Annotated in this window: 768 protein-coding genes, 10 tRNA genes, 3 pseudogenes and 2 riboswitches (2 of these 783 running past the window's edge); of the genes and pseudogenes, 481 read left to right on the top strand and 300 right to left on the bottom strand. The window is 58.3% G+C overall.

Annotated features, from left to right (window positions below):
- From mraY to mutT, 13 genes are all read left to right on the top strand, one after another.
- On the top strand, positions 1–181 hold the 3' portion of the coding sequence (gene mraY, locus AU182_RS13860) for a phospho-N-acetylmuramoyl-pentapeptide-transferase (protein ID WP_066966399.1). 905 nt of this gene lie to the left of the window's left edge; only the last 181 of its 1086 coding nucleotides appear in the window; its start codon lies beyond the left edge, outside the window; it ends in the stop codon at positions 179–181.
- Between the two features lie 34 nt (positions 182–215).
- The gene (gene murD, locus AU182_RS13855) at positions 216–1619 is read left to right on the top strand and encodes a UDP-N-acetylmuramoyl-L-alanine--D-glutamate ligase (RefSeq protein WP_066966397.1); all 1404 of its coding nucleotides are present in this window, start codon (positions 216–218) and stop codon (positions 1617–1619) included.
- Positions 1616–2854 carry a putative lipid II flippase FtsW gene (ftsW, locus tag AU182_RS13850; RefSeq protein ID WP_066966394.1) on the top strand — a complete coding sequence of 413 codons (1239 nt, stop codon included), beginning with the start codon at positions 1616–1618 and terminating at the stop codon, positions 2852–2854. The genes murD and ftsW overlap by 4 nt, the downstream gene beginning before the upstream one ends.
- Positions 2854–3948 carry an undecaprenyldiphospho-muramoylpentapeptide beta-N-acetylglucosaminyltransferase gene (murG, locus tag AU182_RS13845; RefSeq protein WP_066966391.1) on the top strand — a complete coding sequence of 365 codons (1095 nt, stop codon included), beginning with the start codon at positions 2854–2856 and terminating at the stop codon, positions 3946–3948. Before ftsW ends, murG begins: the two co-directional genes overlap by 1 nt.
- Before the next feature lie 55 nt (positions 3949–4003).
- Positions 4004–5458: a UDP-N-acetylmuramate--L-alanine ligase gene (gene murC, locus AU182_RS13840; RefSeq protein WP_066968167.1), complete on the top strand. Its 1455-nt coding sequence runs from the start codon at positions 4004–4006 to the stop codon at positions 5456–5458.
- 36 nt (positions 5459–5494) lie between these two features.
- Positions 5495–6319, top strand: coding sequence for a cell division protein FtsQ/DivIB (locus AU182_RS13835; protein WP_227718274.1), 825 nt, complete (start codon positions 5495–5497; stop codon positions 6317–6319).
- A gap of 92 nt (positions 6320–6411) precedes the next feature.
- On the top strand, positions 6412–7647 hold the full coding sequence (gene ftsA, locus AU182_RS13830) for a cell division protein FtsA (RefSeq protein WP_066966386.1): 1236 nt from the start codon (positions 6412–6414) through the stop codon (positions 7645–7647).
- Positions 7648–7710: 63 nt separating this feature from the next.
- Positions 7711–8919, top strand: coding sequence for a cell division protein FtsZ (gene ftsZ / locus AU182_RS13825; protein WP_066966382.1), 1209 nt, complete (start codon positions 7711–7713; stop codon positions 8917–8919).
- Positions 8920–9405: 486 nt separating this feature from the next.
- On the top strand, positions 9406–10317 hold the full coding sequence (lpxC, locus tag AU182_RS13820; RefSeq protein ID WP_066966379.1) for a UDP-3-O-acyl-N-acetylglucosamine deacetylase: 912 nt from the start codon (positions 9406–9408) through the stop codon (positions 10315–10317).
- A gap of 240 nt (positions 10318–10557) precedes the next feature.
- Positions 10558–11496, top strand: a complete 939-nt coding sequence (locus tag AU182_RS13815) for a M23 family metallopeptidase (protein ID WP_066966376.1) — start codon at positions 10558–10560, stop codon at positions 11494–11496.
- Positions 11497–11668: 172 nt separating this feature from the next.
- Positions 11669–14416, top strand: coding sequence for a preprotein translocase subunit SecA (gene secA / locus AU182_RS13810; RefSeq protein WP_066966374.1), 2748 nt, complete (start codon positions 11669–11671; stop codon positions 14414–14416).
- Between the two features lie 94 nt (positions 14417–14510).
- Complete coding sequence (gene argJ, locus AU182_RS13805) at positions 14511–15707, top strand: bifunctional glutamate N-acetyltransferase/amino-acid acetyltransferase ArgJ (RefSeq protein ID WP_066966371.1); 1197 nt, start codon at positions 14511–14513, stop codon at positions 15705–15707.
- The gene (gene mutT, locus AU182_RS13800; protein ID WP_066966366.1) at positions 15707–16126 is read left to right on the top strand and encodes an 8-oxo-dGTP diphosphatase MutT; all 420 of its coding nucleotides are present in this window, start codon (positions 15707–15709) and stop codon (positions 16124–16126) included. The genes argJ and mutT overlap by 1 nt, the downstream gene beginning before the upstream one ends.
- A 357-nt stretch (positions 16127–16483) precedes the next feature.
- Here the strand turns inward: mutT and nagX are convergent, their stop codons facing one another.
- From nagX to AU182_RS13780, 4 genes are all read right to left on the bottom strand, one after another.
- Positions 16484–17581 carry a transmembrane glucosamine N-acetyltransferase NagX gene (gene nagX, locus AU182_RS13795; RefSeq protein WP_066966362.1) on the bottom strand — a complete coding sequence of 366 codons (1098 nt, stop codon included), beginning with the start codon at positions 17579–17581 and terminating at the stop codon, positions 16484–16486.
- 264 nt (positions 17582–17845) lie between these two features.
- Positions 17846–20977: a glycosyl hydrolase family 18 protein gene (locus tag AU182_RS13790; protein WP_066966359.1), complete on the bottom strand. Its 3132-nt coding sequence runs from the start codon at positions 20975–20977 to the stop codon at positions 17846–17848.
- 262 nt (positions 20978–21239) lie between these two features.
- Complete coding sequence (locus AU182_RS13785; RefSeq protein ID WP_066966356.1) at positions 21240–21698, bottom strand: hypothetical protein; 459 nt, start codon at positions 21696–21698, stop codon at positions 21240–21242.
- Positions 21699–21892: 194 nt separating this feature from the next.
- Positions 21893–23035 carry a fatty acid desaturase gene (locus tag AU182_RS13780; protein ID WP_066966353.1) on the bottom strand — a complete coding sequence of 381 codons (1143 nt, stop codon included), beginning with the start codon at positions 23033–23035 and terminating at the stop codon, positions 21893–21895.
- A gap of 599 nt (positions 23036–23634) precedes the next feature.
- Here AU182_RS13780 and AU182_RS13775 point away from each other — a divergent pair.
- Positions 23635–25734, top strand: a complete 2100-nt coding sequence (locus AU182_RS13775; RefSeq protein WP_082859522.1) for an ATP-binding protein — start codon at positions 23635–23637, stop codon at positions 25732–25734.
- Between the two features lie 76 nt (positions 25735–25810).
- Positions 25811–29308 carry an EAL domain-containing protein gene (locus tag AU182_RS13770; protein WP_066966350.1) on the top strand — a complete coding sequence of 1166 codons (3498 nt, stop codon included), beginning with the start codon at positions 25811–25813 and terminating at the stop codon, positions 29306–29308.
- 41 nt (positions 29309–29349) lie between these two features.
- Here the strand turns inward: AU182_RS13770 and AU182_RS13765 are convergent, their stop codons facing one another.
- The gene (locus AU182_RS13765) at positions 29350–30156 is read right to left on the bottom strand and encodes an inositol monophosphatase family protein (RefSeq protein WP_066966347.1); all 807 of its coding nucleotides are present in this window, start codon (positions 30154–30156) and stop codon (positions 29350–29352) included.
- A gap of 165 nt (positions 30157–30321) precedes the next feature.
- On the opposite strand from AU182_RS13765, the gene trmJ reads away from it, so the two are divergent.
- The 21 genes from trmJ to AU182_RS13660 all read left to right on the top strand — a co-directional run bounded on the left by trmJ (position 30322) and on the right by AU182_RS13660 (position 50281).
- Positions 30322–31134 carry a tRNA (cytosine(32)/uridine(32)-2'-O)-methyltransferase TrmJ gene (trmJ, locus tag AU182_RS13760; protein ID WP_227718273.1) on the top strand — a complete coding sequence of 271 codons (813 nt, stop codon included), beginning with the start codon at positions 30322–30324 and terminating at the stop codon, positions 31132–31134.
- A gap of 267 nt (positions 31135–31401) precedes the next feature.
- Positions 31402–31902, top strand: a complete 501-nt coding sequence (gene iscR / locus AU182_RS13755) for a Fe-S cluster assembly transcriptional regulator IscR (RefSeq protein WP_066966344.1) — start codon at positions 31402–31404, stop codon at positions 31900–31902.
- Positions 31903–32013: 111 nt separating this feature from the next.
- Positions 32014–33228, top strand: a complete 1215-nt coding sequence (locus AU182_RS13750) for an IscS subfamily cysteine desulfurase (protein WP_066966341.1) — start codon at positions 32014–32016, stop codon at positions 33226–33228.
- A gap of 100 nt (positions 33229–33328) precedes the next feature.
- Positions 33329–33733, top strand: coding sequence for a Fe-S cluster assembly scaffold IscU (gene iscU, locus AU182_RS13745; protein WP_066966339.1), 405 nt, complete (start codon positions 33329–33331; stop codon positions 33731–33733).
- A gap of 47 nt (positions 33734–33780) precedes the next feature.
- Positions 33781–34104, top strand: coding sequence for an iron-sulfur cluster assembly protein IscA (iscA, locus tag AU182_RS13740; protein ID WP_066966336.1), 324 nt, complete (start codon positions 33781–33783; stop codon positions 34102–34104).
- Between the two features lie 155 nt (positions 34105–34259).
- Positions 34260–34784 (top strand): co-chaperone HscB, encoded by a 525-nt coding sequence (gene hscB, locus AU182_RS13735; RefSeq protein WP_066966333.1) that lies wholly within the window; start codon positions 34260–34262, stop codon positions 34782–34784.
- Between the two features lie 39 nt (positions 34785–34823).
- Positions 34824–36704 (top strand): Fe-S protein assembly chaperone HscA, encoded by a 1881-nt coding sequence (gene hscA, locus AU182_RS13730; protein ID WP_066966330.1) that lies wholly within the window; start codon positions 34824–34826, stop codon positions 36702–36704.
- Between the two features lie 72 nt (positions 36705–36776).
- Positions 36777–37115, top strand: a complete 339-nt coding sequence (gene fdx, locus AU182_RS13725) for an ISC system 2Fe-2S type ferredoxin (protein ID WP_066966327.1) — start codon at positions 36777–36779, stop codon at positions 37113–37115.
- A 68-nt stretch (positions 37116–37183) separates the two neighbouring features.
- Positions 37184–37378, top strand: a complete 195-nt coding sequence (gene iscX / locus AU182_RS13720; RefSeq protein WP_066966323.1) for a Fe-S cluster assembly protein IscX — start codon at positions 37184–37186, stop codon at positions 37376–37378.
- 192 nt (positions 37379–37570) lie between these two features.
- Positions 37571–37996: a nucleoside-diphosphate kinase gene (gene ndk, locus AU182_RS13715; RefSeq protein WP_066968158.1), complete on the top strand. Its 426-nt coding sequence runs from the start codon at positions 37571–37573 to the stop codon at positions 37994–37996.
- A gap of 92 nt (positions 37997–38088) precedes the next feature.
- Positions 38089–39249 (top strand): 23S rRNA (adenine(2503)-C(2))-methyltransferase RlmN, encoded by a 1161-nt coding sequence (gene rlmN / locus AU182_RS13710; RefSeq protein WP_066966320.1) that lies wholly within the window; start codon positions 38089–38091, stop codon positions 39247–39249.
- 68 nt (positions 39250–39317) lie between these two features.
- Positions 39318–40103 carry a type IV pilus biogenesis/stability protein PilW gene (pilW, locus tag AU182_RS13705; RefSeq protein ID WP_082859447.1) on the top strand — a complete coding sequence of 262 codons (786 nt, stop codon included), beginning with the start codon at positions 39318–39320 and terminating at the stop codon, positions 40101–40103.
- Positions 40093–41124, top strand: coding sequence for a RodZ domain-containing protein (locus tag AU182_RS13700; RefSeq protein ID WP_066966314.1), 1032 nt, complete (start codon positions 40093–40095; stop codon positions 41122–41124). Before pilW ends, AU182_RS13700 begins: the two co-directional genes overlap by 11 nt.
- Before the next feature lie 170 nt (positions 41125–41294).
- On the top strand, positions 41295–42416 hold the full coding sequence (gene ispG / locus AU182_RS13695) for a flavodoxin-dependent (E)-4-hydroxy-3-methylbut-2-enyl-diphosphate synthase (protein ID WP_066968155.1): 1122 nt from the start codon (positions 41295–41297) through the stop codon (positions 42414–42416).
- Positions 42417–42475: 59 nt separating this feature from the next.
- The gene (gene hisS, locus AU182_RS13690) at positions 42476–43738 is read left to right on the top strand and encodes a histidine--tRNA ligase (protein ID WP_066966312.1); all 1263 of its coding nucleotides are present in this window, start codon (positions 42476–42478) and stop codon (positions 43736–43738) included.
- A gap of 80 nt (positions 43739–43818) precedes the next feature.
- Complete coding sequence (locus AU182_RS13685; protein ID WP_066966309.1) at positions 43819–44556, top strand: tetratricopeptide repeat protein; 738 nt, start codon at positions 43819–43821, stop codon at positions 44554–44556.
- Entirely contained in the window at positions 44553–45737 is a 1185-nt protein-coding gene (gene bamB / locus AU182_RS13680; RefSeq protein WP_066966306.1) for an outer membrane protein assembly factor BamB, read from the top strand. Before AU182_RS13685 ends, bamB begins: the two co-directional genes overlap by 4 nt.
- Before the next feature lie 127 nt (positions 45738–45864).
- Entirely contained in the window at positions 45865–47259 is a 1395-nt protein-coding gene (der, locus tag AU182_RS13675) for a ribosome biogenesis GTPase Der (RefSeq protein ID WP_066966304.1), read from the top strand.
- A gap of 228 nt (positions 47260–47487) precedes the next feature.
- Positions 47488–48945 carry an NAD-dependent succinate-semialdehyde dehydrogenase gene (locus AU182_RS13670; RefSeq protein WP_066966301.1) on the top strand — a complete coding sequence of 486 codons (1458 nt, stop codon included), beginning with the start codon at positions 47488–47490 and terminating at the stop codon, positions 48943–48945.
- Between the two features lie 116 nt (positions 48946–49061).
- Positions 49062–49784: a tRNA (N6-threonylcarbamoyladenosine(37)-N6)-methyltransferase TrmO gene (gene tsaA, locus AU182_RS13665; protein WP_066966298.1), complete on the top strand. Its 723-nt coding sequence runs from the start codon at positions 49062–49064 to the stop codon at positions 49782–49784.
- The gene (locus AU182_RS13660; RefSeq protein WP_066966295.1) at positions 49781–50281 is read left to right on the top strand and encodes a protein disulfide oxidoreductase; all 501 of its coding nucleotides are present in this window, start codon (positions 49781–49783) and stop codon (positions 50279–50281) included. Before tsaA ends, AU182_RS13660 begins: the two co-directional genes overlap by 4 nt.
- A 14-nt stretch (positions 50282–50295) precedes the next feature.
- Here the strand turns inward: AU182_RS13660 and yacG are convergent, their stop codons facing one another.
- The 7 genes from yacG to pilB all read right to left on the bottom strand — a co-directional run bounded on the left by yacG (position 50296) and on the right by pilB (position 55599).
- Positions 50296–50502 (bottom strand): DNA gyrase inhibitor YacG, encoded by a 207-nt coding sequence (gene yacG / locus AU182_RS13655; protein ID WP_066966291.1) that lies wholly within the window; start codon positions 50500–50502, stop codon positions 50296–50298.
- Between the two features lie 13 nt (positions 50503–50515).
- The gene (coaE, locus tag AU182_RS13650) at positions 50516–51127 is read right to left on the bottom strand and encodes a dephospho-CoA kinase (RefSeq protein WP_066966287.1); all 612 of its coding nucleotides are present in this window, start codon (positions 51125–51127) and stop codon (positions 50516–50518) included.
- 15 nt (positions 51128–51142) lie between these two features.
- Positions 51143–51439 (bottom strand): type II toxin-antitoxin system RelE/ParE family toxin, encoded by a 297-nt coding sequence (locus AU182_RS16930; RefSeq protein WP_082859446.1) that lies wholly within the window; start codon positions 51437–51439, stop codon positions 51143–51145.
- Positions 51439–51639 (bottom strand): addiction module protein, encoded by a 201-nt coding sequence (locus AU182_RS13645; RefSeq protein ID WP_066966284.1) that lies wholly within the window; start codon positions 51637–51639, stop codon positions 51439–51441. Before AU182_RS13645 ends, AU182_RS16930 begins: the two co-directional genes overlap by 1 nt.
- 96 nt (positions 51640–51735) lie before the next feature.
- Positions 51736–52620 (bottom strand): A24 family peptidase, encoded by an 885-nt coding sequence (locus tag AU182_RS13640; RefSeq protein ID WP_066966281.1) that lies wholly within the window; start codon positions 52618–52620, stop codon positions 51736–51738.
- Positions 52621–52637: 17 nt separating this feature from the next.
- Entirely contained in the window at positions 52638–53855 is a 1218-nt protein-coding gene (locus AU182_RS13635) for a type II secretion system F family protein (RefSeq protein ID WP_066966278.1), read from the bottom strand.
- Between the two features lie 34 nt (positions 53856–53889).
- The gene (gene pilB / locus AU182_RS13630) at positions 53890–55599 is read right to left on the bottom strand and encodes a type IV-A pilus assembly ATPase PilB (protein ID WP_066966276.1); all 1710 of its coding nucleotides are present in this window, start codon (positions 55597–55599) and stop codon (positions 53890–53892) included.
- A 510-nt stretch (positions 55600–56109) separates the two neighbouring features.
- Between pilB and AU182_RS13625 the strand changes: the two genes are divergently transcribed.
- From AU182_RS13625 to AU182_RS13595, 8 genes are all read left to right on the top strand, one after another.
- Positions 56110–56583, top strand: a complete 474-nt coding sequence (locus tag AU182_RS13625; protein ID WP_066966273.1) for a pilin — start codon at positions 56110–56112, stop codon at positions 56581–56583.
- Between the two features lie 23 nt (positions 56584–56606).
- Positions 56607–57671 (top strand): hypothetical protein, encoded by a 1065-nt coding sequence (locus tag AU182_RS13620; RefSeq protein WP_082859445.1) that lies wholly within the window; start codon positions 56607–56609, stop codon positions 57669–57671.
- A gap of 87 nt (positions 57672–57758) precedes the next feature.
- Positions 57759–58649, top strand: a complete 891-nt coding sequence (locus AU182_RS13615) for a hypothetical protein (RefSeq protein ID WP_066966270.1) — start codon at positions 57759–57761, stop codon at positions 58647–58649.
- A gap of 8 nt (positions 58650–58657) precedes the next feature.
- Positions 58658–60541: an AMP-binding protein gene (locus AU182_RS13610; protein ID WP_153039234.1), complete on the top strand. Its 1884-nt coding sequence runs from the start codon at positions 58658–58660 to the stop codon at positions 60539–60541.
- Positions 60531–61439, top strand: coding sequence for a sulfotransferase (locus AU182_RS13605; RefSeq protein ID WP_066966265.1), 909 nt, complete (start codon positions 60531–60533; stop codon positions 61437–61439). Before AU182_RS13610 ends, AU182_RS13605 begins: the two co-directional genes overlap by 11 nt.
- Positions 61439–62602, top strand: a complete 1164-nt coding sequence (locus AU182_RS16320) for an MBOAT family O-acyltransferase (protein WP_082859443.1) — start codon at positions 61439–61441, stop codon at positions 62600–62602. The genes AU182_RS13605 and AU182_RS16320 overlap by 1 nt, the downstream gene beginning before the upstream one ends.
- 986 nt (positions 62603–63588) lie before the next feature.
- Positions 63589–63828 carry a YdcH family protein gene (locus AU182_RS13600; protein ID WP_066966262.1) on the top strand — a complete coding sequence of 80 codons (240 nt, stop codon included), beginning with the start codon at positions 63589–63591 and terminating at the stop codon, positions 63826–63828.
- 228 nt (positions 63829–64056) lie between these two features.
- Positions 64057–64713, top strand: a complete 657-nt coding sequence (locus AU182_RS13595; RefSeq protein WP_066966259.1) for a peroxiredoxin-like family protein — start codon at positions 64057–64059, stop codon at positions 64711–64713.
- Positions 64714–64750: 37 nt separating this feature from the next.
- Here AU182_RS13595 and AU182_RS16575 read toward each other — a convergent pair whose 3' ends face one another.
- Positions 64751–64978 (bottom strand): hypothetical protein, encoded by a 228-nt coding sequence (locus AU182_RS16575; protein WP_193754350.1) that lies wholly within the window; start codon positions 64976–64978, stop codon positions 64751–64753.
- 54 nt (positions 64979–65032) lie between these two features.
- Between AU182_RS16575 and AU182_RS13585 the strand changes: the two genes are divergently transcribed.
- Both AU182_RS13585 and AU182_RS13580 read left to right on the top strand, forming a co-directional pair.
- Positions 65033–66055, top strand: a complete 1023-nt coding sequence (locus AU182_RS13585; protein WP_153039233.1) for a hypothetical protein — start codon at positions 65033–65035, stop codon at positions 66053–66055.
- Positions 66052–66402, top strand: coding sequence for a hypothetical protein (locus tag AU182_RS13580; protein ID WP_066966250.1), 351 nt, complete (start codon positions 66052–66054; stop codon positions 66400–66402). The genes AU182_RS13585 and AU182_RS13580 overlap by 4 nt, the downstream gene beginning before the upstream one ends.
- An 80-nt stretch (positions 66403–66482) precedes the next feature.
- On the opposite strand, the gene AU182_RS16570 is transcribed toward AU182_RS13580, so the two are convergent.
- Positions 66483–66710 (bottom strand): hypothetical protein, encoded by a 228-nt coding sequence (locus AU182_RS16570; RefSeq protein WP_193754349.1) that lies wholly within the window; start codon positions 66708–66710, stop codon positions 66483–66485.
- A gap of 54 nt (positions 66711–66764) precedes the next feature.
- Here AU182_RS16570 and AU182_RS13570 point away from each other — a divergent pair, with 54 nt between their 5' ends.
- On the top strand, positions 66765–67787 hold the full coding sequence (locus AU182_RS13570; RefSeq protein WP_153039232.1) for a hypothetical protein: 1023 nt from the start codon (positions 66765–66767) through the stop codon (positions 67785–67787).
- The gene (locus AU182_RS13565) at positions 67784–68131 is read left to right on the top strand and encodes a hypothetical protein (RefSeq protein ID WP_066966239.1); all 348 of its coding nucleotides are present in this window, start codon (positions 67784–67786) and stop codon (positions 68129–68131) included. The genes AU182_RS13570 and AU182_RS13565 overlap by 4 nt, the downstream gene beginning before the upstream one ends.
- A gap of 29 nt (positions 68132–68160) precedes the next feature.
- Here AU182_RS13565 and AU182_RS13560 read toward each other — a convergent pair whose 3' ends face one another.
- The 4 genes from AU182_RS13560 to can form a co-directional block, all read right to left on the bottom strand.
- Positions 68161–68922 carry a glycerophosphodiester phosphodiesterase gene (locus AU182_RS13560; protein WP_066966236.1) on the bottom strand — a complete coding sequence of 254 codons (762 nt, stop codon included), beginning with the start codon at positions 68920–68922 and terminating at the stop codon, positions 68161–68163.
- A 197-nt stretch (positions 68923–69119) separates the two neighbouring features.
- The gene (locus tag AU182_RS13555) at positions 69120–69647 is read right to left on the bottom strand and encodes a flavin reductase family protein (protein ID WP_082859441.1); all 528 of its coding nucleotides are present in this window, start codon (positions 69645–69647) and stop codon (positions 69120–69122) included.
- A gap of 81 nt (positions 69648–69728) precedes the next feature.
- Entirely contained in the window at positions 69729–71387 is a 1659-nt protein-coding gene (locus AU182_RS13550) for an FAD-dependent oxidoreductase (RefSeq protein ID WP_066966233.1), read from the bottom strand.
- A gap of 154 nt (positions 71388–71541) precedes the next feature.
- Positions 71542–72198: a carbonate dehydratase gene (can, locus tag AU182_RS13545; protein WP_066966230.1), complete on the bottom strand. Its 657-nt coding sequence runs from the start codon at positions 72196–72198 to the stop codon at positions 71542–71544.
- A 213-nt stretch (positions 72199–72411) separates the two neighbouring features.
- Here can and AU182_RS13540 point away from each other — a divergent pair, with 213 nt between their 5' ends.
- Positions 72412–72636, top strand: coding sequence for a hypothetical protein (locus AU182_RS13540; protein ID WP_066966226.1), 225 nt, complete (start codon positions 72412–72414; stop codon positions 72634–72636).
- Positions 72637–72718: 82 nt separating this feature from the next.
- Complete coding sequence (locus AU182_RS13535) at positions 72719–73231, top strand: N-acetyltransferase (protein ID WP_227718272.1); 513 nt, start codon at positions 72719–72721, stop codon at positions 73229–73231.
- A 31-nt stretch (positions 73232–73262) separates the two neighbouring features.
- Here AU182_RS13535 and AU182_RS13530 read toward each other — a convergent pair whose 3' ends face one another.
- The gene (locus tag AU182_RS13530; protein WP_066966223.1) at positions 73263–74108 is read right to left on the bottom strand and encodes an SPFH domain-containing protein; all 846 of its coding nucleotides are present in this window, start codon (positions 74106–74108) and stop codon (positions 73263–73265) included.
- Positions 74109–74159: 51 nt separating this feature from the next.
- Positions 74160–74621, bottom strand: a complete 462-nt coding sequence (locus tag AU182_RS13525; protein WP_066966219.1) for an NfeD family protein — start codon at positions 74619–74621, stop codon at positions 74160–74162.
- A 311-nt stretch (positions 74622–74932) separates the two neighbouring features.
- On the opposite strand from AU182_RS13525, the gene AU182_RS13520 reads away from it, so the two are divergent.
- From AU182_RS13520 to AU182_RS13500, 5 genes are all read left to right on the top strand, one after another.
- Complete coding sequence (locus tag AU182_RS13520; protein WP_227718271.1) at positions 74933–75655, top strand: hypothetical protein; 723 nt, start codon at positions 74933–74935, stop codon at positions 75653–75655.
- An 89-nt stretch (positions 75656–75744) separates the two neighbouring features.
- Complete coding sequence (locus AU182_RS13515) at positions 75745–76884, top strand: phospholipase A (protein WP_227718270.1); 1140 nt, start codon at positions 75745–75747, stop codon at positions 76882–76884.
- 20 nt (positions 76885–76904) lie between these two features.
- A complete protein-coding gene (locus AU182_RS13510) occupies positions 76905–77324 on the top strand; it encodes an NUDIX hydrolase (protein ID WP_066966214.1) in 420 nt (139 codons plus the stop codon).
- A gap of 139 nt (positions 77325–77463) precedes the next feature.
- The gene (locus tag AU182_RS13505) at positions 77464–79485 is read left to right on the top strand and encodes an aminotransferase class I/II-fold pyridoxal phosphate-dependent enzyme (protein ID WP_066966212.1); all 2022 of its coding nucleotides are present in this window, start codon (positions 77464–77466) and stop codon (positions 79483–79485) included.
- A gap of 39 nt (positions 79486–79524) precedes the next feature.
- Positions 79525–80265, top strand: a complete 741-nt coding sequence (locus AU182_RS13500; protein WP_066966209.1) for an SDR family NAD(P)-dependent oxidoreductase — start codon at positions 79525–79527, stop codon at positions 80263–80265.
- Positions 80266–80337: 72 nt separating this feature from the next.
- Here the strand turns inward: AU182_RS13500 and AU182_RS13495 are convergent, their stop codons facing one another.
- The 6 genes from AU182_RS13495 to AU182_RS13470 all read right to left on the bottom strand — a co-directional run bounded on the left by AU182_RS13495 (position 80338) and on the right by AU182_RS13470 (position 86985).
- Positions 80338–82098, bottom strand: coding sequence for an alkaline phosphatase family protein (locus AU182_RS13495; protein ID WP_066966207.1), 1761 nt, complete (start codon positions 82096–82098; stop codon positions 80338–80340).
- Positions 82099–82251: 153 nt separating this feature from the next.
- Entirely contained in the window at positions 82252–82953 is a 702-nt protein-coding gene (locus tag AU182_RS13490) for a UTRA domain-containing protein (protein WP_193754348.1), read from the bottom strand.
- Between the two features lie 104 nt (positions 82954–83057).
- The gene (gene phnX, locus AU182_RS13485) at positions 83058–83867 is read right to left on the bottom strand and encodes a phosphonoacetaldehyde hydrolase (RefSeq protein ID WP_066966204.1); all 810 of its coding nucleotides are present in this window, start codon (positions 83865–83867) and stop codon (positions 83058–83060) included.
- The gene (locus tag AU182_RS13480; RefSeq protein ID WP_082859438.1) at positions 83848–84489 is read right to left on the bottom strand and encodes an HD domain-containing protein; all 642 of its coding nucleotides are present in this window, start codon (positions 84487–84489) and stop codon (positions 83848–83850) included. The genes phnX and AU182_RS13480 overlap by 20 nt, the downstream gene beginning before the upstream one ends.
- Positions 84476–85669 (bottom strand): TIGR03364 family FAD-dependent oxidoreductase, encoded by a 1194-nt coding sequence (locus AU182_RS13475; RefSeq protein WP_066966202.1) that lies wholly within the window; start codon positions 85667–85669, stop codon positions 84476–84478. Before AU182_RS13475 ends, AU182_RS13480 begins: the two co-directional genes overlap by 14 nt.
- A 14-nt stretch (positions 85670–85683) precedes the next feature.
- Positions 85684–86985, bottom strand: a complete 1302-nt coding sequence (locus AU182_RS13470; RefSeq protein ID WP_066966199.1) for a DUF5690 family protein — start codon at positions 86983–86985, stop codon at positions 85684–85686.
- 298 nt (positions 86986–87283) lie between these two features.
- Here AU182_RS13470 and AU182_RS13465 point away from each other — a divergent pair, with 298 nt between their 5' ends.
- Entirely contained in the window at positions 87284–89887 is a 2604-nt protein-coding gene (locus tag AU182_RS13465) for a TonB-dependent receptor (RefSeq protein ID WP_066966196.1), read from the top strand.
- Between the two features lie 187 nt (positions 89888–90074).
- A complete protein-coding gene (locus AU182_RS13460; RefSeq protein ID WP_066966193.1) occupies positions 90075–90485 on the top strand; it encodes a hypothetical protein in 411 nt (136 codons plus the stop codon).
- A gap of 29 nt (positions 90486–90514) precedes the next feature.
- On the opposite strand, the gene AU182_RS13455 is transcribed toward AU182_RS13460, so the two are convergent.
- The 4 genes from AU182_RS13455 to leuS all read right to left on the bottom strand — a co-directional run bounded on the left by AU182_RS13455 (position 90515) and on the right by leuS (position 96753).
- Positions 90515–92173 carry an isovaleryl-CoA dehydrogenase gene (locus AU182_RS13455; RefSeq protein WP_066966190.1) on the bottom strand — a complete coding sequence of 553 codons (1659 nt, stop codon included), beginning with the start codon at positions 92171–92173 and terminating at the stop codon, positions 90515–90517.
- Between the two features lie 175 nt (positions 92174–92348).
- Positions 92349–93353: a DNA polymerase III subunit delta gene (gene holA, locus AU182_RS13450; protein WP_066966187.1), complete on the bottom strand. Its 1005-nt coding sequence runs from the start codon at positions 93351–93353 to the stop codon at positions 92349–92351.
- A 1-nt stretch (position 93354) separates the two neighbouring features.
- The gene (gene lptE / locus AU182_RS13445) at positions 93355–93873 is read right to left on the bottom strand and encodes an LPS assembly lipoprotein LptE (RefSeq protein ID WP_227718269.1); all 519 of its coding nucleotides are present in this window, start codon (positions 93871–93873) and stop codon (positions 93355–93357) included.
- 282 nt (positions 93874–94155) lie between these two features.
- Positions 94156–96753 carry a leucine--tRNA ligase gene (gene leuS, locus AU182_RS13440; protein ID WP_066966181.1) on the bottom strand — a complete coding sequence of 866 codons (2598 nt, stop codon included), beginning with the start codon at positions 96751–96753 and terminating at the stop codon, positions 94156–94158.
- A 102-nt stretch (positions 96754–96855) separates the two neighbouring features.
- Here leuS and AU182_RS13435 point away from each other — a divergent pair, with 102 nt between their 5' ends.
- The 3 genes from AU182_RS13435 (at position 96856) to AU182_RS13425 (ending at position 98845) form a co-directional block, all read left to right on the top strand.
- Positions 96856–97350 (top strand): hypothetical protein, encoded by a 495-nt coding sequence (locus tag AU182_RS13435; RefSeq protein ID WP_066966178.1) that lies wholly within the window; start codon positions 96856–96858, stop codon positions 97348–97350.
- Positions 97351–97416: 66 nt separating this feature from the next.
- Positions 97417–98199, top strand: a complete 783-nt coding sequence (locus AU182_RS13430) for a YdcF family protein (protein ID WP_066966175.1) — start codon at positions 97417–97419, stop codon at positions 98197–98199.
- A gap of 256 nt (positions 98200–98455) precedes the next feature.
- Positions 98456–98845 carry a hypothetical protein gene (locus AU182_RS13425; protein WP_066966172.1) on the top strand — a complete coding sequence of 130 codons (390 nt, stop codon included), beginning with the start codon at positions 98456–98458 and terminating at the stop codon, positions 98843–98845.
- A gap of 71 nt (positions 98846–98916) precedes the next feature.
- Here AU182_RS13425 and AU182_RS13420 read toward each other — a convergent pair whose 3' ends face one another.
- The 6 genes from AU182_RS13420 to miaB all read right to left on the bottom strand — a co-directional run bounded on the left by AU182_RS13420 (position 98917) and on the right by miaB (position 106167).
- Complete coding sequence (locus AU182_RS13420) at positions 98917–99849, bottom strand: TIGR01777 family oxidoreductase (protein WP_066966169.1); 933 nt, start codon at positions 99847–99849, stop codon at positions 98917–98919.
- Positions 99850–100160: 311 nt separating this feature from the next.
- Positions 100161–101726: an apolipoprotein N-acyltransferase gene (gene lnt / locus AU182_RS13415; RefSeq protein ID WP_066966164.1), complete on the bottom strand. Its 1566-nt coding sequence runs from the start codon at positions 101724–101726 to the stop codon at positions 100161–100163.
- Positions 101726–102622, bottom strand: coding sequence for an HlyC/CorC family transporter (locus AU182_RS13410; protein WP_227718268.1), 897 nt, complete (start codon positions 102620–102622; stop codon positions 101726–101728). Before AU182_RS13410 ends, lnt begins: the two co-directional genes overlap by 1 nt.
- 8 nt (positions 102623–102630) lie before the next feature.
- Positions 102631–103179 (bottom strand): rRNA maturation RNase YbeY, encoded by a 549-nt coding sequence (gene ybeY / locus AU182_RS13405; RefSeq protein ID WP_066966162.1) that lies wholly within the window; start codon positions 103177–103179, stop codon positions 102631–102633.
- A 10-nt stretch (positions 103180–103189) separates the two neighbouring features.
- Positions 103190–104272: a PhoH family protein gene (locus tag AU182_RS13400; RefSeq protein WP_066966159.1), complete on the bottom strand. Its 1083-nt coding sequence runs from the start codon at positions 104270–104272 to the stop codon at positions 103190–103192.
- Positions 104273–104787: 515 nt separating this feature from the next.
- Positions 104788–106167 carry a tRNA (N6-isopentenyl adenosine(37)-C2)-methylthiotransferase MiaB gene (gene miaB / locus AU182_RS13395; RefSeq protein ID WP_066966156.1) on the bottom strand — a complete coding sequence of 460 codons (1380 nt, stop codon included), beginning with the start codon at positions 106165–106167 and terminating at the stop codon, positions 104788–104790.
- Positions 106168–106404: 237 nt separating this feature from the next.
- On the opposite strand from miaB, the gene AU182_RS13390 reads away from it, so the two are divergent.
- Entirely contained in the window at positions 106405–106737 is a 333-nt protein-coding gene (locus AU182_RS13390; protein ID WP_066966153.1) for a DUF1820 family protein, read from the top strand.
- Between the two features lie 139 nt (positions 106738–106876).
- Here the strand turns inward: AU182_RS13390 and AU182_RS13385 are convergent, their stop codons facing one another.
- Both AU182_RS13385 and AU182_RS13380 read right to left on the bottom strand, forming a co-directional pair.
- The gene (locus tag AU182_RS13385; RefSeq protein ID WP_082859437.1) at positions 106877–107911 is read right to left on the bottom strand and encodes a collagenase; all 1035 of its coding nucleotides are present in this window, start codon (positions 107909–107911) and stop codon (positions 106877–106879) included.
- 85 nt (positions 107912–107996) lie between these two features.
- Entirely contained in the window at positions 107997–108986 is a 990-nt protein-coding gene (locus tag AU182_RS13380) for a collagenase (protein ID WP_066966148.1), read from the bottom strand.
- A gap of 434 nt (positions 108987–109420) precedes the next feature.
- Between AU182_RS13380 and AU182_RS13375 the strand changes: the two genes are divergently transcribed.
- The 4 genes from AU182_RS13375 to AU182_RS13360 all read left to right on the top strand — a co-directional run bounded on the left by AU182_RS13375 (position 109421) and on the right by AU182_RS13360 (position 113995).
- Complete coding sequence (locus AU182_RS13375; RefSeq protein ID WP_066966145.1) at positions 109421–110794, top strand: hypothetical protein; 1374 nt, start codon at positions 109421–109423, stop codon at positions 110792–110794.
- Positions 110794–111621, top strand: coding sequence for a hypothetical protein (locus AU182_RS13370; protein WP_066966142.1), 828 nt, complete (start codon positions 110794–110796; stop codon positions 111619–111621). Before AU182_RS13375 ends, AU182_RS13370 begins: the two co-directional genes overlap by 1 nt.
- A 137-nt stretch (positions 111622–111758) precedes the next feature.
- Entirely contained in the window at positions 111759–113213 is a 1455-nt protein-coding gene (locus tag AU182_RS13365; RefSeq protein WP_066966139.1) for a nodulation protein NfeD, read from the top strand.
- A gap of 20 nt (positions 113214–113233) precedes the next feature.
- The gene (locus AU182_RS13360; RefSeq protein WP_066966136.1) at positions 113234–113995 is read left to right on the top strand and encodes a slipin family protein; all 762 of its coding nucleotides are present in this window, start codon (positions 113234–113236) and stop codon (positions 113993–113995) included.
- Positions 113996–114387: 392 nt separating this feature from the next.
- On the opposite strand, the gene pgi is transcribed toward AU182_RS13360, so the two are convergent.
- The 3 genes from pgi to nhaC form a co-directional block, all read right to left on the bottom strand.
- Positions 114388–116001, bottom strand: coding sequence for a glucose-6-phosphate isomerase (pgi, locus tag AU182_RS13355; protein ID WP_066966133.1), 1614 nt, complete (start codon positions 115999–116001; stop codon positions 114388–114390).
- Positions 116002–116988: 987 nt separating this feature from the next.
- Entirely contained in the window at positions 116989–118041 is a 1053-nt protein-coding gene (locus AU182_RS13345) for a DUF3549 family protein (RefSeq protein ID WP_066966127.1), read from the bottom strand.
- An 8-nt stretch (positions 118042–118049) separates the two neighbouring features.
- The gene (gene nhaC, locus AU182_RS13340) at positions 118050–119564 is read right to left on the bottom strand and encodes a Na+/H+ antiporter NhaC (protein ID WP_082859435.1); all 1515 of its coding nucleotides are present in this window, start codon (positions 119562–119564) and stop codon (positions 118050–118052) included.
- Positions 119565–119903: 339 nt separating this feature from the next.
- Here nhaC and AU182_RS13335 point away from each other — a divergent pair, with 339 nt between their 5' ends.
- From AU182_RS13335 to AU182_RS13310, 6 genes are all read left to right on the top strand, one after another.
- The gene (locus AU182_RS13335; RefSeq protein WP_066966124.1) at positions 119904–121079 is read left to right on the top strand and encodes a 1-acyl-sn-glycerol-3-phosphate acyltransferase; all 1176 of its coding nucleotides are present in this window, start codon (positions 119904–119906) and stop codon (positions 121077–121079) included.
- Positions 121080–121209: 130 nt separating this feature from the next.
- The gene (dinG, locus tag AU182_RS13330; RefSeq protein ID WP_066966121.1) at positions 121210–123384 is read left to right on the top strand and encodes an ATP-dependent DNA helicase DinG; all 2175 of its coding nucleotides are present in this window, start codon (positions 121210–121212) and stop codon (positions 123382–123384) included.
- A gap of 29 nt (positions 123385–123413) precedes the next feature.
- Positions 123414–123740, top strand: a complete 327-nt coding sequence (locus tag AU182_RS13325; RefSeq protein ID WP_066966118.1) for a YqcC family protein — start codon at positions 123414–123416, stop codon at positions 123738–123740.
- A gap of 291 nt (positions 123741–124031) precedes the next feature.
- Positions 124032–124706: a RimK/LysX family protein gene (locus AU182_RS13320; protein WP_193754347.1), complete on the top strand. Its 675-nt coding sequence runs from the start codon at positions 124032–124034 to the stop codon at positions 124704–124706.
- A gap of 106 nt (positions 124707–124812) precedes the next feature.
- On the top strand, positions 124813–126345 hold the full coding sequence (locus AU182_RS13315; RefSeq protein WP_066966112.1) for an inactive transglutaminase family protein: 1533 nt from the start codon (positions 124813–124815) through the stop codon (positions 126343–126345).
- Positions 126345–127334 (top strand): alpha-L-glutamate ligase-like protein, encoded by a 990-nt coding sequence (locus AU182_RS13310; protein WP_066966108.1) that lies wholly within the window; start codon positions 126345–126347, stop codon positions 127332–127334. The genes AU182_RS13315 and AU182_RS13310 overlap by 1 nt, the downstream gene beginning before the upstream one ends.
- 103 nt (positions 127335–127437) lie before the next feature.
- On the opposite strand, the gene AU182_RS13305 is transcribed toward AU182_RS13310, so the two are convergent.
- From AU182_RS13305 to AU182_RS13290, 4 genes are all read right to left on the bottom strand, one after another.
- Positions 127438–130209, bottom strand: coding sequence for a valine--tRNA ligase (locus AU182_RS13305; RefSeq protein ID WP_066966105.1), 2772 nt, complete (start codon positions 130207–130209; stop codon positions 127438–127440).
- A gap of 134 nt (positions 130210–130343) precedes the next feature.
- The gene (locus tag AU182_RS13300) at positions 130344–131309 is read right to left on the bottom strand and encodes a hypothetical protein (protein ID WP_066966102.1); all 966 of its coding nucleotides are present in this window, start codon (positions 131307–131309) and stop codon (positions 130344–130346) included.
- 27 nt (positions 131310–131336) lie between these two features.
- Entirely contained in the window at positions 131337–131762 is a 426-nt protein-coding gene (locus AU182_RS13295; protein WP_066966099.1) for a DNA polymerase III subunit chi, read from the bottom strand.
- A gap of 344 nt (positions 131763–132106) precedes the next feature.
- Positions 132107–133576 carry a leucyl aminopeptidase gene (locus AU182_RS13290; RefSeq protein WP_066966096.1) on the bottom strand — a complete coding sequence of 490 codons (1470 nt, stop codon included), beginning with the start codon at positions 133574–133576 and terminating at the stop codon, positions 132107–132109.
- Between the two features lie 247 nt (positions 133577–133823).
- Here AU182_RS13290 and lptF point away from each other — a divergent pair, with 247 nt between their 5' ends.
- Together lptF and lptG are read left to right on the top strand one after the other, a co-directional pair.
- Positions 133824–134969 carry an LPS export ABC transporter permease LptF gene (lptF, locus tag AU182_RS13285; protein ID WP_066966093.1) on the top strand — a complete coding sequence of 382 codons (1146 nt, stop codon included), beginning with the start codon at positions 133824–133826 and terminating at the stop codon, positions 134967–134969.
- Positions 134956–136017 carry an LPS export ABC transporter permease LptG gene (lptG, locus tag AU182_RS13280; RefSeq protein ID WP_066968126.1) on the top strand — a complete coding sequence of 354 codons (1062 nt, stop codon included), beginning with the start codon at positions 134956–134958 and terminating at the stop codon, positions 136015–136017. The genes lptF and lptG overlap by 14 nt, the downstream gene beginning before the upstream one ends.
- Positions 136018–136056: 39 nt before the next feature.
- On the opposite strand, the gene AU182_RS13275 is transcribed toward lptG, so the two are convergent.
- Both AU182_RS13275 and AU182_RS13270 read right to left on the bottom strand, forming a co-directional pair.
- Positions 136057–136563, bottom strand: coding sequence for an RDD family protein (locus AU182_RS13275; RefSeq protein WP_066966090.1), 507 nt, complete (start codon positions 136561–136563; stop codon positions 136057–136059).
- A gap of 92 nt (positions 136564–136655) precedes the next feature.
- The gene (locus tag AU182_RS13270; RefSeq protein WP_227718267.1) at positions 136656–137156 is read right to left on the bottom strand and encodes a hypothetical protein; all 501 of its coding nucleotides are present in this window, start codon (positions 137154–137156) and stop codon (positions 136656–136658) included.
- Positions 137157–137705: 549 nt separating this feature from the next.
- Between AU182_RS13270 and AU182_RS13265 the strand changes: the two genes are divergently transcribed.
- From AU182_RS13265 to AU182_RS13225, 9 genes are all read left to right on the top strand, one after another.
- Positions 137706–140423: a family 20 glycosylhydrolase gene (locus tag AU182_RS13265; protein WP_066966087.1), complete on the top strand. Its 2718-nt coding sequence runs from the start codon at positions 137706–137708 to the stop codon at positions 140421–140423.
- 344 nt (positions 140424–140767) lie between these two features.
- Complete coding sequence (locus AU182_RS13260; RefSeq protein ID WP_082859434.1) at positions 140768–142396, top strand: GMC family oxidoreductase; 1629 nt, start codon at positions 140768–140770, stop codon at positions 142394–142396.
- Positions 142393–143211 (top strand): 23S rRNA (guanine(745)-N(1))-methyltransferase, encoded by an 819-nt coding sequence (gene rlmA, locus AU182_RS13255; protein ID WP_066966084.1) that lies wholly within the window; start codon positions 142393–142395, stop codon positions 143209–143211. The genes AU182_RS13260 and rlmA overlap by 4 nt, the downstream gene beginning before the upstream one ends.
- 30 nt (positions 143212–143241) lie before the next feature.
- A complete protein-coding gene (gene tadA, locus AU182_RS13250; protein WP_066966081.1) occupies positions 143242–143670 on the top strand; it encodes a tRNA adenosine(34) deaminase TadA in 429 nt (142 codons plus the stop codon).
- 74 nt (positions 143671–143744) lie between these two features.
- Positions 143745–144134: a potassium channel family protein gene (locus AU182_RS13245; protein WP_227718265.1), complete on the top strand. Its 390-nt coding sequence runs from the start codon at positions 143745–143747 to the stop codon at positions 144132–144134.
- A gap of 204 nt (positions 144135–144338) precedes the next feature.
- Positions 144339–145715 (top strand): hypothetical protein, encoded by a 1377-nt coding sequence (locus AU182_RS13240; RefSeq protein WP_193754346.1) that lies wholly within the window; start codon positions 144339–144341, stop codon positions 145713–145715.
- A 477-nt stretch (positions 145716–146192) separates the two neighbouring features.
- Positions 146193–146954: an OmpW family protein gene (locus AU182_RS13235; RefSeq protein ID WP_066966072.1), complete on the top strand. Its 762-nt coding sequence runs from the start codon at positions 146193–146195 to the stop codon at positions 146952–146954.
- Between the two features lie 130 nt (positions 146955–147084).
- On the top strand, positions 147085–148041 hold the full coding sequence (locus tag AU182_RS13230) for a DnaJ C-terminal domain-containing protein (RefSeq protein WP_066966069.1): 957 nt from the start codon (positions 147085–147087) through the stop codon (positions 148039–148041).
- Positions 148042–148064: 23 nt separating this feature from the next.
- Entirely contained in the window at positions 148065–148379 is a 315-nt protein-coding gene (locus AU182_RS13225; protein WP_066966066.1) for a chaperone modulator CbpM, read from the top strand.
- 37 nt (positions 148380–148416) lie between these two features.
- Here the strand turns inward: AU182_RS13225 and AU182_RS13220 are convergent, their stop codons facing one another.
- The gene (locus AU182_RS13220) at positions 148417–149400 is read right to left on the bottom strand and encodes a calcium/sodium antiporter (protein WP_066966063.1); all 984 of its coding nucleotides are present in this window, start codon (positions 149398–149400) and stop codon (positions 148417–148419) included.
- A 243-nt stretch (positions 149401–149643) separates the two neighbouring features.
- Between AU182_RS13220 and AU182_RS13215 the strand changes: the two genes are divergently transcribed.
- Positions 149644–150576 (top strand): DUF533 domain-containing protein, encoded by a 933-nt coding sequence (locus tag AU182_RS13215; RefSeq protein ID WP_066966061.1) that lies wholly within the window; start codon positions 149644–149646, stop codon positions 150574–150576.
- 25 nt (positions 150577–150601) lie between these two features.
- Here the strand turns inward: AU182_RS13215 and AU182_RS13210 are convergent, their stop codons facing one another.
- From AU182_RS13210 to recQ, 4 genes are all read right to left on the bottom strand, one after another.
- On the bottom strand, positions 150602–151969 hold the full coding sequence (locus tag AU182_RS13210) for a serine hydrolase (RefSeq protein ID WP_066966058.1): 1368 nt from the start codon (positions 151967–151969) through the stop codon (positions 150602–150604).
- 214 nt (positions 151970–152183) lie between these two features.
- Positions 152184–153680 (bottom strand): CoA-acylating methylmalonate-semialdehyde dehydrogenase, encoded by a 1497-nt coding sequence (locus AU182_RS13205; protein WP_066966055.1) that lies wholly within the window; start codon positions 153678–153680, stop codon positions 152184–152186.
- Between the two features lie 70 nt (positions 153681–153750).
- A complete protein-coding gene (locus tag AU182_RS13200; RefSeq protein ID WP_066966053.1) occupies positions 153751–155085 on the bottom strand; it encodes an aspartate aminotransferase family protein in 1335 nt (444 codons plus the stop codon).
- A 229-nt stretch (positions 155086–155314) separates the two neighbouring features.
- A complete protein-coding gene (gene recQ, locus AU182_RS13195) occupies positions 155315–157150 on the bottom strand; it encodes a DNA helicase RecQ (RefSeq protein ID WP_066966049.1) in 1836 nt (611 codons plus the stop codon).
- A 151-nt stretch (positions 157151–157301) separates the two neighbouring features.
- Between recQ and AU182_RS13190 the strand changes: the two genes are divergently transcribed.
- A complete protein-coding gene (locus AU182_RS13190; protein ID WP_153039229.1) occupies positions 157302–157754 on the top strand; it encodes a hypothetical protein in 453 nt (150 codons plus the stop codon).
- A gap of 82 nt (positions 157755–157836) precedes the next feature.
- Here AU182_RS13190 and AU182_RS13185 read toward each other — a convergent pair whose 3' ends face one another.
- Positions 157837–158622, bottom strand: coding sequence for a glutaminyl-peptide cyclotransferase (locus AU182_RS13185; protein ID WP_227718264.1), 786 nt, complete (start codon positions 158620–158622; stop codon positions 157837–157839).
- Between the two features lie 63 nt (positions 158623–158685).
- Between AU182_RS13185 and AU182_RS13180 the strand changes: the two genes are divergently transcribed.
- A complete protein-coding gene (locus tag AU182_RS13180) occupies positions 158686–159300 on the top strand; it encodes a DUF502 domain-containing protein (protein ID WP_066966038.1) in 615 nt (204 codons plus the stop codon).
- 52 nt (positions 159301–159352) lie between these two features.
- Here the strand turns inward: AU182_RS13180 and mnmC are convergent, their stop codons facing one another.
- The 4 genes from mnmC to AU182_RS13160 all read right to left on the bottom strand — a co-directional run bounded on the left by mnmC (position 159353) and on the right by AU182_RS13160 (position 163256).
- A complete protein-coding gene (gene mnmC, locus AU182_RS13175; RefSeq protein ID WP_066966037.1) occupies positions 159353–161446 on the bottom strand; it encodes a bifunctional tRNA (5-methylaminomethyl-2-thiouridine)(34)-methyltransferase MnmD/FAD-dependent 5-carboxymethylaminomethyl-2-thiouridine(34) oxidoreductase MnmC in 2094 nt (697 codons plus the stop codon).
- Between the two features lie 9 nt (positions 161447–161455).
- The gene (gene fldB / locus AU182_RS13170) at positions 161456–161977 is read right to left on the bottom strand and encodes a flavodoxin FldB (protein WP_066966034.1); all 522 of its coding nucleotides are present in this window, start codon (positions 161975–161977) and stop codon (positions 161456–161458) included.
- Between the two features lie 36 nt (positions 161978–162013).
- Positions 162014–162481 (bottom strand): tRNA (uridine(34)/cytosine(34)/5-carboxymethylaminomethyluridine(34)-2'-O)-methyltransferase TrmL, encoded by a 468-nt coding sequence (gene trmL, locus AU182_RS13165; protein WP_066966031.1) that lies wholly within the window; start codon positions 162479–162481, stop codon positions 162014–162016.
- A 244-nt stretch (positions 162482–162725) separates the two neighbouring features.
- Positions 162726–163256, bottom strand: coding sequence for a glycine cleavage system protein R (locus AU182_RS13160; RefSeq protein ID WP_066966029.1), 531 nt, complete (start codon positions 163254–163256; stop codon positions 162726–162728).
- 188 nt (positions 163257–163444) lie between these two features.
- On the opposite strand from AU182_RS13160, the gene AU182_RS13155 reads away from it, so the two are divergent.
- The 3 genes from AU182_RS13155 to AU182_RS13145 all read left to right on the top strand — a co-directional run bounded on the left by AU182_RS13155 (position 163445) and on the right by AU182_RS13145 (position 165206).
- The gene (locus AU182_RS13155; RefSeq protein ID WP_066966026.1) at positions 163445–164251 is read left to right on the top strand and encodes a class I SAM-dependent methyltransferase; all 807 of its coding nucleotides are present in this window, start codon (positions 163445–163447) and stop codon (positions 164249–164251) included.
- A gap of 74 nt (positions 164252–164325) precedes the next feature.
- Positions 164326–164556 carry a YheU family protein gene (locus AU182_RS13150; RefSeq protein WP_066966023.1) on the top strand — a complete coding sequence of 77 codons (231 nt, stop codon included), beginning with the start codon at positions 164326–164328 and terminating at the stop codon, positions 164554–164556.
- The gene (locus AU182_RS13145) at positions 164556–165206 is read left to right on the top strand and encodes an alpha/beta family hydrolase (protein ID WP_066966021.1); all 651 of its coding nucleotides are present in this window, start codon (positions 164556–164558) and stop codon (positions 165204–165206) included. The genes AU182_RS13150 and AU182_RS13145 overlap by 1 nt, the downstream gene beginning before the upstream one ends.
- On the opposite strand, the gene AU182_RS13140 is transcribed toward AU182_RS13145, so the two are convergent.
- Positions 165184–165468 (bottom strand): antibiotic biosynthesis monooxygenase, encoded by a 285-nt coding sequence (locus AU182_RS13140; RefSeq protein ID WP_066966018.1) that lies wholly within the window; start codon positions 165466–165468, stop codon positions 165184–165186. The genes AU182_RS13145 and AU182_RS13140 overlap by 23 nt on opposite strands.
- Before the next feature lie 183 nt (positions 165469–165651).
- Between AU182_RS13140 and tusA the strand changes: the two genes are divergently transcribed.
- The gene (gene tusA, locus AU182_RS13135; protein ID WP_066966015.1) at positions 165652–165882 is read left to right on the top strand and encodes a sulfurtransferase TusA; all 231 of its coding nucleotides are present in this window, start codon (positions 165652–165654) and stop codon (positions 165880–165882) included.
- A 174-nt stretch (positions 165883–166056) separates the two neighbouring features.
- On the opposite strand, the gene AU182_RS13130 is transcribed toward tusA, so the two are convergent.
- Positions 166057–166743 carry a hypothetical protein gene (locus AU182_RS13130; RefSeq protein WP_066966013.1) on the bottom strand — a complete coding sequence of 229 codons (687 nt, stop codon included), beginning with the start codon at positions 166741–166743 and terminating at the stop codon, positions 166057–166059.
- 620 nt (positions 166744–167363) lie between these two features.
- On the opposite strand from AU182_RS13130, the gene AU182_RS13125 reads away from it, so the two are divergent.
- Genes AU182_RS13125 through AU182_RS13105 form a run of 5 tightly spaced genes read left to right on the top strand, consistent with a single transcriptional unit; the run spans position 167364 to position 172154 of the window.
- Entirely contained in the window at positions 167364–167903 is a 540-nt protein-coding gene (locus tag AU182_RS13125; protein WP_227718263.1) for an elongation factor P hydroxylase, read from the top strand.
- Positions 167900–168826, top strand: a complete 927-nt coding sequence (locus tag AU182_RS13120) for a 5'-3' exonuclease H3TH domain-containing protein (RefSeq protein ID WP_066966007.1) — start codon at positions 167900–167902, stop codon at positions 168824–168826. The genes AU182_RS13125 and AU182_RS13120 overlap by 4 nt, the downstream gene beginning before the upstream one ends.
- Positions 168827–168863: 37 nt before the next feature.
- Positions 168864–169991 carry a 4-phosphoerythronate dehydrogenase gene (locus tag AU182_RS13115; RefSeq protein ID WP_227718262.1) on the top strand — a complete coding sequence of 376 codons (1128 nt, stop codon included), beginning with the start codon at positions 168864–168866 and terminating at the stop codon, positions 169989–169991.
- A complete protein-coding gene (locus AU182_RS13110) occupies positions 169988–171160 on the top strand; it encodes an ATP-NAD kinase family protein (RefSeq protein ID WP_066966002.1) in 1173 nt (390 codons plus the stop codon). The genes AU182_RS13115 and AU182_RS13110 overlap by 4 nt, the downstream gene beginning before the upstream one ends.
- Positions 171161–171203: 43 nt before the next feature.
- Positions 171204–172154, top strand: coding sequence for a class I SAM-dependent methyltransferase (locus AU182_RS13105; protein ID WP_082859432.1), 951 nt, complete (start codon positions 171204–171206; stop codon positions 172152–172154).
- Here the strand turns inward: AU182_RS13105 and AU182_RS13100 are convergent.
- Both AU182_RS13100 and AU182_RS13095 read right to left on the bottom strand, forming a co-directional pair.
- The gene (locus AU182_RS13100) at positions 172151–172546 is read right to left on the bottom strand and encodes a hypothetical protein (protein ID WP_066965999.1); all 396 of its coding nucleotides are present in this window, start codon (positions 172544–172546) and stop codon (positions 172151–172153) included. The two genes, AU182_RS13105 and AU182_RS13100, sit on opposite strands and share 4 nt — an antisense overlap.
- Positions 172547–172594: 48 nt before the next feature.
- Positions 172595–173809 carry a pyridoxal phosphate-dependent aminotransferase gene (locus AU182_RS13095; RefSeq protein ID WP_066965996.1) on the bottom strand — a complete coding sequence of 405 codons (1215 nt, stop codon included), beginning with the start codon at positions 173807–173809 and terminating at the stop codon, positions 172595–172597.
- A gap of 269 nt (positions 173810–174078) precedes the next feature.
- Between AU182_RS13095 and msrB the strand changes: the two genes are divergently transcribed.
- The 9 genes from msrB (at position 174079) to queF (ending at position 179018) form a co-directional block, all read left to right on the top strand.
- On the top strand, positions 174079–174516 hold the full coding sequence (gene msrB, locus AU182_RS13090; protein ID WP_066965994.1) for a peptide-methionine (R)-S-oxide reductase MsrB: 438 nt from the start codon (positions 174079–174081) through the stop codon (positions 174514–174516).
- 104 nt (positions 174517–174620) lie between these two features.
- A complete protein-coding gene (locus tag AU182_RS13085; RefSeq protein WP_066965991.1) occupies positions 174621–175538 on the top strand; it encodes a DUF1499 domain-containing protein in 918 nt (305 codons plus the stop codon).
- Positions 175539–175781: 243 nt separating this feature from the next.
- A tRNA-Glu gene (locus AU182_RS13080) sits at positions 175782–175857 on the top strand.
- A 2-nt stretch (positions 175858–175859) separates the two neighbouring features.
- A tRNA-Gly gene (locus AU182_RS13075) sits at positions 175860–175935 on the top strand.
- Positions 175936–175943: 8 nt separating this feature from the next.
- Positions 175944–176019: transfer RNA gene (locus tag AU182_RS13070), tRNA-Glu, on the top strand.
- A gap of 77 nt (positions 176020–176096) precedes the next feature.
- Positions 176097–176172: transfer RNA gene (locus AU182_RS13065), tRNA-Gly, on the top strand.
- A gap of 209 nt (positions 176173–176381) precedes the next feature.
- Positions 176382–177347, top strand: a complete 966-nt coding sequence (locus tag AU182_RS13060; RefSeq protein ID WP_066965988.1) for an ABC transporter ATP-binding protein — start codon at positions 176382–176384, stop codon at positions 177345–177347.
- Positions 177344–178117 (top strand): ABC transporter permease, encoded by a 774-nt coding sequence (locus AU182_RS13055; RefSeq protein WP_066965985.1) that lies wholly within the window; start codon positions 177344–177346, stop codon positions 178115–178117. Before AU182_RS13060 ends, AU182_RS13055 begins: the two co-directional genes overlap by 4 nt.
- Positions 178118–178184: 67 nt before the next feature.
- Positions 178185–179018 carry an NADPH-dependent 7-cyano-7-deazaguanine reductase QueF gene (gene queF / locus AU182_RS13050; protein WP_066965982.1) on the top strand — a complete coding sequence of 278 codons (834 nt, stop codon included), beginning with the start codon at positions 178185–178187 and terminating at the stop codon, positions 179016–179018.
- A 29-nt stretch (positions 179019–179047) separates the two neighbouring features.
- Here queF and AU182_RS13045 read toward each other — a convergent pair whose 3' ends face one another.
- Positions 179048–180442, bottom strand: a complete 1395-nt coding sequence (locus AU182_RS13045; protein ID WP_066965979.1) for an adenylate/guanylate cyclase domain-containing protein — start codon at positions 180440–180442, stop codon at positions 179048–179050.
- Positions 180443–180764: 322 nt separating this feature from the next.
- On the opposite strand from AU182_RS13045, the gene AU182_RS13040 reads away from it, so the two are divergent.
- From AU182_RS13040 to AU182_RS13030, 3 genes are all read left to right on the top strand, one after another.
- The gene (locus AU182_RS13040) at positions 180765–181325 is read left to right on the top strand and encodes a nitroreductase family protein (RefSeq protein ID WP_066965976.1); all 561 of its coding nucleotides are present in this window, start codon (positions 180765–180767) and stop codon (positions 181323–181325) included.
- Between the two features lie 120 nt (positions 181326–181445).
- Positions 181446–181533 (top strand) — tRNA-Ser (locus AU182_RS13035).
- Positions 181534–181644: 111 nt separating this feature from the next.
- Entirely contained in the window at positions 181645–183342 is a 1698-nt protein-coding gene (locus tag AU182_RS13030; protein ID WP_193754345.1) for a site-specific integrase, read from the top strand.
- Positions 183343–183525: 183 nt separating this feature from the next.
- Here AU182_RS13030 and AU182_RS13025 read toward each other — a convergent pair whose 3' ends face one another.
- Both AU182_RS13025 and AU182_RS16925 read right to left on the bottom strand, forming a co-directional pair.
- Positions 183526–184803: a Y-family DNA polymerase gene (locus tag AU182_RS13025; RefSeq protein WP_066965970.1), complete on the bottom strand. Its 1278-nt coding sequence runs from the start codon at positions 184801–184803 to the stop codon at positions 183526–183528.
- Positions 184800–185045, bottom strand: coding sequence for a LexA family protein (locus AU182_RS16925; protein WP_369802084.1), 246 nt, complete (start codon positions 185043–185045; stop codon positions 184800–184802). Before AU182_RS16925 ends, AU182_RS13025 begins: the two co-directional genes overlap by 4 nt.
- A gap of 522 nt (positions 185046–185567) precedes the next feature.
- Between AU182_RS16925 and AU182_RS13015 the strand changes: the two genes are divergently transcribed.
- Both AU182_RS13015 and AU182_RS16565 read left to right on the top strand, forming a co-directional pair.
- A complete protein-coding gene (locus AU182_RS13015) occupies positions 185568–186383 on the top strand; it encodes an endonuclease (protein ID WP_369802078.1) in 816 nt (271 codons plus the stop codon).
- A gap of 93 nt (positions 186384–186476) precedes the next feature.
- Positions 186477–188165, top strand: a complete 1689-nt coding sequence (locus tag AU182_RS16565; protein WP_153039228.1) for a hypothetical protein — start codon at positions 186477–186479, stop codon at positions 188163–188165.
- 209 nt (positions 188166–188374) lie between these two features.
- Here AU182_RS16565 and AU182_RS13005 read toward each other — a convergent pair whose 3' ends face one another.
- From AU182_RS13005 to AU182_RS12975, 6 genes are all read right to left on the bottom strand, one after another.
- Positions 188375–189244, bottom strand: coding sequence for an HNH endonuclease (locus AU182_RS13005; RefSeq protein WP_066965960.1), 870 nt, complete (start codon positions 189242–189244; stop codon positions 188375–188377).
- Positions 189245–189349: 105 nt separating this feature from the next.
- Positions 189350–189955, bottom strand: coding sequence for a BRO family protein (locus AU182_RS13000; protein WP_066965957.1), 606 nt, complete (start codon positions 189953–189955; stop codon positions 189350–189352).
- A gap of 95 nt (positions 189956–190050) precedes the next feature.
- Positions 190051–190845, bottom strand: coding sequence for a hypothetical protein (locus AU182_RS12995; RefSeq protein ID WP_066965954.1), 795 nt, complete (start codon positions 190843–190845; stop codon positions 190051–190053).
- A 14-nt stretch (positions 190846–190859) separates the two neighbouring features.
- The gene (locus tag AU182_RS12990; RefSeq protein ID WP_066965951.1) at positions 190860–191132 is read right to left on the bottom strand and encodes a hypothetical protein; all 273 of its coding nucleotides are present in this window, start codon (positions 191130–191132) and stop codon (positions 190860–190862) included.
- 1681 nt (positions 191133–192813) lie between these two features.
- Complete coding sequence (locus AU182_RS12980) at positions 192814–193494, bottom strand: hypothetical protein (RefSeq protein WP_066965945.1); 681 nt, start codon at positions 193492–193494, stop codon at positions 192814–192816.
- A 29-nt stretch (positions 193495–193523) separates the two neighbouring features.
- Positions 193524–194078 (bottom strand): recombinase family protein, encoded by a 555-nt coding sequence (locus tag AU182_RS12975; protein ID WP_066965941.1) that lies wholly within the window; start codon positions 194076–194078, stop codon positions 193524–193526.
- A gap of 1356 nt (positions 194079–195434) precedes the next feature.
- On the opposite strand from AU182_RS12975, the gene AU182_RS12965 reads away from it, so the two are divergent.
- Positions 195435–195908 (top strand): hypothetical protein, encoded by a 474-nt coding sequence (locus tag AU182_RS12965; protein WP_066965935.1) that lies wholly within the window; start codon positions 195435–195437, stop codon positions 195906–195908.
- A gap of 752 nt (positions 195909–196660) precedes the next feature.
- On the opposite strand, the gene AU182_RS12955 is transcribed toward AU182_RS12965, so the two are convergent.
- The 3 genes from AU182_RS12955 to AU182_RS12945 all read right to left on the bottom strand — a co-directional run bounded on the left by AU182_RS12955 (position 196661) and on the right by AU182_RS12945 (position 199550).
- The gene (locus AU182_RS12955; protein WP_227718261.1) at positions 196661–197221 is read right to left on the bottom strand and encodes a lactate utilization protein; all 561 of its coding nucleotides are present in this window, start codon (positions 197219–197221) and stop codon (positions 196661–196663) included.
- Between the two features lie 74 nt (positions 197222–197295).
- On the bottom strand, positions 197296–198747 hold the full coding sequence (locus AU182_RS12950) for a LutB/LldF family L-lactate oxidation iron-sulfur protein (protein ID WP_066965918.1): 1452 nt from the start codon (positions 198745–198747) through the stop codon (positions 197296–197298).
- Positions 198744–199550 (bottom strand): (Fe-S)-binding protein, encoded by an 807-nt coding sequence (locus AU182_RS12945; RefSeq protein ID WP_066965915.1) that lies wholly within the window; start codon positions 199548–199550, stop codon positions 198744–198746. Before AU182_RS12945 ends, AU182_RS12950 begins: the two co-directional genes overlap by 4 nt.
- 195 nt (positions 199551–199745) lie before the next feature.
- On the opposite strand from AU182_RS12945, the gene AU182_RS12940 reads away from it, so the two are divergent.
- The 7 genes from AU182_RS12940 to AU182_RS12910 all read left to right on the top strand — a co-directional run bounded on the left by AU182_RS12940 (position 199746) and on the right by AU182_RS12910 (position 213502).
- Complete coding sequence (locus AU182_RS12940) at positions 199746–200726, top strand: LysR family transcriptional regulator (RefSeq protein WP_082859430.1); 981 nt, start codon at positions 199746–199748, stop codon at positions 200724–200726.
- A gap of 370 nt (positions 200727–201096) precedes the next feature.
- Entirely contained in the window at positions 201097–202416 is a 1320-nt protein-coding gene (locus AU182_RS12935) for a sugar MFS transporter (protein ID WP_227718260.1), read from the top strand.
- Between the two features lie 40 nt (positions 202417–202456).
- Entirely contained in the window at positions 202457–203413 is a 957-nt protein-coding gene (locus tag AU182_RS12930; protein WP_066965909.1) for a carbohydrate kinase, read from the top strand.
- Positions 203414–203433: 20 nt separating this feature from the next.
- Positions 203434–204627 (top strand): AGE family epimerase/isomerase, encoded by a 1194-nt coding sequence (locus AU182_RS12925; protein ID WP_066965906.1) that lies wholly within the window; start codon positions 203434–203436, stop codon positions 204625–204627.
- Positions 204628–204688: 61 nt separating this feature from the next.
- A complete protein-coding gene (locus AU182_RS12920) occupies positions 204689–206968 on the top strand; it encodes a GH92 family glycosyl hydrolase (protein WP_227718259.1) in 2280 nt (759 codons plus the stop codon).
- Between the two features lie 346 nt (positions 206969–207314).
- Entirely contained in the window at positions 207315–209873 is a 2559-nt protein-coding gene (locus AU182_RS12915) for a hypothetical protein (RefSeq protein ID WP_227718258.1), read from the top strand.
- 236 nt (positions 209874–210109) lie between these two features.
- On the top strand, positions 210110–213502 hold the full coding sequence (locus tag AU182_RS12910; protein WP_066965903.1) for a glycoside hydrolase family 38 C-terminal domain-containing protein: 3393 nt from the start codon (positions 210110–210112) through the stop codon (positions 213500–213502).
- 94 nt (positions 213503–213596) lie between these two features.
- On the opposite strand, the gene AU182_RS12905 is transcribed toward AU182_RS12910, so the two are convergent.
- On the bottom strand, positions 213597–214574 hold the full coding sequence (locus AU182_RS12905; protein WP_153039226.1) for an aldose epimerase family protein: 978 nt from the start codon (positions 214572–214574) through the stop codon (positions 213597–213599).
- A 296-nt stretch (positions 214575–214870) separates the two neighbouring features.
- Between AU182_RS12905 and AU182_RS12900 the strand changes: the two genes are divergently transcribed.
- Positions 214871–217141, top strand: coding sequence for a fatty acid desaturase (locus AU182_RS12900; RefSeq protein ID WP_066965897.1), 2271 nt, complete (start codon positions 214871–214873; stop codon positions 217139–217141).
- A gap of 287 nt (positions 217142–217428) precedes the next feature.
- Here AU182_RS12900 and AU182_RS12895 read toward each other — a convergent pair whose 3' ends face one another.
- Positions 217429–218403, bottom strand: a complete 975-nt coding sequence (locus tag AU182_RS12895; RefSeq protein ID WP_066965895.1) for an alpha/beta hydrolase-fold protein — start codon at positions 218401–218403, stop codon at positions 217429–217431.
- 94 nt (positions 218404–218497) lie between these two features.
- A complete protein-coding gene (locus AU182_RS12890; protein WP_066965892.1) occupies positions 218498–219973 on the bottom strand; it encodes an FGGY-family carbohydrate kinase in 1476 nt (491 codons plus the stop codon).
- A gap of 428 nt (positions 219974–220401) precedes the next feature.
- Here AU182_RS12890 and AU182_RS12885 point away from each other — a divergent pair, with 428 nt between their 5' ends.
- The 3 genes from AU182_RS12885 to AU182_RS12875 all read left to right on the top strand — a co-directional run bounded on the left by AU182_RS12885 (position 220402) and on the right by AU182_RS12875 (position 224888).
- Complete coding sequence (locus AU182_RS12885; RefSeq protein WP_066965889.1) at positions 220402–222504, top strand: bifunctional rhamnulose-1-phosphate aldolase/short-chain dehydrogenase; 2103 nt, start codon at positions 220402–220404, stop codon at positions 222502–222504.
- A gap of 50 nt (positions 222505–222554) precedes the next feature.
- On the top strand, positions 222555–223847 hold the full coding sequence (rhaI, locus tag AU182_RS12880) for an L-rhamnose catabolism isomerase (protein WP_066965886.1): 1293 nt from the start codon (positions 222555–222557) through the stop codon (positions 223845–223847).
- A gap of 240 nt (positions 223848–224087) precedes the next feature.
- The gene (locus AU182_RS12875; RefSeq protein WP_066965884.1) at positions 224088–224888 is read left to right on the top strand and encodes a DeoR/GlpR family DNA-binding transcription regulator; all 801 of its coding nucleotides are present in this window, start codon (positions 224088–224090) and stop codon (positions 224886–224888) included.
- Between the two features lie 36 nt (positions 224889–224924).
- Here AU182_RS12875 and AU182_RS12870 read toward each other — a convergent pair whose 3' ends face one another.
- On the bottom strand, positions 224925–225827 hold the full coding sequence (locus tag AU182_RS12870) for a phytanoyl-CoA dioxygenase family protein (protein ID WP_066965882.1): 903 nt from the start codon (positions 225825–225827) through the stop codon (positions 224925–224927).
- Positions 225828–225953: 126 nt separating this feature from the next.
- Here AU182_RS12870 and AU182_RS12865 point away from each other — a divergent pair, with 126 nt between their 5' ends.
- From AU182_RS12865 to AU182_RS12790, 16 genes are all read left to right on the top strand, one after another.
- Positions 225954–226850, top strand: a complete 897-nt coding sequence (locus tag AU182_RS12865; protein WP_066965880.1) for an AraC family transcriptional regulator — start codon at positions 225954–225956, stop codon at positions 226848–226850.
- 191 nt (positions 226851–227041) lie between these two features.
- On the top strand, positions 227042–230758 hold the full coding sequence (locus AU182_RS12860; protein WP_227718257.1) for an Ig-like domain-containing protein: 3717 nt from the start codon (positions 227042–227044) through the stop codon (positions 230756–230758).
- Between the two features lie 437 nt (positions 230759–231195).
- The gene (locus AU182_RS12855; protein ID WP_066968105.1) at positions 231196–232914 is read left to right on the top strand and encodes a hypothetical protein; all 1719 of its coding nucleotides are present in this window, start codon (positions 231196–231198) and stop codon (positions 232912–232914) included.
- A 113-nt stretch (positions 232915–233027) separates the two neighbouring features.
- The gene (locus AU182_RS12850; RefSeq protein WP_066965875.1) at positions 233028–234515 is read left to right on the top strand and encodes an MFS transporter; all 1488 of its coding nucleotides are present in this window, start codon (positions 233028–233030) and stop codon (positions 234513–234515) included.
- A gap of 132 nt (positions 234516–234647) precedes the next feature.
- Positions 234648–236219, top strand: coding sequence for a hypothetical protein (locus AU182_RS12845; protein WP_066968102.1), 1572 nt, complete (start codon positions 234648–234650; stop codon positions 236217–236219).
- A gap of 361 nt (positions 236220–236580) precedes the next feature.
- Positions 236581–239652, top strand: coding sequence for a TonB-dependent receptor (locus AU182_RS12840; RefSeq protein ID WP_227718256.1), 3072 nt, complete (start codon positions 236581–236583; stop codon positions 239650–239652).
- Between the two features lie 83 nt (positions 239653–239735).
- On the top strand, positions 239736–242306 hold the full coding sequence (locus tag AU182_RS12835) for a hypothetical protein (protein ID WP_227718255.1): 2571 nt from the start codon (positions 239736–239738) through the stop codon (positions 242304–242306).
- On the top strand, positions 242303–243157 hold the full coding sequence (locus AU182_RS12830) for a sugar phosphate isomerase/epimerase (RefSeq protein WP_066965861.1): 855 nt from the start codon (positions 242303–242305) through the stop codon (positions 243155–243157). Before AU182_RS12835 ends, AU182_RS12830 begins: the two co-directional genes overlap by 4 nt.
- A gap of 301 nt (positions 243158–243458) precedes the next feature.
- Positions 243459–244226: a SapC family protein gene (locus AU182_RS12825; RefSeq protein WP_066965850.1), complete on the top strand. Its 768-nt coding sequence runs from the start codon at positions 243459–243461 to the stop codon at positions 244224–244226.
- A gap of 17 nt (positions 244227–244243) precedes the next feature.
- Complete coding sequence (locus AU182_RS12820; protein WP_193754343.1) at positions 244244–245266, top strand: cupin-like domain-containing protein; 1023 nt, start codon at positions 244244–244246, stop codon at positions 245264–245266.
- A 68-nt stretch (positions 245267–245334) separates the two neighbouring features.
- The gene (locus tag AU182_RS16795) at positions 245335–249063 is read left to right on the top strand and encodes an FG-GAP-like repeat-containing protein (RefSeq protein ID WP_227718254.1); all 3729 of its coding nucleotides are present in this window, start codon (positions 245335–245337) and stop codon (positions 249061–249063) included.
- Positions 249002–250810, top strand: coding sequence for a CRTAC1 family protein (locus AU182_RS12810; protein WP_227718253.1), 1809 nt, complete (start codon positions 249002–249004; stop codon positions 250808–250810). Before AU182_RS16795 ends, AU182_RS12810 begins: the two co-directional genes overlap by 62 nt.
- A 17-nt stretch (positions 250811–250827) precedes the next feature.
- Complete coding sequence (locus AU182_RS12805; RefSeq protein WP_066965841.1) at positions 250828–251769, top strand: nucleoside hydrolase; 942 nt, start codon at positions 250828–250830, stop codon at positions 251767–251769.
- A 75-nt stretch (positions 251770–251844) separates the two neighbouring features.
- Positions 251845–253254, top strand: coding sequence for a sulfatase (locus AU182_RS12800; protein WP_066965838.1), 1410 nt, complete (start codon positions 251845–251847; stop codon positions 253252–253254).
- Positions 253255–253406: 152 nt separating this feature from the next.
- A complete protein-coding gene (locus AU182_RS12795; RefSeq protein WP_153039224.1) occupies positions 253407–255047 on the top strand; it encodes a sulfatase/phosphatase domain-containing protein in 1641 nt (546 codons plus the stop codon).
- A gap of 59 nt (positions 255048–255106) precedes the next feature.
- Complete coding sequence (locus tag AU182_RS12790) at positions 255107–256606, top strand: hypothetical protein (protein WP_066965832.1); 1500 nt, start codon at positions 255107–255109, stop codon at positions 256604–256606.
- Between the two features lie 43 nt (positions 256607–256649).
- Here the strand turns inward: AU182_RS12790 and AU182_RS12785 are convergent, their stop codons facing one another.
- Positions 256650–257837, bottom strand: a complete 1188-nt coding sequence (locus AU182_RS12785) for an AGE family epimerase/isomerase (RefSeq protein WP_066965829.1) — start codon at positions 257835–257837, stop codon at positions 256650–256652.
- A gap of 235 nt (positions 257838–258072) precedes the next feature.
- Between AU182_RS12785 and AU182_RS12780 the strand changes: the two genes are divergently transcribed.
- The 3 genes from AU182_RS12780 (at position 258073) to AU182_RS12770 (ending at position 261588) form a co-directional block, all read left to right on the top strand.
- Entirely contained in the window at positions 258073–259131 is a 1059-nt protein-coding gene (locus AU182_RS12780) for an ROK family protein (protein WP_066965826.1), read from the top strand.
- A gap of 57 nt (positions 259132–259188) precedes the next feature.
- Positions 259189–260616 carry a sugar MFS transporter gene (locus AU182_RS12775; protein WP_066965823.1) on the top strand — a complete coding sequence of 476 codons (1428 nt, stop codon included), beginning with the start codon at positions 259189–259191 and terminating at the stop codon, positions 260614–260616.
- A 150-nt stretch (positions 260617–260766) separates the two neighbouring features.
- On the top strand, positions 260767–261588 hold the full coding sequence (locus AU182_RS12770) for a phytanoyl-CoA dioxygenase family protein (protein WP_066965821.1): 822 nt from the start codon (positions 260767–260769) through the stop codon (positions 261586–261588).
- 223 nt (positions 261589–261811) lie between these two features.
- Here the strand turns inward: AU182_RS12770 and AU182_RS12765 are convergent, their stop codons facing one another.
- The 5 genes from AU182_RS12765 to AU182_RS12745 all read right to left on the bottom strand — a co-directional run bounded on the left by AU182_RS12765 (position 261812) and on the right by AU182_RS12745 (position 274334).
- Positions 261812–262801: a glycoside hydrolase family 43 protein gene (locus tag AU182_RS12765; RefSeq protein ID WP_066965817.1), complete on the bottom strand. Its 990-nt coding sequence runs from the start codon at positions 262799–262801 to the stop codon at positions 261812–261814.
- Positions 262802–262805: 4 nt separating this feature from the next.
- Positions 262806–264257 carry a glycoside hydrolase family 125 protein gene (locus AU182_RS12760; RefSeq protein ID WP_227718252.1) on the bottom strand — a complete coding sequence of 484 codons (1452 nt, stop codon included), beginning with the start codon at positions 264255–264257 and terminating at the stop codon, positions 262806–262808.
- Positions 264258–264312: 55 nt separating this feature from the next.
- Entirely contained in the window at positions 264313–267753 is a 3441-nt protein-coding gene (locus AU182_RS12755) for a carbohydrate binding domain-containing protein (protein ID WP_193754342.1), read from the bottom strand.
- A 66-nt stretch (positions 267754–267819) separates the two neighbouring features.
- Positions 267820–272811, bottom strand: coding sequence for a fibronectin type III domain-containing protein (locus AU182_RS12750; RefSeq protein WP_227718251.1), 4992 nt, complete (start codon positions 272809–272811; stop codon positions 267820–267822).
- Between the two features lie 317 nt (positions 272812–273128).
- Positions 273129–274334 (bottom strand): AraC family transcriptional regulator, encoded by a 1206-nt coding sequence (locus AU182_RS12745; RefSeq protein WP_066968093.1) that lies wholly within the window; start codon positions 274332–274334, stop codon positions 273129–273131.
- 399 nt (positions 274335–274733) lie between these two features.
- Between AU182_RS12745 and AU182_RS12740 the strand changes: the two genes are divergently transcribed.
- On the top strand, positions 274734–275900 hold the full coding sequence (locus tag AU182_RS12740; protein ID WP_066965810.1) for a GGDEF domain-containing protein: 1167 nt from the start codon (positions 274734–274736) through the stop codon (positions 275898–275900).
- 67 nt (positions 275901–275967) lie between these two features.
- Here the strand turns inward: AU182_RS12740 and AU182_RS12735 are convergent, their stop codons facing one another.
- Positions 275968–276354 (bottom strand): DUF2750 domain-containing protein, encoded by a 387-nt coding sequence (locus AU182_RS12735; protein WP_066965807.1) that lies wholly within the window; start codon positions 276352–276354, stop codon positions 275968–275970.
- A gap of 235 nt (positions 276355–276589) precedes the next feature.
- On the opposite strand from AU182_RS12735, the gene AU182_RS12730 reads away from it, so the two are divergent.
- Together AU182_RS12730 and AU182_RS12725 are read left to right on the top strand one after the other, a co-directional pair.
- Complete coding sequence (locus tag AU182_RS12730; protein ID WP_066965804.1) at positions 276590–278431, top strand: sodium:proton antiporter; 1842 nt, start codon at positions 276590–276592, stop codon at positions 278429–278431.
- Between the two features lie 104 nt (positions 278432–278535).
- Positions 278536–279027, top strand: a complete 492-nt coding sequence (locus tag AU182_RS12725) for a BLUF domain-containing protein (protein ID WP_066965802.1) — start codon at positions 278536–278538, stop codon at positions 279025–279027.
- Between the two features lie 45 nt (positions 279028–279072).
- Here the strand turns inward: AU182_RS12725 and AU182_RS12720 are convergent, their stop codons facing one another.
- Positions 279073–279672: a class I SAM-dependent methyltransferase gene (locus AU182_RS12720; protein WP_066965798.1), complete on the bottom strand. Its 600-nt coding sequence runs from the start codon at positions 279670–279672 to the stop codon at positions 279073–279075.
- 73 nt (positions 279673–279745) lie between these two features.
- Positions 279746–280318 carry a heme-binding protein gene (locus AU182_RS12715; protein WP_082859428.1) on the bottom strand — a complete coding sequence of 191 codons (573 nt, stop codon included), beginning with the start codon at positions 280316–280318 and terminating at the stop codon, positions 279746–279748.
- A 329-nt stretch (positions 280319–280647) separates the two neighbouring features.
- Between AU182_RS12715 and AU182_RS12710 the strand changes: the two genes are divergently transcribed.
- The 3 genes from AU182_RS12710 (at position 280648) to AU182_RS12700 (ending at position 285858) form a co-directional block, all read left to right on the top strand.
- Positions 280648–283428 carry a TonB-dependent receptor gene (locus AU182_RS12710; RefSeq protein WP_066965792.1) on the top strand — a complete coding sequence of 927 codons (2781 nt, stop codon included), beginning with the start codon at positions 280648–280650 and terminating at the stop codon, positions 283426–283428.
- Between the two features lie 109 nt (positions 283429–283537).
- The gene (locus AU182_RS12705; protein ID WP_066965789.1) at positions 283538–285091 is read left to right on the top strand and encodes a tryptophan halogenase family protein; all 1554 of its coding nucleotides are present in this window, start codon (positions 283538–283540) and stop codon (positions 285089–285091) included.
- 14 nt (positions 285092–285105) lie between these two features.
- The gene (locus AU182_RS12700) at positions 285106–285858 is read left to right on the top strand and encodes a SapC family protein (protein ID WP_066965786.1); all 753 of its coding nucleotides are present in this window, start codon (positions 285106–285108) and stop codon (positions 285856–285858) included.
- 158 nt (positions 285859–286016) lie between these two features.
- Here AU182_RS12700 and AU182_RS12695 read toward each other — a convergent pair whose 3' ends face one another.
- Positions 286017–288413, bottom strand: a complete 2397-nt coding sequence (locus AU182_RS12695) for an alkaline phosphatase D family protein (RefSeq protein ID WP_066965783.1) — start codon at positions 288411–288413, stop codon at positions 286017–286019.
- A gap of 27 nt (positions 288414–288440) precedes the next feature.
- On the bottom strand, positions 288441–289415 hold the full coding sequence (locus AU182_RS12690; RefSeq protein ID WP_066965780.1) for a sugar kinase: 975 nt from the start codon (positions 289413–289415) through the stop codon (positions 288441–288443).
- Between the two features lie 469 nt (positions 289416–289884).
- On the opposite strand from AU182_RS12690, the gene AU182_RS12685 reads away from it, so the two are divergent.
- The 4 genes from AU182_RS12685 to AU182_RS12670 all read left to right on the top strand — a co-directional run bounded on the left by AU182_RS12685 (position 289885) and on the right by AU182_RS12670 (position 296491).
- On the top strand, positions 289885–293379 hold the full coding sequence (locus AU182_RS12685; protein WP_066965777.1) for a TonB-dependent receptor: 3495 nt from the start codon (positions 289885–289887) through the stop codon (positions 293377–293379).
- 81 nt (positions 293380–293460) lie between these two features.
- Positions 293461–293991, top strand: coding sequence for a gluconate 2-dehydrogenase subunit 3 family protein (locus AU182_RS16305; protein ID WP_082859425.1), 531 nt, complete (start codon positions 293461–293463; stop codon positions 293989–293991).
- A gap of 28 nt (positions 293992–294019) precedes the next feature.
- Complete coding sequence (locus AU182_RS12675; RefSeq protein WP_066965771.1) at positions 294020–295708, top strand: GMC oxidoreductase; 1689 nt, start codon at positions 294020–294022, stop codon at positions 295706–295708.
- 18 nt (positions 295709–295726) lie between these two features.
- On the top strand, positions 295727–296491 hold the full coding sequence (locus AU182_RS12670; protein WP_227718250.1) for a ThuA domain-containing protein: 765 nt from the start codon (positions 295727–295729) through the stop codon (positions 296489–296491).
- Between the two features lie 103 nt (positions 296492–296594).
- Here AU182_RS12670 and AU182_RS12665 read toward each other — a convergent pair whose 3' ends face one another.
- A complete protein-coding gene (locus AU182_RS12665) occupies positions 296595–300689 on the bottom strand; it encodes a carbohydrate-binding protein (RefSeq protein WP_066965765.1) in 4095 nt (1364 codons plus the stop codon).
- Positions 300690–301090: 401 nt separating this feature from the next.
- The gene (locus AU182_RS12660) at positions 301091–303526 is read right to left on the bottom strand and encodes an agarase (RefSeq protein WP_066965761.1); all 2436 of its coding nucleotides are present in this window, start codon (positions 303524–303526) and stop codon (positions 301091–301093) included.
- A 281-nt stretch (positions 303527–303807) separates the two neighbouring features.
- Here AU182_RS12660 and AU182_RS12655 point away from each other — a divergent pair, with 281 nt between their 5' ends.
- Genes AU182_RS12655 through eno form a run of 3 tightly spaced genes read left to right on the top strand, consistent with a single transcriptional unit; the run spans position 303808 to position 307606 of the window.
- The gene (locus AU182_RS12655; RefSeq protein ID WP_227718249.1) at positions 303808–305292 is read left to right on the top strand and encodes an aldehyde dehydrogenase; all 1485 of its coding nucleotides are present in this window, start codon (positions 303808–303810) and stop codon (positions 305290–305292) included.
- 2 nt (positions 305293–305294) lie between these two features.
- Positions 305295–306287 carry a phosphotransferase family protein gene (locus AU182_RS12650; protein ID WP_066965756.1) on the top strand — a complete coding sequence of 331 codons (993 nt, stop codon included), beginning with the start codon at positions 305295–305297 and terminating at the stop codon, positions 306285–306287.
- Complete coding sequence (eno, locus tag AU182_RS12645) at positions 306284–307606, top strand: phosphopyruvate hydratase (RefSeq protein WP_227718248.1); 1323 nt, start codon at positions 306284–306286, stop codon at positions 307604–307606. Before AU182_RS12650 ends, eno begins: the two co-directional genes overlap by 4 nt.
- A gap of 201 nt (positions 307607–307807) precedes the next feature.
- Here eno and AU182_RS12640 read toward each other — a convergent pair whose 3' ends face one another.
- Together AU182_RS12640 and AU182_RS12635 are read right to left on the bottom strand one after the other, a co-directional pair.
- Positions 307808–308887 carry an SMP-30/gluconolactonase/LRE family protein gene (locus tag AU182_RS12640; protein WP_066965753.1) on the bottom strand — a complete coding sequence of 360 codons (1080 nt, stop codon included), beginning with the start codon at positions 308885–308887 and terminating at the stop codon, positions 307808–307810.
- Positions 308888–309080: 193 nt separating this feature from the next.
- Positions 309081–310880, bottom strand: coding sequence for a carbohydrate-binding protein (locus tag AU182_RS12635; RefSeq protein WP_066965750.1), 1800 nt, complete (start codon positions 310878–310880; stop codon positions 309081–309083).
- Positions 310881–311096: 216 nt separating this feature from the next.
- Between AU182_RS12635 and AU182_RS12630 the strand changes: the two genes are divergently transcribed.
- From AU182_RS12630 to AU182_RS12620, 3 genes are all read left to right on the top strand, one after another.
- Entirely contained in the window at positions 311097–313484 is a 2388-nt protein-coding gene (locus AU182_RS12630) for a beta-galactosidase (protein ID WP_066965748.1), read from the top strand.
- Entirely contained in the window at positions 313484–317944 is a 4461-nt protein-coding gene (locus tag AU182_RS16780; protein WP_227718247.1) for an FG-GAP-like repeat-containing protein, read from the top strand. The genes AU182_RS12630 and AU182_RS16780 overlap by 1 nt, the downstream gene beginning before the upstream one ends.
- 154 nt (positions 317945–318098) lie before the next feature.
- Positions 318099–318992 carry an SMP-30/gluconolactonase/LRE family protein gene (locus AU182_RS12620; protein WP_193754341.1) on the top strand — a complete coding sequence of 298 codons (894 nt, stop codon included), beginning with the start codon at positions 318099–318101 and terminating at the stop codon, positions 318990–318992.
- A gap of 101 nt (positions 318993–319093) precedes the next feature.
- Here the strand turns inward: AU182_RS12620 and AU182_RS12615 are convergent, their stop codons facing one another.
- On the bottom strand, positions 319094–320536 hold the full coding sequence (locus tag AU182_RS12615; RefSeq protein WP_066965740.1) for a sulfatase: 1443 nt from the start codon (positions 320534–320536) through the stop codon (positions 319094–319096).
- Positions 320537–321104: 568 nt separating this feature from the next.
- Here AU182_RS12615 and AU182_RS12610 point away from each other — a divergent pair.
- Positions 321105–322064 carry a DUF4862 family protein gene (locus tag AU182_RS12610; protein WP_066965738.1) on the top strand — a complete coding sequence of 320 codons (960 nt, stop codon included), beginning with the start codon at positions 321105–321107 and terminating at the stop codon, positions 322062–322064.
- 225 nt (positions 322065–322289) lie between these two features.
- Here the strand turns inward: AU182_RS12610 and AU182_RS12605 are convergent, their stop codons facing one another.
- Positions 322290–322943: a 2-dehydro-3-deoxy-6-phosphogalactonate aldolase gene (locus AU182_RS12605; RefSeq protein ID WP_066965735.1), complete on the bottom strand. Its 654-nt coding sequence runs from the start codon at positions 322941–322943 to the stop codon at positions 322290–322292.
- A 219-nt stretch (positions 322944–323162) separates the two neighbouring features.
- Here AU182_RS12605 and AU182_RS12600 point away from each other — a divergent pair, with 219 nt between their 5' ends.
- From AU182_RS12600 to aldA, 8 genes are all read left to right on the top strand, one after another.
- On the top strand, positions 323163–324728 hold the full coding sequence (locus AU182_RS12600; RefSeq protein WP_066965732.1) for an MFS transporter: 1566 nt from the start codon (positions 323163–323165) through the stop codon (positions 324726–324728).
- A 42-nt stretch (positions 324729–324770) separates the two neighbouring features.
- The gene (locus AU182_RS12595; RefSeq protein ID WP_066965728.1) at positions 324771–325544 is read left to right on the top strand and encodes an SDR family NAD(P)-dependent oxidoreductase; all 774 of its coding nucleotides are present in this window, start codon (positions 324771–324773) and stop codon (positions 325542–325544) included.
- Between the two features lie 13 nt (positions 325545–325557).
- Positions 325558–326712, top strand: a complete 1155-nt coding sequence (locus AU182_RS12590) for a mandelate racemase/muconate lactonizing enzyme family protein (RefSeq protein WP_066965726.1) — start codon at positions 325558–325560, stop codon at positions 326710–326712.
- 50 nt (positions 326713–326762) lie between these two features.
- Positions 326763–329198, top strand: a complete 2436-nt coding sequence (locus AU182_RS12585; protein ID WP_153039222.1) for a beta-galactosidase — start codon at positions 326763–326765, stop codon at positions 329196–329198.
- 648 nt (positions 329199–329846) lie between these two features.
- Positions 329847–330986, top strand: a complete 1140-nt coding sequence (locus AU182_RS12580; RefSeq protein WP_227718246.1) for a mandelate racemase/muconate lactonizing enzyme family protein — start codon at positions 329847–329849, stop codon at positions 330984–330986.
- Positions 330987–330998: 12 nt separating this feature from the next.
- Positions 330999–332030 carry a zinc-binding dehydrogenase gene (locus tag AU182_RS12575; RefSeq protein ID WP_227718245.1) on the top strand — a complete coding sequence of 344 codons (1032 nt, stop codon included), beginning with the start codon at positions 330999–331001 and terminating at the stop codon, positions 332028–332030.
- Positions 332031–332073: 43 nt separating this feature from the next.
- Complete coding sequence (locus AU182_RS12570; RefSeq protein WP_066965722.1) at positions 332074–332838, top strand: SDR family NAD(P)-dependent oxidoreductase; 765 nt, start codon at positions 332074–332076, stop codon at positions 332836–332838.
- A 2-nt stretch (positions 332839–332840) separates the two neighbouring features.
- Complete coding sequence (gene aldA / locus AU182_RS12565) at positions 332841–334295, top strand: aldehyde dehydrogenase (RefSeq protein ID WP_066965721.1); 1455 nt, start codon at positions 332841–332843, stop codon at positions 334293–334295.
- Positions 334296–334452: 157 nt separating this feature from the next.
- Here aldA and AU182_RS12560 read toward each other — a convergent pair whose 3' ends face one another.
- Complete coding sequence (locus AU182_RS12560; protein WP_066965714.1) at positions 334453–335061, bottom strand: GntR family transcriptional regulator; 609 nt, start codon at positions 335059–335061, stop codon at positions 334453–334455.
- Between the two features lie 396 nt (positions 335062–335457).
- Between AU182_RS12560 and AU182_RS12550 the strand changes: the two genes are divergently transcribed.
- Positions 335458–336360, top strand: coding sequence for a 2-dehydro-3-deoxygalactonokinase (locus tag AU182_RS12550; protein ID WP_066965709.1), 903 nt, complete (start codon positions 335458–335460; stop codon positions 336358–336360).
- Positions 336361–336531: 171 nt separating this feature from the next.
- Positions 336532–337461, top strand: coding sequence for an SGNH/GDSL hydrolase family protein (locus AU182_RS12545; protein ID WP_066965705.1), 930 nt, complete (start codon positions 336532–336534; stop codon positions 337459–337461).
- 86 nt (positions 337462–337547) lie between these two features.
- Here AU182_RS12545 and AU182_RS12540 read toward each other — a convergent pair whose 3' ends face one another.
- The 3 genes from AU182_RS12540 to AU182_RS12530 all read right to left on the bottom strand — a co-directional run bounded on the left by AU182_RS12540 (position 337548) and on the right by AU182_RS12530 (position 340722).
- Positions 337548–339251: a thioredoxin domain-containing protein gene (locus AU182_RS12540; protein ID WP_082859423.1), complete on the bottom strand. Its 1704-nt coding sequence runs from the start codon at positions 339249–339251 to the stop codon at positions 337548–337550.
- Between the two features lie 126 nt (positions 339252–339377).
- The gene (locus tag AU182_RS12535) at positions 339378–339851 is read right to left on the bottom strand and encodes a YcxB family protein (protein ID WP_066965700.1); all 474 of its coding nucleotides are present in this window, start codon (positions 339849–339851) and stop codon (positions 339378–339380) included.
- 190 nt (positions 339852–340041) lie between these two features.
- The gene (locus tag AU182_RS12530) at positions 340042–340722 is read right to left on the bottom strand and encodes a zinc metallopeptidase (RefSeq protein ID WP_066965697.1); all 681 of its coding nucleotides are present in this window, start codon (positions 340720–340722) and stop codon (positions 340042–340044) included.
- A gap of 257 nt (positions 340723–340979) precedes the next feature.
- On the opposite strand from AU182_RS12530, the gene AU182_RS12525 reads away from it, so the two are divergent.
- Entirely contained in the window at positions 340980–342560 is a 1581-nt protein-coding gene (locus AU182_RS12525; RefSeq protein ID WP_066965688.1) for a BCCT family transporter, read from the top strand.
- A 45-nt stretch (positions 342561–342605) separates the two neighbouring features.
- Here AU182_RS12525 and AU182_RS12520 read toward each other — a convergent pair whose 3' ends face one another.
- From AU182_RS12520 to AU182_RS12500, 6 genes are all read right to left on the bottom strand, one after another.
- On the bottom strand, positions 342606–343169 hold the full coding sequence (locus AU182_RS12520; RefSeq protein ID WP_066965685.1) for an NlpC/P60 family protein: 564 nt from the start codon (positions 343167–343169) through the stop codon (positions 342606–342608).
- A 222-nt stretch (positions 343170–343391) separates the two neighbouring features.
- Complete coding sequence (locus AU182_RS16295; protein ID WP_082859422.1) at positions 343392–344048, bottom strand: cold shock domain-containing protein; 657 nt, start codon at positions 344046–344048, stop codon at positions 343392–343394.
- 150 nt (positions 344049–344198) lie between these two features.
- On the bottom strand, positions 344199–345479 hold the full coding sequence (locus AU182_RS12515) for a ribonucleotide-diphosphate reductase subunit beta (protein ID WP_066965682.1): 1281 nt from the start codon (positions 345477–345479) through the stop codon (positions 344199–344201).
- 213 nt (positions 345480–345692) lie between these two features.
- Positions 345693–348626, bottom strand: a complete 2934-nt coding sequence (locus tag AU182_RS12510; protein ID WP_066965680.1) for a ribonucleoside-diphosphate reductase subunit alpha — start codon at positions 348624–348626, stop codon at positions 345693–345695.
- Between the two features lie 958 nt (positions 348627–349584).
- Positions 349585–350499: an ornithine carbamoyltransferase gene (gene argF, locus AU182_RS12505; protein ID WP_066965677.1), complete on the bottom strand. Its 915-nt coding sequence runs from the start codon at positions 350497–350499 to the stop codon at positions 349585–349587.
- Positions 350500–350517: 18 nt separating this feature from the next.
- Positions 350518–351705 carry an acetylornithine transaminase gene (locus AU182_RS12500; RefSeq protein ID WP_227718244.1) on the bottom strand — a complete coding sequence of 396 codons (1188 nt, stop codon included), beginning with the start codon at positions 351703–351705 and terminating at the stop codon, positions 350518–350520.
- A gap of 286 nt (positions 351706–351991) precedes the next feature.
- Between AU182_RS12500 and grxD the strand changes: the two genes are divergently transcribed.
- Positions 351992–352336 carry a Grx4 family monothiol glutaredoxin gene (gene grxD, locus AU182_RS12495; protein WP_066965671.1) on the top strand — a complete coding sequence of 115 codons (345 nt, stop codon included), beginning with the start codon at positions 351992–351994 and terminating at the stop codon, positions 352334–352336.
- A 70-nt stretch (positions 352337–352406) separates the two neighbouring features.
- Here grxD and bfr read toward each other — a convergent pair whose 3' ends face one another.
- Positions 352407–352889 (bottom strand): bacterioferritin, encoded by a 483-nt coding sequence (gene bfr / locus AU182_RS12490; protein ID WP_066965668.1) that lies wholly within the window; start codon positions 352887–352889, stop codon positions 352407–352409.
- Between the two features lie 44 nt (positions 352890–352933).
- Here bfr and AU182_RS12485 point away from each other — a divergent pair, with 44 nt between their 5' ends.
- Positions 352934–353146, top strand: a complete 213-nt coding sequence (locus AU182_RS12485; protein ID WP_066965665.1) for a hypothetical protein — start codon at positions 352934–352936, stop codon at positions 353144–353146.
- Between the two features lie 124 nt (positions 353147–353270).
- Here the strand turns inward: AU182_RS12485 and AU182_RS12480 are convergent, their stop codons facing one another.
- Positions 353271–354605, bottom strand: a complete 1335-nt coding sequence (locus AU182_RS12480) for a DUF2254 domain-containing protein (RefSeq protein WP_066965662.1) — start codon at positions 354603–354605, stop codon at positions 353271–353273.
- Between the two features lie 218 nt (positions 354606–354823).
- Complete coding sequence (locus tag AU182_RS12475; RefSeq protein ID WP_066965659.1) at positions 354824–355036, bottom strand: bacterioferritin-associated ferredoxin; 213 nt, start codon at positions 355034–355036, stop codon at positions 354824–354826.
- A gap of 383 nt (positions 355037–355419) precedes the next feature.
- On the opposite strand from AU182_RS12475, the gene AU182_RS12470 reads away from it, so the two are divergent.
- The 8 genes from AU182_RS12470 to AU182_RS12435 all read left to right on the top strand — a co-directional run bounded on the left by AU182_RS12470 (position 355420) and on the right by AU182_RS12435 (position 363512).
- Positions 355420–356022, top strand: a complete 603-nt coding sequence (locus AU182_RS12470) for a peroxiredoxin (protein ID WP_066965656.1) — start codon at positions 355420–355422, stop codon at positions 356020–356022.
- Positions 356023–356458: 436 nt separating this feature from the next.
- Entirely contained in the window at positions 356459–357631 is a 1173-nt protein-coding gene (locus AU182_RS12465) for a serine hydrolase (RefSeq protein ID WP_066968077.1), read from the top strand.
- Between the two features lie 133 nt (positions 357632–357764).
- Positions 357765–359681, top strand: a complete 1917-nt coding sequence (htpG, locus tag AU182_RS12460) for a molecular chaperone HtpG (RefSeq protein ID WP_066965653.1) — start codon at positions 357765–357767, stop codon at positions 359679–359681.
- Positions 359682–359951: 270 nt separating this feature from the next.
- Complete coding sequence (locus AU182_RS12455) at positions 359952–361022, top strand: NAD(P)H-dependent glycerol-3-phosphate dehydrogenase (protein ID WP_066965651.1); 1071 nt, start codon at positions 359952–359954, stop codon at positions 361020–361022.
- The gene (locus AU182_RS12450) at positions 361019–361297 is read left to right on the top strand and encodes a DUF4389 domain-containing protein (RefSeq protein WP_066965648.1); all 279 of its coding nucleotides are present in this window, start codon (positions 361019–361021) and stop codon (positions 361295–361297) included. Before AU182_RS12455 ends, AU182_RS12450 begins: the two co-directional genes overlap by 4 nt.
- 69 nt (positions 361298–361366) lie before the next feature.
- Positions 361367–361966 carry a DUF4389 domain-containing protein gene (locus AU182_RS12445; protein ID WP_066965645.1) on the top strand — a complete coding sequence of 200 codons (600 nt, stop codon included), beginning with the start codon at positions 361367–361369 and terminating at the stop codon, positions 361964–361966.
- A gap of 46 nt (positions 361967–362012) precedes the next feature.
- Positions 362013–362471: a phosphohistidine phosphatase SixA gene (sixA, locus tag AU182_RS12440; RefSeq protein WP_082859420.1), complete on the top strand. Its 459-nt coding sequence runs from the start codon at positions 362013–362015 to the stop codon at positions 362469–362471.
- A gap of 156 nt (positions 362472–362627) precedes the next feature.
- Entirely contained in the window at positions 362628–363512 is an 885-nt protein-coding gene (locus AU182_RS12435) for an alpha/beta fold hydrolase (RefSeq protein ID WP_066965642.1), read from the top strand.
- On the opposite strand, the gene AU182_RS12430 is transcribed toward AU182_RS12435, so the two are convergent.
- Positions 363509–363865, bottom strand: a complete 357-nt coding sequence (locus tag AU182_RS12430; RefSeq protein WP_066965639.1) for a 5-carboxymethyl-2-hydroxymuconate Delta-isomerase — start codon at positions 363863–363865, stop codon at positions 363509–363511. The genes AU182_RS12435 and AU182_RS12430 overlap by 4 nt on opposite strands.
- Before the next feature lie 40 nt (positions 363866–363905).
- Complete coding sequence (gene folE, locus AU182_RS12425; RefSeq protein WP_066965636.1) at positions 363906–364445, bottom strand: GTP cyclohydrolase I FolE; 540 nt, start codon at positions 364443–364445, stop codon at positions 363906–363908.
- Between the two features lie 155 nt (positions 364446–364600).
- Between folE and prmB the strand changes: the two genes are divergently transcribed.
- Together prmB and aroC are read left to right on the top strand one after the other, a co-directional pair.
- Positions 364601–365533 carry a 50S ribosomal protein L3 N(5)-glutamine methyltransferase gene (gene prmB / locus AU182_RS12420; protein WP_153039221.1) on the top strand — a complete coding sequence of 311 codons (933 nt, stop codon included), beginning with the start codon at positions 364601–364603 and terminating at the stop codon, positions 365531–365533.
- Between the two features lie 61 nt (positions 365534–365594).
- Positions 365595–366695, top strand: coding sequence for a chorismate synthase (gene aroC / locus AU182_RS12415; RefSeq protein ID WP_066965633.1), 1101 nt, complete (start codon positions 365595–365597; stop codon positions 366693–366695).
- A gap of 103 nt (positions 366696–366798) precedes the next feature.
- Here aroC and AU182_RS12410 read toward each other — a convergent pair whose 3' ends face one another.
- Positions 366799–367536, bottom strand: coding sequence for a TIGR04219 family outer membrane beta-barrel protein (locus AU182_RS12410; protein ID WP_066965630.1), 738 nt, complete (start codon positions 367534–367536; stop codon positions 366799–366801).
- A gap of 146 nt (positions 367537–367682) precedes the next feature.
- Positions 367683–368561 carry a LysR family transcriptional regulator gene (locus AU182_RS12405; RefSeq protein ID WP_066965627.1) on the bottom strand — a complete coding sequence of 293 codons (879 nt, stop codon included), beginning with the start codon at positions 368559–368561 and terminating at the stop codon, positions 367683–367685.
- Positions 368562–368675: 114 nt separating this feature from the next.
- Between AU182_RS12405 and leuC the strand changes: the two genes are divergently transcribed.
- The 20 genes from leuC (at position 368676) to AU182_RS12305 (ending at position 394294) form a co-directional block, all read left to right on the top strand.
- On the top strand, positions 368676–370124 hold the full coding sequence (gene leuC / locus AU182_RS12400) for a 3-isopropylmalate dehydratase large subunit (protein WP_066965624.1): 1449 nt from the start codon (positions 368676–368678) through the stop codon (positions 370122–370124).
- The gene (gene leuD / locus AU182_RS12395; RefSeq protein WP_066965621.1) at positions 370124–370771 is read left to right on the top strand and encodes a 3-isopropylmalate dehydratase small subunit; all 648 of its coding nucleotides are present in this window, start codon (positions 370124–370126) and stop codon (positions 370769–370771) included. The genes leuC and leuD overlap by 1 nt, the downstream gene beginning before the upstream one ends.
- A 27-nt stretch (positions 370772–370798) precedes the next feature.
- Positions 370799–371872 carry a 3-isopropylmalate dehydrogenase gene (gene leuB / locus AU182_RS12390; RefSeq protein ID WP_066965619.1) on the top strand — a complete coding sequence of 358 codons (1074 nt, stop codon included), beginning with the start codon at positions 370799–370801 and terminating at the stop codon, positions 371870–371872.
- 100 nt (positions 371873–371972) lie between these two features.
- Positions 371973–373088, top strand: a complete 1116-nt coding sequence (asd, locus tag AU182_RS12385) for an aspartate-semialdehyde dehydrogenase (protein ID WP_066965616.1) — start codon at positions 371973–371975, stop codon at positions 373086–373088.
- Between the two features lie 152 nt (positions 373089–373240).
- Positions 373241–374245 (top strand): Asd/ArgC dimerization domain-containing protein, encoded by a 1005-nt coding sequence (locus AU182_RS12380; protein ID WP_066965613.1) that lies wholly within the window; start codon positions 373241–373243, stop codon positions 374243–374245.
- Between the two features lie 300 nt (positions 374246–374545).
- Complete coding sequence (locus AU182_RS12375) at positions 374546–377770, top strand: FimV/HubP family polar landmark protein (RefSeq protein ID WP_066965611.1); 3225 nt, start codon at positions 374546–374548, stop codon at positions 377768–377770.
- A 109-nt stretch (positions 377771–377879) separates the two neighbouring features.
- Positions 377880–378770, top strand: a complete 891-nt coding sequence (gene truA, locus AU182_RS12370; RefSeq protein ID WP_082859419.1) for a tRNA pseudouridine(38-40) synthase TruA — start codon at positions 377880–377882, stop codon at positions 378768–378770.
- A 191-nt stretch (positions 378771–378961) separates the two neighbouring features.
- Positions 378962–379615: a phosphoribosylanthranilate isomerase gene (locus AU182_RS12365; RefSeq protein WP_066965607.1), complete on the top strand. Its 654-nt coding sequence runs from the start codon at positions 378962–378964 to the stop codon at positions 379613–379615.
- Positions 379616–379618: 3 nt separating this feature from the next.
- Complete coding sequence (gene trpB / locus AU182_RS12360) at positions 379619–380839, top strand: tryptophan synthase subunit beta (RefSeq protein ID WP_066965605.1); 1221 nt, start codon at positions 379619–379621, stop codon at positions 380837–380839.
- A gap of 11 nt (positions 380840–380850) precedes the next feature.
- Complete coding sequence (trpA, locus tag AU182_RS12355) at positions 380851–381663, top strand: tryptophan synthase subunit alpha (RefSeq protein WP_066965602.1); 813 nt, start codon at positions 380851–380853, stop codon at positions 381661–381663.
- 189 nt (positions 381664–381852) lie between these two features.
- Positions 381853–382707: an acetyl-CoA carboxylase, carboxyltransferase subunit beta gene (gene accD, locus AU182_RS12350; RefSeq protein ID WP_066965600.1), complete on the top strand. Its 855-nt coding sequence runs from the start codon at positions 381853–381855 to the stop codon at positions 382705–382707.
- Between the two features lie 141 nt (positions 382708–382848).
- Complete coding sequence (gene folC, locus AU182_RS12345) at positions 382849–384120, top strand: bifunctional tetrahydrofolate synthase/dihydrofolate synthase (RefSeq protein ID WP_066965598.1); 1272 nt, start codon at positions 382849–382851, stop codon at positions 384118–384120.
- Positions 384101–384805 carry an SPOR domain-containing protein gene (locus AU182_RS12340; RefSeq protein ID WP_066965596.1) on the top strand — a complete coding sequence of 235 codons (705 nt, stop codon included), beginning with the start codon at positions 384101–384103 and terminating at the stop codon, positions 384803–384805. The genes folC and AU182_RS12340 overlap by 20 nt, the downstream gene beginning before the upstream one ends.
- A gap of 130 nt (positions 384806–384935) precedes the next feature.
- Positions 384936–385433 carry a CvpA family protein gene (locus tag AU182_RS12335; protein WP_066965593.1) on the top strand — a complete coding sequence of 166 codons (498 nt, stop codon included), beginning with the start codon at positions 384936–384938 and terminating at the stop codon, positions 385431–385433.
- 68 nt (positions 385434–385501) lie between these two features.
- Positions 385502–386986: an amidophosphoribosyltransferase gene (gene purF / locus AU182_RS12330; RefSeq protein ID WP_066965590.1), complete on the top strand. Its 1485-nt coding sequence runs from the start codon at positions 385502–385504 to the stop codon at positions 386984–386986.
- 604 nt (positions 386987–387590) lie between these two features.
- Entirely contained in the window at positions 387591–388775 is a 1185-nt protein-coding gene (locus tag AU182_RS12325) for an O-succinylhomoserine sulfhydrylase (protein WP_066965587.1), read from the top strand.
- Positions 388776–388879: 104 nt separating this feature from the next.
- Positions 388880–389791, top strand: coding sequence for a MoxR family ATPase (locus AU182_RS12320; protein ID WP_066965583.1), 912 nt, complete (start codon positions 388880–388882; stop codon positions 389789–389791).
- A gap of 7 nt (positions 389792–389798) precedes the next feature.
- Positions 389799–390833: a DUF58 domain-containing protein gene (locus tag AU182_RS12315; RefSeq protein WP_227718243.1), complete on the top strand. Its 1035-nt coding sequence runs from the start codon at positions 389799–389801 to the stop codon at positions 390831–390833.
- The gene (locus tag AU182_RS12310; protein ID WP_066965580.1) at positions 390830–392890 is read left to right on the top strand and encodes a DUF3488 and transglutaminase-like domain-containing protein; all 2061 of its coding nucleotides are present in this window, start codon (positions 390830–390832) and stop codon (positions 392888–392890) included. Before AU182_RS12315 ends, AU182_RS12310 begins: the two co-directional genes overlap by 4 nt.
- A 141-nt stretch (positions 392891–393031) precedes the next feature.
- A complete protein-coding gene (locus AU182_RS12305) occupies positions 393032–394294 on the top strand; it encodes an MFS transporter (RefSeq protein WP_066965578.1) in 1263 nt (420 codons plus the stop codon).
- A gap of 18 nt (positions 394295–394312) precedes the next feature.
- On the opposite strand, the gene AU182_RS12300 is transcribed toward AU182_RS12305, so the two are convergent.
- The 7 genes from AU182_RS12300 to arsC all read right to left on the bottom strand — a co-directional run bounded on the left by AU182_RS12300 (position 394313) and on the right by arsC (position 401844).
- Entirely contained in the window at positions 394313–396067 is a 1755-nt protein-coding gene (locus tag AU182_RS12300; RefSeq protein WP_082859418.1) for an alpha-amylase family glycosyl hydrolase, read from the bottom strand.
- Between the two features lie 66 nt (positions 396068–396133).
- On the bottom strand, positions 396134–397357 hold the full coding sequence (locus AU182_RS12295; RefSeq protein WP_066965572.1) for a glycosyl transferase: 1224 nt from the start codon (positions 397355–397357) through the stop codon (positions 396134–396136).
- Between the two features lie 25 nt (positions 397358–397382).
- A complete protein-coding gene (locus AU182_RS12290) occupies positions 397383–398261 on the bottom strand; it encodes a mannosyl-3-phosphoglycerate phosphatase (RefSeq protein ID WP_066965570.1) in 879 nt (292 codons plus the stop codon).
- Positions 398262–398616: 355 nt separating this feature from the next.
- Complete coding sequence (sppA, locus tag AU182_RS12285) at positions 398617–400485, bottom strand: signal peptide peptidase SppA (protein WP_066965568.1); 1869 nt, start codon at positions 400483–400485, stop codon at positions 398617–398619.
- Between the two features lie 33 nt (positions 400486–400518).
- A complete protein-coding gene (locus tag AU182_RS12280; protein ID WP_066965565.1) occupies positions 400519–400902 on the bottom strand; it encodes a DUF2069 domain-containing protein in 384 nt (127 codons plus the stop codon).
- Complete coding sequence (wrbA, locus tag AU182_RS12275; protein ID WP_066965563.1) at positions 400895–401500, bottom strand: NAD(P)H:quinone oxidoreductase; 606 nt, start codon at positions 401498–401500, stop codon at positions 400895–400897. The genes AU182_RS12280 and wrbA overlap by 8 nt, the downstream gene beginning before the upstream one ends.
- Positions 401500–401844 (bottom strand): arsenate reductase (glutaredoxin), encoded by a 345-nt coding sequence (gene arsC / locus AU182_RS12270; RefSeq protein ID WP_066965560.1) that lies wholly within the window; start codon positions 401842–401844, stop codon positions 401500–401502. Before arsC ends, wrbA begins: the two co-directional genes overlap by 1 nt.
- Positions 401845–402027: 183 nt before the next feature.
- Here arsC and AU182_RS12265 point away from each other — a divergent pair, with 183 nt between their 5' ends.
- From AU182_RS12265 to AU182_RS12210, 12 genes are all read left to right on the top strand, one after another.
- Positions 402028–403389 carry a YihY family inner membrane protein gene (locus tag AU182_RS12265; RefSeq protein ID WP_066965558.1) on the top strand — a complete coding sequence of 454 codons (1362 nt, stop codon included), beginning with the start codon at positions 402028–402030 and terminating at the stop codon, positions 403387–403389.
- Entirely contained in the window at positions 403349–403849 is a 501-nt protein-coding gene (locus AU182_RS12260) for a TlpA disulfide reductase family protein (RefSeq protein WP_066965555.1), read from the top strand. The genes AU182_RS12265 and AU182_RS12260 overlap by 41 nt, the downstream gene beginning before the upstream one ends.
- 208 nt (positions 403850–404057) lie before the next feature.
- Positions 404058–405431, top strand: coding sequence for an L-cystine transporter (locus AU182_RS12255; protein WP_066965552.1), 1374 nt, complete (start codon positions 404058–404060; stop codon positions 405429–405431).
- A 106-nt stretch (positions 405432–405537) separates the two neighbouring features.
- Positions 405538–405984, top strand: a complete 447-nt coding sequence (locus AU182_RS12250) for a hypothetical protein (RefSeq protein WP_066965549.1) — start codon at positions 405538–405540, stop codon at positions 405982–405984.
- Between the two features lie 25 nt (positions 405985–406009).
- Positions 406010–406600 carry an RNA polymerase sigma factor gene (locus AU182_RS12245; RefSeq protein WP_227718315.1) on the top strand — a complete coding sequence of 197 codons (591 nt, stop codon included), beginning with the start codon at positions 406010–406012 and terminating at the stop codon, positions 406598–406600.
- The gene (locus AU182_RS12240) at positions 406597–407022 is read left to right on the top strand and encodes a hypothetical protein (RefSeq protein WP_066965543.1); all 426 of its coding nucleotides are present in this window, start codon (positions 406597–406599) and stop codon (positions 407020–407022) included. The genes AU182_RS12245 and AU182_RS12240 overlap by 4 nt, the downstream gene beginning before the upstream one ends.
- Positions 407006–407275: a hypothetical protein gene (locus tag AU182_RS16680; RefSeq protein WP_193754340.1), complete on the top strand. Its 270-nt coding sequence runs from the start codon at positions 407006–407008 to the stop codon at positions 407273–407275. The genes AU182_RS12240 and AU182_RS16680 overlap by 17 nt, the downstream gene beginning before the upstream one ends.
- 19 nt (positions 407276–407294) lie before the next feature.
- Positions 407295–407783: a DUF3106 domain-containing protein gene (locus tag AU182_RS12230; protein WP_193754339.1), complete on the top strand. Its 489-nt coding sequence runs from the start codon at positions 407295–407297 to the stop codon at positions 407781–407783.
- 132 nt (positions 407784–407915) lie between these two features.
- On the top strand, positions 407916–408500 hold the full coding sequence (locus tag AU182_RS12225; RefSeq protein WP_066965536.1) for a glycine zipper 2TM domain-containing protein: 585 nt from the start codon (positions 407916–407918) through the stop codon (positions 408498–408500).
- Between the two features lie 36 nt (positions 408501–408536).
- Positions 408537–408896, top strand: a complete 360-nt coding sequence (locus AU182_RS12220; RefSeq protein ID WP_066965534.1) for a PepSY domain-containing protein — start codon at positions 408537–408539, stop codon at positions 408894–408896.
- 48 nt (positions 408897–408944) lie between these two features.
- Positions 408945–409622: a response regulator transcription factor gene (locus AU182_RS12215; protein ID WP_066965530.1), complete on the top strand. Its 678-nt coding sequence runs from the start codon at positions 408945–408947 to the stop codon at positions 409620–409622.
- A 4-nt stretch (positions 409623–409626) separates the two neighbouring features.
- Complete coding sequence (locus tag AU182_RS12210; protein WP_227718242.1) at positions 409627–411039, top strand: ATP-binding protein; 1413 nt, start codon at positions 409627–409629, stop codon at positions 411037–411039.
- A gap of 58 nt (positions 411040–411097) precedes the next feature.
- Here the strand turns inward: AU182_RS12210 and AU182_RS12205 are convergent, their stop codons facing one another.
- From AU182_RS12205 to AU182_RS12185, 5 genes are all read right to left on the bottom strand, one after another.
- On the bottom strand, positions 411098–412222 hold the full coding sequence (locus tag AU182_RS12205; protein ID WP_066965525.1) for an MJ1255/VC2487 family glycosyltransferase: 1125 nt from the start codon (positions 412220–412222) through the stop codon (positions 411098–411100).
- Positions 412223–412248: 26 nt separating this feature from the next.
- The gene (locus AU182_RS12200) at positions 412249–412776 is read right to left on the bottom strand and encodes a phosphatase PAP2 family protein (protein WP_066965524.1); all 528 of its coding nucleotides are present in this window, start codon (positions 412774–412776) and stop codon (positions 412249–412251) included.
- 115 nt (positions 412777–412891) lie between these two features.
- Positions 412892–413959, bottom strand: coding sequence for a trans-acting enoyl reductase family protein (locus tag AU182_RS12195; protein ID WP_066965522.1), 1068 nt, complete (start codon positions 413957–413959; stop codon positions 412892–412894).
- A gap of 81 nt (positions 413960–414040) precedes the next feature.
- Positions 414041–414265, bottom strand: coding sequence for a DUF1653 domain-containing protein (locus AU182_RS12190; RefSeq protein ID WP_066965519.1), 225 nt, complete (start codon positions 414263–414265; stop codon positions 414041–414043).
- A 64-nt stretch (positions 414266–414329) separates the two neighbouring features.
- Positions 414330–414650, bottom strand: coding sequence for a DUF3301 domain-containing protein (locus tag AU182_RS12185; RefSeq protein WP_066965517.1), 321 nt, complete (start codon positions 414648–414650; stop codon positions 414330–414332).
- 55 nt (positions 414651–414705) lie between these two features.
- On the opposite strand from AU182_RS12185, the gene AU182_RS12180 reads away from it, so the two are divergent.
- Positions 414706–415401: an SDR family oxidoreductase gene (locus AU182_RS12180; RefSeq protein WP_066965515.1), complete on the top strand. Its 696-nt coding sequence runs from the start codon at positions 414706–414708 to the stop codon at positions 415399–415401.
- Here the strand turns inward: AU182_RS12180 and AU182_RS12175 are convergent.
- The 3 genes from AU182_RS12175 to AU182_RS12165 all read right to left on the bottom strand — a co-directional run bounded on the left by AU182_RS12175 (position 415374) and on the right by AU182_RS12165 (position 417302).
- Positions 415374–415685 (bottom strand): GIY-YIG nuclease family protein, encoded by a 312-nt coding sequence (locus AU182_RS12175; RefSeq protein WP_066965513.1) that lies wholly within the window; start codon positions 415683–415685, stop codon positions 415374–415376. The two genes, AU182_RS12180 and AU182_RS12175, sit on opposite strands and share 28 nt — an antisense overlap.
- Before the next feature lie 15 nt (positions 415686–415700).
- On the bottom strand, positions 415701–416789 hold the full coding sequence (locus AU182_RS12170; RefSeq protein WP_066965510.1) for a PA0069 family radical SAM protein: 1089 nt from the start codon (positions 416787–416789) through the stop codon (positions 415701–415703).
- A 72-nt stretch (positions 416790–416861) separates the two neighbouring features.
- Positions 416862–417302 (bottom strand): hemerythrin domain-containing protein, encoded by a 441-nt coding sequence (locus AU182_RS12165; protein ID WP_066965508.1) that lies wholly within the window; start codon positions 417300–417302, stop codon positions 416862–416864.
- A gap of 219 nt (positions 417303–417521) precedes the next feature.
- On the opposite strand from AU182_RS12165, the gene AU182_RS12160 reads away from it, so the two are divergent.
- A complete protein-coding gene (locus AU182_RS12160) occupies positions 417522–419063 on the top strand; it encodes an FMN-binding glutamate synthase family protein (protein WP_066968064.1) in 1542 nt (513 codons plus the stop codon).
- Between the two features lie 45 nt (positions 419064–419108).
- A complete protein-coding gene (locus tag AU182_RS12155; RefSeq protein ID WP_066965506.1) occupies positions 419109–420353 on the top strand; it encodes a sodium:proton antiporter in 1245 nt (414 codons plus the stop codon).
- 211 nt (positions 420354–420564) lie between these two features.
- On the opposite strand, the gene AU182_RS12150 is transcribed toward AU182_RS12155, so the two are convergent.
- The gene (locus AU182_RS12150) at positions 420565–421428 is read right to left on the bottom strand and encodes a DUF2279 domain-containing protein (RefSeq protein WP_066965503.1); all 864 of its coding nucleotides are present in this window, start codon (positions 421426–421428) and stop codon (positions 420565–420567) included.
- Between the two features lie 410 nt (positions 421429–421838).
- On the opposite strand from AU182_RS12150, the gene AU182_RS12145 reads away from it, so the two are divergent.
- Positions 421839–422888 (top strand): phospholipase A, encoded by a 1050-nt coding sequence (locus tag AU182_RS12145; protein ID WP_066965501.1) that lies wholly within the window; start codon positions 421839–421841, stop codon positions 422886–422888.
- Between the two features lie 95 nt (positions 422889–422983).
- On the opposite strand, the gene tdh is transcribed toward AU182_RS12145, so the two are convergent.
- The 5 genes from tdh to AU182_RS12120 all read right to left on the bottom strand — a co-directional run bounded on the left by tdh (position 422984) and on the right by AU182_RS12120 (position 429209).
- Positions 422984–424009 carry an L-threonine 3-dehydrogenase gene (tdh, locus tag AU182_RS12140; protein WP_066965499.1) on the bottom strand — a complete coding sequence of 342 codons (1026 nt, stop codon included), beginning with the start codon at positions 424007–424009 and terminating at the stop codon, positions 422984–422986.
- 9 nt (positions 424010–424018) lie between these two features.
- On the bottom strand, positions 424019–425218 hold the full coding sequence (gene kbl / locus AU182_RS12135) for a glycine C-acetyltransferase (protein ID WP_066965497.1): 1200 nt from the start codon (positions 425216–425218) through the stop codon (positions 424019–424021).
- 263 nt (positions 425219–425481) lie between these two features.
- Positions 425482–425697 (bottom strand): hypothetical protein, encoded by a 216-nt coding sequence (locus tag AU182_RS12130; RefSeq protein WP_066965494.1) that lies wholly within the window; start codon positions 425695–425697, stop codon positions 425482–425484.
- Positions 425698–425759: 62 nt separating this feature from the next.
- A riboswitch (SAM-I-IV-variant riboswitch) is annotated at positions 425760–425914 on the bottom strand.
- Positions 425915–425979: 65 nt separating this feature from the next.
- A complete protein-coding gene (locus tag AU182_RS12125) occupies positions 425980–427410 on the bottom strand; it encodes an aldehyde dehydrogenase family protein (protein WP_066965491.1) in 1431 nt (476 codons plus the stop codon).
- Between the two features lie 149 nt (positions 427411–427559).
- Positions 427560–429209 (bottom strand): 5-guanidino-2-oxopentanoate decarboxylase, encoded by a 1650-nt coding sequence (locus AU182_RS12120; RefSeq protein WP_082859413.1) that lies wholly within the window; start codon positions 429207–429209, stop codon positions 427560–427562.
- Between the two features lie 239 nt (positions 429210–429448).
- Here AU182_RS12120 and pdxH point away from each other — a divergent pair, with 239 nt between their 5' ends.
- The 3 genes from pdxH to AU182_RS16760 all read left to right on the top strand — a co-directional run bounded on the left by pdxH (position 429449) and on the right by AU182_RS16760 (position 434048).
- On the top strand, positions 429449–430087 hold the full coding sequence (gene pdxH, locus AU182_RS12115) for a pyridoxamine 5'-phosphate oxidase (RefSeq protein WP_066965487.1): 639 nt from the start codon (positions 429449–429451) through the stop codon (positions 430085–430087).
- 567 nt (positions 430088–430654) lie between these two features.
- Positions 430655–432955: a TonB-dependent receptor gene (locus tag AU182_RS16870; protein WP_066965485.1), complete on the top strand. Its 2301-nt coding sequence runs from the start codon at positions 430655–430657 to the stop codon at positions 432953–432955.
- Between the two features lie 115 nt (positions 432956–433070).
- Positions 433071–434048 carry an NAD(P)H-quinone oxidoreductase gene (locus tag AU182_RS16760; RefSeq protein ID WP_082859412.1) on the top strand — a complete coding sequence of 326 codons (978 nt, stop codon included), beginning with the start codon at positions 433071–433073 and terminating at the stop codon, positions 434046–434048.
- Between the two features lie 235 nt (positions 434049–434283).
- Here AU182_RS16760 and AU182_RS12100 read toward each other — a convergent pair.
- The 3 genes and pseudogenes from AU182_RS12100 to xseA form a co-directional block, all read right to left on the bottom strand.
- A pseudogene (locus AU182_RS12100) lies at positions 434284–435954 on the bottom strand (transporter substrate-binding domain-containing protein); the annotation flags it as partial.
- A gap of 346 nt (positions 435955–436300) precedes the next feature.
- Complete coding sequence (locus AU182_RS12095; protein WP_066965470.1) at positions 436301–438559, bottom strand: transporter substrate-binding domain-containing protein; 2259 nt, start codon at positions 438557–438559, stop codon at positions 436301–436303.
- Between the two features lie 146 nt (positions 438560–438705).
- Complete coding sequence (gene xseA / locus AU182_RS12090; RefSeq protein WP_066968061.1) at positions 438706–440061, bottom strand: exodeoxyribonuclease VII large subunit; 1356 nt, start codon at positions 440059–440061, stop codon at positions 438706–438708.
- A gap of 160 nt (positions 440062–440221) precedes the next feature.
- Between xseA and guaB the strand changes: the two genes are divergently transcribed.
- Both guaB and guaA read left to right on the top strand, forming a co-directional pair.
- Positions 440222–441706 (top strand): IMP dehydrogenase, encoded by a 1485-nt coding sequence (gene guaB, locus AU182_RS12085; RefSeq protein WP_066965458.1) that lies wholly within the window; start codon positions 440222–440224, stop codon positions 441704–441706.
- 123 nt (positions 441707–441829) lie between these two features.
- A complete protein-coding gene (guaA, locus tag AU182_RS12080; protein WP_066965456.1) occupies positions 441830–443407 on the top strand; it encodes a glutamine-hydrolyzing GMP synthase in 1578 nt (525 codons plus the stop codon).
- Between the two features lie 24 nt (positions 443408–443431).
- Here guaA and AU182_RS12075 read toward each other — a convergent pair whose 3' ends face one another.
- Together AU182_RS12075 and AU182_RS12070 are read right to left on the bottom strand one after the other, a co-directional pair.
- Complete coding sequence (locus AU182_RS12075) at positions 443432–444520, bottom strand: hypothetical protein (protein ID WP_066965453.1); 1089 nt, start codon at positions 444518–444520, stop codon at positions 443432–443434.
- A complete protein-coding gene (locus AU182_RS12070; protein ID WP_153039220.1) occupies positions 444513–446096 on the bottom strand; it encodes an adenylate/guanylate cyclase domain-containing protein in 1584 nt (527 codons plus the stop codon). Before AU182_RS12070 ends, AU182_RS12075 begins: the two co-directional genes overlap by 8 nt.
- A 425-nt stretch (positions 446097–446521) precedes the next feature.
- On the opposite strand from AU182_RS12070, the gene AU182_RS12065 reads away from it, so the two are divergent.
- The 4 genes from AU182_RS12065 (at position 446522) to AU182_RS12050 (ending at position 450953) form a co-directional block, all read left to right on the top strand.
- Positions 446522–447340, top strand: a complete 819-nt coding sequence (locus AU182_RS12065; protein ID WP_066965450.1) for a hypothetical protein — start codon at positions 446522–446524, stop codon at positions 447338–447340.
- Between the two features lie 93 nt (positions 447341–447433).
- Complete coding sequence (locus AU182_RS12060) at positions 447434–448411, top strand: extracellular solute-binding protein (RefSeq protein ID WP_227718241.1); 978 nt, start codon at positions 447434–447436, stop codon at positions 448409–448411.
- On the top strand, positions 448408–449934 hold the full coding sequence (locus AU182_RS12055; RefSeq protein ID WP_066965444.1) for an iron ABC transporter permease: 1527 nt from the start codon (positions 448408–448410) through the stop codon (positions 449932–449934). The genes AU182_RS12060 and AU182_RS12055 overlap by 4 nt, the downstream gene beginning before the upstream one ends.
- Positions 449935–449942: 8 nt before the next feature.
- The gene (locus AU182_RS12050) at positions 449943–450953 is read left to right on the top strand and encodes an ABC transporter ATP-binding protein (RefSeq protein ID WP_066965441.1); all 1011 of its coding nucleotides are present in this window, start codon (positions 449943–449945) and stop codon (positions 450951–450953) included.
- Positions 450954–451568: 615 nt separating this feature from the next.
- Here AU182_RS12050 and AU182_RS12045 read toward each other — a convergent pair.
- From AU182_RS12045 to AU182_RS12010, 8 genes are all read right to left on the bottom strand, one after another.
- Positions 451569–452660, bottom strand: coding sequence for an OmpA family protein (locus tag AU182_RS12045; RefSeq protein ID WP_082859408.1), 1092 nt, complete (start codon positions 452658–452660; stop codon positions 451569–451571).
- A 317-nt stretch (positions 452661–452977) separates the two neighbouring features.
- Positions 452978–453748, bottom strand: a complete 771-nt coding sequence (locus AU182_RS12040; protein ID WP_082859407.1) for an RNA methyltransferase — start codon at positions 453746–453748, stop codon at positions 452978–452980.
- Positions 453741–454685, bottom strand: a complete 945-nt coding sequence (locus tag AU182_RS12035; RefSeq protein ID WP_082859406.1) for a Rossmann-like and DUF2520 domain-containing protein — start codon at positions 454683–454685, stop codon at positions 453741–453743. The genes AU182_RS12040 and AU182_RS12035 overlap by 8 nt, the downstream gene beginning before the upstream one ends.
- Complete coding sequence (locus tag AU182_RS12030) at positions 454686–455441, bottom strand: pyridoxine 5'-phosphate synthase (RefSeq protein ID WP_066965432.1); 756 nt, start codon at positions 455439–455441, stop codon at positions 454686–454688.
- Positions 455438–456031 (bottom strand): peptidylprolyl isomerase, encoded by a 594-nt coding sequence (locus AU182_RS12025; protein WP_227718313.1) that lies wholly within the window; start codon positions 456029–456031, stop codon positions 455438–455440. Before AU182_RS12025 ends, AU182_RS12030 begins: the two co-directional genes overlap by 4 nt.
- A gap of 174 nt (positions 456032–456205) precedes the next feature.
- A complete protein-coding gene (locus AU182_RS12020) occupies positions 456206–456889 on the bottom strand; it encodes a TIGR04211 family SH3 domain-containing protein (RefSeq protein ID WP_066965424.1) in 684 nt (227 codons plus the stop codon).
- Between the two features lie 80 nt (positions 456890–456969).
- Positions 456970–457269: a YciI family protein gene (locus AU182_RS12015; RefSeq protein WP_066965421.1), complete on the bottom strand. Its 300-nt coding sequence runs from the start codon at positions 457267–457269 to the stop codon at positions 456970–456972.
- Positions 457270–457334: 65 nt separating this feature from the next.
- Positions 457335–458087, bottom strand: coding sequence for a VC0807 family protein (locus AU182_RS12010; protein ID WP_066965418.1), 753 nt, complete (start codon positions 458085–458087; stop codon positions 457335–457337).
- A gap of 292 nt (positions 458088–458379) precedes the next feature.
- Between AU182_RS12010 and AU182_RS12005 the strand changes: the two genes are divergently transcribed.
- From AU182_RS12005 to rluB, 5 genes and pseudogenes are all read left to right on the top strand, one after another.
- A complete protein-coding gene (locus tag AU182_RS12005) occupies positions 458380–459309 on the top strand; it encodes a PHP domain-containing protein (protein WP_082859405.1) in 930 nt (309 codons plus the stop codon).
- 146 nt (positions 459310–459455) lie between these two features.
- A complete protein-coding gene (locus tag AU182_RS12000; protein WP_066965415.1) occupies positions 459456–460079 on the top strand; it encodes an L-threonylcarbamoyladenylate synthase in 624 nt (207 codons plus the stop codon).
- A gap of 114 nt (positions 460080–460193) precedes the next feature.
- Positions 460194–461117 (top strand): annotated as a pseudogene (locus AU182_RS11995) (ScpA family protein); the annotation flags it as partial.
- Between the two features lie 272 nt (positions 461118–461389).
- A complete protein-coding gene (scpB, locus tag AU182_RS16285; protein WP_082859404.1) occupies positions 461390–462391 on the top strand; it encodes an SMC-Scp complex subunit ScpB in 1002 nt (333 codons plus the stop codon).
- Positions 462388–463251: pseudogene (gene rluB / locus AU182_RS11985) on the top strand (23S rRNA pseudouridine(2605) synthase RluB); the annotation flags it as partial. The gene scpB and the pseudogene rluB, both read left to right, overlap by 4 nt.
- A 314-nt stretch (positions 463252–463565) precedes the next feature.
- Here rluB and AU182_RS11980 read toward each other — a convergent pair.
- From AU182_RS11980 to AU182_RS11970, 3 genes are all read right to left on the bottom strand, one after another.
- On the bottom strand, positions 463566–464273 hold the full coding sequence (locus AU182_RS11980) for an SRPBCC family protein (RefSeq protein WP_066965413.1): 708 nt from the start codon (positions 464271–464273) through the stop codon (positions 463566–463568).
- 171 nt (positions 464274–464444) lie between these two features.
- Complete coding sequence (locus AU182_RS11975) at positions 464445–465818, bottom strand: ATP-binding protein (protein WP_066965410.1); 1374 nt, start codon at positions 465816–465818, stop codon at positions 464445–464447.
- Between the two features lie 11 nt (positions 465819–465829).
- Positions 465830–466534 carry a response regulator transcription factor gene (locus AU182_RS11970; RefSeq protein ID WP_066965407.1) on the bottom strand — a complete coding sequence of 235 codons (705 nt, stop codon included), beginning with the start codon at positions 466532–466534 and terminating at the stop codon, positions 465830–465832.
- Between the two features lie 308 nt (positions 466535–466842).
- On the opposite strand from AU182_RS11970, the gene AU182_RS11965 reads away from it, so the two are divergent.
- The 3 genes from AU182_RS11965 (at position 466843) to AU182_RS11955 (ending at position 468517) form a co-directional block, all read left to right on the top strand.
- Entirely contained in the window at positions 466843–467340 is a 498-nt protein-coding gene (locus AU182_RS11965; RefSeq protein WP_066965404.1) for a Spy/CpxP family protein refolding chaperone, read from the top strand.
- A gap of 241 nt (positions 467341–467581) precedes the next feature.
- Positions 467582–468133, top strand: coding sequence for a flavodoxin (locus tag AU182_RS11960; RefSeq protein WP_066965401.1), 552 nt, complete (start codon positions 467582–467584; stop codon positions 468131–468133).
- A gap of 6 nt (positions 468134–468139) precedes the next feature.
- A complete protein-coding gene (locus AU182_RS11955; RefSeq protein WP_066965399.1) occupies positions 468140–468517 on the top strand; it encodes a hypothetical protein in 378 nt (125 codons plus the stop codon).
- Positions 468518–468600: 83 nt separating this feature from the next.
- On the opposite strand, the gene dapE is transcribed toward AU182_RS11955, so the two are convergent.
- The 7 genes from dapE to map all read right to left on the bottom strand — a co-directional run bounded on the left by dapE (position 468601) and on the right by map (position 477265).
- A complete protein-coding gene (gene dapE, locus AU182_RS11950; protein WP_066965396.1) occupies positions 468601–469731 on the bottom strand; it encodes a succinyl-diaminopimelate desuccinylase in 1131 nt (376 codons plus the stop codon).
- Between the two features lie 462 nt (positions 469732–470193).
- Entirely contained in the window at positions 470194–471225 is a 1032-nt protein-coding gene (gene dapD, locus AU182_RS11945) for a 2,3,4,5-tetrahydropyridine-2,6-dicarboxylate N-succinyltransferase (protein WP_066965393.1), read from the bottom strand.
- Positions 471226–471297: 72 nt separating this feature from the next.
- Positions 471298–471642, bottom strand: coding sequence for an ArsC family reductase (locus AU182_RS11940; protein ID WP_066965390.1), 345 nt, complete (start codon positions 471640–471642; stop codon positions 471298–471300).
- Between the two features lie 39 nt (positions 471643–471681).
- Entirely contained in the window at positions 471682–472350 is a 669-nt protein-coding gene (gene nth, locus AU182_RS11935; RefSeq protein WP_193754338.1) for an endonuclease III, read from the bottom strand.
- Positions 472351–472374: 24 nt separating this feature from the next.
- Positions 472375–473550, bottom strand: a complete 1176-nt coding sequence (gene dapC, locus AU182_RS11930; RefSeq protein WP_066965387.1) for a succinyldiaminopimelate transaminase — start codon at positions 473548–473550, stop codon at positions 472375–472377.
- Positions 473551–473590: 40 nt separating this feature from the next.
- A complete protein-coding gene (locus AU182_RS11925; RefSeq protein WP_082859401.1) occupies positions 473591–476326 on the bottom strand; it encodes a [protein-PII] uridylyltransferase in 2736 nt (911 codons plus the stop codon).
- A gap of 168 nt (positions 476327–476494) precedes the next feature.
- Complete coding sequence (map, locus tag AU182_RS11920) at positions 476495–477265, bottom strand: type I methionyl aminopeptidase (protein ID WP_066965381.1); 771 nt, start codon at positions 477263–477265, stop codon at positions 476495–476497.
- A 497-nt stretch (positions 477266–477762) separates the two neighbouring features.
- Here map and rpsB point away from each other — a divergent pair, with 497 nt between their 5' ends.
- The 15 genes from rpsB to rnhB all read left to right on the top strand — a co-directional run bounded on the left by rpsB (position 477763) and on the right by rnhB (position 493127).
- Positions 477763–478509, top strand: a complete 747-nt coding sequence (rpsB, locus tag AU182_RS11915; RefSeq protein ID WP_066965378.1) for a 30S ribosomal protein S2 — start codon at positions 477763–477765, stop codon at positions 478507–478509.
- Positions 478510–478642: 133 nt separating this feature from the next.
- On the top strand, positions 478643–479506 hold the full coding sequence (gene tsf, locus AU182_RS11910) for a translation elongation factor Ts (RefSeq protein ID WP_066965375.1): 864 nt from the start codon (positions 478643–478645) through the stop codon (positions 479504–479506).
- 290 nt (positions 479507–479796) lie between these two features.
- On the top strand, positions 479797–480534 hold the full coding sequence (gene pyrH / locus AU182_RS11905; protein ID WP_066965372.1) for a UMP kinase: 738 nt from the start codon (positions 479797–479799) through the stop codon (positions 480532–480534).
- Entirely contained in the window at positions 480531–481088 is a 558-nt protein-coding gene (gene frr / locus AU182_RS11900) for a ribosome recycling factor (protein ID WP_066965369.1), read from the top strand. The genes pyrH and frr overlap by 4 nt, the downstream gene beginning before the upstream one ends.
- The gene (gene uppS, locus AU182_RS11895) at positions 481088–481849 is read left to right on the top strand and encodes a polyprenyl diphosphate synthase (protein WP_066965366.1); all 762 of its coding nucleotides are present in this window, start codon (positions 481088–481090) and stop codon (positions 481847–481849) included. Before frr ends, uppS begins: the two co-directional genes overlap by 1 nt.
- A 76-nt stretch (positions 481850–481925) precedes the next feature.
- Positions 481926–482771: a phosphatidate cytidylyltransferase gene (locus AU182_RS11890; RefSeq protein WP_066965363.1), complete on the top strand. Its 846-nt coding sequence runs from the start codon at positions 481926–481928 to the stop codon at positions 482769–482771.
- A 113-nt stretch (positions 482772–482884) separates the two neighbouring features.
- Positions 482885–484117, top strand: coding sequence for a 1-deoxy-D-xylulose-5-phosphate reductoisomerase (ispC, locus tag AU182_RS11885; protein ID WP_066965361.1), 1233 nt, complete (start codon positions 482885–482887; stop codon positions 484115–484117).
- A gap of 9 nt (positions 484118–484126) precedes the next feature.
- Complete coding sequence (gene rseP, locus AU182_RS11880; protein WP_066965358.1) at positions 484127–485485, top strand: RIP metalloprotease RseP; 1359 nt, start codon at positions 484127–484129, stop codon at positions 485483–485485.
- 82 nt (positions 485486–485567) lie between these two features.
- Positions 485568–488138, top strand: a complete 2571-nt coding sequence (bamA, locus tag AU182_RS11875; protein ID WP_066965355.1) for an outer membrane protein assembly factor BamA — start codon at positions 485568–485570, stop codon at positions 488136–488138.
- Positions 488139–488199: 61 nt separating this feature from the next.
- Positions 488200–488715: an OmpH family outer membrane protein gene (locus AU182_RS11870; RefSeq protein ID WP_066965352.1), complete on the top strand. Its 516-nt coding sequence runs from the start codon at positions 488200–488202 to the stop codon at positions 488713–488715.
- Between the two features lie 30 nt (positions 488716–488745).
- Positions 488746–489843, top strand: a complete 1098-nt coding sequence (lpxD, locus tag AU182_RS11865) for a UDP-3-O-(3-hydroxymyristoyl)glucosamine N-acyltransferase (protein WP_066965348.1) — start codon at positions 488746–488748, stop codon at positions 489841–489843.
- A 99-nt stretch (positions 489844–489942) separates the two neighbouring features.
- Complete coding sequence (gene fabZ / locus AU182_RS11860) at positions 489943–490380, top strand: 3-hydroxyacyl-ACP dehydratase FabZ (protein WP_066965345.1); 438 nt, start codon at positions 489943–489945, stop codon at positions 490378–490380.
- 167 nt (positions 490381–490547) lie between these two features.
- Positions 490548–491327 carry an acyl-ACP--UDP-N-acetylglucosamine O-acyltransferase gene (lpxA, locus tag AU182_RS11855; RefSeq protein ID WP_066965342.1) on the top strand — a complete coding sequence of 260 codons (780 nt, stop codon included), beginning with the start codon at positions 490548–490550 and terminating at the stop codon, positions 491325–491327.
- A gap of 9 nt (positions 491328–491336) precedes the next feature.
- Positions 491337–492494, top strand: a complete 1158-nt coding sequence (gene lpxB / locus AU182_RS11850) for a lipid-A-disaccharide synthase (RefSeq protein ID WP_082859400.1) — start codon at positions 491337–491339, stop codon at positions 492492–492494.
- A gap of 18 nt (positions 492495–492512) precedes the next feature.
- The gene (gene rnhB / locus AU182_RS11845) at positions 492513–493127 is read left to right on the top strand and encodes a ribonuclease HII (protein ID WP_066965335.1); all 615 of its coding nucleotides are present in this window, start codon (positions 492513–492515) and stop codon (positions 493125–493127) included.
- 71 nt (positions 493128–493198) lie between these two features.
- Here the strand turns inward: rnhB and AU182_RS11840 are convergent, their stop codons facing one another.
- Together AU182_RS11840 and AU182_RS11835 are read right to left on the bottom strand one after the other, a co-directional pair.
- Entirely contained in the window at positions 493199–494470 is a 1272-nt protein-coding gene (locus tag AU182_RS11840; RefSeq protein WP_066965330.1) for an HlyC/CorC family transporter, read from the bottom strand.
- A 68-nt stretch (positions 494471–494538) separates the two neighbouring features.
- Complete coding sequence (locus AU182_RS11835; protein WP_066965325.1) at positions 494539–495342, bottom strand: inner membrane protein YpjD; 804 nt, start codon at positions 495340–495342, stop codon at positions 494539–494541.
- 153 nt (positions 495343–495495) lie between these two features.
- Between AU182_RS11835 and ffh the strand changes: the two genes are divergently transcribed.
- The 13 genes from ffh to AU182_RS11770 all read left to right on the top strand — a co-directional run bounded on the left by ffh (position 495496) and on the right by AU182_RS11770 (position 508320).
- Entirely contained in the window at positions 495496–496923 is a 1428-nt protein-coding gene (gene ffh, locus AU182_RS11830) for a signal recognition particle protein (protein ID WP_066965323.1), read from the top strand.
- Positions 496924–497148: 225 nt separating this feature from the next.
- On the top strand, positions 497149–497388 hold the full coding sequence (rpsP, locus tag AU182_RS11825) for a 30S ribosomal protein S16 (RefSeq protein WP_066965320.1): 240 nt from the start codon (positions 497149–497151) through the stop codon (positions 497386–497388).
- A gap of 39 nt (positions 497389–497427) precedes the next feature.
- Entirely contained in the window at positions 497428–497991 is a 564-nt protein-coding gene (gene rimM / locus AU182_RS11820; protein ID WP_082859399.1) for a ribosome maturation factor RimM, read from the top strand.
- Positions 497991–498776: a tRNA (guanosine(37)-N1)-methyltransferase TrmD gene (trmD, locus tag AU182_RS11815; protein WP_066965313.1), complete on the top strand. Its 786-nt coding sequence runs from the start codon at positions 497991–497993 to the stop codon at positions 498774–498776. Before rimM ends, trmD begins: the two co-directional genes overlap by 1 nt.
- A gap of 78 nt (positions 498777–498854) precedes the next feature.
- Entirely contained in the window at positions 498855–499205 is a 351-nt protein-coding gene (rplS, locus tag AU182_RS11810; RefSeq protein ID WP_066965310.1) for a 50S ribosomal protein L19, read from the top strand.
- A 93-nt stretch (positions 499206–499298) separates the two neighbouring features.
- Positions 499299–500201 (top strand): site-specific tyrosine recombinase XerD, encoded by a 903-nt coding sequence (xerD, locus tag AU182_RS11805; RefSeq protein ID WP_066965306.1) that lies wholly within the window; start codon positions 499299–499301, stop codon positions 500199–500201.
- A gap of 151 nt (positions 500202–500352) precedes the next feature.
- The gene (locus tag AU182_RS11800; protein ID WP_066965303.1) at positions 500353–501102 is read left to right on the top strand and encodes a DsbC family protein; all 750 of its coding nucleotides are present in this window, start codon (positions 500353–500355) and stop codon (positions 501100–501102) included.
- A 313-nt stretch (positions 501103–501415) separates the two neighbouring features.
- Complete coding sequence (locus tag AU182_RS11795) at positions 501416–502723, top strand: homoserine dehydrogenase (protein ID WP_066968046.1); 1308 nt, start codon at positions 501416–501418, stop codon at positions 502721–502723.
- Positions 502724–502866: 143 nt separating this feature from the next.
- Positions 502867–504258: a threonine synthase gene (gene thrC, locus AU182_RS11790; protein WP_066965300.1), complete on the top strand. Its 1392-nt coding sequence runs from the start codon at positions 502867–502869 to the stop codon at positions 504256–504258.
- 96 nt (positions 504259–504354) lie between these two features.
- The gene (gene recJ, locus AU182_RS11785; protein WP_066965297.1) at positions 504355–506085 is read left to right on the top strand and encodes a single-stranded-DNA-specific exonuclease RecJ; all 1731 of its coding nucleotides are present in this window, start codon (positions 504355–504357) and stop codon (positions 506083–506085) included.
- 84 nt (positions 506086–506169) lie between these two features.
- Positions 506170–507081, top strand: coding sequence for a DMT family transporter (locus tag AU182_RS11780; protein WP_066965294.1), 912 nt, complete (start codon positions 506170–506172; stop codon positions 507079–507081).
- 44 nt (positions 507082–507125) lie between these two features.
- Positions 507126–507752: a LysE family translocator gene (locus tag AU182_RS11775; protein ID WP_066965289.1), complete on the top strand. Its 627-nt coding sequence runs from the start codon at positions 507126–507128 to the stop codon at positions 507750–507752.
- 61 nt (positions 507753–507813) lie between these two features.
- Positions 507814–508320, top strand: a complete 507-nt coding sequence (locus AU182_RS11770; RefSeq protein WP_153039218.1) for a hypothetical protein — start codon at positions 507814–507816, stop codon at positions 508318–508320.
- 30 nt (positions 508321–508350) lie between these two features.
- Here AU182_RS11770 and AU182_RS11765 read toward each other — a convergent pair whose 3' ends face one another.
- A complete protein-coding gene (locus AU182_RS11765) occupies positions 508351–509478 on the bottom strand; it encodes a pectinesterase family protein (RefSeq protein WP_227718240.1) in 1128 nt (375 codons plus the stop codon).
- Positions 509479–509709: 231 nt separating this feature from the next.
- Between AU182_RS11765 and prfB the strand changes: the two genes are divergently transcribed.
- Positions 509710–510805, top strand: a protein-coding gene (gene prfB, locus AU182_RS11760; protein ID WP_153039217.1) for a peptide chain release factor 2 whose coding sequence is annotated in 2 segments (ribosomal slippage) — positions 509710–509781 and positions 509783–510805 — 1095 coding nt in all. Because the reading frame shifts where the segments join, the coding sequence is not laid out codon by codon here.
- Positions 510806–511053: 248 nt separating this feature from the next.
- Positions 511054–512547: a lysine--tRNA ligase gene (lysS, locus tag AU182_RS11755; protein WP_066965284.1), complete on the top strand. Its 1494-nt coding sequence runs from the start codon at positions 511054–511056 to the stop codon at positions 512545–512547.
- A 123-nt stretch (positions 512548–512670) separates the two neighbouring features.
- Here lysS and AU182_RS11750 read toward each other — a convergent pair whose 3' ends face one another.
- From AU182_RS11750 to AU182_RS11735, 4 genes are read right to left on the bottom strand one after another with little or no spacing between them, the layout of a single operon-like run.
- The gene (locus AU182_RS11750; protein WP_066965282.1) at positions 512671–513528 is read right to left on the bottom strand and encodes a PDZ domain-containing protein; all 858 of its coding nucleotides are present in this window, start codon (positions 513526–513528) and stop codon (positions 512671–512673) included.
- A gap of 36 nt (positions 513529–513564) precedes the next feature.
- On the bottom strand, positions 513565–514173 hold the full coding sequence (locus tag AU182_RS11745; protein WP_066965279.1) for a TPM domain-containing protein: 609 nt from the start codon (positions 514171–514173) through the stop codon (positions 513565–513567).
- Positions 514174–514212: 39 nt separating this feature from the next.
- Positions 514213–514968, bottom strand: coding sequence for a YgcG family protein (locus AU182_RS11740; RefSeq protein ID WP_082859396.1), 756 nt, complete (start codon positions 514966–514968; stop codon positions 514213–514215).
- Between the two features lie 15 nt (positions 514969–514983).
- Positions 514984–515613: a LemA family protein gene (locus tag AU182_RS11735; protein ID WP_082859395.1), complete on the bottom strand. Its 630-nt coding sequence runs from the start codon at positions 515611–515613 to the stop codon at positions 514984–514986.
- A 97-nt stretch (positions 515614–515710) separates the two neighbouring features.
- On the opposite strand from AU182_RS11735, the gene AU182_RS11730 reads away from it, so the two are divergent.
- The 5 genes from AU182_RS11730 to ung all read left to right on the top strand — a co-directional run bounded on the left by AU182_RS11730 (position 515711) and on the right by ung (position 519218).
- Entirely contained in the window at positions 515711–516247 is a 537-nt protein-coding gene (locus AU182_RS11730; RefSeq protein ID WP_066965276.1) for a YaeQ family protein, read from the top strand.
- An 87-nt stretch (positions 516248–516334) separates the two neighbouring features.
- Positions 516335–516817 (top strand): YajQ family cyclic di-GMP-binding protein, encoded by a 483-nt coding sequence (locus tag AU182_RS11725; protein WP_066965273.1) that lies wholly within the window; start codon positions 516335–516337, stop codon positions 516815–516817.
- Between the two features lie 153 nt (positions 516818–516970).
- On the top strand, positions 516971–517870 hold the full coding sequence (locus AU182_RS11720; protein WP_066965270.1) for a hypothetical protein: 900 nt from the start codon (positions 516971–516973) through the stop codon (positions 517868–517870).
- Positions 517871–517880: 10 nt separating this feature from the next.
- Entirely contained in the window at positions 517881–518483 is a 603-nt protein-coding gene (locus AU182_RS11715; protein ID WP_066965267.1) for a uracil-DNA glycosylase family protein, read from the top strand.
- A gap of 12 nt (positions 518484–518495) precedes the next feature.
- Positions 518496–519218: a uracil-DNA glycosylase gene (ung, locus tag AU182_RS11710; protein WP_066965264.1), complete on the top strand. Its 723-nt coding sequence runs from the start codon at positions 518496–518498 to the stop codon at positions 519216–519218.
- A 12-nt stretch (positions 519219–519230) separates the two neighbouring features.
- Here ung and AU182_RS11705 read toward each other — a convergent pair whose 3' ends face one another.
- A complete protein-coding gene (locus AU182_RS11705; RefSeq protein ID WP_082859394.1) occupies positions 519231–520280 on the bottom strand; it encodes a folate-binding protein YgfZ in 1050 nt (349 codons plus the stop codon).
- Positions 520281–520398: 118 nt separating this feature from the next.
- Between AU182_RS11705 and AU182_RS11700 the strand changes: the two genes are divergently transcribed.
- Positions 520399–520644 (top strand): succinate dehydrogenase assembly factor 2, encoded by a 246-nt coding sequence (locus tag AU182_RS11700; RefSeq protein WP_066965261.1) that lies wholly within the window; start codon positions 520399–520401, stop codon positions 520642–520644.
- On the top strand, positions 520619–521119 hold the full coding sequence (locus AU182_RS11695) for a protein YgfX (RefSeq protein WP_066965258.1): 501 nt from the start codon (positions 520619–520621) through the stop codon (positions 521117–521119). The genes AU182_RS11700 and AU182_RS11695 overlap by 26 nt, the downstream gene beginning before the upstream one ends.
- 28 nt (positions 521120–521147) lie before the next feature.
- Here the strand turns inward: AU182_RS11695 and nadB are convergent, their stop codons facing one another.
- Complete coding sequence (nadB, locus tag AU182_RS11690; RefSeq protein WP_227718239.1) at positions 521148–522839, bottom strand: L-aspartate oxidase; 1692 nt, start codon at positions 522837–522839, stop codon at positions 521148–521150.
- A gap of 155 nt (positions 522840–522994) precedes the next feature.
- Here nadB and rpoE point away from each other — a divergent pair, with 155 nt between their 5' ends.
- The 5 genes from rpoE (at position 522995) to ycjG (ending at position 527407) form a co-directional block, all read left to right on the top strand.
- Positions 522995–523609, top strand: coding sequence for an RNA polymerase sigma factor RpoE (gene rpoE, locus AU182_RS11685; protein WP_066965255.1), 615 nt, complete (start codon positions 522995–522997; stop codon positions 523607–523609).
- 265 nt (positions 523610–523874) lie between these two features.
- Positions 523875–524564, top strand: a complete 690-nt coding sequence (locus tag AU182_RS11680) for a sigma-E factor negative regulatory protein (RefSeq protein WP_082859393.1) — start codon at positions 523875–523877, stop codon at positions 524562–524564.
- A 94-nt stretch (positions 524565–524658) separates the two neighbouring features.
- Complete coding sequence (locus AU182_RS11675; protein WP_193754337.1) at positions 524659–525726, top strand: MucB/RseB C-terminal domain-containing protein; 1068 nt, start codon at positions 524659–524661, stop codon at positions 525724–525726.
- Positions 525727–525778: 52 nt separating this feature from the next.
- Positions 525779–526282, top strand: coding sequence for a SoxR reducing system RseC family protein (locus AU182_RS11670; RefSeq protein ID WP_066965248.1), 504 nt, complete (start codon positions 525779–525781; stop codon positions 526280–526282).
- 177 nt (positions 526283–526459) lie between these two features.
- Positions 526460–527407, top strand: a complete 948-nt coding sequence (ycjG, locus tag AU182_RS11665; RefSeq protein ID WP_066965245.1) for an L-Ala-D/L-Glu epimerase — start codon at positions 526460–526462, stop codon at positions 527405–527407.
- A 33-nt stretch (positions 527408–527440) separates the two neighbouring features.
- Here the strand turns inward: ycjG and mpaA are convergent, their stop codons facing one another.
- The gene (mpaA, locus tag AU182_RS11660) at positions 527441–528169 is read right to left on the bottom strand and encodes a murein tripeptide amidase MpaA (protein ID WP_066965242.1); all 729 of its coding nucleotides are present in this window, start codon (positions 528167–528169) and stop codon (positions 527441–527443) included.
- Positions 528170–528392: 223 nt separating this feature from the next.
- Between mpaA and AU182_RS11655 the strand changes: the two genes are divergently transcribed.
- From AU182_RS11655 to recO, 7 genes are all read left to right on the top strand, one after another.
- Entirely contained in the window at positions 528393–529808 is a 1416-nt protein-coding gene (locus AU182_RS11655; protein WP_066965239.1) for a DegQ family serine endoprotease, read from the top strand.
- A gap of 190 nt (positions 529809–529998) precedes the next feature.
- A complete protein-coding gene (gene lepA, locus AU182_RS11650; RefSeq protein ID WP_066965236.1) occupies positions 529999–531804 on the top strand; it encodes a translation elongation factor 4 in 1806 nt (601 codons plus the stop codon).
- An 88-nt stretch (positions 531805–531892) separates the two neighbouring features.
- Positions 531893–532669, top strand: coding sequence for a signal peptidase I (gene lepB / locus AU182_RS11645; protein ID WP_066965233.1), 777 nt, complete (start codon positions 531893–531895; stop codon positions 532667–532669).
- A 67-nt stretch (positions 532670–532736) separates the two neighbouring features.
- The gene (locus AU182_RS11640; RefSeq protein ID WP_066965230.1) at positions 532737–533183 is read left to right on the top strand and encodes a DUF4845 domain-containing protein; all 447 of its coding nucleotides are present in this window, start codon (positions 532737–532739) and stop codon (positions 533181–533183) included.
- A gap of 3 nt (positions 533184–533186) precedes the next feature.
- A complete protein-coding gene (gene rnc, locus AU182_RS11635) occupies positions 533187–533870 on the top strand; it encodes a ribonuclease III (protein WP_193754336.1) in 684 nt (227 codons plus the stop codon).
- Positions 533871–533960: 90 nt separating this feature from the next.
- Positions 533961–534872 (top strand): GTPase Era, encoded by a 912-nt coding sequence (gene era / locus AU182_RS11630; RefSeq protein ID WP_066965227.1) that lies wholly within the window; start codon positions 533961–533963, stop codon positions 534870–534872.
- Positions 534873–534889: 17 nt separating this feature from the next.
- The gene (recO, locus tag AU182_RS11625) at positions 534890–535654 is read left to right on the top strand and encodes a DNA repair protein RecO (RefSeq protein ID WP_227718238.1); all 765 of its coding nucleotides are present in this window, start codon (positions 534890–534892) and stop codon (positions 535652–535654) included.
- A gap of 23 nt (positions 535655–535677) precedes the next feature.
- Here the strand turns inward: recO and AU182_RS11620 are convergent, their stop codons facing one another.
- The gene (locus AU182_RS11620) at positions 535678–538572 is read right to left on the bottom strand and encodes a response regulator (protein WP_227718237.1); all 2895 of its coding nucleotides are present in this window, start codon (positions 538570–538572) and stop codon (positions 535678–535680) included.
- A gap of 173 nt (positions 538573–538745) precedes the next feature.
- Between AU182_RS11620 and cysM the strand changes: the two genes are divergently transcribed.
- The 5 genes from cysM to hemH all read left to right on the top strand — a co-directional run bounded on the left by cysM (position 538746) and on the right by hemH (position 544927).
- Positions 538746–539657 (top strand): cysteine synthase CysM, encoded by a 912-nt coding sequence (gene cysM / locus AU182_RS11615; RefSeq protein WP_304439097.1) that lies wholly within the window; start codon positions 538746–538748, stop codon positions 539655–539657.
- A gap of 58 nt (positions 539658–539715) precedes the next feature.
- Positions 539716–541968 carry a GTP diphosphokinase gene (gene relA, locus AU182_RS11610; protein WP_066965224.1) on the top strand — a complete coding sequence of 751 codons (2253 nt, stop codon included), beginning with the start codon at positions 539716–539718 and terminating at the stop codon, positions 541966–541968.
- 21 nt (positions 541969–541989) lie between these two features.
- Positions 541990–542805: a nucleoside triphosphate pyrophosphohydrolase gene (gene mazG / locus AU182_RS11605; protein ID WP_066968012.1), complete on the top strand. Its 816-nt coding sequence runs from the start codon at positions 541990–541992 to the stop codon at positions 542803–542805.
- Positions 542806–543033: 228 nt separating this feature from the next.
- The gene (gene adk, locus AU182_RS11600) at positions 543034–543687 is read left to right on the top strand and encodes an adenylate kinase (protein ID WP_066965221.1); all 654 of its coding nucleotides are present in this window, start codon (positions 543034–543036) and stop codon (positions 543685–543687) included.
- Positions 543688–543898: 211 nt separating this feature from the next.
- Positions 543899–544927 (top strand): ferrochelatase, encoded by a 1029-nt coding sequence (gene hemH / locus AU182_RS11595; RefSeq protein ID WP_066965218.1) that lies wholly within the window; start codon positions 543899–543901, stop codon positions 544925–544927.
- Between the two features lie 39 nt (positions 544928–544966).
- Here the strand turns inward: hemH and AU182_RS16560 are convergent, their stop codons facing one another.
- Positions 544967–545251, bottom strand: a complete 285-nt coding sequence (locus tag AU182_RS16560) for a hypothetical protein (RefSeq protein WP_153039216.1) — start codon at positions 545249–545251, stop codon at positions 544967–544969.
- Between the two features lie 35 nt (positions 545252–545286).
- On the opposite strand from AU182_RS16560, the gene AU182_RS16675 reads away from it, so the two are divergent.
- The 6 genes from AU182_RS16675 to AU182_RS11565 all read left to right on the top strand — a co-directional run bounded on the left by AU182_RS16675 (position 545287) and on the right by AU182_RS11565 (position 551160).
- Entirely contained in the window at positions 545287–546126 is an 840-nt protein-coding gene (locus AU182_RS16675; protein WP_066965213.1) for a hypothetical protein, read from the top strand.
- A gap of 199 nt (positions 546127–546325) precedes the next feature.
- Positions 546326–547051: a tRNA (adenosine(37)-N6)-threonylcarbamoyltransferase complex dimerization subunit type 1 TsaB gene (gene tsaB / locus AU182_RS11585; protein ID WP_066965210.1), complete on the top strand. Its 726-nt coding sequence runs from the start codon at positions 546326–546328 to the stop codon at positions 547049–547051.
- 76 nt (positions 547052–547127) lie between these two features.
- Positions 547128–547928, top strand: a complete 801-nt coding sequence (locus AU182_RS11580) for an undecaprenyl-diphosphate phosphatase (protein ID WP_066965208.1) — start codon at positions 547128–547130, stop codon at positions 547926–547928.
- Between the two features lie 82 nt (positions 547929–548010).
- Complete coding sequence (locus AU182_RS11575; protein ID WP_066965204.1) at positions 548011–548895, top strand: NAD(P)-dependent oxidoreductase; 885 nt, start codon at positions 548011–548013, stop codon at positions 548893–548895.
- 57 nt (positions 548896–548952) lie between these two features.
- The gene (locus tag AU182_RS11570) at positions 548953–550068 is read left to right on the top strand and encodes a DUF3524 domain-containing protein (protein ID WP_066965202.1); all 1116 of its coding nucleotides are present in this window, start codon (positions 548953–548955) and stop codon (positions 550066–550068) included.
- Between the two features lie 84 nt (positions 550069–550152).
- Positions 550153–551160 (top strand): tryptophan--tRNA ligase, encoded by a 1008-nt coding sequence (locus tag AU182_RS11565; protein ID WP_066965199.1) that lies wholly within the window; start codon positions 550153–550155, stop codon positions 551158–551160.
- Between the two features lie 48 nt (positions 551161–551208).
- On the opposite strand, the gene AU182_RS11560 is transcribed toward AU182_RS11565, so the two are convergent.
- The 5 genes from AU182_RS11560 to AU182_RS11540 form a co-directional block, all read right to left on the bottom strand.
- Positions 551209–552237: a mechanosensitive ion channel family protein gene (locus tag AU182_RS11560; protein WP_082859392.1), complete on the bottom strand. Its 1029-nt coding sequence runs from the start codon at positions 552235–552237 to the stop codon at positions 551209–551211.
- Between the two features lie 21 nt (positions 552238–552258).
- Entirely contained in the window at positions 552259–552714 is a 456-nt protein-coding gene (locus AU182_RS11555; RefSeq protein WP_066965193.1) for a hypothetical protein, read from the bottom strand.
- A 55-nt stretch (positions 552715–552769) separates the two neighbouring features.
- Positions 552770–553579, bottom strand: coding sequence for a triacylglycerol lipase (locus AU182_RS11550; RefSeq protein WP_227718236.1), 810 nt, complete (start codon positions 553577–553579; stop codon positions 552770–552772).
- A 45-nt stretch (positions 553580–553624) separates the two neighbouring features.
- Complete coding sequence (locus tag AU182_RS11545) at positions 553625–554077, bottom strand: hypothetical protein (RefSeq protein ID WP_227718235.1); 453 nt, start codon at positions 554075–554077, stop codon at positions 553625–553627.
- A 126-nt stretch (positions 554078–554203) separates the two neighbouring features.
- Entirely contained in the window at positions 554204–554746 is a 543-nt protein-coding gene (locus tag AU182_RS11540; RefSeq protein WP_066965190.1) for a PH domain-containing protein, read from the bottom strand.
- A 162-nt stretch (positions 554747–554908) separates the two neighbouring features.
- On the opposite strand from AU182_RS11540, the gene gndA reads away from it, so the two are divergent.
- Positions 554909–556429 (top strand): NADP-dependent phosphogluconate dehydrogenase, encoded by a 1521-nt coding sequence (gene gndA / locus AU182_RS11535; protein ID WP_066965187.1) that lies wholly within the window; start codon positions 554909–554911, stop codon positions 556427–556429.
- Between the two features lie 99 nt (positions 556430–556528).
- On the opposite strand, the gene rdgC is transcribed toward gndA, so the two are convergent.
- The 5 genes from rdgC to AU182_RS11510 form a co-directional block, all read right to left on the bottom strand.
- The gene (gene rdgC / locus AU182_RS11530) at positions 556529–557521 is read right to left on the bottom strand and encodes a recombination-associated protein RdgC (protein WP_066965185.1); all 993 of its coding nucleotides are present in this window, start codon (positions 557519–557521) and stop codon (positions 556529–556531) included.
- Positions 557522–557633: 112 nt separating this feature from the next.
- Positions 557634–558272, bottom strand: coding sequence for an HAD family hydrolase (locus AU182_RS11525; RefSeq protein ID WP_227718234.1), 639 nt, complete (start codon positions 558270–558272; stop codon positions 557634–557636).
- Positions 558273–558301: 29 nt separating this feature from the next.
- A complete protein-coding gene (ybaK, locus tag AU182_RS11520; protein ID WP_066965179.1) occupies positions 558302–558769 on the bottom strand; it encodes a Cys-tRNA(Pro) deacylase in 468 nt (155 codons plus the stop codon).
- A gap of 104 nt (positions 558770–558873) precedes the next feature.
- Positions 558874–560343 (bottom strand): aminoacyl-histidine dipeptidase, encoded by a 1470-nt coding sequence (locus AU182_RS11515; RefSeq protein ID WP_066965176.1) that lies wholly within the window; start codon positions 560341–560343, stop codon positions 558874–558876.
- 122 nt (positions 560344–560465) lie between these two features.
- Positions 560466–562463: a VacB/RNase II family 3'-5' exoribonuclease gene (locus AU182_RS11510; RefSeq protein ID WP_066965173.1), complete on the bottom strand. Its 1998-nt coding sequence runs from the start codon at positions 562461–562463 to the stop codon at positions 560466–560468.
- Between the two features lie 372 nt (positions 562464–562835).
- Between AU182_RS11510 and AU182_RS11505 the strand changes: the two genes are divergently transcribed.
- The 3 genes from AU182_RS11505 (at position 562836) to AU182_RS11495 (ending at position 568496) form a co-directional block, all read left to right on the top strand.
- On the top strand, positions 562836–563924 hold the full coding sequence (locus AU182_RS11505; RefSeq protein WP_066965171.1) for a Glu/Leu/Phe/Val dehydrogenase dimerization domain-containing protein: 1089 nt from the start codon (positions 562836–562838) through the stop codon (positions 563922–563924).
- 212 nt (positions 563925–564136) lie between these two features.
- The gene (locus tag AU182_RS11500) at positions 564137–566983 is read left to right on the top strand and encodes a pitrilysin family protein (RefSeq protein ID WP_066965167.1); all 2847 of its coding nucleotides are present in this window, start codon (positions 564137–564139) and stop codon (positions 566981–566983) included.
- A 190-nt stretch (positions 566984–567173) separates the two neighbouring features.
- Positions 567174–568496: an amidohydrolase family protein gene (locus tag AU182_RS11495; protein WP_066965164.1), complete on the top strand. Its 1323-nt coding sequence runs from the start codon at positions 567174–567176 to the stop codon at positions 568494–568496.
- Positions 568497–568755: 259 nt separating this feature from the next.
- Here the strand turns inward: AU182_RS11495 and AU182_RS11490 are convergent, their stop codons facing one another.
- Positions 568756–569478, bottom strand: a complete 723-nt coding sequence (locus AU182_RS11490) for an SIMPL domain-containing protein (protein WP_066965161.1) — start codon at positions 569476–569478, stop codon at positions 568756–568758.
- Positions 569479–569592: 114 nt separating this feature from the next.
- Positions 569593–570690 (bottom strand): hypothetical protein, encoded by a 1098-nt coding sequence (locus AU182_RS11485; protein WP_227718233.1) that lies wholly within the window; start codon positions 570688–570690, stop codon positions 569593–569595.
- 167 nt (positions 570691–570857) lie between these two features.
- Between AU182_RS11485 and AU182_RS11480 the strand changes: the two genes are divergently transcribed.
- The 16 genes from AU182_RS11480 to AU182_RS11405 all read left to right on the top strand — a co-directional run bounded on the left by AU182_RS11480 (position 570858) and on the right by AU182_RS11405 (position 591122).
- Positions 570858–571298, top strand: coding sequence for a VOC family protein (locus tag AU182_RS11480; RefSeq protein WP_066965154.1), 441 nt, complete (start codon positions 570858–570860; stop codon positions 571296–571298).
- Between the two features lie 32 nt (positions 571299–571330).
- Entirely contained in the window at positions 571331–572449 is a 1119-nt protein-coding gene (locus AU182_RS11475; RefSeq protein WP_066968004.1) for a hypothetical protein, read from the top strand.
- Between the two features lie 94 nt (positions 572450–572543).
- Positions 572544–573218: a GntR family transcriptional regulator gene (locus tag AU182_RS11470; protein ID WP_066965152.1), complete on the top strand. Its 675-nt coding sequence runs from the start codon at positions 572544–572546 to the stop codon at positions 573216–573218.
- Positions 573218–573526 carry a DUF6122 family protein gene (locus AU182_RS11465; RefSeq protein ID WP_066965150.1) on the top strand — a complete coding sequence of 103 codons (309 nt, stop codon included), beginning with the start codon at positions 573218–573220 and terminating at the stop codon, positions 573524–573526. The genes AU182_RS11470 and AU182_RS11465 overlap by 1 nt, the downstream gene beginning before the upstream one ends.
- Positions 573527–573708: 182 nt before the next feature.
- Complete coding sequence (locus AU182_RS11460; protein WP_066965147.1) at positions 573709–575121, top strand: Type 1 glutamine amidotransferase-like domain-containing protein; 1413 nt, start codon at positions 573709–573711, stop codon at positions 575119–575121.
- 746 nt (positions 575122–575867) lie between these two features.
- Positions 575868–578732 (top strand): TonB-dependent receptor domain-containing protein, encoded by a 2865-nt coding sequence (locus AU182_RS11455; protein WP_066965144.1) that lies wholly within the window; start codon positions 575868–575870, stop codon positions 578730–578732.
- An 81-nt stretch (positions 578733–578813) separates the two neighbouring features.
- A complete protein-coding gene (gene yfcC, locus AU182_RS11450) occupies positions 578814–580340 on the top strand; it encodes a putative basic amino acid antiporter YfcC (RefSeq protein WP_082859391.1) in 1527 nt (508 codons plus the stop codon).
- A gap of 17 nt (positions 580341–580357) precedes the next feature.
- A complete protein-coding gene (iadA, locus tag AU182_RS11445) occupies positions 580358–581530 on the top strand; it encodes a beta-aspartyl-peptidase (protein WP_066965140.1) in 1173 nt (390 codons plus the stop codon).
- Between the two features lie 12 nt (positions 581531–581542).
- Complete coding sequence (locus AU182_RS11440; protein WP_082859390.1) at positions 581543–581950, top strand: helix-turn-helix domain-containing protein; 408 nt, start codon at positions 581543–581545, stop codon at positions 581948–581950.
- The gene (locus tag AU182_RS11435) at positions 581947–583263 is read left to right on the top strand and encodes a cyanophycinase (RefSeq protein WP_193754334.1); all 1317 of its coding nucleotides are present in this window, start codon (positions 581947–581949) and stop codon (positions 583261–583263) included. Before AU182_RS11440 ends, AU182_RS11435 begins: the two co-directional genes overlap by 4 nt.
- A gap of 368 nt (positions 583264–583631) precedes the next feature.
- Positions 583632–584981, top strand: a complete 1350-nt coding sequence (locus AU182_RS11430; protein ID WP_066965133.1) for an aspartate aminotransferase family protein — start codon at positions 583632–583634, stop codon at positions 584979–584981.
- Between the two features lie 44 nt (positions 584982–585025).
- The gene (locus AU182_RS11425; RefSeq protein WP_066965130.1) at positions 585026–586411 is read left to right on the top strand and encodes a glutamine synthetase family protein; all 1386 of its coding nucleotides are present in this window, start codon (positions 585026–585028) and stop codon (positions 586409–586411) included.
- Between the two features lie 368 nt (positions 586412–586779).
- On the top strand, positions 586780–587562 hold the full coding sequence (locus AU182_RS11420; RefSeq protein WP_066965127.1) for an OmpW family protein: 783 nt from the start codon (positions 586780–586782) through the stop codon (positions 587560–587562).
- 253 nt (positions 587563–587815) lie between these two features.
- A complete protein-coding gene (locus tag AU182_RS11415) occupies positions 587816–589219 on the top strand; it encodes a glycosyltransferase family 4 protein (RefSeq protein ID WP_082859388.1) in 1404 nt (467 codons plus the stop codon).
- On the top strand, positions 589219–590004 hold the full coding sequence (locus AU182_RS11410) for a class I SAM-dependent methyltransferase (protein WP_082859387.1): 786 nt from the start codon (positions 589219–589221) through the stop codon (positions 590002–590004). The genes AU182_RS11415 and AU182_RS11410 overlap by 1 nt, the downstream gene beginning before the upstream one ends.
- A complete protein-coding gene (locus tag AU182_RS11405; protein ID WP_066965114.1) occupies positions 590001–591122 on the top strand; it encodes a prenyltransferase in 1122 nt (373 codons plus the stop codon). Before AU182_RS11410 ends, AU182_RS11405 begins: the two co-directional genes overlap by 4 nt.
- Here AU182_RS11405 and AU182_RS11400 read toward each other — a convergent pair.
- Positions 591048–591680, bottom strand: coding sequence for a class I SAM-dependent methyltransferase (locus tag AU182_RS11400; protein ID WP_066965111.1), 633 nt, complete (start codon positions 591678–591680; stop codon positions 591048–591050). The two genes, AU182_RS11405 and AU182_RS11400, sit on opposite strands and share 75 nt — an antisense overlap.
- A gap of 132 nt (positions 591681–591812) precedes the next feature.
- Here AU182_RS11400 and AU182_RS11395 point away from each other — a divergent pair, with 132 nt between their 5' ends.
- On the top strand, positions 591813–592535 hold the full coding sequence (locus AU182_RS11395) for a DapH/DapD/GlmU-related protein (protein WP_066965108.1): 723 nt from the start codon (positions 591813–591815) through the stop codon (positions 592533–592535).
- Between the two features lie 53 nt (positions 592536–592588).
- Complete coding sequence (locus tag AU182_RS11390) at positions 592589–593098, top strand: shikimate kinase (protein ID WP_066965106.1); 510 nt, start codon at positions 592589–592591, stop codon at positions 593096–593098.
- Positions 593099–593116: 18 nt separating this feature from the next.
- Here AU182_RS11390 and AU182_RS11385 read toward each other — a convergent pair whose 3' ends face one another.
- Entirely contained in the window at positions 593117–593587 is a 471-nt protein-coding gene (locus AU182_RS11385; RefSeq protein ID WP_020413378.1) for an Lrp/AsnC family transcriptional regulator, read from the bottom strand.
- Between the two features lie 273 nt (positions 593588–593860).
- Between AU182_RS11385 and AU182_RS11380 the strand changes: the two genes are divergently transcribed.
- Positions 593861–597424: an indolepyruvate ferredoxin oxidoreductase family protein gene (locus AU182_RS11380; protein WP_066965104.1), complete on the top strand. Its 3564-nt coding sequence runs from the start codon at positions 593861–593863 to the stop codon at positions 597422–597424.
- Positions 597425–597491: 67 nt separating this feature from the next.
- Here the strand turns inward: AU182_RS11380 and AU182_RS11375 are convergent, their stop codons facing one another.
- On the bottom strand, positions 597492–598784 hold the full coding sequence (locus tag AU182_RS11375) for an OprO/OprP family phosphate-selective porin (RefSeq protein ID WP_227718232.1): 1293 nt from the start codon (positions 598782–598784) through the stop codon (positions 597492–597494).
- Between the two features lie 68 nt (positions 598785–598852).
- Positions 598853–599689, bottom strand: a complete 837-nt coding sequence (locus tag AU182_RS11370; protein ID WP_227718231.1) for a TraB/GumN family protein — start codon at positions 599687–599689, stop codon at positions 598853–598855.
- A 344-nt stretch (positions 599690–600033) separates the two neighbouring features.
- Between AU182_RS11370 and AU182_RS11365 the strand changes: the two genes are divergently transcribed.
- Positions 600034–601230 carry a glycosyltransferase gene (locus AU182_RS11365; protein WP_193754333.1) on the top strand — a complete coding sequence of 399 codons (1197 nt, stop codon included), beginning with the start codon at positions 600034–600036 and terminating at the stop codon, positions 601228–601230.
- Here AU182_RS11365 and AU182_RS11360 read toward each other — a convergent pair.
- The 3 genes from AU182_RS11360 to AU182_RS11350 form a co-directional block, all read right to left on the bottom strand.
- Positions 601227–601823 (bottom strand): acyloxyacyl hydrolase, encoded by a 597-nt coding sequence (locus AU182_RS11360; protein WP_082859385.1) that lies wholly within the window; start codon positions 601821–601823, stop codon positions 601227–601229. The genes AU182_RS11365 and AU182_RS11360 overlap by 4 nt on opposite strands.
- 124 nt (positions 601824–601947) lie before the next feature.
- Positions 601948–603099 (bottom strand): RNA polymerase sigma factor RpoD/SigA, encoded by a 1152-nt coding sequence (locus tag AU182_RS11355; protein ID WP_066965083.1) that lies wholly within the window; start codon positions 603097–603099, stop codon positions 601948–601950.
- A gap of 340 nt (positions 603100–603439) precedes the next feature.
- A complete protein-coding gene (locus AU182_RS11350) occupies positions 603440–603916 on the bottom strand; it encodes a hypothetical protein (RefSeq protein WP_066965080.1) in 477 nt (158 codons plus the stop codon).
- Between the two features lie 178 nt (positions 603917–604094).
- Between AU182_RS11350 and AU182_RS11345 the strand changes: the two genes are divergently transcribed.
- A complete protein-coding gene (locus tag AU182_RS11345; RefSeq protein WP_066965077.1) occupies positions 604095–604433 on the top strand; it encodes a hypothetical protein in 339 nt (112 codons plus the stop codon).
- 145 nt (positions 604434–604578) lie between these two features.
- Here the strand turns inward: AU182_RS11345 and murQ are convergent, their stop codons facing one another.
- From murQ to AU182_RS11320, 5 genes are all read right to left on the bottom strand, one after another.
- Positions 604579–605502 (bottom strand): N-acetylmuramic acid 6-phosphate etherase, encoded by a 924-nt coding sequence (murQ, locus tag AU182_RS11340; RefSeq protein WP_066965074.1) that lies wholly within the window; start codon positions 605500–605502, stop codon positions 604579–604581.
- 204 nt (positions 605503–605706) lie between these two features.
- Complete coding sequence (locus tag AU182_RS11335; RefSeq protein WP_207003723.1) at positions 605707–606450, bottom strand: YciK family oxidoreductase; 744 nt, start codon at positions 606448–606450, stop codon at positions 605707–605709.
- A gap of 82 nt (positions 606451–606532) precedes the next feature.
- A complete protein-coding gene (locus AU182_RS11330; RefSeq protein ID WP_066965068.1) occupies positions 606533–607201 on the bottom strand; it encodes an HAD family hydrolase in 669 nt (222 codons plus the stop codon).
- An 18-nt stretch (positions 607202–607219) separates the two neighbouring features.
- Positions 607220–607924 carry a bifunctional 2-polyprenyl-6-hydroxyphenol methylase/3-demethylubiquinol 3-O-methyltransferase UbiG gene (gene ubiG, locus AU182_RS11325; RefSeq protein ID WP_066968001.1) on the bottom strand — a complete coding sequence of 235 codons (705 nt, stop codon included), beginning with the start codon at positions 607922–607924 and terminating at the stop codon, positions 607220–607222.
- 193 nt (positions 607925–608117) lie between these two features.
- A complete protein-coding gene (locus tag AU182_RS11320) occupies positions 608118–609485 on the bottom strand; it encodes a TRZ/ATZ family hydrolase (protein WP_066965066.1) in 1368 nt (455 codons plus the stop codon).
- Between the two features lie 245 nt (positions 609486–609730).
- Between AU182_RS11320 and gyrA the strand changes: the two genes are divergently transcribed.
- The 14 genes from gyrA (at position 609731) to AU182_RS11250 (ending at position 626920) form a co-directional block, all read left to right on the top strand.
- Positions 609731–612313, top strand: a complete 2583-nt coding sequence (gyrA, locus tag AU182_RS11315; RefSeq protein ID WP_066965063.1) for a DNA gyrase subunit A — start codon at positions 609731–609733, stop codon at positions 612311–612313.
- Between the two features lie 218 nt (positions 612314–612531).
- A complete protein-coding gene (serC, locus tag AU182_RS11310) occupies positions 612532–613611 on the top strand; it encodes a 3-phosphoserine/phosphohydroxythreonine transaminase (protein ID WP_066965060.1) in 1080 nt (359 codons plus the stop codon).
- A gap of 43 nt (positions 613612–613654) precedes the next feature.
- Entirely contained in the window at positions 613655–614758 is a 1104-nt protein-coding gene (gene pheA, locus AU182_RS11305) for a prephenate dehydratase (RefSeq protein WP_066965058.1), read from the top strand.
- Positions 614759–617032, top strand: a complete 2274-nt coding sequence (locus tag AU182_RS11300) for a bifunctional prephenate dehydrogenase/3-phosphoshikimate 1-carboxyvinyltransferase (protein WP_066965054.1) — start codon at positions 614759–614761, stop codon at positions 617030–617032. It begins immediately after the preceding gene.
- A 61-nt stretch (positions 617033–617093) separates the two neighbouring features.
- On the top strand, positions 617094–617780 hold the full coding sequence (gene cmk, locus AU182_RS11295) for a (d)CMP kinase (RefSeq protein WP_082859384.1): 687 nt from the start codon (positions 617094–617096) through the stop codon (positions 617778–617780).
- A 180-nt stretch (positions 617781–617960) separates the two neighbouring features.
- Complete coding sequence (gene rpsA, locus AU182_RS11290; RefSeq protein WP_066965049.1) at positions 617961–619640, top strand: 30S ribosomal protein S1; 1680 nt, start codon at positions 617961–617963, stop codon at positions 619638–619640.
- Between the two features lie 140 nt (positions 619641–619780).
- A complete protein-coding gene (ihfB, locus tag AU182_RS11285) occupies positions 619781–620089 on the top strand; it encodes an integration host factor subunit beta (protein ID WP_066965045.1) in 309 nt (102 codons plus the stop codon).
- A gap of 102 nt (positions 620090–620191) precedes the next feature.
- The gene (locus AU182_RS11280) at positions 620192–620500 is read left to right on the top strand and encodes a lipopolysaccharide assembly protein LapA domain-containing protein (RefSeq protein ID WP_227718230.1); all 309 of its coding nucleotides are present in this window, start codon (positions 620192–620194) and stop codon (positions 620498–620500) included.
- Position 620501: 1 nt separating this feature from the next.
- Positions 620502–621692: a lipopolysaccharide assembly protein LapB gene (lapB, locus tag AU182_RS11275; protein WP_066965041.1), complete on the top strand. Its 1191-nt coding sequence runs from the start codon at positions 620502–620504 to the stop codon at positions 621690–621692.
- Between the two features lie 53 nt (positions 621693–621745).
- Complete coding sequence (gene pyrF / locus AU182_RS11270; RefSeq protein ID WP_082859383.1) at positions 621746–622462, top strand: orotidine-5'-phosphate decarboxylase; 717 nt, start codon at positions 621746–621748, stop codon at positions 622460–622462.
- 161 nt (positions 622463–622623) lie between these two features.
- Positions 622624–622920 carry a helix-hairpin-helix domain-containing protein gene (locus AU182_RS11265; RefSeq protein WP_066965038.1) on the top strand — a complete coding sequence of 99 codons (297 nt, stop codon included), beginning with the start codon at positions 622624–622626 and terminating at the stop codon, positions 622918–622920.
- Positions 622921–623009: 89 nt separating this feature from the next.
- The gene (locus AU182_RS11260) at positions 623010–623951 is read left to right on the top strand and encodes an NAD-dependent epimerase/dehydratase family protein (RefSeq protein WP_066965034.1); all 942 of its coding nucleotides are present in this window, start codon (positions 623010–623012) and stop codon (positions 623949–623951) included.
- Complete coding sequence (locus AU182_RS11255) at positions 623952–624845, top strand: glycosyltransferase family 4 protein (protein WP_066965031.1); 894 nt, start codon at positions 623952–623954, stop codon at positions 624843–624845.
- 80 nt (positions 624846–624925) lie between these two features.
- Positions 624926–626920: a nucleoside-diphosphate sugar epimerase/dehydratase gene (locus AU182_RS11250; RefSeq protein WP_153039215.1), complete on the top strand. Its 1995-nt coding sequence runs from the start codon at positions 624926–624928 to the stop codon at positions 626918–626920.
- 150 nt (positions 626921–627070) lie between these two features.
- Here the strand turns inward: AU182_RS11250 and AU182_RS11245 are convergent.
- Positions 627071–627146: transfer RNA gene (locus AU182_RS11245), tRNA-Asn, on the bottom strand.
- A 99-nt stretch (positions 627147–627245) separates the two neighbouring features.
- A tRNA-Asn gene (locus AU182_RS11240) sits at positions 627246–627321 on the bottom strand.
- Between the two features lie 234 nt (positions 627322–627555).
- Here AU182_RS11240 and uvrB point away from each other — a divergent pair.
- Together uvrB and yegQ are read left to right on the top strand one after the other, a co-directional pair.
- Complete coding sequence (uvrB, locus tag AU182_RS11235) at positions 627556–629562, top strand: excinuclease ABC subunit UvrB (RefSeq protein ID WP_066965028.1); 2007 nt, start codon at positions 627556–627558, stop codon at positions 629560–629562.
- Between the two features lie 56 nt (positions 629563–629618).
- On the top strand, positions 629619–630905 hold the full coding sequence (gene yegQ / locus AU182_RS11230) for a tRNA 5-hydroxyuridine modification protein YegQ (RefSeq protein WP_066965025.1): 1287 nt from the start codon (positions 629619–629621) through the stop codon (positions 630903–630905).
- 35 nt (positions 630906–630940) lie between these two features.
- Here the strand turns inward: yegQ and AU182_RS11225 are convergent, their stop codons facing one another.
- From AU182_RS11225 to AU182_RS11205, 5 genes are all read right to left on the bottom strand, one after another.
- Positions 630941–631651, bottom strand: a complete 711-nt coding sequence (locus AU182_RS11225; protein ID WP_066965020.1) for a peptidase — start codon at positions 631649–631651, stop codon at positions 630941–630943.
- Positions 631652–631718: 67 nt separating this feature from the next.
- Positions 631719–632570: a transglutaminase family protein gene (locus AU182_RS11220; RefSeq protein WP_066965017.1), complete on the bottom strand. Its 852-nt coding sequence runs from the start codon at positions 632568–632570 to the stop codon at positions 631719–631721.
- On the bottom strand, positions 632567–633502 hold the full coding sequence (locus AU182_RS11215; RefSeq protein WP_066965014.1) for an alpha-E domain-containing protein: 936 nt from the start codon (positions 633500–633502) through the stop codon (positions 632567–632569). The genes AU182_RS11220 and AU182_RS11215 overlap by 4 nt, the downstream gene beginning before the upstream one ends.
- Complete coding sequence (locus AU182_RS11210) at positions 633496–634929, bottom strand: circularly permuted type 2 ATP-grasp protein (protein WP_066965011.1); 1434 nt, start codon at positions 634927–634929, stop codon at positions 633496–633498. Before AU182_RS11210 ends, AU182_RS11215 begins: the two co-directional genes overlap by 7 nt.
- Positions 634930–635165: 236 nt before the next feature.
- Complete coding sequence (locus AU182_RS11205) at positions 635166–636158, bottom strand: DMT family transporter (RefSeq protein ID WP_066965008.1); 993 nt, start codon at positions 636156–636158, stop codon at positions 635166–635168.
- Between the two features lie 443 nt (positions 636159–636601).
- Here AU182_RS11205 and AU182_RS11200 point away from each other — a divergent pair.
- From AU182_RS11200 to AU182_RS11150, 11 genes are all read left to right on the top strand, one after another.
- Positions 636602–636678, top strand: a tRNA-Val gene (locus tag AU182_RS11200).
- Between the two features lie 131 nt (positions 636679–636809).
- Positions 636810–638744 carry a threonine--tRNA ligase gene (thrS, locus tag AU182_RS11195; protein ID WP_066965005.1) on the top strand — a complete coding sequence of 645 codons (1935 nt, stop codon included), beginning with the start codon at positions 636810–636812 and terminating at the stop codon, positions 638742–638744.
- 55 nt (positions 638745–638799) lie between these two features.
- Positions 638800–639327: a translation initiation factor IF-3 gene (gene infC, locus AU182_RS11190; protein WP_066965001.1), complete on the top strand. Its 528-nt coding sequence runs from the start codon at positions 638800–638802 to the stop codon at positions 639325–639327.
- A gap of 144 nt (positions 639328–639471) precedes the next feature.
- The gene (gene rpmI / locus AU182_RS11185) at positions 639472–639666 is read left to right on the top strand and encodes a 50S ribosomal protein L35 (protein WP_010131383.1); all 195 of its coding nucleotides are present in this window, start codon (positions 639472–639474) and stop codon (positions 639664–639666) included.
- Positions 639667–639702: 36 nt separating this feature from the next.
- Positions 639703–640062, top strand: a complete 360-nt coding sequence (rplT, locus tag AU182_RS11180) for a 50S ribosomal protein L20 (protein WP_010131381.1) — start codon at positions 639703–639705, stop codon at positions 640060–640062.
- A 216-nt stretch (positions 640063–640278) separates the two neighbouring features.
- Complete coding sequence (gene pheS, locus AU182_RS11175; protein WP_066964998.1) at positions 640279–641292, top strand: phenylalanine--tRNA ligase subunit alpha; 1014 nt, start codon at positions 640279–640281, stop codon at positions 641290–641292.
- Positions 641293–641372: 80 nt separating this feature from the next.
- Positions 641373–643763, top strand: coding sequence for a phenylalanine--tRNA ligase subunit beta (gene pheT / locus AU182_RS11170; RefSeq protein ID WP_066964994.1), 2391 nt, complete (start codon positions 641373–641375; stop codon positions 643761–643763).
- A gap of 126 nt (positions 643764–643889) precedes the next feature.
- A complete protein-coding gene (gene ihfA, locus AU182_RS11165) occupies positions 643890–644195 on the top strand; it encodes an integration host factor subunit alpha (protein WP_043315900.1) in 306 nt (101 codons plus the stop codon).
- The gene (locus tag AU182_RS11160) at positions 644176–644541 is read left to right on the top strand and encodes a MerR family transcriptional regulator (RefSeq protein WP_066964991.1); all 366 of its coding nucleotides are present in this window, start codon (positions 644176–644178) and stop codon (positions 644539–644541) included. The genes ihfA and AU182_RS11160 overlap by 20 nt, the downstream gene beginning before the upstream one ends.
- A gap of 137 nt (positions 644542–644678) precedes the next feature.
- Positions 644679–644755, top strand: a tRNA-Pro gene (locus AU182_RS11155).
- A 597-nt stretch (positions 644756–645352) separates the two neighbouring features.
- Entirely contained in the window at positions 645353–647923 is a 2571-nt protein-coding gene (locus AU182_RS11150; protein ID WP_153039214.1) for a P-loop NTPase, read from the top strand.
- A gap of 615 nt (positions 647924–648538) precedes the next feature.
- On the opposite strand, the gene AU182_RS11145 is transcribed toward AU182_RS11150, so the two are convergent.
- Entirely contained in the window at positions 648539–649030 is a 492-nt protein-coding gene (locus AU182_RS11145) for a hotdog fold domain-containing protein (RefSeq protein ID WP_082859381.1), read from the bottom strand.
- A 256-nt stretch (positions 649031–649286) separates the two neighbouring features.
- On the opposite strand from AU182_RS11145, the gene AU182_RS11140 reads away from it, so the two are divergent.
- From AU182_RS11140 to AU182_RS11130, 3 genes are all read left to right on the top strand, one after another.
- A complete protein-coding gene (locus AU182_RS11140; protein WP_066964985.1) occupies positions 649287–650189 on the top strand; it encodes an alpha/beta hydrolase in 903 nt (300 codons plus the stop codon).
- Positions 650190–650204: 15 nt separating this feature from the next.
- The gene (kynU, locus tag AU182_RS11135) at positions 650205–651503 is read left to right on the top strand and encodes a kynureninase (protein ID WP_082859380.1); all 1299 of its coding nucleotides are present in this window, start codon (positions 650205–650207) and stop codon (positions 651501–651503) included.
- 66 nt (positions 651504–651569) lie between these two features.
- Complete coding sequence (locus AU182_RS11130) at positions 651570–651884, top strand: cupin domain-containing protein (RefSeq protein ID WP_066964977.1); 315 nt, start codon at positions 651570–651572, stop codon at positions 651882–651884.
- An 85-nt stretch (positions 651885–651969) separates the two neighbouring features.
- Here the strand turns inward: AU182_RS11130 and AU182_RS11125 are convergent, their stop codons facing one another.
- From AU182_RS11125 to AU182_RS11110, 4 genes are read right to left on the bottom strand one after another with little or no spacing between them, the layout of a single operon-like run.
- The gene (locus AU182_RS11125; protein WP_066964974.1) at positions 651970–652617 is read right to left on the bottom strand and encodes an SOS response-associated peptidase family protein; all 648 of its coding nucleotides are present in this window, start codon (positions 652615–652617) and stop codon (positions 651970–651972) included.
- Between the two features lie 21 nt (positions 652618–652638).
- On the bottom strand, positions 652639–653127 hold the full coding sequence (locus tag AU182_RS11120; RefSeq protein WP_066964971.1) for a GNAT family N-acetyltransferase: 489 nt from the start codon (positions 653125–653127) through the stop codon (positions 652639–652641).
- A 54-nt stretch (positions 653128–653181) separates the two neighbouring features.
- Entirely contained in the window at positions 653182–653964 is a 783-nt protein-coding gene (locus AU182_RS11115; protein ID WP_066964968.1) for a pseudouridine synthase, read from the bottom strand.
- A gap of 51 nt (positions 653965–654015) precedes the next feature.
- Positions 654016–654885 (bottom strand): LysR family transcriptional regulator, encoded by an 870-nt coding sequence (locus AU182_RS11110; RefSeq protein ID WP_066964965.1) that lies wholly within the window; start codon positions 654883–654885, stop codon positions 654016–654018.
- Positions 654886–654978: 93 nt separating this feature from the next.
- Here AU182_RS11110 and glyA point away from each other — a divergent pair, with 93 nt between their 5' ends.
- The 5 genes from glyA to gcvP are packed head-to-tail and all read left to right on the top strand — an operon-like array spanning position 654979 to position 662148.
- Positions 654979–656292 (top strand): serine hydroxymethyltransferase, encoded by a 1314-nt coding sequence (glyA, locus tag AU182_RS11105; protein ID WP_066964962.1) that lies wholly within the window; start codon positions 654979–654981, stop codon positions 656290–656292.
- A gap of 2 nt (positions 656293–656294) precedes the next feature.
- On the top strand, positions 656295–657695 hold the full coding sequence (locus AU182_RS11100; RefSeq protein WP_066964959.1) for an L-serine ammonia-lyase: 1401 nt from the start codon (positions 656295–656297) through the stop codon (positions 657693–657695).
- Positions 657696–657708: 13 nt separating this feature from the next.
- On the top strand, positions 657709–658824 hold the full coding sequence (gene gcvT / locus AU182_RS11095) for a glycine cleavage system aminomethyltransferase GcvT (RefSeq protein ID WP_066964956.1): 1116 nt from the start codon (positions 657709–657711) through the stop codon (positions 658822–658824).
- 30 nt (positions 658825–658854) lie between these two features.
- Positions 658855–659229, top strand: a complete 375-nt coding sequence (gene gcvH, locus AU182_RS11090) for a glycine cleavage system protein GcvH (protein ID WP_066964953.1) — start codon at positions 658855–658857, stop codon at positions 659227–659229.
- A 24-nt stretch (positions 659230–659253) separates the two neighbouring features.
- Positions 659254–662148: an aminomethyl-transferring glycine dehydrogenase gene (gene gcvP, locus AU182_RS11085; protein WP_066964950.1), complete on the top strand. Its 2895-nt coding sequence runs from the start codon at positions 659254–659256 to the stop codon at positions 662146–662148.
- A 57-nt stretch (positions 662149–662205) separates the two neighbouring features.
- Here the strand turns inward: gcvP and ppnN are convergent, their stop codons facing one another.
- Positions 662206–663579, bottom strand: a complete 1374-nt coding sequence (ppnN, locus tag AU182_RS11080) for a nucleotide 5'-monophosphate nucleosidase PpnN (protein ID WP_066964947.1) — start codon at positions 663577–663579, stop codon at positions 662206–662208.
- A 193-nt stretch (positions 663580–663772) separates the two neighbouring features.
- Positions 663773–664171, bottom strand: coding sequence for a YchJ family protein (locus AU182_RS11075; protein ID WP_066964944.1), 399 nt, complete (start codon positions 664169–664171; stop codon positions 663773–663775).
- A gap of 160 nt (positions 664172–664331) precedes the next feature.
- Here AU182_RS11075 and AU182_RS11070 point away from each other — a divergent pair, with 160 nt between their 5' ends.
- The 4 genes from AU182_RS11070 to AU182_RS11055 all read left to right on the top strand — a co-directional run bounded on the left by AU182_RS11070 (position 664332) and on the right by AU182_RS11055 (position 668077).
- A complete protein-coding gene (locus tag AU182_RS11070; protein ID WP_153039213.1) occupies positions 664332–664643 on the top strand; it encodes a hypothetical protein in 312 nt (103 codons plus the stop codon).
- A gap of 280 nt (positions 664644–664923) precedes the next feature.
- The gene (locus AU182_RS11065; protein ID WP_066964939.1) at positions 664924–666366 is read left to right on the top strand and encodes an amidohydrolase; all 1443 of its coding nucleotides are present in this window, start codon (positions 664924–664926) and stop codon (positions 666364–666366) included.
- Positions 666366–667652, top strand: a complete 1287-nt coding sequence (locus AU182_RS11060) for an amidohydrolase family protein (protein WP_066964936.1) — start codon at positions 666366–666368, stop codon at positions 667650–667652. The genes AU182_RS11065 and AU182_RS11060 overlap by 1 nt, the downstream gene beginning before the upstream one ends.
- Positions 667653–667684: 32 nt before the next feature.
- Positions 667685–668077, top strand: a complete 393-nt coding sequence (locus tag AU182_RS11055; RefSeq protein WP_227718229.1) for an MAPEG family protein — start codon at positions 667685–667687, stop codon at positions 668075–668077.
- Positions 668078–668213: 136 nt separating this feature from the next.
- Here AU182_RS11055 and AU182_RS11050 read toward each other — a convergent pair whose 3' ends face one another.
- Both AU182_RS11050 and AU182_RS11045 read right to left on the bottom strand, forming a co-directional pair.
- Positions 668214–668510, bottom strand: a complete 297-nt coding sequence (locus AU182_RS11050; protein ID WP_066964933.1) for a YebG family protein — start codon at positions 668508–668510, stop codon at positions 668214–668216.
- 137 nt (positions 668511–668647) lie between these two features.
- A complete protein-coding gene (locus AU182_RS11045) occupies positions 668648–669307 on the bottom strand; it encodes a DUF924 family protein (protein WP_066964931.1) in 660 nt (219 codons plus the stop codon).
- A gap of 344 nt (positions 669308–669651) precedes the next feature.
- Between AU182_RS11045 and AU182_RS11040 the strand changes: the two genes are divergently transcribed.
- Genes AU182_RS11040 through AU182_RS11030 form a run of 3 tightly spaced genes read left to right on the top strand, consistent with a single transcriptional unit; the run spans position 669652 to position 671449 of the window.
- Positions 669652–670476 (top strand): DUF6249 domain-containing protein, encoded by an 825-nt coding sequence (locus AU182_RS11040; RefSeq protein ID WP_227718228.1) that lies wholly within the window; start codon positions 669652–669654, stop codon positions 670474–670476.
- Positions 670477–670488: 12 nt separating this feature from the next.
- Positions 670489–671043, top strand: a complete 555-nt coding sequence (locus tag AU182_RS11035; protein WP_066964923.1) for a sigma-70 family RNA polymerase sigma factor — start codon at positions 670489–670491, stop codon at positions 671041–671043.
- 40 nt (positions 671044–671083) lie between these two features.
- Entirely contained in the window at positions 671084–671449 is a 366-nt protein-coding gene (locus tag AU182_RS11030) for a hypothetical protein (protein WP_153039212.1), read from the top strand.
- 150 nt (positions 671450–671599) lie between these two features.
- Here the strand turns inward: AU182_RS11030 and AU182_RS11025 are convergent, their stop codons facing one another.
- The gene (locus AU182_RS11025) at positions 671600–672097 is read right to left on the bottom strand and encodes an LEA type 2 family protein (protein ID WP_193754332.1); all 498 of its coding nucleotides are present in this window, start codon (positions 672095–672097) and stop codon (positions 671600–671602) included.
- 276 nt (positions 672098–672373) lie between these two features.
- On the opposite strand from AU182_RS11025, the gene AU182_RS11020 reads away from it, so the two are divergent.
- Positions 672374–673297, top strand: coding sequence for a 2OG-Fe(II) oxygenase (locus AU182_RS11020; RefSeq protein ID WP_193754331.1), 924 nt, complete (start codon positions 672374–672376; stop codon positions 673295–673297).
- A complete protein-coding gene (locus AU182_RS11015; RefSeq protein ID WP_082859377.1) occupies positions 673290–674288 on the top strand; it encodes a mechanosensitive ion channel family protein in 999 nt (332 codons plus the stop codon). The genes AU182_RS11020 and AU182_RS11015 overlap by 8 nt, the downstream gene beginning before the upstream one ends.
- Positions 674289–674302: 14 nt before the next feature.
- On the opposite strand, the gene maiA is transcribed toward AU182_RS11015, so the two are convergent.
- Positions 674303–674938: a maleylacetoacetate isomerase gene (gene maiA / locus AU182_RS11010; RefSeq protein WP_066964916.1), complete on the bottom strand. Its 636-nt coding sequence runs from the start codon at positions 674936–674938 to the stop codon at positions 674303–674305.
- Positions 674939–675278: 340 nt separating this feature from the next.
- Between maiA and AU182_RS11005 the strand changes: the two genes are divergently transcribed.
- The 5 genes from AU182_RS11005 to AU182_RS10985 all read left to right on the top strand — a co-directional run bounded on the left by AU182_RS11005 (position 675279) and on the right by AU182_RS10985 (position 681892).
- Positions 675279–675800 (top strand): MarR family winged helix-turn-helix transcriptional regulator, encoded by a 522-nt coding sequence (locus AU182_RS11005; RefSeq protein WP_082859376.1) that lies wholly within the window; start codon positions 675279–675281, stop codon positions 675798–675800.
- Between the two features lie 98 nt (positions 675801–675898).
- Positions 675899–677098 (top strand): amino acid aminotransferase, encoded by a 1200-nt coding sequence (locus tag AU182_RS11000; RefSeq protein WP_066964913.1) that lies wholly within the window; start codon positions 675899–675901, stop codon positions 677096–677098.
- Between the two features lie 180 nt (positions 677099–677278).
- The gene (locus AU182_RS10995; protein ID WP_066967978.1) at positions 677279–678649 is read left to right on the top strand and encodes a class II 3-deoxy-7-phosphoheptulonate synthase; all 1371 of its coding nucleotides are present in this window, start codon (positions 677279–677281) and stop codon (positions 678647–678649) included.
- Positions 678650–678695: 46 nt separating this feature from the next.
- Positions 678696–679376 carry a glutathione S-transferase family protein gene (locus tag AU182_RS10990; RefSeq protein ID WP_066964910.1) on the top strand — a complete coding sequence of 227 codons (681 nt, stop codon included), beginning with the start codon at positions 678696–678698 and terminating at the stop codon, positions 679374–679376.
- A 299-nt stretch (positions 679377–679675) separates the two neighbouring features.
- Entirely contained in the window at positions 679676–681892 is a 2217-nt protein-coding gene (locus AU182_RS10985) for a M3 family metallopeptidase (RefSeq protein WP_066964907.1), read from the top strand.
- A gap of 132 nt (positions 681893–682024) precedes the next feature.
- Here AU182_RS10985 and AU182_RS10980 read toward each other — a convergent pair whose 3' ends face one another.
- Positions 682025–683605: an amidohydrolase gene (locus tag AU182_RS10980; RefSeq protein WP_227718226.1), complete on the bottom strand. Its 1581-nt coding sequence runs from the start codon at positions 683603–683605 to the stop codon at positions 682025–682027.
- A 251-nt stretch (positions 683606–683856) separates the two neighbouring features.
- On the opposite strand from AU182_RS10980, the gene AU182_RS10975 reads away from it, so the two are divergent.
- The gene (locus tag AU182_RS10975) at positions 683857–684063 is read left to right on the top strand and encodes a DUF2905 domain-containing protein (protein WP_066967973.1); all 207 of its coding nucleotides are present in this window, start codon (positions 683857–683859) and stop codon (positions 684061–684063) included.
- A gap of 6 nt (positions 684064–684069) precedes the next feature.
- On the opposite strand, the gene AU182_RS10970 is transcribed toward AU182_RS10975, so the two are convergent.
- Positions 684070–684552, bottom strand: a complete 483-nt coding sequence (locus tag AU182_RS10970) for an Lrp/AsnC family transcriptional regulator (RefSeq protein ID WP_066964901.1) — start codon at positions 684550–684552, stop codon at positions 684070–684072.
- Positions 684553–684969: 417 nt separating this feature from the next.
- Between AU182_RS10970 and AU182_RS10965 the strand changes: the two genes are divergently transcribed.
- Positions 684970–688494: an indolepyruvate ferredoxin oxidoreductase family protein gene (locus AU182_RS10965; protein ID WP_066964898.1), complete on the top strand. Its 3525-nt coding sequence runs from the start codon at positions 684970–684972 to the stop codon at positions 688492–688494.
- Between the two features lie 96 nt (positions 688495–688590).
- Here the strand turns inward: AU182_RS10965 and AU182_RS10960 are convergent, their stop codons facing one another.
- Together AU182_RS10960 and AU182_RS10955 are read right to left on the bottom strand one after the other, a co-directional pair.
- Positions 688591–689307 (bottom strand): ChrR family anti-sigma-E factor, encoded by a 717-nt coding sequence (locus tag AU182_RS10960; RefSeq protein WP_066964895.1) that lies wholly within the window; start codon positions 689305–689307, stop codon positions 688591–688593.
- A gap of 6 nt (positions 689308–689313) precedes the next feature.
- Complete coding sequence (locus tag AU182_RS10955; protein ID WP_082859375.1) at positions 689314–689934, bottom strand: sigma-70 family RNA polymerase sigma factor; 621 nt, start codon at positions 689932–689934, stop codon at positions 689314–689316.
- A 247-nt stretch (positions 689935–690181) separates the two neighbouring features.
- On the opposite strand from AU182_RS10955, the gene AU182_RS10950 reads away from it, so the two are divergent.
- From AU182_RS10950 to AU182_RS10915, 8 genes are all read left to right on the top strand, one after another.
- Complete coding sequence (locus tag AU182_RS10950; protein ID WP_066964892.1) at positions 690182–690622, top strand: nuclear transport factor 2 family protein; 441 nt, start codon at positions 690182–690184, stop codon at positions 690620–690622.
- Between the two features lie 53 nt (positions 690623–690675).
- A complete protein-coding gene (locus tag AU182_RS10945; RefSeq protein ID WP_082859374.1) occupies positions 690676–691467 on the top strand; it encodes an SDR family oxidoreductase in 792 nt (263 codons plus the stop codon).
- Complete coding sequence (locus tag AU182_RS10940) at positions 691464–692744, top strand: NAD(P)/FAD-dependent oxidoreductase (RefSeq protein WP_066964889.1); 1281 nt, start codon at positions 691464–691466, stop codon at positions 692742–692744. The genes AU182_RS10945 and AU182_RS10940 overlap by 4 nt, the downstream gene beginning before the upstream one ends.
- Positions 692744–693502, top strand: a complete 759-nt coding sequence (locus tag AU182_RS10935) for a DUF1365 domain-containing protein (RefSeq protein WP_066964886.1) — start codon at positions 692744–692746, stop codon at positions 693500–693502. The genes AU182_RS10940 and AU182_RS10935 overlap by 1 nt, the downstream gene beginning before the upstream one ends.
- A 146-nt stretch (positions 693503–693648) precedes the next feature.
- Positions 693649–694965, top strand: coding sequence for a cyclopropane-fatty-acyl-phospholipid synthase family protein (locus AU182_RS10930; protein WP_066964883.1), 1317 nt, complete (start codon positions 693649–693651; stop codon positions 694963–694965).
- A 13-nt stretch (positions 694966–694978) separates the two neighbouring features.
- Positions 694979–695578, top strand: a complete 600-nt coding sequence (locus AU182_RS10925) for a DUF2878 domain-containing protein (protein WP_193754330.1) — start codon at positions 694979–694981, stop codon at positions 695576–695578.
- Positions 695579–695593: 15 nt separating this feature from the next.
- The gene (locus tag AU182_RS10920; RefSeq protein ID WP_066964878.1) at positions 695594–696340 is read left to right on the top strand and encodes a hypothetical protein; all 747 of its coding nucleotides are present in this window, start codon (positions 695594–695596) and stop codon (positions 696338–696340) included.
- 156 nt (positions 696341–696496) lie between these two features.
- Positions 696497–696892, top strand: a complete 396-nt coding sequence (locus AU182_RS10915) for a hypothetical protein (protein WP_066964875.1) — start codon at positions 696497–696499, stop codon at positions 696890–696892.
- A 171-nt stretch (positions 696893–697063) separates the two neighbouring features.
- Here the strand turns inward: AU182_RS10915 and AU182_RS10910 are convergent, their stop codons facing one another.
- Positions 697064–699802 (bottom strand): cytochrome c peroxidase, encoded by a 2739-nt coding sequence (locus tag AU182_RS10910; RefSeq protein ID WP_066964872.1) that lies wholly within the window; start codon positions 699800–699802, stop codon positions 697064–697066.
- Positions 699803–701009: 1207 nt separating this feature from the next.
- Here AU182_RS10910 and AU182_RS10905 point away from each other — a divergent pair.
- Complete coding sequence (locus AU182_RS10905) at positions 701010–701888, top strand: hypothetical protein (RefSeq protein ID WP_066964869.1); 879 nt, start codon at positions 701010–701012, stop codon at positions 701886–701888.
- A gap of 123 nt (positions 701889–702011) precedes the next feature.
- Here AU182_RS10905 and putA read toward each other — a convergent pair whose 3' ends face one another.
- The gene (gene putA / locus AU182_RS10900) at positions 702012–705173 is read right to left on the bottom strand and encodes a bifunctional proline dehydrogenase/L-glutamate gamma-semialdehyde dehydrogenase PutA (RefSeq protein ID WP_066964866.1); all 3162 of its coding nucleotides are present in this window, start codon (positions 705171–705173) and stop codon (positions 702012–702014) included.
- A 139-nt stretch (positions 705174–705312) separates the two neighbouring features.
- Here putA and AU182_RS10895 point away from each other — a divergent pair, with 139 nt between their 5' ends.
- The 5 genes from AU182_RS10895 (at position 705313) to AU182_RS10875 (ending at position 709276) form a co-directional block, all read left to right on the top strand.
- A complete protein-coding gene (locus AU182_RS10895) occupies positions 705313–705816 on the top strand; it encodes an Lrp/AsnC ligand binding domain-containing protein (protein WP_066964850.1) in 504 nt (167 codons plus the stop codon).
- A 48-nt stretch (positions 705817–705864) separates the two neighbouring features.
- Positions 705865–706854, top strand: a complete 990-nt coding sequence (locus AU182_RS10890) for a DMT family transporter (protein ID WP_227718225.1) — start codon at positions 705865–705867, stop codon at positions 706852–706854.
- A 53-nt stretch (positions 706855–706907) separates the two neighbouring features.
- A complete protein-coding gene (locus AU182_RS10885) occupies positions 706908–708065 on the top strand; it encodes an acyl-CoA dehydrogenase family protein (RefSeq protein ID WP_066964846.1) in 1158 nt (385 codons plus the stop codon).
- Between the two features lie 118 nt (positions 708066–708183).
- On the top strand, positions 708184–708930 hold the full coding sequence (locus tag AU182_RS10880) for an AzlC family ABC transporter permease (RefSeq protein ID WP_066967959.1): 747 nt from the start codon (positions 708184–708186) through the stop codon (positions 708928–708930).
- Positions 708923–709276 carry an AzlD domain-containing protein gene (locus AU182_RS10875; protein WP_066964843.1) on the top strand — a complete coding sequence of 118 codons (354 nt, stop codon included), beginning with the start codon at positions 708923–708925 and terminating at the stop codon, positions 709274–709276. The genes AU182_RS10880 and AU182_RS10875 overlap by 8 nt, the downstream gene beginning before the upstream one ends.
- On the opposite strand, the gene greB is transcribed toward AU182_RS10875, so the two are convergent.
- Entirely contained in the window at positions 709268–709780 is a 513-nt protein-coding gene (gene greB / locus AU182_RS10870) for a transcription elongation factor GreB (RefSeq protein WP_066964840.1), read from the bottom strand. The two genes, AU182_RS10875 and greB, sit on opposite strands and share 9 nt — an antisense overlap.
- Positions 709780–711759 carry a S9 family peptidase gene (locus AU182_RS10865; RefSeq protein WP_066964837.1) on the bottom strand — a complete coding sequence of 660 codons (1980 nt, stop codon included), beginning with the start codon at positions 711757–711759 and terminating at the stop codon, positions 709780–709782. The genes greB and AU182_RS10865 overlap by 1 nt, the downstream gene beginning before the upstream one ends.
- A 255-nt stretch (positions 711760–712014) precedes the next feature.
- Here AU182_RS10865 and AU182_RS10860 point away from each other — a divergent pair, with 255 nt between their 5' ends.
- Both AU182_RS10860 and AU182_RS10855 read left to right on the top strand, forming a co-directional pair.
- The gene (locus AU182_RS10860; RefSeq protein ID WP_082859371.1) at positions 712015–713511 is read left to right on the top strand and encodes a sodium:alanine symporter family protein; all 1497 of its coding nucleotides are present in this window, start codon (positions 712015–712017) and stop codon (positions 713509–713511) included.
- Positions 713512–713740: 229 nt separating this feature from the next.
- Positions 713741–716371 carry a hypothetical protein gene (locus tag AU182_RS10855; protein WP_066964834.1) on the top strand — a complete coding sequence of 877 codons (2631 nt, stop codon included), beginning with the start codon at positions 713741–713743 and terminating at the stop codon, positions 716369–716371.
- Positions 716372–716452: 81 nt separating this feature from the next.
- On the opposite strand, the gene yciH is transcribed toward AU182_RS10855, so the two are convergent.
- Positions 716453–716776 carry a stress response translation initiation inhibitor YciH gene (gene yciH / locus AU182_RS10850; RefSeq protein ID WP_066964831.1) on the bottom strand — a complete coding sequence of 108 codons (324 nt, stop codon included), beginning with the start codon at positions 716774–716776 and terminating at the stop codon, positions 716453–716455.
- A 190-nt stretch (positions 716777–716966) separates the two neighbouring features.
- On the opposite strand from yciH, the gene AU182_RS10845 reads away from it, so the two are divergent.
- From AU182_RS10845 to AU182_RS10810, 8 genes are all read left to right on the top strand, one after another.
- Positions 716967–717800, top strand: coding sequence for an ion transporter (locus AU182_RS10845; protein WP_066964829.1), 834 nt, complete (start codon positions 716967–716969; stop codon positions 717798–717800).
- 117 nt (positions 717801–717917) lie between these two features.
- Positions 717918–719063, top strand: a complete 1146-nt coding sequence (locus tag AU182_RS10840) for a serine hydrolase domain-containing protein (RefSeq protein WP_066964826.1) — start codon at positions 717918–717920, stop codon at positions 719061–719063.
- 16 nt (positions 719064–719079) lie between these two features.
- A complete protein-coding gene (locus AU182_RS10835) occupies positions 719080–719310 on the top strand; it encodes a SlyX family protein (protein ID WP_066964822.1) in 231 nt (76 codons plus the stop codon).
- Between the two features lie 697 nt (positions 719311–720007).
- Positions 720008–720658, top strand: a complete 651-nt coding sequence (locus AU182_RS10830; protein ID WP_066964819.1) for an OmpA family protein — start codon at positions 720008–720010, stop codon at positions 720656–720658.
- A gap of 185 nt (positions 720659–720843) precedes the next feature.
- Positions 720844–721254 carry a hypothetical protein gene (locus AU182_RS10825; protein WP_193754328.1) on the top strand — a complete coding sequence of 137 codons (411 nt, stop codon included), beginning with the start codon at positions 720844–720846 and terminating at the stop codon, positions 721252–721254.
- A 364-nt stretch (positions 721255–721618) separates the two neighbouring features.
- Positions 721619–722044, top strand: a complete 426-nt coding sequence (locus tag AU182_RS10820; RefSeq protein WP_066964814.1) for a hypothetical protein — start codon at positions 721619–721621, stop codon at positions 722042–722044.
- 105 nt (positions 722045–722149) lie between these two features.
- A complete protein-coding gene (locus tag AU182_RS10815; RefSeq protein ID WP_066964806.1) occupies positions 722150–722518 on the top strand; it encodes an STAS/SEC14 domain-containing protein in 369 nt (122 codons plus the stop codon).
- 35 nt (positions 722519–722553) lie between these two features.
- The gene (locus tag AU182_RS10810; protein WP_066964803.1) at positions 722554–723369 is read left to right on the top strand and encodes a class I SAM-dependent methyltransferase; all 816 of its coding nucleotides are present in this window, start codon (positions 722554–722556) and stop codon (positions 723367–723369) included.
- A gap of 41 nt (positions 723370–723410) precedes the next feature.
- On the opposite strand, the gene AU182_RS10805 is transcribed toward AU182_RS10810, so the two are convergent.
- The 4 genes from AU182_RS10805 to AU182_RS10790 all read right to left on the bottom strand — a co-directional run bounded on the left by AU182_RS10805 (position 723411) and on the right by AU182_RS10790 (position 729782).
- The gene (locus AU182_RS10805) at positions 723411–724796 is read right to left on the bottom strand and encodes an L-serine ammonia-lyase (protein WP_066964801.1); all 1386 of its coding nucleotides are present in this window, start codon (positions 724794–724796) and stop codon (positions 723411–723413) included.
- Between the two features lie 318 nt (positions 724797–725114).
- Positions 725115–726092, bottom strand: coding sequence for a tRNA 5-methoxyuridine(34)/uridine 5-oxyacetic acid(34) synthase CmoB (cmoB, locus tag AU182_RS10800; RefSeq protein ID WP_066964798.1), 978 nt, complete (start codon positions 726090–726092; stop codon positions 725115–725117).
- 13 nt (positions 726093–726105) lie between these two features.
- A complete protein-coding gene (gene cmoA, locus AU182_RS10795) occupies positions 726106–726846 on the bottom strand; it encodes a carboxy-S-adenosyl-L-methionine synthase CmoA (RefSeq protein ID WP_066964795.1) in 741 nt (246 codons plus the stop codon).
- A gap of 23 nt (positions 726847–726869) precedes the next feature.
- Complete coding sequence (locus tag AU182_RS10790; RefSeq protein WP_066964793.1) at positions 726870–729782, bottom strand: insulinase family protein; 2913 nt, start codon at positions 729780–729782, stop codon at positions 726870–726872.
- Positions 729783–730043: 261 nt separating this feature from the next.
- Here AU182_RS10790 and AU182_RS10785 point away from each other — a divergent pair, with 261 nt between their 5' ends.
- Both AU182_RS10785 and AU182_RS10780 read left to right on the top strand, forming a co-directional pair.
- Positions 730044–730748: a DUF599 domain-containing protein gene (locus tag AU182_RS10785; protein WP_082859507.1), complete on the top strand. Its 705-nt coding sequence runs from the start codon at positions 730044–730046 to the stop codon at positions 730746–730748.
- Positions 730749–730782: 34 nt separating this feature from the next.
- Entirely contained in the window at positions 730783–731565 is a 783-nt protein-coding gene (locus AU182_RS10780) for a methyltransferase (protein ID WP_066964788.1), read from the top strand.
- 6 nt (positions 731566–731571) lie between these two features.
- Here AU182_RS10780 and AU182_RS10775 read toward each other — a convergent pair whose 3' ends face one another.
- Entirely contained in the window at positions 731572–732102 is a 531-nt protein-coding gene (locus AU182_RS10775; protein WP_227718224.1) for a molecular chaperone DnaJ, read from the bottom strand.
- Between the two features lie 48 nt (positions 732103–732150).
- Entirely contained in the window at positions 732151–733416 is a 1266-nt protein-coding gene (locus tag AU182_RS10770) for a porin (RefSeq protein ID WP_082859370.1), read from the bottom strand.
- 284 nt (positions 733417–733700) lie between these two features.
- Between AU182_RS10770 and AU182_RS10765 the strand changes: the two genes are divergently transcribed.
- Both AU182_RS10765 and msrA read left to right on the top strand, forming a co-directional pair.
- On the top strand, positions 733701–734318 hold the full coding sequence (locus AU182_RS10765; protein WP_082859369.1) for a methyltransferase: 618 nt from the start codon (positions 733701–733703) through the stop codon (positions 734316–734318).
- A 32-nt stretch (positions 734319–734350) separates the two neighbouring features.
- A complete protein-coding gene (gene msrA, locus AU182_RS10760; RefSeq protein WP_066964779.1) occupies positions 734351–734980 on the top strand; it encodes a peptide-methionine (S)-S-oxide reductase MsrA in 630 nt (209 codons plus the stop codon).
- Positions 734981–735001: 21 nt separating this feature from the next.
- On the opposite strand, the gene AU182_RS10755 is transcribed toward msrA, so the two are convergent.
- From AU182_RS10755 to AU182_RS10740, 4 genes are all read right to left on the bottom strand, one after another.
- Positions 735002–735856 (bottom strand): sulfurtransferase, encoded by an 855-nt coding sequence (locus tag AU182_RS10755; protein ID WP_082859368.1) that lies wholly within the window; start codon positions 735854–735856, stop codon positions 735002–735004.
- 64 nt (positions 735857–735920) lie between these two features.
- Positions 735921–737633 carry an alpha/beta hydrolase gene (locus tag AU182_RS10750; protein WP_227718223.1) on the bottom strand — a complete coding sequence of 571 codons (1713 nt, stop codon included), beginning with the start codon at positions 737631–737633 and terminating at the stop codon, positions 735921–735923.
- A gap of 33 nt (positions 737634–737666) precedes the next feature.
- Positions 737667–738287 carry a trimeric intracellular cation channel family protein gene (locus tag AU182_RS10745; protein ID WP_066964771.1) on the bottom strand — a complete coding sequence of 207 codons (621 nt, stop codon included), beginning with the start codon at positions 738285–738287 and terminating at the stop codon, positions 737667–737669.
- Between the two features lie 82 nt (positions 738288–738369).
- The gene (locus AU182_RS10740) at positions 738370–739557 is read right to left on the bottom strand and encodes an acyl-CoA dehydrogenase (RefSeq protein ID WP_066964770.1); all 1188 of its coding nucleotides are present in this window, start codon (positions 739555–739557) and stop codon (positions 738370–738372) included.
- A gap of 216 nt (positions 739558–739773) precedes the next feature.
- Here AU182_RS10740 and AU182_RS10735 point away from each other — a divergent pair, with 216 nt between their 5' ends.
- The 3 genes from AU182_RS10735 to AU182_RS10730 all read left to right on the top strand — a co-directional run bounded on the left by AU182_RS10735 (position 739774) and on the right by AU182_RS10730 (position 741310).
- Positions 739774–740379 (top strand): efflux RND transporter permease subunit, encoded by a 606-nt coding sequence (locus AU182_RS10735; protein ID WP_153039211.1) that lies wholly within the window; start codon positions 739774–739776, stop codon positions 740377–740379.
- Positions 740380–740572: 193 nt separating this feature from the next.
- A complete protein-coding gene (locus AU182_RS16920; RefSeq protein ID WP_193754327.1) occupies positions 740573–740818 on the top strand; it encodes an Imm32 family immunity protein in 246 nt (81 codons plus the stop codon).
- Positions 740819–740836: 18 nt separating this feature from the next.
- Complete coding sequence (locus tag AU182_RS10730; protein ID WP_066964765.1) at positions 740837–741310, top strand: hypothetical protein; 474 nt, start codon at positions 740837–740839, stop codon at positions 741308–741310.
- A 58-nt stretch (positions 741311–741368) separates the two neighbouring features.
- Here AU182_RS10730 and AU182_RS10725 read toward each other — a convergent pair whose 3' ends face one another.
- The 4 genes from AU182_RS10725 to phhA form a co-directional block, all read right to left on the bottom strand.
- Entirely contained in the window at positions 741369–742538 is a 1170-nt protein-coding gene (locus tag AU182_RS10725; protein ID WP_066964763.1) for a cation:proton antiporter, read from the bottom strand.
- 117 nt (positions 742539–742655) lie between these two features.
- Complete coding sequence (locus tag AU182_RS10720; RefSeq protein ID WP_066964759.1) at positions 742656–744323, bottom strand: aminotransferase class V-fold PLP-dependent enzyme; 1668 nt, start codon at positions 744321–744323, stop codon at positions 742656–742658.
- Between the two features lie 70 nt (positions 744324–744393).
- Positions 744394–744864: an Lrp/AsnC family transcriptional regulator gene (locus tag AU182_RS10715; protein WP_066964756.1), complete on the bottom strand. Its 471-nt coding sequence runs from the start codon at positions 744862–744864 to the stop codon at positions 744394–744396.
- A gap of 294 nt (positions 744865–745158) precedes the next feature.
- Positions 745159–745959, bottom strand: coding sequence for a phenylalanine 4-monooxygenase (gene phhA / locus AU182_RS10710; protein WP_066964750.1), 801 nt, complete (start codon positions 745957–745959; stop codon positions 745159–745161).
- 218 nt (positions 745960–746177) lie between these two features.
- Here phhA and AU182_RS10705 point away from each other — a divergent pair, with 218 nt between their 5' ends.
- Positions 746178–747563, top strand: coding sequence for a TyrR/PhhR family helix-turn-helix DNA-binding protein (locus tag AU182_RS10705; RefSeq protein ID WP_066964748.1), 1386 nt, complete (start codon positions 746178–746180; stop codon positions 747561–747563).
- On the opposite strand, the gene AU182_RS10700 is transcribed toward AU182_RS10705, so the two are convergent.
- Positions 747560–747895: a DUF962 domain-containing protein gene (locus AU182_RS10700; RefSeq protein WP_066964745.1), complete on the bottom strand. Its 336-nt coding sequence runs from the start codon at positions 747893–747895 to the stop codon at positions 747560–747562. The two genes, AU182_RS10705 and AU182_RS10700, sit on opposite strands and share 4 nt — an antisense overlap.
- A 195-nt stretch (positions 747896–748090) precedes the next feature.
- Here AU182_RS10700 and AU182_RS10695 point away from each other — a divergent pair, with 195 nt between their 5' ends.
- The 4 genes from AU182_RS10695 (at position 748091) to AU182_RS10680 (ending at position 752522) form a co-directional block, all read left to right on the top strand.
- Positions 748091–749314, top strand: a complete 1224-nt coding sequence (locus AU182_RS10695; protein ID WP_066964742.1) for a CaiB/BaiF CoA-transferase family protein — start codon at positions 748091–748093, stop codon at positions 749312–749314.
- Positions 749315–749469: 155 nt separating this feature from the next.
- Positions 749470–751146: a carbon starvation protein A gene (locus AU182_RS10690; RefSeq protein WP_066964737.1), complete on the top strand. Its 1677-nt coding sequence runs from the start codon at positions 749470–749472 to the stop codon at positions 751144–751146.
- A 39-nt stretch (positions 751147–751185) separates the two neighbouring features.
- Positions 751186–751479, top strand: coding sequence for a cory-CC-star protein (locus AU182_RS10685; RefSeq protein WP_193754326.1), 294 nt, complete (start codon positions 751186–751188; stop codon positions 751477–751479).
- Positions 751479–752522: an ArsA family ATPase gene (locus tag AU182_RS10680; protein WP_082859366.1), complete on the top strand. Its 1044-nt coding sequence runs from the start codon at positions 751479–751481 to the stop codon at positions 752520–752522. The genes AU182_RS10685 and AU182_RS10680 overlap by 1 nt, the downstream gene beginning before the upstream one ends.
- Before the next feature lie 34 nt (positions 752523–752556).
- Here the strand turns inward: AU182_RS10680 and AU182_RS10675 are convergent, their stop codons facing one another.
- The 3 genes from AU182_RS10675 to AU182_RS10665 form a co-directional block, all read right to left on the bottom strand.
- Positions 752557–753747: a mechanosensitive ion channel family protein gene (locus tag AU182_RS10675; RefSeq protein WP_082859365.1), complete on the bottom strand. Its 1191-nt coding sequence runs from the start codon at positions 753745–753747 to the stop codon at positions 752557–752559.
- 165 nt (positions 753748–753912) lie between these two features.
- Positions 753913–754485: a DUF934 domain-containing protein gene (locus AU182_RS10670; RefSeq protein ID WP_082859364.1), complete on the bottom strand. Its 573-nt coding sequence runs from the start codon at positions 754483–754485 to the stop codon at positions 753913–753915.
- Complete coding sequence (locus AU182_RS10665; protein ID WP_066964735.1) at positions 754469–756133, bottom strand: nitrite/sulfite reductase; 1665 nt, start codon at positions 756131–756133, stop codon at positions 754469–754471. The genes AU182_RS10670 and AU182_RS10665 overlap by 17 nt, the downstream gene beginning before the upstream one ends.
- A 292-nt stretch (positions 756134–756425) precedes the next feature.
- Between AU182_RS10665 and AU182_RS16865 the strand changes: the two genes are divergently transcribed.
- On the top strand, positions 756426–756560 hold the full coding sequence (locus AU182_RS16865; RefSeq protein WP_255359349.1) for a hypothetical protein: 135 nt from the start codon (positions 756426–756428) through the stop codon (positions 756558–756560).
- Between the two features lie 73 nt (positions 756561–756633).
- Here the strand turns inward: AU182_RS16865 and AU182_RS10660 are convergent, their stop codons facing one another.
- Positions 756634–756846: a DUF2970 domain-containing protein gene (locus tag AU182_RS10660; protein WP_066967939.1), complete on the bottom strand. Its 213-nt coding sequence runs from the start codon at positions 756844–756846 to the stop codon at positions 756634–756636.
- Between the two features lie 114 nt (positions 756847–756960).
- Positions 756961–760668, bottom strand: a complete 3708-nt coding sequence (metH, locus tag AU182_RS10655; protein ID WP_066964722.1) for a methionine synthase — start codon at positions 760666–760668, stop codon at positions 756961–756963.
- A gap of 322 nt (positions 760669–760990) precedes the next feature.
- Between metH and AU182_RS10650 the strand changes: the two genes are divergently transcribed.
- Positions 760991–761668: a type 1 glutamine amidotransferase domain-containing protein gene (locus AU182_RS10650; protein WP_066964717.1), complete on the top strand. Its 678-nt coding sequence runs from the start codon at positions 760991–760993 to the stop codon at positions 761666–761668.
- 114 nt (positions 761669–761782) lie between these two features.
- On the top strand, positions 761783–762385 hold the full coding sequence (gene nfuA / locus AU182_RS10645) for a Fe-S biogenesis protein NfuA (RefSeq protein WP_066964704.1): 603 nt from the start codon (positions 761783–761785) through the stop codon (positions 762383–762385).
- A 52-nt stretch (positions 762386–762437) separates the two neighbouring features.
- Here the strand turns inward: nfuA and hrpB are convergent, their stop codons facing one another.
- Positions 762438–764996, bottom strand: coding sequence for an ATP-dependent helicase HrpB (gene hrpB, locus AU182_RS10640; RefSeq protein ID WP_066964702.1), 2559 nt, complete (start codon positions 764994–764996; stop codon positions 762438–762440).
- Between the two features lie 169 nt (positions 764997–765165).
- Here hrpB and tmpT point away from each other — a divergent pair, with 169 nt between their 5' ends.
- Both tmpT and AU182_RS10630 read left to right on the top strand, forming a co-directional pair.
- Positions 765166–765816, top strand: coding sequence for a thiopurine S-methyltransferase (gene tmpT / locus AU182_RS10635; protein ID WP_066964700.1), 651 nt, complete (start codon positions 765166–765168; stop codon positions 765814–765816).
- A 181-nt stretch (positions 765817–765997) separates the two neighbouring features.
- A complete protein-coding gene (locus AU182_RS10630) occupies positions 765998–767629 on the top strand; it encodes a sodium:solute symporter (protein ID WP_066964698.1) in 1632 nt (543 codons plus the stop codon).
- Positions 767630–767657: 28 nt separating this feature from the next.
- On the opposite strand, the gene AU182_RS10625 is transcribed toward AU182_RS10630, so the two are convergent.
- Entirely contained in the window at positions 767658–768044 is a 387-nt protein-coding gene (locus tag AU182_RS10625) for a DUF6632 domain-containing protein (protein ID WP_066967936.1), read from the bottom strand.
- Positions 768045–768167: 123 nt separating this feature from the next.
- Here AU182_RS10625 and AU182_RS10620 point away from each other — a divergent pair, with 123 nt between their 5' ends.
- The gene (locus AU182_RS10620; RefSeq protein WP_066964696.1) at positions 768168–768677 is read left to right on the top strand and encodes a nuclear transport factor 2 family protein; all 510 of its coding nucleotides are present in this window, start codon (positions 768168–768170) and stop codon (positions 768675–768677) included.
- A 16-nt stretch (positions 768678–768693) separates the two neighbouring features.
- Here the strand turns inward: AU182_RS10620 and AU182_RS10615 are convergent, their stop codons facing one another.
- From AU182_RS10615 to murI, 13 genes are all read right to left on the bottom strand, one after another.
- Positions 768694–769305 (bottom strand): hypothetical protein, encoded by a 612-nt coding sequence (locus AU182_RS10615; RefSeq protein WP_066964694.1) that lies wholly within the window; start codon positions 769303–769305, stop codon positions 768694–768696.
- A 12-nt stretch (positions 769306–769317) separates the two neighbouring features.
- A complete protein-coding gene (locus tag AU182_RS10610; protein ID WP_066964691.1) occupies positions 769318–769884 on the bottom strand; it encodes a hypothetical protein in 567 nt (188 codons plus the stop codon).
- A gap of 165 nt (positions 769885–770049) precedes the next feature.
- A complete protein-coding gene (locus tag AU182_RS10605; RefSeq protein WP_227718222.1) occupies positions 770050–770487 on the bottom strand; it encodes a DoxX-like family protein in 438 nt (145 codons plus the stop codon).
- Positions 770451–770924: a DUF2269 domain-containing protein gene (locus AU182_RS10600; RefSeq protein ID WP_066964685.1), complete on the bottom strand. Its 474-nt coding sequence runs from the start codon at positions 770922–770924 to the stop codon at positions 770451–770453. The genes AU182_RS10605 and AU182_RS10600 overlap by 37 nt, the downstream gene beginning before the upstream one ends.
- 203 nt (positions 770925–771127) lie before the next feature.
- Positions 771128–771331: a hypothetical protein gene (locus tag AU182_RS10595; RefSeq protein ID WP_066964682.1), complete on the bottom strand. Its 204-nt coding sequence runs from the start codon at positions 771329–771331 to the stop codon at positions 771128–771130.
- Positions 771332–771485: 154 nt separating this feature from the next.
- Positions 771486–773573 (bottom strand): PHB depolymerase family esterase, encoded by a 2088-nt coding sequence (locus AU182_RS10590; protein ID WP_227718221.1) that lies wholly within the window; start codon positions 773571–773573, stop codon positions 771486–771488.
- A 258-nt stretch (positions 773574–773831) separates the two neighbouring features.
- On the bottom strand, positions 773832–776249 hold the full coding sequence (locus AU182_RS10585) for a YbcC family protein (protein WP_066964679.1): 2418 nt from the start codon (positions 776247–776249) through the stop codon (positions 773832–773834).
- Positions 776249–777829: an NADH-quinone oxidoreductase subunit L gene (locus AU182_RS10580; protein ID WP_066964676.1), complete on the bottom strand. Its 1581-nt coding sequence runs from the start codon at positions 777827–777829 to the stop codon at positions 776249–776251. Before AU182_RS10580 ends, AU182_RS10585 begins: the two co-directional genes overlap by 1 nt.
- Positions 777830–778021: 192 nt before the next feature.
- Complete coding sequence (locus tag AU182_RS10575) at positions 778022–778909, bottom strand: LysR family transcriptional regulator (RefSeq protein ID WP_066964673.1); 888 nt, start codon at positions 778907–778909, stop codon at positions 778022–778024.
- Between the two features lie 132 nt (positions 778910–779041).
- Positions 779042–780115, bottom strand: a complete 1074-nt coding sequence (locus AU182_RS10570; RefSeq protein ID WP_066964670.1) for a 3-deoxy-7-phosphoheptulonate synthase — start codon at positions 780113–780115, stop codon at positions 779042–779044.
- A 278-nt stretch (positions 780116–780393) separates the two neighbouring features.
- The gene (locus AU182_RS10565; RefSeq protein WP_066964667.1) at positions 780394–783834 is read right to left on the bottom strand and encodes an exodeoxyribonuclease V subunit beta; all 3441 of its coding nucleotides are present in this window, start codon (positions 783832–783834) and stop codon (positions 780394–780396) included.
- Between the two features lie 4 nt (positions 783835–783838).
- Positions 783839–786541, bottom strand: a complete 2703-nt coding sequence (locus AU182_RS10560) for a PD-(D/E)XK nuclease family protein (protein WP_066964665.1) — start codon at positions 786539–786541, stop codon at positions 783839–783841.
- A 51-nt stretch (positions 786542–786592) separates the two neighbouring features.
- Entirely contained in the window at positions 786593–787429 is an 837-nt protein-coding gene (gene murI / locus AU182_RS10555) for a glutamate racemase (RefSeq protein WP_066964663.1), read from the bottom strand.
- Between the two features lie 83 nt (positions 787430–787512).
- On the opposite strand from murI, the gene rmuC reads away from it, so the two are divergent.
- The 3 genes from rmuC to AU182_RS10540 are packed head-to-tail and all read left to right on the top strand — an operon-like array spanning position 787513 to position 790310.
- Positions 787513–788901, top strand: a complete 1389-nt coding sequence (gene rmuC / locus AU182_RS10550) for a DNA recombination protein RmuC (protein ID WP_066964661.1) — start codon at positions 787513–787515, stop codon at positions 788899–788901.
- Between the two features lie 3 nt (positions 788902–788904).
- Positions 788905–789849 (top strand): AEC family transporter, encoded by a 945-nt coding sequence (locus AU182_RS10545; RefSeq protein ID WP_066964658.1) that lies wholly within the window; start codon positions 788905–788907, stop codon positions 789847–789849.
- Positions 789846–790310: a DUF2489 domain-containing protein gene (locus tag AU182_RS10540; RefSeq protein ID WP_066964655.1), complete on the top strand. Its 465-nt coding sequence runs from the start codon at positions 789846–789848 to the stop codon at positions 790308–790310. The genes AU182_RS10545 and AU182_RS10540 overlap by 4 nt, the downstream gene beginning before the upstream one ends.
- A 9-nt stretch (positions 790311–790319) precedes the next feature.
- Here AU182_RS10540 and trmA read toward each other — a convergent pair whose 3' ends face one another.
- Complete coding sequence (gene trmA / locus AU182_RS10535; protein ID WP_066964648.1) at positions 790320–791408, bottom strand: tRNA (uridine(54)-C5)-methyltransferase TrmA; 1089 nt, start codon at positions 791406–791408, stop codon at positions 790320–790322.
- Between the two features lie 70 nt (positions 791409–791478).
- Between trmA and AU182_RS10530 the strand changes: the two genes are divergently transcribed.
- The gene (locus AU182_RS10530; RefSeq protein WP_066964646.1) at positions 791479–791892 is read left to right on the top strand and encodes a secondary thiamine-phosphate synthase enzyme YjbQ; all 414 of its coding nucleotides are present in this window, start codon (positions 791479–791481) and stop codon (positions 791890–791892) included.
- A gap of 24 nt (positions 791893–791916) precedes the next feature.
- On the opposite strand, the gene AU182_RS10525 is transcribed toward AU182_RS10530, so the two are convergent.
- The 5 genes from AU182_RS10525 to AU182_RS10505 form a co-directional block, all read right to left on the bottom strand.
- Complete coding sequence (locus AU182_RS10525) at positions 791917–792252, bottom strand: TusE/DsrC/DsvC family sulfur relay protein (protein ID WP_066964644.1); 336 nt, start codon at positions 792250–792252, stop codon at positions 791917–791919.
- 18 nt (positions 792253–792270) lie between these two features.
- A complete protein-coding gene (tusB, locus tag AU182_RS10520) occupies positions 792271–792546 on the bottom strand; it encodes a sulfurtransferase complex subunit TusB (RefSeq protein ID WP_066964641.1) in 276 nt (91 codons plus the stop codon).
- Position 792547: 1 nt separating this feature from the next.
- Positions 792548–792913 carry a sulfurtransferase complex subunit TusC gene (gene tusC / locus AU182_RS10515; protein WP_066964639.1) on the bottom strand — a complete coding sequence of 122 codons (366 nt, stop codon included), beginning with the start codon at positions 792911–792913 and terminating at the stop codon, positions 792548–792550.
- A 4-nt stretch (positions 792914–792917) separates the two neighbouring features.
- Complete coding sequence (gene tusD / locus AU182_RS10510) at positions 792918–793310, bottom strand: sulfurtransferase complex subunit TusD (protein WP_066964635.1); 393 nt, start codon at positions 793308–793310, stop codon at positions 792918–792920.
- A 65-nt stretch (positions 793311–793375) separates the two neighbouring features.
- On the bottom strand, positions 793376–794062 hold the full coding sequence (locus AU182_RS10505) for a Bax inhibitor-1/YccA family protein (protein ID WP_066964633.1): 687 nt from the start codon (positions 794060–794062) through the stop codon (positions 793376–793378).
- Positions 794063–794194: 132 nt separating this feature from the next.
- On the opposite strand from AU182_RS10505, the gene AU182_RS10500 reads away from it, so the two are divergent.
- The gene (locus tag AU182_RS10500) at positions 794195–794725 is read left to right on the top strand and encodes a beta-lactamase hydrolase domain-containing protein (protein ID WP_082859361.1); all 531 of its coding nucleotides are present in this window, start codon (positions 794195–794197) and stop codon (positions 794723–794725) included.
- A gap of 17 nt (positions 794726–794742) precedes the next feature.
- On the opposite strand, the gene AU182_RS16275 is transcribed toward AU182_RS10500, so the two are convergent.
- The 6 genes from AU182_RS16275 to rne form a co-directional block, all read right to left on the bottom strand.
- Positions 794743–797292 carry an endonuclease/exonuclease/phosphatase family protein gene (locus AU182_RS16275; protein ID WP_082859360.1) on the bottom strand — a complete coding sequence of 850 codons (2550 nt, stop codon included), beginning with the start codon at positions 797290–797292 and terminating at the stop codon, positions 794743–794745.
- Between the two features lie 38 nt (positions 797293–797330).
- Positions 797331–798617: a glycosyltransferase gene (locus AU182_RS10490; protein ID WP_066964629.1), complete on the bottom strand. Its 1287-nt coding sequence runs from the start codon at positions 798615–798617 to the stop codon at positions 797331–797333.
- Positions 798614–800857, bottom strand: a complete 2244-nt coding sequence (locus tag AU182_RS10485) for a hypothetical protein (RefSeq protein ID WP_066964626.1) — start codon at positions 800855–800857, stop codon at positions 798614–798616. The genes AU182_RS10490 and AU182_RS10485 overlap by 4 nt, the downstream gene beginning before the upstream one ends.
- Positions 800857–801561: a TVP38/TMEM64 family protein gene (locus AU182_RS10480; RefSeq protein WP_066964623.1), complete on the bottom strand. Its 705-nt coding sequence runs from the start codon at positions 801559–801561 to the stop codon at positions 800857–800859. Before AU182_RS10480 ends, AU182_RS10485 begins: the two co-directional genes overlap by 1 nt.
- Before the next feature lie 441 nt (positions 801562–802002).
- Positions 802003–802090 (bottom strand) — tRNA-Ser (locus AU182_RS10475).
- Between the two features lie 125 nt (positions 802091–802215).
- Complete coding sequence (gene rne / locus AU182_RS10470; RefSeq protein ID WP_066964621.1) at positions 802216–805389, bottom strand: ribonuclease E; 3174 nt, start codon at positions 805387–805389, stop codon at positions 802216–802218.
- Between the two features lie 771 nt (positions 805390–806160).
- Between rne and rluC the strand changes: the two genes are divergently transcribed.
- Positions 806161–807186 carry a 23S rRNA pseudouridine(955/2504/2580) synthase RluC gene (rluC, locus tag AU182_RS10465; protein WP_227718312.1) on the top strand — a complete coding sequence of 342 codons (1026 nt, stop codon included), beginning with the start codon at positions 806161–806163 and terminating at the stop codon, positions 807184–807186.
- 47 nt (positions 807187–807233) lie between these two features.
- Complete coding sequence (locus AU182_RS10460; RefSeq protein WP_066964618.1) at positions 807234–807878, top strand: HAD-IA family hydrolase; 645 nt, start codon at positions 807234–807236, stop codon at positions 807876–807878.
- Between the two features lie 24 nt (positions 807879–807902).
- On the opposite strand, the gene AU182_RS10455 is transcribed toward AU182_RS10460, so the two are convergent.
- Positions 807903–808490, bottom strand: coding sequence for a nucleoside triphosphate pyrophosphatase (locus AU182_RS10455; protein ID WP_066964615.1), 588 nt, complete (start codon positions 808488–808490; stop codon positions 807903–807905).
- Between the two features lie 112 nt (positions 808491–808602).
- Here AU182_RS10455 and AU182_RS10450 point away from each other — a divergent pair, with 112 nt between their 5' ends.
- The 15 genes from AU182_RS10450 to AU182_RS10380 all read left to right on the top strand — a co-directional run bounded on the left by AU182_RS10450 (position 808603) and on the right by AU182_RS10380 (position 821280).
- On the top strand, positions 808603–809145 hold the full coding sequence (locus tag AU182_RS10450; protein ID WP_066964611.1) for a YceD family protein: 543 nt from the start codon (positions 808603–808605) through the stop codon (positions 809143–809145).
- A 79-nt stretch (positions 809146–809224) separates the two neighbouring features.
- Positions 809225–809416, top strand: a complete 192-nt coding sequence (gene rpmF, locus AU182_RS10445; protein WP_066964610.1) for a 50S ribosomal protein L32 — start codon at positions 809225–809227, stop codon at positions 809414–809416.
- 27 nt (positions 809417–809443) lie between these two features.
- A complete protein-coding gene (plsX, locus tag AU182_RS10440; protein ID WP_227718311.1) occupies positions 809444–810454 on the top strand; it encodes a phosphate acyltransferase PlsX in 1011 nt (336 codons plus the stop codon).
- Between the two features lie 85 nt (positions 810455–810539).
- Positions 810540–811484, top strand: a complete 945-nt coding sequence (fabD, locus tag AU182_RS10435) for an ACP S-malonyltransferase (protein ID WP_066964604.1) — start codon at positions 810540–810542, stop codon at positions 811482–811484.
- Between the two features lie 50 nt (positions 811485–811534).
- Positions 811535–812290 carry a 3-oxoacyl-ACP reductase FabG gene (fabG, locus tag AU182_RS10430; RefSeq protein WP_066964601.1) on the top strand — a complete coding sequence of 252 codons (756 nt, stop codon included), beginning with the start codon at positions 811535–811537 and terminating at the stop codon, positions 812288–812290.
- Positions 812291–812514: 224 nt separating this feature from the next.
- Positions 812515–812751 carry an acyl carrier protein gene (gene acpP / locus AU182_RS10425; protein WP_010130751.1) on the top strand — a complete coding sequence of 79 codons (237 nt, stop codon included), beginning with the start codon at positions 812515–812517 and terminating at the stop codon, positions 812749–812751.
- Between the two features lie 170 nt (positions 812752–812921).
- Positions 812922–814163, top strand: coding sequence for a beta-ketoacyl-ACP synthase II (gene fabF, locus AU182_RS10420; protein ID WP_082859505.1), 1242 nt, complete (start codon positions 812922–812924; stop codon positions 814161–814163).
- 498 nt (positions 814164–814661) lie between these two features.
- A complete protein-coding gene (locus AU182_RS16670; RefSeq protein ID WP_066964596.1) occupies positions 814662–815132 on the top strand; it encodes an aminotransferase class IV in 471 nt (156 codons plus the stop codon).
- 177 nt (positions 815133–815309) lie between these two features.
- A complete protein-coding gene (gene mltG, locus AU182_RS10410; protein WP_255359348.1) occupies positions 815310–816326 on the top strand; it encodes an endolytic transglycosylase MltG in 1017 nt (338 codons plus the stop codon).
- Between the two features lie 60 nt (positions 816327–816386).
- Positions 816387–817025 carry a dTMP kinase gene (gene tmk, locus AU182_RS10405; protein WP_066964590.1) on the top strand — a complete coding sequence of 213 codons (639 nt, stop codon included), beginning with the start codon at positions 816387–816389 and terminating at the stop codon, positions 817023–817025.
- Complete coding sequence (locus AU182_RS10400; protein WP_227718220.1) at positions 817022–818065, top strand: DNA polymerase III subunit delta'; 1044 nt, start codon at positions 817022–817024, stop codon at positions 818063–818065. Before tmk ends, AU182_RS10400 begins: the two co-directional genes overlap by 4 nt.
- A 175-nt stretch (positions 818066–818240) precedes the next feature.
- Positions 818241–818594, top strand: a complete 354-nt coding sequence (locus AU182_RS10395; RefSeq protein WP_066964578.1) for a PilZ domain-containing protein — start codon at positions 818241–818243, stop codon at positions 818592–818594.
- Positions 818595–818783: 189 nt separating this feature from the next.
- On the top strand, positions 818784–819560 hold the full coding sequence (locus AU182_RS10390; RefSeq protein ID WP_066964575.1) for a TatD family hydrolase: 777 nt from the start codon (positions 818784–818786) through the stop codon (positions 819558–819560).
- Positions 819561–819588: 28 nt separating this feature from the next.
- The gene (locus AU182_RS10385) at positions 819589–820221 is read left to right on the top strand and encodes a dUTP diphosphatase (protein ID WP_193754325.1); all 633 of its coding nucleotides are present in this window, start codon (positions 819589–819591) and stop codon (positions 820219–820221) included.
- 78 nt (positions 820222–820299) lie between these two features.
- Complete coding sequence (locus AU182_RS10380) at positions 820300–821280, top strand: malate dehydrogenase (RefSeq protein ID WP_066964573.1); 981 nt, start codon at positions 820300–820302, stop codon at positions 821278–821280.
- 188 nt (positions 821281–821468) lie between these two features.
- Here the strand turns inward: AU182_RS10380 and asnS are convergent, their stop codons facing one another.
- Entirely contained in the window at positions 821469–822869 is a 1401-nt protein-coding gene (gene asnS, locus AU182_RS10375; RefSeq protein WP_153039208.1) for an asparagine--tRNA ligase, read from the bottom strand.
- Positions 822870–823204: 335 nt separating this feature from the next.
- Here asnS and AU182_RS10370 point away from each other — a divergent pair, with 335 nt between their 5' ends.
- The 6 genes from AU182_RS10370 to AU182_RS10345 all read left to right on the top strand — a co-directional run bounded on the left by AU182_RS10370 (position 823205) and on the right by AU182_RS10345 (position 828962).
- On the top strand, positions 823205–823741 hold the full coding sequence (locus tag AU182_RS10370) for a DUF2244 domain-containing protein (protein WP_066964571.1): 537 nt from the start codon (positions 823205–823207) through the stop codon (positions 823739–823741).
- Between the two features lie 164 nt (positions 823742–823905).
- On the top strand, positions 823906–824382 hold the full coding sequence (gene bcp, locus AU182_RS10365) for a thioredoxin-dependent thiol peroxidase (protein ID WP_066964568.1): 477 nt from the start codon (positions 823906–823908) through the stop codon (positions 824380–824382).
- 475 nt (positions 824383–824857) lie between these two features.
- Entirely contained in the window at positions 824858–825304 is a 447-nt protein-coding gene (locus tag AU182_RS10360; protein ID WP_066964560.1) for a helix-turn-helix domain-containing protein, read from the top strand.
- A gap of 133 nt (positions 825305–825437) precedes the next feature.
- On the top strand, positions 825438–825770 hold the full coding sequence (yajC, locus tag AU182_RS10355) for a preprotein translocase subunit YajC (RefSeq protein ID WP_066964558.1): 333 nt from the start codon (positions 825438–825440) through the stop codon (positions 825768–825770).
- A 158-nt stretch (positions 825771–825928) separates the two neighbouring features.
- Positions 825929–826960, top strand: coding sequence for a D-cysteine desulfhydrase family protein (locus AU182_RS10350; protein WP_066964555.1), 1032 nt, complete (start codon positions 825929–825931; stop codon positions 826958–826960).
- A 340-nt stretch (positions 826961–827300) separates the two neighbouring features.
- Complete coding sequence (locus AU182_RS10345) at positions 827301–828962, top strand: sodium:alanine symporter family protein (RefSeq protein WP_066964553.1); 1662 nt, start codon at positions 827301–827303, stop codon at positions 828960–828962.
- A gap of 66 nt (positions 828963–829028) precedes the next feature.
- Here the strand turns inward: AU182_RS10345 and AU182_RS10340 are convergent, their stop codons facing one another.
- Complete coding sequence (locus tag AU182_RS10340; RefSeq protein ID WP_066964549.1) at positions 829029–830363, bottom strand: glutamine synthetase family protein; 1335 nt, start codon at positions 830361–830363, stop codon at positions 829029–829031.
- 276 nt (positions 830364–830639) lie between these two features.
- On the opposite strand from AU182_RS10340, the gene AU182_RS10335 reads away from it, so the two are divergent.
- The 5 genes from AU182_RS10335 (at position 830640) to cysB (ending at position 837440) form a co-directional block, all read left to right on the top strand.
- A complete protein-coding gene (locus tag AU182_RS10335; protein ID WP_066964548.1) occupies positions 830640–831947 on the top strand; it encodes an FAD-binding oxidoreductase in 1308 nt (435 codons plus the stop codon).
- 170 nt (positions 831948–832117) lie between these two features.
- Entirely contained in the window at positions 832118–834484 is a 2367-nt protein-coding gene (locus tag AU182_RS10330; protein ID WP_066964545.1) for a TonB-dependent receptor, read from the top strand.
- 120 nt (positions 834485–834604) lie between these two features.
- Complete coding sequence (locus AU182_RS10325; protein WP_066964543.1) at positions 834605–835285, top strand: TetR/AcrR family transcriptional regulator; 681 nt, start codon at positions 834605–834607, stop codon at positions 835283–835285.
- Positions 835286–835299: 14 nt separating this feature from the next.
- Positions 835300–836217: a 5'-nucleotidase gene (locus AU182_RS10320; protein WP_153039207.1), complete on the top strand. Its 918-nt coding sequence runs from the start codon at positions 835300–835302 to the stop codon at positions 836215–836217.
- Positions 836218–836465: 248 nt separating this feature from the next.
- Entirely contained in the window at positions 836466–837440 is a 975-nt protein-coding gene (gene cysB, locus AU182_RS10315) for an HTH-type transcriptional regulator CysB (RefSeq protein ID WP_066964533.1), read from the top strand.
- 91 nt (positions 837441–837531) lie between these two features.
- Here cysB and AU182_RS10310 read toward each other — a convergent pair whose 3' ends face one another.
- The 3 genes from AU182_RS10310 to AU182_RS10300 all read right to left on the bottom strand — a co-directional run bounded on the left by AU182_RS10310 (position 837532) and on the right by AU182_RS10300 (position 840346).
- Positions 837532–837810, bottom strand: coding sequence for a hypothetical protein (locus AU182_RS10310; protein WP_066964530.1), 279 nt, complete (start codon positions 837808–837810; stop codon positions 837532–837534).
- Between the two features lie 157 nt (positions 837811–837967).
- Positions 837968–839299 carry an aminodeoxychorismate synthase component I gene (pabB, locus tag AU182_RS10305; protein ID WP_227718219.1) on the bottom strand — a complete coding sequence of 444 codons (1332 nt, stop codon included), beginning with the start codon at positions 839297–839299 and terminating at the stop codon, positions 837968–837970.
- 183 nt (positions 839300–839482) lie between these two features.
- Entirely contained in the window at positions 839483–840346 is an 864-nt protein-coding gene (locus AU182_RS10300; RefSeq protein ID WP_227718218.1) for a pyruvate, water dikinase regulatory protein, read from the bottom strand.
- A 226-nt stretch (positions 840347–840572) separates the two neighbouring features.
- Here AU182_RS10300 and ppsA point away from each other — a divergent pair, with 226 nt between their 5' ends.
- From ppsA to AU182_RS10270, 6 genes are all read left to right on the top strand, one after another.
- Positions 840573–842936, top strand: a complete 2364-nt coding sequence (gene ppsA / locus AU182_RS10295) for a phosphoenolpyruvate synthase (protein ID WP_082859357.1) — start codon at positions 840573–840575, stop codon at positions 842934–842936.
- 560 nt (positions 842937–843496) lie between these two features.
- Positions 843497–844039, top strand: coding sequence for a L,D-transpeptidase (locus tag AU182_RS10290; protein ID WP_227718217.1), 543 nt, complete (start codon positions 843497–843499; stop codon positions 844037–844039).
- 210 nt (positions 844040–844249) lie between these two features.
- Complete coding sequence (gene rraA, locus AU182_RS10285; RefSeq protein WP_066964523.1) at positions 844250–844738, top strand: ribonuclease E activity regulator RraA; 489 nt, start codon at positions 844250–844252, stop codon at positions 844736–844738.
- Position 844739: 1 nt separating this feature from the next.
- Positions 844740–845582, top strand: coding sequence for an EamA family transporter (locus AU182_RS10280; protein ID WP_082859356.1), 843 nt, complete (start codon positions 844740–844742; stop codon positions 845580–845582).
- Positions 845583–845708: 126 nt separating this feature from the next.
- Positions 845709–847961, top strand: coding sequence for an acyl-CoA dehydrogenase (locus AU182_RS10275; protein ID WP_066964521.1), 2253 nt, complete (start codon positions 845709–845711; stop codon positions 847959–847961).
- Positions 847962–848071: 110 nt separating this feature from the next.
- On the top strand, positions 848072–850303 hold the full coding sequence (locus AU182_RS10270) for an acetyl-CoA hydrolase/transferase C-terminal domain-containing protein (RefSeq protein WP_066964519.1): 2232 nt from the start codon (positions 848072–848074) through the stop codon (positions 850301–850303).
- 13 nt (positions 850304–850316) lie between these two features.
- Here the strand turns inward: AU182_RS10270 and pta are convergent, their stop codons facing one another.
- The 3 genes from pta to AU182_RS10255 form a co-directional block, all read right to left on the bottom strand.
- Complete coding sequence (gene pta, locus AU182_RS10265) at positions 850317–852455, bottom strand: phosphate acetyltransferase (protein ID WP_066964512.1); 2139 nt, start codon at positions 852453–852455, stop codon at positions 850317–850319.
- 3 nt (positions 852456–852458) lie between these two features.
- Positions 852459–853694 carry an acetate kinase gene (locus tag AU182_RS10260; protein WP_066967903.1) on the bottom strand — a complete coding sequence of 412 codons (1236 nt, stop codon included), beginning with the start codon at positions 853692–853694 and terminating at the stop codon, positions 852459–852461.
- Between the two features lie 227 nt (positions 853695–853921).
- Entirely contained in the window at positions 853922–855520 is a 1599-nt protein-coding gene (locus AU182_RS10255; RefSeq protein ID WP_066964509.1) for an isocitrate lyase, read from the bottom strand.
- Between the two features lie 207 nt (positions 855521–855727).
- Between AU182_RS10255 and AU182_RS10250 the strand changes: the two genes are divergently transcribed.
- The 5 genes from AU182_RS10250 (at position 855728) to AU182_RS10230 (ending at position 862739) form a co-directional block, all read left to right on the top strand.
- Complete coding sequence (locus AU182_RS10250; protein ID WP_066964507.1) at positions 855728–856663, top strand: LysR family transcriptional regulator; 936 nt, start codon at positions 855728–855730, stop codon at positions 856661–856663.
- A 158-nt stretch (positions 856664–856821) separates the two neighbouring features.
- A complete protein-coding gene (locus tag AU182_RS10245; protein WP_066964505.1) occupies positions 856822–858996 on the top strand; it encodes a malate synthase G in 2175 nt (724 codons plus the stop codon).
- A 117-nt stretch (positions 858997–859113) separates the two neighbouring features.
- Entirely contained in the window at positions 859114–859434 is a 321-nt protein-coding gene (locus AU182_RS10240; RefSeq protein ID WP_066964503.1) for a heavy metal-binding domain-containing protein, read from the top strand.
- Positions 859435–859470: 36 nt separating this feature from the next.
- Complete coding sequence (locus tag AU182_RS10235; protein ID WP_066964500.1) at positions 859471–860403, top strand: formate dehydrogenase accessory sulfurtransferase FdhD; 933 nt, start codon at positions 859471–859473, stop codon at positions 860401–860403.
- A complete protein-coding gene (locus AU182_RS10230; RefSeq protein ID WP_066964497.1) occupies positions 860400–862739 on the top strand; it encodes an FdhF/YdeP family oxidoreductase in 2340 nt (779 codons plus the stop codon). Before AU182_RS10235 ends, AU182_RS10230 begins: the two co-directional genes overlap by 4 nt.
- A 35-nt stretch (positions 862740–862774) precedes the next feature.
- On the opposite strand, the gene AU182_RS10225 is transcribed toward AU182_RS10230, so the two are convergent.
- The 7 genes from AU182_RS10225 to AU182_RS10195 all read right to left on the bottom strand — a co-directional run bounded on the left by AU182_RS10225 (position 862775) and on the right by AU182_RS10195 (position 869220).
- A complete protein-coding gene (locus AU182_RS10225) occupies positions 862775–863290 on the bottom strand; it encodes a hypothetical protein (RefSeq protein ID WP_153039205.1) in 516 nt (171 codons plus the stop codon).
- Positions 863268–863729: a GNAT family N-acetyltransferase gene (locus AU182_RS10220; protein WP_066964493.1), complete on the bottom strand. Its 462-nt coding sequence runs from the start codon at positions 863727–863729 to the stop codon at positions 863268–863270. Before AU182_RS10220 ends, AU182_RS10225 begins: the two co-directional genes overlap by 23 nt.
- Before the next feature lie 18 nt (positions 863730–863747).
- Positions 863748–864956 (bottom strand): cupin domain-containing protein, encoded by a 1209-nt coding sequence (locus AU182_RS10215; RefSeq protein ID WP_066964491.1) that lies wholly within the window; start codon positions 864954–864956, stop codon positions 863748–863750.
- 37 nt (positions 864957–864993) lie between these two features.
- The gene (purB, locus tag AU182_RS10210) at positions 864994–866367 is read right to left on the bottom strand and encodes an adenylosuccinate lyase (protein WP_066964489.1); all 1374 of its coding nucleotides are present in this window, start codon (positions 866365–866367) and stop codon (positions 864994–864996) included.
- A gap of 68 nt (positions 866368–866435) precedes the next feature.
- Positions 866436–867071: a high frequency lysogenization protein HflD gene (gene hflD / locus AU182_RS10205; RefSeq protein ID WP_066964487.1), complete on the bottom strand. Its 636-nt coding sequence runs from the start codon at positions 867069–867071 to the stop codon at positions 866436–866438.
- Positions 867068–868285 carry a tRNA 2-thiouridine(34) synthase MnmA gene (gene mnmA / locus AU182_RS10200; protein WP_082859355.1) on the bottom strand — a complete coding sequence of 406 codons (1218 nt, stop codon included), beginning with the start codon at positions 868283–868285 and terminating at the stop codon, positions 867068–867070. Before mnmA ends, hflD begins: the two co-directional genes overlap by 4 nt.
- Before the next feature lie 272 nt (positions 868286–868557).
- A complete protein-coding gene (locus AU182_RS10195; protein ID WP_066964485.1) occupies positions 868558–869220 on the bottom strand; it encodes a pseudouridine synthase in 663 nt (220 codons plus the stop codon).
- A 219-nt stretch (positions 869221–869439) separates the two neighbouring features.
- Here AU182_RS10195 and icd point away from each other — a divergent pair, with 219 nt between their 5' ends.
- The gene (icd, locus tag AU182_RS10190; protein WP_066964484.1) at positions 869440–870690 is read left to right on the top strand and encodes an NADP-dependent isocitrate dehydrogenase; all 1251 of its coding nucleotides are present in this window, start codon (positions 869440–869442) and stop codon (positions 870688–870690) included.
- Positions 870691–870956: 266 nt separating this feature from the next.
- Here icd and cspD read toward each other — a convergent pair whose 3' ends face one another.
- Positions 870957–871259, bottom strand: coding sequence for a cold shock domain-containing protein CspD (gene cspD / locus AU182_RS16895; RefSeq protein ID WP_066964483.1), 303 nt, complete (start codon positions 871257–871259; stop codon positions 870957–870959).
- A 353-nt stretch (positions 871260–871612) separates the two neighbouring features.
- Here cspD and clpS point away from each other — a divergent pair, with 353 nt between their 5' ends.
- The gene (gene clpS / locus AU182_RS10180; protein WP_066964482.1) at positions 871613–872008 is read left to right on the top strand and encodes an ATP-dependent Clp protease adapter ClpS; all 396 of its coding nucleotides are present in this window, start codon (positions 871613–871615) and stop codon (positions 872006–872008) included.
- Positions 872009–872139: 131 nt separating this feature from the next.
- Complete coding sequence (gene clpA, locus AU182_RS10175; RefSeq protein ID WP_066964481.1) at positions 872140–874422, top strand: ATP-dependent Clp protease ATP-binding subunit ClpA; 2283 nt, start codon at positions 872140–872142, stop codon at positions 874420–874422.
- 124 nt (positions 874423–874546) lie between these two features.
- Here clpA and infA read toward each other — a convergent pair whose 3' ends face one another.
- The 4 genes from infA to trxB form a co-directional block, all read right to left on the bottom strand.
- On the bottom strand, positions 874547–874765 hold the full coding sequence (gene infA, locus AU182_RS10170) for a translation initiation factor IF-1 (RefSeq protein ID WP_010130378.1): 219 nt from the start codon (positions 874763–874765) through the stop codon (positions 874547–874549).
- Positions 874766–874952: 187 nt separating this feature from the next.
- The gene (locus AU182_RS10165) at positions 874953–875672 is read right to left on the bottom strand and encodes an arginyltransferase (protein WP_066964480.1); all 720 of its coding nucleotides are present in this window, start codon (positions 875670–875672) and stop codon (positions 874953–874955) included.
- Between the two features lie 225 nt (positions 875673–875897).
- Positions 875898–876632: a leucyl/phenylalanyl-tRNA--protein transferase gene (gene aat, locus AU182_RS10160; protein ID WP_066964479.1), complete on the bottom strand. Its 735-nt coding sequence runs from the start codon at positions 876630–876632 to the stop codon at positions 875898–875900.
- 89 nt (positions 876633–876721) lie between these two features.
- Positions 876722–877663 (bottom strand): thioredoxin-disulfide reductase, encoded by a 942-nt coding sequence (gene trxB, locus AU182_RS10155; protein ID WP_066964478.1) that lies wholly within the window; start codon positions 877661–877663, stop codon positions 876722–876724.
- Between the two features lie 507 nt (positions 877664–878170).
- Here trxB and AU182_RS10150 point away from each other — a divergent pair.
- The 7 genes from AU182_RS10150 (at position 878171) to AU182_RS10120 (ending at position 886103) form a co-directional block, all read left to right on the top strand.
- Positions 878171–880552, top strand: a complete 2382-nt coding sequence (locus AU182_RS10150; RefSeq protein WP_369802077.1) for a DNA translocase FtsK — start codon at positions 878171–878173, stop codon at positions 880550–880552.
- A gap of 104 nt (positions 880553–880656) precedes the next feature.
- Positions 880657–881274, top strand: a complete 618-nt coding sequence (lolA, locus tag AU182_RS10145; protein ID WP_066964476.1) for an outer membrane lipoprotein chaperone LolA — start codon at positions 880657–880659, stop codon at positions 881272–881274.
- Positions 881267–882631: a replication-associated recombination protein A gene (locus AU182_RS10140; protein ID WP_066964475.1), complete on the top strand. Its 1365-nt coding sequence runs from the start codon at positions 881267–881269 to the stop codon at positions 882629–882631. Before lolA ends, AU182_RS10140 begins: the two co-directional genes overlap by 8 nt.
- A 40-nt stretch (positions 882632–882671) precedes the next feature.
- Positions 882672–883046 carry a fluoride efflux transporter CrcB gene (gene crcB / locus AU182_RS10135; RefSeq protein WP_066964473.1) on the top strand — a complete coding sequence of 125 codons (375 nt, stop codon included), beginning with the start codon at positions 882672–882674 and terminating at the stop codon, positions 883044–883046.
- Positions 883047–883064: 18 nt separating this feature from the next.
- Positions 883065–884342 (top strand): serine--tRNA ligase, encoded by a 1278-nt coding sequence (serS, locus tag AU182_RS10130; RefSeq protein ID WP_066964461.1) that lies wholly within the window; start codon positions 883065–883067, stop codon positions 884340–884342.
- Between the two features lie 18 nt (positions 884343–884360).
- A complete protein-coding gene (gene cysG / locus AU182_RS10125) occupies positions 884361–885740 on the top strand; it encodes a siroheme synthase CysG (protein ID WP_066964459.1) in 1380 nt (459 codons plus the stop codon).
- A 99-nt stretch (positions 885741–885839) separates the two neighbouring features.
- Positions 885840–886103, top strand: coding sequence for a hypothetical protein (locus tag AU182_RS10120; protein ID WP_066964458.1), 264 nt, complete (start codon positions 885840–885842; stop codon positions 886101–886103).
- 164 nt (positions 886104–886267) lie between these two features.
- Here AU182_RS10120 and AU182_RS10115 read toward each other — a convergent pair whose 3' ends face one another.
- Complete coding sequence (locus AU182_RS10115; RefSeq protein ID WP_066964457.1) at positions 886268–886873, bottom strand: FMN-dependent NADH-azoreductase; 606 nt, start codon at positions 886871–886873, stop codon at positions 886268–886270.
- 288 nt (positions 886874–887161) lie between these two features.
- Positions 887162–889402 (bottom strand): penicillin acylase family protein, encoded by a 2241-nt coding sequence (locus tag AU182_RS10110; protein ID WP_227718215.1) that lies wholly within the window; start codon positions 889400–889402, stop codon positions 887162–887164.
- 449 nt (positions 889403–889851) lie between these two features.
- Between AU182_RS10110 and AU182_RS10105 the strand changes: the two genes are divergently transcribed.
- The 15 genes from AU182_RS10105 (at position 889852) to AU182_RS10035 (ending at position 906874) form a co-directional block, all read left to right on the top strand.
- On the top strand, positions 889852–892461 hold the full coding sequence (locus AU182_RS10105; protein ID WP_227718214.1) for a TonB-dependent receptor: 2610 nt from the start codon (positions 889852–889854) through the stop codon (positions 892459–892461).
- Positions 892462–892643: 182 nt separating this feature from the next.
- Complete coding sequence (gene egtB / locus AU182_RS10100; protein ID WP_082859354.1) at positions 892644–894056, top strand: ergothioneine biosynthesis protein EgtB; 1413 nt, start codon at positions 892644–892646, stop codon at positions 894054–894056.
- 5 nt (positions 894057–894061) lie between these two features.
- On the top strand, positions 894062–895048 hold the full coding sequence (gene egtD / locus AU182_RS10095) for an L-histidine N(alpha)-methyltransferase (protein WP_082859504.1): 987 nt from the start codon (positions 894062–894064) through the stop codon (positions 895046–895048).
- On the top strand, positions 895032–895547 hold the full coding sequence (locus AU182_RS10090) for a DUF411 domain-containing protein (protein WP_082859353.1): 516 nt from the start codon (positions 895032–895034) through the stop codon (positions 895545–895547). Before egtD ends, AU182_RS10090 begins: the two co-directional genes overlap by 17 nt.
- A gap of 83 nt (positions 895548–895630) precedes the next feature.
- A complete protein-coding gene (locus AU182_RS10085; RefSeq protein WP_193754324.1) occupies positions 895631–896605 on the top strand; it encodes a hydrolase in 975 nt (324 codons plus the stop codon).
- A 103-nt stretch (positions 896606–896708) separates the two neighbouring features.
- Positions 896709–896882, top strand: a riboswitch (cobalamin riboswitch).
- A 102-nt stretch (positions 896883–896984) separates the two neighbouring features.
- Positions 896985–898838: a TonB-dependent siderophore receptor gene (locus AU182_RS10080; protein ID WP_066964455.1), complete on the top strand. Its 1854-nt coding sequence runs from the start codon at positions 896985–896987 to the stop codon at positions 898836–898838.
- 36 nt (positions 898839–898874) lie between these two features.
- Positions 898875–899489 (top strand): cob(I)yrinic acid a,c-diamide adenosyltransferase, encoded by a 615-nt coding sequence (gene cobO, locus AU182_RS10075; protein WP_066964454.1) that lies wholly within the window; start codon positions 898875–898877, stop codon positions 899487–899489.
- Positions 899490–899504: 15 nt separating this feature from the next.
- Entirely contained in the window at positions 899505–900992 is a 1488-nt protein-coding gene (locus AU182_RS10070; RefSeq protein ID WP_066964451.1) for a cobyric acid synthase, read from the top strand.
- Positions 900989–902011, top strand: coding sequence for an iron ABC transporter permease (locus tag AU182_RS10065; RefSeq protein ID WP_066964448.1), 1023 nt, complete (start codon positions 900989–900991; stop codon positions 902009–902011). The genes AU182_RS10070 and AU182_RS10065 overlap by 4 nt, the downstream gene beginning before the upstream one ends.
- Positions 902011–902793, top strand: a complete 783-nt coding sequence (locus tag AU182_RS10060; RefSeq protein ID WP_082859351.1) for a heme ABC transporter ATP-binding protein — start codon at positions 902011–902013, stop codon at positions 902791–902793. Before AU182_RS10065 ends, AU182_RS10060 begins: the two co-directional genes overlap by 1 nt.
- Entirely contained in the window at positions 902786–903361 is a 576-nt protein-coding gene (cobU, locus tag AU182_RS10055) for a bifunctional adenosylcobinamide kinase/adenosylcobinamide-phosphate guanylyltransferase (protein ID WP_066964445.1), read from the top strand. Before AU182_RS10060 ends, cobU begins: the two co-directional genes overlap by 8 nt.
- A gap of 24 nt (positions 903362–903385) precedes the next feature.
- Complete coding sequence (gene cobT / locus AU182_RS10050; protein WP_066964442.1) at positions 903386–904426, top strand: nicotinate-nucleotide--dimethylbenzimidazole phosphoribosyltransferase; 1041 nt, start codon at positions 903386–903388, stop codon at positions 904424–904426.
- The gene (locus tag AU182_RS10045) at positions 904416–905021 is read left to right on the top strand and encodes a histidine phosphatase family protein (protein WP_066964439.1); all 606 of its coding nucleotides are present in this window, start codon (positions 904416–904418) and stop codon (positions 905019–905021) included. Before cobT ends, AU182_RS10045 begins: the two co-directional genes overlap by 11 nt.
- The gene (cobS, locus tag AU182_RS10040; RefSeq protein WP_227718213.1) at positions 905005–905844 is read left to right on the top strand and encodes an adenosylcobinamide-GDP ribazoletransferase; all 840 of its coding nucleotides are present in this window, start codon (positions 905005–905007) and stop codon (positions 905842–905844) included. The genes AU182_RS10045 and cobS overlap by 17 nt, the downstream gene beginning before the upstream one ends.
- 10 nt (positions 905845–905854) lie before the next feature.
- Positions 905855–906874 (top strand): cobalamin-binding protein, encoded by a 1020-nt coding sequence (locus AU182_RS10035; RefSeq protein WP_227718212.1) that lies wholly within the window; start codon positions 905855–905857, stop codon positions 906872–906874.
- Positions 906875–907068: 194 nt separating this feature from the next.
- Here the strand turns inward: AU182_RS10035 and hypE are convergent, their stop codons facing one another.
- The 12 genes from hypE to AU182_RS09975 form a co-directional block, all read right to left on the bottom strand.
- Entirely contained in the window at positions 907069–908145 is a 1077-nt protein-coding gene (hypE, locus tag AU182_RS10030) for a hydrogenase expression/formation protein HypE (protein WP_066964435.1), read from the bottom strand.
- Positions 908135–909268 (bottom strand): hydrogenase formation protein HypD, encoded by a 1134-nt coding sequence (gene hypD, locus AU182_RS10025; RefSeq protein ID WP_066964432.1) that lies wholly within the window; start codon positions 909266–909268, stop codon positions 908135–908137. The genes hypE and hypD overlap by 11 nt, the downstream gene beginning before the upstream one ends.
- A 13-nt stretch (positions 909269–909281) precedes the next feature.
- A complete protein-coding gene (locus tag AU182_RS10020) occupies positions 909282–909557 on the bottom strand; it encodes a HypC/HybG/HupF family hydrogenase formation chaperone (protein WP_066964429.1) in 276 nt (91 codons plus the stop codon).
- A 34-nt stretch (positions 909558–909591) separates the two neighbouring features.
- Positions 909592–911973: a carbamoyltransferase HypF gene (gene hypF / locus AU182_RS10015; RefSeq protein WP_066964427.1), complete on the bottom strand. Its 2382-nt coding sequence runs from the start codon at positions 911971–911973 to the stop codon at positions 909592–909594.
- Positions 911954–912235, bottom strand: coding sequence for a hydrogenase/urease maturation nickel metallochaperone HypA (locus AU182_RS10010; protein ID WP_066964424.1), 282 nt, complete (start codon positions 912233–912235; stop codon positions 911954–911956). The genes hypF and AU182_RS10010 overlap by 20 nt, the downstream gene beginning before the upstream one ends.
- Positions 912235–912702, bottom strand: coding sequence for a hydrogenase maturation protease (locus tag AU182_RS10005; RefSeq protein ID WP_066964421.1), 468 nt, complete (start codon positions 912700–912702; stop codon positions 912235–912237). Before AU182_RS10005 ends, AU182_RS10010 begins: the two co-directional genes overlap by 1 nt.
- The gene (locus tag AU182_RS10000) at positions 912699–914015 is read right to left on the bottom strand and encodes a Ni/Fe hydrogenase subunit alpha (RefSeq protein ID WP_066964418.1); all 1317 of its coding nucleotides are present in this window, start codon (positions 914013–914015) and stop codon (positions 912699–912701) included. The genes AU182_RS10005 and AU182_RS10000 overlap by 4 nt, the downstream gene beginning before the upstream one ends.
- Positions 914008–914865: an oxidoreductase gene (locus tag AU182_RS09995; protein ID WP_369802076.1), complete on the bottom strand. Its 858-nt coding sequence runs from the start codon at positions 914863–914865 to the stop codon at positions 914008–914010. Before AU182_RS09995 ends, AU182_RS10000 begins: the two co-directional genes overlap by 8 nt.
- Positions 914799–915608 (bottom strand): FAD/NAD(P)-binding protein, encoded by an 810-nt coding sequence (locus AU182_RS09990; RefSeq protein ID WP_066964415.1) that lies wholly within the window; start codon positions 915606–915608, stop codon positions 914799–914801. Before AU182_RS09990 ends, AU182_RS09995 begins: the two co-directional genes overlap by 67 nt.
- Positions 915605–916087: a cyclic nucleotide-binding domain-containing protein gene (locus AU182_RS09985; RefSeq protein WP_066964412.1), complete on the bottom strand. Its 483-nt coding sequence runs from the start codon at positions 916085–916087 to the stop codon at positions 915605–915607. Before AU182_RS09985 ends, AU182_RS09990 begins: the two co-directional genes overlap by 4 nt.
- Positions 916084–917211 (bottom strand): 4Fe-4S dicluster domain-containing protein, encoded by a 1128-nt coding sequence (locus tag AU182_RS09980; RefSeq protein WP_227718210.1) that lies wholly within the window; start codon positions 917209–917211, stop codon positions 916084–916086. Before AU182_RS09980 ends, AU182_RS09985 begins: the two co-directional genes overlap by 4 nt.
- Positions 917212–917353: 142 nt before the next feature.
- On the bottom strand, positions 917354–920041 hold the full coding sequence (locus AU182_RS09975) for an HAD-IC family P-type ATPase (RefSeq protein ID WP_227718209.1): 2688 nt from the start codon (positions 920039–920041) through the stop codon (positions 917354–917356).
- A gap of 207 nt (positions 920042–920248) precedes the next feature.
- On the opposite strand from AU182_RS09975, the gene AU182_RS09970 reads away from it, so the two are divergent.
- Together AU182_RS09970 and AU182_RS09965 are read left to right on the top strand one after the other, a co-directional pair.
- Positions 920249–920965 (top strand): ABC transporter ATP-binding protein, encoded by a 717-nt coding sequence (locus tag AU182_RS09970; protein ID WP_066964406.1) that lies wholly within the window; start codon positions 920249–920251, stop codon positions 920963–920965.
- Positions 920966–920971: 6 nt separating this feature from the next.
- On the top strand, positions 920972–922746 hold the 5' portion of the coding sequence (locus AU182_RS09965) for an ABC transporter permease (protein WP_227718208.1). Its footprint extends 622 nt past the window's final position; only the first 1775 of its 2397 coding nucleotides appear in the window; its start codon is at positions 920972–920974; its stop codon lies off the right edge, out of view.

Genomic DNA, 922746 nt, shown 5'->3' with positions numbered 1-922746 from the left:
GGTGTCGGTTATTTTGCAGGTGGCATCCTTCAAGTTGACCGGCAAGCGCATTTTTCGAATGGCGCCTCTGCACCATCATTTCGAATTGAAGGGCTGGCCAGAGCCGCGAGTGATCGTGCGTTTCTGGATTATTACCGTGGTTCTGGTGCTCGCCGGACTGGCGACCCTGAAGCTGCGCTGACGTGAAGATACTGACGGAAATTGAATAAGAACCAATGAACCTCATCGCAACCTCAGAGAAAAAAGTGGTGATCGGGCTGGGCGCTACCGGGCAATCGGTCGTGCGCTTCCTGCTGCGCCAGGGTTTCTCGCCGGTTGTGGTGGATAGCCGCGAAGCACCACCCGCACTGGAAGCGTTCCGTGCCCAGTACCCGGACGTGCCGGTTGAGTGTGGCCCGCTCAGCAAAGAAACCCTGCTGGCGGCCAGTGAGATTATCGCAAGCCCCGGAATCGGGGTGGCCGAGCCGGCCATCGCCGCGGCTGTGGCGGCGGGCATTCCCGTGATTGGCGATATCGAGTTGTTCGCGCGTGAGCTGGCCAAGGCTGACCCCGCGCCCAAATTGATCGCGATCACCGGCTCCAACGGCAAGAGCACCGTCACCACACTGATGGGTGAAATGGCGCGAGCGGCGGGTGTGGATGTGCGCGTGGGTGGCAACATTGGTGTGCCGGTGCTGGATCTTCTGGCCCCCGGTGAAGCGCTGCCGGAACTGTTTGTGCTGGAACTGTCCAGCTTTCAGTTGGAAACCACCTATTCCCTGCGCTCCGATGTCGCGACGATTCTGAATATGAGCGCCGACCATATGGATCGTTATCCGGACATGGCGGCCTATCACCGCGCCAAGCAGCGGGTGTATCGGCATGCGCAACAGTTTGTCATCAACCGCGCCGACCCGTTGACCCGTGGGCCTTTGTCGCGGGAAAGCCGTGAGTGGAGCTTTGGTCTGGACCGTCCGGACCTGCAGCAGTTTGGATTGATCGAGGAGGCCGGTGATCGCTGGCTGGCACAGGGCGCCAAAAAGCTGATGCCTGCGCGTGAGATGGGAATGGTGGGTAGCCACAACGTTGCCAACGCGCTGGCAGCTCTGGCGCTGGGTAATGCGGTGGGCTTGCCGATGGACGCGATGCTGGATGCATTGCGTCACTTCGCTGGTTTGACTCACCGTTGTGAGCGCGTGGCCGATTGCGCGGCTGTCACGTTCGTGAACGATTCCAAGGGCACTAATGTGGGGGCGACGCGCGCAGCCCTGGATGGGCTTGCCGATAGCAAATGCAAAATTGTCTTGATTGCCGGTGGCGACGGCAAGGGTGCGGACTTCTCTCCGCTGGTCGAGGCGGCGCATACCCTGCGCGGTCTGGTAACCATCGGTGTGGACGGCGTGAAAATCGCGCAGGTATTTGCAGGAAAAGTGCCCCTGCAAGCCGCTGAAACGATGGACCAGGCGGTGAGCAAAGCGGCCGAAATGGCGCAGCCAGGTGATTACGTACTGCTCTCTCCGGCCTGCGCCAGTTTCGATATGTACCGCAACTTTGAAGCGCGCGGCGAAGATTTTCGTCGTGCGGTGAATAACCTGGTGGATACCTCTGCGGTGACGCACGGCGCAGGAGGTGGTCAGTGAGCCGAAAAGAGCGCGTGGCCCTCGAGGTGGCGGCAAATGATCAGGCTGACGAGTTTGCCTGGGTGTTGCCATTCTGTGTTCTGGCCCTGGCGAGCATTGGTGTCGTGATGGTGGCCTCGGCTTCCATTGCATTCGCTGCCGATGTGTACGGTGATTCCTGGTACTTCCTGAAGCGGCATCTGGTGTTTCTCGCGGCCGGCGCGTTTGGGGCGTTCGTAGTGAGCAGAGTGTCTCTGGCGATCTGGTCCAACCTGTCCTGGACCCTGCTGTTTTTTGCGCTGGGTATGCTCCTGATCGTGCTGATTCCGGGTGTGGGGCGCGCGGTGAACGGCAGTATGCGCTGGATTGCGCTGGGACCGATTACGGTACAGCCGGCGGAGATCGCAAAGTTTTGCTGCCTGATTTTTTTCGCCAGCTTCCTGACTCGGCGACATGAAAAGCTGCGCCACTGGAGCAGTTTTATGGTGCCAATCTCGGTGCTCGGCATTGTGGCGGTACTGTTGTTGCTGGAGCCGGATTTTGGCTCTGTGGTGGTTATTTCGGGCACGGCACTGGCGATGGTGTTTCTCGCCGGCGCGCGCTTGCCGCACACATTTTTACTGGTGGGGCTCGCGGCCTGTGGGTTGGTATTGATGGCTCTGGTGAGTCCTTACCGATTGCAGCGTTTGACCACCTTCATGGATCCCTGGGGCGAGCAGTTTGCAGGCGGGTACCAGTTGACCCAGTCACTGATCGCTTTCGGCCGTGGCGAATGGTTTGGCGTGGGCCTGGGGAATAGTGTGCAGAAACTGTTTTATTTGCCGGAGGCGCATACGGATTTTGTATTTGCCATTCTGGCGGAAGAGTGGGGCATGCTGGGTGGGCTGGTTGTCATCGCCCTCTATGCGACCCTCACCTGGTCGTTGCTGCGCCTGGTGAGAAAGGCACTGGCGAAGCAGGCCTTTTTTGCCGCGCTGCTGACCTTCGGCATTGCGGTACTGCTTGCAGGGCAGGCCTTTGTAAATATGGGTGTGGCATCCGGACTGCTGCCCACCAAAGGGCTGACGCTGCCCTTTGTCAGCTCCGGGGGCTCCAGCCTGGTTGTGTGCTTCGCCCTATTCGGGCTGGCATGGCGTGCGCAGAAAGAACTGAGTAGCGAAGCGCCGGTCTCCGAGGGGAGCATTGCGCGTATCCGGCAGTTGCCGATTTTTAACCCACTGCAACTGGGCGACCGAAAAACCGGGGAGGCTGCGTAATGACGGAATCGAACAGCGCACCTTTTGTCGGTAAGAAATTTCTGGTGATGGCCGGCGGCACCGGTGGGCACGTGTTTCCTGCCCTCGCCGTGGCCCGTGCCCTGCAAGCCCAGGGTGGTTCGGTAGAGTGGCTCGGTACCATGCGCGGCATCGAGGCGCAGTTGATCCCCGCGGCGGAAATTCCGCTGCATTTCATCACGGTGGAAGGGATTCGTGGAAAAGGTGCCGGTGCATTGTTGAAAGCGCCCCTGCAAATCAGCAAGGCGATCTGGCAGGCGCGCCAGGTGGTAAAGGCGCTGCAGCCGGATGCGGTGTTGGGTTTTGGCGGATTCGCGACCGGACCCGGCGGTGTCGCAGCGCGGCTCGCGGGTATCCCGTTGATTATCCACGAGCAGAATGCTGTGGCAGGTACCACCAACCGCTTGCTGGCAAAAATCGCCAGCCGGGTACTGGAAGCTTTTCCAAGCGGCTTGCCGGCAGCAGTAGAGGTGGGTAACCCGGTGCGGCCGGAAATTGCCGCACTTCCAGCACCGGCAGAGCGTGTGGGTAAGCAGACCCCAGCCCGATTGCTCGTTTTGGGTGGCAGCCTCGGCGCGGTGGCGATCAATGAACTGGTGCCGCAAGCGCTGGCAAGGATATCGGCAGAAAAGCGTCCGCGGGTTATTCACCAGGCGGGGCAGCGGCATCTCGATCTGGCGCAAGAGGCTTATGAGCGCGTCGGCGTGGATGCAAGCGTGGTGCCGTTTATCGCCGATATGGCAGAAGCCTACGGGCAGGCGGATTTGGTGATTTGTCGCTCCGGTGCACTGACGGTATCGGAAATTGCTGCAGCGGGTGTGGGTGCCATTCTGGTGCCTTTCCCGTTTGCCATTGACGACCATCAGACGAAGAACGGTGAGTGGCTCGAAAGGGCCGGGGCAGCGCGCGTGATCCAGCAGGATGCGCTGGATGCCGGCGAACTGGCGGCCTTACTGGAGTCTCTGTTTGCCGCACCGGAAAAATTAATGGCCATGGCGGAAGCGGCACGCCGCGTCGCCCGGCCGGATGCGACCGATCAGGTATTGGCCGTATGTCGCGAAGAGATGGGGTGTTGATATGTCTCGCGAAGCGAACGAAGAAGTTGGAAATTCAGAAAACGTTGGACAAGACATGAACACAGGCGAAAGCCACTACCACGTGCCGATTATGCGCCGTACTCGCCGCATCCACTTTATTGGTGTGGGCGGTGCCGGCATGAGTGGTATCGCCGAGGTATTGCAGAATCAGGGCTACGAAGTTTCTGGGTCGGATCTGCGGGAGAGCAAGGTCACCGAACGACTGCGCAAGTTGGGTGTACAGATTCAGATTGGGCACACCGCAGACAATGTGCGCGATGTGGATGTTGTGGTGAACTCTTCGGCCATTTATGGCGATAACCCGGAGCTCGTGGCTGCGCGGGAAAATCGTATTCCGGTCGTGCGCCGCGCAGAAATGCTCGGCGAGTTGATGCGCTATCGCTACGGTATCGCGGTCGCCGGCACCCATGGCAAGACCACCACCACCAGCCTGATCGCCTCTATTTTTGCGGCCGCGGGCAAGGATCCGACATTCGTGATTGGAGGCCTGGTGAACAGTGCCGGCACAAACGCGGCGCTGGGTGAGAGTCGCTACCTGATTGCGGAAGCCGATGAAAGTGATGCGTCTTTCCTGCACCTGCAGCCGATGGTTACGGTGGTGACCAACATCGATGCGGACCATATGGAAACCTATGGTGGGGATTTCGAGAAGGTTAAGCAGATCTTTATCGATTTTATCCAGAATCTCCCGTTCTACGGTCTTGCCGTGGTCTGCGGGGATGATGCCAATGTGCAGGAAATTATCCCGCGGATGGCGCGCCCGGTGACGACCTACGGGTTCACCGAGGACAACGATTTTCGTATCAGCGATGTGAAGCAGGAGCCGTTGCGCAGCTGTTTCACCGTGCATCGCCCGGGCGGCGACGCGCTGGATGTGTGCGTCAATACACCGGGTATTCACAACGTGCTGAATGCGACTGCGGCGATTGCGGTGGCAACAGAAGAGGGTGTCAGTGACGAGGCCATTCGTGAAGGCTTGAACGGGTTTCAAGGGGTTGGTCGCCGTTTCCAGATTTACGGCGAGTATCCGGTGAGTGACAACGCCGAAGCAGAAAAAGTGATGCTGGTGGACGACTATGGCCACCACCCGCGGGAAGTGGCTGCCACCATAAAAACCGTGCGCGATGGCTGGCCAGAGCGCCGCCTGGTCATGGTGTACCAGCCCCATCGCTACACCCGTACCCGCGATCTGTTCGAAGATTTTGTACAGGTGTTATCGCAGGTCGACAAACTGGTTCTTCTGGATGTATATAGCGCCGGTGAAGCGGTGATTCCGGGTGCCGATGGCCGTACGCTCGCGCGCAGCACTCGCAATCGGGGACAGATAGATCCGATCTTCGTAGAAAGTGTGGATCAGGTGCCCCCGATTCTGGCGGATCTGCTGGAGCCCGGCGATATCGTGTTGACCCAGGGTGCCGGCAATGTGGGCGGGCTCGCGCAGCAATTATCGGAATGGCGACTGGGCGATCACGCGCGTTCCGCGGACTAGGTGACAAGCGGGAATACCGTGGCAAAAGCGAAAAACTTGGCGAGAGAAAAGGCCCAACCGAAGAAGGGCCGTGGCAAGCAGGCACCCCGCGGTGCGCGTGCACTGCCCAATGCCGATGCATCGACGGGACTGCGGCCCCTTCGATTGCTGCTGATGCTGGGTTTTCTGGTCATGGTGGGTGCGGGGCTTGGGTATAGCGCCCGTTGGTTATGGCAGCAGGCGCCCGCGGTGGAATTGAGCCGAGTGGATGCGCTGGAAAACGTGCGGGTCAAGGCGCCCTTCCGCGCTGTCACCGAGCGCGAGGTCGAAGACATCCTGTTGCCATATTTACGCAACGGATTCTTCTCGCTGGATATTGGCGAGTTGCGGGCGGCCCTGATGGCCAACCCCTGGATTGTAAATGCCGCGGTTAGCCGCCGCTGGCCCAACGGCGTTGAAGTGGTGGTGGAAGAGGCTGAGCCTCTCGCCATCTGGGGTGGCGATCAGCTGCTCATTGCCAGTGGCGACTTGCTGCCCCGGCCAGACAATTTGAAGGATTTGCGGTTGCCGGAGTTGGCCGGCGATGCGGAGCTGGTGGAGCGAATCATGGTGCAGTACCAGGCGCTGGCCGGGTTGCTGACCACAAAGGATATGGAAGTACGCCGTCTGTCGTTTGACGATTTGGCGGGGTGGCAACTCGAGCTGGTCAGCGGAATTCGCCTGCAGCTCGGTCACGACGAGCTGCTGGAGCGGGTGGGCCGCTTTCTCAGCTTGACGCGGGGCGTACTGGCGCCGCATCTGCAAAAAATTGTGGGGGTTGATACCCGCTATAACAATGCAGTTGCGGTGCAATGGAAAACGAAAGATAAAACAGAAAACTGACAACAAAATAGGCAGATAAAAAGCCGGGCCTGGCCCTGATCCGACATGTGCAATGTGGGTCGGCGCGAGAGTCCAGCGAGGTTGAAAATCCAATGACGCAAACAACAGAACCACGCATGATCGTTGGCCTGGATATTGGTACATCCAAGGTCGTCGCGATTGTCGGTGAGGTCACCGGAGATGGCGAGCTGAATATCGTCGGTATCGGTTCCCACCGCTCCACCGGTATGAAGCGGGGCGTGGTAGTAAATATTGAATCCACGGTGCAGTCGATCCAGCGCGCAGTCGAAGAGGCGGAGCTGATGGCTGGCTGTGAGATTCACTCTGTCTACGCCGGGATTGCCGGTAGCCATATCCGGAGCCTGAACTCCCACGGCATTGTTGCGATCAAGGACCGAGAGGTGACTCAACAAGACCTGGACCGGGTAATTGACGCTGCGCGCGCGGTGGCCATTCCTGCGGACCAGAAGATTCTGCATACGCTGCCGCAGGAGTACTTGATCGACAGCCAGGAGGGCGTAAAGGAGCCGCTGGGTATGTCCGGTGTGCGCCTGGAAGCCAAGGTGCACCTGGTAAGTGGCGCGGTCAATGCGGCGCAGAATATCGAGAAGTGTATTCGCCGTTGTGGCCTGGAAGTGGAAGACGTGATCCTCGAGCAGCTGGCATCGAGCTATGCCGTGCTGACCGACGATGAAAAAGAGCTCGGCGTGTGCATGGTGGACATCGGTGGCGGTACCACGGATATCGCCGTCTTTACCGGGGGCTCCATCCGGCACACCGGGGTCATCCCCATTGCGGGCGATCAGGTGACCAATGATATCGCCATGGCCCTGCGTACGCCGACGCCGCATGCGGAAGAGCTGAAAATCAAGTACGCCTGTGCACTGGCCAAGCTGGCGCGCGAAGGGGAAACCATCAAGGTTCCCAGTGTGGGTGACCGGCCGCCGCGGGATTTGTCACGCCAGGCTCTGGCGGAAGTGGTGGAACCCCGTTACGACGAATTGTTTACCCTGGTTCAGGCCGAGCTGCGTCGCAGTGGATTTGAAGACTTGTGTGCCGCGGGCATCGTACTCACCGGCGGTTCATCAAAGATGGAAGGGGCTGTGGAACTGGCGGAAGAGATCTTCCATATGCCGGTGCGTTTGGCAGTGCCTCAGGGAATTTCGGGGTTGACGGATATCGTCAGTAACCCGATTTATTCCACCGGCGTTGGTTTGCTGATGTACGCGATCAAGGTGGAAGACAATAAACGGGGTAATACTACGATTCAGCGCAGCGAGAACCAGTGGTGGGATAAGGTCAAACACTGGTTCAGAGGCAACCTCTGAAGCGGAAAATAATTACCGGGATCGATAATTAAATTTGGACATGAGCAAAAAAGGGGAACAGCAATGTTCGAACTCGTAGATAGCGTACAGGACAAGCCTGTCATCAAGGTGATCGGAGTGGGCGGCGGTGGCGGTAATGCCGTCAAGCACATGATCGCCAGCGAAGTCGGTGGTGTGGACTTCATTTGTGCGAATACCGATGCACAGGCTTTGAAGGATGTAGAAGCGCAGACCATTCTGCAGCTGGGTAATACCATCACCCGCGGCCTGGGTGCCGGAGCGAACCCCGATGTGGGCCGTCAGTCTGCACTGGAAGACCGCGAGCGCATTGCGGAAGTGCTGACCGGTGCGGATATGGTGTTTATTACCGCCGGTATGGGCGGTGGCACTGGCACCGGCGGAGCGCCGATTGTTGCGGAGATCGCCAAGGACCTGGGTATCCTCACGGTGGCCGTGGTGACCCGTCCGTTCATGATCGAAGGACGCAAGCGCACCACTGTTGCGGAAGAGGGTATTCTCGAACTGCGCGACAAGGTGGATTCACTGATCACCATCCCCAACGATCGCCTGCTGGAGGTGCTCGGTAACAAGATCACCATGAAGGCTGCGTACCGGGAAGCGGACAACGTGTTGCTGGGTGCGGTGCAGGGTATCGCCGATCTCATGATCCGTCCGGGCATCATGAATGTGGATTTCGCCGATGTGCGTACTGTTATGTCTGAAATGGGCATGGCGATGATGGGCTCCGGCGCTGCGGTTGGCGAAAACCGCGCCCGCGAAGCGGCTGAGAAAGCCGTTCGCAGTCCGTTGCTGGACAACGTCAACCTGCAAGGGGCGCGCGGTATCCTGGTGAATATCATCACGGGTAGTGAAGACGCAGGCTGCCAGGAACTGACCCTGGGTGAGTACTCCGAAGTGGGCCAGATTGTGCAGGAAATTGCCTCGGACGATGCCACTGTGGTGATTGGCACCGCGGTTGATGACAAGCTGGGCGACGAAATGCGCGTTACGGTAGTGGCTGCCGGTCTCGGTGAAGCCAGTGCCCAGGCTGCTCGTCCGACCAAGGTGGTGGATAACACGCGTCGGCCAGAGGCGCGTGAGGCCGCTCGTGCGGCAGCACCGGCCGAGACCGCGCGTGAACCGCAGGATGTGCGCGGCAGCCGTGTCGAAAGTGATCGCTCCAAGCCGCGGTCTATGCCGCCCCTGAACCCGGCGGATCAGGATATGGAATATCTGGATATTCCGGCGTTCTTGCGTCGCCAGGCAGACTGATCCCGTCCCACTCCCACCGGAGTGCGGGGCGGAACCCATCTGCTCATGTCCTTGCCCGGCGTTTGCCGGGCTTCCGCCCGCTCCGGTGCGCGAGTTGCTGGCACCGGTGAAGGGGCGCGATGTGCCCCTTGTCCGGATCCATTGGATCGGGAATTCAGAAAGTCGAGAGTAAGATCAGTCAACGGGAGCCTCGCCAGGCTACGGTGACTGTTTGGTCTTGGTGTCGCCGCTGGCGTGATGGCACCCACAGTGAGAGGGAAGTGCCGTCCAATCGCGCGCGAGTTACATTTCTGTGCACTGGTTTGGCATTGCAGTCTTCCCGCTGCGCTATGCTTTAAAGACTAAGCACTGGAAGTTCGGCCTGGACCACAAGTGTGATCAATTTGTGACCGATGCGTTACTTGTAGTTTTGGCGTATTTTTTCTGTTACTATCGCCGGCTCGCTGCGATTCGTGCGCAGCTCACCGATTGGGAACCAAGACATAGATGATCAAACAGCGCACTCTCAAAAATGCTATTCGAGCCACGGGTGTTGGCCTGCATACCGGTAAGAAGGTCGTTTTGACTCTGAAGCCGGCGCCGGTAAACAGTGGCATCGTGTTCCGTCGGGTCGATCTGGATCCGGTGGTTGAGATTGAAGCGCGTGCAGAAAACGTGGGCGACACTCTGCTCTCCACCACGCTGGTGAAGGGGGATGTGCGGATTGCCACGGTTGAGCACCTGCTGTCCGCCATGGCTGGGCTGGGCATCGACAATGCGATTGTCGAGCTGTCCGCCCAGGAAGTACCGATCATGGACGGTAGCGCCGGCCCGTTCGTATTTTTGATCCAGTCCGCAGGTATTCAGGAGCAATCTGCTGCCAAGAAATTCCTGCGTATCAAGAAGCCGGTTACCGTGGAAGAAGGCGATAAAGTGGCCAGCTTCCTGCCGTTCAACGGCTTCAAGGTGTCCTTCACCATCGACTTCGATCACCCGGTGTTCCAGGGGCGCAACCTCAGCTCCTCGGTAGATTTCTCCAGCACCTCTTTTGTGAAAGAGGTGAGCCGTGCACGTACGTTTGGTTTCATGCACGAGATTGAATATTTGCGCTCCAAAGGCCTGGTGCAGGGTGGCAGTGTGGATAACGCGATCGTTATCGACCAGTACCGAATCCTGAACGAGGGCGGTCTTCGCTACGAAGATGAGTTCGTCAAGCACAAGATTCTTGACGCCATCGGCGACCTGTATCTCCTGGGTACCAGCGTTATCGGTGAGTTCAAGGCGTTCAAGTCTGGCCACGCGCTGAACAACAAGTCCCTGCGCACCCTGATGGCTCAGGAGGACGCCTGGGAAATGGTGACCTTTGAGGATGAGCAGGAAGCGCCAATCTCTTACGTTAAGCCGATTTTGGCGGTGTAAAAGGCAGAAATGGAAAAGCCGGCACAGAATTTGCCGGCTTTTTTACGTGCCCCGATCGGGCGCGGTGATCTTTGAGGCAGCCTGACAGCACCCGATGCTGGACAGGGTGTCAGTGGCCAAGGGGATGGCCATGGGCAATGCAGGAAGCGACAGCCCTTTCACTGTTGGAGCACCGCAGCTCCTGAACAGGTGAAAAATTAATATAAAACAACAAATAGTCGCAATTCTTGCACGCCAGATATGAAAATTATTCTCGTTAATGAGCGTGGGGGTGTCTCCCGCAGCTTCAACTTTGGAGGGCTGAGCAAAGCATTGCTCGGTCTCTGCCTGTTGGGGTTGCCCGTGGGTGCCTTGTGGCTGGGTGCGAATCTCCCCGCGAAAGAATCCGACGTGTTTGACGCCCGTGCGGTCAAGGCCTGGAACAAAGCGCTGCGCAAGCAGCAGGAAGAGATCCAGGAGGCCGACCAGCAGGCCCGTGAACAGCTCACTGCACTCACCGTCAAGCTGGCGGAAATGCAGGCGCGCCTGACCCGTCTGGATGCGCTCGGTGAGCGCCTGACTACCATTGCCAAGCTCGACGAAGGTGAATTCCAGTTTGGCAGTGTCCCCGCCCTTGGAGGCCCGGAGGATCCGGGTATCAGTGGTGGCAGCGAGCTGCCGTATCAGCCCCCCGAATTCCTTGAGGTCATTGGCGCCCTGTCGGATCAGATTGAAGACCGGCAGATGCAGCTCTCGACACTCGACTCTCTTATGGCCCGGCGCCAGCTACAGGATGAGCAGTTTATCGCCGGGCGTCCGATCACCCGCGGCTGGATGTCGTCCCGCTACGGCTATCGCACCGATCCCTTCAGCGGGCGTCGCTCCTGGCACAAGGGGGTGGATTTCGCTGGCAAGAATGGCTCCGACGTCGTCTCGGTGGCCGCGGGCGTCGTGACCTGGGCGGAAGATCGCTACGGCTACGGTCAGCTGGTTGAAATCAATCACGGCAATGGCTACAAGACTCGCTACGGCCATAACAGCGAGCTCAAGGTCAAGGTCGGCGATATCGTGAAGAAGGGGCAGATCATTGCCCTGATGGGCTCCAGCGGCCGCTCCACCGGCCCCCACGTCCATTTTGAAGTGTACAAAAACAACCGCCCGGTAGACCCCGCCACCTATATCCGCCGCACCGGCAGATAACAACTATCCTCTATCATTGCGCGGCAGGACACTTGTAATCCTGTAGTGGCGCCCGCAACTTCAATCATGGTTGCGGCGCCTGGCGCCTTCCTGTTTACTTGCACCTTTTCCGCGCAGCGGCTCACAGCCCCGGGCCCGCGGGCACACTCAGCTTTAATGTGGTTTCTGAATAATGATTGGCAAACTGATAAAAACGGTCTTTGGCTCAAAAAATGACCGAGAACTCAAGCGTATGCGCAAGATGGTCACCAAGATCAACGCGCTGGAAGATGAGTACAAGGCGCTGGACGACACCGCGCTGAAAGCCAAAACCGATGAATTCAAGCAGCGCCTGGCCGACGGTGAGACCCTCGACCAGATTCTGCCGGAAGCCTTCGCCGCGGTGCGCGAGGCCAGTGACCGCACCCTTGGCATGCGCCATTTTGATGTACAGATGATCGGTGGTATGACCCTGCACGAGGGGCACATCGCGGAAATGCGCACCGGTGAGGGTAAAACCCTGGTGGCCACTTTGCCCGCGTACCTGAACGCGCTCGAGGGCAAGGGCGTGCACATCGTGACCGTGAACGACTATCTCGCCAGCCGAGACGCCAATTGGATGCGCCCGGTATACGAATTCCTGGGGCTGACCGTGGGCATCGTGGTATCCCAGCAGCACCCGGAAGACAAGAAAGCCGCCTATCAGGCCGACATCACCTACGGCACCAACAACGAATTTGGCTTCGACTATCTGCGCGACAATATGGTTCTGCGCAAGGAAGATCGCACCCAGCGCCCGCAGAATTTCGCCATTGTGGATGAGGTGGACTCGATCCTGATTGACGAGGCGCGTACCCCGCTGATTATTTCCGGTGCCGCGGAAGATTCCTCGCAGCTCTACATGGCGATGAACAAGCTGGTTCCCCAGCTGGAACGCGGTGAAGAGGGCGGCGAAGGCCATTACACGGTGGACGAGAAGACCCGTCAGGTGGAAATGACCGAAGACGGCCACCAGCTGATTGAAGACCTGCTAACGCGCGGGGGTCTGCTGAAGGAAGATGAATCCCTGTACGCGCCCGGCAACCTGGGCCTGCTGCACCATGTCAATGCGGCACTGCGTGCCCACGTACTGTTTAATAAAGATGTGGATTACATCGTGCAGAACGGTCAGGTGGTGCTGATCGACGAGCACACCGGACGCACCATGCCCGGCCGACGTCTCTCGGAAGGTCTGCACCAGGCGCTGGAAGCAAAAGAAAACGTACAGATCCAGAGCGAGAGCCAGACCCTGGCTTCTACCACCTTCCAGAACCTGTTCCGTTTCTATCCCAAGCTGGCCGGTATGACCGGTACCGCGGATACCGAAGCCTTTGAATTCCGCCAGATCTACGGTCTGGATGTGGTGGTCATTCCCACCAACAAAGAGAAGCAGCGGCAAGACCTGAACGACCTGGTGTACCTCACCAAGGAAGAAAAGCTCGAAGCGATCATCGAGGACATCAAATACTGCCGGGATAAAAAGGCGCCGATTCTGGTGGGTACGGCTTCCATCGAGACCTCGGAAGAGATGTCTCGCATGCTGCAGAAGGCCAAGATCCAGCACCAGGTGCTGAACGCCAAGTTCCACGAAAAAGAAGCCCAGATTATTGCCCAGGCCGGTCGCCCGGGCACCGTGACCATCGCCACCAACATGGCGGGCCGCGGTACGGATATCGTGCTGGGTGGTAACTGGGAAGCGGAAGTCGAAGAGCTGCAGCAGCGCGAGGGCCGTGAAGCGACGGCGGAGGAGATCGACAAGATCAAGGCGGAGTGGAAAGAGCGCCATGCCACGGTGATTGAGGCCGGTGGCCTGCATATCATCGGCACCGAGCGCCACGAGTCCCGCCGTATCGACAACCAGCTGCGCGGTCGTGCCGGCCGACAGGGTGACCCGGGCGTGACCCGTTTCTACCTGTCACTGGAAGACAACCTGATGCGCATCTTCGCCTCCGACCGGGTGAAGAACTTTATGCAGATGCTGGGTATGGAGCGCGGTGAAGCGATTGAACACCGCATGGTTTCCAATGCCATTGAGAAGGCCCAGCGCCGTGTGGAAGGTCGCAACTTCGATATCCGCAAACAGTTGCTGGAATACGATGATGTGGCCAATGACCAGCGCCAGGTGATCTACTCCCAGCGCAACGAGCTGCTGGAAGCCGAAAGCATTACCGATACCATCAACGCGATCCGCGAGGATGTGGTCAACGAGTTGATCTCGAGCCATGTGCCGCCGCAAAGCGTGGAAGAACAGTGGGATATCCCGGCCCTGGAGCAGCAGCTGGCGAGTGAGCTCGGTTTGCAGTTGCCTGTACAGCAGTGGCTGGACGAAGACCGTACCCTGCACGAAGAAAGCCTGCGCGAGAAAATCGTCGAGGCTGCGCAGCAGGGCTATCAAGACAAGCTCGCGCGTATTGCCGAAAGCACCGGCGATGAAAGCCTGATGCCGACGATCGAGCGTCAGGTGATGCTGCAGGTCCTCGACCAGCTGTGGAAAGAGCACCTGTCCAGCATGGATCACCTGCGTGCGGGTATTGGTTTGCGCGCCTATGCGAACAAAAACCCCAAGCAGGAATTCAAGCGGGAATCCTTCCACTTGTTCCAGAGTTTGCTGGATAACCTCAAGCACGAAGTGATTCGGGTACTGGCCCACGTGGAGCCGATGACCCGCGAGCAGATGGAGGAGATGGAGCAGCGCCGTCTGGAGGCACAGCGCCGCCAGCAGCTGGAGCTTCAGCATGCGCAGGCCTCTGCGATACCTGACGTGGAAGCGGCTGCTGAGCCGGCGGCACAGGAGCCGGCACGTCGCGGCCCACGGGTGGGACGCAATGATCCCTGCCCCTGTGGTTCCGGTAAGAAGTACAAGCAGTGCCACGGCAAGCTGACCTCATCGACGCCAAGCTGATCACGGCGTAATCCGCAAAAAGGCCCGCTCTTACCAGCGGGCCTTTTTATTTATAATGCGCGCTCATACTGACATTGCTCAAGGACGTAATTGCATGGCGCCGCCACTTCCCCCGATTCCCGGTATCCGTCTCTCTGCCGTACCTGCCAAAATTAAAAACTGGCAGCGCGACGATCTGCTATTGATCGAAATTGCCGAAGGCGCCAGCGTCTCGGCGACATTCACCCAGAACGCCTTTTGTGCGGCGCCGGTACTGGTTGCCAAAGAGCATATTCGCCTGGGGGATATCCGCGCCCTGTTGATCAATGCGGGCAATGCCAACGCCGCTACCGGTGAACGTGGCTTGAAAACCGCCGAGCAGAGCTGTGAGGGGGTCGCTGAGGTACTGGGTATCAAGGCGGAGCAGGTACTGCCATTTAGTACCGGAGTGATCGGCGAGCACTTGCCGGTACAAAAGATTCTCGACGCATTGCCGACTGCTGTGGATAACCTCAAGGCGGATGCCTGGGATAGCGCTGCCAAGGCCATTATGACCACAGATACCCGCCCCAAGACGGCCAGTCGCAGGGTGGAGGTCGCCGGAGAAACCATCACCATCGCCGGTATCGCCAAGGGTGCAGGCATGATTCAGCCAAACATGGCGACTATGCTCGCCTACGTGGCCACCGATGCACGTATTGCGCAGCCGTTGCTGGATGCGCTGGTAAAAGAGGCCGTTGGGGCATCGTTCAACCGGATCAGTGTCGATGGGGATACGTCCACCAATGACGCTTGCGTGCTGATTGCCAGTGGCGTCACCGGAGCCGAAGTCAAACGTGACAGCGAGGCCTATGCGCAGTTGAAAGCGGCCATCGTCGATGTGCATATCGAGCTGGCACAGGCCATCGTCAAAGATGGTGAGGGCGCGACCAAATTCGTGACGGTTCAGGTCAACAATGCGGCGAGTTCGGAAGAAGCGTTGCGCATGGCGTTTGAGATTGGCGAGTCGCCGCTGGTGAAAACCGCGATGTACGCCTCCGACCCGAACTGGGGCCGACTGGTAATGGCCATCGGCAACGCCGGTGCTGAGAATCTGGATACCAGCAAGATCGATGTGTTTCTCGACGATGTGCAGATTGTTGAGGCGGGTGGCCGCGCGGACAGCTACACCGAGGAAGCGGGGCAGAAAATTTTTGAGCAGCCGGAGTTCACTATTACGGTCGACTTGCAACGGGGTGACGCTAGCGAACACATCTGGACCTGCGATTTCTCCCACGAGTATGTGACCATCAATGCGGAATATCGCACCTGATGAGTGAGTCGGCAATCAAACATATTCACGTTGCGGTCGGTGTCATTCTCGGCGCCGATGGCCGAATCCTGTTGGCCAAGCGACCTGATCACTTGCACATGGGTGGCCGATGGGAGTTTCCGGGCGGCAAGGTCGAGGACGGTGAGTCCATTCAGCGAGCGATGACGCGCGAGTTGAAAGAAGAGCTCGATATTGAAGTGAAGGCCATGGAGCCGCTAATCGAAGTTCGCCATGATTATGGGGACAAGCAGGTTTTCCTGGACACCTGGTTCGTTACTCGGTTCAGCGGAAAAGAGCGCGGTGTCGAGGGGCAGGAGCTGGCCTGGGTTTCTGTTTCGGAGTTATCTGATTTCCACTTTCCTGATGCTAATCAACCAATTGTCGAGGCGATACAAAAGAGCGGCCTTCATGGTTCTTAAAAGTACGAGGTGCCACTAGTTGGGTTGCGGGCAGTAAAGCAGCGGGTATTCGTTTTCGAAACCGCTGTGAATACATCCATGTACGCTGCGTCGGCGACGTCCCTGTCGCCGACGCTTTCGAAAACGAATCCCCGCTACTTTACTTTCGCTTCGGCCTCTGCGCATTGTTCGTTCAACAATGTAGCCTATTCAAAAGCGAGAATTTCAAATCTAAGACAAAGTGCTGGGTGTGGGTTTTCAGGATCGTCGCAAACAGGATGTTTGCGCCGAAGCGCCCAGGGATGGGTTCACAGCGGTCCTGAAAACCCACACCCAGTGCTTTGTCGCCACCGAGCTGTCTAAGTGGGACCCCGAAACTCAGGGGCTAATAAAAATCCCACGCTTGAACAAGAATCGCAGTACCAACCACTGCAGTAAAATCACACCACAGGCAATCACCAAAATCCCTGCCGCTTCGGGCAAGGCTGAAGCAATACCACCAAACACACTCTTACTCGAATATGTCCAGTTCACCAGACTGGTACCGAGATAAACCAGAATCGCATTGCAACCAATTACCGAGAAAAAGTGGGTGAAGGCTTTCCAGTGCCATATATCCACAACCAGATAGAAAATACCCAGCAGAAGCAGGCAGCAACCGCAGGTGATCAGTACAAACGAACTGGTCCACAGTTCCTTGTTCACCGGGTAAATCCAGTGCCATAAAAATCCAACGAGCAGACAGGCCGCGGCTCCGATAAACAGCCCCTGGAGAATGGCCCCGTGATCACCCGCATTTTTGCTAAGCCAGCGGCCCGCGAAGACACCGAACAGTGCATTGGCAATCGCCGGAATGGTGGAGAGAACACCTTCCGGGTCGTAGGGGCGGTTTTGATAAGTGATGCCGGGCAGGAAGTGTTGATCCACCCAGGCGTTTACCGAGCCTTCCGGTGTGTAGTCGCCAGCAACCGCCTGCAGCAGCCAGTAACCCAAAAGAATACTCGCGGCGATCACATACTGTGTGCGAATGCCAAAGTGCCACACAATCATGGCTGCAAAGAACCAGGCGAATCCGATGCGGGCCAGAACACTGGCGTAGCGGATTTCACTGAGATCCGCCGGAATGCCCGTTCCCCAACCGTGGTTGTAAAGAACCCCCAGCAGAATCAGCAGTAAAAGCCGTTTTACTGCCTTGCGATACACCGGTGTCCGCTGGCTCATGGGCAGTCCCCGCAAAGACTTGCTGGCAAGCCCGAGGGTGACGCCGGAGAGAAAAATAAACAGCGGGAAGATCAGGTCGTAGTAGCTGAACCCATGCCATGGGGTGTGCTGCATCTGTCCATGACCGAATTGGAATATCGTCCACCCGGTAAGCGCAAACAGCGGCAGGAACAGGGCCTCGCCCCCGATGATCCAGAACATGTCGAAGCCCCGCAGGGCATCTACCGAGGCTAGTCGTTGTTTTTTATTGGTCATGATTGTTACTGCTAATCAATTTAGAGGGAGTAAGCCCAGCTTTCTGTAAGGGCCATGATAGGCCATCGGCAACGATGAAATCACGGCAGCCAGAAACGAAAAAAGCCCCGGCCGGAGCCGGGGCGAACATAGGAGCAAATCCTGTACAGGAGTTCCTATCGGTCACAACGCAGAGAGATCTTTTAAAACACTTTTCAAACAGTCCATCCTGTGAGAGTTGGCCGGCGCTGCGTCGCCGGCCGGGTAAATCCATTTAATGCTTGATCAAATCGAGCAGAGGAATTGCCAGCTGCCGTCCGCAGTGCCGGGTACCGATTGGGTCCACCATTTGGCTTCGAAGACACTGCCATCGTGGATGATTCGGTCACCGCCTGCGGCATGGTTGCTGCGCGGCCATTCTGGATAGGTCACGAGGCCAGAAGTACTGATGCTCAGGTCGGCACAGGTCTCGCTACCGCCGCCTGACGAGCTGCCACCAGAAGAACTGCCACCAGAAGAGCTACCGCCGCCGCTACTGAGTTGGACTACCGGAAGGTCCGGATATTCGAACGCCAGTGCATAGGTGGTGCCGTTGACGGTCGCGGTGTAGGCCTGCGGGCCGGATACCGGCAGGTAGTAGTTCAGGGTCATATCCCAGCTTTCACCGTCTGCCAAATCCTGCCAGGCCGGGAGGCTGAAGCGTACGCGGTGGAATTCGTTTTCCAGGCCGCCCACGTTGCCGCCGCCGGCATTGGCGCCGTCTTCAATCACTTCCAAACTGGCACCGCTCTGGTCGGTGATGATGTTGGACGTGGAGGTCGGCATGTCGAACTCGAACACGGTGCCGCCGGGCAATACACCACCGGTGTTGTTGGTGAGGTACAGCTTCGGATTCAGCGGGTAGTTCTGGTCGCCCAGTTTGAACTCGGTGACTTCGATGCTGATATCCAGTGCCTCACTAGGCACTACGCGGTCGGTGCGCAGGTGGCGATAGTCGCTGGCGTTGGCGAACTTGTCGTAAGCCAGGGTGGTGAGGGTGTCGCCCATGTAGTACTCGCCCTTGGCCGCATCCCAGTCGTAGTCGCCGGCCAGCTCCCAGAACATGATGCCGCCGACACCCTGGTCGATCACGTACTGCACCTTGGCGTCCATGGACTCTTCATCTTCGGTGGAGATGAATACGCTCTTCTGTGCGTTCCACAGCCAGGGCGCTTCGGAAACGCTGTCGTAGTTACGCACATAGGTGCCTACCAGTGCGTCGTCCGGGTCGTTGGCCGGGTCCAGGCCGTACTCGGTGATGTAGCTGCCGAGAATGCCATTTTCCAGGTTCTTGGCATGCCACATGGGGTTGGAGCCGGCGCCCATTTCGTTGCCGTTCTCGTCCAGGTCGTGCCACATGTTGTCGATGCCAATGGCGCCGTGTCCGCAGTCCGCTGCACCGCCGGTACCTTCCGGACATTCGGACTGGGAAGGCAGCGCTGCGGAGCCGCCGAGACCGTTGTCACCGCCGGATACGCCCTGCCAACCGCGGGTGTAGTAGGGGATGCCCACGTTGATACGGCCTGCGGGCATGGAGCCGCGGAAGTACTTCACCGCCCAGTCGATATTCAGGTAGCCGATGCCACCGTACTGGGAGGTGCTGTAGACGCTCGCAGCCGCCAGCTCCGGATCGTTGCCGTTGTCGAACAGCGCCGAGTTGTGGCCAACATATTCATTCCACGCGCCGTGCAGGTCGTAGGTCATGATGTTGACGTAATCCAGGTACTGGGTGATCTGCATGGTTTCCATACCGCGCAGCAGGTAGCCGGAAGAGGGGGAGGCGATGGTCAGCATGTAGTGGGTGCCGTCCTCCTGGCCCGCCTGGTCCAGCTTCTCGCGCAGTACCCGCATCAGCTCAACGTAGGATTCCATCAGCGAGCCGCGCAGTGGGTTGGCGATACCGAAGTCCATCGGATTGCCCGCGTCGTTCATGCTTGTGGGGTATTCGTAATCGATATCCACACCGTCGAAGCCGTACTGGCGAATGAAATCCACAGAGGAATTGGCGAAGGCCTCAATGCCCTGGTGGTTGATGCTGCCATCGGCATTGGTGGTCATGGTGTAGAAGCCACCATCGTTCACGCGATCGCCGTTCTCATTGAAGTGGCCACCGGTTTCGGCCCAGCCGCCCACGGAGACCAGGGTTTTCACTTCCGGGTGCTGCTCCTTGTACTTGGACAGCTGGTTGAAGTGGCCCTTGTAGGGGTAGTCCGGGTCGGTTTCCGCGCCGGCGATGCCGGGCCATTCCATGCCGGTGGCCGGGTTGCCGGGATCGTTGGTGTTGCCCACGGATACCGAATAATCGCTGGCTACATGGGCGAAGGCGTAGTTGATGTGGGTGATTTTGCCCCAGGGGATGTCTTTCACCAGGTAGCTGGGCTGGCCGTTGGCGCCGTTACGCCAGCTGGTGAAGTAACCGATGATACGGCGGGGATGATCCGCCCCCATGTCTTCGCGGCCCTCGGCATCGTAGATGTCGCAATAGTTGGGCGCGGTGCCGGGGGTGGTGTACAGGCCGTCCGGGCGACAGGGATGATCGCCGGTAGCAATCTGTTCATCCTGAACGGAAATCGCTGCTTCCGCGCTGGCTTCCAGGCCATCGTTGTCGGTGGCCACGGCGGAGAGGGTGTGGCTGCCCAAAGTGGCAGTCCAGTTGGCGCTATAGGGCGCGCTGGTGTCGGTACTGATCAGGTCGCCGTCCACATAGAAGGCGACCTGGCTGATGGTGCCGTCGCTGTCAGAGGCGCTGGCGGTAAGGGCCAGGATGTCGCCGGTGGTGTGGCTGGAGCCATTGGCGGGCGCGGTCAGGCTTACCTCTGGCGCCACTGGGCCAATCACCACGTCCTCTTCGACAGTGAACGAGACCGGCGCGGTGGTAGTACTGAGGCTGTCGTTATCGGTGATACGCGCGGTGAGGCTGGGTTGGCCGGGCACTGCGCTCCAGGTGGCCTCCCAGGGTGCCGTCGAGTCGGTGGCGACAAGCGCGCCGTCGACGAAAAATTCGACGGAAGTCACCTGGCCATCGGAATCGGTGGCGGAAACGCTGAAGACAACGCTGTCATTTTCGCTGAAAGTGGCCCCGGCGGTCGGTGCGCTAATCGAGCCCTGAGGCGGCGTCAGCGGCGGATTCACGTCGTCGCCACAGGCGCCGAGCGGTTTCCACTCCTGATACTGGCCGGAGTATTGTTCGGGGTTCTGGTTTTGGGTCCACCACTTGGCCTCGTAGGCGTTGTCGTTGTACTGGACCTGGTCCCCGCCGGAATAGGCGGGGCCCGCTTCCCAGACCGGGAGGGGGGTGCAGTCGACGGCGGCATAGCTGTGTCCTGCGGAGAGCATGGCAGCGGCCACCAGACCGAGCCTGAGCTTGTTGCTGATCATATAATGTTCACCTTGCGGCAGATTATTTTTATAGAAATACGACGCTAAACCTCGGCGCCGCTAAATGACATCGCTGTCAAAATAGCAACGGAAACTGTTTCAAGCAACACGGGAAATTTGGGAAAGAGTGATTTTGGTAGAAGGGTGCGCCAAATTCGTGCAATTTGACCTGGCTTTGCGAGCCCCGTCACAGCGCCCGCGTCACAGGATGACGCGGATTATGGGTGAAATGTGAAGAAAGCGGTGAAAGGCGACGGTCGCGTTACATATCCCAGAGGGAGTTTGTGGCCATGGACAGGGTAATACGCTCTTTGTCCTGAATGTGCTTGAGGTTTTCAAAGATCTCTTTCACCTCGGCGGACTCGATGGACCCGTAAACCGAGTGGTAAAGCTCGGAGAAGTAGCGATCCACCTCCTGCCCCAGCTTGTTGATCTCTTCGATACTCGGCTTGTCACTCAGGTACAGGTTCTTTACCAGATCGCCGGCGGACTCTTCGTTGGTGTACTGCAGCCAGGTCTGCATGACCTTCTGCTCCGCCACCGCACCGTAATTCTTGAGGTTGTTTGCCATCCGCAGCTCATGCTCGTACAGGTGCTTGAGCAACAGCTGGGTGCGGTTGTCCTGCGCATTTTCCAGTAGTTGCTGGTAGACACCGGCCATGTCCAGGTGGAATTTCTGGGCGTTTTTGAGAACTTCATGGGCCTGTTTGAACGTCTTCATCTCTGCGCCTTCTCTGTTGTTAACTCAATTATAGTTTTCTCAACGGGGCCGTCGGAGGGGAACTGGCAGGTTCCTTTAATGGTTATAGTGCATATCCGCGGGCGTTCAAGTCCTCCTTCTGGACGCCAACGCCGGTGCCTGGGTAACCCGGCAGATACAAAAAAGGCGATCCCGGGGGATCGCCTTGTGTATTTTCACGCCGTGGCTGGCGCCAGGTGGAACTGTTCCATCATGATTTGCAGGCGTTTACGCTGCATCTTCAGGCTGTATTCAAGCTCCTTCACCCGGGTGCGGATGGCGGCATTTTCCCAGGTGCTCAGCAGGCGCTCGCGCGCGTTCTCATAACGCTGTTGCTGCAATTCCTTCCACTCTGCGAGAGCGGCAGAGAAATCCTGGGACTCGCGCTCCAGCAGCTGCTTCCAGCTTTCCCGGTGCTTCGAGTGCTCGAGCTTTTGCTCCGCACGTTTGAACTGCATGGTCAGCATGGCCCGTTGGATACGGATTGCCGGCACTGTTTTCAGGTTGCGCGCCATACCCAGCCAGCTGGCAGTTTTAATCAGCCATTTGGTCGGATCCCAGTGATACCAGCGGATGCCGTTGCGGTAATCGGTCTGGAAGATATGGTGGTAGTTGTGGTAGCCCTCACCAAAGGTGAAGAACGCGAGCAGGTCGTTATCCCGCGCGGTATTTTCGTCGGTGTAAGGGCGGCGGCCCCAGATGTGGGCCAGTGAATTGATGAAGAACGTGGTGTGGTGGTTGACCACGATACGCAGCACTCCGGCCAGCAGTAACATACCGAGCACGTCACCCGTCAGCAGGCCGAGAACCAGCGGAACACCAACATTCATGGCGACGGTAATGGGCACGTAGTGGTTGTGCTGCCACATCACGATTTTGTCGCGCTGCAGGTCTTTGGCGTTGTCGAAGTCGACCTTTCCGCTGGGATAGTCACGCAGCATCCAGCCGATATGGGAAAACCAGAAACCGCGGTTGGCGGAGTAGGGGTCGTTGTCGTTGTCGTCGCAATGGCGGTGGTGGCGACGGTGACCGGAACACCAGATCAGGGCACTGTTCTGCAGCGCGGCGGCGCCAAACAGGGCAAAGAAAAGACGCAGAGACCAGTGGGCCTCATAGGTGCGGTGAGACCAGAGACGGTGGTAGCCAGCGGTAATGGAGAGGCCGCAGAAGGCGCCGAGAACCGCAAACGCCAGCCACTGGTACCAGTGGTAGCCAACCAGAACACCGTAGAGGGGGACGAGCACCAGAGCCACCAGGGCGGTACTGGCAAACAGAATGGTTGTCAGCCAGATTCGGGGGGCTTCGGGGACTGCTTTCATACTTACAACCTTGTTAGAGCCTTTCTAATTCATGTGGGCCCATTGGCGGACCCGGGTAGCGAGGTGCGCCGTCGCTGTTTGGCAGCGGTGGGTGCACGTCTTGGCTTGGCCAATGAGGATAGATGCTACCGCAGATGGGCGCTTTCGACATCCGCACAAAGGGACGAGAGCGCGCGATTTGAGAATGGTTAGTCAGTTTATCCGGTTTCGAGCGGCATAATGCGTTATTTTGGTGCAAGAGCGTGTTCGCGCGTTCGCCCTTGGGTCAAGCGCTGTCATTTTGTCGTCATAACGTCGCTATGGTTCCCTCGGAGGTGCGGAAACTTTTTGCGCCAGCGGTCTGCACTGATGAAACTTTGCGCGATTTGTGGATTTTAGACGATTTGTAGCGCGATTTTAAAAGTTGGCACACCGATTGCTATATCTACTGTGTAGGCCAATTGGCCTGCGCTCCGGGAATCCATCACGGGTTATGGCAATTGTAATAATGCGTGACTTCCCGTTTTCTCTCATCATCGCTATTTTGGGCCCCGCATTGCGGGGCCTTTTTTTATCCGCTGATAAGTGCTTCACTAGCCTTCGATGTTTCCCGAATGCTCATGGGGGCCGGCACCGCGCTGGCGCCCACGGCAGTAACGGCTCTGACGGCAAACAGTGACGGCAATAGCGTGTCGAATTCCGATCTTTCCCGACCCCAGGCGGTCCGCCTGAGCCTCGCCACCCCTGGCGAGCTGGATGGACTGCAGCCAACGCAGGCACTCACCCAGGTGCGCTACCTGCACAGCCTGCTATTGAGTGCCAATCGGGGCGTTTGGGAGTGGCACCCGGACAGTGGTGTCCAGCGTGCGACCGGCAATCTCTGGTTGCAGTTGCACCGGGACCCCGAAGCAGCCTTATCCGGCGTCTGGAGCGGTGATCTGGCCCTGGTTCACTCCGATGATCGCGATGGGCTTCTGGCGCTGCGTGCCCGGCTGTGCCAGCAGGGCACCTTTGTCGATACCACGATCCGTGCCTACGGCCGAGACGGACAGCCGGTCTGGCTGCGTTTGTGGGCACGCGCGTTTACTGCTCCCTCCGGCGCCCGTTTCTTCCTTGGTGGTTGCACCGATTACAGTGAGTCCCTCTCGTCCCGCTCTCTTTCCTATTTTTCGGGTGAGCGTTTTCACTATGCGCTGGATTCGGTGGGCGACGGCCTGTGGGAGTGGGATCTGCGCGTGGACGAAGTTGTTCTGGATGACGCCTGCTGGCGCATGCTGGGGTATTCCCGCGGCCAGAGTGAGTCGGATGCGCGCGCAGCGCTGGCGCGCTGGAAGACCCATATGGTCGAGGATGACTATCCCGATGTAAAACAGGCAATGGAAGACAACGTGCGCGAGCAACTGCCGCTGGATATCGAGTTTCGACTCAAGCACCGGGAGCGCGGGGTCGTTTGGGTGCGGTGCCGAGGCAATGTGCAACACAGCAGCGCCGGTCAGCCAATTCGGGTGCTGGGCACCTTGCAGGACATTACGGCGAGAAAAAAGAAACAGCTCAAGCTGGAAGAAGAACTGGGCAGGTTGCGGCAGGAGAGCCGGGACCGGGCGGATCTGATCTCCAGCCTCAGCCATGAGCTGCGCACGCCACTGAACGCCATTCTCGGCTACAGCCAGATGGTCGAGCTCGACCAGAGCCTGAATCCGGATCAGCGCCGGCGCCTGGCGGAAATTCGCAAAGCCGGGCAGCACCTGCTGCATCTCGTTGGCGACGTGCTGGACCTGGCCCGCATCGACAGTAATCGCTTGGCGCCGTCGATCGAGCCCGTGCAACCTGCAGCGCTGGTGGCCGACTGTCGCCAGTTACTGGAGCCCTTGGCCGAAACCCGCAAAGTGTCGCTCACCTTCGAGCCGCTGGGATGGGAGCATGCCTATGTGCTCGCGGATCCCATCCGCTTCAAGCAGGTGGTGCTGAATCTGGTGGGCAACGCGATCAAGTACAATCGCGAAAACGGACGTGTGGTGATCACCTTTTCCCCGCAGGCCGAGGGTTGGTTGCGCATGAGTGTGCTCGACACCGGCAGTGGCATCGCGGCCGGTCAGCAGGCGCATGTATTTGAGCCGTTTAACCGCCTGGGGGCAGAGCAGGGAAAAATTGAAGGTACCGGCGTTGGCCTTGCCATTGCCCGGCAGTTGACCGAAGCCATGGGTGGGCGCATCGGTTTCGACAGTGAAGAGGGGCAGGGCTCGGTATTCTGGGTTGAATTCATGATGAACGATGCCCCCTGTGAAGTGTTGCAGATGGCGGCCCGTCCCGATTACACCAGTGCGTTACCTGCCTGCCGCGTATTGTATGTCACGGCCAGGTCAGCCTGGGCGAGCCGGATGAAAGCGGTGCTGTCAGCGGCGCAACAGGTGGAGCTGCAGGTGGCAACTGATGCGATGAAAGCCATCTTTGGCGCCCGCACCGGCGCCGCCGATGTGATCGTCGTGGATGGCGAGTTGCCGGGAATATCCCTGCAGGAGTTCTCCGCGATTGTGCGCGGTGACAAGACAATCGCAGCTATACCCCTGATGGGGGTGGTTGATCAGTGCAGCGATTGCCTGGATGTCTGTGTGCCGACGAGCTACGACCTCCAGATACTGGCGGAAGGGTTGCGCTATTGCCTGTCCCTGAATGGTGAGCCTGGCAGCGGCGTTGCCACCGGGCCATCTTCCGTTCAGTGAATTCGAAGGGTGACTGAGGCAGCCTGAGTGCTCGGCTCTCAACAATAATAATTCCAGCCAAAAGGAAGTTTGGTCGATGTCCGTTCGCTTTCCTGGCGGGGTCAATCCGCCCCAGACAACTGTTGGGCTTGACGGTGCGCGAGCCAATCATTTTGCGGTGGCCTTACTGCTGCTCGTAGGCAACTTTTGCCTTGCCTATGTGTGCAAAAGGTTTCTCTCCACTGGCGATGGCATTGCCGCGATCTGGCTTGCCGATGCGCTCACCATCGCCGTGCTTTATCGTTTTCCCTACCGGGACTGGATGCTGCTGTTGCTCGCCGCTTTCGCTGGGTGCACAGCGGCTTCCTTAGCCAGTGGCCTTGAGTGGCATATCGCATTCCTGTACTCCGTGGCGGGCTTGGTCGAGTCATTGGCAGGGGCCGCACTACTGCGCTTTTTCTGTGCGGATGGCGATTTCTTTGGCAGCGTGTTGCGCTGGTTGCGGTTTCTTTTCTTCGGCGCTGTTTTGTCGACCCTGGCGGGCGCTGGTGTGGGCGCGACCATCGCAGCCCTGTTTCGCGGGCTGCCCTTCGGTGATGTTTTCCTGTTCTGGTTTTTGGCGGATACCGTCGGTATCAGTGTATTCCTGCCGTTTCTTCATTTGCTCAACTTCAGCACACGCTCGGACTGGCTTGCGCCGCGGCCGTTGGCCCGCTTGTGTTTAGTCTCCGTCGTTTCGCTGGCGTGTATCCTGGCCATCCTGTGCTTTGTGCCGTATCCGTTTGTCTTTGTTGCGCTGCCGCTGATCTGGGCAGCGTCCCGCCTGACATTGCCCCAGACCCTGTTTTTGGTGTTTACCGCAGTACTGGTGTTCCTGGTAGTGCTCATCAACGGCAGCAGTTGGTTGCCGGAACACCTGCAGGCGGTACGCAGCCCGCTGGGATTTTTGCCGCTGTATGCCGCTGTGATTCCGGCCTACGTGATGGCGGTGGCCTCGAGTGTCGAGCGCAAGCGCAGTCAGCGCATTATTGAAATGGAGAGCAGTTTCCGCGCGGCCATGAGTGCATCGCGCATTGGCATGCTGCTGGTGTCGCTGGATAACCGGATTATTCAGGCCAACCCGAGTTTTTGCCGGTTTATCGGTTACTCGGAAGCTGAACTGCGGGGTTTGGATATTCGCGAAGTCATTGCACCCGCAGAAGAGCAGGCCAATGGGCCGTTACCACAACACGGCACCGGGAACGATCGCCGGGACCCGCTGTTCAATTTCGAGCAGGGCTATATACAGGACGCCGAGTGGCGGTTTCTGTGCAAAAGCGGTGAGCGGGCGTGGGGGCACTGGTCGTGCAGTCTTGCCCGCGGAGCGAGTGATGAACCCCTGTATGCCGTGGTGCAGGTTGAGGACATCGACTGGAGAAAACGCAGTGAAGCGCAGCTGGCAAAAGCCGAGGAGCGCTGGAAGTTCTCCCTTACCGTAACCGGTCAGGTGGTGTATGACTGGGACCTCGCGACTGGAAACACCTTTTATTCCGACTGGTTGCGCAGCGGAGTTGGTATTGATGCGGAAAAGCTGGCCAGTCGGCAGGATTGGCTGGCGCGGGTGGTCGAGGAGGATCGCGACCAGCTGTTGCGCGCACAGTTGGCCCACTTCAGTGGCCAGGTAATGGATATCGAGTGTCAGTACCGGGTGCGTACGGATGCTGGTGATGAGCGCTGGATTCATGAATCGGCGCGTGTGATGGAGTGGTCTGAAGACGGGCGACCGGTGCGCCTGATCGGTATCTTGCGGGACATTACCGATAACAAGCGGATGGCGCGTTCGCTGGAAGAGGAAAAAGAGCACCTGCAGGTAACCCTGGACGCCATCGCGGATGCCGTGATCGCCACAGACAACCGCCGCCAGATCACGTTCATGAATCCGGTGGCCGAGCAGCTCACTGGCTGGACCCTCGGCGAGGTGCAAGGGCGTGATATCGACGATGTATTGCAGTTGTCCAACGGACGGGAAGGGCAACGGGTGCAGAGCCCGGTGAAGGAATGTCTGCACCATGTTATGCCGTTTGGCTCTGCGGAGAGTTCTGTGTTGCACGACCGTCACGGCAACAGCTACGACGTGAAGTGTTCCGCGTCGCCACTGCGCAGTACCAGCGGCCAGGTGCTCGGTGCCGTGTTGGTGTTTCAGGATGTAACGGAAACCCGCCGCCTGATTCGCCAGCTTCGCTACAAGGCCCACCACGACGATCTCACGCATTTGCCTAATCGTGAAGCCTTCCGGCGGGAATTGCTGGAGGCGGTTGCCTCGGTGCGCAACAGCGACCTGGTACACACCCTGGCTTACATGGATCTTGATCGCTTCAAAGTGATTAATGATAGCGCCGGCCACCAAGCGGGTGATGCGCTGCTGCGCAATGTGGCGCGCTTTCTGAAGGGCCAGTTGCGGGAGACCGATTGCGTGGCGCGGCTGGGCGGTGATGAATTCGGTATTTTGTTGCGCGACTGCAGCAAGGAACAGGGCCTTTTGCGCTGCGAACAGTTAGTGCGAAAAATTATTGCGCTGCGTTTTCCCTGGGCCGGACGGGTGTTCGATGTGGGCGCCAGTGTGGGCCTTACGGAAGTGCGCCGGGACAATAACCAGGTGGCTGATCTGATGAGTCAGGCCGATGTCGCCTGTTATTCTGCAAAGCATGCGGGGCGCGGCGTGGTCATGCTGTACGAGGCGGATAGCAGCGCGGCCGCCGATCAGCATCGCGAAATCCATATGGCCTCGCGCATTCGCGAGGCGCTCGATGAAAACCGACTGCAGCTTTTTGCGCAGCCGATCGCCGATGCTCAGGATCCAACACGGATCAGCCACCATGAGTTACTGGTGCGGATGGTGGACGTGGATGGCACACTGATTGCTCCCAGTGCATTTATTCCCGCTGCAGAGCGCTATGGTCTGATGTTGCAGATCGACCACTGGGTTATGCATGAATTTTTATGCAACAAGGCCAAGCTGGCGGCGGCCAGTGGCCTTAGTTTTGCCATGAACCTGTCTGCAGAGGCGATTGGTGACCGGGGTTTTCAGGAGAAGTTTGTTGCGTTGCTGGAGCAGGCGGAACTTCCCAGTGCACGTCTCGGAATAGAAATCACCGAAACGGCCATGATCAACCAAATGGAAAACGCCAGTGAATTTGTCACCGCCCTGCGAAGTATGGGGTGCAAGATAGCACTGGATGATTTTGGCAACGGCCTCAGTTCCTTCAATTACCTCAAGGCGTTTGCCATTGATTTCATCAAGATCGACGGGAGTTTTGTGCGGCAGGTGGAGTCGAATTTTGTCGACCTGATGATCGTGGAGTCGATTAACCAGGTCGCCCACCGATTGAATGCGCGTACCATTGCCGAATTTGTCGAAGATGTTGGCGCGGCCGACCGATTGCGGAAAATTGGTGTGGATCTGCTGCAGGGCTATCACATTGGCCGCCCAAAACCGCTGGATGAGGTGCTGGCCTCGGTTCCCGGCGGCGTTATTGCAAAGCTGCAAGCGCGCAGGGTCAGCAGTGGTAGCCAGGGAAAATTGGGCGCTATCGAAGAGGTCGAGACCGAAGTCTGAGCGGGCTTTTTGCGGCCCGCTCCGGATCGAGTGGTAGGGGCTTACTGCGGGATTTTCCCGAGATGCTTACCCACAACCTGCAGCAGGGGCTTGAAGGTTTTCGGCGTGGCACAGACCAGGTTGCCGGATTCCAGGTAGCCATTGCCACCGCGGAAGTCGCTGATTAGTCCGCCGGCCTCTTTTACCAGCAGGGATCCTGCGGCAATGTCCCAGCTGTTCAAATACATTTCCCAGAAACCGTCGAAGCGGCCCGCGGCCACATACGCCAGATCCAGTGCGGCGGCGCCGGGGCGACGGATGCCCGCGGTCTGGCCGGCCACTTCCTTCATCACCGCCAGGTAGGCATCGATATTCTCGAGGGGCTCGCCGTTGAAGGGGATGCCGGTGCCGATCAGAGCACCTTTCAGTCCCTGACGGCTGGATACGCGAATGCGGCGCCCGTTCAGGGCTGCACCGCGGCCACGGCTGGCGGTAAATTCTTCGCGCTTGATGGGGTCGAGGACTACGGCGTGCTCAATCTGGCCGCGGTAGCGGCAGGCGATGGAAATCGCGAAGTGGGGGCAGCCGTGGATAAAGTTGGTGGTGCCGTCCAGCGGATCGATGATCCACTCGTATTCCGGCTCAGCGCCTTCCTGCAGGCCGCTTTCTTCGGCCAGGATGCTGTGTTTGGGGAACGCCTTGCGCAGGTGATAGATGATCTCCTGCTCACTGGCTTTGTCCACTTCCGTCACGTAATCGTTGCGACTTTTTTCTTCAAACTTCATCAGGTCGCCGCGCTCCCAGGCGCGTTCGATCAGTTCACCGGCCTTGCGCGCCGCGCGCAGGGCAATATTCAGCATGGGTTCCATAGGAATTCCGCGATCAGTTGTGGATGTCGATGGTAAAAAGCGTTACCGGGCAGGCCGGCGGCGCGATTGTAGGGATTTCTGTGCAATTTTGCTACACTCCGCGCCCGTTTTGTAACAGGCCCTAGTGTAGCCACTCCTTGTAGTCACTCCGACCGGGTAAATCATATGGCGACTTCTCCTTCCGAAACCGCATCCAAATCGGCATCCCCGCACGCCCTTGCCGCTCTGGACAATATCCGAGTGGTGCTGGTGAATAGCGCGCACCCGGGCAATATCGGTGGCGCCGCGCGCGCCCTCAAGAACATGGGGCTGAGCCAGTTATACCTGGTGCAGCCGCGGGAATTCCCCGCCGCGAATGCGGTGTGGCGCGCCGCTGGAGCCGCCGAACTGCTGGACAGCGCGGTGGTTGTGGAAACCCTCGAAGAGGCCGTAGCGGATTGTGGACTGGTAGTCGCAACCAGCGCCCGGGAGCGCCGCATTCCCTGGCCACTGCTGACGCCGCGGGAGTGCGGCGCGCGCGCGGTGGCGGAAGCCCAGTCTCATCCTGTAGCGCTGGTGTTCGGGCGTGAAGACCGCGGCCTCACCAATGAAGAGCTGCAGGCGTGCAATTTCCACGTGCACATTCCCGCCAACCCGGAATACAGCTCTCTCAACCTCGCGACCGCGGTGCAGGTGCTGGTCTACGAGGCGCGGATGGCGGCACTGGAGGCGGAAAGAGGGGAGGCGCTGAGCTACTCCGATTGGGATAGACCGCCCGCCAAGGCCGGGGATATGGAACTCTACTACGAGCACCTGCAACTGGCACTGGGGGAGCTGGGTTTTATCGACCCGGACAATCCCCGTCAGACCATGACCCGTTTGCGTCGACTGTTCAGTCGCGTGCGTCCGGATGATATGGAGCTGGGTATCCTGCGCGGCATGCTGACCGCTATTCAGAATCACATCCATCGCGCCGGCGGCAAGGGGCGACCTGACTGATCGGTACGGTCACCGCGCATGCACGAGTCTCGTGTTCTCATGTGGGCGAGTGGAGCTGGAGAGCCGAGCTGGAGAACTGGAGAGTAGGGCGCCAAATACCCGAGTGTAATACTCGGCTATATACTTGACTGAAGTAGTTGGTTATTCCATACTCGCGCCCCGATTCAGTGGTGCTGATCGGGCTACAGAGCCCGCAGATCGGGCCCACGGGTAAGGGACTTTCCAAAAACGAGCCAAGAACCAGCCGGGAAAGAGCCAGGAGAAAGTATGCGTTTGACAACCAAAGGGCGGTACGCGGTCACAGCAATGCTGGACCTAGCGTTACACGCCGAGCGCGGACCGATCAGTCTGGCGGACATCTCCAAGCGTCAGGATATATCCCTGTCGTACCTTGAGCAGTTGTTTTCCCGATTGCGTCAGTCTGGCTTGGTGTCCAGCGTGCGCGGCCCCGGTGGTGGTTACCGTCTGGCTCGCACCACCGCAGAGATTTGCGTGGCTGAAATCATCGACGCCGTCAACGAGTCGGTGGACGCCACCAGCTGCGGTGGCAACAGCGACTGCTCCGCCGGTGAGCAGTGCCTTACCCACTACCTGTGGACAGACCTCAGTCATCAGATTCACGGCTTCCTCACGGGTATCAGCTTGGCCGATATGGTCACGCGCGCCGAGGTGCAGGAAGTGGCCCGTCGTCAGGACGGGCGCGGTGCGGCGGATGCCGCAGAGCAGGCGTTAGAGCAGAAAGTAGCGATTATTGGCGGCTTGCAGTAAGGTGCCGCCGGCCCGGTCAGGCAGGTGGGCCCGACCAATGAAACATTGAAACATTGTGCCCAATCAGCAGTATGGCGCCGGTAAGCAATCAGCGCGTGGAGAAAGAAGATTATGAAGCTTCCCATTTATCTGGATTATTCGGCCACCTGCCCGGTAGACCCGCGCGTCGCCAGTAAGATGGCGGAGCAGCTGACCATGGAGGGTAACTTCGGTAACCCTGCCTCTCGCTCCCATGTGTATGGCTGGAAAGCGGAAGAGGCCGTGGAAGACGCCCGTCGCCACGTGGCGGAGCTGATCAACGCTGACCCTCGCGAGATCGTTTGGACCAGCGGTGCCACCGAGTCTGACAACCTTGCCATTAAAGGTGCTGCGCACTTTTACCAGGGCCGTGGCAAGCACATCATTACCTCCAAGATTGAGCACAAAGCGGTACTCGATGCCTGCCGGCAGCTGGAGCGCGAAGGGTTCGAGGTGACCTACCTGAACCCGAAGGAAGACGGCATTGTCTATCCGGAGCAAGTGGCGGAAGCCATGCGCGAAGACACCATTCTGGTCAGCCTGATGCACGTGAACAACGAGATTGGCGTGATCAACGATATCGCGGCCATCGGTGAGCTGTGCCGCGAGCGCAAGATCATCTTTCACGTGGACGCCGCCCAGAGCCCCGGCAAGATCGATATCGACCTGGCGGAAATGAAAGTAGACCTGATGTCGTTCTCCGCCCACAAAATTTATGGCCCCAAAGGCATCGGCGCCCTGTATGTGCGCCGCAAGCCGCGTGTGCGCCTCGAAGCCCAGATGCACGGTGGCGGTCACGAGCGCGGCATGCGCTCCGGTACTCTGCCTACCCACCAGATTGTGGGCATGGGTGAAGCCTTCCGTATCGCCAAGGAAGAAATGGCGGAAGAAGCCAAGCGCCTGCTGGCCCTGCGCGATCGCTTCTGGAGCCAGATTTCCGATATGGAAGAAGTGCATATCAACGGTTCTGTTGAGCAGCGTGTACCCGGCAACCTGAATGTCAGCTTTGCGTTCGTGGAAGGCGAGAGCCTGATCATGTCGCTGAAAGACCTGGCAATTTCCTCTGGTTCCGCCTGTACCTCCGCGAGCCTCGAGCCCAGCTATGTGCTGCGTGCCCTGGGTGTGAATGACGAGCTTGCCCACAGCTCCCTGCGATTCAGTTTTGGCCGGTTTACCACGGAACAGGACGTGGATACTGCGGCCAAAGAAGTAAGGCAGGCGGTCGAAAAACTGCGTGAACTGTCTCCGCTCTGGGATATGTATAAGGATGGTGTAGACCTGAGCACCATCGAGTGGGCAGCGCATTAAAGCGACTGCGCGAGCCTCTGGCGGCCACCACCAGCCGCACGCTCGCAACGCTTTAATGAAGTTGAAGTGCGAATTTGAGAATATTTGAGAGGGTATAGTCATGGCCTATAGCGATAAAGTAATTGACCACTATGAACACCCGCGCAACGTTGGTCGCCTCGACGACAATGCGGACAACGTGGGTACCGGTATGGTCGGCGCGCCGGCCTGTGGCGACGTAATGCGCCTGCAGATCCAGGTAAATGAAAGCGGCATCATCGAAGATGCCAAGTTCAAAACCTACGGCTGTGGCTCTGCCATTGCATCGAGCTCCCTGCTGACCGAGTGGGTCAAAGGCAAGAGCCTGGACGAGGCCGCGCAGATCAAGAACACCGAAATCGCCGAAGAGCTGGCATTGCCGCCGGTGAAAATTCACTGCTCCGTGCTCGCGGAAGATGCGATCAAGGCCGCGGTGAAGAATATCCGCGAAAAGCGCGGTGAAACCTCTGAAGAAGCGGCAGGCTGAGTCCGCGGCTCGGCCCCAGTGATTATCGGTAAGGAGTAGCAACCGACATGGCAATTACCATGACCGAAGCAGCTCAGGCCCATGTCGCCAAGCAACTGGCGAGCCGGGGGAAGGGCATCGGTATTCGCGTCGGCGTAAAGACCGCCGGCTGCTCAGGTATGGCCTATGTCCTCGAATTTGTGGACGAGGCTGCGCCAGAAGATACTGTATTTGAAGGCGATGGCGTGAAGCTGGTGGTAGACCCCAAGAGTCTCGCCTACCTCGACGGCACCGAGCTGGATTTTGTGAAGGAAGGGCTGAACGAGGGCTTTGCCTTCAAAAATCCCAACGTGAAGAATGAGTGCGGCTGCGGCGAGAGCTTCCACGTTTAAACGTGAGCGATCAGGCAGCAGAAGGCCGGATGCCTGGTGCATGCCGGCCTTTTTGTTATCGGTTTTGTGATCGGTGCCGCTTTGTTTCCGGCCACTTGAGATGTCTTCCTGCGACGGAGCGCTCTCGTAGTACGCGACCTTTTTGGAACTGCACCATGGAACTGCAACAGAATTACTTTGAAATCTTCGGCTTGCCCGTGGCTTATGAAGTGGATCGGCAGGCGCTGTCAAAGCGATACCGCGAGCTGCAGCAGGAATTTCATCCGGACCGTTTCGCCGCAAAATCGGAACGGGAACAGATGCTGTCTATGCAGTATGCGGCGCAGATCAATGAAGCGAACAATACCCTGAAAGACCCGGTGGCCCGTGCGGCCTACCTGCTGCAGCTGGCCGGTGTTGAAATCAGCCCGGAGCAGACCACCGCCGACGGCGAATTTCTGATGCAGCAGATGTTGTTGCGCGAACGCCTGGAAGACGTGCGTGGCGCCGCCGATCCCGAGGTGGAGCTGGAGTCGCTGGAGCGTGAAGCGTCCCAGCTGTTTACCGCACAGGAATCTGCGTTTTCCGCTGCCCTGGATGCCGGTGCGCTGGAGGCCGCCAAAGGCGCGTTGCTGAAACTCCAGTTTCTCGCCAAGCTGCAGCGGCAGATTGAAGAGCTCGAAGAAGATTTGCTGGACTGAAGCGAATTTATTGTTGGACCAACATTTTCACAGAACGATATGGCATTACTGCAGATTTCCGAACCCGGCCAAACCCCTGAGCCCCACCAGCGCAAGCGCGCGGTGGGAATCGACCTCGGCACCACCAACTCGCTGGTAGCGACCGTACGCAGTGGCACAGCGGAATCGCTGCCCGCCGAAGACGGTCGGGTAATCCTGCCCTCTGCGGTGCGCTACACCGAAAGTGGCGTCGAGGTGGGTTACGGTGCGCGTGCGGCGGCCGGTGAGGACCCCTACAACACCCTGATTTCGGTCAAGCGATTCATGGGGCGCGGTCTGGCAGACATCAAGAGCTTCGGAGATCAGCTGCCGTACCACTTTGCCGAAGACGATGGCGGCATGCCGGCAATTGAAACCGTTGCCGGCGCGGTCAACCCGGTGCAGGTATCCGCGGAGATTCTCAAGGTACTGGCCAAGCGCGGTGCTGCGTCCCTCGGTGGGCCGCTGGATGGTGCGGTAATTACGGTGCCTGCCTATTTTGATGAGGCCCAGCGTCAGGCCACCAAAGATGCGGCAAGGCTCGCGGGCCTCAAAGTGTTGCGCCTACTCAACGAGCCCACCGCCGCGGCGGTGGCTTACGGTCTCGACAAGCCTGAAGAGGGCAACGACGCGACCGACAAAACCATCGCCGTTTACGACCTCGGTGGCGGTACCTTTGATATCTCCATTCTGCGCCTGTCCAAGGGCGTGTTCGAAGTGCTCTCCACCGGCGGCGACAGTGCCCTCGGTGGCGACGATTTCGACCGCGCCGTGGCCGAGTGGATCGCGCTGGAAGCGGGGCTGGGTACCGACCACGATGCGTCTACCCAGCGCAAGTTGCTGAATATTGCCTGCGCCGCCAAAGAGGCGTTGGCAAGCGAGGCAGCGGTAGCGGTCAATTACGGTAGCTGGTCGGCGGAACTGAGCCGCGACAAGCTTGCCGAGCTGCTGGATCCGCTGATTGCCAAAACCCTCCGCGCCTGCAAGCGTGCCCTGCGCGATGCGGACCTGTCCGCCGAAGATATTGCCGAAGTAGTGCTGGTAGGCGGCTCGACGCGCACCCTGCGCGTGCGCGAAACAGTGCGGGAATTTTTTGGTCGTGAACCCCATGCGGACATCGATCCGGATCAGGTGGTCGCCATTGGCGCGGCCCTGCAGGCGGATGTGCTGGTGGGTAACAAGTCCCGCGAAGACCTGCTGCTGCTGGATGTGATTCCCCTGTCGCTGGGCATCGAGACCATGGGTGGCCTCACCGAAAAACTGATCCATCGCAATACCACCATTCCGGTGGCCAAGGCACAGGAGTTCACCACCTTCAAGGACGGCCAGACGGCCATGGCCATTCACGTGGTGCAGGGCGAGCGGGAGCTGGTGCAGGACTGCCGCTCACTGGCGCGCTTCGAGCTGCGCGGCATTCCGCCGATGGTGGCTGGCGCGGCGCATATTCGCGTAACCTTCCAGGTGGATGCGGACGGCCTGCTGTCGGTGACTGCAATGGAGAAGAGCAGTGGTGTACAGGCAGAGATCACCGTCAAGCCGTCCTACGGACTGGGGGATGCCGACATCACCCGCATGCTGCAGGACTCCTATGCCAATGCCGAAGAGGACATCACCGCGCGCGCCCTGCGCGAGGCCCAGGTAGAGGCGGAGCGGACCCTGGAGGCCATGCTGGTGGCGCTGAACGAAGACGGCGCCGAGCTGCTGACGGAGGGCGAGCTGGGTGCGCTGGAGCGTGCAATGCAGGCACTGCGCCTGGCCCACAATGGCGGCACCCCGGAAGAAATTCGCAGCCGTATTGACGAGCTGAACACGCTGTCTGAGCCTTACGCCGCGCGCCGCATGGACAAGTCCATCAAACGCGCCATGCAAGGCCACAGCCTGGATGAATTCGACAAGCCCTGAGGGGCCATTCGACAAGCCCCGCGGGGCAATGCGACAAGCCCTGCGGGGCGCTTAAGACCGAGAGTTGAGAAGATGCCTAAGATAGTTTTCCTGCCCCACGAAGAATTGTGTCCGGAAGGCAAAGTGATCGAAGTGGAGCCGGGTGTCACCGTGTGCGATGCGGCACTGCAGCATGGCGTAGAGATCGAGCACGCCTGTGAGAAGTCCTGCGCCTGTACCACCTGCCATGTGATTGTGCGCGAGGGGTTCGATTCCCTCGGGGAACCGGACGAGCTGGAAGAAGACCTGCTGGACAAGGCCTGGGGCCTGGAGCCCGAATCGCGCCTGTCGTGCCAGGCGGTGGTAGACAAGGAAGACCTAGTGGTCGAGATTCCCAAGTACACCATCAACCAGGTTTCCGAGCGCCACTGAGCGGCCCCGGTTTTTCGGTACAACACCTATTCAGCGCCACCTAATCAGCACCCAGTGAGGGCAACAACATGAAGTGGACGGACATTCACGATATTGCCATTGAGCTCTGCGATCGCCATCCGGACGTGGACCCGCTGCAGGTCAATTTCGTCGACCTGCGCCAGTGGGTGATGGATCTGCCGGAGTTTGACGATGACCCGGATCGCTGCGGCGAGAAGATTCTGGAGGCCATTCAGGCGGCCTGGATCGAAGAGAACGAATAGTCGCATTCTCAGTGCGAACTTCACTAGTACAAACTTCACTCGACTATGCGTATAATCCGCGCTCCGCGACCTGCATTGGTTAATTAATCATCAGTTCGCCCGTTGAGAGAATTCAGGGAAGAGCAACTCCGGTTGCTCTTTTCGTATCTGAAAGAAACACAATTTTTTAAAACGTTAGCAATGGAGAAAACCATGGCCCTGGAACGCACCCTGTCCATCATCAAGCCGGACGCCGTAGCCAAGAATGTGATCGGCGAAATCGAGAGCCGCTTCGAGAAAGCCGGTCTGCGCATCGTTGCCATGAAAATGGTTCAGCTGTCTCAGGAAAAGGCTGAAGGCTTCTACGCCGAGCACAAAGAGCGTCCTTTCTTCAAGGATCTGGTTGAATTCATGACTTCCGGCCCGGTTGTTGTACAGGTTCTGGAAGGCGAAAACGCCATCCTGGCCAACCGCGACCTGATGGGCGCTACCAACCCGAAAGAAGCCGACGCCGGCACCATCCGCGCTGACTTTGCCGACAGCATCGACGCCAACGCGGTACACGGCTCTGACTCTGCCGCTTCCGCCGAGCGCGAAGTGAGCTATTTCTTCTCTGACGAAGAAATCTGCGCACGTTAATTGCTGCTGTCTCGCAATAGACGACGTGGGAGTCCGCCCGGCGGGCTCCTGCAGCGTAACCCCTATTCGCACCCCCGGTGCAAGGTGAACCTATGACCGACGTACAAACCGTACAGGCCGAAACCCATCAAGCGGAAAAAGTGAACCTGCTGGGCCTGTCTGTGGACAAGCTCGCGGACTTTTTTGCTGGTTTGGGCGAAAAGCGCTTCCGTGCGGTGCAGGTACTGAAGTGGATTCACCAGAACGGCGTGGACGATTTCGAGCAAATGACCAATGTCAGCAAGGCCATGCGTGCCAAGCTGGCGGAAATTGCCGAAGTGCGCGCCCCCAAGGTCCTCGAGCAGATGGACTCTGCCGATGGCACCCGCAAGTGGCTGATCGAAGTCGCCGGCGGCAATGTGATCGAGACCGTGTATATCCCCGATGGTGACCGCGGCACCCTGTGTGTGTCCTCCCAGGTGGGCTGCTCGCTGGATTGCAGCTTCTGCGCCACCGGCAAGCAGGGCTTTAACCGCGACCTGACCGCCGCCGAGATCATCGGCCAGGTGTGGATTGCGTGTAAGTCGTTCGGGCAGTTACAGCCCAACGGGCCGCGCAAGGTGACCAACGTGGTGATGATGGGCATGGGCGAGCCCCTGCTCAATTTCGACAACGTGGTCGATGCCATGAACCTGATGATGGAAGACAATGCCTACGGTATCTCCAAGCGTCGGGTAACCCTGAGTACTTCCGGTGTGGTGCCGGCACTGGATCGCCTGGCTGAGGTGACCGATGTGAGCCTGGCCATCTCCCTGCACGCGCCCAACGACGCGCTGCGCAACGAGCTGGTGCCGATTAACAAGAAGTACCCCATCGCCATGCTGCTCGACAGTGCCAAGCGCTATATCGAGAACATGCCGGATAATCATCGCAAGATGACCATCGAGTACACCATGATCCGGGAAGTGAACGACCGCCCGGAACACGCAGAACAGCTGGCCGAGCTGCTGCGCGATGTGCCGGTGAAGATAAATCTGATACCCTTCAATCCGTTTGACCTGTCCGACTATCAGCGGGTCAGCAATAACGCTTTGCGACGTTTTCAACAGATTTTGTTGGACAAAGGCTATACCGTAACCGTGCGTACCACCCGTGGGGATGATATCGCCGCGGCCTGTGGCCAGCTGGCCGGCCAGGTGAATGACCGCACACGCCGCTCCGAGCGCTATCGCAACGCCGAGCGCCCGGTGAGGATCGTCAGCCCCCAGGCTTAACTCTTGCACCGCCGAAGGGATCCGGCGTGCGCTGGTAGTACGCACCCGATAACTACAAGGTGAGGCTCGTGTTAGCAAAAATTTCCAATCCGGTAGCCATTGCCGGGTTACTCGTATCCCTGCTGCTTGCTGGCTGTGTGACCACTGGCCCCGGTGGCAAGCAGGTCGATCTCGACAAGGCCCGCGAAACCCATATTCAGCTTGGTTTGCGCTATCTGCAGAGCGGTGGCGACAACCGCGAGATGGCCCGTCACCATTTCCAGCAAGCCCTCGAACTTGGCAAGAAGGACCCGCGCGCGCACCACGGCCTCGCGCTCCTGTATCAGGCCGATGGCGAGCTGCCGGTGGCGGAGTCGCACTTTAAAAAGGCGCTGCGCTACGACCGCAATTTCTCCATGGCGCGGGTGAACTACGGCGTGTTCCTGTACCAGCAAGAGCGCTACGAAGACGCGAAAGAGCAGTTCCTGATTGCCTCGGAAGACCTGACCTACAACCGCCGTTCCTACGCCCTGGCCAACCTCGGCCGCGCGGAGTTGCGCTTGCACGAACTGGAAGGCGCCGAGCGCGCATTCAAGAAATCCCTGGCGCTGAGCAGAGACCTGCCGGTAGCACTGTTGGAGCTGGCTGAGCTGAAGTTTGAGCAGCAGGATTACGCGCAGGCGAAGCAGTATCTGGATCGCTACAGCGAGAAAAATCGCCAGGTCCCGCAATCCCTGTGGCTGGGGATTCGCATTGAAAAAATCTTCGGGAATCGGGACAAGGAAAGAAGTTACGCCCTGGCACTGAAAAACCTCTTTCCCTATTCAGCGGAAACGCTGAAGTACCAGCAGACGATGGCCGAAAATGAGCAGTAATACTTCGACCCCCGAACAGGCGCAAACCCCAGAGGCAGAGGTAGAGGCGCAGGCCGCGACCCTCGGCGAGCAGCTGCGCGCTGCCCGCGAGCAGGCCGGCCTGACCGCAGACGAGCTGGCGCGCCGCCTGTGTATGACCGCAGACAAACTTGAGGCACTGGAACAGGATGCGCTGGAGCGCTTCCCGGGCAGCACCTACGTGCGCGGTTATATCCGTAATATTTGCAAAGAGCTGGGCGCAGACGAGACGCCGGTGCTGGCGGCCTTCGCCAGACAGGCACCGGCGGAAGCGCCACGTGCGGCCGTGGTCCCCAAGGGTCCGGTGATGGGTGGCGACGCGGTGGCCGGCGGTGGTTCCGGTTTCGGTCCCTTGCTGCTGGTGGTCGCGATGGCCGCGGCCGGTGGTTACTGGTGGATGGGGCAGCAGGGCACATCAGCAGTGCCAGCGGAGGCCGATCTCGCGGCCGCCGCGCCATCCGATACGACGCCTGCGGGCCAGGATTTCGCGGTTGCCGCCGCGCCGAGTCCCGACGTAGAAATGGCCGAGGACTTTGCGCCGGAAACCGACGCCCAGCTGGCCGACTCCCTCGGTGATGACGCAGAGTCTGCAGGCCGGGAGCCCGAGCCAGCAGAGCAGGCGCAGCTGGTGCAAGCACCCCAGTCCGTTGAGGATGCTGTGCCGCAGCCAGCGGCGGTGGAGCCAGTACCGGCACCCGAGGAAGTACAGGTTTCCCAAGACGCACAGCTGGTTCAGGAAGTGCCGGCTGCAATCCCCGCACAAACCTCGGCAATCGCGCTGTCGTTCAGCGAGGAATCCTGGATAGAAGTGACCGATGCGGCAGGCAACAAGCTGCTGGCCACCCTGCAGCCGGCGGGCTCCGAGGTGGAGCTCAAGGGTGAGGCGCCGTTCAGCCTGATGCTGGGCAACGCTGCGGCCACCACCGTCCGCTATGCGGGCGAGGTAGTGGATAGCGCGCCCCTCGGTAACCGTCGCACCCGCAAGCTGACCGTGGGCGGCTAACCAGGCACCATGCCTTGGGTCGGGTACTGCTGAATCCCCGTGCATGTGCGCCTGCCGCACGCGCACGAGATTTCGGCGGTGCCCTGTAGCTTTGCGCCCAATCTATCTATAATCCCCCCCAATTTTTGGTCATCGTCTTTCTTGCTCAAAAGCCAATGCAGGTGCTGTTTATGCAATTCGAGTCACCCATAGTTCGCCGCGTATCGCGCCAGATCATGGTGGGCAATGTGCCAGTGGGTGGCGGCGCACCGATTTCGGTGCAGAGCATGACCAATACCGAGACCTGCGATGTGGCCGCCACCGTGGGGCAGATCCAGCGGCTGGAAAGCGCCGGTGCGGACATCGTGCGCGTATCGGTCCCCTCGATGGAGGCGGCCGAGGCCTTCGGTGAGATCAAGAAGCAGGTGAACGTACCGTTGGTGGCGGACATCCACTTTGACTACCGCATCGCCCTGCGTGTGGCCGACCTGGGTGTCGATTGCCTGCGCATCAACCCGGGCAATATTGGCCGTGAGAAGCGCATTCGCGCGGTGGTCGACAAGGCGCGGGACCTGAATATCCCGATCCGCATTGGGGTCAACGCCGGCTCCCTGGAAAAAGACCTGCAGAAAAAATACGGTGAGCCCACCCCGGATGCGCTGGTGGAGTCCGCTCTGCGCCATGTGGATATTCTCGACAGCCTGAACTTTCAGGACTTCAAGGTGAGCGTAAAGGCCTCGGACATCTTTATGGCCACCGCCGCCTACCGCAAGCTGGCCAGCCAGATTGAGCAGCCGCTGCACCTAGGGATTACCGAGGCGGGCGGCCTGCGCGCCGGTACCGTGAAATCGGCGATTGGTCTCGGTGCGCTGCTGCTGGACGGCATCGGTGACACCCTGCGGGTATCCCTCGCCGCCGACCCGGTGGAAGAAGTAAAAGTCGGCTGGGACCTGCTGAAGAGCCTGCGCCTGCGTACCAAGGGCATCAACTTTATTGCCTGTCCCAGCTGCTCTCGCCAGAACTTCGACGTGGTGAAAACCATGAACGAACTGGAAACCCGCTTGGAAGACATCACCACGCCGCTGGATGTGGCGGTGATCGGTTGTATCGTCAACGGCCCGGGTGAGGCGAAAGAGGCGGATATCGGTCTCGCCGGCGGCACCCCGAGCCACGCCATTTATGTGGATGGCAAGCCAGACCGCAAGTTCACCAATGACCACCTGGTGGATGACCTGGAAAAACTGATTCGCGAAAAGGCCGCGGCCAAGGCGGCGCAGGAAGCCAGCATCATCGCCAAAGAAACCATCGATTGAGTCGACCCCGGTGGGTGGACAAAGCCCATTCACCAATAATCAGACGTTAAGGACTTCCGTTGAAACAACTTCGCGCCATCCGCGGCATGAACGACCTGCTGCCCACCCAGTCCCCGGTGTGGCAATACGTGGAAAGCACCCTCAGCGAACTCTTCGCCCGTTACGGGTACAGTGAAATCCGCACGCCACTGCTGGAGGCCACACAGCTGTTTGCCCGCGCCGTAGGCGAGGCAACGGATATCGTCGAAAAGGAAATGTACACCTTCGACGATAAGAGCGGTGACAGCGTCACCCTGCGTCCGGAAGGCACCGCCGGCACGGTGCGCGCAGCGGTTCAGAACAACCTGCTGATCCAGCCCCAGCGCCTGTGGTATTTCGGCCCCATGTTCCGCTACGAGCGCCCACAGAAGGGGCGTCTGCGCCAGTTCCACCAGTTTGGTGTCGAGGTGTTCGGCATTGAAGGGCCGGATATCGACGCCGAAATCCTGATGATGACCGCGCGCCTGTGGAAGCAGCTGGGGGTATCCGAGCATGTTTCCCTGCAGTTGAACTCCCTGGGCAACAGCGATAGCCGCGCCGCGTTCCGCGAAGCGCTGGTGGAATACCTGTCTGCACGCAAGGACCAGCTCGACGAAGACAGCCAGCGCCGCCTGGAGCGCAACCCGCTGCGTATTCTCGACAGTAAAAATGCCCAGACTCAGGAACTGCTGGCGGACGCGCCTTGTCTACTGGACTTCCTCGACGAGGAATCCCGTGCACACTTTGACCAGCTGCGGGCCTTCCTGGATGCCGCCGGCGTAGCCTACGAGGTAAATCCGCGCCTGGTGCGTGGCCTCGACTACTATGGCAAGACGGTTTTCGAGTGGGTAACCGACAGCCTCGGCGCCCAGGGTACCGTGTGTGCCGGTGGCCGCTACGACGGCCTGGTGGAGCAGATGGGTGGCAAGCCGACCCCAGCCGTGGGCTTTGGCCTTGGCGTTGAGCGCCTGGTGCTGTTGCTGGAAACCCTGGAAGTTCTGCCCGACGCCCTGGATCAGCAGGTCGATGCATATCTGGTGGCCGTGGGTGATGTACAATCCGCTGCCCTGGCGGCGGCGGAACAACTGCGCACCGAATTGCCTTGGCTGCGGTTGCAAACCCACTGTGGTGGTGGCAGCTTCAAGAGCCAGATGAAGAAGGCCGACAAGAGCAATGCGGACTACGCCCTGATCATCGGCGAAGACGAAGCCGCAGCGGGGCAGGTGACTGTGAAATCCCTGCGCGCCGACACGGAGCAGCAAACCGTGGCCGTGGCCGAATTGGCGAAAATTTTACAGGCGTGAAACGCCGGCCGCCTGCGCTCGTACGCAGGCGCTTCAAGACCGAACTACGAATTGGATTTAGAGAATAAGGCGAATAAGAAATGGCTGACCATTTGACCGAAGAAGAACAGATTGAGTCGCTCAAGCGCTGGTGGAAAGAAAACGGCACCGGCATCGTCACCGGTATCGTGCTGGCGCTGGCCGGTTACTTCGGCTGGCAGTGGTGGCAGGCGAAGGAGCGCGGCGACGCCGAAGCGGCCTCCAACGTTTATCAGGGCTTTGTCGAGGCGGTATCCGCCAATGAAGGCAAGCCGGATAACAAGCAGCTCACCACCGCCCAGTCCTTGGCGCGCGAACTGAAAGACGACTACAACAAGCGCATCTACGCCGCCCAGGCGTCGCTGCAGCTGGCCGCCATGGCGGTCGAAAAGAACGATCTCGAAGCTGCGGCGAAGGAGCTGCAGTGGGTGCTGGATAACAGCAACGACGATGCCCTCAAACTCGTCGCCAAGCGTCGCCTGGCGTCGGTCAAGGCCGCACGCGGTGAGACCAAGGAAGCGCTGGAACTGGTGCAGGGTAGTGTGCCGCCGGCCTTTGCCGCGCTGTACGCGGAAACCCGCGGTGACATCCTGCTGCAGCAGGGCGACAAAGACGCCGCCCGCGCCGCATACCAGGAAGCCCGCGCGCAGCTGCTCCCGGAGCAAGCGGCCGGTTCCCGCTTGCTGGACCTGAAAATTGAAGGGCTGGGTGAAGCGCCTAAGGCCGAAGGCGAAAGCGCCGACGATGCCGGGGAAGCCGAAGTGGATAGCGAAGCAGCAACGGAGAAAGACGCGCAATGATAGGGACTTACACAGGCGTGCGCGCGAGTGCGGGCAAGGTGCTGAACCGGGTGGCCGCCGTGGCCCTGGCCGCGGTCATCAGTGCCTGCGCTTCCAACGATGAAAAGGAAGATACGGATCCGGTAAAACTCACGGAGATCACCGAAACCGTCCAGCTGCGTGAAGCGTGGTCGCAGAATATCGGTGACATCGATGCCCTGCGCTACGCGATGCTCAAGCCCGGCATCATCGACGGCAAGGTAATTGCCGCCAACAGTGAGGGCAATGTATTCGCGTTTGATCGCGCCAGCGGTAAGCGCCTGTGGAAAGTGGATATCGACCAGTCCATCAGTGGCGGTGTCGGCGTCGGCCTGGGTATGGCCGTGGTGGCGGATTACCGTGGCCGTATTGTCGCCCTCAGCCTGCAGGATGGCAGCCAGCTCTGGACCAGTCAGCTGGGTGGTGAAGTCGTCGCCACCCCGGCGGTAGGGTCCGGCATGGTGGTGGTACAGACGGTCGACGGCAAACTGCTGGGCCTGGATGCCAATTCCGGCGAGCAACAGTGGCGCCACAACACCGCGTTGCCGGTGCTGACCCTGCGCGGCACCGCCAGCCCGGTGATTTCCGCCGGCATGGTGTTTGCCGGCCTGGATAACGGCAAGGTGATTGCACTGAGCGTGTCCGATGGCCTCACCCGTTGGGAGCAGCGCGTAGCCATCCCGCAGGGCACTGCCGAGCTGGATCGCGTGGTGGATGTCGACGGCACGCCGCTGGTGCGCGGCGAGCTGGTATTCGCCGCCAGCTACCAGGGGCGTGCAGTCGCCCTGTCGCGGGATGACGGCCGCGGCCTGTGGGCGCGTGACGCCTCAACCAACCACGGTGTGGCCGTGGGTGCCGGCCAGGTCTTCCTGAGCGGCGCCGATGGCAGTGTCCACGCCTACAATGTGGGTAATGGGCAGGTGCAATGGACCAACAGTGAATTGCTGCGCCGCGAGTTGAGTGGCCCCGCCTATTTCGGCGATGTGGTGGTGGTTGGCGACCTGGAGGGATACATCCACGCGCTGGATCCGTCCTCCGGCCGCTTTGTGGGGCGAACCCGCATTGATCGCGACCCGGTGCGTATTCCGCTGCTCGCGGATGCCGACCTGCTGTTTGCCCTGTCGGACGACGGCGAGCTGGTGGCACTGCGCCTGGAGCGCTAGACCCCAAGTTTTTGGCGGGTTTTCGAACCCGCCTGAGGCGCCTGCTTGCAGGCGAACCTGAACCGCCCGCACTCCTGCGGGCGTTCGTATTTCTGGCAAAACCGTTTTGCCCCGAGAAGATCCGATTATGTTGCCTGTAATTGCCCTGGTAGGGCGCCCCAATGTGGGTAAATCCACCCTGTTTAACCGGCTTACCAAAAGCCGCGACGCCCTCGTGGCCAACTACGCCGGCCTTACCCGCGACCGCAAGTATGGCGAGGCGGAGTTCGAAGGCCACAAAATGATCCTGGTGGACACCGGTGGTATCAGCGGCGACGAAGAAGGCATCGATGCCGCCATGGCCCAGCAATCCATGCAGGCCATTGAGGAAGCGGACTTCGTCCTGTTTCTGGTGGACTGCCGCGCCGGCCTCACCCCCGCGGACGACATGATTGCCGAGCGCCTGCGCACCCGCTCCAAACCCACCATCCTGGTGGCCAACAAGGTAGACGGCGTTAACCCGGATATCGCCCTGGCACCCTTCTACGAACTCGGGATTGGCGAGCTGTTTCCCACTACCGCCACCCACGGCCGCGGTGTGCGCGCGCTGATGGAGCGGCTGGTTGAAGGTCTGCCGGAACCCGCGGAAGATGAAGCGGAGGAAGAGGCCACCGGCATCAAGATCGGTATCGTCGGGCGCCCCAACGTGGGCAAGTCCACCTTGGTAAACCGCCTGCTGGGGGAAGACCGCGTAGTGGTCTTCGACCAGCCCGGCACCACCCGTGACAGCGTGTATATCAACTACACCCGCGACGAAAAGCCCTACACCATCATCGACACCGCCGGTATTCGCCGCCGTAAAAACGTCAAGGAATCGGTGGAGAAGTTCTCCATCGTCAAAACCCTGCAGGCGGTGGAAGACGCCAATGTGGTGGTGCTGGTGATCGACGCCAGTGAAGGTCTGGTGGACCAGGACATGCATCTCATGGGCAGTGTGATCCAGGCCGGCCGCGCACTGGTGGTCGCCCTCAACAAATGGGACGGCCTCGACCCGGACCACCGCGACTTCGTGAAAACCGAACTGGAACGCCGTCTGCGCTTCGTGGACTTTGCGGATATTCACTTTATTTCCGCGCTTCACGGCACCGGCGTGGGCAACCTGTACAAGTCCATCGAAGACGCTTACCAGTCTGCCACCGACAAGCTCTCCACCAACCACCTTACGCGAATTCTGCAGTGGGCGGTGAGTGAGCACCAACCGCCGCTGGTCAACGGTCACCGTATCAAGCTGCGCTACGCGCACGCCGGTGGTCAGAACCCTCCGGTGATTGTGATTCACGGCAACCAGACCACGCAGGTGCCCAATCACTACACGCGCTATCTGGAGAAGACCTACCGCAAGGCTTTGGATCTGCACGGCACCCCGGTAAAAATTGAATTCCGTACCGGTGACAACCCCTATGCGGGCAAGAAAAATAAACTCAGCGACCGCCAGAAGGCCAAGAAGCGCCGCCTGATGAAGTTCGTGAAGAAGAAAAAATAACCGATCGGTTGAAGCGGGTTGAAATAGCAGCGGGGCGCCGCAATACCCTTTAGCTAAGGGCAAAGAATTTTGCGCAAGACTAAACTTGCGGGAACTCAATGGTGGATGCGCCCTCGGCTTATCCACCCTACAAAAACTAAACTACCCAACCCGTAGGGTGGATAAGCAAAGCGCATCCACCAACTGTAGGACCCTGCCAGCACGCGAACCAACGCACAAGGAGCCCCCGTGATAAACCTTAAAAACCCCGATCTCCTACGCAAACAGTCCTATATCAATGGGCAGTGGGTTGATGCCGATTCCGGCAACACCCTTGACGTCATCAATCCGGCCAATGGCAAGGTCGTCGCCACCATCGCCTCCTGTGGCGCCGATGAAACCCGCCGCGCTATCGAAGCCGCCAACGAAGCCTGGCCCGCCTGGCGCGACCTCACGGTAAAACAGCGCGCGAAAATCCTGCGCGACTGGTACAACCTGATTATCGACAACGTCGACGACCTCGCCGCCATCCTCACCGTCGAGCAGGGCAAACCACTCAGCGAAGCCAAAACCGAAATCACCTACGGCGCCAACTACCTCGAATGGTTTAGCGAAGAAGCCAAGCGTGCCTACGGCGACGTCATCGCACCACCCAGCAAAGACAAGCGTATTGTTGTGGTGAAGCAGCCGGTGGGCGTCACCGCCTCCATTACCCCGTGGAATTTCCCCAGCGCGATGATTGCGCGCAAAGTTGCCCCGGCGCTGGCCGCAGGCTGTACCTTCGTGGCCAAGCCCGCCTCGGAAACCCCGCTGTCCGCCCTGGCACTGGCCGTGCTCGCGGAAAAAGCGGGCGTTCCCAAAGGAGTCTTCAACGTCGTTGCCGGTAAAAGCTCTCGGGAAATTGGCGCCGAGATGACCGGCAACCCGCTGGTGCGTAAATTTACCTTTACCGGCTCCACCGCTGTGGGCAAAAAACTGCAGGCCCAGTGCGCCGAGACCATCAAGAAAACCTCCATGGAACTTGGTGGCAACGCGCCGTTTATCGTGTTCGACGATGCCGACCTCGACGAAGCCGTGAAGGGCGCCATCATCTGCAAATACCGCAACGCCGGGCAAACCTGTGTATGCGCCAACCGCATCTTTGTGCAGGAAGGTGTGTACGAAGAATTTGCCAAGAAGTTTACCGACGCGGTCAGCGCCCTGAAAATGGGGGATGGCACCGAAGAGGGCGTGGACGTCGGCCCCATGATCAATGCCGGTGCGGTAGAGGATGTGAAAGCGCTGGTGGAAGACGCCGTGAGTAAAGGGGCGAAAAACCTGAACGACGGTGGCCCCAGCGACATGGGTGAGTGCTTCTATACCCCCACGGTGCTGTCCGGCGTGGACGACACCATGAAGCTGTTCAAGGAAGAAATTTTCGGCCCCGTCGCACCGCTGTACAAATTCTCCAGCGAAGAAGAAGCCATCCGCATGGCCAACGACACCGAGTTCGGCCTGGCCTCCTATTTCTACTCCCGTGATATCGGCCGTATCTGGCGCGTGGCCGAGGGCCTGGAGTACGGTATGGTGGGTATCAACGAGGGCATCATTTCCAATGAAATGGCCCCCTTCGGTGGTATCAAAGAATCCGGGAGCGGCCGCGAAGGATCCAAGTACGGCCTGGACGATTATCTGGAAATCAAATACCTGTGCATGGGTGGCATCTGATCATTGGTGGATGCGCTACGCTTATCCCCCCTACAAATACGGCACTTTCGTATACGGCACTTTCGTATAAGACACTTTCGTAGGGAAGATAAGCGCAGCGTATCTACACAAGAGACATGCAGATAACCCCAATCGCCACTACCCATTCCTGCTTCACCGAAAAGTTCGGCATCCCCCGGCAGCCCCTGCTGGCGGATGCCAGCCGCGCGGCCATCGAACTGCTGCCGCCGTATGATGACCCGGAAGCAGTCAGCGGGCTCGAACAGCACAGTCACCTGTGGCTCACCTGGCAATTCCACCAGGTCGCCGGCCAGTGGTCACCCAAGGTGCGCCCGCCGCGCCTTGGCGGCAATAAAAAACTCGGCGTATTCGCCACCCGCTCGCCATTTCGCCCCAATAATATCGGCCTGTCAGTGGTGCGCCTGATCGAAGTGCGCACGCACCCCAAGGTAGAGTTAATCGTTGCCGGTGCCGACCTGTTACAGGGCACGCCGATTCTCGATATCAAACCCTACATTCCCTACGCCGATAGCGTTCCCGATGCGGTCAGTGAGCTGGCCGAGTCCGCGCCACCGGCCACTACCGTGCATATTCCCCAGGCAATCACGCAGACTGCTCAGGGCTACCGCGACGACTGGGGCACCGATCTCGCGGCGTTGATTACACAGGTGCTCGCGCAGGATCCAAAGCCCGCCTACCAGCAGCCCGATCCACAACGGATTTACGGTATGGCGCTGTGCGGGTTTAACTTGCAGTGGCGTTATCAGGACGGCGCAATACAGGTGGTGGGGTTGAGCCCGCTGCCTAATGAAAGAGAGACGACTGGAGAAGAAAAATGAAGATAAAAAGTGCCGTCTGGTCTCTGGCAAAATTTGTCGTGCTGGCGGCCATCATCGTCAGTTCTGTGTCCTGGTACCACAGCCGCAATATGCCCAAGGGGCAGGCGCCGGAACTGCTGGCCCCGGACATCAACGGCCTGCCCGTCAGTCTGCAGAAAATGACCCAGCAAGGCCCGGTACTGATTTACTTCTGGGCCACCTGGTGTGGGTATTGCCGCGTGGTGTCCCCGGCAGTTTCCGACTTGGCCAGCGAGCACCAGGTCATCACCATCGCCCTGCAATCCGGCACCCCGGAAGAGGTGGCCACCTATCAGCAACAACACAGTCTGAAGTTCCGCACCATCAACGACCCGTCCGGCGCACTCAGTAATAGTTGGGGCCTGCAGGTAACCCCCTCGATCGCGATTGTGGATACCGAGGGCAAGGTGAGTGCGGTCACGTCAGGGATGACGTCTAAGTGGGGACTGAAAGCGCGGCTGTGGCTGGCTGACCGATAAGGGTCAGTGGCGGATCAGTGGCGGGTCTTGGTGGGGTCCAGGTCTTCGCTCATCACATCGTCAAAGACCGGCTGCCCCGGAATCTTGTGCCCCTCACTGGCCCACTCGCCCAGGTCGATGAGCTTGCAACGCTCACAGCAGAACGGGCGGTGGCGGTTTTCCGGGGTCCACTCGATTGGTTTTTTACAGGTGGGGCAGGCGACAGTAGGGCGGTCAGACATAAATAAACAGCTATCAGGTTTGCGTGGCCAGTTGCACGTATTTCTGGTGAAGCGCGTCCACTTGCGCATTAAGAAACTCCAGCGAGCCGCTATTATCCAGAATATCGTCGGCCTTTGCACACCGCTCCGCGCGGGGCAGTTGTGCGGCCATGATCTTGCGGATCTGATCCACGGAATTGGCATCCCGCGCGCGCGCTCGGGCAAGCTGAAGCTCCTCCGGGATGTCCACAACGCACACACGCTGTACAAGCTCGGACTGGTTGGTCTCCAGTAGCAGAGGGGATTCGAGGATTGCGTAGCGGGCAGAATGGGTTTCCGCGCTCGCGGCCAAAGAGGAAATAATTTCCTCCCGGATCAGCGGGTGAGTCAGCTGTTCCAGCCAGCGTCGTTCTTCGGGATTATCAAATACCAGTGTGCGCAGTGCCGCCCGGTTGAGCCCACCTTCCGGCAGAATCACGCCCGTTCCAAAGTGCTGTGCAATCGCATCCAGCGCCGGTCGGCCCGGTTCAACCACCACCCGTGCGGCCTGATCCGCATCCACCACGTTAACGCCATGGTGCCGAAAGCGCGCTGCTGCGGCGGATTTGCCACTGCCGATACCCCCGGTTAGGCCAATAATAAACATTGGTGCGCTCACCCTTTAAGTGCGAGCTTTCAAGGTTGCAGGAGCCCTAGCGCAATGGAGTACGGCGAGCACAATCAAGCGTGAACCACGAGGAGTATAGAAAATGCTGTAGGGGAAGCGGTGGATAAGAAGGCGCCGTATGTCTTTGTGTACGCACGGATATGACTCTGGGTTATGTTGAATCCTAGAAAACCCTTCCTCAACACAAAGTAGGAAATCCGACCCTAAGCCGTCGCGGCATTCTTCATAAAACTCGTACGCGCTAGCTAAATCCGCTTCAGCATCAGGGCGGATATAAAGCGAATATGCCATTACTTTCGAGTAATACGAGCTTTGACAGAGTCCCAATCTGAGCCTGGGTTACTATCTACTTCGTAAGCGGCGAGCCGGGCATCGAGCACATCTCTTTGGGCTTGGCTCAATTCAATTTTGTTTTGTTCGGCAAGCACACTTTCCCACAGCTCCTGAGCTAGTACGATACGCTCGCTAACGCTAAGTTGTTGAATTTCCATAGAATTCTCCGCACGCCAGTATGGCTGGACAAATTATATACCGTTTAGCCACCTTACCCTAACCGTCATTGTACATCAGGTCTCAGAGCCATTTGGCTAAGTGCTTAGCCCGGAAACCCGAAAATACCACCCCATGATCTGCTCGCCCCACAGCATGGCGATCCAGGCGGCACCGGCGAGATAGGGGCCGAAGGCGATGGGCAGGTTCTTGTCCCGCCCGGAAATCAGCGTCCACAGAATACCCACCAGCGCACCCACTGCCGCGGAGAGCAGAATCACCAGCGGCAGTACCTGCCAGCCAAACCAGGCACCGATAGCGGCGAGAATCTTGAAGTCTCCCGCCCCCATACCTTCCTTGCCGGTTACCAGCTTGAAGATATGAAACACACTCCACAGCGCCAGATAGCCGGCGATCGCGCCGATTACCGCATCCTGCAGTGGCACAAACACGCCCCACAGGTTGATCAGCAGGCCGGCCCACAGCAGGGGCAGGGTGATGTTGTCGGGTAGCAGCTGCTTGTCGAAATCAATCCCGGTAAGCGCAATCAACGCCCAGGTAAACAACACCCCCGCCAGCGCCTGCCAGGTAAAGCCCAGCTGCCACACCACAACAGCGGTAAGAATACCGGTAGCGAGTTCCACCAGCGGGTAGCGTTTGGATATGGGGGCATCGCAGTTTCCGCATTTACCCCGCAGCAGCAGGTAGCTGACCACAGGGATGTTCTGCCAGGGCTTGATCTCTGTCTCGCACTTGGGGCAATGAGAGTGGGGCAGCACCAGATTATAGGTTTGCGCCAGCGCTTTCTGGTCTTCGGCGGAAGGCGTTTTCTCAAAGTAACTGTAAAAATCCCGCTGGTATTCCAGTTCCATCATGATGGGCAGGCGGTGGATGACCACGTTGAGGAAGCTGCCGATGAGCAGGCCTAAAATAAAAGCGCTGCTTGTTAGCAGCGCTTGATTAGAAATTAAATATTCGGACATTTTTCCGTTCTTGTCGGTTAGACCACCTGGCCGAGCTGGAAGATGGGGAGGTACATGGCGATCATCAGGCCACCGACGAGAATGCCAAGCACCGCCATGATCATTGGCTCCATCAGGGTAGTAAGGTTATCGACCATATTATCGACAGCCTCTTCATAGAAGTCTGCGGCCTTGCCGAGCATTTCGTCCAGTGCACCAGACTCCTCGCCGATGGCTGCCATCTGTACCAGCATGGTTGGATAGAGGCCAGATGCACGCATGGCGCCATTCAGAGGGATACCAGTCGCTACGGAGTCACGAATTTTTAGGGTGGCTTCCTCGTACACGACATTACCAGTGGCGCCGGCTACCGACTTCAACGCATCGATCAGTGGTACACCGGCGGCAAACGTTGTCGACAAGGTTCGCGCGTAGCGAGCGGCGATGGAGTTGTATGTTATCTGCCCAAGCACTGGTAATCGTAACATCAGTCTGTCGAAGAAGTTGGCGACATTTTTGTTGCGTTTTTTTATCTCCAGTGTGCCACCTACCACTACAACGATTCCGACAAAAGCAATAAGCCAGTTTGCCTGCATCCACTCGGAGATACTGAGAACAAAAAGCGTAAATGCTGGTAAGTCGGCACCGAAACTGGAGAAAGTCTGCGCAAATTGCGGCACTACTTTTACTAGAAGGATGGCTGTTACAACAACAGCTACAACCAAAACCGCAATGGGGTAAGTCATGGCCTTCTTGATCTTGGCTTTTAGCGATTCGGTTTTTTCCTTATAGGTGGCAATCCTATCCAGCATGGTTTCCAATGCGCCGGACTGCTCTCCGGATGCAACCAGATTGCAGAACAGGTTGTCGAAGTAAAGGGGATATTTGCGTAGAGCGTCCGCAAACGCCGTGCCCGAGGCAACATCGTCACGAATCTTGAAAATCAGCTCCTTGAGTCCCTCATTGTCTAATCCGTCTGCGACGATCTCGAAGCTTTGCACCAGTGGCACACCAGCCCTCATCATCGTAGCCATCTGCCGAGTAAAAATGGCAATATCACCTGGCTTGACCCTTTTATTGCCGCCAAACAGCGGCTTGGGCTTTTTTTGTACCTTGTTGGCAATGATGCCTTGGCGACGCAATTGGGCTTTGATCAAGGCTGGGTTGGTGCTGTTGACTTCTCCCTCAACCTTGTTGCCCTTGGCATCTACGCCCTTATAGATATAGGCAACTGCGGTAGCGGCGGCTTTGGCCATGTCATTAATCCTGATTTCTTATCGTTAGACTGATTTAATCGTTGGTGACGCGGTTGGCTTCTTCCAGGCTGGTAACCCCCATCACCACCTTGCGCAACGCTGAAGTGCGCAAATTGTTGAAGCCCTCTTTTCTCGCCTGATCTGCAATCTGAATGGAGTTGCCTCCCTCCATTATAATGCGCGAAATTCCATCAGTGATGCGAACCACTTCATACACACCCACACGCCCTTTGTATCCATTAGAGCAGTGCTCGCAGCCTACTGGTTGATATATTTTCCACTGCTCTTGGGGGATGGTCACCGCATCAAAGCCCTCTTCCTTCAGGACCTCTTCCGGTAACTGTGCGGGCTTTTTACACTCTCCGCACAGCCGCCGCGCAAGGCGCTGGGCGATAATCACGCTGACCGAAGTGGCAATATTGAAAGTAGGGACCCCCATATTCATCAAGCGCGTCAGGGTTTCAGGGGCGGAGTTGGTGTGCAGGGTAGAGAGCACTAAGTGGCCAGTTTGCGCGGCTTTGATCGCAATTTCGGCCGTTTCCAGGTCCCGGATTTCCCCCACCATCACAATATCCGGGTCCTGTCGCAGGAAGGAGCGCAGTGCCTCAGCGAAGTTCAGCCCTACCTTATTAGAGACGTTGACCTGGTTGATACCCTCCAGGTTGATCTCCACCGGATCCTCCGCAGTAGAAATATTGCGCTCTGCAGTATTCAGGATATTCAGTCCGGTATACAGGGAGACGGTTTTGCCGGAGCCGGTAGGCCCGGTAACCAGAATCATGCCCTGCGGCTGGGCCAGCGCATCCATATAGATCTTCTTCTGCTCCTCCTCGTAACCCAGAGCATCGATGCCCAGCTTGGCAGAGGAGGGATCCAGAATCCGCAGAACGATCTTTTCGCCCCACAGGGTAGGCAGGCTGTTTACCCGAAAATCGATGGCCTTGGTCTTGGACAGCTTCATCTTGATGCGGCCGTCTTGGGGCACCCGGCGCTCGGAGATATCCATCTTGGACATCACCTTCAGGCGGGCAGAGATCCGGGTCGCCAGCTGGATCGGAGGCCGGGCTACTTCATGTAGCACGCCATCGGTGCGAAGACGAACTCGATACAGCTTTTCGTAGGGTTCGAAATGGATGTCTGAAGCACCGGTGCGGATAGCGTCCAGCAGCACCTTGTTCACAAAACGAACGACTGGTGCCTCGTCGCCACCGGGTTCGCTGTCGTCATCTCGCTTGGATTCCCCTCCCTCTACATCGAGGCTATCCAGGTCTTCATCATCCAGCCCTTCCAGGCCGCCGATATCGCCGCCATTGGATAGATAGCTTTCGATCGCCTTTGCGAGCTTATCAGCTTCTACCAGCACAGCATCGGTATTGAGCCCTGTGTTGAAATTGATCTCATCAAGCCCGGCGAGGTTGGTTGGGTCTGCTACAGCTACAAACAAGCGATTGCCGCGTTTGTACAGCGGCAGCGCGAAATGCTTGCTGATCAGTTTTTCGTCGACGACATCTCTAGGAAGCAATTCAAAGTTGTAGCTGGAGAGGTCAAATAGGGGGGTGCCGAAAGCAACGGAGGCGATATTGGCCAGCTCTCGACTCTTGATCAGCTTGGCCTCCACCGCGTGCTGAGCAAAAGTTTGCCCCTCGCGTTTGGCTGCTTTGACGGCCGATTGCGCCGTTGATTCATCAATGGCATTGTCGGAAACCAGCCGCTTGGCTAGGCCGCTCAAGGGAGTGCTGCTCATGGGAGACCGTTACTGTAAGTATGCGAGGATGTTATCTTTGTTTAAAACTTGTTCTTAAAGTGCTGTCAGTAAAGAATTTTTGACTGTCCAGAGTGGTGTCAATATAACGAATAACCTGATGCCAGCCAATGACCCTGATGGGGCGTTTATGGAACTTGTGAACTGCATATCTTCCTAGCAGCAAGGTCCAATTTTGAAGTCCAGCCCTGAATTCCACCTCGCCTGCAGTACAAAAATTTACTCTTCAAGGTAAAAGGAGGAAAATATCTCATGACCAGAAACCCTAGTAGCTGGTAATACCTGACAAATTCTGTCACCAAGCCCGATAGTCTGTACAAAATTTAGATTAATTGTACGTATATTGTGCTTCTGTGGCATGAATTCCGTCGAACGCGATGTCTTTTTGGGGGTTTCGTGCTTGCGCGTTTTGCCACATTGCCGGTATTGTAATCGGCGACTTCCTGACGGGATTTCACCTAACAACAACAGTCTGTATGGAGACGGTTACAAATGAAGAAACAACAGGGTTTCACTCTTATTGAATTGATGATCGTGGTTGCGATCGTTTGTATCTTGGCTGCAGTTGCTCTGCCTGCTTACCAGGACTACACCATTCGTGCGAAGGTTGCTGAAGGTGTAGCTCTGGCCGCAGAAGCCAAAACTGCAGTCGCTGAAACAGCCGCTTCAATCGGTGGCTTGGCTAACGTTACTGAGGCTGCTACTGGATATACTTTCCCTGCAGGCGGCACTGACTATGTTGCGGATATTGCGATCGCCGATGGTGGTGCTATCTCTGTAACCATGGGCGGCACTCAGGGCACCGGTGCCACAACTGAGCCCCAAGTGACTTTCACTCCTACCCAAGCTACCGCAGAGTCCCCGATTGTATGGGCTTGTAATTTGGCTGCAGGTCTTGCTAAGCACGTGCCGGCTAACTGCCGTACTGCCGCTGCCGCTGCAGGTGGTTCTGCCCCTGCTCCGTAAGTCAAGTTCGACCAGTTCGAGTAATGGAAAAGCCGCTTGAAATAGCGGCTTTTTTTATTGAGGTGAAAATGCATAATCAGGGAATATTTAATTCGTCAGTTGGAAACTGGTTGTTTGTGCTTGGGATTCCGATGGCGGCATTGCATATTGGACTATTTGCATCGACATTTAATGAGTGGTTTGAGCTGATATTTGTAGCCAACTTATGGGTGCTGGGGTATCACCATGTTATTGCGACTTACACTCGATTCGAAAGCGTCAGTGGTAGCGAAACGCGAGCCTTACTTATAAAGGTTCCCATCCTTATTGGCATATTTGTATTCACGGTGTATTTTGCCGTTGGGCCAATAGCCATATTTACGATTTATTTATATTGGCAATGGTTTCACTATACTCGACAGAGTGATGGAATTTCTCGAGCTATTGCGTCCAAGTCTCAATCGAAGTCTATTTGTTTTGATCGGTTTAATAGGAGCTTATTTTATCTGGCTTCTTTTTGTTGTTTCTTTTGGATGTGCTCAAGGCAAGGGGGTACTTTTTTGGGGCAGCCTTACTGGGTTCCTCATGTGGGCGAATTGGTTAGATTTTTGGTTTTAGTCTTGGGTTTTGTCGCTATTTTTATTTGGGTTATAAATATCTTCCGTTTGAAGGCTCCGTTAGAGCATATTAAGTTTTTCTTTGGATATGTGTTTTCCCATTTCCTTATCTATATGTGTGCTTATGTGTACATTGACGAATTTACTTATGGCTGGCTGGTGATAAATATTTGGCACAACGCCCAGTATCTAGCATTTGTCTGGCTTTATAACAGTCGATCCAGTTCTAGGGGAGATGGGCCCTTTACTCGCCTGCTATATTATTTGAGTAGAAAAAGTCGTTGGCCAATCTACTTTCTGTTCTTTTTGCTTGTTTCGACTTTGTTGTATAAGTTAATCGACTTTTTGATTTATCAAGCTAGTGCGAGTCAGGTGGCCTTATGGATGGCAACAGTCTATGCGGTAATCAATTTCCATCATTACGTAGTGGATGGCCGAGTGTGGAAGTTACGACGGCCGATTATTCAGGAGAGGCTTCGGCTGGATGTTTAATCCAGGCTCTGCCCTGAATAGAGTGGGTGAGAATAGAGTGCAGTCCTTTTGCTGAGAATAACCGCAATATTTACTTTACGATGACTCATGGCCTTGGAAATATCTTTTAAAGAAAGGGTTAGGCCGCAGGCGCTTCCACTTTCGGTGTGGTGCTTGTGTGTTTTTTTTATGATACTCCCTGTATGGACTTTTTATCTGAAAGTGTGGGTTGTCAATCCATCTGATAGAGAGTTTGCTGAATACAATTTGCAGCGGATATCCTCGGTGATAGATCAACCTTCATTGGAAAAACTATTCGTTGTAATGATAGGTGACTCTCGCTTACGTTATTCCACCGTTTCGGAAGAAGAGTTGAGCTCTCACCTTGCCAATGAACTGGGGCGTCCAGTTTCGATACTGCGTATTGTCAAGGATGTTGCAGTTTTCGGCAACTTTACAGTGCTTTCCGAGAAGATCCTTCAGTTGCAGCCAGATTTAGTTGTGATTCAGGAGGATTTATTTACTAAGAGGCGATCAATTTACGGACACTGGTTTTTCTCTCGGAAGTACATTAAATCTAAATATTTTTCAGCTTTTTTAGGGCGACAAGCGGATCAAGCTAAGCAGCAGACTGAAGTTAGCTGTGATGCACTTTCAACCAATGAAACCGTGGAGCAGCGAACGCGTCACTTCCTTAAGTGGGCACGCTATGGAAAGGATGGAGATATTGCTCCGGGTTTAGTGGAGTTTTTGAAGAAGGCAGCCTTACAGGGGGTTAATGTCCGTGGGGTGTCTATTCCGATTTCTCCGCGTGGGCAGGGCCTTGTTCCCCGTGCAAATAGCACTTTAGCGGTGAGGGTTGGGAGTACATCCCGCGAGTTTGTTAATGGCCAATATTGTGATGTCGTACATATGAATCAAAGTGGGCGCAAACTCTATAGCGAGTGGCTCGTGACCTTCTTGGCCAGCGAAATTAACCGTCAGGTCCGAAAGTCGTGAGGCAGGTGATGTTAGATAGTATGGGAACTCGGCTAGTAAATCAGATTAATCAGTCGATTGCCTCGGTTTCAGCGAGGAAGGATTTTCTAGTTTGTGATGGTCGAAAGCTTACATATGGAAAGCTTTTCGAAAACGTTGGTAAAACTAGGTCGCTATTACGGAAGCGGGAGCTGTCGATCGGTGACCGCGTGGCGATTGTAAGCGCCGATCGTGAATCTGTAGCAACTATTTACCTGTCATGTCTGATGGAGGGCATGACTGCCGTGGTTATTGACCCGGAAGCATCTGCGGCGGAACTAAACTACTTGTTGGAGAAAAGCCAGAGTCGTTTGGTTTTCCTCGACAGGCCTACTTTTGAGTTGGCGGGCAAGATCCAGAGTCCAGAGTCGCAGGCGGTCACTATACCTATTAATCAGCCCTCGAAAAAAAGCTTCTTTGGACTTCGAATTGGAAGTAAACGTACTTCTGATGATGGGAGGTGTTTCCCTGAATGTCTTGAATCTGAGGTCGTTATTTCGGACGTCCGAAAATTTCCAGACGAAACTCTAGCCTTGATTCTGTTTACATCTGGTACGACATCGAAGCCAAAAGGGGTTCAGCTGAGCCATGCAAACCTCAATGCGCAGATAGAGACAATGCGAATTCAATTTGGCCTTTCGGGTGATTCCAGGGTGCTTAATCATCTGCCCCTGCACCACACAGATGGCTTGAATCAAGGGCCACTACTTGCTTGTGCTATTGGGTATACCTGGTTGACCCCGAAATCCGTAGAAATGCAGACTCTCGGGGGGGTGCTAGATACGATTTTTAGGGAAAGAGCCTCCCACCTGATCACGGTGCCGACAGTGCTGGCTATGATTGAGCGCATGCCGCCTGAGTACGATGACAGCTTTTCGTCTGATGAGTTTCTGTTTATTGAATCGACTGCTGGTCCCCTTGACTCAGATCTGTGGCGTCGGTTTGAGGCCCGCTTCGGAGCGCGAATTGTCAATTGCTATGGTTTGACTGAGACCGTATGCGAGGCAACTTATTGCGGGCCAGATGATGGTTCGAGAAAGGTTGGAACTATCGGGAAAGCCGTGGGGTGCGAAGTACAGATTTTCGACGACTCAGGCCAAGAAGTGCCCAGTGGAGTTTCTGGGGAGCTCTGTGTTCGTGGAGATATTGTTATGTCGGGTTATTTCAATGACACTGATGCTACTAATGCAGTCTTTCGAGATGGATGGCTCCGAACTGGCGATTTAGCAGTCAAGGACGCGGAAGGGTTCGTTTCTATTGTTGGGCGACTTAAAAATGTTGTTATTAGAGCTGGTATAAATGTAATTCCAGAGGAGGTTTCTGAGGTTGTTAGGAGGTATCCTGGCGTCGCCGCTGCGGAGACAATTGGGATGCCGGATCAGTTGTTGGGCGAAAGAGTAATTACGTGCGTTATTGCTCGAGAAGGTACGCTGAGTACCAATGCGCTATTTGATTACTGTCGTACAAGTCTTGCGCGAGAGAAAGTTCCGAATCAAATATTGCTATTGAATGAGCTTCCCTACGGACCTTCCGGAAAGGTTGATTTACCTGCGCTAAAAAATAGAGTTAGACAAGAAGTATCAGGGGTAGATTGTGGTAGCAGATCCGAAGGGAAAGACTTAGCAATACGAGTTTTGAATACGGCTGCATCTGTGTTCCATGTTTCCGCTTCTACATTAAGTATGAACAGCAGCCCGGAAAACCTTGCTGCGTGGGATTCTCTAGCCTTTCTTGAGTTGGTTATGGAGGTTGAACAGGAATTTAACATAGTGATTGAAGCTCGCGAAGTGGTAGGTATCAGTTGTTTGGGAGATCTGATCACACTACTTTCTCTGCGCATGCAGCAGGAGGAGCTGGTTTCAGATGAATACTAAAAAGGGGGTCGTAATCCTGGGGCATCCTCGATCTGGAACAACCTTACTGCGTAGGATCTTTGATGCTCACCCAGAGTTTGCGTCGCCACCTGAAACTCATTTGTTGGGGGCATGTGCCCGCTTTCTAGAAGCAGACATTACGGCTGATGGAGTCGATTTGGGTGTGCTTTCAGGTCTGAGTTTTGCCGGCTTCAAGGAAGATGAGGTTCATTTAAAGCTAAGAGAGCTTACATTCGGCTTTTTGGATACTTTTGCCCGGAGTCAAGGAAAGCGACGTTGGGCAGAAAAAACAGCATTTGATATTTTTCACGCCGACACTCTAGAACGAATATTTGGCGACTCTGTATTTTATCTTGGCATTATTCGTCATCCTCTAGATGTCGCCGCCAGTTCAGTAGAATTCTGCTCCGCAGCTGGTGTATACCCAAGCCCAATGTACTCGTACATTAAGCAGTTCCCTCGGCCCATTGAAGCATTTGCACACTCTTGGGCGGATACAACTAAATCCCTCATGGTTTTGGGGGAACGGCAGGCAAAGAACAGTCTGATACTAAGATACGAGGATCTGGTGGGTGATCCTGCGGACACCCTTGCGGCAGCATTTGCGCAAGTGGGTGAAAGTTTCTCTCCCGATATGCTTCAGTCCGCACTAGATAGGTCTGATGTACTTGGTTTTAGTGACCATAAAACCTATGGTGAAAGCAAAATTCACTCCAATAGCAAAGGGCGCTGGAAATCGCTTCCATCGCCGTTAGTTTCGGATTTGGCGCCAATGCTCAATCCCTTACTGGAGGTATGTGGCTACGAGGCATTGCCGCACAGAGCGGTTAGTCAAGACCAACTTCGCAGGCGATATCTGAGTGGGCTGGCTGTGCAGATGCAGAAAAAGAATTATTGATGGGCGAGTTCAATTTTGTTTCTCTCGATTGGCTGGCGTGGATTATACCGACACTTGTCGGCTTCTGGGTGATTCCGACTGGTTTTCGTGGTTGGATGCTTGCAGCGGTTTCCCTGTTTTTTCTCTATTCTGTATCGCCATACTCCTGTGGTGTTCTGATTGTTTTTACTCTGATTAGTTATTTGGCAGTCTCAAAAGATCGGCCTAGTCCAGCTAGGATTAAGTTTTCAATCGGCTTGATCTTAAGTGTTTTAGTTGGTTTTAAGATTTTAGCGATAGAGCGTAGTACCGAAGGTGATTTGGTTGGGAATGGGGTGATTCCTCTGGGAATATCTTTTTATTCCCTGAGGTGTATTCATCTTATTCTGGAGCGGGCTCGTGGGAATGTCGGGGTTGTTGATATACGTCTCCTGGTTTCGTACTTGTTTTTTCTGCCGACACTCTGGGTGGGCCCGATTAATCGATTTGATGAGTTTGGAAAAGAGAATCGTCGACATCGATGGGATGGGGGATTATTTTCAAGAGGTGTTGAGCGCGCAGTTTATGGTTATGTGAAAGTAGTTATTATTTGTGGGTTTTTCTTGCAGTCATATTGGCCATATTGGACAGCTACTAACATAGGCGAAGGAACACAACTTTGGCAATATTTTGAATTGGTTAGAGAGGGTTTGACTCTCTATCTGCTTTTTTCGGGCTTTTCCGATATTGCCATTGCTTTCTCAGCCATGCTTGGCTACCGAGTAGGAGAGAACTTCGATGCACCATATCTCGCAAGTAACATATCTGAATTTTGGCGAAAGTGGCATATATCTCTTACTAGTTGGAGTCGAGATTATGTATATAAGTATGTAATGGCTCGTTCTCGAAGTCCCAAAGTCGGTGTTCTCGCGTCACTAGTTGTAATTGGCATGTGGCATGAATTGTCGCCGCGTTATCTAGCATGGGCATTATATCACTGGTTAGGAATCATTGTTTGGCAGTATTTTAGGCGGCTAAGTAAATCCACTCCGAATATGTTTTCCTTGGTGCCGTCTTGGTTGGCTTATGGACTTAGTCTGGCGTTAACATTACATTTTGTCTGGCTGGGCTTTTTGCTAGTTAAGCAGTCAAGTATCACATCCATGGTCAATGTTGTTAAGTTGCTCTTCATCGGAAAAGGATAGGCATGTACTTGTATGCTTTGCTGTTGAGATTTTTTCCCTCATGGCTCGCAGGAGTAATAGTTGCGATTTGGTTTTGCTTTTTGATTTGCTCGATCTTTGTTTTTTCAACTGTATTTGACGCAGAGTTTAAATACGGTAACTTATAGCAAATTCATTTATTCATATAAGTCGAGCTTTGTCTATTTGATGAGGTAGTTTGATTCTGCAAATGACCGCCAATTTTCTGCTTCTTTCATTTGTGTCAGTTTTTAGGTTGCATTGGCTCCACGTACTTACGTATATGATGTATGAGAAACAGTAGAATAGGGCTAGGGGTCAAATTTTGACATAACAACATTCCAGTTTGATTTTGGTCTATGAGCAGACCATTACGACTGGGATACACTGGAACCCGGTATCACGTGATGAATCGCGGCTTGACTCGTCAAAAGACGTTCCTCGGTTTGGATTGTTACACCGCTTTTCTTAACGCCGCTCGCGGAGGCACATCAGTGATTCGGCATTCAGGCGCACGCCTATTGCCTGATGGGCAACCCTAGCACCTGTTAATTCATGCCCTGAAAGGCAATCTCTTTCGCGCAATACGCACATTAACGGCGGCTTTACCCAGCGGTTCAATCGCTTAGCGCGGTGACGGCCCGCTTTTTCGTGGCCGGTGTAAGGCGACTGTGGTTGATGCGGGCAGTTGCCATCTCTTCCTTACTCGTTATGCCCACTGAAACCCGATTGAAATGCGGAAACCGCTGGTGGGCAGGTGGATGCCGCGCCCTCCCATTTAAATATCGAGTCTGCAAGAGCGCCTGTGCACTTGTTGAGTGGTGTGAGGGAATCTTTGGTCACTTCTACCGTGAGTCATCCATGGGCGTCAACTGACTGGCTTTACCGGGATTTCGCCGTGTCGTATGGCCTGTGGTTTGGGCGAACTTCGACACTAGAATCGTTAGGTGACTCTCCACCCACCTTCTACCCACGAGGAGCTCCAGCCAATGACCATGCGTACCCTAGAAACCGAATTCCCCGATCTCGCCGACAGTATCCGTCACCTTATTCAAGACAGCATCCAGTTCAAGACCGACCGCGACAGTTACCACAAGCTGGACAAGGCTATCCGTGGGCTGGAGGAGCGGGGGATTGCGACGGATGATGATCATTTCAAAGAGCTGAAGACCCAGCGTGCGCGCTTGAAAGATCAGCTGTACCTGAAGGCCAAGCAGCACCAGCCTTAACCGGGTGTAGAAGGGATTCTGTACAGTTTGTCCGATCCTTCTCCAGCGCTCTGCGCGGGCAGAGCGCATTCGTTAGTGTCGGTGTGGTCACTACTGGTTGCCTCTGTCACGGCGAGGGGGTAGGGTCGTGCACTGTAATTGCAGTGCGATTGGCAGCTTGTACCTCAGGAGGGGATAAGCTCTCCGCCTGTTTAGTGATTCCAATAATGCCAATAGGAACTCCATTCGATGAAGTTGACTCTGCTTGCTGTTTTCCTCACTTTCTGGTGCTTTGGCGCCGTTGCCCAAGATATTGCCCTGCCCAAAAAGCTCCCTGAACTCGCCGAAACCAATAGTGCCGACCTCGGCAAAGTGGAGGCGGGTCTGAAGGTGGGGGATACGCCTGCGGACTTTTCCGTGCTGACCCACAAGGGGGAGACCGTCTCTCTAAAGAGCCTGTTGAAAGCGGATGCGCTGATTCTGGTGGTTTTTTACCGCGGAGGCTGGTGCCCGTATTGCAATGTGCAGATTCGCCAACTGGCGGAGGCCTGGCCGGAATTTGAGAAGCGCGGGGTGACGCCGGTGCTGATCAGCGTGGACAAGCCCGATGCCAGTGCCATGGCCAAGGCGACCTATGAAATCCCGTTCCCGGTGCTGTCTGACCCTGAGCTCAAGGCCCATGAGGCGTTTGATGTGGTGGTGGAGATCGACGATGCCACCGCCGAGAAGTACAAGACCTACGGTATCGTGCTGGAGGACTGGTCTGGCAAGGACCATCACAAAGTTGCGGCACCGGGTATCTTTCTGGTGAATACCGATGGCGCGGTGTCGTGGGCGCATGTTTCCCAAGACTACAAAACCCGCCCAAGTGTGGATCAGCTGCTCGGTATGCTGGATGCGCGTTGATCGTTCGTGATTTTCTGGCGGGTCGGTTCCGGCCCGCCTAATTACACCTCCCCATTGGTTCAATCTGCTGGGCCAGCATTTCCCCGGTTTTCTCCGCGTTGTAATCCATGATCAGTTGCGGCTCGTCGGTGAATACCCCGTCGGCGTTCATGGCGGCTACCAGTGCCAGGTCGTGCGGGTGGTTGACGGTGAAGACGTAGCTCTTGAAGCTGCACAGTTCTTTCTGGCAGTTTTGGAAGCCGTGACAAACGTACCAATTTTTCAAGTCCTGATTTCTTCTGTATTCTGCTGCGACTAACAGGATTACGGACAGCATGTTATGGAAAAGGAAAATTTCCCTGAAGATGCGCTCTTCTTTATTGCCGATGGCCACTACAGCACTGATCAAGTCCTCGCGGCGATTTATGGTCATTCGGCCACTTCTGTGAAACAACATTTTCTAAGTGTGAATTCACATCTTGTGGGTGGTGTTGTGCGCCCGGGGCAAGTAGTCATCATTACCTCGCCAGATAGTGCAGCCTGCCAGAAATGGGAGGTGGTGATGCAGGAGGCCGTTCGGGTTCACGAGTCTGAGCTACGGGCGATGAGTGAACAAGAGAAGAAGGTTCTGGCGAAAAACTATGCATTCTTGAGTGATGTGGCGAGCTATACATCACCGATGTATGGGTGGGCGAATGGCTACTTTTCCCAAAAAACCAAGCTGGTCGAAAACCTGCTGGACCAGATGGACCGCTTGTACCAATCCAGCTACCGAACCCATGGGCACCTGAACTCTAACCACTTCTTTGCGCAGCGACGTGCGCTTTTTACCCAGCTGGATCAGGCGGTGAATGGAATGGTTCGCCGTGAGCTATTTGGTAGCTCGGCTGCTGCTGTTGGGGTCAAAAGACAGCTGGGAATTAGCAGTAAGGCGACCGTGCACCAATGGAAGAGCCAGGTTGAGCCGGGGCGAATTCCTGAGTTGTCAGGCCGTTATGTACAGTTGAGAGCTGCGGCAAAAAACTTTGCTCGCCTTGGCTATATTGCGATCGGTCTCGAAGTTGTGGGTGGCTACGCCAATATTCAGAGAGTGTGCACTCAGGCTTCGGGTTCGGTGCTATGTGCGAAGACAAAGTACACAGAGTCACTTAAGGTGGGAGGTAGCGTCGTGGGAGGGGTAGCTGGTGGTGGCCTGGCTGCGTATGGCACGTGCAACTTATTGTTTGGCTTGGAAACTGCCGGGACAAGTTTGCTTTGGTGTGGTCTTTTGGTGGGCGCAGCTGGTAGTTACGTGGGCTCCAAGTCGCTCGGTAAGGGCGGTGAAGTGCTAGGAGAGTTTGTCTATGAGAGGGCCGTGAATTGACTTTTCTGCACGTAATGCTGGGTTTGTATGTACTCGGGGCTTTCCTTTTTCTTGCGGCGGTTGTTAATGCGGTAGTTTTTTACCGTAAATACTATAAAACACTCTCTCGAAAAATTGACGGCGAGTTTACTGATATCGGGTTTATCCTTTCTGCCAGCAGGTTCATGCACTGGGGACACTTTTGCCTGAGTGAAAAGCGTGCCAAGCGTTTTGGGGTTGATACCTACTTTTCGGAATTGCCGAAGATGGCACGTGCGCAGTTAATATTTCACTGGTCCGTGTTTATTTTTTTGGGGCTGGTAATGCTGTTGACTTGGGGCTGGCTGGAGTTTCGAGGTGATGGTTAGTGCTGAGGGGCAAAGCACATGGTTTCAGTGTGCCATTTACCTGCTTGATTGTTGGCGGCTCGCTGTCTGTTCCAACCCGCCTAATTGCACTTCCCCATCGGCTCAATCTGCTGGGCCAGCATTTCCCCGGTTTTCTCTGCGTTGTAATCCATGATTAGTTGCGGCTCGTCGGTGAATACCCCGTCGGCGTTCATGGCGGCCACCAGTGCCAGGTCGAGCGGGTGGTTGACGGTGAATTCGTAGCTCTTGAAGCTGCACAGTTCTTTCTGGCAGTTTTGGAAACCGTGACAAACGTACCAATTTTTCAAGTCCTGATTTCTTCTGTATTCTGCTGCGACTAACAGGATTACGGACAGCATGTTATGGAAAAGGAAAGTTTCCCTGAAGATGCGCTCTTCTTTATTGCCGATGGTCACTACAGCACTGATCAAGTCCTTGCGGCGATTTATGGTCATTCGGCCACTTCTGCGAAACAACATTTTTTAAGTGTCAATTCACATCTTGTGGGTGGTGCTGTGCGCCCGGGGCAAGTAGTCATTATTACCCCGCCAGATAGTGCAGCCTGCCAAAAATGGGAGGTGGTGATGCAGGAGGCCGTTCGGGTTCACGAGTCTGAGCTACGGGCGATGAGCGAACAAGAGAAGAAGGTTCTGGCGAAAAACTATGCATTCTTGAGTGATGTGGCGAGCTATACATCACCGATGTATGGGTGGGCCAATGGCTACTTTTCCCAAAAAACCAAGCTGGTCGAAAACCTGCTGGACCAGATGGACCGCTTGTACCAATCCAGCTACCGAACCCATGGGCACCTGAACTCTAACCACTTCTTTGCGCAGCGACGTGCGCTTTTTACCCAGCTGGATCAGGCGGTGAATGGAATGGTTCGCCGTGAGCTATTTGGTAGCTCGGCAGCTGCTACTGGGGTTAAGAGGCAGCTGGGGCTGAGCAGTAAATCAGTGCTTCACCAGTGGAAGGCTAGTGGGCAAGTGACGCCGGTTGATCAGTTGAGAAAAAACTATCAGGCACTTGTCCGCACTAGTAAAACTTTCTCGAGGCTGGGATATGTAGCTATTGGTGTGGAAGTTTTCGGGGGAGTCGCCAATATCGCTGAGGTGTGTACTTCGAATCCTGACTCTGCAAGATGTAGCAAGATCAAGTTTACGGAGACCGGGAAGGTTGCCGGTAGTATTGGGGGTGGCATGCTTACGGGTTCTGCAGCTGCATATGCAACTTGTAATCTGCTATTTGGCCTTGAAACTGCTGGTACCAGTCTTTTGTGGTGCGCTGTTGTGGTTGGGGCTGCCGCTTCATACGGAGGCTCCAAGTACGGTGGAGACCTCGGCGAGGCCACCGGTCAAGTGATTTACGAGGTGAGCGCCCAATGACGATAGACCAGATATCGATACTCTTCTTTGGGGGGGGATTTCTCCTCGTGTTTCTGCTTGTTTTGGTGAATGCGATTTATATTTATCGCAAGTACTATCCCGGGATATCCAAAAACATAGATGGGGAAACCTTTGATGGCGGGTTTTTATTTGCCGCGAGTCGATTCATGCACTGGGGGCATTTTTGCATTAGTCATCGGCGCGCAGAGAAGTTCGGTGTGGAAAAGGTTTTTTCAGGGTTGAGCGGTAGGGCCCGGTTCCATTTGATTTTTCATTGGGTGGGTGTACTGCTCGGGATGGTTTTATTGCTTGGGGGTTGGTATTTCATGCCGGCGCGCGGGTAGTTGCCGGTTTGCCGCTAGTTCCAACCCGCCTAATTACACTTCCCCATCGGCTCAATCTGCTGGGCCAGCATTTCCCCGGTTTTCTCCGCGTTGTAATCCATGATCAGTTGCGGCTCGTCGGTGAATACTCCGTCGGCGTTCATGGCGGCCACCAGTGCCAGGTCGTGCGGGTGGTTGACGGTGAAGACGTAGCTCTTGAAACCACGCTTGTGGCCGTCGGCGATGATTTCCGGGCATACGAAGTCGAGGCTGTGGTGTATTGAATAGGCTTCAAGCGCTTCGCCGCAGGCCGCGAGGTCCAGGGGGACGCCGTCGATAAGTACGCCGCGTCGCACTCTTGGGATCAGCTTCAGGCATTCGTAGACTTGGCGGTGGTCGAACGAGGACAGCAGGTATTGCTCGTAGGTGGCGCCGTTGTCGCGGATATAGGATTCCAGCTCGCTTGCGGCGAGTGCCGCGCAGTTGGGGCCTTTCATCTCTATGTTGAGCTGTGCGTTGTTGCCCACCAGCTCCAGCACTTCTCGCAGGGTGGGCACGCGCTCGCCGCCGGGGAGCAGCATCTGGCGCAGCGCCGCGGGGGCGAGCTCGGTGAGCAGTTCCTGCCCGGCCAGCAGACGGCCGAGGCGGCGGTCGTGCTTGACGATCAGTTCGCCACCCACATTCCATACATCGATCTCTACGCCGTCGACATCAAATTCGAGGGCGTGCGTGATCGATTGCAGGGTGTTTTCCGTGGCACGTTTGGGATAACCGCGGTGGGCGAAACAGAAGAGGGTGTCAGAAGTATGCATCTCGACGTCCACGGTGGCTTAGTGCGCTGTTTCGTTATTAGCGGCCCGCTGAAAGTGCCGTTAAGCACGAAACAGTGCACTAGGGTGTACCAAAAGTATGACCACGAGGTGACAGCGCCACAATGCAAGGAGGCAGATTCCGCCGGAATTTTTAGACCGTTTGGTGCGGGTAGCGGGCTTCTTTATAACGGGGGTTTTTATTCCCCGGCGAGGGCGCGATAGCGGCCGCGGTGGAACACCAGGGGTTCGCCACCGCCGGCCGTGAATTCCAGCACTTCGCCCAGCAGGATAGTGTGGTCGCCGCCGTCAATATTCTGCGCGCGGCGGCAGTGGAACAGTGCGGCGCAGTCGTCCAACTGCGGGATATTTTGCGGGCCCTGGTGCCATTTGACCTGGCCGAACTTGTCGGCGCCGCGGCCGGCAAACAGGTTGGATACGTGCTGCTGGTCGCCTTTCAGTACGTGTACCGCAAAGCGCTCGCACTCGGTGAAGGCCGCGTAGCCGAGGGAACCGCGGTCGATGCTCCACAGGATCAGCGCCGGGTCCAGGGAGACGGAGTTAAAGCTGTTGACGGTCATGCCCACGGGCTGGCCGCCGGCATCCAGGGTGGTTACCACGGTGATGCCGGTGGCGAAGTGCCCCAGGGTGTCGCGCAGGGCGCGGCTGCGCTCCTCCGGTGACTGAGGGGTTTCGATGGGGGCTGCTGGGTTGCTGGTTACCGTCATACTTCGTTCAAAATCTGTTCAATTTTTGTGCTGGCGGCCATTTTACGGGAAAAATGGCCGCTCTGCGTGATTTTCTTTGGATCAGGGCATCCGTGGTGCGCAGCGCTGGCTGAGTGCGTCCCGTTCGGCGATGGCGCTGCCGGTCAGGGCAAAGCCCAATAGCTTGCCGGCACCGTCGAGGAACTCGGACTTTACGCCGTCTGAGGTTGCAGTGACCTGCCATTCGCCCTCGCTGCCCGGTTGCGGTGAGCAGACCACGGTGGGCCTCAGGGTGGTTTTCACCGCCACCGGCATACAGCCGTACTGCACCGGCGTCGGTGTGCCGGCGAGGGTCTGGGCGAGTGCGCGGGCGCCCTGGGTGAGCGGGGCGACGTAATACAGGCTGTGCCCGTCCACTTCCGCGCAGTCACCGAGGGCGTAGATGCTGGCGTCGCTGGTGCGCAGCTGCCGGTCGGTGACGATGCCGCGGTTGGTGGCAACACCGGCGGCCTCCGCAAGGCTGGTATTCGGAAGCAGGCCCAGTGCCGCCAGCGCGATATCGGCTTCGATGGTGTCGCCGCTGGCGAGCTGTGCGCGGATACCTGCGGACGTGCGCTCGATGCGGGATACGCTGGTGCCCAGGTGAAAATTCACACCGGCCTGGGCCAGCGCCTGCTGAATATCGCGCCCCGCCGCTTCCGGCAGCATATTCGCCAGCGGCCAGGGCTGCAGGTCCACAACCTCGACCTGATAACCGGCCTGAACCAGGTCATTGGCAAACTCACAGCCGATCAGCCCGGCGCCAATCAGCAGTACGCGCTTGCGGTTGGTGAGCGCGGTGCGGAAGCGGTGGTAATCGGCGAGGCTGTTGACCCGGAACAGGCGGGCAAGGCCATCGCCCTCGATGGCTGGCAGCGGCGCGCAGTGTGCGCCAGTGGCGAATACCAGGCGGCTGTAGTGCAGTTCGGCACGGATGCCGCCGCTGTCAGAAACGAGCGTGAGTGCCTGTGCCTGCCGGTCTACATCGGTGACATGGGTGTGCACCAGAATTTCTGCACGCAGTTCTTTGGCCATGGCTTCGGCGCTGGCGGTAGCCAGCTGTTGCGGGGTTTTGCCGTGGGCGAGGGAGGCAGACAGTAGCGGCTTGGAATAGAAGGTACCGTCGTCACCGCTGATCAAAACCAGCGGCGTGCGCTGGTCGAGCTTGCGAAATTCCTTGGCCAGGTGATAGCCGGCCAGGCCGGTGCCGATGATGACCAGCGGATCCGTGTCGTCGAGGGCGGTGGGCGCCGGGGCGCTGGGCTGCGGTGCGTCAGCGGGCGGCTGGCTCACCAGCACCATGTCGAAATCTTCTTTGCCGACGCCGCATTCGGGGCAGGTCCAGTCGTCGGGGATGTCTTCCCAGCGGGTGCCGGGGGCGATGCCTTCTTCCGGCGCGCCGCGCGCTTCGTCGTAGATCCAGCCGCAAACCATGCATTCCCAGATGCGGTTGCCGGTGGTCTGTGCGCTGGTGGCTTGCGCCGGTGCCGGGGTGCTGCCCGCCGCTGCCGCGCCCTGGGGCTGTGCGGCTTTTGCGGTTTTGTCGGGAACCACCGCGAGCATTACAAACTCGTCTTTGGTGGCGCCGCACTCCGGGCAGGCCCAGTCGTCGGGGATGTCTTCCCAGCGGGTACCGGGTGGAATGCCGTCGTCCGGCGAGCCCTTGGCTTCGTCATAAATCCAGCCACAAATCTGGCATTCCCAAATACGAAAATCGGACATGAAGACCCCTGAATACTACTGGTTTCTGGTTCTTTGTTACTGTAAGTGGTTGAAGCAATAATCTATTGAAATCTGGGTAGCCAGACATCTGGGCCACCGATCACCTGCGCCACCGATCACCTGGGTCACCGATACGTGCCTCACGATAAGCGCCTCAGCCCTTGTTGCGCTGGGCGATGGTGGTGAGCGCGCGGTGGTAGGCCTCGCTGATCTGGGTGGTGTCGTCCACCGTGACTTGCAGATCCTTGATGAGCCCGTTGGACAATCCGTATACCCAGCCATGCACCGACAGCTCCTGGCCGCTCTCCCAGGCATCGCGCACCGGGGTGGTCTGGCATACGTGGATGACCTGCTCCAGCACATTAAGCTCGCACAGGAGATCCACGCGGTCCTCTTCGCGGAAGAGTTCGATCAGGGTGTGGTGCTTGTCGCGCACATCCTTGATATGGCGCAGCCAGCTCTCAATCAGGCCGAGGCGCTGGTTCTCCAGTGCGGCCTTTACTCCGCCGCAGCCATAGTGGCCAACCACCATAATGTGTTTCACCTTGAGTACTTCCACTGCGTATTGGACGACAGATAGACAGTTGAGATCGGAAGGTACAACGACATTGGCCACATTCCGGTGCACAAACAGCTCGCCGGGCAGCAGGTCCACAATCTGGTTGGCCGGTACCCGGCTATCCGCACAACCAATCCACAAATAATTGGGAAGCTGCTGTTCAGAGAGCTTGAGGAAAAAGTCCGGCTTCTCCCGTCGGGTGGATTCCGACCAGGCGCGGTTTTTTTCGATCAGGTCGTTCAGCTTTGACAAGGCAATTCTTCCGGCGGTATGCACGAACCGGGCAGGATAGCGCTTTTACCGGAGCGCGCCAATGTGAGGCTGCGTGCGCCGGTGTCTGGGCGGCGGCCGAACTGCATTCTGCCGGGTGTTCTGATACTCTGCGGCGGCGTGTTTTTGGCACAGTTCACCCGGGTACTTTCATCATATGCGGGACCACACACGGACCATACAGGGGTTAGCCTTATGGGGCTCAGAAATTCGACAATTCGCCGCGCGCGCCGCTTCAACCGGCACAATGCGACGGTGGCGCGTCGGCGCAAGAAAGTGCGCTGGCTGCTGGCGCAACGTGCCCGGGTACGCAACTACCGTCGCTTCTTTATCATCCAGAGCGAATTGACCGCCAAGGCAGAAGCATCGCGCAAAGGCACGCAGAAAGGCGGGCAAAAAGGCGCGCAACCGGATACCTGAGTGGCCAGGAAATCTATTCCGTAGAAAATGCGTACGAAAGATAGAACCGAACACAAAAGCGAAAATAGAGGGAGAAAGCAGGGTGGATACTTCTCAGGTGGCGCCGTTGGCAACCGAGTTGGATGTGGTGATCGCGGATTACCGGGATGAGAAACACGGTAAGGATCTGCTGGCGTTGATGGATCACTATGCGCGCGACCCCTATGGTGGCGGTGAGCCCCTGTCCGAGGTCTGCCACCGTGAATTACTGACTCGTCTGGTCGCATTTCCCGGCGCTTTCTCGGTGCTGGCTTACCGCGGGGATGAGGCGGTCGGCCTGTCGAACTGCTTTATGGGCTTCTCCACATTCGTGTGCAAGCCACTGGTGAATATTCACGATGTGGTGGTGACCGAAGCGGCCCGTGGGCTGGGGGTGTGTACCAGGATGATGGAACAGGTGGCGGAAGTGGCGCGGGCACGCGGTTGCTGCAAAATCACACTGGAAGTGCTGGAGAAGAATCACCCTGCGCGGGCCGCTTATCGCAAGTGCGGCTTCAAGCCCTACGCGCTAGATGAGGAATACGGCAAGGCAGAGTTCTGGCAGCGCTACCTGTAACCGGTAGCGCGGCCAATGCTAGAGCGGCTGATCAGCGGCTCAGCAATCCCTTCACTGCATTGGGCAGATCCGCCGGGAAGATGACATTCTTGGCGTTGGCCGAGGTCGAGAGCTCTTCCAGGGCGTGGATGTAACGCTCACCCAGCAGGTACATCACCGGCATTTCTTTATCGCCAATCGCGTGGGTCACTCGTTCGATGGCTTCACGGCTGGCGTCTGCCAGTACTACCTGGGCCTTGGCATCGCGCTTGGAGGCTTCCAGTCGGCCGTCGGCTTCCAGAATGGCAGCCTGCTTTTCACCTTCGGCGCGGGTTACGGTGGCGCGGCGCTGGCGTTCTGCGGCGGCCTGTTCTTCCATCGCCTTCTGCATGGTGACCGACGGATTGATGTCCTGGATCTCAACGGTTTTCAGGTTGATGCCCCAGTCGGCGATATCGTCGGAAATCGCTTCTTTCAGCTTCGCCTTGATCAGGTCGCGGGAGGACAGCGCGGCGTCCAGGGACATTTCACCCACGATGGAACGCAGCGCGGTCTGCACTAGGTTCTGGATGGCAATTTCGTAGTCTTCCACCCCGTACACCGCTTTCTCCGGCGATACGATATTGATGTAGGCCACCGCGTTGGCAATGATGGTGGCATTGTCCTGGGTGATTACTTCCTGCGACGGGATATCGAGCACGATATCCTTGGTGGTTACCTTGTAGGGCACCTGGTCCACGTAGGGAATAATTACATTCATGCCTGGGTTCAGCGTGCCGTGGTATTTACCCAGTCGCTGCACAATGTGTTTGGAGCCCTGCGGTACGATACGCACACCCATGCCAATGGTGATGACAACCAGCACCACCAGTGCCAGTACTACGGATAATCCTTCCATGCTTTCCCCTTGTTAATGTCGGAATTGGATCGTTTTTTGTTGTTGTGCTGGTCAGCTTGGGCTGACCACCAGCGTGTTGCCTGAAATATTGATGACCTTGACGCGCTCGCCAATGGCAATTTCGCTGTTGCTCATGAACTGCCACTCGTCTTCGCCGAGAATCGGGGCGGGAAAGCGCAGCCGCCCGCGGGGCTTGCCAATATTGGAGTCGATGACAGAACCCACCTGGCCGGTGAGCGCTTCCATGGCCATGCCGGAGGTGGTGCGGTCTTTCCAGTTGGGTTTGATGAACTTGAGCCACAGGAACACCAGGGCAACCGACATCCCCGCCCACAGCAGCAGCTGTGCGGTGATGGGCATGCCCACCGCTAGTAGCAGCACACCCATAAACAGCGCGGCGAGGCCAAACCAGAACAGAATAAAACCGGAAACGAAAATCTCCGCAGTGACCAGTAACAGCCCCAGTACCAGCCAGTGCCAGTAAGCAATATGCGCATTGAGCCATTCGAGCATGATGGCCTTCTCCTTACTTGATGCGATGGAATAAACCCGCTGATTATGCCCCAAAGTGGTTACTCACGTGCATTAAACAATTTTTAGGTTATTACCGCGGGAAAGCATCCCGATTTTCGCTTCGGCTTTCCGCGTTGTCAGGGTGTGAGGGCCACATAAAAATTTCCACTAAACGTCACAAATCCGCAGCAAACTTGACTCCTTGTGCAATACTTTTTGCAGGCAAGAGCGCGTTAACTATGCATCAATTTTGTGCGTTTGCATCAGTAGAATCCCCCTCAGCATCAAGAGAAATCACGGACGACAATCTTATGCGATTGACTACTAACCTGGCCCAGGGCCGCTACGAATACAGCTGCGATGGCAGAGCCATGCCGGTGCAGGATGACTGGCAACTGGGCAGCGATGCGCAGGGCCGGCGTTTGCTGGTAAGCCGGCGGCTGGTCGGTGAGGAGGGGCACGGTATCGAAGTGCGCGCGTTGATGGACGCGGGGCTGGTCACCGAATGCCAGATTACCTGGAAAGACGAGGTCGATGAGGTGAATGCCCACTATCGTCTCGCGCCCCAGAGCGGGCGGCCGCCCCGTATGGGGGATGCCATCGAGGCGGAATGGACCGGCCCCAATGGCCTGCAGCAGAGCGTGATCGAGGGCCAAAACCGGCTGCTGTTCCCGCTGATGCGCATCTTCATGGGGCCGCTGCTGTTGCGCCTGAGCGATATGGAGTTTGGTTGTGAGGTGGTTGCACCGGATATCGTTGACCCTTCCCAGCGCGGCAAGCTGCTCGCGCCACGGGTGAGCCACCGTCGCGCGGGCCGCATGGCGGGCGACGCCAATATTCAGGGCGTTCACGACCTGGGTCCGGATATCACCGTATTTTCCTATCAGGGCGACGAAGCCGAGCGGGACACCCACTGTTATGTTGACCCCAAGGGGTTACTGGTGGGCTACGACTGGCCCAGCAGCACCGGGCGCCTGTGGCAGGTGCGCCTGCGCGGCCTGGAGATGGCCCCGGAATTTACCGCGCTCTGCTAGGGCCTCTGCCCAATAGCCTGACCGACTGCACGTTATCGGTGTGCAAACCATGTAAACTGGCGCCCTGAATTCACTCAGGAGCGCCAGTTTTGCTATTCCCCCGCCGTTTTTTTCTGCACTCAATCACTGTTGGCTTGTTGGCAGCGGCGTCCATACTGTGTGCGGTGGGGGTGGCCGCGGAGGATGAGGAACCGCCGGTTTCCGCCTACGAGGAGATCGAGCTGCTGCAGACCGACGACTCCCTGCAAAGTGCGGAACGACGTCAACAGAACTGCCTGCGCGAGCAGTTGCTGACGGCTCCGGCCAACATCACCCTGGAAGAAATGCGCATCCGCTGTCGGCTGGCGGTCATGCGCGACGGCCGACAGGTGGAAGAGACGCCATTGTTTGCCTCGGTGCCCGAGGTGGAACCCGGTGCCGAGGGGGGCGTGCTGGTGAGCCGGCGGGCCCAGGCAATTCGCGATGCCGCCGAAAACCCGTTTACCCTGGCCTCCCACAAAACCAACTACCTGCTGCCGCTGACCTATAACCCCAAACCTAACAAGGGCGGTCTGGAAGATTACGCTCCGGAACGCGATGTCGACCTGGACAGCGTTGAGATGCAGTTCCAGCTGTCGGTGCAGGTGCCGGTGTGGCGCGGGTTTCTGGGCAATGCCTCGTTCATGAGTTTCGCCTACACCAACCGCTCTTTCTGGCAGGCGTATAACTCGGATGAGTCTTCGCCGTTTCGCGAGACCAATCACGAGCCTGAGTTGATCATGACCTGGCTCAACGACTGGACTATCTTCGGCTTTCAGAACGTCGCCAACCAGATCGCGTTTAACCACCAGTCCAATGGTCGCAGTGAGCCACTTTCCCGCAGCTGGAACCGTATCTACGCCAATTTCGCGTTCGAGCGGGACGGCGTCTATTTCGCCATCAAGCCCTGGTACCGCATCCCGGAATCGGCGGAGGAGGATGACAACCCCGATCTGGAGTTTTACCTGGGGCACTTTGAATTTGTGGGCGGCGTAGAGCGCAATGGCCACAATGTTTCGATCCTGGTGCGCAACAACCTGCGCTCGGATAACAAGGGCGCCGGAGAGTTGCGCTGGAGCTTCCCGGTGGGGAACCGGGTACGCGGCTATGTGAAGTACTTCAATGGCTACGGTGAGAGCCTGATCGACTACGATGAATCGGTACAGACCCTGGGAATCGGCTTTGAGCTGGCTCGGGGTACCGGTAGCTGAGTCACGCTGAAGGTTCACGGATGGGATTTGACGATACCTACAAGCTGAGTGCGCACGCGGTGATCACCAATGCGGAGGGGGAGGTGTTGCAGCTGCGGGCGACCTATGCCGACAAAACCTGGGGCCTGCCCGGTGGGGCATTGGACCTGGGTGAAACCATCCACGAAGCACTGCTGCGGGAATGCCGGGAAGAGCTGGGCCGGGACGTGGTCATCGACTACCTCAGTGGCGTCTACTACCACCGGGTGTACAACTCCCACGTGTTTATCTTCCGCGCCCATTTGAAAGCCTGCGGGGCCAATCGCAACGGCGAAATTACCCTGTCTTCCGAGCACTCGGCCTACGATTACTTTGCCCTCAATGACCTGTCGCCCGTGCAGCGCGTGCGGGTGGAGCACTGCCTGAATTTCAATGGCGAAGTCCAGAGCGCAAAGTTCTGAAGTCTGGCCATTTCTCGTATTTTCATTTCGTATCGACCCCATTTCATGGTGGTTCTTGCCAATTTCCCCCTGCCGGGACTAAACGTCGCCTGACTCCTTTAGTATCTGGCTTCTATGCTGAAAGATAAGAAGAAGTGTTATGGGTGTAGAACTGACAATGCCTGACCTGGGCAACCTGTGCGAGCAGCGCCAGCCACTGGAATGCCGTGTGGCGCTGGTCAGTAACGACCGCGATCTGAGTAGCAGCTGGGTGAATGCCCTCAATGCGACCGCCACGCAGCACGAGAACCCTTATGGCCTGCGCTTTGAAGCTGTGGCCACGAGCGCGCTGGAGCGTTGCCTGCGGGAGGAAGACCAGCTGCAGGCGCTGATTATTGATGGTGGCTGCAGCCCCGATGAGCTCAAGGATGCGGAGCAGCTGGCGGACCGCATGCACGCGCTGCGCGCCCAGCTAAATGTCTTCCTGGTGGCGCAAGACTCATTCCTGAACGACCAGGGTGGCGCTCCTGCCTCGGTACGCAAGCGCTTTGATGAGCTGTTCGACCGGCGCGAGTGCAATTTCAACCACATGTTCCGCCTGGTGCAGGCTTTCATTGCCCGCCGCGCCTCCACCCCCTTTGCCGATACCCTCAAGGATTACGTGTTCTCCGCCCGCGATGCCTGGCACACCCCCGGTCATTCCGGTGGCGACAGCCTGCGCAACAGCCCGTGGGTGGGTGATTTCTACCGCTTTATGGGCGAGCACGTATTCAATACTGACCTGTCGGTCTCGGTGCAGGTGCTGGACAGCCTGCTGGAGCCCCACTCCGTGATCCAGGAAGCACAGGATCTGGCGGCGCAGGCGTTCGGCGCCGAGAAGACCTTTTTCCTTACCAACGGCACCTCCACCGCCAACAAGGTGGTGATCCAGCAGATTCTCGGTGGTGGCGGCAAGATCATTGTGGATCAGGCCTGTCACAAGTCGGTGCACCACGCGGTGGTGATGAACCGGATCGAGCCGGTGTATCTCAAGTCCACCCTGCACCCGGAGTTTGGTATCTACGGCCCGGTGTGCCGCGCGGATATTGAAAAGGCGCTGGACGAGCACCCGGACGCGGGCCTGCTGGTGATCACCTCCTGCACCTACGATGGCCTGCGCTACGACCTCAAGCCCATCATCGACTATGCGCACGAGCGCGGGGTCAAGGTGCTGATCGACGAGGCCTGGTACGCGCACGGCTACTTCCATACCGAAACACGCCCCACGGCGCTGGAGTGCGGGGCGGATTACGTCACCCAGAGCACCCATAAAATGCTGTCGGCTTTCTCCCAGGCCAGCATGATCCATGTACAGGACCCGGACTTCGATGAATTCCGTTTCCGTGAAAACCTGAATATGTACGCCTCCACCAGCCCGCAGTACTCAATGATTGCGAGCCTGGATGTAGCGCGCAAGCAGATGGTGATGGAAGGTTACGGCCGCCTGCGCCACTGCGCGCAGATGGTGGCGACCCTGCGGCGGGAAGTGGATGCCACCGGCGTGTTCCGCGCACTGAAGCTGGAAGACCTGGTGCCCGCACCACTGGCCAACGACAACATCCGCCTCGACCCGACCAAGGTCACTATTGATGTTTCCGGCAGCGGCTATTCCGGCAAGGAAATCCAGGTAAAACTATTCGACCAGTTTGGTATTCAGGTGGAGAAAACCACCTACAACACGGTAACCGTGCTGGTGACCCTGGGGAGCACCGAGAGCAAACTGTTGCGCCTGGTGCACGCCCTCAAACAACTGGCGCGGCAACCGCGCAAACGCAGCCATGTGGGCACCGCGCGGCAGTTGCCGGAGTTTACCCACCTGAACTGCCTGCCCGCAGATGCCTATTTCTCCGATACGGAAGAATTGCCGCTGATGGACAACGGCGTGGCGGCGGAAAAGAAACTGGTCGGGCGCACCTGCGCCGACGAAATTGTGCCTTATCCGCCTGGGATTCCGGTGCTGGTGCCGGGGCAGGAAATCTCTGCCCAGATCGTGCAGTTCCTGCAGCAATTGTTGCAGGGGCAGAACGCCACGGAAATTCACGGGCTGATCTTCCGTTCCGATGAGCCCATGATACGGGTGATGAAGGAGCCGCTGGCTTCCGCGGTCAAGTCTTCGCGGAAACCGTCGAAAGCAAACAAGTAACCGCTCCGGTTACGGAGCAGCAGATTGGCAGGGACGCCGATGCAACACGCAGAAAATCCTCCACCGCAGTGTATTTTACTGGCCGGTGCCAGCGGCGGCCTCGGCCAGGCGCTGCTGCAAACTCTGCACAGCCAGTACCCCGACGCCGTGTTGTTGACGATCAGTCGCCACGACATCGATCTGCTTGGTGATACCCACCAGCATTGCACGGCAGAACTGGAAGACCCCGGGAGTGTTGCGGTGATCAACGGTTGGCTGGCGGAGCGGCCGGTGCCGAACTGGGTGGTGGTCTGCTGTGGCATTCTGCATTGGGACAAGCACGGGCCGGAGAAAAACCTGCGCCAGTGCAATGACGATACCCTGATGCGCAGTGTCACGGTGAACGTACTCACCCACCTGCATCTGGCCCAGGCGCTGGATCCATATCTCAAGCGGCGCTCGCCGCTGACCTGGGCATCACTCTCGGCAAAAGTCGGCAGTATCGAAGACAATCACCTCGGTGGCTGGTACAGCTACCGCATGAGCAAAGCCGCACTCAACATGCTGGTGCGCAACCTCTCCATCGAATGGGGCCGGAAAGTAGATCAGTGTCGGGTGGTGGCCGTACACCCGGGCACCACCGACACGCCCCTGTCAGAACCCTTCCAGGAAAATATTCCCGCAGACAAACTTTATACCCCCGCGCAAAGTGCCGAGAGAATAGTGACCGTGCTGCAACAGCTGCGAGAGGAAGATCACGGAAAACTATTGTTCTGGGATGGTTCGCCGATTCCCTGGTAGGGGGTGGTGTTTATCCGGCGGGTGTCAGCGCCGCTCGATGCGGCGCCTTGTGTGGGCAACGAGCGCAAACGGTCAGGGGAGCATCAGACCTGGCCAGGTATTTCCATTGATCGGTCGCGGGTAACCTGCATCAACCTGATCGTTATTGATGTCATAGCGCAGGTAGCGTTGATTGGTCAGAAAGATATAGGCGCGGGAGTTGTCCCATTGATGAGCGGCTGTTATGTCCAGAGCGTAGCTGGCCATACCTGGCCAGGTGCTGTCATTCACTGGCTTCGGATAGCCGCCGTCCAGGCTGTCACCGGACAGGTCGTAGCGCAGATAACTGCCGTCAGCAAGAAAGAAGTAGACTTTACTGTTTGGCCACTTGAGTGCGGCGCGTATCTGCGTGGCGTATGGTGCTATACCCGGCCAGGTCACGTTGTCGATGTTTTTCGGATAACCATTGTCGACGCAATCGCAATTCAGGTCGTAGCGAAGATACCGGCCATCGCTCAAGAAGAAGTAGCCCTTCGTAGTGCTGGCCTTGAACGCGGCCACAACGAGGTCGCGATAGTCTCCAAGACCTGGCCAGGTGTTATTGGTGACGTCAGCCGGATACCCGCCGTCTGCTGCGTCGAGGGTTTTATTGTAGCGAACATAGCGCGCGTCATCCCGAAAGTAGTAAGCCCGGCTAGTGTTCCAGTCGATGGCTGCTGAAATATCCAGACGCGTGCGGCGCAGGGCGATCGGGGTCTGGCCCTGAACGAATACGTAGTCCGCCGTGCCCTTGAAATTGCTCAGATCAGTCCAGGTGCGTATCAGCGCATCGACCGTGTCAACGAGCGCTCCATCGCGGTAAACCTCTACAGGTGCGCTACTGTTGGCATACCACTGCGCGGTGCTCTCAGCACCGGGTAGCAGCTTGCGTAAACCAGTTTCGGCCAGCAGCGGCGTGCCATCCAGTTTCCAGGACTTTTCCAGTGATATCCCGAGATGGCGTAGCACTGTCGGCGCGATGGATGTTTGTGCTGCGTGCCCATACAGGCTGCCAAAATCAGTGTTGCTGATGTCGCTCACAAACTGCGTGTGCTCGAGGTTTAGTGGCTGGTTACTGCCGATAAATATGGTTTTTTCGCCGGTAGTTTGATTTCCGTGCCCACAGCCAGCGGCGTCGCGCCCATGGTCGGTTGTGACCAGCACCAGCCAGTCTTCACCAGCCTGTATTCGTGCCTGCACAGCGTCGAGTAGTTGTCCCAGTCGCTGGTCAGCATCTTGTATGCTGCGGTTGTATGCACTGCCAAAGCATGAGGAGTGACCGACACCATCCGGTTCATCCAGGTGCAGAAACAGGAAGTCAGGAACACCAACATTGATATAGTCCAGCGCTTCAGCGACGACATCATCATCCGACAGGCCACTTCTCACTACATCGGCATGCACTAAATCCTGGGTGAAATACTGGGTATTGATTGGGCTCCAGTTAACGATGCTGCCAACCCAGTGATTACTATCCGAATCCTTGATCCGCCTGAACAGGCTGGGGAATGCGGCGTTGGCGAGGCCCGATCCATTGGAGGTAACGTCATGCTTGTTGGCCCACACGCCGGTAAGGATGGTTGACCACCCCGGGCCGCTGTAGGTGGACTGCTGGCTGGCGGCGCCATTGATTCCTCCGGTGTATGCTTTTTCCACATAGAGCCTGTCAAAATTGGGCGTGTTCAGTGTGTGCAGTTTCTCAAACTGAACGCCGTCAATACCGACGAGTAATACCTTGTTGTCACCTTGCGCGGACGCTGGGGTGAAAAGAATTGCAGCAATCAGTGCAATTCCACAGAGGAATAGCTGGTGCATAACGTCTCCTTTAATGGATCGAAAGTAAATTTCACTACCTTTCTGGTCTAGACCAGGGGAGAGGTTATAGAGAAGATATTAATCTGTGGTGACGATGTGGTGATGAAAACATGACGGCGCTTGCGGTCTGGCGCAAGAGCCTCTGTGAGCACACTAGCGGGTGGTGACTTCCATTTCGATGGCGTGTGGCAGCCAGTACTCGATGTTGTAATCAATCAGCTTGTGCGCGCTGTCGTATCGCAAACGGACGATTTTCAGGCCCATTGCGCCGGTATGGATACCCAGTGGTTCGGCGTGTTCCTGTTCGAGGTTGGCGATGAGGATGCGGCAGGTCTCGGAGGCGACGCCGACGTTGAAATGTTTCTTGAGGATGGCCGTCACGGAGGCAGACAAATCAAATTCGTCGAGATTTTCGTAGCGAGACAGGGGCAGATAGCTGTCTTCCACCATCACGGCGCGACCGTCCAGCCCGCGGACTCTGCGCAGGTGCAGGTAGCGGCTGTTGGCCGCTGCCCCGAATGCCGACGAGATTTCCCGCCGGACACCACAGCGGTGCTGCTGCAGGATTTCCGTTGAGGGCGTGAATCCCTGATCCTGGGCCATGCTGTTGAAGTCCACTTTCTGGGCCGGGTTCATCATGAACCGGGCGGGGGCCACAAACCAGCCGCGGCGGTTTTGCCGGTAAATGACTCCTTCACTTTCCAGCCGTGTAAGGCCTTCACGCAGGGTAATGCGCGTGGTCTCCAGCTGATCCACCAGCTCTCGCTCCGAGGGTAGCTTCTGGTTGTGCTGCAGCCGCCCATCGCTGATCAGGTTCTGAATAAACGCTTTGATTTCACTTTGTGTATTTGGCAATGGGCTGGTTCCTGAGGTCGTTGGGCACGGTTGGGTATATGGGGGCAAGTATCGCCGATCAAGCCCGGTGTGCGAAGCGCCGGGCTTTGCGGGCTAAGTTGCGGTCAGGGGCGTTCACCAAGGGCCAGTCGGCGGTCGATGTCGACCAGTACTGGCTCCAGCTGGCGGATGTCGTCTATCAGATAGTGGGCGCCGCAGCCAGCCATTTTGCGGTAGGCGGCTTGCCGCAAGGGCGTTTGCTGTGCCTCGTCCATGCGCTCCCAAGCCTCGTGCGACAGACCCAGCGCATTGCCCGAAAGTACGACGGCGACGGTCCACATACCCGCATTGCGGCCTTCGAGGATACCGGCGGAAGTGTCGTCGACTTTTACGCATTGCGCGACGGAGCCGATTTCCAGCGCAATCACATTTTTCAGTGCGGCAGCGGGGCCAGGGCGTGCGCCCGCAGCCTCATCAGCGGCCACCACACAATCCGGCTGGATATCTGCCGCGGCGGCTTTTTCGAGCATGCCATCGATCATTCCACGACTGTATCCGGTGGTGCTGCCCAGCTTAAAACCCCGCGCGCGCAGGTCGCTGAACAGCGCGGCAGCCCCGGGCACGGGCGTGCTGTGGTGATCGATTTCGGCGCGCTGGATCGGTGCCAGTTCGGTGTACAGCGCGTCGATATCCTCTTCGCTGGCAAAGCGGCCATGCTGCTCCCGCCAGGCATCCCGGATCCGCGCTTGTTGCAGCATGCGGCGGATATGCTCTTTTTTTTCTGTCCCCATAGGGATGCGGGTTTCGGCCTCGTCGACGGCGATGCCGGCATTGGCAAATACCTGCATAAATGCGCGCAGTGGTGCGCGTGAACCGAAGTCCACGAGCGTGCCAGCCCAGTCAAAAATGGCGGCGTTAAGCGAAGGTGCGTTCATGTTGTTCCTCATAGGTTTGGTTGCTGGATGGCGGTAAAAGGCGCTCGCAGACCTGCAGCCAGTGCGCCAGGTTGCGGCAGTCGATGTCCGCCTGCTTGCCCGCATCGTCCCAGTGGCGCAGTGCCAGGGCGTCCTCGCTGAATGGATTTGTAATAAAAGCGTACTGCTGTGCATCCGACATCTGCATGCCTTGTTGTTGCAAGGTGTCGGCACTGGCGGCGGACAACTTCGCCCGATAATCCGTAGCGGTGGATGCCAGGTAGCGCTTGGCTTCAACGTGCAGGGCTATTGGCTCGACTACCTCTGGCGGAAACCCCCAGCGGCGCAACTGAGAGGCGCCGATGACGGCGTGATCCCGGTGCCCAAGACGGTTGGTGCCCAGAAGTCTTCGGTCCAGGGCAATCAAATGTCCGATGTCGTGCAAAAATGCGGCACCGATCAGCGCCTCGGAGGCTCCGGCTGCCTGTGCCAGTGCAGCGCATTGCGCCCCGTGCTGATATTGGGTACAGCGCTCACCGAGCGTCAGTGCCCCGTACTGTTCCAGCAGGTTGCGGATAGCCGCGACCGGGCGCACAGGTTTTATGACAAGTCCGGGTTTGCTGTGCGCTTCACGGGTTTGCAAGGCTGTCCTCCAGAGGTCTGCCGGCCATCAGGTTGTCCACCACCCGTTCCATTAGCGCGGGTCCGGTGGTCATGCCCTTGCCGCCGATGCCCGTCACCAGGTGCACATGTGTACTGGGGGAGTCCAGCAATACACCACGTTGGTTCTCCTGGCTGTAGTAGCCATTCCAGGTGCTGTCTACACGCCAGTGAGGCAGGTCGAGAATGCGTTTGGCTTCTGTGAGCATGAGTTCGTTAATGTGGGTGGATATCTCATAGTCCAGGGATCCGGACTGCGAGGCGGCGAAGTATTCATGGGAGTCGCCGAGAATCAGGCTGCCATCGGCCGACTGCCGCACCAGGATATGGATATCAAATTCGTCGTAGCCGCGGTTAAGGCCGTGTGGCGGTAGTCGGGTAAAGCTGGGGCAGCTTTTAAAGGCGCCGTAACGGCGCAGCGTCAGTCCGGTCAGCAGGTTGCCCGGTAATGTGATGTTTCCGGCGGGGGCGATACGCATCATTTGCAGCTTGGCAATTTGCATCTCTGGTGTCTGCAGATGTTCCGGGTACAGACGATTGAGCAGGTGCCCGCAGCAAATCAATACCTGATCGGTATGCACCTGCTCGCCCGCAGCGGTAGTGAGGCGCACGCCGTTGCCCACAGCTGTTGCGCTGTCTTCAATGGCCGTCACGGTGGTGTTTGGCAGCAGGGTGAGAGCGCTGTCTGCGGCCAGCCGCTGCCAAAAAATCGGCATCAGTGTGCTGGTTTCCGCACTCATATCTCCTGGGAAAAACAGGCCACCCTGGCAGTAGCCGGCGCGCAGTGCGGGGTTGTGGGCAAGACATTGGGCGGGGCTCAGTCGCTTGGATGGGTAGCCGAGCTCGCGGTTGATTTCATCGAGCTCATCCAGTAGCTGTGCCTCCTCCGGGGAGGACGCCACATACAGGGAGCCCTGTTGCCAGATGGTGCTTCCGGACACGGGTTGCAGTTCTCGGTAAAGATCGAGCGAGCGCATACCGAGATCGCGCCACACGCCGATTTCCATACCAGAGGGCACGACTTGTCCAAAATTTCTGACGGTTGCGCCCCGTGCCTGCTGTCCTGAATCGATCAGCAATACACGGTAGCCACGTTTTAGCGCACGATAGGCGGCGAAGCTACCGAGGGCACCGGCGCCCACAATGGCAAGATCAAATTTCATTGGGTGTTTCCTTTCTAAACGGTGGGGTAAGCCGCTGACTGGACGGGGTAGGCGTCAGTTTGCAGGCGGCGAAAATAGAGCATGGAGAACAGCATTAGCAGCGTGCAGGCCGCGCCGACCACGTAGGCAAATTGCAAGGTGAAATCGAGCCAGGCCAGCTCCGGAGTGGCAAAAGTTTTGTAGAGCATTACCGCCACGCTGCCCAGATAACCGCTACTGTCTGCGAGATAGATGGCGAACCCCGCATTGCCAAGAGATCGGGTACAGGCCACTAGCCGCTCGAACAGCAGACAATTGAACGGGATGAACCCCATATACAAGCCGGTATTGACGGCGATCATCCACAGCGCTCCATCAATGTTGCCCGCCTCAAACGCCAGTGAAGCGCAAACGCAGGTGATACCGCCGAGTGCGACCACTGTCTGGTTAAAACGCAGGGCGAGGTAGTTGTCGCGCACGAATATCAGCAGTGCGAGCGCACCGAGGACGATCAGGGTGACGGGCAATGTACTGGTCAGAAAAATTTCCGGCGTACTGCCGTAACCCAGGGATTGCCACAACTCCGCGGCAAAGTTATCGGTGAAATCGCGAAACGCAGTCAGAAATACATAGGTTAGAACCAGTGCAGCGAGCCCCGCGCCCGTTTCGCGCATAAAGGCAAGGCGCATCTGCCCGCTCATGGGGACGCGTTGCTGACGTGCCGCAAAATCCTGCTGGTCTGGTTTGGGTGTGCGGGAAAGTGCCGCGACGGACAAGATCAGTCCGGGTATAAACAAAAGACCTACTACTGCCGGCATCCACTGCTCGGGCACCTGCCACTCAAGCATCAGATAGCCAGCCACCGCCTTAACTGCCCCGGAAGACACGATCAGGCTCGCGCAAAGAATGGCACCCAAGGCCTCGGTGACCCTGCGCCCCTCGAGATAGCTGAATACCAGCCCCCACACCATACCCAGCGGCAGACCATTCAAAAACAAGAGGGCTACATTGAAGGGCGCTGGTATGAGCGCAAACAGTACTAACGCCAGATAGCTGATCAGAACCAGCCCAACCAGCAATACGCCCCGCTGTGTGGCGCGCAGTTCAGAGATGACCTTGATACCAATAAACTTGGACAGGGCGTAGCCCAAAAGCTGGGCAATGATCAGCGCTACCTTGTAATCCAGCGCGAAATGCCACCCCTCCACCTGCTCATAGGTTGCCGCAGTAAACGGCTTGCGGAAGGCGTACATGCAGAAATAGGTGAAGAACGCCGACAGCCCGGCGAATGTCACCAGGGCCAGGCTTTTACTCCTGGCATGGAATGGTGCTGACATGGTCTGAGTCCTCATTTATTTCTGGTCTAGACCAATAGTAAGTTGGTTCTATTACGAATCTGTTACGTGGCGATCTTTTCTCAATCCGTCCCGGTCATGCCTGTACGAAATTTCTGGGTGCTTTAAAAAAGTTTCACCTACCCGTTACAAAAGTTTCACATTGAATGCCTAGCCTTTTGGTCTAGTCCAGATTGATCGGTGCATCGCGAATCGGTAACGCTGCAATCCAGCGCATGACTGCGGGTATGTGATGACCGATCGCGATGAATATTCTTAAACAGACCAGAACGGGGGATTCATGAAACGTAAATTACTACCAGCGACCATTGCGCTAGTGGCCAGCCAAGCAGCCATTGCACAAACCATTGAGCACCGGGCATCGGAAAAACTGGGCGATAGCCAGCTGGAGGAGGTGACCGTAACCGGTCAGTTTGGCAATGAACTGCGCTCACTGGAGCGGCAGCGTGATTCCGACAAGATCCTGAATGTGGTTTCTGCGGACGGTATTGGAAAACTGCCTGACCGCAACGCGGCGGAGGCCGTGCAGCGTATCCCGGGTGTTTCCATCGAGCGCGACCAGGGGGAAGGGCGCTTTGTGGCTATTCGTGGTTTGCCCGCCCAATGGAGCTCGGCCAGTGTAAATGGTCACCGCCTGCCCACGGCAGAAGAGGAAACCACAAGCCGTGCGACCGCATTTGATTTCTTTCCGTCGGAACTGATCGAGCGTGTAGAGGTTTCCAAGGCCGTGACCGCGGATCAGGAAGGGGACGCCATCGGCGGTAATGTCAACTTCATTACCCGCACGGCGCCGAAGGAGCGCACCTTCGACATTTCTGTTGCCGGAGGTGTTGTAGACAAGGCAGATGGCGATAGTAACTCCCTTAACTTGTTGTGGGGGGATCGTTCGGCCGACGGCAAGTTTGGCTACATCGTCAATGCCACCAGCTGGAAACGTGACTGGGCAACGGACAATTTCGAGCCGCGTCGTAAAGATACCGGTATCTATCGCCTGGAGATGCGAGACTATACCGGGGAACGGGAAACCTACGGGCTCAATGCCGGTATGGAATACAATCTTGATAATGGCGACAAGCTGTTTGCTCGAGGTCTCTACGGCACGCTGGAAGACGATGAGACCCATTACAAGCATCGCCTGCGCTTCGACAAAGACCGCCTAGAGCTGCAGCACATCCGTGACATTCTGGTTACCGAAATGCGGGGGTTGGAGTTTGGCGGTGAGCATTTTGTCAGTGAGCAGTCCAAATTGGACTGGAGCATCGCCAGCTACGATAACCGTTTCTACTATGGTGATTACCCCAATGGCAACGACAATAGTTATTTTGTCGCGCGCTTTGACCAGACCGGGGTTGGTTATGAAGGGCTCGACGAAGGCGGCCAATCCCACAGCGAAATTGACGGTGGTACCAGTGCTGCCGGACGTCCGGACACTCACCTGCCGGACGATTTCGAGATGGATCCCACTCAGGCGAATCTCGCTTGGGTTGAGCTGTACAAGATTGATGTACGGGAAAAAGATCGTGCCATTGCGCAGGTCGACCTGACCACGGAATTCAGTGACGACCTTGAACTGAAGTTCGGTGTGAAATACCGCGATAAAGAACGTATCGCCAGTTTCTCGGATGAGTTTTATCAGTGGGATGAAGAAGCCTTCGGTCCGGCACCGGTACTGTCGGACTTCGATCTTCGCGATCAGCCTGGCCGCGACGATTATCTGACCGAGGTGGGCGGTAATTTAAGTGGAATCTTCTCCCCGGTGGCCTCCACTGCCGCGATGCAGGCGTTCTGGAATGCTAACCGCGACAAGTTCCGTCTGGTAGAGAGCGAGTCCGCGCTGGTGGAAAATGGAGGCGCCCTTGGCCGGAACTTTGATGTGCGCGAACGTCACCTGTCTGGCTACGGTATGGGTACGTATCATTACAATCATGATCTCACGCTGGTGGCGGGGTTACGCTTGACTCAGACCAATACCCGGGTGGATGGCCAGGTTTTGGTCGAAAATGACGAGGAGGGCACAGCGGAACTGGTCGATAACCGTGGTAAGAAAAACTACCTTTCGGTGCTGCCTTCGCTGCATATGAAATATGCGCTCGACGACGACAGCAACCTGCGCTTTGCCATGACCCGCACCTTTGCCCGCCCGGACTTCGGCGACTCGAATCCCGGTGGCACCTTCGTCGAACACGATAACGAATTCAGTTCCGGCAACGCCGATCTGGAGCCCACATACTCGCTCAACCTTGATCTGATGTACGAGCGCTATTTCGAAGACGGTAACGGCGTAGTTTCCGCAGGTTTGTTCTACAAAGACATTACCGATCCGGTTTTCCGCGATGCGAGTGAGGGCGACTACAACGGTAATTCCGGGGTCGATTTCTTCCGCCCGGAAAATGGGGATAACGCATCTCTCACCGGGCTCGAATTCAATGTGGTGCGCAAACTGGACTTCCTGCCCGGGGCACTGGAAAACCTCGGTGTTTCCGCAAACCTGACCCTGATGGACTCGGAAATGCGCATCCCAGATCGCGAAGGTAAGGTGGCGATTCCACGCCAGGCGGATCAGTTGCACAACATTTCAGTATTTTATGATGACGGCGCGCTGTCCCTGCGATTGGCCCAGAACCATAAAGGGGACTACATCGAGGAGCATGCTACTTCTCGCAGTGAGGATACCGGGACCTATCTCGATAGCTTCTACGGCGAATACACCAGCCTTGATTTCAGTGCCTCCTACCTGGTGAGTGACAAGCTGACGGTGTTTGCCGAAGCCAACAACCTCACCAATGAGCCGCTGACCTATTACTTGGGTGACGCCGATCGTCCGAAGCAGGTTGAATACTATGGCTGGCGTGCGCAGCTTGGGGTGAACTACCGATTGTTTTAATTGTTTGCGAGCTTGATCGTTCCCTTGTTGCCCCGCCTTTTGGCGGGGCTTTTTTGCTGGTGACACTTGGCTCTTGACAGGGGATGCGGTGGAGCTGGTATTGTTTGAATCACTAATGTTGTTGTTCTAATCCGCAAGAAAGTTTTCTGCGCCAAACCTTACAGATTGAAACATCCAGGGAAGCTCTATGGAGCAGTGGAAGGCAATCATGCAATCCGCCAATCGCGCCTACCAGGAAGGCCGCGAGAGCGATGCGGAGCAACTTTACAAGTCATCGTGCGAGCGGGTGGTCCCATTACTTACGGAATGGAAAGACCCGGAGGCGGCAATCGCCATGCTGTCGGTCAGTTACCAGAATCTGGCCGATCTGTATTTTCGCCAGGGTCGGTACGACGATGCGCTTGTGGCTTATGCCGGGTTATTGCGTCAGCTGACGGATCTCAGCCAGAGTGGCGACCGCGACGCTGAGTTGGCCCGCTTCGCCGAGGGTGCGTTGCACAAGGCGGGTTCGGAGCTCTCGCAGGAAGTGCGTATGCGCCGGCTGGCGCTGCCGGAAGACAATCCCGATCTGGCGCCGATCCGCTCGCTCATCTCCTGATCCTCTCTTATCCCCTGCGGCGATTCCCGCTAGCTCACCAGCGGGTTTCCCCGTTCGATGATGGATTTTACGTCCACGCCAACGGGTAGGGCGCCGGTATTCCCCGCGCCGTGTTTCCCCAGGCGGGAGCGTAGAAAACCTTCCGCCAACACGGTGTTACCCCCCTGAATCAGCAGGTGCGATTGCATGGTGAGCGCCATCTGATCCACCACGTCGCGTGCGCGATATTCCAGGTCGTCGAGGTTGCGCAGCGTATCCTTCAGCCGGGTAACTGCGGTATCGAACAGGGTGTCGCTGCCTTTGCTTTTTTCCAGCTCGTCATACCAGGTGGTGAGTACCGCAGGTGTCTTGCTTAGTGCGCGCAGCACATCCAGTGCCTGAATATTGCCCGAGCCCTCCCAGATGGCATTGATGGGCGCATCGCGGTACAGGCGCGCGGTAATGAAGTTTTCAATCACGCCATTGCCTCCCAGGCACTCCATGGCTTCGTAGGCGTGGTGCGGGGTACGCTTGCAAATCCAGTATTTCCCCACCGCGGTGCCGAGGCGCATCAGCAGCTTTTGCTGTGAGTCGTCGAGGTGGTCCATCGACTGTGCCATACGCAGAGTCATGGCGACGGACCCTTCTACCTCCAGCTGTAAGTCTGCGAGCACATTCTGCATCAGTGGCTGTTCGATCAATGGCTTGCCAAATGCGCTGCGCTGGCTTGCGTGGTAAATCGCCTGCAGGGTGGCCTGGCGCTGGCCGGCGGCCGAACCGATCATGCAGTCGAAGCGTGTAGCGGCGACCATCTCGATAATCGCCGGTACACCGCGTCCTTCATCACCTACCAGCCAGCCCAGCGCGCCGCGCAACTCGATCTCTGAGGAGGCATTGGAGACATTGCCCGCCTTGTCCTTCAGCCGTTGTATCTGAATGGGGTTTTTTTTCCCGTCGGGACGCCAGCGGGGCACCAGGAAGCAACTGAGTCCGGCCGCGGTTTGCGCCAGCATCAAAAAGGCGTCGCACATGGGGGCGGAAGTAAACCACTTGTGGCCCACGAGTTCGTAAGCGCCATTGCCAACCGGGGTTGCGCTGGTGGTATTGGCGCGCACATCCGAGCCACCCTGTTTTTCGGTCATGCCCATGCCAATGGTTACGGTGGACTTCGCCGTGTGCGGTCGGTTGCTGGGGTCGTAGCCGCGGTCGGTAATTTTAGGTAGCCACTCTTCGGCGAGCGCCGGGGATAGCTGGATGGAGGGTAGCGAGGCGAAGGTCATGGTGACGGGGCAGCCGTGGCCGGACTCCACCTGGCTGTGCAGATAGTATTTGGCCGCCCGCACCACATGCGCACCGGGTTTCGGGTCTGTCCAGGGGGATGCGTGCAGCCCCTCGCTCATGGCCAGCTGCATGAGCTGGTGATAGGCGGGGTGGTAGTTGACCTGATCGATGCGGTTGCCCACCCGGTCGTGAGGCTCGAATTCCGGCTTGTAGTGGTTGGCCTGAAAGCCGCGCTCGATCCACTCCGGCCGCCCGCACACCTCGCCGTAGCGTTGCAGGTCATCCTCGCCCCAGTGGCCGCCGTAACGGGTGACGGCTTCCCTGAGCGCGGTATCGCCGGCGTAGAGGTTGTGGCCGTGGAGCGGTGCCGGCTGGTTGAACACCTGATGGGTGTTGGCAACATCGGGTGCGGTGGTGTCGTGTGTCATGCGCGCGGTCTCTGCCAGGTTGACCGGGGCGGGTGATGCCGGGTTCGCCGCCGGAGTGGGGTCCGCTGAATATCCTAGCGCGTTCTGGCCCGGTAGGCTTGCCTTGAGGAGCCTGGGCCGTGGTATTTATTGGCACCACCCCGGTCTTGGGGAGGCCGGGAGGGAAGGGGCTGGGTCAGATGCTGCGCTTACCGGAGAGATTGAGCGTGAGTTCCAGCAGGCCCGCCCAGGGATCCATTTCCTTGCCGCCCTTGATGGCGTTATCGACGGCGCGGGCGCGCAACAGGAAGTTTTGCAGGTGGCGGGGGCGCAGGCGCTGGCAGGCGGACTGCACCAGTGGCTGGCGCTTCTGGATGCGCACCAGCCGATTGATGGGCTGGCCCTGCTCGAGCTTTTCCTGGGTCTCCAGCAGCGTGCGTATTTCACGGGCGATGGCCCAGAGTACCACCGGTGCTTCGACGCCTTCGGCGCGCAGCCCCTGCAGTGTGCGGACCGCGCCGGCAGCGTCGGCGGCGAGGGCTTTGTCGATCAGGCCGAAGACGTCGTAGCGGGCGGAGCTGGCGACGGCGTTGTTCATGGTTTCGGCGGTGATCACGCTGTCGTTGGCCAGCAGTTTCAGCTTTTCGATTTCCTGGCTGGCGGCGAGCAGGTTGCCTTCGACACGTTCGGCAAGAATCTGGATGGCTTCCGGCTCGGCATCGAGGCCGTTGGCGCGCAGGCGCTGGTGAATCCAGCGGGGCATTTCGGAGGCGTCTACGGGCCAGATCTGGATCAATACGCCCTTGGCTTCGAGGGCTTTTACCCACTTGCTGTTCAATTGCGAGCGGTCGAGCCTGGGCAGTACCAGCAGTAACAGGGTTTCATCGTTCGCCATGCTGGCGAACTCTTGCAGTGCTTTGCTGCCTTTGTCGCCGGGTTTGCCGCCGGGCAGGCGCAGTTCGATAATTTTTTTGTCGGCGAACAGGGACATGCTGCCGGCGGCGGAGAGCAGTTGCCCCCAGTCGAAGTTGTGTTCGCCGTGCAGCAGGTCACGCTCGCTGAAGCCATGCTTGCGCGCGACATCGCGGATAGTGTCGCAGCATTCCTGTACCAGCAGGGGTTCGTCGCCGGTGACGACGTAGATGGGGGCGAGACCTTGGCGGAGGTTTTGCGCGAGCTGGCGTGGGTTGATCCGTGGCATATCAGGGGGACGCCGGGTTGTCGCGCACGGGTGCGTTGATGTCGATGCGGCGCAGGCGGTCGATGATGCGGCCGATCAGCTCGCGGCGCATTTCTTCCCGTTGCAGGCGTTCTTCTTCCCCTTTACTGACTACTTCGTTGTCGTCCCACTCCAGGGTGCGGTAGACGTCGGCGCGGGCCATGGTGAGCAGGTCGCGGCCGGTGTTGTCGCGCACGCTGTATTCGGCGCTGGTGATGAGTTCGTATTCGGAGGCGCGCCCTTTGGCATCGACGGAGACGGTGCGTTTGGTTTCGGTCTCTTTGTGGATGGTCAGGGTGAAGTCGGCTTCGCTGGGGGCTTCCGCTAGGGGCAGGCCGCTGGTTTGCAGCAGGCGGGTGATGCTTTCGGCGAGCTCGCTTCTGGGGTCCTGGGCGGTGATGTAGAGCTTGCTGCCCGGAGGGAGGTTTTTGGGTGCGCCGCGGAGATGCCAGCCACAGGCTGAGATTGTGATGGCCAGGATTATTGTTAGGGTGCGGAGCATTATTGATTTCATCGAGGTCCGTTGCGTTCTATTGCTGATGTGGTGGCGGGAGTGTGCCGGGTACAGGTTTTCAGGACCACTGTGAACCCATCCCTGGGCGTTGCGGCGCAAACTTCCTGTTTGCGACGCTCCTGAAAACCTGTACCCGGCACCCTCCCTTCACATCTGATCATTGTGCTTCGTAAGCAATGGTGGATGCGCTGCGCTTATCCACCCTACGTCAGAGGGCTATTTCAACCCGTAGGGTGGATAAGCGAAAGCGCATCCACCATGACGGGCTAATTAATTGGCGACAATGTTGACCAGCTTACCCGGTACTACGATCACCTTACGCACGGTTTTACCTTCGGTAAATTTCAGTACGTTTTCGTCCGCCAGTGCCATTTTTTCCAGGGTTTCTTTGTCGGTGTCTGCCGGGACTTCCAGCTTCGCGCGCAGTTTGCCGTTTACCTGTACCACCAGCGTGATACTGGAGCGCACCAGGGCTTTCTCGTCCACTTTCGGCCAGGGTGCGTCGACCAGTTCGCCGCTGTTGCCCAGTGCTTTCCACAGTTCGTGGCTGATGTGCGGGGTTACCGGGGCGAGCAGCATGACGGCGGCTTGCAGGGCTTCGCGTTCTACGGCGAGGCCGTTGGCGGAGTCGCGCTCGGCGACTTTGCCCACTTCGTTCAGCAGTTCCATCACCGCGGCGACGGCGGTGTTGAAGGTCTGGCGGCGGCCGTAGTCGTCGCTGACTTTCTGGATGGTTTCGTGGGTTTTGCGGCGCAGTTGCTGTTGCTTGTCGCTCAGGTTGTTTACGTCAATTTCCGCGCTGCCATCACCGGCTTCGATATGGCCGTGGACGGTTTTCCACAGTTTGCGCAGGAAGCGGCTGGCGCCTTCTACGCCGGAGTCGTGCCATTCGAGGGTCTGCTCGGGGGGCGCGGCGAACATGGTGAACAGGCGTACGGTGTCGGCACCGTATTGCTCTACGGTGGCGTGGGGGTCGATGCCGTTGTTTTTGGATTTGGACATTTTGACCACGCCGCCGGCCACCACTTCTTCACCGGTAGCGCGCTCGATGGCTTTGATCGGCTTGCCCTTGTCGTCGCGTTCTACGTCGACGGCGGTGGGGGCGATCCAGGTTTTGTGGCCGTTTTCTTCTTTATAGAAGGATTCGGCCAGTACCATGCCCTGGCACAGCAGGCGCTTGAAGGGCTCGTCGCTGTTGACCAGGCCTTCGTCGCGCATCAGTTTGTGGAAGAAGCGCGCGTACAGCAGGTGCAGGATGGCGTGTTCGATGCCGCCGACATACTGGTCCACCGGCAGCCAGTAGTTGGCGCGGTCGGGGTCGAGCATGCCTTCCTCGAAATCGGGGCAGGTGTAGCGGGCGTAGTACCAGCTGGATTCCATGAAGGTGTCGAAGGTGTCGGTTTCGCGCTCCACCGCTTCGCCGTTGTATTCGTCTTTGCACCACTCCGGGTCTGCCTTGATCGGCGAGGTGACGCCATCCAGCTCCACGTCTTCCGGCAGCAGGATTGGCAGTTTCTCGGCCGGTACCGGGATCTCGCTGCCGTCTGCCAGGTTGAACATGGGAATCGGCGCGCCCCAGTAGCGCTGGCGGGAGACACCCCAGTCGCGCAGGCGGTAGTTGGTGGTGACGCGGCCTTTGCCGGCGGCTTCCAGGCCGTCGGCGATGGCATTGAAGGCGGCGTCGAAGTCGAGGCCGTCGAAACCACCGGAATTGACCAGTACACCTTTTTCGGTGAAGGCTTCTTTGTCGAGGTCGATGGATTCGTCGCCGGCGGGTGCCACCACCTGTTTGATTGGCAGGTCGTACTTCTTGGCAAACTCCCAGTCGCGCTGGTCGTGGGCGGGCACGGCCATCACGGCACCGCTGCCGTAATCCATCAGCACGTAGTTGGCGATCCACACCGGGACTTCTTCGCCGGTGAGCGGGTGGATGGCCTTGAGGCCGGTGTCCATGCCTTTCTTGTCCATGGTGGCCATATCGGCCTCGGACATGGATTGCTTCTTGCACTCGGCAATGAAGGTCTTCAGCTCTGGATTGGATTCGGCCAGTTCCAGGGCAATCGGGTGCTCGGCGGCGAGGGATACGTAGGTAACCCCCATCAGGGTGTCCGGACGGGTGGTGTACACGTCGAAGTGGTCCACGCCGGCAATGGTCTTGGGCAGTGCGAAGGCCAGCTCGACACCCTTGGATTTGCCGATCCAGTTGCGCTGCATGGTGCGCACCTGCTCCGGCCAGTCGGGCAGCTGGTCGAGGTCGTTCAGCAGTTCTTCGGCGTAATCGGTGATCTTGATAAACCACTGCGCCAGCTCGCGGCGCTCGACGGTGGTGCCACAGCGCCAGCAGGCACCGTCTTCCACCTGCTCGTTGGCCAGTACGGTGGCATCGTGGGGGCACCAGTTCACCGCGGAGTTCTTCTTGTACACCAGGCCTTTCTTGTACAGGCGGGTGAAGAACCACTGCTCCCAGCGGTAGTAGGACGGCTGGCAGGTGGCCAGCTCGCGGGACCAGTCAAAGCCGAAGCCCAGGGCCTTCAGCTGGCCCTTCATGTAATCGATGTTGGAGTAGGTCCACTTGGCCGGTGCGGTCTTGTTCTGGATGGCGGCGTTTTCCGCCGGCAGACCGAAGGCGTCCCAGCCCATGGGGTGCAGCACGTTTTTGCCCTGCATGCGCTGGTAGCGGGAGATCACATCGGTGATGGTGTAGTTGCGCACGTGCCCCATATGCAGCTTGCCGCTGGGGTAGGGGAACATGGATAGGCAGTAGAACTTGTCCTTGGCGGGGTCTTCCTTTACCTCGAAGCTTTTCTGCTCGGCCCAGTGCTGCTGGGCGGCGGCTTCGACTGCGGAGGGGTTGTACTGCTCTTCCATCTGTGGGGAACCTATACTCTGTGACTCGATCTTTTGGGGTATTCTGACTGGAAACCGCCTGCGCGGTTTGGCCGGAAAACGGCGAATTATAGGAGGGATAGGATGAGTAAGGAACCTAAAGCCGGTACTAAACCGACACAGCAGGTCGATAATCCCGATTTACTGCTGAACGATGAAAAACTGTCTGCCGGCCTGCGCCAGGAACTGGAGCAGCTGGTGAAAGACGAACTGGCGGTGGAAAAGCTGACCGCCAGCAAGGCGGCCTTCCTCAAGGCCTGGCTGAAGGACGATGCCCATCGCGCGGAGGATTATCTCGAGGGCCTGGGCGGGGAGCTCAAAACGCTGGAAGAGCGCTACGGTGATTGGGTGCTGGAAGCTGCAGACCCCACCAAGGCCGCGTGGCCGGCGCTGATGCTGTGTATTCGCCGGGGAGAACCCTGGGCGCTGGCGGGAGAGACCGTTGGCGAGGGAGAGGAGTTACAGTGTCTCGGTTGCGGTTATCGCGCACTACCGGATGCGGGTAGCCAGATCACCCCCTGTCACCGTTGCGGCTACGGCTGCTTTCGCCAGGTTATTGGCGGACTCGACGCCGGCTAAACCGGTGCTCGACCCGCCCAGTTACCGAACCCGACCACCCACGACAAGGGATATTCGCTGACCAAGATGGAACTGCAAACTGCCCTGGCCACGCTCATCATGCCGCCATTTGCCCCCCTGGTTGGGCTCTTGATGGCCTTCGTATTCTGGTTTTTCCCCGCGTCCAATCCCGTTGCGAAATTGTCGCTGCCGCTGGCGATCCTGTGTTTTCTCACCTTGTGGATTTGTGCAACACCGGCCTTTTCGGGTTGGTTGGGGCAGCGTGTGGTCAAGCTTCAGTCGCCGGTGCCCGAGGTTGAGCCAACGGCGGTTGTGGTGCTCGGCGGCGGACGTTACCGGGATGCAGTGAGCGGGGCTGAACGTCTGTCTGCCGCCAGTCTGGAGCGGGTGGCCTGGGCGGCCGCGCAGGCCCCGAAGGATCTGCCCATACTGGTCTCCGGCGGGCGCGTGTATTCGGACGAGAAGGTGCCAGAAGCCCAGCTGATGGCGGACGCGCTGGAGAACATCTTCCAGCGCCCGGTGAGTTGGCGCGAGAATTGCAGCCGCACTACGGCGGAAAATGCCACAAATTCGGCGGCACTTTTGCACGATGCCGGCGTCGAAGGGGTGCTTCTGGTCACCCACTGGTGGCATATGCCCCGTGCGGCGGAGAGTTTTGCCCGCGCGGGTATTCAGGTGCAGCCACTGCCGGTAGGAAGTCCCGGTGAGCTGGTGCCCAGGGCCGAGAGCGGGCTGCTGCGCTGGTTGCCCAGTGCCGCAGCACTATTGCGCAGCCAGGTGTATTGGCGGGAACTGGTCGCAGATCAGTGGTATCGGTGGCGGCCACTGCCGGTACGGCGTAGTTGCTGAGGTGCAGTTGCTAAGATGTGAATCGCAGATGTCTGACTGTTAGTGGACGTCTGTTCAGGATTGGTGCTTGATGCACGCAGAATGAATAACTAGTATGGGCGCCCTCAGGGAAAGTTTCTCCTGAAACTTTGTTTTGGGACAGGGACCAGGAGTAGATCTCTGATGAATGGATCTCTTGACGTGAGTCGTGTTGCTTGCGCGGCGGTTACGACCGAATTGCAGATAACAAGATAAGAATAATCGAGGTAACGTTCTGATGACGGGTATTCCTTCAGCCTTTTCCCCAATCCAGTTGCACAATCGCCTGAACCGTCCTGTGTGGATCGGTTTCAAGTTGACCCGGCGGGGCAAGCGTCAGCTGGTGATCCTCACCGCCGGCGAAGAGGGTGCGGCCAAGCTGAGCAAAAACTTCGAGACGTTTGTCGGGCAGATTGTGCGCGAATTCAAGCTGGACCCGGAGCAGACGGATTTTGTGGAGCTGCGCCAGGAAAAGCGCGATAGCGAGGCCGGTGAGCACAGTTGGTTCCGCTGGCATGCACACTGGGTGGGCAGTGCACCAATGGAGTGCAAGGCGGACCCGGTGACCTCTGAAGCGGCACGCAGCTATCTGGAAGACGTACTGACACGCAATACCGCCGCTGCCTGACCCGGCCAGCCACCGTCGATTGCCAGAGCCCGCCATATGCGGGCTCTTTGCGTTGTGGGGGCACGATGTGGCTAGTGTGTTTTCGAGGAGGCGCCGCTCGCGCCGTTTTTGCCGGAGTGGTCCAGCAGCTCGGCGAGGGCTTTCTCCAACGTGGGATACTGGAAGCTGTAGCCGCTGTCGAGCGCGGTGCGGGGTTCCATCCGCTGGCTGGCGAGCAACAGCTCGTTGGCCATTTCGCCGAACATCAGGCGCAGCATCCATGCCGGGGTGCGCATTAGACAGGGGCGATGCAGCGCGCGCGCCAGCAGGCGTGAGAAGCTGTTGTTGGTGACGGGCTCCGGGGCACAGGCGTTGAAGGGGACGCACAGCTGGCGATCGATGGCGTGCAGCATCAGGCCGACGATGTCGTCCTCATGAATCCAGCTCATCCAGTGTTCACCGGTGCTCATGGGGCCGCCAAGTCCCAGGCGGAAAGGCGGCAGCATTTGCGCGAGCGCGCCACCGTTGGTGGAAAGCACGATGGCGGTGCGCATGGTTCCGACACAGATGCCGGCCTGTTTCAGCGGCTCAGTGGCAGCTTCCCATTCTTTGCACAGTTCTGCCGAAAACCCGCCGCCGGGGCCACTGCTTTCTTTGAGCAGCTCACCGCCGCGATCGCCGTAATAGCCCACCGCAGAGCCGGAAAGTACATAGCTGGGAGGTTGTGGCTGCGCCAGGATCCACTGCACCAGCTGCGCCGTAGTTTCCAGCCGAGAGCGGCGAATTTCCTGCTTGCGCGCAGTGGTCCAGCGCTTGGAAATGGTCTCTCCCGCCAGGTTGACGACAACGTCCACCGGCCCCTCGACCTGCTGCAGGTCGCGCACTCCCTGGGCGGATTCGCCGCAGAGTTTGTGCACCTTGTTGGGAGATCGGCTGAGTACCGTGAGGCGATGGCCTCGCGCCAGCCACTTCGCACAAAATAGACGGCCTATTAATCCAGTGCCGCCAGTGATTAAGCAATGCATAAATCTGGCATCCGTGCCGCACATTGTTTGGTCTGTGCATGGAAAATTTTGGCCCGGTCTGCGCCTTGCCGCACCGTACGTGCGGTGGCACCGGGGGAACGCCGGGTTACGACGACCTGCCGGACGCGTGGATCGGATTTAAACGGCAAATCTGCCCTCCGCGCCGGGTGAATATCTCAGGATAATAGCAGCCACCAAGGCGATTGCGACGGGAGGCTGGCATTAAATACCTGAATTGGTGCAAGGGGAGTAAAAGGAGGCGGCACCGAGGGGCAAAGAGCGCCTCAGCGCTGCCAGCCGCCACGCACGTTTCAGTCGGCTGCTTCGCCCGTAAACACGGCCTCGTCATCGTCTGCGGAGCGGCGCTGCAACGCCGCTGAAAGAACCAGCATCAATGCGGCGAGAATCACCAGGCCCCACACGCCGATGCGCATGAACGGGGTATAACCCGCGCGGGACTCCACCTCACCAATCATGTGCGCCTGCTCGAACTGGGGCAATTGCGCGGTGATGCGGCCGTCCGGGGCGACAATGGCGGTGACGCCGGTATTGGTGCCGCGCACCAGATAGCGCCGGGTTTCCAGTGCGCGCATCTGCGCCATCTGCATGTGCTGCAGGGGGCCGATGGAGCGTCCGAACCAGGCGTCGTTGCTAAGGGTCAGCAACACGCCGGCATCGCCGCTGCTCTGGGCGACCAGCTGTGGATAGACGATTTCGTAACAGATCAGCGGAGCCCAGTTGACGCCGGCGGCCTGCAGTGGCGACTGGTTGCTCGGGCCCGGGCGGATAAACGAAGTGGGCAGGTTGAAAAATTCAATGGTGCCGCGAATCCAGTCTTCCAGGGGGACATACTCGCCGAATGGCACCAGATGGCGTTTGTGATACAGCTGCGGCTCCTTACCGAAAACCGCAGCGGAGTTGTGTACCACCTGCCGGAAATCCTGTTCCGTATCGTACAGAACCCCGGTGATCAGGTCGGTGCCGGTTTGCTCCGCGTTGTTCTGCAGGGCTTCCATGAGGTTGAGGGAGCGGTGGTAGATAATCGGCAGGGCGGCCTCCGGCCAGATCACCACATCCACATCCTGGTTATGCAGTGTTTCGGTGGCGCTCTGGTAGCGTCGGATGGTTTCGCCGAGGAATGCCGGCTGCCACTTTTTGTCCTGCGGAATGTTGGCCTGTACCAGCCCGACCTTGGTGGTATTCCCCTGTGCCGTGGTCCATTCAAGGCCAGACAGCACCAGCCCCATCGGCCACAAAAGCACCGCAGCGGTGAGCAGCCCCAGTGCGCTGGGGGATTTCCAGGAGGTGAAGGCGCGGCGGATAAACAGCGCCGTTACGGCAGCAGTGAAGGCCAGCAGCAGGCCGATACCGTAAACGCTCAGAACCGGTGCCCAGCCAGCGAGCCAGGTATGAACATGTGCGTACCCGGCGAACAGCCAGGGAAACCCGGTAAACATCCAGGTACGGCACCACTCGCTGACAAACCAGAGTGCGGCAAACGCGAGTGCGAAGGACACCGGGTTGGCGCGCAGCCGTGCCAGCAGCGGGAAGGGCAGGGCAAACAGCAAGGCCAAAATGCCCACAAAGGCGCCGGTCAGCAGGAACCCGAGCAGGGGCGAGGAGTTGCCAAAATCCGTAATGGAGACGTAAACCCAGGAGCCGCCGGTGGCAAACAGGCCGATGCCGAAACAGAGTGCCAGCCAGAAGATGTTCTTTCCGGTCAGCGGGTTGCTCGCGCCTGCGCCCCCCGGCGCCAGTAACCAGGCAAACAGCCCCAGGGAGAGCAGACTGCTCCACCAGAGGTTGTAGGGGGCAAAAGAGAGGGTCAGAAGGCCGCCCGCGATCAGGGCGGCCACCAGAGGCAGGGTGTTACGCATCAGCCATCTTCTTCAGCGGGATTGCCAAACCGACTGACACGCAGCAAATGAATCTGCCGGTTGTCGGCGTAGAGGACTCGGAACTTGAACTCCCCAAGCTTGGTCATCTCATCGCGCCCGGGCAGGTGACCGAAGGACTGCATGATCAGGCCACCAATGGTGTCGAATTCTTCATCGCTGAATTCGCACTCAAAATAGTCGTTGAAGTCCTCGATGGGGGTGAGCGCCTTCACCACAAAGTCGTTGTCGCTCACCTTACGGATATAGCTATCCGCTTCCTCCTCGTCGGTCTCGTCTTCGATTTCGCCGACGATTTCTTCGAGAATATCTTCAATGGTCACCACGCCGGAAACGCCACCGTATTCGTCGATAACCACTGCCATGTGGTAGCGGTTCTCGCGGAACTCACGCAGCAGGATATTCAGGCGTTTGCTTTCGGGAATGATATTGGCCGGGCGAATATGGTCTTCCAGGCGGAAATCGTCCACGCCTTTCAGCACCAGCGGCAACAGGTCTTTGGCTAATAGAATGCCGCGAATATCGTCGATGCTCTCGCCCACCACCGGGAAGCGGGAGTGTCCGGACTCGATGATTTTGGGAAGGAAGTCTTTGGGGCAGTCTTCGATACTGACCACCACCATCTGCGAGCGCGGAATCATGATCTCCCGCACCTGCTGGCTGGACACGTCCAGCGCACCCTCGATGATGGACAGGGCTTCCGCGTCGACCACCTTGTTTTCGGCGGCGTCCTTGATAATGTCCAGAAGCTCATCGCGGGACTTGGGCTCTTGTGAGAAAGCGCCCAGTATTTTGTCCAACCAGTTTTTCTCCGTCGAGCGGGGCCGGTTGGAAGAGGAGCTACTAGGGGGTTCGTCGGTGGTCATGGATGTGGCCATACTCCGCGTTACTCGTCGGTTCCGTTGTTCATTTGTTCCACCCGCGCGTCTTTCGCGGGTGCGTCTACAGGCCGGTAGGGGTCATCGACACCCAGCTCGGCCAGAATCCGGGTTTCGAGACTTTCCATGATCTCGGCCTCATCGTCCTCGATATGGTCGTAACCCAATAGATGCAGTGTGCCATGGACCACCATGTGTGCCCAGTGTGCCGCCAGGGCTTTGTGCTGCTGTTCCGCTTCCCGCGCGACAACCGGGGCGCAGATGACCAGGTCGCCCAGTAACGGGAGGCCCAGTTCCGCAGGGATATCGGCGGGGAATGAGAGCACGTTGGTGGGTTTGTCTTTACCGCGGTACTGAAGGTTCAGCGCCTGGCTTTCGTCATCATTGACGATACGCAGCGAGATTTCAGCTTCGGTGCGATGTTCACCCACGGCGGCGGTTGCCCAGCGCGCGAGGTCCGCATCACTGGGGAGTGGGGAGCAGGAGGTGGCCCGCTGCACATCCATGTGGACGTCAGCGGGCGAGCGCGACTGGCTCTCGGACAGGTTTGCGTTCATGGGCGCGGCCTTAGGCCGCATCTTCTCCGGTGCGGCCAGCGGCGTTCAGTGCGGCCGCTTTGCGCGCCGCGCGCTCGGCTTCCTGCTGTGCTTCCACTTCTGCTTCGTGAATGCCGTAGGCCTCCACGATACGTTGTACCAGTGGGTGGCGGACCACGTCTTTGGCGCCGAAGTGGGTGAAGCTAATGCCGTTGACCTTGTCCAGCACCTCGATAGCGTGGCGCAGGCCGGAGGCGGCACCGCGGGGCAGGTCGACCTGGCTGGGGTCACCGGTAATCACCGCCGTAGAGCCGAAGCCGATGCGGGTCAGGAACATTTTCATCTGTTCGCGGGTGGTGTTCTGGCTCTCGTCGAGAATGACAAACGCGTTGTTCAGGGTACGGCCACGCATATAGGCCAGCGGCGCTACTTCGATGACGTTGCGCTCAATCAGTTTGCCGACGGTCTCGAAACCGAGCATTTCATACAAGGCGTCGTACAGCGGGCGCAGATAGGGGTCTACCTTCTGGCTCAGGTCGCCGGGCAGGAAGCCCAGTTTCTCGCCCGCTTCCACCGCCGGACGCACCAGCAGGATACGTTCGACAGAATCCTTGAGCAGGGCCTCTACCGCACAGGCCACCGCCAGGTATGTTTTACCGGTACCGGCAGGGCCGATACCGAAGTTGATATCGTTGGTCTGCACCGCGCGCACGTATTTGCGCTGGTTGATACCACGGGGGCGCACGGAACACTTTTTGGTGCGGATCAGTACCATCTGATCCCCTTCGCCGTCTTCCATCTTCTGCTTGCCACTCACCAGCTCTTCCACACCGGATTCCTGTAGGGCGAGGTGAATCGCGTCCGGGGTCAGGTCGTCGTTACCCCCAGTTTCCTGGTACAGGTTGCTGATGATTTCGCCGGCCGCGCGGGCGGATTTGGCATCGCCATAGAAGGCAAACTGGTTGCCGCGATTGCGGATCTCAATATCCAGTCGCTGTTCTATCTGGCGCAGGTGTTGATCAAATTGGCCACAGAGGTTGGCCAGGCGGCGGGCGTCGTTTGGCTCAAGAGTGATGCTGTGAGCGAGGGCTTGTGTTTCCAAATTGGTTTCCATGCACCTTTAGTCAGGGGGTTCAGTCTGTAGGTTATACCCATTTCCCTCGTGGGGGAAAGGTTGGTTTGTGACGAATGGGTTCTAAAGGGTCTTGGGGCTTATAACAGGGGAGTATGAGGGGTTGTGGATTGGTGCTTCGCAGCAAAATTGTTTGGGTACTTCGGGTCTAGCGGTGTGGCGGATCTGCTACCGATGGCCCCTTGCGGGACACGCCGTGAACCCATCCCTGGGGGCTTGTCGAAAAGGTCCCTCTTTTCGACAGTCCCGCAAGGGGCCATCGGTATCAGAACCTTAACTTCAGACGTTTGTGTTCTTCCGCACCTGGTACCAATTAGTTTTAAAGAATGCAGAAGTCACAATTTAAGGCGCTGATGCCGGGATTCGTTTCCGGGACCGTACGCGGCCATGGATGGCCGCGTCCGAGCGCACAGGGATGTGCTTGTAGCGTGTCCCGGAAACGAATCCCGGCAGCAGGGCCGCCACGGCGGCGCTAACTGGCTGCCCCGGAGCCCGAGTTAATTCAGCGGCCCATCCAGCTCCGAAGTCACCAAAGTTCCTCGCAGGGAGTTAGGGAGGGCTTCCTCGATCAACACATCGGCAAACTTACCGATCAGCTCCATCTGGTCACAGCGGAAATTGACCACCCGGTTGTTTTCGGTACGGCCCTGCAGCTGGCCCGGGTCTTTTTTGGACACACCGCTGACCAGAACGCGCTCCACATTACCCACCATGCGGCGGGCAATCTCCGCCGCCTGCTGGTTAATGCGGTGTTGCAGCAATTGCAGGCGGTGCTTTTTCACCTCTTCCGGGGTGTCGTCCGGCAGGTCAGCCGCCGGGGTGCCCGGGCGTGGGGAATAGATGAAGCTGAACGAAATATCGAAACCCACATCCTGAATCAGCTTCATGGTGGCCTCGAAGTCGCGTTCGGTCTCGCCGGGGAAGCCGATAATAAAGTCCGAAGACAGGCAGATATCCGGGCGGATTGCCTTCAATCGACGGATTTTCGACTTGTACTCCAGCGCCGTGTGGCCGCGCTTCATGGCCATCAGGATGCGGTCGGAGCCACTCTGGACCGGCAGGTGCAGGTGGTTTACCAGTTCGGGCACTTCGGCGTACACGTCGATCAGCGAATCCGAGAACTCCACCGGGTGCGAGGTGGTGTAGCGAATGCGGTCGATACCATCGATGGCCGCCACATAGGTGATCAGTTCGGCGAAATCTACCATCTGGCCGTCTTCACCGGCTGCGCGGTACGCGTTGACGTTCTGGCCCAGCAGGTTGACCTCGCGGACTCCCTGGTCCGCCAGATGCGCCACTTCTTCCAGCACATCCGCTACCGGGCGGCTGACTTCCTCACCGCGGGTGTAGGGAACCACGCAGAAAGTGCAGTACTTGGAGCAGCCTTCCATAATGGAGACGAACGCGCTCACGCCGTCGGCTTCCGGCTGCGGCAGGCGGTCGAACTTCTCGATTTCCGGGAAGGAGACATCCACCACGATGGCACCGCTCTGCTGCTTTCTGGTCTCCATCATTTCCGGCAGACGGTGCAGGGTCTGCGGGCCGAATACCAGGTCTACATACGGCGCGCGTTTGGCGATGGCCTCGCCCTCCTGACTGGCGACACAGCCGCCGACACCGATCACCAGATCGGGATTTTTTTCCTTCAGGTGCTTCCAGCGGCCCAGCTGGTGGAACAGTTTTTCCTGTGCCTTCTCCCGAATAGAACAGGTGTTCACCAGCAGTACGTCCGCGTCTTCCGGGTCGTCAGTGGGGACCATCTGGTGGGATTCGCCCAGCAGATCCCGCATACGGGCGGAATCGTACTCGTTCATCTGGCACCCGTGGGTCTTGATAAAGAGCTTTTTCACCGGTTTTTCGGACAGTTCAGAAGACATAATGGGCCTGGTTAAAAATTGGTCAATTCGCAAAGGTTGGGCATTATACCGGCCCCTCCAGAGGCTGCATAGACATCGGTGATGTCCCGGCCCTGCACCCTAGTGCAATTTCCGGGCGCTGGTGCTAACCTTCCGCGCTTTTCGCGGATGTGGCCGCGAAACTATCGATTCGACACTAGAATTCACGGGGCATGCCTGTTCCGCCCCGGCCCATTCTGCCCCATTCCAGAGAGACCTATGTCCAACCCGACCTACAAAGTGATATTTCACAACCAGAACCAGGTGTACGAGCTCTATGCCCGCGCCATCTACCAGAGTGAAATGTACGGTTTCATCGAGGTGGAGGAGTTCGTGTTTGGAGAGAAATCGCAGCTGGTTGTGGACCCCAGTGAAGAAAAGCTGAAGACCGAGTTTGCCTCGGTGAAACGCTCCTACATCCCGATGCACAGCATTGTGCGCATTGATGAAGTGGAGAAAGAGGGCACCGGGAAGATCGTCGAAGTCAAGGGCGACAAGATCGCGCAGTTCCCCTTCCCAACGCCCATGCGTCACCCGAGCGACAGCGACTAGGTGATCGCGTCCGGCGGTGCCGGCAGGTAGTTATAAATAGTTAGCTACAAGCAGTGAATGAATAAGGCGGGCCCGTTGAGGGCCCGCCTTTTTTATGCCTGCGCACTCCGTGGATACGCGCACCGGGCAGGCACCCGTGCTAGGGCGTTGGCGGTAACCGGTGGCTGCGCTTTTGCGCCTCGCTGAGGGCGTGCTGCTTGAGCATCAGATAGCGGTTTTCAGGGCGCGGTGCACCTTCTGCCCCGCTACTGGCCAGTGCCCGGAGCCAGTCCTGATATTGCTGCTCGTAGTTGGCTTCCCAGTGGGCGAGGTGATCCTGGTAGCTGGCGAATTTTTTGGCCTTCAGGGTATCCGTCATCGCCAGAACTTCTGCGTAGTGCGCCTCGAACAGAAACCGCACCGCCAGGTAGGTCCAGCTGTACACATTATCCACGCCATCACCGTAGCGGGTGTCAAACGTCTCCCCGAGTGTTCGCGGCTGGGATTGGGAAATTGCATTGCGCAGTAAATCCAGCACCTCGGGGTTGGTATCCCCCATCGACAGGTACTCGGCCAGCCCTTCCGTCCACCACACCATATTCCCCGGAAAGTGGTTGAAGCCACCGTAGGACACAAAGCGCCCTTCCAGATAATGCACGTACTCGTGCTCGAGGTTCCAGATAACGAACTCGGGCAGTAACCACTGTGCCTCGTGGGCATAGAAACTGGCAACATTGTCCGGGTCCGAGGGATTGCCCTCAATGTAGATACCACCGTTGTCGGTATTGATGCCGAACAGTGCATAGCCGTGCTGGTCGTACTCGTCGTAATTATCAAATACCACGATACGCAGCGCTGCATTGAAATCGTCGGCCACCGGCACGAGCCCGGTTTGCAGACGCTCATGGAAGAAGGTTTCACTCGCGGCAAGCGATGCGCACGACGCATTGAACTCTGCGTCCGTCATCGCTTGTGCCAGCATGGTGAGCGTGGACCCGCAGGTATGGGTAAGCGGCAGAATCTGGTCGATGGTTACATCATTATTATCCTCAGCATCGTTATCGTCCTCTTCCACGATGCCGCTACCCGGTGTAGTGGCCGGCTCTCCGGGGGAGCCATTTCCGCCGGAGCAGGCAGAAAGCATGAGTAGCGAGACGAAGATAGGGAAAAAGGTGAGCGAACGGATCGTTGACATGGTGTTACCGCGGATACTGTGGGTGATGTGCTGGTAAAAAAAAGGGCCCGGATGGGCCCGATGGTCTCAGGTGATGCGATGCAAATTAGTGGCTGTGCGGGTTGCCTCGTTTTTTGGCTTCTGCGGCGGAGTGACGCATCAGCATTTGGTCACGCTTACTATTGCGTGGCGCCCCTTTGGCTCCACTGTTCACCAGGCCGTCCAGCCAGTTCTGATATTCCGACTCATAGCTGTTTTGCCAGTTGTTCAGGTAGGCGGTGTAGCTGCTGAAATCATTGTTTTTAAGTGTGTTGGTCATGGCGATGACCTCGTCGTAATGACGCTCGAACAGGAAGCGGATGGCGAGGTAGCTCCAGCGGTACACCTGATCGGTTTTGTCGCGGTAGGTGGTGTCGAAGATGGAGGCGAGGCTGGGCTTGCGATGACGCGGCTTGTGGTTGCGCGCTACGGCAATGGCTTCCGGATTGTTGTTGCCCTGTGAAAGGTACTCCGCAAGGCCTTCCGACCACCACACCATATTGCCGGGGTAGTGATTGAAGCCGCCGTACGCAATGAAACGACCATCCAGATAGTGCACATACTCGTGCTCCAGATTCCAGATCGCAAACTCCGGGCGCAGCCAGGACGCTTCGTGGGCATAAAAGCTGGCCTGGTTGTCAGGGTTGGACGGTGTGCCTTCGATATAAATGCCGCCGTTGTTGGTATTAATACCGAAAAGATCGTAACCGTAGGTGTCGTACTGGGTGTAGTCATCAAACACGACCACACGCAGGGCGCTATTGAAATCGTCGGGCACCGGTACCTGGTTGGTTTGCAGGCGCTGGTGGAACAGGGCTTCTTCCGCAGAGAGGTCTGCACAGGTCGCATTCAGCTGGCTTGCGGTCATATCCTGTGCGCGAATCTTTAATGTACTGCTGCAGCTGTGCTGAATCGGAAGCACCTGGTCAATATCGGCGGCGGTGCCAGGTATTGCCAGGGCAGAAAGGAGCGAGGCCACAACCAGCGACAGGCGCCGGGCGGTCTTTACCGTTGATGTAAGGGGATTGCGGGGACTGGTGTCTTGAGTGCGAGTCATGGGTGGATTCCTGTTGTTATTTTTTCTACCGGGGATGCCGCCATTGCCCATAGCAAGGATTAAATTTTTGTTATTGTGTGCAAAGCGACCTTGCAAGGTTATGCGATATTTGTTTTTGAATGCAATATTCTTTTTTGTGCGTGGCGCAAAAATCATTTTATATGGGTGGTTGTTGCCCTGGTGTGGGGGGTAAGGCAGGAATGACCGGAAGAATTGGCGCCCGGTTTTCTCGATTGACATCATTTCATCGCATTGGCGCCACACGGCCGCACAGACGACTATTCTCAATGTAAGAGGTATTCCATTACTGGACGGTGCACCGGAGTGTGTACTGGCCGGTGGGCGCACTTCGTGCCGGTTACGCCGGTGCGGGTCGCGAGAGCGGTGGAGTGCTTCGAAAACCTAAAATGTAGTGGAAGTTTTTAGGTGACAGCATGACTTCAATACCGGCCACCAAAGCCGCCATTTCTGCCCTGAAGATTGAGCAGCGCGTAGAGCGCGATGTGAAAGCGGGCATTCCCGAACACGACCGCGCCAACCATACGGAAAGTGAAGAAAGCCTCCGCTCCTATGTGGTGCGCGAGATAATCGGTCGCGTGCATGAAAACCGGCAATCCGAGCTGGACAAAGAACTGGCCGACAGGAGCGAGGTGGACATTCGCCAGCTGTATCAGGATCTGAAAAATGCTGACGCACTGATGGATAAAAAGGTCAGTGGTCGTATGGCCAACCTGATGAGTGGTTTGAAGCGCAGTGCGCAGGACTACTCTGCCGTGCGCATGGATCTGGAAATTTTTCGTAACCGCAATGGCCTCACGCGGGAGGCGGATTATCGCGAGTCGAGGCTCCTGCACCACTCCGTCATTTTCTTTATCGTTATCCTGGAAACGGTGCTGAATGCCTTTTTCCTATCCAAGGGCAGTGACCTCGGTTTAGTAGGTGGTTTTTTTCAGGCGTTCATCATCTCCTTGATCAACCTCGGCTTCGCCGCATTTATGGCATTCTCCCTGAGAAACTGCTTTCACCAGAACCTGCTGAGGAAACTGGGTGCAGTGGTACTGTGCACAGCGGTGCTCGCCACTGCCACTACCTTTGTTTTGGGCGTGGGGCATTACCGGGAGGCCCTGGAACAAAATCCGTTTGCCGCCTCGCAGCTGGCGATGACGAGTTTGTGGAGCGACCCCCTGGGAATTCGGGATTTCAATTCCTGGATTATGGTGGTGGTGAGTGGCATTGCCCTGATTTTTTTGACCGCGAAATTTTTTATAGTGGACGACCGCTATCCCGGGTACACCGCGATTACCCGGCGGGTGCGTCGATTGCAGAAAGCCTGGGGCGAGGCCTTTGAAGAGGCGGTGGAGAGTGTCAACGAGCTCGCTGAAGAGGTACACGAAACACTGGCGGAGAAGGAAAAGACGATTCGCGCCCAGTTTATCCAGTTCAAGGCCAGTATCGAGCGCAGTGAGGAAATTCACCGGCACTACCATGAGGATATCGTCAAGGCCCAGGGCCTGCTGGACGAGCTGATCCGCTATTACCAGTCTTACTCCGCGCGCATGCTGAATCGCCGCGCCGCGTATTTCGGCGAGCTGCTCCGCTTCGAATTGGACAAACTGCCACAGCTCAATACCACAGGGCTTGAGCAGCACCAGCGCGACCAGGCAGCGTTCGAGGCGCTAATGGAGGAACTCGACGCGGTGTACACCGGGGCGATCGATACGGTAAACCAACGCTGCGAGTCCCTGCAGGAATCCCTTGCCGCGCTGGTCGATAAGCTCGAACTGGACTACGGCCTGCGGAGAGCGTGATGGCGTTGTTCGGCGGTGGTCAATCCAGAAAAATCCGGCGCAAGGCGGGGCGTCGTCGGGGGATGAGTCGCGAAGACCGGCGCGGCATTGCAGTATTTTCCCTGTGCCTGGTCATGCTGGCCGGCCTTGGTGTGTTTACCTTGAGCGTTGTGCAGGCACCGGAACGGGACTACGACAGGATTACCCTGTGCAATCCCAACCTGCCACGCTTCGCCCAGCACATCGTGGTGATCGACGCGTCCGATACCCTGTCACCCCACCAGACACATTTTCTCGATACCCACCTCTCCAGCCTGCTTGCCGCCGCAGCGGTCAACGACCGGTTCTCGATATTTGTGCTGGACGATCACTACAACGGCCTGTCGAAACCGGTGGTGGACTTGTGCAAGCCCAACTCCGGCAAGGATGTGAGTGCACTCACGGCCAACCAGCAGTTCATACAGGCCCTGTATCAGGAGCGGTTCGAGCAGCCGCTTGGGAAAGCGATCGAAAAAGCGGTATCCGGCGGTGAGCAACCGGTGTCGCCGATTTATGAGGCGTTGTCGGATGTGGCAGCGCTCAACCACTTTGACCCGGCGGCTGAAAATGTCCATCTCACCATTGTCAGCGACATGATCCAGAATTCCCGTGCCGGCTCGGTATTCAAGCGGGGCTCGGCAGCCATTGACCAGCTGCCCCTGATTGACCTGCGCCGTGCCCGCACCCGCGTCTTCTGGCTCGACCGCGCCAAGTACCAGCGCTACCAGACTGCCGAACTGGAAGCCAGCTGGCAGGACTATCTGGGCAGTGTGTCCCGGCTGGAGCAGATCCAGCGTGTCAGGGATTAGCGCCTGACGCGCGAACGACGCTGCTCGCTGTCGGGTACCGATAACCGGCTTTCCGCAACTGGCGTTCAATTCCCTGCGCCCCCTCCCGATTCTGTTACGCTTGTTAATCCTGTACTTTCGCACCCGGGATAACACACATGAAACAGTGGTGTTCGAAAGCGGTATCCGTTGGCCTGTTGCTGATCCTGGCGCAGGTTTTTGCTATTGCCGGTGTGTCGCAAGAGGTGGAAAGCTCTGGCGATGCCGACGGGCGCAAAAAGCCCCACATCGCGCAGCTCTCCATCAATGGCCCTATCGGCCCCGCCACCACCGACTACCTGATCCGCACCAGCGAAACCGCCCGCGAAGATGGCGCGCAGCTGTTCATTGTGAATATGGATACCCCCGGCGGCCTGGACGCCGCCACCCGGGACATCATTCAGCACATTCTTGCCTCGGACATTCCCTACGTTACCTATGTGACCCCGGCTGGCGCCCGCGCGGCCAGTGCCGGCACTTATATTCTCTACGCCAGCCATGTTGCGGCAATGACGCCCTCGACCACGCTGGGCGCCGCCACGCCGGTGCAGATCGGTGGCATGCCCGGGCAGCAGGAGCCACCGGGAAACGCCCCTTCCGATGCTGCGGGCACCTCCGGCGATCAGGAGGAGGGAGGTGCCGGATCGGGCTCGAAGGAGGCTGAAGCAAAGGAGACGCCGAATAAGTCTGGCAGCGCCATGGAACGCAAGGTCGTCAACGACTCTGTGGCCTACATTCGCGGTCTCGCCCAGCGTCACGGCCGCAATGCCGACTGGGCAGAAAAGGCGGTGCGCGACGCCGCCACACTAACCGCCCAGGAAGCGCTGAAAGAAAACGTGATTGACGTGGTCGCCAGCAATCAGCAGCAATTGTTGCAGCAGCTGCCAGATCGGGAAATCGTATTGCCCGCGGGCAAGCAGAAGATCGCCGGTGAAGTCGCCGACCTGCCTGTGGTGGCCTACGAGCCGGACTGGCGCAACGAGCTGCTGTCCCTGATCACCAACCCCCAGGTGGCCTATATCCTGCTGCTGGTGGGCATCTACGGGCTGATTTTCGAGGGCTACAGCCCCGGCGCCATTGTGCCTGGTGTGGTCGGTGTCATCTGTCTGCTACTGGCGTTCTATGCGCTGCAGGTACTGCCGGTGAATTACGCCGGACTGGCGCTGATCATCGTGGGCGCATTGCTGATTGCAGCGGAGCTGTTTGTGCCGAGTTTTGGCGCGCTCGGTATCGGCGGCGTGATCGCACTGGTGATTGGCTCGGTATTGCTGATCGACAGCGATGTGCCGGGCATGCGTGTGTCCAAGGCACTGATTGGCTCCATTGCCGCCGTCAGCGGCCTCGGTTTGCTGGGGCTGCTGTATGCGGTAGGGCACAGTCTGCGCAAGCCCAAGGTGGCCGCCAACAAGGCGATGGTGGGGCGCACGGCGGTGGTATTCGATTTGGCGCCGGAGCTGCTGGTCAAGATCGACGGCGAGATCTGGCGCGCCCGTTGCGACAGTCTGCTGACGGAAGGGCAGCTGGTGACCGTGACCGAGGAGCAGGGGTTGATTTTGCAGGTTAGGCCGGAGTGAGTCTTTAGGGAGCTCTATTTATGTTCAGTTATTTTGCCAGTCTGTTGATTCTGGCCATCGTTTTTATCGTCATGTACGCGATCCGTATCCTGCGGGAATACGAGCGCGCGGTGGTGTTTTTTCTCGGGCGTTTTCAGGCGGTCAAGGGCCCGGGCCTGATCATCATCATTCCGGTCATCCAGACGTTGGAACGGGTGGATTTGCGCGTGGTGGTGATGGATGTGCCGACCCAGGATGTGATCAGCCGGGATAACGTTTCGGTGAAGGTGAATGCGGTGGTGTATTACCGGGTAGTTGATCCGGAGTCGGCGATCATCAATGTGGAAAATTTCCACGAGGCGGTGAGCCAGCTGTCGCAGACGACCTTGCGCTCGGTGCTGGGTAAACACGAGCTGGATGAAATGCTGTCGGAGCGTGACAAGCTCAATGTAGATATCCAGAAGATCCTCGATGAGCAGACGGATGCCTGGGGCGTGAAGGTGACCAATGTGGAGATCAAGCACATCGACTTGGACGAGAGCATGATTCGCGCCATTGCTCAGCAGGCGGAGGCAGAGCGTTCGCGGCGGGCGAAGGTGATTCATGCCGAAGGTGAGGCGCAGGCGGCATTGAAACTCACCGAGGCGGCAGATCAGCTGTCCAAGAACCAGAATGCGATGACATTGCGGTATATGCAGACGTTGATTGATATCGCTGGCGAGAAAAATTCGACCATCGTATTCCCGCTACCGATGGATTTGATAAAACCGCTTATAGAGCAGCAAGTTAAACGAGCAGAATAGTGCACATGGGTATTGCGGTCCCGAGCAAGGTGGTTCTGTGGCGGTGGAGCACCGGGTGCGGGTTTTCAGGACCGCTGTGAACCCATCCCTGGGCGCTGCGTCGCAAACATCCTGTTTGCGACGCTCCTGAAAACCCGCACCCGGCACTCCACCTTCAAGTCGACGTGCGTGTCATTATCCAAATAATGAGGTAAGTGTTTTCGGGGCAGGGCGCCGAGTGAGATGCGGAGGCAAATTGCTGGGTATCTGTTTTCAAAAGCGTCGGCAACAGGGATGTTGCCGACGCAGCGTACAGGGATGTATTGAAGGGGGGCGCCTAGCCCGGTTTCGAAAACGAATCCCCAGTGCTTTCCCGCCACCGAGCATATTCATCGGGAACCGCTGTGCTTTCCCTACTTCAGAAGCAGCTTCAGAAGATGGGCCGTGGACCCATCCCAATCCTCAGGGATATCCCCATCAATGGCCGCATGCACGCCATTGCCTAGCACCTTGCCTAACTCCACGCCCCACTGATCAAACGGATTGATATCCAGCAGGCAGCCAAAGGTAAACACCTTGTGCTCATACAGGGCCAGCAGGCTGCCCAGGTGGAACGGATCCAGCTTTTCTACAACCAGGGTATTGCTCGGGCGGTTGCCGGGCACCACTTTATGCGGCGCTAGCTGATGTACTTCTTTGTGGGTATGGCCTGAGGCCTCCAGCTCTTTGCGGGCTTCGGCCAGGGACTTGCCTTTGAGCAGGGCCTGGCTCTGGCTCAGGCAGCAGGAAAGCAGCCACTGGTGCTGCTCCACCAGCTCTGAGGTCGGCTGCTTGATCGCCACAAAGTCCGCCGGAATCATGTCCGTACCCTGGTGCAACAGCTGGTGGAAAGAGTGTTGGCCGTTGCTGCCCTCGGCGCCCCAGATCACGCTGCCGCTCGGGTAAGGTAGCGGTTGCGCATCCCGGGTCACGCTCTTGCCGAGGCTTTCCATATCCAGCTGCTGCAGCCACGCCGGGAACTTGGCCAGGCGCTGGGCGTAGGGCAGTACTGCCAGGCTGCCGGCACCCCAGCACTGCCGATACCAGAAGTGGATCAGTGCCATCAGCACCGGCAGGTTCTGTGCAAAAGCCGCTTCCGCAAAATGGGTGTCCATGGCATTGGCGCCCTTCAGCAAATCACTGTAGGCGTCAAAGCCGCAGGCCAGTGCGATGGGCAAGCCGATGGCCGACCACAGCGAGTAGCGCCCACCCACCCAGTCCCACATGGGGAAAATATTCTGCGCCGCAATGCCAAAGTCCTGCGCCGCCACCAGGTTGCTGCTCACCGCGACAAAGTGCTTTTCAAGGTCAGATTCGGCACAGCCGGCGTTGAGCACCCACTGGCGCGCGGAGAGGGCGTTCTGGCGGGTTTCCAGGGTGGAGAAAGACTTGGAGGCAACGATGAACAGGGTCTCGTCAGCGGGCAGTGAGGCGAGGGTGTCACTCAGGTCGGCACCGTCGATATTGGCGACGAAGTGCACAGTGAGGCCCTCTTTGTGCCACGGGCGCAAGGCTTCACAGACCATACGCGGGCCCAGGTCGGAGCCACCGATGCCGATGTTGACCACGTGGCGGATGCGCTTGCCGCTGAAGCCCGTCCAATTACCACTGTGGACCTGTTCGACGAACTTCTCCATCTGAACACGGCAGTCCGCTACCGCCTGCTCGTGCTCGGTGCTGGGCACTCCCTGAAAGCGCAGGGCGGTGTGCAGTGCCGGGCGATGTTCGGTGTTATTGATGGTGGCACCGCTGAACAGTGCCTGGATGCGCTCTTGCAGGTGTGCGGTATCGGTATACCCCAGCAACAGTTGCCGTGTTTCTGCACTGAGCAGGTTCTTGCTGTAGTCCAGATAGATGCCCGCAGCCTCGGCACTGAAGTCCTGGGCGCGGTCCTCTGAAGAGGCAAACAGATCTCGGAGAGACCAGTGCTGCTGGTCTTTGTGCTGTTGTAATTTTGCGATGGCGGCGGACAGGGGTAGAACATCCATGATCAATGATTCTTTGCTGACGGTGAAAAAGGAAAGGCGCAAATATTAACGACAATTGGCCGGTGCGGCCAGTTTGACTGACAAATCCGCTTGCCTGGGGTAATGGCGCACAACAAAGTGGCAATAGGATGCTGTGTGCACCTGTATCGGGTAGAGGTGGTTTTGCCAAGACGAGGAGAGGTCTATGGAGGTGTCCGGGGCCTAGGGTGAAGGGAGCGAGATCGCCGCGCGCTTTGATGCTTGTGTTACTTTTCTGCGGCCTTTTTACCAGCCACCTGTTCAAGACAAATTAGCTGAGCCCAAAATGCAAAATGCCGCTTCGAGAAGCGGCATTTGCATGGACCTGAATGAGAGCGGTTATTTAACCACTTTCATGCAGCGCACGTTATCGGATGCCATCCAGCAATCCGCGTCCGCAGGACAGGCCATTGAAGTCGGAATTTGTTCTGACCCAGGCGGGCAGGCGGCCGGCATCGGAGCCGGTGCACAACAACCTGCGAGGACCAGTGCACAAATAATTCCGGTTAAGTACTTGGCTGGAGTGAAATTCATCCCCTAACTCCTTTCCGTTGATGTTAGTCAATAGCATAGACAATAAAACGTCACCTGTTTGGTGTGCTTTGTAAAAATCTTTTCTACAAACATACCGCCCAATGGAGTGTAATAGGCGTGCGGTTAAAATAGCCGCCAGAGATGAATTCAGGATAAAACCGCCGCCACTTTGTCACCGCCGCGGGCCTGAATTTAAAGGGTTATCCGCCAAATTGCGCATTTGCCCTTTGCACGGTGGGTAAGAATTTTTTTCAGGGCACTGAAAGCGGATTTATTTTCCTTTTTCAGTGCACTGTTTTGCGATAACCCGCGCCAAAAAGTTTAAAAAACAGCTGGAATGCGTGAAATAAAGTCGATGAATTGCGCGCATATTTTTATGCGCGCTGTGCAGACAGGGTAGGAGACGGGTTACTTTGGCGCGCGGATGTTTATATTTCAATTTCCGCTGGGCGCCAGAAATTCACCAAATGCGCGCGCCACGCACTCTTTACGTTCCGGGTTTCTCAGTACGCCGAGCAGGATGTTGCGCAATTGTGGAAGAAACAGCAGGTCGGTGAGCAGCAAGTTAAAGGTCTGCTGGGGCTGGCTGTCGCTCAGGTTTTCCAGCCACAGTTGGGCCAGCTCCGGTACCTGAAGATCGTCACAGCAGCGGCTGCCAATTGCGGCCAGTACCTCGCCCTGGCGCCCAGCCTCACTCTGCAGCACCTGTAGTAACCATTGCTGGCGCATGCCCTTGGCAACGCTGTGGGATGTGCCGCGGATTACGCCGATGACCAGATTCAGGTCGGGCTCACTGTCTGCCAGGGTCTGTTGTGCGCGGTGAATCAGTGGCTCCGCGAGCCTGTGATCAATTGCCTCGCTCTCCAGGCACTGGCACAGGGGGACAAGCGCGGGCGTGGCGAAACGAGACAGGTTCGCCGCCAGTGCGTTTCGCTCTTCCTCCCAGCGCACCGCGAGGTCCGCCATGCCCTGCAGGGCCAGCTGGTCCCACGGAAACGAGGCTGGGTCTTTTGCGTAGGCGCGCGCGGCCGGGTAGTGGTCACTGGCCGGGCGATGCAGCAGTTTTGCGGCCTTGGCATGGAACACGGCGCGCTTTTCTGCCGCCGGGGTAAACATCAGCCCGCTGTTCTCCAGCGCCTGCTGTAGATGTTTTCCCGGGCCCTGTTGCCCGTTACTGCCGTTTCCCTCGGGGTAGAGCGCCCCGTGCAGCTGCTTCAGAAACCGGTCGCGGATCGGCAGCAGGAGCTTGCCCTGCTCGTCGAGCGGTAACTGTAGGAACCACACCACCGGGTCGCCGCCGGTGGGATCTGTTGGCCACAGCAACAGGCCGCACCAGGCCTGTCGCAGGTACGGGTGTGGCCAGGGCGCGGCGCCTGCCTCGAACGCCTCGGCAGCTTTCCGGCTGACTGGCTGCACCCGGCGGCCCACATCAAACCACCGCAGGTTAAATGCTGCGGAGGAGATCAGATCGGTGAGGGTATTCGACATCGGTATTGTTAGGCCTTTTCTGCGTCCGGCAGGGGTTGCTGGGTGCCCAGCGGCATCTGCTTGAAGTGCAACCAGCCGTAGGCGATGGCCAGCAGCGGGCAGATGATATTGAACAGTGCGAAGGGCGCATAGGTAAATGTGGCGATTCCCAGGGTGGCGCTCATGTAGGCACCACAGGTATTCCAGGGAATGAGCACCGAGGTGATGGTGCCGGAGTCTTCCAGCGTGCGCGACAGATTCAGCCCGTGCAGGCCCTTGTTCTCAAAGGCTTCGCGGAACATACGGCCGGGAATGATGATCGCCATATACTGGTCGCCTGCCGCGGCGTTCATGCCGAAACAGGTAAGAACCGTTGAGGTGATCAGGCCGCCCACGGTCTTCACCCCGGAGAGCGCCCAGTTAACGATGCGTTCCAGGAAGCCGGCGCGCTCCATCACGCCACCAAAGCCCATGGCGGAAATGATCAGCCAGATAGTGTTCAGCATGCTGCTCATGCCCCCCTTGGAGAGCAGGGCGGCAACGGCTTCGTTGCTGGATGTGGACTTGTAGCCGTCAAACAGGCTGTGCCATGCGCCTTTCAACAGGCTCAATGGGCCTTCGCCGCCCGCCAGCTGACGGGTGGCATTGGGTTCGAAAATCATGGCAATCAGGCAGCCCACCAGGGAGCCGATGATCAGCGTGGGGTACGCAGGGATTTTTTTCCACGCCATAAACAGCAGCAGTGCCAGCGGCAGCATGCTGATGATGGAAATACTGAACTCCTCCTGCAGGGACCCGAGCAGCTTCTGAATATCATCCGCTGAGGCGTGGTCGGTGTTGGCGGTGAGGCCGATGACTGCGAAGATCACCAGTGCGATGGTGAATGCCGGGATGGTGGTCCACAGCATGTGGCGGATATGCAAGAACAGGTCGTTGGAGGTAACCGCCGCCGCGACGTTGGTGGTGTCGGACAGGGGCGACAACTTGTCACCAAAGTAGGCGCCGGAAATGACCGCACCAGCGGTGATGGCGGGGTTGAGGCCGAGCGCGGCCGCGATACCCATCAGTGCCACACCGAGGGTGCCGGCGGTGGTCCAGCTGGAGCCGATGCTGAGCCCGACAATCGCGCAGATGACACAGCTGGCGGCGTAGAACCACTGGGGTGACAGCATTTGCACCCCGTAATAGATCATCGAAGGCACGGTGCCGGCGAGGATCCAGCTGCCGATCAGTGCGCCCACCGCCAGCAGAATCAAAATGGCACCAAACACCAGGCTCATGCCGTGTAGCATGCCGCCTTCCATTTCTTTCCAGGTAAAGCCGTTCTTCATGCCCATCAGGGCGGCAACCCCAGCGCACAGCAGCAGCGCGATCTGGTTGGGGCCGTAGGAGGAGTCGGCGCCGAAGAAGTAGACGGAGAGGGATAGTAGGGCGATGAGTATCAGCAGGGGGATCAGTGCATCCAGCAGGCTGGGGGTGTGGTGCGAGTACTGCGAATCCTGCGGCTGGGACTCACTGGCATTGCCGGGACTGGTCTGGCTCAAGGTGCTCTCCTATATCTGGCCTAAATCTGGCCTCAGTCGGGCTGCCCTGCTTGTGGCGGGGCTGCCGTTCAGTTTCTTGTTATGTGTGACGCAAAGCAGTCTATTCTCGGGGCGGGGCGGATATATGTCCATAGTGGCCGGAAGCGGGGTGATTGCAGACGCGGATAACCGCAGAGTCCGCCGCGGCACTGGCAGTTCGCCCGCGCATCCGGTATGTTCTGCGCCGGTTTCGCCCGCCGCACCTTTATTGGCTGCTGGCTGGGCCACAATAAGAAAGCGCCAGTGCGCGGCGTCCGCTGAGTGAGATGGCGCGCTGGAGTTGGCAGGTAATTGAATTCCATGAATGTGAGAAATCTGGATACGAGTCAGTTTGATGAGATCCGCCCGTACCGGGACGATGAGGTGCGCCCGGCGCTGCGCCGCCTGGTAGAAGATCCGGAGATGTCCCGGGTGGTGGCCCACTTCCTGTTGCCTGGCATGGCGAGCAAGCTGGAGCGTCCACTGGCGTGGCTGGTGCGCCAGCTCGTGCGCTTCGAATTCCGCAACGCGCACAATGTGCGCGGCGTGCAGGATGTGATCGCCAAGTACCTGCAGAAGGCTGTGGACCGCACCAGTTGCGGCCTGAGCATCTCGGGTCTGGATACCCTGCCCAAAGACCGGGCCTGCCTGTTTGTGAGTAATCACCGGGATATCGCCATGGACCCGGCGCTGGCGATTCTCGCCATGTACAAGGAGGGGCACGAGACGTCCCGCATCGCCATCGGCGACAACCTGCTGTCCAAGCAGTTTGCCACCGACATCATGAAGCTGAACAAGTGTTTTGTGGTGAAGCGCAGCTCTGGCAGCCGCCGCGAAAAGCTGACGGCAGCGACCACCCTTTCCCGCTATATCCACCACTCCATCGTCAACGAGAACGAACACGTGTGGATTGCCCAGCGCGCCGGTCGTGCCAAAGATGGCCGCGATCGCACCAACCCTGCGCTGGCGGCCATGTTTGGCATGGCCAAGCCCAAGGAACAGCCGTTTGCCGATTTTTGGCGCGAGCTGCACATAGTGCCGTTGGCGATCTCCTACGAGTGGGACCCCTGCGACCGCCACAAGGCGCGCGAGCTGTATATCACCGAACACCAGGATGAGTACCAGAAGAAAGCACACGAGGACCTGGGCAGCATCGCCAAGGGCGTCGTGGGCCAGAAGGGGCACATTCACGCGGCCTTCGGCACACCCATCGAGAAGGATTTCAGCGATGTCAGCGCGCTGGCCGATGAGATTGACCGCCAGATTATCGGCAACTATGTGCTGCATCCCACCAACCTGATCGCCTACCAGATGATCTACGGGGAGGCCCCGAACCTCCCGGTAGGCTATCCACCCAAGCCCTGGCACCCGGACGAGCACCAGGAAATCCGCGAACAGTTCGAGGCCCGTATGGCCAAGATCGACGAGCGCTGGCGGGACAAAGCCATTCAGGGTTACGCCAACCCGGTGGTCTCGCGTCTGGCCTACGAGCAGTAAGCACGCGTCGGCGGCCGCCCGGCCGCTGATTGCGTGCTGGGGTATCTGCGGTATCCGGGTTGGCTAAACCCTGAACAAGCATGGATAATGCCCGGCTGATTTAACCCTTAGCGAAGCCAGCCGGTCCCCAGTGCTCAACGAAAAAGACAAAGAATCCATACAGAACGCCTATCGCCAGTTTCTCAATGGCCGTGAACTGAAAGCGCGTTACGGTCAGAAGCTGATGATTGCCGCCATCGCCCGCTCCCTGGGTGGTATCGAGCGCAATGGCGCCGGCGAGCGCGACCATGGTAAGACCGATGGGCAACACATCTGTGTGGTAGAGGCGGGCACCGGTACCGGTAAAACCGTCTCCTATCTGCTCGCCGCCATTCCCATGGCCATCGCCCACGATAAAACCCTGGTGGTCTCCACCGCCACGGTTGCCCTGCAGGAACAGATCATTAACAAGGACCTGCCCGAGCTGATTCGCCACTCGGGGCTCAAATTCGAGGTTGCCCTCGCCAAAGGGCGCGGTCGCTACCTCTGCCTGTCCAAGCTCGATCAACTTCTCACCGAACTGACCTCCAGCGGCGTGGGTGCCTCCATGGCGCTGTACGAAGACGAAAAGCCCCAGGTGGACGAGGTGGGGGTCAAGCTGTACCGGGAAATGGCCGACCAGCTCTCCACCGGCAAATGGGATGGCGACCGCGATAACTGGAAGGACACCATTGAGGGCGAAGACTGGAGCCGCGTGACCACCGATCACCGCCAGTGCAGCGGCCGTCGCTGCCCCCATGTCAGCAGTTGCAGTTTCTTCCGTGCCCGCGAGAGCCTGGGGAAAAGCCGGGTGATCGTGGCCAACCACGATCTGCTGCTGGCAGACCTTGCCCTCGGCGGCGGGGCGATCCTGCCGGCACCGGAAGATTCCATTTATGTACTGGACGAGGCGCACCACCTGCCGGACAAGGCACTGAATCACTTTGCGCACCACAGTCGTGTGGGCGCCACCACCGGCTGGCTGGATCAGGCCAACAAGAACCTGAGCCAGTTGCTGGGCGAGATCGGTGACGGTGGCGAGCTGGACCGGGCCGGTGAAGATCTACCGGCGCTGTTTACGTCGGCCAAGCAGAAGCTGGAGATGGCCTGGCCACTGCTGGAAGACCTGTGTGAATTCGATGAAGACCGCCGCGGCGGCGGCTCCGGCCCCGGGCGCAGTGCACGCCACCGTTTTGAAGGCGGCGTGGTGCCGGAATCCCTGATGCAGCTGGCAGACCAGCTGCGGGAAGACTTCGATGAGATGGAAGCGTTGCTGGGCAAAATGGTGCAGGTGGCCCAGCGTATGATGGAAGATGCTCATAGCCCGGTGCCGATTGTGGATCTGGAGCGCTGGTATCCGGTGTTGGGCGGTTGGCACGGCCGTGCCGAGGCAAATCTGGAACTGTGGGCCAATTACTCCCGCGCAGATGAGGGCAGTGTGCCCCAGGCGCGCTGGGTCACACTGGTGGACTGGGGTGGCTCGTTTGATTTCGAGGTATGCAGTTCACCGATCTTGGCGGGCAAGACCCTCGAATACAGCCTGTGGCGGCGCTGCTACGGCGCCGTGCTGACCTCCGCTACGCTGACCGCTCTGGGGCGCTTCGACCGCCTCAAGTTGCGTGCCGGCACCCCGGATAATGCCAGTTACGAAGTCGTGCCCAGCCCGTTCGACTTTTCCCGCGCAGAGCTGCGGGTGCCGAAAGATGCGGTGGAAGCGAATAACGCGGACCTGCATACCGACGCGGTGATTGAAGCGCTGCCCGGTTTGTTGAGTGACGAAGGTGCCGGTGGCGGCAGCGGTGGGGCCCTGGTGCTGTTCGCATCGCGCCGGCAGATGGAAACCGTGTACGAATCACTGCCGGGGACCTGGCGCAACCGGATTTTGATGCAGGGGCAGCAATCCCGCCAGCAGCTGCTGGACAGTCACAAGAAAAGTGTGGATAGCGGCGGTCACAGCGTGCTGTTCGGCCTGGCCAGCTTTGCCGAGGGGCTGGACCTGCCCGGCGATTACTGTCGCCATGTGATTATCGCCAAATTACCCTTTGCGGTGCCGGATGATCCCATCGAAGCGGCACTGGCCGAGTGGATCGAGGCCAAGGGGGGCAACGCTTTTATGCAGATAACGGTGCCCGATGCGGCGCTGAAACTGGTGCAGGCCTGTGGCCGCCTGCTGCGCACGGAGCAGGACAGCGGGGTCATTACGCTGCTGGACCGGCGGATTGTCACCAAGCGCTATGGCCGCGCCATGCTCGATTCCTTGCCGCCATTCCGGCGCGTGATCAACTGAACATCAAGCCGTCTATTGTCTGGATCCTTATGAAGTCGATTTACCCGGATATCGCCACCCTCCTGCTGGAGCTGGAGGCCGAGCTGCGCAGTCTTGAGTTGTGGGAGGCAGAACCGCCGGCGCCGGAGGCGCTGGCGAGCACCCAGCCGTTTTGTGTGGACACCCTGACCCTGCCCCAGTGGCTGCAGTTCGTGTTCCTGCCGCGCATGAGCCAGATGGTGGAGCTGGAGCACCCATTGCCGCAGAAGTGCGGCATCGCGCCCATGGCAGAAGAGTATTTCCGTGGAAGTCCTTTGCTGGTGGTCGGGTTGACGCGCAAATTGACCGAGCTCGACGAGCGCCTGGAGCGCGGGTAGGAAATGGGGGGTGGGCGCGGGCGATACGCGCCTGTCGCTTGATTCGTTGTGACTAGTTGGTACCATGCGGTCCAGTGAATAATCGGGTGTCATCCAATGTGCCCCCTCTGGCGCTGCCCAGCCCCCGTCGCTGGGGCCCGGTGCAGTTGCTTTCCGGATAAGGTAACATCCGGGGTTTGCAAAAATCGGGTGACAGGGACAGCCCGAATTTGATACCGCCAGGATTACTTAAAAACAGCACACAAGGGGTCGGTCTCCCGCCCTTAAGGTAGTAATAAACAGATGCGGTTTTTGCCTTCAATTTCTCTGTTGCTCGCCATGCAGCTGCTGGCCGGTTGTGAGAGCCTGCTGCCCTCTGGAAACTCGGGGGCCACTGTCGAGCCCGCCCCGCCTGTGGCGGAAACGCCACTGGACCCGGCCCAGTGCCCGCCGGTGGAAACCGTCGTCTGCGCAGAGCCGGAAATCAAAGTGGTGGAGCGGGTGATCGAGCGCAACTACGAGAAAGTTGTGGAGGTGCCTGTCGCCAAAGACAAGCTGGTACTGGGCTCGGAAGAGTTTTTCACCATTGAGCCGGGCGGTGTACGCCTGCGCTCCCTGGTCGACACCGGTGCTGCCACCAGCTCGCTCAGTGTGCTGGAGTTGACCCCCTTCGAACGAGACGGCAGCAATTGGGTACGCTTTAAACTGTCCGATGGCAGTGATGCGGCGCCGAAGAAAATAGAATTGCCGATCAAGCGCCACGTGCGCGTGGCGCGCCCGGGGTTTGACCGCCAGCGCCGGCCGGTGGTCACCATGAGCCTCACGGTGGGTGAAGTCACCCATATGGTGGAGGTGAACCTGGTCGAGCGCAGTGAGTTTGAGTTCCCGCTGCTGGTCGGGCGCAACTTCCTGAAAGATGCCGCGGTGGTCGATGTGAGCCGCAAGCAGGTGCAAACTACACCAAGGCTCCCTTCCTTCAGCAAATAATCCCTCGTATACCTGAAAGTGTGGGCCCGTCGCTGGCAGGACGGTCGGTAACAGGCAAAAATAAGCAGCCATAAGCTGCAAACAATCATTAATTGGGGAATGGCGAATGTCGCCACGGGCTCAGGTCTATATTCTCGCCGCGCTGCTTGCACTGATGGGCGCCGGCCTCACCATCTATAAAAACGTCGAACTGGGCTTCCCGCTGCTGCCGGGCGAATACCGCACCGTCTGGACCATTGAGGCCAAGGTGCGTTTCACCGCCGATGGCGGGCCTGCCAAGGCCGCGCTGACCCTGCCAAGGGAGCAGCGCAACATGGAGGTGCTGGGGGAAACCTTCAGCTCTTCCGGCTACGGTTTCAACGTCATCCGTGAAGACGACGAGTACCGCGCAGTCTGGGCCAAACGCCAGGCCAGTGGCGTACAGTCGCTGTTCTACCAGCTCGATGTGCACCAGACCCCTGGTGCGGCGCTTGAGCAGCCGCTGGATCTCAGTACCCAGGTGGTAAAACCCATGCTCGGTGCCCGCGAGCAGGAGGCGGTGCGCCAGGCCATCTTTTCGCTGGTGGGAACGGCCCGGGAGCGGTCTTCCGATACCCGCACTTTTACTTCCGAGCTGCTCGTGGCATTGGCCGATAATCGCAATCAGGACCGCAACCTGATCTTCGGCTACTACAAGGGGCGCTCCTATGTCGATGTGGCACTGCTGGTGCTGGCGGCCGCGGACATTCCTGCGCACCGGATCCGCGGCCTGTATCTGGAAGATGATCGCCGTCGGCTGGATCCGGAAGACCTGCTGGAGATCTACGATGGCAAACGGTGGGTGGTGTTCGAACCGCTGAGCGCGTCGCCCGGCGTGCCGAAAAACTTTTTCATCTGGCAGCGCGGTGGCAAGAGCCTGCTGGACGTCGAGGGTGGACGCAATTCCGGCGTAACCTTCTCGGTTATTTCCAATGATGTGCCGGCCCGCGACGTGGCCATGTTGAGCACCAGCCAGGAAAAAGAAGCCCTGGTGGATTTTTCAATCTACAGTCTGCCGATTGAGCAGCAGAGCATTTTCAAGCTGATTCTGCTGGTGCCGGTTGGCGCTCTGGTGGTGGTGTTGCTGAGGGTGTTTGTGGGCCTGCGCACCTCGGGCACCTTTATGCCGGTGCTGCTGGCCATTGCGTTTATCGAAACCCAGCTGCTCACTGGCCTCGCCATTTTTGTACTGATCCTGATTCTGGGGTTGTGGATTCGCTTCTATTTAAGTCGGCTTAACTTGCTCCTTGTGGCGAGGATCGCCGCCGTGGTGGTCACGGTGGTGATCCTGATGGGGGCCATCAGCGTGGTGAGCTACAAGCTTGGTATCGAGCAGGCCCTGACGGTGACCTTCTTCCCGATGATCATTCTGGCCTGGACCATCGAGCGCATGTCCATTGTGTGGGAGGAAGATGGCCCCTACGAAGTGGTCATCCAGGCCGGTGGCAGTTTGCTGGTGGCGGTTATTGCCTGGTGGGTGATGACCAACCGCTACATCGAGCACTGGACGTTCAATTTCCCCGAACTGCTGCTGGTCCTGCTGGGCTTCATCATGATTGTCGGTAACTACACCGGTTACCGCGTTGGTGAACTGGCGCGATTCCGCCAGCTGGTGCGCTGATGATCCAGCTTCCGTCTTTTTTCCGCGGTGGACTGGTCTCGCCCTTCGCGCTGAGGCGGCTGGGGGTGCTCGGGATGAACGCGCGCAATGTGCATTACATCGCGCGCTACAACGACCGCGACAAATACCCCATTGTTGACGACAAGCTCAATACCAAGCGCCAGGCCAAGCGCTATCGCATCCCGGTTCCGGAGCTTATCGCTGCCTTTGAAACCCAGCCCAGCCGTAAGCGGGTGATGGACGTCATCGGGCCACTGGATAAGTTTGTGATCAAGCCGGCGCGGGGCTCCGGTGGCAAAGGCATTCTGGTGATTGTGGGGCGTGACGGTGAAGACTACGTCAAACCCTCCGGCAACAAGGTGACCGCGCTGGATATCCAGCGCCATGTAAGCAATATCCACAGCGGCCTGTACAGCCTGGGTGGTAAGCCCGATCGGGTAATGATCGAAGCACTGGTGGATTTCGATCCAATCTTCGATAAATACTCCTTCGAAGGCGTGCCGGATATCCGCGTGATCGTGTTCCGTGGCTTCCCGGTAATGGCGATGCTGCGGTGCTCCACGCACGACTCCGATGGTAAGGCCAATCTGCACCAGGGGGCGGTGGGTGTGGGCGTCGACCTGGCTACCGGCAAGGCATCCCACGCCGTACAGCGCGGTGTCCGTGTGGAGATTCACCCGGATACCCAGATGCCGTTTGCTGATCTGGAAGTGCCGGATTGGGTCGAGCTGGTGAGGCTCGCCGCCAGTTGCTATGAAATGACCGGCCTCGGTTACCTCGGCTGTGACATCGTGCTGGATCGCAAGCGCGGTCCGCTGTTGCTGGAAGCGAATGCCCGTCCGGGGCTCGCCATCCAGATCGCCAACGGGATCGGCTTGCGCACACGGCTGGAGCATATCGAGCAGATGGACCTGGAGCAGCTGGAAAAAAATGTGGAAGAGCGGGTGGCGTATTCCATGGACTATTTTGCGGCAAAGCCAATGGCGTAAGAGCGGCCCAGCGTGACGTAGAGAGCGCGACGGACTTGATCCGACAAAGACAAAAAAGGCGAGCCAGTGGGCTCGCCTTTTTTTGTGCCTGGGACCCGCCTGTTTACAGGTTCTTCAGCGAATCCAGCTGCTCGGTAAAACGTACACGGGCGCTTTCCAGTTCCGCCAGCCGTTCCCGCTCTTTGTTGACCACCGCCTCAGGTGCCTTGTCGACAAAATTCGGGTTTTTCAGTTTGCCGGCCACTTGCGCCAAGTTTTTATCCAGCTTTTCCAGCTCCTTCTGGACCCGGGCACTTTCCGCCTCCACGTCGATCAGGCCGGCCATGGGAACCAGCAGTTCCAGGTCGCCGACCAGTGCGGTGGAGGAGGCCGGTGCTTCGGCGCCTTTTTCCAGCCACTCAATGGACTCCAGGCTGGCCAGTTTGGTCAGCAGGCTGCGGGTCTGCTTGAGCAGGGCCGCATCGCGCTCATCACCGTTACGCAGGATCAGGGGGATCTTTTTCGCCGGGGAAATATTGATTTCACCGCGAATGTTGCGCACCCCTTCGATAACCCCTTTCAGCCAGGCTATGGCCGCTTCGGCATTTTCGTCGATGCGGTGTTCGTTGGCTTCCGGGTAAGGCTGCAACATGATGGTTTCGCCAGCCTTGCCGGCGAGGTCTTTCACGCGCTGCCAGATTTCCTCAGTGATGTACGGCATCATCGGGTGCGCCAGGCGCAGAATGGTTTCCAGCACCCGGATCAGGGTGCGGCGGGTACCTTTCTTGACTGCGTCGCTGGCGTTGTCATCCCACAGTACCGGCTTGGACAGTTCCAGATACCAGCTGCAGTATTCACTCCAGACAAAATCGTACAGTGCCTGGGAGGCGAGGTCGAAGCGGTAGCTTTCGATGGCTTCCTTCACCGCGATCTCGGTGCGCTGCAGCTGCGAGATGATCCAGCGGTCGGCGATGCTGAGTTCGAAATCATCGCTGCCGTCCTGTCCGCAATCGTGGCCTTCGCAGTTCTGCAGCACGTACCGCGATGCGTTCCAGATTTTGTTGCAGAAGTTGCGGAAACCTTCGATACGGCCCACGTCGAATTTGATATCGCGGCCGGTAGAGGCCAGCGAGTAGTAGGTGTAACGCAGGGCATCGGTACCATAGGCGGCGAGACCTTCCGGGAATTCCTTGCGGGTCTGCTTTTCAATCTTCTCGCGCAGGTGTGGCACCTGCATGCCCGAAGTGCGCTTCTGTACAAGGCTCTCCAGGTCGATACCGTCGATCAGGTCGATGGGGTCCAGCACGTTGCCCTTGGACTTGGACATCTTCTGGCCCTGGCCATCGCGCACCAGGCCGTGTACGTACACGGTTTTAAACGGCACTTCTTTCTTGAAGTACAGGGTCAGCATCATCATGCGCGCGACCCAGAAGAAAATAATATCGAAACCAGTCACCAGCACGCTGGTGGGGTGGAAGGTGTTGAGCTCCGGTGTTTCTTCCGGCCAGCCGAGGGTGCCGAAGGTCCACAGGCCGGAGGAGAACCAGGTGTCGAGTACGTCGTCGTCCTGGCGCAGTTCGATATCTCCCAGGTTGTGTTTCTCGCGCACTTCCTCTTCCGAGCGGCCAACATACACCTTGCCGTCGTTGTCGTACCACGCCGGAATACGGTGGCCCCACCAGAGCTGGCGAGAGATACACCAGTCCTGGATGTCGCGCATCCAGGAGAAGTACATGTTCTCGTAGTTCTTCGGCACAAATTCCACGCGGCCGTCTTCCACTACCTTGATGGCTTCATCCGCCAGCGGCTGGGTTTTCACGTACCACTGATCTGTCAGCCAAGGCTCGATCACAACGCCACTGCGGTCACCGCGGGGGACCTTCAATGTATGCGGCTCGATTTTTTCCAGCAGGCCAAGGGCATCCAGGTCTTCCACCACCTGCTTGCGCGCGGCGAAACGCTCCATGCCGCGGTATTTCTCCGGCACGTTGTCGTTCAGGTTCGCGTCCTGATCCAGGATGTTGATCATCTCCAGATTGTGGCGCTGGCCCATTTCGTAGTCGTTGAAGTCGTGGGCCGGGGTGATCTTCACGCAGCCGGTACCGAACTCCAGATCGACATAGTCGTCAGCGATGATCGGAATTTCACGGTCCGCCAGCGGCAGCTTGATGGTCTTGCCGATCAGGTGCTTGTAGCGCTCGTCTTCTGGGTGCACCGCCACGGCGGTATCACCGAGCATGGTTTCCGGGCGGGTGGTGGCGACTACAAGATGGCCGGAGCCATCGGTCAGCGGATAGCGGAAGTGCCACAGGCTGCCCTGTTCTTCCTCGTTCAGCACTTCCAGGTCGGAAATGGCGGTGTGCAGTTTCGGGTCCCAGTTCACCAGGCGCTTGCCACGATAGATCAGGTCGTCTTCGTACAGGCGGATAAAGACTTCCTGTACCGCCTTGTAGAAGCCGTCGTCCATGGTGAAGCGCTCGCGGGACCAATCCGGGCTGGCGCCGAGGCGACGCAGCTGGCGGGTGATATTGCCGCCGGACTCTTCCTTCCACTCCCACACTTTTTCGATAAATTTGTCGCGCCCCAGCTCGTGGCGATTTTTGCCCTCGGCGGCCAGCAGACGTTCCACCACCATCTGGGTGGCGATGCCCGCGTGGTCGGTACCCACCTGCCACAGGGTGTTGTCGCCTTTCATGCGATGGTAGCGAATCAGCGCGTCCATGATGGATTCCTGGAAGCCGTGGCCCATATGCAGGCTGCCGGTGACGTTGGGCGGCGGAATCATGATGGAGTAGGGGGCGGCCTGGGTATCGCCGGAGGGCTTGAAGTAACCACTCTCTTCCCAGGTTTTGTACCACTGCTGTTCGATGGCGTTTGGCTGGTATGTCTTGTCCATGCGCGGGGGAATGCCTTGCTTTGAATCGCTTTGCCGCCCGGGGCCGGCTATGCGGTCACTCGAGGCGAATGAGTCTGTGAAAAAGGGGCGGAATTATACCGCCGGCGACAGCCGGGGCAAAAGGTATGGCCGGGTTAGTCGGATTTAACGTCTTCCGGGTAGATTTCGTTGACCATCAGGGTGATGTTGGTACGCAGCTGTCGCTCAAGTTCCGGTAGCTGCTCGGCCATCAGTTGCTCAATGAGGCGCTCGCGCGCGCTGGGGACCGGTGCGGTGTCCTCTCCAGGAGAGGTATCCGCGGCCGCGCCGTCGCTAGCCGGGGCTTCGGGTGTGGTTGGCGCCGCTGGTTTCGCGGTGCTTTCCTCTGGCGCTGTGCCGGAAGGTTCCATTTCCGCACGCGGGACCCTGCCGCCGGTGAGGCGGGCGCGAATGTGTGGTGGCAGAAAGGGGTTCTCGGTCAGCGCGGCGGGCAGTGGCTTTTGCACGCTGGCGGCCGGCTTGGTGGTGGGCGGACTGGTTACTGCCGGCTTGGGTGCAGCCTGGCTGCGGGTATCCGCGTCGGGCTTGCTGTCGGCTACCGGCTCCGCTTTTTGAGGGGCTGGGGCCGGCTTGCGCGGGGCGTCGAACAGGCCCGGTTGAAACTCTTCCTTGGCGCTTTCCTGGCTCAGTGGGGCAGGCTTTTGATCACTGAGTTCCGCTGCCTCTGGCTGATCTGCGCTCTCCGCAGGTGGCTCGTGGCGCGGCAGGTTCTGCAGCGGGCGCAACAGTTCGCGGTCGGTTTCGCTCAATAGCGGGGTATATTCCTCGACCGGTTCCTCGTCGACGGGGCTGAACAGGATTGGCAGATCGGCTTCCTGTAGTGGACGCTGCGGGGTGGCTGGTGGGCGTGGTGAGGCAGGTGCACGCAAGTTCCCATGCTGGCTTCCCGGGCGATCCGGCTTGCCATCCACCTCTTTTGCGGGCGCTGCCACCTGATCCAGCAGGGGGATATCCGCTTCCATGTCGCTGCCGAGCAGCTCCCGGAGGGAGTTAAGCTCGCTGAGCAGCTCTCCGGGCGGCTGGCCCTGGCGATGCTTTCTGTTTTTCTTGCGACCGGACATGGAGCTGGCTTTGGTTTCCGCTTGGGATCAGTTGGGTATTTTGTGTGATTGTAACGGATATCCGCGATCGCGGAAGAGACTGTATCGCGTTCTCGAGCGGGCGAGGGAGTCAGGGTGCTGGCAGACGATTTCCGCCAGGCGGTCAAACTGGCTGAACCAACCGGGAACTTCGGTGCACAGGTTGATGAGGAGGCCGTGGTGCTGGCCGGGATCTTCGCCGCTATTGATTTCGATGGCAGCCTGCTGGTCGAGGTTCTGTGGGGCATGGGGCAGGAAGCTGTCTTCCCGAAAGGTCCACAGGCGTTCGTCCAGTTGCTCGGCCTGCTGCGGGCTGTCCACGGCGATCAATACCCGCAGGCCGTTGCGGAACGCTTTTTCGGCAAGACGGCAGGCAAAGTCCGGAATTGCATCTGGATTCTCTGAGGCCAAAACGTAGAAGTCGATACGGGTCATCGGCGATCGCTTTCAATACACAAATGGTCATTGCGAAGGCGCCGATGCTCGGTGCAGCTTTGTGAAACCTTCCGCGAGAGGGACCTCGCGGAAGAGCCCCCAGGGATGGGTTTACGGCGTGTTTCACAAAGCTGCACCGGGTAGCGGCGCCGCCACTTCGGTTGTTCCGTGCTCCGGAATCTAGAGCGGTAGCGGTGCAGGGGCTGGTGACGATTTGCGAGACACGCCGTAAACCCATCCATGGGGGCTCGGACGCGGCCATCCGGGCCGCGTACGGTCTCGCAAATCGTCACCAGCCCCTGCGCCTTCGCGTCAGCTGTTTTGCTTCGGTTGAACCAGAATCTTCACTTTTTATTCAGGATGTATTGCAGCAACAGCGGCACCGGGCGTCCGGTAGCGCCTTTGGCGGCACCGGATTTCCAGGCGCTGCCGGCGATATCCAGGTGGGCCCAGTTGTAGTCTTCTGCAAAGCGCGCCAGGAAGCAGGCGGCGGTAACGGAGCCGGCTTCGCGGCCACCGATGTTCTGCATATCGGCAAAATTGGAGTTCAGCATCGGCTGGTACTCGTCCCACAAGGGCATGCGCCAGGCGCGGTCACCGGTAGTTTCACCGGCAGCCAGCAGCTCGTCGGCCAGCTTGTCCTGATTGGCGTAAAGGCCAGTGGCGTGGTGGCCGAGGGCGATGACACAGGCACCGGTGAGGGTGGCAACGTCGATCACCACGCTGGGCTTGAACTTGCCCGCCCAGGTGAGGGCGTCGCACAGCACCAGGCGGCCTTCCGCGTCGGTGTTCAGGATCTCGATGGTTTTGCCGCTCATGGAGGTGACGATATCACCGGGCTTGCTGGCGCGACCGCTGGGCATATTTTCCGCGGCGGCAACCACACCGACTACGTTGACCGGTGCATTCATTTCCACCAGCGCGTTCATCACGCCAAACACACTGGCTGCGCCGCACATGTCGAACTTCATTTCATCCATCTGCATGCCCGGCTTAAGGCTGATGCCGCCGGTATCGAAGGTGATGCCCTTGCCCACCAGCACAATCGGCTTCTGGCCGGTCTTGCCACCTTTGTAGTTCATCGCGATCATCGCCGCCGGCTCGTCGCTGCCCTTGGCGACGCTCATGAACGCGCCCATGCCGAGGGATTCCATTTTCTTGTTGTCGAGAACCGTGGTGGTCAGCTTTGCATGTTTTTTGGCCAGCACCTTGGCCTCGGAGGCCAAATAGCTGGGGGTGCAGATATTGCCGGGTAGGTTGCCCAGCTCGCGGGCAATATTGCTGCCCATGGCCTGGCCGCTGCCAAGATCCACACCCTTCTGTGTGGCCTTCAGCTGCTTTTTGTCGGCAGCGTGTACGGTGAATTTGGCCAGCGGGTAGGGTTTGGCGTCGCTGTGACAGCGGGTGAATTTGTAGCCAGCGAGACCGGCAGCCAGCGCAATCTGCTGTGCCTGCCAGGTCGCATCCACGCCTTCGACAGAAACCTCGGAGAGGTAGCTGGTGGCGTCTTTCAAGGCCTTCACCCCATTGGCGCTGGCACTGGCCAGCTTGCGGAACTCGGTGGCGGAAACGGGTGTTTTACTGGTGCGCACCAGCAACACACGCTCGGCGCTGCCTTCCAGAGTGGGGACCAGCAGGGTGCTGCCGGCGGCACTGCCGAGGTCGCCGCGCTTGAGCAGCTTCGCCAGGTTGCCGCCATTTGCCTTGTCGAGAATACTGCCGCTATCGGTGAAGCGATTTTTGTTGTCGACGGCGAGAATGGCGCAGGCGCTGCGCTGTTTGCTGATATCGGTGACCTTGGCGGTGAACTGCATGTAAGTGGTTCCTTGATGTTCTTTGGGGCCCGCGGCTCTGAAGGGCTCGATGCGAGCGGTCTGTAGCGGCGCCGGTTACGAGCGGGCCGAGACATTGCCGGGCTTTTTGGTGATAATGCGCCGCACAAGTTTAACCCGAGAAGGATCGGATTGCTTGATCCGGTGTCCTATCCGGATGTATCTAAACTGGAATTTGGCATTCCACTCGCTTCTTTTTCGAACCGCAATCAGGGACGCTGGACGCTCAGTGATTATTTTCCGCTACCTCTGTCGCGAACTGCTCGGCGCGACCCTGGCCGTCAGTGCCGTGTTATTGCTGATGGTGATGAGTGGCCGTTTTGTGAAGTACCTGGCAGAGGCCGCGTCGGGCGAGCTGTCTGCAGGTATTCTGTTCTCGCTGATGGGCTACCGTTTGCCCGGCTTTCTCGAACTGGTGATCCCACTTGGGTTCTTCGTCGGCATTCTGCTGGCCTACGGGCGTCTTTATATAGAAAGCGAAATGACGGTGCTGCACGCCTGTGGTTTCAGTGAGCGCCAGTTGTTGCGCTATACCCTGGTGCCGGCGCTGCTGGTGGCGGCGTTTGTTGCCGCCATGAGCCTGTATCTGACCCCCACCGGCATTGAGCGCACCTCGCACCTGCTGACGGCGGATAAAACCCGCAGCGAATTTGATCACCTGGTGCCGAAGAAGTTTGTCGCCACCAGTGGCGGCCGCGCGGTGTATTACGCCGAAGGCCTCAGTGACGACAAATCCACCATGAACGATGTGTTTCTCGCCGAGCTGGGCAATTCCCGCGGCGACATGGAAACGGATCACCAGATTGTTACCGTGGCCCGCGAAGGGGTGCAGCGCATCGATCCCAAGTCCGGGCTGCGTTACCTGGTGCTCCGGGATGGCTACCGGTACGAGGGTGTGCCGGGCCAGAGCGACTACCGGCAGATGGCTTTCGACAGTTACGAGGTGCTGCTGGAAATTCCGCGCCTGCGTACCAAGTCCAGTGAAAAGCTGCAGTCCATGTCTACCGCCGCGCTGTGGAAAAGCGACAACCCCCGCGAACGGGTGAACCTGCACTGGCGTTTCAGCTTGCCGGTGCTGGTATTGATCGTGGCCATTCTGGCGGTGCCCCTGAGTCGTACCAATCCCCGCCAGGGACGCTATGCCAAGATGATCCCGGCGGTGCTGCTGTACATCGTTTATCTGGTTGCCCTGCAGAGTGTGCGCGGCGCCATTGAGGACGGCAAGATTGAACAGGCCTGGGCGATCTGGCTGGTGCACCCGCCGTTTCTGATTCTGGGGCTGTTACTGCTGGGTGGGCGCAATCACAAGCCGCGCAAGCGTCGTGCCGAGCCCCCTGCAGGTGACGCGAATGGAGGTGCTCATGTCCCGGCTTGATCGTTACATCGCCCGCACCGTTACCATGGCGATTCTCGCGGTGCTGCTGGTTATTCTCGGACTGGATGTGATCTCCGCGATCGTCGACCAGCTGGGCGACCTCGAGGAGGGGTATCAGTTCATTGACATGCTGGAGTACATACTCTGGACGCTACCGGATCGCATCTATAGCCAGCTGGGTTTCTCTGCGCTGGTGGGCTGTATGGTGGGTCTGGGTACCCTTGCCGGCACCAGTGAGCTGACGGTGATGCGGGCCGCGGGTATTTCCATTGGGCGTATCGCATGGGCGGTCATGAAGCCGGTGCTGGTGCTGATCGTACTGGGGCTGGCGCTGGCCGAAGTGGTGATTCCGGTAACCAACCAGACGGCAGAGAGCCGCAAGGCGATTGCCCAGGGTGAGCTGGAAAATTCCGGGCTGGAGCAGGGGTTGTGGCTCCACGATCGCGATGAGTTTGTCCACTTTAATGCTGCCCTGCCCGGTGGCACCCTGTTTGGTATTACCCGCTATCGGTTTGATGAGGACCGTCAGTTGCAGCGGGTGGTGTTTTCCGAGCGCGGGCTGTATGAGGGTGGCCGCTGGACGTTGCAAAACAGCCGGCAGACCAGCCTTACCCCTGAGCGTGCCACCAGCAGCCAGGAGGCGCGTTCTTACTGGGAGTCGGATATCTCACCGGATTTGTTCTCCCTGGTGGTGCCCATGCCGGCGGATCTGTCGCCGCGCAATCTCTGGTCCTACGGCAAGTTTCTCGATCGCAAGGGCGAAGATTCGGCCCGTTACTGGCTGGCGTTCTGGCGCAAGGTATTGCAGCCGCTCACCATCGCCGGCCTGGTGATGATGGCGATCTCGTTTATTTTCGGGCCTTTAAGGGAAGTGACCACCGGCTTGCGGGTGTTTACCGGGGTGATCGTGGGGATCGTGTTCCAGACGGTGCAGGATATGCTCGGCCCGTCGTCGGTTGTGTTCGGGTTCTCCCCGTTTATCGCCGTACTCGTGCCGATTCTGGCGAGCTTTCTACTGGGCTGGTTGCTGTTGAAGCGGGCGCGCTAACCGCGCCCTTCACTTCTACATCGCAGGCTCCTGCTCAGCCTACAGTTTCTTTTCTTTCTTATTTTTTGGCAGTCGCCGCACCTCGGAGTCCGAGGCCAGGTCGTGCCAGCTGGCGCCGTCGGCGCGCAGGTAGCCCCATAGAAATCCGAGGCAGAACACACCCAGGGACACCGGGCCAACCAGCGCGCGGATAAAGCACTGGTACCAGCTCAGCTGGACACCGTTGTTGTTGGCCACCATCAGGCGCCAGGCGCGCATGCCGATGGTTTGCCCCGCGGCGCGCCAGGACCAGAAAAAATAGCCCGCCGTAACCAGCAACAGACCGAATCGATACAGGGGGCCGCCGACGCAGGGGGTATAGTCCAGGTGTTCCGGTTGGCACTGAAGGCCGCCAAAGGTGGTTACCACCATCAACGCAAAGAATCCGTACACCATCCAAAGACCGGCAACGATCAGAATGTCATAAATCAACGCCATCAGCCTTGGCAGCACGCCGGCGTGGGGAAGTTGGTTGAACTGGGTGGGCGCCTTGACTGATTCGGGCACGGGAGTCTCCGCTGGTTTGAACTGGCGGGGATTCTAGCAAAAAGCAGGGGCGAGAGGGGCGGAGAGAGGTAGGGAGGGCGTGAGCCCTCCGCTCAGAACTCGTACTGTACGGAAATCTTGAATTTGTCGTCGGACAGTCGGAAATCGTAATCCAGCGCGCTGTTGAGCCGGCCGCCGCTCTGGGTATAGCGCAGTAGAGGATGCTGCTTGCTGCGCTTGTGTTGTTCCATATAGGTTTTGAAACCCATCTTCAGGATTTCGTTCACTGCGCGGCCGCCGGTCACGTTTTGTGATTGGTCCGGGCGGGTGTGGAGTTCGAGCCATTGATGGTTCAGGCGTCGATGTACCATGCCCATGGAGTTATTGCGCAGGTTTTCCGCGGATTCATACAGGGCCTGGTTGTCCATGCCAAAGGCGCTGTCGATAAAGAAGGCGTTGTCGGCCTGAAGGTTCAGTGCGCTGGTGGAATCGGGAATGAAAATATCGTCGGCGAGCAGGTGGGTGGAAACAGGAAGAAATGCCAGTGCGATCGCGGCCGGCAAGCGGCAGGCATGACGTCTATTGAAGCGAAACCGAATACTGCGAGTTTCCATTTTTCCACCCCGGGGCGTTTTACTTGGCTCAGAACGCTGATGAACAGCTACTGAATTTATTATGGCTCACCCTTTTATAAACCGTTGTATCTCACAGTTTCCGGTACTTTGCCAATGAAAAGCCTGACTACCGTGGTTTTTCTGGTCATGTTCGTTAAGGCCGCGCCGTTGCTGAATATTTAGAGTCTTGCCCGGTTTACGGGGGCTGCGCTGAGGTTTCCGCCAATGTTTTTTAGGAACAAAACTTTTTAGTTTTAGGGGCGCTTTATAAAAAAATTGTCTAGTGGCCCAGACATTGGATCATTAGTGGCTGGGTTGGTTCATCAGTCACAGGACGAATGGCGTCAAAGTGGTCGGAAATGAATGGTGGGTCGATGAGCAAGGCTGCGCGCTGATCGGGCAAGTAAGAACCCGTGCACCGCCCACTTGTTGACAGCGCTGTCTTTTCCGTTAAGGTGGACACTCGATCGAATTGTATTGTTCCTGCTTCACCATATAAGAACACTAGCGGCATCGGTGCACGATGCTTCATCCATAAAGAGAAGATTGATGAAACGGCTTCCCCTTTTTACCAGCCTGGCGTTGTCCGCCTTTATCACATCCTGCGCAGACCCCGAGTCCGCCGGCGAGTATCCATCAGGCGCTGCTGCCGCGGCGCCGGAGCGCATTGCCACCCATTTTGATGTCACCCAGGAAGTGCTCGTCAACTTCCAGGGCGCCGATGCGGCACTTCGCGCCCAGTGCAAGAAGGCAGGGGGTAGCGGGGCGACCTGCTCCACGTACCGGATCAGCCTGATCAACAACGGCCCGGCCATTGGCGCCGATGAGCGCGACTGGCAGCTGTATTTCCACAGTGTGCGCCGCGCTCTGGTATTGCTGAACAGCGATGCCTTCACCCTGGAGCGCGTCAATGGCGATCTGCATCGCCTGACGCCGACCGCATCTTTCGCTGGGATCGCCAGTGGTGAAACGCTGCCACTGGAGTTTCTTGCCGAAAACTGGATGCAGTTTGAATCGGACTTCCAGCCGCGCCTGTTTGTGGTAGGTGCGGATGGAGAGCCCCTGGTCATCCGTTCCACGGACACCGACGACCTGAGCGATATGGTGCTGCCGATCACCAAGAACGACCCGAACAACTGGAAGCGGGCAGCGGATGATGCCAACACTCTCGCCACCGCCGCGAGCCGCTTCGCACAGTTTTCCGCGGATGTTGCGCCCGTAGCCGAGAGCGGCTGGCGCAGCCGTATTATTCCCCAGCCCGTGTCGATGACCCTGCCACAAGGTGCACCGGTGGTATTGCCACAGGGTATTGCCCTGGCGGCAGAAGGTTTGAGCAGTGGCAGTGTTGCGGCACTGGAGCAGCGCATAGCGATACTTGGCCTGGCCGCAGACGGCGCCGAAGGATATCCGGTGGCGGTGGCCGTGAATGGAGCCGAGTTCAAGGGGCAGCCAGCAGGCGCCTACCGGCTTTCCGTCACTGAGGAGGGCGCTAGCGTGAGTGGCGCCGACGCGAGCGGCGCTTTTTATGGCGTCCAGTCATTGCTGGCGCTGGTGGACCTGAACAGTAACAGCCTGCCGCAGGCGGTGGTCGAGGATGCACCGCGCTTTCCCCACCGCGGCATGTTCCTGGATGTGGGGCGTAACTTCCACAGCAAGGAAGTGGTGCTGAAAATGCTCGACCAGATGGCGGCGTACAAGCTGAATCGGTTCCACTTCCACCTCTCGGATGACGAGGGTTGGCGGCTGGAAATTCCGGGCCTCCCGGAGCTGACCGAGATTGGCAGCCAGCGCTGTTTTGATCTGGATGAAAATCGTTGCCTGTTGCCTCAGCTGGGCTCCGGCCCCAATACCGATAACTTCGGTAGTGGCTTTTACAGTGTGGACGACTATGTTGAGATCCTGCGTTATGCGGCAGATCGCCAGATCGAGGTGGTGCCGGAGTTCGATATGCCCGCCCATGCCCGCGCCGCCGTTGTGGCGATGGAGGCACGCTACCGCAAGTTACAGCCGTCCGATCCGGCCGCGGCCGAGGCTTATCGCCTGATCGACCCGCAGGACGATACCCAGTACCTGTCGGTTCAGTTTTACAACGACAGCTATATCAACCCCTGTATCGATTCGACCTACCGTTTTGTGGGCAAGCTGATCCGCGAAGTCAAAGTCATGCACGATACCGCTGGTCATCCGCTGCAGAGCTGGCACTTTGGTGGCGATGAGGCCGTCAATATTCTGGCCTCCGATAGCTTTGAAGTCGGCCCGGGGGAAAACCCGGAGAAGGGGGATGTCACCGCGGAACAGCGCAACAAACCCTGGAGCAATTCCCCGCAGTGCCAGAAACTGATCGCCAGTGGCGAAGTGAATGCCATTGATGAGCTGGGCGAGCTCTACGCCAAGCGGGTCAGCAAGCTGGTGGCGGATGCGGGCATTCCCACCATGGCGGCCTGGAACGACGGCGTGAAGAAAATCAGCGACGCCGACCGGGAGCTGGCGACCGAGCACAACTACGTGAATTCCTGGGCGCCGCTGTTCTGGGGTGGTGGTGCCGAGAGTGTGCATTTTGCCGAGACCGGATTCGACCTGGTGCAATCCCACTCCGATTTCCTGTACTTCGATATGCCGCAGGAAATCGATCCGAAAGAGCGTGGTTACTACTGGGCATCGCGCTACACCGATACCCGCAAAACCTTCAGCTACACGCCGTTGAATACGGCCCAGCTGGCGGAACTGTATCCCAACCGGGACGGCCGCGGTTGGACCGCGACCTCGCCCTCTGAGGAATTTACCGCCAGCGTGCGCGGTATCCAGGGCCAGCTGTGGAGTGAAGTGGTGCGCACCGATGAGGCGGTGGAGTATCAGGTGTATCCGCGTTTGCTGGCACTGGCCGAGCGCGCCTGGCACCAGGCGTCGTGGGAGCTGCCACTGAAACAGGGGCAGACGTTCTCCGCGGAAACCGCCTTTGTCGACAAGCAGGCATTGGCGAAAGACTGGTCCGGTTTTTCCGCGGCGCTGGGGCGGAAGGAATTGCTGAAACTGGATCGTGCCGGTATTGGCTACCGGGTGCCGGTGCCCGGTGCAATCGTCGCAGACGGACAGGTGAAAACCGCCTTGCCGTACCCTGGCCTGGCGCTGGAGTACTTTGACGGGCACGCCTGGCAGGCGCTGACCGATGGTGTGGCGCCAGAGTCTGTGAAGTCGATCCGTGCGCGCAGTGCCGATGGCGAACGCGCCGGGCGTGCGGTGGCGCTGGATACGGCCCAGGCCCTCTAGACCATTGTTCTGGTAGCGGGTGCCCGGCAATCGGGCGCCCGCCTTTCAATACCGGCTAACTCCCTTTTTTCTCCCCCTGACTTTCAGCTCAGGATCCTCCTAGTCCCACTACCTTGCGTTCTCACTTCGCATCACCCACCGCGAGCTCCCGGCAGCGCCTGTCTACAATTGCTGGAGCAGCCCCCGGCAACGGCGGGGGAATCTCTCACGGATTTCGGAATTGCTCGGGTCTTGTCGCGCTGTTGGCGCTTTTTCATGGGATTTCGGTGTTAGATTGCGCATTACACACCAGCTGTTGGTGGTGCCATCTACGCATAAACATAATTTTTAACAGGGAGAAGGCCATGGCGCGAAGCAAGGTGTATGACTACGTGATTATCGGCGGGGGCTCCGCGGGGTGCGTACTTGCCAACCGGTTGAGTGCGGACGAGCAGAACCGGGTGTGTCTTCTGGAGGCGGGCCCGTCTGATCACAGTCTGCTTATCCAGATGCCCGTCGGTATTGGCTACCTGCTTCCCGGCAAGCGCTTTAACTTGCACCACTACACCGAGCCCCAACCCAACCTGGATAATCGTCGCCTGTTCTGGCCGCGTGGGCGTGTGCTGGGTGGCAGTAGCGCGATCAACGCCATGATCTACACCCGTGGCAATCCCGGTGATTACAATGCTTGGGAAGCCGCGGGTAACCCGGATTGGGGCTGGTCCGGCATGTTGCCGTATTTCCTGCTGGCGGAGGGCAACCAGCGGGGCAGTGATGCATACCATAGCGGCTTCGGGCCACTCGCGGTCTCAGACCTGAAGTGGAAATCGGCGGCCGGCGAGGCCTTTCTGAGCGCCGCCCGCGAAGCCGGGCACCGGCTCAATCACGACTTTAACGGGCACCAGCAAAACGGGGTGGGTTTCTACCAGGTCACCCAGAAGTTTGGCCGCCGTTGCTCGGCTGCCACAGCCTACCTGTATCCGGTTAAAAATCGCCCGAACCTGAGTATTTTCACCAGTGCGCCCGCCGCCAGACTGGAATTCAAGGGCGATCGTGTAGCCGCGGTTCGGATGCTCAATGGGGATCGTATTGTCGCCAATAAAGAGGTGATCCTGAGCGCCGGGGCCATTCAGTCGCCGCAGTTGCTGATGCTTTCAGGGGTTGGGCCGGAAGAGCAGCTGAAAAAACTGGGTATTGTTTCCCAGTGCCATCTGCCGGGTGTTGGGCAAAACCTGCAGGACCACCTGGACATTACCCAGGTGGTGCAGACCAATACGGCCGTCGGGTTTAACGATGCCCTTTGGCCCAAATTAAAAGCCGCACTGCATTTCCCCGAGTACCTGCTGCTCAATCGCGGCATGTTGACCAACAACGTCGCCGAGGCCGGCGGTTTTGCCAGTTCCAGTCTGGCGGGCGAGTACCCGGATATTCAGTTCCACTTGAGCGCGGTGCCACTGTTTAACCACGGGTTTACCAAAAAGCCAGGCAACGGCTATTCCCTGCATGCGTGTGCGCTCCGTCCAAAAAGTCGTGGCAGTATTTCCCTGGCCTCCCGGGATCCCAGAGCCTTGCCGTTGATACAGCCCAACTATCTGTCCCATCCCGAGGATCTCCAGGTGCTGGTTGAGGGATTCGAAATGGTGCGTGAGATTATCGAGAAAAGCGCGCTGAAAACCGTGCACAAAGACTGGTGGTCACCGGCCGAAGCGCTGCGTCAGCCGGAAGCCATTGCTGACTTTATCCGCAAGAACGCAGAAACCATTTACCATCCCGTCGGCACCTGCAAAATGGGTCAGGATGAGATGGCGGTGGTGGATAGTGCGTTGCGTGTACGTGGCGTCGATGGACTGCGTGTGGTGGATGCCTCCATAATGCCAACCCTTATCAGTGGTAACACCAATGCGCCGGTGATTGCCATCGCGGAAAAAGCGGCGGAGATGATCCTCGACAAGTCCGTGTCTCACCATCAGCAGGAAATCAGCGAAAGCGTATGATCTGGCAGTGCCCGCATTGTAAACAAGCCCTCGAATTGCAAGCGCAAAGTTGGCTGTGTGCCAACGGGCATAGCTTTGATCGCGCCAAGGAAGGGTACGTCAATCTGCTGCCGGTTCAGCAAAAACGTAGCCGTGAACCGGGGGATTCGGCAGACATGCTCAATGCGCGCCGTCGGTTTCTGGAAGCGGGGCTTTACGAACCACTGGCAGACGCCATCGGCGCGCAGTTGCGGAGTCGTTGCGCGGAGTCGGCACAGCTGTTGGACCTGGGCTGTGGTGAAGGCTGGTATGCGCGAACACTATCGGGCTGCGGTTGGCCGGATGCGCAGATTGCCGGGGTGGACATCGCCAAAGCCGGTGTACGGTTGGCGGCGAAAAGACAACCCCGTGCGTATTTTGCCGTAGCCTCGAACTATCACCTGCCGGTGGCGGACAACAGTGTGGATGCCATCTTGCGCGTATTTGCGCCTGGGCCTGCCGAAGAACTGGTGCGCGTGCTCAGGCCCGGTGGAATTGTGCTGGATGTGTCGCCGGGCCCGGACCATCTGTGGGCGCTGAAAAGCCAGCTGTACGATAAGCCGCAGCGGCATGAGGCGCCGGCTTCATTGGCCGGGCTCGACGCGGTGAGTGAAATGCGCTGTGTATTTCCTCTCGCGATAAATTCGAACGCGCAAGTGCAGGATTTTCTCTCCATGACCCCGTTCGCTTGGACAGGTCGCGCAGAGGCCCGTGAAGCGCTGCAGCGGGAGGACGCATTGCTGCTGGAGGCAGATTTTCTGCTGCGGGTTTTCATCAAGAATTCAGGACAGGATTAGTAAGTGGCGACGCCGCGAGATTTTCGTTTTATGCAGCAGGCCCTGACGCTCGCCGCCCAGGGTGCCGAACTCGGTGAAGTGCCCGTGGGCGCTCTGGTGGTGCTCGACGGAGAGGTCATTGGCGAGGGGTTCAATCAGCCAATTTCTGCATCCGACCCCAGCGCCCACGCAGAAGTAATGGCGCTGCGCGCGGCCGCGACCAGGCAGAACAATTATCGCCTGCCGGGTGCCACGCTGTATGTCACCATTGAGCCCTGTACCATGTGTTTCGGTACCCTGATTCACGCTCGTATCGCGCGGCTGGTATACGGCGCCGCAGAGCCGCGCGCCGGTGTGGTGGTCAGTCAGTTACAGTTGGCCGAACAGACATTCTTCAACCACAAAATTGCGGTGGAGGGCGGGGTGATGGCCGATGAGGCCGGCACCCTGGTACGAGAGTTCTTCCAGAAAAGACGTTAAAGCAGACGTTAGAAAAGACGCTAGATATGTTGTTGACGCTCCTTATCAATTCGCTATTGGTCGCGGCGGCGGTCGTGCTTCATCATGAAGCGCTGAACTTTCTATTCTGGCTCGGGCGTAGAGTCAGTGTGCGTCGCAACGTGAATGTGCTGATTGGGGTATTTGGTGCGCTGGTGGCGCACGTTGTCGAAATTTGGATGTTTGCCCTCGGTTACCTGTATATGTACCACTCACCACATTTCGGTACCCTGGAGGGGAATTTTGATGGAACGCTGATTGACTGCGTTTATTTTTCCTTTACCACCTACACCTCGCTCGGTATTGGCGATATCGAGCCCCATGGTGCCCTGCGTTTCACCGCGGGGCTCGAAGCGCTGACCGGACTGGTGCTGATTACCTGGACGGCCTCCTTTCTGTTTCTGAAAATGCAACGTTACTGGCAGCGAGAGCTGGGCCAGCGCTAGTCGCGCGCACGTCACAGGTTTCCATCGATCACGCTACACACCAGCTGCGGTATCTGCTGCGGTCTGGCCATCCCTCGTTTGCCGCCGAAAATGGATGTGATACCTTGAGCTGGTTTTGGTCACCCTTTGACCGGTGTTTTCGTCAGCTGTTTTCTCAAGCGCTTTTCTTTTGAATGTCAGGGCCGATTTATGACAGGAAATCATGTGAAAAATATATTGTCGATGGTTTTACTCGCGTTGCTGTGCAGTTCTGCGCTGACGGGATGTGACAGCAGGGCTCCTCAACCGGAAAAAGAGCGTGGGGAGAAAGCGGCAGAAGTAACCCCAGGGGACGAGACGGGGGAGCGGGCCAGCGAGGCTGACCCGGAACTCGACGAGATTGCGCAGGCGTATGTCCGTCTGGTGCTCACCCTGGGTAATCACGACAAAAGCTATGTAGATGCCTATTACGGCCCTGAGCAATGGAAGACGGATGCTGCAGCGGATGCCGCCTCTCCGGCGGAGCTGGCAAGCCGCGCAGAGAGCTTGCTCGCCAGGTTGCCGGAGGAAATTGCGCCGGCGGGCGACCTGCACACTCTGCGTAAGCACTACCTCAAAACCCAGCTGACCGCGCTCGCGGCGCATGCGCACCACATCGCCGATGCGAGCTTCCGCGACTTTCAGGAAGAGGCCAAGGCGCTTTACGACACCGAGCCCCCAGTGCAGACCTATGCCGAGTTCGACCCGGTACTGGCCCAGCTGGAGCAGGAACTGCCCGGCGCCGAGCCCCTGCATGTGCGGGTACGGCAATTCCAGCAGCAGTACCGCATACCGGAGGACAAACTGGAAGTTGTATTCAACGCAGCCATTGCCGAGTGCAAAAAGCGCACGCTGGCGCATATGTCGTTGCCGCCCGCAGAAAGCTTCAAGCTGGAATATGTGCAGGACAAGCCGTGGAGTGGTTACAACTGGTATCAGGGAAAAGCGCACAGCCTGATTCAGATCAACTCCGGGTTGCCCATTTATATTGACCGTGCCGTAGATCTGGGTTGTCACGAGGGCTACCCGGGGCACCACACCTACAATGCACTACTGGAGCAGAAACTGGTACAGGAGCAGGGGTGGCCCGAGTACAGCGTATATCCTCTGTTCAGTCCCCAGTCACTGATTGCGGAAGGCAGTGCCAATTACGGTATCGAGCTGGCTTTCCCCGGCGCGGAGAAAACCCGTTTCGAGCAGGAAACCCTGTATCCACTCGCCGGCCTGGATCCCGCCACTGCAGAAAAATACCAGCGGGTTCTGTCGTTGTTGGCTCAGCTGAAGTTTGCGGAAAATATCGTTGCCCGGGAATATATCAATGGCAAGATCGACCGCGACGAGGCCATGGCCCGCTTTCAGAAATACACGGCCATGAGTCCGGAAAAGGCGGCGCAGCGCGTGCAGTTTGTGGATACCTACGGCGCGTACGTGATCAACTACAACTGGGGCAAGGCGCTGGTAAAGCAGTATATCGAGGGAGACACCGAATCCAGGGATGGGCGCTGGCAGAAATTCTCCCGGCTACTCTCATCGCCGCGGCTGCCTTCCTCGCTGCACTGGTAATACGGCGGTCAGCTAACTATTTATCTGTACGAGTTATCTGTACGAATTATCTGCATGAGGGGTGGGTGTCCTACCCACCCTACATTTCTTTACATATTTCCCTGCACATTTTTCCCGAATTTTTGCGACCTGAATGTCGCCTGAATTCCGCTGACGGAAATTTTCCTATTGGAATGTTCGCAAGGGAGTTTTTCCACAGGCTTGGCGCGGAAATTATTTTGTGTGGATAAGTTTGGCGCAGAGCGCATCCAAAATGGCGCGTAATTTTTTATTTTTGTGGCGCTGCAGGTTTGCGCAGATTTCGCTGTCTGGCGGTGGAATTATTTAAACAGAAGGGTTTGGCGTCACAGCTGTGCAAAAGTTCCACAAGTGAAGATTTTTTTTGGTTGTTTTTTCTACAGCTGGTTATTTCCGTGTCTAGACTGACAGTGATTGGGTTAATTGCTGTTTGATTTGCCGAATACGATGGAGTTCTCAATGAAAAAGACACGCGTTCTGACACCGCTTGCAATCGCTGTAGCCGCTCTGATGAGTGCACAATACGCTGCTGCGGATATGTGGAGTGATGGTGATTTTGTTGTCCGTGTTGGTGCCAGCTGGGTAGACCCGGATGATAATGATGACAACCTGAGACTGAATGATGGTTGGTTCAAGGAAGGCTATGACATCGATAGCGATACCACCTGGAATATCTCCGGTGCTTGGCTGCCGGTAGAGCACTGGGGTGTAGAGCTGATGTACATCGGCTCTACCAATCACGATATGGATCTGAAGAGCATTTCCCGTGGCAATGTGACCATCGATGATATCGGATACAAGGTAGGCAGCTTTGATGCAAGCTACTCCAACGCCTACCTGAACTGGTATCCGCTGAGCCGCGACTGCCTGGGGCAGCCTTACGTTGGTATCGGTGTGAACTACACCGATTTCAGTGATGAAGGTTTTTCCCGCCGCTACAACGATGATCTCATCAATGGTGGTGTGATTGCCACCGATGCGGATGTGGGCTTCCAGCACTCGTGGGGCTTCACCGGCCAGCTGGGTGTGGACTTCCGTTTTGGTCGCGATAGCGCCTTCCTGGTAAACGCTGCGGTTCTGTACATCGATGCAGATACCGATATCAATGTTTACTACAAGGACGCTCAGTCCAGCGACCCATCCATCACTCGTCGCGCAACGGCGACTGATGTGGATTACAGCCCCTGGGTATTCAACCTGGGTGTTGGTTACTCTTTCTGATCACCTTCTTGGTGTAGAGAGTAGCGTTCACGGATGAACGGAAAGGCACCTTCGGGTGCCTTTTTTATTACTGTCACTTCGCTTCTGCGGGGCTTCTTCAGGGCTTTTTCATAGGGATATTGGTCTGCCCATGGAATATCGCGATTACTACCAGATTCTGGGTGTTGAGCGCAGTGCGGGACAGGATGAAATCAAGCGGGCCTACCGCAAGCTCGCGCGAAAATATCACCCGGATGTGAGCAAAGAGGGCGACGCGGAAGATCGCTTCAAGGAAGTGAGCGAAGCCTATGAAGTGCTGAAGGACCCGGAAAAGCGCGCTGCGTACGATCAGCTGGGGAGCAATTGGAACAGTGGCCAGGACTTTAATCCGCCGCCAAACTGGGATCAGGGATTCGAGTTTCACGGTGGTGGCTACACCGAAGCGGACCCGGAGGCATTCAGCGATTTTTTTGAGAGCCTGTTCGGGCGCGGGGGATTCCACCGGAGCGGTTTTCAGCAGGGTGGCCGGCAATTTCATGCCCAGGGCGAAAATACCTACGCGCGCATCGCAATTGATATAGACGACAGTTACCGGGGGAGCAAACGACAGATTACGCTGAAGCATTCCGAGCTGGGCGCGGATGGACGCCCAGTGGTCAAAGAGCGCACCCTGAATGTCACCATTCCCAAAGGTGTTACCGAGGGCCAACAGATTCGTCTGGCGGGCCAGGGGCAGCCCGGAATGGGACAAGGCAAGGCCGGCGACCTGTTTCTGGAAATCCACTTCAACCCCCATGCGCGATTCAGCGTGGAGGGCAAGACGGTCTATCTGGACTTGCCGGTGGCGCCGTGGGAGGCAGCCCTGGGTGACAAGGTGCGGGTGCACACCCCCGATGGACCGGTCAATCTGACATTGCCCGCCAACAGCAAGAGCGGCAGCAAACTGCGGCTCAAAGGGCGCGGCTTGCCCGCCAAAGAGCCGGGTGACTTGTATGTGGTGGTGGACATCGTTACACCGCCGGCAACCACCGATGCGGAAAAGGCGGCCTATCGCCAGTTTCGCGATGCATTCAATTTCGATCCGCGCAGTGACGCGGGTGGCGTCTGAGGCGAAAGCGGGAGGCTACGCAAATGCCAACGGAATATGAACCTGCCGAAGCGGCAGTGATTCTGGATGAAGACAGCCTGCTCACCCTGCGAGAATTGTGTATTGCCTGCTCCCTGTCGGCGGAGCAGGTGATGGCGCTGATGGACGAGGGGGTGATCGAGCCGCATCGCGCCAGTCGTTCGCTGGCGTTCAGTGGCGTGTGTGTGCGGCGAGTCAGGCGTGTGGTGCGTCTGGAGCAGGACCTGGGCGTCAATCACGCCGGTGCGGCGCTGGCACTGGAACTGCTGGAAGAGATCGAGCAGCTCCGTGCACGTATTCGTCGTCTGGAGCGGCGCTAGCGTTCCTGTTGATTGCTAATGGTTCTTGGCCAGGCGCCTAGAGCGCCGCACTGGTGATTTCGTAAATCAGATAGCCGGTGTACGCCACATACGCGGCGAGCAGCGCGGCACCCTCAAAGCGGTTGATGCGCCCCTGTCGACCGCGGAAGCCGTAGCCAAAAATAAACAGGGCAATGGTGAGCCCCACGACCATTGGCCAGTCGCGGGTGATGAGCTCTGCGGGCACGGTGTCCATGGGGGCGATCGCACCGGCGATACCCACAACCGCCAGCAGGTTGAACATGTTTGAACCCACCACATTGCCGATGGCGATATCGTGCTCGCCCTTGCGCGCGGCGGCAACGGTCGCCGCCAGCTCGGGCAGTGAGGTGCCGAGAGCAACAATGGTGAGGCCGATGATCAGGTCGCTGACCCCCAATTGATGGGCGATGGTCACCGCCCCCCACACCAGTATTCGTGAGCTCACGATCAATAAAATCAGGCCGGCGCCCACCCAGAACAAGGCCGTGCCCAGCGGCATGTCGTGCTGCTCCAGCTCCGTATCCATTTCTCCTTCAATCGCATCGCCCTTGCCGCGCAAGGCGGAGAAAATAGACCAGCCGATCAAGCCGAAGAAGCCCGCCAGCAGAATGAGAGACTCGAGACGGCTGAGCCCCCCGTTCCAGAAAAATGCCGCAGTCAAACAGGTGATGGCCAGCAGCAGCGGAAGCTCCTTGCGGATGATCTTACTGTTGACGGTCAGGGGGATGAGGATCGCGGTGGCGCCGAGGATCAGGCCGGTATTGGCAATATTCGAGCCGTAGGCATTGCCCAGCGCCAGCCCCGGGCTGCCGTCCAGCGCGGCCATTGCCGACACCACCATTTCCGGCGCAGACGTGCCGAACCCCACGATGACCATGCCGATCAGCAGCGACGGCATACCCGCATGCTTGGCGGTGGCTGCCGCGCCATCGACGAAGCGGTCAGCGCTCCACATCAGCAGGACAAATCCGGCGAGAATGGCGAGCAGGGCAAGAGTCATGGGGATCCTTTCTTTCTGGTGTGCGCTTTTCGTGTGCGCTTGCTGATGAGTGCCTGAAAATTGGGCGCGCCAGTGGCGGCGCGCAATCGGGGGCCGATTGTAACGACTCTTCCACGGCCTTGCAGTGCCGATTGCGCCAGGGTGCTTGATCACTGCGCAAGACGCCACAGACAGCGTTGGTGGTGCCTGGCCTCGGACCCTAAAGTTTGGGCTGATTCTGATACTGGCAGAGGCCATGGGTTTATGAACAAAAAATTGCTTCTGGGTGCGCTGATCGGCGCCGGAATGTCCATGCTCAACAAGAAAATCCGCCAGCAATCGGCGCCTGCACCGGGCCGGCCGCCTGCCGATTTCCACCGGCCGGACTTCAGCAAGGTGCCATCCCCCAATGCGTCCGACGGCCCCAGTCTGGACGATATTCTGGCCCGGGCCGGCCAGCCCGGTGGCCTGAATCCCGGCGGTAGCCCGTCCGGGGGCGGCGCGCAGCGTCCTGATGGGGATATTTTCGGTGGCGCCATTCCCAGCGGCGCGGGTGCCGGGGGCGCTGCGGTATTGATGGAGATCGCACGGCGTATCTTTGCCCAGATGCAGCAGTCCGGGGGTAGTGGCGGGGCGGTACCCGGCGGTGCCGGGGGTGGTCTGGGGGGTGGCCTGGGCGGTGGCCTCGGCGATGTGTTGGGGCAGATCTTTGGTCGTGCCGGCGGCAAGTTCGGTCAGCAGGGGCCGCAGGGGCCACAGAGTAATCCGGGGAACTGGCAGAATACGGCACCGCGTGGCAACGGCGGCCTGTTCGGGTTTGTGAATACCGCAGACGACGCAGATTCTGGCGATGGCGAGGCCCAGGCGGATGTGATGCTGAAGGCGATGGTGGCTGCTGCCCAGGCAGATGGGACCATTGACGAGGCGGAACAGCGCAATATTTTGCAGGCGCTCGATGGCCAGCTGGATACTTCTGATCTGGAGGCGTTCCGGCACTACTTGACGCAGCCAGTGAGTATGGACGACGTGGTATCCGCCGCGAGTGACCCGGCTACTGCATTCAACCTTTACCTGGTGTCCGCCATGTCGATCAATCCAGACAACCCCAAGGAAAAACAGTACCTGGATACGCTGGCTGAAAAACTCGGGGTATCGGAGCAAGCGGTACAGGTCATCGAGCAGCAGCTGCCACGCTAGCGCGTCAGCTGCTGCATACTGGCAGTTAGCCTTGTGGCAGTAACTGTGCGAAGTTTTTGCCGGTGGGGTAGTCCTCTGCGCTCCAGCCGAGGCGCACAATCACGGTGTCGGTGGTAGGGGAGATCATCACCACCTGCTTGCGGTTGCCCAGCATAAAGTAGCTGTCTTCCGGCAGCTCGGGAAAGCGCAGGGTTTCCCCGCCGCGGTTCAGCCAGAACTGGTAGCCGTAGGCTGGGCCATTTTCACTGGGATTGGGGCGGCTCGCTGCGGCCACCCATCCCTCGGGCAGCAGGCGCTGGTTGTCCCAGACACCGTCGTTCAGCATCAACAGGCCGAGGCGCGCCCAGTCGCGGGCGGGTGCATAGATATAGGAACTGCCGACAAATACCCCGCTGGCGTCCACTTCGAACGTAGTGTGGCGCATGCCCAGTGGCGCCATGATCTGGCGCTGTAAAAAATCGAGACTGGCTTGCGGGCTGCCGCCAAGCCGGTTGTGCAGCCAGCGGGCCAGCAGGTTGGTGGTGCCGGAAGAGTAGGAAAAGTGCGTGCCCGGCGTATGCGCAAGCGTACTCTGCAGCGCAACCTCGGACGCGCTGCGGGCGCTAAACAGCATGCGGGTGGCATCGCTGCCCGGCGCATAGGTCTCGTCGAAATCCAGCCCTGAAGTCATCTGCAGCAGGTTCTGCAGGCTGATCTCGCGGCGCGCGTCGGACCACTCCGGAAACAGGGAGGAGGATGTGTCCTGGTATGGCTGTAACGCCTGTAATCTGCCCACCATCATCGCCGTCAGGCTCTTGCCCATGGACCAGCCGAGCAGTGGCGTTTGCGCCGTAATGCCGTCTGCGTATGACTCGGCAACCAGATTTCCATTTTGCACCACCAGCAAAGCGCGGGTTTGCAGCCCGGATTGATTGTCTCGGGCCAGGATCTGGTCGAGAGTCTGCTGTAGTCCGGAGTCGATGTGGTGCGCGGCGCTACCCTGCGGCCATTCACCGGTCGTGCTGTCCCGTTGCCCGGTATTTACTGGCTCGAACTTCACCTGGTCGAGGGCGCGCGTGTCGCCGATGTCGAGGGTGCAGCCCAGCCCGGGGCGGTAGGTTGCACTGGTCTTGCCCAAGCCAAACAGCGACGCGGTAACACGCTGGTTGGCGTATTCCAGATCCAGCAGGCGGTTGGCGGCAGAGTAAGAGGCGAGGTCGTCGAGATTGCGGGCCGGATCAAACCCGGACACATAGTGGCCGGAGCAGGCGAGCTTTGCGCCCATCCCCGTAGCCACCCGTACAGCGTTGCCGGCCTGGGTAATGGAAAAGCCCAGCAGGGTGGGTGCGAGCAGCGCCACGACCAGAAGTAGGCCTGCCAACGTGGCCGCCGCGGAGAGAAGGATTTTTTTCATGGAAACACGGCTCGAATCGATCGCTTGATCGAGGATTCTAACAACCGGTTTGCCGCAGGCGGGAGGTTATCCGAGGCCACAGAAAGGGCAGGGGTAAAAAGGATCGGGGCAAAAAAGGATCGGGACAAAAAGGGTCGGGACAAAAAGGGTCGGGGCAGAAAGCCAGCGCCCGCAATCTCTGGGGCACTGGCCGGGCTTTATCGTCGGGTAACGATCAGCCGTTGCTGGGGAAGGTAAACTGCGCACCTTCACGCACACCACTGGCAGGCCAGCGCTGGGTGATGGTTTTACGCTTGCTGTAGAAGCGCACGGCGTCGGGGCCGTAGGCGTGCAGGTCGCCGAACAGGGACTGTTTCCAGCCGCCGAAGCTGTGGTAGGCCACCGGCACCGGCAGGGGTACATTGATGCCCACCATGCCCACCAGAATGTTGTCGGCGAAGTAGCGTGCGGCCTCGCCGTCGCGGGTGAAAATACAGGTGCCGTTGCCGTATTCGTGGTTGTTGATGATGTCCATGGCTTCCTGCATGGTGTCTACGCGCATGACGCACAGAACCGGGCCGAAGATCTCGTCGCTGTGAATGACCATGCCTTCCTTGACCTGATCAAACAGGCTCGCACCCAGGTAGTTGCCATTTTCAAATCCGGCGACTTTGAGGCCGCGGCCATCCACCACCAGGTCCGCACCTTCTTCGACGCCCTTGGCGATATAACCTTCGATTTTTTCCAGCTGCGCCCGGGTCACCACGGGGCCCATGTCGTTGCTGTTGTCCATGCCGTCGCCCACCTTGAGGTCGGCAATCTGCGCCTTGAGCTTTTCCACCAGCGCGTCGGCGGTAGCGTCGCCCACCGCAACGGCGACGGAAATGGCCATGCAGCGCTCGCCACAGGAGCCGTAGGCGGCGCCCATGAGTGCGCTGACCGCGTTATCCAGGTCGGCATCCGGCATGACGATAGCGTGGTTCTTGGCACCGCCAAACGCCTGCACCCGCTTGCCATTACGACAGCCGGTTTCATACACGTATTTGGCAATGGGGGTGGAACCCACAAAGCTCACCGCATGTACCCGGTTGTCGGACAGCAGCGTGTCGACCGCCTCTTTATCCCCGTTGACCACGTTGAGTACGCCCGCGGGCAGGCCCGCTTCCAGTGCCAGTTGCGCTATCAGCAGCGCGGAGCTGGGGTCGCGTTCGGAGGGCTTTAAGATAAACGTGTTGCCGCAGGCAACGGCCATCGGCCACATCCACAGGGGCACCATGGCCGGGAAATTGAACGGTGTAATGCCTGCGCAAACGCCCAGTGGCTGGAACTCGCTCCAGGAATCAATGGCGGGGCCGACATTTTTGCTGTGCTCGCCTTTCAGCAACTCGGGCACGCTACACGCGTATTCCACATTTTCGATGCCGCGCTGCAATTCGCCCATGGCATCGTTCAGTACCTTGCCGTGTTCGCGGGTAATCAACTCGCAGATTTTGTCGGCGTTCTGTTCCAGCAGGTCTTTGAAACGGAACATGATGCGTGCACGCTTGATCGGCGGCGTGTTGCGCCAGGCCGGATAGGCGGCCTGCGCCACGGCAATCGCTTCCTCAACGGTAGCCTTGCTGGCGAGTGCGACTTTGCTTTCTACCAGGTTGGTAGACGGATTGATGATGTCCTGCTGGCGATCACCGCTGGTGTGCATTTCGCCATTAATCAGGTGGCCGATGGTATTCATGGTGTTTCTCCCGAGGGATTGCTCCCTATTCGAAATCTTTGTTCGAGCGCTGTGGCTGTAACGAATGGGTTTACTGAGTGTCTTGCAGGATGTCCCGCAGGGTTTCCGCGATCTGGGTAATCTGGTTGCGCTCGATAATAAACGGCGGTGCTACGGCAATCGTATCACCGGTCCAGCGCAGCAGAATGCCCCGGCGGTAGGCCTCGAGTACCACTTCCATCGCACGCTTGCCCGGTTCGCCAGCACGCGGCTGTAACTGGATCGCGCCGGCGAGGCCGTAGTTGCGAATGTCTACCACATGCGCGGCGTCCTTCAGGCTGTGCAGCGCCTCTTCAAAATAAGGTGCCATTTCATTGACGCGGTCGAACAGCTTTTCGTTTTCGTAAATGTCGAGGGTCGCCATGGCGGCGGCGCAGGCTACCGGGTGAGCGGAATAGGTATACCCGTGTGCCAGCTCCGGAATATGCTCCGGGCCCTGCATGAAGGTTGCGTAGATGTCTTCGCTGGCAAAAACCGCACCCATGGGGATGGCGCCGTTGGTGATACCTTTGGCGGTGGTGATGATGTCCGGCTGTACGTCAAATTCCTGCGCTGCGAACGCGGAGCCGGTGCGCCCGAAACCGGTGATGACTTCGTCGAAAATCAGCAGGATGTCGTGCGCACTGCACAGCTCGCGCAGTTTCTTCAGGTAACCTTTGGGCGGCAGAATCACGCCCGCGGAACCGGCAAAGGGCTCCACCATGACCGCGGCAATATTTTCGGCACCCTGCAGGTTGATGATGTCCAGCAGGCGGTTGGCCATGGCTTCACCGCCGTGTTCCGGCAGGCCGCGCGAGAAGGCGTTTTCCGGCAGCAGGGTATGCGGCAGGTGATCGACATCGAGGGCCGGGCCGAAGGTTTTGCGATTGCCCACCATGCCGCCGACGGAGATGCCGCCGAAGTTGACCCCGTGGTAGCCCTGGGCGCGGCCAACCAGGCGAATTTTTTCCGGGCGGCCCTTCGCACGCCAGTAGGCGCGTGCAATCTTGAGCGCGGTATCCGCGGCTTCCGATCCCGAGTTACAGAAAAACACCCGGTTCAGGTCACCCGGTGCCATATCCGCGAGCCGCTTGGCGAGCTTGAAGGCGGTGGGGTGGCCGAATTGAAAGGCCGGGGAGTAATCGAGACCGGTGAGCTGGCTGGAAACCGCATCGGCGATCTCCTTGCGGCCGTGGCCCAGGTTGCTGCACCAGAGGCCAGAGAAAGCATCCAGCACAGAGCGACCGTCGGCCGTGGTGTAGTGCATACCTTCCGCCGCGACGAACAGGCGCGGGTCGGACTTGAAATGGCGGTTGCCGGTGAACGGCATCCAGTGGGCTTCGAGCTCTGCGGGGCTCAGGCCGGCGAGGCTGTTGAGTTCAGCCATGGTTCACCTCGTGACTTCAACGGGTTTTATTGTGGATCAGTTATTGCGATCGGTTGAATTTCGACGAGTGTAGGGGCGATTAATAAACTTTACAATAGTTGAATAATGATTCGGTTATGGCTGCCGGGAGGAGCTATTTGGGTGTTTAGTGAGCGAGGTTGGGGTGTATCACCTTTCGCTGGACCTGGATGTTAAATATATTAACCATTGGTCTGGTGTTGCGCCGGTCTCAGGCCGGGGCCTGGTCAAATTCTCGGATCAGGTCGAGAAACGGTGCACCAAACCGTGCCAGCTTGCTGTCGCCGATACCGGAAATCGCCAGCATTTCCGCGTCATTGCGCGGGCGGGCGGTCAGCATTTCGCGCAGGGTGGCATCGTGAAACACCACATAGGGCGGCACACCGCGCTCTTCCGCCAGGGACTTGCGCAGTGCCCGCAGGGCGTCCCACAGCGGCAGATCGTGGTCCGCGATCTCCACCGCTGCGCGCGCGCCACCGGACTCCCGCGTAGCCCTGGCGGGCGCCTTGGGCAGGGTGCGCAGCTGTAGCGCCTCTTCTCCGCGCAGCACCCGCCGGCACTGTTCGGTGAGTTGCAGGGCATTGAAGGCTTCCGCATTGACCTGCAGGTAGCCGCGCACCACCAGCTGTCGGGTCACCGCTCGCCACTCATTGGCACTCAGGTCACTGCCGATACCGTAGGTGGAGAGCTGGTTGTGGTTGAACTGGCGGATCTTCTCGGTATCGGCGCCGCGCAGCACATCAATGACGTGGGCGGCACCGAAGCGCTGTCCGGTGCGGTAGATACACGACATCAGCTTGCGTGAGGCGTCGCTGGCATCCCAGGTGGCGGGCGGCTCCAGGCAGGTATCACAGTTGCCGCAATCGGCCTCCAGTGTTTCATTGAAGTAGCGCAGCAGCGCACGGCGGCGGCAGCTGGTGATCTCGCACAGCCCCAGCATGGCATCCAGCCGCTGTCGCTCCTGGCGCTTGTGTTCCTCGCTGCCTTCCGAGGTGGCCGCCATCTGGCTGAGTTTCACCACGTCCTCGAGCCCATAGAGCAGCAGGGCGGTTGCCGGGTCGCCATCGCGGCCGGCGCGGCCGGTCTCCTGATAATAGGCTTCGACACTTTTGGGCAGGTCCAGGTGGGCGACGAAGCGCACGTCGGGTTTGTCGATACCCATGCCAAAGGCAATGGTGGCCACCATCACCACGCCTTCCTCGCGCAGGAAGCGGCGCTGGTGATCGGCGCGCATCTCGGACGGCAGACCCGCGTGATAGGGCAGCGCGTTGAACCCCTGCTGCTGCAGCCATTCGGCGGTGGACTCCACCTTGTTGCGGGACAGGCAGTAGATCACCCCCGCATGCCCCTGCTGCTCGCTGGTCAAAAACTGCAGCAGCTGGCGTTTGGGGTTGTTCTTGGGAGCAATACGGTACTGGATGTTGGGGCGGTCGAAGCTGCTGATGAAGTGTCGCGCATCACTCAGGTCGAGGCGTTGGGCGATTTCCTGCCGGGTGCGTTGGTCCGCGGTTGCGGTCAGCGCTACGCGCGGTACCTGAGGAAAACGCTGGTGCAGGCAGGAGAGCTGCAGGTAGTCCGCGCGGAAGTCGTGTCCCCACTGGCTGACACAGTGCGCCTCATCAATCGCAAACAGGGCTACTTCGGCCTGTGCCAGCAGCTCCAGGGTGCGCGGCTGCAGCAGGCGCTCGGGGGCCAGGTACAGCAGCTTCAGCTCGCCGCCCAGCAATTGCTGCTCGATCTCCTGTGCGCTGCGGAAGTCCAGGGAAGAGTTCAGAAAGGCCGCTGACACACCCGCGGCCCGCAGTGCTTCTACCTGGTCCTGCATCAGTGCGATCAGTGGGGAGATCACGATACCGCAGCCGGGGCGGGCCAGGGCGGGGATCTGATAACACAGGGACTTGCCGCCACCGGTGGGCATGAGTACCAGGGCGTCTTCGCCGCGTACCAGGGATTCAATAATGTCCTGCTGGTCACCTCGAAAGCCGGTGTAGCCAAAGGTGTGTTCGAGGATGTAGTGGGGGCTTTGCGCGTCGGGTGTCTCTGTCATGGGGCGGAGTATACCCCCTGGGCCTCACCAGCGGCGAACCAAGCATGGCAATCTGTTGTCCAACATTTGGCGCGTCTTACCTCATAATTTTGTGACGATGATCTATAATCCTCGCAACGCCGACATAGACAGGGATAAAGCTATGCGTGCAATGAGAACCATAAAATCCACGCTTGTTCCGGGGGCACTTACCGCAGCCGTCTTTCTGGCCGGTTGCATCTCGCAGGCTCCCGAACCCATCAACCCGCGCAACCTCGCGCAGTCCGCGGTGGCGGATACCCACCTCGGCTGGAAACCGGCACCGGCCAACCAGCTCAATTACTCGATGGCGACCTCGTCCGGTATCGCCAGCATGCAACTGCGTGCGTTGCCGGGACACCTGCAGGCGGTGACCATCGAATTGCCCGGAATGCGCAATATCGAGGGCATCCAGTGGCGCGGTGCGGAGGGCGACAACGCCATGCTGTTTGACGGCGCCGAGGGGATGGACGGAGTGACCGTGGAGCGCCAGTACCGAGGATACCGGCTGAGTGTGCGCGGGCCCGCGCTGGAATCCATCCGCAGCGGTGGCTATCTGACGGTGATCGATTATTTCCGGAACTGAGTCGCGTTCAATGGCGAACGCGGTGCGTGTCCGGCGCGGTAACGGCGTGGTAATGGCGTGGTAACGGCGCCGCGCACCACGTCTATTCGAACCCCAGCCCCCTTGGCCGAATCAGGTAGAGCGCTGGCCAGTATTTACCGGTAACCCAGAGTCCATTGCGCGCCCGGTCCCAGGCGATGCCGTTGGCGACCGCATCAACGTGGCGCCTGCCCTGCAGGCTGTCGCGCTGCAACGTTTCCAGATTCACCACCCCTTTGACTTCTCCACTCGCGGGATCGATTGCGATGATCCGCGGGTCCTGCCAGATATTGGCCCAGATCAGGCCGTGCACATACTCCAGCTCGTTCAGCTGCGCCCAGGTTTGTCCACCGCCGTGGACCTGCACCCGCCGGGTAATCTCGAAGGTTTCCGGGTCGCGAAATACCAGGGTGTCACTGCCGTTGCTCATGATCAGCTGTCGGCCATCGGTGGTCAGGCCCCAGCCTTCGCCCCGGTAGTGGAGCACCTGTTCGAGGGCAAAGGACGCGCGGTTGTAGATCTGCACTTCCCCCGCCCGGTAGGTCAGCAGGTACAGTTTGTCCCCCAGCACAGCGAGCCCTTCGGCAAAGCGGTCGCCGGCCAGCCATTTGCGCCTTACAGGATTGCTGCCCGGGTCGGTATACTCCGCAAGCCAGGAGCGGCCATACAGCCCGCTGCTTTCCAGCCAGCGCTCGCCATCAAAATACAGCCCCTGGGTGAAGTGGTCAGCAGGCCGGGCCTTGCTCTCGAGCAGCGTGTACTCGACCGGCTCGGCCCCGTGGCTGTGGCTGCTCAGCACCAGCAGCAGGGCGGCGGCCCGGTTGGCGGCTTGGCGGATTGCGGATTTCAAAGCGGCGCGCATAGTGCGTAAGTTGATCCCTGTTTAACGATTTCCAGTTCAGTACTGTAATTTATGACCAGAATAAAAACGTTTGTGACCCTGACCCTGCTGGGCGGCCTGGCGGTCGTCTTGCCGATTGCCATATTTGTAATGCTGTTTCAGTGGCTGTTTGGCCAGATCAGCGAAATGGTGGCACCGGCAGCGGAGTGGATGCAGGCGCACACGCGCTTCAAGGATAACTTCGCGCGTCTGCTGGTGATAGCGCTGATTCTCGGCTTGTGCTTTGTGATTGGCCTGCTGGTAAAGACCAGTGTGGGGCGCTGGGCGCACCGGCATCTGGACTACTGGCTGGGCAAAGTGGCGCCGGGTTACAGCACCATCAAGGAGCTGGTGCTGCAGTTTATTGGCGGTGGTGGCAGTGAAGGCGTGTTGTCTGGGCCGGTGGCGCGGGCGCGGATTCACGGTGCCGGCAATCCCCTGTCGGTTACGGCCATCGTGACCTCGCAACATGCCAATGGCGATTTTACGGTGTACGTACCTACAGCGCCGGTCCCTACCTCCGGGTTTGTCTACCATCTGCCCCCGGAATGCGTTGAGATCCTGCCTCACGTCACCGTGGAGGCGGCGATGAAATCCATCGTTGTCTGCGGCTCGGGTAGCGGGCCGTTGCTCGCGCCTCCGGACTGACCAATCATTGGCGGATAGCGCCGCCATTCCTCTCGGCTGAATCTTTGCGCTACTAGTCGTGTAGTGGCCGGTTTTTACCCAGTGCGCGAATCGCAAAGCGCATTGGGTGCAACGCCTTCACCAGCTCCTGTGACACCGGCATTACCCCCCCGCTTATCCAGCCCGCCAGCACTTCCGCCGCCAGCGGCGCGTAGGTAAATCCACGGGACCCGAGACCGGCCATCACGTACAGGTTTGGCTGATATGGCGTGCGCTGGTCAATGCGCTGTTTGCGGTTTTTGCGCAGCGGGTGATAGGTGGCCTCGAGCGATTTCCACTCCGCCACCGGGCCGGCCATGGGCAGATAGTCCGGTGTGGCCGCGCGCAGCGCGGCGCGGCCACGCAAGGGTTGCGAGCGGAACTCGTCGGCGATATCCGGGAGCAGGGTGGCCAGCGTGCGCAGGTTGTCCTCGTGCTCTTCCGCGCGAATATCGGTGTCGGTCTGCTTCAGTTTAAAGGTGGCGCCAAAACTGTGGCTCGGCTGGCGCTGGTCGGGATTCGCAGGGGCGATGTAGCCCTCGGCACACAGCGCCAGTTTCAGTTTTTGCGAGGCCTCCGTTGCCGCGGCAAAGGACACCTGGCCGCGTATGGGTTGCAGGGGCAGGGGCGCGGTTTGCGCAAATTGCCGGTTGCTGTTGGCGGTACACAGCACCAGGGCGTCGAAGGCGTGAGGCTCCGGGTCTTGCTGTACGCTTAGTTGCCACTGGCCATCGCGATGATTGGCGTCTGTAACCTGTGTGTTGCAGCGGGTTTCGATATTCGGGTGCTCGAGCAGTGCGGCGCATACCCGGCTCGGGCTGAGCCAGCCCGCGTTGGGAAAGTAAAGGCCCGGCACTGTCAGGGGAACACCCGCAAGCGCACTCGCCTCGCTGGCCGTGACCGGCTGCGCGAGCGGTGTGCGGCGGTCGAGGCCAAGCTGCGCGACCACCTGCTGCTGCAACTGCTGCTCTTTTTCTGTCTGCGCCAACTGCAGCAAGCCGTCAAAGTGCACCGCGTGCGGACACAGGGCCGGATAAAAGCGCTGGGCAAATTGCAGGGCGAGCAGGTTGAAGTCGCCATTGGGGCCGGGCTTGGGGGAGAGCTTTGCGTACAGGATGCCCTGGTCATTGCCCGACGCGCCGCTGCCGGGGGCCGCCCCCTGCTCGAACACAGTGATGTTCAGATTGCGCTCCGCCAGCGCGCGCGCCGCTGCGGCCCCGGCAATACCAGCACCGATAATGGCCACCGATTGCGGCGCGGCAGGTTCTGTTGCCTGGTCTGCTAGGTGGTCTGCTAGGTGGTCTGCTAGGTGGTCTGCTAAAAGGTTTGACGGGGGCAGGTGCCAGGGGGTGGCCGCGTGGCTGTGTGGTGCGTCGCTCGCCGGCGGCGCAAAGTCACCGCGCAGCATTTCCCGCTTGCGCCCAAAACCGGGCACTTTGTGCAGGGCAAAGCCCGCGGACTTCAAGCCCCGCTTGACGATGCCGGCGCAGGTGAAGGTGGCAAAGGTGGCGTGGGGCGCGCTCAGGTCGGCGATCGCCTGAAACAGTGCCTCGTTCCACATGTCCGGATTTTTCGCGGGCGCAAAGCCATCCAGGAACCAGGCATCGACCACACGATCCCTGCCCGGGTCGTCCAGTCGCAGTTGCTCGAAACCGCGGCTGGCTTCATCGATGATCAGGGTCAGGTAGACCCCGTGGGAAAACTTCAGGCGGTGCACGCCGGAGGTGAGGAAGTCCGGGTACTGGGCAATGAGCTGGTCGCTCAGGTCCGCAAGCTCCGGCCACATGGCCAGTGCCCGTGCCAGATCCTCGGGGTGCAGGGGAAATTTTTCCACGCTGACAAAGTGCAATTGCCCGTTGGCTGGCGCCAGCTGTCGCCACAGTTGCCAGGCGGCGAGGAAATTGAGCCCGGTGCCGAAGCCGGTCTCGCCTATGGTGAAGCGTGCGCCGTCGCCCAGTGCGCTCCAGCGCTGTGCCAGCTGGTTTTGCGCGAGGAAAACGTGGCGGGTTTCCTCCAGGCCGGAAGCGGTAGAGAAATAAATATCGTCGAAGGCGGTAGACGCCGGCTGGCCGTTGTCTCGCCATTCCAGCTGAGCGTGGTGCACCGGTGGCTTGCTGTTGTCAGGCATGGGTGGCGGTCACTGCAGGCCGAATTCGCGCATGACCTGAGCACACCACTGGTCGAGGCGCTCGTCACTGCGGTCAAACTCGTTTTCCTCGTCCAGGGCAAGGCCCACAAAGTGACTGCCGTCCGGGGTCAGCCCTTTGGATTCCTCAAACTGGTAACCCTCGACGGGCCAGTAACCGACGGCCTTGGCGCCAATCGCAACCACCTGTGCATGCAGGTAGCCCAGGGCATCCTGGTACCACTGGGGATAGCCTTCCTGGTCGCCCAGGCCGTACAGGGCCACGGTTTTCCCGCTCAGGTCCAGCTGTGCCAGCTGATCCCAGCAGTTTTCCCAGTCTTCCTGCAGCTCACCATAGTCCCAGGTGGGGATGCCGAGAATCAGGAAGTCGTAGTCCTGCATCTGCGCGATATCGTCATCCGCCACATTGTGCAGGTCGACCCACTCCTCGCCGAGGCGGTCGCGAATTTTCTCCGCCGCCATTTCCGTGTAACAGGTGCTTGAGCCGTAAAAAAGTCCGATTGGTGCGCGCATAAAACTCTGGTTGTTGGTTCAGCCTGAGCGGTTCGCTCAGGCCTGGGCGTTGACATAGCCCAGCTGGCGCCAGGCCTCATAAATGACAATGGCCGCCGCATTGGAAAGATTGATACTGCGGCTGTTTGCGCACATGGGGATGCGCAGGGTGTGCTCAGGACCGGTCGCCGCCAGAAATTCGGCGGGCAGACCGCGGGTCTCCGGGCCGAACACAATAGCGTCGTCAGCGCGGAACTCGATCTCCGAGTGCGGACGACTGCCCTTGGTGGAGAGCGCCAGTACCCGCTTCGGCTGCTCCGATTCCACGAAGGCTTCCCAGTCGCGGTGGCGTACCACGCGGCTGTATTCCGCATAGTCCAGCCCCGCCCGGCGCAGGCGCTTGTCGTCCATGGCGAACCCCAGGGGTTCGATCAGGTGCAGCTCGGCACCGGTATTGGCACACAGACGGATGATATTGCCGGTATTGGGGGCAATTTCCGGCTGGTAGAGCACGATTTTGAACATAGTTAGAGGCGCTTAGGGGTTGGCAACTATGCCAGCACCGGATTATCTAGTGATGGTTCGCCGTAGGTACCGCTACCGGGTGCTGCCTCGCGAGACCTTCTAAAACAGGGATGTTTTAGAAGAGCCCCCAAGGATGGGTTCACGGCGTGTCTCGCGAGGCAGCACCCGGTAGCGGTGCCGCCACGAGACCATCTTCAAGGCCACCCGAGACGTGGCCAAGGCTATTGGCGATGATTGGCGGGGATTATAGCGCGGAGGAGGTTTCTTCGCAGTCGATCTCGACTCCCAGTTCGTCGGCGATCTCATCCAGCTCGTCGTGCAGGCCGTCGATGCTCACATCCTCGGCAACGCTGATGGTGCACTCGGCGGTAAACAGCGGCTCACCACTCCAGGGCGTGCTGCCGTAGCGGGTGTCCAGTGTTTCCATATTGATCTTGCGCGCGGCCAGGGCGCGGGAAATCTCTTTGACGATACCCGGGCGGTCGTTGCCCACCAGCTTCAGTTGCAGGGTCTGGCGGGAATCGGCAGCCACCGCAAGAGCGTCCTCGATCTGCAGCTTGAAGTCATCTCCCGCCAGATTCTGCAGAGCGTCCTTCAGGGCCGCACTATCGCCCGCCGCCACGCTGACCCGCAGGATACCGGCAAACTTGCCGGCAAAGTGCGCCATCCGGCTGTCTTCCCAGTTGCCGCCATTTTCCGCTACCGCGGAGGAAAGCATTTCCACCACACCGGGTTTGTCGTCGCTGATGATGGAAATGACAAGGTGCTGTTGCATGAGGGTTTCCTTACTGGGACTGCTAAATCGATCAATCTGGTGAATTGTAGCCAGTGTGACCCCCGGTGGGCAAAGTTCTGCTCATCGCTCGCCGGGGAACTGGCAACGCAGGGCACTGTCTTTACAAGGGGCCGCCAGCAGTGTTGAATCAGCGGCCGTGGGAAGAATAATTTACAGGAGAGTCTTGGATGAAACTGATTCATTGGGTGGCCGGTATGGCCTGTGCGGTATCCATGGCGGGCGCGGCGCAAGCCAATCCGCTGCAACAGGCGATTGACGGCGAGCATCGCACCGCCAAGTACGCCGCGCGCGACGAGTACCGGCACCCCGCGGAAACCCTGGAATTCTTCCAGGTGAAGCCGGACATGGCGGTTGTCGAGATCTGGCCGGGCGGCGGCTGGTACACGGAGATTCTGGCCCCCGCACTGAAAGACGAAGGCACTTTCTATGCTGCGCATTTCCCCAAGGACACCCAGGTTGGCTACTTCAAGCGCTCCCGCGAAGCCTTTGAAAAGCGCATGGCGGAAAATAAAGACATGTACGGCGCGGTAAAATTGACCGAGTTTGCACCGGGTGGCGACAGCGAGATTGCGCCGGCGGGCTCGGCAGACGCCGTACTGACCTTCCGCAACGTGCACAACTGGATGGGTGGCAACAATGAACAGGCGGCCTTCAAGACCTTTTACAAGGCGCTGAAGCCGGGTGGTGTGCTGGGTGTTGTGGAGCACCGTGCGAAGCCGGGCACCAGCCGTGAAGACATGAAAAAGAGCGGCTATGTAACACAGGATTACGTGATCGAGCTGGCGAAAAATGCCGGCTTTGAGCTGGAAGAAACCAGCGAGATCAATGCAAATCCGAAAGACACCGCGAACCATCCGAAAGGTGTCTGGACCCTGCCGCCGTCTCTGCGCCTGGGTGATGAAGACAAAGACAAGTATCTGGCGATCGGCGAAAGTGATCGTATGACCTTGAGGTTCCGCAAGCCCAAGTCCTGATACCTCTTTTGGATTGAAGCTAAAATGCCCCGGAACCCCGGGGCATTTTTTTATCGGTAATTGACAGGTAGCCAATGATTATTCCGCACCATCAACTCGACCCGGAAACCCTGCAGAACCTGCTGGAAGAATACGCCACCCGTGACGGTACCGATTACGGTGAGCGCGAGGTGAGCCTGGCCGACAAGGTGGCCAACCTGCGGCGGCAGTTGCACAACAAGTCTGTGGTGATCTGGTTTGAGCCGGGTGAGGAGTCGATCAATTTGATTCTTGCCGAAGACATCCCCGCAGACGGAGCACCCTGATGTCGGCTGACTGGCTGCTGGACAAGCCTGCGCACGACCCCTCTGCCTGGTTCCTGCTTGCCCACGGTGCCGGTGCGCCGATGGACAGTGATTTCATGCAGGCATTGGCACACATGCTCGCGATGCAGGGTATCGGTGTGGTGCGGTTTGAGTTTCCGTATATGGCAGAGCGGCGCGTGACGGGTAAGCGCCGTCCGCCAAACAAAATGGATGTGCTGCTGGAGGCATTTCAGGTGCACATCGCGCGGGTAGCGGAGGAGTTACCGGCAGCGCCACTGTTTATCGGCGGTAAATCCATGGGCGGCCGGGTGGCCAGCATGTTGGCGCAGGAGAATTACCAGCGGGGCGCCGTGGCCGGTGCCGTGTGTCTGGGCTACCCGTTTCATCCGCCGGGCAAGCCGGAAAAGCTGCGCACCGAGCACCTGCAAACACTTACCTGCCCCACACTGATTGTGCAGGGCACGCGGGATAAGTTGGGGAGCCGGGAGGAGGTGGCGGATTACGGGTTGTCTTCCGCCATTGCGCTGGCCTGGCTGGAAGATGGGGACCACGACTTCAAGCCGCGCAAGGCCAGCGGTTTTACCAAGCAGCAGCACTGGCAGGCTGCTGCGGATTATGCGGCGGCGTTTATGCGCGCTCGAGAATCGTAATCTTTTCCTCGTGCGCCAGCATGGGGGCCAGTTGTGCCAGCTGTTCCCGGCGCTCTTCGCTGTTGTACCACTGCTGCCAGTGCAGCACCGATTTCCACTGGGACAGTGTGAAACGGCGGCGGGGGTTATCCAGTTCCGTATAGGTGTGGCCGTCGACGAAACCGGTGGTCTGATACGCATTGGTCAGCAGTCGGCGGGCGGCTTCCTCGTAGGTGGATTCCAGGTCTTCGGCCACTTCCCGTTCGATCAAAACATAAATCATGACTGCGCTCTCGTCCTCACTGCAATGTCGTGTGTGCGAATCGCCGGGTGGCGATTCGGATGGCTGCAGTTTAGTCTTTTTCGGTGCCGCTCTGCGAGGGGCTTAGCGGATATGACCAGACGTTCTGGCCAGTCAGGCAGGGCTGCAGGTGACGCGCTGGCGTAAATCCCGGACAATAGGCGCATGAAGTCACAACACACACTCGATGCCCGCGGCCTGCTGTGCCCGGAACCCGTTATGATGCTCCACGCTGCGGTTCGCAAGGTGGCGGCTGGCGAAATATTGCAGATGCTTGCCACTGACCCCTCCACCCAGCGGGACGTACCCAAGTTTTGCCAGTTTCTCGGTTACGAGCTGGTAAGGCATGAAGAAGAGAATGATGAATTTGTCTACTGGATAAAAAAGGCCGATTAGTGCAGCTTGGCTGGATGCGAAGGCCGAGCACCGCCGGAGCATACAGGGACGTACTGGCTGCGATTTTGAAAGCCTTTACCTGGTGCTTGGCCTCCACAATAGAGCGAAAGAATCCAGAAGTAACAAGGGCGACCACTGGTCGCCCTTGTTTTACATGTATGAGAGGGAAGTAAGTTAGGGCGAAGTGACAAGCGCCGCAATCGCAGCCAGGGCCTCTGGGTCCTCGGATTTGATCTTGTTGGCGATGTGGTGTTGGAAGAAGTAGCGGAAACACTCGGATTCCTGCGCCGCGTACAGGCAGTCATCCCCGGGAAGAACCGGCGTGGTCTCCACGCTGTCGTGATCAATCAGCATGCCGTGGATCTCACCGCTGGCAAAAAGGCGCCAGCTCACCACTTCGGTAAGGGTCAGGTTCTCTTTACCGGCATCCATGAATACCGCATGGGTACCAATGGTGTCGGGGATCTCCTGCACAACCTCATCCGCCTGATTGCTTTCGTACTCGAAGTATTCCGCCGCAGTCTCCAGCTCGACGATTTTGTGGATGGGAGCTTCGTGGAAAATTTCCTCGATGCCCGGGTCATAGTAGCCTTCAAACCGTCCATCCAGGGGATCCTGAATATCCGGGCAGGCGACAATGGCGTTCAACCAGGGAACCAGTCCGACAATCTCGCCGTTGGCACGCAGGCCCCAGCAAAGGATTTTCAGGCTGTAGAGGTCCGTTCCACTGGAATTGTTGGAGTAGAGCATTTCCAAGCCGTCCAGCTCCGGAGAAAGGCGAATAAACCGCAAATTCTCAGAAGTCTCGATGGGCTTGCCGGTGAAGAGGTCAACCACGTTATTGGTTCTGTGGTCGGTCATAGCGCACCTCCTAGCAGGGCCGGTAGTAGGGCGGGAAGGTCTTGTACTACTTATTAGATGCAGCCGGCGTACGGATCACGTGCGAGGGCCGGGCGGCCAATCGCCGAATCCTGACTCCGGGAGCGCCTTTTTGCCCCCCTGGGAAGCCGGTACCGCAACCGTAAACAACCACTCGACACCGTCGTGAAGATTGCGTTGAGTAGCCGCTGGTTTCCGGTATCCCTATGTTCAAAGGTATATTCTGATCCGCAGAAATACAACCAGCGGAAGTGTGTTCTTTTAGTTTGATTATCCTCCTGTGGTTGCGGGTGGGTGTATGGAGCGGATGTGCTCGCGGTGAACAGTTCGGGCTCCCTATGGATACGGCCGGAAAAACCGGTGCGGCATATCAGGCGGATCCGCGCTTGATCCCGCGGTGCCCGCTGCTATAGTCCGCGCCAATCGGGCACCGGGACCCCGCCATGCGCTGGCGTGACCCGTTCGCCGTACTTGAGTTGCCAGGAGCCCATTGCCAGGAGTCCATGTTGTCACAAGCCGCGCCGGTTACAGTTTTGGATGAGCAAGTTCCGTACCACCACGATCGTGCCGCGGGTAAAACACGGTGCGAGCCGCGGCTGTCTGTGACTGAACAGATAGTCATGGTCTTTAATGGCTGTTTCTCTGCGCCAAATGGTCTCAATACGCGCCTCATCGGTGGATTCCAGGAGCCGTTCTATCGGCCGGCCGCTGTCGATGCTCAGGAAGCCCACCAGGTGGAGTTCACGCGCGACTACGCCGCCAGTGCCCTACATGAAGCGGCGCACTGGTGTGTGGCGGGGGCGGAACGCCGTTTACAGCCGGATTACGGCTACTGGTACGCGCCGGATGGACGCAGCGCCGAGCAGCAGGCGGAATTCGAGCGTGTCGAGGTGAAGCCCCAGGCGCTGGAGTGGATCTTTTCCGTGGCCTGCGGCCTCAAGTTCCGCGTGAGCGCGGACAACCTGGATGCGGGGCTGGGCCCCAGCGAGCGCTTCAAGCGGGAAGTCTGGCAGCAGGCCCAGCGTTTTTGTGTAGCGGGTGCCAACCCGCGGGCCACCCGGTTTGCCCGCGCGCTGGCCTCGGCGTTTGCCCGCCCGGATCCGTTGCAGGCGGAGCGCTATCGCCTGGAGGGTCTGGCATGAAGAAAGCCTACCTGGTGGATGCCTCGGTCTATATTTTCCGCTACTACTTTGCCCTGCCGCCCAACTGGGAGAGCCGCAGTGGTTACACCACCGAAGCGGTGTACGGCTTCAGCAACTTCCTGCTCGACCTGCTGGCCCGCAAGCCGGCGTACATGGCGTGTGCGTTCGATGAATCCCTCGGCAGCTGCTTTCGCAACGATATCTACCCGGAGTACAAGTGCAGCCGCGTTTTGCCGGACGAGGCGCTGGCCTTCCAGCTCGCGGCCTGCCGTGAGATGGCTGAGGTGCTGGGGATTGCCAGTTTTGCCAGTGACCGTTACGAGGCCGACGACATTCTGGCAACCCTCACCCGCACGTGTGTGGATGGCGGGTGTGCGCCATTGATCGTCACCCGGGACAAAGATCTGGGGCAGTTGCTCGACCGCGGTGCCGCCAGTCTGTGGGACTTTGCCGCCGATCAATATCTCGGGCGAGAAGCGATTGAGCACAAGTTTGGGGTGCGCCCCGCGCAGATTGCAGACTATCTGGCCCTGGTGGGCGATGCGATCGACGATATACCGGGAGTGCCGGGAATCGGCGCCAAGACCGCCGCGCATCTGCTGGCGGCGTTTGACGGGGTCGATGCACTGATCGCCAATGTGGATCAGGTGGCAACCCTGAAGATTCGCGGCGCCGCCGGTGTCGCGGCAAAAATTGCGACATACGCGGAGCAAATCCGCATGGCCCACCAGCTGGCCACGCTGGAATATGCCGTGCCGCTGCAACCTGGGGCGGACCTGGCCAGCCTGGCCCACCGGGCGCCACAACCGGAGCTGGCCGTGGCGGTGGCCGAGGAATTTGGCATCGGTGGCTTGGCCCGGAAAATACACCGCGTTTTGGGCGCGGCGTCCGAACCCGTTGCGGCAGGTGCGGTGCCCTCATGACAGCCATATTGAAGTGACGCCTATGCACGATCAATCAATGCAAGATCAATCAATGCGCATTGTTGCCGACGAAAATATCCCCGGCCTCGAAACCTGGTTTGCCGACCTGGGGACCATCACCCGGGTGCCCGGTCGCAACATGACCCGCGCGCAACTGGCGGACGCGGACATTCTGCTGGTGCGCTCGGTGACCCGGGTGGATAAAGCATTGCTCGAGGGTACGCCGGTGCGCTTCGTGGGGAGTTGTACCATCGGCACCGACCATCTGGATACCGTTTGGCTGGAGCAGCAGGGTATTCACTGGAGCGCTGCGCCGGGGTGCAATGCGAACTCGGTGGTGGAATACGTCTTCTGTGCACTGGCGGCACTGGATGTGGACTGGCGCGATCGCAGTTTCGGTATTGTCGGCTGCGGCAATGTGGGCGGTTCGCTGCAGCGTAAACTGCACGCGCTGGGCGTCTCCTGCAAAATTTATGATCCCTGGCTCGCAAGCAACCCCGATGCGGCAGAACTGGCAACGGTACTGCAGCAGGATGTGATCTGCCTGCACGCGCCGCTGGTCAGGGACGGCGCACATCCGAGCCTGCACCTGCTGGATGAACAGGCGCTGGCGTCGATCAAACCCGGCGCGGTACTGATCAGTGCCGGTCGCGGCGCGGTGATTGATAACGCCGCGCTGTCCGCGCTGCTGGCGCAGGCGAGACCGTTTACCTGTGTGCTGGATGTTTGGGATAACGAGCCGGACATCGACCTCGACCTGTTGTCGCGGGTGGATCTGGGTAGCCCCCACATTGCGGGCTACAGCCACGACGGCAAACTGGCGGGCACGCGCATGGTGCGCGAGGCCCTGTGCCGTTCGCTTGCGCTGCCACTAGCGAATGTACCTGCAGATTCCTCCGCATCACCGCGGGTGATCAGCACCCGGGAGACTGGCTTTGCGGCGATCCGCGCGCTGTTGCTGGCAATGTACGACCCCCGTGGCGACGACCAGCGGTTGCGCGCGGCGGCACAAGCCGCACAGGCCGGTGGTCCGTCGATGGCGAGTGCCTTCGACCAGCTGCGCAAGCAATACCCCAAACGGCTGGAGTTCTCCCACTACCGGCTGGAGGCGCCGCACCTGGATGCGTCCACACGCAAGCAACTGGAAATACTGGGGTTAAAGTGAAACTCAAAAAGCTTGGACTGATCATCAACCCCTGGGCCGGTATCGGCGGCCCGGCGGGCCTGAAGGGCAGCGATGGTGTGGACACCGTTGCGCGTGCACTGCAGGCCGGCATTCAACCGCAGTCGCACAAGCGCGCCGAGATCGCCCTGCAGGCGCTGCTGCCATTTGCGGACACGCTGGAAATCGTTACCTTCGCCGGAGACATGGGCGAGACACTAGCGCGCGCGCTGGGATTCACTGTGGCCGTTGTGGGTGCTGCCGAGTCCGGCCGCTCTACCCCGGAGGACAGCGAGGCTGCGGCCAATGCCATTCGCGCGGCGGGTGCCGACCTGATTGTGTTTGCCGGTGGCGATGGCACCGCGCGCAATATGGTCAATGCCCTGGGGGACAACTTCCCGGTACTGGGTATTCCCGCCGGAGTGAAAATGCATTCCGCCTGCTTCGCCATTTCCCCAAAAGCCGGTGGCGAAGTGCTGAGACGGCTGATGGCCGGGGAGCTGGTGGACCTGCACCAGCGGGAAGTGCGTGATATTGATGAAAAATCGTTTCGCGAAGGGCGAGTGAGTACCCGCTACTACGGCGAGCTACTGGTGCCGGAAGAAGGGCACTTTCTGCAGGCGGTAAAAAATGCGGGGCGCGAAGTAGAAGAGCTGGCAGTGGCGGACATCGCCGCTGGAATTATTGAGCAAATGGACGAGCAGGACCCGAACACCCTGTACATTTTTGGTCCGGGCTCGACCACGCTGGCAGTGTTGTCCGAGCTGGGTGCCGAGGGCACGCTGCTGGGGGTGGATCTGTGGCGGGGGGGCAACCTGTTGGCTGCAGACGTCAACGCGCTGCAGATAGAAGACGCCATTCGCCGCCACCGCGAAGAGAATGCGGAAAATCCGGTAAAGATTGTTCTTACCGCCATCGGTGGCCAGGGGCACCTGATTGGGCGCGGCAACCAGCAGCTGTCGCCGGCCGTGCTGCAAGCGGTCGGGCGCGAGCATCTGATGGTGGTGGCCACCAAAACCAAGATCACCGAACTGGGCGGACGACCGCTGTTGATCGACAGCGGGGACCCATCCCTGGACGCGTCCTGGGGCGGCTTTATTCCCGTGGTCACCGGCTACCGCGATGAAATCCTTTACCCGTTGTCCGGGGACGGCAGTGGCGAGATGGTGTGAATCTTACCTTTTCCAACCGGCATCAAAACAGGCAAGCATTACCGTGAACTGGGAACCTCTGCTGCAGGAAGTGCGCAGCAAGCTCGAACAATCGCGCCCGACCGAAAACGCGCTGGACAGCCGTCGTCTGTTTCACGGCCGCGGCAATAGCTATCCGGGATTCGAGCGTGTGTGTGTCGACGGCTATCACCCGGCAATCCTGGTGACTCTGTTTGAGGCATACGAGGGTGAGGATGTGCTTGCGCAGCAGCTGTGGGCGCTGGTGCAGCCGTTCGGGTATAGCGGGCTGGCGGTGCAGCGCCGTTACCAGCCGCGTGCGCCCATCCAGTGGGAATGGGGCGAGCCTGTCGAGGCGCCGCTGGCCCGTCGCGGGCCACTAAAGTTTCCGCTCACCTTTGAGCGCCAGAATGTCGGCTTCTTTCTGGATATTGAGCCGGGTCGCGCGTGGCTGGAGCGGCAGGTGCGTGCGCTGGTGGAGCAGGGGGAGGATTTCAAACTGCTGAACCTGTTTGCGTTTACCTGCGCCTTTTCCGTGGTGGCGCGGGCGGCGGGTGCACCGGAGGTTCTGAATATCGACCTGAACAAGGGCGTACTGAAACGCGGCCAGGCGAACCACCAGTACAACCGGTTGCCGTTGAAGGCTATTCGGTTTGTGGCGAGGGACGCATTGCGGGACTTCAAGCGCTACGATCGCAGCGGCCCCTTCCGCCTGGCGGTTGTGGATCCGCCGACGCGACAGCGGGGTGCCTTTGAGGTTGATAGTAATTACGCGAAGTTGCTGGAGAAACTGCCGGCCTGCCTCGCAGGCGAAGCCGATCTGCTGCTGGTGCTGAATTCCCCGGCGCACAGCGAAGCGTATTTTCGCGAACTGATCAGTGCTGCGGACCCCGGTTATTCCGTGGTGGAACGCTTGCCGCAAAACCCCGATTTCCCGGACAGCGACCCCGATGCCGCATTAAAAATGCTGCATGTCCGCTTCACCCGGACGGTTTAACGCTGCAGGCGCTGCATCAGCGCCACCATCAATTCTTCAAGTTGGGGCGAAGAACCGCCCCGCACGACCTGATCGAGCTTTTCCGCATTACTGATGCCATCTTCCCCGCGGCTGACCAGCAGCAGAAAGCTGTGGTGGGTGAGGGTGGCTTCCTCTACCGCTTCCTGGCGCACCACCTGGGAAAAATGGATGTAGCCGCATTCCTTCAGCCAGGTCATGGCCCCCAGGCAGGCCAGGTGGCGGGGGGAATGGAGGCCGAACTCATCGGGCGTGTCCGGGCCCGCAATGTCTTCCACATAAATTGTGGCCGGGGCGGGGAATTGCTGGAACAGCGCCAGCAGAATCCGCCCCGCATCGCGGTAGAAATCGTGGATATGTAAATCGTCCAGCATCGGTTCTTCTCGTACCTGCTCTTCCTGCTCTAAACCTGTGGTCGGTGTTTACTTTGAGTAACGCTCAAGAAAATGGCCGAGGCGTTGGATCGCGTGGGACAGGTCGTCGGCGCGGGGTAAAAACACGATGCGCAGATGATCGGGCGCGTCCCAGTGGAAGGCGCTGCCCTGTACCAGCAGGATTTTTTCCTGGCGCAGGAAATCGAGCACAAGCTTTTCGTCGTTGTCGATCTTGTGTTGGTTCAGGTCAATGCGCGGGAACAGATAAATGGCGCCCTGCGGCTTCACGCAGCTGACCCCGGGGATATCGTTCAGCATCCGGTAGGCGAGGTCACGCTGTTGGCGCAGGCGACCGCCGGGCAACACCAGGTCCTTGATACTTTGATAGCCGCCAAGCGCCGTTTGCACCGCGAACATTGCCGGTACATTGCCGCACAGACGCATGGAGGACAGGATGTCCATGCCCTCGATGAACCCGCGCGCGCGGTGCTTGGCGCCGCTGATGATCATCCAGCCAGAGCGGAACCCGGCCAGCCGGTAGGATTTGGAAAGGCCATTGAAGCTCAGGCACAGTACATCCTCGGCGAGGGTGCCCATGGGGGTGAACTCGGCGTCGTCGTACAGGATTTTGCTGTAGATCTCGTCGGCAAAAATGACCAGGTTGTGCTGGCGCGCAACTTCAACGATCTGTTCCAGCAGGGCTTTCGGGTAGACCGCACCGGTCGGGTTATTCGGGTTGATCACCACAATGCCGCGTGTGCGCGGGGTAATCTTGGACTTGATGTCGTCGATATCCGGCAGCCAGCCCGCCTGCTCGTCACAGCGGTACAGCACTGGCTTGGCGCCGGTGAGGTTGGTGGCCGCCATCCACAGCGGATAGTTGGGCATCGGTAACAGCATTTCGTCGCCGGTATTCAGCAGCGCCTGGGTAGACATGGAGATCAGTTCGGAAACACCGTTGCCGAGGTAGATATCGTCGATGTCCACACCGGGGATGCCCAGGTTCTGGCACTCGTGCATGATGGCCTTGCGTGCCGCAAACAGGCCCTTGGATTCCACGTAGCCCTGCGCCTGGGAAAGGTTGTAGATCACATCCTGGAGGATTTCGTCCGGTGCGTCGAAGCCGAAAGGGGCCGGGTTGCCGATGTTCAGCTTCATGATCCGGTGGCCTTCCTCTTCCAGGCGCGAGGCCTGCTCCATGACGGGACCGCGTATTTCGTAGCAGACACCGTGGAGTTTTTCCGACTTGTGAATATCCTTCATTGCTGTGTTCTTTAAATAGGCATTTCAACAGTACACCGGATCGTCGCGCAGCGGCGCTCCGGCGGGCAAATTCTTCTAACTGGGGCCTGATGTTAAGCAGGCTTTTCTGCCAGTTTTGGAATCGGTTTGTGGCCACCGGACGTGGTTGGGTGAACCGGGCGCGATGGGGAAAACACCAGTGATAGAGTAAGGTGTTGCCGCTAAGTGTTGGGCCGGGCTGGGTACTGCCGCTGGATACTGACTTATCAGGCAAAAAAAGGAGTCACAGTATGTCAAAAGAAAAAGACGATAACTACTGGCGCGAGCGCCTGACCGAAGAAGAATTTCGCGTTTGTCGCGAGGCGGGGACCGAGCGGCCATTTACCGGCGAGTACTGGGATACCTTCGAGGACGGCAAGTACCGCTGCCGTTGCTGTAAAGAGGTGCTGTTTCACGCGGAGTCCAAGTTTGATGCAGGCTGCGGCTGGCCAAGCTTTGATGCGGCGGCAAAGAGCGGCGTCGTTGAGGAGCGCGTGGACAACAGCCTGGGCATGCAGCGCACCGAGATCTTGTGTGCCAACTGTGGCTGTCACCTCGGTCATGTTTTCCCGGATGGGCCGACCGCCACCGGCTTGCGCTATTGTGTTAATTCACTGTCGGTAAAACACGACCCTGAGCAGGACCCGGAGCGCGACCCGGAGCACGACCCGCAGAAAGGCGCGGAGTGACCGAGCCGGCCCCGACCGTCGAAGGGTAGTCTTGCGGCCTGCGTGACTGGGGTAAGCCCTCGCTTACCGCGTCGGCATTGGCCGCTGCAGCGTGGAGAACGGAGATGATTCGATCAGGCCGCCCGCGCCACTGGGGACGCTGGCTGTACCGCATTCAATGGACACTGCTGGCCGGCATTGGCCTGGGTGTGGTGGGCGTGCGCACCGGTGTGCTGGGGCTGGAGTCTGCCCTGAAGCTATTTGGCGGTCTGGGGCTCGCCATGGTGGCGGTGGCGCTCTTCTCCATGCTGGTGTTCCTGTGGGGGCTGATCCGCCGCCACAGCGAGGCGCGCACGGCGGCCCTGTGGGCCATGGTGCTGGGCCTGGTTCCCGTTGCGTTGCCGCTGTATACGGTGGGGCAGCAGAGCCTGAATGCGCCGGCGCTCTACGACATTACCACCGACCTGGAGGATCCCCCCCAGTTTGACCTGTTGCTGTCCGTGCGTGAAAAGGGCGATCACAGCCCCGACTACCCGGGCGCGGCCGCCGCTGCGGTGCAGAAAGAAACGCCCGCGTATCGGGATATTCAGACACTGGTGGTGCCGGCCCCCACGGCCGATGTCATGGCAGCGGCAGAGCTGGTGGCGCGGGAGCTTGGTTGGCGGGTCATCGCGGTGAAAGCGGGGCAGGGCCGTCTGGAGGCAGTGGCGCGCACACCGATCCTTGGGGTCACCCAGGATGTTGTGGTGCGCATCCGTCCGGAGGGGGCATCCACCGAGACGCCGAAGGATGAAAAGAAAGCCTCTGATAAGACATCAACCGACGACCCGAAAACCGCGGCGGGTGGCTCGGACGCGGGTAAGGACGCTGGTGAGGACGCCGGTAAGGCTGCCGCCGCTACCCCTGCGACGAATACCGAGGTGGACATGCGGTCTGCCTCTCGCACCGGCGAGCGGGATTTTGGCAGCAACGCCGCACGAATTCGCGAGTTCCTGCGGCGGCTCGAGGAGCGCCTGGGTGCAGGCAGGGAGGTGGCGCCTTAATCACTTTATGGGCCGCCCGGTGGTCACTGTGGCGCGGTGCCCGGTCAATCCAGGCAGGCGGCGGGCCAGTTTGCGGGCCGTCGTGCGGGTGGTTATGTAAGTCCCTGTATGGAAAGGAAAAATTTACAGAAAAGTTTTCAATCGGGTGTTGACAGCCCCCCGGGCTGTCCATAGAATGCGCCCCACTTCTGACGCACAGCTGAACTTTCACAAGCACTCAGCGACGCCGATGAAGGATTCTGGGTCCCCATCGTCTAGAGGCCTAGGACACCGCCCTTTCACGGCGGTAACAGGGGTTCGACTCCCCTTGGGGATGCCACTGCGGGAATAGCTCAGTTGGTAGAGCGCAACCTTGCCAAGGTTGAGGTCGCCGGTTCGAACCCGGTTTCCCGCTCCAGTTCCTATGTCCCCATCGTCTAGAGGCCTAGGACACCGCCCTTTCACGGCGGTAACAGGGGTTCGACTCCCCTTGGGGATGCCAATACTGCGAGGTCGCAACGCAACGACGACCTTGCATTACTGGGCCGGAAGATTTAGTTTTTCGGTCCAGTCAAATTCGCGGGAATAGCTCAGTTGGTAGAGCGCAACCTTGCCAAGGTTGAGGTCGCCGGTTCGAACCCGGTTTCCCGCTCCAAAATAAAAGCCGCTCAATGAGCGGCTTTTTTTTGCCTGCACGTTTTTGGCCGTATGTTCTTGCCCGGCCTGTTGTCGGCAGTGTCGTCCTGGCAGGCCTGCCTTATCCCCCGTATGGCGACCACTGGCGCTGCCCGTTCGGCCCCGGGTTGAAATGTGCCTCGCATGGGCGTTGAATAGCGCCTTCTTTTCGTAAATACAGTTGGTAGCATGACAGCCGCACTCTCCATTCGCGACCTGCAGAAAACGTACGACAATGGCTTTCAGGCCCTGAAAGGCATCAGCTTCGATGTGCAGCCGGGGGACTTTTTTGCCCTGCTGGGGCCGAACGGCGCCGGCAAGTCCACCACCATCGGGATTCTTTGCTCGCTGGTGCGCAAGACGGGCGGCAGCGTGTCTATCTTCGGTATCGATATCGACAAAGACTTCCCCAGGGCCAAGCAGCAGCTCGGCGTGGTGCCCCAGGAGTTCAATTTCAGCCAGTTTGAAAAGGTGTTCGACATCGTCTGCACCCAAGGCGGCTTTTATGGCATGCCGCGCAAGCTCGCCGAGGAGCGCACCGAGAAGTACCTGCGCAAATTGGGGCTGTGGGACAAACGCAGCACCCAGGCCCGTATGCTGTCGGGCGGTATGAAGCGCAGGCTGATGATCGCGCGCGCGCTGATCCACGAGCCGAAGCTCCTGATTCTCGACGAGCCCACCGCCGGCGTGGACATCGAGTTGCGGCGTTCCATGTGGGAGTTCCTGCAGGAGATCAACCAGCGGGGCACCACCATTATCCTGACCACCCACTATCTGGAAGAGGCGGAGAGCCTGTGCCGCAATATCGCCATCATCGACAAGGGCGATATTGTTGAAAACACCTCGATCAAATCCCTGATCAAAACCCTCAGCCGCGAAGTGTTTATCCTGGATACGCGCGAATCCCTGAGCGAGGTGCCAGACTTCGGTCACTTTGAAGGTCGCCTGTTGGACGAGCACAGCCTGGAGGTAACAGTGCACAAGGGGCAGTCGCTGAGCGAGCTGTTTACCCTGCTCACTGCACAGAATATTTCGGTAACCAGTATGCGCAACCGTGCCAATCGACTGGAAGAGCTGTTCGTCTCGTTGCTTGCGGACAACAAGCAGCAAAAAGCCGACGATGACCAGGGTGAAAGCAAGGAGGTGCAGTCATGAGCCTGTCGTTAATCTGGACCGCGTTTTCCACCATCTTCCGTCGGGAAGTGCGCCGGTTTCTCCGTATCTGGCCGCAGACGCTGGTACCGCCGGTGATCACCATGTCGCTGTACTTTGTGATTTTCGGTTCCCTGATCGGCAGCCGTATTGGTGAAATGGGCGGCTATTCCTATATGGAGTTTGTGGTACCGGGGCTGATCATGATGGCGGTGATCACCAACTCTTACGGCAATGTGGTCTCTTCGTTTTACAGTGCCAAGTTTCAGCGCAGCGTGGAGGAGTTGCTGGTGTCGCCCACGCCCAACTGGGTGGTGATGGCGGGCTACGTGCTCGGTGGAGTCGCGCGCGGCCTGATCGTGGGAGCGGTTGTCACCCTGATCGCGCTACTGTTCACCTCGCTGTCGGTGCAGCATATCGGTCTCACAATACTGATCGTGTTCCTGACCTCGGTTCTGTTTTCACTGGCGGGATTTATCAATGCAATCTTCGCCAACAGCTTCGACGACATCTCGATTATTCCCACCTTCGTGCTGACGCCGCTGACCTATCTGGGTGGGGTGTTCTATTCCATCGAACTGCTGTCGCCGTTCTGGCAGGGGTTGTCCAAGCTCAATCCGATTCTGTATATGGTCAATGCCTTCCGCTATGGGGTGCTCGGTGTTTCCGATATCAGCGTGGGCTGGGCCTTTGTCGGTGTGCTGGCCTTTATCGCGCTGCTGTCTGCCTGGGCTCTGCACCTGATGAGTCACGGCAAGCGGCTGCGCCATTAATCGCACGTCATTGATAGAACGCCATTGATAGTGCGTCACTGATAGATCGAGGTTACTGGAGCTGACGATGCAACGCGAAGACTGGCAAAACCTGCCGCTGGGGCAGGAGACCCGCTACGAGTCCACCTACAACCCGCAGCTGCTGCACCCGATTCCCCGCTCGGTATCGCGCGCGCACCTGGGGATTGAGGGGGCCGCGCTCCCGTTTACCGGTGCCGACGAGTGGTGGGGGTTCGAGCTTTCCTGGCTGAATCCCAAAGGGGTGCCGCAAGTAGCGGTGGCCCGTTTCCGCTTTGCCGCCTCCAGCCCGTCGATGATCGAATCCAAGTCGTTCAAACTGTATTTGAATTCGTTCAACCAGACGGAATTCGAATCTGCCGAAACGGTGCGCGCAACGCTGGAAAAAGATCTGAGTGCGGCCGCCGGCAGTGATGTGGCGGTGACCCTGTTTGATGTAGAGGACCCGGTGCTGGCGGTGCAGGCTCCAGTGGGAACCTGCGTGGACAAGCTCGACTTGGAGACACGGGTCTATCAGCCGGATGCCGGTTTGCTGAAGCTGGCGCCGGGCGCGGGTGCTGCGACCGGGGAGACGCTATACAGCCACCTGCTGCGCAGCAACTGTCCCGTAACCGGGCAGCCCGACTGGGCCACCGTTTCTATCACCTACCGCGGTCCACAACTCGACCATGCCTCGGTGCTGGCCTACGTGGTTTCTTTTCGCGAGCATCAGGATTTCCACGAACACTGCGTGGAGCGTATCTATTGCGATCTGCAGCAGCTGGCGGATTTTGAACAGCTGACGGTGTGCGCCCGCTATACCCGTCGCGGCGGACTGGATATCAATCCACTGCGGACGTCTACGGGCGAGATTGTGTTTCCGGGGCGCTTTGCCCGGCAGTGAAGCTGCCGGGGCTGGCGTAGGGCGGGGCGTTAGATGATGACCTTGCTCTTGAGGCGGGCCTGCGCCTTTTGCAGCGCCTGCAGCACTTTTTCCTTGTCGTAATTGCGCACCTTGTCCAGGTCCAGGTGCATGGCGAAGCCCGGGGCGTGTTCTTCCAGGTAGCTCTGCTGGCCCCCCAGGTTCTTGCGCAGGTCGGTGACGGAATACACCTTCACCGGCGTGCTGAAACCTTTCACGGTGACATGGCCCTTGTCGCGACACATGACGGTCTGCTTGATCATGGCCCAGGTTTCATGGCTGATCAGCACCTCACCGGGGTCGGCGGCGCTTTCCAGGCGCGCGGCCAGGTTTACGTGGGTGCCCATCACCGTGTAGGTCTGGTGGTCGGCGGTGCCGAATACCCCAACCGTACAGTAACCGGTATTGATCCCCATGCGGATCTGCAGCGGGTGCGAGATACCCTGGTCGTACCACTCCTGCATCATTTCCCGCACGCGTTTACGCATCGCCAGCGCCATGGCCACACAGCGCAGTGCATCGGACTTGGGGCCTTTGCTCTGGTCGTCCCCAAACACCACCATCACCGCATCACCGATAAATTTATCGATGGTGCCCCCGTAATGGGCGACGATGCGGGACATTTCCGTCAGGTAACTATTCAGCAGACGGGTGAGCGTTTCCGCCTCCATCTCCTCGGTGAGCTGGCTGAAATCCTTGATGTCGGAAAAGAACACCGTCAGCAGTTTGCGCTCGGTGACGATCTCTTTTTCCTTGCCGGTCGTCACGGCGCGCCACAAACGCTTGGGTAGATAGCGGGACAGCTTGTAGCTGGCCAGATTGGCGATGCGCTGTTCCCTGTGTAGCTGCTGATTGTCAGCCTTCAGGCGGGAAATCTGTTTGTGGGTGTAGAAGGCGTAGCAGCAGAAGTACGTGAATACCCCGATCAGGCTGGCAGCGCTGATGTTGAGGTCGGCGTTGACCACCAAAGTCGGGCGGTGCAACAGGTAGCCCGCCCCCATACCGATCAGCATCGCCGTATTGTGCTCAAACCAGCTGCGACCGCCACCCTGGGTCAGGGCATTGAACTGCACCATGGTGACGAAGAGCAAACTGGGCAGCAGGCTGAAATTGGCCATGGCCATCGCCATGCCAATCAAGAGGGCATCGGTAAATGCAAGCCAGCGGCGAATCTTGGCCGCATTTTCTGGAATGCTGCGCCGCGCAATATGGTGGGCAACGGGAATATAGGCCAGCAGCAGCGCCGCCATGGCGAGCTGAAGCAGCGCACCTTTCGAGAGCTGTGCGGACCAATTGACACTGCTTAACAGGGTACCGGAGGCCGCAAAACAGATCAGGGCACGGAAATAGATTGGATAGCGGGAGTCTTGCGGGCGCCCGCCGGTTTCTTCTGGCTGATTCTGCATGAACGCTGGGTCTTATCGGTAACGGTGTGGATCCGGGAGCATGTTGTTTTCTTCTCGTCCCCATCAGTCACTGGTGTACAGCGCACTCGTCCGGCCGCGGGCGGGTGCTTACGCCAGTGCCTCAAAAGTTTTTCATTATAACGAGGCTTGGATCACTGACAGGCGCAAAGTTTACCCTCATGTTGGGGTGAATGCGACGGCTGGAGAGGACACAATTTCAAATTGAACGGTCGTACCATAATATTCGTTCCAAAATTTGCGGTAGAATTCCACGTCCCTGAAAGGGAGTTCTAATAGGCTGCTTATTAACTGGAGAAGATCTATGGACGCGCTGGAGGCTCTGCACAACCGGGTATCTGTGGGCGGGTTGACGGAACCTGCCCCAAGCCGCCAGCAACGGGAGGCCATTTTCCGCGCTGCGCTGCGTGCCGCCGACCACGGCAACCTGCGCCCCTGGCGCTTCCTGGTGGTGGAGGGCGAGGCCCGCAACCGGATGGGAGAAATCTACCTCCAGGCCAGCGAGGCCGATGCCCCCCTGAGTGACGTCCAACGTGAGCGCACGCTCGCCATGCCCCTGCGTGCCCCGCTGATCCTGGTGGCGATCACTCGCCTGCAAGAGCACCCCAAGGTGCCTTTTGAAGAGCAACGCATGTCCACCGCCGGCGCGGTACAGGCCATGCTGACCGCGGCGTTTGCCGAAGGTGTTGGCGCCTACTGGCGCACGGGGGCGCTTGCGGAAAACCGGGTGGTCGCAATAGCACTGGGGCTGGCTGAAAACGAAGAAATCAGCGGCTTCATCTACATGGGCACCCCGAAAAAGCCCCCCCGTGCGGCACCGGAGCTGGCAGTGGAGGATTTCTTTGCGGAATGGACAGGCGACTGATCGCTGCACATTGGGCGCAAGTGGCGGAAAATTCCGAAATACACTTGCACCCACCGCCACCTTTCTGTAAAGTGCGCGCTCGCTGATTGGGAGCTATGTTACTGATTAGCAAGACAATTTGGTGAGGTGTCCGAGTGGCCGAAGGAGCACGCCTGGAAAGTGTGTATGTCGAAAGGCATCGAGGGTTCGAATCCCTCCCTCACCGCCATCTATCAAGAAGCCCTGATTTTTCGGGGCTTTTTTGTTTCTGGCTAACTAGCCCCTATCAAATTGCTTCACATTGGCTTGAAAAATTGCTTCACATTTGGAGGCAATGGCCGTGGGTCGCTATATCATTCTCAGCATGTTTCAGAAGAGCAACGGTTACTGGTACGTCCGTGAGCGTGTTCCTGTCGATGTACAAAAAATCATCGGCAAGAAGTACTTTGAACGATCTCTGAAGACCAAGAACAAGGCAGAGGCCGCAGCCCGTGCGGCTGTTGTCCGTGTCGAATTGGACAAGCTTGTCACTGAGGCCAGGTTGAAGCTGGCACCCAAGCGAAATGACTCCCTAAAGCTCAAACCTGTCGATCTCTTCACGCTTGCCGAGATGTGTATTCGATATCAGGTGGAGCTGATGGAGGAGGCTGACAGCATTGTCGACTACATCAATTATCTTCACCGACTAACGCCCAACATGACGCCCACCAAGAAAGCTGCTGATGGTTTGCTGTTGGACTTCTTCCATGCCCGAAACATTGCGATCTCTCCTAGGAGTAAAGCGTTCGAAGGTGTCAGCAAAGCTCTGTTGGATAAATGGGACATGCTCACAGATGCTCTGGTCTTTCGCGGTGGCGACAAGTGGGGCCATGAGTTAGGTACAACGCTCACTGAGGCGAATTTGTCTGAAGCTGGTCGCGCCCTTGTCGATAATTCAATTACGATCACTGCACTGTATGAAGAGTACAGGGCCACTGAGCTTGTCCAGGCAACCCCGAGTCAGAAGCCGGCGCTGTTGAAGCGGTTCAGGGACATCGATCAGGTGGTACGCTGGTTTGTTGGCCATGTTGGAGGAGATATTCCTGTTCAGCAGGTCACCAAACAACACGCCTCTACATTCGTAAACCGGCTCATTCTCCGACCGGTTACCAAGCGCAGGGACATAAAGGCGCTCTCTCTGGAGGATCAAATTGCTTGGGCGGAGAAGGGCGACGAGCAGCGTGTGGCATCGAACACTGTCAAGAAGGATGTTCGGCTGTTCCAGTCGTTGTTCTCTGTAGCTGTCGATCATCACTACATCGAAGAGAACCCGTTCACTGGCTCATTGAAACGGGTAGCACGGAAGGCGGCGAAGTCGTCACCCAAGAAGACTGGCTATTCTGATGCTGACTTACAGAAGGTATTCGGCTCTGACTTGTTCCGGCATAAGTTCGAGCCGGTGCGCAGGGTCGACACTGACTACGGCCTGTCATTATTCTGGGTTCCATTAATTTGCCACTACACCGGCGCGCGGCTCAATGAGGTTGCTCAGCTTCACCTTTCAGATGTAAAGCAGGAGGAGGGCGTCTGGTGTATCGATATCAATCCTAACGCTGATGACAAACGCACCAAGAACGGTGAGCCTCGCCTTGTGCCTATCCACGAGCATCTCCTCGACCTTGGCTTCCTTGAATACGTGGAGCAGGGGCGACTGCAACACAGGAAGCACAAGACCGCTACCAGCCATCGCGTCTTTTCAATGCTGAAGCCAAATACTGACGGCACATTGTCGGCAGGGCTCAGTCGAATGCTAGGTACTCAATTCAAGGCGCTTGGCATTGCTGAAGGCTTGCAGCCTGTCCATGCATTTCGCCATACGTTCAAGACGGCCTGTCGTCGCCTAAACGTGGCGGAAGATGTTCACGACGCAATTACTGGGCATCAAGGTTCTTCAGTCGGGCGTGGTTATGGTGGTATCGGTATCGACACCGCTAATAAGGTCATACAGCAGCTTGAACGGGTTCAGCTCCCGGTGAAGCACTACACCGAGCTCAAATAAGGCCAGCTACTCGCAAGAGATTTAAATGGAATAGTTCGGTATAAAGCCCTGCAGTGTCGAATTCATCGCCATCGATGTGGTGGCGATTGTGATAGTGGTGAGAGGCTGAACACTTGAGGTGCGGTTATTATTGGGAATGCTGTAGGGGTGAGCAAGCTCAGACTGGTGATAGGTGGCTGAATTTTAGGTAAGGGCTGTAGGTAATTCCCTGAAGTCTGTGGTGTAGGCGGGAGATAGAAACTCCCTCTGCATCAGCCAGTCGTTAGAAAGCCTTGAGCTCGCTAGTACTACTTTCCCTCGTCCCAATCGCTGGTTAATGGCTGTGAGACACTTGGCTAAACCATCGTCTTTGCTCGGATTGTTGGAGAACAGGTCACTCTGTAATTCGGCTTCTGACTCCAGTGCAGATAACATCACTACAGCTCTGCGATATTCGTAGCCCTCTGCGAAGACCTCCTTCAGGCAGTGCCGTGCTGTTCCCATCAGTACGGACGGCACACAGCAGGCAGGGCGCAACTCAGTAAAAGCAGATGCCTCTCGCCACTCGCCGCCGGGCTTCCTTCGTTGGGTAGTGACGGTCAAACGCCCAGCAGCTCCAGACTGCGCGGCCAGCTTTTCGCAACTAAGCATTACGTGATTGGCCACCGCAGCCATCAGTGCATCGAAATCATGTAAAAGCTTACCGAATGTTCGACCCGATACGATCTCGTTCTTGACACGATCCATTGGTGCGAGCTCGATGCAGGGTATGCCCTGCAGTTCGCGGGAAGTACGCTCCGCAGTCACGCCAAGCGTTTTCCGTAACGTCGGAAGATGGGCTACTGAAAGCTCCCAGGCACTGGTAATTCCCATCGCTCCAAGGCGCTCCGAAAGGCGTCGACCAATCCCCCAGACCTCTCCAACAGGCAGCTGCCTCAAGAGCTGCTGGCGGTGGTATTCAGTATTGATCTGTAGGACGCCGCCAGGCACACCTAGGGTCTTGGCGAAGTGGTTTGCGGCCTTAGCCAAGGTTCGCGTTGGGGCAATCCCGGCACAGCATGGCATAGACGTCCACTGGTGCACTGCTGACACCAGTCGCTGACAATGTTCTGCTAATCGTTCGCCGAAGCCCCGAAAGTGGAGGAAGCTCTCATCGATACTGTACTGCTCCACCTCTGGGCAGAACTGCTCCAGCGATGAAATAAAGCGGCAGGACATGTCATGGTAGAGCGTGTAATTGCTGCTTCGGGTAACAACACCTCTTTCGCGTAACACCCCCCGTACTTCAAACACCGGTGCGCCCATCTTCACTCCCATGGCCTTAACCTCTGCACATCGAGCGATTACGCAACCATCATTATTCGAGTAAACCGCGACGGGCTTATGTCGAATTGACGGGTCGAAGGCTCTCTCAGAGGACACATAGAAGTTATTTACATCGACGAGAGCGATCTGATTGGCCTGTAAGTCCCAGCGCTTCATGCTGGCCCCCGATGACGAGTGAGGCTGGCGATCACCACTCCATCCAGATCGTATTGAGGAGCTCGCTCCAGAACGATATCGGGATAGTCAGTATTACCAGCGACCAGACGGCCGGGTTTAGTTCGGTACTGCTTAACCAAGAAGCCATCGGCACAACCTGCGATGACGATATCACCATCGTGGAGCTCGCAGCTGCGGTCAACCACCAGCAGACTCCCATGGTGTAATCCATGACCAGTCATAGAACGCCCTTCAGCCTTCACGAGGTAAGTCGCAAAGGGACGACGGATTAACCAGTCGTGCACAGATTGAGGCTTGGGGCCGGGGTCAGGCCGGCGACGATACAGGCGGATAGTAGCGGCAACCACGACGCCTATACCGGGCTCAGACGCCTGCGCACAAGGCCAGTCCAGTAGTTCGTCCATGTTCGCGACCCAGAGCTGGTCTCCAGCCACCGGTCGCATTGCCAAGTCCAGAATGAGGTATGTGCGGCCATCACTCCCCCAAGCGGCCAACTGGCAAGCTGAACGTGTCGGCCAAAGCCAGTCGTCCAAGATCAAGGGCTTGGCAGAGTAGGCGGCTGCTGGCGAGGGAAAGCCCGCTGAGACAGCGACAGGCAGGAAAGGTACGGGAGTAGGGGATACTGTATTCATATACAGTATTTTGGGCAACCTACGTGCTTCGGTCAATACTCTGACTGCAGCAGAACTGACCGTTCTTTGGCACAATATCCAACAGTAGAATAAACCAACGACGGGACATACATGCGCTCTATCCTTGCCGCCACCCTATTCCTCATGCCAGCCTTGGTCTTCGCTCATGGCGGGGGCCTTAATGCCGAGGGGTGTCATAACGACCGTAAGCGTGGTGAGTACCACTGCCACCGCTCCGCAAACGTCCCAACCCCCTCAGTGGAGACTGCGTCACTTAAGAGTGATCGAAACTCCATCACCACATTCTCCCAAGCAAAGCGTGTCCTCTCATCGGCTGTGTATCGGGAACCAGCTGATCAAGTCGCCTTCTATTCTGGCTGCGCCTACCACCGCCAGGGAAAGAAGCTTGTGCCCGACTGGACCACCTGCGGATATAAGCCCCGCAAGAACGCTAACCGGGGAAGCCGCATTGAGTGGGAGCACGTAGTTCCTGCTTGGGTCATCGGTCACCAGAGGCAGTGCTGGCAAACCGGTGGGAGGAAGAGCTGCAGCCGGAATGATGAGTTATTCCGTATGGCCGAGGCCGACATGCACAACCTCGTCCCGGCGATAGGAGAGCTTAATGGTGATCGCTCAAACTACCGTTTCACGGAACTGGGGGATAGTTTTGGGCAGTACGGCAACGTCGAGTTCAAAGTGGACTTCAAGCAACGCGCAGTACAACCTCCGGCCAACCGCAAAGGGGATATCGCACGGACGTACCTCTACATGGCCGACACTTATGGCCTTTCACTATCACGAGCACAGAAGCGACTGTTTGAAGCTTGGAATTGGCAAGACCCTGTTGACTTGTGGGAATGTGAAAGAGAGCGGCGAATAAAAGAAGTCCAGAGCAACTCTAATACGTTCGTATCAGAAAATTGCTAGACCACAAAAATGTGACAGAAATCAAGCGGAACTGCGCAGATATAATAAGTGCACAACTTCGTCATCAGGCGGCAATAAAAGATAAGGAATATAATGTCGACTTGTAAATCACCAGAATGTCCGTATCAAACTGTACCCGGCGCAATTGTATACGCCGCCGTACAAATTGATGAACATCATCTCAGACGTGCAGAGCTTTTGAGTTATTGCTGGTTACATCTTCCAGACAACAACTACATAATCCAAGAACACGATGAAAAGCCAACGGAAATTGAGACAACCCCATCAGTAAATCGCAAGTTTCGGCAGGTTGTAGGAAGAAAGCACGAACTTGATGTAGTAGCCGTTGCAAAGTTCAACGACTTCTTAAGTGAAGCTCTGAAAGCTAACATCTCAGATTTCTCAAGCACACAGGGAAGAAACCGAGCATCCTTCCCGCCTGGAGCAGCCTTTAGGAGCCCCCCCCAATTAGAGCAGCTAAGGTTTGATCAAGTTGACTTTCTTGGTGACATAACTTTTGATGGTGTCAATGCAAACCATTTAGCTCTTTCACGCTGCAAGGTAGACGGCAAACTAAAGGTAACCGACTCAGCGATACAAAATCTAACCATTCAGATTGAAAAAGAATCTAAAACAAGACAAATACTAATAAGTTCTATAAGTCCCCCAAAAAAAGAAGATAGCTCAGTAACCGTAGGTATCCCCGAGAATAACTCGAGCTTAACGCTAGAAGGTATCACAGTTGATACACTAACTGTCCGAACAACTTCAAGCCCGCCATCTCAGCGCTCACCTTCAAATACATTGAAAGTAGAGAAATCCACTATCGGTCATGTAGAAGTCCATGGAATTTGGGTAAAAACTTCCCTGAATCATGTAACCATGACAGACGAGTCAGAAAATAAAGAGAGATTTTTTTTCCGAAATGGGGTGGCTAATTTTTTAGAAGTTAAAAATACGAAAGCGAATGGAAAGATAACTTTTACTGTTGCTGAGAATTCTCCAGAAATATCCATAAAATCAACTCAATGTGAAGATATCACAATAAAATCAGAAGCCCTGGGGAAAGAGAAATCTCTATCAAGGCTTGAGATTAAAGACTGCAGCCTCGCCAATCTAACAATAGATGATTGCAAACTACATAAGATGCTAATTCTGAGTGGAACTGACGTTACTGGAGTACCAAACATTGGGGCGGAAGCTCTAGCAAATGGCGCAATATTCCCCCCTAAAGAATGCTTTACAATGAGACATGGATTTGCTGCAGAAAGAGCATACAGAAGAATTTTTAAAATCCTCGAAGAACAAGGAGACCATATACAAGCTGGCACCTTCTTCGCCCTAGAGCATGACTGCATGAACCACAAGATCGCTCAAGGAAAAACAAATAGACTCAGGCGGTGGTGGGAAGAAAGATTTAGCTGGTCAGCGCTATACAGCCGATTCTCAGACTACGGAATGAGCACGGAGAAGCCTATAAAATGCCTCTTATGGTTATTCGTATTAACTGTAGCGATTATTTTTACCACTATCTCTGACTGTTACTCTCCATACTCAAGCGAATGCAACGTCGACCTTGAAAAGATATCAGTAGCAGTGGAATACCCAATCAAGGTTTTAGTTGTCCCATTTTCAATTTGGCGTGAAGAAAGATTACTTGTCGAGGACTACATCACAGCGACAACAAGATTCAAAATCTTCTTGACGATATATGCAATGCTTGCCTTTACATTCATCTATCTATTCTTCTTAGGCTTACGCTGGAGGTTTAGACAAAGATAGCCCCCACCAAGGGATTTGGCAGCTGCCAACATCTCGACGGCCTCCATCCGAATTGTCAGTTTGCACTTATCTCCGCAATACTTAGAGGCAGCTGGCGAAGGGCGAAACTGTCCCCGCAGGATGGCGGCTGTACAGCTTTTCAAATTACACATAGTATCTGTCAATACTTTCGGGGGGCAGAAAGGTCCGCAGTCGCACTAAAATTACTTTTAACCATAGTGCGCCATTCTGTGGCAATTGGGGCATAGCGCAATTGCATTTTCGACACTGTCCTCGCCGTCATCGGCTAGACGGATTTTATGGTGCACCTCGAGGTATGGCTCTCCGTTAGACCTTCTAATAAACGGAGCTTCGTTACCACAGTTTTCACAGGTCCCATTGGCGCGAGAAAGAACTTCAGCCACAACATCTGGGTTACGAACGAAAACATCTACGAAACACCGCCTTTTATCTGGCTTTTTCTTGGCGTTCTTAAGTCTCGCCTTTCTCTCCGCTGCTGACCCATGAAGTGAACTTTGTATTTCAAGTTCCGCTTTTGTTATCAAGTCATCAAGCCTGACCACCTCAGCTTCCAAGCGACTAAAATCAATCAGCTCCTGAATTTTTTCCTGGTCAAGCTTCAAGATCGAGTGCTGAGAATTTTGGCCGTTGGGGGACGCCGCACAAGCTTTGACATCCCTAACTGGCACACGATCTTCTAGCCTAATAAAATTACCAATAATAGCCTCAAAAGACTTGACAGGCTGACTGGTAATCTTCGGTACTTTGAACTCCTCTCCGCAGCGACCACACTTCCAGCGAGGTAGCTTCGTAGATCTTTCACGCACGTCCGTAGAATCGCAACTTACACATCGAGAATGCTCCTTTACTGATGAATAAGATCGTACCGATCCGACCACCCCGTAACCGAGGATATCGTTTTCCTTGCGTAAAACCACACGATCATGCTGCTTCAAATTACGATGATTTGGCACCAAGCTATCATAATTATACTGGCGGCCGGTCGTGTCCTCATAACTCCTGATGCCCTTAGAAACTCGCGTCTCGTCAGATTTCTCCAAAAGTAACCAATAATCCATAATTCAACTTCCTTACGAAGAACGCCAATATGACATGTACATGCAAGTTTTTCGATTGTGCACCGTTGTACCATAATCAACTTAAAATATGGATAGGCCCTTTCTTTAGATCGCCAGTTCCTTCTGGACATCCTTGAGGCCATACCTGTTCAAGGCCACTACCAGCGCCATGGGCAGCTTATAACGCGCTGCAGTATTCTCCAGCACCCGTTCGAGATACCTTGCCTCCTTATCCGGTTTCAACCAGTGGAGGTGCTTGGTTTCCCTGTCTAAGTATCGGACAGCAGACGCTAGGCTTTGAGCAGTCCCGTGGAGTGCGGCCTTCTGTAATTCCGTCAACTCCTCTTGACCTTGGGTGTATCCACCATGTTTTCGGATGCTCGGCAATACTTCCTTGAAGACCCAACGCTTGAAGCGTTGGGCGGCCTCCAGTCTGCTACCGAAGATCAGCCCGTACAAACCGGCCTCGTTGATCAGGTTCACGCTTCGGGCCTTCGGGCTACCAGATACGATTTGAGCGTCACGTTTGCTTACGGTCAAAATGTCTTCCGAGTCTACGTGGTCCTTCAGTGCTTGCCTTGGGTTACTGTGGCCCAGTAGGTCGCATACTTCTTTGACAACCCAGTATTCCAGCCCTTCATACTGAACAACCTTTATTGGCTGTCCGTCGAACTGGAAGCTAGTCAAGTCGTTGATAGTTAATTCATTCATTGGCGGTCTCCATTAAATTTCAGATACCGGCAAACGCAGCAGCGGCATAAGAGAGCTGCTGGTTGGCCTGTGGTGGTTTGGTTTAGTTGGTAGTGTTAGCGTGGCTTACGCTTCGTGAGGCGGTACTTCTGGACTACATCAGGGACATGCTTGAAGTTATCGAACAGTGCCGACGCCATCGCAGTTCGAGTCAGGTGGTAGACCTGCTGTCCCGGCTCAAGCTGTTTCGCCCATGCCATCACTTCATTGACAGACACATCCTCATCGCCGTTGGCTTCCATCACTGCAGCGATCTTGCCAGCAGCGGTCTGAGCCATGCTGTCGTACATGCCGGTGATGTCATCAGGGGTTACTCCGCGTGTCTGGAGTCGGTCTGCGAGATTCATGGCAGCGGTGCTGTCGCCCATCACGTAGCTGGTCATGGCCATTCTGAACGCTGACTCGCCTACCTGGTTAATCGTCCACTGAGCATTGTTGGACGTTTCCTCATCGTACTGGAGGGGATCGAGACCGGCGGCGGGGCTGTCGTCCTCAGCGATCTCTTCCTGCTGATAGCCAGCTTCTTCCAAGCCTCGCTGGTAGGCAGCGTCGGATAGCTGTCCGTTGGCTTTCAGCTCATCGAGCATCGCCTTGTGCTTGTGGTCGACTATGCGCTTCGAGGTGGTGGTACTCGCTCCCGGCTCAAACCACTCTGATTTAACACCGACGCCAAGGTTGTATGCCTCATCGATGTCGAGGTAATCACGACCACCGTAGCTAGCGGCCTGCTGTCGCTTCTGCTCGGACAGGTAGTTATCGACACCATCGCTGTATCGAGTGTCAGCGTCACGGGTGTCAGTTTGAGTAGGTCTCAGGGCCAGATGTGCGCGGCCAGTTGTTTCATTGGTCATTGGGGTCTCCAGATTTAAATACGGGTGAAGACACGGCATCGGCCAGTGTTTGGATTACTGGTGTGTGTGTCTTTGTAAATTTGATCGACGCAGAACTTCACTACCCATTCAGCGTCCACGGTTTCACCTTGAAGCTGGCTGAAGTAGGCGATCAGTTGCTGTAGTCGTAAGCCGGTATCGGTTGGCTTGAAGTGCTGCTCGATGCGCTCAGGCATCGGCATGTAGTTACCGCTGTTGCTCGTAACTTGTAACGGCTGCGGCATGTATTCGTCGTTGAGTTTCCTCATAGTGAGTAATCTCCAGTTGGGCTGACCAAACCTTCAAGGCAAGGAAGAAGAGCATTGAAAAGGCGATGGTTAGCAGTGGTTGTTTATGGGTCATGGTGGTCTCCAGACTGAGGGTCATTGAGGGGCGCATGACACGATCAAAGATCGGTCGAGCCGTAGGCTCATTCAGAGGCGCTGTGGTGGCCCTTGCTCTATCTGGCGTGTCGTTATTGGTTGAGCTGTTAGACAGGCTCAGGGAGGCGCTGAGGGCGTCTCGAAGGGTTGTTATCGCGTGTAGTCTGCAGGCCTGATCTTGCCCAGGAGAAGACCGGAGAAGATCTCACGCATGGACACCTTGCGATCATGCGTTAGCTGCATGTTGTGTTGGATTTTGGATAGCACAGCGCGTGATGGCTGGCAGAGATCGACATGAACCATGCCAGTGGCAGTCGGTGAGACCACCTTGTAGTAATCGCCTCGAGCATTCATCGGGGTTACCTCTTTGTATAAATGGGAATTGTGAAAATAAAGAGCGACTACTGCTGGTGATGAAACCAGAGCAATCGCCCAGTAGAGCTTTAGGGCTCATGAGCAAGTAAGGAATCTGAAACGTAGCAACCAAGAAACGTCAGAGTCTGGAAGGTGGAAGAACCATCCTTCAGGTAGCCCCCTGCTGGTGAGACCGGTGTGTACTGGAGACCACCAAAGACCAACGGTGCAGGAGAAGACACCGAAGACACTGGAACAGACACAGGTACATAAAGACCAGCAAGAGGCTAGCTGAAGAAGGGTTGAGACAAAGGGGAAGACAAGGGAGAAAGACAAGGGAGAGACAGCTATTGGTGATAGTGATCTGTGATTAATTCACTACAGACATCCCCTGTCTGAGCCCTATCTTTAGGTTTGTCTTTAGGATTATCTTTAGAATCTTTTAGTTAATATTCTTTAATGAATACAACATTAAACAACGGTCTAATACTAAGGCTGCAGGATAGTCCTAAAGATAAGAAGCCATTCCGTTCGCCCCAGTCTACAAGCCCTGAATCAGGGGTAGATGGTTTGTCGCTTTCCACAGCAACGGCGAGTATTCCCAGTCGTACACCGGACAGGTCGGGGCCATTACCTCCCTACTGTGTCTGTTACATCAACTACCGGCCACCTACTGGCATCACCGAGCTTGCTTAAGGCTCTGTAATGATCGTGATAGTGGTCGTTGCCATAGACGCAATCGAAGATTGGTCGAGCCAAAGGCTCAGGCAGTAGACGCTTGGTCGAGCCATTGGGCTCAGTTGATGTGATGTCGTACCAGACCCGGTCACCACCTGCAGAAGCAAATGGCTGATATCAGTTAAACCGGGGTTTGTTGTCGTGTGTCGAGTTAGTGCGTCGACGGACGCGATCAGAGATCGGTCGAGCCGTGAGGCTCAGTGACAGCCTACCTGTATTTGGTTCGGGTAGGGCTTGAAGTGATCTTGGGGAATCTGTGTGCCACAACATGATGCTTGTAGAGATGGCAGGGGGTGAGAGATGTATGCTGGAAAAGGTTGAAAGTTTTATTTCATGGGCGAGAGGCCTTATTTGTGTACATCTGACTCAGAGATCATAAAGTTTTATCTCATGGGGGGGCGACCTTATTTGTGTACACTTGCTCAGAGATCATAAAGTTTATTTCATGGGCAGGCGGCCTTATTTGTGTACACTTTTAACCGCCCATCTCCCCCTTCACCTTGTATACGTAAGACCGGCTCACACCGAACTCCTTGGCGATCGACACAGGCCCACGATTAGCGGCCAGTGCTTCCACGATCCCGGCATATACATCAGGCTTTCGCTTATAGCGACCTTGCACTGCAGGCAGCAGCTCTGCGAAGAACTGCTGATTCTCCAGTGATGGAGTCAGATCGAAGTACCAGTAATCTAGGTGCCGATACCTCAGTCGGACTTCATGGTTAAAGCTGGTATTAACTCCAGCATCCCGCCCCTCCCGAAGTGCTGCCAATACTTCGAGGCGCTTTTGTATCCGTCCAGACTTCCGGTATCTGTCGATCTGGAAGGAGATCAGCTGGCGACGATGATGAGCGCCTCTGAGCGAGGAAACGACCTTGTAACGGCCATTCCCTTCAGCAATCTGGGGAAAGATCTCAACGAGCTTTGTCACGATCTCAGAGTCGGGCCTGATAGCCTCGCGGTAGGGGATTGAACTGATATTCAGCTCCAGATACAGGTACAGGTCGATCCGTACCATAGTCGCCTTGTCCGAGGACGGTTCACTGCCCCCAAAGTAGTTCCACCTGTTGTCGTACAACGGGCAATCTTCGGTGTAGTTCTCTTTTGAATAGCCGGGAATCAGTAGCTGCTCCCGAATGGTTTGGTTGTCTTTCATGTTATTCCTGGTGTTTGTTGATAGTGGCCTCAGGTTGTCTCCTGTTTGGCCAGTCGCTGGACACTGCTCAGAGCAATGCCGAGCTTCTTAGCTGTAGCGCGATAGGACAGCTTCTCCACCTCAAGGCAGTGACGGACTGCCTCTGGGTCGATGGTAGTCGGGCGCCCCTTGTAGCGGCCTTCTGCCTTCGCTTTCTCAATGCCTGCCATCTGGCGCTCCTTCCTAAGGTTGGTCTCGAACTCAGCAAAGACTCCGAGCATCTGCAGGAAGGCGCGGCCAGTTGCGGTGCTGGTGTCGATGTTCTGGTCGAGAATTTTCAAGCTGGCCCCCTTGTCCCGTAGCAGCTGAACGATAGCCAGCAGGTCGGCCATGTTCCGAGCCAGTCGATCAAGCTTCCAAACTACTAGCGTGTCGCCTTCGTGAATCATATCTAGGAACAGCTGAAGCACCGGGCGCTCCATCGTGGTGGCGCTAGCTTTCTCTTTGCGTAGCATGCCGTCTGGGTAAGCCTTCTTAAGGGCAGCATCTTGGATCGCAGTGTCTTGGTCGGTGGTGGAAACGCGAGCGTAGAGGAAAGTAGTCATTGTTATGTGTCGGTAAGGTCTTAGACAATAATCGAACAGTACCCAAAACGATTAATGAATACAACAATCGGTACACCTTTTTTCTGTACCTTTTTGGGTAAACTCATATCGGCACACCTGGCAGGCATTACCGCCGGTGTTCTCCCTCATAGTGATGGTCGAGATCGGTAGCAGGGTAGAGTGAGAGAGCAGAGGGAGGCCGGTTGGTTTGTGGGCCTCCCCACTGGGGGAAATAGCCTGAATGGTCTTGAGACCCAACCGCTCGCATTTTTTCAGTAAAAAAGTCGGGGGAATCTTCAAGCCCACTCGTAGCTAGCCAGAAGCCCCGGTGTTGTCTTGGTGTGTATTCCAGTCGGCATCGACAAGGCAGCATATAGACACCACCCGCGATCTATCCTGTTCTTCACTGTCTGTACGTGCAGACCAGCAGCCTCCGCCAGATCGATCAGAGGTACAGTTTCACCGAAGAAGTCGACGCGGACAGTTAACCTGGTGTTCCTAGATTGCTCCTGACGAGTAGCCCACCGACAGTTGATGGGGCTGTAGTCGCTGTCGTTGTCGATTCTGTCGAGGGAGTGCTCAGGGCTTGGCTTATCGCCCATGTCACGGCGGAATGCCCAGAAGTCGTGACGCCACTCATGACAGACACTGATGCCACGACCACCGTAGTTTTGGTAACCAGCACTACTGTGGAAATAGCAGCGGCTCACCATTGATCGCCATGTCTCATAGAGCGGGTGCTTAGTGGCGTCCTTCCGGGCATTGAGACAACCCTCAGGCAGACTCCATGGCTCTTCTTGCAGTTCTATGTACCTCAGTCTCGGCTTGTGGCGAGCCTTGTCTCTTACCGCCTCGCAGCGCTTACAAGCTCCCCTGCGGCGCCCCCCTCCATTCGAGTGGAACTCTGTCAGTGGCATACGCTGCCTGCATTTCGTGCACTGTTTCATTGGCGGCCTCCTTCACAGTCTTTGCAGAAGGGAGCTAGGCGCGGGCCTGAAAGCTGAAGTCTGTATTCGCCCTGATGTTTCCATTGGTGGCAGCCGCCGCAGCGTTTGGTCGGGTAGCCTAGTTTGCCCCAGACCTCTTTACAGTCACGGCAAAGGCCTCGGCAGTATCTAGCTAGTGGTTTCTCTTTGCACAACAGGCACTGGTATCGAGTATCAGTCACTAGTTGACAGTTGTTTAGTTGGTTCATTTGTTGTCTCCATTGATTGATTTGCGGGCACGGGAATGCACCAGAGTTGGTTGGGTCTTCCGGCCACTATTAGGTAAGTTGACTTGGTGTTCACATGTCAGGGCATTTGGGATGTAATGAGGCCGTGAGGCACCCAAGAATGAATAAACATGGAGTGAGTAATGTTCGGGCTATTCAAAAAGAAGTACCCAGTTCTCAAGGCGAATCAGATTGAGCCGGTAGAAGAACCGATCAATACGACAATCGCGAAGAAAATATTTAAGGACTATATGGCCAGTATTGGCTTCCTCGATAAGGATGAGTTGTCAGAACATGCTGGGTACTTCGCTGATGAAGTCCGAGATCATGAGGAGTGCCTTCGTGACGACCTCGCGGATGAGAAGCAAGAGCTGAAAGAAGCGATGTCCGAGGTGAAAAAACTCAAGGCGAAGCTCGCGAAGATCAAAGATGAGGACGAGCGAGAAGACCTTCAGATTGAGATCGACGACCAGGAGGAAGCGATCAATGAGCACAAGGAGCAAATCGAGAAACAGGCTGCCGAACTGGCTTCTTTTAAGAAGGACAAGAGGATGTTTCTCGTCGAGTACATCAACCAGCAAGTCCACGGCAGTAAGTGGCGGAGTGTCGCTCAGTAACTGCGAGCGCAGAATGTGAAGCAGAGGTTCAAATCCTATCGGAGGAGGGCTGGATTGCTTCACAATAGGCGGTTAAAATACTTCACATTCAGCAACTTAAGCAAACTTTCTCCACTGTAAGTCGTTGATTTGTATAGGTTTTTTGTTTGCGGGGTGGGAATCATTGCCATCGAGGGTTCGAATCCCTCCCTCACCGCCATATACAAAAAAAGCCCCATGCGAAAGCATGGGGCTTTTTTTGTATACGACGCTGAGGTCGGGTGAGAACCCTCCGGTTCGATTAACTCGCGCATGCGAGTTAAGACCGAGGCAAAGCCGAGCCCGCTAGGGTTGAAACACGCCCTAGCGTGTTTCAAGTCCATCCCGACTGGAGTCAAAACCCCGCTCAATAACGGCTATAAGCCGGGCTTTTTCGTTAAACGACGTTGAGGTCGGGTGAGAACCCTCCGGTTCGATTAACTCGCGCCAGCGAGTTAAGACCGAGGCAAAGCCGAGCCCGCAGGGTTGAAACACGCCCTAGCGTGTTTCAAGTCCATCCCGACCGGAGTCAAAACCCCGCTCAATAACGGCTATAAGCCGGGCTTTTTCGTTATACGGCGCTGAGGTCGGGTGAGAACCCTCCGGTTCGATTAACTCGCGCCAGCGAGTTAAGACCGAGGCAAAGCCGAGCCCGCTAGGGTTGAAACACGCCCTAGCGTGTTTCAAGTCCATCCCGACCGCCTTCCTCACCGTACGCCCCATCCCCCTCCATCTCAAGCAACCAGAAACACAACAAGCCGCGAGGGCCCGTGCGCCCCATACGCCAATGTCTGCTGGATATCCGCGGTTTTCGACGGCCCGGAAACCAGCACAATATTTGTCGGCATAGCATCACCCCAGGGCTTTATCGCCATCCATGTTTCCAGATCCGGCTGCAAGTCTTCCCCCTGAATAATCACCAGATGCGTGGGTGGCACCAGAGACAGCGAGCGCGGCTCCGTGGGGCCGGGAATCAATACCAGGCTGCCGGTCTGGGCAATGCCCGCGGCAGCGGTGGAGATCGCGGCCGGTACCTGGGAAAACAGGTGTGCTTTTGTCTCTGCGTCGTCGCCCCCTTCAGGCCACTCGCGCCATTCTATTGAGGTATCGTCACCCTGTGCCAGTCGTGCCCGGGCCTCGGCACTTCCCATTAATTGCGTAACGCCGAGGCTGGCGAGCGTGTTGGCCACGTTTGCGGCGAGTTGTTGCTCGCTGGTTTCGATGACCTGCGCGTGGTTGGCCGTCAGGTTTTGCACAAATGCGGTACGCAGTGAGGCGACCTGCGCTGTTGCCATGGCAGCAGGGGCTGTGGTCTCTATTGAGCTCGGGCTTGCTGCGTTCACGGGCAGAGCACCGCTGCGCAAACGGCTTAAGATATTTTCTCTTGCGGACATGGGGTCGCGCTCCTGCTGGGTCTGTTTTTCAGTGCGGCATGTAAAGTGGTTTTCGCCGGTTTGGGCATGGTGCGGCGGGTTTTCCAGGGACTGGGTAGGAACCGGAAGAGGCCGCGCAATTGGCCAGCCAGTGCGGCACCTGCGTGATAAACCGCAGGATGGCGGCAGACCCAGGACCAGGTGCGCCAGACGAAGGCTTCCATTTTCTTGCGACCGCTGCCGGCACCCTTCATGTGCTCCGGTAGCACATGAGGGCGGTTGGTTTCTTCCCGCAGGCGTTGCAGTAATTTGGGGATGGGTATACGTACCGGACACACTTCTTCACAGGCGCCGCACAGTGAAGAGGCGGTGGGCAGGTCCTGCGTGGCTTCCAGCCCGAGCAGGTGCGGGCTCACTATTTTGCCGATGGGTCCGGGGTAGGTTGTGCCATAGGCGTGCCCACCAATGCGCGTATACACCGGGCAGTGATTCATGCAGGCACCACAGCGAATACACTGCAGGGTTTTACGCAGCTCCTCATCAACAAAGGCCTGGCTGCGGCCATTGTCCAGCAGGACCAGGTGGACTTCCTCAGGCCCATCTTTTTCGCCCGGTCTGCGCGGACTGGAAATCATGTTGAAGTAGGTCGTTATTTTCTGGCCGGTTGCGGAGCGGGTGAGCAGTGACAACAGCGGCGGTACATCACCCAGCTGGGCGACCACTTTTTCAATTCCGGTTACCGCAATATGCAGTGGCGGTACGGTGGTACACATGCGGCCGTTACCCTCGTTCTCTACCAGGCAGAGAGTGCCGGTTTCCGCCACCGCAAAGTTGACCCCGGTAATACCCACATCGGCATGCTGAAAACGCTCGCGGAGTTGCTGTCGGCCGATCCCGATCAGCTGGTCCACATCCTCGGTATAAGGCGTGTCCTGCAGTGATTCGGCAAACAGATGCGCGATCTGGCTGGCGTCCTTGTGGATCGCGGGCATGATGATGTGTGACGGGGTTTCCCCGGCCAGCTGCACGATAAATTCGCCCATGTCGGACTCGATGCAGTCGACGCCGCGCTCTGCGAGGTATTCGTTGAGACCGATTTCCTCACTGACCATGGACTTGCCTTTCACTGCCTGCTTGCCGCCCCGCTTGCGAATCAGGGTTTCGATAATGGCATTGGCCTGTGCCGGGGTTTCCGCCCAGTGCACCTGAATGCCATTGCGGGTGCAGTTTTGCTCCAGTTGTTCCAGCAGCTCGGGAAGCTGCTGCAGGCAGCGCTGCTTGATGGCCTCCCCCCGGCGCGAAAGCGCATCGAAGTCGCCGTCGGTTTCGAATATGCCGCTGCGTTTGTTGCGCAGAAAATCCATGGCGCCGCGGAAATTGCTGCGCAACACCGGGTCTGCCAGCGCGGCAGCGCTGTTTTGATGAAATTGCTGAGGCTGCTGTTTCATCCCACTGCCTCCGCCTCGGTGGCTGCTATTTCGTTGGGCTGCGCGTGGCTGCCCGCACCGGTGCGTTCGGCGAGGAAGCTGATGAGGTGGCGTCCCTGCAATGGCTTGCGCGCGTATTCCAGCGTGGTGTTCAGGTTGAGCATGCAGCCCCAGTCCGTGCTAACAAACTCGTCTGCCCCGGCGCTTAAAAGGTTGCGGGTTTTGTCCTCCGCCATGGCGGAGGAGATATTGGCGTGTTTGACAGAGAAGGTACCACCGAAGCCACAACATTCTTCCTGGTAGTCATGCGGGACCAGATTTACCTGTTGGAGCTGGCCGAGAAGGGCCAGCCCGTGCTCATGGATACCGAGCTCCCGGCGGCCGGCGCAGGACGTGTGCAGGGTCACGGTGGTGGGTGCGCCGCAATCCTGAAGCGATGGCTGTACGACATAACGCAGGAATTCGCTGAACTCAAATACCCGCTCGGCAAACGCCACTACCTCTGGTGCGTGATCGAACAGGGCCGGGTAGTGCTTGCGCATCATGCCACCGCAGGAGCCGGACAGGATCACAATCGGCCAAGGTTCTGGAAACAGGGCGATCTGGCTGCGCGCCACGGCACGGGCGTCATCGCTGTATCCGGAGTTGTAGGCGGGCTGACCGCAACAGGTTTGCGCCTGGGGAAAGACCACTTCAATACCCTCGCGCTCAAGCAAGGTGATGGCATCGAGGCCGGTCTGCGGGGAAAAACTGTCGACCAGACAGGTACCGAACAGGTAGACCTTGTCTGGCTTGGCGGGATAGAAGCGAATGGCCTCGGCCATAACGTGGTTCCTTTATAAGTAGGTGGCCGCAGCGCTGACGGCAGCGTTGGTCGCGTTATGCGGTACAGGCTAAAGCATCGGGTTTGATGAAACTATTGTTAACAGGTAAATTGATTGTTTCCAAAAGTTTCATAGGCGGAAAGTGTCCGGGCGCGTTTGCTGTCCCGGTCTTCTGCGGAAGGGATCGACATATATATGGTGGAAGCATCGGATCTCGCACTGTTTGCGCTGCTGGCGGAAGCGGGCAGTTTTCGCAAGGCCGCGGCCCAGGCTCGGATGTCAACGCCGGGGCTGAGCAAGCGGATCAATCGGCTGGAGAGTGCACTTGCCACCCAACTGGTATTTCGCAACACCCGCAGCATGACGCTCACCGAGGCAGGGCGCCGCTTGTTGGTGCATGCCAGTGCCGTCAAACAGCATCAGCAGGCGGCGCTGGCCGAGGTTTCCAGCCTGCACGAGACGCTACGTGGTCAACTGGTGGTCAGCGCGCCCACCATTTCCGGGGATATCCTGCTGTCCGATCTACTGGCGGATTTCTGCCTGCGCCATCCCGAGGTGCAGGTGGATTTGCGGCTGGATAACCGTTATGTGGATCTGGTGCGGGAAGGAATCGACATCGCTGTGCGTACGGGCACGCTGCGCGACTCTTCCCTGCGCGCCCGCTGGCTGATCGACTCCGACTGGGTGGTATGCGCGTCGGCTGACTACCTGAACCGCCACGGCCGCGTCGATGTGCCCGAGGCGCTGCAGGAACACAATTGCCTGATCTATGGCCTGCAGGACGGCGGGCCGCGCAACTGGTTGTTCCGGCGAGCTGGCGACAAATTGCCAAGCAGAGAGGCGGGAGAAGGAGAGAAGGGGAGCGAGGTGCGCGCAGGCAGCGGTACTTACACGGTGCCGGTGGAAGGGCGTCTGGAAGCAAATAATGCGCTGGTGCTCAAAAAAGCAGCCTTACGTGGCATGGGGATTATCTATGTTCCCCGCTGCCTGGTGCATACCGAACTGGCGCGTGGTGAGCTGGAGCCGTTACTACAGGCCTATACGGCGAAGTCACAGGGGGTATATGCGATCACGCCGTTTGCGCGTCACGCGACGCCGGCGGTACGTCTTTTGATCGATGAAATTGCCAGTGCCTACCGCCGCCATGAGCACTGGTTTCGGGCGCCGCAAGAATAATCACAAGTGTTTCCCGGTTGTTTTTTGGGCGAAATCTGGGGCGCAGAAGTGGGCTGAAGGGGCAGATTTCTTTGAAAAAAATACCCGGGCGCTGTGTTTGTCTGAAAAATGATCACCAGTCAAGGCAAACCAATCATTCCATGATTGCCTCGTAACCGATTGTTTTTAAAGGGGATAGTTATTGGGATTTGAAAATCCGAAGATTATTTTGAGCTGATTTGAAAAATATTTACTTCGGATTTCTGAATACGGAGTGGCATTGGCAAGGCCGTGGGTATAGTGATTCGTGAAAGCACCGGGATGGGACGCTTGGGTCTCTTCTTGGTGCACGCAGAATAACGACAAACAATAACCACATAAGAATCTAGCCATGCCAGCGATAATGAATGAGACCGGGGGCAGTGCACCACAGGGTGCCGCACCATCATCCAAAACTGCGTATCTGTTTCCCTTGCTGGTGATGACCAGCCTGTTCTTTATCTGGGGCTTTATTACTGCCCTGAACGATATCCTGATTCCGCACTTAAAGAGTGCCTTCTCGCTCAGCTATGTGCAGGCCATGCTGATCCAGTTTGCGTTTTTCGGGGCCTATTTCCTTGTGTCCATCCCCGCAGGGGCCATGATCAAGCGCCTTGGCTATCAGAACGGTGTGTCTGTGGGGCTGTTGGTCGCCGCCGCCGGGTGTTTGCTGTTTTATCCTGCGGCGGAAGTGCGGGTGTACGGGCTGTTCCTCGCCGGCCTGTTTGTGCTGGCCAGTGGTATTACCATCCTGCAGGTGTCCGCTAACCCTTATGTGGCGGTGCTGGGCTCTCCCGAAACCTCCTCCAGCCGGCTCAATTTTTCCCAGGCGATCAACTCCGTGGGCCATACAGTGGCGCCCCTGTTCGGTGCCCTGCTGATCATTGGTGCGGTGCACTCTGGCGGTGAGAGCGGGGAGGGCATGGCCGACCCGCGCGCCGTGCAGGTGCCGTATCTGATCATCGCCGGGTTTCTGGTGGTGGCGGCGATCGTGTTCAAGCTACTCAAGTTGCCCACGATTGAGGGCGAGGCCGAGTCGGCGTCCCTGGTCAATGCGACCTCCAGTATCTGGGCCAACAAGCACCTGGTATTCGGTGCCATGGCGATTTTCCTCTATGTGGGGGCAGAAGTTGCGATTGGCAGCGTGCTGATCAATTACATTGCACTGCCAGAGGTGGCCGGATTTAGCGAGCAGACCGCAGCCCAGTACCTGTCGTTTTACTGGGGTGGTGCCATGGTAGGGCGTTTTATCGGTTCCGCCATTCTCCAGTTTGTGGCGCCCACCCGCGTGCTCGCCTTTAACGCCGCCGCCTGCGTCGCCCTGCTGGCTATCGTATTGACCGGAAGCGGCCACGTGGCCATGTGGGCTGCGCTCGGTGTTGGCCTGTTCAACTCCATCATGTTCCCCACCATCTTCTCCCTGGGTATCCGCAAGCTTGGCCCCGTGACCTCGCAAGGCTCCGGCATCCTGTGCCTGGCCATTGTGGGCGGCGCGATTGTGCCAGTGGCCCAGGGGCTGGTGGCGGATCTCAGTACCCTGACCCTGAGCTTCCTGGTTCCGCTGGTGTGCTACGTGTTCATCGGCTGGTACGCCCTGAAGGGGGCCAATGCAGGTTTATTGGAAGGTGACGACGCTTCCGCTCCGCCGCAGGCTTCCCCGCAGGCGAGCTAACCCTTCGCGTTATCTGGCAGCCATGAGCAGGAGACTCGGCATGACGAATCGTAAACTGGTGTGTTTTGGAGAGGCCTTGATCGACTTCCTCAATACTGGGGTCGATCGCAGTGGCGACACACCGCTCAATCAATTTACCCAGTATCCGGGTGGTGCCCCTGCCAATGTGGCGGTCGCCGCGGCGAAGCTCGGCGTACCGACGCGCTTCCTCGGCCAGGTAGGGCGCGATGCGTTCGGGGACTTTTTGTTGCGCTGCCTGAAGCAGTATGGGGTGGACACCTCCCTGACCTTGCGTCACCCCACCGCGAAGACCTCGCTGGCATTCGTATTTCTGGACGAATCCGGTGATCGATCCTTCGAGTTTTACCGTCAGGACACCGCCGATACCCTGCTGGAAGCCGGTCAGCTGGCGCCCGCACAATTTGCCGATTGCGGCTTGCTGCATTTCTGCAGCAATACGCTGACCACGGAACTCCTGCAGAACAGCACGGCCGCGGCTTTGGAGCTGGCGCGCGCGGAAGGCGCACTGGTGAGCTTCGATGTGAACTTGAGGCACAACCTCTGGTCGGCGGGGCAAGCCGATCGCACGGTGGTCAATCGCTTTGTGCACAATGCCGATATCCTGAAATTCTCTCGCGATGAACTTGAGTTTTTGTGTGCAGGCAACGTCGAGTCCTACCTACAGGATCTGTTGGCTCGCACACCTCAGCTCGTTCTGGTTACCGATGGCGGAGAGCCGGTGCAGTGCTTTACGCGCGAGCACAACTTCTCGGTGGCCATTCCCAAGGTCAAGGTGGTGGACACCACCGCCGGTGGCGATGGGTTCACCGGAGGGCTGCTGCGCAAGGTATTGGAGCACGGGCTGCCTGACTTGCTTGCCGACGGGCCGGGGCTACAGGACGCCGTTCGCTTCGCCACCCTGAGTGGCGCCATCGCGGTATCGCGCCCCGGTGCCTTTCCCGCACTGCCCACCCTGGCAGACCTTAAAAATTTTTAGTGAGTATCTGAGGCATCCGTATGAATGCACAAGCAACGCCCGATTTCCGCAGCGCGGAATTCCTCACCGGGCATATTCAGTCGATCCTCGACTTCTATGCGCCGAATGTGATGGATCCGAGTGGTGGTTTTTTCCAAAACTTCCACGACGACGGAAGCCTGTTCAGCCCGGGGACTCGCCATCTGGTGAGCTCCACGCGCATGGTATTCAACTACTGCACGGCTTACCGGTTGTTCGGCAAGGCCGAGTACCGCGATGCCGCCGTACACGGCCTGGCCTATGTGGACCAGGTGCATTGGGATAGTGAGCGTCAGGGGTATCACTGGTTGCTGGAAAACCACCAGCCGGTGGACCAGACCAACCATTGCTACGGCCTCGCATTTGTCATGTTGGCTTACGCCAGCGCCATAGGCATCGGTATCGAGTCAGCCCGCGAAGGACTGTACCGGGTGTGGTCGCTGCTGGAAGAAAAATTCTGGCTGCCAGAGCAGGGCATTTACGCCGATGAAGCCTCTGCGGACTGGAACTCGCTCTCCAGCTACCGGGGGCAGAATGCCAACATGCATTGTTGCGAAGCCCTGATTGCCGCGTATGAAGCCACCGGTGATGCGCAGTTCTTCCAGCGTGCCCGCGACCTGGCGGAAACCGTCGCGGTCAAACTGGCGGCGAAAGGCGGCGGCCTGGTATGGGAGCACTATACCGAAAGCCTGGAAGTGGACTGGGACTACAACCGCGAGGACCCCAAAAACCTGTACCGGCCATGGGGTTTTCAACCCGGCCACCAGACCGAGTGGACCAAGCTGTTGCTCACGTTACATGCGCACAAGCCTGAGGCATGGATGTTGAGTCGTGCCCGTGCGCTGTTTGATGAATCGTTCGATCGCTGCTGGGACAGTGCGCGCGGTGGTATTTACTACGGCCATAGCCCAGAAGGCGATATTTGCGATGACGACAAATATTTCTGGGTTCAGGCGGAATCCTTCGCCGCCGCTGCCATGTTGGCAAGCGCCACAGGTGAAGAACACTACTGGAAGATTTACCAAAAGATCTGGGGCTATTGCTGGGACCACATGGTGGATCACCAGTACGGCGCCTGGTACCGGCTGCTGAATGCAGATAACCAGCGCTATAGCAATGAGAAAAGTGCGGCAGGGGCCAAGTGTGATTACCACACCCTGGGTGCCTGTGCACAGACACTGCAGCTAATCAAGTAATGACGTAAACAAGATGGTGGAGAACAGAATAATGAGAGAAAAATATTCAGGCGCATGGTCCGTGCGTTCACTCAACCTGGGGGTGGGGTTGCTCGCTGCCGGGGCCTTGCTGCTGGGTTGCAGCGCGGAGAAGGATGCTGCGAGTGGTCCGTCAGCGGTGGTTTCGGAAGCTTCTGCCGCGCCCGTGACTCAGTGGGTCAATCCCTTTATCGGGACCGCGAACGAAGGCAATACCTATCCCGGTGCAGTGCTCCCCTGGGGTATGGCCTCCGTGGTACCGCAGAATATTGACTTCAGCAAAAACAAAAACTCTGCGGCGTATCACTTTGGCGCCGAGCATATTTATGGCTTTGGCCACATGCAGCTCTCCGGTGTCGGTTGCCCGAGCAGCGGTGCGTTTCCGGTAAAAGTTATTACCGGTGACCTGGCGCTGACGCCGGAAGAAACCCGCAGTCGCTACTCCAAAGAGCAGGCAGAACCGGGGTACTACAAGGTCTTCCTGGATACCTTTAACGTGTGGGCGGAAATGACCGCAACCACGCGCTCTGGTATCTCCCGCTACGAATTCCCCGCAGGCAAAGCGCACCTGGTGTTTGATCTTGCAGTAAACCAGGGTGAGATGCGGGGTGGCCGCTTTACCGAGCTGAGCGCCAACCGTATCGAGGGTTATCAGATCGAGGGCAACTTCTGTGATGCCGGTCAGGAACGCAAGATCTATTTCTCCGCGGAACTGAGCCAGCCCGCCGCCGCGCACAGCCAGTTTGAATCGCCGGCCTTCCTCGCGACTCAGAAAAAATCCCCCAATGCGGATTACGTGGGTGTAAGTTACAGCTATGAGTTCGCTGAGCCCACCGAGCTCGAGTTGCGTGTGGGTATTTCATTTGTTTCCACAGAGAATGCCCGTGAAAACCTGAAGGTAGAGCAGGGCGAGAAGTCCTTTGCCGAATTGCGTGCAGCGGCCAGCGCCGCCTGGGAAAAAGAACTCTCTGTTGTCGAAGTTACCGGTGGCAGCGAGGAGGACAAAACCAAGTTCTATACCGCGCTCTACCATTCGCTGATCATGCCCCATGTCAGCAACGACGTGAACGGTGAATACCTCAGTGTTGACGGCAAAACGGTGAAAAAAGCGGAAGGTTTCACCCGTTATTCCACCTTTAGCCTGTGGGACACCTACCGCACGGTTCATCCGCTGATTACCCTGACCCACCCGGAGCAGCAGCTCGATATGGTGCGGTCCATGGTGGATACCGCGAAAGACAGCGGCTGGCTGCCGAAGTGGGAGCTGATCGGTATGGAAGCGGCCACCATGGTGGGCGACCCGGCGGTACCCGTTATTGTGGATACCTACCGCAAAGGCCTGACAGACTTCGATGTGGAAACGGCCTACCAGGCGATGGTGAGATCCGCCACGCAATACGAAACCTTTAACCTGTTGCGCCCCGGCATCAAGCACTACCTGGACTTGGGGTACATCCCCATGGACGATCGCGGTGGTGACCCGATGGAGTTTGGCTGGTTCAACGGCATCGTTTGGGGCCCTGTGTCCACCACGCTTGAGTACAACCTGGCAGACTGGAATATCAGCAAACTGGCGGAAGAACTCGGTTACGAGGACGATGCCAAGCGTTTTTACGACCAGGCCCAGAGCTATCGCAAGCTGTATGACGAAGAGACCGGCTTCCTGCGCCCGCGCAATAAAGACGGTTCCTGGATGACTCCCTTCGACCCACTGGATCGTCACTGGGATATTCGCTGGAAAATGAGTGGCGGACAAGGCTATGTGGAGGGTACCGCCTGGCAATACCTGTTCTTTGTACCCCACGATGTCCCCGGTCTGATCGACTTGATGGGTGAAGACCAGTTTGTCGAGCGCCTGAGCACCAGCTTCGAAAACTACTACTTCGATATGACCAACGAGCCGGATATCCAGTATCCCTTCCTGTTCAACTATGTCGAAGGCGAGGAGCATCGTACCCAGGACATGGTTACCTTTGCCGTGGATAAGTATTTCAACACCACTCCATGGGGCATTCCCGGCAACGACGACGCCGGCACACTGTCTGCCTGGCTGGTGTTCGCGATGATGGGCTTCTATCCGGACCTGGTGGGCGAGCCTGCATATCAGCTGGCCACTCCTTCGTTCGAGTCGATTTCCATCAAGCTCGACGAGAAGTTCTATCCCGGTAAGGAATTCCGCATTGAGGTGGAAAATTTCGCCGAAGGGAACCGCTATATCGCTGAGAAGAAGCTGAATGGTGAGCCGCTCAATCCGTTCCAGCTACAGCATGCCGATATGGTTGCCGGCGGAGTACTTTCTTTGAAGGCATCGTCAAGCAAATAGGTGAGCCAGGCGAAGCCGTTGCTAACAGTTTTATAAAAATTTCATCCTTCTCTTTCTCGTCGCCCCCGAAAGGGGGCTTTTTTTGCCATTCGGATCCCCGGTTACAAAAATCGCGATACGATTGTGTGGCGTGGCTTTTTTCTGGGACATGGGCGTCCCCGTTGTTACCGCCTGATGTTGTCCGAATGCACTGTATCGCTTGGCTTGTACTTGTAGTGCACTGCCCGCGATAAGCGCTGTTAAACGGGATGATCCGTAGGCGCTATCCCTCTTCTTTAGCAGGCGTATGCTGGCAGGTGCAGCGCATATTCCTGCCCCAGTAAACTGATTGCTCGTGGAGCCTAGAATGAAATTCCTCCAGCTATTCAAGTGTCCCGTCAGGGTTATCGCCATTTCTGCACTGCTGTTGTCTGCAGAATCCGGGTACGCCGCTTCCCCCGTCCAGCCATCTTTAACCTGGGAGTATTGGGCCCCTGGCGGTGGTGGCGAAATTCAATCCATCTATGCAGAGCCCAACGTACCTGGCCGCTTTTATGTGATGAGCGATATGGAAGGCGCCTATCGCAGTGACGACTACGGGCAGTCTTACCGGTTGCTTTCCAAAGACTTGCCGCAATTGAATGTGTTCGGCATGACCAGCGACCCGGAAAATCCCCAGCGCTTGTACTTAGGCACTCACCGCATGGCGCTCAAAAGTAATGACGCTGGCGATAGTTGGGAGCCAATTCCGGAAACTCTGAATTACCCGATTCATATAGCCGGTGTGCATCCCAGCGATTCCAACCTGGTGTTGCTGGCTTTGAGCAGCCCCGACGCAGACGACCTGAATCGCATGGTGCAACGCGTTCCTGAGTACGCCGACGGCAGCAAGCATCCCGGGCTTGTTTTTGTCTCCCGCGACGGCGGCAAGACCTTTGAGAAATCGTTTTACGATCAGAAAAAAAAGAAAGGCCAGAATGCCTGGCAGCTGGCTTTCGATGAAGAACGCAACCGGATTTATCTGGCAACAGAGCGTGGGCTCTATTTTTCGGCGGATGCAGCGCGCAGTTGGCAACCGGTAAAGCTACCCCGTGGCTATCGCCACGCGCTGGGTATTGCCCTGGATCCAACGGAACGCTTTGCCTTTGCCGTTCTCTCCAAAAACAGCAAGCAGTCCACCGTGTTTTCTGTGGATGCTGAGCAACTTGCCGCCAATGAGGCGGACTGGGTGCAAGTCGACCAGTTGTACGGGGCACCGGAAAAGCGCCTGGCACAGCCCGGGGAAACCCGGGAAGAATGGGATGGGGAATCCTATACCAATCCTGGCCAGCGCTATGCGCGCCTCGAAATTGATCCACGCAGTGGTCAGGCGGCCTATGGGCTGAAAAATACAGTGCGGGTGCTGCTGGGTAAAACCATGAAGCACCACAATAGCTCCCTGTTCATGTCCAGCCTGGATATCAGCAAAGGCGTGCCCACTCAGGCAGCCTGGCAGCGTATCTATTACGAAGGTGGCCAAAAGGGTTGGGAAACCTCCCAAGGATCTGACAACTATGTCCAGATCGACAGCTTTGCCTTTTCGCCAATTTCATGGGGTGAAGACGCCAAGGTGTTGCTTGAGAACGGCCATGGAATCAGTCTTCTCGATCCGGCAGCGAAGGGCTTTCCCAAGCGCGGGGCAGAGTCGGTGCTGTATCAGACACGGGTTGAAAAAGATAACGGGACGAACGGCGCGGTAACCTGGCGTAATCGGGGCTTCGTGAATACCTACAACAATGATTTTGCGAGTTACGACAACTACGCCATTGCGGCACTTGCAGATCAGGGGCTGCATGAAAGTTGGGATCACGGCCAGAGTTGGACGCGCGCGTTTCGCCCGATTCCCCAGGTGACGGCATCCAAGTCGGTGGAAATTCTCGAGACAACGCCGCCAATTGCGGTACTCGCCAGTGGTTTTGGCTATGGTGCAGGCGATATTCCCATGGGGCTCTTCGCCAAGAAGCTGGATGACCTTTCACCACAGGACAAATGGGTACACCTGGCGGGAGGTATTGATAAGTGGACCGGCGAAGATACGGAAAATGCAGGAGGCCTGCCCTCGGTTCCCAAAAAGTCGCGCAAGCATGGCGATTGGAGTTCGTGGGACTACCGGATCTGGGGTATGGCCGCCGATAGCCAAAACCCCAAACGACTGTTTATCACTTTTCGCGGTAAAGGTATTTACGTTTGTGATGACGTGCCTGCGCTGTTGAACGGTGAGGGCGAGGGTTTCCGCAAGCTCAATTTTGGCGAGGTGGTGATTCCCAAAGCCGCCATTGTTGCGCATCCAGCGTTGGAGAATTCCTTCTTCGTCGCCTTCCAGAATTACATGATTTTCTACCATGACGACAAAATGGGAATGGTGGGTGAATTCCCCGGGGCAGTAGAAGATGTCGCCGCCTGGATTAATGACGACCACATTGTGTTGGCCGTTGCTGCCTTTAATCCGGAGGATAACAGCCACAACGTTTATGTCTCTTCGGATCTGGGCTCGACGTGGGACAAGCTTCTGGATCGTGCGCGCATGAAAAAGGTGGGTGTGCCCAAATGGTTCGAAACCGACGCGTACACCCGCGACGATCAAGAATTCCCGTTTATGACGGGATTGGCGGGATACCGTGATCGGCTGTTCGTGCCGGTTGGAAGTATTCGCAATAATGTGGGCATCTACGAAATCCATTTGAAATCTGATTCACATCCCCTGCAGTTTGATGTGCGTGACATTACGGAGTCCTCAGGTACACGGCATGGCTATACCCGTGTCAATGAGGGTGAAGTGCGTTGGATCAACGGTGAGCCGCACCTCATACACAGCACCCGTGGTGCGGGGGTGGTCGCGGCGAGCCTGAAGGAATATATGCCGGAGTCCGTTGCGCGAAAGCCCTAAATGCGGGATTTCGCGTTGATCGCGTTCGAGTTGATGGCTTTGGGTCTATGGCTTTTGTGTTGATGGATGAGTGAAAGTCTGGCCCAAATCCGAAACAGGCCGGCACCGGCAGTTCCCGCCAGGGGTTTCTGTGCAGTGTCAGCAGACGTAACCGTTACTATTTTTCGCTGCTTTTGGTCTCAGGGATCTGTTGTGCCCCAAGTTGTGCGCCAAAAAGCGTAGCGCAGGAGCAAACCATGCAAAGCATAAAAAGAAACAGCACTCTCCGTTCGTTACTCGTTCCGGCAGGCAGCAGCCTGCTCGCCGTGATGGTCTCTCATAGTGCGGTGAGTTTGTCGATCGAAGAGACCACGCAGTACAAACCGGTACCCGCAGAAACCCTCGATTACATCAAGCGTGCGGCCGACGGTGACCACCTCGCACTGGAAGGGGGGCACCTGGCCCTCGATGGGCATGTGATGCCCTATCCGTATTTCCAGCCCCACGAAATCCTTTTTCTGGATCGCCTGGGGAAGCTGCGCCATGAAACCCTGTGGAAAGTTGAGCGTGTAAAGCGGGTCGATCACTGGGACCCGGCTTACCCCCAACAGGAGGTCCCCCCCGCAGAAATGCAGCAGGACCCGAGCAGCCTGGTGGGTGGCCGCCACAGCCAGCACACCTACTGGTTTGAGATCCCGCCGCTGCCGCCATCCGAGGCGGGCGTAGAGCGGTTCTTTACCCTTAAACCGATGGATATGTCGGTGCCCGGCTGGCCGGAAACCACGATTTATGTCAACGGGGAAGCGAAGGCGGCGCTACAGCGCAAGCATTTTTACTGGTCCCTGGACTCCATGATGGATTCCACCCAGCCCAACCGGGTTACCCTGAAAAGCTTTGGTGTATTCGATCAGCCGCGGGGGTATCGGGAGGTCGCAGTTGTCGAGCGCAAGCCCGATGCCGACGAGGTGTACTGGCGCATGCGTGTATTGATTGAGGCAGCGTCCATCCTTCGCGAAGACTCGGAAGCGTATCAGTCGGTGCGCGCATTGATCGACGAGGTCATGACGTCGGTCAATCTTGAGGTGGCAGGCTCCGAGCTACTCGACCAGCAGTTGGCTAGCGCGGTGGACACCTTGCAATCCGGATTTGAGACGCTTGCAGAGATGGCCGCACCCAGCGAGACCCTGAAGGTATTGATGCACGGGCATCTGGACAGTGCCTGGCGCTGGACCTTTGAACATACCGACGACAAAATCCAACGGCTCGCGCTGAATAACCTGTACCTGATGGATCGCTTTCCCGAGTACCAGTACGTATTCACCACGCCTTACCATTACGAACGCATGCAGTCACTGTATCCGGACCTTTTCGGTCGCGTGCGTGCGAAGATTGCCGGCGGGCAGTGGATAGCCAACGGTGCCACTTATGTTGAAAACGACATGAACCTGCCGAGTGGCGAGAGTGTGGTGCGCCAGTTACTTTACGGGCTGGATTATTATGAAAACCAGCTGGGAGTGACCGACAACACTCTGTTTTTGCCAGACACCTTCGGCTACCCGCCGTTTATTCCCCAGGTCGCCCAGAGTTTTGGCCTGGATCATTTGATCGGCATGCGCACTAATACCCCGGAAATCGACAGCAGTATTTATCGCTGGCAAGGGATCGACGGCAGCGAAATTCTGGTGAACTCCCTGACTACCCCTGCGTGGGAATACCCATTTCACGATCCGATTCATAACTATCGTTTCGAAGATGGCAGCCTGATTACCACCTATAACGCGCCAGATGCAGCACCGCGACGCCTCGCGGGTACCTGGAACCAGTTTAAAAACAAAGATGCCACCGATAACCAGTTGCTGCTTGTGGGCTGGGGGGATGGCGGCGCCGGTGGTTCCGAGGATCAGGTGGAAGTGATCCGCCGGGTGCAGGCGCTCCCGGGATTCCCCGCCGTGGAATGGACCACACTGCACGATTACATCCGTGGGCAGCAACAGCACTGGAGCAAGTTCCCGTTGTACGACGATCGGATTCTTCCCGATTCTTGGATAGAGCGCACGTTCATGATGGCCAACGGCATCAAAATGGCGAACCGCGCGGTGGAGCAGCGGCTTGCGGAGGCTGAAGCGTTGTCCACGCTGGCGGCTATGGAAGGGCTGGAATATCCCGCGCAAGCGCTAAAGCAGACGTGGAAGGCACTACTGGTCAACCATTTCCACGATGTGATCACCGGTATGGCCGTTCCGGAAGTGCTGGAGTCGGCCAATGCCCACCTGCGCTCGCTGGAGGCGCAGGCGACGGACATTCGTGACCGCGCCATGGCACACTTGCAGGACAAAATTGCGCTGGAAGGGGACGGGCTGCTGATTTTCAATGGCGCCCCGGTGACGCAGAGCGGTCTGGTTCGCCTTGGGGCGCAAGAACAAAAGGCGAGCGCATTGGTGACCGCCGACGGTGTCGAAGTGCCGGTTGCATTGGCCCCGGATGGGGAGCTGGTAGCCGATCTGCCGCCGTTACCGGCGGGCCAGTTTCAGCTGCTGTACTGGCGCGACGACACCAGTCTTGAAGCGCCCGCGTTGCGCGCGGAAAACCGGATACTGGAAAACACGCTGGTCAAAGTGACGTTCAACAAGCGCGGGCAAATTACCTCCTTCTGGGACAAAGACCAGCAGCGCGAACTGGTACCCGAAGGGCAGCTCTGGAATACCATGCTCAAGGTGTCCCACGAGGACCAGAGCGAGACACCGGTATCCGCCAGTGCGCGCTTCAGTCGCTATTTCACCAATCCGCTGCAGGCAGGGATGACCATCCGCTTCCAGGTGGAGGACTCCGAGTTCGAACAGCGTGTGTGGCTGGGTAAAAACGACAAGCAGTTGCATTTCGACAGCCATATCGACTGGCGCGATTACGACCGGCTGGAAGTGGATTTCCCCCTGGCAGTGAACAGTCAAAAAGCCCATCACGGGATTCAATTTGGCTACATCGACATGGAGCGCGGTAATCACGGCAAGAACGACCATCTGGTATCACCGACAGCGGCATTCGAGTGGGCCGATGTGTCCGAGAGTGGTTATGGGGTCGCGCTGATGGACCGAACCCGCTACGGCTACGACCTGAAATCCGGTGGGCTGCGCCTCAACCTGAGTTTCGGTCAGCGCAAACATTCATATGCCGAACTGGAGCATGTGGGCTGGGGGATCGAGGAGTCTGGTGATGCCGGTGGTGAACACTTCAGCTATGCGATCTATCCCCACAACGGCACCATGCACGAGGCCAAAGTGATCCAGCGGGCCAAGGCGTACAATCACCCGTTGGTTGTTGCGGAAGTGTCTGGGAACCGAAAGGGGCAGGCACCCGAGCAGTTGAGCTTATTGCGCTCGACTCTGCCGGACAACGTTCTGATCAGCGCGGTGAAGCAGGCCGAAGATGGCAGTGGCATGATCGTGCGCCTGTTTGAGACGGAGAATAAACGGACCCGAGTCAAGCTGGCATTTGATCCACGTGTGGCGTCGGTATGGCAGGTGAATATGAAGGAAGATCCGGCGGCGCCCAAACCACTTGCGTTTGCCAGGTCTGAACGCGCAGTGGATACATCGGAACTGGTGTTCCGACCGTTTGAAATCAAAACATTGAAGCTGGCGCTGGCCGAGTAGCGCGCATCGGCCATTGTCCGCTAGAACGAAAAACGGCACTCCTTAGCGAGTGCCGTTTTTTTTGCCGACGGAACGCCTGCAGTGCGGATCTTTCTTATGCGAGGTCATTGAATACCAGGCGAATACTGCGCTGGTATTCTTCGTCAGGCGTGAGCACCGGACTTGGAAAGCCCGGTTGGTTGATCGCGTTGGGAAAATTGTGCGGCTCAAGGCATACACCCGCGTAAGGGGCAAAGCGGCCACCCAGCCCGCCACCATCGTAGAACTGCAGCCCGGGCTGGTCGGTAAACAACTGCATTTTCACACCGCTGTGTGGGGCCCACAGGGTTGCCTGCGGCTGCAACGGGGTACGGTGGAATGGAAAGTAGTGGTCGAAGCCCGGGTGCGATTTCAGGTCTGCGTCGTTCCAGCGCGCCTCGTGCTCGGCAAGTGACCGGCGATGGTCGAGGGTGTTACTGACGGTAAGCTCGGTAATCTCGCCACTGGGCACATTCGCGCGGGTTTTCGGCAGGTAGTGCCGGCTGTTAATGGCAAGCTCTAGGCGGCGAGTATCGCTTTGCCCCAGGGTGAAATAACCGTGGCTGGTGAGGTCTACCGGCGTGGGGGCGTCGGTCTTCGCCGTAAAGTGGATATCCAGTGTGTTGTGGCCGTTGTGCTGGTAGTGCACTTCCGTGCGCAGTGTGCCGGGAAACCCCTGGTCGCCATCCGGTGACAGGATATTCAGACGGGTGCTGTGCGCATCTGCGTGCACCTGTTGCCAACACTGGTTGGCAAAATTGCGTATGCCGCCGTGCAGGCTGTGGGGCGGGTCGTTGGCCGTGAGCTGGTATTCGCGACCGTCCAGGGAGAAACGCGCGTTTTCGATGCGGTTTGCAACGCGCCCACACACTGCCCCGAGGGCAAAGGGGTCGCTGGCTAAATCCTCTATCCGAGGGTAGGCCAGGAGCATTTCCCGTCCGCGGAAGCGGATCGATGCGAGGCGTGCGCCGAATTCAATGACGGTGACTTCGAGATCCGTTCCCTCACCCAGTACGCTGACGGCGCCGATGCCGTCGGAGGCTTTGTGCTGCATATTGTTATTGGTCTCTGGTGTGCGGCCATTGCGCAATGCTATGTCGAAACCCCAGAACACGCCAAAAAATGGTTGCTTTGTCGGGGATCGCTCATTTAATATGATTATCAATGATCAAAAATGATCGCTATTGATGGTTCGATTGTCGCGGTGCCGGTTCAATAAATCAATACTGGCCCATGAATCAGTAAGGGCACATTCCTCAGTCGCGGTCGAAGAGGCAACCTGGGTCAGCGACGAGCCCACTTGGCGGCCTTGGTAAAAGAATAAGAAGTAGCCCCGGAGGGCATTGGACGGTGAGAGATTACCGCTTGAACGGCGACAGCACGCGTGCGGCCCAGGCCAATGGGTTGGCGGATGCCCAGTGGTACCAGAGCCCCGTACCCAAAGCGCAAATGCGCCAGCTACTGCAGCGAAAAAATGGCCCCGCGGTACGGGATACCGCCTTGTGGTTTTCCCTGCTCGGTGTAGCGGCCTATGCAATGGTGCAGACTTGGGGGAGTGCCTGGTTTTTCCTTCCGTTCATGCTCTATGCCGTTTTGTACGCGTCCGTATCAGATTCCCGCTGGCATGAAAGCAGTCACGGGACGGCGTTTCGTTCCGACTGGATGAACACGGTTCTGTATGAAGTGTCGTCCTTCCTGGTGTTTCGTGAGTCGACCACTTGGCGCTGGAGCCACGTTCGCCACCATACAGACACCATCATTGTTGGTCGCGACCCCGAAATTGCCAGTCCCAGACCGGTCCGCCTGTTATCGATGTTGCTCAGTGTATTCAAGCTCAATGTCATGTGGGCGGAAGGGCGCCGCATGGTCATGCATGCTCTGGGCAAGCGCACGGATGACGCGAATGCGTTTGTGCCGGAGTCCGAATGGCCAAAGATTCACTGGAAAGCGCGCCTGTATGTAGTCATTTACCTGAGTGTGATGGGGCTCGCGCTCGTCTCCCAATCTTGGCTGCCGCTATTTTTTGTTGGCTTGCCAACCGTATTCGGTTCCTGGTTGATTGCCCTCTATGGGTATACGCAGCATGCCGGACTGGCGGAGAACGTACTCGATCACCGTCTGAACAGCCGCACCATCGCCATGAACTGGTTGAACCGGTATCTCTACTGGAACATGAATTACCACGTAGAGCACCACATGTACCCGCTGGTTCCCTATCACTCGCTGCCAAGGCTACATGCGCTGATCAAGGACGACTGCCCTCCCGCCTACCCGGGACTGCTGGCCGCGTGGAAGGAAATTCTCCCCGCGCTGTGGCGACAGTCGAAAGACCCGGAGTATTTCGTTGAGCGGACACTGCCAGAACCAGCGAATTTCAACCGGGAAGTGGCGGGGGAAGTATCGGGGGAAGTATCGGTCATTACTCCACTTGGCGAGCAGGATGCGGACGGTTGGATTCGTGTAGGTCCAACCCGCGTGCTTTCCGCCGAGGATGTCATTCGGGTGGACTATCGCGGTCACACCTATGCGATGTATCGCACCGCTGAGGGAAATGTATTTGCCACCGAGGGTATCTGTACCCATGGCCGAACACATCTCGCAGACGGATTTGTAAAAGGGCATCTCATCGAGTGCCCCAAGCACAATGGGCGTTTCGACATTCGCAGTGGTGCGGCAGTTCGCGCACCGGCGTGCAGCGCGCTGGAAACCTTTGCGGTGCGAGAGCGGCAGGGGCAGCTGGAGCTCTGCACCCGTCCGAATATTGCGCCAAATAATGGGGATCCCACCCGGCAGCGGTGGCAGTTCCGCGTTGTGGGCAAGCGCAATATTGCCAGTTTCATCTGTGAGTTGGAGCTGGAACCCATACAGCTCGCGCCGGCCTTTCACTATCAGCCGGGTGATTATATCCAGCTGCTGGTACCGTCCTACGGGCCTCGCTACCTGCAACGAGACCAGGTGGATACGAGCGTTAGGGATATGTGGGAAAGCCTGGGAATCTTCGATATTCAAGTTGAAAACGATCTGGTCTGCAAACGCAATTACTCGATCGCCAGCAATCCCGCGCTGGATAGAATCATCAAGCTGAACGTGCGTCTTGCCTTGGGTGAGATTGCGGGTAAGCCGGCGCTCGGGGTTGGGTCGAGTTATGTATTTAGTCTGCGCCCTGGTGATGTTATCGAGGCGCAGGGGCCGGCTGGTGACTTTCGGATCAAGCCTGCCGAGTCGGAAATGGTTTACTTGGGGGGCGGCGCCGGTATGGCACCGTTGCGATCCCATATTTCGCACTTGCTGGAGACTGAAGGCACGGATCGAAAAATCAGTTTCTGGTATGGCGCGCGTAATGAACGTGAATTGATTTACTCGGAGTATTTCCGTGATCTCGCGGAGCGCTTTCCTAATTTCAGCTTTCATGTGGCGCTATCGGAAAGTGCAGGTGTATCCGCGGATTTTCCGCAAGGGTTTATTCACGAACATCTTTATGAGAGCTACTTGCAGGCGCACGATGCCCCGCAGCAAGTGCAGTTTTACCTGTGTGGGCCACCGCCGATGATGGCCGCGACGCGCCAGATGCTCGGTGAAATGAAAGTGCCGAAATCTCAGATTGCGTTTGATGAATTCTAGTTTTCGTGGAGTGTGCCGGGTGGAGCCCTGGTGCACGGTTGTCTCTTCGGACGGCGCAATGACGTGAGTCATGGCAATGTTTGGAGCTCTTCGTCAGGAGACCTTCGCAAGAAGATCTAGTCTCCCTTTCTCGTCGCCCCCGCAAGGGGGCTTTTTTTTGCCCGCGTTTTTTCACCGGGAACGAATGGTATGCGGGAGGGGGAAGCAGGAAGTAAGGCGGGGTAATCGGGGAGTGGGGAGAATGGGGAAAGAGTTTCGGGGCCACACAGCGCGGCCCCGGGGGCTGCTCAGTGTTCGCTGGTTTCAGCATTCAAACCGGGAAGCTCGTGTGACAGCAACCACTGGTAAAAATCCTCCCCGGCATAAACACGACGCCAGACGTCGTGCCCCATATCTTCATGCACGGTGAAGCGCACCTGTGGATGGCCCAGTGCTTTCAGCTGGTTGAGCCCGGGATAGAATTGCTCCACAGGGATTACGGGGTCCAGCCCTCCGGCGAAGGCCCAGACCGGCGTGCGTGCATCGGCAAGTGGTGTGACGAGGTCCGGATGTCCCCATCCTGCGATGGGCGCTATCGCGGCGAATCGCCGGGGGTACTTGCTGGCAAGATACCAGGTGCCGAACCCCCCGTAGCTCAGGCCGCTCAAATAGGTCCTGGCGCGGTCGGTGCGATAACGGGTTTCCACCAGGTCGAGCATGCGTATCAGGTCCTGTTCGATCTTATCCCATCCCTCTGGCAGGACACTGCTTTCGCCCGTCATATCGGCTGCTGGTACGCCGTCCATGGGCTCTTCCGGCACCGTTGCCGGGGCGCGTGGGGGCGTACCCTGATCCTTGCGCCGCGGGATGTTTTCCCTCTGCCGCTCGAGCAGGTACGCCGGTCCATTCTGTCTAAACGAAAACATGGGAAGTTGCGGGGCGATAATGATAAACGGAAGGTCCCGCTTGAAAACCCAGGCCTCCATGAGCGGACCATGCATCATCACAAAATCCAGTTCATCTTTACCGTTACCTCGCTCGCCGTTCCCATGCAGGAACATGAGCACAGGCCATTCACGCTGGGTGTCGGAATGATAATCACGTGGCAGGTAGACAAAAAAGTCTCGCTCACGTTGCTCACTGTCGCTATAGGGAATGCGCAGCAGGTCCGGTTCTGAGCTCGCCTGCCCATCGCCACAACCGGCGATCACTGTGAGTAATCCGGCTGCCAGCGCGGTGCGCAAAAACCGGTGTCGGCGAAGGGGGGCGATTAAGTTCTGCATAAGCGTTCGGTGAAATTGGGGGCTACTGCAATAACTGGCAACCTGCGTTGCCAGCAGATGGTTGGCGGGCAGATGATATGCCCAATGAGTTAGTTCACTGGGGCTCTGCGGCCGGTGCAATGGAATCCGGCTGGGAAGCTTTGCGCTCCTGCTCGCGCACCGCCAGCAGCCACTGGTCCCGGTATTCCTGCAGGCCGAGGAATGCGGTCGGCGCGCACAGCGTGAGCGCGGTACTCGCCGACGCGTCTGCGCCCAGTGCAAGCATGGCGCAGCCGGTCACCGTACCCGTGTCATCCTCCGATAGGTAGACCGGTTGAGGGGCGCGGAGCTGGGCAAGCAGGCCACAGATAAGGGAATTTTTGAGGAACGCGCCCTCGATAATAATGCGGCCGCAACTGCCGATCGCAGACAGCTGATAATCCAGCATGAGTGCGCAGTAGAGGGAGGCGATCAGCGCTCCGGTGCCCGCGGTGACGTCGCCACGCAAGCTCCCCTGCAGTTCGGCGAACGGGCCACCACCACGGCTGAAGGTGGGCAAGGCCATCACTTGCTGGTGAATATACGCCTGCAACTGTTCCTGGGGTTCTTCACCCGCCGCCGCCTGATCCAGGGGTGAATCGGTCAGGGAGCACAGGGTTTCATATTCACGTCCACCCATAAACCGCGCGCAGGCAATCGGGTCGCCCGCGGCGTCGACATTGGCCAGCATATCGCGGGATTCCTGCAGACTGTCGAGCTTGGCCCCATTAGCCATCACAATCGACCAGGTGCCGGTGGATATCACGGTAAACGGTTCGCCATCGCTGGCAGCGCGGTGGCGCCAGTAGCTGGCGTTGCTATCGTGCACGCCGGCAAAGATGGCGCAGTGTTCCGGTAGGCCGGTAGCGGCGCAGATCTCGGGCAGGGGGCGCGCGATTGCCTCGGTGGCGCTGACCAGTGCCGGGAATAAGTTACGCCAGCCCATGGTGTCGACCAGGGAGGAGTAGTCGCCCTTGGCCGGGCACCATAAATCCGTATGGCACCCCAGCGAAGTGACTTCGTTACGGATTTTTCCGGTGAGGCGCCACAGCCAGTATTGCGGATACATGACGATGGCGCCGACCCGGGAAAATGCCTCGGCAAACTGTCGCGACTGCCAATGCAGCTGGCGGCCCAGGTTCAGGCCGGCAGGGAGCGCAGGAGAATAGGTCTCGTTGAACGGGGGGCGCACACTGCGGTAGTGGGAGACGGTTGCCTCGTTGTCCCGCAGTCCTTCGTATTCATAGTCCAGCACCGGGAGTGCCAGCCCCTGGTTGTCCAGCTCGGCTGCATTCGCGTCTTGATGGAGGCAGGCGGCCGTTGCGCCGTGGGTGGTGATATTCAGTCGTGTTATGTCGAACTGACCGGTGAGCTCGCGCAGGTTTTCGCTGAGCCACCGCCAGATGTAGTCGATATCCGCCTGGGGATAAAACATGGACGACATGAGTACGCGATTTTTTGCTTCGCGGGTGGCGACGCTGGTGAGCGAGGCATCGAGCACACAGAGTTTGATGTGCGTTTTGCCGATGTCGAGGATCAGAGTGTATTGCATGGGAAATTCAACGCCGCTTTACTGGACCGCCGACCTGGTCGCAGTCGGTCTCATCTTCATGGAGTCTTATCGTTATTGTCTGCGCGCAAGGCGCCGGGAATCATCGTCCAAAAGTAACACCAAGCCCGCCTCAAAACAATCATTTGCGCTCAAGTTCGTGCGCGCGTGACGAATTCGGATAGGGGGCGGGTACCCGGGTGTTTGCGTGTCTGAGTGGCGGGTCGTCGCTTGGTATTTCTTGGTTTGTGCAGGCCGCCGCTGGATCTGTCGCGCACAGCCGGCCGCGTGCAACATGAGAGTTTTCGATCAATAACCATCTATGCGATCACAATAAATCATTTGCGATCATATTCCTTCAGTGCCATAATTCATCAATCACAGAAGTTGTACGACACAAAACCAAAAAATAAGATTTTCAGGGTCGAGCTATGATGAGTAAGCCTCTCCAGAGCCTGTGGGACGATTCCCTGGCCAATGCAATGTCTGAGCCCGAGTTGCTCAAATACCGTTCTAACCTGCTGGGCTCTGACCTCCGCATCACCAACTACGGTGGCGGTAACACCTCGGCCAAAGTCCAGATGAGCGATCCACTGACTGGCGAAGATGTGGCCGTGTTGTGGGTGAAGGGCTCTGGCGGTGACCTCGGCTCCATCGAGCTCGACGGTTTCAGCACGCTGTATATGGACCGCCTTCAGCAGTTGAAACAGAAATATCGCGGCCTCGAGCACGAAGATGAGATGGTCGCGCTACTGTCCCATTGCACGTTCAACCTGAATCCCCGCGCTGCCAGTATCGATACGCCGCTGCATGCCTATATTCCTCACACCCATGTGGACCACATGCACCCGGATGCAGCGATTGCCATCGCCTGCACCAAAGACAGCCGCGCGCTGACCGAGACCATTTTTGAAGGCGAGATGGGCTGGCTGCCGTGGCAGCGCCCGGGCTACGACCTGGGGCTCAAGCTCGAGGCGATGGCCAAGTCTGCCCCGCACCTGAAGGGCATCGTGCTCGAGGGGCATGGCATCTTCACTTGGGGTGACACCTCCAAGGACTGCTACCTCAACACCCTGACCATTATCCAGCGCGCCGCAGACTGGTTGGCCAAGAACAATACCGCGGCTGCGTTTGGTGGCGAGAAGATCGCCCAGAACCTGTCAGCGGAGGAGCGTCGCGATGTAGCAGCGCGCCTGATGCCGCTGGTGCGCGGCATGATTTCCCGAGACGAGCGTAAAATCGGGCACTTCAGCGATTCCCCTGAAGTGCTTCAGTTTGTGAATTCCGAGCAGCTGGCGCCGCTGGCGGCACTGGGTACCTCCTGCCCCGATCACTTCCTCAGAACCAAAATTCGTCCGCTGGTTATCGACTTTGACCCGCAGGCATCCGACCTGCAGGGCGAGCTGTCTCGCTGTGAAGGGCAACTGGACCAGCAGCTGGCGAGTTATCGTGAGGATTACGCGGCCTATTACGAGCGCTGCAAGCGGGATAACAGCCCGGCCATGCGCGATGGCAATGCGGTGATTTACCTGATTCCGGGTGTTGGCATGCTTAGCTTTGCCAAGGACAAGGCCACCGCGCGTATCGCCAGTGAGTTTTATATCAATGCGATTAACGTGATGCGTGAAGCCAGCGGCGTGAGTGAGTACGTGGGTCTGGATGAGCAGGAAGCGTTTGATATTGAGTACTGGCTGCTCGAAGAAGCCAAGCTCCAGCGCATGCCCAAACCCAAGAGCCTCGCCGGCAAGGTGGCGTTTATTACCGGTGGCGCTGGCGGTATCGGATTTGCCACCGCCAGTCGTTTGCTGCAGGAAGGTGCCTGTGTGGTGCTGGCCGATATCGACGAGGCGTCGATGGCAGAGCGTGCTGCGCAGCTGGCTGAACAGTTCAGTACCGACGTGGTGCGCACCGTGCGCTGCGATGTCACCAGTGAAGAGTCGGTGGCCGGGGCGCTGGCGGTCGCGGCGCTGGAATTTGGTGGCGTCGACATCCTCGTTTCCAATGCGGGCATCGCCAGTGCCGCGCCCATCGAGGAAACCAGTATCGAGCTGTGGGATCGCAACCTGGATATCCTGGCCAAGGGCTACTTCCTGGTCAGCCGTGAGGGCTTCAAGGTGATGAGACGCCAGAACCTCGGCGGTTCAGTGATCTTTATCGCCAGTAAAAACGGCTTGGTGGCCTCCCAGAACGCGTCTGCGTACTGTACCGCCAAGGCGGCTGAGGTGCAGCTGTCCCGCTGTGTGGCCCTGGAGGGCGCACCGATCGGGGTTCGCTGCAACGTGGTCAACCCGGATGCGGTGCTGCGCGGCTCGCGGATCTGGAGCGGCAAGTGGAAGAAAGAGCGCGCCGACGCGTACAACATGAGCGAAGAGCAGCTCGAAGAGCATTACCGCCAGCGCAGTCTGCTGAAGTTGAACGTATTCCCGGAAGATATTGCGGAAGCGGCGTATTTCCTCGCTTCGGACGTGTCATCTAAATCAACCGGTAATATTATCAACGTTGACGCGGGTCACGCGCCTTCCTTCACTCGCTAAGCGCGGGTGAATGGAAAAGGCCAAGCACAATAACAATAGGATTTCAGGCGATGAACGAACGCATTTCCTCTGCGCTGGTTGAGCAGCGCAATGCCGAGCAGCTGCAGGCTTTGCAGCAGGACTACGATGCCCTGGGCAACCAGCTTGCCCGCCGCGATATCGATATCGAACAGATCACCCAGCGCGCGGCGTCCTTTGAGGTGGCGGTGCCTTCCTGGGGTACCGGTACCGGCGGTACCCGTTTCGCACGCTTTCCGGGCCTGGCGGAACCGCGCAATATCTTTGAAAAGCTCGAAGACTGCGCGGTGATCAATCAGTTGACCCGTTGCACCTCTGAAGTCTCCCCCCATTTCCCCTGGGACAGGGTGGATGACTTTGGGGAGCTGCGTGAATTTGCGAGCCAGTACGGTCTCGGATTTACCTGCGTGAATTCCAATACCTTTCAGGATCAGCCGGGCCAGAAGCACACCTACAAATACGGCAGCCTGACCAGTACCTGCGCGGAAACCCGTGCCCAGGCGGTGGCCCATAACATTGAGTGCATCCAGTGGGGCAAGGAGCTGGGTGCAAAAGAGCTGACCGTGTGGATCGGCGACGGCTCCAACCATCCGGGTCAGCAGCATTTCCAGCGCGGTTTGGAGCGCTACCTGGACAGCATGCGCGAAATTTACTCGGCGCTGCCGGACGATTGGCAGGTGTTTATCGAGCACAAGATGTTTGAGCCCGCCTTCTACTCCACCGTGATTCAGGACTGGGGCACCAACGTGCTGTGTGCCATGGAGCTCGGTGAGAAAGCCAAATCCCTGGTGGATCTCGGTCACCACGCGCCCAACGTGAATATCGAAATGATCGTTTCGCGCCTGATCCAGTTCAAGAAACTGGCCGGTTTCCACTTCAATGACAGCAAGTATGGCGATGACGACCTGGATAGCGGTTCGCTGCATCCGTACCAGCAGTTCCTGATTTTCAACGAGCTGGTGGATGCCGAGTATCGCCAGCAGGAGGGGTTCGCACCCTGCTATATGCTGGATCAGTCCCACAATGTGACCGACCCCATCGAGAGCCTGATGAACTCCGCCGAAGAAGTGCAGCGCTCTTATGTCAAAGCACTGCTGGTGGACCGGCCGACGCTGGAAGGCTTCCAGCGGGACAACGATGCGCTGATGGCGTCCAATACCCTGAAGCAGGCATTCAACACCGATGTCAGCCCGATTCTGGCCATGGCCCGATACCGTCACGGTGGCGCCATTGCGCCGCTGGCGACCTATCGCGCCGCGCAGTACAAGCAAAACCTGGTGGCCGATCGCCCCAGCACGGGCGGCAGCGGCTCCGGGATTGTTTGAGGGCCAGAACAGAAGGACGCACACCGGCGCACGGTCAAACTGCAGTTTCAATCACCCGTGATTGAAAGGATTGAAAGTGCGCCGGGATTGAATGATAATGAGTAATTCTGAGTGAATTGACGCGCCAGATGCGGATTGTCTTCAAGCCCTGTGGTGATTGAGGCAGACCGGTCTGAACCGAACGGATGCGGCGCGAGCACTCGGGTTCACACGCTCAAGATCAGACACGGAATCGCCATTATGTTAGAAAAGCAGCGCCATCAACTGTTGCTGGAAATTCTTGAAGAGCAGCAGTTCGCCAGCGTCGCAGACCTGACTGCGCAACTGAACTCCTCTGAGGCGACGATCCGTCGCGACCTGATCAAACTCAGTAAGGAAGGGCGCCTGGAAAAAATCCGCGGTGGCGCCCAGCGTATTGGCAACCGCCCGGCGGGCGTGCCCAAGACCCATCTGGCCGGCTCGGCTTTCCTCGTCAACAAAGACAAAATGACCACCGCCAAGCAGGCCATTGCGGCGAAGGCCGTCTCCCTGTGTGAAGAGGGTGAGCTGGTGATTGTCAACGGTGGTTCCTCCACCTTTATGATGGGCGAGTACCTGACCCAGCGCGATGTGAGCGTATTGACCAACTCCTATTACCTGGCCCAGTACCTGTGTGAAAACGGCCAGAATCAGGTCACCGTGCCCAGCGGTGAAATCTATCGCAAGCAGGGCATTATCCTGAGCCCGTTCGAGAACGACTCCATTCAGAATTATCGCTGTCGCCTGATGTTCACCGGTACCGCCGGTATTGGCGAGTTTGGTGTGATGGAAACCGATTCACTGATTGTGCGCGCCGAGCAGAAGCTGCGTCGCCAGTCGGAAAAACTGGTGGTGCTTGCGGATGGCTCCAAGCTCGGGCAGAAAAGTAATTTTGTGATCTATCCGCTGACCGAGGTGGATATTCTGATTACCGACGATACCGCGGACCCTCGCGTTATTGAGGAAATCAAAGCCGCCGGGGTTGAGGTGATTACCGTCGAATTGGAGGCGGTTGCGGCCTGAGCAACACGTTCAGGTATTTTTAAAAGCCCGCCTTTGTCAGGCGGGTTTTTCATATAAAAGCGGGAAAAACTGCCCGTCCAACGCTTCTCCCGGCGGTACCACCGGTATGCCCTTCAGTAGTACATCCCGGGTATCTGAACGGGTGCCATCTGCAAACACATTCAATACAAATGCACGCCGCGCCCGCTCGGAACGATTGGCGTAGGAGCCGTGCACCATCAGCGGATGGTGGAAGCTGCCGTGACCTTTGGGCATTTCCACCGCGACCGGATTTTCCAGTTGCCGCCGCTGTGCACCGTTGAGAAATTCTTCCAGCCCGCGCATATCGCCGGCAAGCTCCGGTTTTTCCAGCAGCCCCCAGCGGTGGCTACCGGGGATATAGTGGAGGCAACCATTTTCTGTATTGGCGTCGTCGAGCCCGACCCAGCAGGTCAGGTGCTGCATGGGCACGGTGCGTGTCCAGTAGCTGTAGTCCTGGTGCCAGGCAACGACACCGCCGTGCCGCGCGGGTTTGCAGAACAGTTGATCGTGCCAGAACCGCACTGGTTGATTCCCCAAGAGCTGTGAGGCGGGCACCAGGAACCGCGGGTTCCAGAGCACATCGTGAAAGTGCGGAGCAATGCGCCAGTGACCCAGGGAGTGGAACAGTACCTCGGCGGGATTGCTGGACTCATTGCTGTGAAATTCATGGAAAAGCGCATTTTGCGGATGCGTGGGATCCACGATCTCACTCAGTTCCGCGCGCAGCGCCGCAATGTAATCGTCGTCCAACATCGGGATGCCACTGACGTACCCCAGTTCGCTGAACTGCGCCAGTTGCTCGTCGTTGAGCTTATAGGCATCCCAATCGCACTGTTGCCAGTGTTGGCGCATGCGCGCGGTCAGCGGTTCGTGCACCAGAGACAGGTCCGCAGACTGAAATTTGCTCGCTTCTGTCATTTCGCCCTCGAAAATAACACGTCGTTTATTCTTGCCTGCGTATTTCTAGTGGCGCGACACAGTTATGTATACTATTTTTCTCCGCGGTCCGGGAAAATAATGTAAATAATAAAAAATAGGTTACTTTTGCGCGCTTACCTTGAACGCATCACCCCGCAGGTGGGGTCGTCCGTGCTTGGCCTGGAGGTCAATGCACCGCGCTTTCCTGCGCCCTGGCATTTTCACGCGTATTTCGAGCTTACGTATATCCGCAAGGGCGCCGGTGTGCGCCATGTGGGCGACAGCATGGAAACCTTTGCGCCCGGGGACCTGGTGTTGATTGGGCCGAACGTGCCCCATCGGTGGGAAAGCCGCGTCGAGAGCGCAGCGGGACAAAGCGAGCGCATTGCAGAGAATGGGGCGAGCGCGCAGGCGCTGGTGGTGCAATGGCCGCAAGAGCTGATTCCGTCGGGGCTCGAACTGGTGGCGGTGAACGAGTTGTTGCACAACGCTGCGCGCGGGGTCGTATTTGAAAACGGGCGCAATGCCGGCTTTGGCCGTGCGATCAGCAAGCTGGTCGATGCGCAGGGGCTCGATCGTTACCTGCAGCTACTCCGGTTGCTCGACGGCTTGACCGCGAGTCGCTATCGCACATTGTCTTCGGATGACTACCATTACGATCAACGGGAGGGTAGCGATAGCCGCCTCAATCATATCCTCGAGTTCGTGCGCGACAATTATCAGCGCAAGGTTACACTGGCGGAGGCCGCGGCAGCTTGTGGCCTGCGCAGCCAGCCATTTGCGCGTTTTTTCCAGCGTATGATGAACCGCACTTTTTTCGAGTATCTCACCGAGTACCGCATTCAAATTGCCAGTCAGCAACTGCGGCAGAGCCGTGAACCGGTGGCCGTAATCGCTGCCGAGAGCGGCTTCACCTCACTGCCCCTGTTCCATCGTCAGTTCAAAAAATACCGCGGCACCACGCCATTGCGGTACCGCAAGTTGCGGCAACCTGCGGCCGGCACACTCTGCCACCGGGAATAGTGGCGGGGGTCGCATTTGTGGCCACTGTAGGCCCAACCCCTTGACTTCACCCCTCGAAATGGTTCAATTTCGTGCGTTGTCGATCATTTATGCTCATTAATGGTCGTAAATGGTGCGAACCCAGGCTGTTCCGCACAAAAAATAATCAATAAGAAGCCAAAGCGATGAATCTACTCAAGATGACAAAGCGAATGACGCTGCTCCTGGCGGCATTCATGACCCTACTGATCACAACGGTACCCCTTGGGGCCCAGGCCCAGTGGACGTCCATCAACCCCGGCGCCGGCGGCCAGGTGCAGGATGTGGTCGCTGACCCGAATATCAATCAACGCCTGATTCTGGCCTCCGATATGGAGGGTATTTACGAGTCACTGGATAACGGCAACTCCTGGCATGCAAAAGGCGAGTTACACCAGAACCGGGTGTATGCGGTGGGTATCCCGGAGCAGTCGGGCAACCAGAAAATGTATGTGGGTACCCTGTTCGGGTTAGAGGTGTCGAATGATGGCGGCTCTACTTTCAATCTGATTGAAAATACCAAGAAAAAATCCATCGGTGCGATCGCCATTCATCCCACGAACAAGAATATTGTACTGGCCGCGGTCGGTTGGAAAGATGACTACGATGATGCGGGCGGTGGCAATCGGTTTTACAGCCTGTTTGGTATGTCCAAAGGCGGCAAGATAACGGTATTCAAGTCTACCGATGGCGGTGCTTCCTGGAGTGAAAAGACCACCGCCAACAGCTATGGCGATCGCAATGTCTTCGCAATGACGTTCAACCCTGCGAATGGCAACGAGGTTTACCTCGCGTCGGATGCCGGTGTTTTCAAATCCGCTAATACCGGAGAATCCTGGAGTCAGTTGAGTGCGCCAGGCGGTACCAATGGACAGGCGAAGGGCCTGGACATCAGTCCCGACGGCAAGGTGGTTTATGCGGTTTATCAGACCAATGCCTCCGTCAACAGCGGGCTGGAGCAGGGCGAAAATCTGGAAACTGCGATTTTTGCATCCAGAACCTCCAGCATCGCCTGGCAGAACGTGACCGGAAGCCTCCCGAATTACAGCTTCTGGCAGCCAGAGGTCGATCCGCGTTCCACTGGCAGTTCACACAAAATGATCATTTCCATGGATCAGGAACGCAAAGGCGTTTATGAAGCCACGATCAACTGGAACAGCAGTTACAACAGCGCGTCCCCACAGAGTGTTTCGTGGAGCCAGGTGTGGACCGAAAATGACGTGGTAGATGGTTGGGACGTGGGCAAGCCGAATGCACGCTTTGCGCACTATACGCCCAATTCAGCAGGCTGGGCACGGGCCATCTGGTCTACGCAAAACCAAACCGTCTACCGCGGTGACTGGAACGGATCCAGCTACAACTGGGTGAACCGTTACAGCTACACCACCAATCAGTATTTTGCCGATTACTACGGCATTCCGGTGGCCACTTATGGCAGTCGTGGAACTGAAAGTACCTACACCTGGGACATCGATGCCCATGCCAACTATGTCATTCAGGGCATGGGTGATAACGGCCCGGTGGAAAGCTGGGATGGCGGTGCCACCTGGAGCAACGTATGGATGCGCCAGAACGGTTTCCTCTCGGATGTGCAGGCGGTGGAAATTGCCGATGCCTGGGGACAGAAAGTCGTTCTTGCGCAGATGGCTGCGGGGTTCGGTGGCCATGCCGGTACCGGTAATATCTATATCAAGCACCTCGACCAGTATTCCCCCGATGACGAGTGGGAGTTTTATGCAGGCGGTGATGCCTGGCGCGGTGGCTTGCCGAACGGGCTGGTCAGCGACATTGCGGAATCGCCGGTGTCCCCGGGCAAGCTTTTTGTGTTTTCTCGCGGTTACGGCCTTTACATGCAGCAAGATGTGGGCTGGGGTTACGATGAGCACAAAAAGGGCAACCAGCCATGGTTCAGCAAAATATCCAATGGTGTCGCCGACCAGATTTCCTCGGTGAAAAAAATTGCCCCGCACCCCACCAACGAAAACATTGTTTACCTGAGTGCGGTCAGTGGTGACTCTGGTGTGTTCAAAGGCGTGTTTGCAAATGACGCCTGGACGTGGACAAAAATCTATAACGGCGGCGGTTGGGATGCCGAGGTCTATGCCTGGGATAACAACGGGCAAGCGATTCTGTTCTATTCCGGCGTGAGCTACGAAAACGGCGATGGCAGTAATTTTGTTGGCGCCATTTCCCTGGATGAGGGCGCTACCTGGAAGACTGTGCTGAAAAGTGCCGACACCCGCGCCCTGGTAAGCCACGGCTGGTACAACACCGTTACCAGTGGTCCCAATGCCTACAGCTTCCGGTTCCAGAACAAGGGTGGTCTCACGGGTTACGACAATAAAGTGATCATGGCCCACTACGACCATACCCTGCAAAAAACCTACGCAGTCCTGGAAGGTACGATTTCAGGTAGCACTACCCAGAATGCCAATGTCAGCTGGGCGGATATTACCGGCGACCTGCATTTCGGCGGCTTGACCACCGCGCGCGTGGTGGAAAATGGCGGTGATAAATTCCTCTACGTTTCCACTGCCGGTGCCGGTGCCTGGCGCAAGCCCCTGAGTTCTCAATCCGAGGTTGTGCCCACCAGTGTTGCCATCAATGGTTGTCCATCGGCATCGCTGGAAGTAGGGCAGACCGTTTCTCTGAGTGCGTCGGTTTCACCTTCCAATGCCACTAATAAAGCCGTCACCTGGAGTTCTGACAATTCCGCGGCGGTCAGTGTTGGCAGCAATGGGCTGGTTTCCGCAGACGCCGCAGGTTCAGCCACAATTACCGTGACCACGGTGAGCGGAAACCGGAGCGCTACCTGCTCGGTGGACGTTGCAGCGGAAAGTGAGGGCGCTCTGGTCACCGTACGTGCGCGCATGGCGCAGGGTAGCAGTGATACTTTGCAGCTGCGGGTGAATGACGCCACCGTGCATACCTGGAATATCAGCGGCAGCAGCTATGCGGATTACTCCGTGTCGGTACCTGTGGATGGCAACGTCAAGCTGTACTTCCCGGATAACGGTACGGACATTGAGGTGGATTTCCTGCGGGTGGATGGCACCACTTATCAGGCTGAGGACCGTGCCATCAATACGTCGGCGTGGATGAATGGCTCCTGTGGCGGTGGTGGTTATACGCAAATCATGCACTGCCCTGGGCACATTGATTTTGGCACCATATCCAGTGGTGGCTCAGGCCCCGGAAACGTGCCGGTATCCGGCGTTGTAGTTAATAACTGTGCAAGCCCGACGCTGTCAGTGGGAGGCACGGTTGACCTGAACGAGACGGTGTCGCCGGCGGATGCCACAGACAAGTCCGTTAGCTGGGCGTCTGGTAATGCGAGTGTGGCTACCGTCGACGGTGCAGGTGTGGTTTCTGCCGTTTCCGCCGGCTCGGCCAACATTACCGTAACGACGAACGATGGTGGCTTTGCTAGTGGTTGTACGGTGACTGTCACCGGTGGTGGTGGCCAACCCTCCGCGTACCGTTACTTGATGCTGTACGGGTACGGGACGGTTCAGCTGGACGTGACCATCCAGCAGATTCACTGGATGGTGGGCGGTCAGTCTTACCCGGACCCCAAGCTCACCTGGAACACCAGGTCCCAGGTCACTTCAAGCACCAATAAAACCGATGACTATGCGGCGTTCGACAATAGCAATGTTGGCTGGGCGGTAGGCAGCAGCTTCCCGGCTTGGATCAAAATTGATCTTGGCGCCGGAAATGAGATTGCGCCTGATGCGGTCAAGATCAAGCCGAACGCCGACAACCGGGGTTTCTCCTCATTTGAAGTGTTTGGCTCCAATGACAACAGTAACTGGACCTCGCTCTATGTGAAGAGCGGATTAACGCCGTCTGACTATTCCGGTCTGACGACCTTTTCATTTTCCAACTGATCCCGTGTAGCAGTAGCGACGGCAGCAACGGAAAATGACCAGAAGCGGAGGGCCCGTCCGGGCTCTCCGCTTTTTTTATGGTTGCTGAATGGCCCCGATATGGCGGCGCACTCTCCTCCGCGGTTTACCGTCCAACGGTGGGTGGACCGTAAACCGCGGAGGAGGGTGCGCAAGCGGACATCGAGGGGTATTCTGGCGCCAAGGGAGCGGAGATTGATTTGTGCAGGGAGCGATACCGGTCGTTGACAGGCCTACGCCTCCATGGTCAAATTCAATCGAAATAAATCATAATAAGTCATCGCGTTCCGCTTGCTCTGGCAGTCTGCCGGCGCGGAGTCCCGGTTAGCCGCGCGTTTATCGCGACGACAATACCGGGTGCCCCCTGGCAACGATGATTACGCATCTGTGGCAGTACAGAGCAGGTAGTGGAGATGAGTATGCGTATCGAGACCCGGCAAGTGGCGTTCAACCCGCAAAAGATCCTGGGCGATGGCCAGTTGGCCAGTGCCTTTCATTTGCGCGGGGAATGGGGGGATCGTTGCGGCCTCTCGATTTTCCGCACCGTAGCCCAGCCGCCGTATTCCGAAGAGTATCTGCTGGGCCAGATCGTCAATGATGAATCCGTGTGGACCAACTTTCCCTGCTGTCACGGCGATGTTGCCGGGCGCTGGATCTGGGCCCACGCCCTGGCCACCTCGCACGAGCCCGGCAATCCGCCGGCGTACCTCAAATCCCTCGTCGACAAAGCCATTGCCCTGCAGCAGGCCGATGGACACTACGGCAACGCGACCATCAAGCCGGGCGTTGAAACCATGCTCGGGGCTTACGGCAATGGCTGGATGCTGCAGGGAATCGCCAGCTATGCACAGGTACACGGCGGTGAGCCGGTGATTGCCGCGTTGCGGGCGCATGTGGACTGGTATCTCGACCAGTATGAATACTGGGAAGAAGTTTCGCGCAAAATCTCCGAGCGCGGAACGGAGTTCTATGCCGTGACCCCTAGCGGCTATTTCCATGGCCTCAATGGTCTGATTGAAGCGTATAAAGTCCTCAAGGATGCACGTATTCTCGAGCTGGCCAAGCGCATTATCGACCTGGCACCGCCCCTGGAAGAAGCCGATCACTCCCACTCTTATCTAACCATTCGCCGCGGTTGCCTCGCCTACGCGCAGCTGGTGGGCGATAGCGCGTTGCAACACCGCGTGATTGCAGAGCTGGAGCAGGTCTGGCAGGAGTTTGTGCTGGAGGCTGGTGGTATTCCCGAGCGTTTCCGTCATTTCGATGACGACACACATATTGATGACGAAGGCTGTTCGCACTCCGACTGGATTCTACTGTGCCTCAAGCTGCACCACCTGACCGGTGAGAAACGCTGGCTGGATCGCGCGATTCTTTGTATCGAAAACCAGTTCTTTTACAACCAGAACATTAATGGTGGCTTTGGTGCGCGTCTGGTACTCAAAAACAATTACCTGCAGATGGGCAAAGAGTCCTACTGGTGCTGTTCACTCTACGGACCTGCGGCCATGCTGGAGGGTGCCAGTTACCTGACCCGCCTGGAAGATGAAACCCTGACCCTGCACTACCCGTTGGAAGGCGAGCTGGTGTTCGGCGATGACCGGGTGCGTATGCAGTGGAGTGAGGACCTGCGGGCGTACAGCGTCGATCTGTCGGCGGCCCCCGGGATCAAGGCGGTCAACCTGTATCAGCCGCACTGGATGCGGGCCAGCAAGTCCATCGAAGGCGCGTGTCACCAATTTGCAGTGGCATGGCAGTTCTGGAATGCACAGCCGGAACGCGCGCCGGAAGCGGTTGTCCCGGAAGCGGGTGGTCGCTACACCCAATTCCTGGGCCCCTGGATGATGGTATCGCGCCCCAACAAGGCAAGTGCCTACCCGGCAATCCCCATGGCGCAATTGCATGAGACCGGTGAAGCGCCGGGGCTGGAAGTACGCACCATGCACAAACTACCGCAATCCGGCAAAAGCCTGAGTGTGGTGCTGTCGTCGGATGTGGACGTCAGCATTTACGATGTCTTTTCCTGGGCGACAGACAAGCCGGATACGCTGCGCCTGTATCCGTTAAAAGACAAGGAAAGCCCGGACAGTGCGAAATCCTGGTTTTCGGCAGTAGCCTACGACAGTCACGGTGCATAAATAGCCCGCGAGAGAATGAAACGAGGCGGGGATGGGAGCCAGTTGGTGCTTATCCGCTTCCTTGAGCGATGAACCTCAGTATTTTACTGGGCGGTAACTACGGAATAATCATAATGAACAGTACCACCGCAACCGAAACCAACCTGGGCCAGCCCGTCGGTGCTGAAGCTGCGCCCGGGCCTTCCAAATCACGCAAGCGCGACGTCTGGTATTACGCCTTGGGCGACGGCGGCTCGGCCATTCCGCTGCTGACCATCGGCAACTTTGCGATGATTTTTTATACCCAGGCGCTGGGTCTGCCTGCCGCACTTGCCGCCCTGGCACTGGGTATCACTACCCTGTGGGATGCGATTACCGACCCGGTGATGGGGTTTGTGAGTGATAACACCCGCAGCCGCTACGGCCGACGCCACCTGTATATGCTGGTGGGGGGGCTGGCCACCAGTATTTCCCTCTATTCGCTGTGGTCGGTGCCGGAATTCTTTATGGCGAGCAACACACTGTTGTTCACCTACCTGCTGGTGGCGAACCTGATACTGCGCACCGCAGTCACCGTGTTTGTTGTGCCGTTCACCGCTCTCGGATTTGAAATCTGCAAAACCTACGAGTCGCGGGCGAGCCTGCAGTCGGTACGCATGGTGGTGAACATGGCCATCAACTTCACTTTCGGTGCCATGGCCTGGAGCCTGTTTTTCCAGGATGGCACCAATGCGGATGGTAGCCGTCTGGACGGCACCAAAATTCTTGAAAATTACGCAAACATGGGCCTGGTAATCAGTATCGGCACTGCGGTGCTGGTAGTGCTCTGCTGCTACCTGACGCGCAAATTCATTGTGGATTCCCGCAAGATGGAAATGCACGGCAACGGTCTCAAAGACTTTTTCGCCACTGTCTGGGGAATTTTGAAAGACCCCCATGCGAACAAAATCTTTATGTTTTATGCGGTGGCGCAGGTTGGCGTAGGGCTGACCGCGCAAATGCAGATTTACACCTACATCGACTACATGGGGCTCAATGCCTTCCAGAAGTCCTTTGTACACGGCTCCACCATGGTCGGGTTTACCCTGGGGTCCCTGGCGATCATTCCGTTGGTCAAGCGCATCGAAAAACGAAACCTGTGTAAGTTGGCGGTGTCGATCAGTGCACTGTCCGGGCTGGCGATGTTCTTCCTGTTTGGGCAAATCGGGTCCCTGGAGGCAATCGCCCAGGGTGGCGATTGGGCGGTGACCCTCAGCTTTGGTCTGTTCCAGGGGCTGTACTGGCTGGGTTGCGGCATCATCATTCCGCTGGCGGTATCGATGATTGCCGACGTATCGGAAATGAACTTCCGCAAAACCGGTGTACTGCGGGATGGCTCCTACTCCGCCATGTTCAGCTTCATTCTGAAAGCGGCCACCTCGGTGGGCCTGTTGGTGAGCGGCTTTGCGCTCACCCTGATGGGCTATGTTGAAGGCGAGACCAAGCAGCAGCTGGACGTGGCCCGGTCCATCGCCAACTTCACCTTCCTCGGCGGCCCGGCGGTTATGGCTCTGTCGTTGCTGTTCCTGGCACGTTACCGGGTAGACCGCAGCGAAGTGACCAATCTGCAAGAAGCCAGCTAGAGGGCTTTCCTTCCGTTGTACCTTAATGACGCCACGCACTGCCGTGGCGTTTTTTTTAGCGAACTTTCCAGGCGTTCGCGGCCACTGTTGCCGCTGACTCCCCTGGAACAATCGAGTGTCATGGAGAAAACAATGCAGTACTGGCGTCTTACCCTCACCGTCATTGCCCTCAGTTTTTCTGCAATCGCCCAATCCGCCACGGTTTCCGTGGAGCTTGGTGAAGGCGTGCCCATCAATCCGCGCCTGTTTGGTGTTAATGGGGTACACGAAACCAGCGATGACCCGGCGGCCGATCCCGCCTACCGCGCAATGCTGCGTGCACTGAACGCGCAGGGGATTCGCTATCCGTCAGGCAGCCCGGCTTCGTTCTGGGACTGGCAGCGGGGCCACTTTATTCCCGAAAAAGAAATTACCGCAATCTGGCCGCCGGGCGCGTTCAACTGGATGCTGGAGCTGGTGGAGGATACGCGGGATGTGCCCGATGGTGATCTTGGTCCGGAGAAGTTTCTGGAGTTTGGTGAAGCCATTGATGCGGAAGTTCAGTGGATGTTGAACCTCACCACCCGTGAGGATGATCAGATCGCGGCACTGAAAAACCTGAAGGCGCGCGGCGCCGAGATTCAGTATGTGGAAATGGACAACGAGACCTATTTCTGGGGCAACGAGTTCGGAGAGGCGGATCGCGGCCTGAACTACGCCCGGCGCGTGGCGGCACTCAGCCCGCAGATTCGCGATCTCTATCCGGACGTGCGCATCGGCATCGTTACCCGTGAGGACGATCTGTTTGAAGCGCATCACCAGGACGACTCCGAAGCCATGGTGAACTGGAACCGGCAGATCATGCAGCCGGAGTTTCGCCCCCACTTCGATGCGCTGATCCTGCACCACTATGTGATGCAACGGCAAAAGCTCGATCCGTACACCACGGATACGGAAAGAGCCAAAGCGTTTCTTGCCTATCCCACCGCCACGCTCGATCGTGCCGCCCGGCTGATAAAGCAGCGTTATGGCGACTACCCCATGTGGATCACGGAATACAACGTCATTGCCTACTACAAGCAATTCCATGGCACCGGGAAATCCGCCGAGTGGATGCTCGCCACGCGGGATACCGGCTGGAACTCCCTGTACCAGGCAAGTTTCATCCTGAATGGCATGAACAATCCGCGAGCCATCGAAGTGCTCAACCACCACAGCATCAATAACCTCGACCATGGTTGGGGGTTGGGTCATCCCATCAATGAACAATCAGGAACCATCACCAAGATGGGGCAGCTCTATGCGCATCTGACCAGCCTGGCCCAGAACTACGCGCAGATGCACCCGCTGCATTTTGCCGATAACCCGTCGCTGGGCGTCGAGATTGAAGGGGATTCCGGGCAGGCCGCTCTCTATGGCGCGGCCCTATCAGGCGTGCACGGGCAATCCCTGTGGGTGATCAACCGCAGTGAGCGCCCGCTGACCCTGAAGCTTGCGGAGCCGAGTGCCTCCGTCCGTCACTGGGTGTACCCCGCGATCGAGGAGGCACCCGCTGCCGTGACTGTGCGCTATCAGGGGCAAGGGCCTGTCTGGCAGCAGGGGCCCGTGCCGGTGACTGGCCAGCGCTATCCGTCGGCCGAGACGGTGGAGCTGCCCGCATACAGTCTCTCCATTGTTGAGATTCCAGCAACAAGGGACCGCGTGAGCGCAGGGAATGAGGGGTGATTGCCGGTGCCAAATCACTCATGCGTGATTGTTTATGATTTTTTCGGCGGTGGATGAATGGACGGGTTGGCGCCCGAATCCTTAATCTGTTACAAAGAAACTTGGCACGCGGGTTCCTCCGGATCGGAGTTTGAGGACCATTTATGGGGCCTGTGGGGGGAAATTCGGTTGTCTAAAGTAGCATTCGGTACTTTATTCAGAGGCATTTCCTCCGTGCGCGGAAAATAACAAAAATGATTGCAAATGATCCCAAATGATTCATAATCTCTGCATGTTGCTTTTTGCGTGATTGATTTTGAGGATGTTGCTCGTAGAGCAAAGGCAGCTGCACACTTTCAATACAATAAAAAAGGTGAGAGATATGCTGAAGAACAATGTGTTCAACCGTACCCTCCTATCCACTGCCGTCGTGGCAGCGATGACTGGTATGTCTGGCCACGCGCTTGCGCAAGAGTCTGCGGTTGGTGATGCCACTCTGGAAGAAGTAGAAGTTGTTGGTATTCGTGGCAGCTTGATGAAGTCCGCTGATGTAAAGCGCGATTCCATGGGCTTCACCGATGCCATTACTGCGGAAGACATGGGTAAATTCCCCGATTCCAACTTGGCAGAGTCCCTGCAGCGGATTGCGGGCGTTTCCATCGATCGTGAAAACGGCGAAGGTAAAGGCGTTACGGTTCGTGGTCTTGGGCCGCGTTTTAACCTGGTGCAGATCAATGGTCGTCAGACCGCATCGGCAAGTGGTAGCCGTAGTTTTGACTTTTCCACCATCTCGCCGGACATGATTCGCGCGGTCGACGTGCACAAGACTTCTGCGGCAAACCGCGAAACTGGTGGCATGGGTGCTACCATCGATGTGAAAACCATGCGCCCGCTGAACGAGCCTGGTGAGCGCTTCATCCTGAGCGGCAAGGGCATTTACGACCAGTCCGCTGCGGATGCGAGCTCTACTCCTGAGCTGTCAGGCATCTACTCCAACACCTTTGACGACAACAAGTTTGGTGTTGCCATCGCGGTAAACTATCAAGAGCGCGAAAACGGCCGTAACGAGGCGCGTGACCTCGCGATCCTCACGAACGAGTGGGGGCAGCCCTCGCGCGACTGGCAAAACAGCCAGGGTGCGGTAGATAACGACAACCAGGTGAACAAGCCGGCGGACGGCGACCTGTTTGCGTTGTCGCGCATGAATTTCTACAACATCGTCGATCAGCAGCATGAGCGTGCAAATGCGCAGGCGGTGTTCCAGTGGCGCCCGGTGGAAAATATTACCGCTACCGCCGACTACAACCTGTTCCGTAAGGATATCGATACCGTCACCAATAAGGCGTCTCTGTGGTACGACTGGGTAACCGCCTCCTCGACTGCCGTATGGAGTGATGATCCGATCAAGGCACCGATTGTATACGGTGAAGTTGCCGGTGGCCCGAACGCCGGTGAGACCACCTTCGCGGTGGAAGAGCAGCATGTCCGCAATGAGTTGCAGACCTATGGTTTGAATGTTGCCTGGGACTTCTCTGAAGATCTGTATTTCGAGCTGGATGTGAACGGCTCGGTCAATGAGGTCTCTCCGAACGGTGGTCGCCTCGGTTCGAAAGCCGACGTAGAGATGGCGGCGCTGACCCGCCGTGCCGTCGGTGTTGACTTTACTGGCGAGATTCCTTCCCTGTACGTAAACAACCCCAACGTCGTTCCCTCGGATGTAGTACCACTGACGCACCGTATTACCAGTGAGACCAATGAGGCCGAGATTGATCAGGTGAAGTTCTCCGGTAAGTGGGAGTTTACCGAAGATCAGTCTCTGGACTTTGGTCTGCAGGCTACTGACATTGCCTGGTCCACTGGTTCTATCCGTGTCGAGCGTGGCCGCGGGTACTACGAACAGTTCAAGGGTGACTTTGAAAGCTTCGGTGGTTTCGATCAGTTCAACTTCCTGGAAGGCTTTGATGCTAGCTATGGCGACTTCGTTACCGCCGCCGAGCAGCTGCCCAATGGCACTTTCCTGATGCATCCGTGGACTGGTGAGAACTACACCTTCACCGAAGACAACCTGTATCAGCAGGCCCTGACGTTCGATCTGAACGAAATGATGGATTACCTGGCGGCCAATTACGGTTCGTATGTGGACGGCAAGGATTCACCGGCGACCACCCTTGGCTCCTGTGGCTCCGTGTTCTGTGCCTCTAACAAGTATCAGTTCTCTGACTACCAGGAAGTGGAAGAGGATACGCGCGTAGCCTTCTTGCAGTACAACCTGGAATCCGAGCTGTTTGACATGCCTTACGGTATGCACCTTGGATATCGTTACGAGAAAACGGACATTACCGCCAGTTCAGCCATCTCTGATTACGACGGCGTGATCTGGGTGAAATACAACGAGATGGCGTTTGTTCCGAAGCTGGACGCAAACGGTAACCAGGTGCAAACCATGGGTACCCGAGAGGGCTCTTATGAGTACCACCTGCCGAGCTTCAACCTGAACGTGAATGTGACCGAAGACGTCGTTGCCCGTATCGGCTATGGCAAGTCTCTGGCTCGCGCCAATCTGCCGGCCCTGCGTGGTGGTGTAACCATTGATCCGCGCAGCATCAATGTTGCGACGCCGCCCGCGCGTACCGGTAACCCGAACCTGAAGCCGCTTGAGGCGGAGAACTTCGACCTCTCCGTAGAATGGTATTACGATGAGGGCAGTTACGTTTCTCTTGCATGGTTCGACAAGAAAATCGCAGGCTTCCCGAAAACCGTTGACACTGTGTTGAATCTGGATGGTTTGTATAACCCGGTATTCGGTCAGTATGCGGAAGAAGCGATGGCAACCGGGCTGACTGACCTTACCGAAATTTTCCAGTGGATTATGAAGGAAAAGGTCGGCGCCCCGGGTGTAACCGTGACTGGCCCGGGTACCGGGCAGGTGGTTGGTGACGCTTCCCGCGATCCGCTGACCGACTTCAAGATTGGTCTGCAGACCAATGGCGATGACAAGAACGGTGTTGATGGTTGGGAATTCTCCGTGCAGCATATGTTTGGCGAGAGTGGCTTTGGCGCTCTGGCGAACTACACCATCATTAATTCCGATGTCGGCTATAGCCCATACACACTGGAAGGTTCTGCGGCGCTGCTTGGGGTGAGTGACTCTGCCAACGTGGCAGCGTTCTACGACAAGAATGGTATTCAGGCACGTATTGCGTACAACTGGCGCGACAAGTTCCTGAGTCAGCACGTTCAGGAACTCAGCCTGATCGAGCCGATCTTTGTTGAAGATTTCCAGACGGTCGATCTCAGTGTTAGCTACGAGCTGACCGAAAACGCCGAGATTTTCCTCCAGGGAATCAACATTCTGGATGAAAACAACAATTCTCATGGTCGCGGTGAAAACCTGATGATCAGTCATGAGGAGACCGGCGCTCGCTGGATGTTGGGCGGACGTTACACTTTCTAAAAAAGATGTAGTGTTTGAAGGCCAGATAACCCCCGCTTGCGGGGGTTATTTGTTTCTGGCGTGGGTGAATTGAGAGAATAAAAATGAAGTCAATAGTCTGCCTGATGTCGGCAATGGTGGTTGGCGTGGCGGTCGGTGCGATGCATGGTTGTGCTGATCGCGATCAGACCAAAGCGCCGGCATTCAATACTCCAGTTGTGGCTCCGGAATTTAAGTGGGAATACTGGGCTCCCGGTGGCGGCGGTGAAATTCAGAGCATTTATCTGGAGCCGAATGTGAAAGACCGCTTCTATGTCATGAGTGACATGGAGGGGCTGTATCGCAGCGATGATGGTGGCGAAACCTACCGACTGTTGTCGGCTGACCTGCCTCAGATCAATGTGTTTGGGCTTACCAGCGACCCCCAAAAGCCCGATAAGCTGTTTCTCGGAACACATCGCATGGCACTGGTAAGCGAGGATGCCGGCGAGTCATGGCGAGCCATTGAAGACACGCTGACCTACCCGATTCAACTGATTCAGGTGAATCCGCAAGATAGTAATCACGTGATTATGGCGCTGAGTGCTCCGGACATTGTGGATCTGAATGATATGCCGCAACACGTGCCGGAGTACTTACATAGCGACACGCATCCCGGGCTTGTATTTGTATCCCGGGATGGCGGGAAGACCTTTACCAAGTATTTGTATGACGCTGCGCAAAAAAAGGCGATGAACGCCTGGCAGTTGGCGTTTGATAGCGTCAATCAGCGCGTATATATCGCCACCGAGCGTGGTTTGTATGCTTCCACCGACGGTGGTGAAACCTGGAATTCGGTGACTGCTCCTGACGGATTTTCCGCAGCGCTCGGTTTTCAGGTGTCTCCGGATGGAAAGACGGCCTTTGCGATCTTTGCCAGAGATATGCATGTATCGAGCGTATTTGCGGCGGACGCAGAAGCCGTTGCCGCAGGCTCCCCGCGGTGGAACAGGGTCGATCAATTGTATGCCGGCCCGGACGGCGACCCCGCGCTGGCCCAGCAGCGTTTGGCACAACCCGGGGAGACGCGCACAGAGTACGATGGTGAGGCCTATACCAATCCAGGGCAGCGCTATGCGCGGCTTAAAGTTGACCCGAGAAGTGGGCAAGCGGAGTTTGGCCTGGCAGGCAAGGTGCGGTTGTTGATGGGTAAAACCATGAAGCATCACAACAGCTCGCTGTTTTACTCGGAATTCAGTGTGGCCGATGGTGTCCCTCAGCGCGGCAACTGGCAGCGAATTTATTACGAGGGTGGCCAAAAAGGTTGGCAGACCTCGCAGGGGTCCGATAACTATGTGCAGGTGGATAGCTTCGATTTCGTGCCGGTGAGCTGGCAGCGCGACCATGCCATCATTTTGGAAAATGGTCATGGCGTCAGCCGCATGGATTTGCACGCTGAGGGCTTCCCCAAATCCGGTGGCGAAACGGTGCTCTACCAGACCGCTGTCCGAGAAGGCAACGGCGCGGAGGGTCATGTGACCTGGCGCAATCGCGGCTTTGTAAATACCTATAACGGTGACTTCGCAACCAGTGAGAACTATTTTGTTGCGGCGCTCAGTGACCAGGGCCTGCATGAGAGTTGGGACAACGGCCGTAGCTGGATTCGTGACTTGCGGCCGTCTCCGCGGATTACCGCATCAAAGTCCGTGGAGATATTGAAAACGGAGCCGCCGGTGGTGGTACTGGGCACTGGCTATGGTTATGGCGCGGGTGATATTCCCATGGGGTTGTGGGCCAAGCGGCTCGTCCAGCATTCACCGGCAGACAAGTGGCAACATTTGGCCGGTGGCATTGCCGAATGGACTGGCCCTGAATCGGAAAGCGCGAACGGCCTGCCCTCCGTTCCTCATCACGCCCGCGTGCCCATGAACGAGGAAGCCTGGGATTACCGTATCTGGGCAATGGCCGCCGATAGCCAGGTGCCCGAGCGACTGTTCGTGGGGTTCAAAGGGAAGGGCATCTACGTGAGTGACAACGTGCCTGCGTTACTCAATGGGGAGGGCGATGGCTTCCGTAAACTGGACCTGGGTCCGGTTGAGCTTCCCAAGACCAGCCTGGTGGCGCATCCCCAGAAAGCAAACGCTTTGTACTATCCCACTGGCAACAGCCTGTTCCTTTACAGCAATGGTGAGAAACGGGAAGTACATCGTTTCCCCGGTCTGGTTGAAGACGTGAACGCCTGGGTTGATGGTGAGTCGTTACGTTTGGCGGTGGCAGCGGTCAACCCAAGTGATGCCAGCCACAATGTCTACGTGAGCTTGGACGGCGGGGAGCGTTGGCATACGGTACTGGATCGGCAGCGTTTGCGAGAGGCCGGTGTCCCTAAATTCTTCGAAACCCCGGCGTATCCCAGAGAAGATCCGCTAATGCCGTTTATGGGCGGCCTTGCGGGTTACAAAAATTGGCTCATCGTTCCGGTGGGTTCCATTCGCAACAATCTGGGTATTTTCGCAATCCATCTGGGGGCGGGTGCTGATCAGGCACCGGTGTTCAATGTCACCGGAGAGGGTGTGAACCGCCACGGTTATACCCGTGTGAATGAAGGGGAGGTGCGCTGGGTGAACGGGGAGCCGTGGCTGGTGCATAGTACCCGTGGAGCCGGCGTTGTTGCTGCCAGCCTGGAGGCATTGCCGTGAAGCTTGCGTTTCTTTGTCCGCTGTGGGGCTCCGAACATTTGCCGTTCGAAACCTTTCTGAGAAAAGCCCGCGACGCGGGCTACGATGGCGTGGAGGTGGCGTTCCCCAACGATCGTGGGCAGTGCCGTGAAATGGTTGCGCAACTGGAAGAAAGTGAACTTTTGTACGTTGCGCAGCACTGGGACACCTTTACTACCGATTTTGATGCCCACCAGCGTCAATTTTATGGCCGCCTCGAGCAGCTCGCGGAAACACAGCCCCTGTTCATCAACTCGCACACCGGTCGCGATCATTTCATTATTTCGCAGAACTTGGCCTTGTTGTCCGGTGCGGACAAATTGAGTGCCGAATTGGGGTTGCCGATTTATCACGAAACACACCGCGGGCGGTTCAATTTCGCCTGTCATGTGACGGCCGAATACCTGGCGCTGAAGCCCGACTTGAAGCTGACCGCAGACTTCAGCCACTGGTGCTGTGTGGCGGAGTCCCTGCTGCAGGATCAGGAAGAGGCGATGCAGAAGGCGATTGAGCACAGCTTTCATGTGCACTGTCGGGTGGGCCACATCCAGGGATCGCAAGTGATTGATCCCGCCCTGCCGGTTTACGCGGAAACGCTCGCGAGGCACCTGCAGTGGTGGAGGGCAATCGCCGAAGCCGCCCAGGCCCGTGGTCAGGCGCTACTGACACTGACCGCAGAATTTGGCCCAGCACCCTACATGCTCCCTCACCCGGACCGGGATGGCCCGATCGCCGATCAGTGGGCGCACAACTGCTGGATCATGGAGCGGGTGCGGCGCGAGCTGCAAAGCTTTGATACCGCTGCCGCCCCGTATGCCAACGCCCAGGCTTGATATTCGTCTGTGGAGTCTTGCTACATCTAAGGGCAGCGAACAAAATGAAGTGATTGGCGCTAAAATCATCGTATGGTCGCGGCGACAATCATTTCTATTCAGATGTTGACTGTTTGTGATTGGAAATGCTAATTTTTGCTACACAATAATGATCAATAAAGCGATGACTCACGCCATGCGAATGGCTCCCAGCTTCAACGACTCGACACCGGGTTAGCGGCGGTAGCGCCAGCCAGGAGGTTGCAGGTCGAGGTAGGGCACCAAAGAGTGACCGAGTATCGCGTAATTAGCGGTGAGAAAAATGGCGAACACGGTATTGTTGAATAACGTCGACCACGCAGAGCTCAAGGTTTCTGAGCAGTATGGCGAGGCGTTTGGTCATAAGGTCGGGCGCACTGTCGTGTTCCCCTCAGAGTTTGAGCAGCTCCAGTGCGAGTATCCCCTGTTAATCGCGCGCGGCAGCGATGCCGGCCAATATCAGTGTGTTGCCCTGTTTGGCTTTTCCGCCGATGAAAATCTCTTCCTCGATGCAAGCGCCCCCGGTCGCTGGGATGCCAGCGTCGTACCTTTGATGATTGCCAAGGGGCCCTTTCTGATCGGCAGTCAGGAGGAGTTCACTCCCTCGGGTCCCGTGCGCAAAGCGGTAGTGCACATTGACCTGGATGACCCCCGGGTAAACACCAGCGAAGGTCAGCCATTGTTTCTGGACTTCGGTGGCAATTCCCCCTATCTCGAGCAGGTTCAGAAGCGGCTACAGGCGCTGGATGAGGGCATCGGTATGACCGGTGCCTTCACGCAAGTGCTGTCGGAATTGGGGCTGCTGGAGGCGGTGGCGCTGGATATTGGGCTGAGCGATGGAAGCAACTACAAGCTCGAAGGCTATTTCACCGTAAGCCGCGAGCGCTTTATGGCGCTGCCGGACGAAACCCTCGGTCAGCTGCATCGCGGCGGCTATCTCTCGGCCATTTATGCATTGCTCGCCTCCCTCGGGAATGTGCAAAAACTGGTGCGGCGTAAGGAGACACAGTTGGCCGCGGCTGTGCGCGAATCAGAGGTCGCAAGCGCGTGATGGGGGGTGCCGTCGCCGTGGAGCAGAGCTCCGCGCTACCGGTCAAGGAAATCGACTGCTATGGCGCTAAAGGCCAGGTCAGTGCTGCGGTCATTGCCAGCAGCGAACCCGTTGTGCTGCGTAATCTGGTGTCGCACTGGAAGCTCGTGGCGCGCGGGGCCGAGGGGCAACAGGCGTTTGCCGATTACCTCTTGTCTACTTACAACGATCGCCCGGTCATGACCTACAGCGCTCCCGCTAAAGAGCGGGGCCGCTATTTTTACCGGGACGACTTCCGGAGTTTTAATTTCACCAAGCAGGGAGATACGCTCGCCGGTTTTTTCGCGCGGTTAAGTGCTTCTGCCCGTGATCCCGAGGCGGACTCCATTTTTATCCCATCGATGCACTTACCGAGCTTCGTGCCGGCGGTTATGCAAGAAAACGTGGTGCAAATCGATGGCGTGGATACTCCCCTGGTTCAAGCCTGGCTGGGAAGCCCCTCTCTGATTGCCTGTCATTTTGATGCGATGCATAACATCGCCTGCTGCGTCGCGGGCAAGCGTCGTTTCACGCTGTTTCCTCCCGAGCAGGCTGAAAACCTGTATATCGGCCCACTGGATAACACCCCCGCAGGGCAGCCTGTTAGCGTCGTCGACATCCATAATCCCGATTTTGATCGCTTTCCGCGCTTCGCGGATGCACAGGCGCACAAGCGAGTCATCGAGCTAGAGCCGGGAGACGCACTGTTTCTTCCGAGCATGTGGTGGCATCAGGTTGAGGGGCTCGCGCCGTTCAACGGCATGGTCAACTACTGGTGGCGCAGCACCCCGGCGTATTGCGGTGACCCGATGGATGCACTGACCCACGCGATGCTGAGCATCCGCCAGCTGCCGGAGGCAGAGCGGGCCGCGTGGAGATCTCTTTTTGAGCACTATGTTTTCACCTCGCAGGACGGTCGTTATGACCATATTCCCCAGCCGGCCCTTGGCCGGTTGGGGCCTTTTTGCGAACGCGAGGCGCGGCGATTGCGCTCGATACTCTTGAATCAACTGAACTGCTAGTAAGTCGGCCTTGCCGGCCGTGGATAATAACAATGAAAAAAATATCCTTAGTGATGAGCGAAAAACAAATGAACCAAAATGTCGCAGGTACTTTGCCTGCACAGCGGCGTGTAGGTTCAATAAGCGCACTATTTGCGGTAGCGATTGCCTTGTCTGCCTGTGGTGGTGGCTCCGGAGGGGGTAGCGATGAACCGACCATAACCCCCCCACCAACGACGACACCGCCAGACGGTGGTAATGATGGTGATTCCCAAGGTGCATGGAGTTTTCGGGATATCACTGCCTCCACCGGCCTCTCCCACCAGTGGGGCATTGTTGGGGCGAGCGAATCAAATCCTGAAAGCGAACCCGAACTCTTCTCTGGCGGTATTGCCGTGGGTGACTACGACAATGACGGCTTGATCGATATCTTCATCGATTCCGGCAATCGCGAGCCCAGCAAATTGTTCCGCAACCTGGGTGGCAACCGCTTTGAAGAAGTTGCGGCCGCGGCAGGGGTAAAACTGGAAAACCATCGAGGTAGTGGTCCCACGTTCGCTGATGTAAACGGGGATGGCTGGTTGGACCTGTTTGTGGGCGGCATCGCTGGCGATGGCAATCGTCTGTTCATCAACAATGGCGATGGCACATTTCTGGATGCAACCAACTCCTCCGGCTTGACCATGGCGGCCCCCAACACCGTATCGGCGGCTTTTGGTGATCTCAATGGTGACGGTTTCCTGGATTTGGCGGTTGCCCACTGGGGCAACGAGGTTAAGCCGGAGACTGAAACCATCTGGCTGGGCAATGGCAGTGGCTATTTCTCTGACGCCAGCGAGTCTACGGGGATCGCTGCGCAGTTGCACACCACGGACGCAACCGGCGTCGCTGGTGTGAAAGACTACTCGTTCACCCCGACATTTGCTGACTTCAATAATGACGGCTGGCCAGATTTGGCCATGGTTGGTGACTTCGCTACCAGTAAGTATTTTATCAATGACGGAACCGGTCGCCTGATGGATGCGACGGCTGGCCAGTTATCCGACGAGTTCGGTATGGGTAGCGCCGTTGCAGACTACGACAATGATGGCGATCTCGACTGGTTTGTTACATCTATTTTCGAAACCTCTGACTTCGGCATCGCCAAAATAGGCAACCGCCTGTATCAGAATGGCGGTGGCTATTTCGATGATGTGACGTTTGCTGCGCGGGTTGAAGATGGTGGCTGGGGCTGGGCCGCCTGTTTTGCAGATTTCAATAATGATGGTGCGCTGGATATTTTCCATACCAATGGATGGTATGAGGCCGCGCAGTATGATCCGGAGAATCAGGACTATCACGTCGACCCGAGCAAGCTCTATATCAACGATGGCAGCGGTGTTTTTGCGGAAGAGGCTGAGTTGCGCGGTATTACGGATACAGGGCAGGGGCGTGCGGTAACCTGTTTTGACGCTGACAACGACGGCGATATTGATCTACTGGTCGTCAATAACGACTCGCAAGGCAACAGCTTCATTCTTTATGAAAATGTCGGTGGCAACGAAGTCGGCAATCACCTCAGTGTGTCTCTACGCACGGCGGTGAATAACACCGAAGCCGTTGGCGCTCGTGTCTATGTGACCGCCGGTGGTATGACGCAAATGCGGGAAGTGCACATCGGTAGCAACTTCACCAGCCAGAATCCTCAGACGTTGTATTTCGGGCTGGGTGACGCAGATAGCGTCGATGTCCTGCGCGTCCGCTGGCCAGATGGCTCCGAAGAACAAATCGGCAACTTCCCGGCCAATCAGTGCCTGCGCATTTCGCCAGCCGGAGACGAGGTGCCGTTGGCAGGTGATCACTGCATGGTGCCTGCAGAGGAATGGCAGCCCGTGGAAGGGGAAGACCCCTCGCCTGACGATTCTCCCGCAGAGCCGCCGCTGGCAACGCCGGGTGTCGGCGTTGATGCAAAAGACGTGGCGCCATCAGTGGCCCGTCAGTGGAGCGAGGTTCTGCTGGAGGGCGTGCGCAACGACTTCGCCCGCCCCACCGTGCATGCGCGCAACCTGTTCCACATTTCTGCGGCCATGTACGATGCATGGGCAGAACTCAGTGACGCCGGCGCGCAGCACTATCTTCTCGGCCAAACCCTTAACCAGTTTAGCTGTGCGCTTGATGCCCACAATATTCCTCGCTCCTTGCCTGCGCAGCAAACCGCTGTGTCCTATGCTGCGTACCGGATAATTGAGCATCGCTTCTTCCGTTCACCGGGTAAAGCGCACACCATGGCGCTGGCGGATGAGCTGATGGAGTCATTGGGATTGGACCCGCAGTTTGTTGCCAAAGACTACCGCACCTACGGTGCCGCGGCGCTTGGTAATCATGTGGCCGACTGTTACATACAGTACGGTCTCCAGGATGGCGCAAACGAGCAGGGCAGCTATGCCAACCTGTTTTATGATCACATCAACGGCATTATCGAGCCGGAAAAACCCGGTAACCCCAATGCCATTGCCAACAGCGACTGGAACAGTTGGCAGCCCATCTCCCTGAGTGAATCGATCGACCAGTCTGGCAACCTGGTGAGCGATACACCGCCTTTCTTGAGCCCGGAGTGGGGCAATGTATTGCCGTTCTCGCTGACGGATGGTGATGCGTCCATTCAGACCCGTGCCGGTGATACCTATAAAGTGTATTTCGATCCGGGCAAGCCGCCGCTGCTGGGCACCTCGACATCCGATTTCTACCAGTGGAACTTCGCCCTGGTTGCGGCCTGGTCAGCGCATCTGGATCCCGCCGATGATGTATTGATTGATATTTCCCCTCGCAGTATCGGTAATAACCCGGCGTTTCCGGCTGCGGCAACGGTTGCGGAATACGAGCAGTTCTATCAGTTCGAAAATGGCGGTGATGCCAGCCGGGGTTACGATGTGAACCCCGTTACCGGCGAGCCCTACGCACCTCAAATGGTGAAACGCGCGGATTACGCGCGGGTACTTGCGGAATTCTGGGCAGACGGCCCGGACTCCGAGACGCCGCCGGGGCACTGGTTTGTGCTGATGAACGATATCTTCGATCACCCGGAATTTGAGCGCCGTTTCCAGGGAGAGGGCGAGCTGATCGGCCCGCTGGAGTGGGACGTGAAAGCGTATTTTGCGCTCGGCGGCACCATGCATGACGCCGCAATTTCAGCCTGGGGCATCAAGGGTTACTACGACTACCTGCGACCGGTATCGGCGATCCGGTTGATGGCGGACCTGGGGCAGAGCAGCGACACAACGCTGAGTAACTATCACCAGTATGGAATTCCGCTGCGTCCCGGCTTCTCCGAAATTGTGCAGGAGGGTGACCCTCTGGCGGGGGCAGGCAATGAGCATGTGGGCAAAATCAAGCTCAAGTCCTGGCGTGGTCCCGACTATATCTCCGATCCTGCAACCGATATGGCCGGTGTTGACTGGATACTGGCAGAGAATTGGTGGCCTTATCAGCGCCCGACGTTCGTGAGCCCGCCTTTTGCCGGTTACATCTCCGGGCACTCCACGTATTCCCGCGCCGCAGCCGAGATGTTGACCCTGTTGACCGGCAGCCCGTACTTCCCCGGTGGCATGAGCGATTACCGCGCGCCGGCGAACGAATTCCTGGTGTTCGAGGAAGGACCAGAGAGTGACGTCGTCCTGCAGTGGGCCACGTATCGTGACGCATCGGACCAGTGCAGCCTGTCACGTATTTGGGGCGGTATCCACCCGCCGGTGGATGACATTCCCGGGCGGATTATCGGTGAGAAAATCGGCAAGCGCGCATTTGAAAAAGCCGCAGGCTACTTCAGCCATGGCCAGTAAAAGGCGTCATCCCGCAGTGCTGCGCAGCACCAGGCTATTTGCATTGACTGCAGTGGTCGTGCTCTCTGCCGGATGCGGCGGCGGTGGTGACAGCTCGGCCGAGCGTGCGCCAGAGCCAGAAGTGTCGCCGCCACCCACCACGCCTCCTGCGGATCCCGAGCCGGAATCCGAGGAGGGGAATGAAGAAGGCAGCTGGCAGTTCGTTCGACTGGGTTCAGAGACCGGATTGGTGCACCAATGGAGCATAAACGGTGCAACCGATAATTCGGAGGTGACGCAGGCCGAGTTCTTTGGTGGCGGTATTGCGGTCGGTGATGTTGATGGGGACGGCTGGCTCGATCTCTATATCGACTCCGGTAATCAAGTCCCATCCAAGCTGTTTCGCAACCTTGGGGACAACCGCTTTGAGGAGATCGCGGCCGAGGCCGGTGTGCAGTTGCACAATCACCGCGGGAGCGGGCCCACCTTTGCGGACGTAAACGGTGATGGATGGATCGACCTGTTTGTGGGTGGCCTTGAGGGTGATGGTAACTACCTGTTTGTTAACCGTGGTGATGGCACATTTACGGACCAAAGCATCGCGTCTGGCTTGCGGACAAAGGCACTGAATACGGTGTCGGCCGCCTTCGGCGATTATGACCTTGATGGTCACTTGGATATTGCACTCAGCCATTGGGGCAATCCGTTTTCCAGTGAGACAGAAACCCTGTTTCACGGCAATGGTGACGGCACCTTCGAAGACGTGAGTCGAGAGAGTGGTATCGCCGATCAGGTATTGAGTGAAGGCGTTTCGGGTATAGAAGGGGAGCGGGACTATAGCTTCACCCCGACCTTTGCCGACCTCAACAACGATGGTTGGCCCGACCTTGCGATGGTGGGCGATTTCGGCACATCAAAGTATTTCCTGAATGATGGCCTGGGGCGCTTTACCGATGCGACCAACGGCCAGTTAACCGATGAATTCGGTATGGGCAGTGCGATAGGCGACCTGGATAACGACGGCGACCTCGATTGGTTTGTCACCAGTGTGTACGAGTTCAACGATTATGCCGTAACCAATATCGGGAATCGCCTCTACCATAATCACAGTGGAAATTTTAGCGACGACACGTTTTATGCGCGCGTCGAAAATGGCGGTTGGGGCTGGGGCGCTTGTGCGGCGGACCTGAACAGCGATGGTCACCTGGATATTTTTCACACCAGTGGCTGGTACGAAGCCGCTGGACAGGAAAATCCCGACGCAGGCGACGAAGACGCTAGCTCCGTAGAAGATGCTGCATCCGCCAATCGAGCATTTGTAGCATTGGGTGATGGCCGGTACACAGAGCGGGCGGTGGAACTCGGCTTGCGCGAAGTCAAACAAGGCAGAGCCGTGGTCTGTTTTGATTCTGACAGTGATGGCGATATTGACCTGTTGGTTGTCGCGAATGATATGGAGTCCAATTCGGTGACCCTGTATCGCAATGACGGCGGTGCAGAAGCGGGTAATTACCTGCAGGTCCGATTACAAGGTAAGAGTGAAAATTCGCAGGCCGCTGGCGCAAGGGTTTATCTAACGGCAAACGGAATCACGCAGATGCGTGAAGTGCAAATGGGCTCCAACTTTACCAGTCAAAATCCCACGATTCTGCACTTCGGTTTGGGGAGCGCGACAGTGGTTGCCAAGCTGAAAGTTCGATGGCCAGACGGCAGAGAGCAAACGGTTGATGTCGGCGAAGTGAATCAACGGCTGGTTATTCAAGAGTGAAGGGACTGCGTACCGCAATGAAAGTTCATAACAGGGTAATCAATAAATTTTTTGCTGTGCTGGCACTTTGCGCTGTGCTGCCACTGGCAGTAAATGCTGCTCCGCTGCGTGTGATTGTCGATGCAGATACCGCAAACGAAGTGGATGATCTGTTCGCCGTCACCCGCGCCGCGGTTGCCCAAGAGTGGGATCTGTTAGCGGTGACCGCCGCCCAGTGGCAGGCAAGTCACTGGACAATCCCAGAGTCAATGGAGGAAAGCCATCGCCTCAACCAAATGATCCTTGCGCATCTGCAGTCCGACGTGCCGACATTCCGCGGCGGTAAAAGCCGACTGTACGACTGGGGCGACCAGGCTCAGCATTCTGCGGCGGCCTACCAGATTATCCGGCAGGCCAAAGCCACGCCGGCCGGGGAAAAATTACAGGTATTGGCGTTGGGGTCGCTGACGAACGTCGCTTCCGCATTGTTGATTGACCCGGCTATTTCCGATCGCATCGTCGTGCACTGGCTCGGGTCGCAGTTGGATCCGGTCAGTGGCAAGCATCGCATTGACGATTTCAACTGCATGATGGACATCCAGGCGCTGTTCAAGGTGTTCGAGAGCTCGGTGGAGCTGCATGTGATGCCGCTGAATGTGGCAGCGGACCTCACCATGGACTATCAGAGCGTGGACAATGCACTGGCTGGCCGTCATCCGCTCGCTGATTTTCTGGTGGATCGTTGGCAGCGACATGTTGATCCGCTGAAAGCGCGCAGAGTCATCTGGGATCTTGCTCTGGTATACGCCGTGTTGAATCCGGCATTGGCCCGGGAAAGGAAATTAGTTACGCCCCAGCTATTGGGGGAGCGCGAGGTCTGGTTTTACAGTCATATTGATGCAGAGGCGATGAAAGGGGATTTCTTTGCGACGGTGGCCAAGCAATGGCCGGTGTCACCCGTGAACCTGTCCGATAACTGATATGGCGCCCCTACTGGGGTGCCAACCAGACTTGCCATACAAAACGACAAAATCAAGTAAACAGGTAAAGCAATAATGAACGTACTTGCGAAATTTGCCGGAATCCTGGGGATACTGGGAAGTGCGACATCTGCACTGGCCATGGATGTGGCGGAGCCAAAGCAATCGGCGTCGGGCGATGCAAAGCCCAACATCGTTTTTATTCTCACCGATGACCAGCGCTGGGATGCGGTGGGTTATGCGGGCAACGAAAATATCCAGACCCCGAATATTGATTCCCTTGCGGAGCAGGGCACGCGCTTTAACAATGCCTTCGTGACAACCTCCATCTGCGCTGCCAGCCGTGCGTCCATTATGACGGGCCTGTATGAGCGAAAGCACGGCTTCACATTCAACGAGCCGCCGCTGGCGAAAGAATTTATCGACAACAGCTATCCGAAGCTGCTGAAAGATGCCGGGTATCAGATCGGGTTTGTGGGCAAGTTCGGGATGCAATTCGAGGACGAATTGGACAAAACGCTGTTCGATTTCTACAAACGTCCGGGAGAAGAAACCGAGGCCGGACGTTACTACGAACTGAACCTGAAAACCCATCGCCATGAGCACACCACGGCCCGTATTGGTGACCTGAGTGCCCAGTTTATCCGCGAAAGCGCGGCGTCTGGTAAGCCGTTCAATCTTTCCGTGAGCTTTCATGCTCCACACGCGGACGATCACGACCCCAATCAGTTTGTCTATCCACGAGATTTAGCCTTCCTGTATGAGGATGTCACGATACCGGAGCCACCACTGGCGGATGACGCATACTTCGATGCGCAGCCAGAGTGGGTCAAGAACAGCATCAGTAAGGACCGCTGGTACTGGCGCTTCGATACCCCACAGAAATACCAGGAAATGGTCAAAGGCTACTATCGCATGATCAGTGGCCTGGATCGGGAAGTGGGCAAAATAGTACGCGAACTTGAAAAGGCCGGTGTCGCCGACAATACCATCATTATGTTTATGGGCGACAACGGTTACTTCCTGGGCGAGCGTCAGCTGGCAGGAAAATGGCTGCTGTATGAAAACAGCATCCGGGTGCCTTTCTTCGTCTACGATCCTCGCCGCAAGGGCATGGATGTCGACAAAATGGTGCTGAATATCGACGTGGCGCCGACCATTCTCGAGTTGGCGGGTATCGATGTCCCTGAATTGATGCAGGGGGAAAGTGTACGCCCTCTGATGGACGGAAAACTGTCCGGCTGGCGCACCGAGTTCCTCGGTGAGCACCTGATGAATACCGACTGGATTCCAAAAACCGAGGGTGTTCGCACAGAGCAGTACAAATACCTGCGTTACCCGCAGCATCCGGGCTATCAGGAGCTGTATGACCTGAAGCAGGATCCGCTGGAGGCGCAAAACCTGGCAAGTATGCCGGAGCATCGCGAGACATTGGCAATGCTGAGTGCCCTCACGGACAAATTGATCGAACAGGCCTCCAACTGAGGGTTATTCGGTAAGTAAGTTTTCGAACGTCTTCTCTCGTTAGGCCGCTCAATGCAGGGTGTTGAGTTGGCCTTTTTTTTGAGAAATTTTGGTGGGCCATCACTATGTTAAGTCGCAAATTATTACGTTATTCAGTATTGCTGGCGCTTGGAATGTGCGCGCTGAACGGCAATGCCACACCGGGGGCGGAAGAAGGGCAGCGGGTACAGGGAAAGCCCAACATCATCTTTATTATGTCGGATGATCACGCCTATCAGGCGGTCAGTGCCTACGGGTCGGAGCTGATCGAAACCCCGAATATTGATCGTCTCGCCGAGGAAGGTGTTCGTTTTGATAATGCCAGCGTCACCAATTCTATTTGCGCCCCATCAAGGGCGACGATCCTGACGGGAAAGCACAGTCACCTGAATGGCAAAATCGATAACAATGCTCCCTTCGATGACTCGCAGACCACATTCCCCCAGTTGCTGAAGCAGGCGGGTTACGCCACGGCCATGTTTGGCAAGTTGCACTTTGGTAACAACCCGAAGGGCGTTGATGAGTTCATGATTCTTCCGGGGCAGGGCGACTACATTAACCCGGACTTTGTTACCCCGCAGGGGACGGTACGTAAACAGGGCTACGTCACCGATATCATAACGGACGAGACGCTGCATTGGCTCGAGCAGCGGGACTCCAGTAAACCGTTTTTCCTCGCGTATCTGCACAAAGCGCCGCATCGTCCCTGGTGGCCGCGGGCAGACAAGTTTGCTGAATTTTACGAAAAAGAGTTCCCCTACCCGGAGACCTTGCTGAGTGATAACCGCGGGCGCGGAACGGCAGCACAGACTGCCGAGATGTCGCTGCTGCGGGACATGCGCTATTCCCATGATTCCAAAATTTTCCCAGAGACGTACGCGGCCATGGAATCGGTAGAGCCGCCCATTCCACCCTCCAGCTGGGGGTTTGAGGAGCCGTTCAATCGCAGGGTAACGCCTGAGCAGCGTGCGGCCTACATGCCGACATTAAAGAAGATCAATGAAGATTTTCGTACCAACTGGCCGCGCATGACCGATGAAGAGAAAATCCGATGGAAGTACCAGCGCTATATGCAGGACTACCTGGCTACCATCTCATCTCTGGATGACAACGTCGGGCGCTTGCTGGATTACCTGGACGCGACCGGCCTGAGTGAAAATACTCTGGTGATGTATACCTCGGACAACGGGTTCTATCTGGGTGAAAACGGGTGGTTCGACAAACGGTTTGCGTATCGCGAATCCTTCCATGTGCCACTGTTGGTGCGGTGGCCCGCAAAAGTACCCGCAGGGAATGTCTCGGATGAACTGGTGCAAAACCTGGATTTTGCGCCCACCATCCTGAACGCGGCCGGTGCCGAAGTGCCCGGCGATATGCAGGGGCTGAGCCTGCTAGAGATTCTTCAGAACCCCGAGTCAGAACTAGGGCGCGATGCAGTTTACTACCACTACTACGAATATCCCGCGGTGCATATGGTCAAGCGACACTACGCGATGGCCACCAAAGACTACAAGCTGATTCACTTTTACCACGACGTCGACGAGTGGGAGCTCTACGATCTGAAGCGAGACCCCTCGGAGCAGCACAATGTGATAGACCGTCCAGAGTATGCAGAAGAGCTGAAAAGACTGCGGGCCAGACTGGAACGGTTGAGAGCACAGGTGGGAGATTCGACTGAGCTTGATCGTCACTTTATCGAATTGACTGGCGATGCAGATGCACCGGACTGGTTCCGGCAGGTCGACGATAGTGTCGAGGCCAAACGGAAGCGATAAATTTATTTTTAATGAACTTGTTGTTTTGTATTCGGACGGTGTGAAATTTTGGAGTGAGTATGAAACGTTTTCTGTTGTTTTTGTGGTTTCCCATACTATCGGTAGGTTTCGCTCCGCTGGCTGGAGCTGGCGACTGGTTTAGATATAAGTCCGATAATTTTACGGTCTACTCAGATGCCTCACAAAGTGAGGTTGAGGAAATGATTCAGAATACTGAACGGTTCCGAGTGGCAGCGCTACGCTTCACTGGAATTGGCGACTTTAAGGAGAATGAAAGGCTTCGCATTTTTTACTTTGATGACTCGAATTTTTTTCAGAGGTTTGGAAAAAAACGTAACGTGTCTGGTTTTTTTTACTCGACTATAGATGGCCCTGTAATTTTTGCGCGCGACGTGGGCAATAATGCAGAGGTTTCTGAGTTGATGTTCCATGAGTACACGCATCACTTGATGAGAGAGCGCAGTATGTTGCGCTACCCTCGCTGGTATTCGGAGGGTTTTGCAGAGCTTCTATCTTCGGCTGAAGTGCGGAAGGATTATGTGCGCATTGGCAATGTGCCTATTCGAATCCGGTATTCATGGTCGGTGCCCGGTTTTCGTCCGTTGGACATTGTTCAGTTGCTCGAGCCGGAAGATCGTTCGGATCCACTTTATCAAAACAACTTCTATGCCACTTCCTGGCTGCTTACCCATTACTTGCAAATGGGTAAATATGCCGGGAATCCGGATTACTTGCGCAATACTCGCGAATATCTAAATGCGGTATCTCGTGGTGAGAATCCCGTTGAGGGGTTTTCGAAGTACTTTGGCCGTACACTCGAGGAAATGCAAAAGGAGTTGAGGCGGTATCGGAAAGATGACGTGTACGCATTTCGCTACAAAGTATCTCCCTATACAAACGGCATAGAGCGGTCAAGCTTGAGCGACGACGATGTCGCCTCTCTTTTAGTTGAGCAGGCTTTCGCTCGGGGGAAGGAGGATCTTGCAAGGGAGCTGATCACAGAGTTGGGTTCAGTTGAAGATCTGCCTCTAAATTTGAAGGTTCAATCGGCAATTTTGAGTGGCCATCAAGAAGATTTTTCAGTAGCCCATCAGCTATTTGACGACATTGAGGCTGACGAATGGATGGGTGCTGAAACAGCGGAATTGCTATCGCACCTGCACTTAGACTTACTAGGCGTGGAAGTTGAGAAAGGAGGTTGGAGCGATGAGCACTACCGGTCAGCCATACAATACGCGAAGTTGTCAATTGATGAGGATCCCGGTTACCTAAGCGGCTATCGGTGGCTATGGGAAGCATACAAGCTAGCCGGTGAGCATCTCTCTGCGGTGCAAACAATGATGGCAGCATATGAACATTCTCCGAGAAGCTTGAGCCTTAATCGCGAGATTGGTTTTTATGTTGCCGAGTTACGCCAGATTGACTTGGCAAAGCCCTATCTAGAGATAGTTTCGGTGTGGAGTCACTCGGAAGAGGATCGGGATCGTGCGAATGAGTATCTTCGACAACTTATAGGCCAAGAGGATACTGCCGATGAGTCTGAAACTGACAAAGGTTAAGAATTGTGGCTCCTCGTGGGGACATTTTTCTGAAAACCAAATTTCAGGCGTGAGTCGTAGACCGCTTGCAGTGCTGATGTAGCTCAATGGCCGCCATCACAATATGATACAGCGTGGTGGCGGGTGCTGTGGCATTGAAGATGCAGTTGTCGGTGTCTAGATGTTCAATGTGTGCGCCTGGTGTAGGCGCACACAGGTACCATTCGAACAGGTTGTCGATCGCTTCTACAGCGATGGCCTCTGCCTTTGGGTCGCCATTACGCGCCTGCACCAGGCTGGCCTTGATGAGTTCGGTTACCACCCAGCAGCGCTTTTTCCCATCGAGAATTTTCCCTTCCGCGGAAACGGCGTCGTACAGTAGCCCGGTGGCATCGCGCCCCAGTGCGAGGCCGTGGTCGTAGAGAGGCGTTGTCCATTGCTGCATGGAGCGGCCCGTACGTCGTCCGTACCAGTCGAGCAGCCAGACCCACTCCATCATATGTCCGGGCTCTACGATGTCCCCGAGACGGTCGCCGCGTAATTTCCAGTCGTGCTGGAAATACTCAAACAGCACTTGCCTGTCGGCGTCGTAGAGCCGGGTCTGGAACAGCGAGACCAGTTCGCCCGCACGTGCCAGCCAGTGTGCTCCAGCGCCCGCGTCATACAGGGCGAGGCATGCCTCGAGCATGTGCATATGGGGGTTTTGGCGGCGGTAGTCGGTTTCGTAGTCGCCTTCTATCCAACCGCCGCGCACGGACCCGAAGCGTCGGTCCAGGTGTTGGATCAGGGCGTCGGCCCGTTTTAGTGCCGCTGAATCCTGGTTCAGGCGGAAGTACCAGGCGTTTGCGAGCAGAATAAATGCGTGGTCGTACAGGTCCTGGGAGGTGTCCAGGACGCGAAAGTTGTGGTCAAACGTGCGTACATAACCCCCACCTACGGCCTGATTCTGGCCCTCTGACTCAAGAAAACCGAGTATGCCGCGGGCAATCGTCTCCCCCTGCGCCCACCACCCAAACTCGGCCGCCGCGGCGAACACAAAGGCCTGACGTGCCTGCACCCGCATCCGCACTTGGCTCAATTTATCGGCAGTCCCGTCCGCGAGCAGTCGCTCATAGTGCGCACCATTCGCCGGGTTTATACCGCGCGAGGCCCACAGGGGCAGGGCGTGCTGGGCAAGCCACGACGTGAGGCGTTCGGCCCGGGCGGCAAGGGAGGGGGACGTAAGGTAGCGAGAGGCGTTGGTGGCGTTCACGGGGCTTCTTCTTATCGTTTTTTGATGATCAAAAAGTGTTAGTTACAATCATAATAAATCATGTGTAAGCTTAAGCAATCAGTTTAAGTGCACCATCTTTTCCAGTGGTGGGGCCGTACGGGTGCCGGAACGTGGGTGCCGATGATTCGATGAGTTTGATTCGAGGAGGTGCCGAGTGGCTGGCATTGAGCAGGATGGTGTGGAGAGTGCTGTTGAGAGGGGTATGGAGAGGGATATGAAGAGAAACCGGCTGTCACAGCCGGGTTACCTCGGAGTGGATATCGGCGGCACCAAGTGTGCTGTGGTGTTGGGGGACGCGGCGCTCAATGTGGTCGACCGCGTGTCGTTTGCCACGGAAGTCGCGCGCGGCCCCGACCGCATTATCAAGGCATTACTGGAGAGTGCGGACTCTCTGCTGCAAAAGCATGGCCTCACGTCCAACGGCCCCGGTGGAATCAAGGCGATTGGCATCAGCTGTGGCGGGCCACTCGATAGCGCGCGGGGACTGATTCTGTCACCGCCCAACCTACCCGGGTGGGATGGCGTACCGATTACGCGCTATTTCTCGGAGCACTTTGGTGCTGTCACGGCGTTGCAGAATGATGCCAATGCCGGTGCGCTTGCCGAGTGGATGCTCGGTGCCGGGCGCGGTGTGCGAAATCTGGTGTTTCTCACGTTCGGAACCGGGCTGGGTGCTGGCCTGATTCTGGACGGCCGCCTCTATGCAGGGACCAACGATCTCGCTGGCGAGCTGGGACACTGGCGACTCGCAGACGATGGCCCCCAGGCGTTTGGCAAGTGTGGCTCGTTTGAGGGTTTCTGCAGTGGTGCGGGCATTGCACAGCTGGCGCAACAGCGGGCTCGGGACGCGCTGGCGCAGGGGCGGGCAGTGGCCTTCGCGGAGGACGTGCGATCCCTGGAGCGAGTAACCACCAAAGATGTGGCCGTGGCCGCAAAAAATGGTGATCCGCTGGCGCTCGACATCTTCGCGGAATCTGGTCGCAAACTGGGCGCGGGCCTGTCACTGCTGATTGATCTCCTAAACCCCCAGAGGGTGGTGATCGGCAGTGTCTTTGCCCGGTGCCAGGATCTGATCTACCCCCATGCACTACAGGTGATGGAGGCTGAGGCCCTCGCGCCCGCCCTGCGGGTGTGCGAGGTGGTCCCCGCTGCGCTGGGCGAGGCAATTGGCGATGTGGCGAGTTTATGCGTCGCACAGTACGCAGCACACACGATGCAGGGCGAAGGTGTCACAACCGCGTTCCAGGAAAACGAATTTGAAGCGATGACCTAGGTGTGTGCGAAGGCGCGTACCTGATTTACCACCCGATAACAATAAACAGGCGAAAAAATGGCGATTTCAACTTCCCAAGATGCTGTAGCGGTATCTGCTCCCAGTAGCACCGGCTATCTGGTTCCACTGGCGTTTCTCACCATTCTCTTTTTCATGTGGGGGTTCATTACCGCCCTCAACGATGTGCTGATTCCCCACCTGCAAAATGTGTTCAGTTTGACGAACCTGCAAGCGCTGCTGGTTCAGTTTGCCTTCTTTATTGCCTACTTTATTGTGTCGTTTGTGTACTTCGTTTATGCGTTAAAGGCGGGCGACTTGCTGGTGCGGTTTGGCTACCAGAATGGTTTGAGTGTGGGCCTTGCCGTCATGTCGGTGGGCTGCGCCTTGTTCTGGCCGGCGGCGGAGTTTATGAGTTACGGGTTCTTCCTGGTTGCCCTCTTTGTGCTGGCGGGGGGAATGGCGGTACTGCAAATCGCGGCCAATCCCTATGTTTCCATTCTCGGCGAGCCCAAGGGGGCCTCGGCACGGCTCAACCTGTCGCAAGCGCTCAACTCGCTGGGTACGACATTGGCACCGGTGATCGGCGCCGCGCTGATTTTCAGTCATGTGGCGGCGGATGCGGACGTAAATACCGTGGTGCCCCCGTACCTGTTTATGGCAGCCACATTGCTCGCCATGGCGGTTTTCTTTAAGGTCGTGAAGTTGCCCAATCTGCATACTGCGGTAGCCCCAACCGAGAACCGTTACGGCGTGTTCCAGCATACCCATTTGCTTCTCGGTGCCTTGAGTATTTTCATGTATGTCGGCGCCGAGGTGGCGTTGGGTAGTGTGCTGATCAAGTATCTCGGTCTGCCGGAAATTGCCGGACTGAACGAAGTTCAGGCCAGCGTCTATCTGGCGCTCTACTGGGCAGGCCTGATGGTGGGCAGATTCTTGGGGGCCGCTGCATTTTCCGACTGGGCAAAGCGCAAAAGCGTGTACGGTTATTTCGCGGTCGTCACCGGCATCGCGTTTCTGTGTGTCGGTCTGCTGGTTGGCTGGCAGGCCGCGCAAATATGGAGCTTGCTCATTATCGTCAATATCGCTTTGATGGCGGTGTGTCGTTTTAAGCCAAACCGTACACTGGCGGGCTTTGGGGTTGCCTGTGTGGTGTTACTGTTGCTGGCGTTTTACCAGAAAGGCTTTTGGGCTCTGTGGTGCGTGGTCGCGGTGGGTCTGTTTAACTCCATTATGTGGTCGAACATTTTCACGCTGTCGATTCGTGATCTCGGCAGCTATACCAGCCAGGGTTCTTCGTTGCTGATTATGGCGATTCTGGGCGCGGCGCTGATCCCACCGCTGATGGGGTGGGTGGCAGATGCGTATGATCTGAATGTCTCGCTACTCGTGCCTGCGGCGTGCTACCTGTATATCGTCTTCTATGGGGCGAGAGGGTATCGTGCGCAAAAAAATAACTGGCTGGACGGTGCTCGCGACCTGTCTTGAGGTAGTTTGCTTGAGATGGCTTGCTTGAGGTGATTTGTTTTGAGGGCAATTTTGTGCTCAATTATTTAATCAGTCTAGCAGCGGCCTGCTCCTAAATCATATGCAGGCGAATTTACAGAAGGGGTGGTGCACTACCAAAAAAGAGGCGCTATGAATACTGATTTAACTCAAGAACAAATTGAATGCTATCGTGAAAACGGTTTTATCGTGATTGAAGATTTTCTTAATGAAGAAGAACTTAATCATTGGCGAAAAGTGGTAACCGAAGCCGTTGATAAACGTAAAGGCCGCGCTCTGCCCGATCGAGATGAGGTAGAGGAAGACGCAGATCGTACGTTTGTGGATAAAGTATTCGATCAGCTAATTAACCTTTGGCAAGACAACGAAGAAATTAAAAATATAATGCATGACGAGCGATTGGGCAAAATGGCTGCACAATTGGCGGGTGTGGATGGTGTTCGAATTTGGCACGACCAGGCGCTTTTTAAGCAGCCGTGGGGTAATCCAAGCACATTACACACAGATACACCTTACTGGTCTTTCCACAACCACGAGGCACTGTCTATTTGGGTTGCTCTTGACGATGCGACATTGCAAAACGGTTGCTTATATTTTCTACCTGGTAGCCACAAGGTGACGCACTTTGAACCAGCGGGTTTCTCATCAGATATGGATGAGTTATTTAAGAAATACCCGGAACTAAAAAAATACACTGCGGTACCCGCTGCGATGAAGGCGGGTAGTTGTTCATTTCACTGTGGTTTAACGGTTCATGGAGCGAATGCAAATATGACTCCCAATCCGCGGAGAGCCATGACCTGTGCCTATATGCCGGAAGGATCTGTTTTTAATGGACTGCGTAACATTTTAACGAAATCGCAATTTGAAAAATTAGAAAAAGGTGATTTGCTAGCGGACGATAATCAAAATCCACTGTTGTACTCTAAAAACCTAGATCGAAAGAACGTGTAAATCTCAGTGTCTTAACAAAGATAATGTTGCACGCTGTTGGTAGTTTGTGAACGGGCAGCTTTTATACGCCAGTAACGAAAATAAATAATTGGTGTTACCCATTAGCCGGCCCCGTCAACTGGGTGACCCCAATTATACAGTCGGTGTAATGGAGGAGTCGCCTGCCGTGAATCTGATCTGCCGCACTAATTACACTGGGCAGATCTCCGTCACTAACCTTCATTTAGTTCTGATTCGATATCTTATAGCTCTGGGTCGTGTAGGTCGGGCCCTCCACATAAACCTTCTCCTTGCCAATTACGATCGGATCAATCCGCGGATAGCGCGCGGTGTAGTCTGCGTCCCAGCCGTGGTAGGCGATCCAGTCGTTGCCGCCTTCATCTTTGAACAGAAAGTGGTGCCCGGGGCCTTTCACCACTTCATTGGACTGTAATACGGTATTGGCGCCTTCCTTGAATGGGCCTTGGGGCGATTGGGCGGTGGCATAGCGGACTTTGTAGGTGTCGTCGGTCCAGGCGCCTTCGCTGAATGTCATGACGTAAGTGCCATCGATATTCTGAACGATGGGCCCTTCCTGCCAGCCGTACTGGTCGAATATTTTTACGGGCTTGCCGTCGACGCTTGTGGGGGAGGTCATCTTTTCCATGTAGATGTTGCCGGCGGTCAAGCCCGTGGCGTTGTACTGCTCGATGGTGTAGTACATATACATCTGGCCATCGCGGTCGCGGAACGGGTGTCCGTCGATGGAGCCGTGCGGGATCACGACACCAAGGTCCTTATATGGACCTTCAATGTCGCTAGCGACGGCGACACCCACGCGGTTGCCGCGATTGTTGGGTGAATCTTCTGGTGATGCGGTGTAGTAGAGGTAAAACTTGTCGTCGATCTCGATCACCTCCGGCGCCCAGAAGTGTTTCCAGTTCCAGTCTTCTGGTCCGCCCGGTTCTACCGCGCCTCGCACGAAGGTCCACTGTTGCAGGTCGGAAGATTTGTAGATCTGGATTCCCCGCCCGTCAGGCGCTTTCCCTGTGGCCATGAGGTAGTAAAACCCGTTGTGAAAATACACGCAGGGATCGGCGAGGTATTCTTCGATGATGGGGTTTTTCCAGGTGAGGGTGCGCTCACTTGCGCGCAAGTCTCCCGAGCAGGAGACGATTGCGCAAGTGGCGAGGCACAGGGCCAGGCGCGAAGTGTATTTAGAAAATTTCAACATGGAGTCAAATATTCCGCATTGCCAGTATTTCAGGTTTTTCGCGCTGCAGGTTCACCAGTAATTCCCCAAACAACGTGTTGGCCCAGGCAAACCAGGCGCGGTTGAAGTCTTTTGGATCGTCCTTGTGAAATGCTTCATGCATAAACCCGGTATCTGCATGGGTGTTTTTCAGCATGCGCAGGCAGTGGATGATTTCTTTTTCGTCGCTGGCGGTCATGGCGCGCAGGATGATCCCCATGGGCCAGATCTTCTCCTTGCCGGTGTGCGGGCTGCCCTGGCCCTCGGCGGCGGTACCGCGGAGGAAATAGGGGTTGCTGTCTGAGAGCAGGAAGCGGCGGGTGTTCTGGTAGATGGGGTCGTCGGCAAAGGCCGGGTCCAGGTAGGCCAGGGACATCAGCGACGGCACGTTGGCGTCGTCCATAAACAGTTTGTTGCCAAAGCCGTCCACTTCATACGCATAGATCTTGCCGAATCCCTGATGCTCCGCGACGCAGTGAGCCTGAATGGCCTGATCCAGCTCGTTGGCGAAGTCTAGGCAGGTTGCTGCCGCTTCGGGTTGTTCCAATACATCCGCATAAACGCTCGCCAGTTGTCGCAGTGACAGCATGGCGAAGATGTTGGAGGGCACCAGGAACGGGAATACGGTGGCGTCGTCGGAGGGGCGGAAGGCGGAGGCGATAAGACCTACCGGATTGACCGGGCGGCCGGTGCCTTCGAATACCGGGGCGTCGATCATGCGCCCGGATACCCGTACGAACCGATAGGGGCTTTCTCCCTGCTTGCGCTGCTCGGTGCGGAATACCTTGAGCACTTCCTGCATCGCTTGCTGCCAGTGCTCGTCGAAGATGCTGGTATCGCCGGTTGCACGGTAGTAGCCGTCGGACAGGCGAATCACATAGCACAGGGAGTCGATCTCCCATTTACGCTCGTGTACGCCGTCGATGGGCGTCGGTTCATCGCTGGCCCACTGGGATTCTTTACTGAGGTCCTTGTAAAAGGCGTTGGCGTAGGGGTCCCGCAGGATACATTTCACCTGCCGATTCACCAGGCCGCCGATCAGGTTGCGAATCTTTTCATCTTCGTTAATCAGGCTCATGTAGGGCCAGACCTGGGCGGTGCTGTCACGCAGCCACATAGCGTCGATGTCGCCGGTTATGATGAAGGTGTCTGGTTTGCCATCGATCCATTCGAAATCGACGGTGGTGTCGAGGGTATTCGGGTAGCAGTTTTCAAACAGCCAGCGAAGCTCTGGATTCTTGATGGCGTTGCTGACCCGCTCGATACTGTTCTCGACAGCACTGCTGGTAAACGTGCGTTGGGAAACCGGCGGGCGGTTCGAAACCAGCCCTCCACGGTCAGCCCCTGGTGCCAGTGGAGTGTTACCGGGTACTGTGTTTGCGCGGGCAATCGGCGCCAGGGCGAGCCCCAGCAGGCCCGCACCTTGCTTGAGAAGCATGCGTCTTGGGTGAACGATTTTTTGCTGCATAACGGTTACTCGCTTCTTCTTGTTACTACTGTGTGTTCTGGTGGGATAGGGCACAACGCCAGAGGCGGCGCCGGCCGCGCTGGCAGGGCACCCACTGCCGGAATATCCGCAAGATGGCTATGACCATCATTGCCGCTGCTGCCAACGGTGAAAAGCTGCCGCCGCTGCTGCCGGAGCTACCAGCGGAAGTGTTGATCGGCGTGGATCCTGAGCCCGAGCCAGACTCGCTGCCACTTGAGCTGCTACTCGAGCTACTGCTGGAGCTACTACTGGAGCTACTACTGGAGCTACTACTCGAGCTGCCATCATCGTCAGAGGGATCGCATAGCTGTTGCAGAACGACGTTGTCGATCCACAGATCATTGGCGTCGTCGCCCAGGAAGAAGCCGAGTGACAAGTGCCCCAAATCGGACGCTGGCGCGTACTCAAAGGTAAAGTCCTGGGGCGTGCTATTGAGTTGCGCAATGTCAGCATCTTTCAGGTTTTGCCACGGTGAGCTGGACTGATGAATTTTAATTTCGACACTGCGCGCTGACTCGGATTTGGCGGTAAAGGACAAACTATATTCTTTGCCCGGTTCCAGTTTTCCGAAGCTGCGCTGCAACTGGATATCGTTGGTGGCGTTGGCTTGGCTAATGTTGATATGCAGTGCGTCGCCGGTACCAAAATCTGCCTCCGGGCCAGTACTGGCTGAGGCCTCCGCTCCTGAAGCACTGTTTACATAGAGGCTCCAGCTACCCATGCCACCGGTGAAGTCGCCATCTGGTGTAATGTTGATGGCTTCACACTGCTCGGGAGGGGGGATCAACGCATCGGTAGTAATGTCGCTGGTATTGGATAGGGTGGAGTTGTCCACGGAGTTAAACGCGTAGACGCGGTAGCGGTATTCGGTGTGTGGTTCGAGATCAAAGTCGCGGTAGGCGCTGGCATTGCGACCAACCTGGCCCACCGTCACGAAACTGCCACCCTCGCGGCTGCGCTCGATGCGAAAGCCCTGTTCATTGTCGGCGTTATCGGTCCACTGCAGCTGGATGGTGTCGGCATTCAGGCCGCTGTCGAGATCTGTTGGCGCACTGGGCGCTTCGGTGGCTTTTGGAGGAAGTGGCAAGCTGGGCATGTCTGTACGCCACAGGCCTGCCCCGGGCGTGCTCGAATAGACGCGCATCATGCCGTTGTACTCGACAAAACGTGAAGAGGTCATACCGGAGAAGTGCAGGTCGCCGGTCACGTCTTGCCAGGTTACGGCGTTGTCGGACTGGATGGTGCCCAGGAACACTCCGTAGCCTAATTGCAGGCTGTGGTCGTAATAGCTTACCAGTAGTTTGTCTTGATAAGCCGCCGAGCCACCTTTGCCGGCGAATCGGAAGCGTTCGCCCACTGCATCCCACCATGCCAGGCCGGTCGCTGGGCGGATGCCCATTGCATCGGCTGGGGCGAAAACCCGGGACCAGGTTTGGCCCTCGTCGGTGGACAAAAGTACATGCCAATTGTCGCCATCGGATAGTCCGGAACCTCCACCCTGGGCAAAGTTCATCAGGTATACGGTGCCGTTGTGTGCCCACGCATGCACCTCATGATCCCAGCCGGAGGTGCTTAGCACACGCTCAAAATCCCAGCGGCCGTTGGGCTGCTTTTCACCACGCCATACACCCTGGGCGCCGCCAGTGGAACTGAGGAATACGACATCTTCGTTGGTGGGGTGGGGCGCAATGGTGCGCGCGATCCGCGCACTGCTGTTGCTCAGTCCCTCGTAAATCAATTTAACCGGTAGCTCTTTTCCCTGACGGTGATAGTCCAGCGCGCGGCCAATGTCTTCCACCACATACAGACCGTAGTTGGAGGAGAACATAAACACCTTGGCCGGGTTCACCGGGGAAACGGCAACATCGCGCAACACACCCTTGGGCAGACCGGCTTTTTCAGATGGGCCTCCGGCGAGTTCTACCCACTGGTCACTGGGGTCGAGGTTATTGAGTTTTTTTGCCCACAAACGGCCGTCGTGGGCGGCTCCGCCGTAGCCGGAAGTCGCCTGTGCGACGACGGTCGGTGTCCCCCAAGCATCGGCAATATCCACCGCCTGCACATCGGACAGGCTCAACCCACCGTCTCGGCGGTGCTGCATATTGTTCCAGGATTTTCCGCCGTCCCAACTTTCCATCAGGCCGTTGTCCGCCTGGCCCTGAATGACGTAGTTTTTATACACCGCCACGTCATAAGTATAGGTACTTTCCGTTCCTTTTCCGGAGTAGGTTGGCCAGGTCGCATCCCACCACATCACCGGGCTGTTGTAATTTGGTGTGGAGTATTTATTCAGCCAGTCGTAGCTCGCTGAACTTGTATCGTATTGCGCGAAGAACATGGCCTGGTTGGTGGTAGACCAGATGCCGCGCTCCCAGTTGCCCGTAGCTGGTGTGTAATGGGCGAAACGGGCATTGGGCGGATCGGCGTAGTCCCAGCCGATGTCGTAGCTGCCATCGTAGTCACCCCAGATTTTCAGCCAGGTAAATCCGGTCAGGCTGCCGGTTGCGCTCCAGTCAAACGTACCTTCATACAAACCAAAGCGGTCGTGCACCGCCCCCAGAAGGACTTTATGGCTATCCCCGGTTGAGCGGGGGTCCACTTCCGGATACCAGTAGCGCTTGTTTTCCGCGAGTCCTTCGCTGATGGGCTGCCAGTCAATCGAGTCAGTGCGGGTGGCGTAGAGTAGCCAGTTACCATTCTGGGCATCATCGGTGGAGTAGCTGGCATACAGCACCTTGCCGTCGGGGCTCAGTGCCACACCACGGTTGCGTGGGCGATCTGTCGCCGGGTCGGCAACGCGGGTCCAGTTGAAACCGGCGTCGCTGCTTTTGAATACCCCTTTATTGGATCCCAGGTAAACCACCTGAGGATTGCTGGGGTCGAAATTGACCGTGTAGATATTGCGATCGGTAGTGGTATTACTGTCAAAGGTGATTTCCTGCCAGCTGTCACCTCCGTCTTGCGAAAGAAAAATAGCGCCGCTACCAGTGTTTGATTCCCCAAACGTGTCGATAAAATCATCGTCATCACGCCAGCCCGGTGCCGCGATCACATGGTTGGTGTCATCGGGTTTAAAAGCGATGGCGCCGATGGAGCGGTTTTCCGTTTCCGGCACTAACTGGTAACTGTTGCCTCCGTCACTTGATCGGTGGAGCCCATAAAGAGTTCCGACAAAAACGGAGTTGGCATCGCCCGGTTCCACGGCTACCGCGTAGACGCGGTTGTTCACCAGTTGGCCGGTTATATGCCAGCTCTCGCCGTTGTCTGTGCTTTTGTAAACCCCCTCCATATCCGATGCCAGGTACACGGTATTGGCCTGGTTGGGGTCTGCAACAACGTCCTGAATCTGGCCGCCGGCACCGGGATTGAGTGGTTCCCAGTGTTGCTGGGCATGGGTGGGCTGAAGGCATAGCAGGGCTATGCCACCGATCAGTAGGTTTCTCATGATCACCTGTTTTTATTTTGTCTGCTTTTCTATTCGGATGATGCGCGCAGCAAGTTTCAGCGTGGTTTATAGCAGCTCAACACTGCCCTGATTCCAGGCGGGCTGATCGCCATTGCCGCGTTTCCACTGGCAGGTCACCACGGGCTTCTGGCCGTAAATGCCGTCGACCTGATGGGTGGTCATGCCGTGGTTGCAGCTGACGATACGCACACCGTTGTCCAGCGCACTGGTGTCGAGCTTGTGGCCGGCGTACTCGGCTTTCAGCCAGGCTTTGTGGCTGCTGCCGTTGCGGTAGGAAAGCTGGTCGAGTGTCAGGCTAAGGGCAAAGTTCTCACCGGTAGGCGCGCCGGTGCTGTCCACCGGGGCAACAGTGCCGCGCAGGGTTTTGCCGTCTTCATTGACCCCCTTGAAGTAGGGTGAGGCATCACCACCGGATGCGGTCAGGGCGAGGGTGAAGGGCACGATTTCCGCATTGCCGCCGGGTGCCGATTTCCACTGGCATTGCACACCATTGATTGCGTCAGCGCCGTCAAAACCTTTCAGGCCCGGGCCGTCGATACCGGGGCAGGTGACTTTGCCGCTGGCAAGCTGCGGTGTGATCTGCAGTTTGTAGTCTTCGGGCTTGATGTAGGCCTTGTGGCCGCTACCGGCACCATAGCTGGCCTGGTCGAGGCTCACGGCAACATTGTGCAGTGTGCCGCCCAGGGAAATGCCTTCCGCGAGGAAGGCATGTGAAGAAAAGGTGAGGGAAACAGCAGCCCTTGCGGGCTGCTCTCCTTCGTTGTTGGTGGCAGGCTGCTCGGTGACCTGGGCCTGGCCGCCATCCACCACAATAGTGGTGGAGGTGGTCCAGGTGGTCGCGGAGCCACTGGCGTTGCGGGACTTGACGCGGAAGGTGTAGGTTTCTCCCGCGGTCAGTCCGTCCAGTACCACACTGGTGCCGGTGATGTCGTACTCACCTTTGCGCCAGATGTCGCCTTGCAGTTGTTTCTGCGCGTCGTAAGTGACGGCATCCACTACCGGGTTCCAGCTGAGTCGCACCGAAGTGCTGGACAGCACTTCCACCACCAGGCCGGTGGGTGGCCCGAACACACCACTGGCTTCCGCCTGCGTGGTGGCGGAAGCCAACGACGACCACTCGGACTGCACGCTGCCATTGATGGCGCGCACCTGATACTCGTAGGTGGTTTCTGCTGAGAGACCGGAGTCGGTTGCCGCTGTACCGGCCGGGGTCGCGATGGTTGCCCAGCTGCCACCTGCGGTACGACGTTGCACCTCGTAGCTTTCCCCATTGACCACGGCGTCCCAAACCAGCGCGATCGAACTGGAAGATTGCGCGGAGGCACTCAGGTTTTGTGGTGCTTCCAGCGTGATGGCGTCACTCAGGGTGTACTGTCCGGAGGTGGTCCAGGTGGTTGCCTGGCCCGCTGCGTTGCGGGATTTCACGCGGAAGCTGTAAGTACCTCCTTCGTCCAGACCACTCAACACCACAGAGGTGCCGGCAACGTCGTACTCGGCTTTGCGCCACACGGAATCACCGGCGATCTGGCGCTGCACATCATAGGTTACGGCGTCGGTAACGGTGCTCCAGCTGATGCGTGCAGAGGTCGCGGAGAGCACGTCCACGTTAATGGTTGCGGGCGGGCCCCAGCTACCACTGCCACCACCACTGCTGCTGGAGGTACTGCCGCCGCTGCTGCTCGAGCTGCTGCTGGATGAGCCACCGCCACTGCTGCTTGAACTACTGCTTGAACTACTGCTTGAACTACTGGAGCTACTGCTGGAGCTACTGCTGGAACTGGAACTGGAACTGGAACTGGAACTGGAACTGGAACTGGAACTGGAACTGGAGCTGCTGCTGGAACTGCCGCCGCTGCTGCTGCCGCTTCCGGGTTCATCGCAGTACTGTTGCAGGCTGACCTCGTCGACCCACACATCCGCGTTGTCACCACCGAGGAATATACCCAGATTCAGGTTGCCGAAGTCCACATCCGGCTCGTAGAGCAGGGTAAAGGTTTGCGGACTGGTGGTGAGCTGCAAAACGTCTGCATTTTTGATGTTCCACCACGGGCTGCTGGCCTGGTGGATTTTCACCTCGATGCTGCGCGCAGCGGCCGATTTTGCGGTGAACATCAGCGCGTACTTCTTGCCCGGCTCCAGTTTTCCGAAGCCGCGTTGCAGCTGCACATCGTTGGTGTTGCTGGCCTGACTGATAGCCACGTGCAGGGAATCGCCTTCGCCAAACCCGGATTCCACGCCCGTTGCGCCAGAGGCCACCGCACTGGCACCGGTGTTGACGTACAGGTTCCAGCCGCCCATGCCGCCGCTAAAGTGGCCGTCCGGAGTCAGGTTCACCGGCTCACAGGGTACCGGCGGAATAACCGGTTCACCGGAGGTGGTGGTGCTGCTGTTGGAATAGCCGGACTCGCCCACATCGTTGAACGCATACACCCGGTAGGTGTAATCCGTATAACCGGCGAGGTCGAAGTCGGTATAGGAGGTGGTGTTGGGGCCTACCTGGCCAACGGTCACAAAGCTGCCGCCGCTGGTACTGCGCTCGATACGGAAGCCCTGTTCGTTGTTGGCGGAGTCGCTCCAGTTCAGGTTGATGGTGTTGGTTGGTGCATCGAGACTACCTCCCAGCGAGGACGGTGCAGAGGGGGCGCTGAACGGCTTTGCCGGCAGCGGCAGCGTGGGCATATCGGTGCGCCACAGACCGGCACCGGGCGTCGCGGAATAGATCCGCATCATGCCGTCGGTTTCGATAAAGCGCGACCCGGTCATGCCGGAGAAGTGCATATCGCCGGTGATGTCTTCCCAGGTTACGGAGCCATTGCTCTGGATGGTGCCGAGAAATACGCCGTAGCCAACCTGTAGCGAGTGGTCGTAATAACTCACCAGCATCTTGTCGGCATAGGCCGCGGAGCCGCCTTTACCAGCGAAGCCGAAGCGATCACCGACCGCGTCCCACCACACCAGATTAGAGGTGGGGCGAATGTTCATGGCGTCGGCCGGGGTAAATGCTTTGCTCCAGGTTTCGCCCTCGTCGGTGGAGAGCAGTACCTGCCAGTTGTTGCCGTCGCTGAGGCCGGGGCCACCACCTTTGGCAAAGTTCATCAGGTAGACGGTGCCGTTGTGCTCCCAGGCGTGGACTTCGTGATCCCAGCCGGAAGTCGTGACTTTTTGCTCAAACGCCCAGGTGCCATCGGCCTGTTTCTCGCCGCGCCACACGCCCTGGGTACCACCGGTGGAGCTGAAGAACACGACGTCTTCATTGGTGGGGTGGGGGGCAATGGTGCGGGCGCTGCGCGCGTCGGCGTTGCTCAGGCCTTCATAAATCAGGGTGACCGGAAGCTCTTCACCACGGGCGTGATAGTCCAGCGCGCGGCCAATGTCTTCCACCATATACAGGCCGTAGTTGGAGGAGAACATAAACACCTTGGCCGGGTTCACCGGGGAAACCGCAACATCGCGCAGCACGCCTTTGGGCAGACCGGCTTTTTCAGATGGGCCACCGGCAAGTTCCACCCACTGATCCGTGGGGTCGTGATTGACGAGCTTTTTCGCCCACAAGCGACCGTTCTGCGCGCCGCCGCCGTAACCGGAGGTGGCCTGGGCAACCGCCGTGGGGGTGCCCCACGCATCGGCAATATCGACCGCCTGCACATCGGAAAGGTTGAGTCCTCCGGGGCGACGGTGCTGCATATTGCTCCAGGAGATACCGCCATCCCAGCTCTCTACCAGCCCGTTGTCTGCCTGGCCCTGAATCACATAGTTATCGTGTACGGCCACATCGTAGGTATAAGTACTTTCGGTGCCCTTGCCGGCATAGGTCGGCCAGGCGGTGTCGTACCACCACACCTGAATATTGTTATTCGGGGTGGAGTACTTGTTGTACCAGGTGTAGCTGTTGTCACCCGCATTATGACTGGCATAGAACATGGTCTGGTTGGTGGTGGACCAAACGCCCCGTTCCCAGCCGCCGGTGGCCGGCGTGTAGTGGGCAAAGCGTGCATTGGGCGGGTTGGCATAGTCCCAGCCGATGTCGTAGCTGCCGTCGTAATTGTTCCAGATTTTCTGCCAGTAATACTGATCCAGAGTACCGGAAGCGCCCCAGTTAAAGGTGCCCTCGTATACGCCAAAGCGGTCTTTTACCGCGCCGAGAAGTACCTTGTGGCTGTCACCGGTCGAGCGCGGGTCTACTTCCGGGTACCAGTAACGACGGTTGCCTTCAAGGCCTCCGGTGACCTGCTGCCAGTTGACGCTATCAGTGCGTGTGGCATACAGCAGCCAGTTGCTGTTGTAGCGTACGTCAGCCACATCGGTGGAGTAGCTCGCGTAGAGCACCTTGCCGTCGGGGCTCACTGCCACACCGCGATTGCGTGGGCGATCGCCCGCCGGATCTGGCAGGCGGGTCCAGTTGAAGCCCGCATCGGTACTCTTGAATACACCCTTGTTTGAGCCCAGGTACACAACCTGCGGGTTGCTGGTATCGAAACTGACGGTGTAGATATTGCGGTCCCGCGCCGTGTCACTGCTGAAGGTGATTTCTTGCCAGCTGGCGCCGCCATTTTGTGACAGGAAGATGGTGCCGGGGCCCGTATTGGATTCACCAAATTTGCCGATGAAGTCGTCATCGTCGCGCCAGCCAGGTGCTGCGATGACGTGGTTCGGGTTGTCCGGCTTGAACGACACGGCGCCGATGGAGTGGTTTTCGGTTTCCGGCACCAGCCGGTAGCTGCTGCCAGCGTCGCTGGAGGTGTGCAGACCGTACAGGGTGCCCACGAACACCTCGTTGGAATTACCCGGTTTTACGGTTACCGAAAACACCCGGTTGTTCACCAGGTGGCCAGTGATATGCCAGTGCTCGCCATTGTCGGTGCTTTTATAAACACCTTCCATATCCGAGGCCATATACACCACATTGGCCTGGTTGGGGTCGGCTACTACGTCCTGGACTTGACCGCCCGCACCGGGATTTAACGGCTCCCAGTGCTGTTGGGCGAAACTCGGCTGCAGGCATAGCATGGCTATGCTGCCCAATAGAAGTTTTCTCATGATCGCCTACTTATTGTTTTTGTAAGTGTGCGGGCCGGCGTTCGGCCCCCGAGTGGTCATCCACTTCTGGCACGGCTACCGAAACAGCGGGCAGCAGACAGCATCGGGTGACCGGTACTGCGGCAATCAGTATATTTCAAAAGCAATCACAATCAACTCAACATGAGTCAAAGTCGGGCATGATTGGCGAATATTTGCGCCACACTGCCATTTTTGTGCAGCGGGTCCGCCAAGAGCGGTGAGGTATCGCGGGGAGGGGATTTGAAGGGCTTCAGCCGATTGAGCGGGTGGATCGCGCCCCTTTGGGGGGCGCTTGCTCAGCTCTTTGTCGCCTGGTGGCGGAGTTTGTACACGCGGGGCGTGCAGCCGCTGAATTTCTTGAAGTTGGTGTAAAAAACCGACTCTGACTTGAAACCGGAGTCCAGCGAAATCGCAAACATGGTGCGATTGGCCGATTCTTTTGCCGTAAGCAGGCGCTGCGCCTCAGCGACACGGCGTTCATTAATATACTCGTTAAACCGTTTGCCCAGGTGCTGGTTCAGCACCTTGGATAAGTAATATGAGGGGACCTCCAGTGCTTCGGCCAGGTCTTTTTCTGTGAGCTCCGCGTTTAGGAACATACGCTTGTCGTCCACCAGCCGGTTGAGTCTCTCGATACACGCCCGCGCCTGTTCATCCGGCACAGGCGATCGCGGCGGGGGGGGAGGCGGTTCGTTCCCGGAGGCGGCGGTGGGGGTGTCCCGCTCGGCGGCAGCGGGCGTGGTGGTATGTCGCTCAGCCGGTGGAGACACCGGAGTTACTGCTGGTGGGGATTTCTGCTGCGGCAGCGAGTCAGAGGTGTCTGCTTGCTGGGTATCGCGCTCGAACCAGTCTCTGTTCAGCACTTCCGGGTAGCGGAGAAAGAAAATCTGTGCGCCGGTGATGATGACCAGGTTCGTACCAATAAAAACCATATCCTTGATGGTGCGCACCATGTCCATGATGTCGGTGCCCAGGATGGAGTGAAATCCAAACACAAAAACGTTGAACACACTTTTTAGCAGCAAAGCGCCAATTAAAAATTCCAGCAGTGTGATCAAATGGAATTCGTGGTTGCCTCGTCCACTTTTGCGCTGTCGAATGGAGAAAATACACAGGGTAAGGTAAACGAAATTCGATAACATAATGGCGCACAACACGGCGACATGTTGCGGCTGGTCAATATAGTTTTCGTACTGAAAGGGGCCCGCCCAAAGGACTTCGTACAGGAAAAAATAGGCAAGAAAGAGCGCTGCAGGTACGAAGTGGAGGAGGTCGCGCGCATTAAACTTCTCTACCAATAAATAGCGATAGTACAGATACAATACCGGTCCGTAGCACAGCCCAATGACATCTGAGACAAAGACATACTCCGGATGCGTGAGCCGGAAGTCTGTGAATACCAGCAGGTATTGAAAGGCGGCATTCACTCCCGTGAACAGGAAAAACATCGCCAGAAAGATATTTGCGGTGCAGCGGTTCACCACCAGAATCAACTGGCTCATGATGGCAGACTGGACGCTGGCCCAGAGATAGAGCGGGGTAAAAAGTAGCATTAGGCTCGGATTTATTATTCCGGTGCTGGACAATTTTTATACCTGTTTAACCTGGGTCACTCAGTGAAACGGCGCGTTTATGACTTACGGCCAGCGGCTGGAAGCAAGGGAAAGCGCGATCGCGGATCATGGAGTTTTCCCCATGGCCGGGTGTTTGCATCGGCAATCTTAGTGGATTTGGCTGCCCTGGGCGATGCCCTTGTTGGCCGGGCAAATCGGGCTCAGTGGTTTTCGCTGACGGCTTGCGCGAGCGGGATACCCTGTTTGCTGCGCGCTCCCACAAACACAAAACTTGAACTAAACCAGCAAGATCACGACAATTCGTGCCCAGCTCTACAAAAATAGCCAATGATGACCGCACAAAAGCCCAGCCTTCGGCAACAGGTGCAAGCCCAAAAAATAGCCAACGTGTACCAGCACACGTGGACACTTGCGATAAGCCACCCGATTGCCGGTACTCTGCTGGTTGCGAGCTTCTGGGATGTGGCCTCTTCTCTATTACTGCTGCTGTGGCTGACGCTACTCACGGCCGTTTCTATCGCTCGGGTGCCGCTGTATTTCCGCTATCGACGGCATGAAAACGATATTGCCCAGTGTGAACGCTGGGGTCTCTACTTTGCAGTGATGGCGGCGCTGCAGGGAAGCCTGTACGGCATGGCCTGGGTAGCATTTGTCCCCGCCGGGGATCCATTCTTCCTGTCTGTGGTGTGCCTGTGGGTGATGGGACTGAGTGCCTGTGCAGTGGTGGGATATGCTTCGCACCCGAAAACACTGCTCTCGTTTTTTATGCCGGTGGTGGTGCCTGGCATATTGCTTTTGCTCCTCGACGGTGGCGATCGCGCACGGATCCTGGCCGCGGCATTGTTTCTATACGGCGCGGTGATCTTGCTCGCATCGGCGCCGGTATACCGGTCTATTGTGCGTGCGATTGAATTGAATATTCAGTTGCGAGCGCTGTCGCAGCTGGATGGCCTGACCGGGCTCGCCAATCGGCGCCATTTTGATGAGGCCCTGCAAAAAGAGCTGGACCGGGCTGCTCGCCATGACCAGCCATTGTCTCTCTTGCTGCTGGATATCGATCACTTCAAGGCCTATAACGATCATTATGGGCATGTATCTGGTGATCATTGTCTGCGGTTGGTGAGTGATGCCATTGCCGGGTGTCTCCGGCGTAGTGGGGAGCTGATTGCCCGCTACGGGGGGGAAGAGTTTGCACTGCTGTTGCCGAACACCGATATGGCCGGGCTCAACAATGTGGTGGAGCGGATTCAGCGGGCGATTCGCGAGAGCGCTATTCCCCACGCGGGCCGGGTGGATGGCGGCGAGCTGGTGACGGTCAGCATTGGGGGAACGACTGTGCAAGGGGAGTTTCCAGCCAAGCCGGAGAGCCTGATCGAAAATGCGGATACTGCCCTGTATATGGCAAAAAACCACGGCCGCAACCAGTACCACTTCTATTGCCAGAGATCCGGCCAGCTGGTCGGTGACAAGAGAGCCGAGCTGGTCGCCGGATAGATAACAATCGATAGGCAAAACCAGAATCGCGCACCACGCCGCAGCTTGGCGCAAGTCTCCCGCGCGATCAGAAGCGGTTCAGTTCCTCTCTCAGGTCGTTTCCGAGATCGTTGGGCCCGGTAATCCACACGCTTTCATCCGAGCCGGGGAAAACACCGATGTCGATGCCGTCTTTTTCCAGCCCCGGAAGCCAGCGGTTCAGAAACTGGGGCAGGGGAACGCTGCGCGGTTGCAGCTCGCTATCCTCCGTGGCAAACGCCTCGGCAAACTCGGTGCTGGGCCAGATCGGCAGGTATTCAAAGCCGCCCTGGTCCTCCGAGTGCAACTTGAGGAAGTGCTCATCCCGGTTGATCAGGATCCATATCTCGCGCTCCTCACCCACCAGGTCCAGGAAGTATTCGTAGCGGGCTTCACAGTCCAGGTCGAGGATTGCTTTCAGGTCGTCGGTACTCATGGTTCAGCTCGCTATCTTGAGGAGGACTAGAGTGACCATTTTACGTGTTTTTTAACCGGGTGTTTGACCTTTGTGATGTCCTGGCGGTCGAGTGAACCGCGGGGAAGTGCGGCGCCATGGCGCACGTTGATACTCTGGTATTCTTATTGAGGGTGTGCTGTGCGATACGCTGCCCGAGCTGGCCGCCTGCACACCAACCCAACCCCGACCCCAACGCAATTGGTAAAGATCTTTTATGGAACCCTTCCTCTCGAATCCCATGGCAGTTCTGGTCATGGTTGGGATCGTCTCGATTGCGTGCCAGTTTGCGGCCTTCAAGCTCCGGCTGCCGGCGATCCTGCCCCTGTTGTTGGCAGGGCTGCTGCTGGGGCCCATCACCGGGGTTCTCGATCCGGATGCGCTGTTCGGCGATTTACTGTTCCCACTGGTTTCGCTGGCCGTGGCCATCATCCTGTTCGAGGGTGCGCTTACCCTCAAGCTATCCGATCTCGCCGGGCACGGCAGCATGGTGCGCAATCTGTGTACTTTGGGTGCCCTGGTTACCTGGTTGATCGCCACCCCGGCCGCCTATTACGTGCTTGGTATGCCCCTGCAACTGGCCGCCTTGTTTGGTGCCATTGTTACGGTGACCGGGCCTACGGTCATCGTGCCGATGTTGCGCACCGTGCGTCCGAATGCGCGGATCTCCAACATACTGCGTTGGGAAGGCATCGTCATTGACCCTATCGGCGCACTGCTGGCAGTGTTGGTCTACGAATATATCGTCGCTGCACAAAATCCGTTTGAGCATTCGCTGATCCTGCTGCTGAAGGTGGTGCTCATCGGCTTTGGCCTCGGTGCCATGATGGGGCATTTCCTCGGCACCCTGTTGCGCAATAACTGGGTGCCACACTACCTGCGCAATACCGCCGTGCTCACTTTGATGCTTGGTGCTTACGCGGCCTCCGACTTGATGGCCCACGAATCCGGTCTGCTCACGGTCACTGTGATGGGCATCTGGATGGCCAACATGAAAGGCCTCGACGTCGACGATATTCTCGAGTTCAAGGAAACCCTCAGCGTCCTGCTGATTTCGGCCCTGTTCATATTACTGGCTGCGCGGCTGGAGTTGTTCACCCTCGCCCAGTTGGGGTGGGGAGCGCTGTTGGTCCTGGGTGCCATCTTGTACATCGCCCGCCCGCTCTCGGTGTTTCTGTCGGCGCCGGGCTCGGGGCTTAACTGGCGTGAGCTGGCCATGTTGAGCTGGATTGCCCCGCGGGGCATCGTGGCCGCTGCAGTTTCTGCGCTGTTCGCCCTGAAGATGGAATCCTTTGGTTTGCCCAAGTCGGAATTACTGGTGCCGATGGTGTTTCTCGTCATCATTGCTACCGTGGTGATCCAGAGCCTGACGTCGAAAACCGTCGCAAAATTGCTGGACGTGCGGGCGCCTTACCCGAATGGATTTCTGATTTTCGGTGGTGGCAGGTTCGCCCGCCTGCTGGCGAAAGACCTGATGGATAAGGGCGTGCCGGTCCGTATTGCCGACACCAACTGGGATGCCATCCGTGAGGCGCGCATGGCAAACATCCCGACCTATTACGGCAACCCCATCTCGGAACACGCCAGCCTGACTATGGACTTGTCCAGCACCGGCAAGGTACTCGTGCTCTCGCCTTACCGCCAACTGAACCCGCTGGTGGCGTATCACTTTGAGCATGTGCTGGGGGATGGCTCCGTGCTCGGGTTAAGCGACAGTGCGCAGGAGGGCAGGGCCAGCCATAAAGTATCGGAGGAGTATGCGAAAAAGCTGGAGCTATTCTCCGAAAACGCCACCTACGGCCGCCTCGCGAGCCTGGTAGCCAAGGGCGCAACCATCCGCACGACGCGCCTGACCGATGAATTCACCATTGACGATTACAAAGAAACCTATGGCAACCGCGCAACGCGCCTGTATGCGGTCGATCCACGTGGCAAGATCCATATCAATACCGTTTCCCATGAGTTTGAACTCGGTGCGGATTGGCAGGTCGTGAGTCTGATTGCCCCGGAGGCACCGCAGGTGCCATCCTCCGGCGCAGAGGTGAGCGCGGCAGGCTAAGCCTGTAGCAGGTCAAGTTTGTATGGATAGGCGGCGCCACTGATCCAACGGATGGATTGGTGCGTACTCATTGCGAGTAACTACAGCTGCAGTGACGTATTGATATGAGTGAATTGATTCGACTGGTGTACGCCAGCCGCGCCGCGTTTGCGCCCGCGCCGGTTCAGCAGGGGGTTGAGCCATCGGTGGGGCGCATCCTGATGCAAAGCCGAAAAAACAATACCGAAGCCAATATTGGTGGGGTGTTGTATTTTGGCGATGGTTACTTCTTTCAGGCGCTGGAGGGCGATCGCGTCGCCGTAAACCGGACCTACCAGCGCATTACCGCGGATTCCCGCCACAGTGAGGTGACTATCCTTTCACTGAAAACGGTGCCCAAACGCCTGTTTGCCGACTGGTCGATGAAATACGTGCCCGCGGAAGAGGCAGTGCGACAGTTTATCCGCGCGCGCAGTTACCAGCGCTTTGAGCCGCTCAAGTTTCAGGAAGAGGAAGCGGAGGCCCTGGTCGCACTGTTTCAGCAGCAGGGCGATGTGGGTGGCCAAGTGCAAAAAACCGGTTTTGGGCCACTCTGGTTGCGCAGATTATTTGGTTGATTGTTCGGCCGGGAGCAGGGGGTTTTATTATGGCCCGGCCGCACTTCAGCGACGGTTTCTGCCCACAGCCATCACCACCGGCAGACGAGTGCCTTCCATTTGCATACTGAAAGGCCGGGTTACCTGAATGTCGGTGAGTTGCGCTTGCTCAAAGGCGGTGTGCAGCTGTGCTTCGGTAAACCCTGGGCCCGTGCCCCCATCTTCCAGTAGCCAGTCCCATTGCACCAGGTAGCCATTGTCCTTGAGCAGGGACGCCAGCAAGTGGACGGTGTGCGGGTAGTCCGGCACAAAGGCGAGCGCGGAAGAGGCAACAATCAGGTCGAACCGATTGTGCAATCGCGAATCGATGCTGATGAGGTCTGGCGATAGCATTGATTGAATCGTCTCAATGTTACCCAGCTGTTTGCCTTCCAGCACCGAGATCATCTTCTCGGAGGGGTCGAGCGCAACGATACGGCCGACTCGCGGTGAGAGTTTCTCCGTCAACAGTCCGGTGCCGCAACCAAAATCCAGTACTCGGGCCGTTCCATCACCGATCGCTGCCAGCACCGGTGCGAGGGACTCGAAGGCATGGTTCGCATAGTCGATCACCGCGTTATTGCTGTCCCAGCTCTCGGCGTAATCGTCCCATGTTTTTTCAGGCATTCCCGCTCCATTATTATCTAGTCGTTATGGGGTGTAACGCGCCTGACGAATGTGCCGGGATGGAGGCTTGGCGCTACTGCGGCTGATATTGCACCATGATTTCATTTCTGCGCAAGAACGGCAGTGTCCACGGCGGGTTGTAACGGGCCATCTCTGGTGCGCCGGTTGCGTTTAGCCCCTTTTGCTGCAGCCATGCCTGCAAGTCTGCCGTTTTTTCTGCAACCCGTTTCGCGCCCGTCAGTCCGGAGAAGCGGATGACCGCGTAGTGGGTTTCGGGAATCTCGCGAATGGAAACCGCGGCATTATTCGGGCGGGGCAGGGAATCCATGGTGTAACTGCTGGGCATGACGAACGAAACACGCCAGCGGCCGTCGCTCTCCTGCATGCTGACCGGTGCCGTCATGCTGATCTTTTCTGACTGTGGCTCCATACCCACCGGCGCGGTCATATCAATCTTCTGGCTGCCGCCACTGCGCGCCGTGTTATTGCCAAAGATGTAGTTTGCCAGCAGGCGAAATCCCTTGCCCGACGCCTCGTCCATGGTGCCGCTCACCACCACCTCCGCCACGATGCGTGGCTGGTAGGTGCGCAGCTCGAACGGTTCAGCCTTCTCAGTCACCGTGTATTGCGGTTCCTCTGTCGCCATTACATACCCCGCAAACAATGTCAGCCACAGTCCTAGAAAACGTCTTGTCATTGGTAGTTCTGCCAGTTTTAACCCGTGTTTGCCTCAGAGTATAGGATTCGAGCCTGAGAGGGGGGCGACGCGCACCCCTATTGTCAACAATTAACTATTGACATTGCTCGAGGCGGCGCACAGGATGGCGATTGCAGGCTGGCGTGGGTGGGCAATAAATAACCACTGTGCTGGGCTGTTCAGTAAGGTTCAACTCAATAATGAAAAACGCTCGAATCTTGGTCACCGCTTTGGTGTGCAGTCTGAGCATCGAGCCTACAGATGGAGAGAGAGCATCCATGCCTATCTATAACAAGCGCTTTACCCTGAGCGCCTTGTCCGCCGCAGTGATTACCGCCGCTTCTGCGAGCGCTTTTGCCCAAGAAGCCGGCAGTAGCACATTGGAAGAAGTCTCCGTGACGGGCATTCGCCAGTCCCTGACCAATGCTATGGATATCAAGCGTGATTCCTCCGGTGTGGTAGACGCGATTTCTGCGGAAGACATTGGCAAGTTCCCAGATACCAACCTCGCAGAATCTCTGCAGCGGATCACCGGCGTGTCCATTGACCGCAGCAATAACGAAGGTAACAAAGTTACCGTGCGCGGCTTTGGTCCCAACTACAATCTGGTGACCCTGAACGGTCGCCAGATGCCGAACTCCTCTGCACTGCAGTCGGAAGGTATTACCCGTAGCTTCAAATTCGCCGAAATTTCTGCGGAGAGTGTAAGTGGCGTTGAGGTTTACAAAACCGGTAAGGCGGATGTGTATTCCGGTGGTATCGGATCCACCATTAATATCAAAACGGCACGCCCGTTTGACCACGACGGATTCGTTGCCAGCGCAAGTGTGAAAGGCGTCGTGGATACCAGTGTTGAAAAGGGAGACACCGTCACGCCCGAATTTGCCAGTATGGTGAGTGGTACTTTCTTCGAGGACAAACTCGGCGTGTTGCTGGCTGTTTCTCATGCCGAGCGTGACAGCCGCAGCGAAGGCGTGGGCACCCAGGCGTGGGTACCGAACTACGGTACTGCAGACACATCGGCCATCGATCGCAACAAAAACCCGGAGGGCACCTACTGGGCACCCTGGACCTTTGATGTAAATGTATCCGACCATCAGCGCGAGCGCCAGAATGGCCAGCTGGTGGTGCAATTTGCGCCGGTGGAAAATGTAACCGCGACCCTGGATTACACCGCGTCTCGTTACGACGAGCAGATCTCCATGAACCGAACCAGCGTGTGGTTCGATACGTCGAGTGGTGTGGCCGACAGTAACGGCACCGTGATCAATCCCAGTGTGCAGAATGATGAGCTGAACTTCTGGGCTTGGGACTACCAGTTCGTAACCGAGAATGACTCGGTTGGCCTCAATGTGGAATGGGAAGCGACGGACAGTCTGAGCTTTGCCCTGGACTTCCATGACTCCACTTCCCATTCCCAGCCAGGCGGTCTTCCCGCAGAGACCATTGCCAATACCAAAAACCCGGGCAAAATGGTGGATGTGGTCGCAGATTTCTCCAGCAGCAGCGGCCTGCCGGGCATCAGTTTTGACGATTCCGCTCTCGCAGGTGGTGCTTTCGCGCCGCAAAATATCGTGTCTGACCTGTTCCAGGAACGGGGCTACGAGATTGAGAACAGCATCCAGCAATTCCAGCTGAGTGGTACTTGGGAAAATATCGACGATGGTGCACTGAAAGCCATCCGCTTTGGCGTTGCGACTACCGACTACCAGGTAGACGTATTTGAAAGTGGCTCCTTTGCCTTTGTCGATCTGGGTGACCTCGCGGCACTCGGCATTGGCTTCGAAAATCGCGGTGATTTCGGCGATCAAATGGGCAATAACAGTGGCCTGTTCCCCTTGCTGGCAGACTATGAAGCGTCCGATTTTATCGATGCCGTGAGAGCCAACGGAGACTACTACGAAGCCACGCCGACTTTCGACAAAGTGAGTGAGGAAACCCTGGCCGCTTTTGTGGCACTGGATTTCGAAACCGAATTCAATAGCTACCCGGTACGCTTGAATACCGGCCTGCGCTTTGAAGATACGGATGTGTCGGGCACCTCTATCCAGAACGGTATTGTTGGCCTGAGTTACTGGCATGTGGAAGAGTTACGTGAAGTTAATGATGACATGCCGAGTGCCGACACCCTCGACGGGGCCTACACCCGCTTCCTGCCAAATGTGGATGCCAGCATTGATCTGAATGAAGACTTGGTCGCGCGTGCTTCGTATAGCCGCACCCTGAGCCGTGCGGATATTTCGGCGATGTTCCCGTCCACTTCACTGGATGTATCCCGTCCGGGTGGTCCATTCAATGCCTCTCAGGGTAATCCGGGACTGCTGCCGATCACCTCAGACAACTTCGATCTCTCTGTCGAGTACTACTACGGAGAAGGTAGCTACGCATCTGTCGGTTACTTCAAGAAGTACGTTGAGAACTTTATCGGTGCTACAACGGAAGAGCGGGTAATTTACGATGTTGACGGCAACCCGATTACCGACCCAAGCGCTAATCCGCGCCCAGGTTGCCCGGACTCCACCGGCGCCAACACCGCTTGTCTAAACACCGCCAGTGACCCGGTGATTACCTGGAGCGTTGCAACGCCAGGCAACCTTGAAGAGGCCGAGGTTTACGGTTGGGAAGTGGCTGTTCAGCATATGTTCGGCGACTCTGGCTTCGGGGCCATCGCAAACTTCACTTTAGTGGATGGCGATGTTGAATACGATGTATTCGACAACCAAAACTCGGTGGCACTGACCGGCATGAGCGATTCTGCCAACCTGATTGGCTTCTATGAGAAAGATGCCTTGCAGGCTCGTCTGGCCTACAACTGGCGCGATGACTTCCTGCTGGACACGCGTCAATCCCAGATTGGCGGTCAGCCGGTGTTTACCGAAGCCTATGGCCAGTGGGACCTGAATGCCAGCTATGCGGTAACGGAAGACATTTCCGTCTTTGTGGAAGGCCTAAACATCACCGAGGAGACTATCCGTCGCCACGGCCGTTTCGCCAACCAGCTCGTGAGTGCTCAACAATACGGAGCCCGCTATAACATCGGCGTACGCGCCAAGTTTTAAGTAGGGATTGTATTGTCGATGTAGTACCAGGGAGGGCTGCCATATTTATGGTGGCCCTCCTTGTTTTAAAACATTGCGTTTCAGAATATATAAAAAATAGAGGTCAGGTATGTCTGATCCAGTAAAATCGGTTGTGATTCTTGGTGGTGGTACCGCAGGCTGGATTACTGCGGGCACACTTGCCGCACGCTTTAAAAACGACCAGGCCCACCCGGTTAGTGTCACTCTGGTGGAGTCCCCGAATGTCCCAACCATTGGCGTCGGCGAGGGTACCTGGCCCACTATGCGCGCGACCCTGAAGAAAATGGGTGTCCGCGAAGCCGACTTCATTCGCGAGTGTAATGTTGGATTTAAGCAGGGCGCGAAGTTCGCGCGCTGGGTAACCGGTGCAGATGACGATTTCTATTACCATCCGCTGGTACTGCCGGAGAATTTCAATCAGTTTAATCTGGCTCCTTACTGGCTCAATGAAGAGCGAGTCCAATCCTTCTCGGACGCTGTTTGCCCTCAGGAGGCCCTGTGCGAGCACAACCGGGCGCCCAAACAGATCGGCACCCCGGAGTACGCCGCAGTTGCCAACTATGCCTATCATCTGGATGCGGGAAAGTTCTCCGGTTTCCTGCAAAAGCACTGCATAGAAAATCTGGATGTTCGCCATGTCTTCGCCGATGTAACAGGCATTGAGGAGTCAAACAACGGTGATATTACTGCTCTGAAAACGGAAATGGCTGGTGACATTCCCGGCGATCTGTTTATCGACTGCAGCGGTTTCCGTTCCCGGTTACTGGGTGACCACTACAATGTGCCTTTCCGCTCCTGTAAGGACACCTTGTTTATCGATAACGCGCTCGCGGTGCAGATCCCTTACGAGCACGAAGACAGTCCCATCGCCACCCACACCATCTCTACCGCCCAGAGTGCTGGTTGGGTGTGGGATATCGGATTGCAGAATCGTCGTGGGGTAGGGCACGTGTTTTCCAGCGCGCACACCGATGAAGCCGGGGCCTACCGTGAGCTCGCGCGCTACCTGCACCTTACCGAGGCGGAGCTGGATACGTTAGGTGTACGCAAGATCCCGATTGTCCCCGGCCACAGGGAAAAGTTCTGGCATCGCAATTGTGTCGCCATCGGCCTCTCGGCCGGTTTCCTCGAACCACTGGAGGCCTCGGCGTTGGTGCTAGTGGAAATTTCTGCGAACATGATTGCCGAACAATTCCCGGCGAGTCGCGCGGCCATGGATGTGGTGGCACGCCGCTTCAATGACACCTTCCTGTACCGCTGGAATCGCATCATCGACTTCCTCAAGCTGCACTATGTGCTCACCAAGCGCACCGATAGCCGCTTCTGGGTTGACAATTGTGACCCGGCAACCGTGCCGGACAGCCTGAGAGAGCTGCTTACCCTGTGGCGCTACCAGTCGCCGTGGCACGATGACTTCGACCGCGCAGTAGAAGTCTTCCCCGCTGCCAGCTATCAGTATGTGCTGTACGGTATGGGGTTTGAGACGGAGCCCAATGTATTCGGCCTGTCCGAACACTACCGAGAACAGGCGCAGCAACTGTTACAACAAAAGCACAAGGCCACACAACAAATGATCGCGGGGCTGGACAAGCACCGGGATCTGATCAACAAAATATGCCAGCATGGCCTGCAACGAATTTGAAGGAGAGAAACACCATGAGCGCTCAAGCAAACCCAACAAATAGCAACGTGGTTGCCCTGAACAACGAAAGCCACCGCCACCTTACTGTCGTCACCAAACGTGGTGCCGAATACGGCGAAGCGACGCACTTGGTGCCCGTGGTAGCAAACGAACTCCGCAATCTGGTGCTCGAATACCCGGTCTGTATCACCAAAGACCCCAGCAACGGTCAGTTCTCCCTGTGCGCACTGCTCGGCTTCGAGCCTGGTGAAAACCTCTACTTGCAAGATGACAGCTGGGATGCCCAGTACATCCCCATGCACGTCCGCCGCCAGCCATTTATGGTGGGCTATAAAAATCCACAGGCCGGCGCCGGTGAAGACAAAGGCGCAGTGATTACCCTGGATCTGGCCAGTAAACGGGTTCACGAAAACGGAGGGGAGGGCGAACGCCTGTTCGACGAGGAAGGGAATAATACCCCGTTTATGCAACAGGTCAGCGATCTCATGGGCCAGTTGATGGTGGGCATGGAATCTACCACTGCATTCCTCAAAGCATTATCCGACAACGATCTGATTGAACCTGCCCATATCAACGTACAGTTCGCCAGTGGTGAACAGAAGCGATACGAAGGGCTTTACACCGTCAATGAAGAAAAGCTGCACAAGCTCGATGGAGATAAGCTTGTGCATTTCCATCAACAAGGATATTTGCAGGCGGCTTACTGGTTGAGTGTTTCTCTGGGGCAGGTGCGGAAGTTGATTGTTCTAAAAAATAAGTTGGGATAGTTTCGAAAGCTTCAAGCGAAGGCGGCGATACCGGGTACAGCCTCGCAAGACCTTCTAAAACAGGGACATTTTAGAAGAGCCCCCATGGATAGGTTCACGGCGTGTCTTGCGAGGCTGTACCCGGTAGCGGCGCCGCCACCGGGATAGGGAAGAACGGATTATCCTGTGGAATCGGGACTTTCCGAGGACTCAATCGGATGCACCTGCGGCCACCCGGCAAACTGTCGGTCCCGCGCCGGGTTTGCATCCCAGGGCCAGCACTCCAATTGATACCTGCCTTTTGCGTGATCCACCACCGCGATCCCGTATCCCTCACTCTTCAGATTGCGGTCGGCGACAAATTTGCCCCAGGTCGTATTGTCATCACTGAATTCTGCATGGGTAATCTTCGGATTCGCTGCCGCCAATACGCGCATGTTGTTGCCGAATGGATCGGTAAAGTGTCCCGTATTGGGGTCGTCTCCAATGGCGTTTTCGAGTTTTCCCATTCCTTCAAACCAGCGTTGCCAGAACGCCGCCGATGCCGGCCCGGAGAAGAACAGCGCACCTGTACTTTCATCGCCCACTGGAAAAGCGCCACTGTATTGCCGCGCCACCAGCCCGAGGTGCTGGTCTCCCGCAAGCACCAGCGCTTTGGCATCCTCCACCAGCTTCACTGCGCGGGTGCGGCCATCGGGCGGATAGCAGTTCGCGTCGTAGTCAACCAATCCATTGCCTTCCTCATCCGTCTGCGGTGAACCCCAGATAGAGGCCGTCAGGCAGATTTTTGGCAGGCCCGGGTCCATACTCGCCCAGTCCCGCAGGAATTGCTCCTGCCGGCGGCCCAGTAACTCGCCCGTAACCGTCAACCGGTCCGCCTCGTAGTCGGGCGCGGATTTGAATTTTCGGTCCTCGACCATCGCAAAACTGGTGCCGCCGTAAACAAAGTGCGCATAGGTCACCGGGATCCCGTGGCGAATAGGCGTTGGGTCGTAAGCGTCCGGCGTATGGCTGCTTTGAATGCGGTACACCATTTTCACCAGCTCGATGTCGTGCTTGAAACCACCATCCTCCTCGCGGGGGCCGCCGGTGGCATCGCCCTTGTTGCCCCACAGGTTCCCCTGCAGAACATCGTGGTCATCCACCAGCAAAATCGACGGACGGTTGCGCACGGATTCACGGAAGGTCCAGTACCACAGGTACCAGCGGTACAGGGTATCCAGTTTGGCCTGGGGTGTATCGCGGCCGTAGCGGGTGGGGTAGGTTTCGTAGTACTGATCCCCGGCGAATACATACAGGTCGGGTTGGTGGGTGTCGCAATGGGAAACCAGCGTATTGTGGGGAAAGAAAATGTTGTCTTCGGTGTAGCGGCCGAGGATTCGCTCTTCGGGAATCAGCTTGGAGTAGGCTGGCTCGTCGAGGCTTTTTGCCGTAGGGATGATGCAGGAGTAGAGCGCGATCTTGAGCGGGCGAGACTGGCCTGGATCGCGGGCAATGGTTCCAGAGTAAAGCGCTTGTGCACTACCTGCGAAACGGACGCGATATTCGTGATCTTTACTGGCGTCCCAGCCGGCAATGCGGAACGCGGCAACATAACCATCCTCAATCGGGCGCTCGGCACCTGTCTGCCATTGTTGTTGGCCCACTGTGCGGTATTCCAGAACCGCGTTGGAATTGGCTACGAGATCAATCGGCATAAACTGGGCGGAGAGTTTCAGTACCGCCTGTTTGTCGCTGCAGTTCAGGCTGTGCATACAGCCCATTACCGGGCCGAGTTTACGGTCCGGATGGGCTGTGATCTTGTCGCCACCGGTTTCGATATCACTGAACCACCAGCGGGCACCGGCGGCATCGGTAGGTGGAGAGGAAACCAGCATGATGCCGCCGGTCAATTGTTCTGCCGGCACCTCGGTGCGTACCGCAAAGCCGAACTCCTCGCCACTTTGTGCATCGCTCGCCACCAGTCGCACATCAAAGCGGCCGTTTTCCACCGGGTCGATATGGCAGTCCAGCTGGATTTTCCGCTGGCCGACTTGCGAGATACTCACACTGCCTTCCCGCTCCAGGCGGGTAAATCCCATGCCGTTGTCCTGGTCGGAAAAATCCCGGAAGCCGAGATTGCCGCTTTCATCCAGTACCGCCATAAAACCGCCATTGGTACCGCCCGCACGCTGTGCCAGCGCCGCCCCCCGGTAATCCAGTTTGCCGGCGCCAACACCCAACAGGAAGCCGCAGAAACCCTTGGCATCGGGTGTCATTAAACCCACGCGAGCGCGAATGCGACCGGGTTTGTGTGTGTTCGCCAGTTCCCGCGTCAGGATCGCGGCAGTTCGCACCTCAAAGGTTTTGTCGCCCTGCAGGCACTCCAGGCGCCCGTTGTGGCAATGCCAGTCCTGTAGTCGGTTGCCCCACAGGTGGCCGCCGAGCCAGTGTTGGGTGCCATTTGGCAGGCGGCCAAGTGGTGTGGTCTCCACCAGTTTCGGGCGTGCCGCCGCCATGGCTACGGCAAGGGAAGGGGAGATGGCTGGTGCCAGGGCGGCACCGGAGCCGAGTTTCAGAAAGCTTCTTCTTTTCATGTTTGGTTTCCGTTTTCTCGATCAGATTTATTGTTCGCTGTTTGCGGGAGTGGCCAAGGAACTGCTAAATACCTCGGAGTCCACCAGCGCCCCCTTGTGTTGAATAACCAGCGCCGCGACCTTGGCCGCTCGGGCAATGGCGTCGCGCGGGCTCAAGCCCTGACTGCGATAGGCCAGATAGGAGCCATTGAAGGAATCCCCAGCGGCGGTGGTATCCACCACCCGCTCGACCTGTGCAACCGGTTCCTCAAAGTGCTCCCGAGGGCCGCGATAGCAGACGCCGTTGGGGCCGTCTTTGATGACCAGCTCCTCAATATCAAACCCATTCAGGAAGTCACATGCACCCCTGAAGTCTTTTACCCCGTACAGCACCTCAAGATCCTCGATACCCGGTAGCGCCAGGTGTGCGTACTCAAACGCCCGCGCATACTCCGTACGGGTCTCTTTGGCCGAGTTCCACAGCTTGGGGCGATAGTTGGGATCAAATACGATGCGGGTGCCTGCGCCGTGCAGTTGCTCCAGAAGCTCCCAGAAGGCGGGGCGCGTGCCGGGGCTCAAAACGGCCAGCGAAATCCCGCTGAAGAAGAACAGATCCGGGCAGGGCGCGATACCGCAGGGCAGGTACCCGCCGTCCCCGGCGACCTGCGTGGCCTCGCGGAATAGTGGCATCACCTCGCGGGCCGCTGAGTCTGAGCGCCAGTAGCTGAAGCTGCGCTCGCCCTGGCTATCGGTGTTCACCATATAGAGACCCAGCTGGCGGGTAGGGTGGCGGAATACCAGTGAGGTATCGATGGATTCCTGCTCCAGGGCAGATACCAGCCCAAGGCTCGCCGCATCGTGGCCCACCGCCGTCATCAGGCGTACCCGGTCACCGGCACTGGCCAGCCTCTTGAAGTACACCGCTACGCTGTGTACATCTCCCGCAAACGACTGGTGGAACAACCCGGGCGCACGCTGGCTGAACTCCACCATGCTCTCTCCCAGAATTACCAGATCTGTCATATCAGTCACCTTTATACGTTGCCTTATGCCCGCCATCTGGGACAATTTGTGCCATTAAATGGAGTAATGGCAGAAAGGTCAGGTCGTATCTACGGCGAGTGCTCGGGAGGAGGGGGATTGCACCTTTACTCCCTTAGGATGACCTTGTAAATTGTCAACAACGGGCTTCGAAAAAAGTAGTGGTTCGTTAAAAAAGCATTAAAAAACAATAACTTAAAAGATCGCAGCTCGGATCGGTGCGATCGGAGGGCTGACGCCCCTTTCACCACACATTAAACAACGGATTTAAATTGTTAACAATCAACAGTTGACAAGGTTTCCGGGGTTGGTGGATGATTGAGCCATCGATGGAAGAAACCCCACAACCTATCAATCGGGTCTTCTTTCGAAATCTAGGGGCGGCGCCACTAGCGGTATTGGTGAATGCCGAATTGATAATAAAAATGCGATCCGATGGAGAGAGATAGCCATGTCTACGTCCACTGTACGTAATCGCTTCCGTATGTCTGCACTGTCAGTTGCTGTGTTGTCCGTTTGCAGCGGCCAGGCAATGGCGCAGGAAACAGAAGACCAAAACCAATACGAAGCACTTGAAGAAGTTCAGGTGACGGGTATTCGGGCCAGTATTGAAAAGTCCATTGATGACAAGCGCTACGGCGGCAACATCAAAGACACCATCAACGCCGAAGACATCGGCAAAACCACCGACCAGAACATCGCCGAAGCGCTGTCCCGCGTGACCGGTGTATCCATGCAGACTGTTGATGGTGAAGGTACGACCATTACTGTGCGTGGTGCGAATGCGCAACAGAACAACATTAGTCTGAATGGTGTGCAGTTGGGTGCAACTGACTTTAGCCAGGCGGTTGACCTGTCTGCCTACTCTGCGGATATCCTTTCCAAAATCGAGGTGGTGAAAACACCCAGCGCGGATCACGATGAGGGTTCTCTGGGTGCGAATATCAACTTGATTTCTGCAAAGCCATTAGAAGTCAATGAAGGGTTTAACCTGAATGCCCAGGGTCGCTACAATGACCTTGCCGATGATCAGGGGCATAAGATTTCACAAACCTTCACTGGCAAGTTTTTTGAAGACAAGCTCGGCGTTCTGGTAACTGCATTTGATGAGGCAGATTCTGGCCGTAAAGACCAGTATCGCGCAGAGAGTTTTACCTCATATACATCTCGCGTGGCGAGAGACCAGAATGGCAATGTCGTAAACGACGTGACAGGTATTGTGCCGTCCTTCTCGAATCTCGAGCTGGCTGAAAATCAGCGTGAACGCCAGGGCGTAAACGTTGCATTGCAGTGGCAGGCAACGGATACAACTGAGGTAAACACCAACCTCAGCTGGAACAAGCAGGATCTGGAAGCAACCACACATAGTCTTCGTACCCGCATTGGTGACTATGGGAATAAATTTGAGGGAGAATCTACTCCGGGCCTGGGTCTTGCTCCCGCCACTTATTCTGACCCGCAGGCGGACTGGCACACCTACAATACAGAAACTCGCACGTTCACTAAAATGTTGAACCGAACTGCGTTGGGTGATATTTCCCAGTCTGAAAACAAGTTCTCTAATGTCAACAAGATCGCATCCTTTGACATAACTCAAGAAATTGGCGATTCCATTGTTGTTACCGGTGGGGTTGGCTACTCCAGCGCAGAACAAATTCCGGATCAATCTCTCTATGTAAACCTGCAAAACTACGCAAATATCAACGCGTGGGTTATGCAGCACGCAACTCCCGATGAACTGGAGCCGGTAGGGTTTGACTGTACTTCGGGTGTGTGCGAGCTGGTTGCGGGTACTGGTGAGCTGGATCAGGGCACTACGCAGTATCCTGAGACTGGCGCTGTTTGGGATAATTTTTCAACCACTGGTTTTAACCCCGATGACCTGGGGTCTCAGCATCTTTCGTATCTGGCCCGCACAGTACGCGCAGTAGAGGATACCCAGAAGACAGCCTATTTCGACGTTGATTGGGACGTGGACTTCGCTGGTGTAAATCAGATCGAGTTTGGTGCCAAATTTTCGAATCGCGAGAAATTTGTCGACAACCAGACCGGTGCATTTTTCTCCGTTGGCGAGGGTGTGGTAATTACCGACCCAGAGACCGGCGAGCGGATTGCGACGGTCAATGGCCTGCAGGATATCTCTGGTGCATTGGTCCAGGAAGGGTCTTTCCCCGCAAGTGACTTTATGCAATCGCTTGGCTACAGCCGGAACAATATTACTGACGGATGGACCACTATTTCTGCGCAGAAAGCATTCGACGTCGCGCAAGGTAACCCGGATGCCGAGTTTGTTCCGGATGACACCGAAACGCGTTTCGCTGAACTCGATAACCAGGCTGTGTACGTAAAGGCGGATTTTTCCTTCTTGGATGAAAGGCTCAGCGGTGATGTGGGCCTTCGTTATGTAGAAACCGATGTATTCGCAAGCGGATATTCGGGCGTTAACTTCCAGAGTGATCCATTTAATCTTGGGCGTACGCTTGACCCGATTAAATTGGCGGAGCTTCGAGATTCCTCACTTCCTACTTGTGCAGACCCGGTATTTTATGGGGCTAACTGGAACGAGGAGATTCGCTGGTCGCGCGTCGACGGGCAAGGTTACGACACCAAGGGAACTGCGACAAAAGAGGATGATACACCTCTGCCGGACCAAGGCGCTTGTTACGATGCCCGCGCGGAGCGGATTCACCCAGGAGACGGCACAGCTGCCAGTAACTGGTGGTTGTGGCGTCATTCTGACCTCTCAACCGAGCAATACTATGTATATGGCGACCGTCGCTATGACGAAAATGGCCAGCTACTCCCGACCGCTGATTTGAGCAAGCGCTCCTTCGCGGTGGATGATGAGCACACTTACCGAGTTCTTCTACCTAGTCTGAATTTAAATTATGTCATCAATGATGAGATGGTAGGCCGGGTAGCACTCTCCAAGACCATGTCTCGTCCGCAGATCGATTCTTTGCGTCCGGGCTTTAAGGTTACTGAAAGTGTTTGGGGTGGGTTCGATCGCCCTGGAAACGTCGTGACTCTCACCAACACGAAGCTGGATCCATTGGAGTCCAATAACCTGGATCTTTCATTCGAATGGTACTTTGCTGAGAACTCGATGGTGGCTGCAGGTCTGTTCTACAAAGATATGACGAATTTTGAGGAATCCCAGACCATCGTGACCTACCTCGATGACCTGCGCGACCTTGGCCTGGACGAAAATGGTGAGCCCTACAACACCGCTGACCTGATTAAAAATGCGGATGATTTGGAAGGCTGTATGCCTCGCCGTATATTGAATTTCCCAGAGCTTGCCGAGGATTGGGTATATTCTGATGACCTGAGCCAGCTCTGTGCGCAGTTCCAGACTACTCAAGTCAAGAATGGTAAAGGTGCAGAAATTCGCGGTATGGAACTGCAATATACGCAGTCCTATGACATGTTGCCCGGCGTATTCGCGGGTCTGGGAACTATGTTTAACTATACCTACCAGGATAGTGCTTACGATCAGGAGGTTTCCTCTTTGGATCCGAATGTAGTGCTGCCTGAATTGCAAGTAGCCTATACCCCTGAGCATAGCTACAACGCCACTGTTTTCTGGGAGCAAAATGGTCACCAGCTACGCCTGGCCTACCAGGGTACTTCCGATCAGCTGGCACAGCGTAGCTGGAATAACGGTGCCCTATGGCAGGAAGGCCGAAATACTCTGGACTTCTCCGCGACATATGCATTGAGCGACAACTTCGATATCTACTTCCAGGCAACGAACCTGACGGATTCTGAAGTGCGCACCTACTTCACCAGCCGCTTTATGGATCTGGGCGATGTAAACAGTGCAGGAGAATCAGTCGTATATGACGAGGGTAATCCGCTCGATGGCGACGCGACCACAGCTCGTACTGTGACAGAGTATAAAACCGGCCGCGCATTCCGCCTTGGCGTTCAGGCGCGCTTCTAAGTCCTCTCATCAATCGATTGTCATTGCTTGCCGCGCCTGGAAACAGACGCGGCTTTTTTTCGCCCATTATTTGGTTCTTATATGGATAGAAGACACTTTCTTATCAATATTTCAACATTGCTTGGATACGGCGTCCTTTCTAATGATCTCACCGCGTTAGATGCTGCATTTTCTATTAGCGGGAATCCAACTGGTTTTCTACAACCAGATGAATGGAAGCTGGTTGGTGAAGTTTCAGACATTATTATTCCACCAACCGATACGCCTTCGGCCAGTCAGGCCGGTGTTCCAGGGTATATCGATTTTTATTTGAGCGAATTTCTGGAGCCCAAGGCCAGCAAGGTGTTTGTCGAAGGGCTAAGAAGCTTGTGGGGTCAATCAATACCAGATTTTCTGGCACTGTCTGAAGAGCGCAAAACTGCGCTAATTCGGGCTATGGATGATCGGCTTGGTACTCCCGGAGAGAGCGCCATCTACAAGCAACTCAAAGAGCTTATCGTTATCGGCTATTACACCTCCCAAGTTGGTGCCACAGAGGCATTGCGTTACGACCCGGTTCCGGGTCCCTACAAAGAAATCAAGCTGGCAGAAGTAGGGCGCGCCTGGCTGTAACACGCAGTAAGTTTGAAGGAAAGCAATAATGAGCAACACCGAATACGACGTAATCGTCGTCGGCTCCGGTATGAGCGGCGGTTATGCGGCGAAAGAGTTTTGTGAAAAGGGCTACAAAACCCTGGTACTAGACCGGGGTGGGATGGTCAAACACGGGCAGTATAAAACCGAGGGTAAGGCACCCTGGCAGATGCCGTTTAGAGGGGATGTACCGGAGGAGATCAAGGCCGAGCAGCATATCCAGAAGAATGTGTATATCTACAACGACTATACCCGCCATCATCTGATCAATGACCGCGAGCATCCCTATGAGCAGATGAAGCCGTTTATCTGGTATCGCAGTGCGACTGTTGGCGGCAAGTCGCTGATCTGGGGGCGCCAGAGCTACCGTTGGAGCAAACTGGATTTCGAATCCAACAAACTGGATGGTAACGGTATTGATTGGCCGGTGCGCTACGGGGATATCGAGCCCTGGTACGACCGGGTGGAGCCATTTGTGGGGATCTCCGGTAGCTACGAAGGTCTTGATGTTTTGCCGGATGGCAAGTTTTTGCCCGCATTGCCGCTCAATGTAGTTGAGCGGGATATGAAAAAGAAAATTGAAAAGGCCTTCCCCGACCGGCATTTTATCCCCGCGCGGGTCGCGCACCTCACGCAACCCCAGAAGCAGCACCTGGAACTGGGGCGGGTGCAATGCCAGGCCCGCAGTGAGTGTCCTCGCGGTTGTTCATTTGGTGCCTACTACTCGTCCAACTCGGCGGCGCTGCCGGCCGCCGAGCGCACCGGAAATATGACGCTGGTGGCGAATGCCCAGGTTCAGGAGGTGCTCTACGATCAGGGCTCCGGGCGTGCCAGTGGGGTCGCTTATGTAGATATGCGCACTGGGGAGCGCAATCTGGCGCGGTCACGGGTAGTCTTTATGTGTGCCTCTACCCTGGCCTCTGTGCAGATTCTGCTGAATTCCAAATCTGAAACTTTCCCGGAGGGAATTGGCAACCGCTTCGATCTGCTGGGCCGCTATATTATGGATCACTGTGGTGGCGGCGGGGCCTCGGGCATGGTGCCCGGCTATCTCGAAGACTATTACAAGGGCCGGCGCCCCGGGGGCGTGTATATTCCCAGGTTCCGTAATATTCGCGAGAAACACGGTGCCTTTGAGCGTGGCTACGGTTTTCAGTGCGGCGCCAGCCGAGCAGGCTGGCACTGGGCAAAGAGCGGGAAAGGTATTGGCAAGGCGTTTAAGGAGAAGGTCAGTCAACCCGGCAACTGGTATTTCACCATGTGGGGTTTTGGTGAGAGCCTGCCGAAATACGAAAATCGCGTTACCCTCCACCCCAGTAAAAAAGATCGTTGGGGCATGCCGATCCTGGTTACGGATGTTGCCTATGGAAAAAACGAGAGCGCCATGGTCAATGATATGAGCGTTACCGCCGCAGAAATGCTCAAAGCGGCTGGTTTGCAGAATATTCGCCCGTTTGAAGGCGAGGCGCCCCCGGGTGGCTCCATTCACGAAATGGGTGGCGCCTGTATGGGGCATTCGGTGGAAACCTCTTACCTGAACAGGTGGAACCAGTGCCATGATGTGAAGAACCTGTTTGTCACGGACGGCGCAGCCTTCTCGTCCGTATCCTGTGTGAACCCTTCGATTACGTTTATGGCGTTTACCGCGCGGGCAGTAGACTATGCCGACCAGCAAATGCAACAGGGGTTACTTTGAATGGCCGGGAAGAACAATTTGAAAAAATCGACAGCGAAGCGGGCGCTAACGTTACTCGCGCTGATGGCCACCACACCAGTATCGGCAGCTCAGTTCAAGGCGCTGCTGTTTACCAAAACGGCGGGCTGGCAACACGAGAGTATTCCGGCAGCGGTTTCCGCGGTAACAGAACTGTCCCGCCTGCATGATTTTGAGACGGTACACACGGATGATAGTGAGGCGTTTACCCTGGAGAACCTGCAGCAATTCGATGTGGTGGTTTTTCTGTTGACTACCGGTAATGTACTGAATGAACGGCAACAGGGCGCGTTTCAGGCGTTTATCCGTTCCGGCAAAGGCTATGTGGGTGTGCATTCGGCGGCGGATACTGAGTACGACTGGTCCTGGTACCGGGGCTTGGTTGGGCGGAATTTTCTGATTCACCCGGCAGTGCAGTCCGCGAAAGTGGATGTACTGGAGACGGGCTTTCCGGGTGTCGAGTATATGCCTGCCCGTTTCCTGTGGACGGAGGAGTATTACACCTATGGGCCCGAACACAGCGACTCTCTGAATTACCTTTTGGCGGTGGATGAAACCACCTACAAGGCGCAGGCCGCATGGGGTGAAGTTAATTCGGAGGGTATGGGTAAGTTCCATCCCGTGGCGTGGTACCAGCAATACGACGGAGGTCGGGCATTTTATACGGGCCTCGGCCATTTGCCGGCGTCTTACGGTAATGCCATGTTCCTGTCGCACCTTTACGGGGGTATTTACTGGGCCGCGACCGGGAAAGGCATCGACTAAAGTCCGACGATCTCTACATTTAACGTTTGCTGAATCAATAAAAAACCCCGCTCTGTTACCAGAGCGGGGTTTTTTGTTTTGGACTGTAAGTCAGTAAGTCGACTTAATTACGCACTGGTGTTGTGCTGTAGTCTTTGATAATCAGATTCGCGACGGTGAGATCACCGTTGTGACGGAAGTCCACGCTGATCGTGTTGTTTGCCTGAATCAGTTCTGCGGGTACTGGAATCTCCAGGGTGTTGAAGTACCGTTCTGCAGCGTTCTGCTTGCGTCCACGCCAGTCCAGTGGCGTCTCAACGGTCTGGCCATTGATGGTCAGACTGTCGATCTGCAGTAAGCTGTCAGGGGTGTCGTCTTCACCTGGGAACAGGGCTACCGTGAGTCGCAGTTGTGCTTCGGCATAACCCGAGGGAACAGCGACATTGTTCACCTGCAGTGATTTTGCACCGCCCGCTACGGTAATACGATGCGGTACGCTACCGCCACTGACACTGTTACCGAAGTACTTCTTCTCGTTCATGGACTGGTTGATCGCCACATTGTTGCTCAGAGTGTAGCGCAATACCACTGTGCCATCGGCAGCCAGCGTGAGCTTGCTCGGAGCCTGCTGCATATGATGCCGATCCGTGATGGTGTCGAAGCTGCTGTTGAAATGCATGTTGCGCATTTCAACATTCTGAACTGCCGATCCGAGGCCAGCGACGTTGAGGTCGATGGTGGTGGCGACGGTTTCCAGGTTGTTGATGATGACGAATACTTCGTTTCCATCTACATAGGATTGCACTTGTACGTCGGCATCGGAGGAAACAGCATCCACTCGTGTGCCGTCTACATCGGCCCACAGTTCGAAAAACTGAATGTAGTCGGACCAGTGCCAGTCGTTATTGTTCAGCTGAGACTCTTTCATCATGCTGTAGTGGTAGGGCGCGGTACAGGTGCGCACCTCTTCATAGCCGCAACCGAATGGCTTGTAGCCCCACAGTGGTTTTGCGGGGGTAAACGGCATGGATTTTATGACGTAGTCAGGTCGATCCAGGATCTGCATCAGCATGGCGTTAAAGGATTTGACCACCTCAGACTCGTAACGACTGTTGTGTGCCAGATAATCCCAGCCACCCTGCACAGCGCCATACTCGGAAAGTACGATGGGTGTGCGGTTGGCTGCCCCATTTTGATGGACGTCATACCACTCCATCATGTCTAGCATGGCCGGTAGGTGTCCGCCGCGGCGCAATGTCGACGTTGAATCGTTGGAGACGCCTGGCCAGTCGTACACATGTACGGCATAGAAGTCCATGTTGTGACCGGCAGCATCCATAAAGCCTTTCCACATTACATCCCACTGATACCAGTCCTGGCTGCGGGTATCATCAACCGTTGTGGTCATCGCATTGCGGAAGAAGGCTCTTGCGGCTTCCTGTACTTCTGGGTCTTCGTCGGTGATCCACTGATCGTAGTTGTCGTCTGCAAAGCGGGAGATACCATCGCGACGGTAGAAGTCGTGCTGACCCCAGGTCATGCCGCCGATCATCGGTGCTTCGTTACCGAGTTTGGAGCGGATTTCCTGTGCAACCAGGTTGTGGTATTCCCACAGCGCTTCCTGGTTAGTGACCATGAACTTACCGGTTTTCATTTCCATGTCCGGTTCGTTAATCACTTCCCAGTATTTTGGCATGGGGTCGCCCACATTGCCGTTGCTGGAGTTGGCGTAGTAGTGCTTCAGATATTGGCCCATCCACGCTGCGGAAGTTTCGATATCCATCGGCTGCCAGCCGTGCCAGGTCTTACCGTTGTCGTACCAGCTCAGGGTCGGGTAGGTCGGATGCGGGTTGGTACCGGCAATCAGCTCGGTGCTTTCCGGGCTGAAGCGTTTGTAGAAGGCATTCGCTTCGTAGCTCTCGCGGAGTTCCTGACCGCGTGTCACCATGTAATCCATATCCGGCCAGTTGGCTTTGTTTGGATCTTCTTTGGTGTCCTGGAATTTCCAAGTTGCGGTGCCGTTGTCGCGGCCCAGGGTTACGTCGAGAGTGTTCAGGAAATAGTTCAGCTTGTCGGCGTGGCCTTTCCAGTCATTCTCGTAAATGGTGGTGTGCGCAGTGATGTGACGGTTACGGCCGAAATCGGAAACACCGTTGACGCTGTGTTTGATGTTCGCGTTCACCGTTACGGTTGCACTGTGACTATTGCCCACCTGTGAGGCCGAGCAGCCGGACTCGTTGGCAAACTCGCCAGCGGGGGTCGAAGGGCAGTTGTCTGCACTGTTGGCAACACCATCACCGTCGCTGTCGGCAAAGCCGGTACAGCCAGAGGGGTCGACATTCTGACCGTACGGCGTGTTTGCGCAGTTGTCGGCGCTGTTTAGTACACCGTCGAAGTCGTCGTCGTCACCGCCCGCGCTGGCACAGCCTACCGCGTTGACAAACTCATCGGCACCCGTGGTCGGGCACTGATCCAGATTGTCGGTAATGCCGTCTTCATCGGTGTCCAGTTGGGAAGGGGCGCAGCCTACGCTGTTTGCAGTTTCCGCCGGATCGGTGCTCGGGCACTGATCTGAAACATCCGGGGTGCCGTCGCCGTCGCCATCGAGCGCCAGGTCCGCGTCGCCTACACGCTCAAAAATCGCGTAGTCGATATTGAACTGGAAGTCCTGGCTGCCCGCTCCATAAACACGGATGGTGAGGTCGCCCGCGAACAGATTGATTTCGCTGGAGGCGTTGAGCAGGTAGAAACTGTCCCAGTCGCCCTGACTTTGCACGTCGGTAATGTTCTTGATGACCAGCTCACCTTCGTGGTCGGTCGCCATCAGGCCTACGGCGCTCCCGGAGGTGTTACCGGTGCCCACGTAGAATTTTGGTTGATACAGACCGGATTGATCCAGGCTCAGGTTGTACTCGAGGTAGTCGCCACTGTTGAAGTAGTTCACCGCCGTGCCACCGTTGATGGCATAGGTCTCGATTTCTCCACCCACAACGTGCGCACTTTCCGCCTGCAGAGTGAAGGTGCCGGAAACCGGGCTGCCGTTACCGGGGCTGCTGCCACCGGAGCTGGAGCCTCCGGAGCTTGAGGAGGAAGATGAGCTCGATGAGCTGGAGGAGGAGCTCGAACTGCTACCGCCAGATGAGCTCGAGCTGGAGCTGGAGCTGGACGAAGAACTGGATGAGCTTGAGGAACTGGAAGACGAGCCGCCGCTAGAGCCGGAGCCGGCACTATCGTAGCTCAGCTCGATTCGATCGAGGTTCCACTGCCAGTCGTTGGTGCCACCACCGTAAACGCGAATTTGCTGTGTACCTGCTGGTAGGTAAACGCTGCCTCCGGCCAATGCCTGGAAGTTGTCCCAACCGACATTCGGCACACTGGTTTGTGCCAGAGTTTGCCAGCTTCCGCCGTTGTTGTGCTGGAAGTCAATGCGGCCGCCGTTAATCGCGGTGCCAGCGAAATAGGTCAGGTCGTAATTACCGGCTTGGGGAACGGAAATCGTGTATTCGGCATAGTCGGCTTTGTTGACGTAGTTGATTGCCGTCGCACCATTTACCGAGTAAACGCTGATTTTTTGCGGCTGGCCGTCGGCGTAGGTACCGCCGACCTGGGTGAAGCTCTCTGCTTCTACGGTGAAGTCGGTGCTGCCGCCGCCACTGCTACTGGAGCTGCTGCCACTGCCACCGCTACTGGAGCTGCTGCTGGAGCCGCCGCTAGCGCTGACCAGTGTGAGTTCCAGTGCATCCAGGTTCCACTGCCAGTCATTGCTGCCGGAGCCGGTCACGCGCAGATTTACCGTGCCGGCGGGGAGGGAAATGTTACCGGCGTCCAGTGGCTGGAAATTATCCCAATTGCCCGCTGGAACGGCTTTTTTCACGAGCGAGGTCCAGCTGGAACCGCCACCGATCTGGAAATCGATTTCCGCACCGGAGGACACGCTGGTGCCAATCAGATATTGCAGATTGTACGTACCTGCTTCGGCTACCTGCAGGGAGTACTCGGCGTAGTCGCCACGGTTGACGTAGTTGATGGCGTTAACGCCATTGACACTGTAGACACTGATTTTTTGCGGCTGGCCATCGGCATAGGTGCCACCAACACTGCTGAAGGACTCCGCTTCAATGCGGTAGTCTGCCGCGGTTGCCGCCGTACTAAAGGCGAGACCAGCAGCCAGCACAGACTGTGCCAGCGCCAGTGGACGCCTGGAATAGGGGTATTTCATCGCTTGCTCCGAGATTGAGACACGGTACTGCGGGTGTCGTTATTATTTTTTGAGCCGCTCGGGTGATCCGCCGGTACCTCGGAATGGCGGAGCGCACGGTGAGTGGCTCCAGGTCGACAGCAGTTGCCGCGAAAACAGCAATAAGAGGCTGGTTTGGGTTTGCGGCGCTTGTTAGCGTTATATCTGCCGTCATGCACATTAAACAATAAACTGTTAACAATTTACAATTGGGCGAATGAGGATTGTCGTGTTTTTTGCCGATGTTTTTTGCGGGGGTGAGAACTGCCTCTAGTTCTCGACATATTGGGGGGCAAAAAGGCAGGCCGGGGGGATACCGCCGGCCTGCAGGGCTTTGCAAGAATATTTGAAAGGAAGGTCTTGTTGCTGACTTGGTTGGGTCTTTAGTCGCGCGTCCCGCGTGTCAGTGCTGCGCTACTGTTGAAGACTTGCAGCGTTGCGGTACTTACAAAACCGCCATCGTCATCGAAGACGACTTCTACGGAGTTGTCTTCATTTAAATATTCAAGATCTACAGGGACTTCCAGTACGCCAAAGAATTGAGCACGACCCTTGCCATCGTAGTACTGATCGTACCCCTGATAGTCTTCCGGGACGGTGACAGCATTACCGTTAACAGTAACCATCGGTGTAAGGGATTTTCCATGATCGCGACCAATACCCAGGCGCAATACAGCTTCACCATTATCGGCCACTACCACGTCGTTAATGGCAAACTGCAGCTTGGCATCGGTAATGATGGCCTGCTTGTATTTGTCGGCGTAGTACTTGGTTTCTGTAAGATCGTCATCGATTACTATCGTGTCTGCGTACGTCAATTGCAGTACAGTGGTAGCTTCTGACTTCAGCGTGTACATCTCTGGCAGATCTGTTGTGTCACGCTCGTCCAGTACCGGCTTTCCATCGCGGCCGTAATGTAGTTCCTTGATGGTCACACTTTGCAGGCTGTTCCCAGCGACACCCAGCGTAGCCAGGCTTAGCTCGGTGTCTTCCTGTTCCAGATTATTCAGCACCAGGTACGCAGTATCTCCATCGACATAAGCATTCACCTGGATGTCTAGATCGCTCGCCCAGCTGTCGACCCGAGTGCCCTTGACGTCTGACCAGAGTTGGTAGAACTTCACGAACTCGGTATATACCCAGGCGTCGCCAGTCTCGCCAGAGGCCTCTTTTCTCTGGCGCATTAGTCGGTTGGTGTAGGGAACGGTATCCGACTGGCGGCCCCACTCGGCTTTGATCGTGACAAACGGGATGGATTTAAGAATCTGATCCGGACGTTCCAGCATATTCATGGTCAGTCCGTTCAAGGCGCGCAGCTTGTAGCCGTCCCGTTCCGGTGACCACGGATCATTCATCATGCTGTGAACGGTGGCACCGATTTCGGAAATCACGAAGGGTTTACGCTCTCCGGTGGCGATCAGGCTGTACTGCTCGAGCATGTCGAAGGTGGCTTCCACATTGCTGCCACGCCGTAGCTGACGGGTGCCATTGAAGGCCGGGAAGTCATAGAAGTGCACGGACAGAAAGTCCATATTCGCACCCGCAATATCGATAAACAGCTTGTCGCGCTCTTCCCAGCGGTTGAAATCACTCTTCTCAAAATCGGGGAAGGCCACTGTATAGCCGCCGATCAACACATTTTCATGAGAAGCCTGTCCCCATTGGTCTCGATATGCACGTAGTTCGTTCGCTACTGCGTTATGAAAATGAAATACGTCCTCCGGTGTGGTGCCTTCGTCGACGTCTTTCGGGTAATCCACCAGTTCGTATAAGGGTTCATTCATAACCTCTAGGAACACAGGCTTTGGCTGCCCATATGCATCATCCTCACCACGATTAAAGTATTCATAGAGGAATGTCGCCATAAAGTGCCCGACTGCGGTACCGAAGGGTTCTTCCTGGGTATCTGCTGTGGAGAAAGACCAGCCCATACCGGTGTCGTCGCCATTTGGCCAATATGGGTGCTGTTGGCCGCCGACGATCATGTCAGTGGCGCGATGCTCGTGTTTTCGAGCTAATGCCGCGTTATCTGTATTACTTTGGGTGTAGTTCCAGCGAGCGCTGCCGCCATTGGTTTTGGCTGCCTCAACATCTATAAACCCAGGGCGTGCCCCATCTTCCGGAAGCTGGCTGAGCTGCCATTTCATGCCGCCAGTATCACGACCGAGATAGACATCATAACCTTCGAGAAAATTTGTCATCAGGTCCGGATCATCATTGGGTGCGCCGGCACTTTGCGAATTGCCGCCAAACCAGTCGTTCTCCGTATTCGATGCGTGCACGGTAATAAATTTCCGTCGGTCAAACTCGGAGGCACCGCCTACGGTGTGCCGCATATTCAGGTTGAAGTCTACTTTTACCGTGTCGTCCACCGGCGGCGCGGGTTGTGCCGGCTCCACCATGGTCGTCACAGAGTAGTCTGCGCTTACGCCACCAATTGTGACCGATGCGGTGACCGTAGTGCTGTATTCACTACCGGTGGTCACCCGAACGGAAACGCGGTCCCCGTTTTCCACGGTGCCCGCATCGCTGGTGAAGTCGCCGTCGTTTACCGAATACTCGCCGCCACTGATGCTGATGTTGGCCATCGCATTGATACCGGTAACAGTAACGGCATTGGAGGTGTAAGCGGTATCCCTGGCCGCATCCGAAATGGCGGTGAAGGAAAAGGCATCAGGCCGCGTGTCCTGCTGCGCTTCGCCGCCGTCCTGCGGCGGCTGATCGTTGTTGGAACCACCATTGCCGCCACCCCCGCAGGCAACCAGGGTTGCGGTCAGGGTCAGTAGGGCAAGTCGGGTGGGCAGGGAATGCGGCTTCATCCGTTCTCTCCGTATCGTTTTATGGCTTTTGTTGAGCAGGATGCTAATGGCGTCTCAATCGATTTGTAAATAGTGAATTGTTTACAATGTTGTGCTGGGTTGAACTATCGTGTCATGCGTGTCTTTATGGCGGTCCACTTGGCTGCGCATCCCATGAACTGCCATTGAGAGAGGATCGACCCATGGGCCCTAAAAGTTGTTGTAGATTGTTGACAAAAAAGGTAGTGTCGGCTTCACAGCAGTCCCACCTTTAGTCAGTAACCAAAATAATGGGTAAAGCGATGATCGAAACAACCGCGAAAGTGCAGGCGTTCCTCCGCCAGTCCCCCGTTCCCTTCTTTTCAAATGGTGCCTGGGTGACCGGCGGCAGCGGCAAGTCGATGGCCGTTGAAAACCCTGCGGACAAGAGTCCTCTGGCCATCATTGCCGAGGCTGTGGCATCGGATGCTGAGCAGGCCATTGAGGCAGCGCACACCGCATTCCAGTCCTGGCAGCACACTACACCCGCCGAGCGCGCCGCACTGCTGCGCAAGCTGGCAGATCTGTGTGAGCGCGATGCGGAAGAACTTTCACAGCTGGAAGCTCTGGACGTAGGTAAGCCAGTGGAGAACGCCCGCGGTTTCGATGTTCCTTTTGGTATCGAATGTCTACGTTATTTCGCCGATCTGTGCGAACAGGAAAAATTTGAAACCCCATTGACTCTGGCGGGTATGAAGCAGGCCCATACGGTGCGCCTGCCTTATGGTGTGGTTGGCTTTATCTTCCCCTGGAATTTCCCCTTGACCCTGTGCCAGTGGGGCATTGCACCGGCATTGGCAGCGGGTAATACCGTGGTGGTAAAACCGTCGGAAGTTACTCCCCTGTCTACTCTGTACCTCGCCAAATTGGCGGAAGAGGCAGGCTTCCCCGCCGGCGTGATCAATGTGTTGCCCGGTGAGGGCCCGGAAGTGGGTACCGTTTTCACCCGCCATCCGAAAGTGCGCTTCGTGTCCTTCACCGGTTCCTCCCGGGTTGGCCGCCTGATCGGTGAAGCCTGTGGCGCGAACCTCAAGCCGGTAAAGTTGGAGCTGGGCGGCAAGGGTGCCTCCATTATCTGTGACGATGCCAATATCAGTGCGGCGGCCGCCGGCCTTGCCGGAGCCATTACCCTGAATACCGGGCAGGTGTGCTGCACCGCAACCCGTTGGATTGTGCACGAGAGTGTCGCCTCCGAATTTATCGAGAAGGTAAAGGTTGAGCTAGACAAGGTGCTGATCAAAGCCGGTATGAATGAGGATAGCCAGATGGGCCCGTTGGTGAGCGAGCGCCAACTGAATACCGTCAATGGCTATATACAGCAGGGCCAGGAGCAGGGCGCCGAAGTGGTTTACGGCGGCAAGAATGTTTCCGATGCGGAGCGCTCTGGCTATTACGTCAGTCCCACGTTGTTGATGGGCTCCGAAGAAAACATCTGTTTCCGCGAAGAAATCTTTGGCCCAGTCGCCTATATCACCACCTTCAAAGACGATGCGGATGCACTGCGCCAGGTGAACAGCCTGGACTACGGCCTGGCAAACAGTGTCTGGACCGGTAACAACGACCGCGCCATTGCCATCGCCAAGAAAATGGTTTCCGGCAACAGCTGGGTCAATGCCCACAACGTATTCGCTTACGGTCTTCCCTATGGCGCCTGCAGCGCCAGCGGTATGGGCGGCGGTGTGAACAGCCGTGAAACCATGCTGGACTACACGCGCAATCTTTCGATCGCCGAACCCGAAGAGGAATAACTGTGGATCAGGTAGCGTTATGTCATTACCTGATCGACAAAGGTCTTCTGCACTCACAGGATGCAACCTTTACCCCGCTCTCCGGCGGGGTTTCTTGCGAGATCCTGCTGGTAGACGACGGTCAGGCACGCTTTGTCGTTAAGCGTGCGCTGGACAAGCTCAAGGTAAAAGACGATTGGTTTGCGGATATCAAACGCAATATCACCGAGCAGGAATACCTGCGTTATGTCGGTGCATTCCTGCCAGAGTCTGTGCCCGCCATTCTCTATTCCGATGCAGAAAAGTATTTTTTCTGCATGGAAATGATTGAGGGTGGCCTGGAGAACTGGAAGTCCCGCCTGCTGCTGGGGGAGTACGACCGACAGTACGCGCGCCTCGCCGGTGATTACCTCGGAACCATTCACCGCAGATCCCTCGGGGATGCGGTTGCCCGGGAAAAATTTGACACCCTCAAAGACTTCACCGAACTGCGACTGGATCCCTACCTGCTGAAAACCGGCAGCCGGCATCCGCAGCTCAATCCGTACTTCACAGCAGAAGCAGAGCGCATCGCGAGCACTAGCACCTGCCTGATTCATGGTGACTACAGCCCCAAAAACCTGATGGTCGGCAGTGGCCGGCTGGTGATTCTGGATTGTGAGGTCGCCTGGTACGGCGATCCGGTATTCGATGTCGCCTTCCTGCTTAACCACTTCCTACTGAAAGCGCTACATCGGCCGAAAGATGCTGCGCAGATACTGGGCCTCGGCCTGAAGGTGTGGGAAAGCTACACCCTCGCGGCAGACACAGTAGTCGACGGCCAATTCGAAGCGCGTCTCAGCCATTTGTTGCCAATGCTGATGTTGGCTCGAGTGGATGGAAAATCCCCGGTGGAATACCTCGACAGCAGCCAGCAGCAAACCGTACGGGATTTTGCTTACTCTGTAATCCCGGATTCCCCCAAAACACTCAATCAAGTCGTCCATCAATGGACGGAGCTTGTCACTGCTGCATGAATAACGGTAAGAAAACCATGAATATCCAGAGTATTGACGCTTTTCAGATTTACGATTCCCGCGGTTTTCCTACTGTAGAGGTGCAGGTCACCCTCGAAAACGGCATCACCGGAGCAGGCTTGGTGCCGAGCGGTGCTTCCACCGGCCAGTTCGAAGCATTGGAGCTCCGCGACGGTGATAAAGCGCGCTTTCGCGGCAAGTCTGTATTTGGGGCGATTGAAAATATCCAGAAAGAAATTGCTCCCTCATTGAGGGGCATGCCGGTCACCGACCTGAAAGCCATCGACAGCAAGCTCGTTGAGCTGGACGGCACCGCCAATAAATCCCGCCTCGGCGCCAACGCCACACTCGGCGTATCCATGGCCTGCGCCCGCGCCGCCGCCAACGTCCGCGGTGTACCGTTGTACGAGTACCTGAGTGCGGTACGAGGCAAAGAGCAGGGCACTCTGTTGCCACTGAACGAAATCCAGATTCTAGGCGGTGGTGCCCACGCCGACTGGGCCATCGATATTCAGGATTTCCTGATCATTGCGGTAGGGGCCCAAACTTATCAAGAAACCCTGGAAATGACCTTCAATATCTACCACGCCGCCGGTGAAGTGATGAAGGCACGGGGCAAAAGCGTCGGCCTGGCCGACGAAGGTGGCTGGTGGCCAGCATTCGACCGTAACGAAGAACCCTTCGAAGTGCTACTGGAAGCCGTGCGCCTGGCGGGCTATGAAGCAGGCAAAGACGTTGCGATCTCTTTGGATATCGCCGCCAGCGATCTGTACGACGGCCAGCGTTACCAGCTGAGAAAAGACGGCACTTCCTTCACACCTGAAGAATTCTGCGATCTGATGATAGAGTGGTGCGACAAGTACCCCATCATCTCCATCGAAGACCCCTTCGCCGATACCGATTTCGACAGCTGGAAGCGCTTCACCGCGGAAGTGGGCAAGCGCGTACAGGTTATCGGTGACGACCTGTTTACCACCAACATTGAACGCATCCAGAACGGCATCGACAGCCAGCTCGCCAATTCGGTTCTGATCAAACTAAACCAGATCGGCACCGTTTCTGAAACCATGGCTGCGATCGAAATGACCCAGAATGCCGGCTGGCTCCCCGTCGTTTCGGCGCGTTCTGGTGAAACCGAAGATGCGTTTATTGCCCATCTCGCGGTTGCGACCAACGCGGGCCAGCTCAAAGTCGGTTCCTTCGCCCGCAGTGAGCGTATGGTGAAGTGGAATGAAGTGCTGCGGATTGAGCGGAGCCTGGGTAGTCGGGCGCGGTTTGAGGGTGCAGAACTGTACAAGACGATCTTCGGGGAGGTGTAAGTACTTTCACTTTGTTCAGCCGGCTTTCTGTAGCCGGCTGAGCAGGTGATGTTAGGGCGGACTCCATCCACTGTGGCACGTACCGTGGATTGACCCAGCGACAGCCGGTCGATTTGCTATTTTGAATGCCGCCGATAGGTCGCCTTGTGCTTTCCCTGACGCGGGGCGTATATGGCTTCTGGAAAAATCACGGGCTGGTTATTATTTGAGCTTTCTTCCCAGGTTTTTTGAGAGCAGGCTGCCTATATAAAGGTATTCCGGTGTTTCAAATACCCCGGTGGTTGTCGCATATCCGCCAGAGGGATCTTGCAGGTCCAGCAATACATCGCCCGCTTCGTTGATCGCGATTACATGGCCGTAGTAGGTGGCCTTGGGGCGCATAAACTGTGGTAGGCGCTGCACGACTTCCCGTAAAAAGGGGCGGTCGGAAATTTTGTCCAGCAGCGGGTTTCTCGGCGATACCAGGCCGACCCAGTATTTTCCATCCAGTCCACGGTTCAGGTTATCGGGGAAGGCCGGTAGCTCGCCAATGACCTCCGAAAGTTCCCCGCGATTTTCCGCGGCGATATCCACTCGCACTACCCGGTAGTTACCGGTCTCATTGACCAGCACGGACTGTTCGTCGGGCGCCAGTGCCAGGCCATTGGCGAAATTCAGCCCCTGATAAATCAATTTTGTTTTGTTGTCCGCAGGCGAGTAGCTCAACACGCGCCCGTGACCACCATGCTCCATCAGGTCCAACAGGCTGGCGGGGTAGCTACCACCCCATTGCTTTGCACCAAACTTCGTTGAGGCATCGGTGAAGTAGATGGTGCCGTCGCTGGCGATATCGAGGTTGTTCGCATAGAGAATTGGGGATTCGTCGAGCTTGTTGGTGAGTAGGGTCTTCACACCGGAGGGGCTGATAGAGAGTAGTCCCAGGAAGGCATCCGCCACAATCAGGTTCCCCTGTTGGTCAAATGCTAGTCCAAGTGGGCGGCCGCCGGTTTCAGCAAACACTTCGTGGTGGGCGCCATCTGCACTCAGGCGCAGGATGCGGCCTTCGTGTACGGAAATATAGATCCGACCCTGGTCATCCAGCACCACATCTTCCGGGCCCGTCCATTCGCCAATGTCGATCTGATCCAGCTCAGCCAGCTTATTGTTGACCGCAAACTGGCCGCTATATCCGGGGTTGGCTGGTGCCGTCCATGCCTTGGGATCTATGGGGACTGGTGCGAGAAGTAAGTAACCAAGTACCAGTCCCAGAATGAGTGTTATTGAGATGCCTGCTGTTTTCATTGGTTCCTTCCCATTAAGACTGAATCCCTGAGTGTGCTGAGTCTATGTCCTTCGAGGTGTCAAATCTACAAATACGCTGGGTGGACGAATGATAAGTACAGGAATGTGCGGCCGGGTGCGGTAGAGATGTGTTTCGTATCGCGTAACTAGAACAGGGGGCCGCTGGCCCCTGTTCTACTGGTATGACTGGTGGTTAATTACTTAGCACGAACTTATCCAAGTTCCACTGCCAGTCATTACTGCCGACGCCGTAAAGGCGAACCTGATGGGTTCCCGCCTCCAGGTAGACGCTGCCACCGTCCAGTACCTGGAAATTGTCCCATCCCTGATTCGGTACAGCAGTAACGGTTTTGCTGTTCCAGCTGCCGTTCTCATTCACCAGAAATTCGATACTGCCACCAGTCACCCCACTACCTGCCTGATAGTGAATTTCATAGGTGCCCGCCTCGGCGATGGTTACTGTGTAGTCGGCGAAGTCACCTTTGTTGACATAGTTGATGGCGGTGTTGCCATTAGCGGTGTAGACACTGATGGGTTGAGCCTGGCCGTCTGCAAAGGTGCCGCCAACACTGGCGAAGGCTTCCGCTTCGATGGTGACGCTCGCGCCGGTTGCCGGTGGTGGGTTCGAGGTGCCGCCGTCGGTTTTGGTAAAGCGGATCTCATCACCGTTCCATTGCCAGCCGGCGCCGCCAGCACTCTGTACACGAATTGTGTGATTACCTGCGCTGGCGATATAGATGGTGTCGGGCAGGCTGAAGGTGTTGTACAGCTCCCAGGCGCCGGTGCTGCTCATGGGAATGGTGCCCACGTAGCTGCCGTCCACCTGAATGTCGGCGGCGATGCCGGAAGTGGTGGGGGAGGCGGCGACCAGCTCAACGGCATATTGGCCGGCTTCCGGGAAGTTTACGGTGTAGTCGCCCCAGTCGCCCAGGGTGTTGTAGTTGATATTGTCGGCACCGTTGCGGTTGAAACCTGGGACCGTATCGCCGGCGACGGCCGCGCCGGATTTACCGGTGTCGGTAAAGTTACCCAGTTCGACGGTTATGGTTTCGCCGTCGCCGCCATTACCCGGATTTCCGCCGTTGCCGGGATCGCCGCCGCCATTATCTGCCGGCACTGGTTTGTAAAAACGTACCCAGTCGACAAGGAAGCGATTACGGCTGGGATCGGCGAGTTCTGCATCGGTGGGGGGTGCTGTCCCCTGGGCATCGCGCCATGGCTGGTGCTCGGCATCAAAGATTACCTGCATCGGTTTGCTCAGGCCGGTACCACCGGTGTAACCGTAGGGGTCGATCATCTCCGGCCCGGTCACGGTGCGCACATGCTCGCCATTGACGTAGTACTCCAGTGTCCACGGATCGACCCAGTAGGTACCGATGCGAATCCACTGATCGCGCCAGGTACCGCCGTTGGGGTTCGGGTACCAGCTGCCGGCGTCTTTGGGTTGGTAGTCCTGGAACGGTGAGCGAATGAATACGTGGTGGCTGAGATGCAGGCGTTCGTCGAACCAGGTTTCACTGGGGCGGTCACTGCCGTAGGACTCCAGTACATCGATCTCCTGCGTGGAATCGGAACTGAGTAACCAGAAGGCATTGGCCAGGGTGAGATTGGTGATCTTTACCCGCGCTTCCATATAAAGCGGGTAGGTCAGACTCTCTTTGGAGTGGATGGCCCCGGTGTGGATCTTGATGGTGCCCGGTTTGCGGGTGGCCTTGATCACCAGGTTACCGTCTTCCACGGAGGAGTTGGGCGCGTGGTATTCGGTCTCTCCCGGGCCGAGCCATGGGTTGATAAAGCCTTCGCTCCAGCGCTCAAAGAAGCTGGCGCTCTTGCCGGACGCCGGTGCCGCGTAGTTAAAGTCGTCGGAAAGGGAGTGTAGTTCCCAGGTGTTGCCGGGGCCTGCGTCAGCGGGGACCGGGATGCCGTTCCAGTCTGCGGCCATCAATGGGGTACTAAACACAAGCGCCGCCAGGGCGCCCTGAGTGGTTTTCATCGCTTTGCTCCTTGCTCTCAATCCGATACTGGATGAGCGCATTATTGTTATGTCGGAGCGTTTAGGTTACTGTTAATTGTTGACAATTTGAAGTGGCCAGTGATTGCTCAGATGCGGAATGGGGATTCGTTCGCATTTCCAGGCACTCAGTGCCGGATCTTCTGCCGAGCGTTCAAGTGTTTTCGTATTTATCGAATGTTAATGGAGCGAGTACCTATGAATTTCGCCAATCAATGGCTAACGGCATTTTTAATTTGTGCCCTGTGTCTCACCGGGTGCGGTCGCTCAGATGGGAATACCCTGGCCGCGGCCGAAACGGTATCTGGCGACAAATTATCCAGTGCAGAAGGATTGAGTGGAACGGAATCAGCCGAAGCGGATCCGGTAGTACTCTGGAATTTCGAGAACAAGAAGCTCCCGGAATCGATCAAACTGGAGAATGCGAATGGTCGCCTGGTTTCAACGGGTGCCGGCCAGGCACTCCGGCTACAGCTGCAAACCAAAGCGCACTACGCAGCTTCATTTACGTTTTCTGCCGATAAGAGCTGGGACTGGAGTAACCTGGGTAATTTTGCCTTTGCGCTGGATATTGATAATGCGCAGCCATCGTCGGTACACCTCTATGTAAAAGCGTTTGACGGTGAAGGGCGACTGCACAGCCGCAGTTTTGTGGTGCCCGAGCAATCTCAGAATACCTACTATATGGAACTCAAGGGCCCGGACCTTTCTGTGGTAACCGGTATCCGCTCCAACCCGCCCAGCTGGAATAGCGCCTATCAGGATATTATTTTTCGCCATGGCGAAAAGCAGCTGGACGTTAGCGCCATTGAGCGCATTGAGTTCTCGGTAGCCGGTGTTCTGGAAGACAAAACACTGACCATCGACAATGTTCGGTTGATCAAGCCGGAAACACTGGACCAAAACTATCTCAACGGGCTGGTGGATCAGTTTGGTCAAAATGCCAAAATGGAATTCGCCAACAAAGTGCATTCTGTGGAAGAGCTACGCGACTACGCTGGTGAGGAGCTGGCTGATTTGCGCCATACGCCTCTCGAAGGACGCTCGCGATTTGGTGGCTGGGCAGAAGGGCCAAAGCTGGAGGCGACCGGCTTCTTCCGTACGGAAAAAGTCGATGGTAAATGGGCACTGGTAGATCCGGAAGGGTATCTGTTCTTCTCCACAGGTATTGCCAACGTGCGCCTGGCCAATACCTCCACCATTACCGGGTATGACTTTGACAAGGCCAAAGTCCCTCAGCGCACCCCCGGTGATCTGACGCCGGAGGATTCTCTCGGTCTGAACCCGGTTCCGGATGCGGCCCTTCCGACGCGCTATATCAGCTCGCCTCTGCGCGCAGAGATGTTTACCTGGTTACCGGAGTATGACGAACCTCTGGGGCAGAACTTTGGCTATCGCCGTGAGGTGCATACCGGAGCGATAGAGCACGGCGAGACGTTCAGCTTTTACCGGGCGAATCTGCAGCGTAAGTATGACATTGCGGATGAAGAGCAGCTGATGGCGAAGTGGCGGGATACCACCGTTGATCGCATGCTCAGCTGGGGTTTTACCTCCTTCGGCAACTGGATTGATTCCGATTACTACCAGATGGATCGAATTCCGTACTTCGCCAATGGCTGGATTATTGGCAACTTCAAAACTGTGAGCAGTGGCAATGACTACTGGAGCCCACTGCCGGACCCGTTTGATCCGCTGTTCAAAGAGCGCGCCTATATCACCGCAGAGCAGATCGCCAAAGAAGTCGAAAACAGTCCCTGGTGTGTGGGCGTCTTTGTGGACAACGAGAAGAGCTGGGGGCAGGAGGGCTCCACCGCGTCGCAGTATGGCATCGTCATCAATACCCTGAGCCGCTCAGCAAAAGAGAGCCCCACCAAGGCGCAGTTTGCACAACTGATGCAGGATAAGTATGGGGAAATTGCCAAGCTGAATAGCGCATGGAATATCCAGTTACAAGACTGGGACAGCTTCGCCCGTGGTGTAGCACTCAGTGGCTTCAACGCAGCCATGGTGGAAGATTTCTCCACCATGCTGGAGCACTTCACCGGCCAGTATTTCAAGATCGTAAGGGAAGCGGTCAAGCACTACATGCCCAATCATATGTATTTGGGGGCGCGCTTCGCTACCTGGGGGATGACGCCGGAGGTCCGTAGTGCTGCGGCCAAATACGCGGACGTGGTGAGCTACAACTACTACAAGGAAGGTGTCAGCGACAAGTTCTGGCATTTTCTTGCGGAAATCGATCGGCCTTCCATCATTGGTGAGTTTCACAACGGAGCACTGGATTCCGGTCTGTTGAATCCCGGGCTGATCCACGCCAGCTCGCAGGCAGACCGCGGCAAGAAGTTCGCCGAGTATATGAATAGCGTGATCGACAATCCGTATTTTGTCGGTGCCCACTGGTTCCAGTACATCGACTCTCCGTTGACCGGGCGTGCCTACGATGGGGAGAACTACAACGTGGGTTTTGTCAGCGTGACCGATATCCCCTACACACCACTGGTAAATGCGGTTAAGGAAGTTAACGAAAACCTCTACCAGCGAAGATTTGGTGGCACTACGGACAAAAATAAAAAGGCGAACCGGTAATGGAGCAATCAACGACTTTGCGTCTATCGCTTGCTGTGGCCGCGCTCATTGGCGCCTGCGGCGCCGCCGCGGCACCCAAGTTCACTGAGGTCAGTTTCACGGAGGTTAGTGAACAGCGGGGCCTGAATACGGAGCCGACCTGGAAATACGGCGGCCCCGCCGTGGCAGACCTGGATGGCGATGGCCGTTATGACTTGCTACTGAGCAACCACGACAAGGTGCCTGCGCAGCTTTTTTGGGGCGATGATGGTGGCCACTACCGGGAACATCATGCACCGATCATGCGCTGGGATGTACACGGGATTGCCGCTGGTGACTATGATCGCGACGGCGATCAGGATGTGGCGGTCGCCCTGGGCGGCGGCAACGGTTCCACCCCGCAACCGCCGCGGATCCTGAAAAATGACAATGGCGAATTTCGGGATATTACCGTGGGCAGCGGTATCGAAAATATGGGTGCCCGCGGGCGCTCGGTGCGCTGGATCGATATGGATCTGGATGGCGACCTGGACCTACTGCAGATCAATGCCATCATGCTCCCCGGCGAAAAAGGTCCACGCAATATCCTGTTTGAAAATATCGGCAATGACCAATTCCGTTACCGCCAGGCGCCGAACTTCGAGCAAATGGAGGCCGAGCGCGTACTGGTTACGGATTTCAACGGCGATCATATGGACGATTTGATCGCCTTCTCGCCCGTCAGCTTGTGGGCGGGCACCGGCGATTTCGGGTTCCGCGATGTGACCGAACAGTGGTTGCCCGAGGGCACAGATCGCGAGTTCGTCATGGCGGTGGCGGAGGCAGACATCGATAACGATGGCGACCTGGACTACTACCTGGCCCGGGGAAAGACCTATTACCAGATAGCCAATAATGCGGTGTCGTTTGATCCGCAAAGCGGTCGGCTGGATCTGCGCGATGAGGGAAATCGTAGCCACGATGGGATCACCTTTTACAGTGACGGGCCATTGCAGCTCAATGATTTTTTTCACTGGCAGCGCGGGCAGGAAATTACCCTGCCGGTGTACCTGGGCGCGGGTGCGGAGAAACTCGCTACTCCAGCGGGTGAATCACTGGTAACGGTTTCGCCACAGGACGCCAGGGGCTTTCCCGACGAGGTGATCGAAAATGGCTGGCACCTAGGGCTGGTGGAGCAGGGTAGTCCCGAGGGCGCTGACTTAACGACAGGCGCAATGACTGCCACTCATAAATGGCGCCTGGAGTGGCGCTTGAACGGCGATCTTGCCTGGGATATCCGTGCCAGCCTACATGGCGTAAAACAGATAGAAACTGATTGGGCGCCTCAGGAATTGGGTGTTGCCGATATTCTGTTGCGCAACGATGGGCAGCGCTTTACCGATATCAGTGGCAACCTGCCACCACAAAGCGCCGACAACAACTGGGGCGTGACCGCGGGCGATCTGGACAATAACGGCTACCAGGACTTTTTCGTCTATCGATTTGGTGCGCTGCACCAGCGCGTTGAAGATTTGCTGCTGTTGAACCAGGATGGCCGCGCCTTCGCTCAACAATCCAATCACGGCGCTACCTTTCTCGGCCAGTCCGGTCACGGTGATATGGGGACGCTGTTCGATTCCGATCACGACGGGGATCTGGATCTGTTGAGTGGCGATGACGATCAGGGCCGTTGGCACCTGTTCGAAAATACCCTCAATCCACATCAATCCCAGTCGCCACAGAACAACTACCTGCAGGTTCGCGTGGGCTACTCACCGAAGGGTACCGACCCGAAAGGTGCCGAGGTCTCGGTAAGTAACCGCTTTCAACGAATAGGCGCGGGCAGTGCAACCCATTCCCAGAGCCAACTGGATATCGCACACTTTGGCCTTGGGCAAAGTCGTGATCCCGTGAATATTCACGTGCGCTGGCGCGATGGTACAGAGGCGACTCTGAGCGGCATCGCGGTAAATCAGCGGGTATTTGTCGACGGCGACAGTGGTCGAACTACAACTGCCACGAGCGCGGCCCCCCGCAGCGTCGATTTTAATTTTGGCTGGAAATTCCGCCTGGAAGACGATGAGACCTTTCGGAATCCGGGGTACGACGATAGCCAGTGGCGCAACCTGCGCCTACCCCACGACTGGAGTATTGAGCACGACTTTGATCCGGCGTTGAACGGCGCTACCGCCTATCTGCCCGGAGGAATTGGCTGGTACCGCAAAACCTTTGCCTCGCCCGCGCATTCACAAGGCAAAGTCACCTATCTGAATTTCGACGGTATCTACAATCATTCGGAAATCTGGCTGAACGGGACAAAAGTCGGTGGGCGAATTAACGGGTATACCCCGTTTACCCTCGATATCAGCGAGCACCTGGCTCCGGCGGGGGAAGACAATGTACTGGCGGTGCGGGTGGATCGCAGCCGCTATATCGACAGCCGCTGGTACACCGGCTCCGGGATTTACCGCAATGTCAAACTGGTGACCGTAGACCCGCTGCACATTCCCCTGTCCGGTGTGTTTATCCAGACACCGGAGATCGGGGCGGATAAGGCGAAGGTCAGCGTTGAAGTAGAGGTCGTCAATAAAGCTCAGGCACGGCGCTTCGTGGTGGATACCGAGGTGCTGGACGGGGCCGGTAACCGGGTAGCGCAAACCAGTGTTCAGAAAGGGCTCGCTGAAAATAGTAATGGCAGCTTCCAGCTGCAACTAGATCTACCCAGCCCCGCCTTGTGGAGCCCACAAGCCCCCAACTTGTATACCGCGGTAACCCGTGTGCGCCATGGCGGTCGAATTCTCGATCAGGTAGAAACCCGCTTCGGCATTCGCTCCCTGCGCTTTGACGCTGACAAGGGCTTTTTCCTGAATGGTGTGAATACGCCCATCAAGGGCGTCAACCTGCATCACGATGCCGGCGCGGTGGGCGTTGCGGTGCCCAAAGACGTCTGGCGTCGTCGCCTGGAAACCTTGAAAGCGGCGGGGACTAATGCCATTCGCACCGCACACAACCCCGCTTCCGAGGAGTTTCTGGACCTGTGTGACGAAATGGGTTTTCTGGTACAAGCGGAGATTTTTGACGAGTGGGACAACCCCAAAGACAAGCGCCTGAACCAGTGGGAACGTCATAGCGATTATATTAGCCGTGGCTATGCGGACTACTTCCAGCAGGAAGCGGAGTCTGACCTGCGCTTGGCCGTCAAGCGCGACCGCAATCATCCCTCCATCATCATGTGGAGTATCGGTAACGAGATCGAGTGGACCTATCCCCGCTACAAGGATGCCACCGGCTATTTCGATATGAACGCGTCAGGGAATTACTTCTACAACCCGCCGTTTATCACTGAGCAGGAAATCAAGGACCGTTTTCACGGGAGTGAAGAAGGTGAGTATGTACTTGCCAAAACCGCCCGGAAGCTGTCGGACTGGGTAAAGGCGCTGGATACCAGCCGACCGGTAACGGCGAACCTGATTCTGCCGTCGGTTAGCCATATTTCTGGCTATACCGACGCCCTGGACATAGTTGGTTACAGCTATCGCCGGGTGATCTACGACTACGGCCACCAGAGGTACCCCGAGAAAATGATCATGGGTACCGAAAACGTGGTGCAGTGGCACGAATGGAAGGCGATTGAAGAGCGCCCGTTTATTCCGGGTACTTTTTTGTGGACAGGCGCGGACTACCTGGGCGAGGCCAATGGTGCCTGGCCGCGCAAGGCAGTGCGCAGCGGTATGCTGGATTTGGCCGGGTTTGAAACCCCCGCTTATGATCTCTACCGCACACTTTGGAACAGTGCGCCTTACGTGGCGATCACCTCGCAGACGGAAGATAAATCTCTGTACCGTCGCGAAGCAGACGGTGGCGTAGTGGAGAAAACACCGGGCGCCTGGGAACGTCGCGTATGGGGCTGGCAGGATGTAAATCGCCACTGGAATTACGGCGACGGAGAGCCGGTGATTGTTGAAGTATTGAGTAATTGTCCGGAAGTTGAACTGTCGATAAATGGCGAATCTCTGGGTACCCGATCCCTCGCGGCAAGCCCGGATCGCCTGCTAAAGTGGGCACTGCCGTTCACACCTGGCCGACTGACTGCAAAAGGTGCGAACGGGTGCGATGTGTCATCTACCGTCGAGACTGCCGAAGCGCCCGCCGCCATCGAACTCTCTTTTGATCGGGACTCGTTGCCCGTTGACAACTACAGTGTGGCCCATGTAACCGCACAATTGGTGGATAATCAGGGCAGGCCGGTGCGTCATCAGGATATGGAAATTGCCTTTGATCTTGCCGAAGGGTTGGAGTTACTGGGGACCGATAATGGTCGCACTTCGCGCATGACGGGTTACAAAAGTGCACAATTGCGCACCAGTGAAGGCAAGGCGCTGTTGATTGTGCGTGGTTTGTCGAAGTCGCTAGCAATTGATAGTGTTCCTGCCAAACTCCGGCTCGACGAAGCGGTGCGGGCGAAAATTACCGGTGCAATAAGCGCAGGTTCGGAAGGGTAAAAGTTTGGATAGACGTACTAACAATAGCGCGCGGCGAAAGCTGGTGCTGGCCATCATGTCCTGTAGCCTTGCTGCTCTGCCGCTGAGTGGGGCAGCCCGGGCGCTCACGGCGAATGGTCGGGCAAATGATAAAACGAATGGTGAGGAAGTTGGCGTGAGAGAAACTGAACAGAATTCTGTCGGGATCGGTCAGGCAGAAGTATTCGATCAGCGTATTTGCAGCCTGGGAGAAGGCCCCCTGTGGCACCCGCAGCGCAAAAACCTGTATTGGGTGGATCTGCTCAACAAGCGCGTGCTCGCCAATGGTGCGGATGGTGAACGGGCCTGGGAATTTGATGAAATGCCCTCGGCGATTGGCTGGGTAGACCGGGACCGCGCTGTTGTCGCTTTTGAAAGTGGCCTGCACCTGATGGACCTGAACAGTGGGGATAGAACCTTGCTGTGTGCGCTCGAGCCGGACCTGCCGGGTAACCGCAGCAACGATGGCCGAGCCGACCCCTGGGGTGGATTCTGGATTGGCACCATGGGGATGGAAGGCGAGCCGGACCAGGGCAACCTGTACCGCTGGTACAAAGGTGAGCTGCGCCAGTTGGATAGCGGGATGACCGTGCCCAACGGTATCTGCTTTGATCGCGCGCGTAATTACGGTTACTACGCGGACTCAGCCAAAAGCCTGGTTTACCGGGTAGCGTTGAATGAAGAAGACGGATGGCTCACCGGCGAGCGGGAAGTCTTTCTGGATCTGAGTGCGCAGAAGCTCATCCCCGATGGCGCGGTGATGGACGGGCAGGGCAATATGTGGTCGTCACTCTGGGACGGTGCGCGTACTCAGTGCTTTACGCCCGATGGCAGCGCCTCTGTTGCACTACAGGCGCCCGTTATCCGCACTACCTGCCCGGCCTTTGGCGGTGACGATTTTACCGATATGTATGTGACTACTGCCGCGGTTGGCCTTGAAGACGCGCCGGATGCAAAAGTCTCGAATGGTGCCACCCTGGTATATCGCAATGCGGTAAAAGGGCACCCGGAACCGGCGGTGATTGTGTAGTCGGGCGTTCAACTCGGTCGGATCGACTTGAACCTGAACTCATTAAAAAGGGCGGCCCTGCTAATTTGGGGGGCCGCCTTTTTTGTGAAAAACCCGTGCGCTCAGTGATTACTTGATGCCTCGGGCAATTTTGCCTTTCTAAAAGCGTCCATCCGCTTCATCGCCTGTCCTTCGAATTCCCGCCTCAATTGCCATTTTGGCCGATCCAGTTGCAGTTCCCACTGGAATAGCTTTTGGTACAGCGCGGTTACTTTTTCCGGGTATTGCCGGGCAAGATTATTGCTTTCACTGGCATCGTCGACAAGATTATAGAGTTCGGCAGGCCTGTCCGGGAAACGCAGTAGTTTCCAGTCGCCATCCCGAATAGCTGCGCGGTTTTCTTTTTTCCAGTAGAGGGACTGGTGCGGCTTTCCGGTGGTTTCGGCGGTGAGGTAGGGTAAAAGGTTTACTCCGTCGATTCCTTTAAGGTTCGATGAATCTCCACCAGCGGCGGAGTAAAACGTCGGCAGCAGGTCGAGTAGGCTGCTGGGGTGGGCGAATGTCTGGTTTGCCGGTATCTGGCCAGGCCACTGCGTGACAAACGGCACCCGGATTCCCCCTTCCAGATGCGTGGCCTTGGTGCCGCTCAGGGGATAATTATTGGAGGCGTTGTGATCCGTGGGCCCGCCGTTATCGTTGGTAAACACAACCAGGGTGTTGTCGATCAAGCGTGTTTTTTCCAGTGTGTTGAGCAGCTTACCAACACCTCTGTCCAGGGCCCTGGTCATGGCAGCGACTTTCTGGCGATTGCCGGAAAGTTGAGGGAAGGCAGCCAGATCCTCTGGCAACGCGTCCATGGGGGCGTGCACTGCAGTGTACGAAAGGTAGAGGAAAAAGGGCTTGTCTTGGTTGCGCTCGACAAAGGCGACCGCCTCATCGGTCAGCGCGTCGGTAAAGTATTTTGGTGTTTCCGCGAAAACACCGAAGCCGCGCTCGAGAAAATCCTCCCGGCGGTGGTTGGGATTACTTTCATCGAATGGGAAGTAGGAGCGGGCGCCGCCGCGAAAACCGTAAAACTCGTCAAAGCCCCGTTTCAGCGGGTGGAAGCGATCCGCATTGCCTAAGTGCCATTTGCCCAGAATGGCGCTGTGGTAGCCCAGTGGTTTGAGGTAATCCGCGATGGTTTTTTCGTCCAGCGGCAGGCCCATATCGTCCCCGGTGGCGCCACTTGCACTCATATAGCCCGGCACATTGTTTTCCTCATAGCCGAAACGCTGCTGGTATTTTCCGGTGATCAGGCCCGCGCGGGATGGCCCACATACCGCGGCACTTACATAGGCCTGCGCAAAACGGGTGCCGTTTTTCGCGATGCGGTCAATGTTCGGTGTCTGAAACACCTCGCTGCCTTGAAAGCCGAAATCCGCGTAGCCCGCGTCGTCCGCTAGAATCAGAACGATATTTGGTTTTTTTGGGGCCGCGGCGGCCGCGGACGGTATGGTGAGCGCAGCGATTATCGGTAAGGTGAGTAGCGCGGCAACCAATCGGCCGCTGATCCGGAATGACATGTTGCCCCCCAATGCTGATTAATTGGGGTAGTGTAACGCCATCTGTATATTGTTAACAAAGAGGGCTGTTGGCGGTGCAAATCCGGAAGGACCACTGACGGGATGACCCGGGTGCAAGTATCGGCGTTGTATTTCGGTCAATCAGCTCACGCAGGCTATCGGCATTGCCGATGGCGGGTTCCAGTACCAGATTAGAGTACGGAGTTCCCCGTCCCCAGCCCAGCCTCCGTGGGTCGGCCACAGCGCAGGGTTACACATGCGTCCAGGAGTGCCCGTAAAGTTCTCCGTGATCGAGCAGAGCAAGCCCCGCAAACACGCCAGCGTCGGACGGAAGTTCGCAGGCATCCACACTGGGAAAGCACTCTTCCACACCGCCGGTATCGTGCAGCCGGGTGTAGCAGTCAGAGGGAACGGCTTCCCTGTGGCATATACATTTATTTCTTCACAGCCATTGGCGCTGACGACGAACAATTCCGGATCTAGCGACGCGGGCACGCGGGTTATGGCCCCGAATAGGTTCCTGTATATTATCTGCCCCTTAAAGTATCCCAGGAACCGCAATCAGCGTATGAAATACATCCTAGGCGCCTACGCCACCGCCCCCATGACCGAAACCTGGCAGCCGGAGGTTCAGGAGAAATACCTGAACGGCATCAAACAGCTGGGCAATCTGCGGGGCCTGGAGCATCCGTTCACCGGGCAGTTGCATGCCCATGACGACGACTGGTTTCTGGGTAATATTGACCCGGAGTGGGATTTTGTATTTACCGGCGTGCCCGGTGTGATGGGACGTCTGGGCAAGAATGCGGCCTTTGGTATCGCGTCGGATGACGAGGCCGGGCGCGCCGAGGGGGTTGAATTTTACCGCCAGATGCACGCGGCAGTGCTGAAGCTCAATATGCACCTCGGGCGCAATGGGGTAGAGGCCGTACAGTTGCACACCAGCCCCAATCGCACTGCCGCTCAGTCCTCTGTTGTATCGCTCAGGCACTCTCTGGAGGAAATCACCTCCTGGGACTGGAGTGGCGCAAACCTGGTTATCGAGCATTGCGATGCGTTTGTGGAAGGCCTGAAGCCAGAAAAAGGCTTCCTTTCCGTGCAGGAAGAGATCGACTGTCTGCTGGAAATGAACCAGGACCGCGAACAAAAACTGGGCATTTGCATCAACTGGGGACGTTCGGCCCTGGAGACACGCAGCGTAGAAGGCCCGCTGGAGCACCTGCGACTGGTGCGCGAGGCGGGACTGTTGCGCGGTCTGATGTACTCCGGCATTTCCGATGTTGAAACCCCCTACGGCGTATGGCGCGATACCCATATGCCGCCGGCGGAAGTATTTAAGGGCGGTCAATTTGCCGAAGGCTCACTGCTCACGCGGGAACAGCTGGCACTGACCCTGGAAGCCGCGGACTGGCAAAAGCTCGACTATCTGGGTGCGAAAATCGGCGTGCGACCGACAGATCTGGATGCAGCTTCCCGGGTAGCCTATAACCGGGATTGCTTAGCTGCACTCGACCTTTTGACAAAATAGGTGCTTAGGAATTTGCCGCGCGTGTGTGCAAGTCGCTCGGCCTCTGAGGGGGCGCATATTTACGGCAAGAGCCGCTACGGATATAAAAAAACGCCCCTGGGAAGGGGCGGTGAAGCGAGAGAAGAGCTTGCGTTGCGGCGCAAGCAAAGGTCGCGAAGAGTCAATCGCAACTGACAACATGTAGCGAACTGCAAACTACGCTGCAGTTCGCTACGGGAGAAAACTTTACCCAAGCGCCTGTGCGCGTTTTGCCGCATCCACCATGATGCGTGCTTTGTCCGCGATCTGGCTGGCGTTGTCGCCGGCAGCGTAGATATTTGAGCCGAGGCCGAAACCGCGTGCACCGGCTTTCCAATACTCTTCCATGTTGGTATCGGTAATGCCGCCCACCGCCAAGGTGAGAACATCTTTCGGAACCACCGCGCCGAGTGAGGCCAGGTACTGGGCCGGAAAGTCTGCCACCGGGAACATTTTCAGTACCCGGGCGCCCGCCTTGAGCGCGCTGAACGCCTCGCTAGGGGTGAGGCAGCCGGGAACGGAAATCAGCTTCCGGTCATTGGTGGCTCGAATTACTTCTGGATCACAGTTCGGTGAAACAATGATCTTTCCGCCCGCATTTTGTACACTCTGTACCTGCTCCGGTGTGAGCACGGTGCCGGCGCCGCAGATAGTGGTTTCAGCGAAGTCATCCATGATCTTTGCCAGCCGCTCGATGCTGTTGAGTGGCTCAATCGGGGAGTTCAGCGGAATTTCGATGACACGGACCCCGGCTTCCAGCAGGGTATTGGCGACCATGTCGATCTCGTCCGGGGTGACGCCTCGAATGATGGCAATCAGGGGGCAGGCTTCCAGCGCCTGGTGAAACTGCTGACTCAGCATCGTGTATTCCTGTGCTCTTTACTGATCTTTTCCCGGTGACGGGGCAGGATGGATGCAGTATAAAGGGAGGTAGGAATATTTGTATATAGTTAATTGTTAACAAAAAAGGATTGAGGTTGTATGATGGGCCAACATTACGTGGCGGCCGACCGTACGACCTGACGATACCCCAGCGTATTTGTGGTCGGAGTGCCCATAACAATAAAAGAGGGTTATCCGATGAGAGGATTCCAACTGACCGCCTTTAAGTTTGCTGCGATCGTGGCATTCGGTGGTTTCATTTTCGGTCTCGATGCGGCGCTGATCTCCGGCACCGTGCGATTTATTACTGCCGAGTTTACGCTGTCGGACCTGCAAGTGGGCACTGTCGTCAGCGCCCCCGGTTTCGGGGTTATTTTCGCGCTGATGGTTACCGGGCGCATCTGCGATGCGTGGGGCCGAAAAACCGCGCTGCTGTTGATTGCCGCCCTCTATCTCGTCTCCGCAATAGGCTCTGTACTCGCGCCCAATTTTGAAATGCTTGTGGCTGCGCGCTTCCTTGGTGGCCTTGCGTTTACCTCACTTTCCCTTGCCTCCATGTATATCGGCGAAATCGCACCGCCGCAAATGCGCGGCAAACTGGTGTCCATGAACCAGATCACTACTGTGGTGGGGCTCTCCGCGGCGTACTTTGCCAACTATCTGATTTTGCAGGCATCCAATGCGGATGCCGCCTGGGTGACCGCATTGGGGATCGATCAGTACACCTGGCGCTGGATGCTGGGTGTGGAAGTGATCCCGGCACTGATCTGGCTGCTGATGCTGCTGCAAATTCCAGAGAGTCCGCGCTGGCTGGTGCTGAAGGGTCGTCTGGATGAGGCACGCGCGGTTATGGGCAAACTGTTGCCGGAAGGGCATATTGAGCCTCATATTCTAGAAATCCAGGAGAGCGCGGCCGCCGCGCCGACCGGCAGCTTCCGTCAGCAAGTGGCCGAAATCTTTAAGCCGCGTCTGCGTACCGCCTTCTGGGTCGGCCTGGTGATTGCTGTTGCTCAGCCGATTACGGGGATCAATGCGATTATGTTCTATGCGCCCACCGTGTTTGAGCAGGTGGGCATCGGCACCAATGCCGCCTTCATGCAGGCGGTGATTGTGGGGGTGGTAAGTGTAATGTTTACTATTCTGGCGCTGTTGCTGATTGACCGCCTCGGCCGCCGCCCGCTGGTGCTGTTTGGTCTCGCCTGGGGAGGCGCAAGCCTGTTTTTGTGCAGTTGGGCGTTCAGCCAGGCGAGCTATGAATTAACAGTGTCTTCCCTGCAGGCGCTGGCCGACGCGAATATTGACGTGTCCGGGCTTCAGGCACTGGTGGGCACCGCGTTTGAAACTGACGTGGCTTTCAAGCAGGCCATGTACCAGGCCCTGGGCGAGGCGACGGCGCGGGCCAACGAGGGGGCGTTGATTCAGGAAGCAATCCAGATCGACGCGACGCTGGTGTTGATGGGCATCATGTGCTTTATCGCTTCGTTCAACCTGTCTATTGGGCCGGTAATGTGGGTGCTTTTCTCGGAAATTTTCCCCACCTATGTGCGCGGCGTTGCCATTCCGTTCTTCGCATTGATCGTCAGCACCGTCAGCTACTTTGTGCAGCAGTTTTTCCCATGGCAGCTGAATAATATGGGGGCGACGGAAATCTTCCTGTTCTATGCCGCCTGTATCAGTGTCAGCCTGGTGTTGCTGTACCGCTTGTTGCCTGAAACCAAAAACAAATCCATCGAAGAGATTGAAGCGGCCATGGTGCGCGCGTAAGCGCGCGCCTGGGTGGACTGCTCAATAAAGTGAGAAGTTTTCATGTCTAAAGCCTTGCTGGATCAGAAGGTTGTTATCGTCACCGGTGCCGCTGCGGGCATCGGCTGGGGTATCACACAGGTGTGTGCCGAGGCGGGTGCCACGGTGGTGCTGGCGGATATCAACGATGCGAGTAACCGGGTGGAGACTCTGCGTGATCGCGGATTTGAAAGCGCCTACTTGCCGTTGAATGTGGGTGACGCCTCGGCGATTGCGCCGTTTATCGAATCGGTGGTGGAGCGTTTCGGCCGTATCGACGGCCTGGTAAACAACGCGGGCGTCACCATTGAGGGAAATTTTCTCGAGTTCGATCTGGATAAGCTCGACTGCCTGTGGGAAGTGAATCAGCGCTCGGTTTTTCTATTGTGCCAGGCGGCCGCGCGTCATATGCAGGCGGGTGCTGCCATTGTGAATATCGCGTCCAATCACGCCGGTGCCAGTGTCGCGGGATACGAGATGTATGCGGCCACCAAGGGCGCCATCGTCGCCATGACCCGCGCCATGGCCTGGAGCCTGGGTAAAAAAGGCATCCGCGTAAACAGCCTCTGCCCCGGGCTGACCAAAACCGAAGCGGTCGCCAAAGTGGCGGATGCAAATCCGGCGCTGGCGGCATCCTTCGACAAGATGCACGCAGACAATAAATACAACACGGTGGAAGAAGTAGGGCATATCGCCGCTTTCCTGCTTTCACCCTGTTCCGGTGCCATGACCGGTTCCAATATCACCGCGGACCACGGCCTCAGTGCCAGTCTGTGTCCCACCGACGATCTGAAATAAGCGGAGCACAAGGATGAAGATTACCGATATCAAGGTGTATCCCGCCTGGGTAGGGCACCGTAACCTTTGTCTGGTGAAGGTGGAAACCGATGCGGGCATTTACGGCTGGGGCGAGTCTGGCCTTTCCAGTCGCGAACTGGCCGTCGCTGGTGCGGTAAAGCATTTTCGTGAATTTTTGATTGGTCGTGATGCGCGCAACATCGGTGCCGTGTGGCAGGAGATGTACCGCAGTCAATATTTTGAAGGCGGCCGCGTACTCACCGCGGCGATTTCTGCGATTGATATCGCACTGTGGGATATTGCCGGCAAGGCATTGAACGTGCCGACCTACCAATTACTGGGCGGCAAGCAGCGCAATGAAATTCCACTGTTTGTGACCTCCACCAAGCCCATGGGCCAGGCGCTGCTGGACGATTTCCGTGCGCTGCGCGAGCAGGGCTGGGAAGTGATCCGCGCAACCACCGGCGAACACGGTTCCCCCACCGAGCCAACCACGTTTGATGTGCGCAAATCTATTGCCGCCGCAGCCGGAAGCCTGAAGGAAATCCGTCAGGAGCTCGGGGATGAGTTGGTACTCGGTATCGACTACCACCACCGCCTCTCCGTTGCCGAAACCGCGAGCTTCTGCCAGAAACTGGGGGAGGGCGTGCTCGATTTTCTGGAAGAGCCGATCCGCGATCAGTCGGTGTCGGCCTATCGGGGGCTGCGCAACATGGTGAATGTACCCTTTGCCATCGGCGAGGAGTTTGCCAGCAAGTGGGATTTTCTGCCCTATATCGAAAAAGACATTACCAACTTTGCCCGCATCGACGTGTGCAACGTGGGCGGTTTGACCGAGGCGATGAAAGTGGCCGCGATGGCAGAAAGCCATTACATCGACATCATGCCCCACGATCCGCTGGGCCCGGTGTGTACCGCGGCAACCATCCAGATGTGTGCGGCGGTACCGAATCTGTCCTGGTGTGAAATTGCCCCCTACGACAGCAACAAGTCGGATCACGACAAGTATTTCATCAACCGGCCGAAAGAAGTAAATCGGGTGTATCCGGTGGGGGATGCACCGGGCATCGGTATCGATGTGAACGAGGAAATGATTGCCGAGCAGTCGTTCAAGTTCTGGGAAGCACCGCGGTTGTACAAGCCGGATGGCAGCTACACCAATTGGTAAGAAATCTACTGCGTATGCCGGACGGCGTTCGGCGAGTATCAAAAAATAAAATGAGTGAGACGATGGAAACCACAGCCTTTGCCAAAAAAACTACTGGGCCACTGATGCGCTCCGTGTTGAGCCTCGCCATTACCGCGGCAGCTTTGAGCGGACTAGCCGCCTGCTCCGGCGAACGGAAGGGTAGTGAACCGAGTGTGAGCGCGGTGAGCAGCGCAGACTCTAATCTATTGGCGCAGGACTTTGTGCTGGAGAATTTTGACAGCGGGGGTATTCCCGGGTCGGTGCAGGTCAACAATGGCACTGCCAACCTGGTGGATGACGGTGCCGGCGGCAAAGCGCTGCAGGTAAAGCTCAACCTTGCCGATAACAACGGCGCCGGCCTGGTCATCAAGCCGGCGGAAGCCTGGGATTGGAGCGAGTTCTCGGATTTCAACCTCGCGTTTGATGTGGCCAACCACGGCGAGGAATCGGTACAGATCGATGTCACCATGGGCGATAAAAATGGTGATTTCTATACTCGTGGCCTGGTAGTGCCTGCGGACGGAACTTCGCGTACATACTACGCCAAACTGCACGGCCACGATCAGGAAGATCCCAAGGCGGCGGCCCAGAACGAATTCAACTTCGCCTCTGGCCTGCGCTCCAATCCGCCTACCTGGCAGTCCGACGACATCATGCTGCATTCCTTCTGGGGCAAAAAACTACTGGATCTGTCCGGTATTACCCAGATCGCTTTTGGCTCTGATGGCAGCCTGAGCAACCGTCAGTACACCATCGACAATCTGCGCTTGCGCGCAAACCCGGAGATGGATAAAAACTTCCTCACCGGCCTGCTGGACAAATACGGCCAGAACGCCAAGGTCGACTATCAAGGCAAGATCCACTCGGACGAAGAGCTGAAGAAAGTCGTCGAGGAGGAGCTTGCCAGTCTTTCCGGAAAACCCAACGCGGATCGCTCTAAATTCAGCGGCTGGAAGAGCGGCCCGCAACTGGAAGCCACCGGTTATTTCCGCACAGAAAAGGTCAACGGCAAGTGGGCCATTGTAGATCCAGAGGGATATCTTTACTTCTCCACCGGGATCGACATTATCCGCCTGTCGAACTCTTCCACCATCACCGGCTACGACTACGACCAGGCGCTGATCCCCAAGCGCAGTGCCGATGAAGTGATTGCGGAAGACGATCAGCCCCTGAACCGTGTCAATGAAGCAGCCTGGGCCACACGCGAACTGATCTCCGAAACCCGCGCGAACATGTTCAACTGGTTGCCGGGTTACGATGATGAGCTGGGCAATCACTACGGCTACCGCCGTGAAACCCAGTCCGGTCCGTTGAAGCACGGCGAGACCTTCAGTTTCTACAGTGCCAACCTCGAGCGTCGCTACGGAGAAACCTATCCCGAGTCTTATCTGGACACCTGGCAGAGGGTAACGGTTGATCGCATGCTGGATTGGGGCTTTACCTCCCTCGGCAACTGGGCTGCGGACCCTTTTTACGAGCAGCAGCGCATTCCATTTGTAGCCTTTGCGGACATTATCGGTGAGTTCAGCACACTGAGCAGTGGCTTTGATTTCTGGCATCCTGTGCCTGATCCCTACGATCCGCGTTTTTACCAGCGCTCAGTCGTGGCGGCGAAGGCGGTAAGCGAGCAGATCCAGGCGAGCCCTTGGTGCATGGGTATTTTCTTCGATAACGAGCAGAGCTTTGGTCGGCTGGAAAGCGACGAGCTGCACTACGGTATCGTGATCAACGCGCTGTCCCGGGATGCTGCGGATACCCCGGCCAAGGGTGCGTTCACCAAAGTGGTGAAAGAAAAGTACGGCACCATTGAGGCATTGAACAAAGCTTGGAATAAAAACGTCGCTTCCTGGGAGGCGTTCGAGAAGGGCATGGATTCCACGCTCACCACCGATGCCCAGCGCGAAGATTACGCGACCCTGTTGTTTGAATACGGCAACCAGTACTTCGGCACCATCAACAAAGCGATGAAGTCTGTGCTTCCGAATCACCTGTATCTCGGCTCCCGTCTGCCGAGCTGGGGTATGCCGCCGGAAATCGTCAAGGCGGCGGGCAAGAATGTAGACATCATCAGCTACAACCTCTACGAGGAAGGGCTGGTGCCGTCCAAGTGGGATTTCCTGGCGGAAATCGACAAGCCCAGTCTGATCGGTGAGTTCAGCTTCGGCTCCGACGATCAGGGGCATTTCCACCCGGGTATCGTGATCTCCGCGGATCAGAAAGACCGTGGCCGTATGTTCAAAAACTATATGCACTCGTTTATCGATAACCCCTGGTTTGTGGGTGTGCATATGTTCCAGTACATGGATTCCCCGATCACCGGCCGCGCCTACGACGGTGAGAACTATGCCAATGGCTTTGTATCGGTAGCGGATGTTCCTTACGCGGAGCTAGTCAAGGCGGCCAAGGAAGTCCACGAGGGACTTTACGAACGGCGCTTTGGCGATGTGAAGTTGGAAAAAGAGTAAACGCGCCTGCGGCAAACCTAGGGTGATGAATGAAAGCGCGCTGTCCGTAAGGGCATCGCGCTTTTTTTGTTGGCAAAACAAGGGTTTATGCCTGACATATACCATTAAAGGATTTACATTGGTCTTGGATGACTGTAGATTGTTAACAAAATATCCTTGTAGACAGAATAGCGATCATTTGTTCCCGGGTAACAGCGCGCGAAACCCTCAATCCTCTGTTTAGCGTAATTCGCAGTATTTTTATTCCTATACGCAGGGGTTTTTTGGGTCTGCGTGCTGGCGGCGGGCTGCCGTCCCTCGGATGTTGAGGGCGCAGGGCATCCGGATACTACCGGTCAGCTCGAAAACCTTCCGCTAAACCTGGCTGTGGGACACGGGATTTCGGTGGAGGCGAGGGTCGCCGGGCGTCGCTTTCACGTCTGCAGGTGGATGCCGGGGCTTCGCCACTGAGGGCGGTCTTCTCCAGAAACACCTACGAGCCTGGGCTGGACGTCAGTCGGGGTGCGGCTGGGATTGGAGCCGCGTCGGAGCAGGCAAAAAATTTATTGATGTTAATTGTTAACAATATACAATGGTTCCATTGATTGAGGTCTAATCATTAGAAGTGTTGAAGTGCTAATAAAAAATCACGGATTTTGGGGTTCCTCCATGTTGATGGAAGTACAAGAGCAGGCCGCAGAGCTGCTGTCTTCGAGCACCATCGCTGCCACCAAGGTTGAGTATTACCAGATTCCTCTGGCGGAAGTGCTCTCCGACGCGCGTCACGGTGACCATACCCACTTTGAAGTGCTGGTGTTTCGTGTGCGTTGCCAGGATGGCCTGGAAGGCGTGGGGTACACCTACACCGGCGGCCGCGGTGGTCGTGCCATTTACTCCCTGTTACAGGATGACATTCAGCCGCTGCTGGAAGGCCGCGATGCGTCGGACATCCTTGCTATCTGGGAGGGCATTCAGTCCCATCTACATTATGTGGGCCGCGGTGGTTTGCTGAGCTTTGCGCTGTCAGCGGTAGACATCGCTTTGTGGGATCTGCGCTGCAAGCGTCTCGAGCTACCGCTGTGGAAAGTGGCTGGTGGTGCGGGCAATACCACCAAGTGTTATGCCGGAGGTATCGACCTGAATTTCTCCGAGACCAAACTGCTGGACAATATTTCCAGCTACCTGGCCCGCGGTTTCGACGCGGTGAAGATCAAGGTCGGTAAGGAAAATTACAGGGAAGATGTTGCGCGGGTAGAGGCGGTGCGCAAGCTGATTGGTGACGACGTCACCTTCATGGTGGATGCGAACTACTCGATGACCATTGAGCAGGCGGTACGCTTTGGCCGCGCCATCGATCACTGCGATATTACCTGGTTCGAAGAGCCCACCATCCCCGATGACTATCCGGGGTATGGCCGTATTGCTGAGGCCATCAATATTCCCCTGGCGATGGGTGAGAATCTGCACACGGTGCATGAGTTCACTTATGCCATCGCGCAATCCAAGCTCGGATTCCTGCAGCCGGATGCGTCCAATATCGGTGGTATCACCGGATGGTTGAAAGTCGCTGAGCTGGCCTACGCGCACAACCTGCCGGTGTGCAGCCACGGAATGCACGAATTGCATGTGTCGCTGATGGCAAGCCAGCCCCACGCGGGCTATCTGGAAGTGCACTCTTTCCCCATAGACGAATACACGACCCGTCCGATCGTGCTGGAAAACGGCCGCGCTGTTGCCTCCAGCGAGCCGGGTACCGGGGTGACTTTTGATGAAACCCTGCTGCGACCACACCTGGTCAAGCACTCTTAATAGGTGATGTTCATGCAAGCTCAAGCTGCTCAGTATGTCGGCAACAAATCGTTTGAAGTTGTAGAAGGGCGCTGTGAAGCGCCGGCGGCGGATGAGGTTCGTCTGAAAGTGGGTTATGTGGGTATCTGTGGTACCGACATGCATATCTATCACGGCGTGATGGATCAGCGTGTAAAGCCACCGCAGGTTGTCGGCCATGAAATGTCTGGCGTTGTGGATGCGGTGGGTGAGAACGTAAAAGACTACAGCGTCGGTGAGCGCGTTGTAGTGCGCCCACTGGACTACTGTGGCGATTGCCCGGCGTGTAACGAGGGTCACAGCCATGTCTGCCATAACCTGAAGTTTATGGGCATCGACTCTGTGGGTGCGTTCCAGAGCTTTTGGAACGTCAAGGCCCGTACCCTGCACAAGCTGCCGGAAAACGTCTCCTTGCAGCAGGGCGCACTGATCGAACCGCTGGCCGTTGCTTGCCACGATATTTCCCGCGCGCGCCTGAAAGCGGGCGAGAAGGCCGTCATTCTTGGCGGTGGACCCATCGGCCAGTTGGTGGCCCAGGTTGCCCTCGGCATTGGTGCCGAGGTGATGATTTCTGAGCCCAGCCCCGAGCGCCGCGCTTTTGCGGAAAAAACCGGTGCGCTGGCGGTTAACCCCATCGAGCAGGACCTGAAAGCGGCAGTGGAAGACTGGACTCGTGGCAAGGGCGCCGATGTGGTATTTGAGGTTTCCGGCGTGCAGCCGGCGGTCGATGCCATGACCGAGATTGCCGCGGTACGCGGACGCATCTGCATGGTGGCCATCCACTCCCAGAAACCGCAGCTGGATCTGTTCAAGTTCTTCTGGCGTGAGCTGGAGCTGGTGGGTGCGCGTGTGTACGAAGCACAGGATTTCGAGCAGGCCATCGACATGGTTGCCAGTGGCAAGATCGACCTGGTTCCGTTTATCAGCAAGGTCGCGCAACTGAACGATATCGGTAGTGCCTTTGCCTCCATGGACGGCAACCCGTCCGGTATGAAGGCGCTGGTTGCGTGTGGAGCCGAGGACTGAGCTGTCCTGGGTATTCCCGAAATAGAATTGAGAGAGTAAAACGATGTTGGAACAATTCAGCCTTGCCGGCAAAAAAGCTCTGGTGACCGGTTGTAACCGCGGGATCGGCAAAGCCATGGCCGTTGCCTTGGCGGAAGCGGGAGCGGATGTGATCGGCGTATCCGCCAATCTGGACCTGAACGATTCCGCAGTGGGTCGCGAAGTGGCGGCCGTTGGCAAACAGTTCTTTCCTTACCAGTGCGATTTCTCCGACCGCAGTTCCCTTTACGGTTTTATCGACAAGGTGAAAAGCGAACACGCTAAGATTGATATTCTGGTCAATAACGCCGGTACCATTCTGCGTGCGCCGGCGGCGGAGCACGGGGATGACCTGTGGGACAAGGTGATCGAAGTCAACCTGAATGCCCAGTTCATTCTGAGCCGTGAAATCGGCAAGGAAATGGTTGCGCAGGGTTCCGGCAAGATCATTTTCACCGCCTCTCTGCTGACCTTTCAGGGTGGTATTACCGTACCGGGTTATGCGGCCAGTAAAGGTGCCATTGGTCAGATCACTATGGCGTTGTCCAACGAGTGGGCGTCGAAAGGTGTCAACGTGAACGCCATCGCCCCGGGTTATATCGCCACCGATAACACCCAGGCACTGCGCGAAGACAGTGAGCGCGCCGCGAGCATTCTCGCGCGTATTCCCCAGGGCCGCTGGGGACAACCCGAAGACTTTAAGGGGCCGGTGGTATTCCTGGCTTCCGAAGCTTCCAATTATATGAATGGCAGCGTCCTCCTGGTGGACGGTGGCTGGATGGGGAGATAACTATGGCTCTCGAATTGAAAACCAACGTCAACTTTGTAAACGGCGAGTACGTTACTTCCAAGGCCGACGGCACCATTGAAGTACTGAACCCGAGCACCGGAGAAGTGCTGGGCAGTATTCCAAAAGGCTGTGCGGAAGACGCAGACGTTGCACTGCAGGTCGCCAAAGACGCGCAAAAGCCCTGGGCGAAACGCACCGCGCGCGATCGCGCGGCAGTACTGCGCAAGTTCGCGGCGGCCATTCGTGCGGAAACAGAATCGCTGGCGGAGCTGCTGGTAAAAGAGCAGGGCAAACTGATCGGTGTCGCCCGCGATGAAGTCAACGCGACCGCGACCTTTATCGAATACGCCTGTGATAATGCGCTAACCCTGGAAGGCGACATTCTGCCCTCGGACAACGAAGACGAAAAAATCTATATCCACAAGGTTCCGCGGGGCGTTGTGGTGGCGATTACTGCTTGGAACTTTCCGCTGGCACTGGCCGGGCGCAAGATCGGCCCGGCGCTGATCACCGGCAACACCATTGTGATCAAGCCAACCCAGGAAACCCCGCTCACCACCATGGAGCTTGGGCGTATTGCCAATGAAGTGGGCATTCCTGCCGGTGTGCTGAACATCGTCAATGGCGAAGGTTCGATTGTCGGCCAGGCCCTGTGCGAAAGCCCGCTGACCGCGATGATCACCATGACAGGCAGCACCCGCGCCGGCCAGATCATTCACCAAGCCAGTGGCAAGCACATGATTCCGGTGATGCTGGAACTGGGTGGCAAGGCGCCGTTTATCGTGATGGAAGACGCGGATCTGGATAAGGCCGCGGAAGCCGCTCTCTGGACCCGCTACGCCAACTGCGGACAGGTGTGCACCTGCGCCGAGCGCTTGTATGTGCACGAAAGCGTGTACGACGCGTTTATGGACAAATTCCTGCCAAAGGTGAAGGCCCTGAAAGTGGGCAACCCGCTGGATGAGTCCTCGCAGATGGGGCCTAAAGTCAACGCCCGTGAGATCGAACACATTCACGAGCTGGTGCAGAAAAGCATTGCCCAGGGCGCCGAGCTGGCAACCGGCGGCAAGCCTGCTCAGGTGGCCGGGTTTGAAGGTGGCAACTGGTACGAGCCCACCGTGCTGACCAACGTGCAGCAGGACAACATTCTGGTGCACGAGGAGACCTTTGGTCCGATTCTGCCGGTGGTCAAGATCTCCAGTATCGATGAAGTGATCGCCTACACCAACGACAGTGAGTATGGCCTGTCTGCGTACCTGTTCACCGAAAACCTCCGTTACATCCATCAGTCTATTGCGGAAATGGAAGTCGGCGAAGTTTACGTAAACCGCGGTATCGGCGAGCAGCACCAAGGCTTCCACAACGGCTGGAAGTTGTCCGGTATCGGTGGTGAGGATGGTCGCTACGGCCTTGAGCAGTACGTGGACAAGAAAACGGTCTACCTCTCGGAAGTTTGAGCTACTTCCGGACTCTTCCTTTCATCTCATCAGGATGGATACTTTGCGGGGACATTGGTCCCCGTTTTTTTGACGTTGATAAGGCGTTGAAGTTAGTAAAACGTTCGTGCACAAAAAAGCCCGGTACCTGGCCGGGCTTCAGTAACCTTTTTGCAGGTTATTTGATGTTTGCGCGCAGCGCGGTAGTGGCCACGTTGATCTTGTTGGCCCTGAGTGCGTCGAGAATAGCGCGGTGCTCATCCACGCAGTCTTTCGGCTGGGAGATGCGCTTGTAGTTCATACGCATGCGCAGCACGATGGGATACCACAGGTTGGTCAGCTCATCGCCACCGGCAGCCTGTACCAGGTAGCGGTGGAAGTCGATATCCGCTTTGGTGACCTCGTTAAATTCCTGCGCGTCAAAGGCGTCCTGCAGGCGGTCCAGAATGTCTTCCAGCTCGGCAAAATCCATCTCGCTCAGCTTGCCTTTTAGCTGGGAAATGGCGAACACCTCGATACGGCGGCGTATGTCGATCATCAGCTCCTGCATGGACGGGTCCAGTACGCTGTTTACCGACACCCCGCAGTTGTTCTTGGCAACCAGCAGGCCCTCTTTTGTGAGCTGCAGCAGTACGTCGCGCACCGGCCCACGGGAGACGCCGAAGCGATTGGCGAGCTGCTGCTCGTTCAGTTTGGTGGTGGGTGCGAGTTCTCCGGAAATGATGTCGGAGCGCAGTTGGTCCGCGATCTGCTCGCGCACCGGGATGATCTTTGTGGCTTCACGCATGATGGATTCTGCTCACCATTTATCTTGGGGTGGGGAAGTGACCTCTCCCACCGTGTCTTACATTGAGTTCAGCTGCCCCTGTGAATCCTTCACAGTGGTCGATCCTGTGGGGACGCTGACCAAAGGAGGAGGGCAGCCCTTGTTGCCCGCGATCGACAAGGCAATGCGGATACTTGTAATAAATCTACAACAAGACCCGGATAAACAGATAGTACCCCAGGCCGCAAGAAAAATCGCCATCTAACTGTTAACAATTGACAATGGAGCTGGTTAAATCCTGTTTCCGGCGACCGAAATATCCCGGGTAGGTGGGCTGGGGCCGAATTGAGCGTGATTATCGGTCAATGGTCAACAATCAACCAGTAAATAATTCAAAAAGGCAGTCGGAGTGCTCCAATGAGCGAAGTTCTAGTGTGTGACTGGGGAACCAGTAGTTTTCGGTTGATGAAGATTGGGGCCACAGGGGAAATAATTTCTCAGATAAGCACTGACAGGGGGATAAAAAGCCTGGAAGGGGCGGGGATGGAACCCTATCTGAAAGCACAGATGTCAGCCATAGGCGGTGCCAATTACCCGGTTGTCCTGTGCGGAATGGTGGGGTCTGGTATCGGCTGGCATGAAGTCCCTTACGTCGACTGCCCTGCATCAAAAGCATCCCTTGCCGCGGCTTTGGTGCAGGTTCCGGATACTGATTTGCAGGCCTGGTGTGTGCCCGGTGTGAAACGCATTACCCGCAGTGGTATTGCCGATGTCATGAGAGGAGAAGAGACCCAGATCATCGGCTGGTTGACCCAGGCGAGTCCTCAGGAGCAAGCGAAGGCCACGCTGTGTCTGCCCGGAACCCACAGTAAGTGGGTACATATCGAAGGTGGCGAGATCTGCGGGTTCAGCACGGCGTTTACCGGCGAGCTCTACGCCCTGCTCACCGCGCACAGCGTATTGGTCCAGGGAACGCAGGCACATTCGACAGACGCATTTACTGCCGGCTTGGCAGCCAGTGCAGGGGAGGCAGGGCTGATTCATCAGCTGTTTAATGCCAGAAGCCGTACCGTGCTGGGCCTGCAGTCGGGGGCGGCGAGTGCATCCTATCTCTCCGGGCTATTGATCGGCAGTGAGGTGGCTGCAATGGCAAGAGAGCTGGGGCAAGGAGAGCGTGTGCACCTGGTTTGTGGGGACAATCTGGCAGCGCCTTACGGCGAGGCGTTGCAGTATTTCGGTATTGAATATCGGCACTACTCGGGTAGCACCTATTCGGCACTGGGCCTGTCGGCAATCGCACGGGAGGCGAATGTCCTCTGAGCGTCTCGCTTGCGCCACCGGGAAACGCTTTCCGCGACACGATTGAGAGTTGCATCGCAGACTGGAAAAGCCGGCATCTAACCCATCCCTCGATGGTGGTGTGACCAACTACCCTATCTCCGTTCACCGCAAAAAAATAATGTCATAAATAGGATGATCGGAGATAACACAATGCAAAAAGCCAGTCTTTTTCTTTCTCTCGCCATTACCTCGGCGCTGTGGTCCATCAATACCCTTGGTGCTCCTGCCAAAGGCACGGCGGCGGGTGACAGTATCACCATGGGTTTCGCCGCCGACTGCACCGGCAACACGTTCTTTACCGGTGGTTTTTTCTGCCTGCTGGGCGGGGATCAACCGGAACACAGCTGGTTCGATGGCTGGGACAGCAGCGTCAACAGTGTCCACGATAAATACAAGGCGATAGACCCCAATGTTGCGGCCAACAAGAATGCCGCCCGTTCCGGTGCCGAGATGCGCGGCGGCAGTGACAATTTCAGCGTACAGGCGGACCGGATTCTTGCCGATACTTTGGTGGCGGATCACGTCGAGGTCGTGCTCGGCGGTAACGATATTTGCAACCGGGGCTGTGTCGATCCAGCCAATTGCTCGGACCCACTACTGACCGAGGGCGAGTGGCGCGGCGCGGTGCAGGCCGGGCTCGACAAGCTGGTGGGTGGCCTGCCGAGCGGTTCTACCGTGGTGCTGGGGTCGGTTCCACGGGTGCAGGACTTGCGCGCCGCGGGTATCGCCAAACAGTCGGGTAACTGGCGCGTCAACTGCGAAAGCGCTTGGTCCACCTTCGGTATCTGCCGCATAGCCACCAACGGCGGCACCATGAACGGTGAATCGTTTGCCACGCGCTACGCGGGTATCGAGTCGGCGCAGCGTCGGTACAACGAAGTGCTGCAGCAGGAGGCCGCTGCCTACAATGGAACCAATGGTGTGGAAGTGGTTGCGGAATACTCCGGGGCAGACCAGACCAATGTGGGCACCTTTACGTTCGGCAAAGATGATATTGATGGTGGGGACTGCTTCCATCCCAGCGTTCGTGGCCAGAACACGGTGGCGAACCTGATGTGGAATGGCAACCCGGACAAGTGATTGTCAGGCGGTGAACGGGGCTCCTGCGGGAGCCCTCTTATGGCTTCTACCCAGCTTAACGGGTGTCAGGCGCCGGCCGCTGGGCTCTACTCAGATTCTTTATCCTCGTCGGCCTTGTCATCGCTCTCCTGATCACTGTCTCCGTTGCCTTCCCCCTTGCTTTCCTCGCCGCTGCCCTCGTTGCCGCTATCCTGCTGCTCGAAATAGCTCTCCTCCTGCACCACGTATTGCACCCGCTCCGGTAGCCCGTTGCGCATATAGGTCACATCGACCACCTCGCCACTGGTGAGCGCGTCCCACAGCTGGTTCTGGCCGCTGTGCACCCAGGTATCGTTGACCCGCACAACCACATCGCCCTCCTCGAAGCCCAGTGCGGTGAAAAACTCGCTGTTCTCGATGCCCTCCAGCCGCAGCAGGTTGTGTCCATCCACCACGTGATCCGCGGCAACGAATTTCCGTTCCAGTTCGGCGCGGTTCTGCAGCTGCTTTTCCAGCCACGCCTGCCCCAGGGGCAATACGCCGGAGGGCGGGATCAGCTTGCGGGATTCACCGTCCGGTTGCTCGATGCGGCGCAGGGTGGCCTCGTCCCGCTGGGTATTGTTGGTCATGGGTACCCGCACGTAGTTGCCATCCTGCCCGCGCAGGGTGAGCCGCTGCAGATGGTCGTTGACCTGCAGGATGACGTGGCGCTCGTGTATCCGCTTCAGGGTGACCTCGGGCATCACAAGGTCGCCGGTAGAGAAGCGCCCGGCAGAGGCTTCGCGGACGCGGATTAGGGCGGTTGAGTGTTCCGGTTGCGAGGAAACACTGGTGCCGCTCAATTGCAGCGGCAAATCGGTCTCGGCAATCTGCTCGCCGGACGGTCGCCAGCGGGCGGCATCCTTGTGGGCACTCGCGGGGTCGTGCCCGAGCCGCTGCAGCTCCTGATCAATCCACATGGCGTAGTGCTCCGGGGTGCGCGGGCCTTTGGTATACAACCCGTTTACAAACACCACCGGCACGCTTTGTAGGCCGAGGGAGCGGGCCAGGGCGGTATCTGCGGTAACGCGATCGCTGCGCTCGGGTTCGTCCAGGCATTGGTTGAATGCGTCTTGTGCCAGCCCCAGCTGTGATACCAGCTGGCCGAAGGTAGTTACCTCCAGCGTCTTTGCCTTTGCGTAGAGGCCATCCGCGTAGGCCCATGGGGCGCCTTGCTGGTTGGCGCAGTGCGCCGCGATAGCGGCCTGCGCCCCCTCTCGGTGATAGTGCATGGGGAAATCAAACGGCACCACCGCAATCCAGCCGGCGTAGCGCTCCAGCAATTCCCGCAGCACCAGATTGGTGGCCGCGCAGTGTACCGACTGGTACGAGCAGAACACCGTGAGGGTTACCGGGGCGTCGGGGTTACCACGCAGGGGGCGGCCGCGGGTATCAAGGCTCAGTCGGGGAGGTTGGGGGTGCGGTAGCAGCCACTCCACCGCGGGCGCATCTGCGGCAGCGGCCTGCGACGGATGCCGGGCATCGATCATGGATTTGAGCGTATTGAAGCGTAGCTGGTACTCCGCCAGCGCCAGGTCGTGCCGCTCCAAGCGAATTTTCTGATCCACCTCTTGCAGGGTGATCGCGCTGTCGCCGATGCGCGCGACTATTTGTCGACCTGCTTGTAGACCTGCCTGATTTTCCTGCCCTGCAGTGGATGTGGAGCCGGGTTCATCCCGCGTATCCAGGCTACAGGCGCTGAGCAGCGCGGCAAACAATATTGGTAATAGCTGGAGGGCAGGGCGGTAGTGTTGATTATTCAGTGCGTCCATGGATTGAGATCCGCTCGTTATTATTCTGCGAGCAGTTCTAGCACATGGCCGTGTAAGTCTCTACCAAGCGTGGCTCGTACCTCGTATTGTGGCGGGAAAGATAACGCCTGGATCAATAGCCCGTGCCTATTGATTTTTTGCAACAATCTCGCTGACCAGCTCGGGGGTAAATAATGATTTGGAAAGATACTGCTGACCGCCGGATTGGGTGACCAGAATCAGTCCCAGATCGGTTTCAATCACGCGCTCGATGTCTGCCCACAACAGCGTTGTTTGTGAGTAGCTGCTCGTGGTGGTAATCCCTTCTTCATTAATGGTTAGCGTCACCTCGGTATTCGCACTCCTTGACAACATCTGCCGTGCCAGCCACCACGCCCGCCGGAATCGAATATGCAGCAGTTCCAGAATACCCAGGGCGACCAGCAGGTAGCCCAGAACTTTGGGCTGCTCGGTAAAAATCAGTGATCCGGAGCCTGCCGCAAGTAATAAAACTGGAAGCAGGTAATTGGGCTTGGCACCTTTCCCGTGGGGCCGAGACTGGTCAAAGCACTCGGCGAGGTATTCCCGGGATAGGGTGAATTGTGTCTTGAAAGGTTGCATAGAAATCGCTTGTTCGGGTGGTTAACTTTAAAGCTGGGATCGAATCAGAATTTATGTGTTGCCTCGGGTGTTGTGACCCTCTCTGCGTGGGCCGGGAAGCTCGTCGTGTTGGCGATTCCCATCACCGCAAAATGCGTTGGCAGTAGTGATATTGGTCGGTGTGCTTATGGCAGATAGCGCTCCGCAGAACTTATCGGAAAAATCGTATCCAGCGCCACAGCCTGAGTACATCCAGCAGGGCACCGGCCACATAAGTGAGGGCGCAGGCTTTGAGCACACTGTGGGCTTTGCCCCAGAGGTGTTCGGGCAGGTAGCCCTCACGGAGTATTGGCAGGGCCTTGTTGAAGCTCGCATCGTACTCTTCCGGCAGTATCGCCACGTACATGAGTGCGGAGGCGAGCATGGTAATCACTGCGACAACGCCAATCCACAGGAAGATAACTGGTGACTTGATCAGCAGGGTAAGGATGGGAGCCGCGATAAGGAGGGTCCCGCCGATCTTCTGGATCTGTCCGGCCCTGCCCAGGTACTTGTCCCGCAGTTTGGAGATAGGCTCTTCGCGGCAGAACTGCATTGCGTGGCCCACTTCATGGGCGGCCACCGCCACTGCAGTGACCGACTTGCCGTGGTACACATCAGGGCTCAGCGCCACAATTTTCTCCGACGGCGAGTAGTAGTTCTGGTCCTTGCCAGCCTCGATCACCTTTACACCCTCGAGTTCGTAGCGCTCGATCAGGTGTTTGGCCAGTTCGGCGCCAGACCCCGGCATATCACCAATTTCGGTGGAGTGCCGCCAGAGTACAAAGCGCACCCACAGCTGGGGGCCGATGATAAGGGCCACTAGGGCCAAGGTGATCAGTACGTAAGGCATCTGTGGCGATCGTGCTCAATAGGTCGCGGGGTTGGGTAGGTCGCTGCGTCGGACGTCAAAACTCTACCCCGGGCCCAATGATTATTCCAGCGCAACGGCGTGCCACCACCGCTGATCGCCTGGCGCTGCTAAGCTGTAGCGAACGCCGGCGTGAAGCCTGTAGTTTTATGCCGCCACTCATCTGGGCTTTTTGCCAGCGCGACGTTGTGCGGTGTGTGTCCTGCCCGAACGACCCACAACCTGTGGAACTCCTTAGCATGCGCTCATTTCTCGAATCGCTCACCGGCAAGGTCGATTTTCCTGTCTTGATCATCAGCGGTGGGGCGATACTCGCCTTTGTGGGCCTGTCGCTGTGGGATCTGGATCTTATCGCGCAATGGGTGGAAAGCAGCTTTCAATGGTCCACGACCCTGTTCGGCGCCTACTGGCAGTTGCTGATGCTGGGCACTTTCCTGATTGCACTGTATGTAGCAATCAGCCGCAGCGGCGAAGTTCGGCTGGGCAATCTGGACGCCCCGGAAATGTCCACATTCAAGTGGGTGGCGATCATTATGTGTACGCTGCTCGCCGGTGGTGGCGTCTTTTGGGCCGCGGCCGAGCCCATTGCCCACTTTCTTTCTCCGCCGCCCCTATTTGGTGAGCAGCCAGATCCCACCGTGCGGGCCAGCAATGCCATGGCGCAGAGCTTTATGCATTGGGGTTTCCTGGCGTGGACGATCCTGGGCTGCCTGACCGCCATCGTCCTTATGGTGTTGCACTATGATCGCGGCCTGCCGCTGAAGCCCCGCACGCTGCTCTATCCGTTGTTTGGTGAGCGTATCCTGCACGGAATGGGCGGTGCGCTGGTGGATGCCTGTTGTGTGATCGCGGTGGTGGCCGGTACCGTCGGCCCCATCGGCTTCCTCGGGTTGCAAGTCAGTTTCGGGCTGCACGAATTGTTCGGTCTCAATGACGGCTTTACCACGCAACTCCTGGTCATTATTGGCCTGGTAACCATTTACACCATAAGCGCGGTATCCGGTGTCGACCGGGGTATTCAGATCCTCAGCCGCTTCAACGTAGTGTTGGCGGTCGTACTGATGGCTTTCATCATAATCGTGGGCCCGACCGCATTTATTATGGACAGCTTTGTCGAGGGCCTTGGTACCTACATTGGTAATTTTTTCCCGATGGCCACCTACCGCGCAGACACCCAGTGGCTGGATTGGTGGACGGTGTTCTTCTGGGGCTGGTTTATTGGTTATGGCCCGATCATGGCGCTATTCGTCGCGCGTATCTCCCGGGGCCGCACGGTGCGGGAGTTGATCTTTGTGATTGCGCTGGTGGCACCACTGGTCACCTGTTTCTGGTTCACCATCGTCGGGGGTACCGGTATCTACCTGGAGATTCAGAACCCGGGGGTCATCTCCGGGCCTTTTGAGGGCATGAACCTGCCGGCGGCGTTGTTGGCCACGACCCAGGCCTTGCCCTGGGGATTCCTGCTGTCCATTCTGTTCCTGATCCTGACCACTATTTTCGTGGCCACCACCGGAGATTCCATGACCTACAGTGTGTCGGTGGTGATGACCGGCGAAGAGCATCCTCCGGCAGTCACGCGCATTTTCTGGGGGATTATGATGGGAAGTTGCGCGGCGATTCTGATCAGTATTGGCGAGGGCGGCGTCAGTGCGCTGCAAAAATTTATCGTGGTCACCGCGGTGCCGGTGTCGTTGATCATATTACCCAGCCTGTGGAACGGGCCGCGTCTGGCGAGAGAGTTGGCAATGGCAAAGGCTATGGAAAGTGCCATGAAAAGCGCCATGGAGCAGGCCAACAGGACAAACGCGAACAATCAGTGACGCCCCCGACAATCTTACGTCGGCTACCACTCGCGATCCGGGCAATCAGGACTCGCTGTGAGTGTCGAGCGCCAGTCTACGTGCCCGCCAGTAGCGACTTTTCCAGTAGTAATCCGTCAGGTGCGAGATAGTGACGCCCTTGGACACGGAAGCGTGCAGAAACTTTCCCTCCTCGATATAGATGCCCACATGCCGGCCCCGGCGGCTCGTCCTGAAGAACACCAGGTCGCCCGGGCGCAGCTGGCCCTGCTTGATGGCCTCGCCGGCCAGTGCCTGATACTGGGTGGTGCGGGGCAGCTCAATTCCCATTTGGTCGCGGTAGATGAGGTACACCAGTGCTGAGCAGTCGATGCCGCGCCTGCTCATGCCGCCTAGTCGATACGGGATGCCCTTCCACGCCTGATGCTGCTGGTACAGGCTTGCCTTGAGCAATTCAGCAGGTGAGGGCGCGGGTTCGGGCGTGGGTGGTTCAGCGGGCCGCAGCCGTTCTTTGGCGGGGCTGTGCGAGGCGTCGGCGGCGTCATCTGGCGAATGCTGATAGGGCGCCATGCTGCAGCCGGCGGTTGTCAGGATCGCGAGGGAGTAGGGCAGCAGCAGTCTTCTTTTCATTGGGATACATCGGTGCCAGTACAGCAAACAGCGTCCGCGAGGCAACGGCCGAGTTTGGTTTTGAGGGTGGCACCATGGTATCGGCGCTAGCTGAATATGGGCTGAACCGCAGAGCTTCATGGATATCGAGGAGCGTGCTGTTCTACCCATCGTGAACGGTGGTGTCAAAATTTTACGTTGACCCCAGTTATTTCAGGCCCCAATTATTCTGGGAGATCAGACTCAAGCCAAGTATTGGTAAATCGCAATCCCAAAAATGGTTGGCGGCAGAGCCAAAACTACAAGCATGCCGAGACAGCCGCTACCATTTCGGGTATGGCGAGCGCTTTCTTTGGGTTGTTCATTTATCCAGCTTCGGTGGCATGCGCCGCAAAATAGTCGAGTCATACCCCGGTTCCAGGCGGCGATTGTTCGCGGGCCAAATTCTTCCACGGTTTTACATTTTGCGCAGGTGAATGTTTTGTGTGGTGGCCTTTTATTTCGCCCGAGAAGGAAGAGTGAAATTGCAGCTGGGATCAGGTATGGCCAAAATTTGGCGATATTGTGGGATAAGTAAAAGCTGTAGCCCGAGTAACTGATACTGCAAATAGCTACTACCATCAGCAGGTAATCGAAGGCATTTTTTCTGGGTGGTTGGAGGTTGCTGGACTTCCTCTGACCCGTGGCGGAAAGGGGGAGGCCACTGATGGCGATACCTGTAGCTCTTGGCTTTCCATTTTTGTCTTTGCTTAGGCTGAACTCCACATCGTCACCGATTTCCGGTCTGCGACTTCGTGTTTTTATACTGGAAATGTGGAAGAAAATGCGACCTTCTGAATTGGCAACAGAGATAAAGCCAAAGCCTCGGTCGTCATCCCATTGAGTTATTTTACCTTTCATTTAATTTCACTAAGTTCGGTTTCTAGCTGAAATTTTTTTTGGTTCAGCCAATAAAAAAAGCGGGCTTTCGCCCGCTTCAATACCTCTCATCCTGTGAGCGACTCTTTCTTGTAGGTATTCCTTATCTACAGTCGATGTGTATTCAGTGTGTTACCACTGCAGTGCACCACCGGTCTGGTATTCGATAACCCGTGTTTCGAAGAAGTTTTTCTCCTTGCGCAGATCCATGATCTCGGACATCCAGGGGAAGGGGTTCTGGGCGCCCGGGAACTGTTCTTTCAGGCCCAGCTGGCTCAGGCGGCGGTTGGCGATGAAGTGGAGGTATTCTTCCATCATCGCGGCATTCATGCCGAGTACGCCGCGGGGCATGGTGTCGCGGGCGTAGGCCACTTCCAGTTCCATACCTTCCAGAACCATCTGCGTCACTTCCTGCTGGAACGCGTCGGTCCACAGGTGCGGGTTTTCCAGTTTGATCTGGTTGATGACGTCGATACCAAAATTGAGGTGCATGGACTCATCGCGCAGGATGTACTGGAACTGCTCGGCAACGCCGGTCATCTTGTTGCGGCGGCCCATGGACAGGATCTGGGTGAAGCCACAGTAGAAGAAGATGCCTTCGGTGACGGCATAGAAGGCGATCAGGTTGCGCAGCAGTTCCTGGTCGGTTTCTACGGTGCCGGTCTTGAAGTTGGGGTCGCTGATGGAGCCGGTGTGCGCGAGGCTCCAGGCGGCTTTCTTGGCGACGCTGGGGACTTCGCGGTACATGTTGAAGACTTCGCCTTCGTCCATGCCCAGGGACTCTACACAGTACTGGTAGGCGTGGGTGTGGATGGCTTCTTCAAAGGACTGACGCAGGATGTACTGGCGGCATTCCGGGTTGGTGATGTGGCGGTAGATGGCCAGCACCAGGTTGTTGGCTACCAGAGAGTCGGCGGTGGAGAAGTAACCCAGGGAGTATTCCACGATGCGACGCTCGTCCTCGGTCAGACCGTTGGGGTCTTTCCACATGGACACGTCTTTGTTCATGTTCACTTCCTGCGGCATCCAGTGGTTGGCACAGCCGTCGAGGTATTTCTGCCAGGCCCAGTCGTACTTGAACGGTACCAGCTGGTTCAGGTCGGCGCGGCAGTTGATGATGCGCTTTTCGTCCACCTGGATACGGGCGGCGCCCATTTCCAGTTCTTCGAGGCCCGGGGCCGGGTCCAGCTCGCTCACTGCGGCGCGCGCGGCTTCTACCGCGGAAGACGCGGAGGCGGTGCTGGATTGGCTTTGGGCCGCGGTCGGTGCCGGGGCACTGCTGGCGCTATCTACCTGGTAGTTAGCGCCGGGTTCGGTGACTGCCTGCTGCTCGGAGGGCAGTGCTCCCGGCACCGGTTGCGGTTCGGCTTTTTTGGGTTCGGGTTTGGAATCGATATCGTCCCAGCTCAGCATGACTTCCCCTTGTTTTTTCCGGTGACCCCTGTGGCGGCACAGGCGATCGAAAGTGTGTCGTGTGCGGCCTGCGCCCGACCCGGGTGTTCACTCTTGTACTGAGTGTTGGCCCGGTGCCGGGGCGGCGCTTATGGTCTTGGTTGCGCACTGCCGCGATTGGTTCGCGGCGTTGCGCGGTGCTCTCCCCCGAGAGTCTTTAAAACAGCGTGACGCTTACTGGCAGGCTTCGCAGTCCGGATCGTCCAGCGAGCAGGCCGCGGGTACGGCTGCCGGTGCGGGCTCGGCTTGCGGTGCCGCTGGGGCTGCGCTGGCCGCAGGAGCGCCACCGGAACTTACCGCGTTCAGGGTGCCGCTGTTCACGGTGGATTTCTCCGTGGAGGTGGCAGCCAGTGCACGCAGGTAGTAGGTGGTTTTCAAGCCACGGTACCAGGCCATGCGGTAGGTGAGGTCCAGCTTCTTGCCGTTGGCGCCGGCGATGTAGAGGTTCAGGGACTGGGCCTGATCGATCCACTTCTGGCGGCGGCTGGCGGCGTCCACGATCCAGCGCGGCTCTACTTCAAACGCGGTGGCGTACTTGGCTTTCAGGTCGGCCGGGATGCGGTCGATCTTCTGCACGGAACCTTCGTAGTACTTGAGGTCGTTGACCATCACCTTGTCCCACAGGCCGCGGGCTTTCAGGTCGTGTACCAGGTAGGGGTTCACGACGGTGAATTCGCCGGACAGGTTCGATTTCACGTACAGGTTCTGGTACGTGGGCTCGATGGACTGGGATACACCGGTAATGTTGGCGATGGTTGCGGTCGGGGCGATGGCCATGACGTTGGAGTTACGCATGCCCTGGCTGGCAACCTTGTTGCGCACCACGTCCCAATCCAGGGTGCTGCTGGTGTCCTGGTCGATGAACTGCTCGCCGCGGTTCTTGGCCAGAATTTCGATGGAGTCGATCGGCAGGATGCCCTGGCTCCACAGGGAACCCTCGTAGCTGGTGTAGGCACCGCGCTCGGCCGCCAGATCACTGGAGGTGGAAATGGCGTAGTAGCTGATCGCTTCCATGGTGGTGTCGGCAAACTGTACCGCTTCATCGCTGGAGTAGGAGATGCCGGCCTTGTACAGCGCGTCCTGGAAGCCCATCAGGCCCAGGCCCACCGGACGGTGGCGCATGTTGGACTGACGCGCGGTTTCCACGGAGTAGTAGTTGATGTCGATGACGTTATCGAGCATGCGCACGGCGGTCTTTACGGTGCCTTCCAGCTTGACCATGTCGAGCTTGCCGTCTTCGCCGATGTGCTGGGACAGGTTGACCGAGCCCAGGTTACAGACTGCGATTTCGTCGTTCGCCTTGGTGTTCAGGGTGATCTCGGTGCACAGGTTGGAGCTGTGTACCACACCGGCGTGCTGCTGCGGGCTGCGCAGGTTACAGGCGTCCTTGAAGGTGATCCAGGGGTGGCCGGTTTCAAACAGCATACCCAGCATCTTGCGCCACAGGTCCAGCGCGCGCACTTTCTTGTGCAGCTTCAGCTTGCCTTCGGCGGCCATTTTTTCATAGTGGGTGAAACGCTCTTCAAACGCATCGCCGAACAGGTCGTGCAGGTCCGGGCAGTCTGCCGGAGAGAAGAGGGTCCACTCTTTGTCTTCGAACACACGCTTCATGAACAGGTCCGGCACCCAGTTGGCGGTGTTCATGTCGTGGGTACGGCGACGGTCGTCACCGGTGTTCTTGCGCAGCTCGAGGAATTCTTCGATATCCAGGTGCCAGGTTTCCAGGTAGGCACACACTGCACCCTTGCGCTTGCCGCCCTGGTTCACTGCAACCGCGGTGTCGTTGGCCACTTTCAGGAAGGGCACAACACCCTGGGATTTGCCGTTGGTGCCTTTGATGTAGGAACCCAGGCTACGTACTGGCGTCCAGTCGTTACCCAGGCCTCCCGCCCACTTGGACAGCATGGCGTTGTCCTGAATGGCACCGTAGATGCCGTGCAGGTCGTCGGGCACGGTGGTCAGGTAGCAGGAGGACAGCTGCGGACGCAGGGTGCCGGCGTTGAACAGGGTCGGGGTGGAGCTCATGTAGTCGAAAGAGCTCAGCAGGTTGTAGAACTCGATGGCGCGCTCGTTCGGGTTCTCTTCATTGATGGCGAGGCCCATGGACACGCGCATGAAGAACAGCTGCGGCAGTTCGAAGCGCACGTCGTCGGAGTGCAGGAAGTAGCGGTCGTACAGGGTCTGCAGGCCGAGGTAGGTGAACTGGTGATCGCACTCGGGCTTGATGGCGTCGCCCAGTTTTTCCAGGTCGAAGTTGGCCAGTGCCGGATCCAGCAGTTCCAGCTCGATACCTTTGGCCACGTAGGCGGCCAGTGCCGGCTTGTACAGGGCTTTCATTTCCTGCTGGGTGGCGGACTCGGCGACACCCAGGAAGCGCAGGGCTTCGGCGCGCAGCTTATCCAGCAGCAGGAATGCGGTGGCGTAGGTGTAGTTGGGCTCCTGTTCCACCAGGGTACGCGCGGTAATCACCAGCGCGGTGTTGATGTCGGTTTCGGAAACGCCGTCGTACAGGTTTTTCAGGGCTTCGCTCAGGATTACCTCGCCGTCTACATCGGTGAGACCTTCACAGGCTTCTTGCACGATGGTGCGCAGGCGCTCCATGTCCAGCGGTACCAGAGAACCGTCTTCCATTTTTACCCGGATGCTCGGGTGGGCAGCGGCAGGCTGGGCCGCCGGCTTTTCTTTTTCTTTCTGTGCACGCAGGCGCGCGTGCTCTTCGCGGTACAGTACGTAGTCACGGGCAATTTTGTGTTCGCCGGCGCGCATCAGTTCCAGTTCGACCTGGTCCTGAATTTCTTCGATGTGAATGGTGCCGCCGGAGGGCATGCGACGCTTGAAGGTCGCACTGATGTGAGAAACCAGGTCGGCCACGCGTTCGTGGATACGGCTGGACGCTGCGGCAGTGCCGCCTTCAACAGCGAGGAATGCCTTGGTTACGGCCACGGAGATTTTGCTGTCGTCGTAAGGTACGACGGTGCCATTGCGCTTGATGACGCGGACCTGACCGGGGGCCGTGGCAGCCAAAGAGGTGCTGCTGGCTTGGTCTGTTACCGATTCCTTGGTAGTGCCCTTGGGCACAGACTGGGAGCGCCCTGTCTCTGTGTGCATGAAATTCTCCGTAAAGTTTGCGCGCGTGTCTGGTCGACTTGCTTTGGTTTTTGCTTTGGTTTTTGCGTAACAAATAGTGCGTACGCCGGCTTGTGGCCGAACATTCTTTACCGTCACCTACTGAATACGGCGATGCACCGGGCCCTTTGGGCAGTCTGCACAAGTCGCAGGCACAAGCAGCGTCGGCGAAGCCTGGGCTCCGCTCGGGTAACTCTTGTGGGGTACTGCTTGAGACTGCGTATGAACGTCGATGCCGCCCTGCGCTCGGGTTGTGGTGCCGGTGGCACGGTCGGTGGATTACTACGCGGGAGTAGCCCTCGCGCTGAGTTATCCACCGTTATCCACTTTTCCCGATACCTGCCTGCGGGCAGGTTGCAGCTAGTTGGTACGGTTGAGGCTGAACACAATATGTTGTGGTCTGGAATTTGCGCTCTGCGCCACCTTGGCCAGGTTATACACCTGTTTGGGAGCACTTTCGCTAGCCCTTCCGGGCTACTCAAACCCTATATGTTGGGGTTCAACCTCGAATGAGCAACAAGATAATGCGATTGAGGGGGTAATTCAAGGCGGATAACTTCGGGGTTACTTGTGGATAATTTGTGGGTAGGCAGGGCGACGTGGATTTTTTTCCCCGGCAGCGCCCGTCACTGCTGGGCGGGTATAAAAAATAACCAGGTGGTTTTGAAGGCGGGTGTTTTTAAGAATATTTTTTAATAGTAACCGGGTCTCAAATTAAGCGGGGCAATAACACAGAGCGCTTGATTATTCACTGATCAAAGGGGCACTGCCAGGTCAGTTTGTACAGTTCTGACAGGTGGCGCCTGATGCCTTCGCTGGGTTTTTTTTGCGCAGCGCCAGTTGTGGACAACTTTGCCGAATATCGCGTGTCAATGTTGGGCGGCAAAGTAGCGCCGGACGTGTGTCCGGCGCCTCTGGCCTGGAGTTGTGGACGGCGCAATCAGTTGCTGTTGTCCTGCAGGAATTCCATCAGGGCCTTTTGCGCGTGCAAGCGGTTCTCGGCCTCGTCCCATACCACGGAAATCTTGTCGTCTTCCAGCAGCTCGCCACTGACTTCCTCGCCGCGGTGCGCCGGCAGGCAGTGCATGAACACGGCGTCGCTGTTGGCGTGGCTCATCAGCTCATGGTCAACCAGGAAGCCCTCAAAGGCCTTGAGGCGAATCTGCTGTTCGGTCTCCTGGCCCATGGAGGCCCACACATCGGTGGCAACCCAGTCGGAACCGCGTACTGCGTCTTCCGGTTTGCGGAAAATCGACACGCGGTCGCCCGCGGCGGCCACGATGCTTTCGTCCGGGTCGTACCCTTCCGGGCAGGCAATGCGCAGTTCGAAGTCGTACTGGCGTGCGGCATTAATGTAGGAGTGGCACATGTTGTTGCCGTCGCCTACCCAGGTCACCACTTTGCCTTCCGGGCTACCGCGATGCTCGACATAGGTCTGCAGGTCGGCCAGTAGCTGGCAGGGGTGGTAGCTGTCGGACAGGGCGTTGATCACCGGCACCTTGCTGTACTCCGCAAAGCGCTCGAGCACGTTGTGGCCGAAGGTACGGATCATCACCATGTCCACCATGCGCGAGATCACCCGCGCGCTGTCTTCGATGGGTTCGCCGCGGCCCAGCTGGGTGTCGCGGGGGGACAGGAACAGTGCGCTGCCGCCCATCTGCGCCATACCGGCCTCGAAAGAGACCCGGGTGCGTGTCGAGGACTTCTCGAAAATCATCCCCAGAACTTTGTTGCGAAAGGGTTCGCTGGCTACGCCCTGGTTGCGCAGGGCCTTGAGCTCAATGGCGCGCTCAACAATGTTGCGCAGCTCGTCTTTGCTCAGGTCCATCAGGGTAAGGAAGTGTCTGACTGCCATGGGTAAATCCTCCGTAAATCAGGCGGCCTGTTGGGCGAAGTCGCGTACCAGTGCGGCGACAGTGGTCGCGACCTGGCTGCACTCGGCGTCGGTGAGGGTCAGTGGTGGCAGCAGGCGCACCACGTTGCCGGCGGTAACATTGATCAGCATGCCCTGGGCGCGGGCTTGGTCGACCAGTTCTGCGCAGGGGCGATCCAGCTCAATACCGATCAGCAGGCCAAGCCCGCGGATCTCGTTGACCTGGGTACAGTTTGCCAGCTCGCGCTTGAGTTGATCCAGCAATTGCGCACCGAGTTTTTCCGCGCGTTCGATGAGCCATTCGTTTTCCAGTGTTTCGAGCACCGCGAGGCCGGCGCGGCACGCCAGCGGGTTGCCGCCGAAGGTGGAGCCGTGGGCGCCGGCGGTAAACAGGGTCGCGGCGTTGCCGCGGGCCAGGCAGGCGCCGATGGGGACGCCGTTGCCCAGGCCTTTGGCCGTGGTCACCACATCCGGCAGCAGGCCCGGGTGGTGCTGATACGCAAACAGTTTGCCGCTGCGGCCGTTGGCCGTCTGGATTTCATCCAGCATGAGCAACCAGTTGTGCTGGTCGCACAGGCGGCGCAGGCCGGGCAGGTAATCCGCATCGGGGATGCGGATGCCGCCTTCCCCCTGGATCGGCTCCACCAGGATGGCCACGATGTCATCGTGCTGGCTCGCCAGGGTTTCGATCGCGGTGATGTCGTTATAGGGCACGCGCAGGAAGCCCTCGGGCAAGGGGGCGAAACCCTGCTGCACTTTTGGGTTGCCGGTGGCCGTCAGGGTGGCGAGGGTTCGGCCGTGGAAGGCGCCGTCGGTCACGATGATTTTTGGGCAGGCGAGGCCGCGCTCGTTGCCGAGCTTGCGCGCCAGCTTGATGGCTGCCTCATTGGCCTCCGCACCGGAGTTGGAGAAAAACACGTTGTCCATACCGGACAGGGACACGAGCTTTTCAGCGAGCTGTTCCTGGGGTGGGATGTTGTACAAATTGGACACGTGCAGCAGTGTATTGGCCTGTTCCTGAATCGCCTGGGTGACGGCCGGGTGGCAGTGGCCGAGGCCGCACACAGCAATCCCGGACAGGGCATCGAGGTATCGTCGGCCGCTGTCGTCCCAAACGTAGTTGCCTTCACCTCTGACCAGGGTCAGGGTTCTGTTACCGTAGTTATGCATCAACGCGGGACTGGCCACTGTGCGATCTCCTGTGTGAGTGGGCCGAAAAAGGAGAGGCCGCAGAAAATACGCCTCAGGCGTACTCTGTCCGCAATTTCTCCGGAAAGCCGGCAATACTAGCACAGCCTTGTGGCGGCACCACCAGGGTGCATCTGGAGAGAGCACCTTAAGAGAGCATCGTAGCGGGGCGGGGGTAGGCAAGGGCGTGCGCTCACTCGGGAATCGGGTACAATGCGCGCTTTCAAGCTGGATTGGTGCCGGGTGCCGGTGCCGGAAATTCCCCAACCCGAGGTTTGCTTCCACTATGGATACTCTGGAAAACATCAAAAAGCAGATTGCCGACAATGACATCCTGCTTTATATGAAAGGCAGCCCTAACGCCCCCCAGTGCGGTTTTTCCATGCGTGCATCCCAGGCGATCATGGCCTGTGGCCAACGCTTTGCCTATGTGGACATTCTGGCGAATCCGGATATCCGTGCGGAGCTGCCGAAGTACGCCAACTGGCCGACTTTCCCGCAGTTATGGATAAAGCAGGAGCTGATCGGCGGCTGCGACATCATTATGGAAATGTATGAAAATGGCGAGCTGAAGACCCTGATTGAAGAAGCGGCCAAGGGTGCCGAAGAGGGCGCGGGTGACGCTCAGTAATCGACGTTTTCCGCCCACAAAAAAACCGCGGCACTAGCCGCGGTTTTTTTATGCCCGGATTTTGCGGGGCTTACTCTTCCGAGGCGCTGGCCATCTGGGTTTGCAGGTAGTTCTGCAGGCCGACCTTGTCGATCAGGCTCAGCTGGGTTTCCAGCCAGTCTACGTGCTCTTCTTCTGAGTCCAGGATTTTTTCCAGCAGCTCGCGGCTACCGTAGTCACGCACAGATTCGCAGTAGGCGATGCCGTCGCGCAGATCGGGAATGGCTTTTTGCTCGAGCTTCAGGTCGCACTTGAGCATTTCTTCGGTATTTTCACCGATCAGCAGCTTGCCGAGGTGTTGCAGATTGGGAATGCCCTCGAGAAACAGAATCCGCTCGATCAGCCAATCGGCGTGCTTCATTTCGTCGATGGACTCGTGGTATTCCTTATCGGCCAGCTCTTTCAGCCCCCAGTCTTTGAACATACGGGAGTGCAGAAAATACTGGTTGATGGCAATCAGCTCGTTTCCCAGTGCCTTATTCAAATGTTCGATGACTTTGGGATCGCCTTTCATGGTGTTCTCCTTGAGCCGCTTGGCTGTGTCCTGTGCGGAAATGTATGGGTCAAAAACCGTTGGCGCTGAAAATTTTTAATCGAAAGCTGCGGGAATTTCCGGCGGACACCGTTGTGGATGTCTTCACGGATACCTTTGCAGATACTTCCAGAATTGTAGAGTCAGCAACGCAAGATTGTGTGGAGTTTGCGTTGGGGAAATGGACAAGTCAAGCGCGGAATGTCGGCGAACGTGCGAGAAAAAAGCGGGAAAATTAACGGGAAAAAGGCAGAGAACTACAACGAGAATGATTGCCGTTTAGATTGTTTTGGCTGGAGCAGGTACCAGCTGCACATTCGGCTACCCAATTGTGCGTATACAGTGGTCGTCATTCGCTGCAGGCTATTTGAGGGTGGGCCGGGAATTGAGTGTATTGCGCATGGCATTGAGCTGCTTTTGTACCGTTGTGGTATCGAAGCCGTTCTGAATTCCCATGGTGCAGTCTTCTTCCAGTCGCTCAATGAGCGTTAGCATGGCCGTGCGGTCGGCTTCCCGGGTACAGATCTCCGCCAGCTTGTTCAATGCGCTCAACAGGTGACGCATCACCACGCCACTGTCGCGACCATACTCTCGGATTTCATCCAGCGCCGCAGCCAGCACATCGGCAAAGTCCAGTTCCGTCGCTACCAGGCGCAGGACCTTATCGTCATCGCTAAAGCAATTCGGCAGTTCGGGGCGCTGTAGCACTATGCCCATTCCGTCAATCAGGCGGTCGATACAGGTGTAGGCGGTAAACGGATCATTGATGCCCGGTGATAGCGCCCGTACAGCAATCTGTGCCAGTTGCCGGACCGAGAAAATCACATCCTGCTCTGCGGTTGGCTGCGGGCCCAGCGAAATGGCACTGAGAATGACATCCGCAATGGCGCGGGTGTCCATGTGTCGGGGCGGGTTGTAAATCCGGGCGATGCTTCCCCAGTGATACAGGAAGGTTCCGGGGTGTATGTCCAGCCAGATACAGCACTGGTGTTCGCTCGCCCACTCGATCAATTTTTGACGATCGATACGTTGCACGTACCCCTCTTTTTGCGCACGCACACCCAGGACATCATCGCCGAGATGTATTCTTCTCAGGTCCTCGCGGCGGCAGCGCGGATCCACGCAGTGCTCTCGGGGGTAGATACTATCCAGCGCTGAGCGGAACTCGCTGTTTATCTGGAAGGTGATGTTGTCAATCTGGATCGACTGCGCCACGTTGTGGATGAAGTAAATCAGGTAGGCAATGCAGGCGAGAGTGAGCAACAGGGCGAAGCTGATGGTCAGTGTATGGCGGTTACCGGGCACACTGGTGTCTATGCCGCGCATCGCCAGCAGTGCATAAACGAAAGTTGAGAGAAAGATGCCCAGCGATATTTGAGTTCCGCGGTCGCGGATGAAATTGCGTACCAGTCTTGGGCCAAATTGATTGGAGGCGAGAGTGAGGGCGACGGTGGTAATGGAAAACACGGTGCCGGCGACAGTGATGGTGGAACTGGCGATGGCGGCAAGCAGCGCGCGGGCGCTGTCCGGGTCGCGCAGTGTCAGCCAGCCCATACCTGGCAGTTGATCCAGGTCCCGATTTTGATCAAAGGCCAGGCACCCCTGGGCGAACAGAATGGCCGCAGCCATCATAATCGCCGGGATTACCCAGAAGCTGGCGCGTAACCGCTCTGAAATATGCAGGAGCTGATGCTTCATGGCGTCCGTTTCTAGTGACTGGCGACCGGCCGTGGCACTTAGCGGCGGTCGTGGCACTTAAAGATAGGACAGCAGGGTGAGCTTGCCAGATGGATGTGTATAGGGATGGGGCGGTAACAGCGGGAGGGGGTAGCAGGGCCGCAGGTAACCCACAGATAACCCACAGATAACTAAGGGCACCGTGAATGCCGGTGCCCCATTGCGGCTGAAAGGTGAACTCAGCCTGCGGAGTAAAAGAGGGCGCTGTTGGTGTTGGCCATCATGCCGGCGGTCATGGTTTCGTCGATGATTTCCTGAGTCAGCTCTGCACAGCGGCCACACTGCGAGGACACGCCAAGATGGCGGCGCAGGGCTTTAACCGAAGTGGAGCCATCGTACACGGCTTCTTTGATCTGGCTGTCGGTGATGCCTTTACAGATACAAACGTACATCGCTGGTGACCCTGGCGGAAATAAGCTTAACTTTCAAACGGATGTTGATCTTATTGGTAATGAGAATAAGTGTCAATAAGATTATGCTCCCGTTCGTTAATTATTCTAGTTGGCCGGAAAGTGACCGGGAAGTGCATTTGGGACTGGGTAGTCAAGGTGCCTGTTGCGGTTTTTTGCGCGGTGGGGTGCGGGTTTTTGGGGGCGAGGCGGTGCGTGTTTGACTGTGAGGCGCCTGCTATCGCGTTTATATAAAAATTTAATGGGACAGCCATAGGTGCCTGTGTATCATAGCGGCCCCCTATCAAGCTTTCGTTGATTTATAGCTATTGGTTATAAATTGAACACCCCTAAAGTAAAACATTTATCTCATTGAGGAGGTTCTCATGGCCGTATTAGTAGGCAAGCCCGCGCCGGACTTCACCGCCGCTGCAGTACTGGGTAATGGCGAGATCGTTGACGCGTTCAACCTCGCAGAAACCATTAAAGGCAAGAAAGCGGTTATCTTCTTCTACCCGCTGGACTTCACCTTCGTATGTCCTTCCGAGCTGATCGCTTTCGATCACCGCTTTGAAGAGTTCAAAAAGCGCGGCGTTGAAGTCATTGGTGTGTCCATTGACTCCCAGTTCTCTCACAATGCATGGCGTAACACCTCCGTCAACGAAGGTGGTATCGGCCAGGTGAAGTACACCCTGGTTGCCGACGTCAAGCACGAAATCTGCCAGGCCTACGACGTTGAGTCTGAAGGCGGCGTTGCTTTCCGTGGTTCCTTCCTGATCGACGAGGAAGGCACTGTTCGCCACCAGGTAGTGAACGACCTGCCGCTGGGCCGTAACGTAGACGAAATGCTTCGCATGGTAGACGCACTGGCGTTCCACCAGGAGCACGGTGAAGTTTGCCCGGCTGGCTGGCAGGAAGGCGACAAGGGCATGAACGCTTCTCCGGAAGGCGTTGCCGCTTACCTGAGCGAGAACTCCGACAAGCTGTAAGGCTTGCCTGAGTCGGGGGCGGAATTCGCCCCCGCCGCGCGAAAACCGCCGCAAGGCGGTTTTTTTATGCCTGGAAGCGGGGTGTATGCATGTCCAGACCTGCCCAGAGTGCGCGTTTGTATCGGTTTTATTACAATGCGCGGGGATCTCTGTGCACGGCCTCGCAACTCAGGTGATAACGTGATCACGGTGGCGGTGTTATGGTGTCAGCCGGCTCGATGAAATCGTCGGATGGCCATGAATTTTTTCTGGGGCTGCTAGTCTTAATACAGGTTCCCCAACAAGTATTCGGCAAAGCCGACGCTCCCGGTGGGCGGCAGTTGTCGGGGTGGTCTGCAGTACGGCACATGGTGTTTTCACGGTGAACCAGGGCATTTTGATTACAAACCGAGGCCTCCGGGCTGCGCTTCTGCCTCTTTTGATGCTGGGGTTGCTGGTGGCAGCGATTCCGGTGGTCGCCGATTCCGCACGCGTGGGAAAGCCTGCCCGGGGCGGCGCCAAGGCCGTGAACAAGAGCGTTGAGGCGAGCGCCAAAGAGTTCGACCGCTATTTTCGCCAGCTGTTGAAGCAGCACGGTATCCCTGGTGCCGCCTATGTGATCGTCGATCACGACCAGACCGTGGCCATGAATACCTATGGCGTTCGGGTCAAGGGCAAGCGTGAAAAAGTCACCACCCACACGGTGTTCCGCCTGGCTTCCGTTTCCAAGACGTTCGCCGCCAGTATGGCGGCGGTACTCGAGGATGAGCAGAAGTTCAGCTGGGGCGACCGGGTGGTGCGCTATGTACCCCAGTTGAGCTTCAAAACCCCGGCGCTGTCCATGCAGCTGCAGGTGCAGCACCTGCTGAGCCATTCTTCCGGGCTTACCCCCAACGCTTACGACAACTACCTTGAAGACAATCGGCCCCTGTCCAAGATTCTGCCGATGTTTGCCACCATTGACCCGCACTGCAAGCCGGGAAAATGCTACGGCTATCAGAATGTCCTGTTCAGCCTGATTGAAGACGTGATCCATAAAGCCACCGGTGTGCCCTATGGCCGCCAGCTCAAGGAGCGTTTCTTCACCCCCCTGAAGATGGAAGATGCATCCCTCGGGTGGGAGAATTTTATGGCTGCCGGCAACCGCGCCGCGCCGCATGTGCAGACCGGCCGCGGCTGGCGCCCGGTAAAAGTGGAAAAGGAATACTATCTGGCGGCCCCGGCTGCCGGTGTGAACGCCAGTATCAGCGATATGGGGCAGTGGCTGAAGGCGCAAATGGGTTACTTCCCGGATGTACTGTCGCCGGCGGTGATTGAAGACCTCACCACCGAACGGGTGGAAACCCGGCGTCACCTGCGTCACCGGATCTGGCGCGACTACATAGATCACGCCGGGTACGGCCTCGGCTGGCGCCTGTATACCGTCGGTGATGATCGCATCATTTTCCACGGTGGCTGGGTGGCCGGATTCCGGGCGGCCATTGCCTATTCCGAGAAGCGCAAGGTCGGCATTGTTATTCTGATGAACGCCGAGTCGCGCGTGATTTCGGACCTGACCGGTAATTTCATTGCCGATATCACCGGTCACGGCAAACTGGTGCAAGCCATCGCGGCAGCGGCGAAAAAATAGCCGCTGCCTTCCCTGACTCTCCTCCGCAAGCCCTTCCCGCGAAAAACAGCGCTTGAATTGGCCGGCTGCGGCCCAATATCACCTCTCCTGAGTTTGATCTGCTGACGTTGATTTAATAGGGGAGAACCGATTCATGACAGTTGAGGCGCATAAAGAGAGCCATGGCTTCCAGACAGAAGCCAAACAGCTGCTGCACCTGATGATCCACTCGCTGTACTCCAACAAGGAGATTTTCCTGCGCGAGCTGGTTTCCAATGCATCCGACGCCGCGGACAAGCTGCGTTTTGAAGCCCTCTCCAAGCCGGAACTGCTGGCCGAAGACCCGGATCTGCGCATCCGCATCGAGTTCGATAAAGACGCCGGTACGCTTACCATCAGCGATAACGGTATCGGCATGAGCCGCGACGAGGTAATCGAGAATCTCGGCACCATAGCCCGTTCCGGTACTGCCAGCTTTATGCAGAACCTCACCGGGGATCAGAAGAAAGATGCGCACCTGATTGGCCAGTTCGGGGTCGGTTTCTACTCCGCGTTTATTGTCGCCGACAAGGTAGACGTATTTACCCGTCGTGCCGGCGCCGATGCCAGCCAGGGTGTGCACTGGGAGTGCAGTGGCGAGGCGGAGTACTCCGTGGAGAACGTCGAGTGGCCGAACCGGGGCACTCGCGTGGTACTGCACCTGAAGGACGACGCCAAGGAATTCGCCGACGACTGGCGCCTGCGTTCCATCATCAAGAAGTACTCCGATCACATCGCCATCCCGGTGGAGATGCTGAAGCAGGCTGCGCCGGCTGGTGAAGATGACGAGAGTAAAGAAGACAAAGCGCCGGAATTTGAAGCGGTCAACGCTGCCCAGGCGCTGTGGACCCGCCCGCGTTCCGAGGTGAAATCCGAGGAGTACCAGGAATTCTACAAGCACATCTCCCACGATTTCGATGACCCGCTGACCTGGAGCCACAACCGTGTGGAAGGCAAGCTGGATTACACCAGCCTGCTGTACATCCCGGCGCGTGCGCCGTTTGACCTGTACCAGCGCGACGCCGCCCGTGGCCTCAAGCTGTATGTGCAGCGCACCTTCATCATGGACGACGCCGAGCAGTTCCTGCCGCTGTACCTGCGTTTCGTCAAAGGGGTGCTGGACTCCAACGACTTGCCGCTGAACGTGTCCCGCGAGATTCTGCAGAAAGACCAGAATACCGATGCCATCAAGAGCGCACTGACCAAGCGTGTGCTGGATATGCTGGACAAGCTGTCGAAGAAAGACGCCGACCAGTACCAGAAGTTCTGGGACCTGTTTGGTTCCGTAATGAAAGAGGGGCCAGCGGAAGACTTCGCCAATAAAGAGAAGATCGCCAAGCTGCTGCGCTTCTCCACCACCCACACGGATAACGCCAAGCAGGATCAGTCTCTGGAAGCGTATGTGGGCCGCATGAAAGAGGGGCAGAAGCACATCTACTATGTGTGCGCGGACAACTTCGCTACCGCCAAGTCCTCCCCGTACCTGGAGGTTTTCCGTAAGAAGGGCATCGAAGTACTGCTGCTGACCGATCAGGTGGACGAGTGGTTCGTCGGCCATATGCAGGAGTTTGATGGCAAGCAGTTCCAGGATGTGGCCAAAGGTGCACTGGACCTTGGTGACGCCGAGAACGAAGACGACAAGGCCGAGCGCGAAAAAGTCGAGAAAGAGGCCGGCGCGCTGGTTGAGCGGGTGAAAGATGTGCTGGAGTCCCGTGTAGAGGATGTCCGCGCGACCACGCGCCTGGTGGACTCCCCCGCATGTCTGGTGGCAAGCGACAATGATATGGGGCTGCAGATGCGCCGTATTCTGGAGCAGGCGGGCCAGTCTCTGCCGGAGGCCAAGCCGATTTTTGAGCTCAACCCCAACCACCCGCTGGTGCAGCGCCTGGATCAGGAGCAGGACGAGGACCGCTTTGCCGACCTCACCAATATCCTGATGGATCAGGCCAATCTGGCGGCAGGAAATCAGCTGGCGGATCCGGCGGACTATGTGCGCCGCCTGAACGCACTGCTGCTGGAGCTCAATACCTAAGCAGCCACGCCTGCGCGGGGTTTGTCGACGGTTTCCGTGTCGGCAAACCCCGAGTTTCTTTCCCGCATTCTGTGCCGCGTCCGCGGAGATTCCAGTCTGGTCTATATTGTTTCTTGATTAATTCTTGCCGTTTTTTTGCGCGAATTGGTCGGTAAAAGACGACATGTGCCGGTTAACTTGGCAAATATGAGCAATTTCTTGCCGCGGCGTTGGGCCTCGCCGCCAGGCTCCGTATAATCGCCCGCTGCACAGCAAAAATTACAGAGTGTTATGACTCCACAAGACGTACCTTCGAGCGCCCCGGAACCCCGATACGCCATCGCTATTCTCGGTGGCGGCAGCTTTGGCACGGCCATCGCCAATATTGTCGCCGGCAACGGCCACGATACCCGCCAGTGGATGCGCGACCCGGAGCGCGCCGCAGCCTGCATGGCCCAGCGCGAAAACCAGCATTACCTGCCGGGGGTGGCTTTGCATCCGGCGTTGAACATTACCGCGGATCTGGAGCAGGCGGTGAGTGGCTGCCAGATTGTGTTTGTGGCCATTCCCAGTAAATCATTTCGTGAGGTGGTACACCGCGCGGCGCCAATGCTGGCACCAGATACCATGCTGATTTCGCTGACCAAAGGGATCGAGCACGACCAGTTCCACCTGATGAGCGATATCTTGCGGGAAGAAACCGAGGGTATGCGTGTGGGGGTGCTGAGCGGCCCCAACTTTGCCAAGGAAATTGTGGCAGCCCACTACACCGCGACAGTGATTGCCAGTGAAGACGAGTCCCTGTGCAGCACGATCCAGAAGGTGCTGCACTCGGAAACATTCCGCGTTTACTCCAGCAACGACGTATTTGGCGTTGAACTGGCGGGGGCGCTGAAAAATATCTATGCAATCGTGACCGGCATGGCGGTGGCACTGGGCCGGGGGCAAAACACCACCAGTTTGCTGATTACCCGTGCGCTGGCGGAAATGATGCGTTTTGCCGAGGCCATGGGGGCAGACCCGATGACGTTTATCGGGCTTGCCGGTGTCGGTGACCTGATCCTTACCTGCTCGTCCGATCTCAGCCGCAACTACCGGGTTGGCTACCTGGTGGGCAAGGGCAAAAAGCTCGACGAGGCGGTGTCGGAAATCGGGCAGGTCGCGGAAGGGGTGAATACCGTTCGTCTGATAAAGGCAAAAGCCGATGAATTGGGCGTCTACATGCCCTTGGTTTCTGCAATTCACGCCATATTATTTGAAGGTACCCCGATACCCACGGTGATCCGCGAGCTGATGTCTGGCGCGCAGACCTTTGACGTGGCCTATTCGGCCAAGCCCTCAACAGATCAGGACGTGCCATGAATAACGAACAGCTCAAGCACAATCTCACCTCCACCGATCACTGGCTGCGGCTGCTGTTTATGGTGTTGTTTGTGGTTCTGCTGGAAGTTACCGGCGTGGTGATGCTGGCGCTCATCGTGCTGCAGTTTCTTTTTGCCATCGTCTCTGGTGGCCCGAACGAGAACCTTCGCCAGCTCGGTAACCAGATTGCTTCCTATATCTATCAGATTCTGCAATTTTTGATTTATAACAGCGAAGAAAAGCCATTCCCGTTCGCGGAGTGGCCAGAATCCTGATTCCTCCCGGCCGGTGCAGGCTGGCCTTTTATTGTCTATGGTGCCCAACAACGGACTGGTGATCGCCCAATGAGCAACGAAGAACTGAAACAGAACCTGACCTCCTCAAACCAGTGGCTGCGCCTGATTTACATGGTGCTGTTTGCCGTGCTTCTGGAAATTGCTGGTTTCGTCATGCTAGCGGTGGTTATCGCCCAATTCCTGTTCGCTATCTTTAGCGGCAGCGCCAATGATAATTTGCGTCGCCTCGGCGATCAGATTGCTTCCTACATTTACCAGACCCTGCAATTCCTGATCTACAACTCGGAAGAAAAGCCTTTCCCATTTTCCGAGTGGCCCGAATCGGAAGAGGAAGATCTATCCTCTTATGAGAGCGCGGAAGAAATTGATGGTGAAGTGATCAGCGATGAAGCGCCTACAGCCGTTGCCGAGCCGGAAGTAGAAGATGCAGCAACCGGCAAGTCGACGGAAGCGAAGACCAAAAAGCCGCGCAAGCGCGCGTCGACCGCCGCCAAGAAGCAGGCTGATACACCGGAAGACGAGACGGTGATCGAGCTGGGCGCCGATGCGCAAAGTGCTGAGGCTGTCGAGAGCACCGAGCGTGCAGAAAATACCGAGCGTGGCGAAAGCGCCGAAAGTGATGCGAAACCTTCTGGCGAGAAGAAGTGATCAATTCCCCGGTAAGCCGGCTGTACTGTTTTGACGGGAGACCCTAGTGCTGTTGTTTGTGATGCGTCATGGCCATGCTGAGCCCCTTGGCAAGAGCGATGAAACGCGGGCGCTGACCGAGGACGGTCGCGCAGAAGTGGCGGGGGTCTGTAAAGAGCGCGCTTCCGAGTTGGCACAGGTGAAAACCCTCTGGGCCAGCCCCTTTGTGCGCACCCGTCAGACCGCCAAAATTGTGGCCGACACCTTTGGCCTCACGGTAGAGATCCAGGAGTTACTGACCGGTGACACACCGGTAGACCAGCTACTGGATGCCATAGCGCAGGCGGACCCGTCTGTTTTCCCGCTGATGCTGGTCAGCCACCAGCCGCTGGTAGGGCGGCTGGTCAATGGCCTGTGCGGTAGTGGTGATGAGCACCCGATGGGCACTGCCAGCCTGGCGTGCGTGCGGTCCGATGTCTGGGCCACGGGCTGCGCAGAGCTGGAATGGCTGCAACACCGTCCCTGATTCAGCGTTTCTGGCTCGACGGTTTTGATTTGGCGGTCCTGATTCAGTAGCCCGTGCCGAAGCGAGTGGCCACCCATTCTGATCCCTGTGGCCATTGAGACGGCAGGTGGCCGCTGTCAGCATTGGTAACCAAGACTGACAACGCTGTATTCCCCCATGAGCCGATCTCCCCACGACGCCTTTCGTGAAATTACCCTCGATATCCAGGGCAACCTTATTGCTGCACGCCAGTGGGGCAATCCTGAGGGTGTGCCGGTATTGGCCCTGCATGGCTGGCTGGACAATTGCGCCAGCTTCGACGCCATGGCGCCGTTTCTTGCGGAGCTAAACCTGGTGGCAGTGGACCTTGCCGGCCACGGACAGAGCTATCACCGTCACCGGGACGCCAATTACACGGTGTGGACGGAAATTGAAGATGTGCTTGGTATGGCGGATGCGCTGGGCTGGGCGTCTTTTTCCATGCTTGCGCATTCGCGCGGCGCTGTTATTGCCACCATTGCCGCCGCTACCTTTCCGGAGCGGGTGCGCCGCCTGGCGCTAATCGACGGGCTGGTGCCACCGCCGACCACCGATGCGGAAGCACCGGAAACCCTGCGCAAGGGCATCGAGCAACGCGCGCGCTATCGGGCGCGCAATTCGAAGGTCTTTGAATCTCTGGAGGTGGCGGTTGCCGCGCGCAAGAACGGCCTGTTCAAGCTGAGTGATGATGCCGCGCGCCGGCTGGTGGAGCGCGGCGTATGCCGCAGTGGCGATGGGTATCGCTGGAGCAATGATTCCCAGCTGTTGGCCAGTTCACTGGCGAAATTGAACGAGGCGCAGGTGTTGGCCTTTCTCGATCGCGCCACCATGCCGATTCGCCTGGCGCTGGGTGAGGACGGGATTCAGGGAATGATCGAGCGTATTCGCCCCCTGGCCGAGCAGCACCCCAATATTGTGTTGCGGGAATTTCCCGGCGGCCACCATCTGCACATGGAAGAAAGCGCCGGCGCCATTGCCGCGTGGTTTCTGCCCTTCCTGAAAGGCGAAAACCCGCCGCTCTAGAACGGAATTCGTTTGGCGTAGCAGGCCTTTTCCATATCCCGCACTTCCACGGAAATTTCCGGCACTTCCGGGGCGGCCTCGCACAGGTAATTGAAAATGGCCGCGCTCAGGTCTTCTTTCTGCTGTGCGGTGCGGCCTTCCAGGATGCGCACCTCCGCGTGGATAAACAGGTTGCTCGACCCATCATGATTCTTGCCGAGTACAAAGTCCCGGTAGGGCAGGGCGCGGGTCTTGATCGCGCTGGGGGAGAAGAGCCCGGTATCGCTCATCGCCTGCTGGCCGTTGCTGACCAGTGCAGAAATGGAAAGGCTTTCTTCCAGCTTTTGCGAGTACTCGATAACCAGATGGGGCATTGCCGGGCTCTCCTCGGGTGATTAGCGCAATCGTCTGTCGTTAGCGTATCAGGGAAAGGAACTCGTTGCGGGTGGCCTGCTGATTGCGGAAGGAGCCCAGCATGGCGGAGGTTTTCATGACGGAGTTCTGCTTTTCCACACCGCGCATCATCATGCACATGTGTTTTGCTTCAACAATTACACCGACGCCGGCAGCGCCGGTGACCTGCTGGACGGTTTGGGCAACCTCCACGGTCAATTGCTCCTGAATCTGCAAACGGCGGGCAAACATGTCTACAATGCGCGCCACTTTGGATAGCCCCAGCACTTTACCGTCGGGAATATAGGCCACATGGGCCTTGCCGATAAACGGCAGCATATGATGCTCGCACAGGGAGTAGAGCTCGATATCTTTTACCAGCACCATTTCACTGCAATCCGACGGGAAGAGCGCGTCGTTCACGATATCTTCTACGGTCTGCTGATAGCCGCGGGTAAGATATTGCATCGCCTTGGCAGCGCGCTGGGGGGTGTCTTTCAGCCCCGGGCGATCCAGGTCTTCGCCAATGGCTTCAATGATGTGTGCGTAATGTTCTTTCATCGTATGCTTCCAACGTCTCGCCCGCGGTTTGTTCTGCCATTAGTACGCAAATAATCGGGCGTTCGATCACCGGTACGCCGGTGGGGACTAAGGGTGCGCTACCCTAAGCCTTTGTCACACGGTAGTAAAGCGTCAAAAATTGAGGAATATCGCTAATGATAGAGAAACGGGAGTCCAGTTTGCACGAATTGTGTACCGTGCTGGACTACATCCGCTGGGGCGCCAGCCGCTTTAATGAGGCCGGGCTGTGGTTTGGCCACGGCACCGACAATGCCTGGGATGAAGCTGTCCTGCTGGTCACTCATGCCCTGCACCTGCCCGTGGACAGCAAGCCCGAGATACTCTCGGCGCGCCTCACCATGGATGAGCGCCGGGAAGTGATGGGCGTGCTTGAAAAGCGTGTCAGCGAGCGCCTGCCGGCGCCGTATCTTACCAATGAAGCCTGGTTTTGCGATCTGCCGTTCTATGTGGATGCGCGCGTGCTGGTACCGAGATCGCCGATTGGCGAGCTGATCCGCACACGCTTCGAGCCCTGGTTGCAGCAGGAGCCTCTCGCCATTCTCGACCTCTGCTGTGGCAGCGGCTGCATTGGTATTGCCTGTGCGGACGCTTTCCCGGAGGCGCGGGTGGATCTCAGTGATATTTCCGCTGACGCGATTGAAGTGGCCCAGATCAATATCAACCGGCACCAGCTGAACGAGGAAGTGCGTGCGGTGCAGTCCGACCTGTTCGCCGGATTGCAGGGCTGTAGCTACGACCTGATCGTCAGCAACCCTCCTTATGTTGACGCGCGCGATCTGGCAGAAATGCCACCGGAGTACCATGCGGAACCGGGGTTGGCGCTGGGCTCCGGCGACGATGGCCTCGACTTTACCCGCCGCCTGTTACTGGAGGCACCGGACTATCTGCAACCGGAAGGTATCCTGGTGTGTGAGGTGGGGAATAGTTGGGAAGCGCTGGAAGCGGCGTATCCGCGGGTGCCGTTTTTCTGGCCAGAGCTGGAGGATGGCGGCCACGGGGTGTTTGTGCTCACCCGGGAAGACCTGCTGGCCTGTCGTGAAATGTTTGAAGCCGGAGCGCAGCGCTAGAGATTCCTCTATAATGCGCCCCCTTCAACGAATAATTGACTATGGGTAAGGAATACCGGGTATGTCGGGCAACACTTTTGGCAAGCTGTTCTGTGTCACCACCTTTGGCGAGAGCCACGGCCCCGCGTTGGGCTGTATTGTGGATGGCTGCCCTCCGGGACTGGAGATCACCGCCGAGGAAATCCAGCTGGAGCTGGACCGCCGCAAGCCCGGCACTTCCCGCTACACCACCCAGCGTCGCGAGGCGGATGAAGTCAAAATCCTCTCCGGGGTGTTCGAGGGCAAAACCACCGGAACGCCGATTGGCCTGTTGATCGAAAACACCGATCAGCGCTCCAAAGACTACGCCAATATCGCCGAGCAGATTCGCCCGGCCCACGCCGACTACACCTACTGGGCCAAGTACGGCCTGCGCGATTACCGTGGTGGCGGTCGCTCCTCCGCCCGTGAGACTGCCATGCGGGTGGCTGCTGGTGCTATTGCCAAGAAGTGGCTGAAGCAGCAGTTCGGCATTGAGGTACGTGGCTACCTTTCACAATTGGGCCCCATCAAGGTGGAAAAGCTGGACTGGTCGCAAGTAGACCAGAACCCGTTTTTCTGCCCCGACGCCGACAAGGTGCCGGAAATGGAAAGCTATATGCAGGCCCTGATCAAGGAGGGCGACTCCGTCGGCGCACGCATTTCTGTGCACGCCAGCGGTGTGCCGGCGGGCCTCGGCGAGCCGATTTTCGATCGCCTGGACGCGGAGCTGGCCCACGGGCTGATGAGCATCAACGCGGTGAAAGGGGTGGAGATTGGTGCGGGTTTCGATTCGGTGGCCCAGAAGGGCACCGAGCACCGGGATGAGATCACCGTGGAAGGTTTCCAGTCCAACAATGCCGGCGGCATTCTCGGGGGTATTTCCAGTGGTCAGGAGATCATTGCGCACATCGCCCTGAAGCCGACTTCCAGTCTGCGCATTCCCGGCAAGAGCCTGGATACCAACGGCAATCCCATCGAAGTGATCACCAAGGGGCGTCACGACCCCTGTGTAGGCATTCGAGCGACGCCGATCGCCGAGGCAATGATGGCGCTGGTGCTGATCGACCATGTACTGCGCCAGCGCGGCCAGAATGGGGATGTGGAATTTGGCCTTAAGATTCCCGCGGGCGAGACGCGCTGACCCCGGCTAACGACGGGTAAGAAATTGCGGATAAAAAAGTTAGATACAAAAAAGGCGGAGCGCCACAAGCGCTCCGCCTTTTTTCTTGCATGCCGCCTGTAGCTTACAGGTGCAGGCTCAGACCCACATACGGGCCCTTGATTTCCAGGTCGCTCTGGAACGCATCCAGTTCCTGTACGTCCAGGGTCATGGCGCGGTAACCCGCCTCGATGGCGAAATCCAGCGCGGGCACGAAGTCCCAGCGCACTTTGGCGGTCAGGTCGGTGTGGCGGTCACCCTTGTAGCTGGTGCCGTTGCCCTGGGCGATGATGGACCAGCCGGTAAACGGCAGGTCGAAGCGGGCTACGCCGTACACCATCGGCAGCACGCCGGTCAGTTCGATATCTTCAGACTGCAGGTCGCTGGTGACGGACATTTCGCCGCTGTACATGCGCGCAGTCAGGCCCAGGTCCAGGTTGACCCAGTTATCCAGAATCTCGTAGTAAAGCGTGGCGTCGGTGTGGGTCAGGTTCATGTCGGCGTTGATGTCGGAACCGACCTCAAAGGTCTTGTCGCCGAAGGTGACTTCGCGGGTAAGCATCGCTGCACCGTTGGTCTCCACCTTGCTGTGCGCAACCAGGATATTCGGGATCACCGGGATCGGGTGCTCCAGGGCAGCCTGAATGAAGGTGACGTTGTCTTCGGCGAGGGCAAACTCATCGACGTTGAAGTCGTCGACACCAACAGCACCGGTATAGCTGGGCTGCCATACGCCGGCGGTGGCGTCGAAGCCGAGGATGGTATCAGCGCTGACGCTGGCGGAGGCCAAAGTAGCGCAAAGGGCCAGGGTTATTTTTTTCATTTGGAGTCTCTCCCGTTGAATTCTGCGGCAGATTCTACAGGGTTTTGCTGAAATTTCCCTGAATCGGTGTCGATTTCGGGGTGATCGGGCCCAATTTTGCGCACTGATTGGCGTTCTAGCCCGCGCTGGCGCGTCCTCTGTGCCGCTCAGAGCCCCCGCGCCTCCTTGAACAGGAGCTGTTGCAGCGCATTGGCGGCATTGCTCAGGGTGCGATTGCGGTGGTAGATGATCCCCAGATTGCGCACGATACTGAGCTGGGGCATGGGCAGCTCGGCCAGGCTGTCGTCAATCAGGGTCTTCGGCAATACGCTCCAGCCGAGACCAACGCCGGCCATCATCTTGATGGTTTCCAGGAAATTGGTGGCCAGTTTGGCGGTCAGCTTGAGCCCGTGGGCGTCGAACTCCCGCTTGATCAGGCGCCCGGTATAGGTATTCAGGTCCGGCAGGATGGCGGGGTATCGGGCCAGCGCGGGCAGGTCCAGCTCCGGCATCTGCGCCAGGGGGTGGTCTGGCGCCGCGACCACCACACAGGGGTCCGGCCAGATGATCTGGGCATTGAGGCTCGGGTAATCCTTGAGGGCGAGGGTGACCACCGCCAGTTCGTATTCCCCTGCCATCAATGCTTCGTAGGCCTGCTCCGAGTCCACGAAATCAATATCGAGGGCGACATCCGGATAAAGGTTGCTGAACTCCCGCAGCACCGGCGGCAGGTGGTGCAGGCCAACGTGGTGACTGGTGGCGATGCGCAGGCTGCCGCCGATGGTTTCGCCGAGGCTGCGCAGTTCGTGTTCGGCGTCGCTGACCTCATTGAGAATGTGGCGAGCGCGGGGCAGCAGCGCGCGGCCGGCATTGGTGAGCTGAAGCTTGCGCCCGATGCGGTCAAACAGCGGCGTTCCCAGCTGCTGCTCCAGCGATGCCAGCCGTTTACTGACCGCAGGCTGGGTCAGATGCAGTTGTTCTGCGGCTTCGGAAACGGAGCCCTGTTCGGAGATAGCGAGAAATGCCCTGAGCCACTGTATTTCCATCGAAGTTCCCGGTTTGGTATTCCAAAAGCGAATGCGCCATATAATAAATATAAATTGATGTTATTCAATGCCCCACCTAGACTCCGCCATGTTATCCATAGAGGAGATGGGGCTATGGGCCACCCACAGAACAAAAAACAGACGCTGTACGACAAGCTCTGGCAAGACCACCTGGTCAAAAGCCGCGACGACGGCACCGCACTGATCTACATCGATCGCCACCTGATTCACGAAGTGACTTCTCCTCAGGCCTTTGAAGGTCTGCGCCTGGCGGGGCGTAAACCCTGGCGCACGGATTCCGTGGTGGCCACGCCGGACCACAATGTGCCGTCCGATGCGGCGGAGCGCGCTGGCGGCATTGCGGGCATCCGCGACGAAGTTTCCCGCATTCAGGTGCAGACCCTGGACGAAAACTGTAAGGATTTTGGCATCGTTGAATTCGGTATCAACGATCCGGGCCAGGGCATCGTGCATGTCATCGGCCCCGAGACTGGTGCCACCTTGCCGGGAATGACCGTGGTGTGTGGTGATTCCCACACTTCTACCCACGGCGCTCTGGGTGCCCTGGCGCACGGCATCGGCACCTCCGAGGTGGAGCATGTGATGGCCACCCAGTGTCTGATTCAGAAAAAGATGAAGAACATGCTGGTGCGCGTGGACGGCGAACTCGGCCCGGGCGTGACCGCGAAAGACGTCGTGCTGGCGATTATCGGCAAGATTGGCACCGCCGGCGGCACCGGTTATGCCATCGAGTTTGGTGGTGAGGTGATTCGCAACCTTTCCATGGAAGGTCGCATGACCATCTGCAACATGGCCATCGAAGCTGGCGCCCGCGCCGGCATGGTGGCGGTGGACCAGATCACCCTGGACTACGTGAAGGGCAAGCCTTACGCGCCCAAAGGTGAGATGTGGGATAAGGCCGTAGAAGCCTGGAGCCAATTGCATTCCGACGACGGTGCGCACTTCGATGAAGTGGTTGTGCTGCAGGGTGAAGAGATCGAGCCGCAGGTGAGCTGGGGAACGTCCCCGGAAATGGTCGTACCGGTAAGCGCTGTAGTGCCGGATCCGGCGGCGGAAAGCGATGCCACCAAGAAGGCGGGTATCGAGCGTGCGCTGGAGTACATGGGGCTCAATGCCGGACAGAAAATTACCGACATTAACCTCGACCGGGTGTTTATCGGTTCCTGTACCAACTCCCGTATTGAAGACCTGCGCGCGGCAGCGGCAGTAGCCAAAGGCCACAAAAAAGCCGACAGCGTCAAGCAGGTGTTGGTGGTGCCGGGTTCCCAGTCTGTGAAGGCACAGGCGGAAAAGGAAGGTCTGCACAAGGTGTTCATCGAAGCCGGTTTCGAATGGCGCGAGCCATCCTGCTCCATGTGTCTGGCGATGAATGCGGACAAACTGGGTGCGGGTGAGCACTGCGCATCCACCTCTAACCGCAACTTTGAAGGTCGCCAGGGTTACGGTGGTCGCACGCATCTGGTGAGCCCGAGTATGGCCGCGGCGGCGGCCATCGCCGGTCACTTCGTGGATGTGCGTGAAATGCAGAAGGAGGCGGTGTAATGAGAGCGTTTACCCAACACAAGGGCGTGGCCGCACCGATGGACCGTGCCAATGTCGATACAGATTTGATTATCCCGAAACAGTTCTTGAAGTCGATTAAGCGTACCGGTTTCGGCCCGAACCTGTTTGACGAGTTGCGCTACCTGGATGAAGGGCAGCCGGGACAGGATCACAGCAAGCGCCCGGTGAATCCAGAATTCCCGTTGAACCACCCGCGTTACCAGGGTGCTTCCGTATTGTTAGCACGCAAAAATTTTGGCTGCGGTTCCAGCCGTGAGCACGCGCCCTGGGCGCTGGATGACCACGGTTTCCGTGTGATTATTGCGCCGAGTTTTGCGGATATTTTCTTCAATAACTGCTTCAAGAATGGTCTGTTGCCGATCGTTCTGGAAGAAGAAATTGTCGAGCAGTTGTTCCAGGAAATGTATGCCGAAGAGGGCTACGAGCTGGTCGTCGACCTGCAAGAACAGGTGGTGATCAAGCCCAGTGGTGAAACCCATGCTTTCGAAGTGGACGCATTCCGCAAGCACTGTCTGCTGAACGGCCTCGACGACATCGGCCTGACCCTGGAAGACGCCGACGATATCCGCGCGTATGAAGCCAAGCGTCGCGAGCAGGCGCCCTGGCTGTTTGACGCCGTGAAATAATTGGCCAACAGAAGAATTGGAAGAGCAATGAGCAAGAAAGTCATGATCCTCCCGGGCGACGGTATTGGCCCGGAAATTGTCGAGCAGGCGGTAGCGGTACTGAAAACCGCCGATGAAAAATTTGGTCTGAATCTGGAATTTACCGAAGGCCTGATCGGTGGTGCGTCCATCGATGCCCACGGTGAACCACTGACCGATGCCGAACTGAAAAATGCCGGTGACTGCGATGCCGTACTGCTGGGTGCGGTTGGTGGCCCCAAGTGGGACACCCTGGACCGCGCCATCCGCCCGGAAAAAGGTCTGCTGAAAATTCGCAGCGGTCTCGGCCTCTACGCCAACCTGCGTCCAGCCATCCTGTATCCGCAGCTGGCCGACGCTTCCTCCCTGAAACCGGAAGTGGTTTCCGGCCTGGATATTCTGATCGTGCGCGAGCTCACCGGTGGTATCTACTTTGGTGAGCCCCGCGGTATCAAGACTCTGGAGAGCGGTGAGAAGCAGGGCTACAACACCTACGTGTACACCGAGTCCGAAATCGAGCGCATCGGCCGCACCGCTTTCGAAGCGGCACAAAAGCGCGGTGGCAAACTGTGTTCCGTCGACAAGGCCAACGTGCTGGAAGTGACCGTATTGTGGCGTGAGGTAATGGATCGTCTGGCACCGGAGTATCCCGATGTGGAACTCTCGCATATGTACGTAGACAACGCGGCCATGCAGCTGGTGCGTGCCCCGAAACAGTTTGATGTGATGGTGACCGGCAATATGTTCGGTGACATCCTGTCGGACGCCGCCGCCATGCTCACCGGTTCCATCGGCATGCTGCCGTCTGCCTCCATGAACGAAACCGGCTTCGGCCTATACGAACCCTGTCACGGCAGTGCGCCGGATATCGCCGGGCAGGGCATCGCCAACCCGCTGGCGACCATTCTTTCCGCGGCCATGATGCTGCGCTATTCCCTGGATATGGGGGAAGCGGCAGACGCGATCGAGGCGGCGGTGAGCAAGGTACTGGATCAGGGACTGCGCACCGCGGACATCTACACAGATGGCTGTAAGAAAGTTTCTACCGCGGAAATGGGCGCAGCAGTGGTGGCCGCTTTCTGATAAGAGCACGCTCCCTTCAGCCGATTGTCCGGCCAGCCTCCAACGCTTTGATGTTGCATGGCCGGGCTCCCGAAACTCTCAGAATCGACAGGATATTGAAATGAATAAGGTAGGATTCGTAGGCTGGCGCGGTATGGTCGGCTCCGTTTTGATGGGCCGCATGCTGGAAGAAAATGACTTCGCGCACATCGCCGAGCCAGTATTTTTCTCCACCTCCAACGCTGGCGGAAAGGCGCCGGAAATTGGTAAGGAAGTAGCGCCATTAAAAGACGCCTACGACCTTGACGCACTGGCCGAGCTGGATGCCATTGTCAGCTGTCAGGGCGGCGACTACACCAAGGACGTGTTCGGTAAGCTGCGCGAGAAGGGGTGGGACGGTTACTGGATCGACGCTGCCTCCAGCCTGCGCATGAAGGATGACGCCATCATTGTGCTGGACCCGGTAAACCGCGATGTCATTGACCGCGGTATCGATTCCGGTGTGAAGAACTACATCGGCGGTAACTGCACCGTGAGCCTGATGTTGATGGGCCTCGGTGGTCTGTTCAAGGAAGGTCTGGTGGAGTGGGTGACTGCCCAGACCTATCAGGCGGCCAGTGGTGCAGGTGCCAAAAATATGCGCGAGCTGATCTCCCAGATGGGTAGCATCCGCGACGGCGTGGCCGATGAGCTGGCGGACCCGTCCAGCGCCATCCTGGAGATTGACCGCAAGGTGGCGGAGAACATGCGCAGTGGTGACTTCCCCACCAGCGAATTCGGCGCGCCGCTGGCGGGCAGCCTGCTACCGTGGATCGACACCCAGCTGGAAACCGGTCAGAGCCGCGAAGAATGGAAAGCCCAGGTGGAGGCCAACAAGATCCTGGCCACCGACAGCACCGTGCCGGTCGACGGTACCTGTGTACGAATCGGTGCCATGCGCTGCCACAGCCAGGCGTTTACCGTGAAGTTGAAAAAAGACCTACCGCTGGCAGAGATCGAGAAAATCATCGGCTCCGCCAACGATTGGGTGAAAGTGGTGCCCAACGACCGCGAAGTAACCCTGAAAGAACTGACCCCGACCGCGGTCACCGGCAAGCTGGATATCCCGGTTGGCCGTCTGCGCAAGCTGAGTATGGGCGGTGAATACCTGAATGCCTTCACCGTCGGTGACCAGCTGCTGTGGGGTGCTGCCGAGCCACTGCGCCGTGTACTGCTGATCCTGCTCGGAAAACTGTAAGTTTTTAGCACATTTCGCCGCCCCGGTTCCGGGGCGGCTTCCCCCTCGACTCTCCGTGAGTATAATCCCCCCGCAATTTCAGGTTGCCGCTTTAGTGGTCGACCTGGCTGAAAAGCAGCCGAAACCCCTCGCAAATACAAAAGAGCCCAAGTATGACTGAATCCACCCGGGAACTGGTGATCGTTGGTGTTGGCAGTGCGCCGTTTGATGCGCTGCTGGAGACCCTGGAAGAGCGCAAGACCGTGACCCCGGGCCAGCTCAAACTGGTGATCGAGGACGAGGCGGACGTAGACCCGCAAGTGTTCGCCAACCGCAGCGTGGCGGTGACTCCACTGAAGGATTTTGTGTTTACCCCGGATCAGGTGGTGCTGCTGTTGACCGGCGGTGAGCTGGCAACGGCCGCTCTGGCTCAGGCTGAGCAGGCGGGCGCCTGGGTGGTGGATGCGGCGGGTATTACCCGTGGCGACGAAAGTGTGGCGTTGATCCACCCTTTGCTGAACACAGCGCTGCTCAACGAGCGAGACGAGCAGGATCGCAAGGTTGTGGCTGTGCCCGGTGCCGGTGCGGCCATGATCGCGGAAGCCCTGTATCCGCTGAAGTCCCAGCTGCAGTCGGTGGAAGTGGTGCTGAATCAGCCGGTATCCGCGTTGGGCAAAAGCAGCGTAGATGCTGCTGCCGCGCAAACTGCGCGTTTATTTAATGGCCAGGAGCCAGACGTGGATGAGGCAACTGGCCAGCGCCTCGCGTTCAATCACCTGAGCTCCGCCGAGGCATTGCTGGAAAGTGGCCACAGTTTCAGTGAGCTGGCACTGGTGCTGGAGCTGCGGCGTCTGCTGGGGGAGGGGGTCGCACTGGATGCCACCATCAACACCGCCTCCGTATTTCACGGCCAGCTGGCAAACCTGAGTGTGTACTTGAATAGCGACCAGCCGCTGGATACGGTGCGTGGCTTGCTGAGTAATGGTGCGCGTCTTGAGATGCGTGAGCGCCCGTCGGCACAGGATGCGGTTGGTAGCGAGAGCACGCTGCTGGGAAGGTTGCGCACAGGCCTGGTTAGTCCGCGGCAGGTTATTTTTTGTGCGGCATCCGACAATTTGCGCAAAGATGTGGCAATTAACTGTGTACAGATTGTCCACTTGTTGCTAAAAACCCATTGATATTTAATACTTAGCGGCCTTTCTGAAGGTTTCTTCTTAACTTCGCCCGGTGCGGGTGGCGTCATTGCCTTGGGGGGCAATGGCAAGCAAAGTTGGGAGAAATCCGAGGGGTCTAGTCTTTTTCGGGGAGCGGTTCTTTCGTGAGGGAGTGTCGCTGGAGAGTGGAGCCTGGTGTCTGAGCACTGGTTCTTTTGAACAATTATTGTGCGGTTTGATGGCTGCACAGCCCCGGCACCTGTAAGCCCATAGGGCGCTTGTTTGCAGGTGGCGGTGTGATTCTAACAATAAAGGGAATCGGATATGCGTGTGCAAAAGCTGGCACTAGCGGTAGGACTGGTCAGCGCACTGGGTGGCAATGGGGCTCTGGCGCTCGGTCTGGGGGAGATCAAACTGAACTCCACCCTGAACCAACCTCTCAATGCGGAAATCAATCTGCTGCAGACTCGCGGCCTTGGCGAAAGTGAAATCAAGGTCCGTTTGGCCAGCACCGAGGACTTCGAGCGCGCGGGTGTAGACCGTGCCTACCTTCTCGACGACTTGCGCTTTGACGTGGATTATTCCAGCGGCAAACCCGTTGTCCGAATTTCCAGCCGCAATCCGATTCGCGAACCTTTCCTGAATTTCCTGGTAGAGACCCGCTGGCCCAGCGGCCGATTGCTGCGGGAATATACCCTGCTGATGGATCTGCCCGCCTTCTCCACCAATACCGCATCCCAGCCGGTGCGCGCTGCCGAGCGTGAACGCCAGCAGGTACGCCGCGATGCGCCGGTGCAACAGCCGCTGCAGCCTACCGTTCAGCGTGCACCTGAGCCCGTCCAGGCTCCGGTGCAGGCGCCGGAGTCACCGGCCGTCGAGGTGGCGGAAGAGCTTCCAGAACCGATGCCGGAGCAGGCGCCCGAAGAGACGCCAGTCTCCGAGCCTCAGGAAACCGTGTACGAGGCGCCCGCAGAAGAGCCGGTTGAACTGCAGCGCGAGACGGTTACCGACAGTGGCAGCCGTGTTTACGGTCCGGTAGAAGCCAACAAGACACTGTGGGAAATCGCCCGCGACAGCCGCGAAACTCGCGATGTTTCCGTACAGCAGACCATGCTGGCGATCCAACGCCTCAACCCCGAGGCGTTCATCAACAACAATATCAACCTGCTTAAGAAGGGTGCAGTGCTGCGTCTGCCAACCGCAGATGAAGTGCGCAATCTGTCCCTGACCGAGGCGGTCTCGCAGGTGGCTACGCAGAATGATGCGTGGCGCGAGCGCATCGGGGCTGCCGAAACGGACGTAACCGGAGCACCGCTGGATGGCCGGGCAACCGTAGAAGAAACCGTTGCCAGCGATACCCTCGAAGGGCGCGTGTCCCTTGCGGCACCTGGAGACAACGAATCCGTACTGTCGGGCTCCGGCAGTGGTACCGGTGATAGCGAGTTGCTCGAAGGCGAGCTGGCGGTAACCGAGGAAGAGCTCGACAAATCCCGCCTGGAAAATGCGGAACTGCAGGACCGTTTGGGCGAGCTGAACGAGCAGATCGATACCATGGAGCGCCTCGTCGAGGTGTCCAATGACGAATTGCAGGCGGTGCAGGCGGCAGCAGAGCAGACTGCCGATGCGACGGAAACGGCCGTAGACGAGAGCGTTTTTGCCGACGAAGCCGCGCTGGACGAGGAACTCGGGGAAGAGCCGGTTACATTGTCTGGCGAAGAAACCCAGAGCGGTGTATCCGCAGAAGAGAGTGTGGAGGCGGAGCCGGTTGCTGAAGTTGCTCCTGTCGCAGTGACTGAGGCGGAGCCAGAGGTTGAGGAAGACGCTTCACGCAACCGCGTGGTGGTGCAGACCCGCCCAGAGCCCACGCTGGTCGAGCGCGTCATGGACAACATCGTGCCGATTGGTATTGGTGCGGGAGCCCTGCTGGTGGGCCTGTTTGGCTTCATGAGCTGGCGTCGCCGCAAAGAAGAAGAGGAAGCTATCCGCCAGGTAGAGGCTGAAATGGCGGCCGAGCGCGCGCTGGCGGATGCGCCGGAACTGGCGGGAGAAGAGGATAATCTCTCCGCGGTTGAAGAGATGGAGGCCAATGAGACCTTCGATCTGGATCAGCTGGGAGAAGTGGAAACCGACGACCCGGTGGCCGAAGCCGAGATTCACCTCTCTCTGGACCAGTATCAGGAGGCCGAGGCAAAGCTGCTGGCGGGCCTGAAGGCGGCACCGGAAAATATCGATGCGCGCCTGATGCTGCTGGAAGTGTATGCGAACCAGCAAAATGGCGAGCAGTTTGATGCGCATTACCGTCAGTTGCTGAGCTATAGCGATGGCCCGGCAGCAGACCGGGCCGCACGCCTGCGTGAAACCATTGCCGGCATCGGGGCCTTCAGCGCGCCGGAAAATGATTTCTCCAGTGAGTCCCTGGAAGCGGCGCAGCTCGATGACATGGGCGCGGATTTCGATGCCACTGCGAGCTTCGACGATCTGGATGAGTTCTCGGGCAGCAACAACAGTGCTACCACGTCCGAGTCCGCCAGTGATGACGATTTTGGCCTGCTGGACGACCTGTCCCTGGACCTGGACGATGATCGCAGCGCGGAAGAGGCTGTTGGCTCTGAGGACGAGTTCTCCCTGGATCTCGACCTTGGCGATGATCTGGGCGAGAGCCTGGATAGCGATCTGTCCCTGGAAGATACGTCTGCTGAGCCGGCTGCGGCTGGCGCCGAAGAGGAAATCTCTTTTGATCTGGACCTGGCCGGCGGTGCGGAAGAGCCAGCACTGGACTCGGCGGGCTCAGGCAGTGAAGACAATTTTGATCTCGATGACCTGGTCGCAGACGGCGAGCTGGACCTTGATAGCCTCGACAGCCTGGACCTGGATTCCGATTTCAGTATCGATTCCGCGAGTGAGCCAGTAGAGGAAGCCGGTGCAGCCGCACTGGGGCAGTCTGCATCCATCGATGTGAGCGCCCAGAGTGCTACTGCGCAGGCGGTGGAAGAGGGTGGTCTGGAGTTTGACCTGGACCTGACGCCGATGGAGGACGAGGGCGAGCTGTCTCTGGCCGATTCTGGTAACGACGCCCAGAGTGAAGAATCCCTCGATGATCTAGAGAGCTTCGGCGACGATCTCGGCAGCCTGGATCTGGATTCCATCGATTTGGGTGATCTGGATCTCGATGGTGATGATCTGTCCTCTGGCGCGGCCAGTCAGGCTGGCTCTTCGTCAGCCGAATTCGGACTGGAGAGTGAGCTGGACAGCGACCTGGATATTGCGGTTGCCGAAGAATCTGTAGCCCAGCCGGCGCAGTCTGGTACCCAGCCAGCGGCCGACGAGGCGGAACTCAGTGACCTGAGTTTCAACCTGGAGAGCGATCTGGACTCGGAGCTGAACCTGCTGGAAGGCAGCGACGAAGTCAGCACCAAACTTGAGCTGGCACAGGCTTACCTGGATATGGGCGATAAAGAAGGCGCTCGCGAAATCCTCGGCGAAGTCGTCGAAGAGGCGGCGGGCGAGCATCAGCAGCGCGCCAAAGACATGCTGGCACGCATGAGCTGATACCGATTTTCCACGCTATCTACAGCGACAACACTTTGACCCCGCCTTGTGCGGGGTCTTTCTTTTATGGGAGTCGCTCTTTTTTGATCGAGGTGTAAAATTCCGGCGCATGACCAGCACAACTTATCAGTACAAGCCAAACGGTGAAGTCCCCCCGGGAGAACGTTTGCCCGAGGGGCTGCGGCGCATTGCGCTTGGTGTGGAGTACTGCGGTACCCGCCTGCGCGGTTTCCAGAAGCAGAAACATGACCCGCTGACGGTGCAGGAAACCCTGGAAAAAGCCATTTCCACCGTGGCCGCGGAGCCGGTAACCCTGGTGTGTGCCGGGCGCACCGATGCCGGGGTACACGCCACCGGCCAGGTGGTGCACTTTGATACAAGCGTCCAGCGTCCCACCAAGGCGTGGATACAGGGTGTGAACACCCAGATGCCGTTCGATGTGCGGGTACACTGGGCGCAGGAAGTGCCGGCGCAGTTCCATGCGCGCTTTTCCGCGCGCAACCGTACCTATCGCTACCTGATCCACAGTGCGCCGACTCGCACAGCCCAGGCCGCCACCGAAGTCACCTGGACAGAGCGCACGCAGGATATGGCGGCCATGCGCGAGGGTGCGCAACACCTCATTGGTGAGCACGATTTCAGCAGTTTCCGCGCGGCCCAGTGCCAGGCGCGCTCGCCCGTACGAAGGCTCACACGGCTGGACATTGGCAAGGTGGGAGAGCTGATTGTGCTCGAAATCAGTGCGACCGCGTTCCTGCACCACATGGTGCGTAACATCGCCGGTGTACTGATGGCGGTGGGGCGCGGTGACCGCGCGCCTGATTGGGTGCGCGAGGTGCTTGCGGCGCGGGATCGAACCGCTGCCGGGGTGACGGCGCCACCCCATGGCCTGTACCTGGTGAATGTGCAGTATCCGGACGAATATACCCTGCCCAGGCGGGCGCCCGGCCCATTGCTGGTGCCTCTGCCGTTGGGCACCATTGGCAGGGACCCCGCCTGATCACTGCGAGCGACTGATGACGTCTGCGTTTCGTCGAATCCCCTGATCTGCTAGTATCGCGTGCTCTCCGAAATTTCTCTGCTGACTGCGCCCGCGGCATCCTCTCTGCGATTGTCCGGGGAGCGATTTCTTGTCAGGGCAGGGCGGTTTCGGGAACAGATCTGTTTGGCAGTCTCAGCGGTATATGGATCATGCGCGTAAAGATTTGCGGAATTACCAGTGTTGAAGATGCTCGCTTGGCCGTTGCAGCCGGGGCCGATGCGCTCGGCCTGGTGTTCTATCCGCCGAGCCCGCGTAATGTCACCCCTGAGCAGGCGGCAGAGATCGCGCGCGCGGTATCGCCGTTTGTCGTGCTTACCGGACTATTCGTGGATGCCCATCCGCAACAGGTCGAAGCGGTACTCGACCTGGTGCCACTCAACCTGCTGCAGTTCCACGGCGGTGAAAATGCGCCTTACTGCCGTCAGTTTCGTCGCCCTTATATCAAGGCGCTGCGGATGAAGCCGGCGTTGAATCCGGTAGAAGCCATGGCCGCTTTCCCGGATGCCCGCGGTATTTTACTGGATGCCTACCGCAAGGGCGTTCCCGGCGGTACCGGCGATACCTTTGACTGGCAGCGAGTTCCGAAAGGCAGTGAACGTCAGATCATCCTCGCCGGTGGCCTCAACCCGCACAATGTGGCCGCGGCGATTTCCGAGGCGCAGCCCGACGCGGTAGACGTCAGCGGCGGCGTGGAAGCCGCCCCCGGCCGCAAAGATGCCGCAAAAGTCCGTGAATTTATCCGCGCAGTACGCGCCGCTGAGCCCAGTGGTGCCAGTCCTACAGAATTGACCCAAGGAGTTTGAGCTGTGAGTAAACCCACATCCCCCATTGATTACGCTGCCTTTCCCGATGATCGTGGGCACTTTGGCGAATTCGGTGGACGCTTTGTATCGGAAACACTGATCAGCGCCCTGGACGAATTACAGGAAATGTACCAGCGCCTGAAAAACGACCCGGAGTTTCAGGCTGCCTTCGATTACGACCTGGCGCACTATGTCGGGCGTCCATCTCCGCTGTACCTGGCGGAGCGGTTAACGGCGCAAGCCGGCGGTGCACGCATCTGGCTCAAGCGTGAGGACCTCAATCACACCGGCGCGCATAAGGTGAATAACACCGTGGGGCAAGCGCTGCTGGCCAAGCACAGCGGTAAGCGCCGGGTGATTGCCGAGACCGGTGCCGGCCAGCACGGTGTAGCCACGGCGACCGTGGCCGCACGCCTCGGGTTGGAGTGTGCCGTATACATGGGGGCGGAGGACGTAAAGCGCCAGTCCCCCAACGTGTACCGGATGAAACTGCTGGGTGCGGAAGTAATCCCGGTGGAATCGGGCTCCAAGACTCTTAAAGACGCCATGAACGAAGCCATGCGCGACTGGGTCACCAACGTAGACGACACCTTTTACATTATCGGCACCGTTGCCGGCCCGCACCCCTACCCGCAGCTGGTGCGCGACTTTAATTCAATCATTGGCCGCGAGGCGCGCCGCCAGAGCCTGGAACAGTTTGGACAGTTGCCGGATGCGCTGGTGGCCTGCGTGGGTGGCGGCTCCAATGCCATCGGCCTGTTCCACGCATTCCTCGGTGATGCCTCGGTGAAAATGTACGGCGTCGAGGCCGGTGGTGATGGGCTGGAAACCGGGCGTCACGCCGCCCCGCTGAACGACGGTGTGCCGGGTGTGCTGCACGGCAACCGCACCTACCTGATGGAAGACGAGGACGGCCAGATTATCGAGACCCATTCCGTATCTGCGGGCCTGGACTATCCGGGGGTGGGCCCTGAGCACGCCTGGTTGCACGATATCGGCCGCGTGGACTATGTCACCGCCAATGACCAGGAGGCGCTGACCGCTTTCCGCACCCTGACGCGCGCTGAGGGTATTATCCCGGCGCTGGAGTCCAGTCATGCGGTCGCCTATGCCATGAAGCTGGCGGCAACCATGGCACCGGACCAGAACATTGTTGTGAACCTTTCCGGTCGCGGCGATAAAGATATATTCACTGTGGCCGCCATCGACGGCATTGAAGTGTAGGGAGAGACACGGTGACCGAAGCACAGAATAGAATTGATCGCCGCTTTGCCGAGCTGCGCAGTGAGGGGCGCAAGGCTCTGGTAACCTACATCGTTGCCGGTGACGGCGGCCTGGAAAACACCGTGGGCCTGATGCACCAGCTGGTGGCCAGTGGTTCCGACCTGATCGAGCTGGGGGTGCCGTTTTCCGACCCCATGGCTGAGGGCCCGGTGATTCAGAAAGGGCATGAGCGCGCGCTGGCGAACAAGTGCTCCCTGCGTAAATGCCTGGCACTGGTGAAGGAATTTCGCAGCCAGGATGCCGATACCCCGGTGATCCTGATGGGCTATGCCAACCCCATCGAAAAAATGGGTGCCGAGGCCTTTGCCGATAACCTGAAAGAGGCGGGTGCCGACGGTGCGCTGACGGTCGATTTGCCGGCCGAGGAGGCGGGCCCGCTGAGTGAACTGTTGAATGCGCGGAATCTGCGCAACATCTTCCTGCTGACCCCCACCACCAGTGACGAGCGAATCCGGCAGATTACCGAGTTGGCCAGTGGCTTTGTCTACTATGTATCCCTGAAAGGAGTCACCGGTGCCGGGAATCTCGATCTGGATTCGGTCCGCGAAAACCTGGCCCGCATCCGTCGCCATACCGAACTGCCGCTGTGCGTGGGTTTTGGTATCAAGGATGGCGCTTCCGCCAAAGCGGTGAGTGCCGATGGCGATGGCGCGGTGGTGGGCAGCGTACTGGTCTCGGCGGTAGCCGAGTCCAATGATGGCGCTGCCGCGAAAGATCGCATTGGCACCCTGGTGTCTGAAATGCGCAGCGCGCTGGATAGCTGACGGGCCATCGGGCGTTTGGCCAGAACGCCTGATTTTGCGGCTTATCTGGCCAAGAGCAATGTTTTTGAAAGTGGTTTAATTCGCGGTTTTAGAATTGCCGGTCATATACCCTTGGCTCCCAAGTAGCGGGTAGTGGCCCGGCAGGTGAAGACTCAAGCAAGCCTCAGATTATCGGATTTTGGAAACAGAATGAGCTGGTTAGAAAAAATTGTCCCCTCGGTGATTCGCACCGAGCGTCGCGCCGGTTCCAGCAAGGTACCGGAAGGGGTATGGAAAAAGTGCGTGAAGTGCGATTCCACCCTTTATCTGCCCGAGCTGGAGCGCAATCTGGATGTGTGCCCCAAGTGTGAGCACCATTTCCGTATCGGTGCCCGCCGCCGGCTGGATATGTTCCTGGATACGGAGCAGCGCGAAGAACTGGCCACCGATGTGGAGCCGGTTGACCGCCTCAAGTTCAAAGATGTAAAGAAGTACAAGGATCGTCTCACCCAGGCGCAGAAGGCCACTGGCGAGAAAGATGCCCTGGTGGCCATGCAGGGCCTGCTGGAAGGCAAGCCGGTGGTGGCAGTGGCGTTTGAGTTCGCGTTCCACGGTGGCTCCATGGGCTACGTGGTGGGTGAAAAGTTCACCCGTGCCGCGCAGCGCGCGTTGGAAGAGCGCATTCCTCTGGTGTGCTTCTCCGCCACCGGCGGTGCGCGCATGCAGGAAGCACTGATCTCGCTCATGCAGATGGCAAAGACTTCTGCGGTGCTGGAGAAGATGCGCATGGCCGGTGTGCCTTATATCTCGATCATGACAGATCCGGTGTACGGTGGGGTTTCTGCGTCGCTGGCGTTGCTGGGCGATATCAACGCGGCAGAGCCGGGCGCGCGTGCCGGATTTGCCGGCCCGAATATTATCGAGCAGACCATTCGCCAGAAGCTGCCAAAAGGTTTCCAGCGTGCGGAGTTCCTGCTGGAGCACGGCGCTATCGATATGATCATTCCGCGCAAGGATATGCGGAATACGGTTGGGCGCCTGTTGGGCAAACTGTCCAACAACTAATGCTCTCCTGATGCACTCTGTAGCCCCGCCATGTTCCTGTGGTGGGGCTGCATTTTGCTCGCATGCGTCCGCACCTCTTTGTTCCCCTTCTTTTTGTTCACGACTAAAATTTCCCTCACCTGATTAATCGGCGGTGACTTCATGCGTGATCTTCAGTCCTGGCTCTCCCGTCTGGAGCAGTTACACCCCACAGAAATCGAACTCGGCCTGGAGCGAGTGGCTTCCGTAGCCGATGCCCTCGATGTGCGCACACCCGCGCGGCGCATCGTGACCGTGGCGGGCACCAACGGCAAAGGCAGTTGTGTGCGTACCATGGAGGCGCTGCTGTGTGCCGGAGATCACTCGGTGGGGGCGTATAGCTCTCCGCACTTGCTGCGTTTCAATGAGCGCATCCGGATTGATGGGGCGGAGGTGGATGACGCGCTGCTTGTGCGTGCGTTCGAGGCGGTGGAGCAGGCGCGGGGCGAGATCAGCCTGACTTATTTCGAGTTCACCACACTGGCGGCATTCTGGCTGTTCAAACAGGCGGACGTGGAGTTTGCGCTGCTGGAGGTGGGCCTCGGTGGACGCCTGGATGCGGTCAATATCGTGGACCCGGATATCGCCATGATCACCAGCGTGGCGGTGGACCACGAGGCCTGGCTGGGCAGTGACCGGGAAGTGATCGGTCGCGAGAAGGCGGGCATTTTGCGCGCGGGCAAGACGTTCGTGTGTGCGGATCCCTGGCCGCCGGCGTCGGTCATCGATGTTTCCGGCAAGCTCGGTTGTGACAGTTACTTTATTGACCGGGATTTTTCCCTGCACGATGGCGAGTATCGCCTGGATGCCGAGCCGCGGCTGGTATTTGGCATGCCCGAACTGCAGTTGCCCCCGGCCAGTGTGGCGGCGGCGGTAACGGCACTGGCCCTGGCGGGGGCTCTGCCCGGGGTGGAGTCTGTCTGCGAAATTCTCAAGGGGCTGCAGATGCCCGGGCGCTGTCAGCAGATTCACTGGCGGGGCCACGATCTGCTGCTGGACGTGGGGCATAACCCGGCGGCCGCGGAATACCTGGCGGACTGGCTGGCACGCCATTCGGTGGCGGGACACACCCATGCGCTGGTTGCGGTGATGGCAGATAAAGACCTGGCGGGGCTCGCGGCGCCCCTCAAGCCGGTTGTTGACCGGTGGTATCCGGCGCTGTTGCCGGATAACCCTCGTGCGGCAGACGTCGAGCAGCTTGTGGCGGGATTGCATGCGGCCGAGGTGCCCGAAGAGCAGGTTGCAGGGCCCGTTGTGCCGGTGGCCGCGCAGCTGGAGCGGGCCCTGGGGCAGTTGGGGGCGAGCGACAGGTTGCTTGTATTCGGTTCTTTCTTTACCGTTGCAGCAGTACTGCAGCTTACAAGAGAGCAACACGATGGCCAGCCGGGACAGTGATACTGACGCTTACGCCTCGAAAAACCCACGCGCTTCCCGCCGGCTGAACGACGGGGTCAAGCAGCGTATTGTCGGTGCGCTGGTGTTGGCCGCGCTGGCGGTGATATTCCTGCCGAGCCTGTTTGATCGGGAGGGCGCACGCTATATCGACGTGACTAGTCAGATTCCTCAGGCACCGGATATCAAGCCCATCGCGATTGCCGAACCCAGCCCGGTGGAGGATATCGAGCCCGCTCCGCCGGTCGACGAGGTGTTCCAGCCGGAGTTCGTGGAGCAGGCGGCACCAGCGCCCGTGCCGGAAACGCTTGCATCGGCAGCTGATCAGGCGACGCCGTCGCCCTCAGTGGCAGCCGCCAAGCCGCAGCCCAAGGCGGAACCCGCCGTCGAACCCGCCCCATCTGTTCAATTGCCCGCGGAAGAAACCCAGCTGGATGACAAGGGCCTGCCCGAGGGCTGGGTGATTCAGGTTGGGGCTTATCGGGAGCCCGCCAGTGCCGAGCGCATGCGCGCCAGGCTCATGGATGCGGGCTTTCGCGCTTACACCCGGGCCGTCGATACATCCAAGGGCCGCCTGGTGCGGGTGTTTGTCGGTCCCAAGTTGAGCCGTGTGGACGCTCAGTCAGACAAGCAGAAGCTGGATAAGCTGCTGAAGGCCGAGACTCTGATTCTGCGCTACCGTGCCTGATACCACTGGGTTCGTGCCCACCTTAGTATTCCTGCTTTGCATGGGATTGGGCGAACTGCTTCACGGGCTCCGGTCGGTAAGTTAGAATGCGCGCTCTTCGCGGCAGCCGCCGCGTAGCAGGTAGGGTTGAATGAACTGGGCTGACTGGACCATTCTGGCAATCGTCGCCATCTCCACGCTGATCGGCTTGAGCCGAGGCTTCGTGCGCGAAGTCCTGTCGCTACTCACCTGGGTGGCGGCATTCGTTGTGGCGATGATGTTTCGCGATCAGCTGGCACCACTGCTCTCCAACCTCGTCGATACGCCTTCACTGCAGGCCATAGCCGCCTTTTCCATCCTGTTCATCTTTACCCTGCTGGCGGGAGCCGGCCTGAACATGACCCTGTCTGCGTTCGTGGAGGCCACAGGCCTTTCCGGTACGGACCGGGTATTGGGAATGGTGTTTGGATTGTTCCGCGGCGGCATCATCGTGATGGCGCTGCTGATCTTCGCCCCGGCGCTGGCGCCGGTGAATGAGGATGGCTGGTGGCAGGAATCGGCGTTGATACCGCATTTTCTCGAGTTTGAAGATCGTGCGCGCGAAGCGGCTGGCGCGATCAAGGATTTCTTCGCAGGGCAACTTGACTGATCGCTGGGCAGCGGGACGCGGCGCAGGGTCACCATGACCATTTCGAAATGACTGGGGTTATCTGAAGTATGTGTGGCATCGTTGGAATCGTCGGCAAAAGTGACGTCAATCTGCAGTTGTATGATGCGCTTACCCTGTTACAGCACCGGGGCCAGGACGCCGCGGGTATCGTCACCTGTGATGGTGACCGCCTGAATCAGCAAAAGGCCAATGGCCTGGTGCGCGACGTGTTTCGCGCGCGCCATATGCAGCGTCTTACGGGTAATTTCGGTATCGGCCATGTGCGCTACCCCACCGCCGGCAGCTCCGGCCCGGCACTGGCCCAGCCCTTCTATGTAAACTCCCCTTACGGCATTGCCATGGCCCACAATGGCAACCTCACCAATGTCGATGACGTGAAGGAAGCCATCTTCCAGCAGGACCTGCGCCACATCAACACCGACTCCGATTCCGAAGTTCTGTTGAATGTGTTTGCCCACGAGCTGCACAAGCAGCACAAGCTGCAGCCCAAGGCCGAAGACATTTTCACCGCGATGCGCGCTGTACATAAACGGGTGCGCGGCGGTTACGCCTGTGTGGCAATGATCGTCGGTTACGGCGTGGTTGCCTTCCGCGACCCCAACGGCATCCGCCCGCTGGTGTACGGCAAGCGTGAGACCGACAAGGGCACGGAATATATGGTGGCTTCCGAGTCCGTTGCGCTGGACGTTCTGGGTTACACCCTGGTCCGTGACGTGGCGCCGGGGGAATGCATTTATATCGAGCTGGACGGTACCGTGCACTCCGAGCAGTGCGCGGAAGACCCGCAACTGCGCCCGTGTATTTTCGAGCATGTGTATTTTGCCCGTCCGGATTCCATCATGGACGGTGTTTCGGTGCACAAGGCGCGTCTGCGCCAGGGCGAGCACCTCGCGGAAAAAATTCTGCGCGAGCGCCCGGACCACGATATCGACGTGGTCATTCCGATCCCCGATTCTTCCCGTTCTGCGGGCCAGATGGTGGCGCACCGTCTGGGGGTGAAGTTCCGTGAAGGTATGGTGAAGAACCGCTATATCGGCCGTACCTTCATCATGCCTGGGCAGAAGCAGCGCAAGAAGTCGGTGCGTCAGAAGCTGAACCCGATTGAGCTGGAATTCCGCGGCAAGAATGTGCTGCTGGTGGATGACTCGATTGTGCGCGGTACTACGTGCAAGCAAATTATCCAGATGGCCCGTGAGGCTGGTGCCAACAAGGTGTATTTCGCTTCTGCTGCGCCGGCGGTGAAGTACCCGAATGTGTACGGTATTGATATGCCTTCGGCCACTGAGCTGGTTGCTCATAACCGCACTACCGAAGAGGTGTGTGAGGAGATCGGTGCAGACTGGCTGATCTATCAGGATCTCGATGAACTGATCGTTTCCTCCGCCGACGGTAACAGCGCGATCAAGGAGTTTGATTGTGCGGTATTTGATGGCAAGTACATCACCGGTGATGTGACTCAGGAATACCTGGACAGCCTGCACGCAGCGCGCAATGACAATGCGAAAGGCAAGGGCAACGATAGCTCTCTGTAACTTTCTTTCCTGACTTCTGCCCCTATAAGTGGCCCGCCCGATGGTGGGCCATTTTTTGTGGTCCAATGCGAAAGCGCCGCTACCAATCTAGCTACGTAGCACCATCTTGTTCTTAGCTACGTAGTGTCTGTCTGGGCGGCGGAGCGCCGGGGATCCATTTTTAGAGCCGAGCTAGGCGCCCCCCCATGAATACATCCCTGTAGGCTGCGTCGGCGACGTCCTTGTCGCCGACGCTTCTGAAAAAGGATCCCCGCCGCTCCCCCTTCGCTTTAAACTCTGCGCTTCGTAGCTTTCAAAGTAATCAGTTTTATTCTCTTCATCTACTCGTTGGTGGAGCGAAGTCTTGATGCTAAATATGAAGGTGCCGATACCGATAGCAGTTTGCGGGACCGTACGCGGCCTGGACGGCCGCGTCCGAGCCCCCAGGGATGGGTTATCGGGGGGCGCCTAGCTCGTGTCCCGCAAACTGCTATCGGTAGCGGTGCCGCCACCGAGCTATTTACGAAGCTTCATGATTCGTGCCTAGGAGCTTTCGGTCTGTCAAAACCGCCTTCTTAGGTTAAGATTACCGGCTCAACTATTTCTAACCCGGGACGGTTACTCCATGTTTGAAGACGACGGCTACGCACTGGAAACACTGGCGGTAAGGGCAGGCCAGAGCCGGTCGGCGGAAGGCGAGCACGCCGAGCCTATCTACACCACGTCCAGTTACGTTTTTCCCTCAGCGGCCGAGGCCGCAGCGCGCTTTTCCGGGGAATCCCCCGGGAATGTCTACTCCCGTTACACCAATCCCACCGTGCGTATGTTCGAAGAGCGCATCGCCGCGATGGAAGGAGGCGAGGCGGCCGTCGCTACGTCCAGCGGTATGGCTGCGATTCTCAGCCTGTGCATGACGATGCTGCAGAGCGGCGACAAGGTCGTCTGCTCGCGCAGTGTGTTTGGTACCACCACCGCGCTGTTTACCCGTTACATGGTCAAGTTCGGGGTCAAGGTTGCGTTCGTCGAGCTGACGGACTTCCAGGCCTGGAAAGACGCGATGGACGGCGATACCAAACTGCTGTTTATGGAAACACCGTCCAACCCCCTGTGCGAAGTGGCGGACATCCGCGCCATGGCCGATCTTGCCCACAGCGCGGGCGCGCAGCTGGTGGTCGACAATTGTTTCTGTACGCCGGCCCTGCAACGCCCACTGGAACTCGGTGCGGATATCGTGGTGCACTCGGCCACCAAGTTTCTCGATGGCCAGGGGCGCTGTGTCGGCGGCGTGGTGGTGGGCAAAAAGGAAGTGATGGATGAAGTGGTCATCTTCCTGCGCACCTGTGGCCCGAGCATGAGTCCGTTTAACGCCTGGGTATTCCTCAAGGGACTGGAAACGCTCAACCTGCGCATGCGCGCGCACTGTACCAGCGCCCTGGATATTGCCTGGTGGCTCAAGGAGCAGCCACAGGTGGAGAAGGTCAACTATGTAGGCCTGCCCAGCCACCCCAACCACCAGCTTGCCGCCGCGCAGCAAAGTGGCTTTGGTGCGGTGTTCAGCTTCACCGTGGCCGGTGGGCGCGAGGCCGCCTGGAAGGTGATCGACGCGTGCAATATCTTTTCGGTGACCGCCAATCTGGGTGACGCAAAAAGCACCATTGTGCATCCCGCGACCACCACCCACGGCCGCCTGAGTGAGGAAGACAAGCACAAGGCGGGGATTACCGAGAACCTGATTCGGATTTCGGTTGGGTTGGAACACGTGGAGGACCTGAAAGCAGATCTGGCGCGAGGCTTGTCTGCACTCCCATAAAACCGTCACAATGGCGCGGAATGTGACATGATGTATGGCCCAGCCTGAGGCGGGGCCTATCATTGATAGCTAGTGAAGAAAAAACGAGCAGTAATGGATTTGCCGTGCAAAAAATCATCTCCGCCATTGTTGCCGATATCGGCAAAGTCCTGTTGGGTAAAGAGCATCAGGTAAAACTAGCGCTGGCGTGTCTGTTGGCGCGTGGTCATCTGTTGATCGAAGATCTGCCGGGTATGGGTAAAACCACCCTGGCCCATGCCCTGGCGCAGGTGCTCGGACTCAGCTACAAGCGTGTTCAGTTCACCAGCGATATGCTGCCCGCGGACATCCTCGGGGTGAGCATCTTCGAGCGCGACTCCGGCCAGTTCCGTTTCCATGAAGGGCCCGTCTTCAGCCAGCTGCTGCTCGCCGATGAAATCAATCGCAGTTCCCCCAAAACCCAGAGCGCGTTGCTGGAGGCGATGGAGGAGCGTCAGGTCAGTATTGATGGCGAAACCCGCCCACTGCCTGAGCCGTTTTTTGTGATCGCCACCCAGAACCCGCTGCAGCAATCCGGCACCTTTGTGTTGCCGGAATCCCAGCTCGACCGCTTTCTCATGCGTATCAGCCTCGGTTATCCCACCCGCGAAGCCGAGCGGGCGCTGTTTCAGGGCGTCGACCCCCGTGCGCAGTTGGCGCAGCTCAAGCCCCGTATCAGCGGTGAGGGGCTGCGCAAGCTGCAGTCACTGGTGGGGCAGGTCAAGGCTTCCGAGTCGCTGCTCGACTATTTGGAGCGCCTGGTGCTGCACACCCGCCAGAGTCCCGAGTGTGGTGTCGGCCTGTCACCGCGCGGTGCGCTGGCCTTGCTGCACGCCGCCCGTGCCTGGGCGCTGATCCACAACCGCAGCCACGTGCTGCCGGAAGACCTGCAGGCGGTACTGCCGTCGGTTGCCGGCCACCGGTTGCAGAGTGACGGAACCGATGGCACTCAGCTGGTGGAGCGCATGATGCACCAGGTGGACATCATTGCCGCCTGAGGCTGACGTGTCGGTAAAATCCATCCACAGCAATCCATCATCCGCCCAGACGCGGCAGCAGGCGGGCGCGGCAGGCGCAAAGCCGTTGCTGCGCGCGCCCTGGTTGCGATGGCTCAACCGGCGCTTGCCGCCGGCGCAATCCCTCACCCTCGATCACCGCACGCTGTTTATCCTGCCCAGTGGTGCAGGCATGGGGCTGCTGCTGGTGATTTTCCTGTTATGGCTGCTGGGCACCAATTACGAGAACAATCTGGTGCTGGCACTTGCCTTCCTGCTGGTCGGGCTGCTGGTGATCCTGCCAGTGCACACTATTGCCAACCTGTCGGGCCTGAAACTGCAACTGCGTGATACGCAACCGGCCTATGCCGGTGACTATGGCCAGGCGAAAATTGATCTGAGTAAAACCGGCAAGCGATATCACGAACGTGTACAGCTTGCTTGGCCGCCGGAAGAGGGCGTTGAGGTGGACGTGCTCGATACTGACGCGCAGGAAATCTGCCTGGACCTCCCGCTGTTGCAGCGGGGGCGCGTCAAGGCGCCGCGTATACACGTACAGAGCCGCTTTCCCCTGGGGCTGTTTCGCTGCTGGAGCTGGGTAGACCTGGATGTGGAATTTCTGGTGTACCCCCAACCCAAGCCTGCAGGTCCGCTGCCTTTCGGCGCCAGTGTGGGAGAAGGGGATCAGCAGAAAACACTGACCGCCGGTGGTGATGATTTTGCCGGTCTGAAAACCTACCAGCCTGGTGATTCCCTGCGCCATGTGGCGTGGAAGCAGTATGCCGGCGGTCGGGATCTTTACAGCAAGGAGTATGCCTCGGGTAGTGATGCCCGGCTGTGGCTCGACTGGGACCTGCTGGGTGGGCGCGATGTGGAGGCCCGGCTCAGCAATCTCTGCGCCTGGGTGCTCGACGCCGAGCGGGCACAGGTGCCCTATGGCCTCAGGCTGCCCGGACACACCATTGATCCGGGGCTGGGTGCAGGGCATAAGCACAAGGTACTGAGCATGCTGGCACTGTTTCCAGTGCAGGGAGTGAGCCAGTGAGCGCATCCACCAGCCAGCTTCAGGCACTGCTGCCGCGGGAGAGCCTGCTGTGGATTTTTGCCGCCCAGCTGGCGGTATTGCTGCCACACTCGATTCACCTTCCCGTCTGGCTTCTGGGTGCCTGGGCGGTGGCGGTGTACTGGCGTCTCGAGGTATTTCGCGGTCGTCGGGAGATGCCGGGGCGGCTGGTCAAACTGGTGGCCGTCGCGGTTGTGATTGCCGGGTTGGTGCTTACGTACCGGCGCTGGTTTGCGCTGGAACCGATGGTGGCGCTGCTGGCGGTGTCCTTTACGCTGAAAAACATTGAGCTGGTGAGCCGGCGGGATGCGCTGCTCAGTCTTATGCTGGCCTACTTTCTCGCCGCTACCCTGTTCGTGTTTGAGCAGACCATCCCCTATGCAATATATGGCATTGTGTGTGTGGTGATTATTACCGCGGCACTGGTGGCCCAGTTGGGGCGGCGCAGCGCACGCCCGGGCAGGGCGCTTGGTTTGTCGGTGAAGCTGCTGGCGCAGGCGATACCGGTCATGCTGGTGCTGTTTGTGGTGATGCCGCGTCTGGGGCCCCTGTGGGCCGTACCGCAAAATACCAAGGCCGCGTCTACCGGGATCAGCGACTCGATGAGCCCGGGGGATTTCAGCGAACTGTCCAAATCAGACAAGCCGGCCCTGCGGATCTCCTTCAATGGGGCAGTGCCACCGCCAGAGCAACGCTACTGGCGGGGGTTGGTTTACACGCACTTTGATGGTCGCCGCTGGAGCGAGCCGGGGGCGGCGGATGGCTATCCGCGCTGGGGCCGCGGCCGCAGCAACCAGCGTCCCTTTGGCGATGATGGTCATGGGGACAGCGCCGGACGCGCGCTGCCGGCGGTCGGCCCGCGCTATCGCTATCAGGTGATCCAGGAGGCCAGCCACAATCCATGGCTGTTTGCGCTCGCCCGTCCTGACTCGGAGACCCGCGGGGTGCGGGAAACCGGTGACGACACCCTGGTGTACCGAACGCCGGTGGGGAGCCGGTTGGCGTATGAAGTCCGCTCCTGGCCGCGGGACAGCGTGATCGATGGCGCGCGCCTGAGTGCCTCGGAGCAGCGCCGCCACCTGCAGTTGCCCGCATCCGGAAACCCGCGGGCGCGCGCCTGGGCGCGGGCCCGGTTTGAAGAGGGGCTGGATGGCGCGGCGATCTCCCAGGCGCTGTTGTCACTGTACAACCGGAGCTTCACCTATACCCTGAAGCCGCCCCCGCTGGGCCAGGACACAGTGGATGAATTTCTGTTTTCCACCCGTCAGGGTTTCTGCGAGCATTTTGCCAGCAGCTACGTCTTTACCATGCGCGCTGCCGGGGTGCCCGCGCGGGTAGTGGCTGGCTATCAGGGTGGGGAATGGGTGGAACAGCAGGAGTACCTGCTGGTGCGCCAGTACGATGCCCACGCCTGGGCGGAAATCTGGCTGCCGGAGCGCGGCTGGGTGCGGGTAGACCCCACCGCGTCGGTGGCACCGGAACGTATCCGCGATGGCCTGCAGAGTGCTGCAGCGGAAGAATTTATGCAGGACGCCTTTCTGCCATTGCACAAAATCGCGTTTGTTTCACGCCTTCGGCTGCAGTGGGACATGGTGAATTACCGCTGGTACCAGACGGTAGTCAGCTTTGACAGCAAGCGCCAGCAAGGCATTCTGCAGCGCCTGATGGGCGAGATCTCGCCACTGCGCATGGCAATGTTTATCGGCATCCCTGTGCTGGGTGCACTACTGCTGTTGCTGGTTTGGCTGAAATTGTCCAGCCGGGGGCCGGCGCTGCCCGCAGCGAGCCGGCTGTATCTGCGTTTCTGCCAACGCATGGCGCGGGCCGGGTTGCCGCGTATCCCCGGTGAAACACCGGGGGATTATGCTAACCGTATCGAGCGGGAGTTGCCCCGGCTGGGATCGATGGCGGCGCGGATTACCGCGGCGTACGAGCGTGCGGCGTATGCGGACGACGGGCTGGCCGAGAAACAACTGCGGCGACTGGTGCGCGGCTTCTGGCCGATGCGATTGTCCGCCCAGCCCCGCAAGCCGGCCTGACGGGCCCAAAACACCATATTCTGTGGGACAATGTCGCCCTTTTTTTGACGGGCCGGGTGCTCGTCCCGCCAGCTGCACCGGCAGAGAGGTGACCGAACTTCTCCTCCGGTGGCAGTGCAACAGGTTTTCCGGATTCAATAAATGGCACTTCCCGCACAGGTGGCACGCCTGCGAACATTTTTGCTGGGTTACAGCGGCACCTCCCTGGCCACTGGCCTGCAGGTGATCCTGCTGCCATGGATCGCCGTGGCGTTAATGGAGTTGCCTGCATTGCAGTTGGGCTGGGTTCAGGCGTCGGTGCTGCTGCCCAATCTGGTTTTTCTACTGTTTGGCGGTGCACTGGCGGACCGGTTTGATTCCGCCCGGGTGGCAGCCGTGTCTTGCCTGGGCCTCGGTCTGTGTCACGCTGCGCTCGCGTATTACTTGCTTTACCAACTGCCCAGTCTCGGCCTGTTGATTCTGTACGGTGTCAGTCTCGGCATTTGTACCGCCTTCCTGCAGCCTGCACGGGACAACCTGGTGCAGCGCTGCGCCCGCTCCCCAGAGGAAAGTAATACCCGGCTCAGCGAAGCCCGGGTACAGCACACCGTGACCTGGATGATGCTGGCCCAGTACGGTGGCCAGGCCATCGGCATGCTACTGGCGAGCCGATTTGACAGCTGGGGCGCAGAGTTACTGTTGCTGATTCAGGTGGGGGTGCTGTTGATCGCCGCACTCTTTTTCTTCTCCATGCGCCACTTGCGTTTGGCAAAGCCCACAGCGCGCCTGACACTCCCTTCTGCGCTGCTGGAGGGGTTTGCCGAAGTGCGCAACAGCCGCGCCATCCTCGAGCTGGTAATGCTGGTAGGGTTCAATGGCCTGGTGCATATCGGGGTATTTCTGGTGGTGCTGCCGCTGATGGCGGAAAGTTACGGGCGCGGTGCCAGCTACTACGCCACCCTGCAGATTGCGTTTGTGCTGGGCACCGTGATTGCGACGGTGGCCATGCTGCGGCGAGGGCAGGGGGATACACCGGGGCGTGGTGTACTGATGTGTCTGCTCTACAGTGCGGCGCTGTTGATTGCCATCAGCTTTGGCCCTACGCCGTTCGGGCTGATGTTCCTGTGTGCCTGCTGGGGCGCGGTGGCTGCGGCTTCCGCGGGACTCGGCCGGTCGATCATCCAGCTGCTTGCCCCTGAGCAAGTGCGCAGCCGGGTAATCTCCATTTACCAGCTCTCGCTGTTTGGTTCCGCGGCAATCGGTGCGCTGTTGGCGGGGATCATCAGTGAATTTTCCGCACCGCTCACCACCCTGTTGTGGGCCGGTATTTTTAGCCTGGTGGCTTTTGTCTTTGCCTGGCTGAGCGGTGCCCTGCGCAAACTGCACATTCCCAATACCGAAACCAGCGAATCTCCCGAGCCGTGAATGTCACGCCCCCTGGGGTTACCAGCGGTTACTGATCCACAGCGTCTGGTAGGGATCCAGGGTAACCGTAGACAGCATGTCGTCGAAGGTCGCCTCGCTGATCAGATCTTTCCACTGATCCGTACCAATCAGGTTAATCGCATTCAGGTGGATGGTCTGCGGCGTGTCGGAGATATTGTTGAGGCAGAAAATACTCTGCCGGCGATCCAGGCTCTGGCGCCAGAAGGCGAAGACCTGGTCACCGAGGTGCAGGGTAAACTGCGTTGCGTTGGGGTGGAACGCGGGCTGCTCGCGACGCAGTTGGATCAGTTTGCGCAAATGCTGGAACACGTGATGGTGGTGGCGGTCGGGGTCGGCCAACACATCATCCAGTTCCTGCTCGTGCCACTGGCGGCGGTTGATGGCGCGGTTGTGACCGTGTTCTTTCATCCGCTCGTAGTCATTGGTGGTGCCCATCAGACTGTGCAGATAAAACGCGGGCAGGCCTTCCAGAGCCAGCATGATGGCGTGGGCGCAGATGAAGCGTCTTAGTTGCCAATCATCTTCGCCCGCGATGGTTCCCTTGAGGGCATCAAACAGGGAAATATTGATTTCGTAGGGTTTGTTGCTGCCGTCATCCAGCGCGCGCCAGGAAATCTGGCCGCCGAAATTCTCCATGGTCTGGATCAGCGCTTCCAGTTCACTGTCATCCAGCAAACCCTCTACCGGCCGCAGGCCGATCCCGTCGTGCGAGGCGATGAAGTTGAAATAGGTGGTGCCGTTCTGTGCCGGCGGCATACCCATCAGCCAGTTCTTCAGGTAGCGGCAATTACCGGTAACCAGGGTATTTACCAGCAGCGGCGGCAGGGAAAAGTTGTAAATACAGTGGGCTTCATTGGCATTGCCGAAGTACGACAGGTTTTCCTGATTGGGAATATTGGTTTCGGTAATGATCACCGCATTGGGATCGGCGTGCTCGATCAGCGTGCGCAGCAGACGCACGATCTCATGGGTCTCCTCCAGATTCAGGCAATTGGTGCCGAGCTTTTTCCAGATAAAGGCCACGGCATCCAGGCGAAAAACACGCACACCCATATCCAGATACAGGCGAATAATATCGACGATCTTCGCGAGTACCTTCGGGTTTGCAAAGTTCAGGTCTACCTGATCGTGGCCGAAGGTACACCAGACGTGCTTGGTTCCCTGGGGGGTGGTGGTGGGGCGCAGGAGTGGTGTTACCCGCGGTCGAACCACCGCGCTGAGATCTTCCTTCGGATCTGCTTCCACGAAGAAGCCAACGCCGGGCTCGCGCCCCTCCTGATAGTTCACAAACCACTCGTGCCGTGACGAGCAGTGGTTGATCACCAGATCCGCCATCAGGTGAAAGTCGGTACTGATGCGCAGGATATCGCTCCAGTCGCCCAGTGGCGGATCCACCTGTTTGTAGGCAGAAACGGCGAAACCATCGTCACTGGTGTAGGGGAAGAACGGCAGTATGTGCACCGTATTGATCAGCATTGGGAAGTGCGCCTGTAGAAAATGGTGCAGGGTTTTCAGGGGCGGCTGATGGTCACTGATGATGCTGTTGCCGTAGGTAATTACCGCAATGTCGGTCTGGTCCCACAGATTTTTGTGGGCCAGGGGACTCTGGCAATCTTCGTCGAGCCGCATGGTATGCACCAGTTCCTGGGCGATGGGCTCTATCTCCAGGTCCGGGTAGATAAACGTCAGGTGGTCCACCACCTTCTGGTGCAGTACCTCCTTGATTGGCAATGGCGCGTTCGAATGGCTCACGGTCTCCCCCGGTTTCCCTGCAGTGATTGAGTCTGGTCAGTTGGGACCTGATAACAGGCCGGGCAGTTACCCGTTGTACTCCTCGTAATCCGCCTCGACCGCCTTTTTCAGTCGGTCGAGGAAACCTGGCTCGGCGCTGGTGATCCGGTTCCAGCTGGGAATAAACGGGGTTTCCATGGGGTTGTCGAGAAAAGCTTGTCCCGCCTTGACCAGATTGCTGGCGAAGAGCTCCACGGTCTGCTCCTCTTTATGAATATCAAAATTCAGGCCATTTATGATGGCATCGTTGCGGTAGGTTTCGACAAAGTCGAGGGCGATGCGGAAGTAGGTGGCCTTGATACTGCGGAAAGTCTCCGAAGAAAACACGGTGCCCTGGGTGGCGAGCTTGCGGAAAAATGACTTGGCAATATCGATGGACATCTTCGACAGGCCACAGTCCTCATCGTCAAAGGAAACATCCTGGTGTTTGTGGTCGTAGGCGTGGGCGATATCCACCTGGCACAGTCGGTTGGTGGAGTAATTGCGGTACATTTCTGACAGTACGCCGATCTCCAGGCCCCAGTCACTGGGGATACGCAGATCATTGACCACGTCGCGGCGGAAGGAAAACTCACCGGCGAGGGAGTAGCGGAAGCTGTCCATGTATTCCAGGTACTTGGTATGCCCGTAGATTTTTTTCAGGGTGCGGATCAGTGGCGTGACCAGTAGCCGACAAACGCGGCCATTGATTTTTCCGTTGGCCACACGGGAGTAATAGCCTTTACAGAACTCGTAGCTGAACTGGGGATTGGCGACCGGATAGAACAGCCGTGCCAGCATCATGCGATCGTAAGTGACGATGTCACAGTCGTGCAGGGCGATGGCTTCGCCGCGACCGGAGGCAAGAATGTAGCCGAGGCAATACCACACATTGCGCCCCTTGCCCGCGTCCATGGGCGCCAGGCCATCCCGTTGCAGCTGTGCGTCCAGCTCACGCAGGCGCGGGCCATCGTTCCACAATACCCGCACGTGCTGCGGCAGGATGCTGAACTGTTTGAGGGCATCGCGGTACTGGGATTCATCTGCACGGTCGAGACCGATCACGATTTCCGACAGATAGGGCACTTCCGCAAGAATCTTGAGAATGCGGGGCAGGGCTTCGCCTTCCAGTTCTGAATACAGGGAGGGCAGCAGCAGGGACATGGGGCGCTGCCTGGAAAAGCGCATCAGGTCCGCTTCCATATCTTCCAGGCTGCGATTGGAAAGGTTGTGCAGGGTCGTGATGTCGCCATTCTGAAAAAAGTCGGTCACGGATTGCTTCCTTTTGTACGTCTGGTTAGTTGCGCATCAGCGCGGGGTAGGGCGAGCCGGCAGCGAAGATTTCTCCGATGGCGTCCGCCCACCCCTGAGGACCGGTCTCGCGCGTGATGAGCAGGGATGGGTGGTGGGGCAGGTCCGGTGGCGGATGCGCCGGAGAGCGGACGATGATGGCGATATCGGCAACGCTCAACATGTCGAGATCGTTTGGTCCATCGCCGCTGGCGATCAGCCGGCATTCGCGCCGGGTGTAGTTCTGGTAGGTTTTCTTTAGCAGGTTGGTGGCGCGCCCCTTGTCGGTCTGGCCGAGCACGTGCAGGAAGCGGCCGCCCTGTAGGGTGGAAAACCCCGCGGCATTGACGCGGGCAGTAAACGCCAGCTTTTGCTGCTCATCCCCTTGCCACAACAACGGCTCGGAATAATCGCGCTGGTTGGCTCTTTGTGCCTCGTGATCGGTCAGGCCGGTGGCGGCAACAATTTCTTCTGTGCTGGCGCTATTGAAATTGAGGTAGGGCGCACTGTTCTTTTGTGCGTCCTTGGCCAGAAACGCGAGGATATCCTGACGTCGCGCACCGGGCTCAAGAATCCAATAACCGGCGTCTTCCCGCGCCAGTTCGGGCTTTTGCGGGAAGTATCCCTGGGGGATAAAAATGGCCGAGCCGTTTTCAACGATAAACGGATGCTGGTTGTTGAGGGCCTGCCGTAGGGCGAGCATCTCGTCGCGGGTTTTACTGCTGTTGAGGATGACGGGGACAGCGTTTGACTCCAGGAGTGCCAGAGTGGCGTCGGCCGGTTGGTGAGAATAGCTGAAGTGATCCAGCAGGGTGCCGTCGAGGTCACTGGCAATGAGCCACTGGATGTCTGTTTCGCTGTGCGCCTCGCCATTTAATTGTGTCATTCGATTCCGGGCTGATGTGCAAGTTATCGCTTCATGGGCTGTCGGTCAGACCCGCGCTTTACTATGACAATCCAAAAATAGTGCCAGACGGAAAAAAGTGAGCTATGGCGGTGCTTGTAGCCGGCTGGCTGGCAACTAATGCATCCGGTCATGTCAACGGATGCGGGAAACCACCGAATAATGCATCAAAATGGTTCGCCGACTGCCCGCTGCAATTTTAGTTGCACAAATTCAGTGCGGCGAGGGCGTTGCGGTGTCTGTGGGCGCCTGTTTCGCTGGTGGGCGCGGCGGTGAGGGGGGACAGGCGATGGGTAGGCGCCCCGCTGCACCATCGGGTACAGCGGAGCTTTTGTGGTCAGGGTGCGATGCAATGCATGCAGCGCACATACAGTGCGCGCGGATCCTGGAAGCTTTTCAGCTCAGCCAGGGGCTGCAGGGCCGGCTGCAGGCTACTGAACCAGGCGCCCAGTGGAAGATTCTGCTCAACGCTGGCGGCGATTCGGGCATCGACGTTTTCTGCCAGTGCGCGCATGAGTTTTTCACTGGGGGTCAGCTCGCGCTGGATTTCCACCACGTCGTATTTTTCCAGCTCTGCCAGCTGCGCGGCATCGGCGATGGCGTCCTTGAGATTGCCCAGCTCATCCACCAGGCCCAGTTTATGGGCGGTGCGCCCGGTCCATACCTGGCCCTGGGCAATTTTATGGATTTCCTGTGGGGTGCTGTTGCGGGCTCCCGCCACCAGCTGCAGGAACTGGGCGTAAGTGTGCTCAACACCCTGCTGCAGGATATCGGCGGCAGCTTCCGGCAGCGCGCGATCCAGGCGCATGGTGCCCGCCAGTTCCGTGGTGCCCACGCCATCGTTGAAGATCCCCAGGTGCTCAAGGGAATCCTCGAAGGTTGGGAAGGCACCAAATACACCGATCGAGCCGGTGATGGTGGAAGGCGAGGCCCAGATACGGTCGCCGCCTGCGGCAATCCAGTAGCCGCCGGAGGCTGCCACGCTGCCCATGGAAATGACCACGGGGATGCCGGCCTCACGGGTGGCCAGCAGTTCCTGGCGGATGGCTTCGGAAGCAAAGGCGGAGCCGCCGGGGCTGTCGATCCGCAGCACCAGCGCCTTGACCTCTTTTTCCCGCGCCTCGGCAATCAGCTTACCCAGGGTGGCGCTGCCGATCTGTCCGGCGGGAGCCTCGCCATCCATGATGGCGCCAGCGGCACTGATCAAGCCGATTTTGTCCGCTTGATGGCGCGGGTCGGGCAGGTCGGTCAGCTTGGCTTGGCGCAAGTAGTCCATTGCATTAATTGCTTTGTACTGGGACTTGTCGGCGTCACTGACACCGACCAGCTCCTGTACTTCCGCCACCGCGGCGCGGCGGGTGAGCAGTTTGTCGACAAATTTATTGGCCAGTGCCGCGTCCGCCCAACTGCCGCCCTGGGCGCGCAGGTTTTCCGGCAGGTCGGCAATGTAGCTGTCGATCGCATTGGGGGGCAGGTTGCGCAGGCCGGTTACCTGCTCCGTGTATTCGGTCCACAGCTGGTGCAGCCAGCGGGCGTTGTTTTCCCGCGAGGCTGGGGACATATCATCGCGGGTGTAGGGCTCGATAAAGTCCTTGTAATCACCGACGCGGAATACGTGGAAGTTGATTTTCAGCTTGTCGAGCGCGCTTTTGTAGTAATTGCGGTAGCTGCCAAACCCGGTGATCAACAATGAGCCCATTGGGTTCATGTACACCTTGTCGGCGTGACTGGCGAGGAAGTATTGCCCCTGGGTGAAGTTGTCTCCAATGGCATACACCGGCTTTTCCGTCGCCTTGAAGCGCTGTACGGCTTCGCCGACTTCTTCAAGCTTGCTCAGGCTGGCGCCTGCCAGATAGTCGAGTTCGAGCACCAGTGCGCCGATACGATTGTCATTGGCCGCGCGGTCGATGGCTTCGACCAGGTCTTTGACGCGGGTTTCCTGCGGCCTTGACGGACCGCCAAGAAAACCGGGCACACCGCTGGGCTGGCTGACTTCATCCACCAGAAATCCGGCGGGGGCAACTTTTAGCGCGCCACCCTGTGGCACCGTGATGCGCTCTTCACCGCCAAAGATGGCGATGCCGATAAACAGCAGGATCAACAGGAACAGCAGGTTGGTAACGACCCGGCGCAGCCAGGTGATGGCGCCGCCGATGGCGCCAAAAAAACGGCGGATGGGGCCGCGTTGGTGGGTTGCTTCGCTCAAACCTGAAACTCCTTTGACGGTCTTGTTGTGTTATTAGCGTTGGGCGTTGTGCAGTTGGACCTGCCAGCGGCTGGTCATCATTGCGGAAACAAACAGGATAAGGCTCAGGGCGGTAAGAGCGCCATGCTGCCAGCCGCGCGTAGGCATCATTACGTCGACGATACCGGCGGTGATGTACAACAGCAGGATAAAACACAGCCACAAATAGCTGCGTTGATGCTGCTTCAGCATCCCGGGTAAAACCAGCAGCAGGGGGATGGTCTGCAGCAGCCACCATTTGAGGGAGCCGTCGAGAAACAGGTTCCACACCGCAAACAGGACCAGTAGCCCGGCGTAACACACCCAGTTGAGCTTGCGGGCAACCGCCAGTTTGCCGGCAACGGCGGCGGGGTCGATGGTCTTGGGGGTTTTAGCCATGGTCGTCTCCGAGCTGGCGGGTGAGAAGAGCAATGCGTTTGCCCAGTGCCCGGCACAGGCTGGTTTCATCTTCGCTCAGTCCGTCGGCATTACTGCCGGACCAGTGGGAAGCGCCGTAGGGCGTGCCACCGGTGGTGGTGTGCATCAGCGCCGCCTCGGAATAGGGAATACCGGCGATCAGCATGCCGTGGTGCAGCAGGGGCAGCATCATGGAGATCAGGGTACTCTCCTGGCCACCGTGCAGACTACCGGTAGAGGTGAAGACTGCGGCCGGTTTGCCAATCAGGCTGCCATCGAGCCACATGTCACTGGTCTGGTCGAGAAAGTGGCGCAGGGGGGCGGCCATATTGCCAAAGCGGGTAGGGCTGCCCAACAGCAGGCCGGCGCAGTGGCGCAGGTCGTCTGCCGTGCAATAGGGCGCACCGCTGTCGGGAACGGGCGGCAGGCTGGCTTCGGTGTCCGGGGAGACCGGTGGCACGGTGCGCAGGCGGGCATGTCCGCCTGCCTGTTCGACGCCGCGCGCCAGTTCTGCTGCCATGCTGGCGGTGGTGCCGCCGCGGCTGTAATACAGAATCAATACGTAGGGCTCGGCGGCCATTAAATCAGCTCCAGAACGTTTTCCGGTGGGCGGCCGAGCACGGCCTTGTCGTTTTTAACGACAATAGGGCGCTCGATCAGCTTGGGGTGCGAAACCATGGCCTGTACCAGCGCATTGTCGGTGAGGCTGGTGTCCTTCAGGTTTAGTGCCTTGTAGTCGTCTTCGCCTTTGCGCAGCAGATCGCGGGGCCCGATGCCGAGCTTGGCCAGCAAGTTTTTCAGGGTATCCGCGTCCGGCGGCGTCTCCAGGTAGAGTACGACGTCCGGATCAATATTGTGCTCTTGCAGCAATTGCAGGGTCTGGCGCGATTTTGAACAGCGCGGGTTATGATAGATCGTCCACATCGAAGGGGTATCCTGTTAAGGTTTGGCGTATTCTAACAGGTGACTGTTGGCCGTCCATGAGCCTGTCTGATTCCTGGTCTACGCTGGGGTATGGCGTACTTTTTAGACAGATTGCACGGCGTTTGCGCTCGGATTCAGAATAGAGTTCGGCACACGTGGCTATATAACAAACTGAGAAGACCCATGACTGAAATGGTGCACCGCTGGCGTCGCTTTTTCGCCTCTCTCTGGTCCGTATTCAACGAAAAGAACTGTCGTCAGAATGCGGCCGCCCTCACTTACATGACGCTGTTCGCGATTGTGCCGCTGGTAACCGTGAGTTACGCGATGCTCTCCCTGTTCCCGGATTTTGCCGGCCTGGAGAGCAAAATCCAGCAGCAGATCTTTTCTCACTTCGTGCCGGAGAGTGGTCGTGAGGTACAGGAATACATCAGTAATTTTTCGTCACAGGCCCAGCGTCTGACCGGCGTCGGTATTGCCATACTGCTGCTGACCGCGGGCATTATGCTGAAAAATATTGAAACGACGTTCAACGCCATCTGGGATATCCCCAAGGGGCGCACCGGCATTTCGAGTTTCCTGTTGTACTGGGCCATTCTCAGCCTGGGGCCGATCCTGCTGGGCGCGGGCATGGCGACGACCACGTATCTGTTTTCACAAAAAGTCCTTGCCCAGAACGACAGTCTGGGCCTGCTGCCGGTATTTCTGCGGATCCTGCCATTCATATTTACGGCGGTGGCATTTACCCTGCTGTTTGTCGCGGTGCCCAACTGTCGTGTACCTCTGCGGTACGGGTTTGCCGGGGGCGTGATTACCGCCATTGCGTTTGAAGCGGCCAAGCATCTGTTTGGCGCTATTGTTGCGCGCAGCTCGGTACAGGCCATCTACGGTGCTTTTGCCTTTGTGCCGCTCTTCCTGATCTGGCTTTACACCCTGTGGATGATTGTACTGGCCGGTTGTGTGCTGGTGCGAACTCTGTCTGCTTACCACGCGGCCGCGCAGGGCCGAAAGTATTCGGATCTGGTGGCAACACTGGTGTTGATGGCGAAATTCTTCAGCAACTACCAGAAGGGGATATCGGTCAGTGATCAGGATATTTCCCGCGCGGGTATCCGCCCTGCACAGTGGCGGCGTATCCGTGAAATCCTGCAGTCGCATAACGTCATCGCGCAAACCGATCGCACCGAACATGTGCTGGTGCGGGATCTGGATTCGATCACCCTGGAGCAGCTGCGCGACTGGCTGCACCCGGGGCCGGTGCCAGAGAGCGGCCACCGGGAACTGAATGCCCGCCCCTGGTTCCGGGAAGTGAATGCCCGCTTCCAGGAGTCGAAAGAGTTCTCCCATGAGCATCTCTCAAAATCCCTCGGCGATCTTTTCCGGGAGTCCATGGCAAAGGAAATGCTGGAAAAGTCGGTGGAACCCGTGGACGGGGCCGCGGAATCACCGCAGCAGGAAAGCGATAACAACGATAACAAGTCTTCCAGTAAAGGACGTAGCCGCAATGCCGGAACCAAGACATCGAGCCGTACCGCGAATTCCTGATCAGCCCAAGCTGTACCTGCTGCTATCGCTTATTCTGCTATTCGCCAGTGGTTGCGAAAAACATGCCGGCGGCCTGCAATCCCTGGAAGGGGACACGGTACCTACAGAAGGCAGAATACTGCTGGTGAATTATTGGGCGGAATGGTGCGCGCCCTGTCGCGAGGAAATCCCCGAGCTGAATCGCTTCTACCGGGAGCACAAATCGGAGGTGCTGGTGCTGGGTATCAATTTCGATCGCTTGCCAGCGGAACAGGTGCGGCGGCAGGCCGAGCAGTTTGGGATTGAGTTTCCCCTGCTGGCCGGAGCGCCAGCCGACCACTGGGGGCAGCCGGTGCCTCAGGTGTTGCCATCGACGCTGATTATCGACGCCAACGGCCAGTGGCAGGGCACCTTGGTGGGACCACAGACGGCAGAGACACTTGCCGAGGCAATTCAGGCCATCCGCAGCGCTGTTCAATAGCCAGCACTAGCCGTAAGGCTGTTCACTCTAAGCGAATTGGTATCGTCACGTTCAGCCCTGTCTTTGTGAGTGAGCCGCATTGCGCAGTCGCCGGGTGTTGTGCTGTTTCTATATCTATAACCAAAGCGTCTTTAAAGGAATCGCGCGCCAGCTGTTAGCATGCGCGCAATTTTTTACGGCAAAGTTTGCAATTGGGGACTCCTAACGCATGCAATTGAGTGCACTACTCCTACTGGCCATTTACCTGCTCCTGATCTGGCCCCTGGCTCGCTGGCATCGCAGCCGCAACTCCCTGGCACCGGCAGTATTTGCCGGCCTGCTGCTGGGTTTGCTGTTGGGCGGTGTGATGCACATTGCCGAGGGTTGGGGGGTAAATACGGCCTGGGTTCTGGATTGGGTGGGGCTGATTGGCGAAGGCTACGTCAACTTACTGTACCTGCTGGTGATGCCCCTGGTGCTGGTCTCCATTCTTGGTGCGGTGGTCAAAGTCAGTGACACCCGATCACTGGGCAAGATCAGCGGCTCGGTGCTGGCGGTCCTGCTGGGGACGACGGCTATTGCCGCCTTGATTGGAGTGATGATTGCCTGGTTGTTCGGGCTCTCTGCCGAGGGGCTTGTGGAAGGCGCGCGGGAAGCGGCTCGGGTAGAAGTGTTGAATGAGCGTATGGGGCGGGTCAGCGACCTGAGCATTCCGCAAATACTGACCTCCTTCATCCCGCGCAACATTTTTGCGGACCTCGCCGGTCAGCGCGATACCTCGGTGATTGCGGTGGTGATATTTGCGGTGCTGCTGGGGCTGGCGGCGCTGGCGGTGCGTCGTGAAAACCCGGAGCAGGGTGCGGCCATCGAGCACTTTGTGTCCATTGCCCAGACCTGGGTGATGAAACTGGTGCGGCTGATTATGGCCTTCACCCCCTATGGCGTCATGGCGCTGGTCACTGCCCTGATTGCCAAATCCAGTTGGGCGGATATTTTCAATCTGTTCAACTTTGTCATCGCCTCTTTTGTCGCCATCGCCCTGATGTTTGTGGTGCACGGGGTACTGTTGCTGGTGAACGGCATCAGCCCGATACACTATTTCGCCAAGGTCTGGCCGGTGCTGGTGTTCGCCTTCAGCTCCCGGTCCAGCGCGGCCACGATTCCCCTGAACGTGGAAACCCAGATCGATGAGCTGAAAAATTCGCCAGCCATTGCCAACTTCTCCGCCTCCTTCGGGGCCACGATTGGCCAGAACGGATGTGCCGGAATTTATCCGGCAATGCTCGCGGTGATGGTGGCGGTGCCGTTGGGTATCAATGTTTTTGACCCGGTGTGGCTGGCGTCCCTGATTGCGGTGATTGTGATCAGCTCCTTTGGGATTGCTGGCGTGGGCGGCGGGGCCACTTTTGCTGCTCTGGTGGTTTTGCCTACCATGGGGCTGCCAGTGCAGATTGCTGCGCTTCTGATCTCTGTCGAGCCATTGATTGATATGGCGCGCACGGCACTCAATGTGAACGGTGCCATGACGGCGGGTACCCTGACACAACACTGGGTTGGGTCTGAGCCCAAGGAGCCCGAACCTCAGGAAGCAACAGCCAGCTGAGTGATTTTTTTAAAATTTATGTCAACCGATCCGGTTTTCGCACGTTTTTATCAATGAGCTGGCGAGTTGTATTCGCCCATCATTGACCACAACAGGGAATCCATCGATGAAATTGATCAAAAACCAAGCTGTTGTTCTGGCCGTTGCACTGTTCTCCTTTTCCGCAATGGCGGACGATGGCGAGCAGCGCGCTCAGCACTTGGACAACAAGGGCGACCGGATTGAAAACCGCATGGATCGCCGCGGGGACCGCATTGACAATCGTTTGGACAAAAAGGGAGATCGTGTAGATCGCCGCCTCGACAACAAGGGGGATCGCATTGATAGCCGCCTGGACGGTGCATCGGAGCGGGCGGAAGCGCGCGGCAACGACAAGCGCGCGGCCCACCTCGACAACAAGGGCGACCGTATCGACCGCCGTCTGGACCGCAAGGGCGATAAAATTGACCGCCGTCTGGATCGCAAGGGGGATCGTGTTGATCAGCGCCTGGACCGCAAAGGTCAGGGGGTCGATCGTCGCATGGACCGCCGCGGTGACCGGCTGCGCAAGTAACCCAAAATCCCAATGCGGCTCCTGAATCGGGGAGCCGCGGGTTTTCCCCCTCAATAAAAAGAACCCTGCGCAACGGGCTGCTACTCACTGCATGGAACAGTTTCTCGCTTCGGTAGAAAAACGCGCTTTTTCCATGGCCGCGATGGCGGTGGGAAACCGTGACGACGCTCTGGATATCGTGCAGGATGCGATGTTCGCGCTGGTGCGTCGCTACCGCCACAAGCAGCGGGATCAATGGCGCCCGCTATTTTTTACCATCCTCAATAATCGCATCACCGACTGGCATCGTCGTCACAAGACCGTTTCCCGATGGCAGTTGCTGAGGGAGAAGTTTGTGGGTGACGACGAGGATGATGGCTTTGACCCGGGCGTGCTGGAAGATACGGCTGGGCCGCAGCCGGAGCAGCTGGTGTTTTCCCAGCACGCACTGGAGCAAATCGAGTCGGCCGTCAGCGGTTTGCCACCGCGGCAGCAGCAGGCTTTTATGCTGCGCTGTGTCGAAGGATTCGATGTTGCAGAGACTGCCAGTGCCATGTCCTGCAGTGCTGGTAGTGTAAAAACCCACCTTTCCCGGGCGCTTGCCGCCCTGCGTACGCAATTGGAGGAAGTGCGATGACACCCCCGAAGAATCCGTCGCCCGGTCGCGATTCGGCGAAACCCAGCGACAACCGCACGAGAAGCCCTGGCGAGCGCGACCTGGTGGCCGGCGCACGTGCCGCGATGGATCGTCGCGACGCTTCTCTGGATGGGGAAACCCTGTCTCGTCTGCGGCGTGCGCGCGCTGCCGCACTGGATGCGAACGGCACCGGCACCGGCCCAAGGATGGCGCCATGGTTGCCGGTGGGGCTGGCCAGTGCCGCGGTAGTGACCATCGCGATTGTGGTTGTGTGGCCGGGAACCCTCACGCAACCGGCGAAGCCCGTCGACATGTTGGCCGACGCCTGGATTCTCGACGAGGAAGCGGAGCTGGAAATGATCCAGGACGTGGAGTTTTACCAGTGGTTGGCGGAGGAGACGCCGGATGGCTATTCATCCTGATCTCCCGGGGGGGCGTGACTCCAGACTGCGCGGGACAGCACTGGCTCTGATGCTGTTGGTACTGCCTTCCGCTATCGCCGAAGAGCCACTGGATGAGGAGTTCTTGATGTTTCTTTCCGACTGGAGCGATGACACCGGCGAGTTTATCGCCCCCAGTGACGTGGAAGATACCTGGACGGAAGACGTGCTCCCGCAACCGGCGGTGGAGACCGAAACGGATGCGCAAAGTGAAGAGGGTGAGCAAGATGATTAGTGCCACAGCAAAACGCAGGTTGAAACGCGCTCTTCAGCCCTGGTTGGCGCGGGGGATTGCCCCGGTGTTGCTGTTGTTGTGCTCGCTTGCCAGTGTGGCGCGGGCCGATGCGCCAAGCTGGCAGGATCTGAGTGACAGTGAGCGCCAGCTGCTGCAGCGCTTCGAGCAGCGCTGGGAGCAGTTTACGCCAGAGCAGCGCACTCGCCTGCGCGAAGGGGCAGAGCGCTGGGCGGCGATGACCCCCGAGGAGCGCAAGCGCGCCCGTCAGGAGTTCGGCAAATGGCAGCGGCTCAGTCCCGAGCAGCGTGACGCATTGCGCGAGGCGTACACCCGCTTCAAGGCGCTACCGCCGGAACAGCGCAAGAAGATCCGTGAGGCGCGCGAGCGGTTCCGGCAGCTTCCCCCGGAGCGCCAGCGTCGCCTGCGTGAGCGCTGGCGCAAGATGAGCCCAGACCAGCGCCAGCGCTTCCGCGAGCGCTGGCGCAAGCGTCGGGGCGTATCCGACTGAAACGGCGAGATGATTCACCGCTGGGACCTGGCAAGTTCAGGATAGATTCAGCCAATTGGGCGTAAAGTGCTCTCATTGGTTCAATTGGGTGGTCAACAGGCGCCGAGTTTCGGGTCTCAGGGAGCAAACAACATGGTTAAGATGCAGAAGTTTTTCCAGCAGCTGGCCTTCGCCGGCCTTACCGCCAGCCTGGTGGGGTTCAGCGCGCAGGGTGTGGCCGGTCCGAGTGGCTACTACGAGGGGCAGGACGGCTATGACTACGCCATTGTCACTGGCGTTACCCCCATTTATAACGATATCCAGATAGTGGAACCGCGCACCCAGTGCTGGGACCAGCCCGTTACCTACCAGCGACCCTCTCCGGCGGGTGCCATTATCGGCGGCCTGATTGGCGCGGCGGTGGGGCGCGATGCGGCCCGGGGCTACCGTCATGGCTACGGGCGCCACCGCCACTACCATCGCGGCAACAAGGGTGCGGGTACCCTCGCCGGGGCCGCGGTTGGCGCGGCCATCGGTAGCGCCATCAGCCAGCAAACGGCGCCGGTGCAGTACGGCACCCAGCAGCAGTGCCGGGTGGTTGAGGAAGTCAGTACCCGTCGGGAATTGGTAGGATATGACGTAAACTACCGCTATAACGGTCAGGAATATCTGATTCGCACCGACCGCCATCCCGGGGATAAAATTCGGGTGCGTGTGGACGTCACGCCGGTTCTTTGACATCACCGGCGATTCAACGATAACAGGAGCTGCATTGTGAAATTTCCCGCTACCCCAACCGCTGCGATGGTTTTGGTGATTGGCCTGTGTGCCACGCTGCTCGCCTCACCGCTCCATGCGGGGCAGCGTGCTGAGGATCGCACTTCCGGGGAAAATTCCGTGCGCGGGTTGGGTTACCTGAATGTGCAGCCCCTCGCCAGCATGCGCGTACAGAACCGCGGTGTTTCCCGCGATCAAGCGGCGGCCCTGGTGAAGAAACGTTACGGCGGAAAAATCCTGGCAATCAGTGAAGTGCAGCGCAATGGCCGGGCCATGTACCGGGTTAAGGGACTTTCTGACAAGAGTCAGGTCTATGTGGTGTTCGTAGACAAGAAAAGTGGCCGCATCTCCCGTTGATGCTCCGGTTGAGTGTTCCGGCCACCGATAACAGGTAGAGGAAATTTTATGCGCGCACTGTTGGTTGAAGACGAGCATGCCCTGCGGGAGCAGCTTGCGGCTTCCCTGCGCAAAGCGGGCTACACGGTAGACGAGGCGCCGGATGGCGAGGAGGCGTTGTATCTGGGGCGTGAGTTCCCGTACGACGTGGCGGTGATGGATCTGGGTTTGCCGAAGGTAGACGGTATCCAGGTGATCGAAACCCTGCGCAAGGAGTCCCACCATTTCCCCATCCTAATTTTGACCGCCCGTGGCCACTGGCAGGAGCGTGTGCGTGGCCTGGAAGCGGGTGGCGACGACTACCTGACCAAGCCGTTTCACACCGAAGAGCTGCTGGCGCGCCTGAATGCGCTGGTGCGTCGCTCCGCGGGTTTTTCCTCGCCCACCATCAACGCCGGCCCCATCGAGATGGATACCAGTGCGCAGCGGGTGAAGGTATCGGGGTGCGAGCTGGAACTCACATCGTTCGAATATAAAGTCCTCGAATATCTGATGTTGCATCCCGATGAGGTGGTATCCAAAACCACGCTCACCGAGCACATTTATGAACAGGACTGTGACCGTGACAGCAACGTGATTGAGGTGTTTATCGGCCGATTGCGTAAAAAAATTGATGCTGCCGGTGGCGCCAAGCCGATCGAAACCCTGCGCGGGCGCGGCTATCGATTCAGTGTTGCCGCGGGCTAAGCGGTTGCTGTCCCGCGCACACTCCGGTCAATGGTGGCTGGCGATTCGTCGCTGGTGGCATTCGCTCACTGGCCGTCTTTCCCTGATGGCGACCCTGGTACTCCTGGTGTTTCTGGTTGTGCTGTCCGGGGTCCTCGAGCGGGCCTATCGAACCTCCCTGGACGAAGCCAAGGCGCGGGAACTTCAGTTGCATGTGTACACCCTGCTGGCGGTAGCGGAGCCGGATGGGGATGCTCTGCAACTGCCCCTGAACCTACCGGAGCAGCGTTTTAACCAGCCCGACTCCGGCTTGATCGGCGCGGTGATGGATGCCCGTGGGCGTGTAATCTGGCGCTCGCAATCGGCACTGAGTCTGCCGAATTTTTCTGCGTTACCGCTACCACTGCCGCTGCGGCAAGGGCAGCAAGTCTATGCGGAGGTCCGTTTGCCGGATCTCGATACCCCCTACAGCAGTTTTCGCCAGGGCATTGCCTGGGGGCTGGAGAACGAGCGGCAATTCACCTTTGTCATTCTTGAAGACGCCGCACCGCTGTATGCGCAGGTAAAGCAGTTCAGTGACACCCTGTGGCGCTGGCTGGGTATCGGCGCGCTGGCACTGATTGCGGTGCAGCTACTGGTGCTGCAATGGGGGCTGGCGCCGTTGCGCGGCGTCACCCGTGCGCTGCAAAAAATGCAACAGGGAGGTGCGGATACTCTGCAGGGGAATTTTCCGCGCGAACTGGTGCCGCTCACCGACAACCTCAACCTGCTGATTGAAAACGAGCGTCGCCAGCGGGAGAAAACCCGGCACACCCTCGGCGACCTGGCGCATAGCCTGAAGACACCGCTGGCGGTCCTGAAGGGGCTCGACGTGGCCCGGGACCCGCAGGCCGCCGAAGCCGCACTGGCAGAGCAGGTACAGCGCATGGACAGCATTATCAGCTATCAGTTGAAGCGCGCGGTGGCGACCTCGCCAAAGTCCATCCTGCGCGGTGTCCCGGTACAGCCGCTGGTTGAGAAGATCCTCACGGCGCTGGACAAGGTATATCGGGGCAAGACGGTAGACGCGGAAATATTGTGTGACGACTTGGTGTTGTTTTACGGCGACGAGGGCGACCTGATGGAAATGCTCGGCAACCTGCTGGATAACGGCTACAAGTACGGTGGCGGCAAGCTGCTGGTCCATGCGGCTAACCGCCCGGACCAGCGCGGGCTTGAGGTGTTGGTCGCGGATAATGGCCCCGGGTTAAGCGAGACCCAGTGGCAGCAAGTGGTCCAGCGCGGGGTGCGTGCGGATCAGCAGCAACAGGGGCAGGGCATCGGGCTCGCGGTGGTGGTGGATATCGTCGAGAGCTACCACGGTGAGATCAGTATTGTGCCGCCCGACGAGCGCGGTGATGAAGGCCTCGCGGGGCTTACCCTGCACATCAGACTGTAACGCGCTCCTTCTTCTCTCGCGCCGAACGCGCAGCCCATGCAATCGCTTCAGGCCACCGTCAGCTGGTTTCACTTCCCTTGATATCTCGCATGCCGCTTTTCCCTTTCGCTGCTTGTTGTGGCGTGCCCTGCTGCGCTGTGGCCAATGCGGGCATAACCCCTTCCCAAAGACTCTGAGCCAGTTGCTGCGGACTGTCGCGGCGCCCATCGGCGATCCATCCAGCGATGGCCGTGGCGACGTCGGGCCAGTTAATGTGAACGCCGCGCGGGTGCTCTGCGAGCCACCGGCTGATGGTAACGGCATCAAAATGTTTGACGACCCTGGCCAATCGCAATTCCTGCAGGGCGAGGGCGTTCGCTTCCTGTTCGAACTGGCCCTGCAAGGGACGGGTGAGTATGGGCTTGCCCAAAGTGAGCGTCTCGGCGATCAGCTCAAAACCGCTGTTGCAGATCACCGCCTTGGCCGCAGCGAGATCGCGACGGAAGCCATCCACCGACGGCGTCTTCAGGGTGATGTGATCCGCCTTTGGCAGGTCGACCGGCAGGCCGTAAACGATAAATCGCTGCTTAATCTGCGCCAACTGGTGCAGCAGGGCCGCGTGATGTTCAAACGGCAGGTAAACCAGCACGAAATCCTGATCGTTGTCAGCCGCCTGTTCGGCTGCCTCGTGGGTTTGCGCGATGGGGGGCAGGATGGGCTGGCTGAAGTGATGCCAATGCATGCCCAGGCCAACCTGCACCGGTGCGAACATCTTCATGATGGCGCGCGCGGCCCAGCCGAACGGCGGTGTGGGGATGGAAAAGTCGAAGGCGTACTGGTGACCCAGGCCCAGGCTGGGCCGTTTTTGTTTTTTTGCCGCCCAGGCGGTTACCGGCTCGAAGTCACTGATGACCAGATCAAAGTCCTCCACCGGTAACGTGCGAATATCGGTCAGCAGTCGTGGCAGGTTGAGCTGGCGTACGGTCGCTAACTGGTCGATTTTTCCGGCCTTGTGGGCGAAGGTGAGGCCCTCGCGCCACCAGTAATCACCAAAGGCTTCCATCGCGAAAAAGCTTTCCTGCGCGCGGCCGCTGAACAGCCACTGTACGTCCAGTTCCGGGAATTGCTGAAACGCTCCTGCCATGGCGCGCGCACGGGACAAGTGACCATTGCCGGTGCCCTGAACGCCGTAAAGTATTTTCAAAGTGCTTCTCCGGTTGCGCGGGTGGGTTACAGCAGTGCACCACTTGCCGCAAACCCAACACAGGTGCCTAGAAGCGCGCCGGCGCAGACATCGGTGGGGAAGTGCACACCGAGCCCCACCCTGGAGGTCCCCACGCCGGCCGCCCAGAAGTAGCCCAGGGCCCAGAGAGGATTCAGGCATTGGCTGAGCAGGGTGACAAACAGAAAGGCACCAGAGGTATGGCCGGACGGCAGGCTGAAGCGGTCGTTGGCCACCACGATGGAGCGCAGCCCCGGGATGGCTTCCGGTGGGCGGTTGCGCCGGGTGGTGTTCTTGATGGTCCAGTAGAGCGTGCGCTCAATGGCAAAGGCCGCGCCGCAGCTGTACAGGAATTGCAGTGCCAGGTGGGGGCTGGCCAGCGCAATCAGCAGCGGCGAAACCAGATAGAGCCACCCGTCCGCAGAGCGGGACAGCAGCAGGTAGTTCCTGCGTGAGGCGGGCCGTGTCGCCCTCTCTGCCATCCGCAGAACCAGGGAGACGTCGGCTGTTTTCAATGTGACAGGTAGGCTTCGCATGGGGTGAAAATACGAAGCCGATGTTGCGTGAACTTGACCAAATTGTGTCAGGTCTGTGAAATCTGCCCGCGAGGATCGGCATCGACCACGCGCGGGCACGCCATACGCCGGTTGCTTAGTCGATCCCGATCTCAATCGCCCCGGAGCCCGGCAGTTTTTCCACCAGTTCGTGGCCGCAGAGTTTTGAGGGCGTGAAGTAACCGCCTTCCCCGGCGTAGCCGAGCAGGAACTGTAGTACCGCCAGAGAACCGTGCACGGTCACGTCATAGCCATTAGCGGTCACCACCCGGCCCACCCGGCGTTCACCGCGCCGATCATTGCGTACCTCGCCCCACACCCAGGTCTGTTGCCCGGCACGCTGTTCTGTGGAGGGTCCGCGCACGCTTTTCTCCACTTTGCCCTTGAGCCAGTTTTGCACCCAGCCCATCCGCAGCAGCCAGCGGAATGCATTCAGCTTCTGCATTTTCTTGGCCCGGCGAGGGCTCATCGGGATATACACCTCGATATTGGGGATTTCGGTGGAATAGTAGGCGGTGGCAATGTCGCCCCAGGGTATCGCCACCGCAAATTTTTCGCCGCGGCCGAAATTGATCTTGCGGGTGAGTGCGGCATGCGGGGTGATTTCGATCTTGCCATTGCGGCGCACGGCGCCGCCAACGCCGAGGCTCTCGATGGAGGTTTTGGCGGTGCCGGGGCTGAAGCTGGAGTCGGAGTCGAACCCCAGTGTCAGGTGTGTGGCGCTGTTCATGGTCTTGTGCAGGGCGGCCGCCAGGCAATCGGTGGGGATGACATCGAAACCGGTGCCGGGGCAGAGCACCACGTTGGCGGCCTTGGCTTCCGCGTCGAGGGCATGGGCCTGCCGGTACACCGCCATTTCTCCGGTAATGTCCTGATAGTGCGTACCGCTGGCAATACAGGCGCGCATCATCGGTTCCGCGGTGGCCGAGAAAGGACCCGCGCAGTGAATAACCACCGCCACATCTTGCAGGGTGCGCACAAGGGTCTCTTCGTCCTCCAGGCTCACCGCAATGGCGGGTAACCCGAGTTCATTGGAGAGCGGTTGTAGCTTGGCGGCGCTGCGCCCGGCAAGGATGGGGTTGAGCCCCTGGGCTACCGCCTGGCGGGCGATCAGCTCGCCGGTATAGCCGTAGGCACCGTAAATCAGGATCTGCTTGTTGTTCACCGGTTGTCCTTATTGTATTCGAATCACAGCGGTTGGCCGCGGTGGCCGAGAGTGACGATTATTGTTTTAGTGGGCCGCCCGTTAGCCCAATGGCTTTTCCAGCGCGAAGCGTGGGACGGTTTCTCCGTCTATTTCCACACGCTCTGCAAACATTGCCAGGGGCCGTGCCCACACCCCAAAATCATCATACAGAGCCCGGTAGATCGCCAGTTGTTCACCGGTTTCACTGTGCGTGGCGATTTCCATCAGGTGATACTGCTTACCGTTCTTGTAGTGGCGATAGATACCTTTGGGGAGTGATTGCATAAATTCCTCTGGTCTGCACTTTTCTAATCCGGGCTAATCCGTGCTTCTGTGTCTTTGGCCTGGTTCAGTCCAGGTGGAAGGGCGAAAGCTGGATTTGGGTAACCCGCTGTCCGTGCAATACCGCGATGCCGCTGTAGCGGCGCTCGCCGGTCGAGGTGAACTCAAACTCGTACTGGCGCCGCAAGCGAATCTGGCCGCGCCGATCGCGTTTCAGGCGTGTGCGGTTGAGCATCACCGTGTCGTCCAGCAGCTGCACGCCGGTTTTTGCGCAGTGATCTTTTACGATCCGGCGTACCCGGTCCTTGGCTGCCATGCCGGCCCAAAAGTACCAGGCGGCCGCCGCCAGTATAAAAATCCAGAACAGGTCCCCAAGCGAGTAATACATAACGTGTGCAGTTGCTATTATCAAACCGCGCAAGAATACCACCACAGGAGGAAACATGTCTGGCACGATTCTCATCACCGGCTGTAATCGGGGTATTGGCCTGGAAATGGCCCGCCAGTTTGCCAAAGATGGCTGGAAAGTGATCGCCACCTGCCGCAATCCATCCGCGGCCTGGGAGCTGAGTGAGCTGGCGGAAGCCCATAACAACCTGGAAATTCACCCTCTGGACGTAACCGACTACGGTCAGCTGGCCGATCTGGCACATTCCTTGAGGGATTGCCCGGTGGATGTACTGGTCAGTAATGCCGGGTACTACGGTCCCAAAGGCGTGGCACTGGGTAGCCTGGACGTCGAAGAGTGGCTCAAGGTGCTGGAGGCGAACACCATTGCTCCGTGCAAACTGGTGGAAGCCTTTCTGCCCAATCTGGCGGCGGGCAGCCAGAAGGTCATCGGGGTGCTGAGCAGCAAGGTGGGGAGTATTGAGGACAACACTTCCGGTGGCGGGTATCTGTATCGCTCGTCGAAGACGGCGGTAAATCAGGTTGTGAAAAGCCTCGCCATTGACCTGGCCGATCAGGGTATCACGGTGCTGGCGCTACATCCTGGTTGGGTAAAAACCGATATGGGTGGCCCCAATGCACTGATATCGGTAAAGGACAGCGTGAAGGGATTGCGGCAGGTCCTGCTGGAGGCGGACGAGCGCAACTCGGGACATTTTTACAATTACGACGGCTCGCCCATCCCCTGGTAATCCTCTCCTAACACCTTCGTGAGGAACGCTGGCCCGCTGGCAATCAGCTGTTCTTTTCTGCGCTTGGGCCAGCGCTTGATTGCCACTTCCAGTTTTAACGCGTCGGATTTACTGCGCATGGCACAGTGAAAGGCGAGCTCCAGCGGCCCGCGCCCGCGCAGTGCCTTGGCGGCTTTCGGGCCACCGCTGTTGTGCTCCTCGAAGCGGCGAGCCACATCCCGGGTGATACCGGTATACAGACTGCCACTATTGGTGCGGATTAGATAAACAAACCAGCCAGACAAAACGTGTTTCCAGTGTCAAAAAAGGCTCTGTTGGTCGCCAGAACGCGGCGGCAGGGTGAACTGACTGCAATCCAGGTCGAGCTTGCGCTGATTGAGACCGAGCTTGCGGCAGGTTACCCGAAAGCGCTGCTGTAGTAACTGCGCGAATACGCCGGTACCGCGCTGGCGTTGTTCGAACTCACTCTGATTGTCCTTGCCGCCGCGGCTTTGCTGCACGATGCTCATGACGTGCTCGGCACGCTCCGGGTAATGCTCCTGCAGCCATTGCCGGAACAGCGGCGCCACCTCAAAAGGCAGTCGCAGCAGAATATACGCAGCATGTATTGCCCCCGCGCCGTGGGCACTTTGCAGTATTTTCTCCAGTTCGGCGTCGTTCAGCGCGGGAATCATGGGGGCGGCCATCACTGCGGTGGGAATGCCGGCACTGGCCAGAGCCTCGATCGTGCGCAAGCGGGCCGCCGGGCCGGCGGTGCGTGGTTCCAGCTTGCGCTTCAACGCATTTTCCAGTGTGGTGACACTGATCGCCGCGTGCACCAGATTGTCCTGCGCCATTTCCGCCAGAATAGGTAAGTCGCGCTGAATCAGCTGTCCTTTGGTGACGATCGTCACCGGGTGGCGGTAACGCTGCAACACCTGCAAAATCTGCTGGGTGACCTGCTTGTCTTTTTCCAGTGGTTGGTAAGGATCGGTATTGGTACCCAGCGCGATGGGGCTGCATACATAGTTGCTTTTGCGCAGCGCCCGCTCCAGCAGCTCCGCCGCGTTGGGCTTGTAAAACAGCCGGGTTTCAAAGTCGAGCCCGGGTGACAGGTCCATGTATGCATGGGCGGGTCTTGCATAGCAGTAGATGCAGCCGTGCTCGCAGCCGCGATACGGGTTGATCGACTGCGAAAAGGGGATGTCCGGGGAGCGGTTGGTGGCAATAATGCTTTTGGCGTGTTCAGCGAGCACCTGCGTACGTGGCACCGGGTCAGTTTCTGGCTCAGTACACCAGCCGTCACTCTCCAATGTGGTTGTGGTGGTGGCGAAGCGCCCGGCGATCGCGCTCGCGGTACCGCGCCCGCGGATGATCCGCGGGGCTGCCGGCTGGGATTCGTCGTTCATGCTGTGATCAAATGAAGGCTGTACATCTGTACAGTATATGGTCCGCTCAGCGCCGGGGGCAAGCCTGGGTGGTCAGCCGGACAAGGCCTGTTGTTTACGCGTATCGAACGCCTCGACCAGCTGCTTCTCAAGATCCTGATCCAGTAGTTTCCGGGCCCGTACAAAGATTTCTTCCTCTTCCTCATCCAGGTGGTGTTCGAGTTTTTCCTGGAGTTTCTTGAACTTCTGCAGCCAGCCCCCCGAGCCCATATCCAGTTCTTCCAGTTCCTCGATGATGTCTGACGCTTCTTTGTGCTCCGCGATACTGTGGCGGGCCTTTTCCTGGCCATCCGGTTTTTCGATGAGTGCTGCGTAGAGGGTCTGTTCTTCCGCCGCCGCGTGTGCCTCCGCTTCGTTGCTCAGCTCTCGCCAGAGAGATTGGCGTTCACTGCTGTCGCCACTGGTTTCTGCGATTTGTCTGAGCAGAGAGCGTTGCTTTTCGTGATCTTTCTTGAGGCGCTGGTAGATGTCCATGGTGTCTCCACTGGCTTGGTGCGGCAGGCAAAATACCTGCCCTACCGTGTTGATAAGGTCGGTTTTAGCTTAGCTGGAATTGTGCCAATGGCAGTGGCGGCGGTTGACTCCGGTGACCCCCGGCAGGGCTTGCCGCACTCTGAGCGTATAGTGACAGAGCACTCCTTCCTCGCGATAATCAGGGTGGACTACATCACTCTGGCCAAACAAGGACAACGTATGGATCTTGATGCCGTCGCCGCAATCAAGGGATTTGCAATCAACGTATTGCAGGTTTTTGCCCTGGTGTTTGCCTTTGCACTGGTGATTTTGGCGCTGTATGTGGTGTATCTGTATCTCTCGGACATCAGCCAGTCAAAGCAGGCCATTCGGCGGAATTTCCCGGTATTGGGGCGTTTTCGCTATCAGTTCGAGCACCTGGGCGAGTTCTTTCGCCAGTATTTCTTTGCCCTGGACCGGGAAGAGATGCCATTCAATCGCGCCCAGCGCAGCTGGGTGTACCGGGCCGCGAAAAACGTCGATTCTACCCTCGCATTTGGTTCCACCCGGCCGCTGAATCAGCCGGGCGACATTCTGTTTCTCAACCATCCGTTTCCTACCCTGGCCAAAGATGCGGTGCCACCGAGTGAAGTCACGCTCGGTGAGGGCGTCGCGCGCAAGCCATACTCAACCCGCGCAATCTTTAATATCTCCGGCATGAGTTTTGGTGCCCTGTCGGTGCCTGCGGTGACAGCCCTGTCCAAAGGCGCGGCCAAGGCAGGGATTTGGCTGAATACGGGGGAGGGCGGGTTGTCGTCGCACCACCTGGTCGGCGGCTGTGACATCGTGTTTCAGATCGGGACCGCGAAATATGGCGTGCGTGACCCTGAGGGCAATCTGAGCGATAAAAAGTTGCGCAATATTGCCGCCCATGAGCAGGTGAGAATGTTTGAGCTGAAGCTGTCCCAGGGGGCGAAGCCGGGTAAGGGGGGTATTCTGCCGGGCATCAAGGTGACGCCAGAGATCGCGCAGGTACGCGGTATTCCGGTGGGGGAAGACTCCATCAGCCCCAATGGGCATCCGGAAATCCGGGATGTAGACAGTCTGCTGGATATGATCAACCACATTCGGGATGTCAGCGGCAAGCCCACCGGCCTTAAATGCGTGATCGGCAGCAGTGACTGGCTGCATGAACTTTGTGAAGCCATTTTGCGACGGGGCGCCCAGAGTGCACCTGACTTTATCAATATCGATAGCGCCGATGGCGGAAGTGGCGCGGCGCCGCAGAGCCTGATGGATTATATGGGGTTGCCGCTGAACCGAAGTCTGCCACTGGTAGTGGACCTGATTACCGAGTACGGATTGCGCGATCGCATTAAAATTATCTGTGCGGGCAAGCTGCTGACCCCGTCGATGGTCGCCTGGGCATTGGCGATGGGGGCGGACTTTATCAATTGTGGGCGTGGGTTCATGTTTGCACTCGGCTGTATTCAGGCCATGCAGTGCAACAAAAATACCTGCCCGACCGGGGTGACTACGCACAATCCGGATTTGCAGCAGGGCCTGGACCCAATCGACAAGGCAGAGCGGGTGTATCACTACGCCCGCAACCTGAATTATGAGGTGGGTACTATCGCGCACTCCTGTGGTGTGCCCGAACCTCGCCAGTTGCGCCGAACGCATGTCGAGTTGATTAATGAGCGTGGTGTGCCGGTGCCAATTACGTCGCTTGCGCCAGAGGGCAGGCCCAGCACCGTGATCGGTACAGATCGTACCCGCTAGCAGGCAGGTCCGAGCAGACAGGTAAAAGAAAGGGAGCCGAATACCATGGAGGGAGTGGTTACACTGGTCGGGCAGGGGCTCTACATGGCGTTTGCCGCTGTGGTGGGGTTGGGAATCGCGCGCGTACTCCACCGGGACAATACCCTGGGCTGTCTGATTGCCGGTGTGCTCGCGGGCATGCTGTTGCCAGTATTGAATTACGACACCGGCTTGAGGGCCGAAAACCTGCACCAGCTGGTGTTCTTTGTCATTTTACCCGTGCTGATTTTCGGGTCAGCGTGGAAAATTGATCCGGATGTTCTGCTGCGCTGGCTCGGTCCGGTACTGCTATTGGCGACTGTTGGTGTGCTCATCTGCGCGCTGATTACCGCGATACTGGTGTACTACGGTATTCATCATCCCACCGGCTTCCCGTGGGTTGCCGCTTTTCTCACTGCGGCTATTCTCTCCGCGACCGATCCTGTTTCTGTGGTGGCGCGCTTGCGCCGCAGCGGTAGTGCTAACGAGGAATTACTCACGCTGGTGGAAGGTGAGAGCCTGTTTAACGATGCCGTGGCGATTGTGCTGTTTTCCTTTGTGCTTGGTATTGCCAGCCACAGTGTCATGGAGGGTTCCGTTGCGACGGGCGAGGCGTTAACGGGTATTGGTGGGTTTACGGCGTACCTTGCCACGGTGTTTTTTGGCGGGCTGGCCGTGGGCACCATCTGCGGTTTACTGACAGCCATTGTGATTTTGTTTCTTGGTTCCGCCGGCGCCGCACTGATGGTGTTGGTGCTGGCAGCGTTTGGCAGTTTTTATCTGGCCGAGCACGTTGTTGGCGTATCCGGAATACTGTCGGTGATGATCTGTGCGATTGTGGCACGGGCCTGTCTGCGAGAGCAGCAGGATACGTATCTGGCGCATGCTGCCCCAACCTGGGAGTGGCTGGGTCTGTTCTTCAACGCGCTGATTTTCGTGATCATGGGACTGGTAATCACCTTCCAGATGTTCACCGATCAGTGGCTGGCGATCATCGTTGCGATTGTGGCTGCTATCGGTGCCAGGGCGTTGGTGGTGTTTATGCTGGCGCCGTTGGCGCGTTTTATCGGCCCACCCATTCCTCAGAGCTGGCGCCTAGTGTTGAGCTGGGGAGGCTTGCGCGGCGTAATCGCGGTGGCACTGGTGCTGTCATTGCCAACGGAGTTGCCCTACTGGTGGACGGTGCAGTCGATGGTATTCGGCGTCGTATTGTTTTCGCTGCTGGTACAGGGCACTACGAGTACCCGGCTGATCAGGAAACTGGGGCTTTAGATTGAACCCGTGCCACGGGTTGCATCCAGTCAGGTGGATGATGGTAGCCTGTGTCTGGCCCACCCTTACGTGAATAGAACAGGTGGCCTGCCAGGCCCAGGAGGATCAACGCGAGGATAAGTACACCGATAACTCTGAGCATTGGTTCTGTCCAGTTTGGTCGATAAGGTGGACAGGCGTAAACGCTCTAGGCATCAAGCGTATTGAGGTGCTAGCCCCGCTTGTCCACTGTTGTCTTAATATAGCTTCCCCGCGGCTGGTAGTAGCGCGTTACCGTGGACGCAAATTTTCCCGCTCGCCCCAGTTGATCCGCGAACGGCTTGAACAGCAGTTCATTCAGATTGAAACTGACCCCCACGAATAGTTCGCTGTTACGCTGGGGAATGTAGGGTGCATCCGACGCCTTGAATCCCCGTGCGGAATAACCGAGATTAAATTCCAGGTATTTGAGCGGCGTATCGCGCAACGCGGGCACGCCTGCCGCCTTTAACACGAGGAGGTAGCGCATGCCGCTATAGTCGGTGACGGGGTGGAAACCCTGCATGCCCTCGGAAGGTTGGTAATCCAACCGGTAGTCGAGCAGCTCCCTGACTCTTGGGTAGCGCGTTCTCAAATAAGAAAATGCAACGCCGGTTGAGTTCAGGATGACATCTTCGTAAGAGAATCCGTGGTCGGCAGAGTATCCATCGAAGACTTCCACATACAGCATAAGGCTGGTGGCCCAAAGTGCGCTGTAGGTGGCGGCAAACTCCGGGTCGTTGTGCCGTGAAAGGCCATGACTGATCGCCTCTGCCATCAGGTAAGAGGAATACATGTGGCCGAGCTTGTCTACTCCACCGCTGCCAGTATCCATGCCAAACCAGCCTTCATTGTTAAACTTGAACGATGCACTTCCCCAGTTCCATTCCTTTACGCCGAGGTAGGTGATGCCGCCGGCGGCAGCGCCAATTTCGTACTTCGCGTCAAACAGTGATTTTTTAGTGTCTTCCCAATTGATGAACTCGGCGAAGGCCGACTGCGACCAAAAAAGTACCAACACGAACAGATGGCGGTGTAGAGCGGCAATGCATTGCATGAATCGAATCCTGTACTTTCGGGGTGCGCAAAAAGAGAGGAGGGGTGGGTGTTTTGCCGGGGAGGCTTGGCAGGCCTGCGCCTCAATCTGAGTCGCGACGCACCGCATGGCACCTGTTTCTTTGCGGTCGCGAAAGTACAGGATCATTTGGCAAAGTGCAATCTGCAGTCGGTCAACCTGCGAGGGCAGCCTGGAGGTCTCGGTCTGGGGCGCTTGCTGGCTGACCAGACGTGCGCAGCTCTATCCAATCTTTACCCTCCATGATATGCGGGTGATGGCGTGCGGGTGAATTTACGCGAACACGATTTCGCTCTCGGATCACTTCATTTCGCCTTATTGATCAATGTGCCTGCAGGCCAGTACCCATCGGACTAAGCTAATTCAGCAAAAATTGTCAGGGAGTAGCGGACATGTCCTGTGTGTGGCGGAAATTTGCTGCTGAATTACTGCAGATATTTTCAGTCATTGCGTTGAGCGGTGGGCTGGCGTCACAGGTATTGGCGGCTAATCCTGCGAACGGGGCATCGCAGCTTGGCCAACGTGAGGCAGGCGTATCGGCTGCGCAAGTCGAGTCAGCGGAAAGTCGCCTGTCCGACGAAGGGCAATCGGTAAATCTGGAGCCGTTGCCTATCCATGCGGATGGTGCATCACTCGCGCACAAGAACTCTGAACCACTGGTCAGTGATCGCATTCAGGCCGTGCGCGATGCGGTGAATAACCCATTTTCCCTGGCGTCACACAGGGCAAATTATATTTTGCCTGTCGCTTATCGGAATATTGCTGAAGACCAGCTTGTGGCAGAGAACCGCTACGGGATGCAGGCCGTGGAACCTGCCGAGGTGCAATTTCAGCTGTCACTTCAGGTGCCACTGTGGAGCGGTTTTCTTGGGCCGGATTCATTTGTCAGTGCCGCCTATACCAATCGGAGCTTCTGGCAGGCGTATGCCCAGTCGGGTCCATTCAGAGAGATAAATCACGAGGTGGAATTACTGGCAACCTGGACAAGTGATTGGGAAGTTTTGGGTTTTCGGAACGTAGTTTCTCAAGCCGGTGTCAGCCATCAGTCCAACGGGCGCAGTGGAGCCTATTCGCGGGGCTGGAACCGGGTGTTCGTCGATTTTACCTTTGAAAAAGGCGGCTATTTTGTCGGTATTAAGCCCTGGTACCGACTATCCACTGACCCAGATGCCGGAAGAGGGCCGGAACTGGATAAGCATTTCGGGAATTTTGAATTGTCTGGGGGGTACCGCTCTGGCGGTTACACCTCGTCGATAAAAGTGCGGAACAACCTGAACTCGCAGAACTTTGGTGCGGTGGAACTCAACTGGAAATTTCCCATCACCACCCGAGTGCGCGGCTTTGTGAAATACTTTGACGGATACGGAGAAAGCCTGATCGACTATTCCGTGCGTGTGCGGACTGTGGGCGTTGGTTTTGAGTTGGCTCCCGGATTTTTTTAGCATTAAAAAAGCCCTTCGAATGCAAGGGCTATTTAGCTGCGCGCTGAATTGACGGCAGGGACTTCTCTTTGCCCCTGCCGTCTAACGTAACGGGGTTACTGCCAGTTGAGGATCACTTTGCCGGACTCGCCCGAGCCCATGGTGTCAAAACCTGTCTGGAATTCGTCGACAGAAAACTGGTGGGTAATGATCGGGGAGAGATCGAGGCCAGATTGAATCAGGCTCGCCATTTTGTACCAGGTTTCAAACATTTCCCGACCGTAAATGCCTTTCAGGATCAGGCCCTTGAAGATGACCTGGCTCCAGTCGATCGCCATTTCACCCGGGGGTATCCCCAGCATCGCAATCTTGCCGCCGTGGTTCATGGCCGAAAGCATATCCCGGAAGGCTACGGCGACGCCGGACATCTCCAGGCCGACATCAAAACCTTCTGTCATGCCGATGTCCTTCATGACGTCGCTCAGCTTTTCCTTGCTGACATTCACGGTGCGGGTTGCGCCCATTTTCTTCGCCAGGTCCAGGCGGTATTCATTGATGTCGGTAATGACCACGTGGCGCGCTCCCACGTGGCGTGCCACAGCGGCGGCCATAATGCCGATGGGGCCGGCACCGGTAATCAGGACATCTTCGCCGACCAGATCGAACGACAGCGCGGTGTGTACCGCATTGCCAAACGGGTCAAAGATAGAGGCCAGTTCATCGGAAATATTGTCCGGGATCTTGAAGGCGTTGAGCGCCGGGATCACCAGGTATTCGGCAAACGCACCCTGACGATCCACGCCGACGCCGTAGGTATTGCGGCACAGGTGGCGGCGACCGGCGCGGCAGTTCCGGCAGTGGCCACAGGTGATATGGCCTTCGCCGGAAACGCGATCGCCTACCTTGAATCCGGCCACTTCCTGACCCATGCCGACCACTTCGCCCACGTACTCGTGGCCCACAACCATGGGTACCGGAATGGTCTTCTGCGACCACTCGTCCCAGTGGTAGATGTGCATATCGGTGCCGCAGATGGCGGTCTTGCGGATCTTGATCAGCAGATCGTTGTGGCCGGGTTCCGGAATCTCGACATCGGTCATCCAGATGCCGGGTTCAGACTTGAGCTTGGATAGTGCTTTCATAGATACCGCTTAGATAATCTCGAGTTCTTTGCCGACTTCGATAAAGGCATTGATGCAGCGATCCAGCTGCTCGCGGGTATGCGCCGCAGACATCTGGGTGCGAATACGGGCCTGGCCTTTGGGCACCACCGGGTAGAAGAAGCCGACCACGTAGATGCCTTTTTCCAGCATCTTGTCCGCCATTTTCTGAGCCAGCGCCGCGTCGCCGATCATCACCGGAATGATGGCGTGGTCGGCACCGGCGAGGGTGAAGCCTGCTTCGGTCATGCGCTCGCGGAAATACTGGGAGTTTTCCTGTAGTTGTTCCCGCAACTCGCCGCCTTCGACCAGCATGTCCAGCACCTTCAGGGAGGCGGTGACAATGGCCGGCGCTACGGAGTTGGAAAACAGGTACGGGCGGGAGCGCTGGCGCAGCAGGTCGATAATTTCCTTGCGGCCGGAGGTGAAGCCACCGGAGGCGCCGCCCAGGGCTTTGCCGAGGGTGCCGGTGATGATGTCGACGCGCTCGACCACATCGCAGTATTCGTGGGTGCCGCGGCCGTGCTGGCCGAGGAAGCCGACGGCGTGGGAGTCGTCCACCATGACTAGGGCGTTGTATTTATCCGCGAGGTCGCAAATACCCTTGAGATCGGCGATGACGCCATCCATGGAGAAGACGCCATCGGTGGCGATCAGTTTCGTTTTTGCACCGGCGGCGTCGGCGGCCTGCAACTGCGCTTCGAGATCGGCCAGGTCGTTGTTGGCGTAGCGGAAGCGCTTGGCTTTACACAGGCGCACGCCGTCGATAATGGAGGCGTGGTTGAGGGCATCGGAGATGATGGCATCGTCCGGGCCGAGCAGTGTTTCGAACAGGCCGCCGTTGGCGTCGAAACAGGAGGTGTAAAGGATGGTGTCTTCGGTCTGTAAAAATTCAGACAGGCGAGACTCCAGCGCTTTGTGAATGTCCTGGGTGCCGCAAATAAAGCGCACGGAGGCCATGCCGAAGCCGTACTGGTCGAGGCCATCTTTGGCGGCCTGGATCAGGTCGGGGTGGTTGGCGAGCCCGAGGTAGTTGTTGGCGCAGAAGTTGAGCACCTGGCTATCGTTATTGACCTGGATCTCGGCACTCTGCTGCGAGGTAATGATGCGCTCGCGCTTGTAGAGACCGTCGGCTTCGATCTGCTTCAGTTCATCGCGCAAGTGCTGGAAAAATTGCTCGGGCTTGGACATGGCGCTGTTATTGGCTCCTGTAGTGCTTTTGGCAGAAGGGCTTCTATCCGAACTCCGTGGCGGTTGCGAAACCGGGGGCAGCTTTGTGAGACACGCCGTTAACCCATCCATGGGGGCTCTGCACCGCCATCCATGGCGGAGAAGGTCTCACAAAGCTGCCCCCGGCATCGCAACCTTCGCGTAAAGTCCGCGAGTAAATCAGCCTCAAGTGTAGGCTGACCAGTATTCGGTAACGATCTGATCAGCCGATGTAGTCAGCTGGTCTATCCCACCAGCTCACAGGCCTTGTGCGCCGTGACTGGTGCGTCGCTGGCTCGGCAGTGGGTGGCGAAGGCCAGCGCATCTTCCGTCGAGTCGAACAGCAATTGCCACAACAGTTGTCGATCGTTGCGTTTTACCGCCCGGACTGCCGTGCGACTGCGCTGCGGGGCAATCTGGATTTCGATAACGTCGGTGCTGGATAGCGTGTATTCGGACATGTTCCCTCCAAAAATTCTGGAGGGCTGACGGCGGAAGCGGGATGGGTATCAGGAAACCCATCTTATCCCGGTAGGATTGCAACGCTGTAACCTGTTCGGTTCAGCGAGAGCCCCATCCTCGACACAGGCAGTACCTTGGTACTTGTCTGTGAAGAGATACCACCTTGCCCCGGTAGGCAGGTTGGCGTTGGCGTCAGCCACTCTCTTGATGTCGGGGGCAAAGATAGCGATGCAGAAACGCTCAGTCAACCGCGCCGCCAAGACTGGCGGCGCGTTGAAGTTTTATGCGGGAAGTTGCACGGATTTCAGTTCAATAAACTCGTCGAGGCCGGCCGCACCAAATTCGCGGCCATTGCCAGAACGCTTGACGCCACCGAACGGCGCGTCGTAATTGAACTCGCCGCCGTTGACGAAGCATAGCCCGGCTTCGATGCGGCGCACCACAGGCATGGCAGCCTCGGCATCCTTGGCCCAGACGCCGCTGGACAGGCCGTACTCGGTGTCGTTGGCGATGGCGATGGCTTCGTCCATGTCCTTGTAGGGGATCAGACAGGTCACCGGGCCAAAGATTTCCTCGCGGGCGATGGCCATGTCATTGGTGACATCGGCAAATACCGTGGGTTTCACGTAGAAACCTTGCGGGAAACCTTCCGGTGTTTCGCTGCCACCGGCGACCAGACGGGCGCCTTCGGCAACACCCTTGTCGATGTAGCTGCGCACGATGTCGCGCTGGCGGGCGGACGACAGGGGGCCCATGGAGGCATCGCTGCCGGTGCCCATGGCGACCTCTTCGGCCACGCGCTGAGCGATTTTCACCGCTTCCTCGTAGCGTTCGACGGGCACCAGCATACGGGTCAGTGCGGTGCAGGTTTGCCCGGTGTTGACGAACACATCCTCACAGCCCCAACGTACCGCGGCCTCAAGGTCGGCGTCCGGCGTGATGATGAATGGCGACTTGCCACCCAGTTCCTGGGTAACGCGCTTGACGGTAGGCGCTGCGGATTTGGCCACCTCGATACCGGCGCGGGTGGAGCCGGTGAAGGAGACCATATCGATATCCACATGGCTGGAAAGTGCGGCACCCACAATCGGCCCGGCACCGGGAACCAGGTTGAACACGCCCGCCGGAAGGCCGGCCGCGTCGATGATTTCCGTCATCACGTAATCCTGCAGCGGGGTGATTTCCGACGGCTTCTGGATCATGGTGCAGCCGGCGGCCAGCGCCGGGGCCACCTTGCCGACGAACTGGTGCAGCGGGTAGTTCCAGGGGGTGATAAACCCGCAAACACCGACCGGTTCTTTCAGTACCACGGAATGCCCGGCTTTTTCGGTTTCTTCCATCACTGCGGCGCGGTCAGCGTAGTAGCGCATGGCGTAGATGGGACCGTCGATGTGGAGCCATTCGGTGATGTGTGGCGGGCAGCCCAGAGCCTGGGATACCGCCGCGATCAGGTCCTGCTTGCGCGCCTCCATACCATCGGCAATGGCGTGCATCAGCGCCTGACGTTTGGCGGCGCGGCTGTGGCGCCATTCCTTGAACGCGGTCTTGGCCGCGGCCACCGCGTCGTCTACGTCGTCAAGTGTGCCCTGGATAACCTCACACAGGGGCTCTTCGGTGGCCGGGTTGATTACCGGATGCAGGCTGCCCCCTTTGGAATCACACCACTGGCCATTGATGTAGAGCTGTTTCGTCTTGAGTTTCGATAAGTCCATTGCGTCGGTTTCCAGTATTTCGATATGTTTCGATGTGGTTCGATGTGGTTCGATACAGGTGAGGCCGATGCAGTCTCAGTTTCCGCATCGGCCCAGTGTTTAAGAATTAATTGGGCTTCGGTTCTATTTGGGCCCGGGGCCCCGCGCTTTCAAGGCGCGGTAATTTCGATCAGCGTTGGTCCCTTGCGCTCGAATGCTTCAGCGACGGCGGCGCACAATTGCTCCGGGCGATCGATACGGCATCCTTCGGCGCCGAAGGACTTGGCGAGGGCTACAAAGTCTGGCGCATGCAAGTTCACCCCCTCCTGCTCAACGGAGGCTTCATCCATAAAGTCGCGAATTTCACCGTAGCCGCTGTTGTTCCAAACCAGTATGGGCAGTGCCAGCTTCTGCTCTACCGCCGCCGCCAGTTCCCCCAGGGTGAACATGATCCCGCCGTCGCCGATCAGCCCGATTACCGGGCGCGGGCTGGCGAGGGCGGCACCGATGGCGGCCGGCAGGGCAAAGCCCAGGGTGCCGTAGCCGGTGGTACAGGTGATGTGGCTGCGCGGCTGGTGCAATGGCAGCGCATGGTTGGTGTTGTAGGCCAGCTGTGTGGAATCGGTTACCAGAATGCCGTCTTTGGGCAGGGCGTCGCGCAGTGCGAGCACCCAGGGGAAGCGCCCCTCCGAGCCGGGCCACCACTCACTGCGACAGGCGTGGCGCAGGGACTCCACTTCGGCAGCGGCCGTCTGGCGGCGGGATTCGCCCGCGTCGGGCAAACCGGCTGCGAGCGCCTGCAAGGTCGCCCCGGCATCCGCGCAGATTGCGAGATCCGGCTGCGCATTGCACACCAGTTGCGCCGGGTCGATGTCGACCCGGATCAGTTTGCCGCTGAAGCGGTAATTGTCACGCATCAGGTTGCGGTCGGTTTCCGAGAGTTCCGTGGCAATCGCCAGCACTACATCCGCCGATTCTACGCGTTCGCGCACACAGTCAAAGCTCAGGTTGGCGCCGCCACACAGAGGATGTTGCTCGTCTACGATGCCTTTGGCGGCGAGGGATTCAAACACCGGCGCTGCCAGTTTTTCTGCCAGCTCGGTTGCGGGCTTGGCGCAGTGCTGGGCGCCGCCGCCGAGCAGGATCACCGGGCTTTTTGCCTCCGTTAACCACTTGGTCGCCGTGGCTACCGCCTCAATTCCGGCGCCCGGAAGGCTGGGAGCGGGTGCGGCCTGGTATGCATCGAGCTGCCCCGGCATGGGTGCGGGGAACAGGTCAATGGGAATTTCGATGTGTACCGGCCCCGGCCGGCCGCCGCGCATCAGCTGAAATGCGCGGGCGAGGGTTTCGGGCAATTGTTCGGCGCTGGTCAGGGTATGTTGCCAGATGCAGAAACCGCGGCTGACATCTTGCTGGCGCGGCAGTTCGTGTAGCCGGCCGCGTCCCATACCCTGGTCCTCGCGGCGATTCACCGCGCTGATGACCAGCATGGGGATGGAATCGGAGTAAGCCTGGGCCATGGCAGTAGCGGCGTTGGTTACCCCGGGGCCGGTGATCAGAAAACACACGCCCGGTTTGCCCGTGGCACGCGCGAAGCCGTCTGCCATAAACGCCGCGCCCTGTTCGTGGCGCGGAGTGATATGGGTCAAGCCGCTGCCCGGTAGTCCCCGGTACAGTTCAATGGTGTGGACGCCGGGGATACCGAATACCGTATCAACGCCGTATTGACGGAGCAGGTGCATCAGCACCTGGGCACAAGACGGGCTTTGGGTTTCCCGTGGGGTCTGTGGAGATTTTGTGTGATTGTCAGTCGCTTGCATGGGGGATATCCCGGCTCACTCAAAGATGGATTGTTATCAGGATTGCGTCGCAGACTAACGGGCGCAATACGGCCCTGCAAGTGCCCGCAGAGTCTGCGTTTCCGTTGCAGAAAACGCCGGATAATTGAGTGTAGTCACGGACTGCGGCGGGGAAAATTGCGCAAATTGGGATTTGGCACGCAACTGCGTAAACTTGCGGGTAACCTTTTTAAAGAACCAGCGGTAAGGATATGACAGCGATGGAAATTGATCAGTGGCGAAGAGAGTATGTGCAGGGCGGGCTCCAGCGCAGTGACCTGGCGGAAAGCCCGGTGGTCCAGTTTGAGGCGTGGCTAGGCGAAGTGGTGAAGGCGGAACTTTCTGACCCGAGTGCCATGTGCCTGAGTACCGCCGATGCCAGTGGTCAGCCCTCTCAGCGGATTGTGCTGTTAAAGGGCTTCGACGAGCGCGGCTTTGTTTTTTATACCAACCTGAAAAGCCAGAAAGCCTGGGACATTGCCGCCAACCCCAAGGTATCGCTTTTGTTCCCCTGGCATTTCCTCGATCGTCAGGTGATTGTGCGCGGCGTTGCCGAGTTGTTGAGTGACGCCGAAGCGGATGAATACTTCAGCAGCCGCCCGCGAGACAGCCAGATCGCGGCCTGGGCATCCCACCAGAGTGATGCGATTGTCTCCCGGCAGGTGCTCGAGGAGAGCTTCGAATCTTTCCGACAGAAGTTTGACGGCCAGGATGTTCCCCGCCCGGATTTCTGGGGTGGCTACCGGGTGGAGCCGCACGCGGTGGAGTTCTGGCAGGGGCGTGCTTCCCGGCTGCATGATCGCTTCGTCTATCGTGCAATGGAAGGCGGGGGCTGGCAAATCGAACGCTTGAGCCCCTGAGCACTTCTGCACAATCGGCGTCAGCAAGCGATGCGTCCTGTGTCGCTTGCCCGTATTTTCAAGTTCTTCCTTTATTCTTCTTTCATTTTCGGGGCCTGCCGATGCCGCGCTGGTGCCTCACGCCTTGTTGATGCCGAATAATTGTGCCCGGGCTATTCCCTGGGCGAATGCTGGCTATTCACCTGGCGGATTGCGTGCGCCGGTGGGCATGTTACCGAAGGGAGCAAATGCAAGCAGGTTCGACATGACCGTCGGGGCGAGGGTGGAATAAGGGAACAAACGTTGCCGATCTTTTTTGTGACGCTCCGGTCATCGCGTCAATGTAAGAATTTCGTGATTACGTTTCGCACGCTGGTTGATTGATAGAATTAATCACTGGGAAAAATTCGCTTTTTAAATGTAAAAACCTCTTGTAGTCTTTCCCTGACCTGCTCGAACAAAGAGTGGGCAAGATGACAGTGCGGTTGCGGATCGGGTCGCGATAGTAAGCGGTGATATGCGGGACCGGCCGCGGAAGTTCTGTTGCAGAAACACATAAAAATAACTCGGTGCAATGGAGAGAAAAACATGGGAAGTCAATCTGACGCGTTTAACGTAACGCTCCCTCGTGCAAATACAGCGACTAACAAGCGCAGCAGCCTGGTGCTGGCCTCGGCCTGTTCCTTTGCGGCCATGTCATTGGCCTGCGGTGTGGGCAGCGCACAGGCAGCGGCTGGAGAAGGCTCTATCAGTACACTGATGGAGGAAGTTCAGGTAACCGCTCGGAAACGCGCGGACGCTGAAAAACTGCAGGAGGTGCCGGTAGCGGCCACTGCTTATTCCGGCGATCAGCTGGAAGCCTTGCAGACACGCGATCTGCAGAGCCTGTCTTTCAAAATGCCGAACGTCCAGCTGGAAGATATCGGCACCGTAAAAAATACCGCAAACTTTACCGTGCGCGGGTTGGGCGTCAACAGCTCGATTCCTTCCATTGACCCCACCGTCGGTGTATTCGTTGACGGTATGTATATGGGGGTGAACGCCGGTGTGGTCACCGATATGTTCGACCTCGAGGGCATTGAAGTTCTGCGCGGTCCCCAGGGGCTCCTGTTTGGACGCAATGTGACCGGTGGTGCGGTGGTGATCAAGACGGCGCGCCCCACGGAAGAATTCTCCAGCAAGTTCAAGCTATCCACGACAGACAACCTCGATACGGTTGCCGCTGCAACGGTAAACGGTGCTATTTCCGAGCGCGTCAACGGCCGCCTTACCGCCTACTACAACAATGACCAGGGCTGGTTTGAAAATGTTTACACCGGCAACGATGAGGCCGGTGGTTCCGATACCTGGTTTATTCGCCCGAGTTTCAGCGTTGCGTTAAGCGAGTCCTCCGAGCTGCTGGTGCGTATGGAGCACGGCCGTATGGATGCCGCAGGAGCGGTGGCGCAGAACCGCGGAGAGCTCGCGCCGAACTTCCCTTTATATGCGCTCTTTGGTGTGGATGTGTCTGACTGGGATAACAGCGACGACTCTTTCCAGGTGGCACAGAACGAAGAGGGCTTCCAGGAAGACGAATGGTCCCAGGTCATTACCGAGTACAACCAGGATGTCGCCTTCGGTGATGGCACCATCACCAACATTCTGGCCTGGCGCGAGTACGCCGCTACAGGTCTGGCCGATATCGACTCTTTGCCGATCACCGCCTTCCACGCGGCCACCAGCATTGACCAGAGCCAGATCAGTAACGAGCTGCGTTACGCCGGACGCTTTGGTGCCACCGCCGTGACCACCGGGCTCTACTGGTTCAGCCAGGATCTGTCCTATTATGAAAACCGCCTGTTGCCGCTGAATGGTCTGGATATTACCGGTGGTGGTGAGCAGGAACACACCGCTATGGGCGTGTTCGCGCAGGCGGACATCGACCTGAACGAGTCCTGGGTGCTGACTCTGGGTGGTCGCTACTCGGTGGAAGACAAGGATGCGCAGGTCGCTACCATCAACCCGGTGGTGGTCGGCAATACCCAGTGTGACCAGAGTGGTTGCGCCTTCTATGACTTCAATGACAGTGAATCCTGGAGCGCCTTCACTCCGAAAGTGGGCCTGCAGTGGAACCTGAGCGATGATGCGCAGCTGTACAGCTACTGGACTAAGGGCTTCCGCAGCGGTGGTTACAATATGCGTAATACCGGCCTGCTGTACCAGCCGGGCCCAACCGATCAGGAAGAGCAGACGACCTTTGAGATCGGCGGTAAGGCCGAGTGGTTCGATGGCCGGGTACGCACCAATATGGCCCTGTTCCATAACACCATCGACGATATGCAGCGCGAAGAGAACCTGGCGGACCCGGTTTTCTCGGTAGTGCAGTACATTCGCAACACCGCAGACGCCACCATTCAGGGCGCGGAGCTTGAGGCGATGGTCGTTGCCAGTGATAACCTGCTGTTTACCGCGAATGTCGGTTACGTGGATGGCGCCTACGACAGCGTGCGTGGGGACATCAGCGGCGACGGGCTGGTTGATGCGACAGACCTCGGTCTGGATATCCCCCGCCTGGCGCCCTGGACCTACGGCGTTGGTGTGGTGCATGACCTGCAGCTGGGTAACCTCGGGGTGCTGACCTCGCGCGTTAACTTCAATCACCGGGACGCCGCGCCGTATACCGACAACAATCTCGGTATGCTGTCTGAGGCCGATATGCTGGACCTGAGCTTTGGCTTTGTACCGGATTCCGGCAACTATCGTCTGGCGCTGTTTGGCAAAAACATGCTGGATGAAGTGACGGAAGGCAACAATACCCAGTTGCCCCCTACCTTGGGTGGTGCGGGTGCGAGCTTTACACCGCTGAATAAAGGCCGCGTTGTGGGCGTGGAATTGACCTACGATCTGTAAGCGACCTTTGGTAGAAGAGCCCGGCTTTGCCGGGCTTTTTTTTTGCCATAAAAATTAGCTACAGTCTGCCTGCAGAAATGGAGTGGGAGAGCGAATGAATAGCAGAAAGAAAACCATGCGATATGTGGATTTGTGGGAACACGGCGGGCCTGAAACACTGTTCATCGCTGAGGGCGAAATACCGGTGCCCGGAGATGGCGAGGTGTTGATCCGGATCGCCGCCGCCGGCGTCAATCGCCCGGACATCGTACAGCGTGCGGGTTTCTATCCGCCGCCGGCTGGCGCTTCACCGGTGCTCGGGCTGGAAGTGGCCGGTGAAGTGGTTGCGGTTGGGCCGGGTGTACAGCGCTGGAACGTCGGAGATCGTGTCTGTGCACTGACCAATGGCGGTGGCTATGCAGAATATGCACTGGCCCCCGAGGGGCAATGCTTGCCAGTGCCCTCCGGACTGACGGATACCGAGGCGGCGGCGCTGCCGGAAACCTTTTTCACCGTGTGGAGCAATCTGGTACAGCGTGCCGAACTGCGTGCGGGCGAGGTTCTGCTGGTACATGGGGGCTCATCCGGCATTGGCACCAGTGCGATACAAATCGCTGCGAATCTGGGAGCGCGGGTTTTTGCTACCGCGGGCAGTGCTGAGAAGTGCGCGGCCTGTGAGCGTTTGGGGGCTGAGCGGGCGATCAATTACCGCGAGCAGGATTTTGTAGAGGAAATCCAAGCAGCCACCGAGGGCAGGGGAGCGGACGTCATTCTGGATATGGTGGGCGGCGACTACGTGAATCGGAATATCCAGTGCGCCGCCCGCGATGGTCGCATCATTAACATTGCCTTCCTCGCAGGCGCAAAGGTGGAGGTCAATATGCTACCGGTGATGCTGAAGCGCCTGACACTGACCGGTTCGACCCTGCGCCCCCAATCTTTGGCGATGAAAGCGGCAATTGCCCGGGAACTGGAGTCGCAGATTTGGCCACTGATCGAGGGGGGCAAAATTCGTCCGCAGTTGGCTGCCACTTTTGCGCTGCAAGACGTGGCGGACGCGCATCGACTGATGGAGTCGGGCCGGCATATCGGCAAGATTGTATTGACGCCATGATGCCCGGTAATGCCGTATTCCAGGGCGAAGCGGCTTTCGCGGTAATATCACCAGTGGCGACATTGGTGTAGGCCTGGTAAAGCCGACTGATTTTACGTACGTAGGCGACAGGCTCGGAGCCGCGCACATAGCCGTAGCGCGCCTTCTGGAAATAGCGCGGTTCCGAAAGTTTGAGCATTGCCACCTCGACATTATCGAACCACCGATTGGGGTTCAGGCCGAGCTTTTCCGCCAGGCGCTGGGCATCCAGCAGGTGGCCGAGCCCGGCATTGTACGAGGCGAGTGTGAACCAGAGCTGCTCGCGCACGGGAAGAGGGTCCTTGAAGCGGTTGCGCACCCACTCCATATATTTCATGCCCGCCTTGATGTTTTTCTCCGGGTCAAATAATGGTGGCGGATAACCCATATCCTCACCGGTGCGCGGCATAACCTGCATTAACCCCTGGGCGCCCACCGGGGAGACCGCATTCGGGTTGAAATTACTTTCCTGCCACATTTGTGCCACGATGAGCCGCCAGTCAAAGTTGTGCTCCAAAGATGACTCCTGCACAAGCTTGTCGTAAGGCGACAGCGCCTCGCCCGGGATAACCCGCGCGGAAATTTTTTGTACCAGGTGTTTATCGGGCTTGAAATAGGCTTCCAGCAGTTTGTCGAACTGCTCGCTGCGACTAAAGCGTTTGAGAAAGCGGTTGACCTGGCGTAGCAGGTCGTCATGCCCCTGTTTCACCATCCACCCCTGTGGCCGTCCCTCACTCACCTGCAGGCCAATCACAAGCTCCGGACGCAGAGCCGCCTGAATGTCGGCGATGTAACCGTCCTCGATGGTGGCCTCAAACTCGCCTTCCGCGACCTTGTTCAGGATTTCCTCAAACGACATTTGCGCAGGAGCTACCTGGACATTGACATCCACACCGTGCTCGCGCAGCGTGCGCGCGGTCTGGATGAAGGAAGAGTAGGCGCGCAGGGTGATGGTACGCCCTTTCAGGTCGGCGAGGGTTTCAATTTTGGGCAGCTTGCGATTACTGATGATTTTTTCGGTGGTTTCGATAAAGGGCGAGCTGAAGGCTACCCCGCGCTCAATCCGTTCCTGGGTGATGGTGGTGGAGGCGCCGGCGATATCAGCGTGACCTTCCACTACCCAGTCCACAAGACTTTCCTCGTTGGGAACAACCACAACCTGCAGCTGCAGCTTGTGCTTGTCCGCAAACGCCTTTGCCATTTCGTAGTCAAAGCCACGCAGAACGCCCTTCCACAGATAATAACTGGTAGGACCGTTATAGGTGGCAAAACGAATGACGCCGGACTTTTTTATCGCATACCAATGGGATGTTCGCTCTGGAATGGCGTGGACCAGTGTTCGGGTAAGAAAGCTATTGATGCGGTTCTGCAGTCGAGTGGAATCCTTGCGAATGGCCCACGCGATATTCTCCGGGGAACCTACGGTTGCACCTGCTTTCAGATCGTCGCGATATTTGAGAGTCTCGTCGGCCAGGTTCTTGTGCAAAATGGTAACGGCATTGTCAGACTCGGCAACCATATCAAACAGGGTGTCTCGCTCCTGAGTCAGGTACACCTCCCGCACCGAAAACCCGGCTTGCGGGTGCTCGGCAGCCAACGTGTGTGCCAGAGTTGCGTAAGAGCTACCCGCGAGGACGATGAATTCTGTCCCCTGAAGGTTTTCGATGTTGCTGATATCCGGCCCGTTTTTGCCGGTAATCAGGAGGTCGGAAGTCTGCATAATTGGGATGCTGAACGCCACGATTGCTTGGCGTTCCGGGGTGATGCTCATGTTTTCTGCCACCACATCCGCTTCGCCATCATTCACCATCTGTAAGGCTTGTTCAGGGGTCTGCGCGACAAGCCAGCGTGTGGCGACACCGATTCTCTTGGCAAAGTCCTCGCCCATTTGCCGGTGTGTCTGGTTGACGATGGCTTCGCGGGGGAGTATTGGCTGGTTGTCTCCGGTCAGGCTGACAAATCGGATCATGCCGCGATCCTGGATGGCTTTCAGGTCACCCTTATCGATAAAGCGCCCCGCGTCACCTTCTGTTGAATTCGTTGGTTTGTTGGTTGTTTGCTCGGCTGCTTGCGGAGCTACGGGGGAGTCTGAGGTGGTCCGGGCGCGGTCGCACGCGCTCAACCACAGTGCGATGCAAGTCACGCAAAGAATAATGCATTGGTGGCTCAATGAGTGTGCCTGAGCCGAGTAGCCTTTTTCCATAGTCACTCCCAAATTCCGGGGATTCTCTATGTTAAGGTCGCCAGGGGGCGTTCGTATTTATTGACCCTGGCACCCGCTGCGGTTGTGCGTGGATGCCTTTCCACGAAGGTGTATGCGGGTACTTGGGATGCGCGTTGTTTCGAGGGCTCGTTGCGTGCGCATACGGAGGTAGGTAGCGTGCTTGCAGGGCAATTTCCCCCGGGGTGATGTCTGTGTAGGCGCGGTAGATCTGACTGATATTGCGCACATACTGGACCGGCTCTGCGCCGCGTACGTAACCGTAACGCGCCCCCTTGAAGTAGCGTGGCTCTGACAGCTTGAGCATCGCAATCTCCACGTTGCCAAACCAAACCTCTGGATTGAGTTGCAGTTCCTGTGCGAGCCTTTGGGCATCGTACAGATGGCCAATGCCCGCGTTATAGGCGGCCAGTGAAAACCACAGACGGTCTTCTAAACTGATTCCCGGCTCAAAGCGGTCTCTGATCCAGCTCAGATACTTGACGCCTGCCTCAATGCCACGCTGGGGATCGAATAGGGGGGGCGAGTAGCCCACTTCTTCGGCGGTACGAGGCATTACCTGCAGCAGGCCCTGGGCACCTGCCGGGGATTCGGCCTCTGGGTTGAAGCTGCTCTCCTGCCACATCTGGGCAACGATGAGGCGCCAGTCAAATTCGAATTTACGTGCGGACTGCTTCGCCAGTTCGTCATAAGGGGAGAGGTCTTCACCGGGCTTGAGCCGTTGCACAATTTTTTCACTGCCGGCGGCATTGGGCTTGAAGTAGTAGTCGACCTTTTTTCTGAAGGATTGAGTGGTCTGGTACTCTTTGATAAAAGCATTCAGGCGTTTTTTCAGCGAAGTATTGCCTTTGACTACCATCCACCCCTGCGGAATGGGATCGCTCACCAGCGGCCCCGCCGTCACTTCTTTCCGCAACGATGCGGCAATCTCGACGGCACTGGCGTCTGCGATGGTTGCATCGGCTTTACCGTCGGCGACCATATTGATAATCCGCTCGAGGCTTACCCCGGGGTCTGCGACTTTTACGTTTACCCGGATGCCGTTTTCCTGAAGGGATTTGGCAATGCCTTCGAATATTGAAAATTCGCGCAGGGTCAGCGTTCGATTATTCAGGTCTTCGAGTGTCTTGATCTCGGATTTTCCGCCATGAGAAAGTACCTGTGCCGCCATCTCGATATACGGCGTGGTGAAGTCAACTCCCTGTGCCATTCTTTCTTGTGTGATCGATGTGGATGCACCGGCGAAGTCTCCCCGGCCAGCTTGCAGCCAGTCCGTCAATGCCTGGTCGTGGGGGACAACGATCAGCTCCAGCTCTAGGTTATGCTTTTGGGCAAAGGACTTTGCCAGGTCGTAGTCAAAGCCCATCAACGAACCTTTCCACATGAAGTAACTGGTGGGCCCGTTGTAGGTGAGAAAGCGAATGACTCTGGATTTTTTAATGGATGGCCAATCAGACTTTCTTTCCTGTGGAGCTTTTACTAGTTTCTTCGTCAAAAAATTGTTGATGCGCAACTTCAAATCCGGTGATTCTTTACGCATCGCCCATACGATGTCCTCGTCATCCGAAACGAAAACGCCGGCCTTCAAATCACTGCGATAGTCCAGTACGCCTTGTACGATATTGCTATCAATAATTGTTACAACGTTTTCCCGTTGATTGATATTGTCAATCATGCGATCGACGGTGTCGGATTTACTGAGTTTGCGCATTTCCAGTTTTGCGCCAGGGATTTTTTCCTGCAGCTGGCGTGCCGAGTCCACATAGGTGCTGCCTTCCATAATCGAGATGACGGTGTTCCGCAGGCTGTCTGGACGCGCCACATCGGGCCCATTGCGCCCGGTCACCAGCTGTTGACGGGATTGGGTGATGGGCTCTGAGAGGTCGAATTGCTGCGCGCGTTCCTCCGTCCGGGTGAGATTGCCCACAACGACATCCGCGCGTCCACTTTTGATCATTTCCAGTGCGTCGGCCGGGGAGGCTGCTGCTAGCCAGTGGGGGTTGAGCTTTAGCCGCTTGGCGAGTGCCTCTGCCAACTCGTAGTGCTTCTGGGTGACGATTCTGGCGCGCGGCAGCAGGTCATCTTCGGAGGTTGCCAGTGTGATGAATCGAATGGTGCCTCGCTTTTTCAGGGCACTTAGATCACCGGTTTCGGTATAGTTTTGAAAGTGTATGTCCGTTTCTTTTGTGATTTCTTCCGGGGACTGTTGAGCGCTACCAGCGTCACCGGGCTTGTCCTGGCATCCGACCAGGAAAGCGCACAGGAACAGCATGGCAATGATCAGCCTGCGTTGAAGGGGGCAGATTGCCGTCATAGAGAACCCTGTTTGCTGAGTTAGGCAACAGGGTAATCCTAGGGTCCGTGGCGGGCAGTTGGTTGTGCGGGAGGCGAGGAGAGGTGCGGGGGCGGTGCGCGCCGCTACTCAACGATGGCCGTGATCTCGCCTTCTGCCAATCGTGCGTGAATTTTTTGTCCGGGGGTAACCTCCTGTGCGCGACGCACAACCTGGTTTTGCTCCGTCTGGACAATGGCGTAGCCGCGCTCCAGCACCGCCAGTGGGCTGACACTGTGAAGCAGCTGGCTGGCGTGGATCACCTGTTCCCGCCTGTGCTGGAGCAGGGTGCGCATGGATTTGTCGAGGCGCTGGGCCTGCTGATCCAGTCGGGTGTGTGCCTGGCCTAACCTGTGTCGTGGATGTACCTGTGTCAGGGTGCGTGCAAACAGCTCCAGGCGCCGGGCGTTGGCCGCTGTGCGGCTGTGGATGGCGGCTCGCAGGCGTATTTCCAGATGGTCCAGCCGCTGCGCACGATTCTGCAATTGCTCGCGCGGGTGGCGAATGCGATTGCTGACTAGCTGGACATGCTGTCGCAGATGCCGCAGCTGTTGCTCCAGCGCGCGGGTGACGCGTCGCGCGACAGTTTCTATGTCCTCACGCAGGGCGGCCGCATTGGCGCTGGCAATCTCCGCCGCCGCCGACGGGGTTGGTGCGCGCACGTCCGCCACCAGGTCGGCGATGGTGGTGTCGGTTTCATGGCCCACAGCCGAGATGGTCGGTATGGGACATGCCGCCAGTGCACGCGCAACCACCTCTTCGTTGAATGACCAGAGATCCTCGAGTGAACCGCCGCCACGGCCAACGATCAGCAGGTCGTGCCTTTGCAGGCGACCGGCAAGGGCAATGGCTTCCGCGATCTGCTGTGCCGCTCCTTGCCCCTGTACCGGTACCGGCAGCAGCTCGATCTGGGCCGCGGGGTAGCGGCGACCCAGCACCTGAATCATGTCGCGCACCGCGGCGCCGGTTGGGGAGGTGATGATGCCGATGGTTGCGGGCAGGTAGGGCAGGGGCTTTTTACGATCCAGGTCAAACAGGCCCTCGGCCTGGAGTTTGGCTTTGAGCATCTCCAGCTGGCGCATTAGGGCGCCAAACCCCGCTTCCTCCAGGTGCTCGATGATCAGCTGAAATTCGCCGCGGCCTTCGTACAGGCTGACACGGGCCCGCGCCAGCACCTCACGGCCGTTGCCGGGCTGAAACTGTACATTGCGGTTGCGGCCGCGGAACATGGCGCAGCGCACCTGGGCGCGTGCGTCCTTGAGGGTGAAGTACCAGTGGCCGGAGCTGGGGGCTGCGAAGTTGGATATCTCGCCACCCACCCACAGTAGCGGGACGCTCCCCTCCAGCAGCTGCTTCACTTCCCGGTTCAACTCGCTGACGCTCATGACCGGGCGGCCGTCGGTGGGGAGTGGATTGGGCGTGCCGGGAGGTGTGCTGAGCATTTCGGTCTCTACTGCGCTTGATCGGGCGGCCAATATTGCAAGGATGGCCGCCGAGGTAAAGGGATTTGCCATTCCCGTGCAAATAGTCTTTTGTTTCCGGAAAGGTTGCGGCTATAATCGCGCCGATACCCATTCCCGCTCCCTTGAGGTATGAGTGTCCATGTCTGAATCTCTGCGTATAGCACGCGAAGCCCTCACTTTCGACGACGTCCTACTTGTGCCCGGTTATTCCGAGGTCACGGCCAAAGACGTTTCCCTGAAGACAAAACTGTCTCGTAATATCACCCTGAATATCCCGCTGGTTTCCGCCGCGATGGATACCGTGACCGAGTCGCGCCTGGCCATTGCTTTGGCCCAGGAAGGCGGTATCGGCATTATTCACAAGAGCATGAGCATTGAAGAGCAGGCGCTCGCGGTGCGTGCTGTGAAGAAATTTGAAGCAGGCGTTGTAAAAGACCCGATCACCATTGAGTCTGACGCCAGCGTACGCGAACTGATCGCGCTGACCACCCACCACAACATCTCCGGCGTGCCGGTGATGGATAAAGGTAATCTGGTGGGCATCGTCACCAGCCGTGACGTGCGCTTCCAGACCAACCTGGATATCCCGGTGGCGCAGATCATGACCTCGAAAGAGCGCCTGGTGACCTGCGAGGAAGGCGCCGCACCGGAAATGGTGCGTGAGTTGTTGCACAAACACCGCATTGAGAAAGTGCTGGTGGTGAACGACAAATTCGAATTGCGCGGCCTGATTACCGTCAAGGATTACAATAAGGCTGAGCAGTACCCCAACTCCTGTAAAGACAGCGACGGTCGCCTGCGTGTCGGCGCATCGGTGGGCACTAGCCCGGATACCGATGACCGTGTGGCGGCCCTGGTGGAAGCAGGCGTGGACGTGCTGGTAGTCGATACCGCCCACGGCCACAGCAAGAACGTGATTGACCGCGTACGTCGCATCAAGGAAATGCATCCGCAGGTGGATGTGATTGGCGGCAACATCGCTACCGGTGAAGCAGCCACGGCGCTGGTGGAAGCCGGTGCGGATGCGGTGAAAGTCGGTATTGGCCCCGGTTCCATTTGTACTACCCGTATCGTCACCGGTATCGGCGTGCCGCAAATTTCTGCGATCGCAGAAGTGGCCAAGGCCCTGGAAGGCACCGGCGTGCCGTTGATTGCCGATGGCGGTATCCGCTTCTCCGGGGACATCTCCAAAGCCATCGTCGCGGGAGCCTACTCGGTCATGATGGGCTCCATGCTCGCCGGTACGGAAGAAGCTCCCGGTGAGGTGGAGTTGTACCAGGGGCGTACTTACAAGTCCTACCGCGGTATGGGCTCCCTCGGTGCCATGTCGCGCACCCAGGGTTCATCCGATCGCTATTTCCAGGACGCGAGCAAAGGCGCTGAAAAACTGGTACCCGAAGGCATCGAAGGCCGTGTTCCTTACAAAGGCCCGATTTCGGTGATCGTGCATCAGATGATGGGTGGCCTGCGTTCCGCCATGGGCTACACCGGCAGTGTGGACATGGAGACCATGCGCACCAAGCCACAGTTTGTGCGGGTAACCGCCGCGGGCATGGGTGAGTCTCACGTACACGATGTGCAGATCACCAAGGAAGCGCCAAACTACCCGGTTGGCGGGCGCTAACAGCCGCGCCAGAGACATCGTGCCCCGACAGGGGCATTTAAAAACAGAAGTGCACTTTCAAGTGAACCGCAAACGGACCTCTCAGGGTCCGTTTGCCGTTTATAAAACTGGTACGAGTAAGCCATGAGCCAAGATATCCATTCCAGCCGAATTCTGATCCTCGACTTCGGTTCCCAGTACACCCAGCTGATTGCCCGCCGCGTGCGCGAACTGGGTGTGTTCTCCGAGATTCGCGCGTTCGACATGAGCGACGAGGAAATCCGTGAGTACAACCCGCAAGGCATTATCCTCGCCGGCGGCCCGGAGTCGGTGCCGGAAGAGGGTTCCCCGCGCGCCCCCGGGGCTGTTTTTGAGCTGGGTGTGCCCGTGCTGGGTATCTGTTACGGCATGCAGACCATGGCACACCAGCTGGGCGGCGCCGTGGAGGGCAGCGATGTGCGCGAGTTCGGCTACGCGCAGGTGAAAGTGGAAGGCCAATCCGCGCTGCTGCACGACATCAGGGACCACCTGGACGATAGTGGCAGCGCATTGCTCGATGTGTGGATGAGCCACGGCGATAAAGTGGTGAAAATGCCGGAAGGTTTTGAACTGATGGCCTCCACACCATCGTGCCCCATTGCCGGCATGTACCACGCGGAGAAAAATTTCTTTGGGGTGCAGTTCCACCCGGAAGTAACCCACACCCTGCAGGGCACCCGCATTTACGAGCACTTTGTGATCGAGCTGTGTGGCTGTGAAAAATTGTGGACCCCGGCCAACATTATTGAAGACTCCATCGCCAAAGTGCGTGCACAGGTGGGCGATGCCAAGGTGCTGCTCGGCCTGTCTGGTGGTGTCGACAGCTCTGTGGTGGCGGCCCTACTGCACAAGGCCATCGGCGACCAGCTGACCTGTGTGTTTGTGGATAATGGCCTGCTGCGCAAGAACGAAGGCGATCAGGTGATGCAGATGTTCGCCGACAACATGGGCGTCAAGGTCATTCGTTCCGATGCGGAAGAGGAGTTCCTGTCCCGCCTGGCCGGCGTCGATGAGCCGGAAGCCAAGCGCAAGATTATCGGCAATACCTTTATCGAAATCTTCGACAAGGAAGCGGCTACGCTGAAAGACGTGCACTTCCTGGCTCAGGGCACCATCTATCCGGACGTAATCGAATCTGCCGCGGCCAAGACCGGCAAGGCGCATGTGATCAAGTCGCACCACAATGTGGGTGGCCTGCCGGAAGACATGAAGATGGAACTGGTGGAGCCGCTGCGCGAACTCTTTAAAGATGAAGTGCGCAAGATTGGTCTGGAGCTGGGCCTTCCCTACGATATGGTCTACCGCCACCCGTTCCCCGGCCCTGGTCTGGGCGTGCGTATTCTTGGCGAAGTGAAAAAGGAATACGCGGATATCCTGCGTGAGGCCGATGCGATCTTTATCGAAGAACTGCACAACGCAGACTGGTACCACAAAACCAGCCAGGCGTTTGTGGTATTCCTGCCGGTCAAGTCCGTGGGTGTGGTGGGCGATGGTCGCCGCTACGAATACGTGGTGGCACTGCGCGCGGTGGAAACCGTGGACTTCATGACGGCGCGCTGGGCGCACTTGCCTTACGAGCTGATCGAGAAAGTATCCAACCGGATTATCAACGAGATCGAGAACATCTCGCGGGTAGCGTACGACGTATCCAGCAAGCCGCCTGCCACCATTGAGTGGGAATAAGGCCGGCGGATAGCTGAAACCGTGTTAGCGTTCGGCACCCTGCGGTGCCGATAGCGCCTTCAGGTTTTCCAGTAACTTCTCCGCCCGCGCAATACTGGCCTGAAGGTCAAGGTTGTCCGGCGCCAGTGCTCCCGCTTCGCGCCAGATATCGAGGGCCCGTTGGATCTCGCCCTGGGAGTAGAGTTCGTTGCCGCGCTGCAGCGCCGTTGTCACGCGGCTGGCCAGTTGTGCTTGAAACTCAAGCTTTAATGAACGCAATTGCGGGGGCTGGGGTGATCGTTGCTCCAGGGCGTCCAGATGTTGGCGGGCGCTGACCAGGTCGCCTGCGTCCAGCGATTGTTCCAGTTCGGCAACGGGCAGCTTCTCCACTTTTTTGCGGGGGCGGTTTGCCGGGCGTGGTTTGGCGGGGCGGAGTTTTTGGCTGGTGAGGGCGAGGTCGCGGGTGATTTTTTCACGTTCCTCGCTGGCAAGTGGAAGATCCTCGCCGTAAAGACCCTGTGCGACCTTCAGTGCGCGTTGAGCCAGCGCGTAATCCTCCCGCTCCAGCGCGCGTTGGGCGTGTTCCTGTAGCGATTCTGCGGAAGCCCTGCGTTTGCGGTTGAAATTCTTCAGTTCCAGCCAGTTGAGTACACCGGGTTCCTTGAGTTGCCGCAGGTGCTGGTAGGCCACGGTGTCTTTCAGCAGCTGCTCGCCTTTGTGTATCTCCAGCTCTGTGCGTACCCGCTCTTCCTGATGTTGCCGCCGCTCCACCTGTTGTTGCCGTGCCCTGTGCAATGCCAGGCTATCGGGGAGCAGGTGTATCGCACTGTCGAGCGCCTGTTGCGCATCGCGCCAATGGTTTTGCTGCTCGAGGCTACGCGCAGTAAGAATCACATCCCGTTCGAACTGCTGCAGGCGGCTGCTCAGCTGGGCGATCTGTTTTTGCTGAGCGGGAGTGTGCGCCGGCTGACCCCGCAGATACGCGAGTTCGGATGCATTCTGACGCACCTGCTGGGCGGTATTGGGTGGGAAGCCAACGAGGGGCTGCTCTGATGGGATCAGGCCGCAGGACGGCTGTACCAGCAGTGCGGACAACAGTAAAAGTGGGGCAAGTGCCGAGCGGCCGTCACGCATGATCCACCGCGCGTATTTTATCGTCCGCTTCCCGGCCATCCAGCAAGGTTTTCAGGTTGGTTTGCAGGCGGGGTACCGCCTCAGCGTGAATGCCTTGCACGGAATAAATTTGAACTGGACTCGACTTGCCGCGAATCGACAGGGTTTGTCCGGCCTGTGCAGAGATGCGTGGTTCCAGCATGGTAAGCAGTTGCTTGCGAATGATGATTTGCTCTGGCTCGGCCTCGCTGCACAGCCGCGAGGCGAGATTGACCGCATCGCCGACCACGGTGTACTCCATGCGGTCGTCAGAACCGAGGTTGCCAGCCAGCATGGCGCCGCTGTTGATGCCAATGCGAAAATGCACTTCCGGGCGGCCACTGGCGCGGCGCTGTTTGTTCAGTGTTGCGGCCAGCTGTTGAATCAATATAGCGCAACTCACCGCGTTAAATGCGTGGTCGCTGTCATCTTCCAGAACGCCGAACACGAGCATTGCGCAGTCGCCGATAAACTTGTCGACCACCCCGCCATACAGCGAGCAGGCGCGGGAAATATACGAAAAATATTCATTCAACAGCTCGGAGACCTGGCTCGGCTGCAGCTTTTCCGACATGGCGGTAAAGCCGGTGATATCCGCAAATAACACGGTGGCTTCAATGGGGCGGTCCACCAGACGGACCTCATCCAGGTTGGCCAGCACCTTGTCGGCCACACTCTTGGATACATAGCGGGAGAAGACCTGTTCTACCTGAGATTTTTTCAGCAGGCCGGCAGCCATATTGTTGAAGCCTTCGAACAGATAGCCAAGCTCATCATTGCGCTGCTGATCGATGCGGGTGGCGAGGTCACCACGGCCGATGGCTTCGGTCGCCTCCATCAGATGGTGGATCGGTAGTGACAGGCGTCGGCTTAGCCAGTAGGCCAGCAGGGACGCCAGCAGGGTCATGGCCAGGATAGCGTAGATAATGGCTTCGCGGGCACTGCGGGCCGCCTGGTCCATCTGCGATGCGGAAAGTGTCACCACCACCGAGCCCACATGAACGTCTTGGTAGGTAGCCGGGGCAATGAAACTGAGCATGCGCTCTGGTGGCTTACTCTGCGCTTGCTGAAACCAGGGTTGGGACACGACACCGGCGGGCCCGGAAGGGAGATGGCCGGAAGGGAGATGGCCGGAAGGGAGATGGCCGGAAGGGAGATGGCCGGAAGGGAAGTGGATCGCATCGGGCTGGAGCCCCGTGACCGACAGTAGCTGTCCGTCATGATCGTAAATCCCGGCACCCAGTACTTTTTCATCCTGCCCGAGATTGGTGGTCAGCATGCGCAGGTTCAGGCTGTTTTCAGACAGGATGGGTTCGCTGGCCAGCTTCGCCAGTTGCAACGCCATGGTGTTGCCGAAATCGTGTAGCTGGGTGCGTAGCAGGCGATTCTGGTTGTCGGCGATAAACAGGCCCAGACTTGTCATGCCGAGCACGAGCAACAGCGTCATCACCAGCGCGAGCTTGAACGCAATCGGCACGCGGCGAGGGCGCAGTCCCGCAAGGCGCACTCGTAGACCGCCAGCGATGCGCCGCAAGGTGGCTCTGGTCTTAGTGTTCAACGGGCGTGCTCTCCATGAATCGGTGGTCAGCTACATTCAGTTTCAGGGGGCGACACTATACCAGCTCTCGGTCGGAGGGATGACTGGCTAAGCCGGTCGGTGGTGATTTTTTCGCCACACCCGACTTTCCTTTTAGACGTTCGCTCCACGCCACTTGAAACAGGTGAAAAGCCTGCGCCCGGCTGGTAGCATCCCCGCCGTTGTGGCGGCGCCCGTGACTATCCATATATGGTATATGGTCCAGATACGGTCCAGATGCGGTGTCGCGCGGTCAATGACTCTACAGTATCGGCCGTTTGCCGATCTTTACCCTGAGTTGCCGTGGGTTCGGCGCAAAAGGCCGTGTCTTGCCGGGGCGATACTTTACTAAGTTGTTGATAATGAGTATCGTTTGCCCTGATTTTCAGGAACCGAAGAGAATATCTATGCAACCTTCATCTCGTGTACGGAAACATCGTCATCTCGGGCTGGTACTGGGGCTGTGTGCGCTGCTCGGTGCCGCTCAGGTGTCCGCCAACGGCGCCATCGGCGACCACGTAAATGACCTGAAAGGGCACCTGAACCAGTATTCGGAAGAGGTGCGCTGGCTGATTGGCAAGTACGACGGTGTTGTGGACACCTACGAAGCCAAGGGCAAGAAAGCGATGAACACCCAGCAGCTGCTGGAATTCTGGGAGGAGGTGGACTTCCACTCGGCCATCGAAACCAATTATGTCCCGGTGTACGCCAATATCTGGCAGGGCATCTATGGCATCAAGCAGGCGATCGAAGCGGGCAAGCCGGTAGCGGAAGTGCGCGCCGAGCAGGAAAAACTGAACAGCGCATTCTGGCAGGGCCTGGGTGCGGTGAAACTCGCAGCACAGTTTCAGGAAAAGGGCTTGCTGGCGAAAGTGCAGACCACCGAAGCTGAGCCAACGACTGCGCCGGAGACCCTGGACGACATCAAACACCGTCTCGATCGGGTTGTCGCGAAATATGCAGAACAATTGCCGGAAGCCGCCACTTCCCTCGTGCACGATACCTACCTGAACCGCTTTGAAGGTGTGGAAGGTGCGCTCATCGAGCAGGACGCGGCACTGGTTGAAGACCTGGAAAAAGATTTCAACGTGACGTTGCCGCAGGCGTTGGACGGCAAGACCAGCGTGGACGATGTGCGGAAGGTGGTTGAATCCATGCAGGTCAAACTGGATAAAGCCAAATCGCTTCTGTTGGAAGCCGAGAAAAAACGCAAGGACGTTTTCTAGGTCCGTTTGAGGGCGTCACAGTAAGGACTGTCAGTGCAGCGCAGAGATTTTTTACACAACCTGGCAGCAGTTGGTGCGATCAGCTGCTTGCCGATGTCCATCCAACGAAGCTTTGCAGCGCCAGGCGGAGCTGTTTCTGTCGATCAGTTGCCGAAGCTGGAAGGGGAGATCACGCTCTACCTCGGAAGGGGGGAGGGTGGCCTGTATGAGAATGTGCTTGAGGCCATTCGCAAGCGCAACCCGAAGCTGAACCTGAAGATTCGCCGCGGCGCGACGGCGGCGCTGGCGAACAGTATTGTGGCGGAGTCAAAGGCCGGGGTGAAACGCGCAGATGTATTCTGGGCGGTGGATTCCGGCGCTATTGGCCTCATTAGTGATGCGGGGCTGGCGCGCCCGTTGCCGGCGGATCTGATCGCTCAGCTGAGGCCCGGCTTCCAATACACGCAGTGGGCACCGGTTACTGGCCGGGTGCGAACCCTGCCTTACAACACCGACCGCCTGACCGCGGAGCAGATCCCGGAGAGCGTCATGGCGCTGGCCGACAGTGACCTGTCCATCGGCTGGGCGCCGGCGTACGCCTCGTTTCAGTCGTTCGTAACAGCGATGCGCTTGCTGGAGGGCGACAAGGTCACCGCGGACTGGCTGCGTGCGATCAAGGCGCGTGCAACCACCTACGCGGGCGAGCTTGGTGTGGTGATGGCGGTAGAGCGCGGTGAGGTGGATCTCGGGTTTGCCAATCACTACTACACCCTGCGTTTGAAAAACGGCAAGCCCGACGCAAAGGTGGCGCTCGGGTTTACCAAGAACGATGCCGGCTGCCTGGTGAACGCGGGCGGGATTCTGGCACTGTCCGACGGTGACCTGCCGATCAACTTCATTCGCTACCTGCTGACCGAAGAAGTTCAGTCTTATCTGGCGAGCGAGGCTTACGAAATTCCCCTGGTGGAGGGCGCCAAGCCGCCGCAGGGCCTGCCGCCGCTTGATAGCATATCCCCGCCAAAAATTGACCTTACGCAGCTGGCTGATCTGCGCCCCACGCTGAACCTGATGCGTCGTGTCGGGGTACTATGAGCCTGACCCTGGGAAGGCGATGGCCGGCGTCCTACCCGCTGGCGCTGCTGATTGCTTTGCTGGCCATTGTACCGGTTGGCGTGTTGGTGGGGCTGGCGTCTGACAGCGCGGAGCTGTTTGACGCACATAATCTTCGGGTCCTCACGAATACCCTGCTGCTGATGGTCTTCACGGTGCTGGGGTCTGTCGCAATCGGGGTGCCGCTGGCATTGATTACGGCCTACGCGCAGTTGCCCTGGCGTCGGCTGTGGCTGATTCTGCTGGCAGCCCCCTTGGCCATTCCAAGCTATATCGGGGCGTTCACCCTGTATGCGGCGTTCGGTCGCGGCGGCGAAATCCAGCAGTTGCTGGGGTGGTCAATGCCGGCGGTGAATGGCCTCCCTGGCGCCACCCTGGTCATGACGCTGTATTCCTATCCGTTTGTGATGCTCACCACGCGCGCATCGCTGCTGAGCCTTGATGCAAGCCTGGTGAATGCTGCACGCACGCTGGGCATGAGTATTGCCGCCAGCCTGTGGCGTGTGGTGCTGCCACGGGTTGCTACGGGCATCGCTGCCGGTGCGTTGCTGGTCGCGCTGTATACGCTATCCGATTTTGGCACTCCGGCTATCATGCGCGTGGATACCTTTACCCGGGTCATTTTCGTCGAGTACAACGCGTTTGGCCTCAGCCAGGCGGCCATGCTGTCGTTGCAGCTGCTGGTCATTGTCGGGCTGGTGTTGTTTCTGGAATCCCGCGTGCGCGGAAACAAGGAGCGGCCTGGCCGGCACCTCACCCTGTGGCCCTCGCGCGGGCAGAAACTGTTGATGGCTCTGGTATTTGCACCGGTGTTCGTGCTGGCTATCGTGTTGCCGCTATTGGTATTTGGTATTTGGCTGTGGCGCGAGGGTACCGCGGGCTTTGATGCGACCTACGCATGGAATTCGGCCCACGCCTCGTTTCTCGCGGCGCTGGTAGCGGTGGTGCTGGCGATTCCGGTTGCGCACGCGGCGATCGCCGGTCGTGCCGGCCGTTTTATGGAGCGGCTGACCTATTTTGGTTTTGGCGTCCCCGGTATCGTCATGGGTACTGCACTGGTGTACGTCGGTCTGCAGCTGCCGTTTCTTTACCAGACTCTGGGGCTGCTGGTCCTGGCGTACGTCCTGCGCTTCCTCCCTTTGGCGGTGGGGTCTGTGCGCTCCACGGCGGAAGGCCTGGACCCTAGCCTGGTCAAGGCCGCACGCTTGCTGGGTGCAAGCCCGCGCGAGGCTTTTCAGAGAATTACCCTGCCGCTGACGATCCGCGGCATGGTGGCGGGCGCCGCGCTGGTCTTCCTGGAGGCCATGCGTGAATTGCCCGCGACCCTGATGCTGGGGCCTACCGGCTTTGAGACGCTGGCTACTTACTTGTGGCGAGTGTACGAGGCGGGTTATTTTGGCCGCGCGGCCATTCCGGGCCTGCTGCTGGTGTTGATGTCTGCGTTGGGACTGGCGCTCATGCTGTCCGGTGAGCGCCGCGCCGAATTCGATGTTACTGGGAAATAAACGCAGCCATGCTGAAAGTAAGTAACCTGTCTGTGCATTACGGTTCTACCCGTGTGGTGAACAACCTGAACCTGGCGCTCGGGGACGATGAAGTCCTCATGCTGGTGGGGCCCACAGGCTGCGGAAAAACCACGATATTACAGGCTCTGGCGGGCCTGATTCCGATCTCGGAGGGCGAAATTCAGCTGGGCCCCTGGCGCTCCACAGCGAAGAAGTCGGTGCCGCCCGAGAAGCGTAATGTGGGCATGGTGTTTCAGGACTTCGCACTATTCCCCCACCTCACCGTGCAGCAGAATGTGTGTTTCCGCCTGTCCGATACGGCACTGGCGGATCACTGGCTGAACCTGCTGGGGCTGGATGCATTCCGTCACGCCAAACCGGCGAATCTTTCTGGCGGCCAGAAGCAACGTGTCGCGTTGGCGCGCACGCTGGCGCACGAGCCCGCGTTTGTTTTGCTGGATGAGCCACTGTCGAACCTCGACGCGGCATTGAAGGACAGCTTGCGCTGGGAGATTCGCGAAGCGCTGAAGAAAGCAGGCATTCCTGCGATCTGGGTAACACACGATCAGGAAGAAGCACTGTCGATCGGTGACCGGGTGGGAATCCTCAAGGGGGGCGAGCTGGAGCAGCTCGACACGCCGGAGCGCTGTTTCTCCGAGCCGGCCAGCCGCTTTGTGGCGCGCTTCCTCGGTGAAGCGAGCTTCCTGCCGGGGCAGCTGCGGCAGGGATCGGTAGAGACCGAACTGGGCCACGCACCGGGGATTCCCATCAATGGGGCCAGTGGTGCGGTGGATTTGCTGGTGCGCCCGGATGACCTTTCTCTGGTGCCCGCAGCCCATGGCAACGGTATGGTCGACTGGGTGCGCTACGAAGGCTGTTCGCGCCTGTTTGCGGTGACCGTCGGCGGTGGTGCCCAGCTCCGAGTGCGCACCAGTCATGAGGTGCAGGCTGAGCCTGGCGAGCGCGTGCAGCTCGCCATTGTTACCACCCATCCCCTGGCTGCATTTTCGCGATCCTGACTTGCCGCCTGCGGTGCCGATGCCCCGAGGGTACCGCGGACGTCCGCGCAGTTCGCTAGCGGCAAATTTGGTCTGCCGGTATAGCCTAGTGGCCTGTCCAATTATCCCGCCCGGCGTCTGGCGGGGATTCCTCCAAACTCCTTCGAACATCTATTGCACCAATGTCGTGCGGATAGCCCTGTTGGCGGCTGAAACTTGCTCGTCGCCGTGGTGAGTCGTTTTTTTCGTCGGCCGCAGGGCGGTGCGCGGGAGTTTGATGTAGCCCCCAGGGGCTAGTGGAAAAACCTTTCCACAGAGTCCGGTGAATATTTCACTGCCTCGAGTTACGCGTGTAATTTGTCAATACCGTTTTGAAAGTTTTTATAACCTATTGATTTTTATGGATAAAATATATTTGGTTAATTTTTCTTCACAGAGTGGGTACTACGCAGCGATGCGGGCTGGCGGGGTTTTCCCGACAGTTGCTCACAGACATATCCACAGTTTCTGTGGATTGTGAATAAAAAAACCGGCGGATGCCGGCTTTTGTGCTACCCGGTGCGGCTGCACCGGGGCTTGGTGGACTCCCTGCGACGCCGGGTGGCGTCGAGCCCGATGTGCTGCTGTCATACCAACTCAGCGGAAGGTCAGTTCCACCCGGCGGTTCTGGGCCCGGCCCGACTCGCTGGCATTACTGGCCACGGGCTGGGTTTCACCGTAGCCCCTGGCGGTGATGCGGGCAGCATTGACACCGTTTTGCACCAGGTAGCGGCGCACAGATTCCGCGCGCTGTCCTGACAGTCGCAGGTTGTAGCTGTCGTTGCCCTGGCTGTCCGTGTGCCCGGCCACTTCCACCTGGGTGTTGGGCTGGTTGCGCAGAGACTGAGCCACTTGGCTCAGTGAGGCTTCTGCCCGCGGCGTCAGTTTGGCTGAGTTGAACTCGAACTGGATATTTTCCAGGGTGATCGTTTGATCTGCCACCACACAACCGTACTCATCCACTTCTGCGCCGGGCAGAGTATTCGGGCAGCGATCGTTGCGGTCCAGAACCCCGTCGCCATCGCTGTCGAGGTTGATGATCTCAGGCTTGGGTTCCGGGGGGGGCGGCGCCGCGACTGGTGCAGCCACCGGTGGGCAGCTCAGCGGGATGCTCAGCCCGAAACCAAACTGCCAGTCGTTCATGTCGCCGGCGAAAAAGTCTCGCAAATAGCGCACTTCTGCACGTATTTTCAGCCCACTCCGGCTGATGGCACCACTGGTGATACCCGCGCCCAGATTGATGAATGCGTTGGTCTCCTGGTATCCGTAATCAAACTTGGTGTTGTTGTGGGACACGCCCACGCCACCGAGCAGAAAAGGCGAGTAGCCGTTGCGGCCATTGAAGCTGTAGACCGCGTCCATCCCGAGCCCGGTGAGATCGTTGTCGCCACTGGGATAAAGTTCCCCGGAAAACAGCGGCGGTGGCGTGGTTAAGCGGTCGTTAGTGCCATCGAGCTGGGTGCCGAACAGGTGGACTTCGGTGAACCAGTTGCCCTGGGTTTGCCAGCCAAATGCGGCGCGCAGACCACCGGCCTGGCGGTCGGTATTGCGTTCCTCGTCCACACGAGTGAGAAACGGCATGATGTCGATGTACTTGTCTTCCTGGGCGAGCACCGGTGTGCTGGCTGTCATGGCCGCGACCAACGCAGCCCCCGCGATCGTTTTAGCTGGCACTTGTGTTGAGCGCATAGATGACTTCCTTGGATTTTGTTGTTTTTCGGTGACTGAGAACGCAATGTGTTCGGGGGTGGCCACGGTCTACCCCCTGCTGGAGTCTCGGGTGTAATTCGTGACCGGACCAACGTATCTGGTTAATACCCGTTACTTATTAGTTGATCCCTGCGACTTTTCCAGTGGTTTGTCGCGTCCAGTGGAAATTATTGGCGGGGAATTTTTCGGCGTGGCAGCGATGTGCCCGGAAAAGAATTTCCGGGCGACAAATCGGGCTAGAGAGAATCTAGAGAGAATCTAGAGAGAAAAGAAGCGAGCGCGGGAAGGTGCGCGCGCTAGTGCTGGTGTCGGAAGCTGATCAACGCCGCAGTGATTGCCACGTTGAGACTTTCCACGCCGTTCTGCATGGGAATACGCAGTCTGTGGGTACAGACATTTTCCACCGCGGTGCTGACCCCGTGCGTTTCGTTACCGAGCACAAAAATCGTGGGTTTGTCGTCGCCGATGGTGCGCAGCGTGTCTTTCGCGTGGGATGACAGGGCACACACCCGGGCGCCTTTGACCGCAAACTTTTCCAGCACGGGTGCCAGTTGGTCGCAACGCAGAATCCGGGTCTTGAACAGGGTACCGACGCTGGCCTTGATCACCAGCGGGTCTACCTGGGCGCATCCTTTGCGGGGGAGGATGATCCCATCAATCCCGCCGGCACAGGCAGAGCGGATAATCATCCCCAAATTCTGCGGATTGGTGATGCCGTCCAGCGCCAGCAACTCAAAGGGTTTTTCGTGCGGTGTCTCCAGGAAGGTTTCTGCGCTGCCATAGTGGGGCAGTGCCAGATCCAATGCTACGCCCTGATCCTGCCGCGCGTTTTTGGATATCCGCGACAGGCCCTTGCGATCCCAGTGCGCGATTTCGATGTTGCGCGCGCTGGCCAGTTGCTCGATACGGGTAATCAGCTGGTCTTTGCGATTGCTGTCCGCCAGGTGCAACTTGTGTACCGGCAGGCTGTGATCTTCCAGCGCCTCCAGGACAGGCTTGCGACCGTAAATGGTCAGCAGGCTGTCGAAAAAAGCACGTTTCTTGAGGTATTCAGGAGAGTCATTCACGAGTTTGTTCGTCGAAAAGTGTGTGTAGTTTCTGTGTGGCATCGGCGTTCAGGCCGGCTTTTTGCGCCAGTGGCAGGGCAGCTTTGCCCAGTAGCCGGTAGGCTTCTGCAAGCGTCGGCGACGTTGCCCGCGGCGCTGATTCGCTCAACTGTGACAGGGCGTCCAGTTGGCGGGCAACGGTGCGTATGTCGCCCCGCACCAACGGGCCGGTCAGCGCCTTTTCCGGGCCGAGAGCAATGTTGTTCTGCGCCGTTTTTACCACGATCGGCCCGAGTAATTTTCGCGCGGTGTTTTCATCAATGCCGGCGGCGGAAAATGTCCGCAGACTGAGGTCCATCAGTACCGTCAGATAATTGCAGGCCATGACTGATCCCGTGTGATACAGCACCTTTTGTTCTGGGCTGAGGGTAAAGCAGCAGCCCCCCAGGGTGGTGAACGCCTTTTCCAGCAGGCTTCGGGCACTGGCTTCCCCCTCGAGTGCGATGTAGCTCCCGGGGAAATCATTTAGCGAGCGCGCGGGGTCGGCAAAACTGTGCACCGGGTGCGCGCTGGCAATGCGCGCGGGTAAACAGTCTGTCAGCACACTGGAAGCCATGGCGCCGCTGCAGTGAAAAACGACCGGGGTGGATGTGGGGGTGGGTTTCGGGGTGGGTGTACTGGCGCCAACGGGTTTCTGAAGCGCCTGCAGATGCACGGCGAGCGCCTGGGCCGCTGCTTCGATATGGTCGTCGGGCGTGGCGATCAGCCAGAAGTCCGCAGGGGGCATCGCGTCAATATGGGCGGCGGCGGTGCCACCACCGATAAACGCCACCGCTTCTCGGGCACTGGCCAGGCTGCGGTTGTAAACGCTTCCAATCTGAAAGACCTGGCGCTCGCACCACAGACGCCCCAGCGTGCGGCCGAGATTACCCGCGCCAATGATATTCAGTGTGTGCAACTACTTGCCCGCCAGGCACTGGACGTAGGCGGCCACCGCGTTGGAAAGCCCCATGTTGATGGCGTCCACAGTCAGCGCGTGGCCGATGGAGACTTCCTGCAGGCCGGGGAGCGTGCGGTAGCGGGGCAGGTTGATCAGGTTGAGGTCGTGCCCCGCGTTGATGCCCAGCCCTAGCTGTTGCGCGTGTTCTGCGGCGGCACAGTGGGCGGCAAAAATTGTTTCCAGGTCAGGGCTCTGGTGGGCAACCGCTTCCGCATAAGGGCCGGTATACAGCTCAATACGATCTGCTCCCACTTCCTTGGCCAGGCCGATCTGGGTTTTGTCCGGGTCCATAAACAGGCTGACGCGGATCCCCGCGTCGCGCAGCTGCTGGATGATGGGTTCAAGGCGGGCGCCATCTTTGTGCAGGTCAAAGCCGTGGTCGGAGGTCAGCTGGTCGTTGCTGTCCGGCACCAGGGTGCACTGCTGTGGTCGGGTTTCCAGCACCAGGGGCAGCAGGCCCGGGTAGCTCCCCTGGGGGCCGGCGAATGGATTGCCCTCGACATTGAACTCGATTTGGCGCGCGGCACACAGGCTGGAGAGGTCGCGCACGTCGTGGGGGCGGATGTGGCGCTGGTCCGGGCGCGGATGCACGGTGATGCCGTCGGCGCCAGCGTCCAGGCAGGTACGGGCATGCGCCACGACATCGGGGAAGTTGCCCTCGCGGGAGTTGCGAATCAGGGCGATTTTGTTGAGATTGACGCTAAGAGCAATCACTGGCCGTTGTCTCCAACTGTGGTCTGGGGTTGCGCATCGCTGTCAGCGTCGGCATTTGCGTCGCTGTCTTTGCGCTTAGCTTTCAGTATACGCACCGGTGTGTTCGGGGCATCGCGAAAGGCTTTGTGCTGGCCGCGAGGCTCTGCAGCAATCTGTTGTACCACGCTCATGCCCAGCAACACTTTTCCGAATACGGTGTAGCCGGGCTTGTCTGGGCTCCCGTCCAGACGGCTGTTGCCCACCAGGTTGATGAAAAACTGTGCGGTGGCGCTGTCTGGGTCATTGGTGCGCGCCATGGAAATCGTGCCGCGTTCATTGGAGAGGCCGTTGTTGGATTCATTGATGACGGGGTCGCGGGTGGGTTTTTCCTGAAAATCAAACGTGAACCCGCCGCCCTGAGCCATAAAACCCGGAATCACCCGGTGAAAGATGGTGCCGTCGTAAAAGCCGCTTTCTACATAAGTGAGAAAATTGTTCACCGTCTCAGGTGCTTTGTCGGCGTAGAGCACCAGTTCGATGGTGCCGAGGTCGGTTTCCAGCTCTACCCGGGGGTTATTGCTGATCGCCAGAGCAAACTGCGAAAAACACATCAGCAGGGCGGTAATCAACAAATTGAACTTGGCGGTGCGCTTCATAGGGTGGTCTCTGATTATCTTTTTTCTAAAACGAAAAAGCCCGGTCTGTGACCGGGCCAATCTGGTGTCTCATACAAAATGCCGGCTACGAAATTCTAACCGTTGCCCCTGTTGTGGGAAACCAGTCTGTCAGTTCGCCCACTCGGAATGACGCTTACGTGGCCGGAAGTGGGGGGCTGCCATGGCAAGGATGGCACCCATCAAAACAGAAAGGGCACCATACATATACCACTTGTGGGTCTCGCTGCCCGATAGGCGCTGGATTTCAGCCTGGCTCATGGCCTGCTTCTGTTTCAGTAATTCGTGCTGGTGCAGCAGCTTCTGGTGGCGCTGGTTCAGTGCCACGGCGTCCGAGGAGAGCGACTTGAGCTCCTTCAGTTCCTTGGCCAGTGCCGTGGCGCGCTCCTGTTCCGCTTTCAGGGCGGTGGTCAGTTTGGTATTGGTGTCTTCCAGCCGGCGCACCTCTCCGCCCAGGTTGCCCTGCAGGCTTTCGATATGCTGCAGGCGCGCCTCTGCCTGGGCCAGCTTCAGCTTGGCCACGGGCTCCTCTTCCAGGTACTGGCGGCGAACCCAGCCCTCTTCACCGCCCGGGGTGCGGACCTGAGCCCAGCCGGTGTCCGGGGAGTCTTGCAGCAGGGTGAGCTTGGTGCCGCTGGGCAGCCCGCGGTGCAAAATACGGAATTCGTTACCCTGGCCGGAACGCATGGGAACGTGCAGCTCATCGGTAATGTAGCGCTCTGAACTGATCGCTTGGCTGTGACTGGCCGCGACGGCAATCAGGGTGGCGGCAAGGGTGTTGAATAGCTTTTTCATGGTCTGGAATAAATCGGATCTAAATTTTTTCGTGCGTTAAAGCGCTCGGTACTACTTTCTGGGCGGCGCCGATCCGGAAATCAGGGCAACACCAGCTTGTAGGGCTTGACGGTCACTGCAGAGTAGATGCCGGCTTCCATGTAGGGGTCGGCATCTGCCCAGGCTTTAGCAGCGTCCAGGGATGGGAACTCAGCCACCACCAGGCTGCCAGTAAAACCGGCTTCACCCGGGTCTTCGCTGTCGATGGCCGGGTGCGGCCCGGCAATCAGCAGGCGTCCCTGATCCTTGAGCTCATTCAGACGAGCAATGTGCTGAGGTCGGGCGGACTTGCGCAGGGGTAAGCTGTTTTCCACATCTTGGCTGATAATGGCGTACCACATAATTAATTTCTGTTTCCTGAGTTCCGTTTTTATTAATTTGCTGCGGTTTTTTGCCGCATGCACTTTTATTGCTGTACCAAAATGTCTTCGAGCTTCAGTCCCGTGAGCTTGCCGATACGGCGAAACAGGAACACCAGCACCAGCATCAGGATGATGGTGGCCGGAAGCGCAATCACCGGGAAGCTGAGCGCGGTCATTTTACCGAGTTCTTCATTGAAGGCCGCGGTACCGGGCGGGCTCTTGAGCAGCACTTCGGCAAGAATGTAATTGAGCGTCGATGAAAGAAAGAAAGATCCGGCGATCATCCACGAGGCCTGCTGCAAGGTTCGGTCGAACGCGGATTCGTTGCCATTGGCACTCAGGGCGCGGGTGACCTTGCCGGTATCGAGGATCCGGTCGTTGTAGATCAGGGTGCGCACCAGGGGCCAGCGGGTGTACAGGCTGCAAATGGTGGCGATGCCCAGCAGGCCGGGAATGGCGGCTTCTTTAATGGCAATATATTTTGCATCCAGCTCCAGCAGGCTGATGCCGCCGGTCAGCAGGATACTGACGATTCCGAGCGCGGAGAAGAAATTGACCTTGCCGGAGCGCAGCAAGTCCCGCAGCCCGTAAGCGAAGGGAAACGCCAGTGCCACCACAATGGCCCACTTGGTGCCCAGCCAGTCATCGCCAGACAGCTTGGTCAGGATCAGGGTGGGAATGATGATATTGAGTGCCAGGTTGGCCAGCAGGCTCTCTTTCTTCGGAGCCTGATTCGCCGGCGCCAGCCCGTCGGAGGTGGCGGCGTGGCCGGTATTGCTCTGGTTGGTATCGGTCATGGTCTGTTCCGGTGATAATGCCCGCTGGCTGACGTACAGCTGTCAGCGGCGAAAGTGGATCCCCGTTCGCGGGGGCTTATCCCTGAAACCGGTGGGCCGGTCTGGCGCATTGAGGCCGGTGAAGGCCACACCCTGTGTCTGGCGCCCTAACTGTAATGGGACAGCGGAGCGGTGCAAAGGTTCCGTTCTGCTTGGCGCCTGCTTGCACTATGCTCGCCGCTTTTTCCAGCTTTGGCCCGTTTATGGGAACAGAGTTTTAAAACTCACCGCTACTCAACAACGAAGTTTAAGTATGGCCCCTACTGCCTCTGAAAAAACACCGGCTGCTCGCCCTTGGCTGACTGCGGAAGCGCTGGCCGGTCAGATCGACCTGCACTGCCACAGTTCGGCATCGGACGGTATTTTAAGCCCTGCGGCGCTGGTGTCGAGGGCGAAATCCTCCGGTGTCACATTATTGGCGCTGACCGACCACGATACCGTCGCGGGGATACCGGAAGCGCGGGAGGAGGCCGGCCGCCAGGGGCTGACCCTGATGCCGGGGATTGAATTGACCGCTTGCTGGGGCCGGCGCGTGGTGCATATTGTCGGTTTGAGCGTTGACTGTGAAGCCACAGCGCTCCAAAGCGCGATTGCCGTGCGCGACGATTTGCGCCAGGCGCGGGCGGTTCAGATTGCCGAACGGCTGGAAAAACGCGGATTTAGCGGTGCCTACGACGGCGCAAGGGCGCTGGCAAATGGCGCCGTGATTGGTCGGCCGCATTTTGCCCGCTGGATGGTGGACGCCGGGCATGTGAGCGATACGGCGAAGGCCTTCAAGCGCTATCTGGGAGCCGGAAAGATCGGTGATGTGGTTGTTCCCTGGCCCGAACTCGCGGAGACGCTGGCCAGCATCCGCGCGAGCGGCGGTGCCTCGGTACTGGCACACCCGCTGAAATACGGCCTGACCCGGACCCGGTTGCAGTCGCTGCTGACTGACTTCAAACGCGCCGGTGGCGATGCCGTAGAGCTGGTGTGCGGTCAGCAAAATCCCGTGCAGACCCGCGAGATCCAATCGCTGGTGGCGCGAGTGGATGGGGCGGGCGGAGCAGATGGGAGCGTGGAGAAGCCCTTGTTAGCATCGCTGGGCAGTGACTTTCACCAGCCTGACCAGCCCTGGCGAGCGCTGGGTAGTGTGCGCTTGCCTGCAGGCGTTGAGCCGGTGTGGGGCTTGTGGCGCAGTTAGCGGGCGCTGACTGCCAAGTGCAGCGCTTGAAATCTATGGTCGGGCTGCCTGATGGATAGCTGCCAGGCCGGGGTGTTTGTGGCAAACTGGCGGCATTCAGGTCCAAGGGATTTTGGACGTTTCTCTTTTGTCTTCAGGGGGTCGCAGTGGCGCAGTTCTTCCAGATTCACCCGGATAATCCTCAGTCTCGTCTGATTACCCAGGCGGCCGATATCATTTCCGCGGGTGGTGTCATCGTGTTTCCGACCGACTCGGCCTATGCCATTGGTTGTCGGTTGGGGGACAAACTGGCGGTGGAGCGTATCCGCGCCCTGCGTCAGCTGGATAAAAACCATAACTTCACCCTTATGTGCCGGGACCTGTCTGAGCTGGCCAGCTACGCCAAGGTGGACAACCAGATGTTTCGCCTGCTGAAGAACCACACTCCCGGGCCCTATACGTTCATCATGCCGGCCACCTCCGAGGTGCCGCGCCGCCTGTTGCACCCGAAGCGCAAGACCATTGGCTTGCGGGTGCCGGATAACGCCATTGTGCAGGGGTTGATTGCGGAGCTGGGTGAACCCCTGATGAGCTGCAGTCTCATCATGCCCGGTGACGAGCAGCCCCTTACGGACCCCTACGATATCCGCGAAACTCTGGAGCATCAGGTCGAGCTGGTGATTGACGGCGGATTCTGCGGCCTGGAAGCCACAACGGTGGTTGATCTCACCGGCGACGAGGCGGTACTGGTGCGTCAGGGCTGCGGTGCGATTGATGAAATTCTCGGCTGACACTGATGTATAATCGCCCGTTTGGTTTTGCCGAAGGACTGCAGTGTGTCCAGTGAAGAAGTAGAAGAAGCGATCGCGGTCGCCCCGGCTGAGGCTGGTGGTGGTGACGATGCCGTGGGTGAAACCCTTTCCGGTCCTGGTGAGACCGTCGTCGAGGCGGAGCACGCTGAAGCCGGGAACGGAACCGAAGCGCCCGCTGAAAGCGATACCACCGCGCAGCAAAGCCCGGCTGAGTCCCCAGGAACGCCGGGGCCCCGCCAGGGGGAAATGCCGTTTGCCATGGTGGAAGGCAAGGCGTTTACCGATCTCCCGAGCGATCTGTATATCCCACCGGACGCCCTGGAAGTCATTCTTGAGGCTTTCGAAGGCCCCCTCGACCTGCTGCTCTATCTGATTCGCCGCCAAAACCTCGATATTCTCGAAATCAATGTTGCGGATATCACGCGCCAGTACATGACCTACGTGGACATGATGACGGCCATACGCTTCGAGCTGGCGGCGGAATACCTGGTGATGGCGGCCATGCTGGCGGAGATCAAGTCTCGCATGCTGCTGCCTCGCCCACCGGAGGCGGAAGAAGAGGAAGGCGAAGACCCTCGCGCCGCCTTGATCCGGCGCCTGCAGGAGTACGAGCGCTTTAAAACGGCCGCGGAAGATGTGGACGCGCTGCCGCGTATGGGCCGTGAAATCCATCAGGCCAGCGCCGCAGGCCCCGATCGCAAGCTTACCCGCCCAGAGCCGGAAGTGGACCTGAAAGAAGTGCTGGTGGCGCTCGCCGATGTGCTGCGTCGCGCGGACATGTTTGAGAGCCACCAGGTAGAGAAAGAAAAACTCTCCACCCGCGAGCGCATGACCCAGGTGCTGGACAAGATACGCCACCGCCAGTTTGTACCCTTTGTCAGCCTGTTTCGTGCCGAAGAGGGGCGGTTGGGGGTTGTGGTTACCTTCCTTGCCGTCATGGAGCTCGTAAAAGAGTCCCTGCTGGAACTGGTTCAAAATGATCCTTTTGGCCCGATTCATGTGCGTGCACGGGGCGAGGTAGAACAGCCGTCCGATGACGAAGGCGACGATGAGGGGCGTATGGACTCCGAAATTGACGATGCCGAGGGCGACGATATAGACCTTGATGGCCCTGCGGGGTCTGATGACTTTTTAGAAGCTGATGACTCTGTCGAGACGGATGGCACTTTAGAGGCGGATGGCTCCGCCGACGTCGAGGTGCCCGCTACGTCGGCAGCGGATAGCGAACAAGAACCCGAAGCTGAACCAGCCCCGTCGCTGTTTAGCCAATAGTAAGTGAACGCAATTAGATGACTATTGCCCCGGAACTACTGCGCCGGATTGTTGAAGGCGCATTGCTGGCAGCGGCGCAGCCGCTGTCGGAGGACCGCTTGCTTGCCCTGATCGAGGAGGGCGAGCGGCCAGAAAAAGCTGCGCTGCGTGAAGTACTGGAGCAGATCTCCGAGAACTGTGCGGAGCGCGGTTTCGAACTCAAGCAGGTAGCCAGTGGCTGGCGCTTTCAGGTGCCCGAGGACCTGGCACCCTGGGTGAACAAACTCTGGGAAGAAAAGCCCCAGAAGTATTCCCGTGCCACACTGGAAACACTCGCGATCATTGCTTATCGCCAGCCTATTACCCGTGGCGACATTGAGGAAATTCGCGGTGTGGCGGTGAGTTCGCATATCGTGAAAAGCCTTTCAGAGCGCAATTGGATCAAGGTGGTTGGACACCGTGACGTGCCGGGCAAGCCGGCGCTGTATGCGACCACCAGAGAGTTTCTCGACTACTTCAATCTGAAGAGCCTGGATGACCTGCCGACGCTGGCGGAAATTCGCGATATTGATAGCCTGAATGCGGCACTCGATCTCGGTGAGGGCGAGGCTCCGGCGGAGTCGGCTGAAGCCGAGGGTGCAGAGGACGGCAGTCAGGCCACTGCGGATGGCGCAGGCGGCGACGATCTGCAGAGCGAGCGCGATGCGGTGCAGGTTTCTGGCGAAGAAATCGACGAGGCAGGCCGCGGCGAATCCCCGGATGCAGATACAGAAGCAGAAAACGTTCAGCAGCCCTTAGCGGAAGGCTACCCTGAAGAAGCGGAAGACCCGCAAGCCGATCTCGACCCATTGCACGACCCAGTGGGCGAGGATTTCGAGGTGACTGCGGAAAGCCAGCAAATCGAGGCAGACCTGCAACCCACAGACCAGGGCCAACCTCTGGCGGAGCAACCGGATGAAACGGCGGCCGCAGAGGAATTACCCGAGCAGCAATGCAGCGATGAAGATGAAAACAAATCCCCGGAAAACCTCAATTCATGAGTAATGACGCAGCGCCAGCGGGCGAAAAACTGCAAAAAGTATTGGCCCGCGCGGGTCTTGGTTCGCGCCGGGAAATGGAGCGTGCTATCGAAGCCGGGCGGGTCACCGTCAATGGTGAAGTCGCCGGATTGGGCGAGCGGGTCACCGATGATGATCTTGTGGAGTTTGATGGCAAGCGCTTGCCGGGCGGTGAAGAAAACCGCCTGCGCGTTATTTTGTACAACAAGCCGATCGGCGAAATCTGTTCCCGCCACGACCCGGAAGGGCGCCCCACGGTTTATGACCGGCTGCCGCGCCTGAAGAGCGGGCGCTGGATTTCTGTGGGTCGCCTGGACTTCAATACCAGCGGGTTGTTGCTGTTCACCAATAGCGGTGAGCTGGCCAACAAGCTGATGCACCCTTCTTCGGTAATCGACCGCGAGTACCTGGTGCGTATTCAGGGGCAGGTGGACGATGAAATGAAGAAGCGCCTCACCAAAGGGGTGTTGCTGGATGATGGCCAGGCGCGGTTCACGGATATCGTGGAAAGTGGTGGTGAAGGTACCAACCGCTGGTTCTACTGTGTCGTGATGGAAGGGCGTAACCGTGAGGTACGGCGTCTGTGGGAGGCCCAGGGTGTGCGGGTGAGCCGCCTGAAGCGCGTGCGCTACGGCAGTGTGTTTATCCCATCACATGTACGGGTCGGCCAATGGGTCGAAATGGAGCCGAAGGAAATTGATGACCTCTGCGTAACTGCCGGGCTGCCAAAGCTGGGGCAGCGGCCACTGACGCAGGCCGAAAAGGAAACGCTGCAGCGCCAGCGGCGGAAATTGCGTAAATCGCCAGCCCCCGCAAGTGCCAGGGCGCCGGTCAAAAGTGCGTCTGGCAAATCCGTTGCGGCAACGAGTAGCGCAGGGAAAAGTACTTCGGCAAAAGGTGCCTCAGCCAAGGTCACTCACGAAAAGGAACCCCGGGGGCGCAAAGACCTGCGCGGAAACGAGACGCGAGGGAAGGAAGCCCGAGGAAAGGATACGCGGGGGAAGGATGCACGTGGAAAAGGTCCGGCGAAGAAAAGCAGTGTGAAGCCTTCCCGTCGAGGGCGGTAGTTTTCAAGCTTTTCGTGCGGCAACAAAAAAGGCAGCTCAGGCTGCCTTTTTTGTGTCTGGAAATTTTCCCGGCAGGTTTGCTCGGGTTGTCAGGGTTGTTCTTCCTGATCGAAGTCTTCCAGTGCATCCCCGTCGGTGTCTGGCTGTTCAATGTCGTCGCCCTCGATGATCTGGTTTTCCATATCCGGGTCGACATTCTCAGGTTCCAGTGTGCCGGGCTCTGAGGGGGTTGGCGCAGGTACAGCCGTATCGGGCCCATCTTGGCCGGCGTTACCGGCTTCTTGTTCCACCACGGTTTTCAGTTTCTGCAAGCCCTGCGCATAGGATTCTCCGACCATTCGGGAAACCAGTAACCCCATCCAGCGACCGATGGGGCTGCCGCCCATTTCTGACGCGAAAGACCAGGTCACATTGGTACCGCTACCCTGTGGTTGCAGGGTGAACTCGGCCTTGGCCTTTCCCTGGCTGCCAAAATCGAGATCGGTGGCGACCCGCGAGTAGGGTTCGCTGGCGGTGATTGTCTGGGATCCGTTGCCGACACTTGGGTCGTCGCTGGTCCACTTCATCACTGCGCCATTGCCTTCCGGGAAACCCTCGTAGGTATATTCGGTACCCGGATCTATCTGGTACCAGGGGGACCACTTGTTGAAGTTGCGGAAATTGTTCAGGTAGGGGAATACCACTTGTGGTGGCTCAGCAATGTAGACACTGCGTTCAGTGGTCGCTACGCGTGGAAAAAGAAAGCCGGCAAGCACCAGCAGGGCGATAAATATGAGTATGTACAGTAACCAGCGCACGATGGCTTCCCCCAGTCAGTTCCGCGGATGCCGCCCGCCGCGGGCGGCGTTCTGTGTTCCGCCCTCATCGTCGAAGGCGGCAGCGAGTACATCGATGTTCTGCGAGTGTACTGGTTGGTGCGACCGTTCGCCAGCAGCGCTGTTTCAAAGCACGGTGTTCTGCCAGACTCCTCAAAAGGTATTGTCGAGCAGCGGTAAGGTCACGCGAATCCCGAGGCCCGCGTCAGGAACATTGAAGGCTTCAATTGAACCGTGGTGCTGGGCAACGGTGCGCTGGGCGATGGCCAGTCCGAGGCCAAAGCCGCCGCTTTCACGGCTGCGGGCTTCATCGGTGCGGTAGAAGGGCCGAAAGATGGCCTGTAACTCGGAATCGGGTACGCCGTTGCCGGAGTCGGTAACCTGAACGCTGCACTGGCCATCGGCGTGCTCGATTTCCACCGCGATACGACCGCCCACCTCACTGTACTTGATGGCATTGCGCAGAATGTTTTCCAGGGCGGCGGTGAGCGAGCTGCCGCGGGTGGCTACCAGTAGTTCGAGATCGTCGCTGCGGGTATCGAAACGCACACTTTTTTCACGGGCTTCGTCTTTCAGGTCGTCAGTCAGTGCGGCGAGCAGGCTGTTGATTTCCACCACGTCGTCCAGAGGGCGCTCATCACTGCCACTGACGGGCAGCGACAGTATGTCTGCGATGATGTCTTCCAGGTAATCCGCGGCCTTGCCGATTTTGTCCAGTTCCGGGTCCAGTGCCTGTACATTTTTCTGGCGTGCGATACCCAGGGCCACCTGCAGGCGCGCCAGCGGAGAGCGGAGTTCGTGGGATACATCCTTGATCAGCCGGCGTTGTTCGCCCATGGACTCCTGCAGTTGGGCAGTCATGGAATCGAAATCTGCCGCCAGCTCGCCCAGCTCTCGGCCGTGGCCGCGCAAGGTGGGTGTGACCCGGTAGCTCAGGTCTCCGGCAGCCACCCGACGAGTGGCAACCCGCAGATTGTCTAGGGGCTTGCTCAGGTAGCGGGCCAGCCAATAACAGGCGAGCCCCGACGCCAGGGTGGCGAGCACCAGAATTGGCCAGAAGCTACGCAGGATGAAGCGCAGTAACAGCTCGCCTTTGCTTTTGCCGGCAATGAAGACCACACGAAGATTGTCGGTGCCGCGCTGGGGCACAAAAAATCCCACACTGGGTTTTTTATCCACCAAACCGTGGGCCTCGCGATTGCGATAATTGAGTGCGCCGAACAGCGGGGCCATGGATTGAGGAATAGGGCGCGCGAGGATTTCTGCCCCGTCGCGGTCGATGGCAAAGATCCTGTTGCGCACATCGTCCGGCTGGCGCTCCAGCCAGTGGCGGAAGTGTTCGGTGCCGTGGCGGCGCGTCATACGGAGGTTGCGGGTAATTTCACGGAACAGCGCCGGACCTTCCCAGCGATCTTGCTGCGCCGGATCCCCAAACTCGCGTATGTGAGTAATATATACGGCGGCCAGCACCATAATTACCGCGGTAAGCCAGGCCCCAAAAAAGATTCGCCCAAAAAGACTACTCATCACCCGTCCTTCTATCCCTGGCTGCGCGTGAGCATATACCCGGCGCCGCGGATATTGATGATCAAGTCGCGGCTGGCACCTTGCTCAGCGAGTTTCTTGCGGATATTGCTGACGTGGACATCAATGGAGCGATCGTAGGGCATCAGTTTCCGCCCCAGCGCCTGCTCGGTGAGCACTTCTTTACTGACTACCTCGCCAGCGTTTTCGACCAGCACCCGGAGTACGGAAAACTCTGCGCCGGTCAGGCCGACGCTCTGGTCATCCCAGAAGCACTGATGCTCTCGGGGCAGAAGGCGCAGGGGGCCGCTGGTGAGATTGTCGTCATTTGCTTCTACTTCGGTGCGCCCGCGCCGCAGAATGGCGCGCAGCCGTGCGGCCAGCTCGCGGGGGTTGCAGGGCTTGGGCAGATAGTCGTCGGCCCCCATTTCGAGGCCGACAATACGGTCTACCGTGTCACCCTTGGCGGTCAGCATTACCACTGGCAGCGAGTGCCCCGGGTTACCGGCATCCTCACGCAGCTTCCGCAACACATCGAAGCCATTGTGTACTGGCAGCATTACGTCCAGCACCAGGGCATCGAAGGGCTGGCTGCGGGCCAGCTCAAGACCGCGGCCGCCATCATTGGCTACGGTTACTTCAAAGCCCTCCCCAACAAGAAACTCTTCCAGCAGTTCTGTCAGTTCGGTGTCGTCGTCGACCAGCAGGATATGGCTCATAGGTGTGCGGTTATCCGTTGACTAGGGGTTGTTTGTGGGGTTTGTGTGGGGGTTGGTACCGAGAAAGGATTATATGCGCAGGACCAGGGGTTTTCGGGGAAAGGTTTTGCGCGTTTTACCGTTCTTAACAAATGTTTACCGCCGTTATCCCCTGTTTACAGAGTGTGAGCCTAGTATGCATCTACCGACTCGGGAAACACGTGCCGTGAATTGCCAAACGGATAGTGAGGCAATACGGCGAAACAATCGTTGAAAGAACGGATACCGGCGGCCGGTATCGTCAATCGGCATCACTTGAGGAATCACATATGAACAAATGGAAAGCACTGGCAGGTAGCCTGGTCCTGGGCACCGCTCTCAGTACTTCAGGCATGGTACTGGCCTTTCCGGAGGCCGGCGAAGGGCATCGTGGGCACAAAGCGCATCACGGCGGCGGCCACCACCGGGAGAAAATGTTCGAGCGCATGGCCGAAGAGCTGCAACTGACCGAGGGCCAGAAGGCACAGCTGAAGGCCGACCGTGAGGCCGGACGGGAAGTGCGCAAGGCTCAGCGCCAGGCGGCGCGCGAGGCACGCAACCAGTTGCGTGAAGCCGTCGAGGCGGGGGCTGATCAGGCAACTCTCGACGCGCTCGGCGCGAAAATCGGCCAGCTCGAAGTCCAGAAAGTGCAGCGGATGCACCAGAGGCGCGTGCAGTTCGAGTCCATTCTGACCGACGAGCAGCGGGTAAAACTGGCGGAAATGAAGGCCGAGCGCAAGGCACACCATGAGAAGCGCATGGAGCGCTGGAAGAAAGACGAAGGTTGACCTATCAGCCGCGCTGACCATCCGATCGGCTCGCTGGCGTTTGCCCCAACCGCTGGCAGGCACTCCCTGACGCCCCGTCTCGCACGGGGCTTTTTTGTGTGGATTGCCGTGCGCGGGGCCTGCACCTTGCTGTACCCGGCTATTGTTGGGAAAATGCCGCCCCACCGGGCGCTGTATCGTCCCGGCAACCTGCCGCGGTCAATTTGGATTCGCGGGAGCATCTGGCAGTTGAGGAGAAGCAGTGAGCAAGATCGGCCTGTTTTACGGTAGTGACGAAGGTAACACCGAAGGCATCGCCCAGCGTATCGCCGCACGCCTGGGAGAGGAGCGGGTGGATATTCACGATATTGCCGACGTGACCCAGTTGGAGATTGGTGAGTATGACCAACTGATTTTTGGTATTCCCACCTGGGACTTTGGCCAGATCCAGTCCGATTGGGAGGACTTCTGGGAAGACGTACAGGAAATCGACTTCACCGGTAAAACCGTCGCCCTGTTTGGCCTCGGCGACCAGTTTGGTTATGGCGATTACTTCCTCGATGCCATGGGCATGCTGCACGATGTGATTGTGGCCAACGGCGCCACCATTATTGGCCACTGGCCAACTTCAGGCTACGAGTACGAGGCATCCAAGGCAGAGGTGCCGGGGCAGAATATTTTTGTGGGCCTTGGCATCGACGAAGACCAGCAGGAGGAGCTTACGGGCGCCCGACTGAATGACTGGTGTGAGCAGATTGCGGAAGAATTTGGGCTGGAAGGCGGCGCTGAAAGCGTCGCGCGGCTTGAGGACTGATTGCCGATGCCGCACACAGATTCTCTGACACTGCAGGATTTTTGGCCCTGGCTGGCCGATCATTGCAATTGCATCCTTCGCGCCGGTACACCGGATTCCATTCTGTACGACGACGATGATTTCCATTGGCGCTTTACCGAAGAAAACGCCACCACATTGCTGGTGCAGTTGGTGCGGGGCAAGCGCTTTATCGGCGAAGTTTTTATTGAGTCGGGCCTGGTCAGCTCTGTGCGGATGACGCGCGGGGAGAAAGATGAAGTCATTTTTGACCTGTTGGCTGAAGCCGATGGCGAAGAGCAGGTGCTCTATTACTTTGTCATGGCGCATGGTTTCGACGAGCCGGAACCACCGGCGCCGGTCACCCGTCACGGCAGGTTGCACTGACCTTCTGGAAGGAAAAAGAAAAAACGCGGCTCGTTGGCCGCGTTTTTTATGGGACTTCTTGTTCGGGCGCCTATCGGCCTTTTCTAGCGAGCCAAAAGTCCTGCCAGAATCTCACGGTACATATCTTTAACCAAATCAAGATCATCCGCTTTCACGCATTCATCCACCTTGTGAATCGTGGCGTTTACCGGGCCGAGCTCTACGACCTGTGCGCCGGTGGGGGCGATAAAGCGGCCGTCGGAGGTGCCGCCGGCCGTGGACAGTTCGGTTTCGCGGCCGGTGATTGTGCGGATGGCCTTCTGCGCGGACTCCACCAGTGGGCCCTCTGCGGTGAGAAAGGGCTGGCCGGACAGGTTGAAGTCGGCCTGGTACTTCAGGCCGTGTTTATCGAAAATTGCTCGGGCGCGGCTCTCCAGCTGCTCGGCGGTGGTTTCGGTGGAGAAGCGCCAGTTGCACACGACTTTCACATCGCCGGGAATCACATTGGTGGCTCCGGTGCCGCCATTGATATTGGAGACCTGAAAGCTGGTGGCGGGGAAGAAGTCGTTGCCCTGATCCCATTCCTCAGCGGCCAGTTCGGCCAGTGCGGGCGCCAGCTTGTGTACCGGATTTTCCGCCAGGTGCGGGTAGGCGACATGGCCCTGAATGCCGAACACGGTAAGCTCGAGGCCCAGTGAACCGCGGCGACCGTTTTTGATGACGTCGCCGGCGAGGGTGGTGCTGGAAGGCTCGCCCACCAGGCACCAGTCGATTTTCTCTCCCCGCTCTTCCAGCCATTCGACCACTTTCACGGTGCCGTGTTTGGCTGGGCCCTCTTCGTCGCTGGTGATCAGAAAGGCGATACGGCCTTTGTGATCCGGGTGTGCGGCGACAAATTCTTCACAGGCGATAACCATCGCGGCCAGTGAGCCTTTCATATCCGCCGCGCCACGACCATAGAGCATGCCGTCGACGATTTGTGGTTTAAACGGTGGGTATTTCCAGTTTGCTTCCGGGCCGGTTGGCACCACGTCGGTGTGGCCGGCGAAAGCAAACAGCGGACCTTCCTCGCCGCGCACGGACCAGAAGTTATCGGTATCACCGAAGCGCAGGCGTTCGGTCTTGAACCCGATTTTTTCCAGGCGTTCGAGCATCAATTCCATACAGCCTGCGTCTTCAGGGGTTACGGATCGTTTGCTGATCAGGTCGAAGGTAAGCTTTATTGTCGGGGTCATTGTGGTGTCTTTTGGCTCCGTGGTTCTGGGAGCACTGTTCCTATTGATTGGCGGCCGGGCTGGCGCTGACTTCTTGCGAGACACGGACTAGGCGTCCCCCCTCAATCCATCCATGGGGGCTCTTCCGTGAGGTCCCTCTCGCGGACAAAGCATTCGCTTTGGACGCCGAAGGCGCCCGCAGCTCATCAACGTCTCGCGAGAAGTCCCCGCCAGACGGACCTTCATATCCAAATTCAAATTACTTTACGAGTTCAGTTGATATTACTCGGTAGTAAATTCCAAAGCGCAAAATTTTTTTGCAAAGGCAGAGCGTCAGGGGGAGCTTTTCGGAACCGTCGGTGCCATGGATGGCACCGCCGGAGCGTACAGGGATGTATCTACAGCGATTCCGAAAAGCTCCCCCTGAGGTTCTGCCGCCACCGGGCACTAACAATGCGAACCCGGCAGCTAGCGGACACAGACTTAATTACTGTGCAGCTCCGCGTTCAGCTCCACCGCACTTTTGTTGGTCAAGCACTCAACGGCGCCAGTTGCGGAGTTGCGACGGAACAAAAGGTCAGATTTACCAGCCAAGTCACGGGCTTTTACTGACTCGGCAACTTCGCCTTTGTCATCCAGCAGGGCAACTTTGGTGCCGGCAGTAATGTACAGGCCAGATTCAACGGTGCAGCGATCACCCAGCGGGATACCGGTGCCGGCGTTGGCGCCCAGCAGGCAGCCATCGCCCAGGGAGATTACGATATTGCCACCACCGGACAGGGTGCCCATGGTGGAGCTGCCACCGCCCAGGTCAGAGCCGGCACCCACGAATACGCCAGCAGAGATACGGCCCTCGATCATGCCCGGGCCTTCGGTGCCCGCGTTAAAGTTAACAAACCCTTCGTGCATGATTGTGGTGCCTTCGCCCAGGTAAGCACCGAGACGCACGCGGGCAGTGTGTGCAATACGTACACCTTTCGGCACCACGTAATTGGTCATTTTGGGGAATTTATCTACGCAGGAAACTTCCAGCAGCTCGCCCTTCAGGCGTGCTTCCAACTGGCGCTGGGGTAGCTCCTCAAGGTCGATTGCGCCCTGGTTGGTCCAGGCAACGTTTGCCAGCTGGCCAAAAATACCGTCCAGTTTGGTGCCGTGTGGCTTTACCAGGCGGTGAGACAGCAGGTGCAGCTTCAGGTAGGACTCGGGTACAGACTGTGGCGCGTCATCGCTGTGCAGGACGACCGCCACCAGCGGGCGCTGGCTGCCGGCAAACTGGCGCAGAATGTCGGCCTGTGCATTGGCGCCGGCACTTTCCAGCTGGTCGGCAAGTGGTTGCAGCTGGGCCTGCTCCAGTGCCACAGCGACATTGCCGCCTTCAATGTTCAGCGTTCCGGTAACCGCACTGGCAACCGCGTCTGCCGGGTTCAGCAGAGGTTGCGGGAAGTAGACTTCGAGCCACTCGCCCTTGCTGTTGCAGGTGCCGACGCCAAAGCCGATGCTGTATACGTTGCTCATGATGGTTTCCTTTTCCTGAGTCTGATTCTTTTCACATAGTCGAGATTACGGTGACTGGGGACTGCGGCTGTGCTACTGGACGAAGCGGGCGTAGTCATCGGCCTTGAAGCCGAACAGGGTGTTTTCACCCCGGGCCATGACCGGGCGCTTGATCAGGGTGGGCGTTTCGCTGGCCAGAGACTCGGCACTGCCGTTGTCCATTGCGTTCTTTTGCGCGTCGCTCAGCGCACGCCAGCTGGTGGAGCGCCGATTCAATACCTGTTCCCAGCCGAATTCCTGCAGCCACTGCTGCAGGGGAACATCACTCATGCCGTCTTCGCGGAAGTCGTGAAAGCGGTACGCCACATCATTCTGCTCGAGCCACTTGCGGGCTTTTTTTACGGTGTCGCAATTCTTGATGCCGTAAAGGGTAATCATGGAATTTCCTGTCTCTGTTTGATTGTCCTGAGAGCGGGTTCAGGCTTTGTTGATTTTTTTCGGGTGTTTGCGCGCCGGGTAACAGGTGGTGCAGATCTCGCACACGGTACCATCGCAGCCCCTTGCGCTGCAGTATTCACGTCCATAGAAAATGATCTGCAAGTGCAGCTTGTTCCACTTTTCCTTCGGGAATAAGCGCTTCAGATCTTTTTCAGTCTGCACCACATTTTTTCCTGAGGTGAGTCCCCAGCGCTGGGCCAGACGGTGGATGTGGGTGTCCACCGGAAAAGCCGGGTGGCCGAAGGCCTGTGCCATAACCACGCTTGCGGTTTTGTGGCCAACACCGGGAAGGGTTTCCAGTGCTGCCATATTTTCCGGTACCTGGCCGTGGTATTCGTTGACCAGAATTTCCGAGAGTTTCTGGATGGCTTTCGATTTCTGCGGAGACAGACCGCAGGGGCGGATGACCTCGCGGATCTTCTCCACCGGTACTTTCGCCATATCGTACGGGTTGTCTGCCAGTGCCCACAGACCCGGCGTAATCTGGTTTACCCGTTCATCGGTGCATTGTGCCGACAACAATACCGCCACCAGCAGGGAGTAGGCGTCGAAATGGTCCAGCGGGACCGGCGTTTCCGGATAGAGCTCTTCCAGCCGGTTGAGCACGTAGTCCACGCGCTCTTTTTTTAACAGATTCTTTGCGGTCATTGTCGATTCATTTGCGGGGTGCACTTAACGGCAGAACTGCTTGATGCGTTTTGCCCCTTCAATACATTCATCCAGGGTGGCGACCAGGGCCATACGGACATATTCCGTGCCCGGGTTTACCCCGCTGGCCTCGCGGGCCAGGTAGGCACCGGGGAGGACGGTAATATGTTGTTGGCGGAACAGCTCGCGGGCAAATGCCTCGCCATCGCCCACGCGGGGCCACAGATAGAAACTGGCTTCCGGTTTCTGCACATCCAGACATCCGTCGAGAATGTCCAGTACGGCATCGAACTTCTGTCGGTACAGTGCGCGGTTTTCCTTCACGTGCTGCTCGTCTTGCCAGGCGGCGATGGAGGCGTACTGGGTTGGCACCGGCATGGCGCAGCCGTGGTAGGTGCGGTAGAGCAGGAATTTTTCCAGAACCTCAGCATCGCCCGCGACAAAGCCGGACCGCAGGCCGGGCAGGTTGGAGCGCTTTGACAGGCTGTGAAACACCACGCAGCGACGGTAATCGTGGCGGCCCAATTCTGCGCATGCCTGCAGCAGGCCTGCGGGCGGACTGCTCTCGTCGAAATAGAGTTCCGAGTAGCACTCGTCAGAGGCGATGATGAACTGGTAGCGATCGGCCAGGGCAATCAGCCGCTTCAGGTCGTCCATGTCCAGCAGGGCGCCGGTGGGGTTGCCCGGCGTGCACAGGTACAGCAGCTCGCACTGCTGCCAGACCGTTTCGGGAACCGCGTCAAAGTCTGGCTTGAAGCCGGTATCGGCACTGCAATTGATGAAGTGTGGGGTGGCGCCCGCCAGCAGCGCAGCACCTTCGTAAATCTGGTAGAAGGGATTGGGCATCAGTACCCTGGCGCCCGGCGATACCACCGCCTGGGCGAAGGCAAACAGCGCTTCGCGGGTTCCGTTGACCGGTATGACCTGGCTGGCCGCATCGACGTGGTCCAGCTGAAAGCGCTGGCACAGCCAGCGGGCAATGGTTTCACGCAGTGCATCCAGCCCCTTGGTGAGAGGGTAGGCAGAGAGCTTATCCAGGTTGTCGATCAGCTCGTCGCGCACAAAGGCCGGCGGTGCGTGTTTGGGCTCGCCGATTGATAGCGCGATATGGCTGAGTGCCGCCGGCGGTTCCAGCCCCTCCTTGAGTGTTGCCAGTTTGGCGAAGGGGTAGGGCTGTAGCTGTTGCAAATTCGGGTTCATGTTATTGGTCTGTATACAAAGCTATTCGGGGCTGCGGGGGTCAGGGCTGCGGCGGCAGTGTGGCCTGGTGTGCATCCAGTTCCTGGCAGATGGCCTGCTCGAGCGTCTCTATCAGTGCCGGGTCGGTGAGCGGTTGATCGTCGGCGTCGGTGATATGGAAAATATCCTCGACGCGCTCCCCCAGGGTGGAAATCTTGGCATTGTGCAGACGCAGATCGTGGGAAATGAATATGCGCGCGATCCGCGCCAGTAGGCCCGGTCGGTCTGCGCTGGTGATTTCCAGAGTGCTGTAGTTATCTTCCGGGCTCGTAGAAATATGGGCCTGGCTGGGCAGGTGGAACATTTTCAGGCGGCGCGGAGTGCGGCGCTGAATCACTTTGGAGTAGTCCTCCACCAGTTTCAGTTCCTGCTGCAGGGTATTGCGGATCTGCTCCAGTCGATGTGGTTCATCCAGCAACGGCTGGCCAGACTCATCCAGCACGTAAAAGGTGTCGAGGGTGTATCCGCCGGCGGAGCTGTACAGGCGCGCATCGTGAATGTTCAGGTTGAGCATGTCGAGGCCGGTCACCACGGCGGCAAACACGTTGGCCCGGTCCGGGGTGTACACGAAGACCTCGGTGGCGCCATCGTGTTCGCCGGGGCCGGAATTGCGCGTGAGCACAACACTGTCAGTGTCCTCATCGCGTTCCGGATCTTTCTGTAGCTGATAAATGGCGGCAGTGTGCCAGGTGATGCTGTCGGCGCTTTCGCGCACGAAATAGTCTTCCCCCATTTCCGACCAGATGTCTTCCACGGCATTGCTGGGGAGGCCCATGGCGCGCAGCATATTGCGGGCTTGCGCCTGGGTTTCGATGTAGATTTCATCGCGATCGATCGGGTTTTCCAGTCCCCGGCGCAGCGCGCGCTGGGTGTACTGGTACAACTGGCGCATCAGGCTCGCGCGCCAGCTGTTCCACAGGTCTGGGTTGGTGGCATTGATGTCCGCCACGGTCAGGGCGTACAGGTAGTCCAGGTGTTCGCGGTCGCCCACTTCGCCAGCAAACGCGTGCACCACCTCAGGGTCGGAAATGTCCTGCTTCTGGGATACTGCGCTCATCAGCAGGTGTTTTTCCACTAGCCAGCACACCAGGCGGCGGTCTCGTGCCGGCAGTCCGTGACGGCGGCAGAAAGCGTCTGCGTCCACGATGCCGAGCTTTGAGTGGTCGCCGCCACGGCCCTTGGCGATGTCGTGGTACAGACCGGCGATATACAGCAATTCCGGTTTGCGCATGCGCGACAGGATTTCTGCGGCGAGGGGAAATTTCTCCCAGGCATCGTCGCCGCGGAAACTGCGCATATTGCGCACCACCTGCAGGGTGTGGGCGTCCACGGTATAGATGTGGAAAAGGTCGTGCTGCATTTGCCCGGTGACCCGGCCAAATTCCGGCAGATAGCGACCGAGGATGCCGTAGCGTGTCATGCGGGTGAGCTGGGTGGAGAGCCCGCGGGGGCTGCGCAGCAACTGCATGAACAGGCGTGTGTTGGTGGGATCTGCGCGAAACTGGTCGTCGATCAGGTGGCGATGCTCGCGGATCAACCGGATGGTCGAGGCCCGCACTCCGTGGATGTCCGGGTTGTTGGCCATCAGCACGAAGATCTCCAGCAGTGCCGGGGGGTATTCGATAAAGGTGCGGGTGACCGTGGCCTCAATCGTATTGCCACGCAACTGGAAACGTTCATTGATTGGGGTGACCGGCAGGTGTTTGCCGCGCTGGAGGATTGCCTCATCCAGGAACTGCAGCATCACATCGTTCAATTCCCGCAGCGCCATAACGATGCGGTAATACGTGTGCATGAACTGCTCAACCGCCAGGTGCGTATCGTTGTCCTTGTAGCCGAACTCCCGCGCCAGTTCGCGCTGGTAGTCAAACAGCAGTCGCTCTTCCGGTCGCCCCGCCAACAGGTGAAGCCCGTAGCGTACCCGCCACAGGAAGTCCTCACCGGACTGCAAGATGGCAAATTCCTCTTCGGTAAAGAAGCCCTTGCCCTGCAGCTGCTTGAGCGTGCGCACCTGAAAGTAGCGCTTGGCCACCCAGTTGATGGTCTGGATATCCCGCAGCCCACCGGGGGCTTTCTTTATATTGGGCTCGAGATTGTATTCGGCACCCTGCTGTTTGTTGTGGCGGGATTCCTGCTCGGCGTATTTTGCGGTGAAGAACTGGTCCGCGGGCCAGATCCTGTCTGGCGTCATGCGCTCCGCCAGTGCCTCGCCCAGCGCCGGGTTGCCCACCACCGTGCGGCATTCCATCAGGTTGGTGGCGACGGTGATGTCTTCCGCCGCCATTTCGATACAGTGATCGACCGTGCGTACCGAGTGGCCAATGTCGAGCTTCAGGTCCCACAGGAAAGCGACCAGGCGCTCGATATTGTCTACGGTGCTGCCGGTGGGCTTTTCCTGACTGAGGATCAGCAGGTCAATGTCCGATCTCGGGTGCAGTTCACCACGACCGTAACCACCGACCGCCAGCAGGCTGATGTTGTCTGGCCACTGAAACTGATGCCAGGCGTAGTGCAGCAGGCAGTCGACAAACAGCGCGCGCTCGTAAACCAGGGTGCGTACGTCTTCGCCCTCGCGGAAGCGGCGTCCCATATGGGTGTCAGCGGCAACCACGGCATCTTTGAAAATCTCCAGTGCAGGGCGCTCGCCGGCTTCCAGGTCACGGCGGAAGCGGGACTGGTCGAAAAAAAACAGCGGCCTTTCAAAGTGTGGTATCTGGGCCAGTGGCTTGGAATTCATCAGTATCGAGTCCGGTTCGGTCCGGGCCCCCGCTGGAGTGCGTGGCGCCCTGGGCCTGTTGTTCCTTCCCTGGCCACTATTGGGTTAGCCAAGCGCAGGCTAGTTAGGTGGTGGCCGTATTCACGCGATCACTCTGGCTGCGCTCTATACCAGCAGCGCCTTGCCAGATTAAAAAGACTCTTCCTTGCGCGCGGTCAGGATCTCTACGCCGTCCGACGTAACAGCCATGGTGTGCTCCCATTGAGCGGACAGCCGCCGGTCTACGGTCACGGCGGTCCAGCCATCCCGCAGGACACGGCTGCCTGGTTTGCCGGCGTTGATCATGGGTTCGATGGTGAAGGTCATGCCTTCTTCCAGCACCTGCCCGGTGCCGGGCTTTCCGTAGTGCAGGATTTGCGGGTCTTCGTGGAAGACGTTGCCGATCCCGTGGCCACAAAAATCCTTCACCACGGAGTAGTAATTTTTCTCGGCATGCTGCTGGATAACATGGCCAATATCCCCCAGAGTGGTGCCGGGACGCACGATTTCGATGGCCTTGTACAGGCATTCCTGCGTCACTTCGACCAGGCGCTTGGCGTGGGGCACGGGCTTGCCTACGAAGTACATTTTGGAGGTGTCGCCATACCAGCCATCCTTGATGACTGTTACGTCGATATTGATGATGTCGCCTTTCTTGAGGACCTTGGACTCCGACGGAATACCGTGGCAGATCACCTCGTTCACGGACGTGCAGATCGATTTGGGAAAGCCGCGGTAACCGAGGCAGGCGGGAATGGCCTGTTGCACATTGACGATATGGTCGTGGCAGCGGCGATCCAGCTCTTCCGTGGTGACACCGGGAACGACGTACTCGCCAATCATCTCCAGCACCTCGGCGGCCAAGCGGCCAGCGGTGCGCATTTTGGCGATCTGTTCAGGGGTCTTTACGGCATTGGTCATGGATATTCCCGGAAATTCTGTACATTTATACGCACGTTGACGAAAAACGGCTGTCGAGCCAGGTGGCGTGCGGCGCCGTATTGTAGCGGAATTACCGCGCTGCAGCACATTATCAGACCCTGTAGCGGCACCCTTATCTCGGATCTTGCGGTCTGACACAGGTGGTGTGGCCCCCGGAGGCGTTGGCCCGCCGCGGATGGTGGAAACCGGGGTGGCCTCCGGCGCATTCCTGGTGAGCCTATACTTCCAGCGCCCCCCGTAATGTGGTATAAAGCGCGCCGCTTTGGGCGGTGCCCGGGCGAAATCAACCAAACCGGGGCGGGATTTTTTCTTTGCCCTGAACAAACGCCGCACATATACCGGCACATTCTCCTGGGTGTCTTCACCGTCAGTTTTGAAGGTGGGGATTGGTGAATGGGGTATATGGAGGATGTAACCCGGGAAGTGATCAGCCAAAGATAGTGCTCATCGCTTCCGTGTGAAAACTGAGGTTTATTATGCCGCAAGTCAGCATGCGCGATATGCTGCAGGCTGGTGTCCACTTTGGCCACCAGACCCGCTACTGGAACCCCAAGATGGGTCAATTCATCTTTGGTGCCCGTAACAAGATTCACATCATCAACCTGGAGCACACTGTTCCGGCCTTCAACGAAGCTCTGCAAATCATCAAAGGCATGGCTGCGCAGAAGAAGAAGGTTCTGTTTGTTGGCACCAAGCGCGCTGCGCAGAAGTCCATCAAGGAACAGGCCGAGCGTGCAGGTCAGCCTTACGTCAGCAACCGCTGGCTGGGTGGTATGCTCACCAACTACAAAACCATCCGCGCTTCCATCAAGCGTTACCGCGAGCTCGAAGCCCAGTCTCAGGACGGTACCTTCGAGAAGCTGACCAAGAAAGAAGCCCTGATGCGCACCCGCACCATGGACAAGCTTGAGCGCTCCATCGGTGGTATCAAAGACATGGGCGGCCTGCCTGACGCGCTGTTCGTGATCGACGTTGAGCACGAGCGTATCGCTATCCAGGAAGCCAACAAGCTGGGCATCCCGGTTATCGGTATCGTTGACACCAACAGCAGCCCTGAAGGCGTTGACTACGTTATTCCTGGCAACGATGACGCCATCCGTGCCATCAAGCTGTACACCACTGCGGTAGCCGATGCGGTTGTTGCCGGTGCGGCGGAAGCTGGCGGTGCTGCGCAGAGCGAATACGTAGAAGCGAGCGACGACCAGGCTGCTGCTGACTCTTAATATTTGAGTCATAGCTGCAGGCTACTGGCGGTGTAACATTATTGGGTTACGCTGCAGGGAAAAGGGGCCATTTATCCGGCCCCTTTTTTTCAAATCCATCAAAGAATTTGAATCTGAACCCGAGGATTGAATCATGGCGATTACCGCGTCAATGGTAAAAGAACTGCGCGAGCGCACCGGCCTGCCGATGATGGAGTGCAAAAAAGCACTGACTGAGGCCGATGGTGATATCGAAAAAGCGATTGAAGACCTGCGTAAGGCTTCCGGCCTGAAAGCGGCCAAGAAAGCGGGCCGTACCGCTGCGGATGGCATCGTTGCCGCCAAAGTTGCCGAAGATGGCAGCTACGGTGTTCTGGTAGAAGTGAACTCCGAAACTGACTTCGTGGCCCGCGATGACAACTTCAAGGCGTTTGTTGCCAAGGTTGTTGATAAGGCTTTTGCGGAGCGTCAGGTGGACGTTGCTGCGCTGATGGAAGGCGAGCTGGAAGAAGCACGTGAAGCACTGGTGCAGAAGATCGGCGAAAACATTGGTGTGCGTCGTATCGAGCTGGTGGAAGCGCCGGTAGTGGGTGCTTATGTGCACTCCAACAGCCGCATTGCGGCCATCGTTGCCTTGAGTGGCGGTGACGTTGAAACTGCGCGCGATGTGGCTATGCACGTAACTGCGGTAAATCCGCAGGTTGTGAAGCCGGAAGATATGCCGGCCGACGTGCTGGAGAAGGAAAAAGAGATCATCAAGGCCCAGCCGGACATGGAAGGTAAGCCTGCCGAAATCGTCGAGAAGATGATGGGCGGTCGTATCAAGAAGTTCCTCAAGGAAAACAGCCTGGTGGAGCAGCCCTTCGTTAAGAACCCGGACGTTACCGTTGCCAAGCTGGTGAAGGATGCCGGTGGTGATGTGTCCAGCTTCGTGCGTTTCGAAGTGGGTGAAGGCATTGAAAAAGAAGAAGTGGACTTTGCAGCGGAAGTGGCTGCACAGGTTAAATCCAGTTCTTGATGTCTGATTCGCCGGCGACCCAGTGTCGCCGGCGCCAGCGGGGTGCTCCCGGGGTGTTCATCAGAATACTGCCGGGGCACCCCGTTGTGGTATCTGGCCTGCAGTAATCTGCTGCTTACAAAATGTGCAGTTGGGTTGCTCGCAGGGCTGAATATACCGTTAATGCGCCCTCCTGAACGGCTGGGCCATAGGTAAAGCGCCGAAATTGTTGTAATGTTCGGCGGGCGCAAACTGGAATAGGGTTTGCGTCTCAACAATGAATTTAGCCCGTGACAGTTGAGGATCAAAGGATGCCAGGTATCAAAGACCGCAAATACAAGCGAATCCTGTTAAAACTCAGCGGAGAAGAGCTGATGGGCGAGCAGGGGTTCGGGATCAGCCCCAAGGTGCTGGACAAGATGGCACTGGAAATCGGTCAGCTGGTCGGGATTGGTGTGCAGGTCGGACTTGTGGTCGGCGGCGGCAACCTGTTCCGCGGCGCGGCTCTGAATGCGGCCGGACTGGACCGTGTGACCGGTGACCACATGGGCATGCTGGCCACGGTGATGAACGCTCTGGCGCTGCGCGATGCCCTGGAGCGCTCCAATATCTCCTCGCGTGTTATGTCCGCGATCCAGATGAGCGGTATTGTGGACCACTACGATCGGCGCGCGGCGATTCGATACCTGGAGCGGGGAGAGGTGCTGATTTTTGCCGCGGGCACGGGCAATCCGTTCTTCACCACGGATTCCGCAGCGTGTCTGCGCGGTATCGAAATGGAAGCGGAGATGGTGCTCAAGGCCACCAAGGTAGATGGGGTTTATTCCGCTGACCCGGTGCTGGTTCCCGATGCGACCCGTTACGACCGCCTCACCTACGATGAGGTGCTCGACAAAAAGCTCGGTGTAATGGATTTAACTGCAATCTGCCTGTGCCGCGAGCACAATATGCCAGTGCGGGTTTTCCGGATGGACAAGACCGGCGCACTGTTGAATATCGTTGTGGGCGGTGAAGAAGGCACACTTATTGAAGAGGACGTGAATCAGTGATTGACGATATCAAGAAAGAAGCGGAAGGGCGCATGAAAAAGGCCCTCGAAGCATTGGGCAGCAATTTCAACAAGATTCGCACAGGTCGCGCGCATCCCAGTATTCTCGACGGCATTCAGGTGTCTTACTACGGCTCCGATACCCCGCTTTCCCAGGTGGCCAATGTCACTGTGGAAGATGCGCGCACCCTGTCGGTGACGCCCTGGGAAAAGAACCTGGTGCCCGACATTGAAAAAGCCATCATGAAGTCGGATCTCGGCCTGAACCCGAGCACCGCCGGCGCGGTCATCCGTATCCCGATGCCCATGCTGACCGAAGAGACCCGTAAGAACTTCATCAAGCAGGCGAAAGGTGAAGCGGAGAGCGCGCGAGTGTCCATCCGCAATAACCGTCGCGATGCGCTGGCAGAAGTCAAAGCGCTGCTGAAGGAAAAGGAAATCTCCGAAGACGATGAGCGTCGTGCAGCGGATGAAATCCAGAAGCTGACAGACAAGTACGTTGCCGAAGTGGAAAAAGCACTGGCGGTGAAAGAAAAAGACCTGATGGAAATCTGATGTCAGCTGGTGGTACTGGTGCGACAGAGTATGAGCCTTTGGGGCCTCGCCACGTTGCCATCATCATGGATGGCAACGGCCGCTGGGCGGCAAACCGGGGCTTGTCGCCCTCCGCGGGGCACAAGGCCGGCGTCGAACGGATTCGCGATCTGATCGAGGCCTGCAAAGCGCGCCAGATTGAGGTGCTGACGCTGTTCGCTTTTTCCAGTGAGAACTGGCAGCGTCCGCCGGCGGAAGTGGAACTGTTGATGACGCTGTTCCATTCCTATCTGCGGCGTGAGGCGCGCAAGATGCGCGAGCAGGGCGTGCGGCTGCGGGTGATCGGCAGGCGGGACCGCTTCTCGCTGAGGCTGCAGCGAGCAATCGCCGAAGCCGAAGCGCTTACCCGGGATGGTACAAGCGGTACGCTGGTTATCGCCGCGGACTACGGCGGTCAGTGGGATATCGCCCAGGCTGCCCGTTCACTGGCGGAAGAGGTGGCCCGCGGTGAGCGCAGTGCGGATTCCATCGACGACGTGGCTCTGGGTGAGCGAGTACAGCTGGCCGACCTGCCGCCGGTAGATCTGGTGATTCGTTCCAGTGGTGAGCAGCGAATCAGTAATTTCATCCTCTGGCAGGCTGCCTACAGCGAATTCTATTTTACCGAAACGCTGTGGCCAGATTTTGATACAAACGAGTTGGACCTTGCGCTGGATGCGTACCAGCGGCGTGACCGCCGCTTTGGTGCGCGCAATCCGGGCGGTCTGGAAGCGCAGGCCTGAGGGCCGGGGTTCATCGGTCCCGGCTGAATGAGATGAGGCAGCCGGTCACCAGAATAAAATGATCAAGGGTTAAACGGTGCTAAAACAACGAATAATTACCGCGCTGGTGTTAGTCGCTCTTTTTCTGGGGCTGCTTTTCTGGGTGCCGCAGCAATGGTTTTCGATTGCGATTGCCGGTGTCATTCTTTTGGGTGGCTGGGAGTGGGCCAACCTCTCCAATTTGAATCGTGCTTTGCGGTTCGTTTTTGTGGGCGCACTGGGTGCGGCATTGATTGCCACCGCGCGCTATGTATTTGACTTTGATTTTTCCAGCCCCGATACCGATCGCGCGCGCCAGATTCTGGCGGTCGCTTGCGGATGGTGGGCGTTGGCATTCCTGTGGGTGCAAGGGTATCCCGCCAGTGCCATGTTGTGGGGCAACCGCTGGGCGCGGGGGCTGATTGGCCTGGTGGTGCTGGTACCCGCGTGGCTTTCCGTCGTGATCCTCCAGGGGCTGGAGCACGGTGCCTGGCTGGTATTGTTTGTGGTGGCGGTGGTTGTCGCCGCCGATGTCGGCGCGTACTTCGTGGGGCGCAAGTTCGGCAAGCACAAGCTGGCGCGCGAAGTGAGCCCCGGCAAATCGTGGGAAGGCTTCTTTGGCGGCCTCGCCGCGTGTCTCGTGCTGGCGCTGGGGGTATCTTTCGCGTTTGAACTGCCGGCCAAGAACACCCTCCTGTTTACAGTGGGTGTCCTGGTGACGGCTCTGGCATCGGTGATTGGCGACCTGGTGGAGAGCATGTTCAAGCGCCACCGGGGAATCAAAGACAGCAGCCGAATCCTGCCTGGCCACGGCGGTATTCTCGATCGCCTCGACAGCCTCACGGCAGCGCTGCCGGTATTTACCATGGCGGCCCTGGCCAGTGAACTTCCCAAGTATCTGTAACCGTAGGGCGTATCTTGTTCGTGTGCCGCCCAGCCTGTGAGCCGTTAACGAGAATTGGTCCTCGCGTCACATCGATCCGATCTGACGCCGGGGCTCTGAGGTAGTTCGTTTTCATGTATTCCAACACCCCGCAACCCGTCTGCGTGCTCGGTTCCACTGGCTCTATTGGTGTCAGTACTCTCGATGTGCTCGCCCGTCACCCTGATAAATATTCCGTATTTGCACTCACCGCCCGTGAGCGCGTGGCGGAATTGGCGCAGCAGTGCCGGCAGCATGCGCCGCGCTACGCCGTAGTGCTGGATGAGGAGCGGGCCAGTCAACTCCGGACCGCGCTGGCGGGGGACGATCTTCCCACGGAAGTGCTATACGGCGTCGGAGCGCTATGTCAGGTGGCGTCCGATGCGCGGGTGGCGGTGGTGATGGCGGCCATCGTTGGTGCCGCTGGGCTGAAACCGACCCTTGCCGCAGTGCGTTCCGGGAAGAAGGTACTGCTGGCCAACAAGGAATCGCTGGTGATGGCTGGCCCCTTGTTCATGCAGGCCCTGGCGGAAAGTGATGCCCAGCTGTTACCCATCGACAGTGAGCACAACGCTATTTTTCAGTGCTTGCCGCACCCCTGTGATACGTTAGAAAGCGCCGGGGTTGATCGGATCCTGCTAACGGGATCCGGCGGTCCTTTCCGCACCACCCCACCGGCGGCCCTGGAAGCGGTAACGCCGGATGAAGCCTGTGCCCATCCCAACTGGTCGATGGGGCGCAAGATCTCGGTGGATTCCGCGACCATGATGAACAAGGGGCTGGAGTTTATCGAGGCCTGCTATCTTTTCCACGCCAAGCCGGAAGATATTGAAGTGGTGGTGCATCCCCAGAGTATCGTGCACTCCATGGTGCAGTACCGGGATGGCTCACTGCTGGCGCAAATGGGCAACCCGGATATGCGGACCCCTATTGCGCATGCGCTGGCGTTCCCGGAACGTATCGACAGCGGGGTTTCGGCCATGGACCTGATTGCCCAGGGGCGGCTCGACTTCGAGGCGCCGGATGAGGTGCGTTTTCCCTGTCTGCGACTGGCCCGGGAAGCCATGGCGGTCGGAGGTAGCGCGCCCACGGTTCTGAATGCCGCCAATGAAGTTGCCGTTGAGGCATTCCTCAGCGGGCGCCTTCCGTTCACTGGAATTGCCCAGTTGATCGAAAAGGTCATGAAATCCAGCGAAATCGTTGAACTGACAGACCTGAATGCAGTCGAACTCGCTGACCGGATCGCTCGTGAGCGGGCCTGCGACCTACTGGAAGAAATGTGCGGTACCCCTGTGGGGCAACCGTGTCCGCAATCGAGATCAATGTAAACTGACCCCATGCTAGATTTTCTACAAACTGCAGTCTGGGCCCTGATCGCCCTTGGTGTGCTGGTGAGCTTTCACGAGTTTGGTCACTTCATTGTGGCGCGCTGGTGTGGGGTCAAGGTATTGCGCTTTTCCGTGGGATTCGGCCGCCGGCTGTTTTCCCGGTATGACCGGCACGGCACCGAGTTCACCATTTCCGCCATCCCGCTGGGCGGCTACGTAAAGATGCTGGATGAGCGCGAGGGCAATGTGGCGCCGACAGAGCTGGATCAGGCGTTTAACCGCAAAAGTGTGTGGCAGCGCATGGCGATCGCCGCGGCAGGACCTGTCGCCAACTTCCTGCTGGCGATTGTCCTGTTTTGGGGCGTTTTCCTCGGTGGTACCTCGGGTGCGGTGCCCATTGTGGACAAAGTGGAGCCCGGCAGCCTGGCGGCATTTGCCGGCCTGGAGGCGGGGCAAGAGATTATCGCGGTCGATGATCACGCTACACCGACCTGGCAGGCACTCAACTGGCAGCTTGCCCAGCGCCTGGGCGATACGGGCCACATTAAATTCTCGGTGCGCTACCCGGATTCTTCGCTCGAATATCATATGTACGCGGACGTAGAGCGCTGGTTGGCCGGGCAGGAAGTGCCAGACCCGCTGCAAGAGATCGGTATCGCGCTGTGGACGCCATCGGTGAGTATGCAGCTCGCTCAGGTCGTGCCGGGCAGCCCTGCGGAGCAGGGTGGGCTGCAAGCGGGTGATGAAATTGTCGCCACCGACGGTCGTGAGTACGGCGGTTGGGATGAATGGACTAGTTATATCAAGGCCCACCCTGGGCAGGCACTGGAAGTCACGGTGCTGCGGGATGGTGCCGAGCAGCGACTGTCGATTACGCCGGATGCGGTAAAGCAGGATACCGGTGAAGAGATCGGGCGCATCGGCGTTCTGCCGGTGGCCTCAGCCTGGCCGGAAGATCGGGTGAGGCGCTACCACTATGGTGTGCTCGGGGCCTTCAGCAAGGGGCTGGAGGAAACCTGGAGTAAAACTGCGTTTACCCTCGAAAGCCTGAAGAAACTGCTGTTCGGGCAGTTGTCGACCCGCAACTTGAGTGGCCCAATCACCATTGCTAAAGTGGCCGGCACCTCGGCGGATGCCGGATGGCAGTCGTTCCTGTCACTGTTGGCGCTGCTCAGCATCAGCCTGGGCGTATTGAACCTGCTGCCCATTCCGGTTCTCGACGGTGGGCACCTGCTTTACTACGGAATCGAGGCCATCAAGGGCTCACCGGTATCGGAACGGGTTCAGATGATCGGGCTGCAGGTAGGTATGGCGATGGTACTCGGTATTATGGCGCTGGCGTTATACAACGACATTCTGCGCCTCTAGGTCCGGCTCCCCGGGAGCTGGAAATGTAACAACGGGCACAATGGCCCGGCTGGATTTGCGAATAACAACTCGGAATTAGTAGATGAAGAATTTCCTGAAAGCGGCGTCGCTTGGCCTGGCTCTGCCGGTTGCAGCCTATGCCCAGTCGTTTGTCGTCAACGACATTCGCGTTGAAGGCCTGCAGCGTGTCTCTGCCGGTAGCGTATTTGCGGCACTGCCGGTGCGTGTGGGCGACCAGATCGAAAGTCTGGAAATCCAGAGTGCTACGCGCGCGCTATTCCGTACCGGTTACTTCCAGGATATTCAGATTGGTCGTGAAAACGGCGTGCTGGTGATTACCGTGCGCGAGCGCCCGGCCATTTCCAAGATTGAAATCACCGGCAACAAGGCGATCAAGACGGAAGACCTGCTCAAGGGCATGAACGATAACGGCCTGGCCGAAGGGCAGATCTTCAAGCGCGCAACCCTTGAAGGGCTGGCCCAGGAGCTGCAGCGTCAGTATGTCGCGCAGGGGCGCTACGGCGCCAGCGTGAAAACCGAGGTCAAAGAGCTGCCGCGCAACCAGGTGGAGCTGAAAGTCGTCGTGGACGAGGGCTCCGTGGCTGCGATCAAGCATATCAATATTGTCGGCAACAGTGCCTTCTCGGACGATGAGCTGGCGGAAATTTTTGAGCTGCAGACCACCGGTTGGTTGTCGTGGCTGAATAGCGACGACAAGTATTCCCGGGAAAAGCTGACCGGTGACCTGGAGCGGCTGGAGTCCTACTACCTCGACCGCGGTTACCTGGAGTTCAAGATCGACTCCACACAGGTTTCCCTCAGCCCGGACAAGCAGAGCGTATTTATCACCGTCAATATTTCCGAAGGGGACATCTACAAGGTTTCCGAGGTAGAGCTGGCGGGTGATCCGGTGGTATCCGAGGAAGAAATTCGTCGCCTGTTGCTGGTGCGCAAGGGGCAGACGTTCTCGCAGGTGCTGATGACCACCACCTCTGACTACATCACCAAGCGCCTCGGCAACGAAGGCTACACCTTTGCCGAAGTCAACGGCATGCCGGAAGCCAATGATGAAGACAAAACCGTAAAGGTGACCTTCTTTATTGACCCGGGTAAACGCGCCTATGTCCGCCGGATCAATTTCCGCGGCAACACACGCACCTCGGACGATGTGCTGCGCCGAGAAATGCGCCAGATGGAATCTGCATCGGCATCCTCTGCCCGTATCGAGCAGTCCAAGGTACGCCTCGAGCGTCTCGGGTACTTCAAGGAAGTACAGGTGGAGACCACCGAGGTGCCGGGCACTTCTGACCAGATCGACGTGGAATACACCGTAGAAGAGCAGCCGTCGGGCACCATTGGTGGCACCCTGGGTTATGCGCAGGGCAGTGGTCTGGTGCTGGGCGCCAATATTCAGGAGAACAACTGGCTGGGTACCGGTAAGTCGGTTGGCTTTGCGGTAAATACCTCCCGATACCAGTCTGTGGTTAATTTCTCCTACACCGATCCCTATTTTACGCCGGATGGTGTGAGCCGTGGTTTTAATGTGTTCTATCAGGAGCGGGACTATTCGGAAATTAACCTTTCCAGCTACAACACCACCACCTATGGGGCCGGCCTCAGCTTCGGTTACCCGGTGTCTGAAATCTCCCGGGTCGGGCTGAACGTAGGCTTCAACCACCTGGAGTTGAGCTCCAACAGCAACTCGGTCCAGGAAATCAAGGGTAGTCCGCTGCCCGTGGATGGTGTCACTGGGGAAATCCTGAGTTCTGATCAGGCGGATGTGCTGGAGGCTATCGCGAAGGCCAAAGAAGACAATCTGGCGCTGGATCTCAGTATGCCGCTGGATGAGAGCCTGTTGAATACCAACCCCATGGGATTTGTTGACCTCTATGGTGATGCATTCGATACCTGGTCTCTGACTACCTCCTATGCCCGCTCCACCCTCAACCGCGGTATCCTCGCCACCCGTGGCGCGTCGCAGCGGGCATCGGTGGAAATCGCGTTGCCCGGTGGCGATCTCGAATACTACAAGTTCATTTACACGGGCCAGTATTTCCGCCCCCTGACCAAGGATCTCACCTTGCGGCTGCGCACGCGCCTCGGTTACGCCGAGGGGTACGGGGATACAGAGCAGCTGCCGTTCTTTGAGAATTTCTACGGTGGTGGCTTCGGCTCGGTGCGAGGGTTCGAGCGTAACACCCTTGGCCCGCGCTCCACGCCAGCGGTCAACTATATTATCCGCGAGTGCGCCGTGAATGCGGAGGGGGATACCACCAAATTCTGTTACGTGCTGGATGACTCTTCCGGTGAGCTGGCGACTACGGAGCCCACGCGCCGGCCGCAGCCTTTCGGTGGCAACATTCTGGTGGAAGGTAGTGCGGAAGTAATTTTCCCCATCCCGTTCGTGAAAGATCAGCGCTCCATGCAGTCTGCATTTTTTGTCGACGTGGGTAATGTTTTCAGTTCCAACTGTGGTGAATCTCAGCTGAACTGTTACGATATCGACGCCAAGTACCTCAACGTCTCAGCAGGTATAGGCCTGACCTGGATTACCGGCTTTGGCCCGCTTACCTTCAGCCTCTCCAAAGCACTGGAGCAGAATGAGGACGATGATGTAGAAGTGTTCCAGTTCTCGCTGGGTAACAGCTTCTAATTAATAAAAATACCTGTGCTCCCCCGGGTGCAGCAAATGAACAGAGATACGGAGAATAAACGTGTTCAAATTTGTTAAAGCAAGTGCAATTTTACTGGCAGGTCTGCTGTTTACCGGCGCAGCCGTGGCGCAGACCAAGGTCGCTGTGGTGAATATTCAGGCGGCGATCATGAGCACTGAAAAGGCGACCTCCAAAATCAATGCGCTGAAAACCAGTTCAGAATATTCGCAGCTGCAAAACAGTGCGGAAAGCATTCGTGCGGAAGTGCAAAAGATGGCGGAAGACGCTCAGAAAAATGGCATGACCTGGTCCGACGAGCAGAAGGCCGAGCAGCAGCGCAAAATGAATTTCAAGCGTTCCGATTTTGAAACCACGCTGAAAAAGCTGCGCGCAATGGAAGGTCAGGCGGTGCAAGACCTGCAGAAAGACCTGCTGCCGAAAGCCAAGACCGCGCTGGAAGAAGTGATCAAAGAGCGCAAGCTCGATCTGGTGCTGGATGCCACCTCTGCGGTTTACGCGGGTGCCAACGCAAACCTGACCGAGGAACTGGTGAAGCGTCTTAACGCTGCCAAGTAATCGCTGAAGAACCGCTTTCGGAATATCAATATGAGCGAGCAGCCAACGCTGGCGCTGTTGGCTGAAAAGCTGGGCGCTGAATTGCGCCTGGCGGCCGGGACCAGTGATTCTGTGGTCCCCAGCGGGCTCAATACCCTGCAAGACGCCACCCAGCAAGAAGTCAGCTTTCTGGCCAGTGCGGCCTACAAGCGTTTCCTTTCCTCTACGCGTGCCTGTGCCGTGCTGGTCACAGCGGAGCAGGCGGCGTCCTGCCCCGTGAGCGCCCTGGTGGTGGCCGATCCCTACCAGGCGTTTGCCCGGGCGACGTCTATTTATGACCGTTCACCACAGTACACTGCGGGCATTGACCCATTGGCGTCGGTTGCCCCCTCGGCTGAGGTGCATCACAGCGCCTACGTCGGTCCCGGTGCGGTAATTGAAGCGCGGGCGCAGGTTGCAGAAAACGCGGTAATCGGTGCCGGCAGCGTTGTGGGCGCCGGCAGTGTGATTGGCGCACGGAGCCGGTTATTTCCCGGCGTGGTGGTTTATCACGGATGTTTTATTGGTGCCGACTGTATTGTTCACAGCAACACGGTGATTGGTGCCGATGGTTTCGGCTTCGCCCCCAGTCAGGGTAAATGGACTAAAATCCATCAGCTTGGTGGCGTTGAGATCGCGGATGAGGTCGAGGTGGGTGCAAATTCCTGTATTGATCGCGGCGCGCTGGGTAATACCGTGATCGGCCGTGGGGTCAAGATCGACAACATGGTCCAGATCGCGCACAATGTGCAGATTGGTGACTACTCAGCCATGGCTGCCTGTTCGGCGGTGGCGGGTAGTGCCGTTATCGGTAAGCACTGCACGATTGCGGGTGGCGTGGGCATTGTTGGCCACGTGACCATCGCGGACCGCAGCCACGTAACTGCTCGTACCCTGGTAACCAAATCCATCGAGGCGCCAGGCTCCTATTCCAGCGGTACACCTTTTTCAGAGAGTCGCGCCTGGCGTCGCAACGCTGTCCGCTTTGGCCAGCTGGATCAGATGTCGAAGCGTCTGGGGAGTCTGGAAAAGTCGCTGGAGCAGATTGAGCGGGAAGTGGCGCCGCGGAAGCAAGAGACAGATGGCTCGCCACCAGGTGACGCGCGCTGAGTCCGGATATTGGTCGGTCTCTGATCGTAAAACAGTTTTTTTATCATTAATTTCGGGGCGTCAGAGGCGCCCCGAAGTGGTTTCTGGGGACATATCGTCATGATGGACGTACAGGAAATTCGTCAATACCTGCCGCACCGCTATCCTTTTCTTCTGGTGGATCGCGTGGTCGAGCTGGAAGAGGGCAAGTTGATCAAGGGCTTCAAGAACATCTCGATCAACGAGGAGGTGTTTAATGGCCACTTTCCGGAAGTGCCTATTTTCCCGGGAGTGATGATCGTCGAGGCGCTGGCTCAGGTATCCGGGATTCTGGGGTTCAAGACCCTTGGTCAAAAGCCGGAAGATGGTTACCTGTACCTGTTTGCCGGCATTGATAACGTGCGCTTCAAGCGTCAGGTGGTCCCTGGTGACCGTTTGCAGCTGGAGTCGCAGGTGGTGTCCGAGCGTCGCGGTATCTGGAAGTTTGCCGGCAAGGCCAGCGTTGATGGTGAGTTGGCCGCGTCCGCCGATATTCTGTGCGCGGTCAAAAAAATCTGAATGCACGGCATGAATAATTGGTCGCACTTGCGTGGCGCGTGTGTGACCAAATTGTTTTTTATATTCGCCGTTCGGGGGTAAAGTAGCGACGTTGTCTGCGGTGCCATTTTTTATGACAGGCGGTTACCCGCGGACGGAACCCGAGCCGGTGAGGAGAAGACCACAGAATGCAGACCAGTATTCACCCGACTGCGATCGTCGACGACTCGGCAAAAATTGGCGAGGGCGTGAAGATTGGCCCTTACAGTGTGATCGGGCCGGATGTAGAGATCGGCGATGGCTGCGAAATAGCCTCCCACGTCGTGCTCAGCGGGCCCACCACACTGGGTAAAAACAACCGTATCTATCAGTTCTCCACTGTGGGGCAGGACACGCCGGACAAGAAATACCAGGGGGAAGATACCACCCTGGTGATCGGCGACAACAACGTGATCCGCGAGGGCGTCACCATTCATCGCGGTACGGTCCAGGATCGCGGTGAAACGACCATTGGCAATGACAACCTGTTGATGGCCTACGCGCATATCGGTCACGACAGCGTGATCGGGAACAACACGATTCTGGTCAACAATGTCGCGCTGGCGGGCCATGTATTCGTACGTGACTGGGCCATCTTGAGTGGGTACACCCTGGTACACCAGCACTGCACCATTGGCGAACACGCGTTCACCGGTATGGGGGCAGGTATTGGCAAAGATGTCCCTGCGTATGTAATGGTTGCCGGCAACCCCGCAGAAGCAAAAACCATTAACGCGGAAGGTTTGCGTCGCCGCGGGTTCACCCGTGAAGAAATTTCTCTGATCAATAAGGCTTACAAGATTGTCTATCGGCGCGGATTGACGACCGATGAGGCCTTAGAGTCCCTGTGCCAGCTGCGCCAGGAATCTGCTGTTATCCAGCCCTGGATTGACTCCCTTCAAAACTCCACCCGCGGCATCGTCCGCTGAGGATGCCAAGTGTCTGAGCGAGAGGTATTGCGCATCGGTATTCTGGCCGGTGAAGCGTCCGGTGATATCCTCGGTGCCGGCTTGATCGCGGCGCTGCAAAAGCGTTTTCAGAAGGTGGAAGCGATCGGCATCGCCGGCCCACGTATGCAGGCGTTGGGTGTGGAATCGTTATTTCCCATGGAACGGCTGTCGGTGATGGGGCTGGTTGAGCCGCTCAAGCGCCTGCCAGAGCTGTTGAAAATTCGCCGTACCCTGCGCGAGCACTTTATTGCCAATCCCCCCGACCTGTTTGTCGGCATCGATTCACCGGATTTTAATCTCGGCCTGGAAGAGGCGCTGCGCTCTGCGGGTATTCCGACGGTGCATTACGTCAGTCCATCGGTGTGGGCCTGGCGGCAGGGGAGAATCAAGAAGATCGCGCGGGCGGTGGACCATATGCTGACCCTGCTGCCGTTTGAGGCGGACTTCTATCGCGAGCACGATGTGCCGGTAACGTTTGTCGGGCATCCGCTGGCGGATGAAATACCACTGGAAGTAGACGTGCCGGCGGCGAAAAAGGCATTGGGGTTTGCGCCGGAAGACGAAGTGGTGGCGCTGCTGCCCGGAAGTCGTGGTGGTGAGGTGCGACTGTTAGGCCCTCTATTCCTGCAGTCGGCACTCTGGTGCTCGCAGCGTCGCAGAAGCCTGCAGTTTGTTCTGCCAGCGGCCAGCCCGGAGCGAAAGGCGCAGCTGGAACAGCAGATTGCCGGGATGCCGGGGATCGAGGCTCTACCGCTGCGTGTGCTCGATGGACAGTCGCAGCAGGCGCTGGCGGCCGCCGACACGGTGCTGATTGCATCCGGCACAGCCACGCTCGAAACCATGCTAATGAACAAACCCATGGTGGTCGCCTACAAAATGGCGAGCCTGTCCTACGCCATTTTCTCCCGCATGCTGCACACCCCATGGGTGTCGCTTCCCAACCTGCTGGCGCAGCGCGAGCTGGTGCCGGAAATTCTTCAGGATGATGCAACGCCCGAAGCGCTTGGCGCTGCGATATTGCATTATTTTGAGGACCCCTTGCTGGGGGACACCCTGCGCAGGGAATTCAGCGAGCTGCACCAACAGTTACGTCGCGATGCCTCGGAAAAGGCCGCGGAAGCCGTGTGCAAATTGATCAATCAGTAAACTTTCAGTAGTGCTCCCATGAAATCTAAATCCACTCTGCCTCCCTATGTCTGTCGTTACGCGGGCGACCTGTTGGCGGGGGTGGACGAAGTCGGGCGAGGGCCTCTGGCGGGGGATGTGGTTGCCGCTGCGGTGATTCTCGATCCGCAAAATCCCATTGCCGGGCTGGCGGACTCCAAGAAACTGTCGGAAAAAAAGCGTGAGCTGCTGTTCGACGAGATTCAGGAAAAGGCACTCAGTTTTGCCATTGCCCGGGCCACGGTCGAGGAAATCGACCAGTTGAATATTTTACAGGCGAGCCTGCTGGCGATGAGCCGCGCGGTTGAGCGGTTGTCGGTGCAGCCGGAATTTGTGTTGGTGGATGGCAATCGCAAGCCTGCCTGGCGCTACGATTGCGATACGGTGGTGAAAGGCGATGATCGGGTTGCGGCAATTGCCGCGGCTTCGATTCTTGCCAAGGTTACCAGGGACCGTGAGATGGTCGCGCTCGACGCGATTTACCCGGGATATGGCCTTGCGGGGCACAAAGGGTACCCCACCAAGGTGCATATGGAAGCCCTCGCGAGGCTGGGGGCGACACCCGTACACCGCAAGAGCTTCGCGCCGGTGCGGCGTCAGCTGGAGCTGATCTAGCGGCAGCGCACAGCCTCTGTGCGGGGCCTCTGTGCGGCGCTATTGCCCGCCGCTACTGCGGGTGGCGCGAACTATCCCCGCGCTTTCTTTACCCGCGCACTGGTAATCATCTTGTCCGAGACTTCCACAATTTCGATCAAGTAGTCCTGGATATACAGGCTGATGTTGCCCTCGGGAATGCTTTCCAGATGCTCCATGATCAAGCCATTGAAGGTCTTGGGGCCGTCGGTGGGCAGGTGCCAGTGCAGGGTGCGATTGATCTCGCGGATTGATGTGCCGCCGTCGACCAGATACCAGCCATTTTCCTGTTCAATAATCTCCTCATCGTCACTGGGCACCGAGCTTGCAGTAAAGTCGCCGACGATTTCTTCCAGCAAGTCTTCCAAGGTCACGATGCCCATCACCTCGCCGTACTCGTCCACCACCAGTCCCATGCGTCGCTTTTTCTGCTGGAAATTCATCAGCAGGGTCGGCAGGGGGGTGGCTTCGGGGACGAAGTAGGGTTCGTTCAGGTGGGACTTCAGTGTCTCCGCAGTGAGTTCCTCCGGGCCATCGCGCAGGATCTGCGCTGCGCGGCGCAGGTGCAATATGCCGACCACCTGGTTGATGTCGCCACGGTATACCGGCAGGCGGGTGTAACTGCTTTCCGCCAGTTGCTGCAGGATTTCTTCGGCGGAGTTGTCCAGGTCAACGCCAATCACTTCATTGCGGGGGATCATGATGTCCTCCACGGTGGCCTGGTCCAGGTCCAGCACATTCAGCAGCATGCCTTTGTGCTTGGTGGGCAGCAGTGCACCGGATTCGAACACCACCGAGCGAAGTTCCTCCGGTGCCAGATGCTCCGCTTCTGACTCCTTGCCTGCCTCAACCCCTACGAGTCGCGCCAGTGCGTTGGAAACACTGCCCACCAGCCAAACGAAAGGCGAAAGGAGCCACAGTAGGGGGCGCAGTATTACGCTGGCGGGGAAGGCGATCTTCTCCGGGTGCAGCGCGGCAATGGTTTTTGGGGTCACTTCCGCAAAGACCAGCACGATTACCGTGAGTGCGGCGGTGGCATACCAGACCCCGGCTTCGCCGTAGAGTCGGGTAAATACCGCACCGGCGATCACGGACGCCAGGATATTGACCATGTTGTTGCCGATCAGGATGACGCCAATCAGCTTGTCCGGGCGCGCGAGCAGCTCCATGGCACGTTTGGCACCGCGATGCCCGCTCTTTGCCTGGTGGCGCAAGCGATAGCGGTTCAGCGCCATCATGCTGGTTTCGGAGCTGGAGAAGAAGGCGGAAATAACTATCAGCAGGCCTATTAATCCAAATAACAGGCCGGGGGGCAGGTCGTTCAAGGGAAAGCTCTTTCTATTGAATCAGGGCGATAGTGGAACAGTTCTGTGTATGCCGCAAGTCGGCTGGCTTAACCGCGGGGCAAAATCACTTCCAGTGCCAGTTTGCTGCCGAAAAAGGCGAGCATCAGAATGGCGAACGCAGACAGGGTCCAGCGCACCGCCGTGTTGCCCCGCCAGCCTTTTTTCCAGTGGCCCCAGAGCAGGATGCTGTACAGGATCCAGGCGAGAATAGACAGTGCGGTCTTGTGCACCAGCTGCTGGCCAAACAGGTCATCCACAAACAGTGTCCCGGTGACCAGTGAGGCGGTTAGCAGCAGTTGGCCGAAGGCAATCAGGGCGAACAGCAGGCTCTCCATGGTCTGCAACGGTGGCAGCAGGCGGCTAATACCGGACGGACGGTGGTTGTGGAGCTGCTGGTTGAGCCAGTAAAGATAGATGGCCTGCAGGGTGGCCAGGGTCAGCAGTGCATAGGCTGAGATCGAGAAGAGCGCGTGCGCGGCGATTCCCGGGGTCAGGTCTGTGAGCGGTGGTGCGCCGCCCCAGGCGTGTACCGCAGCCAGTTGCGAAAGTGCGGCGAGCGGTGCAATGGCCAGTATCAGCAGGGTCAGGCGGTGCTTGAGCGAGAGGAATAGCAGCACCAGCGCTACGGAACAGGTGATCAGGGACAGCATGGCCAGCAGGTCGAAGCGGAAGCCGCCATCGGCTACCAACATATATTTCAGGGCAATGACATGGGCGGCGACAGCGCAGCCAAACATCCCCAGCAGCAGGGGCTGTAGTCGCGCCAGGGGTTGGCGAGACAGGCTGAGAGCCGCTACTACTGTAGTGGCCAGGTAAAGTGCAATTGCCGTCCAGTGGGCGAACGCCGCCATTGGGTGATTCCGTCTTGCTGATTCTTATGGGTCCGGGCCGGCAGTGTGTCACAGCGCGCCTGTGCTGGAAAGCCCGCCTGGGCTATACTGCCGCGTTTTTGGGGAACCGGTCTTGATCGGTCCACCGCGGCTTTTACGATTTGAGAAGGTGATATGTTCGATAACCTGAGCGACCGTCTGTCGTTAGCACTGAAAAAAGTCACAGGTAAAGCGCGCCTGACGGATGACAATATCCGCGATACCTTGCGTGAAGTGCGCAAGGCGCTGCTGGAGGCGGATGTAGCGCTGCCGGTAGTGAAGGCATTTGTACAGCAGGTGCGCACTGCGGCGGTGGGGCAGAAGGTCAGCAAGGCGCTGAACCCGGGGCAGCAATTCGTCAAGATTGTGCAGGACGAGCTGGTCAAGGTGATGGGCGAGGCCGCCACGCCGCTGAATCTGGCAGTTAAGCCGCCGGCGGTCATTCTTATGGCGGGTCTGCAGGGTGCGGGTAAAACCACCAGTGTGGCCAAGCTCGCCAAGTACCTGCAAGAGCGGGAAAAGAAAAAAGTCATGGTGGTCAGTGCGGACGTCTACCGCCCCGCGGCCATCAAACAGCTGGAAACCCTGGCGGGGGAGGTGGGTGCGCTGTTTCACCCCTCCGAGGCGGATCAGAAGCCGGTGGATATCGCCAAGGGCGCGATGGATGCCGCGCGCAAGCAGTTCGCGGATGTACTGATCGTGGATACTGCCGGCCGGTTGCATATCGATGACCAGCTGATGGACGAAATTCGTGAGCTCCATGCTGTGCTGGATCCCGCAGAGACCCTGTTTGTCATCGACGCGATGATTGGTCAGGACGCCGTCAATACCGCCAGTGCCTTCAATGATGCACTGCCGCTGACCGGTGTGGTGCTGACCAAGGCGGATGGTGATGCCCGTGGTGGTGCCGCGCTTTCCGTGCGTCATGTGACCGGCAAACCCATCAAGTTTATCGGGGTTGGCGAAAAGACCGATGCGCTGGAGACCTTCCATCCCGACCGTATCGCCTCCCGTATTCTCGGCATGGGCGATATTCTCTCCCTGATCGAGCAGGCCGAGCAGACGATCGACAAGTCGAAGGCCGAGAAACTGGTCAAAAAGGTCCAGAAGGGCAAGGGCTTTGACCTGGAAGACCTGCGTGACCAGTTGCAGCAGATGCAGAATATGGGCGGCCTGGGTGCTCTGATGGACAAGATGCCGGGCATGGGCGGGCTCGCCCAAGCGGCGCAACAGGCGGATATGGGTAAGGAATTCCGTCGAATGGACGCGTTGATCAGCTCCATGACACCGGACGAGCGCCGCAACCCGGAGCTGCTCAATGGTTCCCGCAAACGCCGCATTACTGCCGGCTCCGGCACGCAGATTCAGGATCTGAACCGCCTGCTCAAGCAGCACAAGCAAATGGGCAAGATGATGAAAAAGCTCAAGGGTGGCGGCATGAGCAAAATGATGCGTGGCCTCGGTGGCCTTCCCGGAATGGGTGGCGGTGCCGGTGGCATGGGCGGTTCCGGTGGGCTGGGCGGTATGCCCGGCGGTCTGCCGCCGGGATTCCGCAAGAAATAGCCCGCCCACGGCGCGGTGCCTGGCGGCTCTATTCGCTGCTATACAAACCGGAAACGGTACATTAGAATACGCCGCCTTTCAGTTGGCCCCTGGCCGCTGAGTGTTGATTTAAAAGCAGATTTTGTCGTGACGTTCCGTTGCGACAAATTCTGAAATACCGCCGTGAGGCGGGATATGCCGGTTGCAAAGGGTGACCGGTGAGTGTTGAAACTACAGGATAGCTACATGGTAACCATTCGTTTGGCTCGTGGCGGTGCAAAGAAGCGCCCGTTTTATCACCTGACTGTGACTGACAGCCGCAAATCCCGCGACGGTCGTTTCATTGAGCGTGTTGGCTTCTTCAACCCGGTAGCCCGTGGTCAGGAAGAGCGTCTGCGTGTTGATCGCGAACGCGTTGAGTTCTGGGTAGGCCAGGGCGCACAGGTTTCTGATCGCGTCAGCAAACTGCTGAAAGAATCTGCCTGATCTCTTATTGCCCAATAGTCTGTATTCCGGGGTATCTCTGTGGTTGAGCAATCGGTAGTTGGTGAAGATCTGGTTACCGTCGGGCGTATCACCACAGTGTACGGGGTACGCGGTTGGGTAAAGGTGCATTCCTTTACCGAGCCGATGGACAATATCCTGCAGTTTTCCCGCTGGTGGCTTGAACCCGCCGGTGCAGGTGGCAAGCAGGATGCAGGGCAGTGGCAGTCTCTCGATATCGACGGCGGCAAGCGCCACGGCAAAGGCCTGATCGTTCATATCAAAGGGGTAGAGGACCGCGACCTGGCGGCCCAGTTCTGCCAGAGAGATATTGCGGTTGCGCGCAGTGAAATGCCGCAGCTCGAAGAAGGTGAATACTATTGGCATCAGCTGCAGGGACTGCAGGTGGTCAGCCAGTTTGAAGGTCGTGAATTTCGTTTCGGCGAAGTGGTGCGACTGATGGAGACCGGCGCCAACGATGTCATGGTGGTGCGTGGTGGGGACGACGGGCGCGAGCGCCTGATTCCGTACTTGCCCGGTGAATACATCACCAACGTTGATCTGGACGCGGGTCAGATAACCGTCGATTGGGACCCCGAGTTCTGATGGCGGCTGAGCGTGTCGCTAAGCCCAGGCGTGTGGCCCTGGTAAGTATCTTTCCGGAGATGTTTGCCGCACTGACCGAATACGGTATCAGTGGGCGAGCGGTGAAAGATGGCTTGCTGGAGGTGCGCTGCTGGAATCCCCGGGATTTCACCAGCGACCGGCATCGCACGGTGGACGATCGCCCTTACGGCGGTGGTCCCGGGATGGTGATGCTGGCGGAGCCGCTCACCCAGGCACTGCGCGAGGCGCGCAACTGGGCGGAGGAGTCTGGCCCCGCGAGGTCTATTTACCTGTCACCCCAGGGGCGACAGCTGGATCAGGCCGGTGTGGAAAGCCTTGCCCAGAGTGGCAACCTGGTCTTGCTGGCCGGGCGCTATGAGGGCGTTGATGAGCGTGTGGTCGAGTCTCTGATTGATGAAGAGTGGTCAATCGGGGATTACGTCCTGAGTGGTGGTGAACTCGCTGCCATGGTGCTGGTAGACGCGGTAACGCGGCTGATACCGGGCGCGCTGGGGCACGATCAGTCGGCGGTGGAGGATTCCTTCGCCCAGGGACTGCTCGACTGCCCGCATTACACTCGCCCTGAAGACTATCAGGGCAGCCGGGTGCCGGAAGTTCTGCTTTCTGGCAACCATGAAAAGATACGCCGCTGGCGCCTCAAGCAGGCCTTGGGGCGCACGCAGCAGCGCAGGCCGGACCTTCTGGAAAAGCTGGCGCTGACCCCGGAGCAGACGCAATTGCTGGAAGAATTTCTGCAGGAGCCGTCGGCCGGGAAAAAGCATTAATATCGGATTCGCCGGGAGGCGAGAGTAATCCGGTGATCTAGCCGTGAGGCTACACAAAACCCTTTTGGAGAACTCCAAATGACCAACAAAATCATTCAGCAGCTGGAAACTGAGCAGCTCAAAGCCGAACTGCCTGAGTTTGCCCCGGGCGATACCATTGTCGTTCAGGTAAAGGTAAAAGAAGGTAACCGTGAGCGTCTGCAGGCGTTTGAAGGTGTGGTAATTGGCAAGCGTAACCGCGGCCTGAACTCTTCCTTCACCGTACGTAAAATCTCTCACGGTGTGGGCGTTGAGCGTACTTTCCAGACTCACAGCCCGCTGGTAGACAGCATTGCTGTGAAGCGTCGCGGTGACGTTCGTCAGGCCAAGTTGTACTACCTGCGCAACCTGACTGGTAAAGCGGCACGTATCAAGGAAAAACTCGGCTGAGTTTCTTCTTGCGCATAAAAAAACCGGAGCTTGCCTCCGGTTTTTTTATGCCTGTAAAACACGTTATCCCGTGCCCTGTGATTTAATGGGTCAATGAATGTTTTTCCCGATGCACAACAACTGATTGGCAACTGGCTGGATATGCTGTGGGCCGAGCGCGGCGTGAGTGAACATACCCGCGCCGCCTACGGGCGCGACCTTAAAGGCTTTGCGTCCTACAGTGAGCAGGTGGGCAAGCATCTCGGTCAGGTAGCCAGGGAGGATGTGCTGGCCTATCTCGGAGCCCGCCACGCTGCCGGTCATTCCGCCCGCTCCAGTGCCCGCGCGCTGGCGGCACTGCGTAGTTTCTATCGCCACTGCCTGCGGCAGCGCTTGATCGACCACGACCCGGTTGCGTTGATCGACAATCCCAAGGTGCCCAAGCCCTTGCCGAAGTCGCTGTCGGAGGCGGATGTGGAGGCGTTGCTGGATGCGCCCGACACAGATACACCCATCGGCCTGCGCGATCGCGCCATGTTCGAGCTGCTTTATGCCTGTGGCTTGCGAGTGAGTGAACTGGTGGAGCTAAGCATGTCCCAGTTGAACCTGCGCCAGGGCGTAGTGCGGGTGTTTGGCAAGGGCAGCAAGGAGCGCCTGGTGCCCATGGGGCGGGCCGCGGAGCGCTGGCTGGAGCGCTACCTGCGATCAGCGCGGCCTCAGCTTCTGGCGATGGGGGAGAGCGATGCCTGCTTTCCCGGGCGTGCCGGCAAGGCAATGACCCGCCAGACGTTCTGGTATCGGATCAAGCACTGGGCCAAGGTGGCGGGCGTCGAAAAGCCCTTGTCACCCCACACCCTGCGCCATGCTTTTGCCACGCACCTGCTGAACCACGGGGCTGATCTCCGGGTGGTGCAGCTGCTGCTGGGTCACTCCGATCTTTCCACCACACAGATCTATACCGCGGTGGCGCGAGCCCGCCTGCAGGCTTTGCATGGGGAGCATCACCCGAGAGGGTGAGCTGTGCATGGCATTTATGCCCTGCCTGTAGTAAAACGCGCCTTGGCGATCCGCAAATAAACGATAAGTGCGATATAAGTGCCATACTGGCTTGAACCCCTAGCCGTAAAACGGGTCAGAAAATGACGAATAATCTGGAGCGAACCGAATCATGACATTTCTTGCCAAGCCACTTTCTGCTCTTGTTGCCGCAGTGTCTCTATTGGCGGGACACGCCGCATTCGCAGATGTGGATGCCGCTGTTGCCAAACAGATCAAGGCCAAGCTGGCCGCAGGTAACCCCCAGGCGACGTTCGGCGATGTGCGCGAGAGCCCAATGCCGGGCCTGTATGAGGTGGACGTAAACGGCGGCAATGTTCTGTTCGTTTCCAAAGACGGTGGTCACTTTATCGCGGGCGATCTGTTTGAAGTGGGACCGCAGAAAGTGGTCAATCTCTCCGAGCAGCGTCGCGGGCGGCATCGCTCGGTAGTGATGGGCCAGCAGAACCTGGACGATATGATCGTCTTTTCCCCCAAGGGCAAGCCCAAGGCGCATATCTACGTGTTTACCGACGTGGACTGTGGTTATTGCCGCAAGTTGCACGACGACGTACCCGAGCTGAATCGCCGCGGCATTGAGGTGCGTTATCTGGCGTTTCCCCGCGCCGGCCTGAATTCGGTCGGCTACCGCAAGGTGGCCACCGCCTGGTGTGCGGACGATCCGAACAAGACGCTCACCGATCTGAAAAACCGCAAGAATGTGCCGCTCAAAGTGTGCAACAACAATCCGGTAGCCGCGCAGTACAAGCTGGGCAACGAGGTGATCGATGTGCGCGGCACGCCGACCATTGTGATGGAGGATGGCACGGTCGTACCGGGCTATCTGCCGCCGGAAACCCTGGTGAAGGCACTGGGTATCTGAGGTTCACTAGATATCCGTCCCCCGAAAAGCCGGCAAATGCCGGCTTTTTCTTTTTAGGGGCGCCGGTCAGGGTAAAGGGACTGGCCTGTAGGGGGGCGCTGGTTGCACTGGCGATTGTTTGATCGCCCTGCGCAATTTTATTGACAATTTCCCCCTGATCTCAGTAAGGTTGTCGACCTTTTTTTGATTTTAACGCCAGTTATTGCGCCGTGTTCCATAGAGTCATGCGCGGAGGGAAGTTGTGAGCGCATTCACCGACGAAGCCACCAAGAGAGCCCCTGAGGTTTTAGAAAACACCCATGCCGCCGGTGCACTGCCCGCGGTCCGTATCGGTATTTGTGGGCTAGGAACCGTGGGTAGCGGTACCGTGAACGTGATGGCGCGCAACGGCGACGAGATTGCCGCGCGCTGCGGACGCCCGGTGGAGATTATCCAGGTGGGTGCCCGCCGGGATAATTCCGATTGCGATATGACGGCACTGAATGTCACCCGGGAAATTTTCGAAGTCGCCAATAACCCCGATGTGGATGTACTGGTAGAGCTTATCGGCGGCACCACCGTGGCCCGTGAGCTGGTGTTGACGGCCATAGCTAACGGCAAGCACGTGGTGACCGCCAACAAGGCGCTGATTGCCGAACACGGCAATGAACTGTTCGCAGCCGCGGCCGACAAGGGTGTCACCATCGCCTATGAAGCGGCCGTCGCTGGCGGTATCCCCATTATCAAATCCTTGCGCGAGGGGCTGGTTGGCAACCGCATCCAGTGGCTGGCGGGCATCATTAATGGCACCGGCAATTACATCCTGACTGAAATGCGGGAGAAAGGGCGCAGCTTCGATGAAGCGCTGGCTCAGGCGCAGGCGCTGGGTTACGCCGAGGCAGACCCGACGTTTGATGTAGAGGGGATTGATGCGGCGCACAAGCTGGTCATCATGGCTTCTCTCGCCTTCGGCATGCCGCTGGCGTTCGACAAGGTGTATACCGAGGGCATCAGCGGGGTGGCCAAAGAAGATATCCAGTACGCCGATGAACTGGGCTATCGCATCAAGCACCTGGGCATCGCCCGGCGCACCAGTGAAGGGGTCGAGCTGCGGGTACACCCGACGCTGATTCCCCAGCGTCGTCTGATTGCCAATGTCAACGGTGTGATGAACGCGGTGCTGGTCAACGGCGATGCCGTGGGGCCGACCCTGTATTACGGTGCCGGCGCTGGTGCCGAGGCAACGGCGTCTGCGGTAATCGCGGATATTGTCGATGTGGCGCGGACTCTGAATGTACGCCCCGACCAGCGTGTGCCGCTAGCGGGTGTGACCCAGGACAGCCAGGGTAATCTGGATGATGTGCTGCCCATGGCGGAAGCAGAGACCAGCTATTACATGCGCATTTCTGCCTTTGACAAGCCCGGGGTCATGTCCCAGGTGGCCAAAATCTGTAGTGATCAGGGCATCAGCATTGAGGCCTTGATCCAGCATGAGCCGGCGGAAGATGAAGAGCTGGTGCCTGTGGTGCTGCTCACCAGCCGTGCCCGAGAAGCGCAACTGCAGGAAGCCGTCAATCAGATCGAAGACCTGGAGAGCATCCAGGGGCCGGTTGTGCGTATTCGCGTAGAATCTCTGGGCTGATCCCCTGCATTGCGCCCGTTCGCCGGGTGAGGATTGTGAAGTGGGCACCCGTTACCCACTTCACGATTTCCGGGCATTACCCAAGCCAGCAAAAACCCAGTCAGTAGAAACCAAGCCAGAAAAATCAAGTCAGTAGCTATAACGTGAAATTTGTCAGCACCCGTGGCCGCGCGCCGTCTCTCAGTTTTGCCGATACCGTCCTCACCGGCCTCGCCAGTGATGGCGGCCTGTATGTTCCCGAAAACCTGCCTCAGTTCAGTCGTGAAGAAATTGCCGAGATGGCCGGGCTGGATTACCAGGAACTGGCTTTTCGGATTATGTGGCCCTTCGTGCGCGAGGACCTGACCGAAGACGAGATGCGCGGGGCGATCGAGCGCGCCTACGCCAACTTCCGTCACGCCGCGATTGCGCCGCTTGTACAGACCGGTCACAACGAGTGGGTGCTGGAGCTGTTTCAGGGGCCAACCCTGGCATTCAAGGATTTTGCCCTGCAATTCCTCGGGCAGTTGTTTGACCTGCTGCTGAAAAAGCGCGGTGAGAAAGTGGTGGTTCTGGGGGCCACCTCCGGTGATACCGGCTCGGCGGCGATCGAAGGTTGTCGGCACTGTGAAAACATCGACATTTTCATTTTGCATCCGCACAACCGCGTGTCGGAGGTGCAGCGCAAACAGATGACCACCGTCCTGTCGGACAACGTGTACAACATCGCGCTGGAAGGTAATTTTGACGATTGCCAGAACATGGTGAAGGCCAGCTTTGCGGACCAGTCGTTTCTGCCCGATGGACGTCGCCTGGTGGCGGTGAACTCCATCAACTGGGCGCGCATCATGGCCCAGATCGTGTATTACTTTTACGCGGCCCTGAGCCTCGGTGGTCCACATCGCCCGGTGAACTTTTCTGTACCCACTGGCAATTTTGGCGATATTTTTGCCGGTTATCTGGCTCGTGGTATGGGCTTGCCCATCAATCAGCTGGTCATCGCCACCAACGCCAACGATATTCTGCATCGTTGTATCAGTGCCAACGATCATTCGCCCATGCCGCTGGTGCACAGCCTATCGCCCAGTATGGATATCATGGTTTCCAGCAACTTTGAGCGCCTGCTGTTTGATCTGTATGACCGTAATGGCAGTGCGGTGGCCGAGCTGTTGGCCGACCGCAGCGCGCCGCTGAAACTGGATGAGGGCGTTCTGGACAGGGCTCGCACCCTGTTTGCTTCCGAGCGGGTAGGGGACGAGCGCACCGTGGAAGTGATTCGCGCAGTGTTCGAGTCCACCGAATACCTTCTGGATCCGCACACCGCCATTGGCGTAGAGGCGGCGCGCCGTGCGCGCAAATCCAGTGCCGAACCCATGGTCTGCCTGGCCACTGCGCACCCGGCCAAATTCAGTGAAGCGGTCGATAAGGCGTTGCCGGGTACCGCTGTGCCGCTACCGCACCATATGCAAGACCTGCTGGAGCGGGAAGAGCGGATGCAAGTTCTGCCAAACGACCTTTCTGCGGTACACGATTTTATCTCTCGCCAATTCGGCTGAGCCCGTTTTAGCGGCAGCCGGTCGGGGTTAGAATGGTGGTTTGCCGGTGGATGCCGGCAGCCTCAGGATTCCCAAAATCGATAGCGACCGGATGCGATGAACCCGATTATTCAACGGCGGCCAGTGGATTTATCCTCTGGCCGTTTTACTTCCTCCACGCCAGAAATTCTGCAGCGGGTGTTGCTGGGACGCGGTGTGCGCAGCGACGACGAGCTCGATCACCAGCTGACCCGCCTGCACAGCCCTGCATCCATGCGCGGGGTAGACGCCGCGGTAACGCTGCTGGTGGAGGCCGTGCGCAACCAGCACAAAATTCTCATCGTCGGTGACTTCGATGCCGATGGCGCCACCAGCAGCACCCTGTCGGTACTGGCACTGGGTGCGCTGGGCGCCGGGGCGGTGGATTTTCTGGTGCCGAACCGCTTCGAGTTTGGTTATGGGCTGACCCCGGAAATCGTCGAGGTGGCAGGGGAATACAACCCGGATCTGCTGATTACGGTCGACAATGGCATCAGCAGCATTGAAGGCGTAGCAGCTGCCCGTGCCGCGGGCCTCAAGGTGATCGTGACCGACCACCACTTGCCCGGCAGTGAACTTCCCGATGCAGATGCCATCGTCAATCCCAACCAGCCCGACTGCGACTTTCCGAGCAAAAATCTCGCGGGCGTCGGGGTTATTTTTTACCTGCTCAGTCGGCTCAAGAGTGTGCTGCAACAGCAGGGCTGGTTTGAAGAGGTTGGCATACCGGTGCCGAACATGGCCGAGTACCTGGATCTGGTGGCGCTGGGCACCGTGGCCGATCTGGTACCTCTGGACCACAACAATCGCGTGCTGGTGCATCAGGGGATTGCGCGTATCCGTGCGGGCCGCTGCCGCCCCGGTATTCAGGCACTGATGGATGTCGCCGGCAGGGACCGCGCCCGCCTTTCCACCACGGATATCGGCTTTATCCTGGGGCCGCGGATCAACGCTGCCGGCCGACTGGACGATATCGGCACCGGTATTCGCTGCCTGCTGACGCTTGATCCCGAAGAAGCCCGGGAGCTGGCCGCGGAGCTGGACGGCCTCAACCGGGATCGCAAGGCCATTGAAGCGGGGATGCAGCGGGAGGCCATGGCCGCGCTGGAAAAACTGCAACTGGCTGAGGAGGGGCTGCCCTGGAGCCTGTGTCTATACGACAGCGCCTGGCACCAGGGGGTGGTGGGTATTCTTGCCAGTCGTATCAAGGAAAAATTCCATCGCCCGGTGATTGCTTTTGCCGACGGCGACAATGGCCTGGTCAAGGGGTCGGCGCGCTCGATTCCCGGGTTACACATTCGCGACGCCCTGAGTGATGTTGCGGCCACCCATCCTCACTTGATCAGCAAGTTCGGCGGTCATGCCATGGCGGCCGGCTTGAGTCTGCCGGCGGAGCATCTGGCCGCGTTCACAGACGCCTTTGAGCAGGCGGTGCGCGCACGCCTCAGTGCATCGCAATTGCAGGCGGTGATCGAAACCGACGGCGAGCTGCAACCGCAGGAATTTTCCATGGAAACGGCGGCGCTGTTGCGCGCCTGTGCTCCCTGGGGCCAGGCCTTTCCGGAACCGGAATTTGATGGAGAGTTCCTGTTGCTGCAACAGCGCATTGTGGGCGAGCGCCACCTGAAGATGACTGTGGCTCCGGTGACGGCGCCGCAACAGGCGATCGACGCTATTGCCTTCAATATTGATACGGATTTCTGGCCCGCCCAGGTGGACAGGGTCCAACTGGCGTTCAAGCTGGATATCAATGAATTTCGCGGGCGGCAGTCTCTGCAACTGATGGTCAGTCATATCCGTCCCCTCTGAGTACTAAGACTAACTAGAGGGGATGTTCAATAATTTCATAATCGGTGGGCGCCCCGGGTGCGCCCGCGCTATCCGGTGAGTGGTATGAATCAAAAACAGGCGAGAGCCGAGCTTCTGTTATTGCTGGCCGCCCTTTTCTGGGGGCTGGCGTTTGTGCCGCAGAAGATTGCCATGGCCCATATCGAGCCGCTGGCATTCAATGCGTGGCGTTTCTTTCTGGGCGGGCTTCTGCTGATTCCCATTGTTTACTGGCTGTCTTCGCGCCGCGACGTACAGCCCGGGGAGCAGGACGGTGCGCCCGTTCACCATCGCTGGCGCAAATGCTTGCCGGGTGGTGCGGTGCTGGGTTTCTGGCTGTTCCTCGGGGCTGCACTGCAGCAGGTGAGCTTGCTGTATACCACGGCGGGGCGGGCCGGGTTTATTACCGGTTTTTATCTGTTGCTGGTGCCGGTGATCGGCCTGTCTCTGGGGCACAAAACCAACCGCTGGACCTGGGCTGGGGTCGCCCTGGCTCTGGCGGGGCTTTACTGGCTGGCAGACTTTTCCGAAGAGGCGCAGTTGATCGGCGACCTGATGGTGTTCGCCAGTGCCTTTGTGTTTGCCATACAGGTGCTGTCTGCGGACTATCTGGTACATCGCTACGATGCTCTGCGTCTGGCGGCAATCCAGTTTCTGGTGTGCGGGGTGCTGTCCGCGGTGGCTTCATTGCTGGTGGAACAGCCCACGTTGCAGGCGGCGTGGGACGCGGCCTGGCCGATTGCGTACATGATGGTGTTCTCCACGGCTATCGCTTTTACGTTCCAGCTATTGGGGCAGCGCAATGCCGCACCTTCCCATGCGACAGTGATCATGAGCCTGGAATCTGTCTTTGCGGTGGCTGCGGGCTGGATGTTCCTGAACGAGATACTGAGTGGCACGGAGTTGATCGGTTGTGGCCTGATGCTCGCGGGCATGCTCGTCAGCCATTTTGGTAATCACCAGGGAACCCACCATTGATCGTGGGTGTAGGCGTTGGTGCACCCGTGATGGAGTTGGATTGAATGCTGGATTGGTCGCTGCTGGCACTGTTTGTGCCGACGTTTTTCTTTGTGTCGATTACGCCGGGTATGTGTATGACCCTGGCGCTCACCATGGGTATGGCGTTTGGTGTGCGCCGCACCCTGTGGATGATGTGGGGTGAGCTGTGCGGTGTGGCGCTGGTCGCCATCGCAGCGGTGGTGGGTATTGCCGCCTTTATGCTGCAGCATCCCACGGCGTTTCAGGTGTTCAAGTATTGCGGTGCTTTGTACCTTGCGTATCTGGGGGTGCAGATGTGGCGCGCGCGCGGGCGGATGGTGTTGGTGGAGCCCACGGCAGGCGAGCAGCCCGCCATTCCTGCACTGTCCCTGATGGCCCAGGGATTTGTCACGGCAGTCGCCAATCCGAAAGGTTGGGCGTTTTTCATCGCCTTGCTGCCGCCGTTCATCAATCAGAGCAAACCGCTGCTTGCGCAGATGGCCGTGCTGCTGTGTATTATCCTGACGCTGGAGTTTATCTGCATGCTGATCTATGCCAGCGGTGGTCGCACCTTGAGCCGGTTACTGACCAAGGGTGAGAATGTGCGCCTGATGAACCGGGTCGCCGGTACCCTCATGCTGGGCGTGGGAGGGTGGCTCGCGCTAAGCTGATCAGAGGGAACCCGGTCTGCCCGCTCAGATCGGGTGATAACGGCAACAAGGGAGAGAGTGTATGAGTCATGCCTGGTTACGAGCGATGTTTGCAGTGGTTCTAGTCCTGTCGATGGGCGGCTGCGATTCTTCGCAAAAAAATACCGCCGATACGCCGTCGACGGAAAAGGCACCGAATCAACCGGCAACGGAGGCATCCCCGGAAATGTCCGACGAGCAAGCGAGCGGGACGGATGCGGCACCTGCCGCACAGCAGGGCGGGCAGAGCCTTTGGGTGATGCAGCCGCGGGGCAACCGTCAGTGTGAGGGGGGAGGCCGCAGCCTGGAGTCCAGTGGTGCCGAGCTGGCGCAGAATGGTATCAAGGTACAGGAGTCCCGTTGTGGTGTGCGCACGGATCGCATGTACCCCAGTGTTTGCGGGGGGGCGACCGGCGACCTGCTGATGCACCGGATTCCCGCGAGCTTCCTCGATGCCGCTTTGGAACTCGGGTTTGACCCGGCCAAGCCGGGCCAGTACCAGTTTGTGGATTGCCCCCAGATAGCGCCGCGCGCGCCTAGCGACCGCTAAGCTGGACAAGCCTTGCGGCTGATCGTTGTTTCAGAAGGCGGGGGTCCAGCCCGCCAGAATCCGGTCGCGGGTGTATTCCCTCGCTTCATCATCATCGAGCTGGCGTCGCTGAGGGTTAATGGCGGCGCCGGGGCCGTGGCTCTGGTACTCGAAAAAACGTGCACTCTGCGGGGGAAATACCGTCGACTTGGTGCCATCGCGGCTGGTCCCGCGCATGGAAGCCCAGCCGTCAACGGTGATGTGATCATCCATATAGGTGTTGATGAAAACCGCAGCCCCAATGGCATCCGGGTCTGCATAACGACCGTCCGGAAAATCGGTTGTCGGGTGCCAGGGGCGTCCCAGCGGGGTCGAGTTTGCCGGCACGCCCTGGGATTTCAATAGCCGGCAATTCAAAAAAACCAGCCCAAATTCCTCCCGGATATTGGTGCTCGGAGCCGTTACATACCCTACATCGGCACGCTCTGTGCCGCGCGGGCGGGTGACAATGTCACTGTCTTCAAACAGCGCCTGTCCCGCGCCAAAAATAAAGTCTACATTGCCCTCAATCACACTATTCAGGAAGTAACTGCGTCCGCCCTGTACAAACAGGGTGTCCTGGTACCCTGCGAGGCGCACATTGCGAAACGCCGACCGGTCGCTACCGGTACTGATCTCAAGCGCAACCGCCTGGGTGCCGCGGATCTTGTCCGGGTGACCGCTGGGCAGTGCATCGGTGGCGAGAAAGTCAAAGCTGTTTTCAATGGTCAGGTTTTGTGCACGGAAATCCTCTGCAGCAACAGTGAGCGTTGCCGTAGCAAAGGTGCCCAGCGTTGCATTGGAGCCGGGGGCGCTGCCCGGGGCGGGCATGCCCGCGAAATCCCCGTAACGGAGGATTGTCTTGCCTTGGCCCGCGCCAATCAGGTGAATATTGGGTTTGTCGATGTGGACTTTTTCCAGATAGCGGCCTTCTGGTAAATAAATAGTAAACGGCGCGTTTGGCCGAGCTGGAGCGGCTGCCAGCGCCTGCGCGATACTGGAGTAGGCATTTGCGTGTGCGTGCTCCGGAGAAGTGCTGACAATGGCGTCATAGCCCCTTTCTTCAGGCGTCGCTGCACCAGCAAGCAGGGGAATCAGGAGTGCCGACAGTTGCGCAGCCACGCGCAACGGAACGCGCACCTTTCCCCGGATGGCGGGGAGTGGGTTTGTGAGGGGAGTAACCATGCCTGTCGCTACCATCGTTGTGCCGCCTGATAATTGGTCTGCTTGGTCTGATTATTGGTCAGGCCATTCTAGCGTCAGTCCGTGGGACACCTCAAGACGCCACTGTCAGCGCGCGTGCCCCTTATTTCTGCGGGCTGCCTGAGGTAGAATGCGCGCCCGATTTAACCGACAGAAGCCGACCTCGCTATGGAAATCAATCCGCTTCTTAACCAGCTCAAAGACCTCGCAGAACGCACTGACGTTCTCAGGGGGTATCTTTGACTACGCTGGCAAAAAAGAACGCCTGACCGAAGTTGAACTGGAACTGGCCGAGCCCAGCGTCTGGGACGACCCCGACCGCGCCCAGGACCTGGGCCGCGAACGCTCCGCTCTGGAAGCCGTAGTCAAAACCATCGACGACCTCGACAGTGGCATCAGCGACAGCCGCGAGCTGCTCGACATGGCCGTTGAAGAAGATGACGAAGATTCCGTCGCCGAAGTGGCCAGCGAACTCGAAAGCCTCCAGCAGCAGCTGGAAACCCTCGAATTCCGCCGCATGTTCTCCGGTGAAACCGACCCCAATAACGCCTACCTGGACATCCAGGCCGGCTCTGGCGGCACCGAAGCACAGGACTGGGCTGAAATGCTGCTGCGCATGTACCTGCGCTGGGGCGAAGCCCACGGCTTCAAAACCACCCTGGAAGAAGCCTCCGCCGGTGAAGTTGCGGGTATCAAGAGTGCCACCATCCACTTCCAGGGCGAATACGCCTTCGGCTGGCTGCGCACCGAAACCGGCGTACACCGCCTGGTACGCAAAAGCCCGTTCGACTCCGGCAACCGTCGCCACACCTCGTTCACCTCCGTCTTCGTCTCCCCGGAGATCGACGACAACATCGAAATTGAAGTGGACAAATCCCAGGTGCGTGAAGACACCTACCGCGCCTCCGGTGCCGGTGGTCAGCACGTCAACAAAACCGACTCCGCCGTGCGTTTGACCCATATCGAATCCGGCATCGTCGTTGCCTGTCAGAGTGAACGCTCCCAGCACCAGAACCGCGACAAAGCGTGGAAAATGCTGCGGGCCAAACTCTACGAACAGGAAATGCAAAAGCGCAACGCCGAAAAACAGGCGATGGAAGAGAGCAAATCCGACATCGGCTGGGGCAGCCAGATCCGCTCCTATGTACTGGATGACCAGCGCATCAAAGACCTGCGCACCAGCGTTCAGACCAGCAACTGCCAGGCAGTGCTGGATGGCGACCTGGACCAGTTTATTGAGGCAAGCCTGAAGGCCGGTCTGTAACCCAAGTTACCGGGCTCCACTGGCTTTCGAAGTAAAAAACTTCAAAGCGAAGGCGGAGTGCCGGGTATCCCTTTTCGAAAGCGTCGGCAACAGGGATGTTGCCGACGCAGCGTACAGGGATGTATTCACAGGGGGGCGCCTAGCCCGGTTTCGAAACCGATTATCTAGCGCTTCGCTGCAACGGACTCCGGTGACGAACTCCCGAGAGCTACGAAGTCCGAAACACACTTAAAGACATGTGATAGATCATGAGCAACACACCAACTCAGCAAGACGAAAACAAACTGATCGCCGAGCGCCGCGCCAAACTGAGTGCCATGCGCGAGAAGGGCAATGCCTTTCCGAACAGCTTTCGCCGCGAAAACCTCGCCGCCGACCTGCAAAAAGAGTTTGGTGAAAAGAGCAAGGAAGAGCTGGAGAACGAAGGCAACACCGCCTGCGTCGCCGGCCGTATCCTCGCCAAGCGCGGCCCCTTCATGGTCATCCAGGACGTCTCCGACCGCATCCAGCTGTACGCAGACAAAACCGCACAGAAAGATATCAAAGAGCGCTGGGGTACCTGGGACATCGGCGACATCGTCGGCGTGAAAGGCACCCTGCACAAATCCGGCAAAGGTGACCTCTACGTTAACTGCGAAGAGTACAGCCTGCTCACCAAAGCCCTGCGCCCACTGCCGGAAAAATTCCACGGCATCGCCGATCAGGAAATGCGCTACCGCCAGCGCTACGTCGACCTGATCGCCACACCGGAATCCCGCGACGTATTTCGCATTCGCTCCGAAGTCATCAGCTACATTCGCAGCTTCCTGAACAAAAACCACTTCATGGAAGTGGAAACTCCCATGCTGCAGGTCATTCCCGGCGGCGCCACCGCACGCCCGTTTGTCACCCACCACAACGCGCTCGACATCGACATGTACCTGCGTATCGCGCCGGAACTCTACCTCAAGCGCCTCGTAGTCGGCGGCTTCGAGCGCGTGTATGAAATCAACCGCAACTTCCGTAACGAAGGTCTGTCCACCCGCCACAACCCCGAGTTCACCATGCTCGAGTTCTACCAGGCGTACGCGGACTACAACGACCTTATGGATCTCACCGAAAACATGATCCGCGGCATCTGCACCGACGTGCTGGGCAGCACCACCGTGCAGTATCAGGAAAGCAGCTACGATTTCGCCAAGCCGTTCGATCGCATCAGCGTGTTCGACTCCATCCTGAAGTACAACCCGGAACTGAAAGCCGCCGATATCGACAATATCGAGAGCGCGAAGAAGGTTGCGCAAAACCTCGAAATTCCGCTCAAGAAAATCTGGGGACTGGGCAAAATCCAGATCGAAATCTTCGAGAAAACCGTTGAGCATCGCCTCGATCAGCCGACGTTTATTACCGAATACCCGACCGAAGTGTCGCCGCTGGCGCGTCGCAACGACGACAACCCGTTCGTCACCGACCGCTTCGAATTCTTCGTCGGCGGCCGCGAGATCGCCAATGGCTTCTCCGAGCTGAATGACGCGGAAGACCAGGCCGAGCGCTTCAAGGCACAGGTGGCCGAGAAAGATGCCGGTGATGACGAAGCCATGCACTACGACGCCGACTACATCCGCGCGCTGGAATATGGTCTGCCGCCGACCGCCGGCGAAGGGATTGGAATCGACCGTCTGGTGATGTTGCTGACCAACTCACCGTCTATCCGCGATGTGCTGCTGTTCCCGCATATGCGACCGGAAGCGACTGCCGAGTAAGTACTACCGAGTAAGTACTGCCGAGTAAGTACTGTCGGCTAAGGGCTCGTCGGCAGAATTGCCGCGCAATAAAAAGGGCGATAACTGTGTCAGTTATCGCCCTTTTTTGTGGGTGGCCGGGAGCTACCCGCGGATACCCAGCGGGCCTGCCGGCAGGTAAATCGTCTCCGGGGCAGAACTTCCCTTGCGCTGAATTTCCACCGCCACCGACGAGCCGGGCTCGGCCTGATACACCTGGGTGCGCAGGTCACCCATGTGAAACACTCGCTGGTTGTTGTAACGGATGATCTTGTCCCCGGGGCGCAGCCCCGCCTCATAGGCAGGAGCGCTCTCCAGCATGTCACCAATTTCCATAGTGGTGCGGCCGCCAAAGGCCTCCAGGTATTGTTCAAACTCCGCGTTGCTCAGTTCCTGCTCGAAGACGCGGCGGGGATTACTGTAGGTCTGCAGTTTGGTTTGCAGCTCTCTGGCACGTTCGGAGCGTTTGTCTTGCAGGTGGTGGTATTCGTAGCTGAACTGCATCTGCTCATACTGGATCCGCGCCTGTTTATCGACAATAAACGCGGCCCGTTCGGCACTGAAGCCGGCGTCGGTGAGCTGGCGCATCTGGGTCTCCCGCTGGCGCTCAAAACGGCTCTGGTGGCGACTGCGGGCAGGGCGGGCGTTATTGGTGGGGGCGCTTTCGCCAACGCTGGCGGAGGCATGCCGGGTTTCCAGATTGTCGGAACCCGGGTCCAGCCGGTTGCTCAGTTCGTTCACCAGCTCAAGTAGCTGGCCCTGAATTTTCAGGGTTTGGTTCAGGGTGTTTTCCAGCTGATGCACGCGCGCGCCCAGGTCGGTCGCGGCCTCGGTGCTGCCGGAAAGACCCGCGAAGGGTGCCGCCTCTGCGGACGGTGATTTGGCGCTCCAGTGGGCGACAGTTGCCGCCGCGGCAAGCAATATTGCTGCCGCCACGGGAAGGACGTATTTGTGCAAAATCATGGGATCACCGATCGACAATTTGCGGGCTTGCGCAAATTATAGAAGCACCAGGTGATTGGGAAGTTCGTTCTTGATGGTGGTGGCGGGCGCCGCCTCTTCCAGCAGCTCGCCACATTTTTCTACGCAGTGCACAAAGGCCTCGCCGGTCTTGCCCTTTTTGACCTCGTGGATAAAGTTTTCCACGATCTCCTGCCAGCGCTCGTTGGTAATCTGTTCCGCCAATCCCCGGTCCGCCAGAATCTCCACGTAGTGTTCCGCCTGGGACACAAAAATGAGCAGGCCAAGCCGGTCCTTGGTGCTGTGCAGCTCGTGCTCCAGAAACTGGCGTCGCGCCAGGTTGGAGGCGCGCCAGAAGCGCACCGACTTGGGCACCAGTTTCATGGTCAGTGGACGCCAGCGGAACAGCACCGCCAGCACGATAAACAGGATCCACTGCAGGGTAAACGCCTGCTGGTACTCGATCCACCAGGGGAGAAACTGCATCAGTGGCGCAATAAGTAGCGCCAGGAAGGCCGCCCAAAGGGTCGAGATATACAGGTAGTTGTCGGATTGGCCCGCCAGCACCGTAACAACTTCGGCATCGGTGCGGGATTCCACCTCTTTGATCGTGTCGGCGAGTTTGCGTTTTTCCTGTGCATTCAGCATGGTTTTATCTCGTTGATTCCGTCGGCACTGCCTGGAGCGCTACCAGCCACCGGAGGCGCCACCGCCGCCAAAGCCGCCCCCGCCCCCGCCAAAGCCGCCGCCACCGAAGCCTCCGCCGCCATAGCCACCACCAAAACCGCCACCGCCATAGTAGCCGCCGTAGCGTCCGCGGCGATAACTGCTGCTGCCGTTGGGCGCGCCGAGTACCGAGCTGCCAAATATTTGCAGCATGATAAACAGCAGGAAGATACCCACCAGCAGCGCCACCTGGCGATCGCTGTCGGACTCGGTGGGCTCCGGTACATATTCGTTCCTGATGGCGGCGATAATCGACTCGACACCCGCGGTGACACCCGCATCGAAATTGCCGCTCTGGAACTGGGGCAGAATCTTGGTGTGGATGATATTGGAAGACAGCGCATCGGTCAGCGCTCCCTCCAGCCCGTAACCCACCTCGATGCGCACCTCGCGCTCACTGGGCGCTACGATCAGCAGTACGCCGTTGTCCTTGCCTTTCTGGCCGATTTTCCAATGTCGCCCCAGCTGGTAACCGTATTCCTCGATGGTCAGGCCCTGCAGGTCCGGCAGCGTGGCGACCACGATCTGGTTGGAGGTTTCCTTTTCCTGCTGCTGGAGCAGCTCGGTAAGCTGGTAGCGGGTGCTCTGGCTCAGCAGGTTGGCATTGTCCACCACGCGGCCACTGAGCGGCGGAAATGAGATGTCAGCCTGCGTGAGCCCGGCCCATAGCAGGGCCGGGCATAAGCACAGGAATAGGGCGATCCGTCGGATCGTCATGGGTGACCCCGCTGATTACTGGAAGTCGACTTCAGGCGCCTTCTCGGCATCTTCGCTGGTTGCCTCGAAGGTGTCGCGCAGGGGCATGTCGCTGTACAGGATGCTGTGCCAGATGCGACCGGGGAAAGTGCGGATTTCCCGGTTGTAGCGTTCCACCGCGGCGATATAATCCCGGCGCGCCACGCTGATGCGGTTTTCGGTGCCTTCCAGCTGAGATTGCAGTGCGAGGAAGTTCTGGTTGGCCTTGAGGTCCGGGTAGCGTTCCACTACCACCATCAGGCGGGACAGGGCGCTGCTCAGCTGGGCCTGGGCCGCCTCAAATTGCTGCAGTTTGGCCGGGTCATTGATAATTCCGGAGTCCACCTGCATGGAGTTCACCTTGGCGCGGGCCTCGGTTACGGCCTCCAGGGTTTCCCGCTCGTGTGCCGCATAAGCCTTGACGGTTTTCACCAGGTTGGGAATCAGGTCGGCGCGGCGCTGATACTGGTTTTGCACCTGGGCCCAGGTGGCCTTCACATTCTCATCGTAGGTGGGGATATTGTTGATCCCGCAGCCACTCAAGCCCAACATCAGTACTGAAAGCAGGAGTGATTGCCAGAGGCGGCGTTGTGTAAACTTTGGTTTGCCGGTGAGTGCAGAATTCATTCCATTCATCCATGTTGATTCCGAACAAGACAATAATAGTCCCCAATCCATCCATATCCGGCAAGTCTGTGCTGCCGGCAGAAATCAGAGTGTAGTAATGGCATTAAAAGCGACCATATTCAAGGCGAGGCTCCAGATCGCTGACATGGATCGGGATTATTACGGTGAACATCTGCTTACACTGGCGCGCCACCCGTCCGAAACCGATGAGCGAATGATGATTCGGCTGCTGGCGTTTGCGCACAATGCCAGTGAGCAGCTGGAATTCACCCGGGGTTTGTCCAGCGAGGATGAGGCCGATCTCTGGCAGCACAGCCTGAGTGGCGAGATTGAGACCTGGATTGAAGTAGGCGTGCCGGCAGAGGACCGGGTTCGCAAGGCCTGCGGGCGGGCACAGAAAGTTATTGTGTACGCGTACGGGCAGCGCACCGCGCCGGTGTGGTGGGAGAAAATGCAATCTGCCTGTGCCCGCTTTGATAACCTGCAGGTGTACTTTCTGCCCGCCGATGTGTGCGCGGCACTAGCGGCGCTTGCGCAGCGCAATATGGAATTCAGTGTCACCATCCAGGACGGTCATCTGTGGATTGCCGACGACCGCCAGAATATTGAAGTCCTGCCGCAGCGCTGGAAATAAATTTTTATCAAGCCCGCCGGTAAGCGGGTAAGCGAACGGCCGCCTGTTGGCCAGCAAAATTCTGTCAAATAAACACGGAGCCCGACAATGCCTTCATTCGATATCGTTTCTGAAGTCGACAAGCACCAGCTGACAAATGCTGTGGATCAGGTGAACCGCACCATCACCAATCGGTTTGATTTCAAGGGCGTGGACGCCGAGGTCGAAATGTCCGAATTCACCCTGACGCTCCGCGCAGAGTCGGACATGCAGGTACAGCAAATGGTGGACATGCTGCGCGCCGCCCTGATCAAGTGCGATATTGACCCTCTGGCGATGGATGTGGGGGATGAGGAGCAGTCGGGCAAGCAAGTAAAAGTTGGCGTCACCCTGAAAAATGGTCTCGACAAGGAACTGGCAAAGAAAATCGTCAAGATCATCAAGGAGGAAAAGCTCAAGGTGCAGGCCTCCATTCAGGGGGATCAGGTGCGGGTAACCGGCAAGAAGCGGGATGACCTGCAGCAAGTGATTGCCCTGTTGCGCGGCAAAGAGCTGGAACAGCCCTTGCAGTTCAATAATTTCCGCGATTGAGTTGATGTCAGTGCAGGTAGGCAGGGAGCCGTGGTGGATTTTTTGACGAAGCGTTTTCCGTTTGCATGGAGGCTGCGAGCCTGTCTTGTCGGGCTGCTGGGCCTAATAGGTCTTGGCGGGACCACTGCGCTGCGCGCGGAGCCCCCGGTTCCGGTGTTGCCTGCACAACTGCTGTATGCCTGGTGGGTGGACGGCAGTGAAGGGCTGGATCTATCCGGGCTGAGCTTTTGCCAGGGGGAGTTGCTGACCGTAGCCGACAAGTCGTCAGAGCGCATCTACCGGCTTGCGCCGGAACCCGGGCAAGAGACGGTAAAGCTGCTTCCTAAAGCGGGCTTTGCCCGGCCTGCGCTGCCCGATGATCAGCCGGTCTCGATGAAAGCCCGTGCGCTGCACTACGCCAGCACGCCGCTGAGTATGGATTTTGAGGGCATCACCTGTGATGGCCCGGATATTTACCTGCTTAGCGAGCGTCACAACCGGATTGTGCGGCTGGATTCCGCACGGGCCAAGGGGGAGTGGATGCCGGTGCGCTGGTCGGAGACGGCGCGCAAGCAGGGATACCTTCAGCTGTTCAATGCAGAGAGCGAGGGCCTTGTTAAGGTCGGTGAGGATTTCTGGGTGGCGCTGGAGCGTGATCCGCGCGGCCTGTTGAAGCTGCAACCGGGTGACAGGGAAGGGCAGCTTTTTTTTCCGGTGCCGCCGGTGGCTGGTCTGGATTTTCGCGGGCGCTCGGAAGATGTGACGGCGCTGGCCTATTATGATGGCGCGCTGTTTACCCTGGAGCGCAATGCGTTTGCGGTGTGTCGGCGCTCCCTGAGTACCCTCGCTGCGCAGTGGTGTGTCGAGTATCGGCATATCGAGGAAGCGCCTGAATTCATTTATCGCAAGACGCATTTCGGCAAGGGCGAGGGGCTCGCGGTGAATGAACAGGGATTGTTTGTTGTGCTTGACAATAACGGCGTGAGCCGCGCCGCGGTGCCCGATGACAGCCGCGGCCTGTTGATACAGCTGGCGTTTCCAGCCATCCCGTCCAATACACTGACGATCGACTAGTACCATTCCCGTGCCCCAGGCCAAGCTGGATACACTGCTCAACGAGATCCGTGCCTGCCGCCTGTGCGAGCAATACCTGCCACTGGGCCCGCGTCCGGTGCTGAGTGCGGCGCGCGCTGCCCGGTTGCTGATCATCGGCCAAGCGCCCGGTACCCGTGTCCATGAGACTGGAATCCCGTGGAATGATCCCTCCGGCGACCGCTTGCGGGATTGGCTGCAGCTTGACCGCGACCGTTTTTACGATACCGCCACCATCGCCATTATGCCCATGGGGTTCTGTTATCCCGGGCGCGGTAAAGGTGGTGATCTGCCGCCTCGGCCCGAGTGCGCTGCAACCTGGCACCGGCGCTTGCTGGATCACCTGCCGAACATCCAGTTGACCCTGTTAGTGGGGCAGTATGCCCAGCGCTACTATCTCCCGCACTGGTATGGCAGCATTACCGAGAATGTGCGCCACTACGCCGACGCCTTGCCCCATAAGCTGTTCCCACTGCCGCACCCGAGCCCGAGAAATACGCTGTGGCTCAAGCGCCGCCCCTGGTTTGAGCAGGAGGTGGTGCCGGCACTGCGCACGCAGGTTCACAAGATTTTGCAGGAGCCTGCTCGCAGGTAGGTTGATACGTTTATGCCACTTCCCGGAAACATCAAAATCCACCCATCCTGGTATGCCGTGCTGCAGCCGGAATTCGGCAAACCCTATATGGGGGCGCTGCGAGATTTTCTGCAGCAGGAAAAGCAGGCGGGCAAGGCCATCTTTCCTCCCAGTGAACAGATTTTTAACGCATTCAATTCCACGCCGTTCGACCAGGTCAAAGTGGTCATCCTCGGGCAGGATCCGTATCACGGCGCGGGCCAGGCCCACGGCCTGTGCTTTTCCGTGATGCCCGGTGTGCGTGTGCCGCCCTCGTTAAAAAATATCTACAAGGAAATGGAGTCGGATCTCGGTATCACCGCGCCGGACCACGGTTGCCTGCAACCCTGGGCAGAGCGGGGGGTGCTGCTGCTCAATGCGACACTGACCGTGGAGGAAAGCAATGCGGGTGCGCACCAGGGGCGCGGCTGGGAACAATTTACCGATGCCGCGATTCACGCACTGGCGGAGCAGCGGGAAGGACTGGTGTTTATTCTGTGGGGAAGTTACGCGCAGAAAAAGGGCGGGTTTATCGATGACCGCAAGCACCTGGTGTTGCGCGGCCCGCATCCGTCGCCGCTATCCGCCCACCGGGGTTTCTTCGGTACCCGCCCATTCTCCCGCGCCAACGCGTACCTGCAGGAGCGCGGCCAAGCGCCAATCAACTGGGCGTTGCCTCCCGCCAGTGCGCTGCAGCGGATGGCGGTGGAGCTCTAATAGGGCCGTGCGCTACGCCAGCGGGTCGGCATCCGCGTCGTAGGGTAGTTCCAGTAACTCGAGTACGCGTCCGTCGGACAGTTGCAGGCTCTCGCCATCGGCGACTTTGCTCTTGGTCAGTACCGCGAGCAGTTCAATCACCTCGCCACCGCTGGCAAATACAATATTGCCCACGCTGGAGCCGCCGCCCGGCAGAAATATTTCGGCACCGGGTGCCGGCACCGTGCCCGCGTCAATACGCGCGCGGTACATGCGCCGTTTGGCGGCGCCCAGGAACTGCATACGCGCGACCACCTCCTGCCCGGTATAGCAGCCTTTTTTAAAGCTTACGCCGCCCAGCAGGTGCAGATTGAGCATCTGCGGGATAAACGTCTCACTGGTGCTCTCGAACAGCAGGGGCAGGCCTGCTTCGATCAGATGCATTTGCCACTGCCGGTAGCCCGCGGGAACGGCGGGATTACCGCTCAGGGTTTGCCACAGATCGGCGGCCTGCAAGGCGGCCACCTGAATCAATACCATGCGCTCATTCACGCAGGCCGCGACGGCGCGCTGGCCATTGTGGTCGAAAGTGCGCAACTGCCCCGGCACCAGGTCGGTACCGGCACTGTTGGAGAGGCTCAAAAGCTGGCTGGCGGCCTTGCCGGCGTCCCGGCCACACAGGGCGAGCCAGCGTTGCTCGTTGCTGATGTCGGCAAGTTCGGCCTTGAAGAAGACCGCATACTTTTTCAGTGCGTTGAGGGCCGTGGATACCAGATCGCGCGGCAGCAACAGCACGAATTCACCTTGGTCGATTTTCAGTGCGTAGAAGGCGCTGATCATCCGTCCCTTGGGGTTACAGTGGCTGCCGAGTGTCAGTTGCTCGTCGGGCAAATTGACCAGATCACAGGTGAGCTGGCCCTGCAGGAATTTCTGGCTGTCCGGGCCTGAAACGGAAATCGCACCCATGGGGGTGAGGTCGATCAGTTGCAGGTCCTTGTCAGAGCCGGGTTCAAACTCTGCGGTACCGTCGACCCATCGGGCGCCCTGGCTGCTGAGATAATCCTGCCACTGTTGCTGATCCATGCTGAGCTCGCTGTTTTTTTACTGCAAATGGGTGTCCGCAGTATCTGGGGGTTTTGCCGCGGGATTTCAACTACCGCTATACTGCGCGCAATTCGCAACCTGTGTTTGAGAGAGAAGTATGGATCGCAATCGCCTGTTTTGGGCCTGCCGTCGCGGTATGTTGGAGCTGGATCTGGTTTTGCTGCCGTTTCTGGAGAATGTGTACGAGACTCTCTCCGAGGAAGACAAGCAGCGCTTCATCAAGCTGCTGGACGAGCAGGATCAGGATCTGTTTGGCTGGTTCCTGCGCCGGGAAGACCCGCAAGACCCGGAACTGAAGAAAATCGTGCAGATCATCCGTGACAACACCGGTCTGCAGGACTGAACCCTCCGCCCGCGGCGACTCGGCCACGGCCGGTCGCGGCGCTGCGGGCGTCAATGCCGCGTCCAGTGGACGCAGCGCACGGCTGGCCTGCGACCTTCGCGCCTCGCGCCTCCTGCAGCTCGGTGTCATGCTGATGGCTGTTCAGGCCACCCTGCTGCTCGCGATATCGCGCCTGCCCTGGGTACTGGTGGCCCTGGCGATCCCCCTGATTATTGTGTTTGCCGTTTTCGAGTGGCGGCGGGTTGCTGCTTCCGAAGGGCGCTTGTCCACGTCCGATCATCGCTGGTACTGGCACCCCAAGGGGGGTGCAAGACGCGCGTTTCAATTCTGTGGTGAGCTGACCCTGTGGCGCTGGCTGATTGTGATCAACGGCCGCGACGCAGATGGTCGGCCCTTGCGCCTGGTGCTGTGTCGGGATGGCGCCGACGCCAGTGATTGGCGCCGGCTGCAAGTGGCTTTGCGCTATGCCCGTTAAGCGGGCGGCAGGAACCGGGATGCCCGCTTCAGTGGGCGGGTGAAAGATCGATAAACTGGCGCTGGTTGGCGAAGTTTTCCGGGACCAGGATGGTGTCCATGGCCAGCTCGCGCAGCCCGGGATAGTCGAGGGAGTAGTGCAGCCCGCGACTCTCGCGACGGTCCAGCGCGGAGCGGATGATCAGCTCGGCGACTACCGCGAGGTTGCGCAGTTCGATCAGGTCACTGGTGATTTTGTAGTTGGCGTAAAACTCGCGAATCTCCTGCTGTAGCAACTTCACCCGGTGCTCGGCGCGCAAAAGCCGCTTGCGGGTGCGCACAATCCCCACAAAGTCCCACATAAAGCGCCGCAACTCGTCCCAGTTGTGCGAAATCACAACGTCTTCATCGGAATCTGTGACTCTTGATGCATCCCACGCCAGGGCCGGCCTGGGCGGGCTCACTGCGGCCAGGGTTTCGTCGATGTGCAGGGCCGCGGAGCGCGCGTAGACCACACATTCCAGTAACGAGTTGCTCGCCAACCGGTTGGCCCCGTGCAGGCCGGTAAACGTGGTTTCCCCGATGGCGTACAGCTGGTCGAGGTCGGTGCGGCCGTGCTGGTCCACCATCACGCCGCCGCAGGTGTAGTGCGCGGCCGGCACCACCGGAATGGGCTCTTTGGTGATATCAATCCCGTACTCCAGGCACTTGCGGTACACCGTGGGGAAGTGCTCGCGCACGAACGCCGGGTCTTTGTGGGAAATGTCCAGGTAAACACAGTCGGCGCCCAGGCGTTTCATCTCATGGTCGATGGCGCGGGCGACGATGTCCCGCGGCGCCAGTTCGCCGCGCTTGTCAAAACGCTGCATAAACCGCTCGCCGCTGGGGAGCTTGAGCTGCGCACCTTCTCCCCGCAGTGCCTCGGTGATCAGCATGGATTTTGCTTTGGGGTGGTATAGGCAGGTGGGGTGGAACTGGTTGAATTCCATGTTGGCCACCCGGCAGCCCGCGCGCCACGCCATGGCAATGCCGTCGCCACTGGCCCCGTCCGGATTACTGGTGTAGAGGTAGGCCTTGGAGGCGCCGCCGGTCGCAAGTACCACCGCACGCCCCTGAAAGACTTCTACTTCTTCCGTTTGCTTGTTGTAGACGTAGCTGCCGGCACAGCGGAAGCGTCCTGTGGCTGCGTCCGGCTGGCGGATCAGGTCGAGGGCGATATGGTGCTCGAAGCAGTCAATGTTCGGGCTCTGGCGCACCCGCTCGATCAGGGTGGCGTGCACCGCCCGCCCGGTGGCATCGGCACTGTGGATGATGCGTCGATGGCTGTGCCCACCTTCTTTCGTCAGGTGGTAGTCGCCATCTTCCTCGCGGGTGAAATCCACGCCCTGGTTGATCAGCCAGTGCACGGCATCGTGGCTGTTTTCCACGGTGAAGCGCACTGCATCCGGGTGGCAGAGTCCGGCTCCTGCATCTAATGTATCCGCTATATGGGCGGCTACCGAGTCCGTCTCGTCGAGCACGCCGGCGATTCCACCCTGGGCAAACCAGGTGGACCCGTCGCGCAGGCGCTGCTTGGAGAGCAGTGCCACACGGTGGCGTGCCGCCAGATGCAATGCCAGGGTCAGGCCGGCAGCGCCACTGCCGATGACCAGAACATCGTAGTGCTTGTTACTGCCGTTTTTTCGGGTGTCTGCGCGGGTGCTGTCGCCGGTACTCAAGGGTTCCTTCGCCTCGTCGCTCATAGAGTTTTATTCAGGTTGAGGGGGGCGTAGTATACGCCATCTTAAAAAATACCGATTTGTCAGGAACTTATGACCGAATTTCGGTGTCTTGGACACAACAGAATAATCCTGAGTTTGTGGCCAGTTTGGGCCGCAACCGTGGTTGGGAGTAGGGGATGACAGGGCAACAGGCGTCACCAAGTGACCGCCAACTGGTGGAGCGGGTCCAGAAGGGGGACAAGCGCGCCTTTGACCTGCTGGTGCTCAAGTACCAGCACAAGATTATGGCGGTGGTCAGCCGTTATATTCACGACCATGCCGAGGTGCATGATGTGGTGCAGGAGGCGTTTATCAAGGCCTACCGTGCACTGGCGAATTTCCGTGGGGAAAGTGCCTTCTATACCTGGATGTACCGCATCGCCATCAATACCGCCAAGAACCACCTGGTGTCGCGCAGCCGGCGCCCACCGTCTTCCGATGTTGATCTGGAAGATGCCGAGTACTACTCCGGCGCCGATCTGCTGCGTGATAACGAAACCCCCGAGAATCAGCTGTTCCGCGATCAGCTGGAGGCTACCGTGCACCGTGCGATTCGCGAGCTGCCGGAGGACCTGCGCTCCGCGGTGACCCTGCGTGAGATGGAGGGGCTCAGTTACGAGGAAATTGCCGAGGTGATGGGCTGCCCGGTGGGTACCGTGCGTTCACGTATCTTCCGTGCACGCGAGGCGATTGACCGCGCTGTGCAGGCGGCGATGGCGGGCGAGCCAGAGCCGGCAGACGGGCGCGGCTGATTTTCCGGGCGGGTGTGCGATGCGGGGCCATAGGTGGTGTTATGTATCGTCTAATATTTAGTCAGTTTTGTTTTGTGGCGGGCTCGGCTGGTAGCTTTTTGGTCTAAAACGGCCGTGTGACTGGCACGACAGGCAAATAGATCGATCAATTCACACAAATTTTGCCCGCACGTAAAACTTTTCCGGTTGAAGCCGGTCTCAGAAACCAACACACAGGATGTGCTTGCCACATCCACTGAATTGCACTGAAAGAGGGTTGGCCCGTATGTCCCACGGGAATCATCAACAGCGTTTGAATGAATCGCTATCTGCCCTGATGGATGGCGAAGCCTCCGAGCTGGAGATTCAACGTCTACTTAAATCGAGCGATGCCACTGGCGGAGACTTGCAGCAGCGTTGGTCGCGCTACCAGTTAGCGGGTAGTGTGCTGCGGGGCGAGAAGGTCGCGCCGGTGGATCTTGGTCTGGCGGCCAGTATCTCGGCGGCGATCGCGGATGAACCATCACTGGCGGAAAGTGCGCAGCCTGCGGCGGCCAATGACGCCGGAGAATCCGGCCGCAGTCGCTGGTGGCGCCCGTTGTCGCGCGGTGCTGTTGCTGCCACCGTGGCATTTGCCGCGGTACTGGGTGTACAGCAGATGCAGTCGCCGCAGCCGGGTGCTGAACTGGTAGCCGAGCTGGAGCGTCCGGCCCAGCAGCCTGTGCAGTCCGCTCCCCAGCCCAGTGGTTTCCTTGTGCCTACCCTGAATACCCGTCCGGTAAGTACCGCGCCGCAGCTGGTGCCTGAGCAGCGAGTGGGCAGCCCGTCACCGCAGGTGCAGATAGTGCCTTCTCCTGAGCTGATGCGTCACCTCAATCGGGTTATGCTCGAACACTCGGAGCAGGCGGCCCGTGTCGGCAGCCAGGGCATGGTGCCCTTTGCCCGTGCCACCTACGGTGAACGCACGCCGGAGTAGATTTTCGGTTGGCGTTTTCTTGGGCGGCCGGTATGCAGAGTCAGCCGGCGCCCAGCGCAATTCCCTTGATGTTAGCCACCAATAAAGAATGATCATGGCGAAAGTTTTCCGTTATTCCGCCCTTAAAGCCAACAGCTCGCTGTTGGCTTTTTTGCTGGCGGCCGTTCCCCTGCTTCCTTCGGCCAGCGCGCAAAGTGCGGTGCAGGAAGAGGCTCCGCAACCCTCGGCCCCCGTGCCGGACAGTAACCCTGGTGGTGCGGCGCAAGCTGCGGATCCTGGCGACGGCGTGCCTCCGGGTCTGGGTATACCGGCCTCGGATGTGGAAACCGAGGCGTTGCTGGCAAAACTGGCTGACGCCGTGGCAAATCTTGAGTACCGCGGGCTGGTGACCTTTGAGCATGTCGGGGTGATGGAGACGCTGGAGGTGTTTCATGGCGTGCGCGATGGTGAGCAGATCGAGCGCATCCGTTACCTGACCGGGGCACCACGGGAGATGGTGAGCCGTGGGGTTGATGCCCAGTGTCGGCGCGATGGCAGTCCGCTGTCCCGCACCGGGCTGTGGAGCAGCGCCGGTTTGCAGAATGTACAAAATATTTATCGCTTCCTGATTCGCGGTGAAGAGCGTATCGCGGACCGCGAGGCAGTGGTGCTGGAAGCGCGTCCACGCGACCCCCATCGGTTTGCGGTGGTGATCAGTGTGGATAAGGAGACCGGCCTGCCACTCAAGTCCATGCTGGTGGCACCTGCCGGGCGCGTGCTGGAGCGCTTTCAGTTTGTCGAGGTCGACCTGACACCGATCAAAGACAGCGACCTGCAGCCGCAATCGGACGATGCCCGGGAGAGCGACGGTTCCGGAAAGTGCGGCAGTCTCTCCAGCCGCTGGCAGCTGGGCTGGGCGCCCACAGGCTTCAGGGCGGTGGCGACGCGCGCGCTGTCCGATGGCGAAATGCTGGTATTCAGCGACGGGCTGAATGCCTTTACGGTGTTCGTGCAGCGACTGAAACCGGAAATGAACTACACCGGGCGCGCCGTGCGTGGCGCCACGGTGGCGTATATGGATCACCTTGAGGTGGAAGGTGAGCGCTTTACCATTACCGTTGTGGGCGAGATTCCGGATAATACCGCCCGCCTGGTTGCCAGAGCGGTGAAGGCCAGGAACTAATAGTGGGTGAAGTGTTTGTGTTTAGCGCCAGTAAAACAAGTGTGGCAAACCCATGATTGAAGAGCGCGGACGCGTGGTGGCCCTGGAGCAGACCGGTGTCTGGCTGGAAACGGTGCAGCGCAGCGGTTGCCACAGTTGTGCCGCCAAATCTGGCTGTGGCACCGGGCTGCTCGGGGACTTCTGGACCAACGCCTCGCGGGTGCGTGTGGCAGTTGCACCGAAGGCCCTGGCACCCATTCGTCTGCACGATACGGTGGTTATCGGTATCGCTGAAAACACCCTGGCGACCAGTGCGCTGCTGGTCTATCTGCTACCCCTGGTGCTGCTGGTGCTCGGTGCCCTGGGAGGCGACGCGCTGTTGAGTGCGTTGGCAGCAGGTGAGCCAAGTGGTGAATCCGGTGCAATGCTCGGCGCGCTGGCGGGGCTCGCGCTGGGCGCACTGCTGGTGCGTGTTTACAGCCATTTCAACCGTCATAATCCAAATATGGCACCGCAGTTCTTGCGGGTTGAGGGCGGGGGCACACCCTGTTCCATTCCGGCGGTGCAGCTGCCCTGATCCTCTGGGCTGTTCGGTCCTCATGTGTGTTCCCTTCCTCTGAATATTCCGCGGCGTTCCCTGTGGGAATGTCGCCGTCTTTCACTTTTCCCCAATCACTCCGCAAATAACTTCCTACACTGAGTGCTGACTGGCGACGGCGGTGGTTGCAGAGCGATTTCAATCAGGAGAGCGCAGATGTTTGAGGGGAAGTGTTATGCGGAAAGTTGGCCTTTGCGCACGGCTTTTGTCATTTCCCGCGGTGTGCGCACAGAGGCTTGGGTAGTAGTGGTGGAACTGTCCGCCGAAGGCGTTACCGGAGTGGGGGAGTGCACCCCCTATCCGCGTTACGGCGAAAGCGTCGAATCGGTACTCGCCGAAATTTCGTCCGTGCTGCCGGCGCTGGGTGAAGGTCTGAGCCGTGAACAATTACAGGAAATCATGCCGGCGGGTGCAGCGCGCAATGCGATCGATTGCGCGCTGGAGGACTGGCAGCGTAGAAAGTCCGGGGGCGTGATTGGTCATCCCGGCTGGCTCCCCACGGTGCAAACCCTGGTGATCGATGAGCCGGCGGCAATGGCGCAGGCGGCGCGGGCCGCTGTGGCGTCGGGGGTAACGGTGCTCAAGCTCAAGCTCGACGGGCAGCGCGTGCTCGAGCGCGTGGCCGCGGTGCGCACTGCGGCCCCGAGCAGCCAACTGGTGATCGACGCCAATGAGTCCTGGGCCGAGCAGGGGCTACCCGAGCTGTGTGCCGCGCTGGCTGAGCAGGGGGTCGACATGCTGGAGCAGCCGCTCCCGGCCGGGGAAGACACGTTTCTGGGGGAATTCCCACATCCATTGCCGATTTGCGCGGATGAAAGTTGTCACACCCGTGCTGACCTGCCCAGGCTCAAGCCCCTGTACGACATGGTGAATATCAAGCTGGACAAGGCCGGCGGGATTCGCGAGGCCGAGGCGCTTGCGGAAGCCGCGCGGGCGCAGGGTTTTGCGGTGATGCTGGGGTGTATGTTGTGCACGTCCCGCGCGATACGTGCCGCCTGGGGCCTGGGTGAGCAGGCCCGATTTGTGGACCTCGACGGCCCCACCTGGCTGGCCAAGGACGTCGATCCGCTGCGGTTTGCCGATGGCGGCGTGTACTGGACCTGAGCTGCGCCTACCTAATTGCGGTCCGGCTCCGGTTCAGGTGATATAGCGCAGCAAGTCGGTGGTGACGGCCAGGTACTCTTCGCTGGCCACATCCGCAGAAATCGGCGGGTACTCCAGGGTGATGCAGGGGTACTGATGTTCCGCGGCCCAGGTACCGAAGGATCCCGGGGTCTGGTACCCCAGATCGGTCACCAGTGGCAGCTCCATACGCTCGGCCAGCCAATGGCCCAGCGGGCTCTGCAGCGGGTCCTCCACGCAGGCCAGGGGTTCGTGGATGGAGACCATCCAGGCGGGCTCCAGCTCGGTGACCAGTCGGCACAGGGCCTGGGTTTCCGGCTCCGAGGCAGGGCGGTCGCCGCTGGACAGGTATACATCGCGCTCATCGGCTGCGCTGTTCCAGCGGTAGACGGTGCCGCCACCTTTCCAGTTGATGGTGGCGAAGTTTCGGTTCAGGTCCACCCCGCGGGCGTTGCAGCGGGTGCCCAACTGGCAGCCGTCCGGGTTGACCGCGAGAATCACATGATGACGGCGTTGCCCGGCCTGGAGCGTACGCAGCGCGCAGGACAGGGTGACTACCGCCGCCACTTCATCCCCGTGGGTGCCGGCCATCACTATACCCGTGTGCTCGTCACAGACTTCGGCGGGAAAGTAAAACAGGGGCGCCCCGAGAACCGATTGCCCGTACTGCAGGCGTTGGCCCTGGAATAGCCCCCGGTCAGTGCGCGGGCGCAACGCCGGAGTGGGGTCTCTGTGCTGGGTCATGGATTCCTTAACACTGTTTTACACTGGGTTATGAGAACTTTTCCGCGAAATCTCTAACTAACAGTGTGGTACTGGTCATCCGGGGTTGCCCGGAGATCCGGCCGGTAATGGTACCCGTCGCCGACAGAATGCGATGATATCCGCCTCCGGGCGGCAATCCGGGTCGGCTTGCGGAACGCACTTTAATGAATATTAGTAAAAGGGCCTTTCAGGGGTAACAAATATGGTTGCACGCTACTCGCAGTTTTTGCTTGCACTTTGCTATCTGGTTTCTCTTTCTCTGGCTTCCACCGCGGCGCATGCGCGCGGTCTGCCGGAACTGACCGACCTGATCAAACAGAACTCTCCCGCGGTGGTGAAAATCAACACCGTGGAGCGCAGTCGTGTATCGCGCAATTCGGTGCCGCCGCGCTATCAGCAGGATATTCCGGACATTTTCCGCCACCTGCTGGAGCCCCGTGAGCGGCAGCAGCGGCCCGTGGCCAGCATGGGCTCCGGGTTTATCATTTCCAAGGATGGCTACGTGGTCACCAATAACCATGTGGTGGACGGCGCGGACGAAGTCCTGGTGACGCTGACAGATCGCCGCGAGTACGAGGCCAAGGTGGTGGGTACCGACCCGCGCTCGGACCTCGCGCTGCTGAAGGTGGATGCGGATGATTTGCCTTCTGTGCGCTGGGGAGACTCAGAACGTATGGAAGTGGGCGAGTGGGTGGTGGCCATTGGCTCACCCTTTGGCCTGGATTACTCGGCCAGCGCCGGTATCGTCAGCGCCATGGGTCGCAGCATCCCCAATGAAAGCCGGGAAAACTATGTGCCCTTCATCCAGACCGACGTGGCAATCAACCCGGGTAACTCCGGTGGCCCGCTGTTTAACCTGGATGGTGAAGTGGTGGGCATCAACTCGCAGATCTATACCCGCAGTGGCGGCTCTATTGGCTTGTCCTTTGCCATCCCCGCGAGCCTGGCGCAGGACGTGGTAGCGCAGTTGATGGAGAAGGGGCGTGTGGATCGCGGCTGGCTGGGTGTCGGTATTCAGGACGTGGATCGCAAGCTGGCCACCGCCATGGGCCTCGGCAAACCCTCCGGCGCACTGGTGGGCCAGCTGGAGGCGGGTTCCCCGGCCGACAAAGCCGGTATCAAAGTCGGGGACATCATCACTCGCTTTAACGGCCAGAAAATCAACATGTCCGGCGACCTGCCCCATGTTGTGGGCCAGACCCGCCCGGGCAGCGAAGTACCGGTATTACTGATGCGGGAGGGCAATCAGGAAAAGCTCAAAGTGCGCGTGGGTGCGCTGCCTGGCGATGACGGCGACCAGCAGGCGTCCGTTGCACCGCAGAGCTCGGATGTTGGCGGTCGCCTGGGTCTGGTGGTGGATGAGATTCCCGATGGCCTGAAGCAGCGCCTCGGCGTGGAGAGCGGCGTTATCGTGAAGCAAGTGGTGCCGGGCAAGGCCGGTGCCAATGCCGGCCTGCGCAGCGGGGATATCATTGCCCAGCTCGGCTTCGATCAGGTGGAATCCCTCGCGGATTACCAGAAGATCGCCAAGAAACTGCCCAAAGGCGAGCTGTTGCCGATCCGCTTCTTCCGGGGTGGCCAGCCCACCTTCCGCACTATCCAGATCGAAGAGGATTAAACCTCTGAATGGGCGGGCTCCCGCGGTTGCCACGCCGCGGTTGGAGCCCGGTCAAGCGCCCGGAGCCCTTGAGCACTCGGGGCTCCGCGGAGATTGGATGCACTTTTCCTGCAACCTGTTAGACTTGCGCCCACAGCGCGGCCCGGTCCGCCCATTAACTCACTGATTTTTAAAAGGTTTTATCCTCGCAGTGGCCACTGATCTCTCCCATATCCGCAACTTTTCCATCATCGCTCACATCGACCACGGGAAATCCACCCTCGCCGACCGTTTTATCCAGGTCTGCGGCGGCCTGACCGAGCGTGAGATGGCCGCACAGGTCCTCGACAGCATGGACATCGAGCGGGAGCGGGGCATTACCATCAAGGCCCAGAGTGTGACCCTGGATTACACCGCTCGCGACGGCAAAACCTACCAGCTGAACTTCATTGATACGCCCGGGCACGTGGACTTCTCCTACGAAGTTTCCCGCTCGCTGGCGGCCTGTGAAGGCGCCTTGCTGGTGGTGGACGCGGCACAGGGTGTGGAAGCCCAGTCAGTGGCCAACTGCTACACCGCCATTGAACAGGGCCTGGAAGTGATTCCGGTACTGAACAAAATGGACCTTCCCCAGGCCGAGCCGGAAAAGGTGGCCGAGGAAATCGAAGACATCATCGGCATCGATGCCACCGAGGCGACCCGCTGCAGTGCCAAATCGGGCATTGGCGTGGAGGACGTGCTGGAGGATCTGGTGCGTCTGGTGCCGCCCCCGGTGGGTGATGTGGAGGCGCCGCTGCAGGCCCTGATCATCGATTCCTGGTTCGACAGCTATCTCGGCGTGGTGTCGCTGGTGCGGGTCATGCAGGGCACCCTCAGTACCAAAGACAAGATTGTCACCAAGTCCCTCGGCCGTCCCCATGTGGTGGACAGCGTGGGCGTATTTACTCCCAAGCGCAAAGAGACCGGCGTACTGCGTGCCGGCGAAGTGGGCTTCGTGGTTGCCGGTATCAAGGACATCCACGGCGCCCCCGTGGGTGACACCCTGACCCATGCCAAGGGCGCGGAAGATGTGGACATGCTGCCGGGCTTCCAGAAGGTCAAGCCGCAGGTCTATGCCGGTCTGTTCCCGGTAAGCTCTGATGATTACGAAGCCTTCCGTGATGCGCTGGACAAGCTCTCGCTCAACGACGCGTCCCTGTTCTACGAGCCGGAAACCTCCGACGCCCTGGGCTTCGGTTTTCGCTGTGGCTTCCTCGGCATGCTGCACATGGAGATCATCCAGGAGCGTTTGGAGCGCGAGTACGATCTGGATCTGATTACCACCGCGCCCACTGTGGTGTACGAAGTGCAGCTGACCAATGGCGAACTGGTCAACATGGACAACCCCTCGCGCATGCCCGACCTGGGGATGATCGAGGAGATGCGCGAGCCGATCGTGGAAGCGAATATCCTGGTTCCGCAGGATTACCTGGGTAACGTGATTACCCTGTGTATCGAGAAACGCGGTATCCAGAAAGATATGCAGTACGTGGGCGGGCAGGTTTCACTGCGCTACGAGCTGCCCATGAGCGAAGTGGTGATGGACTTCTTCGATCGCCTGAAATCGGTTAGCCGCGGGTTTGCATCGCTGGATTACAACTTTGTGCGCTTTGACCCGGCAAAACTGGTGCGCCTTGATATTCTGATCAACGGTGAACGAGTGGACGCCCTGGCCGTGATCCTGCACCGCGACAATGCCCAGCAGCGCGGGCGTGCCTTGGCGGATAAGATGAAAGAGCTGATCCCACGGCAGATGTTCGATGTGGCGATCCAGGCGGCGATTGGCGGTCAGGTGATTGCGCGTACCACGGTTAAGGCACTGCGCAAGAATGTAACCGCGAAGTGTTACGGTGGTGACGTTACCCGTAAGAAAAAGCTGCTGGAAAAGCAGAAAGCCGGTAAGCGCCGCATGAAGCAGCTGGGCAGGGTAGAAGTACCCCAGGACGCCTTCCTGGCTGTGCTGAAGGTAGATAACTGATTTGAGGCCGAGCCGGCCTCGTACCCGGGCGTGAAGACCGGTGTTTTGGACAACCATCGATAAGAACCCGTCAGAAAGAGACGTTTGAATGGATATCAATTTCCCCCTTATTTTGCTGTTGCTGGTGGTGGTGACAGGGGTTATCTGGCTGCTTGACCTGTTGCTGCTTGCGCCGGGGCGCAAGGCCCGCGCCGACAAAGGACAGCAGGTTGAAGAGCCGGTGGTGGTGGAATATGCCAAGTCTTTCTTTCCGGTGCTGGCCATTGTCTTTGTGTTGCGCTCTTTTATTGTCGAGCCCTTCCAGATCCCGTCGGCCTCTATGGACCCCACCCTGCAGGTCGGGGACTTTATTCTCGTCAACAAATACGCCTACGGGCTGCGCCTGCCGGTATCCCGTACCAAAGTTCTGGATATCGGTGAACCCAAGCGCGGCGATGTGATGGTGTTCTTTCCGCCGCACGCCAATGAAACCTATTACATCAAGCGTGTGATCGGTTTACCGGGTGACGAGATCCGGCTGGTCAATAACCAGCTGTATATCAATGGCAAGCCGGCACCCCAGGAGCTGATCCAGGCGTTACCCCCGGGTAACCCGCAGAAAGAGTTCCTGTGGGAGGAAATCGACGGTCATCGCCACCTGATGGCGAAACAGGTGGTGCCGACGCAATACGGCAATGTACGTACGGTGGTGGTGCCCGAGGGGCATTACTTCATGATGGGGGACAACCGCGACAACAGTCTGGATAGCCGCAAGTGGGGCTTCGTCCCGGAGAAAGACATTGTCGGCAAGGCCTTTGCAATCTGGATGCATTGGGACAAACTATTGAGCCTGCCGAGCTTTGAGCGGGTAGGCGGCATCGAGTAGGACTCTTTGCCCAATCATTGACTGGAACCATGGACCGGCATTAATAACGATAAAACGGTACTAGAGAATGGCTTTACAACAACATACACCGTTCGCTGGACAGCGGGGCATGAGTTACTGGGGCTGGCTGTTTGTTATTGCGGTATTTGGGTTTGGCCTGACCATCGTGTCCAAGATGGGGCCAGCTTATGTGGACGCGCACTTTGTGGAAGAGGGGCTGGTAACCCTCTCCAAGCAAAGCGGCATCCGTGAGATGAGTAACAGCGAAATCAAGCGCGAGCTGGATCGCTTCTTTACCATCAACAATGTGCGTGGCGAGCCTGCACAATCGGTAAAAATTATCCGCGGTGCGGACAGCACCCTGGTAAGCATCAACTACGAACTGCGTCAGCCGCTTCTTCACAATGTGGATGTGGTGATGAAGTTCGATAAACAACTGAATACTGCCAAGCCCGAGCTCTGCTGTGAGCCTCTGGTGGATCTTGAGCAGTTTCGCAAGCGAGACGAATACTGACCGGTGACCGACGACCTCCACCTGCAACGACTTGGCAACCGCCTTGGGTACCAGTTTACCCGGGCGGATTTGCTCACCCTGGCCCTGACCCATCGCTCCCACGGCAGCCGCAACAACGAACGGCTGGAATTCCTCGGTGACTCCATTCTCGGGTTTACTATCAGTGCTGCCCTGTTTGAACAGTTTCCGGAAGGGCGCGAAGGTCAGATGAGCCGCCTTCGCGCGCAGCTGGTGAGCGGTGAGACCCTTGCCAAACTGGCACGCGAGCTGGAGCTGGGAGAATGCCTGCGCCTCGGCGAAGGGGAAATGAAAAGCGGTGGCCACCGCCGCGCGTCCATCCTTGCGGATGCGGTAGAGGCCATTATTGGCGCCATTTACCTGGATGCGGGCCTGGAAGCCGCGCGTGAGCGCGTACTGGCCTGGTTCGCCCCGCGCTTGCAGAACCTCTCGCTGGAAACCGCCAAGGACCCCAAGACGCGGCTGCAGGAATGGCTGCAGGCGCGGCAGAAGCCACTACCCGACTACCAGGTGGTCGAGGTTGCCGGCGAGGAGCACTCCCAGCAGTTTGTGGTGGAGTGCCGCGTCGATGGGCTCAACCAGCCGGTGCGCGGTACGGCCAGTAATCGACGGGCGGCGGAGAAGGCCGCCGCCAGCGAAGCCTACGCCCGACTGACCGGGCAAGCCTGACTCTATACTCACCATCAGTAGCCAAAGCATATTTTTTACACCGGTCGGTATACGGCCGGTGCGCAGGCCGAAGAGGCCCGGAGATTTTTTTTGAGCGATTCCAATACCTCGCCTACCCGCTGTGGTTATGTGGCCATTGTCGGCCGCCCCAATGTGGGCAAGTCCACCCTGTTGAATCATGTGCTGGGGCAGAAGATCTGTATTACCTCGCGCAAGCCACAGACCACACGCCACAATATGCTCGGCATCAAGACCGAGGGTGCCAACCAGATCATCTTTGTGGATACGCCGGGACTGCATGCGGGGGAAGAAAAGGCAATCAACCGCTATATGAACCGCGCGGCAATCAGCTCCACCCGCGACGTGGACGTGGTGGTGTTCGTGGTGGAGCGCGCCCGCTGGACCGAGGGTGACGAGCTGGTCGCACAGAAGCTGCGCGGGCTCAAGTGCCCACTGATTATTGCGATCAACAAGGTGGATCAGCTCGAGGACAAGAACGCGCTGCTGCCACAGCTGCAGGCACTGGGCGAGCGCTTTCCCGAAGCGGAAATTGTGCCTATCTCGGCGCTGCGCGAAGCCAACCTCAAGGCGCTAGAAGATGTGATCGTGCAGCGCCTGCCAGAGGGCATACATTTTTACGAAGAAGACCAGATTACCGACCGCAGTTCGCGCTTTCTCGCTGCGGAAATCGTGCGTGAAAAAGTTATGCGTCAACTCGGCGCCGAAATTCCATACGCGGTGACCGTGGAGGTCGAAGAGTTTACCCAGGAAGGAAAAGTCCTGCATATCAGTGCCGCGATTCTGGTGGAGCGCAACGGGCAAAAACGCATTCTGATTGGAACCAAGGGCGAGCGCATCAAGCAGATCGGTCAGCAGGCGCGTGTGGACATGGAGCGCCTGTTCGACAGCAAGGTGATGCTCAACCTCTGGGTGAAAGTGAAATCCGGCTGGTCCGATGACGAGCGCGCATTGCGCAGTCTTGGCTACGTCGACAAGCGCTAACCGGGCAAGCAACCACCGTGCAGCAGCTGCCTCCGCAACCGGCGTACATTCTGCACTCCCGGCCTTTCCGTGATTCCAGCCTGATTCTGGAGCTGCTGACCCCCGACTTTGGGCGCATCGCCTGTATTGCAAAGGGCGCCCGGCGTGACAAGCAGCGCCGCCAGAGCGCCCTGCAACCGTTTTCCCCCCTGTTAGTGACCCTGCTCGGGCGTCACGACCTTAAAACACTTGGTCCGCTGGAAAGTGCCGGTCAGCCCGCGTGGCTGAAGGGTCGCGCCGTCTACGCTGGCCTCTACGCCAATGAATTACTGGTGCGTTTGTTGCCGGAGGGGGAAGGATTTCTCGCGATCTTTGCCGGCTATCAGCAGTTACTGGGTGCGCTGGCGGGCGCCTCCGGGGATCACAGCGCGGAGCTGGAATTGCCCCTGCGGATGTTTGAACTGAATGTGCTGCGGTCATTGGGGAGCTGCCCGGATCTCGCCTATAGCCCGCGCGACCACGGAGCCGTGCGAGCGGATGCGGTGTATCGGCTGACCGCCGAAGATGGCTTTGTGCCAGTGGTGGTGCCGGCCGGGCAGGCGTTGCGCAGCGCCGACTTCTCCGGTGCACACCTTCTCACTCTGTCACAGTTACTGAATTCGGCCGGGGAGGGGGAGAGTTCACCGCCGCCGGATGTTCTGGCCGCGGCCAAGCGACTCACCCGACAATTGCTGCAGCCCCTGTTGGGAAATCGCCCCCTGAAAAGTCGCGAACTTTTTCGCCAGGTCTACAGCGAAGGTTGACGGCAGGCACTGGTCCGCAGGCGTCAGGTGGCTAACGTCTCGCTGCTGCCCGGCAGCTCGCTCTCAACACCAAACAGGGCTTCCAGATCCTGTTCTGCCGCCCAGTCCCGCAAACTGCGGATTTCCCTGCGCACCGCCTCGAACGCACTTTCAAGAGCCGCGCCGTCGATACCGTCTTCCCCGTGCTCCAGTACGGGGCGCAGCAGTTCCTGCAGGTGTTCGGAGGCGGCCCGCAGTCTCGGCACGCCACAGTAGCAGCAGCCTCCGTGAAGGCGGTGTATACGCTCGAACAGTGCCTTGAAGTCGCCGTCGCGGTAAACGCGCGCGAGCTCCTGTTCGTCATCGTGCAGGCCTTTCAGTAGCATCCGCAACAGATCGCGAGCGAGCCCGGGGTCCTGGTTGGCGAGATTAAGGCTCTCACCGATATCCACCAGGCGGGGGCCGGCAACCGTGTTTATTGTATCGGCATCCATCGGCACATTGACCTCCATCCAGCGCTTCACCGTGTGGGTGAGCTGGACTTCGCTAACGGGCTTGCTCAGGTAATCATCGAGGCCGGCACTGAGCAGGCGAGATTTCTCCTCGGTCCCCACATGAGCAGTAAGTGCAATGATGGGGGTGCGCCGGCCAGATTCCTCGCCGCGAATGCGTTGGGTGGTGGCAATGCCATCCATCCCCGGCATCTGAATATCCATGAAAATCATATCGAAGTGCTGCTCCCGCCAGAGCTCGAAGGCCTCTTCGCCGCTGGAAGCCAGAACGACCTCAACATTCTGTGACCGCAAGAATTCGCTCATCAACAGCCGGTTCGCTTCGTAGTCATCGACGGCAAGCACCCGTGGCCTGGCCGGCCAGGGAAGGCTGGCGGCGCTGCCGCTCTGTGGCCGGGATTGAGCCTGGTGGGGGAGGGCCCGTTTCAATGCGCGCATGAGCCCATCGCGGCTTACGGGTTTGCCGAGAAATGCCAGAACCCGCGTGCGCAGTGCGTCATAACAGCGCCGTAAATCCACCGGGGAGCCCTGCACGATGACCCGACATTGGTAGGTATCCACCAATTGTTGCACGGTCGCAATAAACCCCTCGACGTCTTCGCCGGCGATGGCGGTATCGACGACCAGTGCATCGGGCATGGCGTCGTGGCGCCACATCTGCTCTACGCTGGGCACCAGATTCTCACCTTCGCAGTGCTCCAGGGGTTCCGCCTGCCAGTGTTTCAGCTGTTGGCTCACCTGTTGCCGCGTCATGGGGTTGGGGTCCACCAGTAGCAGGCGGCTTCCGGGGAACTGCTCGCGAGCGACACTGGTTCGGTTGCGGTCGATGGTCAGTGGCAGCTGTACCCAGTAGGCGCAGCCTCCCTGATCGTTTTCCTCGATGGAGAGATCGCCGTTCATGGATTCAACCAGACTGCGCGCGATCCCCAGGCCCATGGCGTTGCTGGTCATCTGCTGGGGCGGATTTTTACCGAGCAGCTGTTTGAGCTCCCTGCGCCCCTGTTCATCGCAGCGTGCGCCGTTATCCACGATAACGATACGCACGGTGAGTTCCGATTCCTTACCGCTTTGCACGGTAATGCGCACCGGGATACTGCCGTTTTCCGAGCAGCGAATGGCGGTGCTCACCAGATTGGTGAACACCTGTTTGATGCGCAGGGGGTCGCCAATCTGGGAGGGGGGCAGCTGCGGGTCGATAAAAGGCACCAGTTCCAGGTTGTGCTCATAACCGTAGGGCGCGAGGATCTGCAGGGTTTCTTCCAGCACCTGGCCCAGGTTCATTGGGGTATGGTCCAGCACCAGATTACCGGACTCGATACGCGAGAAATCCAGCACATCGTTGATCGTGGTAAGCAGGCTCTCGGCGGAACGCAGGATGGTCTGCAGGTAGTCCTGCTGGAGCTGGTCGACCTCGGTTTTCAGCAAAAGGTTAGTAAAGCCAATAATGCCGTTGAGCGGCGTGCGGATTTCGTGGCTGGTATTGGCCAGAAAGGTAGATTTTATCCGACTGTTTTCAACCGCCTTTTTACGCGCAAGTTCCAGCTCAATGTTCTGTTCTTCCATGGAGTCCAGTGATTGGCGCAGGTCTTCCATGGACTGTTGCAGGCTGTCCTGGTAGTCGCGGTGAAACTCGGACAGGTTTTCCGCCATCAGGTTGATTTCCTCCGCCAATTGCGAAAGCTCCTGATTGCGGGAATCAGTGGTGCGCGCGTTGAATTGCCCCTGGCCAATGGTGCGCAGGGAAAGTTTGAACCGCTCCAGGCTGTGTGAGGCCCGCTCCGACAGCATCACCGCCCACACCAGCGCGATCAGCGCGCAAACGATGAGACCAAGGAGACCTACCAGCGCCACCTGGTAGGTGCCCACCAGGAAATAGGGACGGTGAAGCTCGATACTGAGCCAGCAATTGGTGTTTTCTCCACGCAAGGGGTGCAGTACTGTGAGGCTTTGCAGGTCCTCGTACACATGGGCGGGCTTGCCACTGAGCTGGTCGGCAGTGAATTCGGTGCGCGGGCGGGGCCCAACACTGGAAATCAGCTTGAACTCTTCTTTTCCCTCGCTGTTGCGGTCCGCGCGATACAGCTGTACAGAGCGGATCATGTCCCGCTCGAGCATCAGTGCCATCAGGCTTTTGTCGAGCCACTGGATACGATCTTCAAACGAGTGGCCCTCGCTGAGGTGAATCAGTTCTACCAGTTGTTCCGCGCTGGCGCGACCATGACCGAGTAACAGGTCACGGCGATCATTCATTTGCTGCAGTGTGAACAGCAGGGAAAGCAACAGTGACAGGATCAAGGCGGGCGCCATGGTGTAGCGGAACAGAATGGCCCGCAGGGACAGTTTTCGGCGGGGGCGTCTCCCGCTGGGACCGTCAGCCGCAGGCGTCTGCGGGGCGGTGCTGAAGTCTTGGTGCGGGAGTTTGGCCATGGCAGAGGTCAATGCTGTGTTATTTTTGTCCGATTCTACCCCTGTTGGCCACAGATACCACCCCGGAATGTCGGGTTTCTGCGTTGATTCTACCGCGCACCGACGTGCTGAATTCGCAGCCATGGTGGCTTCAGGGGTAGAATGTGCGCCCGCGTTTCCAGAAAGAACCGATGTTGACTATGGAATATCCCACTATTGCCGATTGCGTTGGCAATACGCCGCTGGTGCGATTGCAGCGCCTGCAGGGCACTACCTCCAATACCATCCTGCTCAAGCTGGAGGGGAACAACCCCGCCGGCTCGGTGAAGGATCGCCCGGCACTATCGATGATCAGCCGCGCGGAACAGCGCGGTCAGATTCGTCCCGGCGATACCTTGATAGAGGCCACCAGCGGCAACACCGGTATTGCTCTGGCCATGGCCGCGGCCATCAAGGGCTATCGGCTGATACTGATCATGCCGGAAACCGCGACCGACGAGCGCAAGGCATCCATGGCCGCGTATGGCGCTGAGCTGATTCTGGTCACCGCCGAACAGGGGATGGAAGGGGCACGGGACTTGGCACTGCAAATGCAGGAAGAGGGCCAGGGCCTGGTACTGGATCAGTTTTCCAACCTGGATAATCCCACTGCGCATATTGAAACCACCGGGCCGGAAATCTGGCGGCAGACCGCTGGTGAGATTACCCACTTTATTTCCTCCATGGGGACTACGGGCACCATCATGGGCTGTGGCCGATACCTCAAACAGCAGAATCCGGAAATCCAGATTATCGGCCTGCAGCCCACCGAGGGCTCGGCCATTCCCGGCATTCGCCGTTGGCCGCAGGCCTATCTGCCCAAGATCTTTGTGCCGGAAGAAGTGGACCAGGTGATGGATATCAGTCAGCGAGAAGCCGAGGACATGGCCCGTCGCTTGGCGCGGGAGGAGGGGATATTTTGTGGTGTCTCCTCCGGGGGCGCGGTTGCCGGTGCCTTGCGGGTATCCGAGACCGTGGAGAATGCCACCATCGTCGCCATCATTTGCGATCGCGGGGATCGGTATTTGTCCTCGGGACTATTTTCCGATGCGCAAGCGCCCGGCTGAGAGGCGCTGCACACAATCAATGACCAATTTCCTTATGTTCTGACCGCGAGTTAATACATTGGTACAAGTCAGAAAAAACTATCCGCGACTAGCCGACGGCACCCTCGATCGGGAGGCCTGGCTGCGCCATATTCAGGCGATGGCAAAGCTCGACGGGGGCACCCTGGTGACCCTGCGCAAGGCCGTCGAAATGAGCGAGGACGCGGAGCAGAAGGCCATCGATGCCGAAAATATCTGGGCAGAAGGTACCAGTAGTTTCCTCACCGGCCTCGAGATGGTGGAGATTCTTGCGGACCTGCAAATTGATGGCGAAGCCCTTTGTGCCGCCATGCTCTACCGTGCCGTTCGCGAGAAACGGCTGTCGTTGAAAACCGTCTCTGAGGAGATGGGTGAGACCATCGCCAAACTGATTCGCGGTGTGTTACAGATGGCGGTTATCCGCAGTCGCACCGCGGATACTGGCGAAGAAAAACAGCGTGGCGCGGTCGAAGAGCACTCGGAAAATATTCGCCGTATGCTGGTGGCGCTGGTGGATGATGTGCGCGTGGCGCTGATCAAGCTGGCGGAGCGCACTTGTGCGATTCGCGCATCGAAAAAGGCGGACGAAGCCAAGCGCCGGCGTGTGGCGAGAGAAGTCGCCGACGTCTATGCACCACTGGCGCACCGGCTGGGTATCGGGCATATCAAGTGGGAGCTGGAGGATCTGGCGTTTCGCTACCTGGAACCCGACGACTACATGCAGATTGCCCGCCTGCTGGACGAAAAGCGTCTGGCACGTCAGGACTATATCGACGATGTTTTGAGCCTGTTGCGCAACGAACTGGCCAAGGCGGAAATTGAAGGGGAAGTGTTCGGCCGCGCCAAGCATATTTACAGTATCTGGCGAAAGATGCGCCGGAAAAATATCGGCTTCTCCCAGGTCTATGACATCCGCGCCGTCCGGATTCTGGTGCCCACGGTGCGCGACTGTTACGCCGTGCTGGGTATCGTGCACAACCTGTGGCGCAATATTCCCAATGAATTTGATGATTACATTGCTTCTCCCAAAGACAACGGTTACCGATCACTGCATACAGCGGTGATCGGCCCCGACCGCAAGGTGCTGGAGGTGCAGATTCGCACCTTCGCCATGCACGAGGAGGCCGAGTACGGTGTCTGCGCCCACTGGCGCTACAAGGGTACCGATAAAAAATCCGGGCAGCTGGATGGTCAGGACGGCTACGAGCAGAAAATTTCCTGGCTACGTCAGGTGCTCGACTGGCATGAGGAAGTGGGCGGGAATCCGCTGCAGGAAGACTTGCAGGCCAGCGATGTCGATACCCGCATTTATGTGTTTACTCCGGACGGGCATGTGGTGGATTTGCCCCGCGGCGCAACGCCGCTGGATTTCGCCTACAGGATCCACACCGAGATCGGCCATCGCTGTCGCGGCGCCAAGGTGGATGGGCGAATAGTGCCGCTCAACCATGAGTTGCAGACCGCGAATCAGGTTGAAATCCTCACCGGCAAGCGCGAAGCGCCCAGTCGCGACTGGATTTCCCGCAGCATGGGCTATATCACCACTTCCCGGGCTCGGGCAAAGGTCATTCACTGGTTCAAGCAGCAGGCGCGGGACCAGAATATTGCTGAAGGTCGCACTATCCTCGATGGGGAATTCAAGCAGCTGGCGCTGGCCGATTTTGATTTTGAAAAGCTGGCGAAAAAACTGAACATGCACTCTCTTGATGACCTGTATGCGGCGGTGGGCGCGGGCGATGTAGGCGTCGGCCAGGTGTTGAACGCCGCCCAGCGCATGGTGAAAGTGGAGCAGGGTGAGCCGGTGCCTTCTTTGACCGCGCCGGTGGCGCGGGATGGTCATGCGGATGTGTACATTGATGGCGTGGGCAACCTGCTTACCCAGATCGCACGCTGCTGTAATCCAGTGCCCGGCGATGAAATTATGGGCTACATAACCCAGGGACGCGGTGTTTCCATTCACCGGAAAGATTGCGCCAATATGCTGCGTATGCAGTCGGATGAACCGGAGCGTATCCTTCAGGTGGAGTGGGCGGAAAAGCCCACGGAAGTCTACGCCGTGGAAATCATGGTGGAGGCATACGACCGTCATGGCCTGCTGCGGGATGTGACCACCATGCTGGACAGTCAGCGTATCAATATTACCGCGATGCAGACGCACTCCAACAAGCACAAGCACACGGTGGATATGGTCATTACCGCAGAGATTCATAACTTTGAGGAGCTGAGTCATGTGTTGCACCGGATCAACCAGCTTCCCAACGTGGCGTCGGCCAAGCGGCGTATTCTTCACTGAGGCAGCCACTGAGTGGTCATGATGAAAGAAACCTACACCGTCGAAGATCTGCAATACCTGATGTCGCAACTGCGCAACCCCGATGGGGGTTGCCCCTGGGACCTGAAGCAGACCTTTGCCACCATCGTTCCCTCGACCATCGAAGAAGCCTACGAGGTCGCAGAAGCGATCGAGAAGGAGGATTTTGAGCACCTGCACGAGGAGCTTGGCGACCTGCTGTTTCAGGTGATTTTCTATGCCCAGCTTGGCCGTGAAGAGGGGCATTTCGACTTCTCCCGGATTGTCGATACCCTGGTGCGAAAACTGGTCCGGCGCCACCCGCACGTATTCCCCTCTGGGCAACTTTATAGCGACGGGCGTGATGACGCACCGCGTGGCCCTATTGACGAGCAGCAGGTCAAAGCCAACTGGGAGGCGATCAAGGCCGAGGAGCGGCAGGTTAAAGGCGAGAAGGGGGTTCTGGACGGGGTCGCGGTTGGCCTGCCGGCACTCACGCGGGCCGCGAAACTGCAAAAGCGCGCTGCCCAGGTAGGCTTCGACTGGCCGGAAATCGATGGGGTACTGGCGAAAGTGGAGGAGGAGCTCCGCGAGCTGCGTGAGGCCATTGATTCCGGTAACCGCGATCACGCGAGGGAGGAGCTTGGGGATCTACTGTTTTCCTGCGTAAATCTGGCGCGGCATATAAAGGAAGACCCCGAGGTGGCCCTGCGCCAGTGCAACCGCAAGTTCGAGCAGCGCTTTGGCGCGGTAGAGGCGGCACTGAAGGCGCGGGATCAGCAGCCGTCGGACGTTTCCCTGGAGGAGCTGGATCGACTGTGGGAAGCGTCCAAAGGTTAGCCGGTGGTGGCCCGGGCGGCGGTCAGCCTGCCAGGGACGGGGCAAAATAGGGGAAAAATCGGTAACTGGCCGAAAATCCGCAGAATTGTGTAAAAAAATTACTGAATTCGGCCAGACCACATGCGCACTTGTTCTGTTTTGGGGCAGAGTGTAAGGTAGCGATCTTTTTACGGTGGCCCGCCGCAATGACTGCGCTGCGCCTCGGCATGATCTGGAGATTATCTGTTTATGCGAATCATACTTCTGGGCGCTCCGGGCGCAGGTAAGGGCACCCAGGCCCAGTTCATCACCGAGAAGTTTGGAATTCCTCAGATTTCCACCGGCGATATGCTCCGCGCCGCGGTAAAGGCGGGTACCCCGCTGGGATTGCAGGCCAAAGACATTATGGCAGCCGGCAAGCTGGTTTCTGACGATTTGATTATCGCGCTGGTCAAGGAACGTATCGCCGAACCTGACTGTGCGAATGGTTTCCTGTTCGATGGCTTCCCGCGCACCATTCCCCAGGCACAGGCCATGTTGGACGCTGAGGTATCCATTGACCACGTGCTGGAGATTGCCGTGGACGATGAGGAAATCGTGAAGCGCCTGTCTGGCCGTCGTGTTCACGAAGGCTCGGGTCGGGTGTATCACCTGATCTACAATGCCCCGAAAAATGAGGGTGTCGACGACGTCACCGGTGAGCCCCTGGTTCAGCGCGCTGACGACACGGAAGAGACCGTGCGCAACCGTCTGTCAATTTATCACGAGCAAACTGAGCCTCTGGTCGGTTTTTACCGCGAACTGGAGCAGCGTGAGCCGGAATCCGCGCCGAAATACAGCAAAGTCGAAGGCGTTGGCTCTATGGAAGATATCCGCGGGAAGGTGCTGGAGGCGCTGAGCTGATCGGCTCTCCTCCTCTTTCTAAAAAAGGCTCCCTCGGGAGCCTTTTTTGGTGGCCACCCATCAGGCCCCATCGACACAGCTCACTATCAAGGCGATAGAAATCCCCCTGAATACATTTGCGCCGGTTTCTGAAATACTCCGGCCGGTGGGTGGTTTCAAGTACTGGCCATCCCCGAATCTGATACCCGAGTGCTCAGGAGTACTAACGAACATGGCTCACGCGATCATTTTGATGAACCTGGGGACCCCTGCAGAGCCCACGCCCGGAGCCGTGCGGGCGTTTCTTCGCGAATTTTTGTCCGATCCCCGAGTGGTAGAGATTCCGAAGCCCGTGTGGCAGCTGATCCTCAACCTGTTCATCCTGCCCCTGCGGCCAAAGCGCATAGCCCCGGCCTACGCGGAAATCTGGGATAGTGGCCTCGATGGGGAGGCGGTAAACGGGTCCCCGATCATGTTCTACACCCGTCGGCAGGCAGAGCTGCTGCAGGCGCGGCTGCAGCCCCTTGATTCTGTCGCGCGAGATAATAAAAGCGGTAACGTTATCGTCACCTACGCGATGACTTACGGTGCGCCCAATCTGGCGGATACCGTTGCGCGGTTGCGGCAGGAAGGGGCCAAGGGGTTCACTCTGGTGCCGCTCTATCCCCAGTACTCGGCGACAACCACCGGGGCCATTTACGATCAGGTGGCCGGCTTAATTCGGAAGTCGCGCGATGTGCCGGACATTTCTGTGGTCCACGATTACTGGGAGCATCCAGGTTACATTGCGGCGTTGGCGAACTCGGTACGTGAGCACTGGCACAAGCATGGCCAGGCAGAGAAACTCATGATGTCGTTTCACGGTATCCCGAAGGCAAACACCCGCAAGGGAGACCCCTATTACCACCACTGCTGTGGTACCGCAGAGCGGTTGGCAGAAGCACTTGGTCTGTCGCGGGAGCGGTGGGAAATCACCTTTCAGTCGCGTTTTGGTAAGGCGGAGTGGCTTCAGCCTTACACCGATAAAACCCTGATTGAGTGGGGGCGCAACGGTGTTGCCAGTGTCGATGTGCTGTGTCCTGCATTTGCCGCTGACTGCCTCGAGACGCTGGAGGAAATAGCGGTAGAGAATCGCGCTAATTTTATCGATGCAGGTGGCCGGGAATACCGATACATTCCTGCGCTCAATACCCGTGAAGATCATATCGCGATGCTCGAGGCCATTGCGCGGGAGCGCATTCCCGATTTAAAAGCCGGGTAATTTCTGCGGTCGTTTTTCCAGTTTCATGAGGCATTTTCTTTAAAAATGCCCCGCATTTACAAAAAAACCGAATTTTTTCTGGAAATTCGGTTTTTTTTGCCTGTTTTTTCTTGCAAACCCTCCTTTTTTTATTAACTTTGATACAGCCGTGTCATTTTGAATGGCTGGGCTGCTCTCGATTCTCAGGTTTTGCCAGTTGCGTCTAACGGGTGATTTTTTACGGATCTCCGCAAGTATCGTCGCCAGGTGGAAAATCGAGGGCTGTTGCAATTCCCGGCAGCAGCGAGAACCGGGTTGCTGGTTGGAACACACTTCGGTGTTCAAAGTGACTTCTTCTATAGAGAACGAGGAGACAAGGGATGGCACGAGTCGCAAAGAAAAAGGCCAAGGCAAAGCGTGTAGCCAAGGCCAAACCGGCTGCCAAGGTCAGCACTGGCACATCACCAGTAGTTGCCAAGGCACAAAAGGCGGTGGATTCCGCTGCGAAGGCACTGGATGCCCAGTTGGACCGGGTAGGCAAGGCGCGGGCGCGGGTTCAGAAAACGGGCTCTGCCGCAGCCAAGCAGTCGCTGGCTTCGGCCAACGCGAAATTGCGTGAGCAGCGCTTAAAGGTAGCGGAAGCCAAAGTGGGGCTGGCCAAGGCCAGTGCGATGGATTCAGTGCGTCAGGCTGAGGAGTCTGTTAAAAAATCGGTTTCTGAACTGGCCGACAAGCTGTCCGCCAAGGCAGACAAGGAGCTGGCAAAGGCGCTTAAGTCGTTTGAAAGCCGCTGGAAAAAAGCGCGCGCCAAAGCCGATGCCAAGAAAGTAAAAGCCGCGGAGAAAAAAGCGACTGCCAAAGTGAAGGCGGCGGCGAAAAAGGCCGCGGCGAAAGCCAAAGCGGTAGAGAAAAAGGCCGCTGCGAAGGCCAAGGCGGAAGCGAAAAAAGCGGCAAAGGCAGCCTCCAAGAAAAAAGCGGTGAAGAAGTCGGCGGCAAAAAAGACAGCCGCTAAAACAACTGCGAAAAAAGCCCCGAAGAAAGCTGCCAAAAAGGCGCCGGGTCGACCGAAGAAGTCATCTGCGAAGAAGGCTGCAGCGAAAAAGGCGGCAACCAAGGCCACCAAGTCTGCGCCGAAGAAGTCCGCCCGTCGGGGACGGCCACCCAAGGCAGCGGCAAAAAAAGCCGGCGCTCGCCGGGGGCGGCCACCGAAAAAAGCCTGATATCTTAATGATCACTGCCTGTGTCCCAGGCAGAGCATTGAAGCCCCGGCCAATGGCCGGGGTTTTTATTTGCGCGCTGGACCGGGAGTTGCCCCGGTTGCGTTTGTCGCTGGGCATGCCACAATTCGCCTCCTGATTTGGACACTTCCCGCGGAAACGGGCCTCGTCCCCACTTCTTCACCCGTTCTAAGCACGAGCTATGGCATTGAAACTTCTGGCTGTTGATACCACTTCCGGCGCCTGTTCCGTGGCCCTGTACCAGGACGGCGCAGTCACCGAACAGTTTGTGAAGGCGGAGCGGGATCATACCCGTCGCCTGCTACCCATGGTGGAGGCGGTACTGGCCGATGGTGGGTGTCGCCTGGCCGATGTCGACGCACTGGCTGTCAGCCAGGGCCCGGGTTCATTCACCGGCCTGCGCATAGCGATCAGTTGTGTACAGGGATTGGCCTTTGCCGCGGACAAACCGGTGATACCGGTTTCCAGTCTTGCCGCCATGGCGACTGGCGCGATTCGTGCAAACCCGGACTGGCAAGGGGCACCGGTGCTGCCGGCGCTGGATGCGAGGATGCAGGAGGTTTACTGGGGACTCTACGCCGCTGATCGTCCCGGTGAGGCCCTGTTGCCCGATGCCGTGGCAAGCCCTGAACAGGTGGTTGCCGCACTGGAAGAGGCCGGGCACGGCCCTGCGGGCGACGGTCAATGCACCTTCTACGCCGCTGGCCCCGGCTGGCAGTATCCTTCGCTGGCCGCTTTGACCCCGCTGGGGGTGTGGGAAGAGGCTGCGATTCATGCCCAGGATATCGCGGTGTTGGCCGCGGGTCTCTGGCCGAGCGGTAAGTTTGTCGCTGCCCAGGACCTTGAACCGGCGTACTTGCGCAATGAGGTGACCTGGAAAAAACGCGAACGCATCCGCGACCGCTGACCTCAAGGTAAACCATTTTCAATAACAAACACTGTGGGACGCAAGGTGTTCGCTCCCCGGCCAAGCAGTAGTCCGTATGGAAACTTTTCAGATCATTATCCTTGCCCTGATTCAGGGAATTACGGAATTTCTTCCGATTTCCAGTTCCGCGCACCTGATTCTTCCCAATCAGGTGCTCGGTTGGCCGGATCAGGGGCTGGCGTTTGACGTGGCCGTGCATTTCGGTTCCCTGACGGCGGTGCTGATCTATTTCCGCAAGGACGTCTGGCATTTGATCCGCGATGGGTTGGGCGGATTCAGAAGCGGGCAGTTTAGTGATGAGGGTCGGCTCGCCTGGCTGATTGTGCTGGCTACCATTCCCGCAGGGCTGGTGGGCCTGGCGTTCAAGGATTTTATTGAAACCCACATGCGCTCGTCCGCGGTGATCGCAGCCACGACCATTCTGTTTGGCGCGCTGTTGTGGTGGGCGGATGTACACGGTGCGCGGCGGGATGACCTGGGCAAGTTGAACTGGAAGAAGGCGCTGATGATCGGCGCCGCCCAGGCCATTGCGCTGATTCCCGGCACCTCCCGTTCCGGGATCACCATGACCGCCGGCTTGATGCTGGGGATGAAGCGGGAGGCCGCCGCACGCTTTTCTTTTTTGATGTCGATTCCGGTAATCGCCCTCAGTGCATTACTGTTGACGCTTGAGCTTCTGGATACCCATTCAGTGCCCTGGGGGAGTATCTTCCTCGGCATTGTACTGTCCGGAATCAGCGCCTATCTGTGCATACATTTTTTCCTTCAATTTATCAGTCGCATCGGGATGGCACCTTTTGCCATCTACCGCTTTTTGCTGGGTGGAGCCTTGATCTGGTTATTGTTCGCCAGCTGAGCCGCCGAAGGTCACCGGCTTCCGTGATGGAAGCGCAATCGTGTCGCTGCGGGTGACGATGCACCCTGAACAGGTATCTTTTATGACAACCACAGTTGCTTTTATCGGGCTCGGTGTAATGGGTTTCCCCATGGCGGGATACCTGTCCAAAGCCGGCTATCAGGTCCACGTGTACAATCGCACCGCCAGTCGCGCCAGCGAATGGCTGACGACGTATGCGGGCAAAGCCTTCGCCACCCCTGCAGAGGCTGCCGAGGGTGCAGAATTTGTGTTCGCCTGCGTGGGCAATGACGATGACCTGCGTCAGGTCACCACGGGGGCGGACGGCGCTTTTCAGGGCATGGATGCCGGCAGTTTGTTTGTTGATCACACCACGGCTTCGGCCAATGTGGCGCGCGAGCTGGCGGCGGTTGCCAGTGAAAAAGCAATCGGATTCCTGGACGCGCCGGTATCCGGCGGCCAGGCCGGGGCCGAAAATGGCGCTCTGACCATCATGGTGGGCGGCACCGAGGCAGAGTATGCACGCGCGCGTCCGCTGCTGGATTGCTATGCGCGGGCGGTCAACCTGTTGGGTCCGGTCGGCAGCGGTCAGCTGTGCAAAATGGTGAACCAGATCTGCATCGCCGGGCTGGTACAGGGGCTCTCTGAGGGCTTGCACTTCGCCCGCACGGCCGGTCTGGACCCGGAGCAGGTGGTGGAGGTGATTTCCAAGGGCGCGGCGCAAAGCTGGCAGATGGAAAACCGCTATAAAACCATGCTGGCGGGCGAGTACGAGCATGGTTTTGCCGTGGACTGGATGCGCAAGGACCTGGGGATAGTACTCGACGAAGCCCAGCGCAACGGTGCCCTGTTGCCGGTCACCGCGCTGGTGGACCAGTTTTACAGTGAAGTACAGGCCCTGGGCGGCGGTCGCTGGGACACTTCCAGCCTGTTTGCGCGCCTCACTAACCTGCGGGATTTCAGCTAACTTCCCGTTTGCAAGCGTGCGCCTACTCTTACAGCTCATTCGTCAGGTAATAACGCAGTGAAAGTGCTTCTGCTTTCCGCATACGATGCCGACAGCCACAAGCGCTGGCGTCGCGGTCTGGTGGCCGCCATTCCCGATTGGCAGTGGACCGTCCTCACGCTGCCCCCCCGTTACTTCAGCTGGCGGGTGCGCGGCAACAGTCTGAGTTGGGGCAGGGGAGACGCGCTGGCAGTTTTGCGCCAGCCGTGGGACCTGCTGGTGACCACATCGATGACCGACCTCGCTTCGCTGCGTGGTTTTGTGCCGGAGCTGGGGCGTGTACCCACCGTGGTGTACTTCCACGAGAACCAGTTCGACTACCCGGTGACCGGAGATGCGGTGCCGTCGGTGGAACCCCAGTTGCTCAATATTTACACCGCGCTGTGTGGTGATCTGCTGTTATTCAACTCCGAATACAACCGCCGCACCCTGCTGGAGGGGGCAGAGGTGTTGCTGCACAAACTGCCCGACCAGGTGCCCAGCGGGGTGTGCCGCGAAATCGCGGATAAATCCCGCATCCTGCCGGTGCCGCTGGAAACGGCTGCGTTCGATGTGGCTGGAGAAAAGAGCCAACGCCTCACGTTCGTGTGGAATCACCGCTGGGAGCATGACAAGGGCCCGGATATTCTGCTCGCGGCACTGCGCCGCTTCGGTCGCCAGCAGATCCCGTTTGCGCTGCATATGGTCGGACAGCAGTTCCGCCGGCAGCCGTCGGAGTTCGCCCATATTCGGAAGCTACTCAGCAAGCTGGATGCGTTGGGGGCCTGGGGCTATCGCGAGAGTGTGACTGAGTATCGCCAGTTGCTGGCTCAGAGCCATGGCGTACTGTCCACCGCACGGCACGATTTTCAGGGGCTATCCGTGCTGGAGGCTGTTGCTGCCGGCTGTCAACCGCTGGTGCCCGATCACCTGGCTTACCCCGAGTGGTTTGGGCGTGGAGGTTGGCGCTACTCGGAAGATGTAGAGTCCTGTGCGGCGAATCTGTGTAGCGCCATGATGCGCTGTGCTCAGCAGGTGCAGGCCGGGGCCCGGCTGGCAGTGCCAGATATAACCCACATGAGCTGGCAAACCATGGCCAGCGACTACCGCCAGCTGTTGGAGGATTGTGCCCGCGGCGCAGGGAATTCCCCCTGAGCGTACAACCTCTCACGGTAAACAGGTATCATTCGGCCCGGATTCGCCGATCGATGATGAGCAACAACGGAAATTCTAGGATTTATGAGCAAGCAGCGCGTACTTACCGGCATCACTACCACCGGTACTCCCCACCTGGGCAATTACGTGGGCGCCATTCGCCCGGCGATTGCCGCCAGTCAGGAAGAAAATAATCAGCCTTTCTATTTTCTTGCGGACTACCACGCGCTGATCAAATGCCAGGATCCGGAACAGGTGCACCAGTCCACCCAGGAAATTGCGGCAACCTGGCTGGCACTGGGCCTGGATACCGACAACGCCGTGTTCTATCGCCAGTCGGATATTGTGGAGATTCCCGAACTGACCTGGCTGCTTACCTGCCAGACGGCGAAGGGGCTGATGAACAGGGCGCACGCCTACAAGGCGGCCGTAGACGCTAACCGCGACGACGGGCAGGACTCGGATTTCGGCATCAACATGGGGCTGTACAGCTACCCGATCCTGATGGCGGCGGATATCCTGATGTTCAATGCCCATAAAGTGCCGGTGGGTAAAGACCAGATACAGCATATTGAAATGGCGCGCGATATCGCTGCGCGCTTCAACCACCACTACGGAGAGCACTTTGTGCTGCCAGAGGCGGTGGTGGGTGAGCACGTTGCTGTATTGCAGGGGCTGGACGGCCGCAAGATGAGCAAGAGCTACGGCAACACCATCCCGCTGTTTTTGCCCGAGAAAAAACTGAAAAAGCACATCAACAAGATCAAGACCAACCTGCTGGAGCCGGGTGAGCCGAAAGACCCCGATACCTCCACCGTATTCCAGATCTGGCAGGCATTCGCTACCCCGGAGCAAACTGCTGAAATGCGCCAGGCGTTCGAGGACGGCATCGCCTGGGGTGAGGCCAAGAAGCAGCTGTTTGAGTTGATCAATGGCCAGATTGGTGAGGCGCGCGAGCGTTATGAAGCACTGCTGGCCAACCCCGCACAGATCGAATTGGAACTGGAAAAAGGCGCGGAAAAAGCACGCGCCTATGCGGCTCCTTTCCTGGCGAAACTGCGCGAGGCGGTAGGTATTCGCAAGATTGGTTGATCCCAAAGCACCGGCGGTAGAGCAGGCTGAGCCCACCTTTTGGTGGGCTCAGTCGTTTTTGTCTTGCCTTTTTTGCACCTCTTTGGGGGACTCTTCTCGGGCCTCTCCTTGCGTCCCTTCTTGTGCCCTTTTTTGTGCTCCTGCGTCCCCTTCTTTGCGCTGCTTACTGCCTGCGCGGTCAGCCCCCTCCGTCTGGTCGTGGAACAGGTGTACCTGGGTTTCGAAGGGCATGTCGATGCCGGCGTCGTCCAGCGCTTCTTTCACAGACTGGATCACCTGTGCCCGCACATGGGTCACATTCGCTTGCGTGCTGCTGGTCCACCAGCGGGCACGGATAGACACCCAGCTGGCGGCGAGATCCCACGGCAGCGCTTCCGGTGCCGGATCTGACTGGACACCTTCGACTGAGGCGACCGCACGGCGAATGATCTCGCAGGCCTCGCCAATATTGTCGTTGTAGCCGATACCGATTTCGTAGTCGCTGCGGCGATTGGCATGGGTGGTTTTCACCAGAATGGCGTTGGTATAAATATCGCTGTTGGGAATGACCACCCGCTGTCCGTCGTAGGTGTCGATGAGGGTCGCGCGGGTTTCGATGCGGTGCACAGTGCCCTCAAAATCGGTGACCTTGATCTGATCACCGATTTCGAAGGGTTGGCGCACCAGAATCAACAGTCCCGCCAGCCAGTTTTGCAGAATGTCCTTGAACGCAAAGCCAATGGCCACCGAGCTTACTCCGAGCCCGGCAATCAGGTCGCCGGGCTTGAGGCTGGGCATCACGATGGTGGCAGCAAGCAGAAATCCCACCAGCACGACACACCACTTGACCAGGCTTCCGAGCACTTCGCCCAGGTTTGGCCTGTCTCTGCGGCGCAGGTGCCGGCGGACCAGAAAGCGGAAAATACTGCCGAGGATAAATGCCACTAGCAGCACCACCAGTGCCACAGTGAAGTTGGGGATGAGCCTGATGGCGCCATCGACCCAGCTGTCGACCTGATCGATGGCCGCGCTGTAGTCTGCTGAAACAGACTCGAGTTTATCGAGCGGGTTATCCTGGGACTCCTGACCTTGCATCATTACCCCTGTGTGCGTGTCGGACTAACCGGGATTACGCAGCCGAATGCGCAAGGCGAATTCTGCGCTTTCGCCCTTGTCGGCAGCACCGTGCAAGAGATAGATCAGCACACGATAGGTGCCATCCCGGGGAAGTGTGGTGGAGAAGTGCGCGCTCTGGCCGTGCCCCTTGTGCAGGGCGCGGGGCGCGGCCGGCGCAGTAATGCGAAAACCGGCCTGGGCATGATTGCTGAGCAGGTCCAGCTCCAGGGACTGGCCAGTGCGTGCGTCAATAAGGTACTCAATGGCTTGGTGACCGATGATGGTCGCGGAGACGCGCGCACTCTGGCTGAGTGGCGCGGCAGGTTGATCCTGCGGTGAATGGTCACTGGTTAATTCAATTTTTTCACGCTGGGCCTGGGGCGGCTCCCGGGCGATGCTGCCTTCACTCAGTGTGATGGCGAGCAGTGGCAGCAGTAGAACCCATCGAATATTCAGCACTGGAAACCCTGGATACAGTAGAGCAGGGAACCAGTGTAGTTTGGCGCGGGGCAGATCAGTCGTCGGCGGTGGAGTCTGGTCGCCGCTGGAATTGGCCGTGATGAAGGTAGTGAATCACCTGCGCAATGACTTCGGGGTTTTTCATCATGAACACGTGGGTTACCGGCATTTCCAGATGATCGTCCATGCCCTGCAGCCGGGTACGCTCGACGGTGACTTTACCGTCATCTTTTCCCGGCAGCATGCTGGAAAGTATCGGGTTGATACTGCTGGTGCCCGCAATGATGCCCAAGTCAAAGTTCGCCGCACCCAGCGAATTGGGCACACTCAGTTTACCACTGCCGAGCTGTAACCCGGCATCGCCAAAGATGAAGTGGAACCCCGGGAAACTTCCCAGTTTGTCCACCACCTCACTGCCCTGATTGGGTGGGCCCAGCATCACCACACGGCCCAGGTTTTCCACGCGGACCCGGCTGAGATAATGGCGCACCAGAATACCGCCCATGGAGTGGGTGACAAAGTGCACGCGGTGGTTGGGTTGGGCGCTCTCGCTGGCCTGCCGGGTACAGGTGTCCAGCGCCGGGGCAATGGCGGGGCCGGCGAGCTGTTCGATGGGGAAGTCGGTAGACGGATAATTTACATTGACGGCCATAAAGCCTGCGTCATCGATTGCCTGCTCGAGCTTGTTCATTGAGCGGTCGGATTTGGCCAGCCCGTGCAGGAGGATCACGCAATCCCCGGCGTGCGCAGGAATGGCCATCGCAAGCAACAGCGTGCAGAAAATAGCGTGGGTAAAGCGGACAGTGGCGGGAAACAGTCTGGCGCAGGGGCTGTACATAGGCGTCATCGATCCGGGGCTAATCATAGCCCCTGATTCTAACCGCTTTGGCCGCCCTGTGCGCCGAGCCGGTTACTCCCGGCTACTCTTTTTGGCGTTGTCGATATCGACACGCAGTTTGAAATCCGCCGACTCATTGCGCCGCGCCGCGCTGCGCATCATATACACCTGAATGGTGTAAGTGCCGCTTTCCGGCAGGGTGGTGGCAAAGTGTCCGCCACTGGTGGAGCCGATAAAGATGGCTGCATCACCGGGGCCACTGCCTGGGCCATACACGTTGAAATACGTCGCGCTATGGCTGGTAGAGAGCTTCACGACCATATGCTGCCCGGCTTTGGCCGTCACTTTGTAATTGACACTGTCATAACCGGTAATTTTGCTGGTGACGGATGTGCCCGTTGCTCCCTTGGCAAAGCGCAGGGTTTCGGTGCGGGACTCTTCGGCCAGGGCGCCATTACCGAACAAAACCAGGCTAAAGAAAACCAGGAGCTTGGCCACTCGCGCTGTCAGGAAAGCTTGCATCATAGACCCTCTCGCCGATGCGTTGGACGCACCAAAATACAGACTAGAAATAGAGTGTAGTTCAGCGCCAGGGAACCCGTGCGTTTTCCACCCGGCCCACGATCCAGGCCAGCCATATGCTGGTAATACTCAGGGCCTAGCGGTTGGAGCCGAGCCCGCAAGATCGAATGTGGCGTTGACCTGGGCCACAAAGCGCGCCGGGTCATCGGGTGTCACCACGATGGTCTGGGCAGGCAATTGGAGGACAACGGTGCGGGAAAAGTCGGTAGCAAAGGCCCGATAGCGCCCCAGCGTCTGATTGCGAAACAGGCCGATAAAGCCGAAAAGCCCACCGTTGCCAAATATCCGGATTGAGCCCTTAGTGGCCTCCGGCTGGAACGCTGCGGACTTGATGCCCTGCAGCGATAGTCGTGTAGACCAGCCGGGGCGAAGCACGACGAGGCTGTCTCCCTCAAGGCGATAACCGCGCACAGCAAACAGGGCGCCCAGCAGGAAGATGACGGGACACAGCCAGATCCCGACCTGATACAGCAGCGGCGGAGACTCCGGTGCTTGCGCCAGCATGGTCCCGCTGATACCGAACAGAATCAGGCCGCACAGGCCAGTGAGGAGTGTCAGCTGCCGGCCCCAGGGCGCGGAGAACTCGTGCGAAGGCGTGTGCGGTGTATCCATGGGTGTATTCCGGTGACGTGGACATCAAAGCCTGCATTGTAATCTCTGGCTAATATGGGAGGAATACACGGTCGCCTGATCGCGCAATTCCACCTCCCGACACTGGCTCCGGGTTGCTATACTCCGCGCGCTTCAAGCAGTACCAATTTTCTGGAGAGATTCATGTCAGATGCACTTTGCGATATCGGCTTCATTGGCGCGGGCGTCATGGGGAAAAACCTGATCCTCAACCTCGTCGACAACGGATATCGCGTGTGCGCGTTTGACCTTGACCACGGGCGACTCGAGGCATTGCTGGAGCAGGACGCCAGCGAACGCGGCGACCAGCCACCGCGGGTGGAAGTGTGCAATTCCTATACGGAATTGCTGGCCCGGGTAAAAGCGCCGCATCTGGTCATTCTCTCGGTGCCTGCCGGCGCGCCGGTGGACGATGTCTGTAACAAACTGCTGGATGCAGGGCTACAGGCGGACGATATTGTGATCGACACCGGCAACAGCCTGTGGACCGATTCCGTGGAGCGCTGCAAGCGCTATGAGGGCAAACTGATTTTCTTCACCACGGCGGTGTCTGGTGGTGAGGTGGGGGCGCGCTTTGGGCCGTCGCTGATGCCCAGTGGCGACCGCTACGCCTGGGCCCGTATCGAACCCGTGTGGCATGCCATCGCCGCCAAGGTGGACCCCGCTTCGGGGCAGCCGATCGAGCGGTTTGAACCGGGTAACCCGGTGACAGAAGGGGAGCCCTGTGCGGCGTATATCGGCCCCATCGGTTCCGGGCATTTCGTGAAGATGGTGCACAACGGCATCGAGTATGCCGACATGCAGATGATCTGCGAAGTGTACGACGTGATGCGCAGCGCCCTGGAGATGTCGCCCCAGGAAATTGCCGGGGTCTTCCGCGAGTGGAATAAAGGGGTGCTGAACAGTTACCTCATCGACATCAGTGCCGAGGTTCTGGATACCCTGGACTCTGAAACCGGCAAGCCACTGGTGGATGTGATTCTCGACCGTGCGGGTCAAAAGGGCACCGGTTTGTGGACGGCGGTCGGCGCCTTGCAGACCGGTTGTCCGGCGCCGAGTATTGCGGAAGCCGTGTTTGCGCGCTCGCTTTCCACCCGCAAGGTGCTGCGTACCCGCGCCGCGAAAAAACTGGTGGGACCGAATGTGGCACCGGTGCCTCAGGAAGAGCGCGAGGCCGTGATTGCACAGCTGCACGATGCGCTCTACTGCGCAAAAATCTGCGTGTATGCGCAGGGATTTGATTTGATGAAACTGGCCGCCAGGGAACAGGGCTGGGAACTGAACTTTGCCGAGATCGCCAGAATCTGGCGCGCCGGCTGTATTATTCGCGCGGTGTTCCTGCAGTCCATCAGCGATGCCTACGAGCGCGACACCAAGCTTTCCAACCTGCTGCTGGACGATTTTTTCATCGATCAAATCGCCAGTCACCAGGGCAACTGGCGCCGGGCGGTGGCCGATGCCACCATCGGCGGCATCCCTGTGCCGGCCCTGTCCTCCGCCCTGAGCTACTACGACGCCTTCCGCCGCGAGTCCCTGCCGGCCAACCTGCTGCAGGCACAGCGAGACTTCTTCGGCGCGCACACCTTCTCGCGTGTAGATCGCCCGGAGCAGGAAAAGTACCACGTGTTGTGGAGTGAGGCGGGCAGGCCGGTTAAACGGATTTGAAACGACCACACAAAAAAATGGCCGCTGTGAGCGGCCATTTTTTTGTGCTGTTCGCGATGGGCGGCAATTCAGAGGCGCGCCCTGAACCGGTGCCGAGCGCTAAACGACTTCCTCGACTTCCGCCGCCAATTGCTGTTCGCGATCCGCGCGAGAGGCGCGGGCCACGATCTCGTCGACACTGGCGGTGTCCGTATTGAGGCCGCCAAATGCGGTCAGCAGGTCCTTGAGTAGTGCGGAGATCTCCAAGGTCATTACCGAGAATTCGATGTCAAAACGCTGCGCGGCGTTGTCTGCGTCCACGTTGTCGGCCTTTTCAGTAACCGCGTCGCTGAATTTCAGGCGCTTGATGGCGAGCTGGTCGTCCACCATCAGCTCGACGCCGTCTCGCCAGACCAGCCCGAGCTTGTGCACTTGCATGCCCGCCACCAGGTGGTTGTGGATCTCTTCGGCACACAAGTCCTGGTTTTTACAACGGATCACGCTGCCGGATTCCTGCGGGTCGCGCAGTTCGCATTCGTGGCCGAATTCGAAGTTGGGTGGCGCTTCCGGGGCGGTGAGCCAGTGGGTCATGGACTGCTGGGGAATATTCTTTGCCGTCAGCGGTATCACCGAGAGGCTGCTGATGGCTTCCCGCAGGTTTTCCAGTAGCTCTTCTGCGGCCTTGGCTGAGGACGCATTGACCACAATCCAGCCGTCTTTCGGGTCGATGTAAGCAAACTGCAGGCGGGAGCGGGCGAAGGCCTTGGGGCGCATCTCCAGCAGCACCTCGTCTTTGAGGTTCTGGCGCTCCTTGCGGCCGACGCTGCGGGCTTCTTTTTCCGCGATGGCCAGGGCCATTTCCTCGACCTTTTCATTGACCACTGCCGCGGGGATCACCTTCTCCTGCTTCTTGGCGCACACCATCAGGTAGCCGTTGGCGGCGTGTACCAGCGTGCTGCCATGACGCCCCAGTGGCGGTACCCAGCCGTAGCGGGCCAAATCCTGGCTGCCGCATGGCGTAAAGGTGCCCGGCTCCAGCAGTTCGTTCAGTTGTTCGGCGGAAAGCGTGAATTCCCGGGTAAGGCGGTACACGCGCAGGTTCTTAAACCACATACAGCAGGCCAGTCGTCGGATTGAAATTTGGGTCCGCGCATTATGCGATGTCTGCGACCTGGGAACCAGCCAAAGTCCGGACTGGTGGTTCCCGGTCAGTCGATAGCGGCTGTCAAATAATGCTCAGGATTTCTTCGGGATGGGCGAACAGGTGCGCCGGGCCGTGCTCGTCGAGTTCCGTGCGGGAACCATAGCCCCACAGTACCCCGGCACTTGGCAGTTGATTTTTTGCGGCGGCGGACAGGTCGAAGTGACGATCGCCAATCATCAGTGCGCGTTGTGAGATCCGGTTGTCTGCGAGCAGCCCCTGTAGTTGCTGCCACTTGGCAATTCCCACATCGCCGCCACTGACAAACTCGAAATAGTGGTGCAGCTTGAATTGTTTAAGAATGCGCTCTGCAAAGTCCGCGCGCTTGGAAGTGCATACCCCGAGGCGGATGCCATCTTTCTGGCTGAGGCGTTCCAGCATCTCGGAAATGCCGGGATACAGGGCGTTTTCCGCGTAGCCGGTCTCCCCGTAACGCTCCCGGTATTTGTCTACCAGGGCCTGGATATGGGTGCCGTCTTTCGAGCCCGTGAGCTTGGCCAGAGTGACTTCCAGCGGAGGGCCGATATGTGGCGTCAATTCGTTTGCCGGGCGGGTCGGATAGTCAAAGGCGACCAGCGCATGATTCATGGAGTTTACGAACCCCTCTGCCGGGTCGCTCAGGGTTCCATCCAGATCAAACACGAGATAGTCGTAGGTGGGCATAAGTTTCCTTGTCGGCATGTTTTGTCATGCTACTGACAGAGCGCGGCGAAGGTGCCGCGGGTGAGTGCCAGCAGATCTTGCGGCGCGAGCTGAATCTCCAGACCCCGCCGACCTGCGCTGACGTACAGGGTTTCCAGTCCCTTGGCGGAATCGTGCAGGAAGGTGGGCAGCGGCTTTTTCTGCCCCAGTGGGCTCACGCCTCCCAGCACATATCCCGTGGATCGTTGCACCACCTGCTTGTCGGCCATCTCCGCCTTCTTTGCACCGGCGGCCCTGGCGATCAACTTCATGCTGAGGGAGTGCTCGACCGGTAGCACGGCCACCGCGAGCGATGCACCGTCCAGCGCGACGACCAGGGTCTTGAAAACGTTATGCGGTGCCACACCAAGCTTCTCCGCTGCCTCAAACCCGTAGGATTGTGCCGCAGGATCGTGGGAGTATTCGTGGATCTGAAACGAGATTTTTGCTTTTTCTGCGGTGTTGATGGCGGGGGTCATTGCACGTCCGTGTCCGTTTTTTCCCATTTTGTCTTTATTTTTTCCTGAATACAAAAAAGCCCGGCGCGATTGGCCGGGCTCGGTTCAGGAACAGTATTTCACTGTCAGCGTTGGGGAATGGCTTCCACGACTTTCAGAAAATAATTCCAGAAATTACCCACGCTCTGGATATGCACGCGTTCTTCCGGTGAGTGGGCGCGGCGGATGGTGGGGCCGAAGGAGACCATGTCCCAGTTGGGATAGGGCTTGGCCAGCAGGCCGCACTCGAGACCAGCGTGGATGACTTTGACTTCCGGCTCTTCGCCTTCCATTTTCTTGTAGACGTCTTTCATCAGCGCCAGTAACGGAGATTGCATATTGGGTGTCCAGCCCGGGTAGGCGTTGTCCAGGGAGGTCTCTGCGCCGGCGAGTTCAAAGGCCGCAGCGACGTTGAGACCGTGTTGGTCGCGGGCGCTGTCGGACAGGCTGCGCACCAGGCATTGAACCCGCACACGGCTCGCGCCGTCTTCGGTTTCGGTCACGACGCGCGCCAGGTTGTTCGAGGTGTCCGCAATGCCTGCCAGCGCGGTGCTCATCCGCTCGACACCGCTGGGGCAGGCGCGCAGCGCCAGGATCAGTTTGTGCTGGCTGGCACTGTCCATAACGCTGGCGGGTGCTTCGCACTCCTCCAGAGTGATATCCAGTTTGGCTTCATTATCGAACTCGGCCTTGATGATTGCAGTTTGTTGCTGGGCAATCTCTTGCAGGCGCAGGGCATCGTCTGCCGGTACGGTGATCACGCTGAAGGACTCGCGCGGAATGGCGTTGCGCAGGCTGCCGCCGTCGAGGCTCGCGATACGCAGGGCGTTCAGTTCGCTGTGCGCGGTGTCGATGATGCGGTTGGCAATTTTGTTGGCGTTGCCGCGGCCCTTATCGATATCCAGCCCGGAGTGGCCGCCGCGCAGGCCGCGCACGCTCAGCTTGAATGCTTTGTGGCCGGCGGGAAAGGATTCTGCGGTATAGGGCAGGGCGACGTTTACGTCCACACCGCCGGCGCAGCCCACGTAGAGTTCCCCTTCATCTTCCGTATCCAGGTTGAGCAGCAGGTCGGCTTCAAAGTGGCCCGGTTGCAGGTTTTTTGCGCCGGTCATCCCGGCTTCTTCGTCAATAGTAAGCAGCGCTTCCAAAGCGGGATGCGGGATATCGGTGGATTCCAGTAGGGCCAGAATGGCGGCGACACCAATGCCATTGTCGGCGCCGAGAGTCGTGCCTTCCGCAGTGACCCATTCACCATCCACGTAGGGTTTGATGGAGTCGGTGAGGAAGTCGTGGTCGGTGTCCGCGTTCTTCTGCGGCACCATATCAACATGACTCTGCATCGCCAGGGTTTTGCGATCTTCCATACCCGGGGTTGCCGGCTTCTTGATGATAATGTTGCCGACCTGATCCAGCTTCACATCCAGACCACGGGCATTGGCAAAATCCACGATATAGGCGACGACCTTGTCCTCGTGCTTGGAAGGACGCGGGATCTCGCACAATTTGGCGAAGTGTTTCCACAGGGGGACGGGATTGAGTTCGGCAATGGTGGACATGGGTATTCCTTAATCTTGACCGGGGATGGGTAGATCCGGATGGGCCGGTATTGGCCGCGGCGCTTTTGGCGCCGCGGCTGCAAGTCTAGTCTGCGACGGCAGCACGCAGAGGCTTCGCGCCGCTACGCCTTGGGGCTGTCTGCCCCTTCCGCAGCGGGTGGCTGCGAGCCCGGCTTTTCACCGGCCGCTTCGCTAACCAGATCAAACGCGATGCGACGTTTTTCGGTATCGACGGCGGCGACTTTTACCTGCACCTGCTGTTCCAGCTGGAACGTCTCGTCACCGCGGGTGATGCGCAGCCGCTTACCATCGAAATCAAACGGGTTCTTTTTGCTGTTGAAGCGTGCAAAGCCGTTGATACCAAAGTCGTCCAGGCGCACGCCGATGCCGGCGCCATTCACCAGGGTAATAGTGCCGGCAAATGTTTCTCCGACTTTACCCTCGAGGAACTGGCAGTAGAGCCATTGCTGCAGAGCGCGATCTGCCTGACGCCCGGTGCTGACGCTTTGTTGCAGGGCTTCACCCTGCTCGTCGCCAAGGGCGGGGGCCTCGTCACCTTGCTTTGCCGCGCGCAACACCCGGTGATTGTGCAGGTCGTTGAATTTGCGGATGGGGGAGGTGACCGTCGCATAGTGACCCAGCCCGAGACCAAGGTGCGGTGCCGCCTTGTTGCTCAGTTCACCGGGGCGCAGCATGCGCTTGAGGACGGCGAGGGCGTTGTGCATTTCTGCATCTGCATGCGCCTCCAGCTCTTTTACCAGCTTCAGGTAAATGTCCAGCTGGTGCAGATCCTGCTCGGCGTACTCCGGCAGTGTTTCCTTGAGCAGTGCGCGGACTTCGGCCATGCGCTCGTCGCGGAAGCCGAGGTGCACGGAAAAGCAACCTGCGCCGATGTCTGCAAGCTTTTCACCCGCACAGATATTGGCTGCCAGCATGGCTTCTTCCACCATGCGCTGGGCGGCGGTGCGCTGTTGTTTCTCGATCCGCTCGATTTTGCGCTGCTCATTTAGGATCAGCTCGTAATCCGGGCGGTCCTCCATTACCAGGGAGTGGCCGGCCCGGTAGGCGGCGCGGGCTTTACTCAGCGCGTTCAGCTGGCGCAGGGACTCGTGCTGATCGGCGGGTGCCGCGCTGTCGTCACCTTCAATGAATTGCGCTACCTGGGCGTAGCTGAGCTTGTGCTGGGAGCGAATGGCGGCAAACTCGTAGTCAAACCCTTGCAGTGCCCCGTCTTTGTCCACGTCGATATGCAGTACCAGCACCGGACGCAATTCGCCGGCCACCAGGGAAAAACTGTTCTCGCACAGGGTGGCCGGCAGCATCGGCAGGGTTTCCCCCGCAAGGTACACGCTGTTAGCGCGAACACGGGCTTCTTTATCCAGCGGGGAGTCTGCCTCGATCAGGCTGGACGGGTCGGCTACGGCGATGTGCAGTGTCCAGCCGTTTTCGGACTGGGTAACGGCGAGCGCGTCGTCCATATCGCGGGTGGATTCTGCATCAATGGTGACAAACCCCAGGGCCGACAGGTCTTTGCGCTCAGCAACCAGTGATTCCAGTTGTGCGGGAATCGCGTCAGCTTGCTCCAGCGCCGCCTTGCCAAATGCGTTGGGCAGCCGGTGCTGGGCCACCGTGAAGGCGTGCTCGATGCCCGCCATATCCGGTTTGCCAATGACGCTTTCCACTTTCGCTTGGGACTTGCCGTCCTTGAATGGATGCCGGGTAATGCTGCAGGCGATGAACTCGCCCGGCTGCGCTTTGCCACGGGCTCGTGGGGGCAGGAAGATCCAGCGCGACAGGCCGTGCTCGCTGGGCTGAATGAAATGCCCCTGGCCGCGCTGCACATACTGGCCCACAAGGTACTTGAGGTCGGATTCGATCAACTGGTCGAGCTCTGCGGAAAGCTTGCCCTTGTCTTCTTCAGTCAGGCTGATACGCACTCGGTCGCCGGGGAATACCCGGTCCATTTCTGCAGGCGGCAGGAACGCCTCGCGACCGTCGTCCAGTACGACGAAGCCGAACTTTCCGCTACTCCCGCGCACACGCCCCTCGGCGAATTCCTTGGTTGAACGGATGTCGGTCTTCAACTGGGACAGCTGTTTCAGGGCGTCGGAATTGAGCATGAAAGGATCTCTGTAACTCGGGGGGTCGGTTTAGGGCGCGGATTCTACCAGACGGGCGGTGACAGGCCAGCGCGGGTATCAATGGCGCCCGGTGGTGGGTGCCAACGGTCGTGCTGGCGGCGGGGTCCCCCTTGTCGCTCAGGGAGTGACCAATGCGCCTATTTGGTTATTGTGGGTTTATCTATCCTAAAAAAATTAAAATTTTGGGAGGATATTGGTGCTATACGGTTTGTGGGTGCAAAGAATGCAATGTTCCTAAGTGCCCAGTGGCTATATTCTTAGGGGCCTACAATAAAGCACGGTTGCGGACAGAGCTGACACAATTGGCCGAGTCTGGCGCCGACGTAAAACCGGCCTCCGGAGAGGATTGTTATGAGTATTTTTTCCCATCCTGCCTACGATAACCACGAAGAAGTTGCCTTTTATCACGACGCCAAAAGCGGCCTGAAGGCAATTATCGCCGTGCACAATACCAATCTCGGGCCGGCACTGGGTGGCTGTCGTATGTGGCCTTATGCCGACGACGCCGAAGCCCTGAATGACGTACTGCGCCTCTCCCGCGGTATGACTTACAAATCTGCCATGGCCGGCCTCAAGCTGGGCGGCGGCAAGTCCGTGATTATTGGCGACCCACGCAAGCAGAAAACGCCGGAGTTGCTGCGCGCAATGGGTGATTTCCTGAACACCCTGGGCGGCCGTTACATCACTGCGGAAGACTCTGGCACCAGTGTTGCGGACATGAAGATCATCGCCGAGCGCAGCCAGTTTGTATCGGGTGTGATTGCCGGCCAGGAGCACGGCGGCGACCCGTCCCCGTCCACTGCCTATGGTGTATTCGTTGGCCTGCAGGCCGCAGCGGCCCACCGCTGGGGCCGCACTGACCTCAAGGGCCTGAAAGTGTCTATCCAGGGCGTGGGCAATGTGGGCTTCCGTCTCGGCAAGCTGTTGCAAGAGGCCGGTGCCGAGCTGTTTGTTACCGACATCTTCCAGGACAACGTGGATCGCGCCGTTGCGGAACTGGGAGCGACCGCGGTCAGCTCCGAAGAAATCTTTGACCTGGATGTGGACCTGTTTGCCCCTTGTGCACTGGGCGCCATCCTCAATGACAACACCATCGACCGCCTGAAAGTGGGCGCTATTGCCGGTGCTGCCAATAACCAGCTGGCGGAAGAGCGCCATGCCCAGGTGCTGAAAGACAAAGGCATCCTCTATGCGCCGGACTATGTCATCAATGCTGGCGGCATCATCGACGTTTATTACCAGCAGCTGGGGCAGGAGCATGGCGAGTACAACGCCGACCAGGTGAAGGCGCACATCGAAACTATCGGTAGCACGATGCAGGAAGTGTTCCAGCGCGCGGACGAAACCGGTGAAACTACCGCGCATGTCGCGGATCAGATCGCCGAGGAGCGTTTCGGCCATAAAGACGCCCTGAACAGCACTGATTCCGCAGCCGCCTGAACGGCGCGCCATGGTACTTAACCGCGGTACTTAAAAAGGTCCGTAAAAACGTACGTAAAAAACAGGCGACACACACGCTAATCCATTTCCTCTGACGATGTCATCGTCTCTCTGTGAAGTATCTTTCGGGCGCCACGGCGCCCGTTTTTTTTGCCTACACTTTGCTGCACTGTTCGGGCACAAAATCGGGATAAATGGCACGGGACATGACAATGGATATGCAAATTGCCTGGAGGCCGGTGGGCCTGATCTTTTTACTGATGCTGTTGGGGGTGTCCGGCTGTGATCGCCATGAGGCGCCAGAGGATCGCAAGGAGAATGTGCACCGGGCGTTGACGCCAGACAGGGAAGCCGCCGCCAGCAGTAAAGCGGCCGCCAGTCGCAACGCGGCGTATGTAAAACCGCCGAAAATTGAGCTGCCGTATCACCGGGAAACCCTGAAAAACGGCCTGACTGTCATCGTGCATGAGGACCGCAAAGCGCCGGTGGTGGCCATCAATATCTGGTACAAAGTGGGCTCCAAGGATGAGACCCGCGGCAAAACCGGGTTTGCGCACCTGTTCGAACACCTGATGTTCAATGGCTCGGAGAATTTCCCGGGCGAGTATTTCGAACCCTTCCAGCGCTCTGGTGCCACCGACATGAACGGCACCACGAACAATGACCGCACCAACTACTTCGAGACTGTTCCCGTCGGGGCGTTGGATATGGCGCTGTGGATGGAGTCCGACCGCATGGGCCACTTCAAGGGCGCCATCAGTCAGGAAAAGCTCGACGAGCAGCGCGGCGTGGTAAAAAACGAGAAGCGGCAGAGCGAAAATGCCCCATACGGTCAGGCGTTTGACCTGATTGCCAGTAATACCTTTCCTTCCGATCATCCCTATTCATGGACCACCATCGGCTCCATGGAGGATCTCGACCAGGCCAGCCTGGAAGACGTGAAGCAGTGGTTTTCCGATTACTACCAGCCTGCCAATGCGATACTGGTGGTCGTCGGCGACATCTCTGTTGAAGAGGCCATGCAAAAAGCGCGGGAGTATTTCGGCAATATTCCCAGTACGTCGGTGCCCACCGAGCTGAAAGGTTGGGAGCTGCCCTCGCAGGTGAACAAGCGCCTGGTGACCACGGACCAGGTGCCGCAGGCCCGGATTTACAAGGTGTGGAATGTCCCGGCGAGCGCCAGTCGTGAAGAAAATGCGCTGGACCTGATGACGTCACTGCTGGCCAACCGAAAAAACTCATTACTTTACCGGCGTCTGGTGCGCGATGAGCAGGTGGCTACCAGTGTCAGCGCGTTTTACTACGGCCGGCAGCTCGCCGGACAGATCATTATCATGGTGGATGTCAAACCTGGGCAGTCGATAGAGAAGGTCGAAAAATTACTGGACGACGAGCTGCGGGAATTTGCGCGTTCCGGAGTGAATGCGGAAGAGCTGCGCCGTATCAAGCAAAGCGAGTTTGCCAGCCTGGTCAAAGGATTGGAAAAAATTGGTGGTTTTGGCGGGAAGTCGGACATCCTTGCGCGTTCGGAATTTTATTACGATGACCCGGGCGCACTGGTCAAGGGGCTTGATGACTACGCGAAAGTGTCTGCGGACGATGTGCAGGACGTCGCGCAAAAGTGGCTGAAGCCCGAGCATTTCACCATGGTGATCCGTCCCAAGGGAGAGTATGAGGTCACCGGGGAGGGTGTGGATCGCAGTAAACTGCCTGCCGTGGACAAGACGGTGGAGTTGGACTTGCCGGAACAACAGATGTTCACCCTCAAGAATGGCCTGAAGGTGGTGCTCGCTGAGCGTCACGACACGCCCGCTGTTTTCATGAACCTGCAGTACCGCAGCGGTGCGTCGGTGGATGGTGACACCCCCGGCCTGGCGTCGGTGGTCGCGCGTATGCTCAGTGAAGGTGCCGGCGATTACGACAGTCTCGCGTTCAGCGCGCGCCAGGAAGAGCTGGGTGCGAGTATTGGTGCGGGAAGCGGACTGGACTACAACGCGCTGAGCTTCAGTGCCCTGAAAACGCAGCTCGAGCCGTCACTGGAACTGTTGCGTGAGGTGATTTCCAGCCCGCGCTTTGAAGAGGATGACCTGGCGCGGGTGAAGTCCAATTGGCTGGATGCCATTCGTCAGGAAGAAGCGCAGCCCCAGGGGCTGGCCATGCGCAAGTTGCCGCCGCTGCTGTTCGGTAAAGATCACCCCTACGGCGCACCGCTGACGGGCTCCGGCACCCCGGAGGCCATTGAGTCCATCACTCGCGACGATCTGGTGAAGTTTCAAGCCACATGGCTGCGTCCTGACAATGCACAGTTGACGGTGGTCGGCGATGTCACCCGGGAAGAAATCGAGAAGCTGCTCAATGACACCCTGGGTGACTGGCGGGCGCCCAGTGACCCGCTGCCGACCGTGGAAATTCCCGCGGTGGAGCGCCCGCAAAAAGCGCGTATCTATCTGCTCGACCGGCCAGGCGCACAGCAGAGTTACATTATGGCGGGGCTGGTGATGCCACCGTGGAAGCCTGAAGGTGCAGAGGCCTATGATGCGATGGCCTCCGCGATTGCGGGCAAATTTACCTCACGCATCAATATGAACCTGCGCGAGGACAAGCACTGGTCGTACGGCGCGCGCGCGGTTTCCATGGGCTCGGAAGGACAGCGGCCTTACATCGTGTTTGCACCGGTGCAAACGGACAAAACCGCCCCGGCCATGAGTGAGATTCTCAAGGAGTTCAATGATTACCTGGGTAAGCGCCCCATCAAGGAGAGTGAGCTCAAGGACTATCAGGACGACGAGGTGCTCAAGCAGAGCGCGCGTTTCCAGACCAAGGTGCAGTTGCTGTCCAGTATTGTCTGGCAGCTGCAGAAGGGACTGCCGCCGGAGTACATCGCCGAGTATCCGCAACGGGTCAGCGCACTGACGAAGGAGCAAGTGGCACAGGCCGCAAAAGAAACCCTCGCGCCGCAACAGTTCACCTGGGTGGTGGTGGGCGACCTGAGTAAAATCCAGAAAGATATAGAGGCGCTGGGTATTGGTCCGGTCGAGGTACTTTCAGCCGGTCAATGACAGCTCGACAAGCCGCGAGTCCGGCTCCGAGTATGCACAGGGAGGGTGCATACCGGGGCCGGGCTTTTTTTATGCCCCCGGAATACGGTAAATTGGTGCGCGCTGGCGATTCAGCACGCCGGCAACAACCATATCGATCAAAGTAGAATAAAGAGGCGGCATCGCTGCGGCCCGGAAACCTGGATACCACATGACCATCACCCAAAGAATCTCATTGAATGTCAAGCGCGCACTACGCAGCCTGCTTGGTCTGGCCCTGCTCACAACGGCGAATCTGGTCGTCGCAGAAAATATTGCGGTGCACGCGGGGTGGCTGTTCGACAGTGAGACAGGTCGTTTGCTGGAAAAACGCACGGTGCATGTTGTAGACGGTAAGGTGGAGTCTGTAGAGCGGGGCTATACCCAGCGCGCTGGCGAGCGGGTTATTGACCTGACGGCCTTCAGCGTGCTGCCCGGGCTGATGGACATGCATACGCACCTCGCTTACGAATTCGGCCCGCGCACCTACACCGAGGCATTTACCTGGAATCCCGCCGATTACACGCTACGGGCGGTCGATACGGCCAAGCGCTCGTTGATGGCCGGGTTTACCACGGTGCGGGATCTTGGCGACAGTGGCAATGTAACGGTGAGCCTGCGCAACGCCATCAACCGTGGCGATATCGTGGGGCCGCGTGTCTATACCGCGGGCAAGTCGATCGCCACTACCGGCGGTCATGCGGATCCGACCAATGGTCATCGCCACGATTTGATGGGCAGCCCGGGCCCCGCCGAAGGGGTGATCAACGGTAGTGCCAGTGCCCGGGAAGCGGTGCGACAGCGCTATAAAGATGGTGCTGACCTGATCAAGATTACTGCGACCGGCGGTGTCTTGAGCGTGGCCAAGAGTGGCCAGAATCCTCAGTTTATGCAGGATGAAGTGGAAGCGATTGTGCAAACCGCAAAGGATTATGGTTTTACCGTCGCGGTGCATGCGCACGGTAAAGAGGGCATGGAGCGGGCAATCCGCGCCGGTGTGGACTCCATCGAGCACGGCACCTACATGGATGACAAAACCATGGCGCTGATGGTGGATCACGGAACCTGGTATGTGCCCACCCTGTTGGCGGGGGACTGGGTCACGCAAAAATCCGCGATCGACGGTTTCTTCCCGGAAATGGTCCGCACAAAAGCGGCGAAAATTGGTCCGCTGATTCAGGACACCTTTCAGCGCGCACACAAAAAAGGCGTGAAAATCGCATTCGGCACCGACACTGGGGTGAGCCGACACGGAGAGAACGCCAAAGAGTTTGCACTGATGGTGCAAGGAGGGATGAGCCCGGCCGATGCTATCCGCTCTGCAACCTGGAATGCGGCACAGTTACTCAATGCCCAGGATGAACTCGGCAGTATCGCCCCCGGCAAGCAGGCAGACCTGGTGGCGGTGATCGGCAATCCGCTGGAAGATATTTCGACCCTTGAGCGGGTGCGGTTTGTGATGAAGGGTGGAGTGGTTTACAAGCAGCCCGAGTAAGGCACCCGAATAGTACAAATAAAAAAATTCCGGCAATGCCGTAATGGTGTTTACTTAACACAGCCACGGGCGAAGGTGACGGTGCCGGGTGCGGTCTTGCGAGACCTTCACCGCCATGGATGGCGGTGCAGAGCCCCATGGATGGGTTTACCGCGTGTCTCGCAAGACCGCACCCGGCAGCGGCACCGCCACCAAACGGTTTAGGTGCACCGTATTACGGCATTGCCGGGTTCTTTTGGTGAACCGCCGAGTCGAACAATTATTTCTCGAGTTCGAATAGCAGTTCCAGGTTTACCGAAACGCTGTTCTCACCGCGCGCGATAGGCGTGCTCGGTCCCTCCTGGGCGGCGGCCATTTCCATACGAGCCATGGGGCGGGGCATACCGCCCTGGCCACCTTCAGAGATGCTCACGATTCTGCGCACCTTGGTTCCGAGGGATTCCGCATAAGAAGCCGCCCGTGCCTGCGCTTGCTGCAATGCTTTGTTGCGGGCCTCAGCCAGCAGAGGTTCCGGTTCGGCAATGGAAAAGCTGGGGCCATGCAGCTGGTTTGCGCCCTCGGCCGCCAGAGCATCGATCACGTTGCTCAATTCGTCCAGTTTACGCAGGGTAATACTGACGGTATTGCGGGCCTGGTAACCGACGATTTCGCGTTCGCGATTTGGCTGGTAGTCGTAGCGGGGGTTCAGGCTGATACCGCTGGTCTGCACATCCTTGTCCGGTATCCCGGCTTTTTTAATGGCTTGCATCAGCTTGTCCATTTGTTCCGCGTTAGCCCGCATGGCGTCATTGCTGTTGGCGGCTTCGGTGACAACACCGGTGGACAGGTGTGCGGTGTCCGGTGCCTGGCTTGCTTCGCCCTGGGCAGAGATGGAAATCAGCGTTCCCGAAGGGTGCCCGGTATCATCACTACCGCAGCCGGTGGTGAATGCGACGAACCCGGCCAGCAGGCCGGCGGAAAACAGTTTTAAAGCGCTTTGCATGGCGAATCCTTACTATTGCCAGTTGTACTTCATCGTCACTGTCAGGTGACGAGGTCCATTGTGATGCCAAAAACATGAATGCCTGATGAATGTGGTTGCTTGCAGGGTGCGTGGCTACTGAAACAACCGCTCAAAGGTTTCGTCCGCCGGGTGATAAAGTGCAAACCCCAGCCGCAGCAATTGCTGACGACGATCGCACAGTACATTTTTATTGCGCAGCTCTGCCTGCAGCTGCTCCGCGTTTTCGGCACTACCACAGCGAAAAGTAAAGAAGTGCCCGTGACTGTTTTCCAGATCGTGGGCGATCAGCGTATCGCGGTTGAGCAGCGGGTGTTGTGCTGCGTCCATGGCGCTGAGGAAGCGACGCTGGTTTTGCAGTACGTAGTCGTGAATCGATGCCACGGTGATGCCTTCCTGCGCATACAGCTCAAATATTGCGAGGGCCTTGTACAGTGGGGAGTAATCCATGGTGGCACCGGCAAACCGCAGCCAGTCGTTGCCGAAGCCTACGCCCGCGGTGCGGTTTTCCAACTCTGCCATTTCGGCAAACCATCCGGTGTTTAGTGGGCGTAGCTGACAGCCTCGGGGAATGGACATAAAGCACATACCCTCACCGGCACCCAGGTATTTGTAGGCACCCGCGGTGTAAAACACCTTGTCGGCAATCGCACTGAGATCGGTGGGGCGGGCGAAAAATCCGTGGTAGCCATCGATCACCATCTGGGTGCTGTCCGGTTTGCGCACGGCCAGTTCCAGCAGGCCCGGGAAAGCCACCCCGGAGTCGAAGAACACCTGACTGGCGTAGGCCAGCTGATACTCACCACTTTGCAGCTCTTGCTCAAACCGCTGGGGCAGGGTGGCAAAAGGCTCCGTGGGCACACGCACCACGTCCACGTTAGGCAGCTCTTCCAGGCGCAGTAACTGGCGGGCAAAACTATAGAACTCCCCGTCGGTTGTGAGAATGCGCAGGGGCTGGCTCAGGTCAAAAGCGCTGAGGAGGCGGTAGATAAGTTCGTGGGTGTTGGGTGCCAGGGCTACCTGGGCCGGGTCCGGTAGTTGCAGGGTGCTTGCTATGCCGCGCTGGAAAGCGGGTATTTTTTCTCCGAATATCTTGTCCCACTTGCTGTCGGCCATCTGTGCGGCATCGTGCCAGTAGGCGTTGACGGCATCGAGCGTCACATCAGGCCAGTAGTGGTGGGAGTGGCAGGCCATGTGCAAAACTGGCAGGTCACAGTTCGGGGAGGCCGCTTTTTGAGCAGCCTGTAAGAATTGTCGATAGTATTTTTGGTACATTTCGCGCTGGTAACTTTGTCTGAGGTGACTAAAGTAGTCACCTGATTAGTGTATCGGGATTGTAATCCCCTTGAGGAGGCGTTGCAGTGGAATATTTACACACGATGGTGCGTGTCACCGACCTGGAAAAATCCCTGGAGTTTTATTGCGACAAGCTGGGGCTTTATGAGGTCAGCCGCAACGATTACGAGAAAGGCCGCTTTACCCTGGTGTTTCTTGCCGCGCCCGGGGATGCCGGCTCGGCGAATAGCGACAAGCGCCCGTGCCTGGAGCTCACGTATAACTGGGACCCGGAGACCTACAGCGGTGGCCGTAACTTTGGCCACCTGGCTTACCGGGTCGACAATATTTACGAAACGTGTCAGCGCCTGATGGACATGGGGGTGACTATCAATCGCCCGCCTCGGGACGGCCATATGGCATTCGTGCGCTCACCAGACAATATTTCTATCGAGTTGCTGCAGAAGGGCGAGTCCCTGGCACCACAAGAGCCTTGGGCATCGATGGAAAACACCGGTGAGTGGTAATTGAACAGGGTGGGTGGTTTGTGAGCGGATCGATGGGGAAAGCAAAGCAGTACGGAAATTGTGTGGTGCTGGCCGGGGGCAGTGCGGCGCGCAGAATCCGGCAGGAGGGGCTGCGCCCGGAAATGGTGTCTACCCTGGTCGGCGCATCTGGGGGGCCGAAATGGTTGTCCATCAGTCAGTTGGACCGGGTGCTGATTGGCGAGTTTTTTCAGGGCCGCCGTACACCGATCGCGACCCTGGGCTCTTCGATCGGAAGCTTTCGCAATATGTGCTATGCGACCGCCAATCCGCTGGCCGCACTGGAAAAGCTCGAATACGGGTATGTGCATCAAACCTATGCCAGCGCGCGGCCGACGCCTGCAGAAATCACCGCAACCGGCGAAAACATTCTGCTCGAGGTTTTGGGGGTGGAGGGCGCCGCCGAGGTGGCTGCGAATCCGGTGTGGCACAGCCATTTTGTGACCGTGCGTGGCCGCGGACCTCTGGCCAGTGAGAAAAAGGCGGTGCTGGGCCCCGCGCTGTTGGCCTCTGCACTGGCCAATGCCGTCAGTCGCCGTACCCTGAAGGCGTTCTGGGACAGGGTCGTGTTTCACTCCGGGCAGTCGCCCACAGTGGCTTTCCGCAACCTGTCTACGGTCAATACGTCGCTGAGCGCAGACAATGTGTGCCATGCAGTACTGGCCTCTGGCTCCATCCCGTTGGTGATGGCCGGTGTACCATCGCCGGCAGGTGCACCTGCCGGCAACTATCGGGACGGCGGGATCACGGACTATCACTTTGATCTGGGCTTTGAGCACCCGCAGGGTCTGGTGCTGTATCCGCACTTTTTCCCCTACATGGTGCCGGGCTGGTTCGACAAGAGCCTGCGCTGGCGTTGGGTGCGTGGCGGCGCCATGGATAATGTCATCCTGGTGGCACCATCGCCACAGTGGGTTTCCCGCTTGCCGTTTGGCAAAATCCCGGACCGGGATGATTTTGTGAAGCTTTCCACCGAGGAGCGCCTGAAATACTGGAACGCTGTGACGGAGGCTGGAAAACAGGTTGCAGAGGATTTCTTTGAAATGTGGCAAACTGGTGCGATTGCCGACGCGCTGATTGAAGTCGGCTCTGATCAGGCGCCGCACAAGCTGGCGCAGGCAATGTCTGCATAGCCGAGAGGTGCAGGGTGGAGCGGAGCAGGGCTCCGGCCACCTGTATCCGTCGATGCGGGCTTGAATGTATTCCGATCCAGCCACGAGGCCGCCCGTGAGAGACGCCGAGTTTACCGAACCCCAGGAAGAATTCCGCACAACCCAGGAGCGGGTGTATTACCAGGTGCGTGATGCGATCCTGCGCGGACAGTTTTTACCGGGCAAGGCGGTTACCATTCGCGGTCTGGCCGCAGAACTGGATTGCAGCCCGATGCCCGTCAGGGAGGCCCTGCGCAGGCTGACCTCTGAGCGCGCGCTGGATCTTTCCGATACCCGTCGGGTGACGGTGCCAACCCTGACCCGGGAAAAGCTGGATGAAATCTGCGCGGCCCGGGTTGCCCTGGAGTGTCAGGCTGCGGCGCAGGCCCTGCCATTTTTGGGGGAGGCGGAGCTTGCAGAGCTGCGCGCGCTCGATGATCGGGTGACGGAAGCGCTGGAGAGAAAAGACATTCAGGGGTACGTAACCGCGAACCTCGACTTCCATTTCACCCTCTATCGTCTGGGTCGCCCGCATATCATTCTGTCGTTGATCGAAAGCCTGTGGCTACAGACTGCGCCGTTACAGCATCTGGTGTTCCAGCGCTTTGGTGTCCAGGAATTGCCTGATCGACATCAGGACCTGATTGATGCCATTGCCAGTAAGGATGAGCAGCGCGTACGCACCGCAATACGCCAGGATATCGAAGAGGGCCTGGGTTCCATTTCTGCTGAAGAGTTATTGCCAACCTGATGTTCAGTTATCTGCATATTGTTTTACACGTTCTCGTTCCCCTTGCCATTGCCTGGTACTTTTTTCGCGATGACTGGAAAAAGGCCGCTCTGATCATGCTCGCGGCCAATCTCGTCGACCTTGATCACCTGCTGGCATCGCCGCTGTATGATCCAAATCGCTGTAGCATCAACTTCCACCCGCTGCATAAGATGCTGCCGATCTCCCTTTACGGTGCCATGATGTTTCTGCCGTGGAAGCCGGTGCGTTGGTTGGGGATTGGCTTGATTACGCACATGTTGCTGGATGCGGTCGACTGCGCTATCTAATCGACGAGACAAGGTAGGCCGGTGATTTGCCCGCGGACGATGCGCGGCAGATCACTAAAGTGTTCTGTTTTATCCCGAAACTTGTCTGTTTTTTCCCGTTGGCTACCGCTCTCGTCGCGGCGGCCCCGAGTTTGAGTACTCTTGAGTGGCAATAACAATAATGACACTTCAAGGAGACCCAAATGGGAAACAAGCTGTTATCAATTTTGCTGTTATCCGCATTCAGTCACGGCGCGCTGGCTTGTATTTCTGCGGAAAGTGAATCGAACGACGCCGAATCCGACGCAGATGGCCCCATCTGTTCCAGCCAGTCTGTGGTAGGCGGTATCGCCAATCGGCGGGACCAGGACTGGTACTATTTCAATATCGACGCTCCCGCCGATCTGGACATTTCCCTGAGTCATTCCAGTGGCGATGATTTCGACTGGCACCTGTACGATACCTCCCAGCGGCTGTATAGCGCGGAAACCAGTAATCGTCCGGAATCTGCCAGTGTCAGCGTCGGTGGCAATGGTCTGTATACCCTGAAAGTGACCCGCTTTAGTGGTCGTGGCGACTACACCCTGAGTGTTGCCGGTATCCCCTCGTCCAGTGGGGGCGGTAGCAGTAGTGGTGGCGGTAGCAGCAGTGGAGGCAGCAGCGGCGGTGGCAACTGTGACCTCGGCGCCCGCCCAACCAAGCCCGGCGGCCTGACCCGCGCCATAACCGGCAGCGAAGCCGATGTCTGCGTCAATCAGACAACCGGCGGCCTGCTGGTTATGGGTGGTGGTACCGATGTGGATGCGGCCTTTACCCGTCGCGTGGAGCCGCTGATTGGTGGTGGCGATGTGGTTGTCCTGCGCACCAGCGGTAGCGACGGCTACAACGACTACCTGCAGGGTCTGCTGAACGCAGACTCGGTGGAAACCCTGATTGTGGATCGCACACAGTTTGCCAATGACGAGTATGTGACCTGGGCCGTGCGCACCGCCGAGTTCGTGTGGATTGCCGGTGGTGACCAGTCCGATTACCTGAACCAGTGGCAGGGAACAGCGTTGCAGCAGGCACTGGATGAAGTGATGGCGCGGGGTGGCGTGTTGGGTGGCACCTCCGCTGGTGCGGCTGTACAGTCAGAGCACATCTATGATCCGGACGGCGTACTGGGTGCTTACTCTTCCGAAGCGGTAACCGACCTGTGCCACGAGTACATCAATATCTCCACCAACTTCCTCAGCACACCCATCATGCAGGGCCTGATTGTGGATACCCACTTCGCTGAGCGCGACCGTATGGGCCGCCTGATGGCCTTTATGGCGGGTCTGCCGAGCGGTATTCAGGGTATTGGTGTCGATGAGGCTACTTCTATCTTCTTCACGCCGGACGGCAGCGGTGTGGTAGACGGGGCGGGCAGTGTGTACGTCCTGCAGGAGGATGGTCAGACCTCAAGAACCCAGGCGCAGTGTGGCCAGCCGGTGATTTACGAGGATGTGTTGCGCTACCGTCTGGATGAGTTTGACCAGTTCAATATCTCTACTGGTGCAACGAATGTCACGCCGAAGCGGATCGGTATTGACGGAAGCTCATCCAACTTTTACATCAACCAGCCTTACCAGTGAGTCCCCGGATGGTAGCAGGTAGGTGAAAAACACTGCTTGATCGAGCAGGCCGGGAAAGTATTTCTTTCCCGGCCTTTTTATTTGCGTTTTCGTTTTCGGTATTCGCCACAAAATAATCATCGCGACTATTGGTTCAATTTTGCAGATTATTCGGCTGCCCCATCCATTTGCGCACAAACTAAATTCCGTGAAAGAAATGGTTTACAGCATTTTTTTACCGTGATAAAAAATATGGCATGGTTTGGCTTGAATAGGTTGTATACGGCTGACCTGTCATCAAAAAAACAGCGCAACGTACTTATCTAGAAGGTAAGTTCTAAGAAAGTACAGGGCTAAGAGCAAAATGAATCACATTGCTGCCATAGAGCGCTGCTCCTCCAACTACTACCTCAGCGAGTGGTTTGACGAGTAGCTTCCCCACCTCGGTATGACCGGGGCTCGGTGACGTCATTGATCAGGTCTTGCTGGTCACTGTCTGTTGCACGGGCGTAAGGAAGCTATAAGTCGGTTTTTTCCGTTCTTATTTTCCCCACCCACACTGCGTATTGAACTTGGTGACGCTTTGCTGTTGCTGTTCATATGAGTGTTGGGCCGCGCTGGAACGCCGCCGGTTGTCATCCTGAACGAACCTCTGCCCGACTGAGGCCGTCGACTCTGTTCGTGTACCCGTCTGGCAAGAAAGAACGACCAAAAAGCATCGCAAGAGAACAATCGGAGACAGGAATAATTCCTGGAGGGCACATAAGATGGATAACAACACCCAATTGACCAAATCCCCGCTAAGCAAAGCCATTCGACTGGCACTGGGCTGCTCACTGCTGAGCGGTAGCGCCTTTGCCATTGCACAGCAAGCGCCGGAAGTGGCGGACGCTGTGGAAGAGGTGGTGGTAACCGGTACCCATATCAAAGGGCTGGATGCCGAAGGTGCGGTGCAGGTGGTACAGATAAATCGTGAGGATATCGAAGCCTCCGGTGCAACCTCACCCATCGAAATCCTGCAACAGCTCTCTCAGACTGGCGGCGGCAGCGGTACTTTCTCCACCGCTACGTCCGGCGCTCTGTCCAGCAGCACTCCGGTAGGTGCCGCGGGCGTTTCCCTGCGCGGCCTCGGTGCCAGCTCCACTCTGGTGCTGGTAAATGGCCGTCGCGTATCTGTCAGCTCTTTCGCCAAGGGCCAGGAATCCTTCGTCGACGTGAACTCCATTCCGCTGTCGGCGATTGAGCGCGTCGAAGTTCTGCCCAGCGGCGCCGCGGCAACCTATGGCGCCGACGCCGTGGCCGGTGTGGTGAACTTTGTTCTGCGTGATGATTTCACTGGCAGTGAAATTTCACTGACCCACGGCAACTCCACCGCCGGCAGTGATGAAGGTAAATACAACCTGAACTGGGTCTGGGGTCGTGAAGGTGAGAACAGCCACACCATGGTGGTGGTGGACCTGTTCTCGCGCAATGCCTTTTATGATCGCGATCGCAAGCTGACTGCCAACTCTGTGCGTCCGAGCCAGCAGGGTGTCTACCCGAGCTTTAACGACTTGTTCCTCGCGTATTACGACCAGACCGAGCGCCCCGAAACTGGTGGCTGTCCAGAAGACCAGTTTGGTTTCGGAAGTTTCGGCGATTACTGCGAATTCAATACCAATGCCGTTTCCGCTACCCAGGATGAGTATGAAAGCGCCAGTGTCGTAGCAACCTTCAACTACGACATCTCTGATAGTCTGGAGTGGTTCAATACTTTGATGCTGCAAACCAGTGAGTCGCGCGGCACATCTTCCCCAGCGAACTTTTCTCGCGCACCGTTTGACCCTGAAAATTCCTACTGGCCGGAAGCGTTGAAAGCGGACCTGGTAGAAGAGGGCTCCTTCCACCCGGATTACCCGACGAGTGATTTTAGTGATTTTTACGGTTACCCGATTTTCGCCTGGGGTAAATTCCCTGATGCCCGCGCGGTAGAAGTAGAGAGCGAATCCATGCGTCTGGTATCCGGCCTGCGTGGCGAGGTGAATGACTGGAACTGGGAGGTGGCGGCTAATCTGGGGCGCAGTGAGTCCGAACAGCGCGGTATTTCGGGGCTGTACAAGGCGGACGCTTTCTACAATGCAAGCGTTGGTAATCTGTGTACGGATGGTTCGGTTGTAGATCGCTGGGACGTAGATTTTGCGCGCCCAAGTGCTAGTTTTGGCGCAGGTGAAACTTGTGAAGATCTCGGTAAAACCACTGCCTGGTATAACCCGTTCGGTGGCCAAGTTGATCAAATCGCCGAAATGGACGACCTGATTCGCACCGATGCGAAACGTAGTGGTAAATCCAATCTGTATGCTATCGACGGTAATATCTCAGGCAGCTGGATCGAACTGCCTGCCGGCGCGATTCAGGTCGCATTTGGTGGTGAGTTCCGCCGTGAAACCGTGGTAGATACTCCGTCAGGCGATGCGGTTTCCACCACATTGAATCCTGAGCCGATTCTCGGCTTCAGCTCCACCTCTGCTGACGCATCGCGCAACCAGTGGGCGGTGTACATGGAGCAGATGATTCCGCTCGCGACGGATACCGAGCTGCAGGTGGCCCTGCGTTACGACCACTACGACAGCTTCGGCGGCGATGCCAACCCGAAGGTCGCCCTGCGCCACGCGTTCAACGATGCGATTATTTTCCGCAGCAACTGGTCCACTTCTTTCCGCGCGCCATCTCTGGCACAGGTCGGTGCTGGCACATTGCTGTCCAGTTACGCGGTTGACTGTGGCGTAACACCGGTCGCCTGTGACGGCCTTATCGATGAATCCGGTGAGTCACTGCTTTCCGAAGAGGTGAGCAACGATGATCTGAAACCGGAAACCGCGACTACCTGGGGCGCTGGCTTCCTGCTGAAGCCCTCCGCGGATACCGAAATCAGTATTGACTACTGGAATATCGAGCACGAAAACCTGATCGGCGTGGAAGAAGACGATTTCATCCTGCGTGCCTTTAATGGTGACTTCCCGATTGTCGGTGAGGGTGAACTGGCTACCGGCCAGGCGGGCCTCGAGGTGGCAGGCGGATTCGTAGTGGATGCCCACTTCCAGCTGTCCAACCTGGGTTGGCAGAAGACCAGCGGCATCGACATGGCGCTGACCCAGTATTTCGAAACCGATAGCTGGGGCAGTTTCCGTTTTACTCTGGATGGCACTTACCTCTCAGAGTTCGACAAGCTTCCTTCTGATGCCCTGGGAATTGTCAGCGAAGCGGGTAACTACACCTATCCGCGCTGGCTGGCCAACAGCTCCCTGCGCTGGCGCTATGAGGACTGGTCCTCCACCCTCTCTGCGCGCTACACCCATAGCTATCGCGATGACCCAAGCCCGCGAACCCTGGATGCTATCTTCGAGCCGGGCGCTGAGTACTTCCTGTCTCGTGTTGACTTCGATGATGAGGGCAACGTGGAAGTGGACAGCTGGCTTACCTTCGACCTGAGTGTGGCGCGCGACTTTGACAACGGCAGTTGGTTGAGTCTGCGGGTGAAGAATCTGCTGGATGAAGAGCCGCCGCTGGTGCTGGGTACCGGGGCCAATGTGGACCACTTCAACCATGACTCCATGGGGCGCTTCTACACCCTGAGTTACGGCTACGCGTTCTGATCGGCGTCTCACAGGACCTGATCTCGGCGGGTGCGCAGTTTGCACCCGCCGATCCTATTCCTTTTACTGCGGTGTACTCCTATGCAGACAAGCGATACCCAAGCCACCTGTGGTAACACCACCGGTGATGTGGAGCAGCCAGTGAATAAAACCTGGGCAATGCCGGATACCTATCTGATATTGCTGGCGGTGGCACTGGTCGCGTTCGCTTTGAACTTTCTGGTCCCTGCGGGCACCTTCGATACTGTGACCAGTATGGTCAATGGTACTGAGCGCACGGTGATTGATCCGTCGAGCTATCAGCGGGCATCGGATGAGCCTGCGGGCATGTCGCTGTTTGCCGAAGGTGGTGGTATCGGTTTTCTCAATTTTGCGTTTGAGGGAATGGTGTCCGGCAGTAAGTGGGGCGCGTCGATTGGTGTCTTCGCCTTTATTCTGCTGACCGGCGGTGCCTTTGGCCTGATTTTCGCCAGTGGTTCTGTGGAGCGCGGTCTGTTCCAGGTGATTGCCCGCAATCGTGAAGCGGGGCATTTTTATCTGGCAATTCTGTGTTTCCTGTTTTCCCTTGGCGGTGCGGTTTTTGGCATGGGCGAAGAGGTGATTCCGTTTACCCTGATTGTGGTGCCATTACTGGTCACCATGGGCTACGACAGTATCACCGCACTGCTGGTGACTTATGTTGCCACTCAGGTGGGCTTCGCGACCTCGTGGATGAACCCGTTCGGGGTGAGTATTGCCCAGGGCATTGCGGGTGTGCCGCTAATGTCCGGCAGTGGCATGCGCATGGTGCTGTGGCTTATCGCCACCTGCGGCCTGGCGGGCTACACCATCTACTACGCACGGCGGATCCAGTCGCAGCCTGAACGATCACTCGCCTATGAATCCGATCGTGTATTCCGCGACAAGTCGGTGTCTGCGAACTCACTGCAGACGATGACTCGAGGGGATGGGTGGGTGCTCCTGCTGTTTTGCGCAGGTATTGCGTGGATGATCTGGGGCGTTGTCGAGCGCAGCTATTTCCTGCCGGAAATTGCCAGCCAGTTTTTCACTATGGGCATCGTGATTGCCATTGTGGCCATTGCCTTTGGCCTCAACGGACTGACGGCGAACAAGGCTGCGGCGGCTTTCAAAGAAGGTGCTCAGCAACTGTTGCCGGCGGCCATGGTAGTGGCATTTGCGAAAGGCATTGTGCTGCTGCTTGGCGGTGATGATCCACAGGGCGCAAGTATCCTGAATACGATTCTGCATTCTGCGGGCAACGGCCTTGCAGATGTTTCTGGCGCTGTCTCCGCCTGGTTCATGCTGGTGTTTCAGACAGTGTTTAATTTCTTTATTACTTCCGGGTCCGGCCAGGCCGCGTTGACCATGCCAATCATGGCGCCGCTTGCGGATGTGGTCGGAGTCACGCGACAGACGGCGGTGCTGGCGTTCCAGTTGGGGGACGGCCTGACCAATATCGTTGTTCCGACCTCTGCCGCACTGATGGGCTGCCTTGGCGCTGCACGCCTGGACTGGGGTGTGTGGGTTCGCTTTGTCTTGCCGTTGCAGGGCGCTTTGTTCCTGTTTGCGTCGCTGGCGGTACTGGTGGCAGCGGTTTCCGGTTTTTAACTTTCAAGCAGCTATTTATGTCTCAAATAACTCTGATAAAAAATGCAGAGGTGTTCGCGCCTCGTGGTCTCGGCCGCTGTGATGTCCTGGTGGCGGGAGATCGGGTGGCCAAAATCGACCAGCACCTGAGCCTGCCGGAAGATATTGGCCAGGTGGTGGATGCCGATGGTGCCTGGCTGATGCCGGGGCTGGTGGATACGCTGGTTCATATCAGCGGCGGTGGAGGGGAGGCCGGCTTCGGCTCGCGGACCCCGGAGCTGGATGTGCGCGAGGCATTCTCTGCGGGCGTGACCACGGTGATCGGTGCCCTTGGCACCGATGCGACGACGCGCACACTGAATGAACTGTTCGGCAAAGCCAAAGCACTGAAAGCGCAGGGGCTTACCTGTTTCATTCAGACGGGTTCTTATCAGGTGCCGGTGAACACACTGACCGGTAGTGTGCGCAGCGACATCATGCTGATAGACAACATGATTGGTGTTGGTGAGCTGGCAATTTCCGATCACCGATCGTCCCATCCCACCCGCGATGAATTGATTCGCATTGCTGCGGATGCGCGGGTGGCCGGTCTTCTGAGCGGTAAGGGTGGTGTGGTCAGTGTGCATGTGGGAGATGGCGCGGGCCGGCTGCAACCGCTGTTTGATGTTGTGGAGCACTCTGAAATTCCCATCACCCAGTTTTTCCCGACGCATATGAACCGCAATCCGTCCCTGCTGGAGCACGGTGTGGCATTTGCCCGCGCCGGTGGTTTTATCGACTTCACGACGTCGACAACGGAAGAAATCCTGGCCAGCGGCGAGATGCGTGCGAGCAAAGCGCTGGCGCTTGCGCTGGAGCAGGGTGCCCCCATTGACCAGTTGACCTTTTCTTCGGATGCCCAGGGATCACTCACCAACTTCTGCGATCTCGGCGAGCTGCAGGATATCGAAGTGGGCTCCATTGCGAGTCTGTTTGAGGAGTTCCGTCGTGCCGTGCAGGACGAAGGCGTGGAATTGTCGCGGGCACTGCAGGCGGTATCCAGCAACCCGGCGCGCGCCCTGGGGCTTAAGCACAAGGGGCAGGTGGCTTCCGGCCGCGATGCAGATCTGATGCTGGTAGATCCGCAGCGTTTCCAGATCACCCATGTCATGGCGCAGGGGCGCTGGCAAATGTTTGATCGCCAGCTTCGCACCGCGCGATGCTTTGATTAGCGGGAGGAGAAGATGACGACATTGCAAGATCAGCAACTGTTGGACGAGGCATTAGTATTGATGCGCAACAATCTTTCCGAACCGTTGCGCACCGGAGAGCTTGCAGCGTATCTGGAAATTTCGGTCAAGAAACTGGAGCGTATTTTTTGCCGCTTTAAAGGTGTGCTACCGGCGCGGTATTACCGTGAACTGCGCTTAGAGCGGGCGCGCGCGCTGTTGTTTGAGAGTGCCCTGAGTGTCGAAGAGGTGGGGTTGCAATGCGGATTCCGTTCGGCATCTCATTTCAGTCGCTCTTTCCGCGACACCTACGGGCGCAGCCCGCGTGCCGAGCGCATGCTGGGTGCGCGCGCAGAGACAGCGCGCCATTTCTGTTTCCGTCCGACAAATTCAGACTATTTACGAGTGGAATTATGTGTGTGAATTGTTCGAAAGCCATTCGGTTTTTACTGCTTGTAGTGCTGCTTTTTACGCTGGGTTGTAGTGGGGAGAACGCCGGGACTTCGGCGGAGGCGACGCCTGCTAGTCAATCCGGTCACCTGCTGATCGTCGGTGGCGCCCTGCGCAGTGATAACCAGGCGGTGTATCGGGCTTTTATCGATGCGATTCCCGCGGCGTACCCGAATGTTGCCATCGTGCCGGCAGCTTCCGGGCGGCCCGCGCATTACGCGCAGCAGTTTACCGATGATCTGCGCGCATTCGGGTTTACCGGCGAGGTACGCGTACTCCAGATTGCGGTGAAAGACGACCCGTCCACCAAGTCTGTGGATGAGAGCCAATGGCGCAACGGTGGGGGCGACGAGGCGCTTGCGGAAAGTCTGCAGGATGTGGGCGGTATCTGGTTTGTGGGCGGTGACCAGACCAGAACCACCGATACGCTTCTTGATCTGGAAGGCGCTGATACCCCGGTCCTCGCGGCCATTCGCGTACAGCTTGCTCGCGGCGCGGTAATTGGTGGAACCAGTGCCGGTGCAGCGATTATGAGTCACCGCATGATCGCGGCCGGAGATTCACTGAGCGCGTTGACCCTGCCCGCGACAGATGAATACGTGGGGATGGAAAGCCAAGAGTCCGGCCAGTTGCTGCTCAGCCGCGGTCTGGGTTTTCTGCCGGTGGGGATCGTGGATCAGCACTTTGATCGCAAGGCACGGCTTGGGCGCCTGGTGCGGGCGCTGGGCCACAGTGCGGAGCCGATCGGGCGGATCGGTTTCGGTGTGGATGAAGATACCGCGCTGCTGGTGAACCTGGAGGGTAAATTCATCGAGGTGCTGGGTGCGGGTAACCTGGTTGTTGCCGATGGGCGCAATGCCCTCTTTAGTGGTGACGGTGAAAGTGAGGGTGAGGGCGCATTTGCGGTGCGCGATGTACAGCTGAGCGTGCTGAGCGCCGGCGACCGACTGCACTGGGTCGATGGCAAAGTGGTGGCGGAAGGCAGCCAGACAACGGGCAGTGAAGCCTTTGGGTATCGCGCGACGCAGGGCGGGGGTTTTGCGCTGGCGAATCCGCGCCTGGATCAGCTGCTCGGTTTTTCCCTGCTGGACAACAGCGAGATGCGTGAGCTGCGTCGCTATTCCTTCGATGAACAAACCGGTCGTGGTGTGCTGTACCGCTTTCGACAAACGGACGAGTCCCTGGGCTATTGGCGCTACGGATCCGGTACCAAGGATCAGTACTCGCTGGTCGGGGTGGCCATGGATATCGAGCCGGTATCCGTTGCGATTACCTCTGCTCGGTAAAGCGGGAAGTTTCTGTCTGTAGCTTCTCGTAGCTTCTCCCTTATAGATTGCTTTGATCCAACGCGGTCGCGGGGCACAGCCCTCGACCGTTTGGTCCCGCAACCTGCCGGTCACAATTCGACCTTACTCTCCCCCTCGTTTTTCCCCCACTTTCTTCGCTTCTGTCACTGAATTGCACAAAAAGCGCGCAACTACTGTTCTGTAATCGGCGCTACGCTAGAGCCAGTCGTGTCACTGCAGTCCGGCAAAGCCTGCTTCCCGGATCAATAGCGGTTGCACTGTTTCTATTCTTGCCCCTAAAATGTGATCACATTTTGCAGCGCCGCCTGTGGGTCATCGCAGGGGGTCTATGAATCAGGAGTGAGTTCATGAACAAGAGCCAGTTACAACAACATGACCGCGAGCACCTGTTGCACCCGTTTACCGATTTCAACGATCTGGGTAATCAGGGCACCCGGGTGATTACCAGTGCCGAGGGCGCTTACATCACCGATATTGATGGCCACCAGATGCTGGACGGCATGTCGGGCCTGTGGTGCTGTAACCTGGGGTACAGCCGTCGTGAAATCAGCGAGGCCATCTACGAGCAGCTGAACAAGCTGCCGTTCTATAACAGCTTTTTCCAGTGCACCACCGTGCCGTCCATCGAGCTTGCTGACATGCTGGCCGACGTGACTCCGGCGGGGATGAACAATGTCTTCTTCACCGGTTCCGGTAGTGAAGCGAACGACACCAACTTGCGTATCATCCGCCGCTACTGGGACCTCAAAGAGCAGCCCGAAAAGCGCATCGTTATTTCCCGCAAGAATGGTTACCACGGCTCCACCATCGGTGGTGCCAGCCTCGGCGGCATGAGCGGCATGCACAAGCAGTTTCAGGCGCTGGACTATATCGAGCACATTCAGCAGCCGTACTGGTTTGGTGAGGGTGGCGACATGTCACCGGAAGAATTCGGTGTGCATGCGGCGCGCTGTCTGGATGAGAAGATCCAGGAGTTGGGCCCGGACAAGGTAGCGGCTTTTATCGCCGAGCCAATTCAGGGTGCCGGTGGCGTGATCATTCCCCCAGAGACCTACTGGCCGGAAATCAAAAAAATTCTGGATCAGTACGACATCCTGTTGGTGATGGACGAAGTGATCTTCGGTTTCGGGCGCACCGGTGAGTGGTTTGGTGCAGACTATTACGGTATGCAGCCGGATCTGATGACCTTTGCCAAGGCGGTGACCAATGGTTACTTCCCGCTGGGCGGTACCATGGTGAGTGATCGCGTTGCCGACGTCATCAAGGCCAAAGGTGGCGAATTTACCCACGGTTATACCTACTCCGCGCACCCGGCAGCCTGTATGGCTGGCATTGCCACCATCAATATCCTGCGTGATGAAAAAATCATCGAAAACGTCCGCGACAACACCGGGCCATACCTGGCCAAGCGCTGGGCAGAGCTGGCGGAGCACCCCATTGTGGGTGAGGCGCGCAGCCTCGGGCTTGTAGGCGCGCTGGAGCTGGTGAAAGACAAGGGCAGCCGTGCACGCTTTGATGACAAGTGCACCGCCGGTGCGGTGTGCCGCGATATGAGCATCAAGAATGGTCTGGTCATGCGCGCCACCGGCGACACCATGATCATTGCTCCGCCGCTGATTATGACGACGGAACAGATTGACGAGCTGGTGGAAAAGGCGCACCGTGCGCTGGATGATACCGCTCGGGCCATGGCGTAAGCCGCCCAGGGCTACGTACAGTTTCCATTAGTGTGAATCGATTTATGGCAGCAAAAGAACAATATCAGCCGTCCGCCCAGTTGCTCTCGGATTCGGAAGCGTTTCTCGAGGCGCACCCGGACCTCAAGTGGATCGAAGGCTTTGCTTTCGACATCAACGGTGTGCCCCGCGGCAAATGGCTACCCGCAGACTCCGCCGAGAAGCTTCTCGGCGGTGGTTTGCAAATGCCCCGCAGCGCGGTGAGCCTCGATATCTGGGGGCGCGATATTGAAAACAGCCCACTGGTATTTGCCAGTGGTGACAGCGATGGGGTCTGCCAGCCGGTGTCGGCGCTGTGTCTGGCGCCCTGGCACCGGGAGCAGACCGCTCAGCTGCACATGCAGTTATTCGAAGCGGATGGGTCGGACCTGTATGCCGACCCGCGCGCGCAATTGCAGAAGGTGGTGGATCGCTTGGGCAGCCTTGGCTACAAGGCGGTGTGCGCGACCGAGCTGGAGTTTTATCTGCTGCGGGAAGAGGCCGACGAGCTGGGGCGCCCGCGCCCGGTCAGCGACAACGACTCCGACCTGGTGCCGTCCACAGACGTTTACGACCTTGCAGAGCTGGACGCCCAACGGCACTTTTTTGCCGACGTGCGCGCTGCCTGTGAGGCGCAGGGCATTCCCGCCGACTCGATCCTGTCGGAGTGCGCGCCAGGGCAGTTTGAAATTAACCTGCTCCACTGCGACGACCCGGTGAAGGTCGCCGATCAGACCCTGCTGTTCAAGCGTTTGCTGAAAGGTGTCGCGCGCAGCCATGGCCTGCGCGTCAGCGCAATGGCCAAGCCCTTCGGCGAGCTGGCCGGCAACGGCATGCATGTACACATGAGTCTGGTCGACGGCGAAGGAAACAACGTCTTCGACGACGGGAGCGAGCTGGGTTCCGAGTTATTGCGCCACGCGGTTGCGGGCATGATGACCACGGCCAATGACGCGATGGCGATTTTTGCCCCGCACGCAAACTCCTATCGTCGTTTTCAGGAGAGTAGCCACGCGCCGCTCAACCTGTGCTGGGGTTATGACAATCGCACGGTGACTTTCCGCATCCCGGCCAGTGAGGCCAAGGCGCGTCGGATCGAGCATCGGATTGCCGGTGCCGATGTGAACGCCTATCTGGTGTTGGCCGCCATTCTGGCCGGTGTCTGCCATGGCCTGGAAAATAAACTCCAGCCTCCGGCACCAGTGGAAGGCGATGCCTATCAGGTGGAGAGTGAACAGCTGATCAACACCTGGGGTGGCGCGCTCAACCGGTTCGCCGAGAGCGACCTGTGGAAAGAGTACCTCGATCCGGAATTTGTCGAGCTGTTCGTGCTGCTCAAGCGGCAGGAGCAGGCGGAAATTGCGGCGCGGGTCACCGACGTGGAGTACCAGAGTTACCTGCAGCGGGTCTGATTGGGTGCCAGGGTGTGTTCAGGCGTGGATTGCGACTGCTAATCAACGGCTTTGATGACAGCCTGGTTGGTAGCCGCAAATGGTCTGCTATACCTAATTCAGACAGCTGTGAACTTGCGTACACAGCGCGTCGCAAACTCTCCTCCTGAAAGTGTGTTCGAGAAAACTAGCCCGCCTATTGGCGGGCATTTTTTTTGGGCAAAATATTCTTGCAGAAATTTCTTCCCATTTGTCGGCTAAACCTTAGGCAGTACTTGCTGTTTTCCGGAAAACTCCACCTATACTGAAACTAACCGCACGCACGGGTCACACTTTATTTCGTGGCTCAGGGCGGCTATGGAGCATTTCAGAGATACAAGGAGTTACCCATGCGAACCAAGTCTCTTCTTCTACCGCTGGCCATTGCTGCCGCCAGCGCTACCTCGCCGGCCTTTGCCGACTTCAATGGCGGTGATCTTATTGTGCGGATTGGTGCGGCCTATATAGAAACCGATGATTCGGTTTTCTCCGAGTCCGCTGTTGTATTGGTGCCGGACCCCAATGATCCGGCGTTGACTGTCCCGGTACAGGTCGGCGACGCTCTGGACCTGGACGATGACACCACTTGGTTTATTAATGGTACCTACTTTGTGGTGGATCATTGGGCGGTCGAGCTCTACCACATGAACAGTGCCGACCTGGATGCGACTTACAGCACCTTCGCGATCTCTGACGACTTCGATATTCGCAGCTCCGACGGGCTGGGGGACTTCGAGACCAATGTCACCAGCCTCTACGCGAACTGGTATCCGGTGTGTGTGGAGTCCTGGGTGCAGCCGTACATTGGTGTCGGCGTGAATTACACCGATATCGAGCAGGACTTCCTGCGTCCGGTATTCCGCGATCAGGATGTCAATTACGGTCTGGTGAACTTTGGCAGTTCGTTTGGCTGGACCGCGCAAGTGGGCGTGGATATCGAATTTGGCCGCGATGCCAACTGGCTGTTTAACGCGTCGGCCATGTACATCGATGCGGACCCAGAAATCGAAGTGGGTGTAGACGATGTCATCCTGAGCAACGGCCTGGTGCTGGATACCATTCGCTACAAAGATGACCTGGAAATGGATTCCTGGATCTTTAATCTGGGCGTAGGCTACAAGTTCAGCTTCTGATCTGACAAATGCTCCAGACACCATTGCCCCGGCTCTCGTCCCCGTGACGAGGCCGGGGCTTTGTCGTGGTGGCCGGATTATTGTGCGCTCCTGTCTGTCTATCCGCCGCCGTCGTTGGCGCGGAGGTTGAGTCGTTTCGCCTCCGGTGTGGACGGTTTCTGTCTGGCAGTCATTTCTTTGCCGGTGTATTCTTCGCCTCTTTCGGCGCCCGCGCTTTGTTTGTGTTCGCCAAAACAATAACTACGGGGAAACTATGACCGCCTTGGGAAATCGTACAGACGGTCCATCGGCCCAGTCGCGGCCACTGAATATCTGCCTGCTGGGTTACCGAAGCCATCCCCACTGTGGCGGCCAGGGGGTTTACCTTTATTACCTGAGCAAGGCGCTGGTTGAAGCGGGGCACAAGGTTGATGTGATTTCCGGCCAGCCGTATCCGGAGCTGGATTCCCGGGTGCGCCTGATCAAGATGCCGGGCCTGAATCTCTATGAACACCCGCATCCCACCCGGGCATTGCGCCCCAGGAACCTGCTGAGCTGGGCAGACTGTTACGAATGGTTTGGCAAGCTGACCGGTGCGTTTGCTGAGCCGTACAGCTTTGGCCGCCGCGTCGCCCATTATTTGCGTACCCACGGCACCCGGTACGACGTGGTGCATGACAACCAGTCGCTGTGTTATGGCCTGCTGGCTATTGAAAAGCAGAGGCTTCCAGTTGTTGCCACCATCCATCACCCCATTACCCGCGACCGCCAACTGGCGATCGACGCGGCGCCAGACTGGTTCTATCGCCTGCTGGTGCGCCGCTGGCACAGTTTTCTCAACATGCAGATGAAGGTATCCCGGCGTCTGCAACATATCGTCACTGTTTCCACACAGTCGTTTAACGATATTGTCGAACAGTTTGGCGTCTCGCCATCCCGCCTGAAGCTGATTTACAACGGCATCGATACCGAACTGTTTGCACCGCAGCCACAGAAAGCGCCAGATTCCTGGCAGATTATGACGACGGCCTCCGCAGATCAGCCACTCAAGGGGTTGCGCTTTCTGTTGCAGGCGTTGGCGCTGTTGCGAGCCAGGCACCCCAAGCTGAAGTTGCTGGTGGTAGGAAAATTGCGCGAGGGTGGCGACACGGCGCGATTGCTGCAAGAACTTGGCCTGCAGTCTGCCGTGCGTTTTGTCTCGGGAATCTCGAATCAGGAGATGGTTGCGCATTACACGGCGTCGGCGATGGTGGTCTGCCCCTCGCTGTATGAAGGTTTCGGTCTGCCGGCCGGCGAGGCCATGGCCTGTGGCGTGCCAGTGATTTCCAGTGATGGCGGAGCGTTGCCCGAGGTCGTTGGCGACGCGGGGCTCGTCGTGCCAGCCGGTGACAGCGGCGCTCTGGCGCGCGCGATCGAACAGCTTCTGGCCGATGACGACCTGCGTGCGTCGCTCGGGCAGGCCGGGCGTCGGCGTATTGAAGAAACATTTTCCTGGCAGGTGGCGGCAAAACATCTGGTGTCCTATTACCGGGAGATTATCGGCCAGAGTGCGCAGGCACAGTCGGACACGGAGCACCGGATTGCCGTCGCCGGGCTTGTGGAGCAGCGTCCTGCAAATCGCGTCGCTGCCCAACCGGGCGATGCGCCAAACCCGAAAAACCAGGGGGAGGCGGCCTGATGATCACTGTCGACCCGGCACTGCTGAACCTGACACCGGGCCAGCGGGTGCTTGACCTGGGGTGTGGCGAAGGTCGCCATGCCATTCACCTGATGTTGACGGATGATGTTGACGTTTTTGGCATAGACCTGAGTGAGCGGGATATCACGACTGCGCGAGAGCGCGCTGCTGAATTTCAAGGTGCCGGGCACGGCGCAGGGCGCCTGCAGTTTGGTGTTGGCAACGCATTGCAGCTGCCCTTTGCGGATCAGTTTTTTGATGTGGTGATCTGCTCGGAAGTGCTGGAGCATATCGAGGATTACCGCGGTGTGCTGCAGGAGATCAACCGGGTACTGAAGCCCTCTGGTATTTTTGCCGCAACCGTCCCGGCATTTTTCCCTGAATGGGTCTGCTGGAAGCTCTCTGATGCCTATCACCAGGTGGAAGGCGGGCACATCCGAATTTTTCGTGAAAAACAATTGCGCAAAAGTATTGAGGCGCTGGGACAGCAGTATTTCGCCCGTCATAAAGCACATGCCTTGCATGCGCCTTTCTGGTGGCTCAAGTGCCTTTTCTGGGGGCAGGACGATCACCGCCTGGTGTCTGCTTACCACCGCTTTCTGGTATGGGACATGATGCAAAAGCCCCGTGTGACCCGCTGGATGGAAAAACTGCTCAATCCACTTCTCGGTAAAAGTATTGCACTGTATTTTGTGAAGCCGGCATCGGTGAAGAAAGCGGACATTGTGCTTGCGCCACAAGAAAGCGAAGCCTCGTCCAGCGCGGGTCGGAGGGAAGTGGCATGAGTCTCTTCTCGGGTGAGGCGACGGGTACGGACCACCAGCAAAGTATTTTTCCCCAGGGGTTCGTTCGCCAGAGTGCGGATTATATTCTCGCCCATCAGCTTGCGGACGGGTGCATACCCTGGTTCGATGGGTACTACGCGGACCCATGGGATCATGTGGAAGCCGCAATGGGGCTCAGTATTGCCGGTGAATACACTGCAGCGGAAAGAGCCTACGCCTGGCTCGCCAGCATACAGCTGGACGATGGCAGCTGGTGGGCGGCCTATAAAGGCGGTCAGGTAGACAACCGGGAGCGCCGCGAAAGCAACTTCGTGGCCTACATTGCCACTGGCATTTGGCATCACTACCTGATTACCCGCGACCAGAGTTTTCTCCGTCGCTATTGGCCGATGGTGGAAAAGGCCCTCACCTTTGTGCTGGCGCTACAGTCTGAGCACGGTGAAATCCAGTGGGCGGTAGACGGGCAGGGCGAGCCGTTGATGGACGCACTGATTACCGGCTGCTCGTCAGTGTATAAAAGCCTTGAATGTGGCATCAACATCGCCGTCGCCCTTGAGCAGGATCGCCCGGACTGGCGGATTGCGCGGAACAACCTGGGTGATGCACTGCGCCACAAGCCCCAGCGGTTTGATCGCACCTGGGAGAGCAAGGCGCGTTTCTCTATGGACTGGTTCTATCCGGTACTGACCGGTGCCATCGAGGGTGCCCGTGCGCAGGCGCGATTGCAGGAAAAGTGGGAGGAATTTGTGGTGGCGGGATTGGGCTGCCGCTGTGTCAACGATGAGCCCTGGGTAACCGTGGCCGAATCCTGTGAACTTACCATGGCGCTGCTGGCGGCTGGTGAAGTGGCAAAAGCGCACACCCTCTACCGCGGCCTGCACCGTTGGCAGGATAGCGATGGCGGCTACTGGACCGGCTACGTCTATCGCGACAGCGCTGTGTGGCCAGAGGAGAAAACTACCTGGACCGTTGGTGCCATGTTGCTCGCGGCGGATGCACTGGCGGGGCTCACGCCCGCCAGCACCTTGTTTACCCGGGTAAATTTACTGGACGCGTCGCAGAATACCCAGCGTCTTGACCATCTCCACCCGCTCGAACTGACCGGAAGCCAGCGCTAGCTGATAAATTTCATAGGGTGCCTGACCGCCGTCTTCCGGGTTGGGGAAGATATCGTGAATCGCCAGGTAACCACCGGGCACAATGTGCCGGCTCCAGCTGCGGTAATCGCTGAGCGCCGCCTCCCGCGAGTGACCGCCATCAATGAATACCAGCCCCAGCGGCGTGTTCCAGTGACGAGCTGCCACCGCTGACGGGGCCACCACCGGTATCACGTGTTGCTCCAGCGCTGCGGCACGCATGGTGGCGCGGAAGCTGCGAAAGCTATCCATCAGCTGGCTGTGATCGTCAAACAGTTCCCGGTCGTGGTACTCCTCGCCGGGCTGGTGCTCTTCCGAGCCGCGATGGTGATCAATGGCGAAGAGTGAGTTGTCCATCAGCTTGCAGGCACTGCCGAGATACACGGTGGATTTGCCACAGTAGCTGCCGACTTCCAGTGCGGGCCCAAGGTCGCTGGCTTCCGCCGCCAGCCGGTAGAGTGCCTCGCCTTCCACCGGGTCGAGAAAGCCTTTCACGGAGTGAATGTCGAGGGGTAAGTCGATGGGGTGGGAAGTTTCCATAGCGTTTATGGTCTGCTCTGTGGCTGATTGAATAGCGCAAGACAGTACCGAGAGGCATCGTGTATTGCAATGTATCCGCAGTACAGATCCCATGACAAAAAATACAAAGACCAGCGACGGCTTCGATACCTCATGCGAAAAGATCATAGACCATACTGGCTCAAACGCCTGCTGCTCGGTTTCCGCCACTGGCGGTGCCGGCATTTTCTATTGCCGCAGTTTGATGCTATTGGACGCGAGCCGGAAATCATGCACCCGGCTTCGGTAAAAGTGTTCGGCAGTAATATTCGGCTCGGAAACTTTCCGCATCTGATTTCCACCCCGGACAACTGTATTCGCCTCACCGCTATGGGGCACCGCGGCGGTGAAGCGTGCATCACCATTGGCGACTATGTGCTGATTTCCCCCGGTGTGCGGATCTCTGCCGGCCAGTCCATCTCCATTGGCGACGCGTGTATGCTCGCCGCCAATGTATACATCTCGGACTCCGACTGGCACGGGCTGTATAACCGCACTCGGCCATTTCGCTGCACGGCGCCGATCACCCTCGGCAACAATGTGTGGATTGGTGATAGCGCGATCATCTGTAAAGGTGTATCCATCGGTAATAACGCGGTGGTGGGTGCGGGGAGCGTGGTTACGCGGGATGTGCCGGCCAACACGGTGGTTGCGGGCAACCCCGCCCGTGAGATTAAGCAAATCAACCCGCGCCGTAGAATGATTACCCGCGAGGCCCTGTTTGCCGACAGTTTCCGGCAGGCGCACAATCTGGATGAATTGGATAAAATGTTGCTCGCAGGGAACAGCCTGCTCGGGTGGTTGCGATCGGTCGTATTGCCACGAAGAGGAGACTAGAGGGTTGCACAGGCCCCGGTCTCGCGTAGCGTCATTTAGGAAGTCGAATAAAAATGCATAAACAGGGTAGCGTGGTACTGATCGGGATGCCGGGTGCTGGCAAGAGTACGCTGGGGGTATTGCTGGCAAAGGAGCTGGCCAAGGATTTTGTGGATACGGATGTGTTGATCCAGCTGCGGGAAGACAAGACCCTGCAGGAAATCATGAACGAGACCGACTATTTGAATCTGCGCCGTATCGAGGGTGAGGTGATCGCCGAGGCCAACCTCCCCAACCATGTGATCGCCACTGGTGGCAGCGTGGTGTATAGCGAGGAGGGGATGCACAACCTGCTCAAATTCGGCCCTGCGGTTTTCCTGAACTGCTCCGCAGAAGAGCTGCGCAGAAGAATTCACAACTACGAGAGCCGCGGTATTGCCAAGGCGCCGGGACAAAGCTTTGAAGCGTTGTTTGAGGAGCGCCAGGCGTTGTACCGACGCTACGCGGATATCGTGGTGGACTGTGACGGCCAGGACCTCGAGGGGGTCCTGGCGCAGGTGGTGAGCAAACTGGAGGCTCGCTGATGCGGCGAGCGCGCGGCCTTACAGGGGCAGCTGGGTGGTGTACTTGACCTGCTTTAAGGCAAAGGTCGAGTTGACCGAAGCGACGTTCGGCAGGTGGACCAGCGAGCGCTTCAGCAGCTGCTCGTAGTGCTCCACACTGTCGACCACAACGCGCAATACGTAGTCTTTGTCGCCACTGGTGGAGTAGCATTCCACCACTTCCTGTACATCCTGTACCGCAGACTCGAAGTTGTTTAGCGACTCTTCGTCATGGTTGTGAATGGTGACGTAGCAGTATACTGTGACCCCAAGGTCAAGTTTACGCGGATCCAGGAGGGTGACGCGGCCACGGATGATGCCTTCTGCCTCGAGGCGCTTGATACGACGCCAGCAGGGTGTGTGCGACAAACCCACTTTGTCTCCCAGCTCCGCCATGGAATAATCCGCGTTTTCCTGCAGCGCCCGCAGAATCTTGCGGTCGAAATCATCCAAGTCTGTTGAGCGCTTCATATAAACTCCTGTCCTACACTTTCTACATTGGCCGAGATGGTTGTCACAATTTTAATCGCAAAATTGTAAATAAAGCAATGTTTCATTGTGCCTAAGGCACTAGTATGACTTGACCACGCCGTCGCTAATTCGGGCCGCCATACAATAACTCGTTTAAACGGGCGCCAAGCCCAGCGACGCGAGCCTCAAATCACAATAAGTCGAATCACAATAGTTGGCGGAAGTCCGCGCGCTACGCGGGCCACCTGACACCAGCGGGAAAGAAGTAGGCGTATGAGCGAGAAAGAAGTGAATACCGATTCTCAGGCAGTCACTGCCCCGGCAGGCACCGACAAAAAGGTCTCCCTGGACGACCGATACACCATTGAGAAAGGGCGCGTGCTCCTTTCCGGTATCCAGGCGCTGGTGCGCCTGCCCATCGACCAGATGCGCATCGACCGCGCGCGGGGCCTGAACACCGCCACCTTCATTTCCGGCTACCGTGGCTCGCCCCTGGGTGGATACGACCAACAGCTCTCCCGCGCCCGCAAGCTCCTCGATGCACACAATATCCGCTTTGTCCCCGGAGTGAACGAAGAGCTGGCAGCCACCTCGGTCTGGGGCTCCCAGCAGGTGGGCCTGTTCGACGGTGCCGAGGTGGATGGCGTTTGCGGTATCTGGTATGGCAAGACGCCGGGGGTAGACCGCTCCTGTGACGCTTTCCGCCATGCCAATGCCGCCGGGTCCGCGCCCAAGGGTGGGGCACTGATCATCGCCGGTGATGACCACGGCTGTAAGTCCTCCTCCTATCCCGGGCAGTCCGAATTTGCCTTTGTGGACATGCATATTCCGGTGTTGAACCCCGCTACGGTGCAGGAAGTACTGGATTATGGTCTCTACGGCCTGGAGCTGTCGCGCTTCAGCGGCTGCTGGGTGGCGATGATCACCCTGGCGGAAAACATGGACAGTTCCTCCACCGTGGAAGTGAACCCCGCCGGCGTTTCCTTTGAGTATCCGGAAGTCGAACACCCGCCGGGCGGTCTCAATATTCGCAAGCAGGACAACCCCCTTGAGCAGGAGGAGCGCCTGTGGCGCTACAAGCGCCCCGCCGCACTGGCGTTTGCCCGCGCCAACCAGCTGAACAAGCTGGTGCTGGACAATCCGCAGGCGAGCCTGGGTATTGTCACCGCCGGCAAGGCGCACCTCGATTTGATGCAGGCGTTCGAGGACATGGGTATCGACGAGGAGCGCGCCCGCGCCCTGGGTATCCGGATCCTCAAGGTTGGCATGACCTACCCGTTGGACGTGCCCGGTATTCAGGAATTTGCCCGCGGCCTGGATAGCCTGCTGGTACTGGAAGAAAAGCGCAGCCTGATGGAGGTGCAGCTGAAAGAAGAGCTGTACAACGTACATCTGCGCGATCCGAATTTCCCCCGCATTCTGGGCAAGGTGGACGAGCACGATAAACCGCTGCTGCCGATGTATGGCGAACTGTCGCCGGCAGTGGTGGCGCAGGTGCTCGGCTATCTGCTGGGAGAAGAAAATCTTCACGAGCGTGCCAAGCACCGCCTGATGCGTTTGGATGCGCTGGCGGAACGCATTTCCGCGCAAGCGGGCTCCAGCGTTGCGCGCCTGCCCATGTTTTGTGCCGGTTGCCCCCACAACCGCTCCACGCGCGTACCGGAAGGCAGCCGCGCGCTGGCCGGAATCGGTTGCCATTACATGGCCCAGTGGCTCGATCGGGAAACCTACACCTTTACCCAGATGGGTGCCGAGGGCGTCAACTGGATCGGCCAGGCGGCCTTTACCAGTGAGCCCCATGTGTTCGTCAACCTGGGCGATGGCACCTATTTCCATTCCGGTATTCTCGCCATCCGCGCCGCGGTGGCGGCGAAAGTGAATATCACCTACAAGATTCTGTTCAATGACGCCGTGGCCATGACCGGTGGCCAGCCGCACGATGGCGAGTTGCTCCCGGACATGATCTGCCGCCAGGTGCTGGCAGAAGGGGTCAACAAGGTCGTGCTGGTGATGGACGACACCGACAAGTACCAGGGCAAACTCCAGTTCCCTGGTGAAGTGGAGATTCGCCACCGGGATCATATGCCGGCCGTGATGGAAGCCCTGCGCGAAGCGCCCGGTTGTACCGTGATCGTCTACGACCAGACCTGTGCCACCGAGTTGCGCCGCAAGCGCAAGCGCGGCCTGCTGCCGAAAGCGGAAGGGCGCCCGTTTATCAACGAGCTGGTGTGCGAAGGCTGTGGCGACTGCGTTACCCAGTCCAGCTGTATCGCGGTGGAAAAAGTCGATACCGCCCTTGGCGACAAGCGCCGTATCAACCAGACCACGTGCAACCAGGATATGTCCTGCGTCAATGGATTCTGTCCGTCGTTTGTGACGGTCAAGGGCGGCAAGCTCAACAAGCGCGCCGGCGTGGGGGATGCCCTGTGCCAAGAGGCGGACAAACTGCCGTCACCGGTGCTGCCCGCACTGGACGAGCCGTTCAACCTGCTGGTGACCGGTGTCGGTGGCACGGGTGTGGTGACCATTGGCGCACTGCTGGCGATGGCCGCGCACATTGAAAACAAGGCCTGCAGCACACTGGATCAGACCGGTCTCGCGCAGAAGGGCGGTGCGGTTTACTCCCATGTGCGCTTCGCCGACAGCCCCGAACAGCTCAAAGCGGTGCGGATTTCTGACGGTCGCGCCGATGCGCTGATGGCCTGTGACCTGATTGCCGCGGGCAATCTGTCGGCAAGCCTGGCCAAACTGGATGAAACCCACAGCCGCGCGGTGGTGAATACCCATCTGAGCCCGACGGCAGCATCTGTGCTCGGGCGCGAAGACATCCATTCGCCCCAGGCGGTACTGGATACCATCAAGGATGCGGTGCAGGTGCTGGATGTGGTGGAAGGGCATGCCCTGACCAAGGCGGCGCTGGGCGATACCCTGGCGGCAAATATTTTCATGCTCGGCTATGCCTGGCAGAAAGGCTTGATTCCTCTGGGGCTGGACGCCCTGCGCGAGGCCATTCGCCTGAACGGTGTGGCCGTCGAGGGCAACCTGCAGGGACTCGCCGCCGGGCGTCTGGCAGCGCAAGACCACGCAGCACTGGATCGCCTGCTTTCTCAAGACGAAGTAGTGGTGATGCCACAGGGACTGGAGGCCATCGTTGCGCACCGGGTGGCGCATCTCACCGGATACCAGAATGCGGCGCTGGCCAAGCGTTACCGCACACTGGTCGACAAGGTGAAAGAAACAGAAATTCTCCGGGTGCCGGGGAGCGAGGCCCTGGCAGAAGTGGTTGCGCGCAATTATGCGAAACTGCTTGCTTACAAGGATGAGTACGAGGTGGCACGCTTGTACAGCGACGGCCGTTTCATGGAATCCCTGCGAGAAAACTTCGCCGGGGATTTCGAGCTCGAGTTCAATCTGGCGCCGCCTCTACTGAGCCCGTTTGATAAAACCATCGGGCGTCCGCGCAAGCTCAAGTTTGGTGGCTGGATGCACAAGGCATTCGGTGTGCTGGCGAAGTTCCGCTTCTTGCGCGGTACGGCGCTGGATATTTTCGGCTATACCGCCGAGCGCAAAATGGAACGGGCGCTGATCAGTGAATACGAAAAAATCGTAGAGGAAGTGATTGGCCGCCTGAACGCGGAGAATCATGCAGCAGCTATCGAGCTGTTGAGCTATCCCGACCAGGTGCGTGGCTATGGGCCCGTCAAGGAACAGAATGTTGCGCAGGCACAGCAGTCGAAAGTTGCGGCGTTGCAGCGTTTCTACAATCCTGAGGCAGCGTCACATGGTGAAACCCCGGTAGAGGTGTTTGACCCGGCTAAGGCGCAACAGGTGGGGTAATGTCAGCGCGCTGTTTTAGATAGCGATTGAAAAAGCGGGCCCGGTGGGCTCGCTTTTTTTATGCCGGCTACCAGGCCATTTGCACACGCAATCCCAGCTGATTGGTGTCGTCGCCGGTGAAATCATCCTCGCCAAAGATCAAGTTGAGCATGACCCGCACATGGCGATTGGCGTAATAGTTCAAGCCGATTTGCGCGCTGCTGGCTTCGAGCCGGTGTATGTCTCGATTTTCCATGGTGTCGTAGCGAGCGGTGAGCTCCCAGGCGCCCCCCCAGAGTCCGTCGCCGGAGGGCCGGGCGGAATTGAAGGCGCCCCGTTTCTTGTTGTAGGTCTTGTGCTCGCCGGTGAGCATCCAGCTGCCCTGCACATACCAGGTGTGTACCGATTGATCGGCGATATAGCAGCCAAATTGTGGATCGCAGAAGAAGGGCGCGGGCGCCCCGAACTCCCGCTCGAACTGCGACTCTGTCAGATAGTAATCGGCGTCAAACTCGCCCAGTGCATACTCGGCCTGCAGATACAGTGGGCCGTAGCTACCGGCAATTTCCAGTGAGACGAAAGAGGCCTCGTCCCCGAGGTCACCAGGGGTCAGCGCCATCAGCTGCGACGGACCCCGGCGCCCTGCGTAATCCGCTTCCGCGGTAATATCGGCGGAATTCTGGTTGGCGTTTTCATAGCTGATCGATGTACCCAGATGAAACGTGGCCAGGTCTGTGTTGATCGGTGCCCACGCCAGTCGGCCCGCGGCGCCGACACCTTCATTGCGGCGCGTACCGGCGTCCCGCAGGTTGAATGCCATCATGCCCAGGGTGAAACAATCCAGTACGCCGGTCCAGCCGATGCCTTGCTGGAACTGGTAGTCCTCATACAGACCAGTGGCACTGGAAAAGGGGCGCTCTAGCATGGTGATTTCGTTAGAGCTGGTCATTTCTGCCATGGAGCGGAATGGCTTGAACTGGCCGATGCGAATTTCACCGTTCAGAAACTCGTGTGCAATAAACACATCGCGAAATCCGTTCAGGGTACTGCCACCGGTAAAGTCCTGCTCCAGCACGTATTTCCAGTCGTACACATTGCCTTTCAGGGTGATGCGCGCGCGACGGAAATCCGTGGTGCTCACCGGGTCTTCGATATCCGTGTCGAACAGGTAGGTGTCAAAGTGGAGTCGGCCACCCAGAGAGGCGGAAAAATTTCCATCGTCGGAGGAGATCTTCAGCCCGCCCCTGGTTTCTGCTTCGTCTGCCATTGTGGGAGCGGTAGCAAGCAGTACACAGAGCTTAAGCAGGTGGCTGGCCACCGGCGAACGGTGGCACCCCGGCAACGCTTTTTCCGTCGAAGCGAACGAAGAGAGTAATGACACGGCGTCCTTCCTTTCCAGCTGACTAAGGCCAGTTTAGACGGCCTGGAAAAGTGTGACGCGCGCTCGGGCTAAATTTGCTTTACGGAAAAGCCGTTTTGCTCCAGATACTCCGTGACAGACTTGGCACCTACGAGGTGCCCGGCACCGACAACCACAAAAAGCGTGTTGTGACGCTCGCTGAATTCCTGGATTTTTTTCGCCATCTCACGGTTGCGTTGATAAAACAGCAGTTCAAAGAGAGGGGCGTACTCCGGGTTCTCTGCCAGTCCCTCGCGGATGACCAGGTCGTAAATGTCACTTTGTTCGCCTTTTTTCCACGCCCGGGTCAGGCGTGGCACAAAGCGATCCATGTCAGAGACCTGTTCGAGGGTCTGCTTCAGGTACAGCTCCGGGTTTTCGAGGCTGTTTAGCATTTCGATTTGTTGCAGCACGCTTTCCAGCTCGAGGATCCTGACGTTGTTGCGATGGGCCTGGCTGAGAAAGTGCCGGTCGATACCGGCCTTGGGATCCAGCCCGCGCGCCTGCATTTCGATCAGGCTGAGGGTGATCATGGCGATGGCGGGGCGCATACGATTGAAATTCGCTTCGGGAATCCGCCGCTTCTTTAGCCACTGCTGAAGCTGGGCATACACCTCCGCTGAAATATGGTCTTTTAACTGCTCTCCCGGTGGGTAAAGGGATTCGAGCATGACTTTCTGTTGCAGCTGTGGATCGGACTCCATGGCGAGCACGTCGGCCTCCACTACCAGCACGTCGCTCTCCCGGTAGGCCTGTTCGATCGTCTCTCGCAGTGGATAAAAGCTCTCATCAGCCAGGTGGATAGAGCCGAGCAGGTACACCGTTTTCTTCTCTTTTGTCGCCTCCAGTAATAAACCCCGGTCATTGGCCGCGAAGGCCGTATTCACCGCGAGCAGTAAAACTAGCCCGAAACAGGCAATACACCGGTGTGGCCAACTGGATGTGACAGCGCGCGAGCCCTGTGCCGGGAGTGGGAGGGGGATTCGCATAGGGGCCTCGCAGTGTTCTTTGATGGTTTTGTCTGGTGCAATCTCGATGAGATCATGGCAAAAATTCTACAGGATTCCGCAGCAATTGTGATTTGCATCGCCATTGTGAAAATTGTGCGTTGTGGCGCAGAAATCACCTGTACAATCATGGCACTTCATCAATGGATGTACCGCGAGCCACACCGGCGGTTGGGATAAAAACACCCCCGGGGTTGCGGCGAATGAGCGAGGGCTTGTCAGATATGCGGATTGTTCAACTGGTGCCCACAATGGATGCGGGGGAACTCGCGCAGGAGGCGTTGGAGTTTGCGCAGGAGCTGTCCCGGCAGGGGCTGGACTCGGTGGTAATTTCTTCCGGCGGTCCGCAGGTTTCTCGTCTGACCTTGCACAAGTGCCAGCATTTCGAGTTGCCGCTGCATCCGTCAAAACTGTTCAATGGTGCACTGCATCGAAAACTGCGCCGACTACTCGAATCACTGCGGGCCGATATTCTGTTGTGCCGTGGTCCCCAGTGTGCCTGGCACGGTGTGCGGGTATTGAAGCGGCTCAATCCGCAACAGCGCCCCCGTCTGGTGACCAGTGTGCACCAATGGCCGGTAAACGGGTTGCTGCGCGGGCGGCGGGCCAATCCGGCGCTGCTGCAGGGCGAGCTGGTGCTGGCGGCGTCAGACTCCCTCGGGCAGCACATTGCGCGGCGCTATGGTGTAAAAGGTGCCAAGGCTGCCAGCGTGCAGCAGCACACAACGCCGCCTGCAGTGGAGCCGGTGCGCACGCTCTACCGTGGGGTAAACACCCGTGAGTTGGATAAAAATGCACCGGTATCCGGGCACTGGCACCACCGACTGCTGAACGACTTTCCTCAATTGGAGGGGCGCAACTGGCTGCTGCTGCCTGCGCCCATCGGGCCGGGCAGGGGGCAGGAGCAGTTCCTTGAAGTCCTGGCGGCACTGAAGCCCGAACGGCCGGATATTTTTGGTCTGATTGTGGGCGGCGTGGTGCCGGGGCAGGAGAAGTTTGCGCGCGCCCTGGAACACCGTGCCGAGTCCATGGGGCTTGCGGAGCACGTATTGTTTCTTGGGGAGCGCCGCGACATGCGCGAACTGTACGCCAGCGCGCGGATTACCTTCGACCTGGTGGGTGACCGCGGCAAGGTGGCGCCTTCCAGTGGTCGCACAGTGGCGGAGTCGCTGGCCATGGGGTGTCCGGCAATCGCTGCCAGTGGCACTGGTGTAGAGCTACTGCAGCGGTGTTTCCCCCAGGGGGTTGTGATGCCGCGGGACGGGGAGAACCCTGCTGCCGGCGCAGCGGTGGATCGTCTTGTTGAGGTCGCCAGAGCGGTGCTCGAACATCCGCGGCCCATCGAATTTTCGGGGTTCAGTCTTGCGGAAACGACGTCGTGCGCGGTGCGCTGGTTCGACGAGCTTCAGGCCGGGCGTTAAAACCGGGTGTGCCAGTTCAACGAGGCAAAATCGAACCCCGGATTGGGGGTGTTGGTGTAGCCGTTGGAGAAATGGCTATAGCGCAGGGAAATCGTATTGCCACTTTGCAGGGTGTAGCCCCCGGCGAAGTGCAGGGAAAAATTCAGGTTGGTCGATAGGTCGATGGCACCGAAGCTGCGCTCGGTCAGGTAGGCGGCTCCGACCCCCACTTCGCCAAACAACCCCTCGGCCTCCCGGCGGGGGTACCAGCGCAGCACAGGCTTCAACTCCCAGATATGCTGCTTCTGATCTTTTCCGCGATAGTCGCGCCACATGTAGCTGTAGCTGACCTGCGCCCACCACTGGAAACGGTGATTGCTGGGGTAATCGTAAAATTGATAGGACCAGTTGGCGCCGACCATATCGGAGCCGGCGATGGATTTCTGTTGAATCAGTGCGCTGCCCAGCCCCTTGCCGCCGCTCAGGATCAATTCATGGGCGCCTTCTTTCAGCCAGCCCTCCGCAAGTGCGGCGGGAGACACTGTGGTGCCGATTGTGAAGAGCAGGGGAAGCAGGCACTTGAGCAGTGCAGCGGTCACGCGGGGTAAGGGCATAATGCAGTCGCCAGTTTTCGCTATTAGAGGCTGGTCAATGCAAGGTTAGTCGGATTTATGGCGAAGGCAAGCCGGGCAACGATGTGCCCGGCTGGCGTCAGTGTTGCCCGTCAGGGCAGGGGATTCATCGCCATTGGCGTTTCAGTTGTCTCAGAGCGTCGGAGTGCAACTGCCGCGCGCGCTCCTGGCTGAGCCCCAGCTGCTCGCCGATGACCCGAAACGAGCAATCGCGATCCGAGATCAGTCCATAACGCAGGCTTAGCACTGTACGTTGCCGTGGCGGCAGCCTGGCCACGGCATCCCTGAGGCGCTGTGCCAGCTCCTGATTCGATACCAGTTCGTCGGTGTTGAACAACTCGTTGGCCGGCGCGTAGTCGAGCCGTGTGCTGTTCTGGTCGTCGGAGATGGGATCGTCCAGCGAACCGGTCGGGCCGGGCAGCTTCAGCAGGCTTTGAACGCGCTCCAGATCGAGCCCGGTCTGCTTGGCAATATTGTCATCGGACGCTGGCAGGCCTTCCGCCCGCACCTGGTTGATGGCGCGGTATATATTCCTCAGATCGTCCTGCACATTGGCCGGTTGGCGCACCATGTCGTCGTTGCGGCGCAGTGTGAGCTGAATTTCCTGTTGAATCCACCAGTAGGCGTAGGTGGAAAACCGATAGCCCATCTGTGGTTTGAAGCGCTCGATGGCCTTCATCAGGCCCACGTTGCCTTCCTGAATCAAATCGATAAATGGCACCGATGGGTTTCGGAAGCGCTTGGCGATCGCGATGACCAGACGCAGATTGCACTGAATCAGCTTCTTGCGCTGCGCCTTGAAGCGCTTCATCAGGTTTTGCAGGGAGCTGCGGTCGCGCTGAGAGATCTTGCCGGTTTCCAGTAGTTCGTTTGCCTTGGCAATGATCAGGCCGTGGTCGTAGGCTCCGGTGCTCCCGCGTTGCTCTACCCCTTCACTGCGCAGATCCACCAGGGTGATGCCGCGTTTTTGCAGCAGGGCAATAATCTTGTCTTCCAACTCTCGCAGGAGGCAAGTGGTGGTGTGCTCATCTTCCGGGGTGAGGAGGTCAAGTCGGTACAGATGCTTGAGGTAGTTCTGCATCGGCGTGCTGACATTTTCCGCCAGAGAGTCACTGGATGAAGCCTCCTCCTCAGGTACCTCCGTGCGAGCCTGTATGGGTTGCTCGGGGTCTTCCTGTGAGAAGTTCTCCCCGGTCAGATTGTTGCTATTTTCCTTCAGCCATTCGTCATCCCTGGAGTTGATATTTACTCGGGACAAAGTCTGAACCTTATGTTTGTGGCAGTGCGGTGTCGTCGCTCGACCGCCTGCCTGCCGTTGAATCACCGGCGTTGTCCTTTCGCAGGATCGGGGCATGGCGTACAAATTGCCATGCGAACAAGTTGACTATAGATGATGGTTGAACGGCGCGCCTGTTAAAGGCCGACTCATGGGTTTTTTGTCGTTTACGGGCGTGGAAGAGCGGAAAACAAGGGCAGTTTTAGAGTGATATGGCGCTAGAAGAATCTGTGTCAGAGGCTGCGGTTATAACCGGAGAGGCATGGTTATAACCGGCCTGAACCTGATGGTGGCGGGGGGGGGACAGCGACAGGGTAGTGGTTTACTTCACCCGCTTCACGCGCAAGGAGCGCCCACCGGTAGTTTTGCGCATGAAAAACGAACCCAGTGCGCCGCGTTCCAGGGTGACTTGCTCGCCGCCACGCCAGATGCTGCGGTTGCTATCTGTCTGGCGCCACACCTGGCCGTTGTCGAGGGTAAAGATGAATTTGCCATGGGCGCCTTCTTTGGCGCTCGTAATGGTGGCGGAAATCGATTCCGGTGCGTTTTCGATGACCTGCTTTTGCTCCTGGCCGAATTGCCGCTCAGCATGCTGTTTTAAACTGCCCGACAATTTGTCGTAACAGGCGAGACGTTTGTTATCGTCGTCGAACTGGCTGCACTGCTGCAACTGTTCCGCCAGGGTTGTGGCCGAGGTTGGCAGCGCCAGGGAGGCGAGCAGGGCAAGCGATGCCGCGCGTACGATGCGCAGGCCTGTCAGAGACCGCGCGGGGCAAGCTGGGATGGTGGTTTTTCTCATAATGTCAGTTCCGGTCGGTGAGTCCTCAAATTTTGCCCCACAAGCGAGCGCCATACAATTCAAATTGAGTTACTGGTCACATTTCCCCTTCGTGCTGCGTGGAAGAATGTCTGTGCTAGCGCATAGAAAAATAATCATCAAACATAACGATATAACAACACACTGTCAGGGGTTGGAAATGAAGAAACTTGTAATTCCCGCCATTGCCATCGCTGCGATTGGCGGCTACCTGTACTACACCAATCTGGATAACACCGCACCTGAGGCGGTGACCGCGGAGGAATCCATTGCGGAAGCGGTGGAATCTGCCGTTGCCGAGGCAAAGGAAACCGGTGCTAAGGTGGCGGACTCCACAGAGGCCATGATGGCGTCTGTGGAAGGCGATGTATTCGCGGATGTGCCGGAAGCCATGGGCGACGCAATGGAAGAAACGACTGAAGCCGTTGAGGCCTCTGCCGACGACGTGGAAGATGTGATGGACGAGGTGGCGGACGAGATCGACCACGCAGATGAGTAAGCTCTGATCGCTCTACGCGCTTGGCCCGTGTATGGGGTTTGATACGAGCCAGTCAGTGGGTGGCGACGATCATCCGTAAAGCGTAAAAAAATACCCGGGGAACCCGGGTATTTTTTTGCCCCTTTTCCCGCTTTATTTATCCGCTTTATCCTCGACCCAGATTCTGCAGGGCACGCCGTAAAAAACCGTCGGCCTTGTCCAGCTCCGCTTCTGCCTCCGCCTGTTCGAGCCCACTCAGGATCATCATGATGGCAAGTTTGGCATTGTGATCGCAGCGCGCCAGTACCTGGTCGGCCTCTTCGTAGTTTACCCCGGTTGCTTCCATGACTATCCGGCGGGTTCGATCGACAAGCTTCTGGTTTGTTGCTTTCACATCGACCATCAGGTTGTAAAAACTTTTGCCGGTGCGAATCATGCTGGCGGTAGTGATCATATTCAGTACCAGCTTTTGTGCGGTGCCCGCCTTCATGCGCGTTGAGCCGGTGAGCACCTCGGGGCCGACTTCGGGGAGTATCGCAATATCCGCTTCTTCTGCGATGGTCGCCGATTTATTGCAGGCCAGCGCCACTGTTGTGCACCCCAGGCTGCGGGCGTAGCGCAGGCCGCCGGTGACGTAAGGCGTGCGGCCGCTGGCGGCAATGCCGACGACCACATCATGGGGCTGCAATGCAATTGCCCGCAAGTCCGCCTCTCCCAGCTCGGGGTCATCTTCCGCGCCTTCTTGTGCCCGGTGTACGGCGGCTTCGCCGCCGGCGATCAGCGGAATCACCATGCCTTCGGGGACGCCGTAGGTGGGCGGGCATTCCACGGCGTCCAGCAGGCCGATGCGGCCGCTGGTGCCTGCGCCCATGTAGACCAGCCGCCCGCCGGATTTGAATGCAGCCACAACCGCATCCACGGCCCGGGCGATCTCAGGCAGCACCTGACGCACCACCGCGGGTACACCGCTGTCCGCGTCGTTGATTTTTTCCAATATGCCAAGGGTGGGGAGCAGGTCGATATCCTGCGTATCCGGATTGCGGGATTCGCTGGCCAGGGCACCGAGTTCGTTGGTGAGTGACGTTTTCATATCCCCCTCGCCAGTCGGGCGTGCTGTGAAAGCCGCTGTGATGTCCAGGGCGTGGCAGTGTGGCGCAGCGTAGCGTGACGCGGACGCGTAGCCGGCCTCGGAAAGTGTAATCAGGGGGGCGGTGTACCACCACCTGGCTCCCCAGCGGGGGCAGGCGGCGGTCACGGAAGGTGGGGTAGAGCGGGGCCGCGACGGTGTGCGCGCTTAGCCCTGCGCGTTGAACTGCTTGCCGTTCACACCGATGCTGTCGTCGCCCATCAGGTACAGGTAGGTGGGCATGATGTCTTCCGGCGCAGCGACGGTCTGCGGGTCTTCCGCAGGGTAGGCGGCCGCGCGCATATTGGTGCGTGTGGCGCCCGGGTTGATGCTGTTGGCGCGGATATTGGAAACGCCTTCTACCTCGTCGGCGAGTACCTGCATCATGCCTTCGGTGGCAAACTTGGAGACCGAGTAGGCGCCCCAGTAGGCGCGCCCTTTGAGGCCCACGCCGGAGCCGGTAAAAATCACCGATGCTGCCTTGGATTGCTCCAGCAGTGGCATCATCGCCTTGGTCAGGCCGAAGGCGGCGTTGACGTTGATCTGCATTACCTGCTGCCAGGTGGCGTAATGGTAATTTGCGATGGGAGTGCGCTGGCCCAGGACACCTGCATTGTGCAGCAGGCCGTCGAGGCGGCCGAATTCCTGGTCGACCCCTTGCGCCAGGTATTCCAGCTCTTCCCATTTCACGCTGGTCAGGTCTACCGGCAGGATTGCTGGCTTGGCACCGCCGGCGGATTCAATTTCGTCGTAGACCGCTTCCAGTTTGGGTACGGTGCGTCCCAGCAAGATGACCGTGGCACCGTGGGCTGCGTAGGTTTTGGCGGCGACCCGGCCAATACCGTCGCCGGCGCCGGTGACGAGAATGATTTTATCGTTGAGTAAGTCCGCCGGTGCGGCGTAGTCGGTGATGGTTTCAGACATCAGTAGTCGAGCTCGTTTCAGTGGTCGTGGTTGCGGGTGTGGTTGCGGGTGTGGATCAGCCGGGAGCTGCCTACGTATTTTTCAGGTATTGCTGCTGCAGCAGCGGCCAGATTTCGCTGGCGTCATGAATGAGGTGGTCGGCATTCCAGTTGGCCGGGTCGTCATCACTGTCGATGTAGCCATAGCTACAGGCGATGGTGGGCATGCCGGCCGCGCGCCCGGCCATGATATCGCGCTCATGATCACCCACGTATACGGCTTCGCCGGGGGCGCAACCGATGCGGCTGCAGGCGAGTAAAATGGGCTCGGGGTCGGGTTTGCGATGGGTGACGTCATCGGGGCAGATGACGGCGCCGGGTGTCGGCAGGTGCGCAAACGCCTGCAACAGTGGAATGGTGTAGGCCGATGGCTTGTTGGTGACCACACCCCAGGCAATGCTGTGCTCCGCCAGTTGATTCAAAAGCGTCTCGATCCCGGGGAAGGGCACGGTGTGTTTGGCCAGGTGCATCAGGTACAGGTCGAGCAGGCGCTGACGCAATTCATCGAATCCGGCCTCGCCTTCGTCGACGCCAAAGCCGAGGCGGACCATGGCGCGAGCGCCATTGGAGACCACCTCGCGAATGGTGGCATCGGCCAGGGGGGTCAGTTTTTCTTGCTGGCGCAGCTGATTGAGCACCACCACGAAGTCCGGGGCGGTGTCGAACAGAGTGCCGTCGAGGTCGAAGAGTACAGCTTTCATCAATAGGAACTTCTGGCGTTATTCTGCAGGTCGAGTGGTGTGCATCAGGTAGTTGACGTCGACGTCCCTCGGGTTGAGTTTGTACTGCTTGGTGAGGGGATTGTAGGTCATACCGGTGATGTCGCGGGTGCGCAGGTCGGCCTGGCGCACCCAGCCGCCAAGCTCCGACGGGCGAATGAATTTTCCGTATTCGTGGGTGCCCTTGGGCAGCAGGCGCAGCACGTATTCGGCCCCAACCACGGCAAACAGCCAGCCTTTGGGCGTGCGGTTGATGGTGGAGAAGAACACGTGGCCACCGGGTTTGACCAGTTTGGCGCAGGCGCGGATGACAGAAGCCGGGTCGGGTACGTGTTCGAGCATCTCCAGGCAGGTGATGATGTCGAAGCTGGCGGGTTGTTTTTCCGCCAGCTCCTCGACCGGAACGCGCAGGTAGTCGATCTGCACGCCGCTTTCCAGCGCATGCAGCTTGGCGACATTCAACGGCGCTTCACCCAGGTCGATGCCGGTCACGTGGGCACCGCGTTGCGCCATGGCTTCCGCCAGAATACCGCCGCCGCAGCCCACGTCCAGCAGGGTTTTGCCGGCTACGGGGGCGCGCTGGTCAATATAGTTGGCGCGTAGGGGGTTGATCTCGTGCAGGGGTTTGAATTCACCCTGCTGGTCCCACCAGCGGCTGGCCAGTTGTTCAAATTTGGCGATTTCCGCCGGATCTACGTTGGTCATTTGGGCCTTGTCATGGTTGTGGGGTCCGTTTTGCCCACCTGCACTGGCGCCGTCGCTCCCGGTAACCGTTTCCGGGACACGCCGTGACCCCATCCATGGGGGCTCGGCTGCGGCCGTCCTGGCCGCAGACGGTCCCGGAAACGGTTACCGGGAGCGCCAGCTTCAATTCTTGGTGTCTAACTTCGTTATCAGCCTAGCTCGTGCGACCGGCGATTCTATCACGCCAGCTCGCAGCTCGTTGCTTCAGTTCTTCTTCGTTAAGGGTCGCGAGTTTCCGGTCCTTCAAAAGCTGCTTGCCAGCGACCCACACATTGCGCACGTGGTGACCATTGGTGGTGTAAATCAGCTGCGACAGCGGGTCGTGCAGCGGTTGCTGCTCGAGCGCGCTGAGGTCGATGGCGCAGAGGTCTGCCGCCTTGCCTACCTCGAGGCTGCCGGTAATGTCATCCAGTCCGAGGGCGCGGGCGCCGTTGATGGTGGCCATGGCCAGGGCCTGGTGAGCGGGCAGGGCGTCCGCCTGGCCAGAGATGGCCTTGGCCAGCAGGGCGGCGGTATTGGTCTCTGCCAGCATGTCCTGGCCATTGTTGCTGGCGGCACCATCGGTGCCGATGGACACGTTGACGCCCGCGTCCAGCAGTTTTGCCACCGGGCTGAAACCGGAAGCAAGCTTGAGGTTGGAGCGTGGACAGTGACTGACATGGGCGCCGGTGGTTTGCAGTAGGGCGATATCACTGTCGTCCAGAGCGGTCATGTGGACACAGAGAAATTGTGGCGACAGCAGTCCGAGGTTGTGCAGCCGCTGTATGGGGCGCACGCCGGATTCGGCGATTGCTTTGTCGACCTCGCCGGCCGTCTCGTGCAGGTGCATTTGCACCGACATCCCCAGTTCGTCGGCGTAGATGGCGATTTTCCGGAGGGTCTCGTCGCCCACGGTGTAGGGGGCGTGGGGCGCAAAAGCGAGGCCGATGCGGCTGTGGGAGCGGTAGTCGTCGCGTATTGCCAGGCCTTTTTCCAGGGCGTCGTCGCCGTTCCTGGACCAGTTGTTCGGGAAATCGATCACCGGGAAGGCGATCTGGGCACGCATACCGGTGTCGCGGGCGACTGCGGCGGTGGCCTCGGGGAAGAAGTACTGGTCAGAAAACGTGGTGGTGCCGCTGCGCAGCATTTCCGCCATCGCCAGGCGGGTACCATCGGCGACAAACTCGGGGCTGACCCATTGCTGCTCCATCGGCCAGATGTGCTTCTCCAGCCAGGTCATCAGGGGTTTGTCATCGGCATAACCGCGCAACAGGGTCATGGCGGCGTGGTTGTGGGTGTTAATCAGACCGGGGATCAGCAGTTGATCGCCCAGTTGGTGCTCTTCACTCGCCGCGAAGCGCAGGCGGGCCTCGGTGCTGGGGAGGATGGCGGTGATGGTGCCATCGTTAATGGCCAGTGAGCAGTGTTCATACACGCGCTTTTCCGGCACCACCGGGATTATCCAGCGTGCGTGAATCAGGGTGTCTACGGACTGTTTTTTGTTCGATTTTTGAGCGGTGTCGCTGGAATTGGGGGTGTCCATTGTGTGTTTTTTGTTCCGAAGCAAAGCCGCAGACTTTAGCGGCGCATGGCGCCGTGAACAAGTCCGCACAAGTCGTCCTACGCGGCGCCAGTTGTGGTAGAATCGCCCGCTTGTTTGGGGCTGTGACCAGTGAGCCCTACTTGTTTCCCGGCCTTTGGCTACAGCGCTCGTTAGTGGGCGTGTCACCAGGGGTGAAGAGGGGCCAGCCCTTGCTGGCGGCGTTAACGATAAGGAATGCCTGAAATATGGGCGAAATAGCCAAAGAAATTTCTCCGATCAATATCGAAGAAGAGCTGAAGCAGTCCTATCTCGACTATGCGATGAGCGTGATTGTGGGCCGTGCGTTGCCGGATGTGCGCGACGGACTCAAGCCGGTACACCGTCGTGTGCTTTTCGCCATGAACGAACTCAAGAACGACTGGAACAAGCCCTACAAAAAGTCTGCCCGTGTGGTGGGTGATGTGATCGGTAAGTACCACCCGCACGGTGACAGTGCGGTATACGACACCATCGTGCGTATGGCCCAGCCGTTCTCCCTGCGCTATATGCTGGTGGACGGTCAGGGTAACTTCGGTTCCATCGACGGCGATAGCGCCGCCGCCATGCGTTACACCGAAATCCGTATGGACAAGCTCGCGCACGAGCTGCTGTCGGATTTGGATAAAGAAACGGTCAACTTCGTCGACAACTACGATGGCTCCGAGCAGATGCCGGAAGTGCTGCCATCGCGGGTACCGAACCTGCTGGTCAACGGCTCCTCTGGTATTGCCGTGGGCATGGCCACCAATATCCCGCCGCACAATATGACGGAAGTGGTGCGCGGCTGCCTGGCGCTGATCGATAACAGCGAGCTGTCGATTGACGAGCTGATGGAATACATCCCCGGCCCGGATTTCCCCACCGGGGCGATCATCAATGGTCGCGCTGGTATTCTCATGGCCTACCGTACCGGTCGCGGGCGGATCTATATCCGGGCCAAGGCAGAAGTGCTGCGCGATGACAAAACCAATCGCGAAACCATCGTTATCCATGAAATTCCTTACCAGCTGAACAAGGCGCGACTGATCGAGCGCATTGCCGAGCTGGTGAAAGAGAAGAAGATCGAAGGTATTTCCGAACTGCGCGACGAGTCCGATAAAGACGGCTTGCGCGTGGTAATCGAGTTGAAGCGCGGTGAGCTGGGTGATGTGGTTCTGAACAACCTCTACGCCCAGACTCAGCTGGAGAGCGTGTTCGGTATCAACATGGTGGCGCTGGTGGATGGCCAGCCCAAGCTGTTGAACCTGAAGCAGCTGCTGGAATACTTCATTCGTCACCGTCAGGAAGTGGTGACCCGCCGCACCGTGTTCCTGCTGCGCAAAGCGCGCGAGCGTGGGCATATTCTGGAAGGCCTGGCGATTGCCATCTCCAACATCGACCCGGTGATCGAGCTGATCAAGGCGTCTGCGACCCCCGCCGAGGCCCGTGAAGCACTGCTTGCCAAGGGCTGGCCCGTGGGTGAGGTGGAGCAGTTCCTGGAGCGTGCGGGTGCCGATGCTTGTCGTCCGGACGACCTGCCGAAAGAATTCGGGCTGCGCGACGGCGCCTACTACCTGTCTCCGGCCCAGGCCCAGGCGATCCTCGAGCTGCGCCTTCACCGTCTTACCGGCATGGAGCACGATAAGCTGCTGGCGGAATACAGTGAGCGCCTGGAGCAGATCGCTGAGTACCTGGAAATTCTCGGCAGCCCGGAACGCCTGATGCAGGTGATCCGCGAAGAGCTGGAAGTACTGGAAAAAGAGTACGGCGATGAGCGTCGCACCGATATCGTGGCTTCCCGTCAGGACCTTTCCGTCGAAGACCTGATCACCCCGGAAGACAAGGTAGTTACCATCTCCCACGGTGGTTACGCCAAGAGCCAGCCGCTGGCCGACTACCAGGCCCAGCGCCGTGGCGGCATGGGCAAATCGGCCACCCAGGTAAAAGACGAAGACTTCGTCGAGCACCTGCTGATTGCCAACTCGCACGACACCATTCTTTGCTTCTCCAACAAGGGCAAGGTGTACTGGCTGAAGGTGTATGAAGTGCCGACCGCCGGTCGCGCTTCCCGTGGTCGCCCAATGGTGAATATGTTGCCGTTGGAAGAGGATGAGCGCATCAGCAGCCTGATGCCGGTGTCCGAGTACGATGAAGACCACTTTATTTTCTTCGCTACCGCCAACGGTACCGTGAAGAAAACCCCGCTCACCGCGTTCTCCCGTCCGCGCAGCGTTGGCTTGCGTGCGATCGAGCTGGAAGAAGGGGATCGCCTGGTGGCAACCGCGATTACCGACGGCAGCCGCGATGTGCTGCTGTTGACCAGCGCCGGCAAGGCGGCCCGCTTTGCGGAAGAGAATGTGCGCTCCATGGGGCGTGTGTCGCGCGGTGTGCGCGGTATTCGCATGGCCGATGATGTGTACGTGATCGCAATGGTTATCCCGGAAGAGGGTGGCTCGGTGATGATGGTCACCGAAAAGGGGTACGGCAAACGTACCGACACCGCAGATTTCCCCACCAAGGGCCGTGGTACCCAGGGCGTGATTGCCATTGCCGAAAGCGAGCGCAATGGTTCGCTGGTCGGGGCCTGTCAGGTGCATCCCGGGGAGGAGATCATGCTGATTTCCGATCAGGGAACCCTGGTGCGGACGCGGGTTGACGAGGTTTCTGTACTCGGGCGCAACACCCAGGGGGTTCGCGTGATCCGCTTGAAGGAGAACGAGAAGCTGGTAGGGCTGGCGCGCATTCAGGAAACCGAGGATCCCGAGGGTGAAGACGGTGAAGCGACCGCAGATGGCGCTGTCGAGGAGTAACGTCTGAACGCTCTTTAGCTCAAAAAAGGCTGCGAATTATCGCGGCCTTTTTTGACTTTGCGGCGGTCTGGTGAGCGGTTGGCGAAAGATCTGTAATCGAGAGGGGGAGAAACGAGGTTCGTGTATCTCGCCTTTCTGGATTGTGCCAAAGATTTCATCCGGCCACCTAAAAACCGTGGTATTGAATCGAAAGTTGTTTTCTCTGTGGAAGTGAATCAATGAGAAAGTTTAATTTCTGTGCGGGACCTGCGGCGTTACCCGAACCGGTACTGCGCCAGGCGCAGGAAGAGTTGCTGGACTGGCAGGGCGTGGGTTGCTCGGTGATGGAGGTAAGCCATCGCTCGCCGGAGTTCACCACGGTGGCGGAGGAGGCGGAACAGGATCTCAGGGATCTGTTGAGCATTCCCGGCAATTACCGGGTGCTGTTCTTGCAGGGTGGTGCCACCGGTCAGTTCAGTGCCATTCCCTGGAACCTTTTGGGTGGCGAGCGCAAAAGCGCGGACTATATCCACACCGGTCAGTGGGCAGAAAAAGCCATCAAGGAAGCGCGCCGTTACGGTACCGTGAATATTGTCGCTTCCTCCGAGGACCGGAACTTCTCCTATGCCCCGGCGGCGGATGCCTGGGAAGAGAGTCCGGATGCGGCGTATTTTCACTATACGCCGAATGAAACCATCGGCGGTGTCGAGTTTCCCTACATTCCGGAAGTGCACAGCCCGCTGGTTGCGGATATGTCGTCGACCATTCTTTCGCAACCCATCCCGGTCGATAAGTTCGGGTTTATCTATGCGGGGGCCCAGAAAAACATTGGTCCGTCTGGTATTGCGGTGGGCATCGTGCGTGACGATCTGCTGGATCAGGCGCTCCCGAATATTCCGCGCAGCCTGAGCTGGAAGGTGGCTGCCGACGGCCAGTCAATGGACAACACGCCGCCCACCTTTGCCTGGTACCTGTCTGGTCTGGTGTTCAAATGGCTGAAGGCCCAGGGTGGGGTCGAAGCGATGGCGGCGCTGAGCCTGCAGAAGTCCCAGCTGCTGTATGACTTCCTCGATCGCAGTGATTTCTATTCGAGCCCCGTGGCCGTGGACAGTCGCTCGCGCATGAATGTGCCGTTTGTGCTGGCGGATGACAGCCTCGACAAAGTGTTCCTGAAAGAATCGGAAGAAGCGGGGCTGCTGGCACTCAAGGGGCACCGTTCCGTCGGAGGTATGCGTGCTTCCCTCTACAACGCGGTTCCGCTTGAGGCCGTGGAGGCGCTGGTCGCCTTTATGGCGGATTTTGAGCGTCGCAATGGATAGCCCCGAGCGATTGGGGTCTGAGTTACGAATTTAGGCGAGAGTTATGTCTGAAGATAAACCAAAGCAGGATGGGCGCCTGCTGGCGTTACGCGATCGCATCGACAGTCTCGATAGCGATATTGCACGGCTGATTTCCGAGCGTGCCAACTGTGCACTGGAAGTGGCGGAAGTCAAAAAAAGTAACGGGGAAAACGCGCAGTATTACCGCCCCGAGCGCGAGGCGCAGGTGCTCCGTCGCGCGATGGAGCGCAATCCGGGGCCGCTGACCAATGAAGAAATGGCGCGGCTGTTTCGCGAGATCATGTCCGCTTGTCTCGCCCTGGAAGAGCCGGTGAAAGTGGCGTATCTGGGGCCCGAAGGCACCTTTACGCAGCAGGCTGCCCTCAAGCATTTCGGTCACTCAGCGGTTTCCAAGCCGCTGGCGGCGATCGATGAGGTGTTCCGTGAGGTGGAGGCCGGCGCGGTCAATTATGGCGTGGTGCCGGTGGAGAACTCCACCGAGGGTGTGGTCAATCACACCCTGGACAATTTCATGACCTCCAACCTGCAAATCTGCGGGGAGGTGGAATTGCGGATTCACCAGCACCTGATGATTTCCGACATTACTCGCGAAGATTCCATTACGCGCATTTATTCCCATGCCCAGAGCCTGGCCCAATGCCGCAAGTGGCTGGATTCCTATTACCCGAATGTGGAACGTGTGGCGGTTGCCAGTAATGCGGAAGCTGCCAAGCGCGTGAAGGGAGAATGGAACGCGGCGGCCATTGCCGGCGACATGGCCGCGGAGTTGTACGGTCTGAAAGTCCTCAATGAAAAAATTGAAGACCGACCAGATAATTCCACGCGCTTCCTGATTATTGGCTCGCAAGCGGTTCCCGCCAGTGGTGACGACAAGACCTCCCTGATGGTTTCCATGCGCAACGAACCCGGCGCGTTGCACGATCTGTTGGTGCCATTCCAGACCCACAAAATCGATCTGACCCGGGTTGAGACACGCCCTGCCCAGACGGGCAACTGGACGTACGTTTTCTTTATCGACTTTGTCGGCCATCGCGACAGCGAAAATGTTGCTGCCGCGCTGCAGGATGTCGGCGCCTGTGCATCGGACATGAAAGTGCTGGGATCCTACCCGCGCGGAGTTTTGTAGATGGCGCAAGAAGGGAAATGCAGCGGGCAGGATGCCTCAGAACCCCTGATTGGGCGTTTGGTGATTGTCGGTATTGGCTTGATTGGCGGGAGTCTCGCGCTCGCGCTCAAGGCCGCCAGCGCTTGCCGTAAAGTGATCGGTGTGGCGCGTCGTGCGCAAACCTGCACCCAGGCAGTGGCGCTCGGTGTTGTCGATCGTGCGGTAACGGATATCGGTGAAATTGTCGGGGAGCTGGAAGCGGGAGATGTCGTCTTCGTCTCTGTTCCGACCCTCGCCGTGGAGGCGATATTTTCCCAGCTCAAGGATCGTCTACCCGCGGGTGTCACCTTGACCGATGGCGCCAGTGTCAAAGGGAGCGTGATCACCGCAGCAAGGAATATCTGGGGGTGCGTGCCCGAGTTTCTGGTGCCCGGCCACCCGATTGCCGGGTCCGAGCAGAGTGGCGTGAGTGCGGCCAGGGATGACCTGTATATCGCGCACCGTATTATCCTGACACCGGATGAAAACACCGGGCTGGAACATGCCCGCCGCATCCAGGCGATGTGGGAGGCCGTGGGTGCCGAGGTGTTGAGCATGCCTGTGGCGGAGCACGATGAAGTGCTTGCGGCAACCAGCCATCTGCCCCACGTGATTGCCTATGGCCTCGTGGATACCCTGGCGCACGATGCGGAAAACGAGAATATCTTTCGCTATGCCGCTGGCGGCTTTCGCGATTTTACCCGCATCGCCTCCAGTGACCCCGTTATGTGGCGAGATATTATGCTCGCCAATCGCGATGCGATCCTGAAATCCATCGACCTCTACACTTCCAACCTGGATTCACTGCGCAATGCCATTGCCAGCGGCGACAGTGAGCACCTGATGGGAGTCTTTACCCGAGCCAAGGCGGCGCGGGATCACTTCACTAAAATGCTGGCCAAAAAAGCGTATACGGAAACTATGCAAGCAAAGGAAGTAACTTTTGTCGCCCAGCCGGGTGGCTCAGTAAACGGCGACCTGCGGGTGCCCGGTGACAAATCCATGTCGCACCGCTCGATCATGCTGGGCTCACTGGCAGAGGGCGTCACCGAAGTGGAAGGGTTTCTGGAAGGCGAGGACGCGTTAGCGACCCTGCAATCCTTCCGCGATATGGGAGTGGTGATTGAGGGGCCGGTCAATGGCCGGGTCACGATCCATGGTGTTGGCATGCACGGCCTGCAAGCGCCGCCTGGCCCGCTCTACGTTGGCAATTCTGGTACCTCCATGCGCCTGCTTGCGGGCCTGCTGGCCGGTCAGCAATTCGATTCGGTACTCACCGGAGATGAATCCCTGTCCAAGCGACCGATGAACCGCGTTGCCAACCCGTTGCGTGAAATGGGTGCGGTGGTGGAAACCGGTGAAGAGGGGCGTCCACCGCTCAAGATCAAAGGTGGCAGTCAGCTGAAGGCTGTTGATTACACGCTGCCGATGGCCAGTGCCCAGGTGAAATCCTGCGTGTTGCTGGCCGGCCTCTATGCGGACGGTGAAACCAGCACTACAGAGCCTGCCCCCACACGCGATCACACCGAACGTATGCTGTCTGGCTTTGGTTACGAGGTGTTGCGGGATGGGCCGCGCGCAAGCCTGAAAGGTGGCGGTAAGCTGACGGCCTGCCAGATTGATGTGCCAGCGGATATTTCTTCGGCCACGTTCTTTATGGTGGCGGCTTCCATTGCGCCAGGTTCCGATGTCCTGTTGCAGCACGTGGGAATTAACCCGACGCGCGATGGTGCCATCAATATCCTGCGTGCGATGGGGGCAGATATCACCCTGCAGAATCGGCGTGAAGTGGGTGGTGAGCCAGTGGCAGACATTCGCGTGCGGTACGCTCCGCTGAAGGGAATCAATATCCCCGAAGATCAGGTGCCCCTGGCTATTGATGAGTTCCCGGCAATTTTCGTTGCCGCCTCCTGCGCGGAAGGTAAAACGGTCCTGACCGGCGCTGAAGAGCTGCGGGTAAAGGAAAGTGACCGCATCCAGGCCATGGCCGACGGCCTGCAGATTCTGGGCGTCGACGCAGAGCCGACTGCGGACGGTATTGTCATTCAGGGCAAGGGCGGAAACGGTGAGGGTGCCGTCTTTGGCGGCGGGGTTGTGGACAGCCTCGGTGATCATCGCATCGCCATGTCCTTTGCGGTGGCGGCGCTGCGCGCCAGCGCTGACATTCAGATCCTTCACTGTGCCAATGTAGCGACGTCGTTCCCGAACTTTGCCGAACTGGCGACCGGTGCGGGAATGAAACTGGTGGTGCGCTGAGCGCGCTACCATCCTATACAGGCTACCCAAACACAACGAACGCAAGCAGTACCAATTAGTAATGACTCAAGCAATGAACAAGCCCCCGGTAGTTACCATCGATGGGCCAAGTGGTTCCGGCAAGGGCACCATCGCCAAGTTGCTGGCGGACCGGCTGGGCTATGCCCTGCTCGATTCCGGGGCGCTTTACCGGCTGACAGCGCTGGCGGCACTCAATGCGGCGGTGAACCTGGAGGATGAAGCCAGATTGGCAGATATCGCCAGTAACCTGGATATCCGCTTTGCGATTGCTGGCGGCGAAGTGGCTGCAATGCTGGAGGGGCAGGATGTCAGCCGGGATATCCGCATGGAGCAGGTGAGCATGGCGGCCTCAAAGGTGGCGGCCGTGCCTGCGGTACGTGAGGCGCTTTTGCAGCGCCAGCGGGATTTCCGTGCCGCTCCTGGTCTGGTGGCCGACGGGCGTGACATGGGCACCACCGTGTTCCCTGACGCGCCGGTCAAGATCTTCCTCACCGCCAGTGCGGAAGAGCGCGCCCGCCGCCGCTTCGATCAGTTGCAGGGCAGGGGGGTTTCTGTTAGCCTCCGCGACCTGCTGGAGGACATCCGCGCCCGGGACGACCGGGATATGAACCGCGCAGCCTCCCCGCTGGCCCCGGCCGACGACGCCGTGGTGCTGGACAGCACGGACATCGACATAGACGGTGTTCTGCAAAAAGTGCTCGAACTGGTACAAAAGCGTATCGGTTGAGCCAGACTGGAAACAGCTTTCCAGCAATTAGATTTTTAACAACGACGGCCGGGATCAGCCAGAATCGCCCGGCCGTTGTTGTAATCCGACCCGCGTACTGGCAGCGCGGTGGGATCTCTACTGGCGGCTAACTAGACTCTAAAGTTGCTATCGGTAGGATCCATTTATATAGGTAATGTAATGAGCGAGAGCTTTGCTGAACTATTTGAAGAGAGCCTGAAAAGCGTCGAAATGGCACCGGGCGCCATCGTCACCGGTGTTGTCATCGACGTTGATAAAGACTGGGTAACCGTACACGCGGGCCTGAAGTCTGAAGGCGTTATCCCTGCGGACCAGTTCAAGAATGACAAAGGTGAAGTGGAACTGCAGGTGGGCGACGAAGTACAGGTTGCCCTGGAAGCGGTAGAAGACGGTTTCGGTGAAACCCGTCTGTCCCGTGAGAAAGCCAAGCGCGCTGAAGCCTGGAAAATCCTCGACGCTGCACACGCTGCAGACGAAGTGGTTAAGGGTGTTATCAGCGGCAAGGTTAAGGGTGGCTTTACTGTTGACGTTGCCAACATCCGCGCATTCCTGCCGGGTTCTCTGGTAGACGTTCGTCCGGTTCGCGACACCGCGCACCTGGAAGGCAAAGAGCTCGACTTCAAAGTGATCAAGCTGGACGCCAAGCGCAACAACGTTGTTGTTTCCCGTCGCGCCGTGATGGAAGCCGCCAACAGCGAAGAGCGTGAAGCCCTGCTGGCCAGCCTGCAAGAAGGCATGGCGATCAAAGGTATCGTGAAGAACCTGACCGACTACGGTGCTTTCGTAGACCTGGGCGGTATCGACGGCCTGCTGCACATCACCGATATGGCTTGGAAGCGCATCAAGCATCCGAGCGAGATCGTGAACGTTGGCGACGAAATCGAAGTAAAAGTACTGAAGTTCGACCGCGAGCGCAGCCGTGTATCCCTGGGCCTGAAGCAGCTGGGCGAGGATCCTTGGGTATCCATCAAGCAGCGTTACCCGGAAAACAGCCGCGTGAAGGCTGTGATCACCAACCTGACCGACTACGGCTGCTTCGCCGAGCTGGAAGAAGGTGTGGAAGGTCTGGTACACGTTTCCGAAATGGATTGGACCAACAAGAACATTCACCCGTCCAAAGTTGTCAACGTTGGCGACGAGGTCGAGGTAATGATTCTGGATATCGACGAAGAGCGTCGTCGTATCTCCCTGGGTATCAAGCAGTGCCAGGAAAACCCGTGGGATGCCTTCGCGCGTAAATTCGCTAAAGGCGACAAGATCTCCGGTAAGATCAAGTCCATCACCGACTTCGGTATCTTCATCGGCCTGGACGGCAGCATCGACGGTCTGGTTCACCTGTCCGACATCTCCTGGAACGAAGCTGGCGAAGACGCCGTGCGTAAGTTCAAGAAAGGTGACGAGCTGGAAACCGTTATCCTGGGTATCGACTCCGACCGCGAGCGTATCTCCCTGGGTATCAAGCAGCTGGAATCCGATCCCTTCTCTGACTACGTGGCCAACAACGATCGCGGCAGCATCGTAATGGGTACCATCAAAGAAGTTGATGCCAAGCAAGCCATCATCACCCTGGCGGACGAAGTGGAAGGCGTACTGCGCGCTTCCGAAATCAGCCGCGACAAGGTTGAAGACGCTCGCAATGCCCTGAAAGAAGGCGAAGAGATTGAGACCAAGATCACCAGCGTGGATCGCAAGAACCGCGTGATCAGCCTCTCCATCAAAGCCAAGGATCAGGATGACGAGAAGCAGGCCATCAAGGATCACAGCAAGAAGCAAGCTGAACAGGTTCAGCCGGCGACCATTGGTGACCTGATCAAGGCGCAAATGAATAACAAGGACTGATAAGACCTTGTTATTAAAAGCTTCGATTCAATGAGTTGAAGCTATGCGAAAGCCGGACTGGGGTTGCCCAGTCCGGCTTTCTATTAGATGATTGCCGCTATTCCAGAATAATCAATGACTTAGAAAGGATTGCGGACCGCATGACCAAGTCTGAACTGATCGAGAAGATTGCTCTGAGGTTGGATCAGCTGCCGGTAAAGGATGTGGAGCTGGCGGTGAAAGTCATGCTGGACACCATGTCAGGTGTGCTGGCGGAAGGAGAGCGGATCGAAATCCGGGGTTTTGGCAGCTTTTCCCTGCATTACCGTGCGCCGAGAACCGGCCGCAACCCTAAAACCGGTGATTCCGTTGAACTGGCGGGCAAATATGTGCCTCACTTCAAACCGGGGAAAGAACTCAGGGACAGAGTAAATCAGCAAATGCATCGCGATGAGTATGAAGACGCATAAGTGTCGCCTGAATATCGGGTTGCTTGTGCTGAGCTGATGGCAGTGGGCTAACACTGTAACGGACTTAACGATTTTTCACTCCTTCCGGAGCCGGAGGTTTACTTGTCATTTCTGCGCTGGATATCGCGATTGTTATTTGGGGTGCTGGCACTGGTTTGCATCGCCCTGGGTGTCTATTTTGCGGTCGATAACCCTGAAAGTATTACGCCTCGCTTCGCCGGGTACGATTTGTTTCCGGGCAGTGTCGGCTTCTGGCTGATCGGCTTTCTACTTATCGGTGCTTTGCTGGGTTTTCTGGCCAGTTTGCTGCCTTACTGGACCGAGCGGCGACGGGTAAAGGGGCTGGAGCGCCAACTGCTGCGGACCGAACGCGAACTTCATACGGTGCGCCGCCAGGTTGCCGGAGAATGAGTTGAGCGACCTGACGTTTTTTATTTTCATTTTTGCCGCCATCGGTATTGGCTGGTATCTCGGTCGCAAGAGTGGCAAAAAGAAAGGTGCTAAAAATAATCAGCACCAGGCGCTCGCGCAGTCCTATGCGCAGGGCCTGAATTACCTTCTCAGTGAGCGCCACAACGACGCCATCGAAAAGTTTATCGATGCGTTGGAGGTCAGCAGCGCCACCTTCGAGACTCACCTGGCCCTCGGCAACCTGCTGCGCAAGCGCGGCGAGTATGATCAGGCCATCCGGGTGCATCAAAACCTGCTTGCGCGTCCGAGCCTGAATCGTATCAGTCAGCAAAAGGCACAACTGGAGCTGGCCCGGGACTATATTGCGGCTGGCTGGTTGGATCGTGCCGAGCGTCTGCTGCAGGAGCTGGTCGAAACGTCCTCCGAATTGCGCAGCACCAGTCTCGAATATCTGGTAGAGGTCTATCGGGATGAGCGAGAGTGGGCCAAGGCGATTCATGCGGTCAATCTGTTGCATGGGCGCCGCTTCAAGCGTCTTCCTGAAGAGTGGGCGCCAGTGCAGGCGCACTTTTGCTGCGAGCTGGCGGAAGAAGCCATCAATGGCAAAGATTACCTCAGTGCACGCAAGCATATTGATGCTGCATTGGGTTACGACCGCCATTCGGTGCGTGCCAACCTGTTGCTCGGCCGTCTGGAGCACTTGCTTGGGCACTCCAGGGAGGCGATCAAGGTTCTGGAGCGGATTCCGCGTCAGAGCCCGGATTATATTCCGGAAATTCTTGAGCTTTTGATTACTTGTTACGAGGCGCTGGGTGACGAGAGTGGCCTGGTGGCTTATCTGGAGCGTCTCCTCAAGGAGCACCCCTCAAACAGTGTTCTTATTGCCCTGACCGAGCGCATTCATCAGCAGCAAAGCGAAGCGGATGCGGCGGCCTTTATCGGCAAGCAACTGGCGATTCGGCCGTCTTTGCGCGGACTCGGGCATTTTCTGGACCTGCATGTCGACAGCACCCAGGGTCGCGCCCGTGAGAATCTGTTTCTCCTGAAAAACCTGATTGACCAGCTGATTGCCAGCCGTCCCCATTACCGTTGTAACAGCTGCGGGTTTTCCGGCAACCAGCTGCATTGGCTTTGCCCCAGCTGCAAGCGTTGGGATAGCGTGCGCTCCGTCAAGGGCATCGAAGGCGAGTAATCGCCGGTTGCGCACGCTGCCGTTTCTTCTTTTCTTTAATTTTGAGGTGTTCATTGACTGACTCTGTATCTTCCCCGGTAATCGTGGCGCTGGATTACGATACGGCAGAAGCAGCCTTGGCAATGGCTGCGCAGCTGGATCCTGCGGTGTGTCGTGTCAAAGTTGGCAAGGAGCTGTTTACCATTGCCGGACCGGATCTGGTGCGCAGCTTGGTGCAATCCGGTTTCCAGGTGTTCCTGGATCTGAAATTCCACGACATCCCCAATACGGTCGCCGCTGCGGTGCGTGCGGCAGCCAACCTCGGTGTGTGGATGGTCAATGTGCATGCCAGTGGCGGGGAGCGGATGATGCGCGCTGCCGCAGATGCGCTGGCCCCTCTCGGCGTAAACCGTCCACTACTGATTGGGGTGACCGTACTGACCAGCACCGCGGAGGATGAGTTGGCCCCCGTGGGTGTGAACAGGCCACTGAAGGAGCAGGTGGTGGCGCTGGCCGAACTGGCGAAAGTCAGTGGGCTGGACGGCGTAGTATGTTCGGCGCAGGAAGCGGAAGCGCTAAAAGCAGCATGTGGTTCTGAGTTCAAGCTGGTAACACCGGGCATCCGACCGGCCGGCGCGGACGCTGGCGACCAGCGCAGAATTGTCACTCCGGTAGATGCATTGCGTAATGGGTCCGATTACCTGGTGATTGGCCGCCCCATTACTGCAGCGGAAGATCCGGCTGCAGCACTGAGAGCGATTGTGCGCGATATTGAAAAGCCGTCTGCATAATACGTGCGTGCCAGTTTGTGACGGGCTGTATGTGTGTGTAATGGCGTGTAACGGCAGATCGCTTAAATTCAGGGAAATAACTGGTAAAGTCGCACGCGCATGGGGAGGTTTGTGGTCCCACGGAGTGAAGACTACCTGTTAACCAATAAAAGGATTTTGCCATGAATTTTTTTCGATTCCCGCTCACTGCACTGTTTGCCGTTTTTCTGTTACTGGCTAATGCTCAGTTGGCCAGCGCAGACGAAGTGGTCACGCAGGAGCAGGTTCAGGTAAACCTGAATACGGCGAGCGCGGAGGAGTTGTCTGCCTCGCTGGAGGGTGTCGGTCCCGCGAAAGCAGAGCTGATCGTGAAGTACCGTGAATCCATCGGTGAATTTTCCAGCGTAGACCAGCTGCTGGAGGTCAAGGGTATCGGGCTGGCCACGCTTGAGAAAAACAAGGATCGTATTCAGCTGTAGGTATTTGAAAAGGCAGCGCTTCGGCGCTGTCTTTTTTTTGATGGCGTGCGCAATGCGTGCCCGAAGATTGAGAGGTCAAGAATCGCAAGATGCGGTGGGTGGTAATTGGAAGTTCCGGCTATATAGGCTCGGCGTTGTGCGGTTATCTGGTGAGTGCCGGAGTCCCGGTGCTGTCCATTTCCCGTCACGCGTCTGGCCCGTCCCACTGTGATCATCACCAGAACACTGCCTTTGATGCTGCTTCGTTCTCCGGTCTGTTTGAGCCTGGCGACATTGTGGTCTATGCGGCAGGCTTGGCGTCGCCGCGAGATTGCTATCGCAGGCCCGAGCTGGCGCGCCGTCTGAATTGCACCTTGCCGGAAGCGTTACTGAAGCTGGCAGAGGCTGCAGAAGTCGAGCAGTTTTTATACCTGTCCAGTATCAAGGCGGTAATGGCGCCTGCAGGAGAGGTAGTGACGGAAGAGGGCGGTGTGCCGGCAACGGACCCATATGGGGCCAGCAAGTGGCATGCAGAACGGTTGCTGCTTGCCTGCGCTGGCAAAACCCGTGTCAACGTATTGCGCCCCGCGGCCGTTTATGGAGATTGTGGAGTTGTCGTTGCTGACTCATCCGCTACTGGCGCTTTGCCCTCCAAGCGTGCCATTTCACTGAGGTCCCGGCTTCGCGCCTGGTGCTCGCTGTTGCCAATTGTCCCGGCGACCGGGTACCGCAGCGTCGTAGCGCTGGAGGATCTGCTGGCGGCGATCTTGGCCGTCGGCCGATCGGAGTGTCGGGGAGAAACCTTTGTTGTCGCCGAGCCAGGGTATTACAACCTGGCGCTGGTTGGTGCCGCAGCCAGTGGGCGGCGGGTAGTAAGCAGTCAGCTGTTTGCGGATCTGCTGCTACTGCCGTTTAGGTTTTTGTCATTTTTGGGTGTTAAGACAGGTTTTGTTGATCTGCAGCGTAGCGAGATTTATAGTGCGCAGCGCCTGAAAAGGCGGCTCAACTGGCAGCCGCTACAGCGATACGATCAATTCCTGGGGGAGGGTTAGATGAGCGGACTCCTCGGGAGCTGGTTGGTACCAATAATTGTGGGATTTGCTGTCACCACATCCGTTTTGTGGTTGCTGCTGACGCGCCTCGGCCAGTTGGCGCTGGACACGCCAAACCATCGTTCCCTGCATGAAGCCCCGGTGCCGCGCACTGGTGGTTGGGCCGTGATTTCCGGTGTGGCAGTCGGGTTATTGGTTGGCCCGCTACCCATCTCGCCGCCGATCGGTTTGGCATTTGTTGCGCTGTTTTCGATCTCTCTGTTCGACGATCTCCGCCCCCTGAATGCTAGAAGCCGGTTTAGTGTCCATTGTCTGTCCGTCTTGCTGGTGTTGTATGGCCTGACGCCGGAGTTGGCTCATTGGCTGGTGTGGATTCCTCTGGTAATTGGGGGTATCTGGACGATCAACCTGTACAACTTTATGGACGGGATGGACGGTTTCGCCGGCAGCATGACGACGATCGGTTTTGCTGCACTGGGGTTAATTAGTTTCTGGGGCGGCGCCTTTGAGTTGGCGGGTGTATGTTTGCTGCTGGCGTCCTGTAGTGTCGTTTTCTTGTACTACAATTGGCCGCAGGCGCGAATTTTTCTTGGGGATGCAGGGTCGACCAGCATCGGCTTGGCGGCTTTTGCCATCGGGCTCAGTGGCTGGCAGCAGGGGGCATTCCACTGGTTGGTACCACTGTTGATTTTTTGTCCGTTCTGGCTGGATGCAACGGCCACGCTGATGCTGCGGATGGTGAGAGGGGAGCGCTGGTGGGAGGCGCATCGCCAGCACCTTTATCAGCAGATGGCCTTGAAATACGGTGTAAAGACGTCGCTGCTTATCGAGTTGGTCGTGATGCTGAGCACGTCATTGCTGGCGGTACTTCTGGTAGTATCCGGGTTGCTGTGAAGGTCCCACGGGATGGGCAGAATTTACTGGGGTAGTAAATAAATCAAAAGGATTCGGAAGCGGATCGTATCGGGGGAATCGTGAAGCGCTTTTACAAGGCCGCACAAAAGAACTACAAGCCAGTGCTGATGGTGTGTTACGACCTGCTAATGCTGACCACGGCATTCCTGCTGGCGATGACCATTCGCTTTGATGGTGCGGCATTGATCGCCGAGCCCGAAATGGCGCTCTGCCTCGGGCTGACCCTGGTCTCCAGCAGCTTTATCTTCCTGCGTCTGGGACTCTACCGCACTGTTATCCGCTATATGGGGCAGCAGGCTCTGGTGGCCGTTCTGCAGGGGGTGACGGCGTCTGCGGTGGTGCTGGCGGTTGCATCCTACCTTACCTACGCCGGGGTACCGCGCTCGGTTCCTGTCATTTACTGGTGCTTTGCATTGATCACTGTGGGTGGCTCCCGCTGGTTGGTGCGTGTCTATTACCAGATGGCCCTTGAAATTCATAAAACCCGGGTGGCCATTTACGGTGCCGGTACCGCTGGCCTGCAGCTCTACAAGGGCCTGATTCACGGTGAAACCTACAAAACCGTGGCCTTCTTTGATGACAACGCTTCCAAGCAAAATACGCTGATCGACGGCGTTCTGGTCTACAGCCCGGCAAAAATTCTTGAGGTTATTGCCGAGCGGGATATTGCTGAAGTGCTGCTAGCCATGCCCGGTGTTCCCAAGCGTCGTCGGCGAGAAATCACTCGCGGCCTGCGTGAGCGCGGTGTGGTGGTGAAAGTGGTTCCGGGTATGGAAGAGCTGGTCGATGGTGCCGGCCGTGTGTCGGATGTCTCCCAGATTTATGAAAACATCTTGGGGCGGGCTCCCGTGGAGCCACAGAAGAATCTTGTTTCCGCCTCGATTACAGACAAGGTTGTGTTGGTTACCGGGGCCGGAGGCTCCATCGGTTCTGAGCTGTGTCGACAGATTGTCCAGTGGGGGCCAGCAAAGCTGATCATGCTGGAGGCGTCTGAATTTTCCCTGTACCAGATTGAGCGCGAGCTGTGTCAGCAGCGACAGGATGAAAATCTTACTGTCGAGGTGACGCCACTGCTGGGGGACGTGCGCAACCGCGCCCGGGTCGCCGAGATCATCAGCGCTTTCCAGGTGCAAACCATATACCACGCGGCGGCCTACAAACATGTTCCGCTGGTGGAGCAGAATGTCGTGGAGGGTGCCGAGAACAACGTGCTCGGCACCCTGTCGGTGCTCGAGGCGGCGGAAGCCTCCGGCGTTGAGCAGTTCGTACTGGTTTCGACGGACAAGGCCGTGCGACCCACCAACGTAATGGGGGCCACCAAGCGCCTGGCGGAGTTGATCTGTCAGGATTTTGGTCGCCGGTTCGGGCGGACGCGGGTGTGTATGGTGCGCTTTGGCAATGTGCTGGGCTCTTCGGGCTCGGTCATTCCGCTGTTTACCGACCAGATCAACGCCGGTGGCCCGGTAACCGTCACGCACCCCAAGGTGACCCGCTTCTTTATGACCATTCTTGAGGCTGCGCAGCTGGTGCTGCAGGCGGGCAGTATGGGGCGTAAGGGTGAGGTTTTCGTGCTGGATATGGGTGAACCCGTGCGTATCCTGGATATCGCCCGTCGTCTGGTGCAGATTATGGGGCACACAGTACGCGACGAAGCGAACCCGGATGGCGATGTTGAAATCCAGATTACCGGGCTTCGTCCCGGTGAAAAGTTGTACGAAGAACTGTTGCTGGGGGATAAGGTGGCGGGCACCGATCACCCCTCCATCATGCGCGCCGAGGAAGAGCGTTTGCCCAGCGAGCAGCTGCAGCGGTTGCTAGGAGAGCTGAGGAGTGCCTGTACCCTGCAGGATGCGCAAAGTGTGCATCGGCTGCTGATCGAGGCGGTAAAGGATTACGCGCCGAAGCAGCCGCTGGTGGATACCGTGTGGGCCCAGTCATTGGGAGGGCGTGATGCGGCTTTGTTGTCGGCTGGTGGTGCTGAAGTGAAGGCGTTGCCACTACCTGACAGGAGTGGGGTGGAGCAGCGCTTGAAAGGAAAATTGCCCGAGGTTTGAGGTGTCCGGCTCGTGTGTCCTGAGTTCAATGATCAGGGTGACGTTGATCAGGCCTCGCGGATTCCGCGGGGCCTTTTCTTTTTCTGTCTCTCTTTTTCCGTCAGGCAAAAGAAAACCCCGCGACCTTTTCAGGTGCGGGGTTTCATTTTTTGGCTCCGCCTGCTGGGCTCGAACCAGCGACCCAATGATTAACAGTCATTTGCTCTACCAACTGAGCTAAGGCGGAATTTTGGGGTAGGGTGGCCTCTTGGTGAAGGCGACCCTGAGAGAGCATAGCTCTAAATAAAATCCCCGTAGCCGTTCAAGGCTGCGGGGATTTTGAATTTGGCTCCGCCTGCTGGGCTCGAACCAGCGACCCAATGATTAACAGTCATTTGCTCTACCAACTGAGCTAAGGCGGAACTGTCTGATCGGTCTTGCAAAAGCCGTCCCGGTCAGGTGGCGCGTATCTTATAGAGCGGCCCAAAGCAGGTCAACCCTTTTACTCAAAAATAAGCCTTTGATTTTGCAGTGTTTATTTTCTCGCCGGTGACTGAGTGTGGAAGGGTATATTTGTCGCACAGGTGCTCGTCCGCCTACAATTTCGGGCTAACAGACACGGGTATCCCGTGCGGATCGTTGTTGAGATAGTGCTTATGGAAACGCGACCCTTCGAGGTGGTGAGCAAATACGAGCCGGCCGGTGACCAGCCGGCCGCAATCGAGTCTCTGGTGGAGGGCATTGGTGACGGCCTCGCCCACCAGACCCTGCTCGGGGTGACCGGGTCGGGCAAGACCTTCACCATGGCGAATGTGATCGCCCAGGTGCAGCGGCCCGCCATAGTGATGGCGCACAACAAGACCCTCGCGGCCCAGCTCTACGGTGAGCTGAAGGAATTCTTCCCGCGCAACGCCGTGGAATACTTCGTTTCATATTACGACTACTACCAGCCCGAAGCCTACGTGCCATCTTCCGATACGTTTATCGAGAAGGATGCCTCGGTGAATGAGCATATCGAGCAGATGCGCCTGTCGGCCACCAAGGCTCTGATCGAGCGCAAGGACGTCATTGTGGTGGCCACGGTTTCGGCCATCTACGGTCTGGGCGACCCGGACAAGTACCTGAAAATGGTGTTGCACCTGGATCGCGGGGATATCGTGGATCAGCGCACCATCTTGCGGCGTCTCGCGGAGTTACAGTACACCCGCAACGACGCCGATTTCCGCCGCGCCACCTATCGGGTGCGCGGGGACATCATCGACATCTATCCGGCAGATTCGGATCTTGAGGCGGTGCGCCTCTCCCTGTTCGATGAAGAAATTGAAGAAATCACCCTGTTTGATCCCCTCACCGGGGAAGTGCTGCACAAGGTGCCGCGTATCACTATTTTCCCCAAATCACACTACGTGACGCCCCGCGAAACCATCGTCAAGGCCATTGACCAGATCAAGGAGGAGCTGGAGGAGCGCCTGAAGCAATTGCGCGAAAACAACAAGCTGCTGGAGGCGCAGCGGCTGGAGCAGCGCACCCGTTACGACCTGGAAATGATGCAGGAGCTCGGGTACTGCAACGGGGTTGAGAACTATTCACGCTACCTGTCCGGTCGCGATTCCGGTCAGCCGCCGCCCACATTGTTTGATTACCTGCCCCACGATGCGCTGCTGTTTATTGATGAGAGCCATGTGACGGTGCCGCAAATTGGCGGCATGTACCGGGGGGACCGCTCGCGTAAAGAGACACTGGTGGAATACGGTTTTCGCCTGCCATCCGCTCTGGATAACCGCCCGATGAAATTTGAGGAATGGGAAGCGCTCTCGCCGCAGACCATTTTCGTCTCTGCGACGCCGGGCAAGTACGAGGCGGAGCACGCAGGGGCCGTGATTGAGCAGGTGGTTCGCCCGACGGGGCTGGTAGACCCGGAAGTGGAAGTGCGCCCGGCGGCCACACAGGTGGACGATACCCTGTCGGAGATCCACCGCTGCGTGGCCAAGGATCAGCGGGTGTTGATTACCGTGCTCACCAAGCGCATGGCTGAAGACCTGACCGACTACCTGCGCGACAACGGCGTGCGTGTGCGCTACCTGCACTCCGATATCGACACGGTGGAGCGAGTGGAGATCATCCGTGACCTGCGTATTGGTGAGTTCGATGTGCTGGTGGGCATCAACCTGCTGCGGGAGGGTCTGGACATGCCGGAGGTGTCTCTGGTGGCCATCTTCGATGCGGACAAAGAGGGTTTCCTGCGCTCAGACCGTTCCTTGATCCAGACGATCGGCCGTGCGGCCCGTAACCTCGAGGGCAGGGCGATTCTCTACGCCGACAAGGTGACCGATTCCATGCGTCGAGCGCTCGACGAGACCCAGCGTCGCCGGGAAAAACAGCTGGCGCACAACGTCGAACATGGGATTACTCCGAAAGGTATCCACAAGAGTGTGGCGGATATCCTGGAGGGCGCGGTGGCGCCGGGCGTGCCCAAGTCCCGTCGCAAAGTGGCGGAGAAGGGCGGTGCGTACAAGGCCGACCAGAAGCCCCTTACCGATCAGCAGCGCTGGGCGCGTATCGAACAGTTGGAAGAGCAGATGTACAATCACGCCAAGAATCTGGAGTTTGAGGCCGCCGCCAAGCTGCGTGATGAAATCACGCGGATCAAGGAGCAGGCCTGATTGTTTCTATTGTTACCCGCTCGCGGCGCGAGCGGGGTCTATGAGGTACCCCCACCATGGTCGAGTTGCTCTCTCCCGCCGGCACCCTGAAAAGTATGCGCTATGCATTTGCCTACGGCGCTGATGCGGTTTATGTCGGTCAGCCGCGCTACAGCCTGCGTGTGCGCAACAACGAGTTCAACAAGGTGGAGAACCTGGCGTCGGCCATCGAGGAGGCCCACGGCCAGGGTAAGAAGGTCTACGTGGCCAGCAATGTGGCGCCGCACAATGACAAGTTACGCAGCTACCTGCGGGATATGGAGCCGGTGATCGCCATGCAGCCGGATGCGCTGATCATGTCGGATCCGGGGCTGATCATGCTGGTGCGCGAGCAGTGGCCCGACATGCCGGTGCATCTGTCGGTGCAGTCGAACGCGGTCAACTGGGCCACCGTGAAATTCTGGCAGCAGCAGGGGCTGGAGCGGGTGATCCTCTCGCGTGAGTTGTCCCTGGATGAAATCGAGGAAATCCGCCAGCGCTGCCCGGAGATGGAGCTTGAGGTGTTTGTGCACGGCGCATTGTGTATGGCGTACTCCGGGCGCTGCCTGCTCTCGGGCTACATCAATCACCGAGATTCCAATCAGGGCGCCTGCACCAATGCCTGCCGCTGGGAGTACAGTGCGCACGAGGCACGGGAGACAGAAACCGGTGATCTCGTCGTACAGCAGGCGGAACCCCAGGCCATGTTGCTGCAGGAGAAAAGCCGCCCTGACGAACTGATTCCGGTGTACGAGGACGAGCACGGCACCTACATCATGAACTCCAAAGACCTGCGTGCGGTGCAGCATGTGAAGCGGCTGGTCGACATGGGCATTCACTCCCTCAAGATCGAGGGTCGCACCAAGTCACACTACTATGTGGCGCGCACTGCGCAGGTATACCGGCAGGCCATCGAAGATGCGAAAGCCGGGCGCGAATTTGACTTCGGCCTGATGAAAAGCCTCGAGCACCTGGCCAACCGTGGGTACACCGAGGGTTTTTACCGTCGCCATGTGCCCAGCGAATTCCAGAACTACGAGAAGGGTGCCTCCAGCAATCCGAACCAGCAGTTCGTCGCTGAGGTAACGTCCGTGGATGGGGACTGGGTTCAGGTTGATGTGAAAAACCGGTTTGAGCGCGGCGATACGCTGGAGCTGATTACTCCGCAGGGCAACCACCGGTTCCAGCTGCAGGGGATCGAGAACACCAGTGGCGACGCTGTGGATGTCGCACCCGGCTCCGGGCACACCGTGCGTATTCCATTACCTGTAACCCTGCCGCACGGGGTTGCGGAATACGCCATGCTGATGCGAGACCTCGGCTAACTCGCAGGTTGAGGGTGGTGCTGTACCGCCCTCACTCACGGCATATCGTCAAACAGCAGCTTGATGCCTGCACTCCAGGACCGCCGCAAGCGGTTGAAATACGCATCATCCTCTTCAATCCGTTCCATGCTCAGCTCCAGCGCGTCGTTGCGGTATACCGCAACGTCCAGCGGCATGCCCACCGACAAATTCGAGTGCATGGTGGAGTCGAAGGAAATCAGCGCACATTTCACCGCCTGGTTCAGCCCGGTATCGTGGTGAATGATGCGGTCCAGGATCGGCTTGCCATATTTGCTCTCACCGATTTGCAGGTAGGGGGTATCGTTGGTGGCTTCGATGAAGTTTCCCTCGGGGTAGATATGGAAGAGGCGGGGTTCCTCGCCGCGTATCTGGCCACCGAATAACACATGACTACCGAAATCCACGCCGGCATTCTGCTGTCCGTGGGCATTGTGGGAAATGATCGACTTGACCTGCTCGCCGATCAGTTCTGCGGCGCGAAACAGGCTGTCGACGGAAAACAGGTTGGGCGTTTCCTCCTCGGTAATCTGGATTTGCAGGCGGCTGATCAGATTCTGTGAGGTGGCGAGGTTGCCGGATGTGAGCAAGGTAAAGCACCGCTCCCCGGGTTGCTGAAACTGGTGCATTTTGCGGAAGCTGGCAACCTGGTCGACACCGGCGTTGGTACGGGTATCGGAGGCAAAAACCAGCCCCTCGTTCAATCGCATGGCAATACAGTACGTCATGGAAATCCTGTGCGCGTGATGTGCGCTGGAAAGGTAGCACCAGTGGCGAAGCTTGTCATGAGTCGGATCACTGCTGTGCCTGTTGTTGTTCGTGTCGCTGCATTTTACTTTGCGCGGTGCGGCGATCGACCTGGTCCACCAGGGCATAGGCGTGCATATTTTCTGCGCCGCCGCCCCAGCGAATGCCGCGTACCGGCGAGGCGTCGAGATAATCAATCCCGTGGGCCAGTTTCAGGTGGTGGCTGGCGGTAGCGAGCCCGTTGCTCACATCAAAACTGCACCAGGCGTCGTCCACCCAGGCCTCCGTCCAGGCGTGGCTGGCGATATGCTGGTCATCTCCGGCGTCCACATAGCCACTGACATAGCGCGCCGGGATACCCAGCCAGCGGCAACAGGCAATAAAAATGTGGCTGTGATCCTGACACACACCAAAACCCTGGGCAAAGGCGTCGGTTGCGCTACTGTGCGCATGGGTCATGCCGCTGCGGTAGGGAATGCGTTCCAGCAGTGCGGCCATCATTTCAATCAGTGCGTGCCGGTCGGTGTGCAGTCGCTCGCCCGCAGGACGGAACCCGCGCGCAAATTCGCGTATCGCTTCGCTGGGCTCCGTCAGTGGGGAGGTTCGTAGAAATACCTGCGGCGGTATCCGGTTTTCCCGCTCCGGCTGGTCTTCCTCGCTGATCTCCGCCGTGCCCTGGGCGCGAATGGTAATACCCTGGTGCGGTTGGTCCACGGTGCATACGTGCAGTATGTTGCCGTAGGTGTCGAGGGTGCGATGCACACTGCCTGGTGCATCCAGATGCCAGTTCAGAATTTGCTGGCCCGCAGACGACTGGGGTGTCAGTCGCAGATACTGGATGCTGTGGGTCACCTCGGTGTCATAAGTGAAGTCGGTGATATGGTCGATGCTGAGCTTCATGCGCCCTCCCAGTAACTGCGGTGAATCTCGTCGCCGATGGTGTGAATACGCCGCAGCAGATCGTTCAGGTACTCGTGCAGACCGAAGCGAAGGATGAAGTCGACCTCACCGTACTCCAGGCGCGCGTGCAGTTCCGCGCACAGGCGCTTGGCGGCCTGGCCCTGCTCGCCCTCAATGGCGATCAGCTGGCTCATCAAGGCGCCGATACAGTAGCGCAGCGAGCGCGGCAGTTCCGCCGAAAGAATCAGCAGCTCGGTCACGTTGCGGGTGGAGAGCCCGCCGGTGTATTTATCGTGGTACGCCTCATAGGCGCCAAGGCTCTGCAGCAGGGCGTTCCACTGATAGAAATCAATCGCGTGATTGCTGTTGTGCTGGGATTCCATAACCTCCAGTTTTACCCGCAGGATGCGCGTGGTGTTGTCCGCCCGCTCGATAAAGGTCCCCAGGCGCATAAAGTGGAAGACGTTGTTATGCAGCATTGTGCCGTAGGCAGCGCCGCGAAATTCGTGGGAGCGTTGCTTGATCCAGTCGATCAGGCTTTTTACCCCCTCGTGACTGATGCCGCGCTGGCGGCGATGGCGCAGTTCCAGCCAGGTGGCATTGATACTTTCCCAGGCTTCCGAGGAAAGTTTGTCGCGCACGCTGTGGGCGTTGTCGCGGGCAGATCGAATGCTGCTGAATATGGAGCCGTCATTACTTTCGTCGAACAGGAAGAAAGCCAGCAATGCCTCGGCATTGAGCTCCGGGTAGCTTTCGCGGAACTGATCCAAGCGACCGGTGATGGTCAGCGGCGCCAGTAGTTCCTGCTGGCCACCTTTGGAATTCGGCATCAGCGACATGTTGTGGCAGACATCCAGCAGGCGGGTGAGGTTCTCCGCCCGCTCCAGGCTGCGAGCCATCCAGTAAATACTGTTTGCGGTGCGGCTCAGCATACGGCGTCCTCCAGTACCCAGGTGTCTTTGGTGCCGCCGCCCTGGGAAGAGTTGACCACCAGGGAGCCCTCACGCAGGGCCACCCGGGTGAGTCCGCCGGGCACCAGTTTTATTTCATTGCCACTCAGCACAAATGGCCGCAGGTCGATATGCCGTGGCGCAATGCCCTCATTCACCATGGTGGGGCAGGTGGACAGGCACAGGGTGGGCTGGGCGATGTAGTTGGCCGGGTTGTTGCGCAATAGCCGGCGGAAGGTGTCCAGTTCCTCGCGGCTTGCCTTGGGGCCGATCAGCATGCCGTAGCCGCCGGCGCCGTGCACTTCCTTTACTACCAGCTCTTCCAGGTGCTCCAGTACATAGGCCAGGTCTTCCTCCCGCCGGCACACCCAGGTAGGCACGTTGTTGAGGATCGGTTCCTCATCCAGATAAAAGCGGATCATCTCCGGCACATAGGGATAAATGGACTTGTCGTCGGCGACGCCAGTGCCCAGCGCATTGGCGAGGATGACGTTGCCATCGCGGTAGGCGGAAAGCAGCCCCGGTACGCCGAGCATGGAGTCGGGGGCGAAGGCCAGCGGGTCGAGGAAGGCATCGTCAATACGGCGATAAATCACATGCACCTGGCGCGGGCCGGTGGTGGTGCGCATGAATACACAGCCATTGCGCACGAACAGGTCGGCACCTTCTACCAGGGGAACGCCCATCTGTTGCGCGAGAAAGGCGTGCTCGAAAAAGGCGCTGTTGTAACGCCCGGGGGTCAGCACCACCACGCACGGGTTGTCGGCGCCGCTGGAGCCCTGCAGGGTTTCCAGAAGCAGGTTGGGGTAGTGCTCCACCGGGGCCACGCTCTGCGCCAGAAACAGTTCAGGAAACAGGCGCATCATCATCTTGCGGTTTTCCAGCATGTAGGAGACCCCAGACGGCGTGCGCAGGTTGTCTTCCAGTACAAAGTACTCGCCGTTGTTGTCGCGAATCAGGTCGACCCCGGTAATAGGGATGTAGTTGTTCCCGGGCAGGTCGACCCCAAGCATCGCCACTTGGAATTGCTGGTTGGTCAGCACCTGTTCGGTGGGAATAATCCCCGCGTGCAGGATTTTCTGGTCGTGATAGATATCGTGCAGAAAGTGATTCAGCGCGGTAACCCGCTGGCGCAGGCCAAGTTCCAGGTGGGCCCACTCGGAAGCGGGGATGATGCGGGGGATCAGGTCGAAGGGGATCAGGCGCTCGGTGCCTTCTTCTTCGCCATACACATTGAACGTGATTCCGAATCGTCGGAACAGGGTGTCGGCCTCGCGGCGCTTTTGTTCCAGGGTGGCGTCCGGCGTATTCTCAAGCCATTGCAGGTAGGCCCGGTAGTGCTCGTGAACGCCGTCGCTACACAGCATCTCATCGTAGAGGTGGGGTGCAGGTTGTTCAATTGCCGTCATCCATGGGTCCCCGTTTTATTTTTTTGTTAATTTGCTCCCATAAATTTGCAAGCACCGTGCCAGTGCCTGTGAGCCAGAGCGGGGCGCGGCTTTGCCCAAAACTGGGGTGTGCCGATGAGGAGCCTGGGGAATATTCGGGATTTGGCCGGGAGAGCGGGCGGAAATGGGGCGACCGCGCGCGGAGTTGCGTCGCGGTGCCCCATAGAGGGGATGAATAAGGCGCAGGCGGTGCTGGGCTAGCGGGACTGGACTTCCGGTTTTTGCGGTATTTCCGCCGTCGTCACCGGTACGGTCTTTATCCCATTGACCTTTTTCATCGCCAGCAGGCTGCCGAGAATGATCGCCATGCCCGCAAAATGGTAAACGGAGAAGGGTTCACCCAATACCAGTGCCGCCGCAATCAGGGTGATTACCGGGCCGGAGGTGCCGATTGCGCCGGTGCTGGCCGAGCCGATCTGTTGGATGGCTGCACTCATCATCAGTGACGGCACGACCGTGCACACGAAGGCGACCGTCAGCGCGTAGCCATAGACCGGCCACGGCTGATGGAGCCGGCCCCAGTCGGCCTGTACCGCAAAGTGCAATGCGATTGCCGCACTCGCTACCATCATCGCCAGCGCGGTAAATTGACGGCTGCCGAGCTGGCGGATCACACCCTCACTGAATGCCACATAAATGGAAAAGCTCAGTGCGCTGCCGAAGGTCAGCAGCGCGCCCCAGCTGATTGCATCCAGGTTGACCCAGGTCGGGGGCAGGGCGCCGGTGCTGAAATTCTGGTCCTGCCAGTAGATCAGCAAAATGCCCGCGTAGGCGCCCAGGATACACAGCAGCTGCGGGATGGATATCCGCTTACCCAGAAAACACCAGCCCAGGAACAGCACCAGGGTGGGGTAGAGGTAGATGATCAGGCGCTCAAAGTTGGCGCTGATGTAGCGCAATCCCTGCAGGTCGAGATAGCTCGCCAGGTAATAGCTACAGAGTCCAAGGATCACCGTGAGCAGGAGATTGCGGCGGCTGACCGGGCGCCACGCCTGCTGTCGCTTCAGCAACATAAGGATTGCCACGTAAAACGGCAGCGCCAGTGCCATACGCAGCAGGATGAATGTCTCCACGTCCACGCCGTGGCGGTAGGCCAGCTTGATAAAGATGGCTTTGATGGAGAAGAGGGCAGCTGCGCCGAGGGCGAGCAGGAAGCCGTTAGTGTTCGTGGAGGATTGGGTATTTTCCATGGCCTTGTGCCTTACTACTTGATTGGCGCCTTAAGGCCGGAGGGTTTGACGAACAACCTGGGCCTTGCGGCGCGGCTGTTGTCGTTCGTGACTGGTGAAATTCAGGCAGGTGACAGCAGGCCGACGCGATGAGTGCGTAGCTTTAGCCAGACTGTTTTGACTGCCATTTGGGAGAGCATGAATCGCCTGCGGTTCATTCCGGGGGAAGCCACATTAAGCCATAAGGGTGGACGGTCGGTCTACTCGGTACCCGCTGAAGCGGGTAATTGCGGCGCAAGAAACTTCGCCCTTATTACCTGCTCTGGAGGGATGCTCTCACCAGCGGGAAATGGCGGGAAAATAATTTCTTCAAAGCGTGTTGAAATGGCCAAAAGCTGGTGCTAAAGTTCGCGTCCTCTGCAGCGGGGCCTGTCTTATTGAATGTTCCCAGTCTGCCAGTCTTTAGACCCGTAGCTCAGTTGGTTAGAGCGCTGCCTTGACATGGCAGAGGTCAGCAGTTCAAATCTGCTCGGGTCTACCAATTTCCCGTGAGTCTCCTCTAATGCGCTAGTTCTGCTAGGCTGATTTGACTCGCTTCGGGCTTCCAGCCCGCCATCACCATAAGTCATGCGGTCTTTCGTAGGGATCGCCACTGATAGATAAGGAAGTGCAATGCCTGTTGTCACCCTCCCTGACGGTTCCCGTCGCGAATTCTCCAATCCTGTTTCCGTATTCGACGTTGCCAACGATATTGGCCCCGGCCTGGCAAAAGCTGCCCTGGCAGGCGTAGTAGACGGTAAGGAAGTGGATACCAGTTTTGTCATCGATCACGACGCCGCGCTGGCGATTGTGACCGACCGCCAGCCAGAAGGCCTGGAAATCATCCGTCACTCCACCGCCCACCTGCTGGCCCAGGCGGTCAAGCAGCTGTACCCGGGCGCCCAGGTCACCATCGGCCCGGTGATCGAAGACGGCTTCTATTACGATTTCGCCTACGAGCGCCAATTTACCCCGGAAGACCTCGAGAAGATCGAGAAGCGTATGGAAGAGCTGGCCAAGGAAGATATTCCGGTCAGCCGCCGTCTGCTGCCCCGCGATGACGCGGTGAAGCACTTCCGCGAAATTGGTGAGGAATACAAGGCAGAGATCATCGCCAGCATTCCCACCAATGAAGATATCTCCCTGTATCGCCAGGGCGACTTTGAAGACCTGTGCCGCGGCCCGCACGTGCCGTCTACCGGCAAGCTGAAGGCCTTCAAGTTGACCAAGGTGGCCGGCGCTTACTGGCGCGGCGACTCCAACAACGAAATGCTGACTCGCGTATACGGCACTGCCTGGAGCAACAAGAAAGAGCTCAAGGCCTACCTGCATCGTATCGCCGAGGCGGAAAAGCGCGATCACCGCAAGCTGGCCAAGAAGTTCGACCTGTTCCACATCCAGGAAGAAGCGCCGGGCATGGTGTTCTGGCACCCGAACGGCTGGACCGTCTACAGCACCGTTGAGCAGTACATGCGCGAGCGTCAGCGCGAGCGCGGCTATAAAGAGATCAAGACCCCGCAGCTGGTGGACTTCTCCCTGTGGCAGAAGTCCGGTCATGCCGACAAGTTCGGCGATGACATGTTTACCCTCACCAGCGACGAGCGTCAGTTCGCCATCAAGCCCATGAACTGCCCCTGCCACGTGCAGGTGTTCAATCAGGGCCTGCGCAGCTACCGCGATCTGCCCCTGCGCCTGGCCGAGTTCGGCTCCTGCCACCGCAGTGAGCCCTCCGGCTCCCTGCATGGCCTGATGCGGGTGCGCGGCTTCGTGCAGGACGATGGCCATATCTTCTGTACCGAAGACCAGATCCAGTCCGAGGTGTCCGAGTTCATGGACCTGCTGCACGCGGTCTATAAAGACTTCGGCTTCGAGGAAGTGATCTATCGTTTATCTACCCGTCCCGAACAGCGCGTCGGCTCCGACGAAAGCTGGGACAAGGCGGAGAAGGCCCTGGCGGACGCATTGAATGCCGCCGACCTGCCGTGGGAAGAGCTGCCGGGCGAGGGCGCCTTCTACGGGCCGAAAATCGAATTCTCCCTGAAAGATTGCCTCGGCCGCGTCTGGCAGTGCGGTACTATTCAGGTGGACTTCTCCATGCCGGGCCGCCTGGATGCCCAGTATGTAGCGGAAGATGGCTCCCGCCAGACCCCGGTGATGCTGCATCGTGCGACTCTCGGGTCATTCGAGCGTTTTATCGGTATCCTGATCGAGAACTACGAAGGTGCCTTCCCCACGTGGCTGGCGCCGCAACAGGTGGCGGTGCTGAATATTACGGATCGCCAGGCGGAATATTGCCAAAACCTTGAGTCCAAGCTGGGTGCAGAAGGTTTCCGCGCCGCTGCCGACTTGAGAAACGAGAAGATCGGCTTTAAAATCCGCGAGCACACGCTTCAGCGTGTTCCTTATCTGCTGGTAATTGGCGATAAGGAAGTGGAAAACAATACGGTCGCCGTGCGCACACGCAGTGGTGAGGATCTGGGAACCATGACTTACGAGTCATTCCTTGATCTTATTCGCCAGGATGTGGCTCGCCGCGGCCGTTCGTCTATGGAAGGCGCTAACGCTTAAAGCGCCTTTGTAGACACATTATTAATTATCGGAGACGAGTGTTATTAAACGAGATATGAAAGGAAAGTCCAAGAAGGCCCGTATCAATGATCAGATCGAGGCGTCGCAACTGCGACTGATTGGTGCGGATGGTGAACAGGTAGGTATTGTCTCTCTGGAAGAGGCGCTGGAACTAGCACAGAAGGCCAGCCTGGATCTCGTTGAAATTGCCTCGGACTCCGATCCCATAGTCTGTAAGATCATGGACTATGGTAAGCACATTTTTGAGGCCAAAAAGGCCAAAAATGCGGCTAAGAAGAAACAAAAGCAGCAGCAGATCAAGGAAATGAAGTTCCGTCCCGGTACCGATATCGGCGACTACCAGATCAAGCTGCGCAACCTGACCCGCTTCCTGGAAGCGGGCGACAAGGCAAAAGTCTCCCTGCGCTTCCGCGGCCGTGAAATGGCCCACCAGGAGCTGGGGATGGAAATGATGCAGCGTATCGAGAAAGATCTCGAGGAGCTGGGTACTGTGGAGCAGCGGCCGAAGATGGAAGGCCGTCAGATGATCATGGTCATCGCCCCCAGTAAAAAGAAAAAGTAAGGCTTGAGTAGCAATACTTGAGTCTTCTTTTCGGGAAGTGATCGGGCGACGGCTGCCTTCTCACTCCCGCATAGCCACAGGTCTCGGCCTGTGGCCCATTAAACAAAGCCCATTCGTGGGTCATTATTTACTTTGGAGTACAAAATGCCGAAAGCAAAAGTACACAGTGGCGCTGCCAAGCGCTTCAAAAAGACGGCTTCGGGCTACAAGCACAAGCACGCGAACAAGAGCCACATCCTCACCAAGATGACCACCAAGCGTAAGCGTCAGCTGCGCGGCACCAACACTTTGAACAAGTCTGATGCCACCCTGGTCGATCGTATGCTGCGCGCCAAGTAATTGGCTGCACACGTAAAGTTTTAAGAGGATATTGATATGGCCCGTGTAAAACGTGGTGTAGTGGCGCGTCGTAGTCACAAGAAAATTCTGAAGCAGGCTAAAGGTTATTACGGTGCGCGTTCGCGTGTATTCCGCGTAGCCAAGCAGGCAGTCATCAAAGCTGGTCAGTACGCTTACCGCGACCGTCGCGTTAAGAAGCGTAACTTCCGCGCTCTGTGGATCACGCGTATCAACGCCCAGTCCCGCGCTGAAGGCCTGAGCTACAGCCGACTGATTGCCGGCCTGAAGAAGGCGGATATCGCACTGGATCGCCGTGTTCTGGCTGATCTGGCGGTATACGATAAAGCCGCTTTTGCTGCCGTAGTTGAAAAAGCCAAGGCAGCCCTGGCAGCTTAATTAGCGCCTGCAGAATGAATCGGCCCGCAAGGGCGGATTCATGCTTTAAAAATAGGGAAGGGCTGTTTGGCTCTTCCCTATTTTTTTATCTGTATTGCCGATACAGAACGAATTCCTGACGCGGCGGGCTGCTATGATCCGCCTCGTCCCAAAAAAGTGTTTCGACACAATAATTGTCACTCATCGATCAGAACGAGTCAGAGCGAGAAAGTTTCAATGCAAGAATTGCAGTCCCTCACCGAGCAGGCGCTGGCGCTGGTAGAAAAGGCCGGCGACCTCGCGGCACTGGATCAGGTGCGGGTGGATTACCTGGGTAAAAAAGGTCAGATCACCGCACTGCTGAAAGGTCTGGGCAAGCTGTCTGCGGAAGAGCGTCCGGCGGCGGGAGCCAAAATCAATGAGGCCAAGCAGCAGGTGCAGGAAGCGATCAATGCGCGCCGCACCGCGATGGAGCGCGCCGCCATTGAAGAAAAGCTGGCGAAAGAAACCATCGACGTAACCTTGCCGGGCCGTGGTGAAGAGCAGGGCAGTATGCACCCCATCACCCGCACCCTGCGCCGCATCGAAGAAATCTTTCAGCGCCTGGGCTTCTCCGTTGAGCAGGGCCCGGAAGTCGAGGGCGACTACTACAACTTTGAAGCCCTGAATATTCCCGCGCACCACCCGGCGCGCGCGATGCACGACACTTTCTATATCGATCCCACCACGGTACTGCGCACGCACACCTCCTCGGTGCAGATCCGCACCATGGAAAAGACCAATCCGCCCCTGCGCATCATCTGCCCGGGCCGCGTGTACCGCTGTGATTCCGACGTCACTCACTCGCCCATGTTCCACCAGGTAGAAGGCCTGGTGATCGACGAAGGCGTGAGCTTCGCGCACCTGAAAGGCTGTATCGACCAGTTCCTGAAGGCCTTCTTTGAAGCCGATGTGCCGGTACGCTTCCGTCCGTCTTACTTCCCGTTCACCGAGCCCTCCGCCGAGGCGGATATCCAGTGCACCAACTGTGGCGGTGAAGGCTGCCGCGTGTGCTCCGGCACCGGCTGGCTGGAGATTCTCGGTTGCGGCATGGTGCACCCGAACGTCTTCGCCTCCTGCGATATCGACAGCGAAAAATACTCCGGCTTTGCCTTCGGCCTCGGTGTCGAGCGCATGGCCATGCTGCGCTACGGCGTAAACGACCTGCGCCTGTTCTTCGACAACGACCTGCGATTCCTCAAGCAGTTCTAACCGAATCCATTTTGCAGGGGCGAAAATCTGCCCGGTGAACCGCGCGAAGCGCGCAAGTAATACAGAATTAGAGACAGATTATGAAATTCAGCAACGCCTGGTTACGGGAGTGGGTAAACCCGGACCTGACAGCACAACAGCTGGCCGACCAGATCACCATGGCGGGCCTGGAAGTAGACGCCGTAGAACCCGTAGCCGGCGCATTTTCCGGTGTGGTGGTGGGTGAAATTGTGGGCTGCGAGCAGCACCCGGACGCCGACAAGCTGCGCGTGTGCAAAGTGAAGGGCCACCCGGACGGGGAGATGCAGGTAGTCTGCGGCGCACCCAATGCGCGCACCGGCATCAAGATTCCGTTCGCCCTCGTCGGCGCCAAACTGCCCGGCGATTTCAAAATCAAGAAAGCCAAGCTGCGCGGAGTCGAGAGCTTCGGCATGCTGTGTGCCCAGACCGAACTGGAACTGGGTGACGACAGCGACGGCATCTGGGAGCTGCCCGAAGACGCCGTCACCGGCACCGACCTGCGTGAATACCTGAAGCTGGACGACAGCACCATCGAGGTGGATCTCACCCCGAACCGTTCAGACTGTCTCGGCGTCGCCGGCATTGCCCGCGAAGTGGGCGTACTGAACCGCTGCGAAGTCTGCGAGCCGGCCATTGAGCCAGTTGCCCCGGTGATCGGCGACAGCCTGCCGGTTTCCCTGCTGGCCGAAAATGCCTGCCCGCGCTACGTAGGCCGCATCATCCGCAACATCAATATCGATGCACAAACACCCCTGTGGATGCAGGAGCGCCTGCGTCGCAGCGGACTACGCAGCATCGATCCGGTGGTAGACGTTACCAACTACGTACTGCTGGAGCTGGGCCAGCCCATGCACGCCTTCGACCTCGCCAAACTGAACGGCGGTATCACGGTGCGTATGGCAGAGCAGGGCGAGAAGCTCACCCTGCTGGACGAGCAGGAAGTAGAGCTGAATGCCGACACCCTGCTGATTACCGACGAAAAAGGCCCGCTGGCCATCGCCGGCATCATGGGTGGCCTGGATTCTTCCGTCACCAAAGCCACCAAAGACATCTTCTTGGAAAGTGCCTTCTTCAGCCCGCTGGCCATTGCCGGCAAGGCGCGTTCCTACGGCCTGCACACCGACTCCTCGCACCGCTTTGAGCGCGGCGTCGACTACCGTCTGCAGGAAAAGGCCATCGAGCGCGCTACCCAGCTGCTGCTGGAGATCGTCGGCGGCGAGCCGGGTCCGGTCCACCTGCGCGAAGTCACCGAGGCGATGCCTGCCGAGCGCAAAATCACCCTGCGCCGTCAGCGCGTGAGCCGCGGCCTGGGCATCGACATGAGCGATGCCGAGATCGTCGAGATTATCACCCGCCTGGGGCTGGAAAAGATTGGTGAAGACGCCGACGGCTGGACCTTCCTGGTGCCCAGCTTCCGCTTCGATATCGCCATCGAATCCGACCTGCTGGAAGAGCTGGCGCGGGTCTACGGCTACAACCGTATCCCCAGCGTTGCCATGAAGGCCGCGCTGGACATCGTGCCCCGCGCCGAAGCGGAGGTGGCGCAATCCCGCCTGGAGCAGACCCTGCTGGCCCGCGGCTATCAAGAGGCCATCACCTTCAGCTTTATCGATCGCGACGCTTCCGCCAAATTCGACCCGGAAGTAGAGCCGGTAGCCCTGCAGAACCCCATCAGTGCAGAGCTCTCGGTGATGCGCCCAACCCTGATGGCGGGCCTGGTCAAAACCCTGCAGTACAATCTCAACCGCCAGCAGGATCGCCTGCGCCTGTTCGAGACCGGGCTGCGTTTCGTTCCCGGCCATGACCAGTCTCGCGAAGCACTCAAGCAGGAGCGCATGATCGCCGGCCTGATCTACGGCACCCGTCAGCCAGAAGGCTGGGCCGGTTCCAAAGATCTGGTGGATTTCTACGATATCAAGGCCGACGTGGAAGCCCTGCTGACCCATTACGAAGCCGAGGCCGAGTTCACCTTCGTACCGGCCAAACACCCCGCGCTGCACCCGGGGCAGTGCGCCGAGCTGCTGCGCAATGGCGAGCCTGTGGGCGTACTGGGTGCCCTGCACCCGGAACTGCAGAAGGCCTACGACCTGCCCAAGGGCGCCTTCCTGTTTGAGTTGAGCCTGGATGAATTGGGGCAGGCGGTCATTCCTGCCTTTGCTCCGCTATCCAAGTTCCCGGAGGTGCGCCGCGACCTCGCCGTGCTGGTGGATGCTGAAATCCCCGTAGGCCAGCTGGCGCAAACCGCCATCGCAGCTTCCGGCGAATTTTTGACAGACTTCAACGTTTTTGACGTCTATCAGGGCAAAGGCATTGATTTTAATAGAAAAAGTGTCGCGATGGGCTTGACCTTTCAGCATCCCTCGCGCACCCTTAACGACGAAGAAATCAATGCCGCCATTGATGCGGTAGTCGGTCAATTAGAACAAAAATACAACGCCAGCCAGCGTTAAACCGGTCCGCTCCGGGATACGTGGCTGATGCGCGTATCCCGAGAGCGTCTGCTACCGGGTTCCAAGCCGATGCGGTACCAGGCTTAAACCGGAGTCGACGCCTCTGAATCTGTTGGGCAGGAACCAATGACAGAGGCACTGACCAAGGCCGGGCTCGCCGAGAAGTTGTACGAAGAGCTGGGTTTCAACAAGCGCGAAGCTAAAGAAATCGTCGAATATTTCTTCGAGGAAATCCGCAACGCCCTTGAAAATAACGAGCAGGTCAAACTGTCGGGGTTTGGCAATTTCGACTTGCGTGACAAAAGCCAGCGTCCGGGACGGAACCCGAAAACTGGTGAAGAAATCCCCATTTCCGCAAGAAGGGTAGTCACCTTCAAGCCGGGGCAAAAACTCAAGGCACGAGTAGAAGAAGATGCTGGAAGCGAGTCATAACAGCGAACTCCCGGTAATCCCGGGCAAGCGCTATTTCACCATTGGTGAAGTGAGTGAGCTTTGTGCAGTCAAACCGCATGTGCTGCGCTACTGGGAACAGGAATTCCCGCAGCTCAGTCCGGTGAAGCGTCGCGGCAACCGCCGCTACTACCAGCACCAGGACGTCATCCTCATCCGCCAGATCCGCGCACTCCTGTACGAAGAAGGCTACACCATCGGCGGCGCACGCCTGCAGATGGAAACCGGCAGCTCAGAAAAAGTTCAGACCGTACAGCTGCAACAGGTGATCCCGCAAATGATCGCCGAGCTGGAAGGTGTGCTGGAATTGCTGGAAGTGGAAGCCTGATCTAACCTGAGTCAAAAAGGCGCAAAACGGGCTTGCATTCCCTCCGTACTTCGGTATGATTTGCGCCTCATCGCCAAGCGATGCCCCTTATAAATCAAGCACTTACGTAGTTTTTACCCGGCTTGATTTGCTCTTATCGGAGTGTAGCGCAGCCTGGTAGCGCACCACACTGGGGGTGTGGTGGTCGTCGGTTCAAATCCGGCCACTCCGACCATTATTTACGTTGCCTAGCCAACGACTTAAAAGCCCGCCACTGAGCGGGCTTTTTTGTGCTTCCTTTCTGCTGCACAAATTCAATTGGCGCCGCTAATCTATTCATTCTTATTGTTTGAGCAAGTTGATCAGAGCAATTACTATGTCTAGTGCTCATTCAGAATAATATACTTTTAAACAATGTCACTTAAGTACAATACCGCAGCTTTCGCTGGTCATGCTTCAAACAACAATTTAATTGCGGCTTATTGCAATTTGGTCGCTATTGAAATTGAACTAGTTGGGATTTTGAGGCGAGAGGGGGGAGGGGTGAGGCCCAGCCACGATGTCCCTGGTATGTTCCTTAGGTTAGCTAGTATTCCGAGACTCAAGAGTAAAGGTGCAACAATTAAGCCTTTAGGTTCACAGCTTAGAAATGCTCTTGCTGCGCTTTGGAGCGAGGGGCGGGCGGGGCCTACTATGGTGCCCCCTGATAACTATCCGTACATTCGCTATCTCAGACATGAAAATGACTGGGATAACCAACACTCTGCAGAAGAGTGTTTAAAAACGCTCCACCAGTTAACCAAAAGGGTTCACGCTTTTATCCAAAGTAAGGTTGTTTAATACCAATATGATAACAACACAAGAATTGCTTACAGAATTGCGAAATGCTTACGAATTCATAGAGCTTTCATATCTACAGCCATGCTTATATATATTCTGTATAGCGAGTGAGTTTGGCGTTGTACCTGAAGAGGCGCGACTGCAGGCGGTCGCAAAAAAATTGCAGATTCCACTCGCAATGATAGAGCGGCTTTGTATTTTAAATTCGATAGAGATAAAACCGGTAACAGAGGCGGAAAGGGAGAGTGAGTATTTTTATATTCCATCAACAGGATCTGTTGCTCATTGGTTGCCGCTACTGGATAGAGGCTCGAGAGGCGGGCTTCCCATAATCGCACGATCAGAAGGTGTGAGAGCAATTCATTTTTATGGCTATAAGGGTGGCCAAGCACGATCTAGTGTCCTTTGTGCTTTAGCTGCGTCGCTCTCGGAGAGTGGCTATAGAGTCTTAATTGTAGACGCGGATCTAGAGGCTCCATCAATGCCTGCAATGATGGGGTTAAGCGTAAGCTCCATTTCCTCGACATTTATGGGAATATGTGGCTGGTCTGATGAAATTGAACCAATACGAGCTGAACCCTTCTCTAAACAGGGGGGGGTGGTTGACTTGGTCGCTTGTAGGCCAGATGCAGAGAAATACGACATGGATTTCTCTGCCTTTGCTCTTCGCGCATCAATGGATAATAGCGTCCTAATGGATGGTGTGGAAAAATTGAAAACCTATGCCGAAGCTCTAAAAGAGGGGGAGGGGTACGATGTGGTGTTATTTGATCATCGTACCGGTTTTAATCTTTCGGCTGTACCAATAATTCAACAATGGCCAGGTTCGGTGGTGGTCAACATTCGGTTAGATGGGCTCTCCAACGAGCGCCACTCATTGTACCGGTCTCTTTTTTCGGTTTATCCCGAAACCCCCGGAGCATTTGTCTCATTCTCTCTCGATCCTGAAGCGACATCCCAAGCAATAGAGAAAAAGCACATAGCGCAAATTGATGGGTTGTTGAACGATATATCAGAAAATCTATCGGGGCCTGATTCTGAGCCTTTACCTGATGAAGTACTGAAAACGTTTTGGATTAATTGGTTTCATGATCGAGCCTATTTGCGATCCGCAATGCCGCCGCTGGATAGTTTGTCGAGGGATAATTTGTCTGCCATTTCGAACTTGAGGGAAGTTTTGGAGTTGTCTGGCTCGATTGAGCGAGAGCATTCAAATTTGGGCGATCCAAATTTTTCTTTGAGTGGTGCGAACGCTGCAGATCTTTTTGTTGAGACTCGATCTATTCGAAATCTCTTTAAGAATGATAGCCCATTTAAATATATTTTCGGGCGGAAAGGCACCGGTAAAACAAGGCTGTTTGCGCGTTTTATCGGAAGCGGTTTGGCTGAGCCGTTATTGGCAACAAATGACTTTCCATCCGGAGGGGTTAAAAGTAATTCGATTATTTTCAATAAAATTCTTGAGTCAGTTGATGGGGATTACCAATCATTTTGGTGGGCGTTGTTGAGCATTGCTATTGAGGCTGGCGACACTAGGAATATAGATTTTCTAGAAAGTGCTGTGGACAATTGGGTTGTTCAGGGGGGGGAGTTGTGCTTGTTGCAAGCCAAGCCAGCAGTCGTGGCCGAAAAGCTAAAGACTCTTGATGAGAAGAGGTTTTTTGTAATTGATGGCGTCGAGACTGCCGTTTCCGCTAAGGATATGAAAGAGTTCGTCGAGTCTCTCTTTATGTTTCTGTTGAGTCTCCAGTCGGATAAGGGATTTAGTCATTATGTGGATTTTCGACTTTTCTTGCGTAGTGATCTTCAGGCTGGGTCCGTGCAAAATGTAGAGCAGCAAATCGCCAATAAGACGGTGGAGTTATATTGGGATCGAGATGCGATATTTAATTTTCTTTTGGCTAAAATTTTGGTGAATGATTGGTTTAAGAGTGAGTTTGGAGATCAGGTTGAAGAGGTCGCTAAGAGATTGCCGGATATTAAGAGTGGGTCTCTTTCGGAAAGTGAGTACAAGCTGTATCTGCATGGTTTTTTTCCGGAAAAAATACGCAGGAACAATTTGCTCACTTACACATTTTTCAAAACCTATTTTTCGGACACTTCTGGTGATAAAGATGGTGGTGCATCATTTTATCCTCGGCTTTTTGAACGCTTTCTGTTTGAGCTGGAGTCTCTATCAAAGAAAAGTAAAAGAGAAGCAATCGTTGATGGGAAAGTGAACCACCTGAATATGCTGGAAGCACACTCATTGGCGTCGCTTTCATTTATGCAGGAGATTACTCAAGAGTTGTACAACGTTTTGTATCTGGATGAAAATGTTAGTCGTAATCGCGAGCTTGTGGATCAATTTGTCTCGCTTTTTGAGGGTTGTGCCACACCATTCAAGAGAAATGAAATGGCTCGCAACCTGCAGGGTAGTTTGGATGTGGATTTAACAAAAATAAAAACTGCTCTTGAGAGTATGAAAAAAATTGGTGTTTTCGAAGAGCGAACAGGTTACCCCGGAGAGTGGCGTGCTGGTGGTTTGTATAAGCATGGATTAAAAATGAAATATGTGCGGTGAATATAATTTTGTTGTTTTAAGTGGGGTTCTATCTGGATTTAAGGTGGCTGGTAATTTTCGGCTTTCTGTCAATTCCGCTTGTAAATAATTCAATTAATTGAAGTTTTATTGGTCCCCAAAAATAGTTGTAGGATATATGGAGGTGGCACCATTCAATAGAATTTACGGAGTAAAAGGGAGAGATTGAATGACGAGCAGCGTGAGGTTTTGGTGTAAAAGCTAAATCTCGTTCCCTGTGAATTGGTTGCACTAATTACTCGGTGCGTAGTTCTGCGTGGTCGCTAGAATTCATGTGTGAATCGCGGAGAACATCTTGACTAGTTTGTCAAACGTTTCAAGCCTCATAGATTGCACCGCCCCACAAGGGGTGCGGGCGTGATTTGTTCGCGAGGAAAAAATCCGTCCTGAATGTTTCCTGTATACCGAGAGGCGCGAGCTTTTCCCTATTGGCCTTCAGTAGCCTCCGGGAGGTAATTTGGTCTCTGACAGAAATAATTGGGGGCAGAGCGAAGTATTGCTTTGCGAGGCTTGTAATCTAATGAGTGCAGAGCAGGCTTCCTGCATCCTCACTATGTGCGAGCCGGCGGGACACCCGCCACGTCCAGTCGAGAAAACCTATTTTTTCTTAGGTGAAATCCGCATGGTGATGTCCGCATGGAAGACCTCCTCGCCATTGGTATCAAACACACTGACGGGCATCACCACATCCTGCGCAGAATCCCAATGAAAGTCGTCTACCTTGCACACGGCGCGCAGGTCGGTCTTGGCCATCTTCAGGTATTGCACGGTCATACCCACCGGAATCCAGCGGAAATTTCCGTTCAGGGATACGTCCAGGCACACGCCTCCCGCCAGCTCTGCGGCGTTACACATGGCGATGGCGTGTACGGTTTTAATGTGGTTTTGCACTGCGCGGCGTTTCTTCAGTGTTACCTCAACCAGGCCCGGCTTTATCTGGGTGAAGCGCGGTTTGATCGAGCTGAAGTAGGGGGCATTGAAGCAGACGATCTTGCTCACCAGCCAGCGGCCAAAGCTATTGCCGCCCAAGCTTTTCCAGAGTTTCAGGATGGGGCTTTTGGAGGGTTGGTAAGAGGGTGCGTAAGTCATCTGCCTTCTCTGTTAGGCCGTATCATTGGTGCACACATTTTTGCACCTTTGCCATCGGTTGAATAAGTATCAAACTGCCCGAGAAGCTTGTCCATACCGCTTATTGGCGCTCTGTCAGTGCCATTACGGATGCCCGTTTTGATGGCATGTGGGGATATTCGGAGCAACGGCTGGCGCGGCTGGGCGCAGGTCTTGACCTGTGAGTGGGTAACTGGGCATGGTGGTGCCCAAGGATCTTTGGTAGGGAGGAGCCAAGATGAACACGCTGGTTAAGTTGCTTTTGGTTGGGTGGATGACGTCCGGGTTGCTGATGGTTGCGGCCACGGCCTCGGGGGAGCCTCGGGAATCTGGGTACAAGCCGGTTGCGCCAAACCCCAGTTACAACGATGTAACGGCGCTCACATTCCGGGAGTATGACCGCAAGGTTCCCTATGGCGAGCACCCGGACCAGTACGGTTTACTCTGGCTACCTGACGATCCCGAGCCCAAGGGCAAGCCCACCGTTGTATTGGTACACGGGGGTTGCTGGCTGAGTGCCTATGACATTAACCATACCCGCGCGCTGGCAACTGCCCTGGCCCTGGAGGGTTATCCCGTATGGAGCCTGGAATACCGCCGGTCCGATGAAAACGCCAGTAGCTGGCCGCAAAGCCTGCACGACTTGCAGCGCGGCGTTCAGGCAATCCGCAAACTTCCGCTCGATGGCTTGAATCACGATGAAGTGGTGCTCGTCGGTCATTCGGCGGGTGGGCATCTGGCCCTGTTGTTGGCGGCTTCCTGGGGCGAGGTGTTTGCCGGGCAGGCGCCCAGGGTATCTGCGCTGGGGCTGGCGGCCATTACCGATATTGCGGATTATGCGGGTGGGACCAATGGCTGCCAAAAGGCGGCTGCACTGTTTATGGGGGCAGCGCCCGGTGAAGCACCTGCGGCCTATGCGGCCGCCAACCCTGCAACGCTGGGTATCAATGTCCCGGTGATCCTGTTACAGGGCGACGGTGACCAGATTGTGCCCCGCGCACAGCTCGAAAGCCTACGAGCGGATAATGTCACTACCAGAATTGAGCCCGGGGCCGGCCATTTTGACTGGGTGCACCCCGGTACGCCGGCGTTCCAGACCCTGCTGGAAACCCTGAGCCAGCTGCAAAATTACGATGCCTGACCAAGTGGTAGATGAATGAGTTTGTTGGACGTTCTCACAAAGTACCGAAAAGATCCCTCGTTGGCCGCAGGGCCTGCTTCGCTTTTGCCGGACGCCGAGGCGCTGGACCGGAGTGACCCTCTGCGGCACAAGCGGGACGAGTTTTTATTGCCTGCACAGAGCGTCTATCTCGATGGCAATTCCCTCGGCCCCATGCCAGTGGCTGCCCGGCAGCGCGCGCAGGCGGTGCTGGACCAGCAGTGGGGGGAAGACCTGATCTGCAGCTGGAATAAGCACAGCTGGATCGACCTGCCGCAAACGGTGGGCGATAAAATAGCCCCAATGCTGGGTGCTGCGCCGGGGCAGGTGATCTGCTGTGATTCCGTGTCGATCAATCTGTTCAAGGTACTTTCCGCAGCCCTTGGGCTCAATCCTGGCCGGCGAAAAATAGTCTCGCAGCGGGATAACTTCCCAACGGATCTTTATGTGGTGCAGGGCTTGCAGCAGCTGTTGGGCGAGACGCAATGCGAGCTGGAGGTATTGCCCGAGGAGGAGATTGAGGGCGCACTCGACGATCAGGTGGCGGTGCTGCTGCTAACGCAGGTGAACTTTCGCAGTGGCTACGCCCACGATATTGCGCGGCTCACCCGGGCGGCGCAGGCGCATGGCGCGCTGGTAATCTGGGATTTGGCCCACAGTACCGGCGTGATGCCACTGGAACTGGATCATTGGAATGTGGACTTTGCCGTTGGCTGTGGCTACAAGTACCTCAACGGCGGCCCGGGTGCGCCCGCGTTTGTGTATGCCGCGCGCCGCCATCACGCCGCCCTGCGGCAGCCAGTGGCGGGTTGGATGGGCCACCAATCCCCGTTTGAATTCTCACCAGAGTACACCCCGGCAGGAGATATCCGGCAGTTCCTGGCGGGTACCCCACCGATCCTCTCGATGAGCGTGCTGGATGCCGCACTGGATGTCTACCGCGATGTTGATATCAGGCAGGTGAAGCAAAAAGCACTGAATCTGGCGGACTACTTCGCTGCGCGGATGATGGAGTTACCATCGTTGCAGTCACTTGAGCTGGCTACGCCGTTGGCGCATATCGAGCGGGGAGCGCAGCTGGCTTATGTACATCCGCAGGCGTTCGCCATTTGCCAGTGCCTCATTGCCGAGGGGGTGATTGCCGACTTCCGTGCGCCCAACATCCTCCGCTTCGGTTTTTCTCCGCTCTACCTGAGCTTTTGCGGCCTGGATAAGGCACTTGAGCGCTTTGCAGCCATCATGGAGAAGAAGTTGTACGCGCTCCCTGAGTTCAATGTCCGCAAAAAGGTCACCTGACAGGTTGCCGATTTTTCTGGATTTGCATTCTCGAACGCTGAATCTTAAAGAGTGAGCGTGTCATCAATGGACAATATTTTTTCCAAACTCCCTGAAGCTGCTCAGCAGGAACAATTCATTGATTTGTTGTCTCGCGACGGTGTGCGAATTGAACGTATCGTTTCACACGGCCACACCACCCCTGAAGGCGAGTGGTACGACCAGGACGAAAACGAGTGGGTGGTGGTGCTGCAAGGGGCGGGGCGGTTGCTGTTTGAAGGTGGTGAGGAGCGATTGCTGGAAGCCGGGGATTTCGTCAACATTCCCGCGCACCAGCGCCATCGGGTTATCTGGACGAGCCCCGGTGAGACGACGATCTGGCTGGCAGTGTTTTATGGATAGCTATCGTGAGTTCTCTTTAGTTATCGTTCGGTAATGACACTCCTGCCCGGTTCCCTGCAGCTGAATTTTTCATCAGCCCATCTTTTTACACTTCCTGCCGTGCTCCCACGTATTCCATGGCGGTGGCTCTGGCCACCGGCTGCGCAATGAGCGGCGCTCCAGTGATGGTTTTATCCGCGCGCAAGTAGGGCTCAAACGGCAGGGTATTTTCATCCGGGCCAAGCCAGCGCGTAATAAATTCACGGTTATCCGGCGCGATCATGGGAAAGCTCTTTTCATGGTATTGCGCTGTATCCGGGTGCGCATCCAGGGTAATGATGCTGCAGCTCAAGGTCTCTCCCCAGCTTTTATACAGTCCGCAGAAGAAGAATGGCTGGTGATCGCCAAAGCTGAATTCCACGGGATTTTTCCCGTTTTGGCTTTCCACCCAGGCGGTGGCGGGGATTAGGCAGCGGGATTTCCGGTATTCCGGGCGCTGGCCCAGTTTTTTCCAGTTGCTGTTGATGGACCAGTACTTTTTGTGAGGCTTCCAGCGATCGCCTTCGCGCTGCAGATAAAGGTGCCAGATCGCATTTTCAATCGTCGAGTGCCCGTGGCGGCCGGTGACGATACTGACGTTTGTGGTGGGGCGTCGTCGGCGGCCAAATAACAGGCGTTGTGGATGGTGAATGCCGTGGTCTTCGATGAACCGCTCGAGGCCTGCATCGTCGTCTACGTCAAAGAGGCTGCACATACCCTTACCTTGTTTTTGCACTCAGTCCGACGGGGTATACAGCATTTCGATATGCGGAATGCCGTCTTCGTCGTAGATTTCTGAGGTTTGTGTAAAGCCAAGCGCGGAATAGAAGCGCTTTAAATAGAGCTGCGCCGATATGCGTATTGGCGCCCCCGGGAATTCCCGCTGGGTGTGCTCAATCCCCAGCCGCATCAATTCCCGACCGATTCCGGTGCCGCGCACGCTCTGGCAGGTCAGCACCCGTCCGATGGAGTGTTCAGCATATTTTGCTCCTGGCGCTACAACGCGCAGGTAGGCGACCAGGGTGGGATTGTCGGATGCGCCGCTCCAGCCGGTGAGGTGCCAGGCGTTCTGGTCTTTGCCGTCTGCGTCCTGGTAGACACATGCCTGTTCCACCGCAAACACTTCCTGCCGTGCGCGCAGGATATCGTAGAGCTCGCGGGTTGTAAGCTCGTCGAATGAGGACCAGCGATAGTAGTGCTCGGGCGTGGGCTGAGTCTTTGGCATGGCAGTCTGGTCGAGTCTGATTCCTGTGGTGGCGCGGTGCTGAAAACGTGCCCGCTAATTGCGTCGTTGCTGGCTATGTTCGGCCAGCGCGGCCGCCGGTGAGGTCGGGCTATCCGGCAAGCGCCAGCCAAACTGTTTCAGCAGCGACCTAAAGCATCCCTTGGGCGGTGCCACGAAGGTCATTTCCTCACCGGTTTCCGGGTGACGTAAACACAGCCGGTAGGCATGCAGCAGTAGTCTTGCACAGTGCAGTTGTTCTGCGAAGAAGTGATTGTGGGTGGACTTGCCGTATTTGGGGCAGCCAATCAGCGGGTGCGACAGGTGTTTGAAGTGGCGGCGGATCTGGTGTCGGCGGCCGGTTTTCAGTTCGACTTCCACCAGTGAGTAGCGGCTGCTGGGGTAGCGGTCCACCGGGTAGGGTAGCTCGACGGTGGCGATGCGCCGGTAGAGGGTGATAGCGCTCTGTTTGGGCAGGTCGCTTTTGGGCCGTTTGCGCTGGTGCTTGAAGTCGGCGACGGGGGGCAGTGGGTGGTCGATGATGCCCTGCTCGGGGCAGTAGCCCCGGCACACCGCCAGGTACTGTTTAATGGCGCTGTCACTGTCGAGCTGCGTCTGTAATTTGGCCGCGGCCGCGCCGCTCTTGCCGAAAACGATCACGCCGGAGGTGGGCTTGTCGAGCCGGTGCACCGGGTACAGATGCGCGCCGACAAGGTCGCGCAGGTACTGCAGGAGAATGCGGTCTTCGTACTTGTCGATATCGGAGCGGTGCACCAGCCAGCCTTCGGGCTTGTAGGCGGCTATCAGGTGGTCATCTTCGAAGAGCAGCTCGGGTGTCATCGGAGTGGGGTGCCGGTAAAAAGGTTTGGGAAAGTCGCAGAAGCTATTGTTCTAGCTCAGGCTGAGGCCGCTCTGCAAGTGCTCGGCAAGACGCAAAGCGGCTTCACTCGGGCGGCGGTGCTTGAAATGCAGGCCGATGCCGATTTCCCCCAGCTTGGGCAGGCTGCGGGAAGGGCGCAGTACCCGCAGGGATTCCGGGACGGTGCTGCGGGTGAGGGCGGTGATGCCGAGCCCGGCTTCCAGCGCCGACTGGATGCCGTTCAGGTCGGGAATGGTAAACACGTTGCGCGAGGCGATACCCGCCGATTGCAGCACCGCTTCCGCGCGCTTGCGGTACATACAGCCATCCGGTGCCAGCACCAGTGGCAGCGGCTTCAGCAGGTGTGCGGAATGCTTGTGGCTGGCCACCCACACCAGGTCGTCGCGGATCACCAGCTGGCCTTCCGCGCTGTCGGGTTTTTCCTGCAGTGCCAGTATCAGGTCAAAGCGGTCCCGTTGCCCCTTGGCCAGCAGGTTGCGGCTGAGATCACTGGTGACTTCCAGCGAGACCTCCGGGTAGCTCTGGGAAAACTGGCCGATGATGCGGGGTAGCAGTACCGAGGCGAATTCACTGGGAATACCCAGGTGCAGCTTGCCGGTTACCGAGGCGCCGCTGAACTCGAACACCAGCTCGTCGTTGAGGGCGAGGATTTTCTTTGCCTGGTCGTACACCCGCAGGCCGCTCTCCGTCAGGTTGAGGGTGCGGCCCGAGCGCAACAGCAGTTGCCTGCCCAGCCGTTCTTCCAATTCCTTGATCTGCCGACTGATTGCGGGCTGCGTGCGCGCGAGCAGTTCCCCGGCCTGACTGAATCCCCCGTTGTCGACCACGGTGACCAGCGTGCGCAGCCATTCGGTGGGGAGGTTCTTGTGAGAAAGCTGCATAAGAAAATCTTATAGGAGGATCAGAAGTATAAATTTAACAGATTCTATCCCCGCGGCTAGCATCCCTCAATAGATAAGAATCAGGAGCAGTCCATGGACCCGATAGAGACCTACCTCAAACACGTCGATGGTGACGTGTATGCCGCAATCCAGGCCGAGCGCGCGCGTCAGGAAGCACACATTGAGCTGATTGCGTCAGAGAACTACACCAGTCAGGCGGTTATGGCCGCCCAGGGCTCGGTACTCACCAACAAGTATGCCGAGGGCTATCCGGCCAAGCGCTACTACGGCGGTTGCGAGCATGTGGATGTGGTGGAGCAGTTGGCCATTGACCGCGCCCGGGAGCTGTTTGGTGCCGAGTACGCCAACGTGCAGCCGCACTCCGGTTCCCAGGCCAATGCGGCGGTGTACATGGCCCTGCTGCAGCCGGGGGATACTTTTCTCGGCCTGTCCCTGGATCACGGTGGGCACCTGACCCACGGCGCCAAGCCGAATTTTTCCGGCCGCCTGTATAACGCGGTGCAGTACGGCCTCAACCCCGAGACCGGCGAAGTGGACTACGACGAAGTCGAGCGACTGGCACTGGCGCACAAGCCGAAAATGATCGTTGCCGGCTTCTCGGCCTACTCCCAAATCATGGACTGGACCCGCTTCCGTGCCATCGCCGACAAGGTGGGTGCCTATCTGTTCGTGGATATGGCGCACGTGGCCGGCCTGGTGGCGGCGGGCCTGTATCCCAACCCGGTGCCGGTGGCGGATGTGGTGACCACCACAACCCACAAAACCCTGCGCGGTCCCCGCGGCGGCCTGATTCTGTCCCGCGACCCGGAGGGGCTGGGCAAAAAATTCAATTCCCTGATTTTCCCCGGTATCCAGGGCGGCCCGCTGATGCATGTGATTGCCGCCAAAGCGGTGGCGTTCAAGGAAGCGCTGGCGCCGGAGTTCGTGACCTACCAGCAGCGTGTGATCGATAACGCCAAGGCGATGGCGGCGGTATTTATGGGGCGCGGTTTCGACATCGTCTCCGGCGGTACCGAAAACCATCTGTTGCTGATCGACCTGAGCAAGCGCGGCGTAACCGGCAAGGCCGCAGACGCAGCGCTGGGCGCGGCGCATATCACCGTCAACAAAAATACGGTACCCCATGATCCGCAGTCGCCGTTTGTGACCAGCGGTGTGCGTATCGGCACGCCGGCGATTACCGCGCGTGGCATGGGTACCGCGGAGGCGGAGCAGCTGGCGGACTGGATGTGCGACATCCTCGAACAGCTCGCGCCGTCACAAGCGGAAGCGCTGGCGGAAGTGCAGGCGCTGGCGGAAGTGCAGGCGCGCGTGCGCGCGAATGTGTCGGCACTGTGTGCACGCTTTCCGGTGTATCCCACGGCCCAGTCGCACGGAGCCGCGTGATCATGTCGCTGAGTGTTTTTGACCTGTTCAAGATCGGTATCGGTCCGTCCAGCTCCCACACCGTGGGTCCGATGAAGGCGGCGGGCCTGTTCCTGCAGTTATTGCGGGACCAGGGCTGCTTTGCGGAGGCGTCACGCGTCACCGCACATATGTTCGGCTCGCTCGGCGCCACCGGTGTCGGCCACGGTACCACCAAGGCGGTCATGCTGGGGCTGGAAGGTGAGCAACCGGAATGGGTGGATACCAGTACTGTGGATGAACGTGTGGCCGCGATCGAGCAGTGCTGCAGCCTGAACCTGGCGGGGGAGCGGGTGATTCCGTTTGATCCGCAGCAGGACCTGTTGCTGATCGGTGAGGAAGAATTGCCGCTGCACGCCAACGGCATGCGCTTTAGTGCGCTGGATGCGCGCGGGCGGGTGCTGGCGGAAGAGGTGTACTACTCCATTGGCGGTGGCTTTGTGGTGACCGAAGCGGAGGCGCAGGCAGAAAATGCCCTGGAGCAGGCGCTGGTGGTGCCTTACGAGTTCGACACTGCGGAAGCGCTGCTCGCGATCTGCAAGCGCGAAAATCTCAAGATCAGCGATGTAATGCTGGCCAATGAGGCGGCCTGGCGCAGCGAAGCGGAGACCCGCGCCGGCCTGCTGAAAATCTGGCAGGTGATGCAGGACTGCGTGACCAACGGTATGCACAACGAGGGCATCCTGCCCGGTGGCCTCAAGGTGAAGCGCCGCGCGGCCAACCTCTACCAGCAACTGCGCAGCCGCCCGGAAGCCTGCCTGTCTGACCCTTTGTCGGCGCTGGACTGGGTGAGCCTGTATGCGCTGGCGGTGAATGAAGAAAACGCGGCGGGCGGGCGCATCGTGACCGCGCCCACCAACGGTGCCGCCGGCATTATCCCGGCGGTGCTGCACTACTTTATGCGCTTTTCCCGCAACCCCACGGAAGAAGACGTTATCCGTTTTCTGCTCACCGCCGCCGCCGTGGGCATTCTGTTCAAGAAAAACGCCTCCATCAGCGGTGCGGAAGTGGGCTGTCAGGGGGAGGTAGGCTCCGCCTGTTCCATGGCCGCGGCCGGGCTGGCGGAAGTGCTGGACGGCACCCCGCAACAGGTGGAAAACGCGGCGGAAATAGCCATGGAGCACAACCTGGGTCTTACCTGCGATCCGGTCGGCGGCCTGGTACAGGTGCCCTGTATCGAGCGCAACGCCATGGCCTCCGTGAAAGCGATCAGTGCGGCGCGCATGGCCCTGCGCGGTGATGGCGAACACTTTATCTCCCTCGACAAAGTCATTCGCACCATGCGCGACACCGGTCGCGACATGCAGGACAAATACAAAGAAACCGCGCGCGGTGGCCTGGCGGTAAACGCCATCGATCTGCCCGTCAGCGTGATCGAATGTTAAGGAAAAGAACACCATGAATAATGAAGTACGCAAGACGCCACTGTACGCACTGCACGAGGAACTCGGCGGAAAAATGGTGCCGTTCGCCGGTTACGCCATGCCCATTCAGTACCGTACCGGCATCGTTCAGGAGCATCTGCACACCCGCGAAGCGGTGGGCGTGTTTGATGTTTCCCACATGGGGCAGCTGGTGGTGCGCGGCAGCGATGCGGCGAGCGCGCTGGAAAAGCTGTTGCCCATCGACGTACAGGGGCTGGCGATCAATCAGCAGTGCTACGCGGTGATGACGTCGGAAACCGGCGGCATTCTCGATGACCTGATTATTACCCGCTGGGCAGAGAACGAATTTTTCCTGGTGGTGAATGCCGCAACCGCCGCGGCGGATATCGCGCATTTGCAGCAGCACCTGCGCGGCTGTGATATCCGCGTGCTCGGCCAGCAGGCATTGCTGGCGGTTCAGGGCCCCATGGCCGGTGAACTGATCGGCGAGCTGGCACCCGCAACCTGTGCGCTGACGTTTATGCGCGGTGCGCGTGTCGAGCTGTTTGGCGAAGACTGCTATGTGACCCGCTCCGGTTACACCGGTGAAGACGGGTTTGAAATTTCCGTGGCGGCCAGTGCGGTGGAGAGGGTGGCCCGCAACCTGCTGGACGATGGCCGCGTGCAGATGATCGGCCTCGGTGCCCGCGACACCCTGCGCCTGGAAGCCGGATTGTGTCTGTACGGCAACGATATGGACCGCGACACAACCCCGGTGGAAGCCAGCCTGCTGTGGAGCATTGCCAAGTCGCGCCGCGCCGACGGCGCCAAGGCCGGCGGATTCCTCGGTGCCGATGTGGTACTCGCGCAGATCGCCGAGGGTGTGGCGCGCAAGCGCGTGGGCTTCTCGGTGCAGGGCAAGATTCCGGTGCGCGCCGGCGCCGACCTGATCGATGAGGCCGGCAATGTTGTGGGCAAGGTCACCAGTGGCGGTTACGGACCCACCCTGGGCGCCGCGGTTGGCATGGCCTATGTGGATCGCGGCTACGAAAAAATCGGCACCAGCCTGCAGGCCCTGGTGCGCGGCAAGAGCATCCCCATCGCCGTGGCCAAGACCCCCTTTGTCCCCCAGCGTTATTACCGCGGTTAAGTAGCCCAACTGAATTTCAGGAAAAAGAATATGAGCAATGTGAAATATACCGAAAGCCACGAGTGGTTCTCTGTGGAAGGCGACGAAGTGACCGTCGGCATTACCGATTTTGCCCAGTCGCAGCTGGGGGATGTGGTGTTTGTGGAACTGCCGGAAGAGGGCGCTGAGCTGGCCGCCGGTGATGAAGTGGCGGTGATCGAGTCAGTAAAAGCGGCGGGCGATATCTCCCTGCCGTTCGCGGCCACGGTGGTCGCGGTCAACGGTGCGCTGCCGGATGAACCGGAACTGGTCAACAGCGACCCCATGGGCGAGGGCTGGTTTATGCGTGTACGACCGCAAAACCCGGCGGAGCTGGAGGCGCTGCTGAGTGCGGATGCCTACGCCGCGCTGGTCGACGGCGAATAATTTTCAGGAGCGGAGACGATTCAAATGCTGCAAGCAAAGCAAACCCTGCGCGACCTGGAGCGTCGCGACGAATTTACCCATCGCCATATCGGCCCCTCGCAGGACGATCTCGCGCGGATGCTGGAAGCGCTTGGGCATTCCAGTGTCGATGCGTTCATCGACGATGTGATTCCCGGTGGCATTCGCATGCCGGCGGCACTGGCGCTGCCCGAGGGTGTGCCCGAGCACGAGGCGCTGGCGGAGTTGCGTGCGCTGGCAGAGACCAACCAATCGTTCCGCTCCTTTATCGGCCAGGGCTATTACGGCACCCGCACTCCCAATGTAGTGCTGCGCAATATCCTCGAAAACCCGGCCTGGTACACCGCCTATACCCCGTACCAGCCCGAGATTTCCCAGGGCCGGCTGGAGGCGCTGTTTAACTTCCAGACCATGGTCAGTGACCTGACCGGTATGGATCTGGCCAATGCGTCGATGCTGGATGAAGCCACCGCGGCCGCCGAGGCGATGACCCTGTGCCAGCGTATGTCCAAGTCCAAAGCGCGGGCCTTTTTTGTCGATCGCGATTGCCTGCCGCAGACCATCGAGGTACTGCAGACCCGCGCGGAGCCGCTGGGTATTGAGGTGATTGTCGGGGACCCCGCCACAGACCTGGATGCGACTGCCGTGTTTGGTGTGCTGTTGCAGTACCCCGGGGTTAGTGGCGCCGTGCGGGATTACCGCGCAGTGATCGATGCGGTACATGCGCAGCGCGGCCTGGCGGTGATGGCCGCGGATATCCTGAGCCTGGTCATGCTGACCTCGCCGGGGGAGCTGGGGGCGGATGTCGCGGTCGGCTCCACCCAGCGTTTCGGTGTGCCCATGGGCTTTGGTGGCCCGCACGCGGCCTATATGGCAACCCGTGCGTCCTTCAAACGCTCCTTGCCGGGGCGTCTGGTCGGCCAGTCGATCGATGCCAATGGCAAGCCCGCGTTCCGGCTGGCCCTGCAGACCCGCGAGCAGCATATCCGTCGGGAAAAGGCCACCTCCAATATCTGTACCGCGCAGGTCTTGCTGGCGGTCATGGCGTCGATGTATGCGGTGTATCACGGTCCCCAGGGGCTGCGTACCATCGCCGCGCGGGTGCATTACCTCACCAGCGTGCTGGCCCTTGGCTTGCAGGAGCTGGGCTGCGAGGTGGAGAACGAGACCTGGTTTGACACCCTGAGCGTGCGCGTAAACGGCGGTGCCGCCAGGGTGCACGATGCGGCGAAGCACAAGGGGATAAACCTGCGGGTGATCGACGGCGAACGGGTGGGGATCTCCCTCGACGAAACCGCGACCCGCGAAGAGGTGGAAGTGCTGTGGTCGGTGTTTGAGGCAGAAAGCCGCTTGAACTTCGAGAGCATTGAAACCCGTGAAGCGCCGGTGTTGCCGGGCAACCTGCTGCGCAGCGACGCGCTGCTCAGTCACGAGGTGTTCAACCGCTACCATTCCGAGACCGAAATGCTGCGCTACCTGCGCACTCTGGCGGACCGGGACATCGCCCTCGATCGCTCGATGATTCCGCTGGGCTCCTGCACCATGAAGCTCAACGCCACCGCGGAAATGCTGCCGGTGACCTGGCCGGAATTTGCCAACGTGCACCCGCTGGCGCCGGCAGAGCAGGTGGATGGCTACAGCGGAATGATAGACAGCCTGGAAGCCATGCTGTGCGAAATCACCGGCTACGATGCCATTTCCCTGCAGCCCAATGCGGGTTCCCAGGGCGAGTACGCCGGGCTGCTGGCAATCCGCGCCTATCATGCCAGCCGCGGTGACGCGGAGCGCGATATCTGCCTGATACCCAGCTCCGCCCACGGCACCAACCCCGCCTCTGCACAGATGTGCGGTATGCGTGTGGTGGTGGTGAAGTGCGATGAGCACGGGAATGTCAGCCTGGAAGACCTGCGCGCGAAAGCCAGCGAGCACGCCGAGCGGCTGGCGGCGATCATGGTGACCTATCCCTCTACCCACGGGGTATTCGAGGAAGGTATTCGTGAGATTGCCGAGATCGTGCACCGTCACGGCGGCCAGGTGTATATCGATGGTGCCAACCTCAATGCCATGGTGGGCCTGTGCCAGCCGGGCAAATTTGGCGGGGACGTCTCCCACCTGAACCTGCACAAAACCTTCTGTATTCCCCACGGTGGCGGCGGCCCCGGTGTGGGGCCAGTGGCGGTGGGTGCGCATCTGGCGGAATTCCTGCCCGGTGCGGTGTCTGCCGGCAGTAAAGGCATTGCCCAGGCCAATCGCCATGGTGCGCCGGTATCGGCGGCCACCGCCGGCAGCGCCAGCATTCTGCCGATTACCTGGATGTATATCCGCATGATGGGCCGCGATGGATTGCGCAAGGCTACCGAACTGGCCATCGTCAATGCCAACTACATTGCGGCACGCCTGCAGGATAGCTATCCGATTCTGTATCGCGGTAGCAACGGCCGCGTAGCCCACGAGTGCATTGTGGACCTGCGGCCGCTGAAGGAAACCAGCGGTATTTCTGTCGACGACGTGGCCAAGCGCCTGATCGACTACGGTTTCCACGCGCCCACCATGTCTTTCCCGGTGGCCGGCACCTTGATGATCGAGCCCACGGAAAGTGAATCGATCGAGGAGCTGGACCGTTTTTGCGATGCGATGAACCAGATTCGCGAGGAGATTGCCCGGGTCGAGCGGGGTGAGTGGCCGCTGGACAGCAATCCGCTGGTCAATGCCCCGCATACGGCGGAAGTGCTGGCGGTGGAGCCGTGGAATCACGCCTACAGCCGGGCCGAGGCGGTGTTTCCGCTGGACAGCCTGCGCCAGAGAAAGTACTGGCCGCCGGTAGGCCGGGTGGACAATGTGTACGGGGATAAAAACCTGATTTGTGCCTGCCCGCCGATGACGGATTACGCAGAAGACTGAACCAAAAAGCGCAGCCTCGAGCTGCGCTTTTTTTTCGTCTGGGGGTTTGCGAAAAGCCTACTCGCCGACAATGCGATAGCAGGGTGTGTAGGTCTTGCCCGGCAGCTTCATCCGTTGCTGTTTGACGAAGGATTCCAGCAGGCTGTCCATGCTCTGCATCAGTGCCGGATCGCCGCACAATTCGTAAGGCCCGTTTTTCTCTACGTTGCGAATGCCTTCATCCTTCACATTGCCGGAAACAATGCCGGAGAACGCCCGGCGCAGGTTGGCCGCTAGGAGATAGGGCTCCTGGTTCTGGTGCAGCGCGAGCCCGCGCATATTTTCATGGGTGGGCGCAAAGGGCCGCTGGAACTCGGTGGAGACTCTCAACTGCCAGTTGTAGTAATAGGCATCGCCGGTTTCCTTGCGGTACTGGCGCACCTGCTGGATACCGGCAGCCATTTGCCGGGCCACTTCCTGCTGGTCATCGATGATGATCTGGTAGCGCGAGCGGGCGGCTTCGCCCAGGGTGGAACCGATGAACTGGTCAATGCGGATGAAATAGTCGGCGGCGCTGGCCGGGCCGGTAAAGATGACCGGGAAGGGCTGCTCGCGATTTTCTTCGTGGAGCAGGATGCCCAGCAGATACAGAATCTCTTCCGCCGTGCCGGCGCCCCCCGGGAACACGATAATTCCGTGGCCGGTGCGCACGAAGGCTTCGAGCCGCTTTTCGATATCCGGCATGATCACCAGTTCGTTGACGATCGGATTGGGGGCTTCCGCGGCAATGATGCCCGGCTCGGTGATGCCGAGATATTGCCCGTGGCGGTAGCGCTGCTTGGCGTGGCCGATGGTGGCGCCTTTCATCGGCCCCTTCATGGCACCGGGGCCGCAGCCGGTACAGATGTCCAGGTGGCGCAGCGCCAGCTCGTAACCCACGCGCTTGGTGTAGTCGTATTCTTCCTGGGAAATCGAGTGGCCGCCCCAGCACACCACCAGCCTGGGGGTGCGGTCGCCATCAAAAGTGCCGGCATTGCGCAGGATATGGAATACCGCATCGGTCACCCCCTGGGCCGATACCAGGTCATAGCGCGGGTTTCCGGTAATTTCGCTGTTCACGTAAATGATGTCACGCAGCACCGCAAACAGGTGCTCGGCGATGCCCTGGATCATCTTGCCGTCGACAAACGCCGAGGCCGGGGCATTTTTCACTTCAAGTTTGACGCTGCGCTCGGTGGGTACTACGGCAATATCGAAATCCCGGTATTTCTCCAGCAGTTCTTTACCGTCGTCCATGTAGTTTCCGCAGTTGAGAACTGCCAGGGCGCAGTTGCGGAACATTTGATAGTGCGGGCCATGGCTGTGCCGGGCCAGCTTGTTAATTTCGTATTTGGACAGAATGTCAAACTGCCCGGTAGGCGATACCTGTGCATCAACGAGATCGGTAGACATACAATCCTCAAGCAATACTGCCGGCACTCAGCGTGCAATTCGAACCTGCCATGCACCGTACAGTTGTTATCGATAAATCAAAATTATTGATTGCTCTGGTCTTACATTATGGCACTGGCGGAATTACGCACGGCGATGTGGCTAATAATGACACGCAAATCCTTATCTATCGGAGGGTTCAGCTTGCGCCGATTTACGGCCACTTGTCCAGCGGTTCCACATAGACCCAGCGTTTTTTGTGTAGCTTGAACAGGGAAATTTCGTGCAGCGCACGCTCGGTGTCGCCATCGGTAAACCAGGCTCGAAACTCGACAATGGACTTCTTCAGCCCCTGTTTGCTTTTTACCACTTCGAGCCCTTGCCACCGGGTGGTCAAATCGTCGCTGTTGAGCTCGGGGCAGGTGTCCGGGTGCCAGGTTTTTGTCAGGTAGGGCAGGTTGCCGGTCACAAATGCACTGTAACGGCTGCGCATCAGCGCCTCGGCAGTATTGGGGTAGACTTGGCCGCTCAGGTAAATCCCGCAACACTGCGCGAGTGGCTTGCCGGAGCAACAGTGGCAGGGCGGGGACGCAGACGTGGCGGGCGTTGACATGATCGGTACAGGCTCCGGTGCTTGGTGATCTCTGGCATGTGCCGTATATGATAACAGGGCGGTGAAAAACTGACTGGTCGGGTCTTGAGAGGAAATAGGCGCAGTACCTGCTAGGCTCAAAGTAGTAACGGGCGCCGTTTTGGCGAAAGGCAGGTATGAGATGATGCGCTGGGTTGTGTCTACAGGCGTTTTATTGGCCGTGATGGCGTTGGTGACCAGCGCACAAACGGAAGACCCCGGCCAGCCGCAGCTGGGCGGAGGGCAGAGCCCTAACCTGAGCTTTTGCCAGGAGCGCTTCTACGATGAGGATGACGGGTTGATCCGCTGCAACTGGGCGGTGAACTTTAACTTCGCCTGCTTTGTTTCCTACCCCAGTAACAAGATTATCCAGGCGGGCTCAAAGCTCTCTGAACCGGAAGTGGTGGGCGAGTGTGATAATGGCGAGCGGATTATCAAGCTGCTGCATTATTAACCGCCGCACTGGGGCTGCGCCCGGGCGTTACTTCAATTCCTGGGTGTAACCCTCTGCGTCAATTCTCTTCATCAACTCCCCGTATCAATTCCTGTTTCTACCCCTGCAGTAACCTCCTGTATCTATCTCCACAGAAACTTCCTGCGTTGACTGTCTCGATTGGCCAAAGCATCTGGTCGGCCGCGTCATGTGCGGTGCTGGCGGATTCCTGAATTGCTGCTAGCATGGGCGCTGATCTTCAATCTGATTTTCTATAACAACAGCAGTGGTAGGAGGGGCAATGCGGCCAACTCTGGATTCGAATAATGTGCGGCAACGTCTGTTGGCCGTGGCCGGCAGTACGGTACTGGCCGTGGCGCTCAGTGCGTGCGGCGGTGATAAACAGGACAAGTCAGACGGGGCCGATTTCGCGCGCCAGGGCGCATTCCCGTCGACCTATAAAGCCGACGAGACAGCCCCGGTTCTGATTCGCGGAGCGACCGTGTTAACTGGCACCGGTGAACAGCTGAACAATACGGATGTATTACTGAAAGACGGCAAGATTGCAGCCATCGGTGAAGACCTGAAGGCCCCCAAGAAGGGTATGGTGGTGGAGGGGGCCGGCAAATGGGTGACCCCGGGCATTATTGATGTCCACTCCCACCTTGGGGACTACCCCGCACCGGCGATTGAATCCTCCCAGGATGGTAACGAAATGACCTCGCCGAACACCGCCGAGGTGTGGGCAGAGCACTCCGTGTGGACACAGGATCCGCAGTTTGCGCTGGCCCTGGCGGGCGGCGTGACCACGCTGCAGATTCTTCCGGGCTCGGCCAACCTGTTTGGCGGCCGCGGTGTCACTCTGAAAAACGTACCCGGCCGCAGCGTGCAGGATATGAAATTCCCCGGCGCGCCCTATGGCCTGAAAATGGCCTGTGGCGAGAACCCCAAGCGGGTCTATGGCGGCAAGGGCAGTGCGCCCTCAACGCGCATGGGCAACGTGGCCGGTTATCGCCAGGCCTGGATTGAAGCCTCCGCCTATCGCGACAAGTGGGATAACTACGAGAAAAATGGCGGGGAAGAGCCGGACCGCAACCTGCAGATGGAGACCCTGGCAGGCGTGCTGAACGGCGATATCCTGGTACACAACCACTGCTACCGCGGTGAAGAAATGGCCATCATGATGGATGTGGCGGAGGAGTTCGGATTTCAGATTTCCACCTTCCACCACGCGGTAGAGGCGTACAAGGTCGCTGACTTGCTGGCAGAGAACAACGTTTGTGCAGCCATGTGGGCGGACTGGTGGGGCTTCAAGCACGAAGCGTTTGATATGACCGAAGCCAATATTGCCATTGTTGACCAGGCCAAGGCCTGCGCATTGATCCATTCGGATTCTGCGGTGGGTATCCAGCACCTCAACGAGGAAACTGCCAAGGCGATGGTGGCAGGCCAGCGCGCCGGTTTCCATATCGAGCCGCGCCACGCCGCGGTCTGGATGACCCTGAATCCGGCCAAGTCCCTCGGTATTGACGACGTCACCGGCAGCCTGGAAAAAGGCAAGATGGCGGACGTGGTGGTGTGGTCTGGCAATCCGTTCAGCGTCTACAGCAAAGCCGAAAAAGTTTTTATTGATGGCAATTTGATGTACGACCGCGATAACCCCGAACGACAGCCGCACAGTGATTTTGAGTTGGGGATTCTGGATGCCGAGGGTGAGCGTCTGCCAGAAGGAGGAGAGCGCTAATGAAAATGAAACAGTTGCTGAAGATGGGTGTGCTGGCCTCTGTATTTTTCACGGCGCCAGTGGCGTTGGCGGAAACACTGCTGATCAAGGGCGCAAAGGTCATCACTCTGAGTGATCAGGGCACCCTGCAAATCGGGGATGTACTGGTCAAAGATGGCCGCATTGCGCAGATTGCCGATGATCTCGGCACTATGACGGCAGACCTGGTGATTGATGGCCGCGGCAAAGTGGTCACCCCGGGCCTTATCGCACCGAATAGCGAACTGGGGCTTACGGAAATCGGGGCGGCGGCGTCGACCAATGATGGCGCGATTGAAGACAGCTCTATCGGTGCCGGTTTCAATCCGGTAGTCGCCTTCAACCCGCACTCCACGTTAATTCCGTTCAACCGCGCCGGTGGCGTTACGCGCGCCGTGGTGGTACCCAATAGCCAGCAGAAGATTTTTGCCGGTCAGGGTTTTGGCATAAAGCTCACCGGGGATTTTGACAGTGTGACGGATCGGGCACTGCTGCAAAAAATCTATTACGGTGAATACGGCGCTTCCCTGGCCGGCGGTAGCCGTGCGCGCGCATACGCGCAGATTCAGGCCGCGTTGGGACAGGCAAAGGAATACGCGGACAACCGCGATGCCGTTCGCCGCGGCGAGTGGCGAGACCTCGATTTCTCCATTGCCGATCTTGAGTCCCTGCAGCCGCTGCTCAGCGGCGAGCAATCTCTGCTGGTGAATGCCAACCGGGCTAGCGATATCCTGCAACTGCTGGCGCTGGCAAAGCAGTTCGATCTGAAGCTGATTATTGAGGGCGCTTCGGAAGGCTGGATGGTCGCGGAGCAACTGGCCGCCGCGCGGGTTCCGGTGGTCATTGACGCAATGAGCAATACGCCCACCGCGTTTGAGAAGCTCGGCGCGCGCCTGGATAACGCCGCACTGTTGCAAAAGGCGGGCGTGACCGTAGTAATTGGCGGACCCGGCTATGCCGGTACCCACAACAGCTACCTCTCGCGCCAGGGCGCCGGCAATGCCGTGGCGTACGGACTGCCTTTTGAAGAGGGCGTGCGTGCGATTACGGCAAATGTTGCCCAGGTGTTTGGCCTTGAGGGTGGTGTGCTGGCGCCGGGGGGTGCGGCGGAGTTGGTGCTGTGGAGCGGCGATCCACTGGAAGTGACCAGCTTTGCGGAGCTCGTTGTAATCGACGGAAAACCGCAATCTCTGGAAAACCGTTCAACGCGCTTGCGCGATCGGTATCTGCACCCCGGTGCCGGTACTGGACACGGCTACAAGAAGTAATAAAAACCAACAAATAGGAGTAAACCCCTGAGATGATGAGTTTACAAGTGACGGCGCTCTATGCGGGCCTGTGTGCGCTGCTGGTGATCGCCCTGGCATTCAAGGTGGTGGCCTTTCGTCGCGGCAAGAAAGTGGGTCTGGGTACCGGTGGCGATAAAGAGGGGCAGATCGTTGTTCGCACCCATGCCAACGCGATTGAATATATTCCGCTGGCGCTGATTTTGATGCTGATTGCGGAGATCAATGGCCTTTCTCACCTGTGGCTGCATTGCCTGGGTGGGGCCCTGGTTCTGGGGCGGCTCCTGCACGCGATCGGCTTGATTGCCGGGCGGGGCGGCTATCATCCCGGCCGCTTTATTGGCACCTCACTGACCTGGCTGGTGATTATCATTCTGGCGGTAATCAATATCGCCGCTGCGTTCTAACCACTTCTCATAAAAAAAGCCCGGCAAGCCGGGCAGAGTACAGGGGTGGAAAAGAGTACAGGGGTGGAAATCTGGGGCTCGTTCCGCGCAGCCGGGTGGGGAATCCGGCTGCGCGGGCGGCCATTGCTTGTTTACATTACTGGTTGGCTGCCAGCGGGGTAACGTTTTCGCTGTCTGCCTGCTCGTCCGATTGCTCTTCTTCCAGCAGCGCTTCCGGTTTGCCTTTGCAGGCCTTGGCCAGTACGTCCCGGCGCTTGGCCAGCATCAGGCCGATTTCTTCACAGGCTTCTTCGGAAACACCATCAACATTGCGCTCAATCAGCGCGGTAATGTTGGCGGCCAGTTCCAGCATCTTGTCGTGTTCTTCGGCGTCTTTCTTGTTGTCGAACATGGCTCCGTCTCTATCACATTTCCAAACCGCTACTACCGCCATAAGGGCCTCCTGTTGTCTTATACAGTGATTCCGGACTGATGCCGGGCAATAACCGTGTGTTGTTTGACTTGGATGAATATACAGTATCTGTATGGGTATCCAGTGTCAACCGCTCAATGCGGTCATCCACTGGTGTGTTAAAACCCGCCACCATTATCCAGCCATTCCTGTTCTTGTGCAGAATTTTTCCGCCCGAGTGCCGCATTTCGATGGGGGTAGCGCCCAAATTGATCAATTACCCGCCGGTGCGCGACGGCAAAGCGGTAGTAATCTTCGGCCGCTTTTGCCGCTTCCTCGCTCACCCCGGGGCGGTCCGCGGGGAAGTCGTGCCGCAACTGGTCGAAGTAGGCCACCGACTGGGCCTGCACCTCGGCCAGCTCGGAGTGCTCCAGGGGCATTCCTACAAAGGCGCGCTGATGCAGCGCTAACTGGCGTTGCTGGTTGCTGCGGATCATGGCCTGGCTGATCTCCAGCGCTACAGCATCGCCGGCAAATGCCCGGGCGGTGCCGCGAAACACATTGCGGGTGAACTGGTCGCACACGAGGATCATCGCCAGCCGGCCCTCGGTGGAGTCGGTCCAGTGCCCGAGTGCGCCCGCTAGCGCGGCGTCAATGGCACTGCCAAACCGGTTGAGGATTTCGGCGTCGAATTCGTCACTACGCTGGAACCAGTGTGCGCGCTGATGTGCTGGCGGGTCGCGCTGGAGTTCGTCACTGCCAAACCAGAACTCGAGGACCGAGGTAGGTGTGGCGGTGGTGCTGTGTTGAGGCGTGGTGGCTGGGGTGTGTGAAGTCATAGGTATCCCGTTTGCGTGATAAAGTGGCTGCGGGGGGTTACAAGACCGTTTCCCTGATTATTTTTGCATCTGCTTTGCATCCAAAGCGGATCGCCGCTGCGTCCATCAGGAGAAGGGTAAAGCCCGGCCGTGTGACAGCAGTGCGGCAGGCCTGTCTGGTAGAAGGTACTGCAGATGGCCGCCCGGATACAGGGTGGCCAAATTATGTACAAGCTGCTGTCGCACAGACCCTGGGCCCGAGGTGGGCCTTTTCAGCCGGTCAGATTAGTAAGAGCGAGATAACATCAATGAGAGCGAATGAATTAACTACGCGTAACCGACAGCCTCGCTGGGCGTGCGCCTTTGTGGCGGCCCTGGCAATGGGTGCTTCCGGCAGCTTGCTGGCACAGGACGATGAGGCGGTAGCCCCGCAGCCGCCGCAACCCCCGGCGCCGGTGGTTGCGCCTGAGGCACCGGCGAAGTCGGCAGAAAACAAGGTGTCTAAACAGGTGCGGATCCTGCGCCAGGAAGACGGCAGCCTGCGGATCCACGCCCGCGACGAAAATGGCGAGAGCGCCGACGTGCAGATCGATCTGGGCGAGGAGTTTGGTGGCGCGGTTACCCGCCGTATCTACGAGAAACTCGAAGAGAAAGGGATTCTCGATGAGAAGGGGCTGGTGGTCGAAGAGGCGCTCAATTCGGTGCCGCGCAATATCAGTATCGGTATCAACGCGGATATGGAGCGTGCCGAGCGCATCCGCGCCGAAGTGGAGCGCGCCCGGGCCGAGCACGGTGAGTATCGGGAGCGCCACGTAGAGCGTAGCCGCGGTCCGGATATGGAGTGGTTGATCGGTATTGTCGCGATCGTCGCGCTCTTTGGTACCCCGATCATGATCGTGTGGTTGGTGACCCGCAACAGCTACCGCAAGAAGCAGCTGCTGATGGACAACATCAATCGCATGGTCGCGGAAGGGCGTGATATTCCGCCGGAGCTGTTGGACGCTATGGAAGGCGAGCGTGCCGCCAGCACCAAAGACCGCGGTTTCACCCTGATGGCGGTGGGCGCTGCCATCTTCATCTGGTTGACGGTCGCTTCGGGTATTGGGGCTGGCAGCCTGGGTCTGATACCACTGTTTATCGGGGTCGCCCGGTATTGGAACTGGAAACTCGATCACCAGCAGGCCGGTTAAGGATTACCACCCATGGACCTCAATGATGAGGATCTGATCAGGCGCGTCGTCGAAGACGGGGACCAGCGGGCTTATGCCCAGCTGGTTCGTCGCTATCAGTCACAGCTGCGATTCTCGCTCCGCCAGCTGTGCAATGGCGATCAGGGTCTTGCCGACGACATGGCGCAGGAGGCCTTCATCAAGGCCTACAAGGCGCTGCCGGCGTTTCGTGGGGATGCGCGCTTCAGCACATGGCTGTACCGCATCGCCTACAATCTGGTCATGAGTCACAAGCGCAAAAATACGCCCGAGGTGGATCAGGAGGCGGTGGACCGCGCCCAGGCCCAGGAAAGTGTCGAAGAAGCACAGCAACTGGGCATGGCCAGAGACCTGAATTCGGCAATGGGGGAATTGAGTGACGCCCAGCGACAGGCGGTGCATCTGTGTATGCAGCGCGGCTTTTCCCACGAGGAAGCGGCCACAATTATGAAATTGCCGCTGGGCACGGTAAAATCCCACGTTAATCGCGCAAGGGCCAAATTGCAGTCGTTACTGCAGGCCTGGCGGGAGGAGGTAGTCAGTGGCTGATTCAAGAAATTCCACAAGTGATACAGCAGGTATTCCAGGTATGGTAATCAAAGGCGGTGTTGTGCACTCTGAGTCCGGTGTTATCGGTGGTGACTCGCCAGATTTTGACACCTGGCTTTCTCAGCAGCTGCAGTTCAACGAGCCTCACCTGGACGATGACGGCTTCTGTGAGCGCGTGATGGTGGATCTGCCGCCCGTGCCGGCGAAGCGTTCCGAGCGTCGTGCCACGCGTTACCAGTATGCGGCGGTGATCGCGGCATCCGCTATCGTCTGCTGGCAGTTCCCGTTGCAGGAAGCGCTGGCTGCCATGGCCGAGCAGAGCATTAGCCTGTATAGCTTGGTAGGGCTGGGTATTCTCAGCTCCGTGGCGGCCATGACCGGCGGTATCGTAGCCGCGCGTCGATAGTCTCGCGTCGATAGTCTCGCGTCGATAGTCTCGCCGCCTTTTTGTGCCTTTCCTGACCCGGCTGGGTTGGCATTTCGCCGGCCCAGCCCGTGTCCCTTCCCTGACACCGTCTTCTTTCCCCGCCCGCCGTGCCGCTCTCTTGGCGCGGTATCAGCGCTGGTATTGCCCCAGTTGGATCTCCCCCCGCTTGGATACCCGAATCGCGGGTAGCAGCGATGCCTTCAGCCCCAGCTTGGCCTCCAGTTCATAGGGCACGGTATTGCCCTGCAACCGGATCAGTTCCGCCGCCGCCATAAAAGACCCCATAAGGTTCGCAGACGCATCCACGCTGATGGCTTGCTGCCCGTACGCCGGCACTACCGGCAGGGTATTGGAGGTGCCGGTCACGACCTTGTGCCCGGCCAGCTTAAGCGTGTAGTAGAGGCCGGAGAGCGCGAGGTCCGTGTTGTTGGGGTTGAATACACGCAGGTGGATACGAAAGCGCAGGTTGCCACTGCGATCGCCGGGCAAGGGTTCCAGCGCGGTAAGTTGCACATCCGGTTTTTCAAAGCCCGGTGACAGGGTGGCGCAGCCGGTCAGTGCCAGGACGGGAGCCAGGAAAGGGATCAGGAGCGCACAGAGCGCGTAGCGGCGGAGTGAGCGGATCAAGCGGGTCACCTTGTTCAGCGGTCGTCGAGGGCCGGTTTGGCGTGTCGTTAAAAACCAAGTCTAGCGGAATCGCATTCCGGTGCTATCCATTCTTGGCGAGTTGGCATTCCCTGCCCAGACTGGTGGGTAGACACCGGTAGTGACAGTGGGTTCAACGCTGGGATGGGGTGCTCAGTGGCAGCACCTGGGCCGCGCGATAGGGCAGAGGGGGCGGACTATACTCAGTGCGCGAGTTGGCCCCGCAGCATGGGCCGGGCGAGAGCAAAGGAGTGTCTTGTGGAATTTACAGAGCTTCAGCCTGACTTGAAGCAGTGGATGCAGCAGGCCGTGGAGCGCGGCCAGTGTCAGGCGAATGTGATGGATGCACTGCTGAAAGCCGGGTACCAACCCTCCATCGAGCGTGCTGTTGAGCAATGTATTGCGGCCTATTCAGCTGGCGGCAATGTGGCTGCAGGTTCGGGTGCCCAGCCTGATGCTGGCACTACTGCAGTCACCCCGCCTCAGGCTGCGACAGAGGAGGAATATGACGGCAGTCGCTTTTGCTTGTTTCATCCGCAAAAGAACCTGTACGACCTCGGGGACCAGCAGGTGGAAGTTCTGCTGGCGATGCAGCGACCGAATGTGGTGCTGTTTGGCAATTTGCTGTCCGAGAGTGAGTGCGATGCGCTGATTGAGCTATCACGCCCCAGGCTCAAGCGCTCACGGGTAGTGAATTCAGAAAGCGGCACCTTCGATCTCGGTGACGTAAGAACCAGCTCTGGCACCTATTTTGAGTCGCGCGCTACCCCTTTGATCGCCGCCATTGAGGCCCGTATCGAGCGTTTGCTGGGTGTGCCGGAGAGTCGTGGTGAGCCAATACAGGTGTTGCACTACCAGGAGGGGGCAGAGTATCGGCCCCACTTTGATTTCTTTAACCCCCAGAAACCCGGTAATCAGAAAGTACTGGCGCGTGGCGGCCAGCGTGTGGGCACTCTGGTGATGTACCTGAACAACGTGGAGGCCGGCGGTTCTACGGTGTTCCCCAAAGTATCCCTGGATGTGATGCCCAAAAAAGGGTGCGGCCTGTTCTTTTCGTTTGCCAATGATGAAGGAGAGCTTGACCGCCTGACGCTGCATGGTGGCAGTCCGGTGATTGCGGGGGAGAAATGGATCGCCACCCGGTGGCTGCGCCTCCACGATTACCGGGTAAGCGATGCCTAGCTGGCCGCTGCAAGCGAATCCGCTGGGCCAGAATAATCAGGACGGCGCGGATAAGGCCAAGGAGCTTGCCGATGCCCTGGAGCTGGCAAAGGTAGAACCCTCCTCTCTGTCCCACGTGGTCGATACGGTGATGGCCTCCCTTGATGGCATCTGGGAAGGCTTCCTTGCACACATCCCTTTTTTCATCGCCAGTGTTTTGATGCTGGTGCTGACATGGATTATCGCCACCTTCGTGGGAAAGGCCGCCCGTCGTTTCGCGCGGAAAACCACGCGCAAACCGTCGCTTCAGGATTTACTGGTTCGCCTGACACGCATCTTCATCTGGGTGCTGGGAGTGCTTATCACCGCGATGGTACTGTTTCCCGGCCTCACACCGGCCAAGGCCCTCGGCGGGCTCGGGCTGCTGTCGGTGGCGGTGGGGTTTGCCTTCAGAGATATTTTTGAGAATTTCTTCGCCGGGATACTGATTTTATGGCGGTTTCCGTTTGAAGCCGGTGATGTGATCAAGTGTGAAGGCGTGGAGGGCAGGGTAGAAGCGGTAGAGGTGCGCAACACCGCTATTCGCCGAACCACCGGAGAGCTGGTGATCGTGCCCAATCTGTTTTTGTTTAAAAATCCCTGTGAGATTCTCACGGACCGAAACAAGCGGCGTATTACCATTATTGCCGGCATCGCCTATGGTGAGGATGTCTCTACCGCAGTGGAGGTGATCAAGGCCGCCGTCGGCGAATGTGAAACCGTCAAAGAGGATGAGCCGATACAGATATTCCCTCAGGGGTTCGGCGACAGCAGTGTTGATATTGAGGTCACCTGGTGGGCCGGGTCTACCCCCTTCGAGGAGCGTCGCTCACGTGGGGAAGTGGTAACGGCCGTGAAACGTGCGTTGGATGAGGCCGGTATTGAGATTCCGTTCCCCTACCGGACGCTGACCTTCAAGGAGCCCCTGACATTGTCGGGCGAGGTGCCAGGGACTCCTGAACGAGAGCGGTAGCGGCGGGTGTGCCGTTAAACCGTACTATCTGGCTGATTTTCCGGGCGCGCCTGTTCAAATGCCGGTAGCGCGGCGCAGGCGTTGGCAATTTTCGCAATGCGAGGGTACTGGTCCAGCGCCACGCCGAACCGTTCGGCATTGTAGATCTGCGGAATCAGGCAGCACTCGAACAGGCCCGGTGCATCGCCGTTGGCAAAGATGTCTCCCTGTCCATCCAGCTGCGTTTCCAGCGCCGCGAAGCCACCATCGATCCAGTGGCGAATCCACATAACCTTCTGTTCATCACTGGCGCCCAGTTCGGACTGGATGTATTTCAGCACACGCAGGTTCTGTACGGGTTGGATGTCGCAGGCCACGTTGTAGGCCAGCGCCCGCACCCGGGCGCGCGCCAACGGATCACTTGGCAGCAGGGCGGGTTGGGGGTGTTGCTCGTCGAGCCATTCCATAATCGCCAGGGATTGGGTCAGCACGTGCCCGCTGTCGATCAGTGCCGGTACCAGCCCTTGCGGGTTCAGGCTGCGGTAGTGGGGTTCTTTTTGCTCTCCCTTGAGCAGATTTACCGGATGGTAATCGTATTCCAGTCCCTTCAGGTTGAGCGCAATGCGCACGCGATAGCTGGCGGAAGAGCGAAAATAACCGTGGAGTTCCATATTTATTGCATCCTGTGCGGTTCGGGGCGCAAATTGTTTGCGTCAGTGGTCGCGCGGCCTGACAAAATCCACGTCAGGCACCGTATAATGTGCTGCCAATTTTTCTGAGTGGGTGACCAGCTTGCTCAGGCTGGTTCGATGCGTGGTCACTGGAGTTCTTCACATCTCCCTTCCTTTCCGGAGTTGGCGACCCGGCCATCGTGCTGGCAAAAAATCCTGCGGCAGTGGTTACATTTGAAACCAATTTTAGTTACATTTAAAAACTGGTACAACCCATTCCCCGCCCAGTGCAAAGAGTGCAAAGAGGGCAGGCGAATGAAAAGCAGGCAACAAAACCGCGATGACAATTGATAACACCACTAGCGACAAGACTGAGCTTTCCGACCCTATGGATGCGGTGCGCCCGGACGATCTGCGTCTGGAGAAGTTCCTGCCTTATCGTCTTTCTGTTTTGTCCAACCGGGTAAGCAACGCGATTGCGGATGCCTACAGCGCGCGTTTCGACCTCACCATTCCCGCCTGGCGTGTCATGGCCATTTTAGGCCGTTTCCCGAACCTGTCCGCTGCGGATCTGGTCGAGCAAACGGCGATGGACAAGGTGGCAATCAGCCGTGCGGTGTCGATTCTGATCAAAAACGATTACATCACCCGCAGCGAAGACCTCGCGGATCGCCGTCGCCAGGTGCTCAATCTTTCGGATCTGGGCCGGGACGTGTACGAACGTATTGTGCCGCTGGCGCAACAGTATGAGAACGACCTGATGGGCTCGCTGTCGGCGGACGAGCGCAACCAGCTCGACAGTATTATTGAAAAGCTGATGGCGCGCGCGCAGGACTGGGCCAATCGCGGCCTGATCGACTGATCTCCGGTTCATCTGCCATTCTTATCCCATCTTTCTGACTTGACCATTCACTGCTCGATGCGTTGTGAGCGCATCGGCGCGAATTACCAGGAGTTTCCATGTTTGACCACCTGAAGAGCCTGCCCGCAGACCCCATTCTGGGGCTTCTCGCCACCTACCGTGCGGACGATAACCCCAACAAAATCGACCTGGGGGTGGGTGTTTATAAGGATGAAGCGGGGCATACCCCGGTTCTGCAGGCCGTCAAGGAAGCGGAAACCCGCCTGTTGCGCGGTGAGGAGACCAAGGCATACATCGGTCCGGCGGGAACCCCTGGGTTCAACAGCGCGATGCAGGAACTGGTGCTGGGTGCCGGCCACCCCGCGTTGGTTGGCAACCGCGTGCGCTCTGCACAGACGCCGGGGGGCTGTGGTGCCCTGCGTGTTCTGGCTGAGTTTTCCGATCGTGCCAAAGCGGGCGCCACCATCTGGGTGAGCGACCCCACCTGGGCCAATCACGTGCCCCTGCTGGGCAATGCCGGCTTGGAGATCAAGAGCTATCCCTATTACGACCGCGCCACCAGCAGCTTGCAGTTCGACGCGATGGTGGAAACCCTGAAGCAGGTCGGTGAAGGTGACCTGGTGCTGTTCCACGCCTGCTGCCACAACCCCTGTGGAGCCGACCTGACTCGCGAGCAGTGGAAGGTGCTGGCGGAAATGGCGCAGAAGCAGGGTTTCACCCCCTTCATTGACATGGCCTACCAGGGCTTCGGTGACAGTCTGGAGGCCGATGCTTACGGCCTGCGTCTGATGGCGGAATCGGTGCCGGAGATGCTGGTCGCCGCATCCTGCTCGAAAAACTTCGGTCTGTACCGCGAGCGGGTCGGCCTCGCCATGGTCATTTACAGCGACGCGGCGGCCGCCGATCGCGGTCAGAGTCAGCTGCTGAATGTGGTGCGCGGCAACTACTCCATGCCACCCAATCACGGTGGCGCCATTGTCGAGTCCATCCTCACTGACGCGGGCCTGCGCGCCAACTGGGAAGCGGAGCTCACCGAGATGCGCGAGCGCATCAATAGCCTGCGCAGTGGTGTTGTGGAAAGTTTGCGGGATGCCGGCGCCGCGGGCGACTTCAGTTTTATCGAAAAGCAGAAAGGTATGTTCTCATTCCTGGGAATTACCCCGGAACAGGTGCATAAACTGCAGCAGGATTATTCCATTTACATGGTAGATTCCAGCCGTATCAGTATCGCTGGCCTGAGCCAGAGCAACATGGCGTACTTCTGCAAGTCGGTTGCGGAAGTGCTCGACGCCGGATAACGGCGCTCTGCATTCCCGATTCGAAACGGCGGCCCTGGGACCGCCGGTGAAATTGCTCCCAGACTCTGTGCCGCCAAATTGGCGGCACAGACCGTTGAATCTGATTTCGAGCCGCATATGGAAGTTGAGGTAAAAGTCCCCGTGTCCCAATCCACCAAGCCGTCCCAAGAGCCTGAACCCCTGGTAAAACCTTGGGACCCTTCCAGCTGGCGCAAACTGCAAGCGCACCAGCAGCCCCGCTATCCATCCCTCGATGCCGTGGAATCCGTTGAGCGAGAACTTGCCGATTACCCGCCGCTGGTGTTTGCGGAGGAGGCGAGGGAGCTGCGCCGCCAGCTGGCGGAAGTAGCGCAGGGTAAGGCGTTTTTATTGCAGGGTGGCGACTGCGCAGAATCCTTTTCCGACTTCAATGCCAACCGTATTCGCGACACCTTCAAAGTGTTGCTGCAGATGGCGGTGGTACTCACGTTTGCCGGCAACCTGCCGGTGGTGAAGGTCGCGCGCATGGCCGGGCAGTATGCCAAGCCGCGTTCGGCCGACATGGAAACCGTGGATGGTGTCGAGCTGCCGAGCTACCGGGGCGATATCATCAACGGTATCGACTTTTCTGCGGAAGCCCGCGTACCTGACCCCAGGCGCATGCTCACCGCCTACAACCAGTCCGCGGCCACCCTCAACCTGCTGCGTGCCTTTGCCCAGGGGGGGCTGGCCGATCTGCATCAGGTGCATGCCTGGAACCTGAGCTACCTGGAAAACAACCCGCAGCGAGACCGCTATGCGCAGCTGGCAGAACGTCTGCAGGATGCGTTGGAGTTTATGGCGGTGTGCGGCGTCAACTCCGCCAATACACCGGCCATTCGCGAGACAACACTGTTCACTTCCCACGAAGCGTTGTTGCTGAATTACGAGCAGGCGCTCACTCGTACCGATAGCCTGACGGGCAAATGGTACGACTGCTCCGCCCATATGCTGTGGATCGGTGAGCGCACTCGCCAGCTGGATGCCGCGCATATTGAATTCCTCGCCGGGGTGTGGAATCCCATCGGGGTCAAAGTGGGGCCGGGTATGGCGACCGATGAGTTGATCCGACTGATTGATCGCTTGAACCCGAACAATGAGCCCGGTCGTTTGACCCTGATTACCCGCATGGGCGCCGATACCCTGGGCGATAAACTGCCCGCGCTGGTGCGTGCGGTGGAAAAGGAAGGGCGCTCTATTGTGTGGAGCACCGACCCCATGCACGGCAACACCGAAAAGGCATCCAGCGGCTTCAAAACCCGCAATTTTGATAACATTCTGCGGGAAATCCGGGATTTCTTTGCGGTGCACCGTGCCGAGGGCACACACCCTGGTGGTATTCACCTGGAAATGACCGGGCAGCACGTCACCGAGTGTACCGGCGGTGCCTGGAAAATTTCCGACGAAGATCTCGCCAGTTGCTACCGCACCCAGTGCGACCCGCGACTCAATGCAGACCAGGTGCTGGAGCTCGCCTTCTGTATTTCTGAAATGCTGCGCGACGGCCGAAATGGTACCGGCGGCAAGGCATAAACAGCTTAACGCCAAGCAAACCATTAATTGGGAGAGGGAGACCAGGATGTATCAACTGTTTATCGGCAACAAAAACTATTCGTCCTGGTCGCTGCGCCCCTGGCTGCTGGCCACCGAACTGGAAATTCCCTTTGAGGAACAGCTGGAGCCCTTCGACGAGGGCGGCAGCTGGAATAAATTCCGCAAATTCTCCCCAACCGGCCTGGTACCGTGTCTGGTCGACGGCGATACCACTGTTTGGGAATCGCTCGCCATCACCGAATACCTGTACGAATCTCATCCGCGCGTCTGGCCGGAGGACAAGCAGGCGAGAGCCTGGGCGCGCTGCGCCGCTTCCGAAATGCACGCCGGCTTTTTCGCCCTGCGTAACCAGTGCAGCATGAACTGTGGGGTAACGGTGTCGCTGCATCGCATCGACGACGCTCTGCAAAAAGACCTGGATCGCATCGACGAGCTGTGGCAGCAGGGACTTTCCCGATTCGGCGGGCCATTTCTGGCGGGGCGGGAATTCACAGCGGTCGATGCGTTCTTCGCACCGGTCGTCTTGCGCCTGAAAGGCTACCAGCTCTCCCTCGGCAAAGAAGCGATGGACTACTGCGAGCGCATTCTGGCGCTGCCCGGTATGCAAAGCTGGGTCGAGGCCGGAATCAATGAACCCTGGCGAGAAGTGACTCACGATGAGGAGCTGCTGGCGGTGGGCGATATCGTGGAAGACCGGCGCGTTTGATTTCACCTGAGCACTGAATCTGTTGACGTGCTGGCGGCGGTGCGACAACGCCACCGGTACTATGTGTCCAGCAGTCTAAAACTATCCACTTAATAAGCCGTTATCGAATGACGCTAAAAACCTGTCCCCACAAAATACTCCGTAAAGTTGATCAGTGCCGGGGGAATGTGTCGCGAGAGCGGCACCTGGCCGATAAAGCTGCGGCCTTGTGCCCGCATCGTAGCGATCTCGCTTGTCGCTGGGGTACACTCCGGGCAGCTAAAAATTTAATAATTTCATGTCACGAGAGGATCTACTCAATGCGTCAAACACTGATCGCAATGTCCATCGCCGCGGCGCTGGCCGCCGCCGCTGGCTGCAGTAAAGAAGCAGAAAACGTACAGGCGGCGAAGCCGGCAGAGCAAGTGGTGGCTTCTGCCGAAGTAGTCGCAGATGTCGTAAAAAATAATGCGCTGCTGGCGGAGTGGAAGGGCCCTTACGGTGGTGTGCCCGCATTCGACAAGATGAAGGTGGAAGATCTGAAGCCGGCGCTGGAGTACGGCATGGCGCAGAACCTGGCAGAAATCGACGAGATTGCCAACAACCCGGCGCCGCCGACCTTTGCCAACACCATTGAAGAGATGGAGCGCAGCGGCAAGGCACTGAGCCAGGTGTTCACCTACTGGGGTATCTGGAGCGGCAACATGTCGACCCCGGAATTCCGTGCCGTGCAGGCGGAAATGGCGCCGAAGCTGGCAGCTTTCAGCTCCAAGATCATTCAGAACGACAAACTGTTCCAGCGCGTAAAGGCTGTCTTTGATTCCCGCAACAGCTCTGACCTTACCGCGGAGCAGAAGCGCGTGGTTGAGCTGGTATACGATGAGTTCGCCACCAATGGCGCGACGCTTTCCGGTGAAGACAAGAAGCGCTATGCAGAAATCAACAACCGCCTGGCCGAGCTGCACACCAAGTTTGCCAACAACGTGCTGGCCGACGAAGAAGGCTACGATATTTTCCTGACCGAAGACCAGCTGGCGGGCCTGCCGGAGTCCTTCGTCAAAGCCGCCGCCTCTATGGCGGAAGAAAAAGGCCAGAAGGGCAAGTACGCAATCAAGAACACCCGCTCTTCCATGGATCCGTTCCTGACCTATTCCGAAGACCGCGCGCTGCGCGAGAAGGTGTGGACCAACTACTACAGCCGTGGCGACAACGGTGGTGAGCACGACAACAACGCGATCATTGCCGAAATTCTGCAGTTGCGTGATGAGCGTGTTGCACTGCTTGGCTTCGATAACTACGCCCAGTGGCGCCTGCAGAACCGTATGGCGAAAAACCCGCAAAATGCCATCGCGCTGATGGAAGCGGTATGGCCGGCAGCCGTAGCGCGGGTTCACGAAGAAGTCGCTGATATGCAGGCGGTGGCTGATGCGGAAAAGGCCGGCATCAAAATCAAGCCGTGGGACTACCGTTTCTACGCAGAGAAAGTGCGCAAGGCGAAGTACGACCTGAACTCCGATGAAGTCAAACAGTACCTGCAGCTGGACAATCTGCGTGAAGGCATGTTCTACGTTGCCGGTGAGCTGTTTGACTTCAGTTTCAGCCCGGTGGAAGAGGGCAGTGTGCCGGTTTTCCATGAAGACGTGAAAGTCTGGGAAGTGACGGACAAGACCAGCGGCGAGCATATCGGCCTGTGGTATCTGGACCCGTTCGCCCGCTCCGGCAAGCGCTCCGGTGCCTGGGCAAGCATGTACCGCGATCACACCACCTTCGATGGCAAGGAAACCGTACTGGCTTCCAACAACTCCAACTTTATCAAGGGTGCACCCGGTGAGCCGGTGCTGGTGAGCTGGGACGATGCGGAAACCTTCTTCCACGAGTTCGGTCACGCGCTGCACTTCCTGGCGTCCAACGTGAGCTACCCGACCCTTAACGGCGGCGTGCGCGACTACACCGAGTTCCAGTCCCAGTTGCTGGAGCGCTGGTTGAGCACCGATCCGATCATCGACAATTACCTGGTGCACGCCAAAACCGGTGAGCCGATTCCCGCAGAGCTGGTGGCGAAGATCAAGAAAGCAGCCAACTTCAACCAGGGCTTCGCCACCACCGAATACCTGGCGTCCGCGCTGGTGGACATGAAGCTGCACACTACCGACCCGAAGGGTATCGACCCGGACAAGTTCGAGCGTGAAACCCTGAATGCACTGGGCATGCCGTCCGAGCTGGTGATGCGTCACCGCACCCCACACTTCGGACACATCTTCTCCGGTGAAGGTTACTCCGCTGGTTACTACGGTTACATGTGGGCCGACGTGCTGACTTCCGATGCTTCTGAAGCCTTCGCTGAAGCAGAAGGTGGTTTCTACGATAAGGAAGTGGCCGGCAAGCTGGTTAAATACCTGTTCGCACCGCGCAACGCCATTGACCCGGCAGAAGCTTACCGTCTGTTCCGTGGTCGCGATGCGGGTATCGAGCCGCTGATGCGTGACCGTGGTTTCCCGGTGCCCGGCGAAGAGGGTACAGCGTCCGCTGGTGAGTAAACGGTAGCCCGGTACCTAAAGTAGTACCCAGGGTTCCACAAAAAAAGCCGCGTCCCGAATGGGGCGCGGCTTTTTTTATGGATATGGGATGGTTGTGTGACGGTTGCGTAATTGACGTTACCGTCTTACCTACTATTCGCTGCGCGCAAATACCCGTTCTCCCTCTACCCAGGTTTCCAACACATTGGCTTGCCAGATTTCCTGCGGGTCGATGGTGAAGAGGTTGCGATCGAGCAGGATGAAGTCGGCAAACTTTCCGGGTTCCAGACTGCCGATGAAGTTTTCCTGGTGACTGGCGTAGGCCGCGTCCAGGGTAAAGGCGCGCAGCGCTTCTTCCAGTGTCATGGCTTCTTCCACCAGCCAGCCTTTCTCCGGGGCTCCCTGACGATCGCGCCGGGTGACCGCGGCGTGCAGGCCGAAGAGGGGGTTAACCGGCTCTACCGGGAAGTCGGAACCCGCCGCCAGTTTGGTGCCCTGGCTGAGAAATTTCCGCCAAGCATAGGCACCTTCGAGACGCTGTTCACCGAGGCGGTCGCCGGCCATATTCTTGTCGCTGGTCGCGTGCACCGGTTGCATCGAGGCGATCAGGTTCAGTGATGGGAAGCGCTCAATGTCGTTGAGGGTCAGCACCTGCGCATGTTCGATTCGGTGGCGGAACGGTTTCTGGTCCTGCTTTTTGTTGAGGGACTGCAGAATCTCCAGAACGATGTGATTGGCGCGGTCGCCGATCGCGTGCACGTTTACCTGGAAGCCGTTGTCCGTCGCAAGCTGCATCTGTTTGCTCAACTCACTTTGCGAGTAAATCAACAAACCTTTTTCCTTCGGGCGATCATGGTAGGGCTCCAGCAGCGCGGCCCCGCGGCTGCCGAGCGCGCCGTCGGCATACACCTTAATGCTGCGCACGTAGAGTTTTTCATTCGGGGCACCCACATGACCTGCGCCAAGCAGTGCGGGCAACTTCGGGTCGTCGGAAGAAATCATCGGATACACACGCAACGGTATCGCGTCTTCGGCGGCAAGGGCGCGGTAGGCCTTCAGGGTTTGTTCGCTGACACCGGCGTCGTGTACCCCGGTGAGCCCGAGGGACAGCGCCAGTTCGAACGCCGTGGTGAGTGCCGCTTTTTCCTCCTGCAGGGTGGGTTGCGGGACGACACCCTGGATAAGCCCCATGGCGTTATCAATGAGCACGCCGGTTGGCTTACCTTCTTCGTCGCGAATGATCTCGCCGCCGTCGGGGGCCTTCGTGTCCGCGGTGATACCGGCAAGTTTCATGGCGGCGCTATTGGCCCAACCTGCGTGCCCATCGACGCGCTGCAGCCAGATTGGCTGGTCGATATCCAAGGCGTCGAGCTGTGCGCTTGTGGGAAACTGCTTGCCACGCCAGAGCACCTGGTTCCAGCCGCGTCCGATCAGCCATTCGCCCGGTTGCTGTTTGCGTGCAAACTGCTTGATGGCGTGGAGGGTTTGCGGCAAATCGAGACCCCGCAGGTCCAGCTGTTGCTGTAGCCTGCCCAGCCCAAGCACATGACCGTGGGCGTCGATCAGGCCTGGAAGTAGCAGCTTGCCGCCGGCGTCGATGGTTGTCGCCTCAGGGTATTGCTTGCGCAGTTGGGCAAAATCGCCGGTGGCCAGGACCTTGCCCTCATCGAATACCAGCGTATTGAACTGTTCCAGGCGGTGTTCGCTGGCCTGGTAGCCGTCGAAGTTGTGCATCAGGGTTGTGGCCCCAAGTTGCCATGAGGCAAGCAGGGTGCCCAAACTAACGAGCGTAGGTAAGAGGCGCATAATTATTAGCCTTGTATCAGCGTCTATCGAAGGGTCTCTTCGATGGTAACAGTGGAGCTTGCGGCTGCCAATTTAGCCGCCGCCTGCCGGAATACCGGATGCGGGTTACACTGCAAGACGTACAGAAATGTTCTGGAGCTTATAGGTGCCAGGAGTATGGTGCCGGGAGGATGGTGGCGATGGGACGCTGGTTGATCGTGGCTGGCTGTGTGCTGATCGTAGTGGGGTTGGCGCTGAACTATGCGCCTTGGCTGGTGAACTGGTTTGGGCGGCTGCCCGGTGATATTCGGATCGAGACCGAGCGCAGCCGCTTCTATTTTCCCATTGTTTCCATGATCATTGTCAGCGTGGTGCTGAGCCTCATCCTGAGCTGGTTTCGCCGCTAGCGCGTATTATTTTTCCAGCAATTGATCGAGGGGCAGCTCAGTCCGGTAGCGCACCTGCTTCAGGGAGAAGCTGCTTTTGATGTGGTCAATGCCGGGCAGCTCGGTCAGCTTTTTATCCAGAAACTCTTGATACGCATGCAGATTGGGCACCACCACCCGCAACAGGTAGTCGAAGTCTCCGGTCATCAGGTAGCACTCCATCACTTCCGGCCACTGGCCGATGGTGGACTCAAAGTGCTGCAGCTCTTTCTTCACCTGGTGGTTGAGGGTCACCTGGATAAACACGCTCACGGGCAGGCCCACTTTGTCCGGCTCCAGCAGGGTGACCGCGCGCTTGATAAACCCCTGTTCGTGCAGGTTTTTGACGCGGCGGGAGCAGGGCGACGGTGACAGGTGGACTTTTTCTGCCAGCTCGATGTTGGGAATGGTCGCGTCTTCCTGAAGAATTTCCAGAATGTGCTTGTCGATGGCGTCCAGTAGATAGGCCATAGGGTTACCCGGTGTTCCTGATTTTCTTGTTCACAATGGCGAGCCGTGCAGGCAGCGTGCTGCTGGTCAGGTGCGTTGAGGCTGCCGATTACCGTAGTTAGGAGGATAACGGATGTGACCAGTTAATAGCACTGGTTCACAGGACTTTTCGCAGCCATTTCTGCCGTACGGTTATCCCGCGACGATTTGATAAATATTCTCAACTAATCGCTTTCAGTTTCCAATTATTGCAGAAACCTGCCCAGATGTGGTGGATTCTTTCTGTGTTTCGCCAATTTCATGGTGAATTTGGTATGACCTGCTTGGTGCGCCGGTGATAGTTTACCGGCAACAACAAAATAACACCGGAGTCGGCTGCCGGGGCTGTGGTCAACCGTAGTCACCCGTGCGCCACACTGAGCGAGAAGGTTCTTATTTATGGCGATGGTCGAATCGGATCAGGAACTGGGCTTTGACCGGGAGTACTCCCTCAAGGCTGCTTTCACCCGGGATACCGGACGGGTTTTCCTCACGGGCATCGATGCGCTGGTGCGCCTTCCGTTGATGCAAAAGCGGCTGGATGAGAACGCCGGGTTGAACACTGCCGGCTTTATCTCCGGTTACCGGGGTTCTCCCCTGGGCGGTTATGACCAGACCTTGTGGCGGCACAAGAAGCTGCTGGCGGAGCGGGATATTCATTTCGAACCAGGCATCAATGAGGACCTGGGCGCGACCAATATCTGGGGTACCCAGCTGCTCGACCACTACCGCCGGCAGGCCACTCGCGATGGGGTCTTTTCCATCTGGTACGGCAAGGGCCACGGGGTAGACCGCAGTGCCGACGTATTCCGCCAGGCTAACATCCAGGGCACCTCGAAGCTTGGTGGTGTGTTGGCCCTGTGTGGCGATGATCACACTGCCGAATCCTCCATGTTTTCCCACAACACCGATCAAATTTTTGAATCGGTGATGATGCCGCTGCTGTTCCCGGCCACCATTGACGAATACCTGACCCTCGGCCTCGCCGGCATTGCGCTGTCGCGCTTCTCCGGGCTGTGGGTGGGCTTCAAGACCATCACCGAAACCGTCGAATCCGGTGCGTCCATTGTGGTGCCACCGCTGCCGAAATTTGTATTGCCGGAATCGTTCCCTGTTCCGGCCCACGGCCTCAATTACGACCCGCATCTCAACTGGCCGGCAGAGCGTATGGAATACGAGCGCCGCATGCTGGAGGAGCGCCTGCCGGCGGCGAAAGCCTTTGCTTACGCGAACGGGCTGGATAAAACCATTGTGGACGCGCCGCAGAAGCGGTTTGGTATTGTCACCGTGGGCAAGGCGCACGGGGACCTGCTGGAAGCGCTGAAGCTTCTCGAATTAAGTGAGCAGGATCTGCGCGACGCCGGTATCTCCATCCATAAGGTCGCCATGAGCTGGCCGCTGGAGCCACGCGGAATGAGCGAGTTTGCCCGCGGTATGGAACGCATTTTGGTGGTGGAAGAGAAACGCCCGCTGGTAGAAGACCAGATGAAAAATCTGTTCTACGGCTGGGCCGACAGTGACCGCCCGAAAGTGGTGGGCAAGAAGGATCTGGAAGGTAACGACCTGCTGCCGGCGATCTGGGGCTTTGGCCCCGACCAGGTGGCGAAGGCCATCGCGCGTTGGCTAGCGGACACCGAACTTGCGGCGAAGCTTATACCCCTGGCGGAAAAGCTGGGTAGCGATGTGCTGCAAAAAGCCACTGGCCTGCTTGCCCGCGAGCCCATTTTCTGCGCCGGCTGCCCGCATAACAGCTCCACCAAGTTGCCGGAAGGCAGTACCGGCAGTGCCGGCATCGGCTGTCATATCATGGCGCTGGGTAAAGGGCTGCGCACCGATACCTACTCGCACATGGGCGGCGAGGGCGCGCACTGGGTGGGGTTGCACCGGTTCTCCAGTGACAAGCATATTTTCCAGAACATGGGAGATGGTACCTACAACCACTCCGGCCTGCTGGCGATTCGCCAGGCAGTGGCAAGCAGCATCAATATCACCTACAAGATCCTGCTGAATGACGCGGTTGCCATGACCGGCGGCCAGCCGGCAGACGGTGAAGTCACTGTGCCCACCCTGTCCCGGCAGTTGCTGGCCGAGGGCGTAGGGCAGGTGTGCCTGGTTAGCGAAAATCCGGACCACTGGCAAGAAAATCGCAACCTGCTGCCTGCAGAGCTGCAGATTTTCCACCGCGATGCCCTGGACGATGTGCAGCGCAAGTTGCGCGACACCGCCGGTGTTACCGCCATCATTTACGAACAGGTGTGCGCGGCAGAAAAACGACGCCGGCGCAAAAAAGGGCAGATGGTCGATCCCGCCCGTCGCCTGCTGATAAACCATCGCGTGTGTGAGGGCTGTGGCGATTGCAGCGTGCAGTCCAGCTGTATCGCCGTGGAGCCACTGGAAACTGAATTCGGCCGCAAACGGCAGGTGAACCAGTCCAGCTGTAACAAAGACATGCGCTGCGCCGATGGCTTTTGCCCGAGCTTTGTCAGCGTTGAGGGCGGCGAGCTGAAAAAGCCGGCATTGAAATCGCTTGCGGAATCCATCGATGAAGCGAGCCGCGGCCTCATGGATGCGCCCAAGCCACAACTGGATCAGCCGTTGAGTATTCTGGTTGCCGGCATCGGTGGCAGCGGTGTGCTTACCGTTGCGGCGTTACTGGGCATGGCCGCGCATCTGGAAGAGAAGGGCAGTACCACGCTGTATTTTACCGGCCTCTCACAAAAGAACGGTGCCGTGGTGGCGCACGTGAAGGTGGGCAACACGCCGCAGGACATTACCACCGCGCGCATTCGCGATGGGGCCGCGGACCTGTTGCTCGGGTGCGATATGGTGACGGCTGCCGCTCAGCGCGCCAAGTTTGCCAGTGGCAAAATGAAGGCACTGGTTAATACCGCAGAAGTACCTGTTGCGGCCTTTGTGCGCAATAACGAGCTGGCATTTCCTGCGGAGCAGACCGCTCAGAGCATCGAGAGCGTGGCCGCGGAATATTTTTCCCTGGACGCGAATCGCTATGCGGAAGCCCTGTTCGGCGATACGGTCGCCGCCAACCTGATGATGCTGGGGTATGCCTGTCAGCAGGGGTTGCTGCCGGTTTCCCAGGGCGCGATTGAGCGTGCGGTGGAGCTCAATGGCGTGGCGGTGGCAAACAACCTGCGCGCATTCCGCGCGGGCCGGTTGCTGGTGGAGAACCCGCAGGCGATCAACCAGCTTCTGAGCCCATCCCAGGTGGTGAAATTGGTGGAGCCGCAAGAGAGTGCCGAGCAGCTGGTGGCGCGGTTGGCGAAGGAACTGAGCGAATATCAGAGCTCGGCGTATGCGCGTCTTTTCACCAGCGCGATCGAAAAACTGATGCGTGCGGAACGCAGGCTGCCAGGTACAGGGGATACCCTTACGCGCACCGCTGCCCATAGTCTGTTCAAGGCGATGGCGTACAAGGACGAGTATGAGGTGGCCCGCTTGTACAGTGGTGCCGCGTTCCAGCGCCAGCTACGAGAAACCTTCACGGGCGATTACAAGCTCAAGTTTTTAATGGCACCACCGCTGTTGGCGCGGCCCGACGCCGGTGGCCGTGTGCGCAAGATCGCGCTTGGCTCCTGGCTGGCAAATGTATTGCCGCTGCTGGCCAAGGGTAAGGTGCTGCGCGGTACGCCGCTGGATCTGTTTGGCTATACCGCGGAGCGGCGCCAGGAGCGACAGTGGGCGCGTGAAGTGCGTGCGTCTGTACTGGATGTGGCCGCGGCCCTTGGTGCCGGTAACCTGGAGCAGGCGAACGAGATGCTCGCACTACCACAGCAGGTGCGCGGCTACGGTCATGTGCGTGCGGCAAAATATGAAGCCATTCTGCCGCGCTGGAAGGCGCTGCGCGCGCGCTTCCAGGATGGTGATAGCGGCAGCCCTGTGGCGGTGGACGGTATTGTCACTGGATAGCTACAGACTGGCTTGGTGTAAAAAAAATCCCGGATAGGCTCCGGGATTTTTTTTGCGCTGGTGCACCACTGGTGACAGTCTCAGTATGGGTGCCGGTTAACTCGGTCTGATCGACAGAAACGGGTTGATCAGTTTGCCCCAGAAACCGGTGAGGGCAACCGGTGCTTCCACCACGGACAAGCACAGGCACTCCTGGTTCTGGGTGGCCGTCGGGCGATGGACCTCGCCCGGCTCGCGCACCAGAAAGTCGCCCGTGGAATAAACGCCTTCGGCATCCGAGAAGCTGCCATACAACACCATGGTGATTTCTTTGCCACGGTGATCGTGTTCGGCCACCTTGCTGCCTGGCGCAATACGGTGGAACGCCACCTCGTGTCGGTTTTGTCCGGTGGTCAGGCGGGCCTCTTTCAGTCCCTTGGAAAGCCGACGCCAGGGCAGTACCGGGTTGGTGCTGAGGAGTTTCTCAACAACCGGAGGTACGCTAGCAAAAATCGGGTCGCGTTTGGCCTTGCGGCTGCGAGTGCGCGCTGCCGTGGTTTGGCGTTCCCCAACCTGCTGGGCCGCAGGGCTCGCGTCAGTGTCCTCTTCAATGCGCGCCATCAACCGCTCAAAGCTGTCCGCGGGTGTTGGCGCAGCAGTGACCGGTTCGCTGGCTGCCAACAGGGTGCCACCGATACCATTGAGTAATTTCATCTGGGCCGCGCATTTCGGGCAAAGCTGGATGTGCGCCGAAACCACCAGGCTGTGAGCCCAGTTCAGGCTGCCGCTGGCGTATTCCAGCATCATGTTGCTGTCGGGATGGTGATGAATCATGGCTCCCTACCTGACAATTGTGTTTTGGAGTTTCTTGAGGGCCAGTCGTACCCGGGATTTTACCGTGCCCAGGGGCAGACCAAGCTCTTCCGAAATTTCACTGTGTGATTTACCTTCCATATACGCTTTTTCAATAACATGGCTCTGTTCCGGCGGTAGCTCCTGCATACCGTCAGCGACTGCGCGCTGACTCCGGGATTGCTGCAGGTATACCAGCGGTTGATCGTCCTGGCTGTCGTCCCAGATGTCTTCGACATTGAGACTGTCATCCGTGTCTGGTTGCCGCCCTCGGCGGCGCATTGCATCAATGCGGCAGTTACGCATGATGGTGAATATCCAGGTGCTGGCAGCGGCCTTGTCCGGATTGAAGCTCGGGGCCTTGCGCCAGACGCGAAACATGACCTCCTGCACCAGCTCGTCGGCGGCCTCTGGCGCCGAGCTCTGGCCGCCACGGCTGAACTGGAACCCCTTGATAAGAGGGGCAAAGTGGGCAAAAAGGCGCTCGAATGCCCGGCGGTCGCGGTGCTCGCCCACTTTCACTAGGAGACTGCTCCACTCGTCGTCTCTTGTCTGCTCTGAAGCCTGCACGATTTTTGACTCGCTGTTTCTGCGTTCCGTTGTCAACATTGTACCCTCATCACTGTACCGGTACTGGCCTCTTGCGCGAATGGATTTGATGTGTGTCAGGGCGGTTTACGCTGAGTACCTCAGGTTGGATCAACACAGAACCCGTTTTTGACGGATTTGGCTTGTCGGCTTAATTGTCGGCGGCGGAAGGTAATCTGAATGATGACCGGTGGCGTATTTCAGACCGTCCATTCATTAACTACCGTTCGAGGCCCATGCTCGAGTCGGTGAACACTATGGCGGCACTATGGCAGCATTGGTAAAACGTATAAAACTCCTGTATTCCGACTTTTTGGCGGCAGATCCCGACTCGATCGCTGAAGTTTACGCAGAAAACGTGGTTTTCTCGGATCCGGTGCACCGCATTGAAGGACTTGCCAGCATGCAGGCGTATTTCGCCGGCGTGGCCCAGAACCTGCGGGAGTGTCGATTCGAGTTTGACCAGACACTGGTGGATGGGAGCACCGTCAATCTGTGGTGGACCATGCACTACCGGCACCCTCGCCTCAGTGGAGGGGCTCCGCTGCAGCTGCGTGGCGCCTCCCTGCTGAGCCTCGACCTGGAGACCGATCGGGTGCTCACCCATGAAGACATCTACGACCTTGGCGCCATGGTGTACGAGCAGGTGCCCGTGCTGGGTGCGGTGTTGCGCTATGTGAAGCGCGGGATTGCGGAGAGTGGTGCATAACATGACCGGTAATGGGTTGTCGCCCAGGGCGTACAGGGAAATAGGAGGCTGCTGTGTCCAACGCAATTGAACCGTCGGTGAAAAAGACTATCTGGATCACCGGAGCGAGCTCGGGTATCGGTGAAGCGCTGGTACGGGCACTGGTGGGGGAGGGGCACTTCGTCATCATCAGTGGCCGCAACCGCGAGGCCCTGCTCAAGGTGCAGCAGTTGAATCCCAAGTTGATTCGCGTGTTGAGTTGCGATGTAGGCGATGATGCCTCCATGGCAGAGGCGGGGACTGCCCTGCGTGAAATTACGGACCAGCTGGATACCGTCATCGCCGGCGCCGGTACCTGCGAATACGACGATGGGCTGACACTGGATATCGAAAGCTATCGGCGGGTGTTCGATGCCAATTTTTTCGGTGTCGTAAACACCCTGCGCGAGGCGCTGCCGTTATTGACCAACGCGCGCTCGCCTATTTTTGCGGCGGTGGGCAGTCTTTCATCGGTGGTAGGCTTTCCGCGTGCGGAAGCCTACGGTGCATCGAAAGCGGCGCTGCAGTACTTCATGGATGCATTGAGAGCGGATACGTCCCAAGTACCATTGCGCACGGTATTGATCCGGCCCGGATTTATCGATACGCCGCTGACACAAGAGAATGATTTTGACATGCCATTTTTGATGTCGCCGGACGAGGCAGCACAGCGTATTCTGGCCGGGCTCAATGGCAACAAGGCGGTCATTGATTTTCCCCGGCGCCTGAGCTGGCCGCTGCGTATACTGGGTCTGTTGCGGCCCATCTGGTTTGGTGTGTGTGCACCGCGTATGACAAGAATTAAAAAGTTGAGGAAAGGTGCATGAACGTCGCCATTATTGGTAGTGGTATTTCCGGGTTGACCGCTGCTTATCTGCTGAATCAGCAACACGAGGTCGCCTTGTTTGAGGCAGACCATCGCCTCGGTGGCCACACGGCCACCATGGATGTCATGGAGGGCGGCAGGTTGCTGCCGATCGACACCGGGTTTATCGTGTTCAATGACTGGACCTATCCCAAGTTCATTAAATTGATGGGCGAGATCGGGGTGGAGTCACAGCCTACGGATATGGGTTTCAGCGTATCTCGCCCAAAATGCACCGACACTGGCGCGCGCGAGTTTGAGTATGCCGGCAATAATTTTAATTCCCTGTTTGCCCAGCGGCGCAACTTGCTGGACGGTGGTCACTGGCGGATGCTGAAGGACATCGTGCGCTTCAATCGGGATGCGGTCACCGACTGGCAGCGGGGGGATCTGGGCTCGTCGATGACGCTGGGGTCCTACCTGGAGAACAATGGCTACTCCGCGGAGTTTTCATCCCGCTACCTGATTCCTATGGGGTCGGCTATCTGGTCTGCGAGCATGTCCAGAATGCTGGACTTTTCCGTGGATTTCTTCATTCGCTTTTTCTACAACCACGGGTTGCTCAATATCTTTAACCGTCCCCAGTGGCGAGTGATTCAGGGAGGCTCGCGCAGCTATATCGAGCCACTCACCCGCAGCTACGCTGACAAAATCCATCTCTCCTGTCCGGTACAGAAGGTGGTGCGCCATGCGCAGGGCGTGACGCTGGAATATCGCGATCGGAGCGGACAGCTGCAGCAGCGAGAATTTGATCAGGTGGTATTTGCCTGCCATTCCGACCAGGCGCTGGCGATTCTGGGTGACGCCAGCACGCAGGAGCGTGAAATCCTCGGCCAGATACCCTACGAGAAGAATTCTGTGGTTCTGCACACGGATACCAGCCTGTTGCCGCGCCGACAGAGTGCCTGGGCCAGCTGGAATTATCGACTTCAGGGCGAGCACGACCGCTTGCCGGTGCTGACCTATAACATGAATATTCTGCAGCGGCTGGAGGCGGAACAGACCTATTGCGTCACCCTGAATGCCGATGATGCGATTGATGAGCAGAAGGTGATCGGGCGGTACGAGTATGCGCACCCGCAGTTCTCGGTTAATGGTAATCAGGCGCAATCGCGTTGGGGTGAAATAAACGGCAGCAACAAAACCTGGTTTTGCGGCGCCTACTGGGCCAACGGTTTCCATGAGGATGGTGTGGTCAGTGCGGTCCGGGTAGCCAAGGGCCTGGGGGTCGATTTCTGATGCGCAGCGGCCTCTACACCGGGTGGATTCAGCACCGGAGATTAAAGCCTCGCGAACACAGCTTTCGCTATCGCGGGTTTATGGTGTACGCCTTTCTGGATGAGTTGCCACACATTCTCTCTCAGTCCTGGCTCTGGTCGTCGCGACGCGGAGCGCCCGCACGCTTCTGCCGCGAAGACTTTTACGGTGATCCGGGTATCCCTTTGGACAAGGCCGTGCGCGATCGTGTGTTTGAGGAAGTCGGAGTGCGCCCGGGTGGCCCCATTGCGCTACTCGCAAACTGGCGCTATTTCGGTTACAACATGAATCCCATCAGTGTGTATTACTGTTTTGATCACGCCGGTGAGCAGGTCGAATATCTTCTGGTGGACGTGCACAACACGCCATGGAATGAGCGACACGGCTATGTGTTGGATATGGTGTCACAAGGGCGCGTGCAGCGTGCAGAGTTCTCCAAAACCCTGCATGTCTCGCCGTTTATGCCCCTTGAGCAGAGCTATCAATGGCGCAGTACGTTACCGGGGAAAGCGCTTACCGTCAGCATACGTTCGGTGCAGGACGGCGAGCGGGTGTTTGACGCCTGTATGCACCTGCAACGGGAGGAAATCACTGCGGCCACGCTCCGCAGTAAGCTGATCCAGTTTCCCATGCATACCGTAAAAATCATCATGTCGATATACTGGCAGGCGCTGAAGTTGTTTATCAAGCGCATACCTGTTCATACGCACCCGGAAAAGCGTCAGCTTCCCGGTGAGTGATCGGTGTCGCCAATACCTGTTAAGAGTAAGAACAATTTTTGAGTTGGAGAGCAGTTGATATGAAGCCAGGATACAAGTCGGTCGCAATTGCTGGAGCGGAAACGCACACCGCTGAGCGCAGTGCAGGTCGGGCGCCAGAGACGCACATGGCCCCGAATGCGGAGCGTCGTGTAGCGCAGTCATCAACCGATCGCGACCGCACCGAATCCTGGTTCGAGCGCCTGGCCAGAAGGCTGGTGCTGCAAAAACTACAAGGTGTCAGTGTCGGCACTTTGTATGTTCACGAACACTGCGAGTCGGGCGATACCCCATCTGACGCATCCAGCGGCCCCGCTGTGCATGTGTTTGGCGGTGCTGGCATTGACGCCTCACTGGAAGCGCATATTCATGTCGTGCACCCGTCGACCTATACGCAGGTACTGTTGAACGGCTCCATCGGCTCCGGCGAAGCCTATATGGATGGCGCCTGGTATTCACCGGATCTGGTGGCGGTGATCCGTCTGATGGTCGCCAATATGCACCTGCTGAACAGCATCGATTCCCGCTGGAACATTTTCAATAAAATTGCGCTCAAGGCTCTGCACTGGATGAATGGAAATTCCGTGCATGGTTCGCGCCGTAATATTTCTGCCCACTATGACCTGGGCAACGACTTTTTCGGTCTTTTCCTCGATCCCACCATGTTGTATTCGTCCGCGGTCTTTCCCCACAAGGAGGCCAGTCTTGCCGACGCATCGGAGTTCAAGCTGGCGAGAATCTGCCGCAAGCTGCAACTCAAGGAGTCCGATCACCTTCTGGAAATTGGTACTGGGTGGGGCGGTATGGCGGTTTATGCGGCGAAGAAGTTTGGCTGCCGGGTAACCACCACCACCATTTCCAAAGAGCAGTATGAATATGCCAAGGCGTGGGTGGCACGCGAGGGTCTTGAGGATAAAGTTACCCTGCTGCTGAAAGACTACCGGGAGCTGGAGGGCCAGTACGACAAGATTGTCTCCATCGAGATGATCGAAGCGGTGGGCCACAAATATTACCGCGAGTTTTTTTCACGCTGCAGCGGGCTATTGAAGCCACACGGATTAATGGTGATGCAGGCCATTACTATCCAGGACCAGCGCTTCGAGCAGTACAAGAATAGTGTGGACTTTATTCAGCGCTACATCTTCCCGGGCGGTTGCCTGCCGTCCAATCAGGTGGTGGCAGAGAACATCGCGTCTCACACCGACATGCAAATTGTCGGGCTGGATGACATCACCTTCGATTACGCAATGACACTGCGTGCGTGGCGTCAGGCCTTCTTTGAGCGCATCGACGATGTGCGCCAGCAGGGTTTTGATGATCGCTTTATCAATATGTGGGATTTTTACTTCTGTTACTGCGAGGGTGGCTTCCTCGAGCGGGTGATCAGTACGGCGCAGTTCACCTTCGCCAAACCCCGTTGTACTACCTTGCCGCCCGTGCACTGATCCCGTGGATACGGTGGCAAATTCGCAATCCCGTTCACTGAGTATCGGCAAGCTGTTCTTCAGTGGTCTTGTGTTTGAAGGGGTTTGGCTGGTCTGTGTATTGTCGCCCGGCGTGACCGTGCTGGCGGCGGTCACTCTGGCAAACTTGTTAATCCATCTGTGGCTGTTCGACCTGCAGGCAGCCCCGGGTGAACGGACCAGCTCCGTTGTTCGCACGCTCCTCTGGGTTGCGCTTGTGGCGCTATCGGGTGCTGCAATGGATGCGCTGCTGTTTCACTTTGGGCAGTTTGCCACGTCCGCGGAGTTCCGGTTTCTGCCTCTGTGGCTTGCCTTTCTGTGGGTGAATTTTTCCCTGGCACTTCGGTTCGCGTTTCGCTTTTTGCAGCGCAACCTGTGGGTGGCGGCCCTGTTTGGTGCTACCGGCGGGCCCCTGAGTTACTGGGTGGGCGCAAAGATTAACGGTGATGTCATTCTGGGGCAGCCGATTATGGCCACCGTGCTGCTGCTCGCGCTCTTGTGGGCGGTTTATCTACCGGTGCTGATGGCCTGTGCGCGCTCGTCAGTGTTTTCCGGAAGCCTGGTTTTCCGGAAAGCCGGTTTTCCGCAGAGGTAATTCAAGGAGGTAGGCATGGCGAGCTGGTTGGCAGTAGCGGCACTCTCGGTGGCAGGTTGCACCGCACCGGATGATGTTCAGCAGGCGGCCATGGTGGTCGGGCAGGCGAGGGCAGTAGAAGGGCCCGAGGTACGCTATTGCGAGTACTTTATGCCGCAGCCTTCGGGCAGCCTGCGGGTGGTTTACTATCGCCCCGAGGGGCCCGCGGGGAGCAAAATTGCCGAAAAGTGGATTACCGACGGGGAGGGCGCTTCCGGGATATTACAGCGTGCGCGCCCCCAGGTTTCTCAGGAAGACTTCCGCATGGGTGAAGTGCGGCAGGCCAGTCGGGTATCCGAGGGCTGGCAGCTGCGCTACAAACCCCGCACAGAGGCAGATTTTCGCGATGCCACCTTTGCCGATACTCAGGTGGATGTTGTAGATGCGGGATTCGACGCGTACGTCCGCCAGCATTGGCAGGCGCTGAACCGTGGCGAGAAGCTCGAGTTTAAGTTCGCATCGCCGGTACATGGGCGCACCATCGGTTTGCGGGCCACGGCGGTACCCTGTCAACGGCAAGGGGCGGATTTGTGCATTCGCGTGGATCTTGCACAAGCCTTTCTGCGCTGGATCGCCGGCGGAGACATCTATCTGGAATACACAATTCGCGGCACCAAAGGTGACGCAGCACCTCGCCTGTTGCGTTTTGTCGGCGTGACCAACCTGTTGGATGACCGGGGGGATCCCCAGCGGCTGGTGCTGGATTACTTTTACCGTGAGTGATCGCACTGATCGCCAGCCTGCCCGCCTGCCAGCCGCCGTTCGTCAAACTATCTGATCTAACCCGCCTCCTGCTTATCCCGAAATCACTTGGCGCGATTATCTACTGTCGTCTAAACCTAAAGTAGATGCAGACGACAAGTGAGGTGATAAGCGCCAATGAAGTACAAATTCATCGTCGCTGTGGGCTTGGCCACAGCAACTCTGTGCGGGTGCGCCTATCAGCAAGAACAGGTGTATGGCGCGGGCAACATCGTGATTGATACCTACGGCGTTAACATGCGCCAGTATCAGCTGGACCTGGCGGACTGCAAGACCATGTCGATGGCGGCACGCAATGATGCCGGTCGCCGCGGGGTTACCCGCGCCGCCGGTGGCGCACTGCTCGGCGGTGCGCTCGGCGCCATCATCGGCGACACCAGCAGCGCGGCCGCAGCCGGCGCTGGTGCCGGCGCGTTGCTCGGCGGTGTCAGCGGCGTCGGCAGCGCGCACACGGAGCAGAATTACATCACGCGCAATTGCCTGCGCGGACGCGGTTATCGCGTCCTCAACTAATCATTTTTCGGCAAACCACAGGATGTTGCGCCGGGCTTTATGCCCGGCTTTTTTGCGGATGGTCCGCGTCCGTTTATCGATGGCTGTTCCTGGAAGAGGAAATGTGTTGGGCCGTGAAGACAAAAAAAGCCCGCCAGTTACCTGGCGGGCTTGATGGTTTATGCCAGAGGATTAAGGTCCGGGGGCATAGGGCACATCAATAAGTGATCTGCCATTGAGATTGGAAATATCCATATCACATGGCTCCGTCAGGTCGTGCGCAAGCCCCGTTGCATTTCGCAGCATCTCCTGGAAGGTGATGATGCGACTTGTACTGCCGTCGGCACCCACGGCAGGAACGTTGGCCAGCTTGGTGCGGCCGCGATTGTCGTGGCCGTTTGGCACGCAGATCTGGGGATGGTCGAACTTGCCCTGCTGGAAGGCTGCGCTCCAGTCGGTCAGGCCGGTCTCCATCATTTCGATCATGGCGGCCTCGCGATCTGCGCCAACATCAAACACGCGTAACCCGGCGTCCAGGTTGAACTTGTTCAGGTTGCCGAAGCTCGGGCGTTCGGATGCCGGCAGGTCGAAATCCACTACGCGCTTGTAGAACTCCAGTACCTGACGCAGATTCATCTTCGAGCCGTTGTGCATATAGGGACCGGTAAACTTGGTCATGCGCACACTCGGTGTTTTGAAGAATCCGTTGCGCAGGATGAGCTCTGCGGGCGGAATGGTCGGGTTGCAGATCGGGTCTACCGCGGGGTCGCATCCCAGGTTCATGGCGAAGGCCTTGGGCGAAAGGTCGTCCGGGCGCTTCGGCACCTGAATGCCTCCTTTTGCCACACCGGCTGCCAGGTTGTCCTTGATTGCCTGAATGGCCGCCTTACTGTCAGGGTTGTCGTAAGGTGCCGGCAGGTCCGATGGCAGCATGCCGATCAGCTGAGCGAGCTTTGCCATGGACAGAGGTATCAGCGCACCACTGGAGGTCTGGATGCTGGAACCCACACTCAGGTCTTCACCGGTTGGACGCACGGCCAGGTTGTAGAAACCGGCATCGTAAACACCCTGGTTTTCAAAGGTGTTCATGCGCTCGAGAATGGCTGGTGGTGGCTCGTCGGGATCCGCCGGCAGGTCTTCCGCACCGAAACCAACCGTCGCACTGATGGTGGCACCGGTGAATTCTGCGGACGTGTGGCACGCGGCGCAGTCGGTGGCACCCGCCTGGAAGCGTCCCATACCCTCGTCGATGTTCTGGATGGTGGCAAAGGCCACGTCACAGGCGCGCGAGGTGTAGGGTGGGGTGCAGCCCCCGAAGTTCTCACCGGCCAACAGCGGACCGCTCTCCGGCTGATTGGGGGCATTGGGTGCTTCGGAACCGGTTTCCGCGCCCGGGTGGATAAACTCGGCCATCTTCATGGCGCAAGCCTTATAGCCGCCCTGTGCACCGGCGTCGGTCTTGTCGAGCGCTGACATTGCCGCGCAGTCATCCAGTGACAAGTCACCCTCCGGCTGCAGTCCGGTCCAGTCCATCAGCAACACAAACCGACCGTTAACGCGGGTGAATACCTGATTGGGTGCGCCGGCGGGCGGCCGTGCTTTACCGATATCGAGACGGGTCATCACACGGCCGTTGGTATTTTCCACAATGGTAGTGGGGCCGTCATTGCCTTCTGGGTCGGAGTCGATCAGGCCTCCGGCCATCAGGTCAACAATGGTATTACCGGTGGTGAGTGTCGCCTCGTAGGCTTGTACCGCAAGACCCCAGAACAGATTGAAGTTTACCTCCATAAGGGTGCGGTTCGGATTTGAGAAGTCGTCGGTACACGCGTTTAACGGCAGGACCTTGTTGAACGCGGGTGCTTCCAGGCAAATATCATTGCCCGAGCCGTCACCCCAGAATTTCTCGAGGAACACATCCTTGATCATACTGGCGTAGTCGACACTGAGCCCGCGCACCTTCTCATCGCCTGCCTGGCAGCCCGCAAGCTCGCCCAACAGGGAATCGTTGCAGTGTACCCACTGCCCGTAGAGCGGAACCAGCCCCAGCATTTTCCGGCCGAGGACGTGTGACGGACCGCCGCCACCGCCGCGGTGTACGAATTCCATCTCCAGGCCGCTGCCAATTGGCCCAACGGCCTGGGAGGCGAGAGACGAGAATGGAATCAGTAGCGAGAGCGGGGTCGCGTAATCCCCACCGCTGTATACCTTGACCTTGGCATCAGGGTCGCGGAAGCCCAGGGTGTTTACGCCATTGAAGAACATGTCTGCACGACCATCCCAGAAACTGCGCTGGTTAAAGATCGCGTTGTAGGTGGTAGGCGTATTGCGCGGCTCAACCCGGCGGACCGTGTGGAACAGCCCCGGTAACAGGTTGCCAAAACCATCGAACAGATCGTCGTTGGCATCGAACCCAGGGTCAAACTCGAGCAGCGTTCCGCTTTCGCGGCCATCGAATTGGACCAGGGCGCCAAAGGTTGCACCCCTCACCCCCTGCGAGCCGACGATGTCATTGACGTCGTCGCCCTTGATGGCATTGAGCATGTTCAACGGCACCAGGTTTCCGGGCGTGCCGTCCTCCAGATCCGGGGTGCCGCCTGCGTTGATTACCGCATCTTCGTTCGCAGGTAGACCACGGAATGAATTGGCCCCACCGAAATCGGCTTGCCGTAAATTGCGGTTGACACCGCGTAGCTGATGGGTGAAATCCCCACGATTCAGCCCAGGGCTAAGAGCGTTGACCTTGCGGACATCGGCCCCTGAGTTGAAGTGGCAGCTGGCACAGGACTGTACTGCGTCACTGCCGACCTGCATGTCGAAGAAAAAGGCCTTGCCGAGTTGCTGCAGCGCGATGCGCTTGCCCGGTTCGGTGATCTGTTCCCATTGTGCCGGGTTAAATCCCGGTCCATCACCATCCAGTAGCCCGAGCATGTTTACATCGGGTACCTTGATTTTATTGAGCGGGGGGGGATCTGCCGCTAGTGCCGGCCCTGTCGCCAGTGTTAGTGAGATGCCCCAGGCTCCGCCTCTTTGCATAAACGTACGCAACAGTTTTCGGGTAAAGCCGGTTTTTGGCACTGAAGGTAATGGGTCGGGTGCGGGCTGATCGGCGGCCGGTGGTCGCCGTAGTCCGCCTTTACTGCAAGGCATGGCTAGATCCCTCTCGCTAGAAGCACAAACGTTGGTTTGCTGATCACCATCGGCCACAAACCAGAACCTGAGCATGCCTGATCGGCGCGCCTTGTTCTGGCTTGGCAACTGATTCCTTGATCAATATTTAAACGGTAGATTTCGAGAGTGAATATGACAAACCGAAATTGGGCATCCCGGTTATAAATTTTTGTTGCGGGTCTTCAGACGTCACTGCCGGTAAGAGGTATGTCTTAGTTTTTCGATTTTTTGAGAGATATCTCTTAGTCATGTCGAAGAAAAAAATTATTAAGTCAATTGAATAAAAATCTACGCATGGATTTTTTTCCGTTGAAAAATTAATGGTCTCCTGCGTATGGGTACTCGATGCACGGAGTGTTCTTGGCCAGTCCTATCTGGGAAGTCTGATGTCTCACATGCCTGCATCGGAATCAGTATCCACGCAAATGAGCTGGTTCGCCTCAAACCGGATGGGCGTTCAATGCCCCGTGATTTCGGACTTTTCGCACAGCTATGGCGTGATTGTTTCTATCGGAAAGTTTTAGAGTTGGGATTATGCGCCAACATGGCTGATAATTGATCGTAGTGGACAAAAAAAATACTAATTTCCTACGCTTTCCAAACTTCCCTCCCATGGCTTTACACGGTGTGGTGATCAAATATTGAACTCGATTGTTCGTTGTTCGATCTTGCCGTACGTAATAACTCCAATCGCTGTCAGGCTTTCGCGAGTGGATCGCTGTCTGGGGCTAATCGCTTCTTTCACGCTGAATTCAGAATTCCGCAGGCCTCTAAATGTCACCCACTTGAGCCTATTGCTTTTGTGCGGAATCGCTTTGCGAGCCTCCGCCCAGACGCCGCTATTTTCAGGTCGCTGACGTTGAGTTACTGAGTCAGGTTTTGGTGCTCGGTGGACGCCGGAGTATTCCAGATTATTTATGCTGACCGGTTTTTTGGTTTTCTGATGTGAGTAGTTAAGGAGTTCCAGATGAAAAAATTTTCTTCAATTGCCGTTGTGCTGTTGAGCGCCGCCAGTGCGGCATCGTTTGCGGAAACTAACACGACCACCCAATTGCAAGTTGGTGTTGGCAATAAGGCGACCTCTGACCAACAGAGCGCGGATGCCTGGTATAACTATGTTGAACAAAACCAGTTCGGTTTCTTCAATAGAGCGAATGCGCTGCAGGATGGAACCGAATCCTTCAGCACGATTGAGCAGACGCAGTTTGGTGTTTCCAACAAGGCGACTTCATTGCAGGAAGATGGCCTGTATAACCATGCCGATATTTATCAGGTAGGCGCAGGCAACAGAGCGAATACCACGCAGCTGTTTACTGTCGGGAACTATGCCGGCGTCGATCAGGAAGGTGAATACAACATTGGTAGTGTTTACCAGAGCTGGGGTGAATATAACGTTGGTATGGTCAGCCAGAAGGGCACGGGTAACCGCGGGCAGGTGAATCAGTACTTCAGTGTCTGGTCGGTTGGTCTTATTGAGCAATACGGTGAGCAGAACCGTGCCAGAACCAGCCAGTGGGGCGAAGGGCAAAACTCATTGACCGTCCAGGTTGGAACGGGCAACCGGGCCAATGTGGATCAGATCGGCTTTTACAATGATTCACTGGTCATGCAGTTCGGCGAGTACAACAGAGCGACTGTTCTGCAGTTTGGTGAGGATTTGACTCAGGTCACACTGCAAATTGGTACGGGTAACCGGGCCAATACCTTGCAGGAATTCTATGGCCACAATGCATTCACCACACAGATTGGTGAATACAACCTGCACAATACGACGCAGTTGGGCGTGTCCGACACCGCCATCGCGGTTCAGGTTGGCGTGGGTAACGTGGGTAATATCATCCAGTAAGAGATGTGCAATGGCCGCAGGCTGGTAAATGGCTGCGGTTGAGTCGCCAGTCGTTGGCTGGCGAAGCACGCACAAAAAAGCCCGGAAGTCCGGGCTTTTTTTTGTGCGTTTACTGGGGGGCGTTTACTGCCCCAAAGTGAACAGCTGGGTGTTGCCGCCCGTTGCCACAGTGTTGACCGTCTTGGTCTTCTCGTTGGCGAAACGGAACAGGTAGTGGGGGCCGCCGGCCTTGGGGCCGGTGCCGGACAGGCCCATGCCGCCAAAGGGGTTGACCCCAACCACGGCGCCTACCATGTCGCGGTTGACGTAGCAGTTGCCCGCATCCACTCGCTTGAAGATGGCACCGGCGCGGCCTTCGATGCGCGAATGCAGACCGAAGGTCAGGCCGTAGCCAGTGGCGTTGATGCGGCGGATCACGTCTTCCAGCTCTTCAGCCTTGAAGCGCACCACGTGCAGGAACGGGCCGAAGACTTCGCGCTTGAGCAGATCGAAGTTTTCGATTTCCACCACTTGCGGGCCGAAGAAGGTGCCGCGCTGGGGGCGCTTGGCTTCGTCAAAGGCAAACAGGGGCTTGGCTTCCTGCTGCATGCGCGTGCGGTGCGTTTCCAGCAGGCCCAGGGCTTTTTCATCGATGACCGGGCCGATATCGGTGTCGAGTTTCGATGGGTCGCCCAGGGTCAGCTCGTCGCAGGCGCCTTTCAGCATGCTCAGCAGGTTGTCTGCAATCACATCCTGAACACACAGGATACGCAGTGCGGAGCAGCGCTGGCCGGCACTGAGGAAGGCGGACTGGATCACGTCGTCCACTACCTGCTCTGGCAATGCGGTGGAGTCCACGATCATCACATTCTGGCCACCGGTCTCGGCGATCAGCGGCACGATGGGGCCGTCTTTGGCTGCCAGCTGCATGTTGATGTGCTTGGCGGTTTCGGTGGAACCGGTAAACGCCACGCCGGCTACCCGCGGGTCATCCAGCAGGGGTTTGCCCACCGCCGCACCGGTGCCGGTAATCAGGTGCAAGATTTTCTTCGGTACACCGGCTTCATGCATCAGCTGTACGGCGCGGTGCGCAATGCACGGTGTCTGCTCGGCGGGCTTGGCGAGAACACCATTACCCGCTGCCAGGGCGGCAACCACCTGACCGGTGAAAATTGCCAGCGGGAAGTTCCACGGGCTGATACACACGAACACACCGCGCCCGCACAGACTCAGTTCGTTGCTCTCGCCGGTGGGGCCGGGCAGTATCGTGGGTTCACTGAAATGCTTGCGCGCGCCGTTGGCGTAGTAGCGACAGAAGTCGACGGCTTCGCGGACTTCGGAGATACCGTCGTTCAGTGTACGGCCGGCTTCGCGGCAGATGATTGCCACCAGCTCATTCAGGTGGTGCTCGTACAGGTCGGCCACTTTATCCAGAATGTCGGCACGCGCGTTGCCGCCGAGGCGGTTCCAGGCGCGCTGGCTGTCGGCGGCGGCGGTAAACGCCTGGTCGATCTGGGCAGCGTCGGTATCCGCAGTGTGGCCCACGGGTTCGCCGCTGGCCGGGTTGACCACGGTCTGGTCGCCCTTGCTGGTGACGCCGTTGACGATCGGACCGCCGGCCCAGGAGGCCCCGGTGGTGGCTGCAACTGCCTGCTGCATTGGTTCGACCGCAATGGGGTCGGTCAACTCGATGCCGTGGGAGTTCTTGCGTGGCAGCGCCTCGTGGCCGATGTAAATGTCGGCGGGCACCGGAATTTCCGGGTGGCGGTAGGGGTTGCAGGATTCACTTTGTTTGAGGGTGTCCTGCACCAGCTCGCTCACCGGGGTCTTCTCGTCCATAAAACGGTTGACGAACGAACTGTTCGCGCCGTTCTCCAGCAGTCGACGAACCAGGTAAGGAAGCAGGTCCTTGTGTGCACCGACCGGTGCGTAAACCCGCACCGGCACACGCTTGCCATGCACCGCTTCAATCTGGTCGTAGAGCAGGTGACCCATACCGTGCAGGCGCTGGAATTCGTAGTTGTCGGCGTTACCCGCCAGTTCCAGGATCAGGCCCACGGTGTAGGCGTTGTGGGTGGCGAACTGCGGATAGATCGCATCGCGGGCATCCAGCAGTTTCTTCGCGCACACCTGGTAAGACAGGTCGGTGTGGCACTTGCGGGTGTACACCGGGTAGTCGGTCAGTCCCATCTGCTGGGCGTGCTTGATCTCGGTATCCCAGTAGGCACCTTTTACTAGGCGCACCATCAGTTTGCGGCCGGTGTCGCGGCCGAGGGCGATCAGCCAGTCTGCCACATGTGGGGAGCGCTTCTGGTAGGCCTGCAGTACAAAGCCGAGGCCCTGCCAGTCTTGCAGCTCCGGAGCGCGGGCGAGAGCCTCAAAAATATCCAGCGAGATATCGAGGCGGTCGGCTTCCTCGGCGTCGATGTTCAGGCCCATGTCGAACTTGGCTGCGGCGAGGCACAGCTCTTTCACCCGCGGCAGCAGCTCATTCATTACCCGTTCGCGCTGCAGTTCGCTGTAGCGGGGGTGCAGTGCCGACAGCTTGATGGAAATACCATTGGCTTCCACCACGTTGCGCAGGTCCGGGTCTTTCTTCAGGTTGTCCGCGCCGATGGCTTCGATGGCCATCATGTAGGCGTTGAAGTAGCGTTCGGCGTCGGCCATGGTGCGCGCGCCTTCGCCCAGCATGTCGAAGGAGAAACGGGTGCCCGGCTTGTTTTCAGCAGGGCCGCGCTTCAGGGCTTCCTTGATGGTGCGGCCCAAAACGTACTGCCCGCCCATGATTTTCATCGCCTGCATCATGGAGGTGCGGACCATGGGCTCGCCCATGCGGCTGACCATGCGCTTCATCCAGTTGGAGGGCTGCTCGGTAATGTCCGGGTCCAGTTCCACGATGTTGCCGGTGAGCATCAGGCCCCAGGTGGAGGCATTGACGAACAGGGAGTCGGACTGGCCGCGGTGGCTGGACCAGTTGCCGGAGTGGACTTTTTCTGCGATCAGCTTGTCGGCGGTATCGGCGTCCGGAACCCGCAACAGGGATTCCGCCAGGCACATCAGGGCCACGCCTTCCTTGTTGGACAGGCCGAACTGCTGCAGGAACGCGTCTAAGGTGCCGCGCTTGCTGCGCTGCTCGCGGGATTTGACTACCAGCTCGCTCGCGGTCGCGAGGATCTTTTCCCGCAGGGCTTCCCCGGGGCGGGGCGCGGCGAGGAGCTCACTGACGCACTGGTTTTCGTCGGCGTGCAGGTATTCTCGAGCCTTCTGGCGGGCGTTGTGCAGGTCTCCGGAGAAGTGTGTAGTCATGTGGACTCCCATACTAGAATTGGGTGCAGGATAAAAAACCGGATTATGTGGGAAATGTTCCAGAATTAATCGCCATATTGGGGATTGATGTGGTTAAATATAGGGCTTATCCGCTTAATCACCAGTAGGGTATTTTGTTATGTCTCGGAAGTTGGAAGATCTGGACCGTATTGATCGCCAGATTCTGCGCATTCTGCAGCGCGCTGGCCGCCTGCCTAACGTTGAGTTGGCCCGTAGGGTCAACCTGAGTCCAACGCCCTGTCTTGAGCGCGTGAAGCGCCTTGAGCGCGAAGGATTCATCCAGGAGTACGTGGCACTGCTGGATCCCCTCAAGGTTGATGCGGGCCTTGTGGTGTATATCCAGGTATCCCTGTCGGATACCGCTACAGGGACACTGGAAGCGTTCAACAAACATGTTTCCGGTCTCGAAGAGGTTCAGGAATGCCATATGGTGGCCGGTGGTTTCGATTACCTGGTAAAAATCCGTATTAAGGATATGCTCGGTTACCGCCGATTCCTCGGCGAGAAACTGGCATCGGTACCGGGCGTTCGCGAAACCCACACCTATGTCGTGATGCAGGAAGTAAAAACCGATACTTCCGTTGCCGTGCCGGACCCTGAGCCCAAGTCGGGCAAGCGATAACCGCGGGACGGAGTGCTGTACCTGAATGCCGTTATTGGAACGAGTTGAGTGACCCCCGGGGTATCGCATAGCGCCGCCAGTGCCGCCAATCGCCGGGCCACCATGTTGGCCCTGGCTGCGGTACTGTGCTGGTCCACCGTGGCGAGTGCGTTCAAGCTGTCGCTGCAATACCTGACCCCCCTACAGCTGGTCAGTATTGCATCGGTGGTGTCGGCGCTGTTTATGCTGGGTGCCATCCTCTGGCAGCGACGCGCCGGCGAAATTCGTGCGAGCTGGCGGCGCAATTACCGCTGGTATATTGCGCTGGGTTTTTGCAATCCCTTTCTTTATTACCTCACGCTGTTTCACGCTTACAAGCTACTGCCTGCGCAGCAGGCGCAGCCGTTGAATTACACCTGGGGTGTACTACTGGCGCTGCTCTCCGTGCCGCTACTCAAGCAAAAGTTGCGGCGGCAGGATTTGCTGGCGGGGGTGGTCTGTTACGGCGGGGTACTGGTGATTGCCACCGGTGGCAACCTGCTCGGGCTGGAGTTCGATGAGCCCCTGGGCGTGGCCCTGGCCTTGCTCAGTACCTTGATCTGGTCCTGCTACTGGCTGCTGAACACCCGCATTGGCGGCAACGCAGCGGTTAATCTTTTTCTGACCTGCTGCTGTGGACTGCCGTGGCTGGCCGGCGTCACCGTCTGGCAGGGGTGGGGTGAACCCTGGCAGTGGCCGCCATTGGCGGGCTGGCTGGGGGCCCTGTATGTGGGTCTGTTTGAGATGGGTATTGCCTTCCTGTTGTGGCAGGCGGCGATGATGACCTGCGACAATACGGCCCGCATTAGTAATTTCATCTACCTGTCACCGCCGCTTTCGCTGCTGCTGATTGCGCTGCTGGTGGGCGAGAAAATTCAGCTCGCCACCATTGCCGGTCTCGCACTGATTTTGCTGGGCGTGGCGATACAGCAGGGTGCGCTGAAGCGGCTGTTGCTGCGAGGCAGCGGGCAACCCGTAGATCCCATTGTGCAAAAAGAAAATAACCCACAAGGTAAATAACAAGCGACGACCCACAAGGTCACCGCAACTATTGAGAGCGAGGTGAGAAGACCATGAATTTTGAGCTGAGTGACGAGCAACAGATGATTCAGGAGGCGGCGCGCCAGTTTGCACAAAGCGAACTGAAGCCCATCGCTGCCGAGCTGGACAAGACCGGCAATCGCTCGCTGTTTTTGCAAAAGCTCAAGGAGCTGGCAGAACTTGGTTTCATGGGGATCAATATCGATCCGGAATACGGCGGTACCGGTGCCGGTACCATTGCGTTCAGTCTTGCCATCGCAGAAATTGCCCGCGGTTGCGGCTCTACCGCGACCACGACTTCGGTAACCAATATGGTGGCGGAAGTGATTCAGGCGATGGGCACCGACGCGCAGAAGAATTATTTCCTGCCCAAAATCTGCAGCGGTGAGTATGCCGCCGGCTCTTTTTGCCTGACCGAACCCAGTTCCGGCTCCGACGCTGCGGCCATGCGTACCCGGGCAACCCGCGATGGTGATACCTACGTGTTGAACGGCAGCAAGCTGTTTATCAGCAGTGCAGAATTTGCCGGCGTGTTTGTGGTGTGGGCGGTGACCGATGCCTCCGCCGCAAAAGGGAAGGGGATTTCCTGCTTTCTGGTCGAGGCTGGCACGCCCGGCCTGGTGATCGGCAAGGCCGAAGAGAAAATGGGCCAGAAGGCGTCCGTGACCAACGAAGTGGCGTTTGAGGATTGCCGTGTACCGGCGTCCAATATGCTGGGTGAGGAAAATCGCGGTTTCCGAATTGCCGCCGGTGAGCTGGCCGGTGGACGAATTGGTATCGGTTCGCTCGCGCTGGGGATCGGTCTGGAAGCATTGGATTGCGCGCGGAACTACCTGCAGGAGCGCCAGCAGTTTGGCAAACCGCTGGCACAGTTCCAGGGGCTGCAGTGGCAGCTCGCGGACAAGTACACTGAGATGGAAGCGGCGCGCTTGTTGCTGCTGCAGGCGGCCTGGCAAAAAGATGCCGGCCAGCCGTTTGGCCCGGCGGCGTCCATGGCCAAGCTGTACGCGTCTGAAAAAGCCAATGAAGCCTGCTACGTGGCACTGCAGATGCACGGCGGTGTGGGTTATACCCGCGAGTTTCCGCTGGAGCGCATGGCGAGGGATGTACGCATCACTACCATCTATGAGGGCACCAGCGAAATCCAGCGACTGATTATCGCGCGGCACCTGTTAGAGGGCGTGCGTTAATTCGTGAGCTAACCGCTTAAACTTACCGAAAAAGCCCTGGCAGCCGGTGATGACTGCCGGGGCTTTGTGTTTTTCAACCTACCCGGCGCGTGGCGCTGGCAAGCGAAAGGATCGGCGTTTGACCTTGCAGGCTGCCCCTCGTGGACTCCGCTCGTGGCAACTGGGTGCCCGTGAGGCGATCCCCTTGCTCGGGGGCTATATACCCGTTGCGATTTCTTTTGGCCTGATCGCCGTACAAGCCGGCTTTACGGGCTGGGAAGCGGTGCTCATTTCCACCCTGGTGTACGCCGGTGCCTCGCAGTTTCTGTTTGTGGCGATGGTGGCGGCCGGCGCACCGCTGTGGTTTGTGGTGGTCATGACGCTGTTGATCAATGCCCGTCACGTGGTGTACGGGCCAAATATTGCCCCCTGGCTGACCAGCAGCCGCTGGTGGCCGTGGTTGATGCACGGGCTGACCGATCAGATTTTTGCCCTGTCCCATGTGCGGTTGCCACAACTACCGGCACATGATCGTGTGGGCTGGTTTGTCGGAGCGTCCCTGGTGGCCTGGTTCAGCTGGATTGGCGGCACCGCGCTGGGCGCCGTGGCCGGCAAGGAGCTCACGCAGCGCTGGCCATTACTGGGCGAGGTGATGCCGTTTGCCCTTCCTGCACTGTTTCTGGTGCTGTTGGCCCCCAAGTTTGCCTCCAGGCTGTGGGCCATCACCTTGGGCGCCACCGTCATGGTCGCACTCCTGTTTGCCTTTTACGGCATGAAGAATGCCGCGATTCCCATTGCGGCTGTGGCCGGCGCGCTGGTGTATTACGGCTTGAGCATTTTGTCCCGTGACCGGGTGCGCCGGGGAGGGGAGACGAAGGATGGATAGCAAACTCTGGCTGGCACTGCTGGTGACCGCGGTTGGCACGCTGATGATGCGCGCACTCCCGCTGCTGTGGATGCGGCGCCATCTGGTGCGTAAACAGGCCGCCAATTCACTCGATGCAATGCCGCCCTGGCTCACGGTACTGGGGCCGTTGATGATCGCGGCCATGTTTGGTGTGTCGCTGGTGCCGGCATCCAGTACGCCGGCCGCATGGTTGGCTACGGCAATGGGCGTACTGGTGACCTACGTGGTGTGGAAGCGCACCCAGTCCCTGGGTTGGCCGGTATTCGCCGGCGTGGCCGTGTATGGCGCCGTGATAGTACTGGGTACGGTCACTGCGTCAGGGTGAGTTGGGGGCAGGGTAGTCGATGGCCACAATGTAGTAGGTCACCCACTGTTCCATTTGCTGGATGTCAATTTCATCGTCCAGCCGCTTGCCAATCAGTGCGCGGGCAACGGGCGAGTCCATGGAAATCAGGCCTTCCTTCACGTTGAACTCGTCGGGGCCGACAATACGGTATTTCACGATTTTTCCTGCATCGTCTTCCAGGGTCACCCAGGCACCGAAAAATACTTTTTCGCGATCGTCGGGAATGCGATCGACCACGGTGATTTCCTCCAGCCGCTTGGTGAGAAAACGCACCCTGCTGTCAATTTCCCGCAGTCTTTTTTTGCCGTAGATGTAGTCCGCGTTTTCGCTGCGATCGCCGAGCTTGGCTGCGTCGCTCACTGCCTGGGTCACACGGGGGCGCTCTTCTTCCCACAGGAACTTCACTTCCGCGCGCATGCGCGCCGCACCTTCCGGGGTGATATAGCGCGAGCCTCGGGGGCGCGGCGGTCGCCAGCGGCCCATTATGGCTTGCCCTCAAGGTTATGGATTTTGATGCCGGGGCCGGCTTCGGGCAGGGGGAAGTTGAACACGCGGCTGTAAAATTCCAGCTCTCCCTCCAAAGCCATTTTGATGCTGTCCGCGCTGCGGAATCCGTGGCCTTCCTCGGCAAAGGTAATGTAGGCCACCGGCAGGCCGCGCTCTTTCAGCGCGTTGACCATGGCCTCTGCTTGGTTGGGCGGAACCACTTTGTCTTCCATACCCTGGAAAAAGATCACCGGGCAGTTGAGCTGTTCAATATGGTTGATCGGCGAGCGCGCCCGGTAAACGGGCTCCGTCTGCGGCCACGGGCCGACAAGCTTATCGAGGTAGCGCGATTCAAACTTGTGGGTGTCCCGGGCGAGGGTAGTGAGGTCGCCAATGCCGTAATGGCTGGCGCCTGCCGAGAAGGTGCTGTGAAAGGTGAGTGCGGCGAGCACGGTATAACCACCGGCGCTGCCACCCTTGATCAGCAGGCGGGCGGGGTCGGCCAGCCCTTGCGAAACCAGATATTCTGCGCCGGCACAGACATCCTCGACATCGATTACCCCCCAGTTGTCCTTCAGCCGATCCCGGTAGGCGCGGCCATAGCCGGTGCTGCCGGAATAGTTGACATCCAGGATGGCGAAACCGCGGCTGGTCCAGTACTGGACTTTGAGGTTGAGGCCGGCGGATGTGGCGCCGGTTGGGCCGCCGTGGCCGAACACGATGAGCGGTGGTTTCTCACCTTCCGGCGCTTTGAATCCCGGGTTGTGCGGCGGGTAATAAAAGCCGTGTACCTCGCGTTCGCCCACTTGGAAGGAAACAGGCTGGGCGGCGGAAAACCAGTGGGGATCGACCGGCGTGGCACTGCTGCTGGCGAGCACGGAAAAGGTGTTGTCTTCTCCATCAAACAGCGAAACGCACGGGAAGTCCGTCGCCCCGCTGGCAATAAACAGCGCCCGCTTGCCGTCGCAACGGATGCTTTCAAAATCGCAGCCGGGGTGCGCAAGCGTCTCCGCTTTGCCGGTGTTCAGATCGATCAGTGCCAGTTGCCAGATACCCGCCTGGGAAAAAGTACAGAATATTTTCTGATCGCCGAGGAAACCGTAGGTGGACATGCCGAACACCCACTGCGGCGTGGCAAATTCTGCATCGACTTGCCATAACGGTGCTTCACTCCCAACGTGATACAGGTTCCACCAGTTATTGCGATCAGAGACATAAAACAGCTGCCCCGCGGGGGACCACTGGGGCTGGAAGATGGATTCGTTATTGCCTCCGGCAATCCGGCGAGTGGTTTTGATACCGCCGTTTTCATCCAGGTCTGCAAGCATCAACTCGGTGGCATCCCAGGGCATATTCGGGTGCTGCCATTGCAGAAAGCTGAGTTGCGATCCATCGGGGTTGAGTGCCGGGTTGGAATAGAAGTCGGCACCTTCCACCAAGGTGGTGATGCGGGCGTCCTGCTGTGTGGGCGTGAGGTCGATGGCAATCAGGCGCGCGACGGCTTCGCGGTCAGCATGGCTCTCGTCTTCCTGCACGCAGATCAGCCGGTTGCGCAGTGGGTCAACCTGCAGATCGGCGTAGTGGTAAGGGCCTTCCGGGGTGATCGGCTCGGGAGCGCCACCCGCCAGCGGCATACGGTAAATGCGCTGATCGGCGGCGAGGACAAAAAATACCTCTGCACCGGCGACCGTGTACGCGGCGCCGCCGTATTCGTGGGCTTTGGAACGGACACTGAGGGGGGCGGGCAGCAGATCGCGCTTTACCGGAGTCGCTCCCTGCAGTGCACACTCCACCAGTACCGAGCGGCCTTTTTCTGCCGGGCGGGACTCCAGCCAGTAGGCATTGCCGTTGAACAGGCGTGCTTCACTCAGGCGCACGTTTCCGGCGGTGAGCAACTCTGCATTGATCGCCGATGGCCAGCTTCCGTAGGGTGCCTGCTGCTGCGCGCCGCTGCGCGATTGGTGTTCGGTGGACAAACTGTGTGCTCCTTTCGCATGAGAAAATCGTGCGCCCGAGAGAATCTTGTGACGAGGCATTGTACGCCGGTGAAACAGTGCGGCAAGTGCCGCAGCCGGCGACGGAAATGCTCCTGCCAGCGGGCGTGCTTGCAACAACGTTCCTTGTGCCTGCTAGTCTTTATGGTAGCTGCGTCATCCGGCGCCAGTCGTGATGCTCATCGGTTATTCACTACGCGCACAAGCCCGTAAACGGGGCTCAGCGGGGAGAGCGATATGCAGGGATTCCTGGACGGCCTGGCCACACTGATTGGTTGGGGGAACGACCTCACCTGGGGTGGGGTTGCCGGCATTTGGTGGTTGGGAATTCTGGTGGCGGGACTGCTGCCGGCGGGGCTGTTCTTCACGGTACGCACGCGCTTTATACAGTTTCGTGCCTTCGGTCATATGGTGCGGGTCATGGCGCGCAGCTTCCACAAGGAGCACGATGATTCGGTCTCCTCGTTTCAGGCGTTTGCCACGAGTGCCGCGGCTCGCGTGGGTACCGGGAATATTGCCGGCGTTGCGGTGGCGATTACCGCCGGCGGCCCCGGCGCGATTTTCTGGATGTGGGTGGTTGCCATGGTCGGTATGGCAACCAGCTTTATTGAAAACACGCTGGCACAGGTGTTCAAGGAGCAGGGTGAGACCGCGGGTACCTTTCGTGGCGGCCCGGCGTACTACATCGACAAGGGGTTGGGGCATCGCTGGAAATGGCTATCGGTGCTGTTTTCCATCTTCCTGATTATTTGTTTTGGCTTCTTCTTCAATGCGGTACAGGCCAATGCCATGTCCGAGGCCATTCATGCGGCCTGGGGGATAAACCCGCTCATTGTGGGTGTGGTCATTGCGGTGCTCGCTTCACTGATTGTGTTCGGCGGCATCAAGTCCATTGGGCAATTTGCCGGGATCGTGGTGCCGATCATGGCACTGTGTTACATCGCCATCGCGCTTGTCGTGATTCTCGTAAACTACGCGCGGATACCGGAAGTCTTTGCCACCATCCTCGGCAACGCATTCGGCCTGCACGAAGCCGGGGCCGGGGCCTTTGGCGCCGTGGTGGCCAACGGGATCAAGCGCGGCCTGTTTTCCAACGAGGCTGGCATGGGTTCTTCCCCCAACGTCGGCGCGGCGGCGGATGTGAAGCATCCAGTGGTGCAGGGTTATGTGCAGATGGCTTCGGTATTTCTCGACACCATGATGATCTGCAGCGCAACGGCCTCGATTATTTTGCTGAGTAATGTTGAACTGGGTGGCATGGTCGAGGGGGTCACGCTGACCCAGTCTGCACTGGCCAGCGAGGTGGGGGCCTGGGGTAACAGCTTTATTGCCATTGCGCTGATCTTCTTTGCCTTCACCTCCATCATCGCCAATTACTACTACGCGGAAACCAATATTTTCTATCTCTGGCATACCCGTGTATCGATTGCCTGTTATCGATTCCTGTACATCGTCTTCATTCTGTTTGGGGCCTGGGTGGCGTCTACCGGTAGCGAGGACAACTTCAAACTTTTGTGGAATATGGCCGATATGTCCATGGGCTTTATGGCCACTGCGAACCTGCTGGCGATTTTGTTGCTGTCCGGGGTGGCGATCAAAGTGTTTGCGGATTACGAGGCGCAGCGGGATGCGGGTATCGAGGAGCCCGTGTTTGATGCCAGTAAGTACCATATCCCGGGTATCGAGCCGGATGTCTGGGGCGGGGGACCGCATATACCCGGTGAGCATCGCTGAGCCCGGGCTCCTGATTACGCGCGCGGGGCGGGGAATGAGACCTTGTTCCCGCCGCCGCTGTGAAGCCCGTAGATAAACCCGCACGGCGTTCCTGTCTCGCGGTTTCCCTGAGAACCAGTGCGCAATCACACGCTCTGGAATCTTTTACTCTCCATGGCTCGGCGCTTGATGCCGGGGCAGGCCGGTGGGTCTGTAGTGGGGGGGTAATGGGGAGCTTCAGGGGCGAATTATGTCGGCTCAGCAAAAATATCAGATTGTATCCGCGGGCAAAGTTTTACGTGCCAGGAATCCGGCCGAGGTGCTGGCGCAAATGTCGAGTGCGTTTGCCATCTCGGCGCAGCAGGCGCGCAAGCTCTTTCTGAAGGGGTGGGTGATCAAGGATGGCCTGTCTTCGGGCCAGGTCGTGCACTATCGCACCCAGCTGCATCAGATCGGTTTGAAGATTGAAGTGCACCCTGCGGGCAAGTTCGACAACCGCGCGATTCTCGCGCGCATGCAATTCGCCAGGAAGCGCAAGGCTCGCCAGACGACGGACGTGGCTGCAGAGCCCGCGAGTGAGCGCCCCCAGCCGTTGCCTTCGGAAAAAGCCGAGCCTGCCGCCGCTATCGCGCCCTCTAATACTTCCTCCAACACATCCTTCGTCACGCCCCCGCCTACAGCCGGTTTACCCAAAAAAACCGCGCAAGATTCCGCCGGGCACAGGGGTGAGGCTTCTTCCGCACGGGCGCAACTGGAGGCACTGTTCTCGCCAGATGCAGCAGGTCGACCGGAGTCTGCCGCGCGCCGCCTTGGGCTTGTGGTGCCCCTCGTCAGTGCGGCGCTGGTACCGGCACTGTTTGTTGGCGCGCTGCTGTTGCTGTTGGCCGGTTTTGCTTCGGCGCTCTGGTCGGTGGGCGCCGCTATCCTGGCGGGTAGTTTGGGTCCCGGTGTGGTGCTCGGAGCGCTGCTAAAGCTGATGCTGGTTACGCTGATCGGTGCGCTGCTGGTTTATCCTTATTTTGCCAACCCCTTTCCTGCATCTTCCGGCGGAGACAACGGGCTACGCGTGCGCAAGCAGGATGCACCTGGCCTGTTTCTTTTGCTGGAGGTGCTGGAAGCCAAAACCGGGCTCAGTATTGCCGGTGAAGTGACTGGCCCGAAAACCCTGGCACCTGCGCGACAGGCCCTCGGAACTCCCATTCAGGTGACCCCGGGCGCTGAAGTTGCGGTGGTAAAGTCGGCCACCGGCCAGCCTACATTGTCGCTGGGGCTGGGTGCCATTGCCTGCCTGCCGGGGGGCGATTTACTGGCGCTGGTGGCACGCGCCATGTCCTACCATCAGGGGCCGCTGGTGCGCGCTGCGGCGTACTGCTCACTGGGTAGCGCGCAAAAGTTGCAGTCCCTGCAGGATGCTCTGGAGGGGCAAAATACGCTGTTGAATACTTCCGGCGAGCCTGCAGCGTTTCTCATGCCAGTGCACAAGCTGCTGGCCGCCTGCGGGTTGGCCGTAGTGCCACTGATTGAGCGCTTGCAGAGCTTGCACCGTGTAGCCAGTGGCGCACTGGCCCGCCGGCTGGAAGCCCGGGCGGATGCGATAGCAGCGCAGCTCACCGGCAGCGAAGGGTTTGGTGCCTTTTCCGAGCGCTGGAATCAGCTGGTCCATGCGGATCTGGTGAGTGGTGAAATCAATCGCGAAGCCATGTTGACGGGCCGGCGTCTGCTCGACGTCCCGCATGCGGTGCAGTGGCTGTTCCGCCACCTCGATGAGGACACCCGCAACAGCATTGATATGGCGATGGGGGAGGATGCCGACTACTGGAGCCCGAGCGAGCCCGCTGGGCACGCGCGTATCGCCGCGGTCGAGGATTTGCAGCTTTCGGCGGTGCTACAGAGATCGGATTTCTCGCTGCAGAAGCTGTTTGTGGCGTTCGAAGCACTGTGTGTCCAGAGTAGTCGCCTGGGTATGGATGAGCGCTGTCGCGCGGTGGAGAACAGCCAGCTTCTGACGGCCAGCAAAGAAGTGGAGGCGGCCCAGAAAATCCTGTCTGAGTACTTCAACCGCGCCATTCCCGGAGACTTATTGCCCTTGCACGGGCCGAGTATTGCCGAACTATCGGAGATGACACTGCAGGAGACCATTGACTGGCTGCGCAGCCGGCTGATTGACTTGCAGGAGCTGGAGCAGCGCATCGCCCAGCTGCAATTGCGCGGTGCGCGCATTCAGCTGGGCGCTGCACTGGTGCGCGCCAATGTGCGCGTGGATCCGCGCAGTTATGACCTTTGCGGCAGTACGCCTTCTGCGGCCGAAGAATCGCGCAAGGATAATCGGGCGCGGATCGAGGAGTGTCGTCAGCAGAGGACCCAGATTCACAGCCTGTTTTTCCAGCGCATCCAGCGTGCTATGGCTGCCATGCCGGCGGCGGACCGCAGTGTTGTGGGCGAGGCGCTGCAACAACTGAAGCAATTTGAAACGCTGCGTGACCCCCTGGCGAGCCTGAGTAGCTGCGGGGACCTTTTGGGCGAGCTGATTGAGCAAATCCCAACCACAGAATTTCCGGAAGCGCTGGTGCAGAAGTACACCCAGCTGGCAGTGCAGCAGATTCGCCAGGTGCATCAGCTGCTGGCAGAGCAGCCTGGGCTCGTGCCGCAGGCTCTGCTGGACAAACTGGAGGCCTACGTGGCAGGAGAGGCCGGGATGCCGGGAGCGCAGCGTGGCATTGACCTTGCGGGCGCTGTCCAGGGCATGGAGCTGCGCTGTAAAAGCGCCGCGGCGGTTGTGGTGGAGGCGTATCACACCGCGCTGGCGAACGTGCTGGGTTTGTGCCTGAAGGAAGAAACGCGGCAGAAGGTGAAGCCGCTGCGCCTCGTCGGCGCGCTCTGATCTCGCTGCCTGGCGAGCGCCGCGTGGCTCAGGGGGATGGCCTCCTGGCGCCCGCCGGCCGCGGGTTTTACCCGGCCGGGCTCAGCCTCCGGCCAGCTTTACCTTGTACTGCTTTGCTTCTAAAAGCGCCTTGATTTCCTCTCTTTTATCGCCCTGAATTTCAATCACCCCATCCTTGAGGGCGCCGCCACACCCGCAGCGTTTTTTCAGTTCGGCGAGCAGTAGTTTCAACTCGCTCTCCGTGCCGTCGATCCCGCGGACGCAGGTCACGCCCTTGCCCTTGCGCCCCTTGGTTTCCCGCTGGATGCGGACAATACCGTCGCCCTTATGGCGCTTTTCCGCCGCGGGGGTTTCCTTGATGCGGCCGCGGTCGGTGGAATATACGAGTCTGCTCTTGTCGCTCATACGGATACTTGTGTGTATTGGTGATGGGTGAGGCATGCGTGCCGCGCAAGGATAGCGGAAGCCAGTGGGGCAGATAAAGAGCGATGCCTCTGGTTTTGCTGCCGGCACGCCTGAGTTGAAGTATTTCCGGTGTTGTCGGCTAGAATAGCGTGGTTTACTGACGACACCCTGTGAATAAGGATAGGACTGAATGCCCCTGACTGGTGCCCGCAAGTGGCTGAACGAAGTAATCTTTGGCACAGACACACCCGCGGGGAAATATTTCGATGTTGTCCTGATTTCGACCATCCTGGTCAGCGTGGGGCTGGTTTTGCTGGCATCCGTCGAGAGCTGGTGGGTGCGGTATGGAGAGATTTTCTTCACGCTGGAGTGGTTCTTTACCGGTTTGTTCACGGTGGAGTATCTGGCCCGGATTTACTGCGCGCGCGACCGCCGCTCTTACGTGTTCAGTTTTTACGGGGTGGTGGATTTCCTGGCGATACTGCCCAGCTACCTGGCCCTGATTTTTACGGGTGCCACCTACCTGATGGTGATCCGCCTGCTGCGGGTGTTGCGGATATTCCGGGTGCTCAAACTGGTGCGCTACCTGAGCGATGCCAACCTGCTGGTCCGCTCCCTGTGGCAGGCGCGGCGGCGGATTCTGGTGTTTTATTCCAGCGTGCTGGTGATCTGCATCATTTTCGGCAGCATCATGTTTATTGTGGAGGGGCCCAAGCATGGGTTTACCAGCATTCCTACCAGTATCTACTGGACGATCGTCACCATCACCACCGTGGGCTTCGGCGATATCACACCGCATACGCCCCTGGGCCAGACGATTGCCTCGATGACGATGCTGATCGGTTACTCGATCATCGCGGTGCCCACCGGGATCGTGACGGCCGAGCTGGCCCACGAGCTCGGCCGCGAAAAGCAGTTGGCACGTTGCCACAACTGCGGGCGGGCCGGGCATGATGCCAATGCCGAGTACTGCAAGCACTGCGGTTACAAGCTGGAAGACTTCGAACCCGTCACCGAAGAGTGACCCCGCCAGCCTTAACAGCACGGTAGCCAATCGGCTATCCTTGCGCCCCGTTTCAACCCTCCGCCCCCCGCGGAGGGGCTCTCCTACTAAAGCCACAACTACCGGTAGCCAACCTCGATGGATATTCAGGGATATTGCGCCCCGGGCTTTGAAGCCCTTTACGATGCCTTTGCCACCAATTTTCGCGATCACGGGGATGTCGGGGCGTCGTTCAGTGCGGTGCACCAGGGGGAAGAGGTGGCCTCGCTGTGGGCGGGGCATGCAGATCGTCACGGCACGCGCGCCTTCGAGGAAGAGACGCTTGCCAATGTGTTCTCCTGTTCCAAGGGGATTCTCGCGGTGCTGGCTCTGCAGCAGGTAGCGGCGGGCAACCTCGACCTGGACCTGCCGGTGGCGCATTACTGGCCGGAGTTTGCCGAAGCCGGTAAATCGACAATCACCGGGCGGCAGTTGCTGTGTCATCGCTCTGGTGTGATTGCCTTCCGTGAACGGGTGCCAGATGACCTGATCTATGATTGGCCGAGAGCGCTGGCGCAGGTTGCGGCTACTGCCCCCTGGTGGCCGCCGGGCTCCCAGCAAGGGTACGCACCGTTTCTTTACGGCTGGACCCTGGGTGGGCTGATTGAAAAAGCCAGCGGACAGCCTTTGATGTCGCTCTATCGCAGTGGTATCGCTGATCCTCTCGAACTGGATGGCGGCTTTGGCGCGGTGGGGCACCGCTCTACGGCGATCGCTGATGTCGGGCCGCTGAAGAAGCCGCTGCCAGAGTTGCGCGACAACGCGATCGGGCGCTCAATCAAGGAAGACCGGCAGGGGCCGGTGGCCACTGCGTTTACCAACCCTGTTTCCCTGATGATGGGCACCAATGGTGATCCGTGGCGCAATGCGGTGATTCCCGCGGCCAATGGTCACTTCAGTGCGCGGGATCTGGCGGCGGTTTACGGCGATCTCGCCAGCGACGCACCGCGCCTGCTGCCCGCCGCTCTGTTGCGTGAAGCAACCACAGAGCAAAGCCGTGGCCAGGACGCCATACTGCAGGCGGAAGTGGCCTTTGGCTGCGGGTTTTTGAAGTCATCGTCAGCGCAGGATCTGCACTTCGGCAGTGCAGCGGGCTTCGGTCACCCGGGTGCGGGTGGCAGCGTCGGCTTCGCCGACCCGGAGGCGGAAGTTGGGTTTGGCTACGTCACCTCCCGCATGGGGCAGAGCCTGTTTATGGACCAGCGCGCGGTGGGCTTGAAAAATTGCCTGTACCGTCTGTTGTAAGTGGTGGAGACAAGACATGAGTGCAAGTAATCAGCAGTCGCTGGCAGAGCGCATCGATGAGCTGGAAACCCGGCTGGCATTTCAGGAAGATACGCTGGCGCAATTGAACGATGTGATTACCGCCCAGGACGCGCAAATTCGCGCCCTGGTGGCCCGGGTCAAAGAGATGACAGAAAAGTATCAGGACCTGTCCTTTGAGGTGCAAAAAGGGATGAAGCCCGACGAGGAAAAGCCGCCACATTATTGATCGTCGGCGAGCAACCCCGGGTTCCCTGATGAACCCGTTCCGCGCTGCGCGTTTTTCTACCTTAATTTCTGGAAATTTCTGAATTTTCGGTTTTCCACCCCCGGCAACCCCTTGACAAGTTTTTTTCCACATGCGAGTTGCCGGGCTGTGGGTATCGCGATATCGGCTGCTACCTGGTACTGAAAACGCGAAAAACTCCCTAAGGTCTTGATTTTATTAGGTAAAGTTATTTGGGCCAAAAAGTGCCCAAATCGCTGAGGGCCAGGGCTTGTGCGGCTTGGGGTGGTCTTTAGCAGTTTCATGCACAAAGTTATCCACAGAACTTGTGGAAGAGTGAATTACACGCTGGCACACCAGTGAAAGGTCGAAAGCCCTGCGTCGCAGGTTAGTGGTCGAAGATGGATGGTCGAAGTGCGTGGGTTGGGGCGGATTTAAGTGCGTCGGCCTGAATATTCTGTTCGGTTCGGCAATGTTTTTGCCGGGTGTCGTCACTGGCCGCCATCCCTGCACAGAAAATCGGCGCTAAATGTAGTTAGCGTCAATTTTGGGAAATCGGCGGTAGACCTGTAGTGACTTTGCGCATAGTCTTCGTGGCCATGAGGCCTGTGGTTCAGCTTGCAGTCAGCTGCTGAGAGCGATACTGCACGGGTTCGTCGATTTTCACTCGTGATGATTAAAAGCGTTAGGAGAAACGTAAATGAAAAAATGGGTAGCAATTCTTGCCCTCGGTTCACTGGTCGGCTGTACCACCCTGGATCCCTACACCCAGGAAAGCAAAACCAGCAACGCGGCCAAAGGCGCCGGTGCCGGTGCTGTCGCTGGTGCCATTATCGGTGCCGCCACCGCGAGCAAGAATGACCGCAAAAAGGGCGTGATTACCGGTGCACTGGGTGGCGCGGCCATCGGTGGCGGTGTTGGCTACTACATGGACCGCCAGGAAATGGCTCTGCGTCAGCGTCTGGAAGGCTCGGGCGTACGTGTACAGCGTGAGGGTGACAATATTCGCCTGATCATGCCGGGCAACATTACCTTTGCGACCAACCGCTTTGAAATTCGCAGCGATTTCTACGACACCCTGGACTCTGTTGTCCTGGTGCTGAAGGAGTTTGATAAAACGGCGATTCGTGTCAGTGGCCACACTGACAGCACGGGTTCTGATGTCACCAATCAGACCCTGAGTGAGCGCCGCGCTGAATCCGTTGCCGGCTTCTTCACCACCCGTGGGGTTGCTGCCGGTCGCGTGCAGGCGGTGGGTTATGGTGAGCGTTACCCGATCGCGAGCAACGACTCCGACGCGGGGCGCCAGGCCAACCGTCGTGTAGAGCTGGAATTGCTTCCGCTCCAGTAGCAAGATAAAAGGGCGCTTCGGCGCCCTTTTTTGTTGCCGATAATAATGATGACAGGTTCAGAGATATGGCAGGGATGTCTACTCAAGCACCAACGGCCCGGGATACTGGGTTCGTCCGAAGGGTTCTCGTTCTGTTCACGCTGCTCTGTTTACCCGCGTTGGCGGCTGCAGCCGCAGAAGAGCCGGTGGCCGCGGCAGCCATTTCTCCCCTCAGTCCTGTGCACAGCCCTCCCCACAGCCTGGACAAGGCTATCTACCAGCGCATCCAGCGCGCAGAGCTTGTTGCCAGGGTAAAGATTTCCAGCGTGCATCGGTTAATCGACAGTGCTTTGTCGGAACCGGGGATGTCGGCGATTCTCGGCTACGTGTACACCGGCGTGGCGGAAAATGTCTGGAAGGGTAAGCCCGGTGATTTGGTGGCGTTCCGGCTGACCCTGAAAGACTGCGAGCGAAAACTGAAGCGCGGTGCCCAGTACCTGATTTTTGCAGAGTCCGACACACTGGGTCGGTTGCAGCTTGCGGACTGTGATGCCGCCATTGAAGAGGCCGACGCGGCCACTTTGCTGGCGCAACTCAACCAGTTCTACCAGGGGTAAGCGGCCAGTGCCGACCCGCATCAGGGCGTGATGGCGTGCCAATTTGCGGCGCACCTGTGCCCCCTTACCTGTGCCCGTTTAGATGCTGTCCTAATATATGCGTGCGTTTTTATAATCAATAAGCCTTGAAAGATGGAACATTGTTCCTTGAAGTGTGTGGATTGGGGATTATTCTTATCAGTATTGGCGCCGTCTTCTTCCGTTGATTGTGGGCTTGCGAGCCTGGTGATGGAGCCAACCGGTAACGACAGGACCAATGAATGGCTGGGCCGGGTATGTGGAGTACCAGGTAATGTCTCTGCCATGCAACCAGTTGCTCTTATCGTTCTGAACTTTCTAACGTTGACCAGGGGTCATTGGGTTTATGAAGAAACTACTACTGCCACTGATTATCTTGCTGTTGATCATCGGTTATTTCATGGCGCAGCGCTCGGACGACTCCGTGGGCGATGCCTACGACAACATGGAGACACCGCCGGCGGAAAGCACCACACCACCGGACATGGACTCCGATCCGACGATGCCGCAAGAAAGTGATGACGTTGCGCCCACCACGGATGATCCGCAGTCCTCGGGCCGCACCCTCCTGGATGACACCGAGGAGGCCGCCCGTGATGCGGGCGACGCGATAAAGGACACTGCGGAAGATGCGGGTGATGCCATTAAAGATGCCGCAGAAGACGCGGGCGACGCACTTAAGGACGCCGGTGAGGCGACCAAAGATGCGGCGGACGATGCCATGGACAAACTCCGTGGTGAGGACGAAAAAAAGGAAGGTGAGCCGCAATAATGGCTGGCTGAGTGTCTTTGGCACTACCGTGAAAAAAGGCCGCGACTGGTTCGCGGCCTTTTTCTTTTCTACGCTATAAAGGTAGTTACGGAATTGTGTCAGGCCATGATTGAGCACTGTTGGCATAACGACCACGATATTCTGGAAATCCGCCCTGTGGCAGAGCTCCGGCCAGCGGAGTTCCGTGCATTGGCGGCACAGGTTGACCCGGTGATCTGTGAGCACGGCTACTTGCAGGGTTTGTTGATTGATGCCCGCCACTATCGCGGCTGGCAGAATTTCGCCGCACAGGTGCCAAACTGTGTGTTTACCCGCAATCAGCATCGCCACTTCCACCGCATAGCGGTGCTTTCCGACAACACCCTACTGGGCTTTATGCCCCAGCTGCTGAATCACTTTGTGGCCGCCGAGGTGCGCCCGTTTCCTCTCGACGAGGAGGAGGAGGCACTGGAATGGTTGCGCTATCCCGGTTAAATTCCCCCGCTTTACGCGACGGATAATCCTTCAACATGCCTTCCACCCTGCAGCTCGCGGTGACCGCCGCGGCGAGTGAATTCTGTGCGCCTGCGGAAGCGCTGGCAGAGCGACTGGCTTTGTCGTGCCTCGGAGAAGCCCCGGAAAAACTGATCGACAGTGATGCCGTGCCCTTCGTACTGAAGTGCGGGGAACGCTTGCAGCTGTGCGCCACCGGGCGCAAGGCGCCGGGACCTGTGGAAGTGGACTTTGTCACGGGCGCCGTGGCGCATCGGCGCAAGTTTGGCGGCGGCAAGGGGCAGCAGATCGCCAAGGCCGTGGGTGTGCGCGGCGGTTTTTACCCGCAGGTGCTGGATGCCACTGCAGGCCTGGGGCGGGATGCCTTCGTACTGGCGTCACTGGGCTGTTCGGTGCGTATGCTGGAGCGGAATCCGGTGGTATACGCATTGCTGGAAGACGGCGTCAGACGGCTGCGGGAGGCCGCGCTCAGTGATCCGGAGCTGGCCTCCATCGCCGCGCGTTTGCACCTGGAGCCGGCGGTGACCAGTGCCGCCAGCTGGCTGGCGGCGCAGGGCGCCGAGTCTATTCCGGTGATTTATCTGGACCCGATGTTTCCCAGCCGCGACAAAAGCGCGAAAGTGAAAAAAGAGATGGTGGCGTTTCACCAGATTGTGGGCAGCGATGAAGACGCGGACAGCCTTTTGCCGCCCGCACTGGCGGCCTGCTATTACCGAACCGTGGTCAAGCGCCCACGGCTGGCCCCCCATTTGAACGGAGCACAACCGAGCCTGTGCTTTGAGGGTAAATCTGGTCGATTTGATGTGTATACCCGGCACGGCGTGCCGGGATAATCACGTGGGGGGGCTGGGCGGTGTGACCGTGCGGTGTGTCCTCAGCAGTTCACAACGTTGACTGCCAGCCCGCCAAGGGAGGTTTCCTTGTACTTGCTCTGCATGTCGATGCCGGTCTGGCGCATGGTTTCGATTACGCTGTCGAGGGGCACGATATGCGCGCCGGTGCCGCGCAGGGCCAGGCGTGCCGCATTGATGGCTTTTACGGCACCCATGGTATTGCGCTCGATACAGGGCACCTGTACCAGGCCACCGATGGGGTCGCAGGTCAGCCCAAGGTTGTGCTCCATGCCGATTTCTGCGGCGTTCTCGATCTGTTGATTGCTGCCACCCTGAACTGCCGCCAGCCCCGCGGACGCCATGGAACAGGCCACGCCAATCTCACCTTGGCAGCCCACTTCGGCGGCGGAAATGGATGCGTTTTTCTTGAACAGCATGCCGATCGCGCCCGCGGTGAGCATGAATTCCACTACCTGGTCTTTCAGGTCTCCGTGCTCCGCAGGCTCGTGAACGAACTGCACGTAATAGGCAATGGTGGCTGGAATCACGCCAGCGGCACCATTGGTTGGGGCGGTGACAATCCGGCCGCGGGCCGCGTTTTCCTCATTCACTGCCAACGCAAACAGGCTCACCCAGTCGAGAATGGACAGCCCCTTGCGGCGCTCTTCATCGCTTTGTTTGGAGAGTTCCCGGTAGTGTTCTTCGGCGCGTCGACGCACACCGAGTCCACCCGGCAGCACACCACTCTGGTGACAGCCTCGCTGGATGGAGGCATCCATGACTTCCCAGATGTGCCACAGCGCATCTTTTACTTCCTGCTCACTGCGAAAGGCTTTTTCGTTTTCCATCGCCAGCTCGGCAATGGTCCAACCGTGACGTTCGCACAGTGCCATGAGCTCTTCCGCGGAGCTGAAGTCATAAGGGAGCAGGGTGGCGATCTGCTCGCGGTGACGGAAGTCTTCCTCGGACAGTACGAAGCCGCCGCCGATGGAGAAGTAGCTGCGTTCAAACAGGCACTCATCCCCCGCGAACGCCTTGCAGGTCATGCCGTTGGAGTGCTGGGGTAAAAATTCTTCTTTGTGGAACAGCAGGTCCCGCGCACGCTCGAAATGGATGGCGCGCAAACCGTTGAGGATGAGTTGCTGGTGTTTCTCAATACCGGCCAGCCGCCCATCGATGGCGTCGACATCAATGCTGTCGGGCGCTTCACCTTCGAGCCCCATCAGGACCGCCATGTCAGTGCCGTGGCCGATACCGGTGAGTGCCAGCGAGCCGTACAGGTGTACTTCAACCCGCTCGGTCTTGCTCAGCAATCCCTGTTGCTCCAGGTCGCAGACAAACTGGCGCGCGGCGACCATGGGGCCCACGGTGTGCGAGCTGGATGGGCCTACGCCGATTTTGAACAGTTCGAAAACGCTGATGCTCATGGGGTTTGTGGGATTCTCTCGTTCTGGGTGCCAGCGGCGTATCGTCGCTGCCGGCCATGCTGATAAGTGTAGTTAGGGTGCCGGGGCGTCTCTGTTGGCGAGAGGCGCGAATCGGCCGCGTACACGTTCGCCGAAGCGCTTTTCACACGCAATACAGCGGGCCAAAATCGAGATTAAATTTGGTGATTGCCCGCAGAAATACCACAAACAACTAGTCTCCCCCGGGATAGCGCAGGGAATATTGCGGACCCGGAGCGGCAGCTGGTCGCGTAAGCCAGCGCGGAAGATACTGGCTTATTGCGTCGAGGATTTATGCGCTCAGGGGGCCGTGGCGGTCAGGGTGGCACGGAGTGGGGCGGGGTGTCCCTCAACGGTCTTGTGCGGGTTGTTTGGATCCAGAAAGTCGGCCAGGGACTCAAACGTCATCCAGTCGGTGCTGCGTTGCTCCTCCACGGTGGTGCGATCGAGATCGACGGTTTTTACGTCCGTGAAGCCGGTTTTACGCAGCCAGCTTTCCAGGGTCGCGGTACTGGGGAAGAACCACACGTTGCGCATTTTTGCGTAGCGCCCTTCGGGTACCAGGCATTCCCCCGGGCCGCCGTCGATGACCAGGGTTTCCAGCAGAAGCTGGCCGCCCGGGCGCAGGGTTTCCCGAAGTTCGCGCAGGTGATCCAGCGGTGAGCGCCGGTGGTACAGCACCCCCATGGAAAGCGTGGTGTCGAAGGCACGCAGGCCTTCCGGCAGGGCTTCGATACCCAGCGGCAGTACATCGACGGGGCGGTTAAGGCCCAGATACTTTTTCAGCGCGTAGAACTGCGCAACAAACTTTGCCGAAGGATCGATGCCGATTACGCGCCGTGCCCCGGCACCATACTGCCGCCAGCAGTGGTAGCCACTACCGCAGCCCACATCCAGCACCAGCCGGTTGTTCAGGTCGTCCAGATGGGGGGCAACCCGGTCCCATTTCCAGTCAGAGCGCCACTCGGTGTCGATGAACGTATCGAATACGGTCCACGGTCCCTTGCGCCAGGGGTGGAGTTTGCGCAGCTGGCTTTCCAGCAGTGCGCTTTGCGCGTCGGTGATGTCTGCAGCGCAGCCAATGCACACCTCGCTGCCAGTCTCAATAGAGGAGGGCGTGATGTCGGGCAGCGCCGCCAGGGCGGCTTCCCATTCCGGTAAATCGCCCCAGCGCGCAGGGCTGAGCCCATCGGCGATTTGCTGGGGAAGGGTAGCGAGCCAGCCGCGCAGCTCCGGAATATGCTGCAGGCCTGTGTAGAGCGGGGTGTAATCAATCATCGTGGTGTGTCGCTCAGCCGTCTCGCTGTTTGATGGCGATCAGTGAGGCGAAATTGAAGCATTGGAACCAAACATCCACACTGTGGAAGCCGACGTTTTTCAGGCGTGTGCGGTGGTCGTACAGGGTTTCAGGCAACAGCACATTTTCCAGCGCGCTGCGTTTCTGGGCGATTTCCAGTGCGCTGTAGCCGTTGGCGGCCTTGAAGGAGTGGTGCAGGTCGATCATCAGCTCCTGATGATCGTGATCGGAGAACGCAACTTTTTCGGAAAGAATCAGCACGCCACCCGGGCGCAGGCCGCGGTAAATTTTTTGCAGAATCGTTTCCCGTTCCTGCGTGGCAATAAACTGCAGGGTGAAGTTGAGTACCACCACAGACGCGTTTTCGATTGTGACGTTCTGTAAATCATCGCACACCAGTTGCACCGGTACCTGGCCGCTGTCGGCGGCCAGGACCGTGCGTGCGCGCTCCACCATGGCCGGGGAGTTGTCCACGGCGACAATCTCGCAATCGGCGGCGGGAATGCGGTGGCGCATGGCCAGGGTCGCTGCGCACAGGGAACTGCCGAGGTCGTAGCAGCGGCTCCCCGCCTGGGCATAGCGCTCGGCGAGGGTGCCGATCATGGCGACGATGGTGGTATAACCCGGCACCGATCGCTGGATCATATCCGGAAAGACTTCCACCACCGACTGGTCAAAACTGAAGCCTGCCACTTCGCCCAGGGGCTTGGAAAAAATCGTGTCTTTCTTGTTCACCGCGTGTTACTCACCCGTTTCCGTTACAACTTTTCTTCGTGCAGGTCTAACGCCAGCCCGGCTTCAAGACCCTGGGTGCCGGTCACGACGGCAGTACTGGCTTTTTCCGGTTGCAGGTAGGTTCTGCCCACTCGCTGCAGGTCGTCCAGAGTCACTTCCGTAACCTTGCGCCGGAATTCCTGGCGCACCGCATGCGTCCGGCCGTACAGGTTGGAGTGGAAGGCTTTTTTGGCTTCCCCCGCCGGTGATCCCGGCTTGTCCATACCGCCGACCACACCGAGCACCGCTTCTTCCACCTGGGCGTCCTCGTGGGACTCGTTCAGCAGCCAGTCCACGGAGGCATCGAAGTCCTTGAGGGTCTCTGCCATGCGCGGGTCGCGGTAGGAGTAAAAGCGGAATGCGCCGATGTTTACATCGTGGCTGGCACCGCCGCCATAGGCGCCGCCCTGTTCGCGAATCGTGCGGTGCAGGAATCCGTTGCGCAGGAAGCCGCCGAGCACAGCCAGGGCCGGGGCATCGGGGTGGGACATGGGGACGGTGGGATAGGCTTTTGCGCAGAAGTTCACCTGGCTGTTGGCCACCCAGACTTCCCCGACTTTGTGCGGACTGAAGGGCGCTTCCGGCAGTGCCGACGGCTGTTCTGCGTTATTTGCCAGCGTTCCCAGCGTTGCGGTGAAATCCGACAACCGCTCTTCCTCACCAACGACGAGAAACTGGCGTTTGGCATTGAGTATTTTCTGGTGAATGCCGCTGAACTTGCCAGCGAGGGCTTCCAGCCCCGCGTCGCTGTCGAGGGTTTGCATGAGAGCCTTGAGTTGGCGCAGGCCGAGCAGGCCGCCGGATTCATGGCCCTCTGCTGCCGCACGGTTGAAGCCGGCGCTGGCGGCTGCCATGGCCAGTGCATGGCCGCTGCCGACCACGGACTGTTCCCGTCGCGCCAGTGTCTGCAGCAGTAATTCCTTGATGCGTGGCAGCTCGTCAAAGCGCACCTGCTCCATGGTGGCCTGCATCAGTTCGGTGAGCGCCGCCTGGTTGGCCGCCAGCGCTTTGCCAGAAAGAATGAAGTGCCCGGTCTGGCTGCTCAGGTCGTCCAGCCGCGTGCGATGGCTGGTGAATCCGTGGAGGGAGCCCGCCACCGCTGCTTGCCACTGCTGCACCTCGAGATAGTTTTTGTCGCCGAGTCCCAACTCGCTCAAAACCTGGCAGTAATAGGGCACCAGTATGCGTTCTTCATCGGTGAAGTCGGGCAGTGTGGCGACCAGTTGCTGGTACACCAGGCCGTTGGTGCCGGCGCTGTAGCGGGTCACCTTGGCATTATTGACGTCGACTTCCTCGCCCTCAACCTTGGGCAGCTCCGGCGGAATGTCCTCGACGCCCACTTTCGGCAGAATGGACTCGTCATCCTTGCGCAGCTGGCGCTCTGCCAGTGCCTTGGCGGTTTGCACGATCTGCTGCTTTTCGCCGTCGGTGAGGCGCTGTTTGATCTGTGCCAGGCGCGATTTTTCCGCCTGCTCCGCGCGGTTCGCCATGTCGGCGTCCGGCGACAATACCAGGCGAACCCGGTGCGAATTATCCAGCAGCAACTGGCGGGCGGCATTGGCGATGAATTTCGGATCCTGTATCTGCGCGCGCAGTTTTTCCAGCGCGGCGTCGATATTGAGCAGGCCAATGGCATCGCCGCGGTGGGTGGCGCCGGTGAGCGCGGTCAGGATCAGCTGCAGGCCATAGGGGTAGCCGTCACCGCCGATTTCCCGCTGTTGCAGCTCCAGCTGGTGCAGGGCGGCGGAAACCTGCTCGTAGGGGACACCGTTTTCCGCCACGTCCTGAATGACATCCAGCACCTGTTTTTCCAGCGCATCCGCCCGATCGCGCTCGCTGCCCTCGATGCCACATACGAACACCAGTTCGCGTTGCGAGTCGTCTAGGCCGCACAGTGGCGAAGGGGATTGGCCGAGCTCGGTGGTTTCCAGCAGGTGCATCAGGGGCGAGGCACTGTTGTCGAGCAGCACGCCCGACAACAGATGCGCGGTTAGTGCCTGTTCCAGATCGGTGACGTCACCGAGCAGCCAGCCCAATACGATATGGGTTTTTTCGTCCAGGCTTTTTTCCCCTGGCAGCGGGTATTGCTCTTCCACCCGCACCGGTGCCACGTACAGTTTTTCGCGGCCGACCTCGATGGTTTTGTGCTGTTGGTCGAATTTATGCAGGGCTTTTTCTTCGAAGACTGCCTGGTGTTCTGCCGCTTCGATATCGCCAAAGGTCATGAAGATGGCATTACTGGGGTGGTAGTGGCTGCGGTAGAAGTTCACCAGCTGCTCGTAGGTGAGGTCGGGAATATCCGCGGGCTCACCGCCAGAATTGAAGTGGTAGGTGGTGGTGGGGAACAGGTATTTACTCAGTGTCTGCCACAATTGGGAGGTGACTGAGCTCATTGCGCCCTTCATTTCATTGAAGACCACGCCCTTGAATACCAGTTCACTCTCCGGGTTTTCGGTTTCAGCGAACTCCAGGCGGTGGCCTTCCTGGGCGAAATCCAGCGGGTCCAGTTTGGCGAAGAACACCGCGTCGAGATACACGTCCAGCAGGTTGTCGAAGTCTTTGCGGTTCTGGCTGGCAAACGGGTAGGCGGTCCAGTCTGAGCTGGTGAAGGCGTTCATGAAGGTGTTCAGGGAGCGCCGTATCATCATGAAGAAGGGGTCGCGCACCGGGTATTTGTCACTGCCGCACAGCGCGGTGTGTTCGAGAATATGCGCAACGCCGGTGGAGTCTTCCGGCACGGTGCGCAGGGCCACGAGGAAAACGTTTTCCGGGTTATCGGCGGCAATGTGCAGGTGCTGGGCGCCGGTACGGCGGTGGCGATACTCTTCCACGCGAACGCCGAGGGATTCGATTTCGGCACTGGTTACAGGTTCGAATGCGGGATGTGCGTTGCTCAAAAGACAGCTCCAATGGGTAGTTTGCGGTTGCCGGGGCGGATCAATCCTCCTGAGCCGGCAAAATCGGCGGCCATTTTAGCGCTCCGGACGGTGAAAATGACAGGGTTGACAGGCACCTGTGGCGTTACTGGTGCACTGTCTGTGCCGGTCATCGATGCGATACTCCACGTCGGTGTTGACACCCGCGTCACCGGTGCGAAACTTCAGCCTTATTATCTAGCGCCATAAATGTAGTAGATGGGGGACCGTGCGTTGAACTGGATGGATTTTGCGAGCCTTGCCGGCTTTTGCCTGACATGGGCCGGTTACACGGCGTTCGCGCGCAGGAAAGCGAAAACCGCCTGGTGCCTGGCTTCCTCCATGCAGTGGTACCGGGTCGAATGGATGCTGCGTATGCTGGAGCGGGACATGCGCATGCCGGATGCGGCCATTCTCAGCAATCTGGAACGGGTGATTGGCTTCTTTGCTTCCACCAGTATCCTGATTCTGGCGGGTCTGGTAACGGCGCTCTCAGCGAATACGGCGGCGGTGGAGGTGTTGAGTAGCCTGCCATTTGCACAGACGACAACCGTCGAGCAATTCGAGATCAAGGTCATGGTGCTCATCGTGATCTATATCTTCGCCTTCTTTAATTTCACCTGGTCGTTACGCCAGTACTCTTTCGCCAACGTGTTGCTCGGCGCCGCGCCGGCCGTCGACGAGGAGGAGGTGACCCGCGAGGAGCGTCGCCGCTATGCCATCAGTGCCGCCAAGGTCATCGACCAGGCGGGGCACAGCTACAACTATGGCCTGCGCTCTTTCTACTTCTCCATGGCGGTAATGGGCTGGTTTGTCCATCCGGTGCTGTTTGTAGGCGGTTATCTGGCCGTGATCTGGGTGTTGTATATGCGGGAGTTCCGCTCGCGCACCCTGCAGGTCATTCTGGCCGCCGAGGGTCGCTCCCTGGATCAGGTCAGGGACAAGTAAGTGATCGATACACTGGAAATCGGGCATTGCCGCCGTGGCTGATCGCAATTTTGATGACCTGGCGCAACGCTTCCGCAAGCGGATTTACGGCGGGTTGAAGGGCGATATCCGCCTGGCGGTACTGAACCGGGATCTTGCGCCGGTACTGGATACCGCAGTGGCCCGCACGCTCAAGGTGGTGGATGCTGGCGGCGGGCAGGGGCAGTTTGCGCTGGATCTTGCCGGGGCAGGGCACCGTGTCTGGATTACCGATATTTCCGAGGCCATGTTGGCGCTGGCCCGGGAGCAGGTTACGGCGCTGGGGCTGGCGGAGCGTGTGCAGGCCCTGCAACTGCCATTGCAGGCGTTGCGCGCGGACCCCCGTATTCCCCAGGCCGACCTGCTGCTCTGCCATGCGGTGCTCGAATGGCTGGACCAGCCGCAGCAGGCGCTGGTGCATCTCGCCGAAAGCCTCGCCCCGGGTGGCTACCTTTCCCTGACGTTTTACAATCGGCGTGCGCTGGAGTTTCGCCTGCTGCAGCGTGGCAGTTTGCGGCAGCTCGATCGCAACCGCAGCAGCGGTGACTGGGGTGGGCACCCGGGGAGTCTGACACCGCGCAACCCGTTGTTACCGGAAGAGGTGATGGGGTGGATACCCCAGGCGGGGCTCTCGGTGATTGCTCACAGTGGCATTCGCTGCTTTCATGATTTCATGACGCCGGAGATGCGTGACAAGTTACCAGCGGCGGCGATTGTGGAGAAAGAGCTCGACTACTCGCGCGTCGATCCGTATCGACAATTGGCCCGCTACGTACATCTGTTGTGCCGGCGGGCCTGAGCGGGCTTACTGATCGAACTGCTTGAGCAGCAGGGCCTTGGCGGCATTGATGCGGGAGGCGAGGTAGTCATTGCCTCCGCGGTCCGGGTGGAATTTCTGGATGAGTTTGCGGTGAGCGCCAATGATTTCTTCTTTGCTGGCATCGGCGGAAACACACAGTATCTTGCGTGCCTCGGCCACTGTCAGCGGCGGCTCATCGGGGCGCTGCGCCTTGTGCCCTGATTGCTGCTCCTCAGTATTGGCGTTTTTGGCTTTTTCTTTTTCTGCCTTTGCCTGGGCGTGTTTGGCGATCAGTGGTGCAATCCACGGCAGATGCCGGCCGAAGGTTCGCCACAGCCGATTGACCAGCGGCAGCACCACGGCCACCGCGGCACCCACCCAGTGCAGCCGCCCGGTAACCGCTAACAGAACCGCCGCCAGCGCCAGTGCGATCAACAGGTATTGCAATATCAGTTTGCGCCGGCGCTCTGGCGGGGTGTATTTGAACTGTTGGACTGCCAGCCAGGCAAAAATGCCTACGGCAATCAGTAAAATCATGCGGCCCAAGGTTTGCTGCTCCCGGAAATAATTCAGGCCGCAAGCGTATCAGATGTCGATACGAATGCCGATGGCGTTAAAGCTGTCGTAATCCGGCGAGGCCACCGCATTGCTGCCATCAAACGCATTTTCGAAGTAAATGCGCACCCGCTCGTTCCAGCGGTACTGGAAGCCCAGATAGTACTGCTCCAGCCGGTATTTATCGGCATCGAGGAGTGCCGCATTGAATTCCGGGTCGTCGGATTCCAGGTAGTTGTGCCCGCCGTAGAAGGAGTAGCAATTGTCAGCACCCCAGGTGTAGCTGAGAAAAGACTCTGAGCCCCGCGCATCAAAAAAGTTGGTGATTCCCGTTACCGAGCCGATCGGTGCCAACTGATTGTTCTGGGAACGCTGGTACACGAAGGCACCGTAGAAGCCTTTGGCAAACGCCTCTTTGCCATAGTAGGTGCCAACGGCGGTGGTCCAGATGTTGCTGCTGGCATTAAACGCAAAGTCATCCCGAATTAGTACGGGTGGTGTAACCGATGTGTCGAAAATCAGCCCGTCCTGGCTGGCGATATCCAGTTTCACGCGGTTGTAGGCGGCGCCGATAAAAAAGCCGTCGCCGATATCGGCCCGGTACACCGCGGCAATGCCGTGGCTGATGCCGTACTCGCAATCTCCCCGAGGGCATACCAGGCGGGTATCGGGGCCGGCAATGTCATCGACACTAATCGCGAGGTCGGCCACATGGGAGGCGTACTGCACGCCAATCTTGAATTCGCCCGCATCAAATTCCCATTTCTTGCGCCAGGCCAGCGCGCTGTCGGCGCGACCCGTGCCCGTGGCGCCGCCATCGGTATTGAGGCCGTAGGTACCGCTGGCGAGGCCACCGGAGACGTTGTACCAGTCGGTGATATAGGTTACCTCGTAGTACACCCCCCACTGCTTGCCCGCGGAAAAGTCCCCCCACTTGGGGTGCTTGGCAAACGCGTGACCCTGGCGAAGGTAGAACGATTGGTTGCGGTCGGCAGGGGAGACCTGCTGGTCGCCCTGTATCAGCAGGTCTTGCGCAGAAGAAATCGCGGCGATGCCCCACTCGACGTTGAAGCCGGTATCCCAAAGGTCGTAAGCGGGAATATTGAGGCCGAAACGTATGCGCGAGGCGCCGTCCTGCATTTGCGTGTCGCCAAAGGTATTTACCATGTGCGCGGTAAAATAGCCCTCCATGTAGAGGGTAACCTGATTGGACTGATAGATTGGCACCGCATATGCACTGGAAGTCGCCGCCGCAGTGACAGCTAGTAATAGTGATCTGCGGAGTTTCTTATTCATGCTCTGCTCTCTTGTCTACAAGAACGACGTCATCGCGCGGCTAAAACCGTCATCGGTGGATAAAGCCGGCAAAGGCTCATCTGCAAAAGTAGACTAGATGGGCGAGCAGTTACGGCGGAGCGGGCCGACTTCGCACAAATGGCAGCAGCTGCGTTATTTTTGTGGAACCCGCCGCACAGCGGATTGCGCGGGCAAAGTGGCGCACTGGTTGAAACCGGGCCTTGGGCCACCATATAAGCTACGACCCGGTTACAGCATAACGGTGAATACAAAAGGGGAGTTCCTTGTCTGAAAGTCATTCTCTCAGCCGCACGATGTTTGGTTTGACTGTGCGCAAAAACGCGCACCCGGATATGCGCAGGCTGCGGCGGGAGGCGGGGGACGCCAGCCTGCACGGAAACAAGTTTTGGCGAAGTTCCTGCCTGACCATGGATTACCTGAAAAAGCACCCGCTTAAACAAGGCGCACGGGTGCTGGACCTTGGCTGTGGTTGGGGGCTGGGCGGAATTTTTTGTGCCAAGACGTTCGATGCGCGGGTGACGTCTCTGGATGCGGACCCCAGCGTATTTCCGTTTGCGGAATATCACGCGGCGCTGAACGGGGTGGAGATCAAAACCTGGCGCTGCCGCTATGAGAAGGTCACACAGGCGGCCCTTGCGGAGTTTGATGCGGTGATCGGCACGGATATCTGCTTCTGGGATCAGTTGGAAGCGCCGCTGTTCAATTTAACCCGGCGTGCCCTGCGCGCTGGTGTGGGGCGGGTACTGCTGGTTGACCCGGGGCGCTCACCATTTCGGCGCCTGGCGGAGCGGGCGGAGGAAAAACTCGACGCCCGGTATTTCGAATGGCAGACTCAGCGCCCGATGAAAGCCACCGGCTGTATTATGCTTGCGGGCGAATAACGCGGCCGTTTCAGTGACAAGAGGTAAATCTCATGGATTACGATAAAACCCAGATGCCTTCGCGCGATCAGGCGCTTCCTGGCCGCTCTGAAGCCATGCCGATCAGCGGGAAACATTTTGTGTCCGGTCACGCCATGCGCCCACCATTCCCGGAAGGTATGCAGCAGGCTGTTTTTGGTATGGGCTGTTTCTGGGGCGCGGAACGCTTGTTCTGGGAAATTGACGGCGTTTATGTCACCGCGGTTGGCTACGCCGGGGGGCATACGCCCAACCCGAATTACCAGGAAGTGTGCAGCGGTGGCACCGGACACGCGGAAGTGGTGCTGGTGGTATTTGATCCGCAGAAGATCAGTTACGACGAGCTGTTACGCCGTTTTTGGGAAGAGCATGACCCTACTCAGGGCATGCGCCAGGGCAACGACCTGGGCACCCAGTATCGTTCCTGTATCTACACCTACGGGGATGAGCAGCTGGCGCAGGCCAAAGCCTCCGAAAGCGATTTCCAGCGAGCGCTGGCCGATAAGGGCTTTGGTGCCATTACCACCGAAATCGGGCCCGCGCCGACGTTTTACTACGCGGAAGAAGATCACCAGCAATACCTGGCGAAGAATCCCGGTGGCTATTGCGGTCTTGCCGGAACCGGCGCCTGCCTGCTGCGGTAGTGCGCCTGGACTGGTGGCCGCTCAGGCAGACTCGGTGCGCGGATGCAGAATGTGCGCGCACCAGTCGCTCCAGCTGCCGGGGTAGAGCTGTGCGTTGCGCCCGATCAGGTGCAGGGACAAGAGGTTCACGCACGCGGTAACGCCGGATCCGCAATAACACACGATATCGTCATCGGCGGGGATTGTCTGCCAGTGCTCGCGTAGCGCGGCGATGGGCTTGATCAAGCCCTGATCGTCGGTGACGTTCTGCCAGGGTTTGTTGACTGCGCCCGGGATGTGCCCCGCGACGGGGTCGATGGGCTCCTCGTTACCGAGAAAGCGCTTGGGTTCGCGGGCATCCACCAGCTGCCAGGGCGGGGTTTGCAGATGCGGGTAGAGGTCATCGTAGTGCACTAGCTCCGCGGCATTGGCCGAAGCCGTGAAGCTGCCCGCAACAGGGGCACTGGTAGGATCCGCTGTAGTCGGTAGTCCGGCCTTTTTCCAGGCCTGCAGGCCGCCGTTCAGAACAGCAACCCGCGCGTGCCCGAAATGGCGAAACAGCCACCAGGCGCGCGCGGCAAAGGCCAAGCGCTGGTCATCGTAGACCACCACTTGTGTCTCTTCAGACACGCCCACTGAGCGAGCAAACTCGGAAAAGTGGTGGGCGGAGGGCAGGGGGTGGCGACCACCGTAGCGTTCGCAGGCACCCGAGAGATCCTGATGCAGGCTGGCGTAGTGGGCGCCCGGGATATGCTCGCTGAGATACGCCTGCTCGCCGGCCTGTTGGTCTGCCAGGTTGTAGCGGCAATCCAGAATCACCAGTTGGCCAGCGTTGCGATCCCGTTGATCCACAAGTTCGGCCAGCTCGGTAACTTCAATCACACCCTGATATGTCATAGCTACTGCGTTTTATCGTCGTTATTGCGACCAAATTAAGCCCCATGGGCAGATTTGTCCAGCGTCAGTGTGCTTCGGAATAGCGGTTGCCGGCGGGTAGGGTATGGCTGCGCTGTTTTTCCCCCTCGGCCGTGTCACGCGCGCTCTCGCCTTCGGGTTTTATCGCCGCGCCGTTCGCAGGCTCCTGCGTCGGCTTCTGCTCCATTTCCGCGATTTTCTTCTCCAGCTCTGCCATCCGTGCTAGTTCCTCTTTGCGGCAGCTGGTGGCGACTTCAGTGACGGGCTGTTGCGGGTCGTCCAGGAAGCGGGCTGCCGCCTGTTCGGCGCAGTCACTGGCTGAAATCACATCGTGTGCCAGTTGCGGGAACAGTAACCACTGGTGATTGGGGAGCTTTTTGCGGGCCCGGTCTGCATCCTTGGCAGCAAGCACCGGGTCGAGAGCGCCATGCATGACCAGTGTTGGCAGTGTTGTTTTGACCGCCCGGGACTCCAGCTGGGGAGCGGAGGGGATGGCCCATATGCGGCATTGCAGCTGCATCATGTTGATGTCAGAGCGCACCGAGCCACCCAGAATGCCGCTGTTAGACGCAGACAGCCGGGCCTTGTCGAAGTCCACAAAGGGTGCTTCCTCATAACAGAAATGGCTGATGCCTGCGGCATCGCCGAAATTGGGGTCGAGCACCAACCCCATAAAGCTGGCGATGGCGGGCTTTAGCTGTTCCGCCTGATCGGACTCGAGTTCCTCGATGATCGCGGGCAGCTCCTTGTAAAAGCGCTCGTCATACAGCGCCTGAAATAGTACGCGCAGCAGGCGCTGGCCGGTCAGCAGGAAAGGGTAACGCTCGCCTGGATGAATGTTGCCGGTTTCCACGGTGAGAGGGGTTTCGTCGAGCTCCTCCACCAGGGTTTCCAGGCGGCGCTTAAGATCGGGATACTGCTTGTTGCATTGCGTATCCTGGCTGCAGTAGTCCAGCCCGCGCTGGTACGCGGCAATCACATCCTCGGGCAGTTGCTGGGTGTAGATGATCTCCGGGAAGACGGCGCTGTTGAGCACCAGGGCGCGCACGGATTGCGGGAAATCCCGTGCAATGGTCAGTGCGTAGCGGCTCGCATAAGAGACGCCGTACAGGTTCAGCTTGGGGATTCCCAGTGCCTGGCGCAGCGCCTCAACATCGCGGGCGACGGTGGCGCTGTTGTAGTGGGCCAGATCGGCGGTGGCGCTAAGGCGGGTATAGCAGCGCTCCATGCTGTAGGTGAAAACACGGGACTCTTCATCGGTACTCAGGTTGCGGGTAAAGGCGAGGTTCGCGTCCTTGATGAATTCATCGCACGCGAGTCTCGGGCGGGCCATGCCGGTACCGCGGGGATCGATGATGATCAGGTCGCGCCCATTCTCGACCGTCATGCCCGCGTAGTTGACCCACAGCCAGTCGCTGGCATTTTCGGGTTCAAGGCCCATGCTGGCCCCGGGCCCACCGGCGCCCAGGTGGAGCAGGGGCTCCTTGTCGGGGTCACTGATTTCTGCAAAAAAACGCACCACCGGAAACTGGATTTTTCTGCCCGCCGGTTTGTCGTGGTTTTCCGGCACTTCCATCATGTAGCACTGGGTGGTGGGCCAGCTTGCCTCTGTTGCAAACCAGCACGGCTTGGCAATCAAGCGGCTGGCCGCGGCCGCATCCGTGGGATCGCTCTTTGTGCAGCCAGCGGTCACCAGTGCAAGTAACGGCACCAACAGCAGTCTGCGGCTGCCGGTGAGAAAAATACGTAAGGGCATCATGTGTCTGTCTTCAATGAAATTCTGGCGCGAGTGTCAGGGTTCGGGGCGAATGCGCGCAATGGGCGCGGACAGGTTCCAGCGCAGCGCGGCGAGTCGAATCCCCAGGGTCACCAGTACCGCGATGGCCACCACCGCCTCTCCGGGTAACCCCTGAATGTCGTCCAGTATCACCAGAGCGGCGGCGCCACTCAAGGCCGCGGTGGCATATATTTCCCGTCGCAGCAGCAGTGGTATGTCGCCGCAAAGAAGATCCCGGATCAGGCCGCCAAAGGTGCCGGTCATCACGCCCATTACGATGGCGATGGCGGGGCTATGTCCGAGACTGAGCACTTTCTGGGTGCCGATCACCACGAATATCGCCAGACCGGCGGCATCGGCGATCATCAGCAGGCGCATGGGGACTTGCAGGTAACGGATGAGGTAGAAGCTGATAACGCCAGTGGTGGCGGCGATCCACAGGTAGTAGCTGTCAGAGAGCCAGAACACGGGGACGTTGAGGATCATGTCCCGGGTGGTGCCACCGCCGGTGGCTGTGACGCAGGCCAGGACGACAGCACCGAACAGGTCCATCTGCTTGTGACCGGCGGCCAAAACTCCGGTGAAGGCAAAGACGACGATGCCGACCAGGTCGCACCAGAAAAGCAGTTGTTCCATGGATTCCCGTCTGCCGCGTTGTATTGGGGAAACGGGAATTATGGAGCCCCGCAGGGCTCCGGTACAGCCTGAATACCCGAGGTTAGAAAAACGCCTGCAGGCCGGTTTGGGCGCGGCCAAGAATCAGCGCATGCACGTCGTGGGTGCCTTCATAGGTATTGACGGCTTCCAGGTTCATCACATGGCGAATGACATGGAATTCGTCCGCGATGCCGTTGCCGCCGTGCATGTCCCGCGCGGTGCGTGCGATGTCCAGGGCCTTGCCACAGTTATTGCGCTTGACCAGGGAAATCATGGTCGGGTCAAAATGGCTCTTCTGCTCATCCATCAGGCGACCCACGCGCAACGATCCCTGCAGGCCGAGGGTGATTTCGGTCTGCATGTCGGCGAGCTTTTTCTGAAACAGCTGGGTCTGGGCCAGAGGCTTGTCGAACTGTTTGCGGTCGAGGCCGTACTGACGGGCCGCGTGCCAGCAGAACTCCGCCGCGCCCATGGCGCCCCAGGAAATGCCGTAGCGGGCGCGGTTCAGGCAGCCGAAGGGGCCGCTCAGGCCTTTGATATTGGGGAACCGGTTTTCTTCCGGCACAAACACATTGTCCATCACGATCTCGCCGGTGATGGACGCGCGCAGGGAGAATTTACCCTCAATCTTGGGCGCGCTAAGGCCTTCCATCCCTTTGTCCAGCACAAAGCCGCGGATATCACCTTCATCGTCTTTGGCCCAGACCACGAACACATCAGCGATTGGGCTGTTGGTGATCCACATCTTGGCGCCGCTGAGGCGGTAGCCGCCGTCCACTTTTTTCGCGCGGGTTTTCATGCCGCCTGGGTCGGAGCCTGCATCGGGCTCGGTCAGACCGAAACAGCCGACCCATTCGCCGCTGGCGAGCTTGGGCAGGTACTTCTCTTTCTGCGCTTCGCTGCCGTAGGCATAGATAGGATGCATGACCAGGCTGGACTGCACGCTCATGGCAGAGCGGTAGCCGGAATCGACGCGCTCCACTTCCCGCGCTACCAGTCCGTAGGAGACGTAGTTGAGGCCGGCGCAGTCATAGCCCTCAATGGTGGAGCCGAGCAGACCCAGTTCGCCCATTTCACGCATGATATTGCGGTCGAAAATTTCGTTGCGGTTGGCTTCGAGTACCCGCGGCATCAGTTTTGACTGGCAGTATTCACGGGCGGCGTCGCGGATCATCCGCTCTTCATCTGTCAGCTGGCGGTCCAGCAGGAGAATGTCGTCCCAGTGTGCCAAAGGCTGGTTTTTGCTCATGGTATGGTCCGTGCGATAGGTGGTTCCGGTAAACGGTGTCAGATCTCGCCTTCCGTGCAGGAGGGCTTGCTGGAAGCCCTCCTGCTGATTGGCCGGAGGTGCTTCCCTCGCCGGGCTCAATCGGTGCGAATCTATACCGGCAATGATAACCAACCTCCGTTGAGACTTCACTATTTGTGATCACATTTTTCGACGGAATGGTCAAAGAATCTTCGCATGGCCGCGATTCAGCCGTATCCGTGTGACAGACCTTTCGATTTTGCACGGGAACAGGGGTGCCGGGCCGGGCGCTTGTCGGGTTTGTGCTCAGAATGGAAACTCACCGGTCGCGGCGCTCGGTTAATGACCCTAACCGCCGATACAGTGCCCGCCGACCAGAGGACCCTGGTGATGATCGAATACGGCAAACGCCTGCGCGCTCACGGCATGCCCATGCCTGACCCCACCAAGGCCGCAGCAGGGCGATTCCGCCCGGTTGTCCTCATTACGTTGGACTCGTTTTGTGGCTTGATGCCGATAAATCGTGAAACCTCTGTGCAGGTGAAACTCATGATTCCGATGGCAATCTCGCCGGGCTACGGAATTCTGGCTGTGACGACGATTTCCCTTTTTCTGGTGCCGTGCATTTATTCGGATGGTGCATTACTGAGCGGAATGCTAAGGGGCCGGACCGCTGAGCGGACCATAGCCTCAGGGCCTGGTATAGGCCCACGTATTCACGCGGGAATCTCCGTAAGCCTCCTGATAATTCGGTCGCGAAGACTGTTATCTATTTGCAAGGTGCAGAGTTCCGGAAAATTTATATTTAAAACAAAGATTTAGGGTGTTCGGGATAAACCGGGGATAGCAGTCGCGATGAACACATTGTCGTTGTTCGAAAATCAAACGAACCGGTTAAGTCTTTGAATTGCATAAAGCTTTCACATATCCCGAGTCACTTTTCTATCGCAACAGAAACGCAGTGATAGTAGTCTTTGGGGCTACGATATAAATGTTATGAGTCTTGGAGAATACTGTGCTAACCGTCGAGAGGGATGAAGAGTGTGAGCAAATCTATATCCATGGCTCGCCAGATAGACTTCGCTGGTTAGCATCGCGCTTGCAAGCGATTGCTAATGAGGCAGAGAAATCGGGGCAGTCACACGATCATCTTATGTCGGAAGATTGGGGTGGTAGTGAGCTATCAAACGAGCTGCAGGGGAAGAAGGAGTCTCACTCCATAGTCAATCATCTGATAGTTTATGGTTGGGCCAAGCGCTAAGGAAAAACTCATAACAAGTTGCGGCAGACCGACGTCTTACTTTGCGCGCTTTTTGCGCAGTCGCTACGCTCCTATTTTTGCGCAAAAAACACACAAAGTAAGCCGCCGCTGCGCAAGGCGTTATGCATCAAGGAAGATATGAAGAACTACTTATCTTTGATCTGTCTATCGTTGCTTGGTTGTGGTGATATAGATAGAGATAGCGCTGTGGCATATGCTGAGGCGGCCACGGTATCCCTTATTGAAAAAGGCATATGTGCAAGCAGAGAAGAGTGCTCGAAAAATGGCTACATTTTTTGGGAGGGCGCTTCTCTATTAGGCGATAAAGTTCACATTAATTTGTACAAAACTGATGATGCAGAAGTCATTTCGGCAGTGCAAGAAGCCATTTTTTCAGCGCGCTCTGAACGGGATGCTGGAGTAATACTAACTGTTTACTCGTCAGAGCATGGCACTAAGAGGGTTAGATTATTCCAGGGCACTTGGGAGTAAATGCATAACAGTCGCAAGCAGGTTACTCGGAACCTACCCGCCGCGTCTCTGTGGCAACTCAGTCCCGTCGCAACTCGTCTTTGATTGCAATCGGGTTCGGGAAGTTCAGCACCACTATATAGGAAGACACCAGGAAGGTCAGAATCGCGGTGGCCTGGATGAGGTGTGATGCCTTGCTGCCGATCAGCTGCTGGCTGACTGCCAAAAATGCGATCAGCAGCGAGAACTCACTGATTTGCCCTAGGCGGAAGCCAATATCCCACGCCAATATCTTGCGCTCGCTCTGCTGCCCGAGCAGGTAGCGAAAAATCACCGGCTTGATGGCCAGTACCGCAATCGCGGCGACCACCGCGGGTAGGGCGATTTCCGGCACCATGTCCAGGTGGAACTGGGCCCCAAGGCTGAAGAAAAACAGAATCAGGAAGAAATCCCGCAGCGGTTTCAGGCTGATGGCAATGTATTGGGCGATGGGGCTGGTGGCGAGGGTGATGCCGGCGATAAAGGCACCGATTTCCCGCGACAGGCCGACGACTTCCGCGAGTTCGGCGAGCCCCATGCACCAGCCGAGAGCGAGCAGAAAGACGTATTCGTGGAAGCGGTCAAACTTGGTGAGCAGCGGCTGCAGGACGTAGCGCACCGCGCCCCAGGCAAACCCGATGAGCAGTGGCAGGGCGGCGAAGGAAATGCCCAGCTGCGTAAAGTCGACGGAGCCGGTGCTGCCGCTCAGCAGGATCATCAGGCAGGTGATGGCGACAAAGTCCTGGAACAGGAGCAGCCCGACCATCATTTCACCGAGATGTTTGTGGTGCAGCACGGTGGTGGGCAGCAACTTGATACCGATAATGGTGCTGGAAAACATCATCGCCATACCAATGACCCAGCTTTCCGTGTCGGTAAAGCCGAACAGTCGGCCAATGCCATAGCCCATGGCGAGGAATATGCCGCAACTGATCAGGCCGACAAAGGTAGCTTTGCGCAGCACGGAAATGAGCGCCTTGGGCTGCATATCGAGCCCCAGCAGGAACAGCAGGAAGATGATGCCGATGCTGGACATTTCCGCCATTAGGTCGACGTTGTCAATCACGGCGAGGCCGGAGGGGCCGAGCAGGCAACCCAGCGCAATGTAGGCGACGAGCAGAGGCTGGCGGCCCCACAGCGCCAGTGACGCAACGATGGCGGCACCGGTAAAGATCAGGAAGAACGACTGGAACAGCGAGGCTTCAGGCACTGCGCATCCTTGTAGCAGACTGGGCGATTCGGGTTGCGTGCATTATCGGCCCTGAGTACGCACGTTTTCAATGGCTGTGATGGCGCAGCGACGTCCCTGTCGCCGACAGAGCGACTCCTAGAGTTTGAACCAGCGCAGGTTTTCTCCCTCCGGGGAGAGCACCGGCTGCGCGCATGTTTCCCCCGGCGGATTTGCCAGAATGGCGCGCGCCTGCTGGATAAATTCCTGCAGGGGAATAGCCAGCGTTTCTGGCGCTGCGTCTTCACCATCGAATGTCAGGGTAAGTGGTGCATCGCCCTCGATGCCCTGGTAGCGCCAGACGCCGTTTGCGGTGTCGTACTGATAATAGGGCAACATACGCGCGCCATATTCCGCGATCAGTTCAATGGCGTCGATCAGGTAATCGACGGTTTCCTCGTCGAGGAAATAATTGAAGTTCAGGCGAACCCAACCGGGCTTGAGAATGCTTTCGCCCTCACTCACCAGCTTTTCAATGGCGGTGCTCTGTGCGTCGGTGAGATGCAGCAGGTGGTGGCCATAGGGGCCGGCACAGGAGCAGCCGCCGCGCACCTGAATACCGAAGAGATCGTTCAGCAGGGCGACCACGAAGCCGTGGTGCAGCGGTTTGCCGTCGTGCAGCAGGTGCAGGGATACGATGCTGACCCGTTCTGCGGCGGTTCCGCCGAGTATCTCGATGTTTTCGTTAGTCGACCAGCGCGCGAAGGCGCGTGCAATCCAGGCCGCCTCGCGGGCTTCGATGGTGTCTGCGCCCACCTGGTCCTTGAGCGCAAAGGCCATGCCTGCGCGCACGGATTCGACGATGGCGGGGGTGCCTGCTTCCTCGCGGCGTTCGCCGGCGGGCAGGTAGGTATGGCGCCCGGGGCTCACCCAGGACACAGTGCCGCCCCCTGTCACCGCTGGCTGGGATTTCGGCAGCAGGTTTTTGCGCACCACGAGGATGCCCGGCGTGCCGGGGCCGCCGACAAATTTATGCGGAGAGAGGAACAGTGCGTCTTTACTGGCGAGGTCGTCCTCGCCCTGCACATTGATGCCCACGTAGGGGCCAGCGGCGGCGTAATCCCAGAAAGACAGGGCACCGTTCTGGTGGAGCAGGCGGGTCACCGCTTCGACGTCGGTGCGTATGCCGGTCACGTTGGAAGCAGCGGAAAAACTGCCGATTTTCATGGGGCGCGCCGCGTACTTATCGAGTGCGGCCTGCAGGGCTTGCAGGTCGACGCCCCCCGCGTCGTTTTGCGGAATGGTCACCACTTCGGCCACGGATTCCCGCCATGGCAGGTCATTGGAATGGTGTTCGTACGGCCCGATAAACACCACCGGGCGCTTTTCTTCGGGGATGCTGCCCGACTCGCCGCCGAGGCGCTGGTAACTGTCTGCGCGGAGGCCCAGGCAATCCACCAGACGATTGACGGCGGCGGTGGCACCGGCGCCGCAGAAGATGATGGCGTGGTCATCGCCAGCGTTGACGGATTTGCGAATCGCTGCCCGCGCCTGCTCGCGGAACGCGGTGGTCTGGCGGCCGGTAGCGGAGGTTTCCGTATGGGTGTTGGCGTACCACGGCAGCACACGGTTGCGGATCGCATCCTCAATAAAGCGCAGTGCGCGGCCGGAGGCGGTGTAATCGGCATAAATCAGCGGGCGCTGTCCGAACGGTGTTTCCATTGGCATGCGCTCGCCAATGACGTTGTTGCGGATGCGTTGCAGCAGGGAATCGGTGTCGGTGTCAGATGCGTCCGGAACAGACGCGGCTTGTGCATGGCTGTGCATGGCTACCTCAATATACTGCGCCCGCGGGGATCGCCCGCAGGCTTTACGTTAAACAGTAATTGAGCTGGGGTTATTCTCCCGGCGGTATGGGCAGCTGCGTGGTGCTCTTGATCTGCTCCATAGCGAAATTGGAGGCGACATCGGAGATCCCCGAGTGCGCGATCAGCTTTTTGTAAAAGCGATCATAGGCGGCCACATCGCTGACAACGATTCTCAGAATGTAGTCGTAGTCTCCCGCCATACGGTAGCAATCGACTACCTCAGGCAAGTCCGCCATCGCGTCGGAAAAAGACTCCGCCCACTCTGCGCTGTGCTGGTTGGTTTTTACCTGGGCGAAAACCGAGACCGGCAGGCCGAGTACCTCGGCGTCCAGCAGTGCCACCTTGCGGCGAATGATGCCGCTTTTCTCCAGTTTCTGTATCCGGCGCCAGCACGGGGTCTTGGTAAGCCCTACGCGCTCGGCCAGCTCTTCGATGGAGAGACTAACATCAGATTGAAGGATGGCAAGAAGTTGTCGATCAATCGCGTCGAGTGAGGACATAGTGCTACATATCTCCCTAAAACGCGGGGGCATGTTTCATTCGGGGCGCTCAGAAAGCGGCCTTTAGCAACAAAATACCCCGGTGGTTTTGGTGGGCTCAGCGAGATCCGACGTCAGTTACCTGCAGAAGAACCCTTTGCTGTGCCCCTTGTCTTGCCGATAACGATAATCTCAGTTCCGGGGTGTCAGTAGTGGAATTTTTCTCAGGCTGCGGAGCGGCCGGCGGGAAATACAAAAAAGCCGGGCAATGCCCGGCCAAACAACAGGAATTTGTTGGAAAATTGTGCTGAAGCGTTACGCGGCTTCCTTGGGTGGGAACAGCGGCTCGAAGAGTCCTGCAGCCATCGCTTCGTGCACCCGCGCCATCAGGTCGATCTCAGTGAGCTGCTGCAGGGTTTCCAGGCTGTCCAGCACATAGTAGATGGGTTGTACGATGTCGATGCGGTAGGGAGTGCGCAGAGCATCGACCACATCAAAGTCGGCACGCGCGGGGGCGTCGCTCAGTGCGTACAGGGTTTCCTTGGGCGATGACAGGATGCCGCCGCCGTAGATGCGCAGGCCGTCGTCGGTCTTCATCAGGCCGAATTCCACCGTGAACCAGTACAGTCGCGCCAGGTACGCGCGCTCCTTGGGGGAGGCATTGAGGCCCAGTTCGCCGTATTTTTGCGTGAAATTCGCAAACGCCGGGTTGGTGAGCATGGCGCAGTGGCCAAAGATCTCGTGGAAAATATCCGGTTCCTGCAGGTAGTCGAATTCTTCCGGGGTGCGAATAAAGGTGGCCACCGGAAACTTGCGCTCGGACAGCAGGCGGAAAAAGGTTTCGAAACCAATCAGGGCGGGCACTCGGGCGCATTCCCAGCCGGTCTCGCGGCGCAGCACGTCGCTGACCTCGGCCAGCTGGGGAATGCGGTCGCGGGGCAGGTCAAGCAGATCCAGTCCGTGCAGGTACTCGTCACACGCACGGCCGGGAATCACGGTCAGCTGGCGCTCGATCAATTGCCGCCAGGTGTCGTGCTCCAGTGCCGTGTACTCGATGAAGCCGTTGGCGTCTGGCTCCCGGGCAACGTACTTGCTGGGTTTTTTGCCACTGCTCATGCTGATCTCCTGAGTGTGCGCGCGGTCGGTTGCCGCTGCGTCTGTTGTTATCGTCTCTCTATTCTTAGACAGCCGATGACCGCGAGGGCAGGGGAGAGGGTGTTGAAAATGCGCTAAAGCCGGTGCGCGGACTACACTTTTTGTAAACTAATGTTTACAGTTGGGCCATGAGAATCGAAATAACCTGTTCCGATCGCGTGGGTATATTGCAAGAAATAATGTCAATATTCTCCGATTATCGGGTAAATGTCCGGTCCGGTGAGATCGGTGGTGACAGCGGAGACAAGGTCTATCTGTCGGCGCCGGGCCTGCTGGTGGCCCAGTACCAGGCCATTGAAAAGTCCCTGCACCGGGTGCGCGGCGTGCGTCAGGTACGGCGTATCGAGCTGATTCCCTCGGAGCGCCGCCATTTTGAACTGGATACCCTGCTGCGCCATGTAAAGGAGCCGGTTCTGTCGGTGGATCGTGAGGGGCGCATCGTGGCGGCTAACCAGGCCGCCGCGCGCGCCTTCGGCATCAGCCATAGCCAGGTTGCCGGTATGTCGCTGCAGCGGTTTTTACCGAAGCTTCAGCTGGCCGAACTGCTGCGCGGGATTACGGCGCCGCGCTTTGGATTTCCGGTTAACGTCCGTGGCCAGGTCTTTACTCTGGATTGGTCACCGATTGCGCTGGCGGAAGCACCCGGCGCGGTGGCGTCCCTGGCCGGTGCGGTGCTCACCCTGCAGCCGCGTGAAGGGGCACAGGAACTAGCGGTGCCATTGCCGCAGGTACTGTGGGACCTCGACAAGCGCCGCGAGAGCTGTTTGCGCCTGCAGCAGATGGCGCCACTGCGGGAGCCGCTGTTGATCTGCGGTGAGCGAGGAACCGGCAAATCCACGTTCATGCGGGCGGCTTACTACCTCAGCCCGCTGGCGGAGCAGGGACAGGTGCGCGTGTTCTCCGGCGCGGTCTTTGGTGAACCACAGCTGGCGAAAGTGAAGGGCCTGTCCAGTGACACCATGGTGCTGCTGGACGACGCAGATACCGTTGCGATGCACGCGCAGCAGGCACTGGCGGAGGCCCTGTTAAAAGGTTCTATCCGCGCTCGTCTGGTGCTGTCTGCACATGCGCTCGACACCCTGGTGGTCCCTCTGCAGCAGCTACTGGAACCGCAGTGCGTTTGTTTGCCGCCGCTCCGGTCCATGCGCCCGGCGCTGGGCGGATTTGCGGAAAAATTGCTTGAAAACACTGCTGCCAAACTTTCCGCCAGCGCCAGGGAAGCGTTGATGCTGCGCGATTGGCCCACAAACCTGTCAGGCTTGAGCGACTGCCTGATGGCGGCCGCGGCCCATGCCGCGGCACGCGGTGCATCGGTATTGGAGGTGAGCGATTTGCCGAGCGTCAGCACGCGTGAAATCTTGCCCTGGCAGGAATGGGGGCGAGGGCTGACACTGAAGCAGCAGATGGAAAAGGTGGAGCGTTCGATTCTGCAGGAGCAGCTCGCCTCGCACAGTGGCGGGAGCCACTCCACCCGGGACCTGGCCCGGCGGCTGGGTGTCTCCCACACCGCCATTGCCAACAAGTTGCGCAAGTACGGCCTGGTGCCTGAAGCGTCGGACGATTAACGCTGGATGTTGCCGAGCAGCATATCCTTGAACATGACGAAGTCTCCCCACAGGGAGTAGAGCGGGTTCTTGAAGGTGGCGGGGCGGTTGTGCTCGAAAAAGAAGTGCCCCGCCCAGGCAAATCCGTAACCGGCAACCGGCAACGCGGCGAGCAGTTTCCAGTTTTGTGTGACCAGCGCAGTGATGAACAGTCCAATGACCAGCGCGGTACCCACAAAGTGCAGCCGGCGACAGGTCAGGTTGCGGTGCTCGTTGAGGTAGTAGGGATAGAACTCCCGGAACGATTTAAAACGGGGTGCGGGCTTGTCGTGGTTGACGGGGGTTCCAGCCATAGCGCGAATCTCTTTTCGGTCGTCTTATTGTTTGATTGCCGTGATTTTACGGGGTCCGGTGGGCCAGCACTGGTTTACTCAGGACAGCCTTGTTCTCCAGTGTATGGCGGTGCCCGATTTAGACCAATCGATTCGAAATCTGTTAATGTTCACGCCTTCAAAATTGTGATCACGTTTTAATTCCAGGGTAAATCTATGGCCGGCCCACTCGCTCACCTCAAAGTTCTCGATCTCAGCCGGATTCTGGCGGGCCCCTGGGCCAGTCAGGTACTGGCTGACTTCGGTGCCGAAGTTATCAAGGTGGAGCGGCCGGGCAAGGGCGACGATACCCGACAGTGGGGGCCTCCGTATCTGAAAGATGCTGCGGGGCAGGATACTGCCGATGCCGCCTACTATCTGAGCGCCAATCGCGGCAAGAAGTCCATTACCGTGGATATCACCCATCCGCGTGGCCAGGCGTTGCTCAGGGAACTGGTCAAGCTGTGCGACATCGTGCTGGAAAATTACAAGGTGGGCGGCCTGGAAAAGTACGGCCTCGATTACGCATCCATCAAGGCCATTCACCCGGGCATCATTTACTGCTCCATTACCGGATTTGGGCAGACCGGGCCCTACGCACAGCGTGCGGGGTACGATGCCATGATTCAGGGCATGGGAGGCTTGATGAGCCTCACCGGCGTGCCAGAAGGGCAGCCCGGCGCTGGGCCACAGAAAGTGGGTGTGGCGGTGGCGGACCTGATGACGGGCATGTACGCAGTGGCCGGCGTACTGGCGGCCGTGATTCACCGGGACCGAACGGGCGAAGGACAGCAGATTGACCTCGCGCTGCTGGACACCCAGGTGGCCTGGCTCGCCAATCAGGCACAGAACTTCCTGACCTCCGGCAAAAGCCCCGAGCGCCAGGGCACGGCACACCCGAATATCGTGCCGTACCAGGCGGTGCCCGCCAGTGATGGCTACTTCATGCTTGCCGTGGGCAATGACAGTCAGTTTAGAAAGTTTTGCGAAATCGCCGGCTTGCACTCACTGGCCACCGACCCGGCGTACGCCACCAACAGTGCCCGGGTACAGGCCCGCGACGAGCTGATACCGGTTATTGAGCGTGCAACCCGCGCGCGGGCGGCGTCGTGGTGGCTGGAAAAACTGAGCGCCGCACATGTGCCCTGTGGTCCAATCAATACGCTTGAGCAGGTGTTTGCCGACCCTCAGGTACAGGCGCGCGACATGGTGTTGGAGCAGGATCATCCGGCCGCGGGTAAAGTGAAAACCGTGCGTAACCCGCTGGGCTTTTCCGCGTCGCCGCTGGATTACTCCCAGGCACCGCCTACCCTGGGCCAGCACACCGATGAGGTCTTGTCACAACAGCTTTGCCTTGACGATGAAGAGATCGCAGCCCTGCATAGCGAGGGCGTGGTGTGATCGGCGATTAGGGGCTTGAGGGCGAACCCGGCGCCAATTATGTGGAAACACACGCAGCCAGCAGTGAAGCATGAGGCGACTGCGCTAGTATCAGTGCAGACGGATACAAGCGACGTACCACCGCCGTAAAATAATGCTAAACAAGGACGGGCTGCATGAGTGCGATACTGCTGATGTTGCTGGGGCTCGGGGGCATGGCTGCCGGGTACTTCTTCTATTCGCAATATATTGCCGATCGTATTTACCGTTTTGATCCGGACTTCGTGACGCCCGCCCACGAATTTGAAGACGGGGTGGACTTTGTACCCACCAACAAGTTCGTACTCTGGGGGCACCACTTCACATCCGTTGCCGGTGCCGCCCCCATTGTTGGTCCGGCCATCGCGGTTATCTGGGGCTGGCTTCCCGCTTTTCTGTGGGTTGTGCTCGGGACCGTCTTTTTCGCTGGTGTGCACGACAGCGGCGCCATCTGGGCGAGCGTGCGCAATCGTGGGCTATCCGTGGGATCCCTGACCGGACATGTGGTCGGCAGGCGCGCCCGCAGTATTTTCATGATCGTGATCTTCCTGGTGCTGTTGATGGTCAACGCCGTATTCGGCGTGGTCATCGCCGGCTTGCTGATCAAAAACCCGGGATCGGTGGTGCCTATCTGGGGTGCCATCGCGGTGGCACTGGTAATCGGCCAGCTGATTTACCGTTTCCGGTGGAACCTCGGGTTGGTGTCCTTTTTTGGGGTGGCTGCACTTTACGCGCTGATCTACATCGGTCCCTCAGTCCCGGTTTCGTTGCCGGCGTCGGTGGCCGGACTCTCCGCCAACGCCGCGTGGATTCTTATCCTGTTTGCCTATGCGGCCATTGCTTCCCTGTTACCGGTCTGGGTGCTGCTTCAGCCACGGGATTACATCAATGGCCTGCAGTTGTTTGTGGGTTTGATTCTGCTGTATTCCGCGGTGCTGATTGGAAACCCGGAGGTGGTGGCGCCGATGATCAATCATCAGGTGCCTCAAGGTACGCCACCACTGGTGCCGCTATTGTTTGTAACCATCGCCTGCGGGGCCATTTCCGGCTTCCACGGGTTGGTGGCGAGTGGCACCACATCCAAACAGTTAAACCGTGAGCCAGACGCGCGCTTTGTGGGGTATTTTGGATCCGTGGGCGAGGGCGCGCTGGCCCTGGCTGCCATTATTGCCGCCTGTGCAGGCTTCGCCTCGCTGGGGGACTGGCAGGCGGTCTATAGCGCGTTCGGGCAGGGCGGGGTGCAGGCATTTGTGGATGGCGGGGCGACAATCTTAAGTGCCGGAGTGGGTATTGATACGGCAGTAGCGGGAACCATTCTCACGGTCATGGCGGCCCTGTTCGCCGGCACGACCATGGACACGGGGCTGCGTTTGCAACGTTATATTTTTCAGGAGTTTGGGGAAATATACGGGGTGCGCTGGCTGGGCAAACCTCTGCCGGCCACGCTTATGGCCGTGGGATGCTGTGTGTTGCTGGCATTCGGTGCCGGTGGTGCCGATGGCAGTGGCGGCCTGGTTATCTGGCCGCTGTTTGGTACCACCAATCAGTTGCTGGCGGGCCTTACCCTGCTGGTGATTACGGTGATGCTGGTGCGACTCAAGCGACCGGTGTGGATTACGCTGGTGCCGCTGGTGTTCCTGCTGGTGATGACATTGGCCGCACTGTTGATTCAATTGAATGGCTTTTACCAACGACAGGACTGGTTTTTACTGGGTCTGGATCTTGTGGTGCTGGTGGCGGCCATTTTAGTCGCGCTGGAGTGTGCCGCGGCGTTGCGTAAGCGCACCGTGCAGCCTGTTGGGGAAGAACCCTAGCGACGCAACAATTCACCTTACGCCATTGAGGATGAGGGGATGGAACCTTCTCAGAAAACGCGCCTGCCAAAAAACCTGAAACTGGTTTTTCGTCGGATTGGCGAACAAATGGAGGCCTATTACAACGGCCCTTATCGCAGTGCGTTGGCGCGCACAGAGCGGGATGAGGAAGATCTGTTTATGCTGCTGGTTTATGCAGAATCCCTCGGTATTCCCAATCCCGTCAGTGTTTACACGCTGGAACTGCAACCCCTGATGCTCGAGCGCTTCCACCAGTGGCACAAGCGCATGGGTATGGAACGCTCGCCCCTCGATGAACTGCGCTGCTGCTGATGCTGGATAATCCTGCGGCAATGACGCTCAATCTCGATCAGCTGTTACAGCGCCGGCTGCTGATGGTGGGCGGCAAGGGCGGCGTGGGCAAAAGTACGGTGGCAGCGGGCCTTGCTGTTGCTGCGGCAAAGCGCGGGTGTAAAACTCTGCTGGTTTCCACCGACCCCGCACACAATCTCAGTGACTTGTTTGAATGTGCTCTGGGAAACAAGGGCCCGCAGCCGATCCCCTGGGCGGGTAATGGGCTGTTTGCGCAGGAGTTGAATCCGCGCGCCGCGCTGGATGCATACCTGGAATCGATACGCAGTCAGATGTTGCCCCATGTGGCCATCAACTTGCGCCCCCAGTTGGAAAAGCAATTGCGTCTTACCCGCCATTCCCCGGGGGCGGAAGAGGCTGGGCTACTGGACGAAATTACTCGTCTGATCCAGCGTCGTCACGAGTACGACCTGATTATTTTTGACACTGCCCCCACCGGGCACACGCTGCGCCTGTTGTCGCTACCTGCGGTGATGTCCACCTGGGTGGATGGGCTGGTATCGCAGAAAAAGCGCGCTGAGCGCTTTCGCGACGTGATTGGTTCTCTCCGAACACCTCGCGAACCTACGGCTCAAGGCGAGAAGCCAGTCAGTAATTTGCCGCCGGTGCTCGCGCCATTGCGCGAGCGCCAGCAGCGCTTTCGTGAATCCGCACGAGTATTGTGCGACCGGGCCACTACCGGCTTCCTGTTTGTGCTGACGGCGGAATCCCTTCCCCTGGAAGAAACCCTGCGTGCGGCCGCAGCCCTGGCAGAGGCTCACATCGACATTGCGGGGCTCGTGCTCAACCGCCTGTTGCCTCCCGATGCAAAAGAAGTGGAATTTTTGCGCGGCGCATGGGCGCTTCAGCAGCAAGTAGTGGCAAAGGTGTCTGCAGAATTCGCGTGTCTGCCAAAGTTGCAGTTGATGATGACCGGGCGTGTACTGCAGGGGCGGGCAGGGCTGGATTGGCTGGCGAACGCGATCGTTGCGCAATCAGGAGCGCTGGCTGATCAGCCGCTCTAGTATTTGGAGCGGCCAGTCGTTATGGGTGGCTTGCTCAGGTGGGCTCAGAGGCGTCCGCAGTCGGTTCGCCCGATGTGCGCGCGCGATTCGGTATCTCTGGATACTGCTCTGCTGCCCCCGGACCTGGCGGCCACTCTTTGATGTAGATATCCGATTTGTTGTACGGAATTTCTACCTTATGTGCTGCCAACGTTTTGTAGATACCAATCAACAGCTCGTGGCGTATACGCCCGCGCTCCTCCGGTTGTGAAATCCAGACGAGTAGATCGAAGTCGAGACTCGACGCGCCAAAACGTCGCATGCGCACCCGTGGCTCAGGCGTCATGACGAGGTCGGGGTTTGGTAGTGCGACATCCAGCAAGATCTTGCAAACCTGCTCGGCGTCCGATCCGTAAGCGACACCTACGGGGATCGTGACGCGGATCGAGGGGCTTGGGCCACCACTCTCATTCACGATTTTGCCGCTCGCGATCAGCGAGTTGGGTAGCGTGATCTCCACGTCCTCGCGGGTCAGTATCCGGGTACTGCGCAGGCCGATGTGGGTTACGCGGCCGCGCTCACCGCTGTCGAGATTCACATAATCCCCGAGCTTGTAAGGTGCGTCGGCGAGAATAAAGAAGCCAGAAAACAGGTTGGCCAGTGTGTCCTTTGCTGCAAAACCCACCGCAATGCCGATCACGCCGGCAGACGCCAGCCACCCCAGCGGGTTTATCCCCCAGACGAGCAGCAGGAGGTAACTGCCAAATAAAATGACCAGCATCTTGCAGGTCAGGTCGAGCAGGGGAATTGCGCGCTGGTCGATCAATGAGAGTCGTGCCGACTTGGTGCTGATCACCTCCAGCAATGTGCCGCAGTGGAAGAACAGGGCGCGAACCCAGCTCGCCAGTACGGCCGTTGTCAAAAGACTGGTTAAAATGCGGCCGTTGTCCGGTATCGCCAGGCGGCACGCAATAATCAGCCCGACGCAGACGATGGTGGTGAATACTGGTCGCTGCAGTTGTGCAAACAGCCGCTGGCCGGGACCCGAAGCATCGTCGGATAGCCAGCGCTTCAGCTGTTTAAATACCACGATGCGACACAGCACGGCGACCACTAACGCGCCGGCGAATATGGCGATAGCGCCCAGAATCGGGTGCTCTGCGAACAGTGCGCTGGCCGGTTGTAGTTGTTGTGGCCACCAGTCGACCGCGGTATCCGCTGGCGTTGCCGGCAAGTTGGTTTTCATACAGGCCAGGTTCCATGAGCGTGCGAGTGCAAATCATATCGCAGATTCGCAGATTGTGGCGCCTGGTTGGGCCTGAACTTGATATCGGATGGGTGAGGGCGCCGGGCAACGGCTCGCGCGCAGGATGCTTCAGCCAGCCCCCTAGGAGCCGGCTTCTTGAGCGTGTCAGCCCGCCAGTGGGCGGCGGCGGAATATTGGCAGCGGCTGATCCACCGCGGCCTGATAGCTGTCAGTGAAGTCGCGCATGGAGTCCAGCAGGTTTTCGAGTGGCTCATCGCCCTGATAGGCAAAGGCATTGAAACCGCAGCGGGTCAGGTAAGTGAGCTGGTCGCGAATGAAGTTACCCACTGCCCGAAGTTCACCGGTGTATCCGAAGCGCTCGCGCAACAGGCGCCCTGCGGTGAAGCCGCGGCCGTCTGTGAACGCGGGGAAGTGTGCGGCGATCAGTGGCAGCGCCTTTGCGTCGTCACCGAGCAGGTCCGCGGTCTCGTCGCTGTCCAGCCAGACCCCGATTTCCTCACGGCGATCGTGCAGTTGCTCGCGCAATTCAAGCCACAGGCTGAGCGGCAGAATCACCTTGCCGGGTGCCAGGTTGTCTGCGGTGATTTGTTCCTCTCCCCCCAGTGGCAGCAGGTTCCACTGGTTGGATGCCACGGCACCATCCAGGATCAGCTGGGCGGGATTTTCCGGTTGTTCACCCACGGGCTTTTTCACGGCGGGCTCAGCTGGCTTTGGCATACACGCGCTCCTTGAATGGCTGCAGCCCAATACGGTTGTAGGTGTCGATGAAGAACTCTTCCGGCTGGCGGTTTTCGACAAACACATCGAGAATCTTTTCAATGGTTTCAGGCATTTCGTCGCGGGAGAAGCTGGGGCCCAGGACCTTGCCGAGGCTGGCTTTCTTGGTCGAATTGCCGCCCAGCTGGATCTGGTAAAACTCTTCGCCTTTTTTGTCCACACCGAGGATGCCGATGTGGCCGATGTGGTGATGGCCACAGGCGTTCATGCACCCGGAGATGTTCAGATCCAGGTCACCCAAGTCATAGAGGTAATCCAGGTCGTCAAACTTGCGCTGGATTGCCTCCGCCACCGGAATGGATTTGGCATTGGCCAGTGAGCAGTAATCGCCGCCGGGGCAGCAGATCATATCGGTGAGGGTGCCGATGTTCGGGGTGGCGAAGCCATGCTTGCGGGCCTCCTGCCACAATGTGAACAGTTGTTCCTGCTCCACGTCGGCGAGCACCACATTCTGTTCGTGGGTGACACGGACTTCACCAAAACTGTATTTATCGGCCAGTTCAGCGATGGCCTCCAGCTGGCGGTCGGTCACGTCGCCGGGAGGAATACCGGTGGGCTTGGTGCTCAGGGTCACTGACTGATAGCCATTCACCCGGTGGGGGAAAGTATTGCGCTCCAGCCAGCGGCCGAAGGCTTTGTCTTCACCGGCCTGGTCGCGCAGCACTGCGTCACCGTGGCCATCGGTAAACGATTTGTATTCGGGCTCGGGGAAAAAGCGCTTGGCCCAGGCAATGGCTTCCGGTGTCAGTTGGTCGGCACCGTCTTTTATCTGGTCCCACTCGGCTTCGACGTGGCGGGCGAACGCGTCCGCCCCCATCGCTTTTACCAGGATCTTGATGCGCGCCTTGAACTTGTTGTCGCGACGGCCCAGCTGGTTGTAGACACGCACGATGGCTTCCAGATAGGACAGAAGGTCGGCCTCGGGCAGGAAGTCGCGAATCGCAGCGCCGAGGATGGGTGTGCGGCCGAGGCCACCACCGACAAACACCTGGAAACCGGTCTCGCCCTGCGCATTTTTCACGATCTGAATGCCAATATCGTGCGCGCGGATGGCGGCGCGGTCTTCGTTGGCGCCGCAAACTGCGATCTTGAATTTGCGTGGCAGGAAGGCAAATTCCGGGTGGAAGGTAGACCACTGGCGAATCAGTTCGCAGTAGGGGCGTGGATCTACCAGCTCATCCCGGGCAACGCCGGCAAACTGGTCGGTGGTGGTGTTGCGGATACAGTTGCCGCTGGTCTGCACCGCATGCATCTCTACCTCGGCCAGTTCGGCGAGGATGTCCGGTACATCTTCCAGGTTCGGCCAGTTCAGCTGTACGTTCTGACGCGTAGTGAAATGGGCATAGCCCTTGTCGTACTTGCGGGTAATGTGGGCCAGGCGGCGCAGTTGAGTGCTGTTCATCAGGCCGTAGGGCACGGCAATACGCAGCATCGGCGCCAAGCGCTGTACATACAGGCCGTTCTGCAGGCGCAGCGGCAAAAATTCTTCTTCTTTCAGCTCACCGGCGAGATAACGTTCGGTCTGCCCGCGAAACTGGGCCACCCGTTGCCGGACCAACGCGTGGTCCTGTTCGTCGTATCGATACATAAGAGCTTGATTCCATTACTTTTTTACGCCTGTACCCGGCGCCCGTAGGGTATTGCGGACCCTACCTGTGAGCCTGAGTGGCGCATAACATACCAGCCGCCTTATACAAAAAATAACAATTTTTTTCGCTACCTTAGTAACCGAAGGTTATAAGAGGCGGGCCGGGGCGGAGGCGGCGCGCAGTACACTGGTTGCGCCGCTTGCGGGGATTTGATCTACTTGAGAAACCGCGTACACGCGGTGCTGCTACCTTAAAAAACAATAATGATTTCTTGAGTGACGGAGTATTCCGATGAACGATCAAGTGGCACGAGAAGTAGTAGTTGTATCCGACGATAGCGATAACGTAGTGGACGCCATGGCGGCGATTGCATTGGTGGGCATTTTCGTTGCCACCTGCATTTACTGGGTAGCCTCTCAGGGCTAAAGACTGGCCTCCGGGCCAGAGCTGAGAGAGTTGTCTGGATTGCGTTTACCCGGGTTCTTGCGGAATCCGGGCGCTATCCCATATTGCTCAAGACCATTTTCACCACCAGAACCAGGGTGAGTACAAACAGGGCGGTGAAAATCAGCCCCGCGGCCACGTACGCCTTGATGCTGCCACCTTTGAAATCCCTCTCCCTATTTTTGTCCGACTGAACGCCGATCGCTGCGGCGAGAGTACTCAATACCACCTGCCCGAACGACGGTTTTTGCCCGTTGTCTTGTCGCATGACCAAATTCTCCTCGAGAAGCCTGCACTGCAAATGCACACCTTGGACACTGAGTGAACCCGATTCGGGGGTTGGCCGCAAGGTGCGCTTGTCAGGTGGGGCAAGGACCGGGGATCAGTCTTCCAGGTTGGGGCGCAACCAGCGCTCCAGTGCCTGCTCCGTCATTCCCTTGCGCTCGGCCAGGCTGGCGAGCTGGTCGCGGCTGATTTTGCCCACATTGAAGTACTTGGATTCCGGGTGTGCAAAATACCAGCCACTCACCGCCGCAGCCGGCATCATGGCGAAACTGGATGTCAGCTGGATGCCCGTATTCTGTTCAGCGTTCAGCAGCTTGAACAGCGTGCCTTTTTCGGTGTGGTCAGGGCAGGCGGGGTAGCCGGGTGCCGGCCGAATACCGGTGTAGGCTTCTTTTATCAGGTCTTCGTTGCTCAGTGTCTCGTCGGGCTGGTAGCCCCAGTAATGCTTACGCACTTCTTTGTGCAGGTGTTCCGCAAACGACTCCGCGAGGCGATCCGCGAGCGCCTTGACCATGATCGCACTGTAGTCATCGTGCTTCGCTTCATACTCTGCCGCCAGTTCGTCAGCGCCGATACCGGTAGTTACCGCAAAACCACCGATATAGTCCGCCACACCGGAGCCCACCGGGGCGATAAAGTCCGCAAGAGAGCGGCAAAAACCATCGCCGCCCCGTTTTTGTATTTGCTGGCGCATCTGGTGCAGGCGCGCCAGTTCCTCAGTGCGGCTTTCGTCGCTGTACACGATGATGTCGTCGCCGTCGGAATTGGCCGGCCACAGTCCAAATACCGCCCGCGCGGTCAGGCGTTTGTTGTCGATAATGTCCGCGAGCATGGCCTGGGCATTCTTGAACAGGTCGGTAGCCGCTTCGCCCACGACGTCGTCATTGAGAATGGCCGGGTATTTGCCCGCGAGATCCCAGGAAATGAAGAAGGGCGTCCAGTCGATGGTGTCGACGAGCTTGTCCAGCGGGAAGTCGTCGAGAACTGTCAGGCCCGGATGATTCGGCACCTTGGGCTGGAAATTCTCCCAGTCCAGTTTCGGCCCGGCTTGCAGGGCCTTTTCGTAGCTGAGGCGAGGATCATTGCGCTTGCGATTGGCGGTGCGCACGCGCACCTTTTCGTACTCTTCCTGAATGCCTTTTACGAAAGCAGGGCGCAGCTCGTCTGACAGCAGATTGCTGGCCACGCCCACCGCGCGCGAGGCATCGGCGACGTACACGGTCTGGTTGCGGTTGAACTGCGGATCAATTTTGACCGCGGTGTGTGCCTTGGAGGTGGTGGCGCCGCCGATCATCAGCGGGATATCAAAACCCTGTCGCTCCATTTCTGCAGCGACATGCACCATTTCATCCAAGGAGGGGGTGATCAGGCCGGAAAGGCCGATGATGTCGCAGTCGTTGTCTTTCGCTGCCTGCAGAATGGTTTCCGCCGGCACCATCACGCCGAGGTCGATCACCTCAAAGTTGTTACACGCCAGTACCACGCCGACAATGTTCTTGCCGATGTCGTGCACATCGCCTTTTACCGTAGCCATCAGGATGCGGCCGTTTGGTTTGCTGTCGACGGTTTTCTCCGCCTCGATATACGGCTGCAGGTAAGCCACGGCCTGTTTCATCACGCGCGCGGACTTCACCACCTGCGGCAGGAACATTTTGCCTTCGCCAAACAGGTCGCCGACGATATTCATGCCGTCCATCAACGGACCTTCGATGACATCCAGCGGACGTTTCGACGCTGCACGAGCCTCCTCGGTATCCTGCTCGATGTAGTTGTTGATGCCCTTCACCAGCGAGTGTGCCAGGCGCTCCCGGATGGGCAGCTGGCGCCAGGCCAGGTCTTCCTTGCGCTCGGCAGCGGCGCCATCACCGCGGTATTTTTCGGCAATATCCAGCAGCGCTTCGGTGGCATCGTCGCTGCGGTTGAGGATGACGTCCTCGACTTTTTCCCGTAGTTCTTCCGGCAGGTCATCGTAAACCGCGAGCTGGCCCGCGTTGACGATCCCCATGTTCAGCCCCGCCTTGATGGCGTAGTACAGGAACACCGAGTGAATGGCCTCGCGCACCGGGTTGTTGCCGCGGAACGAGAAAGAAACGTTGGAGACACCACCGGACACATTTGCCCCTGGCAGGTTCTGACGAATCCACTGGGTGGCCTCGATAAAGTCCACCGCGTAGTTGTTGTGTTCTTCGATGCCGGTGGCAACCGCGAAAATATTCGGGTCAAAAATGATATCGGAGGGGTTGAAACCGACCTTGTCGACAAGGATGTCGTAACTGCGTTTACAGATTTCCGTCTTGCGCGCAAAGGTGTCGGCCTGACCTTTTTCGTCAAAGGCCATCACCACAACCGCCGCGCCATACATCAGGCAGGAGCGCGCCTTATCAACAAAATCCTCTTCGCCTTCCTTGAGGCTGATGGAGTTCACGATGGGCTTGCCCTGGATACACTGCAGGCCCGCCTCGATCACCTCCCACTTGGAGGAGTCCACCATGAAGGGCACTTTTGAAATGTCCGGCTCGGTGGCGCAGAGGTTCAGAAAGCGGCGCATGGCGGCGACGGAATCCAGCATCGCCTCGTCCATGTTGAAGTCGATGACCTGCGCACCGTCTTCTACCTGGGCAGCGGCTACCTGCAGCGCGGTGTCGTAGTCCTCTTCCATGATCAGGCGCTTGAAGCGCGCAGAACCGGTGACATTGCAGCGCTCGCCCACATTCACGAACAGGGCATTCTCATCCACTACGTAGGGCTCGAGGCCGGACAGACGCAGGGCGGGCTTCAGTTCGGGCAACTTGCGTGGCGGGATATCGGCCACTGCATCGGCGATCGCGCGGATATGTTCCGGGGTGGTGCCACAGCAGCCACCCAGGATGTTGAGGAAGCCACTCTGGGCAAACTCCGCCACGATGGCGGCGGTTTGCTGCGGGGTTTCATCGTATTCGCCAAACTCGTTCGGCAGGCCCGCATTGGGGTGCGCCGAGACGTGGGAGCTACACACGCTGGCGAGTGCTTCCACGTAAGGGCGCAGCTCGGTTGCACCCAGGGCGCAGTTGAGGCCGACAGAGATGGGGTTGGCGTGCGCGACGGAATAGTAAAACGCTTCCGTGGTCTGGCCCGACAGGGTGCGGCCGGAGGCATCGGTAATGGTGCCGGAAATCATGATTGGCAGCTCGTAGCCGCGCGCCTGGAATACCTTTTTCAGCGCATAAATCGCCGCCTTGGCGTTCAGCGTATCGAAAATGGTCTCAATCAGGATCAGGTCGGAACCGCCGTCGATCAGGGCATTGGCGGATTCGACATAGTTGTCCACCAGCTGCTCGAAGGTGACGTTGCGTGCGCCCGGGTCATTCACGTCCGGCGAGATACTCGCGGTGCGGGATGTTGGGCCCAAAACCCCGGCGACAAAGCGGGGCTTTTCCGGTGTGGACAGGGCGTCGGCCGCGCGCCGGGCCACCTGTGCGGCAACCAGATTCAGCTCCGGCACCAGGTCTTCCAAGTCGTAGTCTGACTGGGACAGGCGGGTGGCATTGAAGGTATTGGTTTCGATGATGTCGGCGCCGGCTTCCAGGTACTCCCGGTGCAGGCGTTCGATCAGCTCCGGTTGGGTCAGCACCAGCAGGTCATTGTTGCCCTTGAGGTCGGAGGGGTAGTCGGCAAAGCGCGCGCCCCGGTAATCCGCTTCCCCCAGCTTCTCCTGTTGAATCATGGTGCCCATGCCGCCGTCGAGAATCACAATACGCTCGGCGAGCGCGTCGTGAAGCTGTTGCAGACGCTGGTCACGAGACTGCTGAGACCGATTTTCCGACATGGTCATTTCCTTGTTACCGACTGGCATGTTACCGACTGAATAGTTCCGACTGGTCCGGACTGGCCGGACTGATCCCGACTAAATGGTACCGGGTGATCAAAAAAGGTCGGCAATCTTAGCACAAACAGGCGCCACGGCAGGCCCCCTGCGGGGTACGGCAGGGCACCCGAAAGATCGTGTGCGCATATCCATGTAACCAATCGTTCTACCGGCATTCGCCCGCGCGGGGTGGAAATTTGCCTAACCGATCACCAGTGTGGAGCCTAGAGTTATGGCGTTGCCATACGACCGAGCTATTGCTGACCAATGTTAAGGAGGTCCGATGAAGATCCTGATGGTACTGACATCCCACGACGAACTGGGGGATACGGGCGAGAAAACCGGCTTCTGGCTGGAAGAGTTTGCCGCCCCGTATTACGTATTCGTGGACGCCGGTGCAGAAGTGACCTTGGCGTCTCCCAAGGGTGGCCAGCCGCCCCTGGACCCCAAAAGTGACAGCGACGATGCGCAGACGCCGGCGACACACCGCTTTCGCAGCGACCCCCTCGCACAGCAGGCCCTCGCCAATACCAAGACACTGGATGACGTGGACACTGAAGGGTTCGATGCGCTGTTTTACCCCGGGGGCCACGGTCCGCTGTGGGATCTGGCCGAAGATCAACGGTCTATCGCCCTTATTCACGGGTTCTACCGGGCCGAGAAACCGGTCGCGGCGGTGTGTCACGCGCCGGGGGTTTTCCGCCACACCGTGGATGAAAACGCGGAGCCACTGGTGCAGGGCCGCCAGGTCACTGGCTTCAGCAACAGTGAGGAGGAGGGGGTGCAACTGACCGACGTGGTGCCGTTTCTGGTGGAAGATATGCTCAAGGAGCGCGGCGGCAAATACTCCAAGGGGGACGACTGGCAGAGCCATGTTTGCACCGACGGTTTATTGATCACCGGCCAGAATCCGGCCTCATCCGAAGCGACCGCCCGGGCACTGCTGGGCGCCTTGTCCTGACTGCCGGTTTTACTTGGGCGCGGTTGCGCGTAAAATACCCGACCACACAACTAGGTTATTTGCAGCCCGGTTGCGCCAACCCGGTACGATCGCCCGGTAAATCAGAGAAGGTTTATGTCAGAACAACCGCAAGAATTGAACGTCACAATCACCGACTCCGCCCAGGAGTACCTGCGCGACCTGCTGGCCAAGCAGGACTGCGAGGGCATCGCCATCCGCATGTTCGTCTCCAACCCGGGGACGCCCAATGCGGAAACCTGTATCGCCTACAGCCGCCCTGGCGAGGAGAAAGAGGGTGATCTGGAGATGCAGCTGAACGGCTTCAAAGCCTACTTTGAAGGCCGCAGTATCCCGTATCTGGACGAAGCGCGGGTGGATTACTCCTCAGACAAAATGGGCGGCCAGCTCACTATCCGTGCGCCCAATTCGCGGATGCCCAAGGTCACCGATGACAGCCCGATTGAAGACCGCATCAACTACGTCCTGTACAGCGATGTAAATCCCGGCCTTGCGTCCCACGGTGGCCAGGTGAGCCTGGTGGAAGTCACCGAGGATCACTACGCGGTGCTGAAGTTTGGCGGTGGCTGCCAGGGCTGCGGCATGGTGGACATGACCCTGAAAGAGGGTGTGGAGAAAACCCTGAAAGAGAAGATTCCGGAACTGGCTGGAGTCAAAGACATTACCGACCACTCGGATAAGTCTCAAGCCTACTACTGAGGTGGGCTGGTGCAGAAAACGCGGCAATGCCGCGTTTTTTTATGCCTGCGATTCAATCATTCATGCGCTTCTTGGTCTTGCTGGTGGCCTGTGCCGTCGCCGGGTCGTCGGGCCAAAAATGCTTCTGGTATTTGATGCGCAATTCTTTTTTCACCTCGTGGTAGGTGTTTGCCCAGAAACTGGCCAGATCGCGAGTGACCTGCACCGGGCGTCGCGCCGGTGACAGCAGGTGGATCATCAGCGGGTAGCGGCCATTCAGTATGCTGGGGGTCTGGGCGAGGCCGAACATCTCCTGCAGGCGCACGGCGAGCACCGGGGGGCACTCGTTGTAGTGGATGGCAATGCGTGAGCCGCTGGGCACCTGAATCGTTGCAGGGGCCAGGGCATCCAGCCGTTGCTGTGTGGGCCAGTCGAGCTGGGTGAGCAACAGGCTTTTGAGATCCAGCTGCCTGAGTTGCTCGAGTTTGTTCAGGCCGTGCAGGTGTGGCAGCAACCATGCCTCCATCGATGCCAGCAGCGCGTCCTCGCTCCAGTCCGGTAGCATGACGTCATCGAGCAGGTCGGCAAATTCCGTTTTGTGCGCAGCCAGAAAGCGCACCCGCTCGATCAGGGTTTCCGCTTCCCGGGTCCACGGCAGGGTGCGTAATCCTCGCTGGCGGATGGCGTCGAGCAGGGCCTGGCTGAGCAACTGGGGGGAAAGATCCCTGGCCGGTTGCTCGTCCAGCACCAGCTTGCCGAGCAGAGTCTGCTGGCTGGCGACCGCGCGACCTGCAGCATCATCCCAGCGCACGGTGGTTTGCCGAGCGATCTGTTGGTCGAAGTATTCGTACAGTGCATCCCTGGAGATGCGTGCGGCCAGCTGGATACGGGCATCGCGCCCCTGGCCATCGAGGTCGGCGACAACCAGGTAATCGACATGGGCCAGTTCGTCGTCGTGGGAGAAATGCGCACCGCGACCGTTGGACAGCAGGAAGCGCCGCTCGCGGTCGTGGCGATTTTTTCCGATACGGTCGGGATAGGCGTACCCCAGTAGTACCCCGGTGATGTCGAACGGGTCTGGTGTCTGCGGCCGGGGGCTGTCGATCTGCGGCAGCTGGGCCCGCCAGATTTTGGCCTGCTGGCGAATACGGTGTACCGCACCCTGATCAACGCCGCTGCCCTTGTGGCTTCCGCCGAGGGCTTCCAGACGCTTGTGGAGATCTCTGTCCCAGCGCAGGTCACCGCGGAAAATATCCCGTTCGGAAAGTAGGGCAGCCAGCCTGCAGGCCTGCTCCGCCAGACCAAGGCGGTTGCCCAGCAGCATCATGTGCGCCAGTCGCGGGTGACAGCCCAGGCGCAGCATGGCGTGCCCGTGGTCCGTGATACGGTTTTCCCTGTCCAGGGCGCCCAGCGACTGTAACAGCGCCCGCGCCTGCGCCGTCGGCCCAGGAGGCGGAAGGTCCAGCCAGCGCAGTTCATCGACTTCGGTCACACCCCATTGGGCCAAATCCAGCATCACGGGCGCCAAATCACTCAGAAGAATTTCCGGCGTGTTTTTCGCGGCCATACCCCGCTGTGTGGCCTCACTCCACAAACGCAGGCAGCGCCCCGGGCTGAGACGTCCGGCGCGGCCTGTGCGTTGAGTGGCGGATGCCTGGGAGATCTGCGTGGTGACCAGACGATTCATTCCGCTATTCGGATCAAACCGGGACTCGCGCATCAGGCCGGCGTCTACCACCAGCCGAATACCCTCAATGGTGATGGAGGTTTCGGCCACGTTGGTGGCGAGTACGACTTTGCGCCTGCCATGGGCACAGGGTGCGATGGCGGCTTCCTGTTGCTGCTTGTTGAGGTCGCCATAAAGTGGCGCAATGACGATATCGGTGCGGCCGCCAAGTCGTTCCCGCAAGCTGGTTTCCACCGCGCGTATCTCGCGTACACCCGGCAAAAACGCCAGCAGGCTGCCTTCCTCGTTCGTCATCAATGCTTCAATTTTGCGGCTGACCAGTGCCGGGAGCTGGCGAGTGTCTTCCGGCACCTCCCGGTGGGGTAGATAGTCCACTTCCACCGGAAAGGCGCGGCCCTCGCTGGTGACGACGGGGGCATCGCCCAGCAGGGTGGCGACGGTGTCCGCATCCAGTGTCGCTGACATGACGAGCAGCTTCAGATCGTCTCGTAACACCTCCTGCGACTGCAGGCACAGCGCCAGTGCGAGATCCCCCTGCAGGTTGCGCTCATGGAACTCATCAAAGATCACCAGGGCGGTTGCGGCGAGCTCCGGATCCGACTGCAGCAGACGGGTCAGGATGCCCTCGGTCACCACAAGAATGCGGGTTTGCGCGCTCGACTTGCGCTCGGCCCGGATCTGGTAACCCACGGTTTTTCCTACCGGCTCCCCCAGCAGGTCGGCCATACGCGCGGCTGCTGAACGGGCAGCAAGGCGGCGTGGTTCCAGCATGATGATGTTGCGTTTTCCCAACCAGGGGCTATCGAGCAGCGCCAGCGGCACCGCCGTGGTTTTACCGGCACCCGGCGGCGCCTGCAGTACCACGTTGTTACCCTGCTGCAATGCATCGCACAGTTTGGGCAGGGTTGGGGTGATGGGAAGATGGGGGAGGGTGAAATCTGGCATGGCGGGGATTATAGCGATGCGCGCCATTAACAGACAGGGGAGCGACCGGTGAGCGAGGGCAGCAAAGCCCGGGTGCAGCCTTGCCAAGGGGGCGTGTGTCTCTGATGATATCCGCCGGGCAATCTCCATAATGGTCCGGTGAAAGTACAAATACTCAGAGGGGAAACGTATGGAACCTGAGTTCTGGCACGACAAGTGGCGTCGCAACGAGATTGGCTTTCACAATAGCGAGCCACACCCGCTACTGGTTCAGCATTTTGGCGCGTTGGTACTGGAGAAGAATTCGCGCATATTTCTGCCCCTGTGTGGCAAAACGCTGGATATTCCCTGGCTGCGACAGCAGGGGTTTCAGGTTGCCGGTGTTGAGCTCAGCGAGCTGGCGGTGCAGCAACTGTTCGCGAATCTGGCGCTCGAGCCGGAGGTTGAGGACCTGGGACCAGTGAAACTCTACCGCACAGAAGGTATCGATATTTTCGTGGGGGATGTGTTCGAGTTGACCCGGGAGGTGCTGGGAACTGTGGACGCCGTCTACGACCGCGCCGCGCTGGTCGCACTGCCCGAAGATGTGCGCAGGCGATACACCGCGCATTTACAGAGCATCACCGGTTGCGTGCCGCAGCTGCTGATTACCTTCGAATACGATCAGCGCCTTTTGCCCGGACCACCGTTCTGTGTCAGTAGTGACGAGGTGGCGCAGCACTATCAAGGTCAATACAGGTTGACCCTGCTGGATCGCGTGCCTGTTCCGGGCGGGTTGAAAGGGAAGTGTGCGGCGGACGAGCTGGTGTGGCTGCTCGATAGTCCCTCTGCCGCTGATTGAGCATCCCCAGATTCATACTGATGGAAGGTTCTGTTGCAACCACTGCACAAACTGTGGTCGCGACATCTTGCCGCACCGCTGGCCGGAGCGGTTATTGCAGGGGAATACTCTTCACGGGAGTGGCGTGTGGGACGCCAACCCGCAGTAGGGAGCATTCCGACCGCTGAATGCAGGGAACCGGATGAACCAGAGCATCACTTGGATTGACTGGCTGATCATTGCCGCCTACTGCGTGGGGCTGCTTGTCATGGCCTACTGGCTTTCTCGCCGGCAGGAGAGCCGCGAGGATTACTATGTGGCCGGGCGCAATGTCGGCCCCTGGCCGGTAGGGCTGTCCATCATGGCCACCCAGTGCTCCACCAACAGTATTCTCGGCGCGCCGGCGTTTGTCGCGTTTACCGCGGGCGGAGGGTTGCTGTGGCTGCAGTATGAGCTGGCGGTTCCCCTCGCCATGGTGGTGCTGATCCTGTTTGTGATGCCGCTGTTTCGTCACCTGCAACTGGTCTCAGTTTACGCGTATCTTGAGCAGCGCTTTGACCTGCAGACGCGACTGACCCTCAGTGGGCTGTTTCTGTTTGTGCGGGCGTTTGCGACTGCGGTCACCGTGTACAGTATTGCACTGGTGATCGACCTGATCACCGGGCTGGGGTTTGCCGCTTCGGTGCTTCTTCTGGGGGTATTCACCGTTATTTACGATGTGATGGGCGGGATACGCGGGGTGATCTATTCGGACGTTATTCAGTTATTGATTCTCGCCGTTATGCTGGCATTGGTTCTCGTGTTTCTGGTGGACTCGAGTGGTGGCTTCGGTGCGATGTGGCAGTCGTTTGCCGCGGACCGAAAAACCACGCTGGACTTTTCGCACCACGGATTCGGTGACGGTGAAACCTTTGCCTTCTGGCCCATGCTATTTGGCGGGCTCTTTCTGTACGTTTCTTATTACGGGGTCGATCAAAGTCAGGTACAGCGTCAACTGAGTACCCGCAACATTGATGCCACCAACAATGCGCTACTCATCAACGGGCTGTTGCGGTTCCCGCTGGTATTGTTGTATTGCCTGGTGGGCGTTGGCATCGGTGTTTATGCGGCTCAACACCCAGAGTTTATTGCAGCGCTGCCAGACTCCGGCAATGGGCCGGAATACAACCTCTCGGTGCCACTGTACATGATCAACGCCTTGCCGGTGGGGCTGGTCGGCTTGAGCTTGGTGGCATTGTTTGCCGCCGCCATGTCGTCACTGGATTCTGTGCTCAACTCCCTGAGCGCCACCACCATGGAAGACTTCGTGCGACGCTTTCACCGCGGGCGCTGGAGCGCACACAAAGAACTGGTGTTATCGCGGCTGCTGACCACCCTGTGGGGTGTCACCACACTGGTGATGGCGTTCTTTGTGGATGACATTGCACCCACGGTGCTGGAAGCGATCAACAAGATTGGTTCGCTTGCCAACGGGCCCATCCTTGCGGTATTTACCCTCGGCTTTCTTACCCGTCGCGTGCGTGGGCCGCAGGCTATTGCAGGTTTGTTGGCGGGGATCGGAACGAATGGCCTTTGCTGGCTGTTTTTGCCGGACGTTTCCTGGTTATGGTGGAATGTAATCGGCTTTGCGGTGACAACAATTGTGGCCTGGATGCTGACTGGGCTTTCGGTTGTGGGCCGTGCCGTGGCGTCAGCGACAAATACAGATCTGTATGAGGGTGCCATTCGCCATCACTTGCGCGAGGAAGCCCGGTGTAACTGGTACCGGCGCAGTATCTGGCTCCTGCTTTGGTTCCTGGCTCTGCTGGTACTGCTGGTGCTCATCGGTAGCTAACGAAAAAGCGCTGTTGAGCGACTTTACATCATGCGTGCCGAGTGGAACGCGGCATCAGGTACCAAAGCACCGCCGCCACCAGGAACAGGGCGGGGACATCACCGAGCAGGTTGGCCCGTTCAGTTTCGTCGACAATCGCCTGCACCAGCATAATCCCGCCGTGAACAATACTCGACCATACCGTAAACCAGATAAGGCTGGCATTGGCCATGGGGTCTTTTGCTGCGCGGATTAAAAATACACCGAGGGTCGCATACATCCCCATAATCATCTGCTCGTATTCCGGTTGGCGCGGTGTCCAGCCCCAGCCAGAAGGCCACACCCACATCATCATGGCGTAGATCCCGAAGATAAAAAAGATCCCGAAGGCGACAAGGGCCACTTTCAGGTACTGGAGTTTCTGTGCATCGTTCACGGCAGGGTCCTCACGCAGCACCGTTGATGTCGTCCTCGGTATAGCATTGATGACCTGACTAAGTATTAAATATGGCGACGAAGACACGACATATGCGGTGATTAATTAGTGAGAGGGTTTTTTATGACAAGCAAAGCAGCATGGTGGCTGAAGGCTTGGGTATTGTGCTGGGCGGTTTTCGCCCAGGCAGTGTGGGCCAGCTCGGGTTCAGCCGTCGAGCAGGCAGAGAAGGTAGTTGGGGCGCAACTGGATGCATTTCACCGGGCTGCTGCGGAAGCGGACTTTGATACCTACTTCAATATCTTGAGTAGCGACGGTGTATTTATCGGTACCGATGCGACAGAGCGCTGGCCCGCGGCCGAATTCAAGAAATTTGTCCGGCCCTATTTCAGTCAGGGCAAGGGCTGGACCTATGTGCCCAGGGGCAGAACCATTGTGCTGCACAACGACGTTGCCTGGTTTGACGAGCTGCTCGATAGTGAAGCTTACGGAGAGTGCCGTGGGAGTGGTGTCCTGGTGAAAAAGGACGGGCAGTGGAAGATAGCCCAGTACAATTTACATTTTCCGGTACCCAATGATCTCGCCAAATCGATTACCCAAATGATCAAGGCACATCAATCGAAAGATGGGTAGAAAGTCCGGAATCGCTTCAGTATTCCTGCGGTGAATCCTGATCGGGCTTGGCCTTGCTTGTATGTTGAGCGATCGCCTCGTCTATCGACAAAAATATGCGCTGCTCATCACAGGATATGGTTCCGCCGTGATGCCCTTTCCCTCGATGCGTTTCGATTAAGCCACTTCCGTAGACTGTTGCAGTGATCGATTCAAAATCAATAGTGTCGTAGCAATATCCCTCCGCGCCAGCTGCAGAGGTGCGATTTTCTTGCAACGTTTCTTTGATAATTAGCATCAAGCTGGTCTGACAGAGCGATGCAGCTCCTGACTGGTTCGGTAGATTCAAGGTGAAAGCATCGACGTAGCGCCACCGGGCTTCGGAGTCGCAATGAAAATATATCGATTTTTGCTCCAACACAAAGTCTTCATATCCAAATGCATCATGATCTTCAAGTGCCTTGGATATGGCGGCCTGGATCAACCCAGGAATATCTACGGCGAAGCTACTTTTTGCTGACTGAGACTCCGTTTTTGTAAGGTCCGCAGGTTCTATCGTAGGCTGTGGCGAGGCGAGGACATTCGCTGACATCAGGCTTGAAATGGTCACCGTGATAGCCGCGGCTTTGAGTGATTGAAGTGGGGGCATGGGTAGTTACCTCTATGGCTGCACGGCGGAGAGTTCACGCTCGAGGGCAAGTTGATACACGTGTATGGCTTCCTCTATTTCCAGATAGGGCTTCAGCGTTGTACAGTCACCCTGCATGCCTCCACTGCCGCTGCCCTGGTTCATGCCGACAATGATATCGCCGGTCTCAAGCTGTTCTGCACTGACAAATTCGTAGCTAAAATTAATCTCGCACTGGCTGTCACCCAGCGTGGTGACATCACTTTTGATCGTGGAGCGCAAGGGGTACTGGATGGTGGCGACGCATGGACTGCTGACAACTCGTGGTGCCGGACACTGTGTCTCACTAGGCGTCGGGATGCGTACCTCCCGTTCGGAGCGACAGCTCAACGAAATCATGGTTGTTGTGGCGACGAGCTCATTGTCCTCAATGTCGTCGCGCTCTCTGTAAATCGTATCCGCCGCCGTCGCGATAAGATCTGCGGCATCTATCGCGAACATGCTGTTGTATTCAGCGCCAAACACCGTCATCGGTAAAACGAGTAAACTGGATAGGACGAGTAGAAGCTTGCTCGACGCGCGCCGGGTGGTTGCATACATGTTCATATTCCGAGGGTTGCGAAGGAAAACACCTCGAATCCTAGTCGATAGATTGTTTTACCGTATTAATTTGCTGGGTAAGGGGTGGAAAACCCTGTCAGCTGATTGGGCGCGCGTCGATGTGAGGAGTTAGACGATACCTGAAAGCGGTGCCGCCTTGAGGCCTTATGGTTGTGGTCGGTCTGTGTGCTGGTGGCCGCTGCTCTGATATAGGTAGAAAATCAGCACTAGTAGAGGGATATTTTTGGTCAGTGGACCGAAGGGGTGGAGCCAGAAATCCGGTTTGATCAGCGATAGCAGAATGGTGTAAATAACGATGATAACGATCTGAGCGAAATAGCATAGCTTCAGTTTTTTACCTGAGAGTAGCCAAATCCCAATGCAGAGATCCAGAGCGCTACCCGCCCATATGCAGGTGCTGGCCAGTTTGCCGTGAATCCCTCCGTGTGCCAAAACCTCATAGCCAATATCCCTGGCAAAGAATGCCGAGGTAATGGCCGTAATTAGCCAGAGAAAGCTGAGGCTAAGTCTTGCGGCGAGTTGGTGGTGTGAGGGCATGGGGAAATCTAAACAACCGGAAGCGGCTTGAACACCATCAGCCAAAAAATAACCAAAATTGCGGTGAATGCCGGTACGCCCAATACAACCCAATACTGCATTAACTTCTTGAAGTCTTGATGTAGCTTGCCAGAGGCCAGTGATGTCTCTGCAAGTGACTTCAGCGTATATTGAATCTTGAGCACCGGAAGCCAGCAGATGCCAACAAACAAAAACAACGTAATAACCGCATAAAACCACGTGGATGAAAATGAGTATCCAAGTTTGTGCATCAGTAATACGCCGGTCACAAATTGGATGACCACAGCCGGTGCGGTAAATAACCAGTCAGCTATTACAACATGCCGCGCCGTAACTGCAATTGCGGCAATGTTTGAGGAGCGGTTTGCCATATACATGAAAAAGGCAATCCCGGTGCCTGTCCCCGCGATGACTACAGCACTGAGAATATGTACCATTTTCAGCAAAAAATAATTTTCCAATTTTATCTTTCCAGCTTATGCAGAGTACCGGAGGGCGAGCTTCTCTGTGCAGATGGTACAACGATTCGAGTTCCAGGCAGGGCGCGGTGGTCAACTGTCTTGAAGCGCGGGGTACTCACGCGTGATGTTAATTGTATTAGATCAACTCAAAATACACCGGGCGAGCAAACTTCTATTGGGGAGCAAGGCTTCGCTATTTGATGTTACTCCGAAACTGGCTTGTGGCCCAGTACGTGTGCGGGCAGCATCAGCTCTGCGCGCAAGAAGGCAAAAAGGGCCTCGAAGGTAATACCGATAAGCCGGAAGGGGAGCGAAACAAGCCACACGAATGGCCAGATTAGAAGTGCGAGTAACGCGAGTGGCCAGCAGAGCACAAAGAGCAGCAGCCAGAGCAGAAATTGAAGCATTGGATGTCCTTATCGGCAGTAGCAGTGCGAAGCAGGCTTTTCTGACGTTCCGTCACTTGTGTTGTGCCCGCCCGGCACTCGCATGGGGCGAGAGCTGGGCGGGCCAACAGTTTACGGCCGATTGGGTTTTACTGCACCTCAATCATGGATGGATTTAGGGGCAATTACCTTTCACATAGTAGCCCGCAGCAGTCTCCGCAACGGTGCTGGTCACAAACAGGTTGTACAGACCCAGGTTGTCGCCGGAGCCGGCCGCGTAGGCGTAGCTGCCGTTAGTAGTGGCGCGGCCTGCCTGCACGTGGTTGTAGTTGTTGGCGGTGTATTCGGTACACGCCACATCACCGTCCGGGGTGCTGTCGCAGGCGTTGCCGATACCGTCATTGTCGTTATCCAGCTGGTCCGCATTGGCGATAGCGGGGCAGTTGTCCACGGCATCGGTCACGCCGTCGCCATCCGCATCCACTGGCTCACCGTCCGGGGTGCTGTCACAGGCATTGCCGATACCATCGTTGTCGTTGTCTGCCTGATCGGCATTGGCCGTGTTGGGGCAGTTGTCCAGTGTGTCTTCCACACCATCTCCGTCGGTATCGGTGGTGGGCTCGCCGCCGCCAGTAGAGCAGGCTTGTACCGGGCCGGCGCAACTGCTGTTGCCATCGGCAATCCACTGGCAATCACTGCCAGAAGGGTACTCGCGCATGGTGAACGGGCTGGTGCCAAATGCCAGGTAGCAGGCCGAGTAGCCCACGCCCCAGGTGATATGGCCGGCACTGATGTGGAAGTTGTAATCTCCGGTCTGGCCCGCATCCACGGTGAAGCTCACGGTGTCCTGGCTGGAGAGCGCGGTGGCATCGGTGGCGGTCACAGTGGCCGTGTTTTCACCCCCGGGCAGGTTGCAGCCCTGGGCCGAGTAACTGTTGCCAGAGACATTCGCGTTGACGCTGCCGCTGGCAAAGGCGACTACCACAGTGTCCAGGTTCTGGTTTGCGTCTACCACAGTGCCGGTGACCGTGGCGCACTGGCCGCTAACACTGGCGGCAGTGTCGCTGAGTACCGGCGCCGTTGCGGGTGGTTCCGGGCCTACGCGGGTGGTAATGCTTACCGCATCACCCTCTGCGCCTTCATTGTCGGTGGCAACGGCGCGCACTTCGTAGAGTCCGTCCGCCAGTGTGGAACTGGTTGCGGTGAAGAAGCCGGCAGTATCCACCGACGCTACACTCAGCGTTTCGACGAGCACCGGGGAGCCACCATCGATATTGCTGACGGTGATGACGACACTCGCCACGCTGCCTTCCGCATCCAGTGCATTGCCACTGATGGTGAGCAGACCGCTGTTTTCGCTAGCGGTAAGGTTTTCGATCGCAGGACCGGTATTGCGGTCCACCCGCTGGTTGTTGGCAGTGAAATACTGGCCGAGATAAGCGGCGTAGTTGACGCTGTTCGCTGAAATGTAACCGCCGGAGGCACCTTCACCACCAGACCAGGCGTGGTCCACATCGTTCAACCACAGCATGGAAACTCGTCCATCTTCCCACAGGGTTTCCTCCGCGGTCCGGCTGCTGCCCTCGCTCACGGTATTGGTGCCGGATAATTTCTCTACCCCGTACACCCCGGCCATGCCATCGGAGTTCTGCTGGTTGTAACACTGGTTGACGGTGGTATCCGCATCGCCGTGGGCGATGGAGGCGATTTGCGTCGCAAAGTGGCTTTTGTAGCTGCCGGCATAGCTGTTACAGCGTGCGGTCACATCTGCCTGCTCGCAGGGGCCAAGGGCGCCATTGGAGGAGGTGCCGATGCTCGGCCCCGCGCTGACCCCCATACCGGCAAACACATCCGGCGCCAGGCAGGCGGTGGTGTTGGCAAAGGCGGCACCGGAAGACAGGCCGGCGATATACACCTGGTCCGGGTCGATATTGCGGGCCGTGTCGCCACTCATGGCATTGGCCAGCGAGATCAGGTTCTTGTAATCGCCCGACGAGCGCGACTTGGCACCCTCCCAGTACGACCAGCAGCTAAAACCGGCCTTGTTCATGGCGTCCGGCACGGCGATCACCATACCGTACTGCTCCGCTGCCACTTCCAGATTCGCGGTGAGAAAGTTGTTGATCGGCTGTACGCAGCCGTGCAGTACGATCAGCAGGGCCCTACCGTTGCCAATCGCGGAGACGGAGTCCGGCGTATATACGTGTACCGCATTGAAGCCGCCGATGGACTGGTTTTGTTGCCAGCTACCTGCGCTGCTCATGGCAGCGGATAGCGCGCAAAATAAAAAGACAATTAGGTTAAGGACGCCCGTATTGGACGCTCGTTTATGATTCATCGCTAGTACCTTCATTATTGGAATTATGTTCTGACTGCACAAACGATATACGCGAGCGTGAGTGAGCAAATCGCGCAGAAGACGTTTGCTCACCCAGCTTATGCGACCGTTTCGCGATGGCCACTAGACCAAGGTCGTAGAGTGGGTACAGGGCGATCCGGTCGCGGAGGGGGCTGTAAGGTTTTACATGCAATGCCCAGCAGACTGATGCCAGGCACCTTGGTAGTAGCGATCAATGGTGCCGTGTTGTTTCCAGCTGAACAGGTACAGCCAGTCGTTGTCGATCAGGTTTCTGAGCATGTCATGTTTGGCGACCACCTCGGCAATGGCCTGGCGTGGCGCAGCGATGTAGACACTCAACCGCTCAGGGATGTGCATCCACTGTTCGCCGTTATGCAGTGACTGTTTGGAAAGCCCGATACGCAGGTCTCCGCTGTTTCCTTCAAATACACCAATGTTGTTGCCCACGGCGTTGTGCAGGACTTTGTTGCCGCTACCAAACTTGGTGTTGTCGGTCACCGAGGCGTTGTATTGCATATTGATCCAGTTGGTGACGATCATCGGCGCCGTCATCAGCTGCTCCAGCACCTTGCGCTCATCATCTTGTTGCCAGATGTAGTCGTGCAGGAAGCAGCGCCCATCCAGGTCGATACCCCGTGTCCACGCGCGCGGTGCCATGATCAGTGCGCGGTTGCCGGCCAAACCCCATTCGGGCTGAACCTGCGACCAGTCTCTGCCGCGACGCTTGAACAGGCGGTTGCGTTTTTTATCGGACTCCAGCGCAAGGCCCCCGGGAAAGTGTCGCGCACGCTCGCTTTGCGCCGCGCTGCGGGCACTGGTCAGCCAGTGCTGGAGTTTGCCCGGCAGTGTGTCGTCAAAGCAGGTGACGTCGTCGGTAGTGGTGTTGTGCAATCCAGGAATGAAGCGGGTGTTGGCGGGAATATTGAAGCCCTGATCATTCAGCTGTGCGCGGATGTCCTCGCGGTTCAACAGTGTGGCCAATACCCGCACATTCACTTCACCGGACTGGCCGCCACAGGCCCCGCATTCCAGCCCGGCTGCGTGCAGATTGTTGGCCGTTTCACTGGTGTGCCCGATCAACAGCACCGTCGGCGCAAAGTGTTTGATGCCGATGGTGCGCAAAGCGCCGGCGGCCAGCGCCGTGCAGTGGTCGAGGTCGAGCGGGTTGCCATTCTCGTTCAGTACCCAATCGTGGTGGTGGCTAAGGCGATTCATGGGCTGTTCCGAGGGGGAGGGTAGCCACATGTTTTTCAGCATCTTGAAGGCATACCACCAGCCGGCGGACTCCACCATGGAGAAACCGCCAATAGGGGACTGGCTCCAGCTTTTCCACGCCGCGCCCTGCTGGTACGGTCGGATGCGGGTCGGCGACGTTTGACGTTCGCTGGCAGTAATGCCCGTGGTAATCAGGCCTGGCATTTGTGGCCGCTGGACGCTCGTGTGCTCAGGCTGGTAATGGATGGGCATGCCGAAGAAGCCCGCATAGCCCAGAGTCTGGATGGTCGGGCTCTGTGACTCCAGTGCGCGGCGCACAACTTCCGAACGCACATCGATACAAAACAGCGCCTGCACCTCCACTTCTGAAGTGACCGGGGTGGTCTTGCCTTGTAGTAGCAGGGATTGCATGCGCTGTTGCTGCTTGTATTCAAATGCCTCGAAGCAAATCCACAGCAGGGTTTCGTAGTCGTAATGTTGCTGGATTTTTTGCTCGAGCTGCAGGCGCTCGGTCTGCCACCGCAAGCGCACTTGCGCGGCAATGTCCGGTTGATGCTTTTCCGCGTACTGCCAGATGATCCATTCCCACGCCAGGGTGATCGCCAGCAGCCCCTGCATTTCATCGGTCGCCTGATGCCAGGATCGGTACGCGAGATAAGACGCCCAGCCGTTGATGCCAAATAGCAGGGACTGGAAATAGCACTCCGCATTGTCGGCCTCGATGCCCAGGGCGTCCGTGGCCTGCTCGATCAGCGCTTCCATGGAGTTGGGGAGGGCCTGCAAGATGGGTTTCAGGCTCCGCGTGCCCATGAGGATACCGATACCGGCATCGCGATTAATCGCCAGGCGCCAGCTGCGAAACAGCGCTTCGCCTGCACTGGCATTCTCGACGCGCTCTACCGGACTGTCGGACTGAAAATAGGCCGCGCAGAACTGGCTGGTTTGATACAGCAGCTCGTCACGCCAGCACATTTGGGATTCGTCACGGTGCTGATCGAACAGCGCGGCCAGTGTTTGCCACTGCGCCGGCCGCGCAGGCGGGTCCTCCAGGAGTGCCACACATTGCGCTGGCGGCATTGCCAGTTTGCGTCGCTGAATAACCGCTTTCAGTGCCTGATCGGTGATCTCCCCTTTGCGGTAGAGCGTCAGCCAGTGCGTGTGGGGCATCACCGAGCGGATACCCGACAGGGCGGCAAGTTTGGCCGAGATTTCGCTAAATGGCGCGTGTATCTGTTGCCAGTATGGATTGACCGCGATCATCTGATCGAGCGGCCAGCTGGGTGCCACGGATGCACAGGCACTTTTGACGGCCTGTGCAACCGGGTTCGTAGAAGACGTTCGAGAAATGAGACTGACAACGGACATTATCGGCTCCCGATAGTAGTGACGGAGGCTTTCGCGGCATTGGTTGGTGTGCTTTCACGCAGGTAGACGGGCCAGAGCTTCAGGGTTGCCCGGGTAAACCATTCATCAAGATATAAGCCCGCAAACAGTGTTTGCTTGAGTTTCTGTACCCATGACCGGTGGGCCTGCAGTTTGAGCAGCCAGGATACGGCGAACAACAGAACAAACAGGGTGGAGATCCAGAGATCCATTGCAGACAGGCCGGCTACAGGCGCGGGGAGTTCTTCCAGCAGATAGGTGCCTGCAAGGGTCTTGGCAATGACATAACTGGCGGCAAGGCCCAGCGTGACCGTGATTGCGGACATGAGCGCGGAACGAGAGGGTTGCACGGTGCCGATTGCGAGCAGCGATACCAGAGACAGGGTCAGGAGCACCCAGGGGGCGATGGGGGACTGCCAGTCGATCAGCCAGATCGCCGCGCCGGCACCGAGTGCGGTGATTAGTGCGCTCGCTAGTAGCATCTTGCCCCGTGGCAATTCCATCCCGGCAATGCTGGAGGCAACCTGCTCGCTGACGGCGCTGCCACTGTTCAGGAAGGCGAAGGCCTTATACAGCGCGTGTGCGACGAGGTGGACCAGCGCCAGTGCGTAAAGCCCCAGTGCGCACTCGATCAACATGAGCCCCATCTGCGACGAGGTAGACCAGGCGAGCCGAACTTTAACGCTGACCCGGGTGCTCATAATGAGCGCGGCGAAAATTGTGCTGAGTCCGGCACACACGAGGATTAACCATTGTGCGCTGGGGAACAGGGCAATCAGCGGGGCAAAGGCCAGCAACAGGTAGCCCCCCAGGTTGATAACACCAGCATGGAGCAGTGCGCTGACCGGAGTCGGCGCCTCCACCACGTTGATCAGCCAACCGTGAAAGGGCAGCTGCGCACACTTCAGGATGGCTGCGCTCGCCAGCAAAATTGCGGCGGCTTCAACCAGATGGCGTTGCTGCTGTGGCAGCGTATCAATTTGCGCGAGGGAGACGAGCAGATCATCAATGTAGGGCGTTTGGAAAACCCAGTAGAGCAGGGCAAATCCTGCGAGCATGAGCGTCTCGGACAAGCGCGCTACGAAAAACTTTTTGTGCGCACCCAGCACCGCCCGCGGTCGATCCGGGTAGAGCACCAGTAAACGGTGCAGCGATAAGCTCACGCAGAGCCAGCCCAGCCAGAAGACGGCGAGATGATTGGACATCAACGTGACGACCACGGCGGCCAATGTGAGTTTCATCCAGCGAAAAAATGCCGGGTAACATGTCTCACCCGTCATGTAGTTCCGCGAATAGCGCACGATAACGCCACCAATCAACACCACGACCGTGATTACCGCCGTGTTGATGGGTGTGAGCTTGAACAGGAGCTCTCCGGTAAGCGGCGGTTGCACCCAGAAAATCGCCAGCAGCAGTGCCAGCAGGGTTAACGATCCGACGATGGAAAGCCGAGACAACAGCCAGTTCCGTTTTGCGAAGGATGTTTTATTGCCAAAACGGGCAAGAACCAGCCAGAACAGTGGTAGCGAGATAAGTGACAGTGTGAATGGCAAAGATGACATGAAGACCCCCTGAGTGAGTGGGCGCAAGTAAACCACTCTCAGGGTTATACAGAAAATCGAAAAATTTTCTGTATTCGTTAACTTAAAACGAATAACTGGTGCTCATTACACTGTGTTTTGGTTAAACCTTCGATTTAATTTAACGTAATATTCAATAATATGTAGTGAAAGTGAACTGTCGGGTCGCGGGATTCAGCGCTGGGCGCGCACTTTCTCGATCAAATCCTGTACGTTTTCCGGGATTGCCCTGTTTGCCAGGGTCACTGCATAAAAATGCTCAAAGGCATCCGGAAGACTCTGGTGTACATGCAGGGTGCCCTGGGCGATTTCATCGCGGACCACAACTTCAGGCAGCACCGAGTAGGCGCCGCTATCCCGGGCCAGCAGGCGCAGCATGGCCATATCGTCTGTTTCCGCCTTTATGCTGGGGTGGTACTGGTGCTTGGCACAGAGCACCGTAAATGCGGAACGAACTTCACTGTTTTTGGAGGGCAAAACCCAGTGGGCATTGCGATAGCTGTCCGGGAAGCTGCGCCGGCGGGGTGGTTTGGAGGAGGAAACCACCGCGATGGCCTGACGCGAGAGCAGCTCGCTCCGCCACATGGGCTCCTGTAGCCCCACCTCTACATTGTGGTTGGTGAGAATCACGTCGTACTGGTAGTTTTCAAGCCCGTTCAACAGATTGGGCATGGTGCTGGTATGCAAAGAAAACGTGGTTTCAGCATCTTCCAGCAGGGGCAGGATAAAGCTCTCCACGAAATTACGTGACAGGTTGTTCAGGACACCGATAGAGACATGTTGCCCGGTGGGTGCGAAGCCCTGTGCGATCAGCTGTTCCAGCTCCTCGCCTTTGGCGAATATTTCGTTCGCATAGTCGAGTACTTTCCGACCCTCACCGGTGAGCACCAGTTTCCGGCCCTGACGCTCGAACAGGTCCACCCCCAGGTTATGCTGGAATTGCTTGAGCTGTGCGGAGATCGCCGATTGCGACAGGTGGATGTCCTTGGCTACTTGTGTGAGATTTTCCGCACACGCAACCCGCCAGAAGTAATACAGGTGGTGGTAGTTGATTCTGGACATGCTGGTAGCCCGGACCTTGTGTCAAACGCGATAGCCAGAATCTTACAGCATATCCAACGGCGGGGAAGCGCTACGGCGGAAACACAAAGGGCCAGCGTTGCTGGCCCTTTGTTTGATGGCAAATTCTGCGGCTTAGCCTTGTCTGGCCTTGAGGGGCGTACGCAGCTGTTCCGCCATTTTCAGCAGCAGTGCTTCCGTGGTTTCCCAGTCGATGCATTTGTCGGTGACCGAAACGCCGTATTCCATCTGGCTGCGGTCGCTGCTGATTTTCTGGTTGCCGGCCTTCAGGTTGCTCTCAACCATGATGCCAATGATGGAGTTGTTGCCGTCGAGAATCTGGTGAGTGACGTTGTCGACCACCAGCGGCTGCAACTCGTGATTTTTATTGGAGTTGGCATGGCTGCAATCCACCATGATGTTCGGCACCAGCCCGGCTGCTTTCAGCTCTTTCTCACACATGGCCACACTGACCGAGTCGTAATTGGGCTTTTCGTTACCGCCACGCAATACCACATGGCCGTATTTGTTGCCGGCGGTGTGGATAATGGCCACCTGGCCTTTTTTGTTGATACCCAGGAAGCGGTGCGGATTCGCAGTGGACTGAAGCGCGTTGATGGCGACTTCAAGGCTGCCGTCGGTGCCGTTCTTGAAACCCACGGCAGAGGACAGGCCGCTGGCCATTTCCCGGTGGGTCTGGGATTCGGTCGTGCGTGCGCCGATGGCGGACCAGGAGATCAGGTCCTGCAAATACTGGGGCGAGATGGGGTCCAGCGCTTCTGTGGAGGTGGGCAGGCCCAGCTCGGCGATGTCCAGCAGCAACTTGCGGCCGATGTGCAGCCCATCTTCGATCTTGAACGAGTCGTCCAGGTGCGGGTCGTTGATCAGGCCTTTCCAGCCCACGGTGGTGCGGGGCTTTTCAAAATACACGCGCATGACGATCAGCAGGGTATCGGACACCTTGTCGGCCAGTGCCTTGAGGCGCTTGGCATAATCAATGGCCGCGTCCACATCGTGAACGGAGCAGGGGCCGATCACCACCATCAGGCGGTGGTCTTTGCGGTCCAGAATGTCGCGCACGGCGGCGCGACCGGCGGCGACCGAGGCTTCGGCAACCTCGCTGACGGGCAGTTCCGATTTCAGCGCTTCCGGTGTGATCAGGATGTCCTGGGAGACGACATTCAGGTCGTCGAACTGCTGCGTGGTCATGGTTGAATCACTACTTTTCAAAAATTTAATGGCTTCCGTGCCCACAGCCCGTGTGCTGCGGGGAGCTAATGCTAACCAGTGACAGGGGAGAGGGCTAGGGTTTCATTTGAAACAGTTTTAGGTGTCACCGGTTTGTTCCTGATTCGAAACATTTGTCCGGCTAAATGGCGTATGGCAGGGATGTGGTTGCATGTTGACGGGGCGGCAAGACGCGAAGGGGGATGGGCAGTTCCCTGCTTGCCCATCCCCAGGGCTGCAAAACGGGTGGTGTTCCGCGGTCAATTGGGCAGTTCGGCCATGTGCTGTAGCAGCGGGAAGTAGAGCGCGCAACGCACGGTTTTCTCGCCGCGCTGGTAAAACAGCCGGCGGTAGTTTTCCAGCTGATGGCGGTACTGCTCTAGCTGGTTGGCCACAAACGCTTCCGTAGGCTCAGCAGCGGCGGGTTCCGCGGTTTTATAATCAATGATCCAGCGGCTGCCTTTTGCATCGATAAACGTACGGTCGATGATGCTGCGCCTGAGCTCGCGTCCACCACTGTGCAGCTCGAGTTCCGCAGTGCTATCAGCGTGTTTGGCATCCAGTAGCCAGCGCCCGGTTTTGCAGTCCAGCGTGCGCACAATGGCCTGTTCCACTTTCTCCTGCGCCTTTTCCAGGCTGCTGCCATTCAGTCCAAGCTGACCAAGGCGCAGCTGCCAGAGTGGGCGCAGCTCCTCGATGAGCTGCTGCGCGGGTGTCGCGAGGCGCTCGGGCGATTCGGTGAGCGTGGCCAGGGTTTCGTGGGCGACGGTACCCGCGTGGCGGAACCAGCGCTGTTGCACCTGTCCGAGTTCCGGCAGGTTGGCCTCTTCACTGTCATCACGCTGGAAGTCGCCCATACGATAGCGGGCGAGATAGTCCTCACGCGGGAAGGCGGGCGGCCGCCAGTCCTGGGGCAGGTGCAGCAGGTAACTGTGGTCCCGGTATTCCGTCTGTTGCGTCGGGGTGTCAGTCTGCAGCCAGTGGCACCAGGGGCTGCCCTGGTTGTCGCTCAGAGTCGGCCAGATACAGGCCAGCAGTGAGGCGGCGGTGGGTGCCTTGTAGTCTTCATTTTTCTTGTCAGAGGATTTTACGCAGGCCAGCAAGTGCAGGCTGTGAATGGCGCGGGTGCAGCCTACATACAGCAGGCGCGTGCCCTCCAAACGCTCACGTTCGCTGTTGTCGTGCTTTACGTGGGCATACAGCGGATCTTTGCCGCTGCGTGGGCTTTTTGGCGCGAGCAGGAAGCGGGTGTGGGCATCGCTGTTGAGCCAGCTGCACCAGCGCAGCAGCTGGTCGCTGCCGCCGGCACCACCGGACTTGTCCAGCCCGGGAATGAGCACGTGCTCGAACTCCAGCCCCTTGGATTTGTGAATGGTCATGACCTGCACCCGCGCTTCCTGTGCTGGGCGGGCGAAGAGCTTTTCCAGTGCCTGCTCGAACGCGGGCCAGTCGGCGATGCCGCCACCGTGGTCATACTTCTCAAGCAGCTGGAAAAAGTCCGCGGCGTTACTCAGCTCGCGCCGGTCGGCGACGGTGGCGGGACCACCGAGGGCGAGCCACAGGCCTTCGAGGAATACGCGCAGTGGCTTGCGCCCCCGTTGCTGCCAGCTTTCCAGCAAGTGCGGCAGGCAGCGCTCCAGCCGTGCGCGACCATCGGTGCTCAGTGCCGCAAGGGCTTGCGGATTACTGAGCGTATTGAGAATGGGGGTTACCCGGGGATCGCGAGGGCCCATTTCGCCCGCATCGAAATTGGCGAGTGTAAACAGGTCCGGTAATGCCAGCCCGCACCAGGGCGCGCGCAGTACGGCCAACCAGCTGGTACGGTCGCTGGGGTCCTGCAGCGCGCGTGTGAGGCTCAGCAGATCAAGCACGACCATTTTGCTGGCGAGGGGGGCCAGGTCCTGGGCCTGATAGGCAATGCCGGCACGGGTCAGCGCGGGCAGAATCTGTTGCAGGTGTTTTTTATTGCGCACCAGAATCGCGATACGGTCTTCTGGTGCCCGGGACTGCAGGTCCTGAACAATAGAAACCGCTTGTTCGGCTTCCTGCAAGCGGTCTTCGTCGTCCACGCAACCGTAGAAACTGACCGGCTCGCCCTCCCAATCCCGCGGTTTGAAGGCGACCGAATCCAGGTAGCGCACTGCGCCGCGGCTGATATTGTCCCGGGGGGGGAACGCGCGGACAAACGTGCGGTTGACCCAGTCCACCACGGCATTGCTGGAGCGGAAGTTCACCTGCAGGTTGAGTGGCGTCAACGGCAATTCGCCGATGCCTTCATTGCGCGCATCGAGAAAAATACCCACGTTGGCATTGCGGAATCCGTAACAGGACTGCATGCCGTCGCCCACGATAAACAGGCTGCGGCCGTCGTCGGGTTCCCAGCCGGCGGTGAGTTTTTGCAGCAGTTCCAGCTGTAGCTGCGAGGTATCCTGAAACTCGTCCACCAGAATGTGGCGGATCTGTACGTCCAGTTTCAGCGCGACATCGGTGGGGGAGTCAGTGTCCCCCAGCGCCGCCAGTGCCGCCTGCGCCACCTCGGTAAAGTCGGTGCTCCCCAGTTGTTGAAAGACCAGCTTGAGTTCCGCCACCAGCAGCGGCAGCACCCGCGCCATGGCGCGCAGGATCTGCCACTGGCTGTCGTCCATGCCGGCGGGCAGGGTGCGTACTTCGGCGATGACATCGAGTACCTCGGGCACATCCTGCATGGACTCCAGTAGGGCGGTCATGCGTTCTTTGTGGGCTTTTGCCCGCTCGGGGTCAGGACAGTTCTTGTCGGCGGCGGGAAAGCCGATGGTCTTGTTGACGGATTTGCGCAGCGTACCGGTGCCTGTTGCCAGTAGCTCTGCCAGTGCCAGCCACTGTGTCAGGCCAGTGTCGTCGCAGGGGGGCAGGGCGCTGATACCGGCGAGGTTGCCGACAATATGCCCGGGCTTCTCTTGCTGCAGGTTGCTGCCGGCGTAATCCGCCAGCTGCAGCAGCTCGCCGGCGAAGCTGCCAAGGCAGTTCTTGAACACGACCAATTGCCCGTTGATTAGCTCCTTGATCACCTGGGTGAAATAATCTTCGGCGACTTCATCGTGTACCGAGAGCAACGGCTCCAGCCATTGTTCCCGTTTCTCCAGCAGGGTTTTCAGCATGTCGCTGACTTGCGGAAGATTGTTGTCCAGATGCAGCAACAGTCGGCCCAGGTCCTCGTCGAGTTCTTCCCGTTCGAGTTTTTTCAGCAGGTTGGCGATGGCCATCTCGTAGGCGATCGCCGGCTGATCCAGTGGTTCACCGGGTGCGCCGAGGCCGCTGTCGATAGGCAGCTGGCTGGCAATATTGCGGCACAGGCCGTCGATGGTCTGGATGCGCAGGCGCTGCGGGCTTTGCAGCAGGTGCCACCCCTGTTGCTGGTCGTGGGCCAGGAGGTTCCGCGCCAGTTGCCAGGTGATTTTGCCGTGGGGATTTTCCGGTTCCGGATTGTCCCGGGCATCCAGCAGTGCGTCCAGCAGGCGCTCGCGCATTTCGCCGGCGGCTTTGCGGGTGAAGGTGATGGCGAGCACTTCTTCGGGCTGCTGGCAGGCGCCGAGCAGCTTCAGCAGGCGCTGGGTGAGCAGGCCGGTCTTGCCGGAGCCGGCGGGCGCCGACACCGCAAAGCTTTCGGTGATCTCCAGGGCTTGCGCGCGCTCATGGGCATCTACGGGTACAGGCGTTGTCATGGTGTTATTGCTGTCGTTCCGGCCAGCGATTCAGTGGCCACAGGGATTTCTGGTTGTCGTTGTCTGCCGGGCGATCGAACGCGAGAATCGCGTGTCCGGTTTTGTATTCGTCCGCGAGGCCTTCCAGCGCCTGTTGCCAGTGCTGTTTGAGCTGGTCCCAGTGGATCAGGTCGGGCTCTTTTTCCTTCTGGCTATCCGCCACGGATTTGATGCCGTTGACCGGATGGGTGAGCTCTCCACAGCCCTGATATTTACAGCTGCCGTTTTTCACCGCGCCAAAGGCGACGGCTTTGGCCTGCGGGTGAAACAGGGCGTAGAGCGGCAGCTGGGGCTCTCGTACACGCTCCTGCAGCCAGTCGCTCACGGAGGTCTGCCCGGTTTTGTAGTCGATTACCAGTTGCTCGCCTTCAACGAGGCTGTCCAGGCGATCCAGACGCAGGGTAAACGTGAGGCCCTGCAGGGTCACCGTGAGGGCGGTCTCCACCTGTTCCACGGTAAAAACCGGCCGCTCCTGCTCGAGGGGCAGCCACTGCTGGAAAATATCCTGCAGGCGCACCTGCTCCAGTTCCCAGAACTTGGGCGGCAGTTCCGGGTGCTTGCGGTTCAGGCGGGCGATGGCGGTGTCGATACTGGATCGGATCTGCAGCGCCCGCTGCTCCGGTGTCATGGCCGCGAGCTGCTGTGAGCTTTTGCACTGAATCCAGAAGGCGGCGAGCATTTCGTGGATCAGGTTGCCCCGCTCAGCAGCACTCAGCCCGAGCCCAGGCTCCGCGTATTCCTCCGCACCCAGTCGATAGCGCAACTGGGCGTTCAGCGGGCAGAGTGCCTGGGCCTTGAGCACTCCGGCACCGCCGCGCACCTGCGCGCAGTCTTCTGCGCTCAGGGGAGGCAGGGTGGCATCCGGGATTTTTGCCAGCTCGGGCGCACCTTCGAGAGTCTGGTAGTGGGCAGCGAGTGAATCCTGCGCGAAGGATTCTGCCGGTTGCGGCGACTCGAACAGGGCGCTGAGCGACTGTCCCACGCCATCCTCCTCGCAGGCGTAGCTAACCACGATATCGTCACTGCTGTTGAGCAGGTCGGCGGTCAACTGCTGGGCAAGTTCCAGCTCGCGCTCGGCACTGGCGCGCGGCATTTTCCATTCTTTCTGCCAGAGGACCGGCAGCATGGGGTTGGGAGAGGGGGGCGGCGGCCACTGTTGCTGGCCGAAGCCCACCAGCCGCAAATGATCGAACGCGAGACCGCCGGCTTCCAGAACGCCGAGAATCTGCAGCGGGCCATCGCGGGTTTCTGCCTGAAAGGGCGTGCGGCTGGCAATTTGCCGCAACAGTTGCAGCGCTTTGCTGAGCGGCTGGGCTCCGCCGAATTCGGTAAGGCCGGCGAAATTTTCCAGCGCCTGCTCCCACAGCATCAGCTGCTGGTATTCCTGGCTGTTTGGGTTGCGGTTGCCCGGCCACTGCAGGCGGGTGAGTAGCTCGGAAAACCGCTGTGCCCACACTTCGGCGGGGGCGCGCTGCCAGCGTCGGGCCCAGTCCCCCAACTGGTTTAGTTGTGAGGGCAGCGGGCTTTCTGGGGCCAGTTCGGCGGCGAGCTTTTCTGCCCAGGTGCGCAGCACATTGCCCGGTATCTCGCGCAGCTCCAGTTTTTGCAGTCGCCGGAACAGGGTGCTGCGCAGATGCAGTTCTACGGGGTCTTGCGTACCCCAGAATGGTGAGAACAACAGGTTGCGCAGCGCGCTGTAATCAAAAGTGTCGCGCAGGGTTTCCAGCAGCTGCAGGGTGGCTGCGCCGACCGGTGTTTTTGCTAGTGGTGTACCGGCAGAAAAGTTGAACGGCAGTGTATAGGCGGGTTGCGCGGGATCGAGCCACTGGGGCTCAAGCACGCGGGCAAACACCCGCTCCACCAGCGGGCGACACTGGCCGAGATTGTTGACCACGACCCCGATACTGCTGTCCGGATTCTGGCGCAACTTTTCCGCGGACCAGCGGGCGGCCTGCACCAGTTCTTCTTCCAGGTTGTGGCATTGCGCCACCCGTACGCGGGCATCGGTATTGTCGGGGATCGGAAAATTCTGCCGCGTGTCACTGGCACGCTGGAAGAGCTGCTCCACCAGCGGCGAGTGCTGTACGAATCCGGCCAGGGAAATCTGCGGCAGTTTCGGCAGCTGATTGTCTGCGAAGGCGCGGCTGATCCGCTGGTCCCGTTGATCCGGCGTGATGGCGTTGCGCTGTTGCAACTGCTGGTGAAACAGCGGCAGTACCTTGAGCAGTGCGTAATCTTCCGGCAACAGCCCGGTCTTTTCCCAGTGCGGTGCCAGCGCCGATTCGATTTCGTCGAGCGTATCGATGCGTTGCCACTGGATCAGCTGGGCGAGGGCGGTATCGCAGTTGGCCGCCAGTTGCTGGGTGTTGATCAGCCCCTTTTCGAGGGTCTCCTCCACGCACTGCTGCCACAAAAGTTGGCGCTGTTCCTTGTTGAGCACCCGGCACATGGCGGGCGGCCACTGCGTTTGCTGCAACTGAAACCAGAGTTTGTCCAGCCAGCCCTGCAGCGACTCTACGGCGGGCGGCGCCCAGTTTTTACTGGCTTGCTGGCCGATACCGTACACCTGCTGGCAGCGGTTGCGCAGGCGGTTGGTCGGGGTAAGCAGCAGGCCACCTTCGGGCAGCTGATCGAGGATCTGCAGCAGGGGGAATGCGGGTTGCAGCATGAAAAACGCTTATTGATTTATCGAATTTGAGGTTGCCGCGAGTGCGCGGACTTACAGTCTAACCGGGATGGCGGTAGCGCGGTATTCCGGGGCGAATTCGGAGAAAGCGCGCAGCATGACGCTGTGGTTGTCGCTGCTACTGGCGAGCAGCAGGCTGTTTGCCGGTGTTTCCGGCAGGGGGATGCTCAGCTCCTCAAGCCACCAGCGCACGCGCCGGGCGATGGCATCCCCGGAATCCAGCCAGGTCAGGGGCCGTGGTGCGGCCGCGGCGAGTTCATCCCGCAGCAGGGGAAAGTGGGTGCAGGCGAGTACCGCGGTGTCTACGGTGTCGCCATCCGGCCCGGCAAAGATGCGCTCGATCACGGGCGCCAGGTCGGCCGCGGAAATCGGCTCGCCGCGCAGCTTGGCTTCGGCCAGGGCCACGAGTTCCGGTGCGGGCACGTTGATGACCCGGTTGCTGGGAGCAAATTCCTCGATCAGTCCACGGGTGTAGTGGCGGTTCACGGTGCCCTCGGTCGCGATGAGGGCAATGGTGCCGGAGCGGCTGGCCGCAGCCGCGGGCTTGATGGCGGGCACAACCCCCACCACAGGCTGCTCCAGAACTTCACGTAGGGAGGGCAGGGCGAGGGTGCTGGCGGTATTGCAGCCCACCACGAGGATATCCGCGTTGCAGGCGGCCATCATATGGCGGGAGACCTCGACGATGCGCGGCCGAAGTACGTCTTCTGACTTGTTGCCGTAGGGGTAGAACGCATTGTCGATGCCGAAGTGCAGGGTGAGGCCGGGTATCTGGCGACGGATCTCCCGCGCGATACTGATGGCGCCGACGCCGGAATCGAATATCAATGCACTGGGCGCCTTGTTAGAATGGCCGCTTCCTTTAGGCATGTAAAAACCTGTCTCCCGATACGGACTGCTGGCCGGCAAGAATACCTCAGCCGGTGCCCTGTAATAAGTTTAAGTGATTTTTTATGACCTGGTTTCCCCTGCAAATCTCTCTCGAACAGGCCATTCTCGCCGGTGTGGCCGTGCTGGCGCTGTTGCTGCTGGTGTTCTGGGCGGGCAGGTCCCGTCTGGTCAGTCAGCTACATCAGCTGCGCAGCGAGCAGCAGGTACTGGCCGCCCAGCAGGAGGCGGGCCGTGAGCGTGAGACCCAACAGAGCTTGGAAATTCAGCAACTGCGAGACGAGCTGGCGAGCAAATCCCAGCAACTGGCGCGCTACCAGGTGCTGGTGGAGAGGAGCGAGGCGGCGCTGGCGGAACAGAAGCAGCAGCTGGAGCAGACCCGCGCATCCATGACCCAGCAGTTCGAAAACCTCGCCAACCGCATTTTCGAAGAAAAACAGCAGATGTTCGTGCGCCGCAGTGAAGACAGCCTGCGCAAGAGCCTCGACCCGCTGGAGCGCCAGCTGGGTGACTTCCGCAAGCGGGTGGAGCATGTCTACGACCGTGAGAACGCCGAGCGCAACAGCCTGCTGGGACAGATCAAGGCGCTGCGGGAGCAGACCCAGCGTATCAGCGACGAGGCCCTGAACCTGACCTCCGCACTCAAGGGCGACCGCAAGATCCAGGGCAACTGGGGCGAAGTGGTGCTGGAGCGCCTGCTGGAGGAATCCGGCCTGCAGAAGGGGCGCGAATACGAAACCCAGGTTTCCCTGAAAGACAACACCGCTGATGGCCGTCGTCGCCAGCCGGACGTGATTGTGCGCCTGCCGGAGAACAAGGACCTGATCATCGATTCCAAGGTCTCCCTGGTGGATTACGAGCGCTACGCGTCTGCGGAAACCGATGAGGAGCGCAGCCAGGCGCTCAAGCAGCACGTCAACTCTCTGCGCGCGCACATTACCGGTCTGAACAAGAAGGCCTACGAACAACTCGAAGGTGTGCGTACCCTCGATTTTGTTTTTATTTTCGTGCCCATTGAGGCGGCGTACATGCTGGCCATGCAGGCCGACCCGGAAATGTTCCGCTTTGCCTACGAGCGCCAGATTGTACTGGTGAGCCCCACCAGCCTGATGGCGACCCTGCGCACGGTAGAGAACATCTGGCGCTACGAGAAGCAAAACAAGAATGCGGAAAAAATCGCTGATGAGGCGGGCAAACTGCACGACCAGTTTGCGCTGGTGCTGGAATCCCTCGACAACCTGGGTGGGCGTATCCGCCAGGCCGATGAGGCCTTTCAGGAAACCTACAAGCGACTGGCCACCGGCCGCGGCAACGCGGTGAAGCGTATCGACAGCCTGCGCAAGCTGGGGGCCAAGACTCGCAAGCAGATTGCCGCGGATCTGCGCGAAAAGGCTGCAGACAGCCACTCGTTGCCAGCACCCGAGCCGGTGGCTGCCGAGAGCGAAGTGGAATAAGTTTTGGACGCGATCGTCGAAACGTTTTCCTTTGCCCTTTCGGTCACCGCACCGATCTTTCTTACGTTGCTGGTGGGTTACTGGCTGGCGCGGGTGAAACTGCTGAGCGAATCGTTTGTCGATGACGCCTCCAGGCTGGTATTCCTGGTTACACTGCCGGCGTTATTGTTTTTCAATATTTTCGCATCCGATGCCCACCTCGGTGATGAGTGGCCACTATTGTTGGCTGGTCTGATCGGCACCATGTTGACGGTGCCGCTGGCGTGGTTACTCGCGCGGCCACTGGAGTACGGTGACCGCAGTGCGTTTATTCAGGGTGCTTTCCGCGGGAACCTGGGGATTATCGGCTTGGCCTGGGCGGCAAATGCCTATGGTGCATCTGGCCTGGCTCAGGCCGCTTTGTTGATGGCCGTGATTACCATCTTCTACAACATCGCCGCGGTGGCGTTGTTTGCGGTGTACAGCCAGAAAGCAAAGTTCAGCTGGAAAAAATTGGGCGTGGACATTTTGCGCAACCCATTGATTGTGGCTATTGTGCTGGCGTTAATCGCGAAAACCGTCGGGCTACAGCTGCCACAAGTGATTGTGCAGACCGGTGATTACCTGGCATCGGTGACCTTGCCGCTGGCGCTATTGTGCATCGGTGCGAGCCTGGATTTGAGCATGCTGCGGCGCAGCTCGTTCGGTGCGTTTGCGGCCAGCGGATTCAAGTTGCTGGTGGTCCCGGTCATACTGGTGGGTGTCGGTCTATTGTTTGGCCTGCATGGGCAGGGGTTGGCGATCTTGCTGCTGCTCGCGGCTGCGCCCACCGCTTCGGCGTCTTTTATTATGGCCCGTGCGCTCGGTGGCAACAGCCAGCTGGCGGCCAACATTATTGCAATCAGCACTTTATTTTCTATTGTTACCGCGAGCCTGGGGCTGGCGTTGTTGAAGGTGTATCTCCCATGACTGAAGTACCTGTATGGATACTGGTAATTGCCGGCTTGATCATTTTCGTATTGTCGGCGGTGGCTACCTATTACTGTCTGGAATTGCGCAAGGCGCGTAAACGCCAGACCCAACAGCTGGAGGAGATGGAGGCTGCCGCAGAGGCGCAGCGCGACCGGGTCAATACCAGCATCCAGATTATCGCCAAAACGCTGCTCGATGAGGGGGTGGGTCTGACGGAGGCCTCGCTGCGTATCCGGGTTTTACTGGATTCCTTGCAAGTGGAGCCGGCGGTGAAAGAGGAGTTTGTGGCGTTTTATCAGGTGTCTGACCAGACCAGCCACATCCCGATTCTGGAAGACTGGAAGAAGCTTTCCCGCAAGGAAAAGTTTGCCTTTGAGAAGGAAATGGCGCGGGTCGAGTCCGAGTACCGGGATTTTGCGCTGGATGCGGCCAAGCGTATTCTCGGCCGCAATTTCTAATGCCTGATTTTATTTCTTGACCAGAAGCACGCCGGATTCGGTGTGATCGGTATAGGGGAATTGGTCGAATATCGCAAAGCGCTCGATCTTGTGGGTTTTGCTCAGTGCCTTGAGGTTTTCCAACTGGGTTTCCGGGTTACACGAGATATAGAGGATGCGCGGATAGCGGGCGACCATTGCACAGGTGTCCGCATCCAGCCCGGCGCGGGGTGGGTCTACCAACACCGTTGAGAAGTCGTAGCTGTCCAGATCGAAGTCCTTCAGGCGACGGAAGGGGCGCACCTTGTCGATGGCCTGGGTGAATTCCTCGCTGGACAGGCGCAGGATATCCAGATTCTCTACCTCGTTCGCGGCAATGTTCTCCTGGGCTGCGTTCACGGATACCTTGGAAATTTCAGTTGCCAGTACCTTGCGGAACTTTTCCGCCAAAGGAATGGTGAAGTTGCCATTGCCACAGTAGAGCTCAAGCAGATCGCCGCTGCTGTCGTCACAGCAGCTTCTCGCCCAGTGGATCATGGCGCGGCAGATGTCTCCGTTCGGTTGTGTGAAGCTGCCTTCTACCTGTTTGTACTGATAGGTACGCCCATCGATTGCCAGCTTCTCGATTACGTAGTCCCGCTCCAGCACCAGCTTTTGCTTGCGTGAGCGCCCCAGAATGGGAACGCCGAGGGATGCCTGCAGTGCTCGCGCTTCCTGCTCCCAGGATTCATCCAGCGGTTTGTGATAGATCAGGGTAATTAGGGCATCGCCGCTCAGAGTGGTGAGGAATTCGGTGCAGAACAGTCGCTTGCGCAGGATCTCGCTCTGGTTGATCGCATCGAGCAATGGCGGCATCAACGCATTGATCCGGCGAGAGCCGACGGTAAACTCGTCGATGATAAACGGCTTTTTGTACTCGCCTTGCTTGTACATGGCGTAGTCGACGCGGCCGCCTTCCTGCCACATTTTGAATTCTGCGCGCAGGCGGTAGTGGCTGGGCGGTGACGGAAATACCTCGGGTTCCAGATCGGTGAACGGGGCGAAATCCGCCCGCAGGCGGTCCACCTTCTGGTCCAGTTGCTGCTGGTAATCGTCAGTATTTACGCGGTGAAGAGCCATGAAAAAGAGCCGTATCTGGTGAAATCAATCGGGCGCGGATTATACGCGAAAGTGATACAGGAGTAGGACAATGGCCGTGGGGCAATTGGAAATTGTAGTGCGCGGGCAGGGGCTGCACGAGTTTACCGGTGATGTGGCCCATTGGCTGGCGGGTCAAAGCTATGGCGGCGATGGGTTGTGCACCCTGTTCATTCAGCACACGTCCGCTAGCCTGTTGATTCAGGAAAACGCCGATCCCAGCGCCCGGGTGGACCTGGAGCGCTGGCTGAACCGGCTGGTGCCGGAGAATGATCCGCTGTACACGCACACCCTAGAGGGACCGGACGATATGCCCGCGCACATCAAGTCGGCGCTGACCGCTTGCAGCCTGAGTATCCCGGTGATCGGCGGGCACCTCGCGCTGGGCACTTGGCAGGGGATTTATTTGTGGGAACACCGCCATCACACGGGCAAGCGCCGGGTGATCGCGCATCTCGGCAACTGACGACGGGCCGAGGCCCAGATGGGGCTAAAGGCAATTGGTGGGTTTGGGCAGTCCGGCGATCTTGCTGCCAATTTTGGCTGGGCTCGGTGGGAACAGTTGCATCAGGAAAATGCTGCGTCCCTTGTCTGGCCCCAGGTGTTGGCCGACATACTTCACTAGCGGGCGCATGGCCGGGGAGAGCTCAAACTCCCGGTAAAATGCCTGAAGCAGGCGTATTACATCCCAGTGATCGCCGTTTAACACGATGTTTTCCTGGCTTGCCAGCGCTTCCGCCACTGCCGGGCTCCAGTCGTCCAGATTGCGCAGGAAGCCTTCCTTATCCAGCGCGATTTCTTTTCCGTCGATAATCAGGTCAGGCATCGGCGTTACTCACCTCTACTACTTGAACCAGCTCACGATGGGCGTGTGCTCGGTACACAAGGATACCCAGTGCGCTTCATCGACTGCCTGGATGGTCCCGGCGATAGTGACGCCACGCGCGGTGGCGTCTGCGCTCAGGCAATAGGTATTATTTTCCGGCAGCACATGCTGGCCGGTCGCCCCGTATACACCATCCTCGATGAGTAATACCGCATCGCCTTCGGCAAATGCATCGAGACAGTCGCGCAAAGCGCTGCCGGCGTGGGGCGATTGACTGACAATATGCAGGGTCATGCTAAAAACTCAGCACATGGTGGAAGTTGCGGATAAAAGCGCCGGTGTCGTTCACCAGCTTCAGCTCTGCCCCGGGGATGTCCAGTTGCTCGGCAGAGAGGCCACGCTGCGCGAGGCTTTCACTGCAGACGTGTAATGCCTCGACGCCAAACATCGGCAGTGCCTGCAGGTTGCGGCGCAGGTTCTTTTCGCCGATGGCTTCGGGGCTCTGCTCCAGTAGCTGGAACACTCCATCGTTGATAAACAGCACCTCTGGCACCTGGTCCATTGCGGCGCAGGCGAGAACGGCCTCCAGCCCCTCGCGGGCGAGGCTGTTGCCGTAGGGCGCGTGTCGGCACAGGGCGAGTACCGTGTTGCGTGAGACCATAGTGTCAGCCTCCAAACGTCACAATGCGGTCGCTGAGCGCCGTGGCCTCAGCCAGCTGGCCTAGCCCCGCCAGTTCAAACCCGGTGGCCAGATTGGCGGAGGGCCTTTCCAGGCGCGACGCTTCACTGGTGCTGAGTACACCGCGGCGTTGGGCAGCGGCGATACAGATGCACAGGTCCAGCTTGTGGTGACTTTGCAGTTCCCGCCATTGAGACAGCAGGTCCTGTTCATCCTGTGGCGGTGCCGCCAGCGCACTGCCGTTATGGACACCGTCGTTATAAAAAAACACCCGGTAGAGGCTATGCCCAGACTGCAACAGCGCACGGGCGAAGCGCAGGGCGGTGGCGGCCCCTTCGGAGGCATGCGGCGCACCGTAAACGACAAGGGTGAATTGCATCTTATACACCGATAAAAAAATGCCCCGCAGAGCGGGGCACCGTGTGAACTTGCTCAGCGGGCTGATCAGTCGTCGCCAGAGGCGAAGCCGAAGATGTGCAGCAGGCTGGTGAACAGGTTCAGGATGTTCAGGTACAGCGAGGTGGTGGCCATGATGTAGTTGGTCTCACCGCCATTTACGATGCGGCTGGTGTCATACAGGATGAACCCGGAGAACAGCAGGGCAATCGCGCCACTCAGTGCCACGCTGGCCAGCGGCAGGTGCACGCCAAAGAAGCTCGCAACGACGAGACCCAGGGCACACACCAGAACGGCGATCAGGCCGACGAACAGGAAACCACCCATAAAGCTGAAATCCTTGCGGGTGGTCAGCACATAGGCCGACAGCGCGAAGAAGATCAGGGCCGTGGTGCCCAGCGCCTGCATGACGATCTGGCTACCACCGGACAGGCTCAGGTAGTGGTTCAGCATGGGGCCGATAGAAGCGCCCAGCAGGCCGGTAAACGCGAATACCACACCGATACCCTTGGCGGAGTTGGCGGTGCGCGGAAGAACGAACCAGACCAGCACAATGGCCGCAATGGAACAGAGCAGGCTCATGCCGCGCCCCATGCCAATCGCCATGGATACCCCGGCTGTGACTGCACTAAACAATACAGTCATTGCCAGCAGCGCATAGGTGTTGCGCAGTACTTTGGCAGATTCTGAGCGATCCAGCGCTCCGGAGGACTGTGTATAGACTTCTTGGCGCATTAGCGTCTCCTGGAAGTGAATATGAAATCTGTCGGGATCATATAACCAGCGTCTTGGACCTTCAAGTGGGCGCTGAGTTCGACGATCTTACGTTGATTGGGGCAAAATAGCGCAAAAACGGGAGAACAGAAAATGAAATTGCCAAAATTGCTGTCTGCACTGTGCCTGCTCACTACCGCCGCCCTGGTGTCCCTTGTGCACGCCGATGAGCCTGCCCAAGTTCCCTTTGGAGACAAGATGGGGGCAGAGGTGGTGAATTACAATCGCCTTCGGCCGCATATCGCCACCGGTGGCAGTATTGATCTCACTGCGGTGGATTCCCTGAAGGCGAAGGGCTTCCGCACAATCATCGATTTGCGCACCCCGGAAGAGGGTACCTCCGAGGAGCGCGCGGCGGTAGAGGCGACCGGCATGACCTACGTGAACCTGCCGATCGCCAAGGGCGCGCCAAGTGATGCGCAGATTGCGCGCCTGACGGAGCTTCTTGAGGACGCAAGCGCGGCCCCGGTGCTACTCCATTGTGGCAGTGGTAATCGCGTGGGTGCCGCCTGGGCGATCTACCGTGCGCGCAAGGGCATCCCGCTGGAGATTGCCATCGAAGAGGGCCGTACCGCAGGCATGCGTGCGTCCCGAGAGGCCCAGGTACGCGCGCTGTTTGAGTAAGCTTTTTGAATAAGTAGTCAACGATTGCCAGTGCGCGGAATCTTCAGGTCAGCGATCAGTGGCAGGTGATCCGAGGCCAGCCGGGTAAGCTCGCTGCGCGGCACGTGGATGTCGTTCACCTGCACCGCCTGGTCGACAAATATGTAATCGATTCGGGCCTTGGGCAGGCGGCTGAAAAAGGTGCCGCGGGGCTTGTGACCGGGCAGTTTTATTTGGGTGTCATCCAGGATGCTGGTTAGCCGTTTGATTTCGGCGGAGCCCGGTAGTGCATTGAAGTCCCCCACGAGAATACGCGGCCGCGGGCAGTGCGGACTGCCCATCCACTCCTCTCCCGTCAGCGCGTCGATCTGCCGCAGGCGCTCGCCTTTGGTCAGTCCGAGGTGGGTGTTGAATATCTGCACCGCTATGCCGTGAAAGTCCACTTCCATCCACAGTGCTCCGCGCGGTTCGGCGCGCTCGTGGTGGCGGGATTTTTCCGACGGGCCTGGCAGAATACCTTTGTGTATCAGGCGCAGGGGGTGTGGCGACAGAATGGCATCGCCGTAGCGCTCGTCTTCGACGTGCATGGCTGGCTGGAAGTGGCAGTCCATCGATAATAATTTGGAAATTTGATGGGCCTGATCGATGCCGCCGGTGCGCTTGCGGCGCACATCGACCTCTTGCAGGGCCACGATATCCGGTGAGTAGCGCGCGATCACGCGCGCGATGCGCTCCGGTGAGATCTTGCCATCCATCCCTTTGCAGATATGCACGTTGTAGGTCATGACCCGCATATTGATGCTGGCGCTGTCGTCGGTATCGGCTCCGCCCTGTAGAGTTTGCTCAGGTTGTTTTGCTTGGGCAGGGGGCGCGGGGCTAGCGTCTGGCGGGGCCGCCATGGCGACCGCCGGTGGCGATTTCAGTTGCTGCGCGGGCTGCGCCTCCAGGAACGCCAGGGCCGCGTTACGAATATCCTTCGGACGCCAGTGCTCCAGGCCATTGTCGGGAAAATGAATGTCTCCCGGCATCAGCGCGAAGGCGTGGGTCTCATTGGGCCCCGCACCGCCGTGACTGCCGGATTCGATGGCGAAGGACAGGCTCTGGTGGCCGGCACACCAACCACTGACAACGAAGTCACCGGCATCCTGGTGGCGGCACAGGTTCGCCAGGTCTTCTACCGCCTCATCCACAAAGGGGTGCTCGTCGCCCATTATTTTGTGGCCGTCTTCCGGCAGAGCGAAGGCGCCATGTCGCCACCAGCCGCGCACTTTGGTTTGTTTCTCGCCGTCTGGTCCCACCTCGAAACTGTGCTTGTCTTCGTAAAGCACCATCGGAGCCTGGGTCTTTTCCACAATCAGCCGAGCGATGACGTCCGGCGCAGTACCCTTGCAATGGATGTTGTAGAGCAGCGCAAGTGGCCCCATAGCTGAAAGCGCCATGGGCGTCTCGCCTTCGCGCCGCTTTTCCGGGTTTTCAATGGGGAAAAGTTTCTGCACCCACTGGCCGCCAAACAGTCGTATCCGTTGCAGCTGTACGCCACCATTGCTGCTAGCGCGATACCCCTGCGGGTTCTCCGGTAATTCCGATAGTGCATCGCTAACGGCATCGGCAAAGCTGCGCCCGTGCAGCACTTCATAGGGCGTGCTGTCTTCCTGACCGTGGTCTGAATAGATCCATACGTCGTAGTGACGACGTGACGATCGGTGCGCTGCCCGCCAGATACGGGCGATCGCGTCATCGATGCCTTTGAGTGTCCAGTGGGCAAACTTGGAGCTGGGCCCGCGCCGATGGGCCTGTTCATCGTAGCCCAGCAAATTGATGTAGATGACCGGCAGACCGCGGGCAATATCGATTTTGACGCCTACGGTGGAGAGTTCCCGCATCAAGATAGTGATGGCAATCCGTGTCGGGATGAACATCAACTCGCGCACGAAATCCTGTCCGCTGATCAGCCCGCGAAAAAAGTCCACCAGCGACAAAATAAACTCAAGCAACAGCAAGCCGAGTGTGCGTATCACACTCCACAGATTCGCCAGCAACATAACGATGAGTGCCAGTGGCCCGGCTTCTTTCAGGGACGGCCCCCAGCCTTGTGATGCCGGGCAAAAATGTGCTTCGTCATGCTCCGCACCTGCCCGGAACACACTGACGTAGCAACTGCCGTGTTTCAGCAGCGGTTCGTGGCCGGCATCGGTGAGGCGCTTTTCGATTTTATTGGCGGCGTTGGACTCGTACATGCGCAGCATTTCCTGCGAGTCCGTTGACATAAAACCGAACGCGGGTACCGCGGCTTTCACGCCGTAAAAAATCTCCGCCTGGACCGCTGGTGTGGTGGCGGGGACGCCGGAGTACATATGATCGAGGTGATAGTGTTCGTGCTCGATCAGCCTTTTCAGAAATGGCATTTTGCCGTCTGCTAGTGCCTTGTCGAGTTGCGGGCGCGCGAGGCCATCGATTTGTATCAGCACCAGCGCGGGCGCATCCGGTTCCCGCTCGTTGATCTGTAACTTGAGCATCCGCGCCAGCCACTCGCTGCGGCTGATACGGCGGCGCCAGCGGCGCAGGGTGCTCTCGATGCGGGTCATCATGGGCCTGGATCCCTTTCGGTTCTAGCACTCGCCATGGTTTACGAGCTGCTTTTTCCGGAGTGATCCGGATCGAGGGCCGCGGTAGCAGCACTGGTCACGCCCTCGAGGATCTCCCACTGTGCACCGATGGTGTTGCGCAGGCGCATCCACTGGGCATAGAGGGAATCGTCCAGCGGCCAGTGCTGATGGACCAGGGATTTATAATGGGTGATTGCGGACGCGGCGCAGTTTTCCATAGAAAAGCGCTCGGCGGTTGCCAGGGCGGCCTTACAAAGTGCGTTGTACTCGTTCTTGGGAAGGTCGTACAGCCACTGCAAGGCGGCGATCAGCTCCCGCTCGGTATGTTTGAGGACCAGGCGCCCGTTGATTCTGTCTTCCACGACTTCCCGGCAACCGCTGGCATCCAGCGCGACAACCGGTACGCCCGCGGCCATTGCCTCCGTGAGCACCATGCCCTGGGTTTCGCTGGTAGAAGAGAAAGCAAACACCTGCATCGCGCTATAGGCATCGCGCTGCGCTTCTCCCTGCAGTGTGCCGGTCAGATGCAGGCGCTCTCCGAGGTTGTGATCATCAAACAGCTGCTTTATCTGTGCCTGCATGGGCCCGGCGCCAACGACCAGAAAGTGAATGTCGGCATTGCGCTTTATGAATTCAAGAACCGCCTGCGACAGAAAGCCCAGGTTTTTTTCTTCTGCCAGGCGCCCGAGGTGACCAATGACATAAGCCTGTTCGGGAATGCCGTGTCGCGCACGCGCGGCGCGCCCATTTCCGTTCTGGTAGTCCTCGAGCTTGACGCCGGTGGGAACCACCTGGATGGGGGATTTGACCCCGCGATCTCGCAGAAGGTCGGCAACACTTTCGCTTGGGGCAAACACCATGCTGGCCAGGTTGCTATAGCGCGTGGCTAATTCTATGACGAACCGCTTGAGGGCTTCTGAGTCTGCTGGCACATAGTGGGTATAGCGTTCGTACAGCGTGTGGTGGGTAAATACCAGTGGCAGTTCCCGGCTGCGGGCAATACGCAGAGCGGTCATTCCCAGCAAAAAGGGGTGGTGGGAATGTACGATATCCGGCTCGAAGAAATCGAGTTGCTCGGTCAGTTCACCAGATAGCGGGAGCGCGACTGAAAAATCACTGCCATTAAAATTCTGGATGGCCGGAATACGCACCACATCTTTTTCGTTTTCGATTTTTTCTGAAAATTCCGGTGCGACAACCAACACCTGGTGCCCGTGCTTGCGGTATTCCCGGCAGAAGGCATCGACCGAACGCGCCACTCCTCCCACGTGGGGGAGGTAGGTATTGGTGAGCATGACGATGTTCACGTAGGTTGTAACTCCAGCATTTCGACCCCGGGATCCGCCACCACAGGCTGATAGCCGAATGCGCGAATCTCAATCGGTGGTGCGGCATCGTGCCACTTGCCAGACCAGGATACACGGGGTTTTTCCCCGGGCGTAATCTCCAGTGAAATGGTGCCAAAAAGTGTAGGGGCCGGACCGAATCGAATCGGCTTCTGCGCGCTGCCATCGTTGAGCCATTCCGGTGGCAGTCCGGACGCGAGTATTAGCGTGTCGCCTTCTTCCCGCACAAAACAATTGCGCTGCATGGTCACCCATTCTGCCGCCGCCCACGCGTGTTGGCCATCCCCCATGCAGCCCCCGAACGAGTGCGGGTGAATGGCTTCGGGCCACTGACCGGTGGGGGAGGCGAGCTTGGCCACGTTGCGCATTAGGTCGATACAGCGTGGGTCGCCCGCGCGCAACAATACCTGGGCAACATGAATGGTGAGATAGGCGTTGATGCCAGAGTGGATCATGTCCTGGAAGAAACCGCCGGACACAAAACAGCTTTCCAGCAGAAACTCCACAAGATCGAGCAGGCGCGGGTCGTCTTCGGGGTAGAGCTTGAGCGGGTACCCCGCGGCAATCGAGCCGATGGCACCGGCATCCAGGCGCCGCTTGGGCGATGCGGGCATTGCGGGTCGGTTGAGGCGTTCCGCGCATTTCGCGAGCGCGGCATCTACGGTCAACATGAAGTCGTCGGCCTGGCGCTGAAAGGTATCGGCATCCTGCGTGTGGCCTTCCCGTCGACACATGGCAACGGCGGCACGCTGCCCGCCAATGCCCCAGAAATCGTCCCAGAAGTAGCAGTCGTTTGGCCCCAGGTGCTCGGCGCTGAACCCAGCCGGCAGCAGGCCGCCGGTGAGGCTGCCGTCTTTGGGTAGTCGTTTGTTATCGATCCATTGGGTTCCGCGCAGTACAGGATCCAGCCACTCCTGCTTGAGTTTGGTGCCGGTGATCTGGCAATACTGGTCGATAATCCACAGGGCCTCGCCGTTGGAATCCCACTCGCCGTCTTGCGAGTGGAAATAGCCGTTGCTCTTCTGACGCGATGGGAAGCGCTCCAGCGCGCGTGCGGCGCGGTCCAGCAGCCCGGCATGCAGTAGTGACTGGATCATGAATGCGGCGTCGCGAAACCAGAAGCGCTTGTAAGTGTAAGGGCCTGGATACACATCGTGCGGAGAATGCAGAATAAGAGTGCGAATTGCGGAGTCGTACAGAAACTGCATTTCTTCGTCGGGTACCGACATGGTGCAGTGGCGGTCCAGGTTCTCTTGCCATGTGGATGTGGCATTGCGTTTGTTCAGTTTGCACGCTTGTGGAATCGTCAGCAGCGTATCGACCGTTTCGCCCGGGTCGAGACGGAAAAGGGCGGCCGCGGTTGCCATGCCCACATCGCACTCCGCATGGCTTTCATTGCTCTCATCGCGCAGGTAGAGCGCAATATCCCCGCGGTGATAGTCGGAGGCGTGGTGGCGGTCTACCGGGCGGTCAAACAGGATTTTGTGTTTGCCATCGACCAGCCAGCGGTCGCGGTTGCTGTGCAGGGTGACCTTGTTGATGAACGCAACCCCTTCCGGGTTGCAGGGGCGCAGGGCAACCACCAGCCAGCCGCCGGTGTTGTGTCGCGCCCGCACTCGCATATGGCAGTTGTTGTGGGCATCGTCCAGCTCTGCCCAGACCCGGTTGTGCAGTTCGGCCTGATCGTCGTGGGATTCGGTCTCGATGGCAATGCCGCCCTTCAGGTCCAGCTTTTGTATGACATCGTCGTGCTGGGAGGGGTACAGGTCCTGGCCGTCGTCGCCGATGATCCAGCTGTCGATCGACCAGCCGTCGTAATGCGGTGTGAGCAGCCCCCGGGGGTCGACTATGGGCATTTCCTCACTGCCGGGCACCCCAACGGCCGTCCAGTTGCGGTGGCTCAGGTTGCAGTGGGTAATGGAGAATGCACGCGGAATGAACGAGACGTCGGCTGGGTCGAACTGCCGCTCGATCCAGTAGGGCCACACCCAGTCGAGGTTGTGCTGGATGACCTTGCTGTTCATGAGCGCCCGCGCGTGGAATATGACACCCGCACGCAGCAGCTCGATGGGCTCGCTAACTTCGGAAGGTTCGGCGAAACGTTGTAGCCGCGCCATCACCGCCAGCGGATCGAGAAAACCGTGGGCGGTGGCGAACTTGCGCACGAAGAACCGCCAGGGAAGCCATTTCATCCAGGGCATCAGAGTTCTCCTTGATCGATTTTCTGATTGAGTGCCCGCCGCGCCATGCGGGTCAGACCGATGATTGCGATGATGGCCAGGCAAAAGCCCAGGCCGTACAGGGTCCACTCGGTGGGCGTGCGGGTGCTGCGCTCGGTACCGATACTGGCGAGATCCGCAGCAATGGAACCCACGTACACGTTGTTGACGGTGATGGGGATAACGCCGAAGAAGTTCCCGATACAGAAATCGCGAAACCTGAGCGGCGTCAGGCCAAAAAAGTAATTGGAAAGTTTGAACGGGAACAGCGGCACCATGCGTGTGAGCATAACCATACGCCAGCCTTCATCGCGCAGGATTTCGCCGAGATTGGCGGGTTTGACTTTCGACATCAGCCAGTTGGACGGGCGCTCCCCAAGCAGGTAACGGGAGATCAGGAAGGCAATCGCTGCACCGAGCACCGTGCCCAGCACCACATAAATCGTGCCTTTTACCACGCCAAACACAAAGCCTGCGCCCATGGTGAACACCACGCCGGGAAACAGCAGAACGATCGCCAGCGCAATCACCAGTGTGAACCAGACACCCGCCTGCCAGCCCAGCGTGTCCATCCACTGCATCAGCTCGATGAGACGGTCATCCAGGTCAAAATAATGCAGGATCGAGAGCATCGCCCCCACCGTGAGGGTGCAGATGACAATCAACCAGATAGGTGAAAACTTCACGCCATAGTGTTCCGCTGGGCCCGCTGAGTGGATGGCTGGTTAACACAGCGCCAACTGGGGTCGGTATCTTTGTATTCCTTATAGACTAGTCAACGGAGTGACGGGTGTGTCGTCCTATTTGGGCGGATATTTCCAGTCGAAATACTCAGGGGATCCCGTATGCAAAAATCACTCGCGCGTGTCGTCATGGCGCCAGCGGTGCGTGGTAATGGATCGCTTGGCAGGTGCTCGGAAATTGGCAGCTGAGGGTAGATGGGTGAGGGGAAATGGTGGGGTGGGTGAGCCGAGCGGAGGCGCTTAGAAGGCTGTGTGCCTGTTGGCACTAATCCGCTTAGCCCCTTCGCTGGTCTCTGCAGGCTGCGCCTGTTTGGGCGGGGTTTTGATCTCAATCTCCCTCGGCGACATACAAAAAAGCCCGGCATAAAGCCGGGCTCTTTAATATGGCGGTGGGGCAGGGATTTGAACCCTGGGACCTGTTACAGTCAACGGTTTTCAAGACCGCCGCTTTCGACCACTCAGCCACCCCACCAAATTGTGCTGCGCATTATACCGGGCTGTTTTGCGGGTACAAGAGCGCAGCAACTTTTTTTAGGAACTTCAATGAGTTAGCTGCATTTTTGAGCAGCTAACCCATTTTGCTCCTGTTACTCCCGCTCAGCCTACTTCGGCGGAACCGGAGTTGCTTTCAACGCTGGCGTTGCGCTTGGTGCGCGGGTCGTTGGCCGGGCGCTGGAGTGGGCGAGGGCTGTGCTCGATGTTGGCCGGTTGGGCGGTGTCGAGCGGGCGCAGTTCGCCTAATTCCGGGCGGGCAGTCACGATCTGTACATCAACCAGAGGCTTCGGGTTGACGCGCGGGTCGTTACTGGCGCGGCCGGGAGTGCCAGATTTCGGTGCCGGCTCCGCTTGTGGCGCCGATGCAGCCGGTTCGCTGGAAGCAACTTCAGCTTCCGCCGCGGCTTCATTCGAGGCCTCGATACTGGTGTCGGCTACCGCTTGAGTCTCGGCGGAGGAATCCGCGTCGTCCGCCAGCTTGGCTGCGGCTTCTTCCTGGCTTCCCGCAAGCAAGTCGCCTTCAGCGTGGGTCTCCTGAACTTCTGCGGTGTCTTCAGCTTTTACTTCCGCGGTTGGCGCTTCGGCGACACTCGCTTCAGCCTGAGCTTCCGGCTTGGCGATTTCCTGCTTGTGCGCTTCCTGTGTCTTGGCCGCCGGTTGTTCCGCGGTCTTTGGTTCGCTGCGTTCTGCAGGGGTGGTTTCCGCGGCTACCTCAGGAGTTTTGCTGGTCTGTTCCGCTGGTGCAGAGGCGGCGGGAGACTCGGTTTCCTGTTTGGCCTTGGGCGCTTCGTCAGTCTTTGCTTCTGCAGGAACCTGTGCATCAGCCCAAGGCTGCTTGGCTTTGGATTCGCTCTCAGGCTTATCCGACGGCTGCTTCTCCACTTTAACCTCGGAAGTCGCTGCCGGCTTGTCCTCGCGCTTGGCGCGGGGTTTGCGCTGTTGCGGTTCGGCAGTCGGCTCAGCTTTCACAGCGACTTCTTTTGTGTCGCTGCCAGAGGACTTGCGGGCTTCCTGCTGCTCGTTTGCGGCTGTGCTTTCCTCAGCGCTGTCGCCACCGCGACGGCCACGACGGCGGGGCTGTGGGCGTCCACGTACGTTGCTGGGGCGACGCGCCGGGCGCTGTTGATCGTCACCGCCAGCGGAGGCTTCCGCGGTGGTGTCGAGGTTGGTGTTTTCGACTTCTGCCGGGCTGCTTTGCGGCTCACTGCGGCGGTCGCCACCACGGCGTCTGCGACTGCGGCGCTGACCTTCGCGCTGCCCTTCGCGGCTACCGTCTCGCGCGCTGTCACGGCTGTTGTCGCGCGCACTTTCGCGGTTGGAGTCGCGCTCGGTGCTGCGATTGTCGCTGCGGCGGTCGCTGCTATCACTGTCGTCGCGACGCTTGTCGCCACGTTTGGAGCGTGTGTCTTCCTTGCGGTCATCGCCGCGCTGGTCGTCGCGACGGCCACTGCGATTGCCGCGGGCACGTCCTCGGCCACCGCGCTGGTTGCGATTGCGCTGCTGGTAGTTTTTACCGCGGCCACCGGTTTTCTTGTGCTTCTTGTCGGTCTCTTCTTCCTCACTGCTGAACAGGGCGGAAATTGCACCGATCAGGCGGCTGAACAGTCCGGGCTTGGCCACTTCTTTTGCTTTGGGCTTTGCCTTGGCTTTGGGCTTGGCCTCCGGTGTCGGGGCGGGCGCGGTGTGGGCGATCTGCTGCACAGCGGGCTGGGCCGGAGTGCGCATGGGCTCATCTTCCTTGCTCTTCTCGACGGTCTCTTCGATGGTGCCGGAGATCTTGTAGGAAGTTTCCAGGGTGGTCTCGTCGTCGCGCAGGCGTAGTACTTCGAAGTGCGGTGTTTCCAGATCGGCGTTGGGCACCACGACCACGCGGGTGTTGTTGCGGGCCTCGATATTGGAAATCGCTTTGCGCTTTTCGTTCAGCAGATAAGTGGCGACATTCACCGGGGTGATTGCGCGAATTTCTGCGCTGCGCTCTTTCTTCGCTTCTTCTTCCACCAGGCGCAGGATGGAGAGGGAGAGGGACTTGGTGCCGCGAATGGTGCCCTGGCCGCTACAGCGAGGGCAGACGCGGAAGGTGGTTTCGCCCAGTGACGGACGCAGGCGCTGGCGTGACATTTCCAGCAAGCCGAAGCGGGAGATGCGGCCCACCTGTACCCGGGCGCGGTCCATGCCAAGTGCCTTTTCCATACGCTTTTCAACTTCGCGCTGGCTGGACTTGTTTTGCATGTCGATAAAGTCGATGACCACCAGGCCACCCATATCGCGCAGGCGCAGCTGGCGAGCGATTTCGTCCGCGGCTTCCAGGTTGATGGTGCGCGCGGTCTCTTCGATGTCGCCGCCCTTGGTGGCGCGGGAGGAGTTGATGTCGATGGACACCAGTGCTTCGGTAACATCGATCACGATGGAGCCGCCGGAAGGCAGTTTCACTTCGCGTTCGAAGGCGGTCTCGATCTGGCTTTCAATCTGATAGCGATTGAACAGCGGGATGTTGTCGTCGTAGAACTTCACCTTGTTGGCGTAGTTCGGCATCACCTGGCGGGCAAACTCCGCCGCCAGCTGGTAAGCGCCGTTCTCGTCAACAATGACTTCGCCGATATCGTCGCGCATATAGTCGCGAATCGCACGAATAATGACGTTACTTTCCTGGAACAGGAAATGGGGGGCTCTGGAGTCGTCCGCCTCTTTTTTGATGGCGTCCCACAGCTGCATCAGGTAGTTCAAGTCCCACTGCAGTTCTTCGCCGCTGCGGCCAACGCCCGCGGTGCGCACGATGATGCCCATACCGGAGGGGACTTCGACGCTGGAGAGCGCGTCGCGCAGCTCGCTGCGTTCGTCACCCTCAATGCGACGGGAGATGCCGCCGGCGCGGGGATTGTTCGGCATGAGCACCAGGTAACGGCCGGCCAGGCTGATGAAGGTGGTAAGGGCAGCGCCTTTGTTGCCACGCTCTTCCTTATCGACCTGCACGATAACTTCCATGCCTTCTTTGACCACATCCTTGATCTTGATGCGGCCTTCGAGCTCTTTCGGCTGTTTCAGAAAGTATTCGCGGGAAATTTCTTTCAAGGGCAGGAAGCCGTGGCGATCAGCGCCGTAATCGACAAAAGCGGCTTCGAGAGAGGGTTCTACGCGGGTGATCTTACCTTTGTAGATGTTGGCTTTTTTCTGTTCGCGGGTGCGATTTTCGATGTCCAGGTCGTACAGCCATTGGCCGTCGACCAGTGCAACACGCAGCTCTTCGGGCTGGGTCGCATTGATCAGCATTCTCTTCATGCGTCTATTTTTTCCTTGCGTTGCGCAAAGGCAAAAACACCGCTGAAGCTCGCAGGCTTTGGGTAGATACGGGGGCAGAAGAGGGCATGGCCTGACATCTGTCGCCGTTTTGTAGGCACTCCCCGCAGGGGCGCCAGTCGCACCTGCGTCGTACATACATTATTAACTCTGGATACCGCTTCTCAGTTCAGGTATCCGATTCCTGCCAGGCCGGCTCCGCAAAGATCCCGGGCGGGTCCTGGCTGTCGCCCAATTAGGGGTGACATGGGTTACATCATCTAGGCTCCGGGGCCGGCTCGTGGCTGGGCCCTCGTGTCGTGTCTAGTAGTTACCGGCGGTGCGAGCGTGCCATTTTGCATCACTCCCAGGGGCCGGGGGCCAGTTCGGTCGCTGGCGTAAAATCACGGAGCGAGATGTAACGAGTAGAGTCTGTTCCAAGCGCTGCGGGCATCAGCCCGTCTTACCTTCGCAAAAATCCCGTTGGTACGGGGTCAGGTCGGCGAGAGCTTCGGGAGTGACCTTTGGTCTGGATCCCTGGGCACCATCTTGCGACGCGCTCTTGAAGAGTCTCACCGACAAAGTTTTGTTGATAACGCGGCCATTCCGCGCACCGTCCTGACTGGCGGTATTTTCTCAAGAGCGGCACCTGGGTTTTTGTATAGCAGAAAAACCGTGCACCACCGAAAACCAGCCCCAATTCAGGCGGGCCGAATATACCACGGTGCATGTGGGGCATCAATCAATCGCTTCAAATGGCCAGCCCTTGGGGCTATCATGCGCCCCATGCGAAGTAGCTCCCCAAACAATCCCCCCAAGTCTGCCGATTCCCGTCGCGACGGTGCCTCTGGTGCCTCCGAGCGACTGGGAAGTGGCGTGCAATTTCTTACTGTGCCCGAGGAGTTGGCCGGTCAGCGGATCGACAACTTCCTGCAGGCGCGCCTTAAAGGTGTGCCGCGCTCTCGAATTTACCGGATTTTGCGCAAAGGCGAGGTGCGGGTGAACAAGGGCAGGGTGAAAGCTGAGTATCGCCTGAAAGGGGGCGATCAGGTGCGCGTACCGCCAATTCGGGTGTCCGAGGAGTCGACGCCGCCGGTGGCGGGGGATTCCCTGCGGCGGACCCTGGAGGCGGCCATACTGTATGACGAGGGTGGCCTGCTGGTGGTGAACAAGCCGGCCGGGCTTGCGGTGCACGGCGGCAGTGGCGTTCGCCTGGGACTGATCGAGGCGCTTCGCCAGATGTACCCCAATAGCCCCTTTATGGAGTTGGTGCACCGGCTGGATCGCGATACTAGCGGCGCCATCCTGGTGGCGCGCAAGCGCGCCGTGCTGCTGCATATTCAGTCGGAGCTGCGTGCCGGCAAGCTCGGGAAGTCTTATCTGGCGCTGGCTGCGGGCAAGTGGCCTCGCGGCCAGAAGGTCGTCGAGGCGCCGCTGCGCAAGAACACGCTGAAAAGTGGTGAGCGGATTGTAACGGTAGACGGTGACGGCAAACCCTCCACGACGCGCTTTCGCGTCGAGGAGCGCTTCAAGGGGGCAACTCTGCTGGCGGCAGAGCCGGTTACTGGTCGAACCCATCAGATTCGGGTGCACGCCCAGTTTGTCGGGTGCCCGCTGGCGGGCGATCCCAAGTACGCCACCGATGAAATCAATGGCGCCTTTCGTGGGTACGGTCTCAAGCGCCTGTTTCTGCATTCGGCTGGGGTGCGCTGTACCTTGCCGGACGGTGTGCGCGTGGACGTGAAGGCGCCGCTTCCGCCTGAGCTGGAGTCGGTGTTGAGTGCCCTGAGGGGCGGGTAGTCCGCTTCCCTGAGTGCTGAATCGGGTAATGAGGGAGAAGGTTGGTCATGCTGGTGATCCTCGATTGGGACGGGACCCTGTGCAATTCCCAGGCGCGTATCATTTCCTGTATGCAGCGCGCGTCGGAGCGGGTTGGTCTGCCTGTGCTGGAGCCTGGCGCCATCGGCAATTATATCGGGCTGGGCCTGCCTGAGGTTATTAGTGCGTTGTTTCCCGAGGCTCACAGTGAGCAGCGTGCGCAGCTGGGCACGTATTATTCCGAGGAGTGGCTGGCGGCGCGCAATGAGCCGCTACCCCTGTTTGATGGTGTTCTGGCGACGCTGGACCAGCTGCTGGGGGCGGGGCACCAGCTGGCGGTGGCGACCGGTAAAAGCCGTCGAGGGCTGAATCGCGAATTTGAAGATCACGGTTTGGGGCACCTTTTCCCGGTAAGCCGCTGCGCGGATGAAACCGCCTCCAAGCCGAACCCCGTCATGTTACGTGAAATCCTGGCTGAAACCGGGGTTGATGTGGCGGACGCGGTGATGGTGGGCGATACCGAGTACGACCTCAAGATGGCGTCCGCGATCAATATGCCGTCGGTGGGCGTGAGTTACGGTGTGCACAGTCGCGAGCGTCTGGACCGATGCGGCCCGCATCGGATTATCGATCACTTCTCTGAGTTGCTGCAGTGGCCGCCGCTGGTTCCCTGATGTAGTAATGGCATGTGGGGTGGATTATTTCCGCTGCAGGGGGTCCAGGCCGTGAGGCTTGAGAAGCTCGATTAGCCGGATTAATGGAAGGCCAATGAGCGTATTGATGTCATTCCCTTCCATTTTTTCGAATAAGGCGATCCCCAATCCTTCGGCTTTAAATGATCCTGCGCAATCGAGGGGTTGGTCGAGCTCTACGTAGCGGCTGGCGGCAGCCGCATCCAGTGGCCGGAAGTGCACGCGGAACGGCTCGCAAATCGTGGTGTGCGTGCCCTGACTGCTATCCATTACGCACAGTCCGGTATGGAAAGTGACGGTGTGTCCCGCGCAAAACAGGAGCTGTTTAATCGCTTTCTCCTGTGATCCCGGCTTGCCTAATTGCCTACCCCTGCATTCCGCTACCTGGTCTGAGCCGATGATGATGGCGTCCGGGTACTGTCCACACAGGGCGCGGGCTTTTTCCGTGGCGAGCCGGCTTGCGAGATCGGGGGCTGATTCACCAGGAAATGCTTCTTCATTTATATGGGGACTTGCGGATTCGAACGGCAATCGCAATTTGTCGAGAATGTTGCGGCGGTAGGGTGAGCTGGAGGCTAGAATCAGTCGACGCATGGGTCCTGGCTTCCTGGTTTGAGGGGTTGCTCTACTGGGGTTGGGGCCGCTGATCATGCGGCGATTGAATTGTTTTGACAAGGCTCAGGTGAGTCCATAGAATTGCGCGCTTATGTCGATACCCCCCCAGAAATCCGCGCTTCCGCGACGCATTGATGCACGAAAATTGGTGCAGCGTGAGCAGCAACTGGACGGTACCGTGCCGCGAGAAGAGCTTTCGCGACTGGTGGCGTCTACTGAGTCGGTACATGGTGATATTGCGGTGAATCTGGCCTTTGCCAGGGATCTGCAGCGAAACCAGGTGGCGACCGGGCATTTCCAGTTGGAGGTGGAGCTGTTGTGTCAGCGCTGCCTGCAGCCGGTCAGCGAGCAGATTGAAGCTGATATTGCCTGGGGCTTTGTGTGGTCGGAAGAGCAGGGCAAGTCATTGCCGAAATCTCTCGACCCGGTGATACAGGACGGTGATGAGCTGGATCTGTATCAGGTATTGGAAGATGAGATTTTGCTCAATCTGCCAATGGTGGCTTTCCACGATGATGAGTGTGTCTCCAAAGAGACATTCCAGAGTGGTGGAAAGGAGCCGGAAGCGGTAGAGCAACAGGAAAACCCCTTTAAAGTACTGGAACAGTTGAAGGGTTCGTCAAACAAGTCTTGAGAATTGTTTGAAGGGTTTGGGCTCGCCGGTAGGCGCCCCGGTTCCGGTGTTAACTGTTAGTTATGTTTAGGAGCACCAAATGGCTGTTCAGCAGAACAAAAAAACCCGTTCCCGTCGCGGCATGCGTCGTTCTCACGACGCTCTGAGCGGACCGACTCTGTCCGTTGACCCGACCACCGGTGAGAAGCACCACCGTCACCACGTGACCAAAGACGGTTTCTACCGTGGTCGCAAAGTGATTGACGTTGGTACCTCTTCCGAAGAAGAGTAAGTTTTGTCCAGCCAATTACGATTGGCCGTGGATGCGATGGGCGGGGACTTAGGTCCCCGCTCTGTCGTTCCGGCCTGTGCAAGATTTCTTTTCCGCTATCCCCAGGCAGAACTCAAACTGTTCGGCCCTCGCTCTCAACTGCAATCCCTTCTGATTAAACAGCCTCCCTCGGTGCGTGAGCGTATCGAACTGGTTGACTGTGCCCAGGTGATTACCCAGGGCTGCAATCCCGTGCAGGCGTTGCGACGCAAGCGGGAGTCCTCTATGGCGCTTGCTCTGAAAGCGGTCAAGGATGGCGAGTGTGACGCAATGGTTACCTCCGGTAATACCGGCGCTTTGCTGGCGCTCAGCCGCAGTATCCTGGGAGCCGTTGAGGGGGTTCGGCGCCCGGCGCTCGGCAAATCCTTGCCCACGGCGGACGGTTCCTGTTTTCTGCTGGACCTGGGGGCGAACATCGACTGCAGCGCCGAAGACCTGGTCCTGTTTGCCCGTCTGGGGCAGGAGGCGCAGCGTGTGTTCTCGGGTAAATCCGATCTTGCCGTCGCGCTGCTCAATATCGGTGCCGAAGAGCACAAGGGGACCGAGGAAATTCGCCGTGCTGGCAAGATGCTGCAGGCGGATCCGCTGGTGCACTATGTGGGATTTGTAGAAGGGCACGACATTTTCACCGGCATCGTGGATGTGGTGGTGTGCAATGGCCTGATGGGCAATGTGGCCATGAAATCTGCAGAAGGTGTGATTCGACTCATAGGTCAAAAGACGTTTACGATTGATAAGAAGGCGCCGATAAAGCGCTTTTTTGGCCAATTAGCCATAAATCTGTTGCGAAAATGGCGCGCACAGCTAGAACCCGGTCGCTATAATGGCGCCAGCTTTTTGGGGCTGAAAGGCAACGTCATCAAGAGCCATGGCGGTGCCAGTAGCGAAGCGTTTTACCGCGCGATGCTTACCGCAAAAGAATGTGCCGAAGCCGACTTGTCCCTTCAATTGGGCAGGGCCATGGCTTTGCAGGCGCAACCGCCGACAGGGTGCGATTAGCCGGCCCCTGATCCGGCAGCGGTCTACGACGTTCAGCCAGGCCCTTATTTCCTAAGGCTTCACCCACTTGGTTAAAGGATGTTCCATGACCAACCCAGTTTTGGCGTTTGTGTTTCCCGGCCAGGGCTCCCAGCAGATTGGTATGCTGGCTGAAGCCGCTCAGGCATTCCCGGAAATCAGCGCAACGTTTTCCCAGGCCTCTGCCGTGCTTGGCTACGACCTTTGGGAGCTTTGCCAAAATGGCGCGCAAGAAGATATCAACCTTACCGAGAGAACCCAGCCGCTGTTGCTGACCGCCAGCGTTGCCCTTTACCGGGCGTGGCAGGCGCAGGGTGGGGTTGTTCCTGCGCGCATGGCCGGCCACAGTCTTGGCGAATGGTCGGCGCTGGTATGTGCGGGCGTGTTGCAATTTGAAGATGCTGTGCGCCTGGTGCGCGAGCGCGGTCGACTGATGCAGGAAGCGGTTCCCGCGGGTGAAGGTGCAATGGCGGCTGTCATCGGGCTGGATGATGACGCCGTGGAATCCGCCTGTGCTGCGGCTGCGGAAGGCGCAGTGGTGAATGCGGTCAACTACAACTCGCCGGGTCAGGTGGTGATTGCTGGCAGTGCGCCAGCGGTGGCGCGGGCGATCGAGGCCTGTAAAGCAGCGGGCGCAAAGCGCGCGCTGCCGCTACCGGTCAGTGCACCCTTTCATACCGAGCTGATGCGCCCTGCGGCGGAAAAGCTGGCATCTCAAATTGAGGCAACAGAGTTTTCCGCGCCTGAGGTCCCGGTTATCCATAATGTGCACGCCCAGGCGGAGAGCGATCCGGCTGCCATCAAGACGCTTATGATCGAGCAGATTTACAGCCCGGTGCGCTGGACGGCGTGCGTTCAGGCTATGGCCGCAGCGGGTACCGAGCAATTGGTCGAATGTGGCCCGGGTAAAGTGCTCGCGGGGCTTGCCAAGCGCATCGATCGCGGCCTGACGGCGCACAATATTGAAACGCCGGCTCAATTGTCGGAAGCCATTAAATCCACCGCACAATAAATACGAAGCCTCGCCCTGTGTTTTACGCAGGCGAGGTATCGGGAGAAATTATGACTATTTCAACCTCACTTGAAGGGAAGGTGGCGCTGGTTACCGGCGCGAGCCGCGGCATTGGCGCGGCCATTGCTGATTTGCTGGGCGCCCAAGGTGCCATCGTCATTGGCACCGCGACCAGCGCAGCGGGTGCCGAGAAAATCTCCGCACGTTTTGCTGAGAAAGGCGTGCAGGGGGCTGGTAAAGAGCTGGATGTTACCAATCTGGAGAGCATCGCTGCGGTGCTTGAGTCGGTCAAGGCTGAGTTTGGTGCGCCCACCATTCTGGTGAATAACGCGGGTATCACCAAAGACAATCTTCTGATGCGTATGAAAGATGACGAGTGGGAAGATGTGCTGAATACCAACCTGACGGCTGTCTACCGTGTGAGCAAGAGCTGCCTGCGGGACATGACCAAAGCCCGCTGGGGTCGCATCATTAATATCAGCTCCGTTGTGGGCAGCATGGGTAATGCGGGCCAGAGTAACTATGCGGCCACCAAGGCTGGTGTTGGCGGTTTTGCGCGCGCACTGGCTGCCGAGGTTGGCTCCCGTGGTATCACGGTGAATACCGTCGCTCCTGGCTTTATCGATACCGACATGACCAAAGTGTTGCCAGAGGCGCAGCGCGAGGCACTGCTGAGCAAAATCCCACTGGGTCGCCTGGGTGCGCCCGAAGAGATTGCGTCCGTCGTCGCATTTTTGGCCAGTGATGCTGGCGGTTATGTGACCGGAGAGACCATTCATGTGAACGGCGGCATGTATATGGGCTAATTTTCTTTCGAGAAAATTACCGTAAGTGATTGATTGGTAAGTTAATTTTTATCATTCATCGGTTGCTGAGAGGCGGTGCATTACATCCCGAAAAAATCAGGGTACAATGCCGCCTCGCATTAACCACAAGCTGTGTTAGCCGGTTACTGAAACACCACATATCGTGGGCAAAATTTAAACAGTAACCAAAACAGATTTTTATCCACTAGGAGTTAAATTGAATCATGAGCAGCATTGAAGAGCGCGTAAAAAAGATCGTTGCTGAACAACTGGGCGTGAAGGAAGAAGATGTAAAACCTGAAGCATCCTTTGTTGAAGATCTGGGCGCTGACTCCCTCGACACAGTTGAGCTGGTAATGGCTTTGGAAGAGGAATTCGAAACTGAAATTCCTGACGAAGAAGCAGAAAAAATCACCACTGTTCAGCTGGCCATCGATTACATCAACCAGAACCTGGGTTGATTCCTGCTGGATAGCTTAAGTAACGGGTAAGTGTTACCCATTACTGTTGTACTGCGAGAGCCGTTCTATGTTGCATAGCGCGGCTCTTCGTCTATTTGAACCTTGTGAAAAACGACCGGTTGACGTGATCTGGTTACCGGCGTGTGAGATTGAGTTCGGGGGAGGCGCAAGTGACGCGTAGAAGAGTCGTTATTACCGGAATGGGCACAGTGAGCCCGCTGGGAAATACCCTGGAAGATACCTGGCCTGCACTGTTGGCGGGGAAAAGCGGTGTCGTTCCAATCGAGTCATTTGATGTCTCGGCGTTTAGCACTCGCTTCGCTGCGACCGTGAAAAATTTTGACCCGGAGCCCCATATCGCGCAGAAAGAAGCGCGCAAGATGGATGTCTTTCTGCAGTATGGCCTGAGCGCCGGTATCCAGGCAGTGGAAGACAGTGGCCTGGAAGTTACCGAAGAAAACGCATCGCGCATCGGGGCCTGTATCGGTTCCGGTATGGGTGGTATCGCCGCCATCGAAAACAATGCCATGCTGATTGCGGAAAAGGGCCCGCGCCGGGTTTCTCCTTTCTTCGTTCCCGGTGCCATCATCAATATGGTTTCCGGCAACCTGTCGATTAAGTACGGTATGAAAGGTCCGAACCTTTCCACAACCACGGCCTGTACTACGGGTACCCATGCCATTGGCCTCGGTATGCGCACCATTCAATATGGTGATGCTGATGTTATGGTTTGCGGTGGTGCGGAAATGGTGACCACGCCGGTGGGTCTTGGTGGTTTCTGTGCGGCACGTGCGCTGTCGACACGCAATGATGATCCACAGGCGGCCAGTCGCCCCTGGGACAAAGACCGCGACGGTTTTGTACTTGGTGAAGGTGCCGGTGTACTGGTACTGGAGGAGTACGAACATGCTAAAGCCCGCGGTGCAAAAATATACGCCGAGCTGAGTGGTTTTGGCATGAGCGGTGATGCGCACCACATGACCTCTCCGCCCGAAGACGGCGCCGGCGCGGCGCTGTCGATGCAGAATGCGCTGAAGGATGCGGGTCTTGAAGCGTCGGCGGTTCAGTACATTAACGCGCACGGCACCTCTACACCTCTGGGTGATAAAGCAGAGATTACCGCGGTGCGTTCGGTATTTGACGGCAGTCTGGACCAGATTGCCGTCAGCTCTACCAAGTCCATGACCGGACACCTGCTGGGTGCTGCCGGCGCTATTGAAGCCATATTTTCGGTCATGGCAATCCGGGATCAGGTGGCTCCGCCCACTGTCAATCTCGACAATGTGGATGAAAACTGTACCGGTGTTAACCTGGTGCCACATAAGGCACAGGAAATGAACATCGACGCGGTGCTGTCTAATTCGTTTGGCTTTGGTGGCACCAATGGCTCGCTGATATTTCAGCGGGTTTAACGCCGTGGAAAGTGCTGGTCGTGAGGTAGCTGAATCCTTCGCGACCAGTGCTGATCGCTCCTTGTGAATTCGCCTGAACCTTTTTGCTATTCCTCTTCCGGTACCTGCGCTTCCTTGCCTGCGGACGAGGTCTATTCCTATGGCGTGCTGGAGACCATGCGGGCGATTGGTGGCAGTATTCCGCTGCTGCCACAGCATCTTGCTCGCCTCACTCGCGCCTCTCACCCAGCCTCAACAATACTCGCACGTATCGAGTCCGCAGCCATGGCGATTGCCCGGGAAACCGCGCACTGGCCTTATGGCGCCAGAGTTCGACTTCGCTATGGCGCCCTGCATGGGGATCCGACGTGGGACTTTTCCGTGGTACCGCTTGATGCAAGCTCCCCGTGGGAGAATGGGGTAGCACTGGTTCGCTGCAGGACCCCGATAACGCCAGAGGCCTCGCGCTCGCCATTTTCTCCCGAGAGGGTGCGCTGTTCGCCAGACACAGGCGGCGTTTTGCAGGATGATCGCCCGCAGGGCTGTAAGCTGTTGCGCCGGGATACGTACCGACGCGGTGAAGCGGAACTGGGGCAATATGCGGCCTGGTTGCGCCCGGATCTGTTCTGCGAAGGCCTGATGCTTGATGCGCGCGGACGTGTCGTGGAAGGGTTGCACAGTAACCTGTTGCTCTGCCGGAGCGGGAGCTGGCGTACGCCTAGTCTGCGTCGTTGTGGCGTGCAGGGCGTGATGCTGAGTTGGCTGGCGAGTCACGCCGAAATCAGGGAAGATGAGCTCTCGCTCGCCGATATCGAACACGCCGATGAGTTGGCGGTTTGTAATGCCGTGCGCGGTGTTGTACCGGTAGCGCAAATACTGCTCGGCGGTGCGGGCAGTGACAGGCCAGCAACCGCACCAGACGTGCATACTTTACCGCGCGGGAAGTCCACGGCGGCGCTTCAGGCGTTAGTGGCCAGCGCATTGTGGTGATGGTATTTCCCGGGAGTCAATGTCCGTGTTTATGTTCAAAGTATACTGCCGCTGCAGTATTTACGGGTTGTAGTTAACGTGGCAAAAAATAACGGTAAAGCCGGTAATAGAAAAACGCCCAGGGGCGCAACGGCAAGTAGTACCCGCCGCTTCGGCAGGTGGTTGCGAGGACTACTGTTGCTATTCGTAGTCGGTGTGGTAGCTGGTGGGGCGGCTTTCTGGTCCGCGCAAAATGCGTTGGTAAAGCCGCTCACACTGCCAGTGGACGGATTGCGCATGGATGTCGAAAACGGCAGTAATCTCTCGCGGATACTTCTGCGCCTCGAATCCGAGGGGGTGCTGCGTTCGCCCCGTTGGGTGCGGCTGTATGCGCGCATCAAGGACGAGAGCAGTATTCATCCCGGCGAATACTTGATCCCCGCCGGAAGCAACGCGATGGACCTGGTGGGCAGGCTCAATCGCGGCGATGTTACGCGCTACCGGGTGACCCTTGTCGAAGGCTGGACCTTTCAGCAGGCGCTGTCACAAATACGCCATTCCAACAAAATCCGGCAGACGGCAGCGGGAGAATCGATTGCCGCTGCGGCGCAGGCACTGGGTATAGAGGGTAATCCTGAGGGCCGAATTTTTCCCGATACCTATGTCTATCGCTCCGGTGCCTCAGATCTGGATCTTCTGCGCCAGGCGTTTGAGCGCATGGACACGGTACTGGCCGAGGAGTGGCAGCAGCGCTCGGAAAACCTGCCGTATAAAGATGCCTACGAGGCGCTGATCATGGCGTCGATTGTAGAAAAGGAAACCGGGGTACCCTGGGAGCGTGATGAGATTGCTGGTGTGTTTGTGCGGCGACTGCAGCGCGGTATGCGTTTGCAGACGGATCCCACGGTAATTTACGGGCTTGGCGATCAATACGATGGCAATCTACGTCGTGCAGACCTGCGCAATGCGACCCCGTACAATACCTATGTGATTGGTGGCATGCCGCCCACGCCGATAGCGCTGCCGGGCCGTGAAGCCATCCATGCCGCGCTGCACCCGAAGGATGGAAACAGCCTGTATTTTGTGGCGAAGGGCGATGGTTCCCATCACTTTTCCTCGACACTGAATGAGCACAATCGTGCGGTGCGGGAATACCAATTGAAGCGTCGCTCTGATTACCGCTCCAGTCCGGCAAAAAGCTCAAAAAACGATTAACGCCATTTGTAATATCGGCAATTAAGATACTGGGCGCAGCTCCGAGTCAGCAGAGATTTCATGTCACAACAATCTTCAGGCAAGTTTATTACCCTTGAGGGGGGAGAGGGGGTCGGCAAGTCGACCAATCTCCAGTTTATCACCCGCTGGCTGGAACACCGCGGCATCGATTACGTGCAGACGCGGGAGCCCGGGGGCACACCCCTCGCGGAGCAGTTGCGTACACTCTTGCTGGAAAAGCGAGACGAAGCGGTCGACCCCACAGCGGAACTGCTGATGGTATTTGCCGCGCGTGCGCAACATCTAAACGCGGTCATCAAGCCTGCGCTCGCCGCCGGTAAATGGGTAGTATGTGACCGTTTTACCGATGCGACCTACGCGTACCAGGGTGGCGGCCGCGGGCTCGATTGCGCGCTGATTGCGCAGCTAGAGCAAACCGTGCAGGGCGCACTTCGCCCGGACCGGGTTCTCCTGCTTGATCTTGACCCTGAGATCGGCCTGCAGCGGGCGGCATCCACGGGCGCCGCGGACCGCTTTGAGAGTGAGCAGGCGGCTTTTTTCCGCAAGGTGCGTGCGGCTTACCGGGCGCGTGCGGACGTCGCCCCCGAGCGCTATGCGGTGATTGACGCTTCACTGCCTCTGACAGATGTGCAGGCCCAGCTGGCGCGTGAGCTGGAAAGCATTGCGAGCGACCAATGAGCAAAGCATCCGCCAAGCCGGAAGTCCAACCTGTGACGCCAATGGCGATACCGTCACCTCTCCCATGGCAGGCGGCGCAATGGCAGCGCCTGGGCGCCCAGTGGACGGCCGGACGTTGCCCGCATGCGTTGCTGGTCAGCGGCCAGCCCGGGCTGGGCAAGCGGCGGTTTGCCGATGCCTTTGCCGCTTTGCTGTTGTGCGACCAGCCGCGGCACGGGCTGGCCTGTGGCGAGTGCCGTGGCTGCCAGCTGCGTATCGCCGGCTCCCATCCGGACTTCATCCGAGTGCTGCCGGAGAAACCGCAGGGGCCGCTCAAGGTTGAGCAGATCCGCGAGCTGGGTGAGTTTGTTGGTCGCACGAGCGCGCGGGAGGGCGCGCGTGTGGTATGGCTGGCCCCCGCCGAGTCGATGAATATCAATGCGGCGAACGCGCTGCTGAAAAACCTTGAAGAGCCTTCCGCATCGGTGATTTTTCTGCTCATCACCGATAATCCCTCCGGTCTGTTGCCCACGATTCGCAGTCGCTGCCAGACCATCGCGTTTCCGGTGCCCCCACAGCAGTCCTCACTGCGCTGGTTGAGCGATAGCGGTGTAGAGGGGGAGCTTGCCAGTAGCGCGCTGACACTTGCCGGTGGGGCGCCCTTGTTGGCCGCGAGGCTCATGGAGCCGGAGGCCAAGGAAGTGCGCGATCAGTTTCTCGCCGATATTACGGCGCTCACGCGAGGCGATGAAAACCCGGTCACCCTTGCCGCACGGTGGGAGTCACCGGGGGAGGGGGCCGATCTCAATCTGCTACTGCAATTCTGGCAGAGCTGGATCGGTCAGATGTTGAGGGTACGCAGTACGGATCAGCCGGCGGATGCCCCGGTGATGGCCTTGCTGCAGCGATTGCCGGGTGCCGGGCCGGAGAGTCAGCGTCCCCTGTTTGCCTTCTATGACCACCTTCTGAAGGCCCGCGGGCTGCTCTCGGGTAGTGGAAACCCGAACAAGCGCCTGCTGATGGAAGAGCTGTTGATCCGTTGGGCTGCGCTTTTTCGCTAGCATCGCCGGTAGTGCGCTGTGCTGGTAACTTGCTAGACAGGGTGTGCTTTGGCGGGTAAGTTAGCCAACGGGTTGAGCGGTGAGGTTGCGCTCTTTTCGGGATACTGGCTTTGCATAAAAAAACGACAATGCTGAACCAGACTAAAGAACGGATGTTTACTAAACGGGGTTGATTATGAAAGGTATGGGGGGCGGTGCCCGCAACGGTATCCTGTCACTGAAAATCCAGGACAAGTCCGTGCTGTATGCGGCCTATATGCCATTCGTCAAAAACGGCGGCCTGTTTATTAACACCGACAAAAGTTATGGCCTCGGCGATGAGGTTTTCCTGCTGTTGAGCCTGATGGATGAACCAGAAAAACTACCGGTGGCCGGTAAAGTAGTATGGATTACCCCGGGTGGCGCCCAGGGCAACCGTACACCGGGTATCGGCATTCAGTTCAGTGACAAGGAAAACACCGCGCAGAGCAAAATAGAAACACTGCTGGCCGGTTCCCTGGAATCCAGCCGACCGACGCACACCCTGTAACCCGCGCCCTTCGGGGCGGTGGCTCCCCGTAAAGCCTGGTGTCGAACCGCGCGCACCAGGCGGTGTATCTGTATAATTCCCCGCGTTCATTTCCGGCCGCTTCATTCGCGCCTTCGTGGCCCGGACCAACCGACCGAACACCAACTGAACCGAACACCAACTGAACCGAACACCAACTGAAAAAGTATCATGCTGGTAGATTCTCACTGTCATCTCGACAGGCTCAAACTCGACAAATTTGACGGCGATCTGGACGACGTGCTGGCGCTCGCGCGCAGTCGTGGCGTGGGCAAGTTCCTCTGTGTCGGTATTAGCCTCGACAATATGGACGATGTGGTCGATATCGCGGCGCGGTACGACGATGTGGTCTGCTCCGTGGGCGTACATCCCCTGGATGTGGACTCCGGGCTGGCGGATGTCGAGAAATTGAAGTCGCTTGCCACCCGTCCGAATGTCGTGGCGCTGGGGGAGACCGGGCTGGATTATTACCACAGCACCGAGACCAAAACGGTGCAGCAGCAGAGCTTCATTGCCCACCTGCAAGCCGCCGCGGAGGTGTCGTTGCCGGTTATCGTGCATACCCGGGATGCGCGCCAGGACACCATCGACCTGATTCGCGAACACGGTAGCCGGGAGCACGCGGGTGTACTGCACTGTTTTACCGAAAGCTGGGAGATGGCGAAGGCCGCCCTGGATCTGAATTACTACATTTCCCTGTCGGGCATCGTTACCTTCAAGAATGCAGAAGAGCTGCGCGAGGTCGCCAGGCAGGTGCCTCTGGATCGGTTACTCGTGGAAACCGACTCGCCCTACCTGGCGCCGGTGCCGTATCGGGGCAAGCCAAACATTCCCGCCTACGTGCGCGAGGTGGCCGAGTTTATTGCCGAGCAGCGAGGTATTTCCTATGCAGAGCTGGCTGCGGCCACCACTGAAAACTTTTTCCGACTCTTTCCCCGCGCCGTCTGAAAAGGCGCGGCTTAACCAGGAAGCACTTATGTTGCAACAGCAATTGCAGACCATGCTGGCGCTGCAGGACGAGATCAATACGCTGGTCAATGATCGCTGGCGCGAGCAGAATTTCGCATGGTACCGGGCAATCTGGGTCGAAAGTGCGGAGCTGTTGGACCACTACGGTTGGAAGTGGTGGAAAAAACAGCAGCCTGAGATGGAGCAGGTCAAGCTGGAGCTGGTGGACATCTGGCACTTTGGGCTGAGTCTCGAGCTTCAACAGGGCAGCCCGGAGGCCGTTGCCGAGAAGATGCAGCAGCAACTCTCTGCCGAGCAACCGGTTGCCGGTGACTTCCGTGAGAATCTGGAAGCCTTCACGCTGAATACCCTCTCCAGTAAGCAATTTGATCTGGTGGGCTTTGCACAACTGCTGGCCGATTGCGCAATGCCGTTTGAGGACTTGTATCGCCGCTATGTGGGCAAGAATGTACTTAACCGCTTCCGCCAGGATCACGGTTACAAAGAGGGAACTTACGAGAAGCTGTGGGCGGGCAGGGAAGACAATGAGCACCTGGCGGAGATTGCCGAATCTTTAGACAGTGCAGAAGAAAATTTCAGCAGTCAGCTCTATTCAGCGCTGAAACAGCGTTATCCGGGGCCCCAGAAAGATTTGGCCTGACAACTTGCGACCAAAGGATAATGAAATTAATTTGTCAGGCCCTATAATGCGGGCGCCTGAAAACAACGGAGATACATCGTGAAAGCACCTGTTCGTGTTGCAGTTACCGGCGCTGCCGGTCAGATCAGCTACTCGCTGCTGTTCCGCATCGCTTCCGGCGAAATGCTGGGCAAGGATCAACCAGTTATTCTTCAGCTGCTGGAAATCACTCCCGCACTGGAAGCGCTGAAGGGCGTTGCCATGGAGCTCGAAGACTGTGCCTTCCCGCTGCTGGCAGGAATCGTGCAGAGCGACGACGCGACCGTTGCCTTCAAAGACGCCGAATACGCCCTGCTGGTTGGCGCGCGTCCGCGTGGCCCTGGGATGGAGCGTAAAGACCTGCTGGAAGCCAATGCGGCTATTTTCTCCGCTCAGGGTAAAGCCCTGAACGATGTTGCTGCGCGCAACGTCAAGGTGCTGGTTGTCGGCAACCCCGCCAACACCAACGCGCTGATCGCCCAGCGCAATGCGCCGGACCTGGATCCGCGTAACTTCACCGCCATGACCCGCCTGGACCACAATCGCGCGCTGACCCAGCTGGCGAACAAGACTGGTTCTACCGTAAATGACATCACCCACATGACCATCTGGGGCAACCACTCGGCGACCCAGTACCCGGACCTGCACCAGGCCAAGGTCAATGGTGAAGATGCCATGGGCAAAGTCGAGCAGGAGTGGTACGAGAGCGACTTCATCCCGACCGTTCAGCAGCGCGGCGCGGCCATCATCAAGGCTCGTGGTGCTTCTTCTGCGGCGTCTGCTGCCAATGCCGCCATCGATCACATGCGTGACTGGGCGCTGGGTTCCGCCGAAGGCGACTGGACCAGCATGGGCGTCTACAGCGACGGCTCTTACGGCATCCAGAAAGGTCTGATCTACTCCTTCCCGGTTGTGTGCAAGAACGGCGACTGGGAAATCGTTCAGGGCGTCGACATCAATGATTTCTCTCGCGAGAAGATGACGGCGACCGAGACCGAGCTGGCCGAAGAGCGCGACGCGGTTGCGCACCTGCTGCCATAAGCTTTTTACTTTTTAATAAGTTAAAAGCCAAAAAAACCCGCATCTGGTTTCAGGTGCGGGTTTTTTCATTTTGGGTCGGTTGTATCTGGTAGATGCGCCTTCGGCTTATCTACCCTACGGGTATGTGGTTGCCCGTTGCCCGTTGCGCGTAGGGTGGATAAGCGCAGCGCATCCACCACAACCGAACCTCAGAACCTCACATTGCGCGGTGTGCGCGGGAAGGGGATCACATCGCGGATGTTGCCCATGCCGGTGACGTAAGACACGATGCGGTCGAACCCGAGACCGAATCCACCGTGAGGCACTGTGCCGTAGCGACGCAGGTCGCGGTACCAGTCCAGGTGCTCTTTCGGGATATCCATTTCGTCCATGCGCGCATCCAGCTTGTCCAGGCGCTCTTCACGCTGGGATCCACCAATGATTTCGCCAATGCCCGGTGCCAGTACATCCATTGCTGCCACGGTCTTGCCGTCGTCGTTCATGCGCATGTAGAACGCCTTGATGTCCTTCGGGTAGTTGAGCACGATCACGGGCTTCTTGAAGTGCTTCTCCGCCAGGTAGCGCTCGTGCTCCGAGGCCAGGTCGATGCCCCAGGATACCGGGAATTCGAACTTCTCTTTGCAGTTCTCAAGTATTTCGATGGCCTCGCAGTAGTTGATGCGTGCGAAGTCGTTGTCGATGATGTTTTCCAGGCGGCTGATGGCTTCCTTGTCGATGCGCTGGGCGAAGAACGCCATGTCATCCGGGCGCTCCTCAAGCACCGCGCGGAATACATACTTCAGCATTTCTTCCGCCAGGTTGGCGCAATCCGCCAGGTCCGCGAAGGCGATCTCCGGCTCCACCATCCAGAACTCTGCCAGGTGGCGCGTGGTATTGGAGTTTTCTGCACGGAAGGTGGGACCAAAGGTGTACACCTTGGACAGTGCCAGGCAGTAGCTTTCCACGTTGAGCTGGCCGGACACGGTCAGGAAGGTCTCTTCGCCGAAGAAGTCTTCGCTGTAGTCCACTTCACCCTTGTCCGTCAGGGGCAGGTTGGCCTGATCCAGGGTGCTGACGCGGAACATTTCACCGGCGCCCTCACAGTCGGAAGCAGTGATGATTGGGGTATGCACGTAGTTGAAGCCGCGCTCGTGGAAGAAGCGGTGGACGGCCTGGGCGATGCAGTTGCGCACACGTGCCACGGCACCACTGACATTGGTGCGCGGGCGCAGATGGGCATGCTCGCGCAGATGCTCCATGGTGTGGCGCTTGGGGGACATGGGGTAAGTGTCGGGGTCCTCGACCCATCCCACTACAGTGACACTGCTGGCGAGCAGTTCAATGGCCTGCCCCTTGCCCTCGGAAGGCTTGATGGTGCCCTCGATATCCACCGCGCAGCCGGTAGTCAGGCGCAATATTTCGGACTGGTAGTTATTGATGGACGACTCCACCACCACCTGAATCGGGTCAAAGCAGCTGCCGTCGTGAACGGCGAGGAACGACAGGCCCGCCTTGGAATCGCGACGGGTACGAATCCAGCCCTGGACGCGGGCGGTCTCGCCCTCGCGCTGACTGGATTTGAGGAGGGTATCAATGGATTCAACGTGCATGATGGTGCTCTTGTTGTTCGCGTTTGCTGGTGTGGCCTTCCCCAGGGCGCCCGTTTGGTGGCCTGGGTACTTACACGCGGCTATTTATGCAGGTCGTAAACGCGGCTTGTGGTCGCGTACGTCAATAAACGCCGGCATCTTGCCCCCTGTGCGCAGGAAAATCCAGTCCCCGCAGGGCCGCAGAGGAGGGCTAGTGTGACCAGCGGGTACGCTATTCGCCTCTGATTGTAGCTGAACACCCAGGGCGGCGGGACAGGGCGCCTGGGCCCTAAACCCCGTAAAACCGTGACCCTTGGTTCCACGGAGCGCTGTCCTACACTAAAAACATCACAGTGATGGATGAAGTACTCATGGTCAAAGAAGTTGGCGGCGCGCGCGGGCGCCGGGCCTGTATCCTCCTTGCACCCAATCAATCTCTGTCGATGGCAGGGAATTTATGGGTTTTCATTTCCCTGGTTGCGGTATCTCTCGGCATTAGCGTGGCATTTGCCCTGGCCGGCGCGTGGATGGTCATCCCCTTTGCCGGGCTTGAAGTACTGCTGCTCGGCGTGCTGTTTGGTTACGTCTATATGGAAGGCACTCGCCGTGAAGTGATCCAGATCAGTGACGAGCGCGTAGTGCTGGATACCAGCCGAGGCAGCCTTAAACGGCCCGTTTACCACACGGAATTTGACCGCGATAGCCTTTCGGTTTTGGTCCGTATGGGGCCGACCCCGACAGAGCCGTCGAGCGTGACGTTTGCGGGGCCAGAGGGCTGTCTTGAAGTGGGCGAGTTTCTCACCGATGCGGAAAAGGCGGCGCTGGTGGAAAAGCTTGGTCACTGTGGACTGCGTGCGCGCAAGGAGCAGAGTTTTACACTTCAGGATTTCTGACCAGAATTTCTGATCCGGCGATTGCAAACGTCCGCCGCAATGCGCTGCTGCGGTTGTACATCAATTGGATATAATGCGCGTGGCCCGCTTCGGCTTTGGTTGAAGCGGGCCTTTTCATTACAACGCTTTAATCAGAACGCAGAATTGTTAGCAGGGGAGAGACTATGGCACATCCTAAAATCGGCAACCTGGCACCGGTATTTACACTCAATAACCAGAACGGTGAGAAGGTGGCCCTCAAGGATTTCCGGGGCGATAAAAATGTCGTGCTGTACTTTTACCCGAAAGCGTTAACGCCTGGTTGCACCACACAGGCGTGTGGCATTCGAGATATTGCCGCCGAGCTCGAAAAGCGCGATACCGTCGTGTTTGGTTTGAGCCCGGACCCGGAGGCCAAACTACAAAAGTTCATGGAGAAACATGAACTCAATTTTGATCTTTTGGCCGATGAGGATCATAAGGTCGCGGATAAATACGGCTGTTGGGGGCTCAAAAAATTTATGGGCAAAGAGTATATGGGGTTGATCCGCACTACCTTTATTGTCGATAAAGACGGGCGCCTGCAGCACATCATGGACAAGTTTAAAACCAAGACCCACCATGAAGACCTGCTGAACTGGTTGGATGAAAACCTGATGTAATACCGTTGGTTGTTTTTGGCTGTGCCGGCCCGATTCAGATTCGCCAGCGTGGCCGCGGAGTGACCCTTTCGAGCCCAGCGTTGAGTGAGGGCGCCGCGAGGAAAGTAGCGTCATCTGACAGGTGGGGCAGGATTGGGATAATTGCTAGCGTGGCGGCGAGTTCTTTTTGTGCATGACTTAAAAAAATTTCACTGTCGTCCCTTGCATTATCCCGATATGGTCTATACTGGCTTGTGTAAAGGAGCGCCGCTCAACCGTTTGGCCCAGAGCGATTGGGTGTGGTGCGAGGAAGTAGTACATAAAACACTCAATCTGGGTAGGCTTCGATGCCTGTTTTCAAGTGCGCCCCCGCACTCAGGTAGTAGTCAGCAGTAACGTGCATGCACAATATTGCTGGCAGTGGTAAATAGGGACTCGCAGGAAGCGGGCGTAGAACAATAACCGCGGCTCAAGGAACCCATCAAGGAGCAGCTCAATGAACCATATTCAGCCAGACCCGGCTTCGCTCTCAGAAGACAAACCCCTGCAGCAGGCAAGACTGTCCGGAGATCCGAACATTCTCGACCAGTTGCTGGCGCCACCGGAAGCAACCAGTTTCGGTATCGCCGCTCGAGTCATTGACGTGCTGGAACAACGGATTGGAAAGGCATCTCTGGCAATTCGTCCGGTGGCATCTGATCTCAGTATGTCGACTCGGACCCTGCAGCGCCGCTTGCAGGAACATAACCTGAGTTTTGCCTCATTACGCGATCACGTGCGTTTCCGTCACGCCGTACACTTTTTGAAAGATACTGCGTTGAGCGTGGATGGCATTTCCCGCATTCTCGATTTCTCTGACAGAACCAGCTTCACCAGCGCTTTCAAACGCTGGACCGGGATGTCCCCAACGGGCTATCGGCGGCAGGTTCGCCAGCGTTACTAACCCGTCTTCATAACACCCCTCGCATCACGTAATCCAGAGTTCCGGTTAACACCGGTGCTCTGGATTGCCTCATCCTGACAAAGCCGTTAGAGTTGGCCACAGAATTTTTGTTGACTCTATCGAGGTTTAGATCATGGATTTCTTTATTCCTGCTGCAATGGCGCAAGAGGCTGCTCCGGCTCCCCAGAGCAACCCACTGATTACCCTGTTGATGTTCGGTGGCCTTTTTGTATTCATGTGGCTGTTCATTATTCGTCCGCAGCGCAAGCGTCAGAAAGAGCATCAGGAGCTGGTGGGCGGCCTGAAAAAGGGTGATGAAGTGGTAATGACCAGCGGCATGCTGGGTCGTGTAGAAAAAGTGGACGACGACTACCTGATCCTGGAAGTGGCTGACAACATGAAGCTGAAGTTCCAAAAGGTCGCCGTGCACGCGGTGCTGCCCAAAGGCACCATCAAGAACATTTGATCCGGCGCCAGCGCGCGCACTGCGGTTGCACCGTTTAATACTTGTGCAATTTGCGGTTTGCTGAACAGGCAAGCGCGACCAGAGACGAAACCCGGCAATTGCCGGGTTTTTTGTTGAGCGAATACCTGACCCCGTGGCGGGGCAATTAGGGAGGCAGTGTGAAGATTCAATATCCGGCGCGCGAACGGTTAGCGCACCTTCCCACACCACTACAGTCACTGGACAACATCAGTGCGCAGTATTCTCTGCCCTACGGTGGTCCCAAAATCTGGATCAAACGGGATGATCTCACCGAGAGTGCCATGTCTGGCAACAAGCTGCGTAAGCTTGAGTTTATTATCGCTGAGGCCCGCGCCCGTGGCTGTAATACACTGATTACCTGTGGCGGCGAGCAGTCGAATCATTGCCGCGCTACTGCGCTGGCCGCCGCCAAGGCCGGACTAAAGGCGCACTTGATCTTGCGCAAGGAAACCGCCGGCAAGCCCGAGCCGGATGCGGTGCCCGATGGGAACCTCCTGGTGGATTATCTGGCCGGTGCTAAAGTGTCGCGCTACCCACTCCGTGAGTATCTGAAGGACCTTCCGCAGCTGTTTGAATATTGGTCAGCACATTATCAGGAGCAGGGTGACCGCGCATTGTGCATCCCCACTGGTGGCAGTGATGGCCTGGGTATCTGGGGCTATATACTGGCCACGGAGGAGCTGCTCGAGGATTGCGCGGGGGCGGGGTTTCGGCCAGAGCGTATCGTATGTGCCAGTGGTAGTGGTGGCACCCAGGGTGGCCTTACCCTGGGATGTCAGTTACTGGGGAGTATGGCGGAAGTCACTGGTTATGCCGTGTGTGATGACGCTGCTTATTTTGTGGACAAAGTGGCTGAAGATGTCCGCGACTGGCAGCGTCGCTATCCGCAGTCCTTTACCTTTGACGAAAATCGCATACACGTTGTTGACGACTATATCGGTCCCGGCTATGCAATTGCGACGGAAGCGATCTACGAGACCATTGCAATTGCTGCGCAACTGGAAGGAATTTTGCTGGACCCGGTGTATACCGGAAAGGCCTTTTACGGAATGTTACAGGATATCAAGCGCGGACAATTCGCCGACTGTGAGAATCTGGTGTTTGTGCATACTGGCGGACAGTTTGGTGTGTTTCCCCAGCGCAGTGGTTTTCGCAACAGCTGGTCCTAGTGGCAGTGAGAGCAGCCGACCCATACGTAATATCGCTTCATTTGTTGCGGGGCAGGGTGGAAATGCGAGATAAGTTTTGCGACAGAATTGTCTGTTTTGGCAAAATTAATAGTGAAATGTTCAAAGCGTGGCAGAAATAAGGACTATGCTGCTGATAATTGGCGGATTACTGTTCTCACAGGAATGAAGCTGCTAATCTGCGCGGCACTGAGTGGCGCCCGCTATCTCAAGGATGCCTGCACGCGAGTGAAATACTCGCTGGCACGGCGACGCGGGTGTAACTGCGACTACGCCATTCTGGTGGTAATTTAATCAAAAATAATAGGCAGTGGGGGTTGGTTTGGAATCATTCAATCAGTTGTTGTTGTCCCTGGATGGGCTACTGGGCTCGGCGGCCTGGTTTCCATGGGTGCTGTTGGGGGTAGGTTTCTTCTTTACCCTGTACCTTGGATTTCCGCAGGTGCGCTATTTCGGTCACGCGATCAAAATTGTGCGAGGTAAGTATGACAAGCCGAGCGATCCCGGTGACACGTCACACTTCCAGGCGCTGGCCACTGCACTTTCCGGCACCGTCGGCACCGGTAATATTGGCGGGGTAGGTCTCGCTATTTTCCTGGGTGGCCCGGCGGCACTCTTCTGGATGTGGGTCACAGCCTTTCTTGGCATGACTACCAAGTTTGTCGAGGTAACCCTATCGCACAAATACCGGATTAAAGCAGCCGATGGGTTTTATGCGGGTGGCCCCATGTTCTACATGGAGCGGCGCCTGAACATGAAGTGGCTTGCGGTAACTTTTGCCATCGCCACGGTCATCTGCTCTTTTGGTACCGGCAGCCTTCCGCAGGTGAACAATATTGCCCAGGCCATGCACGACACATTCGGCCTGAGCAAAATGGTTACCGGCGGTGTTCTGGCTGTCCTGCTGGGCATGGTCATCATTGGCGGCATCACTCGTATCGCGAAAGTGACATCGACCATCGTTCCGGTAATGGCGGTGCTGTACATTGTGGGCGCGCTGGCGGTTATCCTTTATAACTACGAAAACATCATTCCCTCGTTTTCTGCCGTATTCGCTGGAGCCTTCAACGGAAGCGCTGCCGTTGGCGGATTCCTGGGGGCAAGCTTTGCCTATGCGTTTAACCGTGGTGTGAACCGCGGGCTGTTTTCCAACGAGGCGGGGCAGGGCTCTGCACCGATTGCGCACGCCGCGGCGCGCGCGGATGAGCCGGTATCCGAGGGTATGGTTTCCCTGCTCGAACCTTTCATCGACACCCTGATCATCTGTACCCTCACCGGTCTTGTGATTCTGTCGTCCGGTGTATGGACCGAAAAGCACATGAACCGTTTTGAGCGCGCGGACATGCGTGTGCTTGCCGGCACCTATACCGACAAAGACGAGGCGCACGTCAAGCAGCTGTTCGGATTCCTCAGTGGTCTCGACAGCGAGGTGGAAACCTACACCGGGACGATTGTGGTGGCCGATGGCCAGCCACTGAACAACAATGAGTTCACACTGATCAACTCCCGCTCTGTGGCAGAAGGGGTGGAGTTCCGGGTAGGCGAAGATAACTACTCCGGTGTGCTGAACGTGAGCGATGGCCGGCTGGTCAATCCCAATGTGGAGGTGTGGGGCAACTCCCTGTTGCACTCGGTGGCGTTGACCAACCGCGCCTTCCAGAAAGGCTTCTTCGGCGAGTACGGCAGTTACATCGTGACGCTGGGCATTTTGTTATTTGCCTTCTCCACGGCCATTGCCTGGTCGTATTACGGGGACCGCTCGATGATTTACCTGTTCGGTCCCAAGGCGGTCATGCCCTACCGCCTGGTGTATGTGGTGGCGTTCTTCTGGGCGGCCATCGAAGACACGACAATCATCTGGAACCTCTCAGCGGTGGCGATCGTCTTGATGACATTACCCAACCTGTTCGGTATCTCGATTCTGGCGCGGGAAATGAAAGACACCGTGAAGGACTACTGGAAAGACCCGGAGCATCGAAAATAGCGCTGTGTCACCCCAATAAAAAACCCGGCAGTAGCCGGGTTTTTTATTGCGTATCGAACCAGTGCGTTACACGTTGAGCAGCAGATACTCTCTTTCCCAGGAACTGATCACCCGGTTGAACTCTTCGTACTCGTCGCGCTTGATGGCCGCCCAGGCGCGCACGAAAGTATCGCCAAACATCTCAACCGCTTCAGGGCACTCGGCCAGCAGGCTCAGGGCGTGCTCCTGTGTGCGCGGCAGCGTGATGGGTTCGGAAGAGCAGTCGCCGGTATAGGGTTCACTGGGCTTGACCTTGTTCATCATGCCGAGATAGCCGCAGGCCAGCGAGGTGGCGATGGCCAGGTAGGGATTGCAGTCGGCGCCCGGGAAACGATTCTCCAGGCGCTTCGCCTGCGGCGAGCTATCGGGAACGCGCAGACCCGTCGTACGGTTGTCGTACCCCCAGTGCAGACTGGTGGGTGCGGCCATTTCCGGGGTAAAGCGCCGGTAGGAATTCACATTGGGTGCGAAAAAGGTAATGAAACCCGGTGTGTATTTCTGCATACCGCCAATAAAGTGCAGGAAGCGCTCGTTTTCCTTGCCGTCGTCGTCAACGAAAATATTTTTCCCGGTCTTTGCGTCGATGATGCTCTGGTGCAAGTGCAGGGCGCTGCCCGGTTCATCCTCCATGGGCTTTGCCATGAACGTGGCATAGATCCCGTGGCGCAGGGCGGTTTCCCGTACCGTGCGCTTGAAGGTGAATACCTGGTCCGCAAGCTTTAGCGGGTCTCCGTGCAGGAAGTTGATTTCCATCTGCGCGGTGCCGGACTCGTGGATCAACGTGTCCACATCGAGACCCTGCGCTTCACAGAAGTCGTACATGTCCTCAATGATCGACTCGTATTCGTTGGCCGCATCGATACTGTATGACTGGCGTGTTTTCTCGGTACGGCCAGAGCGCCCTACAGGTGCCGATAGCTTTTCGTCCGGGTCCAGATTCCGTTTGACCAGGTAGAACTCGACTTCCGGTGCTACCACCGGCTGCCAGCCCTGCTCGGCGTATTTATCCAGTACGAACTTCAGGATGTTCCTGGTGCTGATGGGGTGGGGCTTGCCATCGCGGGTATAACAGTCGTGAATGATCTGGGCCGTGGGCTCGTTGGCCCAGGGGTTCAGGCGGATGGAGTCCGGGTCGGGCACCAGTAGCATGTCGGTATCTGCGGGGTCGACCAGCTCATTGTGTTCGTCGACATAGTCGCCGGTAACGGTCTGCACCAGAATACTCTCGGGCAGGCGACTGTCTTCCGTTAGAAATTTATCGGTAGGGGTAAATTTGCCCCGTGCGTTTCCGGACATGTCCGGTACCAGGCACTCGACCTCAGAAATGGAATGTTCTGCGAGCCACTGGGTAATCTTATCCATGGTACACCTTGTTTATAAAAGGCCTTTGCCCCGGATGGGGTTATTAGTATATATCCCGCCTAAACAACCTAAAGAGCGGATGATGGTGGGCGCAGGGTGAGAAACTGAAGGTTTTTCGTCCCGCGGGCTTTGATTATGGCAAAAAACCGAATTATCATTCAAGAAAAATTGAATCATGCTTCGGTTTTTAACCTGAAGCCAGAATCACGGCACCGGGGATGGGCTTGAAAACAACAGGTCACCTTGGCTTTTACCGGTTTGTATTGGAGAACGTCCATGTCTGAGAGCGGAACAGTCACCAAGCTGCTCGGCCACATCGATTCCTACTACGCGGCAAGCGCAACCGAATCGCCCCTTTATGACGCGCTGGCGGGGGAGGTTGAGGCCGATGTGTGCATTATTGGTGCGGGTTACACCGGCTTGTCCTCGGCACTGCACCTCGCCGAGCGCGGTTACAAGGTGGTCGTGCTGGAGGCCGAGCGTATTGGCTGGGGGGCGTCCGGGCGCAATGGCGGCCACGTGGGAGTGGGGCAGCGCAAGGGACAGGAAGACCTGGAAAAGATGCTGGGCCTGGATGTGGCCAAGTCCCTGTGGGAGATGAGCGTCGAGGCGGTGCAGCTGGTGGAGGACCTGATCGGAAAGCACGGCATCCAGTGCGACCTGAAGCGGGGCATCATGCATCTTGCGGCAAAGCCCAGCCACGACCGAGAGTTGCAAGAGGAGGTTGAGCTGCTCAATACCCGCTATGGCTATGACCAGATGCGCTATGCCGACAAGGACGAGGTGCGATCACTGGTCGGGTCCGAGCGCTTCTCAGGCGGGCAGATCGATGACGGCTCGCTGCACCTTCACCCGCTCAATTACGCTCTGGGGCTGGCCCGGGCAGCGGCCAGCGCCGGGGTGCAGTTCTATGAATACAGCCGGGTCACCAGTTATACCGGCGGTAGCCCCTGCGTAGTTAACACGGCAAAGGGTAGGGTGCGCGCGCGCAATGTCGTGCTCGCCTGCAACGGTTACCTGGGTAACCTGGAGCCGCGGATGGCCGGTCGCATTATGCCGATCAACAATTTCGTGCTTGCCACTGAACCGTTGCCGGAGGAGCTGGCACGGGAATTGATAGCGAACGATTACGCGCTGCAAGACACGCTGTTTGTGATCAACTATTGGAAACTGTCCGGTGACAACCGGCTGGTTTTCGGCGGGGGAGAGAATTACACCTCCCGTTTCCCTCAGGATATTCGCGCTTTCGTGCGCAAGTACATGCTGGAAGTCTATCCGCAGTTGGCCGATACCCGCATCGATTATGGATGGGGCGGGACGCTGGCGATCACCCTGAACCGAATGCCGAGTATTGGTCGCCTGGAGCCCAATGTGTATTACAGCCAGGGCTACTCAGGGCACGGGGTGCCCACGGCGACCTTTGCCGGGAAAATTATTTCGGAAGTGATTGCGGGCACCGAAGAAAGGTTTGATATATTGTCGCGCATTCCAACGCGCAGTTTCCCCGGTGGAACACTGCTGCGTTGGCCTGGGCTGGTAGCGGGAATGCTCTATTACAGCTTGAAGGACAAGCTGGGCCACTAATTAGTGTGATAAAAATCAACTGCTTGCACAGTTTGCGATTTTTATTGACGCTGGAAATTGAATAATTGTTCGGTTTGTGGGATAACAGATCGGTCGCTTTAATCCCGGGTCCGTCCTGAGTGGTAATGAATGGGCAGCAACCCGATAAAAATAACCCACGGGGAGTAACGATGACGCTATCAGACCAGCCATTTGTGGCTAAAAAGAACCTGCTCGCTACAACTATTGGCGCGGCCGTAATGGCTGTCAGTAGCGTAGCGCTCGCGGCAGACCAGATTGAAGAGGTGACGGTTACCGCGCAGATGCGTGCCGAGTCACTGAAAGACGTACCTGCGGCGGTTACCGCATTCACCGGCGATACGGTCAAGAACAGCAACTTGAGTGACTTCAAGGACCTGTTTGCGCTGACCCCGGGTGTGTCTGGCGAGACCAACGACTCCTACTTCGACTCCGTGTCAGTGCGCGGTGTGAACAACAACAGCTTCGGCAGCGGCAGTGACCCGGCCCTGGGTATTTTCCTGGACGGCGTCTACCAGAGCCGTACCGGTGCCACCCCGAGCATGTACGATCTGGAGCGCGTGGAAGTGATCAAGGGCCCGCAGGGCACCCTGTTCGGCCGCAACACCGCCTCCGGTGCCATCTCCATGGTCTCCAAGAAGCCAGGTGAAGTATTTGCCGGCGACATCTCCGTAGGCGCCGGCCAGTACGGCCGCACCGAGCTGGAAGGCGGTGTGGATGTTCCGGTCAGTGAAGATTTCTCCGTGCGTATTGCCGGTAAGCACTTCTCTGAGGACGGTCACGTCAAGAACCTCACTACCGGACGCGACCTGGGTGCGAGCGAGCTGAACGCCGCGCGTATTACCGCGGTGTACGACGTGTCTGAAGCCACCACTGTTACCCTGTTGGCACAGTACGAAGATCGCGAGAGCGACGGCACTATTTACCGCGCCTTCGACAATGATGCTGGGTACAACTACGACATTCCGGAAGGCGCCTACGACGAGGTGTACAACGACGAGGAAGGCCTCGATCAGTCCGAAATCGCCGACGTTGTTCTGACCGTGGAGCACGAGTTCGCCGGTGGCAACACCCTCACCTCCATTACCGGCTACAAGTCCCACAAGTATTCCTACCGCGAGGACTTCGACGGCACTCCGCAGCCGATCGACACCTACACCCGCGAGCAGACCGGTGATTTCTTCAGCCAGGAATTCCGCATCGCTTCCAACAGCAGCGGCCCGTTCAACTACGTACTGGGTGCTTCTTACTATCAGGAAGAGCTTGACGCGAACTTTGCCGGTATCGATAACGAAGACTTCATCTGTGACGGTATCTACGCGGATGAGTGGGAAGAGGGCCTCGACAGCTTTGTAACCTGTGACGCTCTGCCGCAGGACGTCCTCGACGAAGCCTTCGGCTTTGAAGGTGAGCCGTGGGAATACGCCACTGACAAACTGTCCATTGAAGCCGCTGACACCCTTGGCGACTACAAGGGCTGGGGTGTGTTCGCCAACACGACCTTTGACATCACCGAAGCGACTACTCTGGGCCTGGGTGTGCGCTACACCGAAGACCAGAAGACTTACCACGTAGTTTCTCCGTGGCCGGAAACCTGGACGGGTGGCTGGAACTACCAGGCCATGTATACCGATGAAGACGGTATCACCGGCGACAACACCTGGAGCAATGTGTCTGGGCGCGCAACCCTGACCCACGTGCTCAGCGACGAACTGACCACCTACGCCAGTGTCGCGACCGGCTACAAGTCTGGTGGTTTCGACTACCTGTCCTACAACATTACCGACCCGGCGTACGGCGACACCTATGAGAGCCAGGCTGACTGGCTGTGGGAGCAGGGTTATGAGGTCAACGCCAGCAATGCCGAGCCGAGCAAGTTCGACGAAGAAACCGTGCTGTCCTATGAGCTGGGTGTGAAGGCGCGACTGCTGGACAACCGTCTGGCCCTGAACGCCGCCGCGTTCCAATACACCTACGAAGACATGCAGCAGGCATTCTGGGTGGGTGCAGCGGCGATCACCCGCAACGTGGGTGAATCCGAAGGTCGCGGCCTGGAAGTAGACGCTCGCTGGCTGATTACTGACAACCTGGACCTGTACTTCGGTGCGGCACTGCTCGACACCCAGTTCAGCGGTGCACCGGAAGAACTGTGTGATGCATGTAACGGCAACGAGATGGCGTTCTCTCCGAAGTTCTCCTCTGCCACCGTACTGACTTACACCCAGAACACCAGCTTTGGTGAACTGTCTTACTCTGGTGAATACACCTACACCGGTGAGCAGTGGTCCGAGCTGGAAAACACCGAGGCAGTGAAGCTGGATGCACGCAACGTGATGAACCTGCGTGTGGCCCTGACTTCTCCGGAAGACAGCTGGACCGCAGGTATCTACGCCGAGAACGTGACCGGCGAAGAGTACTACCACTGGGGTTACGCAGATGCGCTGTACAACCTTCCGGCCACCAAAACCGACCCGTCGCGCGATCGTGTTGTAGGGGTCAATCTGGATTACCGCTTCTGATACGTTTCCTTTCATCTCACAGGATGAGCAAAAAGGCCGGCTTTCATAGCCGGCCTTTTTGTTAATGAGTGGGCGGTCCATTTATGTTAAAAATGGCGCTCGGACTAAAAGGATGACCACGTGTCGAGTGCAGAACAGAACCGCCGAAAAAACCATCTCGCTCCGCGACGGGAGCCGGTGCAGGCGCGCGCCCGGGAACGGGCTCGCCAGATACTGGATACCACTGGGCGCCTGCTGGAGCAGGTGGGCCTCAACGACCTGACCACAATCCTCATCGCCAAGGAACTCGGAGTTTCCGTTGGCTCGGTATATCACTACTTTCCCAACAAGCACGCGATCCTTTACGCAATGGGTGAGCAGTGGCTTGCGAGCCTCACCGAGCGCCTGGATGACCTGGCCGCGAGTGGCCTGGAGCAGTTGACTCTGAAGGGCTTTCTCGACGAGTTGTTGGAACGCTGGGTCTCGGTATATCGCGAGCAACGGGGCTTGCTGCCACTGGTTCAGGCCATGTGGGGGATTCCCGAATTACATGAGCTGGATGAGCGGCACGACGAGCTGGTCATCAATCACCTGGTCGACATGTTCCGTCGCCTGGGCTTCACCACACCACCCAATGAGACCAATCGCCTGGCGCGGGCGACCCTTGAGACCTGCCACGCGATGCTTCTCGTGGTGGTCAATCAGCAGGGCGTGCGTTCAGGGCGCACACGTGCCGATCTGCTCAACATGTTGCTGGTGCTCCTCGAGCCCCACCGCAATGATGTGCAACCCTCCGGCCTGGACGACGTAGAGGCGCCTTGAGCGCGGAAATGACCATGAGTGAGAACCGCCCGTCACCTGCCAGTAATCGACTGATCATCGCGATTTCTTCACGTGCGCTATTTGATCTGCGTGAAAGCCATCAGGTGTATGAGGAGCAGGGGGTAGAGGCATTTTCCGCGTACCAGGTCGAGCGCGAGAACGACGTGTTGCCCAAAGGCGAGGCCTTCTCGCTGGTAGAAAAGTTTCTGCAGATCAACGAGCGCCTGGGCGGCGCACCGCGGGTCGAGGTGATCCTTCTCTCCCGCAACAGTGCTGATACCGGCCTGCGGGTCTTCAATTCCATCGAGCACTACGGGCTGAATATCAGCCGAGCGGCGTTTTGCAACGGCGGTAGCCCGTACCGCTATATTGCGCCTTTTGGTTGCCATCTGTTTCTTTCCACCGATGGCGGTGATGTTCGACGGGCGCTGGAGCAGGGGATTGCCGCGGCGACGCTGATTCCGGGCGGTGCCCGCCAGCGTGGTGACGAAGTCCTGCGCTTTGCCTTCGATGGCGATGCGGTGCTCTTTTCGGATGAGGCCGAGCAGATTTTCAAGCGGGAAGGGCTCGCCGCGTTTACCACTGCGGAGCGCGCCTCCGCCAAGCAACCCCTTCAAGGCGGCCCCTTCAAGGGTTTCCTTGAGGCCCTGCAACAGCTGCAGGCGGAATTCAACGCGGACGATTGCCCCATCAGAACTGCGCTGGTTACCGCACGCTCTGCGCCGGCCCACGAGCGGGTCATCCGCACCCTGCGGGCGTGGAATATACGTATCGATGAATCCATCTTTCTCGGCGGGCTCCCGAAGGGCGAGTTTCTGCGCGCATTTGGCGCCGACGTGTTTTTCGATGATCAGCCCAATCACTGTGCCTCCGCGGCCGAACATGTGGCAACGGGGCACGTACCCCACGGCATCGCCAACGTGGAAGAATAGGCACTCGCCTGCGGGCTCAAGTTGGGCTGCGTTGGCTCTGGCTGGCGCAGCAAGCCTTCTCGTTGGCCACTTTTAGTAACATTTTCCTCGTTTTTTCTCCGCCTTTATAGCCAGATGTTGGCTCACTAGTCATTTCACTGCTATGCTTTTCCCGCATAAAGTCGTCTAGCTTTATAACTAATTGCTGGCGTATAAATAGGCGCTTCGCTGTTTGTTCAACCATTGCCAGCCGTCGACAGGGAGAGATTATGAAGCTGCAGCAGTTGCGTTATATCTGGGAAGTGGCCCACCATGACCTCAACGTCTCAGCCACGGCGCAGAGCCTGTTTACCTCGCAGCCGGGGATCAGCAAACAGATTCGTTTGCTCGAGGATGAGCTGGGTGTGGAGATCTTTGCCCGCAGTGGTAAACATCTCACCCGGGTGACGCCGGCAGGGGAGGCAATCCTGAAAACCGCCGGCGAAATCATGCGCAAGGTGGAGAATATCAAACAGGTTGCGCAGGAGTTCAGTAACGACAAGCGCGGCAGCCTCGCCATCGCCACCACGCATACCCAAGCGCGTTACGCGCTTCCCACCGTCATCAAGGGGTTTATCGCTCGCTACCCGGAAGTCTCCCTGCATATGCATCAGGGGACGCCGATGCAGATCTCGGAAATGGCGGCAGACGGTACCGCAGACTTCGCGATTGCCACCGAGGCGCTGGAGTTGTTCAGCGACCTGGTAATGATGCCGGTATACCGCTGGAACCGCTGTATTCTTGTACCCAAGGGCCATGAGTTGGCCCAGCTTTCCAAGCTGACACTGGAAGACGTTGCCAAGTATCCCATCGTTACTTATGTATTTGGTTTTACCGGGCGCTCCAAACTCGATGAAGCCTTCCTGGAAAAAGGCTTGTCACCCAAAGTCGTGTTCACCGCAGCCGATGCGGACGTGATCAAAACCTATGTGCGCCTGGGCCTGGGAATTGGCATTGTGGCGGATATGGCAGCGGTAGAGGATGAGGATCACGATCTGGTGGCGCTGGATGCGAGCGAGCTGTTTGAAAGTAGTGTGACCAAGATTGGTTTCCGCAAGGGCATTTTCCTGCGCGGATTCATGTACGAGTTTATCCAGCAGTTTGCGCCACACCTGACGCGCGAGCTGGTGGACCAGGCTGCGCAGGCATCATCTCGTGCCGAAGTGGACGAACTGTTCTCCCATATCGATCTTCCCGTTTACTGATACCGCCGTGTTGCGCGCATTCAGAAACAAAAAGCCCGGCGTTTGCCGGGCTTTTTGTTTTGCAGTGCAGTGAGCGCTCGGGGCCACCAGGCTACCGCAGTGCATTCAGCACTTCTTTTGCAAATTTGAAATACACGGTGTACACCTCGGGTTCCTGCCCCTCTTTTTCCACGACGAAAAATGGTGCCCGCTGCACATTCAGGCGCTGTGCCAGCTGCATGCCGGCGCTCTGCGGATCCCGCTCATCCGCGATCAGTGTTTGGGTAAGGAATTTTTCCTGATCGTTCTCCCGGAGCTTTTCCAGGACATCATTGCACTTGGCGCACAGTGAGCCGTCGGCCAGCACTTTTTTGACCAGGGTGATTCGCATGAGACAACGCCTTATGTTGCACGCCCGCGCACAATGCGGGCGGTACCGGAATTATGGATGGCGCGCAATCTAGCAGAGTGATGGTTGCGGTGGAAATACCGTTGGGAAATAGCACTATAACCCCGCGCCTCCTCGTGCGGCCCCGCCGGGTGGTACGTCAAGAAAACCGTTGTTCCAGCGTATCCAGCAGCACGCGCACTTTGTCGAGGCATTCCCGATGTTCGGCTGCAGGATCGGAATCCGCCACAATCCCGCCTCCCGCGGCACAGGTAATGCGGCCATTACTCGCGGTCAGCGTGCGAATCGCGATGTTGGAGTCGGCGCGCCCACAGCTACTGATATAGCCGATACTGCCGCAATAGATGCCCCGGGGACTGCGCTCCAGCTCGCGAATAATTTCCATGGCGCGTCGCTTGGGTGCACCGGTAATGGAGCCCCCGGGGAAGGTGGCTTCCAATACCTGCGCGAACTGCAGGTCTTCGGGAATCTGGCCGGTGATGGTGCTCACCAGATGGTGCACGTTGGCAAAGCTCTGAAGCTCGAACAGATTGGGAACCCGCACGCTGCCGCGCTGGCAGATTTTTCCGAAATCATTGCGCAACAGATCCACAATCATCAGGTTCTCGGCGCGGTCCTTGCGACTGGCTGTCAGCGCGCTTGCCTGCGCCTGATCCTGAGAGGGATCCGGGCTTCTGGGTGCGGTGCCCTTGATGGGCTCCGTCTGCAAGAAGGTGCCATCCGCAAGGATAAACCGTTCCGGCGACAGGCTCAGAACCTCACCCTGCGGTAGCGATAGGAATGCGGAGAAGGGCCCCGCAGCCGCTTCGCGGAGTGCCAGGTAGGCGGCCAGTGGTGACCCCGCGTATTCAGCGAAGAAGCGCTGGGTAAAGTTCGCTTGATATATGTCGCCGGCACGGATGTATTCGAGAATACGCTGAATACGCGCGTGATACTCGTCCGGTGTGAATTCGTGGCGGAAGCCCGCCGTGAGCTGGAAGCTTTCGGTTCGGGGTGCGGTATTCCAGTCCACCGCACGGAAGCGCGCCTGCAGGTCTCGCTTCTGCATTTCCGTGCTCGCAGGGTGGAAGATCAGGTGGGTTGCCTGCAGTTGGTGATCGACGATCAGTGCCCAGGTGTATAGCCCAAAGAAGCCGGCGGGTAGTGGCGTCTCGCGATTATCCGTCGGCAGAAAATTACTGCGGCTGCCAAGTTCGTATCCGGCGTAGCCGATTGCCCCCCCGCAAAAGGGTAATTGCTGGTCGACTTCCTGCGGGGCCAGCTCACACAGGAGGTCGTCGAGCACATCGAAAGGCGCGCGATCCGCCGCATCGAGGGTGAGGCTGTTGATCGGGTCTGCACTGAGGATGTCAAAGCGTCCACCGCGTGCGCGCGGCTGTCCGGAGTCTAGCCAGACCGGGCAGGGCAAATCCGCGAGCGCAGCATACGCGACCGCAGAATTGGGAGAATAGGGCAGAGAAATTATTTGCAAAACGTCAACCAAACCTCTGTGCGGGTTGTCCGCACTGCAACCACGACCAGCAGCGGGGGCTGCCAGGTGAAAAGGGCCTTCAGGCCCGGTTGAGGCCTTTGGCGTGGCCCAGGTGGTGCGGGCCAGTGAGCCCACGCATTTGGGCGGCGCTACTTTACTGCAAAACGGGCGCGTATAGAAAATCTAGCTGATTCTGCGCTCAATCCCCGCCTGGGACATCAGGCGGGTGGCGAGTTCTTCGACCGACAGCTCGGTGGCGTCGAGATAGGGAATCTGCGCACGCCGTAGCATTTGCTCCACTTGCCGCACTTCGAACTCGCACTGTTCCGGGGAGGCGTAGCGGCTATTGGCGCGGCGCTCCTGACGGATGCTCATCAGCCGGCGGGGGTCGATGGTGAGGCCAAACAGCTTGTGCTGGAAAGGCCGCAAGATTTTGGGGAGGGCCGTGGAGTCCATGTCCTCTTCGGTGATGGGGTAATTGGCGGCACGCAAGCCAAATTGCAGCGCCAGATACAGGCAGGTGGGGGTTTTACCGGATCGTGAAACACCCACCAGTATGATATCGGCGCTTTCAAATTCGCGGGTGCGGCGCCCGTCGTCGTTGTCCATGGCGAAATGCACCGCATCGATACGCGCGCTGTAACGGGGGTTGTCGGCGATGCCATGGGATACGCCCACGGTGCGCACGGGATCGGTCCCAAACAGGTTGGCCAGTGGCGCCAGATAGCTTTCAAAGACATCCAGCATGAGTGCGGAGCTCTCGTGCAGTCGCTTGCGAATCTGATCGGAGACAATACTAGTGATGATGATCGGCTGCAGGCCGGATTCCTGGGCCGCATGCTCAATCCTCTGCAGCACCTGATTAACGCGCGCATCAGAATCCACGTAGGGCAGGGTGACCTGTTCTACCGGCTGATCACGAAATTGCGCCAGCAAGCTGTGGCCAATGCCTTCCACGGTAAGCCCGGTGCCATCGGAAATAAAAAATGCGGTGCGTTTTTTGCTGGGGGGGTGACCCGGCATCGTGGCGTCTTGCTGCTTTTCCATGGTTTCTTCCCTCGGTTGCCGTGGGCATGGTATCCCAAAGCGGGGCCTTCCCGGAATGCTCTTCTGCCCTGGTTGTACGGGGCCCGTGGCGACGCGGCGGTGATTTCAGGTTTTGTAGAAAAATTACAACAGAAATGGGCCGTTTTTGCCTGATTTTGCGGGGTATTATTTACAAAACCCTTCCTTATAATCGGCCGCCACTAATGCAGTTGCAGAGGGCAATCCATTGACCACTTACACTCTCGAATTTTCGAAGCTGGGCATGGCGGACGTCGACAAGGTCGGCGGAAAAAATGCTTCACTGGGGGAAATGATTTCCTCCCTGTCTGGCGCTGGTGTCAGTGTCCCCGGCGGCTTTGCCACGACTGCAGATGCATTCCGCGAATTTCTCGCCGGTTCCGATCTCGATACCCGTATCGCCGATCGTTTGAAAGCGCTGGATGTGGACGATGTCACCGCCCTGGCGGCGGCTGGTGAGGAGATCCGTCAGTGGTTGCTGGACACGCCCTTCCCGAGCCAGCTCGAAGCCGAGATTCGTGCCGGCTACGAAGCGCTCGGTGGCGGTGAAACCGCGGTGGCGGTGCGCTCCTCCGCTACCGCCGAAGATCTCCCCGACGCCTCGTTTGCGGGCCAGCAAGAGACGTTTCTGAATATTCGCGGCATCGACACCGTTCTGCAGGCGGTCAAAGAGGTGTTTGCATCGCTCTACAACGACCGGGCCATTGCCTATCGGGTGCACACCGGCTACGCCGATGTTGGCGTTGCCCTGTCGGCGGGTATCCAGCACATGGTACGCAGTGAAACCGGCGCATCCGGGGTAATGTTCACCCTGGACACCGAAAGCGGCTTCCGGGACGTTATTTTCGTGACCGCGGCCTATGGCCTCGGTGAAACCGTCGTTCAGGGCGCGGTCAACCCGGACGAGTTCTACCTGTACAAGCCCGCGCTGGAAGCGGGGCGCCCGGCGATTTTGCGTCGTAACCGCGGCAGCAAAGCGATCAAAATGATTTACGACCAGGGTGGCGAATGTGGCCGATCGGTCAAAACAGTGCCGGTGGCGGAGGAAGATCGTCAGCGCTTTGCGCTGAGTGATGAGGAACTCACCGAGCTCGCCAACCAGGCGCGCAAGATTGAGGCGCATTATCAGCGTCCAATGGACATCGAATGGGCGAAAGACGGTGATACCGGCAAGTTGTTCATCGTCCAGGCGCGTCCGGAAACCGTGCGCTCCCGCGACACTGGTACCAGTATCGAGCGCTACAAGCTGCACGAGCGCAGCGACGTCCTGTGCGAGGGCCGTGCTATCGGCCAGCGTATCGGCGCCGGCAAGGTGCGGGTGCTCGACAGCGTTGAAGATATGGCGAAGATGCAGGACGGTGAGGTCCTGGTCACCGATATGACCGACCCGGATTGGGAGCCGGTGCTGAAAAAAGCCAGCGCGATTGTGACCAATCGCGGTGGGCGTACCTGTCACGCGGCGATTATTGCCCGCGAGCTGGGCATTCCGGCAGTGGTTGGCTGCGGCGATGCCACCGACAAACTTACCACTGGCACCCCGGTTACCGTCACCTGTGCGGAAGGGGATGCCGGGTTCGTAATGGCTGGCGAGCTGGACTTCGAGCGTTCTCTCACCGAGGTGCAGGACATGCCGGAGCTGCCGTTCAAGATCATGCTCAATGTCGGCAACCCGGACCGCGCTTTCGCGTTCAGTAACTTGCCGAATCAGGGCGTTGGTCTGGCGCGCCTGGAGTTTATTCTGAACCGGATGATCGGTATCCACCCCAAGGCGCTGCTGGAGCTGGACAGCCTGCCGCTGGATCTGCAGCGGACTATCCGCAGTCGCATCGGTGGCTACGCTTCGCCCGAAGATTTTATCGTTGAGAAACTGGTGGAAGGGATTGCGACACTGGCTGCTGCCTTTGCGCCCAACCGAGCCATCGTGCGCCTGTCGGATTTCAAGTCGAATGAATACGCACACCTGCTGGGCGGGCAGATGTACGAGCCGAGCGAAGAAAACCCGATGCTTGGTTTCCGCGGTGCGGCGCGTTACCGCTCCAAGGACTTCCGGCAGTGTTTCGCGCTGGAGTGTAAGGCCCTGAAAAAAGTGCGCGATGAAATGGGGCTGACCAACGTAGAAATTATGGTGCCGTTTGTACGCACACCCGATGAGGCTCGCCAGGTGGTTGAGCTGCTGGAGCAGAATGGTCTGAAGCGTGGAGAAAACGGGCTCAAGATCATTATGATGTGCGAGCTGCCTTCCAACGCGCTGCTTGCGGAGGATTTCCTGCAGTACTTTGACGGGTTTTCAATCGGATCCAATGACCTTACCCAGCTCACTCTCGGTCTGGATCGAGACTCGGGTCTGGTGGCGGAGCTGTTTGATGAACGTGACCCGGCGGTAAAAATGCTGCTGTCTCGGGCCATCCAGGCGTGTAAAAAAGCCGGTAAATATGTCGGCATCTGTGGCCAGGGGCCATCCGATCACAAGGACTTTGCCCAGTGGCTGATGGACGAGGGCATCGACAGTGTATCCCTGAACCCGGATACCGCGGTGGATACCTGGTTGTACCTGGCAAATAAGGAGGTGTAGTTGCGCCGTACACGGGCAACTCACAGAAAATTTACACCGGCTACGGCTTGACTCAGAAAAAAGCGACCATTTTGGTCGCTTTTTTTCGTTTGGTAGCAGAAATAACGTTCTATTTTCGTGGGAAATACTGCGAACCCGGTACTGGCGGCCCGGCGTCCACCCCCTTGTGAGCGCGAACGACATACCCTAAGGCGATTGCCAATTTCCATAAAAGGGCGAATGCCTCAACTAAATCAATCTAAGCATGTGCCCCCCGGTCAATAGAATCGAACAGGCTTCCCGTGTTTGGATCGGTTTCGGGAAGTTTCCGGATTAATCCGGAAAGATAAGCCGTGTTCTCACAAGCTTCCCTATAGGTTTCTGACAATGCGGTTTTGAAAAAACGGATCTTCGATTGAAGTACTGATTGAGGTACCGCTATGCAACATCCACTGTCATCCTCTCGAGAAATTCCCACTCACCATTTTTCCGCCTCAGCCGTACAACGAAGTTGTGGCTATAAGGAATCCGGAGCGGGGAGCGCGGCGGCCGTACACGCGCACTCCGGGCTCCGGTACTTTATGGCTTCGGTGATGTTATTTGTCGGTGCCCTGGTGGGAAGCCTGTGGCCATCGCTCGCTGACGCGCACAATAGTGCTAACTGGTTCGATGACCAGGCTGCCATGAGTTCTTCCGGTGCGCCGTCAATTCGAATTAACCTGTCCGAGCAAAAAGCGTATTTCTACAAGGGCGGGCGCCTTGTCGGGGTATCTTTGATTTCTTCAGGCAAGCAGGGTTTTCGTACCAGCCCGGGGAAATTCCGGGTGTTGGCCAAACGCCCCAACCACCGCTCGAGCATCTACGGTAGCTATGTAGACCGCAATACTGGTCGTGTGGTGAAGGCGGATGTGGATACCCGCAAACATCGTCGCCCGGCCGGCACTTACTATCGCGGAGCGAAAATGAATCACTATATTCGTTTTAATGGCGGTATCGGTTTGCACGCATCCGGGCATGTACCGCGTTATCCGGCTTCTCACGGCTGCGTGCGTATGCCGCCGCACATGGCGCGCAAGTTCTACCAGTATGCTCGGGTAGGGATGCCGGTACATGTGAGCTATTGAGGCCGTGTATTCGAATCAGCCTTGAGTTAGGCAAGCCCGCTTGTCCGCAGTTTGCATAGGGGCAAGCCATTTACCGGGTATTATCCATTGGGGTGATACCCGGTATTTTTATGGATGGGCTGATGTTGGGAACTGCGCTGGTTACCATGTCGAATCAGGCACATTTACCATTCCTTTTGTTGATCGATTGAAACAAGGCGCAGGAACATTATGACCGCTCTCATCATTTCCACCCCCGATCTCTGTGATGAACATCCCGATCTTGTCAGCGTGGTTGAGCCAATGTTTGTGAACTACGGCGGACGTGAACAGTTTGGCGGTGAAATAGTCACCATAAAGTGCTTTGAAGATAACTCGCTGGTACGGGATCTTGTGGCGGAACCCGGGCGCGGAAAGGTGCTGGTGGTCGATGCTGGAGGCTCCATGCGCAGGGCGTGTCTGGGGGATATGCTGGCGGAAAAGGCCACCGCAAACGGCTGGGAAGGCATCCTGATGTACGGGTGCATTCGCGATGTGGATGCGATTTCTGAACTAGAGTTAGGGATACAGGCGCTGGGAAGCCACCCCATGAAAACCGACAAAAAGGGACTTGGGGAACGCAATATTGCGGTGACTTTTGGCGGCGTCACCTTTAAACCTGGAGAGTATTTGTACGCCGATAATAACGGTGTGATAGTTTCTCCCCAATCGCTTATGTAAATTGGTAATATCGGAATCTGTTCTTTTTGCGCTGGTCCTGCTGTCTGCGCTTGCTCACGCCGTATGGAATGCGGTGGTCAAACACAGTAAAGAAGGTTTCCTGCAGCTGGCGATGATCCGCAGCGTAGGCCTGCTGGTCGGGGCGGCGCTCGCCACCCAGCTGCCATTACCGGGCAAGGGCGCCCTGGCGTTTCTCGCCGGAGGTGCCTTCTTCCAATATCTCTATTTTTTCCTGCTGTCGCGCTCTTACCGGGCTCTGGACTACGGTACCGCGTATCCCATCGCCCGCGGTGTTACACCATTGATGGTGGCAACTGCCGCGCTGTTGTTCCTGGATGAATCCCTCGCGCCACTGCAAATTACCGGCATCCTCCTGGTCACCTGCGGGATCTTTTCCCTGATCATGAAAGAGCTGCGTGTCAGTGGCCCCGGTATTTTCTATTCACTCGGTACCGGCATTGCCATTACCGGCTACACGATTGTTGGCGCCGCCGGCGTGCGCCATGTGGCCAACCCCCTCAGTTATGTGGCATGGCTTGAAATATTGTCCGGAGGCGGGGTGATTCTGGCGGTGCTGTTGACCCGTCCACTGAAGGGCCTGGCGTTTGCGCGCGCGCATTTCATCCGCAGCTCGCTGTCTGGAGTGCTGGCCACCGGGGGTTTTGGTATCGCCCTTTGGGCAACCTCGATGATGCCGGTGGCCGCGGTTGCGGCCACCCGCGAGGTGAGCATTCTTTTTGCCTCGATCATTTCTGTCGTGTTACTGAATGAACGATTTTCCTCGCGCAGGATCATTGCTGCATTGATAATTTTCTGTGGCGTTGGCACTCTGGCATTCGCATAAACACAATTGCCTCTTTCTATTGCCTATAGTTGCTGGCATATCTCTCAATTTTTTCTGGTCTGGACTCATACTTGCGCGAGTCCGGGCGCGAATTTCAGCCAAATTTTCAGTACAAAAGGATAAGTAATGAGTAGCCTGCGCCAGAAGTGGATTACCGCGCCGCTGTTGAAATGGATCAAAAAGGTCTTGCCGCCAATTTCCGATACCGAGCGTGAAGCGATGGAGGCGGGCGAAGTGTGGTGGGATGCCCAGTTACTGTCGGGCAAGCCGGACTGGGACCAGTTACTGAGTATGGGCGCGCCGGAACTGACGGAGGCCGAACAGGCGTTTATTGACGGGCCGGTAGAAGAGCTCTGCCAGATGGTGGACGACTGGAAGATTTCCTATGAGGATCACGATATTTCGCCGGAGATCTGGGAGTTTCTCAAGAAAAAGGGCTTTTTCGGCATCATAATTCCCGAAGAGTTTGGTGGCCTTGGATTCTCTCCGTCGGCGCATGCGCAGATCGTTACCAAGATTTCCACTCGCAGCACCAGCGTCGGTGTCACGGTGATGGTGCCAAATTCTCTCGGGCCGGGCGAGTTGTTAATGGCGCACGGAACCGACGCGCAAAAGAAACATTATTTACCCAGGCTGGCCGATGGGCGTGACATTCCCTGTTTCGGTCTCACCAGCCCCGAGGCGGGGTCGGACGCCGCGGCAATGGTGGACAGCGGCGTGGTCTGCTATCAGGAATACAAGGGCGAAAAGACACTGGGCATGCGGGTAAACTGGCACAAGCGCTATATCACCCTGGGGCCGGTGGCCACCGTACTGGGGCTGGCGTTCAAGCTCTACGACCCGGATCATATCCTCGGCGAAGAGGAAGAGCTGGGGATCACCGTTGCGCTGGTACCCACCGATACCCCCGGGGTCACAATTGGGCAGCGCCACATACCCGCCATGCAGGCGTTCATGAATGGTCCCAACTGGGGTAAAGACGTCTTTATCCCGATGGACTGGATTATTGGTGGTCAGGAAAATATCGGTCACGGCTGGCACATGCTGATGAGTGCACTTGCTGCCGGTCGCGGGATCTCGTTGCCGTCACTGTCGACTGGCGGCGCCAAACTGGCCGCACAGACCACCGGTGCCTATGCCCACATTCGCGAGCAGTTCGGTATTCCCATCGGCAAGTTCGAGGGCGTGCAGCGTCGCCTGGCCGAGATTGCCGCGATCGCCTATGTGCTGGATTCGGCGCACAAGACCACCACCAGAGCGCTGGACCAGGGACGCAAGCCGGCAGTAATCTCGGCCATCATGAAAGCCCATGCGACCTATGGGCTCCGGCAGGCCATCAATGACGCCATGGACATTCATGCGGGCAAGGCCATTATTGATGGGCCGCTGAATTATCTGGGTAACGTGTATCGCGCAGTACCGGTGGCAATTACCGTGGAAGGCGCCAATATCCTGACCCGCAGCCTGATGATCTTTGGCCAGGGAGCGATCCGCTGCCACCCGTACCTCCTGCAGGTGATGGAAGCGGCCACCAATCCGGATGAAAAGGCCGGGCTCAAAGAGCTGGACGCGATCCTGCCGAAACACTTCTTATTCCAGGTGAAAACTTTCTGCCGCGCAGTACTGCATGGCTGGACCGGTGGTTTGTTCGCCAGCAGCCCGCGGGGTGTGGGCGACGCGGCGAAATACTATCGCCAGATGAACCGCTATTCTGCGGTGCTGACGCTGGTAACGGAAATCTCTCTCATGTCCCTTGGTGGCGAACTCAAGCGTAAGGAGATGATATCCGCACGGCTTGGCGACGTGTTGAGCGAGCTGTTCCTGATGAGTTCCACCCTGAAGCGCTTCTATGACGACGGCAGCCCGGCAGAAGATCGCCCGCTGCTGGAATTTGCCATGCGCGCGGGATTCCACAATATCGAAGTCAGCCTCATCGAGGTGTTCCATAACTTCCCCATTCGCTTTGTGGGGCAGATCATGCATTTCCTGACCATGCCGTGGGGGCACAGCATTCGTGCAGCCTCAGACCGCCAGGCCCGCGCCTGTGCCAATCTGATCATGGCACCATCGGAGACTCGGGACCGGCTCACCAAAGGAGTGTTCATGGGCAACAGCGGTGATGGTATCGACATTGTCGAGCAGGCTTTCCTGAGCACACACAAAACCGAAGCCATCCGGGAAAAAATGAAGACGGGTGGCTTGCGCGCACTCAACGACGACACCATCGACGAAGCGTTGTCGAAAAAGCTCATTTCAGAAGAGGAAGCAGAGCAGATTCGTGCGACCTACGACCTGGTCAATAAAGCTATTCAGGTCGATCACTTTGAGTCGTTGCCCAGCACATCGCTCGAGCATGGGTCTAGCGAAACGCTTCAATAACCTTCCAATAAACCCCCAGTAGCCGCCAGTATCCCGCAGCGTAGTAATGCGGTGCGTTAACAGGGAAAACAGGTTCCCGGCGTTTTTTTGAAGCAGGTGGAGTAGGCGCGATGGCACAACCGGAAGTATTCGCCGCAGCGGAGCAGTGCGTGGATGCTGTTCTCGACAGGGTGGGTAAGCGAATCGTGCTCGGCCTGCCGCTGGGCATTGGCAAAGCCAATCAATTTGCTAATGCCCTGTACGCGCGCGCCGAGCAGGATGAGGCAATTTCCCTCACCATCTACACCGCGCTGACGCTGGAGCGCCCTTCCGGCGGCAGCGAGCTACAGCGTCGATTTGTACAGCCACTGCTGGACCGTCTGTACAGCGACTATCAAGACCTTGCCTACAACCAGGCGCGGCGCAAGGGCTTGCTGCCGAAGAATGTCGAGGTGTGTGAATTCTTCATGCAGCCCGGGAGCTTCCTGTCGAACCCGACCGCTCAGCAAAGCTACGTCAGTGCCAATTACACCCATGTTCCCAGAGACCTGCTGGATCGCGGGGTCAATGTGATTGCACAAATGGTGTCCCCGGCCGGGGACGACAGCGGGGACCTGAGTCTAAGTTCCAATCCAGATCTGACCCTGCCACTGCTGGCGCAGGCCAGAGAGCGGGATTACTCCCATATTGTCATGGTGGGGGAGGTCAATCCGCGTTTGCCTTTTGTGGGTGGCGATGCGCGCGTGCGCGACAGCCTGTTCGATTTTCTGCTGCGCGGCGAGTCCTGCGAGCGGGAAATTTTCCCGGCGCCTAACCCACCGGTGCGATTGACGGATTACGCCCTGGCTTTTCATATTGCTGGTGTGATCAAGGATGGCGGCACCCTGCAGATTGGTATTGGTGCGCTCGGTGATGCGATCTGCCACGTACTCAATTTGCGACAGGTGGAAAATGCAGATTACCGGGATATCTTGCAGTCACTGCACGAAGATCGGGATTGCGAATTAAGTGGGCTCCCGCTCGAACTGGATCGATTCGAAAAAGGTCTTTACGGCGCAAGTGAGATGGTGCCGGAAGGTTTTCTGCATCTGCGCCGCTCCGGGGTGATGACTCGCGAGGTGTTCGCGGATGCCACCCTGCAGAAGCTGTTGAATGAAAACGCGCGTGCGCCGTTGGTGACCGAGGAATTGTTACTGGCACTGCGTGACGCCGGGCGTATCCAGTGCCCCCTGACGGAAGCGGATACCGATTTCCTGCAGCGCGCCGGTATCGTCGACCCCAGTTACAGCTGGCGTGGCCACCGCTTTCTCGACAAGCACGGGGAGCTGGAAGAGTGCGATCTCCACAGTCGTGCCGGCCGTCAAAAGCTGCTCGGCAGCCAGGAGGGTCAGAAGCTGCCCGGCGGCACCTGGCTGCACGGTGGTTTTTATCTGGGTTCCAGCGCCATGTACGAAGCCCTGCGGCAGATGCCCGAGTCAGAAATGGCTGGCATCAACATGACGGCGATTGACTACATCAACGAGCTGCAGAAAGGCCGCGCGCTAAAAATCGCTCAGCGGCAACACGCCAGATTTGTTAACTCGGCCATGATGGTGACCCTCAATGGTGCCGTCGTTTCCGATGGCCTTGAAGACGCACAGGTGGTCAGTGGTGTAGGAGGGCAGTACAACTTTGTTGCCCAGGCACATGAGCTACCGGGCGCCCGCTCCGTCATTGCGCTGGCGAGCACCCGGCATACCGGTGGACGGGTGCGCAGTAACATCGTGTGGCAATACCCCCATTGCACCATCCCCCGTCACCTGCGGGACATGGTGGTTACCGAGTACGGGATTGCCGATCTGCGCGGCAAGACGGACCGGGATGTGATTGTGGCGATGCTGTGTATTGCAGACTCGCGTTTCCAGGCGGAGTTGCTGGACAAAGCCAAGTCGGCTGGCAAGGTGGAGTCCGATTACACAATCCCCGAGGCGTTTTGCAACAACACCCCCGAACGCGTTCACGCGGTATTCGCCCAGGGGCACCGCCGGCAGCTGTTACCCTACTATCCGTTAGGTACCGATCTCACTCGGGAGGAAGCACAGTTGGCGGTGGCGTTGAAGGCCGTCAAGGAGGAGGGGCGCAAAATCTGGGAGCTGTGGCCGATCCTGCGCAAGGGGTTGGTCGCGTGCAAGAGCAATGCGCCCGAATTTAGTGACGTGCACGCCTGCCTGGAACGTATGGGCTTCAGTAACAGTGATACGTTCGAGCACCGCCTTGAGGCGTATGTGGTCGCCGGCGCTCTGCTGCGGTTTGTGGATACGAATCGCCCCCTGGGCGAAGTGGCCGATGCCCGCGGTATTCGCTCAAACCTGCCCGAGGTATGACAACGCGTAACGCCTATTGCAGCTGACTCGCCTGAATTGCGGTTAACGCAATGGTGTAGATGATGTCGTCCACCAGCGCCCCCCGTGAAAGGTCGTTCACCGGTTTACGCATCCCCTGCAGCATCGGCCCGATACTGATCAGGTCTGCACTGCGTTGCACGGCTTTATAGGTGGTATTGCCGGTGTTCAGGTCGGGAAAAATAAACACCGTGGCACGCCCGGCAACCGGGCTGCCCGGGGCTTTCTTCTCGGCGACGTTTTCCATGATGGCCGCGTCGTATTGCAGTGGCCCGTCAATGATCAGGTCGGGACGTTTTTGCTGGGCAATTCGGGTGGCCTCTCGCACCTTCTCGACATCCGAGCCGGTTCCCGATCGGCCCGTGGAATAGCTGATCATGGCGACCCGCGGCTCGATTCCGAAGGCTGCGGCGGAATCCGCCGACTGAATGGCGATGTCGGCCAGCTCTTCAGCGTTGGGGTCCGGGTTGATGGCACAATCGCCGTACACCAGAACCTGGTCCGGCAACAGCATGAAAAACACCGAGGACACCAGGCTCGCACCAGGCGCCGTCTTGATCAGCTGCAGGGCAGGGCGAATGGTATTGGCGGTGGTGTGTACCGCCCCGGAGACCAGGCCATCCACTTCGTCTTCTGCGAGCATCATGGTGCCGAGCACCACATTGTCCTGTAACTGCTCTTTGGCGACGATTTCCGTAAGCCCCTTGTTTTTTCGCAGCTGAACCATCGGCTCCACGTATTTGTTACGCGCGGTTTTGGGGTCAATGATTTCCACCTTATCCCCGAGCGACAGGCCCTGTTGTTCGGCCACCCGATGAATTTCCTTTGGATCCCCAAGTAGCACCGGCCGCGCAATACCGCGCTCGGCGCAGGCGAGGGCGGCCTTCACGGTGCGGGGTTCGTCACCTTCCGGTAACACGATGCGCTTGTTGGCGCGGCGCGCGAGTTCGGTGAGGTGAAAGCGAAAGGCGGGTGGTGACAATCGTTTGGGCCGGTTGGATTCACTGCCGAGGGATTCGACCCAGTGGTTGTCCAGATGGCCGGCAATGAAGTCCTGCACTTTTTCGATGCGGTCCAAATCGTCGCTTGGCGTTTCCGTATTGAAAGTCTGCAACTGCAGTGCGGTCTGCCAGGTGTTGGTGTTGACGAGCACCACCGGCAAACCCGTTTCCATTGCCGGTGCACAGAGTTTGCGCACCATGGGTTCGATATTGAAATTCCCGGTCAACAGCAGGCAGCCGATCTTTACCCCATTCATCGCGGCGAGACAGGCGGCGACAATCACATCGGGGCGGTCCCCGGAGGTGACGAGCATGGCCCCTGGCTCGAAACGGTAGATCATATTGCTGAGGGAGCGGGAACAGAAGGTGACACTGTGCAGGCGCCGTGTATCCAGTTCTCCATAATTGATGATTTCCGCCTGGAAATGATCCGCCAGATCTTTCGCCCGGGGCGCGACGAGTTCGGCATTCCAGGGAATACAGCCGATGATCGGGAGGGGGCTTTTTCCAAAAAGAGAAAGAATTTCCAGGTTACCGCGCCGCACGCCGGGGCCTTCGAAGACTCCAGTAATATCGGCGCCGGGCGCATCGGGTACCTGCGAAGGTGCGCCGACCTTGTTGACGATACAGCCCACCACACGCCCGGAGCGCGCACCGCCAAAGGTGGCCATGGCCACTTCCAGGCGGTCCTTCAGCTGCTGGGTGGAATCCAGGTCCGGACACACCACCAGCACGATCTCCGCATCCAGCGTCTTGGCGATCTGCAGATTGAGCTGGCTGGCGAACTGGTTCTCTGCATTCGGCACAAGTCCTTCCACGATGGCAACATCCGCTTTACTCGCGACTTCCTGAAAGCGCGCAAGAATGTCCTCCAGCAAGTCTGGCAGGTCGCCGCGCCCGATCAGGGACTCGGCGTGCAGCATGGTGAAGGATTCCGGGACCTTCAGGCTGGCCGCGCGACGCAGGATCTCATTGCTACGATCGCGGTTTTTTTCATGCTTCACCGTTTCCGAGATCGGCTTGTAAAAACTGACACTCACCCCGTCGCGTTCCAGAGCGCGCAGGGTGCCGAGACTCACGGACGTAATGCCGACACCGGCGCTGATGGGCACAAGCATGATGGTGCGCGACATTGCTTACTCCCTGGTGCTGGGGTCGTGGTTCGGGGTAGTGGGCGGCACCAGTGCCGCCGCGTCCCGTGCGATGACCCATTCTTCATTGGTCGGTATCACCAGGGTCACAGCGGACTGGGCGCTGGAAATCGGGCCTTCGGCGCCGAAGCGCGTCGCCGTGTTTTTTGCGTCGTCCACTCCATAGCCAAGCCCCTGTAGCTGCCGCAGGACGTTTTCCCGCACCAGCGCGGAGTTTTCACCGATGCCGCCGGTAAATACCAGCGCATCCACTTGTGGCAATACGGCGTGATAGCTGCCGATGTACTTGGCCAGCCGGTAGCAAAATATGTTCAGGGCCAGGCGTGCACCCTCGTGCCCTTCAGCGGCCGCCTGCTCCAGGGCCCGGCAGTCGTTGCTGAGGCCTGAAATGCCCAGCAGGCCGCTTTTTTTGTTGAGCAGGTCGTTGATCTCCTTCAGGCCGTAATCCATGCGGCTGCCCAGATGCATTATCAGACCCGGGTCTACATCCCCACTGCGTGTGCCCATCACGAGGCCCTCCAGGGGCGTCAAACCCATGCTGGTATCCACGCTGCGCCCGTTGTGCACGGCGGTAATTGAAGCGCCGTTGCCCAGGTGTGCGGAGATGATATTGACCTCGTTGGCGGCAAGGTTCAGCAGTGACGCAGCCCGTTCGGTCACGAAGCGGTGACTGGTGCCATGCATCCCGTAGCGGCGAATACCGTGCTCCTGATACAGGGCATAGGGCAGCGCGTAGATATAGGCGTGTCGCGGCATGGACTGGTGGAACGCGGTATCAAATACCGCCACCTGCGGAAGGGTTGGAAAAGCGGCCCTGGCTGCTTCGATGCCAGCAAGATGGGCGGGGTTGTGCAGGGGCGCGAGGGCAATACATTCCTGGATAGACTGGATAACCGCGTCGTCTACCAGCACCGAGTGTGAAAACTTTTCTCCCCCGTGTACCACCCGGTGCCCGATGGCCACCAGTTGCTCGCGCAATACAGCTTCCCCACTGAGGATTTCCTCAACCAGAACACGGATGGCCTCGGTGTGACGGGCGGCTTTTGGCAGTGGTTTGGTATATCGCTCGCCATTTTGTCTCCAGCTGACCCGGGGTTCATCTTCGCCCAGGGCTTCCCCCAGACCACTCAAGGCCACGGTGCCATCGTGGGGATCCAACACCGCAAATTTTAGCGATGAGCTACCGCAATTCAGTACGAGGACTTGGCAGGTGGACGACATAGACAGGCCAATTTGTTGCAGGCTTGCCATAAGCCTAGTTCAAATCGGCGCCACTGCGGGAGGCCGTGCAATACCGGCGGGAAGGTCAGGGGGGAGCGTAGGGATGGGGCCGCGGAAGACTGAGTTGGTCTGCTCCCGGAAAGATTCGGGCCCGGAAATAAAAAAGGGCCGCATAATGCGGCCCAAGATGAGTGAAGCGATTTCTCAGGGACACTCGTTGAAAGGGATCAGCCAAACTGGTTCATGGTGTTGTCTTTACCGGCGGCTTTCAGAGCGGCTTCGCCAGCGAAGTACTCTTTATGGTCGTCGCCCATATCGGAGCCCGCCATGTTCTGGTGTTTCACGCAGGCGATACCCTGACGGATTTCCTTGCGCTGTACACCTTCCACGTAACCCAGCATGCCTTTCTCACCGAAGTACTCTTTGGCCAGGTTGTCGGTAGACAGTGCCGCAGTATGGTAGGTGGGCAGAGTGATGAGGTGGTGGAAGATACCGGCCTCGCGGGCAGCGTCTGCCTGGAAGGTACGGATCTTGTCGTCCGCCACCTTGGACAGCTCGGTGTCGTCGTACTCGGCGCTCATCAGGTTGTCGCGGTCGTAGGCGGATACGTCTTTGCCTTCTTCCTTCCAGGCATCGAATACCTGCTGGCGGAAGTTCAGGGTCCAGTTGAACGACGGGCTGTTGTTGTACACCAGCTTGGCGTCGGGTACCTGCTTGCGGATCTCGTCCATCATGGCACCGATCTGGCGAACATGAGGCTTCTCGGTTTCGATCCAGATCAGGTCTGCACCGTTTTGCAGGGAGGTCACGCTGTCCAGGATGCAGCGGGCTTCACCGGTGCCTTTCTTGAACTGGAACAGGTTGGACGCCAGGCGCTTCGGACGCAGCAGCTTGCCGTTGCGGTTGATGATGACGTCACCGTTGGCCAGGTCGCCCGGCGCCACTTCTTCGCAGTCGAGGAACGCGTTGTACTGGTCACCCAGGTCGCCGGGTTCTTTGGTCACAGCGATCTGCTTGGTCAGGCCAGCGCCAAGGGAGTCGGTACGGGCCACGATCACACCGTTGTCCACACCCAGCTCCAGGAAGGCGTAGCGTACGGCACGAATCTTCGCCAGGAAGTCTTCATGGGGCACCGTTACCTTGCCGTCCTGGTGGCCGCACTGCTTCTCATCGGAAACCTGGTTTTCGATCTGGATACAGCAGGCACCCGCTTCGATCATTTTCTTCGCCAGCAGGTAAGTGGCTTCTGCGTTACCGAAACCGGCATCGATGTCGGCGATGATCGGCACCACGTGGGTCACATGGTTGTCGATTTTGTTTTGTACGGCCTTGGCGGCCACTTCGTCACCGGCTTCGCGGGCTGCGTCCAGCTCGCGGAACAGGCCGCCCAGCTCACGGGCATCCGCCTGACGCAGGAAGGTGTACAGTTCCTCGATCAGTGCCGCAACCGATGTCTTTTCATGCATGGACTGGTCGGGCAGGGGACCGAACTCACTGCGCAGGGCGGCAACCATCCAGCCAGAAAGGTAGAGGTAGCGACGGTCGGTTTTGCCTTCGAAATGCTTCTTGATGGAAATCATCTTCTGCTGGCCGATAAACCCGTGCCAGCAACCCAGGGACTGGGTGTATTTTGAAGTGTCCTGATCGTAGGCCGCCATGTCCTTGCGCATGATATCGGCGGTGTACTTGGCGATATCCAGGCCGTTCTTGAATTTGTTCTGCAGACGCATGCGTGCCACAGATTCCGGGTTGATGGCATCCCAGGCGCTGCCGTTCTTGTCACAGAGCTTCGCTGCCGCTTCGATTTCTTTAGAGTAATTGGACATGGCTGTGTTTCCTCAATTTTCCTCGAATTTCTTCGGAAAGGTGACTGCGGTTAGGTTGTGCGTATCGTAGGAGTGCTGGCATAATTTGGCTAATTTATTGTCCTGATTTCCGCTATACAAACTGTGAATGTGGCTGCAAGCCCCGGAAATCATGACCTGCCATCCACCTGAAAACCGGCGCTACCGTGCCGGTTGAGAGTCTGACGCATGAATCTCGAAAGAGCCGATCTGAACCTGTTGGTGTATCTGGATGTACTCCTTCGCGAGCGCAACGTGACCCGCGCCGCCAACCAGCTGGGCCTGTCCCAGCCGGCCATGAGCAATGGCCTGAAACGCTTGCGCGAGCTGTTTGGCGACCCGTTACTGGTGCGCACCCGGGAGGGGATGATGCCCACCGAGCGTGCGCTGGAGCTGCAGCCGATGGTGCGCGAAGCCCTTGCCGCGATCGATCAGGTGATCCAGCCAAACCGGGACTTCGCACCATCGGATGCCCGCCGTACTTTCCGCATCATGGCCAGTGACTACGCAGAATCGACGCTGATTCCTCCGCTGCTGAAGCAATTGCGCGTCAGTGCCCCTGGTATCAGTCTAGACATCATGACGCCCAGTGATGTGAGCTTTGTGGATGTGGAGCAGGGCAAGGTGGACATGGTGATCAACCGGTTTGACTCCATGCCGCAGAGCTTTCACCAGGCGACCATCTGGAGTGACACCTTCTCCTGCGTCATGCGTGCGGATAACCCCATCCTGCAGGACTACAATCTGGACAGTTATCTGGCCGCGCAACATATCTGGGTCAGTAAAACCGGGATGGGCGTCGGTGTCGGGGTCAACCCGGAGGACGTGCAGCGCCTGGGCTGGGTGGATGAGGCCATCGGCCGTTTGGGGCAGAAGCGGGATATTTCCGTGTTTACCCGCCATTATCAGGTGGCCATGCTGCTTGCGGAACAGAGTGACCTGATTGTTACCGTGCCCACGCGCCTTGCGCAGCTGGCGACCAGCAACCCGCGTGTGGCACTGCGGGAGCCGCCGCTACGCATTCCACCACTGGAGCTGAAGATGGCCTGGAGTCCCCTGTTACAGCAGAGTGCTCCCCATCGGTGGATGCGCCGCCTGATTCTGGATGTGGGCCGCCAGCTCTGATTTCTCCCGGCCAATAATTCATCTTAAGAATAGTGAAGATATTGGCTATAAATTGGCGATATGGGATTACCGGTGTTTAGAATGCCGCAATTCTCCCAAGACAATTACCCGCTCCAAATAACAACAGCAGTACCCATCACAAGTACAAGAGGTCAGATATGACGGAAAGAGTCCGTATTGGCGGTCTGCAGGTCGCCACAGAACTCCAGGCATTGATTGCGCAGGAAGTCATCCCGGGTACCGGGGTGGACGTCGATGTGTTCTGGGCGGAATTTGAGAAAATCGTCAATGATCTGGCCCCGGTAAATCGCGCATTGCTGAAAAAGCGCGATGAGATCCAGGCCCGCATGGATCAGTGGTACAGCGAAAATCCCCAGGGTTATAAAAACCTGGATAGCTATAAAGCCTTCCTCCACGACATCGGTTATCTCGTGGACGAGCCTGCGGACTTCCAGGTGAAAACCGAGGGCGTCGATGCGGAAATTGCCACCATGGCAGGGCCACAGCTGGTAGTACCGGTGATGAATGCCCGCTATGCACTGAATGCCGCGAACGCGCGCTGGGGCAGCCTGTACGACGCGCTCTACGGTACCGATGTGATCAGCGAAGAAGGGGGCGCGGAGAAGACCGCCACCTACAACCCGGTGCGCGGCGAAAAGGTCATCGCCTACGGCCGCGAATTTCTCGACCAGGCCGCGCCACTCAACGGTGCCAGCCATACCGACGTGCGGGAATATCGCATCAATGGCTCCCTGTTCGAAGTCGTGCTGAAAAGTGGCAAGGTTGCAGCGCTCAAGAATAGTCGCCAGTTTGTTGGCTACCGCGGACCGCAGGAGGCGCCGGAGGCTCTGCTGCTGGCACACAACGGCCTGCATTTTGAAATCCAGATTGACCGCGAGAGCCCCATCGGCAAAACCGACAAGGCCGGTGTCAAGGATGTGCTGGTAGAGTCGGCCCTGACCACCATTATGGATTGTGAAGATTCGGTCGCCGCAGTCGATGCGGAGGACAAGGTGGTGGTTTACCGCAACTGGCTGGGCCTGATGAAAGGGGACCTGCAGGAGAAGGTCAAAAAGGGCGGCAAGGAAATTTTGCGCACCCTGAATCCGGATCGGGAATACGCCGGTGCCGAGGGCGGCGTGGTGACATTGCCGGGGCGCAGCCTGATGTTCGTGCGCAATGTGGGTCACCTGATGACCAACGATGCGGTGCTGGATAAAGACGGCAATGAGGTGCCGGAAGGTATCCTCGACGGCATGATCACCAGTCTGATCGCCATGCACGATCTCCGCGGTAACGGCAATCTGCGCAATTCACGCAGCGGCAGTGTGTATATCGTCAAGCCAAAAATGCATGGACCGGAAGAGGTCGCCTTTGCCAATACGCTGTTTGATCGCATTGAAGATGCGCTCGGTCTCGCGCGCAATACCGTGAAGATGGGAATCATGGATGAAGAGCGCCGCACCACCGTCAACCTCAAGGCCTGTATCGCGGCCGCGCAGGATCGGGTGGTATTCATCAATACCGGCTTCCTTGATCGCACCGGCGACGAAATTCACACCTCCATGCTGGCCGGCCCGATGATCCGCAAGGGCGACATGAAACAGTCCAAGTGGATTGCGGCCTATGAAGACTGGAACGTGGACACTGGCCTGGCCACGGGCCTGCAAGGTCGTGCACAGATCGGCAAGGGTATGTGGCCAATACCGGATCAGATGGCGGCCATGATGCAGGCCAAGATTGCTCATCCCCTGGCCGGGGCCAATACCGCCTGGGTGCCTTCACCCACGGCGGCGACGCTGCACGCGCTGCATTACCACGAGGTAGATGTTGCCGCTGTGCAGGATGAGCTTGCCGCGCGTAAGCCTGCGAACCTCGACGATATCCTCACCGTGCCCGTAGCGGAAAACCCCCAGTGGAGTGCGGAGGAAATCCAGCGGGAGCTGGATAACAATGCCCAGGGTATTCTCGGCTATGTGGTGCGCTGGGTGGATCAGGGGGTCGGCTGCTCCAAGGTTCCGGATATCAATGATGTGGGATTGATGGAAGACCGCGCGACCCTGCGGATTTCCTCGCAGCATATTGCCAATTGGCTGAAGCAGGACATCTGTACCCGCGCACAGGTGGAGGAAACCATGCAGCGTATGGCGGCGGTGGTTGACCGCCAGAATGCGGGCGACCCGGCCTACTGCGACATGGCGCCGAATTTTGACCAGAGTATCGCTTTCCAGGCGGCGTGCGAGTTGGTATTCGAGGGCTGCGAACAGCCCAATGGCTATACCGAACCGGTGTTGCACCGCCGTCGCCGCGAGTTCAAGGCTCGCCAGCGCTGAGCCTGAGTTGGCTGTAAAAAAATGAACAAGCCCCGCCGCGCGCGGGGCTTTTTATTTGTGTAAGCTGGACAATGTTTGCTTTGATTGCGTTTTTTATCCCAACAAAAGGAAGTGATGATGCTTAAAACAACAACCCCTACCGTAGAAGGTCGGCCAATTCAGGAATATCTTGGTGTTGTGGTCGGTGAGGCGATCCTTGGCGCAAATATCTTCAAGGACATTTTCGGTTCCATCACCGACATCATCGGCGGCCGCTCCGGTTCCTACGAGCGGGAAATGGGCAAGGCGCGCAAGATCGCTATTGCCGAAATTGAAGCCCAGACCCGCGCCCTGGGTGGCAATGCGATTGTCGGCATTGACCTCGACTATGAAGTGGTCGGTGAGAAGGGCGGCATGATGATGGTCAGCGTCAGTGGCACCGCGGTCAGACTTGGCTGAAGCCATGGGTTGCCGGCTTTTTCGAGCGCGCCTGCAATGAGCGCGCGGCATCCACGGCCACCCGCTGAGGTCGCCTACCTGACGCTCTCTGGTAGCGAAGAGGCGCCACTGTTGTCCGCGGCCTGCGACGCTCCCCAGCACCAGGTTTGCCACCAATTGCTCGCACAGGAAGTGGCTGTGGCGTTCTGCTACAACGGAATCAGTCACGCGGTAATGATGGCAAGCCCCGACGGCCTGGAAGACTTCGCCTACGGCTTCAGTTTTTGCGCTGGCGTGATCGAGCATCGCGATCAGATTCTGGATCTGGAATTGACGCGGGATGCGTATCCGGATCCAGGCCTTACCCACGATCCAGAGGGTCGCGAAGACGCCATTCAACTCAATATAACCCTCAGCCAGCGCGCGGCCAGTGCGTTGCGCGCGTCGCGTCGGTCTTTGGCCGGCAGCAGCGGTTGCGGGGTGTGTGGTAGCGAAGCGCTGGCGCAGGTGCTTGCCCCGCCCACAGGGCAGACTGGCGACCGTTTCGCCCCGTTACCACCGACCGCCTTTATCAGCAATGTGCGGCAACGCTTCCGGCTGGTTCAGCAATCTCGCCATGCCAGTGGCGCCATGCACAGTGCTATCTATGTGGATGCCGACGGCACAACCCGGCTGTGTCGTGAGGATATTGGTCGTCACAATGCCCTGGATAAATTGATTGGTGCCTGCCTGCGCGAGGGTCTGGATTTGACCGTGGGCTTTGTGGCGCTGACCAGCCGCTGCAGTCACGAGCTGATTCAGAAAGCGCTGCGTGCGCGTATCGGCACGCTGGTGAGCCTCGCCTCGCCCTCGGATATGGCGGTGCGCTGGGCGCGTCGCCATTGTCTTAACCTGGTGCACCTGCCGGTGCAGGGGGCAGCGCGCCTGTACAGCGGGCTCCGGGTCGGAGATCCGCGCTGTGAGCACCGAGAACACGAGGGAAGTTCATGAAAACGCCTGTAGACCGCTTTCGTTTCCGTCCCTACCAGCGGCCTGCGGCGGGGTGGGGCGCACTGCGCAGTGTTGCACACGCCTGGCTCGACAGCCGCCAGCCGTTCAAAAACCTGTGTGCGATGTTGCAGACCAATCAGCACGGCGGGTTTGACTGTCCCGGTTGTGCCTGGGGTGAGGCGCCGCAAGAAGGCCGTATTAGATTTTGTGAAAACGGCGCCAAGGCGGTGAACTGGGAGGCCTCGGGAAGAGGCGTGGATCGCGCGTTTTTTGCCCGTCATACACTTGATGACCTGACTACCCATGACGATTACTGGCTCGAGTATCAGGGGCGCACGGTCGAGCCCATGTTTTTTGACGGTACCAGCGACCATTATCAGCCCATATCCTGGGATGAGGCCTTTGCCCTGATCGCCCGGCACCTGAAATCGCTGGATTCCCCGGATCAGGCCGCGTTTTATACTTCCGGGCGGGCCAGTAATGAGGCGGCCTTCCTGTACCAGCTTTTTGCGCGCGCGTTCGGCACCAACAACCTGCCGGACTGCTCGAATATGTGCCACGAGGCCAGTGGCGTCGCCCTCAAGCAAAGTATCGGTACCGGCAAAGGCACCGTTACTTACGAGGACTTCGCCAAAGCGGAAGCCATTTTTGTCATTGGTCAGAATCCGGGCACCAATCACCCGAGAATGCTCGAGCCGTTGAGTGAGGCGGTTGCCCGAGGGGCGCAGGTGGTAGTGCTGAACCCTCTGCGGGAGCGAGGCCTCGAGCGTTTTCAGGCGCCGCAGGATCCGGTGCAGATGTTGACCGGCGGTGAATCTCCCATGAACACGGCCTATTTGCGGCCGGCTCTGGGCGGTGACATGGCCGCTATACGTGGGATCGCCAAGTTTCTGCTGCGCTGGCAGGCGGAGGCTGAAGACCGCGGAAGAGGAGACGATGGCCCCCTTGATCGGGCATTCATCGCCGAGCATTGCGCGGGCTTCAACGATTATCGCGCAACGGTCGATGCCACCACCTGGGCGGAGATCAGCGCGTTCAGCGGTCTGGGAAAAGACGAGCTGGAGCGGGCCGCGCATATTTTCTGCCGCAGTAACGCGACCATTATTTGCTGGGCCATGGGGATCACCCAGCATCGTCATTCAGTGGCAACCATTCAGGAGATCACCAACCTGCAACTCATGCGCGGCCAGATCGGCCGACCGGGGGCAGGGCTGTGTCCGGTGCGCGGGCACAGTAATGTGCAGGGCGACCGCACTATGGGGATCGATGACAGCCCATCACCGCAGCTACTCGATGCCCTCGAGGCCCGCTTTGGTTTTTCGTTGCCTCGAAAGCCGGGCTATAACGTGGTGCAAACCATAGAAGCCATGGCGGCTGGCAACATCAAGGTGTTTATCGGCCTCGGCGGTAACTTCGCACAGGCGACTCCGGACACCAAGCGTACCCACAGGGCGTTACGTAACTGTGAGCTGACGGTTCAGATCAGCACCAAACTGAACCGCAGCCACTTGGCCACGGGTAAGAGCGCCCTGATTCTGCCCTGCCTCGGCCGCTCCGACATGGATGTACAATCGGCGGGGCCACAGGCCGTTACTGTGGAGGACTCCTTCAGCATGGTTCATGCCTCCTATGGACAGCTGAAGCCACTGTCACGGGAGATGCGCTCGGAACCTGCCGTTGTTGCAGGCATTGCCCAGGCGACACTGGGCGATACCCCTGTACCCTGGTGCACGCTCACAGAGGATTACCGCCGGATCCGGACACTCATCGGGGATGTGATCCCCGGCTTTGAAAACTTCGAACAAAAATTGCAGCAGCCGGGCGGGTTCTATTTACAGAATCCGGCGGCACAGCGCCGATGGCATACCGATAACGGCAAGGCCAATTTCATCAGTCACAGCCTGCCAGCGCCGTTGCCCCCGGAGGTACTGGAAAAAATTGGCAGGAAGGGTGCACGCAAAGCCGATCTCGTGCTGCAGACGCTGCGGTCTCACGATCAGTACAACACGACGGTGTACGGGCTGGACGACCGCTACCGTGGTGTGAAAGGCGGGCGGCAGGTGCTATTTGCCCACCTGGAAGATATTCACCGGCTGGGTTTTGCCGACCGCGATCGAGTGGATATTGTTTCCCTGTGGAGCGACGAGGTCGAGCGCCGAGTGGTGGGCTTTACCCTGATCGCGTTTGATATACCGAAAGGGCAGGCCGCGGCTTACTACCCCGAAGCCAATCCGTTGGTACCCTTGGAGAGCTACGGGGTCGGGAGTTTTACACCGACGTCAAAATATATCGCCATCCGCCTGGAGCCAAGCTCGGCACTGCAACGAATCGTGTAACAGAAGATTGCTGGTAGGCAAACGCCGTGAACCCGCTAAAGCACGAATTGCCTTAATTCAGGGTCCGGGCGCGCGTGCAGCCAGGCTTGTGCAAATACTTCCTGAAGCTGCCGTACCCGCACCGGGTTGTCGGAATGGTAGTGGCCCTGCCATTTGTCGTGATCGGCACGCAGCAATGCCTGCGTGGTGTCGCCCAGTGCGAATTCCCAGTCGGAGGGCTCGGTGGAGGGCTGAATTTTCTTGAGTGCAATCCGGCTACCCAGCCGTTGCAGCACCGGCAGCAGCGGGTGGGGGCGACGCAATACTGGTTCGCTGTCGGTAATCAGTATCTGCACACGCGCATAACGGCTGCTCCGCGCGAAATCCGAGAGTTTCTGCACGATTGCGGGCTCACCGTAGAGGGCGTGCGGGAGATGTTGAGAGTAGATGTGCAGGTGGCGGCGGGTGCTGTCGATCAACTGCACCAGCGCATCGCGAAAGCTGTCGATATCCGCAAGTGGGGTGCCCGTGGCGCCCGGCACGGGTCGCTTACCGCTCGCAGTCGTCGGCATTTTCACTGGGCTCTTTGTCGCTCAGGGTCAGGTCCATCCGCACATGGGGAATACCCGCTTCCATAAACTCGTCGCCAGACTTGGCGAACCCCGCTTTTTCATAAAAGGGGACGGCTTGTACCTGGGCGTTAAGGTAGACGTTCTTCTGGCCGGAGACACGCGCGAATTTACAGATTCGTTGCAGCAGTTCCAGGCCGGCTCCCAGTCCTCGCGCCTCTTTCAGAATGGCCATGCGCCCGATCTTTCCGCCACCGGTGAGGCGACCGGTACCGATAGGCTTGTTGTCATGGTAGATGAGGAAGTGCTGGGCACTTTCTTCAAATTCATCCCACTCCAGCTCGGGTGGAACCTGTTGCTCTTCAACGAATACCTTCTGACGGACGCTGCGAATGGCATCCCGGTCACTCTGCCAGTCGGCAAGACGTACAAACAGACTCATGAACCGCGCTCCTACCTATTATTCGTCCTGATCGTCTTCCTGATCGTAATCAGTCAGGGCCTCAGGGTAAATGAGGCTGCCCTGGGATACCAGCAGGTCGAGTAATCCACCGGACGCGGCGAGCTCCGGGTAGGCGTCGATGTCGTGTTGATCCAGGGTTCGGCTTTGACAAAAACCTTCGGCAAACAGCAGTGGCGCGGGGAAGGATTCGCCATCGACGAACAGGCTGGCCGGTTCCCTGGCGAAAGCGCAGCGGGAACCCGGATTCAAAATCAGGCTGCCGCCGGCGGCCAGTTGCTCACGCCAGTCGTCGGCGCTGCCCGCGTCCAGTGCCACCGTATCGGGATATTTTGCCTCGGTCATGATGGCCCCGAACCACTGGGCGATGTTCTGCGGCTGCTGTAGCCAGTCGGCCAGATGCCGCTGCACCCGGGCGACGGTAGCGGCATCAATCTCAGAAGGGTTTGCCGGCAGCGCAAGGTCAGGATCGGTGTAGCGATAGTGGTCCGGCAGGCCCGCGGCCAGTTCCGCCGCCAGGTCTTCCAGCATGGTGCTGGCCGACGGTGCACGGAACCCGATCGAAATCGTGGTACAGCCGCCTTCGGCAATGCCCCAGTGGCTGTATTGCGGGGGCAGGTACAGCATGTCGCCCGGCTCTAGCAGCCAGCTGGCCTGTGCTTCAAATTCCTTCAGGATATTGAGCGGGGTACCCTCAACACGCGGATTGCTGGCATCCGCCTTGGCCCCCAGGTGCCAGCGACGCTTGCCCTCTGCCTGCAGCAGAAATACATCGTAAAAATCGTAGTGGGGTCCGACGCTGCCCTGATCAGCGGCGTAGCTGATCATGATGTCGTCGAGCCGCCAGTCAGGGAGAAAGCGGAAGCGCTCCTTGAGAGCGGCCACCTCGGGGATCCACTGATCCACTGCCTGCACCAGCAAGGTCCAGTGGCTGTTTGGTAGCGAGAAGAAGTCTTCCTCGGTAAAGGGGCCCGTGCGCAATTGCCAGGGGCCTTCGATACCATTTTCTTCGATCAGGCGGGATTCAATCTGCTCTTCCAACGCCATGCCAGCGAGCTCTTCGCCGGTAATGGGTGTTTCAAACTCTGGAAACGCGTTGCGAATCAGCAACGGCTTTTTCTGCCAGTAGTCCCGCAAGAAGGTTTCCACCGGGATATCGCCGAGGTGGGTCAAAGGTTCAACCGTGTGGTGTTGGCCCGGCTCGGTCATGGCGAATTCTCCCGGTGTATTGTGTAGTGGGACGCGCTCAGATTTTATTGGCTTGCGCGACGGCGTTGCCAATGTAGCTGGCGGGCGTCATCTCGCGCAGGGATTGCTTCGCTTCTTCCGGCATATCGAGGCCATCGATAAACACCGCGAGGGTTTCCTTGGTGATTCCCTGGCCACGGGTCAATGCCTTGAGCTTTTCGTAGGGCTCTTCGATGTTGTAGCGACGCATGACGGTCTGGATCGGTTCTGCGAGCACTTCCCAGGCGTTGTTCAGGTCTTCCTCCAGGCGCGCCCGGTTGATTTCCAGCTTGCCGAGGCCTTTCTGGGTGGCAGCATAAGCAATGACGGAGTAACCGGCGCCAACGCCCATATTGCGCAACACGGTGGAGTCGGTGAGGTCGCGCTGCCAGCGCGAAACAGGCAGTTTGGCTGCCAGGTGCTGGAATACCGCGTTGGCGATGCCGAGATTGCCTTCGGAATTTTCGAAATCGATCGGGTTCACCTTGTGCGGCATGGTGGAGGAGCCCACTTCGCCGGCCACCACTTTTTGCTTGAAGTAGCCGAGGGAGATATAACCCCAGATATCGCGGTCGAAGTCGATCAGGATGGTGTTGAAGCGCGCGATCGCGTCGAACAGTTCGGCGATGTAATCGTGCGGCTCGATCTGCGTGGTGTAGGGATTCCAGGTCAGGCCCAGGGAAGTGACAAAGTCTTCGGCGTTCTTTTCCCAGTCCACACCCGGATAGGCGGACAGGTGTGCATTGTAATTACCCACCGCACCATTGATTTTTCCGAGCAGTTCCACATCGTGAATCTGCTTCACCTGACGGCGCAGGCGCGCCACCACATTGGCCAGTTCCTTACCTACGGTGGTTGGGCTGGCGGTCTGGCCGTGGGTGCGGGACAGCATCGGTACGTCGGCAAACTCTTTTGCCAGGGTGGCGATTTCATTGACGATCTGGTTCATCGCTGGCAGCAGCACCTGATCGCGCCCCGCGCGCAGCATCAGCGCATGGGAAAGATTGTTGATGTCTTCGGAGGTGCAGGCAAAGTGAATGAATTCACTGACCGCGGCCAGCTGCTCGTTGCCTTGCACTTTTTCCTTGAGGAAGTACTCCACCGCTTTTACGTCGTGGTTTGTGGTGCGCTCGATTTCCTTGATGCGCTCGGCATCTTGCACTGAAAACTGGGCAACAATATCGTCGAGGACCTGGTTGCTGTCTCCGGTGAATGGCTTTACTTCGGCGATTTTTTCATGGCGCGCCAGCTGCTGCAGCCAGCGTACTTCCACTTCCACGCGGGCGCGAATCAGGCCGTATTCACTGAAAATATCCCGCAGGCTTGCGGTTTTGCTTTCGTAGCGTCCATCAATGGGGGAAACCGCAGTCAGTGCGGATAGCTCGACGGTCATTGTATCTCTCCGAGGGTTAAATTCGGCCGCGATACCCGACGGGCGTGCGGCAGAAAATTAGAAATCAGTCAGTGTTCCAGTGATTCGTACTTGGATATCAAAGCATCCAAGGCCGCAATCAGTTTCTTGCGGTGAAACAGCAGGTGCAGTCGGCGCCCGCCCAGTTGCCGCCAAAGCATGGCGGAGCGGACGCCCGCGAACAGCATGCTGCGAATCTGGTTGGCGATGCGCTGCTGCTGCAGATAATTGAAGTCGCCAAGTACCTGTATGCGGAAGCGGAAGGTACTCAGGGTATCGCTGTAGATGCTCGCCAGATTGGCGTACACATTTTCGTGGCCGACACCGAAGTGATCGGTTTGCAGTTGCGCTTTTTCCAGGCGGTTACCGATGATCGACAGCAGATCCGGCTTCTTCGCCAGTTGGCGCTGGAGGTAAAGAATGGAGAGCACATAGCGCAGACAGTCGGTGTATTCCGGGTGGTTGCGGGTGGCAATCAGTTGGCGCGCGGCGCGCAGGCCGGGCAGCAGTTTCTCCACGCCGCCGAACACGTCTTCAGTGGTCTCCGGGTTTTGCTGGAACAGACTGTAGACCGCAGTCTCCAGCTGTTCCGCTGGAGCGGTGCCGGTCTTGGCCAGTCTTTCCACCAGAATCGCGGCCTGAAAAACCCCGGCGAGTGCCAGGGCCTGATCTCGCCAATTGCTCAAGAGTGACTCCCTTTGGCGCTGTGCTTGTTGGCGCTGTGCTTGAGATAGTTATCCGGGTCGACTTCGCCCACACCGGTGGCCGCGTCAATGACTGCACCGCCCAGGCATACATCGCCCTGATAGATCACGACGGACTGTCCGGGGGTAACCGCGCGCTGTGGCTCGGCGAAGGCGATGGTCAGCTCTCCGCCGTCGCCAACGGTGATTTCACAGGCCTGATCCGCCTGGCGATAGCGCGTCTTGGCTGCCGCGCGGAAGTGCGTCGCCGGCGGGGCACCATTGATCCAGTGCGCCTGGGTGGCTGTTAAACCGGTGGAGTAGAGCAGGGGGTGGTGCTTGCCCTGGGCCACAAGTAATACGTTACGCGCCAGGTCCTTGCCCACCACATACCAGGGCTGGTCGCCGGCACCTTTTACACCGCCGATACCGAGTCCCTGACGCTGGCCGATGGTGTGGTACATGAGGCCGCTGTGCTGCCCCATCACTTCTCCGTCGGGCGTTTGCATGTCGCCTGGTTGCGCGGGCAAATACTGCTCAAGAAAGTCCTTGAAACGTCGCTCGCCAATAAAGCAGATGCCGGTACTGTCTTTCTTGCCGGAGGTAATAAACCCGTTTTCTTCGGCGATGCGGCGTACCTCGGGTTTCTCCAGCTCGCCCAGCGGAAATAGTGAGCGGGCAAATTCCGCTTCGCCGACGGCGTGCAGGAAATAGCTTTGGTCCTTGTTGCCGTCGAGGCCTTTCAGCAGGTACGTGCGGCGGTCTTTGTCACAGCGCCGCGCATAGTGGCCGGTGGCGATGGCGTCGGCACCCAGCATTTCCGCGTACTCGAGGAACACTTTGAACTTGATTTCGCGGTTGCACAGAATATCGGGGTTCGGGGTGCGGCCAGCCTTGTACTCGGCAAGGAAGTATTCGAACACATTATCCCAGTATTCCGCGGCAAAATTGGCGGTGTGGAGCTTGATGCCCAAACGCTGGCACACGGACTCCGCGTCCGCGAGGTCCTGTTTCGCGGTGCAATACTCGGTGCCATCGTCTTCGTCCCAGTTCTTCATGAACAGGCCTTCGACCTGATACCCCTGCTGAATTAACAGGTGGGCTGCGACCGAGGAGTCGACGCCGCCAGACATGCCGACAATGACACGGGTGGGCGCGGCCGCAGAGCGACTGGCATCGTTGGGCGTTGGGGACACAGGCAAATCCGAAGCTGACATGAAATACCGGTTGTAGAGTGAGGGGCGTCCGCAGGTTTTCAACCCCTGGTCGCGCCGCAGTTCCGCCCGGGGGCGGGAAAATGGGGGCGCATTTTACCCGCGATTCGTGTTGCTGACCAATTCCCCGGGTTTTTACCCGGGATTTCGATCGCATTCGGTCGCTGGCGGATTTCGCCGCCAGCCTGACTTTCAGACTAGCTGTGTTGTGCCGAGCTTTCCTCCCCGTGAACCCCGGCGGGTCTTGCGCGGGCCGAAAGTTTGGGGGCGGCAAGTCAGCGCCTTGGTCCTCGAGGGGGTGTCTTGCGCGCTCGCCTGGCGCCCGCCGCGGACTTTCTGTCTGGGTGATGGCCGCGGGCACTACGTGGCTTTTGTTTTGCGGGCGTACTTCGCGGCAGGAACACCTCCTCGGAGCGGTGCTCCCCGGGCGCAATACCATCGAGCGTCCAGTTACCGATGGCTCGGCGCACAAGGCGGAGGGTTGGGTGGCCCACGGCGGCGGTCATGCGCCTTACCTGCCGGTTGCGGCCCTCGGTGATGGTGAGCTCGATCCAGCTGGTAGGGATCGACTTCCGCTCCCGGATGGGGGGTACTCGCGGCCAAAGCTCGGGCGCTTCGAGGCTGCGGGCACGGGCCGGGGCGGTGCGGCCATCTTTCAGTTCCACCCCCTGCCGCAGCCGAGATAGCGCTTCTTCTGAGACTTCCCCCTCGACTTGTGCCCAGTACACCTTGGGGAGTTTGTTGGCGGGGTGGGCAATCTGGTGTTGCAGCTGCCCGTCATCGGTCAGCAGAAGCAGCCCCTCCGAGTCGAAATCCAGGCGGCCAGCCGCGTAGATTCCCGGCTTCCTGATGTAATCCGCAAGGGTGGGGCGCCCCTCCTGATCAGTAAACTGGCAGAGAACGCCGTAGGGTTTGTTGAACAAGATCAATTGGCTCATGGGAACGGCTGCCGCAAAGTCCTCGTGCTTTAGTTGTAATCAAACTACAAAATTGGGCGGATGCTGATATAATCCCGCCGATTTTTAGCCGCCCCCCTGGTTACGAAGGCGTAAACAACGGGTGGCAACCATGACCGGCAGTGGAGTTTTCGGCGCATTATGCCGGTTTTCCAACCATAAAGCCGGACGTTTAGTCAAAGAGTTACGGGAGTCAACTTAATGGGTCATATCCAAGTGCCGGCCAACGGCGAAAAAGTCACAGTCAACGCAGATGGTTCTCTGAACGTACCGAACACCCCGATCATTCCGTTCATCGAAGGTGACGGCATCGGCGTGGATATCACCCCGGTAATGCGCAAAGTCATCGACGCTGCTGTGAACAACGCGTACGGCGGCGAGAAGGCGATTGCCTGGATGGAAATCTTCTGTGGCGAGAAAGCGGCTGAGACCTACAGCGGCGACTGGTTCCCGGCAGAGACCCTGGAAGCGATCAAAGAATACGTTGTAAGCATCAAAGGCCCGCTGACCACCCCGGTTGGCGGTGGTTTCCGCTCCCTGAACGTTGCCCTGCGTCAGGAGCTGGATCTGTACGTATGTCAGCGTCCGGTGCGCTGGTTCAGCGGTGTACCTTCCCCGGTAAAAGAGCCGAACAAGGTAGACATGGTGATCTTCCGCGAGAACTCTGAAGATATCTATGCAGGTATCGAGTGGAAAGCGGGCACCGACGAAGCCAAAAAGGTCGTCAAATTCCTGCAGGAAGAAATGGGCGTTAAGAAAATCCGCTTCCCGCAAGAAGTCGGTATCGGTGTTAAGCCGGTTTCCGAAGAGGGCACCAAGCGCCTGGTGCGCAAAGCACTGCAGTACACCATCGATCAGGACCGCGACTCCCTGACTCTGGTGCACAAAGGCAACATCATGAAGTTCACAGAAGGCGCCTTCGCTGACTGGGGCTACGAGCTGGCCCGCGAAGAATTCGGCGCGCAGCCTATTGATGGCGGCCCCTGGTGCAGCTTCAAGAACCCGAACACCGGCAAGGAAATCGTGGTCAAGGACGTGATCGCCGACGCGATGCTGCAGCAGATCCTGCTGCGTCCGGCGGAATACGATGTAATCGCCACCCTGAACCTGAACGGTGACTATCTGTCCGACGCACTGGCGGCACAGGTGGGTGGTATTGGTATCGCACCGGGCGCCAACCTGTCTGACGACGTTGCCCTGTTCGAAGCTACCCACGGCACCGCCCCGAAATACGCGGGTCAGGACAAGGTCAACCCGGGCTCCCTGATTCTGTCCGCAGAAATGATGCTGCGTCACCTGGGCTGGAACGAAGCGGCCGAGCTGGTGGTGAAGGGTATGGAAGGCGCGATCGAAGCCAAAACCGTCACCTACGACTTCGAGCGTCTGATGGACGGCGCTCAGCTGAAGTCCTGTTCCGAGTTCGGCGAAGAAGTCATCAAGCACATGGCTTGATCGCTTAATCCCAAGCGAAGAACCTAAAAAGCCCCGCATCCGTGAGGATGCGGGGCTTTTTTATTTCCTGTTTTATTCCTGATCGGCGTCAGGGAGCGTTACTCAGGTGGTACGCTCGTTCCAGCCGCAGCGCGGCCGGGTGTGGGTAGGGCAGGGCTGGTCACTGCGCAAAAGCACAGCGTCATCGCGCCCTTGATATGGCCCTGTGGGCTTGCGGGTGGCTCTAGCGCCCGCCAGATCCGATCACCCCGGCTGGGGTGCGCGCGTCAATCGAGCGCTTCTGCGGTCTCTTTTTCCCGCACGGGTGCGGCGGCTTCCTGGGCGGCGGCTGTGGGTGCCTTTACGCTGTCCGCGACATTGTCTGCGGAGGGAACGCTGATATTGGCGGCGTGGTAGCCCTTGTCGCCCTGAATAATGTCGAAATTGACCTGCTGGCCGGCTTTCAGGGTTCGGTAACCCTCCATCTGAATCGCCGAGTAATGTGCAAACAGGTCTTCTCCACCCTCATCTGCAAGAATGAATCCATATCCCTTGGCATTATTGAACCACTTAACGGTACCGGTAGGCATGGCGAAATCCCTCTAAATTGCCGGGGCGACTGCTGGCCGCCTAGAACTGTCGTAGTTATTGTTATCGCGCTTCATGCGCTTGGACTTTCGTACAACATCATATGCACGATCTTTTTAGCAAGTGCCTTTTCACCGCTTGGCGCGGTTAATACCTCTTGTAGCCAAGACGCTCGCCCTTGTCAAGGGAGTAGGCTTCGAGCGACTGTGTCGGTTGCCGTTTACGGTTACAATGCGCGTTCATTTATTTCACGGCAGTGACTGGCACCGGTATTTCGTACTTGTAATGCACCGGGATATAACCGTGTATACGTCAGCACTGTGAACTGATTCCTGAATTCTGATTGATTAGCGCTATGGGAAAATCACAAATCATTAAACTACACTCCAACGAAGGTGAAGATGGTGATGACTACCATTTTCATGGCGCTGGAGGGGATACCGCGCTGGCGGAAGCGAAACCTCGCCTCAAGCGTCCGCCGATGTACAAGGTGGTCATGCTGAACGATGACTACACCCCGATGGAGTTTGTCGTAGAGGCTCTGGAACTGTTTTTCTACGTCAACCGGGAACGCGCCACTCAGTTGATGCTGCAGGTGCACACTAAGGGAAAAGCCATCTGTGGTGTCTATACTCGAGATATAGCGGAAACAAAGGCCGCGCAGGTGAATCAGTTTGCGCGGGACAACGAACATCCACTGCTTTGTGAAATCGAGGCAGACGAAGAAGACGAAAATGGCGAGGAGGGTTGAGGTTAGCAGTTCTGGCACCTATATGGACGTAGGTGTGGCTTTGGCGGCCGGAGTTCCGGCAAAAAATCAGGAATACCGGGTGTTGTTCACTACAACCCGGATGACATTGGCCAGTAAGGTTTGAGGTTTAAATGCTCAGCAAGGATTTAGAAGTAACGCTGAATCTAGCGTTCAAAGGTGCACGGGCGAAACGCCATGAGTTTATGACCGTGGAGCACCTGTTGCTGGCGCTGCTGGACAATGAATCGGCGGCCGATGTTTTACATGCCTGTGGTGCCGACCTCAGTGCCCTGCGCCGCGAATTGCTCGAGTTTGTCGACTCGACCACCCCCCTGATACCGGAAAATGACAGCGAGCGTGAAACCCAGCCCACCCTGGGCTTCCAGCGTGTATTGCAGCGTGCGGTGTTCCATGTGCAGTCGTCCGGCAAAAAAGAAGTCACCGGAGCCAATGTGCTGGTGGCCATTTTCTGCGAACAGGAAAGCCAGGCGGTTTACTACCTTAAGCAGCAGAGTGTCGCCCGGATCGATGTGGTGAATTACATCACCCACGGCATTTCGCGGGTGAGTTCAGGTGGCAACAATGCCCACAACAGCACGGATCCATCACCGGAACAGGTCGATGAAGATCTCGGCAGTACTGCTGAGCCCGGCGGTTCCGATCCCCTGGAGAGCTACGCGACCAATCTGAACCAGGAGGCCATTCTTGGCCGCATAGACCCGCTGGTGGGGCGCGCACCGGAGGTGGAGCGCGTCACCCAGGTGCTGGCGCGTCGCCGTAAGAACAACCCGCTGCTGGTTGGTGAGTCCGGTGTCGGTAAAACCGCAATCGCCGAGGGGTTGGCACGCCGCATTGTGGACGGTGAGGTCCCCGAGCCGCTCAGGGAAAGCACCATCTATTCACTGGATCTCGGCTCGCTGCTGGCGGGTACCAAGTACCGTGGCGACTTTGAGAAGCGTTTCAAGGCGCTCCTCGCTGAGCTTAAAAAGCGTGAACACGCGGTACTGTTTATTGATGAAATCCACACCATTATTGGTGCCGGGGCGGCATCCGGTGGTGTGATGGATGCCTCCAATCTGCTCAAGCCGCTGCTTTCCAGTGGCCAATTGCGCTGTATAGGCTCCACGACGTTCAATGAATATCGCGGAATTTTCGAAAAAGATCGCGCCCTTTCGCGTCGTTTCCAGAAGATCGATGTGCACGAGCCTTCGGTAGAGGAGACGGTGCAGATCCTTCAGGGGCTTAAAACCTGCTTTGAAGATCACCACAAGGTCCGTTTTACGGATTCGGCCCTGGAGGCCGCTGCACACCTTGCCAATCGGCATATCACCGAACGCTTTCTGCCGGATAAGGCCATTGATGTGATTGATGAGGCGGGGGCGTACCAGGCGCTGCTTCCCGCAGATCAGCGTACCGACACCATTTCAGTCACAGAGATCGAAAACATTGTGGCAAAAATGGCTCGAATTCCCGCGAAAAGCGTGTCGGCCTCCGACAAGGCTGCGCTGTCCAAGCTCGATGAAAACCTCAAAATGGTCGTGTTCGGTCAGGACAACGCGATCGAAGCCCTCAGCACGTCGATCAAGCTGGCGCGTGCTGGTCTCGGTGCGGAAGAGAAGCCCATCGGTTCCTTCCTGTTTGCCGGTCCTACCGGCGTGGGCAAGACCGAGCTGTGCCGTCAACTGGCGCAGGTAATGGGCATTGAGCTAATCCGCTTCGACATGTCCGAATATATGGAGCGCCACACGGTTTCCCGCCTGATCGGCGCGCCGCCAGGGTATGTCGGTTTCGACCAGGGCGGCCTGCTCACCGATGCAGTCACCAAGCACCCGCACAGTGTTGTACTGCTCGACGAGATTGAAAAGGCCCACCCGGAAGTGTTCAACCTGCTGCTGCAGGTAATGGATCACGGCACGCTGACCGACAACAATGGCCGCAAGGCGGACTTCCGCAACGTGATTCTTATCATGACGACCAATGCCGGTGCCGAATTGATGAGCCGCCGCTCCATCGGGTTCTCCACCCAGGATCACAGCAGCGACGGGATGGAAGAGATCAAGAAAATGTTCACCCCGGAATTCCGTAACCGCCTCGACAGCATCATTCAATTTGGTGCGCTGGATATCGCGGTGGTTAAAACGGTGGTGGACAAGTTTGTGGTGGAGCTGCAGGCACAGCTGGATGAGTCCCGCGTGACCCTTGAGGTCGACGACGAAGCCCGCGAGTGGCTGGCGGTGAATGGCTATGACGAGAAAATGGGTGCCCGACCCATGGCGCGGCTGATTCGAGAAAAGCTGCGCAAGCCGTTAGCAGAAGCGGTGCTGTTCGGCGACCTGTCGGAAGAGGGTGGCCGGGTCGAGGTGACGGTAGAAAACGATCAGCTCAAGATCAATACAGCGGTCCCCGTGCACTGACGGGGATGTACCAGCACGCTGCGGGCGCCCTCAGCGAGAACGAAAAAAGCCACCTTCAGGGTGGCTTTTTTCATGCGCCCAGTATTTTCGGACGCCGATACCGGCAATACGCCGGGTGAAGCACTTAGCGGGCGCGGTAGGTGATACGGCCCTTGCTCAGGTCGTAAGGGGTGAGTTCCACCTTGACCTTATCGCCGGTGAGGATACGGATGTAGTTTTTGCGCATCTTGCCGGAAATATGTGCGATTACCACATGTCCATTTTCCAATTTCACGCGGAATGTAGTGTTGGGCAGGGTGTCGATCACCTCACCTTCCATTTCAATGTAATCGTCTTTTGCCATGCGGCAGCAACCTTTGATTAATGTGTACTAGCTTGTCCGCCACGTTTGTATGGCCCCTGCATTGTCATTTTAGGGGACCCGGCGGTACGACGGGCGAGCATTTTGCACGAAAAGTGGGGCAAGGCCAAGTGGTAGCGCGGCCTGAGGGGAGTTTTCCGCTGGCGGTACTGTAGGCGACAGGCTTCCGTCAGTCGGACCGGAGAACCCAGCGGTTGCCCTGAAGGGTTTCCAGTGGCTGGAACTGGCTTTTGTAGGCCATTTTCTGGGACTGGGCAATCCAGTAGCCCAGGTACAAACTGGGCAGTCCTAGCCGACGCGCCCACTCTACCTGATACAGGATCGAGTAAGTGCCGAGGCTGCGCTTGACTTCATCCGGGTCAAAAAATGTGTAGATCGCGGAAACCCCGGCGGAGAGTACATCGGTGACCGCGGTGCCCAGGAGGCGGCCCCGGGCTCGGAATTCCAGATAGCGTGTACTACCCCAGGCTCGGTTCAGGAAGCTGCGGAATTGCTCGCGGTTGGGCGGGTACATCTCCCCATCCTGATGTCGCTGCTCAATGTAGCGCGCATAGAGCGCATAGTGCTCATCGGTGTCGATCGTGCGCTGGTGGAATACGTCGAGGTCGCGATTGCGACGCCAGCAACGACGTTGATTACGGTTGGGCGTAAACAGCTCTACCGGGATCCGCGCGGGGATACAAGCCTGGCAATGGGTGCACTGCGGGCGATAAAGGTAGCTGCCACTGCGACGAAAACCGAGCTCCGAAAGGCGGCTATACAGGCGCTGGTCTACCTGGGTTTGGGGATCCACAAAAACGGTGGTGGCTTCCTGATCGGCCAGATAGCCGCAGGGATGGGGCAGGGTAGCGAGCAGGCGCACCGTATCCAGAGGAGAATGCTGGCTCATGCCGGGTGCGCCCTCCAGTGCCTGTATGCGGTCTTCACGGCAGTGCGCCCGACGGACTTTGTAGTCAATATTTTCATGGCAAATGCCTGTTGCCCTGTCGCCCAGGAGAGAAGAAATCCTGTCCCGAGGGTAAGTTGTGCTTGCGCAAAACACAATCTCCGGCAGTTGCGTGGGGCAGCGCCAGGAGCAGCGCGCGAGGAAAGGCGGTGCAGCATTCGCGAGGAATCATGGGTGGGCAAGCAGTTCCGTTGCCGGCGCTGCAGGCCAGGGCGAGGGAAAGGCGGGCGCGGCAATCCCGGCGCTCAGAAGGCGCTCGAACGCATCGCGGCTGACCTCGATTGCCCCCAGGCTGGTGAGATGCGGGTTGCTAACCTGGCAGTCGATCAGCTCACAGCCCCAGCTTGCCAGCTGCCGTACCAGACCCGCAAAGGCGACTTTTGAGGCGTCTGTGGCGCGGTGAAACATGGATTCGCCGAAAAACACGCGGCCAATGGCCAGCCCGTAGAGCCCACCCACCAACTTGCCATCCAGCCAGGCCTCCACGGAATGCGCGTGTCCCAAGTGGTGCATGGAAAGGTAGGCATCGTGCATTTCTTCGGTAATCCAGGTGCCAGACTCCTCCGCGCGCGGTCCCGCACATCCCTCGAGTACTTGCTCGAAGGCCTGGTCGAATGTCAGCTGATAGCGCCCCTGACGGATGACCTTTCTCAGGCTGCGACTGAACCGGACAGTATCCGGGCGCACGATACAGCGGGGCGAGGGAGACCACCAGAGGATGGGCTGGTCGTCTGAAAACCAGGGAAATATCCCCTTTCGGTAGGCGGCAATGAGCCATTCTGGGGTGAGATCACCGCCGATCGCCAACAGGCCATTGGGGTCGCTCAGTGCGGCGGACGTGTCCGGGAAGGTGATGATGTCCGGGTCCAGCAGTGACAGGGTCTCGTCCGTATCGTTACTCAATCTTGCGCCTCACTTGCGGCTGGCGTTTTGAGGATTCTGAACGAAAAAAGGCGGCTCTGCAGCCGCCTTTTTCGGGGATTGGACGGGCCTTACTGCGCGTCGAGGAAGCGCTCGGCGTCCAGTGCGGCCATACAGCCGGTGCCCGCCGAGGTCACCGCCTGGCGGTAGATATGGTCGGATACGTCACCCGCCGCAAAGACGCCAGGGATGGACGTCTGGGTGGCGTTACCCTGCAGGCCACTTTCCACGATGATGTAACCGCCGTTCATTTCCAGCTGGCCCGCAAAGATGTCGGTGTTGGGCTTGTGACCGATCGCGATAAACACGCCGGATACGTCCAGCTCCTTGGTGGTGTCGTCCTGAACGTTCTTCAGGCGAACCCCGGTAACCCCGTTGTCGTCACCCAGCACCTCGTCCAGGGTGTGGTGCCAGCACAGGTTGATATTGCCGTTCTCGGCCTTATCCAGCAGTCGATCCTGAAGGATTTTTTCCGCGCGCAACTCGTCGCGGCGGTGTACCAGAGTCACTTCACTGGCGATGTTGGAGAGATACAGGGCTTCTTCCACAGCGGTGTTACCACCACCCACTACCACCACCTTCTGGTCGCGGTAGAAGAAACCGTCACAGGTGGCACAGGCACTCACCCCGCGGCCCTGGAAGGCCTCTTCCGATGGCAGGCCCAGGTACTGCGCCGATGCGCCGGTGGCGATAATCAGTGCGTCGCAGGTATAGGTTTCATTGCCTTTCAGGGTGAAGGGGCGCTGCTTGAGGTCCACTTCATGGATGTGGTCGAAAATGATGTTGGTGTCAAAGCGCTCCGCGTGTTGCTGCATCTGCACCATCAGATCCGGCCCCTGCAGGTCGTGTACACCACCCGGCCAGTTCTCCACTTCGGTCGTTGTGGTCAGCTGACCACCTTGCTGCATGCCAGTGATGACGACAGGATTCAGGTTGGCGCGCGCCGCGTAAATGGCGGCGGTATAGCCGGCAGGGCCGGAGCCGAGGATGATCAGGCGGTGGTGGTTACTCATGACTGGACTCACAATACTTCGATGTTGAAATTGGGTGATTCTTTAGCGGCTTACAGCACCTGGCGCTGCGCGCGGCGAATAATGTTGCCTGCGCGGATCATGGCCTTCCCACCATGAATGTTCAAGGTGCGCCCATTGGCGACGGGGCCTTTTCTCGGTTCTGAGCAGAATACAGCCCGTGAGGGAGTCACTGGCAGAAACCGTAATATGACCCGGCGGTGCAAAAATTGCCGCAATGATAGGAGATGCACGTCAGGCGACCAAATAGTTTGACCTTATTTATCTCATTGTCCGTGTTTATAGGTTCGCCAAATGAACAGAGTTGGGTGGCGGCGTCAACCAGGAGGCAAGCCCTTACCGCTTGCGCGGTTGATTTAAACCTACAAATTGCGTGAACAGATCTCTATAAGTCATTGATAATAAATGTAACATTGATTCTTAAAGTGAATTCTACCATGCGCGTACGGTAGCATTTGCCCGGCGGCTGTAGTACACAGAAGCCTGAAAATGTCGTCCCAACTATATAAGAGGCGACTCAACAGAACTTGCTGCCGAGGTAAGCCATTGAAGGCTGATAGCGAATCCGAATCATCACCAGCCATTCCCGACTCCCTGATCGCGAGAATTGTCCGGGAGGGCGCCTTGATCACGCTGCTGGCTGGTGCCTTGCTGGCGGGTATCAGCTTGCTGAGTTATAGCCCGAGCGACCCAGGCTGGTCGCACACCGGCAGTGGCGGGGCGGTAGACAATGCCATTGGCCCCACTGGCGCCTGGTTGGCAGATGTGGGGCTCTCCCTGCTTGGATGGATGGCCTATCTGTTCCCGGTTTTGATTGGCTGGCGGGCCTACCGGATTTTGCGGGACAAAAACGCCCGCTTCCACGGCCCGCTGTTTGCGCTGCGGGTTGGGGGGCTGTTGCTGCTGCTGGTAGCCGGCGCGGCGATCGCAACCCTGTGCTTCAGTGAGGCGTCACCGCCGCTGCCATTCTCCAATGGCGGGATTGTCGGTGCGGCGATTTCCAGTTTTATGGAGAAGGGGCTTGGCTACGTAGGTGCGACTATCCTGCTGCTGGCGATGTTTGCGATTGGGGTCACCGTGTTTACCGGTATGTCCTGGCTCAAACTGTTTGAGGACATCGGCCGCAGCGTGCTGTTCGTGTTCAGCTGGATTGGCACGCGCATGGCGCGAGCGCGAAAACAGCGAGAAGAGCAACGGTTCGCCCGCGAAGCGGTGGTTGTGCGTAAAGCAGCCATTGAAGAAGAAAAGCAACGCACCGCCAAGCGCCAACCGCCCCAGATTGCGCAAGCAGCGCCGCCGCCGAAGCAGAGCCCGCGCGCTGTGAAAGAAAAGCAGGGTGAGCTGTTCAAGGGGCCGGTTACCGGCACCCTGCCAGCGCTCTCCCTGTTGGATGCAGCCGACACCAACAAGAAGGCGGGTTTCAGCCGTGAGGCGCTGGAAGCACTGTCGCGTCTGCTGGAGCTGAAGCTGAAGGATTTCGGCGTGGTGGCCGAGGTCGTGTCCGTGTTGCCTGGCCCCGTGGTTACTCGCTTTGAGATACAGCCGGCGCCCGGGGTGAAAGTCAGCCGCATCACGAACCTGGCCAAGGACCTGGCGCGCTCACTTGCCGTGATCAGCGTGCGCGTGGTGGAAGTCATTCCAGGAAAATCGGTGGTGGGTATCGAGATCCCCAATGAAAACCGCCAGATCGTGCGGCTCTCCGAAGTCATCGGCGCCGAGGTCTACGACCGGGCCAACTCTGCCCTGACCCTGGCGCTCGGCCACGATATTTCCGGCCAGCCGGTGGTGGCGGATCTTGCCAAGATGCCGCACCTGCTGGTGGCCGGCACCACCGGCTCCGGTAAGTCTGTGGGCATCAACGTAATGCTGTTGAGTCTGCTGTACAAATCCACCCCGGACGAAGTGCGCCTGATCCTGGTAGACCCCAAAATGCTTGAGCTCTCGGTGTACGAGGGCATCCCGCACCTGCTGACGCCGGTGATTACGGATATGAACGATGCGGCCAATGGCTTGCGCTGGTGTGTGGGGGAGATGGAGCGCCGCTACAAGCTGATGGCGGCCATGGGTGTGCGGAACCTTGCCGGCTTCAATCGCAAGGTAAAAGAGGCGATTGCCGCGGGTGAACCGCTGATCGATCCGATCTGGCAGCCAGACCCCATGTCCAGTGTGCCAGAGGCGGAGCAGACCGCACCGCACCTGAAGCACTTGCCGGCCATTGTCGTGGTCATCGATGAATTTGCCGACATGATGATGATCGTCGGTAAAAAGGTCGAGCAGCTGATCGCGCGGATCGCGCAGAAGGCCCGTGCCGCCGGGATTCACTTGCTGCTGGCTACCCAGCGCCCGTCGGTGGATGTGATTACCGGCCTGATCAAGGCCAACGTGCCCACGCGTATGGCGTTCCAGGTCTCGTCGAAAGTGGATTCACGTACCATTCTGGATCAGGGCGGTGCGGAGCAGCTGCTGGGGCACGGCGACATGCTGTACCTGCCGCCGGGCACCGCGGTGCCTATCCGGGTACACGGGGCCTTTGTGGACGATCATGAGGTGCATCAGGTTGTGGCGGACTGGTGTCGTCGCGGCGAGCCCGAGTACATCGACGGTATCGTCGATGACGCCAATAACAGTATCCCGGTACCGGGCATGGCCACCGAAGGTGGGGAGGACGACCCGGAAACCGATGCCCTGTACGACGAGGCCGTTGCCTTCGTGACCAAGTCCCGCAAGGCATCCATTTCATCTGTGCAACGACAGCTTCGCATCGGCTACAATCGCGCCGCGCGCATGATCGAGGCCATGGAGGCGGCAGGGGTTGTATCGGCGCAGCAGGCCAATGGCAACCGGGAAGTGCTGGCGCCACCTCCGGCATAAGCAACCGCACCACCTCACCCAATTGAGCCCGGTTCAGGCCGGGTTCACCTGTCGCCGACTAGGCTTTAGGTACATTCCCCGGAATCGCAAACTGGAAGGCACATATGAAGCGCACACTGAGTATTTTTCTTCTCGCATTCGGGCTCGGCGCGGGCTCCGCTGGTGTCCAGGCGGATGCCAGTGACGAGCTGAGCCGGCTGCTGCAGCCGCTGGGCGCCATCTCCGGCAACTTTCGCCAGACCCTGAAAGACCAGAAGGGAAAAACCCTGCAGAAAAGTAGTGGCAATTTTTCCGTGCAGCGCCCGGGGAAATTGCGCTGGCAAACCGGGGAACCGTTTCCCCAGTTGCTGGTGACCAACAACAAGAAGTTGTGGCTGTACGATCCGGATCTGGAGCAGGTCACCATTCGCCCGGTGGACAACCGCATGAAGGAAACCCCGGCGCTGTTGCTCGGCGGTAAGGTTGAGGATATTCGTGGTTCCTTCAGCGTTGAAAGCAAGAAGGGGGCTTATTACCTGACGCCAAAGCGTGCCTCTGCGCCGTTCAAGTCCATGGTCATCCGTTTTGACAAGCGCGGGCTGCCCGCGGCCATGACCGTGCGCGATGGCATGGGCCAGACTACGGATATCCGGTTTAACGGTCTGCAGGCGAACCCGAAGTTATCTTCACGCATTTTCGACTTCAAGCCACCCAAAGGTACCGACGTTATTCGCGATGAGTGATCTGTTCCAGTCGCCTCCACGGCATCAGCCACTGGCCGCGCGTATGCGGCCCCAGACTCTGGCCCACTATGTGGGCCAGACGCATTTATTGGGGCCGGGCAAGCCCCTGCGGGAAGCGGTGGAGCGTGGCCAATTGCATTCTATGGTGCTCTGGGGGCCACCCGGGGTAGGCAAAACCACCTTTGCGCGACTGCTGGCGGAAGAGTGCGATGTGCGCTTCGCGACGCTGTCTGCGGTGCTGGCCGGGGTCAAGGAAATCCGCCAGGCCGTGGCCGAAGCCGAGCAGCATGCGGCCCAGTTTGGTCGCGGCACCATCCTGTTCGTGGACGAGGTACACCGGTTCAACAAGGCCCAGCAGGACGCTTTTCTGCCGTACGTGGAGGAGGGCACCGTCACCTTTGTGGGCGCCACCACGGAAAACCCGTCGTTTGAGCTCAACAACGCGCTGCTCTCCCGCTGCCGCGTTTACCTGCTGCGTAGCCTTTCCCAGGCGGAGCTGCAGGGTCTCCTGCGTCGCGCGCTGCAGGACGACGAGGAGCTCAGGGCTCGGCGTATCGAATTGACGGACGCCGTGCTCGATAAAATCACCCTGAGTGCGGACGGCGATGCCCGCAGCGCGCTCAACCTGCTGGAAATTGCCTGCGACCTGTCGCGGGAAGAAGGTGGCAAGCAGGTCATTGACGAGGGGGTGCTGGCTGAGGTGCTCACCGCCGACGTGCGCCGTTTCGACAAGGGTGGCGACTATTTTTATGACCAGATTTCGGCGCTGCACAAAGCCGTACGGGGGTCGGACCCGGACGCCGCCCTGTACTGGTTTGCGCGGATGATCGACGGTGGCTGTGACCCGCTGTACGTGGCCCGGCGTGTGGTGCGCATGGCCAGTGAAGATATCGGCAACGCGGACCCCCGGGCCCTGGAAATCGCTCTGAATGCCTGGGATGTTCAGGAACGGCTTGGCAGCCCGGAAGGAGAACTGGCGATTGCGCAGGCGGTGGCATATCTCGCCGTCGCGGCCAAGAGCAACGCGGTCTACAGCGCGTACAAGCGTGTATTGGCGGATATCCGCCGCGAGCCCAGTTACGAGGTGCCGACGCATTTGCGCAATGCGCCCACCAAATTGGCCAAAGAGATGGCGCATGGGGCGGACTATCGCTATGCCCACGATGAGCCCGACGGCTTTGCGGCAGGAGAGAATTACTTTCCCGAGGCCATTGCCAATCGCCGTTATTACCATCCGGTAACCCGGGGGCTGGAGCTGAAGATCCACGAAAAGCTGGAGCGATTGCGCGCGCTCAATCAGGCCAGTGACGTTCAGCGCTACGCAACCGGCCAACACGCCACCCCAGAAAAACGCTAGAATCCCCGCAGTTCATAGTCAGACCTTTCTGGGAGCTCCCATGCAATGGATAGCGATAGCAATCGGCGGTGCCATTGGCGCCATCCTGCGGCATCTGGTCGGGGTCTGGTCCTATCCGGTGTTTGAGAACCGAATCCCCCTGGGTACATTTATCGTCAATGTGGTGGGCTCCCTGCTCATCGGTTTCGCTTATGTGCTGATTGTCGAGCGGGGCATGCTGGGCCAGGAGTGGCGACTGATGATCATGACCGGGCTATTTGGCGCTCTCACCACCTTCTCGACTTTTTCGCTGGAAACAGTGCTGTTGTGGCACAATGGCCAGCCTTTAACAGCGCTGGCCTACGTGGTTGCCAGCATCCTGGTCTGCCTGGCTGCCACCGCAGCCGCTATCAGCCTGGGAATGAAATATCTGTAACGCGGTAATTGAATACACATGCTCGATCCAAAACTAATTCGTAACCACCTCGACGACGTTGCGGCGGCGCTCACCAAGCGCGGCGTGCAGCTGGACAAAGCCAAACTGGAGCAGCTCGAAGAGCAGCGCAAAGAACTGCAGATGCGCACTGAATCCCTGCAGAGTGAGCGCAACAGCAAATCCAAGAATATCGGCCGCGCCAAGGCCAGCGGCGAAGATATTGCCCCGCTGCTGAAAGAAGTTGAGTCCCTCGGTGGCCAGCTGTCCGAAGCCAAGCAGGCACTTGGTGAGCTGCAGGCGCAGCTGGACGATCTGCTGCTGGCGATCCCCAACCTCCCGGATGAATCGGTACCGGAAGGCAAGGACGAGGACGATAACGTCGAGGTGCGCCAGTGGGGCACCCCACGTAGTTTCGACTTCACCGTACGCGACCACGTGGACCTCGGGGCCAGCCTGAACGGGCTTGATTTTGAAGTGGCCAGCAAGATCACCGGCTCCCGCTTTGCGGTCATGACGGGCAAGGTCGCCAAGCTGCACCGCGCTCTGGCACAGTTCATGCTAGATCAGCACGTAGAAGAGCACGGCTACCAGGAAGCCAATGTGCCGGTCATCGTGAATAGCGATTCCCTGTACGGTACCTCGCAGCTGCCCAAGTTTGCCGAGGACCTGTTCAAGCTGGAGGATGAGCGCGGTTTCTACCTCATCCCCACGGCGGAGGTACCGCTGACCAATCTGTACCGCGATGAGATCGTCGAGGACGCCGCGTCGCTGCCGCACAAGTTTGTCAGCCACACCAACTGCTTCCGCTCAGAGGCCGGCTCCCACGGGCGCGATACCCGCGGCATGATCCGACAGCACCAGTTCGAGAAGGTGGAACTCGTGTGGTTCGCCCGCCCGGATCAGTCCATGGAAGCGCTTGAAAAGCTCACCAGCCATGCAGAAAACATTCTGCAGAAGCTGAATCTGCCATACCGCACCGTTGTGCTGTGTGGTGGCGATATGGGTTTCGGTGCAACCAAAACCTATGATCTGGAAGTGTGGATCCCATCTCAGGAAAAATACCGGGAAATTTCATCCTGCTCCTCGATGGGTGACTTCCAGGCCCGGCGTATGAAGGCCCGCTGGCGCAACCCGGAAACCGGCAAGCCAGAGCTGCTGCACACCCTGAATGGATCCGGGTTGGCGGTAGGCCGTACGCTGATCGCGGTGCTGGAAAACTACCAACAGGCCGATGGTAGTATTGAAGTGCCCGAAGTACTGCGCTCCTATATGGGAGGCGCATCAAAGATCGGCTAAGCAGTATGGAACAAGAACTTGCGTTACCTGCCTCTCGCGTTTGATTTAAAAAATCGCCCCTGTCTGATTGTCGGGGGCGGTACCATCGCCACGCGCAAAGCGCGGCTACTCAGCAAAGCGGAGGCACGGCTACTCGTTGTGGCTCCGGATATCACCGATGAGCTGCGCCAGCTGGTGATGGGGAGCGGCGGTGAGTATATCGTCGGCATCTATCGCAAGGATCTGCTCGACCGAGCGGAAATCGTCGTTGCCGCAACGGCCGACGAAAACGTCAACGCGCAGGTATCCGAGGATGCCCGCGCACGCCGGCTACCGGTCAATGTAGTGGACTCGCCTGCACTCTGCACCTTCACTTTTCCCTCCATTGTTGAACGCGGCCCGCTCTCTGTCGGTATTTCCAGTGGCGGCTCCGCCCCAGTGCTTACCCGAATGTTGCGCGCTCAAATCGAGACATTGTTGTCGCCGGGACTCGGTCTGATTGCCGAGCTCGCCGGCCGCATGCGCGACACAGTGAAAGCGGCGTTGCCGGAAGCCCAGCGCAAGGATTTTTGGCACTGGGTCTTTAATGGTCCCATCGTCGGTGAGATTGAGCGAGGGCATAAAGCCCAAGCCGAACAGTTACTCCTGGATGAGCTGCAGCGCTGGGAAGCCAAGCCCGCACCGAGCGGCGAAGTCTACCTGGTGGGCGGAGGCCCGGGCGATCCGGACCTGCTCACGTTTCGCGCCCTGCGCCTGATGCAGCAAGCAGATGTGGTTCTGTACGACAGGCTCGTATCCACGGAGGTTCTGGAACTGGTACGCCGGGACGCCGAGCGCATCTATGTCGGCAAGATGAAGCAGTTCCACTCCGTGCCCCAGGACGATATTAACCAGCTACTGGTCGATCTGGCGAAGGAGGGCAAAAAAGTCCTGCGCCTGAAAGGCGGCGACCCCTTCGTGTTTGGCCGCGGGGGCGAGGAAATCGACAAACTGGCGGAAGCCGGTATCCCGTTCCAGGTTGTACCGGGTATTACGGCGGCGATTGGCTGCTCGGCGTATTCCGGCATACCGCTTACCCACCGCGACCACGCGCAGTCGGTGCGGTTTATCACCGGGCACCTGAAAGAGGGGGAGCTGGTGTTGCCCTGGAAGGAGCTGATCGCCAAAAGTCAGACCCTGGTGTTCTATATGGGCCTCACCGGCTTGCCGACCATTTCCGAAAAGCTGATTGCCCATGGCATGGACGCAGAGACGCCCGCCGCATTGGTGGAGAAGGGCACCACACGCGATCAGCGGGTCATTGTAGGCACCATCGCCACGCTGCCAGCGTTGGCCGAGTCTCACAAAGTGGAAGCTCCCGCCCTTACCATCATTGGCGGTGTGGTGAAGTTGCGCGAAAGCCTGGGCTGGTATCAGTAACGCGAACACAGACTGCAAGGATGATGTTCGGCATCCCTGACCCCCTCGACTGACAAACCCCTATCTATACTGAAAAAGGTGTTTGCCAGTGGTGGTTCTATGTTGTGGATGTTGCTTCGTTTTTATTGCACTCTTCTGGTGCGCAGCTTTTTGCCCCGGGAAAGTGAAATCCTGCTGCCAGATGAAAACGACAGTCATCTGCGTCGCTATACACGCAGTTATCGCATCAAGCGCAACTGGGTCAAAAACCTCTGGATTGGCTCATCGCTGCTGATGATCTGCTTTCCGCTGCTGCCGTTCATACTCATCTTGGGACTCCTCACCTCTTTCTTATCGTTTGCAATCTTGGATGAAACGGCCTGAGCGCTCGGTGCTCGTGCTCTGCCCAGCCTGCATGATAGGTCGCACAAAATCTGTGCGCGGAACGCACGCGCAAACCAAACTGGTGCACGAATATAGTCGGGACACAAAAAAGGGCGACCGCAGTCACCCCAAGCTTACAGGCTTAAACGTTTAAACGGCTGGCATCACGCGAGCTGAGAGAGTTGTTCCCGCGCCGCATTCAGTGCCGTATCCCTGGAATTGCCCCCCATCGCCAGGCCTTCCGCGTGGATAAACTCCACCTCTTCAATTCCGATAAACCCGAGAAACTGCCGGATGAAGCGGGTTTGCGCATGGTCCTCACCGTACAAGCCACCACGGGTAATTATGACGGTGGCGCGCTTTCCGGTGAGCAAACCCTGCGGGCCATTCTCGGTATATCGGAATGTCACACCGGCCCGGGCAATATGATCAAAGTAGGAGTGCAGGCTGGAGGGCACAGTGAAGTTGTACATCGGAATACCGAGCACCAGTGTGTCAGCCGCTTTAATTTCTTCGATCAGCGTGTCTGAAAAATCGACCACGGCCTGCTGCTCTCGTGTGCGTTCTGCGGGGTCACTGGTAAAGGCTTGAAAACGCGCGAGGTCCAAGTGGGGAATTGGGCTAGCGGCGAGGTCACGAGTGAGGATCTCGCCCTCGGGGTTGGCGGTGAGCCAGCGCTCGGCAAACTGATTGATCAGCTGGGTGGACTGCCCATCATTCTGGAACAGGCTGGTCTGAATTTTGAGAAGTTTTCTGGTGTGATTGGTCATCTGTGCGTCTCCAATGAGCGGCGGTTAACCCGATGCGCTCATTGAAGCATTGATGAATCAGATAGAAAATTATAAATAACCGCTCAAATCTATCTAAAAAACCGAAAATATCCTGGTTTTTAAGCAGCAAATTCGTGACTCGGGCATGAACTGCCACCGTTGGCGGGTAGCGCGGCACCGGAACGCGCAATAGAGAACGAGTTTCTCACAGAACGAGTCCGCAACAAATAAGAACGCGCTCCAGTGAGCGCGCTCTTCAATTACCTATTTGATTCGCAAGTGTCCAGGTCACCGCAAGGTCAGCGTGTAGGTGGTGGCCTGTTCTTTCATCGGCGAGGGATTACCCTCCACCCAATCTCTGTGGCCATTGCCGAAAAATGGCGACAGCGGATGGGCGCTTTGTCCCGTCGCCATATGAAAAATTCCATACTCTTCCCGACCGGGGGCCACCACCATGCGCTGGGAAGCACCATTGGTGGACGACTGGAAGCGGGGCATATGGGAATCCCCGGGGAGGTGATCCGCGGGCATGGCGGTAAACCAGTTCACGGCAGCGACCGCACGGCCAAGTGGGTGCTGGATTTTTGCCGCGTTTTGTACGCCCCATGTTTGCTGTGATAGGGGCTGGCCGCCTTTCGCCATGTCCTCCAACACCGCATCCAGCGCGGCAAGCTTGAGCGCGCTCCAGGATTCGAATTCTGGATTGAGGAGATGTGCAGGCTCGTTCACTAGCATTTCCCAGGCCGGGTATTCGATCTGACGATTGACTCGTCGGAACTTGAAGTCCGGGTCCTGGCGCTGCATGTAGGTCAGCACCGGCGCGATAGTGAGGTCGATAAAGCGCAGGCGGAAATTGCGTACGATGCGATAACCAACGGAATCGGCACTGGCACGGCCACCCCAGTTGGCCACCTGATCGCGGACGTCGTCATAGCCCTGGCTATTGCCCAGTAATTCTTGCAGCTGCGCCTGCCAGCGCTCGAGGAAGATGGCGCGATCATCGAGCTGCAGGTCCAGCAGATCCTGTTCGCTGAAGTGTTGCCGTGCAAACAGCGCATCGCGAATTTGTTGCTGGCGGGCGCCCAGTGCATAGCCGCCATCGCCCATCACACGCAGGAAGTCTCCATCCATGGTGCGCGAGTTGGCGGTCCAGATACGATGGGACGGGGGGTTGTAAATGCTGGGGTGCTGATCCAAAGGCAGGTAGCCGTCCCAGTAAGCGGTGCCATCCGCCCAGCTCACGGAGCGGCTGCCATCGAGCCCAATGCGGCGAGGGATGGGGCCGGCTACGGTCCAGCCGATATTGCCCTCACTGTCTCCCAGCACAAAATTCTGGTGGGGAATACCGAATTCCGGGGCGAGATCCATCGCGGCCCGTGTGTTTGCCGTGGTTTCCAGTTTGATGATGTTCAGGTTTGCGCCGCGCGCATCGTGGGCGACCCAGCGATAGGCGAGGGGCTTGCCTAAATGGTTTTCGCCAATAACCGGCCCCCAGATCGTCTTGCGAACCTCGAGTATTTCTGCAGGCTGCCCGCTGATCGCAATCTCTTCGCGCTCCACCTCAAATGGCGTCCAGCCATCGGGCGTGCGGTATTGTTCGCCGTTGGCGGACACTTCCAGAGGAATCAGGTCGCCCCAGTCTGCGGTGGTATTGGTGAAGCCCCAGGCGAGCTTGCCATTGCTGCCGGCAACAATGATCGGTCCGCCCGGCAAGGTGGCGCCGCGCATCTCATGGTTTGTGCCCGGGACATTCCAGCCGGCTCGAAACCAGATATTGGGCACCGTGATTGCCAGGTGCATATCGTCCGCCACGATCGCCGCGCCGTGTTCGGTCAGGGCGCCACCAACCACCCAGTTGTTGCTGCCGAAGATCATGTCCTCGCTTTCCATCTTGCCGTAGGCCAGCGGCTCCTGCGGGTCAACGAGCGCCGCAATATCGGTTTGCGGCAGTGATAGTGGCCCACGAGCATCGCCGATTAACGGTGCATCCCACATGCCACCCTTTGGTGCAAAGAATTGATACAGGTCCCCGGGCAGCAATTCCGCCAGTGCGTTGTCCCTTGCTTCAAATTCGCCGGTGTGGCTCTGCAGGGTCAGGTACATGCTGAAGATGGTGAGCAGACTGTCGGCCGGCTGCCAGGGGCGCGGAGTCTGGCGGAGGAGAGCGTACTCCCAGGGGGCGCTGCCCAGTTGTGACAGGCCATAATTCACCCCGTCCGTATAGCGTTCCAGAATCTTCCGGTGGTGCTCAGGCATCGCCGCAATATTGCGCTCCGCGCGTGTGCGGAACTGATGGCGGCGCACGCTCCGGTCGTGGGGCAGGGCCGCGGAGCCAACCAATGCCGCTAGCTCGCCGGCCGAGTTGCGTCGTAGCAGGTCCATCTGGAAGAAGCGTTCCTGAGCGTGCAGGAAACCGAGGGCAAACGCGGAGTCGGTACGGGATTCGGCGCGGATAAAGGCGATTCCCTGGGCGTCGCGCTCGATCGTTACCGGTCGTTCGAGCTGACCGGTGGCGAGCTCACCGCTCAAAACGGGCAGGCTCTGGCGCAGCCATATCCAGACGGCAAATATCACTAGTAATAAGAGGACAATCACGGCGCTAAAGCCGTATAAGGCGCGTTTAGGCCAGGGCGTGCTGTTGTTCATCGAGGCGCTCTCAACTGCATTGGGAGATTGTTATTTTGGGACTTCACGCCCGTGGTGGCCGGCAGGCACAGGCGACCAGTGTACCAACTTGAAGGGGCTGATAATGGTTACCGAAGGACTTTATCCGGTCACAAAGCGTTAGTTTAGGATGATCGTCGTGCCATTATGGCGCACTACTTCACATTAGCGGCCAGCGAAACTGACCAGTCACAATAAAAAGGTCACGACAACCTTTTCTTGGGCCACGCGTCCCCGTAAGATGGCCGAACTTGACTATCAATAATGATTCTTTTCCATCACGCTTTTCATATAACTAAAAACGCGAGGACGCGATGATGTACAACGCCGATCCGTCCGGTAAAAACCGGGCCTTCACCCTGTCCACCCTGTCTGCCGCTATTGCGGTAACCACTGCACTCAGCGGCGCCGCTTCCGCGGCTGAGATTGAAGAGGTTGTGGTAACCGCACAGAAACGTGCGGAAAATCTGCAGGACGTGCCGATTGCCATCTCTGCCTTTACAGGCGACAGCATGAAGGCCATGGGTGTCAAAAACCTGACCGACCTGGGTAAATTTACCCCGGGCGTGGAAATGAACAATGATACCCCGCTGCAGCCGACGTACAGTGTGCGCGGTATTGAAACCGGCGATTTCACCGTGGGTTCTGACCCCGCGGTAGCGGTGTACGTGGACGGTGTGTACACCGGTCGTGGCGCTGGTGCCGAGATTCCGCTGGCCGATATCGAACGCGTGGAAGTATTGAAGGGCCCGCAGGGAACCCTGTTTGGCCGCAACGCCACCGGCGGCGCCATCCATATTATTTCCAAGAAGCCGCAGGCCGACGACACCGCCGAATTGAACTTCACCGCAGGTAACTACGGTCGCCAGTCCACTGACCTGCTGCTGAACCGCCAGTTCGCGGATAACGTTTATGGCCGCTTCACTGCGTCCACTAATCGCCGTGATTCCTTCGCCGATAACCTGGCGAACGACTTCGAAGTCGGCAACATCGATACCCAGACCTACCGCGCCTCGCTGCTGTGGGAGCCGACCCCGGATACCGAAGTTCTGGTTCGCGCGGAGTATGGCATCATGGACCAGGGCAGTGCCCTGCGTAGCTCGATTGTGCCTTCCCTGCAGGCGGCCGACGGCGGCAGTGACGTGTTCGGTGACTACGCACTGGACACTCCGACCATCGAAGATCGCGACTCCTGGGGCACCTCTGTTTCCATCGTGCACGACTTCGATAACGTGACCTTCACCTCCATCACCGCATACCGTGGCTTTGAAGCGCACCTGCAGCAGGATGAAGACGGTACCGCCAACCCGGATTACATGTTCGGTTCTGCCAACCTGGATGACCAGACGCAGTTCAGTCAGGAATTCCGCCTGAACGGCGCCACCGATACCCTCAAGTGGACCCTGGGTGCGTCCTACTCCCGCGAGCAGCTGGAGCACACCACCGAAGCTTACTTTACCGGCGGCTCTCTTGAGTCTTTTGCGGTCTACAAAGGACTGCAGTCTGATTCCATGGGCCTTCTGGGTATCCCGCAAGACGTGTTCGACGCCATGCCCACTACCCAGCAGGAAGAGCTGGCGGTGGCTGCCCGTAAAGCTCTGAAGGACTCCGGTCAGGAAGGTGCGGCCGTCACCCAGTTCATGTACGACCTGTTCGTGGCACCGGGCGGCGTTGAAGATCAGCTGTTCACCAGTGTTGGCCTGCCCACTGCATACCAGCTGCAGCGACAGCAGCTTTTGGGCTCCATTTACATGGGCGTCGCGCCCTTTGTTGCCGCTGACACGCCCTGGACTGAAACCGTATTCAACGAAGGCGACTACCGCTCTACCGCAATTTATGGCGATGCCACCTGGAGCCTGACGGACAAGTTGGACCTGACGGTGGGCGCACGCTACACCGCGGACGAGAAAGACTTCTCCATCGTCAGCAGCTACCAGAACACCTTGCCGGTTGCGGACATGGACATTAACGTCATGGACGATAGTGGCAATCCGGTAATCGTACCGGATGGTATGGGCGGTTTCGTTCCCCTGACCATCAACCTCTCCCAAATCCCCCTGCGTTTTGGCCTGGCGTTTAACAACAGCGGTAACCCGGACCTCAATGAGCAGCTGAATGACACCTGGAATGATCTGTCCGGCCGTGTGGTTCTGGATTACCGTTGGAACGATGACGTAATGACGTTCATCTCCCTGTCTGACGGCTTCAAGGCGGGTGGTTTCAACAGCTTTACCGTTGCCGAAGGTATCGACCCGTCGTTTGACCAGGAGGGTGTGACCAACCTGGAAATCGGCATGAAGAGCAGCCTGTTCGACAACGCCGTACGTTTCAATGCGTCTGTATTCGCGTATGACTACAAGAACCTGCAGCAGCTGGATCTGGTGGGCGATCCGATTCCGAATTACTACCTGCGTAACGCCGATGCAAAAGGCAACGGCGCCGAGATGGAGCTGCAGTGGGCTGCCACCGATAGCCTGTTCATCGCCGGTAACTATTCGTACCTGAAGACCGAGTACACCCGTTATCAGATCATTGAATCCATTGGTGAGACCGTTGAGCGAAACTCCCGTGTTGGCCAGCCCCGTGTCGGCACACCGGAGAACAAGTTCAACCTGATGGCCGAGTACACCTTTGATCTGGCCGATGGTGGTGACGTGGTGCTGCGTGGCGATTACAACTGGACCGACGAGCGCGTTGGCTCCATCAGTGATCCCGCGCGTGTTATCCCGGATTACCAGCTGATGAACCTGCGTGCTGGCTGGAACAGCGCCTCTGACCGTTACTCTGCCGCCCTCTGGGTGCAGAATGTGACCGATGAGGAAATCGCTGGTGGGTACGGTGGTACCGGCGCTGCGATCGGCGCCAGCCCCGCCTGGCGCTACATGCCGCGCATGTACGGAGCGGACTTCACCGTTCGTTTCTGATCACATTCAGCGTGTGATAACCGAAAAGGGTCGGCAGTTGCCGGCCCTTTTTTTATGCGCAGAAAACCGGCGTGGGGGTAAATTGTTGGCGTCAGATTCCGCAACAGTCCGCGCAGATACATGGGAAAGCACCACAATGCATGTATGATCATTAACAGCCAATGCAGTCGACGGACCAGAGAATGATTCTGACTTCAGACACGGATTCGCCGATCTCGTCACACAGAAGAGAAGAGCAGGGGGTATCCGAGGGGGCAACCGCAAAAAGCGGCGCGGCGGGAAAATCTGAGCACAGTTACTGGCTTGAGCCGGAGCGCGAGCTTTCGCTCGATGAGCGCGCCGGGCTTCTGGGGCGCTATCAGGCCGTGCGCAGCCAGACAATGGCGCTCGCTGACCCACTCAGCGCAGAAGATATGCAGCTCCAGTCGATGCCGGATGCAAGCCCCAGCAAGTGGCACCTGGCCCACACCAGCTGGTTTTTTGAAACTTTTATCCTGCAATCCTCTTTGCCGGATTACCAGCCATTCCACCCCGCCTATCACACCCTGTTCAACTCCTATTACAACTCTCTGGGAAAACCCTTCTCGCGGCCGCACCGCGGGCTGTTATCGCGCCCATCTATCGAAGAAATTTTCGCTTACCGCAGTCGTGTTGATCGGGCCATTGAACAGTGGCTTTGTGAGGAAGAAGTGTCCACTGAGCAGGCAAAACTGCTGATACTGGGGTTGAACCACGAGCAGCAACATCAGGAGCTGCTGCTGACCGATATCAAGCATGCGTTTTCGATCAACCCGCTGCTACCCGCCTACCTTGAGTATGCTGAGGCAGACGGCGAGACTGAAGAAACGCCACCGCAGGTATGGCTCACGGTGCCCGAAGACAACTACACCGTGGGCAGCGATGGAGATATTTTCTGCTTTGATAACGAGGGGCCGGCGCATCAGCGATTCCAGCCGGCATTCCGTCTGTCATCGCGACTCGTTACCAACGGTGAGTATCTCGAGTTTCTCCAGGATGGTGGCTACCAGGAGCCACGCCTGTGGCTATCGGATGGCTGGAGCAGGGTGCAGCAAGAGAGCACCCGGGCACCGATCTACTGGACGCAACGGGATGGGGAATGGTTCCAGTTTACCCTCGCCGGTTTACAGCCACTGGATTTGTCCGCGCCTGTCTGCCACGTGAACTACTACGAGGCCGATGCCTTTGCCAGCTGGGCCGGTCAGCGTCTGCCTACGGAGTTTGAGTGGGAGATTGCTGCGTGGCTACATTGCCACAAGGATGCGGCAGATAATGCCAACATGCTGGAGTCACAACAATTTCAGCCTGTTGCCGAATGGGAGGCGGGGGCCGGTGAGGCCCAGTTGCTCGGTAACCTGTGGCAGTGGACCTCCAGTGCGTATCTTCCGTATCCCGGATTCCGCGCGAGCAAGGACGCCGTAGGCGAATACAACGGAAAATTCATGTGCAACCAGATGATCTTGCGTGGCGGTTCCTGCGTGACGCCCCGCGATCATATTCGCATCAGCTATCGCAATTTCTTTTACCCCCACCAGGCTTGGCAATTCACCGGTATTCGACTGGCAGGAGAACTATAGTGAACATGGCAGTTCAGGCATCAATCAAGGGAAGGGGTGGGGATCATAGCGCATCTCAGAATAATCACCTGAAGGCATTCCAGGCCGATGTGTTGGCGGGGCTGTCGGGCAATCAGAAAACCCTGCCGTGTAAATACCTGTACGACGAAGCCGGCTCAAAACTGTTCGAGGCGATTTGTGAGCTGGAGGATTATTACCTGACACGCACCGAGGCGGATATTTTCCACTCCAACCTCGACAGCATGGCGGCATTACTAGGGCCATCTGCTGTGCTTGTGGAGCCGGGTGCCGGGAATTGCGAAAAAGCAGAGCCACTATTGACGGCAATGGCTACGCCCCACGCCTTTTACCCGCTCGATATCTCTCCGGAAATTCTGCTGAATGCACAGCAACGCATTCAGGCCCGGCTGCCCGATCTCACGGTCACACCGGTGGTGGGCGACTTTACCGGCGCGGAACCCTGGGGGGAAATCCCTCCGTCGTCTCACAGAAAAGTGATCTTTTTTCCCGGATCGACCATCGGTAATTTTTCGCCCGACCAGGCTGCGGCTCTGCTTGCGCAGTTTCGCAGCTACCTGTCTACCGGTGATGGGCTGTTGATTGGCGTTGACCTGGTGAAGGACTCGGTGGTGCTGGAGCGCGCTTATGCCGACAGTGATCACGTCACGGAACAGTTCAACAAGAATCTGTTGTCACGCATCAATAGTGAGCTGGATGGAAATTTCGACACAGAGGCGTTTGCACACCGCGCCTTCTACCATCAGCATCGGCAACGCGTGGAGATGCATCTCGTGAGTCTGTGTGACCAGAAAGTACAGGTGGCTGGGCAGACGTTTGACTTCGAGGAAGGCGAGACCATTCATACAGAAAACAGCCACAAGTATACCCGGGCGGGGCTGGAGGCTTTGTTGCGGGAGAGCGGGTTCAATCCAATGCAATTCTGGACGGATAATAAAAAACACTATGCGATCTATTATGCTGAAACTCTTTGAGCGAAACGGCTCCTGTACATTCTGGCGTATTGCAGCCTCGCTCTGTATCGTCGCTACGCTGGCCGCCTGCAGTACAACCGATACCCGCCAGGAGCAGGGCGCGGACAGCGAAATCGTGGTCTACAAGTCCCCGTTATGCTTGTGTTGCAATGATTGGATTACCCATCTGGAGCAAAATGCGTTCACCGTGAGTAGCGAAAATGGCCTGGATACCGCCGCGGTAAAACAGCAGTGGGGCATTCATCCCAGTATGCAGGGCTGCCATACCGGGGTGTGGAATCGGCAGTACGTATTTGAAGGGCATGTGCCGGCGCGCCTGATACGAAAATTCCTCGCCAATCCACCCGCAAACAGCATTGGCCTGGCGGTACCCGGGATGCCCCAGGGCAGTCCTGGCATGTACCGCGGGAAAAACTTTTCTCCGTATGTGGTATACGCTATCCAGGCCAATGGCGAATACCGGTTCTACGAAAAAGTGACTGCGCCGGAGCCCTCCTGAGCGACGGTTTTTGCGGCTGGTAATGTGCGCAGGGCACGGTTAGTCTTAACGCCTTTCTGAATAATGCGAAGGGCGTTCCTCCATTGAGTATTCCACCGTTCGAGCCCGCCATCGGGCTCGGCAACTGCCACCTGCAGACCCTGTTTCCCCGATACCACCGACCCAAGCCCTGGATCAGAACCCAGGGCCAGTGGCTGACCACACCGGATGGCGACCGCCTGGCCCTGCATACACCCGCACCACTGCAAAACGATCCCGCGCGCCCGATCGTCCTGGTACTGCACGGCCTCGAAGGCTCGGTCGAGTCACCGTATGTGCAGGGGCTGATGCAGGCGCTTTTGGCAAAGCGCTTCCAGGTTGCAGTCATGCATTTTCGCGGGTGTGGTGGCATCCCCAACCTGCTGCCCAGGGCCTACCATAGTGGGGAAACGGGCGATGCCCGCTGGCTCGCCGGCCGGCTGCGTACGAAATTTCCAATGTCGCCGCTGATGGCGGTGGGATATTCGCTTGGCGGCAATGTGCTGCTGAAGTGGCTGGGGGAAGATGGCACAGACAGCCCCCTGAGCGCCGCCGTTTCTGTTTCCGCACCGCTCGACCTGCACCTGTCCAGTCGGCGGATGGATACCGGGTTTTCCAAGGTGTATCAGAAGCATCTATTGACGAGCCTGCGCGACAGCCTCGGCCGCAAAGCGAAAGACCCCGCGCTGGCCGCTGCGATGCCGCCACTGGGCAACACCCGCTATTTCGATAATTTCCGCAACTTCGACCATCACTTTACCGCGCCCCTACACGGGTTTGATGGCGTAGATGACTACTACACCCGCGCTTCCAGCCGGCCCTATCTCGCCAGCGTAACCAAACCCACATTATTGATTCATGCAATGGACGATCCTTTCGTATGTCCGAACGCGGTGCCCGCGCCATCGGATGTGAGCGGCGCGGTGACGCTCAAATTGAGCAAGCGGGGCGGACATGTGGGCTTTGTTGCGGGCAGCCTGTGGCGGCCGGAGTACTGGCTGGAGCGGACGATCCCGGCGTTCCTGCTGGCCCACCGCTAATCGATGTGGCGGCCGTCAGTCGCACGGCTGCCTTCCTCCCAGTAGCCCCCCCGCAGCACCCTCCACAACAGCGCAGTTGACTTTCCAGTATCGTTCCCCTAAGTTCGCTCCGCGATCCGAGGTGCCCTCTGCGCGATTCAACTGCTTTACTGAATCACGCTGAGAGGGTTAAACGGGAAGTCCGGAAATCCGGCGCTGCCCCCGCAACGGTGATCTGCTCCCCCTGGCAACAGGTGGCGTAGTAAGCCCGATACCGGCCTGAGATCGAATCATGATGGAGCGGAGGGCTGCCATCCTGCAATACGACCTCTCGCGCCCTGGGCGCGCCGCATTGCTATTCCTCCCTCGATCCCATCCGAATTTTCCGAGGGGTTGAAACTTGAACAAGATTTTATTGAGCTGCGCTGTCGCATCAGCAGTCAGCGGTCCGGCGTTTGCCAACAGCAGCACCAACAGCACCAACAGCGAATCCGCAATTCCCGATCTGGAAACGATCATTGTCGTGAGCGCCCGACAGGGCGAACCCCTGCGCCGTGTGGCTACCTCGGTGACAGTACTGGACGAAGCCGATATCAAGGCCCGTGGCCTTGCCTCGCTGGCGGATGTGTTGCGCAGCGCACCTTCCGTCTCCGTCTCCAACTCCGGAGGCATGGGCAGGGCAACAGCGTTGCGCGTACGCGGCGAAGACGGCTTCCGCACCCTGGTGCGTATCGACGGGGTCGAAATCTCCGATCCCACCGGCACCCAGGGCGGTGCTCCAATCCAGCATATTCTGAGCAACGGCCTGGCGCGTGTCGAACTGCTGCGCGGTCCTCAGGGTATGCTGTATGGCGCGGATGCGGGTGGCGTACTGGATATTTCCACACGCCGTGATGACACGGGGCACAGGATCGATATCGGGGCTGAGGGCGGTAGTTTTGACACCAGACGCTACAACGCGAGCGCCGGCGGCGCTGCCGGGGCGCTGGATTACTTTGTTACCGCCAGCAAAGCACATACCCGCGGCTTTAACACCAGCACCTTCGATACCCAGCTTCAGGATGACGATGGCTACAACAATACGACCCTGCACGGTCGCGCTGGCTGGAATGTGTCGGAAGAATGGCGTGCTGAAGCCATCGTGCGGGACACCAAAGCCAGCGGCGAATTCGATCGCTGTGGCTGGCCGGTTACCCAGGATGCCTGTACCGAAGACTTCCGCCAGCAAAACACACGGGTCAGCCTCGCTCGCGATAGCGAAGGTGGCCAGCAAACCTTGTCCTATTCCCGTGCGGACCTGAGCCGCACCAACTATGCAGCCGGTGCTGTTTCGTACGATACCGAGGGTGACATACAGACGCTGAACCTGAACGGCTTCGCGGACCTGGCTGAATCTCAGGCGTTCATTTATGGTCTGGAGCGCCGCGAAGATACTGTGCGCGACCTCAATCGTGATCGCTGGGCGGCATACTCGGAGTATCAGGGCGCTTACGCGGAACAGGTGTTTTTCACCCTGGGCCTGCGCCATGACGATAACTCAGACTTTGGCGGCCACAACAGTTTCCGGGCGAGTACGGCGTACCTGGTCGATCCGTTTGCCCATGGCTCCCTGAAACTGAAGGCGAGCTACGGCACCGGCTTCCGTGCGCCGAGTCTTTTCGAGATCAACTACAACCGCTCGCAAAATAATCCCGATCTGCCACTGCTGACCCCGGAAGAAAGCCGCGGTGTGGAGTGGGGGATCGAATATTTTGGCGATAACGCGCTGCACCTCGAATTCGTGCAGTTCGATCAGATCATCGAAAATGAAATCGGTTTTGATCTCGTCGACTACACCGGCTATCTGCAAAGTGGTGGCCGCAGCCGTTCCCGCGGTGTGGAACTGATTGCCAACGCCCAGCTGAGTGACACACTGCGGGTTTCCGCGAACTACACCTATACCGACACCCAGAACACCGGTGATACGCCGCGCGCCCGACGCCCGAAGCAGCTTGCGAACCTCGGGGTTAGCTACCAGCCATCCAGCGCGCTGAGTATGGCGCTGAACATCCGCTCCAGTGCCGATGCGGTGGATATCGATGGATCGACGATGGACGATTACCAGGTGCTGGATGCGAGTCTGCGCTATCGAGTGAGCGCGGCGACGACCGTGTACCTTCGCGGTGAAAACCTGACCGACAAGGCGTATTACGAGGTGCCCGGCTATAACACCGCGGGTGCGGCAGGATACGCCGGTGTAGAATTCACGTTTTAACCAGCCCGAAGTACGCTATCCACTGATGAGGTGATCATGTCGGACGACCAGCAGAAAAAAAATACGCGGCACAAAGAAGTCATGCAAAAGCAGAAAGCCAAGGTGGATGCCAATATCGCCGCGGCGGATACCGAGCGTGGTGTCGCAGTTCTGCTCACCGGTAACGGCAAGGGAAAGTCCAGTTCGGCGTTTGGCATGGTCATCCGTGCACTGGGATACGGTCACAAGGTGGGAGTCGTGCAGTTTATCAAAGGGGCGCAGCTCTCCGGTGAGGAACTCTATATCAGGAACCAGTGCCCACAGGTTACGCTGTACCAGATGGGCACCGGCTTTACCTGGGACACCCAGGACCGCACCGGCGACATCGCGGCAGCGGAAAAAACCTGGGCTGAAGCGCGCAAAATGCTCACCGATCCCGGCTACGACCTGGTGGTGCTGGACGAGCTCACTTACATGCTCGCGTACAAATACCTCGATGAACAAATGGTGCTTGACGCACTCGCACAGAGACCGATGGAACAGAGTGTGGTCGTCACCGGACGCGGTGGCGGCAGTGCGTTGCAGGCAGTGATGGATACGGTGTCTGAAGTGAAAGATATCAAGCATGCGTTCAAGGCCGGCATCAAAGCCCGAAAAGGCGTGGACTACTAAAAGGTTGATTCCACCATGTCGGTATTGATGGTTCAGGGCACCACATCGGATGCGGGTAAAAGTACGCTGGTGGCGGCGCTCGGGCGCTATTTCGCCCGTCGCGGCGTGCGGGTAGCGCCGTTCAAACCACAAAACATGGCTCTGAACAGCGCGGTCACAGCTGATGGTGGCGAAATCGGCCGTGCCCAGGCACTGCAGGCGTTGGCCTGTGGATTAGCACCGCACACGGATATGAACCCGGTGCTGCTCAAGCCGGCGTCGGATACGGGCGCGCAAGTAATTATCCAGGGCAGGGCGATTGGCAATATGCAGGCGCTGGATTACCACCATTACAAAGTGACTGCGCAGAATGCGGTGCTCGATTCGTTCACCCGCTTGCAAGGTCAGTATGACCTGGTACTGGTCGAAGGCGCCGGCAGCCCGGCGGAAATCAATCTGCGCGAAAACGATATCGCCAACATGGGGTTCGCCGAGGCGGTGGATTGCCCGGTCATTCTGATAGCCGATATTGATCGCGGCGGGGTCTTCGCACACCTGGTCGGTACCCTTGAATTACTTTCCGCGAGCGAACGTGCCCGTGTGGTGGGTTTTGTGATTAACCGATTTCGCGGCGACCTGAAGCTGCTGCAGTCCGGGCTCGATTGGCTGCAGGACTACACCGGCAAACCCGTACTCGGTGTACTGCCGTACCTGCACGATCTGTATCTCGATGCGGAAGACGCCATCAGCAGTCAGCAGGTAGCACCCGTGAATGCTAGCGATCGCGGGCTGAAAATTGTTGTGCCCGTTTTGCCCCGGATCAGCAATCACACGGATTTCGATGCGTTGCGGTTGCATCCCAACGTCGACCTGCAGTTTGTCAGTGTGCGAGCGCCAGTCCCACCCTGTGACCTGATCATTCTCCCCGGCAGCAAAAATGTCCGTGCGGATCTCGCTTTCCTGAAAGAGCACCACTGGCCTGCGCAACTGGAGCGGCACCTTCGCTATGGTGGCAAACTCATCGGTATCTGCGGCGGAATGCAGATGCTTGGGCGCGTGCTGCATGATCCCGAGGGTATTGAAGATACCGCCGGGAGTGAAGCGGGCCTCGGTTATCTTGATTTCTCCACCACGTTGCAGCCGGTCAAGGCGTTGGAAAATGTTGCCGGTACACTGCGGCTCACCGAGGGCGGGTCGCCGGTTGCAGTCAGCGGCTACGAAATTCACTGTGGCACGAGCGAAGGGCCGGCGCTGGAAAATCCGGCGCTGTGTCTGCGCGACGGCAATGGTGCTGCGAGACCTGATGGCGCCATCAGCGGCGATGGGCAGGTACTGGCCACTTACGTGCACGGCCTGTTCGACGCCCCATCGGCACAAAGCGCGCTGCTTCAGTGGTGTGGTGTTGTGGACGCCACGGCGGTGGATCTCGATGCACATCGGCAACAGCAACTCGACCGTCTGGCGGATACCGTGGAAGCGTATCTCGACAAATCCTGGCTGGCACAGTTTGAGGTCACCTCGTGACCACGGCACGTCTTCGCGCGCTGCGCGCTGCCTGGTCGCTGCTGCCACTACTGCTGGTGGCCAGCTTTCTGGTGGCGATCGCCATTGGGGCCGTTTCGCTGTCGCTGTCTGACGTGGTCAGTGCGCTCACTGGATTGGGGGAGGCCGGCCTGGCTACGGATATCGTGCAGGCCATACGCCTGCCGCGTGCCATATTGGCGGCGACCGTCGGCGCAACACTGGCGATCTGTGGTGCCCTGTTGCAAGGACTGTTTCGCAATCCGCTCGCGGATCCTTCGTTAATTGGTGTTACCGCCGGCGCGTCTTTCGGTGCGAGTCTCGCCATCCTGCTCGGTGCATCCGTGGCGGCTGCATTCGGTAGTTTACCGGTGGTTTCCATCGCCGCCTTTTGTGGTGGCCTGATAGCCGTAGCGTTGGTCTACCAGGTGGCGCGGGGCATCAATGGGACTTCGGTGGCGACCATGCTGCTGATGGGCATCGCCGTCTCCGCATTTTCGGCCAGCCTCACCGGGCTGATGGAGTACTTCGCGGATAATGAAATGCTGCGGCGTATCAGTTTGTGGCGGATGGGCGGGCTGGATGCGGCCAGCTACCCGCGCGCGTTGCTGATGCTACTGGTGCTGTGCGGCCTGCTTGCGACCATGTTTCGTTTTGGCCCCGCGCTCAATGTTCTGCTGCTGGGCGAGTCCCAGGCCCGGCATCTTGGGGTTGATGTGGAGCGGGTGAAAACGGGCCTCATTGTGCTGGTCGCCGCAGGGGTCGGCACCTCCGTGGCGGTGGCGGGCAGTATCGCCTTCGTCGGCCTGGTCGTGCCGCACATGGTGCGCCTGTGGGTAGGACCCGATCATCGCCAGCTGTTACCGCTGTCGGCACTGGCCGGCGCCGGGCTGCTGCTGGTGTCTGACACCCTGGCGCGCACGGTGATTGCGCCGGTGGAAATCCCGGTGGGCCTGATTACCGCGTTGATTGGTGTCCCATTCTTCGTGTCGCTACTGCGCAAGAGCAGGGAGTCCCTGTAATGTCCATGTTGCAGGCAAAAGGTGTGACCGTCTGCGTCGACCGGCGTGCGCTGATCAGCGATATCGACTTTGAAATCGCGGCCGGTGAACTGGTGTGTATCATTGGTCCCAACGGTGCCGGTAAATCGACCTTGCTCAGGGCACTGTGTGGCGAGTCGTCCCTGGCGGCGGGACAGGTGTCGTTCAAGGGCGAGCCCATCAGCGGTTATTCGCCCCAACGCCGTGCCCGCCAACTGGCCGTTCTCCCGCAGCACAATCCACTTTCGTTCGCGTTCACCGGTTTTGAGCTGGTGGCCCTTGCGCGCAATCCACACGGCACCGGTGTTGTCCGCGACCGGGAAATTTGCCAGCAAGCCATGGCTGCGCTGGATGTCACCCATCTGGCCGAACGACTGTACCCGACACTCTCCGGCGGTGAGCAGCAACGCTTGCAGCTCGCGCGGGTAATGGCCCAGATCTGGAGCGGGGAGGAAGAGGGCGACCGACTGCTGTTGCTGGATGAGCCGGCAACCAGCCTCGATATTGCCCACCAGTACGAAATGATGAAAGCGGTGCGCGCCTTTGCGCGCAGTGGTGTGGCGGTGGTGATGACGGTGCACGACCTCGCCCTGGCCAGTGGCTACAGCGATCGGATTCTCGCACTCAAGGACGGTCACAGTATGGCTTACGGCGATGCGCATTCCGTATTGACCGCGGAAAACATGCAAGCGCTCTACGGCTACGGTGTCACCGTGGTGCCGCATCCCGTTACCGGTAAACCTCTGGTGTTGGCAGATGAATAAGACCCATGCAGGCTTGCTCCTCGTACTTGGTGGCGCACGCAGTGGCAAAAGCCGGCTCGCCCAGCAGCACGCGGAGCAATGGTTACAGCAGGCGCAGGGATTAGAGCAAACGCAGATTGTGCCAGCGAAGCCGTCATCAACCCGCCTGGTTTATGTGGCAACGGCCACCGCCGGCGACGATGAAATGTCGTCCCGTATCGCGCAGCACCGCGCCGATCGGGATGAGCGCTGGCAGACTATTGAAGTACCCATCGCACTGGCGGAGTCGCTCGCCGGTATCGCCGACAGCCGTTGTGTCCTCGTAGACTGCCTGACGCTGTGGCTGAGTAATTGTCTGCATCAGGGCACCTGGGCACGCCAGCGCCAGGCACTGTTGCAGTATCTCGATACACGATCGCGCAGCGCGCCACTGATTATGGTCAGTAATGAAGTAGGCTCGGGCATCGTGCCTCTCGGGCAGCTCTCCCGCGAATTTGTCGATGCCGCCGGCTGGCTGCATCAGGCACTGGCTGCGCGGGCCGAAAGCGTCACCCTTGCCATTGCCGGGTTGCCGCTAAAAGTGAAATGACGTGAGCTGGAGAAGTACATCGCAATGTCACAAGAATTGAAATGGCTCCATGAACCGGCGCCGGTACCCGATGAGGCCGCACGCCGTGCAGCGATCGCGCACCAGGCGCAGCTGATCAAGCCACCGGGTGCGCTGGGCCGGCTAGAAACCCTAGCCGTGGATTTTGCCGGATATCAGGGCAGGGCTCAGCCGCAGCTGAACCATCTGGCTGTGCGCGTGTTCGGCGCCGACCACGGCATCGCCCAGCGCGGTACGTCGCGGTTCCCACAAGCGGTAACGTCGGTGATGTTGCGCATGTTCTGTGAGGGCGGTGCCGCCATCAATGTATTGAGCCGTGAGCACGATGCAAACTTTGCCGCAATCAATCTGGGATGCGTGGTTCCCGCGCAACACCCGGATCTTATTGACGAGCTCATTGCCCCCTCTACCGCAGATTTTTCCCGCGAATCCGCCATGACCGAGTCGCAACTCCAGCGCGCCTTGCTGGCCGGGCAGCGTCAGGCGGTCGAGTGCGACTGCTTCGTGGGCGGTGACATGGGCATCGGCAACACCGCCTCTGCCGCGGCGATGTTCGCGGCGCTGTTCACGCTCGATGTTGCGGACATTACCGGGCGCGGTACGGGTATTGATGATGCGGCACTGAAGCACAAAATCGAGTTGATCGAATCGGCGCTGGAACTGCACCGCGAAGCACTGCATTCGCCGTTGGAAATCCTGCGCACTCTGGGCGGCTTTGAAATCGCAGCGCTCACCGGTGCCTTTATTGCCAGCGCACAGCGGGGCACACCGGTACTGGTAGACGGTTTTATGGCAACCGCGGCGGCGGCCATCGCCGTGGCGGTGAACCCCAGCGTGAAGCCGTGGTTGCTGTTCGCGCATCAGTCGGATGAATCCGGGCATCTACTGGCCCTGGAGTGTCTGGGTGTGAAACCGTTGCTCAGCCTGAATATGCGGCTGGGGGAGGGCACCGGTGCGGTACTCGCTGTGAGTGTCATCAAGCAGGCACTCGCACTGCACAACAGCATGTTTACCTTCAGCGAAGCGGGTATCCCGGTTGAGGATTGATCTGCTGCGCCACGGCGCCTGCGCGGGTGGCCGGGTATTCCGCGGGCATATTGATGTGCCATTGACCGATGCGGGTTGGCAGCAAATGGAAAAGGGTCTGCAAAACTTGAGCGCACCCTGGACCCGGATCATCAGCTCACCGCTACAGCGCTGCCACAAATTTGCCGCACAGGTGGGGCTCGACCGGGACCTGCCGGTGCATACCGAGGCAGGCATCCGCGAGATCGGTTTTGGCGATTGGGAGGGGCAGCCTGTGGATCGTATCTGGCACGAGCAGCGCGCGCTGTGCGAAGCCTGGAGTAGCGACCCGGAGCGCCATTCACCGCCGGGGGGAGAGCCTTTTGCGTCCTTCCGCACACGGGTGCTCGCTAGTATTGATGGACTGGCGAAACGCTATGGCGATGAACCCCTGTTGCTGGTGACTCACGGCGGCGTGATCAAACTGCTGCTCACTACCGCGCACCAGTGGCAACCCGCTCGGATGATTGCCCTGACCGTGGGGTACGGCTTCGGTGCATCGCTGGAGTACAATCCATCGACTCGAAAATTTTCTATCCTTCATCCCCCGCAGAGCGCCTATGTCTACCCCGCGTAATAGTGTTGTACACAGCGTAACTGGTTTCATGCAGCCGTTTCTGTATGCGCTGGTGTTCCTAACGCGCCTGCCCGTGGCCGGTCTGTTGCGGAACGTGGACGCGGAAACGGCGAAGAGATCCGTGTATTACTATCCGCTGGTAGGGCTGATTGTCGGCGCCCTGCTGTGCGCGGCAACGTATGTTCTTTCGCCATTGCCCGCCCAATTGCAGGCAGCGTTACTGCTGGGTTTCTGGGTGTTGGTCACCGGTGCACTGCATCTTGATGGTCTCGCCGACTGCGCCGATGCCTACTTTGCCGGGCATAAATGCATGGACACGGAGGAGCGCCGCACGCGGATACTTGCCGTAATGCACGATCCCCATTGCGGTGCCATGGGAGTGATCGCACTGGTGATTTTCCTGCTGGTGAAGTTTGCCGTATTGAGCGCACTGCTTGAGTGGCTTGCCACCACAGAGCAGGGGACTTGGATCTACCTGCCACTGTTACTGGCCCCGGTACTGGCGCGGACCGCGGCACTTTTTTTAATGAGTCTTTCCAGTTACGCACGCGCACAAGGCCTGGTGCCGCCCTCCAACTCCCAACGCAACCGCGAGCTGTTACCCGTGGCAATATTGGTAGCGGTTGCGGGGATTGCCCTGGCACCACTACCGGTTGCAATCGGCTTGGCCGCTGTACTGCCTGCAGTCATTTTGCTGTGGCGCCAGCTATGGCAAAAACAAATCGGTGGCTACACCGGCGATTGCTTGGGTGGCCTGGTGGAAATCACCGAGTTGTCAGTGCTGCTGCTGTGGGTAGCACTGGCGGCCAACGGAATAGCCTGAGTAACACACCATGTATCACGCCATATCTAACACCATGCAGCGCGCACAAAAACAGTCGGATACGCAGTCCCTATACGCTCGAATCTTCACTCTCCTGACGACCGTTGTCGCACTGGTCTGGGCCACAGCGGTAACCGCAGACAATCCTGTGCGCGTACAGGATGCGCAGGGGCACTGGGTGGAGCTGGCGGCGCCGGCAGAGCGCGTTGTGGCGCTGGCCCCGCATATCGTGGAAAACTTTTACAGCGCGGGAGCAGGGCACACGTTAATCGCTGCGGTCAGCTACAGCAATTACCCGGAACAGGCCAAAGCGCTGCCACAGATCGGTAACTACAAGTCCGTCAGTTACGAGCGCCTGCTGGCATTAAAGCCGGACCTGATTGTTGCCTGGGGTTCCGGCAACGGCGATCAGATGGTGCACAAGCTCCGGCGTTTGGGGTTTCAGGTATTTGTTACCGAATCCCGCACTCTTGAAGATATCCCGCGCAATGTGCGCCTGTTCGGGCAGCTGGCCGGCACCAGCGCGATCGCCGACCAGGCAGCGGCCCAGTGGCTTGCCCGCTTGAGCACGCTCAAGCGTGACCATGAGCAACAGGCGCCACTGAGCGTCTTTTACCAGGTATGGAGCGATCCACTGCAAACCCTGAATGGCGAGCACCTGATCAGCGATGTAATCCGAGCCTGTGGCGGCCGCAATACGTTCGCGGATGCGCTGGTACTTGCGCCCAAAATCAGTATTGAGTCGGTGCTGGAGCGCAATCCCGACGTGATCATTGCCAGCGGTATGGGCGAAACCCGCCCAGATTGGCTCAATGACTGGAAAGCGTATCCGGGCCTGAAAGCGGTGAGCAACGGCCATCTGTTCTTTGTGCCACCAGACCTTATCCAACGCCACACATTCCGTGTGCTCGATGGCATGGAGATAATCTGTGCAGATTTACGCAGGGTACGGGCCAAGTCGGCGCGTAGCGGTGCGGATGGTTCGGATGGTGCGGATGGTGCGGATGGTGCGGATGGAAAGGCACTGTAAACGCCTGCAATCCTTGTGAGCCGGCACCACAGGCTCAAACCAGGAGACGCTGGCCACACGGGGGAGTAGCCAGCACATATGAAACAATCGGGATGTCTCAATATTATCAATTTAACATAATCTATATTATGCGAACTCATGGGTGTTGCGCAGGGCTGGAGAAAAGCCTGCGCCCACATCTGTTTTTGCGCGTTTCAGCAGATTCTCGGCAGCTGCTCACCGGGCAACCGGCACAGTAGCCGTTCGCAGCCAAGCGCGTTGCTGAGTATGACGTCCGCGGTGTCTGCGTCGTCAACCCGATCGCATACCTCACCAATGACCCGACTCGCGACGGATACATCAAAGGCCTGCAGAATCTCAAGCGTGGCCTGTTGTTGATCTGCTGGTACAAACAGCAGAAAGCGGCCTTCGTTAGCCACGTACATGGGATCAAGGCCAAGCAATTCGCAGGCGCCTTGCACACACGCGGTAACCGGGATCTGGTCTTCGTGTACCTGCATGTCCATACGGGATGACTCGGCCAGTTCCACCAGCGCCGTTGCCAATCCACCCCGCGTCAGGTCGCGCAGACAATGCACATCGATTTTAGCGGCCAAAAGTGCCATGACGGGATCGCACAGCGGCGCGCAGTCACTGTGCAGCGGGTTTTCAAAGTCGAGACCTTCCCGTGCTGCCATCACCGCCATACCGTGTCGGCCAATATCACCGGACAGAATGATCGCATCGGACGCCGCGATCTGGCGGGGGTGGATTGGCTGTGGGGCCGCGAGCACACCAATTCCGGAGGTATTGATGTACACACCATCGCCCTTGCCTTTCTCCACCACTTTGGTGTCACCGGTGACCAGTTGTACGCCTACTTCGGCTGCCGTTCGGCCCATGGACTGCATGATGCGCACAAGGTGTTTTAGCGGCAGCCCCTCCTCCAGAATAAGCCCGCAGCTCAGGTACTTTGGGCGGGCGCCGCTCATGGCCAGGTCGTTGACGGTACCGTAAACCGCCAGCGTCCCAATATTGCCGCCGGGAAAAAACAGGGGAGACACCACAAAAGAGTCAGTGGTAAATACCAGCCGGGAGCCATCCAAGGGCAGGGTCGCGCTGTCGTGGCCCTGCCGAATCCAGCGGTTATCAATATACGGAAATACAAAGTTCTGTAGTAATTGCTCGGTCAGCTCTCCACCACTGCCGTGGCCAAGGCGGACCACCCCTTCTGAATCCGCTTCAGAATCCGTGGCCAGTGTCTCCATTGGCAGCGGGCACTCAATATTCATTGGGCAGCTCCTGTTTTTTATGATCCGGTCCGCTTGCCCCTCGATTTGCATATCGATAGTAGGCCGCACAGGGGCCTTCGCTGGATACCATGGGGGCACCGAGCGGACTCTGCGGGCGACAGGCCTTGCCAAAGTGCGGACAGTCATCCGGTTTGCTGCGCCCCTGCATGATCTGCCCGCTGATACAGCCACGGGAATCGTCGCGACCCGTTGTCACGCGGGGAAATCGTTGGTCCGCATCAAACGCCGTATATTGCGGGCGCAGGCGCAACCCGCTGCCGGCGATTTCCCCCACACCGCGCCAGTGCTGGGGCGAGATTTCGAATACCTGCTGCAGCATTTCCCGCGCGGGCCTGTTGCCCTCACGGGATACGGCGCGGGCGTATTGGTTTTGTACGTCACAACTGCCCTGCTCCAGCTGGCGCACACACATGAGAACCCCCTCGAGAATATCCAGGGGCTCAAATCCGGTAACCACAATGGGACGGCGGATGTGCTGTGCCAGAGGCTGGTAGGCTTCAAAACCGGTAATTGCACACACGTGTCCAGCGGCGAGAAACGCCTGCACACGGGTGTCCCCATCGGCGCAGATCGTTTCGATCGCCGGTGGCACCAGAAACTGGGAGACCAGCAGCGAAAAGTTGCCGAGCCCTTTTCGTTGCGCCTGGAACACGGCCATGGCGTTTGCCGGTGCGGTGGTTTCAAAGCCAATGGCAAAAAACACCACCTGCCGGTCCGGGTGTGCCTGCGCCAGTGCCAGGGCATCCATGGGTGAATACACGGTGCGCACGTCACCGCCGGCGGCTTTCACGCTCAGCAGGTCACTGTGGCTGCCGGGCACCCGCAACATGTCGCCGAATGAGCAGAAGATCACCTCCGGTCGTGTAGCAATGGCGATCGCCTGATCAATAATCGCCAGTGAGGTGACACACACCGGGCAGCCGGGGCCATGCAAGAGCTCAATTTCATGGGGCAACAGCTGTTGCAGCCCGTATTTAGCGATCGCGTGGGTCTGGCCGCCGCAGACTTCCATAAGCGCCCAGGGCCGCGTGGTAATGCGCTGTATTTCCGCAGAAATCTTCTCAACACTGGCGCGCTCGCGATATTCCGTCAGATACTGCATTGCACCCTCCGAACTACACAGGTTTCCATTGGGACGCCTCGCGGTTTGACTCAAGATCCTGGAGATCGCCGAGCTCTTCGAGATAGCGAAATATCCGGCGGGCTTCCTGTTCGTTTACCACGCTGATGGCAAAGCCCACGTGCACAATTACGTAGTCGCCAACATTTGCTGAGGGCACATAGGCGAGGTTGATTTCCTTGCTGATACCTCCAAAGCGGACCCGCGCGCTGCGCTCAAGCGGAGCACTGTTCAGTATTTCTTCGACGAAACCCGGAATTCCCAGACACATACTCAAGTGCCCTCTTCTTGTTTGCGGCGCATGGTCACGTTTCCTGGCCTGCGTGTTCGCTGTGCGCGGGGCGGTGCTTCGCGACCTGCTGCATACAGCGCGCGTAGTAGATCTGTCCCACCGCTATGCCGCCATCATTAGGCGGGATGTTGCGATGGCAATGCACGTCAAATCCGGCCGCACGCAATAGCCCGGTTGTGGTCTCCAGCAGACGTTTATTTTGAAAAGCGCCCCCGGACAAAAACACGCACTTCTCGCCGAGGGCTGTGGCCACCGATACGGCCATCTGTGCCAGCGTATTGTGAAAGGCGGTGGCCATCCAGGGGACGGGCCGCCCTTCTCTCACATCTTTTAGTAATGCACTCAACAATGGCTCCCAGTCGAGTGTCAAGTGGCCCAGCGCCTGACGCAGCACAAACGGATATTCCATCTGGTGATGGCAGTCCTGCGCAGCATTTTCCACAGCCATTGCCCCCTGCCCTTCAAAGGTCGACCGTTGCACCAAACCGAAAAGTGCCGATACCGCATCAAACAAACGACCAATACTGGAGCACACCGGGGTATTCAGTTTTCGCACAAGAATTCGTTCGAGATTGAATAGCGAGCCGGAGCTAAATGTTGCTGCCAGCCTTGCGCCGGATGCGCTGACCGGCCACAACGCGCTGCTACCGAAACATGCAAATAACAGCCCGGCCAAAGCAAGTCGTGGCTGGCGCATGGCTTGCTCGCCACCGGGCAGCGGAAATTCCCGCAGGCTGGCCACGCGCCTGACCTGCGCGGCGCCGTCCCAGTGCAGAAACTCACTGCCGCGCAGTACGCCGTCGTCACCGTATCCGGTGCCATCCCAGCAGATGCCCAGTGCCGCGCCCCCGTGCCCGTGCTCTGCCAGACAGGAAAAAAAATGGGCTACATGATGTGGCACACGCAAGAGCTCGCTGCGGTCTCTGTTATTTGCGTGGTTCTCGCTCCAGCGCGTCGAGAAAAAGCCCGGGTGCTGGTCACAGATGATTTGTCCCCACGGGCGGGTATTCCCATTGCCCAGATACAGCTCGGCGAGCTCAGTAATAGTCTGTGTAAAGTGCCCCATGGTGATACGGTCTTCGAGGTCGCCGATATGCTGGCTAGAGAGCACCGTATTCCCCCGCGTGGTGGCCACGCTGTTTTTCAGGTCGGCGCCCACGGCGAGCAGCGTTGTCGCGTTGGACGGTGAATCAGGCAGTACCAGCGGACGTGGCACGTATCCGCGAGCGCGGCGCAATAACACCGGCTGGCCATCCATTACTCGGGCAACGGAGTCATCCAGTGGCCGCAGTATGCGCCGATTATGCAGCAGAAATCCGTCTGCGATTTGTCCCAGCCGTTGCAGTGCGTCTGCATCGTCAATACAGATCGGCTCTCCGGCGAGATTGCCGCTGGTGGCAACCAGTGGCTGCTGCAGCTCATGCATCAGCAGGTGATGTAACGGCGAGCTGGGCAACATCACGCCCAGGTTGGGATTATCCGGTGAGACTTGTGGTGCAATCTTGCCCTGTACCGCCCCTCTGCTGCGTAAAATAACGATGGGGCGCTCCGCAGCCAGCAACAGCCTTTCTTCCTGCGCTGATACAAAGCAATCCCGGTGTACGCTTGCCAGATCGGGATACAGCAGGGCAAAAGGTTTGTGTGGGCGCTGCTTCCTTTGCCGCAGCAGCGCTATGGCTGCGTCGCTATCGGCGCGGGCCATCAACTGGAAACCCCCGATGTTCTTGATGGCAATGATCTTGCCACCGCGAATGTCCTCCACTGCGCGGCGCAATGCCGCCTCCCCGGCAGCAAGCCGTTTACCATCGGCAGCACAGAAGCGAAGCTGTGGACCACAGCTTGGGCAGGCCGTGGGTTCCGCGTGAAAACGCCGGTTGTCAGGGTCTTTGTATTCCGCCATGCAGTCTGCACAGAGTGGAAAAGCCTGCATGGCCGTGTGCGCGCGATCGTATGGTAATCGTTCGACGATACTGAACCGGGGGCCGCACTGGGTGCAATTAATAAACGGGTAGCGGTAACGGCGATTGCCCGGCTCAAACAATTCCTGCACACACGATTTGCATGGGGCCAGGTCCGGCAAGATGAGTGCGGATTGCGCACTGCCAGCATCGCTCTCGCGGATAACAAAACCGCGTGCGTTCTGCACTGGAATGGCTTCACAGGTCAGCGAGTGGATTTCCGCGTGCGGGGGCAATGTATGGGAAAGAAACTTCTGAAACTGGAGCAAAAGGTGTGCCGGGCCCTGCACTTCCACGCACACGCCTGCGCGGTCATTGGCCACCCAACCGCTCAGCGTAAAACGCTGCGCGAGGCGAAACACAAACGGCCGGAAGCCGACTCCCTGAACAATGCCAGTGAGTTGCAGCCTGTGTCGCTCAGGGCGCGCTTTGTTCATCGTTTGCCCGGAATTCGAGGCTTTCCAGGATGATGTCCTGCGCCTCGGGGTGGTGGATATCAGACTGCTCTTCAATATCGAGCCGCAAACCTTGCAGCGCCGTGCCCTGGGTTTGCTGGGTAAAGTGATCGCGCAGGTGATCTGCCGAAATATGCGCAAGAGCGCCTAATCTGAGCTTGGCTGCCAGCACCGTGGCATTCTCTTCCGCCGCCAGCCCTTGAATCTTGTCCACCAGATTGCGGATAAGGGATTGTTCGTGCATTACACACCTCCTGTGTGCAGACTCAGTTTTTCAAGAATTTCACGCTCCACCTGCCGCGCGGCATCCTCCACCGCCGCCGAAAGGCTGGCATTCGGGGAAAAGTCCTCGCCGCAAATGGCATAGAGGTCCAGTCGTTCCGGCAGCGCATCCAGCGCCCCTGCCAATGCCAGGGCTTCGCCCAGATTCAGGCCGTGGCTGGAGGTGCGGCACAGTGTGGGGGGAATCTCTTCGGCCAGGCCGTTCAAACGCAGTATGGCACCGGGGGCTTGATCTTCAGCCTGAAGCGCGTCGATCAGGCATACCCGCCGCTGGCGCCATTCATCGAGGAGGCTGGTCATATCGCCGTTGTTTTCGATACAGGGCGTGCCGGATGGAAGCCGGCTGCGCAGGCGGTCGATCACATAGGGGCCGACGCTGTCGTCCCCGCGGAAGCGATTGCCGACGCCGATAATGGTCCAGCCGCTCATGGCGCTGCCCCCACAGGATCCAGGTGCAGTTTGAGGAAGTGGGTGGAGCAGGAGATACACGGGTCGTAATTGCGGATCGCCTGTTCACAGCGCGCCTGCAGGTCGTCCGCGGCCAGATGCATAAACTGCGGCAGCATCAGGCGCAGGTCGTCCTCAATGGTTTTCTGGTTTTGCGATGTAGGAGCGACGATTTTGGCATTGCTGATCTTACCCGCGGCATCGATCTGGTAACGATGGTAAAGGAGACCGCGCGGGGCCTCGGTAACCGCGCAGCCCTGAGCGGGACGTGGTTCTGTTTCTTCAAACGGGCGCTCAGGTGCGCAATAGTGGTCGATGATGCGCAAGGCCTCATCAAACGCATAGAGCACTTCCAGGCTGCGCACCACAATGCTCTGAAACGGGTTCGCACAAAACGGCGGGAAGCCCACCTCTCGAGCCACCTGCTGCACCAGCGGAGACAGCCGTGAGTAATTCAGGTTGTAGCGCGCCATAGGCCCAACGAAATAGGCCCCACGCCCTACGCGCTCGCTGTGCAGCGCGGTACTGTGTTTCACATGGGTTTCACGAAAATGCTGATCGTAGTCGCTGACGGGTATATCCAGGCCCTGCGTAGAGCGAATACGTCCGCGATTCATGGGATATTCATCCGGGTCTGACAGCGCAACAAACTCATAGGCGTCGTCCGCAGATCGTTCAAACTGTGGAAAGGACAGCGCGGCCGCCCAGCGTACGGTGGCAATGGCGATATCGCGTGCCGGCAGCAATGTTTCCCGCAGCGCGCCCAACTCGGTGGCGGTGGGCAACCGATAGAATCCCCCCACCCGTACATTGATCGGATGGACCTCGCGTCCGCCCAGTAGCCGCACGATTGCGTTGCCCGCCTTTTTCATTTGCAGGCCATCCTGCACCCGTTGCGGATGGTCCTTGGCCATGGCCACGCCACTGGGGTAGCCGAGAAAATCCGGCGCGTGCAGCATGTAGATATGCAGCGTATGGCTCTCGATCCATTCTCCGCAGTACATCAAGCGGCGCAGGGCATGTAATTCTGCCGACAGAACCAGCCCAAGGGCATTTTCCATCGCGTGTACTGCACTCATCTGATAGGCGACGGGACAGATCCCGCAGATACGCGCGGTAATGTCCGGTGCCTCCCGGTAATCCCGTCCACACATGAACCCTTCAAAAAAGCGCGGCGGCTCAAATATCTTGAGCTGTACATCGTGCACTTGCTGGTCGTCGTAGCGGATGTACAGTGCGCCCTCCCCTTCGACGCGGGCGAGGTAGTCAACCTTGACGGTCTTATGCTTACTCATCCCGGGGCTCCCGGCTGCGGCTCGCGGCCTCAAAATCCGGTGCCGCCGCGTTGAAGTTGCGCAGGTTCTCGATCACCGTGACCCTGTCCGCCCCCAGCTCGGTCTCCCACCAGTGGCACAGGGAGGTGGTGTTGCTGTTTTCCTTCGGGCCGTAGCAGCCATAGCAGCCGCGGTGGTAGCTGGGGCAAATTGCACCACAGCCCGCCTGAGTCACTGGCCCCATGCAGGGAGTGCCGTGGGCCACCCAAACACAGACGTTGCCGCGCTGTTTGCACTCGATACACACCGAGTGTGCCGGGACCTGCGGCGGACGACGGTGTAGAAACGCGCTGATAACCTCGAGCAACTGGTGCTTATTGATCGGGCAGCCATTCAGCTCAAAATCCACCGGCACATGGCTGCTCACCGGGGTCGATGTTTTGAGGGTGTCGATATACTCGGGCTGGGCATACACCGCAGAAATAAAATTGTCGACGTTGGCGAAATTGCGCAGCGCCTGGATTCCGCCCGCGGTGGCACAGGCGCCAATGGCGATCAGTGCGCGAGATTGGGCACGAATGTCGCGAATACGTCGCTGCTCTTCCGGCGTGGTAATGGAGCCCTCGACCAGGGAAAGGTCGTAGGGGCCAGGCAGCTGGGTGCTGGAGGCCTCCATGAAATAGGCAATTTCGATGGTGTCCGCGAGGGCCAGCAGCTCGTCCTCGCAATCGAGCAGACTCAACTGGCAACCATCGCAGGAAGTAAACTTCCAGACCGCCAGCGTTGGCTTGCGTATGTCCTTCCCTAAAGTGCGCGAATCTTGAACCAAGGTCTCACACTCCCGTAATTGAATACCGGCCCATCCTTGCACACGAACTGCGGGCCCCACTGGCAGTGGCCGCAGTGTCCCGTCGCACACTTCATATTACGCTCCATCGACAGGTAAATGCGCGATTCCGACAGGCCTTTGGCCAGCAGGGTCTGCACACAGAAACGCATCATGACCTCGGGTCCACAGAGGAAGACGATGGTGTTGTCAGCATCGATGGTGCTGGCCGCCAGCGGCCCGGTAATCACCCCGACCGCGCCATGCCATTCGTCATCTGCCTGGTCTACGGTGAGTACTGCCGCGACTTGTGTTTGCCAATGGCGCAGTTCGTCGATGTAGAGCATTTCCTGTGGGCCCCGGGCACCATAAAACAGGCGCAGGCTGCGGCAGGGCTGAGCGCCCGAGAGCAGGCTGTAGATCGCCGGGCGCAGTGGCGCCAGACCCAGGCCGCCGGCGATGATCAGCACATGTTTGTCTGCGACTTCCTGCATCGGCCACCCCTGGCCGAATGGGCCGCGAACCCCCAGTTCATCGCCGGCACGCAGGCGCTCCAGCGACTGCGTTGCCAATCCATGGGCGCGTATCGTATGCACATAAGTGCCGGAATCTTCCACCCTGCCGCTCATGGATATCGGCACTTCCCCGCTGCCAAAGGCATACAGCATGTTGAATTGGCCGGGCGCAAAACTCGCCAGCGGTTTGCCCCCCTTGTGCTCAATGTGCAGGGTAAAAGTGCCCGCATACTCTTCACTGCGGCGCACCACCCGGAATGCCTCCGGAATCATTGGTCGCCTTCGAGGGGCGGACGTTGCTGTCCGTAGACGTCCATCAACTGTACCCGCGTTGCCCGTACACGGTCGCTGATGATCTGGGCGAAGCGCTTCATCAGCTGATACCCCAGAGCAGGATCGGCCTCGCATTTTTCCCGCAGGCATTTCCCATCGAGCCGTATCGCATGTACTTCATCCATGGCCTTGGCATCAAACGTCCACAGATAGGGAGGGAACAGCCATGACCAGCCGAAGATGTCGCCGCTGTTCAAGGTTTGCAGACAGAGCGCGCCGTGGTTCGGCACAAAGCATTCCACCGCGACCTGCCCGTCCCGTATCACATAAAACTGATCCGCCGGCGCATTTTCACGGGCAATGTATTCACCGGCGTTGTAAATATGGTTTGCGCCGCAGTTGGCAACAATATCAAGCTGGTTCGCATCCATGCCGCTAAAGAATGGATGCTCGTGCAACAGTTGGGACATACTTTTCATGGTTTTTCCATCTCCCGTAGCGTGTGTATCTCTTCCGTGAAATCGATGCCCACCGGGCACCAGGTGATACAACGGCCGCAACCCACACAGCCCGAAGTGCCAAATTGATCGTGCCAGGTGGCCAGCTTGTGGGTCATCCACTGGCGGTATCGGCTTTTTGTATCCGGTCGCACGGAGCCACCACTGATATAGCTGAACTCCCCGGTAAAGCAGGAATCCCAGCGCTCCCAGCGCTCTGCGTGCTCACCACTGAGGTCTGTGCTGTCTTCAACCGTGGAGCAGAAGCAGGTGGGGCAAGCCATGGTGCAGTTGGCACAGGACAGACAGCGGTCTGCGACTTGCTCCCACAGCGGACTGTCATAGTTGCGATACAGCAGGTCCTTGACGTCAGCGCTATTAAACTGGCGAGGCCCGCTTTCCATCTTTTGCGCGGCACCGCGCACAGCGCTCTCTTCTGCGTTACGTTGTGCTTCTGTGGCGGGTGCCAGCGGCAGGTCGCCGAGAATGTCGCGGCCTTGTTGCGAGCCGCTCCCGATGAGGAAGTAGTGTTCGTCAGCACCGATCACCTCGGTCATGGTGAGGTCCGCGGGTAACGTCACTCTCGGGCCGGTGTTCATCGCGGTGCAGAAACAGGTGGCCGCGGGCGCAGTGCAATTAACGGCGATCAGCAGCGCGTTGTCCCGTCGTTCGCTGTAACTTTCGTTTTGGAATGACCCGCCGGAGAATACTCGGTCCTGAATTTCGATGGCGTGTAGTTCACAGCTGCGCACGCCAAGAAAGGCCACGCGCGGTGCGACGTCAATGACTTCCACAAAGTTCAGGTCGCCATCCGATTGCCGGGCCTGCCACACCTGGCGTCGCGGCAACTGTAGGAACTGTTTCCATGCGCCCGCGCCTACGGCATAGGCGAAATAGGCTGGCGTGTCATTACGCACCAGGCGGTAGTGGCCTTTTTCCTGCTGATCCGACCAACCCTGCGGTAGATCGGCGCTGGTGTGAATTTCTCCATAGGTGATGGCCCCGTCTTTGACAGTTGGACCGATTACCTGGTGCCCACGCGCACGGATGGCCTGGATAAGTAACTCCAGATCCTCTGCCCGTAGTACACAATCTTGTGCGGTCACATGGCCCCCAGCGGAAAGGTCTGCGCGCATAGTCCGCCGTTTGCCTGGCTGGACTTAATGTAGGCACACCAATTATTTACTCAGAGTGTAGGAACCATCGGTCACTCTTGGGAGGAAATAGATGACAATGTGCCTGCGATGGCTAACGCCAGCTGCGGGTAAAACGTAGCAGCAGCTCCATCGCCAGCACTTGCAGTAGCGCAATCGCCAGCAATGCGGTCCACTGCACGGCACTGACCGGTGATACACCGAGCACTTCCTGCATCAAGGGTGAATACAGGCAAAGGATGTGGATGCCCTGCGCAGCCAGGGTGCCCAGCAACAAAATCGGGTTGGAAAAAAATGGCTGATGAAAAATTGAACGGTGCTCTGACCGGCTATTGAATACCTGTACATTTTCAAACAGTACCATTAACAACAGGACACTGTTGCGCGCCGCCTCCACCTCCCAACCGTGCTGTAGCAGCCAGTAAAAACTGGTGAACGCAAGCCCGCCCATCACCACGCCCGACACCAGCACACGACGTAGCATCACGGGATTGAACAGGGATTCCTGCGGCGGCCGTGGTGCCCGTCGCATTTCATCGCCTTCACCCGGCTCCAGGGCGAGCCCCACATTCTGAATACTGTTGGTAACCAGGTTCAGCCACAGCAGCTGCACCGCCGTCAGCGGCAGTGGCATGCCGAAAATCGTGCTGAGAATAAACAACACCACTTCGGCCGCGCCGGTAGAAATCAGGAAGAAGATCACCTTGCGGATATTTCGGTAGGCAATCCGGCCCTCCTCGATACCCGCCACCACCGAGGCGAAGTTATCATCGGTCAACAGAACGTCAGCGGATTCTTTCGCCACTTCCGTGCCCTGCTCCCCCATGGCCACACCCACGTGCGCGCTGCTTAGTGCCGGTGCGTCATTCACGCCGTCGCCGGTCACTGCCACAAACTGCCCCTGACGCTGTAGCGACTGGACGATGGTGAGTTTCTGTTCCGGCGACACCCGCGCGTAAACCCGCGTATCTGCGGTGAGCGCATCCAGTGCCCCTGCTCCCTGTGCCTCCGCCCGCGCCAGCTCTATGCCGGTCACCGGCTTGTCTTCATTGTCAGCCAAGCTCAATTCCTGCGCGATGGAGAGCGCCGTGCGCGGATGATCGCCGGTGACCATACACACATGAATACCGGCGGCCCGGCACTGGGCGATTGCGGCCGCAGCCTCCGGGCGCAAGGGATCGAACATGCCTACCAGTCCCAGCAGACATAGCCCGCGCAGGTTTTCCGGGACAAAGTGATCGGCCGCGCCGCCCTCCCCATCGGCAAATGCCAGCACCCGTGCGCCCTGCTCGGCAAGGCGTGCCATCGCCGATAGCGCCAGGTCTGCATCCAATGGTCGATCACCATCGATTGTGGCCATGCGCTCGCACATGGGCAGCAGTTTCTCCAGCGCGCCTTTGACGCAAATCAACGTACCTTGCCCCTGAGCTTTGGAATGCAGTGTCGCGGCAAAGCCGAGCGCGGGTTCGTAGTGTATCTGTGCCTGCTGCGGCCACTGCGCTTCGAGCGCGCGGCGCGTCAAACCCACCTTGTGCGCCATCACCAACAGGGCCTGATCCACCGCATCGCCACTGCTGTGCCACTCCCCATTTTCGAGTGGACGTAACTCCGCTTCGTTACACAGCGCCGCCACCGTGGCAAGGCGTGTCACACGGGTATCGCCATGCTCGGGTAACTCCGCGGCTGAGGGCAATTTACCGCCATCAATGGTGACGCTCACATCGTCACAGAACGCAATTTTGCGTGCCGTCAGATGGTTCTCGGTCAGGGTGCCGGTCTTGTCCGTTGCGATCACGGTACAGGAGCCCAGGCTCTCAATCGCGACCAGCTTGCGCACGATCACATGGCGCTTGACCATGCGCCGTGTGCCGACCGAGAGCACCAGTGTCAGGGCCATCGGCAGGCCCTCGGGAATTGCCGACACCGCGAGGGCCACGGCCGTCATAAAGATCACCATTGGATCCGTATTGCGGGCAATCTCTATCGCCGCCAACACGGCGATGGCCACCAGTAGTGCAATGGTCAGCTTTTTACTGAAACGATCAATACGCTGGAACAGGGGTGGCGTGGCTGCCTGTGCGACTTCCATGGTCTGGCTGAGCTTGCCCATCTCTGTGCGCAAACCCGTAGCGGTCACCAGCGCGCGGCCACGGCCGGCGGCAACCAGGGTGCCCGCATAGCAGAGGTTGATTCGCTCGGCTATCGGTGAGCGCGGGTCGCAGAGCAATTCGCTATTTTTGAACACCGGCAGGGACTCGCCGGTAAGTACCGATTCGTCCACTTCCAGGCCATCCGATTCCAGCAAGCGCATATCCGCGGGGACCCGGTCCCCCGAGCTCAGTAAAACCTGATCACCCGGTACCAGATTCTCCGCGGAAATTTCCGAAACCTCGCCGTCGCGTACCACCCGTGTACGAATGACCATCAACCTGCGCAGGGCCTGGGCGCTGCGGTTGGCGTGGCTTTCCTGCAGCGCGCCGATCAGTGCATTCAGCAGCAGAATCAACCCAATGAAAGAGGCATCCGCATACTTTCCGGCCACCAGTGATACCACCATCGCCGCCAGTAACACATAAATCAGTGGGCTGATGAATTGGCGGACGAACAGACGCAGGAATCCCGTCAGCCGCGGATGAGGCAGTGTGTTGGCACCGTATTGATCGAGGCGCAGGGAAGCTTCGGTATCACTCAACCCCGACCGTCCACTGTGCAGGCGAGTTGTGGCCTCCTCTGCGGTCAGGTGATGCCACGGATCCATGTGATCAGAAACGGGATTACGCATTATGTTGTTGTTAGCTAGGTGTCACAGGCGGCAGGAACCAACCATTACCTGCAAAAATAGCAGCACCCGGATCATATACACGGTCTTGTAACCCGAAGGTGTGCTGCCCCACCCTATATTCTTTGGGCGGCTTGCAGTAACCAGGCCGCATATACTGATATAACTGCTGGGTGGTGCACTGGACTATTCCGACAATCGGAGCCCTTGATGAAAGAAGACAAGTATCCAGCGATTCGCGCAGAGGGCCTCACCAAAACCTACGGAAGTGGCGAGTCCACCGTATACGCGCTGCGGGGGGTGAGCCTTTCCGTGTTGCGCGGCGAGATGGTCGTGCTGCTGGGCCCTTCGGGCAGTGGCAAATCCACCCTGCTGAATATCCTCGGGGGTCTCGACTCACCTTCTGCGGGCCAGGTATTTTTCGACCAGGACGAGTTGACCGGGTTCGATGATCGCCATCTGACGCAGTTCCGCCGCGAATATGTGGGCTTCGTCTTCCAGTTTTACAACCTGATCCCGAGCCTCACGGCACGGGAAAACGTCGCGCTGGTGACCGAAATCGCGCGGGAGCCGATGACGCCGGAGCAGGCCCTGGAACTGGTGGGGCTGGGCAAACGAATGGATCACTTCCCCGCGCAGCTGTCCGGTGGTGAGCAACAGCGTGTTGCCATCGCCCGCGCGATCGCAAAGCAGCCCCGCGTTCTGTTGTGCGACGAGCCCACCGGCGCACTCGACAGTAAAACCGGCATTGTCGTGCTCGAGGCCATCGCGCGGGTCAACCGCGAATTGGGCACCACCACCATGGTGATCACCCATAACGCGGCCATCGCGAACATGGCGGATCGAATCCTGACCATGGGAGACGGCCAGATACAGCACACCGCACTCAATGCGCACCCCTGCGCGCCGGCAGAGCTCAGCTGGTAACGGTCGGTGATCGAGTTTCTGCGACCACTGGACCGCAAGCTCGCGCGCGACCTCTGGGCCATTAAGGGCCAGGCGTTGGCCATTGCGGTTGTGATTGGCTGCGGTATCGGCATGTACCTGATGTCGAAAGGTATGTTGGCGTCATTGGCCGATACCCGCGCGGCCTACTACGAACGCTACCGCTTTGCCGACGTGTGGGCGCCGGTGAAACGTGCGCCGAACGCACAGCTCTCCCATATCACCGAACTGCCCGGTGTACGGCGCGCGGAAACCCGCATCCGCGCCGGTGTGATTCTCGATGTCACGGGCGCTGCCGCGCCGATCACCGGTGAAATACAGTCCCTGCCGGTCATCCGCGGGCCCCATATCAACGACTTTGTGTTGCGTCGCGGGCGCTATCCCGATCCGGTACGCGAAGAAGAAGTGCTCGCGCTGGAGGCCTTTGCGGAGGCCCACAATCTGCAACCCGGTGATCACGTCCATGCGATCCTCAATGGCACAAAAAAACAACTGACCATCAGCGGTATTGCCCTGTCCCCGGAGTACGTCTACGCGATTTCGCCGGGAGAAATAGTGCCCGACAAGAAACGCTTCGGGGTGTTGTGGATGAACCGCGAGGCGCTCGCCAATGCCTTTGATCTGGACGGCGCATTCAATGAAGTGGTGCTGCTGACCTCGACCGGAGAACAGCAGGACGCTTTGCTCGACCAGCTCGACTTGCTACTCAAACGCTATGGCGCCACCGGAGCATACGGGCGGGATCAGCAGATTTCCGACCAGTTCCTCACCAATGAGATCGACCAGCTGGAAACCATGGGGCGCCTGTTGCCGCCCATCTTTTTATTGGTGGCTGCCTTTCTTCTGAATGTGGTCATTGGCCGGCTGGTAGATACCGAGCGGGAGCAGATCGGGCTGCTCAAGGCCTTCGGCTATAGCAACCGCACCGTTGCCCTGCACTACCTGAAAATGATCGGGGCCATTACCGCTCTGGGTATCGTGATCGGCATCGCGCTGGGCTTGTGGCTCGGGCACGGTCTGGCGCGCATGTACATGGACTACTTCAAGTTCCCGTTTCTTCTGTTTCGCGCGCCGCCCGATGTCTATCTGGCAGGTATCGGTTTCAGCGTGCTGGTTTCTGCCGCCGGTACCTTTACCGCCGTACGTAAGGTGGTGCGCTTGGACCCGGCGGTGGCGATGGTGCCGCCGCCGCCACCGGATTACAGCCGTTCCGGCCACTGGTTTGGCGCGCTCACCCACCGTCTCGAACGGGCGGCCCGCGGTATCGACCAGCCTTCGCGGATGATTCTGCGGCACCTTTATCGCTGGCCAAAGCGCGCGGCCATGACCTGTATCGGCATCGCTATGTCGATGGGGCTACTGATCGGCTCCAGCTTTTCCCTCGACGCGATGATGGTGATGGTGGACGTCAGCTTTAACGTGATTGATCGCCAGGATGTGACGGTCAACTTCGTCGAGCCGCGCAATATCCGCGCGGTCGAGGATGTGCTGCACGCCCCGGGGGCTCTGAGTGCTGAGCCCTTCCGTGCCATTCCCGCGGTATTGCGCAATGGCCCCCGCAACCGTCGCGAAGCGGTTATCGGGCTCACACCAGACGCGGAGTTGAGCCGCGTGGTGGATACCAATTTGAACCCTGTCCCGCTGCCGGACTTTGGCATCGTGCTGTCAGACAAACTGGCGGAGCTGCTGGATATCACGACCGGTGAGACCCTGCGGCTGGAGGTGCGTACCGGGCGGCGCCCCGAGGTCGATGTGGTAGTGAG

The organism is Microbulbifer sp. Q7, from assembly GCF_001639145.1.
Classification (GTDB): Bacteria; Pseudomonadota; Gammaproteobacteria; order Pseudomonadales; family Cellvibrionaceae; genus Microbulbifer.
This window is presented reverse-complemented; position numbering and strand designations above follow the sequence as displayed.

Excerpts from the sequence above, each read along its gene's own strand:
- murD (WP_066966397.1), top strand. The coding sequence starts at position 216 with ATGAACCTCATCGCAACCTCAGAGAAAAAAGTGGTGATCGGGCTGGGC.
- murG (WP_066966391.1), top strand. The coding sequence starts at position 2,854 with ATGACGGAATCGAACAGCGCACCTTTTGTCGGTAAGAAATTTCTGGTG.
- murC (WP_066968167.1), top strand. The coding sequence starts at position 4,004 with ATGAACACAGGCGAAAGCCACTACCACGTGCCGATTATGCGCCGTACT.
- ftsA (WP_066966386.1), top strand. The coding sequence starts at position 6,412 with ATGACGCAAACAACAGAACCACGCATGATCGTTGGCCTGGATATTGGT.
- ftsZ (WP_066966382.1), top strand. The coding sequence starts at position 7,711 with ATGTTCGAACTCGTAGATAGCGTACAGGACAAGCCTGTCATCAAGGTG.
- lpxC (WP_066966379.1), top strand. The coding sequence starts at position 9,406 with ATGATCAAACAGCGCACTCTCAAAAATGCTATTCGAGCCACGGGTGTT.
- AU182_RS13815 (WP_066966376.1), top strand. The coding sequence starts at position 10,558 with ATGAAAATTATTCTCGTTAATGAGCGTGGGGGTGTCTCCCGCAGCTTC.
- secA (WP_066966374.1), top strand. The coding sequence starts at position 11,669 with ATGATTGGCAAACTGATAAAAACGGTCTTTGGCTCAAAAAATGACCGA.
- argJ (WP_066966371.1), top strand. The coding sequence starts at position 14,511 with ATGGCGCCGCCACTTCCCCCGATTCCCGGTATCCGTCTCTCTGCCGTA.
- mutT (WP_066966366.1), top strand. The coding sequence starts at position 15,707 with ATGAGTGAGTCGGCAATCAAACATATTCACGTTGCGGTCGGTGTCATT.
- nagX (WP_066966362.1), bottom strand. The coding sequence starts at position 17,581 with ATGACCAATAAAAAACAACGACTAGCCTCGGTAGATGCCCTGCGGGGC.
- AU182_RS13790 (WP_066966359.1), bottom strand. The coding sequence starts at position 20,977 with ATGATCAGCAACAAGCTCAGGCTCGGTCTGGTGGCCGCTGCCATGCTC.
- AU182_RS13785 (WP_066966356.1), bottom strand. The coding sequence starts at position 21,698 with ATGAAGACGTTCAAACAGGCCCATGAAGTTCTCAAAAACGCCCAGAAA.
- AU182_RS13780 (WP_066966353.1), bottom strand. The coding sequence starts at position 23,035 with ATGAAAGCAGTCCCCGAAGCCCCCCGAATCTGGCTGACAACCATTCTG.
- AU182_RS13775 (WP_082859522.1), top strand. The coding sequence starts at position 23,635 with ATGGGGGCCGGCACCGCGCTGGCGCCCACGGCAGTAACGGCTCTGACG.
- AU182_RS13770 (WP_066966350.1), top strand. The coding sequence starts at position 25,811 with ATGTCCGTTCGCTTTCCTGGCGGGGTCAATCCGCCCCAGACAACTGTT.
- AU182_RS13765 (WP_066966347.1), bottom strand. The coding sequence starts at position 30,156 with ATGGAACCCATGCTGAATATTGCCCTGCGCGCGGCGCGCAAGGCCGGT.
- trmJ (WP_227718273.1), top strand. The coding sequence starts at position 30,322 with ATGGCGACTTCTCCTTCCGAAACCGCATCCAAATCGGCATCCCCGCAC.
- iscR (WP_066966344.1), top strand. The coding sequence starts at position 31,402 with ATGCGTTTGACAACCAAAGGGCGGTACGCGGTCACAGCAATGCTGGAC.
- AU182_RS13750 (WP_066966341.1), top strand. The coding sequence starts at position 32,014 with ATGAAGCTTCCCATTTATCTGGATTATTCGGCCACCTGCCCGGTAGAC.
- iscU (WP_066966339.1), top strand. The coding sequence starts at position 33,329 with ATGGCCTATAGCGATAAAGTAATTGACCACTATGAACACCCGCGCAAC.
- iscA (WP_066966336.1), top strand. The coding sequence starts at position 33,781 with ATGGCAATTACCATGACCGAAGCAGCTCAGGCCCATGTCGCCAAGCAA.
- hscB (WP_066966333.1), top strand. The coding sequence starts at position 34,260 with ATGGAACTGCAACAGAATTACTTTGAAATCTTCGGCTTGCCCGTGGCT.
- hscA (WP_066966330.1), top strand. The coding sequence starts at position 34,824 with ATGGCATTACTGCAGATTTCCGAACCCGGCCAAACCCCTGAGCCCCAC.
- fdx (WP_066966327.1), top strand. The coding sequence starts at position 36,777 with ATGCCTAAGATAGTTTTCCTGCCCCACGAAGAATTGTGTCCGGAAGGC.
- iscX (WP_066966323.1), top strand. The coding sequence starts at position 37,184 with ATGAAGTGGACGGACATTCACGATATTGCCATTGAGCTCTGCGATCGC.
- ndk (WP_066968158.1), top strand. The coding sequence starts at position 37,571 with ATGGCCCTGGAACGCACCCTGTCCATCATCAAGCCGGACGCCGTAGCC.
- rlmN (WP_066966320.1), top strand. The coding sequence starts at position 38,089 with ATGACCGACGTACAAACCGTACAGGCCGAAACCCATCAAGCGGAAAAA.
- AU182_RS13700 (WP_066966314.1), top strand. The coding sequence starts at position 40,093 with ATGAGCAGTAATACTTCGACCCCCGAACAGGCGCAAACCCCAGAGGCA.
- ispG (WP_066968155.1), top strand. The coding sequence starts at position 41,295 with ATGCAATTCGAGTCACCCATAGTTCGCCGCGTATCGCGCCAGATCATG.
- AU182_RS13685 (WP_066966309.1), top strand. The coding sequence starts at position 43,819 with ATGGCTGACCATTTGACCGAAGAAGAACAGATTGAGTCGCTCAAGCGC.
- bamB (WP_066966306.1), top strand. The coding sequence starts at position 44,553 with ATGATAGGGACTTACACAGGCGTGCGCGCGAGTGCGGGCAAGGTGCTG.
- der (WP_066966304.1), top strand. The coding sequence starts at position 45,865 with ATGTTGCCTGTAATTGCCCTGGTAGGGCGCCCCAATGTGGGTAAATCC.
- tsaA (WP_066966298.1), top strand. The coding sequence starts at position 49,062 with ATGCAGATAACCCCAATCGCCACTACCCATTCCTGCTTCACCGAAAAG.
- AU182_RS13660 (WP_066966295.1), top strand. The coding sequence starts at position 49,781 with ATGAAGATAAAAAGTGCCGTCTGGTCTCTGGCAAAATTTGTCGTGCTG.
- yacG (WP_066966291.1), bottom strand. The coding sequence starts at position 50,502 with ATGTCTGACCGCCCTACTGTCGCCTGCCCCACCTGTAAAAAACCAATC.
- coaE (WP_066966287.1), bottom strand. The coding sequence starts at position 51,127 with ATGTTTATTATTGGCCTAACCGGGGGTATCGGCAGTGGCAAATCCGCC.
- AU182_RS16930 (WP_082859446.1), bottom strand. The coding sequence starts at position 51,439 with ATGGCATATTCGCTTTATATCCGCCCTGATGCTGAAGCGGATTTAGCT.
- AU182_RS13645 (WP_066966284.1), bottom strand. The coding sequence starts at position 51,639 with ATGGAAATTCAACAACTTAGCGTTAGCGAGCGTATCGTACTAGCTCAG.
- AU182_RS13640 (WP_066966281.1), bottom strand. The coding sequence starts at position 52,620 with ATGTCCGAATATTTAATTTCTAATCAAGCGCTGCTAACAAGCAGCGCT.
- AU182_RS13635 (WP_066966278.1), bottom strand. The coding sequence starts at position 53,855 with ATGGCCAAAGCCGCCGCTACCGCAGTTGCCTATATCTATAAGGGCGTA.
- pilB (WP_066966276.1), bottom strand. The coding sequence starts at position 55,599 with ATGAGCAGCACTCCCTTGAGCGGCCTAGCCAAGCGGCTGGTTTCCGAC.
- AU182_RS13625 (WP_066966273.1), top strand. The coding sequence starts at position 56,110 with ATGAAGAAACAACAGGGTTTCACTCTTATTGAATTGATGATCGTGGTT.
- AU182_RS13620 (WP_082859445.1), top strand. The coding sequence starts at position 56,607 with ATGGAAAAGCCGCTTGAAATAGCGGCTTTTTTTATTGAGGTGAAAATG.
- AU182_RS13615 (WP_066966270.1), top strand. The coding sequence starts at position 57,759 with ATGGCCTTGGAAATATCTTTTAAAGAAAGGGTTAGGCCGCAGGCGCTT.
- AU182_RS13610 (WP_153039234.1), top strand. The coding sequence starts at position 58,658 with ATGTTAGATAGTATGGGAACTCGGCTAGTAAATCAGATTAATCAGTCG.
- AU182_RS13605 (WP_066966265.1), top strand. The coding sequence starts at position 60,531 with ATGAATACTAAAAAGGGGGTCGTAATCCTGGGGCATCCTCGATCTGGA.
- AU182_RS16320 (WP_082859443.1), top strand. The coding sequence starts at position 61,439 with ATGGGCGAGTTCAATTTTGTTTCTCTCGATTGGCTGGCGTGGATTATA.
- AU182_RS13600 (WP_066966262.1), top strand. The coding sequence starts at position 63,589 with ATGACCATGCGTACCCTAGAAACCGAATTCCCCGATCTCGCCGACAGT.
- AU182_RS13595 (WP_066966259.1), top strand. The coding sequence starts at position 64,057 with ATGAAGTTGACTCTGCTTGCTGTTTTCCTCACTTTCTGGTGCTTTGGC.
- AU182_RS13585 (WP_153039233.1), top strand. The coding sequence starts at position 65,033 with ATGGAAAAGGAAAATTTCCCTGAAGATGCGCTCTTCTTTATTGCCGAT.
- AU182_RS13570 (WP_153039232.1), top strand. The coding sequence starts at position 66,765 with ATGGAAAAGGAAAGTTTCCCTGAAGATGCGCTCTTCTTTATTGCCGAT.
- AU182_RS13565 (WP_066966239.1), top strand. The coding sequence starts at position 67,784 with ATGACGATAGACCAGATATCGATACTCTTCTTTGGGGGGGGATTTCTC.
- AU182_RS13560 (WP_066966236.1), bottom strand. The coding sequence starts at position 68,922 with ATGCATACTTCTGACACCCTCTTCTGTTTCGCCCACCGCGGTTATCCC.
- AU182_RS13555 (WP_082859441.1), bottom strand. The coding sequence starts at position 69,647 with ATGACGGTAACCAGCAACCCAGCAGCCCCCATCGAAACCCCTCAGTCA.
- AU182_RS13550 (WP_066966233.1), bottom strand. The coding sequence starts at position 71,387 with ATGTCCGATTTTCGTATTTGGGAATGCCAGATTTGTGGCTGGATTTAT.
- AU182_RS13540 (WP_066966226.1), top strand. The coding sequence starts at position 72,412 with ATGGGGCTCAGAAATTCGACAATTCGCCGCGCGCGCCGCTTCAACCGG.
- AU182_RS13530 (WP_066966223.1), bottom strand. The coding sequence starts at position 74,108 with ATGGAAGGATTATCCGTAGTACTGGCACTGGTGGTGCTGGTTGTCATC.
- AU182_RS13525 (WP_066966219.1), bottom strand. The coding sequence starts at position 74,621 with ATGCTCGAATGGCTCAATGCGCATATTGCTTACTGGCACTGGCTGGTA.
- AU182_RS13520 (WP_227718271.1), top strand. The coding sequence starts at position 74,933 with ATGCGATTGACTACTAACCTGGCCCAGGGCCGCTACGAATACAGCTGC.
- AU182_RS13510 (WP_066966214.1), top strand. The coding sequence starts at position 76,905 with ATGGGATTTGACGATACCTACAAGCTGAGTGCGCACGCGGTGATCACC.
- AU182_RS13505 (WP_066966212.1), top strand. The coding sequence starts at position 77,464 with ATGGGTGTAGAACTGACAATGCCTGACCTGGGCAACCTGTGCGAGCAG.
- AU182_RS13500 (WP_066966209.1), top strand. The coding sequence starts at position 79,525 with ATGCAACACGCAGAAAATCCTCCACCGCAGTGTATTTTACTGGCCGGT.
- AU182_RS13495 (WP_066966207.1), bottom strand. The coding sequence starts at position 82,098 with ATGCACCAGCTATTCCTCTGTGGAATTGCACTGATTGCTGCAATTCTT.
- phnX (WP_066966204.1), bottom strand. The coding sequence starts at position 83,867 with ATGAACGCACCTTCGCTTAACGCCGCCATTTTTGACTGGGCTGGCACG.
- AU182_RS13475 (WP_066966202.1), bottom strand. The coding sequence starts at position 85,669 with ATGAAATTTGATCTTGCCATTGTGGGCGCCGGTGCCCTCGGTAGCTTC.
- AU182_RS13470 (WP_066966199.1), bottom strand. The coding sequence starts at position 86,985 with ATGTCAGCACCATTCCATGCCAGGAGTAAAAGCCTGGCCCTGGTGACA.
- AU182_RS13465 (WP_066966196.1), top strand. The coding sequence starts at position 87,284 with ATGAAACGTAAATTACTACCAGCGACCATTGCGCTAGTGGCCAGCCAA.
- AU182_RS13460 (WP_066966193.1), top strand. The coding sequence starts at position 90,075 with ATGGAGCAGTGGAAGGCAATCATGCAATCCGCCAATCGCGCCTACCAG.
- AU182_RS13455 (WP_066966190.1), bottom strand. The coding sequence starts at position 92,173 with ATGACACACGACACCACCGCACCCGATGTTGCCAACACCCATCAGGTG.
- holA (WP_066966187.1), bottom strand. The coding sequence starts at position 93,353 with ATGCCACGGATCAACCCACGCCAGCTCGCGCAAAACCTCCGCCAAGGT.
- lptE (WP_227718269.1), bottom strand. The coding sequence starts at position 93,873 with ATGCTCCGCACCCTAACAATAATCCTGGCCATCACAATCTCAGCCTGT.
- leuS (WP_066966181.1), bottom strand. The coding sequence starts at position 96,753 with ATGGAAGAGCAGTACAACCCCTCCGCAGTCGAAGCCGCCGCCCAGCAG.
- AU182_RS13435 (WP_066966178.1), top strand. The coding sequence starts at position 96,856 with ATGAGTAAGGAACCTAAAGCCGGTACTAAACCGACACAGCAGGTCGAT.
- AU182_RS13430 (WP_066966175.1), top strand. The coding sequence starts at position 97,417 with ATGGAACTGCAAACTGCCCTGGCCACGCTCATCATGCCGCCATTTGCC.
- AU182_RS13425 (WP_066966172.1), top strand. The coding sequence starts at position 98,456 with ATGACGGGTATTCCTTCAGCCTTTTCCCCAATCCAGTTGCACAATCGC.
- AU182_RS13420 (WP_066966169.1), bottom strand. The coding sequence starts at position 99,849 with ATGCATTGCTTAATCACTGGCGGCACTGGATTAATAGGCCGTCTATTT.
- lnt (WP_066966164.1), bottom strand. The coding sequence starts at position 101,726 with ATGCGTAACACCCTGCCTCTGGTGGCCGCCCTGATCGCGGGCGGCCTT.
- AU182_RS13410 (WP_227718268.1), bottom strand. The coding sequence starts at position 102,622 with ATGGCCACATCCATGACCACCGACGAACCCCCTAGTAGCTCCTCTTCC.
- ybeY (WP_066966162.1), bottom strand. The coding sequence starts at position 103,179 with ATGAACGCAAACCTGTCCGAGAGCCAGTCGCGCTCGCCCGCTGACGTC.
- AU182_RS13400 (WP_066966159.1), bottom strand. The coding sequence starts at position 104,272 with ATGGAAACCAATTTGGAAACACAAGCCCTCGCTCACAGCATCACTCTT.
- miaB (WP_066966156.1), bottom strand. The coding sequence starts at position 106,167 with ATGTCTTCTGAACTGTCCGAAAAACCGGTGAAAAAGCTCTTTATCAAG.
- AU182_RS13390 (WP_066966153.1), top strand. The coding sequence starts at position 106,405 with ATGTCCAACCCGACCTACAAAGTGATATTTCACAACCAGAACCAGGTG.
- AU182_RS13385 (WP_082859437.1), bottom strand. The coding sequence starts at position 107,911 with ATGTCAACGATCCGTTCGCTCACCTTTTTCCCTATCTTCGTCTCGCTA.
- AU182_RS13380 (WP_066966148.1), bottom strand. The coding sequence starts at position 108,986 with ATGACTCGCACTCAAGACACCAGTCCCCGCAATCCCCTTACATCAACG.
- AU182_RS13375 (WP_066966145.1), top strand. The coding sequence starts at position 109,421 with ATGACTTCAATACCGGCCACCAAAGCCGCCATTTCTGCCCTGAAGATT.
- AU182_RS13370 (WP_066966142.1), top strand. The coding sequence starts at position 110,794 with ATGGCGTTGTTCGGCGGTGGTCAATCCAGAAAAATCCGGCGCAAGGCG.
- AU182_RS13365 (WP_066966139.1), top strand. The coding sequence starts at position 111,759 with ATGAAACAGTGGTGTTCGAAAGCGGTATCCGTTGGCCTGTTGCTGATC.
- AU182_RS13360 (WP_066966136.1), top strand. The coding sequence starts at position 113,234 with ATGTTCAGTTATTTTGCCAGTCTGTTGATTCTGGCCATCGTTTTTATC.
- pgi (WP_066966133.1), bottom strand. The coding sequence starts at position 116,001 with ATGGATGTTCTACCCCTGTCCGCCGCCATCGCAAAATTACAACAGCAC.
- AU182_RS13345 (WP_066966127.1), bottom strand. The coding sequence starts at position 118,041 with ATGTCGAATACCCTCACCGATCTGATCTCCTCCGCAGCATTTAACCTG.
- AU182_RS13335 (WP_066966124.1), top strand. The coding sequence starts at position 119,904 with ATGAATGTGAGAAATCTGGATACGAGTCAGTTTGATGAGATCCGCCCG.
- AU182_RS13325 (WP_066966118.1), top strand. The coding sequence starts at position 123,414 with ATGAAGTCGATTTACCCGGATATCGCCACCCTCCTGCTGGAGCTGGAG.
- AU182_RS13315 (WP_066966112.1), top strand. The coding sequence starts at position 124,813 with ATGTCGCCACGGGCTCAGGTCTATATTCTCGCCGCGCTGCTTGCACTG.
- AU182_RS13310 (WP_066966108.1), top strand. The coding sequence starts at position 126,345 with ATGATCCAGCTTCCGTCTTTTTTCCGCGGTGGACTGGTCTCGCCCTTC.
- AU182_RS13305 (WP_066966105.1), bottom strand. The coding sequence starts at position 130,209 with ATGGACAAGACATACCAGCCAAACGCCATCGAACAGCAGTGGTACAAA.
- AU182_RS13300 (WP_066966102.1), bottom strand. The coding sequence starts at position 131,309 with ATGTCCGGTCGCAAGAAAAACAGAAAGCATCGCCAGGGCCAGCCGCCC.
- AU182_RS13295 (WP_066966099.1), bottom strand. The coding sequence starts at position 131,762 with ATGACCCGTATCGACTTCTACGTTTTGGCCTCAGAGAATCCAGATGCA.
- AU182_RS13290 (WP_066966096.1), bottom strand. The coding sequence starts at position 133,576 with ATGCAGTTCACCGCCAAGGTCACCGATATCAGCAAACAGCGCAGCGCC.
- lptG (WP_066968126.1), top strand. The coding sequence starts at position 134,956 with ATGTCCCGGCTTGATCGTTACATCGCCCGCACCGTTACCATGGCGATT.
- AU182_RS13270 (WP_227718267.1), bottom strand. The coding sequence starts at position 137,156 with ATGGAAACTCGCAGTATTCGGTTTCGCTTCAATAGACGTCATGCCTGC.
- AU182_RS13265 (WP_066966087.1), top strand. The coding sequence starts at position 137,706 with ATGAAACGGCTTCCCCTTTTTACCAGCCTGGCGTTGTCCGCCTTTATC.
- AU182_RS13260 (WP_082859434.1), top strand. The coding sequence starts at position 140,768 with ATGGCGCGAAGCAAGGTGTATGACTACGTGATTATCGGCGGGGGCTCC.
- rlmA (WP_066966084.1), top strand. The coding sequence starts at position 142,393 with ATGATCTGGCAGTGCCCGCATTGTAAACAAGCCCTCGAATTGCAAGCG.
- tadA (WP_066966081.1), top strand. The coding sequence starts at position 143,242 with ATGCAGCAGGCCCTGACGCTCGCCGCCCAGGGTGCCGAACTCGGTGAA.
- AU182_RS13235 (WP_066966072.1), top strand. The coding sequence starts at position 146,193 with ATGAAAAAGACACGCGTTCTGACACCGCTTGCAATCGCTGTAGCCGCT.
- AU182_RS13230 (WP_066966069.1), top strand. The coding sequence starts at position 147,085 with ATGGAATATCGCGATTACTACCAGATTCTGGGTGTTGAGCGCAGTGCG.
- AU182_RS13225 (WP_066966066.1), top strand. The coding sequence starts at position 148,065 with ATGCCAACGGAATATGAACCTGCCGAAGCGGCAGTGATTCTGGATGAA.
- AU182_RS13220 (WP_066966063.1), bottom strand. The coding sequence starts at position 149,400 with ATGACTCTTGCCCTGCTCGCCATTCTCGCCGGATTTGTCCTGCTGATG.
- AU182_RS13215 (WP_066966061.1), top strand. The coding sequence starts at position 149,644 with ATGAACAAAAAATTGCTTCTGGGTGCGCTGATCGGCGCCGGAATGTCC.
- AU182_RS13210 (WP_066966058.1), bottom strand. The coding sequence starts at position 151,969 with ATGAAAAAAATCCTTCTCTCCGCGGCGGCCACGTTGGCAGGCCTACTT.
- AU182_RS13205 (WP_066966055.1), bottom strand. The coding sequence starts at position 153,680 with ATGAATACCATCGGCCACCTGATTAATGGCGAAATGCACACCAGCGGT.
- AU182_RS13200 (WP_066966053.1), bottom strand. The coding sequence starts at position 155,085 with ATGGCTGAACTCAACAGCCTCGCCGGCCTGAGCCCCGCAGAGCTCGAA.
- recQ (WP_066966049.1), bottom strand. The coding sequence starts at position 157,150 with ATGACAGAGACACCCGACGCGCAAAGCCCCCACTACATCCTCGAACAC.
- AU182_RS13190 (WP_153039229.1), top strand. The coding sequence starts at position 157,302 with ATGAGAACCATAAAATCCACGCTTGTTCCGGGGGCACTTACCGCAGCC.
- AU182_RS13180 (WP_066966038.1), top strand. The coding sequence starts at position 158,686 with ATGACCAGAATAAAAACGTTTGTGACCCTGACCCTGCTGGGCGGCCTG.
- mnmC (WP_066966037.1), bottom strand. The coding sequence starts at position 161,446 with ATGCCTGACAACAGCAAGCCACCGGTGCACCACGCTCAGCTGGAATGG.
- fldB (WP_066966034.1), bottom strand. The coding sequence starts at position 161,977 with ATGCGCGCACCAATCGGACTTTTTTACGGCTCAAGCACCTGTTACACG.
- trmL (WP_066966031.1), bottom strand. The coding sequence starts at position 162,481 with ATGTTCAAAATCGTGCTCTACCAGCCGGAAATTGCCCCCAATACCGGC.
- AU182_RS13160 (WP_066966029.1), bottom strand. The coding sequence starts at position 163,256 with ATGCAACAGCACCTTGTCATTTCCATCATCAGCGACGACAAACCCGGT.
- AU182_RS13155 (WP_066966026.1), top strand. The coding sequence starts at position 163,445 with ATGAAACTGATTCATTGGGTGGCCGGTATGGCCTGTGCGGTATCCATG.
- AU182_RS13150 (WP_066966023.1), top strand. The coding sequence starts at position 164,326 with ATGATTATTCCGCACCATCAACTCGACCCGGAAACCCTGCAGAACCTG.
- AU182_RS13145 (WP_066966021.1), top strand. The coding sequence starts at position 164,556 with ATGTCGGCTGACTGGCTGCTGGACAAGCCTGCGCACGACCCCTCTGCC.
- AU182_RS13140 (WP_066966018.1), bottom strand. The coding sequence starts at position 165,468 with ATGATTTATGTTTTGATCGAACGGGAAGTGGCCGAAGACCTGGAATCC.
- tusA (WP_066966015.1), top strand. The coding sequence starts at position 165,652 with ATGAAGTCACAACACACACTCGATGCCCGCGGCCTGCTGTGCCCGGAA.
- AU182_RS13130 (WP_066966013.1), bottom strand. The coding sequence starts at position 166,743 with ATGACCGACCACAGAACCAATAACGTGGTTGACCTCTTCACCGGCAAG.
- AU182_RS13120 (WP_066966007.1), top strand. The coding sequence starts at position 167,900 with ATGAAGAAAGCCTACCTGGTGGATGCCTCGGTCTATATTTTCCGCTAC.
- AU182_RS13115 (WP_227718262.1), top strand. The coding sequence starts at position 168,864 with ATGCAAGATCAATCAATGCGCATTGTTGCCGACGAAAATATCCCCGGC.
- AU182_RS13100 (WP_066965999.1), bottom strand. The coding sequence starts at position 172,546 with ATGCTGGACGATTTACATATCCACGATTTCTACCGCGATGCGGGGCGG.
- AU182_RS13095 (WP_066965996.1), bottom strand. The coding sequence starts at position 173,809 with ATGAAGGATATTCACAAGTCGGAAAAACTCCACGGTGTCTGCTACGAA.
- msrB (WP_066965994.1), top strand. The coding sequence starts at position 174,079 with ATGTCAAAAGAAAAAGACGATAACTACTGGCGCGAGCGCCTGACCGAA.
- AU182_RS13085 (WP_066965991.1), top strand. The coding sequence starts at position 174,621 with ATGATTCGATCAGGCCGCCCGCGCCACTGGGGACGCTGGCTGTACCGC.
- AU182_RS13060 (WP_066965988.1), top strand. The coding sequence starts at position 176,382 with ATGACAGCCGCACTCTCCATTCGCGACCTGCAGAAAACGTACGACAAT.
- AU182_RS13055 (WP_066965985.1), top strand. The coding sequence starts at position 177,344 with ATGAGCCTGTCGTTAATCTGGACCGCGTTTTCCACCATCTTCCGTCGG.
- queF (WP_066965982.1), top strand. The coding sequence starts at position 178,185 with ATGCAACGCGAAGACTGGCAAAACCTGCCGCTGGGGCAGGAGACCCGC.
- AU182_RS13045 (WP_066965979.1), bottom strand. The coding sequence starts at position 180,442 with ATGCAGAATCAGCCAGAAGAAACCGGCGGGCGCCCGCAAGACTCCCGC.
- AU182_RS13040 (WP_066965976.1), top strand. The coding sequence starts at position 180,765 with ATGGACGCGCTGGAGGCTCTGCACAACCGGGTATCTGTGGGCGGGTTG.
- AU182_RS13025 (WP_066965970.1), bottom strand. The coding sequence starts at position 184,803 with ATGAAGCGCTGGGACTTACAGGCCAATCAGATCGCTCTCGTCGATGTA.
- AU182_RS16925 (WP_369802084.1), bottom strand. The coding sequence starts at position 185,045 with ATGACTGGTCATGGATTACACCATGGGAGTCTGCTGGTGGTTGACCGC.
- AU182_RS13015 (WP_369802078.1), top strand. The coding sequence starts at position 185,568 with ATGCGCTCTATCCTTGCCGCCACCCTATTCCTCATGCCAGCCTTGGTC.
- AU182_RS16565 (WP_153039228.1), top strand. The coding sequence starts at position 186,477 with ATGTCGACTTGTAAATCACCAGAATGTCCGTATCAAACTGTACCCGGC.
- AU182_RS13005 (WP_066965960.1), bottom strand. The coding sequence starts at position 189,244 with ATGGATTATTGGTTACTTTTGGAGAAATCTGACGAGACGCGAGTTTCT.
- AU182_RS13000 (WP_066965957.1), bottom strand. The coding sequence starts at position 189,955 with ATGAATGAATTAACTATCAACGACTTGACTAGCTTCCAGTTCGACGGA.
- AU182_RS12995 (WP_066965954.1), bottom strand. The coding sequence starts at position 190,845 with ATGACCAATGAAACAACTGGCCGCGCACATCTGGCCCTGAGACCTACT.
- AU182_RS12990 (WP_066965951.1), bottom strand. The coding sequence starts at position 191,132 with ATGAGGAAACTCAACGACGAATACATGCCGCAGCCGTTACAAGTTACG.
- AU182_RS12980 (WP_066965945.1), bottom strand. The coding sequence starts at position 193,494 with ATGAAAGACAACCAAACCATTCGGGAGCAGCTACTGATTCCCGGCTAT.
- AU182_RS12975 (WP_066965941.1), bottom strand. The coding sequence starts at position 194,078 with ATGACTACTTTCCTCTACGCTCGCGTTTCCACCACCGACCAAGACACT.
- AU182_RS12965 (WP_066965935.1), top strand. The coding sequence starts at position 195,435 with ATGTTCGGGCTATTCAAAAAGAAGTACCCAGTTCTCAAGGCGAATCAG.
- AU182_RS12955 (WP_227718261.1), bottom strand. The coding sequence starts at position 197,221 with ATGGCAACAGCGCAGGTCGCCTCACTGCGTACCGCATTTGTGCAAAAC.
- AU182_RS12950 (WP_066965918.1), bottom strand. The coding sequence starts at position 198,747 with ATGAAACAGCAGCCTCAGCAATTTCATCAAAACAGCGCTGCCGCGCTG.
- AU182_RS12945 (WP_066965915.1), bottom strand. The coding sequence starts at position 199,550 with ATGGCCGAGGCCATTCGCTTCTATCCCGCCAAGCCAGACAAGGTCTAC.
- AU182_RS12940 (WP_082859430.1), top strand. The coding sequence starts at position 199,746 with ATGGTGGAAGCATCGGATCTCGCACTGTTTGCGCTGCTGGCGGAAGCG.
- AU182_RS12935 (WP_227718260.1), top strand. The coding sequence starts at position 201,097 with ATGCCAGCGATAATGAATGAGACCGGGGGCAGTGCACCACAGGGTGCC.
- AU182_RS12930 (WP_066965909.1), top strand. The coding sequence starts at position 202,457 with ATGACGAATCGTAAACTGGTGTGTTTTGGAGAGGCCTTGATCGACTTC.
- AU182_RS12925 (WP_066965906.1), top strand. The coding sequence starts at position 203,434 with ATGAATGCACAAGCAACGCCCGATTTCCGCAGCGCGGAATTCCTCACC.
- AU182_RS12915 (WP_227718258.1), top strand. The coding sequence starts at position 207,315 with ATGAAATTCCTCCAGCTATTCAAGTGTCCCGTCAGGGTTATCGCCATT.
- AU182_RS12910 (WP_066965903.1), top strand. The coding sequence starts at position 210,110 with ATGCAAAGCATAAAAAGAAACAGCACTCTCCGTTCGTTACTCGTTCCG.
- AU182_RS12905 (WP_153039226.1), bottom strand. The coding sequence starts at position 214,574 with ATGCAGCACAAAGCCTCCGACGGCATCGGCGCCGTCAGCGTACTGGGT.
- AU182_RS12895 (WP_066965895.1), bottom strand. The coding sequence starts at position 218,403 with ATGCAGAACTTAATCGCCCCCCTTCGCCGACACCGGTTTTTGCGCACC.
- AU182_RS12890 (WP_066965892.1), bottom strand. The coding sequence starts at position 219,973 with ATGCAATACACTCTGATCCTCGACATCGGCAAAACGCACATCAAACTC.
- AU182_RS12885 (WP_066965889.1), top strand. The coding sequence starts at position 220,402 with ATGATGAGTAAGCCTCTCCAGAGCCTGTGGGACGATTCCCTGGCCAAT.
- rhaI (WP_066965886.1), top strand. The coding sequence starts at position 222,555 with ATGAACGAACGCATTTCCTCTGCGCTGGTTGAGCAGCGCAATGCCGAG.
- AU182_RS12875 (WP_066965884.1), top strand. The coding sequence starts at position 224,088 with ATGTTAGAAAAGCAGCGCCATCAACTGTTGCTGGAAATTCTTGAAGAG.
- AU182_RS12870 (WP_066965882.1), bottom strand. The coding sequence starts at position 225,827 with ATGACAGAAGCGAGCAAATTTCAGTCTGCGGACCTGTCTCTGGTGCAC.
- AU182_RS12860 (WP_227718257.1), top strand. The coding sequence starts at position 227,042 with ATGACGCTGCTCCTGGCGGCATTCATGACCCTACTGATCACAACGGTA.
- AU182_RS12855 (WP_066968105.1), top strand. The coding sequence starts at position 231,196 with ATGCGTATCGAGACCCGGCAAGTGGCGTTCAACCCGCAAAAGATCCTG.
- AU182_RS12850 (WP_066965875.1), top strand. The coding sequence starts at position 233,028 with ATGAACAGTACCACCGCAACCGAAACCAACCTGGGCCAGCCCGTCGGT.
- AU182_RS12845 (WP_066968102.1), top strand. The coding sequence starts at position 234,648 with ATGCAGTACTGGCGTCTTACCCTCACCGTCATTGCCCTCAGTTTTTCT.
- AU182_RS12840 (WP_227718256.1), top strand. The coding sequence starts at position 236,581 with ATGCTGAAGAACAATGTGTTCAACCGTACCCTCCTATCCACTGCCGTC.
- AU182_RS12835 (WP_227718255.1), top strand. The coding sequence starts at position 239,736 with ATGAAGTCAATAGTCTGCCTGATGTCGGCAATGGTGGTTGGCGTGGCG.
- AU182_RS12825 (WP_066965850.1), top strand. The coding sequence starts at position 243,459 with ATGGCGAACACGGTATTGTTGAATAACGTCGACCACGCAGAGCTCAAG.
- AU182_RS16795 (WP_227718254.1), top strand. The coding sequence starts at position 245,335 with ATGAACCAAAATGTCGCAGGTACTTTGCCTGCACAGCGGCGTGTAGGT.
- AU182_RS12805 (WP_066965841.1), top strand. The coding sequence starts at position 250,828 with ATGAAAGTTCATAACAGGGTAATCAATAAATTTTTTGCTGTGCTGGCA.
- AU182_RS12800 (WP_066965838.1), top strand. The coding sequence starts at position 251,845 with ATGAACGTACTTGCGAAATTTGCCGGAATCCTGGGGATACTGGGAAGT.
- AU182_RS12795 (WP_153039224.1), top strand. The coding sequence starts at position 253,407 with ATGTGCGCGCTGAACGGCAATGCCACACCGGGGGCGGAAGAAGGGCAG.
- AU182_RS12790 (WP_066965832.1), top strand. The coding sequence starts at position 255,107 with ATGAAACGTTTTCTGTTGTTTTTGTGGTTTCCCATACTATCGGTAGGT.
- AU182_RS12780 (WP_066965826.1), top strand. The coding sequence starts at position 258,073 with ATGAAGAGAAACCGGCTGTCACAGCCGGGTTACCTCGGAGTGGATATC.
- AU182_RS12775 (WP_066965823.1), top strand. The coding sequence starts at position 259,189 with ATGGCGATTTCAACTTCCCAAGATGCTGTAGCGGTATCTGCTCCCAGT.
- AU182_RS12770 (WP_066965821.1), top strand. The coding sequence starts at position 260,767 with ATGAATACTGATTTAACTCAAGAACAAATTGAATGCTATCGTGAAAAC.
- AU182_RS12765 (WP_066965817.1), bottom strand. The coding sequence starts at position 262,801 with ATGTTGAAATTTTCTAAATACACTTCGCGCCTGGCCCTGTGCCTCGCC.
- AU182_RS12760 (WP_227718252.1), bottom strand. The coding sequence starts at position 264,257 with ATGCTTCTCAAGCAAGGTGCGGGCCTGCTGGGGCTCGCCCTGGCGCCG.
- AU182_RS12755 (WP_193754342.1), bottom strand. The coding sequence starts at position 267,753 with ATGAGAAACCTACTGATCGGTGGCATAGCCCTGCTATGCCTTCAGCCC.
- AU182_RS12750 (WP_227718251.1), bottom strand. The coding sequence starts at position 272,811 with ATGAGAAAACTTCTATTGGGCAGCATAGCCATGCTATGCCTGCAGCCG.
- AU182_RS12745 (WP_066968093.1), bottom strand. The coding sequence starts at position 274,334 with ATGAGCCAGTTGATTCTGGTGGTGAACCGCTGCACCGCAAATATCTTT.
- AU182_RS12740 (WP_066965810.1), top strand. The coding sequence starts at position 274,734 with ATGATGACCGCACAAAAGCCCAGCCTTCGGCAACAGGTGCAAGCCCAA.
- AU182_RS12735 (WP_066965807.1), bottom strand. The coding sequence starts at position 276,354 with ATGAGTACCGACGACCTGAAAGCAATCCTCGACCTGGACTGTGAAGCC.
- AU182_RS12730 (WP_066965804.1), top strand. The coding sequence starts at position 276,590 with ATGGAACCCTTCCTCTCGAATCCCATGGCAGTTCTGGTCATGGTTGGG.
- AU182_RS12725 (WP_066965802.1), top strand. The coding sequence starts at position 278,536 with ATGAGTGAATTGATTCGACTGGTGTACGCCAGCCGCGCCGCGTTTGCG.
- AU182_RS12720 (WP_066965798.1), bottom strand. The coding sequence starts at position 279,672 with ATGCCTGAAAAAACATGGGACGATTACGCCGAGAGCTGGGACAGCAAT.
- AU182_RS12715 (WP_082859428.1), bottom strand. The coding sequence starts at position 280,318 with ATGGCGACAGAGGAACCGCAATACACGGTGACTGAGAAGGCTGAACCG.
- AU182_RS12710 (WP_066965792.1), top strand. The coding sequence starts at position 280,648 with ATGCCTATCTATAACAAGCGCTTTACCCTGAGCGCCTTGTCCGCCGCA.
- AU182_RS12705 (WP_066965789.1), top strand. The coding sequence starts at position 283,538 with ATGTCTGATCCAGTAAAATCGGTTGTGATTCTTGGTGGTGGTACCGCA.
- AU182_RS12700 (WP_066965786.1), top strand. The coding sequence starts at position 285,106 with ATGAGCGCTCAAGCAAACCCAACAAATAGCAACGTGGTTGCCCTGAAC.
- AU182_RS12695 (WP_066965783.1), bottom strand. The coding sequence starts at position 288,413 with ATGAAAAGAAGAAGCTTTCTGAAACTCGGCTCCGGTGCCGCCCTGGCA.
- AU182_RS12690 (WP_066965780.1), bottom strand. The coding sequence starts at position 289,415 with ATGACAGATCTGGTAATTCTGGGAGAGAGCATGGTGGAGTTCAGCCAG.
- AU182_RS12685 (WP_066965777.1), top strand. The coding sequence starts at position 289,885 with ATGTCTACGTCCACTGTACGTAATCGCTTCCGTATGTCTGCACTGTCA.
- AU182_RS16305 (WP_082859425.1), top strand. The coding sequence starts at position 293,461 with ATGGATAGAAGACACTTTCTTATCAATATTTCAACATTGCTTGGATAC.
- AU182_RS12675 (WP_066965771.1), top strand. The coding sequence starts at position 294,020 with ATGAGCAACACCGAATACGACGTAATCGTCGTCGGCTCCGGTATGAGC.
- AU182_RS12665 (WP_066965765.1), bottom strand. The coding sequence starts at position 300,689 with ATGAAATACCCCTATTCCAGGCGTCCACTGGCGCTGGCACAGTCTGTG.
- AU182_RS12660 (WP_066965761.1), bottom strand. The coding sequence starts at position 303,526 with ATGAAGCCGCATTCCCTGCCCACCCGACTTGCCCTACTGACCCTGACC.
- AU182_RS12655 (WP_227718249.1), top strand. The coding sequence starts at position 303,808 with ATGATCGAAACAACCGCGAAAGTGCAGGCGTTCCTCCGCCAGTCCCCC.
- eno (WP_227718248.1), top strand. The coding sequence starts at position 306,284 with ATGAATAACGGTAAGAAAACCATGAATATCCAGAGTATTGACGCTTTT.
- AU182_RS12640 (WP_066965753.1), bottom strand. The coding sequence starts at position 308,887 with ATGAAAACAGCAGGCATCTCAATAACACTCATTCTGGGACTGGTACTT.
- AU182_RS12635 (WP_066965750.1), bottom strand. The coding sequence starts at position 310,880 with ATGAAAACCACTCAGGGCGCCCTGGCGGCGCTTGTGTTTAGTACCCCA.
- AU182_RS12630 (WP_066965748.1), top strand. The coding sequence starts at position 311,097 with ATGAATTTCGCCAATCAATGGCTAACGGCATTTTTAATTTGTGCCCTG.
- AU182_RS16780 (WP_227718247.1), top strand. The coding sequence starts at position 313,484 with ATGGAGCAATCAACGACTTTGCGTCTATCGCTTGCTGTGGCCGCGCTC.
- AU182_RS12615 (WP_066965740.1), bottom strand. The coding sequence starts at position 320,536 with ATGTCATTCCGGATCAGCGGCCGATTGGTTGCCGCGCTACTCACCTTA.
- AU182_RS12610 (WP_066965738.1), top strand. The coding sequence starts at position 321,105 with ATGAAATACATCCTAGGCGCCTACGCCACCGCCCCCATGACCGAAACC.
- AU182_RS12605 (WP_066965735.1), bottom strand. The coding sequence starts at position 322,943 with ATGCTGAGTCAGCAGTTTCACCAGGCGCTGGAAGCCTGCCCCCTGATT.
- AU182_RS12600 (WP_066965732.1), top strand. The coding sequence starts at position 323,163 with ATGAGAGGATTCCAACTGACCGCCTTTAAGTTTGCTGCGATCGTGGCA.
- AU182_RS12595 (WP_066965728.1), top strand. The coding sequence starts at position 324,771 with ATGTCTAAAGCCTTGCTGGATCAGAAGGTTGTTATCGTCACCGGTGCC.
- AU182_RS12590 (WP_066965726.1), top strand. The coding sequence starts at position 325,558 with ATGAAGATTACCGATATCAAGGTGTATCCCGCCTGGGTAGGGCACCGT.
- AU182_RS12585 (WP_153039222.1), top strand. The coding sequence starts at position 326,763 with ATGAGTGAGACGATGGAAACCACAGCCTTTGCCAAAAAAACTACTGGG.
- AU182_RS12580 (WP_227718246.1), top strand. The coding sequence starts at position 329,847 with ATGTTGATGGAAGTACAAGAGCAGGCCGCAGAGCTGCTGTCTTCGAGC.
- AU182_RS12575 (WP_227718245.1), top strand. The coding sequence starts at position 330,999 with ATGCAAGCTCAAGCTGCTCAGTATGTCGGCAACAAATCGTTTGAAGTT.
- AU182_RS12570 (WP_066965722.1), top strand. The coding sequence starts at position 332,074 with ATGTTGGAACAATTCAGCCTTGCCGGCAAAAAAGCTCTGGTGACCGGT.
- aldA (WP_066965721.1), top strand. The coding sequence starts at position 332,841 with ATGGCTCTCGAATTGAAAACCAACGTCAACTTTGTAAACGGCGAGTAC.
- AU182_RS12560 (WP_066965714.1), bottom strand. The coding sequence starts at position 335,061 with ATGCGTGAAGCCACAAAGATCATCCCGGTGCGCGAGCAGATCGCGGAC.
- AU182_RS12550 (WP_066965709.1), top strand. The coding sequence starts at position 335,458 with ATGAGCGAAGTTCTAGTGTGTGACTGGGGAACCAGTAGTTTTCGGTTG.
- AU182_RS12545 (WP_066965705.1), top strand. The coding sequence starts at position 336,532 with ATGCAAAAAGCCAGTCTTTTTCTTTCTCTCGCCATTACCTCGGCGCTG.
- AU182_RS12540 (WP_082859423.1), bottom strand. The coding sequence starts at position 339,251 with ATGGACGCACTGAATAATCAACACTACCGCCCTGCCCTCCAGCTATTA.
- AU182_RS12535 (WP_066965700.1), bottom strand. The coding sequence starts at position 339,851 with ATGCAACCTTTCAAGACACAATTCACCCTATCCCGGGAATACCTCGCC.
- AU182_RS12530 (WP_066965697.1), bottom strand. The coding sequence starts at position 340,722 with ATGCCTTACGTACTGATCACCTTGGCCCTAGTGGCCCTTATCATCGGC.
- AU182_RS12525 (WP_066965688.1), top strand. The coding sequence starts at position 340,980 with ATGCGCTCATTTCTCGAATCGCTCACCGGCAAGGTCGATTTTCCTGTC.
- AU182_RS12520 (WP_066965685.1), bottom strand. The coding sequence starts at position 343,169 with ATGAAAAGAAGACTGCTGCTGCCCTACTCCCTCGCGATCCTGACAACC.
- AU182_RS16295 (WP_082859422.1), bottom strand. The coding sequence starts at position 344,048 with ATGAAAGGTAAAATAACTCAATGGGATGACGACCGAGGCTTTGGCTTT.
- AU182_RS12515 (WP_066965682.1), bottom strand. The coding sequence starts at position 345,479 with ATGCTGAGCTGGGACGATATCGATTCCAAACCCGAACCCAAAAAAGCC.
- AU182_RS12510 (WP_066965680.1), bottom strand. The coding sequence starts at position 348,626 with ATGCACACAGAGACAGGGCGCTCCCAGTCTGTGCCCAAGGGCACTACC.
- argF (WP_066965677.1), bottom strand. The coding sequence starts at position 350,499 with ATGGCAGTCAGACACTTCCTTACCCTGATGGACCTGAGCAAAGACGAG.
- grxD (WP_066965671.1), top strand. The coding sequence starts at position 351,992 with ATGGATACTCTGGAAAACATCAAAAAGCAGATTGCCGACAATGACATC.
- bfr (WP_066965668.1), bottom strand. The coding sequence starts at position 352,889 with ATGAAAGGCGATCCCAAAGTCATCGAACATTTGAATAAGGCACTGGGA.
- AU182_RS12485 (WP_066965665.1), top strand. The coding sequence starts at position 352,934 with ATGGGTCAAAAACCGTTGGCGCTGAAAATTTTTAATCGAAAGCTGCGG.
- AU182_RS12480 (WP_066965662.1), bottom strand. The coding sequence starts at position 354,605 with ATGAAGCATCAGCTCCTGCATATTTCAGAGCGGTTACGCGCCAGCTTC.
- AU182_RS12475 (WP_066965659.1), bottom strand. The coding sequence starts at position 355,036 with ATGTACGTTTGTATCTGTAAAGGCATCACCGACAGCCAGATCAAAGAA.
- AU182_RS12470 (WP_066965656.1), top strand. The coding sequence starts at position 355,420 with ATGGCCGTATTAGTAGGCAAGCCCGCGCCGGACTTCACCGCCGCTGCA.
- htpG (WP_066965653.1), top strand. The coding sequence starts at position 357,765 with ATGACAGTTGAGGCGCATAAAGAGAGCCATGGCTTCCAGACAGAAGCC.
- AU182_RS12455 (WP_066965651.1), top strand. The coding sequence starts at position 359,952 with ATGACTCCACAAGACGTACCTTCGAGCGCCCCGGAACCCCGATACGCC.
- AU182_RS12450 (WP_066965648.1), top strand. The coding sequence starts at position 361,019 with ATGAATAACGAACAGCTCAAGCACAATCTCACCTCCACCGATCACTGG.
- AU182_RS12445 (WP_066965645.1), top strand. The coding sequence starts at position 361,367 with ATGAGCAACGAAGAACTGAAACAGAACCTGACCTCCTCAAACCAGTGG.
- AU182_RS12435 (WP_066965642.1), top strand. The coding sequence starts at position 362,628 with ATGAGCCGATCTCCCCACGACGCCTTTCGTGAAATTACCCTCGATATC.
- AU182_RS12430 (WP_066965639.1), bottom strand. The coding sequence starts at position 363,865 with ATGCCCCATCTGGTTATCGAGTACTCGCAAAAGCTGGAAGAAAGCCTT.
- folE (WP_066965636.1), bottom strand. The coding sequence starts at position 364,445 with ATGAAAGAACATTACGCACACATCATTGAAGCCATTGGCGAAGACCTG.
- prmB (WP_153039221.1), top strand. The coding sequence starts at position 364,601 with ATGATAGAGAAACGGGAGTCCAGTTTGCACGAATTGTGTACCGTGCTG.
- aroC (WP_066965633.1), top strand. The coding sequence starts at position 365,595 with ATGTCGGGCAACACTTTTGGCAAGCTGTTCTGTGTCACCACCTTTGGC.
- AU182_RS12410 (WP_066965630.1), bottom strand. The coding sequence starts at position 367,536 with ATGAAAAAAATAACCCTGGCCCTTTGCGCTACTTTGGCCTCCGCCAGC.
- AU182_RS12405 (WP_066965627.1), bottom strand. The coding sequence starts at position 368,561 with ATGGAAATACAGTGGCTCAGGGCATTTCTCGCTATCTCCGAACAGGGC.
- leuC (WP_066965624.1), top strand. The coding sequence starts at position 368,676 with ATGGGCCACCCACAGAACAAAAAACAGACGCTGTACGACAAGCTCTGG.
- leuD (WP_066965621.1), top strand. The coding sequence starts at position 370,124 with ATGAGAGCGTTTACCCAACACAAGGGCGTGGCCGCACCGATGGACCGT.
- leuB (WP_066965619.1), top strand. The coding sequence starts at position 370,799 with ATGAGCAAGAAAGTCATGATCCTCCCGGGCGACGGTATTGGCCCGGAA.
- asd (WP_066965616.1), top strand. The coding sequence starts at position 371,973 with ATGAATAAGGTAGGATTCGTAGGCTGGCGCGGTATGGTCGGCTCCGTT.
- AU182_RS12380 (WP_066965613.1), top strand. The coding sequence starts at position 373,241 with ATGACTGAATCCACCCGGGAACTGGTGATCGTTGGTGTTGGCAGTGCG.
- AU182_RS12375 (WP_066965611.1), top strand. The coding sequence starts at position 374,546 with ATGCGTGTGCAAAAGCTGGCACTAGCGGTAGGACTGGTCAGCGCACTG.
- truA (WP_082859419.1), top strand. The coding sequence starts at position 377,880 with ATGACCAGCACAACTTATCAGTACAAGCCAAACGGTGAAGTCCCCCCG.
- AU182_RS12365 (WP_066965607.1), top strand. The coding sequence starts at position 378,962 with ATGCGCGTAAAGATTTGCGGAATTACCAGTGTTGAAGATGCTCGCTTG.
- accD (WP_066965600.1), top strand. The coding sequence starts at position 381,853 with ATGAGCTGGTTAGAAAAAATTGTCCCCTCGGTGATTCGCACCGAGCGT.
- folC (WP_066965598.1), top strand. The coding sequence starts at position 382,849 with ATGCGTGATCTTCAGTCCTGGCTCTCCCGTCTGGAGCAGTTACACCCC.
- AU182_RS12340 (WP_066965596.1), top strand. The coding sequence starts at position 384,101 with ATGGCCAGCCGGGACAGTGATACTGACGCTTACGCCTCGAAAAACCCA.
- AU182_RS12335 (WP_066965593.1), top strand. The coding sequence starts at position 384,936 with ATGAACTGGGCTGACTGGACCATTCTGGCAATCGTCGCCATCTCCACG.
- purF (WP_066965590.1), top strand. The coding sequence starts at position 385,502 with ATGTGTGGCATCGTTGGAATCGTCGGCAAAAGTGACGTCAATCTGCAG.
- AU182_RS12325 (WP_066965587.1), top strand. The coding sequence starts at position 387,591 with ATGTTTGAAGACGACGGCTACGCACTGGAAACACTGGCGGTAAGGGCA.
- AU182_RS12305 (WP_066965578.1), top strand. The coding sequence starts at position 393,032 with ATGGCACTTCCCGCACAGGTGGCACGCCTGCGAACATTTTTGCTGGGT.
- AU182_RS12290 (WP_066965570.1), bottom strand. The coding sequence starts at position 398,261 with ATGACACAATTAAATGGCGAGGCGCACAGCGAAACAGACATCCAGTGG.
- AU182_RS12280 (WP_066965565.1), bottom strand. The coding sequence starts at position 400,902 with ATGGCTAAAACCCCCAAGACCATCGACCCCGCCGCCGTTGCCGGCAAA.
- wrbA (WP_066965563.1), bottom strand. The coding sequence starts at position 401,500 with ATGGCCGCCGAGCCCTACGTATTGATTCTGTATTACAGCCGCGGCGGC.
- arsC (WP_066965560.1), bottom strand. The coding sequence starts at position 401,844 with ATGTGGACGATCTATCATAACCCGCGCTGTTCAAAATCGCGCCAGACC.
- AU182_RS12265 (WP_066965558.1), top strand. The coding sequence starts at position 402,028 with ATGACTGAAATGGTGCACCGCTGGCGTCGCTTTTTCGCCTCTCTCTGG.
- AU182_RS12260 (WP_066965555.1), top strand. The coding sequence starts at position 403,349 with ATGCCGGAACCAAGACATCGAGCCGTACCGCGAATTCCTGATCAGCCC.
- AU182_RS12255 (WP_066965552.1), top strand. The coding sequence starts at position 404,058 with ATGCAATTGAGTGCACTACTCCTACTGGCCATTTACCTGCTCCTGATC.
- AU182_RS12250 (WP_066965549.1), top strand. The coding sequence starts at position 405,538 with ATGAAATTGATCAAAAACCAAGCTGTTGTTCTGGCCGTTGCACTGTTC.
- AU182_RS12240 (WP_066965543.1), top strand. The coding sequence starts at position 406,597 with ATGACACCCCCGAAGAATCCGTCGCCCGGTCGCGATTCGGCGAAACCC.
- AU182_RS16680 (WP_193754340.1), top strand. The coding sequence starts at position 407,006 with ATGGCTATTCATCCTGATCTCCCGGGGGGGCGTGACTCCAGACTGCGC.
- AU182_RS12225 (WP_066965536.1), top strand. The coding sequence starts at position 407,916 with ATGGTTAAGATGCAGAAGTTTTTCCAGCAGCTGGCCTTCGCCGGCCTT.
- AU182_RS12215 (WP_066965530.1), top strand. The coding sequence starts at position 408,945 with ATGCGCGCACTGTTGGTTGAAGACGAGCATGCCCTGCGGGAGCAGCTT.
- AU182_RS12200 (WP_066965524.1), bottom strand. The coding sequence starts at position 412,776 with ATGCGAAGCCTACCTGTCACATTGAAAACAGCCGACGTCTCCCTGGTT.
- AU182_RS12190 (WP_066965519.1), bottom strand. The coding sequence starts at position 414,265 with ATGCAATCACTCCCCAAAGGTATCTATCGCCACTACAAGAACGGTAAG.
- AU182_RS12185 (WP_066965517.1), bottom strand. The coding sequence starts at position 414,650 with ATGTATTACTCGCTTGGGGACCTGTTCTGGATTTTTATACTGGCGGCG.
- AU182_RS12180 (WP_066965515.1), top strand. The coding sequence starts at position 414,706 with ATGTCTGGCACGATTCTCATCACCGGCTGTAATCGGGGTATTGGCCTG.
- AU182_RS12170 (WP_066965510.1), bottom strand. The coding sequence starts at position 416,789 with ATGAACGACGAATCCCAGCCGGCAGCCCCGCGGATCATCCGCGGGCGC.
- AU182_RS12165 (WP_066965508.1), bottom strand. The coding sequence starts at position 417,302 with ATGGACATCTACCAGCGCCTCAAGAAAGATCACGAAAAGCAACGCTCT.
- AU182_RS12160 (WP_066968064.1), top strand. The coding sequence starts at position 417,522 with ATGGATCTTGATGCCGTCGCCGCAATCAAGGGATTTGCAATCAACGTA.
- AU182_RS12155 (WP_066965506.1), top strand. The coding sequence starts at position 419,109 with ATGGAGGGAGTGGTTACACTGGTCGGGCAGGGGCTCTACATGGCGTTT.
- AU182_RS12150 (WP_066965503.1), bottom strand. The coding sequence starts at position 421,428 with ATGCAATGCATTGCCGCTCTACACCGCCATCTGTTCGTGTTGGTACTT.
- AU182_RS12145 (WP_066965501.1), top strand. The coding sequence starts at position 421,839 with ATGTCCTGTGTGTGGCGGAAATTTGCTGCTGAATTACTGCAGATATTT.
- tdh (WP_066965499.1), bottom strand. The coding sequence starts at position 424,009 with ATGAAAGCACTATCCAAGCTCAAGTCTGAACCCGGCATCTGGATGACC.
- kbl (WP_066965497.1), bottom strand. The coding sequence starts at position 425,218 with ATGTCCAAGCCCGAGCAATTTTTCCAGCACTTGCGCGATGAACTGAAG.
- AU182_RS12130 (WP_066965494.1), bottom strand. The coding sequence starts at position 425,697 with ATGTCCGAATACACGCTATCCAGCACCGACGTTATCGAAATCCAGATT.
- AU182_RS12125 (WP_066965491.1), bottom strand. The coding sequence starts at position 427,410 with ATGGACTTATCGAAACTCAAGACGAAACAGCTCTACATCAATGGCCAG.
- AU182_RS12120 (WP_082859413.1), bottom strand. The coding sequence starts at position 429,209 with ATGCAAGCGACTGACAATCACACAAAATCTCCACAGACCCCACGGGAA.
- pdxH (WP_066965487.1), top strand. The coding sequence starts at position 429,449 with ATGGAAATTGATCAGTGGCGAAGAGAGTATGTGCAGGGCGGGCTCCAG.
- AU182_RS16870 (WP_066965485.1), top strand. The coding sequence starts at position 430,655 with ATGGGAAGTCAATCTGACGCGTTTAACGTAACGCTCCCTCGTGCAAAT.
- AU182_RS16760 (WP_082859412.1), top strand. The coding sequence starts at position 433,071 with ATGCGATATGTGGATTTGTGGGAACACGGCGGGCCTGAAACACTGTTC.
- AU182_RS12095 (WP_066965470.1), bottom strand. The coding sequence starts at position 438,559 with ATGCTGTTCCTGTGCGCTTTCCTGGTCGGATGCCAGGACAAGCCCGGT.
- xseA (WP_066968061.1), bottom strand. The coding sequence starts at position 440,061 with ATGCTCAGCACACCTCCCGGCACGCCCAATCCACTCCCCACCGACGGC.
- guaB (WP_066965458.1), top strand. The coding sequence starts at position 440,222 with ATGTCTGAATCTCTGCGTATAGCACGCGAAGCCCTCACTTTCGACGAC.
- guaA (WP_066965456.1), top strand. The coding sequence starts at position 441,830 with ATGAGCCAAGATATCCATTCCAGCCGAATTCTGATCCTCGACTTCGGT.
- AU182_RS12075 (WP_066965453.1), bottom strand. The coding sequence starts at position 444,520 with ATGCGTGACGGCCGCTCGGCACTTGCCCCACTTTTACTGTTGTCCGCA.
- AU182_RS12065 (WP_066965450.1), top strand. The coding sequence starts at position 446,522 with ATGCAACCTTCATCTCGTGTACGGAAACATCGTCATCTCGGGCTGGTA.
- AU182_RS12060 (WP_227718241.1), top strand. The coding sequence starts at position 447,434 with ATGTCCATCCAACGAAGCTTTGCAGCGCCAGGCGGAGCTGTTTCTGTC.
- AU182_RS12055 (WP_066965444.1), top strand. The coding sequence starts at position 448,408 with ATGAGCCTGACCCTGGGAAGGCGATGGCCGGCGTCCTACCCGCTGGCG.
- AU182_RS12050 (WP_066965441.1), top strand. The coding sequence starts at position 449,943 with ATGCTGAAAGTAAGTAACCTGTCTGTGCATTACGGTTCTACCCGTGTG.
- AU182_RS12045 (WP_082859408.1), bottom strand. The coding sequence starts at position 452,660 with ATGCGCTCAACACAAGTGCCAGCTAAAACGATCGCGGGGGCTGCGTTG.
- AU182_RS12025 (WP_227718313.1), bottom strand. The coding sequence starts at position 456,031 with ATGTGTTTTTCGCAGTTTGCTCTGGCGATCAGCAATAACCCCCGGGTA.
- AU182_RS12020 (WP_066965424.1), bottom strand. The coding sequence starts at position 456,889 with ATGAAAAAGCTATTCAACACCCTTGCCGCCACCCTGATTGCCGTCGCG.
- AU182_RS12015 (WP_066965421.1), bottom strand. The coding sequence starts at position 457,269 with ATGTGGTACGCCATTATCAGCCAAGATGTGGAAAACAGCTTACCCCTG.
- AU182_RS12010 (WP_066965418.1), bottom strand. The coding sequence starts at position 458,087 with ATGACCGATACCAACCAGAGCAATACCGGCCACGCCGCCACCTCCGAC.
- AU182_RS12005 (WP_082859405.1), top strand. The coding sequence starts at position 458,380 with ATGGCCCCTACTGCCTCTGAAAAAACACCGGCTGCTCGCCCTTGGCTG.
- scpB (WP_082859404.1), top strand. The coding sequence starts at position 461,390 with ATGACTATTGCCCCGGAACTACTGCGCCGGATTGTTGAAGGCGCATTG.
- AU182_RS11975 (WP_066965410.1), bottom strand. The coding sequence starts at position 465,818 with ATGAGTAGTCTTTTTGGGCGAATCTTTTTTGGGGCCTGGCTTACCGCG.
- AU182_RS11970 (WP_066965407.1), bottom strand. The coding sequence starts at position 466,534 with ATGAGCCATATCCTGCTGGTCGACGACGACACCGAACTGACAGAACTG.
- AU182_RS11965 (WP_066965404.1), top strand. The coding sequence starts at position 466,843 with ATGAACAAATGGAAAGCACTGGCAGGTAGCCTGGTCCTGGGCACCGCT.
- AU182_RS11955 (WP_066965399.1), top strand. The coding sequence starts at position 468,140 with ATGCCGCACACAGATTCTCTGACACTGCAGGATTTTTGGCCCTGGCTG.
- dapE (WP_066965396.1), bottom strand. The coding sequence starts at position 469,731 with ATGACCCCGACAATAAAGCTTACCTTCGACCTGATCAGCAAACGATCC.
- dapD (WP_066965393.1), bottom strand. The coding sequence starts at position 471,225 with ATGAGCAACGTATACAGCATCGGCTTTGGCGTCGGCACCTGCAACAGC.
- AU182_RS11940 (WP_066965390.1), bottom strand. The coding sequence starts at position 471,642 with ATGATTACCCTTTACGGCATCAAGAATTGCGACACCGTAAAAAAAGCC.
- nth (WP_193754338.1), bottom strand. The coding sequence starts at position 472,350 with ATGACCGCAAAGAATCTGTTAAAAAAAGAGCGCGTGGACTACGTGCTC.
- dapC (WP_066965387.1), bottom strand. The coding sequence starts at position 473,550 with ATGAACCCGAATTTGCAACAGCTACAGCCCTACCCCTTCGCCAAACTG.
- AU182_RS11925 (WP_082859401.1), bottom strand. The coding sequence starts at position 476,326 with ATGAATTCCAAGCCACTGGCCCAGATACCACACTTTGAAAGGCCGCTG.
- map (WP_066965381.1), bottom strand. The coding sequence starts at position 477,265 with ATGACCAATGCCGTAAAGACCCCTGAACAGATCGCCAAAATGCGCACC.
- rpsB (WP_066965378.1), top strand. The coding sequence starts at position 477,763 with ATGCCGCAAGTCAGCATGCGCGATATGCTGCAGGCTGGTGTCCACTTT.
- tsf (WP_066965375.1), top strand. The coding sequence starts at position 478,643 with ATGGCGATTACCGCGTCAATGGTAAAAGAACTGCGCGAGCGCACCGGC.
- pyrH (WP_066965372.1), top strand. The coding sequence starts at position 479,797 with ATGCCAGGTATCAAAGACCGCAAATACAAGCGAATCCTGTTAAAACTC.
- uppS (WP_066965366.1), top strand. The coding sequence starts at position 481,088 with ATGTCAGCTGGTGGTACTGGTGCGACAGAGTATGAGCCTTTGGGGCCT.
- ispC (WP_066965361.1), top strand. The coding sequence starts at position 482,885 with ATGTATTCCAACACCCCGCAACCCGTCTGCGTGCTCGGTTCCACTGGC.
- rseP (WP_066965358.1), top strand. The coding sequence starts at position 484,127 with ATGCTAGATTTTCTACAAACTGCAGTCTGGGCCCTGATCGCCCTTGGT.
- bamA (WP_066965355.1), top strand. The coding sequence starts at position 485,568 with ATGAAGAATTTCCTGAAAGCGGCGTCGCTTGGCCTGGCTCTGCCGGTT.
- lpxD (WP_066965348.1), top strand. The coding sequence starts at position 488,746 with ATGAGCGAGCAGCCAACGCTGGCGCTGTTGGCTGAAAAGCTGGGCGCT.
- fabZ (WP_066965345.1), top strand. The coding sequence starts at position 489,943 with ATGATGGACGTACAGGAAATTCGTCAATACCTGCCGCACCGCTATCCT.
- lpxA (WP_066965342.1), top strand. The coding sequence starts at position 490,548 with ATGCAGACCAGTATTCACCCGACTGCGATCGTCGACGACTCGGCAAAA.
- rnhB (WP_066965335.1), top strand. The coding sequence starts at position 492,513 with ATGAAATCTAAATCCACTCTGCCTCCCTATGTCTGTCGTTACGCGGGC.
- AU182_RS11835 (WP_066965325.1), bottom strand. The coding sequence starts at position 495,342 with ATGGCGGCGTTCGCCCACTGGACGGCAATTGCACTTTACCTGGCCACT.
- ffh (WP_066965323.1), top strand. The coding sequence starts at position 495,496 with ATGTTCGATAACCTGAGCGACCGTCTGTCGTTAGCACTGAAAAAAGTC.
- rpsP (WP_066965320.1), top strand. The coding sequence starts at position 497,149 with ATGGTAACCATTCGTTTGGCTCGTGGCGGTGCAAAGAAGCGCCCGTTT.
- trmD (WP_066965313.1), top strand. The coding sequence starts at position 497,991 with ATGGCGGCTGAGCGTGTCGCTAAGCCCAGGCGTGTGGCCCTGGTAAGT.
- rplS (WP_066965310.1), top strand. The coding sequence starts at position 498,855 with ATGACCAACAAAATCATTCAGCAGCTGGAAACTGAGCAGCTCAAAGCC.
- xerD (WP_066965306.1), top strand. The coding sequence starts at position 499,299 with ATGAATGTTTTTCCCGATGCACAACAACTGATTGGCAACTGGCTGGAT.
- AU182_RS11800 (WP_066965303.1), top strand. The coding sequence starts at position 500,353 with ATGACATTTCTTGCCAAGCCACTTTCTGCTCTTGTTGCCGCAGTGTCT.
- recJ (WP_066965297.1), top strand. The coding sequence starts at position 504,355 with ATGAACCCGATTATTCAACGGCGGCCAGTGGATTTATCCTCTGGCCGT.
- AU182_RS11780 (WP_066965294.1), top strand. The coding sequence starts at position 506,170 with ATGAATCAAAAACAGGCGAGAGCCGAGCTTCTGTTATTGCTGGCCGCC.
- AU182_RS11775 (WP_066965289.1), top strand. The coding sequence starts at position 507,126 with ATGCTGGATTGGTCGCTGCTGGCACTGTTTGTGCCGACGTTTTTCTTT.
- AU182_RS11770 (WP_153039218.1), top strand. The coding sequence starts at position 507,814 with ATGAGTCATGCCTGGTTACGAGCGATGTTTGCAGTGGTTCTAGTCCTG.
- lysS (WP_066965284.1), top strand. The coding sequence starts at position 511,054 with ATGAGCAACACACCAACTCAGCAAGACGAAAACAAACTGATCGCCGAG.
- AU182_RS11750 (WP_066965282.1), bottom strand. The coding sequence starts at position 513,528 with ATGATTTTGCACAAATACGTCCTTCCCGTGGCGGCAGCAATATTGCTT.
- AU182_RS11745 (WP_066965279.1), bottom strand. The coding sequence starts at position 514,173 with ATGCTGAATGCACAGGAAAAACGCAAACTCGCCGACACGATCAAAGAG.
- AU182_RS11740 (WP_082859396.1), bottom strand. The coding sequence starts at position 514,968 with ATGACGATCCGACGGATCGCCCTATTCCTGTGCTTATGCCCGGCCCTG.
- AU182_RS11735 (WP_082859395.1), bottom strand. The coding sequence starts at position 515,613 with ATGAATTCTGCACTCACCGGCAAACCAAAGTTTACACAACGCCGCCTC.
- AU182_RS11730 (WP_066965276.1), top strand. The coding sequence starts at position 515,711 with ATGGCATTAAAAGCGACCATATTCAAGGCGAGGCTCCAGATCGCTGAC.
- AU182_RS11725 (WP_066965273.1), top strand. The coding sequence starts at position 516,335 with ATGCCTTCATTCGATATCGTTTCTGAAGTCGACAAGCACCAGCTGACA.
- ung (WP_066965264.1), top strand. The coding sequence starts at position 518,496 with ATGCCACTTCCCGGAAACATCAAAATCCACCCATCCTGGTATGCCGTG.
- AU182_RS11705 (WP_082859394.1), bottom strand. The coding sequence starts at position 520,280 with ATGGATCAGCAACAGTGGCAGGATTATCTCAGCAGCCAGGGCGCCCGA.
- AU182_RS11700 (WP_066965261.1), top strand. The coding sequence starts at position 520,399 with ATGGATCGCAATCGCCTGTTTTGGGCCTGCCGTCGCGGTATGTTGGAG.
- nadB (WP_227718239.1), bottom strand. The coding sequence starts at position 522,839 with ATGAGCGACGAGGCGAAGGAACCCTTGAGTACCGGCGACAGCACCCGC.
- rpoE (WP_066965255.1), top strand. The coding sequence starts at position 522,995 with ATGACAGGGCAACAGGCGTCACCAAGTGACCGCCAACTGGTGGAGCGG.
- AU182_RS11680 (WP_082859393.1), top strand. The coding sequence starts at position 523,875 with ATGTCCCACGGGAATCATCAACAGCGTTTGAATGAATCGCTATCTGCC.
- AU182_RS11675 (WP_193754337.1), top strand. The coding sequence starts at position 524,659 with ATGGCGAAAGTTTTCCGTTATTCCGCCCTTAAAGCCAACAGCTCGCTG.
- AU182_RS11670 (WP_066965248.1), top strand. The coding sequence starts at position 525,779 with ATGATTGAAGAGCGCGGACGCGTGGTGGCCCTGGAGCAGACCGGTGTC.
- ycjG (WP_066965245.1), top strand. The coding sequence starts at position 526,460 with ATGTTTGAGGGGAAGTGTTATGCGGAAAGTTGGCCTTTGCGCACGGCT.
- mpaA (WP_066965242.1), bottom strand. The coding sequence starts at position 528,169 with ATGACCCAGCACAGAGACCCCACTCCGGCGTTGCGCCCGCGCACTGAC.
- AU182_RS11655 (WP_066965239.1), top strand. The coding sequence starts at position 528,393 with ATGGTTGCACGCTACTCGCAGTTTTTGCTTGCACTTTGCTATCTGGTT.
- lepB (WP_066965233.1), top strand. The coding sequence starts at position 531,893 with ATGGATATCAATTTCCCCCTTATTTTGCTGTTGCTGGTGGTGGTGACA.
- AU182_RS11640 (WP_066965230.1), top strand. The coding sequence starts at position 532,737 with ATGGCTTTACAACAACATACACCGTTCGCTGGACAGCGGGGCATGAGT.
- AU182_RS11620 (WP_227718237.1), bottom strand. The coding sequence starts at position 538,572 with ATGGCCAAACTCCCGCACCAAGACTTCAGCACCGCCCCGCAGACGCCT.
- mazG (WP_066968012.1), top strand. The coding sequence starts at position 541,990 with ATGAAAGAAACCTACACCGTCGAAGATCTGCAATACCTGATGTCGCAA.
- adk (WP_066965221.1), top strand. The coding sequence starts at position 543,034 with ATGCGAATCATACTTCTGGGCGCTCCGGGCGCAGGTAAGGGCACCCAG.
- hemH (WP_066965218.1), top strand. The coding sequence starts at position 543,899 with ATGGCTCACGCGATCATTTTGATGAACCTGGGGACCCCTGCAGAGCCC.
- AU182_RS16675 (WP_066965213.1), top strand. The coding sequence starts at position 545,287 with ATGGCACGAGTCGCAAAGAAAAAGGCCAAGGCAAAGCGTGTAGCCAAG.
- tsaB (WP_066965210.1), top strand. The coding sequence starts at position 546,326 with ATGGCATTGAAACTTCTGGCTGTTGATACCACTTCCGGCGCCTGTTCC.
- AU182_RS11580 (WP_066965208.1), top strand. The coding sequence starts at position 547,128 with ATGGAAACTTTTCAGATCATTATCCTTGCCCTGATTCAGGGAATTACG.
- AU182_RS11575 (WP_066965204.1), top strand. The coding sequence starts at position 548,011 with ATGACAACCACAGTTGCTTTTATCGGGCTCGGTGTAATGGGTTTCCCC.
- AU182_RS11565 (WP_066965199.1), top strand. The coding sequence starts at position 550,153 with ATGAGCAAGCAGCGCGTACTTACCGGCATCACTACCACCGGTACTCCC.
- AU182_RS11560 (WP_082859392.1), bottom strand. The coding sequence starts at position 552,237 with ATGATGCAAGGTCAGGAGTCCCAGGATAACCCGCTCGATAAACTCGAG.
- AU182_RS11550 (WP_227718236.1), bottom strand. The coding sequence starts at position 553,579 with ATGATTAGCCCCGGATCGATGACGCCTATGTACAGCCCCTGCGCCAGA.
- AU182_RS11545 (WP_227718235.1), bottom strand. The coding sequence starts at position 554,077 with ATGATGCAAGCTTTCCTGACAGCGCGAGTGGCCAAGCTCCTGGTTTTC.
- AU182_RS11540 (WP_066965190.1), bottom strand. The coding sequence starts at position 554,746 with ATGGATACACCGCACACGCCTTCGCACGAGTTCTCCGCGCCCTGGGGC.
- gndA (WP_066965187.1), top strand. The coding sequence starts at position 554,909 with ATGTCAGATGCACTTTGCGATATCGGCTTCATTGGCGCGGGCGTCATG.
- rdgC (WP_066965185.1), bottom strand. The coding sequence starts at position 557,521 with ATGTGGTTTAAGAACCTGCGCGTGTACCGCCTTACCCGGGAATTCACG.
- AU182_RS11525 (WP_227718234.1), bottom strand. The coding sequence starts at position 558,272 with ATGCCCACCTACGACTATCTCGTGTTTGATCTGGATGGAACCCTGAGC.
- ybaK (WP_066965179.1), bottom strand. The coding sequence starts at position 558,769 with ATGACCCCCGCCATCAACACCGCAGAAAAAGCAAAAATCTCGTTTCAG.
- AU182_RS11515 (WP_066965176.1), bottom strand. The coding sequence starts at position 560,343 with ATGTCCACCATTGCCGAACTCAATCCCGTCCCCCTGTGGAAACACTTC.
- AU182_RS11510 (WP_066965173.1), bottom strand. The coding sequence starts at position 562,463 with ATGCTCAATTCCGACGCCCTGAAACAGCTGTCCCAGTTGAAGACCGAC.
- AU182_RS11505 (WP_066965171.1), top strand. The coding sequence starts at position 562,836 with ATGAGTATTTTTTCCCATCCTGCCTACGATAACCACGAAGAAGTTGCC.
- AU182_RS11500 (WP_066965167.1), top strand. The coding sequence starts at position 564,137 with ATGGATATGCAAATTGCCTGGAGGCCGGTGGGCCTGATCTTTTTACTG.
- AU182_RS11495 (WP_066965164.1), top strand. The coding sequence starts at position 567,174 with ATGACCATCACCCAAAGAATCTCATTGAATGTCAAGCGCGCACTACGC.
- AU182_RS11490 (WP_066965161.1), bottom strand. The coding sequence starts at position 569,478 with ATGCAAAGCGCTTTAAAACTGTTTTCCGCCGGCCTGCTGGCCGGGTTC.
- AU182_RS11485 (WP_227718233.1), bottom strand. The coding sequence starts at position 570,690 with ATGGCCTGCCACTCCCACCACTACTGGCCTGATGTGACGCTCGATGCC.
- AU182_RS11475 (WP_066968004.1), top strand. The coding sequence starts at position 571,331 with ATGGGGAAAGCAAAGCAGTACGGAAATTGTGTGGTGCTGGCCGGGGGC.
- AU182_RS11465 (WP_066965150.1), top strand. The coding sequence starts at position 573,218 with ATGTTCAGTTATCTGCATATTGTTTTACACGTTCTCGTTCCCCTTGCC.
- AU182_RS11460 (WP_066965147.1), top strand. The coding sequence starts at position 573,709 with ATGGGAAACAAGCTGTTATCAATTTTGCTGTTATCCGCATTCAGTCAC.
- AU182_RS11455 (WP_066965144.1), top strand. The coding sequence starts at position 575,868 with ATGGATAACAACACCCAATTGACCAAATCCCCGCTAAGCAAAGCCATT.
- yfcC (WP_082859391.1), top strand. The coding sequence starts at position 578,814 with ATGCAGACAAGCGATACCCAAGCCACCTGTGGTAACACCACCGGTGAT.
- iadA (WP_066965140.1), top strand. The coding sequence starts at position 580,358 with ATGTCTCAAATAACTCTGATAAAAAATGCAGAGGTGTTCGCGCCTCGT.
- AU182_RS11440 (WP_082859390.1), top strand. The coding sequence starts at position 581,543 with ATGACGACATTGCAAGATCAGCAACTGTTGGACGAGGCATTAGTATTG.
- AU182_RS11430 (WP_066965133.1), top strand. The coding sequence starts at position 583,632 with ATGAACAAGAGCCAGTTACAACAACATGACCGCGAGCACCTGTTGCAC.
- AU182_RS11425 (WP_066965130.1), top strand. The coding sequence starts at position 585,026 with ATGGCAGCAAAAGAACAATATCAGCCGTCCGCCCAGTTGCTCTCGGAT.
- AU182_RS11420 (WP_066965127.1), top strand. The coding sequence starts at position 586,780 with ATGCGAACCAAGTCTCTTCTTCTACCGCTGGCCATTGCTGCCGCCAGC.
- AU182_RS11415 (WP_082859388.1), top strand. The coding sequence starts at position 587,816 with ATGACCGCCTTGGGAAATCGTACAGACGGTCCATCGGCCCAGTCGCGG.
- AU182_RS11410 (WP_082859387.1), top strand. The coding sequence starts at position 589,219 with ATGATCACTGTCGACCCGGCACTGCTGAACCTGACACCGGGCCAGCGG.
- AU182_RS11405 (WP_066965114.1), top strand. The coding sequence starts at position 590,001 with ATGAGTCTCTTCTCGGGTGAGGCGACGGGTACGGACCACCAGCAAAGT.
- AU182_RS11400 (WP_066965111.1), bottom strand. The coding sequence starts at position 591,680 with ATGGAAACTTCCCACCCCATCGACTTACCCCTCGACATTCACTCCGTG.
- AU182_RS11395 (WP_066965108.1), top strand. The coding sequence starts at position 591,813 with ATGCGAAAAGATCATAGACCATACTGGCTCAAACGCCTGCTGCTCGGT.
- AU182_RS11390 (WP_066965106.1), top strand. The coding sequence starts at position 592,589 with ATGCATAAACAGGGTAGCGTGGTACTGATCGGGATGCCGGGTGCTGGC.
- AU182_RS11385 (WP_020413378.1), bottom strand. The coding sequence starts at position 593,587 with ATGAAGCGCTCAACAGACTTGGATGATTTCGACCGCAAGATTCTGCGG.
- AU182_RS11380 (WP_066965104.1), top strand. The coding sequence starts at position 593,861 with ATGAGCGAGAAAGAAGTGAATACCGATTCTCAGGCAGTCACTGCCCCG.
- AU182_RS11365 (WP_193754333.1), top strand. The coding sequence starts at position 600,034 with ATGCGGATTGTTCAACTGGTGCCCACAATGGATGCGGGGGAACTCGCG.
- AU182_RS11360 (WP_082859385.1), bottom strand. The coding sequence starts at position 601,823 with ATGCCCTTACCCCGCGTGACCGCTGCACTGCTCAAGTGCCTGCTTCCC.
- AU182_RS11350 (WP_066965080.1), bottom strand. The coding sequence starts at position 603,916 with ATGAGAAAAACCACCATCCCAGCTTGCCCCGCGCGGTCTCTGACAGGC.
- AU182_RS11345 (WP_066965077.1), top strand. The coding sequence starts at position 604,095 with ATGAAGAAACTTGTAATTCCCGCCATTGCCATCGCTGCGATTGGCGGC.
- murQ (WP_066965074.1), bottom strand. The coding sequence starts at position 605,502 with ATGAAAACGTCACTCACCAACGAACTCGGTGCCCTGGCCAGCGAATCC.
- AU182_RS11330 (WP_066965068.1), bottom strand. The coding sequence starts at position 607,201 with ATGAAAGCTGTACTCTTCGACCTCGACGGCACTCTGTTCGACACCGCC.
- ubiG (WP_066968001.1), bottom strand. The coding sequence starts at position 607,924 with ATGACCAACGTAGATCCGGCGGAAATCGCCAAATTTGAACAACTGGCC.
- AU182_RS11320 (WP_066965066.1), bottom strand. The coding sequence starts at position 609,485 with ATGGACACCCCCAATTCCAGCGACACCGCTCAAAAATCGAACAAAAAA.
- gyrA (WP_066965063.1), top strand. The coding sequence starts at position 609,731 with ATGGGCGAAATAGCCAAAGAAATTTCTCCGATCAATATCGAAGAAGAG.
- serC (WP_066965060.1), top strand. The coding sequence starts at position 612,532 with ATGAGAAAGTTTAATTTCTGTGCGGGACCTGCGGCGTTACCCGAACCG.
- pheA (WP_066965058.1), top strand. The coding sequence starts at position 613,655 with ATGTCTGAAGATAAACCAAAGCAGGATGGGCGCCTGCTGGCGTTACGC.
- AU182_RS11300 (WP_066965054.1), top strand. The coding sequence starts at position 614,759 with ATGGCGCAAGAAGGGAAATGCAGCGGGCAGGATGCCTCAGAACCCCTG.
- cmk (WP_082859384.1), top strand. The coding sequence starts at position 617,094 with ATGACTCAAGCAATGAACAAGCCCCCGGTAGTTACCATCGATGGGCCA.
- rpsA (WP_066965049.1), top strand. The coding sequence starts at position 617,961 with ATGAGCGAGAGCTTTGCTGAACTATTTGAAGAGAGCCTGAAAAGCGTC.
- ihfB (WP_066965045.1), top strand. The coding sequence starts at position 619,781 with ATGACCAAGTCTGAACTGATCGAGAAGATTGCTCTGAGGTTGGATCAG.
- AU182_RS11265 (WP_066965038.1), top strand. The coding sequence starts at position 622,624 with ATGAATTTTTTTCGATTCCCGCTCACTGCACTGTTTGCCGTTTTTCTG.
- AU182_RS11260 (WP_066965034.1), top strand. The coding sequence starts at position 623,010 with ATGCGGTGGGTGGTAATTGGAAGTTCCGGCTATATAGGCTCGGCGTTG.
- AU182_RS11255 (WP_066965031.1), top strand. The coding sequence starts at position 623,952 with ATGAGCGGACTCCTCGGGAGCTGGTTGGTACCAATAATTGTGGGATTT.
- uvrB (WP_066965028.1), top strand. The coding sequence starts at position 627,556 with ATGGAAACGCGACCCTTCGAGGTGGTGAGCAAATACGAGCCGGCCGGT.
- yegQ (WP_066965025.1), top strand. The coding sequence starts at position 629,619 with ATGGTCGAGTTGCTCTCTCCCGCCGGCACCCTGAAAAGTATGCGCTAT.
- AU182_RS11225 (WP_066965020.1), bottom strand. The coding sequence starts at position 631,651 with ATGACGTACTGTATTGCCATGCGATTGAACGAGGGGCTGGTTTTTGCC.
- AU182_RS11220 (WP_066965017.1), bottom strand. The coding sequence starts at position 632,570 with ATGAAGCTCAGCATCGACCATATCACCGACTTCACTTATGACACCGAG.
- AU182_RS11215 (WP_066965014.1), bottom strand. The coding sequence starts at position 633,502 with ATGCTGAGCCGCACCGCAAACAGTATTTACTGGATGGCTCGCAGCCTG.
- AU182_RS11210 (WP_066965011.1), bottom strand. The coding sequence starts at position 634,929 with ATGACGGCAATTGAACAACCTGCACCCCACCTCTACGATGAGATGCTG.
- AU182_RS11205 (WP_066965008.1), bottom strand. The coding sequence starts at position 636,158 with ATGGAAAATACCCAATCCTCCACGAACACTAACGGCTTCCTGCTCGCC.
- thrS (WP_066965005.1), top strand. The coding sequence starts at position 636,810 with ATGCCTGTTGTCACCCTCCCTGACGGTTCCCGTCGCGAATTCTCCAAT.
- infC (WP_066965001.1), top strand. The coding sequence starts at position 638,800 with ATGAAAGGAAAGTCCAAGAAGGCCCGTATCAATGATCAGATCGAGGCG.
- rpmI (WP_010131383.1), top strand. The coding sequence starts at position 639,472 with ATGCCGAAAGCAAAAGTACACAGTGGCGCTGCCAAGCGCTTCAAAAAG.
- rplT (WP_010131381.1), top strand. The coding sequence starts at position 639,703 with ATGGCCCGTGTAAAACGTGGTGTAGTGGCGCGTCGTAGTCACAAGAAA.
- pheS (WP_066964998.1), top strand. The coding sequence starts at position 640,279 with ATGCAAGAATTGCAGTCCCTCACCGAGCAGGCGCTGGCGCTGGTAGAA.
- pheT (WP_066964994.1), top strand. The coding sequence starts at position 641,373 with ATGAAATTCAGCAACGCCTGGTTACGGGAGTGGGTAAACCCGGACCTG.
- ihfA (WP_043315900.1), top strand. The coding sequence starts at position 643,890 with ATGACAGAGGCACTGACCAAGGCCGGGCTCGCCGAGAAGTTGTACGAA.
- AU182_RS11160 (WP_066964991.1), top strand. The coding sequence starts at position 644,176 with ATGCTGGAAGCGAGTCATAACAGCGAACTCCCGGTAATCCCGGGCAAG.
- AU182_RS11145 (WP_082859381.1), bottom strand. The coding sequence starts at position 649,030 with ATGACTTACGCACCCTCTTACCAACCCTCCAAAAGCCCCATCCTGAAA.
- AU182_RS11140 (WP_066964985.1), top strand. The coding sequence starts at position 649,287 with ATGAACACGCTGGTTAAGTTGCTTTTGGTTGGGTGGATGACGTCCGGG.
- kynU (WP_082859380.1), top strand. The coding sequence starts at position 650,205 with ATGAGTTTGTTGGACGTTCTCACAAAGTACCGAAAAGATCCCTCGTTG.
- AU182_RS11130 (WP_066964977.1), top strand. The coding sequence starts at position 651,570 with ATGGACAATATTTTTTCCAAACTCCCTGAAGCTGCTCAGCAGGAACAA.
- AU182_RS11125 (WP_066964974.1), bottom strand. The coding sequence starts at position 652,617 with ATGTGCAGCCTCTTTGACGTAGACGACGATGCAGGCCTCGAGCGGTTC.
- AU182_RS11120 (WP_066964971.1), bottom strand. The coding sequence starts at position 653,127 with ATGCCAAAGACTCAGCCCACGCCCGAGCACTACTATCGCTGGTCCTCA.
- AU182_RS11115 (WP_066964968.1), bottom strand. The coding sequence starts at position 653,964 with ATGACACCCGAGCTGCTCTTCGAAGATGACCACCTGATAGCCGCCTAC.
- AU182_RS11110 (WP_066964965.1), bottom strand. The coding sequence starts at position 654,885 with ATGCAGCTTTCTCACAAGAACCTCCCCACCGAATGGCTGCGCACGCTG.
- glyA (WP_066964962.1), top strand. The coding sequence starts at position 654,979 with ATGGACCCGATAGAGACCTACCTCAAACACGTCGATGGTGACGTGTAT.
- AU182_RS11100 (WP_066964959.1), top strand. The coding sequence starts at position 656,295 with ATGTCGCTGAGTGTTTTTGACCTGTTCAAGATCGGTATCGGTCCGTCC.
- gcvT (WP_066964956.1), top strand. The coding sequence starts at position 657,709 with ATGAATAATGAAGTACGCAAGACGCCACTGTACGCACTGCACGAGGAA.
- gcvH (WP_066964953.1), top strand. The coding sequence starts at position 658,855 with ATGAGCAATGTGAAATATACCGAAAGCCACGAGTGGTTCTCTGTGGAA.
- gcvP (WP_066964950.1), top strand. The coding sequence starts at position 659,254 with ATGCTGCAAGCAAAGCAAACCCTGCGCGACCTGGAGCGTCGCGACGAA.
- ppnN (WP_066964947.1), bottom strand. The coding sequence starts at position 663,579 with ATGTCTACCGATCTCGTTGATGCACAGGTATCGCCTACCGGGCAGTTT.
- AU182_RS11075 (WP_066964944.1), bottom strand. The coding sequence starts at position 664,171 with ATGTCAACGCCCGCCACGTCTGCGTCCCCGCCCTGCCACTGTTGCTCC.
- AU182_RS11070 (WP_153039213.1), top strand. The coding sequence starts at position 664,332 with ATGATGCGCTGGGTTGTGTCTACAGGCGTTTTATTGGCCGTGATGGCG.
- AU182_RS11065 (WP_066964939.1), top strand. The coding sequence starts at position 664,924 with ATGCGGCCAACTCTGGATTCGAATAATGTGCGGCAACGTCTGTTGGCC.
- AU182_RS11060 (WP_066964936.1), top strand. The coding sequence starts at position 666,366 with ATGAAAATGAAACAGTTGCTGAAGATGGGTGTGCTGGCCTCTGTATTT.
- AU182_RS11055 (WP_227718229.1), top strand. The coding sequence starts at position 667,685 with ATGATGAGTTTACAAGTGACGGCGCTCTATGCGGGCCTGTGTGCGCTG.
- AU182_RS11050 (WP_066964933.1), bottom strand. The coding sequence starts at position 668,510 with ATGGCGGTAGTAGCGGTTTGGAAATGTGATAGAGACGGAGCCATGTTC.
- AU182_RS11045 (WP_066964931.1), bottom strand. The coding sequence starts at position 669,307 with ATGACTTCACACACCCCAGCCACCACGCCTCAACACAGCACCACCGCC.
- AU182_RS11035 (WP_066964923.1), top strand. The coding sequence starts at position 670,489 with ATGGACCTCAATGATGAGGATCTGATCAGGCGCGTCGTCGAAGACGGG.
- AU182_RS11030 (WP_153039212.1), top strand. The coding sequence starts at position 671,084 with ATGGTAATCAAAGGCGGTGTTGTGCACTCTGAGTCCGGTGTTATCGGT.
- AU182_RS11015 (WP_082859377.1), top strand. The coding sequence starts at position 673,290 with ATGCCTAGCTGGCCGCTGCAAGCGAATCCGCTGGGCCAGAATAATCAG.
- maiA (WP_066964916.1), bottom strand. The coding sequence starts at position 674,938 with ATGGAACTCCACGGTTATTTTCGCTCTTCCGCCAGCTATCGCGTGCGC.
- AU182_RS11005 (WP_082859376.1), top strand. The coding sequence starts at position 675,279 with ATGACAATTGATAACACCACTAGCGACAAGACTGAGCTTTCCGACCCT.
- AU182_RS11000 (WP_066964913.1), top strand. The coding sequence starts at position 675,899 with ATGTTTGACCACCTGAAGAGCCTGCCCGCAGACCCCATTCTGGGGCTT.
- AU182_RS10990 (WP_066964910.1), top strand. The coding sequence starts at position 678,696 with ATGTATCAACTGTTTATCGGCAACAAAAACTATTCGTCCTGGTCGCTG.
- AU182_RS10985 (WP_066964907.1), top strand. The coding sequence starts at position 679,676 with ATGCGTCAAACACTGATCGCAATGTCCATCGCCGCGGCGCTGGCCGCC.
- AU182_RS10980 (WP_227718226.1), bottom strand. The coding sequence starts at position 683,605 with ATGCACAACTTCGACGGCTACCAGGCCAGCGAACACCGCCTGGAACAG.
- AU182_RS10975 (WP_066967973.1), top strand. The coding sequence starts at position 683,857 with ATGGGACGCTGGTTGATCGTGGCTGGCTGTGTGCTGATCGTAGTGGGG.
- AU182_RS10970 (WP_066964901.1), bottom strand. The coding sequence starts at position 684,552 with ATGGCCTATCTACTGGACGCCATCGACAAGCACATTCTGGAAATTCTT.
- AU182_RS10965 (WP_066964898.1), top strand. The coding sequence starts at position 684,970 with ATGGCGATGGTCGAATCGGATCAGGAACTGGGCTTTGACCGGGAGTAC.
- AU182_RS10960 (WP_066964895.1), bottom strand. The coding sequence starts at position 689,307 with ATGATTCATCACCATCCCGACAGCAACATGATGCTGGAATACGCCAGC.
- AU182_RS10955 (WP_082859375.1), bottom strand. The coding sequence starts at position 689,934 with ATGTTGACAACGGAACGCAGAAACAGCGAGTCAAAAATCGTGCAGGCT.
- AU182_RS10950 (WP_066964892.1), top strand. The coding sequence starts at position 690,182 with ATGGCAGCATTGGTAAAACGTATAAAACTCCTGTATTCCGACTTTTTG.
- AU182_RS10940 (WP_066964889.1), top strand. The coding sequence starts at position 691,464 with ATGAACGTCGCCATTATTGGTAGTGGTATTTCCGGGTTGACCGCTGCT.
- AU182_RS10935 (WP_066964886.1), top strand. The coding sequence starts at position 692,744 with ATGCGCAGCGGCCTCTACACCGGGTGGATTCAGCACCGGAGATTAAAG.
- AU182_RS10930 (WP_066964883.1), top strand. The coding sequence starts at position 693,649 with ATGGCCCCGAATGCGGAGCGTCGTGTAGCGCAGTCATCAACCGATCGC.
- AU182_RS10920 (WP_066964878.1), top strand. The coding sequence starts at position 695,594 with ATGGCGAGCTGGTTGGCAGTAGCGGCACTCTCGGTGGCAGGTTGCACC.
- AU182_RS10915 (WP_066964875.1), top strand. The coding sequence starts at position 696,497 with ATGAAGTACAAATTCATCGTCGCTGTGGGCTTGGCCACAGCAACTCTG.
- AU182_RS10910 (WP_066964872.1), bottom strand. The coding sequence starts at position 699,802 with ATGCTCGGGCTACTGGATGGTGATGGACCGGGATTTAACCCGGCACAA.
- AU182_RS10905 (WP_066964869.1), top strand. The coding sequence starts at position 701,010 with ATGAAAAAATTTTCTTCAATTGCCGTTGTGCTGTTGAGCGCCGCCAGT.
- putA (WP_066964866.1), bottom strand. The coding sequence starts at position 705,173 with ATGACTACACACTTCTCCGGAGACCTGCACAACGCCCGCCAGAAGGCT.
- AU182_RS10895 (WP_066964850.1), top strand. The coding sequence starts at position 705,313 with ATGTCTCGGAAGTTGGAAGATCTGGACCGTATTGATCGCCAGATTCTG.
- AU182_RS10885 (WP_066964846.1), top strand. The coding sequence starts at position 706,908 with ATGAATTTTGAGCTGAGTGACGAGCAACAGATGATTCAGGAGGCGGCG.
- AU182_RS10875 (WP_066964843.1), top strand. The coding sequence starts at position 708,923 with ATGGATAGCAAACTCTGGCTGGCACTGCTGGTGACCGCGGTTGGCACG.
- greB (WP_066964840.1), bottom strand. The coding sequence starts at position 709,780 with ATGGGCCGCTGGCGACCGCCGCGCCCCCGAGGCTCGCGCTATATCACC.
- AU182_RS10860 (WP_082859371.1), top strand. The coding sequence starts at position 712,015 with ATGCAGGGATTCCTGGACGGCCTGGCCACACTGATTGGTTGGGGGAAC.
- AU182_RS10855 (WP_066964834.1), top strand. The coding sequence starts at position 713,741 with ATGTCGGCTCAGCAAAAATATCAGATTGTATCCGCGGGCAAAGTTTTA.
- yciH (WP_066964831.1), bottom strand. The coding sequence starts at position 716,776 with ATGAGCGACAAGAGCAGACTCGTATATTCCACCGACCGCGGCCGCATC.
- AU182_RS10845 (WP_066964829.1), top strand. The coding sequence starts at position 716,967 with ATGCCCCTGACTGGTGCCCGCAAGTGGCTGAACGAAGTAATCTTTGGC.
- AU182_RS10840 (WP_066964826.1), top strand. The coding sequence starts at position 717,918 with ATGGATATTCAGGGATATTGCGCCCCGGGCTTTGAAGCCCTTTACGAT.
- AU182_RS10835 (WP_066964822.1), top strand. The coding sequence starts at position 719,080 with ATGAGTGCAAGTAATCAGCAGTCGCTGGCAGAGCGCATCGATGAGCTG.
- AU182_RS10830 (WP_066964819.1), top strand. The coding sequence starts at position 720,008 with ATGAAAAAATGGGTAGCAATTCTTGCCCTCGGTTCACTGGTCGGCTGT.
- AU182_RS10820 (WP_066964814.1), top strand. The coding sequence starts at position 721,619 with ATGAAGAAACTACTACTGCCACTGATTATCTTGCTGTTGATCATCGGT.
- AU182_RS10815 (WP_066964806.1), top strand. The coding sequence starts at position 722,150 with ATGATTGAGCACTGTTGGCATAACGACCACGATATTCTGGAAATCCGC.
- AU182_RS10810 (WP_066964803.1), top strand. The coding sequence starts at position 722,554 with ATGCCTTCCACCCTGCAGCTCGCGGTGACCGCCGCGGCGAGTGAATTC.
- AU182_RS10805 (WP_066964801.1), bottom strand. The coding sequence starts at position 724,796 with ATGAGCATCAGCGTTTTCGAACTGTTCAAAATCGGCGTAGGCCCATCC.
- cmoB (WP_066964798.1), bottom strand. The coding sequence starts at position 726,092 with ATGATTGATTACACCCCGCTCTACACAGGCCTGCAGCATATTCCGGAG.
- AU182_RS10785 (WP_082859507.1), top strand. The coding sequence starts at position 730,044 with ATGGATTTTGCGAGCCTTGCCGGCTTTTGCCTGACATGGGCCGGTTAC.
- AU182_RS10775 (WP_227718224.1), bottom strand. The coding sequence starts at position 732,102 with ATGATTTTACTGATTGCCGTAGGCATTTTTGCCTGGCTGGCAGTCCAA.
- AU182_RS10770 (WP_082859370.1), bottom strand. The coding sequence starts at position 733,416 with ATGAATAAGAAACTCCGCAGATCACTATTACTAGCTGTCACTGCGGCG.
- msrA (WP_066964779.1), top strand. The coding sequence starts at position 734,351 with ATGGATTACGATAAAACCCAGATGCCTTCGCGCGATCAGGCGCTTCCT.
- AU182_RS10755 (WP_082859368.1), bottom strand. The coding sequence starts at position 735,856 with ATGACATATCAGGGTGTGATTGAAGTTACCGAGCTGGCCGAACTTGTG.
- AU182_RS10750 (WP_227718223.1), bottom strand. The coding sequence starts at position 737,633 with ATGATGCCCTTACGTATTTTTCTCACCGGCAGCCGCAGACTGCTGTTG.
- AU182_RS10745 (WP_066964771.1), bottom strand. The coding sequence starts at position 738,287 with ATGGAACAACTGCTTTTCTGGTGCGACCTGGTCGGCATCGTCGTCTTT.
- AU182_RS10740 (WP_066964770.1), bottom strand. The coding sequence starts at position 739,557 with ATGAGCAAAAACCAGCCTTTGGCACACTGGGACGACATTCTCCTGCTG.
- AU182_RS10735 (WP_153039211.1), top strand. The coding sequence starts at position 739,774 with ATGGCCGCGATTCAGCCGTATCCGTGTGACAGACCTTTCGATTTTGCA.
- AU182_RS10720 (WP_066964759.1), bottom strand. The coding sequence starts at position 744,323 with ATGCACAGCCATGCACAAGCCGCGTCTGTTCCGGACGCATCTGACACC.
- AU182_RS10715 (WP_066964756.1), bottom strand. The coding sequence starts at position 744,864 with ATGTCCTCACTCGACGCGATTGATCGACAACTTCTTGCCATCCTTCAA.
- phhA (WP_066964750.1), bottom strand. The coding sequence starts at position 745,959 with ATGAGCAGTGGCAAAAAACCCAGCAAGTACGTTGCCCGGGAGCCAGAC.
- AU182_RS10705 (WP_066964748.1), top strand. The coding sequence starts at position 746,178 with ATGTCAATATTCTCCGATTATCGGGTAAATGTCCGGTCCGGTGAGATC.
- AU182_RS10700 (WP_066964745.1), bottom strand. The coding sequence starts at position 747,895 with ATGGCTGGAACCCCCGTCAACCACGACAAGCCCGCACCCCGTTTTAAA.
- AU182_RS10695 (WP_066964742.1), top strand. The coding sequence starts at position 748,091 with ATGGCCGGCCCACTCGCTCACCTCAAAGTTCTCGATCTCAGCCGGATT.
- AU182_RS10690 (WP_066964737.1), top strand. The coding sequence starts at position 749,470 with ATGAGTGCGATACTGCTGATGTTGCTGGGGCTCGGGGGCATGGCTGCC.
- AU182_RS10685 (WP_193754326.1), top strand. The coding sequence starts at position 751,186 with ATGGAACCTTCTCAGAAAACGCGCCTGCCAAAAAACCTGAAACTGGTT.
- AU182_RS10680 (WP_082859366.1), top strand. The coding sequence starts at position 751,479 with ATGCTGGATAATCCTGCGGCAATGACGCTCAATCTCGATCAGCTGTTA.
- AU182_RS10675 (WP_082859365.1), bottom strand. The coding sequence starts at position 753,747 with ATGAAAACCAACTTGCCGGCAACGCCAGCGGATACCGCGGTCGACTGG.
- AU182_RS10670 (WP_082859364.1), bottom strand. The coding sequence starts at position 754,485 with ATGCCAAAGCCAGCTGAGCCCGCCGTGAAAAAGCCCGTGGGTGAACAA.
- AU182_RS10665 (WP_066964735.1), bottom strand. The coding sequence starts at position 756,133 with ATGTATCGATACGACGAACAGGACCACGCGTTGGTCCGGCAACGGGTG.
- AU182_RS16865 (WP_255359349.1), top strand. The coding sequence starts at position 756,426 with ATGAACGATCAAGTGGCACGAGAAGTAGTAGTTGTATCCGACGATAGC.
- AU182_RS10660 (WP_066967939.1), bottom strand. The coding sequence starts at position 756,846 with ATGCGACAAGACAACGGGCAAAAACCGTCGTTCGGGCAGGTGGTATTG.
- metH (WP_066964722.1), bottom strand. The coding sequence starts at position 760,668 with ATGTCGGAAAATCGGTCTCAGCAGTCTCGTGACCAGCGTCTGCAACAG.
- AU182_RS10650 (WP_066964717.1), top strand. The coding sequence starts at position 760,991 with ATGAAGATCCTGATGGTACTGACATCCCACGACGAACTGGGGGATACG.
- nfuA (WP_066964704.1), top strand. The coding sequence starts at position 761,783 with ATGTCAGAACAACCGCAAGAATTGAACGTCACAATCACCGACTCCGCC.
- hrpB (WP_066964702.1), bottom strand. The coding sequence starts at position 764,996 with ATGCCAGATTTCACCCTCCCCCATCTTCCCATCACCCCAACCCTGCCC.
- tmpT (WP_066964700.1), top strand. The coding sequence starts at position 765,166 with ATGGAACCTGAGTTCTGGCACGACAAGTGGCGTCGCAACGAGATTGGC.
- AU182_RS10630 (WP_066964698.1), top strand. The coding sequence starts at position 765,998 with ATGAACCAGAGCATCACTTGGATTGACTGGCTGATCATTGCCGCCTAC.
- AU182_RS10620 (WP_066964696.1), top strand. The coding sequence starts at position 768,168 with ATGACAAGCAAAGCAGCATGGTGGCTGAAGGCTTGGGTATTGTGCTGG.
- AU182_RS10615 (WP_066964694.1), bottom strand. The coding sequence starts at position 769,305 with ATGCCCCCACTTCAATCACTCAAAGCCGCGGCTATCACGGTGACCATT.
- AU182_RS10610 (WP_066964691.1), bottom strand. The coding sequence starts at position 769,884 with ATGTATGCAACCACCCGGCGCGCGTCGAGCAAGCTTCTACTCGTCCTA.
- AU182_RS10595 (WP_066964682.1), bottom strand. The coding sequence starts at position 771,331 with ATGCTTCAATTTCTGCTCTGGCTGCTGCTCTTTGTGCTCTGCTGGCCA.
- AU182_RS10590 (WP_227718221.1), bottom strand. The coding sequence starts at position 773,573 with ATGAGCAGCGCAGGTAGCTGGCAACAAAACCAGTCCATCGGCGGCTTC.
- AU182_RS10585 (WP_066964679.1), bottom strand. The coding sequence starts at position 776,249 with ATGTCCGTTGTCAGTCTCATTTCTCGAACGTCTTCTACGAACCCGGTT.
- AU182_RS10580 (WP_066964676.1), bottom strand. The coding sequence starts at position 777,829 with ATGTCATCTTTGCCATTCACACTGTCACTTATCTCGCTACCACTGTTC.
- AU182_RS10575 (WP_066964673.1), bottom strand. The coding sequence starts at position 778,909 with ATGTCCAGAATCAACTACCACCACCTGTATTACTTCTGGCGGGTTGCG.
- AU182_RS10570 (WP_066964670.1), bottom strand. The coding sequence starts at position 780,115 with ATGACCACGCAGCAGTTCGACGACCTGAATGTCGTCTCCCAGGACATC.
- AU182_RS10565 (WP_066964667.1), bottom strand. The coding sequence starts at position 783,834 with ATGACAACGCCTGTACCCGTAGATGCCCATGAGCGCGCGCAAGCCCTG.
- AU182_RS10560 (WP_066964665.1), bottom strand. The coding sequence starts at position 786,541 with ATGCTGCAACCCGCATTCCCCCTGCTGCAGATCCTCGATCAGCTGCCC.
- murI (WP_066964663.1), bottom strand. The coding sequence starts at position 787,429 with ATGCCTAAAGGAAGCGGCCATTCTAACAAGGCGCCCAGTGCATTGATA.
- rmuC (WP_066964661.1), top strand. The coding sequence starts at position 787,513 with ATGACCTGGTTTCCCCTGCAAATCTCTCTCGAACAGGCCATTCTCGCC.
- AU182_RS10540 (WP_066964655.1), top strand. The coding sequence starts at position 789,846 with ATGACTGAAGTACCTGTATGGATACTGGTAATTGCCGGCTTGATCATT.
- trmA (WP_066964648.1), bottom strand. The coding sequence starts at position 791,408 with ATGGCTCTTCACCGCGTAAATACTGACGATTACCAGCAGCAACTGGAC.
- AU182_RS10530 (WP_066964646.1), top strand. The coding sequence starts at position 791,479 with ATGGCCGTGGGGCAATTGGAAATTGTAGTGCGCGGGCAGGGGCTGCAC.
- AU182_RS10525 (WP_066964644.1), bottom strand. The coding sequence starts at position 792,252 with ATGCCTGACCTGATTATCGACGGAAAAGAAATCGCGCTGGATAAGGAA.
- tusB (WP_066964641.1), bottom strand. The coding sequence starts at position 792,546 with ATGACCCTGCATATTGTCAGTCAATCGCCCCACGCCGGCAGCGCTTTG.
- tusC (WP_066964639.1), bottom strand. The coding sequence starts at position 792,913 with ATGGTCTCACGCAACACGGTACTCGCCCTGTGCCGACACGCGCCCTAC.
- tusD (WP_066964635.1), bottom strand. The coding sequence starts at position 793,310 with ATGCAATTCACCCTTGTCGTTTACGGTGCGCCGCATGCCTCCGAAGGG.
- AU182_RS10505 (WP_066964633.1), bottom strand. The coding sequence starts at position 794,062 with ATGCGCCAAGAAGTCTATACACAGTCCTCCGGAGCGCTGGATCGCTCA.
- AU182_RS10500 (WP_082859361.1), top strand. The coding sequence starts at position 794,195 with ATGAAATTGCCAAAATTGCTGTCTGCACTGTGCCTGCTCACTACCGCC.
- AU182_RS16275 (WP_082859360.1), bottom strand. The coding sequence starts at position 797,292 with ATGATGACCCGCATCGAGAGCACCCTGCGCCGCTGGCGCCGCCGTATC.
- AU182_RS10485 (WP_066964626.1), bottom strand. The coding sequence starts at position 800,857 with ATGCCCTGGATGAAATGGCTTCCCTGGCGGTTCTTCGTGCGCAAGTTC.
- rne (WP_066964621.1), bottom strand. The coding sequence starts at position 805,389 with ATGAAGAGAATGCTGATCAATGCGACCCAGCCCGAAGAGCTGCGTGTT.
- AU182_RS10460 (WP_066964618.1), top strand. The coding sequence starts at position 807,234 with ATGCTGGTGATCCTCGATTGGGACGGGACCCTGTGCAATTCCCAGGCG.
- AU182_RS10455 (WP_066964615.1), bottom strand. The coding sequence starts at position 808,490 with ATGCGTCGACTGATTCTAGCCTCCAGCTCACCCTACCGCCGCAACATT.
- AU182_RS10450 (WP_066964611.1), top strand. The coding sequence starts at position 808,603 with ATGTCGATACCCCCCCAGAAATCCGCGCTTCCGCGACGCATTGATGCA.
- rpmF (WP_066964610.1), top strand. The coding sequence starts at position 809,225 with ATGGCTGTTCAGCAGAACAAAAAAACCCGTTCCCGTCGCGGCATGCGT.
- fabD (WP_066964604.1), top strand. The coding sequence starts at position 810,540 with ATGACCAACCCAGTTTTGGCGTTTGTGTTTCCCGGCCAGGGCTCCCAG.
- fabG (WP_066964601.1), top strand. The coding sequence starts at position 811,535 with ATGACTATTTCAACCTCACTTGAAGGGAAGGTGGCGCTGGTTACCGGC.
- acpP (WP_010130751.1), top strand. The coding sequence starts at position 812,515 with ATGAGCAGCATTGAAGAGCGCGTAAAAAAGATCGTTGCTGAACAACTG.
- tmk (WP_066964590.1), top strand. The coding sequence starts at position 816,387 with ATGTCACAACAATCTTCAGGCAAGTTTATTACCCTTGAGGGGGGAGAG.
- AU182_RS10400 (WP_227718220.1), top strand. The coding sequence starts at position 817,022 with ATGAGCAAAGCATCCGCCAAGCCGGAAGTCCAACCTGTGACGCCAATG.
- AU182_RS10395 (WP_066964578.1), top strand. The coding sequence starts at position 818,241 with ATGAAAGGTATGGGGGGCGGTGCCCGCAACGGTATCCTGTCACTGAAA.
- AU182_RS10390 (WP_066964575.1), top strand. The coding sequence starts at position 818,784 with ATGCTGGTAGATTCTCACTGTCATCTCGACAGGCTCAAACTCGACAAA.
- AU182_RS10385 (WP_193754325.1), top strand. The coding sequence starts at position 819,589 with ATGTTGCAACAGCAATTGCAGACCATGCTGGCGCTGCAGGACGAGATC.
- asnS (WP_153039208.1), bottom strand. The coding sequence starts at position 822,869 with ATGCACGTTGAATCCATTGATACCCTCCTCAAATCCAGTCAGCGCGAG.
- AU182_RS10370 (WP_066964571.1), top strand. The coding sequence starts at position 823,205 with ATGGATGAAGTACTCATGGTCAAAGAAGTTGGCGGCGCGCGCGGGCGC.
- bcp (WP_066964568.1), top strand. The coding sequence starts at position 823,906 with ATGGCACATCCTAAAATCGGCAACCTGGCACCGGTATTTACACTCAAT.
- AU182_RS10360 (WP_066964560.1), top strand. The coding sequence starts at position 824,858 with ATGAACCATATTCAGCCAGACCCGGCTTCGCTCTCAGAAGACAAACCC.
- yajC (WP_066964558.1), top strand. The coding sequence starts at position 825,438 with ATGGATTTCTTTATTCCTGCTGCAATGGCGCAAGAGGCTGCTCCGGCT.
- AU182_RS10340 (WP_066964549.1), bottom strand. The coding sequence starts at position 830,363 with ATGGATAAGATTACCCAGTGGCTCGCAGAACATTCCATTTCTGAGGTC.
- AU182_RS10335 (WP_066964548.1), top strand. The coding sequence starts at position 830,640 with ATGTCTGAGAGCGGAACAGTCACCAAGCTGCTCGGCCACATCGATTCC.
- AU182_RS10330 (WP_066964545.1), top strand. The coding sequence starts at position 832,118 with ATGACGCTATCAGACCAGCCATTTGTGGCTAAAAAGAACCTGCTCGCT.
- AU182_RS10320 (WP_153039207.1), top strand. The coding sequence starts at position 835,300 with ATGAGTGAGAACCGCCCGTCACCTGCCAGTAATCGACTGATCATCGCG.
- cysB (WP_066964533.1), top strand. The coding sequence starts at position 836,466 with ATGAAGCTGCAGCAGTTGCGTTATATCTGGGAAGTGGCCCACCATGAC.
- AU182_RS10310 (WP_066964530.1), bottom strand. The coding sequence starts at position 837,810 with ATGCGAATCACCCTGGTCAAAAAAGTGCTGGCCGACGGCTCACTGTGC.
- AU182_RS10300 (WP_227718218.1), bottom strand. The coding sequence starts at position 840,346 with ATGGAAAAGCAGCAAGACGCCACGATGCCGGGTCACCCCCCCAGCAAA.
- AU182_RS10290 (WP_227718217.1), top strand. The coding sequence starts at position 843,497 with ATGGCTTCGGTGATGTTATTTGTCGGTGCCCTGGTGGGAAGCCTGTGG.
- rraA (WP_066964523.1), top strand. The coding sequence starts at position 844,250 with ATGACCGCTCTCATCATTTCCACCCCCGATCTCTGTGATGAACATCCC.
- AU182_RS10275 (WP_066964521.1), top strand. The coding sequence starts at position 845,709 with ATGAGTAGCCTGCGCCAGAAGTGGATTACCGCGCCGCTGTTGAAATGG.
- AU182_RS10270 (WP_066964519.1), top strand. The coding sequence starts at position 848,072 with ATGGCACAACCGGAAGTATTCGCCGCAGCGGAGCAGTGCGTGGATGCT.
- pta (WP_066964512.1), bottom strand. The coding sequence starts at position 852,455 with ATGTCGCGCACCATCATGCTTGTGCCCATCAGCGCCGGTGTCGGCATT.
- AU182_RS10260 (WP_066967903.1), bottom strand. The coding sequence starts at position 853,694 with ATGTCGTCCACCTGCCAAGTCCTCGTACTGAATTGCGGTAGCTCATCG.
- AU182_RS10255 (WP_066964509.1), bottom strand. The coding sequence starts at position 855,520 with ATGTCCAATTACTCTAAAGAAATCGAAGCGGCAGCGAAGCTCTGTGAC.
- AU182_RS10250 (WP_066964507.1), top strand. The coding sequence starts at position 855,728 with ATGAATCTCGAAAGAGCCGATCTGAACCTGTTGGTGTATCTGGATGTA.
- AU182_RS10245 (WP_066964505.1), top strand. The coding sequence starts at position 856,822 with ATGACGGAAAGAGTCCGTATTGGCGGTCTGCAGGTCGCCACAGAACTC.
- AU182_RS10240 (WP_066964503.1), top strand. The coding sequence starts at position 859,114 with ATGCTTAAAACAACAACCCCTACCGTAGAAGGTCGGCCAATTCAGGAA.
- AU182_RS10235 (WP_066964500.1), top strand. The coding sequence starts at position 859,471 with ATGAGCGCGCGGCATCCACGGCCACCCGCTGAGGTCGCCTACCTGACG.
- AU182_RS10230 (WP_066964497.1), top strand. The coding sequence starts at position 860,400 with ATGAAAACGCCTGTAGACCGCTTTCGTTTCCGTCCCTACCAGCGGCCT.
- AU182_RS10225 (WP_153039205.1), bottom strand. The coding sequence starts at position 863,290 with ATGCCGACGACTGCGAGCGGTAAGCGACCCGTGCCGGGCGCCACGGGC.
- AU182_RS10220 (WP_066964493.1), bottom strand. The coding sequence starts at position 863,729 with ATGAGTCTGTTTGTACGTCTTGCCGACTGGCAGAGTGACCGGGATGCC.
- AU182_RS10215 (WP_066964491.1), bottom strand. The coding sequence starts at position 864,956 with ATGACCGAGCCGGGCCAACACCACACGGTTGAACCTTTGACCCACCTC.
- purB (WP_066964489.1), bottom strand. The coding sequence starts at position 866,367 with ATGACCGTCGAGCTATCCGCACTGACTGCGGTTTCCCCCATTGATGGA.
- mnmA (WP_082859355.1), bottom strand. The coding sequence starts at position 868,285 with ATGTCAGCTTCGGATTTGCCTGTGTCCCCAACGCCCAACGATGCCAGT.
- AU182_RS10195 (WP_066964485.1), bottom strand. The coding sequence starts at position 869,220 with ATGAGCCAATTGATCTTGTTCAACAAACCCTACGGCGTTCTCTGCCAG.
- icd (WP_066964484.1), top strand. The coding sequence starts at position 869,440 with ATGGGTCATATCCAAGTGCCGGCCAACGGCGAAAAAGTCACAGTCAAC.
- cspD (WP_066964483.1), bottom strand. The coding sequence starts at position 871,259 with ATGCCTACCGGTACCGTTAAGTGGTTCAATAATGCCAAGGGATATGGA.
- clpS (WP_066964482.1), top strand. The coding sequence starts at position 871,613 with ATGGGAAAATCACAAATCATTAAACTACACTCCAACGAAGGTGAAGAT.
- clpA (WP_066964481.1), top strand. The coding sequence starts at position 872,140 with ATGCTCAGCAAGGATTTAGAAGTAACGCTGAATCTAGCGTTCAAAGGT.
- infA (WP_010130378.1), bottom strand. The coding sequence starts at position 874,765 with ATGGCAAAAGACGATTACATTGAAATGGAAGGTGAGGTGATCGACACC.
- AU182_RS10165 (WP_066964480.1), bottom strand. The coding sequence starts at position 875,672 with ATGAGCCAGCATTCTCCTCTGGATACGGTGCGCCTGCTCGCTACCCTG.
- trxB (WP_066964478.1), bottom strand. The coding sequence starts at position 877,663 with ATGAGTAACCACCACCGCCTGATCATCCTCGGCTCCGGCCCTGCCGGC.
- AU182_RS10150 (WP_369802077.1), top strand. The coding sequence starts at position 878,171 with ATGTCGTCCCAACTATATAAGAGGCGACTCAACAGAACTTGCTGCCGA.
- lolA (WP_066964476.1), top strand. The coding sequence starts at position 880,657 with ATGAAGCGCACACTGAGTATTTTTCTTCTCGCATTCGGGCTCGGCGCG.
- AU182_RS10140 (WP_066964475.1), top strand. The coding sequence starts at position 881,267 with ATGAGTGATCTGTTCCAGTCGCCTCCACGGCATCAGCCACTGGCCGCG.
- crcB (WP_066964473.1), top strand. The coding sequence starts at position 882,672 with ATGCAATGGATAGCGATAGCAATCGGCGGTGCCATTGGCGCCATCCTG.
- serS (WP_066964461.1), top strand. The coding sequence starts at position 883,065 with ATGCTCGATCCAAAACTAATTCGTAACCACCTCGACGACGTTGCGGCG.
- AU182_RS10120 (WP_066964458.1), top strand. The coding sequence starts at position 885,840 with ATGTTGTGGATGTTGCTTCGTTTTTATTGCACTCTTCTGGTGCGCAGC.
- AU182_RS10115 (WP_066964457.1), bottom strand. The coding sequence starts at position 886,873 with ATGACCAATCACACCAGAAAACTTCTCAAAATTCAGACCAGCCTGTTC.
- AU182_RS10105 (WP_227718214.1), top strand. The coding sequence starts at position 889,852 with ATGATGTACAACGCCGATCCGTCCGGTAAAAACCGGGCCTTCACCCTG.
- egtB (WP_082859354.1), top strand. The coding sequence starts at position 892,644 with ATGATTCTGACTTCAGACACGGATTCGCCGATCTCGTCACACAGAAGA.
- egtD (WP_082859504.1), top strand. The coding sequence starts at position 894,062 with ATGGCAGTTCAGGCATCAATCAAGGGAAGGGGTGGGGATCATAGCGCA.
- AU182_RS10090 (WP_082859353.1), top strand. The coding sequence starts at position 895,032 with ATGCTGAAACTCTTTGAGCGAAACGGCTCCTGTACATTCTGGCGTATT.
- cobO (WP_066964454.1), top strand. The coding sequence starts at position 898,875 with ATGTCGGACGACCAGCAGAAAAAAAATACGCGGCACAAAGAAGTCATG.
- AU182_RS10070 (WP_066964451.1), top strand. The coding sequence starts at position 899,505 with ATGTCGGTATTGATGGTTCAGGGCACCACATCGGATGCGGGTAAAAGT.
- AU182_RS10060 (WP_082859351.1), top strand. The coding sequence starts at position 902,011 with ATGTCCATGTTGCAGGCAAAAGGTGTGACCGTCTGCGTCGACCGGCGT.
- cobU (WP_066964445.1), top strand. The coding sequence starts at position 902,786 with ATGAATAAGACCCATGCAGGCTTGCTCCTCGTACTTGGTGGCGCACGC.
- cobT (WP_066964442.1), top strand. The coding sequence starts at position 903,386 with ATGTCACAAGAATTGAAATGGCTCCATGAACCGGCGCCGGTACCCGAT.
- cobS (WP_227718213.1), top strand. The coding sequence starts at position 905,005 with ATGTCTACCCCGCGTAATAGTGTTGTACACAGCGTAACTGGTTTCATG.
- AU182_RS10035 (WP_227718212.1), top strand. The coding sequence starts at position 905,855 with ATGTATCACGCCATATCTAACACCATGCAGCGCGCACAAAAACAGTCG.
- hypE (WP_066964435.1), bottom strand. The coding sequence starts at position 908,145 with ATGAATATTGAGTGCCCGCTGCCAATGGAGACACTGGCCACGGATTCT.
- hypD (WP_066964432.1), bottom strand. The coding sequence starts at position 909,268 with ATGCAGTATCTGACGGAATATCGCGAGCGCGCCAGTGTTGAGAAGATT.
- AU182_RS10020 (WP_066964429.1), bottom strand. The coding sequence starts at position 909,557 with ATGTGTCTGGGAATTCCGGGTTTCGTCGAAGAAATACTGAACAGTGCT.
- hypF (WP_066964427.1), bottom strand. The coding sequence starts at position 911,973 with ATGAACAAAGCGCGCCCTGAGCGACACAGGCTGCAACTCACTGGCATT.
- AU182_RS10010 (WP_066964424.1), bottom strand. The coding sequence starts at position 912,235 with ATGCACGAACAATCCCTTATCCGCAATCTGGTGGACAAGATTCAAGGG.
- AU182_RS10005 (WP_066964421.1), bottom strand. The coding sequence starts at position 912,702 with ATGAGCGGCTGGACCATTATCGGCGTCGGCAATCGCTTCCGCGGGGAC.
- AU182_RS10000 (WP_066964418.1), bottom strand. The coding sequence starts at position 914,015 with ATGAGTAAGCATAAGACCGTCAAGGTTGACTACCTCGCCCGCGTCGAA.
- AU182_RS09990 (WP_066964415.1), bottom strand. The coding sequence starts at position 915,608 with ATGATTCCGGAGGCATTCCGGGTGGTGCGCCGCAGTGAAGAGTATGCG.
- AU182_RS09985 (WP_066964412.1), bottom strand. The coding sequence starts at position 916,087 with ATGAAAAGTATGTCCCAACTGTTGCACGAGCATCCATTCTTTAGCGGC.
- AU182_RS09975 (WP_227718209.1), bottom strand. The coding sequence starts at position 920,041 with ATGCGTAATCCCGTTTCTGATCACATGGATCCGTGGCATCACCTGACC.
- AU182_RS09970 (WP_066964406.1), top strand. The coding sequence starts at position 920,249 with ATGAAAGAAGACAAGTATCCAGCGATTCGCGCAGAGGGCCTCACCAAA.